This is a genomic window from Streptomyces taklimakanensis (assembly GCF_009709575.1).
Classification (GTDB): Bacteria; Actinomycetota; Actinomycetes; order Streptomycetales; family Streptomycetaceae; genus Streptomyces; species Streptomyces taklimakanensis.
The window spans coordinates 3316965-4234245 of the sequence record NZ_WIXO01000001.1 but is presented as its reverse complement, the minus strand read 5'-3'; the positions used below and the strand labels follow the sequence as shown (position 1 = coordinate 4234245).

The following is a 917281-nucleotide window of genomic DNA, read 5'->3' as shown; positions in this document are numbered from 1 at the left end:
GGCCAGCGGGGCCTGGTGGGAGGCGAGCGCCGCCGAGGAGCCGCCGCCGGAGCCGCCCGGGATGCGGGTGAGGTCCCAGGGGTTGCGGGTGGGGCCGTAGGCGCTGTTCTCGGTGGAGGAGCCCATGGCGAACTCGTCCATGTTGGTCTTGCCCAACACCACCACGTCCGCGTCCTTGAGGCGCCTGGTGACCGTGGCGTCGTACGGCGGGATCCACCCTTCGAGGATCTTGGAGCCGACGGTGGTGGGGACGCCCTCGGTGGTGAAGATGTCCTTGAGCGCGAGCGGGACGCCGGCGAGCGGGCCGAGCTCCTCGCCGCGGGCGCGCTTGGCGTCCACGGCGCGGGCACGGGCCAGGGCGCCCTCGCGGTCGACGTGGAGGAAGGCGTTGACCTTCTCGTCGACGGCCTCGATGCGGGCGAGGTGGGCCTCGGCCACCTCCACGGCGCTGGTCTCGCCGGAGGCGATGCGCGCGGCGGTCTCGGCCGCGGTGAGCCGGGTCAGGTCACTGGTGCTGGTCACGGTGGTCACTCCTCCCCCAGGATCTGCGGCACCTTGAAACGCTGCTGCTCCTGGGCCGGGGCGCCGGAGAGCGCCTGCTCGGGGGTCAGCGACGGACGGACCTCGTCCGGGCGCATGACGTTGGTCAGCGGCAGCGGGTGGGAGGTCGGCGGTACGTCCTCGTCGGCGACATCGGAGACGCGGGCGACCGCACCGATGATGTCGTCGAGCTGTCCGGCGAAGTGGTCGAGCTCTTCGTCCTTCAGCTCCAGACGCGCCAGCCGGGCGAGGTGGGCGACCTCCTCGCGCGTGATGCCAGGCATGCAGCGATTCCTCGGGGTGAGTGGTGGATCTTTCGGGGCTTGACGGACTCTTCCTGCGGTCCGCCCCAATCCTAGGGCGCCCGGCACCCCGGACGCACAGCACCACGGGACCACCGCGCGGACCCGCCTTCCGGCACGGGCCGGAGGCGCCCCGTCGCGGGCTACCGCGCGGGCTGTCCGTGGGAGCGTTCGATCCCCTGCCCGCCCGGCCCCGGCAGCGCGGGCGCCGCCCCCTCGACCACCGGGGGCACCCCGTCGCGCGCCCGCAGCCAGGCGGTGGCCTCGGCCGGCGGCAGCGCGGCGGAGACCAGCCAGCCCTGTACCGCGTCACAGCCCAGGGCGCGCAGACGCTCCCAGGTCTCGTCGTCCTCCACCCCCTCGGCGACGACCAGCAGACCCAGGGAGTGCGCCAGGTCGACGGTGCAGCGCACGATCTCGGCGTCCTCGGCGTCCACGGCGAGCCGGGCCACGAAGGAGCGGTCGATCTTCAGCTCACTCACCGGCAGCCGTCTCAGGTGGACCAGCGAGGAGTAGCCGGTGCCGAAGTCGTCCAGGGACATCCGCACACCGTGCCCGGTGAGCGCGGCGAGGGTGTCGGCGGCCTGCTGGGGGTCCTCCAGCAGGACGTGCTCGGTGATCTCCAGTTGCAGTGCCCCGGCGGGGACGCCGTGCCGGGCCAGCCGGGCGGCCACCGACCCGGCGAAGCCGGGGCTGTGCACGTCGCGCGGCGAGACGTTGACGGCGACCGGCGCCCTCAGGCCCTGGGCGCGCCAACGGGCGACCTGGGCGAGGGCGGTCTCCAACACGTACTCGGTCAGCCGGGGCATCAGGCCGGAGGTCTCGGCGATGGCGATGAACTCGTCCGGGGGGACCCTGCCGCGTTCCGGGTGCACCCAGCGGACCAGGGCCTCCAGGCCGGAGACGGAGCCGTCGAAGCCGACCTTGGGCTGGTAGTGCAACTCGATCTCGCCGGCGTCCAGGGCGCGGCGCAGGTCGCCCAACAGGCCCAGGCGGTCGGGGGTGTTGCCGTCCCGGGTGGCCTCGTAGACCTCCACCCCGCTGCGGTCCCGCTTGGCCTGGTACATCGCGACGTCGGCGCGGCGCAGCAGTCCCTCGGCCTCGCCGGCGTGGTCGGGGAAGACCGCGACGCCGGCGCTGGCCTCCAGCTCCAGCGTCAGACCGTCCAGGTCGAGCGGCGAGCCGAGCGCGGAGACGAGGGCGCGGGCGACGCGCTGGGCGCTGGTGGGCGAGTCGGCGAGCGGGAGCAGTACGGCGAACTCGTCCCCGCCGAGCCGGGCCACCTCGGCGCCGCGCGGCAGCGCCGTCCTCAGCCGCTCCGCTATCTGGAGCAGCAGCCGGTCGCCGGCCAGGTGACCGAGGGTGTCGTTGACCGAGCGGAAGCGGTCCAGGTCGATGAGGACGAGGGCGGAGCGGGCCCCCATCCGGTCGGCCTCGTCCAGGGCGGACCAGGTCCGTTCCAGCAGCCACTGACGGTTGGCGAGCCCGGTGAGGGGGTCGCGGAGCTGCTCCTCGGCGCGGGCGCGGGCGATCCACAGGGCGGAGTCCAGTGAGATCAGCGGCACGGCGAACAGCGGCAGCAGCGGTGGCGTGTGGGCGGCGACCACCACGATCAGCGGGGAGATGCCGAGCAGGGCCACCGCGACCAGCCCCTGCCGCACCAGGGCGGTGCGGGCGACGGTGGGCAGCCCGTCCCGACGCCGGGCCAGGGCGTACCACAGCAACACCCGGGTGACCACCAGGTAGGCGCAGGCGGCCAGGAGGACCTCGGGGACCGTGTAGGGGCTCCAGGCGTCCGGCAGCCAGGGGCGTTCCACGGAGGGGTGGACGCCGAAGGCGGCGAGGCAGAGCGCGGCGGCGCCGATGCCGAGGATGTCCACCGCCCCGTTGCGCGCGGCCTGTCGCCAGTGGTGCCGTCGGGCCGTGCCGACCAGCACCACGACGGCGAGGCTGACCAGGGTGGCCGGGATCCAGCCGTACAGCAGCAGGATGGCCAGGGTGAGGGTGGCACCGGATCCGGTGCCACCCCACCAGCGGTCCCGCCCCAGGGCCACCAGGTGACCGACGATCAGACCGGTGAGGACGGCGAAGGACCAGCCCGGCACGCCGCCGGGGAAGAGCGCGTGGCCCTCGGAGACCACTCGGAAGAAGCCGACGGCCAGCGCGGCACCGGCGACGGCGACGACCGCGAGGGAGAGGCCGGGGACCTCCAGCGCGATCAGACGCAGCGGGAGCGGCACGCCGTCGGAGCTCTTGCCCGGCGGGGCCTGCGGGTGCCCGTGGCGGAGCCACTGCCGTCCCCGGTCCCGGGGTTGTCGCTGCATGCGCGTCCCTCTCACAGCCGTCGGTGCCCACGCCACGGCAGGCGCACCCATCAACAGTAGGACGCGCACGGCCGTCGGGGCAGTGATCGATCGGGGTTGCCCGAATGCCGACCGGTCGATCGCGCCCGTCTGATAAGCGCCGCACGGACGCGCTCCATCACTCACCCAACGACGTTCGGTGGAAACGCGGTTGACGGCCGAACACCCCCGCCGTCACTCCGTGGTGGGCTCCGTGGTGGGCTCCGCGGCGGTGTCGGCAGTGGTGTCGGCAGTGGTGTCGGCGGGAACGACAGCGGCCTTCCGCGCGGCGTCGGGACCTTGCTCCAGGAGGACGGCCAGTCCGTCGTCGTCCAGGATCGGGACCTTTAGTTGCACAGCCTTGTCGTATTTCGATCCAGGACTGTCTCCTGCCACAACAAAACCGGTCTTCTTTGAAACAGAACCGGTCACTTTTGCTCCACGGCTCTGCAGTGCCTCCTTCGCCGCGTCCCGTGTGTACGCCCGGAGCGTCCCGGTGACGACGACGGTGACGCCCTCCAGCGGGCGCGGCCCCTGCTCGTCGCCGCCCTCCTCCTCCATCCGGACGCCGGCGGCCCGCCACTTCTCGACGATCTCGCGGTGCCAGTCCTCGGCGAACCACGCCTTGAGCGAGGCCGCGATGGTCGGGCCGACCCCCTCGGTGGCGGCCAGTTCCTCCTCCGACGCCCGGGCGATCCGATCCAGCGAACGGAACTCCCGCGCCAGTGCCTCGGCCGCCACCGGACCCACGTGACGGATCGACAGGCCGGTGATGACCCGCGCCAGCGGACGCTCCTTGGCCGCCTCGATGTTCTCCAGCATCGCCAGGGTGTTCTTGCGCGGTTCGCCCTCACGGTTGGCGAAGAGGGTGACGACCTTCTCCTCGCCCGTCTTCGGATCCCGCTTGGGCAGGCCGCTGTCCGGATCCAGGACGTGGGTCCTGATGGGCAGCAGCTGTTCCAGGGTGAGGTCGAACAGATCCCCCTCGTCCCTCAGCGGTGGCTCGGCCGGCTCCAGCGGCTGGGTCAGCGCGGTGGCCACCACGTACCCGAAGTGCTCGATGTCCAGGCACTTGCGGCCCGCCAGGTAGAACAGGCGCTCGCGCAACTGCCCCGGACAGGAGCGGGAGTTGGGGCAGCGCAGATCGACGTCGCCCTCCTTGGCGGGCCTGAGCGGGGTGCCGCACTCCGGGCACTCGGCCGGCATCACGAACTCCCGCTCGCTGCCGTCCCGCAGGTCGGCCACCGGGCCCAGGATCTCGGGGATGACGTCGCCCGCCTTGCGCAGCGCCACCGTGTCCCCGATCAGGACGCCCTTGGCCTTGACCACGTCCTGGTTGTGGAGGGTGGCGAACTCCACCTCCGAACCGGCCACCGTCACCGGCTCCACCACCGCGAACGGCGTGGCCCGCCCGGTGCGGCCGATGCTCACCTTGATGTCCACCAGCCGGGTGTTGACCTCCTCCGGCGGGTACTTCCAGGCGATCGCCCAGCGGGGCGCCCGCGAGGTGGACCCCAGCCGTCCCTGGAGGGGGATCTCGTCCAGTTTGACGACCACCCCGTCGATCTCGTGTTCCACCGAGTGCCGGTTCGTGCCGAAGTGCGCGATGAACTCCCGCACGCCCTCGATGGAATCGACCACCGTGTTGTGCGCGGCCGTCGGCAGCCCCCACTCGCGCAGCAGTTCGTACGCGTGCGACAGCCGGTCGATGTCGAGGCCCTCCCGGGCACCGATGCCGTGCACCACCATGTGCAGCGGGCGCTCCGCGGTGACCCTCGGATCCTTCTGTCGCAGCGAACCGGCCGCCGCGTTGCGGGGATTGGCGAAGGCCGGCTTGCCCGCCTCGACCAACCGGGCGTTCAGCTCCTCGAAGCGCTCCATGGGGATGAACACCTCGCCGCGGATCTCCACCAGCGCCGGGACCCGTGCCCCCTCCAGTCGCTCGGGGATGTCGGCGATGGTGCGGATGTTGGGCGTGATGTCCTCCCCGGTGCGGCCGTCGCCCCGGGTCGCCGCACGCGTCAGCCTGCCGTGCTCGTACGTCAGGTTGACCGCGAGTCCGTCCACCTTCAGCTCGCACAGGAAGTGGTACGGCACGTCGCCCAGTTCGCGCGCGATCCGCTCCGCCCAGCCCTCCAGCTCCTCGTCGTCGAAGGCGTTGTCCAGCGACAGCATCCGCTCGCGGTGTCGGACGGCGGTGAACTCCGTCTCGTAGGAGCCGGCCACCTTCTGCGTCGGCGAGTCGGGCGTGGCCAGCTCCGGGTACTCCGCCTCCAACTCCTGGAGTTCGCGCATCAGGGCGTCGAAGTCGGCATCGCTGACGACCGGAGTGGTCACGTAGTACCGGAAGCGGTGCTCCTCGATCTCCCGGGCCAACCGCGCGTGCCGCTCGCGCGCCTCGCTGTCCGGGCTCTCCATTTCCACGAATCCAGCCTCCCGTCACTCAGGGTCGTCGGCGAGCGATCGCGCCGCCCGGACACAGTGCGCCAGCGCCGCCCGCGCGTACGCCGGGGAGGCGCCCGCCAGTCCGCAGGCGGGCGTGACCACCACCGACCGCGCCAGCAGCTCCGGGGACAGCCCCAGCCTGCGCCACAGCGTCCTGACACCCATGACGCTACCGCCCGGGTCCGACAATCCGCTCGACCCCGCATCCGCCGCGGGCACGATCCCCGCGAACAGCGCCGTGCCGCCCTCGACCGCCTCGCCGACCGCCTCGTCGTCACGCTCGGTGAGCAGGGAGAGGTCGAGCGAGATCCCGGCCACGCCCGACCGGCGCAGCAGTCCGACGGGCACTCCCGGCGCGCAGCAGTGCGCCACCACCGGATCCTGCCCGGCGGCCGCCACCACCTGCCGCAGCGCCTGTTCGACCACGCCCCGGTCCACGGCCCGGTGGGTGCGGTAGCCGCTGGCGGTGGGCACCCGACCGGTCAGCACCGCCGGCAGCGACGGCTCGTCGAGCTGGAGCACGACCGTCGCGCCCGGCACCCGCCGCCGTACCTCGGCCAGGTGCTCGCGCAGCCCCTCGGCCAGGGACTCGGTCAGGTAGCGGCAGGCGCCGGCGTCGCCGAGCATCGCCTCGCCGCCGCGGCGCTCCAACGACGCCGCCATCGTCCACGGGCCGGTGACCGACACCTTCAGCGCACCGGAGTACCCCTGGGTGAACTCCTCCAGCGCGTCCAGGTCCTCGCCCAACCAGGAGCGGGCGCGCCGCATGTCGTGTCCCGGGGCGTCGGCGACCCGCCAGCCGCTGGGCTCCAGGTGGACGGGCAGCTCCACCAGCATCCCGGCCGTCCGCCCGACCATGTCCGCGCCCGGCCCGCGCGCGGGCAGCTCCGGCAGGTACGGGAACCGCTCCAGGGACCCGGTGACGGTCCTGACCGCCTCCCGCACGTCGGTCCCGGGCATCGAGCCGACGCCGGTGGCGGCGGCCGTCCCCCACGCGTGGGCGCTCATGCCGACGGCCTCACCCTCAGGTCGGTGATCTCCGCGTCCTCCGGCAGATCGAGGGCGGTCAGGACGGTGGTGGCCACCGCCTCGGGGGTGATCCAGCGCCCCGGGTCGTACTCCCTGCCCTCCTGCCGGTGCACCTTGACCTGCATCGGCGTGGCGGTGCGGCCCGGGTAGACGGAGGTGACGCGCACCCCGCCGCCCTTCTCCTCCGCCCGCAGCGCGTCGGCCAGCGCCTTCAGGCCGTGCTTGCTCGCGGCGTAGGCACCCCACTGCGGGTTGGCGTTCAGCCCCGCGCCGGAGTTGACGAAGACCACGTGGCCGCGGGCCAGGCGGAGCTGCGGCAGCAGCAGCCGGGTCAGCTCGGCCGGGGCGACCAGGTTCACCGCCAGGGTGGCGTTCCACACCTTCGGGGTCAGCTCGTCGACCGTGCCGAGGTCCACGACGCCGGCCACGTGCAGCAGGGAGTCCACCTCCTGCGGAAGTTCCTGGTGGGACAGCGCCCACGACAGCCGCTCGGGTTCGGCCAGATCCCCGACCAGGGTGCGGGCGCCGGGGAAGCGCCCGGCCAGTTCCCTCGCCCGTCCCGCGTCCCGCGCCAGCAGCCACAACTCGTCGCCGCGCTCGCTCAGCCGCTCGGCGATCGCGGCCCCGATGCCGGAGCCCGCCCCGGTGATCACATGCGTTCCCATGGTGGACATCGTCCCATCCACCGCACTCGCCGGCGGGAACGGTGCCCTCCGCGCGGCAGGCATGATCCAATGACCTTCCGTGACCGCCTCGACGCCACCACCCCCACACCCACCCGGTCCGGGCGTCCCGCCGCAGGGCGGACGTCGCGGCGTCCCGGGCGCCCCCGGCCCCGTCCCCGGCCACATGGTCGTCTGCGGCGACAACTCCCTGGCGCAGCGGCTGGTCCGGGAGCTCGCCTCGGTCTACGGACAGCGCGTCACCGTCGTCCTGCCCTCGCTGCGCGGTGGTGACCAGGGGCCGCAGATCGCCGCGCTGGTCGGCGATCCGCGCCTGGCCGTACGGGCCGTGGAGGCCCAGGTGCCCGACGACGCGGCGCTGCGCGAGGCGGGCATCGAGCACGCCGCGGCGCTGGCGCTCACCTCCGGGGACGACCAGCTCAACATCCACACCGCGCTGCGCGCCCGCCGCATCAACCCCGAACTGCGGCTGGTCATCCGGATGTTCAACCGCACCCTGGGCCGTTACCTGGAGGACCTGCTCGACCGCACCATCGCCGCCCGCGTCCCGGGCCTGGACCAACGCTCCGTGGACGCCTCCACCACCGTGCTCTCCGACGCCGACACCGCCGCGCCCTCCCTGGTGGCGGCCGCGGTGGTGGGAGCCGGCAAGGTCATCCAGGCGGACGGGCTGCTGCTGCGCGCCAAGGAGCGCACCATCGGCACCGCCGGCCGCCGCGACCCGCTGTGCACCCTCGCCCTGCTGCCCGACGCCCCCGACTCCGACGAGGGCGACGTCTACACCGACCCCGAGGACCGGGACGGTCCCGTGCTGCTGCCCGACCCGCAGGAGATGGAGGGCCTGTCCGACGACCGCGGCACGGTGGTGTTGGAGGCGATCACGCGCCGCTCCGACCAGCCGGGCGCCCCCCTGCCCCGCGTGCCGCGGCTCCCGGTCGGCTCCTTCTTCTCCCGGCGGCTGCGGGCCTCCCTGCTGGGCCTGATCGCCGTGGCGGTGCTGCTGGCCGCCACCAACTGGTACGTCACCCGCGAGACGCCGCTGCACTCCGCCTACGTCACCCTGCTCAACGTCATGTCGATCAACGACCCGGAGCTGGACGGCTCCACCTGGGAGCAGGTGCTGCAACTGCTGGGCGCCCTGGCCGGGACGGCGCTGCTGCCCCTGCTGTTCGCCGTGGTGCTGGAGAGCTACGGCACCTTCCGCCAGGCGGCCGCCCTGCCGCCCCCGCCGCGCGGCATCGAGAAGCACGTCGTCCTGCTGGGCCTGGGCAAGGTCGGCACCCGGGTGCTGGACCAACTGCTGGAGTTGGGCATCCCGGTGGTGTGCATCGAGCGGGACGACGAGGCCCGCGGCATCGCCGTGGCCCGCGCGCGGCGGGTGCCCACCCTGATCGCGGACGTCACCGAGGACGGCGTGCTGGAGGAGGCGGGGATCGCGCGCAGCCGCGCCCTGCTGGCCCTCACCAGCGACAGCGGCACCAACCTGGAGGCCGTGCTCTACGCCCGCCAGGTCCACCCCGGGCTGCGGGTGGTGATGCGGTTGTTCGACGACGAGTTCGCCGCCACCGTCTACCGCACGCTGCGCGACACCTATCCCGGCGCGCAGACCCGCAGCCGCAGCGTCTCGGCGCTGGCGGCCCCGGCCTTCGCGGGCGCCATGATGGGGCGCCAGGTGTTGGGCGCCATACCGGTGGGCCGCCGGGTGCTGGTCTTCGCCGCGGTGACGGTGGCGGGCAACCGGCTGTTGGAGGGGCGCACCGTGGGCGAGGCGTCCCGCCCCGGCTGTTGGCGGATCCTCGCCCTGGACACCTCCCCGCCCGAGCGCCGCCGCGCGGACCTGGCCTCCCTCTCCCCGGACGGCATCACCTACACCCTCACCGGCGACCTGGTCTGGCGGCTCCACGACGGCTACGTGATGACGGCGGGCGACCGGGTGGTGGTGGCCGCCACCCGCGACGGGCTGGGCGCGCTGCTGGCGGGCGAGGAGCCGCGCGGCGCCGGCGCCGACCCGAGCGGCACGGACGGCCCGGGGGCGGGCTCCCCGGCGCCGGCGCCGTGACACCCGCGCCGGTGCCGACGGAGCCGTCCTCCCGGGTCCGGCTACCCCCGGCCGTCCCGGCCGAGGCGTGGTGTCGGTCCGCCGAAGGCCGGGAGCAGGGTGCGCCGGGCGATGAGCCAGCCCTCCTCGGTCTTGCGGAGGACGTCCTCGTAGTGCCCGACGTTGACCGGCGGGCCGGGCGGCACGAGACCGCCGGTGTGCCCGTCGGCCCGGTACGTCGCGAAGTACGCGGTGGCTCTCGCCGTCTCCGCCGTCTCCACGGTGACCAGGACGTTGGTGCACGGACGGCGCGAGAGCCGGTCGGCGGGCCGGGAGCCGAAGTACGCGCGGAGCGCCGCGCGCCCCTCCACGCGCCGGGCCCGCCTCCTCACGCGGGGCTGCGCTCCGGCTCCGTCCGGCCCGACGCCGTCCGGTCCGGGGCCGGCAGGGTGACGCGGATCTTCGACTGGCCGTGCGGGAGCCGCTCCCAGTCCTCCATGAACCGCGCCGTCAGCCCGTGGCTGGCCGCGAGGTCGGTCAGCGTCTCGGTGCGGTAGTAGAAGTCCTCCCGCAACACGTCGTGCTCGCGGCCCTCGGTGCGGTCGAAGGTGAAGTCGAAGAAGCCGCCCGGCGCGAGGATCCGTCCGATGTGCTCCAGGCACTGGTCGATGACGTCCAGCGGCGAGTGGGAGAAGACGCTGTGGGCGTGGACGACCGTGAAGTGCCCTTCGGGCAGGAAGTCGAAGGTCAGGTCGTCGACGAGGGTCAGGTGGGGCAGCTTGTGCTGGAGCCCGTGGCGCACGACGGTCCGCCGGGCCTCCAGGAGGATGTGGGGCGATATGTCGATGCCGTGGTAGTGGCCGGGCTCCAGGTGGTCGATGAACAGCCGGCCCGCCCGCAGGTTGCCGCAGCCGATCTCCAGCATCCGGTCCTCGGGCCGCAGCCCGTGTCCGAGCAGGTAGTCGAACTGCATCCGGCCGATCGCCAGCCACCGCTCGTACGAGGGCCGGCCGCCGACCGCCGCCTCGGGACTGCGGGCGGTGTCGGAGGCCATCACGGCCCGGTAGTAGCCGATGTGGTCGTCGCGGTACTTCGCCCGCAGCCAGGCGTCGCGGGCGGCGCGGCGCAGGTGGGCGGGGACCCGCCCGGGGTGGGCGAGCGCGTAGCGCGCCTTGTGGGCGAGGCGGGCGCGGTTCCGGGTGAGGCGGGAAGGGGCCTTGGTGGCGGGGGTCTGCGTTCCCATGGGCGCCTCCGTGTCGCTCGGGTGTCGAGCCGGTGGCGCCAGTATGGGCACCGGTCCCGCACCGCACCCCCCGGCCGGTCCGAACGGGTGTCCGTCGGGCGCGGCGCGTACGCGTCCCGTGCGACACCGGCCGGCCCCTCGGACCGTCGTGTGTCCGATTCCGTACTTGGCGGCCCGGTGCCGCCGCTCCACCATCGGATGCGGCGGCCCGCCCGGGCTCCGAAAGGGGACGCACATGGATCTACGGCTCGGCGGCAGGCGGGCGCTGGTGACCGGCGCGAGCAGCGGACTCGGGGAGGAGATCGTCAGGGTGTTGGCGGCCGAGGGCGCCTCCGTCGTCGTCCACGGACGGGACGAGGCCAGGACCGCCGCGGTGGTCGACTCCCTGCGCGCCGCCGGCGGTGACGCCACCGGCGCGATCGGTGACCTGGCCACGGACGCGGGCGCCGACGCGGTCCGGGACGCCGTCGACGACAGCGGTGCGCCCGTCGACGTCCTCGTCAACAACGCCGGCTTCTACGACATCACGCTGGGCTGGGACACGGCGTCCCCCGACGCGTGGGCCGAGATCTACAACGTCAACGTCATCTCCGGCGTGCGCATGATCCGGCGCTTCGTCCCCGGCATGCGGGAGCGCGGCTGGGGGCGGGTGATCCAGATCAGCAGCCTCGTCGGCCGGTCGCCCGTGGCGGGCTACCCCCACTACGTCGCGGCCAGTGCCGCCCGAAGCGCCCTCGCCCGGTCCCTCGCGCGCGAGCTGAGGCACACGGGGGTGACGTCGAACGCGATCGCGGCGGGAGGCTTCGTCACCCCTCCCGTGGAGGAGATGATGCTGGCGGCGGGCCGGCGGCACGGCTGGGGGGAGACCGTGGAGGAGATCGAGCCGAAGGCCGTCGCCGCCTTCGGCCCCAACGACGTCGGTCGCCTCGGCCGTCCCCGCGAGTGCGCCGATCTGGTCGCGTTCCTGGCCAGTCCGCGCGCGGGCTACCTGACCGGCGCGGTCCTGCCGCTCGACGGCGGTTCGTAGCGGCGCGCCCGGCGCCGCGCCGCACCGGCCGCGGGCGAGGGGCGCGGCGGTGCGGCGGCGAGGGGCGTCAGCTCCGGGCGGCGGCCGCCCCGCGGCGCTCGGTGGTGGCGATGGTGGCCGAGCCGACCACCCGGGTGCCGTCGTAGAGGACGACCGCCTGTCCGGGGGCGACGCCGCGCACCGGCTCGGTGAAGGTGACCCTCAGCTCCTCCCCCACCGGCTCCGCCGTCACCGGCGTCTCGCCGCCGTGGGCGCGCAGCTGGGCGGTGTAGGTGCCCGGCCCGGTGGGCGGGGTGCCGCACCAGCGGGGGCGGATCGCCGTCAGGGCGACGACGTCCAGCGCGGCGGCCGGGCCGACGGTGACGGTGTTGTCCACCGGGGAGATGTCCAGCACGTAGCGCGGCTTGCCGTCGGGGGCCGGGTGACCGATCCGCAGGCCCTTGCGCTGACCGACGGTGAAGCCGTACGCGCCGGTGTGGGTGCCGAGCCGGTTGCCGTCCTCGTCGACGATGTCGCCCTCGGCGGTGCCCAGGTGCTTCGCGAGGAACCCCTGGGTGTCGCCGTCGGCGATGAAGCAGATGTCGTGGCTGTCGGGCTTCTTGGCCACCGCCAGGCCGCGGCGCTCGGCCTCGGCGCGGATCTCGTCCTTGGTGGTGGGGGTGTCGCCGAGCGGGAACATGGCGTGGGCGAGCTGCTTCTCGTCCAGCACGCCCAGCACGTAGCTCTGGTCCTTGGCCGCGTCGGCGGCGCGGTGCAGCTCGCGGCCGCCGTCGGGGCGGACGACGACGGTGGCGTAGTGGCCGGTGCACACCGCGTCGAAGCCCAGCGCCAGGGCCTTGTCCAGCAGCGCCGCGAACTTGATCTTCTCGTTGCAGCGCAGGCAGGGGTTGGGGGTGCGGCCCGCCTCGTACTCGGCGATGAAGTCCTCCACCACGTCCTGGCGGAAGCGTTCGGCCAGGTCCCACACGTAGAAGGGGATGCCGATGACGTCGGCGGCGCGGCGGGCGTCGCGGGAGTCCTCGACGGTGCAGCAGCCGCGGGCACCGGTGCGGAAGGACTGCGGGTTCGCCGAGAGGGCGAGGTGGACGCCGGTGACGTCGTGGCCCGCCTCCACCGCACGGGCGGCGGCGACGGCGGAGTCGACGCCGCCGGACATGGCTGCGAGGACGCGGAGGCGGGGGGCGGGGTTCGGCGCGCTGGGCGTGTCAGTCATAGCGTTCCCAGGGTACGGCGCCGGGCGCGGACCGATGGAACCGTACGGGTGTTCCCGAGCGTTGTGCTCGCCGTGAGCGAGAGAGAAGCCCCCGGACACCGCCGGACGGACGGGAAGGGGCGGCCGGTCGGCCGCCGCGCCCTGCTGGTCGGCGGCGCGGCGGTGGGACTGGGCGCCCTCGGGTACGCGGCCCGCGACGAGGTGGCCCGGACGTGGTGGAAGGTACCGGGGGTGGAGCGGCCGCGCACGCCGGGCGAGGTGGACCACCCGGGCGCGGAGTGGGTGCCGGCCTCCGAGGCGAACTGGCGGCGCGCCGACCGGCCGTACGACTTCACGATCGACCGGGTGGTGATCCACGTCATCCAGGGGAGCTACGACGTGGCGCTGAAGGTCTTCCGGGATCCGTCGCACGGGGCCGCCACCCACTACGTGGTCCGCACCGCCGACGGGCACGTGGCGCAGCTGGTACGGGAGCTGGACGTGGCGTACCACGCGGGCAACCGGTCGTACAACGAGCGCAGCGTCGGCATCGAGCACGAGGGCTTCGTGGACCGCCCCGACACCCTCACCGACGCCACCTACCGCGCCTCGGCCGAGCTGACGGCCGGGATATGCGACCGCTACGGCCTGCCGAGGGACCGGGAGCACATCGTCGGCCACGTCGAGGTGCCCGGCACCGACCACACCGACCCCGGCCCGCACTGGGACTGGGAGCGTTATCTGCGGATGGTGCGCGACGTCCCCGTCCGCCGGGCGTGAGCGCTCCCGCCCCCGGCCGGGACGCGGAGGCGCGCGGCCGGGCGGGGGCGGAGCGACGGCCGGCTACGACAGCCCGGCCCCGCGAGCGCGCTCCACGGCCGGCCCGATGGCGGCGGCCACCGCGTCCACGTCGGCCCGGGTGGAGGTGTGCCCCAGGGAGAAGCGCAGGGTGCCGCGGGCCAGGTCCGGGTCGGTGCCCGTGGCCAGCAGGACGTGACTGGGCTGGGCGACCCCGGCCGTGCAGGCCGAACCGGTGGAGCACTCGATGCCCTGGGCGTCCAGGAGCAGCAGCAGCGAGTCGCCCTCGCAGCCGGGGAAGGAGAAGTGCGCGTTGGCCGGCAGCCGCCCGGCCGGATCGGGGTCGCCGCCCAGGACGGCGTCCGGCACCGCCGCGCGCACGGCGTCGACCAGCGCGTCGCGCAGCGCGCCGACCTCCCGGGCGAACTCCTCGCGCCGGGAGGTGGCCAGCTCCGCCGCGACCGCGAAGGCGGCGACGGCGGGGGCGTCGAGGGTGCCCGAGCGCACGTCGCGCTCCTGGCCACCGCCGTGCAGCAGCGGGACGGGGGTCCACTCGCGGCCCAACAGCAGCGCGCCGATCCCGTACGGGCCACCGATCTTGTGGCCACTGACCGTCATCGCCGCCAGCCCGGAGGCCGCGAAGTCCACCGGCACCTGACCGACGGCCTGGATGGCGTCCGCGTGCATCGGTATGCCGAACTCGGCGGCCACGGCGGCCAGTTCGGCAACCGGCTGGAGGGTGCCGATCTCGTTGTTGGCCCACATCACGGTGACCAGCGCCACGTCGTCGGGCCGGTGCTCCAGCGCCTCGCGCAGCGCCTCGGGACGCACCCGGCCCAGCGGGTCGACCGGCAGCCACTCCACCTCGGCGCCCTCGTGGTCGGCGAGCCAGTGAACGGCGTCGAGCACGGCGTGGTGTTCGACAGGGCTGGCCAGGACGCGCCTGCGGGCGGGGTCGGCCGCGCGTCGCGCCCAGTACAGACCCTTGACCGCGAGGTTGTCGGCCTCGGTGCCGCCGGAGGTGAACACCACTTCGCTGGGCCGCGCCCCCAGGGCGGCGGCCAGTGTCTCGCGCCCCTCCTCGACGGTGCGCCGGGCCCGCCGCCCCGCCGCGTGGAGTGAGGAGGCGTTGCCGGTGACGCCGAGCTGCGCGGTCATCGCCCGCACCGCCTCCGGAAGCATGGGGGTGGTGGCGGCGTGGTCGAGGTAGGCCATGATTCCCCGATTCTACGAGCCGCGCGGAGCCGGGCGGGAGCGAGGACCGGTCAGGTGCCGGCATCCGCCGGTCGGGGGCGCGTTCCGGTGCGGAACCCGGGGCGCCCGCCCCCGCCACGAAGCCCCCCGTCGCGCGTCGCGACAGGGGGCTCGTGGTGGTCCACCGGCCCTTCGACCGGCACCGGGGCCCGGTGGTGGCCCGGTGGCCTCCGGTCCCGCCCGGGCGCACCGGGACGCTCTCCGCCGTACGCGGTGGCGCCGGGACGCGGGTCGGGGACGGTGCCGGTTCACTTGTCCTTGATCTTGTGCTCGGCCTGGAACATCCAGTGGTGCTTCTCGAGCTCGGCGATGATGTCGATGAAGATGTCCTGGGTCACCGGGTCCGGCTTCTCGGTGACCTCCATGCGCTCGCGCATGCGGTTCACCACTGCGGCCAGGGCGCCGACCATGACCTCCACGGCGTCGTCGTCCTGGTGCCAGCCGCTCTCCACCCCGGTGATGCCGCTGCCGGAGGCGACGCTGGCGGCCCGGCCGTCGGGCGCCAGGCCGAGGGCCGCGGCGCGCTCGGCGACGGTGTCGGAGTAGCCCCGCGCGGTCTCGACGACCTCGTCCAACTGGAGGTGGATGGAGCGGAAACGCGGTCCGATCACGGTCCAGTGGACCTGCTTGGCCACCAGGGAGAGATCGACCAGATCGACCAGCGCGCCCTGCAGTGCCTCACCGACGACCTTGAGGTCCTGGTCGGGCAGTGTGCTCTTCACGGCGTACATCCGTTGACCACCTTCGCTTCCCTTACGGCGTATGTCGCGCTTGGTCAGTTTTCGTCCCTACAGCGATTACCCAGGACGGGACCCGCCACTCCCGCCGCGACCTGTGCGGTCGTGCGGGTCCGCGGGCGCGGCCGGCGCCGGGAGGAGCGAGGAAGCGCGCGGGCCGCCCGGCACGGTGTCCGGGCGGCCCGCGACGGTGCCGTGCGCTGCGGCGCGGTCAGTCCGACAGGGCCCGGGCGAGCTGGCGGGACTGGGCGACGAGGCGGTCCTGGCTGTCCCAGACCTCGGCGTCCTCCTCCAGGAAGCCACCGGCCAGGTTGCGGGTGGTGATCGCCACGCGCACCGGGCCGGGGGCGGGGCGGTGTCGGACGTGCACGGTGAGCTCCACGGTGGGCACCCAGCCGGACAGCCCCAGCTCGAAGGCGGTGGGCGGCAGGGCGTCCACCGCCAGCAGCAGGGAGAGCGGGTCGTGGTCACGGCCGTCGGCGAGACCGAACCAGCCGCGCATCTCGCCGCGTCCGCTGGGCGCGCCGAGGGCCCAACCGACGGTGGCGGGGTCCAGCCGCAGGTCCACCTGGTGGGTGAGGGGCGGAACGGCCGCCGGGTCCATGCCGTCCTTCGCACCGAGGCACCGTTCGTACGGCGGGATCTGCGGCGGTTTGGCGCTGGTGCGGACGTCGTCGGGCAGCGCGGTCAGGTCGCCGTGGCTCGCCAGGACGCGGACGCGCTCGACCTCCCGTCCCTCCTCGTCGACCTGGACGAGGGAGGCGGTGCCGGTGGAGAGGGTGCGGCCGGTGCGGACGGTGGTGGTGCGCACGGTCGCCGGGCCGGGCCGGGAGGCGGTGAGGTAGTGCGCGGTGACGGTGAAGGGGTCGGGGTGCGGCAGTGCGTCGCCGAGGGCGCGGCCGAGCAGGGCGAGGAGGTAGCCGCCGTTGACGGCGTGCCCGATGGTCCACTGGGCGGAGAGGTCGGCGTCGTAGACGCCCCCTCCCCGTGCCGTGACGGCCGTGTCGCGGTCGAAGGCGCTGGCACCGATGGTTGCCTCGGTCATGACAGTACACGGTACAGGTTTTTATTACCGGCCAGTAGCAGGGGGGTGCCCCGGAGGGTGCGCCGCTGCTCACACTTCCTCGGCGCCCTCCTTCCCGCGCCGGCTGCGACGGTGCCAGGCCCGGGGCGCACGCCAGTTGTGGCGCAGGGCCAGCAGGCGCAGGACGAAGGCGAGGGCGGCCGCCGCCCCGCTGGTCGCCCCGTTCAGGTGTCCGGTGTGGATCAGCAGCGCCACCACCGTTGCCCCGACCATCGCCGGGAGGGCGTAGACCTCACGGTCCCAGCGCAGCAGCGAGGGCACCTCGTTGGCCAGCACGTCGCGCACCACCCCGCCACCGGCGGCCGTGGCCAGCCCCAGGACCGCCGAGGCCGCCAGACCGAGCCCGTGGCCGTACGCCTTGACGGTGCCGGTGACGCAGAACAGCCCCAACCCCGCCGCGTCGAAGACCATCACCGCCCGGTTGATCCGCTCCACCTGCGGATGGAGGAAGAAGACCAGGGCCGTGGCCGCCAGGGGGGTCAGCAGGTAACCGAGGTCGGTGAAGGCCGCCGGGGGCACCGCGCCGATCACCAGGTCCCGGAAGAGCCCGCCGCCCAACCCGGTGGCCCCGGCGAGCAGCGCCATGCCGACGACGTCGAAGTTCTTGCGGACGGCGAGCAGCGCGCCGGAGATCGCGAAGACGAAGATCCCGGCCAGGTCCAGCCAGTGCTGGACGGAAGGGGTGAACAGATCCACCCCCCGGTTGTAACAGGCGCCGCGCACGGCAGCGCCGCCCGGCCCGCCCCCGTGGGACGTGGCGGCGGACGGCGCTGTCGACGCGACCCGCGGCGCGGCTCACTTCGCCACGGCGGCGGCCCCCTCCTCGGAGGGCGCGGCGGGGGCCGGGACCGTCCGGGAGGAGTTCTCCGCGGGCCGGATCAGGCCCTCGGCGATCTCCTTCGCCCAGTGGCAGGCCACCCGGTGCCCTCCGCCCATGTCCCGCAGTTCGGGGCGGTCGGTGGCGCAGAGCGTGTCCTGTTTCCACGGGCAGCGGGTGTGGAAGCGGCAGCCTGCCGGCGGATTCGCCGGGGAGGGCAGGTCGCCGGTGAGCAGGATGCGCTCGCGGCTGTCCTCCACCTCGGGATCGGGCACCGGCACGGCCGACATCAGCGCCCTGGTGTAGGGGTGCCGGGGCTCGGCGTAGAGGACGTCGCTGGGCGCCTCCTCCACCAGCGAGCCCAGGTACATCACCCCGACGACGTCGGAGATGTGCCGCACCACGGCCAGGTCGTGGGCGATGACCAGATAGGTCAGTCCCATCTCCGCCTGGAGCTCCTCCAGCAGGTTGATCACCTGGGCCTGGATGGAGACGTCCAGCGCGGAGACCGGCTCGTCGCAGATGATCACGTCCGGTTCCAGGACCAGCGCGCGGGCGATGCCGATGCGCTGCCGCTGCCCGCCGGAGAACTCGTGCGGGTAGCGGGAGAGCGCGTTCGCGGGGAGCCCCACCCTCGCCAGGATCTCCCGGATCCGCTCGCGGCGCTCCTCCTGGTCCGCGCCGATGCCGTGGGCCGCCATGCCCTCGGAGAGGATCGACTCGATGTTCTGCCGGGGGTTGAGGCTGCCCAGCGGGTCCTGGAAGACCATCTGGAGCCGGCGGCGGAAGCGCCGCATCTCCTCGCCCGGCAGCTTCGCCAGGTCGGTGCCGTCGAAGACGACCTCGCCGTCGGTGATGTCCACCAGTCGCAGGACCGCCCGGCCCAGCGTGGTCTTGCCGCACCCGGACTCGCCCACCAGACCGTAGGTCTGTCCCGCCTCGACGGAGAGCGAGACCCCGTCGACGGCGTAGACGTGGCCGACGGTGCGGTCGAACAGGATGCCCTTCCGCACCGGGAAGTGGACCTTGACGTCCTTCAGTTCCAACAGGCTCACGCCCGGGCCTCCTTCCCGGCCGCACCGGCCGCATCGGCGGCGGTCTCGTCCGCCGCCCGATCACTCCTGTCGCCGTCCGCCCCGGCCACCTCGGTCGCGTCGGACTCCAACGCCACGCCGCGCGACGCGGCGGCGCCCGCGGCGAGCACCGGGTTGACGCACCGCACCTGGTGACCGGCCTTCCGCGGCTCGCCCAGCACCGGGGTGCCCGTCAGGCACTCCATCGTGTAGTGGTCGCACCGGGGCGCGAAGGCACAGCCGTCCTCCCAGGCGATCGTGTCGTTGATCGAACCGCGGATCGGACGCAGCGGCTCGCCGCGCGGCGCGTCGAGCCGGGGGATGGAGCCCAACAGGCCGTTGGCGTACGGGTGGGTGGGCGCCTCGAACAGCTCGCGCCGCTCGGCGGACTCCACCACCTTGCCCGCGTACAGCACGTTGACCTGGTCGCACAGGCCCGCGACCACGCCCAGGTCGTGGGTGATCATCAGCAGGGCGGTGCCCTCCTCGTCGACCAGTTCCTTGAGCAGCTCCAGGATCTGGGCCTGGATGGTCACGTCCAGCGCGGTGGTCGGCTCGTCGGCGATCAACAGGCGCGGCGCGCACGCCACCGCCATGGCGATCAGGGCGCGCTGCCGCATGCCGCCGGAGAGCTGGTGCGGGTACTCCTTCAGCCGCCGGGTGGGGTCGGGGATGCCGACCCGGTCCAGGAGGGCGGCGGCCTCCTTGCGGGCGGCCTCGCCCTTCATCCCCCGGTGTCGGGTCAGGATCTCGGTGACCTGGACGCCGATGGGCACCACCGGGTTCAGGGAGGACAGCGGGTCCTGGAAGATCATCGCCAACTGGGAGCCGCGCAGGTCGCGCATCCTCCCCTTGTCCAGGGTCAACAGGTCGGTGCCGTCGTAGTCGGCCCGGCCGCCGACCTTCACGCCCCGGTCGGGCAGCAGGCCCATCAGGGCCAGCGAGGTGACGGACTTGCCGCAGCCCGACTCGCCGACCAGACCCACCACCTGGCCCCGGTCGACGTCGAAGGACACTCCCGACACGGCCTTCACGTCGCGCCGCCCGCGCCGGGTGAAGGTGACGGTCAGTTCGTCCACGGAAAGCAGGGCCATGTGATCAACTCCGCAGTTTCGGGTCGAGGGCTTCCCGCATCGCCTCGCCCAGCAGGGTGAAGCCGAGGGCGGTGATGATGATGCCCAGCGCGGGGTAGACCGCGAGCATCGGAGCGCTGTCGAAGTAGTCCTGCGCCTGGGCCAGCATGACGCCCCACTCCGGTTCGGCGGCGTCGGGGTTGCCCAGACCGAGGTAGGACAGCGCCGCCGCCTCGATGATGGCGGTGGCCAGGCTCAGGGTGGCCTGGACGATCACCGGGCTCAGCGAGTTGGGCAGCACGTGCCCGAGCGCGATGCGCCGCTTGCGCACTCCGAGCGCCTGGGCGGCCAGCACGTAGTCCGAACCGCCCTGCGCCAGCATCGCGCCGCGCAGCAGCCGGGCGAAGATGGGGATCTGCACCACGCCCACCGCGATCATCACGGTGGTCAGGGACTGGCCCAGGACCGCCGCGACGGACACGGCCAACAGCAGCGAGGGCAGCGCCAGCATCATGTCGATGACGCGCATCACGGCGGTGTCGATCCGGCGGCCGGCCTTGCCGCCCAGCACCAGGGCGGCGCCCGAGGCACCGCCGATCAGCGCGCCGACGGTGAAGCCCAGGAGCGTGGCGACGATGCCGACCAGCAGTGTCTGACGGGCCCCGACCAACAGCCGCGAGAACTCGTCGCGGGCCAGGTGGTCCAGGCCGAGCCAGTTCTCGGCGCGGGGGCCGACGAAGACGTTCTGGTTGGCGAGGACCTCGCCGCGCCACAGCTGCGCGGTGGGGCTGTACGGGGCGACCCACGGGCCCACGATCGCGACCACCACGAACACGCCGATGATGCACGCGCCGATCACGGCCATCTTGCTGGCCTTCAGCCTGCGCCAGGCCTCGACCCACAGGCCGGCGCCCGCGGAGGTGTCGGTGACGGCGGTCAGCTCGGCGAGCCGGTCGATCTTGTCGGTCTTGGTGCTCATCAGTGCACCCGCACTCTCGGGTCGATAAGGCTGTAGGCGAGGTCGACCAGCAGGTTGATGACGACGTAGACGGCCGCGATGAACATGATGAAGCCCACCAGGACCGGGTAGTCACGCTGGGAGATGGCGTCCTTGATGAACGAGCCGATGCCGCCGAAGGCGAAGACCGACTCGGTGAGCACCGCGCCCGACAGCAGGCCGCCGGTGAGCAGGCCGACGGCGGTGACGACCGGCAGCAGCGCGTTGCGCAGCACATGGCGGCCGCGCACCACCTGACGGCTCAGTCCCTTGGACTCGGCGGTGCGCACGTAGTCCTCGCCGAGCACCTCCAGGACGCTGGCCCGGGTCATACGGGTGATGATGGCCAGCGGGATCGAGGAGAGCGCCAGGGCCGGGAGCACCAGGTGCCTCACCGCGTCCCAGGCCGCGTCGAACTCGCCGGTGAGGATGCCGTCCAGGACGTAGAAGCCGGTGATCTCGGTGGCGTCGATGCCGGTGGTCTGGCGGCCGAAGCTGGGGAACCAGCCGAGCTGGACGGCGAAGAGCTCCTTGAGCAGGAAGGCCAGGAAGAACACCGGGATGCAGATGCCCACCAGGGAGCCGGAGACCGCGGTGATGTCCAGCCAGCTGCCGCGCCGGCGGGCGGCGAAGTAGCCCAGCGGCACACCGACGGCGATGGCGATGATCATGGCCGAGATGCCGAGCTCCACCGTGGCCGGGAACGCCCGGGTGAACTCGTCCCACACCGGCTGGCCGGTCTGGGTGGAGACCCCCAGGTCCAGCTCGGACAGCCGCTTGAGGAAGCGGCCGTACTGGACCCACACGGGCTGGTCGAGCCCGAGGGCCGCCTCGATGCGGGCCCTGTCCGCCTCGGTCGCACGCTCGCCGAGCATGGCCGCAGCGGGTCCGCCGGGCAGCCGGTTCAGCCAGATGAACAGCAGAACGGACAGGCCCAGCAGGGTGGGTATCAGTTGGAGCAGTCTTCGTACGACGAGACGCAACACCCCGCGATGCCCCTTTCTTGGTCCTCATGGGCAGGTCCGCCCGGCCACTTCGGATGCCGTGGCCGGGCGGACCTGCACGCGGTCATGCGTTTACTTGAAGGAGACCTCTGCGAAGTTCTCCTGCGTCAGCGGGGAGACCCTCGGCGGATTGACGTCCTCGGCGAACGCGATGGACGGCGGGGAGGAGGAGATCGGAACGCCCGGGATGTACTCCATGATGGCCTCGTTGGCCTTCTTGTACAGCTCCACCCGCTTGGCTGCGTCCGGCTCGGCGCTGGACTTCTTCACCGCGTCGAAGACCTTGTCGTCGCGGAAGCCCCACTGCTTGTCGTAGCCGGCGAACCAGGTGCCGATGAAGTTGTAGGCGTCGTTGAAGTCACCGGTCCAGCCCAGCAGGTGCAGGTCGCAGGTGCCGGCCTCGGTGGCGTCGATGTAGTCCGGGGCCCACTTCATGGGCTTGGGCTCGACGGTGACGCCGGCCTTCTCCAGGTCGACCTTCATCAGCTCGAACATGTCGGCCGGGGCGGGCATGTACGGGCGGGTGACCTCGGTCGGGTAGCAGAAGGTGACCTTCAGCTTCTCCTCGCCGGCCTTCTTCAGCAGCTCCTTGGCCTTGTCCGTGCTGAACTCGTAGGTGGCGACCTTGTCCGAGTAACCGTCGACGGTGTCCGGCATGAACTGGGTGGCCACCACGCCGCCCTCGGGCAGCTGCGTCTTGACGATGTTCTCGCGGTCGATGGCGTGGGTGATCGCCTGGCGGACGTCCTTCTTCTTCAGGGCCTCGTTCGCCTCCTGCGACATGCCCATGTAGAAGATGTTGAACACGCCGCGGACCGGGACCTGGAAGCCTTCCTTCTCCAGGGTCTTCACGTCCGAGGGCGCGACCAGGTCGTAGCCGTGGATGTTGCCGGCCTGCAGCGCCTGGCGGCGCGCGGACTCCTCGGCGATGGTGCGGAAGACCAGCTTCTCGACGCCGGCCTTCTCACCCCAGTAGTCGTCGAACCGCTCGAGGGTGACTTCCTTGTTGCCCTTGTCCCACTCGGTGATCCGGAAGGGACCGGTACCCGCGACGGTGCCGGCCTCCTGGCTGTAGTCGGGGTAGGAGATGGCGTCGCCCTCGCCGCTCAGCTCCTGCTTCTTGTAGGCGTCGATGGCCTTCGGGGAGTGGATGGCCAGCGCCTGGAGCGAGAAGCCGCCGGGCAGGTTGGCGGTGGCCTCGTGCACGCTGATGACGGCGGTGAGCTCGTCCTTCGCCTCGCAGCCCTTGTAGTTGGCCTTCGGGGCGTCCTCGCTCTCGTTCTTGGCGAAGCCGCCGAAGATCTTCTGCCAGTAGTAGGAGACCGCGCTCTCCTGGTACGTACCGGTCCAGTTGAACCAGTGGTCGTAGTTCTTGCAGACGGCCTCGGCGGTGAGCTTCTCACCGTCGTGGAACGTCACGCCCTCGCGGAGTTCGAAGGTCCACTCGGTGCCGGTCTCGTCGCTCTCCCAGGACTTCGCGAGCCCACCGACCAGCTCGGTGCCGCCCGGCTCGTGCTCGATCAGCGCCTCGAAGGCCTGGCGGGTGATCCGGAACGTCTCGCCGTCACTGGCCAGCGCCGGGTCCAGGGAGCCGGGGTCACCGGCGGCGCCGAAGACGAAGGTGTCGCCGCCCTCGCCCTTCTCGCCTCGTTCGCTGGCACATCCAGTGGCGATCACACCAACCGCGAGGGCGGCCGCGATCGTCTGGACGACCCTGGAACTGGTTATTCGCATGTTCCACCTCAGGGGTCGGTGACGGTAGGAAGGTCTGCTGGTCGCCCGAACAGTACTGCGCCCAACCAGCGGTGTGAACTGTCCGCATGTCGGTGATACAGACCTGAGACCCGGCTCCCGAAACGGCGACACCGCAGCTCATAGCGGCGCAACATGGACGAAACCCGTCCGGTCCCCATGACTCCGGCGGCGTCTCGACACCGCCCCTTCCGGCGGGCGGATGGTGTGCCCCTCCGGCTCCGGCCCGGCCCGGTACCGGCTCAGTGGGTGCGGGGGTAACCGTAACCGTGCCCGGGGCCGTACCCGGGAGCGGGGGCCGCCACCGGGGCGACCGGCGCGGCGCCCTGGTGGGCGTCACGGTCGAAGAAGGGCCGGGAGTTGGCCCGCAGCCACATGGCGACCGGGTCGTAGCCGTCCGACATCGACACGGTCGAGACGGCCAACCCCTCGGGCACCGAGGCCACCGACCGGTGCATCATCGACCGCACGGACTCCACCGACTGCGGACCGTCGTCGTAGAGGTCGAGACCGATCGCCAGGTACGGCGACCCCAGCACGGGCTGCACCCAGGCCCGGCGCAGGGCGCGCACGGCGGGGGTGCGGTGGGCGTTCTGGACGAGCTGGGCGTAGAAGTGGGGGACCTCGACCGTCGGTTCGCCGATGCGCAGCGGCCCGGCGGGCAGTCGGTCCAGCCCGCCGGCGATCCGGCGCAGATCCAGCCAGGGAACGCCGACACCGCCGCCGGGGGCGTGCGGGTTGAGCCACAGCCCCCAGCGGTCGGGGAAGAGGGCGGCGGCGACCTCGCGTCCGCCCACCACCTCGTGCGACCGCGTCCAGCCCGAGGTCGCCAGCTCCTGCTCCGACGTCACGCAGGGCGCGTAGCCGTGCCCGGCGACCTCCATGTTCCCGTACTGGGCGTCGGGGGAACCGGCCCGACCGTGCCAGAGCAGCATCCACACCCGGTCCCGGGCGAGGGCGTGCAGCAGCGCCTCGTAGGCGTCGTACCGTCCGGGCGCCACCTGGCGCAGCAGCTGATCGACGCTTCCACCCGCGCTCACGTGGGCCGCCCCTTCTCGTCCTTGCGTGCTCCGCACTTCCGCACCGGGCCGCGCGCGCGTCCCGCCCCGACATCCAACCAGCTTACGGGCCACGTCCGACAGGGTCGGACGTACTCACCCACACCCGGGCGCGGGTACTCGGGCGGGGGATGGGCGGTCGTACGGACGGGTCCCGGGCCGGTGCGCGGACGGAGCGTGCGCCCGGGCTCGGTGGACGCGCGACGGGGACCCGGTTCGGCGCGGCGGGTCAGCGCGGCGGATCGGTGCGCGCGTAGAAGGGCCTGACGCACTGGCGCATCCAGTCCACGACCGGATCCCGTGCCGCGTCCAACAGCACCATCTGCACCGGCCAGCGCACCGGCTCCCGACCCAGCGCCCGGCCCAGCGCGTCGTGCGCCGCCGCGCGGGCCGGGGGATCCAGCAGGTCCAACTCCACTCCGACGAACAGCGCGGGCGGATCGCCCTCGACGCTGGCCAGACCGCGGCGTGCGCTGCGGACCTGCGGCAGCACCGCGAACTCCCCGGCCGCGGCGGCCAGGAAGTCCACCGGTTCCTCCTGCCAGTCGGGCTCGAAGAGCCGCACCCGGGCGCCGCTCGCCGTCCCCGGCACACCCTCCGGGCCGGGCTCGCGGCACAGCTCGGCCACGGCCGGCGGAGGCAGCGGCAGACCAACGGGGCCCTCGGGGTTGACCACGATGCCCACCTGCGGCGGCAGACCGCGGGCGAACTCGCGGGCGGGGGCGACGGCGAAGGACAGGTGCGAGCCGGCGCACCGCAGGAACTGCTCCTCCGAGCTGAAGACGGGCACGTACGGCGCCCCGTCGAGCTGGACCGTGGGCAGATCGAGGTTCGGGGCGGTCGGCGAGCCGCCCTCGGGCAGCGGCACCCACAGGCTGCTGCGCCCGAGCACCTCCAGCAGCCGGGCACCCGCCCCGGGGACGTCGACGGACGCGGCGAGCGTCTCCTCCAGCTCGTTGCCGGGCCGGCCGCCGTGTCCCGGTCCGTACTGCTGCGGGATGGTCATGTGAAAACCCTATCCGCAACGGAGGACCGCCCGTTCGCCGCCGGCCGGGGAGACCTTCAGTCGAAGACGACCCCGCGCAGCGCACCGGCCGCCGCCCGGTCCAGCAACACCACCGAGGCGCAGCCGGTGGGCGGTCGGCCCGCCTGCGACGTCGCCACCAGGCGCCGCACCGCCCTGCGGTGCCGGGCGAAGGCGTACGCCGACACGCCCCGCCCCCGCTCCGCCTGCCCCGCCAGGGCCACCGGGGGCGGCACGTCCAGCAGCACCATGTGCAGCGCCCGGCCGCGGCGCCGCGCGTTCGACGCCAGCCAGCGGCGCACCCAGCCCTGGGAACCGCAGTCGTGCACCACCACGCTCGCCGTCGAGGCCAGCGCCCGGCGCAGGGAGAGGTAGTGGGCGACGCGCACCAGGGGACGGTAGAGGGCGTACGGCAGCCGGGCCGGCAGCCGCGCCTCCCAGCGCTCCCGCATGTCCTGGGAGTCGATCCGCGTCACCGTCTCGTGGACGGCCACCACGCGCCGGATCAGGGTGGACTTGCCGCTGCCCGGCAGTCCGGAGACGACCACCCGGTCCCCCGCCGGGAAGCGCAGGACCCGTACCCCCGTCGTCCCGCGCAGATCGCGCCCGCCCGTCGGTGCGGGCGCCGCCGCGCGCCGCGGTACCGCCCCGGCCCCACCCTGCGCCGTACAGGCGCTCTCCAGGCTGCTCACTGGTAGGCCCTCCCCGCTTTCGCGCCACGTGTCCGCGGCTGTACCCAGAGCGTGTCAAGAAGGATGACGGCGGACAAGGTGACTACCCGTACCGGGCGCGTCCCGACACATCCGGCTTTCCCCTCCGCTCCCGCGCGCCCCCTTGTGCTCCGTCCGTCACAGGTCCGCGCCGCACCGTGCGCCGGTTCGCGCCCACCCCGTCCGCCGCCGGGACGGACGTGCGATGATGAGCGCGCGAACTGCATACCGGCCGTTTGAGCCCGCGCGGGAGAGTTCCCGGGAAACCGCTGGTCACAGTGGTCTTCCGGGGCGCCGAAGGAGCAAGTCCTCCCTTGAATCTCTCAGGCCCCGATACCGCGCGGGTGAGGCACATCTGAAAAGCGGACGGCTCCCTCCGGGAGACGTCCCACCCACGGTGCAAGCCCAGGTCCGTCCGCGCGGACTCGTGGCGAACCTCTCAGGTTCCGATGACAGATGGGGAGGACCGTGTCCACACCGTCCTCCTCACCGTCCGACCCGTCCGACGTGTCCATCGGTCCGTCGGGCCGTTCACGGCCCGGCCGCCTCGCCTGGGAGCCACGACCATGAGCGATTCCCCCCGACACACCGCCCTCGACGCCGTCCACCGCGCCCTCGGCGCGACCATGACGGACTTCGCGGGGTGGGAGATGCCGCTGCGCTACGGCAGCGAGCGCGACGAGCACAACGCCGTGCGCACCCGCGCCGGCCTGTTCGACCTGAGCCACATGGGCGAGATCACCGTCACCGGCCCGCAGGCCGGCGAACTCCTGGACCGCGCCCTGGTCGGTCACCTGTCCGCCGTCCCGGTGGGCCGGGCCCGCTACACCATGATCTGCGAGGAGTCCGGAGGCATCCTCGACGACCTGATCGTCTACCGGCTGGGCACCGAGGAGTACCTGGTCGTCGCCAACGCCGCCAACGCAGGGGTGGTGCTGGACGCCCTGACCGAGCGGCGCGACGGCTTCGGCCTTCCGGAGGCCGCCGTGCGCGACGACCGCGACGCCTACGCGCTGCTGGCCGTCCAGGGCCCCGCCTCCCCCGGCATCCTGGCCTCCCTCACCGACGCCGACCTGGACGGGCTGAAGTACTACGCCGGGCTGCCCGGCACGGTGGCGGGCGTGGAGACGCTGATCGCCCGCACCGGCTACACCGGCGAGGACGGCTTCGAGCTGTTCGTCGCCCCCGGCGACGCCGAGACGCTGTGGTCGGCGCTGACCGAGGCCGGCGCGGACGCGGGTCTGGTGCCGTGCGGACTGTCCTGCCGCGACACGCTGCGGCTGGAGGCGGGCATGCCGCTGTACGGGCACGAGCTGTCCCGGCGGACCACCCCCTTCGACGCCGGCCTGGGCCGTGTGGTGAAGTTCGACAAGCCCGGTGACTTCGTCGGCCGCGCCGCACTGGAGGAGGCCGCTCGGAAGGCCGCGGAGAACCCGCCGCGGAAGCTGGTCGGCCTGGTCGCCGCCGGCCGTCGGGTGCCGCGCGCCGGGTACGCGGTGGTCGGCGCGGACGGTGCGGTGATCGGCGAGGTCTCCTCCGGCGCCCCCTCCCCCACCCTGGGGAAGCCGATCGCGATGGCGTACGTGGACGCCGGTCACGCCGCGCCCGGCACGGAGGGTGTGGCCGTGGACATCCGCGGTACGCATGAGCCGTACGAGGTCGTCGCGCTGCCGTTCTACCGACGCGAGCGCTGACGGACGCCGGCCTCCCCGACCTTCGACCCCCGGGGGCTCCCGGGGACCGCCGCGGGTCCCCACCGGTCCGCCGTGCCCCGCGCGGCGGACCGCCCCGACCCGTCCCACCTGGCAAGACCCGTTTCCCCACCCACACCTCTCATCGGGAGAATCGCGACATGAGCAACCCCCAGCAGCTGCGCTACAGCAAGGAGCACGAGTGGCTGTCGGCCACCGAGGACGGCGTGGCGACGGTCGGCATCACCGAGCACGCCGCGGGCGCGCTCGGCGACGTCGTCTTCGTCCAGCTCCCCGAGGTCGGCGACACGGTGACCGCGGGCGAACCCTGCGGCGAGCTGGAGTCGACCAAGTCGGTCAGCGACCTGTACGCGCCCGTGTCCGGCGAGATCACCGAGGTCAACCAGGACGTGGTGGACGACCCGGCGCTGGTGAACTCCGCCCCCTTCGAGGGCGGCTGGCTGTTCAGGGTGCGGGTGACGGAGGAGCCCGAGGAGCTGCTCTCCGCCGACGAGTACACCGCCTTCACCGGCGAGTGACTCTCCCGGCCTGCTCCCCGCCCGCCCCGTCCGCCTCCCGCACGTCACGATCGGAAAGATCCGGATGTCGCTTCTGAACTCCTCCCTGCACGAGGTCGATCCCGACGTCGCCGCGGCCGTCGACGCCGAGCTGCGCCGCCAGCAGTCCACGCTGGAGATGATCGCGTCGGAGAACTTCGCCCCGGTGGCCGCCCTCCAGGCCCAGGGCTCGGTCCTCACCAACAAGTACGCCGAGGGCTACCCCGGCCGCCGCTACTACGGCGGCTGCGAGCACGTCGACGTCATCGAGGACATCGCCCGCGAGCGGGTGAAGTCCCTCTTCGGCGCCGAGGCCGCCAACGTCCAGCCGCACTCGGGCGCCTCGGCCAACGCCGCGGCGATGTTCGCCCTGCTCGACCCGGGCGACACCATCCTCGGCCTGGACCTGGCCCACGGCGGCCACCTGACCCACGGCATGCGGATCAACTTCTCCGGCAAGCTCTACGACGTGGTCGCCTACCACGTCGACGCGGCCACCGGCCTGGTGGACATGGCGGAGGTCGAGCGGCTGGCGAGGGAGCGTCGTCCCAAGCTGATCATCGCCGGCTGGTCGGCGTACCCGCGGCAGTTGGACTTCGCCGCCTTCCGTCGGATCGCCGACGAGGTGGGCGCGCTGCTGATGGTGGACATGGCGCACTTCGCCGGTCTGGTGGCCGCCGGGCTCCACCCCAACCCGGTGCCGTACGCGGACGTGGTCACCACCACGACCCACAAGACCCTCGGCGGCCCGCGCGGCGGGGTGATCCTGTCGAAGCAGGAGCACGCCAAGAGGATCAACTCCGCGGTCTTCCCCGGTCAGCAGGGCGGCCCGCTGGAGCACGTCATCGCGGCGAAGGCCGTCTCCTTCAAGATCGCGGCGACGGAGGAGTTCAAGGACCGTCAGCGTCGTACCCTGGAGGGCGCGAAGCTGCTCGCCGAGCGGCTGATGCGGCCGGAGACGGCCGAGGCGGGCGTGTCCGTGCTGTCCGGCGGCACCGACGTCCACCTGGTCCTGGTCGACCTGCGCAACAGCGAGCTGGACGGTCGGCAGGCCGAGGACCGTCTGCACGAGATCGGCATCACGGTCAACCGCAACGCCGTCCCGAACGACCCCCGTCCGCCGATGGTCACCTCCGGACTGCGCATCGGCACCCCGGCGCTGGCCACGCGCGGTTTCACCGCCGACGACTTCCGTGAGGTCGCGGACGTCGTCGCCGAGGCGCTCACGCCCTCGTTCGACGAGGCGAGGGCCAAGGAGCTGACCGCCCGCGTCTCGGCCCTGGCCGAGAGGCACCCGCTGTACCCCGGTCTGTAGGACCGCGCCACGGCACCCGGGTGCGCCGCCCCACCGGGCGGCGCACCCGCGCCCCACACGCCCCGCGCACCCGGCGGGGTCCGAGGGCCCGCCGCACCCGGTGGGCCGTGAACCACGAGCAGACAAGGGAGTCCGCCACCGTGGCCATCTCCGTCTTCGACCTCTTCTCCATCGGCATCGGCCCGTCCAGCTCCCACACGGTGGGACCGATGCGGGCGGCCCGGATGTTCGCGCTCCGGCTGCGGAAGGAGGGTGTGCTGGCCCGCACCGCCTCGCTCCGCGCCGAGCTGTACGGCTCCCTGGGCGCCACCGGCCACGGTCACGGCACCCCCAAGGCGGTGCTGCTGGGACTGGCCGGCCACTCCCCGCGCACGGTGGACGTCGAGGCGGCGGAGGCCGAGGTCGAGCGGGTGCGGCGCTCGGGCCGGCTGGGCCTGCTGACGGCCACCGCCGAGGTCGGTGACGGCGGCGACGGCGGTCGGGAGATCCCCTTCGACGTCGACCGCGACCTGGTGTTGCACCGCCGCCGCTCGCTGCCGTACCACGCCAACGGGATGCTGCTGACCGCGTACGACGAGGGCGGCGCGGTCCTGCTGGAGAAGACGTACTACTCGGTCGGCGGCGGCTTCGTGGTGGACGAGGAAGCGGTCGGCGCCGACCGCATCAAGCTCGACGACACCCCTCTCAAGCACCCGTTCCGCACCGGTGACGAGCTGCTGCGCGCCACCCGCGAGACGGGTCTGTCGGTCTCGGCGCTGATGCTGGAGAACGAGCTGGCCTGGCGGACCGAGGAAGAGGTCCGCGCGGACCTGCTGGAGATCTGGCGGGTGATGCGCGAGTGCGTCGCGCGCGGTCTGTCGAAGGAGGGCATCCTGCCCGGCGGGCTGAAGGTCCGCCGCCGCGCCGCCGCCTCGGCCCGCCGGCTGCGCGCCGAGGGCGACGCCGCGGCGCACGCCATGGAGTGGCTGACGCTCTACGCGATGGCGGTCAACGAGGAGAACGCGGCGGGCGGCCGCGTGGTGACCGCCCCCACCAACGGCGCGGCGGGCATCATCCCGGCCGTGCTGCACTACGCGATGGAGTTCGTTCCCGGCACCGACGAGGACACGGTGGTGCGTTTCCTGCTGACCGCGGGCGCCGTCGGCCTGCTGTTCAAGGAGAACGCCTCCATCTCCGGCGCCGAGGTCGGCTGTCAGGGCGAGGTCGGCTCGGCCTGTTCCATGGCCGCGGGCGGCCTCGCCGAGATCCTGGGCGGATCGCCGGAGCAGGTGGAGAACGCCGCCGAGATCGGCATCGAGCACAACCTGGGCCTGACCTGCGATCCCGTGGGCGGTCTGGTGCAGATTCCGTGCATCGAGCGCAACGGCATGGCCGCGGTCAAGGCGGTCACCGCCGCCCGGATGGCCCTGCGCGGCGACGGCCGCCACCATGTCTCGCTGGACAAGGCGATCAAGACGATGAAGGAGACGGGCGCGGACATGAAGGTCAAGTACAAGGAGACCGCGCGCGGCGGGCTGGCCGTCAACGTCATCGAGTGCTGAGAGGGCGGGGCGCGTGGGGCCCCGCGCGCCCCGCCCCCGCGCGACCGTCGGCACCGGTGCGCGCGGGGCGCCGTCGGCCCCGTCTCAGCGGCGGGACTTGGTCTCGTAGCGGGGGCCGAGGCCGGCGGAGTCGCCCTGTACCTCGGTGACCAACTTGTGGACGGCCACCAGGTCGTGCAGCAGCACCCGGGTCTCCTCCTGCGGCAGCTCCGCGGCGCGGGAGACGTCCTGGAGGTGGACGGGCTCGCCGGGGTGCCGTTCCTCCTCGGCCGTCAGGGCACGGAACACCCTCTCGTGCCGTTCGCCGTACTCCGGGGCGCCCCGGCCGGTGAACGTGCGTCCCGTCTCCCCCGCCGTGCGGGAGTCGGTGGCCTCGGTGCCGCGCCGCCCCTGTTTGCCCTGGTCGCGGGTCTCCAGCCGCTCCTCGTGCGTGATCGTGGACCGGCCGGTGAGGTGGGTGCGCTGCTTGGAGGCGCCGGTGGTGTCGCTCCGCTCGCTGGGCCGGCGTCCGGCGCGTTCGGCCTCGCGGGCCGTGGCGCGCTTCTGGTCCTCGTCGCCTTCCATCTTCTTGCCCGACATGGGTCTCCCTTCGGAGTCGCTCGTCATCGGTCGGTCCGGCCCGTTCCGCCGGGACGGCGGTTCCCTCAACGGTCCAGTTCGTCCTCCACCGGAGTTTTGGGGGCGTCCCTGAGGTGCTGCGAGAGGCCGGGTTTGCCCCCCTTGCGGGCCTGCGCGGCCTGCTGCGAGGCGCTGTGTCCGAGGTCGGAGTCGGGATCGACCCGGACCGAGCGCGCGACCTCCTCGCGGTTGTCGTACCGGTCCGGTGGGATGCCGCGCAGCGCCTTGAGCGCCTCGTCGGACGCGCCGCCGACCTTCGCGGCCCGCAGCAGTTCGTCCTTGTCCGCCGGGAAGTCGACGTCCTTCAGGGAACCGAGGATTTCCTGTACGTCCGTGTGAGCCATGTCGAGCGGGTTCCCGACACCCTGGGGCGAAAACCGCGAATCAGGCACTGGCCTGTGGAAACGGCCGCGGAACGCCGACGGTGGGAGGTTCTCCACAGGGTCGTTCGTCGTCACCGGTCCTCGACTACTCTCGCTCGCACGCGTCGAGCGCACGAGCGAGGGGGGCACACCGTGGCCATCGACCACGTCAAGCGGCAGGGGACCGGCTCCGGGAGCGGGTCGGCCATCGGCCTGGAGAAGGTGGCGGCCACCGCTCCGGGGCTGGTGAGCCTGTACAAGCAGGCCGCGGTCAGCCTGGAGAAGCACCGGCTGTCGGGACAGCGCGCCGCGGTCTACCTGGTGTTGGACCGCTCCGGTTCGATGCGGCCGTACTACCGCGACGGCACCGTGCAGCACCTGGCCGAGCAGGTGCTGGGGCTGGCGGCCCACCTGGACGACGACGGGCGGGTGCCGGTGGTCTTCTTCAGCACCGGGGTGGACGGAACGGCCGAGGTGTCGTTGGACGACCACGCGGGGCGCGTCGAGGCGCTCCACGACTCGCTCGGGCACATGGGGCGCACCAACTACCACCTGGCCATGGAGGCGGTGATCGACCACTACCGGGCGAGCGGCTCGACCGATCCGGCGCTGGTGGTCTTCCAGACCGACGGCGGCCCCACCTCGAAGGCCGCCGCCGAGCGGGTGCTGTGCGAGGCCTCCCGTCTGCCGCTGTTCTGGCAGTTCGTCGGGTTCGGGGACGACGAGTTCCGCTTCCTGCGGAAGCTGGACGAGCTGCCCGTGCCGGGGAAGCGGGTGGTGGACAACGCCGGGTTCTTCGCCGCCGGGCCGGATCCCCGTGCCGTCTCCGACGCGGAGCTGTACGACCGGTTGACCGGGGAGTTCCCCGACTGGCTGCGGGCCGCCCGGGCCGGCGGCATCGTGCGCTGACCCGGGCGGCCCGCGGGGCTCGGGCCGGTGCCCGCACCGGCCGGGGACGCCTCAGCAGACGGGCACACCCGGCAGTTGGGCGGCGGGGTGGTCGATGTAGATGTTGGAGATGAAGCCGCCCTGGTCACGGAGCTTGCTCCACCAGTTGTTGGTGTACCCCTCGGCGTTGACGGTGTCGCCCTGCTTCTGGCAGACGACCGTGACCCGGGTGGGCCCGGCCAGGCCGGCGACGACCGGCGAGGAGAGGTAGGCGTCGGCGCGGACGCGGACACCGCTGCCCCAGGTCATGAAGGAGCTGCCGCCGCCGCAGCCGTTGTCGCTGGTCAGGTAGGCCTGGTGGTAGCTGCCCGGGTAGGCCAGGCCGGAGCCGTTGATCCGGATGTTCTGGCCCACGCCGTTGTAGAGCTGTTCGTAGTGGATGTGGGCGCCGGAGGAGTTGCCGGTGCTTCCGGTGGTGCCGATCTGCTGCCCCTGGCCGACCCAGGCGCCGTTGGCCACGGAGAACGAGGCCAGGTGGAAGTAGTAGGTCTTCCACCCGCCGCCGTGGTCGACGACGACGTAGTTGCCCGCCCCGCCGGCCTGGTAGTGCCGGGTGGCGGTGCCGGCGGCGGAGGCCAGCACCGGGGTGCCGGCGGTGGAGCCGCCGTCGGCGCGGACGAAGTCCAACGCGCGACGCACCTCGGCGGAGTGGTGGCTGTAGGTCCACTTCTGGCCGCAGGGGTAGGGGGCCTTGAAGTTGGGCGTGGCCAGGGTCCCGGCCGTCTCGGCCCGGGCGGGTGCGGCGGTCAGGCCCGCCAGTACGGCGAGCGCGCCCACCAGCACGGCCAGGAGCCGGCCGATCGCCGACCGGGCCGGGGCGGCGAGGTGCGCGGGGGCCGGGGGTATGGGGGATGTCGCGGACACGGGCGTCTTTCCTCCCTGGGTGAGGGTGCGGGTGCGGGGCGTGGCGGGTGGAGCGGTGGACCGGTGCCCCGGGTCCGGGGCACCGGTCCGAGTCGGCGGCTAGCAGGTGGGAACGCCGGGCAACCACCCTTCGGGGACGTCGATGAAGATGTTGGAGACGTAGCCGCCGTGGTCGGGCAGGTAGGCCCAGGCATCGTTGGTGTGACCGTCGTAGGTGACCGTCTCGCCGTGGACCTGGCACTCCACCCGGACCCGCGTCGGGCCGGCCAGGCTGTCCACCACCGTGGACCCGGTGGTCGGCCGCTGCCGGACGCGGACGTCACTGCCCCAGGTGGGGAAGGTGGAGCCGGTCTGGTCGCCGGTCCACAGGTAGGTGACGGTCACCCAGCCGTTGTCGTTCAGGCCGACGTTGTGGAAGGTGCCGTCGGCCAGGTCGATGCCGGCCGGGTTGAGCACACGGCGGCCGAAGCCGTCCAGGCCGCCGTTGTAGCCGTCCTGGTACGCGGCCTGGGCCTCGGGGAGTCCTCGGGGCAGGTCCCGGAAGCTCTCGCGGATCGAGGAGGGGTTCCAGTGGTCGTCGTGGATGTTCCACGGACCGACGTCCCACACGGGCGCGGTCTCGCAGCGGACCGGACCGCAGACCCGGACCGAGTAGTCCGAGGTGCCCCGGGGGGACAGGCCGCGCCGCGAGGGCAGGGCCACGAAGTGGTCGTCGGGACGGATGACGTGGCCGTTGGCGGTGGTGTGGCCGACCAGGCCCTCGCGGGTGGCGAAGACACGGGCGGTGAAGGGGGCGGCGCTCGCCCCGGCCCTCTCGTACTGGTCCCGCCGCTCCCCCGGCGCGGTGTCGGCGGTCAAGCGCAGACCGCGCACGGCCAGTCCGCCGGTGGTGTCCCAGAGCACCAGCCGCACCTGGACGGTGGTGACGGCGCGCGGGAGGACGGCGGCACCGGCCTCGTCCGGACCCGCCTCGCGCCACTCGGTCCACCGGCCCTCGCCCGAGCGGCCGCGGACGTCGACGGCCACGCGGGCGTCGTCGGGCACCCGGGCGTCGAGTTCGGCGCGGAAGCGGTCGGCGGGGTGGTCGATCCGGTGGGGAGCGAGGACCTGGGTGCCGTGGCGACCGGGCGCCCCGGCGGAGACGGCGGAGGGGGCGGAGGAGACGTCGTCGGTGCCGGCGGTCGTCCGCAGGGCGCCCTTGGTGTGGCGGACGCCGGCGTCGTCGGCGTCGACGTGGCTCAGGTCGGCCTGCCAGGTCTGGACGGGAGCGTCCTGCGCGCCGGGCGCTACGCGCGTGGACGTGTGCGCGGCGCCGGACGCGGCGTGGGAGAGGGAGGCGGGGGCAAGGGTCAGGCACAGCAGCGCCGCGATGGGCGCGACCAGTCCGGGGAAACGGTTCTTCGGGGTGTGCTTCGGGGTGTGCTTCGGGATGCGGTGGGGGGTTGTGCGCGGAGCGCGCATCGCGATCCTCCGGTTCGGGCCGGCGCCTCGCCCCCGTCCGGAAGGTCCGTTCGGAGGCCCGGCGCGCGGCGGACCTGGGAGCCGCCGTACCGTTCGGCCGCGGCGGGCTCACCGTAGAGCGGATGACATGTCACGTACAAGAAGGCGGGGCGGACGCCATTGGTGCCGACCAGTGACGTCCGCCCCGCCCGCGGGACCCGACCCGCGCCCTACGCCAACGTGGCGGCCTTCTGGCGCGCCGCCCAGAACTCCTCGAAGGAGAGCAGGCCGTCGCCGTTGCCGTCGTGCTGGTCTATCAGGGTCTGGGCCAGGCCCACCGTGACGTTGTGGTCCCCCAGCTCGCCCATCGCCTGCTGGAACTCCGCGGCGGTGATCAGTCCGTCCTTGTTCAGGTCGAACCGGTCGAAAACCTCGCGTGCGGCCTCGATCTCGGCCATCGACACCTGCTCCTCCGTTGTGCGGTCGTGACGCGCACACCCTAACCGGACGTCACATCGACCACACCGGCAACAGCGGCCACACGGACCACTCAGCTCACCACCCGCCACATCAGCACCGACCGTCCGGGAACCTCCACCTCCTCGCCGGCCGGGTGAACCGTGCCCGGCTCCCGCTCCTGCTCCTCCGACGAGGTGTCCACCACCAGGGCGTACGCCCGTCCCCACGGCGGGCCGGGCAGCCGGAAGGCCCGGGACGCGTGACCGGCGTGGAGGAGGACCAGGAAGCTGTCGTCGACCACCGGGGCGCCGCGGGCGTCACGCTGCGGAATGTCCCGGCCGGACAGGTACATGCCCAACGTGGCGCCGGGCGCGTACCAGTCGGGTTCGGTCATCTCCTCTCCGCTCCCGGTGAACCAGGCCAGGTCGCGCAGTCCTTCGGGGCCGTGCGCACGGCCGGAGAAGAAGGCGCGCCGCCGCAGCACCGGATGGTTCCGGCGGAGCGCGATCAGCCGCGAGGTCAGGTCGAACAGCGCCCGCCAACCGGGTTCCTCCCGCAACGACCAGTCCACCCAACCGATCTCGTTGTCCTGGCAGTAGGCGTTGTTGTTGCCGCCCTGGGTGCGGCCCATCTCGTCACCGGCCACCAGCATCGGCACCCCGGTGGACAGCAGCAGCGTGGTGAGCAGGTTCCGCAGTTGCCGCCGCCGCAGGGCACGGATTCCCCCGTCGTCGGTCTCGCCCTCCACACCGCAGTTCCAGGACCGGTTGTCGTCCGTCCCGTCACGGTTGTCCTCGCCGTTGGCCTCGTTGTGCTTGCGCTCGTAGCTCACCAGGTCCCGCAGGGTGAAACCGTCGTGCGCGGTGACGAAGTTGACCGACGCGTACGGGCGCCGCCCGCCCCACGCGTACAGGTCGCTGGAGCCCGACAGCCGGTACCCCAGGTCGCGGACGTCCGGCAGGGCTCCCCGCCAGAAGTCGCGGACGGTGTTGCGGTAACGGTCGTTCCACTCCGTCCACAGCGGCGGGAAGGCCCCGACCTGGTAGCCGCCCGCGCCGACGTCCCACGGTTCGGCGATCAGTTTCACCCGGCGCAGCACCGGGTCCTGGGCGATGACCGCCAGGAACGGCGAGAGCATGTCCACGTCGTGCATGGAGCGGGCCAGCGTCGCCGCCAGATCGAACCGGAACCCGTCCACGCCCATCTCCCGCACCCAGTAGCGCAACGAGTCGGTGATCAGGCGCAACACCTGGGGCTGGACCACGTGGAGGGTGTTGCCGCAGCCGGTGTAGTCGACGTGGTGGCGCGGATCGTCGGCCAGCCGGTAGTAGCCGCGGTTGTCGATGCCGCGCAGGGAGAGCGTGGGCCCGAACTCGCCGCCCTCGGCGGTGTGGTTGTAGACCACGTCGAGGATGACCTCGATCCCGGCGGCGTGCAGCGCGCGCACCATCCTCCGGAACTCCCCCACCTGCCGGCCGCGCGTGCCGGTGGCGGCGTACGCGGCGTGCGGCGCGAAGTAGCCGATGGAGTTGTAGCCCCAGTGGTTGCGCAGACCGCGGCGGAGCAGATGGTCCTCGTGGGCGAACTGGTGGACCGGCAGCAGTTCCACCGCCGTCACCCCCAGCCGTGTCAGGTGCTCGATCGCGGCCGGGTGCGCGAGCCCCGCGTAGGTGCCGCGCAGCTCGGGCGGGACGTCCGGGTGGCGCATGGTGAAGCCGCGCACGTGCAGCTCGTAGATGACCGAGTCCGACCAGGGGACCTTGGGACGGCGGTCGTCGATCCACTCGTCCCCGGCCCCCGTGCCCGCGTCGAGGGCCGAGTCGACGACGACCCCCTTGGGCACGTACGGCGCCGAGTCCCGCTCGTCGCGGACGGTGTCGGCCAGCTGGGGCTGCGGCCAGTCGCGGACGTGGCCGTAGGCCTCCGGCGGCAGCGTGTACTCGCCGTCCACCGCGCGGGCGTAGGGATCGAGCAGCAGCTTGGCGGGGTTCCACCGGGCGCCCGTCCAGGGGTCCCAGCGGCCGTGGACCCGGTAGCCGTACCGCCGGCCGGGACGGACGCCGGGGACGAAGCCGTGCCAGATCTCGTGGGTGTGCTCGGTCAGCGGGCAGCGCGTCTCGGTGCCGTCGTCGTCGAAGAGGCAGACCTCGACGGCCTCGGCACCGGCCGACCAGAGGGCGAAGTTGGTGCCCTCCACCCCGCCGGGGCCGATGTGGTGACGGGCGCCCAGCGGTTGGGGGCTGCCCGGCCACACGGTCGCCCCGGCCGCTCGGGGGCCGCCGGACGGCCCCGGGGCGTGGGCCCGTGGCGTACCGGACGCCGTCGCCCGGCGCGACTGCTGTTCGGGGGCGCTGTACACGTCGGACACGATCGGCCTCCGGCGGCTCGCGGCTGGGCGGACACGGCGATCGCGCGGCACCGTCCCGGCCGTCGGCCCCCGTGTCCGGGTCTGCCGGGAGTGTTCCCGTTCCTCTCGTCCGCCTCACCCGCGTGATCGCCGCCGCTGCTCCGACCGAGTGGCACGCCGGGCGCACCGCGGCGCGCGAGGGCGCCTGCCCACTCCCCGTTAACGGGGGCTAACCTGCCCCCATGACTGTGACTCTTGAGGTCTCCGAGGGCGTCGGCACCCTCCGACTGGACCGTCCCCCCATGAACGCGTTGGACGTCGCCACCCAGGACCGGCTGCGCGAGTTGGCCGAGGAGTGCGCGCGACGCGACGATGTGCGGGCCGTGGTGATCTACGGCGGCGAGAAGGTGTTCGCGGCGGGCGCGGACATCAAGGAGATGCGCGAGATGGACCACGCGGCGATGGTCGCCCGCTCCCGCGGTCTCCAGGACTCCTTCACCGCCGTGGCCCGCATCCCCAAGCCGGTGGTGGCCGCGGTGACCGGTTACGCGCTCGGCGGCGGCTGCGAACTGGCCCTGTGCGCCGACATCCGGATCGCCGCGGAGAACGCCAGGCTCGGCCAGCCGGAGATCCTGCTCGGCCTGATCCCGGGGGCCGGCGGCACCCAGCGGCTGGCGCGGCTGGTCGGCCCGGCGAAGGCCAAGGACCTGATCTTCACCGGTCGTCAGGTCGGGGCGGACGAGGCGCTGACGATCGGCCTGGTGGACCGGGTGGTGCCCGCCGCCGAGGTCTACGAACAGGCGCACGCCTGGGCGGCGAGGCTGGCCGCCGGTCCGGCCATCGCGCTGCGCGCCGCCAAGGAATGCGTCGACGCGGGCCTGGAGGCGGACATCGACACCGGACTCGCGATCGAACGCACCTGGTTCGCCGGACTGTTCGCGACCGAGGACCGGGAGATCGGCATGCGCAGCTTCGTCGAGGAGGGACCGGGCAAGGCGAAGTTCCGCTGACCCGCTGACGTCCCGCGATCCGGGACACGGGGTCCGCGGCCACGCGGCCTCCGGGGAAGATCCGGGAAGGGGCCGGGAAGGCTTCGGGAAAGGCGCGGAACGGGCGCTCAACGGCGCACGGTCCGTTCCGCGCCCCGCTCCCGGCGCACCACGACCGCGCGCCACCGCTCCGACGAGCCGGACGGCCTCCCGCTCCGGGCGGACGTTGCCGCGCCACCGGCCCCGCGACGGCCCTTTTCCCGCCATGATGGGGCCATGGCGGGAGTGAACGCGACGCGTACGGCGTCGGAACCGGAGCAGTGCCCGACCCCGGCTGTCCTCGGGGCGAGCGACGACCCGACCACTGGGGAGGTGTTGCTGCCCAACCGCCCCGAGTCGGCGTACGCCGCCCGCGAGCTCGTCCGGTCCGTCCTGACGCGGCGGTGGGGGCTGCCCGCCTCGCTCACCGAGGACGTCGTGCTCCTCGTCTCCGAGCTGGTGGGCAACGCCGTGCGGCACACCGGGGCCCACACCCTGGGGTTACGGGTGCGGCGGCCGCACGGCCGGATCCGCGTGGAGGTACGGGACCCCTCGCGCGGGTTGCCGTGCCTCCTGCCCGTCCACGACCTCGACGTCAGCGGCCGAGGACTGTTCCTGGTGGACCACCTGTCCGACCGCTGGGGCGTGGACCTGCTGCCGCACGGCAAGACCACCTGGTTCGAGGCGGCATCCGGGGACCACTGACCGCACGGCCCCGACGGCCGGCCCGGAGGCCGGGGCCGGCCGCCGGGTCAGCGGCCGGCCGCGTACCGCTGGGTGCTCGCCCGACGCCGTCGGTCGTTGCACAACAGGCACCGCCCCCACCCCGGCGGCAGCGGATCCTCCTTGTCCCCGTAGAGCGGATCGACCGCCCCGCGCGGATGTTCCCGGCAGCCCGTGCCACCGCTGTCGCCGCTCAACGACCGGGCCGCGTCCAGCGCCCGGCTCAGCGCGTCCACCATCCCGTCCACCTGTTCCGCCGTCGGCTCGCCGTCCAGCGCGAAGGCGATGTCGGACGCGGTGTGCAGCGCGGCCCGCAGTTCTCGTACCTCTGCCTGACTCATACCGCGCAGCGTAGGGGCCGCCACCGACATCCCGGCCACGGCTCCGGAGGCGGGCCGGCTCCACCGCCGGGCAGAGCCGGCGCGACGGCGGGCGAGGGCCCTCGGGGTCCTCCGTCCGTGTCCGTCCTCGGGCCTACGGCGGAAAACCGAGTGTGGTCCGTCAGTGGTGAACCGTAGTCTCACTGCTGATGTCTGCCACCGCCACCCATCCCCCTCACCCCGACCGACCACGTCCACCGGAGCCGGCTCCGCCCACCGCGTCCGCCCCCGCCGCCGGTCCGTCCGTCGACGCCGGCCCGGACCGGGAGCGCTCCCCCGTCCGCTCGTTGCTCCGGCTGTGGCCCTACGTGCGGCCGGTGCGGGCACGGCTGTTCACCGCGGCGTTCGTGGCGGTGGCCGCCTCCTGTCTGGGGTTGGTCATCCCCCTGGTGCTGAAGTGGATCGTGGACGGTCCCATCGCCGACCGCGACACCGGCGGGGTGTGGCTGGGCGGCGGGCTGCTGCTGGCCGTCGGCGTGCTGGAGGCGGCCCTGTTCGGGTTGCGGCGGTGGCTGGTGGCCCGCCCGCTGGCCGGGGTGGAGGCGGCGATGCGCGCCGCCCTGTTCTCGCGGCTCCAGCGGTTGCCGGTCGCCTTCCACGACCGCTGGGCGAGCGGCCAACTGCTGTCGCGCGCCACGGCGGACCTCAACCTGCTCCGCATCTTCCTGGCCTTCCCCCTCACCTTCCTGGTCGTCAACGGCACCACCGTGATCGTCGGTTTCGCCGTCCTGCTCTCCCAGGAGTGGACGCTGGGTCTGGTGCTGCTGGCGCCGGTGCTGCCGCTGGTGTTGCTCTGCTCGGTCTTCGAGGCGCGGTACTCGCTGGCCGCCCGCCGGGCGCAGGATCAGGTCGGCGACCTGACGACGGTCGTCGAGGAGGCCGTGCTCGGCATCCGGATCATCAAGGGGTTCGGCCGGCACCGCAGCCAGGCCCGCGCCTTCCGGGAACTCTCCGAGCGGCTGTTGGACACCGAACTGCACAAGGCCCGGCTGTTGGCGGGCATCTGGGCCGTGGTGACGGTGCTGCCGGAGCTGGCCATCGGCGCCGCGCTGGTCTGGGGGACGGTCCAGGTGGCCGACGGGGAGCTGTCGGCGGGCACCCTGGTCGCCTTCCTCACCACGGCCCTGGCCCTGCGCTGGCCGGTGGAGTCGATCGGTTTCCTGCTCGCGATGAGCAACGAGGCGGCGACGGCGGCCGACCGCTACTTCGAGGTGATGGACGAGCCGGTTCCGCCGGACACCCTCACCGAGGCCCCGCCCCCGTCGGGCCTCCCGTCCAAGGCCCCCTCCGCCTCGCCCGCGCGTGGGGCCCCCGCCCCGGGCGCCCCGGCCGTTGGCGACGGGCTGCGCATGGAGCGGGTCGTCTTCCGCTTCCCCGACGCGCCGCCCCACGTCCCGCCCGTGCTGGACGGCGTGGACCTGCACATCCGTTCCGGCGAGACGTTGGCGCTGGTCGGCGCCACCGGAAGCGGCAAGACCACGCTCACCGCGCTGATCCCCCGACTCCACGAGGTGACCTCCGGCCGGATCACCCTCGACGGGCGGGACACCGCGGCGATGCCGCGCGCGAAGCTGCGCTCGCTGGTCGCCGTCGCCTTCGAGGAACCCACGCTGTTCTCCGCCACGGTGCGGGAGAACGTGCTGATGGGAGCGGAGGGCGCCGGGCGGGAGGAGCTGGCGCGCGCCCTGCGGGTGGCCCAGGCCCGGGAGTTCGTCGACGCGCTGCCGCAGGGGGTGGAGACCCAGGTCGGCGAGCAGGGGCTGAGCCTGTCCGGCGGCCAACGGCAGCGTCTGGCCCTGGCCCGTGCCGTGGTCGGCCGTCCCCGCTTCCTCGTCCTGGACGATCCGCTCTCCGCGCTGGACGTCCACACCGAGGCCCTGGTGGAGGCGGCCCTGCGCGAGGTGCTGGCCGGCACCACCGCGCTGGTGGTGGCGCACCGGCCCTCCACCGTGCTGCTGGCCGACCGGGTGGCGCTGCTGTCCGGCGGCCGGATCGCCGCCGTGGGCACCCACCGGGAACTGCTGCGTTCCAGCGCCGAGTACCGCCGTCTGATGTCCGGTGAGCCGCACCAGGAGGAACGATGACCACCACCGTCACCGGACCGCCCCCGGGGAACGAGGAGGCCGGACGGTCCGGGCCCGACGGCTCGGCGGGGACGGACGCCCCGGAGGGGACGGGCCCGGGCGGGCCGACCGACCCCTTCGACCGCGATGTGCTGCCCGCGCCGCGGAACGCCTCGCGCCGGCTGCTCGGCTCGCTGCTCCGCCCCCACCGGGCACGGGTCTCGGTCGCCGCCGCCCTGCTGCTCGCCCAGCAGGGTGCCGTGCAGGCCGGTCCGCTGCTGGTGGCGTACGCCATCGACCGGGCCGTGCCGGCCCTGCGCGGCGGGGACGGCGGACCGCTGCTCGCCGTCGCGGTGGGGTACGCGCTGTGCGCGCTGGCCGGCGGTTCCCTCCAGTTCGCCTTCGTCCGGGCCGCCGCCCGGATCAGCCAGAGCGTCCTGCTGGAGTTGCGCGGCCGGATCCACCGCCATGCGCAGGCCCTCAGCGTGGACTTCCACGACCGCTACACCTCCGGCCGACTGATCTCCCGCGCCACCACCGACGTCGAGGCGCTGCGCGAGCTGCTGGACGAGGGCCTCCAGGAGCTGCTGGGCGTGGTGCTGTCGGTGGTCTACATCTGCGTGCTGCTGGTCTGGTTGGACCTCGGCCTGGGCGGCGCTGCCGTGCTCTCCTTCGTTCCGCTGTACCTGATCGTGCGGAACTTCCGGCGCCGCTCGCTGCGCGTCCACCGCAGGAAGTCCACCGCCACCGCGGCGATGATCGTGAAGTTCGCGGAGACGATGAACGGCATCCGCCCGGTGCAGGCGTTCCGCCGCGAGGAGGAGGGCGAGCGGACCTTCGCCCGGCTCAACGAGCGGCATCTGAGGTTCAACGGCGACGCCATCTTGGAGATGGCCCGGTACGTGGTCTCCTCCCGGCTGGTGGCCAACACCGCCGTCGCCGCGATCGTGCTGTGGGGGGCCCACCGGGTGGCGACCGGCTCCCTGGAGTTGGGCGTGCTGGCCGCGGCGGCGCTGTATCTGCGGCGGCTGTACGACCCGATCGACCGGCTGGGGATGTTCCTCAACTCCTACCAGTCCGCGGCCGCCTCGTTGGAGAAGATCGCCGGACTGCTCGCCCAGGCGCCCGGTGTGCCCGAGCCGGACCGCCCCCGGCGGCTGCCAAAGCGGTCCGGCTCGATGCCCGGCCGCTCGGTGGTCTTCGAGGGGGTGAGCTTCGCCTACCGCACCGGTGGCGAGGTGCTGCCCCGCTTCGACCTGGAGATCCCGGCCGGCCAGACGGTCGCGGTGGTGGGTTCGACGGGCGCGGGCAAGTCCACGCTCGCCAAGCTGCTCGCCCGGTTCTACGACCCCACCGCCGGTCGGGTGCTGTTGGACGGCACCGATCTGCGGGAGTTGGCGATGCCCGAGCTGCGTCGCGGGGTGGTGATGGTGACCCAGGAGGCGTTCCTGTTCTCCGGCACGGTCGCGGAGAACATCGCCATCGGCCGTCCGGACGCCTCACGGGAGGAGATCGAGCGGGCGGCGAGGGCGATCGGCGCCCACGACTTCATCGCCGCCCTTCCCGAGGGGTACGACACCGACGTGCGCAAGCGCGGCGGTCGGATCTCCGCCGGACAGCGCCAGTTGGTCGCCTTCGCCCGCGCCCTGCTCGCCGACCCCGCCGTGCTCATCCTCGACGAGGCGACCAGTTCGCTGGACGTGCCCGGGGAACGCGCGGTCCAACAGGCCATGGAGACGGTCCTGCGCGGCCGGACCGCGGTGGTGATCGCGCATCGGCTGTCGACGGTGGAGATCGCCGACCGGGTCCTGGTCATGGAGGCGGGACGCGTGGTCGAGGACGGTCCGCCCGCCGAGCTGACGGCGGGCAGCGGCCGCTTCGCCGATCTGCACCGCGCCTGGCGCGACAGCCTGGTCTGACGGGCCGGTTCGCCGGGCACCGCCCCGGCGGACCGGTCGTCCGGGACGGTCCCGTCCCCGTCCCGCCCCCCCCGTCCCGGCACGGTCGTGTGTCGCTTCGGTGTCCCGTGTGTTTCCCCGATGTTCGCTGACCGAACATCGATTTTCTGACAACGGACAGGTTCTGGCCATTTTCTTGACCTGACCCTGACAGGAGGGTCGTTTCGGTGTCACTCTCTCCACGCCCCGACACGGCCGTCTCCCCCACCCGCCCCGCCCGTCCCTCGGCCGACCCCCACACCCGGGGCCCCCTCTGCATCGCTGTCCAGTGAGGAGCCCAGCGTGACAAGCAGACCCACCCCCCGCAGACGTGCCACCGCCGCCGGCACCCTCGTCGCCGTCTCGGCACTTCTGGCCGTCGGCCTCCAGACGCAGACCTCCACGGCCGCCCCCCACCAGGCCAAGCCCGACCCCGGTGCCCTCTCCGTCGAACTCTCCCCCGCCCAACGGGCCGACCTCCTGAAGGACGCGGAGGCCGACAGCGCCGCCACCGCCAGGGCGCTGAAGCTGGGCGCCAAGGAGAGGCTCATGGTCCGCGACGTCGTCAGGAACGCCGACGGCACCGTCCACACCCGCTACGAACGCACCTACGACGGCCTGCCCGTGCTCGGCGGCGACCTGGTCGTCGAGGAGGCCGCGGACGGTGGGATCCGGGAGGTCGTCAAGGCCACTCCGAAGAAGATCACCGTGCCCTCCACCGACGCGCCGGCCGCGCGGAAGCCTGCCAAGGCCCCCGCCGAGGGCAGCACCGCGCCCCGCAAGGTGATCTGGGCCGCCGACGGCGATCCCACCCTGGCCTGGGAGCGGGTCGTCGCCGGCACCCAGGAGGACGGCACCCCCAGCGAACTGCACGTCGTCACCGACGCCGGCACCGGCGAGAAGCTCGCCGAGTGGGAGGGCGTGCACACCGGCACCGGCGAGAGCATGTACGCCGGGCGCGTCACCATCGGCACCAGCTCCTCCGGTGGCCGGTACACGATGGCCGACGCCGGTCGCGGCAACCACCGCACCCACGACCTGAACGGCGGCACCTCCGGCACCGGCACGCTCTTCACCGACGCCGACGACCACTGGGGCAACGGCCTGCCGAGCGACCGTCAGACCGCCGGCGTGGACGCCCACTACGGCGCGGCCCTGACCTGGGACTACTACAAGAACACGCACGGACGGAACGGCATCCGCGGTGACGGCGTCGCCCCGTACTCCCGGGTCCACTACGGCAACGCCTACGTCAACGCCTTCTGGACCGACTCCTGCTTCTGCATGACCTACGGCGACGGCTCGGGCAACTCCAAGCCGCTCACCTCGATCGACGTCGCGGCCCACGAGATGACCCACGGCCTCACCTCCAACACCGCGGGCCTGATCTACCGCGGCGAGTCCGGCGGCCTGAACGAGGCGACCTCCGACATCTTCGCGGCCGCCGTGGAGTTCGCGGCGAAGAACGGCGCGGACGTGGGCGACTACCTCGTCGGGGAGAAGATCGACATCCGCGGCAACGGCACCCCGCTGCGCTACATGGACAAGCCGAGCAGGGACGGCAGCTCCAAGGACCACTGGTACTCCGGCATCGGCAGCATCGACGTCCACCACTCCTCGGGCCCGGCCAACCACTTCTTCTACCTGCTCAGCGAGGGCAGCGGCGCCAAGACGATCAACGGCGTGAGCTACGACTCGCCGACCTACGACGGCAAGCCCGTCACCGGCATCGGCATCGACGCGGCCGCGAAGATCTGGTTCAAGGCGCTCACCGAGAAGATGACCTCGACCACCAACTACGCGGGAGCCCGCACCGCCACCCTCACGGCCGCCGCCGACCTGTTCGGCAACGGCAGCCCCCAGTACGACGCGGTCGCCCACGCCTGGGCGGCGGTCAACGTCGGCTCCCGGCCCGACGGCGGCGACCCGGGCGACCCCGGCGAGGGCGTCTACCAGAACACCGACGACCACCGCATCCCCGACCCGGGCACGGTGGAGTCCCCCATCGAGGTGGACCGCCCCGGCAACGCGCCCGGCGACCTGAGGGTGGACGTGGAGATCGTCCACACCTACCGCGGTGACCTGCGCATCGACCTGGTCGCCCCCGACGGCAGCACCTACCGGTTGAAGAACTCCGGCTGGGACTCGGGCGACGACGTGCGGGAGAGCTACACCGTCGACGCCTCCTCCGAGACGGCGCGCGGCACCTGGAAGCTCCGCGTCCAGGACGTCTACCGCTCCGACTCCGGCCACATCGACAGCTGGAAGCTGACCTTCTGAGGCCGGCCCCGTCCGACCTCCCCACCCGCCCGTCCCCTCCGGTACCGCACGGTGCCGGAGGGGACGGGCGTCGGTGAAGGGGCGGGAAGGGCGCGGCGGGAGGAGCGTGGGGACAGGGCGCGGCACCGGCCGGACGGGCCGGTCCCATCCGGCCGATCAGCGCATCAGCACCCCCGCGGCCTCCCTGGCCGCCAGGTCGTCCGACGGCACGGCCACCAGTCCCATCTCGGCCGGACCCGCCAGCAGCGGGTGCGAGGGCAGCACCCGGACGGTGTAGCCGAAGGGGCCGGTGCGATCCAGCGCCAGCGGCCCCTCGTACAGCCAGCTCCCGTCCTCCTCGGGGCCGTCGGACGGCTTGAGCGGCACCCGGAGGGCGTCCTCGCCGGTGATGGAGTCCGACGCGTCCACCCGTCCGGCGACCACCTGCACCTCCACGTCCCTCGGCTCCAGGTCCCCGAGGGTCACCCGCACCCGCAGCGACAGCGAACCGCCCAGGCGGACCGACTCGCACACCGACTCCACGTGGCCGATCGCCACCCCCGGCCAGGCCGCGCGCACCCGCGCCTTCCAACCGGCCAGCCGCTCCGCCGTCCGCACGTCCATCGCCCGGTGGGCGTGGGCGGCCGGGATGTAGAGCCGCTCGACGTACTCGCGCACCATCCGGTCGGCCGGCACCTTGGGTCCGAGCCGCCCCAGGGTCTGGCGGACCATCTCGATCCACCGCTCCGGCAGTCCCGATCCTCCCCTGGCCTCCGGCATGGGGAACCCCACCCCGGCCTCCGGCATGGGGAACCCCACCCCGGCCTCCGGCGTGGGAGACCCCACCCCGCGGTCGTAGAAGCACGGCGCGACGTGCTCGTGGAGCAGTTCGTAGAGCGCCGCGGCCTCCATGTCGTCACGCCGCTCGCGGTCCTCGGGGCTCTCCTCGGCGGCGGGCCCGCCTCCGTCGGCGGTGGGGATGGCCCATCCGAAGTCCGGCTCGTACCACTCGTCCCACCAACCGTCCGGGACCGAGAGGTTGAGACAGCCGTTGAGCGCCGCCTTCATCCCGGAGGTGCCGCACGCCTCCAGCGGCCGCAGCGGGTTGTTGAGCCAGACGTCACAGCCGCTGTAGAGCGTCCGCGCCATGGCCATGCCGTAGTCGGGCAGGAAGACGATCCGGTGCCGCACCCGCGGGTCGTCGGCGAACCGCACCAGCTCCTGGATCAGCCGCTTGCCGCCGTCGTCGGCCGGATGCGCCTTGCCGGCGACGACGAGCTGGACGGGCCTGGTGGGGTGCAGCAGCAGTTCCGTCAGCCGTTCACGGTCGCGCAGCATCAGGGTCAGCCGCTTGTAGGAGGGGACGCGCCGGGCGAAGCCGATGGTGAGCACGTCCGGATCCAGGACGCCATCGATCCAGCCGAGTTCGGCGGATGAGGCGCCGCGCTGCCGCCAGGAGTCGTACAGCCGTCGCCGCACCTCCCGCACCAGTCGTTCGCGCAGGGTTCGGCGCAGCTCCCACAGTTCGGCGTCACCGGCGTCGGGCCGCATCTCCCGCACCTCGTCGGCGGTCCAGGTGGGGGCGTGGACGCCGTTGGTGATGGAGGTGATGGGCACCTCGGCGACGTCGAAACCGGGCCACAGCCCGGCGAACATCTCGCGGCTGACCGAGCCGTGCAGCGTGGAGACGCCGTTGGCGCGCTGCGCCAGGCGCAGCCCCATCACGGCCATGTTGAACACCCCGTCGTCACCGCCGGGGTAGGTCTCGGCGCCCAGTTCCAGCACCCGGTCCACGTCCACGCCGGGCAGTTCGCCGTCTTCGTCGAAGTGCCGTGCCACCAACGCCCGGTCGAAGCGGTCGATCCCGGCGGGCACGGGGGTGTGGGTGGTGAACACCGTCCCGGCGCGGACGGTCTCCACCGCGGTGTCGAAGGAGACGCCCCGCTCGCCCAGTTCACGGACGCGTTCCAGGCCGAGGAAGCCGGCGTGCCCCTCGTTGGTGTGGAAGACCTCCGGTTCGGGGTGACCGGTGACGCGGCAGTACGCGCGCAGCGCCCGCACTCCGCCGATGCCCAGCAGCATCTCCTGGAGCAACCGGTGCTCGCTGCCACCGCCGTAGAGCCGGTCGGTGACGTCGCGTTCGCGCGGGGCGTTCTCCTCCACGTGGGAGTCCAGCAGCAGCAGCGGCACACGGCCGACCCGCGCCTGCCAGACGTGGGCGCGCAGCAGTCGCCCGCCGGGCAGCCGCAGCTCCACGCGGACGGGGGCGCCGCCGTCCTCGCGCAGCAGCTCCAGCGGCATCTCGTTGGGGTCCAGGACGGGGTAGTGCTCCAGTTGCCAGCCGTCCCGTGACAGGCTCTGCCGGAAGTATCCGTGCCGGTACAGCAGGCCCACGCCGATCAGCGGGACGCCGAGGTCGGCGGCGGCCTTGAGGTGGTCGCCGGCGAGGACACCGAGTCCGCCGGAGTACTGCGGCAGGGCGGCGGTGATGCCGAACTCGGGCGAGAAGTAGGCGACCGCGGCGGGCGGTTCGCCCTCGATCCGCTGGTACCAGCGGGGTTCGGTCAGATGGGCGTGCAGGTCGTCGGCGACGTCGGCGAGTCGCCGCAGGAAGTCGCCGTCCTCGGCCAGCTCCTCCAGCCGCCGGGCGGAGACGGTGCCCAACACCCTCATCGGGTCGCCGTCGGACACCCGCGGGCCGTCGGGGTCGACGGCCCGGAAGAGTTCTCTGGTCTCGGAGTGCCAGGACCAGCGCAGGTTGTGCGCCAGGTCGCCGAGCGGTCGTAGGGGCTCCGGAAGGACGGGACGTACGGAGAATCGACGAATGGCCTTCACCCTTCGACGGTAACGGCCCCACCACCCTTTTCGTCCGAATTCCGCGATCCTCGCCGTGATCGCCCCCATTCGCCCGCACTCCGCGTCGCGAACGTCGCACACGCCGCGCACCCCGTGCGCCGGAGCGGCCTCCGCGCGCCGGGGGCCGTCCGGCCTTCCGGCGTACGACGGCACACGGGGGCGGCATCCGGGGCGCGGAAACGGCGACCCGACCGGAAACGCCCCCGGAGAGATATTCGGCACCGCGGGAACGTGTTTACGGCACTCCGTGCCATTTCACCCGTCGAACAGCGGGGAAACAACCGAACTCCGATCCGGCGGTGGAAACGGTCCCGTTGGGCACGTTTGCTTACGAGTAGTTCACGTTGCACCGGATTGCCCGTCGGCCCCGGGTGGGCAGTTTCTTTCCCACGGCCCTTTCGGGGCACTCCGGAACACAACCGTCACGCCACCCGAGTGAAGCGGACAGGAGCCGCCATGCGCCCCGCCCGTCAACCGTCCGTGGAACAGATAGAAAGAACAAAACCGTCCGTAACGCCAACAGGTGAGCCAATGATCGGTCGCATTCCCGTACTGGACGTCCATCCGCTCGTCGACTGCGGGCGCCGCCCGGCCAAGGCCGTCACCGGCGAGACCTTCCGGGTGTCGGCCACCGTCTTCCGCGAAGGTCACGACGCGGTCGGCGCCAACGTGGTGCTGCGCGATCCCGCCGGCCGGCCCGGTCCGTGGACGCCGATGCGCGAGTTGGCCCCCGGCACCGACCGCTGGGGCGCCGACGTCACCCCCGACTCCGAGGGCCGTTGGACCTACGCCGTCGAGGCCTGGGGCGATCCGATCACCACCTGGCGGCACCACGCGAGGATCAAGGTCCCGGCGGGGATCGACGCCGAGCTGACCCTCGTCGAGGGGGCGGACCTCCACGAGCGGGCCGCCACCGGCGTGCCCGGGAACGACGGGCGCGCGACGGTCCTGGATGCGGTGGACGCCCTGCGCGACACCTCGCGTCCGATCGCGGCGCGGCTGGCCGCCGCCCTGACCCCCGAGGTGACGGCCGTACTGGAGCGCCACCCGCTGCGCGAGCCGGTCACCGCCACGCGTCCGCTGCCCCTGCTGGTGGAGCGGAGGAGGGCGCTGTTCGGTTCGTGGTACGAGTTCTTCCCGCGCTCGGAGGGCGCGGTGGTCGAGGAGGGCCGACCGCCCGTCTCTGGCACCCTGCGCACCGCCGCGCAGCGGCTGCCCGCGATCGCCGCGATGGGCTTCGACGTGGTCTACCTGCCGCCGATCCACCCCATCGGCGAATCGTTCCGCAAGGGGCCCAACAACTCCCTCACCGCGGGCCCCCACGACGTCGGCAGCCCCTGGGCGATCGGTTCGGCCGCGGGCGGCCACGACGCGATCCACCCGGACCTGGGCACCTTCGAGGACTTCGACCGCTTCGTGGCCGGCGCCCGCGAACTGCGACTGGAGGTCGCCCTCGACTTCGCCCTCCAGTGCTCCCCGGACCACCCGTGGGTCAAGGAACATCCGGAGTGGTTCCACCACCGCGCCGACGGATCCATCGCCCACGCCGAGAATCCGCCCAAGAAGTACCAGGACATCTACCCCATCGCGTTCGACGCGGACATGGGCGGCATCGTCGAGGAGACCGTCCGCGTCCTGCGGTTGTGGATGGGGCACGGGGTGCGGATCTTCCGCGTGGACAATCCGCACACCAAGCCGGTGGTCTTCTGGGAGAAGGTGATCGGCGAGATCAACCGGACCGATCCCGACGTGCTCTTCCTGGCCGAGGCGTTCACCCGGCCCGCGATGATGCACACCCTCGCCAAGATCGGTTTCCAGCAGTCCTACACCTATTTCACCTGGCGCAACGGAAAGGAGGAACTGACCGACTACCTGACCGAACTGAGCGGAGACGCCGCCTCGTACATGCGGCCGAACTTCTTCGTGAACACGCCCGACATCCTCCACGCCTACCTCCAGCACGGGGGACGCCACGCGTTCGAGGTCCGGGCCGTGCTCGCCGCCACCCTCTCCCCCACCTGGGGCGTCTACGCGGGCTACGAGCTGTGCGAGAACACGCCCGTGCGGCCCGGCAGCGAGGAGTACCTGGATTCGGAGAAGTACCAACTGCGCCCGCGCGACTGGGCGGCCGCCGAACGGACGGGCGCCACCATCGCACCGCTGATCACCGAGCTGAACCGGCTGCGCCGACGCCATCCGGCGCTCCAGGAACTGCGCAACCTGCGCTTCCACCACAGCGACAACCCGTCGATCATCGTCTACTCCAAGCACTGCGCACACCCGTACGCCGACACGGTTCTCACGGTGGTCAACCTCGACCCCCACCACACCCACGAGGCCACGGTCTCGTTGAACCTGACGGAACTCGGTCTCACACCCGCGCAGGCCAGTGGCGCCGAGCTTTTCCCGGTGCGCGACGAGCTCACCGGCGAGACCTATCACTGGGGCAGGGACAACTATGTGCGCCTGGAACCGGGCCGTGCCGCGGCACCCGCGCACATCCTCTCCCTGCGACCGTCCTCACCGACCGGAGGGTCACCCAACCATGACCGTCAATGAACCCGTCATCGACACGTTCGAGGACACGCCCGCCAAGGACCGCGATCCCGATTGGTTCAAAAGGGCCGTCTTCTATGAAGTGCTGGTCCGGTCCTTCCAGGACAGCAACGGCGACGGCATCGGCGATCTGAAGGGCCTCACCGCCCGGCTCGACTACCTCCAGTGGCTGGGCGTGGACTGCCTCTGGCTCCCGCCGTTCTTCAAGTCCCCGCTGCGGGACGGCGGCTACGACGTCGCCGACTACACCTCCGTCCTGCCGGAGTTCGGCGACCTCGCCGACTTCGTGGAGTTCGTGGACGCCGCCCACCAACGCGGCATGCGGGTCATCATCGACATGGTCATGAACCACACCAGCGACCAGCACCCCTGGTTCCAGGAGTCCCGCCGCGACCCCGACGGCCCCTACGGCGACTACTACGTCTGGGCCGACGACGACAAGCAGTACGCGGACGCCCGCATCATCTTCGTCGACACCGAGGTGTCCAACTGGACGTTCGACCCGGTGCGCAAGCAGTACTACTGGCACCGCTTCTTCTCCCACCAACCGGACCTCAACTACGAGAACCCGCGCGTGCAGGAGGAGATGATCTCGGCCCTGAGGTTCTGGCTGGACCTGGGCATCGACGGGTTCCGGCTGGACGCGGTCCCCTACCTGTACGCGCAGGAGGGCACCAACTGCGAGAACCTGCCGGCCACCCACGCCTTCCTCAAGCGGGTCCGCGCCGAGATCGACGCCCACTACCCCGACACCGTGCTGTTGGCCGAGGCCAACCAGTGGCCGGAGGACGTCGTCGACTACTTCGGCGACTACTCCAAGGGCGGCGACGAGTGCCACATGGCGTTCCACTTCCCCGTCATGCCGCGGATCTTCATGGCGGTGCGCCGCGAGTCGCGCTACCCCGTCTCCGAGGTGCTGGCCAAGACCCCGGCCATCCCCTCGGGCTGCCAGTGGGGCATCTTCCTGCGCAACCACGACGAGCTGACCCTGGAGATGGTCACCGACGAGGAGCGCGACTACATGTACGCGGAGTACGCCAAGGATCCGCGGATGCGCGCCAACATCGGCATCCGGCGGCGGCTCGCCCCGCTGTTGGACAACGACCGCAACCAGATCGAGCTGTTCACCGCCCTGCTGCTGTCCCTGCCCGGCTCGCCGATCCTGTACTACGGCGACGAGATCGGCATGGGCGACAACATCTGGCTGGGCGACCGGGACGCGGTGCGCACGCCCATGCAGTGGACACCGGACCGCAACGCGGGCTTCTCCTCCTGCGACCCGGGCCGGCTCTTCCTGCCCACGATCATGGATCCGGTCCACGGCTACCAGGTCACCAACGTCGAGGCGGCGATGAGCAGCCCCTCGTCACTGCTGCACTGGACGCGCCGCATGATCGAGATCCGCAAGCAGAACCCCGCCTTCGGGCTGGGCTCCTACACCGAGCTGCCGTCGTCCAACCCGGCGGTGCTCGCCTTCCTGCGGGAGTACGGGGACGACCTCGTGCTGTGCGTGCACAACTTCTCGCGCTTCCCCCAACCCACCGAGCTGGACCTGAACGCCTTCAGCGGACGCCATCCGGTGGAGCTGATCGGCGGGGTGCGGTTCCCCTCCATCGGTGAACTGCCGTACCTGCTGACGCTCGCCGGCCACGGCTTCTACTGGTTCCGGCTGCGGAAGCAGCCCTGACGGGGGCCCGACGGACACGGCGGCCCGGGAGACACCGCACCACGGGTGTCGGCCCGGGCCGCCGTGGGCAGCCTTGCCATCACCACCCATCGCACCACTCGTACGAGTTCGCTAGCCCGCTCGGTGGGTACTCCCCGACACGTCCCGCACCGCCGGACAGCCACAGCCGCAATCCGGGACACTCTGCCGTACCTTTCGTGTGCCCGGGGAAAGGACGCCATGTCGGACAGCTCCTCGCCGCGCGCCGCCGTCGCCACGCGCGAGTCGGAGGGCGCGGCGCTGCTGCGTTCGCTCACGCCACTGCTCACCGAATGGCTCCCGCGGCAACGCTGGTTCGCCGGGAAGGGGCGGCCCGTCAGCGGTTTCGCCCTGGTCGCCGCGACCGAGCTGTTGCCGTGCGCCGAGGGTGCCGCGCCCGGTCTGCTGCACCTGCTCGTCCGCGCCCGACAGCCCGGGGGGCCCGAACAGACCCATCCGGTGCCCGCCGACTGCTACCAACTGCTGCTCGGCGTCCGGCCGGCCCTCCCGCCCCCGCTGGCCGGCTCCCTCATCGGGCACCCCGCCGACGGCCCGCTGCGCGGCCGCACGGTGTACGAGGCGCTCCACGATCCGCGGCTGGCCGCCGTGCTGCTGGAGCGGCTGTGCTCTCCGGGACGGATGGGCCCGTTGTCCTTCCAGCGCGAGCGCGGCACCACCATTCCGCGGGGGTTGCCGCCCCGACCGCTGAGCGTGGAGCAGTCCAACTCCTCGGTGGTCTACGGCGACCGCTTCATCCTCAAGCTGTTCCGCCGTGTGAGTCCCGGCGTCAATCCGGATCTGGAGCTGCCCCTGGCGCTGGCGCGGGCAGGTTCGGGCCGGGTGCCGGCACCGGCCGCCTGGTTCGAGGCGCGCCCCGGCAAAGGCGCCGAGGGCGGGGGCGAAGGCGACGAGCCGATGACGCTGGGGGTGCTGCAGCCCTTCCTGCCGGGCACCGCCGACGGCTGGCAGCTCGCGCTGCGCTCGCTGGCCTCCCACGGCGACTTCACCGGTCCGGCGCGGGCGCTGGGCCAGGCCATCGCCGAGGTGCACACCACGCTGGCCCAGGCGCTGCCGGTGACGGCGCTGCGCCGACGTCAACTGGAGTTCATCGCCTCCGGCATGAACGAGCGCCTGGAGGCCGCGGCCGCCGCCGTGCCGGCGCTGCGCCCGTACCGGGGGCGGCTCCACACGGTCTTCAACGCGGTGGCCGACCTGGGGCGCAGCGGACGCGCCTGGTCCGCCCAGCGCATCCACGGCGATCTCCACCTGGGCCAGGCGCTGTGCGCGGGCGACACCGACCGGTGGTCGATCATCGACTTCGAGGGCGAGCCGGCCCGCCCCATCGCCGAACGCCGTCGCCCCCAGCCGGTGGTGCGGGACATCGCGGGCATACTGCGGTCCTTCGACTACGCGGCGTGCCAGCACGCCCGGGGCTCCGCCCGGGAGGCCGGGTGGGCCCGCGAGTGGGCCGAGAAGAATCGTGACGCCTACTGCTCCGGCTACGCCGACGCCTCCGGCGCCGACCCGCGCGACGAGGCCGTCCTGCTGCGCGCGTACGAGACGGACAAGGCCGTCTACGAGGTCCTGTACGAGGCCAGGCACCGCCCCGCCTGGCTCGCCATCCCCATGTCCGCCATCCAACGGCTCGCGGACACCTGAACGACTCGTCCTCCAGGAGGCCCTTCCCGTGACCCCCCGTCCCGACAGTCCCGACAACCGACCGCTTCCCGACACCCCGTCCCGTTCCGATCGCACCGGTGCCCGGGGCGGGGGTTCCGCCACCCCGGCCGGGGTGGCGGAGGGGGCCGCGGAGGCGGCGGCGCAGAGCGTGAGGAAGGCCACGGCCGGCAAGAAGACCGCGACCGGGAAAACCACCACCAAGAAGACCGCCAAGACCGCCAAGACCGCCAAGACCGCCAAGACCGCCAGGACGGTGAAGAGCGCCAAACCGGCCGGGACGGCCGGGACGGCGAAGGCGGCACCGGCCGCCGGGGAGGCCGCCGCCGAGAAGCCGGCGGAGACGACGACGGCCGCGAAACGGACCGCGCGGAAGACCACGGCGCGGAAGACCGCCCGGAAGGCGGTGGCGGCCCAGGCCCCCGTACGGAAGGCCGTGGCCAAGGCTTCCGCCGTTCCGCAGGACGAACCGGTCAAGGACCACGCCCCCAACCGGCCCGACACCCGTCCGCCCGCCCCGCGCCGCGGCGACGGCCGCGACGCGGTGGGCGAGCCCGGACACGGGATGCGGACCGCTCCCCCGTTGGACCCCGGTGAGCGACAGCGGCTCCTCCACGGCTCCCACCACGATCCGCACGCCGTGCTCGGCGCGCACCGCACGGCCGGCGGGGTGCTGTTCCGGGCGCTGCGCCCGTACGCCCGGGCCGTCACCGTCCTGGTCGCCGGGGTGCGGGCGGAGCTGCACGACGACGGCGACGGACTGTTCTCGGGCCTGTGGCCCCTGGCCGAGAAAGCCGCGATCCCGCCCTATCGGCTGCTGGTGCGTTACGGCCCGGAGCCGGGGACGGACGAGATCGAGACCGAGGACCCGTACCGCTTCCTGCCCGCCCTGGGCGAACTGGACCTGCACCTGATCGGCGAGGGCCGCCACGAGGAGCTGTGGCGCGCGCTCGGCGCCCGCCCCATGACCGTCGACGGGGTGACCGGCACCCGCTTCACCGTCTGGGCGCCCAACGCGCTGGGCGTGCGGGTCGCCGGGGACTTCTCCCGCTGGGACGGAACGGCGTTCCCGATGCGCTCGCTGGGCGGCAGCGGTGTGTGGGAGCTGTTCCTGCCCGATGTCGGACCGGGCACGCTGTACAAGTTCGACATCACCCGGCCCGACGGCTCCCACACCCTGCGCGCCGACCCGATGGCCCGCCGCACCGAGGTGCCGCCCGCGACCGCCTCGGTCGTGGAGGAGTCGTCGTACCAGTGGCGGGACGGGGAGTGGATGGCGCGCCGCGCCGGGTACGCCCCGCACCGGGAGCCGCTGTCGATCTACGAGGTGCACCTGCCGTCCTGGCGCCCCGGGCTGACCTACCGCGACCTGGCCGAACAGCTCCCGGCGTACGTGAAGGACCTGGGCTTCACCCACGTGGAGCTGATGCCGGTCGCCGAGCACCCCTTCGGCGGCTCCTGGGGCTACCAGGTCACCGGCTTCTACGCGCCCACCGCCCGGATGGGCACGCCCGACGACTTCCGGTACCTGATCGACCGTCTCCACCAGGAGGGCATCGGGGTGCTGATGGACTGGGTGCCCGCGCACTTCCCCAAGGACGATTGGGCGCTGGCCCGTTTCGACGGCACCGCGCTGTACGAGCACGCCGACCCGGCCCGCGCCGAACACCCGGACTGGGGAACGCTGGAGTTCAACTTCGGCCGCACCGAGGTCCGCAACTTCCTGGTCGCCAACGCGGTCTACTGGTGCGAGGAGTTCCACATCGACGGCCTGCGGGTGGACGCCGTCGCCTCGATGCTCTACCTGGACTACTCGCGCGAGCCCGGCCAGTGGTCCCCCAACCCCCACGGCGGCCGGGAGAACCTGGACGCGGTGGCCTTCCTCCAGGAGACGAACGCCACCGTCTACCGCCGCTGCCCCGGCGTGGTCACCGTCGCCGAGGAGTCCACCGCCTGGGACGGCGTCACCCGCGCCACCCACCACACCGGGCCGGGCGGCTTCGGCGGGCTGGGCTTCGGCTTCAAGTGGAACATGGGGTGGATGCACGACTCCCTGGAGTACATGGTCAAGGAGCCGGTGCACCGCAAGTACCACCACAACGAGATGACGTTCTCCATGGTGTACGCCTACTCGGAGAACTACGTCCTGCCGATCTCCCACGACGAGGTGGTGCACGGCAAACGGTCGCTGGTGTCGAAGATGCCGGGCGACTGGTGGCAGCAGCGCGCCAACCACCGGGCCTACCTGGGCTTCATGTGGTCCCACCCGGGCAAGCAGTTGCTGTTCATGGGTCAGGAGTTCGCGCAGGGCGCGGAGTGGTCGGAGGCGCACGGCCCGGACTGGTGGCTGCTGGACCCGGCGTACTCCGCGGCGGGCGACCACCGGGGGGTGCGCGACCTGGTCCGCGACCTCAACCACCTCTACGCCGCCACGCCCGCGCTGTGGGAGCGGGACACCGAGCCGGCGGGCTTCTCCTGGATCGAGGGGGGCGCGGCGGACGACAACGTCCTGGCGTTCCTGCGGTACGCCGCCGATGGCAGTCCCCTGGTCGCCGTCTCCAACTTCTCCCCCGTCGTCCGTCACGGCTACCGGATCGGCGTTCCCGACGAGGTGTCGGCGTGGCGTGAGGTCCTCAACACCGACGCGGCGCGGTACGGGGGGAGCGGGGTGGGCAATCCCGAGCCGTTGGGGAGCGAACCCGTGCCCGCCCACGGCCGCCCGGCCCACATCGCCCCGACGCTGCCGCCGCTGGCGACGATCTGGCTCGTCCCGGCCTGAGGCGGCCCGGGGCGGTCGGAGCGGGACACCGGAACCCCGGAATCCGCCGGGGAACGCCGAGGAACGCCGAGAGGTGCGGAAAAGGCCGTGCGGCCCCGATCCGGTGGGGGGACCGGACCGGGGCCGCACGGTGTGCCCGGGGCGGAGACGGGGGGATCAGACGCCCGCGGGCTCCTTGGCGGCGGGTTCTCCGGTGGTGGTGCCGGATTCCCGCGTGGTTCCGGTGTCCCGCTCGGGGGTGCCGTCGGCCCCGTGGGCTCCGTCGTCGACGAGGGTCCGCTCGTCGAACGGGGCGCGTCCGGCCAGCACCTCGCGCACCCGGTCCTTGTCGATCTCCTTGGTCCAGGTGCCGACCAGTACCGTGGCGACCGCGTTGCCGGCGAAGTTCGTCAGCGCGCGGGCCTCGCTCATGAAGCGGTCGATGCCGACGATCAGGCCGACGCCGTCCACCAGCTCCGGCCGGTGGGACTGGAGGCCGCCGGCCAGGGTGGCCAGGCCGGCGCCGGTGACGCCCGCCGCGCCCTTGGAGGCGATGATCATGAAGACGAGCAGGGAGATCTGCTGCCCCACCGAGAGCGGGTCGCCCATCGCCTCGGCCACGAACAGCGAGGCCATCGTCAGGTAGATCGCGGTGCCGTCGAGGTTGAAGGAGTAGCCGGTGGGCACGGTGATGCCGACGACCGGCTTGCTCACCCCCAGGTGCTCCATCTTCGCGATCAGGCGCGGAAGCGCCGACTCGGAGGAGGAGGTGGACAGGATCAGCAGGAACTCCCGGCCCAGGTACTTCAGCAGGGCGAGGATGTTCAGCCCCGCCACCAGTCGCAGCAGCGTGCCCAGCACGACGAAGACGAACAGCAGGCAGGTGACGTAGAAGCCGACCATGATGACGGCCAGGGAGGTCAGCGCGTCCACGCCGGTCTCGCCGACCACCGCCGCGATGGCGCCGAAGGCACCGACCGGGGCGACCCACATGATCATCGCCAGCACGCGGAAGACGAGCCGCTGGATGTGGCCGACGCCGCGCAGCACCGGTTCGCCGGCCGCCCCCATCGCCTGGAGGGCGAAGCCCACCAGCAGGGCCACCAGGAGGGTCTGGAGCACCTCGCCCTCGGTGAAGGCGGAGACCAAGGTGGTGGGGATGATGCCCAGGAGGAAGTCGACCGTGCTCTCGCTCGCGCCCTCGGCCTGCGCCGCGCCGGCGCTGCGGGCCTCCTCGGTGAGCTGGAGTCCGGAACCGGGGTCCAGCACGTTGCCGACGACCAGGCCGATGGCGAGGGCCACGGTGGACATCACCATGAAGTAGCCGAGCGCCAGACCGCCCACCGCGCCGACCTTGGCGGCCTTCCGCACCGAGCCGATGCCCAGCACGATGGTGCAGAAGATCACCGGCGAGATCATCATCTTGATGAGGTCGACGAAGCCGGTGCCGAGCGGTTTGAGTTCCTTGGCCACGCCGGGTGCGGCGAAGCCGAGCACGATGCCCGCCAGCACGGCGCCGATCACGGCGATGTACAGGTAGTGGGTGCGGTCTCGTCTCTTGGACTGCGCTGTCTGCGTGGACACGTCGGGCTCCTCGGAAGTGCGGCTCCGACTCGCTGGGAGTCCCGGCGACTATGCATCCGGGTGTGACGTCATTCACCGTTGCGTGCATTACGTGCACGGAAAACCGCGATGGAGTGTGAGATTCCGGCCCGCCGCGGGCCCGTTGACCTCGTCCCGGCACCGGTCGCCGCGCGGCCCGGCGGGAGTTCCCCGACCTCCAAAGGTCGGCCGGGCCCCGGGCACGGGGCAGACTGGTGGCCATGCGTCTGCCCCGTCCCCGCAGCCTGGCCGGCCAGCTCTTCGCGATGCAGGTCGTGCTGGTGGCCGCCGTGGTGGCCGGGTGCGCCCTGTTCACCTACCTGAACGACCGGGAGCAGGCGGAGAACTCCGCCCGCCACCGGGCCACCGCCACGGCCCGGGCGGTCGCCGACTCCCCCTCGGTGGCGGCGGCGATCGGCTCCCCCGACCCCAGCGAACGCCTCCAGCCGTACGCCGAACGGGTCCGGCGCGACACCGGCGTCACCTTCGTGACGATCATGGACCCGGACGGCATCCGCTGGACGCACCCGGAGCCGGACCGCATCGGCCGCCCCTTCGTCGGCCACATCGGACCGGCGCAGCGCGGCGAGACCTTCCACGAGACCTACACCGGGACCCTGGGCCCGTCGGTACGGGTGGTCACCCCGGTCCGCGACGCCGACGGACGGATCGTGGGACTGGTGAGCGCCGGGATAGCGGTGGAGCGGATCAGCGCCGAGGTGGAGCGACAGATGGCGGTGCTGCTGGCGGTGGCCGGGGGCGCGGTGGTGCTCGGCGGACTGGGCACGTACGTGGTCAACGCCCGGCTGCGCCGCCACACCCACGGCATGAACGCCACCGAGCTCAGCCGCATGCACGACTACCACCAGGCCGCGCTGCACGCCGTGCGCGAGGGGCTGATGATGCTCGACGGGCAGCGGCGCGTCGCGCTGATCAACGACGGCGCCCGCGCGCTGCTGGGTCTGACCGGCCGGGACGCCGTCGGACGGAGCGTGGCCGAACTGGGCCTGCCCGCCCCGCTGACCGGGGCGCTGCTGGCCTCCGAGTCCCGGGTGGACGAGGTGCACCTGACCGACGACCGCGTGGTGGTGGTGAACACCTCGCCGGTGTCGGGCGGCGAACGGCGCGGCACGGTGGTGACCCTGCGCGACCACACCGAGCTCCAGGCGCTCACCGGCGAGCTGGACTCGGTGCGCGGCTTCGCCGAGGCGCTGCGTTCCCAGGCGCACGAGGCCGCCAACCGGCTGCACACCGTGGTCTCGCTGATCGAGCTGGGCCGGGAGCGGGAGGCGGCGGAGTTCGCCACGGCCGAACTGGAGCTGGCCCAGGCCCTGACGGACCAGGTGGTGGCGGCGGTCGCCGAACCGGTGCTGGCGGCGCTGCTGCTGGGCAAGGCGGCGCAGGCGAACGAGCGCGGGGTGGAGCTGGTGCTCACCGAGGACAGCAGCGTCGACGACGGCGTGCTGCCCGAGGACCTCCCGTCCCGGGACCTGGTGACGGTGCTGGGCAATCTGGTCGACAACGCCCTGGACGCCGTCTCCTCGACAGCCGTCGCCTCGGACACCGCACGGGTCGCCGTGACCGTGCGGGCGTCGAGGGACGAGCTGCTGCTGCGCGTCACCGACAACGGGCCGGGCATCGCCCCGGACACCGCCGAGGAGGTCTTCCGGCGCGGTTGGACGACCAAGGACGCCGACGCGCGCGGTGGCGACCGAGGGCGGGGGCACGGCCTGGGGCTGGCGCTGGTGCGGCAGACGGTACGGCGGTACGGCGGCACCGTCGAGCTGTCCGGGGCCCCGGAGGGCGGCGCCCGCTTCACCGTACGGCTGCCCCTGCGCGCCCGGCGCGGAGTCGGCGAGGGGGTGCCGGCGTGACCGGGCCGGGGAACGGCACCGGCGGTGCGGGAACCGCGGGCGGTGCGGGAACCACGGGCGGGGAAACCGGCGAGGGCCCCATCAGGGTGCTGGTCGTCGAGGACGACCCGGTGGCCGCCGACGCCCACGCCCTGTACGTCTCCCGGGTGCCCGGCTTCGCCGTCGCGGGGGTGGCGCACTCCCGCGCGGAGGCCGGGCGGGTCCTGGAGCGGTCGGGCGTCGATCTGATCCTGCTCGACCTCTACCTGCCCGACGGGCACGGTCTGTCCCTGGTGCGGGCGCTGCGCGCGGCGGGTCACACCACGGACGTCTTCGCCGTCACCTCGGCCCGCGATCTGGCCGTCGTGCGCGAGGGGGTCTCGCTGGGGGTCGTCCAGCACGTGCTCAAGCCCTTCACCTTCCCCACGCTGCGCGACCGGCTGCAGCGGTACGCCCGGTTCCGGATGACCACCACCTCCGCGGGCGCGGAGGCCGGCAGCCAGGCGGAGGTGGACCGGGCACTGGCCACGCTACGGGCGCCGGGACGCGTCACGCTGCCCAAGGGGCTGAGCGCGGCCACCCTGGAGTCGGTCACCTCGACGCTGCGGACGGCCCCCGAGGAGGGCCTGACGGCGAGCGCGGCGGCCGAGCGGGTCGGCGTCAACCGGATCACCGCGCGCCGCTACCTGGAGTACCTGGTCGGCACCGGACAGGCCGAGCGCACTCCCCAGTACGGGCAGGTGGGACGGCCCGAGCTGTACTACCGCTGGCAGGGCTGACCGGACGCGCCTCCCGGCGGCGCCCGTCGGGGACGCCGCCGGAAGGGGGGCCGGGGGCAGGAGCCGCCGAAGGGCGTCAGAAGACCGCTTCGGTCTCGTCCATCCGGTCCTGCGGAACGGTCTTCAGCTCCACCACCGCGTCGGCCAGCGGGGCCATCACGATCTCGGTGCCGCGCAGGGCCGTCATCATGCCGAAGTCACCGCGGTGGGCGGCCTCCACCGCGTGCCAGCCGAAGCGGGTGGCCAGCACCCGGTCGTACGCGGTGGGGGTGCCGCCGCGCTGCACGTGGCCGAGGATGACCGGGCGGGCCTCCTTGCCCAGGCGGTGCTCCAGCTCGATGGCGAGCCGGTTGCCGATGCCGGTGAAGCGCTCGTGGCCGTACTGGTCGATCCGCCCCTTCTCGTACGGCATCGAGCCCTCGGCCGGGCGGGCCCCCTCGGCGACGCAGACGACCGCGAACTTCTTGCCGCGCGCGAAGCGGTCCTCGATCATCTTGCACAGGTCGTCGACCTGGAACGGCCGCTCCGGGACGCAGATGCCGTGCGCGCCGCCGGCCATGCCGGCCTCCAGGGCGATCCAGCCGGCATGCCGGCCCATGACCTCCACGACCATCACGCGCTGGTGGGACTCGGCGGTGGTCTTCAGCCGGTCGATGGCCTCGGTGGCCACGGTGACGGCCGTGTCGAAGCCGAAGGTGCGGTCGGTGGCGGAGATGTCGTTGTCGATCGTCTTGGGCACGCCGACCACCGGCAGACCGGCGTCGGCGAGCATCCGGGCCGCGGTCAGCGTGCCCTCGCCGCCGATCGGGATGAGCGCGTCGAGGCCGAGCCGCTCCAGGAGCTCCTCGGAGTTCTCGCACGCCTCGCGCAGCCGGCCGCGCTCCAGGCGGGCCGAGCCCAGGATGGTTCCGCCGCGGGCCAGGATGCCGGAGACGGAATCGATGTCGAGCCTGCGGTAGCGGCCGTCGAGCAGGCCCTTGAACCCGTCTTCGAAGCCGATGACTTCGTCGTTCCGGTCCACCACGGCGCGGTGCACGACCGAACGGATCACGGCGTTCAGACCGGGGCAGTCGCCGCCTGCGGTGAGGACTCCGATGCGCATGGGGATCGCTTCTCCTGCTCGCTGCTGGTTCGGGGGTGCGCCGCCGCGATTGTTTCACGTCCTGAACACATGGCCGCCTCCCGTCTCACATACCGTTCGAGACACGACCGGCACGCGTCCTCGCCGGGGTGACGGCAGAGCCAAGAGTAGCCAAAGGCCGCATCCCACCGGATATGTGCGGCCACCGGTGCGTTCCCCCCTTTTCACGGCGGCGTGCTCGGGTACTCGACGAAGGGCACGGCCCGAGGAGGCCCGGACGGACGGCCCGGAACGAGCGGTGGACAGGGCGAGGCAGCGAGCGAGCAGGGAGAGCCCGTGACGCGCAGCGTGTACGTGACCGGCATCGGCCGCGGGGACGGCCGCCAGGTCGTGGAGCTGGGGGTCATGGAACTGTTGTCCCGGCGGACCGGCCGGGTCGGCGTCTTCCGCCCCCTGGCCCACGACGGCCCCGACCCCATCTACGACCTGTTGCGCAGCCGCTACCGCCTGTCCCAGCCCACCGGTACGGTCTTCGGACTCGGCTACGACGAGGCCGCCGCCCACCTGGCCGAGAAGGGCACCGACGCACTGGTCTCCCGCCTGCTGGAGCGCTTCCGTACCGTCGCCCGCGACTACGAGGCCGTCCTCGTCCTGGGCACCGACTTCGCCGACACCGGCCTCCCCGCCGAGCTGGCCCTCAACGCCCGGTTGGCCAACGAGTTCGGTGCCGCGGTCCTGCCGGTGGTGGCCGGCAGCGGACGGGACCTGGACTCGCTGACCGCCGAGGTCCGCAACGGCCACCACGCGTACGCCTCGCTGGGGTGCGACGTCGTGGCGATGATCGCCAACCGGGTCTCCGACGGCCTGGCCGGCGCCGCCGCGGGCGCGCTGCGCGGGCAGCTCCCGGTCCCGGTGTACGCGCTCCCCGAGGAGCCCGCCCTGTCCGCGCCGACCGTCGCCCAGATCGCCGCGGCGCTGGACGCGAAGGTGCTGCTGGGGGACCCGGCCGGGCTCTCCCGCGACGTGCGCGGCTTCGTCTTCGGGGGCGCCACGCTGCCCACCTTCCTGCCCGCCCTCACCGAGGGATGCCTGGTCATCACCCCAGGGGACCGCGCCGACCTGGTCGTCGGCGCGCTGGCCGCCCACTCCGCGGGCTCCCCGCCCATCGCCGGGGTACTGCTCACCGTCGATCGGGTGCCCGGCGAGGAGACCATGGCGCTGGCCGCCCGCCTCTCGCCGGGCACCCCGGTGCTGGCGGTGCCCGGCGACTCGTTCGCCACCGCCGGAAGGCTGATGTCCCTGGAGGGCAGGGTGACCACGGCCAATCCGCGCAAGGCCGAGATCGCCCTCGGCCTCTTCGAGGAACACGTGGACACCGCCCTGCTCGCCGATCGGCTCTCGGTGAGCCGCCGCGGCGACCGGGTCACCCCGATGATGTTCGAGCACCAGTTGATCGAGCGTTCCCGCGCCGACCGCCGGCACATCGTCCTGCCGGAGGGCACCGAGGAGCGGGTGCTGCGGGCGGCCGAGGTGCTGCTGCGCCGGGGCGTGTGCGACCTGACACTGCTGGGCGAGGAGGCCGCGATCCGCCGGCGCACCGCCGAGTTGGGCATCGACCTGGGGTTGCTGGGGCCCGAGGAGGTGCCCGACGGCACGGGCGCCTGGGCCCGTGCCGTCGACCCGTACGACTCGCCGCTGCGCGAACGCTTCGCCGAGCTGTACGCGGGGTTGCGCGCCCACAAGGGCGTCACCCACGAGCTGGCCTACGACCAGGTGGCCGACGTGTCGTACTTCGGCACCCTGATGGTGCGGGAGGGACTGGCCGACGGAATGGTCTCGGGCGCGGCGCACTCCACCGCGGCGACCCTGCGGCCCGCCTTCGAGATCATCCGCACCCGACCGGACGCGGAGATCGTCTCCTCGGTGTTCTTCATGTGCCTGGCCGAGAGGGTGCTGGTCTACGGGGACTGCGCGGTCAACCCCGACCCGGACGCGGAACAGCTCGCCGACATCGCCGTCCAGTCGGCCGCCACCGCGGCCCGCTTCGGGGTGGAGCCGCGGGTGGCGATGCTGTCCTACTCCACCGGCACCTCCGGCAGCGGCGCGGACGTGGACAAGGTGCGGCGGGCCACCGAGCTGGTGCGCGAGCGCCGGCCCGAGCTGCCGGTGGAGGGACCGATCCAGTACGACGCGGCGGTGGAGCCGACGGTCGCGGCCACCAAGCTGCCCGGCTCGGACGTGGCGGGTCGGGCCACCGTGTTGGTCTTCCCCGACCTGAACACCGGCAACAACACCTACAAGGCCGTCCAGCGCTCGGCCGGCGCCGTCGCCGTCGGCCCGGTCCTGCAGGGGTTGCGCAAGCCGGTCAACGACCTGTCGCGCGGCGCCCTGGTGCCGGACATCGTCACCACCGTGGCGATCACCGCGATCCAGGCCCAGCAGGGCCGGCGGACGGCGGGCGGCGGGCCGGGGAGGACCGAGGGCACCGAGGAGAGCGACGAGGCGGTGGAGGAGTGAGAAACACCCGAGGAACCCACGTCCTGGTCCTGAACACCGGCTCCTCGTCGGTGAAGTACCGACTGCTGGACATGGCCGACGGCTCCCGCCCGGCGGGGGGGCTGGTGGAGCGGATCGGCGAGCGCACCTCGTACCTGCGGCACGACCCGGCCGGCGGACCGCGGCGCGAGCGCGAGGAGCCGGTGGCCGACCACGCCACGGCCCTGGAGGCGCTGGCCGAGGAGCTGGAACGCGACGGGCTCGGCCTGGACTCCCCCGAGCTGGTCGCCATCGGCCACCGCGTGGTGCACGGCGGACGGCGGTTCACCGAGCCGACCGTGATCGACGAGGCGGTGACGGCCGAGATCGAACGCCTGGTGCCCGTCGCGCCGCTGCACAACCCGGCCAATCTGGCGGGCATCCGCACCGCCCTGTCACTGGCCCCCGACGTGCCGCAGGTGGCGGTCTTCGACACCGCCTTCCACACCACGATGCCCGAGCACGCCGCCCGGTACGCCATCGACACCGCCGTCGCCGACGAGCACCGGGTGCGCCGCTACGGCTTCCACGGCACCTCGCACGCGTACGTCTCGCGCGGGGCCGCCGAACTGCTGGGCCGGGAGCCGTCCGAGACGAACGTGATCGTGCTGCACCTGGGCAACGGCGCCTCGGCCTCGGCGGTGGCGGGCGGACGCTGCGTGGACACCTCCATGGGGCTCACCCCCCTGGAGGGACTGGTGATGGGCACCCGTTCGGGTGACATCGATCCGGCGGTGGTCTTCCACCTGTCCCGGGTCGCCGGGATGTCGGTGGACGAGATCGACGAGTTGCTCAACCGGCGCAGCGGACTGCTGGGCCTGTGCGGCGACAACGACATGCGGGAGGTGCTGCGCCGGATGGACTCCGACGGCCCGGACGCGGAGTCGGCACGGCTGGCCTTCGACGTCTACGTCCACCGGCTGCGCAAGTACGTGGGCGCCTACTGCGCGGTGCTCGGCCGGGTGGACGCGGTGGCCTTCACCGCCGGGATCGGGGAGAATGCGGCCCCCGTCCGCCAGGCCGTCATGGCGGGCCTGCGGGGCCTGGGCATGGCGGTGGACCCGGAGCTGAACGGAGCGCCCGGCGACGGGCCGCGGCTGATCTCGCCGCCCGGGTCGCGGGTCGCGGTGGCCGTGGTGCCCACCGACGAGGAGCTGGAGATCGCGACACAGACGTACGAACTGGTCTCCGGCGGCACCATGGGACGGAAGTGAGCCAGCTCACCCCCTGGAACGTTCCGCCGTTGAACAAAAGATAGGATCCTCCCCATGCGCCGTTCCAAAATCGTCTGCACCCTGGGCCCCGCCGTGGACTCCTACGATCAGCTCAAGACGCTGATCGAGGCCGGCATGAACGTGGCCCGCTTCAACATGAGCCACGGGAGCCACTCGGAGCACGAGGAGCGGTACCACCGCCTCCGCAAGGCCTCCCAGGAGACCGGGCGTGCCATCGGTGTCCTCGCCGACCTCCAGGGTCCCAAGATCCGCCTGGAGACCTTCGCCGACGGGCCGGTGGAGCTCGTCCGCGGTGACGAGTTCACCATCACCACCGAGGACGTCCCCGGTGACCGCACCATCTGCGGCACCACCTACAAGGGGCTGCCCGCCGACGTCTCCAAGGGCGAGACGATCCTGATCAACGACGGCAACGTCTCCCTCCAGGTGGTCGAGGTCGACGGTCCGCGGGTGCGCTGCATCGTCATCGAGGGCGGTGTGATCTCCGACCACAAGGGCATCAACCTGCCCGGTGTGGCGGTCAACGTCCCGGCGCTGTCGGAGAAGGACGTCGAGGACCTGAAGTTCGCCCTGGAGATGGGCTGCGACATGGTGGCCCTCTCCTTCGTCCGCGACGCCGCCGACGTCCGTGACGTCCACCGGGTGATGGACGAGGTCGGCCGCCGGGTGCCGGTGATCGCCAAGGTGGAGAAGCCGCAGGCCGTCGAGAACATGGAGGACGTCGTCCTCGCGTTCGACGGCGTGATGGTGGCCCGTGGCGACCTGGCGGTGGAGTACCCGCTGGAGAAGGTGCCGATGGTGCAGAAGCGGCTCGTCGAGATGTGCCGCCGCAACGCCAAGCCGGTGATCGTGGCGACCCAGATGATGGAGTCGATGATCACCAACTCCCGGCCGACCCGCGCCGAGGCCTCCGACGTCGCCAACGCCATCCTGGACGGCGCGGACGCGGTGATGCTCTCGGCGGAGTCCTCGGTGGGCCAGTACCCGATCGAGACGGTCAAGACGATGTCGAAGATCGTCCGGGCCGCCGAGGAGGAGCTGCTCTCGCGCGGCCTGCAGCCGCTGGTGCCCGGCAAGAAGCCGCGCACCCAGGGCGGTTCGGTGGCCCGCGCGGCGTGCGAGATGGCCGACTTCCTCAACGGCAAGGCGCTGATCGCCTTCACCAAGTCCGGCGACACCGCCCGACGGCTGTCCCGCTACCGCGCCGCCCAGCCGATCCTGGCCTTCACCACCGAGCCGGCGACCGCCAACCAACTCACGCTGAGCTGGGGCGTGGAGACCTTCGTGGTGCCGCACGTGGACCACACCGACGAGATGGTGGACCTGGTCGACGCCGAGCTGCTCAAGCTCCAGCGGTACAACCACGGCGACACCATGATCATGACGGCCGGTTCGCCCCCCGGCGTCCCCGGCACCACCAACATGGTGCTGGTGCACCACCTGGGCAACGACGAGCGGTGACGCCCTGACGCGAGGGCGCCCCGGATTCCGACCGCCCGGCGGACCCGCCGGGTGGCCGGAATCCGGTCAGTTCTCGTTGTACAGGTGCATGCCCGGGATGTGCAGGGTGCCGCCGAACTGACCGGCCTGCGTCACCGACACCTCGGTGAAGAACACCTCGGAAAGATCCAGCGGGGGCGGGGACTTCGGACTGAAGGTGACCGGGATCACCCCGAAGAGATTGCCCTTGAGCTCCTCGGTGTACATGGTCACCGTGCCGTTGCGGATGGTGGAGGTGCTGCCCTCAGCGGCCTCGACGTGCGCGGTGGATCCGCCGGGGCCCTCCACGATCTGGTGGAGGTCCCGGATGTCGACCGACCTGGCGGTGAACTTCAGGACGTCCTTGACCCCGCCGCCGTAGGTGCGGACCTTGACGATGCCGTGGTAGTCCAGGCCGTGCAGGGCGAGCAGACTGGTCTCCAGGCGCCAGGGCCGATCGGGCAGCAGCGCCTCGGTCCGCTCCTCCTCGGCCTCGGCCAGCGCCTCGGCGTCGTAGGTGGGGCAGGGGTAGGGCTCCTTGCCTCCGGCACCGGGCGCGGGGGTGACGGCCTCGGCCTCCTCCCCGTCCTTGGGCCCGAAGTCGCCGGCGGTCTCCCGCGGGGTCCGGTCCGCCGGGCCGGCGGTCTCCCGCGGGTCCTTCCCGGTCTCCTTCCCGGCCCTCTCCACGGCCTCCTTCACCGGCTTCACCGGCTCCGGCAGCTCCGGCAGCTCCGGCAGCTCCGGCGGCTCCACCGGCTCCGTCGAACGTCCGGAGGCGGACGGCGACGGGGTCGGCGAACTCGGCTCGGCGGGAACGGCGTCGGTCTCCCGCCCGCCGGACCGCGTCCTCTCCCCGCCGTCCCGGGTGAACAGGTCCTCGAGGGCGCCGCCGATGCCCAGCGGGTCCAGCGGGTTCCTGCTCTCGGACGGGGCCGGCACGGGCTCCTCGACGCTCTCCGCGCCGCCCCCCGCTCCACCGTCCGCGGGCTCCTCCCCGCCGTCGGGCTCCGGGGCGGCGGTCCGTTCTCGGTCCACGTCGCCGGTCCCGGTGCCGTCCGAGTGGTCCGAGGGGCCAAAGGGGGCCGAGGGCTCCTTCGGAGCCTCGGCCTCCGGGGTGGGCGCGGGAGCGGGGGACGTCTCCGGCCTCGCGGTGCCGGCGGGCTTCTCCTCCTCGCCGGCCGATCCCCCGGTGTCCTCCTCCGCCGTCCGGTCGGGGGCGGTCACGCACGGCCCGTCCTTGAAGGGGTTCTCGGGCAGCGGCTCGGCGGTGGCCAGTCTCGGGGTGAGTCCCATTCCCATGAGCACCGCCGACGGCATGGCGGCCAGGGCGATCGCCTTGCCGGCGGGCACGTGCAGCCGGGTCAGCAACGGTTTCCTCGACGCCGCGTGGCGCGGTCCGCTCCTGGCGCGCCGGGTCGGCTCCGCGGCTCCGTACCCGCCTTCCCGGCGCGCCTCGTCAGGCGTCACGGCGGCCCCCGTCCTGTCCGTCGTCGACGCCGACCGGGGCCGGTTCGAAAACGGCCGGGTCCATCTCGTCGTCCGGGTCTCCGGCGTGCCCGGGCCCCGAGGTCGGTCGGTCCTTGTCGGCCACCCAGGCGACGCCCATGCCGCCGCCGACCAGCGTCAGCAGGAAACCGACGAGGAAGCCCCCGATGTTGGAGACCACGATCGACACCAGACCGAGCAGGATGGCGGCGACTCCGGCGAACACCCGCGAGTGCGGCTGGAACCACATCGTGAGTCCCAGCACGAACAGCAGCACGCCGATGATCAGCGATCCGGAACCCGTGGTGGTGGCCAGTCGGAAGGACAACTGTTCCAGGCCGGGGTTGGCATACGGGATGTAGATGATGGGTACGCCGCCCAGCAGCGTCAGCAGTCCCGCCCAGAAGGGGCGCTGCCAGCGCCACAGGCGGAACGACCGCCGCCAGTGGCCGATGCGCTCACGCGCTCCCGACGACTCGGTACTCATCGAAAACAGCTCCCTAGGGCCGAACTGTCATGGGGATCAATGCGGCGGGGAGCGCGGGGGACCGGCGGACCGGTCCCCCGCCTCCTTCCGCTCAGTGCGTCAGAAGCACTCGTTCTTGCCCTTGCTGACCTTCATCGACAGGCCGGTGAGCTTGAACGTCGCGGCGCTGGTGGCCCAGGACGTCTGCTTGACGTCGGTCAGGAAGGCGGAGTCGGCCTCCTGGGCGAAGGACCCCGGCGCCCCCTTGATCACGCCCGCCTCGACATCGGGCCCCTTGGAGGTGCTCCCGGCCGCCACGCCGATGTTGATGTCCCGGAACGTGGCGTCGGCGTCGAGCTGGTTGAGGTCGATGTAGAGGTTCTTGGCGATGACCGGTTTATCACCGTTGCCCGCCGTGAGCTTCAGCGAGACGTCGCCGAAGCCGGGCACGGGCACGACGACGGACTGGCACAGCCCCTTGAGTTCGGCGGACTCGAACGCGGACACCGCGACCGGGACGGGTTCGCCGTTGTGCTTGGTGTTGATCGTGCCGTACTGCACGAACCCCGTGCCGTCCAGCTCCTTGACGGAGACCTTCGCCTGTTGGCCGGAGATGCTGAACGACGCGGCGAGCGCGCCCTGTGCCAGGGCGACGCCGACCGCTGCCGTGGCGGCAACGCTCGGGACCATGACGACGGCGAACCGCTTCCATCTGGTCCCGCCACGAGCCACAGACTCCATGACTTTCCTCCTTCTCGGACGTACATCTCCGGCCCGGGCCCTGGGCCCGGACGGGATGGGAGAAGTGCTACGCCCTCGGGAAGGGGAACGCCGTTCCTCGAACATCGCGAGACATCGGAGTACCGGCGACCACCCCCGAGCGACAACCACGCGGCCGCGCTCTCGCGCGGCCCGTCGGACAGGCCCCGCCCGGCGGCGGAGACCCCCCTGCCCGGGACCGGCGCGCTGGGCACCGGTCCGCCCGGTGGGGACCCGTGGCCCGCCGGTCCCGGGTGTGGTGCGCCGGGCTGCGGACAACGGACCGAGCGTGGCCGATCGTGGTGCATGAGACGCCGGGACACAAGGGGTTCGTTACTTACGGGTAACGACAGGATGGCCACATCTGCACACCAAGTGATCAATTACATACACCGAGTGTCGGAGTCGAACGGGAAGCGGCCGAACGAATCGGGCGGTCGGGGAGTAAACCCCCCACGCCCTTTACTGCGAGTAACAGCGGCCGCGATGGCCAAGTTTTGGCAAAGTCGCGGCCGCTGTCGATCACTGTGTCAATACGTCGCGGAGGGGCGGGAACAGCAGGTCAGAACAGCACCCGAGCGAGGGCGCCGCGGGCCGCCACGACCCTGGGATCGTCCGGCCCGACCACCTCGAACAACTCCAGGAGACGGACCCGCGCCGCCTCCCGGTCCTCCCCGACCGTGCGCCTGACCGTCTCCACCAGACGCCCGAAGGCGTCCTCGACGTGCCCGCCCACCAGGTCCAGGTCGGCCGCGCGCAGTTGCGCGTGGACGTCGGCGGGATCGTCCGCGGCCTCCTTGCGCACCCGCGCCGCGTCCAGCCCCTGGACGCGCTGCAGCAACTCGGCCTGGGCCAACCCCAGCCTGGCCTCGGTGTCGGCCGGCTTGTCGGCGAGGACGTTCCGGTACGCCCGGACGGCGCCGTCCAGGTCACCCGCGTCCAGCGCCGCGTGCGCGGCGGCCAGCGCCGGGTCCTCGGGCACCGCGGGCTCGGCCGGCGCCTCCTCGTCACCCGCCACGGGCGCGCCGACGATGCCGAAGCGCTCCTCGGCGACCTGGATCAACTGGTCCAGCACCTGGCGGACCTGCTGTTCGGGGGCCGCGCCCTGGAACAGCGGCAGGGCCTGGCCGGCCACCACCGCGAAGACGGCCGGAATGCCCTGCACTCCGAACTGCTGGAAGAGCAACTGGTTACGGTCGACATCGACCTTGGCGAGCAGGAAGCGTCCGGCGTACTCCCGTGCCAGGCGTTCCAGCAACGGACCGAGCTGCTTGCAGGGCTCGCACCACTCGGCCCAGAAATCGATGACGACCGGAACCCCGGCGGAGCGCTGGAGCACCGCCTGCTCGAAATCCGCCTCGTCGACCTCGATCACCGGGGAGGACGGGGCCGGACCACCGGCCGCGCCCTGTCGTCCCGCGCCCTTGGCGCGGGCCTCCTCCGCCTTCTGCCTGGCCTCTCCGGCCGCCTTCACGGCGGCCAGGTCGACCACTCCGCTCATGGACATGTTGCGTGGCTGCATGCCCCCAGTCTCCCCCGTCCCGGGACCGTTCCGTGCAGCGTGCCGCTTTTCGGTGCCGGGTCCCCACCGGCACCTGCCGCCCCGCCCGGTCGCCGCGGGGCCCGATGTGGTCGTCGCTCGGTCGGCCGCGCCGGGTCGCCCCGGTGCGCGCGGCTTTTCGATACGCCCCGTAGCGTAACTCATGGCCGCCGCTAGAGTCACCCCCATGACTGGCTCCGCTCGACGCGCGGGCAGGCCGCGCAGCGCCGCGGCCGACCGGGCGATCCTCGACGCGACGCGTTCCGCGCTGGTCGATCTGGGGTGGGGCAGGCTGACGATGGGGGACGTGGCCCTGCGCGCGGGCGTGGCCAAGACCACCCTCTACCGCCGTTGGGCGAACAAGAACGAGATGGTCGTGGACGCGGTGGCCGTCCTCTTCGACGAGCTGGACCTGCCCGACCGCGGCAGCCTGCGGGCGGACGTGGAGGGGGTCGTGCTCTCCTTCGCCGCGCTGTTGGAGCGGCCGGAGACGAAGACGGCGCTGATGGCCGTGGTCGCCGAGGCCACCCGCGACGAGGCGCTGCGCGCCCGCATCCGCGCCGCCATCGTGGACCGCCAGAAGCGTCTGGTCGTCGAGGGGCGGCGGCGCGCCCAGGCCCGCGGCGAACTGCCCCCCGACCCGCCCGGACCGCGGGGCGCCGCCGTGGCGGACCGCGCGGCGGCGCTGGTCTTCGACGTGATCGCGGGCGCGGTCGTCCACCACTGTCTGGTCAGCGCCGAGAGCGTCACCCCCGAGTGGACCCGTGCCCTGACCTCCCTGGTGCTGCACGGGCTGGTCGCCGCTTCGCCCGGGGCGGCGGACGGCCGCGCGAGTGCCACGGGCGCCACGGACGCTCCCTGAGGGACGTCCGGCCCCGCCCCGTGCCGGGCGACGGACACGGAACGGGACGGGGCGGACGACGGGACGGAGCCGGCCGGCGTCAGAACCCGGCGGGCTCGGTGTAGACGCCCCACTCGTCGCGCAGGGCACCGCAGATCTCGCCCAGGGTGGCCTCGGCCCGCACCGCCTCCAGCATCGGTTCGATCATGTTGGAGCCGTTCCGGGCGGCGGTCAGCATCCCGTCCAGCGCGGAACGCACCCGCGCGTCGTCGCGCTCCGCCTTGCGCTCGGCCAGCACGCGCACCTGCTCGCGCTCGACCTCGTGGCTGACCCGCAGGATCTCCAGGTCGCCGGTGACCGAGCCGGTGTGGCAGTTGACGCCGACGACCTTCTTCTCGCCCTTCTCCAACGCCCGCTGGTAGCGGAAGGCGGCCTCGGCGATCTCGCCGGTGAACCAGCCGTCCTCGATGCCGCGCAGGATGCCGGAGGTGATGGGACCGATGGGGTGGTTGCCGTCCGGAACCGCGCGGCGGCCCCGCTCCTTGATCTGCTCGAAGATCTTCTCGGCGTCCGCCTCGATCCGGTCGGTGAGCGCCTCGACGTACCAGGAACCGCCCAGCGGGTCGGCGACGGAGGTGACGCCCGTCTCCTCCATCAACACCTGCTGGGTGCGCAGCGCGATCTCCGCGGCCTGCTCGCTGGGCAGGGCGAGGGTCTCGTCCAGGGCGTTGGTGTGCAGGGAGTTGGTGCCGCCCAGCACGGCGGCCAGCGCCTCCACGGCGGTGCGCACCACGTTGTTGTACGGCTGCTGGGCGGTGAGCGAGACACCGGCGGTCTGGGTGTGGAAGCGCAGCCACTGCGCCTTCTCGCTCTTCGCCCCGTACACGTCCCGCATCCAGCGCGCCCAGATCCGCCGGGCCGCGCGGAACTTGGCGATCTCCTCGAAGAAGTCGACGTGCGCGTCGAAGAAGAACGACAGGCCCGGCGCGAAGACGTCCACGTCCAGGCCGCGCGAGAGGCCCAGCTCCACGTAGCCGAAGCCGTCGGCGAGGGTGTACGCCAGCTCCTGCGCGGCCGTGGAGCCGGCCTCGCGGATGTGGTAGCCGGAGACCGACAGCGACTTGTACGCGGGGATGTGGCGCGCGCAGTGCTCCATCAGGTCGCCGATCAGGCGCAGGTGCGGCTCCGGCTCGAAGAGCCACTCCTTCTGCGCGATGTACTCCTTGAAGATGTCCGTCTGGAGCGTGCCGTTGAGGACGGAGGTGTCCACGCCCTGGCGCTCGGCGGCCACCAGGTACATGCAGAACACCGGAACGGCCGGACCGCTGATCGTCATCGAGGTGGTGACGTCGCCCAGCGGGATGTCCCGGAAGAGGACCTCCATGTCGGCGGCCGAGTCGATCGCGACGCCGCAGTGGCCGACCTCGCCCAGCGATCGGGGGTCGTCGGAGTCGCGGCCCATCAGGGTCGGCATGTCGAAGGCGACCGAGAGCCCGCCGCCGCCGGCGGCGAGGATCATCTTGTACCGCTCGTTGGTCTGCTCGGCGTTGCCGAAGCCGGCGAACTGGCGGATGGTCCAGGTCCGGCCGCGGTAGCCGGTGGGGTACAGACCGCGGGTGAAGGGGTACTCACCGGGCCAGCCGATCCGCTCGAACCCCTCGACGGTGTCGCCGGGGGCGGGGCCGTAGACGGGTTCCACGGGATCGCCGGAGAGCGTGGTGAAGTCGGCGTCCCGCTTGCGGGCGGCGTCGTACCGGGCCTGCCAGCGTCGGCGGCCCTCTTCGATGGCGTCAGCGTCCATACGACAAATTTACTAGGACGTCCAAGTAATTGTCGATGGAGGACCGCCCGGCGCGCCGGAACGCGGACGCCGGACGGGAGGCCGCGCGGTGGCCGTCAGGCCCGCGCGGGAGCGGCCGTGTCGTCGACGACCAGCGGCTCGACCCGACGGGAGAGCCGGCGCTCGACGAAGAACGCGGCCGTCGGGATCGTCCCCGCCAACAGCACCCACAGCAACCGGGGGAGCGGCAGCTTCGCCTTGGATCCCAGGTCGAAGGCGAAGACCAGGTAGAGCACGTACAGCCAGCCGTGGGCGAGGCTGATGACGTAGGTGAAGGTCTCGGCCCCGTCCAGCTCCAGGATGTACTTGCCGACCATGCCGAGGCACAGCAGGACCAGCAGCACACCGGTCACGTAGGCCATCACCCGGTAACGGGTGAGCACGCTCTTCTTCATGCCCATGAGCGTAACCGGCCGCCCGGGCGGCCCCTCCGGCGCCCCGGGGTCACCCCTCCTTGAAGTCCCCGGCCGCCACCCGCAGCGGACGCAGCAGCGCGAAGATCTCGTCGCACTCCTCGGCGTCGTACGTCCCGAGCCCGAAGTCCATCGCCATCAGGTCGCGGGTCGCCGCCTCGCACACCTCGCGCCCCCGGTCGGTGATGGAGGCGAGCGTGCCGCGCCCGTCGTTGGGGTTGGGGCGCTTGGCGACCAGACCCGACTTCACCAACCGGTCCACGGTGTTGGTCACCGACGTCGGGTGGACCATCAACCGCTCACCGATCTTGGACATCGGCAACTCGCCGGCCTGGGAGAACGTCAACAGCACCAGCGCCTCGTAACGGGCGAAGGTCAGACCGTAGGGCTTGACCACCGCGTCCACCTCGGCGAGGAGGATCTGGTGCGCGCGCATGATCGAGGTGATCGCGGCCATCGAGGGCACGGACCCCCAACGCTGCTTCCACAGTTCGTCGGCGCGGGCGATCGGGTCGAACGACAGGCTGAGCGGCTTCGGCACGCCCCCGACCTTACCGGCCGGTCATATCGTGGTCAGCTCCGTCTCGGTGATCGGACCGGGAAAGGGGGGACCACCCCCGGTCCCGGACCACCGCGAACGCCCCCCGCCCTCCGGCGGGCGCCGCAGGGCGGGGGGGGCGGCCCGCGTCAGCCCAGGTGCCGTTCGACGCTCTCGATCTTCGAGGTCAGCCCGTCGGTGACACCGGGGCGGATGTCGGCCTTCAGCACGAGCGAGACGCGCGGCGCGCGGGCCTCGACGGCGGCAACCGCCCGTCGCACCACGTCCATGCACTCCTCCCACTCGCCCTCGACCGAGGTGAACATCGCGTCCGTGCGGTTGGGCAGCCCGGACTCGCGGACCACGCGCACGGCGTCGGCCACGTACTCCCCGACGTCCTCGCCGACGCCGAGCGGGGTGACGGAGAAGGCGACGATCACGCGTCCACCGCCCCCGTGCGGGGCCGCTCGGCGGCCTGCCTCGCCTCCTCGGCGCGGGCTCGGGCGGCGATCACGCTCGCCTCGGTCTCACGGCGCAGCCGCTTGTCGGCGTAGAACCCGCCCGCCGGGACCACCGCGCACAGGAAGTACAGGGCGGCCCGGCCCAGCGGCCACTTGGCACGGTTCCAGGCGTCCAGCCAGAAGACCGCGTAGAGGACGAAGAGCAGACCGTGAACGGCTCCCATCACCGGCACGGCGTTGAACTCGGTGGTCCGCTTGAGTACGGAGCACACCAGCAGCAGGAGGAAGGAGACGGCCTCCGGAGTGGATACCAGCCGGAGGCGGCGCAGCGCGGAAGCGGTCTTGAGGTCCACGGGCAGATCCTTTGTGAAGGGATGCACAAGCGCTGTCCATTGTGGCAGGCTCCCCTGGGATGCCCACCTCCGGGTAGATTCGCCCCGTGGCTCGGTTCCGACTCCAGGGCAGCAAGGTCCTCGCCGTCGACCTCGCGGGGGACACGGTCAGGGCGAAGAACGGCTCGATGGTCGCCTACGAGGGCCGGATGGACTTCAAGAAGCTCACCGGCGGCGGCGAGGGGCTGCGCGGCATGGTCACGCGCCGCCTCACCGGCGAACAGATGGAGCTGATGGCGGTGACAGGGCAGGGCACCTGCTACTTCGCCGACCGCGCGAGCGACATCGCCCTGGTGACGCTCGGCGGCGAGAAGCTGCACGTGGAGTCCGAGAGCCTGCTGTGCGCGGACGACTCCCTGCGCACCGGCACCACCTTCACCGGGCTGCGCGGCGCCGCGCAGGGCAACGGGCTGTTCACCACCACCGTCGAGGGCACCGGCACGGCCGCGCTGACGTCGGACGGCCCGGCCGTGGTGCTGCGCGTCACCCCGCGGTACCCGCTCCGGGTGGACCCGGGGGCGTACGTGGCGCACACCGGGAACCTCCGACAGGAGTTCCAGACGGGCGTGAACTTCCGGACCGTCATGGGCGAGGGATCGGGCGAGGCGTTCCAGATCCACTTCGAGGGCGACGGACTGGTCTACGTCCAGCCCAGCGAGCGGAACACGATCGGCGGTGACCTCTAGTGCCCTTCCGCGCGATCAACTCCAAGATCGTCGAAGCCCGGGTGACGCCGGGGCAGCGGCTGTTCAGCCGGCGCGGCGCGATGATCGCCTACACCGGCGAGGTCCTCTTCACCCCCGACCTCCACGGCGGGCAGGGCGGCCTCGGCTCGATGATCGGACGGCGGCTGGCCGGCGAGGCCGCGCCGCTGATGACGGTCGAGGGGAACGGGACGGTGCTGTTCGGCCACGGCGGCCACCACGTCGAGGTGATCGAACCGGCCGGCGACACCCTCCACGTGGAGGCCGACCGACTCCTCGCCTTCGACGGGACGCTGCGGCAGGAGACGGTGTTCCTGGGCTCCCAGGGCGGGGTCATGGGCGTGGTGCGCGGCCAGGCGACCGGGCAGGGCCTGTTCACCACCACGCTGACCGGGCACGGGTCGGTGGCCGTGCTGGCGCACGGCGGGGTGATCCGGCTCCCGATCACCCCCGACGGCCCCGTCCACGTCGATCCCCAGGCGTACGTCGCCCACCACGGGAACGTGACGAACCGGCTCTCCGCGGCGCTCGGCTGGCGGGACGTGGTCGGGCGCGGTTCGGGCGAGGCGTTCCGGTTGGAGCTGTCCGGCGAGGGCGCGGTGTTCGTGCAGGCGAGCGAGGAGAAGCTGTGAGCGGTCCGGTCGTCCACGATCCCCACACGCTGCCGTCGAACGACAACGTCGACGCCCACACCTTCTGCGTGGACCTGGCGGGCCAGTGGTTCCTGCAGAAGGGGAAGATGATCGCCTACTACGGGCGGATCTCCTTCGACGGCATCGGGCACGGCCCCCTGGACCGACTGGTCGCCGCCCACTTCCACTCGCCGCTGCACGCCTCGGACTGGGTGGTGGCCCAGGGCGAGGGCAAGATGCTGCTCGCCGACCGCGCCTTCGACGTCGCCTCCTACGACCTGGACGACGGCAACCTCACCATCCGCTCGGGCAACCTGCTGGCCTTCGAACCGAGCCTGTCGCTGAAGCAGTCGATCATCCCGGGTTTCCTCACCCTGATCGGCACGGGGAAGTTCGTGGCGGCCTCCAACGGCCCGGTGCACTTCGTGGAACCGCCGGTGCGGGTGGATCCGCAGGCGTTGGTCGGGTGGGCCGACTGCCCCTCTCCCTGCCACCACTACGACCACCGGTACCTCAAGGGCTTCCTGGGCGGACTGCGGTCGCTGACCGGAGTCGGCGGCGCCTCCGGCGAGGAGCACCAGTTCGACTTCGTCGGAGCGGGCACGGTGCTGATCCAGTCGACCGAGACGCTGTTGGAGGAACGGGGCACCGGCGCCGGTCCACCACCGCAGCCGGGCGTTCCGGGCGCCGGCGGAGACCACGGCGGGCAGGGCGGCCACGGCGGCGGCCGGCTCCCGCGGATGCCCGGACAGTTGGGGAGCGCCCAACGCCGGTTCGGCCTGTGACGGGTGGATCACCACAGGTGAGAATCCCAGGCGGGGCACGTTCCGGTGGCCGGGTAGAGTCCACGACCATGGACACCGACAAGGAAGCCCGCTGGTTGAGCGTGACCGAGCAGCGCGCCTGGCGCGTGCACCTCGACGTCAACAAACTCCTGATGCACCAACTGGAGCGGGACCTCCAGCCGTTCGGGCTGACCATGAACGACTACGAGATCCTGGTCAACCTCTCCGAGTCGGAGGAGCGCCGGATGCGGATGAGCGACCTGGCCGCCGCCACGCTCCAGTCCAAGAGCCGCCTCTCCCACCAGATCACCCGCATGGAGAAGGCGGGGTTGGTGCGCCGGGAGCACTGCGAGTCCGACAAGCGCGGGCTGTTCGCCGTCCTGACCGACCACGGCTGGAAGACGATGCGCGAGGTCGCGCCGCACCACGTCGCCTCGGTGCGACGGCACTTCATCGACCTGCTCTCCCCCCAGGCCCTGGAGGAGCTGCACGACTCGCTGGTGCCGGTCGCCGAGCACCTGCGGGCCCTGCGCGGACGCGGCTGAGGCCCGCGCCGGCGCCCCGCCGCCCCCCGCGGGCACCGCCCGGACGGGGCGGTCAGGCGGCGGGCAGCCTCAACGTGAACAGGGCACCGCCCTCGGGGGCCCGCCCGACCGTGAGGGTGCCGCCGTGTCGGACCGCCACGTCACGCGCGATGGCCAGCCCCAGCCCGGCCCCGCCGTCGTCCCGGCTGCGCGCGTCGTCCAACCGCACGAACCGCTCGAAGATCCTCTCCCGCTCCTCCTCCGGCACCCCGGAGCCGTCGTCGGCGACCTCCAGCACGGCCCGCTCCCCCTCGCGTCCCACACCGACCCGGATCCGGGAGGCCGCGTGGCGCTGGGCGTTGTCCAGGAGGTTGCCGAGCACCCGGGCGAGCCGGCTCCGCGAGGCGGTCACCTCCACCGGGGAGCCGTCCTCCCGGCCACCCGTCTCCAGGGTGACGGCGATCCGGTCGCCGACGCGCTGCGCCAGCTCCTCCCGCACCAGCGCGTCCAGGTCCACCCGTCCCTCCCCCGCGGGCTCCCCGGCGTCCAGGCGGGCCAGCAGGAGCAGGTCGGCGGCGAGGTCCTGGAGCCGTACGGTGTCGTGGACCGCGCCGTCGAGGTCGAGCAGTTCGGGGTGGGCGGCCGCGACCTCCAACTGGGTGCGCAGGGAGGCGATGGGGCTGCGCAGCTCGTGGGAGGCGTCGGCGACGAAGCGACGCTGCCGCTCGACGGAGCTCTCCAGGGCCGCCAGGGTCTCGTTGGTGGTCCGCGCCAGTCGGGCGACCTCGTCCCGCGAGGGCGGCTCGGGCACCCTCCGGGACAGGTCGGTGCCGGCGGCGATGGCCGCCATCTCCCGTCGGATGCCCTCGACCGGACGCAGCGCGCCCCGGGTGACCGCCCAGGTCACCCCCCCGACCACCAACAGCAGCGCCGGCAGCCCGACCAGCATCGCACGGGTGACGGAGGAGACCGCCTCCTCCTGCTCGGCGAGCGACGCCCCCGCGTAGACGGTGACGGGGACGCGGTCCCGGGTGACGCTCTGCACGGCGACCAGGTTGAAGTCCTGCCCCCGGCTCGCCCGTCCGCGGTCGTAGGTCACCTCCCCGTCGTCGTCGACGGGGAAGGAGACGATCCCGGCGGCGCTGTTGCGGTCCACCTCGACGGGGGTCTGCTCCGGGGAGGGGGCGTCGTCGTCGGCGGCGTCGTCCCGGTCGTCGTCATCGGTGTCGTCGGCGCCGTCGTCGGTGTCATCGGCGTCATCGGCCGTGCCGTCGGCGCCGTCGGAGTCGCGCGGAGAGGCGCCGACCGTGGCGGACGGCCGGGGGCGGTTGAAGTCGGCCACGGGGCCGCGGCCGCGCAGCGGCCGACTCGCGCCGAGGACCGCCCCGGAACCGTCCACCACCTGCACCGGCTCGTCGTCCTCCAGGACGACCATGCCGTCCACCTCGCCGGCCGTCACGTCGGTGACGTCGGCGGCGACCTCCCGTGCGGTGGTCTCGGCCTGCAGTCGGGCGTTCTCGGCGAGGCTGCCGCGCAGCATCTCCACCACCGCCACCCCGACCACCACCAGGGCGACCGCCACCACCAGCGTGGCGCCGAGCGCGGCGCGGGCACGGACCGTGAGCCGGGCGAGGGGCGAGCTAGGCACCGGGCCTCACCAGCCGGTATCCGGCGCCGCGCACCGTGGCGATCACGTCCGCGCCCAGCTTGCGGCGCAGCGCGCTGACGTAGACCTCGACGATGTTGACATCGCCCTCGTAGGCGAAGTCCCAGACGTGCTCCAGGATCTCCGCCTTGGAGACCACCTCCCCGGCCCGCACCGCCAGGTGTTCCAGCACGGAGAACTCCTTGGCGGTCAGCGCGACGTCCCGGTCGCCCAACGTCACCCGTCGTGCGCCGGGGTCCACGGTCAGCTCGCCGACGCGCACCGCGGCCGCTCCGCCACGGGTGCGGCGGCGCAGCAGCGCGCGGATCCGGGCGAGGAGCACCACGTAGGAGAACGGCTTGGTCAGGTAGTCGTCGGCACCGGTGTCCAGGCCCTCGGCCTCGTCGTACTCGCCGTCCTTGGCGGTCAGCATCAGGATCGGCGTCTCGTCACCGGCGGCGCGCAGCGCGGAGCAGACCCGGTAGCCGTTCATGCCGGGCAGCATGATGTCCAGGACGATCAGGTCGTACGGGCCTTCCTGGGCCATGTGGAGCCCGTCGGCGCCGTCGTGGGCCACGTCGACGGCGAAGCCCTCGGCGGTGAGCCCCTTCGCCAGCGACAGGGCGAGCCGTCTCTCGTCCTCCACGATCAGCACGCGCATGGGACCAGCCTGCCAAAAGCCACCTGAAGGGATCTTCAGGTGGCTTCAGGGTGCCTTCAGGAACCTCCTGCGACGGTGTTCCACGTCAGCACACGGCACGCCCACTCGGAAGGAAACCGATCATGAAGCACAGGCTGGTCATCGCCGCGGTCGCCACGGCCGCGCTCGCCGTCGGCGGCGGAGCCATCGCCTTCGCGGACGACGACGCCTCGTCGGAGACCCTGGCCGCGAGCCTGCGGACGGGGGCCGACCACGACGACGACCGAGACGACGCGGACGACCGGGAGGACCGCACGGACGACCGAGACGACCGGGGGGACCGCACAAACGACACGAACGACCGGGACGACCGCACGGACGACCGGGACGACACACGGGAACTGCGCGGCGCCGAGGTGACGCTCCGGGAGGCCGTGGAAGCCGCGCTGAAGGCCGTCCCGGGCACGGCCGAGTCCGCCGAGCTGGACGACGACGACAACCGTCTCGTCTGGGACGTCGACATCCTGGGCGAGGACGGCGGGTGGCACGAGGTCACGGTGGACGCGGCCGGCGGCGACGTCGTCGACCAGCGCACCGACCGGGACGACGACGCGGACGACCGGGACGACCGGGACGACCGGGACGACCGGGACGACCGGGACGACCGGGACGACCGCACGGACGAACAGGACGACCGGGACGACGACTGACGCCGGCGCCCGGCCGCCCCGCCGGGCGTCACTCCCCCGTCAGTCCCGCGACCAACTCGTCGGCCGCCGCGTACGGGTCGAGCGTCCCCGCCACGATCCGCTCGGCCAGCGCGCCCAGCCGTCGGTCGCCGTGCAGGTCGCCGATCCGCTCGCGCAGCGCGGTCACCGCGATGGTCTCCACCTCACGGGCCGCGCGCGCCCGGCGGCGTTCGGCGAGCACTCCGCGCTCGTCCATCCAGGCGCGGTGCTTCTCCAGCGCCTCCAAGACCTCGTCCACGCCCTCGCCCCGCGCGGCGACGGTCTTGACGATCGGCGGACGCCAGTCGCCGGGCCGGCGGGCCTCGCCGAGGCCCAGCATGTGGTTGAGCTCCCGGGCGGTGGCGTCGGCGCCGTCCCGGTCGGCCTTGTTGACGACGTAGACGTCGCCGATCTCCAGGATCCCGGCCTTGGCGGCCTGGATGCCGTCGCCCATGCCAGGGGCGAGGAGGACCACGGAGGTGTCGGCCTGGGAGGCGATCTCCACCTCGGACTGCCCGACGCCGACCGTCTCGACCAGGACCACGTCGCAGCCCGCCGCGTCCAGCACCCGGATGGCCTGCGGGGCGGACCAGGCCAGTCCGCCCAGGTGGCCTCGGGTGGCCATGGAACGGATGTAGACGCCGGGGTCGGAGGCGTGCTCGGACATCCGCACCCGGTCGCCCAGCAACGCGCCACCGGAGAACGGCGAGGAGGGGTCCACGGCCAGCACACCGACCCGCCTGCCGGCCTTGCGGTACGCGGTGACCAGCGCCGAGGTGGAGGTGGACTTGCCCACCCCGGGCGAGCCGGTCAGACCGACCACATAGGCGTTGCCGGTGAGCGGCGCGAGTGCCGCCATCACCTCCCTGAGCTGCGGTGACGCTCCCTCCACCAAGGAGATCAACCGGGCCACGGCCCGGGGTTTGCCCTGCCGTGCCTGCTCCACCAGTCCGGGGACGTCCACCGCCATGCGTGCTGCGCTCCTCGCCGTTCTCCGGCCGTCCGTCGGCCGGTCGTCGTCCGCCGGTCGTGCCCCGTCGCCGTACCGGCCGTGGTGCCGGGTACGGGCGCGGGCGCGTCGCGCGCGGGCCCGTACCCGTCCGTCACTTCCCCGGCACCCGGACGATCAGGGCGTCGCCCTGCCCGCCGCCGCCGCACAGCGCCGCCGCGCCGACGCCGCCGCCCCGACGCTTGAGCTCCAGGGCGAGGTGGAGCACGATCCGCGCGCCGGACATCCCGATCGGGTGACCCAGCGCGATGGCGCCTCCGTTGACGTTCACCCTTTCGTGGTCGACGCCGAGTTCCTTCGTCGACTGCACCGCGACGGCCGCGAACGCCTCGTTGATCTCGATCAGGTCGAGGTCGTCGATCTCCAGCCCCTCCTTGCCCAGGGCGTGCCGGATGGCGTTGGAGGGCTGCGACTGCAGGGAGTTGTCGGGGCCCGCCACGTTGCCGTGGGCGCCGATCTCGGCGATCCACTCCAGGCCCAGCTCCTCGGCCCTGGCCCTGCTCATCACGACCACCGCGGCGGCGCCGTCGGAGATCTGCGAGGAGGAACCGGCGGTGATGGTGCCGTCCTTCGCGAAGGCCGGACGCAGCTTGCCCAGGGACTCGGCCGTGGTCTCGGGGCGGATGCCCTCGTCCTCGGTGAACAGGATCGGGTCGCCCTTGCGCTGCGGGATCTCCACCGGGGTGATCTCGGCGTCGAACAGGCCGTTCTTCCGGGCGGCGGCGGCGCGCTGGTGGGAGAGGGCCGCGACCTCGTCCTGCTCGGCGCGACCGATGCCCAGGCGGGCGTTGTGCTTCTCGGTGGACTCGCCCATGGCGACGCCCTCGAAGGAGTCGGTGAGGCCGTCGTGGGCCATGGCGTCCAGCATCTGCACGGCGCCGTACTTGTGGCCCTCACGGGACTTCGGCAGCAGGTGCGGGGCGTTCGTCATGGACTCCTGGCCGCCCGCGACGACCACGTCGAACTCTCCGGCGCGGATGAGCTGGTCGGCCAGGGCGATGGCGTCGAGGCCGGAGAGGCACACCTTGTTGATCGTCAGCGCGGGGACGCTCATGGGGATGCCGGCCTTGACGGCGGCCTGGCGCGCCGGGATCTGTCCGGCACCGGCCTGGAGCACCTGCCCCATGATCACGTACTGGACCTGGTCGCCGCCGATGCCCGCACGGTCGAGGGCCGCCTTGATCGCGATGCCGCCGAGGTCGGCGCCGGAGAACGTCTTCAGCGAGCCCAACAGGCGGCCCATGGGGGTTCGTGCGCCCGCGACGATCACGGAGGTGGTGGCGGACGCTGCGCTGGTCTTGCCGTTCGTCTTGTCGGTCACGGTGCGGCCCTTCGGAGCAGGGAGTTAACGAGGGTTTATCGTCAATGTACTGAGGGGTGCCGGCCCGGGTCACCGGTCGGTCGGTGTGACCGTGCGCACGTTGCGTAACCACGTTCCAGGCGGTGCACTGTCTCCATGCTGACGCGTATCGACCACATCGGGATCGCCTGCTTCGACCTGGACAGGACCGTCGAGTTCTACCGTGCCACCTACGGCTTCGAGGTGTTCCACACCGAGGTGAACGAGGAGCAGGGGGTGCGCGAGGCCATGCTGCGGATCAACGGCACGGACGACGGCGGCGCCTCGTACCTCCAGCTCCTGGAGCCGATCCGGGAGGACTCCGCCGTCGCCAAGTGGCTGGCGAAGAACGGCGAGGGCGTGCACCACATCGCCTTCGGCACCGCGGACGTGGACGGCGAGGCCGAGGCGATCCGGGAGAAGGGCGTACGAGTGCTGTACGAGGAGCCGCGCATCGGTTCGATGGGGTCGCGGATCACCTTCCTCCATCCCAAGGACTGTCACGGAGTCCTCACCGAACTGGTCACCTCCGCTCCCTCGCGACACTGACGCCGGCTCTCCCGGCCGGTAGAGTGGCCGTTCGGCCGGGGCTACGGGCCGGCAGGGTCCCGTCCCATGTTCCGCCGATGATCTGACACCATTTCCTCGGAAGGGTCAGTTCACCTTCACCACGACCAGGGGACGGATGGGACCGCGCAGTGCGGGGCTACGACCGCTACGAGGCTGACGACCAACTCGACCACCTCTCCCAGCTCGAAGCCGAGATGAAGCGGCTCAAGGACGAGCGGGACAAGGCGATCGATCACGCCGACGACCTCGGCTACCAGGTCGAAGTGCTGCGCGCCAAGCTGCACGAGGCGCGTCGCGCTCTCGCCGCGCGCCCGGCCGGCTACGACAACCTCTCGCACCAGGCCGAGCAACTGCTGCGCAACGCCCAGGTCCAGGCCGAGCAGTTGCGCGCCGACGCCGAGCGCGAACTGCGCGAGGCCCGGGCCAAGACGCAGAAGCTCCTCCAGGAGCACGCCGAGCGACAGGCCCGGATGGAGTCCGAGCTGCACGCGGAGGCCGTCGCCCGCCGTCAACAGCTCGACCAGGAACTCAACGAGCGTCGCGCGACCGTCGAGTCCCACGTCAACGAGAACGTCGCCTGGGCCGAGCAGTTGCGCGCCCGCAGCGAGTCCCAGGCCCGCCGGCTGCTGGACGAGGCCCGCGCGGAGGCCGAACAGACCCTGGCCGCCGCCCGTACCGAGGCGCAGCGGCTGGCCGAACAGTCCCGGCGACGGCTGAACTCCGAGGCGGAGACGGCCAAGGCCGAGGCCGAGGCCGTGCTGCGCCGGGCCCGCGCGGACGCCGAGCGGCTGTTGAACGCCGCCTCCACCCAGGCGCAGGAGGCCACCGAGCACGCCGAACGGCTGCGCACCTCCACCGCCGCCGAGACCGAGGCCGCCCGCCGCGAGGCCGCCGCCCTGGCCCGCCAGGCCGAGGAGCGGATGCAGGAGGCCGAGACGGCGCTGCGCGAGGCGCGCGCCGAGGCCGAGAAGGTGCTGGCCGAGGCCCGGGAGGACGCCGCCCGCCGGCTGTCGGAGACCGAGGCGGAGAACGAGCAGCGCACCCGGGTGGCCAAGGCCGAGATCGCCCGCATGGTCGCCGAGGCGACCAAGGAGACCGAGGCGGCCAGGGCGGAGGCCGACCAGCTGCGGACCGACGCCCGCACCGAGGCCGAGCGGCTGATCGCCGAGGCGAGGGAGACGGCCCGGGCGAAGGCCGCCGAGGAGTCGGCCGCACAGGTCGCCGAGGCCGCCCGTACGGCCGAGGACGTCCTGAGCAAGGCGTCCCAGGAGGCCAAGGCCACCACCCGGGCCGCCGCCGAGGAGGCCGAGCGGCTGCGCGCCGAGGCCGAGGCGGAGGCCGACCGACTGCGTGCCGAGGCGCACGACGTCGCCGAGCAGCTCAAGGGCGCGGCCAAGGACGACACCAAGGAGTACCGCGCCAAGACCGTCGAACTCCAGGAGGAGGCCCGGCGGCTGCGCGGCGAGGCGGAGCAGTTGCGCGCCGAGGCCGTCGAGGAGGGCGAGCGGATCCGCGCCGAGGCGCGCCGCGAGGCCGTCCAGCAGATCGAGGAGGCGGCCGGCCGCGCCGAGGAGCTGCTGAGCCAGGCCACGGCGGACGCCGAGGAGACCCGCGGCGCCGCGACCGCCGAGAGCGAGCGGGTCCGCACCGAGGCCATCGAGCGGGCCGCCGCCCTGCGCCGGCAGGCCGAGGAGGCGCTGGAGAAGGCACGCGCCGAGGCCGAGGAGCTGCGCACCGCGGCCGAGCGGCAGGCCGAGGAGACCCGCGAGGAGGCCGAGCGGGCCGGACGGCGACTGCGCGAGGAGACCGAGGAGGCCATCGGCGCCCGGCGCGCCGAGACCGAGACGGAGCTGGAGCGGCTGCGCACCGAGGCCGAACAGCGGCTGGCGTCGGCCGAGGAGGAGTTGCGCGGGGCGCGCGAGGAGGCCGAACGGCTGCGCGAGGAGACCCGCGCCGAGACCGAGCGACTGCGCGCGGAGTCGGCCGAGCGGCTGCGGACCCTGCGGGAGCAGGCCGAGGAAGAGGCCGAGCGGCTGCGCACCGAAGCGGCCTCGGACGCTTCCCAGGCGCGCGCCGAGGGCGAGGCCGTCGCGGTGCGGCTGCGCACCGAGGCCGCCGCGGAGGCGGAGCGGCTGCGCGCCGAGGCGAAGGAGACGGCCGACCGGGTGCGGGCGGAGGCGAACGCCGCCGCCGAGCGCACGGGCGCGGAGGCGGCCGAGGCGCTGGCCGCCGCCCAGGAGGAGGCGGCGCGACGGCGGCGGGAGGCCGAGGAGCTGCTCTCCGACGCCCGCGAGGAGGCCAACCGGGAGCGTGCCCAGGCGCGCGAGCAGAGCGAGGAGTTGCTCGCCTCGGCGCGCAAGCGGGTCGAGGAGGCCCAGGCCGAGGCCGAGCGGCTGGTCGCCGAGGCCGAGCGGCGGGCGGCCGACCTCGTCGCGGCCGCCGAACAGCAGGCCCAGCAGGTGCGCGACTCGGTCGCCGGGTTGCACGAGCAGGCCGAGGAGGAGATCGCCGGTCTGCGGTCCGCGGCCGAGCACGCCGCGGCCACCCTGCGCCGGGAGGCCCAGGAGGAGACGGACGCCGCCAAGTCGTTGGCCGAGCGGACGGTCTCGGAGGCGATCGCCGAGGCCGACCGGGTCCGCGCCACGGCGGACGAGGAGGCCGAGCGGACCCGCGCCGAGGCCGACCGGGTCCGGGACGAGGCCCGTGAGGCGGCGGCCCGGAAGTTGGGCGACGCGGCCGAACAGGCCGACCGGCTGGTCGCCGAGGCGCGGGAGGAGGCGCTGCGCACCGCCGCGACGGCCGAGGAGCAGGCGGACACCCTGGTCGGTGCCGCCCGCAAGGAGGCCGAGCGGTTGGTGACCGAGGCGCGGGCGGAGAGCACCAGGCTGGTGGAGAAGTCCCGCAAGGACTCCGACACCATGCTGGAGGAGGCCCGTCGGGACGCCAACGCCATCCGCGAGCGCGCCGAGGAGCTGCGGACCCGCACCGAGGCCGAGGTCGAGGAGCTGCACGAGCGGGCCCGCCGGGAGTCGGCCGAGGCGATGCGGTCGGCGGGCGAGCGTGTGGACAAGCTGGTCAAGGCCGCGAGCGACCAGCTCGCCGAGGCCGAGGAGAAGGCCCGGCAGACGAAGTCGGACGCGGACTCCGAGGCGAGCAAGGTCCGTATCGCGGCGGTGCGGAAGGCCGAGGGCCTCCTCAAGGAGGCCGAACAGAAGAAGACCGCGATCATCCGGGAAGCCGAGCGCGTCCGTGCCGAGGCCGAGGCCGAGGCCGAGCGGACCCTGGAGAAGGGCCGGCGCGAACTGGAGGTGCTGACGCGTCGTCGTGAGGACATCAACGCCGAGATCTCGCGCGTCCAGGACGTGTTGGAGGCCCTGGAGTCGTTCGAGTCACCCCCCGCTCCCGGCCGGGGTGGCCGGAACGACAAGGAGGGCAAGCCCGGAAAGGGATCCGACGGTAAGTCGAACGGCGCCGTGAAAGCCGGTGTCGGAGCGGGGACCGCGCATGCGAATAGCAAGCAGAGCAAGAGTTAAGCCACTCGAACGGGCGTACATTCTGCATATCGAACCGGCATCTTCTCGAAGACACGCCGTTTTCCCCCCTAGGATTCCCTCTATCACCCTCCCGTCCGACCCCGTCTGACCGACAGGAACCCCATGAGCGACAACACCTCTCCCTTCGGCTTCGAGCTCGTGCGGCGTGGTTACGACCGCGGGCAGGTGGACGACCGCATCGCGAAGCTCGTCGCCGACCGTGACAACGCGCTGGCCCGGATCGCCTCGTTGGAGAAGCGGATCGAGGAACTGCACCTCGAGACGCAGAACGCCCAGGCCCAGATCAACGACTCCGAGCCGTCGTACGCCGGCCTGGGCGCCCGGGTCGAGAAGATCCTCCGACTCGCCGAGGAGGAGGCCAAGGACCTGCGCGAGGAGGCTCGTCGAGCCGCCGAGCAGCACCGGGAACTGGCCGAGTCCGCCGCCCAGCAGGTGCGCAACGACGCCGAGACGTACGCCGCCGACCGCAAGGCCAAGGCCGAGGAGGAAGGCGCCCAGATCGTCGAGAAGGCCAAGGGCGAGGCCGCCACGCTGCGCGCCGAGGCGCAGAAGGACGCCCAGGCCAAGCGCGAGGAGGCCGACGCCCTCTTCGAGGACACCCGGGCCAAGGCCGCGCAGGCCGCCGCCGACTTCGAGACCAACCTGGCCAAGCGCCGCGAGCAGTCCGAGCGCGACCTGGCCTCCCGTCAGGCCAAGGCCGAGAAGCGGCTGGCGGAGATCGAGCACCGCGCCGAGCAGCTCCGTCTGGAGGCGGAGAAGCTGCGCACCGACGCCGAGCGCCGCGCCCGCCAGACGGTGGAGACCGCCCAGCGCCAGGCCGAGGACATCGTGGCCGACGCCAACGCCAAGGCCGACCGCATCCGCAGCGAGTCCGAGCGCGAGCTGGCGGCGCTCACCAACCGCCGCGACAGCATCAACGCCCAGCTCACCAACGTCCGCGAGATGCTGGCCACCCTCACCGGCGCGGCCGTCGCCGCGAGCGGGCAGGCGGCCGCGGAGGGCGGCGAGGAGTCGCTGGGCCGCAGTGTTCCCGCTCAGCAGTCGCGCTGACGCACACCGGCGGCACCGGCCGGACACGGGACCGGGGAGCCCCGCGCCATCCGTGAGGGGGCGCGGGGCCCCGCCGTTTCGGGTTCCCCTCCGGAGCCGTTCCGGAGGGCCCCGCCGCCCTCGACGGCTTGCGGGGAACCGAACGTCCCCCGATACGCTCCTGGTTCCACCGGGGGCGGCGTGCCCCGACCGCACGAGGCAAGCAGGGCGGGAGCCATGATCGAAGCAGTCGGCCTGACGAAGCGCTACGGCGCCAAAACGGCCGTGTACAACCTTTCCTTCCAGGTGAGGCCCGGCATGGTCACCGGATTCCTCGGGCCGAACGGCTCCGGGAAGTCCACCACCATGCGGATGATCCTGGGTCTCGACGTCCCCTCCGAGGGCCTCGTCACCGTCAACGGCCGTCCCTACCGGCACCTGCCCAACGCCCCGCGCCAGGTGGGGGCCCTGCTGGACGCCAAGGCGATCCACGGCGGGCGCAGCGCGTACCACCACCTGCTCTGCCTGGCGCAGCTCTCCGGTATCCCCGCCCGGCGTGTGCACGAGGTGTTGGGAGTCGTCGGTCTGCAGGACGTGGCGAAGAAGCGCTCCAAGGGCTTCTCGCTCGGCATGGGCCAGCGGTTGGGCATCGCCGCGGCGCTGTTGGGCGATCCGCAGGTGCTGCTGTTCGACGAGCCGGTCAACGGCCTGGACCCGGAGGGCATCCTCTGGATCCGCAACCTGATGAAGAGGCTGGCCTCCGAGGGGCGCACCGTCTTCGTCTCCAGTCACCTGATGAGCGAGATGGCCCTGACCGCGGACCACTTGATCGTGATCGGGCGCGGCCAGTTGATGGCCGACATGTCCGTGAAGGACTTCATCGCGCACAACTCCGCGGACTTCGCCCTGGTCCGCACCCCCGACACCGAGCCCGAGCAGCGCGACAGGCTGACCACCGCCCTCACCGAGGCGGGCGGCGCCGTCCGGCCGGAGCCGGACGGCGCGCTGCGGGTGACCGGACTCCCGCTGCCGCGCATCAGCGATCTGGCGCACGAGGCGGACGTGCGGCTGTGGGAACTCTCCCCGCACTCGGCCTCCCTGGAGGAGGCGTACATGCGCATGACGCAGGGCGCGGTGGACTACCGCTCCACGGAGGACCAGCGGTTCGGGCTCCAGGCGCAGGCGCCCGCCGGGTACGCGCCGGGCGCGCTCCCCGGTGCCCCGGGCGCCCCCGGTGCCTGGCCGCCACCGCAGGGCGCGCCACGGCCGGGGTACGCCCCGGTGCCCGGGCAGCCGGCGATCCCCGGGCAGCCGAACCCGTACGCGGCACCGCCGCAGCAGCAGTCGGTCCAGGCCCCCGCGCCCGCGCCCGCCGCCGCGCCGGAGGGCGCCGCGGCCCCCTCCCCCGCCGACCCGAACCAGCGCGACACCGAGGACGCCCGATGACCACCCCCCAGCAGAACCCGGCCGCGCCCCCCGTACCGCCGACGCCGCCCCGGGGCGCCTTCACACAGGCCCCGGCTCCGACACCGTGGCCGGCCGAAGGGGCCGGCTACGCCTCTCCCATCCCGGTGCGGAACGCCCACCTCGGGCACGCCATCGCCTCGGAGTGGACCAAGATCCGCACCGTGCGGTCGACGGTGTGGACGCTGGCCGTCATGTTCGCCCTGGTCGTCGGCATCGGGTTCCTGGTGGCCCTCGCCCTGGGCAACGAGGACCAGGCGTCGGCCCCGGTGCTCGCGGGCGGCTTCTTCGGGCTGATGCTCGGCCAGTTGTGCGTGATCACCCTGGGCGTGCTGGTGATCACCTCGGAGTACAGCACCGGCATGATCCGCACCACTTTCACCGCCTGCCCGCGGCGGGCCCGGGTGCTCACCGCCAAGGCCCTGGTCTTCTTCCTGCTCTCCTTCACCACGACGCTGGTGGCCTGCACCCTGACCGCTCTGTTCAACATGGCGTTCGTCGGCGGCAAGCCGGTCTCGGCGTACGTCGACCCCGAGTCGCTCAACGAGGAGACCCTGGCGACCGGCGAGGCCGTCGCCTCCGCCGGGGAGTGGATGGGGGCGACGGTCGGCGCCGCGCTGTTCGTGGCGCTGCTGGGGCTGCTGTCGCTGGCCGTCGGCGCGCTGCTGCGCAGCACCCCGGGTGCGATCACCGCCATGCTCGGGGTGGTGCTGCTGCCCTTCATCGCCTCGCTGTTCCTCTTCGGCGAGAACGTACGGGAGTTCGGCGAGAAGCTGCGCGAGTACTCGGTGCTCAACGGGCTGTCGTCGCTGTTCCGCCTGTCGATGGAGGCCGACGGTGGTGGCACCGGCTGGCCGCTGGTCGGTCTGCTGGCGGCCGTCACCCTGGCCGCGCTGATCGGCGCGTACGCGCGCATCACCGTCCGCGACGTCTGACCGGGCGGCGGGACATCCGGCCACGGGCGTCGGGCCGTTGCCGCCGGTCAGTACCTCGGTGCGTTACGGGACCGCTGGAGCCGCGCGCTCCGGCGGTCCCTGGCGTTCCAGCACGCCCGGTGCCAGTGCCTGCGGTCCTCCACGCGGCCGTCCCGCTGCCAGGCCACCACATGGGCCGTGCCGGGCGGGATCTCCTGGTCGCAGCCCGGGCAGCGGTAGTGCTTGGCCGCGGCCTGTCCGGTGACCTGCCGGACGACCCATTCCTCGCCCCGCCATTCCTCGGTGCGCTCCAGGCCGTGGCGGCCCTCCGGCCCGCCGTCGCGACGGGCGGGCCTGCCACCGCCGCGCGGGCGGTTTCGACGCGGGGACAAGGGACACCTCGCGGGGTCGTTCGTGGTCGGACCTGGAGTCCGGCCGGCGGACTACTCCGTCCAGCTTATGCACCCCCGGGCCGGAGCCGGGACCGACATCCCCCGTTCGGGCCGCCGCGCCTCCTTGACAGGTTTCGCGAAATTTTCCTCCTGGCCGTGCCCTTGGCACGTGTCGGGCGTTGTTGCCAACGCAGGGGAACCCGTGGGAGTCCGCCGTGAGGGGGCGGCGTCGAGAGCGGTCGTTCCGGTTCCGACGAGGAGGCAGTGGCGATGCGAGTAGGGGCTTTCGTTCTGGCGGCGCAGTTCCCGGGCCAGGGGCACGGGGAGGTGCTGCACCGCGCGCTGCGTTCCGCCGAGGCCGCCGAGCGGGCCGGGCTGGACTCCGTGTGGGTGGCCGAGCACCACTTCGTGCCCTACGGTGTCTGCCCGTCGGCCGTCACCCTGGCCGCGCTGATGCTGGGGCGCACCCGGCGCGTCGGGGTGGGCACGGCCGTGAGCGTGCTGCCGACAGCGCACCCGGTCGCCCTCGGGGAACAGACGGCGCTGCTGCACCTGGCCTCCGAGGGGCGCTTCACCCTCGGTGTCGGGCGCGGAGGGCCGTGGGTCGACCTGGAGGTCTTCGGCACCGGCGTCGAGGCGTACGAGCGGTGCTTCCCCGAGTCGCTGGACCTGCTGCTGCGCTGGCTGCGCGAGCCGAGCGTCGGCGCGGACGGCGAACGCCACCGGTTCCGCGAGGTCCCCGTCGTACCGCGCCCGGACCAGGGCATCGTCGACCGCCCCGTGCCGCCGGTGCTGGTCGCCTGCACCTCCCCCGCCTCCGTGCGGCTGGCCGCCGCCCGGGGACTGCCGATGCTGCTGGGGATGCACTGCGGAGACGAGGAGAAGGCGGAGATGGTCGCCCTGTGGCGGCGCGAGGCACTGGCGGCCGGCGTGTCCGCGGAGACGGTCGCGTCGGCCGGTCATGTCTCCGCCGGGGTGGTCCAGGTGGCCGACACCCGCGGCGAGGCCGTGGAGGTCCTCACCAAGGCGATGCCGGGCTGGCTGCGGCACGGTCTGGAGGCCCACACCACCGTCGACGGCAGGAGGCGCGGGATGCGCGACCCCCTCGCCTACACCGAGCTGCTGTGCGAACTGCACCCGGTGGGTCCACCCCGGCTGTGCGCGGACCGGCTCGCGGCCACAGCGGAGCGGACCGGGATCGACCGCTTCGCCCTCCTGGTGGAGGGCTCGGGGGAACCGGCCGGCACCGAGCTCAACGTCCATCGGCTGGGCGACGAGGTACTGCCGCTCCTCCCCCGAGCAGCGGCAGCGCACGTACCGTCGAGGGGCCACGCGGACACGGGGCCGGCCGCGACGCCGTGCCCCGGCCTGCCGTCCGCGCCCGAGCTCAGCAGTCGCGCAGCTCCGGCGACTGGTTCAGGAGCTGGCCGCGGACGGACGTGAACCTGGCGAGCCGTTCGTCCGCCGAGGGTTCCGGCTGGAAGACCGCGACCCGGTGGCAGTTCTGGAAGGCCAGTCTCACCCCGAAGTGTCGCTCCAGCGCACCGCGTATCGCGTCACTGGCCAGCGCGCGCAGCAGCTGCCCGCGAGCCTGCTCGTCCGGCGGCGGCGTCTGGTTGTCGGCGAAGTCCCCGCCGTCCACCTTGAGCTTGACCACCAGGGAACTGATCATGTCCCATGCGTAGGGCAGGGACGTGCGCACGCAGTCGATGAAGGCCGCCTCGTCGACCTCGCCTCGCTCGGCCTGCTCCAGGAGGGCCGGTGGGACGTCGAGCGACATGGGTTCTCCTCTCGCGACCCCGGGACGCCGGGATCTCGTGAACGGGGACAGGGCACCGTCGTGTAATCGGATGATCCCGTACGGCGACGCCCGGGCTGCAACGTTATGCCCGTGCGTCCACCCGCACCAGGTTTGCGGGCATACAACCGGCCACGGTCGAACGGCCCTCGAACGGGGAGAAGCAGGGGCGAATCGCGCCGGGAGGCCGGTGTCCAGTAGCGTGACCGACCATGCGTCTCGTCATCGCCCGCTGCTCCGTGGACTACGCCGGCAGGCTCACCGCCCACCTCCCGTCGGCTCCCCGTCTGATCCTGGTGAAGGCCGACGGATCGGTCTCGGTCCACGCGGACGACAGGGCATACAAGCCTCTCAACTGGATGTCTCCGCCGTGCACTCTCAAGGAAGGGGAGGAGAACGGAACCGCCGTGTGGACGGTGGTCAACAAATCGGGTGAGAAGCTCATCATCACGATGGAGGAGGTCCTGCACGACTCCTCGCACGAACTCGGTGTCGATCCCGGTCTGATCAAGGACGGCGTGGAGGCCCATCTCCAGGAACTGTTGGCTGACCGAATGGAGACCCTCGGCGAGGGGTGGACGCTGATACGGCGTGAATACCCCACCGCCATCGGGCCGGTGGACATCCTCGGCCGGGACGCGGAGGGCACCACCGTCGCGATCGAGATCAAGCGACGCGGCGAGATCGACGGCGTGGAGCAGCTCACCCGCTATCTGGAACTCCTCAACCGCGACCCCCACCTGGCGCCGGTCAAGGGCGTGTTCGCGGCCCAGGAGATCAAACCGCAGGCGCGTGTGCTGGCCACGGACCGCGGCATCGACTGCGTCACGCTCGACTACGACGCGCTGCGCGGCATCGAGGACGACAAGCTGCGGCTCTTCTGACCCCGAACTCCGGCGCTCCGGCGCCGAGTTTCGCTCTCCTCCCGACACCGCGCGACGCGGCCGGGGCCGCGCGCGTATGGCGCGCGGCCCCGGCCGCGGTCCGGGTACGGGCCGTCAGACGGCGGTGGGCTCCCCCGAGTCCCGCGGTTCGGGTGCCGAACCGCTCTCCGACAGCGACCGGCTGCCGGTGGGCACCGCGCTGCCGGTCACGGTGCCGTCGTCCCCGCCGGTGGGCTCCATCCCACTGTCCGTCGGGGTGGGGCTCGTGGGTGTCTCCGTGTCCTCCGTCGGGCCGGAGTCCGGGGGCTCCTCGGTGGTCTCGGACTCCGTCGGATCGGGATCCGGCGACTCGGTCGGCGTCTCCTCGGTGTCCGTCGGAGTGCTCGGCCCGGACGACCGCTCCTCGTCCTCGGTCTCCCCCGGCCCCTCGTCCGTCGTCCCGCCGTCGGGCTCGTCCTCCGTCTTCCCGGGCGCGTCGGACGTCCCCGGGGCCTGTGAACGCGTCCCCTCCCCCGACGGCGTGCTCGGGGCCCGCGTCGAGGCTCCGCTCGGTCCGGGCTTCTCCTTCTCCTCCTCGTCGGCGCTCGGCACGGGCTGATCGACGGTGATGCCCTCGTCCTCCCGGGAGGTGACCGCCGGGTTGACGCTGCCGGCGGGCTCCCCGCCGCCCGACGTCATGCCGAGGGCGACGACCGTGCCGACCAGGGCCGCCAGCAGCGCGCCCCCACCGGCCGCCAGGACGTTGCGCCGGACCCCCAGGAACGCGAGACGACGGGCGCTCACGCCCGTGTCGTCCTTGCCGCTCGGACCTCCCGTGCCGTCCCAGCCCCCCGAGGACCGGACGAGCGGCGTGGGCCGGGTCGGGGCCTCGCCGCCCGGTTCCTCGTACGCGCTGCCCACCGTCACCGGCGGCACCGACAGGGCGGGCGGCAGTTCGCCGAACGCCGGTGTGTCGCCGGTGGCGCGCGGCTCGGCCGGCACCGACGGCAGGGGTTCGGTGGGGGCCGCGGGCGAGGACGGGGGCAGGGCGAGCGTCAGGGGCAGGTCGCCCGACGCGCCCGACGCGCCGGAGGGCCGCACGGGATCGGAACCGGGAACGGTGTCGGGGCCGGAAGCGGGGTCGGCGCCCGGAGCGGTCACCGGTTCGCCCTCCGAGAGCGCCGCCACGCGGTCGTCGACCAGGGCCAGGGCACGCCGTCCGGCGACCGTGCCCCGGCGGTCGGCCAGCACTCCGCGCAGCCCGATGGACGCCTCCAGTTCGGCACGGGCCCGGTCGAGGTTGCCGGTGCACAGGGCCAGCACGCCCAGGTCGTGGTGGAAGTACGCCTCCTCGGCGACCTCGCCGGCCGTGCGGGCCGCCTCCTGGCCACCGCGCAGCACCCGCTCCCAGGCGCTCCAGTACAGCGACACGGCCAGGATGGGCGCGGCCGTGCGGGCCAGCAGGACGGCGGCGCTGGCGTGGCCGCCGCGCTGGGCGCCCTGGACCGCGGCGAACACCGCCTCGGCCTCCTGCGCCACCCGCTCCGGGGTGACCGAGGGGTGTCCGGTCCACCAGGCGTAGTGCCGGGCGACGCTGTGGGCACGGTCGTCGGCGCCCTCCGCGTATCCGGCGTCGACCAGTTGCTCGACCACCCCGGAGGCGAGCCGGTGGTACGTCCCGGCGGAGGTGACCAGTCCGCAGGCCAGGAGTTCACCCAGGCAGGCGTCGGCGCGGGCGTCGTCCACCAGCGCCGGCAGGTGGGCCGGGTGCGGCAGCACGCCGCCGAGCGCGACGGCGAAGCGCAGCACCTCCCGGGTGGTCTCGGAGAGCCCGGCGGCCAACAGCGCCGCGGGGGCGGCGCCTTCGGCGAGGGTGGGCGGCGGGGAGGGCCGCGGGGCGGCGTCCCCGTCACCGGCCCCGGCCCCGTCCCCGTCACCGTCCTCGGCTCCGGCCGCGTCGGCCCCGACCGGGGGCGCGGCGCCGTCCGCCCCGCCGTCGAGCGGTTCGTCGGTCGCGGCGTCCGCGTCCTCCGCACCGTCCGGCCGCGCGTCGCGCTGCCGCAGCAGCGCGCCGGCCTGGACGAAGCGCAGCGGCAACCCCTCGGACTCGAACCACAGGTCGGCCGCCCACCGCGCCTCGTCCTCGGTCAGCGGACGGCGGACGACGTGCTCCATCAGTTGCCGACAGGCGGCCCGGCTGATGCCGGTGAGCTCGACCTCCTCCAGGGGCGTGTCGGCGGACGGCGCGGGGGCGTCGGGCGTGACCGTGATCAGGAAGGCGCACTCGGGCGTGGCGTCCAGGAGGGAGTCCAGGCCCTGGCCGCCGAACTCCAGGTCGTCCAGCAGGACGACCGCGCCGACGTCCCGCAGCGCCTCCTCCAGCCCCGCCCGGCCGGGGCGGTGGCCGGGTGCGTCGTGGACCGCCGCGAACAGCTCGTACATCAGGTCGAGGGGAGTTCGCCGGCAGCCGCTGAGCCGTACGACGCCGTCGGGGGCCAGGTCGGCGCAATCGGCGGCGACCGCGTCCAGCAGCGCGCTGCGCCCGGAGCCGCGCGGCCCGGTGAGCCGGACCGAACGGCCGCGCCGGAGCAGTTTCACCAGGCGCTCGCGCTCCGCCGTGCGCTCCAACAGCGGCAACTCGGGAGCGGCGACGCCCGTGGGAACCGGCGCCGCGGCGGCGCGCTCGCGCTCGGCTCGGGACTCCGGGGCGCGCCGCCGGGGCGTGCCGGGGTGCCGTCCGGGTGGGCAGGGCTCGATCTCGCTGCCGTCGACGGGGTTGACCGTCAGCAGGTGATCGCCCGCTATGAGCGGGATCGCGCGGGTGATGCCCTCGCTGTCCTGTTCCTCGGATCCCCGGTGGTTCGGGTCCATGGTGGGTGCCCCCAGATGCGGCGTACTCGTAGCTCAGCTCTCCCGGGCCGACCGTACGCTCGCCTTCGCTCGTGCCCCGGTGGCCGTCCGCAGCGCAGTGTAGGCGGCGGGAATCCGAACCCTAGACCCAGTACCTGGACTTCCGGCAACCCCGAACGGCCCCCGCGGTGGACGTCACTGTTTGCTGAGGGTCCCGCCCTCGGTGAGTCCTCCCTCGATGGCGAGGATGCGGTGCAGGCGGGTGGCCACCAACAGCCGCTGCATCTGGGGCGGAACGTCCCGCAGGACGAGGCGGCGGCCGCACCGGCCGGCCCGCCGGTGCGCGCCCATGATCACGCCGAGGCCGGTCGCGTCCCACGAGTCCAGTTCGGCCAGGTCCAGTACGAGATCGCCTTCTCCGGAGTCGACCGCCGTGTGCAGGGCAGAACGGGCGTCGGCCGCGCTGCGGACGTCGAGGCGACCTCCGACGACCAGTTCAGCGTGGTCGCCCCTGATGTGCATATCCGCTCCCCCGGAAGAGGTCCGTGTGTGACTGTTCTCTGCCTATGTCTCACCACAACTGACTGCCACTCGGGCAGCGAAGTTGCCGTACGTACTCGAACCGATACCGAATTCACCCGTGAGGGCGATCCGTTGTGTGCCGTACGGGCCCAGCGGGCTCAGTACCGGTAGAAGCCCTGCCCGCTCTTGCGACCGATGTCGCCGGCGTCGACCATGCGCCGCATGGACTCCGGCGGAGCGAACTTCTCGTCCTGGGACTCGGTGTAGATGTTCTCGGTGGCGTGCAGCAGGATGTCCACGCCGGTGAGGTCGGCGGTGGCCAACGGGCCCATGGCGTGGCCGAAGCCCAGCTTGCAGGCGGTGTCGATGTCCTCGGCGGTGGCCACCCCCGACTCGTGGAGCTTGGCGGCCTCGACGACCAGCGCCGAGATCAGTCGGGTGGTGACGAAGCCGGCGACATCGCGGTTGACGACGATGCAGGTCTTGCCCACGCCCTCGGCGAACTCCCGGGCGGCGGCCAGGGTCTCGTCGCTGGTCTTGTGGCCGCGCACCAGCTCGCACAGCCGCATCATCGGCACGGGCGAGAAGAAGTGCGTGCCCACGACCCGTTCGGGCCGTCGCGTCGCCGCCGCGATCTTGGTGATCGGGATGGCGGAGGTGTTGGAGGCCAGGACGGTCTCGTCCCCGACCAGTCCGTCGAGCGTGCGGAAGATCTCCTGCTTGACGTCGATCCGTTCGAAGACGGCCTCGACCACGATGTCCGCGTCGGCGGCCGCGTCGAGGTCGGTGGTCGTGGTGATGCGGCCGAGGGCGGCCTCGGCCTCCTCGGCGGTGAGCTTCCCCTTGGAGACGAACTTGTCGTACGAGGCCTTGATGCCGTCCGTGCCCCGGGTCAGCGCCTGGTCGGTGATGTCGCGCAGCACCACGTCCCACCCGGCCTGGGCGGAGACCTGGGCGATGCCCGATCCCATGAGTCCGGCTCCGACGACGGCAAGCTTCCTGGCCACGTGAGTCCCCTCTGCGGCTTGACGATACGGCTCTGAGGCGGACCCTAGCGTCCGCGAGGGCCCGGTGGGTCGGGAAGAGATGCGCGTCACGTCTCACATGGCGGACATCACACTCGGGCGGGTCATCCGGCGCGCCCGCGCGCGCAGTTGGCCCCCGCCCGGCCGGGCGGGGCGAGGCCGTGACGGCCGGCTCCGTGACGGTGGGCACACCTCCCTCCCGCCCCGCCCGGGCGTGACTAGGCTCGGCCCATGGTCAATCTGACACGCATCTACACGCGCACCGGCGACGACGGCACCACCGCCCTGGGCGACATGAGCCGCACCGCCAAGACCGACTCCCGCATCGCCGCCTACGCCGACGCCAACGAGGCCAACGCCGCGCTCGGAGTGGCCATCGCGCTGGGGGGCCTGCCCGAGGAGGTCGTCAAGGTCCTGGTCCGCGTGCAGAACGACCTGTTCGACGTGGGCGCCGACCTCGCCACTCCGGTGGTCGAGAACCCGAAGTACCCGCCGCTGCGGGTGGAACAGAGCTACATCGACCGACTGGAGGCGGACTGCGACCGCTTCCTGGCCGACCTGGAGAAGCTGCGCAGCTTCATCCTCCCCGGCGGCACCCCCGGAGCGGCCCTGCTCCACCAGGCGTGCACGGTCGTCCGGCGTGCCGAGCGTTCGACGTGGGCGGCGCTCCAGGAGCACGGCGAGAGCATGAACCGGCTGACCGCCACCTACCTCAACCGGCTGTCGGACCTGCTGTTCATCCTGGCGAGGACGGCGAACAAGGAGAACGGCGACGTCCTGTGGGTGCCCGGCGAGAACCGCTGACACCACGCGGGCCCTCCGTCCCACCACCGTCGGCGGGGCCGGAGGCCCGGAACCTCCGGGTCCGGCCCTGCCGGCGCGGGAGTGGGGAACGGCCGGCGGCGGGCGGCCTCAGCGCCGGGACACCGTCCGCGTGCCGGCCGTCCGGGCGCCCTCGGACGGCTCCCGGGCCGGCGCGGAGGAGCCGCCGGGGTCCTTCTTCGGCCAGATCGTGTAGCTGATCCCGATGACCACGCTGATCCCGATGACGAGGAGCATCCTGGCCTGCCACTGCGCCAACGACTCGCTCCGCCCGGCGTCCCCGACGTACCGGATCGCGCCCTCGAGCAGCGCCATGGCGATCACCGCGCCGAGCACCGAGCGGCCGCACATCTTCCACTCGTGGACGGCCCGCGGCATCCCGTACCTCGGGGGCTTCACCGGTGGCGGGCCGCCCGCGAAGCGGTGGGCGAAGTGCCCGTCGGCCCACTTGACCACGGAGTGGCCGTAGGCCACGGTGAAGCCGATGTAGACGGCCGCCAGGCCGTGCGTCCAGTCGCCCTCGGCGCCGTTGCGCAGATCGACGGCGGTGGCCGCCAGCAGCACCAGCTCCAGCACCGGCTCGCACAGCAGCACGGCGGCGCCCAGACGTGGTTTCCGCGCCGGGTAGCGCAGGGCCAGTCCGGCGACCAACAGCACCCAGAAGGCCACCTCGCAGGCGATGATCAGTGTGACGACCACGGGGATCGGCTCCCTTCGCTCTCTCCCTCCAGCGTCGTCGCCGTACCGCCCCGCGGCGTCGCCCGCCGCGACGATTCCGCGCTGCATCCTTCGATGTACCTCCCGCTCCGCGCGCCGCCCGTCGTGCGGAGGCACGGGCTCCGTCGGGACGTGTTGGATGGTGGTGTGAGCGTTCGTCCCCCTCTGCCCCGCCCGCACCGCGACGACGTGCTGATCGCCGTCGCCGGGCTGCTGGGCGGTCTGGCGCAGTGGCGGTTGGGGCTGCCCACCGCGTTCTCCGGCGGCGGACGACCGCCCGCCCTCTGCCTGGCACCGCTGGTCGCGATGTGCGCCGCGGAGCTGCTGCGCCGAATCGCCCAGCCCTGGGCCCTGTGGGTGGCGACGGCGGCGCTCGCCGTCGACCTGGCGCTCGGCTCGCTGCTGGCCACGCTGCTGATGTTCGGCGACGTCGTCTACGCGGCGGTGCTCTACGGCCCGTCGAGCACGGCCCGCAGGGTGCCCGGAGTCGGTGTCCTGCTCACAGCCGCCGGCACCGCCACCGCGCTCCTCGTCCAGGGCGTGCCCGAGGCGCTCACCGCCGGCCTCCTGGGAGGACTGGTCTGGGCCGGTCCGGCCTTCACCGGAGTCGTCGTCCGCGACCACCGCGACCGGGCCGTCGCCGAACGGTTGCGGGCCGAGCAGACCGCCCTGCTCGCGGAGATGGACCGCGTCCAGGCCGTCACGGCCGAACGCGCCCGGATGGCTCGCGAGTTGCACGACGTGGTGGCCAACCACCTCTCCGCCATCGCCATCCACGCCACCGCGGCGCAGTCGCTCGACGACCGCGCCGCGACCGGGCAGGCCCTGGCCGTGATCCGTGAGAACAGCGTGCAGGGGCTGGCCGAGATGCGCCGCCTCATCGGCCTGCTGCGGGGCTCGGAGGGCGAGGAGGAACCGTCCGCCGCCCCGACGTTGGACGGCCTGGACGCACTGGTGGAACACGCCCGGAGACACGGCGCGGCCGGAGGGGTGTCCTTCGCACTGCGCGACGAGCGGCCCGGCGGGCCGCTGCCCGCGCCCGTGGAACTGGCGGCCTACCGCATCATCCAGGAGGCGTTGACCAACGCCCTCAAGCACGCCGCGCCCGGCGAGGTGTCCGTCCGTCTGGACGCGGCCGGGGGCGGCCCCCTGACGGTCACCGTCACCAGCCCGTACCAGGGCCGGCCGAGTCCCCGCGCGCCGGGGTCGGGCGCCGGCCTGATCGGGATGCGGGAGCGGGTGGGGCTGCTGGGCGGCTCCTTCTCGGCGGGTCCGGTCACCGGGCGCGACGGCCGGACGGTGTGGGAGGTGCGGGCGGTGCTGCCCGTCCACGGGGGGCCCGCCGCCCAGGGCGGCGGGAACTCGAACTCCAGGGGAAGGAAGGGCGCATGACCATCCGGGTGCTCGTCGCCGAGGACCAGTCGGCCGTACGCGCGGGGCTCGTCCTCATCCTCCGCGGCGCGGCGGACATCGAGGTCGTCGGGGAGGCGGTCGACGGCGAGGAGGCGGTGCGGCTCGCTCGTGAACTGCGGCCGGACCTGGTGTTGATGGATGTGCGCATGCCGCGGCTGGACGGGGTGTCGGCGACCGAGCGGGTGGTGGCCGAGGGGCTGGCGGACGTGTTGGTGCTGACCACGTTCGACCTCGACTCCTACGTCTTCGGCGCGCTGCGCGCGGGCGCGGCGGGCTTCCTGCTCAAGGACAGCGAGGCGGCGCAGTTGGTGGAGGCGGTGCGGACGGTGGCGCGCGGCGAGGGCGTGATCGCCCCGGCCGTGACGCGCCGGCTGATCCGGGAGTTCGGCCGTTCCTCCTCGGTCGGCCGGCGGGGGACGGCCGGGACCGACCCCTCGGTGGTGGACGTCCTCACCCGCCGCGAGCGGGAGGTGCTGGCGTGTCTGGGCGAGGGGATGTCCAACGCCGAGATCGCCGTACGGTTGACGATGGCGGAGGCCACGGTGAAGACGCACGTCAGCCGGTTGTTGGCGAAGCTGGAGCTGCGCAGCAGGGTGCAAGCGGCGGTGCTGGCGCAGGAGTTGGGCGTCCGCGGGGGATGACCTCGACTTTGGTACAGACCTATTGACCGGTGGTCCAGACCATTCTACGCTCCCGTCAGCTGCACGCCCATGCCATGTTCATGGCACCCCCCACGAGCGGCGCAGACCACCCCCCGACGGTCCGGCCCGGTGCCGGGCCCTGTGCGAGGAGCGCTCTTGAGAACGAACACCACCGCACAACGGATCAGACGCAAGGCCCTCGCGGCCACCGCCGCGCTGCTGATGCCCCTCGGCGCCATGGTCGCCCTGGCCTCCCCGGCCCAGGCGGCGGAGGAGGCGACCGCCACCTTCTCCAGAGTCTCGGACTGGGGCAGCGGTTTCGAGGGCAAGTGGACGATCAAGAACACCGGTGACACCACCATCAACGGTTGGACGCTGAAGTGGGACTTCCCCACCGGCACCACGGTCGGTTCCGCCTGGGACGCCACCGTCACCAAATCCGGCAACACCCACACCGCCAAGGACCGGGGCTGGAACGGCACCCTCACCCCCGGCGCCACCGTCAGCTTCGGCTTCAACGGAACCGGCGGCGGCTCCCCCTCGAACTGCACCCTCAACGGGCGCCCCTGTGACGGTTCCGGCGGCGGCACCCCCGACGACGCGCCGCCCTCCGCCCCCGGCACCCCCACGGCGAGCGACATCACCGACACCTCGGCCAAGCTGAGCTGGGGCGCCGCGACCGACGACAAGGGCGTCAAGGACTACGACGTCCGCCGCAACGGCGCCACGGTCGCCACCGTCACCGGCACCACGTACACCGACACCGGGCTGACGGCGGGCACCTCCTACACCTACTCGGTGGTGGCGCGCGACACCGCCGGCCAGACCGGCCCGGCGAGCGGCGCCGTCACCGTCAGGACCTCCGGCGGCGACGGCGGAGGCGAGCCCGGGGAGCACATCAACCTGGGCTACTTCACCGAGTGGGGCATCTACGGCCGCAACTACCACGTGAAGGACATCGTCACCTCCGGCTCCGCCGAGAAGCTGACCCACATCAACTACTCCTTCGGCAACGTCCAGGGCGGCAAGTGCACCATCGGCGACGCCTTCGCCGCCACGGACAAGGCCTACACCGCCGAGCAGAGCGTCGACGGCAAGGCCGACACCTGGGACCAGCCGCTGCGCGGCAACTTCAACCAGCTGCTGAAGCTGAAGAAGATGTACCCGCACATCAAGGTCCTGTGGTCCTTCGGCGGCTGGACCTGGTCCGGCGGCTTCCCCGACGCCATGAAGAACCCGGCCGCGTTCGCCAAGTCCTGCCACCAGTTGGTCAACGACCCGCGCTGGCAGGGGCTGTTCGACGGCATCGACCTGGACTGGGAGTACCCCAACGCCTGCGGTCTGACCTGTGACACCAGCGGCCCGGCCGTGATGAAAACCATGGCCCAGGCGTTCCGCGCCGAGTTCGGCGACCAGCTCGTCACCGCCGCCATCACCGCCGACGCCTCCAGCGGCGGCAAGATCGACTCGGCCGACTACGGCGGCGCGGCCCAGTACCTCGACTGGTACAACGTGATGACGTACGACTACTTCGGCGCCTGGGACAAGACCGGCCCGACCGCTCCCCACTCGCCGCTGACGTCGTACCCCGGCATCCCCAACCAGGCGTTCAACTCCGACGCCGCGATCCAGAAGCTCAAGGCCAAGGGCGTCCCGGCCGAGAAGCTGCTGCTGGGCATCGGCTTCTACGGCCGCGGCTGGACCGGCGTGACCCAGAAGGAGCCCGGCGGCACCGCCACCGGCGCCGCGCCGGGCACCCACGAGGCGGGCATCGAGGACTACAAGGTCCTCAAGAACCGCTGCCCCGCCAACGGCACCATCGCCGGCACCGCGTACGCGCACTGCGGCAACGAGTGGTGGAGCTACGACACCCCCGCCACCATCGCCGGGAAGATGGACTACGCCAAGCAGCAGGGGTTGGGCGGAGCCTTCTTCTGGGAGATCAGCGGTGACACCGCCGACGGTGAGCTGGTCACCGCCATCCACAACGGTCTGAACGGCTGACACCGGTCGGTCGACGGACCGACCCTCGCGACCCCCACAGGAGGACCGGGGAGACGGCTCACGAGCCGTCTCCCCGGTTCCTTCCGTCCACAAGCGCGAGAGGAACACCGGGGCGCGGGACGGAACGCGGACCACGGGACCACACCAGGAGCTGTCCGGCCGATCATGTAACTGCCGGGTAACTCACGGAGACCGGCCTTCCTCCCGTGTCGGCAATGTTGTGACCGTCGCGTTCCGGTCACGTGACCGGCCTGGCTGGTTCAATCCGTCCGCAACGGCTTCAAGGACGGCCAGTCGGTGAGGGGGCGTGGCTCTTGGAGGCGGCCCTTGCCGGAGCGGTCGCCGGCGATGTGGACGAGCAGGTACTGGTCGCCGGAGAAGACCCAGAAGCGGTGGTCGTCACCGGGAACCGGCAGGACAGCGTCGATCTTGTTCGTGAAGCGGTCCAGTCCGCCGAACGTCCTGCGCCACTGCGCGATCGGAGCAGGCCCGCTCACCCGCCGCGCCGACGCCGGGTCCGCACCCGTCTCGACGACCATGTACTCGCTGCCGGAGAACACCCAGAACCTGCCCCGCACACCCGGAACCGGCATCACCGCGTCCACACGATGCGAGAAGCCCGGGGCCTCGCCGATGCTGTTGCTCCAGTCGGTGAGGGGGCGTGGCTCTTGGAGGCGGCCCTTGCCGGAGCGGTCGCCGGCGATGTGGACGAGCAGGTACTGGTCGCCGGAGAAGACCCAGAAGCGGTGGTCGTCACCGGGAACCGGCAGGACAGCGTCGATCTTGTTCGTGAAGCGGTCCAGTCCGCCGAACGTCCTGCGCCACTGCGCGATCGGAGCAGGCCCGCTCACCCGCCGCGCCGACGCCGGGTCCGCACCCGTCTCGACGACCATGTACTCGCTGCCGGAGAACACCCAGAACCTGCCCCGCACACCCGGAACCGGCGCCACCGAGTCCACACGCAAGCCTGCGTGGGCACCGGTGGACGCCTGCCCGGTCCGGTGGGACGAACCAGAGCCGGGGTCGTCTCCAGCGACGTATGCGGTCACGCCCGCTCCGGTGAGGAGCACCACCACGGCGATCGCCCCCGTGATCGCCGTGCGGCGCCGGTTCGCGCGTGTCGGCGGCACCGGCTGCCGCAGTGTCGCCTGCACCGCTCGGGGAGCTCCGTCGACGATCGATCGCAGCGCGTCCGCGAGCTGTGCGCCGGACGGGCGCTTGGCCGGGTCCTTGTCCAGCAACTGCTCGATGACGTCGCCCAGCGGGCCCTGGACGTGGACGGAGGGCGGTTCGAAGGCGACGGCGAACGAGGTGGCCGTGAGGTCCCCGCGGGCGAAGGGGGTCTGACCGGAGGCGAGGAAACACAGGGTGACGCCGAGGGAGAACAAATCGCTGGCCGGTCCGGCGGGCTGATCGCGCAGGCGTTCCGGGGCCATGTACTCGGCCGAGCCGACCACGCCCCCCGTGCCCGTGAGACCTGTGTGACCGGACAGGGCGGCGATACCGAAGTCGGTGAGCACGCTGCTGCCGTCCGCGCGCAGAAGCACGTTGGCCGGTTTCACGTCACGGTGCAGCGCACCGGCCGCGTGGACCGCCTCCAACGCGGACAGGATCTCCAGGCCGACGCGGGCGGTCTCCACCGGTGACAGGAGCCCGCTCACTCGCACTCGCTCACTCAGCGAACCACCCGGCACCAGTTCCATGACGATCCAAAGACCGCCGTCGAACTCCACCAGATCGTAGATGTCGATGACATGCGCGTGCGTCACCCGGGCGATCGCCCGCGCTTCCGACAGCACACGCCTCATCGCCGCCTGCTGCTCGTACCCGCCGCCAATGGCATGAAGTTCCTTGACGGCCACCGTCCGCTGCAACAGATGGTCCCAGGCACGCCACACCGTGCCCATGCCGCCACTGCCCAGTCGGTCGGCGAGCACGTACCTGTCGGCGACGACTCGCCCGCCCACACTGTCGATCACGACGAGACAATGTACATGCCGACCTCCAGGGCGATTGAGGTGATCACGTGCGGAGCCGGATGACGAGAGCCGCTGCGGTGATGGTGCCCAGGTAGACGTAGCGGTGCTTGTCGTAGCGAATGGCCACCGCCCGGGTGTCGTTTCAGTCGGTTGACGGCTCGCTCGACGGTGTTGCGTTTTTTGCACCGCTCTTCGCCGAAGCCTGGTGGCCGTCCGCCGCGTGAGCCTTCGCGCAGGCGGGCGGCCCGGCTGTCGGTCTTCTCCGGGATCGTGTGCCGGATACCCCGACGCCGCAGGTACTCACGGACAGGGCCCGTTGCTGTGTGCCCTGTCAGCGGCGACGCCGTCGGGCCTTTTGCGGGGCCTGCCCGGCCCGGGTTTCGGGACGCGGATCTTCTCCGGCACCGGCTTGAACTGGGTGCGGTCAGCCCGCTGATCCGGGGTGACGATCAGGGACAGCGGCCGGCAGCGACCGTCCGCGCTCAGGTGGAGCTTGCTGGAGAACCCGCCCCGCGAGCGACCCAGGCCCTCCCCTCCCGCGCCACCTCCACCAGGCGGGCGTGCGGTCTCTGCCACGGCGTTTCGTCCTGGTGTGCTGGCCCCTCGGCCTCCCTTGAAGCGGGCGCCGGCGGTGGGTCGGTGCGGGCACCCGCCGCATGCCGGTGCGCCCGCACGATGGTGGGGTCGACCGAGACGTCCCAGTCGATCTCGCCTGCGGCGTCGGTCGCGGCCTGGACCTGCTGGAGCAGACGCTCCCACGTTCCGTCGGCCGACCACAGCCGGTGGCGTTCGTAGACCGTCTTCCACGGCCCGAACCGTTCCGGCGGACCTCGCCACTGCGCCCCGGTCCGAAATCGGCGCAGAATCCCGTCGATCACCTGTCGGTGATCACGCCACCGCCCGCACCGACCGTGTTGCTCACCGGCAGGAAAGGCCGCAGCCGTTCCCACTCCGCATCCGACAGATCACCCCGCCCCATACACAAGACGACGATCCGCCCAGGTGACAGTCACATGATCGGCTGGACAGCTCCCGGGGCCTGGCCGCAGACGGTGGCCGAGCCGGTCGGACGGCTGGGGGACGACAGCGCGGATTCCGCGTCGTCGAAGGTGATTCCGGATCGCGCGGGATGAACACGCGCGGTCCGCCAGGACGGCGTCAGCGGCTCGCTCCGATCCCACATCGCATCAGGGATCACCCATCGGACGGACACATCCGATCAACTGGCCAACCGATCAAAGAGACACGCTCTAGGCCACGTTCACCCGCTGCCCGGGGGGTGCCGCCTCCAACCAGGCCAGGAAACCGGTCAGCGCGTCCTCGCTCATCGCCAGCTCCACCCTCGTCCCCCGGTGTGAGCAGGCCAGGACCACCGAGTCGGACAGGAGAGCCAGCTCCTCGTCACCCTCGGGCCTCCGTCGCTCCAGCACCTCGATCGCCTCGCGCTCCAGCAGCCGGCGCGGCCTGGGCGCGTAGGAGAAGACCCGGAACCACTCGACGCGGTCCCCGCTGTAACGGGAGACTCCGTAGATCCAGCCCTTGCCGCCGGCGCCGGCGCTCCCGCCCGGCCCGGGCGCGTCCCACCGCAGGCTGCAGTCGAAGGTGCCGCCCGACCGCTGGATCAGGCGCCGCCGCAGCCCGAACGCGAACAGTCCCAGCAGCACCAGTGCCAGCACCGCTCCGACCAGCACGAGAGCGAGGACCATCTTCACCGACCTCCTCGCCTCGTCCGTCCGTACCGCAGCCGATATCACCTCAGCCGCGGACCGCACCCGGAGCGATGCTCCGGCGCGATCCGCGGCTGAGGTACGTACACGCGCGCGGGCCTCAGTGTGCGCCCGCCACGGCCCGAAGTCGGATCTCGGCGCGCCGCTCGGCGGCGGCGTCCGCTTCCGCCTTCGCCCGCTCCAGCGCGCGCTCGGCGCGCTGGACATCGATCTCCTCGGACAGCTCCGCGATCTCCGCGAGCAGCGACAGCTTGTTGTCCGCGAAGGAGATGAAGCCGCCGTGCACCGCGGCGACGACGGTGCCGTTCCCGCTCTCGCCGGTCGTACGGATCATCACCGGGCCCGACTCCAGCACACCGAGCAGCGGCTGGTGGCCGGGCATGACGCCGATATCACCCGACGAGGTCCGCGCGACGACCAGGCTGGCCTTGCCCGACCAGACCTTGCGGTCCGCGGCGACCAACTCGACGTGCAGCTCAGCCACAGTGGCTCCTCGAAACTGGGGTTTTCACAGGATAACGGGGTGCGGTGACGGGGGGCGGACGACCCGCCCCCCGCCGCCGGGCCGGACGTCAGGAGACGCCCAGCTCCTTGGCCTTGGCCTTGAGGTCGTCCAGGCCACCGCACATGAAGAACGCCTGCTCCGGGAAGTGGTCGTACTCGCCGTCCGCGATCGCGTTGAACGCGGCGATCGACTCGTCCAGCGGAACGTCCGATCCGTCCAGGCCGGTGAACTGCTTCGCCGCGTGGGTGTTCTGCGACAGGAAGCGCTCGATGCGACGGGCGCGGTGGACGACCAGCTTGTCCTCCTCGCCGAGCTCGTCGATGCCGAGGATGGCGATGATGTCCTGGAGGTCCTTGTACTTCTGCAGGATCCCCTTGACGCGGGTGGCGCACTGGTAGTGCTCCTGCGAGATGTAGCGCGGGTCCAGGATCCGGGAGGTGGAGTCCAGCGGGTCCACCGCCGGGTAGATGCCCTTCTCCGAGATCGGACGCGACAGAACGGTGGTGGCGTCCAGGTGGGCGAAGGTCGTCGCCGGGGCCGGGTCGGTCAGGTCGTCCGCGGGCACGTAGATCGCCTGCATCGAGGTGATGGAGTGACCGCGGGTGGAGGTGATGCGCTCCTGCAGGAGACCCATCTCGTCCGCCAGGTTCGGCTGGTAGCCCACCGCGGAGGGCATGCGGCCCAGCAGGGTGGAGACCTCGGAACCGGCCTGGGTGAAGCGGAAGATGTTGTCGATGAAGAACAGCACGTCCTGCTTCTGGACGTCGCGGAAGTACTCCGCCATCGTCAGACCGGCCAGCGCCACGCGCAGACGGGTGCCCGGGGGCTCGTCCATCTGGCCGAAGACCAGCGCGGTCTTGTCCAGGACGCCGGCCTCCTCCATCTCCACCATGAGGTCGTTGCCCTCACGGGTGCGCTCGCCGACGCCGGCGAACACGGAAACACCCTCGTGCAGCTTGGCCACACGCATGATCATTTCCTGGATGAGGACGGTCTTGCCGACGCCCGCGCCGCCGAACAGACCGATCTTGCCGCCCTTGACGTACGGGGTCAGCAGGTCGATGACCTTCAGACCGGTCTCGAACATCTCGGTCTTGGACTCGAGCTGGTCGAAGGCCGGGGCCTTGCGGTGGATGTCCCAGCGCTCGGCGCCCGCGACCGAGGACGGGTCCTCGTTCAGGACCTCGCCCAGGGTGTTGAAGACCTTGCCCTTGGTCACGTCGCCGACCGGGACGGAGATGCCGCGGCCGGTGTCGGTCACCGGGGCCTGGCGGACCAGACCGTCGGTGGGCTGCATGGAGATGGCACGGACCACCCCCTCGCCCAGGTGCTGGGCGACCTCGAGCGTGAGGGTCTTCTTGGCACCCTCCTCGGCCGGGTCGGAGACCTCGACGGTCAGCGCGTTGTAGATTTCCGGCATCGCGTCGACGGGGAATTCCACGTCGACGACCGGGCCGATGACCCGCGCGACGCGGCCGGTGGCCACGCCGGCGGGAGCGGTCGGCTCAACAGTGGTGGTCATAGTTGTCAGTCACTCCCCGCAGAAGCGTCGGCCAGCGCGCTGGCACCACCGACGATCTCGCTGATTTCCTGGGTGATGTCGGCCTGACGGGCCTGGTTGGCAAGCCGCGTGAGCGACTTGATGAGTTCCTCGGCGTTGTCCGTCGCCGACTTCATCGCGCGCCGACGGGCGGCGTGCTCCGAGGCGGCGGACTGGAGGAGGGCGTTGTAGATCCGGCTCTCGACGTACCGCGGCAGCAGGGCGTCCAGGACGTCCTCGGCCGACGGCTCGAAGTCGTACAGCGGACGGACCCGCTGCTCCTTCTTCCCGGCCTCCTCCTCGACCTCGTCGAGGCTGAGGGGGAGCAGCAGCTTCCCGACCGGGTTCTGCGTCATCATCGACACGAACTCCGTGAAGACGATGTGCAGCTCGTCCACGCCGCCCTCGGAGGTCTCCGTCTGGACCGCCTCGATCAGCGGTCCGGCGACGGCCTTGGCGTCGGCGTAGCTCGGACGGTCGGTGAAGCCCGTCCACGACCGGGCGATCTTCCGGTCGCGGAAGCTGTAGTAGGACACGCCCTTGCGGCCGACGATGTAGGTGTCGACCTCCTTGCCCTGCTCCCGCAGCCGCTCGGTCACCCGGTCCGCGGCCTTGATGGCGTTGGACGAGTACCCGCCGGCCAGACCGCGGTCGCTCGTGATGAGCAGGACCGCGGCCCGGGTCGGCTTCTCGGCCTCGGTGGTCAGCGGGTGCCGGGTGTCGGAACCGGTGGCGACGGCGGTGACGGCCCGGGTCAGCTCGTCGGCGTACGGAGTCGACGCGGCCACCTGGCGCTGTGCCTTGACGATGCGCGAGGCGGAGATCATCTCCATCGCCTTGGTGATCTTCTTGGTCGCGCTGACGGAACGAATCCGCCGCTTGTAGATCCTGACCTGCGCGCCCATGATCAGCCCTCGCCCAGCAGCTTGCCGTCCGAGGTCTCGAACTGCTTCTTGAAGGAGACGACGGCGTCCGAGAGGGACTCGAGGGTGTCGTCGGACATCTTGCCGCCCTCGCGGATGCCGGTCATCAGGTCCTTGCGCTCGCGGTGCAGGTGGTCCAGCAGCTCGCGCTCGAAGCGGCGGATGTCCTCCACCGGCACGTCGTCCATGCGACCGGTGGTGCCGGCCCAGATGGAGACGACCTGGTTCTCGGTCGGGTACGGCGCGTACTGCGGCTGCTTGAGCAGCTCGACCATGCGCTTGCCCCGCTCCAGCGCCGCCTTGGAGGCCTCGTCCAGGTCGGAACCGAAGGCGGCGAACGCCTCCAGCTCACGGAACTGGGCGAGGTCCACGCGGAGCCGGCCGGAGACCTGCTTCATGGCCTTGTGCTGGGCCGAACCACCGACGCGGGAGACCGAGATACCGACGTTCAGCGCCGGGCGCTGGCCCGCGTTGAACAGGTCGGACTCCAGGAAGCACTGACCGTCGGTGATGGAGATGACGTTGGTCGGGATGAACGCCGAGACGTCGTTCGCCTTGGTCTCGATGATCGGCAGACCGGTCATCGAACCGGCACCCATCTCGTCCGACAGCTTGGCGCACCGCTCCAGCAGCCGGGAGTGCAGGTAGAAGACGTCACCCGGGTAGGCCTCACGGCCCGGCGGGCGGCGCAGCAGCAGGGAGACGGCGCGGTAGGCGTCGGCCTGCTTGGACAGGTCGTCGAAGATGATCAGGACGTGCTTGCCCTGGTACATCCAGTGCTGACCGATGGCCGAGCCGGTGTAGGGGGCCAGGTACTTGAAGCCCGCCGGGTCGGACGCCGGGGCGGCGACGATGGTGGTGTACTCCAGCGCACCGGTCTCCTCCAGCGCCGCGCGCACGGAGGCGATGGTGGAGCCCTTCTGGCCGATGGCGACGTAGATGCAGCGGACCTGCTTGTTCGGGTCGCCGGAACGCCAGTTGTCACGCTGGTTGATGATCGTGTCGATGGCCAGGGCCGTCTTGCCGGTCTGGCGGTCACCGATGATCAGCTGACGCTGACCGCGGCCGATCGGGGTCATCGCGTCGACGGCCTTGTAGCCCGTCTCCATCGGCTCGTGCACCGACTTGCGCTGCATGACCGTGGGGGCCTGCAGTTCGAGGGCGCGGCGGCCCTCGGTCTCGATCTCGCCGAGGCCGTCGACCGGGTTGCCCAGCGGGTCGACGACACGGCCGAGGTACCCGTCGCCGACCGCGACGGAGAGGACCTCGCCGGTGCGGCGCACCGGCTGACCCTCCTCGATGCCGCTGAACTCTCCGAGGACGACCGCGCCGATCTCGCGCTCCTCGAGGTTGAGGGCGAGGCCGAGGGTGCCGTCCTCGAACTTCAGCAGCTCGTTCGCCATGGTCGAGGGAAGGCCCTCGACCTTCGCGATGCCGTCACCGGCAACGCTGACCGTCCCGACCTCTTCGCGCGAGGCCGCGTCCGGCTTGTACGACTGGACGAAGTTCTCCAGCGCGTCCCGGATCTCATCCGGCCGGATCGTGAGCTCCGCCATCTGGGTTCCCTGCTCTCCTTGTTGGGCCCGTATGTGTCTGCTACGGCCCAACTCGGGCCGCCAGTACTGCTTCTTGAGTTGGTGTGTGCCTACGGCACGGTGTCCGCAGGCCGCTGTGTCAGCCCGCCATCCGCCGGTTCGCCTCTTCGAGGCGGTCGGCGATGGTGCCGTCGATGATCTCGTCACCGATCCGCACCCTGACCCCGCCGAGGACCGCCGGGTCCACGTCGAGGTTGAGGTGGATCTCACGGCCGTACAGCTTGGCCAGGGCGGCGCCCAGGCGCTGCTTCTGGTGGTCGCTGAGAGGTACCGCGGTGGTGACCACCGCGACCGAACGGTTCCGGCGCTCCGCGGCCAGCCTGGAGAGGGCTTCGAGCCCTCCTTCAAGACTACGACCACGCGGCTGGCGCACCAGGCGGACGATCAGTCGCTCGGTGGCGGGGCGGGCCCTGCCGCCGAGCAGCCGGCGCAACAGCTCGGTCTTGGCGTCCCTGAGGGCCTCGCCGGCCCCCTTGCCGGCGAGGGTGGCCCGCAGCTCGGCCGAGGAGGCGAGAGTCCGGGAGAACCGGAACAGCTCGTCCTCGACGTCGTCGAGGCTGCCGTCGCGTTCGGCGGCGATCAGGTCGGCCACGTCGGCGAGCTGCTCGACCGCGTCCACCAGGTCGCGCGAGCGCGACCAGCGGGAGCGGACCATGCCGGAGACCAGGTCGACCGTCTCCCCGCCCACCTGACCGCCGAGCAGGCGTCCGACCAGCTCGGCCTTGGCCTCGCCGGGCTGCGCCGGGTCGGTGAGGACCCGGCGCAGCGACACCTCGCGGTCGAGCAGCGCGGTGACCGCGGCCAGTTCGTCGGCGAGTTTGGCCGCGTCGACGGACGTGGAGTCCGTCAGCGCGTCCAGTCGCTCACGGGCTGCGGCCAGTGCCTCACGGCTCGCTCCGTTCATCGGGCGACCCCGGAGGACTCGGCGGTGGTCGCCTTCGCCTCGAGCTCGTCGAGGAAGCGGTCGATCGTGCGGCTCTGCCGGGCGACGTCCTCGAGGGACTCGCCGACCAGCTTGCCGGCCAGGTCGGTGGCGAGCTTGCCCACGTCCTGGCGCAGCGACTGGGCCGCCTGCCGACGGTCGGCCTCGATCTGGGCGTGCCCCGCGGCGATGATCTCCTCACGCTGCCGCTGGCCCTCAGCGCGCATCTCCGCGATGAGCGTGGCGCCCTGCTCCTGCGCCTCCTGGCGCAGGCGCGCGGCCTCGTGACGAGCCTCGGCGAGCTGGGCTCGGTACTCCTCGAGCGTCTGCTGCGCCTCGGCCTGAGCAGCCTCGGCCTTCTCCATGCCCCCCTCGATCGCCTCACGACGCTCCTCCAGGGCCTTGTTGATGGCCGGGAGGAGCTTCTTGGCGAAGACGAAGAAGACGATGCCGAAGGCGATCAGGCCGATGACGACCTCGGGCCAGACCGGAAGCAGCGGGGACTGCGGTTCCGAAGCTGCCAGGTTCATCATGATGGACCTTTCGTCGGTTCCGTTTGCGGCTTCGTCAGAGGATGAACGGGACGACGAAGCCGATCAGCGCCAGGGCCTCGACGACGGCGAAGCCGAGCAGCATGTTCTGACGGATGAGGCCGGCGGCCTCGGGCTGGCGGGCGATGGCCTGCACACCGTTACCGAAGATGATGCCGATGCCGATGCCGGGGCCGATCGCGGCGAGGCCGTAGCCGATGGTGCCGACGTTGCCTTCGACAGCAGCGAGGGTCTCGAGAGCAGACATTCCTTGGGTTCCTTCTCTTGGTGGGCCGGTGGGTGGTTGGTCCACCGGACGTCTGGGGGTTGGGCGGGTGGTGGCTGGAGGGGACCGCGGCCCCGTCTCGTCAGTGCGCCTCCTCCAGCGCCTGGGAGAGGTAGGTCGCGGTCAGCACGGTGAAGACGTAGGCCTGCAGCGCCTGGATGAACAGCTCGAAGGCCGTGAGCACGATCGTCATCGCGAACGAGGCGGTCGCGTAGAGGGTGCCGAGGAAGGTGCCGAGCATGTACCAGGTGGCGATCGTGAAGATCAGGATCAGGATGTGGCCGGCGAACATGTTCGCGAAGAGCCGGACCGCCAGCGTGAAGGGCCGCACGAAGATGTTGGAGACGAACTCGATCGGCGTGAGCAGCACGTAGATCGGCTTCGGCAGGCCGCCGGGGACGCAGAGGTTGCGGATCCCGCCGACGAAGCCGTTCGTCTTGAACGTCACCGTCATGTAGGTGATCCAGACGACCAACGCGAGGCCGGCCGGGTAGGCGATGATCGCGCTGACCGGGAACTGGGCGATGGGGATGATCGCCCAGAGGTTCAGCATCCACACGAAGAAGAACAGCGACACCAGGAACGGGATGAAGGCGTCGCCCTTCTTTCCGATCACCTCCCGGGCGATGCCCCGACGCACGAACTCGTAGAGCGCCTCGGCGACCATCTGCAGCTTGCCGGGGACCACCTTGGGGTTGGCGAAGGCCGCCCAGAAGAAGCCGAGGATGGCGAAGGTACCGATGAAGGCGAGCAGCATCGGCTTGTTGATCTCGACCCCGCCGACCTCGGCGATCGGGTCGAAGATGAACGACCACACACTGGGGGCCTCGAAACCACAGCCCTTGAACAGGTGGCAGTCGGTCTCGAAGGCGAGCAACTGGTCACTACTCACCGCGAGCTCCTTCGATCGGACGCATGGGTACGGCTACCTCGGGGTGTCGGCATGGCGCTGGGCCACGGGGCGGCACTGGACTGGGGTGAGCGGGAGGGAACCGGCCGGCGCGGCGGCAGGACGGCCCGGGAAGAGGCGAGGAGCGTCCGGCGCTGTCCCGCACAGCGCCTTCTCCAAGGCTCGCGGCCCTCTCGGCGTCGGACGATAGCAGCCCGTCGGAGGGGACTTCGTCCCGCCCCTGCCTCGGGTCTCCACACGGCTCCGGATCACGTGCGGGACTCCGCGGCGGAGGGCTTCGGGGAGGTCCCACCGCTCTCGGCGGGCTCCACGTACAGGGACTTGATCCGAGTCTGCGTCCACGCCTGGGCCGCGAGCCACACCAGGAGGCAGGCCAGCACTGTGAGGCCGAACACACGGCCGTCCATGAAGGTCGCGCCCCGCAGGAACTTCAGCAGCAGGAGCATGACGACGACCTGGGTCGTGTAGACCAGGAATCCCGCTCCGAGGAGGAGCTCGGGCCACTTCCGTCCGATCCGACCGAGCACGTGGAGGCCCGCACCGAAGAACGCGATGACCAGCACGGTGCCGAGGCCCGCTCCCAGGGCGCCCTCGCCCCCCGCGACGACCGCGCCGACGATCACGCCGGCCAGGCCGACGCAGGCGGAGGGAATCGCGGCGCCACGAAGGATTCGGGCGTCGTTCGACTGCATAAACGGTGCTCCAGCAGGGTGGTCTACGGGGGGCGTGGCGTGACCTTCGAAAGTGACCGTCATCCGGCGGCGCGGAACCACGGATCGGGAGTTCTGGGAGGCCACCGACCTTCTCGCCGGACTCGTGAACGGTATCACAAACTATTTGATGAGGTCTTTACCTAGTTCGTGTGCGGACCGTCACACATGCGGGGTAACCAGCGGTGCTTCGCGATGACGAACGCCGATGGGGCTGCTATGAGCGGCTGTCCGCCCTGGGGCGACCCTCCCGCGCCGGACGATCGTACTCGCCGAGCGCGGTCGCCCCACCGGGCCGCCCGCCGGCCCCGGCTTCCGCGCTCCCGTCCGCGTCGTCCCCCCGCTCCCCGGACGCCCTGGACGCCCGAACACGGTAGCGCGGCGGAACGAGCCGTTGCGCCCAGCGCGGCACCCGCGGGGTGAAGCGGGGCATCAGCAGGATCACCAGCCCCACCGCGCTCAGCAGCACGATGGCGAGCACGATCACCAGGCTGGAGGACCGCACCGAGAAGGCGACGGCACCGAAGGCGATCAGCGCCGACCAGAAGTACATGATCAGCACGGCCCGGCTGTGCGAGTGCCCGATCTCCAGCAGCCGGTGGTGGAGGTGGCCCCGGTCGGCCGCGAACGGCGACTGTCCCCGCCAGGTGCGCCGCACCACCGCCAGCACCAGGTCGGCGATGGGCACCGCGATGACCGTCAGCGGCAGCAGCACCGGCATGTAGACCGGCACCATGGAGTACACGCCGGAGCGGACGGACCCCTCGGACTCGGTGATCCGGTCCGGGTCGATCTGTCCGGTGATGGACACCGCGCCCGCGGCCAGCACCAGGCCGATGAGCATCGAGCCCGAGTCGCCCATGAAGATCCGCGCGGGGTGCATGTTGTGCGGCAGGAAGCCCAGGCACATGCCCATGAGGACCGCGGCGAAGAGGGTGGCGGGAGCGGCTCCCTCGATGCCGTGCCCGTACCACATCCGGTAGGCGTAGACGAAGAACGCCGCCGCGGCGATGCAGACCATGCCGGAGGCGAGACCGTCCAGGCCGTCCACGAAGTTCACCGCGTTGATCGTGACGACGACCAGCGCGACGGTCAGCAGCGTGCCCTGCATCGGCGTCACGGCCACGTTGCCCACGCCCGGGATGGGCAGCCACAGGATCGTCAGGCCCTGCCAGACCATCACGCCCGCGGCGATCATCTGCCCACCGAGCTTGACCAGGGCGTCCACGCCCCACTTGTCGTCCAGGACGCCCAGCAGCCAGATGAGACCGGCCCCGGCCAGCAGCGCGCGGGGCTCGTCGGAGAGCGTGAAGACGTCACCGGTGTTGGTGAGCCGGGAAGCCACCAGCAGGCCCGCGCACAGGCCGCCGAACATGGCGATGCCGCCGAGCCGCGGCGTCGGTTCGCGGTGCACGTCGCGCGCGCGGATCTCGGGCATCGCGCCCGCCGCGATGGCGAACTTCCGTACCGGCCCGGTGAGGAGGTAGGTGACCGCGGCGGTGACGCACAACGTCAGCAGGTATTCACGCACGGATCCCCCAGGACTCTCGGACGGACGGGGCGCCCCGCTCGGCAGGGGACGCCGGGGGCCTTCCCGGCGGGGCCGGGGGGAGGCTCGTCCCCCCGAAGAACGCTGTACGCACGACTTCCCCAGAACACTCGCAGACTCCCGGGCGCGCACCCGGGACACCACACCTTAGACAACCGGGCCGCGACGGACGGTCGCGCACCGCCCGTGCCGCCCCGCCTCCCGTCTTCCCCCTCCGGCCCCTCATGCGCGCGCGGGAACCCCCGTCAGGGCGGTGACCACCGGGTCGAGCGCCGCGCTGATCTCCTCGCCGACGCTGCGGAAGTACGTGATGGGGGCGCCGTAGGGGTCGTACACCTCGTCGGCCTCCGCGCTGGGCGCCAGCAGCCAGCCGCGCAGCGCCGCCGCGGCGCGCACCAGCGCGCGGGCCCGCTCGACCACGCGGCCGTCGCCGTCGGGCTCGGGCAGGGTGGCCGGATCGATGGCCCGCACCAGCCGGGTGAACTCCTTGAGGGTGAACGTGCGCAGTCCCGCGGAGTGCCCCATGGAGATCACCTGGGCCCGGTGGTCACGGGTCGCGGTCAGCACCAGGTCGGCACGGATGACGTGTTCGTCCAGCAGCTCGCGGCCGAGGAAGCCGGAGGGGTCCGCGCCGTGCTCCAGCAGGACCTCCGCGGCGTGCTCCTCCATCGGGGCGCCCTCGTGCCCCCACGTCCCCGCGCTCTCCACGACCAGTCCGCCGGCCCGCTCGTCACCGAGCCGGTCCACCAGGGCGTGCCGGGTCAGCCGCTCGGTGATGGGCGAGCGGCAGACGTTCCCGGTGGAGACGTGGAGGATGCGGAAGACCGGTATGCCATGTTCCTCGGGCGCCCCGTCGGACGGAGTCAACTGGCGGCCTCGAGGTCGGGTACGACCTTGCGCAGCTCCTCGACACCGATCGCGCCCTCGCGCAGCAGCCGGGGCACCGGACGGGTGACGTCGACGATGGAGGAGGGCACCGAGGCGGGGGTGGGGCCGCCGTCGAGGTAGACGGAGACGGAGTCGCCCAGCATCTCCTGGGCCGCGTCGCAGTCCTGCGGGGCGGGATGGCCGGTGAGGTTCGCCGACGACACCGCCATCGGGCCGGTCTCGGTCAGCAGCTCGATGGCCACCGGGTGCAGCGGCATGCGGACGGCGACCGTGCCGTGGGTCTCGCCCAGGTCCCAGGTCAGCGAGGGCTGGTGCCGGGCGACCAGGGTGAGGGCGCCGGGCCAGAAGGCGTCCACCAGCTCCCAGGCCTGCTCGGAGAAGTCGGTGACCAGACCGTGCAGGGTGTTGGGCGAGCCGATCAGGACGGGCGAGGGCATGCTGCGCCCGCGCCCCTTGGCCTCCAGCAGGTCGCCGACGGCCTCCGGGGTGAAGGCGTCGGCGCCGATCCCGTAGACCGTGTCCGTGGGCAGCACGACGAGTTCGCCGCGGCGGACCGCGGAGGTGGCCTCACGCAGACCGGTGGCGCGGTCGGTCGCGTCGGAGCAGTCGTAACGCCGTGCCATTTACGGCACCTCCCTGCGGGCTGTGGCAAAACGGGGCCGGTTGTTCAGGTCGGGGTGGTCCGCGGCATCCGCCCAGCCGCGGTCCTCGGTGAAGATCCAGGGCACCTGGCCGCCCTGGGTGTCGGCGTGCTCGACGACCACCAGGCCGCCGGGGCGCAGCAGCCGGTGCGCGGTGCGTTCCAGGCCGCGGATGACGTCCAGGCCGTCCTCGCCGGAGAACAGGGCCAGTTGCGGATCGTGGTCGCGGGCCTCGGGGGCGACGTACTCCCACTCGGTGAGCGGGATGTAGGGCGGGTTGGAGATGACCAGGTCGACCTGGCCGTCCAACTCGGGCAGGGCGGTCAGCGCGTCGCCGTGGTGCAGGGTGACGCGGGAACCCTCGGTGTTCCTGCGGGCCCACCGAAGGGCGTCCTCGTCCAGTTCGACGGCGTGCACGCGCGAGCGCGGCACCTCCTGCGCCATGGCCAGGGCGATGGCGCCGGAACCGGTGCACAGGTCGACGATCAGCGGCTCGGCGACGTCCATCGCGCGCACGGCGTCTATCGCCCACCCCACCACGGACTCGGTCTCGGGGCGGGGCACGAACACGCCGGGGCCCACCTGGAGCTCCAGGTAGCGGAAGAAGGCGCGTCCGGTGATGTGCTGGAGCGGTTCGCGGGCCTCCCGACGGGCCACGACCTCCCAGTAGCGGGCGTCGAAGTCGGAGTCCGCCACCCGGTGCAGCTCCCCCCGCTTGACGCCGTGCACGTACGCCGCCAGCTCCTCCGCGTCGAAGCGCGGGGAGGGCACTCCGGCGTCGGCGAGCCGCTGGGTGGCCTGGGCCACCTCGGCGAGCAGTACGTTCACGTTCCTCGTCCTCCACCCGTCCCGTACGGGCCTCGTCGGCGGCCCGGCCGTCCATCCGTGGCCGCGGCCGTCCCGCCACCGTGCGCGGTGGCCGCGGCGGTCACCGTGCGGCGGCGAGCCTGGCCGCCGAGTCGGCGTCCACGCACGCCTGGATCACCGCGTCCAGGTCGCCGTCCAGTACCTGGTCCAAGTTGTACGCCTTGAAGCCGACCCGGTGGTCGGAAATCCGGTTCTCCGGGAAGTTGTAGGTGCGCACCCGCTCGGACCGGTCCACCGTACGCACCTGGCTGCGGCGCGCGTCCGACGCCTCCTTCTCCGCTTCCTCCTGGGCCGCCGCCAGCAGCCGGGCGCGCAGGATGCGCAGCGCCTGCTCCTTGTTCTGCAGCTGGCTCTTCTCGTTCTGGCAGGAGACCACGATGCCGGTGGGCACGTGGGTGATGCGGACGGCGGAGTCGGTGGTGTTCACGGACTGGCCGCCGGGCCCGGAGGAGCGGTAGACGTCGATCCGCAGGTCGTTGGGGTTGATCTCGACGTCGACCTCCTCGGCCTCGGGGAGGACGAGGACACCGGCGGCGGAGGTGTGGATGCGCCCCTGGGACTCGGTGGCGGGCACCCGCTGGACGCGGTGGACGCCGCCCTCGTACTTCAACCGGGCCCACACGCCCTGGCCGGGCTCGACGGCCGCCCCTCCCCCGGAGGACTGGCGTGCCTTCACCGCGACCTGGACGTCCTTGTAGCCGCCGAGATCGGACTCGTTGGCCTCGATGATCTCGGTCTTCCAGTTCCGCCGCTCGGCGTAGCGCAGGTACATGCGCAGCAGGTCGCCGGCGAACAGCGCTGACTCCTCACCGCCCTCGCCCGCCTTGATCTCCAGGATGACGTCCTTGTCGTCGCTGGGGTCGCGCGGGACGAGCAGCAGCCGCAGTCTCTCGGTCAGCTCCTCCTGCCGCGCCTCCAGCTCCTTGACCTCGGCCGCGAAGTCCGGGTCGTCGACAGCCAGCTCACGGGCCGCGGCGACGTCCTCGCCGGTGGCCTTCCAGGCGTGGTAGGCGCCGACGATGGGGGTCAGCTCCGCGTAGCGCTTGCCCAGCCGACGCGCGTTCGCCTGGTCGGCGTGGACGGCGGGATCGGCGAGCTTCTTCTCGAGGTCGGCGTGCTCACCGATCAGTTCCTCGACCGCCTCGAACATCGTGGGGTCCTTCGTGTGGGACGGAACGTGCGGAAGGGGGCGCCGGGCGGACGGCCGGCCGGGACGGCAAAACGCCGGCCCGGCCGCCCGTGAGGGGCGGCCGAGGGCCGGCGTTCGGGGTCGCTACTTCTTCCTCGACCCGGCGTTCTTGCCGAAGCGGGCCTCGAAGCGGGCCACGCGGCCACCGGTGTCGAGGATCTTCTGCTTGCCCGTGTAGAACGGGTGGCACGCGGAGCACACGTCGGCGCGGATGGTGCCGCCGGCGACGGTGCTGCGAGTGGTGAAGGAGTTACCGCAGGTGCAGCTCACCTGGGTCTCCACGTACTCCGGGTGGATGTCGCGCTTCAAGGTCTCTCCTAGGTTGCGGGAGGGTTCCGGGTCGCGCCGGCTCCTCGCGTCCGATGGCGGGCGCGGAGGTTCGCTGGAATCACTGCCTACGCGTGAACCGGGACCGACGCACCAGTCTGCCACTACTGGCCGTACCTCCCAAAACCAGGGGGCCACGGCCGTTATTCCGCCCGCCGGCCGGCCTTCCCCACGTCCTGCGCCCCCTCCGCCCTCTCGGCGGCCGATCCCTCGGTCACGGACTCGGGGATGGGACGGTCCGCCCTGAACGCCGCCCAGATCCGCTCGGTCCGCTCCCCGATCGGCACCACCCGGTTGGGGTCGGCGGCCGATTGGCGCACCGGCAGGGTGACCAGGCGCACGTCCTCGGAGTCGATGCCCTCCAACGTCTCGGCCAGCCGGACCAGGTCGGCGGTGGAGGCCAGGTCGGCGTCGGTGGTCAGGGCGGAGGTGGCGGTGTCGGCGACCCGGTAGAGCCGCCCGGGGTCGGAGAGGACCCCCAGTTCCCCGACCCGGTCGACGAAGGCCCTCACGAAGACGTGTTGGAGGTCTATCCGCGCCAGGTCGCTGCCGTTGCCGACGCTCTTGCGGGTGCGGACCAGGGCCAGCGCCTGCTCCCCGTCCAGCGTGTGCCGCCCGGCGTCCAGGCGGAGCCCGCTGTCCTCGTCCTCGATCGGTTCGGTGGTGGTGATCGGCACACCGTCGAGGGCGTCGACCACCTTCTCGAAGCCGATGAAGTCGATCTCGACGTAGTGGTCCATGCGGATGCCGGTCATCGACTCGACGGTCTTCACCGCGCACACCGGTCCGCCGATCTCGTAGGCCGTGTTGAACATCGCCCGCCGCGCGGGGGGAGCCGTGCCACCGTCGGTCCTGGCGCACTCGGGCCGCTCGACGAGGGTGTCGCGGGGGACGGAGACGATGCCCATCCGGTCGCGCGCCTCGTTGACGTGCACGATCATCGCCGTGTCGGCGCGCGCGGTACCGTCGTCGCGGCCGTAGCGGTCGTTGCCGCCGGATCGGGTGTCGGAGCCGAGGACGAGGATGTCCATCGAGCCACCGGGGGTGTCGGCGGGCCGGTCGCCGCCCAGGGCGGCCTCGATGTCGATGCCCGCGATGTTGCCGTCGAGCCTGAGGTAGAGGGCTCCGAATCCGACGGCGGCCAGCACGAGGGCTCCGACGGCCCCCCAGACGACGGCGCGCCGCGGCGCCCCGCGGCGTCCCCGACCCCCGTCCCGGCTCCGCTCACCCGGTCCGGTGGCTCCGCCGTCCCTGCTGGTCTCGTCGTCCGTCATGCCGTCCTCGTCCGCCCTGTGCCGCCCTCCCGTGCGCGGTCCTCGGAAGGGCCGGCCGACGTCCCGCGAGAGCCGCCGGCCGGATCGGCCGGGGAAGCGGCGGTCGGGAGGGAGCGCCCTTCTCCTTGCCACGGCGTACCCGGATCGGGCCGGATCACTCCGTGCGCCCTCCCGTCGACCGCCGGCGGCCCGTCGACGGAGGGGTTCGGAGGACGGCGAGGGCCGTCCCACCCGGTGCGGTGGGACGGCCCTCGTGATGGTGCCGTGGCGGCGTCGGCTCAGTCGCCGTTGCCGGGCGCCGGCGTCGTCTTCTGGATCTGGAGCAGGAACTCGGCGTTGGACTTCGTCTTCTTCATCTTGTCCAGCAGCAGCTCGATGGCCTGCTGCTGGTCCAGCGCGTGCAGGACGCGCCGCAGCTTCCAGACGATGCCCAGCTCCTCGGCGCCCAGCAGGATCTCCTCCTTGCGGGTGCCGGAGGCGTCCACGTCCACGGCCGGGAAGATGCGCTTGTCGGCGAGCTTCCGGTCGAGCTTGAGCTCCATGTTGCCGGTGCCCTTGAACTCCTCGAAGATCACCTCGTCCATCCGCGAGCCGGTCTCGACCAGCGCGGTGGCCAGGATCGTCAGGGAGCCGCCGTCCTCGATGTTCCGCGCGGCGCCGAAGAACTTCTTCGGCGGGTAGAGCGCGGTGGAGTCGACACCACCGGACAGGATGCGGCCCGACGCCGGGGCGGCCAGGTTGTAGGCGCGGCCCAGGCGGGTGATCGAGTCCAGCAGGACCACCACGTCGTGGCCGAGCTCCACCAGTCGCTTGGCGCGCTCGATGGCCAGCTCCGCGACGGTGGTGTGGTCCTCGGCGGGGCGGTCGAAGGTCGAGGAGATGACCTCGCCCTTGACCGACCGCTGCATGTCGGTGACCTCCTCCGGCCGCTCGTCCACGAGCACGACCATCAGGTGGCACTCGGGGTTGTTGCGGGTGATGGAGTTGGCGATCGACTGCAGGACCATGGTCTTGCCGGTCTTCGGCGGCGCCACGATCAGGCCGCGCTGCCCCTTGCCGATCGGCGAGACCAGGTCGATGATCCGCGAGGTGAGCTGCCCCGGCTCGTTCTCCAACCGCAGCCGCTCCTGCGGGTACAGCGGGGTGAGCTTGCCGAACTCGGGCCGGCCCCTGCCGCCCTCGGGCGACATGCCGTTGACCGAGTCCAGACGGACCAGCGCGTTGAACTTCTCGCGCCGCTCGCCCTCGCGCGGCTGGCGCACCGCGCCGGTGATGTGGTCGCCCTTGCGCAGGCCGTTCTTGCGGACCTGGGCGAGGGAGACGTAGACGTCGTTCGGCCCCGGCAGGTAGCCCGAGGTGCGGACGAACGCGTAGTTGTCGAGGATGTCGAGGATGCCCGCGACCGGGATCAGGACGTCGTCCTCGGAGATCTGCGGCTCGGCGTAGTCGTCACGGCCCCGACGTCCCCGACGGTCGCGGTAGCGGCCCCGACGGCCACGACGGCCGCCCTCGAAGTCGTCGTCGCGGTTGTCGCCGCGGTTGTCGCCTCGGCCCTGGCGGTTGTTGCCACCGTCCTGGCCCTGCTGCTGGCCGCCGTCGTTCTTGTTGCGGCGGTCGCGCTGGCGTCCCTTGGACGGACGGTCGCCGCCCTTGTCCTGCTTGTCCTGACGGTCGCCGCCCTTGTCCTGCTTGTCCTGGCGGTCACCGCCCTTGTCCTGCTTCGCGTCGGCGTTCCGGCCGCCCTCGGCGGGTCGGGCCTCGGCGGCGGGCTTGTCGGCCCCGCTCTCCGCGGCGGCCGGGGCCTCGGTGCCTCGGCCCGCGTCGCCCTTGCCGCGGCGGCGGCGCTCGCCGGCCTGCTGCTCGTCGCCGCCGGGCTGACCGGGGATGTCGATCTGCTGCTGGGCGGCCTCGCCCGCGCCGTCGGTGTTCTCGCCCGTACGGGCCTTGGAGGTCGCGCGCCGGCGCGGTTTGCTCTCGGCCGCGACGGGGGCGGACTGCGTCTCGGCGGCACCCGCGGTCCCGGAACCCCCGGCGTTCTCGGCCTGCTTGGCCCGAATGGTCTCGATCAGCTGGCTCTTGCGCATCCGCGCCGTGCCCCTGATGCCGAGGCCGGAGGCGATTTGCTGCAGCTCGGCGAGCACCATGCCCTCGAGGCCCGTGCCGGAGCGGCGACGCCTGGGGGCGGTACCGGATGCGGGCGCGGCAGGAGCGTCCGTGGCGGGCACGGCGGCATCGGCGGTGTCCGCGCCCATCAGATCGGTGGTATCGCTCACGAAGGGTCCTTCCCTGGAGCGGGCGTCGGCCTGTCTGGCTCGGCGACCGGTTGTGCTGTCCGGCTGCGGTCTTCTGTCTCGACCGGGCCGGGGCGGTGGTTTCCGCCTGTGTGTGCGGCGGAGGAATTCATACAAGGTGTGGCGTGAGGAGGTGACGTGTGTCGATCACGCCGTTCCGGAGCGAGCTCGGCACTGCTCGGCAGGCTGCTCAGGCAGTTCGGGAGGCTCCCGGAAGAGGGAGTGGTCCCTGGTGGGACTGTACCCACGGGATCACGGAGAGCACCGCACCTTCTAGGATCGTCCCATGAGGCTGCGAGTGCAGACTTGAGGTTAACACTACTGGACCCAACAAACATTCCCCCTCTCGAAGGCCCGCATTCGTGTCACCGGCCGGGGTCGGTCAGCGGCAGGACCCCGGCCCCCGCGGTGTCGAGGGACAGCCTGTTGGCCGCCCATCCGTCGCCCGCGAGCCGCGCGACCTTGTCGGCCGCGCCGTCCTCGACCAGCGCGAGCACCGTGGGGCCCGCGCCGGAGATGACCGCGGGCACTCCGTCGGCCCGCAGCCGGTGCACCAGTTCCGTGCTCTCGCGCATCGCGGGGGCGCGGTACTCCTGGTGGAGCCTGTCCTCGGTGGCGGGAAGCAGCAGTTCGGGGCGGCGGGTCAGTGCCTCGACGAGGAGGGCGGCCCGGCCGGCGTTGGCGGCGGCGTCCACGTGGGGGACGGTGCGGGGCAGCAGGCCGCGGGCGGTCTCGGTCAGGACGGGGCGGTCCGGCACGAAGACCACCGGGACGACGGTGGGGACCGGGTCCATCCGGACGGCACGGGTCGCGCCGGCGTCCGTCCAGGCGAGGGTGAAGCCGCCGAACAGGCAGGCCGCCACGTTGTCGGGGTGCCCCTCGATCTCCGTGGCCAGCTCCAGCATGGCCGTCTCGTCGAGTTTCTCGGCGCCGCCGGTGGTCACCGCGCGGGCGGCGATGATGCCGGCGCAGATGGCGGCCGAGGAGGAGCCCAGGCCCCGACCGTGCGGGATGCGGTTGGCGCAGACGATCTCCAGGCCGCGCGGTTGCCCGCCGAGCAGGTCGAAGGTCGTTCGCAGAGAGCGTACGAGCAGGTGGCTCTCGTCGCGGGGCAGGGTCTCGGCACCCTCGCCGGCGATGTCGATGTGCAGTCCGGAGTCGGCGACGCGGACCACCACGTCGTCGTACAGACCCAGGGCCAGGCCGAGGGCGTCGAAGCCGGGGCCGAGGTTGGCGCTGGTGGCGGGGGTGCGCACCCGGACGGCGGCGGCACGGAACGCGGGACCGGCCATCGCTCGATGACTCTCCTTGGTCTGACTGTGCTGCTGGGACGCTGGTCGGGGACTTGTCGAACGCCGGTCCGACGCGGGGCCGGCACACACCACGCGACGTCTCCGGGAACCGCGGCCGGGAGGGCCGGACCGGTCACTGACCTCTGGCACATGCCGTACGCCAGGTCAGGACGTGTATACCCAACCCTATCGAAGGACGGTTGGGTGGCGATACAGGGCGTACGGGAGGCGCATGATGCGTGTCGCGCACCACTGTGCGCCCCCCTCGGGTGGACGTGGCCCGACCGGAGCCACGTCCACCCGGGCCGTCTCCGTCAGACCAGGTCCAGCCGCCGGGCCGCGGCGTCGGCGTCGACCGGGACGACGATGGGCTGCGGCGCGCCCTGCACCGCCCAGTCGGGGTCCTTCAGGCCGTTGCCGGTGACGGTGCAGACGATCCGCTGGCCCGGATCGACCTTCCCCTCCTCGGCGGCCTTGAGCAGGCCCGCGACGGAGGCGGCGGAGGCCGGCTCGACGAAGACGCCCTCCTGCGCGGCCAGCAGCCGGTAGGCGGCCAGGATCTGGCGGTCGGTCACCTCGTCGATGAAGCCGCCGGACTCGTCGCGGGCCGCCTCGGCCCGCTGCCAGGAGGCCGGGTTGCCGATGCGGATGGCGGTGGCGATGGTGCGCGGGTCCTTGACCGGCTCGCCCCTCACGATGGGCGCCGAGCCGGACGCCTGGAAGCCCCACATCCGCGGCGTGCGGGACGCGTGGGCGCCGTCACCGGCGGACGCGTCGGCGTACTCCCGGTACCCCTTCCAGTAGGCGGTGATGTTGCCCGCGTTGCCGACCGGCAGGACGTGGATGTCGGGGGCGTCGCCGAGCATGTCCACGACCTCGAACGCGGCGGTCTTCTGGCCCTCGATGCGCACCGGGTTCACCGAGTTGACCAGCGACACCGGGTAGTTGTCGGACAGGCCGCGCGCCAGGGTGAGGCAGTCGTCGAAGTTGCCGTCGACCTGGAGGATCCGGGCGCCGTGCACCAGGGCCTGCCCCATCTTGCCCAGCGCGATCTTGCCCTGCGGCACCAGGACGGCGCAGACCATGCCCGCGCGCACCGCGTAGGCGGCCGCCGAGGCGGAGGTGTTGCCGGTGGAGGCGCAGATGACGGCCCGCGCGCCCTCCTCCTTGGCACGGCTGATGGCCATCGTCATCCCCCGGTCCTTGAAGGAGCCGGTGGGGTTGGCGCCCTCGACCTTGAGGTGGACCTCGCAGCCGGTGCGTTCGGAGAGCACCTGTGCGGGCACCAGCGGCGTGCCGCCCTCCCGCAGGGTGACGACGGGGGTGGCGTCGGTGACCGGAAGCCGGTCGCGGTACTCCTCGATGATGCCCCGCCACTGGGGGGCGCCGGGCATGCGAGGAGCGGTGGTGCCGGAACTGGCGGTGGTGGCGGTCATCTCTCTCATTCCCCTTCGACCCGCATGATGCTCGCGACGCCGCGCACGGTGTCCAGTCCGCGCAGCGCCTCGACGGTCGCCGTCAGGGCGGCGTCCGGTGCCCGGTGGGTGACGACGACCAGCGACGCGCCCTCCTCGGAACCTTCCTTGCCCTGCTGGCGCACGGTGTCGATGGAGACCCCGTGCTCGGCGAAGACGGTGGCGCACTGGGCGAGGACACCCGGTTTGTCGGCGACGTCCAGGCTGAGGTGGTAGCGGGTGACCACCTCGCCCATCGGGCTCACGGGGAGCTGGGCGTAGGCGGACTCACCCGGCCCCCGGGCGCCGGTGAGCCTGTTGCGGCAGGCGGCGACCAGGTCGCCCAGGACCGCCGAGGCGGTGGGCGCGCCGCCGGCGCCGGGGCCGTAGAACATCAACTGTCCCGCGGCCTCCGCCTCGACGAAGACCGCGTTGTACGCCTCGCGGACGGAGGCGAGCGGGTGGGTCAGCGGGATCATCGCCGGGTGGACGCGGGCGGTGACCGAGCGTCCGTCGGCGGCCCGTTCGCAGATGGCCAGCAGCTTGACCGTGCACCCCATGCGCCGCGCGGAGGCGATGTCCGCGGCGGTGACCTCGGTGAGCCCCTCGCGGTGCACGTCGTCCAGGCGGACCCGGGTGTGGAAGGCGATCCCGGCCAGGATCGCGGCCTTGGCGGCGGCGTCGAAGCCCTCGACGTCGGCGGTGGGGTCGGCCTCGGCGTACCCCAGGGCCGTGGCCTCCTCCAGGGCCTCGGCGTACCCGGCGCCGGTGGACTCCATCCGGTCGAGGATGAAGTTGGTGGTGCCGTTGACGATGCCCAGGACACGGTTGACCTTGTCACCGGCCAGGGACTCGCGCAGCGGGCGCACCAGGGGGATCGCGGCCGCGGCGGCGGCCTCGTAGTAGAGGTCCACGCCGTGTTTCTCGGCGGCCTCGTGGAGGGCCGGGCCGTCCTCGGCGAGCAGCGCCTTGTTGGCCGTGACGACGCCGGCGCCGTTCTCGAAGGCGGTGTTGATCAGGGTGCGGGCGGGCTCGATGCCACCGATGACCTCGATCGCCACGTCGATGTCGCCCCGACCGGCCAGGGCGGCCGCGTCGGTGGTGATCAACTCGGGCGCGATGCCCTCACGGACTCTCCCGGGGCGCCGGACGGCCACCCCGGCCAGCTCGACCGGGGCGCCGATCCGGGCGGCGAGGTCCTTCGAGTGCGTCGCCATGATGCGTGCCACCTCTGAGCCGACGACCCCACAGCCCAGCAGCGCCACCTTCAGCGGACGCGTACGCATCATCAGACCTCGCTTCTTCACAGTCCCGTGGATCCAGTCTCACGTACCGGTCGGCGGATCCCCCGCCCCATCCAGCATGCGAGACACAATCCTCTCTTTTTGAGACGACCCACGTCCAGGCCGCCTCCCGGCCCCCACGGCGCCCGCGGGGGCCGCCGACGTCAACCGACGTCGAGGCCGAGCAGGTCCTCCTCCGTCTCGCGCCGCACGATCACCCGGGCCTTCCCGCCCGAGACCGCCACCACCGGCGGTCGCAGGGCGTGGTTGTAGTTGCTCGCCATGGAGCGGCAGTACGCCCCGGTGGCCGGGACGGCGAGCAGGTCGCCGGGCGCCAGGTCGGCGGGGAGGAAGGCGTCCCGCACGACGATGTCGCCGCTCTCGCAGTGCTTGCCGACCACGCGCGAGAGCATCGGCGCGGCCTCCGAGGCGCGGGAGACGAGCGCGACGGAGTACTCGGCGTCGTACAGCGCGGTGCGGATGTTGTCCGACATCCCGCCGTCCACGCTGACGTAGGTGCGCAGCCCGGGGAGCTCCTTGACGGTGCCCACCTCGTAGAGGGTGAAGGTCGTCGGCCCCGCGATGGCCCGGCCCGGCTCGACCGACAGCCGCGGCACCGCCAGCCCGGCCGCCTCGCACTCGTGGGCGACGATGTCGTGCAGCGCCTTGGCGATCTCCCGCGGCTCGCGGGGGTCGTCGTCGGGGGTGTAGGCGATGCCGAGGCCGCCGCCGAGGTCGACCTCGGGCAACTCCACTCCGTGCTCGTCGCGCACCTGCGTCAGCAGTTGCACCACGCGCCGCGCGGCGACCTCGAAACCGGCCGTGTCGAAGATCTGCGAGCCGATGTGGGAGTGGATGCCGACCAGTTCCAGGCTCTCCAGCCCCAGCACCCGCCGCACCGCCTCGGCCGCCTGCCCGTCCGCGAGCGCCAGACCGAACTTCTGGTCCTCGTGGGCGGTGGCGATGAACTCGTGGGTGTGCGCCTCGACGCCGACCGTCACGCGGATCTGCACCCGCTGGCGCCTCCCGAGCCGCTCGGCGACGTGGGCGACGCGGGCGATCTCCTGGAAGGAGTCCAGGACGATCCGGCCGACCCCGGCCTCGACCGCCCGCTCGATCTCGGCGATGGACTTGTTGTTGCCGTGCAGCGCGACGCGCTCGGCCGGCATCCCCCCGGCCAGGGCGGTGGCCAGCTCGCCGCCGGAGCAGACGTCGAGGTTGAGGCCCTCCTCGGTCAGCCAGCGCACGACGGCCCGGCACAGGAACGCCTTGCCGGCGTAGAAGACGTCGGCACCGTCGCCGAAGGCCTCCCGCCAGGCCCGACAGCGGGCCCGGAAGTCGTCCTCGTCCAGTACGTAGGCGGGGGTGCCGAACTCCTCGGCCAGGGTGACGACGTCCAGTCCGCCGACGCTGGTGACGCCGCGCGCGTCCCGGGCGACGGTACGGGACCAGACCTTCGGGTCCAGGGCGTTGAGATCGGCCGGCGGGGGGGTGTAGTGACCCTCGGGCAGGACGTCGGCGTGCCGGGGGCCTGCGGGGTGTGCGGAACGGCTCATGGTCGCTTCGTGATCTCCATCAGAGGCGTGCGGGTGCGGTGACGCCCAGCCGGGTCAGGCCGCCGGCCAGCACCGCTCCGGCCGCCTGGGCGAGGGCGAGCCGAGCGCGGTGGGCGGCCTCGGGTTTCCGCTCACCGACGGGCAGGACGGCCCCGTGTATGTCGAGGAGGGCGTCGGCGACCTCCGTCAGGGCACGGGCGAGCCGCCCGGGATCGTCCAGGCCCGCGATCCGCTCGCACTCGGCGAGCGCGCCGACCAGCGCCGACTCCCGCGGTCCGTCGTACGCGTGGCCGCCCGCCCCGGCCTCGGGGGCGAGACCCAGCGCACGGGCGCCGCGCAACAGCGCGCGGGCACGGGCGTGCGCGTACTGGACGAGGAAGAGGGGGTTGCCCTCCCGCTGCTCCCACGACGGCTTCCCGCCGGTGGCGCCGAACCAGTGCCGCACGTCGGACGCGGGCTCGGTGGACGCCGCCACCAGGTGCTCGTCGTCCCGCCCGGCCAGCTCGGCCACCAGCGCGGCGCGTGCCCCCCGGGCCACGGTGATGTTGAGGAACCCGGGGCCGGCGACCGCCACCTCGGCGATGTCCGCCTCGCGCACCAGCACCTCCCGCAGCTCCTCGGCGACGCTCCGGGCGGGACGCCCGATCGCGGCGGCGAGCCGCAGCGCGGCATTGGTGGCGTAGTCCCCCTCGCCCGGCCGTGGCGGCCGTCCCACGGTGATCCGTTCCGGCAGCACCGCCGGCGCGCCCGCGGACGACCCGTCCGGCGCACCGTCGCCTGCGACGCGGCGCACGGCGCGCAGCACGGTGCGCGAGAGCTGGGCGGGAGTCACGCGACAAGAGTATGGGAGGAGGGGTGGGGAGGCGCGAACGCGTTCCGAGGGATGACACGCACCTCACATCGGCGGCACCGGGCGGCGGTACCGGCACCGCGGTCCCACGGCCGGTCCGTCCTTCTCCGACGTCCCTCGCGCCCCTCCCGTGCCCGTCGTCAGCTCCCGCACCGTCCGCACCAGGTCCACCGGCTCGAACGGCTTGGTCAGGAACGCGTCGACCTCCGCCACCGGCCCCTCCCCCAGCTCCGCCCGGGTGCAGGCGCTGACGACCACCAGGGGGATGTCGCGCGTCCGCTCCTCGGCGCGCAGCCGTTCGGCGGTCCGCAGACCGTCGAGCCGGGGCATGACGACATCGAGGGTGATCACGTCGGGACGCACCCGCTCCACGATCTCCAGGCACTCGGCACCGTCGGCCGCGGTCACCACCTCGAAGCCCTCCAGTTCGAGGTTGACCCTGATCAGTTGCCGGATGACCTTGCTGTCGTCCACCACAAGGACCCGGCCGGACACGCCAGGCACACCCCGAGCGTAGGCCCACCCCGCCGTTCGCGTCCGGCTTTTTCCCTTTCCGCCCGCCCCGCCCGTCCCGACCGCCCATCAATCCTGTTCCGACCCACCCCCTGGAAGCTGGTAGTGTTTTCCCCGTCGCCGCGATCAGCGGATCGCAGCCGACACGCCCCCGTAGCTCAGGGGATAGAGCAACGGCCTCCGGAGCCGTGTGCGCAGGTTCGAATCCTGCCGGGGGCACCTCGCAGAAGGTGCCGACAGACCCCGCCACCAGCCACGATGCTGGAAGCGGGGTCTTCGTACGTGTGCAGCCGGACGCCGCCGAAGGCAGCCCCATGACAGTGATCACGTAATGACGACGTAATGATCTTGACGGGGTTTTTCCAGGTCAGTGTGCGTCTGAAGGATGAGCAGACCTGCGGTTTCAGGGGATCGCCTGACCCTCAGCGCCACGGGACGAAGCTGTCCGACTGATCCAGGTGGAATGGCGATCCAGAGCGCTCCGGTGTCCAGCCGCGCGCGAGGGCGGTACGAATGGCACGTGCGACGTCCCCAGGCAGTACGGGGCTGGCAGGCATGCCGACCCAGTTGCTGGGATGCGGCTGACTGGTGGTGACGACGAGCACGGTGCCCGGCCGGTCGGCGTGTTCGACGGCGTAGGTGCAGGGAGACCAGCACATGCCCTGGTCGTACGTAGGTCTTCCGCGCAGACGCCAGCGGTAGCCAGTGCCGTCGACCACGATGCGCCGTGATCCTTTCTTCCCCAGCGCCATGCTCTCCTCCTCGAACGGAGCGGACCCTAACGGGCTGAGGCAGAGGGCCTCCAGCGTTTTTAAGCTCAGGCATGACAGAAGCCCCGGATCTTTCCGGGGCTTCTGTCAGTCGCTCAGCGAGCTGTTTCACTCTTCCGAGCCGTCGTCCTCGCCGAGGCCCTTCATGATCCGTTCGTTCATCTCGGCTTCCTGGCCGTCGACGCGCCTGGCTTGGAGCTTGAGCGGCGCCCCCACCGAGTGGCCCGCACGCGCGGCGACCTCCGGGGCGGGAATACCCGAGGCGAGCCGCCGGGAGGTACCCGCGTGCCGCGGGGCGTAAGAGGGCCGGCGCCCGCGTCCGCTGCGCTTCGCGCCCGTTTTGGATCACGGCGGCGGGGACCAATAGGATCCGCCGATGATCAGAACACAACGGCCGGCGGCAGGCCTCGGCGCCCTGCTCGCCGTGCTCGCGGCCGGGCTCGCGGCCGGGCTCGCTTTCCCGGCCGGGGCGGTCGCCGACGAGATCACCGCGGACGCGCCGAAGGTCAACCTGGTGCTCGACGTCAGCGGTTCGATGCGCGCGCGGGACATCGACGGGCAGTCGCGGATGGCCGCGGCCAAGCAGGCGTTCAACGAGGTGCTGGACGCCACCCCGGAGGAGGTCCGGCTCGGCATCCGCACGCTCGGCGCCGACTACCCCGGCGACGACCGGGAGAGGGGCTGCAAGGACACCGCGCAGCTGTACCCGGTCGGCCCGCTGGACCGCACCGAGGCCAAGACGGCGGTGGCCACGCTGACGCCGACCGGTTGGACACCGATCGGCCCGGCCCTGCTGGAGGCGGCCGACGACCTCGACGGCGGCACCGGCTCCAAGCGGATCGTGCTGATCAGCGACGGTGAGGACACCTGCGCCCCGCTCGACCCGTGCGAGGTCGCGCGGGAGATCGCGGCCAAGGGCATCGGCCTGACCATCGACACCCTCGGTCTGGTGCCGAACACGAAGATGCGGCAGCAGCTCAGTTGCATCGCCGAGGCCACCGGCGGCACGTACACCTCGGTGGAGCACACCGACGAACTCACCGAGAAGGTGAACCAGTTGGTGGAGCGGGCGGCCGATCCGGTGGTGACACCGGTGGCCGTGGAGGGCGCGGCGCGGTGTGCCCAGGCGCCGACCCTGGAGTCCGGCCTGTACACCGACCGCGAGGAGTTCGGCCAGGAGCGCTGGTACCGGGTGGACGTGGAGCCCGGCCAGGAGCTGCGTGCCTCGGTGAGCGTGGCGGCGGACCGGGCGGTGAATCCGGACTACGGCGTGCTGCTGCGCGCGGTCACGGTGCACGGCCGGGAGATCGTGCGCGGTGAGGCGGCGGGCAACGGCCGGACGGACGTGATCTCGACGGGGCTGCGCTACCCGAAGCCGGACAGCGACGACGAAGGGGCCCCGGCGGAGACGGTGTGCCTGCGGGTGACGAACTCCTTCTCGGCGGCGTCCGGGGTGAAGACCACGCCCGGTATGCCGCTGGAGTTGACCGTGGACGTGGTCGACGGCCCGTCGCGGGCCGACGACGTGGCCTCCTTCGGGCTCGGTCGCGGCTGGTGGCTGCTCGGCGTCCTGGTGTTGACCGGCTTCCTCGCGGGTGTGGTGTGGGGCCGGCTGTCGCGCTGGCGTGTCGCGGTGTGGAGGACCAACTGATGAGGATCACACGCGTGCTGGGCGCCGCGCTGCTGACGCTCGGCCTCGCGGCGGGCCCCGCCGCGGCCGACTCGACGCCGTCCGCGAGCCCGTCCGAGGACGACGCGGCACCCACCTCGGCGGGCACGTCGTTCCGTACGGCGACGGAGATCGACCAGGGGCGGACGGCGACGGCGAGCGCCTCGGCCGGTGACTACCTGTACTGGTCGTTCCCGGCCGACATCGGTCAACGCCCCACGGTGAGGGCGACGGTGAAGCTCCCCGCGGAACACGCGGCGCAGACCTGGCAGATCGACGTCTACGACGGTCTGAGGCGCCGCCAGGCCTGCCAGTACGGCGCGCAGACCCGCACGGCCGACGCGGGCACCGCGTCGGTGGAGCTGGCGTGTGTGCTGCGCACGGTGCGGGCCTGGTCGGAGCCGTGGGCCAACGACCCGCTGCCGGGCACGTACTACCTCCGGCTGACGGCGGTGGACGTGCCGACGGCCGACCTCGGGCAGCCGGTGGCCGCCGAGGTGCGGGTGGAGTCCAAGGACATCGGCGGGGCGGCGGCCGTGGACGGTCGGCTGGCCGAGCCGCTGGTGCCGGGCGTCGCGGTGGCGTCGCGGCAGGACGAGGACGACTCCGGGGTGTCGGCCGTGCTGTCGGGCATCGAGCCGGACGACGGCTGGTCGTCGGGCTGGTGGTCCGACCGCTGGGTGTGGACGGCGGCCGGCGCGGTGCTGGCCGCGCTCGCGGGCATCGGGGGGTACGCGCTGACGCGGGGTTCGGGGCGCCCGCGGCACGTGCCGCCGAACGCCTGAGACCACCCGGGGCCCGCCGCTCACCTCGCGCGGCGGGCCCTTCCTCTCCCCGGCTCTTTGGCGAACGTGTCGTCGTCGGACGACACGCCTGTGCGCCCCCGGCGGACGGCGTCGGCGAGGCCCGGCACGCGCGCGGCGGAGGACCGGCAGAGGACCGGTATCGGTCCATGGTCGCCCTTCCTCGGCCGCCCCCACCGATGTGTCGCCGCCCCGGTCGTGGCCGACTCCCCCACCAACCGGTGGGTCGCACCGCCGTCCCCGGCCGTCCGGATCGGTGACAGGATCGTCGGGAAGCGAGAACACCGGCGCACCGGTCCGCCGGGGCCGGGAGCACCGGGACACCGGGAACACCAGAGGAGGAGCGCCCGCATGGCATACACCCACGGTCGCCGCATCACCCACTGCCCGTTCTGCGGCACCGCCTACCCGGGCGACAGCGGCTGGCCCCGGGACTGCGTGGGGTGCGGCGAGACGCTGTGGGCCAACCCGCTTCCGGTGGCGGTGGCGCTCCAGCCCGTCGTCACCGCGGGCGGCGGGCGGGGGTTGGTGGTGGTGCGGCGGGACATCGAACCGGCCCGCGGCCGGTTGGCGTTGCCCGGCGGCTACCTGGAGCTGGGCGAGAGCTGGCGGCAGGCGGTCGTGCGGGAGCTGTGGGAGGAGACCGGGCTGGAGGCGGACGCGGAGGCGGTCCGGCTCGTCGACGTGCGCGACGGCGGCACCAGCCTCATGATCTTCGGGTTGCTGCCCGAGCGGGACGCTGCGGCCCTTCCGCCGTCGGCTCCCACGGCCGAGGCGACGGAGTGGCTGGTGCTGGAGGAGACCGTCGAGCTGGCCTTCCCGACGCACACCGAGGTGATGGGGGCGTACCTCTCCGGCCGGGTCGCCGCCCTCCCGGCCCCCTGACCGCCGGTCACCGGCCGCCGCCGAGGCCCCGACGCGCGTCCTCTGGTCGGGGCCGGCCTTCCTGGGCACCCGATCGACGGCCCCTGCGCGGCACGGCGGCGGTGGCCTCCCTCGCGGTGGACGCCGCCTCGTCGGCCGACGGTGTGCTCCGCCGTTTCCCACCGGCCTCCTCACGGTGCTCTTCCCCGTCATCCGGGTCGGGGAAGGGCACGGTGAGGAGGCGCCGGCGGTCTCGCGCACGGCCGCCCGGTCGCGCTCAGGTGGTGTACTCGGAGTTGAGGCGCACGTACCCCTCGGTGAGGTCGCAGCCGTAGACGGTGAAGGCGCCGTCCGCGATGCCGAGGTCGACGCCGATGACCACCTCGTCGCCCCGCAGGTGCTCGGCGACGGCCTCGCGCAGCGCGTCGTCGGCCTCGGTGCCCTCGGCGCGGGGTGGGTAGACCTCGGTCTCCCCGAAGCGGATGGCGACCGCGTCCTGGTCGATGTCGGTGTCGTCGGAGCACTTGCCGACGGCCATGGCGACCCGCCCCCAGTTGGGGTCGCAGCCGTGTACCGCGGTCTTCACCAGGGGCGAGTTGACGACGGTCTTGCCGACCCGCTTGGCCTGGGCGTCGTCGCGGGCACCGGTGACGCGGACCTCGATGACCTTGGTCGCGCCCTCCCCGTCGCCGGCGATGTCCTTGACGAGGGTCAGCGCGGCCTCGTGGAGGACGCGCTCGAACTCCTCGACGTCCACGTCGCCGGCCAGTCCGTTGGCGAACAGCGCCGCGGTGTCGCTGGTGGAGGTGTCCGTGTCGATGCTGACCGCGTTGAACGTGCGGTCCATCACCCGCCGGAAGACGCGGTCCTGCTCCGCCGGGTCGAGCCGGGCGTCGGTGGCGAAGAAGGTCAGCAGTGTCGCCATGTCCGGTTCCATCATGCCCACGCCCTTGGCGATACCCACGAGCGTCGCGTCGCCGCACCGCAGCCGCACCTCCTTGGGCCGGGTGTCGGTCGTCATGATGGCCCGGGCGGCGCGGTCGAAGCCGCCCTCCGGGAAGGGCCACGCCAGTGTCCTGAGGTGTTCCCGGACGCTCTCCATCGGGTACTGGCGGCCGATGACCCCCGTGGAGGCGATGAGGAGGTCTCCCTCGGGGACACCGATCGCGCGGGCGACGGCGTCGCGCACCTCGCGCGCGTTGCGCTCGCCCTCCGCCCCGGTGGCGACGTTCGCGTTGCGGGCCAACACCACCACGCCCCGCGCCCGACCGTCGCGGACCGCCTCCCGGCTCAGGACGACGCTCGGTCCGACGAAGCGGGAGCGGGTGAACACCGCGCTGACGTTCGCCGGCACCGTCGAGGCGAGCACGGTGAAGTCCTCCCGGCCGTCGTCCGCCAGTCCGACCGGCGCGGTGTGCACGACGAAGCCCTTCGGGTCCTGGGTCGTGGAGTCGGGCATGGTCATCGTCTCCTGTCGGGGGATGCTGCGACCGGCCGGCCGCCCACTGCATTGTTTACCAGATGACAGCATATTCATGCACTGCGTTCCGGCGCCGCGGCGACCCTGCGGAAGGAGGCGGCTCAGGCCGCCCTCCCCCAGGGCGGCAGACCCCCGAGACCGCCCGGCGCCCCCCTCACGGGCAGCCGGGTGGGCGCCGGGTCCACGCCCCGGCGCCGTGCCGGCCGCCCGGGCGGCCGGAAAACACCCCTCCCCCTCATCACCTGGCATAACATCCCCATCACCCAACGTCAGAACGGGAAACGGGGGAACGACATGGCCGGGCGGCGTACGCTCCTCAAGGGCGCTCTGGTGGTGGCGGGCACGACGGTGTCCGGCCTGGGACTGACCGGCGCGGTGCCGTCGACCCGGCGGGAGGAGGCGTACTCCACCCCCGTGCGCCTGCGCTGGCTGGGCGTCTCCGGCTGGGAGATCGTCATCGGGGAGCACCGCAGCCTGCTCTTCGACCCCTACCTGAGCCGCATGCCCTACACGGACGCGGACGGCGCCCTCGACCCCGGTCTCCCGCTGCGCCCCGACCCGAGGGCCGTCGACCGGATCGTCTCGCGACACCTGTCCGGGACGCCCGAGCTAGTCATGGTCAGCCACGGGCACTTCGACCACCTGGCCGACGTACCGCATCTGCTGGGGCACCGGGCGTGGCAGGACGCCCGCGTCCGCACCATGTGCGACGAGACGTCCGGCCACCTGTTGGCCGCGATGGGCACCCCCCGAGCACGCCTCGACGACGTCATCCGGATCAAGGGGGGCGAGTACCTGCAGTTCGACGGATACACGGTCGAGGTCCTCCGCAGCCTCCACAGCATGGGGGACGACTACGGCTACTTCGCCCCGGGGCGCAGGACCACCCCGCCAAAGCCCCCCGCCACCCTCGGCGATCTGGTGGAGGGGGAGACCTTCGCCTACCAGGTGTCGGTGGCAGGAGGGCCGAGGATCCTCCTGATGGGGGCGACCAACTTCATCGAGCGGGAGATGGCCGGGATCCGTCCGGACGTCGCGACGATCCCGATGACCTCGCACTCGGCACTGCACCGCTACCCGGCGCGGCTCCTGGAGACCCTCGGCCACCCGCCCCTGGTCCTCCCCTGCCACCACGACGACATGATCACCTCCCTCCTCGAGGACCCGGCCGTCCTCGCCTCCTCGGTCTCCGAGGAGGCGGTCGACGCCCTCGCCTCGGCGGCCTCCTCCGCCTCGCGCGTGCTCGGTCCCCGTCACCTGGAGGCCGTGGACGTCACCGCCGCCCTTCCCTGAGGTGGCGACCGGCCGTCCCTTCCGCGCCGCCCCCTGTTCCGCCGCGGTTCCGGACGGCCTCCGGTGGCGCTCCGGGGGGCCGCACGGAGGTTCGCCGTGACAAGGCGTTTACGAACACGTCCAACGGCGCTAACGTGAAGAGGTGGGAGCGCTCCCAAAGAGGTTCCGTGAACGAGCCCCACCTCCTCCGACCGACCGGGAGCGATTCCGGCACGACCGTACGTCCCGGCGACGGGTTGCGGTCGGCCCGACCAGACGTCAGCGGGCCGACGTCGCCGGTCACTCGTAGCCCAGAAGGAGACCCCCCACGATGGCCATTCGGAAAACCGGCCGGCGCACCTCGCCGGTCCGCTCGTCCCGTTTCTTAGCGGTCATGGGCGCGGCGCTGTCCGCCCTCGTCATGGCCTCCATCCCCACCCCCGCGGCGGCGCACGGCGCCACCATGTTCCCCGGCTCGCGCACCTACTTCTGCTACCAGGACCTGGTCAGGAACGGCCACCAGATGCCGTCCAACCCGGCCTGCGCCGACGCCGTCCGGCAGGACGGCACCACCGGGCTGTACAACTGGTTCGCCGTGCTCGACTCCAACGGCGGCGGGCGCACCACGGGCTACATCCCCGACGGCACGCTGTGCAGCGGCGGCAACCGGGGCCCGTTCGACTTCTCCGCCTACAACGCCGCCCGGACCGACTGGCCCAAGACGCACCTGACCTCCGGCGCCAACATCCGGATCAAGCACAGCAACTGGGCGCACCACCCCGGCCGGTTCGACGTCTACATCACCAAGCAGGGTTGGTCCCCGACCAAGTCGCTGGCCTGGGGTGACCTGGAGAAGATCAACAGCGTCACCAACCCGCCGCAGTCCGGCAGCGTCGGTTCCGAATCCGGCCACTACTACTGGGACGTCCGACTGCCGCAGCGTTCCGGTCAGCACATCGTCTACATCCACTGGATCCGCTCCGACAGCCAGGAGAACTTCTACTCCTGCTCCGACGTCGTCTTCGACGGCGGCAACGGCAACGTGACGTGGTGACGAGGGGCACCTCGCCGCTCCTCGCACCGACATGAACACCAGGCCCCCGCCGGGCGATCCGGCGGGGGCCCTCCGTGTCCACCCGGTCCCTCCTCGCGGACATCGCGAGGAGGGACCGGGTGGACGCGTCCCCGCGGCGCCCGCCACCGAAGCGCCGAACACCACCGGACGCCACCGGACGGTGGTCGCTTCGGTGGCGATATTCCGTCTTGACATACCGATCGACCGGTTTGTATGTTCTCGTATACGGTCGGATTCTCCGGCCCGGTGAACAACTCCGCCCCCACCAGGAGTCACCGAGGAGGAAAAGTGCCCGCTCCAGATGTCAGCACGCACGGCCGGTCGGTGGCCTCCGGTTCTCGGGGGCGATCGTGGTAGGCAGGCAGAAGCGTTCCGAACGCACTCTGGAGCGGTTGGTCGAAGCCGCCGCGGAACAATTCACCCACCACGGTTTCGGCCAGGCTTCACTGGCGGGCATCAGCCGGCACGCCGGCCTCACCAAAGGGGCCCTCTTCTTCCATTTCTCCACCAAGGACGAACTGGCCGACACCGTGCAGGAGCACGCCTGGGGTGCCCTGGAGCGGACCCTGCGGGAGCTGCGGTCGGCCGAGGACTCGTCCCTCCGGGTGATCGTCAGGGCGACGCACGCGCTCAACCGGCTGCTGCGCGAGGACGTGTTCGTGCGGGCCAGCGTCCGCATCACCCGGGAACGCGGCGGTACGGAACCGAAGCCGCTCGACTTCTACACCGTGTGGTTCGGCCGGCTGTGGAAGCTGCTGGAGGAAGCCCGCACCAACGGCGAGCTGCGGCACACCGTGACGGACGCCTCGGCACAGACGCTCGTCACCGCGGCCGTGTCGGGCACCGAGGCCCTCGCCTGGATGGGAGCCTCCGAGGACGAGGGCGAGGAGTGGCTCGACCACCTCTGGGACCTGGCCCTCCCCATGCTCGTGCCCGAGCAGCGGGCCTGAGGGCAGAGCGGCACCGGCCGTCCCCGCCCCGCCACGGGCGCGGCCGCCGTCAGTCGGCGGCGGCGGCGGCGAGGCCGAGTTCCGCCCGTATTCGGGCGGAGCCGGCCGGATCGAACCGGGCGACCCGATCGGCCGGCACGATCCCCGGCAGCAGGAAACTCCACATGTCGGTGATGCGGTCGTGGATGTCCTCGCGTCCGGTGCGGACGTGCGAGGTGAGCTGGATGCCGGTGAAGGAACCGACGACGAAGGTGGCGACGTCGGTGACGTCGACCTCGGGGTTCAGGTCCCCGAGGGTGCGGGCGCCCACCAGGCAGTCCCGGACGGTCTCGATCCACCTGTTGTAGGGGGACGGATCCGGGTCGGTGAAGGAGCCGAACTCGATCACGAGCCGTATCCCGGCCCGGACCCGCGCGTTGGTCCGCAGACCGTACGCCACCCGGTGCGTGAGGTCGACGGCCGTCTGCATGCCGAGCCGCTCGACCCCTCCCAGAAGTCCGGAAGCGGCGAACTGCTCGTCGATCAACGTGCGCGCCAGCGCTTCCTTGGACGGGAAGTGGAAGTAGAGCGCCCCTTTTGTCACACCGGCTTTTTCCACCACGTCACTCAGGCTGGTACTGCCGAATCCCGCCTCGCCGAAAGCGTTTGCCGCCCCGTCGAGGATCGCCTGCCTGGTGATCTCCGCGCGCTCTTGTCTTGCCTTTGTCATCTCGGCCTCCTTGCCTGCCGTGATGTGGATTCCTATATTCCGCCCTTACCGGCGATCACCACGGAAAGCATCGAACCCGAGCCCTTTTGAATCCGTGGAAAAAATACCAGCCGGCTAGTACTCTACCGAAACCGCGCCGCGCAACTCAGAGTTCCGTTCCGCCGCCTGCCCGGTTCCCCCCACGGCCGCCCGGGCCTGTCCACGTCCGAGAGACCGATCCACGTGCGAGGGGAGAACAGAGATGAGCGCACCAGCACAGATCGAGAGAGGGACTCCGCGGAGGGCGACCGACCCGGAGTTCTTCGAGCAGACCGTACCCCGTGCCCTGGTCCACCGGTCGGCCGTGTCGGAAGTCCTGCTGACGGGCGCCGCTCCCCGGGGCCGGGACGTCCACACGGTCGGAACCCAGTGGGCACGGGGACACAGCTACTACGGCGCGATCGACGGACGCTGGCACGACCCGATGCTGTTCGCCGAGTCGATCCGCCAGGCGGGCCTGTTCCTCGCCCACCACGCCCTCGGCGTCCCGATGGACCACCGTTTCCTCGTCGGAAGCGCATCGTTCGAGATCTCCGAGGAAGGGGTCCGACTCGTCGACCGACCGGCCGACGTCCTCCTGGACGTCACCCTTCGCGACATCCGCTGCCGCGGTGTGCACGTCTCCTCCTTCGCCTACGACGTGACCGCCCACCGCGCCGGGGTGCGCATCGGGAGCGGTCACACCACCGTCGACTGCGTCGCCCCCCATGTCTACCGCCGACTGCGCGGCGACCACGCGGACGCCAGGCCGCCGCTGACGTTGCCGCAGGCGGCCCCCCCGGCCCTCGTCGGCAGGAGCCGTGAATCCGACGTGGTCCTGGGGACCTCCTCGGTGGAGGGAACGCACGTCCTGCGCGCCGACGCCACCCACCCGGTGCTCTTCGACCACCCCGTGGACCACGTCCCCGGCATGGCCCTGATGGAAGCGGCGCGCCAGGCCGCGCTGATCGCGCTGCGCCTCCCGAACGGCCTGCTCGTCGCCTGCTCGGCCACCTTCCACCGGTACGTGGAGTTCGACACGCCCTGCCTGGTGTCGGTGACCGAACCGACGGAGGGCGCGGCGGGCGCCTGGACACTGACCGCGTCGTTCCACCAGAACGGAAGTGTCGCGGGCTCCTGCCGGGTCACCGTCCTGGACGGGCGGTGAAACCGACGGATCCCCCGCCAACGCGCCGATGCCGGGCGGAGAACCTCTCCGCCCGGCATCGGCGCGTCCACCCTTCGCGAACACGTCGCACCTCCGTCCGGCTCCGGGGACCTCCCGCCCTCCGTCCGTCAAGCGACCGGCAACTCCGGTACGGCCAGCCGGAAACCGACTCCGCGAACGGTCTCTATCCATCCCGCGCAGCCGAGCTTGCTCCGCAGGGAACCGACGTGGAAGTCGAGGGTACGGCTGGAGCCGATCCAGTTCTCGTCCCACACCCTGCACATGATCTCCTGTCGCTTCCGCACCGTGCCGGGTCCTTCCAACAGCATCGCCAGGAGATCGAACTCCTTGCGGGTCACGTGCAGTTCCTTTCCGCGCAGGTAGACCTTGCGCGCGTGGGGATCCAACCGCAGCGGTCCCGCCTCCCGCACCGTGCCGGCCCCGGACCGCTCCCCGTGCTCCACCGCCCCGTGCTCCAGCGTCTCGGACGGGGAGAGCGACCGGTTCTCGGACGACCCCAGGTCGGTGCAGCCCCGGGTACACCCCGCACTGCGTCGGAAAAGCGCCTTGACCCTGGCCACCAGCTCGTACCTGCCGAACGGCTTCATCATGAAGTCGTCCGCCCCCATGTGCAGGGCCATCACCCGGTCCACCTCCTCGGCGCTGCCGCTCAGCGCGATGATCGGAACGCAGGATCTCTCACGGATGAGACGGCAGACCTCGCTGCCGGCGAGGTCGGGGAGGTCCAGCGCCACCAGCACCAACCCCGCCCCCGCGAAGCGTTCCAGCGCCGCCGCCCCGGTGCCGACCCGGCAGGTCTCGAAACCGTGGACGACGAGGGTTCCCTCAAGGTACTCGGCGGTCCTGTCATCACTATCGACGATCAATATCCTCACGGGCCCGAACCTCCCTGGGCGGTGCCCACCGTCACCCAGCGAACACCAGAGAAAACTGGTCGATCGGTATCTTTAGGCTCCTCACCATACAGCTGTACGAGCGATGCTCAAAGGGATTCACCTGGGAAAAAGCTCCGTCACAAGCAGCTCACAGCCGCTTAACAAGCGCCTAAAGGGGGCCACCTGCGGGAACGGTCAATGGAGGGTCATCGTCCGTTTAGCCGGGACCCCCGAGAGAAAACAGCTACCGGTCGAACGGTATGTAGGCGTGGAAACTTCCCTCGCCTCCCCCGGCACCCTGCCCTCCCCCTGGAGGTCCCCTCACACGGCGGCACGGCTCCTGCCGCATCCTGGCCGAAGCCTGCAACGGCACCTGTTGAAGCCTCGCTCGTGGGCCCAGGAGGATCGTCGGCATGAAATCCGGCCATGCCGGGCGGGACCGAGCGGTGGCGCCGTGTCCCGCCCGACACGAGGGCCGCACCACCCGCCGGCCCGGACACACCGGTCCGGCGGGATCCGATGGGGCCCGAACGGCGCCCCCGTCGGTGTGCGCACATGCATCAGTCCGGTTTCGAGGGGGATATCGCCATGAGGCATCAGCGAGGACGTCCGACCGCGCGCGTCATCCGACGGCACGGGACCGGACGCGGCGGAACCGCGGTGTCCGGATGCGTCGCACGGCGCTGCGAGCGCCGGAACCGGACCGGCGCCTGCCCGCCCTCCCACGAGAGGCCGTCGGGTCCCCGGTTGTGTCCGACCTGCGTCGACCGTCTCCACTCCGAACTGCGCGGAGTGGTCGACGCCTACCGGGAGAGCGAACACGCGCTGACTCCCACCCCGACGCGGACGGCGGAACGCGTCAGCGGCAGCCGGTCGGTGGGCATAGTGCTCGACGACCGAGCGGTGTCCGCGCGCTCCCGGACGACGGAACTCCTCGCCTCCTGGGCGCGCATGGTCGTCGACGAGAGAGGAGTGCTCGGACCCGGCGCGTCCGAGGTCGCGACCCTGGTCCGCTTCCTCCGCGAGCACCTCGACTGGCTGGCCACGCACCCGGCCGCCGCCGACTTCGACGAGGAGATGGCCGACCTGCTGGAGTGCGTCACCTCGGCCCTCGAACCGAACCCCACGCGCCATCTCGCGCTCGGCGACTGCCCGCGCCCCGACTGCGGTGGGGCCCTGCGCGGCGTCCTGCACGCGGTGGACGACGATCACGCTCCCGGCCTCGTCGTCTGCGAGTCGGGGCACAGGCTTCCACCCCGGCAGTGGCTGGAGATCGCCGATCGGCTCCGGCCGGTGACGACCGGGGAGGCGCGGTGACCACCACGGCGAGAAGACGGACCGTGCCGACCGAACTCGCGGCGCTGGCCATGGGGGTGAGCGAGGCGACCATCCGCAAGTGGGCCAGCCGGGGAAAGATCACCCGGTACGGCGGACCGCAGCGCGCGGAGTACGACCTGGACGAGCTCTTGGCCCTCGTCCCCTCCACCAGGCGGTCGACACCGCCGCGTTGAGCCGTTCCCTCCCCGAAGGTCACCGGTGGGTGTCGCGAGACCGAGCTCGCGGCACCCACCGGTGGCCTTTTCCCGTGCGGAAATCCCCATCTCCCTTGCGCTACAAGGCCGTTGACCCTCGGATAGGGGTGTGTCACACTTCCGGCAGCGCCCCCATGCCCTCATGGCATTCCACGATCCGGCTCACACCGGTCCACGGGGCCTCCCATCCGACGCCCTTCCGGGCCCCACGCTCCCCCGGCGCTCCCGCCGGTGATCCCCGAACGAGCCGGGCGCTCGGACGACGGACCGCGTCCCCTGCCCGCCGGGGGCGAACGCTCCGCTTCCCCCGGCTTCCCCGGTTTCCCCGGCTCTTTCGGCTTCTTCGGGCCCTCCCGGCCCGACGTCCCACCGCACGTTCCCCCGAGCGCCGCCGATCCTCCTCGGCCGCGCTCGTCGCCGTGTCGGCCCGAAGGACGATCCCTCCCGAGAGGAAGTGATTCCGCATGCCCCATCCCGCCACCGCGCCGTCGGAAAGGGGGGAGGACGTGCCCTCCCCCGGCGTACCCGCTCCCGTCGCGGACTGGTCCGAGCAGGTGCGCGCGCTGTCCGACCGCGCCCTTCTGGGCGAGCTCGTCGACCGCTACATGGCCACCCTCGACCGGGGGGTGTTCGACGACGACTGGGCCGGGTCCCTGTTCACCGAGGACGTCCACCTGGTCTTCCCGGTCGGCAGTCACCGGGGAGTCGCCGGCGCGGCCGAGTTCACCCGGGAGATCATGGAGCGTTGGGAGCGGACCCACCACCACGCCTCCGGCTGCGTCATCGCGTCGGACGGCGACCTGGCATCGGTCGGTTGGAGCCTGATCGCCTCCCACGTGCACTTCGACTCCCCCCCGCCGCCGGCGACCAGCAGGTACTTCCAACTGGGCGGCAGATTCGACGGAACGGCACGGCGCACACCGGACGGCTGGCGCTTCGAGAGCCTGAAGCTCCGCATCGTGTGGACCACCGGAGCGGTTCCCCCAAGCGTGACGTCGATCGACGCCAAGACGATCGACGCCCACGGAACAGACGGCAGTACACCGGAAAGAAAGGCGGAATGACATGGCCAGTGCCGAACGACAGCGGGAGATCGTCGAGGAGATCTTCCGGGAGGGCCTCACGGGCGGCGACCTCTCCGTGGCGGACAAGCACCTGACCGAGGACTTCAGGAACAACGGCAGCCACGACGACTCGATGCGCGGACCGGAGGCGTTCAAGCACACGATCCGCATCCAGCAGAGCGCCTTCAGCGACATCAAGTACGAGATCCTGGACTTCATCTCACAGGGGGACCGGGCCGCTGCCCGCTGGGTCATGTACGGCAGGCACACCGGTCCCTTCCTCGGCGTCCCGCCCACGAACCTGGAGGTCGAGCACAACGCGATCATCTGGTTCCGGTTCGAGGGCGACAAGATCGCCGAGCGCTGGGGAATCGTCGACAACTTCACCACCCACCGCTTCCTGACCTCCGGCGGAAAGCCGGGCGGACCTCTCACACCGGGCGGCCCCGGTGGTCCCGGCGGCCCCGGCGGTCCCCGACAGGCCTGACGACACCCTCGCGTCGGACGGGTGCCACGTCCCCGGACCGCGGCACCCGTCCGACGCGGCCGACCACCTCACTGGAGCAAGGAGGGAAACCAGTGCCGATCAACAGGCGGGTCGCCCGCTTCAACCGGCGGATCGCCAACCGCTTCGTGGGCCCCGTGCTGAGCCGCATGCCCGGCTTCGGGAAGGTCCACCACCGCGGCCGCAAGTCGGGGCGGGAGTACACCACCCCGGTCAAGCTGTTCCGGCAGGGCGAGAAGATCGTGATCACGCTGCCGTACGGCCCGGGTTCCGACTGGGTCCGGAACGTGTTGGCCGCCGGCGGCTGCGAGATCACCACGCGCGGTCGCCGCCTCCGGCTGACCGACCCGGTCGTCTTCTCCGACGACGGCCGAACCCCGATGCCCGCCATCACCCGCCGGATCCTGTCCCGGTTCGACGCCACCGAGTTCCTCGCCCTGACCCCGTCCGATCTGCCGACCTCGACGAGACGTTAGGAGGGGGTCCGATGTCGTACCGACCGATCCGCACGGTCGTGGTCGTCGGTTCCGCCCGTGACGGGCGGCTCGCTCCCGACGTGGCGCGATGGTTCTCCGAACAGACCGACCAGCGCGAGGACATCGTCACGGACGTCCTGGACCTGGTCGACGCCCCGTTGCCCGCCGACCTCGCCCCGACAGCGCCCTCGGCTGCCGCCCTGCGCCCCCGGCTGGCCTCGGCCGACGCCTTCGTGTTCATCGTGCCGGAGTACAACCGCAGCGTCCCGGGGCCCCTGAAGACCCTCATCGACAGCTTCAACTCCGAGTGGGAGGCCAAGCCGGTCGGGTTCGTCTGTTACGGCCTGAGCATGGCGGGCGGGGTGCGCGCGGTGGAGCACCTCCGGCAGATCTTCGCCGAGTTCCACTCCGTCGGGATGAAGGACACCGTCAGCTTCCCCCGGATCCTGGATCACTACGGCGCCGACGGACGCTTCCCCGCCGATCCCGAGGGCGCCGGTGCCGCGGCCAAGCTCATGCTCGACCAGCTCGTGTGGTGGGCGCGCGCGCTCCGCGACGCGAAGGCCCGGCACCCCTACGGAAGCTGAGGCCTCCGGCCGGCCCGGCGCCGATGGCGGTCAAGGACCCCTCCGCGCCGGGCCGCGGGTTTTTCGCCGCGGTTTCCCTCCCGCCCCGCTCTCCACAAGGAGCCTCCGTTGTCATCCCCTGACCCCTTACACAGCCTGCTGGTCGCCCTGCCGGTGGTGATCCTGAGCTGTCGAGCCGGCGCCGGACTCTTCCGCAGGATCGGCCAGCCCCCGGTCGTCGGGGAGATCGCCGTCGGTGTCCTGCTGGGCCCCTCCCTGCTCGGTTGGCTCTGGCCGAGCGCACAACAGTGGCTGTTCCCGGAGTCGGCGCTGCCGTTCCTCGACGCGCTGGGCAACCTGGGTCTGCTGGCGTTCATGTTCCTGGTCGGCCTGGAACTCGATCCGACCGCGCTGCGCGGCAACAGCCGCGCGGCGGTCGCCATCAGCCAGACGAGCATCGTGCTGCCGATGGCCCTGGGGGTGCTGCTCGCCCTCGGCATGTACGGGGCGCTGGCGCCGGACGGCGTCGACAGGCTCCCCTTCGCCCTCTTCATCGCGGTGTCCATGAGCATCACCGCCTTCCCCGTGCTCGCCCGGATCCTGGTCGACCGCGACGAGTACCGGACTCCGATGGGCGCGCTCGCGATGACGTGCGCCGCGGTGGACGACGTGACCGCGTGGTGCCTGCTCGCCGGGGTGGTGGCGGTGGCCACCAGCGGTTCGCCGGCCGGTGCCCTGGTGACGGCCGCGTCGGCCGTCGTCTTCCTGCTCCTGATGCTCTGCGTGGTGCGTCCGCTCCTCGCCAGGTGGGCGAAGCGCGCGGGACGGAGCCCGGACAGCGTGGTCCTAGTCGCGCTCTTCAGCGCCCTGTGCGTGTCGGCGCTGATCACCGAGGAGATCGGGGTGCACGCGCTGTTCGGGGCCTTCCTCCTGGGCACCGTCACCCCTCGCGGCTGCCCGGCGATCGAGCGCTCCGCCGGTCGGATGCGGGCCTTCGTCATGCCGGTGCTGCTCCCGCTCTTCTTCGTCGTCAACGGCCTGCGCACCGACCTGTCGCTGCTCGTGCGCGAACCCACCCTGTGGCTGTGGTTCCTGGCGGTGCTCGGCGTGGCGGTGCTCGGCAAGTGGGGCGGCGGTGCGGGCGCGGCCCGGCTGGCCGGCCGTCCGTGGCGTGACGCGATGTCGATCGGCGCGCTGATGAACTGCCGGGGACTGACCGAGTTGGTGGTGCTCAACATCGGTCTCGGCCTGGGGGTCATCGGGCCCGACCTGTTCACGGTGCTCGTCCTGATGGCCCTGGTCACCACCACGATGACCACCCCCGCTCTCCTCTGGCTCCGCAGGTCGTCCCCGACTCCCGTCACCTCCGGGCCGACCGGGCCGACGTCCGTCGACGACCGGAGAACCAGCATCGGAAGTTGATAGTTGAGTTGGCGATTAGTTGGGATGTTGATAGTTGGGAGGATGTCCAGTAGCGTGAGCACTCCGGGGAGGAGGCTCCAGAGGATCCCGACGGCCGCCCGGGCCGTCCCCGCGAAGGCCCGCCCGCCCCTGCGGAGAAGGTGGAGAAGACCATGAACGGCAAGACGAACGGCAAGCCCCACAAGCTCGACATGACGATGATGTACGCCGTCCACAACGCCTTCCGGCGGGATCTCGAACACCTCGCACGGACGACCGCGCGCACGGACGACGACCCCCGGCACATCCTGCGCACCACCTTGGGCTGGGAACTCTTCAAGACCCACCTGCACGTGCACCACACCTCCGAGGACGACACCGTGTGGGGAGTCATGGAGGGGCTGCTGGTCGACCGCCCGGACGACCTGGCCCTGATGGCGGCCATGGAGGCGGAGCACGCGGCCATCGACCCCATGATCACGGCGATCGACGAGGCGCTGGCCGACCGCGAGTCCGGGCCTGAGCGGCTCGGCGGGCTCGTCGAGACCCTGGCCACCAAGCTGGGCTTCCACCTCAAGCACGAGGAGGACGAGGGTCTGGCACTGATCGACTCGGCCCTGTCCGAGGAGCAGTGGATGCGTTTCGCCGAGGTCCACCGCGAGCGGATCGGCCCCACCCTCCCCCGTTACATGCCGTGGCTGCTGGACGACCAGGACAGGGACATGGTCGCCGCCGTCCTCTCCCGGGTCCCGGAGAAGGCGCGTCTCGCCTACGAGGACGAGTGGCGCGCCGCCTTCGCCGAACTCGACCTCTGGGGCTCCCGAAAAACACCGGCCGGCAACTGAGCACTCCCACCACAGGAGGACTTCCCGTGTCCACACAAGAAAGCATCGACGCCGCGCCGGGCGCCCCGCCGGCCGCCGTCCCCAAGCAGGGTCTGGCGTTGCTGATCATCGCCACCGCGCAGTGCATGCTCACGCTGGACGGCACGATCATGAACGTCGCCCTCCCCAGCGTCCAGAGCTCGCTGAACCTCGCGGTCGCGGACCTGAACTGGGTCATCGGCATCTACGCGCTGACCTTCGGCGGCCTGCTGCTCGTCGGCGGGCGGGCCGGCGACCTCTTCGGCCGCAGGAAGGTGTTCCGCGTCGGGCTGGTCGTCTTCGCCCTCGCCTCGCTGCTCGGAGGGCTCGCCACCAGCGGAGGCGTGCTCATCGCGGCTCGGGCCCTGCAGGGCGTGGGAGCCGCGATCATCGCACCCGCCGCGCTGTCCCTGCTGGCCACCACGTTCCCCGCCGGAGCGGCACGCAACAAGGCGCTCGGCGTGTACGGCGCGATGGGAGCGCTCGGGTCGGTGCTCGGCCTGCTGCTCGGCGGCGCGCTGACCGAGTACCTCAGTTGGCGCTGGGTGCTGTACGTCAACATCCCGATCACCGTGGCCGTGCTGCTGGGGACCTCCGCCCTGATCGAGGGCGAGCGGGAGAACGCCAGGATCGACCTGCCCGGCGCGCTCACCGCCACCCTCGGTCTCGGCTCGCTGGTCTACGCGATCAACCGGGCCGGCGAGGAGGGGTGGGCGGACGGGCTCACCGTCGGCTTCCTGGTCGCCGCGGGCGTCCTGCTGGTCGCCTTCCTGCTCATCCAGCGGGCCTCCGCGTCCCCGATGATCCCGAGCCGGGTCCTGAAGGAGAAGAGCAGGGTCGGCGCGAACCTCATCATGCTCCTCGCCGGCGCCTGCATGTTCGCCACCTTCTACTTCCTCACCCTGTACATGCAGGTCGTGAAGGACTACTCGCCGATGGAGACCGGTCTGGCCTACCTGCCCTTCGCGCTGGGCATCGGCATCGCCGCCGGCGGGGTCGGCCCCCAGTTGCTGAACCGCATGTCGGAGCGGTCGGTCATCGTGCTGGGTCTGCTGCTGGCCACCGCCGGCATGGCCTGGTTCAGCGTGCTCACCCCGGAGTCGGGCCTGTTCACCCTGCTGGTGCCCGCACAGCTGATCGTGAGCATCGGCCTGGGCCTGACCTTCGTCACCGCCACGGTCATCGGGGTGCGCGGGGTCAACCAGGAGGACACCGGCATCGCCTCCGGACTGCTGAACACCAACCAGCAGGTCGGTGGCGCGGTCGGCCTCGCCGTCCTGGCCACCGTCGCCTCGACGGTGACCCTCAACGCGACCCAGGGCACCACGACCCCCGAGGCCCTGACGGACGGCTACACGGTCGGCTTCATGGTCGGCGGCACGTTCTACCTGGCCGCCCTGATCGTCGGCGCGCTGATGATCAGGTCCGCGGCGGACCGGCGGCACGGCTGACCGTCCGCCTCGGCGACACCCCCGAATCGGCGCCCGGCGCTCGCTCCGACCCCCGCGGACGAGCGCCGGGCGCCCACCATCGTCGGAGTCCGCCTCGGATACGCTTGCGCAGGAGGTACTTGTCTTGCCCGACGAACACGACGCCACGAACCCGAGCCCGATGGGGGAGGTGCCGGGCGCCGCCCTCCCGGCCGAACTCACCAGGCACATCGGATACACGCTGCGGCGCGTGTTCGTCCTCCTGGGCTCCGACGCCGCGGGGGCCGACGAAGCCGCCACCCGCGACTTCGTGCTCCTGGACGCACTGGCCGACGGGGACTCCCTGTCCCAGCACGACCTGGCCGAGCGGCTCGGGATCAACCGGACGGTCATGGTGCAGCTCATCGACCGGCTGGAGGGCGACGGCCGGGTCACCCGCACCAGGAACCCCAGGAACCGCCGCTCCTACGTGCTGTCGCTGACCGACTCCGGCCGGCGCGCGCTGGAGGAACTGCGCCGGTCCGTGGCGGAGCGCGACGCGCGCCTCACCGCGCCGCTCTCCGAGCCCGAGCGCGAGCGGTTCGACCTGTTGCTGGGCAGACTGCTGCCCGCGCAGGCGCAACCGATCCCGCGCAGCACCTCGTACCTGGTCACCCAGGCCCACTACCGGTTGCGCAAGGTGGGGGACGACAAACTCGCCGGGACCGGCCTGCGCCTGCGCCACTTCGGCCCGCTCTCGACGATCAACGTCCACTCCTCCTGCGCCCAACGGCAGCTCGCGGAGCACCTGGCCATCACCGAACCCGCCGCCGCGCAGGTGGTCGACGAGCTGGTCAGGGCCGGCCTCGTCCGTCGGGGGCGGGACCCCCGGGACCGTCGGCGCTACGCCCTGGAGCTCACCGACCGCGGTCGGGAGAGCCTCAAGACGGTCGAGAGGGCCGTCGAGGATCTCCAGTCCGACATCGAGGAGATGCTCGGACCGGGCGGCGAGACGGAACTGAAGAATTTCCTGTTCAAGATCCTGGAATACGCGAACGCCACCGCGGACGTCCGGTAATTCCCTCTTCTCCGTACGGGATTCCGCCGAAGTGTTGACTCCCGGCCGGAACCCTGTCACGCTTTACCCGTGGCCGAGTCGTGCCCGCAATCAGGAATGCGTCCTCGATTCTGAGTCTCGAGTCCTGCTCCTGTAACTCATCCGCTGATCGGCCCCGTTCTCCCATACTTCCGTGCCGTGTCGGACCAATGGTCCGACACGGCACTTCTTTTTCCATCCTCGGGTGGTCCCAGGGCGAGTGAAGACAACGCAACCCGACCGACAGGAGACTGTTCATGGCCATGAAGATGACCACTGCAGCGAAGAAATCCGGTGATGCGACACCGTGCGACGTCCTCATCCTGGGATCGGGGCTCGCGGGCTCGGTGACCGCGTCGATCCTGGCCCGGAACGGCGCCGACGTGGTACTCATCGACGCCGGCCAACACCCCCGCTTCGCCATCGGCGAGTCCACGACCCCGCAACTGGTGGAGTGGCTGCACATCCTCAGCGAGCGCTACCAGGTTCCCGAGATCAAGAGCCTGACCAGCGTCGACGCCAGCACCCGCGACATCGGCCCGGTCTTCGGCACGAAGATCCACTTCGGGTTCATGCGGCACCAGCCGGGCCAGGAGCCCAACCCCCGGGAGGCCACCCAGTTCGCCATCCCCCGCCTCCTCGCGCAGACGAGCCACCTGTACCGGCAGGACAGCGACTCCTACATGTTCCACGTCGCCGTCCGGTACGGGGCCACGGTCCGGCAGAACTGGCGCGCGACGGACCTGGACTTCGACGACGACGGCGTCACCGTGACGGGGCACACCGGCGAGGTGTTCCGGGCCAAGTACCTCATCGACGCGAGCGGTTTCCGCTCCCCGCTGGCCGAGAAGTTCGACCTGCGCGAGAAACCCGCGCGGTTCAAGCACCACTCCCGCTCGATGTTCACCCACTTCATCGGGGTCAAGCCGTTCGACCAGGTCAGCGAGCACCCGAAGCACCTGCGTCCACCGGTGGACTGGCACAAGGGCACCATGCACCACCTGATCGACCGCGGCTGGTTCTGGATCATCCCCTTCGACAGCCACCCGAAGTCGAAGAACCCGCTGTGCAGCGTCGGTCTGCAACTGGACGAGCGCCGCTACCCGAAGCCGACCGACATCACTCCCGAGGAGGAGTTCCAGCGCTACCTGGACATGTACCCGGCGGTCAAGCGGCAGTTCGAGGGCGCCCGCCGGGTCCGGGACTGGGTGTCCACCGACCGTCTGCAGTACTCCTCGAAGCAGACGATCGGCGACCGCTGGTGCCTCATGTCGCACGCGGCCGGCTTCATCGACCCGCTGTACTCCCGGGGCCTGTCCAACACCTTCGAGGTCGTCGACGCCCTCAGCTCCCGCCTGCTCCAGGCGATCAAGGACGACGACTTCTCGACGGAGCGGTTCGAGTACGTCGAGGAGGTGGAGCGGGGCCTGCTGCACTACAACGACGAGCTGGTCAACAGCTCCTTCATCGCCTTCTCCCACTTCCGGCTCTGGAACGCGGTGTTCAGGGTCTGGGGCGCCTTCATCACCCCCGGCGTCATGCGCCTGGCCCGGGCCAGGCTCCGCTACATGCAGGATGGCAACGACTGGCACTTCCGCGACCTGGAGAACGTCCCGCACCCCGGGCTGTGGTGGCCCGAGGGCGACGCCTTCAAACGCATCCTGGAGACCACCGCGGAGACCTGCGAGAAGTACGAGGTCGGTGAGCTCACCGGGGACGAGGCCGCGGACATCATCTTCCAGGTCCTCCAAGAGTCCGACGAGGTGAACCCGGAGTTCGGCTGGAAGGACCCCGAGCACCGCTTCGTGGCCCCCAACACGCTGACGCTGGTGAAGTTCATGCGCTGGGCGTCGACCGAGAGCGGGCCGGAGATGAAGCGCCTGGGCCGCGAACTCCTCAAGGAGCTCTCGAAGGTCGGACCGCGCGCCAGGAAGCTGCTGTGAGACGACCCCGCCACCGGACCCCGCCCCGGACGCGGAGGGAAGGACCCGTATGACCACAGAGAGTCGGACCGTCCACCAGGTCCCGCAGGTCGACCCGCGGACCCTGCGGCAGGTGTGCGGCCTCTTCGTGACCGGGGTCACCGTGATCAGCACCGGAGTCGACGGTCGTGCCGTCGGCACGACCGTCAACTCGTTCACCTCGGTCTCCCTGGACCCCCCGCTGGTCCTGTTCTGCCTGCACCGACAGTCCCGGCTCCACGGACCGCTGCAGGAGTCGGACAGCTTCGCGGTCAACTTCCTCTCCGCCCGGCAGGAAGACCTCGCGTGGACGTTCGCCGGCCGGGACAGCGACGGCTTCTCCCGGGTGGCCCACCACCGGGTCGCCGAGGACGTGCCCGTCATCAGCGACGCCCTCGCCTTCCTGGCGTGCCGGATCGTCAGCCGGTTCCCCGGCGGCGACCACACCATCGTCCTGGGCGAGGTGATGGAGCTGGGCACGCCGCACAAGCGCCACGAGCCCCTCATCTTCTTCAAGGGGGCGATGGGCGCTCTGGAGGAGGAGCCGTCCGGCGCCCACCTGATCCTGGACGGCTGACCCCCGCCCCTCCCCTCCCGGCGGCGGCCCGCCCGGTGTCCGGCACCCGGGAATTCCCCGCCTCCGTCACCACCCACAGAAGGAGGAATTTCTTTGTCCGCATCTTCGAGCGGCCCCGTCGGCTCGTGGACGGGAACCGTTTCCTACGACAAGCAGGTCGACGCATACACGGCCAATTTCGCCGACGACGGATCGGTGTCCATGGACACCGAGAAGAGCAGCGGATCCGGAAACTGGACGGCGACCGAATCCGACGCCTTCCATTTCACGGTCCGGGAGGTCTTCAAGGGACAGCAGATCAGTCCCACCGGAAAGACCGTCGCCTACATCCAGATCGAGGTCGACGCCCGGCTCTCGGGAAGTGAGTTCTCCGGCTCGGGCAAGGCGACCGTCTACGGCACGGACGGGTCGGTGGTGTATTCCACCGTCGCCGAGACCACCGCCCGCAGGAGCGGCTGACCACCCCGCGGGCCCCACCACACCCCCACCCGCCACCTTACGAAGGAGCGAACATGCCGATACTCGGCGGAATCCACCACGTGAAGCTTCCCGTCAGCGACGTCGAGCGGTCCCTCGCGTGGTACCAGAAGGTCCTCGCCATCGAGACCACGATGGAGTTCAGGGACGACGACGGGGTCCTCCGCGGCCTGGTGAGCAAGGTGCCCGGCGTCGAGGGCACCCTCTTCGCGCTCCGCGAGAACCCCGAGGCCGCGGCCGGGCTCAAGGACTTCGACCCGATCAGCTTCGGTGTCCAGACCCGCGCCGACGTCGAGGAGTGGGCCGCTCACATGGACAAGATCGGCATCGAGCACCCGCCCATCGTCGAGGCCGCCATCGGTTACATCCTCAGGCTCCAGGACCCGGACGAGCGCTGGGTGCACATCTACTCCTGGGAGACCCCCGGCGACAAGTCCTGAACCCGACGACCGGGCCCCTCGTGGCGGAGACGTTCCGTCTCCGCCACGAGGGGCCCTTCCCTCACCCGAACGATCATGGAAGGAAGGCGTTCCGTCGTGCGCAAGGTGCTCATCGCCAATCGCGGTGAAATCGCTGTCCGCGTCGCCCGTGCATGCCGGGACGCCGGAATCGCGAGCGTGGCCGTCTACGCCGACCCCGACCGGGACGCCCTGCACGTCCGGGTCGCCGACGAGGCCTTCGCCCTGGGCGGCGACACCCCCACCGCCAGCTACCTGGACATCACCAAGGTCCTCAAGGCCGCCACCGACTCCGGCGCCGACGCCGTCCACCCCGGCTACGGCTTCCTCTCCGAGAACGCCGACTTCGCCCAGGCCGTCCTCGACGCCGGACTGATCTGGATCGGCCCACCCCCCCAGGCCATCCGCGACCTGGGCGACAAGGTCGCCGCCCGCCACATCGCCCAACGCGCCGGCGCCCCCCTGGTCGCCGGCACCCCCGACCCCGTCTCCGGCGCCGACGAAGTCCTCGCCTTCGCCGAGGAACACGGCCTGCCCATCGCCATCAAGGCCGCCTTCGGCGGCGGCGGCCGCGGCCTGAAAGTCGCCCGCACCCTGGAAGAAGTCCCCGAACTGTACGACTCCGCCGTACGCGAGGCGACGGCCGCCTTCGGCCGCGGCGAATGCTTCGTCGAACGCTACCTGGACCGCCCCCGCCACGTGGAGACCCAGTGCCTGGCCGACCAACACGGCAACGTGGTGGTCGTCTCCACCCGCGACTGCTCCCTGCAGCGCCGCCACCAGAAACTGGTCGAAGAAGCCCCCGCCCCGTTCCTGACCGCCGAACAGAACGCCGAGCTGTACCGCGCCTCCAAGGCCATCCTCAAAGAAGCCGGCTACGTCGGCGCCGGCACCTGCGAATTCCTGATCGGCACCGACGGCACCATCTCCTTCCTGGAGGTCAACACCCGCCTCCAGGTCGAACACCCGGTCACCGAGGAAGTCACCGGCATCGACCTGGTCCGCGAGATGTTCCGCATCGCCGACGGCGAGGAACTGGGCTACGACGACCCGCCCCCGCGCGGCCACTCCTTCGAGTTCCGCATCAACGGCGAGGACCCCGGCCGCGGCTTCCTGCCCGCCCCGGGCACCGTGACGACATTCGACCCCCCCACCGGCCCCGGCGTCCGCCTGGACACCGGAGTGGAATCCGGCTCGGTGATCGGCCCGGCCTGGGACTCCCTGCTGGCCAAACTGATCGTCACCGGCGCCACCCGCCAACAGGCCCTGCAACGCGCCGCCCGCGCCCTGGCCGAGTTCACCGTCGAGGGCATGGCCACCGCCCTCCCCTTCCACCGCGCCGTCGTGACCGACCCCGCCTTCGCCCCCGAGGTCAACGGCCACCCCGACGCCCCCTTCACCGTCCACACCCGCTGGATCGAAACCGAATTCGTCAACACCCTGCCCCCCTTCACCACCCCCGGCACCGGCACCGAGGACGACGAACCCGGCCGCGAGACGGTGGTCGTCGAGGTCGGCGGCAAACGCCTGGAGGTCTCCCTGCCCGCCTCGCTGGGCATGACCCTGGCCCGCACCGCCGCGGCCGGCGGCGCCCGCCCCAAACGACGCGCGGCCAAGAAGTCCGGACCGGCCGCCTCCGGCGACACCCTGACCTCCCCGATGCAGGGCACCATCGTCAAGATCGCCGTCGAGGAAGGCCAACAGGTCACCGAGGGCGACCTGATCGTCGTACTGGAAGCGATGAAGATGGAACAACCCATCAACGCCCACCGCTCCGGCACCGTCAAGGACCTGAACGCCACCGTCGGCACCGGCATCAGCGCCGGCGCCGCCATCTGCGACATCAAGGACCGATGACACGATGGCAGCACTGTCCTACACCGACGCGGTCAACGAGGCGCTCCAGCGGCTGGGGGGCGTGGGCTTCGAGCACGGACCGTCCCTGGTGAACCACGCGCCCATGGCCGCGGAGGCGCTGGCCCGCACGGGGTACGCCGACGTCGTGCCCGCCTGGGTCGACCGGAACCTGCGGACCCGGGAGTACCACGACCGGCCGGAGCGCCGATGGCGGCTGTCCCCGCACGACAGGGCCGACTGGGAGGGGGCGCTGGGCGACTTCGGCAGGGTGGCCGACTGGACCGACATGTTCCGCCGTGAGCTGGACGACGCCCCGTGGACCGAGGTGCTGGCCCGGTGGTGGCCCCGGCTGTTGCCCGGGCTGTCCGGCGCCCTGACGCACGGGGTCATCCGCACCGCCCACGCGGTGCGGGCCCTCACGCTGGTCCGCGGGGACAACCGGCTGCAACTGGACGAGTTGTCCCAGGGCCTGGGGTACTGGTCCGCCCGCTACTCGGCTCTCGCACCGCGAGGCGACACGGCGGCGGGGACCGACGACGGGGCGGAACCGGACGGCGACGCCGTCCGGGCGCTCGACCGTCTGGTGGCCGACGCCTCCGGAGTCTACGCGGGTACCCGGCTGCGCAACCCGATCGGTCCGCTCCACGCGATCACCGCGCCCGCCGCCGTCCGCCTGGTGTGCGAGCACCTGCCGCGGGACCAGCACCGCCCCTCGTACCTGGCGGCGCTGGAGTGCAGCCGCTGGATCCGCTCGTGGAGCGGTCCGGCCGACCCGTCCGAGAACGCGCGGGACGAGCCGCCGTCCGGCCCGGAACTCCTCGCGACCGCCGTCGAACTCGGTGACGAGCACGCCATCAAACTCGCCGAGGTCGCCCTGCGGCACGACGCCCTGGCGCCCGACCCCCGGTACGCGGCGGCCGCCCACACGGCCAACCGGGCGATTCGCCGGTTCCTCCGGTGAAGCGCCCCACGGAACTTCCACGACGACCAAGGGAGAAGCAATGGACGCCGCAGTGATGGTCGTGGGCGCGGGACCGGCGGGCATGATGCTCGCCGGGGAACTGCGCCTGGCAGGAGTGGACGTCATCGTCCTGGAGCGGCTGGCGGCACGGACCGGCGAGTCGCGCGGGCTGGGCTTCACCGCTCGCACCATGGAGGTGTTCGACCAGCGCGGGTTGCTGTCGCGCTTCGGCGACATCGAGACCAGCAACATGGGGCACTTCGGCGGGCTGCCGGTCGACTTCGGGGTGCTCGAGGGAGCGCACCAGGCGGCCAAGACCGTACCGCAGTCGGCCACCGAGACGGTGCTGGAGGAGTGGGCCACCGGCCTGGGAGCGGACATCCGCCGCAGCCACGAGGTGCTGTCCGTCGCCGACAAGGAGGACTCCGTCGAGGTCGAGGTGCGCGGCCCGTCCGGTGTCCACACCCTGCGCGCCGAGTACCTGGTCGGCTGCGACGGCGGCCGCAGCACGGTCCGCAAGGCCGCCGGCTTCGACTTCCCCGGCACGGCCTCGACCATGGAGATGTTCCTGGCCGACGTCACGGGGATCACCCTCGAACCCCGGATGATCGGCGAGACCCTGCCGGGCGGCATGGTCATGGTCGGCCCCCTGCCCGGTGGGGTCACCCGCCTCATCGTCTGCGAGCGCGGCACCCCGCCGCAGCGCCGCGAGACACCGCCGACCTGGCGGGAGGTGGCCGACGCGTGGCAGCGGCTGACCGGCGACGACATATCCCACGCCACGCCGGTGTGGGTCAGCTCGTTCGGTGACGCCACCCGACAGGTCACCGAGTACCGGCGCGGACGGGTGCTCCTGGCGGGCGACGCGGCGCACATCCACCTGCCCGCCGGTGGGCAGGGGATGAACACCAGCATCCAGGACGCGGTCAACCTCGGCTGGAAACTCGGCGCGGTGGTCCGCGGCCGGGCCCCCGAGTCGCTGCTCGACACCTACCACGACGAACGGCACCCGGTCGGCAAGCGGCTGCTGATGAACACCCGCGCCCAGGGCCTGCTCTTCCTCAGCGGGCCCGAGATGCAGCCGCTGCGCGACGTCGTCTCGGAGCTCATCGCGTACGAGGACGTCAGCCGCCACTTCGCGGCCATGGTCAGCGGGTTGGAGATCCGTTACGACCTCGACGGCGGCAGCCATCCGTTGCTCGGACGGCGCATGCCGCACCTGGCGCTGTCCGGTCACCGACTGGTCTCCGACAGCACCCGGGCCCTGCACGCCGCCCGCGGTGTGCTGTTCGACCTGGCGGACAACGCGGAGCTGCGCCGCAGGGCCGCCCCCTGGCAGGACCGGGTGGACGTGATCACCGCCGCTCCCAGCGGCCCGACCGACGCAAGCCCGTTCCGGGGCACCTCGGCGGTCCTGACGCGCCCCGACGGACACGTCGCCTGGGCCGCGCCGGGCAGCCACGGGGACCTGCCCATGGCCCTGGAGCGCTGGTTCGGTCCCGCCAGATGACCCGAAGGAGAGAGAAGGCCATGCACAGCACCTTGATCGTTGCCCGGATGGAACCCCACGCGCACGGCGACGTGGCCCGGTTGTTCGCGGAGTTCGACCGGACCGACATGCCCCGTCTGATGGGCACGCGCCGCCGTCAGCTGTTCATGTACCGGGGGCTCTACTTCCACCTGCAGGACTTCGACGACGACAACGGCGGCGAGCACATCGAGGCGGCCAGGACGGAGCCGCGGTTCACGCGGATCAGCGAGGACCTGAAGCCCTTCATCGGCGCCTACGACCCGGCCACCTGGCGTTCGCCCGCGGACGCGATGGCCACGCGCTTCTACAACTGGGAGGAGCGGTGATGGCCGCTCGGAGGGTGGTCGTCACGGGGGTGGGCGTCACGGCTCCCGGCGGCATCGGCGCCAAGGGGTTCTGGGACCTGCTGAGCACGGGCAGGACCGCCACCCGGGGAATCACCTTCTTCGACCCCTCCGCCTTCCGCTCCCGGGTCGCGGCGGAGATCGACTTCGACCCCGAGGCGCACGGTCTGAGCCCCCAGGAGATCCGCCGGATGGACCGTGCCGCCCAGCTGGCCGTCGTCTCGGCGCGCGAGGCGGTGGCCGACAGCGGCCTGGAGCCGGGCGAGCTGGACCCGTACCGGGTGGGCGTCACCATCGGCAGCGCGGTCGGCGCGACGATGGGCCTCGACCAGGAGTACCGCGTCGTCAGCGACGGCGGCCGGCACGAACTGGTGGACCACACGTACGCGGTGCCCCACCTGTACGACTTCCTGGTTCCCAGCTCGTTCGCGGCCGAGGTCGCGTGGGCGGTGGGCGCCGAGGGGCCGTCCACGGTGGTGTCGACCGGTTGCACCTCCGGGCTGGACTCGGTCGGCCACGCGGTGGAGCTGATCCGCGAGGGTTCCGCGGACGTCATGGTGGCGGGCGCGTCCGACGCCCCGATCTCGCCGATCACCCTGGCGTGCTTCGACGCGATCAAGGCGACCACGCCGAGGAACGACGACCCCGAGCACGCCTCGCGTCCGTTCGACGGCACGCGCAACGGGTTCGTGCTCGGCGAGGGATCGGCCGTGTTCGTGCTGGAGGAGCTGGAGGCGGCCAGACGGCGCGGCGCCCACGTCTACGCGGAGATCGCGGGCTACGCCTCGCGTTGCAACGCCTTCCACATGACCGGACTGCGGCCGGACGGCCTGGAGATGGCCGAGGCCATCACCGTCGCGCTGGACGAAGCCCGGCTCAACCCCGAGGACATCGACTACATCAACGCGCACGGCTCCGGCACCAAGCAGAACGACCGGCACGAGACCGCCGCGTTCAAGAAGAGCCTGGGCGACCACGCCTACCGCACCCCGGTGAGCTCCATCAAGTCGATGGTGGGGCACTCACTCGGCGCCATCGGCTCGATCGAGATCGCCGCGTCCGTGCTGGCCATGGAGCACGGCGTGGTGCCACCCACCGCGAACCTGCACACTCCCGACCCGGAGTGCGACCTCGACTACGTGCCGCTCACCGCCCGCCAGTGGACGACCGACGCGGTGCTGTCGGTCGGCAGCGGATTCGGCGGCTTCCAGAGCGCGATGGTGCTGGCCCGCCCGGACAGGAGGTCCGCATGACCGCGGCATCCCCCAGGACCGTCGTGACCGGCCTGGGCATCACGGCTCCCAACGGGTTGGGCACCCGGGACTACTGGGCCGCGACCCGTGTGGGCAAGAGCGGCATCGGTCGCGTCACCCGCTTCGACCCCTCCCGCTACCCCTCCCGACTGGCCGGCGAGGTGCCGGGCTTCGTCGCGGAGGACCACCTGCCCAGCCGTCTCATCACCCAGACCGACCACATGACCCGGCTCGCCCTGGTCGCCGCCGACTGGGCGTTGGAGGACGCCGGCATCCGTCCCGAGGAGCTGCCCGAGTACGACATGGGCGTCGTCACCGCCAGCTCCTCCGGCGGCTTCGAGTTCGGCCAGCGCGAGCTGCAGAAGCTGTGGAGCCAGGGCAGCCAGTTCGTCAGCGCGTACCAGTCCTTCGCCTGGTTCTACGCGGTCAACTCCGGTCAGATCTCGATCCGCAACGGCATGAAGGGCCCCAGCGGCGTCCTCGTCAGCGACCAGGCGGGCGGCCTGGACGCCCTGGCGCACGCGCGCCGGCAGATCCGCCGCGGCACCCGGCTCATCGTCTCGGGCGGCATCGACGCCTCCATCTGCCCCTGGGGCTGGGTCGCGCAGCAGGCCGGCAAGCGGCTGAGCACCAGCGACAATCCGGAGCGGGCCTTCCTGCCGTTCGACCCGGCGGCCTGCGGCCACGTCCCGGGAGAGGGCGGCGCGATCCTCGTCCTGGAGGACGCCGAGGCGGCCGCCCGGCGCGGTGCGCGGGTCTACGGGGAGATCGCCGGATACGGCGCCACCTTCGACCCCCGGCCCGGCAGCGGTCGCGAGCCGGGCCTGCGCAGGGCCGTCGAGGCGGCCCTGGCGAACGCGGGAGCCCGCCCCGACGACATCGACGTCGTCTTCGCGGACGCGGCGGCCGTCCCCGAACTGGACCGTGTCGAGGCCGACGCGATCACCGGGGTGTTCGGCCCGTACGGCGTGCCCGTCACCGCGCCCAAGACGATGACCGGACGGCTCTACTCCGGCGCCGCCCCGCTGGACGTGGCGACCGCCCTGCTCGCCATCGACGACGAGCTGATCCCGCCGACCGTCAACACCGATCCCGCCCCCGCCTACTCCATCGACCTGGTGACCGGACAGGCGCGTCCCGCGAAGGTGCGCACCGCCCTGGTCCTGGCCCGAGGCCACGCCGGTTTCAACTCCGCCGTCGTCGTCCGGGCACCGAAGACGCCGTAGCCCCGTACGACCCCCTCGACGACGCCCGCCGCCGGTCTCCCCCACACCGACCGGCGGCGGGCGTTTCCCTGCCCAACCGGACACGAGAGAAAGGACGAAGGTGGCCACAGAGCGATTCACCCTGGAGGAGTTGAAGCGGATCCTGCGCGAGGGCGCGGGCACCGACGAGAACGTCGACCTCGACGGCGACATCCTCGACACCGACTTCGAGGAACTCGGCTACGAGTCCCTGGCGCTGCTGGAGACCTGCGGCCGGATCGAGCGGGAGTACGACATCTCGCTCGACGACTCGGCGGTGAGCGACGCCCGTACCCCCCGCGCCCTGGTCGACCTGGTCAACGGGCACCTGGCGCCGGCCGCGGCCTGATCCCGCGGACCCGGCTCACCGGGGGTGCGGCGGCCGAGGCCGCCGCACCCCCGTCCCACGGCGGCATCGCCACCGATCTTTCAGGAGGACACGTCATGTCGGACAGCGACAAGCGAGTCGCCCTCGTCTCCGGGGCGACCAGCGGAATCGGCCTCGCGGTCACCCGGCTGCTCGCCGACCGGGGGCACCGGGTGTTCATCGGTGCCCGCAGCGCGGAGAACGTCGCCGCGACCGTCAAGGAACTCCAGGACGAGGGTCTGGAGGTCGACGGCACCACCCTCGACGTGCGCTCGGTCGACTCGATCGAGACCTTCGTACGGGCCGCCGTCGACCGGTTCGGCACGGTCGACGTCCTGGTCAACAACGCGGGACGCAGCGGCGGCGGGGTCACCGCCGACATCGCCGACGACCTGTGGAACGACGTCGTCGAGACCAACCTCAACAGCGTCTTCCGGATGACCCGCGAGGTGCTCAACACCGGCGGCATGCGCGCCAAGGACCGCGGCCGGATCGTCAACATCGCCTCGACCGCGGGCAAGCAGGGCGTGGTGCTCGGCGCTCCGTACTCCGCCTCCAAGCACGGGGTCGTCGGCTTCACCAAGGCGCTGGGCAACGAGCTGGCCCCGACCGGCATCACGGTCAACGCGGTCTGCCCGGGCTACGTGGAGACGCCGATGGCGCAGCGGGTCCGCCAGGGGTACGCCGCCGCCTACGACACCTCCGAGGAGGCGATCCTGGAGAAGTTCACGGCGAAGATCCCGCTCGGCCGCTACTCCACGCCCGAGGAGGTCGCCGGTCTGGTCGGCTACCTCGTCTCGGACACCGCCGCCTCCATCACCGCACAGGCGCTCAACGTCTGCGGCGGGCTCGGCAACTTCTGAACCGTTCGAACCGAAACCTAGGAGTCACGGGCATGTCTCAGACCGTCCTGCGCGAGGTCGAGCACGACATCACGGTCTCGGCGCCGGCCGCCGACGTCTACCGGCTGATAGCCGAGGTGGAGAACTGGCCCCGGATCTTTCCGCCGACCATCTACGTCGACACGGTGGAGAGCGGCGACGACGAGGAGCTGATCCGGATCTGGGCCACCGCCAACGGCGAGCCCAAGAACTGGGTCTCGCGCCGCAGGCTCGACCCGAAGGCCCTGCGCATCGACTTCCGGCAGGAGGTCTCCACACCGCCGGTGGCCGCCATGGGAGGGGCCTGGATCATCGAGCCGGTCTCCCCGACCGAGTCCAGGATCCGCCTGCTGCACGACTACCGGGCCGTCGACGACGACCCGGAGAGCCTGGCGTGGATCGACCGGGCCGTCGACCGCAACTCCCGCTCCGAGCTCGCCGCGTTGAAGGAGAACGTCGAACTCGCCACCGCCTCCGAGGAGTTGACCTTCTCCTTCGAGGACACGGTCGAGATCGACGGGTCCGCCAAGGACGTCTTCGACTTCGTCAACGAGGCGAACCTCTGGGCGGAGCGGCTGCCCCACGTGGCCACCGTCCGGCTGGAGGAGGAGGCTCCCGGCCTGCAGACCCTGGAGATGGACACCCGGGCCCCGAACGGCTCCGTCCACACCACCAAGTCGTACCGCGTGTGCCTGCCCCACCACCGGATCGCCTACAAGCAGACCACGCTCCCCGCCCTGATGAGCCTGCACACCGGCCGCTGGACCTTCCGGGAGACCGAGACCGGCGTTCTCGCCTCCTCCCAGCACACCGTGGTCATCAGGGCCGAGAACATCACCCGGTTCTTCGGTGAGGACGGCACGGTGGAACAGGCCAGGGAGCACGTCCGCAACGCGCTGAGCACCAACAGCCTGGCCACCCTGGGCCACTCCAAGACCTACGCCGAATCCCGGCGCTGACCCCGTGGACGCCCACGTCATCGTGGTCGGCGCCGGCCCGGTCGGGCTCATGCTCGCCGGCGAGCTGCGGCTCGGCGGCGCCGACGTGATCGTCCTGGAGCGGCGCGCCGTCCCCACCACGGAGTCCCGGGCGTCGACGCTGCACGCCCGCACCATGGAGATCCTGGACCAGCGGGGACTGCTCGACGCGCTGGGGACGCCGCCGAACGAGGTCAGGGGCCACTTCGGCGGCGTCCCGCTGGACCTGCGGCTCGGCGGACCGTACCCGGGCCAGTGGAAGGTCCCGCAGGTGCGCACCGAGGAGCTGCTGGGCGCTTGGGCCCTGGAGCTGGGGGCCGACGTCCGGCGCCGCCACGAGGTGCGGGCCCTGATCCGCCACCCCGACCACGTGGAGGTCGAGGCCCTCGGTCCCGCGGGACCGGTGGCGCTGCGGGCCCGCTACGTCGTCGGCTGCGACGGCGAGGACAGCACCGTGCGCCGCCTGGCCGGCTTCGACTTCCCCGGCACCTCGGCGCGGCGCGAACTGATCCGGGCCGACGTCGACGGCATCGACGTCCCCGACCGGCGCTTCCAGCGGCTGGAGCGGGGACTGGCCATCGCCGCGCGCCGAGGCGACGGCGTGACCCGGGTGATGGTGCACGAGTTCGGCCGCGCCGCGCGGCCGCGCGCCGAGGAACCCTCCTTCGCGGAGCTGACCGAGGTGTGGCGGCGCGTCACCGGCGAGGACATCGGCGCGGGGACTCCGCTGTGGATCAACTCCTTCGGCGACGCCTCCCGCCAGGCGTCGCGGTACCGCGACGGCCGGGTGCTGTTGGCCGGGGACGCCGCCCACCAGCAGATGCCCATCGGCGGCCAGGCCCTCAACCTCGGCCTGCAGGACGCCGTCAACCTCGGTTGGAAACTGGCCCTTCGGGTCCGCGGGACCGCCCCGGAGGAGCTGCTCGACACCTACCACGACGAACGCCACCCGGTCGGCGAACGGGTCCTGTCCACCATCCGGGCACAGGCCCTCCTGCTGCTCGGCAGCCCCGAGGTGGAATCGCTGCGCGCGGTGTTCGGCGAGCTGATCCCGTACGAGGACGTGCGCCGACACCTGGCCGGGGTGGTGAGCGGCCTGGACATCCGCTACGGCGCCGGGGACGGGCATCCCCTGACGGGAACCCGTCTGCCTCACGTCGAACTGGCGGGCCCGCACGGCCCCCTGAGCACCCCGACGCTGCTGCGCGCGGCCCGCGGTGTCCTGCTGGTGCTCACCGACGACCCCGCCCTGCGCACGGAGACGCTCGCGGTGGCCCGGCCCTGGGCGCACGCGGTGGACGCCACCGTGGCCGCGGCCGTGGCGGACGGACCGCTCGCGGGCTCGCACGCCGTTCTCGTACGCCCCGACGGCCACGTCGCCTGGGTCGGGTCCGAAACCACCGCGCCGACGGCCGGTCTCACCGAAGCCCTCCGCCGCTGGTTCGGGTCCCGGGCGGCGCACGACATCAACAGGATCAGGAGAGAGAGCATGGGAAACCTGACCGGCAAGACGGCCCTCGTCACGGGTTCCAGCCGGGGCATAGGCCGGGCGACGGCCATGCGCCTGGCCCGCGAGGGAGCGCTCGTCGCCGTGCACTACGCGACCGGCGAGGAGGCGGCGGCCGAGGTCGTGGCCACCATCGAGAAGGACGGCGGCCGGGCCTTCGCCGTCCGGGCCGAGCTGGGCGTGCCCGGCGACGTGCACCAGCTCTTCCTCGGCCTGGAGGAGGGGCTGAAGGAGCGGACCGGCACGACCCGGTTGGACATCCTGGTGAACAACGCCGGCGTGATGGGCGGGGTCAAGCCCGAGGACACCACGCCGGAGCAGTTCGACCGGCTCTTCGCGGTCAACGCCAAGGCGCCGTTCTTCATCATCCAGCGCGCCCTGCCGAACATGCCCAGCGGCGGCCGCATCGTCAACATCTCCTCCGGACTCACGAAGTTCGCCAACCCGGACGAGATCGCCTACGCGATGACCAAGGGCGCCGTGGAGATGCTCGCGCTGCACTACGCCAAGCACCTGGGCCCGCGGAACATCACGATCAACAGCGTGGCGCCGGGCATCACCCGCAACGGGAACCCGCTGTTCGACATCCCCGAGGCGGTGGAGCAGATGGCGGCGCTGTCGACCTTCAACCGGGTCGGCGACCCCCAGGACGTCGCCGACGTGGTGGCCTTCCTCGCCTCCGACGACGCGCGCTGGATCACCGGCTCCTTCGTCGACGCCAGCGGGGGCACGCTGCTCGGCTGAGCGCCCCGACCGCGCGGGACACCGGACCCGCGCCCCACCGCAGGTCCGGGCCGTCCCTCCCCTTACCGCGAACCGAGATCCTGGAGCAGGACCGTGAAGAGTACGACTTCCCGGCCGGCCGTCTCCCCCGTGCCCGCCGAACGTTGGAACCTCCGTCTGTGGATCCTGTTGTCGGTCCTCGCCGGCAACATGCTCATCGACGCGCTCGAGGTCTCCGTGGTGCTCGTGGCGCTGCCCTCGATCGGCGCCGACCTGGGCCTGCCCGTCACCACGCTGCAGTGGGCGGTGAGCGGCTTCGCCGCCGGCTTCGGCGGCCTGCTGCTGTTCGGCTCCCGGGTCGTGGCCCTGCTCGGCCGCCGCCGGGTGTACCTGGCCGCGCTGCTCGTCTTCGCCGCCGCCTCCGTGGTGAGCGGGCTGACGTCGGATCCCGGAGTGCTCGTCGCCACCCGCTTCGTCAAGGGCTTCTGCGCCGCGCTCACCGCCCCGACGGGCCTGGCCATCATCACCACCACCTTCCCCGAGGGGCGGGCCCGCGACCGGGCCCTCTCCGTCTACACCCTCTTCGGCGCCGGCGGATTCACCGCGGGACTGCTGCTCTCGGGCCTGTTGACCCAGGTGAGCTGGCGGCTCACCCTGCTGTTCCCCGCTCCGGTGGTGCTGGTGTTGTTCCTCCTCGGGTTCCGGTCGATCCCCCGGTCCGCCGGGGAGGCCGTTCGGGCCCGCCACTACGACGCGGCCGGCGCGGTCGCCTTCGCCGGCGCCGTGCTGGCGCTGGTGCAGGGGATCGTGTCCGTACCGGTCCACGGATGGGCCGACGTCCGCAGCACGGGCCTCCTCTGCCTCGGGACGGTGCTGTTGGCCGTCTTCGGGGCCGTCGAACGCGCCGCGCCGGAACCGCTGATCCGCTTTTCGGTCCTCGCCAACGGCGCGATGGTCCGTTCGGCGGTCGGCGCCGCCTGCCTCAACGGCTCGTACCTGGGCCTGCTGTTCGTCACGACCTTCCAACTGCAGGCCCTGCAGGGGTGGGACCCGCTGCGGACGGCGCTGGCCTTCGTCCCGGCCGCCGCTCCGCTGGCGGTGACCGCCCTGCTGTCCGGGAAGCTCGTCAACCGCTTCGGCACCGCCCCCCTGATCGCCGTCGGCGCTCTGCTGCCCTTCCTCGGCTACCTGCTGCGGCTGCCGCACTTCCCCGGGTACGCGCTCGGGTTGCTGCCCACCATGCTGTTGGTCGGCGCGGGTTTCGTGCTCTCGTTCACCGCGCTGAACGCACAGGCCACTTCGGAACTCCCGCCGGCCGAGCGGGGGGCGGGCAGCGGCCTGTACCAGACGGCCGTCCAGACCGGCGCCATGGTGGTGACGGCCCTGGTCGCCGCCCTGCTCGCGGCGGGACTGGACCCGCGGGCCACCGCGGCCGAGGCCGCGGCGGCCTCCCGGTCGGCGCTGTGGCTCGTCGTCTCGGTGGGCGCGCTGGGCCTGCTCGTCGGACTCGCCGGTGCGCGTCCCCGCCACCGGCGCCCGGCGGTCCGGTCCGGACGGCGCGACCGGTCACCGGCCGCGCCCCGCGCCACCCCTCCCGCCTCCAGGAACCCATGACCGAGGAAGAGCCATGCGTGTGGACCGGACATCGACCGACTGGTACTTCGACGACTCCCGCGGTGTCGGCGGCCTCGCCCGCCCGGACGGTCTCGACACCCTCGACGGGATCATCGGACTCGACGTTCCGGATGCCCTCGACGACCTGGGCGGCCTCGACGACCCGGACGACCCGGACGATGCCGGCGACGACGGCCCCGTCGCGGAGGTCGATCCCCCCGACCTCGACGTGTTGGCCGGCTGCGGGCCGCGCGAGCGCGCCCGCGTCATCGACCGGTACGTGCGCGGGGAGCTCGCGCGGGTGCTGCGGGTGCCCCCCGACTCCATCGACACCACCGGACGCCCGATGAACAGCCTGGGCGTGGGCTCGGTCAACGGCCTGGAGCTGCAGCGCCGGATGGAGTCGGCGCTGCGGGTGTCGGTGAACCTGCAGCGCCTGCTGCGGGCCAACAGCGCCGCCGAGCTGGTCGACTGCCTGGCCGGGCAGCTCGGCCCGGAGGACGACCCCCACAGGTCCCACGCGAGCGGCCCCGTGGGGACCGGCCCGACGGGGCCGGCGTGACGGCCGGCCCGCCGGCCCCCGGCGCGTCCGGTGGACGGCCGCTGCCGGCGGCCGGCCGGCTGGACGTGTGGCTGATCCGGCGTCCGAGCCTCGACATCGCCTGGGACGTCCTCGATCCGTCCGATCTGAGCGACGCGGAGAGGAAACGCGCCGCGTCGTTCGTCCGACCGCGGGACGCGGTCACCTACCTGTCGGCGCACATCGCCCTGCGGCGGTTGCTCGGCGCGTACCTCCGTGTTCCCCCGCGGGAGGTGGCCTTCGTGAGGGAGCCCTGTCCGGGCTGCGCCGAGCCGCACGGTCGCCCCGCGGTCGCCTTCCCGTCGCCTCCCCTGCACTTCTCCCTCGCCCACAGCCACGGCATGGCGGCGGTGGCGGTGTCGACCGCGGTGGTGGGCGTCGACGTGGAGCGGTTGCCGCGGGACGAGACGGTCGAGGTGTGCACCCCGGCCCTGCACCCCGGCGAGCGGGCGGAGTTGGAGAGCGCCCCGCCCGAGGGGAGACGGGAGCTCTTCGGGCGGATATGGACCCGCAAGGAGGCCTATCTCAAGGCCCTGGGCACCGGGCTGAGCCGCGACCCGGCCCTCGACTACCTCGGAACCGATCCGGGGCGCAGGCCGCCGGGTTGGACCGTGCTCGACGTCCCCTGCGGCCCCCGGCACAACGCCGCCGTCGTGGTCCGGGGGGACTCCCCCGTCCGCCCCGTGGTCCGCCGGCTGCCCGAGGAGTTCCTCCGCGCCCGCGGCGCCACCGGCTCCGCCCCCTCACCGACGGCACGAACCTCTCACTGTTCTAGTTCGGGAGCGTGACCTTCCATGGCAACGGACGAAAAGACCGACAAGGGTGCCGACCGGGACCGCCTCGGCCCACCGCAACCGCACTGGACCCTGCGGGAACGCGTGGAGGAACTGCGTCTGGTCAAGGACGAGGCACGGCAGGGGCCGAGTCCGGCCGCCACCGAGGCGCAGCACGCGAAGGGGAAGCTGACCGCGCGTGAGCGGATCGAGTTGTTGGTGGATGCCGGGTCGTTCCACGAGGTGGAGCCGTTGCGGCGGCACCGGGCCACCGGGTTCGGTCTGGAGGGCCGGCGGCCGTACACCGACGGGGTGGTCACCGGTTGGGGGACGGTGGAGGGGCGGACGGTGTTCGTCTACGCCCATGATTTCCGGATCTTCGGTGGGGCGTTGGGGGAGGCGCACGCGGCGAAGATCCACAAGATCATGGACATGGCCATCGCGGCCGGTGCGCCGTTGGTCTCGCTCAACGACGGGGCCGGGGCCCGCATCCAGGAGGGTGTGGTGGCGCTGGCCGGGTACGGCGGGATCTTCCAGCGCAACACCCGGGCGTCGGGGGTGATTCCGCAGATCTCGGTGATGTTGGGGCCGTGTGCGGGTGGGGCGGCCTACTCGCCGGCGTTGACGGATTTCGTGTTCATGGTGCGTGACACCTCGCAGATGTTCATCACCGGTCCGGACGTGGTGCAGGCCGTCACCGGGGCGCGGGTGTCGCAGAACGGGTTGGGCGGTGCCGATGTGCACGCGGCCACCTCCGGGGTGGCGCACTTCGCCTACGACGACGAGGAGACCTGTCTGGCCGAGGTGCGCTACCTGCTGTCGCTGCTGCCGTCCAACAACCGGGAGCTGCCGCCCACCGCGAGAGGGTCGGACCCCGCCGACCGTCCCTCCGACACGCTGGTCGACCTCGTCCCGGACGACCCCGGTCGGGTCTACGACATGCGGGCGGTGATCGAGGAGATCGTCGACGACGGCGAGTACCTCGAGGTGCACGAGCGGTGGGCGAACAACATCGTGTGCGCGCTGGCCCGGCTGGACGGGGAGGTGGTGGGCATCGTGGCCAACCAACCCATGTCCCGGGCGGGCGTGCTGGACATCGAGGCGAGCGAGAAGGCCGCGCGGTTCGTGCAGATGTGCGACGCGTTCAACATCCCGATCGTCACCCTGGTCGACGTGCCCGGGTTCCTGCCGGGGGTGGACCAGGAGCACGGCGGGATCATCCGGCACGGCGCCAAGCTGTTGTACGCGTACTGCAACGCCACGGTGCCGCGGGTGTCGGTGGTGCTGCGCAAGGCGTACGGGGGCGCGTACATCGTGATGGACTCCCAGTCCATCGGTGCGGATCTGACCTATGCCTGGCCGACCAACGAGATCGCGGTGATGGGCGCCGAGGGCGCCGCCAACGTGATCTTCCGGCGGGAGATCGCCGCCTCCGACGACCCCGAGGCCGTCCGGCAGCAGCGGATCAAGGAGTACAAGTCCGAGCTGATGCACCCCTACTACGGCGCCGAGCGGGGCCTGGTGGACGACGTGATCGATCCCGCCGACACCCGGCGGGTCCTGACCCGCTCGCTGGTCATGCTGCGCGGCAAGCACGCCGACCTGCCCGCCCGCAAGCACGGAAACCCGCCGCAGTGAGGGGGGCGACGGACCCGGCGCCGCTCGTCCGGGTCGAGAGGGGTCGGGCCGACGCGGCGGAGTTGGCCGCGCTCACCGCGGTCCTGCTGGCCCGCGCGGCCGCCCGCGCCCGACCGGACGCGGCGCCGAGGCACCGCCGCGCCACCGCCGGCTGGCGCCGCCCCGAACGGATCCCCGGCCACCCCGACCCGCGCGGCTGGCGCACCGGCGCCCCGGCCGTCCGAACAGACACGGAGGACAGCACCGGATGACCGTGACGGACGACGAACCGACCGACCTGCGCGAGGCGCTGCGCGTACTGGCCGACCGCGCCGAGATCAACGACCTCATCGACCGCTACGTCATCGCCCTCGACACCCAGGACGACTACGGGTTCGACGACGCCTGGCCCCGGGCCGTCTTCACCGAGGACGCCCGGGTGGAGTTCCCCGTCGGCACCTTCACCGGGCTGGAGGGGCTGGCGCGCTTCCACTACGAGGCCAAGGCCAAGTTCGACCGCACGCACCACCTCAGCGCGAACCACAGCATCGGCCTGCACGGCGACGTCGCGATCCTGCGGGTGCACCTGATCGCCTCCCACGTGCACCGGGCGGACGGCCCGGATCCCGGTGGCCGCTTCGACATCGGCGGCTACTGCGACGGCGAGGCCGTGCGCACCGCGGAGGGGTGGCGGCTGCGGTTCTGGAAGTTCCACCTGATGTGGTCCGCCGGGGACGGGCCCGCCCGGGGGCCCGAGCCCTGGCGGCTGAGGACGGCCCAGCCCCGGCCCCGCGCGGAACACCAACGCCACGTCTGACGAAGGAGAGTGAGAGCCGTGCCGAAGACATCACCGCCGGTCGGACGGGAGGAGCTTCCCCCCGCGCCCGTGGCGACCGCCGCGAGCACGGACGCGCGGGCCCTGTCCCTGGAGGAGTACCTCTGCCGGATGCTCCGGCACTGGATCGACGTGCCGCCGGCCCACCGCATCGACCGGCGGCGGCCGCTGTACAGCCAGGGGGTCGACTCGATCACGGCCCTCGCCTTCCAGCGCAGGCTGGAGAGCGCCCTGCGGCTCTCCCTGCGGACCACCCGTCCGCTGCGGGACAGCTCGGTCACCGAGATCGCCGCCCTGCTCGCCGAACAGCTCGGGGAGGCGCGGCGCGGGCCCCTCGGGTGACCCCACCGCACCCCGGTCGAGCCGTGGGGCGGCGATGGCGACACGGGACGCGCACGGCCGCGGGGTCCTGGCCACGGGGGGGCTCGGGCTTCGTCGGTGCCCGGGGCACGGAACCGCTCCCGACGGTCCGGTCCGGACCGGTGGGACCGTGGCGGGATTCGGCCGGTCCGGCGATCCGACGCCCGTCCCGGCGACCACGGCTCCGACGCGTCGCGGCCGTGGCGTCCGGGGTACGGGCAGGCCGCCGGCCTGGGAGGACGGGCGAGAGGTTCACCCGGGTGGGGGCGGGGAGCGGGAGGCGGCCCCGGGACGCGGGCGGCTCTCTGAGCTGGGGTTTGACCATTCCTGTCACTCAGTGTGACAAATTGCGGACACATATGCGCCGATTTAACGTGAATTGCGCGTGGCAGTGATCGGCTCGCTACGAGCCGTGACGCAGTCCATGTGTCCCTTCCCCGGGCCCGGCCCCCGCCGGGTTCAACCCTCCCAGGAGGTTTCTTCACAATGGTCAAGTCCAAGCTCAGCAGGCTCGCCCTGGTCGCCGCCGGTGGCGCCGTCGCACTCGCCACCGCCGCCGGGCCGGCCATCGCCGAGCCCCCGGCCCCCGTCGCCGACCTCGGCAAGAGCATCGAGGAGGCCCCGCGCGCCGAGGCCGAGATGCGCAACCCGGAGATGGCCCCCGCCGAGGCCGAGTCCCAGGCGACGGCCGTCAGCGACTACTACAAGGGCCGCGTCATCGCCCGCTCCGGCCTGAACATCCGCAGCAAGCCGAACACCCACAGCAAGGTCCTGGGCACCCTGCCCCACGGCAAGGTCATCAAGATCGAGTGCAAGGTGAACAGCCAGAACGTCGACGGCAACCCGCGCTGGTACAAGCTGGCCCACCACGACGGCTGGGTCGCCGCGCGCTACGTCGCCAACATCGGTGCGGCGCCGCACTTCTGCCACCGGCACGGTCGCTGACACCACCCCACAGCGTCCCGCCCCCGGTGCCGTCCACGGCACCGGGGGCGGGGCGCGTTCACCCGGCGCCCACCGGGAGCCGGGCGGGCAGCCACCGCACGCCCCCCCGGCGCATGTCGCACAGGAGGGGGCGCACAGGGGATTGACGGGCTTGCTGACGAGTAGTCTCATAAGGGGCGACGCTGGTGTGACCGCCAGTAACCCCGAGAGTGAGGTGGCCTCGCCGTGACGACCGCTCCCCATGCCGACACCGAACCGCTCCGCGACGCCCTCGGACTCCTCAAGGACCGCGAGCAGGTGGCCGAACGCCTGTTGGAGTCCTCGGCCAGGCACTCCTTCGACCCGGACCGGGAGTTGGACTGGGAGGCGCCCTTCGAGGAGGGCAAATGGTTCTGGCCGCCCGAGCTGGTCTCCCTCTACGACACCCCGCTGTGGCGCAGGATGTCGCAGGAGCAGCGGATGGACCTGGCCCGCCACGAGGCCGCCTCGCTCGCCTCGATCGGCGTCTGGTTCGAGATCATCCTCATGCAGCTCCTGGTGCGGCACATCTACGACAAGCCCATGGCCAGCTCGCACGTGCGCTACGCCCTCACCGAGATCGAGGACGAGTGCCGTCACTCCAAGATGTTCACCCGCTTCATCGCCAAGGCGGGCGTGCGGCCGTACCCGGTCTCGCGGCTGCACCACAACCTGGCACGGGTGCTCAAGACGGTCTCCACCACGCCCGGTTCGTTCACCGCGACACTGCTGGGCGAGGAGATCCTGGACTGGATGCAGCGGCTGACCTTCCCGGACGAGCGGATCCAGCCGTTGGTGCGCGGCATCACCCGCATCCACGTCGTGGAGGAGGCGCGGCACGTGCGGTACGCGCGCGAGGAGCTGCGCCGCCAGATGGTGAGCTGCCCGCGCTGGGAGGCGGAGCTGACCCGCATCAGCTCCGGGGAGGCGGCCCGGGTGATGTCCATATCGTTCGTCAACCCGCAGGTCTACACCGACGTCGGACTCGACCGCCGCGAGGCGCTCGCCCAGGTCAGGGCCAGTGCCCACCGCCGCGAGGTGATGCAGACCGGAGCGAAGCGGCTGACGGACTTCCTGGACGAGATCGGGGTGTTGCGCGGGGTCGGCCGCAGGCTGTGGAAGAGCTCCGGGCTGCTGGCCTGAGGTCGCGCGGCGCGGCGGTACCGGGGACGGGGGACGCGGGCGGCGGCTAGGCTGCCCGCATGACCGCCCCGGCGTACCGCAGGCTCAGCGTGGAGGAGCGGCGCGGCCAGCTCATCACCACCGCGCTCGGCCTCTTCGCGCACCGCGCGCCCGAGGACGTCTCCCTCGACGACGTCGCCGCCGCCGCGGGTGTCTCGCGCCCCCTGGTCTACCGCTACTTCCCCGGCGGCAAGCAGCAGTTGTACGAGGCGGCCCTGGGCAGCGCGGCCGACGAGCTGCGGCAGTGCTTCGCCGAGCCGCAGACCGGTCCGCTCGGCCACCGGCTGTCGCGGGCGCTCGATCGCTACCTGTCCTTCGTCGACGGGCACGACGCGGGATTCGCGGCCCTGCTGCGGGGCGGCAGTGTCGCCGAGACCTCCCGCACGGACGCGATCGTGGACGGCGTGCGGCGGGCCGCGGCCGAGCAGGTGCTGCTGCACCTGCGGGTCACCCACGATCCGGAGCCGGGGCCTCGGCTGCGGATGATGGTCCGCACCTGGATAGCGGCGGTGGAGGCCGCCTCGCTGATCTGGCTCGACGAGGGCAAACGGCCACCGGTCGCCGAGCTGCGGGACTGGTTGGTGGACCACTTCCTCGCCCTGCTGGCCGCCACCGCGGCGAGCGACCCGCGCACCGCCGAGGTCGCCCGGGCCGCACTGGCGCTGGAGCGGCCCGACGGGCCGGTGGGCCGGTTGGCCCGAGGCATCGCACCGGTGGTCAAAGACGCGCTCCGCCTGCTGTGAGACTGGAGCGGTGAGAAGCGAGGAGACGGCGTTCGTCGGCGGGCCGATGGACGGACGGGTGCTGCCCGTCCTGGTGGGCCCCACCGGACGACCGCCGAAGTACTACGAGATCCCCGTGCCCCGTCCGGAGGGCGGCGAGCCGATCGTCCACGTGTACCGGCTGGAGGCCGTCACCGGAGGCGGACGGCTGGCGTTGCCGCGCGGCTGGCGCTACGTCCACCTGCCGGAGGGCAGGCCGCGGAGCGGCCCGAAGTGGCCGTGGCGCCGGCCGGGCGGAGCGGGGGGCACGCGGGGGGACGCGCAAGAGGGCGCGTAGAGGGCGTGCAGCGGACGCACGGGGGACGCGCGGTGGACGTCGAACGTGCGGCGGGTTTTCGAGAGATGTGGGCGAAGTGTGAATGAGAGCGCTCTCTGCTAAAGGTCTTGACCTTTGGGCGCCCCCTCACCACAGTGGCGACATCCGGATCGCTCCCGCCCCGCCGGGCGGCGACCGGACGCGCGACCCTGCATGTCGTGCGCATGCCATAACCACGTCCCTCAGGAGATCCCCACCGTGGTGTCACGCAGAAGGTTCCTCGGCCTGTCCGCGGCGGCCGCCGCCGCCATCGGCTACGCCGCCTCCCCCACCGGCTTCGCCGCCGCCTCCCCCACCCGCGGCACGGCGACCGTCCCGAGCCTGACCTTCGTCAACGAGACCGGTCGGTCCGCCGCGTTCGCCTACGTCCACGCCGACGTGCCGGGCGGCGGACAGGGCTTCCTCAACCCCTCCACCGGCAGACTGGACCCGATCCCCAACCCGTCCGAGCGGATGTACGACCTGGGCGGCTTCCTCCGCTCGCACCGGATACCGTTCGACCGGCAGGTGCCCCTGAACGACCACCTCACCGGCGGACGGGCCTACTTCTCCCTCGACGAGAGCGTGTCCTTCTTCGCCAACCCCAACGCGGGCGGCGCCGCGGGTGCCCTCGTCCAGCCCTCGGCCGCCAACCCCTCCGACCCCTCGTACCGCATCGCGTGGGACTACTGCGAGTTCACCTACAACTCCGCCGGGGTGTGGGGGAACATCACCTGCGTGGACGGCGTCGGCCTCCCCATCGCCCTCACCCTCGTCCCCGGCAGCGGCGCGGAGCAGCACGTCGGCGGCATGCCGGCCGGCGGGACCGCCCAACTGGCCGAGCGACTGCGGCGGGCGGGCGGCGACTGGGGCAGGTGCGCGCTGTACGACGGCGGCCGACTGGTGCGCGTCTCCAGCCCGGCCAAGCTCCCGGGGCTGGGCCGGGAGGTGTTCGTCGGGCACTACCGCGAGTACGTCGACCAGGTGTGGCACGCCTACCGCGCCGACGGTGGACGGGACCTGCGGGTCGCCCTCGGCGACGTGTGGCCGGGGGTGACGGTGACCGGCCGGACCCACGGCGACCGGCTCGTCCTCCGGGGGATCACCGACGGCTCCCCCGACTCCTTCGCCAAACCCGGCACGGCGGGCAGCACCGCCGAGGCCGACATCTTCGGCTGTGACGGCTCCCTGCACGGCATCAACGCCACCCAGCAGGGCCGCGTCGCCGCGGTGTTGGGCGCCGCGTTCTGCCGGACCACGCTGCTGAGCAACCCCTCGCAGCCCGACGCCACCTCGGCGGAGTTCTACACCCACGGACCGCGCCACGAGTACGCGCGGGCCGTGCACGAGCTGGCGGCCGGCGGCCGGGGCTACGCCTTCCCCTACGACGACGTCACGCCGACCCGGGAGAGCGACCTGGCGGGTGCCGTGATGTACACCGAGCGGCCCGACGACTGGGCCCTGACGGTGACCGTCAAGCGGCCCTCCTGACGCGCCCGACGCGACCTCGCACCGGCCGGGACTCACCCGGCCGGTGCCGTCGTGTCACCCGACGGCGCCGTCATCGCCCCCGATCGCCGCACCCCGGGCGCCCGCCCGGAGGCCGGGCGCGGCGCCGCGTGCCACGATCGCCGCGGGAGCGTCACCGTCGTGGTGGAGGTGGACCGGTGTCGACAGCGAGGGGTCGAACGGCCCGGACCGTGGTCGCCGTGGTGGTCGCCGTGTCGGCCGCCGTGGCGGTCGCCACACCCGTCGACCCCGTCGACCCCGTCGACCCCGTCGACACCGTCGACACCGCCGACACCGCGCCGGTCGCGGTCGCCCGCGCGGCCGAGCCGCCCGGGGAGCCGTACGAACCCGAGTCCGTCGGCGACCTGTTGCTCCGGATGAGGGAACTGTACGGGCGGGCCGAACAGGCCATCGGCGTCCACCGCGACACCGAGCGGAAGGTGACCGCCCAGCGCGAGAAGGTCGACCGGCTCCAGCGCGAACTGGCCGATGTGCGGGTGCGGCTGGACGAGGCGCGTGACGAGGCCGGACGGCTCGCCCGTCACCGGTACCGGAACGCGGGTGGCGCCGTCCCGACACATCTGCGGCTGCTGCTCGCCCACGACGAGCGGGAGGTGCGAAGCGCCCTCGACCACCGGCGGCTGCTGGAGCGGGCCGCCGCGCGCCGGATCGAGGCGGCCCGGCGGTTGTCGGCCGAGGAGCGGCGGCTGGACCGGTCGGCGAGCAGGGAACGCGGTGTCCTGGACCGCCGGCTCGCGCTCGCCGGGCGACACGAGCGGCAGCGGGACGAGGTCACCGGACGTCTGGCCGAGGTCGAACGGGCCCTCGCCTCGCTCGACGACGGCGAACTGGCCGCGCTGCGCCACGCGGAAGCGGTGCGGTGACCGCGGCGGCGCCGACCGGCGGGCCGCGCCGCGCCCGACCCCCCGGCGCCCCGGCCCGGCTCCGGGGTCGGACGCCCGGAGCCGGACCCGACCGGCTCAGTCGGAGGCCAGGCTCGCCAGGTAGGCCTCGGCCTTCTCCGGGTCGAAGAACCAGTTCTCCAGGTCGGACGGGTCGCTGAAGGCGTTGGCGAACCGGTCCGCCAGCTCCTGGTACTGCGTGCCCGCGCCGATCAGCTTCAGCACGTGCTCCGGCGGCGGTGCCAGCAGCCCGTTCGACCACGTGGTGACGTGCCGGGCCGACCTCTCCCAGAAACGGTCGAAGGTGGCCTGCATCCACTCCTCGTCGAACGGCCGGTCGCCGTGCTCCAGGATCGAGGCCAGGTAGGAGGCGGCGCACTTGGACGCGGTGTTGGAGCCCTGCCCCGTGATCGGGTCGTTGGCCACCACCACATCGGCCACGCCCAGCACCGCGCCGCCCGAGGGAAGCCGCCCGATGGGCTTGCGGACGGTCGGCGGATAGCGGCCGGCGAGCGTGCCGCCCGCGTCGGTCAGCTCGGCCTTGCGGGCCCGCTCGTACTCCCAGGGCGTGAAGCGTTTCATCAGCTCCAGCGTGAGGGAGAGGTGCTCGGCGGGGTCGGTGACGCCCTGGAAGACGTCCAGCGGACCGCCGGGGACGCCCTCCCAGAACAGGATGTCGCAGGCGCCGGTGAGGGTGTAGCCGGGGATCATGAACAGCTCGCCGACGCCCGGCACCAGGTTGAAGCGCACCGCCAGCATCTCGGGGTGCTCCGGGCGCCGTTCCACGCCGTGCACGTAGGACACCGCCAGCGCGCGCTGCGGCTTGTCGTACGGGGAGCGCGCGGCGTCCCGCTCGAACATCGACACCAGTTCGCCCTTGCCCGCCGCGACGAGCACCAGGTCGTAGGCCCGGGCGAAGAAGTCCAGGTCGGAGACGGCGGCGCCGTGGATGACCAACTGACCGCCGCGCTGGGCGAAGGTCTCCATCCAGCCGGCCATCTTCACCCGCTGGTCGATCGACTGCGCGTAGCCGTCCAGCCGGCCCACCCAGTCGATCGGACGGGAGCCGTCGGGGGCGACGACCGAGACGCCCAGGCCCTCGGTGCGCGGGCTCTGGTCCTCCCAGAAGTTGATCCCCAGGTCGCGCTCGTGCTGGAGGGCCTGGTCGAACATGCACTGGGTGGACATCACCCGACCGCCGCGGATCTCGTCCGCCGTGCGGTTCGACATCACGGTGACCTCGTAGCCGTGCGACTGGAGGCCGAGGGCGAGCTGGAGGCCGGACTGGCCTGCTCCGACGATGAGTATCTTCCGCATGACGGTCTCCCCTGAGGTGCCTGGGTGGTGGGGTTGGGGGCGGATGCCCGGGTGTGGGGGGCGGATGTCGGACGCGTGGCGCGTTCGGGGCGTGTGGTGGCCGCCGCGGTGCGCCGGACGGCCCCGCCGGTCAGGCGGGCGTGAGGTCCAGCGCGTGGCCGACGAGCGCGGTCAGCGAGTCGAGGGCCGTGTCCCGCTTGCGCGCGTCCATGACCAGGACGGGCACCCGGTCGGGGACGGACAGCGCCTCGCGCACGTCCTCGGCCTCGTAGTACTCGGTGCCCTCGAAGTGGTTGACGGCGACGACGTAGGGCAGTTCGCAGCTCTCGAAGTAGTCGAGCGCCGGGAAGCAGTCCTCCAGCCGCCGCGTGTCGGCCATCACCACCGCGCCGATCGCGCCGCGCACCAGGTCGTCCCACATGAACCAGAAGCGCTGTTGCCCCGGGGTGCCGAACAGGTACAGCACCAGGTCGTCGTCGAGGGTGATGCGACCGAAGTCCATGGCGACCGTGGTGGTGGTCTTCTCCGGGGTGGCGGCCAGGTCGTCGGTGTCCTCGCTCGCGCGGGTCATCACCGCCTCGGTGGTCAGCGGCTCGATCTCGGAGACCGCGCCGACGAAGGTCGTCTTGCCCACGCCGAAGCCCCCCGCCACGACGATCTTGACGGAGATGGGGGCTCTACCGCGCTCCTCCTGCCAGGGTTGGAGGGTCTCGGGGTTCTCTGCGGGGTCCTTCACGGCGTCCACGGGGTCTTTCTCGGCGTTCCTGTCACTGTCGGCGTGTGTCGCGGCGTCCGTGTCGGACGCTCCGTCGGGAACTCCACCGGAGGCTCTCCCCAACGCCCTTCCGAGGGCTCTTCCGGGTTCCTCTCCGGCGTCCGGGAGGGAGTCAGAGTCTGCGGAGGCCACCCAGCACCCTCTCCAGCAGCGCGCGGTCGGGGCGCTCGTTGTCGTAACCGGTGCCGTAGACCCGGATGCGTCCCTGGTCGGCGAGATCGCTGAGCAGGACGCGCACCACGCCCAGGGGCATCCGCAGCCGGGCGGCGATCTCGGCGACCGAGCGCATCCGGCGGCAGAGTTCCACGATGGCCCGCATCTCGGGCATCACACGGTCGCGCAGGCCGCCCGAGGTCAGCTCGCGGCGGGCCTCGGGCGCCTCGATGGCGGCGACGAGCGTCTCCACCAGCAGGACGTGCCCGAAGCGGGTGCGGCCGCCGGTCAGGGAGTACGGGCGCACCCGCGAGGGTTTGCGTACCGGCAGCGGGCTGTGGAAGGTCACTGGTCCAGCTCCATCGACGTGCGCAGTTCGGTGCGGAGTTCGGGGGTGAGGACGTGCCCGGCACGACCGACGAAGAGGGCCATGTGGTACGCCACGACGCTCATGTCGCAGTCGGGGGCGGCGTGGACGCCGAGCAGCGAGCCGTCGCTGATCGACATCACGAACAGGCTGCCCTCGTCCATCGCGATCATGGTCTGCTTGACGGCACCGCCGTCCATCAGCTTCGAGGCCCCCTGGGTGAGGGACGCGAGGCCGGAGACGATGGTGGCCAGATCGGCGCCGGCGCCGCGGGGGCCGCGCTCGTCCCGGCCGCCGTCCCGGCCGCGCCGGTCGGGGGTCTGGTCACCGCCGGCGGTGTCGCCCGTGGCGTCCCGTGCCTCGTCCCCGCCCGTGGCGTCGCCGCCCGCCGGGGCGTCCCCGGGCGCGGCGGCACGGCCGCCCGTGGGCTCGGAGGACAGCAGCAGCAGTCCGTCGGAGGACACCACGGCGACCGACCGTACGCCCGGTACCTCGTCGACCAGGTTGGACAGCAGCCAGCGCAGGTTGCGTGCCTGCCTGCTCGGTGTGTGTGCGGTGGTGGGCGCGTTCACTTCCGTGCCTCCTCGACAGTGCCACCCGTGTCCGTCGCCCCCGTGCGGCCCTCGTCCGGGCCGGTGCCGTGCCGCTCGCCGCCGCTCTCCTCCGCGGCGATCTGGGCCAGCGCGTCCCGCTGGCCCTCCCTGGCTCCCTGTTGGAACCCGCCGAGCCGTCTGCGCAGCTCGTCCGCCTGCAGTCCGCCCCGTCCCCGGCCCGGGCGGGGGGCGCCGACGCCGGTCGTCACGTTCTGGGGAGTCCGCTTGGGCAGACCCTTGGCGGTGACGGTCCGGGCGACGGGGCCGGGGGCGGCATCCGTCTCCGGCGCGGTCTCCACCGTGGGGTCCGCTGTGGGGCCCGCTGTGTTCTCCCGTGCCGCGTCGTTCTCCCGTGCCGCGTCCGCCTCGGGGGCGGCCCGCAGGACGGTCTCGTCCGCGGCGCGGGCGTGCTCGTGGACGCCACCGGGTGCGGCCGGAGGCGTTCCGGTGGCGTCGGCCACGGCGCCGCGCGCGGGATCGGCGGCCGCCTCGTCTGCCTCGGCGACGTCCACGTCGCCGGGCACCGGACCGGTGTCGGTGATGCGGGGGAAGACCAGGGTGTCGGTGACACCGGTCCCGCCGGTCCCACCGGGGGCCCGCGCGTCGTCCGCCCGGCCGTGCTCACCGGTCCCGGCGGGGGCCACCGACTCCGGCTCCCCGGCGCTCTCCTCCGTGCCGGCCGTGCCGTCCGTGCCGACTGTGTCGTCCGTGTCGGCCGCGCCGTCCGTACGCGCCCGCGCGCGGTCTGGACGGGTCGGCAGCGCGTTGTCGTTGGCCTCGGCGACCGTGCCCGGCAGGGTGTTCGCGACACCCGCCTGGGCGGCCTTGGCCCCCGCCGGGGAACCCGGCATCGGCCGGTCCGGCAGCAGGGCGCGCGGCAGCACCGCGACCGCGGTGATGCCGCCCTGCTCCTGCTCGCGCAACTGCACCCGGATCCCGTGCCGTGCGGCGAGCCGCGCCACCACGTACAGGCCCATGCCCAGCACGTCGTCCTCCCGGGGCGCGGCCTCGGCGCCCTCGGCCAGCTTGGCGTTGAGTTCGGCCAGCCGCTCGGGGCTCACACCGATGCCCTCGTCCTGGACGGAGAGCATGATCTCGCCGTTCTCCAGCATCCAGCCCGACAGCCGCACCTCGGCGTCCGGCGGGGAGAACGCGGTGGCGTTGTCCACCAGTTCGGCGATCAGGTGGCTGACGTCGTCGGCGGCGGAGCCGGCGACCTGGGCGTGCGGGGGCAGCGTCGCGATGTCCACCCGCTCGTAGCGCTCGATCTCGCTGACGGCCGCGCGCAGCACGTCCAGCAGCGGTACCGGCTCGCGGTGGCCGGTGGCGTGCTCGGCGCCGGCCAGGAGCAGCAGGTTCTCGCTGTGGCGGCGCATCCGGGTGGCGAGGTGGTCGAGCTTGTAGAGGGTGGTGAGCCGGTCCGGCTCCTTCTCCTCGTGCTCCATGGACTCGATGAGGGTGAGCTGCCGCTCGACCAGGCCCAGGGTGCGCAGCGCGAGGTGGACGAACGTGTGGTGGGAGGTGCCCGGGGCGGGTCCGGCCGGCTCCTCGGCGGCCCGGCGCGCGGCCTCGGCGGCCGCCAGGGACGCCTCCGCCGCCTCGGCGGCCTTGCGCTCCGCCTCCTCCGCGGCCTTGCGCGCGGCCTCCTCGGCGGCCCGCACCGTCTTCTCGGCGGCCTCCTTCGCCGTCTCGTACTCGCGCAGCAGTCGCTCGCGCTCGGCGGCGATCCGTTCGCGCTCGGCCGTCACCTCCCCCCCGGTGGACTCGGCGCGGACGACGCGCTCGTGGAGGGCGACGGCGGTGCCCCGCAGCCGGTTGACGGCGCGCACGACGTCGGCGAACTCGTCGTTGCGGCCGGTGTAGACGACCGGCTCCTCCCCCGTCGGGTCGGCGGCCACCCGCTCGCTGCCGCGCCGCAGGACGGCCAGCGGACGGGCCATCGAGCGGGCCGTCTGGACGCTGATGCCGAGCGCGATCAGCGCGCACACCCCGAGCAGGGCGATGCTCAGCTCCAGCGCGGTGAGGTCGTCGTCGCGCAGTTCCTCCAACCGCTCCACCTCGGCGGCGGCCAGCGAGGACTCCATGCCGCGCATCCGGTCCACGCGGGCGGTCAACGCGGACGCGACGCGGTCGTGGTCCAGAGCGAGGTCCCGGTGGTCCAGCCGCGGCTGGTCGGTGAGTCCGGTCAGGTAGCGCTCGGCCAGCGCCACGTCGGTGCCGGTGACGGTCCGGGTGTAGGCGTCACGGGTGGAGACGGGCGCCGTCTGCTCGAAGTCGGCGAGAGCGGCCTGCTCGCGCAGGTGCGCCTGCTGGGCCGCGGCGGTCAGTCGGGGCTGCTCGCCCCCCGCGGTGAGCGCGGCCAGCAGCAGTCCCCGGGCCGCCGACGCCTGCTCGACGGCGCGGCCGAGGTCGGGGAGCGAGTCGGCCGTCGCGTTCTCGGCGCGGCCGGGCAGGGAGCGGGAGGTGGCGGCGGTGATGCCGCCCAGGGCCTGGACGACCCGGGTGTACGCCTCGTACGTCTCGGTCGCGTCGCTCTCCCCGGTGGCGGCCCGCCGGCGGGTGTCGGGGAACGCGTCGAGCAGCCGTCGTATGTCGGCGGGCGCGTCCTCGCCCAGTTCCCGCATCCCGCGGTCCACGCGGCTCTGCTCCCGCTCGGGCACGCCCTCGCCGCCGCGCCCGGAGGCGATGCGGTGGACGACGGCGTCGCGCTCGTCGGCCAGGGCGTGGGAGAGGGAGACGGCCCGCCGGCCCAGTTCGGCGCGGTCGACCAGGCGTTGGGACTCGGTCAGGTCGCGCGAGGCGGTGGCGACTCCGGGCGCCCCGGCGGCGAGGACGGCGACGGTGCACAGGACGACGGAGGCCAGCAGCCTGTTGCGCACGCGTGCCCGCCGTCCGGCGGGTGGGACGGCGGTGCCCTGGTGGTCCGACCGGCTGCCCTGGTGTCGCTTCTTCCCCACCCGTGCTCGCAATCTCGTTCCGTCGTCCCGGCGATGACCGGAACGCGACAGTCCAACATGTGCGGCAGGGGTTCGTGTCCCGCCGTCCGAGCCCGTTCGCAGCGCCGGTTCTCCGACGTTCCGAGGGACGGGAACGGTTCCCCGTGCCGGGCCGCTCGGAGGAGTGAACATCACTGGGGAGTTACGGAACAACTCCATCGGGGAATGCTCTTGGGCCACACGCCGGAGGGGGTTGGAAATCACCGCCGGGTTTTGGCAAGATTCGCGCCCACCATGTCGCGGACCGTCAAATTCCGGTAGAACTCCGGGCAATGACCGTGGGTCACGGAACGAACACGTCTTCCCCTCGTCGCCCCCACACCACGACCACGTGTCGATCGACGCTCCGGCAGACTGGCGGGCATGCGGATCGAGGCGGTGAGCGAGCCGGGCGACCCGGAGGTCCCCAACGAGGACTACGCGTCGGTAGCCCTACCTGCGACAGGACGGGGCGGGGCGTTGGTGGTCCTGGACGGGGTGACTCCGCCACCGGACGGCACCGGGTGCGAGCACGACGTCCCGTGGTACGTGGCGCGCCTGGGCGGGGCACTGCTCGAACTGTCCGGTTCACGGCGATATATGACGCTGACACAGTGCCTGTCCTCCGCCATCGAGCGGACCGCCTCCGCCCACGGCCCGCGCTGTGACCTTTCTCACAGGCGAACCCCTCAGGCGACGGTGGTACTGGCGCGCTGGGACGAGGCGGTCGTCGAGCACCTGGTGCTCTCCGACTCCGCGTTGCTGGTCGAGGACCCCGACGGCGCGGTGACGCCCGTGCTGGACACCCGGCTGGACCGGCTGCGCCCCGCCGCGCGGGCCCTTCCCCCCGGCGAGCGGGTCGCCCACCTGGAGGGCCTGCGCAACGTCGAGGGCGGCTTCTTCACCGCGGCGGCCGACCCGGCGGTGGCGGAGCGCGCGGTGACGGGACGCCTGCCCCGCGCACGGGTGCGGGCGCTGGCCGCGCTGAGCGACGGGGCGACCCGCTGGGCGGAGACCTTCCGACTGGGCGACTGGGGCGCGCTGATGACGGTGCTGCGCACGGAGGGGCCGCGGTCGCTGGTCGCGCGGGTCCGCGCCGCCGAGGCGGCGGACCGCGCCGGCACGGCCCACCCGCGCGGCAAGACGCACGACGACGCGACGGCCGTACTGGTGGAGCTCTGACCCGCCGGCACCGCGGTCCCGTCCGGTCCGGCGCGGGGCCGGGCCGGACGGGACCGGACGGCCGGGGCCGGGTGCGCGGTCCGCGCGACGCGGTGCCGTCAGGCGGCGGCCGGAAGCTCCGCCCCGGCCGGCGACAGCGCCAGCTCCAGGACCTGCCGCACGTCCGAGACCGGTCGCACGTCCAGCTTCCGCAGCACCTCCTCGGGCACGTCGTCCAGGTCCGGCTCGTTCCGCTTGGGGATGACCACCGTGGTGATCCCGGCCCGGTGCGCGGCCAGCAGCTTCTGCTTCACCCCGCCGATCGGCAGCACGCGCCCGGTCAGCGAGACCTCGCCCGTCATCGCCACGTCCGGCCGGACCCGGCGGCCCGACAGCAGCGAGGCCAGCGCGGTGGTCATGGTGATGCCCGCGCTCGGCCCGTCCTTGGGCACCGCGCCCGCCGGGACGTGGAGGTGGACACCGCGGTCCTTCAGGTCGCCGACGGGCAGCTCCAGTTCGGCACCGCGCGAGCGCAGGTAGGAGAGCGCGATGTGGGCGGACTCCTTCATCACCTCGCCCAGCTGTCCGGTCAGCGTCAGCCCGCTGCCGCCCGTCTCCGGGTCGGCCAGCGACGCCTCGACGTACAGCACGTCGCCGCCCGCGCCGGTGACGGCCAGCCCGGTGGCCACGCCCGGCACCGCCGTGCGCCGCTCGGCCGGGTCCTGGGCGGACTCGGGGGTGTGGTGCGGACGGCCGATCAGTTCGCGCAGGCCGTCCGCGCGGACGGTGACGGGCAGTTCCCGCTCCCCCAGCTCGTGCCGCGCGGCGATTTTGCGCAGCAGCCGGGCGACGGAGCGCTCCAGGTCGCGCACCCCCGCCTCGCGGGTGTACTCCCCGGCCAGCTTCCGCAACGCGTCCTCCTCGACGACCACCTCGCCCGCCTCCAGGCCGGCGCGCTCCAACTGGCGGGGCACCAGGTGGTCGCGGGCGATGACGACCTTCTCGTCCTCGGTGTAGCCGTCCAGCCGCACCAGCTCCATGCGGTCCAGCAGCGGCTGCGGGATCGCCTCCAGCACGTTGGCGGTGGCCAGGAACACCACGTCGGACAGGTCGAGCTCGACCTCCAGGTAGTGGTCGCGGAAGGTGTGGTTCTGCGCGGGGTCCAGCACCTCCAGCAGGGCCGCGGCCGGGTCGCCCCGGAAATCGCTGCCCACCTTGTCGATCTCGTCGAGCAGCACGACCGGGTTCATCGAGCCGGCCTCCTTCACCGCCCGCACGATCCGGCCCGGCATGGCGCCGACGTAGGTGCGGCGGTGGCCGCGGATCTCGGCCTCGTCACGGACGCCGCCGAGCGCCACCCGGACGAACCGCCGCCCCATCGCCCGGGCCACGGACTCGCCCAGCGAGGTCTTGCCGACGCCGGGCGGCCCCACCAGGGCCAGCACGGCGCCGCCCCGACGTCCGCCCACCACGCCCAGGCCGCGTTCGGCGCGGCGCTTGCGCACGGCCAGGTACTCGGTGATGCGTTCCTTGACGTCGTCCAGCCCGGCGTGGTCGGCGTCCAGGACGGCGCGGGCGCCGGCGATGTCGTACGCGTCCTCGGTCCGCTCGTTCCACGGCATCTCCAGGACGGTGTCCAGCCAGGTGCGGATCCAGCCGCTCTCGGGGCTCTGCTCGGGGGCGCGCTCCAGCCGGTCGGCCTCCTTCAGGGCGGCCTCGCGGACCGTCGGGGGCAGGTCGGCGGCCTCGACCCGGGCTCGGTAGTCGTCGCTCTCGCCGACCTCGCCGCCCAGTTCGGCCAGTTCCTTGCGGACGGCCTCCAACTGGCGGCGGAGCAGGAACTCGCGCTGCTGCCGGTCCACGCCCTCCTGGACGTCCTTGGCGATGGCCTCGGCGACGTCCCGCTCGGCCAGGTGCTCGCGCAGCCAGGTGGTGGCCAGCTTCAGCCGCTCGACCGGGTCGGCGGTCTCCAGCAGCCTCACGCGCTGTTCGACCCCCAGGAAGGGGCTGTAGCCGGAGTTGTCGGCGAGCTGCCCGGGGTCGTCGATCTGCTGGATGCGGTCGACGACCTGCCAGGCACCGCGCTCCCGCAGCCAACTGGTGGCCAGGGCCTTGTACTCCCTGATCAGCTCGGTGACCGCGCCGGGCAGGGGGTCGGGGGCGGACTCCTCCACCTCGGTGCCCTCCACCCACAGGGCGGCACCGGGGCCGGTGGTGCCGGCACCGATCCGCACCCGGCTCACGCCGCGGATCAGCGCGCCGGGGTCGCCGTCGGCCAACCGTCCGACCTGCTCCACCCGGCCGAGCACGCCGACGGCGGCGTAGGTGCCCTCCACCCGCGGCACGAGCAGCACCCGGGGCTTGGGGGCCTTCTCCCCCTTCCGCTCCCCGTCACCGCCGCTGCCGTCGTCACCGCCGGCTCTCCCGGCGGCGGACTGGGCGGCCTCCACCGCGGCCCGCACCTCGGCGTCCGACAGGTCCAGGGGCACCACCATCCCGGGCAGCACCACCTCGTCGTCGAGCGGCACCACGGGCAGGGTGAGCGTTGCGGGCGACAGAGCCATGATCTCTCCCTCGGCAGGCAAGTTGAGTTAGGAGGACTCAATGTCATGACAATGCCCCGGCCGCGCCGTGTGTTCCCCCACCCGCGTTCGCTCTGAGCGATCGACCGCCCTCCGGGGGCCGGGCGCACCCCCCGCCCTCCCGTCGGCGACGGCAGGATGGCCCGCATGCAGTCCCCGCCACGTCCGACGCCGTCCGCGCTCTCCACCCCGCCGTCCGCCCCGCCGTCCACCCCGCGCCGGCCCGACGACGAGCCGCCCGTCGTCCTGGACCGCCGCGACGGACCCCACGGCGAGGTCGTCCTGCGGCGGCACGGCGAGCTGCTCCAGATCATCGCCAACGGCTGTTTCCTGATGGACACCTCCGACGGTCGCTCCGAGCGGTTGCTGGTGCGGGCCGCGCTGGCGGAGCTGGACGCCTCGGGGGCCCGCCCGGACCCCACCGTGCTGATCGGCGGCCTGGGGGTCGGCTTCTCGCTCGCCGAGGCGGTGGCCGAGCCCCGCTGGAGCCGCATCACGGTCGTCGAGCGGGAGGAGGCCGTGATCGACTGGCACCGCGACGGTCCGCTCGGTGAGGTGTCGCGGGGCGCCGCGGCCGATCCGCGCGTACGGATCGTCCAGGCCGACCTCCCGACCCACCTGACCGCGGGCGGCGAGCCGTACGACGCCCTGTGCCTGGACATCGACAACGGCCCCGACTGGACGGTCACCGAGGACAACGGCTCCCTCTACTCCCCCGCCGGTCTGGCCGGCTGCGCCCGTCGGCTCACCCCCGGCGGAGTGCTCGCCGTGTGGTCCGCGCGGCCCTCCCCGGACTTCGAGGATTCCCTCCGCGATGCCGGTTTCGTGCGAGTGCGCACCGAAGAGGTACCGGTCGTCCGAGGCGTCCCGGACGTGGTCCACCTCGCCACCCGACCGGCGTAGCATCCCACGGAGGCGGCCTCTACGCTGCTGCAAGGAAACCGAGCGGCAGGGCAGAGACGTATGGACCACCACAGGAACACGACGCAGTCCCACAGCGGCGCCGCCGCGGCCACCCCGGGCGCCCAGCGCCGGGTGCTGATCGTGGAGGACGACCCGACGATCACCGAGGCGATCGCCGCGAGACTGCGCGCCGAGGGCTTCCAGGTCCGTACCGCCGGTGACGGTCCGGCGGCGGTGGAGGCCTTCGAGGTGTGGCAGCCCGACCTGCTGGTCCTGGACGTGATGCTGCCGGGCTTCGACGGTCTGGAGGTGTGCCGCCGGGTGCAGGCCCAGCGACCGGTCCCGGTGTTGATGCTCACCGCCCGCGACGACGAGACGGACATGCTGGTCGGGCTCGGCGTCGGCGCGGACGACTACATGACCAAGCCGTTCTCCATGCGCGAGCTGGTCGCCCGCGTCCACGTGCTGCTGCGCCGCGTGGAACGGGCCACGCTCGCCGCCACCACGCCACGCGCGGGCACGCTGCGGCTGGGCGAGTTGGAGATCGACCACGCGCAGCGCCGGGTGCGGGTCTCCGGGAAGGACGTCCACCTCACCCCGACCGAGTTCGACCTGCTGGTCTGTCTGGCCAACTCCCCCCGCGCGGTCCTCTCGCGCGAACAGTTGCTGGCCGAGGTCTGGGACTGGGCGGACGCCTCGGGGACGCGGACGGTCGACAGCCACATCAAGGCGCTGCGCCGGAAGATCGGCGCCGAGCGGATACGCACGGTCCACGGCGTGGGCTACGCCCTGGAGACGCCCGCGCCCGCCTCCGAATGGGCCTGAGGGGCGTGGTGGGCCGGGCGCGGTCCCTGTGCGTCCGCGCCTGGGAGGGCCTGCGGCCCGTGGACCCGAACCGTTCCGTCAAGGCCGCGCTGGGCGCGCTGGTCATCGCCACCGTGGCCATCACCACGCTGCTGACCCTCGTGGCGTTCCACTCGGCGATCGAGATGCGGGTCATCGCCCTGCTCGCGGTGATCGCCTCGCTGCTGGTCACCCAGTTCGTGGCCCACGGCCTGGCGGCGCCGCTGGACGAGATGGCGGACGCGGCGCGCTCGATGGCGCGCGGTGACTACAGCCGCCGGGTCCACGTCGACCGCAAGGACGAGCTGGGCGAGCTGGCGGCGACCTTCAACCGCATGGCCGCCGACCTGGAGGCCGCCGACCGGCACCGCAAGGAGCTGGTCGCCAACGTCTCCCACGAGCTGCGCACTCCGATCGCGGCGCTGCGCGCGGTGCTGGAGAACGTCGTCGACGGGGTCTCCAGGGACGACCCGGCGACGATGGAGATCGCGTTGGAGCAGACCGAGCGCCTGGGGCGCCTCGTGGAGCACCTCCTGGACCTGTCCCGGCTCGACAACGGCGTGGTGCCGCTGCACGCCCGACGCTTCGACGTCTGGCCGTACCTGGCGGGGGTGCTCAAGGAGGCCAACATGACCAAGGGCCAGGGCCACGCCCGTACCGACGTCCACCTCCACCTGGACGTCTCCCCCTCGGACCTGACCGCGTACGCCGACACCGAGCGGCTGCACCAGGTGGTCGCCAACCTGATCGACAACGCCGTCAAGCACAGCCCGCCCCACGGTCGGGTGACGGTGCGCGCGCGGGCCGGGCGGGCACCGCTGAGCCTGGCGCTGGAGGTGCTGGACGAGGGGCCGGGGATCCCCGAGGCGGACCGGGACCGGGTCTTCGAGCGCTTCGGCCGGTCCGCCTCGGCCGAGAACGGCGACGGCGGCACGGGGCTGGGGCTGGCCATCGCGCGCTGGGCGGTGGATCTGCACGGCGGCCGGATCCGGGTGGCCGAATCCCCGCGTGGCTGCCGAATCCTCGTCACCCTTCCCGGCGATCCCTCCGCAGTGGGGTTGACGTAGGGTTCGAGGTGTCGGGACGTGAGGGAGCGAGGCACCGGCCCGCTCCCTGGGTCCGTTCATGCCGGATTCCGTCAAACCAGGTGTGTTTCCCGCCAAAGAAAGCGCCGAAACGCACTGTCGAATGTGACTTAGGCGACGCAAACACCATGCCGACTGCACCGAACGGGCCGGGGAGCGTAGCCTTTATTTCTGCTGTCCACCCACACAGGTAAGCGGAAGAGGGCGGTTGCCGCCGTGTCGCCACAGGCCCCCAAGACTTCGAGCTCCTCCAGCCTCCGGCCGGGAGGGTCCCCCACGACCGACCAGGACGGGCAGGGGAAGAGTCCCGCCGCCGGGTTCGGTGCCAACGAGTGGCTCGTCGACGAGATCTACCAGCAGTACCTCCAGGACCCGAACTCCGTGGATCGGGCCTGGTGGGACTTCTTCGCCGACTACAAGCCGGGACAGGCCGCCGGAGGAGCCGCGGCCCCCACCACGTCGAAGCCCGCGGAGCCCCAGGCCCGGCCCCGGAGCGAGACCCGGCCCCAGACCCCGCCGCGGGCGCAGGCTCCCGCCGAGGGCGAGGCCGCGGCCCAGAGCGCGCCGGCCCCGACGAAGCCCGAGGCCCCCGCGCCCGGGAAGCCGAAGCCGGCCGCCCAGGCCGAACCCGCCGGATCCGCGGCCGAGAAGCCGAAGCCGGCCGCCCAGGCCGAGCCGGCGAAGACCGAGAGCACCGGGCCCGAGTACGTGCCGCTGCGCGGTCCGTCCGCCGCGGTCGCCCGGAACATGAACGCCTCGCTGGAGCTGCCCACCGCCACCTCGGTGCGCGCGATCCCGGTGAAGCTGCTCGTCGACAACCGCATCGTCATCAACAACCACCTCAAGCGCGCCCGCGGCGGCAAGGTGTCCTTCACGCACCTGATCGGCTACGCCATGGTCAAGGCGCTCAAGGCGATGCCGTCGATGAACCACTCCTACACCGAGAGGGACGGCAAGCCGACGCTGGTCAAGCCCGACCACGTCAACCTGGGCCTGGCCATCGACCTGGTGAAGCCGGGCGGTGAGCGCCAGCTCGTCGTGGCCGGCATCAAGAAGGCCGAGACGCTCACCTTCTTCGAGTTCTGGCAGGCGTACGAGGACATCGTCCGTCGCGCCCGGAACAACAAGCTGACGATGGAGGACTTCACCGGGGTCACCGCGTCGCTGACCAACCCCGGCGGCATCGGCACCGTCCACTCGGTGCCGCGCCTGATGCCCGGCCAGGGCCTCATCCTCGGCGTCGGCGCGATGGAGTACCCGGCGGAGTTCCAGGGCACCTCGCAGGACACCCTGAACAAGCTGGGCGTCTCCAAGGTCATGACGCTCACCAGCACCTACGACCACCGCGTGATCCAGGGGGCCGCCTCCGGCGAGTTCCTGCGGATCATGCACCAGCTGCTGCTGGGCGAGGACAACTTCTACGACGAGATCTTCGAGGCGCTGCGGATCCCCTACGAGCCGGTCCGCTGGCTCCGCGACATCGACGTCAGCCACGACGACGACGTCACCAAGGCCGCGCGCGTCTTCGACCTGATCCACTCCTACCGGGTCCGGGGCCACGTCATGGCCGACACCGACCCGTTGGAGTACAAGCAGCGCAAGCACCCCGACCTGGACATCACCGAGCACGGGCTCACCCTGTGGGACCTGGAGCGGGAGTTCGCCGTCGGGGGCTTCGCCGGCAAGTCGGTGATGAAGCTGCGCGACATCCTGGGCGTGCTGCGCGACTCGTACTGCCGCACCACCGGCATCGAGTACATGCACATCCAGGACCCCAAGCAGCGCAAGTGGATCCAGGACCGTGTCGAGCGCCCGCACGCCTCGCCGGCCCGTGACGAGCAGCTGCGCATCCTGCGCCGGCTCAACGCGGCCGAGGCGTTCGAGGTCTTCCTGCAGACCAAGTACGTCGGCCAGAAGCGGTTCTCGCTGGAGGGCGGCGAGTCCGTCATCCCGTTGCTGGACGCCGTGCTCGACGCCGCCGCCGAGGCGCGGCTGGACGAGGTCGTCATCGGCATGGCCCACCGCGGCCGCCTGAACGTGCTGGCCAACATCGTCGGCAAGTCCTACGCCCAGATCTTCCGCGAGTTCGAGGGCAACCTCGACCCGAAGTCGATGCACGGCTCCGGCGACGTGAAGTACCACCTGGGCGCCGAGGGCACCTTCACCGGCCTGGACGGCGAGAAGATCAAGGTCTCGCTCACCGCCAACCCCTCCCACCTGGAGGCCGTGGACCCGGTCGTGGAAGGGGTGGCCCGCGCCAAGCAGGACATCATCGGCAAGGGCGGCACCGACTTCACCGTCCTGCCGGTCCAGCTCCACGGCGACGCGGCCTTCGCGGGCCAGGGCGTGGTGGCCGAGACGCTCAACATGTCGCAGCTGCGCGGCTACCGCACCGGCGGCACCGTGCACGTGGTCATCAACAACCAGGTCGGTTTCACCGCCCCGCCGGAGTCGGCGCGCTCCTCGATGTACGCCACCGACGTGGCGCGGATGATCGAGGCGCCGGTCTTCCACGTCAACGGCGACGACCCGGAGGCCTGCGTCCGCGTGGCGCGGCTGGCCTTCGAGTTCCGCCAGGCGTTCAACAAGGACGTGGTGATCGACCTCATCTGCTACCGCCGCCGCGGGCACAACGAGACCGACAACCCGTCCTTCACCCAGCCGCTGATGTACGACCTGATCGACAAGAAGCGCTCGGTGCGCAAGCTCTACACCGAGTCGCTGATCGGCCGGGGCGACATCACGCTGGAGGAGGCCGAGCAGGCCCTCCAGGACTTCCAGGGGCAGTTGGAGAAGGTCTTCACCGAGGTCCGGGAGGCCGCCAACACCCCGGCTCCGACCGAGTCCGAGCCGCCGCGGGCGGAGTTCCCGGTCTCGGTGGAGACCGGTGTCAGCCAGGAGGTCGTCAAGCGGATCGCGGCCTCCCAGGTCAACCTGCCCGAGCGGATCACCGTCCACCCCAGGCTGCTGCCGCAGCTCCAGCGCCGCGCGGCGATGGTGGAGGAGGACAGGATCGACTGGGGCATGGGCGAGACGCTGGCCATCGGCTCGCTGCTGATGGAGGGCGTCCCCGTCCGACTGGCCGGCCAGGACTCGCGCCGCGGCACCTTCGGCCAGCGCCACGCGGTCCTCATCGACCAGAACACCGGCGAGGACTACACCCCGCTGCTGTACCTCTCCGAGGACCAGGCTCGCTTCAACGTCTACGACTCGCTGCTGAGCGAGTACGCGGCGATGGGCTTCGAGTACGGCTACTCCCTGGCCCGTCCCGAGGCGCTGGTGATGTGGGAGGCGCAGTTCGGCGACTTCGTCAACGGCGCGCAGACGGTGGTGGACGAGTTCATCTCCTCGGCCGAGCAGAAGTGGGGCCAGACCTCCGGCGTCACGCTGCTGCTGCCGCACGGCTACGAGGGCCAGGGCCCGGACCACTCCTCGGCCCGGATCGAGCGCTTCCTCCAACTGTGCGCGCAGAACAGCATGACGGTCGCGATGCCGACCCTGCCGTCGAACTACTTCCACCTGCTGCGCTGGCAGGTCCACAACCCGCACCACAAGCCGCTGGTCGTCTTCACCCCGAAGTCGATGCTCCGGCTCAAGGCGGCGACCTCCAAGGCCGCGGAGTTCACCTCCGGCGGTTTCCGACCCGTCATCGGTGACGCCTCGGTGGATCCGGCCCAGGTCCGCAAGGTCGTCTTCTGCTCCGGCAAGGTCTACTACGACCTGGCCGCGGAGCGGAGCAAGCGGGGCGTGACCGACACCGCGATCATCCGGCTGGAGCGGCTGTACCCGCTGCCCAGCCAGGAGATCCAGGCGGAGATGGCCCGCTACAGCGCCGCGGAGACGATCGTCTGGGCCCAGGAGGAGCCGGCCAACCAGGGTGCCTGGCCGTTCATCGCGCTCAACCTGGTGGACCACCTCGACCTGTTCATCGGCTCGGGGACGGCTCCGAACGCGGACCGGCTGCGCCGTGTGTCGCGTCCGTCGTCCTCGTCGCCGGCGGTCGGGTCGGCCAAGCGCCACCAGGCCGAGCAGCAGCAGCTGATCAACGAGGTCTTCGACCTCTGACCGGCCGCGCCGCCACGCCCCGCCCGGGCGGTCGGCGGCCGTGGGCTCCGTGGGGCCCGTACCGTCGTGCGACGGTACGGGCCCCACGCCCGTGACACCGCCCGAACCGTCCACCGACCCCCGACCCCCGACCCCCGACCATCGAACGGGAGCACGCATGTACTTCACCGACCGCGGCATCGAGGAACTGGCGCAGCGGCGCGGCGAGGAGGAGATCACCTTCGAGTGGCTCGCCGAACAGCTGAGGACGTTCGTCGACCTCAACCCGGACTTCGAGGTGCCCGTCGAGCGGCTCGCGACCTGGCTGGCACGCCTGGACGACGAGGACGAGTGACCGGCGGCGGCCTCCCCCGTTCCCGTCTCCCTCCCCACCCCGTCCGGAGTTGCCGAGCCGCGCCTTCTTGACGTGCGGCCACCGCGATATATCGTGTTGGGACAGAGACACGATATGTCGTCGTGTGTCGAGGCAGGGGAGGCCGCCGTGTCACATCGGTCCCAGTGGTCCGTCGACGAGCCGCGCAGGCTCGACCTGGACGAGGAGGTCCACACGCTGCGCGTACGCGTCGTGGACGGCACGGTGAACGTCGTCGGGAGCGACGCGCCCGGCGTCCGGCTGGAGGTCGGCGCCCTGAGCGGCCCCCCGCTGATCGTCACCCTGGAGGACGGCGTCCTCACCGTCGCCTACGACGACCTGCCCTGGAAGGACTTCCTCGGCCTGCTCGACCGCACGGGGTGGCAGCGCACCGCCGACGTGTCGGTCGCCGTGCCCGCCCGGGTGGAACGGGTCGAGGTCGGTGTGGTGGGGGCCGACGCGGTCGTCACCGGCGTCGAGGGGCGCACCCATGTGCGGGGGGTCTCCGGCGGTGTCACCCTGGCGGGGCTGGCGGGCCCGGTGCGGGCCGAGACGGTCTCCGGGGCCGTGGAGGCGCAGGGTGTCACGGGCGACCTGCGGTTCGGCTCCGTCTCCGGCGATCTGACGGTCGTCGACGGCGGCGCGTCGGTACGGGCCGACACGGTCAACGGCGCCATGGTGCTCGACCTCGCTCCGGCGCGGGGGAAGCCGCGGGGGGATCGAGCCCCGGACATCCGCCTCGGCTCCGTCTCGGGCGAGATCGCCATCCGGCTGCCCCAGCCGTCCGACACCGTGGTCGAGGCGAACACCGCCGGTGGCGCCGTCTCCTGCGCCTTCGACGACCTGCGGGTGACCGGGCAGTGGGGCACCAAGCGGATCACCGGCACCCTCGGCGCGGGCAGCGGGCGGCTGCGAGCGGTCACCGTCTCCGGCTCGATCGCCCTGCTGCGCCGTCCCCCGGCGGACGATCCCCACGACGGGCCTCCCGGCTCCCCGGGCGCCGGCGGTACCGGTGGCGACGGCGACACCACGGTTCCGACGACGCCCCCCTCCCTTCACAAGGACGTGTGACATGCCTCCCGTCTTCGCCCACGGCCGACTGCGCCTGTACCTGTTGAAACTGCTCTCCGAGGCGCCCCGCCACGGCTACGAGGTGATCCGGCTGCTGGAGGAGCGCTTCCAGGGGCTGTACGCGCCCTCCGCCGGCACGGTCTACCCCCGGCTGGCCAAGCTGGAGGCCGAGGGGCTGGTCCGCCACACCACCGAGGGCGGCCGCAAGGTCTACTCGCTCACCGACGCCGGACGCGAGGAGCTGACCGACCGGCACGAGGAGCTGACGGAGTTGGAACGGGAGATCCACGAGTCGCTGGCGGCCCTGGCCGCCGACATCCGTGAGGACGTCAGCGGCGCCGCCGGCGACCTACGCCGCGAGGTGCGCGAGGAGGCCCGACGGAACCGCGGCACCGGGGACGGCGACCCCTTCTCCGGCTGGGAGGCCGCCTTCCAGGGCCCCTGGGCGGACAAGGAGGCCGTGCGGGCCGCCAAGGAGGAGCTGCGCCGCGCCGGGGAGCAGTGGAGGGAGCAGGCCCGCCGCGCGCGGCAGGAGGCACAGCAGGCCCGGCTCCAGGCGCACCAGGCCCGCCGGGCCCGGGACGAGGCTCGGCAGGAGGCGCAGCGCATCGCCCGGCAGGTCCAGGAGCAGGTGCAGTCACGGGCCCGGCAGGGCGACTGGCAGGGCGCGGTGCGCGCGGGCATGTCGGAGCTGAGCAGGCATCTGGGTGCGCTCGGCGGGCTGGGTGAGCCGGCCGGCCGCGGCGGCTCGGGGACTCCGGGCGGCGGGGAGGGCGCGAGCGGCCCGGGGCGGGACGCCGACCGCGCCGCGCCCCGACCGCCGTACGCGCGGCCCGAGGGGCCGGTGCCGGGCTGGGCCGAGGAGCCCGCCGAGCCGTCCGGCGATCCGCTGCGCGATCTGGAGCGGCTGCTGGACGGCTTCCGCGACGACGTGCGCGACGCCGCCCGCGACCACGGGGTCGGCGAGGAGGAGCTGCGGGAGGCCCGCCACCACCTGGCCGCGGCGGCGACCCACCTGGTCACGATGCTGCGCTCCCGGACGGAGGAGTAGCGGCCCGAAAGGGCCCTCCCGGCCCCGGCCCCGCGGTCGTCGCGGGGCCGGGGGCACCGGACCGCCGAGCCGTCAGACGGTCAGGACGACCTTTCCGAAGAGGTCGCCGCTCGCCATCTTCTCGAAGCCCTCGCGGGCCCGGTCCAGCGGCAACACGGAGTCGATCACCGGCCGGACGCCCTTGGCCGCGCAGAAGCTCAGCAGCGAGGTCAGCTCCTCCTTGGAGCCCATCGTGGAACCCACCACCTTCAGCTCCAGGAAGAAGATGCGGTTCAGCTCGGTGGCGGGCGGGTTCGGTCCGCTGGTGGCGCCCGAGATGACGAGGGTGCCGCCGGGCTTGAGCGACTTCACCGAGTGGGACCAGGTGGCGGCGCCCACCGTCTCGATCACCGCGTCCACCCGGTGCGGCAGTCGCGCGCCGCTCTCGAACGCGGCCTCGGCGCCCAGTTCCTCGGCCCGCCTGCGCTTGGTCTCGTCGCGGCTGGTGGCGAAAATCCGCAGGCCCGCCGCGGCCCCGAGCACGATGGCGGCGGTGGCGACGCCGCCGCCCGCGCCCTGCACCAGCACCGAGTCGCCGGGGCGCACCCCGGCGCCCGTGAACAGCATCCGGTAGGCGGTCAGCCATGCCGTCGGCAGGCAGGCGGCCTCCTCGAAGGAGAGTTCCCTCGGTTTGGGCAGGACGTTCCACTGCGGCACGGCGACCCGCTCGGCGAACGTGCCCTGGTACTTCTCGGTGAGGATCGAGGGCCTCTCGCGCGGTCCGACGCCGTGTCCGGTCGCGCCGATCACCGAGTGCAGCACGACCTCGTTGCCGTCGGCGTCCACCCCGGCCGCGTCACAGCCGAGGATCATCGGCAGGGAGTCCTCGCCCAGGCCGACCCCGCGCAGGGACCACAGGTCGTGGTGGTTGAGGGAGGCCGCCTTGACGTCGACGGTCGTCCACCCCACTGGAACGTCCGGCTCCGGACGTTCGCCCAGCTCGAGTCCGTTCAGCGGCTGATCACGGTCGATACGCGCGGCATAGGCAGCAAACATGATCCGACCCTAGGACGAGCGGTGACGCGGCGGAACCGTACGACGGTGTGACACGCGCCGCCGACTGGCACGCCGGCGGCAGGTGACGGCAGACGACGGCACCGCGGGACGGGGGCGGTGGGTCCTCCCCCTCGGGACGTCCCACCGCCCCCGTGGACGGTCGCGGGCCTCTCAGAGCACCTTGGACAAGAACGCCTTCGTCCGCTCGTGCTGCGGGTCGGTCAGCACGTCCCGCGGGTGGCCGGACTCGACGACCACACCGTCGTCCATGAAGACCAGCGAGTCGCCGACCTCCCGGGCGAAGCCCATCTCGTGGGTGACGACGATCATCGTCATGCCGTCCTCGGCGAGACCGCGCATGACGTCCAGCACCTCGCCGACCAGCTCCGGGTCGAGCGCCGAGGTGGGCTCGTCGAAGAGCATCAGCTTGGGCTCCATGGCCAGCGCGCGGGCGATGGCCACGCGCTGCTGCTGGCCGCCGGAGAGCTGGGAGGGGTAGTTGTCGGTCCGGTTGCCGAGCCCGACGCGCTCCAGCAGCTTCATGGCCCGCTCCCGGGCCTCCGCCTTGGACTCGCCCTTGACCTGGATCGGCGCCTCCATGACGTTCTCCACCGCCGTCATGTGCGGGAAGAGGTTGAAGCGCTGGAAGACCATGCCGATGTCGCGGCGCTGGGCGGCGACCTCGCGCTCCTTGAGCTCGTAGAGCTTGTCGCCCTTCTGCCGGTAGCCGACGAGGCGTCCGTCGACCGACAGCCGCCCGGCACTGATCTTCTCCAGGTGGTTGATGCAGCGCAGGAAGGTGGACTTGCCGGAGCCGGACGGGCCGACCAGGCAGAACACCTCGCCCGGGGCGACCTCCAGGTCGATGCCCTTGAGGATGTGGGCGTGACCGAAGGACTTGTGGACCCCCTCGGCCTTCACCATCGGGACCGTCGCGGCGGTCTCCTTCGAGGTGGTCATACCGTCTTCCCTCCCACCTGGCTCGGCGTGCGGAACGAGGTGAGGCTCTTCCTCACCCGCTGCCACGGGGTGGGCGGCAGTTCGCGGGCGGCCCCCCGCTGGAAGTGGCGCTCCAGGTAGTACTGGCAGACGCTGAAGACCGTGGTGAGCAGCAGGTACCAGATGGTCGCCACCAGCAGCAGCTCCATCGCCTCCAGGTTGCGCGAGGAGATCCTGGTGGCGGAGAACAGCAGTTCGCTGTACTGGATGGCGTAGGCCAGCGACGAGGTCTTGAGCATGTTGACGAACTCGTTGCCGGTCGGCGGGATGATGACCCGCATGGCCTGCGGCAGCACGATGCGGCGCATGGTGCGGGCACCGGTCATGCCGAGCGCGTGGGCCGCCTCGGTCTGTCCCTCGTCCACCGACTGGATGCCCGCTCGGCTGATCTCGGCCATGTAGGCGGCCTCGTTCAGGCCCAGGCCCAGCAGCGCGGCGAGGAACGGCGTCATCACGTCGTTCATCTCGTCGCGGTAGAAGCCGAGGTCCAGGATCGGGAAGACCACCGCCAGGTTGTACCAGATCAGCAGCTGCACCAGGACGGGAGTGCCGCGGAAGACCCAGATGTAGCCCCAGGCGACGGACGACATCACCGGGTTCTTCGAGAGCCGCATCACCGCGAGGACCGTGCCGAGCACCACGCCCAGGAGCATGGCGAGCAGGGTGATCCACAAGGTGTTGATCGCACCGGTGAGGATCGTCTCGTGGTTGAGGTAGCGGCCCACCGTCGGCCAGGTGATGTCGGCGTTGACGAAGGCCGCCACCACCATGCCGAACAGGACGAGCACGATCGCGGCGCTTATCCAGCGGCCGTAGTGGCGTACCGGGATGGCCTTGACGGCCTCGGGCGGGAGCGGGGAGCTCTTGGCCACCGGTCCCGCTCCGTCCGCCCCGGCATCGTCCTTGGTGAGGGGGACCGCCGGGGTCGGGGTCTTGTCTTCGGGTTCGGACACGGAGAGTTACCTTTGCTGTGGAGCTGTGGGTCCGGTACGGCTCACTTGCCGCCGTTGATGGTGGCCTCCTCGACCGCCGCGTTGGTGACCTCCCACTTCTCCAGCACCTTCTGGTACTCGCCGTTGTCGATGATGGCGTCGACGGCTGCCTTGATGGCGTCGCGCAGCTGGGTGTCCTCCTTGCCGACGGCGATGCCGTAGGGGGCGGCGTCGATCTGGTCGCCGACGACCTCGAAGTCGTTGCCGCCGCCGGAGGTCTTGGCGTTGTAGGCGGCGACCGGGTAGTCGTTGATGTCGGCGACCGCACGGCCCTGCTTGACCTGGAGCAGCGCCTCGGTGTCCTTGTCGAAGGCGAGGATCTCGATCGGCTTGTCGCACTTCTCGCTCTGCGCCTCGGCGAGCTCCTCGTTCGCCGTGCCCCGCTGGAGCGCGACGGTCTCGCCGCAGAGGTCCTCCAGGGACTTGATGCCCTCCGGGTTCCCCTTCTTGACCAGGATCGAGGAGCCGGCCCGGAAGTAGTCGACGAAGTCGACGCCCTCGCCGACCTTCTCGCCCTTGTCGTCCAGGCCCTCCTGGCGCTGCTTGGTGTCGGTCATCGCCGACATGATGATGTCGTGGCGGCCGGAGTTCAGGCCCGTGATCAGTCCGTCGAAGGTGCCGTTGCCGAACTCGAATTCGACGCCGAGCTGCTTCTCCAGGGCCTCGGCCAGGTCGGGGTCGATGCCGGCGATCTCGTCGTTCTCGTCGTAGAACTCGACCGGCGCGTAGGCGATGTCCGAGCCGACCTTGATGACGCCCGCGTCCTGGATCCTCTGGGGGAGCTTGTCGAACAGCGGGGCGGCGGACTCCTTGGCCTTGGTGTCGCCGCCGCCCTCCTCGCCGCCGCCGTCGGTCTGGTCGCCGCAGGCGGTCAGCAGGAGGGAGCCGGCCACCGCGAGCGCTCCTACCGCGGCCAGGCGCCGACGGGCGGAGGGCCTCGGGGAGCCGTCCACCGGAGGCAGGGGGCGGGTGGTGCGTGCGGTCATGAGGGGTCCTCCTGCTGGGTGAGTGGAGTGTCCGGTGCGCCGGGCACGCCCAGGCGTGTCGCGGCATCGTGTGACGAGGGGAATCTTGCCATCCGGACGCCGGGGCCCAGGATGGCAACCAGGTCAAAATCGGATAACGGGCATCCGGCAACGATCATCGGACGTCGTTTGTGTGCGTCGTCCGGTCCCTCCGCTCCGTCCGCTCGAACACCGAGAAGCGTCGACGGGGGAGAGTTTCATCACGTTCCTCCCGTGTGTCGGACGGACTTCCCTTCTTCACCCAGGCATTTTGTCCGACACGACCACACCCGGGACGCCCGGTGAGGCCGCGAGCGAAGCGAAAGACATTCGTGCGCGGTAGCGCTCATCCGGTAGAAAGAACAGTTACACCCCTCACCCGGGGACCTGGGCGCGTGTGCGGCGCGCCCGGCGTCCGTTCCTCCCCCGGACGGTGGCCCAACCACCGGACGGGCAGCGGACGTGGTGCCCGCCCGCTCCTCGACCAGGACGCGGTCGCCCTCTACAGATTTTTCACCGAAGGGGTCAAACAGTGGCAGCAGAGATCGTCAATTCCGAGAGCGAGCTGGGCGACGGCGTCGAGCCGGCCATCGATCCGGCCTTCGCTCTGCACCGCGGCGGCAAGATGGCGGTCCGGGCGACCGTGCCGGTGCGTGACGCGGACGACCTTTCCCTGGCCTACACGCCGGGTGTGGCCAAGGTGTGCAGCGCCATCGCCGAGCAGCCGGAGCTGGTCCACGACTACACCTGGAAGTCCCAGGTCGTCGCGGTCGTCACGGACGGCACCGCGGTGCTGGGCCTGGGCGACATCGGCCCGCGGGCGTCCCTGCCGGTGATGGAGGGCAAGGCGATCCTCTTCAAGCAGTTCGGCGGTGTGGACGCGGTCCCGATCGCCCTGGAGTGCCGGGACGTCGACGAGATCGTGGAGACCGTCGTCCGCATGGCGCCCTCCTTCGGCGGCGTCAACCTGGAGGACATCTCCGCGCCCCGCTGCTTCGAGATCGAGCGCAGGCTCCAGGAGCGCCTGGACATCCCGGTCTTCCACGACGACCAGCACGGCACCGCCGTGGTCACGCTCGCCGCCCTGCGCAACGCCGCCCGACTGCGGGGCGTGGCACTGGGCGAGCTGCGCGTCGTCATCTCCGGAGCGGGCGCGGCCGGTGTCGCCATCGCCCGGATCCTGATCGAGGCGGGCATCGGTGACGTGGCGGTCTGCGACCGCAAGGGTGTCGTCTCCCCCGACCGCACCGACCTCACCGACGTCAAGCGGGAACTGGCGGGCTTCACCAACAAGACGGGACTGACCGGATCGCTGGGGACGGCGCTGGCGGGCGCCGACGTCTTCATCGGCGTCAGCGGCGGCACCGTTCCCGAGGAGGCCGTGGCGAGCATGGCGAAGGACGCGTTCGTCTTCGCCATGGCCAACCCCGACCCCGAGATCCACCCGGACGTCGCCCACAAGTACGCCTCGGTCGTCGCCACCGGCCGCAGCGACTACCCGAACCAGATCAACAACGTGCTGGCCTTCCCCGGCATCTTCGCGGGCGCCCTGCAGGTGCGGGCCTCGCGCATCACCGAGGGCATGAAGCTGGCCGCCGCCGAGGCACTGGCCTCGGTGGTCGCCGACGAGCTGAGCGCCGCGTGCGTGATCCCCTCGCCGTTCGACGAGCGCGTCGCCCCGGCCGTCACCGCGGCCGTGGCCGCCGCCGCGCGCGCGGAGGGCGTGGCGCGGCGCTGAGCGCGGGCCCACGAGGAACGGCATGAACGGCCGCGGGGGCGGCGCGGAACGGTGGGCAGCCGGCTCCGTGCCGCCCCCGCGGCCGAGTGGGTTCCCGGCCCGGGAGCGCCCCGGGCCGTCCCGCGGTCCGCTCCGGGGCGCTCCCGGCGGGCCCTCACCGCAGGGCGAGCACCATGGCGTCGGCCGCCGAGGCCCACACCGTGCGGGCCTCGGCGAAGCCCGCCGCCCGCAGCGAGGCGACGTGCCAGGCGACGGGCTGCGTCTCGCCGTCGGCGTGGTCTCCCTCCGCCGGGTTGCCGAAGATGCGGAAGCGTTCGGCGGTCGGCTCGGCCAGCGCCGGGTCCGCGGCGGCCGCCTTCCACCAGTCCGCCCAGTCCTGCCTGCCCTCGGCCTTCTCGCGCTCGCGCCGCGCCCGGTGGAAGGCGTTCACGGCCTCGTTGATCCGGGGGGTGGTGTCGTCGGGCATGTGGTCGGCGTTGGCGAAGACACCGCCCTGACGCACCACGCCCGCGATCCGCCCGTAGAGCGTCCGCAGCTCGTCCGAGCGCAGCCAGTGCAGCGCGGTACTGGTGAGCACGGCGTCGTACGCGCGGTGCGGCAGCGCGTCCGTCCACCGCGCGTCGCGCAGGTCGGCGCGGACGAACTCCGCCCGGGGGTCGTCGGCGAAGTGGCCGCGCGCGATGGTCAGCAGGGCCGGGTCGAGGTCGATCCCGGTGGCGGTGGCCTTCGGGAACCTCCTCAGCAGACGGTCGGAGATGCTGCCCGTGCCGCACGCCAGGTCCAGTACCTTCGGCTCGGGTCCGACCAGCGCCTCGACCGCGTCGAGCATCGCCCTGAAGCGCTCCTCGCGGTCGGGCAGGTACCACTCCTGCTGCCGGTCCCAGTCGGCCTGCCACCTCTGCCAGTCGGTGTGCGCGGCCGTGCCCGTTCCGGTCATGGCGACCCCCTGCCTCCCGTATGAGTAATAGCCTTGTACGGATAAGGACCCTTACCCGCCACAGCCACGACCATAGAGCGCATCCGTAAGGATCACAAGTGGAACTGAACTATTACTCGGACTACGCCGTACGCCTGGTCAACACCGAGCAACCCCAGCGCGGGGAGGACACGCTCACCTCCGTCGACGCCGTGCGCGCCCTCTTCGGCCCGGGACAGGCCGCCGCGCGCCGCGCCACCGAGGCCGACGTCACCAGGTTGCGGAACGTCCGCACACGACTGCGCGCGGTCTTCACGGCGGCCTCCGAGGGCGACGAGGTCGGGGCCGTGGACCTGCTCAACGCCCTGCTGCTGGAGTACCCGGCCAGTCCGCAGATCTCCGGCCACGACCACCTGGACGACGACGGCCGGCCGCGCTGGCACATGCACCTCGCCGACCACCCCGCCAACGCCACGGCCGGTTACGCGGCCGTCGCCTGCATGGGACTGGCCTTCCACCTCACCGACCTGGGCGTGGAACGGCTGGGCATCTGCCGGGCCGACCCCTGCCGCAACGCCTACCTGGACACCTCGACCAACCGGTCCCGGCGCTACTGCTCGGACCGCTGCGCCACCCGCGCCAACGTCGCCGCCTACCGGGCCCGCAAGCGCCTGGAGGGCAGCGGCCACACCGCCGAGAAGACCCAGCCGAGCAGCGCGCCGGGGGTGCGCTGAACCCGCCGCAGGGGTCGCAGCCGCACCCACGCGCGCGCCACCACGAGATCGTCGGGCACCACCCCGAACTCACGGCTGTCGTTGCGCACGGACGGGTTGTCGCCCTGCACCCACCAACCGCCCGCGCGTCGCTCCACAACACGCTTGACGATCAACAGGTCGTGCTGGAAGGGGTGCCGCACCACCACCACGTGCCCGGGGCGCACCACTCCCCCGTAGCGCACCACCAGCAGGTCGCCGGGGCGCAGCGCCGGCTCCATCGACGGGTTGTAGACCTCGGCCAGCCCGATCCGCAGCAGCCCGCGGTCCTCCTGGTCGTCCACCCGCTCCGGCATCAGCGGCACCTCCGGTCCTCGTCTCCGCGTCCGGTCGTCACCGGCGTCCTCCGTCCTCCCTCCCCGTACCGATCGGACTTTTGTCCCAGGCGCACGGGGGCACACGCGAAAAGGCGTTCCGCACGGAGTAATCTCACATGCGAGAAGACGATCACGAGGAAGGACAGCTCTCATGCTCTCCCGCCTGTTCGCCCCGAAGGTGAAGGTCAGCGCCCACTGTGACCTTCCCTGCGGCGTCTACGACCCCGCCCAGGCCCGTGTGGAGGCCGAGTCGGTCAAGGCCATCCAGGAGAAGTACCAGGCCAACGACGACCCGCACTACCGGGCCCGTGCGACGTACATCAAGGAGCAGCGGGCCGAGCTCGCCAAGCACCACATCTCGGTGCTGTGGAGCGACTACTTCAAGGCTCCGCACTTCGAGAAGTACCCGCAACTCCACCAGCTGGTGAACGACGCCCTGAAGGCCGCCTCGGCCGCCAAGGCCTCCACCGACCCGGCGACGGGCCAGAAGCTGCTGGACTACATCGCCGAGATCGACAAGATCTTCTGGGAGACCAAGAAGGCCTGACAGGAAGGCCCGAGTCGCCCGGCCGGTCGGGTACGGCCTCGTGCCCGACCGGATCCGTCGACCCGTCCGCCCCGGTCCGCCCGGCTCCGAGTTCCGGAAAGCCCACGGCGGCCGGGGCGGAGTCGTTCCCGCCCCCGGGGCCCGGTACCACGCCGACGGCCCGCGGCGGGGAGACCACCGCGGGCCGTCGGACCGGTCGGTCGCCGGTCGGTGCGGCCGGCGTGACGTGCGTGACGTGGCTCAGACGAGCTGGGGGACCTGGGCGAGCTGGGCGCGCCCGAACAGCAGGGCGTAGCCGGGCGGCAGGCGGTCGATGATCCGGCCGATCAGGTCGTCGCCCGCGAGCTCGGCCACGACGCTCAGCACCGAGCTGACGTCCCAGCGCGCGGTCGCCGGAGTGGCGCCCTCGATGCGCGCCGCGACGCTGTCGACGAACCGGGAGCCGCTGAGCGGCTCGCTCGCCCGCAGTTGGTCGGTCAGCACGCGCATGCCTTCCTCGGGGAGGCGGACGGCCAGCTCGGTGCGCTCCGGTCCGGCGAGATGGCCGCCGAGGGCCGACAACACGATCCGAGAGACCCGCTCGGCCTCCTTCGCCGTCGGGTACTGCCCCCGCTCGCGTACCTTCGCCACGAACTCGCTCCACCGCATGTCCATCTCCCCTTCCGTACGGACTGGTACCGGTGAGGTGGTCGGCACGGGCCGTCGCCCGCTGTCCCGCCACGCTGCGGGGCAGTCGGCGGTGCGGCACTGAGTGCAATGCCCTACGCACATCTATATAGCCCAGGTCAAGAAAACTTGACAACAGTCGGCTCAGAGCTGTGCGTTCGCCTCACCTCTGTCCTGATCTCGGGGAGCGCGACGGGCGACATCCACCGATCGGGACGTACACCGTGTGTCCCCCAGGAGCGCTTTCATGCGACCGGGGGCCGGGCATTCGCGATAGCGCACGGGAACCGCGTTCGGGGGTCCGTCCACCGCGCCGTTCGGCGACCGCCCCCCGCTCGCGCTCGCCGGACGCCACCACCCCCTTGACCATGGCTTCCTCCCGCCACGCCCGGCCACTGGGGAAGCGTGTCGGTGGTGTGGTTGCAGAAAAGTCGTGATGTGTCATATGACGCATCTCACATCCGGGGCACGGTGTGGACGCGGCCCCGCCGTCCGCGCCGCGCCACTCCGGCCCGTCCGGCGCGCTCCGTCACCTTCCGGTCGCATCCGCAATCTCGAAGGGGGACGAAGCGGTCGCGCGCTCCGGGCCCCCACCGCCCCGGGCCACCGGAACCGACCGGGACGGCACCGGGTGCCCTCCCCGTCCGGCGCCGGGTCCGACAATGGCGGGGTGAACAGCCCCGTCCACGGTGACCCCGACCCGCCGCCCTCCGCCGCCCCCTCGGGTCCTCCCCTCAACGGCCTCGACGCCCTCGACGCCCTCTCCGCCCGGCTGCCGTCCCCGCTGACGGAGGTGGCCGACGAGCGCTTCGCCCGCCGCGACGTGCGCCTGCTGCTCAAGCGCGACGATCTGATACACCCCGAGGTCACCGGCAACAAGTGGCGCAAGCTCGTGCCCAACCTGCGCGCCGCCCTGCGGGACGGGGAGCACACGCTGCTGACCTTCGGCGGCGCGTACTCCAACCACCTGCGCGCCACGGCCGCCGCCGGCCGGCTGCTGGGGCTGTCCACGGTCGGGGTGGTGCGGGGCGAGGAACTCGCCCACCGCCCGCTCAACGCCTCCCTGGCCCGCTGCGCCGCCGACGGCATGCGGCTGCACTTCGTGACGCGGGCCGCGTACCGACGCAGGAACGATCCGGAGTGGATCTCCGAGTTGCGCGCCCTCTTCGGCCCGTTCCGCCTCGTGCCGGAGGGCGGCAGCAACGCCGAGGCCGTCCGGGGAGCCGCCGGGCTGGGCCGGGAGCTGCGCGGCGCGGCCGACGTGGTGGGTGTCGCCTGCGGCACGGGCGGCACCCTCGCCGGCCTCGCCGCCGGGTTGGCGGACGGACAGCGGGCCGTCGGCTTCGCCGTCCTGCGGGGCGGCTTCCTCCCGGCGGAGGTGGAGCGCCTCCAACGGGCGGCCTTCGGCGACCGTCGCGGCACGTGGACGGTCGAGGAGCGCTTCCACTGCGGCGGCTACGCCCGCACCACCGACGCCCTGGAGGGCTTCGCCCGGGACTTCGCCGACCGGCACGGGCTGCCGGGGATGGACCGGATCTACGTCGCCAAGATGCTGTACGGGCTCTCCGTCCTGGCCGACGAGGGCGCCTTCGCGCCGGGCACCTCGGTGGCCGCCGTGGTGACCGGTTAACCTGGCGTCGTGATCCGCGCAGCCACTCCCGCCGACGTCCCGGTGATCCACTCCATGATCCGTGAACTGGCGGAGTACGAACGCTCACTGGATCAGGCCAGGGCCACCGAGGAACAGTTGCACGAGGCGCTCTTCCGCGCACACCCGGCCGTCTTCGCCCTGATCGCCGAGGACGACGACAGCGGCGAGCCCGTCGGCTTCGCCCTGTGGTTCCTCAACTTCTCGACCTGGACGGGCACGCACGGCGTGTACCTGGAGGACCTCTACGTCCGCCCCACCGCGCGCGGCGCCGGACACGGCAGGGCGCTGCTGGCCGAACTCGCCCGCGTCTGCGTGGAGCGGGGTTACGACCGCTTCCAGTGGTGGGTATTGAACTGGAACGAGCCCGCCATCGGCTTCTACCGGTCGCTGGGCGCCGAACCGATGGACGAGTGGACGGTCTTCCGGCTCTCCGGCGAGCCCCTGCGGGACCTGGCCGCCGAGCGGACGCCCGGGGAGGCCGTCCCCGAGGGGGCGTAGGCCGCGAACACCGCGGGGCCGCTCCCTCGGCGGCGAGGGCGGACGTCGGGAACATCCGGCGCGTCGGAGAGCGTTGGCGTTCGACGCGGAGCGGATTGGGGGGCACAACCCTCTAGCCACGGACAGTACCCATGTGTTTACTATGGGTTACGTCGCGCGGGGAACGCCCTCGTGGACGTGGGCGACAGCACGCCCCGGATCGCGATAGCGTCACGGGCGAACGATCTGCCGTGCCCATCCGTTGACCCAATGCGTACGGGCCGCCGGACGGCGTCCTCGGCAGCCACCAGCTCGTGCCACCTTGGAGGTGAGGGTGTCCCAGATCGCAGGCGAGCCCGGGACGCAGGACTTCGTCGAGGTCCGGCTCCCCGCTGCGGGCGCCTACCTGTCGGTGCTGCGTACCGCCACAGCCGGTCTCGCGGCCCGTTTGGACTTCACCCTCGACGAGATCGAGGATCTGCGCATCGCCGTCGACGAGGCGTGCGCCATCCTGCTCCAGCAAGCGGTCCCCGGCAGCGTGTTGAGCTGCGTCTTCAAGCTCGTCGGGGACTCACTGTGGGTGACGGTGTCGGCGCCCACGACCGACGGCCGCGCGCCCGAGCGCGACACCTTCGCCTGGACGGTGCTCTCCGCACTGGCCGGCGAGGTCGACTCGGCCGTGGCCGAGGATCGCACGGTCAGCATCAGCCTGCACAAGAAGCGCGGCGCCGGTCCAGGAGCGCCGTGACCGACGCACACGGGCCGGTACGGGACAAGGGGGTCGGTGTGAACGACCTGGAGCACGAAACGCGGACGGGCCGCCACGAGAAGGCGGCGAGCCCGGTCATTCCCGAGCAGCACGCCCGGCCTCATCCAGCCGATCCTCACCAGCGGTCAGAGTGGGCGGGCACCATGGAAGACGAGCGGGACGGCAGGTACGTGGGCGGCGCGTACGTCCACCGTCAGCCCGAACCGCAGGATCGCAACGGCGCGAAGGACCTCTTCGTCAGACTGCGTTCCCTGCCGGAGGACTCCCCGGAGCGCGCCGAGCTGCGCAACGCCCTGGTGCGGATGCACCTGCCGCTCGTGGAGCACTTGGCGCGGCGCTTCCGCAACCGGGGCGAGCCGTTGGACGACCTGACCCAGGTCGCCACGATCGGTCTGATCAAGTCGGTGGACCGCTTCGACCCGGAGCGCGGCGTGGAGTTCTCCACCTACGCCACCCCGACGGTCGTCGGCGAGATCAAACGACACTTCCGCGACAAGGGCTGGGCGGTGCGGGTGCCGCGCAGACTCCAGGAGCTGCGGCTGTCCCTGACGACGGCCACCGCCGAGCTGTCCCAGCAGCACGGTCGCGCCCCGACCGTCCACGAGCTGGCCGAGCGTCTGTCGATCTCCGAGGAGGAGGTGCTGGAGGGCCTGGAGTCGGCGAACGCCTACAGCACGCTCTCCCTCGACGTCCCGGACACCGACGACGAGTCGCCCGCGGTCGCCGACACCCTCGGGGCCGAGGACGACGCGCTGGAGGGCGTGGAGTACCGGGAGTCGCTCAAGCCCCTGCTGGAGCAGCTCCCGCCCCGCGAGAAGAAGATCCTGTTGCTGCGGTTCTTCGGCAACATGACCCAGTCGCAGATCGCCCAGGAGGTTGGCATCTCCCAGATGCACGTCTCCCGTCTGCTGGCCCGCACCCTCGCCCAGCTACGCGACCGGCTGCTGGTGGAGGAGTAGGTCCGTCCCGGTCCTGGCCACGGCTCGGGTCGGGTCGGGATCAGCCCTCCTCCGACCGGCGGGGGCCGATGCCCAGCGCCTCGGTGGCGGTGGGGTTCACCAGGCAGACCAGCACGGCCAGCGCGGTGAGCGCGATGGCGGCTCCGAGCGCGGACCACACACCGCCGTTCTGCGCCATCTGCCAGCCCGCCGGTGCGGCCATGAGCTGGACGATCACGGCCGGCCCGCGGCTCCACCGACGCAGCCGCCACAGCCCACGGGCGGCCGCCAGCGGCAGCACGGACAGCGCCAGCACGGTCACGCCTCCGGCGAGGGCCTGCACCGGGTCGTCGGCGTGGCGTCCGGCCGGCAGCATGACCAGCATCGTCACTCCCAGGGCCGCGACCACCACGCCCTGTGCCGCCACCAGCGCGGCGGCGGTGGTGATCCGGGCCGGGCGGGAGGCTTCGGAGGTGCGGGGGGCCTCGGTGGGGGATGCGTCCGTGCTCACCCCGCCAGGGTAGCCGGGACCTTCCCGCACCGACCGTCCCCTTCCACCTGCCTTCCGTCCCTCTTCCGCCGCCTTTCCTCCGGCTCCCCTCCGCTCGCCCCGACCGGTCGCCCCGCTCCAGGCCGATCGGCCTCCTCCCCCGGCGGATGGGTACGCTGCACACCATGCGCGCGCTCCTCGTGGTCAACCCGAAAGCCACCACCACCAGTGCACGCACCCGCGATGTCCTCATCCACGCCCTGGCGAGCGACCTCAAGCTGGAGGTCGCCACCACCGAGTACCGGGGGCACGCGCGCGACCTGGGACGACAGGCGGTCCAGCGCGGGGAGGTGGAGCTGGTCATCGTGCTCGGCGGCGACGGCACGGTCAACGAGGTCGTCAACGGGCTGCTGTGCGACGGCCCCGACCCCGACGTCCTGCCCCGCCTCGCCGTCGTGCCCGGCGGCTCGACCAATGTCTTCGCCCGCGCGCTGGGCCTGCCCAACCACGCGGTGGAGGCCACCGGGGCGCTGTTGGACGCGCTGCACTCCGGGAGCGAACGCACCGTCGGTCTGGGACTGGCGGCCGGCACTCCGGGAACGGACGACGCGGAGGTGCCCGCCCGCTGGTTCACCTTCTGCGCGGGGCTCGGCTTCGACGCGGGAGTGGTGGGCCGGGTCGAACAGAAGCGGGAGCGCGGCAGACGCTCGACGCACGCCCTGTACGTGCGCCAGGTCGTGCGGCAGTTCCTGGGGGACCCGTACCGCCGGCACGGGACGATCACCCTGAGGCGGCCGGGTGAGGATCCGGTCGAGGACCTGGCGCTGTGCATAGTCTGCAACACGGCCCCCTGGACGTACCTGGGGAACCGTCCGGTGTACGCGGCTCCCCGCGCCTCCTTCGACACCGCCCTGGACGTGCTGGGACTGACCCGGCTCACCCCCTCCGCGGTGACCCGCTACGGGACCCAGCTGCTGACCTCCACGCCCGAGCGCGGCCCTCGCGGCCGACACGCGGTCCCGCTCCACGATCTGACCGAGTTCACCTTGGAATCACAGGCGCCACTGCCGTTTCAGATGGACGGTGACCACCTGGGACTGCGTACGAGTGTGACGTTCACAGGTGTACGCCGTGCACTGCGTGTGATTGTGTAAGCGGATGTGGTGAAAGTCCTTTCACTCGAACGTTTAGGCCAGCTTCCACCCCCTGGAAGTACGGCTGTGACCTAGTCGACACCAAGGAATCAAAAAAAACTTTCCGGAAGGGGTTGTATCCGCCGCCGAGGTTTGCGAGTCTCTTGGTGGCGATCGGGACGGTCGACGCCGACCCCCTTGAGAGCCCCGAATCCACTTCCTCATCCCTTGGGACACACCCGGCGAAGTCGGGCGATGCCCCTTCCCTTGCGGAGGGATTCGTGAAAGCGTTCACATTCACAAGCAATTACCGCAACGCGTAGGAGATGGAGCAGCCATGGACTGGCGTCACAACGCCGTTTGCCGCGAGGAAGACCCCGAGCTCTTCTTCCCCATCGGCAACACCGGTCCTGCGCTGCTGCAGATCGAGGAAGCCAAGGCCGTCTGCCGCCGCTGCCCCGTGATGGAGCAGTGCCTGCAGTGGGCCCTGGAGTCCGGCCAGGACTCCGGTGTCTGGGGTGGCCTCAGTGAGGACGAGCGCCGCGCGATGAAGCGCCGCGCCGCCCGCAACCGGGCGCGTAAGGCCACCGCCTGACGCCCACCCCGCCACCTGCTGCCCCCGAGCCGCAGCGCGCAGTGCCCACAGTGCGCACCGCATCGACGTCGCCGAGCCCCGGACCGTACGGCACCAGCCGTGGTCCGGGGCTCGTCGCTCTGCCGGGGTGCCGGCGCACCGGGCCGGGTCCCACCGGCACGGGACGGCACCGGCCGGGGTGCGCGGGTCAGCGCCGCTCGGGCTCCACGGGGATGTCCAGGGTGACCCGGGTGCCCCCTCGGGGAGCCGGGGCCATGTCGAAGCTCCCGCCCAACTCCCCCTCCACCAGGGTCCGTACGATCTGCAGGCCCAGGTTCCCGGCGGTACGGACGTCGAAGCCCTCGGGCAGGCCGCACCCGTCGTCCCGGACGGTGACCAACAGCCGTCCCTCCTCCCGGCCGGCTCCCGGACTGCGGACGGCGGTCACCTCGACCGTGCCCCGCTCCCCCGGCCGGAAGCCGTGCTCCAGCGCGTTCTGGAGCACCTCGGTGAGCACCATCGACAGCGGCGTGGCCACCTCCGCCGCCAGCACGCCGAAGTGCCCCGTACGGCGCCCGTCGACCATCCCCGGGGCGATCTCGGCGACCATCGCCAGCACCCGGTCCGCTATGTCGTCGAACTCCACGCGCTCGTCCAGCGTCTGGGAGAGGGTCTCGTGCACGATGGCGATCGACCCGACCCGGCGGACGGCCTCCTCCAGTGCCTCCCGCGCGGTGTCCCCGCTGCCCGCGCCGATCCGCCGGGCCTGGAGGCGCAGCAGGGCGGCGACGGTCTGGAGGTTGTTCTTCACCCGGTGGTGGATCTCCCGGATGGTGGCGTCCTTGGTGATCAGTTCCCGCTCCCTGCGGCGCAGTTCGGTGACGTCGCGGAGCAGGATGAGCGAACCGATGCGGGCCCCCTTCGGCTTGAGCGGGATGGCCCGCAGCTGGACCACGCAGCCGTTCCCCTCGATCTCGGTCTCGCGCGGCGCCCAGCCGCTGGCCAGCTTGACCAGCGACTCGTCCACCGGGCCGCGGGAGGGCGCCAGTTCGGCGGTGGCCTGGCCCAGGTGCAGTCCGACCAGGTCGGCGGCGAGACCGAGCCGGTGGTAGGCGGAGAGCGCGTTGGGGCTGGCGTACTGGACGACGCCGTCGGCACCGAGCCGGATCAGGCCGTCGCCGACGCGTGGCGAGGCGTCCATGTCGACCTGTTGGTCGGGGAAGGGAAACGTTCCCGCGGCGATCATCTGCGCGAGGTCGGAAGCGCTCTGCAGATAGGTCAGCTCCAGACGGCTGGGGGTCCGCACCGTCAGCAGGTTGGTGTTGCGGGCGATGACGCCGAGGACTCGCCCCTCCCGGCGCACCGGGATGGACTCGACCCGTACCGGCACCTCCTCGCGCCACTCGGGGTCGCCCTCGCGGACGATCCGGCCCTCGTCGAGCGCGGCGTCCAACAACGGCCGGCGCCCGCGCGGCACCATGTGGCCGACCATGTCGTCCTGGTAGGAGGTGGGGCCGGTGTTGGGGCGCATCTGCGCGACGGAGACGTAGCGCGTCCCGTCCCGGGTGGGGACCCACAGCACCAGGTCGGCGAAGGACAGGTCGGAGAGCAACTGCCACTCGGAGACCAGCAGGTGCAACCACTCCAGGTCGGAATCGTCGAGGGCGGTGTGCTGGCGTACGAGGTCGTTCATGGAGGGCACGGTGCGAGCCTAACCGGCGGCCGCACCGCGCGTACGTCCGTGCGTTCCGCCCTTGTGCGCAAGAAGTGACGACAGCCGTTGCCGCGTGCCGACATTGTGTTCAAGGCATGGACACGGGCGGGTGGCGCAGGGAACAATGACGGCAGGCTTCTGTCCTCCCCGCACAGGAGGGCGGAGCGGGACCCGGCGCTCTCTGCCCTGACTGCGCCAGGTCCTCGATCGCTCCGGGCTGCGGTGCCGGACGGGTTGAGGGTCCCGTCCCGGCGCCGCGGCCCGTGGGTGTCCCCCGAGGTCTTCGGCGCCCTCCGTCCGCCGCCCCTCCGCCGTACGTACGGGATCGGCCCCTCCGGGGATCCGCCGGTCGGGCCGCGACGCCGTGACCCGACCGCCTCCGGCTCCTCTCCCCCGACCGGCCCCGTCCCACGCCTGCCGGGACGTGCCCCGGAGCGTCGACGCGACGGACCGGGCCGGCGGGGCCTGCCGGAGGCGGCGGTGGGTCAGCGGGTCTCGGTGACCTTGGCCAGGGCGCGGGGCGCGTCCGGGTCCTGCCCCCGGGCGATGGTCACCTCGTACGCCAGCATCTGCAGCGGGAGGATCTCCAGGATCGGCTGGAGCTCCTCGGGCACGTCCCCGGTGGGCAGGACGAAACCCGCGGAGGCGTCGGCCACCTGCTGCTCGGGACCGACGACGACCAGGTCGGCACCGCGGTCCCGCAGCCGATCCAGGACGGGCTGGAGGGCCCGGCCGCCCTTGCCGTCGGGAACGATGGCGATCACCGGGGAGACGTTGTCGACCATCGCCAGGGGACCGTGCAGCAGATCGGCGCCCGAGTAGGACAGCGCCGGGATGTAGCTGGTCTCCATCAGCTTCAGCGCCGCCTCCTTGGCGGTGGGGTAGCCGTAGCCGCGGGAGGTGATGACCATCCGTTCGGCGAAGCGGTAGCGGGCGGCCAACCGCCTCACCTCGTCCCGGCGGGCCAGGACCGACTCGGCCAGGTCGGGCAGGGCCTTGGCCGCCTCCGCGCCGCCGCTCCCCCGGAGGCCCTCGACCAGGAGGTACAGGGCCAGCAGCTCGGCGGTGTAGGTCTTGGTCGCCGGGAGGGCCTTCTCCTCGCCGGCCAGGACGTCGATGTGGAACTCGGCGGCCTCGGCCAACGGGGAGTCGGGGTTGTTGGTGACCGCCAGGGTGACGGCCCCGGCCTCGCGCGCGGCCCGGGTCGAGGCGACCAGGTCCGGGGAGCCGCCGGACTGACTGACGGCGACGACCAGGCAGTCGGTGAGGTCCTGCTCGGCCCGGTAGGCGGTGGTGGTGGACATGGAGGTCAGCCCACAGGGCCTGCCCAGTCGGATCTCCAGCAGGTACTTCGCGTACAGGGCCGCGTTGTCGGAGGTGCCTCGCGCGGTGAGCAGCACGAAGCGGGGGTTGCGCGCCGCGATGCCCTCGGCGACCTCGCGGATCGCCGACGCTCCCTCGTCGAGGATCCGCCGCAGCACGGCGGGCTGCTCGGCCATCTCGGCGGACATGATCCGGCCCGGCCGGCCGGCTCGCGGCTCGGGGGTCGCGGCCGGGTTCGTGGCGGTCATGCTGGGGCCTCCCGTTTGTCTGTGGTGCGTGCGGTCCGCGGAGCTCAGCCGTCGGCCCCCCGGCCGGCGACGACCTCCGCGGCGGCCCGTCCGCAGACGCGGGCGGCGCCGTGGGTCGCGATGTGGAGCGTTCCGGACGGTGGCGCCTGGGGCAGTCCCATCTCGACCACGACCGTGTCCGGGCGGGCGGTGAGCAGGGCGTCCAGGGCGTTCGCCATCCAGGGGTGCCGGTGGACGTCGCGTACCACTGCGACGATCCTACGACCGGCCGCCTCCGCCAGCACCCGCTCCACCAGCGCTTCCGTACCCGCCGCCGCGGCCTGTTCCCGGCCCCACGAGCCGGTCGTGGTGCCCGGGAGGAGCTCCTCCAGCTCGGCGGCCAGGCCCCAGGGGGTCTCGTCGCCGACGGCGATGTTGGCGACAGGGGTGAAGGCGGCGACGTACGGCGGCCCGGTCAGGGGGGTGTGGTCCTCGGTGGCGGTGACCTTCAGCGCCCGGCGGGCCGCGGCCAGCCCGATTCCCGGATCCGACGGTACGGCCTCCCCGCCGCTCCGCGCGGTGGCCCGGGCGGCGGCCCAGCGGGCCAGGGCGCGGACGCGGTCGGCGGCGTCGGCGAGCCGCTCCTCCGGCAGTTCCCCCTCGACGACGGCCCGCACCAGGGCGTCACGCAGCCGCAGCACGGTCTCCTCGTCGGCCAGCCCTCCGCCGACGCAGATGGCGTCGGCGCCCGCGGCGACGGCCATCACACTGCCCCGCTCGATGCCGTAGGTCGCCGCGACGGCCCGCATCTCCATGCCGTCGGTGACGACCAGCCCGTCGAAGCCGAGTCCGCCCTCCTGCCGGGGCGCGCGCAGCAGCCCGTTCAGGACCGTGGGGCTGAGGGTCCCCGGGAGGTCGGGGTCGAGGGCGGGCAGCAGGATGTGCGCGCTCATCACGCACTTGCTGCCCGCGGCGACCGCCGCCCGGAACGGGACGAGTTCGCGGTCGTGCAGGGTGTCCGGGTCGGCGTCGATGCGGGGCAGGGCGTGGTGGGAGTCGACGCTGGTGTCCCCGTGCCCCGGGAAGTGCTTGGTGCAGGCGGCGACCCCGGCCGACTGCAGTCCCTCGACCCAGGCGGCGGTGTGCCGGGCCACCAGGTCCGGTTCGGCGCCGAAGGAACGGACGCCGATGACCGGGTTGTCGGGGTTGGAGTTGACGTCGGCCGACGGCGCCCAGTCGAGGTTGACGCCGCACTCGGCCAGCCGGCGCCCCAGTTCACGGGCGACGGCACGGGTCAGATCGGGGTCGTCGACCGCGCCCAGGGCGAGGTTGCCGGGGAAGGAGGAGCCGGTGCGCGCCTCCAGACGGGTGACGTCGCCGCCCTCCTCGTCGATGGCGACCAGCACCTCGGGGCGGACACCGCGCAGCCGGGCGGTGAGCGCGGCCAACTGCGCGGGAGAGGTGATGTTGCGCCCGAACAGGCCCACGGCGGTGAGCCCCTCGTCCAGCCGCCGCAGCAGCCAGTCGGGCGCGGTGGTGCCGGTGAAGCCCGGCTGGAGGACGGCGAGGGCGTTGCGGACCAGGGTTCCGGTGGTGCCGGTGAGAGTCGTCATGGGGTTCGGCTATCCCTTCACTGCGCCGGAGGTCAGCCCCGCCGCCATCTTCTTCTGGACGATCATGAAGAAGACCACCACGGGAATGGCGATCAGGACGGAGGCGGCCATCAGGGCGCCGTAGTCCGTGCCGCGGTCGGTGGTGAAGTTCATCAGCCACACGTTGAGCGTGTACTTGTCGTTGTCCTGCAGGAGGATGTAGGCGAACAGGTACTCGTTCCAGGCGGTGATGAGGGCGAAGATCGACGCCGCCGCCAGCCCCGGGGCGACCAGCGGGAAGATGACCCGCCAGAAGGCGCCCATCCGGGTACAGCCGTCCACCATCGCGGCCTCCTCCAGCTCCCTGGGCACGTTGATCACGAAGCCGCGGATCATCCAGGTGGTGAAGGGCAGCACGGAGACCAGGTAGACGACGATCACGCCCCAGTACTCGTTGAGCGCGCCCATGCCGTTGAGCTGGACGTAGATGGGGATGAGCATCGCCGTCGGCGGCAGCAGTTGGACGAGGATGAGGACGGTCATGAACGGCTTGCGGCCGTAGAAGTCGAAGCGCCCGATGGCGAAGGCGGCGATGGTGCCGATCAGCATGGCGCCGGCGACCGAGGCCCCGCAGATGATCAGGCTGCTCTGGATGGCGGTCCAGAAGTTCGGCGCGTCGACGGCCCGCGCGAAGTTGTCCAGGGTGACCGAGCTGGGCCACAGCGTCTGGTCGTAGCTGCGGATCTCGTGGTTCGGCCGGAAGGCGCTGACCAGGAGCCAGTAGACCGGGAAGGCCATCACCACGAAGACCCCCAGTCCCAGCACGTTGTAGACCAGGCGGTGCTTCTTGCGGTCGGGGCGCAGCTCGTAGACGTCGGTGGCGTCGGTGGCGGCCTCGGGCGCGGAGGCCGGGGCGGCGGAGGATACGGAGGTGCTCACTCGACCTCTCCTGTCTTCATGAGCTGACGCAGGTAGTACACGGCCACACCGGAGAGCAGCAGCACGGTGATGAGCGCGATCGCGGTGCCCTGGCTGAACGAGGCGCTGTCGAACGCCTTGCTGAAGGAGTACAGGCCCAGCAGCTCGTACTCGGGCTCCGGCTTGTTGCCGCGCATCAGGAAGATCTGGCCGAAGACGTTGAAGTCCCAGATCACCGAGAGGGTGGCCACCATCTGGAAGACGGGCTTGATGACCGGGAAGACGACGTTGCGGAAGACCCCGAAGGCTCCGGCCCCGTCGAGCTGGGCGGCCTCCTCCAGTTCCCTGGGCACCTGGGTGAGCGCGGCGTAGAGGGTGACCACCACGAACGGGATGGCGCCCCAGACCACCACCGCGCCGATGACGGTGAAGCCCTGCCAGGGGTCGAGGAACCAGTTGTGCCCCTGGAAGTCCAGGCCGGGGATCTTGCTCAGCGTGCTGTTGATCACGCCGTAGTCGGAGTCGGAGAGCCAGCGGAAGATCGAGGTCGCCACCAGCAGCGGCATCGCCCACGCGGCCACCAGCGCGCCGGTGAGCAGCAGTCGCACCCAGGTGGACAGCCGCTGCATCAGCAGCGCGACCGAGAGCCCCAGCCCCATGGTCGCCGTCACGCAGGCGATCATGAACAGCACGGTGCGGAAGGTGACCCACCAGAACTCGGAGTCGCCGAGGATGTTGGTGAACTGTTCGAAACCCACCCACGGGGGCGTGGTGCCGCCCCACAGGTGGGCTCGGCGCATGTCCTGGAAGGACATGATCACGGTCTTGACCAGCGGGTAGCCGAAGACCGCGCCGATGGCCACGATCGCCGGGGCGATCAACAGGTACGGCAGCTTGGGCCGTGGCGTCCCACCGGGACGCGCCGTGCCCCTGGGCGGCACGGGGGCGGCCGTCCTCGGCTTCTGCGGTGGGGCCGCCGGCGGGTCGGCGGCTTTGGTGTCGGCGGCGGTCACGTGCTGGCCTTCCGTTCGTTCTCTTCACCGAAGGGGCGCGGGAGGCGGGGCTGCGGGCCCCGCCTCCCGCGGAGGCGGCCGGGGTGTGCGGTCCCCGGCGCGGGCTCAGGCCTCGTTGTTGATCAGCTTGTCGATCTCCTCGTCGGCCTTCTTGGTGGCGTCCTCCACCGAGGTGCCCTTGAGGATGTCCAGCAGCATGTTCTCCAGGACGTTCTGGTTCTCGATCGCGGTCCAGCCGGGGGCGATCGGGGTGAACCAGGCGTCCGGCACCGCGTTGGCGATCGGAGCGGTCTCCGGCTTCTCCTTCAGCGGTTCCAGCTGCTTGGTGTTGTTCGGGAGGATGTTCTTGGAGGCCAGGACCTCCATCGACTTCTCGCTGGTGAACAGGGAGATCCACTCCTCGGCGAGGTCCTTCGCCTCGGACTTCTGGATCACCGCGAGGTCGGAGCCGCCGATGAAGGAGGGCAGGGGCTTGCCGTCCGGGCCGGGCATGCCGGCGGTGGCGATCTTCCCCTCCAGCTCGGGGTTGCCGTTCTCGCCCCCGAAGACGGAACCGGCCTCCCAGCCGTTGCCGTAGATCAGGGCCGCCTTCTTGTTGGCCATGACGTTGGCGTGGTCCTGCTCGTCCTTGGTCCGGTCGCCGTTGTTGTACTCGTTGACCAGGTCGACGAAGTGCTCGATGCCCTTGCGCGCCTCGGGGGTGCTCAAGGTGGCCTTCCACTCCCCCTTGCCCTCGTCGTACTCGGCGATCTGCCCGCCGTAGGCGGCGACGTAGGACATGGCGGCGTACCAGTAGCGGCCGGGCAGGTAGAGGGCCGAGAAGGCCTTGTCGTCGCCGTACTCCTTCTCGACCTCGTCGAGCGCCTTCCTCAGCTCGTCCTCGGTCTGCGGGAGTTCCTTGACGCCCGCCCCCTTGTCGAACATCTCCTGGTTGAAGATGGCGACGCGCGCACCGGCGTAGTAGGGGACGCAGTAGAGCTTGCCCTCGAAGGAGCAGGTGTCCTTCAGGCCCTGGATCCAGGTGTCGGAGTTGTCGTACTTCGCCGGGTCGATCTCGGCGAGGGCCCCGTTGAGGATGTAGGTCATGGTCTCGGTGTTGCCGAGTTCGACCACATCCGGGAACTTGTCCCCGCCCAGCGCGGTGTCGAGCTTCTTGGCCTTGTCGCCCCACTGCTGGTACTGGACGTTGACCTTGACCTTGGGGTATTTCTCCTTGAACTGCTCGTTGACGTCGTCGACCAGTTCGGGCCAGGTGCTCTGGGCGTCGTTCATCAGCCAGACGGTGAGCGTCTCGTTGCGCTCCTTGGGATCCTTGGAGGCGTTGCTCTCCCCGTCCGACCCACAGGCCACGAGACCGGTCGTCATCGCCACGGCGCCGATCGCCGCTACGAGCTTGCGCTTCACGTCGTTCTCCTTCGGGTGCCGGAAATCCCCCCGCCCACTACCCGAGATCTCCGCTCCCGCCGGTGCCCGCACCGACGCGAAGCGCCGTGGGCACCGGCCTTCGAAGTACTGTCCGTGGGGCCGGGCCGGTCATAATGGTTTAGACCAGTGCCCGCAGCTTGGCCTAGACCTATAGGGCTGTCAACGGTGTATAAAGCTCGCGGCCGCATCCGTTACCGGACCGACATCTGAGCCGGGACGCCACCGGGGGCGGTGACCGTGCCACGATGTGAGCCGCTACGTACGGAGGAAACCGGTGACCGCACGAGACGAGTCACGACACGAGTCGGGAAGGCGCGCGATGGGGAGCGACGGGGACACGACCGGCGCGGCCGCGCGGTCCGCGGTGGACACCGGAACCGGGAACACGGGCAACGGCACGGCCGGACGCACCGCCCGGGTGCCGAAGTACTACCGCCTCAAGCGTCACCTGCTGGAGATGACCGAGACGATGCCGCCCGGCACGCCGGTCCCCCCGGAGCGCACGCTCGCCGGCGAGTTCGACACCTCCCGCACCACCGTGCGCCAGGCCCTCCAGGAACTGGTCGTCGAGGGGCGGCTGGAGCGCATCCAGGGCAAGGGCACCTTCGTGGCCAAGCCCAAGGTCTCCCAGGCCCTCCAGCTCACCTCCTACACCGAGGACATGCGCGCCCAGGGCCTGGAGCCCACCTCGCAGCTGCTGGACATCGGATACGTCACCGCCGACGAGCGGCTCGCCGAGCTGCTGGGCATCCCCACCGACGGTCGGGTGCTGCGCATCGAACGCCTGCGGCTGGCCAGCGGCGAACCGATGGCGATCGAGACCACCCACCTGTCCCAGAAGCGCTTCCCCGCGCTGCGCCGCAGCCTGGTGAAGTACACCTCCCTCTACACGGCCCTGGCCGAGGTGTACGACGTCCACCTCGCCGAGGCCGAGGAGACGATCGAGACCTCCCTGGCCACCCCACGCGAGGCGGGGCTGTTGGGCACGGACGTCGGGCTGCCGATGCTGATGCTCTCCCGGCACTCGCGCGACACCGAGGGGGAGCCGGTGGAGTGGGTCCGCTCGGTCTACCGCGGCGACCGCTACAAGTTCGTCGCCCGCCTCCAGCGCCCCGGCCGGGGCCGCTGAGCCCTCGACCCCGACCGGAAGCCCCCGTTCGGAAGCCCGCCCCGCCGCTCCGGCGGTGGAGAGGGGACCGGGGGAGACGGGACGCGCGAGGCGAAGGGGCCGGGGGCCGCGTCCGTCCCCGGTCGGCGATCGATGCCCGACCACCCGGTGACGCGGGCCGGTCGGCGGGTCTAGATTTCCTCCTCGCACCAACGGTGGTCGTTCGCGAGGACGGAGACACAGCCATGGCCGCACCGCCGGGGAGCCCCGGGTCCCATCCAGTCGTGACGCCGGCGCGCGTGGTCGTCGGCCTCTGCCTGTCGGCACCCTTCGTCGCGATGCTCTGGGTCGATTCGTACGCGAAGAGCGGGCCGACGTTCGTCGGGGTGCCCTTCTTCTACTGGTACCAGATGCTCTGGGTGCCCGTCTCCGCGGGTCTGACGGCCGTCGCGTACGTGTTGGTGCGGCGCGAGCGGCGGGCCCGGCGTGCCGCGACGGGCCCGGCCGGCGCGGCACGCGCGAAGCGTTCGGGGGGTGAGCCGTGATGGGGGACGGGGTCAACGTCGTCGCCCTGGTCGTCTTCGTCTTCTTCTTCGCCGTGGTGACGGTGATGGGCTTCCTGGCCGCCCGCTGGCGCCGGGCCGCCGACACCGAGAACCTCGACGAGTGGGGCCTGGGCGGACGGAGCTTCGGCACCTGGGTCACCTGGTTCCTGCTCGGCGGCGACCTCTACACCGCCTACACCTTCGTGGCCGTCCCCGCGGCCGTCTACGCGGCGGGCGCGGCGGGCTTCTTCGCGGTGCCGTACACCATCCTGGTCTACCCGCTGATCTTCCTCTTCCTGCCCCGCCTGTGGTCGGTCTCGCACCGCCACGGCTACGTGACCACCTCGGACTTCGTCGGCGGCCGATTCGGCTCGAAGGGCCTGTCCCTGGCCGTCGCCGTGACCGGCATCCTGGCCACGATGCCCTACATCGCGCTCCAACTCGTGGGCATTCAGGCGGTGCTGGACGTGATGGGCGTCGGCGGCGGCGAGTCGACGCACTGGTTCGTCAAGGACCTGCCGATCCTGATCGCCTTCGGTGTGCTGGCCGCCTACACCTACTCGTCCGGCCTGCGCGCCCCGGCCCTGATCGCGTTCGTCAAGGACACGCTGATCTACCTCGTCATCGCCGTCGCGATCGTCTACATCCCGATCAGGCTCGGCGGCTTCGACGAGATCTTCGCCAGTGCCGGGGAGAAGTTCGCCGAGACGGGCAACGGCTCGGTGGTCCCGGGCGAGGACGCGCACTGGGGCTACGCCACCCTGGCGCTGGGTTCGGCGCTGGCCCTGTTCATGTACCCGCACTCGATCACGGCGACGCTCTCCAGCGGCAGCCGCGAGGTCATCCGCCGCAACACCACCATCCTCCCCCTGTACTCGCTGATGCTCGGCCTGCTGGCCCTGTTGGGCTTCATGGCGATCGCGGCCGGGGTGGAGGTGGACAACGGACAGCTCGCCATCCCCCAGCTCTTCGAGAACATGTTCCCGGGCTGGTTCGCCGGGGTGGCCTTCGCCGCCATCGGCATCGGCGCGCTGGTCCCGGCGGCGATCATGTCGATCGCGGCGGCCAACCTGTTCACCCGCAACATCTACAAGGACTTCCTCAAACCGGACGCGACGCCCGCGCAGGAGACCCAGGTCTCCAAGGTCACCTCGCTGCTGGTCAAGGTCGGTGCCCTCGCCTTCGTCCTGACCATGGACAAGACGGTGGCGATCAACTTCCAGTTGCTGGGCGGCATCTGGATCCTCCAGACCTTCCCGGCGATCGTGGGCGGCCTGTTCACCCGCTGGTTCCACCGCTGGGCGCTGCTCGCCGGCTGGGCGGTCGGCATGCTCTACGGCACGGTGGTGGCCTACAACACCTCCAGCCCCACCCAGGCGCACTTCGCCGGCAGTTCGGACACCATCCCGCTGATCGGCGAGACCGGCTACATCGGCCTGACGGCGTTCGTCCTCAACCTGGCGGTCACGGTGGTGATGACCCTCGTCATGCGGGCGGTGAAGGCCCCCTACGGTGTCGACGGCACCACCGAGGGCGACTACACCGCGGACGTCGGCGACCCGGGCGTCCAGGAGGAGTTGCCCCCGCCCACGGTGGACGCCCGGCGCTGAGGCCCGCGCCCACCGCGTCCCCCACGCCCCCGCGCACCCCGTCGACGACCGGCCGCCGTACCGCCGTCGGCGGGGTGCCGCATGATGGCCCCATGGACATCACCATCAGAGCGGCCCGCCCGGAGGAACTGGGGGTCGTCGGGGAGTTGACGGCCGAGGTGTACCTGGCCGACGGACTGCTGACCCACGGCGAGGACGACCCCTACCTCGCCGTGCTGCGCGACGCGCGACGCCGTGCCGAACACGCCGAACTGCTGGTGGCCGTACGGCCCGACGGGGACGGCGGTGCGGACGAGGTGCTGGGCACCGTCACCTTCGTGGGAGACGGCGGGGAGTACGCCGACATCGCCCGGCCCGGCGAGGGCGAGTTCCGGACGCTCGCGGTGCGGCCCGGGGCACGGGGGCACGGGGTGGGCGAGGCGCTGGTGCGCGCGTGCGTGGAACGGGCCGGGGCGCTCGGCCTCCGGCGTCTGGTGCTCTCCAGTCAGGAGCGGATGCACGCCGCGCACCGGCTCTACGAGCGGCTGGGCTTCGTCCGCACCCCGGAGCGGGACTGGCGGCCGGTGCCCGAGCTCACCCCTCTGCTGACCTTCGCTCTGGCAATGGGCTGAACTTCCGCTTCCCCCCATGATCGCTCACGGAATCCCAAGGAGATTCTCACCCGGAAAGGTGGTATCGCACGGCTTCGCTGTCTAGCGTCGCCTGGTATGAAACTCCTGCGAGCCGTGAACGGAATCCTTGCGTCCGCCACCGGGTACGAAGTGCGCCGCGCCCGGACCGCACGGAAGAAGGCCCCCCACGGCCCCTCCCCGGCCACGTCCGGCGGAGGGGCCGGCGCGTCCTGCGCCGCGCCCGTCACCGGCTACCGTCCCCCCGCCTCCCCCGAGACGGACCGCCTGGTGAGGGAACCCGTCTTCATCATCTCCTCCATCCGCTCCGGGTCCACGCTGCTGAGGATGCTCCTGGACGCGCACTCCCGACTGCGCGCGCCCCACGAGCTGCATCTGCGCCGTCTGGAAGTACACCCCACCACCCGGCTCGCCTCGGAGGCGATGCGGGAGCTGGACCTGGACCGGGCCGATCTGGAGCACCTGCTGTGGGACCGGGTCCTCCACCGCGAACTGGTCCGCAGCGGCAAGTCGGTGATCGTGGAGAAGACCCCGGCCAACGCCTTCGCGTGGCGGCGCGTCAAGGCGTGCTGGCCCGACGCGCGCTTCGTCTTCCTGCTGCGCCACCCCGCCTCCATCGCCGCCTCCTGGCACGACTCCGACCCGTCGAAGCGGACGATGGAGGAGGCCGTCGCCGAGGCCCTGCGCTACGCGGAGGCGGTCCAGGAGGCGCGCGAGAACCTCTCCGGAATCACCGTCCGCTACGAGGACCTCACCGAGGACCCGGCCCGCGAACTGCGCCGTGTCTGCGAGTTCCTGGGCGTGGAGTGGGAGCCGGAGATGGTGGAGTACGGCGACCGCGCCTCGGGGCGGTTGCGCAGGGGCCTGGGGGACTGGCGGGAGAAGATCCGCACCGGCCGCGTCCAGGCAGCCCGTCCCCTCCCGGCCCTCTCCGAGGTGCCCGAGCCGCTGCGCCCCCTGTGCGAGGCGTGGGGCTACACCACCGAGCGGACGGAGACCGCGACCGGCTGACGGCGTGCCGCTCCCCGCGGCGCCGCGTCCCCCACCGGACGCGGCGCCGCGGCGTTCCGGGCCCCTCCCGCCTCCCGCCACCTCCCTCCGGCGGCCGCCGCCCCCTCTCCCCTCCCGGACCCACGAGGCGCCGCAACACAACATGTAGGGGTGATGGACACAGTCGGCACTAGATGTATGCTCATCTCGCTGTCGCCGCAGGGGAATCCGGTGGGAATCCGGAACTGTCCCGCAACGGTGTGCGACGGGCTGCCCCCGTGTCGTCCGCACGAGCCGAGCCGCCCGCCACGAGTCCGAGGACCTGCCGACGGTGTCTCAGTCACGTCCGGGCCTCGTGGGGTGGGCCGACGGACGCGCGCGGTCGTGCCCGCACCGGTCGGGCGTGCCCGCACGTCCGTCGCGCTCTCCTCCCCACGGGCCGCAGGCCCCACGAGGGAGATCACCGAGTTGACCATCTCAGCGGCGGAGCCCGTCCCGGCCTCCGCTCCGGAGGACGACGACCGCCCCGGTACCGCGCTGCTGCGCACCCTGACCGAGCTCAGCGCCGACCTGCCCGCCACCGACCCCGGCCGGGTCGCCGCCGCCGCGCTGCGCGGCCGTCATCCCGGCTCCGACGAGGCGGAGTTGCGGTCCCTGGCCACCGAGGCCGCCGCCGGCCTCATCGCCGAGGAACCCCAGTACTCACGGCTCGCGGCCCGGCTGCTCGTCCGGGCGATCCGCGCGGAGGCCGCCGGACAGGGGGCGGTGTCCTTCTCGGCCTCGGTCGCGGTCGGCCGGCGCGAGGGACTGATCGCCGACCGTACGGCCGAGTTCGTCGCCGAACACGCCGCGCGGCTCGACACACTGGTGGAACGGGCCGTGGCGGACGGTGCCGACGACCGCTTCGGCTACTTCGGGCTGCGCACCCTCCACTCCCGCTACCTGCTGCGCCATCCGGTGACCCGGCAGGTGATCGAGACCCCACAGCACTTCCTGCTGCGGGTGGCCTGCGGCCTGGCCCTCGACTCCTCCGGGCGCGCGGTGGAGGAGGTCGCCGAGCTCTACCGGCTCACCAGCACACTGTCCTACCTGCCCTCCTCCCCCACCCTGTTCAACTCCGGCACCCGGCATCCGCAGATGTCCTCCTGCTACCTGCTGGACTCCCCCAGGGACGAGCTGGACTCCCTCTACGAGCGCTACCACCAGGTCGCGCGGCTGTCGAAGCACGCCGGCGGCATCGGACTGTCCTTCTCCCGCATCCGCTCGCGCGGTTCGCTGATCCGCGGCACCAACGGGCACTCCGGCGGCATCGTGCCGTTCCTGCGGACGCTGGACGCCTCGGTCGCGGCCGTCAACCAGGGCGGCCGGCGCAAGGGAGCGGCCTGTGTCTATCTGGAGACCTGGCACGCGGACGTCGAGGAGTTCCTCGAACTGCGCGACAACACCGGCGAGGACGCCCGCCGCACCCACAACCTGAACATCGCCCACTGGATCCCGGACGAGTTCATGCGCCGGGTCGAGGCGGACGCCGACTGGTCGCTGTTCTCCCCCTCGGACGTCCCCGAGCTGGTGGACCTGTGGGGCGAGGAGTTCGACGCCGCCTACCGGCGCGCGGAGGCCGCCGGACTGGCGGTGCGGACGGTCCCGGCCCGCACCCTGTACGCCCGGATGATGCGCACCCTCGCCCAGACCGGCAACGGCTGGATGACCTTCAAGGACACCGCCAACCGCACCGCCAACCAGACCGCCGAGCCGGGCAACGTCATCCACTCCTCCAACCTCTGCACCGAGATCCTGGAGGTCACCGACGACGGCGAGACGGCCGTGTGCAACCTGGGCTCGATCAACCTCGCCGCGCACCTGGGCGAGGCGGGCGGCCCTCCCGACGAGGCGGTCGACTGGGAGCGGCTGGACGCCACCGTCCGCACCGCCGTGCTCTTCCTGGACCGCGTGGTGGACGTCAACTTCTACCCCACCGAGCAGGCCGCCGCGTCCAACTCCCGGTGGCGTCCGGTCGGCCTGGGCCTGATGGGCCTCCAGGACGTCTTCTTCCGGCTGCGGCTGCCCTTCGACTCGCCCGAGGCGCGACGGCTGTCCACCCGGATCTCCGAGCGGGTCATGCTCGCCGCCTACGAGGCGTCGGCCGAACTGGCCGAGCGGCACGGCCCGCACCCGGCCTGGGAGAGCACCCGCGCCGCCCGCGGCGTCCTCCACGTCGACCACTACCCGGACGCGGAGATCACCTGGCCAAAGCGTTGGGCGGCGCTGCGGGAGAGGATCGCCGGCACGGGACTGCGCAACGCGCTGCTGCTGGCCGTCGCCCCGACCGCCACGATCGCCTCCATCGCGGGCGTCTACGAGTGCGTCGAGCCGCAGGTCTCCAACCTCTTCAAGCGCGAGACGCTCTCGGGCGAGTTCCTCCAGGTCAACTCCTACCTGGTGGCCGATCTCAAGCGACTGGGCCTGTGGGACGAGCGGACCCGGGAGGCGCTGCGCGAGTCGAACGGCTCGGTGGCGGAGCTGTCATGGATCCCCGAGGAGCTCCGCTCGCTGTACCGCACGGCCTGGGAGCTGCCGCAGCGCTCCCTGATCGACATGGCCGCGGACCGCACCCCGTTCCTGGACCAGGGGCAGTCGCTGAACCTGTTCATGGCCGCGCCGACCATCAACCGGCTCAGCTCGATGTACGCCTACGCCTGGAAGCGCGGTCTGAAGACCACCTACTACCTGCGCTCGCGCCCCGCGACCCGGATCGCGCGCGCCGCGGGCGGCGCGACCGCCACCGCGCCCGCCCCCGTCCCCACCGGGCGGCAGGACGCCGGGGCCGACGCGGCCCTCGCCTGCTCCCTGGAGAACCCCGAGTCCTGCGAGGCATGCCAGTGACCGCCACCACCCCCGACCCCCGAACCGTCGGCCGCTCCCGCAACCTGCTGGACCCGGGCTTCGAACTCACCCTGCGTCCGATGCGCTACCCGGCCTTCTACGAGCGCTACCGCGACGCGATCAAGAACACCTGGACCGTGGAGGAGGTGGACCTCCACTCCGACGTGGCCGACCTCGCCAGGCTCTCCCCGGGCGAGCAGCACCTGATCGGGCGGCTGGTGGCGTTCTTCGCCACCGGCGACTCGATCGTGGCCAACAACCTGGTGCTGACGCTCTACCGGCACATCAACTCGCCCGAGGCCCGCCTGTACCTGTCGCGGCAGCTCTTCGAGGAGGCCGTGCACGTCCAGTTCTACCTGACCCTGCTGGACACCTATCTGCCCGATCCGGACGAGCGCGCGGCCGCCTTCGCGGCGGTGGAGAACATCGACTCCATCCGGGAGAAGGCCCGGTTCTGCTTCCGCTGGATGGACTCGGTCGAGGACATCGACCGCCTGGAGAGCCGGGCCGACCGCCGTCGCTTCCTGCTGAACCTGATCTGCTTCGCGGCGTGCATCGAGGGCCTGTTCTTCTACGGCGCCTTCGCCTACGTCTACTGGTTCCGCTCCCGCGGTCTGCTGCACGGGCTGGCCACCGGCACCAACTGGGTCTTCCGGGACGAGTCGATGCACATGTCGTTCGCCTTCGACGTGGTCGACACCGTCCGCGAGGAGGAACCGGACCTCTTCGACGACGAGTTGGAGCGGCAGGTGGTCGAGATGCTGGAGGAGGCGGTCGAGGCCGAGTTGCAGTTCGCCCGCGATCTGTGCGGCGAGGGCCTGCCCGGGATGAACACCGACTCCATGCGCGAGTACCTGCGGTGCGTGGCCGACCGGCGACTGGTCCGGCTGGGCTTCCCGGCCCGCTACGGCGCGACGAACCCGTTCGCGTTCATGGAGTTGCAGAACGTCCAGGAGCTGACCAACTTCTTCGAACGCCGCGCCTCGGCCTACCAGGTGGCGGTGGAGGGGTCGGTCTCCTTCGACGACGACTTCTGATCCCCACAAGAATGCCCCTCCCCCTCCGGGGAAGGGTCCGGCCCGGCCGGTGGAACGGCCGGGCCGGACGGAGCACGCGGAACGCGCGACGCCGCGGATCAGATGCCGCAGCTGGGGGCCGACCAGAAGCGGCTGGAGCGGTCGGAGACGTGGACGTGGTCGTTGTGGCCGGAGTACCCCGGGCCGAGGATGCCCTTGAAGCCGTGGTAGCGGGCCCGCTTGGCCAGGGTGCACAGGGAGTGCGAGCCGGCGCCGAGGTCGACGGCGTCGCCGTAGAGGTGGCGACTGTTGGAGGAGCCGCCCACCGCGCTGTTGCAGGAGTAGGAGCGGAAGCCGCTGGTCACGCGGATCGGCGCGTCACCCAGGGCGTGCCGCATGGCCTCCAGCTTCCACATCGAGATCAGCGCGTTGCGCTTGGCCGTGGACGCGCTCACCGCCCCGCCGCTCCAGGTGGAGTTGCACTGGTTCAACTCGCTGTAGGAGAAGTGGGCCGGGGTGCAGTCGGCGTCCTGAAGGGCGTAGATCTTGCTGAAGGTCTGCGGCCCGGCGATGCCGTCGGCGGACAGGCCGTAGGCGGCCTGGAAGCGCTTGACGGCGGCGGCGGTGGCGGGACCGTAGGCGCCGTCGAGGGCGAGCTCGCTGCCGTAGCCGGGGTAGCCGGAGACGCGGATCTGGAGCTGGGTGACGTCCGAACCGGACATGCCCTGCTTGAGGGTGCGGTTCCAGGTGTAGCAGGTGTCCGCCTGCGCGGTGCCCGTGGTGGCGACGGTGCCGACCAGCGCGGCTGCCGCGACCATGACAATGCTGAGCACGAGACGCATGGTGCCTTTGAGCATGGTGCCTCCGTGAGGGAACGGTGGGAGTTCCGAGGGTGGCGGAGTGTTCTACTCGCGTCAACACCTCCCGGAGATGCCAATGGGCGGGCCTCTGAAAGGCCCGCCCAGGTCAGCGCCCCACCATGAATTCCCACGTCACGAGGGTTCGCCGAACGCTCGGCGCGCCGCCGGCGGACGTTCACCGTTCCGCCGTCCGGAACCGGCCGTTCCGATCGTGGCGGTTCAGTCGTTGGGCACCGTCTCGTAACGCGGCGTCCCCTCGGCCATCTGCCGCAGCACGTCCTTCCGCTCGCGCTTGGAGAGCCGGTCGATGTAGAGCCGGCCGTAGAGGTGGTCCGTCTCGTGCTGGAGGCAGCGGGCGAAGTAGCCGGTGCCCCGCACCCTGATCGGCCGACCCTCGGTGTCCTGTCCGCGCACGACGGCGTAGTCGGGGCGGGCCAGCGAGTGGTACGCGCCCGGCACCGACAGGCAGCCCTCGTTGGAGTCGTCCAGCACCCGGCCCTCGGCGGGGAGCTCCTCCAGCACCGGGTTGCAGACCACGCCGACGTGCCGCACGCCCTCGTCGTCCTGGCAGTCGTAGACGAAGACCTTCAGGTCGACACCGATCTGGTTGGCGGCCAGACCGACGCCCTCGGCCGCGCGCTGGCTGGCGAACATGTCGTCGACCAGCTTGGCCAGCTCGCCGTCGAACTCGGTGACGTCCTCGCACTCCTTGTGCAGCACCGGATTGCCGACGACGGTGATCGGACGAGCGGTGCCGCGCTCGCGGTGGGCCCGCTCCCGCTCCTCGCAGTCCTCCGTGTCGACGACGAACCCCTCGTCGTCCACCCGCTGACCGGTCTCGTGCTCCGCCATCTGTGCGTCTGCCTCCCTCACGGTGCTCACCACAACCCGTACAGACTACGGGCAGCCGCGGACCCGGTGTGCTCGGTCCTCCCGAAGGGCACGCCGACCGATCCTCAGCAGACCTCCTCCAGGTCCCGCCACTCGCGGGTGTCCGGACTGTCGGCGACCCAGCCGTCCAGCAGCCCGCGCACCAGGGCGGCCGGGGCCGCCAGCCCGCACTCCCGCTCGGGCACCCACAGCTCGCCCGCGGTCATGTGCCCCAGCGGGCCCGGGTGGCCCGGCACGCTGTGGTCGTGCGGGTCGTGCCGCGGCCCGTCCCCGCCCTCGTCGCTGGGCATCCGACTCTCGGAACAGGTGCGGCACAGCAGCCGCACCGACGACGACCAGTCCTCGGCCGCGTAGCCCGCGTCGGCCGCCAGCCGCTCCAGCGCGTCCCGGTCCGCCTCGGTCGCCGCCTCCAGCAGCACCACCCAGGTCGGAACCGGGGAGGGCGCCCAGAGTTCTATCTCGTCGAAGACCGGATAGGTGTGGCCGCTGGCCGTGGTCCGCTCGCCGTGGGGCACGCCGTCGTGCAGCACCACCTCGCCCCAGCGGCGTCCGGAGGAGGGCAGGGGGATGCTCTGCACCTCGATGCGGGCCGGATCCAGCCGACGGCCCCACACCACCTCGGCCTCGCCCTCGGGGGACAGGCGCACGGCGGCGCTGCCCAGCTCCATGCCCGTCGGCGGCTCCGCGCGGACGTGCCGCCCGGGCCGGTCGCCGGGCGGTGCGTCCGGCACCCGCAGGCCGTACGCCTGCCAGGCCCGTCGGGCCAGCGCCCAGTCCTGCAGGGCGGTGGCCGCGATGCCCACGTTCCACCAGTCCGGGGTCCCGGTGGAACGGTCCAAGAGGGCGACGGCGCGCAGTCCGGCCGCGCGCGCCTGTTCCCAGTCGTGCCGGAACTTGTGCAGCAGCGCCAGGTTGAACCAGGACTCCGACAACCACGGTTCCAGATCGGCGGCGCGGGTCAACAGCGCGCCGGCGTCCTCGTACCGTCCGTCACCGATGAGCGTGAACGCGCGGTCGGTGACCAACCGCCAGTCGGCGGAGGGCCGGTGCCTCGTCTTGCCGAAGATCCTCACGATGTTCCCGCCTGACTCCCGCCTGCTTCCGGTTTCGTCCTCACCGGCCTTCTGGTCGCGGCCCCGCCGCGGCGTCCTGCCGCGGCCTCCTCCCTGCCGCGGTTCCCGGTTCGCATCCAACCATGCCCACCGGGGTGCGCGCTCATTACCCATCGGTCATGGGACACCGGGGGGTTGGGAGGCGGGCCGCCGCCCGCGCACGGCGGCGCGACGTACCGCCCCGGATCGGCGGCCTCGCGCTTCCCCCGGGGCGGAAGCCCGACCGGGCGGACTCGTTCGGGTGAATTGGCGCCGGCCCGTGGCGGTGCCGCGGCACCGCCACGGAGGCCGCGGAGCACGCGTACGGACACATCGCGGGAGAGGGCCGCGGGCAGACCCGCCCGACACGCGGCGTGGAATCCGGAAAGGGGAGCCGGCCGGGACTCAGGCGCGGTTCTCGCCGGCGTCGCCCGGTGTCCGGGCGGCCCCGGGGCGGGTGGGCCGGGGGCCGCTCTCCCGCGGTGTCCGGGCCGGGTCCACCACCGGCTGCTCGGGGACGGCCTGCCCCGAGCGGATCAACTCGATGCGGCCCATCACCTTGGAGCGCAGGTCGGTGGGGACGGCGTCGTGTCCGCAACACCGCTTGACCAGCTTCTTCACGGCCTGTTCCAGACCGTACTTCTCCAGACAGGGCGAGCACTCGTCGAAGTGCTGCTCGAACTTCGCGCGATCCCCCTCGGGCATCTCGCGGTCCAGGTACTCGTACAGGTGGTCCAGGACCTCGGCGCAGTCCGTCTCGTGCGGCTCTCCGCAACTCATGAGCCCGAGCCCTTCCGGTCGTGCGACTCGTCCGGCGTGGTGGCGCCGTTCGCGCCCGCCGGGACCAGCCCGCGCTCACGGGCGTAGTCCTCCAGCATTCCGCGCAGCTGGCGGCGGCCCCGGTGGAGACGGGACATCACCGTACCGATGGGTGTCCCCATGATGTCCGCGATCTCCTTGTAGGCAAACCCCTCGACGTCCGCGAGGTAGACCGCGATCCGGAACTCCTCCGGAATGGCCTGGAGGGCCTCCTTCACGTCCGAGTCCGGCAGGCGGTCCAGCGCCTGGGACTCGGCCGAGCGCAGTCCGGTCGACATGTGCGACTCGGCGCGGGCCAACTGCCAGTCCTCGATGTCCTCGGCCGCGCTGCGCTGCGGTTCACGCTGCTTCTTGCGGTACGAGTTGATGAAGGTGTTGGTGAGGATGCGGTACAGCCACGCCTTGAGGTTGGTGCCCTGACGGAACTGGTGGAAGGACGCGTACGCCTTGGCGTAGGTCTCCTGCACCAGGTCCTCGGCGTCGGCCGGATTGCGCGTCATGCGCAGGGCCGCCGAGTACATCTGGTCCAGGAAGACGAGGGCGTCCCGCTCGAAGCGCGCGTTCCGTTCGGCCTCGGTCTCCGCCGGCTCCTGGCGCGCGGCGTCGTCGGTCCCGGCGACCGGACCCACCTCCTCCGATGCGGTTGCGAGTCCGACTGCGGACTCGTTCGAACCGGAGGATAGACGACGATCCGTCCCCTCCGCCGCCCGGAAGGGCGCGTTCCCGACGAGTCCGGCCAGCCTCAGCGTCGCCCAGTCGACCTGGGCCGCTGTCGCTCGGGTACCCACGGGGCGGGACGGGCATGCGATCGAACCCATGTCGGGTGGACTCCCTCTCCTCGCGCGTGCGTGTGGTCCGTACGTGTTCCACAGGGCCACAACACGCCGGACCGCGGGGGCATTCCCGTCCGGGGTCACCCCCGCGTCAGCCACTCCCGCACCGCCCCGGTGAGCAGTTCCAGGGCCGCCTCCTGGCCGACCGTACCCCGCCGGGGGACGGCGAAGCCGTGGTCGCCGCCCGGCACCTCGACGACCTCCGCCTCCCGGGGGAACTCGTCGGGCCGGCCGAAGGGGTCGCGCCCGCCCTGGACCACCAGGGTCTCCACGCCGGCACCGAGCAGTTCCTCCGCCCGGGACCGCTCCGGCCTGCCGGGAGGATGGAGGGGGAAGGCCAGGGCGAGGACGGCGTGCGCACCCAGTTCGCGCGCCGTCCGGCAGGCCACGCGCGCCCCCGCGCTGCGCCCCCCGGAGACGACCGGTGCCCCGTCCCGTTCCAGGACCGGCCACACCGCCCGCCACCCGGCGTCGAGGGTCCGGGGCGCGGGAGCCACCTTCTTCCCGGCCACCCGCCAGGGCTGCTCCACCAGGGCGACGGACACCCCGTGAGCGGGCAGCGCGGCGGCCAGGGCCCGCAGGTCCCGGGCCTCGACACCACCTCCGGCGCCGTGCCCGAGCGCCAGGACCCGCCGGGCGCGGGGGGCGCGGTGCCAGGTCACGCGCGCCGGCCCGGCCGGGGTGTCCACCAGCTCGACGGCGTCGGGGGCCGCCCCGCCCCCGGCGGCCGTTCCCGTCCCCACCGTGTCCGTCCCGTCCACTTCCGCTCCGTCCTTCTCCACGTCCGTCCGCCGTGGGCGGCGCCCCGGGCCACGGCTCAGAACAGCGTGCCGGCCTCGGGCCCGTCGAGCTCCTCCACCAGCTCGGGACCGTTGTTGCGCACGTTGCTGACCTCGGTGCTCACCGGGTAGGCCCGCACGGCTCCCGGAGGCGGGGGAACCAGCAGCTCGCGCACCCGGTCCACGTCGGTGAGCGCCGGATCCAGCCAGGCGTCCCAGCGGTCGGGCGTGAGCATCAGCGGCATGCGCGGGTGGATGTCGGCCAGTGTCCTCGGGCCCCCGCCGCCCCCGTCACCGTCGAAGCCCGCGAACGGCTCGGTCTCCGCCTCGGTGGTGATCACGGCACAGGTCGCCCACCAGGCCCGCGGGTGGTCGTCGGGCAGCGTCCTGTCCCGCCAGAACTCGTAGAGTCCGGCCAGCGCCATCACCGAACCGTCGGCCGGGGTCACGAAGTACGGCTGCTTGCGCGGGCGCTTCCGTTTCCCCTTCTCCTCCTCCTGCCGCTCGGCCGTCCCGGTGACCCACTCGTAGTAGCCGTCGGCGGGCAGCAGGCAGCGCCGCGCCGCGAACGGGCGCCGGTAGGACGGTTTCTCGTGCACGGTCTCCGCCCGCGCGTTGATCATCTTCACGCCCACGTCCGGGGACTTGGCCCAGGACGGCACCAGGCCCCAGCGCAGCGGCCTCAACTGCCGGACCGGCCGCTTGTCCTCGCCGTCCTTCAGCGGTCGGTCGAGCACCGCGCAGACCTCTTTGGTCGGGGCCACGTTCCAGTCGGGGGCCGGCGTCTCGGCCGGGTCCCACTTCTCCACTCCGAAGATCCCGACCAACTCCTCGGGCCTCCGGCTCGCCGCATACCGTCCGCACATGCCTGCCACCCTGCCACGTTCCGCGGGCCGGTGGCACGGTGAGCGAGGGAAGACCGGAGCGGACCGGCCCGCCCCGGTGCCCTCCGGCGCCCCGGTGCTCCGTCCGGACGCCGTGACAGACTGCGGGCGGCACGGAACGACCGGGGAAGGGGACGGCCGACATGGGCACGGACAGCGTCACCGCCGACGGCATCGCCGAGGTGTGGGACCGCGTCGTCGGGACGCAGCCGGCCCCCTCGCCGCCGGTCGTGGTGGTCGCCGCGCTGGTGGCCCTGGCCGTGGTCGCGGCGCGGCGGCCCTGGCACGTGGCGCGCAACGCGGTGACCATCGCCCACGAGGCCGGACACGGGTTGGTGGCGCTGCTGAGCGGCCGACGGCTGGAGGGCATACGACTGCACTCGGACACCTCGGGGCTGACGGTCTCCCGCGGCAGACCCACCGGGATCGGGATGGTGCTGACGGCCGCCGCCGGGTACACCGCTCCGTCGCTGCTCGGGCTGGCCGGGGCGTGGCTGCTCGCCGACGGACGCGTCACCGCCCTGCTGTGGGGGGCCACGGCGCTGCTGTCGGCGCTGCTGCTGATGGTGCGGAACGCCTACGGGGTCCTGAGCGTCGTCGTCACGGGCGGCGTGTTCTTCCTGGTGTCGTGGTTCGCCGGACCCGAGGTCCGGGGGGCCTTCGCCTACGGAGCGGTGTGGTTCCTGCTGCTGGGCGGGGTGCGCCCCGTCTTCGAACTCCAGGCCAAGCGGCGCCGCGGCGAGGCCCCGGACTCCGACGCCGACCAGTTGGCGAGGCTGACGAACGCCCCCGCGGCCTTGTGGATCCTCCTCTTCCACGCCGTCGCGCTGTGCTCGCTGATCGGCGGCGGGCAGTGGCTGCTGGGGCTCTGAGGCGACCGCCGTCCCCCGCCGGCCCGCGAAGCGCCCCCCGACCCGTCCGTTCCGCCCGGACACGGACGCGTCCGGGTGTTTTCTCTGCGTGTGCTCAGGATTCCGGGCCCTCCCCGGGCTACTAGAGTTGGCCCCATGACCGACAACACCTCTCTCTGGCCTGCTCCGCTCGCGTCCGGCGCCGTCGACGCGACCGTCACCGTGCCCGGTTCGAAGTCGGTCACCAACCGCGGTCTGGTGCTCGCCGCCCTCGCCTCCGAGCCCGGCTGGCTGCGCCGTCCGCTGCGCTCCCGCGACACCCTGCTGATGGCCGAGGGGCTGCGCGCCATGGGCGTGGGCATCGAGGAGACGGTCTCCTCCAACTCCGCCTCCGTGCCCGACGCCCCCGGCGGCACCGGTGAGGCGTGGCGCGTCATCCCCGCCGGACTGCGCGGCCCCGCCACCGTCGACGTCGGCAACGCCGGCACCGTGATGCGCTTCCTGCCGCCCGTCGCCGCCCTCGCCGACGGGCCGGTCCACTTCGACGGCGACAAACGCTCCCACGAACGTCCGCTGCACGGCGTGATCGACGCGCTGCGCCTCCTCGGCGCCCGCGTCGACGACGGCGGGCGCGGCTCGCTCCCCCTGACCGTGCACGGCGGCGGCTCCCTGACCGGCGGGCCGGTGGAGATCGACGCCTCCTCGTCCTCCCAGTTCGTCAGCGCGCTGCTGCTCTCCGGCGCCCGCTTCAACCAGGGCGTCGAGGTCCGCCACACCGGTGGACCCCTGCCCTCCATGCCGCACATCCGGATGACGGTGGACATGCTGCGCGCCGCGGGCGCCCAGGTGGACACCCCCGAGTCCGGGGGCGAGCCCGACGTCTGGCGGGTGACGGCCGGGGCGCTGCTGGGCCGGGACCTGGTCGTCGAGCCCGACCTGTCCAACGCCCAGCCCTTCCTGGCCGCCGCCCTGGTCACCGGCGGCCGGGTGACCGTCCCGGACTGGCCCGAGCGCACCACCCAGCCCGGTGACGCGCTGCGGGAGATCTTCACCGCGATGGGGGGCCGTTGCGAGCTGGACGAGCGCGGCCTCACCCTCACCGGCACCGGCCGGATCCACGGCATCGACGTGGACCTGAGCGAGGTGGGCGAGCTGACCCCGGGCATCGCCGCGGTCGCGGCGCTGGCCGACTCCGCGTCGCGGCTGCGGGGCGTGGCGCATCTGCGGCTGCACGAGACGGACCGGCTGGCCGCGCTCACCAAGGAGATCAACGGGCTCGGCGGTGACGTCACCGAGACCGAGGACGGGCTGGTCATCCGCCCGCGTCCGCTGCGCGGCGGGGTCTTCCACACCTACGAGGACCACCGGCTGGCCACGGCGGCGGCGGTGATCGGCCTGGTCGTCGAGGGCGTGGAGGTCGAGAACGTGGCGACCACCGCCAAGACCCTGCCCGACTTCCCCGACCTGTGGAGCGCCATGCTCGGCGGGGGCGGGAGCAGAGGGTAGGGGCGGGTCCGCCATGCGCCGCTACGGCAAGCACACCGACGAGGACGACATCAGGGTCCGCCCCAACCGCCGGGGCAGTCGGCCGCGCACCAGCATCCGGCCCAAGCACGAGGACGCCGCCGAGGGTTTCGTCCTCACCGTCGACCGGGGTCGGATCACCTGCCTGGTCGACGGCCGCACCGTCCTGGCGATGAAGGCCCGCGAGCTGGGCCGCAAGGGCGTGGTGGTCGGCGACCGGGTGGCCGTCGTGGGCAACCTCTCGGGAGCGAAGGACACGCTGGCCCGGATCGTGCGGGTGGAGGAGCGTTCCTCGGTGCTGCGGCGCACCGCCGACGACAGCGACCCCTACGAGCGGGTCGTCGTCGCCAACGCCGACCAGCTCGCCATCGTCACCGCCCTGGCCGACCCCGAGCCGCGTCCGCGGCTGATCGACCGCTGCCTGGTGGCCGCCTACGACGCCGGACTGGAACCGCTGCTGGTGCTCACCAAGGCCGACCTGGCCCCGCCCGATCCCCTGCTGGAGACGTACCGGCCGCTGGGCGTGCGCCATGTGGTGACCCGGCGCGACGAACTGGCCGACGGCGGCGCCGAACGGGTGCGGGGATCGCTGCTGGGCCGGGTCACCGCCTTCGTGGGCCACTCCGGGGTCGGCAAGACCACCCTGGTCAACGCGCTCGTCCCACAGGACCGTCGGCGGGCCACGGGCCACGTCAACGCGGTGACCGGACGCGGCCGCCACACCACCACCTCGGCCCTGGCCCTGCCGCTGACCGGGGAGACGGGCTTCCCGCCCGCCGAGGACGAGGGCTGGGTGATCGACACCCCGGGCGTGCGGTCGTTCGGTCTCCACCACGTCGACCCGTCCCGGGTGATCCACGCCTTCCCCGATCTGGTGCCGGGCACGGACGGCTGTCCGCGCGCCTGCAGCCACGACGAACCGGACTGCGCGCTGGACGCGTGGGTGGCCGAGGGCCACGCCGATCCGGCCCGGCTGTACTCCCTGCGCCGGCTGTTGGCCACCCGGGAGCGTCGGGAGGGCGACTGACCGACCGGGCGGCGGGCGACGGCGTCCCGCCGCCGTCCCCGCGCCGCCCGCTTCGGTGCCGCGGCGTCGCGTTCGGCCACTCGGTTGGCCACTCCCCTGTGGCCGGTCCGCCGGGCCGCTGGATACTGTTCGTCCATGCCCGATTACCACGATGACCTGCGTCTCGCCCATGTGCTGGCCGACACCGCCGACGCCACGACGATGGAGCGGTTCAAGGCCCTCGACCTCAAGGTCGAGACCAAACCCGACATGACGCCGGTGAGCGAGGCGGACAAGGCGGCCGAGGAGCTGATCCGCACCTCGCTCCAACGGGCACGGCCGCGCGACGCGGTGCTGGGCGAGGAGTACGGCGGCGAGGGGCACGGCCCCCGCCGCTGGGTGATCGACCCGATCGACGGGACGAAGAACTACGTGCGCGGCGTGCCGGTCTGGGCGACGCTGATCGCGCTGATGGAGCGGGGCGAGGACGGTGACCGCCCGGTGGTCGGAGTGGTGTCGGCCCCGGCCCTGAACCGCCGCTGGTGGGCGGCGCTGGGCGCCGGCGCGTACAGCGGTCGCAGCCTGTCGTCGGCCACCCGGCTGTCGGTCTCCCGGGTGGCCCGGGTGGCCGACGCCTCGTTCGCGTACTCCTCGCTCACGGGGTGGGAGGACCGCGGCAGGCTCGGCGGCTTCCTCGACCTGTCGCGGGACTGCTGGCGCACCCGCGCCTACGGCGACTTCTGGCCGTACATGATGGTGGCCGAGGGCTCGGTGGACCTGTGCGCGGAGCCGGAGCTGTCGCTGTGGGACATGGCGGCGAACGCGATCATCGTGCAGGAGGCGGGCGGCACCTTCACCGGGCTGGACGGGCGCGAGGGGCCGCACAGCGGGAACGCGGCGGCCTCCAACGGCCTGCTCCACGAGGAGCTGCTCTCCTACCTCGGCGACCGCTAGCGAAGGCGGGCGGGGTGCGGGGCCGGGGCGCGGGACCGGCCGGAAACGGTCCGGGCGACCGAAACCCGGTCAACTCCGCCCCTCACACCCCTTGTTGGGCCACCGGTGGCGTGTGAACATGAGAACCCCCTCGTTTGTGAGCTTGTGAATTCCTTCTCTCACAGGGGGATTCCGCCAAGGAGGTGGCACCGACCGCCATGCCCACCCTCGTCCGTGACGCCATGAGCGCCGTGGTCCTCACCATCGGCCCCCACCACACCCTCCGCCAGGCCGCCCGGCTGATGTCCGCCCGCCGGGTCGGCGCGGCCGTCGTCCTCGATCCCGACGCCGGTGGCGTCGGGATCCTCACCGAACGCGACGTCCTCGACTCCGTGGGCGCCGGCCAGGACCCCGACCGGGAACTCGCCCACCTGCACACCACCACCGACGTGGTCTTCGCCTCGCCCGCCTGGACCCTGGAGGACGCCGCCGGGGCGATGACCCGCGGCGGCTTCCGGCACCTGATCGTGCTCGACGACCGGGGTCCGGTGGGAGTGGTGTCGGTGCGCGACATCGTCCGCTGCTGGATGTCCGGGAGCGGATCCGGACGTGCCGCGCGCGACCACGAGCCGGTGGCCGCGGACACGGTGGCGGCCTGAGGGGCGGTCCCCCGCCCGGGAGGACACCGGAGGGACCGGAGCCCACTGGCGTCCGGTCCCTCCGGCCGATACGGCAGGCCGACCCGTCGGATCAGCCGCGCAGGGCCTTGACCGCGGCCTCCAGCCTCCTGCCGTAGTCCTCGTCGGCCTGGCGGAAGTTCTCGATGGCCCGCTTGACGATGTCGTCGCGCGAGACCTTCGCGATGAAGCCCGCCAGGTTGTCGATCAGGCGCCCCTTCTCCTCCTCCGTCATCAGGCGGTAGAGGTTGCCCGCCTGGACGAAGTCGTTGTCCTCGGCGTGCGAGGGGGCGGGCGCCTCGCCGGTGGCCCCGGAGACGGGGACCGACTGCCACAGCGGGCGACCGGTCTCGGTCGGGCCGCCGAAGCTGTTGGGCTCGTAGTTCTTGGCACGGCCGTGGCGACCGTCGTACATGAAGCCGTCACGGCCGTGGGAACGGGCCTCGGCGGCGTGCGGACGGTTCACCGGCAGGTGGTCGGCGTTGATGCCCACCCGGTAGCGGTGCGCGTCGCCGTAGGCGAACAGCCGGCCCTGGAGCATCTTGTCCGGGGAGGGGCCGATGCCCGGCACGAAGTGGTGCGGGGAGAAGATCGACTGCTCCACCTCGGCGAAGATGTTCTCCGGGTTCCGGTTGAGTTCCATCTTGCCGATCTCGATCAGCGGGTAGTCCGCGTGCGGCCAGACCTTGGTCAGGTCGAACGGGTTGAAGCGGTAGGTGGGCGCCTCGTCCGCCGGCATGATCTGGACGTACACCGTCCAGCTCGGGTACTCGCCGCGCTCGATGGACTCGCGCAGGTCGCGCTGGTGGCTGTCCGGGTCCTTGCCCGCCAGGATGTCGGCCTCGTCCTGGGTGAGGCACTTGATGCCCTGGTCGGTCTTGAAGTGGTACTTGACCCAGAAGACCTCGCCCGCCTCGTTGTTCCACTGGAAGGTGTGCGAACCGAAGCCGTCCATGTGGCGGTACGAGGCCGGGATGCCGCGGTCACCGAAGAGCCAGGTCACCTGGTGGGTGGACTCCGGGCTCAGGCTCCAGAAGTCCCAGACGTTGTCCGCCTCCTGGGAGCCGGTGTACGGGTCGCGCTTCTGGGTGTGGATGAAGTCGGGGAACTTGATGGCGTCCTTGATGAAGAACACCGGGGTGTTGTTGCCGACGAGGTCGTAGTTGCCCTCCTCGGTGTAGAACTTCACCGCGAAGCCGCGCGGGTCGCGCACCGCGTCGGCGGCGCCCAGGTTGCCCGCGACGGTCGAGAAGCGCAGGAAGACCTCGGTCTGCTTGCCGACCTCCGAGAGGAACTTCGCCCGCGTGTACTTCGTCACGTCGGCGGTGACGGTGAAGGTGCCGTAGGCGCCGGCACCCCGCGCGTGGACGACGCGCTCCGGGATGCGCTCGCGGTTGAAGTGGGCGAGCTTCTCCAGCAGGAGCTGGTCCTGGACCAGGACCGGGCCACCCACACCGGCGGTCTCGCTGTTCTGGTTGTCCGCGACGGGAGCACCGGCCTCCGTGGTCAACGGTCCGGCGTTCTCGATCTGGGCAGTCACATGCGCCTCCTGAATCTGTCCTGTCCCCTTGGCCGAAGCCGAACGCGATCCTACATTGGACAATGTCTAAGTCAAGAAGACGCTGAGAACCGTACTCGATCCGGCCGTGGACACGCGCTGCTAAGGTGGAAACATGAGCGACCTGCTTCAACGTCTCCGGGACCGCGGCTGGCGGCTGACCGCCCAGCGGCGTGTCGTCGCCGAGGTCCTCGATGGTGAGCACGTCCACTACACCGCCGACGAGGTCCACGCGCGAGCCGCCGAGCGGCTGCCGGAGATCTCCCGCGCGACCGTCTACAACACCCTCGGGGAACTCGTCTCGATCGGCGAGGTGATCGAGGTCAGCACGGACGGCCGCGCCAAGCGGTACGACCCGAACGCGCACCACAGCCACCAGCACCTGGTCTGTTCGCGGTGCGGCGTGATCCGTGACGTCAGCCCCTCCGGCGACCCGCTCGCGCTGCTCCCGGAATCGGAGCGCTTCGGATTCGCGCTCTCGGAGGCGACGGTCACCTACCGGGGGCTGTGCCCCTCCTGCGCCGCGTCCGCCTGAGACGCGCCCTCCTCCTGCCACGACTGTGGGGGACCGATCCCGGACGGGATCGGTCCCCCACAGTCGTCTTCCTCACACTCGCCCTCCGCCTTCCGCCTCCCGCGTCACCCCCGCGCGGCGTCGCGGGAGGCGGAGGGCGAGACGATCCACGAGAAACGGCCGAGGCCCGGATCCTTGGGATCCGGGCCTCGGCCTCACCAGTAGCGGGGACAGGATTTGAACCTGCGACCTCTGGGTTATGAGCCCAGCGAGCTACCGAGCTGCTCCACCCCGCGTCGTTGTGCCTCAACAGTAACCCCTCGCTCCGAGCCGTGCAAATCGGCGACGCACCGGGGGCGGGAGGGTGCCCCCGGGTGCTCCGGCCCCGCGGGGACCGCGGGGCCGGAGCACCCTCAGGCCGACAGCTCCTCGTGGAGGGCCTCACTCAGCCGCGCCGCCCGCTCGGCGACCTCGGGCGGCCCCAACTCGACCGCGCGGGCGCACCAGTGGCGGCCCGCCGCCAGGTCGCCGCGCCGGGCGTTCAGCAGCGCCAGCCGCAGCGCGGCACGTCCGTGGCCGGCCTCGGCCGCACGCGTCCACCACAGGGCGGCCTCGGGCTCGCTGCCCTCACGGGCCAACAGCAGCCCGAGGTTGAAGGCGCCGCTGCGGCTGCCCGCCTCGGCGGCGGCCCGGTACCAGCGCGCCGCCCGCACGGTGTCGCCGCGCGCCGCCGCGCACATGCCCAGCCGGACCTGCGCGCGCCGGTGCCCCTGCTCCGCCGCCCGCTCGTACCACTCCTCGTACTCGGGCGGACCGTGGGTGCCCAGGACACCGGCGGCCGGCGCCTGACGCTCCAGCAGCGCCGCGAGCCGGAAGGCCCCCTCGACGCTGCCGCCGCCCGCCGCCCGGCGCAGGTGCCGCTCGGCCGTGTGGGTGTCGCCCTCGCGCAGCAGCGCGATGCCGACCTGGAGGGCGGCCTCGGTGTGGCCGGCGGCGGCGGCCTGCTCGTACCACTGCCGGGCCGTCCCCTCCTCGCCACGACCGGCGTGCAGGATGCCGAGGTTGAACGCGGCGTCCACACTGCCGGCCTCGGCGGCCTTGGAGAACCACGGCTCGGCACCGGCCTCGTCACCGCGCTGCAGCAGCAGCACGGCCAGCGCGTTGGCGGCCTCCCGGTGCCCGGCGTAGGCGGCACGGCGGTACCACTGCTCGGCCTGGGCGGTACGGCCCTGGGCCGCGCACAACAGCGCCAGGTTGAAGGCGCCGTTGATGTCGCCCGCCTCCAGCGCGACGCGGTACCAGCGCTCCGCCGTCTGCCGCTCGCCCCGCTCCGCGTGCAGGGCACCCAGCGCGTTGGCCGCGCTGCCGTCGCCGTCCTGCGCGGCGCGGCGCCACCACTCGGCAGCGCTCGCCGCGTCGCCCGCGTCGCGCAGCAGGAACCCCAGCGCGCGGGCCGCACGCGGCTCGCCGCCCTTGGCGGACGTCAGGTACCAGCGGGCCGCCTCCTTCGTCTCGCCCCGCTCCTCCAGGAGCGCGCCCAGCCGCAGCGCGGCACGTCGATGGCCGCGCGCGGCGGCCTGGCGGTACCACTGCTCGGCTTCGGCCGTGCCGCTCCCGGGACGGCGCGCCAGGAGGCGCGCGTAGCGGTAGGCGGCCTCGCGGTGGCCGCGCTCGGCGGCGGCCCGGAACCACTTTCCGGCCTCGTTCTCACCGCGGTGCTCCAGCAGATCGGCGAGGGCGTAGGCCCCCAGCGCGTGTCCGGACTCCGCGGACTGCCGCAGCCAGTGCTCGGCGGCCGCCTCGTCGCCGCACTCGCGGTGGTGGCGCCCCAGGGAGTGGGCGGCGGCGGCCGATCCGGCGACGGCGGCGACGCGCCACCATCCCGCGGCCTCCTCCTTCTGCCCTCGCTGGTGGAGCAGGACTCCCAGGTTGTTGACGGCGGCGCGGTCGCCGGCGGCGGTGGCGGCGCGCAGGTGTGGCTCGGCGCCCTCCAGGTCGCCCCGGCGCAGCAGCCGGGCGCCCAGCGCGCTGATGGCCTCGATGTCGCGGGCTTCGGGAAGTCCCGTGCGGCTCACACCACCTCCGGCGCCCTCAAGCCTTGCCTTGTCCCCCATGAGGCCCATCGTCGCACCACCCGCAACCCGCGTACACCTGGTATACCGCCGCCGATGAAGTCACTTCAGCGTTTTGTCGACTTCCCGATGCGTCAGTGCCCCAAACTCCGGGCCCGACCGCGGGGGCCGGTCCCACCCCCTTCCGGACATGGAAGAAGGGCCCGGAGTCCATGACTCCGGGCCCTTCTTCCATCAGTAGCGGGGACAGGATTTGAACCTGCGACCTCTGGGTTATGAGCCCAGCGAGCTACCGAGCTGCTCCACCCCGCGCCGTTGTGTTCACAACCTTACCACGGCGCGAGGGGTGCTCGCTCACCACCGGTTCACTCGTCCTTGCGTCCCTCGTCCTCCGGAGTGCCGCCGTCGTTTCCTCCGCCGGCGCTCCCGTCGTCGGGGTTCTTCCCGTCGCCGCTCGCGCCCTCGGCCTCGGCCGCGCGCTCGAGGGCGTCCTCCAGATCCCGCTGGGCCTGCCCGTAGGCCTCCCAGTCCTGCTCCCCCAACGCCTTCTGGCCCGCCTCGAAGGCGTCCTGAGCGTCGTTGAGGGCGTCCTGCACCGTCCCGTCGTCGGGTCCGTCCTCGGACGGCGGGGGAGTGCTCTCCTCCTCGCCCGGCGGCGGCTCCTCGCCGGTGTCCTCCTCGGAGCCCTCCACCCCGAACACGACGTTCAGAGCCTCGCCGAGGGTGTCCTCGAAGGCGGTCTCCTCGCCGTAGGTCACCAGGACCTTCCGCAGCAGCGGGTAGTTGGTGCCCGCGCCGCGGACGTAGACCGGCTCGACGTAGAGGAGTCCACCCTCCAGCGGCACGGTGAGCAGGTTGCCGTACTCGATCTCCGAGTCACCGCGCTGGAGGATGTTGATCTCGTTCGCGATGTCGGTGTCGGAGTTGAACCGGCTCTGCACCTGCTGCGGACCGGACACCGTGGTGTTGGACGGCAGCTTGAGGATCCTGATCGTCCCGTAGTCACTGCTGCGGGCGTCCGCGTTCACCGCCATGAAGGCGCCCAGCGTCTCACGGCCGCTTGGGTTGAACGTGGTGGTCAGGGAGAAGGTCTGCTCCTCCTGGTCCGGCATCTGCATGCTCAGGTAGTACGGCGGGACCGCGTTGCCCTTGTGGGTCGGGTCGTCCGGCACCTGCCAACGCTCACTGCCGCTGTAGAACTGGTTGGCGTTGGTGACGTGGTAGCGCGTCAGCAGCTCGCGCTGCACCTTGAACAGGTCCTGCGGGTAGCGCAGGTGCGCCATCAGCGAGTCGCTGATCTCCTCACGCGGCTCGACGGTGCCGGGGAAGGCCTTCATCCAGGTCTTCAGTATCGGGTCCTGGGTGTCCCACTGGTAGAGCTTCACATCGCCCGTGTAGGCGTCGACGGTGGCCTTGACCGAGTTGCGGATGTAGTTGACCCGGTTCTGCTGGGCGATGACCGAACGCTGCCCGTCGGTGAGCGAGTCGGCCGTGGTGTCGCCCAGGGTCGTGCGGGACGAGTACGGGTACTGGTTCGTCGTGGTGTAGGCGTCGATGATCCACTGGATCCGACCGTCCACCACCGCCGGGTACGGGTCGCCGTCGATCGTCAGCCACGGGGCCACCGCCTCGACGCGCTCCTTGGGCGTGCGGTTGTACAGGATCCGCGAGTTCTCGCCGATCGCGCCCGAGTACAGGATCTGCGGCTCGTTGAAGGCCACGGCGTAGGCCGCGCGGTTGACCGGGTTCCCCAGGCTGACCCCGCTGTCGCCCTGGTAGCTGTAGGTCTTCTCCTCGTTGCCGGAGATGTAGTCCAGTTCCTTCTGGGGGCCACCGACGATGGAGTACTGCGTGGTCTTCTCGCCGTAGTAGACGCGTGGCTCGTAGTCGCCGAGCTCGCCCTCGGGCGGAAGGTCCTTCTCCACGAAGGAGGGCGCGCCGGTGGAGGCCACCTCGGTGCCCTTGCCGGCCACCATGCCGAAGCCGTGGGTGTACTTGAAGTGGTCGTTGATCCAGTTGCGCTCGGTGATGCCGTTGATGTTGATCTCGCGCAGGCCGACGACGGTGTCCTGCTCCCTGCCGTCCTCGGTGGTGTACCGGTCCACGTCGAGGGTGGCGGGGAACTGGTAGTAGCTGCGGACCTGCTGGAGCTGCTGGTAGCTGGGCGAGACCACGTTCGGGTCGAGCAGACGGATGCTGGCGGTGTCGTCCACCGCCTCGCGCAGCTCCTCGTTGCTCGCCTCGCTCTGGCCCGAGTAGTTCGACACCTTGGAGTCGGCGACGTCGTACGCGTCACGGGTGGCGTCGATGTTCTTCTGGATGTACGGCGCCTCCTTGGCCTGCTCGTTCGGCTGGACCTGGAACTTCTGCACGATCGCCGGGTAGAGCCCGCCGATCAGGATCGCCGAGAGGACCATCAGTCCGAAGCCGATCACCGGCAACTGCCAGGTGCGCCGCCACAGGGTGGCGAAGAAGAGCACGGCGCAGATCACGGCGATGAAGAACAGGATCGTCTTCGCCGGGAGGTAGGCGTTGGCGTCGACGTACCGCAGCCCCGTCCAGTTGTTCGTGGCCTTGAAGTCACCGGACTTCACCGCGAGGCCGTAGCGGTCGAGCCAGTACGCCACCGCCTTGAGCGCCACGAACACTCCGAGCAGCACCGACAGGTGCCCGGTGGCCTGGGAGGTGGCGCGGGCGCCCGGAGTGCTGACCCGCAGCCCGCCGTAGAGGTAGTGCACCAGCGCCGCGGCCAGCAGGGACAGGACGACGGCCGCGAAGCCGAAGCTCAGCAGGAAGCGGTACCAGGGCAGGTCGAACGCGAAGAACGCCACGTCCTTGCCGAACTGCGGGTCCTCCGTGCCGAAGGGCTCGGCGTTCACCCACATCAGCCAGGTGCGCCACTGCCCGGCGGCGGAGGCACCGGCGATCAACCCGACCAGCGCGGTGACCCCCAGCAGCACCCACTTCTTGTACGGCGCGATGCCCATGCGGTACCGGTCCAGACTCTGCTGTTCCAGCGACATCGCACTGAGCGGGGGCCGCAACCGGTGGGCCAGCCAGATGTTGAGGCCGACGGCCACGGCCATCAGCAGGCCGAAGACGGCGAACATGCCGATCTTGGTCCACAGGGTGGTGGTGAAGACGGTGGTGTAGCGGACCGATCGATACCACAGCCAGTCGGTCCAGAACCCGGCGAACATGACGAAGAGCATGGCCAGAACGGCGAGCACTCCCGCTGTCATGAGCAGGGTCTTGGCGCGCCTGGAGGGCCTGCCGACACTGATCCGTGGACCGCCGGGCCCGCCTGAGCCCCGGTCCGGCATCTGGAAAGCCAAGGTGCGCACCTCGAAGATTCGCAGCGGATGAAACTGGCCCCGTATGCTAGGGCCCCACCCATGCAACTTACTGAACCTTTACCCGGTTCCCGTTCTCGGGGTGTTCGACGGCACGATATGGGGATGAACAACCTCCCCAACGACGGCGCACCCCTCGCCGCCAGCCCACTGACCCGTGCCGTGCTCGAAATCGACGAGTACGTCGCCGGCCTGGGCTGGGACCAGCCCGCCCGCCTCTTCGCCCTGGTCGACACCGACCGGCTGCGCGCCGAGGAGCCCGCCCTGGCCGAACAGCTCGGCCTCGGCGGCGACGAAGCCCCCTCCCCCGTTCCCGCCTCCCTCACCCCCGTCGAGCAGGACGAGCTGCCCGCCGGCGTCCCCCTGGACGAGTTCCTCGGCACCATCGCCTGGCCCGACGCGGTCGCCGGATGCGCGATGACGGTGGAGCGGCTGATGCTGCCTCCGGCGGCGGAGGCGTCCGTCCCCGAGGACCTCCAGGCGGAGGGCGCCGAGGAACGGCTGGCGCGGTGGGTGGCCGAGCACCCCGAGCGTCAGGAGGTGCGGATGACGGTGGCGGTGCTGCGGGACGGGGCCCGCGAGTCGGCACTGCGGCTGCGCGAGAAGGACTCGCCGACCGAGGTGCTGACCGGGCCGGACCTGGTGCCGGGGCTCACCGAGGCGCTCGCCGCCACCTTCGCCTGACGGCCCCCGGCCCGCTCCGGTTCCCCACCGCCCGCCCGCCCGTCCGGCGGGCGGGCGGGCGGTACGGGCGGTCAGCCCGCCGCGCAGCTCGGCAGTGCGTCGGTGTTCCCGCTCCGGACGTGCTCCAGGGCCTCCAGCGCGTCGTCGAGCGAGCCGACCCTCACCAGGGTCAGCCCCTCGGGGACATCGCGGGCGGCGGCCTCGCAGTTGGCCTCGGGGGTGAGGAAGTACTTCGCGCCCTTGTCGCGGGCGGCGATGGTCTTCATCCCTATGCCGCCGATCGGCCCGACCTCGCCCTCGCCGTCGATGGTCCCCGTGCCGGCCACGAACTCGCCGCCGGTGAGGTCCTCCTCCGAGAGCTTGTCCACGATGCCCAGGGCGAACATCAGCCCGGCGCTGGGACCGCCGACATCGGCGAGCTCGATGTCGATCTCGAACGGGAAGGTGTGGTCCAGCCCCGCCCGGATGCCGACGATGGCGCGCCCGTCGTCGGCCTCGGTGGTCGCGACGGTGACCTCCCGGCCACCGGTGGGCTCCCCGCCCTCCTTCTCGGCCTCCTCGGCCCGCTTCGCCGGCACGACGGTGAAGACCACGTCCTCTCCGGGGTCGTGCTCGGTCACCAGGCGGGCGACGTCGTCGGGCTGCTCGACCGGCTCGCCGTCCACGGCCCGGATGACGTCCCCGGCGTGCAGCCGGCCCTCGGCCGGACCGTCCTTGACCACGGAGGCGACCACCACCCGCTCCCCGACGGGTATCCCCAGCTCCCGCAGGGCGGCGACCTTGGCGCTCTCCAGCGACTGGGTGAACTCCTCGGCGTTCTCCTCCCGCACCTCCTCGGCGGACTTGTCGTCCGGGTACAGGGTGTCGTGCGGGACGACCGCGCTGTCGTCCGCCAGCCAGCCGTAGACGGCCTCCACCAGGTTCATCCGGTACTCGGCCCCGGTGACCCGGACGGTGGTCATGTTGAGGTGGCCGGAGGGCTCGTGGGTCTTCCTGCCCTCGATGCTCAGCACCGGCTCGCCACCGTACTCACCGAGCGTGTTGACGGTGGGCCCCGGAGACATCTCGGCGTACGGCACCCTGATCAGGACCGCCGCGCAGAGCACGGCTATCAGCAACAGGGTGGAGGTGAGCATCGTCGCTGTCCGGCGTGGCATGTCACGACAGTACGGGACGGGGCCGACATCGGGCCGTGCGGGCCGTCGCTCCGGGCCGCCCCGTACCCGCCGGGCTTCCCACGCGGCGCGGCCTCGCGACACCGGGCCGGAGCGCGGGGCTCGGACCCTCAGGCGGCCGACTCCTCCCGGTGCCGCTCGCGGTGGGGGCGTTCCATGGCGGCGCGGAAGGCCTCGTAGCCCGCGACTCCCTCGGCGTCCCCGAACCCGCTGGGCTTCCGCGAGGCCCACACGGCCCAGACGACCGCCCCGATCGTGGCGACGAACGGAATCAGCAACCAGGCGAGTGCCGCCACAGTGACCTCCCGATCCCTCGAATGCGCCGAACCGGCTCACGAGCAGACTAGTTCCCGTGGGGCCGACGGCTCCGGCGGGGTGCCGTTCCCGCGGCCCGGGAGTCCGTCCTCGGCGCCGGCCATGCGAGGACTGTTCCCGGCAGCGGCCGGGCCATGCCCCGTCCGGTCATGGCACATGTGCCCGGACGGGCCTTCCCGGTGGCGCCCGGCACCGCCCGGCGCCGCCCGCCACCGCCCGATGGGGTGCTCGCCCTCGCTCCCCGGCCGCCGGGGCCGCCTCAGGACCCGACCCACTCCTCGGTGCCGTCCGCGAAGGTCTGGTGCTTCCAGATCGGCACCTGGTGCTTCAGGTCGTCGATCAGGCGGCGACAGGCGTCGAAGGCCTCGGCCCGGTGCGCGCAGGAGACGGCCACGACCACGGCCGGATCGCCGATTTCCAGCTCGCCCACCCGGTGGACCGCGGCGAGCGCTCGCACGGGGAAGTCGGCGACCACCTTCTCGGCGACGCGGCGCAGCTCGGCCTCCGCCGTGGGGTGCGAGGAGTAGCCCAGTCGGGCCACGTCGACGCCCCCGTCGTGGTCGCGCACGGTGCCGACGAACAGCGCGGTGCCACCGGCCGAAGGGTCACGCACGGCGGCCATGACCTCGTCCACGGAGAGCGGGGCCTCACGGACCGCCAGCAGCCGGATCGGATCGTGCGCGGCCCGTTCACCGGGATGGTCGTACGTCTGTGCCATGGGGACATGGTGCCGTACCGGCGCGGGCGGACGCGTCCACCCGCGCGGCGCGGCACGGGACGCCGTGTGTGGAACGTCACATCCGACGGCGGGTCCTGCGGGCGCGTCGGACCAGGGCGGCGGTGCCCACCAGGGCGACGGTGGCGCCCGCGGCGCCGAGCGTGGTGGCGTCCTTGCGCCCCAGGCGGCGTCCGGCGACCGTGTGCCGGCCGGCGACCTCCTTCAGCAGCTCGCCCAGCACCGCCTCGTTGGTCCACGTCGGCCGCCAGCCCGCCTCGTGCAGCCGGGAGCCGCTGACCACCCAGGGGTGCATCGTGTACGCCAGGTCACCGGCGGGCGAGGGCGTCAGCCCCAGTCGGTGCAGTCGGGAGGCCGCGCCGAGGGCGACCGCGGAGGGCAGCTCCATGCGGCGGATGCCGGACAGCTCCTCCACCTCCTCCTGTTCCAGCCAGCCGTCGCAACCGACCGCCAGCTCGCCCTCCACCTTCTCCAGCGCCGCGTACTCCAGGGCGGCGGCCAGATCCTCGACGTGGCAGAACTGCCAGCACGGCCGGGACCCGGCCACGACCAGCAGGCGCGGCGACTCGAAGTAACGGGTCAGGGCCGTGTCCGTGCCGCCGACCAGGACGGTGGGGCGCACGACCGTGACGTTGAGCCCCGGGTGCGCGCGGGGGGCGCGCTTGGCGAGCCGCTCGATCTCCAGCAGATCGCCCACGCCCGTGGCCTCGGCCGTCGCCCGCAGCTCGGCGTCCTCGGCCAGCGGTACGTCGTTGTCGGGCAACGCGCCGTAGACCATCGCCGAGGTGCACAGCACCACCCGCCGCACGCCCGCGGCGGCGGCGGCCGTCAGCACCGTCTGGGTGCCGCGCACGTTGTAGGCGGAGCGGGCGGCGGGATCGGTCTCCAGATCCAGGTCGAGGGCGAGGTGCACCACGGTGTCGGCCGGCCGGCCGGCGTCGCGCAGCCGGTCGGCGATGGCCGGGTCCCGCACGTCCAGGACGTGCCACTGGGCACCCTCCGCGTCGCCGCGTCGCTCGTCGAGCGCGATCACCCGTCCCACCTCGGGGGAGGCCACGAGCCGCTCGGTCAGCAGCGCGCCCACCCCCGATGCGGCTCCGGTGACCGCGACGACGGGCCGTGCGGTCCCGTTACGCGGACCGCGAACGTTGGCCTCCTGGGAACTCACCCGGTGTCTCCCGCGGTTGTCTCGGGTACGACGTGCGCAGGCTCCATCCTGCCCGAGAGGTGTCTAGGCTGGAGGTGAAGCCCTCCACTTCGCACATCCTCCACCGTCGTCCCAGCGACCCACCCACCAGCCACCAGATCCGAGGAACCCCGTGAGTGACATCCCATTCGGATTCGGCCTTCCACCCGAGGAGCCGGAGGAGGGCGACGACGGCCGGAAGAAGGGCGGACCCGACCCGAACCCGTTCGGGTTCGGCGGCCAGGGCGGCGCCGAGAACCCGTTCGCGGCGATGTTCGGGTCGCTGGGCGGCCCCGGCGGCGTCGACCCGAACGACCTGGGCGCCGCGTTCCAGCGGCTCGGCCAGATGCTCAGCTACGAGGGCGGGCCGGTCAACTGGGACATGGCCAAGGACATCGCCCGACAGACCGTCGCCGCGGGCACCCCGGACGGCACCAAGGACGCCAGCGTCGGCCCCCGGGAGCGGCGGGCCGTCGAGGAGGCCGTGCGACTGGCCGATCTCTGGCTGGACGGCGTGACCTCCCTGCCCTCCGGGTCCGGCTCGGCCGTGGCCTGGAGCCGCGCGGAGTGGGTGGAGTCCACCCTTCCGGTGTGGAAGGACCTGGTGGATCCGGTCGCCGAACGCGTCGGGGCGGCCATGGGCGACGTGCTTCCCGAGGAGATGCAGTCCATGGCGGGCCCGCTGATCGGGATGATGCGCTCCATGGGCGGCGCGATGTTCGGCACCCAGATCGGCCGGGCACTGGGCGTACTGGCCGGCGAGGTCGTGGGCTCCACCGACATCGGTCTGCCGCTGGGTCCGAAGGGCAGGGCGGCGCTGCTGCCGGTCAACATCGCGGCCTTCGGCGAGGGGCTGGGCGTTCCCGAGGACGAGGTGCGGCTGTACCTCGCGCTGCGCGAGGCGGCGCACCAGCGGCTGTTCGCCCACGTGCCGTGGCTGCGCTCGCACCTGTTCGGCGCGGTCGAGGGGTACGCGCGCGGGATCAAGGTGGACACCGCCAAGCTGGAGGACGTCGTCGGACAGCTCGACCCGTCCCGCCCCGAGGAACTCCAGGAGGCGCTCCAGCAGGGCATGTTCCAGCCGGAGGACACTCCCGAACAGAAGGCGGCCCTGGCCCGGCTGGAGACGGCGCTCGCGCTGGTCGAGGGCTGGGTGGACGCGGTGGTGCACGCCGCGGCCGAGCCACACCTGCCGTCCGCTTCCGCGCTGCGCGAGACGCTGCGCAGGCGGCGGGCCGGTGGCGGACCGGCCGAGCAGACCTTCGCCACGCTGATCGGCCTGGAGTTGCGGCCCCGACGCCTGCGCGACGCCTCCCGACTGTGGGCCTCCCTCACCGACGCCCGCGGGTTGGACGGCCGCGACGGGCTGTGGGCCCACCCGGACATGCTTCCGACCGCCGACGACCTCGACGACCCGGACGGTTTCGTCCACCGCGAGCAGTTGGACTTCTCCGAGTTGGAGGGGCTGTTGCGCGAGGACGGCAAGGACGACCGTGGCGAGAGCGGGGACGGCGGGGCCGGCGGAGACGACCGGTGAGCCTGCACGCGGACACGGTGCGGGTCCTCAAGGAGTGGTCCGCGCCGGACGAGGAGCAGGAGGCGCTGCGCCTGGCCTACGGCGACCACCTGGCCGCCCACCCCGACGGGGTGTGGCGCTCGTGCGCGGACGGCCACATCACGGCGAGCGCGCTCGTGGTGGAGCCGCGCCGCGGACGGGTGCTGCTCACCCACCACCGCAAACTGCGGATGTGGCTCCAGACCGGCGGGCACTGCGAACCGGCCGACGCCACGCTCGCCGGGGTCGCCCTGCGAGAGGCCGTCGAGGAGTCGGGCATCACCGGGCTCACCCTGCTGCCGGACGGTCCCGTGCGGCTGGACCGACACCACACGCCCTGCGCCTGGCACCTGGACGTGCAGTACGTCGCCCTGGCGCCGGAGGGCGCGGTGGAGACGGCCGGCGAGGAGTCGCTGGAACTGCGCTGGTTCCCCTACGACGAGGTGGCGTCGGTGGCCGACGCCACCGTCGTGCGGCTGGTGGACCGTACCCGCGCGCTGCTGTGAGGCAGGGCGCGCGGGCACGGTCCGCGCGCCTCGGTCAGTTGCTCCAGATGTTGCCCTGGTTCTGACCGCCCGCGCCGTACTGGCCCCGCAGCCCCTGGATCACCGCGTTCTGCGGCGGCAGCAGCTCGCTGGGCTGGACGAGGGCGTACCCCCGGCCCATGAAGCTCAGCTCCCAGCCCTCCCCGGTGCTGCCGCGCCGCCGGAACACGCTCTGGGAGCTGGTCTGGGCCTGCATCTGCACCCGCAGCGAACCGGACCAGGCCACCACCGCGTCGGAGTCGGCGTTGACGTATCCGTCCGGGGTGACCTGGAGGGCCAGCGGCTGTCCGGAGGTCATCAGAGCGACCTTGCCCTGGCCGGTGATGTTGAGGTTGTACGCGCCGGATCCGGAGATGCCGAACTGGCTGTCCACCGCGATCACCTCCCAGTGCAGGGAGGAGTCCAGGGCCAGGACGTAGGAGCTGTCGACCGTCAGACCTTCCGGCTCCACGTCCATGACGTGGACGTACTGGGCGAGGTTGGCCAGGTAGACCGTGCCCTCCCCGGAGCACCGCATCAGCTCCAGGTTCTCGCCGGCCCGTGCCTGCCCGCGGCGGCGCCCGCGCGAGGCGTACTCGCCGTCGAACTCCAACAGCCCCTGGTAGGCGACCATCGCGCCCTTCCGGGCGAGCACGTCGTCGTGGCCGGAGAGCCGGACCCGCAGCAGTTGCGGGTTCTGCAGGGCGTAGCGGTCCTGGCTGGGGACCTCGGTGTGGCCGAAGAGCGGACTCTGCATGGTTCTTACTCCCCCCTCAACCCCGGACGCGCAGGCGGTCGGCGCTGTCCTCGCTGGGCTGGACGACGACGAAGCCCTGGCCGGAGAAGGCGATCTGGTACGCCTCGCCGCTGCCGCGGCCGATCAGCGCGCTCGCCTTCATGGTGCGCTTGTTCTTGACCTTCAGGCCGGACGACCAGGCGACCAGGGCGTCGGGATCGACGTAGGTCTCGTCCTCGCCGCGTCCGCAGTCCACCACGACGGGTGTGCCGCGGGAGGTGAGGGCGACCCAGCCGGTACCGGAGATCCCGACGTTGAACAGGCCCTGACCGGCGAACTTCGCCAGCCCCTTGACGCGCTCGACGCCCCACTGGAGGTGCGCGTCGAAGGCGAGGAGGTTGGTCCCGTTGACCGAGAGCGCCTCGTCGGCCAGGTTGAGGCAGACGACGTCGGCTCCGTAGTCGGCGAGGTAGAGGACTCCGTCGCCGCTGCACTTCATCAGCGGGGCGCCCTCGCCGGTGAGCCACTGGGAGGCCAGCTGGCGGACGGCCGGCGGGTTGGGCTCGTACTGGACGAAGCCCTCGTAGGCGATCATCGACCCGGTGCGGGCGAAGACGTCCTGGCCGCCGGCCATGGCGATCTTCACCATGTGCGCCCCGTGATTCTCCATGCGGGCGGCGGGCGGGGTCGGGGCGTAGCCCGAGATCACTGGCTGGTTCACGACGGGCTCCCTCAGACCTCGTAGGGCTGGACGACGACGAAGTTCCCGGGCGCGCCGCGGAACTGGAGGTTCACGGTCTCACCGCTGTGGCCGGGGTAGGCGTTGCGGCGCAGCCGCACCTGGCTGGAGATGATCACCTGTGCGCCGGCGGACCAGGCGACGACGGCCTGGCAGTCGGCGAAGGTGGTCGGTGTGACGGGCAGGACGACCGGGAGGCCCTGCGTCTTGACCACGACGGTGCCGGTGCCCTGGAACTGCAGGGTGAACAGGGCTCCTCCGGGAATGCCGTGGCCCTCGATCCGGCGGACCTCGTACTGGAGGCTCTCGTCGAAGGCGAGCACGTTGTCGGCGGAGACGCAGACGGCGTCGCCCTGGAGTTCGATGGGGTGCACGTGCGCGGCGTTCTCGGCGAAGAACACCTGGCCGCGCCCGCTGCACCGCATCAGCTGCATCTCCTGGCCGGTGGCGTTGCCGACGATGCGGCCGGCGAGCCCCGCGCCCTTGTAGGAGAAGTCGACCTTGCCCTGGTACAGCACCATGCTGCCCTGGCGGGCGAGGACGGGCCCGCCGTCGCCGGAGAGGTCGGCCCTCACCAGCGTCGGGTTCTGCAGGGTCCAACGCTGCCCGGTGGGTGCCTCGCGGTACTTCTCCAACGCCGCGCCGATCCCGGCGGCCGGTCCCTGCGGCACCCGGGGGGCACCCGGAGGGCCGGGCACCTGCCCGCCGAAGGGGGCCTGCGGGGGCTGCCCGCCGAAGGGCTGCTGCGTCTGCGGCCCGCCGAAGGGGTTGGGCATCACCTGCCCGGGGGCGGTGGGTGCCGCGGGCACCGGGGGCGGAGCGGGCGCGGGAGCGTCGGGGGAAACCGGCTGGGCGGGGGCTTGGGGGTGGCCTCCCTGGGGAGGCGGTGCGGCCGGCTGCGGCGGGGCGGGCGGCGGCACGGGCGCCGTCGGCGCGGGCGGCGGCACCGGTTGTCGGGGGGCGGGTTGCGGGGCCGGTGCGGGTTGCGGGGCGGTGGGGGCCGCCGGAGGCGCGAAACCGGGGGCCGGTCCGGAGGGCGGCGCGAAACCGGGCACCGGTTGCGGGGCCGGCTCGGGGGCGGCCTCCTCCTCGGCGACCTCACCGCCGAAGTTCTTCAGCAGCGCCTCCAGACCTCCGTCGAAGCCCTGGCCGACCGCGGCGAAGCGCCAGACGTCCTTCAGGTAGAGGTCGCCGAGCATCACGGCCCGCTCGGAGGTGAATTCCGAGCCGTCGAACGCGTACCGCGCGACCTCCTCGCCCCCGGCGACGATCCGCAGGTAGCCGGGGTCGATCAGGGACATCTGACCGGCACCGTCGATCGTCGCCGTGAACGACAGCTTCCGGATGTGCGGGGGAATGCGCTCCAGGGTCACCCTGAAGGACTCGGTGTCGCCCGCCTGGGGGCCCAGGAGCTGGATGGCCTCCTCGGGTGACCGGGGCTGGTTGAAGAAGACGAAGTACCGATCGTCGGAGAGCCGCTCCTCGGCGTCGAGGCCGAAGCAGCTGATGTCGAAGCTCAGTCCCGGAGCCGAGATCCGCACGCCCACGTACAGATCCGTCCCCGCGGTGAGATCACCGATCCTGGCCTTGTGGCCGCGTTGGAATTCTCTGGCCATGCGTAACCGACCGTCCCCCGTTCATAGCGTCGATGTCGTCGCGCCAGGCTAACCGGTCACCCGTCCGGATCATTCGCTCCGGGCTCGGAAACGTTCGGAAGCCGGTTGGCGGCGACCACGCCCTCCAGGAAGCCGCGGGCCCTCTCGGTGCGCGGGTAGGACTCCAACAGCCGCCAGAAACGGGGCCCGTGGCCGGGGACCAACAGGTGCGCCAACTCGTGCAGGAGGACGTAGTCCACGACGTACTCGGGCATGCCCTGCAACCGGTGCGAGAGACGGATGCTGCCCTCGGCGGGGGTGCACGAGCCCCAGCGGGTGTTCTGGTTGGTGACCCAGCGCACGGTGATCGGGCGGGCGCGCCCCTGGAGGTACTGGCGGGAGAGCCGCGCCGCGCGCTCGGCCAGTTCGCCGTCGTCGGGCTTCCTGCGGCTCTCCTGGGCGGCCAGTTTGTCCAGCATGACGTCCACCCAGCGCCGCTCCTCGTCCTTCGACATCCGGGCCGGGATGAGGACGATGGTGCGGCCTCCCTCGCGGTAGGCGGAGACCGTGCGCCGGCGACGTGCGCTCCGGCGGACCTCGACGGCCTCCTCCCGCCCGCGTGCCGCCGTGTCCGCCCCCGCGCCGTTCGGCTCGGGGGTGCGGTGCGGTGGCTCGGGGCTGCTCGGCGGGTCGGCGGACACGCCACGACGTTACCCGCTGCCGTCCCCGGAAGTCCCGTCCCAGGGGTGCTTCCGGGGGAAACGCCCGTCCGGGTGAGCGGCCGCACGCCCTCGAACGCTCCCGAACACCCCGGTATGACGAACGGCGCGCCCTGTGGACAACTCCCGGCGGCGGCGCCCCCCTGGGCCGCATGCTGGGGCCCGTCGGTGATCCGGAACCGGCGGCGACGATGCCGGCGGCGGTCTCAGGGGGTCGAACGAACATGCATCCGATGATCAAACCGGCGCTGCGACGCGCCTGGCGGGATCGGAACACCCTGCGGTACGGGGTGACGCCCGCGCACGCGGTGTTGCTGGGGCCGGTGGACACCGCGACCGGCAGCTTCCTGGAGTTGTTCGACGGCACTCGCGGCCTGCCCGAGCTCAGGCGGGCCGCGGAGGGGATGGGGCTCGGCGCGGAGGTGGTCGACAGACTGGTGGGGCGGTTGACGGCCGCGGGGCTCCTGGACGACGCCACCGCGCACCGGAGGGCCGCGGCCCGGGTCGAGGACCGGGTCCGTCCCGATCTGGCCTCGCTCTCGGTGCTCCATCCGGAACCGGGCGGGGGAGTGCGGAGGCTGGCCGCCCGGGCCGGGGCGCGGGTGCAGGTGCGCGGCGCGGGACGGGTCGGGGCGACGGTGGCCGCGCTGCTGTCGGCGGCCGGTGTGGGGCAGGTCGACGTGGTGGACGGCGGCTGTGTGGCCCCGTGGGACACCGCTCCGGGAGGCGTGCCGGCGGAACAGACCGGCCGGCGGCGGGCCGCGGCCGCCGGCCGGGCGGTGCGGCGGGCGGCCCCCGCTCCCCGGCGGTCGCGCCCGTCCGCCGAGGCTCCCGAGCCGGGGCTCGGTCTGGTGGTGGTCGCGCCACGGGACGGACTGGCCGCCTACGCGCCGGATTCCGTCGCGTCCGCGGAGCTGGTCGGTACCGGGGTGCCGCATCTGTACGCCGGGGTGGTCGAGGGCACCGGGTTCGTGGGGCCGCTGGTGCTGCCGGGAGCGACGGCGTGTGCGGAGTGCCTGTTGCTCGGGCGCGCGGAGCGGGAGCCCGGCTGGCCGTTGGTGGTGGCCCAGTGGCGATCGGCCCGGGGGACCTCGGTGCCGGCCTGTGACGTGGCGCTGGCCACCCTGGTCGCGGGTGCGACCGCCTCCTGCGCGTTGACCTTCCTGGACGGTGACGAGGGCTGCGTCACGGGTGCGCGCCGGTCCTGGGTGCTGCCGGAGTTGCGCGCCGAGTCGGAGCCGGTGTCGCCGCACGTGGAGTGTCCGTGCGGTGCCGCTTCCGTGCACGGCGGCCGCCCGCTCTCGGCGGACGGGGTCCGGAGGTCCACAATGGCGACATGACCGCTGTTCTCGGCGCTGCCACCCGGTCGTGCTGTCGGGAAGATGGAGGGGCACATGTCGGATCTTCCGCGTAAGGCCGTCACACGTACCGCCAAGCTGGCCGCGCTGCCGCTGGGTGTGGCGGGACGCGCGACCTGGGGGCTGGGCAAGCGCATCGGGGGGTACTCCGCGGAGCTGGTCGGCCAGGAGATGCAGCAGCGCACCGCCGAGCAGCTCTTCAAGGTCCTGGGAGAGCTGAAGGGGGGTGCCATGAAGTTCGGCCAGGTGCTGTCGGTCTTCGAGTCGGCGCTCCCCGAGGAGGTGGCCGGCCCCTACCGGGCGGCGCTGACCAGACTCCAGGACGCGGCACCGCCGATGCCCGTGGCCTCCGTGCACGCCGCGCTGGCCGAGCGGATGGGCGAGGACTGGCGGGAGCTGTTCGAGGAGTTCGACGACAAGCCCTCGGCGGCGGCCTCGATAGGCCAGGTGCACCGCGGCGTCTGGCACGACGGCCGTCCGGTGGCGGTGAAGGTGCAGTACCCGGGCGCCGGCGAGGCACTGCTGTCGGACTTGAACCAGTTGGGACGCTTCGTCCGACTTCTGGGGCCGCTCGTCCCGGGCATGGACTTCAAGCCGCTGGTGTCGGAGCTGCGTGACCGGATCAGTGAGGAACTCGACTACGAACTGGAGGCGGACGCCCAGCGGACGTACGCCGCGGAGTTCGCCGACGACCCGGACGTACGGGTGCCGGACGTGGTGTACCAGTGCGACCAGGTGCTGATCACCGAGTGGCTGGAGGGAGTGCCGCTCGCGGAGGTGATCAAGGACGGCACGGACGAGGAGCGCGATCGGGCCGGACAGTTGCTGGCGCGTTTCCTCTTCTCCGGCACGGCCCGCACGGGCCTGCTGCACGCCGATCCGCACCCGGGGAACTTCCGGCTGCTGACCGATGGTGACCCCGACGGCCCGCCGGAGCGGTGGCGGCTGGGCGTGATGGACTTCGGCACGGTCGACCGGCTGCCGGGCGGATTGCCTCCGACGATCGGCACGGCGCTGCGAATGGCCCTCGACGGCGACGCGGAGTCCGTGTACGAGCTGCTGTGCGAGGAGGGCTTCGTCAGGCCGACGGTCGAACTGGACCCGGAGGGGGTGCTGGAGTACCTCGTGCCCATCATCGAGCCGGCACAGGTGGAGGAGTTCGTCTTCTCCCGTGACTGGATGCGGGGACAGGCGACCCGAGTGGGGGATCCTCGTTCTCCCGCGTACCAGTTGGGCAAGCGGCTCAACCTGCCACCGTCCTACCTGCTGATCCACCGGGTGACGCTCTCCACGATCGGGGTGCTGTGCCAGCTCAACGCGCGGGTCCGGATGCGCGATGAAATGGAGGCCTGGGTGCCGGGCTTCGTTCCGGAGGAGGAGGCCGGGGCGGACGCGGACTTCGACGGTGGCGCCGAGCCGGCCGAGACCTCGGCCTGACGCTCCCGGCCGGCCGGGCACCCGTCGCTTCGCCCCGCTCCCGAGCCCGGAGCGGAACGGCCGCGGGGCCGGGGCGGTACCGCCCCGGCCCCGGTCCGGTCGTGTGTCGTCGGTCGGCCGTCGCCGTCCGTCACTGCATGACGGCCAGGGCCAGCGCCCGACGGGCCCGCATCGAGGCCCGTTCGGCGCGGCGCTGCATGCGGCGGGCGACGACCACCCGTCGGCCGGGTCGCTCTGCCTCGGCCTCCCTCATGCGTTCGTGCATATGAGCGCGGGCCATGGCTTCTGGGATGAGTTGCATGTCTCGGGTCCTGTTCTGGCATGAGGCGGCCATGTCGGGCTGTGTGCTCGCGTGGTTCTCGGAGCGAAGGGCCATGGCGGGTTCCGCCTTCCGGAGGGGGCGCGGCACGGGTCCGTGTGCCGCGGGACGATCGATCGTGCCGGTGGTGTTCATGCCGTGACCGGGTTCTTGCGCGGACGGCCACGCGGCCGCTTGCGGGGAACGACGACCCCCTGGACGAACAGCTCACCGCCCCAGACCCCCCAGGGCTCACGGCGGTCCTTGGCGCCGGCGAGGCAGGCCTCGCGCAGCGGGCAGGTTCGGCAGAGGGACTTGGCGTACTCCACGTCGGCGGGCGACTCGGCGAAGAAGACCTCCGGGTCGTAGCTGCGGCAGGGCACGGCCACACCGAGACGCTCGATGGCGTCGTCCAGCTCGGTGAGCGTGGTGAGGGCGGTCAAGGAGTCCTCCGTGGAATCGGACGGTCGGATCGGGTCGGGCTGTACGGACGGGGCGTGCGTCTGGATGTGCACGGCGGTGAATTCCTCGTCTGTGCGTCGTCTCTTCGGCCCGGCTGGTGGCCGGGCCGCTTGTGGAAAACAGAAGGGCCGCGGATCCCGGTGTGGGTTCCGCGGCCCTGGAAGGTGCCGACCTGATCGTGCCGATCAGGCTGGATCTCTCCAGGGTTCGAGCCCACGGAAGGCCCACATGTGGTGCTGTGCCTGCTTCTGTCCGTTGTCGGCACCATTGGCCGCGATGCCGGCAAGGGCATAGGTGTCCGCCTGTGCCACGGTCGCTACCGCAGGTGCCTGGGTCGGTCGCTCGCTGACGCGCTCCCGGATCGGCAGGGTCGAGCAGAGGCTCGGACGCGCGGACACGGCGCCAAAGGCGTCGGCCCCAAAGACACCGGTGTCGAACAGGCAGGAGGCGAAGCCGTCGCGGCCGACCGGTTCCGTCGTGATCATGGTGGTCATCGAAGCTCGCCTCCTCTCGGCGTCTCGTCGGATCGATCGGTGTGTCGATCCGGGCGTTCGGGGTTCAGTACAGCATGGAAGTGGTGGAGCCACCAGGCCCCGCTCTTCCATGTCCGGAAGGCTATGGGGGTTCGCACGGCGCGCGCAAACTATTTTTCCGGCAGGTTCGCAACAGTCTCCGCGAAGACCTCCGGAGCGATTCATTCCGTTTATTCGGGCGCGGATCCACCCGCCGAATTCCCCACCCGCCCCGGGGCTCCATCGGTGTCCGCGCCGCTCCCTCCGGCGTTCCCCTCGTCGCTCCCCTCACCGACCTCCTCGCCGATCTCCTCACCCGCGCACAGCGCCAGCACATCGGCGCCGAACCGGTCGAGCTTGCGCCTGCCCACGCCCGGGATCCGTGACAGCTCGGCCTCGTCGCCGGGGAGGGCCTCGGCGATGGCCATGAGCGTCTTGTCGGTGAAGACGCAGTACGCCGGCTGGCCGAGCCGCCGGGCCTGTACCGAACGCCACTCACGCAGTCGCTCGTACAGTTGCTCGTCCAGATCGGAGGGACAGCCCTCGCACCGCATCAGCTTGATCTCGCCGGCGTCGGTGAGGGTGCGACCGCAGACCCGGCACCGCACCGGTCCGCGCCGTCTGCGCGAACGGCCCGTGCCCCGCTCCACGCCGCCGGCACCGCCCGCCCGTTCCCTCTCCGTCGACGAGCCGGGCCGCAACCCGGCCAGGAAACGGCTCGGACGGCGCCCGCCCCGACCACCCGGCGAACGCGACAGCGCCCAGGACAGCGACAGGTGGCGTCGGGCCCGGGTGACGCCCACGTAGAGCAGTCGACGTTCCTCCTCGATCTGCTCGTCGGTCCTGGCGTAGGTGATCGGGAGCGTCCCGTCGGCCAGCCCGACCAGGAAGACCGCGTCCCACTCCAGTCCCTTGGCCGCGTGCAGCGAGGCGAGCGTGACGCCCTCGACGGTCGGGGCGTGCTGGGCGTTCGCCCGCTCGTCCAGCTCGGCCACGAAGTCGGCCAGCTCCGCCCGCGGCCGGGCCCGGCCGAAGTCCTCGGCGAGCCGGACCAGTGCGGCCAGCGACTCCCAGCGATCGCGCACCGCGCCCGAGCCGGCCGGAGGCTGCGGCGTCCAACCGGTGCCCCCGAGGACCGCGCGCACCTGGGAAGGGAGGTCCACGGCGTCGGCCAACAGCGTGTCGTTGCCCCCGGCACGGGCCGCGCCGCGCAGCGCGAGGCCCGCCTCGCGCACCTCCGGCCGTTCGAAGAACCGCTCGGCACCGCGGAGCTGGTAGGGCACGCCCGCGTCGGCGAGAGCCTGCTCGTACACCTCGGACTGGGCGTTGACCCGGTAGAGCACCGCGATCTCGCTCGCGGAGACCCCCGCGTCCAGCAGTTCCCGGATGCGGCGGGCGACGCCCTCGGCCTCGGCGGGCTCGTCGGCGTACTCGGTGTAGACGGGCTCGGGGCCGGGATCGCGCTGGGAGACCAGTTCGAGCCGGTGCTCGGCCGTCCGCCCCTTCGCCTGGGCCAGCAGTCCGTTGGCCAGGTGCACCACCTGGGGTGTGGAACGGTAGTCGCGCACCAGCTTCACCACCGTGGCGTCCGGATGACGGAGCCGGAAGTTCAACAGGTGGTCGGGGGTGGCGCCGGTGAAGGAGTAGATCGTCTGGCTCGCGTCGCCGACCACGCAGATCGAGTCGCGGTCCCCCAGCCACAGCTCCAACAGTCGCTGCTGGAGCGGGCTGACGTCCTGGTACTCGTCCACGACGAAGTGCTGGTACTGCCGGCGCACGGTGTCGGCGACGTCGGGCCGTTCCTGGAGGATGCCGACCGTGAGCAGGAGCACGTCCTCGAAGTCGATCGTCGACCGCTCGCGTTTGAGCTGTTCGTAGAGCCCGTAGATCCGGCTGATCTCGGCCGGATCGCGCGGGGCCTCCCGTGACGACTTCGCCACCACGGCCGGGTAGTCCTCCGGCACCGTCTGGGTGACCTTGGCCCACTCGATCTCGCCCGTCACATCGCGCAGTTCGTTGCGGTCGAGCCGGATGCGACAGCGGGCGGCGGCCTCCGCGACGAGTTGGACCTTGCGCTCCAGCAGCCGGGGCAGCTCGCCGCCGACCGCCTTCGGCCAGAAGTACTGCAACTGCCGCAGGGCGGCGGAGTGGAAGGTGCGGGCCTGCACACCGCCGGCGCCGAGTTGGCGCAGACGTCCCCTCATCTCGCCCGCCGCGCGGTTGGTGAACGTGACGGCCAGCACGCTCGCGGGCGGGAGGATCCCCGCCCGCACCCCGTACGCGATCCGGTGCGTGATGGCTCGCGTCTTGCCCGTGCCGGCCCCCGCCAGCACGCACACCGGGCCGTGCAGCGCCGTCGCCACCTCGCGTTGCTCCGGATCGAGTCCCTCGAGTACCGCGTCCGGCGATTCGGGAACGTTCGGGAAGGGGGAGGGGGGCGTCGCTGCTGTCACCCCGCCATGCTGCCAGGCCGGTGGAGGGGCACCCAACCGCCGTCCACAGGCGGCCGGGATTCCTCACAGGAATGGGGCGCGGAACGCCGGGGAAGCGTGCGGGAACTCACGCGTCCGGCGGTCGGGGGCCGGGAATGGCTTCCGGGTGCCGGACGTTCCACCGATGCCGACGGGCCCCGGACCACCGGGGCCCGGGCCGAACGCCAGGCAACTTCCAGGACCATCCGGAATCGAGACCGAGGAGCGCGAACCCATGGCGGGAACGGTGACCATGTACAGCACCACCTGGTGCGGCTACTGCCGCCGACTCAAGGGGCAGATGGACCGCGAGGGAATCGCGTACACCGAGGTCAACATCGAGCACGACCCGGAGGCCGCGGCCTTCGTGGAGAAGGTCAACAACGGCAACCAGCTCGTTCCGACCGTGCTCTTCCCCGACGGCTCGGCCCTCCCCAACCCGTCGATAGCGCAGGTCAGGGAGAAGGTCGGCGCCTGACCCACCAGGAGGGGGCGGTCCTGTGACGTCGTCCGCACGGACGCCGCAGGACCGCCCCCTCCGCGCGTCGGCCCGCGCCCGGCCGCCGGCCGGCCCCGAAACCCCGTCACCTCTCCCGGCGACTCCTGTGACCCGCGTCTCACTCCGGCTGTGCGGTGCCCGGTCCGCCGTGTCCCGCCCGGGTCACGGCAGCGGCAGCGGCTCCCCGTACCACAGCTCGATCAGCCGGGCCGCGATCGAGATGCCCGCCGGCGGCAGCACCTCGCCGGAGGCGAACGCGTCGCGCAGTTCCTCGCGGGAGAACCAGCGGGCCTCCTCGATCTCCTCGCCGTCCACCCGGATCTCGGCGGAGGTGGCGTGCGCCACGAAGCCCAGCATCAGGCTGGACGGAAAGGGCCACGGCTGGCTGGCGACGTACTCGACCCGGTCGATCGCGACCCCGGCCTCCTCACCCGCCTCCCGCACGACCGCCTGCTCCAGCGACTCGCCGGGCTCGACGAAGCCCGCGAGCGTGGAGAAGCGGCCCTTGGGCCAGTGCACCTGGCGACCGAGCAGGGCCCGCCCCTCGGGATCCGTCACCAGCATGATCACGGCGGGATCGGTGCGCGGGTAGTGCTCGGCGCCGCAGGCCGGGCAGCGGCGGACGTGGCCGGCCGCGACGATGGCCGTCCGCTCGCCGCAGCGCGAGCAGAAGCGGTGCATCCGCTGCCAGTTCTCCAGCGCCACGGCGTGCACCATCAGCTGGGCGTCGCGCTCGGAGAGCAGCGCGCCCGCCTCCCGCAGCCCCGCCGGACGGGCCGCGCCGTCCATCCGTCCCGGCAACGAGTCCTTCTGGAGCGCGAAGTAGCGCACGCCGTCCTCGTCCACGCCCAGGAAGTAACGGTGCGCCTCGGTCAGGGGCGCGTCGAAGGACGGCATGGTCACCAATTCGGTGCGGCCGTCCTCGGTGTCCTCGATCAGCACCTGCCCGCCGGACACCACGAAGCAGCGGGTCGTCGGGTGGCTCCAGGCCGCCCCGAGCCACGCCTCGTCCAGCCGGTGGTGGGCCGCGCGGTCGATGCCACCGGTGGCGGTGAGCGCGATCGGGCGGTGGTCGGTGGTGTGGTCGGGCCAGGTGATCACGGCTGCTTCCAACTTCCCCTGGGACGTGAGCGGTGGTTCGTGCGCGTTCGGCGGTCGTCGGGCCGTCCCGCGTCCGCTCCCCCGCTCCGGGAAGGTCGGGTCGCCCGCCTTCCGTACGGAGGGCGGGCCGGCCCGGGGTGTGCGCGAGGACGGCGTCGTCCACGAGCGGCCGAGGTGGCGCTCATACCCCCGAGCCTATCCGGACGCCCCACCCGTACCGGAATCGGCCGCCGTGCCCCGCCGGGCCTCCGGGATCCCGGCCCCGTCCGGCTCGCCCGGCGCCTCCCCCTCCCCCGGACCGTGTGACAGCAGCCGTTCCAGTTCGGCACGGCCGGGCAGCCGGGCGGGCCGGACCAGCTCGCCGCTGCGGACGTGGAGGAAGGCGGCGCGGACGGCCGACAGCGGCAGTCCGTGCCGTTCGGCCCAGGCGAGGCGGTAGACGGCCAACTGGAGGGGATCGGCCCGTTGGGACCGCCCGGTCTTCCAGTCGACGATCTCGAAGCCCCCGCCGTCCTCGTCCCGGTACACCGCGTCGATCCGGCCGCGGACCACCCGCCCCGCGAGCGTGAGCTGGAAGGGTTCCTCGACCCGGTGGGGGGTGCGGTGCGCGTAGGGCGTGCGGGCGAAGGCCTCCTTCAGTTCGGCCAGGTCCTTCTCGTCGTCGATCTCCGCGGCCGACGGGCGGGCCGCGCCGGCCGCGCCGCGCGGCGCGTTCTCCTCGCCGTCCTCGCCGTCCTCCCCGTCCTCGCCGCCCGGCAGCTCCTCGGGGTAGAGCAGGGGCAGTTCCAGCTCCTCGAAGCGGGACTCCACCCAGGCGTGGAAGCGGGTACCGCGCCGGGCCGCCGCGGACCGCGGCGGCCGTGGCATGGGGCGGGCCAGGTCCCGCGCGAAACCGTCGGGGTCGGTGGCCAGGCGGACGAGCTGGGTGGCCGACAGGGAGGCGGGCAGCGGCACCTCGCGCACCCCCGACCGCGCCCGGCGCAGTTCGGCGGCGAGAGTACCCAGGTCGCGGTCCCAGGAGGCGACGAGCCGTGCCTCCTGGGGGGTCAGCTCGGCGGCTTCCGCGGCTTCCGCCGCCTCCGGTCCGTCGTCGCCCGCCCCGTCGACCGGTTCCGTACGGGGCCGGGGCAGCGTCCGGCCGTCCAGGTGGGCGACGACCCGGGCGGCGGCGCGACGGCGGCGCGTCAGCGCCTCCTCGTCCAGGGGCAGCGGCCAGGCACGTTCCTCGGCCGCCTCCTCCAGGGCCGGGTTCTCCTCGCCCTCCGCCGGTTCCTCGGCCCAGTGCTCGACCTCGCCGTGCCGGGGGTCGGCCTCGCAGTGTTCGCGCAGGGCCGTCAGGAAGGCCGAGGGGCCGCGCGGCGTCTTCTGGCTCGGCCCCCACCAGTGGCCCGAGCCCAGCAGCAGGGAACGGGGACGGGTGAAGGTGACGTACCCCAGGCGCAGCTCCTCGGTGTGCTGGTGCTCCTTGACCGCCTCGTCGTAGTTCTTCCGGTCCTTCGCCGTCCAGCCCTCCAACCGCGGCAGGGTGGCCGCGTCGCCGCGCAGGTCGGGCGGGAGCACCCGGGGTTGGGCGAGCCAGGACTCGCGCGCCTGCTCGCTGGGGAAGTTCTTCCGCACCAGTCCGGGTACGGCCACCACGTCCCACTCCAGCCCCTTGGACTTGTGCGCGGTGAGCACCTTGACGGTGTTCTCGCCGCCGGGCAGCGAGCCGTCCAGTCCCTTCTCGTACTCGACGGCGGTGCGCAGGAAGCCCAGGAAGGCCATCAGGGTGGACTGTCCGTCCAGGGAGGCGAAGCCGGCGGCCACGTCCAGGAAGGTGCCCAGGGTCTCGCGGCGGCGGGCGGCCAGGGCGTGCGGGGAGGCGGAGAGCTCGATCTCCAGGCCGGTGACGGACAGCACCCGGTGCAGGACGTCCATCAGCGGATCGGCGAGCGAGCGACGCAACTCCCTTATCTCGGCGGCCAGCCGGGCGAACCGCACCCGGGCCTCGGCCGAGAACGGCAGCGAGTCCTCGTGGCCACCCGGTTCCAGGAAGGTGTCCAGGGCGTCGGCGAGGGAGACCACCTCGGCCGGGTCGGTGCCCTCCACGGCCGCGGCCAGCCGCGCCTCGACGTCCACGGAGCCGTCCGGGGTGCACGGCCCGCCGGGGACCAGCAGCCGGGCGCGCCGCCCCAGCAGGGCCAGGTCGCGCGGGCCGATGCGCCAGCGGGGGCCGGTGAGCAGCCGTACCAGGGAGGCGTTGGCCGTCGGGTCCTGGAGGACCTCGCACATGGCGACCAGGTCGGCGATCTCCGGCAGGTGCAGCAGCCCGGACAGGCCGACGACCTCGACCGGCACGTCACGGGCCACCAACGCGCCCTGGATCTCGGCGAAGTCGGCGGCGGTGCGGCACAGCACGGCGATCTCGCCGGGCGGGGTGCCGGTCCTCACCAGGTGGGCGACGGAGTCGGCCAGCCAGGCGATCTCCTCGGCGTGGGTGCGCAGCAGGGCGCAGCGCACCAGGCCGTCGCGTTCGGCGCCGGGGGCGGGGCGCAGCGCCTCCACCCCGGCGTGGCGGGCGCGCAGCGGGGCGGCCAGGCCGTTGGCCAGCTCCAGCAGCCGCCCGCCGCTGCGGCGGTTCTCGCTCAGGGCGTGCCGGCGGGCGGGGGTGCCGTCGGCGTGGGGGAAGTGCTCGGGGAAGTCGTCGAGGTTGGCCACGGACGCGCCGCGCCAGCCGTAGATGGCCTGGCAGGGGTCGCCGACGGCGGTGACGGCGTGGCCGGTTCCCGATCCGAAGAGCCCCGCCAGCAGGACGCGTTGGGCGACGGAGGTGTCCTGGTACTCGTCGAGCAGCACCACGGCGTACTCCTCGCGCAGGATCCGTCCGACCTCGGGGACGTCCCGGGCCAGCGTCGCCGACAGGGCCATCTGGTCGCCGAAGTCGATCAGTTCGCGCTCCCGCTTGCGGCGGCGGTACTCCTCCACCAGGCCCAGCAGTTCCAACCGGCCCCGTGCCGTCTCGGGGACCCGGCGCAGGGCGGCGTTGGTGAGCTTCACCTCGCCGCTCTCCAACAGGTCGAGCAGGTCGGTGTCGTACCGCCGCAGCCTCTCGGGTTCCACCAGGTGTTCGGAGAGTTCGCCGTCGAGCGCCAGCAGATCGCGGACGAGTTCGCCGACGGACTTGGTCAGGGCCGTGAAGGGTCCGGAGGCGGTGCGCAGCACGGAGGCGGCGAGCTGGTAGCGGGTGGCGTCGGCGAGCAACCGGGCCGAGGGCTCGATGCCCAGTCGCAGCCCGTGCTCGGTCAACAACTGCCCGGCGAAGGCGTGGTAGGTGGAGATCCGCGGCTCGCCGGGGGCGTGGTCGGGGTCGACCGGGTCCGGCTCCGACACGCCGGCGCGGTGCAGGGCCTTGCGCACCCGGTCGGCCAGTTCGCCGGCCGCCTTGTTGGTGAAGGTCAGGCCGAGCACCCGTTCGGGGGCGACCTGGCCGGTGCCCACCAGCCAGACGACGCGGGCGGCCATCACCGTCGTCTTGCCCGACCCGGCTCCGGCCACGATGACCTGCGGCGCCGGAGGTGCGGTGATGCACTCCAACTGCTCGGCGGTGAAGGGGATGCCGAGGAGGCGCCGGAGGTCGTCGGGATCGGTGAGCTGTGCGGGCACCCGCACGACGCTAGCGCGCCGCGCCGACAGTCGTCGCGGCGCGGTGGACGGCGGACCGCGCCGGGCGGCGCCGACGGGCCCCGGACCGACCGCCGGGAGCGGCCGTTCCGGGAGGGCGACGCCCCGTCAACTCCGGTGCCGGCGGGCGGCGGTGCCGGGTCAGACGTTCTCCGTCGGCCCTCGGTTCCCCATGTCGCCCGGATCCAGGACCTCGGAGGGATCGGGCCCCTCTATCTCGACCTCCTCGTCGTGATCGGTGAAGTCCATCACACCGGGCTCGTCCCCGCCCTCGTTCTCCATCCGCAGCAGGTACGGCTCGTCGGGGTCGTTGGCGACGTAGCCGGTGGTGGTCTCACGGCCGTTCCGCTCGATCAGCGGGACCGTCTCCCGACCGTTGATCCGCGTCGGTTCGCCCTTGGTCACCCTGGAGGTGTCGGAGACGCCCGTCGCCTCCAGGAAACCGGCGAGGTCGCAGAACCCCTCGAAGTCGCCGTCGGACCCGCGGTCCCCGGCGTCGATCCACCGGCCCTCCAGGATCTCGACGGCGCCCTGCCCCCCGGGGGCTCCGCCGTCGAGGCCCTTCCAGAACCGCTCGTCGCCCTTCAGGTACATCCGCTCGTCCGTGCCGACGATCTCGACGGTGCCGCCGTTCACCGTCATCGACCCGGAGCACCGGCCGTCGTCGGTGAGCACCATGTCGACGCCCATCCGCTCGCCGCCGTCGGTGAGGCTCCCGGTGATCCGCAGCGACCGCAGGCCGTCCATCGCCTCGGACATCGCCTCGGCTATCTCGGCCGCGGAGCGGTCCGCCGGCGCGGTGGGGCCGCTCCCGCCGTCCGGGAGGTCCGCCGTGTCCGTACCGCCGTCGCCGGTGTCCGGGGCCTTCGCCGAAGGCGTCCCGCCGAGCCCCAGCGGGAGCTCCCCGTCCGGCCGTGGCACACCGCCGTTCGAACAGCCCGTCACTCCCGCGACCGACGCGCAGACCGCCAGCGCCGTCAACGCCGCCAGGGCGCCCTTCCTCACGACCACTCCCCGCCTCCCCGTGCTCCGCGCCTTGCCCGCGCTCTCCCCGCGCCTTCCCCGCGGTGCCGTCGCACCATGGGACCACAGGGCACCGACAGCCGGTTCCCCGGCCCCGCCCGGCTCCGTCCGGCTCCGTCCGGCCCCGCCCGGTTCCGCCCGGCCCCGCTCCTCACTCCACGACGTGGCGCCCCTCGGGCCGCGCGCTGCACGCCCCGCGGAAGGAGCAGGTGCCGCAGTGCCGTCCCGGGGAGGGTGTGAACCGCTCGTCCAGGACGCGACCGGCGGCGTCGGCCAGCAACTCCCCGACCCACTCGCCGTTCCCGTCCTCGCCCAGGGCCCGTTGCCGCTGCACGGCCGGGAGCGCGTCGCCGCCCTCCTTCTTCGGCGCCCCGATCCGCAACTGGACCAGTTCCGCGCCCCCCGGCTCCAGCCGGCCTCCCCCAGCGCCCTCGGGGGCGTCCACGTCGTCGAGGGCGCCCTCGCGGACCGCGAGTTGGTAGACGGCCAGTTGGGGATGGCGCTCGACCTCGGCGGCGGTCGGCTTGTTCTTCCCGGTCTTGAAGTCGACGACGTACGCCCGACCGTCGGGCCCGCGCTCGACGCGGTCCACGGTGCCGCGGACGCGGACCCGGTGGCCACCCGCCTCCAGCGTCACGTCGAAGCCGTGCTCGGTGGCGATCGTCTCGCGTCCGAGGTCACGCTCCATCACGTGCCAGCGCAGGAAGCGCTCCAGCGCGGCGCGCGCGTTCTCCCTCTCCTGCCGCGACTTCCAGGGCGCCTCGAAGGCGAGCGAGTCCCACACCGTGTCCAGCCGCTCCAGCAGCACGGACAGGTCGGCCGGGGTACCTCCGGAGGCGACCTCGTCGGCCAGCACGTGCACCACGTTGCCGAAGCCCTGGGCGGCGGAGGAGGGCGGCTCGGCCTTCACCTCACGGCCCAGGAACCACTGGAGCGAACAGGCCTCGGACAGTTGGTGCAGGGCGCTGCCCGAGAGGGTGACGGGTTTGTCCCGGTCGCGCAGCGGCACCGCCGAGCGGGTCGGCTCGTACAACCCCCACCAGCGCTGTGGGTGGGCGGCGGGGACGAGGACACCCCCGTCGTCGTCGCGCAGCGCGGCCAGCCGGGCCAGCCGGCGGGCGGCGGCCTCGCGCAGCGCCGGGGAGGCGTCGGGGTCGACGGTGGTGGCGCGCAGCTCGGCGACCAGGGCGGCCGCCGACAGCGGGCGGGGCGGCCGTCCGGTGACGTCCCTGGGCTCGACGCCGAGTTCGGTCAGGAAGCGTGAGGGCTGGTCGCCGTCCTCCGCGGCGGCCCGGACGGCGGTGACGACCAGACGGTCGGCGGCGCGGGTGGCCGCCACGTAGAACAACCGGCGCTCCTCGGCCAGCATCGCGCCCGGTGTGAGCGGTTCGGCCAGCCCGTCGCGGCCTATGCGGTCGGGCTCCAGCAGGGAACCGCGGCGTCGCAGGTCCGGCCAGAGCCCCTCCTGCACCCCGGCGACGACCACCAGTCGCCGCTGGAGTCCCTTGGAACGGTGCGCGGTCATCAGCCGCACGGCGTCGGGGCGCAGCGCGCGGGGGGCGATGGTGTCGCCGGCGATGTCCTGGGCGTCCAACTCCTCCAGGAAGTTGAGGGCGCCGCGCCCGCCGACGCGTTCCTCGGCCCGGGCGGCGGCGGCGAACAGCGCGCAGACGGCGTCCAGGTCGCGGTCGGCGTTGCGGCCGGCCGGTCCGCCGCGCAGGGCGGCCCGCTCCAGCCGGTCCGGCCAGGAGGTGCCGTTCCACAGCGTCCACAGCGCTTCCTCGGCCGTGGCGCCCTCCACCAGTGCCTCGCGCGTCCTGCGCAGCAACAGGCCGAGTTCCCGGGCACCACGCGCGTGGGAGGGATCGTGCGCCGCCAGCCGCTCGGGCTCGGCCAGCGCCTCGGCGAGCAGTTCGTCCGAGGGGCGAGGGACGGCGCGACCCGCGGCGCGCTCCTCCTCGCGCAGGGCGCGGCCCAGCCGGCGCAGGGCGGCTCCGTCCATGCCGCCCAGCGGTGAGGTCAGCAGGGTGAGCGCGGTCTCCACGTCGATCCAGCGGCCGTCGGACTCCTCGGTCGCGGTGTCGGACGTGTCCGGGGCGCCGGAGGTGTCGAGCGCGGCGGCCCGCGCCACCACGCGCAGCGCCGTCAGCAGCGGTGCGACGGCCGGCTCGTGGCGCAGCGGCACGTCGTCGCCGTCCGACTCCACGGGGACGCCCGCCGAGGTCAGCGCGCGCCGCACCGAGGGGAGCGTGCGGTGACCGGCCCGCACCAGCACCGCCATCTCCCGCCACGGGACGCCCTCCTCCAGGTGGGCACGGCGCAGCAGGTCGGCGATGTTGTCCAGCTCCACGCCCGGGGTCGGGTAGGTGTACACCTCCACCCGGCCGCCCTCCCGCACAGCGGACAACTCGCGGTGGGCGCGGACGGCCTCGGCCGGAAGCCGGGTGAGCGGCATGCGGGTGGTCAGCCGCCGGGTGGCCTCCAGAACGGTCGAGGCGGAACGACGGCTGGTGCGCAGCACCGCGACCGGCGCGGGCGCGCCGTCGCGGCGCCGGAACCGCTGCGGGAAGTCGAGGATGCCGTTCACGTCCGAACCGCGGAACGCGTAGATCGACTGGTCGGGGTCGCCGAAGACGACCAGGGTGCGCCCGTCGCCGGCCAGCGCGCGCAGCAGCCGCACCTGCGCCGGGTCGGTGTCCTGGTACTCGTCGACGTAGATCGCGTCGTACCGGGCGGCCAGCCGCGCCCCGACCTCGTCGCGTTCGGCGAGCAGCACGGCCCGGTGCACCAGCTCGGCGTAGTCGAGGACGCCCTGGAGGTCCAGGACGTCCAGGTACTCGGCCATGAAGGCCGCGGCGGCCCGCCAGTCGGGGCGGCCGGCGCGGCGGGCGAAGGCGGCCAGGGCGTCCGGCTCCAGGCCCAGTTCCCGGCTGCGGGCCAGCACCGCCCGCAGCTCGTCGGCGAAGCCGCGGGTGGTCAGGCAGGCGCGCAGCTCGTCGGGCCATCCGGCCCGGCCGCGTCCGGAGTCCTCCAGGGCGGCCTGCCCGGCCAGCAGCTCGCGGATGCGCAGGTCCTGCTCGGGGCCGGACAGCAGGCGCAGCGGCTCGGCGAACAGGTCGGCGTCCTGGTGGGCGCGGACCAGTGCGTAGCAGTACGAGTGGAACGTCGTGATCTGGGGGGCCCGCGGGGCGGCGCCCGTCAACCGGGTGGCCATCCGGTCCCGCAGCTCGACCGCGGCCCTGCGCCCGAAGGTGAGCACGAGGACGCGTTCCGGGTCGGTGCCGCGCCGCAGCCTCTCGACGACGGACTCCACCAGCGTGGTGGTCTTGCCGGTGCCGGGGCCCGCGAGGACCAGCAGCGGCCCGTCGGTGTGCTCAACCACCGCGCGCTGGTGTGCGTCCAGTGCAGGGGGGCACACCGGACCGGGCAGGTCGCGCACCAGTCGGTACGTGTCGGATTCGAGGGAGGAGCTCACGTGGATCGCCGGTCCTGGTCGCTGTGCTGGATGGTGCAGACGGTACGCCAGTCGACTGCCGGGACGCAGCCCGTCCCCTTCGTGCCCCTTTCGGACGGTGCGTCGCACGGACGGTACCGGCATGACGGAAGCTGGTGAATGTGAGGATTCCTGTGTCCGGGGCGCCGAGGACGCCCGGTGTGCCGTACGCGCCCCCGTCCGCCGGATCGGCCGTCCGCGCGGCCGGCGGCTCGTCGGGGGGTGCGCCGGGAGGCGTGCCGGGGGGCGCGTCAGTCGTTCCCGGCCCCGTCCCAGCGGGCCCGGCGCATGTCGATCCGCACGGAGCGCGGGTCACCCTCCGTCGCGCCGCCGCGCAACGGGGTGCCCTCCCGGCGGTAGTGGGTCAGCGCGCGCCCCTCGTGGCAGACCGGTGGCAGTCCACCGGCCCGCACCACGCGCCACCAGGGGACCGTGCCGCCGTAGAGCGCCATCACCCGGCCCACCTGCCGCGGACCGCCCTCCTCCAGCCACTCGGCGATGTCGCCGTACGTCATCACCCGGCCCGGTGGGATGCGCTCCACCACGGTCAGCACCTTCTCCGCGTACTCCGGCAACTCGCCGACGGGACCGCTCATGGCGGCCATGGTGCCCCATGCCGCCGGCGCCCCGCTCCGGGGTCGGCGCCCCCGCGCCCGACGTCCCCGCCGGCGGGTTCGCCGGCGGATTCGCCGGGGACGTCACGCCCCGGCGCGCAAAGATGCCCACGACACGCTCAAAGCCCGCTTTCCACGGAGAAAAGCGACCTCGCACACCGGCCCGCCACCCCCTCGTGCCACCATCGTCCCGGCGGTGACAGGTGATACGGGACCGAAGAGAGACCGAGGAACAGCAGGGCGACGGCCCCCCGAGGGAGGGGCCCCGCTCCACCGCCCCCTTGCGCCGACCGGGCGGAACAGGCGACTTCGGAAAGCCGCCGGCCACCCCGGCCGCTCCGGGACCGGAGCACCTGGAGGGTGACGAGCCGATCCTCCCCGCCCGGGTGCACCGCCCCTCCGATCTGGTGCGGCTGCTGCTCGGCGTCCTCGGCATCGCCGTCGTACTGACCATCGCCGCCTTCGCCCACGGCACCACCGCGGGCCTGGAACAGGACATCGACAAGGGCGCCGGCCAGGCCCCGCTGCTGCTGATCCGCTTCGCCGGGTTCGCCTCCAGCGTCGCCGTGCTGATCGTGCCGGTCGCCTTCGCCATCGAGCGGTTGGTCAAACGGGACGGACTGCGCATCGCCGACGGCGTGCTCGCCGCCGTGTTGGCGCACGGTGTGTCGCTCGTCACCGATCTGTGGGTGGCCGAGGCGGCCCCCTCCTCCGTCCGGGACGCCCTGATCAACCCGGCCCCCGGCGGTGGGCTCACCGATCCGGTGCACGGCTACCTCGCCCCCGTCATCGCCTACATGACGGCCGTCGGCATGGCCCGCCGCCCCCGCTGGCGCGTCCTGCTGTGGGTCGTGCTGCTGCTGGACGCCTTCGCGGTGCTGGTCGGCGGCTACACCACGCCGTTCTCGATCCTGGTCACCGTGCTGATCGGCTGGACGGTCGCCTACGGCACGCTCTACGCGGTCGGCTCCCCCAACGTCCGCCCCACCGGCCAGACCCTGATGGCCGGGCTGCGGCGCGTCGGCTTCGCCCCCGTACGGGCGCTGCGCGAGGACCCGCCCGAGGCCGAGCGGAGCGACCAGACCGAGCGCAGCCGCCGCTACCTGGTCACCCTGGAGGACGGTCCGCCGCTGGACGTCACCGTGGTGGACCGCGAACAACAGGCGCACGGCTACTTCTACCGCGCCTGGCGCCGACTGGCGCTGCGCGGCATCACCCAGCGCCGCAGCCTCCAGTCGCTGCGCCAGGCCCTGGAGCAGGAGGCGCTGCTGGCGTACGCGGCCATCGCCGCCGGGGCCAACGCTCCCCGGTTGATCGCCACCTCCGAGCTGGGCCCCGACGCGGTGATGCTCGTCTACGAGCACATCGACGGGCGCTGTCTGAACACCCTGTCGGACCGGGAGATCACCGACGAGCTGATGCGCGCGGCCTGGGAACAGGTCAGGGCCATCCAGTCGCGGCGGATCGCCCACCGACGGCTGGAGGACGACGCCCTGCTGGTGGACCGTTCCGGCGCGGTCTTCCTCACCGACCTCAGCGGCGGCGAGATCGCGGCGGGCGACCTGGTGCTGCGGATGGACGTGGCCCAGTTGCTGACCACCTTCGGGTTGCGCGTCGGTGCCGAACGCTCGGTGGCGGCGGCGGTGGAGGTGCTCGGCCCGGACGCGGTGGCCGACAGTCTCCCCCTCCTCCAGCCGATCGCCCTCAGCCGCGGCACCCGCGCCACCCTGCGCAAGCTGGGCAAGGAGCGGGCGCGGCACGAGCGGGAGGCGGCCATCGAGGCCTCCCGCCACAGCCGGGAGCTGCGCCATCCCGAGGGCCGGGGCCGGCCGGGCGACCGTCGGTCGCTGCGGGCGGAGAAGAACGCCGAGAAGCAGGCCGTCATGGAGGCGCTGGAGGAGGCGCGCGAGGAGGACCTGCTCTCGCAGATCCGCCGGCAGGTGCTGCTGATCCGTCCGCAGGCGCCGATGCAGCCGGCCCGGTTGGAGCGGGTCAGGCCGCGCACGCTGGTCAGCTTCATCGCCGGCGCCTTCGCCGCCTACTTCCTGCTGTCGCAGCTCACCCACGTCGACTTCCGGCACGTCATCGGCGGCGCGAACTGGGGCTGGGTGACCGCCTCGCTGCTCTTCTCCGCCCTGACCTACGTCGCGGCGGCGCTGAGCCTGCTGGGCTTCGTGCCCGAGAAGGTGTCGTTCCCGCGCACGGTGGCCGCCCAGGTGGCCGGCTCCTTCGTCAAGCTGGTGGCTCCCGCCGCGGTCGGCGGCGTCGCTCTCAACACCCGCTTCCTGCAGCGCGCCGGCGTCCGTCCCGGCCACGCGGTCGCCAGCGTCGGCGCGTCCCAGCTCTTCGGCCTGGGCAGCCACATCGTGCTGCTGCTGACCTTCGGCTACCTGACGGGGACCGAGCACACCCCGACCCTCTCCCCGTCCCGGACGGTCATCGCGGGACTGCTGACCGCGGCCGTGCTGTCCCTGATCGTGACGGCGGTCCCGGCGCTGCGGAAGTTCGTGGTGAACCGGGTGCGGGCGCTGTTCGCGGGGGTCGTGCCGCGGATGCTGGACGTCGTCCAGCGGCCGCAGAAGCTGCTCAGCGGCATCGGGGGGATGCTGCTGCTGACGGTCTCGTTCGTGTTGTGCCTGGACGCGTCGGTGCGCGCGTTCGGCGGCGAGCTGAGCTACGCGAGCATCGCGGTGGTCTTCCTCGCGGGCAACGCCCTGGGGTCGGCCGCTCCCACCCCGGGCGGTCTGGGAGCGGTGGAGGCGGCCCTGATCGCGGGGCTGATCGCCTTCGGGCTGGAGAAGGAGATCGCCACCCCGGCGGTCCTGCTCTTCCGGCTGATGACGTTCTGGCTGCCGGTCCTGCCCGGCTGGTTGTCCTTCACGCATCTGACCCGCAGGAAGGCGCTCTGAGAACGGGCCCGCCCCCTTGAGCCTCGCGGATGCGGCACGAACCGGGCGGTCGGCCTTGCGTCTGCCAACCGTGGAACCGTAGCGTTTCGCACATGCGCTCCTATTCGATGGGCCGGGCCGCCCGGCTGCTCGGTGTCAGCGCCGACACGGTGCGCCGCTGGGCGGACGCCGGACGGCTACCCACCCGCCGGGACGAGGGCGGCAGGCGGCTGGTGGCGGGAGACGACCTGGCGGCCTTCGCCGTCGCGCTCGCCGCGGGCGGGGAGGGCGACGAGGACGGCGAGTCGCACACCAGCGTCCGCAACTCCTTCCCCGGCATCGTCACCGCCGTCAGGCTCGGCGACGTCGCGGCCCAGGTCGAGATCCAGGCCGGCCCCCACCGGCTGGTCTCCCTGGTCACCCGGGAGGCCGTGGAGGAGCTGGGGCTGACGGTGGGCATGGAGGCCGTGGCCCGGGTGAAGGCCACCAACGTGCACGTCGACCGGGCGTGAGGCGGGCCGCCGTGACGACGACCGTGCCCCCCGCGCGCCCCGGCGCCCCCCGGCGTTCCCTCCGTCGCTCCGTCCGTGGCTCCGTCCGTGGCTCCGTCCGTGGCTCTGTCCGTCGCCGGCTCGCCGCCGCCCTGGTGGCTCTACCGCTCCTCCTGGCGTCCGGCTGCGGGGGCGGTGCCCTCGGCAGCACCGGTGGCGACCGGACGACCGTGACGGTGCTGGCCGCGTCCTCCCTCACCGACGTCCTCACCGAGGCCGGCACCGCGTACGAGGAAGAACACCCCGACGTACGGCTGCGCCTCTCCTTCGCCGGCTCCCAGGAACTGGCGGCACAGGTGCGGCAGGGAGCGCCCGCCGACGTGATCGTCACCGCCGACACCGAGACCATGGACGGGCTGGGGGACGCGGTGGGCCCGTCCACCGTGATCGCCCGCAACCGGCTCGCCATCGCCACCGCCCCCGGCAACCCCCTGGACGTCGACTCGCTCGCGGACCTCGCCCGCCGGGACCTGACGGTCGTGCTCGCCGCCCCCGAGGTGCCCGCCGGCCGGTACGGGCAGCGGCTGCTGGACGAGGAGGGCGTCACCGTGCGTCCGGCCTCCCGGGAGCCGAGCGTGCGGGCCGTACTGAGCAAGGTGGAGCTGGGTGAGGCGGACGCGGGGCTGGTGTACGTCACGGACGCGGTCGGCGGAAAGGTCCACTCCGTCCCCCTCCCCGGTGACGAGGGCACGACCGTGCGCTACCCGGCGGCCCCGTTGACCGACGCCCCGCACCCCGGGCGGGCCGCCGACCTCGTCGCCTGGCTCGGCACCGAACCGGCCCGCCGCATCCTGCGGGACGCCGGCTTCCCCCTGCCGTGAACCGACGCGCCGAACGCCGTACGCGGTCCCGGAGGCGTCCGCCCGCCGCCCTGGTCCTGCCCGCCGCGCTCGCCCTGGCCTTCCTGGCCGTGCCCCTGGCCGGCGTGCTGGCCCACACTCCCTGGCCGGACCTCACCGGACGGCTCGCCTCCCCGGATGTGGTCCGCGCGCTGGGCCTCTCCCTGCTGGTCTCCGGCTGGGCCCTGCTGCTCTCCCTCCTCCTGGGCGTCCCGCTGGCGTGGCTGCTGGCCCGCACCGACTTCCCCGGCAGGGCGCTGGTGCGCGGTCTGGTGCTGCTGCCGATGGTGCTCCCACCGACCGTCGCGGGCGTCGCCCTGCTGCGCGGCTTCGGACGGAACGGGCTGCTGGGCGGTCCGCTGGAGGCGCTGGGGGTGGTGCTGCCGTTCTCCACGGTGGGCGCGGTGGTCGCCGCCGCGTTCGTGTCGATGCCGTTCCTGGTCATCAGTCTGGAGGGGGCGCTGGCCGGGATCCATCCGCGCTACGAGGAGGCGGCCGCCACCATGGGCGCGACGCTCCCCCAGACGCTGCGGTACGTCACCCTGCCCATGGCCATGCCGTCCCTGGTGGCGGGCGCCGCGCTGTGCTGGGCGCGGGCGTTGGGCGAGTTCGGCGCCACGATCACCTTCGCGGGGAATCTGCCCGGGGTCACCCAGACCCTGCCGCTCCAGGTCTACCTGCTCCTCCAGCACGACCCGGCCGCCGCGACCTCGGTCTCCCTGGTGCTGCTCGCCGTGGCGGCGGCCGTCCTGCTCGCCCTGCGCGGCCGCTGGCTGGGCCACTCCCGGTGAGAGGTCCGCGATCCGACCGACGCCGACCGACAACGACGGAAGCCCACGGCATCCGAACGGGTCGGAGCCGTGGGCTTCTTCAGGCCCGCTGGTCGGCCGGGCCGACGATCAGTAGACCGGCTTCTCCGGCTCGATCTGGGTGACCCAGCCGATGACGCCGCCGCCGACGTGGACGGCGTCCGAGAAGCCCGCGTTCTTCAGCACCGCGAGAACTTCCGCACTGCGGACACCCGTCTTGCAGTGCAAGACGATCCGCCTGTCCTGCGGCAGCTCGCCCAGGGCGTTGCCCATCAGGAAGTCGTTCTTCGGGATGAGCCGGGCGCCCGGGATGGCGACGATCTCGTGCTCGTTGGGCTCGCGAACGTCGATGATGTCGATGTTCTCGCCCTCGTCGATCCACTGCTTGAGCTGCTGCGGGGTGATGGTCGCCCCCGCCGCGGCCTCCTGGGCTTCCTCGGAGACCACGCCGCAGAACGCCTCGTAGTCGATCAGCTCGGTGACCGTCGGGTTCTTGCCGCAGACCGCGCACTCCGGGTCCTTGCGGATCTTGACCTGCCGGTAGCTCATCTCCAGGGCGTCGTAGATGGTCAGACGTCCGACCAGCGGGTCGCCGATGCCCGCCAGCAGCTTGATCGCCTCGGTGGCCTGGATGGAGCCGATGGACGCGCACAGCACGCCCAGCACACCGCCCTCGGCGCAGCTCGGAACCATGCCGGGCGGCGGGGGCTCGGGGTACAGGCAGCGGTAGCACGGACCGTGCTCGCTCCAGAAGACCGACGCCTGCCCGTCGAAGCGGTAGATCGAGCCCCACACGTACGGCTTGTTCAGCAGCACGCACGCGTCGTTGACCAGGTAGCGGGTGGCGAAGTTGTCGGTGCCGTCCACGATCAGGTCGTACTGGCCGAAGATCTCCATCACGTTGGAGGAGTCCAGCCGCTCCTGGTGGAGGTTGACCTTCACGTACGGGTTGATCCCGAGCACCGTGTCCCGTGCGGACTCGGCCTTGGGGCGGCCGATGTCCGACTGGCTGTGGATGATCTGGCGCTGGAGGTTGGACTCGTCGACCTCGTCGAACTCGATGATGCCGAGCGTGCCCACGCCCGCGGCGGCCAGGTACATCAGGGTCGGCGAACCGAGACCGCCCGCGCCCACGCACAGCACCTTGGCGTTCTTCAGCCGCTTCTGCCCGTCCATCCCGACGTCCGGGATGATCAGGTGGCGAGAGTATCTGCGGACCTCGTCGACAGTGAGTTCGGAGGCCGGCTCGACCAGGGGTGGCAGCGACACGGAGACCTCAACAGGGTTGGTCGGTGGACGGTTGTTCCTCTCGTAACACTGCCACGCCCGATCTCATTCCGAGACACCAGGTCCGAGGCGCGAGACGACGCCGTCCCAGTGGCCGGGCACCGCCTTCCGGTGGTCCACGGGCCGGTGGACGACGCCGGTCGCCCGGCCGCCTCCGGGTGGCCGGGCGGTGCGGATCGGGGCCCCGGCCGCCGGGCGGCGCCCTCGGGAACCGGGCGGATTCAGATACGGCACGCCGCCTCCATCCAGATGTCCGCCAACGACTCCTCCAGACCGATCCGGGGCCGCCAGCCGAGCCGGTCCCGCGCGCTGCGGACGTCCGCCTGCTGCCAGGGGCCGCAGCCGTCGGGGTAGGGGGGCGTCGGGGAAGCGCCGCCCGGGTGGTGCTCGTCCACCTCGTGCACCGGGCCGGTGTAGCCGGCGACCCTGGCCAGCACGGAGACCACCTCGCGCAGCCGCACCGCGCGCCCGGTGCCGATGTTGACCACGCCCTGGGCCGCCGAGAGCGCGGCGGCGTGCACCGCGCGGGCCACGTCCCGGACGTCCACGAAGTCGCGCTGGACCCCCAGGCCGGCGAGTCGCAGCTCGCCCTCGCCCTGCTGCATCACCCTGCGCATCGCCTCCGCCAACCGCCCCAGGGGCGAGCCGGTGGGGGTGCCGGGGCCGGTCGGCGAGAACACGCGCAGCACGATGGCGTCCAGTCCGGAGCCCAGGACCAGCTCGCTGGCGGCGAGCTTGCTGACGCCGTACGGGCTGCCGGGACGCGGCACCGCGTCCTCCCCGGTGGAGGACCCCGGCTGGGAGGGCCCGTACTCGGCCGCGCAACCGACGTGGACCAGCCGCGCCCCGCACCCGCTGCGACGCAGGGACTCGCAGACCGTGGCGGTGGCCACGGTGTTGTGCCGGATCAGGTCGCGGGCGCCGCCCCGGACGGCACCGGCGCAGTTGACGACGACGCCGGGGTGGACGGCGTCCAGGAAACGGGTGAGGGCCCCGGGACTGCCGCTGGACAGGTCGAAGCGGACGTCGGCGTCGTCGCCCCGGCCGAGCGCGGTGAGCTGCACGGCGGGGTCGGCGAGCAGCCGGTCGGCGACGTGGCGGCCCAGGTGTCCGTTGGCCCCGATCAGCAGCACTCTCATCGGGCGTCCTCCCGCGCTGGTGCGGTGACGCCGGTGACACGCGGAACGGTCATGTGGGGTGTGCTCCTTCATCGGTGGTGCGCCGTGCACGAGAGGGCGTGCGCCGGCGGGTTCCGGGACCGGCACCGGGCGGCACCGGTCGTGGTCTCAGGGCCCGCCCCGGTGGTGGGCGACGGCTCCGGTGAGGGTTCCGGCGGCGACGGCGAGCAGGACGAGGGCCGCGCAGGCACAGGCCGCGGCGGGTACGGCGGCCGGTCCCCAGGCCTCCACCAGCGCCCGGACGGGACGGCCCAACGGCTCCAGTGCCGGCCGGCGGGCGGCCAGGGCGGTGGCGAGCGCCGCGATCTGGAGGGCACAGGCCGCGACGAGGCCCCGCGCCGCGGCGCGGCGGAAACCGTGGGCGGACAGCAGCACGGCGGTGAACACCAGCATGCCCAGCGCGGCCGTCGCGACGAGAGGGGGGACGGAGCCGTCGAAGGCCACCGGGACACCCGTCCCACCGTCCACGACCGCGTGGGCGACGGCCAGCACGGCCGGCAGCGCGACGGCGAACGCCACGACGGCGACGGTCAGCGCCGGTCGGACGCGGGCGGCGAACTCCGCCGGACCGCGGCAGGCGTCCAACTGCCGCCGGGCCCGCGCGGCGAACCAGCGCGCGCACCACACGCACGGCGCGACGGCCAGGGCCAGGCCCAACGGGACGCACCGCTCGGACGACAGCGGCCCGGACGACAGCGCCTCGATCGTCTCGGCGGAGAACGGCGCCGGTGTCCCGGGCCTTCCGGCCAGGGCCGCGGTCAGCAGCCGGTCGCCGACGAGGGCGTAGCCGATCAGCCAGCAGCAGCCGAGCACGGCGGCCGGGGTCGGCCGGGTGCCGCGCAGGCACAGCCACACGGCCGCCGGCACCGACACGGCCCCCGACAGCACGAGGGCGGTCGCCACCGGTGTCGGAAGGTCCCCGGCCAGGGCCGAGGCGGCCGGCGTGACCGCGCACAGTCCGCCTGGCAGCAGGGGCAGCAGGACGGTCCGGGTCGCGGCCACCCACCGCCTCCCGCGGCGGGCGGGGCGCTCGCCGGTGCCGGTCGCTCCCCGTGCCGCCGCGGCCGGTGCCGCCGCGGGCCGCCGCTCGTCGACGCGGGACGTCCGGACGTACAGCTCCTCGGCCAGCGAGAAGACGTCCCGGTGGCGGAAGCGCGCCGCGACGCGGTCGGTGATTCCGTGCGTCTCCAGGACCGCGGCGATCTCCAACGGGTCCACGGCCCTCTCGCACAGCTCCCGGTGGCGGTGCAGCAGGGGGCGCACCGGATCGGCCGACCGGACGGGGCCCGTCGTGCCGCTCGTCGTGCCGCTCGTCGTGCCGCTCACCGTGCCCCCTCCCCCACCGCGGCGGTCGCGGCCGCCCGTGCCCAACTCGGCGTGCGGACGGGGCGCCGGCCGGGCGGCGCGGAGGCGGGGCCCTCCCGGTGACCGAAGAGGTGTGCCTCCGGCGGAAGCGCGAAGGGCCGCGTCCCGTGGAACGTCCCGGCCGCCCGGGAGCGACGCGAGAGCAGCTCCAGGTAGATGCCGCGGAACGCCGTGAGGTTCTGCTCGACGGTGAACAGCTCGACGGCACGGGCCCGGGCCGCGGCACCCAGCCGGGCCCGGCGGGCGGGGTCGCCCAGCAGGGCGGCACAGGCGTTCGCCAGGGCACGGGGGTTGCGGGGCGGCACCACCAACCCCGTGCCGCCGACGGCTTCGTGAACCGCCCCGACGTCCGTGGCGACCGTGGCCCGGCCGGCGAACATCGCCTCGACGAGGGAGACCGGAAAGCCCTCCACCACACTGGAGAGCACGACGACGTCGGCCGCGGCGTACGCGTCGGCGAGCCGGGGCGCCTCGGGCTCACCGATCCGCACGAAACGGACGGGGTTGTCGCCCACCCCGAGGAGGTCGGCCGCCTCGTCGGGGAAGAGCTGCGCGGCCAGCGCCCGGCAGTGCGCGAGGTACTCCGCCGCCTTTGGGGAACGTCCGCCCGCGGCGCCGGACGCGTCGGGGCGCTCGGCGACCAGCAGCCGGGCACCGGGCACGGCCCGACGGAGTTCGGCGACAGCGTGCAGCAGCCCGACCAGGTCCCTGGCGGGCTCCACCCGCCCCACCCACAGCAGGAGCGGATCGGTCCGCCGCTGCCCGGTGTCCTCGTCGATCTCCGTCAACTCCGACGCGTCCATCCCCGGGTGGACCGTGCGCAGCCGGTTCCGCTCCGCACCGCAGCCGAGCTGCCAGCGACGGGCGTGTGCGTTGCCGGAGGTGACCAGTGCGGCCCGGCGGTACGCCTCGTGCGCCAGCCGCCGGTGGAACGAGGCGAGCAGGGCGCGCACGGGGAGGCCCGCGGCGGCCGACGCGCCGGCCGCGCCGGCCGCGCTGGCCGCGCTGGTGAGGTAGTGCTCGCGCAGCCGCACCCCGTACTCGGTGACCAGCAGCGGTGTGCCGTACCGGCGGCCGGCCAGCAGTCCGGGCAGCGCGGCGGGTCCGCCGCCGACCGCGTGGCAGACGTCGGCCGCGGCCAGCCCGTCCTCGCCGTACCAGTCGGGTGACAGCGGCCGCAACACCCGTTCCAGTCGATCGGCGACGGTGAGCAGGTCGATCACACCGGCGGCGCGCGCGGCGTGCAGCGCGCCGGGGGCGCGACAGGCGTCCTCCAACAGCCGCAGCGCCCGCTCGGAGCGGAGCGCGTCGGCGAGCCCACCGTGCTCGCGGGCGAGTTCGGCCAGGCCGTGGAGTCCGTCGGCGAAACGGTCCGCCTCGGCGGCGGCCCCCCACGGCCCGCCGTCCGGTGCCGCGCAGACGGCCCGGACCAGCTCCGTGAAACACCCGTCGAACAGCCGCCTCTCCCGCCGCCCGTACCGCCCGCGGCGGCGGCTCCCGACGGCGGGCGGGGGGCCCCACAGCGGTACGGTGCGCACCCCGACGACGTTCGCCGGCGGCGTCGGCCAGGCTCCGTCACGCTGCCGTTCGTCACGGCCGAGCGCGTAGACCTCGAACTCCTGACCGGCCAACCCGCGCACCAGCCGGTCGCACCACGCGACCGAGTCACCTCCCGGATACGGATAGCCACCCTCCGTGAGCAGTGCGATGCGCACGCGTTCACCCCCGCTCGTCCTCCTGGCCACCGGCCGTCCCGTGGCGCCGAGGGAAGACGTTATGCGCGGGGCGGGGCGGCGCGACGGACGGTTGTCCGCCGCACCACCGGAAGGGGTGAACTACCGTGACTTCCGGCGTGGTTGCGCGTTCGATCGCTTAGGGGCGACCGCGGCCACGTGCTCGTCGGGCCTCCGCGCTCCCGCCCTCACGCGTCCGGGAAGGGCCAGGCGTTGGGGCGGCACGTCGCCCCGCCCACCGTCAGGTACTTGGTCTGCTGCATCATCACCGGAGCCAGGGCGCCCTCCTTCGGGCAGACGACGTGCCCCTTGCCCAGCCGGTGGCCCACCTCGTGGTTGACGAGCATCTCCCGGTACTCCCGGATCCGGTCCGGCCCGAAGGTCTCCGAACCCCGCGCCCACCGGTAGGCGTTGATCATGACGCGCTCGGTCGAGGCCGCGTCGCACGACACGTTGTCGACCGTGGTGTCCAGCCCCGACCTGGCGCACCACTCGGCGGTGGTGGCCGGACTGGCCAGCGTGATCACGAAATCGGCCTCGTCCTCCGCGGTGACCCGCTCGAAGGTGCGGGCCCCACCGTGGCTCCAGCTCCGCTCGTCGTTGAGCGTGCGGTGGACGGCCTCGGCGAAGAGTTCGCCGTCCAGCGGCAGCCCCTCCTCGACGTCCACCCGGTAGCGGACCCGCGGCCCGGATCCGGGCGCCTCGTCCCGGCCGGGGACGGTGACGAGCTTTCCCGAGCCCTGGTGGTCCGGTTCGAGGTCGAACAACCGGCCCATCGACTCGTCGTAGGAGGGCGGGTCCGACGGCGTGGCCCCGGGCGGAGCCGACGGCGTCGGGCCGCCGTCGGAGCGCGGGGCGTCCGGGGCGCCCACGCCCGCCCCGTCCTCCCGGACCCCGGCCCGGCTCCCGACGGCGCCCTGCCCGTCGGCCACCTGTCCGGCCACCACGACGGCGAGCACGGCGGTCACGGCCGCGGCGGCGACCCCGGTGAGGGTGCGTACCCAGCCGCCCCGTCTCCCTCCCCGGGTCCCCCGGGCGGCTCGGACGCCCCGGCCCGCGCCACCGGCCCCGGCCCCGTCCCCGGTCTCCCCGCCGTCCTCGCCGTCCCCGCCGGCCGGAGCGGACGCGCCGGACCCACCGGACCCGTCGGATGCGGGCGCCTTCGGCGGGGCCGCGCCGAAGACGTCGTCGTCGAAGGCGTCGACGTACTCCTGGCGGGGCGTCCGCCCCGTGCCGGGCGCGACGTCCCCGAGCGGACCGGCGTCCCCGAGGCGCTGCGGCGGAACCCCCCAGGCGCCGCCCGGCTCGCGGTGCTCGGGGTGTCCGCCGCGCACCCGTGGCTCGCCGCGCGGGGTGTCGGCCCGGGAGTCGGCGGGGACGTGCCCGGGCCCGGCCTCCGCGGCCCCGGCCGGGCCGGTCCGGCGCGGAACGCCGTGCGGCGGGGTCTGCGCCGGGTGGGGCCTGGGGGCCTCCTCGTGCGGTGCGCGCGGCGCGGGCCGTCGCTCCCCGGCCGCGGTGGTCGGCTTGGCCGTGCCCGGCCTGCCCCGGCGGCTGTGACGTCCCACGCCTGGTCAACCCCTGCCCGTGTCGATGTCTCCCAGCAGATCCCGGAAGGCGCCCGCCACCGCCTCCGGGTACTCCATCATCGCGACGTGGCCGGCGTCCGGGAGCGCCAGCAGACGGGAGTCGCGGAAGGTCCTGGCCGCCCTGCGCGCCATGCGGAACGAGACGAGTCGGTCGCGACCGCCGTACACCAGGAGCGTCGGCGCCGACACCCGCCCGGCCTGGCTCCACAGCCCGTGCCGGCCGCCGAGGGTGTAGGCGTTGACCAATCCCCGCGCGGACCGGGCGAGCGAGTCCCAGAAGTACGGCAGCGTCAGCCGCCGCTCGTACTCCTCCACCGCGGCCCGGAAGTCCTGTGCCGAGACCGAGGTCGGGTCGCCGTAGCACAGCGCCAGCACCTCCCGGGTGCGCCGCTCCGCGGTCCAGTGCCCGGTCATCCGGTTGTAGAGGGCGACCGCCCCCGGCGCCGCCAGCAGGGCGGTGGGGACGGCGGTGCGCTGCGGGCGCAGTTCGGGCAGGGCCGGCGAGACGAGGGTGAGGGTGCGCACCAGGTCGGGACGGACGGCCGCGACCCGGGTGGCGATCGCCCCGCCCAGGGAGTTCCCGAACAGGTGCACCGGTCCGCGCCCGGAGGCGTCGAGGTGGCGGATGACGGCCCGCGCGTGCCCGGAGACGGAGTAGTCGCCGTCGTCGGGGGGCGGGGAGTGTCCGAAGCCCGGCAGGTCGAGGGCCTCGCCGTCGACCGTGTCGGCCAGCTCCCGCATCAGCGGCGACCAGTTCTGCGAGGAACCGCCCAACCCGTGGACGTACAGCGCCGGAGGCAGCCCCACGCGGGTGGCCGGGCGGCCGCGCACCGACAGCGTCAGGCCGGGCAGCGCCACGGATCTGAGGTCCTCGCCCTCCTCGGCCCGCGGACGGCCGTGGGGCGGCACCTCGAACGGGGCCGCCGTGCGCGGCCCCGGCTGCTCGGTCGATGACATGGGGGCAATGTTACGAGACGATCACTGACGCCCTCACGTGTTCGGGGTCACACCGTTTTGGCCTCGGGAATTCTCCTCCGGATTCGTGTGGGACCCCCTCCGCCTGGAAAGAGGATCGTCATGCCTGTTGACCCCACCGACCCCGAGACCTTCGACGACTTCGAGGATTCCGAGAACGCCCCGTCGACCGACCGGTTCGGCGTCGAGGCGCCCGAGGCGGACGCCGCCGAGCAGCAGGCGGACGTCCTGCCCCGCCGGGACACCCCCCTGCTCGGCTCCCGGTCCCCGGAGGTGGACCCCGCGGACGCCGCCGAGCAGGCGCGCGTGGTCGAACTCGACGAGGACGATTACCGCTGAAACGACACATCACACGTTCCGGGAACGGATTTCCGCGCCCGCGACACGCACAGGAGGTTTACCCAAAAGTACGATGGCGTGCGCAAGCGCACATCGCGCGGAACGACCCCTTCCCCGGTCCCCTTCCGGGTCCCTGCCCGGGAGTCGTTCCAGGGAGACCACAGGAGGCGAGCGTGACAGCCGTCGAGCAGACCGAGGCACGTCCGCGTGGCACCCGCCTGCCGCGCCGGGCCCGACGCAACCAGTTGCTCGGTGCCGCGCAGGAGGTGTTCGTCGCGCAGGGCTACCACGCCGCGGCCATGGACGACATCGCGGAGCGGGCGGGGGTCAGCAAACCGGTGCTGTACCAGCACTTCCCCGGCAAGCTCGACCTGTACCTGGCGCTGCTGGACCAGCACTGCGAGGCGCTGGTCCGGTCGGTGCGCGCGGCCCTCGCCTCGACCAGCGACAACAAGCAGCGGGTCGCGGCGACCATGGACGCCTACTTCGCGTACGTGGAGGACGAGGGCGGTGCCTTCCGCCTCGTCTTCGAGTCCGACCTGACCAACGAGCCGGCCGTGCGCGAACGGGTGGACAAGGTCAGCCTGGACTGTGCCGAGGCGGTCAGCGAGGTGATCTCCGAGGACACCGACCTGCCCCGGGACGAGGCGATGCTGCTGGCCGTCGGGCTGTGCGGAATGGCACAGATCACCGCCCGGTACTGGCTGAGCGACGGACAGCGGATTCCGCGCGACGCCGCGGCCCGGCTCATCTCGTCGCTGTCCTGGCGGGGCATCGCGGGCTTCCCGATGCACGGCTGACGTCCGGGCGGAGCGGCGGGCGGCGGACGGCGGCGGTGGTCGGTGCTCGCCGGCTGTTCGCTGACGGCGTGCGGTGCCGGACGGTCCGGCGCCCCGCCGCGGGCTAATGTTGCTGACGTAACGGCCCGGCCGCGCACTCCGCCCCGGCTGAGCCAGGGGAAACACCGAACCGTTCGGAGGGACATAGCCGTGGAGGTCAAGATCGGCGTGCAGCACGCGCCCCGCGAGATCGTTCTGGAGAGCGCGCAGACGGCCGAGGAGATCGAGAAGGCCGTGGCCGAGGCGCTGACCGGCAAGGCGCAGCTGCTCAGCCTCGTGGACGAGCACGGCCGCCGGGTCGTCGTCCCGGCCGACCGACTGGCCTACGTCGACATCGGCGAGCCGAGCGGCCGCAAGGTGGGGTTCGGGGCGATCTGAGCCCGCGGACGCGCGGTGAAACGGCGGAACGGCGACCGGGCGAGAAAACCTCGCCCGGTCGCCGTTCCGCCGTTTCGCCCTCGGGAGCCACCGGGTAGAACCGAGTAACCCGACGGGCGCGTCCCGCGCGCCCCACCACCGGTCCGCGGGAGGCCCCATGCCCTGGGAAGTGCTCGGTTCCGCGCTGCTCGGCCTCGTCGTCGCCGTCGTCGCCGCCCACCGCTTTCCCGACCGGTTCCGCGACCGGGCGTTGGTGCTGGCCACCGGGCCGGCGGCCGCCTTCGTCGGCGGCATGGTCACCCGTGTCGTCCTCGGTCCCGGCCACCCGCTCCCCACCCTCGCGGTCGCCGTACCGGTCTCGGCGGCCCTGCTGTCGTTGCTGGTCCGGCCCGGTGGCGAGGCGCCGCCCCGCGGCCGTCCGCGCGTGGGCGCGGCCTGACGGTCCCGGCCGGGCCACCGGGCCGGGGCGTTCCGGCCCTCAGGCCGCCAGCCCCAGCGCCGCCATCCGCTTGGTGTGCGCCTCGGTGATGCGGGAGAACATCCGACCGACCTCCGCCAGGTCGAAGCCCACCGTGACTCCGCCGACCAACATCATCGACAGCGCGTCGCGCTCGGCGACCACGCGCTGGGCCTGCGACAGCGCCTCGCCCATCAGCCTGCGGGCCCACAGGGCGAGCCGGCCGCCGACCCGGGGATCGGCCTCGATGGCCGCGCGCACCTTCTCCACCGCGAAACCGGAGTGCCCGGTGTCGTCCAGCACCGCCAGCACCAGGGCGCGGGTGTCGGAGTCGAGGTGGACGGCGACCTCGCGGTAGAAGTCCGAGGCGATCGAGTCGCCGACGTACGCCTTGATCAGCCCCTCCAGCCAGTCCGACGGCGCGGTCTGGCGGTGGAACTCGTCCAGCGCCGCGGCGAACGGCTCCATCGCCGCCGTGGGGTCCTCGCCGATCTCCGCCAGCCGACCGCGCAACCGCTCGAAGTGCTGGAACTCCGCCGACGCCATCGAGGCCAACTGCGCCTTGTCCGCGAGGGTCGGGGCCAGCTTGGCGTCCTCCGCGAGCCTCTCGAACGCGGCCAGCTCGCCGTAGGCCAGCGCGCCCAGCAGGTCCACGACCGCCGCCCGGTACTGCGGGTCCGCGCCGGCCCCGGCCCAGTCCCGCGCGGCGATGTCCACCGGCGCTCCGTCCCTGGGCTCCTCGGTTCCGGCGGGGGATGTGTCAGAGGTCTCCATGTCCCGCACAATAGCCCTCCGACGGCGCCTCCCACCTGCCCGGGAGCCCCTCGGACCACGCCGTACGCCCCTCGCGCGCCCCCTCGTGACCGAGATCGACCCGGTGCGTATGCGCGGTTAGGGGGTACAGTGATATTGGGCCCGCTTCCTGACAGCGGGTTCGACGCATACTGTGTTGTCCGGGTTCTCGGGGGCGTTCCCCGAGCCCACAGCGGATGCCCGGTCGGTGGCCCGATCGGCTCCGACACGACCGCCCTCCGCGCGGACCGTATGCGGAGCGATGGCTTCCGACAGGTGAGGCCGTGTGTTCCGCCCGGGCCGCGGTGAGGGGCCCGCTCGCGCGGTACGAGCGCTTGAGCGAGGGCCGTGGTCCCGCGCCGCGGGGCGAGGCCGCCGAAGACGGCAGCCGACGTCCGGCACGGTACGACCCACCCCGCTCCGCCGGGGTGCGCTCTCGCTCCCCCGTCCGCGTCTCACGGAAGAGGCAAGCATCCTGACCACCACATTCCGAGATCTCGGGATTCTCCCCGAGACCGCCGAAGCCCTGGAAGCCGTCGGCATCACGTCCCCGTTCCCCATCCAGGAGATGACCCTGCCGGTCGCCCTCTCCGGCGCCGATGTCATCGGGCAGGCCAAGACCGGCACCGGCAAGACGCTCGGCTTCGGGCTGCCGCTCCTGGAATCCGTCGTCGTCCCCGCCGACGTCGAGGCGGGCCGGGCCACGCCCGAGCAGCTCACCGACGCCCCGCAGGCACTCGTGGTCGTCCCCACCCGCGAGCTGTGCCAGCAGGTCACCAACGACCTCCTCACCGCGGGCAAGGTCCGCAACGTCCGCGTGCTGTCGATCTACGGCGGCCGTGCCTACGAGCCCCAGGTCGAGGCCCTGAAGAAGGGTGTCGACGTGATCGTCGGCACCCCGGGCCGGCTGCTGGACCTGGCGGGCCAGCGGAAGCTCGACCTGTCGCACATCCGCGCCCTGGTGCTGGACGAGGCGGACGAGATGCTCGACCTGGGCTTCCTGCCGGACGTCGAGAAGATCATCCAGAAGCTGCCCGTCAAGCGGCAGACGATGCTGTTCTCCGCGACCATGCCGGGCCAGGTGATCTCCCTCGCCCGTCGCTACATGTCGCAGCCCACCCACATCCGCGCCACCGCGCCGGACGACGAGGGCGCGACGGTCGCCAACACCACGCAGCACGTCTTCCGCGCCCACTCCCTGGACAAGGTGGAGATGGTCTCCCGGATCCTGCAGGCCGATGGCCGCGGACTGGCGATGATCTTCTGCCGCACCAAGCGGACCGCCGCCGACGTCGCCGACCAGCTCTCCCGCCGCGGCTTCGCCGCCGGCGCGGTCCACGGCGACCTCGGCCAGGGGGCGCGCGAGCAGGCGCTGCGCGCCTTTCGGAACGGCAAGATCGACGTGCTCGTCTGCACCGACGTGGCCGCCCGCGGCATCGACGTCGACGGCGTCACGCACGTGATCAACTACCAGACGCCGGAGGACGAGAAGACCTACCTGCACCGCATCGGCCGCACCGGCCGCGCGGGCCGCACGGGCATCGCCGTCACCCTCGTCGACTGGGACGACATCCCCCGCTGGCAGTTGATCAACAAGGCGCTGGGACTGGACTTCCCCGACCCGCAGGAGACGTACTCCACCTCCCCGCACCTGTACGAGGCGCTGGACATCCCCGAGGGCACCAAGGGGATCCTGCCGCGCGCGGAGCGCACCCGCGCCGGGCTCGCCGCCGAAGAGGTCGAGGACCTGGGCGAGACCGGCGGCCGCGGCCGCGGCCGGAGCGCCCCCGAGGAGAGCGCCCCTCGTACCCCCGCGCCGCGCCGGCGCCGCCGCACCCGCGGGGGCGCCCCGGTGGAGGGCGCGGGCTCGGACGGTTCGGCCGGCTCCGACACCGACGCCTCCGCGGCTCCGACCGCCCGGACCGGCGAGCGGGCGGCCGGTGAGGCCCGCAGGCCGCGCCGGCGCCGCCGCACCCGCGCGGGCGCGCCCGTGCAGGCGGCGCAGTCCTCACACGCCGCGCAGGCGTCGCGGGCGGACGCCCCGGCCGGTGGGTCCGACGGGGCGGCACCCGCCGGTGACTCCGCCGAGCCGCGCAGGCCGCGCCGGCGCCGCCGCACCCGCGGGGGCGCCGCCACGGCGACGCCGGAATCCGTTCGGGAGAACTGATCATCCGCCGCGCGCCCCTTCGGCGCGCGACGATCGGGAACGTCCCCGCCGCACTCGGCGGGGACGTTCCCGTTCCGGCGTGGCGGGGAGCGACCTCCCCGCCACGCCGGTGCGCGGGCCACCGGACCCGGTCGCTAGCCTCACCGCATGAGCAAGCCGCCGTTCCTGACCCTGCCCCCCGGTGCGCGCGCGTACCGCCTGGCCACCTCCCGCGGCGACTTCGCCGTGCACGACGCGGGCGAGCCCCGCGCCGGGACGGCGCTGCTGGTACCGGGGTTCACCGGCAGCAAGGAGGACTTCATCGCCCTGCTCGCCCCCCTGGCGCGGCGGGGGTTCCGGGTGGTGGCCGTGGACGGCCGGGGCCAGCACGAGACCGGGGGCCCGCGCGACGAGGCCGCCTACGCCCAGGAGGAGTTGGCCCGGGACCTGCTGGCCCAGGCGGCGGCGTTGGGCGGGAGGATCCATCTGGTGGGGCACTCCATGGGCGGGCTGGTGGCCCGCGCCGCCGTGCTGGAGGACGCCTCCCCCTTCGCCTCGCTGACGATCATGAGTTCCGGCCCCGCCGCCATCGCCCCCGCCCAGCACGTCCGCACCCGCCGGCTGATCGAGGCGCTGGCGGTCCTGGACATGGAGACGGTCTGGCGCGCGATGCGCGAACTGGACCCGCCGGAGGCCGACGACGAGGGCACCCCACCCGCCGTGCGGGAGTTCCTGCACCGCCGCTGGCTGGCCAACGTCCCCGAGCAGGTGGTCGTCACCGGCCGACGGCTGCTGATCGAGCCGGACCGGGTGGACGCGCTGGCCGCCGTGCCCCTGCCCAAGCACGTGCTCTCCGGGGAGGTCGACTACGCCTGGCCGGTGCCGCTGATGGACGAGATGGCACGGCGGCTGGAGGCCCGGCGCACGGTCGTCGAGGGTGCCGAGCACTCCCCCGGCGCCGAGCGTCCCGAGGAGACGGCCGCGGCGATGGCGGCCTTCTGGCACGACTGCCCCGGCCGCGCGGCCGGGACGGCTCCGGGCACCCCGGCTAACCGCCCCGGATGAACTGCGTGACACCGTTGGCGATCTGCTGGACGGCGATCGCCGACAGCAACATGCCCGACAGCCTGGTCACCAGCACCACACCGCCGTCCTTGATGACCCGGATGATCAGCAGCGAGTACCGCATCACCAGCCAGAGCACCACGTGCAGCGCGGCGATGGCCGTCCACACCGAGACGTGGTCGGCCGGCCCGTCGGCGCGCTGCACGGCCAGGATGACGGAGACGATCGCACCGGGGCCGGCCAGCAGGGGCATGCCCAGGGGCACGAGCGCCGCGTTGACGTCCTTGGTCTGCGTCGGTTCGTCGGCCCTGCCGGTGAGCAGGTCCAGGGCGACCAGCAACAGCAGGAGGCCACCCGCGACCATCAGCGCGGGGATCGACACGTGCAGGTAGGCGAGGATCTGCCGACCGAGGAGGCCGAAGACGGCGATCACCCCGAAGGCGACGGCGGTGGCCTGGAGGGCCATCCTCCGCTGCACCTTCACCGGGCGGCCGGAGGAGAGGGCGAGGAAGATCGGGATGATGCCGGGCGGGTCCATGATCACAAAAAGCGTGACAAAGACGGACCCGAAGACAGCGAAGTCGAACACGGTGGTGCCTTGCGTGGGTCTCGGGACGGTGTGGGGGTCGGGAAGAGGGGGCAACGGGCGCCGGGGCGGAGGCCCGGCGCCGGGTCAGGCCGGGACGGGCCGCGCGCCTGAGCCCCGGGCGGCGATCTCGGCGTAGACGTCCGGGTCGGTGGTGTGCTCGCCGAGCCGGCACGTCTTGCGGGTGCCGTGGTAGTCGCTGGACCCGGTGGCCAGCAGGCCGAGGTCGCGGGCGAGGCCGCGCAGCCGGTCGCGGGTGGCGGCGTCGTGGTCCATGTGGTCCACTTCGATGCCGTCCAGACCCGCGGTGGCCAGCTCGGCGATGGCGCTCTCCGGCACGCACTGCCCTCGCTTGACCGCCTGGGGGTGCGCGAAGACCGCGACCCCGCCGGCGCCCTTGATCAGCCGGATCGCCGTGAAGGGGTCCAGCTCGTGCTTCTGCACGTAGGCCCGTCCGTCGTCGGCGATCCACTCGGGGGTGAAGGCGTCGGAGACCGTCTCGACGACGCCCAGCTCCACCATCGCGGTCGCGATGTGCGGGCGGCCGACGGAGCCGTCCCCGGCGATCTCGGCGACCCGTTCCCAGGTGACGGGCACGCCCAGTTCGCGGAGCTTGGCCACCATGCCCCGGGCGCGCGGCACCCGGTCGTCGCGGACGAGTTCGCGCTCGCGCGCCAGCTCCGGCTCGGCCGGGTCGAACAGGTAGGCCAGCATGTGCAGGCTCACACCGTCCAGACGGCAGGAGAGTTCGGCGCCGGGGACGAGGGTGAGGCCGGCGGGGAGGGCGGCGATCGCCTCGGCGTGGCCGGCGACCGTGTCGTGGTCGGTGAGCGCCACCACGTCCAGACCGGCGGCCGCGGCGGCCCGTACCAGCTCGGCGGGGGTGTCGGTGCCGTCCGACGCGGTGGAGTGGGTGTGCAGGTCGATGCGCACGGCGAGTACTCCTACTCCCACGACGGACGGCTCGGACGGACACTCCAGAGTAGAACAGTCCCGGGCACGCCCTGCCCGCGGTCCACCGGTCCACCGGTCCGCCGGTCCGGGGCCGACCGGGACGGCCGACCGTCCCGGCGGCGCGGCGCGGCCTCACCCCCGGGGGTCGCCCAGGAGTTGGGGGGAGAGCGCCCCGCAGGGCACCAGCTCCACCTCCGCCCCCGCCTCCCGCAGGTCCGTGAGGACCAGTTCGTCGTACATCAACATCCCGGACCGCTCGGGCCAGACGATCGCCCACAGCCACAGTCCCCGGGCCTCGCCCGCGAACACCGCGCGGTCCTCGGGAGCGTCCTCGACCAGCCACAGCGGGGTGGGCCGTCCGGCGGCCAGGACCTTGGCGTGCGGGGGACGGTCCACGTCGATCAGCGGGCCGGGATCGGGGCCGGGGACACCGGCGTAGCGCGCCCCGAGACCGACGCCCAGCTCCTCGGCGACCAGCAGCAGCTCGCCGGGACCGCCGAGGGGGCCGGGTCCGGAGCAGGCGACGGCGGTGGCCCGGCCGCCGGTGCGGTCGTCGCCCGCGTGGGCGATCCCGGTGAACAGCCAGCCGACCGGCAGCGGCCAGGGCATCCACACGGGCACCTGGGCACGGTGGAGCACCACACCGAGCGCCTCGACGCTCGGTGGGAGGACCGGCTGCAGCGGGGGCACCGGACCGTGGACGTCGCACTGCCAGGAGTCGGAGAAGAGACCGGGCGCCCTGACACGGCCACCGCACTTCGGGCAACTGGGTTCGCCCCTCATGGGGCCACGGTCCCCTTCCGGGCGCTTCCCCGTCAAGGACGATCACTCGTACGGATCGTCCGCGCGGGCCGCGCGGACGTCCCGCGGTTCAGTCCGCCAGGGGCACGGACGTGCGCCGGGGGTCGCGCAGGTCCGTGCCGTGTGCCAGCCAGCGCTCCTGGAGCGCCGCGGCGCCGTGCACCCGCTTCCAGGCGGCCTCGTTGGGCGTCATCGGCAGCAGGGGCAGGAAGCGCACCGGGTCCATCGGCGCGTCCAGCTCCAGGTCCTCCACCAGGCCGCCGGACTCGGCGACCAGCACGGAGGTGAACGGCGCCCCCGGCCACAGCGGACCGCCCAGGTCCAGGGAGGCCCCGGGTGCCACGACCACGCCCTCGACCTGTGGGGACGCGGCGAGCACGGCGAGCGGGCGCAGCACCTTGTCGGTGTCGGCCTCCCCGGCCCGCACCGTCAGCACCAGCTCGGCGCGCGGGCCCCGCTCGGGGTCGGCCAGGACGGCGGAGGGGTCGGTCATGGGGGCGGCGGACATGCCCAGGGTGACGTACCTGACCAGGACGCCGCCGTCGCCGTCGGAGGCGGGGAAGCGCAGCACCTCGATCCGGTCCGTGCCGAGGAACGTCACCGCGGCCCGCGCGTCGGGTTCTCCCAGGGATCCGAGCAGCCGGGTCTCGACCAGTTCCAGAACGTGTGCCATACGGCGAGCATAGATCGTGTATTGATCAGGCAAAGAGGGCACACGGAAGGCCCCGGACGGAACCGAGGGGGTTCCACGGGTGCTACCGTTGACTGCTGGTCAAGGCGTGTACACATCTTCCCCCGAGGGGGACCGGCCGGAGGAGGTGGGACTGCGATGGATCCGAGTCGACCGTGCAGTACCAGCCGCTCTTCCGCCCGGCAGCCACGTCCCCGCTCCTGAGGGCCTTCCGCCTTCCTCCCCTCGCCTTCCGGCGACGAAACATCGGAAGCCCCTTTCTTTTCCTCCCTGCGGACCGGCTTCGCGGAAGAGCGCGTGAGCCTCTCTTGCTCGTCTTGCTCGACCGACGTTCTCAGCGAACGCCGCACGCCCGCACGGCTCGCGTGGTGCCCGCTTTGCAGACCTCCGCCGGCTGACGCCCGTAGGTCCCCATTCCGGGCAGCGCTGCGCCCGTCGGGCTGCGGCTCGGCACGCGAAGGAGCCCAGCATGTCGATGATCCGTGACCTGCGCGCCGCGGTCCGCCCCGCCCTGCGCCGGGGCGGCCGTACCCCCTTCCCCTACGCCTCCGACGGCGCCGCCGGGGACGCCACCGAGACCAGCGCCGTGGTGGACTGCGCCGTCTACCGGGACGGCCGCCGCGAGACCCGGCGCGTCTCGCCCGCCGAGGCCCTGCGCGCCCTGCGCTCCGAGGAGGGCGGCGGTGACGGGGCGTTCGTGTGGATCGGCCTGCACGAGCCCACCGAACGGGAGTTCGCGGGAATCGCCCGGGAGTTCGGCCTCCACCCGCTCGCCGTCGAGGACGCCGTCCACGCGCACCAGCGTCCGAAGCTGGAGCGGTACGACGACTCGCTCTTCACCGTCTTCAAGACCATCCACTACGTCGAGCACGCCGAACTCACCGACACCAGCGAGGTCGTGGAGACCGGCGAGGTGATGTGCTTCACCGGTCGGGACTACATCATCACCGTCCGGCACGGCGGTCAGGGTTCGCTGCGCTCCCTGCGCCACCGGCTGGAGGACGACCCCGAGTCGCTGGCCAAGGGCCCCTCGGCGGTGCTGCACGCCATCGCCGACCAGGTGGTGGACGGTTACCTGGCCGTCGCGGGCGCGGTGCAGGACGACATCGACGAGGTGGAGATCCAGGTCTTCTCCGAGAACGCCGGGCGGGGGCGCCGCGGCCGCGAGGCGGGCCGGATCTACCAGCTCAAGCGCGAGGTGCTGGAGTTCAAGCGGGCGGTCTCGCCGCTGCTGCGGCCCATGCAGTTGCTGAGCGAGCGCCCGATGCGGCTGATCGACCCCGACATCCAGAAGTACTTCCGGGACGTCGCCGACCACCTGACGCGCGTGAACGAGCAGGTCCTCTCCTTCGACGACCTGCTCAACTCCATCCTCCAGGCGAACCTCGCCCAGGCGACGGTGGCGCAGAACGAGGACATGCGGAAGATCACCTCATGGGCGGCGATCTTCGCCGTCCCGACGATGATCGCCGGAATCTACGGCATGAACTTCGACTACATGCCCGAGCTCCAGTGGAAGTACGGCTACCCGACCGTCATGGCCGTGATCGTCGGCATCTGCTACGCCATCCACCGCGGCTTCAAGCGCAACGGCTGGCTGTAGGGCCGGAGCCCCAGGCCTGACGGGGCACGGACCGCTCCGCCGACGCTCCGTCAGACCGTCCCCGTCCGGCTCCCGCGGGGGGCGGACCCGCTGTTGCCCCTCACCACCAGGGCCAGGCCCGCCAGGATGACCACCAACGCCGCGTAGACGGCGGCGGGCGGGGTCTGGCCCAGCCAGAGCGCCGCGATCAGGGCGGCACCCGGAGTCTCCAGCAGGATCGCGGTCGAGGTGACCGACGGGCCGAGCCCGCGCACCACCCGGTTGATCAGCGAGTGGCCCAGCAACTGCGCGGTGAGGGTGAGCACGGCCAGCTTGACCCAGGTCTCCGCGTCGTACCCGGAGCCGAGGTCGGCACCCGCCACCAGACACGCCACCAGCAGCAACACGGCCGTGGTGGCGTAGCAGACGTAGGTGTACGCGATCGTGGAGACCGTCCGGCGGACCTCGGCGCCCAGGAGCACGTACCCGGCCGCCGCCATGCCGCCGCCCAGCGCGAGCGCGTCACCGGCCAGGGCGCGCGGGGAGAGCGTCAGATCGACACCGGTGAGGAGCACCACACCGGCGAAGGCGACGGCCGTGCCCGCCCACACCAGCGCGGGCGAGTTCCGCCCGCGCAGCCGCAGCAGCAGGGTCGTCCAGATGGGTGTGGTGGTCACCAGCGCGGTCGAGGAGGCGACCGAGGTCATGTGGAGACTGGGCAGCCAGAGCGCGAAGTGCAGCGCGAGCAGCGCTCCGGCGGCCGCGGCCAGCAGGATGTTCCGGCGCCCCATGGCCCGCAGTTCGGCCCGGTGGCGGAGCAGGGCCGGCAAAGTGAGCGCGCCGACCGCCATCGCGTTGCGCCAGAAGGCGATGGCCAGGGCCGGGGCGACAGTGGCCGCTATAAGGGGCGCGGACAGGGAGATGCCGGAGACGGCCACCGCCAGCAGGAACAGATCCGGGCCGGGGCCCGTCCGCCCGTCCGGCGCGGACGGGCCCGGTGTCCGGCTCGGGGCGGCGGATGTCGTCCTGACGGCGCGCACGGTGCTCCTCTCTGCTTCCGGGCCACGGGCCGCGGAGTCCTCGGGTCTCGGGGGCTCCGGGACCTTCGGGCCCCGCTGTCGGGGGCTTCTCGGGCCCGGCGTCGGGGGCGCTCACCACCGCGCGCCGCCCCACCGGCATCGCCCACCAGCGTAAGGCGCGTGAGGCGACCGCGGTACTGACCGGGCGGCGGGCGGGAGCGGAACCGCGCGGCGGGCGGGAGCGGGACCGCGCGGCGGGCGCCGTCGAGGCGCCCGAGGACCGCGCGGCGGCCGGTACGGCGGTAGGGTCGCGGTCATGGCCAACCCGTCCGTTCCCGCGTCCGTACCGGCGCCCGACCTGGCGCTGATCGAGGAGTCGGCGAAGAAGTCCGCCCTGGTGTGGGTGCGCGGCCCGCGCGGGCCCGAGCGCCCCCTGTGGCACGTCTGGTACGAGGGCGCCGTCCGCCTGGTCGGCGACGGCCCGACGGAGCAGCCGCTGGAGGACCTGGGGCTCGTCGACGGCGGCACCGCCACGGTCACCGCGCGCAGCAAGGACAAGGGCGGGCGGTTGGTGGTCTGGCCCGCCCGGGTGACGGAGCTGCCCCCCGCCGGGGAGGAGTGGCGGGAGACGGTGGCCGAGTTGGCGGGCAAGCGGCTCAACGCGCCGGACACCGGCACGATCGCGGACCGCTGGGCGCGCGAGTGCCGGGTGCTGCGTCTGGAGCCCGCCGGGGCGCCGGTGGAGGGGCCGGGCGCGGTGCCGGACGGGCCGCACACCGCCGTGCCGCTGCCGACGCCCGCGACCACGCGCCGTCCCGTTCCGGCCGGGCTGCCGAGGCTGCTGCTGGGCCGCGGTCGCCGGAAGGACCGGAAGGGCCGGGAAGCCCGGGGGAACGAGTGAGGCGGCCGCGGGGGCGAGCGGGCACGCCCGAGCGCTCCCGGCTCACTCCGCGGCCGAGATCTTCTTCCCGTAGTCGACGATCTGGTCCTTCTGCGGGGCCCGCAGTGCGAACTCCTTGTCCCACTCCGTCAACTGGACCACGCCCGCGTCCCCGCCCCGCTCCAGGCGCAACGGGTACGGCTTGCCGATCAGCGCCACGCTGAGCACCCCGCCGGCGCCGCCCGCGGCCCGCACCTCGATCGTCCGCACGCCCTCGACCTCGCCGCGGTCGCCGGTCTCCCGCTCGCCCTGGAGGTTGAGCAACCCGTCCAGCAGCACGTCCTTGTCGGTGAAGCCGCTGAGCTGTTCGTAGGCGGGGTCGCCGGGCGGCACCTTGACGTACTTGCCCTCCAGCTTGCGGGCCGCGGCCAGGTCCGTCTCGGAGGGCTCCTCGTCGCCCTCCCCCTGCCGACCCCAGAACTCGGCGTTGGCCTTGAGGTAGAGGTCGTCGTCCACCCGTAGCAGCTCGAAGCGGGAACCGCCCTTGGCCGCGACCTCGCCCAGGCCGCCGTCCCCGCTCAGCCGCATGTCCAGGCGGTAGGTGCGGCCCTCGCTGACCACGCTGCCCGACAGCCGCACGGAGCCCGCCGCCTCGGCGGCCTTGCGCGCCCGGTCCTCGATCTTGTCGGCGGAGAGCCTGCCGACCCCGTTGGTCCCCTCGTCCGGGTCCTTCGAGGCACATCCCGTGAGCACGGTCAGCAGGACCGCGCAGACCGCCCCGACCACCGCCGCACTCCGGGCACGAACACCGAGGACCCACGCAGCCACGTCCGCTCTTCCTCCTGATGTCGGGGGCAGGAGGGCACCTTACCGGGGGCGGGGACCGTGGGCGGAAGGCGGCCGTACGGCCGATGCCGGCGCACCGGCCCGGACCCCGCCGCGTTAGCCTGAGAGCCCTGTTCGGGCCGTGCCCGGACCGTGTTCGACACGGTCGGGGTGGTTCCGGGGTTTGGGACGGTCCGGGTGCGAACACTCGGCCGGCGCGGGTACACGGCACCTCGACGCGCGGTGCGCACCGCGCGGAAGCACACGACACGCACGAGTCACGCGTGGTTCACGCACGAGTGAGGAGCGGAGGGCAGGCATGGCGCTGGGCGCCCCGCGGGTCTTCGTCTCGCACCTGTCCGGCGTGGCCGTCTTCGACCCCGTGGGGGACCAGGTCGGCCGCGTACGGGACGTGGTGGCGATGTTGCGCGTCGGCGGCCTTCCGCCCCGCGTGCTCGGACTGGTCGTCGAGGTGGTCAGCCGGCGGCGCGTCTTCCTCCCCATGACCCGGGTGACCGGGGTCGAGTCGGGTCAGGTGATCACCACCGGCGTGGTCAACATGCGGCGCTTCGAGCAGCGCCCCACCGAGACCCTGGTCCTGGGCGAGTTGCTGGACCGGCAGGTCACGCTGGTCGAGACGGGCGAGACGGTCACCGTCCTGGACGTCGGCCTGGCCCGGCTCGTCGACCGCCGGGACTGGCTGATCGACAAGGTCTTCGTACGGCGCGGCGGCGGTGGGGGCCTGCGGCGCCCCCGGTGGGGACGGCGCGAAGCGCCTCGCTCGACGGGCGGCGGACGGCGGGCGGGGGAGACGCTCACCGTGGAGTGGTCGGCGGTGACCGGCTTCTCGCTGGAGGAGGAGGGCCAGGGAGCGGCCAACCTGCTGGCCACCTTCGAGCGGCTGCGTCCGGCCGACCTCGCCAACGTCCTGCACCACCTGTCCCCCAAGCGCCGGGCCGAGGTCGCCGCCGCGCTGGACGACGACCGGCTGGCGGACGTGTTGGAGGAGCTGCCCGACGACGACCAGGTGGAGATCCTCGGCAAGCTCAAGGAGGAGCGGGCCGCGGACGTCCTGGAGGCGATGGACCCGGACGACGCCGCCGACCTCCTCTCCGAGCTGCCCGAGAAGGACATGGAGCGGCTGCTGGGCCTGATGGAGCCGAGGGACGCCGACCCGGTGCGGCGGCTGCTGACGTACGAGGAGAGCACCGCGGGCGGCATGATGACGACCGAGCCGATCGTGCTGCGGCCCGACGCCACCGTCGCCTACGCCCTGGCCCGGGTGCGCGTGGCGGACCAACCCGCCCCGCTGGCCGCCCAGGTGTACGTGTGCCGGCCGCCGGAGGAGACCCCGACCGGGAAGTACCTGGGGGTGGTGCACTTCCAGCGGCTGCTGCGGGAGCCGCCGGGCACCCTGGTGGGCTCCATCGTCGACACCGACCTGCGGCCGCTGCCCCCCGACACCCCGCTGCCCACCCTGACCAGCTACCTGGCCGCGTACAACATCGTGTCGGCGCCGGTGGTCGACGAGAGCGGATCGCTGCTGGGAGCCGTCACGGTCGACGACGTGCTGGACCACCTGTTGCCGGACGACTGGCGCGAGGCGGCCGCCCAGGAGGTGCTCGCGGCGCGGCACGGGCCCCCCGGCGGGCACGGCCCGACGGGCGGGGGAGACGCCCGGGGCGCGCGGGCCGCCGTCCAGGGGGCCTGGGACGCGCGGGGCGCGCGGGGCGCACGGACCACACGGGGGGCCTTTGATGGTCGATAGGGAGCGGGACGAGCGCATGACCCGCAGGGAGCGCGAGCGCAGCCTTCCGCCGGCCACCGGACGGGCGGCCCGGACGCGGCTGGACCAGCCGATGGTGCCGCGCCGCAGTCCGCTGCCGGAGTACGACCCGGAGGCCTTCGGGCGGCTGTCGGAGCGGATCGCCCGCTTCCTGGGGACGGGACGGTTCATCGTCTGGATGACGTTCGTCATCGTCGCGTGGGTGGTGTGGAACACCGTGGCGCCACGGCCGCTGCGCTTCGACGAGTACCCGTTCATCTTCCTGACCCTGGCGCTCTCCCTCCAGGCCTCGTACGCCGCCCCGCTGATCCTGCTGGCCCAGAACCGGCAGGCCGACCGGGACCGGGTCAACCTGGAGCAGGACCGCAAGCAGAACGAGCGGTCCATGGCCGACACCGAGTACCTCACCCGGGAGGTCGCCGCGCTGCGGATGGGCCTGGGGGAGGTCGCCACCCGGGACTGGATCCGCTCCGAGCTCCAGGAACTCCTCAAGGAGCTGGAGCAGCGCGGTGCCGTGGGCCCCCCACCCGACCGGGAACGGTGACCCGGGTCTCGTCCGCCGCCTTCGGCGCGACCGTCGGCGGGCCGTACCATCGGGGCATGGCTACTGACACGTCACCGACTCCCGGCGGAGCCCCCACCGAGGAGGCGGTCCGCGCCGCGCTCGCGACCGTCGACGACCCGGAGATCCATCGCCCGATCACCGACCTCGGCATGGTGAAGTCGGTGGAGATCGGCGCGGACGGGTCGGTCGCCGTCACCGTCTACCTGACGGTCGCGGGCTGCCCGATGCGCGAGACCATCACCTCGTCCGTGACCGAGGCGGTCCGCCGGGTGGCGGGCGTCACGGACGTGTCGGTGTCCCTGGACGTGATGAGCGACGAGCAGCGCCGCGAGCTGGCGGCCTCCCTCCGCGGCGGCCAGACCGAGCGCGAGATCCCGTTCGCCAGGCCGGGCTCGCTGACCCGGGTGTACGCGATCGCCTCCGGCAAGGGCGGCGTCGGCAAATCCTCGGTGACGGTCAACCTGGCGGCGGCGATGGCGGCCGACGGGCTGAAGGTCGGGGTCGTGGACGCCGACATCTACGGCCACTCGGTGCCGCGCATGCTGGGCGCCGACGGCCGTCCCACGCAGGTCGAGAACATGATCATGCCGCCGTCCGCGAACGGCGTGAAGGTCATCTCGATCGGCATGTTCACCCCGGGCAACGCCCCGGTGGTGTGGCGGGGCCCGATGCTGCACCGCGCGCTCCAGCAGTTCCTCGCCGACGTCTACTGGGGCGATCTGGACGTGCTGCTGCTGGACCTGCCGCCGGGCACGGGCGACATCGCCATCTCGGTGGCGCAGTTGATCCCGAACGCCGAGATCCTGGTGGTGACCACCCCGCAGCAGGCGGCGGCCGAGGTCGCCGAGCGCGCCGGCTCCATCGCGGTGCAGACCCACCAGAAGATCGTGGGCGTCGTGGAGAACATGTCCGGCCTCCCCTGCCCGCACTGCGGCGAGATGGTGGACGTCTTCGGCGCCGGCGGCGGTCAGCGCGTCGCCGACGGGCTGAGCCGGACCACCGGCACCAGCGTTCCGGTGCTCGGCTCCATCCCGATCGACGTACGGCTGCGCGAGGGCGGCGACGAGGGGAAGCCGGTGGTGCTGACCGACCCGGACTCCCCCGCCGGCTCGGCGATCCGCTCGGTCGCGGGCAAGCTGGGCGGACGGCAGCGCGGCCTGGCGGGGATGTCGCTGGGGATCACTCCCCGCAACAAGTTCTGAGCCGCGCACCGGCCCCGCCGCGGGCGGGGTCGGGGGCCAGTGGGGCGGGGGACCGTTCCGTGGGGCGGCGTGCCGGTGGGCGCGCCCCCCACGCGTCCGCCCGGAGCCGGGAACGGGACGGTCAGCGGTAGGAGGTGATGTCCTTGATCACCCCGAAGCCGAGCCCGTAGGCGCTCATCCCCCGCCCGTACGCGCCGATGTGGACGCCTTCGGTGGTCGGCCCGGCCAGCACCCACCCGTACTCGGACTCCCGGTAGCGGAAGTCCGTCGGGGTGCCGTCCACCGGGAGCGAGAGGGTGGTCCAGTCGGGACCGTCCAGGTCGTCCGCCAGTTCCCAGGCGATCGCGGTCTGCTGGTCGAGCCACTGCTGTCGGAGTCCGCGTTCCATGCGGGCGGGCCAGGTGCACGACAACAGCCCCGCCCCCGCCAGCCAGGCGGCCGACGAGACCGAGGTGGCCTCCAGCACTCCCGTGCCGTCCGGGCTGCTGCGCACCGGGCGGCCGACGACCGTCACGACGACGGCGAAGCGCTGGGTGTCCGGGCCCGCCTCGGCGCGGAAGGACGGCTCGTCCCCGTGGCCGGTCGAACCGTGCTCGACCGTGCCGTCCGCGGCGGCTCCCACCCGCATCAGCCAGCGCGGGCCGGTGAAGGCCTCGTCGAGGCCGTACCAGGGGAAGCCGGCCATCAGATAGCCGTCGATCACCCGGTCCGCCCCGGACGCGGGCGCCTCCTGCGGCCCTACCCGGCCCGTCGTCTCCATCTGCGCGCAGCCTCCTCGTGTGCCCTGTGCGGTGGGAGGTCCGCCCCCCTCGGACGGCCCGACCCCGGACACAGGGAGGATAGCCACCCTCGTGCGCCTATCCGGACAGGACCGGCTGTGCGGTACGGGAGGTGGCCCTCCCGTTTCACCGGCCGGTATGGGTCGGGACCGGCCTCAGGTGGCGTCGGCGTCGAACGGCGGCGGCTCGCTCCCGGCCGTCCGGCCCGTCTTGCGGAGCCGGTCGGGGGTGCCCGCGGTGTCGCCGCCCGGCTCCTTGGGAGCGGAGACCGCGGAGTCCGAGGAGCCGGAGGTGATCTCCTTGCCGTTGACGGCGTCCGTGACCTCGGCGAGCTCCTGGCGCAGGTCGAATCCGTTGCGGATCTCCTTCAGCCCCAGGTCCTCGTTCTCCAGCAGGTGCTTGCGCGCGAAGTTCTTGGGATTGAGGTCCTCGAACTCGAAGTCCTTGAACTCGGGACCCAACTCCTTGCGGATGTCCTCCCGGGCGCTGTCGGAGAACTCGCGGACCTTGCGGATGAAGCGCGCGGTGTCCTGGATCACCTTCGGGAGCTTCTCCGGCCCGAAAACGAGGACCGCGAGGATGATGAGCGCGATCATCTCGAGGGGTCCTATGTCGAAGAACACCGTTCAGCTCCCTCATGTGCGTCCACGACCCGTGCGGCCACAGTCACGGTACCCGGCGCGGCGACCGGGTGGGAGTCGGCGACGCGAACAACGGGCGTCACGAACCGTTCGCCGACCCCAGGACGACGGTCATCGACCGCTCCCGACCGTCGCGTTCGACGGTCAGTTCCAGACGGTCGCCGGGGCGGTGGCTGCGGATCCGCACGATCAGTTCCTCCCCGCTGCGCACCCGGGTGCCGTCCACCTCGGTGATGACGTCACCCGGCCGCACGCCCGCCCGGTCGGCCGGTCCACCGGGGACGACGGGCGTGCCCTCCCCGTCCGTCCCGGCACTCACGCGGGCACCGTCGCCGGGGTACTCCATGTCGACCGTGACACCGATCACGGGATGGGTGGCGTGACCCGTGTTGATCAGCTCCTCGGCCACCCGCTTGGCCTGGTTGACGGGGATGGCGAAGCCCAGACCGATGCTTCCGCCGCTGCCGGACTCCGGCAGGCCACCGCCGGCGGAACGGATGGCGCTGTTGATGCCGATCACCCGGCCCTTGGCGTCCATCAGGGGGCCGCCGGAGTTGCCGGGGTTGATCGGGGCGTCCGTCTGGAGGGCGTCGACGTAGCTGACGTCGCTGCCGTCGTGGTCGCCGCCCGCGATGACGGGCCGTTCCTTGGCGCTGATGATCCCGGCGGTGACCGTGCCCGCCAGGTCGTACGGCGAGCCGATCGCCACGACCGGATCGCCCACCCGGACGGAGTCGGAGTTGCCCAGCGGCAGCGGTCGCAGCCCGGTCACCCCGTCGACCCTCAGCACGGCGAGGTCGTAGCCGCTGTCGGTGCCGACGATCTCGGCGGCGACCGTCTCGCCGCCGTGGAAGGTCACCCCGATGTCACCGCCGCCCCGAGCGGGCTCCACCACGTGGTGGTTGGTGAGGACGTGACCGCGTTCGTCGAGGACGAAACCGGTGCCGGTGCCCTGCTCCCCCGCACCGCTCACGTGGATGGTCACCACACCGGGCAGGGCTCGTGCGGCGATTCCGGCCACGCTCCCCGGGGAACGGACGGTGTCCTCGGCGGGCGCCTGGGACAGCTCCACGGTGCCGATCGCGCCGTGTCGCTCCAGGTACACCCCCAGCCCGCCGCCGATCGTCCCGGCGACCAGGGCCAGGACGACGGCCGCGGCGGCCGCCCAGCCCCGGCGGGGGCCGCCGGGGGGCGGGGGCGGCTCCGAGGACACCCGCTCCGACGGGACCGGGACCGGCGGGCTCGCGGCCGGCGGGGCCCACGGGTCGTACCGCGCGAACGTCTCCGCGGGCGGCACCGGGTACGGGCCCTTCGGCGGGGAGGCCGGCTCGGGGGACGGCGGCTCGGGGGCCGGCTCGAGCGCCTCGGGGGCCCGAGTCCCCGGCCGTGCCCCGGAAGCCGGCTCGATCCGGGACCGTGCCGGTGGTGGTGTCTGCGGCTGCGGCTGCGGCTGCGGCTGCGGCTGCGGCTGCGGCGGGAGCATGCCGCCCGGCGCGGGGCGCTGGACGAGCGGGGCCGGGGCCCAGGGGCCGGGGCCGCCGTAGGGCGGCGTGCCGTACGGGTCCTCACCGTGGAGCGGACGGGGCGCGGCCTCTTCCGTCCGGCCCCCTCCCGCGGGGCGGGGGGCGGCGGACGTCCCGCGCGGACGGCTCCACCATGTCGGCTGTGGCTCGGTGGCCTTCCCCTCGTCCATGCTCTCCCCTGATACACCCGCGCCGTAGCGCGCACGGGCTCACACCGCATCACCACGATTGAACCAGGCGGGCCCCCTCGGGCGCAGGCGGACCCGCCGGAGCACCGTGGTGCGCACCGGCCCGAGGGCCGCGTACGGACGCCCCCACCGGGCACGGGACGGTCGCGGACCCCGTGCCGTCAGCGGTTCGGCGGGATGTCGGGCGCCGCGGTGACCGTCGCCCCGACCGTGGGCGACGGCGAGAGCGAGGGCGGCGGCGAGAGCGAGGGCGGCGGAACGGCGACGAACGGCTGCGCCGCGCCCCCTTCCGGCTCCCGCGCCCCGGTCGTCGGCAGTTGGGCCTGGTACTGCGTCAGAGGTGTCAGCGGAGGGTGCAGCGTCTGGACGACGTCGAGCACCGGCACCGCCATCAGCGCGTGCTGCCGGGCCACCACCTCGTCCTCCGCCAGGGGGGACGGCTGGGGCACGGGCCGCGCGGCCGACAGCGGGGTCGGGCGCGCGGACGGGAGCGCCGGGGCCGGGGCGTCCGCGTCCGCCGCCCCGCTCGGTACGCCGCTCCCCGTCTCCCGCGTGCCGCGTGCGCCGGGCCTCCCTCCCCCGCGCTCCGCGCCGGCCGCCGCCGTGCGCAGCGGCTCGGCCGTCGCGCCGCCCTGCTCGCCGGCGGCCGTCGTGACGCCGCCGGTCGTGGTGGAGGTCAGCGCGCCCCCCAGGGCGAACGCCGCCAGGGAGACGGCGCCGGCCGCGGCGAAGGCGAAGCGCCGGCCGCGCGACGAGGAGCGGTCCGTCTCGTGGATGCGGAACCCGCGGTCGGGGGTGAGCACGCTGCCGGAGGAGGGCAGGTACTCGAACTCCCACGCGGGTTTGGACGGGCCCGTCGGCCCGCCCGCTCCCGAGTCGTCCTCCAGCCCTGCGGGCAGCCCCTGGAGCCTGGCCAGGAGACTCTCCGAGGGCGGTGGGGGCATGGTGTCGGCGAAGACGCTCTTCAGCCTCCGCTGGGCGTCGGCCTCGGCCTTGCAGGAGTGGCAGGTGGCCAGGTGCGCGAGGACGCGTTCACGCGTCTCGTGGCCCAGCTCGCCGTCCACCAGGGCCGCGAGACGGTCCCCCAGGTGCTGCTCGGCCGGTGTCGGTTCGAGGTCGGGGGCGCCGTCGTGTGTGCCGCTCACTCGGTGCCGCCCTCCCCGCCCGCGGTCGCGGGCATGACCCCGGCGAGCGCGCGCTGCTCGGCACGCGCCTCGGGGGAGCGGTGCCTCAGTGCCTTGCGCAGGTGGGAGCGCCCGCGGTGGATGCGGCTGCGGACCGTGCCGAGCTTCACGCCCAGCGTCGCGGCGATCTCCTCGTAGGACAGGCCCTCGATGTCGCAGAGGACCACCGCCGCCCGGAACTCCGGCGCGAGGGTGTCCAGGGCCTGCTGCACGTCCGCGTCGAAGTGGGTGTCGTTGAAGTGCTGCTGCGGTGAGGGCTCGCGGCTGGGCAGCCGCTCGGCGGCGTCGTCGGCGAGCGCGTCGAAGCGGATGCGCTGCTTGCGCCGCACCATGTCCAGGAACAGGTTGGTGGTGATGCGGTGCAGCCAGCCCTCGAAGGTGCCGGGGGTGTAGGTGGACAGCGAGCGGAAGACCCGGACGAACACCTCCTGCGTCAGGTCCTCCGCGTCGTGCTGGTTGCCGGTCAGGCGGTAGGCGAGCCGGTAGACCCGTGCGCTGTGGGTGCTGACGATCTCCTCCCACGTGGGAGGCGTCCACGCCGGGACGTCCGCGTCGGTGGCGAAGGTCGCGGTGGTCGCGGAGTCGGCGGCGCGGCGGTGGTCAGCGGTGTCGTTCACGGATTTCGGCTCACCGGAGGACCTGCGGAAGCGCCTCAGCACTCCCCGACGGTCACCGGCGACAGCCGCACCTCCCCTGTCGGCTCTGGTGGTGTCCAGTGGAGCCCCTACCATAGCCACCTCGCCCGTTAGCTCCGGATAAGCTTCTTTGGCCGTCTTTCGGCCCGGTGCCGGTCACGCCCCTGCTTGTCGCGCGCACGGTCACGTCCTGAATCAACGCGCGGTCCCATCTGCGGGTTCCCGACGGCAGCGGATACAGTCACCGTTGCGTGGACCACGGGGACAGGAGAGGGCGATTACCGGCAACCGGCAGACGAGCTGGGCGTTCGCCGACGCGTACGGCGCCGAGCACGCCGAGCACGCCGAACGCTCGACGGCGCTGCGCTGGGCCCGCGACCGGGCCCGGGAGGCCGGCCTGCGCCCGGTGTCGAGCGGCACCGGTTCGGCCCTGCGCCTGCTGGCGGCCGCCGTGGACGCCAAGGCGGTGGCCGAGATCGGCACCGGAACCGGGGTTTCGGGCATCCACCTGTTGGACGGCATGCGGCCGGACGGCGTGCTGACGACCGTGGACACCGAGCCGGAGTGCCAGCAGATCGCCCGCCAGGCGTTCCGCGCCGCGGGCTTCGCGCCCAACCGTGCCCGCTTCATTCCCGGCCGGGCCCTGGACGTGCTGCCCAGGCTCGCCGACGGCGGCTACGACCTGGTGTTCTGCGACGGCGACCGGACGGAGTGCCTGGAGTACCTCGGCGAATCGTTGCGCCTGCTGCGGCCCGGCGGGCTGGTCTGCTTCGAGGGCGTCTTCGCCGACGGCCGCACCGTCGACACCTCCGCGCAGCCCGTCGAGGTGCTCCGGCTGCGCGAGTTGCTGCGCACGGTCCGGGACAGCACCGCCCTGCTGCCGTCGCTGGTCCCGGTGGGGGACGGTCTGCTGTGCGCGGTGAAGCGGGGCCGGTGAGCCGGGCGGGGCGCCGCCGCGGGCCTCCGGGCCCCGAGGGGAGCGGGGTCCGCGGAAGGGGAGCGGCCCGCGTTCCCGTCCACCGGCTTCGGGCGCCGTCCCGGCGGGGCCGGGCCCGCGTACGCCGCCGCCCCCGGCGTGTGGGCTCCGGGGGCGGCGGCGGCAAAGGCGGTGTGCCGGCAGGGGGTGGTCCGAGGGCCCCTCAGCCGCAGGCCTTCTTCAGAGCTTCGCCGAGTGCATCCGCCTCGTCAGGGGTCAGCTCGACGACGAGTCGTCCACCGCCTTCGAGCGGAACGCGCATGATGATGCCCCGCCCCTCCTTGGTCACCTCGAGCGGGCCATCGCCCGTCCGCGGCTTCATGGCCGCCATGCTCGTTCCCCTTCCTGAAACCAGCTGATCTCGGCCGGCAACCCAGGTGTCACCGGCGTCGAACACATTGCTTCTCCGCCATTATCCCGCATCACACGACCCCGTGACCAACATCGGTCGGTATCCCTTGCACAACGCGCATCCGCAAAACCACCCAATTCGGCGATCAAGCTGCGATACTGCGCTCCTTCTCCCGAGCCCCCCGGCACGGGAGAGTTTGACGCAGGTCACATCCCCGGCCGTGTGTCGGTGGCGGCCGTCCCTTGTCATGCTGTGCCCCATGCCAGACAACCCAGACAACGTGGTCTACGAAGTGTCCGAAGGTCTCGCGACCGTCGTCCTCAACCGCCCCGACGCCATGAACGCCCTCGACACCGCGCTCAAGGAACGGTTGCGGGACGTCCTGCGCGAGGCGGCCGACGATCCGGCCGTACGGGCGGTGCTGCTGACCGGGCGGGGGCGGGCGTTCTGCGTCGGGCAGGACCTCAGGGAACACGTCGAGACGCTGCGGCGGTCCGGCGGCGACGCGCTGGACACCGTGCGGGAGCACTACAACCCCATCACCCTGGCGATCGCGGGAATGCCCAAGCCGGTCGTGGCGGGCGTCAACGGCGTCGCGGCCGGGGCCGGGGCGGGGTTCGCCTTCGCCGCCGACTACCGCGTGGTCGCCGACACCGCCGCCTTCAACACCTCCTTCGCCGGGGTGGCGCTGACCGCGGACTCCGGGGTGTCCTGGACCCTCCCTCGGCTGATCGGCCCGAGCCGCGCCGCCGACCTGCTGTTCTTCCCGCGCAGTGTGAAGGCCGACGAGGCGCTGGAGCTGGGCATCGCCAACCGGGTCGTCCCGGCCGACCGGCTGGCGGAGGAGGCCGAGGCCGTGGCCCGCCGGTTCGCCCAGGGACCGACGGTCGCCTACGTGGCGCTCAAGGAGTCCCTCGCCCACGGTTCGTCGCACTCCCTGGCCGAGACGTTGGAGAAGGAGGCCGAACTCCAGGGCCGGGCGGGCGCCTCCGAGGACCACAGGACGGCGGTGGAGGCGTTCGTCGCCAAGGAGAAGCCCGTCTACCGCGGCCGCTGACGCCCCGCCACCCCGCTCCCGGCCCGACGTCCGTCCCCGTCCCCGTCTCCGTCCCGCGGAGCGTGGGGCGGGGACGGGGTACGGACGTGGCAGTCGGCGAGGTGGTCGTCGACCAGGCCGCACGCCTGCATCAGGGCGTAGGCCGTGGTGGGCCCGGTGAAGCGGAGCCCGCGTCCTTTGAGTGCCCTCGACAGCGCCGTCGACTCCGGTGTGGTCGCGGGGACGTCGGCGAGCGTGCGCGGAACGGGCCGGCCGGTCGGGTCGGGGGCGTGGGACCACACCAGGGCGTCCAGTTCCCCCGGTGCCCACCCGGCCAGCACCCGGGCGTTGGAGAGGGTCGCGTCGATCTTGGCCCGGTTGCGGATGATGCCGGGGTCGGCGAGCAGCCTCTCCCGGTCGGCGTCGGTGAACCGGGCCACCTCGGCGATCCGGAAGCCCGCGAACGCCGTCCGGAACCCCTCCCGCCGGCGGAGGATCGTCAGCCACGACAGTCCGGACTGGAACGCCTCCAACGACAACCGCTCGAACAGCGCGTCGTCTCCGTGCACCGGGCGGCCCCACTCGGTGTCGTGGTACGCGGTGTAGTCCTCGGCGGCCAGGCTCCAGGGGCAGCGCGGCCTGCCGTCGGGGCCGGGCAGCGCTCCCGGTCCGGCGGCGCTCATCCGGCCTCCTCCGGGGCGTCGTCACCGGGCTTCTCGAACAGGTCGTGGCGGCCGGTGGCCACCGCCTGGGCGCCCGCCAGCGACGCCTCCAGCTCGGCGATTCTGGCGTCGCGTTCGGCCAGTTCGGCGCCGAGGCGGTCGAGGACGTCGTCGACCTCCTCCATCCGGTAGCCGCGCAGGGCCGACGGCAGCCGCAGGGCCTCCAGGTCCGAACGGTTCAGGGGACGGTCGGGGGGCAGCCAGGCGACGGGCCGGTCCGGCGGGGCGTCGGCCAGCCCGCCCTCCGCGGTGCGGCCCGGCCCGTCGCCGCCTCCCGCCACGGCCAGCGCGACCGCGGTGACCACCACGACCAACGCGATCAGCAGAAACCAGAACACGCCATCTCCCGGAGTCCGTCACACCGACGACGGATACGTCGGCTGCTGCGCCGGCCGCCCGCCCGGGGGCGCGCCGACAGGTACACGGTAGGTACCGCTCTCCACCGATCGTGTCACGGGACGCCGGCGGCTAGGGTCGGCGGCGGACCACGGGTCGAGGCACCACGGGGTCGACGGGTCACGAGGAGAGGACGACGGATGCTGCGGCTGGGACGGCGCGAGTTCGGCGAGCACGAGGCGGTGGTCATGGCCATCGTGAACCGGACTCCGGACTCCTTCTACGACCGGGGCGCCACCTTCCACGACGGTCCCGCGCTGGATCGGGTCGAGCAGGCGGTGTCGGAGGGCGCGGCCATCATCGACATAGGGGGCGTGAAGGCCGGTCCCGGCGAGGAGGTCTCGGCCGAGGAGGAGGTACGGCGCACGGCCGGTTTCGTGGCCGAGGTGCGACGGCGCTGGCCGGACGTGGTGATCAGCGTGGACACCTGGCGGCACGAGGTCGGCGAGGCGGTCTGCGAGGCGGGGGCCGACCTGCTCAACGACGCCTGGGGCGGGGTGGACCCGAAGCTGGCCGAGGTGGCGGCGCGGTACGGCGCCGGGCTGGTGTGCACCCACACCGGTGGCGCGGTGCCGCGCACCCGCCCGCACCGGGTGGCCTACGACGACGTGCTGGCCGACGTGCTGCGCGACACCGTCGCCCTGGCCGAGCGGGCGGTCCAGGCGGGGGTGCGGCGGGACGCCGTCCTGATCGACCCGGGCCACGACTTCGGCAAGAACACCCGGCACTCGCTGGAGGTGACCCGACGGCTGGAGGAGATGGTGGCCACCGGGTGGCCCGTGCTGGTGTCGCTCTCCAACAAGGACTTCGTCGGGGAGACCCTGGACAGGCCGGTGAAGGAGCGGCTGGTCGGCACCCTGGCCACCACCGCGGTCTCCGCGTGGCTGGGGGCGCGGGTCTACCGCGTCCACGAGGTGGCCGAGACCCGTCAGGTGCTCGACATGGTCGCCTCCATCGCGGGCCACCGGCCCCCCGCCGTGGCGCGTCGGGGCCTGGCCTGAGCCGGAGCGGGCCCGAGCCGGGGCGGTACCGCGCTCCGCGGGGCACGACCGCACCGCCCCGGACCTCCGGGGCGGTGCGGCGCGTCAGTCCGGGTCCTCCGGCTGGAAGCGCTCGCCCGGCGATCCCTTGGCGGCCTCCTTGGTGACCAGCGCGATCGTCTCGTCCACGTCGTCGGTGAGGTGGAACAGCTCCAGGTCGTGCGGGCTCACCTTGCCGTTGGGCACGACGGTGTCGCGCAGCCAGTCCACCAGTCCCCGCCAGTAGTCCGTGCCGAACAGCACGATCGGGAAGCGGGTGACCTTCCGCGTCTGCACCAGGGTGATCGCCTCGAACAGCTCGTCCATGGTGCCCATTCCGCCGGGGAGCACGACGAAGCCGCTCGCGTACTTGACGAACATCGTCTTGCGCACGAAGAAGTAGCGGAAGTTGACGCCGATGTCGACGTAGGGGTTCAGGCCCTGCTCGAAGGGCAGCTCGATGCCCAGACCGACCGAGGTGCCGCCCGCCTCGCTCGCGCCCCGGTTGGCGGCCTCCATGGCGCCCGGGCCACCGCCGGTGATCACCGTGAACCCGTTCTCGGCCAGCGCCCGGCCGATGTTCACCCCGGCCTCGTACTCGGGCGTTCCCTCGGGGGTGCGGGCCGAACCGAAGACGCTGATGGCCGGTCCGATTTCGGCCAGGGTGCCGAAGCCCTCGACGAACTCCGACTGGATGCGCATGACGCGCCAGGGGTCCTGGTGCAGCCACTCCGAGGGACCGGCCGTGTCCAGCAGCCGTTGGTCGGTGGTGCTGCTCTGGACCTGGCCGCGGCGGCGCACCACCGGTCCGAGACGCTGCTCCTGCGGCGCCCGCCGCTGCTCGAACTCCTCCGCACTGGCCATGGTGTGACTCCCTTGTCGACGCTGATGTACAGGCCGCCAGGGTACGCAGGCCCGGATGAAGCGGAACGGAACTTTCCGGGGCGCGCCGGCAGCCGACCCGTGCCGGGGCCCGCGCCATCGGCACGGACCCCGGCGGATCAGTCGATACCCAGCCGCTCGACGAACAAGCCCCGGGGATCCGTGTCCACCGACACGGACCCGCCCGCGGCCGCACGTCCGATACCGGTGGACACCGGTGGACACCGGTGGACGGGGAACGGTCAGGCCGTGAGCCAGGCGCGCAGTCGTTCCTCGCAGTGCGGGATCAGCGCGACCTCCACGCGCTCGTCCCGCTTGTGGGCCAGGTTGGGGTTCCCCGGACCGTAGTTGACGGCGGGCACGCCCAGCGCGCTGAACCGGGAGACGTCCGTCCAGCCGTACTTCGGCCGCGCCTCGCCGCCCACCGCCGCCACGAAGGCCGCGGCGGCGGGGTGGTCCAGGCCGGGGCGGGCCGGGCCGGAGCTGTCGTCCACCTCGATCCGCTCCACCCCGCAGTCCGCGAACACCTCGCGGACGTGCTCCACCGCCTGCTCCTGGGTGAGGTCGGGCGCGTAGCGGTAGTTGACGGTGACGGTGCACGCGTCCGGGATGACGTTGCCCGCCACGCCGCCCTCGATCCCCACCGCGTTGAGCCCCTCGCGGAACTCCAGCCCGTCGACCACCGGCCGCCGGGGCTCGTACGCGGCCAGCCGGGCGAGGATCGGCGCGGCGGCGTGGATCGCGTTCCTCCCCATCCAGCTCCGCGCGGAGTGCGCGCGCTGCCCACCGGTGTGCAGCCTGACCCGCAACGTGCCCTGGCAGCCGCCCTCGACCTCCCCCTCGGAGGGCTCCAGCAGCACCGCGAAGTCCCCGGCCAGCCAGTCGGGGTGGGCGTCCGCGAGTCGGCCCAGGCCGTTGAGGTGCGCGTCGACCTCCTCGTTGTCGTAGAAGACGAAGGTCAGATCGCGGTTCGGCTCCGGCACGGTGGCGGCGATGCGCAGTTGGACGGCGACCCCCGCCTTCATGTCGGAGGTGCCGCAGCCCCACAGTTCGCCGCCCTCCATCCGGGAGGGCACGTTGTCGGCGATCGGTACGGTGTCGATGTGCCCGGCCAGGACGACCCGTTCGGCCCGGCCGAGTTCGGTGCGGGCGACGACGTTGTTGCCGTACCGGTCCACGCGCAGGTGCGGCAGGGCGCGCAGCGCGGTCTCGATCGCGTCCGCGAGCCGTTTCTCGTCGCCGCTCACCGAGGGGATGTCGACCAGCCGCGCGGTCAGCCGCACCACGTCCAGGGTCAGGTCGAGGTCGGCGGCGTCCCGGCCGCTGCCGGCCGTGGGGCCGTTCTCGGTGTCGGTGGCTTCCAGGGCTCGCTCCATGGGGCCGACCCTACCCCCCGTCCCGTGGTCGCCCACCCGTCGAGGCCCCCGTTCGGGACGCGGGCGCGGTGGACACCGGTACCTTTGTCGCGTGTCCGAGCGAACACCGTCTTCGCGAGTCCCGCACCGTCGCAGAACCCTGCGCCTCGCCGCGGCGTGTGCCGTGCTGCTCGGGCTCGCCGGGTACCTGTCCGTGCGTCACGATCCCGGTGGGCCCGGAGTCGCGCGCTGCACCGTGACCGCCGAGGGGAGCGGCGAGCCGTACGTCATCGAACCCCAGCAGGCCGCCAACGCCTCCACCATCCAGGCCGTGGCCTCCGCCCGGGGTCTGCCCGAACGGGCGGTGACCATCGCGCTGGCCACCGCCATGCAGGAGTCCGCGCTGCGCAACATCGACTACGGCGACCGGGACTCCGTGGGACTGTTCCAGCAACGGCCCTCCCAGGGGTGGGGCACCGAGGAGCAGATCATGGACCCGGTGTACTCGGCCGGGAAGTTCTACGACCACCTGGTGGAGATCCCGGGCTACTCGCGGCTGCCGCTGACCGTCGCCGCGCAACGGGTGCAGCGCAGCGGTTTCCCCGACGCCTACGCCAAGCACGAGTCCCGCGCGGCGATGCTCACCGCCGCCCTCACCGGCCGTCGTGCCGCCGCGCTCACCTGCGTGCCCGGACAGCGCTCCGCCGCCGACGCGGGCGATCCGGGGCAGGTGCGGCAGCGCCTGGTCCGCGAGTTCGGCGCGGACGTGCTGCCGGAGGCCGCCGGCACGGGCGGTGGCCGCAGCGCGCCCGATCCGGTCGTGTCCGTGCCCGTCCACTCGCCGGCGCGCGGCACCGACGAGGAGGCCGAGCGCCGCGGCTGGGAGGTCGCGCACTGGGCGGTGGCCCACTCCCTGGAATTGGGGATCGAGCGGGTCTCCTACGGCGAGCGGGTCTGGGAGGCGGGACGGGCGGCCGAGGGGTGGCGTCCGGCCGAGGGCACGTCCCGCGACGAGGTCGTCATCTCCACCGTCCGGTAGGCCCCGGTGGCGCGGCGCGTCATCACGCCGCACCGTTCGACGTCACCCGGACGGGCGTATTCCGTTCGCCTCGGAGGCGCCCTGTGCCGCGCGGTCCGTGCCGCGCGCGACCTCCGCCGCCTTTGGGAGAACTCCTGGTCACGCCCTGTTCGGGTACTCCGCCGTCCCGGCCCGAACCACTCCCCGGGGCCTCCGGCGCGCCCTCGGCGGCCGGGGGCGCATTGCCAATCCTTTACCCGGACGACCGCAACCTCCGGGGCGTTCGGCGCGATAGGCACAGCGTCCGAGGGGCGCCGCCCCGGCCGGATGCGCAACGACGCTCCGCCGACCCACCGTCCGCGGGGCCTTCCCAGCAAGCCTTTCTCCGTCGAAGGAGCAACATGTCCCTCCCCCTCTCGCGCCGGATCGCACGGACCGCGCTGCTGGTCGCAGCGGGAGCCGCCTCCGCGGTCGGTGCGACCGGTTCCGCGAACGCCACCGAGCTCCTGCCCACCGACAAGACCCTGGGCGGCGTGAGCAACCTGGACGGCGCGCACCTGGGCGACACCATCGACGACACCTCGCGCGGCACCGGCAACCAGATCGCCCGGACCGGCGGCAAGGCCGTCCAGGACATCGTTCCCGCCGCGGGCAAGACCGTGGGCTCGGCGGGCAAGACCGCCGTTCCGGCCGTGGAGAAGACCGCCGGCGACGCGGTGGGGACCGCCGGTTCCCTCGTGGGCGAGACCGCCAAGCCCGCCGCCGGCAAGATCGCCAAGGGCAAGGCCACCAAGGGCAAGGCCGCCAAGGGCAAGGGCAAGCTGCCCCTCGCCAAGGACCTGACCAAGCCCGCCGGCTCGCTGACGGACTCCCTCCCGGCCGCCGACAAGCTGCCGGTCAAGGGCCTGCCGCTGATCTGACGCGCACGGGCGCCTCTGCGCGACGTCCGCGCCTTGTCCAGCCCCTCCGGGTCCGTCGCGCCCGCCGCGCGCCGCGACACGGGGCCCGGGGATCGGGGCCCGGGGGCCGCAACGGCCCCCGGGCCCGCCGCGTCCGTCCCGGCGGCGGCGATCAGGCCGTCAGCCGTCGCACCGCCTCGCCGACGCGCTCGTCCGTGGCCGTGAAGGCGACCCGCACGTGTCGCTCCCCCACCGAGCCGTAGAAGTCGCCGGGCGCCACCAGCACGCCACGCCGGGACAGCTCCTCCACCGTCTCCCAGCAGGGTTCGTCCCGCGTCGCCCACAGGTACAGCGACGCCTCGCTGTGCTCGATGCGGAATCCGTTGGCCTCCAGCGCGGCGCGCAGCGCCGAGCGCCGCGCCGCGTAGCGCTCGCGCTGCTCGGCCACGTGCGCGTCGTCGCCGAGCGCCGCCACCGTGGCGGCCTGCACCGGGGCGGGCACCATCATCCCGCCGTGCTTGCGCACCCTCAGCAGCTCGGCCAGGATCGCCTCGTCCCCCACCAGGAACGCGGCGCGGTAGCCGGCCAGGTTGGAGCGCTTGGAGAGCGAGTGGACGGCGACGATGCCCTCGTGGCTGCCGCCGCAGACGTCCGGGTGGAGGACGGAGACCGGCTCGGCCTCCCACCCCAGCTCCAGGTAGCACTCGTCGCTGAAGACCAGCACCCCGTGCTCGCGCGCCCAGGCGACGGTGGCCTTCAACTCCTCCTTCGGCAGCACCCGCCCGGTGGGGTTGGAGGGCGAGTTCAGCCACAGCAGCCGCAGGCCGTCGGGGTCCACCTCGCGCGGTGAGTCGTAGGCGACCGGCTCGGCGCCGGCCAGCCGCGCCCCCACCTCGTAGGTCGGGTAGGCCGGCTGGGGGTACGCCACCTTGTCCCCGGCGCCGATGCCGAGCTGGATCGGCAGCCAGGCCACCAGCTCCTTGGAGCCGACGACCGGCAGGACGTGGGTGTGCGCCAGCCCCCGCGCGCCCAGCCGCCGCTCGCTCCACCCCACGATCGCGTCCCGCAGCTCGGTGGTGCCCCACACCGTCGGGTACCCGGGACTGTCGCTCGCCCGGGCGAGCGCCTCCCGGATCACGTCGGGCACCGGATCGACCGGAGTGCCCACGGAGAGGTCCACGATGCCGTCCGGGTGTTCGGCTGCGGTCTTCTTGTACGGCTCCAACCGGTCCCACGGGAAGACCGGCAGACGCATGGACAGGGGTGGCACGGCTGGCTCGCTCTCTTTCCGGGAAAGACCCGGTCCCGCACGGCGCGGGGCCGTGCGGGACCGGATCAGTGCTGGGGAAGCGGGATCACTCCCGCGTCACTCGTCGTGTTCCTGCGGCGGGAGCGCGGCGACGAACGGGTGGTCGCGCTCGATCAGGCCGAGCTTGCTGGCGCCGCCGGGCGAGCCCAGCTCGTCGAAGAACTCGACGTTGGCCTTGTAGTAGTCCTTCCACTCCTCCGGGACGTCGTCCTCGTAGAAGATCGCCTCGACCGGGCAGACCGGTTCACAGGCCCCGCAGTCGACGCACTCGTCCGGGTGGATGTACAAGGACCTCTGGCCCTCGTAGATGCAGTCGACGGGGCACTCCTCGATGCATGCCTTGTCCTTCAGGTCCACACAAGGCTGCGCGATGACGTAGGTCACGCTGTCGTTCCTCCTCGGTAGGGCGCGGCAGCCGGTCCGGTTGTGGCTGAGCCGCGTGGCGCGCGGGAGCGCGGCGTCGTCGATGCCCGCCCCTAGTATCTCCGTTCCGGGGCAGGAGACGAACAGGAGGGGTGGTCACAGCCGTGGAGTTCACCGTGGGCGGACGACTCGAGCTTCGCATCAGCGCCGACGACGTGGGGAAACGTGTCTCGGTGCGCAGTCTGACCGATTCCGCCGACGGAGGGCCGACCTTCACCGACACCGTCGGCGTTCTCACATCATGGACGGACGGTGTGCTGTCCGTCACACGGCGCGGCGGACGGAGCGTGCGGCTCGCGGAGTCGGACCTGGTCGCGGGGAAGGTCGTGCCGGCCACCCCGGCCCGCCGGAGGGGCCCGGCGGCGGGCGTACGGGAGCTGGCGGAGGTGGCGGCCCGCGGCTGGCCTGCGGTGGAGACGGCCCGGCTGGGCGGGTGGACGCTGCGCGCGTCCGGCGGTTTCACCGGCCGCGCCAACTCCGTCCTGCCCCTGGGCGATCCGGGGGTGGAGCCGGACGAGGCCCTGGCGGAGGTGGTGCGCTGGTACGCCGAGCGCGGCCTGCCCGCCCTGGTCCAGGTCACCACCGGCGGCGGGGACGGCGACGAGATGTTGGCCGCCGAGCTGGAGCGGCGCGGATGGACGGCCGAACGCTTCGCGCTCGCGCGCACGGGAGCGCTCGCGCCGCTGGCCGACCGTGAGCCGGACCCACGGGTGCGGCTCGCCCGCCGGCCCGACGAGAGCTGGCTGGGCGCCTACCGCCGCGGCGCCTGGACGGCCTCGGCCGAGGCCGCGCTCACGGTGCTGGGCGGCGGCCCGTCGGTGTGGTTCGCCACCGTGCCCGGGGAGGGACCGAACGCCGACCCCGCGGCCATCGGGCGCTGCGTGGTGGACGGCCGGTGGGCGGGGTTCGCCGCCGTGGAGGTCGCCCCGGAACGGCGGCGGGAGGGACTGGCGACGGCGGTGATGGCCGAGTTGGCCCGCGCGGCGCTGGCGGAGGGCGCCTCGGCCGCGTACCTCCAGGTCGAGTCGGACAACACCGCGGCCCTGGCCCTCTACGACCGGTTGGGCTTCGTCGACCACCACGCCTACCACTACCGCCGCGCGCCCCGGGCCTGATCCGCGGGTGGCGCCGGGACGGAACGGGACGGGACCGCGGAAACGGGGCGCCGGGTACCGCGGGCACGGTGACAGCGGGTAGGAGAGTCCCATGGATGGTGGGTTTGCGGACGACGAGAACGGCGACGGGACGGTGCGGGAACGCTTCGCCGAGGCCGCGCGGGCGGCACGGCCCGACCTCGCGCTGCTGTGCCTGCTGATCAACGCCGAGGCGGACCCCGGGTGGGCGGGGAAGGGCGTGGACGAGGCCCAGATCGAGTTGGACCGGCTGACGGGCCTGCTGCCGTACGAACCGGCACGCTCCCCGCGTTCCTGGGCGCGCGCCCTGGAGGAGCTCCTCGGCGACCGGTGCGGCTTCCACGGCACCCCCGCCGACTACCGGCGGCTGGAGTCCTCGCTGCTGGGCGAGGTGCTGCGGCGGCGGCGCGGGCTGCCGATCCTGTTGTCGGTGGTGTGGATCGAGGTGGCGCGCCGTGCGGGTGCGCCGGTGTACGGGGTGGCGCTGCCGGGGCACTTCGTGGTGGGACTCGGTGATCCGCGGGGCGAGCACGTGCTGGTCGACCCCTTCGCGGGCGGACTGCCCCTGGACGACCGGGACGTGGACCTGCTGGTGGCCGGCACGACGGGCGCGGCCCCGACGGAGGCGATGCTGCAGCCCGCCGGTCCGCTGGAGATCGTGCTGCGCGTGCTGAACAACATCCGTGCGTGGGCGGCGGCCCGTCCCGAGCACACGGACGTCCGGCTGTGGGCGGTGGAACTGTCGCTGCTGTTGCCGCACCACCCGGCCCGGCTCCGGCACGAGCGGGCGCGGCTGCTGGTCGAGCGCGGCGACTTCGCGGGCGGTGCCCGGGAGTTGGAGGCGTACGCGGGCATGGTGGCGGCGATGGAGCCCAACGCGGCCGAGGCGGTGCGCCGCGAGGCACGTGCGGCCCGCGCCCGGCTCAACTGAGCCGGGCGCGGGCCGCACGTCGCGCCGTCCCGGTGCCCGGGGCGGCGCGCGCCTACTGCGGGTCGAGTTCGATGACGCCGACCCGCTTGGCCGGGTCGGTCTGTCGCAGCGCCTCGCGCAGCGCGCCCGCGACGTCCTGCGGGGTGACCGGGGTCTTGGTGCCGTTGCCGCGGGCGACCAGGACTCCGTCGAAGGTCCCTCCGTACAGCTCCTGGAGCACCTCCAGGTCGTAGGTGTCCACGAGCTTGTCCCCGACCGGCTCCATGGACAGGAACTTCGGCAGCGTCCCCGTGGGGCTGAACGCGATCGACCTGTCCCCGGCCCGGACCGTGACCAGGCCGGACATCGCCGGCTCGCCGAACTCCCGGATCGCCCGGTCGATCTCCTCCCGGTCGATCCGGGGCTGCTTCACGGAGACCGGCAGGGCGACGGCGGCCTCCGTGCCGGTGGCGATCTGCTCGCGGTAGGCGTCCTCCAGCAGGTCGGTGCTCTTGGCGACGTCCACCTGCTCGTAGGGCTCGCCGGGGACGCCGACGGCCTTTCCGCCGGTGAACCTGACCGCGCCCTCCCGAGCCCCGTCGGAGCCCTCCTGGGCGGTCAGGTCCTTCAGCGCCGCCGCGAGCTTCTCCTCGTCGACGGTGAGGGCCGGCTCGGCCTCCCGGGTGCCGCCGAAGAGGGATCCGATGACGGAGACGGGGTTGTAGTCCCGCCCGGCGACCCTGTCCACGGTGGTCTCGGTGTCGAAGGTCAGGCCCGCGACGCTCGGCTTGAGCTTCTTCCGTTCGCCCTCGACGTCGAGGAGCAGCGGCTGCTCGGCACGTTCGCCGAGGACGGATTCGAGCTTGTTCACCGCCTCCTGCTTGCTGGTGCCGCCGATCTCCACACCGAGCACGGTGGTGCCGTTGGGGACGTCGGCGTGGTCCAGCAGCAACCCGGCGCCGTACGCGATGCCGAGCGCTCCGACGACGGCGGCGCCGAGCAGCGCCAGTTTGGAGCGACCACGCCGGGCGGGCGCGTCCGCGGGCCGCGGTTCGGGCTCCTCGTGACCGACGTCGCCGTCGTGATCGGCGCCTCCGTCGTGATCGGCGCCGCCGACACCGCCGACACCGCCGACACCGCCTCCGTCCTGGTCGTGCCCGTCGAAGGCGTCGTGCCTGTCGAAGGCGTCGTGCCTGTCGAAGGCGTCGTGCCTGTCGAAGGCGTCGAGGCCGTCGAAGGCGTCTCGCCCGTCGTCGGCCGGCGTGTCGCCGAAGATCCGCTCCCGGTCGGCGGGTGCCGGACCGCCGAGGTCGAGCGGGGGGCCGCCGACCGACGGCGGCTCGGGCGCCGCGTCCGGACCGGCACCGGACCCGGGCACGGGGTGCTGTCCGGTGTCGGTGGGGTCAAAGGGCCGGGGCTCGTCCGGTCGCTGTCGGAACCCGGGCGGGAGCAGCGACTCGCCGGTGGCCGGTCCGGTCGTCGGCCCCGCGGGCTCCTCCGGACCGTCGGCCGTCACGCGGAAACCGTGGGGCGGGGTGCCGCCCGGCCCGGCGGCCGGCGAGTCCTCCCGGAGGGCGCCGAACGGGTCGGTGCCCCTCGTGGAGTCCACGGGCTCGGGCCGGAAGCCGTGCGGTGGGGTGTCGGTGCGCTGGGACGGCAGTCCGACGTACGCCTCGGTCCCCGGTCCGACACCTCCGGCGGTTCCGTCGGGGCCCGGCGCGGCCCCCGGGCCGGTGGGGGCACCGGGAGTCCTGGGGGTACGGGGCACGCCGTCCGAAGCGTCGCTCGGCGCGGGGGGCTTGCGGGGCGCGAACCAGGAACTGGTCGGCCTGGCGCCACCGTTGGCGGACGGACTCCCCGCTCCGGACGGCCCCGGCGCCGCGGCGCCGTTCGCCCCCCGGGTCGCGCGCGGGACGCCCCCGGCGGGGGTGGCCGCGCCACCCGGGGCCCCGTCCGTTCCGTCGTCCGTTCCGTTCGCGCCGCTCCGCGCGCCCGGTGCGGCGCCGGCGGCGTCCCCGGTGTCCGCGCCGGTGTCGCCCTTCTCGCCCACGGGCTTGCGCATCACAACCGGCGGGATGGGGCGGGAACCCGGGATGTTGATCCGGATGCGGGTGGTCAGCGTGGTCTCGGTCTTCGGCTCGTCCGACCGCGCGCCGGACTCGCCCGGTGCGCCGCCCTCCGGCGTGCCGTAGGGCTCGGCCCCCTGCGGGTAGGCGGCGCCGCCCCCCACTCGGGGGCCGGAGGACGGACTGTCAGTTTCACGGCTCAAAGCTGGATCTCCCGGTTGGATGCGCCGCCCGCCATGGTTCCGATCGGCTGGCGCGAGCGGCTAGCCGGCGCGCACCACCATATCGGGGGTCGTCGCCGCGGGCCCCGGGAGTACCGAATCACCACCCCGGAACGGCCCGTGACGGGGCATACCGGCACACTGCCTCCACATTGCCCCGCGGATTGTCGGACATGTCCAGGACGGTTGTCGACCGCCGGACGATCGACGCCGACCGCTTCACGGCATCTTCACAGCGCCTTCGTGTCCGGTCGGAGAACGTGACCGGACGGCGCGACCGTGGCGCAGATCACAGCGGCGAACATCCCTCCGAACAGGAAGACGTACGACCTCCCGCCGGCGCCGAACAGGAAGTCGCCCTCGGGCCGCGAGACGGTCAGCAGCAGCACCACGAGCATCCAACCGCCCGCCGGAGCCGCCGCGCCGACCCTCGTGCGGGTCAGCCGCGCTCCGCCGAGGAACAGCCCCACGGTTCCGGCGAGCGCCAACAGCAGCCCCAACGGGAACCAACCGGCCTGGACCAGGGATCCGGCCAGGGCGACCGCTCCGCCCAGCACGGTCAGGACGGCGTACGCGGCGATCCGCGCTCCCCTGCCGCTCACCGGCCGCCTCCGCCGATCTCCGGGGCGCACACCAGCCCCTCGAACAGATCGCGCGCGGGCTCGGGCGGAACGGTGCCGTCGGCGAGGCGGAAGTGTTCGGTGCGCAGCAGCGGCTGGCCGAGCCCGTTGGAGAGCGCGAAAGAGGCGGGGGGGCCGGAAGGGGAATCGGCCACCACGATCTGGGTGGCGTGGGCGCGCATCGCCGCCGCCTTGGCGGACACCTCGGCGTCGTCGCCCTCGATCACGGCGGCCACCCGGTCGTCGTCCACCACCCCGGGCACGTCGTCGATCGAGGCCGACCGGGAGAACGGGCCGCCGCCCGACGCGCGCAGCCGGGCGAAGCCCGCCTCGACCTCCGAGCGCGCCGCGCAGTTCCAGTAGACGCGGTCGACCCGGTGCGGTTCTCCGCGGTCCGAAGGGTGGTCGGGATCGGCCGCCAGCTCCACCGCGCGCATCGCCACCCGGTGGGCCTGGATGTGGTCGGGGTGCCCGTAGCCGCCGTTCGGGTCGTAGGTGACGAGCACCTGGGGACGCACCTCGCGGATCTCCGACACGAGGTACGAGGCGGCCTCGTCGACGTCCGCCCGCCAGAAGCAGTCCGCGCGCTCGTTGGCGGGGGTGCCGAACATCCCCGAGTCGCGGTAGCGGCCGGGCCCGCCCAGGAAGCGGTGGTCGGCCACGCCCAGCTCCCGCATGGCGTGCCGCAGTTCGCCGATCCGGTGGGGGCCGAGGGCGTCCTCCCGGTCGGCGGCCAAGTGGGCCAGTGCCGGCGGAACGACCTCGCCCTCCTCCCCCAACGTGCAGGTCACCAGGGTGACCAGCACCCCCTCGGCGGCGTACCGCGCCATGGTGACGCCGTTGGTGATCGACTCGTCGTCGGGGTGCGCGTGGACCAGCATCAGGCGGCGCGCGGGAAGCTCGGTCATGGAGGCGAGCCTACGCCGCCGGCGTCAGAACTTGATGCTGCCGATCATGCCCGCGACGTTCGAGGTGAGCTCGCTGATGGTGGGGGCGATCGACGAGCTGGCCATGTAGAAGCCCAGGAGCATACAGATCACGGCGTGTCCGGTCTTCAGCCCTGACTTCTTGATCAGCAGGAAGACGATGATCGCCAGCAGCACCACCGCCGAAATCGAGAGTGCCACGGCGGTTCACCTCCAAGAGCGCGCGGTCGACACGGAATCAGGATGTTTGTACGACGGGGCAGTCACGAGCTACATACCCCATCAGGAACCATGCGCAACGGATCATAACTTTCCGTTAGACGGCACGGATCGGTGCACGGGTGCAGAAGAGGGGCGCACATCCGTGTGACCTTGGACACGTGCCGGTGTACCGGTCCTCCGGAGCGGCACCGCGGCCGTACCGGACCGGCGTCGCACCCGGCCCGGCGTGACGCCGTACGCTCGCACCATGGTCATGTCGTTTCCGCGCCGGCACGCCCGGACGCAGCGCTTCACCCTGGGAGCACCGCGCGCCTTCACCGTGGCCCCGGACGGTTCCCGGGTCGTCTTCCTCCGGTCCCGCGGGGGCGTCGACCGGGAGAACCTGTTGTGGGCCCTGGACCTCCCCCCGGCTCCCGGGGCCGGCCCCGCGCGGGCCGAGGAGCGCGTGGTGGCCGATCCCCGCGACCTGCTCGGCGGAGCGGGCGAGGAACTCCCCCCGGAGGAGCGCGCCCGGCGCGAGCGGAGCCGCGAGGGGTCCGCCGGGGTGGTCGGCTACGCCACCGACGCAGCCGTGGAGACGGCCGCGTTCGCCCTGTCGGGACGGTTGTTCGTCGCCGACCTGCGCACCGCCTCGGTGCGCGAACTGCCGGTGCCCGGCCCGGTGGTGGACCCGCGCCCCTCGCCCGACGGGCGGCGCGTGGCGTACGTGACCGGCGGCGCCCTGCGGGTGGTCGAGCTCGACGGTGGCGCCGACCGGGCGGTGGCCGGCCCCGAGGAGAACCCGCGCGGCCGTACGACGTGGGGGCTGGCGGAGTTCGTCGCCGCCGAGGAGATGGACCGCTCACGCGGTTTCTGGTGGTCCCCGGACGGCACCCGGATGCTGGTCGCCCGGGTGGACGACTCCCCCGTGACCCGCTGGTGGATCGCCGATCCGGCCCACCCCGACAGCGAGCCCACCGAGATCGCCTACCCGGCCGCCGGGACGCCCAACGCCGAGGTGACGCTCCACCTGGTGAACGCCGGAAGCCCCGACGGAACCGGCGGAACCGACGGAACCGGCGGCACGGACCACACCGAGGTGGTCTGGGACCGGGTCCGCTACCCGTACCTGGCGCGGGTCCACTGGTCGGCCGCCGGACCGCCCCTGCTGCTGGTCCACTCCCGCGACCAGCGCAGCGGGCTGTACCTGACCGTGGACACCGCCACCGGCCGCACCGCGCCGATCCACGCCGACCAGGATCCGGCCTGGCTGGAGCTGTTCTCCGGGGTGCCCGCCTGGACTCCCGACGGACGTCTGGTGCGGATCGCCGACGAGGGCGGGGCGCGGATCCTGGTCGTCGGGGACCGGCCGCTGACCTCCGCGGCGCTGCACGTCCGCGCGGTGCTGGACATCGGCGAGGAGGACGTGCTGTTCTCCGCCTCCCCCGGTGCCGAGGCGCCCGAGGACGCCCCGGTGGGCGAGATCGCCGTCCACCGCGTCTGGTACCGCGGCAGCGGCGACCAGGGCGGCTGGGAACGGGTCTCCCCCGCCGGCGCGCACGTCGCCACCGCCGTCCGCGGCGGGGAGACGGTGGTGCTCTCCACCGCCGCCGTGGACCGTCCCGGCTCCCGCGCCGAGGCGCTGCGGCTGCCCGAGACGGGCAAGGGGGCACCGAGGTCCCTGGCGGTGGTCGCCTCCCACGCCGAGACACCGGAACCGACCGCCCGCCCCCGGTTGCTGCGGGTGGGCGAGCACCGCATCCCGGCCGCCGTGCTGCTGCCCACCGGGTACCGCGACGGCGACGGGCCGCTGCCGGTGCTGATGGACCCCTACGGCGGCCCGCACGGTCAGCGCGTGGTGGCCGCGCACAACGCGTACCTGACCTCGCAGTGGTTCGCCGACCAGGGGTTCGCCGTGGTGGTGGCGGACGGTCGCGGCACCCCCGGTCACTCCCCGGGTCGGGAGAAGGCCGTCGCCGGCGACCTGGCGGGCGTCACCCTGGGGGACCAGGTCGAGGCGTTGCACGCGCTGGCCGAGACCCACCCTCTCGACCTGGGTCGGGTCGGCATCCGAGGCTGGTCCTACGGCGGTTACCTGGCGGCGCTGGCCGTGCTGCGCCGTCCGGACGTCTTCCACGCGGCCGTGGCGGGCGCCCCCGTGACGGACTGGCGGCTGTACGACACCCACTACACCGAGCGCTACCTCGGTCTGCCCCAGGAGAACCCGGCGGGGTACGCGGCCAACTCCCTGGTCACCGACGAGGGGCTGTCCGCCCCCGCCGAGCCGCACCGGCCGTTGATGATCGTCCACGGGCTGGCGGACGACAACGTGGTGGCCGCCCACACCCTGCGGCTGTCCTCGGCGCTGCTGGCGGCGGGCCGTCCGCACGAGGTGCTGCCGCTGTCCGGGGTGACGCACATGACCCCGCAGGAACAGGTGGCCGAGAATCTGCTGCTGCTCCAGGTGGCCTTCCTCAAGAGGTCGCTGGGGGTGGCCTGACCCGGGGCCGCGACCGGGCCCGGCCGGTTGTCCGGTCGGGCTCAGTCGCCGCGCCCGGCCACCGCTCCCTCCTCCGGGAAGTGGCACGCCGTCAGGTGTCCCTCGCGGTCGCCGTCCAGCCGCACCAGCGGTGGCTCCACCTCGGCGCACACCTCCCGCGCCTTCCGGCAGCGGGTGCGGAAGCGGCAGCCGGACGGCGGATCGACCGGCGAGGGCACGTCACCGGTCAGGCGGATGCGCCCCCGGCCGTCGTTCCCCGGCCGAAGGCGGGGCACCGCGGAGAGCAGGGCGCGGGTGTACGGGTGGCGCGGGGCGGTGTAGACGGACTCGCGGTCGCCGATCTCCACGATCCGGCCGAGGTACATCACCGCCACGCGCCGGCAGAAGTGCCGGACCACCGCCAGGTCGTGGGCGATGAAGACGAAGGCGATGCCCAGGTCGCGCTGGACCGTCCGCAGCAGGTTGACGACCTGCGCCTGGATGGAGACGTCCAGCGCCGAGACCGGTTCGTCGGCCACGACCAGCTTCGGTTCCAGGGCCAGGGCGCGGGCGATCCCGATGCGCTGGCGCTGGCCGCCGGAGAACTCGTGGGGGAACCGGTTGTAGTGCTCGGGGCCGAGACCGACGGTCTCCAGCAGCTCCCGCACCCGCCGCTCCCGGCCGCCCGGCGGATCGATCCCGTTGACCTCCAGCGGCCCGCCGACGATCGTGCCGACCGTCTGGCGGGGGTTCAGCGACGAGTAGGGGTCCTGGAAGATCATCTGGATCTCGGTCCGGACCGGCGCCAACTCCCTGCGGCCGGCGTGGGTGATGTCCCGGCCCCGGTAGGAGATCCGGCCGCCCGTGGGCTCCGCCAGCCGGGTCAGCAGGCGTCCGGTGGTGGACTTGCCGCAGCCGGACTCGCCCACCAGACCCAGGCTCTCGCCCTCGTGCACGGTGAGGTCGATCCCGTCCACCGCCCGGACCGTGCCGACCCGCCGGCGGAAGGGGAAGCCTCCCGTGATCGGGAAGTGCTTGGTCAGGCCCTCGGCGGTCAGCAGCGGCGCGTCGGACTCCCGGGGGACGTGGGGCCCGGGGGCTTCGGCGTCGTGTGGGGTGGGTCCCGTCTCCACGGTCATGAACTGCCTCACCATCAGTCGGGGCTGTGCCCGTCGGATATCCGTTCGACGAAGAGGGCGCGCTGCCGGTCCGCCGTCAGGTGGCAGGCGGCTCCGCGCCCGTGCGGCGGCTCGGGGCGCTCGTCGGCGCACCGGGTGCCGCCGACCTCCCCGGTGAAGGCGCACCGGGGGTGGAAGGGGCAGCCGGTGGGCGGGTCCAGCAGGCTCGGCGGGGAGCCGGGGATGGGCACCAGGTCCTCCGCCACGTCACCGTCCAGCCGCGGCACGGAGCTCAGCAGCCCCCAGGTGTAGGGGTGCCGCGGGGAGCGCAGGACCTGTTCGGCGGAGCCGCGCTCGACGGCCCGGCCCGCGTACATCACCAGCACCTCGTCGGCGGTCTCGGCGACCACTCCCAGGTCGTGGGTGATCAGGACGATCGCGGAACCGAACTCCCGTTGGAGGTCGCCCAGGAGATCGAGGATCTGCGCCTGCACGGTGACGTCGAGCGCGGTGGTGGGCTCGTCGGCGATCAGCAGGTCGGGGTCGCAGACGAGGGCCATGGCGATCATCGCCCGCTGGCGCATGCCGCCGGAGAACTGGTGCGGGTAGTCGTCGGCCCGCAGCCGGGGGTGGGGGATGCCGACCCGGCCGAGCATCTCGACGGCACGCCGGCGCGCCTCGCGCCGGGAGGCGCCCGTGTGCCGGCGGTACGGCTCGGCGATCTGCTCCCCGACGGTGTGGTAGGGCGACAGGGCGGTCAACGAGTCCTGGAAGACCATCGCGGCCTTGTTGCCGCGCAACCTCCGCAGTTCCTTCTCCCCGGCGCCGGTCACCTCCTGTCCGTCCAGCACGATCCGGCCGGTGACCTCGGTGGTGCGCCGGTCGTGCAGGCCGAGGACGGACAGTCCCGTCACCGACTTGCCCGAGCCGGACTCGCCGACCACGCCCAGGGTCCGGCCGCGGGCCAGGTCGAAGGAGAGCCCGTCGACCGCGCGGACGGTGCCGTCCTCGGTGGAGAAGCGGACGCGCAGGTCGCGGACGGACAGGAAGGACTCCGTGTCGGGCGGGGCGCCGGGGCCCGCGCTCTCGGTCACTGTGGTCACCGGCCGAACTCCTCCCGGGACAGGCGTACGCGTGGGTCGATGAACGCGTAGACGGCGTCCACCAGGATGTTGAAGAGGATGATCATGGTGGCGGCGAACAGCATCACGCCCATCAGCATGGGCAGGTCGGTGTTGAGCACCGACTCCACGGCCAGCCGCCCGAGTCCGGGCAGGGTGAAGGTGAACTCGGTGACCATCGCGCCGCCGAACAGCGCGCCCAGGTCGATGCCGAAGATGGTCACGATGGGGATGAGCGAGCCCCGCCAGGCGTAGCGGAAGAAGACCGTGCGGCCGGGCATGCCCTTGGCCCTGGCCGCCCGCACGTGGTCCTCGCCGAGCTGCTCGATCAGCGTCGAGCGGGACATCCGGGTGTACTGGGCGGTGAAGATCAGCGACAGCACGAACCACGGGATGAGCAGCCCCACGAACCAGTCGACCGGGCTGGAGGTGATCGGCACGTACTCGGGCTGCCGGAACAGCTCCAGTTGGTAGACCAGCAGGGCGATGGCCAACGGGCCGACGAAGTAGATCTGCAGCGAGCTGAAGACCAGCGACATCGAGCTGAGGAGCTTGTCGACGAGCCCGCCGCGTCGCCAGGCGGCGAGCATCCCGGCGCCCAGGCCGAGGACGAGGAAGACCACGGCTCCACCGAGGGCGAGCGAGACGGTGGTGGGCAGTCGGTCGACGATGGTTCCCCACACCGGCTCGTTGCTCGCGAACGAGTAGCCGAAGCACGGCGCCGGGCAGGGACCCACGGCGAAGTCCCGACCGGCGAAGATGCCCACCATGTACGTCCAGTACTGCTCCGTCAGCGGCTTGTCGAGCCCCAGGTTCCGGCGGATGATCTCCAGCGACTCGGGGTCGCAGGTCTTGCCGCAGTGGAGCAGCGCCGGGTCGCGCGGGATGGCGTAGAACAGGAAGAACGTGCAGGCGCTGATGATCAGCAGGATGACGAAGGCGCCGAGTGTCCGGCGCACCAGGAAGCGCAGCATGGTCGGTTGCGGCCCTCACGCGGGGGAGCGGGGAGACGGGGCGGTGCGGTGCGGCGGGGTGCCGTGTGGTGCGGCGGGGGCGGCGGGGCGTGCCCGCCCCGTGGGCCCGGCACGCCCCCGCGGCGGAACGCGGCTACCGCTTGACGTAGAGCTTGGTCACGTCGAGGTTGCTCATGTCGTTGTTGTAGACCAACCCGCCCACCTGGGAGCCGGCGATCTGCGTCTGCTTGAAGTAGTAGATGGGGACGGCCGGGGTGACCTCCTCCAGGATGTACTCGCTCAGCTCGAACCACTCCGCCGCGGCCTTCTCCGGGTCCGCGATCTTGCGGATCTCGTCGATCCGGGAGTTGATCTCGGGGTCGTCGACGTGCGAGTAGTTGGCCGCGCCGTCCTGGACCTCCCGGCCGTCGTAGAGCGGCGGGATCACGGTGGAGGCGCTGGACCAGTCGTGGCCCCAGTTGTTGACGTAGATGTCGTAGTCGTTGTCGACGTCGCCGATGAGGTCGTAGTAGGTGTCCGTGGGCAGTTCCTTGCGCTGGACGTCGAACCCGGCCTTCTCCAGGGCGTCGGCGACGGCGATGGACGCCTTCTGCTCCTCGTCGTTGTTCCGGTAGGCGAAGGTGAGCTTCGTCCCCACCTTGCCCGCCTCCTCCAGCAGTTCGCGGGCCCTGACGGGGTCGCCGCCCGGCTTCTTCAGCTTGCCGAACGGGTCGTAGTCCTTCCGGTAGCCGGGCAGCAGCGGACTGATCAGGCCGCCGGCCAGCTCACCGCCGGAGGGACCGCCGTACGGGGCCAGGTAGGGCTTGGAGGGGAAGGCGTACGCGATGGCCCGACGGACCCTGACGTCCTCGACGTGGCGGGTGTTGATCGCCAACTGGGCCACGAAGACCTGGTAGCCGGAGACGGTGCGGTCCCTCGCCTCGCGCATCACCCGCTGGTGGCTGCCGGCGTCCACGGCGTTGTTGAAGCTGACGGCGGTCCGCGCCTCGCCGCTGTCGTTGAGCAGCCGCTTGGTGGAGTCCTCGTACTGGTGGTTGAAGGTGATGTCGAACCCGTCGACGTACTGGTGGCGGGCGGCGTCCGTCTTCGGGTCCCACTCGGGGTTGCGCACCAGCTTCATCGACTTGCCCGGCTTGAAGGAGTCGATCCGGTACGGGCCGCTGGCGAGTGGGTCCTTGTCGTACTTCTGCCGGGTGTCCTTCTCCGCGGAGACCACGGCGTAGCCGCTCATGGCCAGGGCGTAGGGCAGGTCGTTGCGCGGTTCGGCGAAGCGGAAGACGATCGTCTTCTCGTCCGGCGTCTCCAGGACGGAGTCGGGCAGGTGCTCGCCCTCGTACGGGCCGTCGGGCAGCAGTTCCCGGTAGGCGGCGCCGGTCTTGTTCGCCATCCACTGCTGGACGTAGGTCGGCCCCTGGGTGACGAAGGGGGCGAAGAGGCGCTCGAAGGTGTGCCGGATGTCCTCGGAGGTGATCGGCGAGCCGTCCTCGAACCTGATGCCGTCCTTGAGCGTGTAGGTCCAGGTGCGTCCGCCGTCGGAGGGGCGGCCGCTGTCGGTGGCCAGGTCCCCCACCACCGAGTAGGTGCCGTCGTTGTCGAGCTTGACGTGGGTGAGCTTGCGGTGGATCAGGTGGGCGAGGGTCATCTCGTCCTGGACGTAGATCTGCGCCGGGTCCAGGTGGGCGTAGCTGTCGCGCTGGTAGACGCGCAGGGTGCCGCCCTCGCGGGCCCCGGGGACGTCCTCGGCCGGGCCGGTGGAGGCTTCGGCGTCGGCGAACTCGATCGCCGAGCGCTGCGCGGCGGGCTCGTCCCCGCCCCGCTCGTCCCCTCCTCCTCCGCCACCCGCGCTGCATCCGCCCAGGAGCAGCGCTCCCGCCGTGAGCGCCGCGGCCACGGCGCGCGGTCCGCGTGTTCGATGGCTTCTCATTGCCTGCCCCCTGCCTGTCCGTCTCGCGGACGGGGAGTGATCAACGGGCGGTCCGGGGATCGAAGGCGTCCCGGACCGAGTCCCCGAGGAGGTTGAAGGCCACGATGAACAGGACCATCGCGCCCCCGGGGAAGAACATGTAGGTGATGTCGTTCTGGTAGACCTCGGCGCCGGTGGCGAACATCCGGCCCCAGTCGGGGGTCGGCTCGACGATGCCGACGCCGAGGAAGGAGAGCGCGGCGGCCGTGGTGACGAAGTTGGGGAGCATGTAGGTCGCCTGCACCAGGATGGGGGTCACCAGGTTGGGCAGCAGCTCCTTGCGGACGATGCGCCAGGGTGAGGCCCCGCCGACCTTGGCGGCCTCCACGAACTCCCGCTCGCGCAGCGCCAGCGTGGCGCCGCGCAGGATCCTGGCCAGGGACATCCAGCCGAGGAACCAGAGCACCAGGATCAGCGCCAGCACCCTGATGTAGGTGGGCGTCTCGTCGGCGGGGTCGACGAAGAGCGCCACCACGATGGGCATGAACGCCACGAAGAACAGCTGGTTGGGGAAGGCCATCAGCAGGTCGATGGTGCGGCCGATGAAGTAGTCCGTCCTGCCGCCGAGGTACCCGGCGACCACCCCCAGCACCATGGCCGTCAGGACGGTGGCCAGGGTCACCGCGACGGCGATGAACAACGAGGTGCGGATGCCGTACACGAGTTGGGTGAGCACGTCGCGACCGAGGATGGGTTCCAGGCCGAACCAGAACTCCGAGTCGATGCCCCCGTTGGGCTTGATCGGGTAGCCGTACTCGTTGAGCAGGCCCTCGCGCTCCTGCCCGTAGCGGGTGTACGGATCCTTGCCGTACAGCCGGGAGATGACCGGCGCGAGCAGGCCGACGGCGAAGAAGAACACCACGACACAGGCGGCCGCGACACCCGTGCGGTCACGCTTGAAGCGCCGCCACATCAACTGCCCCGGCGACCGGCCGACCGGCACGGTGCGCTGCGCACTGGCCATCTCGTCCTCGCCCCCCGAAAGCCCGGAAACCTTTTCGGATGCCGGGACTTTCGCAATGGATCGAGCCTCGGGTCAAGAGGTCAAACTGGTGTAGACCATTGATTTTCGACAGCCCTTCCAAGGAATTCACAGAAAAAGGCCTGTTGCGCACTTGACAGGTATTCCGCGGGATCGACACAAGGGTGGAGAAAACATTCCCGACGGTACGGCGCCGACCGGCCCCGGACCCTCAGGTCGCCGCCTCCCCGGCCGGCACACGGGTCCGTTCCTCGGCGAAGTGGCAGGCGGAGGGATGGGCGGCGGGCGTGTCCTGCCCCGCGAACCGCTCGGGCACCGCCAACAGGGGCACCTCCTGCGCACACCGCTCCTGCGCCTTCCAACACCGGGTACGGAACCGACACCCCGACGGCGGATCCGCCGGCGAGGGCACGTCCCCGGTCAAGATGATCCGCTCCCGCCGATCCCGCAACTCCGGATCCGGCTGCGGCACCGCCGACAACAACGCCTGCGTGTACGGATGCGTCGGATGATCATAGATCTCCACATCCGACCCCACCTCGGCCATCTTCCCCAGGTACATCACCCCCACCCGGTCCGAGATGTGCCGCACCACCGACAGATCGTGCGCGATGAAGATGTACGACAGATCGAACTCGTCCTGCAACCGCTCCATCAGGTTCACCACCTGCGCCTGCACCGACACGTCCAACGCCGACACCGGCTCGTCACAGATGATCACCTCCGGATTCAACGCCAGACCCCGCGCGATCCCGATCCGCTGCCGCTGACCACCGGAGAACTGATGCGGATACCGGTTGATGTACTCCGGATTCAGACCCACCACATCCAGCAGCTCCTGAACCCGACGCCGCCGATCCCCCTTCGGCGCCACCTCCGGATGGATCTCGAACGGCTCCCCGACGATGTCCCCCACCGTCATCCGCGGATTGAGCGACGTATACGGATCCTGGAACACCATCTGAATGTTCCGCCGCACCGCCTTCAACGCCCGACCCGACAGCCGGGTGATGTCCTCACCCTTGTACAGGATCTGCCCCGAGGTCGGCCGCTCCAGATTCATCAACAACTTCGCCACCGTCGACTTGCCGCACCCCGACTCGCCGACGATCCCCAACGTCTCACCCTGACGCAACGCGAACGACACACCGTCCACCGCCCGCACCGCGCCCACCTGCCGCCGAAACAGGATCCCCTGCGTCAACGGAAAGTGCTTCACCAGATCCCGCACCTCGAGAATCGGCTCACCGGCACCGACGCGATCAGCCATGGACGGTCTCCTTCCAGAAGTGGCAGGCGCTGGCCCTCGGACCGGGCCCGCCTGCCCCGTCGGCCGCCTCGGCTTCCCCGCTTCCCTCGGCTCCCTCGGTGACCTGGTACAGGGGCGGGGTGTCGGTCCGACACACCTCACGCGCCCGAGGACACCGCGGATTGAACGCACACCCCGGCGGCACCTCCGCCATGTTCGGCGGCAACCCCTTGATCGCGTACAACTCCCGACCCTTGCTGTCCAACCGCGGAATGGAATCCAACAGACCCCGCGTATACGGATGCGCCGGCCGCTTGTACAACTCGTGCACCGGAGCGGTCTCCACGATCCGCCCCGCATACATCACCGCGATCTTGTCCGCCACATCGGCCACCACACCCAGATCATGAGTGATCAAAATCAGACCCATGTGATACTCGCGCTGCAACTCCGCCAGCAGATCCATCACCTGAGCCTGCACCGTCACGTCCAACGCCGTCGTCGGCTCGTCCGCGATGATCAACTCGGGCTCCAACGCCAACGCCATCGCAATCATGATCCGCTGACGCATACCACCGGAGAACTGATGCGGATAATCGTTCACCCGCGCCCGCGCCGCCGGAATCTTCACCCGATCCATCAGCTCCACGGCCTTCGCCTTCGCATCCTTCCGCGAAAGCCCCTGATGAACCCGGAACATCTCCCCCAGCTGAAACCCCACACTCAACACGGGATTCAACGACGACAGAGCATCCTGGAAGATCATCGCGATCCGGGCACCCCGAATCCTGCGCCGCTCCTCCTCGGACATCCGCAACATGTCCTGCCCGTGGAAGAGGATCTCCCCCTTCGGAATCCGCCCCGGCGGCATGTCGAGAATCCCCATCACCGCCTGCGCGGTCACCGACTTCCCCGACCCCGACTCCCCCAACACCGCCAGCGTCTCACCGGCCCGCACGTCATAGTTCACCCCGTTGACGGCACGCACCGCACCATCCCGACCCGCGAACTCCACATGCAGATCACGGACCTCCAACAACGGAGCACCCGACGGGTCCTGCGACCGGGAAGCATCCGCGGTCTTGTCCACCGTCATCACGTACGCCTCCCTCAGCGCAGCTTGGGATCGAGGGCGTCGCGCACCGCGTCGCCGAGCATGATGAACGCCAACACCGTGACGCTCAGCGCAGCGGCGGGATAGAGCAGGATGTGCGGCGCGTTGCGGAACTGCATCCCGTCGGAGGCGTCGGAGATGGCCACGCCCCACGAGACCGTCGGCGGCCGGAGTCCGATTCCCAGGAAGGACAGGGTGGCCTCCAGCGCCACGTAGGTGCCCAGCGCGATGGTCATCACCACGATCACCGGGGCGACGGCGTTCGGCAGCACGTGACGCAGCAGGATGCGACCGCTGCCGGCGCCCAGCGCCCGGGCGGCCTGCACGAAGTCGTTCTGCCGGACCGCGAGGGCCGAACCGCGCGCGATGCGGGCCGTCTGGGGCCACCCCAGTGCCACGATCACCCAGACGACCGGCCAGATGCCGTCGGCCCTGACCATGGCCAGGAAGACCAGACCGCCCAGCACCATCGGGATGCCGAAGAAGACGTCGGTGACCCGGGAGAGCACCCCGTCGGCCCATCCACCGAAGAACCCGGCCGGTCCACCCAGCGCTCCGCCGATGAGGGCGGTCCCCAGGGTGGCGCAGACGGCGACCGCGATGGAGGCACGGGCCCCGTGGACCGTGCGGGTGTAGACGTCGCACCCCTGGGCGTCGAAGCCGAACCAGTGGCCCGGCGCGGGGCCGTCCAGCGCCCTGCCCAGGTCGCACGAGAGCGGGTCGCGGGTGGCGATCGACTCCGGCCACACGGCGATGACGAGCAGGAAGAGGATCAGCAGGGCGGAGACGCCGAAGACGGGGTTGCGCCGCAGGTCGTGCCAGGCGTCCTCCCACAGACCGCGCGTCCGCTCCCGCCGTCTGCGGTGGGCGCCCCGTCCGCGGCGGGGGCGGGCGGGAGCCGCCGGTTCCACGGGCACGGCCCCGACGCCGTCGGGAGGGGCCGGTGCCGTGGCGTCGGTGCCGGTCCCGGTACCGGCCCCGGTGCCGGCGGGGACGGGCGGCTCCTCGGGGTGGCTGCGGACGGTCGGCTCAGGCATAGCGGATCCTCGGGTCGAGCACGGCGTAGAGGAGGTCGACGAGCAGGTTGGCCGCCAGGAAGACCAGGACGAGGATCGTGACGAAGCCGACCACGGTCGGGGAGTTCTGCCGCAGGACGCCCTGGTACAGGTGGTAGCCGACGCCCTGGATGTTGAAGATCCGCTCGGTGACCAGGGCCCCCGCCATCAGGCTGCCGATGTCGGCGCCGAGGAAGGTCACCACGGGGATCAGCGAGTTCCGCAGCAGGTGGTGGGTGATCACCCGGCGCCGCGGCAGTCCCTTGGCCACCGCCGTGCGGACGTGGTCGGCCCGCGTGTTCTCGGCCACCGAGGTGCGGGTGAGCCGGGCGATGTAGGCCAGGGAGACCAGGGCGAGGACGATGCCGGGCAGCAGCAGTTCGCCGAAGCGGGCCTCCCCGCTGACCGCCGGGCTGACCAGCGGCCACTTCACCCCCAGCAGGAACTGGAGGGTGGCACCGGTGACGAAGGTCGGGACGGAGATCACCAACAGGGTCAGCAGCAGCACCGAGGTGTCGATGCCGCGACCGCGCCGCAGTCCGGCGACCACCCCGAGCACGACGCCGACCACCGTCTCGATGACGAGCGCGACCAACATCAGCCGCACGGTGGCGGGGAAAGCGGTGGCCATCAGTTCGGCGACGGGCCGGCCGTTGAAGGCGGTGCCGAAGTCACCGGTGAAGATCTTGCCCAGGTAGAGCAGGTACTGCTGCCACAGCGGTTTGTCGAGGTCGAACTCGGCGCGCAGCCGGGCGGCGGTGGCCGGGTCGGGCGCCCGGTCCCCGAAGAGTCCGGCGACCGGGTCGCCCAGCGCGTACACCATCACGAAGATCAGGAGGGTCGTCCCGGCGAACACCGGGACCATCTGGAGCAGCCGGCGGATGACGTAGCGCCCCACGGGCGGGCCTCCTCGTCAGACGACCTCGATGTCGGTGAAGACCGGGACCGAGAAGGGGTTGAGCCGGACGCCCTTCACCCGGTCCGAGTAGCCCGCGGTGCCGTTCTGGTACCACAGGGGAACGGCGGGCAGGTCGCGGAGCACGACCTTCTCCGCCTCGCGGAAGAGCTCCACGGCCTGGGAACGCTCGGCCGCGTTGGCCCGGTCCATCAGCGCGTCGAACTCCTCGCTGCTGTAGCCGGAGTCGTTGGAGGAGGCGTTCGTGTAGTACAGGGGCTGGAGGAAGTTCTGGATCAGCGGGTAGTCCATCTGCCAGCCGGCCCGGAACATCCCGGTCATCTCGTCGGCCGCGATGTCCTTGCGGTAGTCCGCGAAGGTGCCGACCGGCCGGATGCGGCAGGCTCCGTTGTCGTCCAGGACGTTGTTGATGCTGTTGCAGACCGCCTCCATCCACTGCCGGTGCGATCCGGTGTCGACGTTGGAGGTGAGGGTGATGCTCCCGCCCGGCAGGCCGCCGGCCTCCTCGATCAGCTTCCTGGCCCGCTCGGGGTCGTAGGTGCACGTCCGTCCGCACAGATCCCGGCTGTGGCCCCCCTCGGCGCCGAGCACGGGAGAGGTGAGGTCGCCGGCCGGGATGCGGGTGCCGTGGTAGATCCGCTCGGTGATCTCCTCGCGGTCGATCGCCATGGAGATGCCCTGGCGGATCCTGCGTCCGTCCTCGCCCTGCCACTCCCGCCGGTAGAGGGGGAAGGTGAGGGTCTGGATGATGCCGGCGGGCTGGTTGACGTAGCGGCCGTCCAGGTCGCGCTCGGCGTTCTTCAACTGGGAGGCGGGGATGTCGTCGGCGACGTCGAGGTTGCCCGCCTGGAGGTCGGTGTAGGCGGTGTTGGTGTCGGTGTAGACCCGTAGCTCGACGCCCTCGTTGCGGGCCTTGTCCGTACCGCTGTAGTTCTCGTTCCTGGAGAGCCTCATGCTCTGGCCCTTGGTGTACGAGTCGACCTTGTAGGGGCCGTTGCCCACCGGCTTGGCCAGCCACGTCTCGCGGTCGGTGAAGAACGACTCGGGCAGCGGCGCGTAGGCGTTGTAACCGAGGGTCTCCGGCCACTGCGAGAACTTCTGGTTGAGCCGCACCGTGAAGGTGTGGTCGTCCTTCACCGCCAGGCCGGACATGGTCTCGGCCGTCGGCCTGGCGTCCTCGGCGGCGGGGTGGACGTCCTCGTAGCCCTCGATGTACTGGAAGAAGTACGAGTTGACCTGGTTGTTGGTGACCAGGGCACCGTAGTTCCAGGCGTCCACGAAGGACTCGGCCGTCACCGGCGTCCCGTCGCTGAACTCCCAGCCGTCCGCGATCCTGACCGTGAAGTTCCGCTGGTCCTCGGTGGTGATCGACTCGGCCACGGCGTTCACCGCCCGGCCGGTCCTCGGGTCGTAGCGCTTGAGCCCCCGGAAGATCATGTCCAGGACCTTGCCGCCCTGCACCTCGTTGGTGTTGGCGGGTTCCAGGGGGTGCTGCGGGTCTCCCCACGAGGCGCGGACCACTCCGGTCTCACCGCGTCCCGTCGCTCCGCTGCCGCAGGCCGTGGCCACCGCGGCGAGCGCGGCCACGACCGCCACGGCCCCGGTGAGGCGCGAGGCTGTGCGCATGGGGTGCCTCCCTGGATCCTGGTCGCTCTTCCGACAAGAATCCATATCACCCCATAAGGGATGTTCTTCGCCGTTACCTCACCGTGGGCGCGGGCCGGGCGCGAGAAACCCCCGGATGCCGGACGTCGGGCGCCCCGTGCCGTCGCCGCGCGACGCGGCCGTGCGGACACCACGACGCGGGGCGCCCGGACCGTCTCCGGTCCGGGCGCCCCGCGTCGTACTCGCCGGCCGACCCGGCGTGCGGTCAGGCCGCGTGCACCACGTCCCGTTCCTCGGCGAAGTGGCAGGCGGAGGGATGGGCGGCGGGCGTGTCCTGCCCCGCGAACCGCTCGGGCACCGCCAACAGGGGCACCTCCTGCGCACACCGCTCCTGCGCCTTCCAACACCGGGTACGGAACCGACACCCCGACGGCGGATCCGCCGGCGAGGGCACGTCCCCGGTCAAGATGATCCGCTCCCGCCGATCCCGCAACTCCGGATCCGGCTGCGGCACCGCCGACAACAACGCCTGCGTGTACGGATGCGTCGGATGATCATAGATCTCCACATCCGACCCCACCTCGGCCATCTTCCCCAGGTACATCACCCCCACCCGGTCCGAGATGTGCCGCACCACCGACAGATCGTGCGCGATGAAGATGTACGACAGATCGAACTCGTCCTGCAACCGCTCCATCAGGTTCACCACCTGCGCCTGCACCGACACGTCCAACGCCGACACCGGCTCGTCACAGATGATCACCTCCGGATTCAACGCCAGACCCCGCGCGATCCCGATCCGCTGCCGCTGACCACCGGAGAACTGATGCGGATACCGGTTGATGTACTCCGGATTCAGACCCACCACATCCAGCAGCTCCTGAACCCGACGCCGCCGATCCCCCTTCGGCGCCACCTCCGGATGGATCTCGAACGGCTCCCCGACGATGTCCCCCACCGTCATCCGCGGATTGAGCGACGTATACGGATCCTGGAACACCATCTGAATGTTCCGCCGCACCGCCTTCAACGCCCGACCCGACAGCCGGGTGATGTCCTCACCCTTGTACAGGATCTGCCCCGAGGTCGGCCGCTCCAGATTCATCAACAACTTCGCCACCGTCGACTTGCCGCACCCCGACTCGCCGACGATCCCCAACGTCTCACCCTGACGCAACGCGAACGACACACCGTCCACCGCCCGCACCGCGCCCACCTGCCGCCGAAACAGGATCCCCTGCGTCAACGGAAAGTGCTTCACCAGATCCCGCACCTCGAGAATCGGCTCACCACGCTTGGCGGGCCGCTCCACGACGGCCGTCGCCACGTCGGCGTCCGTCCCGGCGGAACCCGCCGCGCGGCCGGAGGAGACGCTGTCCACCACGGCCTCGTCGTTCTTCCTGGGCTCAGCCATGGATGGTCTCCTTCCAGAAGTGGCAGGCGCTGGCCCGGCCGGTCAGCTCCGTGCCGTCCGGCTCGGTGACCTGGTACAGGGGCGGGGTGTCGGTCCGACACACCTCACGCGCCCGAGGACACCGCGGATTGAACGCACACCCCGGCGGCACCTCCGCCATGTTCGGCGGCAACCCCTTGATCGCGTACAACTCCCGACCCTTGCTGTCCAACCGCGGAATGGAATCCAACAGACCCCGCGTATACGGATGCGCCGGCCGCTTGTACAACTCGTGCACCGGAGCGGTCTCCACGATCCGCCCCGCATACATCACCGCGATCTTGTCCGCCACATCGGCCACCACACCCAGATCATGAGTGATCAAAATCAGACCCATGTGATACTCGCGCTGCAACTCCGCCAGCAGATCCATCACCTGAGCCTGCACCGTCACGTCCAACGCCGTCGTCGGCTCGTCCGCGATGATCAACTCGGGCTCCAACGCCAACGCCATCGCAATCATGATCCGCTGACGCATACCACCGGAGAACTGATGCGGATAATCGTTCACCCGCGCCCGCGCCGCCGGAATCTTCACCCGATCCATCAGCTCCACGGCCTTCGCCTTCGCATCCTTCCGCGAAAGCCCCTGATGAACCCGGAACATCTCCCCCAGCTGAAACCCCACACTCAACACGGGATTCAACGACGACAGAGCATCCTGGAAGATCATCGCGATCCGGGCACCCCGAATCCTGCGCCGCTCCTCCTCGGACATCCGCAACATGTCCTGCCCGTGGAAGAGGATCTCCCCCTTCGGAATCCGCCCCGGCGGCATGTCGAGAATCCCCATCACCGCCTGCGCGGTCACCGACTTCCCCGACCCCGACTCCCCCAACACCGCCAGCGTCTCACCGGCCCGCACGTCATAGTTCACCCCGTTGACGGCACGCACCGCACCATCCCGACCCGCGAACTCCACATGCAGATCACGGACCTCCAACAACGGAGCACCCGACGGGTCCTGCGACCGGGAAGCATCCGCGGTCTTGTCCACAGTAATCACGTACGCCTCCCTCAGCGCAGCTTGGGATCGAGGGCGTCGCGCACCGCGTCGCCGAGCATGATGAACGCCAACACCGTGACACTGACGAACGCCGCCGGGAAGAGCAGCGGGTGCAGTGCCTCGCGCACGCGTCCGAGGGACTCGCTCACCATCACGCCCCAGGAGATCGTCGGGGGCTGGACGCCCACGCCGAGGAAGCTCAGCGTGGCCTCCGCCGAGATGATCACGCCGAGGCCGATGGTGGCCACCACGATGAGCGGCGTGACGGCGTTGGGCAGGATGTGCCGGAGCACCATGCGGCTCGTCGAGGCGCCGAGCGAGCGGGCGGCCGCCACGTAGTCGGCCTGCTTGGTCTGGATGACCGAGGACCGCATGACACGGGCCATGCTCATCCAGCCGAGGATGGTCAGGGCCGCGAGGACGCCCCAGATGCCGCCGACGCGAGCCCCCGTGTCGGGGTTGCGGAAGGCGTTCAGGATGACGATGGCGCCGACCAGGAAGGGCAGGCCCAGGAAGATGTCGATGCCCCGGGAGATGACCGAGTCCATCCAGCCGCCCAGGTAACCGGCGAGGGTGCCGAACAGGCCGCCGATGAGGGCGGACCCCACGGTGGCGAGGACACCGACCACGATGGAGGTCCGCGTCCCGTGGATGGCCCTGGCGTAGACGTCGCAGCCCCGTGCGTCGTAGCCGAACCAGGCGTCGGCGCTCGGCCCCTGCAGGGAACGCGAGAGCGAGCAGGCCCGCGGGTCGACGTCCGTGAACAGTCCCGGGAAGGCGGCTATCACGCACAGGAACAGGATGACACCGGCCGAGACGATGAAGACCGGCCGCCGCACCAGGTCCCGTACGGCGTCCTGCATCAGGCTGCGGGACTTGGCGTCGTTGCCGGTGCCGCCGTTGTCACCGCCGCCCTTGGACGGCGGGACGTCGGTGGCCGCTGGCATGGTGGGAGCACTGGTGTCAGACATAGCGAATCCTCGGGTCGAGCACGGCGTAGAGCAGGTCCACCAACAGGCTGGCGAAGAGGTACACCAGCACCAGCATGGAGACGAAACCGACCAGTACCGGCCCGTCCTCGATCTGTGTGGCCTTGAAGACGTTGAAGCCGACGCCGGGCACGTTGAAGATGCGTTCGGTGACCATGGCTCCGCCCATCAGCGTGCCGATGTCGACGCCCAGGTAGGTCACCACCGGGATGAGCGAGTTGCGCAGGACGTGCACGCTGAAGATCCGCGACTGCGGCAGGCCCTTGGCCTTCGCGGTGCGGACGTAGTCGGTCCTCAGGTTCTCCGCCACGGAGGCCCGGGTGAGCCGGGCGATGTAGGCCAGGGAGACCGAGCCGAGGACGATGCCGGGCATCAGATAGCTCTGCCATCCGTCGATGACGTTCGCGACCGGCAGGAGCCCCCACTTCACACCGATGAAGATCTGGGCGAAGTTGCCGATGACGAAGATCGGGATGGAGATCACGGAGAGGGTGGACAGCAGGACGAGGTTGTCCACGAAGCTGCCGCGCTTCAGTCCCGCCATGAGGCCGGCGGCGATGCCGATGGTCGCCTCGACGATCAGCGCGATCAGGGCGAGCCTCACGGTGTGCGGCCACGACTCCAGGATCATGTCCGCGATCGGGCGGCCCGCGAGGCTCTGACCGAAGTCCCCCTGGACCAGCCCGGAGAGGTAGTACCCGTACTGCACGTACCAGGGCTCGTCCAGATGGTACTGCTGGGTCAGCGCGATCCGGACGCTGTCCGGAACGGGGCGCTCACCGTAGAGATTCTGGACGGGATCTCCGCCGATCGCGAGGGTGAGCGCGAAGATGATGGCTGTGGTCCCGATGAACACCGGGATCATCTGCAGTAGTCGCCTGGCGACGTACCGGCCCATGGGTGGTCCTCCTCATGGTGACGGTGGGGACAGGATCCCTGTCCCCACCGTCAGGCCCAAAACTGTGCTCCGTCGATGGCTCGGACGGCCGTCAGGCCTTCTCGATCTGGTCCAGGACGACGTTGTTGTAGAGGTCGATGTCCACGTTCTTCACGGACTCCGAGTGACCGAAGACGTTCTTGCCGAAGCGGAGCGGGATGACCGGCATCTCCTCGGCCAGGATGTCCTCGGCCTGCTGCCACTTGGCGATGGCCTCTTCCTCGGTCTCCGCGGAGCGGCCCTCGGCGACCAGCTTGTCGAACTCCTTGTTGCTGAAGCCGTAGTAGTTCGACGAACCACCGGTGCTGTACAGCGGGCCGAGGTAGTTCTCCATGGACGGGTAGTCCATGATCCAGCCCATCCGGAACGCGCCGGAGAACTGCTCGTTCTCGACCTGGGTCAGCAGCTCGGCGAACTTCGGGATCGGGGTGCCGACGCACTCGACGCCGAGGTTCTTGCGGATCTGGTCGCAGGTGGCGTCGATCCACTGCTTGTGACCGCCGTCGGCGTTGTAGCCGAGCTGGATCTTGTCGCCCTTGAAGCCGCCGGCCTCCTGCAGGAGCTTCTTGGCGGCCGCCGGGTCGAACTTGCAGGCCTCGCCGCAGGTGTCCTCGCGGTAGCCGTTGACGACCGGCGAGACGAAGGAGCGCGCCGAGTCCTGGGAGCCCTGGAAGACGACGTCGATGATCTCGTCACGGTCGATGGCCATGGAGATCGCCTTGCGGACCCGCTTGTCCTCGTAGGCCTCCTCGTACATGGGGTAGGCCAGGAACTGGAAGGTGGAGGCCGGCGAGGTCTTGAACCGGTCGCCGAGGTCGCTCTTGGCGGTGCCCATGACCTCGGTCGGGATCGTGCGCAGGACGTCCAGGTTGCCCGCGAGCAGGTCGTTGTACGCGGTGTTCTGGTCCTGGTAGATCTTGAAGTCGATGGCCTCGATCTTCGGCTTGTCGCCCAGCTTGTAGTCCTCGTACGCGGTGACGGAGACCAGCTGGTCGTGCTTCCACTCGCCCTTCATCTTGAAGGGGCCCTGGCCGATCGGGGCTTCCTCGTACTTCTCGACGTCCTCGAACGCGGAGTCCGGCATCGGGTAGAAGACCGTGTAGCCGAGCAGCGAGGGGAATCCGGAGAACGGATCCGAGAGGGTGACCTCGATGGTCTTGTCGTCGACGGCCTTGAGGCCGCTGAGCTCCTTGGCCTTGGGCTCGGGGGCCTTCTTCGGGCCCTCCTCGCCGTCCGGGTCCTGCGGGTTCAGGTCCTCGTAACCCTCGATGGTCCCGAAGAAGTAGTTCCCGTCCGCGGCGTTCGGGCCGTAGGCGCCCCAGTTCCACGCCTTCACGTAGTTCTCGGCCTTGACGGGCGTGCCGTCGTGGAACGTGGCGTCCTTGAGCTTGATCGTCCACACCTTGTTGTCGGTGCTCTCGATCGACTCGGCCGCCGCCATGACCGGCTTGTTGTTCTCGTCGAACTCGACGAGCGGGGTGAACAGCGCCGACAGCACCTGGTTGCCGGAGCTCTCGGTCGTGGTGGCCGGAATCAGACGCTTCGGCTCCGCGATGTCCATGCTGATCGCGCCGCCGTTGGCGCCTTCGTCGCCCCCGCCGTCGCTGCCGCTGCTGCAGGCGGTCGCAGCCAGGGTCACGGCTATCGCGCTCGCGACCCACTTGGCGCTCTTGGCACCGCGCATGGGTTTGCCTCCTCAGGAGTCCACTGTTGTACAGACGGTCCACCGCTGTCCGCACCGGCTCTGGGCCGACCTCAGCGGGTCCCGTTGTCACGAGTCAGCGCGGTCAGTGCGCACGCTCCTCGATCCGGATTCAATGACCCAACTATTGGGTAATCGGCGCGCGTAAACCACTGCTGAGGGATCTCGGTTTGGTCACATCCCGTACACCTGAAGCTCGGAATCCGGACAAAACAATCCGTTACAGACGACCGCGAAACGGACTGTTAACACTTCTTCCGGTGCACCTGGTTCGCATTACGGACGGATCGTGCACCAAACTCGCTTGACGGCCCGCAACGCGTCGCCCCGGTGCCGGACGGGGCCGCACGGCGGCGCGCAGACCGGTCCGGCCGCGGAAGTTCGGCGGCGTCCGGAACGGCGGAAGGCCCGCCCCCGACGAGGGGACGGGCGCTTTCGTCGGTGGGCCCGGACGAGCCGGGTCAGGCGTGCTTGGCCCGGGAGGCGGCGCGGGCGCGCTCCTTCTGGTCCAGGACGACCTTGCGGATGCGCACGGCCTCCGGAGTGACCTCCACGCACTCGTCGTCGCGGCAGAACTCCAGGGACTGTTCCAGCGAGAGCTTGCGCGGCGGGACGATGGATTCGGCCACGTCGGCGGTCGAGGACCGCATGTTGGTGAGCTTCTTCTCCTTGGTGATGTTCACGTCCATGTCGTCGGAGCGCGAGTTCTCACCGACGATCATGCCCTCGTACACCTCGGTGCCCGGCTCCACGAAGAGCACGCCGCGCTCCTGGAGGTTGATCATCGCGAAGGCGGTGACCGTCCCCGAGCGGTCCGCGACGAGCGAGCCGTTGTTGCGGGTCTTCAGCTCGCCGAACCACGGCTCGTGGCCCTCGTGGATGGAGTGGGCGATGCCGGTGCCGCGGGTCTGCGTCAGGAACTCCGTGCGGAAGCCGATCAGACCGCGGGAGGGCACCACGAACTCCAGGCGCACCCAGCCCGAACCGTGGTTGGACATGTTGTCCATGCGCCCCTTGCGGGTGCCCATGAGCTGGGTGACGGCACCCATGTGTTCCTCGGGCACGTCGATGGTGAGGCGCTCGACGGGCTCGTGGACCTTGCCGTCGACCTCCTTCGTGACCACCTGCGGCTTGCCGACGGTCAGCTCGTAGCCCTCCCGGCGCATCGTCTCGACCAGGATGGCCAGCGCCAGCTCGCCGCGGCCCTGCACCTCCCAGGCGTCGGGGCGCTCGGTGTCCAGCACGCGCAGCGAGACGTTGCCGATCAGCTCGCGGTCCAGACGGTCCTTGACCTGGCGTGCGGTGACCTTGCGGTCCTTCACCGCCGCCTTGGCCTCCGCGCCCTTGCCGGTCCCGCCCCGGCCGACCAGCGGCGAGGTGTTGGTGCCGATGGTCATGGAGATCGCCGGCTCGTCGACGGTGATCAGCGGCAGCGCGACCGGGTTCTCCGGGTCGGCCAGCGTCTCGCCGATCATGATGTCCGGGATGCCGGCGACGGCGCAGATGTCACCCGGCCCCGCCTTCTCGGCCGGCTTGCGGGTCAGCGCCTCGGTCATCAGCAGTTCGGTGACGCGCACGCTCCGGACCGAACCGTCGCGCTTCATCCAGGCCACCGTCTGGCCCTTGCGCAGCTCGCCCTGGGCGACGCGCAGCAGGGCGATCCGACCGAGGAAGTTGTCGGCGTCCAGGTTGGTGACGTGCGCCTGGAGCGGGGCGCCCTCCTCGTAGGACGGGGCCGGGACGTGCTCCAGCAGCGTGGAGAAGAACGGCTCCAGGCTGTCGCTGTCGGCCGGGACGGTGCCGTCGGCCGGCTTGGTGAGCGAGGCCACGCCGTCGCGGGCGCAGGCGTAGACGATCGGGAACTCGATCTGCTCCTCGTCCGCGTCCAGGTCCAGGAAGAGGTCGTAGGCCTCGTTGACGACCTCGTCGATGCGGGCGTCGGGCCGGTCGGTCTTGTTGATGCACAGGATGACCGGCAACCGGGCCTGGAGCGCCTTGCGCAGCACGAAGCGGGTCTGCGGCAGCGGGCCCTCGGAGGCGTCGACGAGCAGCACGACCGCGTCGACCATCGACAGGCCGCGCTCGACCTCGCCGCCGAAGTCGGCGTGGCCCGGGGTGTCGATGATGTTGATCGTGATGGGGTCGCCGCCACCCTTGGGGTGGTACTTGACCGCGGTGTTCTTGGCGAGAATGGTGATGCCCTTCTCGCGTTCCAGGTCGTTCGAGTCCATCACGCGGTCGTCGACCTGGTCGAGCTGGTGGGCGGCGAAGGCGCCGGCCTGCTTGAGCATGGCGTCGACCAGGGTGGTCTTGCCGTGGTCGACGTGGGCGACGATGGCGACGTTACGGATGTCGTGGCGCGTGGGCATGCTGGGGGCGCTTCTCCCGGGGTCGTGGATGGCGGCGCGACCGGTGCGTCGCGCGCCCGCCGGGCTGATCATCGCCACGGCCTGTCGTCCTTCCATGGTACGGGCCCGGCGCCGGTGGGCGGGGGACGACGGCCCGCTCCCGGGCGGCGCTCGGCCGGCCCCCGGTGCCGTACGGCCCGTCGGCCGGGGGTTTCGCCCCGTCCCACCCGGGTCCGTACGGATCTGCGGCAGGCCTGATGTGACGCACGGCACGTCCACTGCCCGGCGGTACGGACGCGCGGCGGACGCCTCCGCGCCGGGGTGCTCCGGCGCGGGAGCGTCAGAACAGGCTCAGCAGCGCCTGCGCGGTGTCCGGGGGCTTGGTCTCCCCCTCCCGGGGGAGGTCGAGTTCGAACCACACCGTCTTGCCGCGCGGGGTGCGGCGGCTGCCCCAGCCGGCCGAGAGCAGGTCGACGAGTTGGAGACCGCGTCCGCCCTCGTCGGTGTCGCGGGCGCGCCGGCGACGCGGCTGGACCAGGTCCGAGTCCCAGACCTCGCAGACCAGGGTGCGGTCCAGCAGCAGGCGCAGCCGTATCTCCCCCTCCCCGTGGCGCAGCGCGTTGGTGACCAGTTCGCTGACGAGGAGCTCGGCGGTGTCGCCCAGGTCCTCCAGGTTCCAGGCGGCGAGCTGTCGGCGGGCCAGTTCCCGGGCCCGGGAGACCGAGCGGGGCTCGGCGGGCAGCCTCCAGTCGCCCACCGCGTCGGCGGGCAGCCCCTGGATCCGGGCCAGCAGCAGGGCGATGTCGTCCTCGCCGTGGTGGGTCTCCAGCGCGCCCAACACCTCGTCGCAGACGTCCTCCAGCGGCCGGTCGGGGCCCGCCAGGGTGGTGCGCAGGGCCTGGAGCCCCTCGTCCAGCGGCTGGTAGCGGGACTCGACCAGGCCGTCGGTGTAGAGGGCGAGCAGGGAGCCGTCCGGCAGCTCGACCTCCGTCTCCTCGAAGGGTTCGCCGCCCACGCCCAACGGCACGCCCCGGGGCACCTCCAGCAGCAGCGCGGGCTGTTCGTCGTCCCCCTCGCGCGGCTCGACCAGCACGGGCGGCAGGTGACCGGCGTTGGCGAAGGTGCAACGCCGGGTGACGGGGTCGTAGACGGCGTAGACGCAGGTGGCCAGGTACACCTCGGAGAGGTCGGCGTCCCGGCCGGGGGACTCCCCCCGGCCGTCGCGGGAGGCGCCCAGGCCGCGGGCGATCTCGTCGAGGGCGCCCAGCACCTCGGCGGGTTCCAGATCCAGCATGGCGAGCGTCCGCACGGCGGTGCGCAACTCGCCCATGGCGACGGCCGCGCGCAGGCCGCGGCCCATCACGTCACCGACCACCAGGGCGGTGCGGTGCCCGGGCAGTTCTATGACGTCGAACCAGTCGCCGCCCACCTCGGTCGCCGCGGTCCCGGGCAGGTAACGGCAGGCGATGTCGAGCCCGGCGGCCTCCGGGTCGTCCGGCGGCAGCAGACTGCGCTGGAGGATCAGCGCGCGCTCGTGCTCCCTGCGGTAGAGGCGGGCGTTGTCGACGCAGACGGCGGCGCGGGCGGCCAACTCGGCGCCGAGCGCGGCGTCGCGCTCCCCGAAGGGCTCGCTGCCCTTGGTGCGGGAGAACTGCACCAGTCCCAGCACCCGACCGCGCGCGACCATGGGCACGGCGAGGGTGGACTGCACCAGGGTCCCGGTGGCGCGCTGGACGCGGGCGGTGCGCAGCGCGTCGGCGTACGGGGAGCCCGCCGGATAGCGGTGGACGCTGCCGAGTTCGACCGGTTCGGGGTCGGGTTCGCCACCGACGCGCCGGCCGAGGGTGATGGGGCCGTCCGAGACGGCGCTGGCGAAGGCGACCCGGCGCAGCGGACGGGTGCCGTCCAGGCCCTCGCCGGCCCGGGGGTCCTCGCCCGAGAACACCTCGGGGTACAGGTCCACGGAGGCCAGGTCGCAGAACTGCGGCACGGCGACGTCGAGCAGTTCGCGGGCGGTGGTGTCCAGGTCGAGGGAGTTGCCTATCCGGGCCCCCGCCGCGTTCAACAGTGCCAGGGCCCGGCGTACGTCGTCCGGCTTTCCCGCCTCGGCTGGAATGTCGTTCAACGCCGCCCCTTCCTGTTCCGGTCCGGCGTCCTCCCGGGCGCGTACCGCCCGGGACACACCGGTCCCGTCCACCGCACGGTCCGCGCCACGTGCGGCGCGGACCGAGCCAGTCCCGTTCCTCCTCTCTCCTAACCGGGCACGGTCGGCCCGAACCACACACCAAAGCGGTACGGCCCGCGTACCGGACAGGTGGCGGCACCGCCGGAGGAGCGGAGACACGTGGCGTGGCGTGGCGTAATTTTTCCGGTCCTCTCGACACAGCGTCAAGGTACGGACGGGATCGCTCTCCTGGCGGCCGGAATGGGATCGTTCCCTTCTCCCGGGCCCGTGGCCAGGAACATTGTCGGGAACACCGGTCGGGAACACCGCGGGCGAGGCCCCGGGGATGCGGTCGGGGCGGCCCGGGACGGCGGTACCGGCCGTACCGCCGTCAGGGAATGGGGAGTTCGAACCACACGGTCTTGCCGATCGGCCCGTGCCGCGTTCCCCAACGGCGCGCCCCGCGGGCGACGAGCTGGATGCCGCGCCCGCCCTCGTCGTCCTCGGTGGCGACGTGCTCCCTGGGCGGGACGGGCAGCGGGTCGGAGACCTCCACCAGCAGGGACGAGCCTCGCACCATCCGCACCCCGATGGGTCCGTGGGCGTGGCGCATGGAGTTGGTGACCAACTCGCTGACGAGCAACGCCGTGTCGTCGACCAGCTCGCCCAGCCCCCACTCGCGCAGCGTCCGGCGGGCGGCGTCGCGGGCCCGGCGCACCGCGTAGCGCTCGGCGGGGAAGGTCCAGGAGGCGGCGCTGCCCTCAGGGAGGCCACCGAGCCGGGCGAGCAGCAGCGCCACGTCGTCGACGGAGTCGACCGGGCCGGCGGAGGCACCGGAGCCACCCGGCCCGACGCCCCGGGGGTCGGGCGTGCCGCCCCCGGGGGCCATGCCGTCGAGCACCCGGTCGCAGACGTCCTCCAGGAAGGGCTGGTCCGGCAGCTCGGCGAGCAGCCGGACCAGCCGGTCCAGGCCCTCGGTGATGTCCTCGCCGCGGTGCTCGATCAGCCCGTCGGTGTAGAGGACGAGGAGCGCCCCCTCCTCCACCGTCAGTTCCACGGACTCGAACTCCACCCCGTCGACACCGAGGGGCGCGCCCGAGGGCGCCTCGACGGGCGCCACGGACCAGCCTCCGCTCCCGTCGTCGACGAGCAGCAGCGGCGGCACGTGCCCGGCCGTGGCGAGGGTGCAGCGGCGGGTGGAGGGGTCGTAGACGGCGTAGACGCAGGTGGCCATGAGCGGCTCGTCGGGCCCCTGGGCCAGGTCGTCGGCCAGGTCGTTGACCCGGCGCAGCAGCTCGTCGGGGGACAGGTCCAGGCCGGCCAGGGTGCGCACCGCCGTGCGCAGCCGCCCCATCGTGGCCGCCGCGCGCAGCCCGTGGCCCATCACGTCACCGACGACGAGGGCGATCCGACCGCCCGCCAGGGAGATCACGTCGAACCAGTCGCCGCCCGCCTCCGCCTCGGCCTCGGTCCGGCTGCCCCCGGGAACGTAGCGGTAGGCGACCTGCACACCGGGCGGCGAGGGCACGTGCTGGGGCAGCAGGCTGCGCTGGAGCATCAGGGCGCTCTCGCGCTCGCGGGCGTAGAGGCGGGCGTTGTCCAGGCTGATCCCGGCGCGTCCGGCCAGCTCCATGGTGAGCGCGAGGTCGTCGCGGTCGAAGGGGGCCCGGCCCTCGGCGCGGCCGAGCACCAGCAGTCCGAGGACGACGTCGCGGGCCCGCAGCGGGACGATCAGCACGGAGGCGACGTTCAGGGGGTTGGCGACCGAGGAGGCGGGGTCGTCGGGGTGGAGGGCGGAGCGCAGGTCCTCCTCGGTCAGCGTCATGTGGGGGACGGCCGAGCCGAGCACCTTGCCGAACACCGACTCCGGGGCGAAGACGACCTCCCGGCCGACCCGCAGCACGGCGTCGACCGTCGGACCGCGCGTCTTGGCGGCGGTGCCCAGCTGGAGCAGCGGGGAGTCCGGCAGGCGGTCGGGGCGGGGCAGTTCGCCGCCGTGCGCCACGGAGGCGTACAGCATCACACTGGCGTAGTCGGCGAAGCGCGGGACCAGGGAGTCGGCGAGGGTGCCGGCGAGCCGGGGGAGGTCGAGCAGGTCGCCGAGGGCCACACCGACGTCGTCGAGGAGTTTGAGTCGCTGGCGGGCGCGCTCGATCTTCTCCATCGCGTCGCGCCGTTCGGTGACGTCCATGACCGTGGAACTCACCCCGAGGACGCGCCCGTCGGGCGAGGTGAGCCTGCCGTACGACACCGAGTGCCAGCCGTGCCCGTCGGGCGCCGCGACGACCGTGTCCACCACGGGGCGACCGGTCTTCAGCACCAGGGACTGGATCTGCGTGAGGCTCTCGGCCGTACGCGGGGGCAGGACTTCCCTGGTGCTCCTGCCCAGCGTCTCGGAGACCGGCACCCCGTTGAGCCGGGCGAGCGCGTCGTTGACGCGGACGTAGCGGTGCTCGGTGTCGAGGAAGGCGATGCCCAGCGGGGAGGTGGCGAAGAGGGCGTCGAGCGCGGCGAGGTCGTGCTCGACGGCGCGCAGCCGGGAGGTCTCGACGAGGTTGGCCAGAATGAACGGTCTGCCGCCGGCGGGGGTGATCAGCGAGGCACGGCCCTCGACCTCGACGGTGTGCCCGCCCCGGTGGCGCACGCGCAGGATGCCGCGCCAGTACTTCTCGTGCTGGAGGGCGTCGTAGATCTCCCCGGCGCCCACGGGGGTGCCGGAGGGCGAGGTCACGGGAGGGCCGGTGAGGTAGTCGGCGTAGTGGCGGCCGACGATCTCCTCGGCGGGCCAGCCGAGGATCTCCTCGGTGGCCGGGCTCCACAGCCGGACGTATCCCTCGGCGTCGAACATGACGATGCCGATGCGCAGCGTGTCCAGTAGCGAGGTGCTCACCCGCTCGCCCGTGCTGTGGAATGTCTTGGGGGGATCGCTCACGCCGTCCTCGTCCACGCTCGGGTTCCCGTCCGGACATCACCATCCACACAAAGAGGATTAGATGCCCTTATGCCCGATTGTGCACGGATTCAGGCTTGATCACCGTTTCCGCGACGTAACCGCTCGACCAGATAGCGCCGCTCCTCCGCGCCCCCGCTCGCCCCGTCCGCTCCGGCGCCGCTCCCCGTTCCGCCTCTGCCCAGGCGTTCGACCATGCTCTGCGCCTCGGCGCGCGTGGCGTAGCGGCCGACGCGGTAGCGGTTGCCGTTCGCGTCCTGCCGCACGACCAGCCAGGGAAGCGCGGCGGCGCTCTCGCTCATCGCGCACTCCCCCCGGTCCGCGCCTCCTGGCGTGCTCCATTCCCTGCCGATATGCCGGTCCGCATATGCCCGAGCCTACGCCCGGACTTCACTCAGTGCATTCGGGTTGGCACTATGCGACATGATTTCGGCCATCTGTGCGAGTGGCGCCGATTCCCGCGGGGGCGCGCGGAGCCTTTCAGCGCACCGGCAGGTGGTACACCATGCGGTGCCTGTCCGCCGGCACGACCACGTCCGCCGTCTCCACCGGACGCCCGCCCGCGCGGTACGTCCGCTCGACGACCAGGACGGTGTGCCCCGGGACCCCGCCCAGCGCGAGCATCTCCTCCGCCAGACCGGGTCGGGCGCCGACCTCCTCCACCACGTTGTCCACGACCAGGTCGATGGCCGCCATCCGCTCGACCACTCCGCGCCCGCCCAACGGGCCCTCCTCCGGAAGCATCACGGGGGTGCGTCCGGTGATCGACAGCGGCTCCCAGGACGTGGAGAGCATCGACGGCTCCCCGTCCACGCGGAACAGGTAGCGAGTGCGCATCACCCGCTCCCCCTCCTTGATCCGCAGCCGCTCGGCGATCCCGGCGTCGGCCTCCTCCTGCTCGCTGCGCGACTCCCAGGTGCCCGTCGCCCGCTCGTCGGCCTGCTCCTGCCGGAACGGGCTGGGATCCCCGGACGTCCGGTACCCGGTGCGGACCACGGCGCGCGGCACGGGACGCTCGCGCACGTACGTCCCCGATCCGGAACGGCCCTCCACCAGCCCCTCGGCCATCAGTACCTTGCGCGCCTCCAGCGCGACGGTGTCCGACACCCCGTACTCCACGCGGATGCGGGCCTGCGACGGCAGTCGGGTGTGCGGCGGAAGCGTGCCGTCGGCGATCTTCCGGCGGAGATCCCCGGCCACACGCAGATATGCGGGCTGCTCACCGAAAGGCACGTGCCCTCCCAACGGCTCGACGGTGTGCAACAGCTTGGCAACGGAATGTTGTAGCCCGCAATAAACGGCCAGGGTTTCACCCGATGTGATGAAGCGCTGCTCAGAGCACCGTCCGGAACGGAAACCGGCCCCCACGGCGGAGCCGTGGGGGCCGGGGACGCGCCGGTGCGGTGCCGGTGCGGTGCCGGTGCGGTGCGAGTCAGAACTGCAGGGCCCAGGAGTTGATCGTGCCGGTGTCCCACCAGCCGCTGTCCCTGACCCGCAGCTTCCAGGTGCCGTTGGCGGCCTCGGAGGAGGCGTCGACGGTGTAGGTGCCGATCACGTTGTCGGCGCTGCCGCCCGTCCCCTGGTCCTTGATGCGGTAGGCGGTGCCGTCGGGCGCGATCAGGTCGATCTGGAGGTCACCGATGTAGGTGTGCCGGATGTCGATCTCGACCTTCAGGTCCGAGGGGGCGTTGCCGCTGATGCCCGAGACGGTGATCGGGGACTCGACCGTGGAGTTGTCGCGGATGGGGTAGTCGGTGGTGTTCTCGAAGCGGCCCTCCGGGTCGCCCGGCGGGTCACCGGGGTCGCCCGGGTCGCCCTCGCCCACGTTCAGCAGCTTGTTGGGGGAGCCGCTGCCGGGGTTGGAGATCGCACCGGTCACGGCGGCCGAGTCCAGGCCCGCGGCGACCTGGGTCGGGGTGGCGCTCGGGTTCTCCCCCAGGTACAGCGCGGCGGCACCGGCGACGTGCGGCGAGGCCATCGACGTGCCGGAGATGGTGCTGGTGGCGCTGTCGGAGGTGTGCCAGGTGGAGGTGATGGAGGAGCCCGGCGCGAAGATGTCCAGGACGCTGCCGTAGTTGGAGAAGGAGGAGCGCGCGTCGGAGCTGGTGGTGGAGCCGACGGTGATGGCCTCGGCGACGCGGGCGGGCGAGGAGCCCGACGCGTTGGTGTTGGAGTTGCCCGCGGCCACGGCGTAGGTGATGCCGGAGGCGATGGAGTTGCGCACGGCGGCATCGAGGGTGGAGTTGGCGCCGCCGCCCAGGCTCATGTTCGCCACGGCGGGCTTGTCGGCGTTCCGCGTCACCCAGTCGACGCCCGCGACCACGCCGGAGATGCTTCCGGAGCCGTTGTTGTCCAGCACCCGCACGGCGACGATGTCGGCCTTCTTGGCCACGCCGTGGGAGGCGCCCGCGACCGTGCCGGCCACGTGGGTGCCGTGGCCGTTGCCGTCGCCGGCGCTGGTGTCCCCGTCCACGGCGTCGTAGCCGTAGCGGGCGCGGCCGCCGAAGTCGCCGTGGCTGATCCGCACGCCGGTGTCGATGATGTAGGCGGTCACGCCCTCACCGGCGGAGTCCGGGTAGGTGTAGCGGCCGTCGAGCGGCAGGGACGCCTGGTCGATCCGGTCCAGGCCCCACGAGGGCGGGTTGGTCTGGGTCGCGGCGATGGACACCTTCTGGTCCTGGGCGACCGCCGCCACGGCCGGGTCGGCCGCGAGCCGCTTGGCCTCGGCCTCCGTCAACTGGACGGCGTAGCCGTTGAGTGCCTCGTGGTAGGTGCGCTTGATCGTGGCCCCGTACTTCTTCACCAGGGAACGGCCCCTGGAGGAGCCGGAGTCGGCGTCGTCCTCGTCGAGGGTCACGATGTAGCTGTTCTTGATCGCTCCTGGCGCTCCGGCGTTCTGGATCACGCCTTCGGCCGGCGGAGCGGGAGCCGCGGCGGCGGTCAGGCCCGGGGTGAGTCCGACGGCCAACGCCACGGCGGTCACCGCGGCGGCCTGGATGCGTCTGCGACGGGTGGGACGCGTCGCTGCCATGAGGGGTCCTCCTCCTGTGGGGGTGCGCCGATGAGGGTTTCATGCGCATGACAAACCGAGGCACCAAGTCCGCGCCGTGCTCGAACGGTTCGCCGTTCGAAAGGTTCACTCATTCATAGGAAAGGCACAAGAGTGCATGCATGGAAGACACGTACATGTCACATGGCGTCAACACGTTCCCGGCCGACGAGACGCCCCGTCCGCCCCACCTGTCACTCTTTCCGCCACCGGGCACCCCTCACCGACGGCCGGCCGCGCCCGCCCCTCCACGGCGCGACGGGCCGCGGCGGGTCGGCACACATCCCGGAAACGGCCGGAATCCACGAGGGAGGACAGGAAGAGGCCAGACCCCGCGATCCGGCCCCTGACCCGGAGCCTCCTGCTCCGACCGGCGGCTCGGCCGGCCCGGGGATCAGCCGTCAGACGTCGAAGCGGAATGTCCGGAGTCGGATCCTGACCTGCGGTGGAGCCCCACACAACACCCTGACCAGACGTTTCTCCGTTGACGCCCGTTGAGTCCCGACGGTCGCTTACGAGTGTCCTGCGGACTCCGTGCGGACCACGCCCAGTCGCGCCTGCTCCTCCTCGACGATCTGGCGGGCCATCGCCGTGTCGGAAACGTCGACCGCGTCCGGCGTCGACTCGGCGACCGCGCTGCGACGTGCGTACGCGTCGAACAGGCGGGCCTTGTTCTTCAGCATCTCCACCATCCGCTCGTCCACCCCGCGAGTGGTGAGCAGCCGGTGCACCCGCACCGAACGGACCTGCCCCATGCGGTGGGCCCGCGCCACCGCCTGGTGTTCGATGGTCGGTTTGACCTGAGGCTCGCAGATGATCACGACGGACGCGGCCTGCATGTTGAGCCCCACCCCCGCCGCCTCGATCTGCGCCACCAGCACCGCATGACCCGGCACGGCGGCAAACTCGTCCACCAGCCGCTGACGGCGGGCGGGCGACACGGTTCCCGAGATCGGACCGAACACCTGACCGCCGCCTTTGCTCCGCGCGGCGTCCAATGCGTCCTTCACCACTCCAAGGACGTCCCTGAAGTTGGAGAACACCACCACCTTCAGCCCGTTCTCGGCAGCGTCCTCGACGATCTCGCACAGCCGGTTCAGCTTGGCCGACTTCTCGGGCCGCGCGTACGCCGCTCTGCGCATCGCCATGAAGTTGCCGACGCGCACGGCCTCGCGGTAGGCGTCTTCGTCCGACGCGCTCAGCTCCTCCCACTCGTCCGTCTGCTGGAGTGCGGGCAGTTCGGTCAGGACATCCTGCTGGTTGCGGCGTAGATAGACCGGGGCGACAGCCTTCCGGAAGGCCTTGGAACCGGCCACTCCGTCGCGGTCGTCGACAGCCCCCGCCAGGTGCGGCTGGAGAATCCGCACAAGGCTGCGGAACTCGGCGACCCGGTTCTCCATGGGCGTGCCGGTCATGAGGAGAACCCGTTCGCAGTGCCCGGACCATTCGGTCACGGCCTGGGAGCGACGCGTCTTCGGATTCTTCACGTAGTGCGCCTCGTCCACGACCAGCATCCCCAGCTCGCCGCCTTCGGGGGCCGGGAAGCCGCGCAAGGCGTCGAAGGTCGTCACTCCCACACCGCCCCGGCCCTTCCAGTCGGCGAACGCCTCCTGCCTGTCGGGGCCGTGCAGGGGCATCACGCGCAGCCTGCTACGGGCCTCGATCTCGCGCGTCCAGTTGATCAGGACGCTGGCCGGGCAGACGACCATGAAGTGGCTCTGCCCCTCGGCAGCGAGATGAGCCAGAGCGGCGATGGCCTGGATGGTCTTGCCGAGCCCCATCTCGTCGCCGAGGATCACCTTGCGTTGCGCCAGGGCGAAGCGGGCCCCGAAGGCTTGATAGCCGCGCAGCGACACCCGCCGGTGAGTGTCGTCAAGCAGCTGGTCACGGACTCGCTCGGCGACTTCATCGGGCAGGAAGCCCTCGGCGGCGGCAGTGTCGGGTCCGCGGCCGGAGATCTCCGCGAGCAGGCTGTGGTACTCGGCGGAACGCAGCTCGAAGTCGACCCAAGCCGCAACCTCGGTCGAGGTGCCACGCAGCAGATCCACCGATGCCTGTGCGAACAGTTCCGGCACACCAGCCTCTGCTGCCTCCTCGGTCAGCCTGCGGACCTCTGCGACGGCCTCCAGTGCCCGAGCTCGTCTGGCATGCCCCATCAGCAGCAGCCGCAGCCGCGCGGCGGCAGGCTTGGCCTCGGCCAGCAAGGGACCGAGCCGCCCGGAGAGAGCCGCGGCCGTGTCGACGGCTCGCCGCGCGTCGGGGCCCGCTTCCACCAGCACCTGCAGGGCCATGACGAGTGCGGTGGTGCGCGGCTCCGGCCGATCCACGTCGATGTGGACGGCGATGGTCTCGTGAACGGCAGCGGATATCCGACGCGCCGCCGCGATGACCTGATCGGCGGTCCGCTGCCCCACGCCGGGAATCTGTCGCAACCGGTAGGAGCCGGCATCGAGTACCTGTCGGACCGACCGCAGCCCGCTCCTGTCGACTTCCCCAAGCCTCAGCCGCCCCTCGGTGACCTCTTTCAACCGGGCCACCGGGATGGCGTCCAGCGCCTGTTCCACCGCCGTGTCACAGATCGGCTTCAGCGCCGCCCGAACCGCCTCGACAGCCCGTCCGTGGTCACGGGCCACCGACTGCGCCGCCTCGTACAGCCGCCCTCCCGCGGCAACCGCCTCCCGCTCACTGCGCCCCATCCCGCCCCGGCCCCTCTCGCTGTGTCCCCGCATACTGCCACCGCTGGCCCCGAGTGCCGGACGACACCGGCGTTGTGTACACATGGAACACTCGGCACCTTGAGCGCATGGCGAGCCCGGCCGCCGGCGTCCCCGTCGAGGACGTGATGAGGGAGACGCCGGCACGCGGTGAGTGACCACCGCGCGGTGTTCCGGCCCGAGGCCCAGGCCGAGCTACGCGAGATCCCGCGTGACATCGCGCTTCGAACCCTGGTCAAACCGACGGAGCCGGAGAGCGACCCCTTCGGCTTCGACACCACCGCACTCGTATCCCGGCCTGAGCGCCGCCGCCTACGAGTCGGCGACTACCGCGCCGTCCACACGGTCGACAACGGGGAACCGACCGGGTGGGTCGTACACGTCGGACACCGCTCCACGGTCTACGGCACGCAGCTGCTCCCGGTTCTGCCGACCGTTGCGGACAGCACAGGCGGCCTGACCCGCCCTCTCGCAGGTCAGGCCGCCTGTGATGACGCGATCAGACGTTGAAGCGGAACTCCACCACGTCGCCGTCCCGCATCACGTAGTCCTTGCCCTCCATGCGGGCCTTGCCCCGGGCGCGGGCCTCGGCGACCGAGCCCGCCTCCACCAGGTCGTCGAAGGAGATGACCTCGGCCTTGATGAAGCCCTTCTGGAAGTCGGTGTGGATCACACCGGCCGCCTCCGGGGCCGTGGCGCCCTTCTTGATCGTCCAGGCGCGGGTCTCCTTCGGGCCGGCCGTGAGGTAGGTCTGCAGGCCGAGGGTGTCGAAGCCGACGCGGGCGAGGGTGGCCAGGCCCGGCTCCTCCTGACCGACCGACTGGAGGAGCTCCAGGGCCTCGTCCTCGTCCAGCTCGGCCAGATCGGCCTCCAGCTTGGCGTTGAGGAAGATCGCCTCGGCCGGGGCGACCAGGGCGCGCTGTTCGTCCTTGAACGCCTCGTCGGTCAGTTCCTCCTCGTCCACGTTGAAGACGTAGAGGAAGGGCTTGGTGGTGAGCAGGTGCAGGTCGTGGAGGAGCTCCGTCCGCTCCGAGCCCTGGACGAAGCCGGCCGAGAAGAGGGTGCGTCCCTCCTCCAGGATCTCCTTGGCCTCCTCGACGGCCTTCACCTTGGGCTGGACGTCCTTCTTGATCCGGGACTCCTTCTGGAGCCGGGGCAGGACCTTCTCGATCGTCTGGAGGTCGGCGAGGATCAGCTCGGTGTTGATCGTCTCGATGTCGTTCTTCGGCGAGACCTTGCCGTCGACGTGGACGACGTTCTCGTCCTGGAAGGCCCGGATGACCTGACAGATCGCGTCCGACTCACGGATGTTGGCCAGGAACTTGTTGCCCAGGCCCTCGCCCTCGCTGGCGCCCCGCACGATGCCGGCGATGTCGACGAAGTCGACGGTCGCGGGCAGGACGCGCTGGGAGCCGAAGATCTCGGCGAGGCGGGCCAACCGGGAGTCGGGGACACCGACGACGCCCACGTTGGGCTCGATGGTGGCGAACGGGTAGTTGGCCGCCAGGACGTCGTTCTTGGTCAGGGCGTTGAAGAGGGTCGACTTGCCGACGTTGGGCAGGCCGACGATTCCGATCGTGAGCGACACGTGGCGACTTCCCGTGAGCGAGGGGATCTGGGTGGGCGGGCCCGAGTGGGGCCGATCCACCAGTCTACGGGCACTCCAAAGAGCGGCCCTGGCGTGTCCGTCCCCGGTTCCGGACCGGTCGGCGTCCTACGTTGGTGCGGTGGAGCAACACAGTGCGCGCCTTCCCCGTCTCCGTCCGCGACGTCAAACGGCACAGCCCTCCCCACCACCGCCCCCTGCCCCGCCCACCGGGGGCGGGGAGGCCCCGCGAAGCGCCCCGGAGCGCCCCGTGCGCGGGCCGGGCCACCGCACCGGAAGGGCCGGCGGCCCGGGGCGGGCGGGCGGCGCCACGGCCGTCCGCCGCACGACGTGGCCGCCCGGAGCCCGCCTCACCGGACTGGGCTGCGGGCTGCTGGCCGTGGGGGCGATGGTGGTCGCCGGCGGCCTGAACGCGTTGCTGTTGGACGGCCCCTCGCTCCCCTACGGGATCTCGTTCGTCCTGGTCAGCGCTGTCTGCGCGCTGTGGGTGAGGCCCGTGGACCTGGCCGCGGCACCGATCGCGGCACCGATCGCCTTCACCGCCGGACTGCCGTTCCTCGGCGACGGGGCGGGTGGGGTGGCCGATCGGCTGGTGGACCTGGTGACCGCGCTGGCCGTCAACGCCGGGTGGGTGTACGGCGGCACGTTGACCGCCCTGCTGGTCGTCCTGGTCCGCGGCGGCGCCGTCCGGCGCGGCGGGGGCGGCAGACGGGCCGGGACGAGGGGGAGGAAGGCGGAAGGGGCCGGGAGGACGAGGCCCGAGAAGACGAGGCCCGGGAGGAGGAGGGCCGGGGAAGCCGGGCTCGGGACGGCGCGGGCCGAGGGGGCCGCCGCGCCGGACGGGAGCTGACGCCCGTCCGGCGGCGGGGCACCGGACGGACCGGTCAGCCCGCGGCCTTCCGCGCCGCCTCGGCGCGCAGGTCCCGACGCAGTTCCTTGGGCAGTGAGAAGGTGATGGACTCCTCGGCGGCCTTGACGACCTCGACGTCCGCGAAGCCCCGCTGTGTCAGCCACTCCAGGACCTCCTCCACCAGCACCTCGGGGACGGAGGCTCCGGAGGTGACGCCGACCGTGCGCACCCGGTCGGTCAGCCAGCCCTCGTCGATCTCGGCGGCGCAGTCCACCAGGTGGGCGTCCCCGGCACCGGCGCCCAGGGCGACCTCGACCAGACGCTTGGAGTTCGAGGAGTTCTGCGAGCCGACGACGATGACCAGGTCGGCCTCGGCGCCCATCTGCTTGACCGCGGTCTGCCGGTTCTGCGTGGCGTAGCAGATGTCGTCGCTGGGCGGGGAGACGAGCTGGGGGAACTTCTCCTTGAGCTTGTCGACGGTCTCCATGGTCTCGTCGACGGAGAGGGTGGTCTGGGAGAGCCAGACCACCTTGGACTCGTCGCGCACGGTGACGTTCTCCACGTCGTCCGGGCCGTCGACGAGGGTGATGTGGTCGGGAGCCTCGCCGGAGGTGCCGATGACCTCCTCGTGGCCCTCGTGGCCGATCAGGAGGATGTCGTAGTCCTCCTTGGCGAAGCGGACCGCCTCCTTGTGGACCTTGGTGACCAGCGGACAGGTCGCGTCGATGGTGGCGAGCCTCCGCCGCTCGGCCTCCTCGTGCACGGTGGGCGCCACACCGTGCGCGGAGAACATGACGATGGACCCCTCGGGGACCTCGTCCGTCTCGTCGACGAAGATCGCGCCCTTCTTCTCCAGCGTCCGCACGACGTACTTGTTGTGGACGATCTCGTGGCGGACGTAGATCGGCGCGCCGTACTGCTCCAGCGCCTTCTCCACGGCGATCACGGCGCGGTCGACCCCCGCGCAGTAGCCGCGGGGCGCGGCGAGCAGGACCCGGCGTGCGGTCGTAGCAGTCATGGGCCCATCGTACGGGCCCGGCCCGCGGCTCCCGCGCCCCGGGACGGAAGGGCCGCGCCCGGTGCCGTGCGGGACGCTGTCGGCGTCGGCGGCTAGCCTCGTCGCATGGCTCTCAACACGTCGCCCGAGGCGCCGGTCCCCGTCGGCGAGGTGTCGCGGCTGATCGGCGGATGGATCGACCGGCTCGGCGCCGTCTGGGTCGAGGGGCAGATCACCCAGCTCTCCCGGCGGCCCGGCGCGGGCGTGGTGTTCCTGACGCTGCGCGACCCCTCCCAGGAGATCTCCCTGACCGTGACCTGCTACCGGGCGGTCTTCGACAAGGTGGCGGACGTGGTCGCCGAGGGCGCCCGGGTGGTGGTGTACGGCAAGCCGGAGTGGTACGCGCCGCGCGGCCAGCTCTCGCTGCGGGTCTCCGAGATCCGGCCGGTGGGCGTCGGGGAGCTGTTGGCGCGTCTGGAGGCGCTGAAGCGGTCGCTGTCCGCCGAGGGGCTGTTCGCTCCCGAGCGGAAGCGGCCGCTGCCGTTCCTGCCCGGCCTGGTGGGTCTGGTCACCGGCCGGGCCTCGGCGGCCGAGCGGGACGTGCTGGAGACGGCCCGGCAGCGCTGGCCCGCCGTCCGCTTCGCGGTGCGCAACGTCGCGGTGCAGGGCGTACACGCGGTGCCGCAGGTGATCGAGGCGGTGCGGGAACTGGACGCCGACCCGGACGTCGACGTGATCATCGTGGCCCGGGGCGGCGGCAGCGTCGAGGATCTGCTGCCCTTCTCCGACGAGCAGTTGGTGCGGACGGTGGCCGCCTGCACCACCCCGGTGGTCTCCGCCATCGGGCACGAGCCGGACACCCCGCTGCTGGACCTGGTGGCCGACCTGCGCTCCCGGACGCCGACGCACGCCGCCAAGGACGTCGTCCCGGACGTGGTCGAGGAGCTGGAGCGGGTGCGGCAGCTGCGGGAGCGGGCGCGGCGGAGCGTGGAGACGATGGTGGAGCGGCAGGAGCGCGGCCTGGCGGAGACGATGAGCCGTCCGGTGCTGGCCCGCCCGCACACGATGGTGGAGGAGCGGGAGGAGCAGGTCGAGGCGCTGCTGGAACGGAGCCGCCGCACGTTCGGTCATCTGCTGGACCGCGCGGGCACGGAGCTGGAGCACACCCTCGCCCGGGTCGTCGCGCTGTCCCCGGCGGCGACGCTGAAGCGCGGCTACGCGGTGCTCCAGCGGGCCGACGGCAGCGCGGTGCGCGCGGCGGACGAGGTGGACGACGGCGAGGAGCTGCGCGCCCGCCTCGCCGAGGGCGAACTGCCGGTGGTCGCCCGGCGGGCGGACGGGGGCGGCGGCGGAGGCGACGGGGTGTCGGTGGCCGGCCCTAGGCTGGGCGCATGACCGACACGACCACCCCGCCGGCCGGGGAGATGGGCTACGAGCAGGCGCGTGACGAACTGATCGCCGTGGTCCGCCGTCTGGAGGCGGGCGGCTCCACGCTGGAGGAGTCGCTCGCGCTGTGGGAGCGGGGCGAGGAGTTGGCCGCGGTCTGCCGCCGTTGGCTGGAGGGAGCCCGTGCGCGGCTGGACGCGGTGCGGGCCGAGGACGCGGACGGCGCCGGGGAGGAGGCCGCGGACGACGACCCGGAGGGTGGGGAGGACGACCGGTAGGGCTCCCGCGCCCTCCCCGGCGGCCGGGGCCGGGCCCTCCGCCGGGCACGGACTCGCCCGGCCCCCGCACCGGGGCGGCCGGTCAACGTCGCGCCGTGTCCCTCGCCCCGTCGGCCTGCGCCCCGTCGGTTCCCGCCTCACCGGCCTCCAGGGCGTCGGCCAGCCGCGCGAGGCTCTCGAAGGGGGCCGTGCCCGTGACCACCGTGGTCACCTCCGGCTTCCGCAGCACCAGGGCGTCGTACTTGGGGCCCTCGTAGCGCTCCCACTCCTCGCCGTCGATCGTCCGGGTGCGCCCGGTCGCCTCGGCGCCGTGCGTGACCTTCCCGACGAACCTCTCGGGCCGGCCGTCGCTCTGCTCGACGGCCGCGTACTCGTTGTCGGGGTCCATGAAGCCCAGGTGCCACACGGCTCCCTGGTCGCTCTGCCCCCGGTACCTCACCGAGGTCGCGCGCCAGGTCTCCGGCAGCCCCTCCGGGGCGACGACCGGGTACGGCGCCGCGCGCCGCGCCGTCACCAGCTCCACGTCATAGGTGATCGGCCGGACCGGGTCCAGGGAGTCGTCGTGCGGGATGAACAGGTAGACGACCCCGGTCCCGAGGAGGATCACCAGCATCGACAGCACCATGTCGCGTGCCGTCTGCCTGCCTTTGCTCGCCGTGCTTGCCACGCCTCCATCGTCCCCCATGCCCGGTTCCGCCCGTACCACCACCCCCTCCCCGCTCATCCGAGGGGCACTCTGCTCAGTTTGCCGGGAACCCGGATAGGGTCGAAGCACCCTCAGACTTCGGCCGTCGCGTTCGGACGCCGTACAGACGTGCAGAAAGGTGCGTCACGATGACCGATCACCACCACCTTCCCTCCCCCCTCGAAGTCAGCCCGGAGGCCCCCGACCGCAACCTCGCCCTCGAACTCGTCCGCGTGACCGAGGCGGGCGCCATGGCGTCGGGTCGCTGGGTCGGCCGCGGCGACAAGAACGGCGCGGACGGCGCCGCCGTCCGCGCCATGCGCACCCTGGTCTCCACCGTCTCGATGAACGGGGTCGTCGTCATCGGGGAGGGAGAGAAGGACGAGGCCCCGATGCTCTACAACGGCGAGCGGGTGGGCGACGGGACGGGCCCGGAGTGCGACGTGGCCGTGGACCCGGTGGACGGCACGACGCTGACGGCCAAGGGCATGGGCAACGCGGTGTCGGTGCTGGCCGTCGCCGAGCGCGGCTCGATGTTCGACCCGAGCGCGGTGTTCTACATGGACAAGCTGGCCACCGGTCCGGAGGCGGCGGAGTTCGTCGACATCACGGCCCCGCCGGCGGTCAACATCCGTCGGGTGGCCAAGGCCAAGGGCGGCGCCCCGGAGGACGTCACCGTCGTCATCCTCGACCGGCCCCGGCACGAGGACGTCGTGCGGGAGGTCCGCGAGTCGGGCGCCCGGATCAAGTTCATCTCCGACGGCGACGTCGCCGGAGCGATCATGGCCGCCCGCGAGGGCACCGGCGTCGACCTGCTGCTGGGCGTCGGCGGCACCCCGGAGGGCATCATCGCCGCCTGCGCCATCAAGTGCCTGGGCGGCGTGATCCAGGGCAGGCTGTGGCCCAAGGACGACGAGGAGCGGCGGCAGGCGATCGACGCGGGCCACGACCTGGACCGCGTCCTGACCACCGACGACCTGGTCGGCGGCGACAACGTGTTCTTCGTCGCGACGGGCATCACGGACGGCGACCTGCTGCGCGGTGTGCGGTACCGGGCGGAGACCGCCACCACCCAGTCGCTGGTGATGCGGTCGAAGTCCGGCACGATCCGGCAGATCGACTCCACCCACAAGCTCTCGAAGCTGCGCGCCTACAGCGCCGTCGACTTCGACCGGGCCCGCTGAACGACCCGGCGGCGGGCCCGGCCCGAGAAGCCGCGGGCCCGCCGCCCGGCGCTCCGTCGTGGCGGCGGGCCGGCAGGTCGGCGTGGTGGGCCTCAGGCGATGCGGGACACCTGGGCGGACTGCCCCACCTCGGCGTCGTGGCGGCGCCGACGGGCGAGCATCACCCGGCGCTCGGCCGCGGTGAGGCCGCCCCACACGCCGTACGGCTCGGGCTGGAGCAGGGCGTGCTCGCGGCACTCGACCAGCACCGGGCAGCGCGCGCACACCCGCTTGGCCGCCTGCTCCCGGGAGAGGCGGGCCGCCGTCGGTTCCTTGGAGGGGGCGAAGAACAATCCGGCCTCGTCCCTCCGGCAGACCGCCTCCGAGTGCCACGGCCCGGCTTGCTCGCGCGAGGACGTGCGCTGGGCGGGGACAACGGCGGCCTGCGGAGACTGATGCGGCGTTTGCAGCACGGTCCACTCCTGACGACGGCTACGGCTGTTCGATCTTTCGATTGAGTCACCTGGTTCCGCCTTGCTGCGCACGGCAGTTCGCGCTGCGGCCGTACGAGAGACGATGCATGCGGCCTACCCACTGTGCGTGCTCTTATGCATACGGTGGCGTACCACCTGCTGTCTTCGACGCGCCGGGCGGGACGCGCGCGACCGTCCACCGGAGCGGGGGCGCCCCGGCGCGCACGGCGTCCGCTCCCGGTGCGGCCCGCGCCGACCGGTGCCGCGCCCGCGCTCACTCCACGGGTCGCACCGGAAGCGGACGCATTGCCTCCCGCAAACCCTTGGCCAAGATGGCGAACTCCTGGCGTCGGGCCGCCCCCGCCCGCATCGCCAGGCCGATCCGTCGCGAGGGCGCCGGATCGGCGAAGGACGCGGTCGCCAACAGCTCGTTGCGTTCGGTCTCCACGTGCAGCGAGGTGCGCGGCAACAGCGTCACCCCCAGGCCGCCCGCGACGAGTTGGACCAGCGTGGACAGTCCCGCCGCGCTGGTGGCGGCCGGCACCCCGTCGGTGCGTCCGGCCTCCCGACACACCTCCAGGGCCTGCCGGCGCAGGCAGTGCCCCTCGTCCAGGAGCAGCAGGTCCAGACCGCGCAGCGTCTCGCGGGGCAGGTCCGTCCGGCCGGCCAACTCGTGGGCGCGCGGGGTGACCAGCACGAAGTCCTCGTCGAACAGCGGCATCGTCTCCACCCCGTGGGCGGCCTCGGTGTGCGGCGCGTCCGGCGGCACGGCCAGCAGCAGCAGATCGAGCCGCCCCGCCAGCAGACCGTCCAGGAGCGAGTCGGTCTGCTCCTCGTTCACCTGCAATTCCAGTGTCGGATAGCGATCGTGAACGAGTCTCAGCACTGTCGGCAGCAGGTACGGCGCGCAGGTCGGAATCACCCCGAGCCGCAGCGTGCCCGTGAAGGGGGCCCGTGCCGCCTCCGCCTCCTCCACCAGTTCGCCCATGGCGTCCAGGACTTCGCGGGCCCGGGCGGCCACCCGCTCCCCCGCCGGGGACAACACCACCCTCCGCGTCGTACGCTCCAACAGTTTCACTCCGAGTGACTCCTCCAGCGCCGCGACCGCACCCGAGAGGGCCGGCTGGCTCACGCCGACCTCCGCGGCCGCCTCCCGGAAGTGCAGGCACTCGGCGACGGCCGCGAACGCCCTCAACTGGGAGAGCGTGGGCTGTCGTTGCCGAGGAACCTGCCGAACCCCCTGGTGGGACCGGTGACGGGACACCTGGTGTGGCCGTTGGGCCGACAGGGTCACTGATAACCACCTCCGATCAATCGACACGATTGTAGCTATTTCTTTGATCAATGTCGGTTGTGGCAGTGTGGATCACGTCCAACCCTCAGGAAACCCCCCACAAGGGATGTTTCCACGCAACAAGGAGAGCGCGTGCTCACTGTCGGTGACAAGTTCCCCGAGTTCGACCTGACCGCCTGCGTGGACCTCGACGCGGACAAGGCCTTCGCGCAGATCGACCACAAGACCTACGAGGGCAAGTGGAAGATCGTCTTCTTCTGGCCGAAGGACTTCACCTTCGTCTGCCCGACCGAGATCGCCGCCTTCGGCAAGCTGAACGACGAGTTCGCCGACCGCGACGCCCAGATCCTCGGTGTCTCCGGTGACTCGGAGTTCGTGCACCACGCCTGGCGCAAGGACCACGCGGACCTCCGCGACCTGCCCTTCCCGATGCTGGCCGACCCCAAGCACGAGCTGATGCGGGCCTGCGGCGTCGAGGGCGAGGACGGCTACGCCCAGCGCGCGGTCTTCATCGTGGACCAGAACAACGAGATCCAGTTCACCATGGTGACCGCCGGCTCCGTCGGCCGTAACCCCAAGGAGGTCCTGCGGGTGCTGGACGCCCTGCAGACCGACGAACTGTGCCCCTGCAACTGGACCAAGGGCGAGGAGACCCTCGACCCGGTCAAGCTGCTCTCGGGCGAGTGAGGACGAGAACGACATGGCACTCGACGACCTGAAGTCGGCGCTGCCCGACTACGCCAAGGACCTCAAGCTCAACCTCGGCTCGGTGATAGGCAACTCCGACCTGCCCCAGCAGCAGCTCTGGGGCACGGTGCTGGCCTGCGCCATCGCCTCGCGCTCGCCGAAGGTGCTCACCGAGCTGGAGCCCGAGGCGAAGGCCAACCTCTCCCCCGAGGCGTACACCGCGGCCAAGGCCGCCGCCGCCATCATGGCGATGAACAACGTCTTCTACCGGACGCGGCACCTGCTGTCCGACCCGGAGTACGGCACCCTGCGCGCGGGCCTGCGGATGAACGTCATCGGCAACCCGGGCGTGGACAAGACCGACTTCGAGCTCTGGTCGCTGGCCGTCTCCGCGATCAACGGCTGCGGGCAGTGCCTGGACTCCCACGAGCAGGTGCTCCGCAAGGCCGGTGTGGACCGCGAGACGATCCAGGAGGCGTTCAAGATCGCCGCTGTCGTCCAGGCCGTCGGCACCGTCCTGGACGCCGAGGACTCCCTGGCCGACCCGGCGCCGACCGGCGTCTGAGGCCTCCGGCCCGGCTCGGCGCGTACGCCGAGCCGGGTCCACCGGACGCGCGCACCGGGAGCGGCCCCGACCCCCGTCAGGGGCGTCGGGGCCGCTTCGTCCGTTTCTCGCCCCGCTCGGACCGCCCGCCGCCCGGCCGGTGCTCCCGGCGGGGCGGTCACCCCTCGCGGGCGCCGCGGCCGTCAGGGCATCGAGAACTCGAACCACACCACCTTGCCCGTGCTCAGCCGGGTCGCGCCCCAACGGCGGGCGAGGCGGTTGACCAGGTACAGCCCCCGGCCGCCCTCGTCCGTGGCCCTCGCCTGCCGCAGCCGGGGCAGTTGCGGCACATCGTCCCCGACCTCGCAGCGCAGCACGTCGGTGCGGAGCAGCCGCAACGTGATGGGACGCTCCGCGTAGCGGACGGCGTTGGTCACCACCTCGCTGACCAGCAACTCCACCGAGTCCGACAGCTCCTCCAGGCCCCAGCGCTCCAGCGCCCGCCGCGCCAGCCGCCGCGCCTGTCGCGCGGTCTGGGCGCGGGGGTCGAGGTACCAGTAGGCGACGTCACTGGGCGGGATGCCGTCGAACCGGGCCGCCAGCAGCGCGATGTCGTCGTCCCGGTCGCCGGGGCCGAGGATGTCCAACACCTCGTCGCACAGCGGCTCCAGCGGCGGCGGGGTGTCGGGACGGGTCAGCCCGGCCGTCTCGGTCAGCTTCTCGCGCAACCGCTCGATCCCGGTCCACACGTCGCGGTGCCGGGACTCCACCAGGCCGTCGGTGTACAGCAGCAGCGTGGCACCCGCCGGAGCGGGCAGCTCCACCGCCTCGAAGTCCACTCCCCCGACGCCGATCGGCGCCCCGGCGGGGACGTGCAGCACCTCCGCCCGGCCGTCGCGGTGCAGCATCACCGGCGGCGGATGCCCCGCGTTGGCCACCACGATCCGGTGCGCGACGGGATCGTAGACGGCGTACATGCACGTCGCCATCCGGTCGCTGCCCAGCCGCTGCGCCTGCTCGTCGAGGTGGTGCAGCACCTCCTGCGGCGGCAGGTCCAGTCCGGCCAGGGTCTGCGCGGTGGTGCGGAGCTGACCCATGATCGCCGCGGAGGTCATGGAGTGGCCCATGACGTCTCCGACGACCAGCGCCACCCGCCCGCCCGGCAGGGGTATCGCGTCGTACCAGTCGCCGCCGACCCGGGCGGTCTCGGCCGCCGGGAGGTAGCGGCTGGCCAGCGTCACCCCGGTGGGCTGGGGCAGCTCGTCGGGGAGCATGGTGCGCTGGAGCTCGTCGGCGATGTACGCCTCGCGGCCGTAGAGCACCGCCTTGTCCACGCCCAGCGCGGTGTGCGTGGCCAACTGCGCCGCGACCAACAGGTCGTCGGGTTCGAAGGCGGAGCGCTCCGGGCGGCGCAGGAACACGGCCGCGCCGATCACCCGGCGGCGCCCGCGCATCGGAGCGAGGATCGCCCGGCGTCCCACCGGGGCGTCGTGCCCGGGCCCCAACAGCTCGGGCAGCGCCTCACGGGCGGTGGACGCGTCGCCGAACACCGGCCGCACACCGCGCAGCACCTCGGCCAGCGGGCCGCCGCCGCGCACCTCGATCAGCTCCGCCGCTCCGCCCCCGCCGCCCTCCGGCGAGACGGACAGCAGCGGCAGCGGGAACTCCCCGGTGTCGGACGCCTCCAGGTCCGGCGACGCGGCGGGCGCCTCCAGGGCGTGGTCGGGCAGCCGGTCGGTGCGGCGCAGCCGCAGCACGGCCGGACCGGTGGGGCGTTCGTCCCCGACCGGCAGCGGATCACGCAGATAGACCAGGATCGCGTCCGTGAACGCCGGGACGCTCGCCCGGCACAGCCCGAGGACGGTCTCGTCCAGGTCGACGCCGCGGGCGATCCGCCGGGTGGCCGCTCCCACGAAGCGCAGTCGGTCGCCGCCGCGCCGTTCCCGTTCGGCGATCTCGTCCCCGCCGGGGTGCTCGGCCGCCCCGGGCACCGTGCCGGGCGCGGTGTCCGGGGCGGTGCCGGGCGCGGTGTCGTGGTCCGCGCCGGCCCGCTCGCCCGGCACCTCGGGGCGGCTCCGACCCACCGGCTCGTCACCACCGGTGGACCGGGCGTGTCCGCCGCCTCCGCCGGGGTCGGGGTGGCCCGCCGCCCCGGACACGGGCGCGTTCGTCGGGGCGGGAACACGGCGAGGGGCCCCCTGGGGAGCCGTCGCGCCCGACCCGCCGGGCGGATCGGGCAGTGGGGCGTGCGCGGCGTCGGCACGGCCGGCCACGGACGCGGCCGTGCGGGCACCGCCGCCCGTGGACCGGGCAGCGGGCTGTGGGGATGTCGGATACTCCGTCACGCGTTGGGTTTCCATCCGTCCGGGGCCGCGCATCGAGCGTGCCCAGCGCTTCGAGGGCTAGGGGCGTCGTCGGCAGTTCAGGAAGATCTGGATCTCGGGAGAGACGTCCGTGCTGGCCGGCGCGTACGCGAACGACTCCTCCCCGAGGATCTCGAAGCCCGCGTCGCCCACCACCTGGCGCAGTTCCTCCCGCAGGTAGCCCGATACCCGGATCGTGTGGCCCAGGAACGGGATCGCGTAGTCGTCCACGTCCGCCTCCACCATGCCCAGGGCCAGCAGCCCGCCGGGCCGCAGCCGCCCGTGCAGCGCGCGCAGGGCGACGGGGATCTCCCGGCGCGGCAGCATCAGCAGCGCGAAGAAGGCGGTCATGCCGTCGAAGGGGCCCAGGTCCCGCCGTTCCAGCTCGGCGACGTCCAGCACGTGGAACTCGGCTTCGGGGACGTTCCTCCGGCTGAGTTCGATCATGCCGGGCGAGATGTCGATGCCGGTGACCCGGTGGCCGGCCTCGACGAGCCGGCGCGCGGTGGGGACCCCGGTCCCGCAGCCGACGTCCAGCACCCGCGACCCGGCCGGCAGCTCCCCCGCCAACCAGGCACCGGCGGCGAGCTGCCCCTCCTTGTGCGGGAAGACCTCGTCGTAGCGGTCGCCGATCGCGTCGAACGCCTCGGCCTGTCCGAAGCGATCGACCGTCGCCCGGTCGTAGCCCTCGTACGCCTGCTTGCCTTCCGTGTCACTCACGTCTGGGGCTCCTCTCGGGGCTACGCCAAGTCCCTTGCGAGGACCGGGAGTTCGTCGCCTCGGTGCTTTCCGTCAAGTCCGAGGGTGATCCTACGTTCGCCGCCCGGGTGCGCAGCAAGGAACCGCCGGATCCGACGGCTTCCCCGAACACCCCGTCGCGTCGCACCGCCATCATGCGAGAAGCAGCGCCGCTCCCACCAGCCCCTCAGGCCCTCGGTCCCCCGGCCGCCCCGGAATCCGCGCTCCTCTGCTCGCACCGCTCCGGCTTCCGGTCCCAGTCGCGCGGCAGCCGGGGCACCCGCCAGGCGGGGTCCGGACGCCAGCCCTCCCAGCCGTCGCGGAAGGGGCTCCCCCACGCGCGGACCACCTCCACCGCCCGCCGTCCCGCCGCCCGCACGCGCTCGGCCTGGGCCTCGTCCATCAGCCCGGCCCGCTGCGCCTGGGCGAACTCGTCCTCGTCCCGCCACTCCCAGGAGCGGTCGGGGCGGACGGTGATGTCCAGGAAGTGGTCCTCGGAGTCCACTCCGCCCGACCAGCGACGCAGCGGCTCCTCCAGATTGACGTACCAGTTCTTGAACCGCCATCCGCGCTCCCAGAACAGCCACACCGACCAGGGCTCGCCGGGCCTCGCCAACTTGAGCACCCCGGTGCCGAACCAGCGCGACCGCACGGTCCTGCGGGGCTTGGTGTAGCGGGTGGCGAGCGGCTCGCGGTGCACGGGCGTGCCGTCCGCCAGTTCCGGCTTGACGCAGACGGTGCCCGGGGCCATCCACCCGGCCAGCAGTTCGGCGGTGTCGCGCACGACGGTCATGGGACGGCAGATGTGCAGGTCGTCGCCGCCGTTGGCCCGGTAGCGCCACAGGATGTGCTCACCGGGCCGCCAACGGGGTCCGTCCCCCGCGTCCGCCCCGCCGTTCCCCGCCTGAGCCGTCTCCGCCGTCATGGACGGATCCTAAGCGCTGCCCCGTGACCGGTGGCCGCCGTCCCGCGCCACGGCACGCCCCGGCCGGCCCCGGCGCGGGAGGGCGGGACGGCGGCGGTTCGAGGGCCGACGCCGCCCGACCGTCCCGCTCCTCGGGGCCGGACCCTCACGGGCGCGTCATGCGCAGGACGTCCAGGGCCTCGTCCAACTGCTCGACGGTGATCAGGCCGCGCTCGACGTGGCCGGACTCCAGGACCGCCTCGCGGATCGTCTTCCGCTCCGCCAGGGCCTTCTTGGCGACCTTGGCGGCCTCCTCGTAGCCGATGTACCGGTTGAGCGGGGTGACCACGGACGGGGAGGACTCGGCGTACTCGCGGGCGCGTTCCACGTCCGCCTCGATGCCGTCGATCGTGCGGTCGGCCAGCAGCCGGGAGGAGTTCGCCAGCAGCCGGATCGACTCCAGCAGGTTCCTGGCCATCACCGGGAGCATCACGTTCAGCTCGAAGTTGCCCGACGCGCCGGCCACCGTGACCGTCGTGTCGTTCCCGATGACCTGGGCGGCGACCATCAGCACCGCCTCGGGGACCACCGGGTTGACCTTGCCGGGCATGATCGAGGAGCCCGGCTGGAGGTCGGGCAGCCGGATCTCGGCCAGGCCGGTGCGCGGGCCGGAGGACATCCAGCGCAGGTCGTTGCAGATCTTGGTCAGTCCGACGGCGACGGTGCGGAGCTGGCCGGAGGTCTCCACCAGGGCGTCACGGGCGCCCTGGGCCTCGAAGTGGTCCCGCGCCTCGGTCAGCGGCAGTCCGGTGGTACGTGCCACCTCGGCGATCACCGCCGCCGAGAAGCCGGGCGGGGTGTTGACGCCGGTGCCCACCGCGGTGCCGCCCAGCGGCAGCTCCGCCAGCCGCGGCAGCGCGGCGCGCAACCGCTCCACCCCGTACCGCACCTGCGCCGCGTAACCGCCGAACTCCTGGCCGAGCGTGACGGGAGTGGCGTCCATCAGGTGGGTCCGGCCGGACTTGACCACCTCGGCGAACTCCTCCGCCTTGCGCTCCAGCGCCCCGGCCAGGTGCTCCAGTGCCGGGATCAGGTCCTCGGTGACGGCGGCGACGGCCGCGATGTGGATGGAGGAGGGGAAGACGTCGTTGGAGGACTGGCTGGCGTTGACGTGGTCGTTGGGGTGCACGGGCGCGCCCAGCCGCTCGCTCGCGAGGGTGGCGACGACCTCGTTCATGTTCATGTTGGAGGAGGTGCCGGAGCCGGTCTGGAAGACGTCCACGGGGAAGTGGTCGTCCCAGCGGCCCTCGGCGACCTCGGCCGCGGCCTCGGCGATCGCCCGGGCCGTGTCGGCGTCCAGGGCGCCCAGCTCGGCGTTGACCCTGGCGGCCGCCTCCTTGATCCGGGCCAGCGCCTGGATGTGCGCGCGCTCCAGACGCCGGCCCGAGATCGGGAAGTTCTCCACGGCCCGCTGGGTCTGCGCCCGCCACTTGGCGTGCGCGGGGACCCGCACCTCGCCCATGGAGTCGTGTTCGATCCGGTGTTCCTCGGTGTGTCCCTCGTTCGTCCCGGTCATGGGGACGAATCTACCGGTTTCGTCCGTCAGCTCCCGGGGCGGACCGGGATGGAGGTGACGAACGGCTGGGCCGGGCCGGGGTCGGTGAAGAAGTCGTTGCCCTTGTCGTCGACGACGATGAAGGCGGGGAAGTCCTCCACCTCGATCCGCCAGACCGCCTCCATGCCCAGCTCCTCGTACTCCAGGACCTCCACCTTCCTGATGCAGTCCTGGGCCAGCCGGGCGGCCGGTCCGCCGATCGAGCCGAGGTAGAAGCCGCCGTGCCGGGCGCAGGCCTCGGTGACCTGCTTGCTGCGGTTGCCCTTGGCCAGCATGACGAAGGAGCCGCCGGCCGCCTGGAACTGCTCGACGTAGGCGTCCATGCGGCCCGCGGTCGTCGGGCCGAAGGAGCCCGACGCGTAGCCCTCGGGGGTCTTGGCCGGACCCGCGTAGTAGACGGCGTGGTCGCGCAGGTACCGCGGCATCTCCTCACCGGCGTCCAGCCGCTCCTTGATCTTGGCGTGGGCGATGTCGCGGGCGACGACCAGCGGGCCGGTCAGGGACAGACGGGTCTTGACCGGGTACTTGGACAGCTCGGCGCGGATCTCGTCCATCGGCCGGTTGAGGTCGACGCGCACCACCTCGGAGTCGAGGTCGGCGTCGGTGGTGTCGGGCAGGAAGCGTGCCGGGTCCTTCTCCAACCGCTCCAGGAAGACGCCCTCGGAAGTGATCTTCGCCAGGGCCTGGCGGTCGGCGGAGCAGGAGACGGCGATGGCCACCGGGCAGGAGGCGCCGTGGCGGGGCAGCCGGACGACGCGCACGTCGTGGCAGAAGTACTTGCCGCCGAACTGGGCGCCGATGCCGAGCTTCTGGGTCAGCTCGAAGACCTTCTCCTCCAGCTCCGTGTCGCGGAAGCCGTGGCCGGTCGGGGAGCCGGAGGTGGGCAGGGAGTCCAGGTAGTGCGCGGAGGCGTACTTGGCGGTCTTGAGCGCGTACTCGGCCGAGGTGCCGCCCACGACGATCGCCAGGTGGTACGGGGGGCAGGCCGCCGTGCCCAGCGAACGGATCTTCTCCTCCAGGAAGCGCATCATGGCCGCCTCGTTCAGGACGGCCTTGGTCTCCTGGTAGAGGAAGGACTTGTTGGCGCTGCCGCCGCCCTTGGCCATGAAGAGGAACTTGTAGGCGTCGCCGTCGGTGGCGTACAGCTCGATCTGGGCCGGGAGGTTGGTGCCGGTGTTCCGCTCCTCCCACATGGTCAGCGGGGCCATCTGGGAGTAGCGCAGGTTGAGCCTGGTGTAGGCGTCGTGGATGCCGTGGGAGAGGGCCTCCTCGTCGCCTCCGGACGTCAGCACGTTCTGACCGCGCTTGCCCATCACGATCGCGGTGCCGGTGTCCTGGCACATCGGCAGGACACCGGCGGCGGCGATGTTGGCGTTCTTCAGCAGGTCCAGCGCGACGAAGCGGTCGTTGGGGGACGCCTCGGGGTCGTCCAGGATGCGGCGGAGCTGGGCCAGGTGGGCGGGGCGCAGGTAGTGGGAGATGTCGTGCATCGCCTCGGCCGCGAGCGTGCGCAGCGCCTCCGGCTCCACCTTCAGGAAGGTGCGCCCACCGGCCTCGAACGTGCTGACGCCCTCCGAGGTGACCAGGCGGTACGGCGTCTCGTCGGCGCCGAGGGGGAGCAGATCCGTGTAGGCGAACACCGGGGCGGCGGGGGCGGCGGGGCCGGAGGCGACCGGGGTGTTCGGGTGGGGGTCGGCAGGCATGGACGTCTCTTCCTCTCGTTTGCGGCGCATCACAGGGTATGGCCCCGCGTGTCGGGCCCGGATGTGAGGTGCGGCTCGGCCGGTGGCTCCGGCCCGCGCCCCCGCTGCCCCTGTTCGCGATGTATCGCGTTCGCTAGGGTGGGTGTGTGAACGACGACACCTCCCTGCGCAAGCAGCCCGCCGAAGAACCCGCGGAGTCCGCGGCGTCCTCCCTCGCGGGTCCCGTCGCCGAGGCCGACGTGCGCGCCTCGGACGCCGACCGCGACCGGGTCGCGGAGATCCTCCGTGAGGCGCTCGCGGAAGGGCGGTTGGACACCGACGAGCACACCGAGCGGATCGACGCGGTCTACCGGGCCCGGACGATCGGCGAACTGCGCCCGCTCGTCCGGGACCTGCCACCGGCGCGGCGGGCGCCGGGGGAGGTCTTCCCGCGTCCCGCCCCGGCGTCGCGGTCCGCCGCTCCGCACTCCTCGCCGGGCGCGGCCGGGGAGAACCTGGTGGCGATCTTCAGCGGCGCCACGCGCCGGGGCCGCTGGCGGGTGGGCGGCAGGCTCAACGCCTTCGCGCTCTTCGGCGGCGTGGAGATCGACCTGAGCGAGGCCCTCTTCGAGCAGCGGGAGGTCGTCGTCAACGCCACCGCGATATTCGGCGGCGTGGAGATCAGGGTTCCGGAGAACGTCACCCTGCGCGGCTCGGGCACCGGGATCATGGGCGGCTACGACGTGACGTCCGTGGAGTCGGACGATCCGGAGGCACCGGTGGTCGTGGTGCGCGGCGCGGCGGTCTTCGGGGGCGTCGAGGCCAAGCCCCGGAAGGGCCGGCGCCTCAAGGACCTGCGGGGCTGACGGCCCCCTTCCGCCGCCCGGCGGCGCGGCTCCGCGCGACGGCCCCGCCCGCACACGACGCCGTCCGTACGACCCTTCCCGCTCGGGTCGTACGGACGGCGTGCGGCGGGCTCCCGCCCGGTGCCGGCCCGGGCGGTCACTCCGTGCGCAGGCCGTCCGGGCGCATCATCCGCCACAGCGGCGGCAGGCTGAGGAGCGTCACCAGGGCGATCACGGCCGCGCCGGTGCCCGTCGTGGCGGCCAGCCCCGTCCAGTCGATCGAGAACGGCTCGGAGGTCATCGCCAACAGGACCGCGCCCAGGCCGACCCCGCCGGCCACCGCCAGCACCAGCCCCAGCACCACGGGCACCGCCGTCTGCCACAGCACCGACCAGGCCAGGGTGGAGCGGCGGGTGCCGAAGGCGACCAGCACCGACAGCAGCCTCCTGCGCTCGCGCAGTTGCTCCAGGGTGGAGACGACCATGCTGGCGCCGATCAGCATCAGCACTCCGGCGGCGCCCGCGTACAGGGCACGCTGGATGAGCACGAACTCCCGGGCCCGGTTCTCGCCCTGCAACTCCAGCACGCTGGTGCCGGGGGAGCCGGTCTCCGCGGCGTTGCGGACGTACTCCTCCACGTCGGGCACCGAGCGGTCGACGCGCACCATCACCTCGGCGCGCGCGTCCGTCAGGCGGGAGACGTCGAGCGCCCCGGGGGTGGCCAGGACGCCGTCGACCACCATCCCCGTGGGGCTGGTCCTGCCCTCGATCTCGCGGGCGTCGGCGGGGACCGTCCACGGGTCGGGCTCGCCCGTCTGCACCGGCTCCTCCGCTCCCCGCACGTACACCGGAGGGTTCAGGTTCAGCCGTGTGCCCGGACGGGCTCCGGTGTCCTCCTGCTCGTACGGGGAGGGCACCACGAAGGCGTCCCCGTCCTCGCAGTCGCCGACCCGGGCCAGCTCGGCCAGGGTGGCGCAGTCGGCCACGGTGACGGACGTGTAGCTCTCGTCCTCCGCCCCCTCGGCGTACTCCGGGACGTAGTCGTTCGTCACGCCCAGCGTCCCGCGCACCCCCCGGACCTCGCCGATCCGCCGGGTCAGCTCGCGGGCTCCCTCGCCGTCGCCGGTCTCCGCCGTGATCACCATCTGGGCGCGGGTGGGGTCCTGGCCGGTGTCCTCGGTGTACGACTCGCCGGCCGAGCCGAAGAGCATCTGGACGGCGATGGCCCCGGCGACGGCGATGGTGATGCCGCCGACCGCCCGGGCCGCCGGCCCGCTGTCGAGTTGAAGGCGACGGACGGCGAGCTGGAGGGGGAGCGACCCGCCCCGCAGCCGTCCGACGGTCCACTCGATCAACCAGGGCAGCACGGCGGTGGTGCCGACCAGCAGCAGCACGATGCCCGTGGTGATCTGGTAGGTCTCGATCGAGTTCTGGCCGCTGTCGATCCCGCCGAAGGACGGGGCCAGCAGCAGCAACCCGACGGCCGGCAGCAGCAGTCGCCACCACAGCCGGCGCCGGCGGACCCCGGAGCCGCGCACCACGCCCAGCGGCTCGATGGCGACCCCGCGCAGCGCCAGCAGGGTGACGACCACGGCGGAGGTGGGCACGGCCAGGACGATCAACGCGGTCAGCAGGGCGCTGGGCCGTACGTCGGACGGGAAGACGCTGAGGTCGAAGAGCGTGATCTCGCCGATCGCCTCGCGGCTCGGGAGGAACAGCGCGGCGCCCACGGCCAGCCCGAGCAGGGCCCCGACGAGGGACTCCCCGGCGGCGATGCGCCGCACCATCCGGTTGTCGGAGCCCACCAGCCGCAGCGCGGCGAGTCGGCGGTCGCGGCGTTCGCCGCCGAAGCGCACCGCGGTGGCGACGAACACCCCGACCGGGAGCAGCAGCACCACGCAGGTGACGACCACCAGCAGCAGCAGCACCGCGTCCAGGGGCTCCCGTTCCCCGACCTTGTCGAATCCGTCGATGCGGTAGGAGAAGCCGTCGTCCTCCGACATCCGGTCGGAGCCCGCCAGATAGGTGAGCTCGGCCGGGCCGAGCAGCCCCTCGTCGCCGATGGTGCCGACGATCCGCTGGGGCAGCCGCTCCCGGAGGAGTTCCCCCTCGGGGGAGGTGAGCAGCTCCCTCAGCGCCGGTGAGACGAGCATCTCGTCGGGACCGGGCGCCTTCTCCACTCCCGGGGGCAGCGGCGGGTGGTCGCCGTCGGGCCGGATGTACCGGCCGCGAATGTCCTCGCCGCGGAACTCGGTGCCGGAGTGCCCGTACAGGGCGGTGTGGTCGGAGGGTTCCAACGGCTCGGAGGCGCCGTAGTTCTCCCGGGCGTCGGCGCGGGCGTCGCGGGAGGCGATCATGTTGGGCACGGAGGCCGCGATCATCAGCACGGTCACGCCGAGGCCGACGCCGATCGCGGTGAGCACGGTGCGGGCCCAGCCCTCGCGGCCCCCGCTGAGCGCGAAGCGGGCGCCCATGGCCAGGTCGGCCGCCCAACGGGTCACTCCCGTCGGGCCGGTGGAGGGGGTGGACGGTGCGCGCGGGGTGTCGTCGGTGGCCGCGGTGGTGGACGCGGTGGCCGCGGTGGTGGAGGCCGCGTCCTCGGACGCCTTGGAGGCCGGCGCCCTCATGCGGCGCCCGCCAGGTCCCGCACCCGGCCGTCGCGGACGACGATCTCGCGGTCGGAGTAGGCCGCGACGCGGGCCTCGTGGGTGACCAGCACCACGGCGGCGTGGGTGTCCCGGGCGGCGTCGGTGAGCAGTTGCATCACCCGCTCGCCGTTGAGGGAGTCCAGCGCTCCGGTGGGCTCGTCGGCGAAGACCACGCGCGGTCCGCCGACCAGGGCGCGGGCGACGGCGACGCGCTGCCCCTGACCGCCCGACACCTGGCCGGGGCGGTTGTGGCGCACGTCGTCGACCTCCAGCCGCTCCAGCCAGCCGGCGGCCCGGCGCTCGGCCTCCCTGCGCCCCGTGCCGGTCAGGCGCAGCGGCAGGGCGACGTTCTCCACACAGGTCAGTTCGGGCACCAGTTGGCCGAACTGGAAGATGAAGCCGAACTCCGAGCGGCGCAGCGCGCTGCGCTCGGCGTCGGACATCGCCGACAGTTCACGGCCCCGGTAGTGGACGGTGCCGGAGTCGGGGCGGACGATGCCGGCCAGGCAGTGCAGCAGGGTGGACTTGCCGGACCCGGAGGGGCCCATCACGGCGACGACCTCGCCGGGGTGGACGGAGAAGTCCGCGCCGTCCAGGGCGGGGGTGGGCCCGTAGGACTTGCGTAGTTCCCGGGCGGCGAGCAGGGGTTCGGTGGTGGTCATCGGCGTACCTCCCGGGCGAGTCGGTCGAGGCGCGCGGCCGTCAGTTCCAGCCAGCGCAGGTCGGCTTCGAGGTGGAAGAGGGCGTGGTCGCAGATGAGCTGGTCGGTGAAGTCACCGCTCCTCTTGCGCTGGGTCAGTTCCCGCATCAGCCGCAGGTGCTCGGTGCGCTGGACGTCCAACAACTCGGCCGCGTCGCGTTCGGTCAGCAGCGCCAGGACGACCTTGGTGTAGAGGGTGGACTGCAGGTACGGCTCGGGCTTCTCGGGCCGGCCGAGCCAGTCGGCGACATCGGTTATCCCGGCGTCGGTGATGGCGTAGCGCTTGCGTTCGGGACCCTCGCCGGGCTCGACTCCCTCGACCTCCACCAGACCGTTCTTCAACAGTCTCGACATGGTCGAGTAGACCTGCCCGTAGTGCAGTGGGCGGTCGTGGCCGAAGCGCTCGTCGAAGGCGCGCTTGAGGTCGTATCCGTGGCGGGGTCCGGTCTCCAGGAGTCCCAGCAGGGTATGGCCGATGGACATGGCGACGACTGTACACCACGCGTATACACGCCATGTATACACACCGTGGATATCGCCATGTTCCCAGCTCGGAGAGGATGCCCGAGGCTCGGCCACACCAGGGCCCCGCCCCTCCGGGTCGCGAGGAACCGGGAGGGGAAGGGCTCCGCGCTCACTCCTGCGGACCGCCGGCCGGACCGTCCCGCCCCTCGGGCCGCGGGCGCGGCGGGCGACCCCGACGAGGGTGGGGCCGGGCGTCGCGCGGCATGCGGCCGGCCTCGGCGAGGGCCCTGCGCAGCAGGTAGTCGATCTGGGCGTTGGTGCTGCGCAGCTCGTCCGCCGCCCACCGGGCGAGCGCGTCGTGGACGGCCGGGTCCAGCCGGAGCAGCACCTGTTTGCGCCCGCGCCCGCGCGGTCGCTCCGCCCCCGGCCCCGGCTCCCCGTCCCCGCCGGACGGGGGCTCCTTCGCCCCTGCCCCCTCGGTCACTGGTAGAGCGACCCCGTGTTGAGGACCGGTTGGGGCGAACGGTCGCCGCAGAGCACCACCAGCAGGTTGCCGACCATCGTGGCCTTGCGCTCCTCGTCCAGCTCGACGAAGTCCTGCGCGGCGATCCGGGCCACCGCGTCCTCGACCATGCCGCAGGCGCCCTCCACGATCGTCCGGCGCGCCGCGACCACCGCGCCCGCCTGCTGGCGTTGGAGCATCGCGGCGGCGATCTCGGGGGCGTACGCCAGGTGCGTGAAGCGCGACTCGATGATCCGCACGCCGGCCGCCCGCACCCGCGCGGTCAGCTCGGCGGCGAGCTTCTCGGTGATCTCCTCGGCGTTGCCGCGCAACGACAGGTCGTGCTCGTCGTGGGCGTCGTAGGGGTACTCGATGGCGATGTGCCGCACGGCGGCCTCGGTCTGCGTGGAGACGAACTCCAGGAAGTCGTCCACCTCGAAGACGGCCTGGGCGGTGTCCTCGACCTGCCAGACGACGACCGCCGCCAACTCGACCGGATTGCCGTAGGCGTCGTTGACCTTGAGCACGGCCGTCTCGTGGTTGCGGACCCGGGTGGAGACCTTCTTGCGGGTCGTCAGGGGGTTGACCCACCGCAGACCGTCCTCGCGGACCGTCCCGGTGTAGCGGCCGAAGAGCTGGACGACCCGGGCCTCGCCCGGCGCGACCATGTTGAGTCCGGCCATCGCGAAGACCGAGCCGATCACCAGGAGCACTCCGAGCACGATCAGGACCGCCCCCACACCGCCCGATCCCCCGGAGGCGAGCCCGGCCCCGCCGATGGCGCTCCCGGCGCCGACCAGCAGACCGGCCAGACCGAGCAGCAGGGCGAGCACGCCGGGGACGGAGTGGGCGGGCTTCTCCGAGACGCGTGGCCTGGGCATCGCGGGAAGCTCCCGGGCGGCGGGTGTGGTGTCGTCGGACATGGCGGTCCCCCGTTTCCTCGTCGATCTTCTATCAAAGTGATAGCACTTTATCGCGACGGTCCTCGCCGCGCCATCCCCGCCCGGCCGGGCCCGGCGGCCGCCGGAAAGGCCTCGGGGCCCCGCCGGGCGGCGAGGCCCCGAGATCGGGATCCGGAAGCGGGACCCGGGAGCGACGAGGAGCGGCGGACGCCCACCGCCCCGGCCCTACGGACGGCTTCCGGGCCCCCCGTTCCCCGGGGTCGGACGCTCCTGCCCGGACGGCCCCGACCCGGTCGCCGGCACGGCGGTGGCGCCGGGAGGCTTGACCCCGCCGTGCAGCGCGTTCTCCCTCGCGTACGCCTTCAGGTAGGAGACCACGGTGTTGAGCACCGCCACCACCGGCACCGCCGTCACCGCGCCGGGGATGCCCGCCAGCAGGCTGCCGCCGGTCACCGCCAGCACCACGCCCAGCGGGTGCACCTGCACCAGTCGGCCGAGGATGAACGGCTGGAGCACATGCCCCTCCAACTGCTGCACGGCCAGGACGACCGCGAGGACGAGCAGGGCGGAGACCACGCCGTTGGCCACGAACGCGACGATGACCGCCAGCGTCCCGGAGGCGAAGGCGCCGACGATCGGGATGAAGGAGAACAGGAAGATGAACACGGCCAGCGGCACGGCCATCGGGACGTCCAGGAAGTAGATGCCGATGCCGATGAAGACCGCGTCGATGAGCGCCACGATCACCGTGCCGCGCACATAGCCGGTGAGCGTCAGCCAGGCCCTCGGCCCGGCACCCGCGATCGCGTCACGCGCCGTCAGGGGCACGAAGTTCAGCGTCCAGTTCCACACCCGCCGGCCGTCGTAGAGGAGGAAGATCGTCACGAACAGGGCCAGTACCGCGCCGGAGAGGAACTCCACCACCACCGTCACGCCCTGCAGGCCCGCGCTGGTGATCTCCTGACTGTTGCTGCCGATCCAGTCGTTCAGACCGTCGGCGATGTTGTTGATCTGCTCCTCGGTGACATGGAAGGGGCTGTTGAGGAGCCAGGTCTTCAACTCCTCGATGCCGTCCTGGACCTGCCTGGTGAGGTCGTCGAGGTTCTCCATCACCTGCCAGACGGCGAACCACCCCACCAGGCCCAGCATCGCCACACCGGTGACGAACGTGATCGTGGTGGCCAGACCGCGCCCTATCCCCAACCTCCTCAACCGGACGACCGTCGGCTGGAGCAGCGCGGTGAGCAACAGGCCGACGGTGAAGGCCAGGACGACCAGACTGATCGCGCTGATCACCTTGATGAGCACATAGACGACACCGGCCAGGATCAGCAGGCGCCAGCCCACCTCGGCGGCCACCCGGACCCCCCACGGCACCATGGTCGCGGGCGGGGGCGGGCCTCCGGTGCCTCCGGTGCCTCCGGCCGGGTCGGCCGGGGCCGGAGGCACCGGAGGCCCGGGCGGCACGGCCGGCCCGAGGTCGTCGATCTCCTCCGCGGCACGCGCCCGTCGCTCGGTCAACCGGGCGGCCGCACGCGACACACCTTCCCTCAGAATCCGAAGCCTCGACATGCCGCTTCCTTCGCCCCCCTGTGTCCTGTTTGCCGGCCGTGCCCAGTATGGCCGGCCCGGTCCGGTGCGGCGCGCACCACACCGGTCGTCCCATCGGGGGACGACGGTACCGGGGTAAAGGGTTGCTTCTTCGGCGGCACGCCAAACCCCCCACCCGCGGGGTGGGGGGTTCCCGGTCTCACCGGCGGCTCAGTACCAGTGGTTGGCCTGCCAGTACTCCCAGGCGCCGCAGGGGCTGCCGTACCTGTCGTTCATGTAGTTCAGGCCCCACTTGATCTGGGTGGCGGGGTTGGTCCGCCAGTCGGCTCCCACCGAGGACATCTTCGACGCGGGCAGGGCCTGGACGAGTCCGTACGCGCCCGAGGAGGGGTTCTCCGCCCGGTAGTTCCAACCGCTCTCACGCTCCACGATGTTGGAGAAGCACTGGAACTGACCGGCGCCCACGATCTGTTGGGCCATCGCCTTGACCTCGGCGACGGTGTAGGAGCTCTGCACCCCGAAGTCGGCGCGCTCGGCGGAACGGCTGGCGGCCTGCTGCCGGGCCTCGCGCTCCTTCGCCTCCTGAGCGGCCTTGGCGGCCTTCTCGGCCGCCTCCCTCTTGGCCTTGGCCTCCTCGGCGGCCTGCTTGCGAGCGGCCTCCTCGGCGGCCTTCTTCGCCGCGGCGTCCGCGGCGACGGCGGCGTTGTCCGCCTGCTGTGTGAGGGAAGCGGCCTGGGCCTGCTGGCCTTCTGGGATCTCCGCTAGAAGCGTCGCGTCGGCGGCAGTGGCCTCGACCGGTTCGGTCGTGCCCTGCTCACCTCCCGAGGCCACACCGACGACGGCACCGACGGTGGTGACCGCGGTGGCGGACGCCACTGCGAACCCCCGGACCGAGATCCGAGTCACACGGTTTCCTTCCACAATGCCCGCTCAGGTGACCCCGCGGGCGCAATCGTGCCCCTGACACGGGCCTCCCTCGCACTGGTCACGGGAGGCACTGGCCCGGTCGGCCCCTCCCGTCCGGAGGGTCCGCGTGGTACTTCGGGCGGCATACGGCGCGCTGCTGTTGACTTGTGGACCGCGCCGGTTGGTGCGGATGGTGCGGGTGTGCCGTATGCGGGGCCTGACAGGAACCACACCCTGCCGGAACCGGATCGACTGATGCAATTCCGTGACACGTGGGAAAGCTCACACCGCGTTTGGGGATTCGATCAAAAGGAAAAGGGCGCGCGAATGACCTCGCACGGCTAGGCTGCTGCGCTTCACCGCGCGAGGTCGTCCGTCAACCGGTTTAAATCCGGCCCTCCTCCAGCATTTCGGTCACCAGCGCCGCGATCGGCGACCGTTCGGAGCGGGTGAGGGTGATGTGCGCGAACAACGGGTGGCCCTTGAGCCTCTCCACCACCGCGGCCACTCCGTCGTACCGCCCCACCCGCAGGTTGTCGCGCTGGGCGACGTCGTGGGTGAGGACGACCCGCGAGTTCTGCCCGATCCTCGACAACACCGTCAGCAGGACGTTCCGCTCCAGCGACTGGGCCTCGTCGACGATCACGAAGGCGTCGTGCAGGGAGCGGCCGCGGATGTGGGTGAGCGGCAGCACCTCCAGCATGCCGCGGGCCACGACCTCCTCGATCACCTCACGCGTCGTCACCGCCGAGAGTGTGTCGAAGACCGCCTGTGCCCAGGGGTTCATCTTCTCGTCGGCGGTTCCCGGCAGATATCCCAGGTCCTGGCCGCCGACCGCGTACAGCGGCCGGAACACCATCACTTTGCGGTGCTGCCGCCGCTCCAGCACCGCCTCCAGCCCCGCGCACAGCGCCAGCGCCGACTTTCCGGTACCGGCCCGTCCGCCCATGGAGACGATCCCGACCTCCGGGTCCAGCAACAGGTCCAGGGCTATGCGCTGCTCGGCGCTGCGGCCGTGGATGCCGAACGCCTCGCGGTCCCCGCGCACGAGTCCGATCCGCCCCTCGGGCGTCACCCGCCCCAGCGCCCTGCCCCGTTCCGACTGGATCACGAGGCCGGTGTGCACCGGCAGCTTGGCGGCCTCGGGCACGTACACGCTCTCGGCGGCGAACAGCTCGTCCACGTCCTCGCCGGCCAGGGTCAGCTCGGTCATCCCCGTCCAGCCGGACCCGGTGACCGCCAGCTCGGCCCGGTACTCCTCGGCCAGCAGCCCGACGGACGACGCCTTGATGCGCAGCGGCAGGTCCTTGGAGACGACCGTGACGTCATGCCCCTCGGCCTGGAGGTTCCTGGCCACCGCCAGGATGCGGGAGTCGTTGTCGATCGGCCTGCCGTGGTCGCCGCGCATGGTGGAGGGCAGGACGGCGGGATCGGAGTGGTTGAGCTCGACCCTGAGCGTGCCGCCCAGCTCGCCGATCGGGATCGGCGCGTCCAGCCGTCCGTGCAGTACGCGGTACTCGTCCAACCGTCTCAGTGCCTGACGGGCGAAGTAGCCCAGCTCCGGATGGTGTCGCTTGGCCTCCAACTCCGTGACCACGACCACCGGGAGCACGACCTCGTGCTCGTCGAAGCGGGTCATGGCCGTCGGATCGGCGAGCAGGACGCTGGTGTCGATGACGTAGGTGCGCCGGTCGTCCCGACGTTTTGTACTGGTCACCACGGATGGACGTACCCCCTCGGAAGAGTTCGGGGTGCGACGGCGTCGCGGGGATGAGGCCGGTGCCCGGCCCTCCGCACGGGGCCGGGCACCGGCCCTCCGCGTCCTCCGTGCGGACCGCACGGTCGTCCGTGGTGTGCAAAGGGCCTCCCGGGGCCGCCTCCCGGTCCCGGGAGCCGACCTGGAGGGGGTATTCCCTTCCTGTGCCGTCACCATGCAACGGCATATGCCAACCGTGCGACGAACGGTCGGTGACCGGCGTGGAAAGGGAGCGCGGGCCGGCCCGGGAAGCCGCCGGAAACGGCGCCCGAGACGTCCGGACGCCGGTAGGTCAGGTGCCGTAGCGACGGTGCCGGGCCGCGTAGTCCCGCAACGCGCGCAGGAAGTCCACCTTCCGGAACGCCGGCCAGAACACGTCGCAGAAGTGGTACTCGGAGTGGGCGCTCTGCCAGAGCATGAACCCCGACAGCCGCTGCTCCCCGCTGGTGCGGATCACCAGGTCGGGATCGGGCTGTCCCCGGGTGTACAGGTGCTCGGCGATGTCCTCGACCTCGAGCTCCTCCGCCAGGCGCTCCAGCGTCATGCCCCGCGCCGCCCGCTCGGCCAACAGGGAGCGCACCGCGTCCACGATCTCCTGCCGCCCGCCGTAGCCGACGGCGACGTTGACGAGTATCCCCGTGTTGCCCCGGGTGACCTCCTCGGCCTCCTTCAGCACCCGCTGGGTGTGGTCCGGCAACAGGTCCGGCGTGCCCACGTGGTGCACACGCCAGCGCCCGTCCGCGGCCAGGTCCCGCACGGCGTCCTCGATGATGCCCAGCAGCGGACGGAGCTCCTCCGGGGGGCGGTTGAGGTTGTCGGTGGACAGCAGCCACAGGGTGACGACCTCGACCTCCGTCTCGGCGCACCAGCCCAGCAGCTCGCGGATCTTCTCCGCCCCGGCCTGGTGCCCCTGCTCGGTGGTACCGCCGGAGGCCCGTGCCCAGCGACGGTTGCCGTCGAGGATGACGCCGATGTGCTTGGGCACCTGGTCGTGGTCCAGCCGGCCCTCCACCCGATGGGCGTAGAGCCTGTAGACCAGCCGGCGCAGCCACCGGGGATACCGGGTCCGTCCCCGGGAAGATTGCAGCATCGGTTTGTCAGCCCTCCATGCCGGCCCGAGCACCAGTTCTGTCCGGTCGGTCCCCGGTCACTCCCTCTCCCGGCTCCCGAGAACGCCTCCACCACCCGCCGACGGCGAGGCGGGACGACACGTCGCTGTGGAATGCGCGGGCCCCTTGTGGGCGCCGGACCCCGGACTCGGCCCGTGGGGCCCGGCTCGGGACAGGGGGGATCGTGGCCGGTGAAGACCCGGCCGGACAGGCCATAGGAACCTTACTGCGCATCCGTACGGACGCACGAACCGGGAACGTCACAGAACGGCGATAAAGAACGGTGCTATGCAGGAACCCATGAACGACGCACCCGCCTACCGCGCCGCCGAGACCCGCTACGACACCATGCGGTACCGCCGCACCGGCCGCAGTGGACTGAGGCTCCCGGAGATCTCGCTGGGCCTGTGGCACAACTTCGGCGGCGACCGACCGCTGGAGACCCAGCGCGCGATCCTGCGCCGCGCCTTCGACCTGGGCGTCACCCACTTCGACCTGGCCAACAACTACGGCCCGCCCCCCGGCTCCGCGGAGGAGAACTTCGGCCGGATCCTCGCCGAGGACTTCCGTCGGTACCGCGACGAGCTGGTCGTCTCCACCAAGGCGGGCTACCTCATGCACCCGGGGCCGTACGGCGAATGGGGCTCGCGCAAGTACCTGCTCTCCTCGCTGGACGCCTCGCTGCGCCGGATGGGTCTGGAGTACGTCGACGTCTTCTACTCGCACCGCTTCGACCCCGAGACCCCGCTGGAGGAGACGATGGGCGCCCTGGCGTCCGCCGTCCACCAGGGCAAGGCCCGGTACGTGGGCGTCTCCTCCTACAGCGCGCGCCGCACCCGCGAGGCGGCGCGGATCCTGCGCGGCATGGGGGTGCGGCCGCTGATCCACCAACCGTCCTACTCGATGATCAACCGGTGGATCGAGGACGACGGCCTGCTGGACACGTTGGAGGAGGAGGGCATGGGCTGCATCGCCTTCGCCCCACTGGCGCAGGGCCTGCTCACCGGCAAGTACCTGAACGGCGTCCCGGAGGACTCCCGCGCCGCCCGGGGCACCTCCCTGGACCCGGCTCTGCTCACGGAGGAGGTGGTGGGCCGGCTGCGCGGTCTGGCCGCCATCGCCGAGCGCCGCGGTCAGACCCTGGCACAACTCGCGCTGAGCTGGGTGTTGCGGGACCCGCGGATGACATCGGCGTTGATCGGCGCGAGCAGCGTGGCGCAGTTGGAGTCCAACGTGGCGGCGCTGCGGGCACCGGAGCCGACGCCGGAGGAGCTGGCCCTGATCGACACCCACGCCGTCACGACGCCCGGCGCGAACCTGTGGGCCCTCAGCAGCGAGAGTTGAGGCACCCCCGCCCGCTCCCGCGCCCGCCCGATCCCGCGCTCGGGCACTCCGACGGCCGGAAGGAGCAGGTGGGGGCCGTGGGAGAGGCCGTGGGAGGGGCCGCGTGAACGAAGCGGGCCGGTCCGTGGGGGGGGTACGGACCGGCCCGAGGGGGGGACTTCCACCATAGCCCCTGGGACGACCCGCGGCGCGCAACGACAGTCCGGTTCACCCGACCGCTCCTCCCAACAGCAGCCCCGCCAGGGCTCCCGCCGACATGAACGGCCCGAACGGGATGGCGTCCTTCCGGCCCGCCCTCCCCATCACGACCAGCGACATCCCGTACACCGCGCCCAGCACCAGGCCCACGAAGGAACCGACCAGGAGCGCTCCCCAGCCGTACCACCCAAGGGCGACCCCCAGCGGAAACGCCAGCTTGACGTCGCCGAGGCCCATGCCACGCGGGTTGACCAGGAACAGCACGGAGTAGAACCCGCCCAGCGCCGCCCCGCCCAGCAGCGCCCCGGTCCAGCTACCGCCCGCGCCGGGCAGCAACGCGGCGAGGCCGAGCAGGACGACACAGGCAGCGCTCAGCGGCAGCGTCACGACGTCCGGCAACCGGTGGACGGCACCGTCCACGACGGCCAGCAGCACCGCGAACGGCGCCGCCAGCAACCACACCCCCAGCTCCGGCCGCCCCCCGACGGCCGTGGCGAGCAGCGCGCACACCACCGCCGTGACCGTGGCCGACACCATGGCGCTCGGCCCGTACGCCCCGCCACCGCCCCCCGTTCCGCCCCGGTGCTCCGCGCACTCCCCACACCGGGCAAGACCCACCCATCCCGGCAGCGCGTGGCCGCCGGGGCACTCGGCGCGCCACGGCCCCCCGTACGGAACGGCCAACCGATAGGCGGCGCGGGGCACCAGCAGCCCGGCGGCGGCGCCGTAGGCGGCCGCGAGGGCGATCAGGACCAGGGCGGGCAGGGCGGAACGCACTCCGTGAGCGTACGGGCGTCGAACGCGCGGGGCACGGGCCCCGGTTCTGCTGTGGACAACCCGGTCCCGGGGCGTCTGGTAGAACGGCTTGTGGAGCCGGGAGGGATGCCATGGGCCGGTGGCGGGACGGCAGGGGAACACTGCACGTCGTGGGTGGCGCGTCCGGCGTCCCGCTGGAGATCGCCGCGTCCTCCCGTACCCGAACGCGAGGGCTGCTGGGGCGCGACGGCATCGACGGGGCGCTGCTGCTCACCCCCGCGAGCAGCGTGCACACCTTCCGGATGCGCTTCGCCATCGACGTCGCCCACCTGGATCGCGAGCTGAGGGTGCTGAGCGTGCGGACGATGCCGCCCGGCCGCCTGGGCGCCCCCCGACCGCGCGCCCGCCACGTCCTGGAGGCGGCGGCGGGCGCCATGGCCGGCTGGGGGCTGCGGCCGGGGGCGCGGGTCACGGTCGAGGTCTGACGGTCGAGGTCCGCTCGACGGGTGGGAAAACCGCCGACGGGGCCGGTGACCCGTCACCCGCCACGGGGGAAGGAGACCTCGACGCGACGGTTCTTCTTGCGCCCCTCCTCCGTGGAGTTGTCGGCGATCGGATAGTCCTCGCTGTAGCCGCGGATGTGGAAGGTGACGTCGGAGGAGAGCTTCTTCATCAACTGTCCGTGGACGGCCTCGGCACGCTCCTTGGAGAGCTTGGTGCCGTGCTCGTAGGAGCCGAGGTTGTCGGTGAAGCCGAAGACGTTGACCTCCGCGGCGCCCTGTTTGTCGATCTCCTCGGCGATGTCCTCGATGCGCGCGTACGCCTCGCCGTTCAACCGGGCGCTGTCCTTGTCGAAGAGGACCTCGGCCTGGAGCGTGAACTTGGTCTGAGTGTTGGAGTCCTCGCGCCTCTCGGCACCGCCCTGTTCCTCGACGATGGAGCGGATGTCGAGGACCTTGGGCTCCTTGAGGGTCGCCCCGTCCTTCATCATCAGCCCGGGCGCGTTCTGGTCCACCTCCACCGGTGGAGGCGGGGAGGGGATGAAGTCCGAGGGCGCGCTGGGGCCGGGATCGGCGTGTGCGGCGCCCGTCGCCGTCACCGTCAGGACGGAGACGGCCAGCAGAGCGCCGGCGCCCACGGCCACGGTACGGCGCGCGGTGGGGGTGCGCGGTCGGTCGATCATCTCTGCGCGCCCCTCACTTGTCGGTGATCCGGATGGTCGCGCTGCTCATGGTGGGAACCTGGAGGTCGACCTCGGTGGTGTCCGCGGGGGGCGCGGGGAACTGGGCGAAGAAGTCCGCCGTCTTACCGGCTCCCAGACCACCGGGGAACATCGTGCACAGGCAGTTGTTGTCGGTGTCCCGAAGAAGGTAGTAGCGCTTCTTCCCCTTCTTGTCGACGAGCGTCATGCCGGCGACGGAGGCACCCTTGCCGGTGAAATCCAGATCGCCTGCGGCCCAGTTACGGAACACATAGGTCTTGTCGCTGGTGTTCTCGATCTTCCCCTTGACCGTGAGGAAACCGCCCTGGTCCCGCACGGCGGAGTTCACAACGACATTCACTCCGTCGGCGCCGTTGATCGTCGCCAGGACTTCGGTGTTCTCCTCCGCACCGCCCTCGGAGTTGTCGCCGCCCCCTCTCTCCTCCCCGCCGTCACCGGTCGCCTGCGAGGAGGAAGTGGTCTCCGGTTCCTTGTCGTCTCCCCCGCCGCACGCAGTCAGGGTGAAGGCCAGCGTCGCCGCCGTCGCCACGGCGACGGCGCCTCGCGTCAGCGTCCCGATCTCGCGTGTGCCCATGAATCGCGCTTCCTCTGCTCGTCGTTCGCTCACCGGTCCGTCAGACGGACGGAGAACAGGTCTTCCGGATCGGGAAGGACGTCCCCGAGGCGATCGGGGTCGATCTCGATGGGATCGTCGATCCCGTCGCAGACCAGCTCGTGCTCCTTCTCCTCCTCCGCCTCCTCGTCGTCCTCCCGACCCTCTTCCCCACCCGTTCCGGGCTCGTCGGTCTCTCCCTCCGTCTCCCTGACACCGCAGAGGGGTTCGATGACGGCCGTCGCGGTGGCCCTGGCGTACCGGTTCTCCGTACCGGGGATCAGGGACTCCCCCACCGGCCTGGTGTTCTCGACCTCGACCCTGAAACCCGCCGGGAAGTGCACCGGATCGCAGCCGCCCCCCGTCAGTCTGGCGTCGTTCTTCCGCGCGAACTCCGCCGCTTCGTCGCAGGGGCTTCCGATGTCGCTCGGCAGGTCGCCCTCCAGCAGATCCTCCCAGGCGTCCGGGTCGAAGAGCGCCAGGAGGTCGTCCCGCAGACCGTCCCTGGCATCCTGGGCCGCGGCCAGCGCGGCGGCGTCCGCCGCCCCCTGGGCGTCGTTGCGGCTCGCCGAGGCCATCCCCACCGCGAAGAGCGCGAACGCGAGGAAGAGCAGGCCCGCCACCGCCGTCACGTAGAGGGGGAAGGCCTGCCCGGCATCGCGGTCCTCACGTGTCACCTGGAGGTGATGTTCTCGATCTGCTCGCTGATCTCCCCCGAGATCGTGTCGCCGAAGTTGGTGTTGAGCAGAACAATGATGATCGCCACGACCACCACGATGATGCCCATGTACTCGACCGCGGACTGGCCCTCGTCCGCGCGGCGTCGCACGGCCTCCACCGTGGTGTTCCGCCAACCGCGCAGACGGGCTTGGGTGTTGACGGCGGCCTTCAGCAGTTTGTCGCTCACGGTGTTCCCCTCCGGGTTCGGCCGGCCCTCCACCGGCCGACACATACGATTCTGTGTCTCTGATGCCTTCCCCGTCACCGGTCCTCGTGGATCCGGTCGCATCGGCGACATGAGAAACGTACGCGGGTTCACCCGACCCGTCCCAGGGACCGGGAGTTCGGGTCCGACGCACGGGCGCCCTGTCGGACACCCCTCGCGCGTCCGCGGACGGACCGCTCCCCGTCGCACCGTGGCCGGTGAGGCCGTGGTCGGCGCGGTTTCCGGTGGTCTTCTCGCTGGTGACGCGGGTGGGCGCGGCACGCCGGCCGGACGTGCCCGAGACGATGGGTTCCGTCACCTGCGCCTCCCTGCCACTCGTGCCGGACCGCCACGTCCGGCACCTTCGGAACCCTACCGACTGTGCCACAAAAAATTGCTGCTGCGAAGATGCCGGCGAATCCCGCGACACATTCGAGACCGGCTGTAATCCCTTGGGGATTCGGCTGGTTGGGTGTCGATGAGGGAAATGCCCGGTCCCCGCGTGTGCGGTTGCGTTCGGTTACGGCGAGACGCCCGGGAGGTCCGACGCGTACGCCGTCACAGGGCCGGGGAGCGCACCGACAGGCCGTCCGGGGGGGACATGGCCCCCACTCGCCACCGTTCCGCACACGGCCGGGATCGGTTGGCCGAAAACCGACCCCCAACGTCCTCGCCCGCCTCCCTCGCCCGCCGGCCCGGGGCCGGTCGCCGTGCGACCGGCCCCACTGCTCCCCGCTACTCCCCGGTGAAGGAGCCGAAGTCGGTCCCCGAGCCGAGCAGCAGCCCCGCGCCCATCAGGATGATCGTGGCGGGCACCATGAAGGTGGTGACGACCATGGTGGCCTTGGGGATCGCCTTGGCCGCCCTGCGCCGGGCGTTCTGCGCGTCGGCGCGCCGCATGTCGTTCGCGATGGAGATCAGGGTCTCGACGATCGGCGCGCCCAGCTCCTCCCCCTGCTGGAGGGTGGTGACGAACATCGCCACCTGCTCGGAGTCGTTGCGCCGGCGCAGCTCGTCGAAGGCCTGACGACGGCTGACGCCCATGTCCATCTGGCGCAGGGTGATGCGCAGTTCGTCGGCCCACGGACCCTCGTACCGTTCGGCCACCCGCTCCAGGGCCTGTCGGAAGCCGAGTCCGGCGCTGACGACGACCGCGAGGACGTCCAGGAAGTCCGGCAGGGTCCGCTCGATGTCCTCCTTGCGCCGGCGGACGGCGACCCACAGTCCCACCTCCGCCCAGAAGAGTCCGAAGGCGACCAGCAGCACGGCGGCGAGCGGCTGCCCGTCGGCCAGCATCACCAGCGCGCCGAAGAACCCCAGGAGGCCGTAGACGGCGCGGCGGGCGGCGTACCGGTCGATGGTGAGACCGCCGGGGTTGCCGGCCATGCTGATCCGGCGGCGCTTGCGGTCCACGCGCTCCGGCCCCATCAGCCGCAGCACCGTCGGGGCCCAGCGCATGCCGAGCCGGTCCACGGCCGATCCGACGGCTCCGGTGCGGGTGGAGCCGACCTCCAGGGCGATGGCGAGGTCGCCGGGGAGCCTGGTCTCGCTGCGGTACATGCGGACACCGGCGAAGATCCCGTACACGCTGAGCCCGAGGGCGAGCGCGAGCAGCAGTCCCATGTCCTGTCCTCCCTTCCCTCTCCCGTCGCCTCAGACGTCGATCCTGGAGATGCGGCGGATGGCGACGAATCCCAGGACGTACAGGGCCATCGAGACGACCACGGCGACCTGGCCGGCGAAGCTGCCGGTGACCCGGTCCAGGGCGCCGGGTTCGATGGTGTCGATCAGCAGCATGGAGCCCAGCCCGATGGCCGGGACGGTGTAGGCGGTGACGTTCACCTGGGAGAGCTGGGTGCGCACCTCGCGCCGGGTCTCCTTGCGCTCCTCCAGGGTGCGGGTGAGGTTCTGCAGGGAGCTGACGACCGCGCCGCCGGCCCGGTTGGCGAGCACCAGGGTGGTGACCAGGACGACCAGTTCGCGTGAGGGCAGGCGTTCGGCGAGTTCGTTGAGGGCGTCCTCGATGGAGTGGCCGACGGCGAGTTGGGCGGCGACCCTGCCGATCTCGTCGCCGGCGGGGGCGTCCATCTCCTCGGCCGCCATGCTCAGCGCGGTCCGCAGGGCGAGTCCGGCGCGGGTGGCGTTGGCCAGGACGCGGGAGAGTTCGGGCAGTTGGGCGATGAACGCCTCGATCCGCCGGTTGCGCTGCCAGGTGAGGAAGGCGTTGGCGCTCCAGAGGCCGACGAGCCCGGCGACCGGGCCGAAGAACGGGGCCAGGACGGAGGACGCCAGCAGCCACAGTCCGGCCACCGCCACCGCCATGTGGACGAGGAACTCGCCCGGGGTCAGGTCGAGTCCGGTGGCGGCGAGCTTCAGCTCGATCCTGCGGCCGGCCCCGGTCCTGCGCACCCTCCGGTCGATCCCGGCGAACCGGCGGCGGCGTCCGGCCGGCCCGGGTTGTCCACTGTGCGAGAGCCGGTCGACCAGTTCCCGGTGCTGCGCCCTTCCGGAGGAGTAGGCGTGGGTGCCCGCGACGGCGAGCACACCGGCGAGCAGGGTGGCGCCGATCGTCGGCAGCGCGAGATTGTCCATGTCGGGCGGCTTCCTAGGTGGCTGCTCGGGTGGTGAGTTGGCTGTCGTCCCGCGCGACGCCGAAGGCGGGTGGTACGGCCTCCCCCTTCAGGTGGAGGCGTTCGGCCGTACGGCGCGGCAGGGGCAGGTGGCGGAAGGCGCCGCGCACGACGCCGTCCGCGCCCACGGGCAGGGACTCGAAGCGGCAGACGGTCACGATGCGGTACTCCTCGCGGCCCCTGGAGTCCAGGACGGCGATCTCGCCGACCCGGCGCGATCCGTCGGGGTGGCGGGCGAGCTGGACGATGACGTCCAGGGAGCTGTTGATCTGGTCCCGCAGCGCCTCGAAGGGGATCTTCACCTCCGACATGGAGGCGAGGGTCTGGAGGCGCATCAGGGCGTCCTCGGCGCTGTTGGCGTGGACGGTGGCGAGCGATCCGTCGTGGCCGGTGGACATCGCCTGCAGCATGTCGAGGGTCTCGCCGCCGCGGACCTCGCCGACGATGATGCGGTCGGGGCGCATGCGCAGGGAGTTGCGCACCAGGTCGCGGATGGTGATCCGGCCCTGGCCCTCGACGTTGGCGGGACGGCTCTCCAGGCTGATGACGTGGCTCTGTTGGAGCTGGAGTTCGGCGGCGTCCTCGATGGTGATGATGCGCTCGCCGTCGGGGATCAGCCCGGACAGCGCGTTGAGCAGGGTGGTCTTGCCGGAGCCCGTGGCGCCGGAGACGACGACGTTGAAGCGGGCGCGGACCAGCCCCGACAGCAGCAGGAGCATGTGTTCGTCCAGCGTCCCCAGGCCGATCATCTCGTGGAGGGTGTAGGCGCGGGGGAAGCGCCGGATGGTGAGCGCGGGCCCGGTCAGGGACAGCGGCGGGATGATGACGTTGACGCGCTCCCCGGAGGGGAGGCGGGCGTCGACCATGGGGTTGGACTCGTCGACGCGGCGGTTGACGGTGGAGACGATGCGCTCGATGGTCTGCATCAACTGCTCGGTGGAGGCGAAGCGCAGCGGGAGGCGTTCGACGCGGCCGGCCCGCTCGACGAAGACCTGGTCGGGGCCGTTGACCATGATCTCGGTGATGGAGGCGTCCTCCAGCAGCGGTTCCAGGATCCCCAGGCCCAGGGCCTCGTCCACGACGCGGCGGATCAGGAGGGAGCGCTCCTGGGTGGAGAGCACCGGGCCCTCGCGGCTGATGATGTGGCCCAGCACCCGTTCCAGGCGGACGCGGCGCTCGGCCGCCGCGAGGGCCGACATCTCCGCGAGGTCGATCTCCTCCAGCAGTTTGGCGCGGTAGACCGAGACGAGCCGGCCCTCGTCCTGCTGTTCACCGGCCGTCTCGGGTGCGGTGAGGCGCGCCCTCAGGCTCATCGCCAACTCCTCCTGGGTCCTTTGGGGTGGTGCGGTCGGTCCGGGGACGGGCGGGGGTCAGCCGCGGGGCATGGTGGAGCTCCTCCTCACCGTGCCGAAGCCGTCGATGCCGGGAACGATCGAGGGGATGTCCACCGTGACGGTGGCGGTCACCTCGTCGTCCGAGGCGCTGATCCCGATCTCGGTGTCGAGCCAGTCGCTGACGGCGGCGCGGCCGGCCCGTTCGCCGCCGACGTCCCCGTCCTCGATCGACTCGGCGCGGGCGGCGGCGCGGGCTCCCGTGCCGGCCTGTTGGGCGGCGTAGGCGACCAGGCCGAGCTGGATCGCGGCGAGCCCGACCAGCAGGAGCAGCGGGAGGAAGCCGACGAACTCCAGGGCGGCCTGACCGCGGTCGGGGCGGCTCCGCCGGCGGAGCCGCCCGGGTCGGTGGCCTCGGGGCCTGTTCACTCCCGTCCCTCCTTCACCGCGCCCGCCTTCCCGGTGATCGTCATCGGCAGGTTCGCTCCGCCGGGGAAGAGCACCGGCACCCTCAGGTGGACGGTGACCGTGACCATGGCGCCCCCGGAGCCGCAGCCTTGGACGTCGGCCGAGCCGCGCCAGGCCGCCGGCAGGTCCTCCAGGGCCTCCCCGGTGCAGTCCCCGTCCACCGCGGCCGCGCGGGCGCCCCGGTCGGCGGCGTCGCCGGCGAGGGTGAAGGTGTAGCCGATCAGCACGAACTGCCACATCAGCGCCAGGACGACCAGGATCAGGGGCAGCGTGCCGACGAACTCGACGATCGTCTGGCCGGCGTCCCCCTCCCGCTCCCGGCTCCGGCCCCGCCGCGGGTGCCGTCCCCGTTCCGGGGCGTGGCCGCCCGCGCGGTCCGGTGTCCGCGTGGCGCGCATCGGTCTTCCCTCCCCCGGTCCCGACCCCGGTGACCGGTCCACTGCGTTGCTGCCCCTAGGAGTGCCGTTCGACGCCTCCCCTGCGGCGCCGGCCCCGACCCGCGGGGCCCCTGCGGCCCGTTCCGTCCGCACCGTCGGCCGCGCCGACCAGGCCCAGTTCCCCGGCCAGGGCCCACATCGCCTGTTTGACGGCGCCGCGGCTGTCCAGGTCCTGCATCCGACCGGAGTCCACGGCACCCTGGAGTTCCCTGAAGTTGGCCGGAACGGCGGTGCGCGCGATCCGGGTGCGGACGATCTGCGCGATGAGCTGCGGGTGGATCTCGGCGCTGCGGGTGTGCCGGTTGACGACCGTCGTCGTCTCCTCCGCCTTGCGGACCTGGAGCCGGTCCCAGAGGCGGACCATGCGCTTGGCGGCGCGCACGGCGACCACGTCGGGGGTGGTGACCAGCAGCGCCGTGTCCGCCGTCTCCACGGCGGCGGCGTTGGCGGCGTTCATCTGCGTGCCGCAGTCGATCACCACGACCTCGTAGCGGGACCGCAGCGCGCCGAGGACCTGACGGGTCGCGCGGTCGTCGACCTCCTCGCCACGTTCGCCCTCGGCCGGGGCGAGGAGCAGGGCGACCCCGGTGGAGTGGGAGTAGACGGCGTCGTCGAGCACGCGCGGCGAGATGTCGTTGATGCCGGCGAGGTCGGCGATCGACCGGCGGAACTGGACGTCGAGGTAGGAGCCCACGTCGCCGGCCTGGAGGTCCATGTCGACCAGTGCGGTGCCGCGGCCCGAGGCGCGGGCGGCGAGGGCCAGTTGGACGGCCAGCAGCGTGGTGCCCACCCCGCCCTTGGCGCCGGTGACGGTGACGACGGTGCCGCCGGGGCCGGCCAGGACGTCCGGACCGGGGCCCAGGTGCCGTCGTACGCCCGTCGCCCACTGCGCGGCGGCGCCCACCCGTGCCGCCAGTTCGTCGTACGACAGGGGCAGCCCGACCACGCCGCGCGCGCCGGCGTCCATGGCCGCCGAGTACAGGCCGGGGGAGGTGTCGGCGGTCACCAGGACCACCCCGACCGCCGGGAAGCGCAGCGCGACCTGGCGGATGAGGTCCAGGGCGGGGACCGGTCCGATGCGTTCGTGGACGAGGACGACCTCGGGGAGGTCGGCCACCGACTCGCCGGCCGTCGCCGCCAGGGCGTCCAGCAGCGAGGTGGAGTCGCCGGCGGGCGGCGCGGCCTCGGTGTCGGGGAGCCGGCTCAGCAGGGCCGTCACGGAGCGGGCGGCGTCCGCGTCGCCGACGGCCGGGAGGATGCGTGTGACCATCCGTGCCTCACTTGTCCCCGACGAGGGTGTAGGTGCGGTCTTCCTCGGAGATGGGGGTCTCGTCGCCGGGGGCGACCAGGGCCAGCCGGACGTTCACGGCGAAGGACTCGGCGAAGGCCACCCGCTGGGCGTCCACGGTGCTCAGCGCGAAGGTGATCGGCACCGCTTCGGAGTCGCGGTCGACGTCCTCGTTCCGGTCCCGGGAGATGGGGGTGAGTTCGCCGACGTCGATGACGCGGGCGTGGTCGACGATCACCTTGGAGACCTCGTTCTCGTTCTTGTCGCGGAAGGTGGCGTAGATGTTGACGCGGGAACCGGACCGGATCTTGCCCGCGACACCGGTCTCCGCGTCGATCATGATGGCGATCTCCTGTTCGCCCCGCTGCAGTTCGGGCCGGTCGATCACCATGTCGGACTGGAGCAGGGAGCCCGCCTTGAGGGGGCCCGCGGCGATCTTGCCCTTCACGTCGTCGATGTCGGTGATCGCGGTGTCCGACAGCCAGCGTTCCGGTATGGAGACCTCCTCCACCGAGCCGGTGTCGAGCGCCCGGTAGGCCGGCACGTCCCGGGCCAGCCGGTACGCGGTGACCTCCGGACCGACCTTCGACTCCACGTCGTCGATCACCGACAGCACCCCCGCGAAGGCGCCCAGGGCGCACAGCACGGACAGGAGCAGCAGGATGACGCCGCGACGCTGGCGTGAGTTCATGGTGGCGGCTACCTCGTTTACCTCGTTCGGGGGCGGCGGCGGTGGTCGGTTCCGGCGGCGGGGGCCGTGCGCGGCCGTGTCGTGGCCCCGGTCCCGCCGGGGCGGTGGCGGAGCACCTCAGCGGGTCCGGTCGGGAAGGGGGGCGCCACGACCGGTCGGCAGGGCGCCTCGGTGGGTTCGGGGAGCGCCGTGGGCTCCGGTGGTGTCGCGGGCCTCGGACGGCGCCGCGGGGGCGGAGCAGAACGCGCACCGGTCGCCGATCAGCTCCAGGCCGCACCAGTGGCACTCCTCACGCCGTACCGAGCTGACGAGTTGGTACAGGACGGAGACGTCCGGGATGGCCGCGACGAACTCCACCAGCTTGCCCGTCCCCCACCAGCGGGGCGACTCGGCGGGCAGCTCCACCTCCTGGACGCCGTGCACCCGCCACCCGGGGGCGAGGGTGTCGGTCACCCAGTCGGGGGCGACCCGGCCGGCGGCGTAGGTGAGCCGGGTGGCGAACCCGGGGCCGGCGAGCGCTCCGTCACCGTCGGCCTTCACCAGGTGGGGCCGGGGGCCGGCGAGCACGGCGAACCGGGTGCCGGGCACCCAGGACCTGGCGTGCGCGGTGAGACCGACGGGCACACGGTCCAGCCGGGCGACGGAGGTCAGCAGCGCGCCCGCGTACACGTAGTGGGTCAACAGGCGGACGGCGGCGCCCAGGACGCCGGGGCTGAAGTCGCAGACGGACAACTGGCGCAGCTGGAGGGCCAGTACGGCGGTGGCCAGCGGGGGGAGGTCGACCTCCAGCAGGGCGATGCGGTCGCTCTCCAGCACCGAACGGATGGTGTGCAGCCGCCGGACGACGTCGGCGGGGACGGACGAGGGGTAGAGCACGACGGCGTGGCCGTGCTGTTCGAGCATCAGGTGCGTCTCGCGGAGCGCCGCGTCCAGCGGTTGCCGGTCGGGCGGCGTCAGCACGTGCGCCGTCGGCGTGTGCGCGTCGGGCGGGGGGAGCACCAGGTCGGCGCTGGTGACGGCTATCGCGGTGGGCACGTGGGGATTCCCCTGTCCAAGAACTGTCCTGCGGTACTGCTCTGCCCCGTGGAGCCTTTCGGTTCTGCCGACTCAGCAGCCTATAGGCGGTTTGGGCGGTAGAGAACACTTACCGGAAGGCGGAGGGCACGGAGCGTGCCGCGACACCGCCACATTGGGGGCACCGGGGGCGAATCGGCGGGTTCTTCCGGGCGTCTCGCGCCCCTCGGCGAGGACCACGGGCGGTCCCTGGGCGGGTTTCGCGCGGCTCCCCGGCCGCCCCTGCCGCCTCTCGGCCTCCCGCCCCCCTTGACACCCCCATTGGTCTGAACCATCCTTCCGGCTCAGCACGGTGGCCACCGTCTTCCATGCGCTCCCCACGCGCTCTCACCCCCCAACGCACGGAGGCAGTAGTGGAACGCACGACGCGAGGAACCGGCAGGGCCGGGAGAGCCGGGAGGAGTGACGCGGCCTCGAAGGGCCGCCGCCCCGGCGCCCGCGCCAGGATCGTCGCGGTGCTCGGCGCGGCCGTGATCGCGGCCGGTTCGCCGGCCTTCGGCTGGTCGGCCGGCAGCGCCGACGCCGCCGAGGCGAACCTGGTGAAGAACCCCGGCTTCGAGTCCGGGTTGGGGAGTTGGACCTGCTCCGCCGGCAGCGGCGCGATCGTCTCCTCCCCGGTGCACGGCGGATCGTCCGCGCTGAAGGCCACGCCGTCGAACGATGACAACGCCCGCTGCGCCCAGACCGTCCCCGTGCGGCCGAACTCCGAGTACCGGCTCGACGCCTGGGTGCAGGGCTCCTACGTCTACCTCGGCGCGACGGGCACCGGCACCACCGACGTCTCCACCTGGACCCCGGGCACCTCCGGCTGGCAGCAGTTGAGGACGTCCTTCACCACCGGACCGAACACCACCTCGGTCACCGTCCACACCCACGGCTGGTACGGCCAGAGCGCCTACCACGTCGACGACGTCTCCCTCACCGGCCCCGGCGGCGATCCGGGCGAGCCCGACCCCGAGCCGGAGCCCCCGGCCGCGCCCGACGGACTGACCGTCGGCCGGACCACCTCCACCTCGGTCACCCTGACCTGGAACGCCACCGCCGGCGCCACCGGCTACCACGTCCACCGCGACGGCGAGAGGGTCCAATCCGTCCAGGGCACCTCGGCGACCGTGACCGGCCTGTCGCCCGCCACCTCCTACGAGTTCCGCGTCAGCGCCGTCAACGGCGCCGGCGAGTCGACGAGGTCCGCCCCCGTCACCGTCACCACCCGCGAACGGGACGGCGGCGGGGAGCCCGGCGCGGGCGTGCCGAAGCACGCGGTGACGGGTTACTGGCAGAACTTCGACAACGGCGCGACGGTCCAGAAGCTGCGCGACGTCCAGGACCAGTACGACATCATCGCCGTCTCCTTCGCCGACTCCACGGCCGACCCGGGCGAGATCACCTTCAACCTCGACCCGGCGCTCGGCTACTCCTCGGTGCGGGAGTTCAAGGACGACATCGCCGCCAAGCAGGCCGAGGGCAAGAAGGTGATCATCTCGGTGGGCGGCGAGAAGGGCAACGTCATCGTCAACGACTCCGCCTCGGCCGCGCGCTTCGCCGACAGCGCCCACCGGCTGATGCAGGAGTACGGGTTCGACGGCGTCGACATCGACCTCGAACACGGCATCGACTCGACCCACCTCACCCGGGCGCTGCGCTCGCTGTCGGCGAAGGCCGGGCCCGACATGGTCCTCACCATGGCGCCGCAGACGATCGACATGCAGTCGACCTCGACCGAGTACTTCAAGCTGGCGCTGAACGTGAAGGACATCCTCACGGTCGTCAACATGCAGTACTACAACAGCGGTTCGATGCTGGGCTGCGACGGCAGGGTGTACTCGCAGGGCTCGGTCGACTTCCTCACCGCGCTGGCCTGCATCCAGCTGGAGGGTGGCCTCGACCCGTCCCAGGTGGGGATCGGCACCCCCGCCTCCACCCGGGGCGCCGGTTCCGGCTACGTCGACCCGTCCGTGGTGAACGCCGCGTTGGACTGCCTGGCCAAGGGCACGAACTGCGGTTCGTTCAAGCCGGCGAAGACCTACCCGGGCATCCGCGGCGCCATGACCTGGTCCACCAACTGGGACGCGGCGAACGGGAACCGCTGGTCGAACACGGTCGGACCGCACGTCCACGGGCTGCCGTGACCGGGACCGGGTGAGCCCGAGGCACCGAGGGGCCGGTGGTGGGGAGGGACGGCCGTTCCTCCCCACCACCGGCCCCTTCCGCCCGTCGGGCCGGCCGGGCCCGCGTCAGAACAGTTCGTACAGCTCGTGGACGCACAGCACCACGAACAACAGCCCGGCCACCGTCAGCACCCCGTTGCTCAGCGGCCCGTTGCGCCACCGGCGCGGGGTGCGGGAGGAGTTGAGCAGCCACAGCAGCGTCGCGGCGAGGAAGGGCATGAAGAAGGCTCCCAGGACGCCGTAGGCGACGACCAGGCCGAAGGGCCTGTCCAGCCAGAGCAGCCCCATCGGCGGGAACGTCAGCCAGAGCAGGTAGCAGCGGAACGGCCAGGACCGCTCCCGCTGCCCCCGGGCGACCTCCAGCACCGGCGGTTCCCCGCCGCTGCCCTGCGCCCGGGCGGCGCGCGTGCGCTCCACGAAGTCGGCGAAGAGCAGGCCGACGCCGTGCCAGACGCCGACCAGCGAGGAGAAGGACGCGGCGAAGAAGCCGACCAGGAAGAGGTTGGCGGTCACCGGCCCGAAGCGGTCCTCCAGCACGCCGCTCAGGTCGAGCAGTCCCCGGTCGCCGCCGCCGAGGGCGATGTTCGTGGAGTGCAGCAGCTCGGCACCGACGATCAGCATCGCCACGACGAAGACGCCGGTGGTGACGTACGCGACCCGGTTGTCCAGCCGCATCATCGGGATCCAGCCGCTGTCGGTCCAGCCCTTGGCGTTGACCCAGTAGCCGTACGCGGCCATGGTGATCGTCCCGCCGACCCCGCCGATCAGGCCGAGCGTGTAGAACAGCGAGCCGTCGGGCAGGACGGGCAGCAGGCCCGCGAAGGAGTCGCCGAGGCCGGGCGCGACGCGGATCGCCACGTAGACGACGATCACGAACATCACGCCGACGAAGACCATCATGACCTTCTCGACGACCGCGTACCGGTTGAACCAGACGAACGCCAGCCCCACCAGACCGCACAGGATCGCCCAGGTCCGCAGGGACGGCCCGGCGGGGAAGAGCGCCGCGAGCGGCAGCGCGGCGGAGGACATGGCGGTGGCGCCGTAGACGAACCCCCAGACGACGACGTAGACCGCGAAGTAGACGGTGGTCCACGCGCCCAGGCCGCGCCAACCGTCCAGCAGGGTCCGGCCGGTGGCCAGGTGCCAGCGCCCGGTGGCCTCGGCCAGCGAGATCTTCACCAGGCAGCCGATGACGGCCGCCCACAGCAGCGTGTAGCCGAACTTGCTGCCGGCCAGCAGGGTGGCCACCAGGTCGCCCGCGCCGACGCCGGTGGCCGCCACGACGACGCCCGGACCGATGAGCCGCCAGCTCGCCTTCCGCTCGGGCGCCTCCGCCGGTCCGGCGACCGGCCCGGCGCCCGTTCCGTCCTTCTCGCCCGTACCGGCCATACGCGACCTCCCTCTCCTCCCGATGAACGGCCTGGGCATACAACAGCGCGCCGCCGGTCGGCACAAGGGGGCGCACCGTGACCGGCGGCACGCGGGCGCCGACTCGTCCCGGTACCGCCCGCCCGGCCGACCGCGCGCCGCCGTACGGGTGTGCGCGCCGCCGGGCGAGGTTCGGGGTCAGTCCAGGACGGCCAGGGCGTCGATCTCCACCAGCAGCCCGGCGGGCAGGCCGACGTAGACGGTGGTGCGGGCCGGCGGGGGGCCGGCCAGGTCCGCGAAGTGGGCGTCGTAGAGCTCGTTGAACTCGGCGAAGTGAGCGGTGTCGGTGAGGTAGACCCGGACCATCACCACGTCCTCCCAGCTCGCCTCGCCCTCCCGCAGGACGGCCTCGACGTTGGCGAGGGTCTGGAGGGTCTGCTCGCGCAGGGTCGGCCCGGCCGGGGTGGGCGGCTGTCCGGGTTCGGCGGGCAGGAAGCCGACCTGGCCGGCGACCTGGAGGACGTTCCCCTTGCGCACCCCGTGCGAGAAGCGCGCGGGCGGGGTGGTGTGGGTGGGCGGGGTGAGGGCGGTCTTGCGGGGCGTGTCGTTCACGGTCGCTCTTCTCTCCTCGGGTTCTCGGCGGACCCTCCGGGACCGCCCGGACCGGGGCTACCCGGAGTGCGGGGACTTCCCGGAGTACTCGGCGCCGACGGCGTCCGCCGTGCGGCGCACCAGCGGCAGCAGGCGCATCAGCTCGTCGGCGCCGGCCGCGACGACGGGCGCCGAGACCGACAGCGCGGCCACCGCCCGGCCGTCCGCGCCGCGCACGGGTGCGGCCACGCAGTTGATCGTCTCCTCGTGGCCGCCGAGGTCGGTGGCCCAGCCCTGCTCGCGCACCCGCGCCAGTTCCGCCAGGAAGGCGGCCGGTCCGGGGGTGGAGCGGGGCGTGTGGGAGGGGTACTCCAGGCGCTCGGCCAGGGCCCGCCGTTCGGCCTCGGGGAGGTCGGCGAGGAGGACCTTGGCGACGGCGGCGACGGTGATCGCCACGGGCCGTCCGATGCGCGAGTACATCCGCACCGGGCGGCGGCTCTCGACCTTGTCGATGTAGACCACCTCGTCCTCCTGGCGGACGGCCAGGTGCACGGTGTGCCCGCAGGCGGCGCCCAGCTCGACCAGGTGGGGGTGGGCGACGGCGCGCACGTCGATGTTCTCCACGGCCTCCTGGGCCAGGGCGATCAGCCGTGCGCCCAGGCGGTAGCGCTGGTCCTGCTGGCGGTGGACCATGCCGTGCTCGTGCAGGGTGCGCAGCAACCGCAGGGCGGTGGACTTGTGCACGTCCAGGTGGCGGGCGACCTGCTCCAGGTTCGCCGGTCCCCGCGCCAGCAGCGGCAGGATGCTCAGCGCCCGGTCGACGGTTCGGCTCATGGGACGTGTCCTCCGGGTGGGCGGCTCTCGCGGTCCTCGCGCGGGGCGCCCTCGCGCGTCCAGCCGGGCCCCAGCCGCAGTCCGCCCCAGGCCCCGTCGTCGAGCGCGGCCAGGCGGTCGACGACGGACCGGTCGGGCGGCTCGGCGAGGTCACCGGGGACGGTGAGCGCGGCGGCGGCCGCCAGGTGTCCGTGGCGCAGCCGCAGCGGGACGGGCAGTCCGCGCAGGGTGGCCGAGAGGAACCCGGCGGCGAACGCGTCGCCGGCGCCGACGGGCCCCACCACCTCCACCGACAGGGCCGGCACCCGGCAGGGGCCCTCGGCGGTGTGGGCGGTGGCGGCCCGGCCGCCGTCCTTGACGACCACGGCGGACGGTTCGGGCAGCAGCGCCCGCACGGCGTCGGGGTCGTCCGCGCCCCAGAGTTCGCGCGCCTCGTCGGCGCCGACGAACACCACGTCGCAGCGGCGGGCGAGGTCCAGCAGGACGGCCGGATCGCGCCGCCGCCACAGTCCCACCCGGTAGTTCACGTCGAAGGACACCAGGGGGCGGCCGGGCCGGGGAGCGGTCAGCTCCCGGACCAGGTCGCGGCAGGAGTCGGAGAGCGCCGCGGTGATGCCGCCGATGTGGAGGACGCGGCAGTCGTCGACGGCCGCGCGGTCGACGGCGGACGGGGACATGGCGGAGGCGGCCGATCCGGCGCGGTGGTAGAGCACCTCGGCCAGGGAGGCGTCCTCGGGCCGTCCTTCGGTGGTGCTGCGTTCGCCGTCGGTGCGGAAGTACACGCCGGTGGGGCGGTTCGGGTCGCGTCGCACGGCGGAGACGTCCACGCCGCGGGCGGTCAGCTCGGCCAGGACGCGGTCGCCGAAGCCGTCGGTGCCCACCCGTCCGACCCAGCGGACGCGGTGCCCGGCGGCGGCGAGCAGGCAGGCGACATTGGACTCGGCGCCGCCGACGCCGGGGACGAAGGTCTCCGCGTCGGCGAGGCGTTCGGGGCCGGCGGGCCGGAGGACGACCATGGTCTCCCCCAGGCAGGCGGCGTCGAAGCCGGGCCGGCCGGGCCGGGGGGTGGGCACGGACGCGGGGTCGGCTCCGGGGTCGAGGCCCGTGCGGGGGGCGGGGGGCATGGTCACCGTCGTCCTCCGCTCCTGGGTCCGGGGCCGTTGACCGGGTGTTCGCCGGGATGCTAGACAGCGGAGAGCACTGCGCGCAACGACTGTTGCATCATACGCAACGATCCTCCCGGAGCCCGGAGTTGACCATGGCCGCCGAGCACGCCGAGCCCACCGAGCCCACCGATCCCGTCGCCCGCCTCGCCGACGAGGTCGTCGACCACCGCTTCAAGGGACTGCCCCCGGACGCCGCCGGACTCACCGTGGGCGAGCTCGCGGCCCAGCGGCGTTCGGTGTTCACCGGCGGCTTCACCACCCCGGTGCTGACGCTCTCCGCCGAGGCCCTGGAGCACAACCTGCGGCAACTGGGCGAGTACACGGCGCGGCACGGCCTGGCCTTCGCCCCGCACGGCAAGACCTCGATGGCCCCCCGGCTGCTGCGGCGACAGGTGGACCACGGCGCCTGGGGCATCACGGCGGCCGTCCCCTCCCAGGCGCGCGTCTACCGGGCCTTCGGCGTCCGGCGGATCTTCCTGGCCAACGAGGTGGTGGACGCCGCCGCGCTGCGCTGGGTGGTCGGTGAGCTCGCGGCCGACCCGGAGGCGGAGTTCGTCTGCTACGTGGACTCGGTGCGCGGCGTGGAGCTGATGGACGGGGCGCTGGGCGCCGGCGAGGGCGCCGGGAAGGCGGCCCGTCCGCTCGACGTGGTGGTCGAGCTCGGCGTCCCGGGCGGTCGCACCGGCGTGCGCACGTCCGAGGAGGCGGTGGAGGTCGCACGGGCGGTGGCGGCCGCGTCCTCGCTGCGGCTGGTGGGGGTGGCCGGGTACGAGGGCGAGGTGCCGGACGCCGACGCCGACCGGGTGCGGGCCTGGCTGCGCTCCCTGACCTCCCTGGCCGTCGAGCTGGACGCGGCGGGACTGCTGAACGGGCTCGGCGGGGACGGCGGGGACGGGCGGATCGTGGTGAGCGCGGGCGGCAGCGCCTGGTTCGACCTGGTGGCCGAGGAGTTCGCGGCCCTGCCCGAGCTGTCCCGGCCGGTGCTGCGGCTGCTGCGCTCGGGCGCGTACGTCTCGCACGACGACGGCCACTATCGCCGTCTCACCCCGTTCAACCGCGTGCCCGACGAGGGCTCGCTGCTGCCCGCGTTCCGGTTGTGGGCGCAGGTGGTCTCCCGGCCCGAGCCGCACCGGGCGTTCCTCAACGCGGGCAAGCGGGACGCCTCCTACGACCTGGGGCTGCCGTGCCCCGTGGCCGTCCGCACCGCCGACGGCGTCGAGCGGGACGCCGCGGGCCTGGAGGTGGTGAGGCTGGCGGACCAGCACGCCTTCGTCACGCTGGCCCCGGGCGCGGAGCTGGAGGTGGGCGACTGGGTGGCGTTGGGCCTGTCGCATCCGTGCACGGTCTTCGACCGCTGGCAGCTGATCCCGGTCACCGAGGCGGACGGCACGGTCACCGATCTCGTCCGCACCTTCTTCTGATCCTCCCCGGCCTTCCCGAACTCCGGAGTCCCCGTGGACCTCGTCCTGCGTGACGTACGCGTCGTCGACGGCACCGGCGGCCCCCCGTACCGGGCGGACGTCGGCGTCGTCTCCGGCCGGATCGCCGTGATCCACCGCGAGGGGGACGCCGGGCCGCGTCCGGACGGACGGCGCGTGCTGGAGGCGCACGGGCTCACCCTCGCGCCCGGCTTCGTCGACATGCACGCCCACAGCGACCTGGCCCTGCTGCGCGACCCCGACCACGGCGCGAAGGTCGCCCAGGGGGTGACGCTGGAGGTGATCGGGCAGGACGGACTGTCGTACGCGCCGGTGGACGACCGCACCCTGGAGGAGGTGCGGCGGGCGATCACCGGCTGGAACGGCGACGGTGGGGACGTCGACTTCGACTGGCGGACCGTCGGGGAGTACCTGGACCGCCTCGACCGCGGCATCGCCGTCAACGCCGCCTACCTCGTCCCGCACGGCACGGTGCGGGCGATGGCGGTCGGTTGGGAGGACCGGCCCGCCACGGAGGAGGAGCTGGGGAGGATGCGGCGCCTGGTCGCCGAGGGCCTGGAACAGGGCGCGGTGGGCATGTCGTCCGGCCTGACGTACGTGCCGGGCATGTACGCGCCCGACGCCGAGTTGGTCGAGCTGTGCCGCGTGGTGGCGTCCTACGGCGGTTACCACTGCCCCCACCACCGGTCCTACGGCGCGGGGGCCCTGGCGGCGTACGCGCAGATGGTGGAGGTGGCCCGCGCCTCGGGGTGCGCCCTGCACCTGGCGCACGCCACCGTGAACTTCTCCGTCAACGCCGGGCGCGCGCCCGAGTTGCTGGCCCTGCTGGACGCGGCGCTGGAGAGCGGCGTGGACCTGACGCTCGACAGCTACCCGTACCTGCCCGGCTGCACCACCCTGGCGGCGCTGCTGCCGAGTTGGGCGGCCGAGGGCGGCCCCGACGCCACGCTGGCCCGGTTGCGCGACCCCGCCGCGTGCGCCCGCGTCCGGCACGCGATGGAGGTGGCGGGCTCGGACGGCTGCCACGGAGTACCCGTGGACTGGGAGACCGTGGAGATCTCCGGGGTGGCCGACCCGGCCCTTTGCGGGCACGTGGGCCGCACGGTGGCGCGGGTGGCGGCCGAGACCGGCGAGGAGCCGTTCGAGGTGGCGCGCCGGCTGCTTCTGGCGGACCGGCTGGGCACCACCGTCCTCCAGCACGTGGGGCACGAGGAGAACGTCCGGGCGATCATGCGGCACCGGGCCCACACCGGCGGCAGCGACGGCATCCTGGTCGGCGACCGTCCGCACCCGCGGGCGTACGGCACCTTCCCGCACTACCTGGGGCGCTACGTGCGCGAGCTGGGGGTGTTGTCGCTGGAGGAGTGCGTGGCGCACCTGAGCGGACGGCCGGCGGCCCGGCTGCGGCTGCCGGACCGGGGCCTGGTCCGCGAGGGGTACCGGGCCGACCTGGTCCTCTTCGACCCGGAGACGGTGGCGGCGGGCGCGACGTTCGACGCCCCGCGCACCCCGCCGGTGGGCATCCCGCACGTGCTGGTCGATGGCCGGTTCGCCGTCGAGGACGGGCGGCGCACCGGTGTGCGGGCGGGCCGCTCCGTGCGGCGCGCCGGGAGCCGGGCCGGCGGCCGGGGGCCGGCCTAGGAGGCGTCGTAGGCCACCAGCGAGATCCCCACGTAGTGGACCGCGAAGGCGGCCAGCGTGAAGGAGTGGAAGACCTCGTGGAAGCCGAACCAGCGCGGTGAGGGGTTGGGGCGCTTGAAGCCGTAGACGATGCCGCCGGCGCTGTAGAGCAGGCCGCCGACCACCACGCACACCAGTACGGCGACGCCGCCCGCGCGCAGGAAGTCGGGGAGGAAGAACACCGCGGCCCAGCCCATCGCGATGTAGCAGGGGGTGTAGAGCCAGCGCGGCGCGCCCACCCACAGGACGCGGAAGGCGATCCCGGCGACGGCCGCGATCCACACCCCCCAGAGCAGGAGCTGTCCACGGCCGCCGGGGACGAGCAGGAGCGTCAGGGGCGTGTAGGTGCCCGCGATGATCAGGAAGATGTTCGCGTGGTCCAGGCGGCGGAGCACCGCGTTGGCGCGCGGCCCCCAGTTCCCGCGGTGGTACAGCGCGCTGACGCCGAAGAGCAGACAGGCCGTCAGGGTGTAGACGGCGCAGGCGAGCCGGCCGCGCGGGGTCTGCGCGAACGCCGTCAGGAAGAGTCCGGAGACCAGGACGGCCGGGAACATCCCGGCGTGCAACCATCCCCGCAGCCGGGGCTTGAGCGGGGTGAGCTGGCCCAGCGGGTTGGGCGGACGGGACGCGGACCGTTCGGGGGCCTGGGCTCCCCCCTCGCGGGCGCCGTGGGTGTTGTCGCTGCTGTGGGTGTTGTCGCTGCCGTGGGTGTTGTCGCTGCCGTGGGTGTCGTGGGCGTTGTGGGTGCTGTCGCTGCCGTCACCGTCGTCGGCGGGCACGGGCCTGGGGACTTCGGGCACTGCGGCGGTCATACGCCTCATCGTACCTACGTGACCGTAGGTTTTTCCCCGCGCGTGGCGATGCTCACGACCCGTCCGTCTGGACAGAAACGCCCGGAAGGCGGAGTATCAAATGAGCGTGGTCGGTACCGGATGAGCAACGCCGCAGCGTCCGGGCCGCAGCCCCCAAGGGGCCGATGTCTGCTGTACGGAGAACAAGAACCGGATATACGTGCGGTATCCGGCACAAAACCCTCGACATCTGGAGCGATTGTGGCGCGCAGTACTGCGGCTCCCGGCAACACGACCCCCACCCGGCACCAGGAACTGATCACCTGGGTCGACGAGATCGCCGCCCTCACCCAGCCCGACCGTGTCGTCTGGTGCGACGGCTCCGAGGCCGAGTACGAGCGGCTGTGCGAGGAACTGGTCGAGAAGGGCACCTTCCGGAGGCTCGACCCGATCAAGCGCCCCAACTCCTACTACGCCGCCTCCGACCCCGGTGACGTGGCCCGCGTGGAGGACCGCACCTTCATCTGCTCCGAGAAGGAGGAGGACGCGGGCCCGACCAACCACTGGATGGCCCCCGCGAAGATGCGCGAGATCTTCACCGGCGCCGGCGGCGAGGGCGGCCTCTTCCGCGGCTCGATGCGCGGCCGCACCATGTACGTCGTCCCGTTCTGCATGGGGCCGCTCGGCTCCCCGCTCTCCGCCCTGGGCGTGGAGATCACCGACTCCGCCTACGTGGCCGTCTCCATGCGGATCATGACCCGCATGGGCAGCGCCGTGCTGGAGGAGCTGGGCGAGGACGGGACGTTCGTCAAGGCCGTCCACACCGTCGGCGCCCCCCTGGAGCCGGGCCGAGAGGACGTCCCCTGGCCGTGCAACTCCACCAAGTACATCTCCCACTTCCCCGAGACCCGGGAGATCTGGTCCTACGGCTCGGGCTACGGCGGCAACGCGCTGCTGGGCAAGAAGTGCTACGCGCTGCGCATCGCCTCGGTGATGGCCCGCGACGAGGGCTGGCTCGCCGAGCACATGCTGATCCTGAAGCTCACCCCGCCCCGCGGTGAGGCGAAGTACGTGGCCGCGGCCTTCCCCAGCGCGTGCGGCAAGACCAACCTCGCGATGCTGGAGCCGACGATCCCCGGCTGGACGGTCGAGACGATCGGCGACGACATCGCCTGGATGCGCTTCGGCGAGGACGGCCGCCTCTACGCGATCAACCCCGAGGCGGGCTTCTTCGGCGTGGCGCCGGGCACCGGCGAGCACACCAACGCCAACGCGATGAAGACGCTGTGGGGCAACGCGATCTTCACCAACGTCGCCCTCACCGACGACGGCGACGTGTGGTGGGAGGGCATGACCTCCGAGCCTCCGGCCCATCTGACCGACTGGCGCGGCAACGACTGGACGCCCGACTCCGGCACCCCGGCCGCGCACCCCAACGCCCGCTTCACCGTGTCGGCGTCGCAGTGCCCGACCATCGCGCCGGAGTGGGAGGACCCCAGGGGCGTGCCGATCTCGGCGATCCTCTTCGGCGGCCGCCGGGCGAGCGCGGTGCCGCTGGTGACGGAGTCGTTCGACTGGCAGCACGGCGTCTTCCTCGGCGCCAACGTGGCCTCCGAGAAGACCGCCGCGGCCGAGGGCAAGGTCGGCGAGCTGCGTCGCGACCCGTTCGCCATGCTGCCGTTCTGCGGCTACAACATGGGCGACTACATGGGCCACTGGCTGGAGGTCGGCGCCAAGGCCGACCACTCCAAGCTGCCGCGCATCTACTACGTCAACTGGTTCCGCAAGGACGACTCGGGCCGGTTCGTGTGGCCGGGCTTCGGCGAGAACGGCCGCGTGCTGAAGTGGATCGTCGAGCGTCTGAACGGCGAGGCGGAGGGCGTGGAGACGCCCATCGGCGTCGTGCCGACCCCGGCCGCCCTGGACACCGACGGCCTGGAGCTGCCGGAGGAGGACCTGAGGTTCCTGCTCACCGTGGACCGGGACGCCTGGCGGGAGGAGGCCGCGCTCGTTCCCGAGCACCTGAACACCTTCGGCGACCACACCCCGAAGGCCCTGTGGGACGAGTACCGCGCCCTGGTCGAGCGGCTCGGCTGAGCCGGACGGTGGGCCGGGGCCCCTTTCGGTTCTCGGTCCTCCCGGCCCACCGTCCGGAACGCCGAGGGGCCGCTCGGGCGATGACGTCCGAGCGGCCCCTCGGTCCCCGTCGGTTCCGGGTGGGCGGCGGCCCCGGCCCCGGTTCCTCCGCTCACGGCCGGTCCGGGCTCAGCCGACCTCGGCCAGACCGAGCGCCCGGGCGTGGGCCTCCATCCGCTCGGCGGCCAGCTCGGCGGCCTCCTCGTCCGAACGGGCGGTGGCCACGACCAGGGCCTGGCCGGCGAGGGTGTGGGCCCGCTGGTGCAGGGCCGCGATGCGGGAGGCGTCCCCGGCACCGGCCGACGGTGTGGCCCGCAGCGGGGCCCGGCCTCCGCACAGACCGGTGACCTGGGCGTCGAGCCGCGCGGCGGCGTCGTCCAGCTCTGCGGCCGGGGTGAGGACGCGGAGTTCGTCGGTCACGGTCAGCAGTGCGGTCAGGTGTCCGGCGAGCCGGATGGCCAGCTCCTCTTCGCGGGAGCGACGCGGAACGGCGCCCTCGGTCCTGGCCGGGTCGGCCATGGTGTGGACCGACGGCCTGCGAATCGGTTCGTACATGGGATGGCCTCCTGACGGATTCAGGAGTCCATCTTAACTTGGACACTGTCTAAAGTTGCCATCGCCACAGCTCCTCCTCGCCTCGGTCACACCACCGCGCGGCGGACGAGGGGGGCGAGGGGGCGAGGGGGACGCCGCGCCGAGCGCCCGGCGCGGCGTCCCGGAGCCCGGCTCAGTACTGCCCGTATCCGTCCAGGAACTTCCCGATCCGCTGCACCGCGTCGGTGAGGTCCTGCACGGTGGGCAGCGTGACGATGCGGAAGTGGTCCGGTTCGGGCCAGTTGAAGCCCGTGCCGTGCACGACCATGATCTTCTCGGCCCGCAACAGGTCGAGGACCATCTGCCGGTCGTCCTTGATCTTGTGGACCTGCGGGTCCAACCGGGGGAAGAGGTACAGCGCCCCCTTCGGCTTCACGCACGTCACGCCGGGAATGGAGGTCAGCAGCTCGTAGGCGGCGTCGCGCTGCTCCACGAGCCGCCCGCCCGGCAGCACCAGGTCGTTGATCGACTGCCGTCCGCCCAGCGCGGCGGCCACCGCGTGCTGGGCCGGCATGTTGGCGCACAGCCGCATGTTCGCCAGGATCGTCAGGCCCTCGATGTAGCCGGCGGCGTGCGCCTTGGGGCCGCAGACGGCCATCCAGCCGCACCGGTACCCGGCCACCCGGTAGGCCTTGGACAGGCCGTTGAAGGTGATGGTCAGCAGGTCCGGGGCGATGGCGGCGGTGGGGGTGTGGACGGCGTCGTCGTAGAGGATCTTGTCGTAGATCTCGTCGGAGTAGACGATCAGGTCGTGCCGGCGGGCGATGTCGGTCAGCCCCCGCAGCACCTCGTCGTCGTAGACGGCGCCGGTCGGGTTGTTGGGGTTGATGACGACGATCGCCCTGGTGCGGTCGGTGACCTTGCGCTCGATGTCGGCGAGGTCGGGCATCCAGTCGGCCTGCTCGTCGCAGCGGTAGTGCACGGCCGTGCCCCCCGAGAGGGAGACCGCGGCCGTCCACAGCGGGTAGTCCGGCGCGGGCACCAGCACCTCGTCGCCGTCGTCGAGCAGCGCCTGCATCGCCATCTGGATCAGCTCGGAGACGCCGTTGCCGATGTAGACGTCCTCGACGTCCAGGTCGATGCCCTTGGTCTGGTAGTGCTGCATCACCGCGCGCCGGGCCACCGGCAGGCCCTTGGCGTCGCCGTAGCCGTGTGCCGACCCGACGTTGCGGAGCATGTCCTCGAGGATCTCGGGCGGGCACTCGAAGCCGAAGGGCGCCGGGTTGCCGGTGTTGAGCTTGAGGATGCGGTGACCCGCCGCCTCAAGCCGCATGGCCTCCTCGAGAACCGGTCCCCGGATCTCGTAGCAGACATTGGCGAGTTTCGTCGACTGGGTCACCTGCATACCGGTCACTGTACGGGTGTCCTCCTCGGGCCGCTCCGTGTTGTTCCCCACGTGAGTGACGGACGACCCTCGCGGAGGTTCTGGTTCCGCGACCCCCGCCCCGGCGGGCACCCGTCCGGGAACCCGCCGGAGCACGGGCTCACTCCCCCGCGGTCACCGGCCTCGTCGTCCCCACCATCTCCGCCAACCGCTCCGGGTCGGCCGTGGGGGCGTCGCAGACGAAGTGCCGGCACACGTACGCCGCGGGACGGCCGGCCCGCAGCGGCCGGTCCCGCAGCAGCGGCCCGGCCTCCTCCGCCCCCGGCTCCCCGACGGCCACCACCGCTCCCGGCGCCCCGGCCAGCAGGGCGGTGCGGTGGAGCACGGCGGTGGCCGGGTCCTCGGCCGGGCCGACCACCGCGATCTCGCGCGGCCCGTCGAGAGCGGCCTCGGCGGCGGCCAGCCCCCATCCGGTGAAGCGCGGGACGCGCGGGGCCAGCGCCCGCACGACGCCCAACGCCCGCTCTGCCGCCTCGCGGTGGCGGACGCTGCCGGTGAGGGCGGCGTAGGACAACAGGGCCGCGGCGGCGGCCGTCCAGCCGGAGGGCGTGGCGTTGTCGGTGGGGTCCTGGGGGCGGCGGATGAGCCGCTCGGCGTCGTCGGCGGTGTCGTACAGGGTGCCGTCGGCGGCGGCGAAGCGGTCCAGGACGGTGTCCAGCAGGGTGCCGGCCAGCTCCAGCCAACAGGTCTCGCCGGTCACCGAGTACAGGGCGAGGAAGCCCTCGGCCACGTCGCCGTAGTCCTCCAGCACTCCGGCGCCGGAGCCGGCCGTCCCGTCGCGGGAGGTGCGCGCCAGCCGTCCGCCCGTGTCGAGGTGGACGGCGAGCAGCAGGTCGGCGGCGGCGGTGGCGGCCTCCACCAGGTCGGGACGGTCGAAGTAGGCGCCGGTCTCGGCGAGCGCGGCGATCGCCAGTCCGTTCCAGGCGGCGACGACCTTGTCGTCCCGGTCGGGGCGCGGACGCTCCTCCCGGGCGGCCAGCAGGCGCCGGCGCACGGACTCGATCCGCTCGGCGTCGACGGGCCCCTCGGTGTCGGGGAGCCGAAGGACGGACGCCCCCTCCTCGAAGGTGCCCTCCCGCGTCACCCCGAAGTGCTCGGCGGCCAGGGCGGCGTCCTCCTCGCCGAGGACCTCGCGCAGTTGCGCGGGCGTCCAGACGTAGTAGGCGCCCTCCCTGTGGCGTCCGGTGCCGTCGTCGCTGTCGGCGTCCAGCGCCGAGGCGAACCCGCCCTGCGCAGTGCGCAGTTCGCGGACCATGAAGTCGGCGGTGTCCAGCGCCACCCGGCGCGCCCGCTCGCTGCCGTCGGCGCGCCACAGGTGCGCGTAGACCCGGCACAGCAGGGCGTTGTCGTAGAGCATCTTCTCGAAGTGGGGCACGATCCACTTCTCGTCCACCGAGTAGCGGGCGAAGCCGCCGCCGAGCTGGTCGTGGATGCCGCCGCGGGCCATCGCCTCACAGGTGGCCTCGACCATCTGCAGCGCGCCCTCGGAACCGGTGCGGGCGTGGTGGCGCAGCAGGAACTCCAGCACCATCGACGGCGGGAACTTCGGCGCGGCGCCGAAACCGCCGTGGCGGGGGTCGAACTCACGGGTCAGGCCGAGCAGCGCGGCACCCAGCTCCTCGGGGCCGGGCGGCCGCGCCGCGGTGTCGTCGCCGTAGCCGATGCTCCGGCCCGCCAGCTCGTCCACGATCCGCCCGGCGACCCGGTCGACCTCCTCGCGCCGGTCGGACCAGGCGGCGTGGACGCCCTCCAGCACCTGGCGGAAGGCGGGCATCCCGCCGCGCGGGGCGGGCGGGAAGTAGGTGCCGAAGTAGAAGGGCTCGCCGTCGGGGGTGAGGAAGACGGTCATGGGCCAGCCGCCGTGCCCGGTGGCGGCCTGGACGGCCTCCATGTAGACGGCGTCGACGTCGGGACGCTCCTCGCGGTCGACCTTGACGGAGACGAAGTGGGCGTTGAGGTAGTCGGCGGTCGCCTCGTCCTCGAAGGACTCCTCGGCCATCACGTGACACCAGTGGCAACTGGAGTACCCGACGCTGAGCAGCACCGGGACGTCCCGCCGGCGCGCCTCCTCGAACGCCTCGGGCCCCCACGGCCACCAGTCGACCGGGTTGTCGGCGTGCTGGAGGAGGTAGGGGGAGGTCTGGGCTGCGAGTCGGTTGGCCATGTCTCCATCCTGCCCCTCGGCGCCCCCGTCCGACGACCGTCGGCGCCGGGCACCGACGGTGCGGACGGGGGGGCGGGTGGCGGAGGGGGACGGGCCGGCGCCCGGGACCGGCCCCGGGCCCCTCAGGAACCGGACGCCTGGAAGTCGGAGAGCGCCTGGTTGAAGCGGGTGAGCAGGTCGCAGAAGGCCGTCCGCTCCTCCTCGTTCCACTCCCTGGTCAGCAGCGCCATCAGTTCGCGTCGCGAGGCGCGCACCTGCTCCAGGCGCGAGGCGCCGCGCGGGGAGAGCCTCAGGACGACGGCGCGTCCGTCGTCGGGGTGCGAGGTGCGCTTGACGAGGCCGGACTCCACCAGCGGCGCGACCTGCCGGGTCACGGTCGAGGAGTCGATCCCCATGCCCGCCGCGAGCGCCTTGACGCCCGTCGGCCCGTCCTGGTCGAGCCGGTTGAGCAGCAGATACGCGGCGCGGTCCATGGAGTTGCGGGCCTGTCCGACACCACCGAGCCGGGTCTGCTCCGCGCGGCGCGCGAAGAGGGCCACCTGGTGCTGCATGGCGTCGAGGAGGTCTGCCGCGGGGCTCGTCCGGTCCTGGTCGGGGTCCGGGCGGCCGGCTGTGGGGGGCATGCTGGCCTGCACGCTTGCGTCGCTCGTTTCGTCGTAGGGGTGGGCGGTCGTCATGTCCGGGTGCGTGGGCATGGCCGGTTGCTCGCTTCTTCGGAAGTACGGGGTACGACGGGCTGAGGGTTTGCCACAGAGTACGCGTCCGGGGCCCGCCGCGTACCGGTGCCGGACGAATAGGCCGGGCCTACCGCGGGTAGCCCGGCGCGAGCCGGTCGTCCCGGTCCGTGCCGGGCCCGACGGCGGGAGCGGACGGGGAGGAGAAGCGGGGAGGAAGGGGGCGGGCGGTCCGTGCGGGGCCCTTCCGAGGCCGTGGTGTCAGACTGGCGGCATGGTCGCCAGTACTGCCGGGCACAACGCCCCCGACACCGTGCCCTCCCTCACCCTCGACGACATAAGAGCCGCCCAGAAGACGCTCTCCGGGGTGGCCCGGACGACCGCGTTGGAGGGCAGCCGCCACCTCAGCGAGCTGGTCGGCTCGCCGGTCCACCTCAAGTGCGAGAACCTCCAGCGCACCGGCTCGTTCAAGGTCCGCGGCGCGTACGTGCGGATCGCCGCGATGACGCCCGAGGAGCGGGCCCGCGGCGTGGTCGCGGCCAGTGCGGGCAACCACGCGCAGGGTGTCGCCCTGGCCGCCTCCCTCCTGGGGGTGCGGTCGACCGTCTTCATGCCGGTGGGCGCGCCGTTGCCGAAGATGGCCGCGACCCGCGACTACGGCGCCCGGGTGCGGCTGCACGGGCAGGTGGTGGACGAGACGCTGCGGGCGGCGCAGGAGTACGCGGCCGAGACGGGCGCGGTGTTCATCCACCCCTTCGACCATCCCGACATCGTCGCCGGCCAGGGCACGGTCGGGCTGGAGATCCTGGAGCAGTGCCCCGAGGTGCGCACCGTCGTCGTCGGTATCGGCGGTGGCGGCCTGGCGGCCGGCCTGTCGCTGGCGGTGAAGTCGCTGCGCCCGGACGTGCGGGTGGTCGGGGTGCAGGCCGAGGGCGCGGCCGCGTATCCGCCCTCGCTGGCCGCGGGCCGTCCGGTGGCGTTGGAGTCGGTCTCGACGATGGCGGACGGCATCATGGTCGCGCGTCCGGGCGACGTGCCGTTCAAAATCGTCGGCGAACTGGTGGACGAGGTCCGTACGGTGTCCGAGGACGCGCTCTCCAGCGCTCTCCTGCTCTGTCTGGAGCGGGCCAAGCTCGTCGTCGAGCCGGCCGGGGCCAGCCCGGTGGCGGCGCTGCTGTCGGCTCCGGGTTCCTTCGAGGGGCCGGTGGTGGCCGTGCTCTCCGGCGGCAACGTCGATCCCCTGGTGCTCCAGCGGACGCTGCGGCACGGCATGGCGGCCGCCGGTCGCTACCTGTCGCTGCGATTGCGGTTGACGGACCGCCCGGGGGCGTTGGCCGCGCTCCTGGGGGAGTTGTCGGTGGCGGACGCCAACGTTCTGGACGTGAGCCACGTACGGACCGATCCCCGGCTCGGGCTCACGGAGGTGGAGGTGGAGGTGCATCTGGAGACCAAGGGTCCGCAGCACTGCGCGGAGGTCAAGGCGTCGCTCGTCGGGAACGGCTACACCGTGATCGGCTGAGGCGCCCGGCCCGGTGGGAGCGGCCCGGAGCCGCCGGGCGACTCGCGCCCCACCCGCACCACGAACCGAGCGACGCGACATGCCGCGTCGCCGCGGAGCCCCGCCCCCCTGCTGCGTCCGTGGTACGTCCGCGGGCTCGTCCGCGCCGAGAGCGCCCGGCGCGGGTACACCTCTTCCGTTTCCTCCGGCTCCGATCCTCCGACCCCTCGCTTCCCCCGTTTTCCCGACCACCCACCCATGGGAGGGATCTCCATGCCAGGTGCCATCCACGCCGAGGGACTGGTCAAGACATTCGGTGACGTCAGGGCTCTGGACGGTGTCGACCTCGACGTCCCGGAGGGCACCGTGCTGGGCCTGCTGGGGCCGAACGGCGCCGGCAAGACCACCACCGTGCGCGTGTTGACCACCCTGCTGCGCCCCGACAGCGGTCGGGCGGTCGTGGCGGGGATCGACGTCCTCGCCCAGCCCCACGAGGTGCGCCGTTCCATCGGACTGTCGGGGCAGTTCGCGGCCGTCGACGAGTACCTGACCGGTCGTGAGAACCTCCGGATGGTCGGCCGCCTCTACCAGATGTCCGCGCGCGACGCGAAGCGGCGGGCGGACGAACTGCTGGAGCGGTTCGACCTCACCGGGGCGGCCGACCGGACGGCCAGGACGTACTCGGGCGGCATGCGCCGCCGACTCGACCTCGCCGCCGCGCTGGTCGTCAGCCCACCCGTGATGTTCATGGACGAGCCGACCACCGGCCTGGACCCCCGCAACCGCCAGGCGCTGTGGGAGGTCATCGAGGACCTGGTCGCCGGCGGCACCACGCTCCTGCTGACCACCCAGTACCTGGAGGAGGCCGACCGCCTCGCCCACGACATCGCCGTGGTCGACCACGGCCGGGTCATCGCCCGCGGCACCTCGGACGACCTCAAGGCCCGGATCGGTGGCGAACGCATCGAGGTCGTCGTGCACGAGCGCGACCGGATCGCCGAGGCGGAGGAGGTCCTGCGCGCCCTGGGCCGGGGCGCCGTCGCCGTCGAGGGGCACACCCGCAAACTGACCGTGCCCGTCGTCGGCGGAGCCAGGCTGCTCGCCGAGACCATCCGGGAGCTGGACTCCCGGGGCGTGGAGCTCGACGACGTCGGCCTGCGCCGCCCGACCCTGGACGACGTGTTCATCTCGCTGACCGGCCACGCCGCCGAGGGCGGCGGACCGGGCGAGAACGACGGAGCCGACGGACCCGACGGAGCCGCCCCGTCCGACGGCCGGAAGGAGGCCGCCACGTGAGCACCACCACCGACCTGCCGCCCCGCGCCGCGGCGCCCCGCTCGGGCGGCGGCGTCCGCCAGTCCGTGACGGACTCGCTGGTCATCGCCAAGCGCAACCTGCTGCGGATGCTCCGCATCCCGGAGATGATCGTCTTCGGCCTGATCCAGCCGATCATGTTCGTGGTGCTGTTCAGCTACGTCTTCGGCGGCTCGATCAGTCTCCCCGGCGCCGGGCTGGACCCGGAGTCCTACCGCGAGTTCCTGATGGCGGGCATCTTCGCCCAGACGGTCACCTTCGCCACGGCCGGCGCGGGCGCGGGCATCGCCGAGGACATGCACAAGGGGCTCATCGACCGCTTCCGCTCCCTGCCGATGGCGCGCGGCGCGGTGCTGACCGGACGCACCCTGGCCGACCTCGTCCAGACCGCGCTCACCCTGGTGGTGCTGGCGGTCGTGGCGCTGATCGTCGGCTGGCGGGCCCACGAGGGCGTCCTCAGGACACTGGCGGGCTTCGGGCTGCTGCTCCTGCTGGGGTACGCCTTCACCTGGATCGGCGCGCTGATCGGCCTGTCGGTGCGCACCCCGGAGGCGGCCACCTCCGGCGGTCTGATCTGGCTGTTCCCGCTGACCTTCGTCTCGATCGCCTTCGTGCCCTCCCAGAACATGCCGTCGTTCCTCCAGCACGTGGCCGAGTGGAATCCGTTCAGCGCGACCGTGCTGGCGACCCGCGAGCTCTTCGGGAACCTCCCGGCGAACTACCCGGTGCCCGACGCCTGGCCCATGCGGAACCCGGTCCTGGCCTCACTGCTGTGGTCCGTGCTGATCATCGTGGCCTTCCGGACGCTGGCGGTGCGCAAGTACCGCTCGGCGGCCTGACGGGCGGTACCGCGGCCCCCGGCCGCCGCGGAAGGGATTCCGTGGCGGCCGGGGGCCGCGTCGTCCACCGGTCGTCCACCGGTCGTCCACCGGTCGTCCACCGGTCGTCCACCGGTCGTCCGCCGGCCGTCCACCGCGTCGCGGGCGGTGTGGAGGGGCGGCGTGGGGCGGTGTGGAGGGGTGCGGAGGGGTGTCAGCCCTGGTACGGCTTGGCGGCCGTGATCCGGACCATCGCCATCTTGCCGTTGGGCAGCTCGTACTGCGCCTCGTCGCCGACCTTCTTGCCGTTCACACCGGTGCCCAGGGGGGACTGCGGGGAGTAGGTCTCGATGTCCGAGCTCGCGTACTCACGGGAGGCGAGGAGGAACGTGAGCGTGTCGTCCTCGTCGCCGTCGAAGGCGACGGTGACCACCATGCCGGGCTCGACCACGCCGTCGTCCGCCGGAGCCTCGCCCACCTTGGCGTTCTCCAGCAGCTGGGTGAGCTGGCGTACCCTCAGCTCCTGCTTGCCCTGCTCCTCCTTGGCCGCGTGGTAACCGCCGTTCTCACGGAGGTCGCCCTCTTCGCGGGCCGCCTCGATCTTCTTCGCGATCTCGACGCGGGCAGGACCCGACAGGTAGTCCAGCTCGGCCTTGAGCTGGTCGTACGCCTCCTGGGTGAGCCAGGTGACGTTGTCGCTGGTCTGGGTCACAGGTGCTCCTCGTAGGTGCTCTCGGATATAAAGCAACGCCCTACCCGAAGGGTGCGCCTTCACGGGTGGGCGAAACCACGAGCCTAACAATTCCGACGGAAAAGGGAAGAAGGTCAGGCCGCCGGGGCCCGGGGACGATCGTCAGTTTCCGTCCGCCGCCGTACAGCCGGCCAACTGGGCGGTGGTGGCGCGGCGGGTGGTGCGCACGGTGACGACCTCGTCGATCCGGCTCTCCCGCTGGGCGAAGGTGAAGTCGGCGCGGCCGACCCCCCCGCCGTCCTCCGCGCGGGTGGTCACGGTGCACACGCCCGTGACGTCCGCGTCCTTGCGGACCTCCAGGTGGACGACGACCTCCCGGTCCGAGACGATGTCGAACTTGATCAGCTCGCCGCTGACCTGCGTCCCGCCGACGTAGGAGATCCCGAACCAGCCGATCACCGCCAGGAACGCCACGCCCAGCACCGACCCGACCACCGTCAGGCGTCGGTTCGTGCGGGCGTCCCCGGAGCGTCCGTACCGCCCCTGGGGCAGCGCGCCGCGCGGGGAGGGCGCCTCGGTCGCATCGGTCATGGGGGTCACGTCCTGTCGGGAATACAAGCGGTTGCCGGTTCGGTCACTATAGAAGCCGTCTCCCGTGACCACGCAACGAGGATCGAGCCTTGACTGAACAGCTCAGACTGATGGCCGTGCACGCGCACCCCGACGACGAGTCGAGCAAGGGCGCGGCGACCATGGCGAAGTACGTGTCCGAGGGGGTGGACGTGCTGGTCGTGACCTGCACGGGCGGAGAGCGCGGTTCCATCCTCAACCCCAGGCTCCAGGGCGACCCCTACATCGAGGAGCACATCCACGAGGTGCGGGCCAAGGAGATGGCGGAGGCCCGCCAGATCCTGGGCGTGCGGCAGGAGTGGCTGGGCTTCGTCGACTCCGGTCTGCCCGAGGGCGACCCGCTGCCGCCGCTGCCGGAGGGCTGCTTCGCCCTCCAGGACGTGGACGAGGCCGCCGAGCGCCTGGTGCGGCTGATCCGCTCCTTCCGGCCGCAGGTGATCACCACCTACGACGAGAACGGCGGCTACCCGCACCCGGACCACATCATGACCCACAAGATCACGATGGTGGCCTTCGACGCCGCGGGGGACCCCGAGCGCTATCCGGACGCGGGCGAACCCTGGCAGCCGCTGAAGCTCTACTACAACCAGGGCTTCAACCGCCCCCGCACCCTCGCCCTCCACGAGGCGATGCTGGAGCGCGGCCTGGAGTCGCCCTACGGCGAGTGGCTCAAGCGTTGGGAGGAGTTCCAGCGGCCCGACCGCACCTTGACGACGTACGTGCCCTGCGCCGACTTCTTCGAGGTCCGGGACAAGGCGCTGATCGCCCACGCCACCCAGATCGACCCCGACGGCGGCTGGTTCAAGGTGCCGATGGAGGTCCAGAAGGAGGTCTGGCCGACCGAGGAGTACGAGCTGGCCAAGTCCCTGGTGGAGACTTCCGTCCCCGAGGACGACCTCTTCGCGGGCATCCGCGACAATTGACGCCATGAGCCCGACCACCTCCATCGCCCACGCCCACACCTCGGGCCTCGTCGACCTCGCCAAGGAGTTCGACGAGACCAAGGTCTCCCCCGGCATCCTCGGCTTCCTCGTCTTCGCCGCTCTGGGGCTGGCCGTCTGGATGCTGCTGAAGTCGATGAACCGCCACATCGTGAAGGTCGACTTCGACGAGCGCGGCGACGGGGGCACCGCCGAGCGGTCCTGATCCCCGCCCCGCGCGGCCGTCCGCCGCCCGTCCCCGTGCGGGGGCGGGCGGCGGACGGCGGGCGGCCGCTCACATGGCTCACACCTGGGCGCCGCTGTCCCCGTGCCGTCCGCCGCGGTCGCGGCCGGAGCGGGACGCGGCGGCCGCCCGGGACCTCGACGCGGCGGGGCGGGGCGGCGGCGCGCTGCTGCGGGCCTCCAGCTCGATGGCGACGGGCGTCGCGGTGAACATCGAGGACCAGGTGCCCACGGTGATGCCGATCAACAGCGCCAGGGCGAAGTCGGTCAGGCTGTCGCCGCCGAGGACGGCGAGCGCGACCAGGATGAACAGCGCCCCCATGCCGGTGTTCACGGTGCGCGGCACGGTCTGGACGATCGCGGTGTTGGCCACGGCCGGGAAGGGTGTCTTCCGGTTGGCTCCCCACAGCTCCCTCACCCGGTCGAAGACCACCACCGAGTCGTTGACCGAGTAGCCGATCACGGTGAGCAGCGCGGCCAGGAACACCCCGTCGATCGGCTTGCCCAGCCAGGCGAAGACGCCGACGAGGATCAGCACGTCGTGGGCCATCGCCACGACCGCCGCCGCGCCGAACGTCCACCGGAAGCGGACGGCCAGGTAGAGCATCTGGGCGGCCAGGGCGATGCCGAGGGCGATCAGCGCGTTCCGGCGCAGCTCGTCGCCGAGGCTGGGGCCGATCAGCTCGTCGCGGACCTTCTCCGTCTCCCCACCGAGTTCCTCGACGGTCTCGGCCACCTCGGCCGCCTCGGCGTTGGACAGCTCGTCGACGCGGACCGAGATGTCGTCGCCGCCGGAGGACTGGACGACGGCGCGGGGGAAGCCGGCGTCGGCCAGCGCGGAGCGGGCCTCCTCCGGATCGACGGGCCGGGCCGTGGAGTACTCGATCAGTCGTCCGCCGGTGAACTCCACCCCGAAGTCCAGGCCCCTCGCCGCGATGCCCGAGCCGGCCAGTACGACGGCGGCGGCGGAGACGGCCAGCCAGCGCCGTGCGTGGCGCATCAGGTCCGGCCGCCGCCGGGCGAGCCACTCCCGCACCCGGCCCTCGCGGGAGACCCCGGTGACCCCGGGGTGTTCGCGGACCGCGCGCCGGGAGGCGGCGAACTCCACCAGCACCCGGGTGACGACCAGGGCACTGATCATCGAGGCCAGCACACCGATGGAGAGCGTCACACCGAACCCGCGCACCGGTCCGGAGGCGAAGAAGAACAGCAGACCGGCGGCGAGCAGCGTGGTGACGTTGGAGTCGGCGATGGCGCTGAAGGCATTGCGGAAGCCCTCGGTCACGGCGATGCGCAACCTCCGCTCGCTCCTGCCGCGGCGGGCGGCGTACTCCTCCCGGGCCCGTTCGAAGACCAGCACGTTGGCGTCCACGGCCATGCCGATCGCCAGCACGAAACCGGCCAGCCCCGGCAGGGTGAGGGTGGCGCCCAGCGCGATCAGCGCGGCGTAGGAGATCAGCCCGTAGCAGGTCAGGGCCACGGTGGCGAGGGCGCCCAGGAGCCGGTAGACGACGATGATGAACAGCGCGGTCAGCGCCGTGCCGATGACGGCGGCCCAGGCGCTGGCCTCGATGGCCTCCTCGCCCAGGGTGGGGCCGACGGTCCGCTGTTCGATGATCTCCACCGGTACCGGCAGGGCACCGCCGTCGATGAGCAGGGCCAGTTCCTCGGCCTCCTCCTGGGTGAAGCCGCCGGTGATCTGCGTGGACCCGCCGGTGATGCCGACGTCGCAGGCGACCGAGGGATCGACCTGCGGTGAGGAGATGATCTCGTCGTCCAGGACGATCGCGACCCGCCGCTTCGGATCGCCCGCCGGCGAACAGGCGGCCTGACCGGTCAGCTCGGCCCAGGCGTCCTTGCCCCGGCCGCGCAGGTCGACGGTGACGTACCAGCCGCCGCCGGTCTGTTGGTCGAAGGCGGCCTCGGCGTCCTCGACCCCGTCCCCGGTCAGCTCGGCCGGGCCCAGCCGCAGCCGCTGCCCGGAGCCGTCGGGCAGCACGCGTTCCTCGTCCTGTGGCTTCTCCCCCTCCTCCCGCTCCTGCTCCTGCTGTTCCCGCTGTTCCTCGGCCCCCGCGATGCCGAGGACGGGGTGGAAGGTGAGCTGCGCGGTACGGCCGAGCACGTCGGCGGCCTCGCGCGGGTCCTGGAGACCGGGGAGTTCGACGATGATCCGGTTGTCACCGGAACGGGTGATGTTGGGTTCCGCGACGCCGAGCGCGTCGACACGGCGGCGCAGCACTTCCAGGGTGCGGTCGGTGGCCTCGCGGTCGGCCTGCGTGGTGGGCGAGTCGCGGGTCTCCAGCACGATCTGGGTGCCGCCGCGCAGGTCGAGACCGAGTCTGGGCGAGGTGGTCACCGTCAGGTACACGGAGACGGCGACGACGGCGAGGGCGAGGAGCGCCCGCACCAGGTTGGCGCGTTTCAAGGGATTCCTCCGGCAGGGCACGCCGCGGCCGGGCACCGGTCGTACGGACGTCGCGCGGTGCGGTCGCGGCGTTGGTCGCTGTGGGCGTCGCGGCGGTGGCCGCGGTGGCGGGGAGGGACGGCGGTGTCAGCCGCCCGGCCGGAGCGGCGGCGCCCTGCCCTGCTGGAGCGCGGTGTGCCGGAGCCGGACGGCCGGGTCCGGGAGGAAGGCGGAGGGGCGGGTGCCCGCGGCGGGGCGCGGCAGGGGGGCGCGCGGCGGCACGGCCGCCCCCGCCGGGTGGGAGGCGTGCCGCTCACCGGTGGCGTCCCGGTACAGCAGCGGCGTGCGGTCGCATCCGACCGCGCACGGCGCGCCGACCACGTGGGGGCCGCCGCGCACGCCGGTGTGGGGAACGGGGTGCGGGTGGGGGCGCGGCGAGGCGCCCGCCTGCCCACCGGAGAGGGCGGGGGCCAGCACGCCGGCCAGGAGGGCCGCCACCGCGAGGAGCGCCCTGACCGCCCGGCGGCCCCAGGGCGGCGGGGCGGCCGGGGGAGGCCGGAGCGGGGGCACGGCGGCGGTCCGCTGGACCATGCCCCCCTCCTCCCTCGGAGCCCGTGGCCCCTGCGTTCCCGTGTCCCGGCGCGGTCGCGCACCCGGCGCCGGGTGCGGGCGGGCCCCGCCCGCACCGCGTACCGGACCGGCGCCGGCCGGTCACGCGGGCCGGACCCGTGGAGCATGGTCGCACGGTGCCCCGCGACCGTCCCGGTACCGCCGGACGGTGTCCCGGCGATCCCCCCGGCGGGAACGGCCCCCGACGGCCCCGGCGTCCGGACGGGGCGGGATCAGCCCAGGGCCTGCGTGAGGTCCTCCGCGAGGTCGTCGACCGCCTCGATGCCGACCGACAGCCGCACCAGGTCCGAGGGCACCTCCAGCGCCGAACCGGCCGCCGAGGCGTGGGTCATCCGGCCCGGGTGCTCGATCAGGGACTCCACACCGCCCAGCGACTCGCCGAGGATGAACAGCCTCGCCCGGTCGCAGACCTCGACCGCGGCCTCCTCGCCCCCGGCGACCCGGAAGGAGACCATGCCGCCGAAGCCGCGCATCTGCTTGGCCGCCACCTCGTGCCCGGGGTGGGACTCCAGCCCCGGGTAGTACACCCGGGTGACCTTCGGGTGGGAGGCCAGCAGCTCGGCGATCCGGGCGGCGTTGGCGCAGTGCCGGTCCATCCGCACCGCCAGCGTCTTGACGCCGCGCATCACCAGCCAGGAGTCGAACGGCCCGGCGATGGCGCCCATGGCGTTCTGGTGGAAGGCCAGTTCCTCGCCCAGGGCGGCGTCGGAGGTGACCAGCGCGCCGCCCACCACGTCGGAGTGGCCGCCCATGTACTTGGTGGTGGAGTGCACGACGACGTCCGCGCCGAGCGCCAGCGGCTGCTGGAGGTAGGGGCTGGCGAAGGTGTTGTCGACCACCAGTCGGGCGCCCGCCGTTCGGGCCACCTCGGCGACGGCGGCGATGTCGGTGATGCCCAGCAGCGGGTTGGACGGGGTCTCCACCCACACGACCTTGGTGCGGGGCCGCAGCGCGGCGCGCACGGCGGCCGGGTCGGAGGAGTCGGCGACCGACCACTCCACGCCCCACCGCTCGGCCACCTTCGCGAAGAGGCGGAAGGTGCCGCCGTAGGCGTCGTTCGGGACGACGACGTGGTCACCGGGCGTCAGCACCGTCCGCAGCAGGCAGTCCTCGGCGGCCAGCCCGGAGGCGAAGGCCAGTCCGCGGCGCCCGCCCTCCAGCGCGGCGAGGTTCTCCTCCAGCGCGGTGCGCGTCGGGTTGGCGCTGCGGCTGTACTCGTAGCCGCCGCGCAGACCCCCCACCCCGTCCTGCTTGAAGGTGGACACCTGGTGGATCGGCGGCACCACCGCTCCGGTCGCGGCGTCGGGTTCCTGCCCGGCGTGGATGGCGAGGGTCTCGAAGTGCTGTGCCGCGTTCTGGGCTGCGTGCTGGTGGCTCATGCTCCCGAGCGTAACGGGCGGGCCGTACCGTGGAGACCATGGAAGCCCTGCTGTTCCTCATCGCCATCGCCGCCGTCGTCGGCCTGTTGGTCGTGCCCGCGGTCCGCCGTCGGCGGGCGCCGGCCACCGCCGGGGGGCTCCCGGCCCGGATCACCGACCCGGACCGCTACGGCTTCGTACCGCCCGAGCGCCTCGACGTGCGGCTGCCCGGCCCCGATCCGGAGCTGATCGAGGCGCTGGAGGAGACGCAGCGGACCCAGGACTGGCAGCCCGTCGCCCGGCTGCTCGCCCTGACCGACGACTGGGAACTGCGCTGGCAGCGCGTGCAGTCGCTGGCGGGCGCCGCCTCCGTCGAACTGGCGCGGTCGCGCACGTCCCGCGCGCCCGCGCGGGACGGTTCCGGCGCGCCCGCCGGAGCCTCGGGCCCCTCCCTCTCCAAGGAGCCGTCGCCGGGCCGCGCGGAGGGGGCCGCCGGCGGCACCCATCCGGAGGGCGCGCCCGAGGGCGCCCGCTGGCTGCGTGACTGGCGCTCCTCCTCCCCGCGCGACGTCGGCTGCGCGCAGGTGTACGCGCAGTTCCTGGTCTGGCAGGCGCTGGGCGGCACCGGTTCGGCCGACCGGCGGATCATCCTGGAGGAGGCCCGCGAGATCGCCCGGGAGGCGGTCCGGCTGGCCCCGGCCGATCCCACGGGCCACATCACCGACCTGTTCGCGGCCCGCGCCCTGGGCGTGCGCCGCTCCGACTTCGAGGCACTGTGGCAGGAGGTGCGCAGGCGGGCCCCGCACCACATGGGCGCGCACCTGGTGGCGCTGCCGTACTGGTCGGCCAAGGGCCACGGCTCCCGGGAGGACGCCTACGCCTTCGCGCGGCAGGCGGCCGGGGAGGCCCCTCAGGGCAGCCTGCTCCCGGCGCTGCCGCTCTTCGCGGTCTACGACCACCTGCCGGAGGCCAACATGGTGCGCGGCCTCTACCGGAGCGCGGTCGTCGAGCAGGCGATCGACGGCGCCGGCTACGCCCTCCACCACGCCCCCGGCGACCACCCCGTCGCGCCGCACGTGCGCCATCTGCTGCTGTGCTTCCTGGTGCGCGCCGAGCGGTACGCGGAGGCCCTGGAACAGGTGCGGGCCGTCGATGGTTATGTCGGTGCGCTGCCCTGGGTCGACGGCGCCGACCCGGCGGCGGAGTACGCGGCGTACCGCGCCCTGGCGGTCGCGGGCCACGAGGGCCCGGGCGGCGGCGCGGCCGCCCCTCCGCCGGCGCACTGAGGCACGTCGAGACGCACACCGGGCCCCGCGCACAGCGCGTTCGGGGTCCGGTCGGCCCGTGAGGAGAGTTGAGCATGCTGTTCGGCCACCACAGGAAGTCCCTGCCCACCGCGGAGGAGGCGCTCAAGGGACGACCGGAGCGCCCGTACTCCGTCCCGGAGAAGCACACCGTCCTGGGCACCCCCCTGCTCGGCCCCTACCCCGAGGGCCTGGAGGTCGCCGACTTCGGCCTGGGCTGTTTCTGGGGCGCCGAGCGGAAGTTCTGGCAGACGCCGGGCGTGTGGACGACCCTGGTCGGCTACCAGGGCGGCCACACCGAGAACCCGACGTACGAGGAGGTCTGCTCGGGACTGACCGGGCACACCGAGGCCGTCCGCGTGGTCTTCGACCCGTCGGAGGTCTCGTACGAGGAACTGCTGAGGGTCTTCTGGGAGGCCCACGACCCCACCCAGGGCTTCCGCCAGGGCAACGACGTGGGCACCCAGTACCGCTCGGCGGTCTACACCCACTCCCCCGCCCAGCGGGCCGCGGCGGAGTCCTCGCGCGAGGCGTACCAGAGGGTGCTGACGTCCGCGGGCCACGGGGAGATCACCACCGAGATCCTTCCGGCCGACGCCCGCCCCTTCTACCCGGCCGAGCCGTACCACCAGCAGTACCTGGACAAGAACCCGGGCGGCTACTGCGGCATCGGCGGCACGGGCGTGTCCTGCCCGGTGGGCGTGGCCAGGGCCGAGTGACCGACCGGTCGGACCGTCCGCCGTCGTCACTCGCCCGGACGACGGCGGACGACCGCCGGAAGGCCGCCAGGGGCCCTCTGTCACGAACTGTAACGAACTGTCACGAAGCGGCCGGGGCGGAGGGTCGGGCGTCCGCCGCCCGGCGCATCGCCTCGGCCTTCCGCCTCGGGTGGTAGCCGGGACCGACGCCCTCCACGAGGAAGGCCGTGCTGTCGATGTGGTCGGTGCGCAGCGGCAGGATCTCCTGGTACGCCTCCGAGTCGTACCAGGCGCGGGCCCGCTCCATCGACGGGAACTCGATCACCACCACGTTCCCGGGCCACTCGCCCTCCCGCACCTCCATCGGGCCGCCGTGAACGCGGAAGCGGCCGGCGAAGGGCTCCAGGGTGTCCTGGATGCGCTCCAGGTAGGCGATCACGTCCGGGTGGGGGCCGGGGTGGTTCCGGAGGTGGGCGATGGCGTAGGCGGTCATGTCTCCTCCCGAGGTCGGGCCGGTATGGACAGCGGTGATCCTTCCGCGCCGCGCGGCCGGAGTCGATGACCTGTCGGGTCATGCCGCGCTCCCGGCCACCGGCCGGGAGCGCGCGGAGGGACCGCCCGTTCCACGGGCGGTCCCTCCGCGCGCGCGTCCGGCCCGGCGGTCAGGCGGAGACGGTCTGGAACTCCTTGAGGAACGCCTCGTCGAACGCCTTGAGGTCGTCCGGCTTGCGGCTGGTGATCAGGGTGTTCGGGCCCTCCGTGCAGACGACGACCTGTTCGTCGACCCAGTTGCCGCCCGCGTTGGCGATGTCGGTGCGCAGGCTGGGGAACGAGGTGAGCTTCCGGCCGCGCACCACGTCGGCCTCGACCAGCGTCCACGGCCCGTGGCAGATCGCGGCGACGGGCTTGCCGGTCCGGCAGAACTCCCGGACGAAGGCGACGGCCTTCTCGTCCATGCGCAGGAAGTCGGGGTTGGCCACGCCTCCGGGCAGCACCAGCCCGTCGTACTCCTCGACCTCGGCGTCGGCGACCTGCCGGTCCACCTCGAAGGTGTCGGCCTTGTCGAGGTGGTCGAACGCCTGCACCGGTCCGTTGTCGGTGGACAGCAGGACCGGGGTGCCACCCGCGTCCTTCACCGCCTGCCACGGGTCGGTCAGCTCGATCTGCTCCACACCCTCGGGGGCGACGAGAAAGGCGACCTTCACTTCAGCCACGTCCTTTCGGCGGTTCGGGTCTACGTACGTGCTCGTGGATCCCCCCACACCCGTTCGGGTCCCCGCCGGGAGGGACGTTATGCACCTCTTGGGTGATCCGTCCTCGGTGTTTCCGTTCCAGGACGTCACCGGGTGCGGTAGGCGCCGATGATCGTCTGGGACAGGGCGTTGCCCCTGTCGTCCCTCACCTCGGCCCGGAAGGAGACGCTCCCGCCCCTGCCGGGATTCTCGACCGTGATCCGGCCCTTCCTGACGGCGAGCTTCCGCCACGTCCCGCCGTCGTCGTGGGAGACGTACACGGTCAACGACTTCGGGTTCCTCCCCGCCGCGCCCTGGACGACCACCGGCACGGAGACCGTGGCCCGTGCCCTGGAGGTGCCGTCCAGCCTCAGTTTCGGCGCGAAGCGCACGGCCGACACCGGGATCGCGGTCTCCTCGGAGGTGCGGCCCGAGGTGAAGGTGTAGGCGGCGCTCACCCTGCGGCTCAGCTTCGAGGGGCCGCTGCGCTCGACGGTGGTGACCAGTCTGTACGTCGCCTTGCCCTTGGGCAGGGTGAACTCGGTGTGGTCCAGGATCTCGTTCCTGGTCGCGTACTTCCCACCGTTGCGGTACAGGGTCGTGGTCGCCCTGTCGTGGTCGCTGCCGCCGAGGTGACCGGCGCCGTCCGAGAGCGGGTTCACGCTCCCGTACAGGAAGTCGCCGTCCCGGAAGACCCCGCCCTCCCCCCGCCGCAGGTTCGGACCGAAGACTCCGTTGTTGAAGGCGTGGTGGTAGCTCCTGCCCGCCGTGTAGGAGCGCTCCCCGCCGTGGTACTCGGCCTCCCACTCGCCGGCCTCGTTCGTCTGCAGGAAGCTCTGGGACCAGCGGGTTCCCTGGGTCCTGACGTACACCGTCGAGACGCGCGGGATGGTGTGCCCGGTCTCGGAGGCCCAGGCGGCGGTGTCCGCCGTGGTCATCAGCACGCCGGTGCGTCCGGGGGCCGTGGCGGCCTGGGAGACGACCAGCCGGGCCATCTCCGACCTGCCGGTGCGCAGGGTGAGCCCGGTGTAGAAGCTCCCCCGCCGGCTGTGGGCGGCGTGGTACTCGGTGCTGCCGTTGACCCAGGTGGTGGTGGCGGCGGCCTCGATCTCGGCGCCCTTCGGCACCGGGCCGATCCGTGCGGTGCGGAATCCCCGGGGCAGGTCGGGCGCGGAGTTGACGAGACCGACGTACCCCTCCGCGGTGTGGAGGTCGAACGTGACGGCCAGTTCGGTCTGTCGGGCCCTGCCGCTCGGCACCGTCATCGTGACCGGCCTGGCCCTGCGCGCGTCGAGGGTGATCGCGGTGTTCCCGGTGAGCCTGACGGCGGGGGCGACGAGCCAGTCCAGGCCGTCGATGCGGCCCCCGTCCCTCCCCGGCACGGGGAGTTCGCCGGAGAGGGTGTAGTCGCCCCTGGGCATGCGCACGGTGGCGGTGCCGTCGTCCCCCCGGAGGACGACGGGCGCGTCGCCGGTGTGCGGGAACAGGGAACCCTCCCAGTGGCCGGTCGGTCCGCCGTCGCGGCCGACGGCGCGCACGGTCAGGTCGTAGGACTCGACCTCGCGGTCGACGGCGCCCGCGGTGCGGACGGTCCGGCCGCCGCCGGTCGCGGTGATCACCAGTCCGTAGGCGCCGTCGAGGTCGCCGCCGAGGCGGGTGTCGGCGGTGACGCGGACCGAGGCCGTGCCGCCGGCGGGGACGGTGACCCGCTCGGCGGAGAGGGTGAACATGCCGCGTGGCGCGGCCCCGCCCTCCGGGTCGGTGCCCGTCGCGGCCAGCTCCAGGGTGACGGCCCGGTCGCCGAGGTTCCGGTAGGTGACGGCTCTGGTGATCGGCTCGTCGTCGTGGTGCGGCCACCGGGCGGTGCCGAAGCCGATCGACACCGGCTCGGCGACGACCGCCTGCCTCAGGGCCGCGGCCACGTCCACCCGGCCCGTTCCCTGCCGGAAGGGGGTGTGCCCCTTGGCCGGCACGGCGGAGGAGGTCAGCGCGCCCTTGAGGCGCTCACCGGTCCAGTCGGGGTGCCGCTGGGCCAGCAGCGCGGCGGCGCCCGCGACGTGCGGGGCGGCCATGGAGGTGCCGGAGAGGGCGACGTAGCCGTCGGCGACCGGGGTGCCCTCCCGCTGGACGACGCTGTTCTCGGCCGCGGCGGCGCCGATGTCCACGCCGGGCGCGGTCAGGTCGGGCTTGACCGCGCCGTCGCCGACGCGGGGGCCGACCGAGGAGAAGTCCGCGAGTCCGTCGTCCCCGTCGACGGCGCCGACCGTCAGCGCGGCGTCCGCGCTGCCCGGGGTGCCGACCGTGGAGGCGTCGGGTCCCGCGTTGCCCGCCGCGACGACGAAGAGGGCGCCGCTGTCCTTCGACAGCCGGTTGACGGCCTCCTCCATCGGGTCGATCCCGGGGGTGTCGATGTCGCCGAGGCTGAGGTTGACGACCCTGGCGCCCCGCGCCACGGCCCACTCCATGCCCTCGATGATCTCCGAGTCGCTGCCGTAGCCGTCGTCGTCGAGCACCTTGGCGTTGAGCAGTCCGGCCCCGGGGGCGACGCCCCTGTGGCGACCGCCGGACCTCGCGCCGCTGCCGGCCGCGATGGAGGCGACGTGGGTGCCGTGTCCGTGGCGGTCCTCGGCGTCCTCGGCCGCGGAGAAGTTCCGCTCCGCGACGATCCGGCCGGCGAAGTCCTCGTGCGTGTCGTCGATGCCGGTGTCGAGGACGGCGATGGTGACACCGGTGCCGTCGTGGCCGGCCTTCCACGCGGTGGGGGCGCCGATCCGGGCGACGCTCCGGTCGAGCGTCGCCCGGTGGAGGCCGTCGAGCGAGACGGTGGCGACCCCGGGGGCCGCGGCGAGCCGTCCGACCTCGGTGGCGGGGCGGGTCAGGGCCGTCCAGGCGGCGGCGACGGTGTCCTCGGGGACGGTCAGCGCCTCGCCGTTGACGGAACGGAGGGTGGCGCGCACGGTGGGGTCGGCCGCGGCGTGCAGTTCGGCCTTGGCCGCCGGCTCGGTGCCCTGGTAGGTGACGATGACCGGAACGCCGTTCCCGGTCCTGGCGCGGTACTGCTCGCGGTCGAGTTCGGTGACGTCGAACAGCCGCCGGTCGAGCCTGCGTTCGTGGATGAGGCCGAGCGCGTCCCTCGGGATCACGTGGGTGTGCCCCCCGGCGCGCACGACCTGGACGGGGACCCCTTCGCGCCCCTTGGCCCGGATCATCCCGACGACCTCGCCGGAGCGGTCGAGCAGTACCCGGTCGCCGGTGATGAGCGTGACGGTGCGGTGCTTCGGGGTCTTCGGGGGTTTCGGGGACTTCGGGGTCTTCGGGGCCTCGGGGGCGTCGGGCGCCGCGCGGTCGGTTCCCGCCGGGGAACCGGACCCGGCCGGCGGTGTCCTCGGGGCGGCGGACGACGTGGTGGTCGGCCCCGTCGTCAGTGCGATGGCCACAACCGTGGCTATCGCGGCGACGCCCGCTCTCTTCCGATGCGTCAACTCTCCCCCTGGCGAGGCGATTCACCCTGCGCGGGGAGCCGGACGGCCCCCGGCGCTCAGTCTGCGGGAGGCCGCCGCGCCGGCACCATATGACGCCATATGGGACTGGAGTTCCATCCGGCGCCCCGGAGAGCGACGTCCCTCACCGGCCGGGGGCGGCCCCGCCCGGTGAGGGCGGGCGCGGCACCGGCTCGGGGACGGCCAGGCGCCGAAGGCCCCGGAGGACGCCGAAGGCGGCGGACGCCGTGCGCCGTGCGCCGCGTCCGCCGCCTTCGGCGGGATGGTTCCCGGTGTGTCGTCGGGCAGGGGCCCGACGGCCCGTCAGAGGGCCGAGCCGGCCTTCCAGTCCTCCCAGGACATGTTCCAGCCGTTGAGGCCGTTGTGCGGGGCGATCTGCTTGTCCGGCGAGTTCTTCACGATGACCAGGTCGCCGAGCAGGGAGTTGTCGAAGAACCAGGCCGCGTCCTGGTTGGGGTCGTCGCCGCCCTTGACGTCGTTCAGGCCCACGCAGCCGTGGCTGGTGTTGGCGCTGCCGAAGATCGAGTCGGCACCCCAGTAGTTGCCGTGGATGAAGGTGCCGGAGGTCGACAGGCGCATGGCGTGCGGCACGTCGGGGATGTCGTACTCGCCCTTGCCGTCGTCGTCGGTGAAGCCGACCGTGGCGCCGTCCATCCGGGTCTCCTCGAACTTCTCGGAGATCACCATCTGACCGTTGTAGGTCGGGGTCTCGGGCGCGCCCGCGGAGATCTTGACGGTCCTGATCGTCTTGCCGTCCCGGACGACCTCCATGGTCTTGGACTTCACGTCGACCGTGCTGACCTGGGAGCGGCCGACGGTGAAGCTGAAGCTCTTGTCCTGGACGCCGGTGATGCCCTCGGCGCCCTCGACGCCGTCGAGGTTGAGGTCGACGGTGACCTTGGAGCCGGCCTTCCAGTAGTCCTTCGGACGGAAGTCCAGGCGCGTGTCGCTGAACCAGTGGCCGACGATCTCCTGGCCGCTGGTGGAGTTGACCTCGATCGAGGACTGGACGAGCTTCCGGTTGGTGATCCCCTTGTCGAAGTTGATCGACACCGGCATGCCCACGCCCACGGTGGAGCCGTCCTCGGGCGTGAAGTACCCAATGAAGCTGTTTTCGGGCGAGACCGTGGTGAAGGTCGAGTTCCCGTGGACCGTGCGTCCCTCGGGGTCCTCGGCCTTGGCCGAGATCGTGTACCGGGTGGAGCGCTCCAGTTGGCCGTCGGGCTTCCAACTGGTGCCGTCGGCGGCCAGGGTGCCCGCCACCTCCTGACCCGTCGCCGCGGCCTTCATGGTCACCGAGGTGAGCTTGCCGCCCTCCACCGAGACCCCGACCGCGTTGATGCTGGTGTTGTCCGAGCCGTCCTTGGGGGTGATGACTATTCGGGCGTCCGAGGCCTCCTCGGCCGCCGCCCGGTCCACCTGGGCCTGCCCCTTCTCCTGCTTCTTGCCCGCGTCGGAGTCGGAGTCGCCGCCGCCGCCGTCACCGCCGCACGCGGTCAGTGCGAGTACCCCGCTGAGCACCGCGGCCGCCACCACGACACCCTTGCGGCGCTTGCCGTCCGTCATCACACACTTCTCCATCCGCTTGCGAACCTCCGGCTCCCGTGCCGCGTCCCGCGCCGTCCGGTGAGAGTAAAGCGGGACAACCACCCCACCGCCGCACACACGAGAACGCAAGGGAGCTGTGACCCGTTCCACCCAGGGTAAGACTGTGGGGTAAGACACCCTTTCGGCGCCAGGGGTTCCCGTCCCGGGCGGGGATCTCCCTCACACTCCCGGATGCCCCCGGGCATCCGCGGCATGTTGACGCCCGATCACACAACCCCGATTATCACGCCTTGATCCATACATGTCGGGTTATGACCGTTCTGTCGCTTTCTGGGAGGTCGAACCCGCGGACCGCACTTCACTCGGCGCGCCGCCGTGACTAGCATCGGTCACCGCACCTCCCATCCGCTGCACGCTAGGGGGCTCTCCGTGCGAGCACACCGCCGACCGCTGATGACCGCCGCCGTGGCGGGCGGCCTGCTGTGCGGCCTGTGGTTCGTACCGTCCGCGAACGCCACCGGCGAGGACGCCCACACGCGATCCGCCGCGTCGCGGACACAGGACGCCGTACCGGCCCAGTCCGGAACGACCACCCCCGGCACCTTCGGGGACGGGGCCGAACTGGCCGACACCGGAAGCTTCGACACCACGCCCTACCTCGCCGGCGGCCTCGGCTTCCTCGGCGCGGGCGCGGCCCTGCTGGCCCACGCCCGCATCCGCTCCGGACGCGAGGGGCTCACGCCAGCGGCCCGGTGACGGCCTCGGCCGCCGCCACCAGCCCTCCCCCGCGCACGAACGCCTCCGCGGCCGCCAGTTCCGGCGCCAGGAAACGGTCCTGCCCCGGCCCCGTGGTGCCCGCCTCCCGCACGGCGGCCACCACGGCCGAGGCGGCGGGCGAGGGGGTCAGGCCGTCGGCGGCGCGCAGCTCGATCGCGCGGGTGGCGGCGTGGAGCTCGACGGCCACCACACGGGCCAGGTTCTCCACGACGGTGCGCAGCTTGCGGGCGGCCGACCAGCCCATCGAGACGTGGTCCTCCTGCATCGCCGAGGACGGGATCGAGTCCACCGAGGCCGGGACGGCCAGCCGCTTCATCTCGCTCACCAGGGCGGCCTGGGTGTACTGGGCGATCATCAGGCCCGAGTCCACTCCGGCGTCGTCCGCCAGGAAGGGCGGCAGTCCGTGGCTGCGGTTGCGGTCCAGCAGCCGGTCGGTGCGGCGTTCGGTGATCGAGGCCAGGTCGGCGGCGGCGATGGCGAGGAAGTCCAGCGCGTAGGCGACGGGCGCGCCGTGGAAGTTGCCGTTGGACTCCACCCTGCCGGCTCCGGGGAGGACCACCGGGTTGTCCACGGCCGCCGCCAGTTCCCGCTCGGCGACGGTCCGGGCGTGCGCCAGGGTGTCGCGCCCCGCGCCCGCGACCTGCGGGGCGCAGCGCACCGAGTAGGCGTCCTGCACGCGCGGGGCGTCGTCCTGGTGGTGGCCGGTGAGTCCGGAGCCCTCCAGGACCTTCAGCATGTTGGCAGCGGACGCGGCCTGGCCGGGGTGCGGCCGGACGGCGTGCAGCTCGGGCGCGAGCACCCGCTCGGTGCCCAGGAGCGCCTCCAGGGTCAGGGCGGCGGTGATGTCGGCGCTGGTGAGCAGCCGGGCGAGATCGGCGCAGGCCATCACCAGCATGCCCAGCATGCCGTCGGTGCCGTTGAGGAGCGCCAGGCCCTCCTTCTCCCGCAGCTCCACGGGGGCCAGACCGTGCTCGGCCAGCAGCTCGGCCGCCGGGCGCACCCGCCCGTCGGGCCCCTCGGCCTCTCCCTCGCCCATCAGGACCAGCGCGCAGTGGGACAGCGGCGCCAGGTCCCCCGAGCAGCCGAGCGAGCCGTACTCGTGGACGACGGGCGTGATTCCCGCGTTGAGCAGCCCGGCCAGGGCACCGGCCACCTCGGGCCGCACCCCGGTGTGCCCGGAGGCGAGGGTCTTCAGTCGCAGGAACATCAGGGCCCGCACCACCTCGCGCTCCACGTGCGGGCCCATCCCGGCGGCGTGCGAGCGGACGATGTTGCGCTGGAGCTGTACGCGCAGTTCGGTGGGGATGTGCCGGACGGCGAGGGCGCCGAAGCCGGTGGAGACGCCGTAGACGGGCTCGGGCTCGGCCGCCAGGGCGTCGACGACCCGGCGGGCGGCCGCCAGGGCGTCGAGCGCCTCCTCGGAGAGCTCGACGCGTGCCAGGCCCCGGGCGACGGCGACGACGTCCTCGGCGGTGGTGCCGGAGGGGCCGACCACTACGCGGTGCTGCATATCCATATTCAGGAACACTAAAGAGTGAATCGCGTTCTGTCACGGCCCGGTCGCGACGGTGTGCGCCACATCCGCCGGCCGTCCCGTCCCCCGCCGGTCGTCGCGGTCACGCGTCCAGTCCCCGGATGGTGCGGCGGTCACCGGAGGAGCCCAGTGCGCCCCGCTCCGCCCGGTCCGCGAGACGGACCACCGTGTCCCCGTCCCCCCGGTCGTCCACCGACCCCTCGCGTCCGGCCACCACCGGCTTGTCCGTACGGGCGGCCTTGGCACGGTACTGGGCGGCGTCCGCCAGGCGGAACAGCCGGCGGGCCGAGCGGACCGGGCCTATCGGGTCACCGGTCGAGGCGACTCCGCAGGCCACCCCCTGCCCGGTCTCCAGCTCGGCGGCCCGGCGGCACACCTCGTCCGCCACCCGGACCACCTCGTCCGCCGACGGGCCCACGGCCAGCAGACAGAACTCGTCCCCGCCCAGCCGGGCGACCAGGGCGTCCGGGAGCATCGCGCCGCACAGCGACAGCACCGAGGCGAATCGTTCCAGCAGTCGGTCGCCGGCCTCGTGGCCCAGCTCGTCGTTGACCGCCTTGAGCCCGTTGACGTCGCAGACCAGCAGACTCACCACCGTGCCGGCCGTGCGGTGCCGCTCCATCGCCTCGTCCAGCCGCACGTCCACCGCGCGCCGGTTGGCCAGCCCGGTCAGGGGATCGGTGAAGGCCAGCCGGCGCACCTCCTCCAAGCGCTCCGTCTGGGCGATCGCGGCGGCGATCACCGACGCCAGAACGGCGGCGAAGTCGGCGTCCGCGGGGCCGAACCCCGGCCGACCGGGCTCCCGCGCCACGTACAGCTCGCCCCAGGCCCGCCCGTGCAGCACGATCGGCGCCACCACACAGCAGCCCCGGCCCCGCCGGCGCAGCTCCTCCGCCCGCCGGGCACCGGGCGGGCGGGGCCCGTACCACCGGGTGTCCCGGTCGCCCGAGGCCGTCTCCACCCAGGCCCGCGCCCCGCCGTCCGGGCCGGCGCCCGAACGGCCCGCGCGCGGAAAACCGGTGATCTCGGGGAAGTCGTGGAGGGGGTACCACTCGTCCTCGGGGAACTCCTCCTCGTCCCCCCGCAGCTCGCCGACGTTCACCAGCACCCGGATCCGGCCGCGCTCGCGCTCCCAGACGGACAGGGCCGCGAAGGACCCCTCCATCGCGGCCAGCGCGCCCTCGGCGGCGGCCCGGGAGACGTCGCGCAGGGTGTGGACGGCGGCCATCGCCTGCGCCAGTTCCACCACGGCCCGCAGCCGCGCGTCGTCACCCATGCCGCACCCGATCCATGTGCCCCAGATTATGGGCCCCCGCCCCGGGACGCCGACCGGTTCGCACCGGCCCGTCCCGGCTCACCGGTCTGGTGCCCGCTCGCGCCCGGCTCACTCCCGGCCCGCGCCCGGCCGGGCTCCCCGACGGCTCCGGGCCCCGGCCCGGACGGGCCGTCCGGGCCGTCCGGGCGGATCACGGCCGCTCCGGGCTCACTCGCCCGGCCAGCGCGGGGCGCGCTTCTCGTTGAAGGCCGCCACGCCCTCGGCCCGGTCCCCGGAGAAGGCCACCGAACGCCAGGCCGCGTCCTCGACCTCCAGGCCCGCGCGCAGGTCCATCCCCCAGCCGGTGCGCAGCGCCCGCTTGGCCGCCCGCAGACCCACCGGGGAGTTGGCGGCGATCCGCCGGGCCAGCGCCAGCGCCTCGGCGCGGTCCTCGCCCTCGGCCGCCAGGTGGTCCACCAGACCCAGCTCGCGGGCCTCGACGGCCTCCACCCGACGTGCGGTGAAGATCAGCTCGGCGGCACGGGCCGCGCCCACCCGGCGCGGCAGCAGTTGGGTGCCGCCCCCGCCGGGGATCACTCCGACGGACACCTCCGGCAGGCCCACCACGGCGGTGGGATCGGCGACGATCAGGTCGCAGGAGAGCGCCAGCTCGAAACCGCCGCCGAGCGCGAAGCCGTGCACGGCCGCCACGGTGGGCATCGGCAGCTCCAGCACTCCGGTGTAGGCGGCGCGGGCGTACGGCCGCTGCCGCGCCAGGTCGGCGTCGGTGAAGGAGTTGCGCTCCTTGAGGTCCGCGCCCACGCAGAACGCCCGCTCGTGGCTGGAGGAGAGGACCACGGCCCGCACCCGCCGGTCGGCGGCGAGCGCCGCGCACGCCTCCCCGAGGCACCGGGCCATCTCGGTGGAGACCGCGTTCATCGCCTTCGGCCGGTCCAGCACCAGCTCGGCGACGTACCCCTCCGGCTCCCGCCGGACGGCCACCCACTCGCCGAAGCGCTCCTCCGTCGCGGTGCCCCCCGCGCCGCCGTCCGTGCCGCCGTCTGCTCCGTTCACGCCGCTCACGCCGTCCACACAGCCCTTCCGGTTAACGATCGCTCACTGGTGTACGGGCGCATCATGCCATCCGTTCCCCCCATCGGTCAGGGGCGAGCGCGAAGGGGAGCGGGAAAGGCCCCGGGACGGCACGGGAGGGAGGAGGCGGTCCGGCGGAGCGCGGGCTTCAGGAGGGGGCGCGGCGGGTCAGCAGCCACGGCTCGACGACGCCCAGGCCGCGCACCGGGCGCTGGTAGAGCGGCCGGAGGGCGAAACGGTACGCCGCGCTGCCGTCGGCCTCCTTCTCCGACTCCGGAGCCAGACCGGAGGCGACCAGCTCGGCGCGGAGCGCCTCGTCCACCAGCATCGTGTCCTTGGGCGCTATCGACGTCAGCCGGCTGGCCAGGTTCACCGTGTTGCCGAAGACGTCCCCCATCCGGGTGGTGACCGTGCCCAGGGCCATGCCCACCCGCAGCTCCGGCATCGTCGCGTCGTTGGCGAGGGTCTCGATCAACCGCAGGCCGATCTCGGCGGCCGTGCCCGCGTCGTCGGCGACGTAGAGCACCTCGTCGCCGAGGGTCTTGATCAGTCGGCCGCCGTGCGCCGCGACCAGGTCGGCCGCGGTGGTCTCGAAGGCCTCGACCAGCTCGCCCAGCTCCTCCTCCTCCAGCCGCCGGGTCAGCCGGGTGAAGCCCACCAGGTCGGCGAAGGCGACCACGAGGCGGCGGTCGACCATCTCCTCGTCGTCCGCCGCCTGCACCACCCGGCCGGTGGCGGCCGCCAACTGCCGCCGCCAGACGTACACCAGGAACTCCTGGAGCTCGGGGAGCAGCAGCTCCACCAGCGGGTACGCCACCTCGGTGCGGGTCATGCCGGGCTCGGGCGGCTCGGTGAGCCCCTCCAGGAAGGAGTCGATCTGCCACTCCGCCAACCGCGCCGTCGTCTGTCCGGTGGAACGGGCCACCTGGACGGCCATGGCCTCGCTGAGCAGCCCGGCCTCCACCAGGCCGGCCAACCGGCGCAGCGCGATCACGTCCGTCTCGGTGAGCGCCCTGGCCTGACCGATGTCGGCGAACCCCATCGCGCGCCAGAAGCGGGCCGCCAGCTCCATGGGGACGTCGGCGGCGCGGGCCGCCTGGAAGGGCGTGTACCGCCGCGGGGCTCCCAGGATCAGCTGCTCGATGCGGAGCGCGAGGGGGTCCTCCCCGCCGTGATCCGCCTCACCGTCCGTCACCGGCCCTTCGGCTGGGGTGCCCGCGTCGCCCACTGTCCTTCCGATCCACTCACTGCCGCCGCGCCCGCCGCGCTGGGTCGAGTCAACGATACGGCAGGTGTGCCGTGGCTCACTCTCCCGACGGCTCCTCCCGAGCGGGTCGCAGGTGCACCACGTCCCCCGCCTCCACCGGCTGCCGCACCCCCTCGGCGTCGGCCAGCACCAGGCGTCCCTCGCCGTCCACCGCGACCGCCTCGCCCGTCGACTCGCGCCCGCCGGGGAGCAGGGCGCGCACCCGGCGACCGAGCGTGGCGCAGCCGGCGGTGTACGACCGGCGCAGCCGGCTCTCCTCCGGGTCGCCCTCCGCCTCGCTCCACCGGCCGTACCACTCCGCCAGCGACCGCAGCACCGCGCGCAGCAGCGGGTCGCGGTCGGTGGTGTGCGCGCCGGCCAGGGCCAGCGAGCCGGCCGACGGCACCGGCAGTTCGTCCTCGCGCAGCGAGACGTTGATCCCGATGCCCAGGATCACCGAGGCCGTCCCGTCGGGACCGGTGACCCGCTCGGCGAGGATGCCGCCGATCTTCCGCTCCCCGTCGCCGGTCCGCACCAGGAGGTCGTTGGGCCACTTCAGCGCGGTGTCCACGCCCGCGGTGCGGGCCAGGGCACCGGACGCGGCGACCCCGGCGAGCAGCGGCAGCCAGCTCCACCGCCGCGCGGGCACGTCCGGGGTGAGCAGCACGGAGAGGAAGAGGCCCGAGCGGGCGGGCGCCGTCCAGGCGCGGTCCAGGCGGCCGCGGCCGGCGGTCTGCCGCTCGGCCACCAGCACCGCCCCCGCCGCCGCCGTGCCGGCCGCGGCCCGGGCGGCCAGATCGGTGTTGGTGGAGCCGGTCTCGGGTACCACCTCGACCGATGTCCACGGGGAGTCGGGTCGCACCAGCGCACGGCGCAGCGCGGTGGCGTTCAGCGGAGGCCTGTCCAGGTCCGACCAGGGGTGGTCCGAGGGGTCCTTGGGCGTCATGCAAGACAGCGTAGGTGTGGCAAACGCCGCACCGACGGAGCACCCCGGCGCCGATACGCTACGAAACGGTAGCCAGACGGTGACCAGACATCTCCCGAAGCCCACGACGAGGAGCCGCAGCCCGTGTCCGAGCAGCAGAGCCCAGCCGCCCCCGCCGAGGACCAGGATCTCCACACCACCGCGGGCAGGATCGCGGATCTGCGGCGGCGCATCGACGAGGCCACGCACGCCGGCTCGGCCCGCGCGGTGGAGAAGCAGCACGCCAAGGGCAAGCTGACCGCCCGCGAGCGGATCGAGCTGCTGCTGGACGAGGGGTCGTTCACCGAGCTGGACGAGTTCGCCCGGCACCGCTCCACCAACTTCGGCCTGGACGCCAACCGTCCCTACGGCGACGGCGTCGTCACCGGCTACGGCACGGTGGACGGACGGCCGGTGGCCGTCTTCTCCCAGGACTTCACGATCTTCGGCGGCGCGCTGGGCGAGGTCTTCGGCCAGAAGATCGCCAAGGTGATGGACTTCGCGCTGAAGACCGGCTGCCCGGTCATCGGCATCAACGACTCCGGCGGCGCCCGCATCCAGGAGGGCGTGGCCTCGCTGGGCGCGTACGGCGAGATCTTCCGCCGCAACACCCACGCCTCCGGGGTGATCCCGCAGATCTCGCTGGTGGTGGGTCCGTGCGCGGGCGGCGCGGTCTACTCCCCGGCGATCACCGACTTCACGGTGATGGTCGACCAGACCTCGCACATGTTCATCACCGGCCCGGACGTCATCAAGACCGTCACCGGCGAGGACGTCGGCTTCGAGGAGCTGGGCGGCGCCCGCACCCACAACTCCACCTCCGGCGTCGCGCACCACATGGCCTCCGACGAGAAGGACGCCATCGAGTACGTCAAGGCCCTGCTGTCCTACCTGCCCTCCAACAACCTCTCCGAGCCGCCCGCCTTCCCCGAGGAGGCGGACCTGGAGGTCTCCGACGACGACCGCGAGCTGGACGCGCTGATCCCGGACTCGGCCAACCAGCCGTACGACATGCACGACGTGATCGAACACGTGCTGGACGACGGCGAGTTCCTGGAGACCCAGCCGCTGTTCGCGCCGAACATCCTCACCGGCTTCGGACGGGTGGAGGGCCGGCCGGTCGGCGTCGTCGCCAACCAGCCGATGCAGTTCGCCGGTTGCCTGGACATCGACGCCTCCGAGAAGGCCGCCCGCTTCGTGCGCACCTGCGACGCCTTCAACGTCCCGGTGCTGACCTTCGTGGACGTGCCCGGCTTCCTGCCCGGCACCGACCAGGAGTACGGCGGCATCATCCGGCGCGGCGCCAAGCTGATCTACGCCTACGCCGAGGCCACGGTGCCGCTGATCACCGTCATCACCCGCAAGGCGTTCGGCGGCGCGTACGACGTGATGGGCTCCAAGCACCTGGGCGCCGACCTCAACTTCGCCTGGCCCACCGCCCAGATCGCGGTGATGGGCGCCCAGGGCGCGGTCAACATCCTGCACCGCAGGACACTGGCGGCGGCGAAGACGGACGAGGAGCGCGAGGAGCTGCGGGCCAAGCTCACCGCCGAGTACGAGGACGCCCTCCTCAACCCCTACGTCGCGGCCGAGCGCGGCTACGTGGACGCGGTGGTCGTGCCGTCCGAGACCCGCCGTCACATCGTGCGGGGCCTGCGGTCGCTGCGCACCAAGCGCGAGTCGCTGCCGCCGAAGAAGCACGGCAACATCCCGCTCTGATCCGGCCCCGCCCCTCCCGTCCCCGCTCTCCGAGGAGACCGTGACAGTGATCAAGGTCGTACGCGGCAATCCGACCCCCGAGGAGCTGGCCGCCGCCCTGGCGGTGGTGCGGACCCGGGCCGCCGCCCTGGCGGCGGCCCCGGGGGAGTCCGCCTCCGAGCCCGGCTCGGAGTGGTCCGATCCGGCGCGCACCGTGCCCGGCCACCGGCTGCCGCACCCGGGGCCGCGGGCCTGGCGGACGACGTACTGGCCCGGCTGAGGGCACCGACCACACGCGCCGCGGGTGCGCCTGAGTACGCGTACTCAGGCGCACCCGCCGTCCTTGGCGCAGGATCGGGGCATGCTCTGGTCCGATCCGGCCGACGAACCCCCCGAGGAGCTGCGTACCGCCCAGGTGATGCTCCGCCGCGCCGGCTGGTTGCTCGCCGCCGCGATGGTCGCGGTCTTCCTGCTGCTGTGAGGCACGGCCGGCCGCGCCTCCGCGGGGCGCCGCTCTCCCTAGGATGGGGCGCATGGTCCACGACACCACCGCCTCCGTTCCCTCCTCCGCGCCCTCGACCGGCCGCCGGCTCGTCCTCGCCTCCCAGTCCCCCGCCCGGCTCGGGGTGTTGAGGCAGGCCGGGCTGGCTCCCGAGGTGATCGTCAGCGGGGTGGACGAGGACGCGCTCGACGCCCCCACCCCGGGCGAGCTGGCCCTGGTACTGGCCGAGGCGAAGGCCACCGCCGTGGCGGAGCGGCTGGGGGCCGCCGCGCCGCGGGCGGCGGACGGGACGGCGGGTGCGCTGGTCGTCGGCTGTGACTCGGTGCTGGAGCTGGACGGGCGGGCGCTGGGCAAGCCCGCCGACGCCGAGGAGGCCACCGCCCGGTGGAAGGCGATGCGCGGACGCTCGGGCGTCCTGCGCACCGGGCACTGCGTGATCGACACCGCCGCCGACCGCCGGGTGTCCGCGACCGCGTCCACCACCGTCCGGTTCGGCGAGCCGAGCGACGCGGAGATCGCCGCCTACGTGGCCACCGGCGAACCGCTGCACGTGGCGGGCGCCTTCACCCTGGACGGCCGGTCCGCGCCGTTCGTCGAGGGCATCGAGGGCGACCACGGCAACGTCATCGGCATCTCGATGCCGCTGCTGCGCCGGTTGTTGGCCGAGCTGGGCGTGGGCATCACGGAGCTGTGGGTGTGAGCGGCGGCCCGTGACACCGGCCCGACGGCCTCGGACGCGGGCACACTCCGGCCGTCGCCAGGACCACCGGTCCTCCGTGGGACGGCCCGCCGTCCCCGCGTCGTCCGTTCCGCCGACGGTGCGGCGGCGCCCACGGTACTAACGGGTACGGGGTGGCGGCAGCCCCCGCGCACCGGCAAAGAATTTCCCTACCGTTCGTAGGAATCCCACAAGGAACACCGGATTCCCGGTCGAGTCCCGAACAGTAACCTTGGCCACACCGAAGATCTCCAACCAGAGGCGAGAAGGCGGCGTACCGTGTACCCACAAGGGATGCGGGCCCCGCGGGACCTTTGAGGTCACGTTCCGTGTGGGCAACCTCACCCCTCAGGGCGACTCGGCGTGCGGTGTCGCCAGTACCTAAACTCGCTCCGCCCACTTGTTGCGGCCCAGCGCCAAGGAGGAAGCCATCGTGCGCAAGGTGCTCATCGCCAATCGCGGTGAAATCGCTGTCCGCGTCGCCCGTGCATGCCGGGACGCCGGAATCGCGAGCGTGGCCGTCTACGCCGACCCCGACCGGGACGCCCTGCACGTCCGGGTCGCCGACGAGGCCTTCGCCCTGGGCGGCGACACCCCCACCGCCAGCTACCTGGACATCACCAAGGTCCTCAAGGCCGCCACCGACTCCGGCGCCGACGCCGTCCACCCCGGCTACGGCTTCCTCTCCGAGAACGCCGACTTCGCCCAGGCCGTCCTCGACGCCGGACTGATCTGGATCGGCCCACCCCCCCAGGCCATCCGCGACCTGGGCGACAAGGTCGCCGCCCGCCACATCGCCCAACGCGCCGGCGCCCCCCTGGTCGCCGGCACCCCCGACCCCGTCTCCGGCGCCGACGAAGTCCTCGCCTTCGCCGAGGAACACGGCCTGCCCATCGCCATCAAGGCCGCCTTCGGCGGCGGCGGCCGCGGCCTGAAAGTCGCCCGCACCCTGGAAGAAGTCCCCGAACTGTACGACTCCGCCGTACGCGAGGCGACGGCCGCCTTCGGCCGCGGCGAATGCTTCGTCGAACGCTACCTGGACCGCCCCCGCCACGTGGAGACCCAGTGCCTGGCCGACCAACACGGCAACGTGGTGGTCGTCTCCACCCGCGACTGCTCCCTGCAGCGCCGCCACCAGAAACTGGTCGAAGAAGCCCCCGCCCCGTTCCTGACCGCCGAACAGAACGCCGAGCTGTACCGCGCCTCCAAGGCCATCCTCAAAGAAGCCGGCTACGTCGGCGCCGGCACCTGCGAATTCCTGATCGGCACCGACGGCACCATCTCCTTCCTGGAGGTCAACACCCGCCTCCAGGTCGAACACCCGGTCACCGAGGAAGTCACCGGCATCGACCTGGTCCGCGAGATGTTCCGCATCGCCGACGGCGAGGAACTGGGCTACGACGACCCGCCCCCGCGCGGCCACTCCTTCGAGTTCCGCATCAACGGCGAGGACCCCGGCCGCGGCTTCCTGCCCGCCCCGGGCACCGTGACGACATTCGACCCCCCCACCGGCCCCGGCGTCCGCCTGGACACCGGAGTGGAATCCGGCTCGGTGATCGGCCCGGCCTGGGACTCCCTGCTGGCCAAACTGATCGTCACCGGCGCCACCCGCCAACAGGCCCTGCAACGCGCCGCCCGCGCCCTGGCCGAGTTCACCGTCGAGGGCATGGCCACCGCCCTCCCCTTCCACCGCGCCGTCGTGACCGACCCCGCCTTCGCCCCCGAGGTCAACGGCCACCCCGACGCCCCCTTCACCGTCCACACCCGCTGGATCGAAACCGAATTCGTCAACACCCTGCCCCCCTTCACCACCCCCGGCACCGGCACCGAGGACGACGAACCCGGCCGCGAGACGGTGGTCGTCGAGGTCGGCGGCAAACGCCTGGAGGTCTCCCTGCCCGCCTCGCTGGGCATGACCCTGGCCCGCACCGCCGCGGCCGGCGGCGCCCGCCCCAAACGACGCGCGGCCAAGAAGTCTGGACCGGCCGCCTCCGGCGACACCCTGACCTCCCCGATGCAGGGCACCATCGTCAAGATCGCCGTCGAGGAAGGCCAACAGGTCACCGAGGGCGACCTGATCGTCGTACTGGAAGCGATGAAGATGGAACAACCCATCAACGCCCACCGCTCCGGCACCGTCAAGGACCTGAACGCCACCGTCGGCACCGGCATCAGCGCCGGCGCCGCCATCTGCGACATCAAGGACTGACCCCCAAACGCACGGCCCCCGAGCGAGGGGGCGGGACGGCTCGACCGTCCCGCCCCCTCGCTCTTCGGTCCGCCGGTGAGGAGCCGTCAGTCAGTGGCGGCGCGGGGCCAGATCGGCCACCCGGCCCATCGGGGGGCCCTCGCCGGTGACGACCGGCAGGGCCGTGCGGAGCTGCGCACCACCGGCACCGCCGCCCTGGATCCCCTGGGAGCCCTGCGGATGCCGGCCGCGCTGGCCCGGCAGGGGAACGTCGCGGCGCGGCTGCCGTCCCGCGCCGGGCACCGTGCTCTCGTCCTCCACGCCGCCCGGCCCGGCGGAGCCGCCGACCGTGCCGAGCGGACCGGTGCGCACCGCTCCCGTGGTGGGGCCCGTGCTCGCGATCTCGATCCGGACGCCCTGGTCCGCCAGCGCCTGGAGCTCCGCCGCCGCCCGCTCCTCGTGGGGTGGGGGTTCGTCGGTCACCAGGCGGGTGATGACCTCCGGCGGGACCGTCTGGAACATCGTGTCGATGCCCAGCTTGGTGTGGTCGGCCAGGACGACGACCTCGGCCGCGGCCTGGACCAGGGCCCGGTCCACGCTCGCCGAGAGCATGTTGGAGGTGGACAGGCCGCGCTCGGCCGTCAGCCCGCTGCCGGAGAGGAAGGCACGCGAGACCCGCAGCCCCTGGAGGGACTGCTCGGCCCCGCTGCCGACCAGCGCGTAGTTGGAGCCGCGCAGCGTACCGCCGGTCATCACCACTTCGACGCGGTTGGCGTGGGCCAGGGCCTGCGCCACCAGCAGGGAGTTGGTGACCACGGTCAGGCCGGGAACGCGCGCCAGCCGGCGGGCCAGCTCCTGGGTGGTCGTACCGGCGCCGACGACGACGGCCTCGCCCTCCTCGACGAGCCCGGCGGCCAGATCGGCGATGGCCGTCTTCTCCGCCGTCGCCAGGTGCGCCTTCTGTGGGAGACCGGACTCGCGCGTGAAGCCGCCGGGCAGCACGGCGCCGCCGTGGCGACGGTCGAGCAGTCCCTCGGCCTCCAGCGCCCGGACGTCGCGGCGCACGGTCACTTCGGAGGTCTGGACGACGCGTGCGAGTTCACGGAGCGACACGGCTCCGTTGGCACGCACCATTTCGAGGATCAGTTGACGACGTTCTGCAGCGAACACGAAACCGACAGTAACGCGATCGACCGTCTGCTTTCAGCTGTTTCCGCTGAATAACGGAAATTGTTCGTGGACGGGTTTCCGCCGTGGTATACGCGTGATCCGGCGCCACACAGGCTGCGCCGGGCGCACGACGGCCGCGCGTGGCCGTCGTGCGGCCCCGCGCCAACTCCGCTCCACCGAGCAGACGTTGGCCTCCCCGCCGACCCGCCGGGCCCCGTGCGGCCGGAGGGGTCAGCTCCCCTCGGCGGTCTTCCGGGTGTGCAACTGCCGGGCCACCTCGGCCAGCGACCCCGACAGCGAGGGGTACACGGTGAACGTGTTCGCGATCTGCTCGACCGTCAGGTTGTTGTCCACCGCCACCGAGATCGGGTGGATCAGCTCGCTGGCGCGCGGCGCCACGACCACGCCGCCGACCACGATCCCCGTGCCCGGACGGCAGAAAAGCTTCACGAAGCCGTCCCGGATGCCCTGCATCTTCGCCCGGGGATTGCGCAGCAGCGGCAGCTTGACGGCGCGGGCGTCGATCCGTCCGGCGTCCACGTCGGCCTGCGAGTAGCCGACGGTGGCGATCTCCGGGTCGGTGAAGACGTTCGCCGAGACCGTCTTGAGGTCCAGCGGCGCCACCGTCTCGCCCAGGAAGTGGTACATCGCGATCCGGCCCTGCATGGCCGCGACCGAGGCGAGCGCGAAGACACCCGTGCAGTCGCCGGCCGCGTAGACGCCGGGGGCGGTGGTGCGGGAGACCCGGTCGGTGCGGATGTGGCCGGACTCCTTCAGCGTGACCCCGGCCTCCTCCAGACCGATCCCGGAGGTGTTGGGCACGGCGCCGACCGCCATCAGACAGTGGCTTCCGGTGACGACCCGACCGTCCGAGAGCGTGACCTCCACCCGGTCCCCGACGCGCTTGACCGACGCGGCCCGGGAGCGGGACATCACGTTCATGCCGCGGCGGCGGAAGACGTCCTCCAGGACGACCGCCGCGTCCGGGTCCTCGCCCGGCAGCACGCGGTCGCGCGAGGAGACCAGCGTCACGCGGGAGCCCAGCGCCTGGTAGGCGCCGGCGAACTCGGCGCCGGTGACACCGGAGCCGACCACGATCAGTTCCTCGGGCTGCTCCTCCAGGTCGTAGACCTGGGTCCAGTTCAGGATGCGCTCGCCGTCCGGCCTGGCGTCGGGCAGTTCCCGCGGCCGTCCGCCGGTGGCGACGAGGACGGCGTCGGCGGCCAGCCGCTCCTCGCTCCCGTCCGCCGTCTCCACGACGACCTGCCGGGAGCCGTCGGGCGCGTGGTGCGGCTCCAGCCGGCCGCGCCCGCGCAGCACACGGGCGCCGGCGCGGGTGACGGCGGCGGTGATGTCGTGCGACTGGGCCAGGGCCAGGCGCTTCACACGCCGGTTGACCTTCCCCAGATCCACCCCGACCACACGGGCGGGGCGGTCGGGGTCGGGGGTGCCGTCCTCGACGATGATGCCCAGCTCCTCGTAGGAGGAGTCGAAGTTCGTCATCACCTCGGCCGTGGCGATGAGGGTCTTGGACGGGACGCAGTCGGTCAGCACCGACGCCCCGCCCAGGCCGTCCCGGTCGACGACGGTCACTTCCGCTCCGAGCTGGGCGGCCACCAGAGCCGCCTCGTAGCCGCCGGGTCCACCACCGATGATCACGATCCGAGTCACGTACCCCAGTTTCTCACGCGCCCCCGTCACGCCCGTCACCACCCGTCCGTGCCCGCGCGCCTCCCGTCCCGCCCCTCGCCCCGTGACCCCCGGCCCGCCGTCCCCCTCCGGGCGTGCCGCTACCCTCGCCGTATGTCGCTCTACGCCGCGTACGCCGGAAACCTCGACGCCCGGCTGATGTCCCGCAGGGCCCCGCACTCCCCGCTGCGCGGCACCGGGTGGCTCAGCGGTTGGCGGCTCGCCTTCGGCGGCGAGCACATGGGTTGGGAGGGCTCCCTGGCGACCGTCGTCGAGGCGCCGGGCTCGACGGTCTTCGTGGCGCTGTACGACGTCGCGCCCATGGACGAGGACTCCATGGACCGCTGGGAGGGCGTCGGCATGGGCGTCTACCGCCGCACCAGGGTGCGCGCGCACACCCTGGACGGTGACGAGGCCGCGTGGTGCTACGTGCTCAACGGCTACGAGGGCGGTCTGCCCTCGGCTCGCTACCTGGGCGAGATCGCCGACGCCGCGGAGTCCGCCGGGGCGCCCCACGACTACGTCCTGGAGCTGCGCGAGCGTCCCTGCTGAGGGGCGCCGAGGAGGCGCGCGCCGGCGGGTTCGCGCCACTTCCCGGACATCCATCTACGCGCGTAGGCATTTTCCGGTTACCCTCATCGCGTGAACGCATCTGCCACCACGGAATACTCCGCCGACCCGTACGCCGCCGCAGACGCCGCCGCGGCCCGGCTCCGCGAGCTGACCGGCGCGGAGAGCCACGACGTCGTCCTGGTCATGGGGTCGGGTTGGGTTCCGGCCGCCGACGCGCTCGGGGAACCGGACCACGACTTCCCGGTCACCGACCTCCCCGGCTTCCCGCCGCCGGCGGTGGAGGGCCACGCCGGGCGGGTCCGCTCCTACCGCGTCGGCGACAGGCGGGCACTGGTCTTCCTCGGCCGCACCCACTACTACGAGGGCCGCGGGGTCGCCTCCGTCGCCCACGGCGTTCGCTCGGCCGCGGCCGCCGGCTGCAAGACGGTCGTGCTGACCAACGGCTGCGGCGGCCTGCGCCCCGGTATGCGTCCGGGGCAGCCGGTCCTGATCCGCGACCACATCAACCTCACCGGCACCTCGCCGATCGTGGGCGCCAACTTCGTGGACCTGACCGACCTGTACTCGCCGCGGCTGCGCGCGCTGTGCCAGGAGGTGGACCCCTCCCTGGAGGAGGGCGTCTACGTCCAGTTCCCCGGCCCGCACTACGAGACGCCGGCCGAGATCGGCATGGTCCGGGCGATCGGCGGGGACCTGGTGGGCATGTCCACCGTCCTGGAGGCCATCGCCGCCCGTGAGGCGGGCGCCGAGGTGCTGGGCATCTCCCTGGTCACCAACCTGGCCGCGGGCATGACGGGCGAACCGCTGAACCACGAGGAGGTCCTCCAGGCCGGCCGTGACTCGGCCGCCCGGATGGGCGGTCTGCTGGCCCGGGTCCTCGAACGCGTCTGAGCGGACCGGCGCCGGCACCGGCCTCCCGTGCTCCCGCCGGACCGCCGTGGGTCCACACGGCGTACGCGGGGCGCGCGCCGGGCTGTCCGCGGACCTCCCGGGTAGGTGTGGGGCCGGAACGGAACGCGCCCCGCGCCAAGGGCGGGGCGCCGAGAGCGAGACGGGGCGGCACGGCACGCCGCCCGTGAGCGACACGCGAGAGGCGGAGAGAGAGCGTGGCAACCGTGCAGCACGAGGACCCGACCGCGCGGGCGAAGGCCTGGCTGGCCGAGGACCCGGACCCACAGACCCGCGAGGAGCTGTCCCGGCTGATCGAGGCGGGGGACACGGCCGAACTGGCCGACCGCTTCTCCGGCACCCTCCGGTTCGGCACCGCCGGGCTGCGCGGGGAGTTGGGCGCCGGTCCGATGCGGATGAACCGCGCGGTCGTCATCCGGGCGGCCGCCGGGCTCGCGGCGTACCTCCGCAGGCACGGGCACGACGGTGGCCTGGTCGTCATCGGGTACGACGCCCGTCACCGGAGCGAGGACTTCGCGCGCGACACCGCCGCCGTGATGGTGGGCGCCGGGCTCCGGGCCGCCCTGCTGCCCCGCCCCCTGCCCACCCCGGTGCTGGCCTTCGCCGTCCGGCACCTGGGCGCCGTCGCGGGCGTCACCGTCACCGCGAGCCACAATCCGCCGCGCGACAACGGGTACAAGGTCTACCTCGGCGGCGGTTCCCAGATCGTGCCGCCCGCCGACGCCGAGATCGCCGACGAGATCGACTCGGTCGGCTCGCTCGCGGACGTCCCGCGCGCCGACTCCGGTTGGGAGACGCTCGGCGAGGAGGTCGTCGACGCCTACCTGGAGCGGGCCGTGTCCGTCCTCACTCCCGGTGGGCCCCGGAACGTGAGGGTGGTCCACACCTCGCTGCACGGCGTGGGCGGCGCCACGCTCGCCGCCGCCTTCGAACGCGCCGGCTTCCCCGCCCCGGTCCCGGTCGTCGAGCAGGCCGAGCCCGACCCCGACTTCCCCACCGTCGCCTTCCCCAATCCCGAGGAGCCGGGGGCGATGGACCTGGCGTTCGCCACGGCCCGCGAACACCGGTCCAACGGCGTGGCGGACGTGGATCTCGTCATCGCCAACGACCCCGACGCCGACCGCTGCGCGGTGGCCGTGCCCGATCCCGAGTCGGAGGCGGGGTGGCGCATGCTGCGCGGTGACGAGGTGGGGGCGTTGTTGGCGACCCACCTGGTGCACAAGCGGGCGCGGGGCACCTTCGCCACCACGATCGTCTCCTCGTCCCTGCTGTCGCGGATCGCCGCGGCGGCGGGACTGCCCCACACCGAGACGCTGACCGGCTTCAAGTGGCTGGCCCGGGTGGACGGCCTGCGCTACGCCTACGAGGAGGCGCTGGGCTACTGCGTCGACCCCGAGGGCGTCCGCGACAAGGACGGCATCACGGCCGCGCTGCTCGTCGCCGAACTGGCCGCCGAGCTGAAGGAGAGCGACCGCTCCCTGACCGAGCTGCTCGACGACATCGCCGTGGAGTACGGGCTGCACGCCACCGACCAGCTCTCGGTGCGGGTGGACGACCTTTCGGTGATCGCCGACGCGATGCGCCGGCTGCGCGAGGCGCCGCCCGCGAAGCTGGCCGGTCTGACCGTGCTCTCGGCCGAGGACCTCTCCCTCGGCGTCGAGGGCCTCCCGCCCACCGACGGCCTGCGCTACCGGTTGGCCGGCGACCCCCGGCAACGGGTCTCACGGGCCCGGGTCGTCGTCCGCCCCAGCGGCACGGAGCCGAAGCTGAAGTGCTACCTGGAGGTGGTCGTCCCGGTCGCGGACGCCTCCGAACCGGCCACGGCCCGCGCCACGGCCCGGGCGGTGTTGGAGTCCCTCAAGGCGGACCTGGCCGCGGCTGCGGGGATCTGAGGGGGAGTCCGAGGGGGAGTCCGAGGGATCCGAGGCACCCCACCCGCGCGGCACGGCGGCCGGCCCCAAGGTCCCGTGCCGCGCCCGGCCGCGGCCGGGCGCCGAGGGGGCGGCCGGGGCGCCGGCGTCAGCCCAGGACGATCAGGAGCAGCAGGGCCGCCGCCCCCACCACCGTCGGAGCGATGATCTCGTAGGCCCACCGGACGTTCGGGGAGCCCTGCGCGGCGTCGTCGGAGGAGTGCCGCTCGGCGAGTCCCCGGATCTCCTCCACCGCCTGGTCGGCCCGCGCCCGGTGGTCACCGCCGGGCGCCGGGGGCGACATCGCTCCGGGACGGGACGGGACGAGCGGGGGCCGGCCGCCCCCGCTCTGCCGCAGCGCCTTCTTGCGCTGGCGCAGCGAGACGGGGATCGCCCACATCTGGTACTTGCGGCCGGCCGCGAAGACCTCGGTGGAGTATCCGGCCCGCACGTCGTCGACGGCGCCCCAGGGCAGCGTGATCGTGCGGAACGGGTTGCGCACCCGCAGCCGCTCCCGGCCCGCGTACACGGCGGGCCGCAGCGAGAAGGCGACGACCAGCGGGGCCAGGCACAGCAGCGCGGCCAGCGAGACCCAGCGGACGCGGCCCTCGCCGTTGACGGCCCCCTCGCCGCACAGCAGTACCACGAGCGCCAGCAGCAGGGCGCCTCCCACCAGCGCCGATCCGGATCGGTAGACGTGGTCGGCGTAACCGGGCTGCTCACTCATGGCCCCGATTCTGCCCGATCCCCCGGTGGGCGCGGTCGAGCGACGAGGTCCGATACAGAACCGGAATCCGGCATACCGGCGGGAGTGAGGGGGGTGACAGGTCGCTACGCGCGTAGATATGCTCGTCTGGTGACCATGTCTGCCATGTCTCCCGCGCCCTCCGCCGCGCCGCCCCCCGCGCTGGCGGACGCCACCGCCTCCGATGCCGCGCTCCGCCGTTTCCTGCACGGCCTCCCCGGGGTCGACGCGGTCGGCCTCGAAGCCCGCGCCGCGATGCTCGGCACCCGCTCGATCAAGACCACGGCGAAGGCGTACGCCATCGACCTCGCCATCTCCATGATCGACCTGACGACCCTGGAGGGCGCCGACACCCCCGGCAAGGTCCGGGCGCTGTGCGCCAAGGGCGTCAACCCCGACCCCACCGACCGCACCGTCCCGAAGGTCGCCGCGATCTGCGTCTACCCGGACATGGTGGCCACCGCCAAGGAGGCCCTGGCCACCGGCGGCGGGCAGGACGTCAAGGTCGCCTCCGTCGCCACCGCCTTCCCCTCCGGCCGCGCCGCGCTGGACGTGAAGCTGGCGGACACCCGCGACGCGGTGGCGGCCGGCGCCGACGAGATCGACATGGTGATCGACCGGGGCGCCTTCCTCTCCGGCCGCTACCTGCGGGTCTTCGAGGAGATCAGGGCCGTGAAGGAGGCGTGCGCCCGTACCGACGGCGAGGACGCGCACCTGAAGGTCATCTTCGAGAACGGCGAGCTGTCCACGTACGACAACATCCGCCGCGCCTCCTGGCTGGCGATGCTCGCCGGCGCCGACGTCATCAAGACCTCCACCGGAAAGGTCGCGGTCAACGCCACCCCCGCCAACACCCTGGTGATGCTGGAGGCCGTGCGCGACTTCCGCGCCACCACGGGCCGGCAGGTCGGGGTCAAGCCCGCCGGCGGCATCCGCACCACCAAGGACGCGGTCCGGTACCTGGTGATGGTGAACGAGACCCTCGGCGACGACTGGCTGCACCCCGACTGGTTCCGCTTCGGCGCCTCCAGTCTCCTGAACGACCTGCTGATGCAGCGCCAGAAGCTGACCACCGGGCGCTACTCCGGCCCCGACTACGTGACGGTGGACTGATCGAGATGAGCCCCATGTTCGAGTACGCGCCCGCGCCCGAGTCCCGCGCCGTGGTGGACATCGCCCCCTCCTACGGCCTCTTCGTCGACGGAGAGTTCCGCGAGGCCGCCGACGGCAGGGTCCTCAAGACGGTCTCGCCGGCCACCGAGGAGGTGCTCTCCGAGGTCGCCCACGCCGGCGCCGAGGACGTGGACGCCGCCGTGGCCGCCGCCCGCCGCGCCTTCGGCCCCTGGTCGGCGCTGCCCGGCGCCGAGCGCGCCAAGTACCTGTTCCGGATCGCCCGGATCATCCAGGAGCGCTCGCGCGAGCTGGCCGTCCTGGAGACCCTGGACAACGGCAAGCCGATCCGCGAGACCCGCGACGCCGATCTGCCGCAGGTCGCCGCGCACTTCTTCTACCACGCGGGCTGGGCCGACAAGCTCTCCCACGCCGGCTTCGGCCCCGACCCGCGTCCGCTGGGCGTGGCCGGCCAGATCATCCCGTGGAACTTCCCGCTGCTGATGCTGGCCTGGAAGGTCGCCCCGGCACTGGCCTGCGGCAACACCGTCGTCCTCAAGCCCGCGGAGACGACCCCGCTGTCGGCGCTGTTCTTCGCGGACGTCTGCCGCCAGGCCGGGCTGCCCAGGGGGGTGGTCAACATCCTCACCGGCGACGGCTCCACCGGCGCCGCGCTGGTGGCGCACGAGGGGATCGACAAGGTCGCCTTCACCGGCTCCACGGCCGTCGGCAAGCAGATCGCCCGCACGGTCGCGGGGAGCGCCAAGAAGCTCACGCTGGAGCTGGGCGGCAAGGGCGCCAACATCGTCTTCGACGACGCGCCGATCGACCAGGCCGTCGAGGGCATCGTGAACGCCATCTACTTCAACCAGGGCCAGGTCTGCTGCGCGGGCTCCCGCCTGCTGGTCCAGGAGTCGATCCGGGACGAGCTGCTGGACGCCCTCAAGCGCCGCCTGGCCACCCTGCGGGTCGGCGACCCGCTGGACAAGAACACCGACGTCGGCGCGATCAACTCGGCCGAGCAGCTCGCCCGCATCACCGAACTCGCCGACAGCGGCGAGGCCGAGGGCGCCGAGCGCTGGTCCCCGGCGTGCGACCTGCCCGAGCGCGGTTGGTGGTTCCCGCCGACGGTCTTCACGAACGTCACCCAGGCCCACCGGATCGCCCGTGAGGAGATCTTCGGCCCCGTGCTGTCGGTGCTGACCTTCCGCACCCCGGACGAGGCGGTGGCCAAGGCCAACAACTCGCAGTACGGCCTGTCCGCGGGCGTGTGGACGGAGAAGGGATCGCGCATCCTGGCGATGGCGAACCGGCTCCGGGCCGGTGTGGTGTGGGCCAACACGTTCAACAAGTTCGACCCGACCTCGCCGTTCGGCGGCTACAAGGAGTCGGGCTTCGGCCGCGAGGGCGGCCGTCACGGTCTGGAGGCGTACCTCGATGTCTGACAGCTCCGGCAGCGCCGCGCACCCGCGGCTGAGCGTCCTGAAGACCTACAAGCTGTTCGTCGGGGGGAAGTTCCCCCGGTCCGAGAGCGGACGGGTGTACGAAGTGACCGACACGCGCGGCAACCGGCTGGCCAACGCACCGCTGGCCTCCCGCAAGGACGCCCGGGACGCGGTCGTCGCCGCCCGCAAGGCGTTCGGCGGCTGGTCGGGTGCGACGGCCTACAACCGCGGCCAGATCCTCTACCGGGTCGCCGAGATGTTGGAGGGCCGCCGCGAGCAGTTCACCGCCGAGGTCGCCGCCGCCGAGGGGCTGTCGAAGGCGAAGGCCGCCGCCCGGGTGGACGCCGCCGTGGACCGCTGGGTGTGGTACGCGGGCTGGTCCGACAAGATCGCCCAGGTCGCGGGCGGGGCCAACCCCGTCGCCGGCCCGTACTTCAACCTCTCCACCCCCGAACCGACCGGTGTGGTCGCCGTCGTGGCCCCGCGGGAGTCCTCCCTGTTGGGCCTGGTCTCGGTGCTCGCCCCGGTGATCGTCACCGGCAACACGGCGGTGGTCGTCGCGAGCGAGCGGGCCCCCCTGCCCGCCCTCTCCCTGGCCGAGGTGCTGGCCACCTCCGACCTGCCCGGCGGCGTGGTCAACGTCCTCTCCGGGCGGACGGCCGAGATCGCCGCACCGCTCGCCGCCCACCAGGACGTCAACGCGATCGACCTGACGGGCGCCGACGCCGACCTCGCCAAGGAGCTGGAGACGGCCGCCGCGGAGAACCTCAAGCGGGTGCTCCGCCCGGAGGGCGACGCCACGGCCGCCGACTGGTCCGCCGATCCCGGTACCAAGCGGATGCTGGCGTTCCTGGAGACCAAGACCGTCTGGCACCCCATCGGCGTCTGACGGCACGCGTGCGGTGCACGGGTGGCTTCCGCCGCCCGTGCACCGCACGGCGGACGCCACCCCGGCTCAGCCCGGCAGCAGCCCCAGCACCGGCCCCGCCACCGGCAGTTCGCGGGGCGAGGCGCCGCGGGAGATCGGCCCCGTCACCGCCTCGGTGCTCACGGGGTGGAAGTCGGCGATCCGGGTGCTCGCCGAGTTGGCCAGCGGATCCACCCCCGTGCCCGCCAGTGGATGCAACCGGTGGTCCTTCGCCGGACGCAGCGCCCCGGTCGTCGCGTGCTCCATCGCCCCCAGCGCCTCGGCCGCGCCCCTCGCGCTCGTCCCCAGCGACTCCGGCGAGACCAACGCGGTGAGGCTCGACGCCTGGAGCAGCGGCTCGGGCTCCGCCGCGGCGGCCGCCGTCGCCCCTCCCGTCACCGTGGCTCCGACGGCGGAGAACGTCAGGCCGACCCGCAGCAGGGCGCGCGGGGCGCCGTTCCTCCTCGTGCGGGCCTGCTTCTCTCGTGCGTGCCGGCGGCGTTGAGCCGTCATGGGACACCTACCCCAGTGAACTCGTCGTGCGTGATCGTACGGTGACGCAGCGTATACGAGCCGGGCGTTCCGCGCACACGTGTACCGGGGCGCCCGTGGATGACCGAGAATGGTCTTCCGTGACCTCTCCCGACCCCACCCGCGTGATCCTCCTGACCGGTCCCTCCGGATCGGGGAAGTCCTCGCTCGCCGCCCGCACCGGGCTGCCCGTGCTGCGCCTGGACGACTTCTACAAGGAGGCCGGGGACCCGTCCCTCCCCCTGTTCCCCGGCAGCGACCTGGTGGACTGGGACGACCCGGCCTCCTGGGACGCCGAGGCCGCCGTCGCCACGATCGCCGCCCTGTGCGAGCACGGCCGCGCCACCGTGCCGGTGTACGACATCTCCACCAGCGCACGCGTCGGCGAGGAGGAGCTGACGCTGGGCGGCGCGCGGCTGTTCGTCGCCGAGGGCGTCTTCGCCGCCGACATCGTCGGACAGTGCCGGGAGGCGGGGGTGCTGGCCGACGCGCTGTGCCTGCGCGGCCGTCCCTCCACCACGTTCCGGCGCCGGCTGGTCCGCGACGTGCGCGAGGGCCGCAAGCCGCTGCCCGTCCTGGTGCGTCGCGGCTGGACGTTGATGCGCGACGAGGGCGCGATCGTGGCCCGGCACGTCTCCCTGGGAGCCCACGCCTGCGGCCGCGACGAGGCCCTGGCCCGGATAGCGGCCCTCCGCGTGCCGTCGGCCGCGCACGTGTGAACGAGCGGGTCCGGTCGGACCCCCGGCCGACCGGACCCGCTCGCCCTCCCCCGTGTTCCCCCGTTCCTCCCCCTCTGTTCCCCCCTGTTCCCCCTCGGTCCCCCCCGTCCCCGGGGCCGGCCGCCCGTCAGGCGACCAGTTCCCCGAAGCTCTCCTCCAGGTCGCGGCCGAAGCTGAGCGACTCGTCGTCGCGCAACCGGCGCAGGGAGCGCCAGATGCTGCTCTTGACCGTGCCGACGCTGATGTTCAGGATGTCCGCGATCTCCGGGTCGGTGCGGCCCTCGTAGTAGCGCAGGACCAGCATGGTGCGCTGGAGCTCCGGCAGCCGGGCCAGCGCCTGCCACAGGACCGCGCGCAGTTCGGTGCCGCGCATCGCGTCGCTCTCGCCCGCCGACTCCGGCAGCTCCTCGGTCGGGTACTCGTTGAGCTTGCGGCGGCGCCAGGCGCTGATGTGCAGATTGGTCATGGTGCGGCGGAGGTACCCCCCGACGGCCGCCTTGTCGCTGATCCGGTCCCAGGCCCGGTAGGTGGAGAACAGCGCGCTCTGGAGCAGGTCCTCGGCCTCGTGGCGGTCGCCGGTGAGGTGGTACGCGGTGGCGTACAGGGAGGCGCGGCGCTCTCGCACGTAGGCGGTGAACTCCGCCTCCGAGACCCCCCGGCGCCGCTCCCCCGCGACCTCCCCGCACGGTTCCTCCCCCGCCGGACCGCTCCCCCCGACCGGCTCCTCCACGGCCGCGATGTGCCTCGGCCGCTGCCGCCCGGCGCCACGGGCGCACCCCCGCTGCGCGGAGGACACCCCCGGTCCCGCGACGCCGGACTTCTGCGCGCCCCGGTCGGGAACCGCGGGGGCGTGCAGACGCGTCTGGATAACTGCGCTGGTGATGGTGCGGTGCAGTGTGGTCATCTCGCGCCCCCCTCTGGAGCCGGCCCGTGCGCTTGCTTGTGCCGAATACATTGCCGGGGCAGTTTCATGACGGGGTTCCCCGACTGTCACAGGGGTGTCACAGGGCCCCGGTGCGGGACGACCGGCGTCGTGGGCGTCCCGCGCACGCCGGCAGGTCGAAGCCCGGCCGCGGGATGCGCCAGAATGGCGCCCGTGCCTTTCCTGTTGCTGATCGAGGACGACGAGGCCGTCCGTACCGCCCTGGAGATGGGTCTGACCCGGCAGGGTCACCGTGTGGTGACCGCCGCCTCGGGTGAGGACGGTCTCAGGATGCTGCGCGAACAACGGCCGGACCTGATCGTGCTGGACGTCATGTTGCCCGGCATCGACGGCTTCGAGGTGTGCCGCCGCATCCGGCGCACGGACCAGCTGCCGATCATCCTGCTGACCGCGCGCAGCGACGACATCGACGTCGTGGTCGGCCTGGAGTCGGGCGCGGACGACTACGTCGTCAAACCGGTGCAGGGCAGGGTGCTGGACGCCCGCATCCGCGCGGTGATGCGGCGCGGCGAACGGGAGGCGAGCGACTCGGCGACGTTCGGGGCACTGGTGGTCGACCGTTCGGCGATGACGGTGACCAAGAACGGTCGGGACCTCCAACTGACCCCGACCGAGCTGCGGTTGCTGTTGGAGCTGAGCCGCCGCCCCGGTCAGGCGCTGTCGCGTCAGCAACTGCTGCGGCTGGTGTGGGAACACGACTACCTGGGCGACTCCCGTCTGGTCGACGCGTGCGTGCAGCGGCTGCGCGCGAAGGTCGAGGACGTCCCCTCCTCCCCCACGCTGATCCGCACGGTACGCGGGGTCGGCTACCGGCTGGACCCGCCCACGTGAGACGGAGGGCAGACGACGCCGGCAGGCGTCCCGCGCCGATACCCGCGGTGGGCACGGTCCCCGCGCGCGACGGCGTCCACGGGGAGGCACGGTGGGCACGGTGACGAACGACGCGCGCGCGGCGCGCGGAACGGCCGGGGCACGGGAGGAGTCCGGGTCCGACGGGCGGGGCGCCCCCTCGAAGGAGGCGACCGGCAGGATCACCGGCTCGCTGCGGCTGTCGAGCCTGCGGCTGCGGCTGGTGGTGGTGTTCGCGGTGGTCGCGTTGGTCTCCGCGGTGGCCGTCTCCGGCATCGCGTACTGGATCAACCGCGACGCCGTCCTCACCCGGGCGCAGAACGCCGCGCTCAACGACTTCCGCGAGTCGTTGGGCGAGAACGCGGGCGCGTTGCCGCGCGCGCCCGCCTGCGACGCGGTGCGGGGCGCGGCCGACACCATGGCCGACAGCACCCAGCGCTACGAGGTGGTGCTGACCGTCGAGGAGCGCGACGGCTCGGTGTGCGCCGCCACCTCCGCCCCGGAGTTCGCCCTGGGCGACGTCCCCGAGGCGCTGCGCGCCGCGGTGGCGAGGAAGCGTCCGCTGGAGGGGGCGAACAAGGCCGAATACCACATGTACTGGCAGCGGATCACGTTGCGGGGCGAGCCGTACCTGGTGGGCGGCGCGAAGGTGATCGGAGGGGGTCCGACGGGCTACATGTTCAAGTCGCTGGCGCCCGAGCGCGACGACCTCAACTCCCTGGCCTGGTCGTTGGCGATCGCCACCGCGCTGGCGCTGATCGGCGCGGCCCTGCTGGCGCAGGCCGCCGCCACGACGGTGCTGCGGCCCGTGCAGCGGTTGGGGGACGCGGCGCGGCGGCTGGGCGAGGGGAAGTTGGACACCCGGCTGCGGGTGTCGGGCAGCGACGAGTTGGCCGAGCTGTCCAGGACGTTCAACGACGCCGCCGCGGCGCTGGAGAAGCGGGTCGCCGAGTTGAGCGCCCGGGAGGAGTCCAGCCGCCGCTTCGTGGCGGACATGTCGCACGAGCTGCGCACCCCGATGACCGCGATCACCGCGGTGACGGAGGTGTTGGAGGAGGAGGTCGACTCGCTCGACCCGATGATCGCGCCCGCGGTCGAGCTGGTCGTCAGCGAGACCCGACGGCTGAACGACCTGGTGGAGAATCTGATGGAGGTCACCCGCTTCGACGCGGGGACGGCCCGGCTGGTGCTGGACGACGTCGACGTGGCGGACCAGGTGACGGCCTGCATCGACGCCCGCGCCTGGCTGGACGCGGTGGAGCTGGACGCCGACCGCGGCATCGTGGCGCGGTTGGACCCCCGGCGGCTGGACGTGATCCTGGCCAATCTCATCGGCAACGCGCTCAAGCACGGCGGCTCCCCGGTCCGGGTGTCGGTGCGCACCCACGAGTCCGCGTCGGGAGGGGACGAACTGGTGGTGCGCGTGGCGGACAACGGTCCGGGCATCCCCGAGGAGGTGCTGCCGCACGTCTTCGACCGCTTCTACAAGGCGAGCGCCTCCCGGCCCCGCTCGGAGGGCAGCGGGCTCGGATTGTCGATCGCGCAGGAGAACGCCCACGTCCACGGGGGCGAGATCACCGCGGAGAACGCGCCCGGGGGCGGCGCGGTGTTCACCCTGCGGCTGCCCCGCGACGCCGCCCGCCTCGCGTCGGACCCGAACCGCGACGCGGACGGCGGGAGCGGCGTGGACGGCGAGATCGACGAGAACGACGAGAACGGCGGCGACACGGAGGCCGGAAGCGGCCGTACCGCCCGAAACGGCACGACGGACGACGAGGAGGGGGCACGGTGACCACCACGCGCGACACCTCCCGCGCCCGCCGCGCAGCCGCGGTCGGCGCCCTGGTGGCGTTCGCCCTCGGCGGGTGCGGCATACGGTCCACGCCCGTGCCGGTGGACGCGGGCGGGGCACCGTCCCGGGTGCCCTGCTCGGCGCCCGGCGCCGAGGGGGAACCGCGCCCCGGTGACGGGACCGTGCGGATGGAGGTCCACCTGGTCTGCGGCGGCGCGGTGGCCCCCGTGGAGCGCTCCGTCCCCGTGGACGGCACCGGGACGGACCGGGAGACGCGGCTGGCCACGGCCCGCGAACTCCTGGACGAGCTCGGGAAGAACCCGTCACGGGCCGAGCGGGACGCGGGGTTCGGCACCTCCGTCCCCGGCGGGCTGGAGGTGACCGGCCCCGGTGCGGGCGATCCGGCGGAGACGCTGCGGTTGAGCCGGGACCCGGGCGGGCTGCCCCCCTTCGCCCTGGCCCAGATCGTGTGCACGTTCACGGGCACGGCCGCCGCCGGCCGGCAGGAGTCGGTGGTGCTCGGCGGCCCGGAGGAAGCCGGCGGCGAGCCGCTGGCCTACTCGTGCACCGCCGCGCTTCGCGGCAGCCCCGACGCGGCGAGGACGGCCGGCGTCCCGCTCCCGTAGGGGGCGCCGCACGGACGGGCGGACGGGCGGAACCGGGGCCGTCCCGAACGCGTCTCCGTCGCCGTGCAGCGTCATCACCGCGGCGGCTCGACCGTCCACCGCCTCCGTGCGGCGGGTCTCGTACTCCTCTGCTGCCATCTGCTGTTCGTCGGATGGCTGACGCTGCGTCCCCTTTCCGTGCCGTGGGTCGCGCCGGCGAACCTGCGTCCCTTCGCCTCCATCCACGCCGATCTGGCCGGCGGTCCGTGGACGGCCCTGGAGGGCATCGGCGGGGGGCTGGCGCTGTTGGCCCCGCTGGGGGTGCTGCTGCCGATGGCGGCGGGCCGGTTGACGTCACGGTTGGGCTCGTGGGCGCGTACGGTCTTCGCCGCGGCGATGATCTCGTTGGGGATCGAGTTGGTGCAGCCCGCCGTGCCGGGGCAGGTCGCGAACGTGGACGCGCTGCTGCTCAACACCACCGGGGTGGCCGTGGTGCACCTGGCGTGTTACCCGGTGCTGCGCTCCCGGCTGCGTGCCGCGGTGCGGCGGGAGGGCTCCCCGAGCCGGCCGCTCCGGCGTCCGCGGGACGGGGATCGGGGGACGACCCCGAGAACTCCCAGGGTCGGAACGACACCCTAGACGGACGCTTTGCCCGTATCGCTCTCCTACGGTGGATTTGAGCCCGTCGAACGGTGGGTAACCGGAGAGGACGCCCGGCGGCCCCGCCCCCGGGCCCGGTCCGTCCCGGGCCACCCGCACGGACCACCAGGAGCGAAGCAGAGCGAAGGAGCCTCACCATGGCCGCACTTGTCCGTCCCAGCGACAACCGGATGATCGGTGGCGTGTGCGCCGGTCTGGCCCGCCGTTTCGGCACCTCCGCGACCACGATGCGGGCGATCTTCCTGGTCTCCTGCGTACTGCCGGGCCCGCAGTTCCTGCTCTACCTGGCCCTGTGGGTCATGCTGCCGGACGAGCGGAAGGCCCAGCGCGCGGGTGGCTGGTGAGCCACCCGCGAGCGGGAGACACCGGCGCACGCCGAAACGGGCCGCGCATCGGATCGCATCCGGTGCGCGGCCCGTCGTGCCCCTGACGGAGGGAGGCGGCGGAAGGGGTGGGTGGCGCCGCGGCGGGAGGAGGTGGCGTCAGCCCACGAGGCCGCCGGTGGTCAGGGCACCGGTGACCGGACCGGTCGGCAGGTCGAGCGCCGGCTGCTTCCCGAGGGCGCCCAGCGGCAGACCGCCGAGCAGCTCCCGCACCGGATCCCTGGACTCGGCGCGCCCCTTGCCGCCCTGCTTCGCGTCGGGCTTGGCGGGCAGCGTCCTGGCCTGCTGCTCGGGGGAGGGGAGCGTCTCGGCGACCTCCTGGACGGGCAGGGCCTTCAGCAGGCCGCCGGCGGTCTCCCCGGCCCGCAGCGGCTCGGCCGCGCCCGCGGTACCGGCACCGGCGGCCGCGAAGGCGGCGCCGAGCACGGCGACTCCGATCGTCTTCTTCGTTCGCTGCTTCATCAGCTGGCACGTCCTCGTGTGGATGGCTTGGGCGGCCTCGCGAACGTAGCCAGGGCCCGGGTCGCCCGCAAACCTCCCGCGGGGGCGGCGCGCGCCGGCGCCCGGCCGCCCCCGACGGCTCCCCACCGCCCGTGCCGTCCGGTGGAGTCGCCGGTCGCCGCTGGTCACAGCCCCTTGCCGGCGGCCTCCCGGAAAAGCCACTCGGACTTCAGTTCGGCGTAGCCGGGCTTGATCACGTCGTTGATCATGGCCAGACGTTCATCGAAAGGGATGAACGCGGACTTCATCGCGTTGACGGTGAACCACTGCATGTCGTCGAGCGTGTAGCCGAACGTCTCCACCAGGTGCTCGAACTCCCGGCTCATGCTGGTGCCGCTCATCAACCGGTTGTCGGTGTTGACCGTGGCGCGGAAGCGCAACCTGCGCAGCAGCCCGATGGGGTGCTCGGCGTACGAGGCGGTCGCGCCGGTCTGGATGTTGGAGGTGGGGCACAGCTCCAGCGGAATCCGCTTGTCCCGCACGTACGCGGCGAGCCGGCCCAGCGTCACCGTGCCGTCGTCGGCGACGTGGATGTCGTCGATGATGCGCACCCCGTGGCCGAGCCGGTCGGCACCGCACCACTGCAGGGCCTGCCAGATGGACGGCAGGCCGAACGCCTCGCCGGCGTGGATGGTGAAGTGGTTGTTCTCCCGCTTGAGGTACTCGAAGGCGTCCAGGTGCCGGGTGGGCGGGTGGCCCGCCTCGGCGCCGGCGATGTCGAAGCCGACGACGCCCGCGTCCCGGTACCGGTTGGCGAGTTCGGCGATCTCCAGCGAGCGCGCGGCGTGCCGCATGGCGGTGAGCAGGACGCCGACGCGGATGCGCCGGCCGGCCTCGCGGGCGCGGCGCTCACCCTCGCGGAACCCCTCGTTGACGGCCTCCACGACCTCCTCCAGGGTCAGCCCCGCCTCCAGGTGCTGCTCGGGGGCGTACCGCACCTCGGCGTAGACCACACCGTCGGCCGCCAGGTCCTCCGCGCACTCGGCGGCGACCCGCGCCAGCGCCTCGCGGGTCTGCATCACGGCACAGGTGTGGGCGAAGGTCTCCAGGTAGCGCTCCAGGGAGCCGGAGTCGGCCGCCTCGCGGAACCAGGCGCCCAGCGCCGCGGGGTCGGTCTCGGGCAGACCGTCGTAGCCGCACGCGCGGGCGAGTTCGGCGACGGTGGACGGACGGAGGCCGCCGTCGAGGTGGTCGTGGAGGAGCACCTTGGGCGCGCGGCGGATCTGGTCCGCGGTGGGGACGGTGGTGACAGTCTCGCTCGTCATTGCCGCACTCTAGCGCCTACGCGCGTAGATATCATCCCGCCCCCTCCGCCCCCCACGGTCCCGCGCGCCCTTCGATACGCAATGGTGACCGTGGGGCACCGCCCGTACACCCCGTCTTCTGTCATCGTTCTGCCATGGCTCAGCAGGCGTTGCCGCGCCGGGACGCGCGGCTGGGGCGGGCGTTCGGTGGGGATCGTGCGGTGCAGGGGGTGGTGCTGCTGCTCCCAGGGGGACAGCCGGTGAGCACACGCCGCCGCTCCTCCCGGGCCGTGGCGGCGGCGCTGCCGCTGGCCCGGCGGCTGGCGCGGGCGGACACCCTCCCCGCGGGACGCCCCGCGGGGGGACCGGGGGCGGCACGGCGGGAGGAGTCGCTGGTCGCGCACGTCGTCCACTACCGCTGCCGGGGGTGGAACGGCACCGAGGCCCACCCGGTGCGGGACGCGGAGTGGGCGCTGGAGGAGGTCCGGCGGCGCTACGGCGACGTACCGGTGTGCCTGGCCGGCTGGGACATGGGCGCCCGGGCCGCGTTGCGGGCCGCGGGTCACCCGTCCGTCGTCTCCGTGCTGGCGTTGGCGCCCTGGCTCCCCGAGACCGCCGAGGACGGCGGGCCCGAGCCGGTGCGCCAGTTGGCGGGACGGCGGGTGCTGCTGGTCCACGGCACGGACGACGAGCACACCGCTCCCGACCTGTCGTACCGCCTGGCCGCGCGGGCCAAGAAGATCAATCCGGACGTCTGCCGCTTCGAGGTCCACACCGACGGACACGCGCTGCGCCAGCACCGCTTCGAGGTGCTGGCCCTGGCCGAGGACTTCGTCACCGCCACCCTGTGCGACCGGGACTTCTCCCGCCCGGTGGCCGACGCGTTGGCGGCCCCGCCACCGCTGGGCCTGCGGATGCCCCTGGCGGCGGGCTTCGGACGCTCGCTGCGCCCCTGAGCGGCGCTCCTAGGCCAGCAGTCGTCCGCGCCGGCCCAGCAGGAACGCCCGGAACGCCGCCACCGGCGGGGTCTCCGGGCGGCCCTCCACCCAGGCCACCCCGATCTCCCGCACCGCGCGCGGCTGGGTGACCGCCAACTCCCGCACCCCCGGCCGCGGCACCGCCGGGGGCGGCAACAGCGCCACCCCGAGCCCCGCGGCGACCAGACCGCGCAGGGTCTCGGCCTCCTCGCCCTCGAAGGCGATGCGGGGCCGGAAGCCCGCCTCGGCGCAGAGCGTGTCGAAGATGCGGCGCATCCCGTAGCCCGGCTCCAGGGTGATGAACGCCTCCTCGGCCGCCTCCACCAGCCGCACCCGGCGGCGGTGGGCCAGTGGGTGTTCCTCGGGGACGACCAGCCGCAGCCGCTGCTCGTCCAGCCGGCGCGCGGCCAGATCGGGGGCGTCGGGGACGGGCGAGGTCAGACAGAGGTCGAGGTCGCCGGCGCGCAGCCGCTCGATCATCGCCTCGCCGTACGTCTGCACCAACGAGAACCGCACCCGGGGATGGTCGGCGCGGAAGGACCGGATCAGTCCGGGGACGGTCTCCGACCCCAGGGTGTGCAGGAACCCGAAGGCGACCTTCCCCGCGGCCGGGTCGGCGTCGGCCCGCACCTCCTCGGCCGCCTGCTCCACGGCGGCCAGCGCCCGTTCGGCCGAGGCCAGGAACGTGCGTCCGGCCGGCGTGAGCGACACCGTCCGGCCCCGCCGGGCGAACAGGGCGACGCCCAGGTCGTCCTCCAGCCGGACCATCGCCCGGCTGAGCGTGGACTGTGGGACGCCCAACTCCCGCGCGGCGCGCGTGACGTGCTCGTGGCGGGCGACGGCCACGAACTGCGCCAGCCGGGGCGTGAGCGCGGCCGCCCAGGACCCGGGGTCGACATCGGCGGCCACAAGGGATGTGTCGGATGTAACCGAGTTGTCTTTTCTGTTGCCGGACGGTGACACGGTCCCCTCCCACCTGCGTTCATGCATCAGTGGATGAGAAATCTGCACTTTGTGCATTGGACGCATCAGATGGTTGATCGTACGTTCGAGACATGCCTTCCGTCGATACCGGGGCACCCGCTCGCACGGGTGCCTCTCCCGAGCGTTTCCCCTCCTCGCCCCGTCGCGTCAGTCTGGCCCTGTTCGCCGTGGGCCTGGCGACCTTCACGCTGCTGTACGCCACCCAGCCCCTGCTGCCCGCCCTCACCACCGACCTCGGCGTGACGCCGGGGCAGGCGAGCTGGACCGTCTCCGCCGCCACCATCGGACTGGCGGTGGCCGTGCTGCCGCTGTCCGTCCTCTCCGAACGCTTCGGGCGGCGCACGGTGATGACGTGCTCGCTGACGCTCGCGGTCGCCGTGGCCCTGGCGCTGCCCTTCGCCCCGAGCATCGAGGCCCTGATCGCGCTGCGCGCCCTCCAGGGCGCCGCGATCGCCGGCATCCCGGCCTCGGCGATGGCGTACCTGGCGGACGAGTTGCCCCCTCGGGCGCTGGTGGGGGCCGTCGGCCTGTTCGTGGCGGGCAACAGCGTCGGCGGGATGTCCGGTCGCGTCCTGACCGGTTGGGCGGCCGAGGGCTGGGGCTGGCGCGCCGGTCTGGCGTCGGTGGCGGTGGTGTCGCTGGTCTGCGCGGTCGTGTACCGGCTGCTGATTCCCCGGGCCCGCAACTTCACCCCGACCTCGCTGCGGCCCGCCGCGGTGCTGCGGACCGTCCGCGACCACCTCTCCGACGGACTGCTGCTGCGGCTGTACTCCCTCGGCCTGCTCTTCATGACGGTCTTCGGCGCGGTCTACACGGTGATCGGCTACCGGCTGGTGGCCGAGCCCTTCGGCCTCTCCCAGGGCCTGGTCGGCTCCATCTTCGTGATCTACCTGGTCGGCACGGTCTCCTCGGCCGCCGCCGGACGCCTGGTCGAGCGGCTGGGCCGGCGCGGCGCCTTCTACCTGGCGATCGGCGCCACCTCCGCCGGCCTGTTGACGAGCCTGGGCGAGAGCCTGGCGGCCGTCCTGGTCGGCCTGGTACTGATCACGGCCGGCTTCTTCGCCGGACACGCGGTGGCGTCCGGCTCGGTGAGCCGCACCGCGAAGACGGGCAGGGCACAGGCGTCCGCGCTGTACCAGATGGCGTACTACCTGGGCAGTTCGCTCGGCGCGTCACTCGGCGCGGTCGTCTACCACGCCGCGGGCTGGTCCGCGACGGTCGCCTTCGCGCTGGGCGCCCTGGTGCCGGCGGCCGGCATCACGCTCTACGCCACCCGTCGGGCGCCGGCCCGGCGGCGGCCGGCGGTCGCGCGGAGCTGCTGACCCGACGCCCCGCGCCCGGACGTGCCCGGTCCGACGGGCACGGACGGGCACGGACGGGCACGGAACCCGCGTCGGCACCGCCGGGCGCCCCGGCGGCCGTGGCCCCCACCACCCGGCGCGGGGGAATTCCGCGACATCCGCGCCGGGCGAATTCACCGGAGCCCGATGACGGACTTCAAGGTGGCCACCGGAAGAACGGATAATTTCGAATCCCTTAACGGGGGACAACGGAACCTTCCGCACCGCACCGAATCACTCGGAAGAAACGCCGCCCTCGGAAAACACCTGCCCGGAAGGGCTCTTTGTCGTTACGCTGAGGCCGCCTCCGCTGGGACGGTCCGGCTCGCCGGCGCCCCGATCGAACCGCCGCCACCTGCGGTGGAGGGCGGTCCACGGAGGCACAGGACGGCCGCGGGCGTTCCGGGGGGAAACCACCGACCGCGGTCTTCGGGGGAGCGGGAAAGGCGGGGTGGGGAACGTCGACATGTCGGGTGAACCGATGCCCCGCGCCCGGCGTACGAGCGCCGTACCCCATGCCGGGATTTCCCGACCAGGCGACCGGAAATCACCTCTCGCCGCTCCCGGAACCCATTCGACGAAAGGTGAGGACGACCCGTGCGACGCATGAATTCCCTTCTTCTGACCCTGGGCGCCCTGTTGGCCGCCTCCACACTGGCGACGCCGGCGGCCGCAGCCGACCGACCGGGCGACCACCCGGCCCCCGTACCGGCCGGCTGGGAGAGGGTCGACGGCCCCGGGTTGGCGGCGGTGACCGACGGGGCGGCCGGCGGGAGGAACGAGGGGCAGACCCTCTCCGCGGCGGAGGAGCCCACCGCGGACGAGGCCGAGCTGATCGCCATGCGGTCGGTCCGCAACGAGCGGTTCGTCGCCACCGAGGTGAACTACGCCGCCCCCAACACCGGTGTGCTGCGGGCCCGTTCCACCGGCGTGGGCGGGTGGGAGAGCTTCGCCTTCGAGTGGGACGACGTCTCCGAGTCCTACGCCCTGCGCTCCACGGCCAACGGCCTGTACGTGGCGGTGGAGAAGAACTTCACCGGTGACTCCCAGTACGCGCTGCGGGCCCGCTCCGCCTCGGCCGGTGGCTGGGAGCGGTTCGACGTCTACTACAACGAGGGCTCGGACCGCTGGGCCCTCCAGTCCCGGCTGAACGGCCTCTTCGTGGCGATGGAGAACAACCACACCGGCCCCCTCCAGTACGTGCTGCGGGCCCGCTCCGCCGAGGTCGGCGGCTCCTGGGAGGAGTTCGAGTTCTACGGCCTGGAGAGCTGACCTCCGGCTCCGCGCGACCGCGCGGAACGGCTGCCCGTGCCCCGACCGGGGCACGGGCACCCGTGCGTCCTCACCGTGTCACGACGTGCGTTCGCCGATCCGCAGGAACGTGATCGAGTGGGGCGGGAAGGTGTGGGTGAAGGTGGTGTCCACACCCCGGATCACCGACCGCTCGGGCCTGATCGGTCGCTCGTCGGCGGTGTTGACCGCGTCCGGATCGCCCGTCAGGACGGTGAGGCGCGCGGTCGGTGCCACCTTTGCGCCCTCGCCCAGGTCGACGCGGGTGCGGGCCGGGGTCCGCTGGGCGTTGACGACCTTGACGATCAGCTCGCCGGTGGCCTCGTCGCGGGTGACGACCTGGCGGAACGGCTCGGCGACCTTGTCGTCGGTGAAGCTCCCCCACTTCTCGCCGTCGAGGTAGAGGGCCACCTGGCGGCCGCGGACCTCGATCCGCACGTCGTAGGCGCGGCCGGTCTCGATCACCGTGCCGTCCTCGATCATCGTCTGCTTGCCGCCGTCGGTCGCCTTCTCCACCGCCGAGCGGGTGTTGCCCCAGCCTCCCAGGTTCCACCAGTAGTGGTTCCCGGTGTCCTTGACGCCGAAGGCGATCAGGAAGCCCTCGCGGCCCTCGCGCTTGGTCGCCCTCACGTGCAGGTCGTAGTCGTGCCAGGCGGGGTCGCCGGCGGTGACCATGGTGTTCTCGGCGGCCGTGTCGGTCTGGACGTACGCGCCGCCCTCGACCGTCCAGGTGCCGCGCCCGGCGGCCTCGGTCCACCTCCCGGCGCCCGAGGAGAAGTCGTCGGCGAACAACTCCTCGCCGTCCGCCGAGACGACCCGCACGTCGTCGTAGGCGGCGCTGGTGGCCCAGGTGGACAGGCCGATCGCGCCGGTGATCGGACCGCTGACGACGGGGGTGGCGGAGGCGGTGCTCGGGACGACCTCGTCACCGGTGTTGGTCATGAACAGCTTCTGCGTCTCGTAGCTGGTCGACCCCCAGGAACGGGCGTTGTCGAACCAGATCAGGTCCGGACTCCACTGCACGGAGTCGGTGTTGGCCAGCAGCGGCGCGTAGGAGGCCATCTCCACCACGTCGGCGTTGCGCTCCAGTCCGGTCATGAACGCGGCCTCGGCGAGGGAGTTGCGGAAGCGGTTGTCCTGGGAGGCGTACTCGCCGAGGAACACCTTCGGCCCAAAGCGGTCGTAGGAGTCGTAGCGCTCGTTGTTCTCCAGGAACCAGCTCGGGCTGTTGTAGTAGTGCTCGTCGACCATCTCGACCCCGGTCTCGCGGGCCAGTTCCCACGCGCGGTCGAAGGTGGCGCCGGTGTCGTCGGGGCCGGAGTTGGCGATCACCGTGATCTCGGGGTGCTCGGCCTCGACGGCTTCGCGGAAGGCCGCGAGGCGCTCGTAGTATGCGTCGGGCAGGTTCTCCTCGTTGCCGACCGCGAGGTGGGTGAGGCCGAACGGCTCGGGGTGGCCCATCTCGGCCCGCCGGGCGCCCCACTCGGAGGTGACGGGGCCGTTGGCGAACTCGATCAGGTCCAGGGTGTCCCGCACATGGCGGCGCAGCAGTTCGGGGTCGTCGGTGGCCTCGTTCTCGCCGCAGCCGGTGACCAGGGCGGGGACGACGGGCAACGGCATCGCGCCGATGTCCTCGGCGAACCGGAAGTACTCGTAGTAGCCGAGGCCGTAGGACTGGTTGTAGCCCCAGAAGTTGGCGTTGGTGGCCCGTTCCTCGACGGGCCCGATGGTGTCCTTCCACTGGTAGGAGCGTCGCCGTTCCCAGTTCGGGGCCTCGTACGCCTCGTGGCTGCCGGTGTTGACCAGACAGCCGCCGGGGAAGCGCAGGAAGCCCGGCTTCAGGGCGGCGATCTTCTCGGCGAGGTCCTTGCGCATCCCGTTGGGACGGCCCTTGTAGGTGTCGCGGGGGAAGAGGGACACCATGTCGAGGCGGAGCGTGCCGAAGCCGCCCGCGGCCACGGTCAGACGTCCAGTGGTGCTGGTGGCGCGGGCGGTGAGGGTGCCGGTGTACTTCGTCCAGCGATCGCCGCGCACGGTCGGGCGCAGCGGTGCGGCGAGGGGCTCGCCGGAGACGTCGTGGAGGGTGACGGTCAGCGGGGTGCCCCGCCTCGAGTCGGTGCGGGCCCACACCGAGAAGTCGTACCGCTCGCCCCTCTCCACGGCGATGCCGGAGTTGTAACCGGTGTTGGTGACGCCGTGGCGGGCGTCGGCGCCGCCGGTGCCGTGCAGTTCCAGGCGCAGGTGGTTGCGGTTGCGTTCGTTCAGGCGGTGTTCGTCGTCCACGACCCGGGCGGTACCGGTCGCGCCGCCGGTGGCGGTCTCGGTCCAGGCGGTCAGACCGGTGTAGGAGGGGTTGTCGACGGGGGCGTACTCGAAGGAGCGGTTCTGGACGAGCTCGGCGTAGAGACCGCCGTCGGCGGCACGGTTGATGTCCTCGTAGAACACGCCGTACATCCGCTCGCCGATCTCGGGGCCGGTGCGGGTGCGGTCGACGGTGAGGGTGTAGTCGGAGGGTGTGGGGGGATCGGCGGCAAGGGCACCGGACGTGGGGGCGGCGGCGAGCGCGCCCGCGAGGAGGGCGCCGGCGAGGAGGCCGACGACGGGGGCCGGTCTGGGTCGTGTGCGCGGCATGAGGCTCCCGAACTCTTCATCGTTCGATATTTCGTACACTGACCAGAACTTCGAACGGGAAGATAGGCGGGAAAGCGGGGGGCGTCAACGCCCCTCGCACCCCCTCGTCCGTCGGGGGCGGCCGCCGGAGCCGAGCAGATCGGGCGGGGATCGACCGCCACCGTCGCGCCCGAGGGGAGAGCGATGACGCCACGCGGCTCGGCGATCGTCGTCCCGGGACCGGCGGCCTCAGCCGTCCCGACCCGCCCGCCGGGGTCCCAGGATCTGCCCCAGCAGGATCAGCACCAGACCGACCAACATGAGGGGGAGGCGGACGGCGACCGGGACGGTCCGTCCGGCCATCAGTCCCACCGCGAGCAGCGACGCCCCCGCGCCCCACACCCCCGGACGCCGCACCCTGTCGCACGGCCACGGGAGCACGACGCGCCCGGTGACCGCCGCCACCACGCCCGACACCCCCAGCGTCAGCACCAACGCGGCGCCGAGCACGAAGAAGAAACCCGACACGTGTCCCCCTGTGGTCCTCTCCGACACCCTGTCGGAACCCGGGGACTCCCCTCCCCCCGGGGGCACCACCATGCCGGAACCCGGCCGTGCGAGGCACCCCTCCACGCCGTGGGCGCCCCGGCGGCGGGACCGTACGGTCTCCCGGCTCCGTGCCCGGCTCGGACCACCACGTCGCTTCCGGACGGTGGTACGGGCCCGTCGAACGGCGTCGGGGGCGACCACGGTCTCCGTGGTCGCCCCCGACACGTCGCGGGTCGGACGGTGTGCTTCAGGCGATGCGGTCGAGGATCAGGGGGGTGGGCTCGACGGAAGCCGTGTCGGTGATCTCGATCGCGTCGCCGTCGAGGGCCCCGAGCGCGTACTCGAAGCGCTCGGGGGTGTCGGTGTGGAGGGTCAACAGCGGGGCGCCGGCGGTGACGCGGTCGCCCGGCTTGGCGTGCATCTCCACCCCGGCCCCGGCCTGCACCGGGTCCTCCTTGCGGGCGCGTCCCGCGCCCAACCGCCAGGCGGCGACGCCGACGGCGTACGCGTCCAGCTTCGTCAGGACCCCGGAGGCGGAGGCCGTCACGGTGTGCCGTTCGCGGGCGACGGGCAGCGGCGCGTCCGGGTCGCCGCCCTGGGCGGCGACCATGCGGCGCCAGTGGTCCATCGCCGAGCCGTCGGCGAGCGCCCCGGCCGGATCGGCGTCCGGCAGTCCGGCCGCGTCGAGCATCTCGCGGGCCAGCGCCAGGGTCAGCTCCACGACGTCGGCCGGGCCGCCGCCGGCCAGCACCTCCACCGACTCGCGGACCTCCAGGGCGTTGCCCGCGGTCAGCCCCAGCGGCGTGGACATGTCGGTGAGCAGCGCGACGGTCCGCACGCCGTGGTCGGTACCCAGACCGACCATGGTGCGGGCCAGTTCGCGGGCGTCGTCGAGGTTCTTCATGAACGCGCCCGAGCCGACCTTGACGTCCAGGACCAGCGACCCGGTCCCCTCGGCGATCTTCTTGGACATGATCGAGGAGGCGATCAGCGGGATGGCCTCGACCGTGCCGGTGACGTCGCGCAGCGCGTAGAGCTTCTTGTCGGCCGGCGCCAGCCCGTCGCCCGCCGCGCAGATCACCGCGCCGACCGAGCGCAGGACGTCCATCATCGCGTCGTTGCTCAGCAGCGCCCGCCAGCCGGGGATGGACTCCATCTTGTCGAGCGTGCCGCCGGTGTGGCCCAGGCCCCGGCCCGAGAGCTGGGGGACGGCGGCGCCGCAGGCCGCGACCAGCGGGGCCAGGGGCAGGGTGATCTTGTCGCCGACACCGCCCGTGGAGTGCTTGTCGGCCGTCGGACGGGGCAGGGCGGAGAAGTCCATCCGCTCGCCGCTCGCGATCATCGCGGCGGTCCAGCGGGCGATCTCCTCGCGCTCCATGCCGTTCAGCAGGATCGCCATGGCCAGGGCCGACATCTGCTCGTCGGCGACCTCGCCGCGGGTGTAGGCGTCGATGACCCAGTCGATCTGGGCGTCGCTGAGACGGCCCCGATCGCGCTTGGTACGGATGACGGAGATGACGTCCATCGTCGGGTGCGGCTCCTTGCGGGGGTGGCGGGACGGGGGGGCGGGACGGGGGCGGGGTGTCAGCGGTCCGCGAGGTCGTCGGGGCCGAAGGCGTCCGGCAGCAGCTCGGACAGGGGGCGGATGCCGCCGGCCGTGTCGACGGCCAGGTCCGGGCCGCCGTGCTCCCACAGGAGCTGGCGGCAGCGACCGCACGGCATCAGCACCCGGCCCCGACCGTCGCAGCAGGTGAAGGCCACGAGCCGGCCGCCACCGGTGGCGATCAGGTCCGAGACCAGACCGCACTCGGCGCACAGGACGACACCGTAGGCGGCGTTCTCCACGTTGCAGCCGGCGACGGTCCGGCCGTCGTCCACCAGTGCGGCGGCCCCGACCGGGTACTTCGAGTAGGGGGCGTAGGCCCGGGACATCAGCTCCCGGGCCTTCGCCCGCAGGGCGGTCCAGTCGACCGCGCCCGCCGCGGGGGTTCCGTGTGGCGCGCTCACTACTTGCCCTCGCCCTTCCGGTAGGCCTTGCCGTTGGCCTTGGGCATCCGCAGCCGCTGCGCGGACATCGCCAGCACCAGCAGGGTGGCGACGTACGGGGCGGCGCTCACGAACTGGCTGGGCACCTCGTCCACGGAGGCGTACCAGACGAACAGCACCAGACCGACGACGGCGGAGACGGCACCGGTCAGGTACTTCTTCCGGTACACCGCCCAGGCGGTGGCCAGGACGAGGAGGATGGCCAGCAGCAGGAGCAGCGCGTGGACGTTCTGGCCGCCGCCGCGCAGGTTGAGGCTGTCGGTGTAGCCGAACAGGCCCGCGCCGAGCGCCAGTCCGCCGGGCATCCAGTTGCCGAAGATCATCGCGGCGAGACCGATGTAGCCGCGACCGCCGGTCTGGCCCTCCAGGTAGATGTTGGAGGCGACCTCGGCGAGGAAGGCGCCGCCCATGCCGGCGAAGCCGCCGGAGATCATCACCGCGATGTACTTGTACTTGTAGACGTTGACGCCCAGCGTCTCGGCGGCGATCGGGTTCTCGCCGCAGGAGCGCAGCCGCAGGCCGAAACCGGTGTGCCACAGCACCCACCGGCTGAGCGGGATCATGGCGATCGCCACGATCGTCAGCAGGGAGAGGCTGGTGACCAGCCCGCCGAGGAGTCCGGCGACGTCCGAGACGACGAACCAGTGCTTGGCGTTGAGCGTCGCCAGGGCGTCGGACACCCCGGGGACGGTGATCTGTCCTATCGGCTCGATCGGCGGGGACTGCTTGCTGGTGCCGCCCTCCATCTCGGCGAAGGTGAAGCTGGACAGGTAGCGGGTGGCGCCGACGGCGAGGATGTTGATGGCCACACCGGAGACGATGTGGTTGACGCCGAAGGTGACGGTGGCGATCGCGTGCAGCAGGCCGCCCAGCGCGCCGCCGACGATGCCCATGACCACGCCCGCCCACGGGCCCCACTGGACGCCGGCCCAGGCACCGAACCAGGTGCCCAGGATCAGCATGCCCTCCAGACCGATGTTGATCACGCCGGCCCGCTCGGCCCACAGACCGCCCAGGCCCGCCAGGCCGATCGGGACGGCCAGCCGCAGGGCGGCGGAGGTCTGGCCGACGGCGGTGATGCCGTGGGCTCCGGTGATCAGCCGCACCGCGGAGACCAGGACCAGGACGCCGGCGATGACGAGCATCCACTCGGCCAGGGTGAGCCGGCGACGGGCGGGCTTCCCCGACTTCGGCTGCTGCGCGGCCGGCTTGGCGAGGGCGGTGCTCATGCCGACACCTCCTTGCGGTTCTTCGGGCCGTTGCCGTTGCCCTCACCGGCAGCGGCGGCCTCGGCGGCGAGTTCCTCGCCGACCTTCTGCTGCTGGCGGCGCAGACCGTAGCGGCGCACGGACTCGTAGCTGATGACGACCGCCATCACGATCAGGCCCTGCATGATCGTGGCGATCTCCTTCTCGTAGCCGTTGTAGTCGAGCGTCGGGGACGCCTTGTCGAGGAAGGCGATGAGCAGGGCGCCCAGGGCGATGCCCACCGGGTGGTTGCGGCCCAGCAGGGCGATGGTGATGCCCGTGAAGCCGACGCCGACGGGGAAGTCGAGGCTGTAGGTGTGGGCGTCGCCGAGCAGGACGGGCATGCCGGCCAGTCCGGCGACGGCGCCGGAGATCAGCATGCTGGTCAGCACCATGCGCTTGGCGTCGACGCCACTGGCGGTGGCGGCGCTGTCGCTGGCGCCGGTGGCGCGCAGGTCGAAGCCGAACCGGGTCCGGTTCAGGATCAGCCAGTACAGGAAGCCGCAGAGCGCGGCGACGACGGTGAACCCGTAGATCTCGCCGGCCGGCCCGAGGTCGATGCCGGGGAACCGGCCGGACTCCGGGATCAGCCCGGTGGTGAGGTTGTTGCCCCGCTGCTCGCCGAACTGGCCGGGCAGGATGAGGTAGGCGATGATGCTGGTCGCGATGGAGTTGAGCATGATCGTCGCGACGACCTCGCTCACCCCGCGGGTGGTCTTGAGGATGCCCGCGATACCGGCCCAGAAGGCGCCGACGAGCATCGCGACGAGCATGATCAGCAGGATGTGGAGCGGCCCGGGCAGGGTGACCGAGGCGCCGGCGACGGCGGCGGCCATCGCGGCGAGCCGGTACTGGCCGTCGACCCCGATGTTGAACAGGTTCATCCGGAAGCCGACCGCCACCGCCAGCGCGGCCAGGTAGTAGGTCGCGGCCTGGTTGACGATGAGCACCTGGATGTCGGAGTGCATCGCGTACTCGGCCATCAGGGAGTACGGCTGCACGGGGTTGCGGCCGGAGGCGAGCAGCACCACCGAGGTCAGCAGCACGGCGACGACGATGGCCAGCACCGGCCCGCCGGCCGCCAGGATCAGCCGGTCCTTGTCGAACTTCTTCATCGTTCCTCTCCCCCGTCCCGGTCCTCGCCCCGACCAGCGGCGGAGGAGCCGTGGGGCCCGTCCTCCAGGTGGCCGGAGGCCGCGCCGGTCATGGCGGATCCCAGGGCTTCCGGGGTGATCGTGGCAGGGTCCGCGTCGGCGACCAGCCGGCCGCGGTACATCACGCGCAGGGTGTCGGACAGGCCGATCAGCTCGTCCAGGTCGGCGGAGATCAGCAGGACGGCCAGCCCCTCGCGGCGCGCGGCGCGGATCTGGTCCCAGATCTGGGCCTGCGCGCCGACGTCCACGCCGCGCGTGGGGTGGGCGGCGATCAGCAGCCGGGGGTCGTGGCTCATCTCGCGGCCCACGATCAGCTTCTGCTGGTTGCCGCCGGACAGGGAGGCCGCGGTGACGTCGATGCCGGGGGTGCGCACGTCGTAGTCGACGACGATCCGCTCGGTGTCGGCGCGGGCGGCCTTGATGTCCAGCCACGGCCCCCTGCTGTTGGGGGCCTCGGTGACGTGCCCGAGGATGCGGTTCTCCCACAGGGGGGACTCCAGCAGCAGCCCGTGCCGGTGGCGGTCCTCGGGGATGTAGCCGACGCCGCCCTCGCGGCGGCGGCGGGTGGGCCAGGAGGTGATGTCCTCGTCGCCGAGGGTGATGGTGCCGCCGTCGGCGTGGCGTATGCCGACCAGGGCCTCGATCAGCTCGGTCTGCCCGTTGCCCTCGACACCGGCCAGTCCCAGCACCTCGCCCTTGCGGATGGTGAAGGTGATGCCGTCCAGGACGGTGCGGGCGCCGTCGACGGCGTCGTGCTCGGTGAGGGTGAGGTTCTCCACCCGGAGCATCGGGGTGTCGGTGACGGTGGACTCGCCGGTCTGGGGGGACGGCAGCTCGGAGCCGACCATCAGTTCGGCGAGCTGCTTGGCGGTGACGTCGGCCGGGTCCACGGAGGCGACGGTGGTGCCGCGCCGTATCACGGTGATGTCGTCGGCGACCGAGAGCACCTCGCCCAGCTTGTGGGAGATGAAGATGACGGTCAGGCCCTCGGCCTTCAGCTCGCGGAGGTTGTCGAAGAGGGCCTCGACCTCCTGCGGTACGAGCACGGCGGTCGGCTCGTCGAGGATGAGGGTGCGGGCGCCGCGGTAGAGGACCTTGAGGATCTCCACGCGCTGGCGGTCGGCGACGCCGAGGTCCTCCACCAGGGCGTCGGGACGGATGCCCAGGCCGTAGGCCTCGGAGATCTCCTTGATCCGCGCGCGGGCGCGGGCGCCGATCCCGTACAGCTTCTCACTGCCCAGGACGGTGTTCTCGGCGACGGTGAGGTTGTCGGCCAGCATGAAGTGCTGGTGGACCATGCCGATGCCCCGGGCGATGGCGTCGCCGGGGTCGGAGAAGCTCACTTCCCGCCCGTCGACGGCGATGGTGCCCTCGTCCGGCTTCTGCATGCCGTAGAGGATCTTCATCAGGGTCGACTTGCCCGCGCCGTTCTCACCGACGATGGCGTGCACGGTGCCTTTGCGGACGGACAGGTGGATGTCGTGGTTGGCGACGACACCGGGGAAGCGCTTGGTGATCCCGGCCAGTTCGACGGCGGGAGGGCTGCTGGACGCGTTGATGGTGCACTCTCCTCGGGCTAAGGAGTGGCTCGTAGGGAGGGCCGGCGGGGCGGGTGACCACAGGTGGCCGGGAGGTGACCGCCGGGCCGTACGGGTGAGGGCGACGCTACCGCCTCGACGGCTGGCTACGCGCGTAGAGCTTGTTCTGCAGTGCGGGCCCGGCCAGAAGACCGGGTTCGGTCTTCGCCGCCGGGCCCGTACCGGGGCGGGGGCGGGAGGCGGCGGGGCGGGCGTCCGGGGAAGTGGACATCCGCCCCGCCGTCCCGCTCCGGCCCACCGGGGTGGAACGGTCGGACGGGGTCAGGACGGGGGTCAGGACCCGGTCGTGACCTCGATCTCGCCGTCGATGATGCCCTCCTTGGCCTTCTTCACGGCCTCCTGGAGCTCGGTCATCTCGGTGAAGGCCGGGTTGGAGTCGGAGAGGCCCACCCCGCCGGACTCCAGGTCGAAGCGGTTCTCACCGCTCAGCGGCTTGCCGTCCTGGACCGACTTGACCAGGTCGTAGACCGCACCGGAGACGTCCTTGGTCATGGAGGTCAGGATGTGGTCCTTGTACTGGGCCAGCGTCTTCTGCTCGTACTGGTCGGAGTCGACGCCGATGACCCACTTGTCCCGGGAGGCGACCGCCTCGATGACGCCCTGACCCGCCAGGCCGGCCGCGTGGTAGATCACGTCCGCCTTGGCGTCGAGCTGGCCGCGCGCGGCCTCCTTGCCCAGGTCGGGCTTGGAGAAGCCGTCCATGTTCGGCGGCTGGGTGAGGTACTGGGTCTTGACCTCGATGGAGTCGTCGGTGTCCTTGACTCCCTGGACGAAGCCCGCCTCGAACTTCTTGATCAGCGGAACCTCGACACCGCCGACGAAGCCGACGACCTTGCTCTCGGTCGCCTTGGCCGCCGCCACGCCCGCCAGGTAGGAGCCCTGCTCCTCGTTGAAGACGAGGTTGGCGACGTTCTCCGCCTGGACGGTGTTGTCGTCGATCAGGCCGAAGGTGGTCTTCGGGAACTTCTCGGCGACCTCCTCGATGGGCTTGGCGTAGGCGAAGCCCACGCCGATCACCGGGTTGTACCCCTGTCGGGCCAGGTCGGTGAGGCGCTGGACCTTGTCGGCGTCCGACTCGCCGTCGGACGGCTCGACGTCTTCGCCGCCGATGCCGAAGTCCTTCTTGGCCTTCTCGAAGCCGGCGTAGGCGGCGTCGTTGAAGGACTGGTCACCCCGGCCGCCGACGTCGTAGGCGAGGGCTATCCCCTTGTCCTTGGCGGAGTCGGAGGAGTCGGAGGAGGACTCGGTGGAAGTGCCGCCACACGCGGTGGCGCTGAAGGCGAGGGCCGCGGCGGTCCCGACCGCGGCGGCGAGCTTGCTTACCCGGCGCAAGAGGACTTCCCTTCGCTCGAAGCGCCTCCGTTGGCGCTGGCTTCCGCCGCATCGTAACGCGCGTAGATGCCAGAAAAAGGGCTCGCGGCGAGCCGTTATCAGTTCGGTGCGAACGGGACGTGTCCGTTTCTTGATGCAGGGTTACGCGGAGGCGTCGACAGGGCGATTCGTCGCCTTCGTCCCCTTCGGCCGGCCCCGCCGGAGCACCTCGACGGCGCTCCGACAGTGACCAAGGCCACCAGGCGTCTCCCCCGCCGGACGCCCTACTCGCGCTCGGCGTCGAGCAGGGCGGCGGCCGTGAACAGCTCCACGCCCGCCGTGATGGCGTTCTCGTCCACGTCGAAATCGCCCTGGTGGAGGTCGCGCGGGGTACGGTCGCCCGGCGGGCGCACCCCGAGGCGGGCCATCGCGCCGGGGACGTGCTCCAGGTACCAGGAGAAGTCCTCGCCCCCCAGGCTCTGCTCGGTGTCCTCCACCGAGCCGACGCCGCGCCGGGCGACCATCGCGTCGCGCAGCAGCTCGGCGGTGGCCTGCTCGTTGACCACCGGCGGGACGCCCCGGATGTAGTCGAGTTCGAACTTGGCGCGGTGCAGGGCGACGACCTCGTCGATCGCGGCGTGCACCAGGTCCGGCGCGGCCCGCCACGCCTGGATGTCCAGGCAACGCAGGGTGCCGGACAGCTCGGCGTGCTGCGGGATGACGTTGGGGGCGTGCCCCACCTGCAGCCGTCCCCAGGTCAGGGCGAGCCCGGCGCGGGTGTCGACGCGGCGGGAGAGCAGCGCCGGGACCTCGGTGGCCAGCTTGGCCGCCGCGGTGACCAGATCGGTGGTGAGGTGGGGACGCGCGGTGTGGCCGCCGGGGCCGTCGAGGGCGACCTCCAGACGGTCGCAGGCGGAGGTGATGGGACCGGAGCGCAGGCCGATGCGCCCGGCCTCGACCTTGGGATCGCAGTGGACGGCGACGATCCGGCCCACACCCTCCAGCACACCGGCCTCGATGGCGTCGGTGGCGCCGCCCGGCAGCACCTCCTCGGCCGGTTGGAACAACAACCGCACCGAGTGCGGCAACAGCCCTCGGCGGGCGAGATCGGCCAGGACGATGCCGGCGCCGAGCACGGCGGTGGTGTGCACGTCGTGGCCGCAGGCGTGCGCGCGGTCCGGGAGGGTGGAGCGGTAGGGAACCGTCTTGGTGTCCGGGATCGGGAGCGCGTCGATGTCGGCGCGGAGCGCCAACATGGGGCGCACACCACTGCCGACGGGCTCGCCGCCGGGGTGGATGTCGCAGACGAGTCCGGTGCCGCCGGGGAGCACCCGGGGACGCAGCCCGGCCTTCTCAAGCCGTGCCGTGAGGGACGCGGTGGTGCGGAACTCCTGGTGCCCCAGCTCGGGGTGCATGTGGAGATCACGGCGGAAGGCGATGAGCTCGGCACGGAGGGCCTCCGGCAGGGCGCCGGGCAGCGGCGTCTCACCGGTGGTCCGGATTCTGGACTCAGGCGACAACAACTGGCTCACCCTGTCGAGGGTAAGCCCAGGTGACGACCCCCGGTGGAGAGAATGGCCAAAGTTCACCCTCCGGAGGCGAGAGAAAACAGGTACGCCGCCGCATACAGCCAGGTGCGGATGGGTATGAACTTCGATTTTCCTCGTCCCACCATGTGGGCAGCGAGCCGATCAGGTCGTGGACGTGCCCGGTTTCAGGGACTGTGAGGACGGCGCCGACGGCAACCGCCGCACCCCCCGCGCGGTGCCGGTGACGCCCGAGAGGAAGCCCTGGGCACGGGGCGAGGCGCCCTCCGTCAGCCAGGCCGGGTCCACGTCGCACACCGCCACCGTCGCGCCGGTGCCGGCCAGCGCCAGGGGGAGGGTGTGCACGACGGTGGACGGAAAACTCAGGATCGTGCGCCCGACGGGACCGCGGCGCGCGACCAGTTCCAGCGGCAGGTCCGGACGGACGATCTCCAGCCCCGCCGCGGCGGCTATGCGGTGGAGCTTGTCGGGGCTTTCCCGACGATGGGCGAAGTACCGGGTGGCCCCGTGCGCGCGGGCCAGGGAGACGACGGCCTCCAGGTAGCGCTCGGAATCCACCACGCCCGTCTCCACCAGCGAGGTGCCCACCAGGTCGGTGCCGTCGGCGAGGGCGGGCGGGCCGAAGCGGGACCGGGTCCAGGAGAAGTCGTTGCGGACGACGGTGACGTGCTCGGGCGCCTCGACCGGCATCGCGCTGAACACCTCGACCCGCCGGCCCGCCGAGGGCGTCATCCGGCGGCGCGCCGCCGCCGAAACGGGCGCGAAGAGCGCCGCACGCGCTCCCCCGGCCCCCCGGCGGTGCCAACGCACCAGGCGCTCGCCCCGGGCGAGTTGCGTGACGAACTCCATGGTGGCCGTCCCGTCGTCGACGACCACCACGTTCCCGGGGAGGGCCTCCGCCCCCTCCTCGCCCTCGGCACGGGCGAGGGAGAGCAGCAACTGCACGTAGCGGGAGAACGGGTCGCCCACCACGATCCGCTCGGCACGGCGCAGCGGGCCCAGCAGGGAGGCGACGGTCCGCAGCGGGGCGCCCGCACCGCCGCGGGCCTCCTCCCAGCGGACCGCGATCCCCTCGTCCCGGGCCAGTTCGGCCATCCGTCGCAGTTGCCCGCGCGTCATCGCCTCGCGCGGTGGCAGGACGACCACGGTGAGCCCGGCGGCCCCCTCTCCCCCGAGGCCCGCGCCCGGCCCGTCGCCGGCGCCCCCGGCGACGTCCCGACGGGCCCCGCCCACGTCCCGACGAACGACGTGAGCCCACTCCAGGACGTTGAGGAGCTGCACCGGACTCTCGACGAAGGCGAGGGTGCCCGTGCGTCGGGAGCCGCGGACCCGGCGCGCCCCCCGACGCGCCGTGCCCTCGCCCTGCCGCGGCGGGCCCCCGAGGGACCCGGAGGAGTTGCCTGCGCTCACCGTGGCCGACCCGTCACACCGTCGCGGGCTCGCGGTCGGTGCCGGCCGCGGCCTCCTCGGTCTCGGCCACCACGCCCTTGACCCGGCGCAGCTTCTTCATCGGGCCGATCTCGCTGTCGTAGACCTTCTTCACGCCGTCACCGAGGGACTCCTCGATGGTGCGGATGTCGCGCACCAGGCGCTGCAGGCCCTGCGGCTCGACGGAGGCGGCCTGGTCCGAACCCCACATCGCGCGGTCGAGGGTGATGTGGCGCTCGACGAAGCAGGCGCCGAGGGCGACGGCCGCGAGGGTGGTCTGCAGACCGGTCTCGTGGCCGGAGTAGCCGATCGGCACGTTCGGGTACTCGGCCTGCAGGGTGTGGATCATCCGCAGGTTCAGCTCGGCGGCCTTGGCCGGGTAGGTGCTGGTGGCGTGGCAGAGGACGATGTTCTCGCTGCCCAGCACCTCCACCGCGTGCCGGATCTGCTTCGGGGTGGACATGCCGGTGGACAGCACGACGGTGCGGCCGGTGGCACGCATGGCGCGCAGCAGCTCGTCGTCGGTCAGGGAGGCGGACGCGACCTTGTAGCAGGGCACGTCGAACTTCTCCAGGAACTCGACGGACTCCACGTCCCAGGGGGACGCGAACCAGTCGATGCCGCGCTTGCGGCAGTACTCGTCGATCGCCCGGTAGCCCTCCTCGTCGAACTCGACGCGGTGGCGGTACTCGATGTAGGTCATCCGGCCCCAGGGGGTGTCGCGCTCGATGTCCCACTGGTCGCGCGGGGTGCAGACCTCGGGGGTGCGCTTCTGGAACTTCACGGCGTCGCAGCCGGCCTCGGCCGCGGCGTCGATCAGCGCGAACGCGTTCTCCAGGTCACCGTTGTGGTTGATGCCGATCTCGCCGGTGACGTAGACCGGGTGGCCCGGTCCCACGATCTTGTTGCCGAGGGTACGGAGGCGGGGGCTGGTCATGCTCAAGACAGTTCCTTTCCGAGGATCCACGAGGCGATCTCGCGGATCGCACCGGCCCCTCCGGGAGTGGAGGTGACCGCGCGGGCTGCGCCGCGTACGACGTCGTGGGCACTGGCGACCGCGACGGGCCAGCCGACCAGGCCGAAGCACGGCAGGTCGTTGACGTCGTTTCCGACGTAGAGCACGCGCTCCGGCGCGATGCCCTGCTCCTCGCACCACTGCTTCAGGGCGAGGTCCTTCCGGTCGATGCCGTGGAGCACGGGGATCCGCAGCTTGCGGGCCCGTGCGGCGACCACCGGGTTCTCCTCCGTGGACAGGATCAGCAGCGGCAGTCCCGCGCGGCGCAGGGCGGCGATGCCGAGCCCGTCGCCGCGGTGGACCGCGACCGTCTCCCGTCCGTCGGAGTCGACGTACACCCGGTCGTCGGTCTGGGTGCCGTCGAAGTCGAGTACGACCGCGTCGATGTCGTCGCGGGCCGGGAGCGCGCCGGGGCGCCCCGAGGTCCCGCCGTCCAGCAGCGGCGCGAGCGCGCGGGCGCGGGCGAGGTCGTGGGGGTCGTCGACCTCCAGCACGCGCGCCGGGTCGGTGCGCACCGGCTCGGTGCGGCCGAAGAAGCGGTGCCCGGCCGCGCGGAAGCCGTCGGCGCGCATCGCGTACGCGGCGCCCGTCTCCAGCAGGTCCTGCGGCCGGTCCTGGCGGCGCGGGCGGTGGGCCTTGTCGTGGTTGACGCCGTGGCCGCCCGCCCCCGGCTCACCGTCGCGCCAGACGAAGCCGTGGAAGGGGGCGACGGTCAGCGCGCTGTCGGCGCCGCCCTCGGTCACCGCGTCGGTCACCGCCTCGATGTCCTCGCGGGTGAGGAAGGGGCTGGTGCACTGCACCAGCAACACCACGTCGGCCTCCCGGCCGTGCCGCCGCGCGTGGACGTCCATGGCGTGCAGGACGGCGGCCTCGCTGGTGGCGGTGTCGGAGGCGATGTCACCGGGCCGCTCGACGACCTCGGCGCCCGCGCCGCGGGCGGCCTCGGCGATGGCCCGGTCGTCGGTGGAGACCACCGTGTGCGTCACGCCCCGGGCCGCCAGGCACTCCCGTGCCGCGCGCACCACCAGCGGCACGCCGCCGACGGTGGCGAGGTTCTTGGCGGGCACGCCCTTGGAGCCGCCCCGGGCGGGGATCACGGCCAGGACGATGGGGGCGTTGGGGGGCACGGCTGTGGCTCCTCGTTCCGTTCGCTGTTCCGTTGGCTCTGCTCGCTCCACCGGCTCCACCGGCTCCGGCGCCTGTCGGGGCGCGGTCCGCCCGGCGCCGCTCACAGCTCCCCCATCCGGCGGATGACCGGCGCCACGCGCTGGACGCCGTGGCGGTAGGCGCCGCGCGCCGCGTCCCGCACGGCGGCGCGGACGGCCCGGCGCAGTCCGGAGGCGGGCCGGTCGGCGACCGCGCCGGGGCCGGGCGCTCCCGAGGGGTCGAGCCCGTGGCGGGAGAGCACTCCGGGCAGGTATCCGGGGGCGGTGGCGAGTGTGTAGTAGGGGGCGATCGGCGGCAGCGCGTCGCGGGCGACGAGCGTCGCGACGCGCTCGCGGGCGGCGTCGAAGGCCGCCTCGTAGGGGCCGTCGGCGACCACGCCGTTGCGGGCCGTCCACTCCGGGTCGGCCTTCGGCAGCAGTCCCTCGTCGAGCTGGTCCCAGGAGGCGAGGCAGCCCGAACCGAGGAAGTGGTGGTTGCCCAGTGCCTCGCGGACGCCGAGGTCGGTGAGGATCGCGGTGGGGATGCCGCGGTGCAGGGACTCCAGGGCGGCGGTGGAGCTGACGGTGACCAGCAGGTCGGTGCGGTCCAGCACCTCGCCCATGTGCCCGTAGACCAGGCGGCAGTTGTCCGGCAGTCCGCCGGGGAGCCGCGCCGCGAGCTTCTGGTACGGCTGCTCCTCGATGTGCGTGGTGTGCTCGCCGGGCTTGCTGCGCAGCTTGACCAGCACCTCGCGCTCGGGGTGGCGACGGGCGTGCTCGGCGGCGCGGCGCAGCAGGTACTCGCGGTCGGCGCGGTTCGCGGGCACGGACGGCTGGACGGCGAAGACGACGGTGTGCGGCCGCTCGTCCGACCTCTCGTACGGGGCGCCGCCCAGGAAGGGCAGCGCGCACTCCACGACGCTGTCGGCGTCCACACCCACACCCTCGTAGACCGCGCGGAAACGTTCCGCGTCGTGGGTGGAGTTGGCCAGCACGACGTCCGCGCCGTGCCGCAGCAGCAGCCCGTCGGAGAGCTTCTCGTAGACGACCCCGACGTAGCCGGTGACGGTGACCGGGCGACGGCCCTCCCGTCCGTCGAGGCCGTGCGCCAGGCCGTGCAGCATCGCCTGCACCGTGCCGCCGACGCAGGAGAGCACCACCACGTCGTACGTGTCGCGGTCGGCGACGCGCAGGAACTCCGCGGCCGTCACCTCGCGCAGCGAGGCGGCGCGCACGCCGACCTCGTCGAGCTGCCGGGCGGTCGGGGTGGCCCGGCCGCGCAGCAGCAGCCCGTCGATGCTCGCGTCGGGGGCGATGCGCCGCGCGGTGAGCGCGCCCCATTTCCAACGCGTGTCGGAATCGGCGAGCACGGCGACGCGCAGCGGCGTTTCCGGGGAGTCCGAAGTGGTACGTGATGGCACGTCGCCGACGCTAGGAAGGCATTCCGATTCTCGGCCCAACGGGAACGCAACAGACGGTTAACAGCACACCGACGGAAGGCCAACCGGCCTTCTGGAGAACGGGGTTCACCGTTCCGACACCGCGATTTCACCCGGCATTGTGGCGCAATACAGCGGCCACGCCACACGGACACCTAATCTCTCCGGAGTGGTCAAGCTCTCCGTCATCGTGCCGTTCGGAAATGTTCGGCCCTACGCCCTCGACACACTGCGGAGCCTGCGGGTGAACTCCGCGGAATTCGACAAGGGGGAGATCGAATTCGTCCTGGTCGACGACTTCTCGACCGACGGCACCTCGGACCTCCTGGACCGCGCCGAGAAGGACCTCCCCGGCGCGGTCGTCGTGCGCCGCGCCCGGCGGGGCGGAGTGGCCACCGCGCGCAACAGCGGCCTGGACGTCGCGCGCGGGAGGTTCGTCACCTTCCTCGACGGCGACGACTGGGTGGCCCCCGGCCACTACCGCGACCTGTCGGCCGCGATCGAGTCGCTGGGCTGCGACTTCGTCCGCACCGACCACGTGGTCTGCACCGGCCGCAGACGCACCCTGGCGCGCGTCCCGCACGGCCGGCGCGGCACCGTGCTCGACCCGCGCGACGCCATCCTCCCCGCCCACCGCACCACCTCCGTCGACTACGCCTACGCCTGGGCCGGCGTCTACCACCGGCGGTTGTGGGAGAGCGGGGTGCTGCGCTTCGACGACGGACTGCACACCGCCGAGGACCGGCCGTGGATCTGGCGGCTGCACCGGGAGGCCTCGTCCTTCGCGGTGGTCGGGCTGACGGGCGTGTTCTACCGGCGCGGGGTGGCGACCTCGCTCACCCGGATCGGCGACGAACGGCAACTGGACTTCGTCCGCGCCTACGACCTGCTGGTCGCGGAGACCTCCCGGGACCGGAACGCCGAGGCGCTGCTGCCCAAGGCCGTCCGCACCTACTGCGCGGTGATCCACCACCACCTCACCGGCGACCGCTTCGAACCGCGCCTGGCCCGCACCCTCCGCGCCCGCTGCGCGGCGGCCCTGCGGCGGCTGCCGGACGACCTGGTGCGGGAGGCGCTGGACTCCATGGACGTCGAACGCTCCGCGCGGCTGCGCCGGTTGCGCCGCCGCCCCACCCTCTCCCCCGCGCTCGGCGCCGCCCCGGTGGCGGCCACCGCGCCGACCACCACGCCCACCACGACCACCGGGGAGGACGCCCGATGAGTCCCCGTCGCGTCCAACTCCTGGCCGCCGACACCCCGCACGGCATCGCCCTGTTGGCCGCCGCCGTCGACGCGGGCCTGCTCGGCGAGGGCCGGGAGCGGCTGCTGCTGACCGCGAGCCGCGCCCCCGCCCCCGAGACCGTCCCCGCCCCGGACGAGACGCCCGGCCCGGCGGCCCTGCTGAACCGTTTCGACCGGGTGCTCTCCTGGTCCCGTCTCATCCGCCCCCTCCACCCCGCCGCCTGGGCGCCGCGTCCGGACGACGCTCCGCTGTGGGAGCGGCAACTGCGCTCGCTGTGGGGCCTGGAGGACGCCGAGGTGGAGCTGGTCGTGGAGCGGGTCGGGACCGGGCCGGCGCGGGCGCTGGCCCGGATCTTCCCCGACGCCCCGCTGGTGGTGTACGCCACCGGACTGTCCGCCTACGGCCCCACCCCCGGCAAGCTGGACCCGCTGGTGGGCACCCGGGTGCGGCGGCTGCTCCACCCCCCGCTGCTGCCCGCCGCGCGTCCGTTGCTGCTGTCGGAGTTCGGGGTGCCGGCCGAGGCCGTGCCCGCCGGGGCGCTGCGGGACGTGGCGGCGAAGGCGGCGCGGGCCCTGCCGCCCACGGGAGCCCCGGAAGGGGCCGTGGTGCTGCTCGGTAACGATCCGCAGGCGCCGGGCGCGCTGCCGGCCGCCGCGGAGGAACGGCTGCTGGTCCGGACGCTGCGCGCGGTGCGGGAGACGGGCCCGCGGGCGGTGGTCCTCGCCCCGCACCCGGCCGCCCCGCCGCCCCGGACGACGGCCCTGGAGAGGGCGGCCGCCGAGCTGGGCGTGGAGCTGTACGTCCCCGAGTGGGCCCACCCCGTGGAGGCGTTGTACGAGCTGCTGCGTCCGTCGCTGGTGATCGGCCGTGCCTCCGGCGCGCTGCCGGCGGCGAGCGCCGTCCACGGGCTGCCGGTCGCCCGGTACGGCACCCGGGAGACGCTGGAGCGGATGGCCCCGTACGAGAACGAGGACCGGGTGCCGGCGGTGATCGTCGACGCGCTGGTGCCGGAGCCGGCCGCCGGGGCCCGCTCGGCGGAGGGCGCCGACGTGCCCCCGTCGGCCGGTGGGGGCGCCCCGCTCGGGGCCGAGGAGACGGCCGCCCTGGTGCGGGCGGTGGCGTTCTGCATGTGGCCGCGGGTGCTCCCGGAGCTGCGCGACGAGACCGAGCGCTTCCTGACCGCCCACCCCGACGAGCGCGTACGGCGGTACTTCGCGCGCCGCCGGCTGGCCTCCCTCGGACTGCCCGGCGGGGTCCCCGGCCCCCTCACGCCCGTCGTGCGCAGTCCGGTCGTGCGGCGCACGGCGCTTCGGGCCCGTGCGCTGGGGCGGGGGGCACGCCGGTGAGCGGCCGGTGACGGCGACCGTACGAGACGGCCCCGCGCCGTGTCCTTCGTCACAGCGTTCCGTCCCGCCCGCCACCGGAAGGCCCGTTTCCGCTGGGTGGAGGGCCCGTTGGGGACCACCGCGCCCACCGGCCTCCGCACCGAAGTGACCCACGTCTCCGTTTGCTCGGTGTTTGTTCGGCGCGGCACCCCGCATGCTGGAGACCGCGCCCCTTCCGCGGCGAACGCGGAGGGAGCGGAGACAGACCACGACGCGAGGCGAGGACACCACCATGGGCCACACGATGGCGGCGAGGCTCCCGGCACTCCTGTTCCGTACCGGCGGACCGTCGGACGAGGAGCGGGAGAAACTGGTCGAGCAGGCGCTCGGCTGGACTCTCACCGTGCTGGTGTCCGTGATCGTCACCGGCCTCGGCCTGCTGTAGCGCCTCCGCCCGCGCGGTAGGCGCACGCCGACGCACGACGGGGCGCCCCCGGTCTCCCGACCGGGGGCGCCCCGTCGTCGCGTGCCGGGTCCGGCCGAGGGCTCAGAAGGCGTCGGTGGGGACGTAGGCGCCCCACACCTCCCGCAGGGTGTCGCAGACCTCGCCGACGGTGGCCCGCGCCCGCAGCGCCTCCTTCATCGGGTACAGCACGTTGTCGCTGCCCTCGGCGGCCTTGCGCAGCTCGGCCAGGGCCCCCTCGACGGCCGCCCGGTCGCGTTCGGCCCGCAGCCGCTCCAGCCGCTCGGCCTGCTGGGCCTCGATGGCCGGGTCCACCCTCAGCGGCTCGTAGGGCTCCTCCTCGTCGAGCTGGAACCGGTTGACGCCGACCACGACCCGCTCGCCGGAGTCGGTCTCCTGGGCGATGCGGTAGGCGCTGCGCTCGATCTCGTTCTTCTGGTAGCCGTGCTCGATGGCGGCCACCGCGCCGCCCAGCTCCTCGACCTTGCCCATCAGCTCCAGCGCCGCGGCCTCGACCTCGTCGGTCAGGGACTCCACCACGTAGGAACCGGCGAAGGGGTCGACGGTGGCGGTCACGTCCGTCTCGTACGCCAACACCTGCTGGGTGCGCAGGGCGAGGCGGGCGGACTTGTCGGTGGGCAGCGCGATGGCCTCGTCGTAGGAGTTGGTGTGCAGCGACTGGGTGCCGCCCAACACCGCGCCCAGGCCCTGGACCGCCACGCGCACCAGGTTCACCTCGGGCTGCTGCGCGGTGAGCTGCACCCCGGCGGTCTGGGTGTGGAAGCGCAGCATCATCGACTTGGGGTTCTCCGCGCCGAACTCCTCCTTCATCACCCGGGCCCAGATCCGGCGGGCGGCACGGAACTTGGCCACCTCCTCCAGGATCGTGGTGCGGGCGACGAAGAAGAACGACAGGCGGGGCGCGAAGTCGTCCACGTCCATGCCGGCCGCCACCGCGGTGCGCACGTACTCGATGCCGTCGGCGAGGGTGAAGGCGATCTCCTGCGCGGGCGTCGCCCCGGCCTCGGCCATGTGGTAGCCGGAGATGGAGATGGTGTTCCAGCGCGGGATCTCCGTCTTGCAGTACTTGAAGATGTCCGCGATCAGCCGCAGTGACGGCTTGGGCGGGAAGATGTAGGTGCCGCGGGCGATGTACTCCTTGAGCACGTCGTTCTGGATCGTGCCCGTCAGCTTCTCCGAGGGCACGCCCTGCTCCTCGGCCACCAGCTGGTAGAGCAGCAGCAGGACGGCGGCGGGGGCGTTGATCGTCATCGAGGTGGAGACCTCGCCCAGCGGGATGCCGTCGAAGAGCACCCGCATGTCCTCGATGGAGTCGATGGCCACGCCGACCTTGCCGACCTCGCCGTGGGCGATGGGGGCGTCGGAGTCGTGGCCCATCTGGGTGGGCAGGTCGAAGGCGACCGACAGGCCCATGGTGCCGTTGGCGATCAGCTGCTTGTAGCGGGCGTTGGACTCCACGGCCGTGCCGAAGCCGGCGTACTGACGCATCGTCCACGGCCGGCCGGTGTACATCGTCGGGTACACGCCCCGCGTGTACGGGTACGAGCCCGGCTCGCCCAGCTTCTCGGCCGGATCCCAGTCGCCCAGCGCGTCGGGGCCGTAGACCGACTCGATCGGCAGACCGCTCTCCGTGAGCCGAGTCTTGCCAGTCCCACGTGCCATCTTCGGTTCCTCCCGCTTCGGCGCCCTGTCGCCACGGACTGTAGCGATCGGGGAGAGAGCGGTGGGAGAGCCACGGCCTGGGAGCTTTCTCACAGGTCGTCCGCGTCCCTGCTCGAAGGGGCGCGGACGCGCGGGGCGCGGGGGGCGGCGCACGGGCAACCCCGGGGGGCTTACGGAACGTCTTCCGTTCGGGCAGGGTGACGACCGGGAATCCCATCGCGGGGAGGGTCGGCACGACCCGACGGCCCGCGAGGGCTCGACGCACCGGGGGGAGACGGGACATGGCACACGGACCGAGGAGTCGCGCGGCGCTGGCCGCGGTGGCCGTCATGCTGCTGGGCGCGGGGTGCGCGGCCGATCCGGCGGGCGCGCGGTCGCACCTCCCGGCGGGCACGATGTCGCCCGCCGCGCCGCCGACGGCGGGTGACGCACCGACACCGACGCCCACACCGACAGCGACGCCCACACCGACACGGACCCCGCCGCCCGCTCCGTCGGCACCGGCCGCGGCGAGCCCGACGTCACGGTCGCCGCGCGCCGAACCGGTGGAGCGGTCGACGACGCGGACGCCCGAGGCGTCCGCCACGCCCACGCCGTCCCGCACCACCGCGGCACCGCCGATGCTGCGGGAGGGGGCGCGGGGCGAGAAGGTGCGCGAACTCCAGGCACGGCTGCGTCAGGCCGGGCACTTCGACCTCAACCCGACCGGCTACTACGGGACGATCACCAGCGGCTCGGTGTCCGCCTTCCAGCGGACGCGGGGCCTGCCGGCGAGCGGCGACGTCACGCGGGAGACCTGGGACTCCCTGACGGCCCGGACGAGGACGCCCACGCGGCAGGAGCTGTACCCGCCGACCACCCGGCCGGTCACCGAGCCCGACCCCCGGTGCCTGACGGGCCGGGTGATGTGCGTCAGCAAGGAGAGCCGCACGTTGGTGTGGATGATCGACGGCAGGGCGCTGTCGGCGATGGACGTGCGGTTCGGCTCGGAGCTCACGCCGACCCGCGAGGGTGTGTTCGCGGTCTCCTTCAAGAGCCGTCACCACCACTCGACGCTCTACGACACCCCGATGCCGTACGCGATGTTCTTCAGCGGCGGCCAGGCGGTGCACTACTCCGCGGACTTCGCCGCCAACGGCTACAACGGCGCCTCGCACGGCTGCGTCAACGTGCGGGACAAGGAGAAGATCGCGACGCTCTTCGACCAGGTGGAGCCGGGCGACAAGGTGATCGTCTACTGACGGCCGCGCGGGGCCGCGGGAAACGGCCGGGAGGCCGGGAGTCCGAAGAGGGCGCGGGCGGGGCCGGGGGAACGTGCCCCGCCCGCGCCTACGCGCGTCCCACAGGTACGGGGGGGACCTTGGGTGGCGCGTTCGCCGATGACCAGTCGGCTTGTTCTGTACTGCGTCGGCCGGTCGAAAAGTGTCACACCCGGGGGCGGGACTTCTCCGTGACGTGCCTCACCGCGCTCCGGGGCGCCCCCTCCCGCCGGGGGAAGCGCCCACCGCGGGGGAAACGACCTCGGGCACCGGGGGGGCGGGCGGGGCGCCGGCGTCGTCACCCGAACCGCCGACCGAACCGCCGACCGAACCGCTGTTCGCGCCACCGGACGGACCGCTGTCCGCGCCGCCGCCCGCGCCGCCGGGGCCGGCCGGCGGGGGATCGACGGGAAGGGCGTCACCCCCCTCGCCGGGGAGGACGTCGCCACCCTCGCCACCTTCCCCGCCACCGCTCGGGCGGCCCGGAGCGGCGGGATCGGTGGGAGCGGCGGGGCCGGTGGGAGCGGCGGGGCTCCGGCCGCCGGAAGGGTCCTCACCGCCGGTGACCCGACGGCAGAGCCGGTCGGCCTCGTCGGGACCGCCCGCGAGCCGTTCCAGCTCCATCCGCTCGGCCCGGTCCAGCCCGTTCCTGCCACGCTCGCCGCAGAGCGCGGCGATACGGGCCTCGGACGCGGCGAGCGCGCCGTCCGGACGCTCCGGTCCGTCGCTGCCCCGGCCATCCGACTCGTCCCGGCCCTCCGAGCCGAAACCGCCCGCCTCGCCGCCTTCGCCGGTGTCCGCCCCCGGGCCCGTGAAGTCGCCGGAGCCCGCAGGTGCGTCGGACTCCGTGGAGGCATCGGAGTCGCCCGGATCCCGACCTCGCTCGTGCGGACCGTCCGACCGCTCCCCGGTCGGATCGCCGTCGCTCTCGGTCCCGGCCGAGGGGCCGTCGCCACCGTCCGGTGTCCGTCCGTCGACGCCGTCGCTCCCGGGGCCGGTCGGTGCCGCCGAGGGAGGCGGGTCGTCCCCGCCGCCGAACGGCGCGGGCAACACCCCGCCCGCGCCCACGGCGACGCCGCCCAGCACGACGCCGGTCGCCAGGGTGGCGATCCCCAGACGCAGGGGGCGCCCGAACCTCCTCGGGTACGCGCGGCGGCCCGGACGGCTGTGCGCCGCGCCGTCCGCCGGGGCCGCACCGGCCCGGACGCGGGCCGCCCGGAAGGCGGCCAGGGCCGCGGCCTCCCCGGGCAGTTCGGCGCCGACGTGCGCGCCGGGAGGAGACGTGGAGGCGGAGCCGGAAGAAGGAACAGCGGCGGAGCCGGAAGAAGCAGCGGCGGAGCCGGAGCCGGAAGAAGGAGAGGCGGAGTCGGAGCCGGCGAGGGGTTCGGGGGCGGGAGTGGCGAGAGGGGTGGAGGCGGCGAGTTCGTCGAGGACCGACTCCAGTGCCGTCAGGGCCTGTGGAGCCTCCGCGTCCGCCGGGGGAGGATCACCGGCCGCCCGGTCGCGCAGCAGACGCTCCGCGGTCTCCTCGTCCAGCCATCCGTACCGGTCGTCGTCGGCCCTCACGTTTCCCTCAGCGTCCGTCCGGCCTTTTCCGTCACACCGCGTACGGCTCCGGCCCTGGGTGCGGAGGCCCCGTCCCCGGCGGCGTCCTCGCCCTCCAACAGCTCCGCGAGTTTCCTCAACCCCCGGTGCGCCGCGGTCCGCACCGCCCCCGGACGCTTGCCGAGCACCTTCGCGGCGCCCTTGGCGTCGAGGCCGACCACCACCCGCAGGACGACCGCCTCGGCCTGGTCGCGCGGCAGCCGCGCGATCAGGGCCATGGCGCGCCCGGTGCCGATCGACTCCAGGGCCTCGTCGAAGGTGTCGGACCCGGCGGGCAGCACGGCCAGTTCGTTGTCGTCGTCGACGGGGCCGGAGGCCGGACGCCGTCCCCGCGCCCTGATGTGGTCGAGCGCCCGGTTGCGGGCGATCCGCGCCGTCCAGCCGCGGAACCGGTCGGCGTCGCCGTCGAAGCGGTCGATGTCCCGGGCGATCTGCAGCCACGCCTCGGAGGCCACGTCCTCCGCGTCGGCGTCCGGCACCAGTGTCCGCACGTACCCCAACAGGCGGGGGTGCACGGCGCGGTAGACGGTGCGGAAGGCGTACTCGTCGCCCTCTCGCGCAGCGTGCACCGCTGCGGTGAGCTCCGCGTCTTCCCCCTGCACGCCTTAGTCCTGCCCCACTTCGCGATGTAGCGCCCGCCCGAGCCCCTGGCCGGGCCCGGTCCCGCGGTGTTGCCTCGACACGCGTCGATGCGAAGCAGCACGCTACGACCTAGTGTGCGCTCCCGTCCATGCGAACGTGCCCCCGATCACGGTCGGAGACGCCTCGGGCCCCTTTCCCCGGGAGGGGTGCGAAGACCGCGGGGAGGACGTGGGGGAACCGAGTAACAGAAATCGGGGTGCCGACGCTGATGAGGATGACGGGCTCCGCTCGGCGCGGCAGTCCGTACTCGACGACGGCCGGGGTCTCTCCTGTGGGGGGTGGCGACCCCGGCCGTCTTCGCACGGTCGCGCCGTTCCCGGATCGTCGGACGCACTCGTTCCTGCCACCGTCCTCTCCGCCCGCCCGCGGGCCTCTCCCCTCCCGCGCCTCCTCCCGCGTCTCCTTTCGCACCGCCCCGCGTTCCCCTCGTGTTCACACCGGGTTCCATCGGGCGTGATGTTTCACCGCTCCGGTGCGCTAGGTGAACGGAAGTCCCCGTTCCGGGGGGCACCGGACACCCGGGCTTCCGCCGACGGCACCATGGGGCCTTCCGCACAACGATTCCGAGATGACGAGGGGCGGGACACTTGAGTCCGCGAAGAGCGAGAGCACGAGGATCATCCGGCCTGAGGAGAGGGGTCTGGCTGACCCTGGCCGCCGTCGTGGCGAGCGGCGCCGGAGTGGCGACCGCGGCGGTGGCGAGTCCGCCCGAGGACCGGGGCCCGTCCGTGACGGCGTCGCCGGTCAAGACCTACTCCGTGAACCTCCGCTCCAGGAGCGAGCACAGAAGCGACGTGACCCGCCGCGACACCAAGCCGTTCAGCCTGGTGGGCATCTCCTGGCCGCGGGCCACCGCCGAGCTGGAGGGCCGGGCCGAGGTGCGCACCCGCAGCATCGAGACCGGCGAGTGGACACCGTGGCAGGAACTGGGCCTGGACCTGCGGGCGCCCGAGGGCGAGGAGGGCCGCGAGTCCACCGCCCGGGGCGCGACCGAACCGCGCTGGGTGGGCCCCTCCGACGGGGTCGAGGCCCGTGTGGTCTCCGAGGACGGCCGGAGCGCGGCGGACTTCCCCGCCGGGATGCGGCTCGACCTGGTCGACCCGGGCACGACGGAGCGTGAGGCGAGGAAGGCGGAAGCCGCCGGCCCCGCCGCCTTCGACGCGGTCGCCCACACCACCTCCCAGGCGGCCCCGGAGTCCGCCGCCCCGGCCGCGGAGGGTCCGACGTCCACCGACGGCGCCGCCGCGCGCTCGTCGCAGACCGGGGCCGAACCCACCGCGTCCGCCGAACCGTCCGTGCCGCCCGCCCCCGAGTCGACCGTCACCCGGCCGCCGATCGTCTCCCGCGCCGCCTGGGGCGCCGACGAGTCCATGGTCGAGGAGCCCTCGGCCTACCTGGAGGACGGGATCAAGGCGGCGTTCGTCCACCACACCACGGACGCCAACAACTACAGCTGCTCCCAGTCGCCCGCGATCGTCCGGGCGATCATGACGTACCACGTCAAGAGCAACGGCTGGAACGACCTGGGCTACAACTTCCTGGTCGACAAGTGCGGCACGGTCTTCGAGGGCCGGCACGGCGGCGTCGACCTGCCGGTGTACGGCGCCCACACCTACGGCTTCAACAGCTACTCCACCGGCATCGCGGTGATCGGCAACTACGCCACCGACGGCGTGCCCAGCGCCACCGTGACCAACGCCGTGGCCCGCGTCGCCGCCTGGAAGCTCGGCCAGTACGGCGTGGACCCGGCCGGCCGGGTGACGCTCACCGCCGCCGCCGACACCGGCGTGTGGGAGGAGGGCGAGCAGGCGGACCTGTACACCATCTCCGGCCACCGCGACGGCTTCGCCACCGAATGCCCCGGTCAGGCCCTGTACGAGGAACTCCCCGAGATCCGGCGCTTCGCCGCGAGCCCGGCCGCCAGTGCCGCGAAGCCCACCGCCGACGTCAACGGCGACGGCATGGTGGACATGGCCGCGGGCACCTACCGGGCCGCCGTGGATGGCATGGACATGGCGGGCACCGTCACCGTGGTGCCCGGCGGCCCGGACGGCCCGGTGGACTCGGCCCGTAAGGTCCTCTCCCAGTCCTCCCCCGGCGTCCCCGGCGACTCCGAGGAGGGCGACGGCTGGGGCGCGGCCACCGCGTACGGCGACGTGAACGGCGACGGACACGCCGACCTGGTGGTCGGCGCGCCCGGTGAGGACGACTCCCTGGGCAACGCCGACTCGGGCGCCGCGACCGTTCTGTACGGCCCCGGCCTCGACACCGGCACCCTGCTGGAGGCCGACGCCGCGGACCGCACGGGCGGCTCCCGGTTCGGCTCGACGGTCGCCGTCGGCGACTTCGACAGCGACGGCACCGCCGACGTCTTCGTCGCCTCCCGCAACCCGGCCGGCTGGTGGGCGTTCGACGTCGCCGACGACTCGGTGCGCAAGGGCACCCTGGACACCGGGGCCGCCGGCGGCATCGGCTACCTCGCCTCCACCACCGGTGACTTCGACCGCGACGGCTACACCGACGTGGTCATGAACCACCGGGACGCGAGCGGCACCGGCCGGCTGACCCTGTTCAACGGATCGGCCGAGGGGTTGCGGTACGTCGGCCCGGCGTCCGTCCGGGGCGGACGCTCGGTCGCCGCCGGCGACATCGACGGCGACGGCTACACCGACCTGGTGGTGGGCCAGCCCTACACCTCCGAGTCCGGCTCCGACGCCGGCGGCCAGATCGCCGTGCTCCCCGGCTCGCCGGACGGTCCGACGACCGCCGGCGGGAGGGTGATCCACCAGGACACCGCCGGGGTTCCGGGCGGCTCCGAGTCCGGGGACGCGCTGGGCTGGTCCGTCGCGGTCGGCGACGTGGACGCCGACGGACACGCCGACGTCCTGGCCGGCATGCCCTTCGAGGACCTCACCCGAGACGGCATCAACCGGAGCGACGCCGGCATGACGGTGCTGCTGTACGGCACCTCCGCCGGGCTGAGCACCTCGGGGGCGCAGTCCTTCCACCAGGACACCACCGACGTGCCCGGCGCCTCGGAGACGAACGACCGTCTGGGCGCCTCCGTCCTGCTCGCCGACCTGACCGGCTGGGGCCGCACCGACCTGGCCATCGGCGCCTCGGGCGAGGACTCCTTCGACGGGACGATCCTCCAGCTCGACGCCGGGAGCGCGGGCATCTCCACCGGCGGGGGCGTCTACTACAACCGCGCGAAGCTGGGCACCCCGGCGGGGGTCCAGTTGGGAGACCGGCTGTCGCCGTGACCGGGCGGGGACGGGCCGACGGGCGGACCGGCGGGCGGCTGGGCACCCGACCCGGCCCCGCTCCGCCCCGCGGCCCGTCCCCCTCTTCTCCACCGGCCGTCGCGCGTCCGTGCCCCGTGCCCCGTGCCGCGGGGCACGCCCGGCGCTCCCGTCGACGTGCCGGTCACGCGCTCGCGACGTGGCGGTTTCCGGACCGGCGCGGTGGCGATGAGTCGGCGAGGTGGAGATGTTGTCGACGCGTCACGCACGAGCGTGGAAGGATCCCGTCCGTGAGCGATGTGGCGGATGGAGGCGGCAACGGCGTTCCCCGGGAGACCCTCGGAGACCTGAACGCCGCGGTCCTCGGTGTGCAGCGGGGCGACGAGGCGGCCTTCCGCGTCGTCTACCGGTCCCTCAACCCCGAGCTGCTCCGCTACGCGGCCGTCATCGTCGGCCAGGACGCCGAGGACGTGGTGGCCGAGACGTGGTTACAGATAGCCCGGGACGTGCTGCGTTTCCGGGGCGACGGCGCCGCCTTCCGCCGCTTCGCCCTGGCCGTGACGCGGAACCGGGCGCGGGACGTGCTGCGTCGCAGGAAGAGGCGGGTGCAGGAGATCACCGTACCGACCGAGGAACTGCCCGAACCACGTGCGGCCGGCGCGCCCGGCGGCGCCGTGGCACCGGACACCGCGGAGGTGGCCGGTGCCGAGTTGTCCACCCGTGAGATCGTCTCCCTGATAGCCACCCTGCCGGGCCCCCAGGCGGAGGCGGTGCTGCTGCGCGTGGTCTTGGACCTGGACACGAGGAGCACGGCCGAGATCCTCGGCAAGAGGCCGGGAGCGGTGGCGATGGCGCTGTCGCGCGGTCTGAAGAAACTGGCCCGGCTGGTGGAACGGCCCGAGGCAACGGCGGTACGGAGGTGAACGACCCGATGCGGGACGGGGAGGAAGGCGCCCGTGTGACGGAGGCCGCGTTGCGCCGTCTGATCGCGGAGGGCGCCAGGCCGGGGTCCGGACTCCGTGGGTCCGACGACATGCCGTCGGACAGCAGTCTCCGCGCCCTCGCGGCCGCTCTCGACGCCGCGGCCTCCCCTCCGGAGGCCGACGAACCCAAGGGCGAGGAGGCGGCGTTGGCCGCCTTCCGGGCCGCTCGCGAGGAGCGGGCGGAAGCGTCCGGGGCGGTCGGTCCGCGCGGCCGTCTCGCCCGCCTGGCACGGCGCCTGGGCCGGACACGCACGAGCGCGCTGGGCGTGGTCGTGATCGCCGCCCTCGGCAGTGGGGTGGCGGTGGCCTCCGTCGGGACGTCCTTCCTGCCGGGCGGCGAGCCGCCGGGCCGGACGACGGGGGAACCGCTCCCGCCGGACGGCGCCTCCACGAGTCCCTCCGGACGCTCCCCCAACACGCCGTCACCGGAGGACGCCCCGGACTCGCCGAGACGGCGTTCCGGCACCGTGGCTCCCTCCGACGCCCCGCTCCGGATCGTCGCGCTGTGCCGCTCCCAGGCGCGGAAACCGGACACCGTGCCGGGGAAACCGCTGGTCGAGGCGGCCGGTGGCCGCGACCGGGTGGACGACTACTGCGCCCGGGTGCTGGAGTCCGCGGCGACGCCGCCGGCCGGGACGGACGACCGGAAGGGCAACGGCGTCCCCGACGGGAGCGGCGGAAACGACGGAAACCAGGGCAGCGGCGGCAACCAGGGCAGCAGCGGAAACAGCGGAAACCAGGGCAGCGGCGGCAACCAGGGCAGCAGCGGGGCCGTGGACAACGGCGGCCCCGGCACCCCGGCCGGTCCGGCCCAGGGGAACCAGGGGAACCAGGACGTCGGCCGGGGCAACGCGAACGGCGGCGCCAACGGCAACGCCGACGCCGGTCACGGCACCGGCGGAAACAGCGACGGCAACGGCGGCAACGGCAGCGGAAACGGCGGCCAGGGCAGCGGCAGCGGCGGCGGCAACGGCAGCGGAAACGCCGAGGCCGGCGATCGGGGGACCGCCGGGCGGGGAGGCACCGAACAGGGCGGCGAGGCCCGTGGGGGCAAAGGCCCCGGCAACCGTCCCGCATCCTCCTCCGGCTGACCCGGAACCACTGCCGCCGGCCCCCTCCACCGAGCGCGGCGGAGGCCACCGGGGCGACACCCACCGGTGGGCACACCGTAGGGTCGGGCCATGGATCTCCGACTGACCCGGTTCCGCGGCCGGTTGCTCACGGCGGTCGTCGTCGCCACCGCGCTCGTCGGGGCCGGTGTGTGGGCGGTCGTCCCGGACGACGGGCCTGCCGTGCGCCGCGTGGAGCGGACGTTCACCGTGCCCGAGTCCCCCGGCGACGACCGCGGCACGGTCCGCGTCGACGCCTCCTACTTCACCGCGGGCGAGTCCGCCGGGCGCAGGCCGGCGGTCCTGCTGGCCCACGGCTTCGGCGGTGACAAGACGGACCTGCGCGGGCGGGCGGAGGAGTTGGCGCGCGCCGGATACGCCGTGCTGACCTGGTCGGCGCGCGGCTTCGGCGCCTCCACCGGCCGGATCGGGCTGAACGACCCCGAGCGTGAGGTGGCCGACGTCAGCCGCCTGATCGACTGGCTGGCGAAGCGGCCCGAGGTGCGGCTCGACGGCGAGGGCGATCCCCGGGTGGGGGTGGCGGGCGCCTCCTACGGCGGCGCGGTCTCGCTGCTGGCCGCCGGGTACGACGAGCGGGTCGACGCCATCGCGCCGAGCATCACCTACTGGGACCTGTCCGAGGCGCTCTTCCCCGGCGGCGTCTTCAAGGAACTGTGGTCCGGTGTCTTCTTCACCACCGGTTCCGCCGGCGCCGCGCCCTCCGCCACCGTCGGGACACCGCCCGGTTCCGACTCCGGCGCCGGGACCGATGCCGGTGGGGGCGCCGCGCCCGACGCCCCCACCGGCTCCGGGACCGGTACGGGGACCGGGGCCGAGCCCCCGGCCGGTGCCGGCCCGGACGCCGGCCCCGGTCCGGCACGGGAGGCGGCGGGCTGCGGCCGCTTCTCCGCCGAGCTGTGCGCGATGTACGAGCGGGTCGCCGTCGCGGGCGAACCGGACGAGGCCGCCCGCGAACTGCTGCGCGAGCGCAGCCCGGTGGCGGTCGCCGACCGGATCGACGTGCCCGCGCTGATCGTCCAGGGACGGTCCGACTCCCTCTTCCCCCTCGACCACGCCGACGCCATGGCCGAGGCGATCCGCGCGAACGGCGCGCCCGTGGCGGTGGACTGGATCGCGGGCGGCCACGACAGCGGCTCACAGGCCGAGGCGGCGCGGGTGGCGGACCGCACGCGCGTCTGGTTCGACCGCCACCTCAAGGGCGACGCCGACGCCGACACCGGTCCGGCCTTCCGCGTCACCCGCACCGGCGGCATGGACACCACCGACGGGGAGGTGCGGTTGCGCGCCGCCGAGGCCGACGCCTATCCGGGGCTGTCGGCCGGCGACCGGGCGGTCGCGCTGCGCGGGCCCGAGCAGTCCTTCGCCAACCCGGCGGGCGGCAGTCCGCCCGCCGTCTCCGCCGTGCCGGGGCTGGGCGGCCTGGGTGGGCTGTCGGGGCTGGGCGTGAGCCTGTCGTTGGACCACCCCGGCCGACACGCCCGCTTCGAGTCCGCGCCGCTGGGGGAGGCGGTGCGGGTCACCGGCTCCCCCACGGTGCGGGTGAGGGTGGCCACGGACGCCGACGACGGGGAGGCGGTGCTCTTCGCCAAGCTCTACGACGTCGGCCCCGACGGGCGACAGGTCCTGCCCGCCCAACTGGTGACACCGCTGCGGGTCACCGACGCCGGGGAGGGCCGCACGGTGGAGGTGCGGCTGCCCGCGATCGACCACCGCTTCGAGTCCGGGCACCGCATGCGCCTGGTGCTCTCGACCACCGACCTGGCCTACGCCTCACCGGTCGAACCGGCCGTCCACACCGTCTCCCTGGCCGGGGACGGGGTGCGCGTGCCGGTCGTACCGGGCCTGGAGACCGAGGCCGATCCGCTGCCGTGGTGGGTGTGGGGCCTGCCGCTGCTCGGGCTCGTGACGGCCGCCGCACTGCTGCTGACCGGGCGGCGCCGGCGGGGCGCTCCGACCGTCTCCTCCCCGGACGCCGAAGCCGCCCCGGAGCCGGCCGCCGCGGACACCGACCCGGAACGGGAGGACGTCCCCCTGGAGATCTCCGGCCTGTCCAAGCGGTACGCGGGCGCCACCGACCGCTACGCGGTGCGCGACCTGTCCTTCCGGGTGGAGCGCGGCCAGGTGCTGGGCCTGCTGGGTCCCAACGGCGCGGGCAAGACCACCACACTGCGCATGCTGATGGGCCTGATCTCCCCCGACGACGGCGAGGTCCGCGTCTTCGGCCGGCGGGTCCGTCCGGGCGCGCCGGTGCTGTCGCGGGTCGGGGCGTTCGTCGAGGGGGCCGGCTTCCTGCCGCACCTGTCCGGCCGGGCCAATCTGGAGCTGTACTGGAAGGCCACCGGGCGTCCCGAGCGGGACGCGCACCTGGCGGAGGCGCTGGAGATCGCCGGGCTCGGTGACGCCCTGGAGCGCGCGGTGCGCACCTACTCGCAGGGCATGCGGCAGCGGTTGGCCATCGCCCAGGCCATGCTGGGCCTGCCGGACCTGTTGATCCTGGACGAGCCGACCAACGGTCTGGACCCGCCGCAGATCCGCGAGATGCGGGAGGTGATGATCCGTTACGCCTCCGACGGCCGCACGGTGATCGTCTCCAGCCACCTGCTGGCCGAGGTCGAGCAGACCTGCACGCACCTGGTGGTCATGGACCGCGGCCGGTTGGTGCGGACGGGTCCGGTGGAGGAGATCACCGGCTCCGGGGACACCGTGCTGGTCGGGGTCCGGGGTCCGGTGCCCGAGACGTTGCCGGAGAAGGTGGCGGCCCTGCCCGGCGTGGGGTCGGCCGCGCCGACCGAGGAGGGACTGCTGGTGCGGCTCGACGGCGCCGGTGTGCCGGAGCTGCTGGCCGAGCTGTTGCGGATGGAGGTGCCGGTGGTCGCCGTCGGCCCGCACCGTCGCCTGGAGGACGCCTTCCTCACCCTGATCGGAGGAGAGCGATGACCGCCACCCCCACCCCCGCGCCGTCCCCCGCGTCCCCGAAGTCCCCGGCCCCCGGGCCGTCGGGCGCGGCGCCCGGCTGGCGCCCGCGGCGCACCCTGCCGCTGCGCGTGGAGGCGGTGCGCCAGTTGCGGCGCCGCCGGACCCTGGTGACGGGGCTGGTCCTGGCCGGGCTGCCGCTGGTGCTGATCGCGGCCTTCGCGGTCGGCGGCGAGCCCGAGCGCGGCGGCCGGCGGATCAACCTGATGGACACCGCCACGGCCACGGGCGCCAACTTCGCGGCCATGGCGCTGTTCGTCTCGGCGAGCTTCCTGCTGGTGGTGCCGGTGGCGCTGTTCTGCGGCGACACGGTGGCCTCCGAGGCGAGCTGGTCGTCGCTGCGCTACCTGCTGGCCACGCCGGTGCCACGGGCCCGGCTGTTGCTGAGCAAGCTGGTGGTGGCGCTGGCCTTCAGCGCCGCCGCGATGGTGCTGCTGCCGCTGGTGGCGCTGGCGGCGGGCTCGGTGGCGTACGGCTGGGGTCCGCTGGAACTGCCGACCGGCGGGACGCTGCCGCCGGGCGAGGCGGTGGGGCGGCTGGCGGTCGCGGTGGCGTACGTCTTCACCGCCCAGTTGGTGACGGCCGCGCTGGCGTTCTGGCTCTCCACCGTCACCGACGCGCCGCTGGGCGCGGTCGGCGGCGCGATCGGGCTGACGATCGTCGGCACCATCCTGGACGCGGTCACCGCGCTGGGCGACTGGCGCGAGCTGCTGCCCGCCCACTGGCAGTTCGCCTGGGTGGACGTGTTCAACAGCGAGGTGGAGTGGGGCGGGATGCTCCGGGGCGCCTCGGTGTCGGTGGCGTACGCGCTGGTGCTGTTCGCCCTGGCCTTCCGCCACTTCCGGACCAAGGACGTGGTGTCCTGACGTCCGGCGCGCCCGGCGCCCCTCGGGAGCGAGGAGGTCGGGCGCGCCGGAGGCGCGCTGCCTCGGGCCCCGGTCACGTCACCCGGTCGGCCAGTTCCCGGAAGGCCGGCCAGTCCAGGACGGGCGGCGCGGGGTTCCACAGTTTCTGGGCCAGGGCCCGCAGCGGCATCCGGATCCCGCGGGCGACCTGCTCGGTGGTCTGGGCCCCGGACAGGTCGCACCAGACGGCCAGCCGTCCGCCTCGGATCCGGTCCGGCCCGGCCAGCTCGTCGGGGACGGGTTCGGTGCCGCGCAGCACGGCCGGGGTCCACTCCTCGTAGATGCGTTCGCCGGTGGGGTAGGTGAACTGGTTGGGCTCGCCGAGGACGTAGTAGAGGTACTCGTCGTTGAGGTTGACCACCTCCCACCCCTCCCTCAGGTACTCCTCGGGTTCGCGGGCGCCGATCTCCTTGCCCGTCCAGTAGGTCACCTGGCGGGGTTCGCTGGGCTCGACCACCCCGCCGGGGTGCTGTCCGTCGTTCCACACCTGCGGGGTGAAGCCCTCCTCCCGCACGGTGGCGGCGCGGTCGTTGAGCCAGGCCGCGGCCAGGTCCCGGATGCCGGCGCGGGGGCCGTGCGCACGGCGGGCGGCCTCGGCCAGCTCGGGGTAGGAGGCCTCGGGGTCGGAGGCCATCAGCGCCCGGTACTCGTCGCCGCCCAGGTGCCAGAACGGTCCGGGGCCGGGCTGGTCGCGGAAGAGGGGGGCGTACTCGCGCAGCAGGTCGTCCAGGAGGCGTGCCGAGCGCGGGTCGGAGATGTCGATCGCGCCGGGGGCCGGGTCGCCGTCGGCGTCGCGCAGTTGGAGCTCGGGGTGGGCGTCGAGGACGGCGCCGAGGTGGCCGGGCGAGTCGATCTCGGGGATGACGGCGATGTGTCGGGAGTTGGCCAGCTCGACGATCCGACGCAGTTCGGCCTTGGTCAGGTGGGGGTCGGAGACGATCTCGGGGTGCGAGTCGCTCTCGACGCGGAACGCCTGGTCGTCGGAGAGGTGGAGGTGGAGCTGGTTGAGCTTGAGGTCGGCCATCTCCCGGATGCGGTCCTCGATCCACTCCGCGTCGAAGTGCTTGCGGGCGATGTCGAGCATGAAGCCGCGCTGGGGGCGGTCGGGCCAGTCGCGGACGGTGCCCGCGGGCATCCGTCCCTGGCCGCGGACGGCCTGGAGGAGGGTGCGGGTGCCGTGGAAGACCCCGGTGTCGGTGCGGCCGGTGACGGTGACCCTGCCGAAGGCGGTGGTCAGCGCGTAGCCCTCGCGGCCACGCACCTCGTCGTCGGGGGCCTCGGTGTCCAGGACGAGCTCGACGTCGCCGGGGCCGGCGGGACCGTCGGAGCGCCCGGCGTCCAGTTCCTCGGCGAGGAGGTCGGCCTCGTCGGCCAGCTCGCCGTCGGGGTCGGCCACGACGCGGGTGCCGGGGCCGGGCTGCCAGCCGATGCCGGACTCGGGTTCCCACAGCCGCACGGCGGGGACCGTCTCGGGCGCCGGGGGCAGGGTGACGACGGGGACGTCGGCGCTTCCCCCGGCCCAGCCGCCTCGGCCTCCTCCACCGCCCCTTCGGCCCTCTCCGTCGCCGTCCGGCAGTACGAGGATCCCGATCGACACCGCGGTGGCCAGGGCGGCGAGCACAGCGGCGACGACCAGGGGTTTTCTGCGGGAGGTGCGCTTGCGTCTACGTCCCATGGAGTGACCGTATTACCCCTTTCCAGCACTCATCCGTCAATCATGCGCCCCAAGTCCTTCTCGTCCGAGTGAAAACCCTCTTTCCACCAAGCACCCCCTTTCGCGTATCGTTACCGTTGCGTCATCTTCCGTCACACGATCACCTCAGTCATCGGCACCGCCAACGGTACGCGCCGACTCGACCACCGGAACGACCCACCCGCCGGCATCACCGTCCCTCGTCCCGTGTCCCGCGACGCCCCCGACATCCCCGCGCCCGAGGAGTCCATGCGCCTGCCCCCTCAGCGAAGCGAGGCGACGCCGCTCCACCGCCTCAACAGCGCCTCGCCCGACGAACTGCGGGAGACCCTGCTGTCCTGCTGCGGCAGCCGGCGTTGGGCGGACAGCATCGTCGAGCACCGCCCCTACCCGGATCCGGAGGCGTTGCTCGCCGCCGCGGACGAGGCCGGTTACGACCTCACCGACGAGGATCTGTCCGAGGCGCTGAGCAGGGAGTCCTCGGCGGGGCCGGACCACGGGGGCCTGCTGTACGGCGGCCACCGGCTCACCATCTCCGGGCCGGGCACGCTCGCCGCCCACACGGCGCTGCGCGCCGCGCACGCCGCGTACGAGAGCCGCTTCGGCTACGCCTTCGTGCTCTGCGTCGACGACGTCCGCGAGGAGGAGGCGGTCGGCCACGTCCTCACCGCGATCCGCACCCGACTGGGCAACGAGGCCGACCGCGAGCGGGCCGTGGCCGCCGACGAACTGCGCCGCATCGCGCGCGGGCGACTGGTCAGGCTGCTCCGGGAGGGGCGGTTCACCGGCTCGGGAGGCGGGCCGGGCTCCGCGGAGCGCCCGGAGGCCCCCAAGGCTCCCCGGGCCCCGGCGGCGGTGCCGCGGGGACTGGTGCCCCGGGGCCCGGCGTCCTGATCCGTCCGTGCCTGATCGATCACATCCGACCCCCCGGGGGAACCGACACGCCGGCACGTAGATACCATGGCCAGTGGCCGGTGGACCGTACCCGGCCGGGCCAGACCGACACCGAAGCCGGCCGGCCCCGTGATACCGCTCCCGGAGGGAATGTTTCCGTGCCGGCTGGAACGCTGTACCGCGGCCGGGAAGGCATGTGGTCCTGGGTGGCTCACCGAGTCACCGGTGTCCTCATCTTCTTCTTCCTGTTCGTGCACGTCCTGGACACGTCGCTCGTCCGCGTCTCCCCCGAGGCGTACGACGACACCGTGGCGGTCTACAAGACGCCCATCGTCGCGCTGCTGGAGTACGGCCTGGTGGCCGCCATCCTCTTCCACGCGCTCAACGGCCTGCGGGTCGTCGCCGTCGACTTCTGGTCGAAGGGCACCAAGTACCAGCGCCAGATGCTGTGGACCGTGATGGGCATCTGGATCGTGCTGATGATCGGGGCGCTGTACCCGGTCCTCGGGCACGCCGTGAGCGAGCTGTTCGGGAGCTGACCCATGGCCTTTGACGTAGACAACCCCGCCCCGGTGATCGAGCCGCCCCGGGCCCGCACCAAGCGGACGCCCCGGGCCACGCGCGGCAACTTCGAGCTCCACGCCTGGCTGTTCATGCGGCTGTCCGGCATCGTGCTGGTGCTCCTGGTGATCGGCCACCTGCTGATCCAGCTCGTCCTGGACGGCGGCGTCAGCAAGATCAACTTCGCCTTCGTGGCCGGTCGCTGGGCCTCGCCCTTCTGGATGACCTGGGACCTGTTGATGCTGTGGCTGGCGATGCTGCACGGCGCCAACGGTCTGCGGACCGTCATCAACGACTACGCCGAGCGGGACAGCACGCGCTTCTGGCTGAAGATGCTGCTGTACACCGCCACGGTGTTCACCGTCCTGCTGGGCACGCTGGTGATCTTCACCTTCGACCCGAACATCCGCTAGAGCCGGGGCTGAGGCACAGACTGTCATGAAGATCCACAAGTACGACACCGTCATCGTCGGCGCCGGCGGCGCCGGGATGCGCGCCGCCATCGAGGCGACGAAGCGCAGCCGCACCGCCGTGCTGACCAAGCTCTACCCCACCCGGTCCCACACCGGCGCGGCCCAGGGCGGCATGGCCGCGGCCCTCGCGAACGTCGAGGAGGACAACTGGGAGTGGCACACCTTCGACACGGTCAAGGGCGGTGACTACCTGGTCGACCAGGACGCCGCGGAGATCCTGGCGAAGGAGGCCATCGACGCCGTCCTCGACCTGGAGAAGATGGGCCTGCCGTTCAACCGGACCCCGGACGGCACCATCGACCAGCGCCGCTTCGGCGGTCACTCCCGCAACCACGGCGAGGCTCCGGTGCGCCGGTCCTGCTACGCGGCGGACCGCACCGGTCACATGATCCTCCAGACGCTGTACCAGAACTGCGTCAAGGAGGGCGTGGAGTTCTACAACGAGTTCTACGTCCTGGACCTGCTGCTGAACGAGATCGACGGCGTCAAGCGGACCGCGGGCGTCGTGGCCTACGAGCTGGCCACCGGCGAGATCCACGTCTTCCAGGCCAAGGCCGTCGTCTTCGCCTCGGGCGGCAACGGCAAGTTCTTCAAGGTCTCCTCCAACGCCCACACCCTGACCGGTGACGGCCAGGCCGCCGCGTTCCGCCGGGGCCTGCCGCTGGAGGACATGGAGTTCTTCCAGTTCCACCCGACCGGCATCTGGCGCATGGGCATCCTGCTGACCGAGGGCGCCCGCGGCGAGGGCGGCATCCTCCGCAACAAGGACGGCGAGCGCTTCATGGAGAAGTACGCGCCCGTCATGAAGGACCTGGCCTCGCGCGACGTCGTCTCCCGCTCGATCTACACCGAGATCCGCGAGGGCCGGGGCTGCGGCCCCGAGGGCGACCACGTCTACCTGGACCTCACCCACCTGCCGCCGGAGCAGCTCGACGCCAAGCTGCCGGACATCACCGAGTTCGCGCGCACCTACCTGGGCATCGAGCCGTACACCGACCCGATCCCGATCCAGCCGACCGCGCACTACGCGATGGGCGGCATCCCGACCAACGTCATGGGCGAGGTGCTGGCCGACAACACCACGGTGGTGCCGGGCCTGTACGCCGCCGGCGAGGTCGCCTGCGTGTCCGTGCACGGCGCCAACCGGCTGGGCACCAACTCGCTGCTGGACATCAACGTCTTCGGCCGCCGGGCCGGCATCGCCGCCGCCGAGTACGCCGCGACCGCCGACTACGTCGACCTGCCCGAGGACCCGGCCGGGTTCGTCGAGGGTCAGGTGGAGGCGCTGCGCTCCTCGGAGGGCACCGAGCGGGTCACCGAGATCCGCAAGGCGCTCCAGGAGACCATGGACAGGAACGTCATGGTCTTCCGCACCGAGCAGACGCTGAAGGAGGCCGTGGAGGAGATCGGCGCCCTCCGCAAGCGCTACAAGAACGTGTCCGTCCAGGACAAGGGCAAGCGGTTCAACACCGACCTGCTGGAGGCCATCGAGCTGGGCAACCTGCTCGACCTGGCCGAGGTGACGGCCGTCTCCGCGCTGGCCCGCAAGGAGTCGCGCGGCGGCCACTACCGCGAGGACTACCCGAACCGCGACGACGTCAACTTCATGCGCCACACCATGGCGTACCGCGAGGTGGGCGACGACGGCACCGAGTCGATCCGGCTGGACTACAAGCCGGTCGTGCAGACCCGCTACCAGCCGATGGAGCGTAAGTACTGATGGCCACTCCCGTCATGGACAAGAGCCAGTCCGAGCCCGGTGCCGGCGGCACGGCCACGGACACCCCCTACATCACCGCCACCTTCCGCATCCGGCGGTTCAACCCGGAGGTCTCCGACGAGGCCACCTGGGAGGACTTCCGGATCGAGATCGACCCCAAGGAGCGCGTCCTGGACGCCCTCCACAAGATCAAGTGGGAGATCGACGGCACGCTGACCTTCCGGCGCTCCTGCGCGCACGGCATCTGCGGCTCCGACGCGATGCGCATCAACGGCCGCAACCGGCTGGCGTGCAAGACGCTGATCAAGGACATCAACCCGGAGAAGCCGATCACCGTCGAGCCCATCAAGGGCCTCACGGTCCTCAAGGACCTGGTGGTCGACATGGAGCCGTTCTTCCAGGCCTACCGGGACGTGATGCCCTTCCTGATCACCAAGGGCAACGAGCCGACGCGCGAGCGCCTGCAGTCCCCCGAGGACCGCGAGCGCTTCGACGACACCACCAAGTGCATCCTGTGCGCCGCGTGCACCTCCGCGTGCCCGGTGTTCTGGAACGACGGCCAGTACTTCGGCCCGGCGGCGATCGTCAACGCGCACCGCTTCATCTTCGACTCCCGCGACGAGGGCGGTGAGCAGCGTCTGGAGGTCCTCAACGACCGCGAGGGCGTCTGGCGCTGCCGCACCGTCTTCAACTGCACGGAGGCCTGCCCGCGCGGCATCGAGATCACCAAGGCCATCCAGGAGGTCAAGCGCGCGCTGATCACGCGGCGCTACTGAGGCCCGTGCCGGGGCCGCCCCGTCGAGGGGCGGCCCGGCGCCGGTGAGGGCCCGTTCCCTTCGGGGAGCGGGCCCTCACCGCGTTCCCGGCCGGCGCAGGCGGGCGTTGAGCCGGGCGGCCCGGCGCGTCAGGTGGTCGCGCTCGGCGAGGTTGGGTGCCTGGTGGGCCGCCTCGACGTACAGCCGTGCCGCCGTCACCGGGTCGCCGTCGCGCTCGTGGAGGTAGGCCGCCACCGCGGCGCGGCGGGGCACGGGGTGTCCCCTGCCCGAGGAGCCCGAGCACCCCGGGGAGGAGTCGTCCAGCGCCGCGAGCGCCGCCAGGCCGGCGCGCGGTCCGTCGGCCTCGCCGACGGCCACCGCGCGGTTGAGCCGGACGACCGGGCTGTCGGTCAGGCGCACGAGCTCGTCGTACCACTCGACGATCTGCGCCCAGTCGGTCTCCTCGGCGGTGGGCGCGTCGGCGTGGAGCGCCGCGATGGCGGCCTGGGCCTGGAACTCGCCCAGCCGGTCGCGGGCGAGGGCCGCCCGCAGGATCCCGACGCCCTCGGCGATCGCCCCGGTGTCCCACCGGCCGCGGTCCTGTTCGGCGAGCGGCACCAGGCTGCCGTCGGGCGCGGTCCGGGCGGCGCGCCGGGCGTGGTGGAGCAGCATGAGGGCGAGCAGGCCCGCCACCTCGGGGTGGTCGACGGCGGCCGCGAGCTGCCGGGTGAGCCGGATGGCCTCGGCGGCGAGGTCGACGTCGCCGGAGTAGCCCTCGTTGAAGACCAGGTAGAGGACGCGCAGCACGGTGGCGACGTCGCCGGGCCGGTCGAGGCGCACGCCGGAGACGGTGCGCTTGGCCCGGCTGATGCGCTGCGCCATGGTCGCCTCGGGCACCAGATAGGCCCGGGCGATCTGGCGGGTGGTCAGCCCGCCGACGGCGCGCAGCGTGAGCGCGACCGCGGACGACGGCGTCAGCGACGGGTGGGCGCACAGGAAGTAGAGCCGGAGCGTGTCGTCCGCCGCGGGCGCGGGTCCGGGCGCCGGCTCCCCCTCGACGAGGTCCTCACGCCGGCGGCGGGCGGCGTCCGCCCGGGCCGCGTCGAGGAACCGGCGCCAGGCCACGGTGACCAGCCAGCCCTTCGGGTCCCGCACGGGGTCTCCCCTGCTCGCGGAGCTCGGGGAGGGGTCGGCGGGCCAGACGCGGACCGCCTCGACCAGCGCTTCCTGCACGGCGTCCTCGGCCGCCGCGAAGTCGGCTCCGCGGCGGACGAGGACGGCGAGCACGCTCGGCACGAGGCTCCGGAGCAGGACCTCGTTCACCTCGCGCGTCACTCCGTGACGGTGGGCGGCGCGGCCAGGAACGGGCGCACCTCGAGCCACTCGTGGATCGGCTCCCCGCCCGCCCCGGGGGCGGCCGACAGCTCCCCGGCCAGCTCGACGGCGCGCTCGTGGCTGTCGACGTCGATCACCATCCAGCCGGCGATGAGGTCCTTGGTCTCGGCGAACGGGCCGTCGGTGACCGGCGGGCGGCCCTCGCCGTCGTACCGGACGAAGGTCCCCTCGGGGGCGAGCGCCTGGCCGTCGACGAACTCGCCGGTCTCCTCCAGCCGGGCCGCGAAGTCGCGCATGTAGCGGACGTGGGCCGAGATCTCCTCCGGCGTCCACTGGTCCATGGGCACGTCGTTGACCGGGGCCGGGGCACCGCGGTAGTGCTTGAGCAGCAGGTACTTGGCCATCGTGTCTCTCCTCGGCGCTGGTGCGACCCATTGTGGCCGCCTTCACCCCGGGGACGGAGCCGGTCACGGGTTCTCGACATCGCCGGGCGGATTTTTTTCTCCACTCGCGTGGACGGGCCCGGGTGGCGCGTCAGGCCCGCGCGGAGGCGAGCTGCACCACGGTGATGTCGGACTCCGCGCCCACCCGCACCGGCGGCCCCCAGGCGCCCGCGCCGCGGCTGACGTACAGCTGGGTGTCGCCGTAGCGCTCCAGGCCCGCGAGGGTGGGGTTGGCGGCCTGGGCCGCGTAGGTGAACGGCCACATCTGACCGCCGTGGGTGTGGCCGGAGAGCTGGAGGTCGACGCCGTGGTCCACCGCGTCGTGGATCATGACCGGCTGGTGGGCCATGAGCACCACCGCGCGGGAGGTGTCGCGGTCCCCGAGGGCCCTGGAGAAGTCCGGGCCCTCGCCCTCCTCCTCGCCGGCGAGGTCGTTGACCCCGGCGAGGTCGAAGTGGGGCAGCTCGCGCCGGGCGTTCTCCAACGGCTCCACCCCCAGTTCGCGGACGTGGTCGATCCACTCGCGGGCGTCACCGAAGTACTCGTGGTTGCCGGTGACGAAGTACGAGCCGTCGCGCGAGCGGAGTCCCGCCAGGGGCTCCGCCGCCGGGCCGAGGTCGGCGACGGTGCCGTCCACCAGGTCGCCGACGACGGCGACCATGTCGACGTCCGCCCGGTTGATGGTGTCGACGATCCGCTGGGTGTGGGAGCGGCCCAGGACGGGGCCGAGGTGGATGTCGCTGACCACGGCGATGCGGTAGCCGTGGGCGGCACGGGGCAGTTTGGCCAGCGGCACGGTGACGCGCTTGAGCTTCGGGCCGCGCAGCACGCCGTAGGTGCCGTAGCCGACCGTCCCGGCTCCCGCGAGCCCCGCGGCGGCGGCCACGGTGCGGGCCACGAACACCCGCCGCGACGGACCGGCGGGCTCCGGGCGGGCGGCGGTGTCGCCTCCGGGCCCGCCGTCGTTTCCGCTCCCGTCGCCGTCGCGGGTGGCCAGGGCGGTGCGCGTCCCCGCCGTGCCCGTCCCGGTGTCACCGCTCTCCACCACGGTCCCGGAGGAGGCCGGCGGGCCCGTGGACGCGTCCCGGACGGTCCCGTCCTCGTGTTCCCCGGCACCGACGGCCCCGGCCTCTCCCGGCTCCTCGACGGCTCGCCGGGCGGCGTCCCGCCGCTTGAGGAAGCGCAGCAGCAGCGGCCGTACCGCCTCGCCCACCAGCAGGGCCAGCAGCAGGTAGAGCAGGAGGGCGAGCCAGAGGTAGCCCGGCCAGGCCAGGATCCGCTTGAGGAGGAAGGGCGCCTCCGAACGCCCCACGATCTGCGCCCCGACGGCGATCAGGGGCATCAGGACGGCCAGCGCCGTGCCCGTCCGTCTGTACCGGGTGCCGCGTTCCGACACGTCGCGGACCAGCCGCCGCCACAGGTACCAGTGCGCCCCTGCCAGCACGCACACCACCAGCAGCGCGACCCCCGCGTACACCACGACCATGCCCTGTTCAACTCCCCTGCCCTGTCGCCTGTCCTCCCCGGAACGTTCCGGGGGCGGTCACGCGTTCCGCCGCTCGTCGCGCAGCGCCCGCAGCCCGCGCAACCCGATGACCCCGATGGTCGTTCCCAACACCAGTGACGTCCCGGCCAACAGCAGGTGGACCCAGAAGTAGGCGGTGGGGTCGCCCGCGTCGTCGAAGGCCAGGCCGCTGCCGTCCTTCCACAGGTTCCTGACGAAGGTGGTCCATACGAACCAACTCCAGACGCCGAACGCGAGCAGGAACCACGAGACGGGGCGAGAGAGTTTCACACCTCCCAGTATGTCCATCGGACCAACGGAATCACCGGCAGGGGCGGTAGCGGCCACCGCGATGGTCCCCTCGCCACCCCCTTCCGGGCCCGGGCCCGGTACGTTCGCTGCGTGTCGAAGACTCACCGTGTTGTCACCCTCGCGCGCCGTGCGCGCAGCGTCCGCGGCCTGTCGGTCGTCGGCGCCGCCCTGTTCCTGCCGTGCCTGCTCGTCGGCGCCCCGGCCACCGCGGTCGGGCACCCGGCGCAGGCGCAGCCGGAGGAACCCGCTCCGCCTCCGCGGATGTCCACGGTGGGGGGTGAACGGCTCGGTCTGCCCGGGGTCCAGATACAACCGCGGGCCGGGGCCGACGTCCCCGAGCCGCCCGAGTCCGTCAGCTCGCGGGCGTGGATCGTGGCGGACGCCGAGACCGGCGACGTGCTCGCGGCGAAGAACGCGCACTGGCCCCTCGCCCCGGCCAGCACGCTGAAGATGCTGTTCGCGGACACCCTGCTGCCGAAGTTCGCCCCGGAGACCGTCCACCGGGTCACTCCGGAGGAACTGTCGCAGGTCGGCCCGGGCAGCAGCCTGGTCGGCATCAAGGAGGGCCTCACCTACACCGTCCGCGACCTGTGGTTGGGCGTCTTCCTCCGCTCGGGCAACGACGCGGTCCACGTACTGGCCGAGATGAACGGCGGCAAGGAGGAGACCGTCCGGGAGATGAACGAGCACGCCCGCGAACTGGGCGCGCTCGACACCCACGTGGTCAGCCCCGACGGCTACGACGCCGAGGGCCAGGTCTCCTCCGCGTACGACCTGACCCTGATCGCCCGCTCCGGGATGCAGAAGCCGGACTTCCGCGAGTACGCCGCCACCGTCCGGGCCACGTTCCCCGGCGACGTGGAGAAGGGCGAGGACGGGAGGACCAGGCGCGGGACCTTCGAGATCCAGAACACCAACCGCCTGCTCACCGGCGATGTGGGCCTGGAGCCGTACGAGGGCATCGCCGGGGTGAAGAACGGCTACACCACCAACGCCGGACTCACCTTCACCGGGGTCGCCCAGCGCGGTGACCGGGTGCTGCTGGTCACCGTCATGCACCCGGAGGAGGGGGGCCTGCGGGTCTACCGGGAGACCGCCTCGCTCTTCGACTGGGGCTTCGAGGCGGCCGACGACGTCGTCCCCGTGGGGCAACTGGTGCCGCCCGAGAGCGTGCGGGACGGCAGCGGCAAGAACTCCGACGGCCGGCCCACCGGGCAGCGTGCGGACACCGCCGCCCGTCCCTCCGGCCCCACGGCCGCCGGCGCCCACGAGTCGTCGGGCGACGCCGACACGGCCCTGCTGGCCGCCGCCGCGGCGCTGCTGGTGCTGGGCGCGGGGCTGTACGGGGTGCACCGCCGCCGGCCACTGCCGCGCCTGTCCGGCCTGCCGGGCCTGGGGCGCGGTCCGCGGGCCCCGGCCGCCCTCGGCAGTCCGGAGAACCCCGGCACCCTGGAGCGGCTCCTGGGCAGCGCGGCGGCCACGAAGTTCGTGGTGGTCCTGCGGAGGACGGGCACCGCCCCCCGGAAGGAGGCGGCCGACCCGGGGACACCCGCCGAACCCACCGGGCGAACCGGAGCGAGCGGACCGACCGCGGCGCGCCCCCCGCGGGAGGCGCGGGAGCCGGAGCCCCGGCCGGAGGACCGTCCGGAGGACCCCGAGTCCCCACCGGCCCCCGACCTCACCCGCACCCCCTGACACGTCTCGGGCCCCCGGAAAGGGGGCCCGATCGACGACCGCGCCCGGCGGCGCGTCAGAGCGAGGGGGCCGGTGGTCTGGAGAAGGCCGGTTGGTGCGGCAGCGGCAGGGTCGGGGCGCCACCGAAGGCGAACTCCCTCTGGAGCCGCCAGACGCCGTCCTCGCCCTGCTCGTACAGCGCGAAGCCCGTCGTCGTCCAGGCGGCCTCGAAGTCGGCGAGCTCCTCGTACGCCCGGTCCATCGCCTCCTCGGCGATGCCGTGCGCGACGGTGACGTGCGGGTGGTACGGGAACCGCAGCTCGCGCGCGAGCGGGCCGTCCGCCGCGCGGACGCGCTCCTGGAGTCGGCCGCACTCCGAGGCCCCCTCGACGACCCGCACGAAGACCACCGGCGACAGCGGGCGGAAGGTGCCGGTGCCCGCCAGCCGCATCGGGAAGGTCCGGCCGGCCGCGGCCACCCGGGCGAGGTGTTCCTCGATCTCCGGACGGCGGTCGGCGTCCACCTCGGTCGGCGGCAGGAGGGTCACGTGGGTGGGGATGCCATGGGCCGCGAGGTCGCCGAAACCCGTACGCCGCTGCTGGAGCAGGCTGCCGTACGGTTCCGGGACCGCGATCGATACGCCGAGCGTGACGGTCCCCACGTGCGTCTCCTTCCTGGTCTGCCTCGTCTGTCGTTCCCCCTGGTCGTTCCCTGGTCGTTCAGTGCTTGGCGGGTACGAACCCCACCTTGTCGTACGCCGCGGCCAGCGTCTCGGCGGCCACCTTCCGGGCCTTCTCCGCGCCTCTGGCCAACACCGAATCCAGCGTCTCGGGATCCTCCAGATATTCCTGGGTGCGCTCCCGGAAGGGGGCCACCCAGGCGGCGACGACCTCGGCGAGGTCGGTCTTGAGCGCGCCGTAGCCCTTGCCGGCGTACTGCTGCTCCAGTTCCGGGACACCGGTGCCGGTGAGGGTGGAGTAGATCACCAGCAGGTTGCTGATGCCGGGCTTCTCCTTCTCGTCGTACCGGATCTCCGTCCCGGTGTCGGTCACCGCGCTCTTGATCTTCTTCGCGGAGACCTTCGGCTCGTCGAGCAGGCTGACCACGCCCTTGGGCGAGGCGGCGGACTTGCTCATCTTCGCCGTCGGGTCCTGGAGGTCGTAGATCTTCGCCGTCTCCTTGAGGATGTGGGCCGAGGGGACGGTGAAGGTGTGGCCGTAGCGGCTGTTGAAGCGCTCGGCGACATCGCGGGTCAGTTCGATGTGCTGGCGCTGGTCCTCGCCGACGGGCACGCTGTCGGCCTGGTAGAGCAGGATGTCCGCGACCTGGAGGACCGGGTAGGTGAACAGGCCGACCGTGGTGGCCTCGGCGCCCTGCCGCGCGCTCTTGTCCTTGAACTGCGTCATCCGCGACGCCTCGCCGAAACCGGTGAGGCAGTTCATCACCCAGGCGAGCTGCGCGTGCTCGGGGATGTGGCTCTGCACGAACAGGGTGCAGCGCTCCGGGTCCAGACCGGCGGCCAGCAGCTGGGCGGCGGCCAACCGGGTGGACGCCCGCAGCTCCTTCGGGTCCTGCGGAATGGTGATGGCGTGCAGGTCGACCACGGCGTAGAACGCGTCGTGGGTCTCCTGCAGGTCGACCCACTGGCGGACGGCACCGAGGTAGTTGCCGAGGTGGAAGGAGCCCGCGGTGGGCTGGATGCCTGAGAGAACACGGGGACGGTCAGTGGCCATGGCGCCATTCTCGCAGAGCACCCGCCGCGCGCTCATCCGTGTTCCGACACCCGTGGGGCGGCGGACGCCCCCGGGGGAACACGCGGAAACACGCGGAACGCGACGCACCGCAGGGTTTCTTCGCGAAGCGGACGTACGACGATAGAGATAGGCGTCACACGCGGCGACCGCCGCACGATCGCCGGTGCCCCCGTCCACTCCGCCCACCCGATACGGAGCGTTCCATGGCCACTTCGACACAACCGCCCACCGCGCCGTCCGCCGCGCCGGCCGCCACACCGGCCGCGGAGCTGATCGCCGCCGCCGACGCGCACGGCGCGCACAACTACCACCCCCTGCCGGTCGTCGTCGCCTCGGCGGAGGGCGCCTGGATGACGGACGTCGAGGGGCGGCGCCACCTCGACCTGCTCGCCGGCTACTCGGCGCTCAACTTCGGCCACGGTCACCCCCGGCTGCTGGCGGCCGCGCGGGCCCAACTGGACCGGCTCACCCTCACCTCGCGCGCCTTCCACCACGACCGCTTCGCGGCCTTCTGCACCGAACTGGCCGAGCTGTGCGGCATGGAGATGGTGCTGCCGATGAACACCGGCGCCGAGGCGGTGGAGACCGCCGTGAAGACGGCCCGCAAGTGGGGGTACCGGGTCAAGGGCGTGGCCGAGGGCCGGGCCAGGATCATCGTCGCGGAGAACAACTTCCACGGTCGCACCACCACGATCGTCAGCTTCTCCACGGACCCGGAGGCCCGCGCGGACTACGCCCCCTACACGCCGGGCTTCGAGGCCGTCCCCTACGGCGACCTGGAGGCGCTGCGGGCCGCGATCGACGCCGACCCGGACAACACCGTGGCCGTGCTGCTGGAGCCGATCCAGGGCGAGGCCGGGGTGCTGGTGCCGCCGCCGGGCTACCTGGCGGGCGTGCGGGAGCTGACCCGCGAGCGGAACGTGCTCTTCGTCGCGGACGAAATCCAGTCGGGCCTGGGCCGCACCGGGCGGACGTTCGCCTGCGAGCACGAGGACGTGGTGCCGGACGTGTACGTGCTGGGCAAGGCGCTCGGCGGCGGCATCGTGCCGGTCTCGGCCGTGGTGTCCTCGGCAAAGGTGCTGGGCGTCTTCCGGCCCGGCGAGCACGGTTCGACGTTCGGCGGCAACCCGCTGGCGTGCGCGGTGGCGCTGGAGGTCGTCGCCATGCTGCGGACGGGCGAGTTCCAGGAGCGGGCCCGCGAGCTGGGCGAGCACCTCCACCACGAACTGGGCCTGCTGGTGGGCGGCGGCGCGGTGGAGGCGGTGCGCGGCCGGGGCCTGTGGGCGGGCGTGGACGTCGCCCCGTCGCTGGGCACGGGCCGGGAGATCTCCGAGCGGCTGATGGAACAGGGGGTGTTGGTGAAGGACACCCACGGCTCCACCATCCGCGTCGCCCCGCCGCTGGTGATCTCCAAGGAGGACCTGGACTGGGGCCTGGACCGGATCCGCGCGGTGCTGGGCGCCTGAGGAGGCCCGCCCCGTACCCGCGGTACCCGCGCCCCCTCGTCCCCGTTCCCGGGCCCGCCCGCGCCGCCGCCGGGGCCGCCGGGCGGGCCCTTCGCCCGGCGGCCCGCTCTCAGGCCCGCCCCAGACCGTCGCGCAGCACCGCGCACAGCGCGTCCAGGGCCGCGGCGAAGCCGTGCTCCGGTGGGGTGCCGTAGCCGACGACGAGCCCGTCGGGGCCGCCGTCGGGCGCCTCCGGGTGCCGGAATCGGGCGAGCCCCTGCACGGCCACCCCCGCCCGCTCCGCCGCCCGCAGCACCGGCTCCTCCGTACCCGGCGGCAGTTCCAGCACCGCGTGCAGCCCGGCCGCGATGCCGGTGACCCGCACCTCGGGCGCGCGTTCGGCGAGGGCGGCCGCGAGCCGGTCGCGGCGCCGCCGGTAGCGCAGTCGCACGGCGCGCACGTGGCGGTCGTACGCGCCGCACTCGACGAAGTCGGCGAGCGCGAGCTGGTCGAGGACGCCGCAGGTCTCCGCCGTCTCCCGCCGGGTCTCCAGCACGGCCTCCAGCAGGGGGCCGGGCACCACCGCCCAGCCCAGCCGCAGCCCCGGTGCCAGGCTCTTGGCGGCGGTGCCGAGGTAGACCACCCGGTCGGGGTCGAGGTCCTGGAGCGCGCCGACGGGCTGACGGTCGTAGCGGAACTCGCCGTCGTAGTCGTCCTCCAGCACCACTCCCCCGACCGACCGCGCCCAGTCGACGGCGGCCGCGCGCCGATCGGGGTGGAGGGAGGCACCGGTCGGGTACTGGTGGGCGGGCGTGAGGAGCACGGTGTGCGCCCCGGTGTCGGGCAGGGCCGTCACGTCGGCGCCCCGGTCGTCCACCGGCAGCGGCACGGTGCGCGCGCCGGCGCGCTCCAACAGCTCCCGGTGGATCCACAGTCCGTACGACTCCACCGCCACCGTGCCGCCCAGCACCTCGCCCAGCAGCGCCAGGGCCCGCACGAAACCGGCGCAGACCACGATCCGCTCCGGGTCGGCGCGCACGCCCCGCGCGCGGGCGAGGTATCCGGCCAGGGCCCGACGCAGTTCGGGGCGGCCACGCGGATCGCCGTAGCCGAAGGCGGCGGCGGGCGCGGCGGCCAACACCCGCCGCACCGAGGTGAGCCAGGCCGAGCGCGGGAAGGCGGAGACGTCCGGGCGCCCGGAGCGCAGGTCGTGGCGGGGGCGCGGGGCCGTGTCCGGGGGTCGGGCGGCCCGGCGTTCGACGACCGGTCGCCGCGCGGCCGACGAGGACGGGTGGGCGACCGGTTCGGCGCGGGGCGCGACACGGGTGCCGGAGCCCTGCCGGGCGACGAGCCACCCTTCGGCGACGAGTTCGGCGTAGGCGTCGGCCACGGTGTTGCGGGCGACGCCGAGGTCGGCGGCGAGCGAGCGGGAGGACGGCAGTCGGGTGCCGGGGGCGAGCCGGCCGGTGCGTATCGCCTCGCGCAGGGCGCGCATCAACGAGGCCCGCAGCCCGCCCGGACCGCCGAGGTCCAGATGGAGGTCGCCGCCGCCCGAAGTGGCCCAGGAATCCCGCACGGAAGTGGACCATACTCCTGGGCTGCCCCCCTTCTAGGGTCGTCCGCATGACGACTGCTCACGCGCACGGCCCGCGCATGAACCTCTGGAAGCACGCCCCCGACGTCTACAAGGGCATGGCCGCCTTCGAGGCCGCCGCCTCGAAGGGGCTGGACCCGGTCCTCGCCGAGCTGGTCAAGATCCGTGCCTCGCAGCTCAACAAGTGCGCCTTCTGCCTCGACATGCACTTCTCCGATGCCCGCGGGCTGGGCGTCTCCCAGCTCCGGCTGGACCTCCTCGACGCCTGGGAGGAGGCCCCCGGCCTCTACACCGACAAGGAACAGGCGGCGCTCGCCCTCACCGAGGCGATCACCCGGCTCGACGGCGGCACGCCCCAGGGGCACTACGTCCCGGACGAGGTGTACGAGCGGGCGGCCGAGCACTTCGACGAGGCCGAACTGGCCCACCTGATCGCGCAGATCGTCTCCATCAACGCCTGGAACCGCTTCCAGGTGGCCACCCGCGCGGTCCCCGAGTCCCTGAAGGGGGACGGGCCGCGGTGACCGTCCGCGATCCGGGCGCGGTGGGCGCGGCCCGTGTCGCCTTCGGCGGCTCGCCCCACGTCCGCACGGCCGCCGCCGTCGCGCGGACGGCGGCCGGGCCGTACGGTGGCCGGGGACGTCTTTGAGTCAACCTGCCGCCGGTCCCGCCGCAATCGCGGTAAGAGGTTGCGCGCGGCCCGGCGGTTGGTGACGATCTCTCAAAGGCGCCGAGGGACCGGCCGACCGCCCCGCGGCGCCGTCCCCTCAGGACCCGAAGACGACGCGGCGCGGAGCCGGAAAGGACAGGCCGGTGGCAGCGTCTCCCCTGCGCTTACCAGGCCGCCGCCGTGCCCGGTTCCGGCAGATGCAGCGCACCTGCGAAAGGCTCCTCACCGAGGCCGGCATCCTCTTTGGGCACGACGGCACGGGGGCCCTCGCGGGCGCGGCGGGCACCACGGACATCACGGCCGTCTGCGAGCAGGTGGGCCGAAGGCGCGGGCGCGCCATCCGCCTGACCCCCATGGAACTGGAGGAGCCGCTGCTCCACGGCCTGTGGATCGCCCTGCCGGACACCGACGTCATCGTCTACCGGGCGAACACCAGCGGGCCCCACCAGGAGCACATCATCGCCCACGAGCTCTCCCACATCATCTGCGAGCACGACTTCGGCGCGCTCCCCGGGCCGGCCACCCCGGCGAACCTCTTCCCCGGCGCCGATCCGGACCTCGTCCGCCGGTCCCTGAAGCGCTCCGCCTACGACGACCGGGCGGAGCAGGAGGCCGAGATGATGGCGTCGCTCATCCTGGCGCGAGCCCGCCGCCGGACCGTCCCGCCCCCCGGGGACGCCACCGCCCTGACCCCCGAGGACGCCACCGTCATGGCCCGCGTGGAAAGCGTCGTCGGCCGCGGATGATCTACGACGTCCTGTCCCACGTGTGCGCCTTCGTCGGGCTCGCCGCGTTCTGCTACCGGCTCCCCGAGCTCCTGCGGCGCAGGACCGACCCGGCGCTGTGGGCCCTGGAGACCTACTTCCTGTGCTCCGGGATCAGCTTCCTCATCGACCTCAACTGGCTGCGCGACGACGTCTCCCGCCTGTTCGGCTATCCGAACCTGACCACGATCATGACGCAGGCCGCGGTGGTCGTGCTGACGGCCGCCCAGCAGGTCGTCCTGGTCCACTGGTCGCACCCGCCCGAGCGGGCGGCGGTCCTGGCGAGACGGCGCGTGCGGGCCTTCTCCGTCGCGCTGGTGGTCCTGGTCGTCCTGTTCTTCGTCGTGGAGCCCTACCGGCAGACCGCGTCCGCCGAGGGCACCCTGCTGAGCAACATGCGGGACCGCGACTACGCGGGATACCTGCTCCTCTACATCACCGTCTGCGCGGTGGGGCAGGTCGGGGCCGTCCGGCTGTCCTACCGCTACGCGCGCATCGCCCACCGCACCTGGCTGCGCGCGGGCATGTGGACGGTCACCGCGGGCGCCTCGCTCATCCTGGTCTACTGCGCCATCCGCTACACCCAGACGGCCGGCACCCAGCTCGGCCACGACATGAGCGCCTGGGAGCCCGCCTACTGGCTGGCCGGGAGCGTGGGGGCGCTCCTCCAGGTGTTCGGCTGGACCGTGCCGTCCTGGGGTCCGGCCGTCTCCGCCTGGCTGCGCGGCTACCGCTCCTACCTGCGGCTGCGCCCCCTGTGGTGGGCCCTGTACGAGGCGGTGCCGACGATCGCGCTCGAACCGCCGCCGAGGAGGCCGCTGGACCGGCTCCCGCCGGCCGACCTCGACTACCGGCTCCACCGCCGCGTCATCGAGATCCTCGACGGGTACCACGCCCTGGGCCCGCACCCGCCCCGCGGCGCGGAGCGGGGCTCCCCCGCCCACGAGGCGCGTCTGCTGAGATCCGCCCTCGACGCGCGGGCCGGGGTCCCGGCCGCGCCCCCGCCCTCCGCGCCGGCTCCGCCGCCACCGCCGGCCGACCGCCGGGGCGGCCTCGGCGACTTCACGGAGGAGGTGGCCTGGCTGTCCGAGGTGGCCAGGTCCTTCGCCCGGCTCCCCGCCGCGCGGGCCGCCACCCCGCGGGCCACCGCCCCGCGGGGAAGCGACCGTCCCTGACCCGCCAGGACCGACCCCGCCAGGAAACCGATGGAACCCCAGACACCCCGGGCAGGCCGGGCGGCCCGGACGTCCTCCCCGCCGGACGTCCGCGCCATGACGACCGAACTCCTCGCGCTCGACCGGACGCTGGGGGCACGCCACGCCGCCCCCGTGGCGATGCGGTCCGTGCGGATGGTCGAGGCGGCGGGGGCGGCCGTCCCGGCCGGTACGGCGGGCGCGGACCTCGCGGAGTTCTTCGAGGTCGCCGCCTGGATCCTGTTCGACGCCGAACGGCACGGGCCGTCGTACCGGCTCAACCGGCGGGCGCTCGCCCTGGCCCGGCGCCTCCCGGAGGAGGAGCGCTCCATCGAGCTGCTGGTCCTGTCCGTGCTGAGCATGCAGCAGACCCACCTCGGACACCCCCGCGCTTCCCTGCGCACCTCCTCGTCCGTCCTGGCCCGCAGGGACCTGCCGCCACGGGTGGCCGCCCTGTTCCACGTGCGCGAGGCACGCGCGCACGCCCGGCTCGGCAGGAGGGCGGCGGCGCTGCGCTCCCTGGCCGCCGCCCGGGAGATGTCCGCGGACGGGCCCTCGGACCGGGACCCCGCCTGGAGCTGGTGGTTCGACCGCGCGGAACTGGACGGCCACCACGGACTCGTCCTCGCCGACCTGGGGGACGCGGAAGGGGCGGCGGCCCTGCTGCACGCGGCCGCGGCCTCCGACGGCGGCCCCGCCTACCGCGCCCTGTTCGCCGCCGACCTCGGCCGCGTCCTGGCCCGCGCGGGCGCGTGGCGCGAGACGGACGCCTGGCTGTCCGCCCTGGCCGAGAGCGCGCCCCGCATGGGGTCCGTACGGGCCCTGAACTCCCTGCGGCGGGCGATCGCCGCCGTCGACGGAGGCCGCCGCGTGCCCCGCGGACTCCGCGGCACCACCCGAGACCTGACCGAGCTGCTCGCGCGGGAACTCCCCCGCGAGCGGCACGGTGAAGGACATGTCCACCACCTGCCCACCGAACCGCCGGAGTTCCGATGAAGCCGCACACCTCCCGCCGCGTCCGCCTCTGCGTCCTTCTGGCCGCCCTCGTCTGCGCGGCGGGCGCGTCCACCGCCTTCACCACGGCGCTCCAGGGGCGGGACGACAGACCCGCCGTCGCCGCCCGCGCCGAGGAGTTCGAAGCCGGCGTCTCCGCCCACACCAGGCCGTACGTGCGCACCCAGCTCTTCTTCGGCACCGGCCGCCACCACGGCGAACCGCCGATCACCGAGGAGCAGTTCATGGACTTCCTGGACGAGTACGTCACCCCGCGCTTCCCCGACGGCCTCACCCTCCAGGAGGGCTACGGCCAGTGGCGCGACAAGACCGGGTCCGTCAACGGGGAGCGCTCCTACGAGTTGATCCTGCTCTACCCCGCGAAGACGGCGAAGGCCCACGACGACGACATCGAGTACCTCCGCGACCGGTACACCGAGATGTACGGCCTGGAGTCCGTCGGCCGGGTGGACGAACTCGTGCGCGCCGACTTCTGAGCCCCCGCCTCCCCCGCCCGATCACCGCCCCGGTCCCGCGGTCGCGGGACCGGGGCGCGGGGACACGGCCGGTCGCGCGTACCGCTCCGCCTGCCGGTGGATCCGCCGGCCGGGGGAGGGTGGCGCACCGGCGCCGTCCCTGCCGCGCGGCGCGGCGGCGGACCGCGGAGGCGCTTCCCGACGCGCCTGCTTTTATTGGGAGTTGGGCGACGGGGGTCCTTGCTACGGTGGCTCGATGACATCGGTCAAGCAGGTCCAGGTCACCTTCGACTGCGCGGACCCCGAACGCCTCGCTCGCTTCTGGTGCGAGGTGTTGGGGTACGTCGTGCCGCCGCCCCCGGAGGGGTTCGCCACCTGGGGCGATTTCGACCGCTCGCTGCCGCCCGAGGATCAGGGGTCGGCGTTCGCCTGCGTTGATCCCTCGGGCGTGGGCCCGCGACTGTTCTTCCAGCGCGTTCCCGAGGAGAAGGTCGTCAAGAACCGGCTGCACCTCGACGTGCGGGTCGGCACCGGACTGGTGGGGGAGGAGCGCCTGGCCGCGCTTGAGGCCGAGTGCGCGCGCCTGGTCGCGCTCGGCGCGGTACGCGTGCGGCTCCTGCTCGCCGACGGAGTCAACGAGTCGTGCCTGGTGATGCAGGACATCGAGGGCAACGAGTTCTGTCTCGACTGAACGTCCCGCGAGTCGACGGGGCGGGAAGCCGTCTCCCGTCTCGGCCGGTGCGCGGCGTGTCGCCTCGCGCGCGACCGCTGTCCCAGGCGCGTCCTGCTCGGCGGTGCCCCCGGCGAGGCCGGCCCGAGTGGCGTCGTCACCCGTGCCCCGAAGCGTCCGGTGAAGACCCTTCCGGCGGTCGGGTGCCGCTCCCCAAGGACGACGGCGGGCCCGGAACGCGCACGCGCTCCGGGCCCGTGGCCGTGCGACCCCTACGGGGTCAGTTCTTCGGGAGCCACTTCTCCCAGGTGTCCTTGTTCTCCTTCACCCACTTGGCCGCCGCGTCCTCGGCGGACATGCCGTCGCCGGCGATCCACTTGGCGACCTCGTTCTGCTGCTCGGTGGACCAGTTGAAGTTCTTCAGGAACTCCGCCGCGTCCCCGCCGTTCTCGGCGAAGTCGGCGTTGAGGTACTTCTGCAGCGGGGTGTTGGGGTAGGCGCAGGCGACCTTCTCCGGGTCGGCGTCGCAGCCCTCGGTGTACTCGGGCAGCTTCACCTCGACGAAGTCGATCTCGGCGTTCAGCCACTGCGGCGTCCACCAGTACGTCAGGAAGGGCTTCTTCTCCTTGACGTACTTCCTGATCTGGGTGATCTGGGCCTGCTCGCTGCCCGCGTAGACCGTCTTCAGGTCCAGGTCGAGGTTCTTGATGATCGCGTCGTCGTGGGTGGTGTACGACGGCGAGCCCTCCAGGAGCTGGCCCTTGCCGTTGCTCTCGGTGGTCTTCAGCTCGTCGGCGTACTTGTCGAGGTTCTTCCAGTCGGTGACGTCGGGGTGCTCGTCCGCGAAGTACTTCGGGACGAACCATCCGATGTGGCCGGTCACACCGAGGTCGCCCGCCGGTACGACGGTCTTCTTCTCCTCGATGTAGAGCTTCTCCTTCTTGGGGACGCCGCCCCAGTCCTCCAGGATCGCGTCGACCTTGCCGCTGTCGAGCGCGTCCCAGGCGACCGGCTCGTCCATCTGCTGGAGCTTGACCTCGGCGTCGAGCTCCTCCTCCAGCAGGTGCTTGGCGACGGCCGCGTTGGCCTCGGCACCGACCCAGGAGGGGACGGCGATGGTGACGGTGTCCGATCCCCCGGAGGAGGCCCCGGTGTCGGCGGCGCCGCAGGCGCCGAGGGCCACCATGCCGAGCGCGCTCGCGCCGGCGACCAGGGTGGTGCGTATCCGTCTGCTGTTCGTACCGGTGTTCATGCCGGACTTCTCCTTCTGTGGTGTGTACAGCGGTGCGGGGGTGTGGGGGTGTGGGGGTGTGGGGGTGTGGGGCGCGCGGGGTCAGCGGCGGGCGCCGCGGTCGCGGGCGGACGCCGGCTGGGTGATCCGGTCCAGGAACACGCCGAGGCAGACGATCGCCGCGCCGGAGGTCAGCCCGATGCCCAGTTCGCTCTTCTGGAGGGCGTAGACGACGTCGTAGCCGAGCGCTCCGCCGCCCACCAGGCCGCCGATGACGACGATGGCGAGGACCAGGACGACGCCCTGGTTGACCGCCAGCAGCAGGGCGGGCCGGGCCAGTGGGAGCTGGACCTGGCGGAGCTGCTGGCCGGTGGTGGCGCCCATGGAGCGGGCGGCCTCCAGCGCGGCCGGGTCGGTCTCCCGGATGCCCTGGGCGGTGATGCGGACGACCGCCGGCAGCGCGTAGACGACCGCGGCGATGATCGCGGCGGTGCGGCCGACGTTGAACAGCGCCACCACCGGGATGAGGTAGATGAACTGCGGCATCGTCTGCATCACGTCGAGCACCGGGCGGATCGCCCGGTCCACCCAGGACACGCGGGCGGCCAGGACACCGACGGCGACGCCCAGCAGCAGGGTGACCAGCAGGGCGGCGAGCACCTGCGAGAGGGTGTTGAGCGAGGCGGGCCACAGCCCCATGACGCCGATCGCCGCCAGTGCGGCGGTGGCGGTCAGGGCGGTGCGCCAGGTGCCGACCAGCAGGGCGAGGGCGGCGGCGGCCAGCAGCAGCAGCCACCAGGGGGTGCCCTGGAGGCCGTCCCGCAACGGGTTGAGCACCCAGCGGGCGAAGTTCTCCGACCAGGTGGCGGTGCCGCCGACGACGGGGATGCCCGAGCCGAGGTGGTCGGTGATCCAGGCGACGGCGGTGTTGACCGGTTGGGAGATGCCCACGGTCCAGTTCTCCGGCCACTCCCGCCCGAGGGCGGCCGGGCCGGCCACCGAGGCGACCGCGACGACGGCGACGGCGCCGGCCCGACGGGCCCAGGCGCGCGCCCGGCTCACCGGGCCGGAGGAGGAGGTGTCGTCCATTCGCTCGCCGGCGGCGGCGGTCGTGCGGTCCAGCCAGACGGCGATCAGCACGATGGCGATGCCGGGGACGAGTGCCTGGCCGACGTCCACGCGGGACAGGCCGGTGAAGACCTCGTCGCCCAGGCCGCCCGCGCCGATCATCGAGGCGAGGACGACCATCGACAGACACATCATGATCGTCTGGTTGAGGCCGAGCAGCATCTGGCGGCGGGCCAGTGGCAGCCGGGCCGTCCACAGCCGCTGCCAGGCGTTCGCGCCGAGCGAGGTGGACGCCTCCAGGGCGGCCGGGGCGGCGCCGCGCAGGCCGAGCGAGGTGAGCCGGGCCATGGGCGGGGCGGCGTAGATGACGGTGGCGATCAGGGCCGAGGGCGTGCCGATGCCGAAGAGCAGCACGAACGGCAGCAGGTAGGCGAACGCCGGCATCACCTGCATGGTGTCGAACACCGGGCGCAGCACCTTCTCGCAGCGGTCGGAGAGCCCGGCGGCCAGGCCCAGGAGGGCGCCGACGGCGGCCGAGGCGGCGACCGCGACGGCCATCAGCGCCAGGGTCTCCATGGCCGGCTCCCACATGTCCAGCAGCCCGATGACGGCGAAGGTGCCCAGGGCGGTGGCGGCGGTGCGCAGGGCGCGGCGGCCGAGGTTCGCGCCGCCCGCGTACCAGGCGAGGACGGTGGCGGCGGCGGTGACGCCCGTCCAGCCGAGTCCTTCGAGGAAGGCCAGCACACCGTCGACGGCGAGGACGGCGTTGTTGCCGATGTGCAGCAGGAAGTAGAGGAACAGCCAGTGCGAGTCGCGGTTCTCGACCAACCAGGTGTCCAGCTCCTCCAGCGGGGAGCGGAGGTCGTAGGTGAGGGCGCCGGGCCAGCTGCCGCTGCCCCACAGCGAGGCGGCCGTCGGGATCGCGACGACGGCGATCAGGGCGAGGACGAGCAGTCTTCTGTGGCGGGCGGGGCTCCCGCCGCCTCGCGCGGTGGTCCGGCGCAGGAGGCTCGGGCGGGGCGGTCGGTCGTCCTCGCGGGGGTCGGGTCCGGCGTGCGGCGCCGGGTCGGGTCTCGAAGTCGGCGGGGAGGGGATGGGCGCGGTGGCGGTCATACGGCGGCCACCTCCCCGCCGGTGGTATGGGAGCCACCAGGGTCGGGGTCCACCCCGGCGACGACGGACAGCAGCCGGGCGTGGTCGACGACGCCGAGGGTGCGGCCCCCCTCCACCACCCGGACGTGCTCTCCGCCGCGGGCCACGGCCTCGATGGCGTCGGCGACGACGGTGTCGGGGCCGAGGGGGACGCCGCCGTCGGCCTCGCCCGCCGCCGCCGGCCGCATGGCGCGACGGACGGAGATGACCTGCTCGCGGGGGACGTCGCGGACGAAGTCGCGGACGTAGTCGTCGGCGGGCGCGGCGACGATCTCCTCGGGGGTGCCGAGCTGGACGATCTCGCCGTCGCGCATCAGGGCGATGCGGTCGCCGATGCGCAGCGCCTCCGCCAGGTCGTGGGTGATGAAGACCATCGTGCGGCCCTCCTCGCGGTGGAGCCGGATGACCTCCTCCTGCATGTCGCGGCGGATCAGCGGGTCGAGGGCGCTGAACGGCTCGTCGAAGAGCAGCACCTCGGGATCGACGGCGAGGGCGCGGGCGAGGCCGACGCGCTGCTGCTGGCCGCCGGAGAGCTGGCCGGGGCGGCGGTCGCCGAGACCGGCCAGGCCGACCTTCTCGATCATCTCGCCGGCGCGGGCGCGGCGTTCGGCCCTGCCCACGCCCTGGATCTCCAACCCGTAGGCGACGTTGTCGACGACGGTGCGGTGGGGCAGCAGGCCGAAGTGCTGGAAGACCATGGCCGCGCGGCGGCGGCGCAGTTCGCGCAGCCGGGTCCGGTCCATGGCCAGGACGTCCTCGCCGTCGATGTGGAGGGTGCCGGCGGTGGGTTCGATGAGCCGGGTCAGGCAGCGCACCAGGGTGGACTTGCCGGAACCGGACAGTCCCATGACGACGAACACCTCGCCGCGGGCGACGTCGAAGGAGACGTCGCGCACCGCGGGGGTGCAGCCGGTCCGCTCGCGCACCTCGGCGGCGGACCGGCCCTCCAGGGAGGCGTCGCCGGGGACGCGGTGGGCCTTGGTGCCGAAGACCTTCCACAGGTGACGGACGGAGAACACCGGGTCGGTGCCCGGGGCGGGGGCCCCGTCGGGGGCCCCGTCGGGGGCCCCGTCGGGGGTCGTACTGGCAGCGGTGGTCACGCGGCACCTCCGGGGGCCGTGGCGGGCTGGTCGTCGCGGAGCAGGTCGGCGGCCTTCTCTCCGACCATCAGCACACCGATCATGGGATTGACTGCGGGCATGGTGGGGAAGACGGAGGCGTCGGCGATGCGGACGCCGTCCAGACCCCGGATGCGCAGCCGCGGGTCGACGACGGCCGCCTCGTCGTCGGCGGCGCCCATCCGGCAGGTGCCGGCGGGGTGGTAGACGGTGTGCGCGACCTTGCGGGCGTACTCGCTGATCGCCTCGTCGGTGGTGACGTCCGGGCCGGGGCAGACCTCGCGCTTGAGCCAGCCGGCCAGCGGCTCGGCCTTGGCGACCTCCCGGGCGATGCGGATGCCGTCGACGAGGGTGCGGGCGTCGTAGTCCTCGGCGTCGGTGAAGTACCGGAAGTCCAGGGCCGGCTTGACCGAGGGATCGGCGCTGGTGAGGTAGAGACGACCGCGGCTGCGCGGCTTGGGGATGTTGGGGGTCATCGACACGCCGTGGGGGGGCTTCTCGTAGCCGAGCCGCTCGGGGTTGTCGGTGAAGGGGATCTGGTAGAAGTGGAACATCAGGTCCGGGCCGGGCGACGTCGGGTCCCGGCGGACGAAGAGTCCCGCGTCGGAGTCCATCGCCGAGTTCTCCGGAATGGGCCCGTCGGTCTCCCAGACGATGACCGACTCGGGGTGGTCGAGCAGGTTCTCGCCGACGCCCGGCAGGTCGTGGACGACGGGGATGCCCAGCGCCTCCAGGTCACCGGCCGGTCCGACCCCGGAGTGCAGCAGCAGCCGCGGGGTGTCGACGGCGCCGGCGCAGAGCACCACCTCGCGCTCGGCGGTCACCAGCGTCTCCTCGCCGTCGGCGGTGCGGACGTGGACGCCGGTGACGCGGCGGCCGTCGTCGCCGCCGAACTCCAGGCGGTACGCCCAGGTCTCCAGCCACAGCTCCAGGTTGGGGCGGTCGCCGGCCTCCATGTGGGGGTGGAGGTAGGCGACGGAGGCGGAGGAGCGCTTGTTGGTCTCCGGGTGGTAGGCGAGGTCGAAGAAGCCGACCCCCTCGTGGAACGGCTTGGCGTTGAAGCCCTCCACGCGCGGTACGCCGAGCGCGGCCTGGGCGGCGTCGACGAAGTCGCGGGCGATGGCGTTCCGGTCCTTCTCGTCGACGGCCACGATGTTGTTGCGGAGCCGGTGGAAGTAGGGCTCCATCGCGATGGCGTTCCAGCCGGTGGCGCCGGCGGCCTCCCACTCCTCCCAGTCCGAGGGGAGCGGCTTGAAGGAGATCAGGGTGTTGTGGGAGGAGCAGCCGCCGAGCACCCGGGCGCGGCTGTGCCGGATGTGGGAGTTGCCGCGTGGCTGCTCGGTGGTGGGGTAGTCGTAGTCGAGGTCGCCGCCGAGCAGACCGAGCCAGCGGCGCAGGGTGAGCACGTCGGGCCGGTCGATGTCGGAGGGGCCGCCCTCGATGACGGCGACGGTGGTGTCGGGGTCCTCGGCGAGCCGGGAGGCGATCACCGAGCCGGCCGTACCGCCGCCGATCACCACGTAGTCGTAGGTGGTGTTGCTGGGCATGAGGTGTTGCTCCTGTTGTGTTGCGCGCGGGGGCCGGTGCTCGGCCCGCGCGGAGGGTGTCGATCGGGCGCGGGACTCGACGTGACGATCAGCCGGCGAACCAGCGGACCGGCGCGGGACGCAGGTTCTCGTAGACGTGCTTGGTCTCGCGGTACTCGTCGAGGCCCGACGGGCCGAGTTCCCGTCCGACCCCCGATGTACCAAAACCGCCCCATTCCGCCTGCGGGAGGTAGGGGTGGAAGTCGTTGATCCACACGGTGCCGTGGCGCAGCCGGGCGGCGACGCGGCGGGCACGGGCGGTGTCGGCGGAGAAGACGGCGCCGGCCAGGCCGTACTCGGTGTCGTTGGCCAGGGCGACGGCCTCGTCCTCGGTGCGGAAGGTCTCGACGGTGAGGATCGGGCCGAAGGTCTCCTCGCGGACCACGCGCATGTCGCGCCGGCAGTGGTCCAGGACGGTGGGTTCGTAGAAGTAGCCGGTGGCCGGGCGGACCTCGGACGGTTCGGGCCGCTTGCCGCCGCACCGCACCACGGCGCCCTCGGCGAGGGCGGAGGCGACGTAGTCCTCGGTCTTGTCGAGCTGCTGCTGGGAGGCCAGCGGTCCGCACTCGACGCCGGGCTCGGTGCCGCGACCGAGCCGGATGCGGCGAGCGCGGCGGACGAGCTCGGTGACGAAGCGGTCGTGGACGGACTCCTCCAGGATGAGCCGGCCGCCCGCCGAGCAGACCTGGCCGCTGTGGATGAAGGCGGCGTTGAGGGCCTGGTCGACGGCGGTGTCGAAGCGCTCCTCGGTGGCGCAGGCGTCGGCGAAGACGACGTTGGGGTTCTTGCCGCCGAGTTCCAGGGCGACCTTCTTCACCGTCGGGGCCGCGGCGGCGGCCACCTTGGTGCCGCTGGCCAGGCCGCCGGTGAAGGAGACCAGGTCCACGGCCGGGTGGGAGGACATCCGGGCGCCGACCGGGTCGCCGGCGCCGGTGACGAGGTTCGCCACGCCCTCGGGAAGTCCGGCCTCGGCCAGCAGCCTCACCAGGTGGACGGTGGACAGCGGGGTGATCTCGCTGGGCTTGACGACGAAGGTGTTGCCCGCGGCGAGGGCCGGGGCGATCTTCCAGCTCGCCTGGAGCAGCGGATAGTTCCAGGGGGTGATCAGCGCGCAGACGCCGACCGGTTCGTGGACGACGACGCTGTGCACGTCGGGGCTGCCCGCGTCGACCACGCGTCCGCCGGAGGCGTTCGTCACCAGGTCGGCGAAGTAGCGGAAGGCGGCGGTGACGTCGTCGACGTCGACGCGGCCCTCCTCCAGGGTCTTTCCGGTGTCGCGGGACTCGATCAGCGCGATCTCCTCGCGGTCGCGCTGGAGGAGGTCGGCGGTGCGGCGCAGCAGGGCCGCCCGCTCGGCGGTGGGGGTGTTCGGCCACGTGCCGGAGTCGAAGGCGCGGCGGGCGGCCTCGACGGCGGCGTCGGTGTCCTCGACGCCACCCTCGGAGACGACCGCGAGCACCGTCGCGTCGGCCGGGTCGAGAATCTCTCTGGTGGTACCGGAGGCGGCCGGTCGCCACTGACCGCCGATGTACATGCTCTCGATAGCCGACACGTTCCGTACTGCCTTCCTCGCATGGTGCTGTTACCGCCCGGCGGAGCCGAGCGACCCCGGACCATGCCCCATCTCAACGATTTCATGCTTTGAATCCATGTCAAGTGGCGCGCTTCACACAAGAAACCATGATCAACTTGGGATTTATTTAAATGAATTTAAGGTGATGTCCTGGTATACAGGACATACCGGTCGGTACGCGACGCGTCCGGACGCGCACGGGGAGCAGCGAGTGGGAGGGGCTCGCGGAGCGGGCGGACGGGAGGGACCGGCCGCCGGACGCACGAGGGCCCCCGGCCGGGAAAGCCGGGGGCCCTCGTCTCGGACGGGCCCGTGGAGGGCTCCGCCGATGGGTGACCGAAGGGGTCGGGTCGCTGATCGGTCCGGAACGGTTCCGGATCAGATGAGGCCGAGCCCGCGGACGGCCTCGCGCTCCTCCTCCAGCTCCTTCACGGAGGCGTCGATGCGGGTCCGCGAGAACTCGTTGATCTCCAGGCCCTGAACGATCTCGTACGTCCCGCCGGAGCAGGTGACCGGGAAGGAGGAGATCAGGCCCTCGGGCACCCCGTAGGAGCCGTCGGACGGAACGCCCATGGAGGTCCAGTCGCCCTCCGGGGTCCCGTTGACCCAGGTGTGGACGTGGTCGATGGCGGCGTTGGCGGCGGAGGCCGCCGAGGAGGCGCCGCGGGCCTCGATGATGGCGGCGCCGCGCTTGGCGACGGTCGGGATGAAGTCCTCGGCCAGCCACTTCTCGTCGTTCACGGCCTCGGCGGCGTTCTTGCCCGCGATCTCGGCGTGGAAGATGTCCGGGTACTGGGTCGCGGAGTGGTTGCCCCAGATGGTGAGCCGGCGGATCTCCGACACCGGGGCGCCGGTCTTCTTGGCGAGCTGCGACAGCGCCCGGTTGTGGTCCAGGCGGGTCATGGCGGTGAAGCGCTCGGCCGGTACGTCCGGGGCCGCGGCCTGGGCGATCAGGGCGTTGGTGTTGGCCGGGTTGCCGACGACCAGGACCTTGATGTCGTCCGCGGCGTGGTCGTTGATGGCCTTGCCCTGCGGCTTGAAGATGCCGCCGTTGGCCTCCAGCAGGTCGCCGCGCTCCATCCCCTTGGTGCGGGGACGGGCGCCGACGAGGAGGGCGACGTTGGCGCCGTCGAACGCCTTGTTCGGGTCGTCGGTGATCTCGATGCCGCTCAGCAGCGGGAAGGCGCAGTCGTCCAGCTCCATGGCGGTGCCCTCGGCGGCCTTCAGGCCCTGCGGGATCTCCAGGAGGCGGAGCGCGACCGGCACGTCCGCGCCGAGGAGCTGACCGGAGGCGATGCGGAACAGCAGCGCGTAGCCGATCTGGCCGGCGGCGCCGGTGACGGTGACATTGACGGGAGTGCGGGTCATGGCGGTCTCCGTAATACCTGACAGTGGCGGCTGGGTCCCCGACGTATCTCTACATCAAGAGACTCGGCGTCAGGCTATCCGACGGGCCGCACGCGGGGGCAGCCACCCGCGCATGGAGGGGGGATCGCGGGCGGCCGCCCGGGCGTGTGCCGCACCCGTGGGGGGTTACGGCACCTCGTCTGCCCCGCTTTCCCCACCGTCATGCCGGCGCGTCGCCCGGCCGTCGAGGCGGCGCCCCCGGAACGTCCTGTCGTGCCCGGTGCCGCGCGGGCGGCCCGCACGGATCAGCGGATCGTGAAGTGGACGATGTCCTCCAGGAAGGGGATCTCCAGCCACGCCCCGGGCTGGGCCATCATCGCCAGCAGCACGATCGCGGTGCCCAGCAGGCCGTAGGTCAACACGTCGGTGAAGCGGGAGCGCACCGCGAGGATGCCGACCGACGGCAGTGTCCACCGCAGCACGGCCCCGGCCAGCGTGGACAGGCCGACGATCAGGATGCCCGCGCGGAAGTCGGCGAGCGTCACCAGCAGTCCCGCGACCGTCCCGGCCAACACGCACAGCAGCGGCCACTGCCGGGCGGGCGCGGGGGCGTCACCGGGGGCCGCCCGGCCGCCGCCCTCGGGGCGGGCGGTGTCCCGGGTGACCGACGGGAAGCGCCGGGAGGGGCGCTCGGGCCCGTCGGCACCACCGGCACCGCCGGCACCACCGTCGCCGGCCGGTGTTCCCGCACCCGACGCACCCGACACCCCGTCGGTCCTGTCCCTCTCAGCCGACACGGTCCGTCCCCGCGGCCCGCTCCGCCGCCTCCACGACGTTCGCCAACAACATCGCCCGCGTCATCGGGCCGACGCCGCCCGGGTTCGGCGAGAGCCAACCGGCGACCTCGGCCACGTCCGGGTGCACGTCACCGGCGATCTTCCCCTCCGCGTTCCGGCTGACGCCCACGTCCAGCACGGCCGCGCCCGGTCGGACGTGCTCGGGCCGCACCAGGTGCGGGGAGCCGGCCGCGGCCACCACGATGTCGGCCCGGCGCAGGTGCGCGGCCATCTCGCGGGTGCCGGTGTGGCACAGGGTCACCGTCGCGTTCTCCGAGCGGCGGGTGAGCAGCAGGCCGATGGAGCGTCCGACGGTGATGCCGCGGCCGACGACCGCCACGTCCGCCCCGTCGATCTCCACGCCGTGGCGGCGCAGCAGCTCGATGATGCCGTTGGGGGTGCACGGCAGCGGCGCGGACTCGTTCAGCACCAGGCGGCCCAGGTTCGTCGGGTGGAGGCCGTCGGCGTCCTTGGCCGGGTCCATCAGCTCCAGGACGCGGTTGGTGTCCACGCCGCGCGGCAGCGGGAGCTGGACGATGTAGCCGGTGCAGGCCGGGTCCTCGTTCAGCTCGCGGACGACCGCCTCGATGTCCTCCTGGCTCGCGGTACCGGGCAGCTCGCGCTGGATGGAGGCGATGCCGACCTGGGCGCAGTCGCGGTGCTTGCCCGCCACGTACTTCTGGCTGCCGACGTCGTCACCGACCAGGATCGTGCCCAGACCGGGCTGGACGCCGCGGGCCTTGAGGGCCTCGACACGGACGGCGAGTTCGGACTTGATCGCGGCTGCGGTGGCCTTGCCATCGAGAATCTGGGCGGTCATGGGGCCCATCCTCCCGGATACGGGGGCCGGGGCTCCAATCGCCCATCCCTCCGCCGTCCACGCCCACCCGTTGTGACCACCACGTCACCGTCCGGAGCGGAGGACGGCAACCCGCCCCCTCTCCCACACCATGACGAACAGGGATGGTCCGGGCGGTACCGGGCACTCGTGGCCGTAAGGAAGCGGCGCGGCCCTTCGGACGCGACACCGCGGCCGGACGCGGGCACCGAGGGCCGCACCACCGGGAGACCCGTGCCGCGGTCTCGGTGTCCCGCGGCCGCCGCATCGACCGTCCGGAGGAACCGCCATGAGCAGCTCCGACCCGAACAACCCCTATCGGAACGACCCCTACGGCCCGCCGCCGCACCAACGCCCGGACCCGTCCTCCGAGCACCCGCTCGCACCGCCGCCCGGTCCGTACGGCTCACCGAGCGGGCCGCCCGGGGCGATGCCGAGCAAGGTGAACTCGTCCCGACTGATCTTCTTCATCGCCGGCGGCATCCAGGCGGCCCTCTCGGTGCTGCTCATGATCGCCTTCGCCGCGGCCGAGGACCGTCTGGAGGACACCTACGGCGATCTGGGCGGGGTCGACACCGGCGCCTACTACACGCTGTTCGTCCTCTTCCTGCTCCACGCGATCGCCGGGATCGTGCTCGCCACCAGGTTCCCGCGGGGCGGGAGCGGCCTGCGGATCGCGGCCATCGTCTGGTCGGCGCTGTTGATCCTGCTCGGCATCGCGGCGCTGCCGCTCGGGCTGCTGTGGATCGCCCTGGGCATCGTCTGCGTGGTGCTGCTGGCCTCCTCCGAGTCGGCGGCGTGGTTCGACCGCCCCCGCACCTGAGTCGAGCCCGAGCCGCGCCCGCTCCCCGTCCCGGCCCGGCCCCGGCCCCGGCGCGACGACGCACGAGGACCGCGCCCCCGTTCGGGGACGCGGTCCTCGGCGCGTCCGGCCCGGGCACCCGGATCCGGGGGCCCGAAACGGCTCGGTCAGTGGAAGAAGTGCCGCGTACCGGTGAGGTACATCGTCACGCCCGCCGCCTTCGCCGCCTCGACCACCTGCTCGTCGCGGACCGAGCCGCCCGGCTGGACGACGGCCCGCACACCCGCGGCCGTCAACACCTGAAGGCCGTCGGGGAAGGGGAAGAAGGCGTCGGAGGCCGCGTACGAACCGCGGGCCCGCTCCTCCCCGGCGCGCTGGACCGCGAGCTTCGCGGAGTCCACCCGGTTGACCTGCCCCATGCCGACGCCGACCGTGGCACCGTCCTTGGCCAGCAGGATCGCGTTGGACTTCACCGCCCGGCAGGCCCGCCAGGCGAAGGCCAGCTCGGCCAGCTCCGCCTCGCCCAGCGCCTCGCCGGTGGCCAGGGTCCAGGTCGCCGGGTCGTCGCCGGCGGCCTGGAGGCGGTCGGCGACCTGGAGCAGCGCGCCGCCGTCGATCGGCTTGTGCTCGACGGTCGCGGCGGGAGCCTGCGGGCAGCGCAGCACGCGGATGTTCTTCTTGCGGGCCAGCACCTCCACCGCGCCCTCCTCGTAGTCGGGGGCGACGATGACCTCGGTGAAGATCTCGGCCACCTGCTCGGCCATCTCCCGCGACACCGGGCGGTTGACGGCGATCACGCCGCCGAAGGCCGACAGCGGGTCACAGGCGTGGGCCTTGCGGTGCGCCTCGGCGACGTCCGCGCCGACGGCGATGCCGCAGGGGTTGGCGTGCTTGACGATCGCCACGCACGGCTCGGCGTGGTCGTGGGCGGCCCGACGCGCGGCCTCGGTGTCCGTGTAGTTGTTGTAGGACATCTCCTTGCCGTGCAACTGCTCGGCACCCGCGAGGCCGCCGCTGCCGTCGCTGTAGAGGGCGGCGGGCTGGTGCGGGTTCTCGCCGTAGCGCAGGACGCTGCGGCGCTCGTAGGCGGTGCCCAGGAACTCCGGGAAACCGGAGTCGTCCGCCGGGGCGTGGTCGCTCGCGAACCAGGAGGCGACGGCCACGTCGTACGCCGCGGTGTGGGCGAACGCCTCGGCCGCCAGCCGCCGGCGGGCCGCCAGGTCGAAGCCGCCGGCGGCGACGGCTTCCAGCACCTCGCCGTAGCGGTCGGGGTTGACGACGACGGCCACCGACGGGTGGTTCTTGGCGGCGGCGCGGACCATCGAGGGGCCACCGATGTCGATCTGCTCCACGCACGCGTCCGGGGAGGCGCCGGAGGCGACGGTCTCCCGGAAGGGGTAGAGGTTGACGACGACGAGGTCGAAGGGCTCCACCTCCAGTTCGTCGAGCTGCCGGCGGTGGTCCTCCAGGCGCAGGTCGGCGAGGATGCCCGCGTGGACGCGCGGGTGCAGCGTCTTCACCCGGCCGTCCAGGCACTCGGGGAAGCCGGTCAGCTCCTCCACCGGGGTGACGTCCACGCCCGCGGCGGCGATCCGCGCGGCCGTCGAACCGGTCGAGACGATCTTCACGCCCGCCGCGTCCAGCCCCCGGGCCAGCTCCTCCAGACCCGTCTTGTCGTAGACGCTGACCAGCGCGCGCCGGACGGGACGCCTGGTGGTCGCCGTGTCCTCAGAGCCATCAGTCATGACCGAGAATGACCTTTCTTCCCTCAATGCGGTAGCCGTGGCGGGCGAGCCGTCCCACGGTGTCGACGAGCAACCGTCGCTCGACTTCCTTGATCCGCTCGTGGAGCGTGGATTCGTCGTCCGCCTCCCGCACCTCGACCACGCCCTGGGCGATGATCGGGCCGGTGTCGACACCGTCGTCGACGAAGTGGACGGTGCACCCGGTGACCCTCACGCCGTACGCGAGCGCGTCGCGCACGCCGTGGGCACCGGGAAAACTGGGGAGCAGGGCGGGGTGGGTGTTGACGAGGCGTCCGCCGAACCGGGCCAGGAACTCCTTGCCCACGATCTTCATGAAGCCCGCGGAGACCACCAGGTCGGGCTCGTACGCCGCGGTCGCCTCGGCCAGCGCGCGGTCCCAGGCGTCCCGGTCCCCGTGGTCCCGCACGCGGCGGACGAAGGTGGGCAGTCCGGCGCGTTCGGCGCGCTCCAGCCCGACGATGCCGTCACGGTCGGCGCCCACGGCCACGATCTCGGCGCCGTAGGCGGCCGCCCCCCGTTCGGCGACGGCGTCGAGGAGGGCCTGGAGGTTCGTGCCCGAACCCGACACGAGGACGACGACGCGGGCCGGGGAGTGAGCGGCGAAGGAGCGGGAAGCGGAAGCCACGACGAGGCTCTTTCTCGGAAGGACGGTGCGGCTTTGTGTGATCGTACAAATCCATGGGTCGGGTGATTCCGGGGAACCCTACGAAGCGGCCGACCGTCAGCAACGATACCGGCACGCCGGACGGCCCCCTCGGGACGGGTGGACGGCCGCCCGGTAGCGTCTGGGCCACGTGCGTCGCCCGGGTACGTCGTGACGCGCGCCACCACGCGCGCCGTCAGGCGCACCGTCGCGCACACCAGGCACGCCGCACCCACACCACAGATCCACACGGCCCCGCGCCGGGACGAGACCCAGGGGAAGACACAGAGCACATGACGGACCGACGCCGCCGCGCGGCCCTCGCCACTCCGACCGGCATCCCGACCGGCATCCCGACTGGCACCGCCCCGGTCCCGTTCCGGCTGCGGATGTCACCGTCGGACCCGTCCGGATCCTCGGGGGCCTCCGGCGGCGAGGGGAACGGCTCCCGCGGCGGCACGGACGACAACCCCTTCGCCCCGCCGCCCGAGGACCGCCCCGAACAGCCGTGGCGGCCGCGCCTCCCGGCGGACACCGGCCGGGACGGGGCGAACGGCGACGGCGGGGACGACCGCGACCGCGGGGACGGCTCCGCCCCGGAGTGGGGCGGCCGGTGGAGCAGCCGTCAGCCGCGCCGTCAGAGCGGCGGGTTCGGCGGGGCCGACCGCCCGGAGGCGCCCGGCGGCGGCACCGGCCCCGGCGGCCGGAACGGCATGCGCTGGGACCCGACCGACCCGGTGCAGCGACGCGCCCGGTACGCCCTGCTGGCGGGCATGTGGGGCGTCTTCTTCGCGCTCTTCGGGCTGACCTGGCTGGCGGCGCCGCTGGGCGCGCTGGCCGTGTACTGGGGGGTCGTCTCGCTGCGGAGCAAGCCCGGCGCGGACGGCGACACGGGCGGGACGAACGCTCCGCGCGCGGCGGCCCGTCCGGAGGACGTGGCGGGATCGAGTGGTTCGCCGGCCCCCTCCGGAACGGCCGGCCCGTCCGGAGGGAGCCCGTCGGGGGCGTCCGCCTGGGACCCCGCCGCGCGACGGTCGGCCGCCGGGCAGCCCGGCCGGCCCGGCCAGGGGCCCCGGCCGCAGACGGCAGCGGCGGTGAGCGGGCTGGTGACGGGCGTCGTCGCCCTGCTGATCATCGCGGCGCAGTTCACGGTGCAACTCGTCTACCGCGACTACTTCGTCTGCGTCGAGGACGCCCTCACCAACTCCTCCCGCCAGGCGTGCGACCGGCACCTGCCCGAGGAGCTGCGGCCCTTCTTCGGCGAACAGGACGAGTGACGGTGACGCGGCGGACGCGGTGACGCGGCGACTGCGGTGACGCGGCGGCTGCGGTGATCCGGCGGGCCGACCCGTCAGCCGGTGCCGCGCCCCCGGAGCCGGAGGGCCCGCAGGGCCAGGGCGCCCGGCAGCCCCAGGAGCACGGTCCAGGCCAGCGCGGCCGCCCCGGTGAGCCGCCAGTCCGGACCGAGGTGGGCCAGCGCGCCCGTGCCCAGCGGTCCGCCCGCCAACCCGGCCAGCAGCGCGGTGGCCGCTCCGCAGCCGCACGCGGCCAGCGCGGCGGCGCACGCCGTCGCCCACGGGCCCAGCACGCGCCTGCCCCGCTCCGGCACCGCGACGCGCGCCACGCTCCGCGCCGCGGCCGTCCCGGCCGCCAGCGGCACCACGGCGGCCAGCGCCCACTCCACCGGCGTGCCGGGGCCCTCGACCGGTACGGCCGCCAGCAGCGGGAAGTCCGGCAGCGGCGGCGCGGCGGTCACGGCCACCGGACCCACCGTGCTGCCGCCGCCGAGCGTGAAGCCGGGGCCGAGGCCCCAGGCGGCGCCCCAGACGGCCGCGTTCGGCATCAGGGCCAGGGAGAGCAGCAGGGTCGAGGCGTACCCCGACCAGGTGGGGGTGATCGACGGGAACGCCGCCCGCTGCGCGGTGGCCACGTGCCACATCAGGGAGCCCGCCGCCAGCAGCGCGCCCGCGGCGCACAGGGCGGTGGTCGCCGCGAGCGCGCCGCGCACCGCGGCGAAGACGCCGGCCCCGGTGAGCGCCGACCGCAGGAGCGGCGGCGCGGCGGCCCGCAGTCGCCGGGCTCGCCGGCCGGACGGGACCAGAGGCCTGCCCCGGCCCGTCCAGACGCCCGCGGCCACCGCGACCACCACCACGACGGGCAGCCGCCACGCGACCCCCAGGGGATCGACCCGGACGGGGCCGGAGGAGGCGTACACCGTGACGGCGGCGGCGACCAGCAGGTATCCGACGGCGATCCAGCACGCGGCCCGCCGGGGCGAGTCGCCCCCGCCGGCGGCGTCCGCCGCGTCCAAGGCGCCGAGCGCCGCCGTTCGGGCCGTGCGGTGCAGCAGCCACAGCGGCGCGGCGCACAGCAGCAGCGGTGTCAGTCCGACGGGCGCGGGCGCTCCGTCGAGGGTCTCGACGCGGACGAGGGGGACGCCGTGGGCCATCAGCCACAGGTCGGCGGCGATGTGCAGGGCGTCGCCGGGACCGTCGTCGGGGTAGGGGGAGGAGATCCACAGCGACAGGACGAGAACGGTGACCCCTCCCAGACCCAGCCCGGCGGCCATCGCGCCCTCGAACAGGCGCTCCCGGAGCGGGACGGGCTCGCCGCGGAGCATCGCGGGGGCGCGGGGTGGTGGTGGGGACGGCGGAGGCGGCGACGCGCCCTGACGGGTCATCGGATGCACGCCGCCATGCTGCCAACAACCGGTGCCCGGCCCGGGGAGCGGGGAAAGGATCGATGTGTCGCACACGATCCGCTATGGACTTTTTCATACAGTGCATCAGTACGGACTTCGTACGGACACAGCCGTCGACGATCTCCCAGGGACGGACAGCCGCATGACCGAGACAGTCTCCGTTCGCGCCCCCGGCAACGGCACCAGGAGCGGGACCGGGTCCGGGCTCGGGACCGACTCCGGGAAGTGCCGTCCGGCCGGGCGCCCCGCGCCCCCCGAGGAGCGGCGCGGCCCGGCGGGGAGCGGGCCGGCCGAGGCCTTCGACCGGCTCCACCGGCGGCACGCCGCCCCCCTGTTCCGGCAGGTGTACCTGCTCACCGGCGACCGGCGGTCGGCCGGCCGGGCCGTGGGCCGCGCCTTCCGGCTGGCCTGGGAACGGTGGCCCGAGGTCGCCGTGGACCCGGACCCGGCGGGTTGGGTGCGCGCCGCGGCGCACGAGTACGCGCTCGCGCCCTGGCAACGGTTCCTCCCCCGCCCCCGGCCGCGCCGCGCCACCACGCCGGCCCCGGCGAACGGCGGGGACGGGAACGGGGGAGGAAGCGGCGGAACGCGCGCCCCGAAGCTGCCGTTGGAGGCGCTGCTGCGGCTGCCGCCCGTCTACCGGCGCACGCTGCTGTTGCACGACGGACTGGGCATCGACCTGCCGGAGACGGCCGCCGAGTGCGAGGCGAGCACCGCGGCCGCCGCCGGACGGTTGATGCACGCGCGCGAGGGACTGGCCGAGTACGTGCCCGAGCTGTCCCGCGTGGCGCCGGACCGGCGCAGGAGGATGATCCGGGACCTGCTGGAGGAGGCGGCCGCCGCCGGGCCCGAGCCCGAGACGGCGTCCGCCCGCGCGGTGCGCGGTGCGAGCGAGGGCCGGGTGCGGCTCCGTACGGGCGCCGCGGTGGGGATGACGGCGCTGTTGACGACGGCGGTGGGGCTCACGGCCGTGGCCGGGCCCCGGGGGCAGGTGCCCGAGCGGCCCCCCGCCGTCTCCGTGCACGCCCCGGACCGGGACGGCCCGGCGGACGGCCGCTGACGCCGGTCGGCCGGTCGACCGACCGGCGGGCGACGAGCGAGGGGCGCGGCCGGGCCGGAGGCGCGGGGACGCGGAACGAGCGGAGAACGGCCGTGGGCCCGCACTCCGGGGAGTGCGGGCCCACGGCGGGCGCCGGCGGTCCCGCCGTCCGACGGGCCTCCGGTGCGGCCGATTCAGCCGGCGAGCACCTCGCGGGCCAGGCGGGCGGTCTCGGACGGGGTCTTGCCGACCTTCACGCCCGCGGCCTCCAGGGCCTCCTTCTTCGCCTGGGCGGTGCCGGAGGAACCGGAGACGATGGCGCCGGCGTGGCCCATGGTCTTGCCCTCCGGGGCGGTGAAGCCCGCGACGTAGCCGACGACCGGCTTGGTGACGTTGGCCTTGATGAAGTCCGCGGCCCGCTCCTCGGCGTCGCCGCCGATCTCGCCGATCATCACGATCAGGTCGGTGTCGGGGTCGGCCTCGAAGGCGGCCAGGGCGTCGATGTGGGTGGTGCCGATGATCGGGTCACCGCCGATGCCGACGCAGGTGGAGAAGCCGATGTCGCGCAGCTCGTACATCATCTGGTACGTCAGCGTGCCCGACTTCGACACCAGGCCGATGCGGCCGGGCTTGGTGATGTCGGCCGGGATGATGCCCGCGTTGGACTGACCCGGGGTGATCAGGCCGGGGCAGTTCGGGCCGATGATGCGGGTCTTGTTGCCCTTGGCACCCGCGTAGGCCCAGAACTCGGCGGTGTCGTGAACGGCGATGCCCTCGGTGATCACCACGGCGAGCGGGATCTCGGCGTCGATCGCCTCCTTCACCGCGTCCTTGGTGAACTTCTCCGGGACGAAGACGACGGTGACGTCGGCGCCGGTGGCCTCCATGGCCTCCTTGACCGAGCCGAACACCGGTACCTCGGTCCCGTCGAAGTCGACGCTCGTGCCCGCCTTGCGCGGGTTGACGCCGCCGACGATGTTGGTGCCGGAGGCCAGCATGCGCCGGGTGTGCTTCTGACCCTCCGAGCCGGTCATCCCCTGGACGATGACCTTGCTTTCCTTGGTGAGGAAGATAGCCATGGTTGTTCGGTGTCCTCGTCCCTCGTTACTTCGCGGCCAGCTCGGCGGCCCGCTCGGCGGCGCCGTCCATGGTGTCGACCTGCTGCACCAGCGGGTGGTCGGCGTCGTTCAGGATCTTGCGGCCCAGCTCCGCGTTGTTTCCGTCGAGGCGGACCACCAGCGGCTTGTCGACGTTCTCGCCCTTGGACTTGAGCAGTTCCAGGGCCTGCACGATGCCGTTGGCGACGGCGTCGCAGGCGGTGATGCCGCCGAAGACGTTGACGAAGACGGACTTCACGTCCGGGTCACCGAGGATGACCTCCAGGCCGTTGGCCATGACCTCGGCGGAGGCGCCACCGCCGATGTCGAGGAAGTTGGCGGGCTTGACGCCGCCGTGGTTCTCACCGGCGTAGGCCACGACGTCCAGGGTGCTCATGACGAGGCCCGCGCCGTTGCCGATGATGCCGACCTGGCCGTCGAGCTTGACGTAGTTCAGGCCCTTGGCCTTGGCGGCGGCCTCCAGCGGGTCGGCGGCGGCCTTGTCCTCCAGGTCGGCGTGGTGCGACTGGCGGAACGCGGCGTTGGCGTCCAGGGAGACCTTGCCGTCCAAGGCGAGGACGTCGCCACCGGCGGTCTTGACCAGCGGGTTGACCTCGACGAGGAGGGCGTCCTCCTTGACGAAGACCGTCCACAGCTTCTGTACGACCTCGACCACCTTGTCGGCGACCTCGGCCGGGAACTTCGCGGCCTCGACGATCTCACGGGCCTTGGCCTCGGTGACGCCCTCGACGGCGTCGACCGGGATCTTGGCCAGGGCCTCGGGCTTGGTGGCCGCGACCTCCTCGATGTCCATACCGCCCTCGACGGACGCCATGGCGAGGAAGGTGCGGTTGGCGCGGTCCAGCAGGAAGGAGACGTAGTACTCCTCCGCGATCTCCGCGGTCTGGGCCAGCATCACCTTGTGGACGGTGTGGCCCTTGATGTCCATGCCCAGGATCTGGCGGGCCTTCTCGACCGCGTCGTCCGGGTCGGAAGCCAGCTTCACACCACCGGCCTTGCCTCGTCCACCGGTCTTGACCTGCGCCTTGACGACCGCGCGACCGCCGAGTCGCTCGGTCACCTCGCGCGCCGCCTCGGGCGTGTCGATGACTTCACCGGCCAGCACCGGCACGTCATGCTTGGCGAAGAGATCCCTCGCCTGGTACTCGAACAGGTCCACGCGCGTCCGTCCCTAGTTGTGGTATCGCGGTTCGTTGTCAGCGTGGGCGTGCCGCGTGGCCGCGGCGTCGGCGGGGGCGCGCGGCATGTCCGCCTTGCAGGTTAGCCCTGTCCGTGTGCCCGACATAAATCGCAGCTCACACCCGTGTGGTGACAACCGTCACAGACGCGTGTCCCCTCACCCGGGAGGGAGGGGACGGAAACGAGGGGAAAAACCGCCCGCCCACCGCCCGGCCGCCGCTCGACCACCGCCCGGCGTCGCCCGATCGCCGACGGGTCGCCGCCCGGCCGGCGGGGGCGTCCGCGCGCCGGTCCCGGGCGGTTCACCGCACCTGGCGGCGGACCAGCTCGTGGAAGAGGCCGCCGGTGTCGGCGAGCAGTTCGGCCGGGGCGCCCTGCTGGGCGATCCGCCCCTCGGACATGACGATCACCCGGTCCGCGTCCATGATCGTGGACAGTCGGTGGGCGATCACCACGCGGGTGCAGCGCAGGGCGCGGGTGGACTCCATGACCACCCCCTGCGCCTCGTTGTCCAGCGCGCTGGTGGCCTCGTCCAGGAAGAGGACGCGGGGCTTGCGGATCAGCGCCTGGGCGATCATCAGCCGCTGGCGCTGCCCGCCCGAGACGGTGCCGCCACCGTCGGAGAGCATGGTGTGCAGGCCCATCGGCATGGCCTTGACGTCCTCCGCCAGGCCCGCCATCGCGACCGCCTCCCACACCTCCTCCTGCGGGTACGTCTCGGCTCCGGAGACGCACTCCAGGATCGAGCCGGTCAGCGGCTGGGCGTTCTGGAGCACGACGCCGCACTGGCGGCGCACGGCCGCCCGGTCGAGCGCCGCCAGGTCCTGGCCGTCGTACCGGACGCTGCCGGAGGTGGGCCGGTCGAAGCCGATGAGGAGCCGCAGCAGCGTCGACTTGCCGCAGCCACTGGCACCGACGATCGCCACGAACTCGCCCGGACGGATCCGGAGGTCCACGCCGTCGAGCACCAGCGGGCCGTCCTCGGTGTACCGGTAGGAGAGGTCGTGGACCTCGATCGCCCCGCTCAGCTCGCCGGGCCGCACACTGCCGCTCTCCACCTCCGGAACCTCCCGCATCACCGGCCTGACCTGCTCGAACATCGGCAGTACGGCGGCGGCCGAGATAAGCGCGCCGGTCAGCTGGGTGGCCGAGGAGAGCATCATCGTCACGGCGGTGCTGAAGGTGAGGAACTCGGCGGCGGACATGCTGCCGCGGGCCGGGCCGGCCAACAGCGCGAACATCACCAACGTGCACAGCGGCAGGTAGACCGCGTTGAGCACCGAGACGACGTTCGCGATCCGCCCGGCCCGCTGCTGGAGCCTGCGGGTGCGGGCGAACTCCCGCGCCCACGCGGCGTAGGCGAAGCTCTCGGCGGCGGCGACGCGCAGCTTGGGCAGGCCGCGCAGGGTCTGGAAGGCCTGGTTGTCGAGCCGGTGGCCCAACTTGATCAGCTGCCGCTGGTAGCGCAGCTGCCACAGCCCCAGCCCGAGGAAGACCGCGGCGATCGTCAGCAGCATGGCGATCGCCGTCAACGCCAGCGGCACGCTGTGCGCCAGCAGCACCACCAGGTTGACCGCGCCGACGGTGACCGACTGGAGCGCCACCGGGCCGATGCCGGACAGGGTGCGGCGGATGGTGCTGATGCCCATCGCCGCGCCGGCCAGCTCGCCCGTGGAGCGACCGGCGAAGAACGTGGTGGGCAGCCGCAGCAGTCGGTCCCAGACGGCCGGTTGGAGAGTGGCCTCGATCCGTCCCTCCAGCCGCAGGATGGAGACGTTCTGGAGCAGGGAGAAGGCGGCCGAGAGGACCCCGGCGGCGATGAGCGCCAGCGTCGTCTGCACGATGAGGCCCCGCTCGCCCTCGGGCACGTACTCGCCGAGCACCCGGCCGGTGGCGATGGGCACCAGGGCGCCCAGACAGACCGCGACCAGTCCGCCCAGGACGAGGGCGCGCACCTCGCCCCGGGTGCCTCGGACGCTGAAGCGCAGCAGGCCGAGCAGGCCCAGGGGACGGTCGGGCAAGGGTCGGTAGAGCATCACGGCCTCGGTACCGAAGTCGGCCGCGTTGTCCCCGTCGACGCGCTCGCGCTCGCCGGTGGCCGGATCGACGGCCTCGTAGCCGCCGCGCCGCCACAGCAGTGCGACCGGCGCCCCTCCCCGGGCCTCCGCCCGGTCGGCACGGTCCGCCCGGGAGGAGCGGGGCCCCCGGGCACGGCGTCCCACCACAGGACCGTAGTCCTCCCTCCACCAGCGGCCGGAGAGCCTGACGGTGCGGGTGCGGATCCGCGAGGCGAGCGCGACGCGCTCGACCGGGTCGGCGCGGCCGGGGTCGCCGTCCGCTCCGGCGGGCCGCTTCAGGGCGATGCCGGACCGCTCGGCCACCAGGCGGCACGCGGCGAAGGCGGCGTCGTCGTCCGCGGCGTCGCGGGGGGTGCCGCGGGGACGGCCGATGGAGGCGATCAGCGTCCGGTCCGCCTGGGTGCGGGCGGCCTCGCCGGCCTCGATGCCGGCCGCGGTGCGGTCCTCGTGGGCGCGTTCGATCTCCTCGATCCGGTCGTCCAGGGCGTACATCAACCGGTACTGCCGGTCGACCATGCCCTGCCACATCGCCGGGTCGACCAGGAGGGCGCCGGCCGCCTCCGCGTCGTACGCGGCGCCGTACGCCACGCTGCCGGGGGCGATCTGCATCCAGAGGATGTCGTCGTCGGCCGCCGCCGGCTGCCCGTCGGCGGCGGGGCCGTCCTGCGCCGCCTGGTAGAGCACCCGCAGGCCGCGGCCGATGCCGCGCGCGAAGGCGTCCTCCAGTGGACTGAGCCCCGCCTCGCCGGGGTGGCCGGGGACGGCCTGCCGTCCCCGGGCTCCGTCCGGGGGCATCCCCGGCCCGGCGTGCCACTGCTCGGCCATCCACTGCCCCGTGTCGCCGTATCCGGCACCGCCGTACCCCGTGCCGTCGGCGGCGACCCAGGGGTCGGCCGGTGCGGGGGCGTGCAGTTCGCGCAGCTCCACGCGGTGCAGGCGGCAGCCGGGCACGGGACGCGCGGTCAGGGTGTGCTCCGGTCCCCGGACCGGCCCCAGCAGCAGTGTGCCCGTGCCCACGCGTCCCAGGAAGTGCCACTGGCCGTCGGCCACGGCGGCGCCGGGCGCCACCGGCACGCCGTCGGGCGTGTCGTCCCGCGCGGTGCCGACGGCGAACAGGTCCAGGGAGCCGTCGACCACGAGCCACAGCACGTGCGGGCCCTCCAGCGACAGGCTGCGCGCACCGGCGCGGTCCACCGCCGTGCCCAGGTGCCCCAGGGCCGCGACGACGGGATCGGCGGAGGCGGTGGGGATGGTGGGGGCGGTGGGGTCGGGCGACGCGTGGAGGTGCGGGTCGTCGTACGTCCGGTACCCGGGCTCCCGGTCGTACGGCGGGTGCGGCGAGTGCGCCCCGGGGTACGCGTGGTGAGGAGTGGTCACCTCAACGCTCCCTGACCAGCTCGGCGTACGGCCCGCCCGCGGCGACCAGGTGCTCGTGCCGCCCGCGCTCCACCACGGTGCCCCGGTCGAGCACGACGATCTCGTCGCTGTCGCGCACCGTGCTCAGCCGGTGGGCGATCACCACGCAGGCGCAGCCGCGGCGCCGCAGGTTGTCGATGATGGTCTGCTCGGTCACCGCGTCCAGGGCGCTGGTCACCTCGTCCAGCACCAGCACGCTGGGACGGCGCACCAGGGCGCGGGCGATCTCCAGCCGCTGCCGCTGTCCGCCGGAGAAGTTGCGCCCGCCCTGTTCCACATGGCTGTGGATGCCGCCGGGGCGACGGGCGACCACGTCGTGCACGGCGGCGTCCCGCAGCGCGGCGACGACGTCCTCGTCCGGGATGGAGGGGTCCCACAGCGCGACGTTGTCGCGGACGGTGCCCTCGAAGAGGACGACGTCCTGGTCGACGAAGGCCACCGACGCCGCCAGCGCCCCGCGCGGGATGTCCTCCAGCCGCATCCCGTCGATGCGGATCGTCCCCTCCCAGGGGGCGTGGAGACCCGCGATCAGCCGGGAGACGGTGGACTTGCCGCTGCCGGACCCGCCGACGAGCGCGACCTGCCGGCCGGGGCCGACCGAGAGGGAGAAGCCCTTCAGCAGCGGCGGGTCCAGGGGGCTGTAGCCGAAGGTGACCCCCTCCAGTTCGACGTGGCCGGTGAGCCGCCGGGTGCTGGGGGCGGGCTCGTGCCGCGAGTAGACCGGGTCGACGGGGAAGTTCTCCACGTCCCGCAACCGGGCCAGGTCGGCGGCGAAGTCCTGGATGCGGCCGGCCACGCCGTTGAGGCGGGTGATCGGCGTGGTGAAGCTGGTCATCAGGGTCTGGAAGGCGACGAGCAGACCGACGGTCAGGTGTCCCTCCACCGCCCGCAGACCGCCGATCAGCAGGATCAGCGCGCTGTTGAGCGTGGCCAGGGTGGGCGCGACGACCGCCAGCCAGGCGCTGGGCACGCCCAGGCGCTGCTGCACGTCGAGGGTGGTGGCGTGCTGTCCGGCCCAGCGGCGGAAGAAGCCCTGCTCGCCGCCGGTGGCCTTCATCGTCTCGATGAGCTGGAGGCCGCTGTAGGAGGTGTTGGTCAGCCGGGCGGTGTCGGCGCGCAGCTTCTGGGTGCCGGTGGCCCGCAGCCTGATCACCACGCGCACGGCCACCAGGTTGAGCAGCGCCACCGACATGCCGACGACGGCGAGCTGCGGATCGTAGGTCCACAGCAGCGCCGCGTAGAGCACGACCACGACGGCGTCCACGCCGGCGGCGGCCAGGTCCCGGGCGAGGGTCTCGGCGACCGCGTCGTTGGACTGGAGCCGTTGGACGAGGTCGGCCGGGTTGCGCTGGGCGAAGAAGGTGACCGGGAGCCTGAGCAGGTGCCGGAAGAAGCGGGCACTGGCCAGGGTCGAGGAGATGATGTGCCCGCGCAGCAGGTTGGCGTGTTGGAGCCCGGTGAGGACGGCGGTGAGCACCAGGGCGGCGGCCATCGAGGGGAAGAGCACGCCCAGGAGCGAGGTCCGACCGCCGATGAGGAAGCTGTCGATGTAGGTGCGGCTCAGCGCGGGCACCGTCGCGCCGACGGCCACCAGCAGGAGACTGGCGAGGACGGCGGCGAACAGGGTGCCGCGGGTGCCGCGCAGCCGGTCGGGCATGGCGCCCATGACGCTCGGCCTGCGACCGCCGCGTCGGAAGCCCTCGCCCGGTTCGAAGGTGAGCACCACACCGGTGAAGCTGGTGTCGAAGTCCGCCGGCGGCACGAACCGCCGCCCCCGGCCGGGGTCGTTGACGTACACGCCGCGACGGCCGAGGCGGCGGCCGGTGCCGTCGTAGACGACGTAGTGGTTGAACTCCCAGAAGAGGATGGCCGGGGGGCGCACCTCGGCGAGGGCGGCCAGGTCCATCTGCATGCCCTTGGCCCGCAGTCCGTAGCCGCGGGCGGCCCTGAGGAGGTTGCCGGCGCGGGAGCCGTCGCGGGAGACGCCGCAGGCGATGCGCAGCTCCTCCAGGGGCACGTGGCGGCCGTGGTGGGCGAGCACCATGGCCAGCGCGGCGGCACCGCACTCCACGGCCTCCATCTGGAGCACGGTGGGAGTGCGCACGGGGCGGGGCGTCCGGCCCCGGGGGGTACGAGCGGCTCGACCGCGGGCGGCGCGGCGGCGGTTGTCGGGAGCGCCGTGGTCGGTGCGGGCGGCGCGGCGGCCGGCGGGCGGGAGGCGGTGGGACCGGGCCGCGCCCCCGGAGTCCTCCGGCGGCCGGTGGGCTGTGGGCCGGCGGGAACCGCGGGGTTCTCGGGGTTCTCGGGGTTCTCGGTGCCGGGTCTCCCGGTGCTGGGGGACGGTCAAGGGAGGAGCCATTCGACGGGGCGCTGCGCCGGGAGGCGCACGGCGCCGGTGACCGGTGTCCTGGACTCGACGGCGTACGGGGGCCCGTCGCCCGAGGACCACGCGTAGCCGGACTCGGTGCTCTCGGAGCGCTCGAGTTCCACGACCACCGCGACGGGGTTGCCCCGCCGGGTGAACTGCTCGGCGAGGTCGGCGTCGCCGAGGAAGGCGCCGATCTGCCGCGGTGTCCGGGGGGCGCGGCCGACCTGGGCGACGCGACCGCGCAGCATCCCGAACCGCTGTTGGGGCACGGACTGGACGGTCAGGTCGACCCGGGCGCCGACGGCGACCGAGGAGCCGCCGTCGCCGGGGATGTAGAGCACCGCCACCAGCGGGTCGTCCGGTCCGTCCACGCGCTCCAGCGTCGCCACGTCCGCGCCGGTCTCGACGACCGAGCCGACCCCGGCGACCAGGGCCGTCACCAGACCGCCCGTCACCGTGCGGACGGCCTGCTCGCCCTGCGGGGTGCGGAGCCTCAGCAGGGGAGCGTCGGCGGGCAGCAGCTCGCCCTCCTCCGCGAGGACTTCGGTGACCTGGCCGGCGATCGGGCTCTGCAGGGTGTAGCTGCCTCCCGCGTGGGTGAGGATGCCGGGTGCGCTGAGCTTGGTGGAGATCGATCCGCCCACCGCCCAGAAGGCGGCGACGGTCATCACGGCGACCGTGACGGCCAGGACGAGGCGGCCCTGCGGGCGGGCGAAGCGCACCGGCAGGTCGAGTTCCTCCGGCGACTGGAGCTTGGAGAGCGCCTTCTTGCGGAACTGCACGGAACCATTCCTTCGACTGCGTTCCCCCTGGAACTCGTCTCCGGGGTGGGGCGGGGCAGCCGGCCGGGGACGTGGGCGCGGACGACCGCGAACCCCGGAACGGGTTGCTCCGGGGTTCGGGGGCGGCTCACCGCGCGCCCGCACGTCCTCGGAATCGTGCGGGCGCCCGAGGGAACCGGTGGGGTGCTGCGATCAGCGGCCCAGGGCGGTGGTGTCGACGTGAACGCCGGTGACGCCGGAGACGAGGCCCGGGGCCGCGCCGGCGATGCCCTGCGCGGTCTGGGTCGTCTCCAGGGAGTTCACGGCGCCCACGACGGTCGCGGCGTCGTTGAGCGCGGCGCCGGCCAGGCCGCCGGAGACGCTGACGATGCCGCCGGAAACGGCGTCCAGCTCGGCGTCGTCGATCTCACGGGTCTCGAGGTGCTCACGCATTGAGCGTTGTCCCTTCTCGGTGTGGAAGCGTTTCCCAGTGGCGTGGGACGGAGCGCAGGGGGGACGGTCCGACCCACTCCCATGACGGCCGGGCATTCGACGCCCCGTCAGCCGAAAGGCGATCGGCTGGAATCGGAGCGCGTTTTCCCGGTCCGCCTGGTGCGCAAATGAGAACACGCGACCGGCCGGCCTGACCAATCCCTCGGACGCCTTTCACCGCATCTTGCGGAGGGCCTTCACTCACTTCCGGTCGTCAAAAGGTTCCACTTCCTTCACAGGAAAGCGCGAGGAACCCGGCGTCGCGCGAACGACCGAGGACACAGCCGGATGTTCCCGTCCGACCGGCGGTGGCACATGCCGGACATGTCGAGTACCCACACAGCGAGTAGGGCGCAGATTGCACACGGTGTGAAAGTTTTCGAAGGAGGCCACTCGCCGGTGATCGACGAGCGCGGCGTATCGATCGATGCCGCTCATCCACCATCCCGGAAACGCCGAACGGGGGCGCGAATCCTTCGCCTGTGCGCCCCTTCCATATGGCCGCGCGCCCCGGCCTGCCGCATCGGAGCGGCCTCGCGGCCGGGAATTCCCGCCCACCGACGGCCACCGCCCCCGCGCCGTCGAAAGGCATCCGCATCTCCCGTGGAATTCGGCCACGACTCGTTCACATTCTCCCCGTCCATTCACCCGCTCACTCCACCGGAATCGGCAGGGGCCTTTTCTCGATGGCCGCGGCCATCACCTCCGGGAAGTGGTCGGGAGTGCAGGCGAAGGCCGGGGCGCCGAGCGCGGCCAGCGCCGCGGCGTGCTCGCGGTCGTAGGCGGGGGCGCCCTCGTCCGAGAGCGCCAGCAGCGTGACGAACTGCGTGCCCGCGCTCTTCATGGCGGCGACCCGCTTGAGCATCTCGTCGCGTATGCCGCCCTCGTACAGGTCGCTGATGAGGACGACGACCGTCTCGGCGGGCCGGGTGATCCTCGACTGGCAGTAGGCGAGCGCCCGGTTGATGTCGGTGCCACCGCCGAGCTGGGTGCCGAACAGCACGTCGACCGGATCGTCGAGCTGCTCGGTGAGGTCGACGACGGAGGTGTCGAAGACGACCAGCCGGGTGGAGATGGACCGCATCGAGGCGAGCACCGCTCCGAAGACCGAGGCGTAGACGACCGAGGCGGCCATGGAGCCGGACTGGTCGATACAGAGGACGACGTCCTTCGTCACCGCCCGCGAGGCGCGGCCGTGGCCGACGAGCCGCTCGGGCACGACCGTCCGGTGTTCGGGCAGGTAGTTCTTGAGGTTGGCCCGGATGGTGCGGTCCCAGTCGATGTCACGGTGCCGGGGGCGCCGCACCCTCGCCGACCGGTCCAGGGCCCCGGTCAGGGTGGACCTGGTGCGGGAGGCGAGCTTCCGCTCCAGCTTGTCGACGACCTTGCGGACGACCGCGCGGGCCGACTCCCGGCTGGACTCCGGCATCGCCCGGTTGAGGGAGAGCAACGTGCCGACCAGGTGGACGTCCGCCTCCACGGCCTCCAGCATCTCCGGCTCCAGCAGCAGGGCGGACAGGCCGAGCCGGTCGATGGCGTCCCGCTGCACGACCTGGACGACGGAGGCGGGGAAGTAGGTGCGGATGTCGCCCAGCCAGCGGGCCACGCTCGGCGCCGAGGCACCCAGCCCGGCCGAACGCCGCCCCTGCCGGCCGCCCCCGCCCTTCCCGCCGCCGTAGAGGGCGGCGAGGGTGCGGTCCATGGCGGCGTCCCGACCGGTCAACTCGCGGCCGGTGCCCTCGGCGCCCTCCCCGCCGCCGAGGACCAGCCGCCAACGCCGCAACCGCTCGTCGTCCCTCGCCGCCGCGTCCGTCGCGCCGTCGGGCGCCGCGCCGTCGGTGTTCCCCGCCCCGTCCACCGGTGCCCCCGGCACGGTCGGCACCGCGGTCGGATCGTTCGTCACGCCGTCACCGCCTTCTCCTCCGCCGTCTTCCCCGTCCGTTCCCCCGACCGCCCGGCCCGCTCGCCGTCCCGGTCGGCGCGCCCTCCCGCGCCAAAGTCCACCGCGCCCTCCCCCAGCAGCAGCCGCAGCACCGGCAGCACGGCGTCGGCCCGCTCCCGGTCGAGTCCCGCACCGAAACCCGGTGCGCTCTCCCACCCCGCCGCGCCCGCCCCGGCACGTCCCGTCGGGCCGCGCCGGACCAGCTCTCCGACGGTGCGCCGCACCCCCGGCTCGTACGCGGAGAACGTCCTGCGCAGCAGGGGCAGGACGTTCGTGAACGCCTCCCCCGCCAATCCGGTCAGCCAGCCGTCCACCAGGGACAGCAGCCGCTCGTCGTGGACGAGCAGCATGCCGCCGCCCGCCAGGAAGCCCTCGATCCAGGCCGCCGCGTCCGCCGGTGGGGTGCCCGGGGAGAGGGCCGGCCCCATCAGTCGGGCCGCCTCGTCGTCCGCCAACGCCCCGTCGTCCAGCAGCAGGCGGGCGCAGCGCCCCCGCACCAGACCCGGAGTCCGGTCCCGCGCGGCGAGGGAGCGCAGCACCGCACGCCAGCGCGCGAGCAGTTCCTCCCGCCCCAGCAGGGCGACCGCCCGATGGGCGGCGTCGACGTGGCCGCGCATCTCGGCCGCGCCGTCGGCGTCGAGGCCGGCGCAGGCGGGCGGCAGTCCGACGCACACCCGTTCGGCGAGCCCCTCGGCGACCTCGCGCAGCGCGGTGGCGTCCGTGCCGCGGACGTCCCCGTAGCGCACCGAGCGCACCAGCGCGGGCAGGGCCCGGGCGAGCCGGCCGACGTCCGTGTCCAGGGCCGCGCGGTCCGCCAGGACACGCATCACCACCGGCAGGGCGTCGCCGAGTCCGGCGAGCAGGCAGCGTTCGGCCACCGCGGTGACCTCGGCCAACGAATCGGCGTCCCGCGCCAGCGCCTCGGCCCGGGCCGTGGCCGCCGCGGCGACCGTGGTCCCCCACACCCCGGCCTCGGCGATCCGCACCGACAGTTCGGGCCGCCAGCGCAGCCGCCAGGTCTCGCGGAAGGTGCCGGTGGCTCCCCCGCGGCCCGCCACCGGCTCGCCCCAGTCGATGCCCAGCAGCCGCAGCCGGTGCAGCAGCCGGCTGCGGGCGGCGGCGTTCTCCTCGCGCAGGTCGAGGTCGAGGTCGCGTTCGCGCGCCTCCGGTTTCATCCGCAGGGAACGCTGGAGACGTGCGAGGTCGCGTTGGAGCGGTACCGCCGGCGCCTCCTCGGGCACCTCGCCCAGTGCCTCCCCGACCACCAGCCGGTCGTGGACGAGGGCGAGCGGTACGTCCGAGCCCTCGCACATCACGGCGCGCACGGCGTCGAGCGTCTCGCCCAGCCCCGGCAGGGGGCGTCCGCGCAGGACGGCCAGGGTGTCGGCGAGGCGCACCGCCTCGATGACGTGCGCCGAGGAGACGGGGTGGTCCTCCTCGCGCAGCAGCCGGGCGACCTTCGTCATCCACCGCTCGACGGGGCGGTCGGGGACGGAGAAGAGGTGGCCGTACCAACCGGGCGAGACGATCCCGGCGCCGTAGCCGCTGCGGCGCGCCAACCGCTCGTTGGTCCACGGCACCCAGGTGATCTCGGTCTTCGTCCTCGGCAGCCCCTTGAGGAGCCGGCGGTCGGCGGTGACGGTCGTCCGTGCGGTCAGGGCGGGCACGTGCCAGGCGCCGCAGACGACGGCCACGCCCTCGTCCCCGAACTCCCCGCGCGCCTCCCGCAGGCGCAGCCGCATGTGGGCCTCGCGCACCGCGTCGCGGCGCGGGCCGTCCCCGTGTGCCTCGCGCAGGGCGGCCATGGCGTCGGCGAGGGCGGCGAAGGGCGCGTACGGATCCGCGGTCGTGTTCTCGCCGTCCCCGTCGTCCCCGCCGTCCCCGCGTCGGCCGCCGCGGTGCTCCACGACGTCCTCCCACCAGCGTTCGGGGTCGTCGTGACCGGCCGTCTCGGCGAGCACGCGCAGCGGGTCGAGGCGGGCCGCCTCGTCCTCCGGGGACTCGCCGTCCGGCCCCGGCCCGCCCTCGCCGTCCGTCCCGTCCGCGTCCCACGCCAGCGAGTGGGCCGCCGGCAGGTCGAAGAACCGCACCGGCACCCCGCGCTCCAGCGCCCAGCGGATGGCCACCCACTCCGGGGAGAACCCGGCCAGCGGCCAGAACGCCGCCCGCGCCGGATCGTCCACCGCGTGGGCCAACAGCGCCACCGGGGGACGCAGCGCCTCGTGCGCCGCCAGCTCCACCACCGCGTCGGCCTCCGGCGGCCCCTCCACCAGCAGCACCTTCGGCTCGTGGGCGTCGAGCGCGGCCAGCACCGCCCGCGCCGACCCGGGACCGTGGTGGCGCACGCCGAGCAGCAGGGGCCCGTCCGGTGCCGCGCCCGCGCCGCGCACCGCCGCCGTCACGCGCTCACCTCGCGGCAGGCGCGGTAGAAGTCCTTCCAGCCCTCGCGCTCCCGGACGACCGCCTCCAGGTACTCCTGCCAGATCACGCGGTCGGTCGCCGGGTCGCGGACGACGGCACCGAGGATCCCGGCGGCCACGTCACCCGGGCGCAACACCCCGTCGCCGAAGTGGGCGGCCAGGGCCAGCCCGCCGGTGACCACGGAGATGGCCTCGGCCGTCGACAGCGTGCCGGACGGGGTCTTGACCTTGGTGCGGCCGTCGGTGGTGATCCCGTCCCGCAGTTCGCGGAAGACCGTCACCACGCGCCGTATCTCGTCGATCCCGTCGGGAGCCGCCGGCAGGTCCAGCGAGCGGCCGATCTGTTCCACCCGCCGGGCCACGATCTCCACCTCCGCCTCGGGGGTCGCGGGCAGCGGCAGCACCACGGTGTTGAAGCGGCGGCGCAGGGCGCTGGAGAGCTCGTTGACGCCCTTGTCCCGGTCGTTGGCGGTGGCGATCACGTTGAAGCCGCGGACGGCCTGGACCTCCTCGCCCAGCTCCGGGATCGGCAGCGTCTTCTCCGACAGGATCGTGATCAGGCCGTCCTGCACGTCGGCCGGGATGCGCGTCAGCTCCTCGACGCGGGCGACCGTGCCGTCGGCCATGGCCCGCATCACGGGGCTGGGCACCAGTGCCTCCCGACTGGGCCCGTTGGCCAGCAGCTGCGCGTAGTTCCAGCCGTAGCGGACGGCCTCCTCGGCCGTTCCCGCGGTGCCCTGCACCAGCAGCGTGGAATCGCCGCAGACGGCCGCCGCCAGGTGCTCGGAGACCCACGTCTTGGCGGTGCCCGGCACTCCGAGCAGCAACAGGGCCCGGTCGGTGGCCAGCGTGGTGACGGCCACCTCGACGATCCGGCGGGGCCCGACGTACTTGGGCGTGATCACCGTGCCGCCCGGCAGGGTGCCGCCGAGCAGGTAGGTGGCGACGGCCCACGGCGACAGCCGCCACCGCTCGGGACGCGGCCGGTCGTCCGCGGCGGCCAGCGCCTCCAGCTCCTCCGCGAAGGCGTCCTCGGCATGGGGCCGCAGAGCGGCCGGTGCGCTGTTGGTGGCGGTCACGTTCTCCCCCTCGCAGGCGGCTGATCCGGTACGCCGGACACGATGCACGTCGGCACTGACAACGCCGTCCCGAATCCCCAGGTGAGGCCGCCGACCTGCGAGGACCCTCTGTCGGAGGGGATTGTCAGTGGGGACTCGTACGGTCGTCCACATGGTGCACCGCACAGAGAGCGAGCCTTTGTTTCCGTTCGGTGAGAAAAACGGTCTGAGCAGCGACGAGAACCACGCGTCCGTATGGGGAGGGCGAGGAACGCATGAGCGCAGGGGCAGCGCGTTGGGCGTCGGAACAGGTGCTGGCACTGGCGCCTGACGCGGCGTCCGCGAAGGCCGGTGCGAAGCTGGCCGCGCCCGGCCCCTGGTCCGGGACGGGCGCGGGGAACGGTGCGGTGTGGGGTCTGTGCAGGGGCAGCGGCAGCAAGCCCTACCTGACGGTGGTGGACGTCGCGGGCGGCAGCGCGCCGGGGTACCGGTGCAGTTGTCCCAGCCGGAAGTTCCCCTGCAAGCACGCCCTGGGATTGCTCCTGCTGTGGGCGGCCGACGGGGACGCGGTGCCGGAGGCGCCCGGGTCCGTGCCGGACTGGGCCGACCAGTGGCTCTCCGGGCGCCGACGGCGGGAGGAGGGGAAGGAGAAGAAGGAGGCCGCCGCCCGCGACGGGGAGCGGGCGGCGGCCCCCGCCGACCCGGAGGCGGCGCGTCGCCGTGCCGAGCGACGCGCCGCGCGGATCGCGGCGGGCGCCGGCGAGCTGGAGCGGCGGCTGGCGGACTTGCTGCGCGGTGGGCTGGCGGGCGCCGAGCAGGCGGGGTACGCCGCCTGGGAGGAGACGGCGGCGCGCATGGTGGACGCCCAGGCGCCGGGGCTGGCCGCACGGGTGCGGGAGCTGGGGGCCGTCCCCGGCTCCGGCCCCGGCTGGCCCTCCCGGATGCTGGAGGAGTGCGCCCTGCTGCACCTGCTCGACCGGGGGTTCCTGGGCCTCGACGGGCTGCCGGAGCCGCTGGCCGCGACCGTGCGGTCCCGGGTGGGCCTCACCACGGAGGTCGCCGCGCTCCTCGCCGATCGCGACGCGCTCGTGCGCGACCACTGGCTGGTACTGGGGGGACACGAGTCGGAGGAGGGGAAGGTGACGGTCCGCCGCTTCTGGCTCCGGGGGCGGCGCACGGGACGCATGGCGCTGGTGCTGTCGTTCGGCGCGGGCGGGCGTCCCCCGGAGCTCGCCCTGCCGGTGGGCACCCGCGTCGACGCCGACCTCGCCTACTACCCGGGCGCCCCGGCGCTCCGCGCCGCCCTCGGGGAACGGCACGCGGCGCCCGAGCCCGAGGACGCGCCGCCGCCGGGGGCGGGCGTGCGCGGCGGGCCGGCCTCCTACTCCGTCGCGTTGCGCGAGGATCCGTGGCTGGACGCCTGGCCGGTGGTTCTGTCGGACGTGGTGCCCGTGCCCGACGGGGAGGGGTGGCAGTTGGCCGACGCCGGGGGCGACGCCGCGCTGCCGGTGGTCGGCACGGCGGGCGCGCGTTCCCGGATGTGGCGGCTCGCCGCCGTCTCCGGTGGTGGTCCCGTCACGGTCTTCGGCGAGTTCGGCCACCGGGGTTTCGTCCCCCACACGGTCTGGTCGGGCGCCGCGCCGGCCACGGCGGTGCCCCTGACCGCGGCGGGCACCGGGGGAGGTACGCGATGAGTTGGGGCGAACTGGTCGGCGCGGCCCTGTTGGGCGCCGAGCGGCGCACGCCGCCCGGCGGCTCGGTCGAGGCGCTGCTGGACGCCGCCGCGGTGGAGACGGTGCGCCGGCGAGCCGGTCTGCGCCCCGCCGTCGCGGCGCGGCGGCCGGAACCGGCTCCCGATGATCCGCGTCCGCCGCTGCCGCCGGCGGCGGCGCGGCGGCTGGCCCTGCTGCTCACCGACCGCCCCGGCACGGGCGGCGGCGGGCGCCGGGGCATCGCGCCCGACCTCGCCGAACTGCTGCCGCAGTGGCTCGCCGCCGCCAACGCCCACGGCTACCGGGCACCGGCCGAGCGGCTGCCCGACCTGCTGGACGCCGCCCGCGCGCGGACGGACCTGCGGGGCCGGGCGCTGACGTTGGGCGGGCCTCGGGCGCTGTGGCTGGCACGGCTCAATCCGGACTGGGGGTTCGCGCTGCGCGGCGGGTCCGGCCGTGCCGCCGGACTGCCGGTGGACGGCACCGGCGAGCCGGACGAAGCCGCCGTACGGCTCCGGTGGGAGGAGGGGCTGTTCGCGGAGCGGTCCGCGCTGTTGCGGGCCCTGCGGCGGCACGATCCGGCGGCGGCCCGCGAGTTGCTGGCCGGCACCTGGCCCACGGAGCGCGCCGAGGACCGGCTGATGTTCCTGGACTCGCTGCGCGAGGGCCTGTCGGGGGGCGACGAGGAGTTCCTGGAGCGGGCGCTGACCGACCGCAGCCGCAACGTCCGGGTCACCGCCGCCGAGTTGCTGTCGGCGCTGCCGGGTTCGGGGTTGGCGGCGCGGATGGCGGCCCGGGCCCGCTCCTGCGTCGCGTTGGACCGCACCGGCGAGCCGGACCGGCTGGTGGTCGAGGCGCCGCACGAGTGCGACGCGGGCATGCGGCGCGACGGCGTGGTGCCGGATCCGCCCCCGGGCCGGGGCGAGCGCTCCTGGTGGCTGGCCCAGGTGGTGGAGGCCGCGCCGCTGGACTGCTGGCCGGAGCATCTGGGGGGTCGGACGCCCGTGCGGATCGCGGCGCTGTCGGTCGCCGACGGCTGGGCGGCGGATCTCCACGAGGCGTGGGCCCGGGCCGCCGTGCGGCAGCGGCACGCCGAGTGGGCGCGGGCGCTGTTGGGGAAGCCCTCCGCCTCGCCGGCGGCGGCCCCCGGCGATCCGGCGAAGCTGCTGACCGTGCTCCCGGAGGGGGAGCGGGCCGAGTGGGTGGCGGAGTTCATCGCGGCCCACGGCCTGTCCGAGGCGTTCAGGGTGCTGGGGGTGTGCGCGGTTCCCTGGGCCGAGCCGCTGGGGCGGGCCGTGGTGGACGCGCTGGAGATCGCCCGGGACGCGGGCAGCTACCCGTGGAGCTTCAGCGGGGTGATGGGCCTGGCCGAGCGCTGTCTGGATCCGGCCCTGGCCGACCGTCTGGCGCCGCTGGCCGCCGTCCCGGACGAGTCCGAGGGCGGTTCGCCGGGCGCGGGCGGCTACTGGTCGGAGGCGTTCCAGCGGCTCGTGGCCACGCTCCGGCTCCGCGCCACGATGCTGCGGGAGCTGGAGCCGGAGGCGGGCGGCGCGCCCGCCGGGGGACGGGCCGCCGCAGGGCCGGTGTGAGCCGGCCGGGGCCCGGGAGCGCCTCGGACGGCGGGCGTTCCCGGGCCCCGGACGGCGTCGTGTCACATCGACGCCGTGACCGCTCTCAGGCCGCCACCGAGCCGACGTGGGAACGCACCCACTCCACCACGTCGCCGGTCGGCGCGCCGGGGGTGAAGATCTCGGCGACGCCCTGGGCCTTGAGCGGCGCGATGTCGTCCTCGGGGATGATGCCGCCGCCGAAGACCTTGATGTCCTCCGCCTCACGCTCGCGCAGCAGCTCCAGCACCTTGGTGAAGAGCGTGTTGTGCGCGCCGGAGAGGATGGACAGGCCGATCGCGTCGGCGTCCTCCTGGATCGCGGTGTCCACGATCTGCTCGGGCGTCTGGTGCAGGCCGGTGTAGATGACCTCCATACCGGCGTCGCGCAGCGCCCGCGCGATCACTTTGGCGCCGCGGTCGTGGCCGTCGAGACCCGGCTTGGCGATCACCACGCGGATCGGACCCGACACACCCATCACTGCCTCCCAAAACGACTGCGGCCCGGACCGCCCGTCCGGCCGTATCCGGCGGGCGGCCACTCGGTGAACGAACGTTATCCCCAGCATCCCGCACCCGGCAGTACCCCGCCGCGGAGGGAGTGGGAAATCACACGCCGGTGGCGCGGCGCCGCCCGTCCCGTCCCCCGCCGAAAGGCGGCGCGCCCGGCGAACGGTCGCATCAGGCACGTCCCCGGGGGGCATACGAACGGTACGTACGTGTCGGGCGTGCCGGGGAGGTGCCACCGCCGATGAGGGTCACCAGGGCACTGCCCTTCGCCTCCGCCTCCTCCCTCGGAGCCCTGCCGCTGTCCCTGATCCCCCTCGCGCCGCGCGAGGTGCGGGCCGCCGCCCTGGAAGCCGCTTTCCTGGCCGGACGCACCCTGCTCTACCCCGCCGGAATGGCCCAGGAGCGGTACGTCCCGCCGCCCGCGACCGACCGCGACGGCGGCCGGCGGTGCCCGGCCGGGCGGCCGGGCGGGGCGGGCCGGGACGGGACGGGCGGCCGCGGCCGGCACCGTCGCCCGCCCGTCCTCCTGCTGCACGGTTTCGTCGACAACCGATCGGTCTTCACGCTGCTGCGCCGCTCCCTGGTCCGCAACGGCTGGGAGGATGTCTGCGCGTTCAACTACTCCCCTCTGACCTGCGACATCCGTTGCGCGGCCGAACGCCTGGCGGAACATGTCGAGAAGGTCTGCGAGAGCTCCGACAGGCGGCGCATCGACGTGGTGGGGCACAGTCTGGGCGGCCTGATCGCCCGTTACTACGCGCAACGCATGGGTGGGGACGCCCGGATCCGTACCCTGGTGACGCTCGGCACCCCGCACACGGGCACGCGCGTGGCCCCCCTGATGTCGGCCCATCCCGTCGTCCGTCAACTGCGTCCGGGCTCCGAGGTGCTCGAGGAGCTCACCGGTCCCGCGCCGGGCTGTCGGACCCGCTTCGTCGCCTTCTGGAGCGACCTCGACCAGTTGATGCTCCCCGTCGAGTCGGCCCGGTTGGACCACCCCGATCTGGACGTCCGCAATGTGCGCGTGCGCGGTCTGGGGCACCTGGCCCTCCTGGCCCACCCGGAGGTCGCCGCCGGGGTTCGCAGGGAACTGGCCGCCGGAGCGCGGCGGCACCGCGCCACCGGGGGGCCGGGGCCGGCGGGGAGGTCCGCCGGCGCCGCCTGACGGCCTGTGGTCCGGCGCGCCGCGGCACGCCGGGCGTTTCGGGTGGAAAATCCCGCGCCTCCAAGGAATCCACCGAAGCCCTTCACATTTCTTCACGGTGCCGTTGTGCCGCCCGGAGCCTTTTCGGCCCTCTTCGACATCCCAAGAAATCGAACGCATATCGAACGCCCGGCCAATTACTGGTCTGTAGTCCGCCGAAAGGCGCTCGAATGCCCGTTTCCAGGGGGCTCGAAACCTGCCGAAGATTGTCGCCGTCGCGTACCGCCGGGTACAGTCGCCGCACTGCTCCGCCCCTGTCGCCGAGGCGAAAGAGAAGTTGGTGGTGAACGACCGTCACCCGTCGGGAGACCCAGTCCCCGCCGACCCCACTGCCGACCCCACCGTCGACGCCTCGTACGGCCCCTACGGCTCCCCCTACGACCACCAGTCCTACGGCCACCAGGCCCCTCAGGACACGTCGTACGGCTACACCACCGGGACTTTCGACGCCCTCGGAGGCGCGTACGGCAACGACCCGCTCTTCGGTCCGCTGCCCGGCGACGCCCCCGAGGCGACCGCGTCCGGCGCCACCGGTCCGGGGATCGCCCCGGACACCTCCTGGGGCGGCGACACCGGCGCCCACCCGACCTACGGCGGCTACGACGGGGGCTACGACGGCCACTCCACCGCCGCCTGGGCCCACGTCCCGACCCCGTCGGGACACCCGCAGGAGACGGCCGGCTACGGCTGGTCGGAGACGGGCACCGCCCACGGCACGGACGCCCCCGCCGGCGCGCACCCGGCCTACGACGGCCGTTCCGCCGGCGCCTGGGACGACTCGGGCGCCTACCCCGCCGCGCACCACCCCGAGACCCACGACGCCCACCCCCCGGCCGACTCGGACGGATACGGCTTCCCCACCGGGGAGTTCTCCCCCGGGGACTTCGCCGAGGGCTTCTCCACCCAGGAATTCTCCACCCAGGAGTTCTCCGCCCAGGAACTCCCCGCCCCGGACACCGAGGGCTTCGACGCCCGGGACGATCGGCACACCGCCGACGCCCCGAACGCCACCGGGAGCGGCACACCGGACCCCTCCGAGGGGCACGACGCCTCCCACGGTTCCGACGGTTCCGACGATCCCGAGGCCCCCGGCGGACCCGCCGGGCACCACGACCGGGCCGAGGAGCCCGGCGCCCCCGTCCCCCCGGCGCGTTCCGGGGGCTCGCGCCGGCGCCGCTCCGCCCGGCCCAAGCGCTCCGCACTCCTCACCGTCGCCGTGCCGTCCGTCTGCGTCATGGGGGTCACCGCGGTGGCCGCCGCCTCCGTCAGCGGCGTCGGTGAGGACACCGACGACACCACCCAGGCCGCACCCGACACCTCCTCCGTCAAGATCAGCGCGGCCAACAGCAAGCTCGACACCCAGATCGCCGGGCTCTCCGACAAGGCCGAGAGCTTCGCCGACCGCGCCAGCCGCACCCAGGAACGCATCGACCTCAAGGAGCGTCAGGAGGCCGAGCGCAAGCGCAAGGCGGCCGAGGCCGCGCGCCGGGAGGCCCTGCGTCCCAAGTTCGCGCTGCCGGTCGCCCAGCACGGGCTCAGCGCCTACTACGGACAGGCGGGCATCAACTGGGTGTCGCTGCACACGGGCATCGACTTCCCCGTCGCCTACGGCACCCCCGTCATGGCCGCCACCGACGGCACGGTCCGGACCCAGTCGCACAGCGCCTACGGCAACATGGTGATAGTGACCGCGCCCGACGGGACCGAGACCTGGTACTGCCACCTGAGCAGCGCCCGGATCCGCTCGGGCTCCGTCAAGGCCGGCGACATCATCGCCTACTCGGGCAACTCCGGTAAGTCCACCGGTCCGCACCTGCACTTCGAGGTCCGGCCCGGCGGAGGGGCGGCCATCGACCCGCTCTCCTGGCTCCGTTCCAAGGGTCTGGACCCGACCTGACCCGACCTGCCCCGATCTGACCCGACCCGATCTGCCCCGAGCCGGTCCGGCCCCGTGCGTCGGCCGACGCACGGGGCCGGACCGGACCGACCGCTCGGGGAGCGCTCAGAGCTTCTCCACCGGCGCGTACCGCAACAGCAGCCGCTTGGGCTTCTCACCGCCGAAGTCGATCGTCGCCTCGGCGTTGTCCCCGCTGCCCTTCACCGCCACGACCCGGCCGAGTCCGAAGCTGTCGTGCGTCACCCGGTCCCCCACCTCCAGCGACACCACCGGGCGTTCCTTGGCCCGGCCCGTGGCGAAGCCGCTCGGGCCCCGGCGCCGCGCCGCGGGGCCGGCCGGGGGGAACGAGGACGACAGCGACGAGGAGACCGACGAGGACGCGGACCGCGCGGAGCCCGACCCGCCCCCGGCCCCCGCGCCGGCCATCGGACCGGTGCGCCGCCACTCCAGGTACTGTTCCGGGATCTCCTCCAGGAACCGGGAGGGCGGGTTGTAGGAGGGCTGCCCCCAGGCGCTGCGCATCGCGGAGCGCGTGAGGTAGAGCCGCTCGCGCGCCCGTGTGATGCCGACGTACGCCAGCCGCCGCTCCTCCTCCAGCTCCTTGGTCTTCCCCAGGGTGCGCAGGTGCGGGAAGACGCCGTCCTCCATACCGGTCAGGAAGACCACCGGGAACTCCAGGCCCTTGGCCGTGTGCAGCGTCATCAGCGTGACGACGCCGCCGTTCTCGGCGTCCTCGTCCGGGATCTGGTCGGAGTCGGCGACCAGCGCCACCTGTTCCAGGAACTCCGCGAGCGTGCCGGTGGCGGGGGCGGTCTCTCCGGCGCCGTCGGCGGCACCCTCCTCCGGGCCGTCGGCTCCGGGGGAAGCGCCGCGTTCCTGTTCGAACTCCAGGGCGACGGCCGCGAGTTCCTGGAGGTTCTCCACCCGGGTCTCGTCCTGCGGATCGGTGGAGGACTGGAGTTCGGCGAGGTAGCCGGTGCGCTCCAGGACGGCCTCCAGCACGGTCGCCGGGCCGGCGCCCGACTCCACGATCGTCCGCAGCTCGTCCATCAGGGCGTTGAACCGCTTGACGGCGTTCACCGAGCGGGCCGCCATGCCGTACGCCTCGTCGACCCGGCGCAGCGCCTGCGGGAAGGTGATCCGCTCGCGCAGCGCCAACGCCTCGATCATCGCCTCGGCACGCTCGCCGATGCCGCGCTTGGGCACGTTGAGGATGCGGCGCAGCGGCACCGAGTCCTCGGGGTTGGCCAGCACCCGCAGGTACGCCAGGATGTCCCGGACCTCCCGGCGCTCGTAGAAGCGCACCCCGCCGACGACCTTGTAGGGCAGGCCGACGCGGATGAAGACCTCCTCGAAGACCCGGGACTGCGCGTTGGTTCGGTAGAAGACGGCGACGTCGCCCGCCTTCGCCTTCCCCTCGTCCGTCAGCCGGTCGATCTCCTCGGCGACGAACTGCGCCTCGTCGTGCTCGGTGTCGGCGACGTAACCGGTGATGCGGGAGCCGGTCCCGGCGTCCGTCCACAGGTTCTTCGGGCGGCGGTTCTCGTTCCGCTCGATGACGGCGTTGGCGGCCGAGAGGATGGTCTGCGTGGAGCGGTAGTTCCGCTCCAGCAGGATGGTGGTGGCGTCCGGGTAGTCCTCCTCGAACTGGAGGATGTTGCGGATGGTGGCGCCGCGGAACGCGTAGATGGACTGGTCGGCGTCGCCGACCACGCACAGCTCGGCGCGCGTGACCCCGCCCCCGTCGTCCCCGGACTCGCCGTCCACGCCCACCAGCTCCCTGATCAGGGTGTACTGGGCGTGGTTGGTGTCCTGGTACTCGTCGACCAGCACGTGGCGGAAGCGGCGGCGGTAGTGCTCGGCGACGTCGGGGAACGCCTGGAGCAGGTGCACCGTCGTCATGATGATGTCGTCGAAGTCCAGGGCGTTGGCCTCGCGCAGCCGCGCCTGGTACATCGCGTACGCCTCGGCCAGTGTCTTCTCGAAGCCGTCGCTCGCCCGCGCCGCGAAGTCCTCCTCGTCGACCAGCTCGTTCTTCAGGTTCGACACCTGGGCGCTGAACGACTTGGGCGGGAAGCGCTTGGGGTCCAGCTCCAGGTCCCGGCAGACCAGGGCCATCAGCCGTCGCGCGTCGGCGGCGTCGTAGATGGAGAAGCTGGAGGTGAAGCCGAGCCGCTTGCTCTCGCGGCGCAGGATGCGCACGCACGCGCTGTGGAAGGTGGAGACCCACATCGCCCGCGCGCGGGGCCCCACCAGCTCCTCGACGCGTTCCTTCATCTCGCCCGCGGCCTTGTTGGTGAAGGTGATCGCGAGGATCTGTCCGGGGTGCACGCCGCGCGCGCCCAGCAGGTGGGCGATGCGGTGGGTGAGCACCCGCGTCTTGCCCGAGCCGGCGCCCGCGACGATCAGCAGGGGCGAGCCGGTGTGCGTCACGGCCGCGCGCTGCTGCTCGTTCAGGCCCTCCAGCAGGGCGGCGGGGTCGACGACGGGCCGCGCCGCGCCGTCCCGGTAGTGGGTGTCGCGCACGCCACCGCCCGTGAGGGCGCCCGCGAAGAGGTCGTCCGGGACCTCCTCCGGCGGCGCGGACTCCTCCTCCGGCGGAGGCGGCGGCTCCTCTTCCCCGGAGGGTTCGAGGTCGGCCAGGAAACTGTCGTCGAAGAGGCTGCTCATCGTCGTACGAGTCTAGGCCGCATCCTTCGGCGCGGGGACGGCCCACTCCTAAGATGGCGGGCATGACGGACCTTCCCGCCCACCGCCCCGGCTCCGAACTGCGCGCGGGCCACGCCGACCGCGAAGAGGTCGCCGAGCGGCTCCGCGAGGCCGCCGGCGACGGCCGGATCGACCTGGAGGAACTGGAGGAACGGCTGGAGAAGGCCCTCACCGCCAAGACGTACGGCGAGCTGGACGCGCTCACCGCCGACCTGCCCGCCCCCGGAACGCCCGGCCGTCCCGCACCCTCCGCACCGCCCTCGGGGGAGCCGCTCGTGCTGAAGACGGTGGCCGGGGACATCAGACGGACCGGTTACTGGGTGGTGCCGGAGAAGATCGTCGCCAAGAACACCCTGGGGCAGATCAAGCTCGACTTCACCCGGGCCGAGTGCCGGCACCGCGAGGTGCACCTGGAGATCGACGCGGGGATGGGCGAGGTCCGGATCGTCGTGCCGCGCGGCTGGTCCGTCCACACCGACGGGCTGAGCACCGGGCTCGGCTCGGTGCGGAACCGGGCCACCGAACCGCCCGCGCCCGGCACGCCGGTTCTGCGGATCACCGGCAGCGCCAAGGCGGGGACGGTCGTGGTGCGGTATCCGTTCCGCCGGCCCGGCCGCCGCGCCGACGGCTGACGGTCGCGCCCACGCGGGGCCGGGGCCCTGCCGGCGGCGCCGGTACGGGCCCCTCCCGTGCGTCCGGCGAACCCCGCGGGTGTCCTTCCGGCGCGTGGAGCCCCCGGCCGCGCTCACGGCCGGGGGCTCCACGCGGTCCCGCGGACCGGGCCCGCTCAGGTCCACATGGTGGCGATGAAGATGTTGGCGACGGTCAGCAGGCCGATGGTGCCGAAGACCGGCGCGGGCACCTTCTCCTCGTCGCGCTTGACGTAGACCAGGGCGAGGACGACCACCAGCACCGCCAGCTTCACGCCGATCTTGACGTGGTCGACCGTCTGGTCGTCCGCCTCGTTCAGGCCCACCAGGGCCACGCCCGTCACCAGCATGGTGAGGGCGCCGTGCAGCATCGCCGGGACGATGCGCGCCTCGCCGGCGCCCATCGCCTTCATCTGGGTCATGAATCCGCCGAGCAGAGCGCCGATGCCCACGATGTGCAGGCCGACGAAGAAGTGGGTGAGTGCCTCCATGGACGCGAGGGTAGCCGGGGCTCGCTCCCGCCCCTCCGGTAGGGCCCGGCCCACGGGCCCGCCCTCCTCCCGTACCTCCGCGGGGTGCCGCCCCCTTCCTCTCCGCTTGTTGTCAACACTCGATCGAATGTAGTACTTCTTATACATGAGCGAGCAAGTGCACAACAGGTTGTCCATGGTGCGCGCTGAGCGGAAGGTGTCCCGGCAGCGACTGGCCGAAGCGGTCGGCGCCCACTACCAGACCATCGGCTACATCGAGCGCGGCGAGTACAACCCGAGCCTGCACCTGGCCCTGCGGATCTCCGCCTTCTTCGACCTGCCGGTCGAGGCGCTGTTCTCGTTGGAGCCGTTCCGCCCGCTCACCGACGAGGTCTACGGGAGGCACTCATGACGAAGACCGCCACGCACCGCGACCGGCGCATGCTGGCCCTGATGAACGACGACCGCCATCGGGGCCTGTACGCCACCCGCGCCCGCCGCCGGGGCCTCGTCACCGCCCACGTCGCCCTGTCCGCCGCTCTCCTGGGAGCCCTGTGGGCCCTCCCGGGCGACCACGGGTGGCCGCTGTACGCGGTGCTGCCGGCACTGCTGGTACTGCTGGCGGTGTGGTGCACGATCACGGGCGCGCTGAACCTCGCCACCCGCGGGCTGTTGGAGCTGCGCGCCCGGGTGCTGGACGAGCGGCAGCTCGCCGACCGGGGTCGCGTCCTCGCCGTCGCGCACCGGGCCTCGCTCGCCCTCCAGCTCGCCGTGTTGTTCGGCCTGTACCTCGCGCACGCACACGGTGACGCGCGGCTCTCCGTCCCGTTCCTGTTGGGCACCCTGTTCGCCCTGCTGGTGGCGCACTGGCTGCTGCCGCTGTGGATCGCCACCCTGACCGCGCCCGACGACCCCGCGGACGACGTGGTGGACGAGCTTCCCTGACCCGACGCCCGGACCGGACCGACGTCCGCCCCCGGCGGGACCACGCCGGCCCACGCGTTCACCCGTTCGGGTGTTCGTCCCGTCCTCCGATTCCGGTCCGCCCGGGACGTTCCGGACGCGCCCCGTGACACGGCCCCCGCCGCACCACCAGCCACGCCGGTGCGGCGGGGGCCGTGTCCGTACCCGCCCCGACCGCCCCGCCTCCCCCTCCGGCGAGGTCGCGAACACCTCCCCGACGCCCCTGCCGTAGGGCACAATTCCCTCCCGTTGCCGGGGTGTCGGCGGCTCGGGGAGAGCCGGGGAGAGGTGGAGCGACGGTGGCCGTGGACACGGCGCGGGACGGTACGACGGGAGCGGCCGGTGCGGCCGGCGCCACGGGCACGAGGCCGGCGGGTCCGGCGGGTCCGGCGGGTCCGGCGACGGGCGCGGGAGGGGCGGTGGCCGGCACCGCGGGTGGTTGCGCCTGCCCCGGCTGTCCGCACGGCGTCCGGGAGGCCCGCCGCCGGGCCCAGGCCGACTTCCGGAGACGGCGCGACGAACTGGCGGCGGGTGTCGGGGTGCCCGCCGCGCTCGCCCACTCCCCCGGCGCCTCCCGCCAGTGGGTCTCCGACGAACTGACCCAGGCGGCCCAGGTCGTCGCCGACCGCGTCCGCGCCGAGGAGGACGTCCGGCTGCGCGGGCTGTGGCGGCGCACCACGCTCGTCGTCTGGTGCGCGGTCGCCCTGTCGGCGGCCGTCCAGGGGGTCGGCGCCTTCCTCGGCCCGGGCTGGACGACCGCGCGGACGGCCGGACTGCTCGCCGCGCTGGTGGCCGCGCTCTGCCTGACCGCGGCGGCCCGGCTGCACCGGTCGCACGGCGGGGTGCCGGCACCGGTGATCGGGGAGGACAACCGGCTGTCGACCTCCCGCGCGGTCGCCGCCGCGTGGGTGCTGTGGGTCTGCTACACCGTGCTGGTCCTCGCCGTCGAACTGGCGATCGCCCCCGACGCGGAGGACCGCCGCCGCGTCCTGGCGGGCCTGGCCCTCCAGCGCGGCGCCGGACTGCTGACCGTCCTGGCCCTGTCCTGCGCGGTGGCCGTCGTGGTGCGGCGCACGGTGGCCCTGCGGGTGCGGGCCCAGCGGCTCCAGAAGGTCCGCGCCGACCGGCCGCGTGCCGCCGATCTGCTCACCGACGACGACGGTCGCGGGTCCTTCACGGACGTGCAGTACGTGCTGGTGAACGCGGTCGCGCTGGTGCTGGCCGCGGTCCGGCCGGCCGAACGGCCCGACGGACTGCCGGACCTGCCGTGGGCGGTGGTGCTGCTGACGGCGGTCTCGGCCGTGACGTACCTGGCCGGGAAGCACGCCGAGGGCGGCCGTCCCGTCGTCCTGTCCGTCGTCCGCGCCCGGGAGGCGGGGGATCTGGACGCGCCGATCCGCACCGGCGACGACATCGAGATCCGCGGCCACGGGTTCGTGCCGCCGGGCGCGCAGACCCCGGACCGGCCGGCGCGGACGACGGTCCGCATCGGCTCCGTCCACGTCCACGTTCCGCTGGTGCCGGTGGTCGGGGGCTTCGCCAATCCCGCCGACACCGTGCTGATCGTCCCCGTCCCGGTGGACGTCGAGCCGGGACGGGTCGAGGTGCAGGTGATCACCGCGTCGGGCGCCGAGACCAATCGCTACGCCATCGACGTCGTGGACTGACGTCCGTGTCCCGCGCCGTGTCCCGCGGGCTCGCCGCGCCGCCTCTGTCCGGTGTGCCCGGCGCCTGGGGGACGTGGCGCCGGGCACACCGGTCATCGGTCACCGATCACCGGTGACCGGTCGGGCCGGGGCCCGTGGAGCACGGGCGAGGAAGGGGTGGGTGCCCGCGCCGGGGCCCCGGCGGGCTCACTCGTAGGTGATGTCGGAGGCGGAGTAGCGGCAGTGCTCGCCGTCCGGGCCGCTGCCGATCCTGCTCGGCTCCCTGCCGCTGCTGTTGCCCTCGTAGCGCTCGCACGGCTTGATCTTCTTCTTGGGGTCGCCGACGATCGTGACGTTCCGCAGGGTGGCGGTGTCCCCGTAGTTGCTGTTGATGCCGACCAGGGACGTGCCGGGGGCGGTGACCGTCACGCCGTCGAGGACCACATGGCGCGTGTACTGCTTCCTGCAGTTGCCACAGGAGCGCACCAGCTTGCCGAAGTCGGACACCCGGAAGTCCGAGATCCGCAGGGTGCCCGCGCCGTTGAACTGGAAGACCTTGTCGTCGGCCTCGCGGGCGCCGCCGCCGATGACGGTGTACTTCGCCGAGGAGGAGGTGCCCTTGAAGCTGGCGGCGTCCTCGCCGACGTCCTCCCACCACACGTTCTGCAGGGTGCAGCTACCCGCGCAGTGCACGCCGTCGGCGGCGGGGGAACCGAGGACCACGTTCTTCAGGACGGCACCGTCCTTGAGCTTGAAGATCGGGTCCTGGCCCTCGTCCTGCCCGTCGCCGCCCAGTTCGCCGCTGCCGTGGAAGCGCTTCATCCCGCCGTCGTAGCTGCCCGAGACCTCGATGGTGGAGGAGACCGGCCTGCTCTCCTTCGGGTCGGGCCACGCGGTGGCGGCGCCCGCCGAGGACGTCGAGACGGCGCCGGTGGCGACCGTCGCGCCCGTCACGGCGGCGGCGATCAGCACACCGGTGGCGCGGCGGCGGGCGGGCCGCCTCCGGTGCTCTCCGCGGCGGGGGGTTCTCTGGTTCATGGGTGGCTCCGACTTCCGTGGACTCTCGTGGGGGTTGTTCGCCGTGGGATCGCTCGCCACGTACGCCCTCAAGTCGCCGCCGTCGCCCGGGAGGTTGCCGCCGGAACGACTTTTTCCTCCCGGCCCCTCCCGGTCCCCCGCTCCCCCGGCGGGGACGCCCCGACTTACGCAACAAGGTTGCGCAAACGGTTACTATGCTCAGCGCCCAACGCCGGGCTCGGGCACACCACACGGAGGCTTCCCATGGCCCCGGACGACGCGTCCGCCGAGTTCCACGAGTTCTTCGAGCGCCACCACACCGAACTCGCCCGCCTCGCCTACCTGTTGACGGGCGATCCGGACGCCGCCGAGGACCTGACCGCCGACGCGCTGGTCGAGCTCTGGCACCGCTGGGACCGCGTGCGGGCCGCCGACCACCCGGTCGCCTACGCCCGCGGTGTCGTCGCCAACCGGGCACGGTCCCGCGTCCGCAGCGCGGTGCGCGAAAGACGCCGCCTCTCCCTGTTCCGGCTCCAGCGCTCCGAACGGATCGACGATCCGGACGTGGCGGCCGTCGTGGACGTTCGAACGGCCCTGGCGCGGCTGTCGTTCGGCAAGCGCGCCTGCGTCGTGCTGCGCCACGCCCTGGACCTGTCCGAGCGGGAGACGGCGCTCACCCTGGGTGTGTCCGTGGGTACGGTCAAGAGCCAGACGTCCAAGGGCATGGCGGAACTGCGGCGGCTGCTGGGGCCCCGGGCCACCGGCGAACTGGTGGGGAGAGGGAAGTGATGGACCCCCTGCACGAGATGCTGCGGGAAGAGGCCGACGCCTACCGGCCGGACCGGGCGCGGCTGCGCGCCCGGGTGTGGGAGGGCGTCTCCGCCGGGACACGGGGGCGTCCCGTACCGCACGCCGCCCCCGCCCAAAGCGCCCGGCTCCCCCGACTCCTCGGCACGTCCCGCGCCTCCTGGCCCCGGATCGCCCTCGGCGCCCTGGCCGCGACCGCCGCGCTCCTCGCCGGCGTCCTCGCCGTCACCTCCCCGACGGACGGCGGCGGGGGGAGCCGGGAGGTGGCCACCGCACCGCTCCCCACCCCGCCGGACCCCGACGCGCCGGCGCCCTCCCGCGCCCCGTCCTCCCCGGATCCGTCCTCCCCGGATCCGTCCTCCCCGTCGAACGCCGGTCCGCGCCCCGGCGGGCACCGCGTCGAGGACGGTCCGCTGTGGGCCGAGGGCTCGATCGACCCGCACAGCAACCCCCACTGGGCGCAGGGCAACATCACCCTCGGCACCCGCGAGCCCCTCACCTCGCTCGTGGTGGAGGTGCGGATCGCCCGGACCGACGGCGTGCGGAGCACCGGCGACTGGCGGACGCTGCCCGAGGCCGACTTCACCGCCACCACGCGCGAGGAGGGCGACGCGCTGGTCTACCGCTGGACCCTGAAGGAGGGGCGGACCGTGCCCGCCGGGGAACACGTCTTCGCCGTCCAGTACGACCGCGCGACCGCCGCCCGCGACACCGGGAACGACACCTACGCCGCGACCGCCACGACGGCGGACGGCGAGCACACCGTCCGGGGCGGTTTCCGGCCCCCCGCCGGTTGAGCCCCGCCGTCCGCGCGGGCTCAGCCCCCGGCGCCGCTCGCGCCGTCGCCCGCGGGCTCGCCCCTCCTCCGGCCCCGGCGGCGGCGGACGGCGTGGGTGGCGGCCGAGACGGCGCCCGCCGACAGCAGCGCCGCGGGGACCAGCGACAGCAGGACGGGCAACGGCACCTCCCACCGCCCCGTCGCCGTCAGGACGTGGGCCACGGCGACGCCCAACAGCGACAGGCCCAGCAGCAGCCGGGCGGGCTCGAACCGGTGCGGCCTCATCGCCCCTCCCCCGTCGCGTGCTGCACGACCTCGGCCTCGCCCACTCCGACGCGCAGGCGCAGCTCCAACACCCCGTCCGGTTCGCCTCCGCCCGCCGGGGGCAGCGTCCGCCGGTCGGTGACGCCGAACCCGCCGCCGCGCTCCTCGCTCCAGCCGCCGGCGGCACCGGGCAGCTCCGACAGCCGGTAGCCGCCCGCGTCCACCTCGACGTCCAGCCGGACCCCGATGTCCTCGGGCACCAGGACCAGCGCCTCGCCGGCGCCCACCTCCACGCTGGTGCGGAGGGTGGTCCCCTTCTCCATCTCCACCTCGGACAGGTCGAGGACGGCCGAGCCGGTGCCCAGCTCGTACCGGTCCCGGACCGAGGCGGCCGACGGCGGGTGCCAGTACGCCTCGGTCCACTCGGTGGAGATGTCCTTCGGCAGCGCCACGGCGCCGGCCAACAGCGCACCGGTGCACACGATCGCGGCGACCGTGCCGCCGCCCACCCTCCCGTAGAAGGCGCTGACGGCCGTGCCCAGCCCGAACACGCCCAGCGCGCACCCCAGCCCCACCGACAGCGCGGTGCCCAGTGACTGCGAGGACCAGGCCGCTGCCGTGCCGGCCACCGCCGCCACCGCCGCGAGCAGGAGGACCAGGCCCCCCAGGGACCGCCGCCCGCGCGGCACGTTCCCGGCCGCGTTCCCGGAGGCGCCCCCGACCGCCGTGCCACCGCTCCCCCGTCCGCTCTTCCCCCCGCCGTTCCCCCCGTCGCCGTCCGGGTCCCACGGGCCCCACGGGGAGGACGCCGGCGCCGCGTACGGATCGGCGGCGGTCGGCTCGTCCTCCGGGCCCCACAGGTAGCCGGTGTCGTGCGGCCGTCCCGGTCGCCCTTCCTTGGTCAGCGGCTCCCGCCACCACGACGGCCCGGCCGGGGCGGGCGGTGCCTTGGCCTCGGGAGGGGCCTCCGCGGCGGCGTGGGCCGCCACCGGATCCGTCGGCCGGCCCTCGGCCTCGGTGGCCACGGCCCTGCGCCGCTGCTGCGACCAGTGGGCGGCCCCGGCCACGGCGCCGACGAGCAGCACGGAGAACAACTGGACGCGCCCGCTGTCGTTCCCCATGGAGGCGAGGAACAGTCCGGAGCCGACGAGGGCGCAGAGCACCGCGCTCAGCGCGCTGCCCTCGACCCGTCCCGACAGCAGCCGCCGCCCCTCGTTCTCGTCCTCACCCTCCAGCGGAACGAACAGCCAGGCGAAGCCGTAGAAGAGCAGCCCGAGGCCGCCGACGGCGGACAGCACGGCCAGCGGCACCCGGAAGACCACCGGGTCCAAGTCGTAGTGACGGCCCAGGCCGCCGCAGACCCCGGAGACGACCTTGTGGTGCCGGCTGCGCACGAGCCGCGGCCTCGCCTCCGGTTCCCGCCCGCTCCCGTCCGGCGTCCCCGGTGGCTCCCCGGACCCCCCGGACCCCCCGGGAGCCGTCCCCCCCGCGGACCCGGACGGCGTGGCCGCGGATCCACCGCCGGGCGGCCGGTCGTCGTGCGGGTCGTGCGGCTGGGCGTCTCTCATGGGCTCCATGGTGGCGTGCCCGCCCGCCGCCGGGCATCAGGGGCGGACCCGGAGGCGTCCCGGATGTCTCGGGGACGGCTCCGGGTCCGACCCTGATGTCCGACCGGCCGGGTCCGTGTGACGATCGTGGCGTGACCACTTCCGTCCAGCAGCCCGCCGTCGAACACCTCCCCCTGCGCAAGCTCTACCGCAGCGCCGAGGGACGGCTGCTCGGCGGGGTCGCGCGCGGGCTGGCCGGGCACCTGGGGATGCCGGTCGCCTGGGTGCGCGTCGCCTTCCTGGTGCTGTTCATGGCCAACGGCATGGGCGCCCTGGTGTACGCCGCCTTCTGGTTCGTCGTGCCGCTGGGGACGGGCGGGGTCGAGGCCGTGCCGCAGCCGGGGAAGGACCGGCGGGGCGTCGTCCGCGGACCGGACAAGGGGCAACTGCCGGCCCTGCTGGCGCTGGCCGTGGCGGTGGTGGTGCTCGGCACCAACGTCCACTACGGCGCGGCGGGGACCTACCTGTGGCCCCTGCTCCTGGTCGGTGTCGGCGTCGCCGTCGTGTGGCGGCAGGCCGACAACTCGCGTCGCGCCCACTGGATGGAGGTCAGCCGGCGCAGGAGGCTGCTGCCCCTGGCGCGCAGCGCGGCGGGCGCCCTCCTGGTCTGCCTGGGCATCGCCGGGTTCGCCGTCACCCGGGGTCTGGGGCCGCACCTGGGCATGGTGCTCCAGGCGTCACTGGCCCTGCTGGTGGGCATCGCGCTGCTGGTGGGCCCGTACCTGGTCCGTCTGGTGCAGGACCTGTCGGAGGAGCGGCTGATGCGCATCCGCGCGCAGGAGCGCGCCGAGGTGGCCGCGCACGTCCACGACTCCGTGCTGCACACCCTCACCCTGATCCAGCGCAACGCCGACAACCCCCGTGAGGTGGCCCGCCTCGCCCGCGCCCAGGAGCGCGAGCTGCGGGCCTGGCTCTACCGGCCGTCGGGCACGGGCAAGGACGAGAACGAGGAGGACGCGTCGGAGAGCCTGGCCGAGGCCGTGCGACGGCTCGCCGCCGAGGTGGAGGACGCCCACGGGGTGCCGGTGGAGGTGGTGTGCGTGGGCGACTGTCCGCAGGACGAGCGGCTGGGCGCCCAGCTCCAGGCCGCCAGGGAGGCGATGGTCAACGCCGCCAAGTACGGTGGCGAGGGCGGCCCGGTGCAGGTCTTCGCCGAGGTCGAGGGGCGCACGGTGTTCGTCTCCGTACGCGACCACGGCCCCGGCTTCGACCTGGACGCGGTGCCCGAGGACCGGATGGGCGTACGCGAGTCCATCATCGGACGGATGCGGCGCAACGGCGGGACGGCCGTACTGCGTTCGGCTCCCGAGGGGGGCACGGTGGTGGAGCTGGAGATGGAGAGGGCGGAAGCATGAGCGAGGAGCAGCACCGGGCCCGGGTGGTCCTGGTCGACGACCACCGGATGTTCCGCACGGGCGTCCGGGCCGAGATCGGCCGGCCGGAGGAGACGGGCGTCGAGGTCGTCGGCGAGGCCGCCGACGTGGACCAGGCGGTCTCCGTCATCGCCGCGACCCGCCCCGACGTCGTCCTGCTCGACGTCCACCTGCCGGGCGGCGGCGGGGTGGAGGTGCTGCGGCGCAGCACGACGCTGATGGCCGACCCCGAACACCCGGTGCGCTTCCTGGCCCTGTCCGTCTCGGACGCGGCCGAGGACGTCATCGGCGTGATCCGAGGCGGCGCCCGCGGCTACGTCACCAAGACGATCACCGGCTCCGACCTGGTCAAGGCCGTCTTCCAGGTCGCCGAGGGCGACGCGGTGTTCTCCCCGCGCCTGGCGGGTTTCGTGCTGGACGCCTTCGCCTCCACCGACGCCCCGCCGGTCGACGAGGACCTGGACCGTCTCACCCAGCGCGAGCGCGAGGTGCTGCGCCTGATCGCGCGCGGCTACGCGTACAAGGAGATCGCCAAGCAGCTGTTCATCTCGGTGAAGACGGTCGAGAGCCATGTCTCGGCGGTGCTGCGCAAGCTCCAGCTCTCCAACCGCCACGAGCTCACCCGCTGGGCGACGGCCCGCCGCCTGGTGTGACGGCGCGCGCCCGCGCGCGGTTCCGGCGTCAGCGCCCGGAGAGGTGTCCGGCGAGGGACTCCGGGGGCATCGTGCCGCCCTGCTCGGCCATGGCGCGCTCCTCGGCGCTGCCGCAGTTCCGGCCGAGCGTGAGCCGGGTCCGCCCGGTGCCGTCCGGCTCGTCCGGCTCGTCCGGCTCCAGGGCCGTGACCGTCTGCTCGGGATGGCCGGGCACGTCCATGCCGAGGACCAGCCGCGGCCCGGACGGCCCGCGTACCGGCGGCGTCACATCCGGTCGATCGCGGTGAGGTCGATGTCGATGCCGTACGGGACCGTGAGCGTCAACCGGTCCTCGTGGACGCCGGTGAGGGCGTACCTCCCCGTGGTCGGGTCGAGGAGGTGGACGTGGACGACCGGGCGGTGGCGCACGCCCTCCTCGACCAGCCAGAAGTGCGGGATGCCCGCCCGCGCGTAGAGCTGCGGCTTGCGCTCGCGGTCGCGGATGGCGGAGTCGGGGGCGACCGTCTCGACCACCAGGACGGCGTCCCGTGCCGCGTAGCGGTCCGTGTCCAGCCCCCGGACGGCCTCCGCGCGGATCACCAGCACGTCCGGTTCGGGTGCCTGCCCCGGTCCCAGGGCCACGAGCGTCTCCCGCCGCACCCGCAGGTGCGGTGGGCAGGAGCGCTTCAGGCCGTCCGCCAGGAGCGAGGTGGCCAGGGCGTGGTGGACGCTCTGCCGGGCCCGGAAGACCAGGCCGCCGTCGATGAGCTCGGTGTGGGAGGGGAGTTCGGTCAGGTGGCAGAGGTCGTCGATCGTGAAGCCGCGGTGCGGGGGCCGCAGCCACTCGGGGAACGGCTCGTCGTCGATGCCGTTCGCGCTCTCCGTTTCCTCCATGGCGCCATCGTGATCACGTTCCGTCCGACGGCTCACCGGAAATGTCCGTTCCTCCGCCCGTACGGGTGAACGACCCCAGGGGAATTGACTCGGGGGCGCGCTACCGTCGTGCCCGATGTGCCGGTGCGCGGTTGTCCGAGGGGGAGACGGAATGGACGGTTCGGTCGAGGAGCGCGTGGCCGAGGCGGTCCGGGCCGGCGACGAGGACCTGTTCGCGGAGCTCGCCGCGAGGCACCGGCACGAGCTGCGGGTGCACTGCTACCGGATGCTGGGATCGTTCACCGACGCCGAGGACCTGGTGCAGGAGACCCTGCTGCGGGCCTGGCGCGGCCGGGCCGGTTTCGAGGGACGGTCGTCGTTCCGCGCCTGGCTGTACCGGATCGCCACCAACGCCTGTCTGGACGCCCTGGACGGCCCGGCCCGCCGGCGGGAGATCGCCGTGGCCGTGAACGCCTCCGGCGACGCGGCGACCTCCGGCCTGGCGGAGGTCCCCTGGCTCCAGCCCTACCCGGACGGGCTGCTGGACCGGGCGGCGCCGGCCGCCGGCGAGCCGGAGGCGGCGGCGATCGCCCGGGAGACCGTCGAGCTGGCGTTCCTGGCCGTGATCCAGCACCTGCCGCCCCGACAGCGGGCGGTGGTGGTGCTGCGGGACGTGGTCGGTTGGTCCGCCCAGGAGACGTCCGAGGCCCTGGAGACGAGCGTCGCCTCGGTCAAGAGCGCGCTCCAGCGGGCCCGTGCGACGCTGCGGGAGAAGCTGCCCGAGCGGCGCGCGGAGTGGCGGTCCGCCACCGGCATCGGCGACGCCGAACGGGCCCTGCTGCGACGGTACGTCGACGCCTCCCGCCGGGCCGACCTGTCGGAGCTGACCGCGCTGCTGCGCGAGGACGCCCGGCAGACGATGCCGCCGGCGCACCTGGTGTACGACGGCCGGGAGGCGATCCTCGACATGTGGCGCCCGGTCCTGGCGGGCGAGGAGCGGTGGGGCGCGTGGCACTGCGTCCCGCTGGCGGTGAACCGACAGCCGGCGATGGCGAGCTACATCCGCCGCCCCGGCGAGGAGACGTACTCGGCGGTCAACATCGACGTTCTGTGCGTCGAGGACGGTCTGATCACCGAGATCACCACCTTCGGCCCGGAGGTGCTGCCCGCCGCCGGCCTCCCGCTCTCCCTGTCCCCCGCGGACATCGACATGTGACCCGGATCACTTTGGCCGGTCGATTCCTTTCCCCGGAGCCGCCCGTCACACGAGCGACACCGCAACACCGCGCACACGGCGGCGCGACGAACCTCCGGAAGGGAACCCGTCATGGTCGAGAACACGGACACCACGCAGGCCGCGCGGCCGGACGAGCGGCTCCGGGCGCTGGACCGGCTGACCGGCACCTGGAAGGTGACCGGGGGCGCGGAGGGCACCGTCACCTACCGATGGATGGAGGGCGGCTTCTTCCTGATCCAGGACGTCGAACTGGAGCAGTACGGGCAGCGTGTCACCGGGCTGGAGGTGATCGGCCGGGAGCGGCCCTTCGGCGCCGAGCGGCCGAGCGAGGACATCCGCTCCCGCTTCTACGACAGCCAGGGCAACACCTTCGACTACGTCTACGAACCCGACGGCGACACCCTGACCATCTGGGCCGGCGAGAAGGGCTCCCCCGCGTACTTCCGGGGCACCTTCGAGGCGGACGGCGACTCCCTGACCGGCGCCTGGGTCTACCCCGGCGGCGGGGGCTACGACTCGGTGATGACCAGGATCCGGTGACCGGCCGGCCTACAGCCGGTCGATCGCGGTGAGGTCGATGTCGATGTCGAAGGGGACGGCGAGCCTCGGCCGGTCGTGGTGGATGCCGGCGCGGGCGTACTTGTGGGGCTTGGTGTCGCGGTCCCTCCCATGGGCGGGATTCTCGGCCTCGCCCCAGCGGATCCAGCCGGAAACGCCCGCGCCGCCGCTCGAAAGGGTGAGCGGCGGCGCGGGCGCCGGCGTTCAGGAGGGCGCGGGAGGCGTCACTCCCACTCGATGGTCCCCGGCGGCTTGCTGGTGACGTCCAGCACCACGCGGTTGACGTCGGCGACCTCGTTGGTGATGCGGGTCGAGATGCGGGCCAGCGTCTCGTACGGCAGGCGCGTCCAGTCGGCGGTCATCGCGTCCTCCGAGGAGACCGGGCGCAGCACGACCGGGTGGCCGTAGGTGCGGCCGTCGCCCTGGACGCCGACGGAGCGGACGTCGGCGAGCAGCACCACCGGGCACTGCCAGATGTCGCGGTCCAGGCCGGCGGCGGTCAGCTCCTCACGGGCGATGGCGTCGGCCTCGCGCAGCAGGTCCAGGCGCTCCCTGGTGACCTCGCCGACGATGCGGATGCCCAGGCCGGGGCCGGGGAAGGGCTGGCGGTGGACGATCTCGTCCGGCAGGCCCAGCTCCTGGCCGACCATGCGGACCTCGTCCTTGAACAGCTTCCGCAGCGGCTCCACCAGCTCGAACGTCAGGTCCTCGGGGAGGCCGCCGACGTTGTGGTGGGACTTGATGTTGGCGGTGCCGGTGCCGCCGCCGGACTCCACCACGTCCGGGTAGAGGGTCCCCTGCACCAGGAACTCCACGGCGTCGTCGCCGGAGCCGGCCTCGGCGACGATCTCGCTCGCGGCCTGCTCGAAGACGCGGATGAACTCCCGGCCGATGATCTTGCGCTTCTGCTCCGGGTCGGAGACGCCCGCCAGCGCGTCCAGGAAGCGCTTCTCGGCGTCCACGACCTTGAGCTGGACGCCGGTGGCGGCCACGAAGTCCTTCTCGACCTGCTCGGACTCGCCCTTGCGCATCAGGCCGTGGTCCACGTAGACGCAGGTCAGCCGGGAACCGATGGCCTTCTGGACGAGGGCGGCGGCCACCGCGGAGTCCACGCCGCCGGACAGCCCGCAGATGGCACGCTTGGTGCCGATCTGCGCGCGGATGGCGGCGACCTGCTCCTCGACGACGTTCGCGGCCGTCCAGGTCGGCCGCAGCCCGGCGCCCCGGTAGAGGAAGTGCTCCAGGACCTGCTGGCCGTGGGTGGAGTGCATCACCTCGGGGTGGTACTGCACGCCGTAGAGCCTGCGCTCGTCGTTCTCGAAGGCCGCGACCGGGACACCGTCGGTGGCGGCGGTGACGGCGAAGCCCTCGGGAGCGGCCGAGCAGGCGTCGCCGTGCGACATCCACACCGACTGCTCGACGGGAGTGCCCTCGAAGAGGGTGGAACCGGGCTTGGTGACGGTCAGCGGGGTGCCGCCGTACTCGCGGCGCCCGGTGTTGTCCACCGTGCCGCCCAGCGCCTGGGCCATGAGCTGGAAGCCGTAGCACATGCCGAAGACGGGGACACCGGCCTCGAACAGCGCCCGGTCGATGCCGGGCGCGTCCTCGGCGTAGACGGACGCGGGCCCGCCGGAGAGGATGATCGCCTTCGGGTCCTTGGCGAGCATCTCCTCCACCGGCATGGTGGACGGCACGATCTCGCTGTAGATCCGGGCCTCACGGACGCGACGGGCGATGAGCTGGGCGTACTGCGCGCCGAAGTCGACGACGAGGACGGTGTCCGGGGCGGCGGTGGGCTCGGTGGGCTCTGGTGCCACGGGGCAGGCTGCCTTTCGGCGGGGATCTGGCTGGGAACCTCCAGTCTACCGGGGGCGTCCCGAACGCCCGGCCGTCTCACGATCCGGCCCGCGCCGGCCGCGGCGGACGGCCCGGGGCATACTGGTGCGCATGTTCGCGCAGACCCAGTTCTGGTTTACCTATGGCACCGGCCCGGCCGGCTGCCATGGTGTCGCTGCGCGCACGCACTGACGAGCGACTCACCCAGGCGCCCCGGGCCGGTCAGGCCCGGGGCGCCTGTCGTTCGCTCCGTCCCCGGGCACCGGCCGGTCCGCGGCGCGCGATCCCCGGAGGGACGTCAAGGCCATGACCACCACGACAACCGTCACCACCACCGCCACCACCCCCACCACCGCGGCCACCACCACGGCCGCGGCGGATCGGGGCGCGCGCCCGGACCCCGGCGTCGACGCCGCCGGTCCCGAGGAGCGGATCGCCGGGGACCGCGACCGGATCGACGACCTGGACCGCCGGATCATCGAGCTGATCCGGGAACGTGTGGAGGTCTCCGCCCGCATCCAACGGACCCGGATCGAGGCGGGCGGGCGCCGCGTGAACCTCTCCCGCGAGATGGAGGTCCTCACCCACTACCGCGAGCGGCTGGGCAGGCCGGGCACCTCCCTGGCCATGACCCTGCTGGAGCTCTGCCGCGGCCGCGTGTGACCGTGCCGTCGGGCCGGTCCTCCGCCACACCGGCCGGGCGTCACGGACCGTCATCACCCGTACGGCACGTTACCGCCGCGCGGAGCCCTCGTTGGACCGGACGACCCCAGAGCCGACCGGGCGCCCGGAGGCCGTGGGGAGAGTGCCGGAGCGATGAGACGTCGTCCTCCCTCGGGAGGTGAGGACCGGACGTCGTGGGACCTCGCTCCGGCGCGGTGACCGGACGGCAGGGGACAGCAGCCCGGTCACGACATCGGCGGTCGGTCCGCGGGACGCCGTGGACCGACCGCTCCCCCCTCCTCCCACCGGCTTCCGGCTTCCGGCTTCCGGCCCCACCCGCTCGAACAGGAAGTGAACCGGTTCCGGACAGCTTGGGGAGAGGGCGACCGGTTCGGGTCGGAACGGTTGCGCGGTGGCGGCCGTTCCACGACGATGCGAAGTGGGTCCCGCACCCGGACCCACGACGAGAGGGACCATCCCCCGCGGCGTTCCCCCGGCGCCGCCTCAGCGTTGGCGAAGCCCTGACGCCGACGCTGGCCCGAGGGCCCCGGGCACCGGCCACCCCACCCAGCCGGCGCCCGGGGCCCTTCCCCTCCGGCGCTCGGCCGCGTGCCCGCCCGGACGGAGGCCCCTCGACGACGCGGCTTGGTGATATGGGCCACACCGAAACCCGGGCGAGCGTGGGCAACTGCTCGCTTCCGTCCGTTATGACGCGCCGATCCGGTCGGGGGCACGGGCGGGCACTCGGGAACACTCCCGCGGAAGGTCCCGCTCCGCCTCTACTCTGATGCTGGCCCGACGCGTCCGGTGTGCGAGGGCCCTCCGCCTCCCTGTCGCCTCACACCACTTGAGGTCAACCGTGAAGCTTCGTCGCGCCCTCGCGGCCGCCGCCACCACGGCCGTCATCGCTCCCGCCGTCCTGATGGCGACCCCCGCGGCGCACGCCGACGGCGGCGCGGACCGGAGCCCCGCCCCCACCCTGGACGCACCCACCGGCGAGCCGGACACCGGTGGGCGGGACGCCTCCGGAGAGCCCGGCGGCACGGAACCCGAGACGCCGACCGAAACACCGGCCGAAACGCCGACCGGGACGCCGTCCGGGGCCGGGCCGGACGGTCCCGTCGACCCCGGCGGCTCCGGGCCCGAGGTTCCGGGCGAGCGGGAGACCGAGGGCCCGGGTGCCGACGCGCCGAAGGACCGGGACGGTGAGGAGTTCGGGGAGCCCGAGGAGTCCGGAGAGCCCGAGGAGTCCGGAGAGCCCGAGGAGTCCGGAGAGCCCGGGGAGCCCGGCGGGGAGGAGCCGGAGGAACCCGGCGAGGAGGAGCCCGAGGACGGCCTGTGGCCGGTCGAGGAGTGCGAGATCACCGGCGAGGACCCGGACTTCGCCTCCTCCGTCGACGGCCTGCCCGAGCAGATCGCCGCGGGCAGCGGTTGGCAGCCCTTCTCGCTGAGCGTGCGGAACGGCTCGGACACCGACCGCGCCTTCGCCCAGGCGCACGTCTTCCTGCACGCCGAGTCCGACGCCGGCGACGCGACCCCCCATCTGTCCCTCCAGGTCGAGGACGCCACCGGCCGGTGGCGGGACGTCCCCGTCGAGGACTTCCTCACCCCCGGATACGGCTTCGTCGGACACGGCTCGATCGGGGCCGGGGAGACCGTCACCCTCCGGCTGCGGCTGCGGGCCGACGCCGACGCCCCCGGCTCGATCGGCATCGTGATGGGCTACGCCTTCTACCTCAACGAGGACGACGAGACCTGTTCCCAGGGCCCGATCGGCGACGTCTACTCCTTCGAGATCGTTCCGGCCGGCCGGAAACCCAGCGGCAACGCCGCCGGACCGCAGACCCGCGGCGAGCGGAAGCTGCCGGTCAGGCCCGTGCACGTCGAGGAGCGGGACGCGGCCCTGGAGTTCGAGGGCGAGCTCGCCGAGACGGGTTCGTCCCCCGCGCTGCCGGTGCTCGCCCTCACGGGCGCCGCGGCCGTGGCGCTGGGCGCCGGCGCCGTGTACGGCGTGCGGCGCCGGGGCGGATCCGGGACGGGCACCTCCGCCACCGTGTGACGGCGCGCCCGTCCCGCTCCTCCGCCGCGTCCGGACGGACGCGGTTCACGTCCCGGCCGGCTCCGCCTCCCCGGCCCCGGCCGGCTCCGCCTTCCTCGGCGGCACCGCCGGAACGGGCAGCAGCGGCAGCCGCAGCGCGGCGAACGCCTCCTCGGGCACCGCCGGGCGGCGCGGCGCGACGACGGGCACCCGTACGTAGCCCGTGCCCTGCGCGGGGCGGGGGTCGGGCTCGCCCTTGTTGGGCCACAGGGACATGGCCCGCTCGGCCTGGGCGGTGATGGTCAGGGACGGGTTGACGCCGAGGTTGGCGGAGACGGCGGCGCCGTCCACCACCGAGATGCCGGGGTGGCCGTAGAGCCGGTGGTAGGGGTCGATGACGCCCTCCTCGGCGGACGCCCCGATGGGGCAGCCGCCCAGGAAGTGCGCGGTGAGCGGGGTGCCCATCAGCTCCCCGACGTTCGTCCCCGGGAAACCGTTGATGTCCTCGGCGACGAGCCGCGCGGCCTCGGCCCCTTCGGGGATGTGGTCGGGGTTGGGCGCGCCGTGCCCCTGCCGGGCGGTGAGCAGGCCCTTCCCCGGCCCCCTGGTCCTGCGGTAGGTGGTCAGGGAGTTGTCCAGCGTCTGCATCACCAGGCCGATGATCGTCCGCTCCGACCACCGGCGGTTGGAGAGCGCCCGCAGTGTCTGCACCGGGTGGCGCAGGCACTGTGCGACGAGGGCCAGCGGCTTGGGCAGGCGTCCGCCGTGCGGCACCTGGATGACGGACAGCATGCCCATCGCGTTGGAGCCCTTGCCGTAGCGCACCGGCTCGATGTGGGTGTTCTCGTTCGGGTGGATGGACGAGGTGATGGCCACGCCCCTGGTGAAGTCCAACGTCGCGTCGGGCCCGTACTTCTTCCGGTAGCGGCGCTCGGTGGTCAACGATCCCACCAGGGCCTCGGAGTTGGTGCGGGTCAACTCGCCCAGCTTCGGGGAGATCCGCGGCAGCACGCCGGTGTCGCGCATCCGGTGCAGCAGGGTCTGGGTGCCGTAGGTGCCGGCGGCGACGACGACCCGCTCGCAACGGAGCACCGTCCGCCCGCCCCGACGGCGTCGGGCGGTCGGCACGGTGGTGACGGTGAAGCCGCCCTCGCCGTCCTCGGCGATCTCGGTGACGGTGGTCATCGGATGGATGGTCGCACCGGCCTTCTCCGCCAGGTACAGGTAGTTCTCGGTGAGGGAGTTCTTGGCGCCGTGCCGGCAGCCGGTCATGCACTCGCCGCACTCGGTGCAGGCGCGGCGGGAGGGGCCCGCGCCGCCGAAGTAGGGGTCGGGGACCTCCTCGCCCGGTTCGGCCCGCGCCTTCCCCCCGGCGTCCTCGCCGTCGCCGAAGAAGACGCCGACGGGGGCGAGGTGGAAGGTGTCGCCCACGCCCATCTTCTCGGCGGCGGCCCTCAGATGGACGTCGGAGGGGGTCGTGGTCGGGTTGAGCCGCACCCCCAGCATGCGTGTGGCCTGGTCGTAGTAGGGGGCCAGCTCCTCCTGCCAGTCGGTGATGTGGCCCCACTGGCGGTCGGTGAAGAAGGCGGGCGGCGGCACGTAGAGGGTGTTGGCGTAGTTCAACGACCCGCCGCCCACCCCGGCGCCGGCCAGGATCATCACCTTGTCCATCAGGTGGATGCGCTGGATGCCGTACAGGCCCAGCGCCGGGGCCCACAGGTAGTTCCGCAGGTCCCAGGAGGTCTTCGGCAGCGTCTGGCGGGTGAAGCGGCGACCGGCCTCCAGCACGCCGACGCGGTAGCCCTTCTCGGTCAGCCGCAGCGCCGACACCGAGCCGCCGAAGCCGGAGCCGACGACGATCACGTCGTAGTCGTACGCCGACTCCGACTGCTTTTCCGTTGCTCTGTCCTGGGGACGGGACACGGGGGTACCTCCGGCGGTGCGACTCGTTCGTGTGGCGGGGAAGGGAGGAAGCCGCGGACGGGCTCTGACGGGTGGTGGCGTCGGCGGAAAGGGGGCGGCGGAAAGGGGGCGGCGGAAAGGGGGTCAGCGGAAACGGAACGCCTTCAGCGCGCGCAGCGAGAGGTTCATGAACGCCGCGTACCGCTCGTCGTCCATGCCGAACGACGGCGCCATGGGCATCAGGCGCTGGTGGGCGATGGTCTGGGCCTCGGTGTACTTGAGGATGCCCTCCGAGCCGTGGCGGCGCCCCACCCCGGAGTCGCCCATGCCGCCCATCGGCGCCTGGACGCTGCCGTACGCGGCGGCGTAGCCCTCGTTGACGTTGACCGTGCCGGTGCGCAGCCGGGCGGCGATCGCGCGCCCCCGCCGGGCGTTCCTCGTCCAGACGCTGGCGTTGAGTCCGTAGGGCGTGGCGTTGGCCAGCTCGACGGCCTCGTCCTCGTCGGTGAAGCGGTGGATCGCGACGACGGGACCGAAGGTCTCCTCGGCGCAGACGGCCATCGAGGAGGTGACGCCCTCCAGGATGGTCGGCTCGTGGAACAGCGGGCCGACGTCCGGGCGCGGCCGGCCGCCCGTCAGCACCTTCGCGCCCTTGGCGACCGCGTCCGCCACGTGCCGGATGACGGTCTCCAACTGGCGCTCGGAGACCAACGAGCCCAGGTCGGCGCCGTAGGCGAGCGCGGTTCCCAGGCGCAGGGCACGGGCGCGGGCGACGAAGCGCTCGGTGAAGGCGTCGGCGATCGAGGCGTGGACGTAGAGCCGTTCGATGGAGATGCACAACTGGCCGGCCGAGGAGAACGCCCCGCGCACGGCGCCGTCCACCGCCCGCTCCAGGTCGGCGTCCTCCAGGACGAGCATGGCGTTCTTGCCGCCCAGTTCCAGCGAGCAGCCGACCAGGCGGAACGCGGCGCGCTGGGCGACCTCGCGGCCGGTGCGGGTGGAGCCGGTGAAGGAGACGTAGTCGGCGTGGTCGACGACCGCCGGGCCGACGACCGGTCCCTCGCCGATGACGATCTGCCAGACGTCGGCGGGCAGCCCCGCCTCCACCAGCACGTCGCGCGCCCACAGGGCGGTCAGCGCGGTCTCGGTGTCGGGCTTCATCACCACGGCGTTGCCCGCGGCGAAGGCGGGCAGGGCGTCGCCGACGGACAGCTCCAGCGGGTAGTTCCAGGGCGCGATCTGCCCGACCACGCCGCGCGGCACGCGCAGTTCGCGCACCCGGGTCAGGACGGGGATGGCTCCCGTGTGGCGTCGGGCGCGCAGGTAGGCGGCGGCCTTCCGGCCGTAGTGCCGGGCGGCGACGGCGACCGCCTGGACCTCCTCGTGCGCGTGCAGCCGGGCCTTGCCGGTCTCCAACTGGACCAGGTCCAGCACCTCGGACTGGCGGCGCAGCAGCAGGTCGTGGAAGCGCAGCAGGACGGCCGCGCGCTCCCGCACGGGACGGGCGGCCCAGGCCCGCTGTGCCGCGCGGGCGCGGGCGAACGCCTCGGCGACGTCCGCCGGCGAGGACTCCGGCAGGGCGGCCAGTCGCTCCCCGGTGAACGGGGTGTGGCAGGCGGTGGCACCGCTGCCGGCGACGTCCCGCGTCAGTCGGGCGACCAGCTCGTCGGTCACCACGTCCGCGGCGGCGCGCGCGCCGGCGGGGGTGGCGGCGACCGGGTTGTCGACCGTCGTGGGTGCCGCGGGCCCGGCCCCGGGGGCTCCGGCGGGCTCCGCGGGTTCGGTGCGAGGCGGCCGGCCCGTCCGGTCCGGCCCGGCGGCGGCGGTGGCTGGCGAATCCGTCATAGGGCGGAGCGTAAGCCGTGGGAAACGCGCTGGGTACCCATCGGTAACCACTTTTCACGCAACCTGCCAGTGATCACTGGCGCGTATGTGGGCGGGCGCCGCCGGCGCGGGGTCGGGCGCCGGTCACTCCCCCCGGTCGAGCTCCAGGTGCGCCACGATCCGCTCGTACATCTCCTCGCCCGTCCTCCCGCTCTGCCCCGCCGCGGGCATCTGCACCACCAGGCGCCAGCTCACGGCCTCGGGGCTGACGTAGTGGAACTCCCGGCGCCGGAGCCGGGCGGCCTCCTCGTCGTTCCTGGGCCGGTACGTCACCGACAGCTCCGCGGCCCGCGGCCGGCCCCGGTACTCCTTCTCCACGACCCGGCCCTCGACCTCCTCCATGTCGCTGTCGTACGGCTTGTCCCGGTAGAACTCCAACTGCTCGTTGGCCTCGCCCAACGGGCTGGCCCAGTTGTCCCTCTCCCGCTGGATCCAGACGACGAAGGTCTTGTCCGGCGAGGTCAGCGTCACCCGGTTGTCGTTCACCGAGCGCGTGTAGTCCGACGGCGCCGCCAGCGACGCGCCCACCAGCCTCGTCTCGTCGTACGTCCGCCAGCCGTCCGGCAGCCCGTCGTCGACGGGCCACAGCAGCGCCAGCACCACCGCCAGGACCACCGCGACGGCACCGCCCGTGCCCGCCTGCGCCGAGCGGCTGGTGCGCAGCGCCCGACCCACCCCGCGCAGCCGACCGCCGCCCGGCGCCCGGGCCGCTGCCGACGGACGGTGCGGACGGGCGACACTCTCCAGGTCCTGGCGCACCTCGCCGGCGTCCGGGCGGGCGGCCGGGTCCTTGCGCAACAACCGCATGATCAGCGCGCCCAGGGCGCCGCTCGCGCGGGCCGGGACCTGCGGCTCGGCGGAGAGGACGGCCTGGAGCGTGGCGGGGGCGGTGGAGCGACGGAACGGCGACATGCCCTCCACCGCCGCGTACAGCACCACGCCCAGCGACCACAGGTCGGACTCCGGCCCCGCCCGCCGGCCCAGGACGCGCTCGGGCGCGATGTACTCGGGCGAGCCGACGAAGGCACCCGTCTCGGTGAGCTTCCGTTCGCCCTCGACCTGGGCGATGCCGAAGTCGGTGAGGACCACCCTCCCGTGCTGCCCCAGCAGGACGTTGTCGGGCTTGACGTCCCGGTGGAGCACGCCCGCCTCGTGCGCGGAGGCCAGCGCCCCCAGGACGGCCAGCCCGACGCGGGCCGCCTCCTTCGGCTCGACGGTGCCCTCGGAGAGCACGTCGGCCAGGGAACGGCCGCGGACCAGCTCCATCACGATCCAGGGGCGGCCGTCCTCGACCACCACGTCGTGGACGGTGACGACGGACGGGTGGTCGATGCCGGCGGCGGCGCGGGCCTCACGGCGCATCCGCTGGTAGGCCGTCTGCCGCTCGGCCTCGGTGAGGTGGTCGGGCAGGCGCGGCTCCTTGACGGCCACGTCGCGCCCCACGACCTCGTCGTGGGCGAGCCAGACGGTGCCCATGCCCCCGTGGCCGAGCCGTGAGACCAGCCGGTAGCGTCCGCCGACGACCCGTTCCCCGTCCGGGCCGGCGGGGCGCTGCCCGGGGTCGGCGTGGCCCGTCGGCGGTGCCGGACGCGGGGGCCGTCCGGACGGCGCGGGCCGTCCGGGGGCGGTCGGGGGTCCGGAGGGCTCGGGGTGCCCCGAGACCGTCCGCGTGGGGGCGTCGTGTCGGTCGCCGACGGCACCGGGGCCGCCGGCCGGCCGTCCCGGGGCCACGGGCGGTTGCAGGTCGTAGCTGGTGGGCTCGCGCCCCCGGTCCTCGTAGGTCATGCGCCCATCACTACCGTGCGCCCTTGCCGGTGCGCCACCCGCGTTCGGATCGGGTGCCGAGCCGTGACATCACCGTGTCCCGTCTCCGCCCCGGCCGTCTCGGGGGCGGGGGCGTCAGCCGGTGAAGCGGTAGGTGTCCGCGATGTCCTCGAAGAGGCGGTCGATGTCGTCCTCGCGGCTCTCCGGGCCTCGGACCAGCACCGTGTGGTAGCGGCCGTCCACGATGATCGCCCGGTCCCGCGCATAGGTGTCGCCGTGTCCGTCGCGCCAGCTGAACCGGCCCTCGGCCATGACCGTCCGGCCGACCTCTATCCGCCGCATCCCCGAACTGGTGGCCCAGTCGGCGGCCCGGTAGGCGTCCAACTCCCGCTGCTCGCCCGTGAGGTACGCCATCGGGTCGTCGCCGTACCGCTCCGTGGTGTCCCGGCCGGGCACGACCACGACCTCGATGCCGGAACCGCCCGGCGTGAAGACGTACTGCCCGTCGCCGTTCCGGGCCGCCGGCCGGGTGCCCTCGGGGAGCGCGAGCCGGAACCCGGCGTCGTTCCGGTGCAGGACGTAGCCGTCGAGCCCCTCGGCCGGACCGTCGGTCTGCGGCTGTTCGGTGCCGGGCGGCTCCGAGGTCCCCGAACCGGCGGACTCCCCGGACGCGTCGGACCCCCCGGCCCCCTCGGGCTCCTCGGCGGACGGTGACGGGGCCGTCCCGTCCGACCGTCCGGGCGGCTCCGGCTGGGCGCCCACCCGTCCGGGCCGCTGGTTGGCGGTGTCCCCGGAGGAGCCGGTCTCCGTCTTCGGCATGAACACGGCCGCGTAGACCAGCGTGCCGGTCAGCACCAGGAGGACCACGCCGACCAGCACCATCCCGAGCCGGCGCGGCGACCGCCCGCTCCGGGCGCGCCGGTGCCGGGCCGGCGCGGCGACCGGCGAGCGTTCCGTCCGCCTCCTGCGCACCAGCTCGCCCCGGCGGCGCACGATCGGCAGCCGCCGCGGGTCGGTGGCGCGGCCCGCCTCCAGCGGGAGGGGCGTGACGACCGTGTGCAGCCCGACCTCCGGCTCGGGCGCCGAGCGGATCAGGGACCGCAGCCAGCCGCCCAGCTCCTCGAAGTCCGGCCGCTCGGTGGGATCCTGGCGCAGCAGTGACTCCACCACCGGCCGCAGGGCACCGCACTCCTCGGCGAACGCGGGCGGTTCGGAGCACACCATCTGCACCAGTTCGGCCGCGGACTCCTCCGGGTAGGGGGCGTGCCCCTGCACGGCGCGGAACAGCAGCGCGCCCAGCGCCCACAGGTCGGCCGCCGGGCCGACCGGCGGGGCCAGCCGCCAGTTCTCGTAGACGGGACCGGCCTGCTCGGGCGCCCAGCGCTCGGTGACGGCGCCGACGACCGTGATCCGGGCCTGGCGCGCGCGTTCGGCGGCGAGCGCGGTGGTGGGGCCGCGGTAGCGGTCGGCGCCGTCCTCCTCGCCCCAGCTCGACGCGGGCGCCGCGCCGCCGCCCCCGCCGTACTCGTCACTCCCGCCGTACTCCCCACCGCCGTACGGGTCCGGGGAGTACGGGACGGGGGCGGCGGGGGCGACGGGCCGGAGCCCCTCGGGGCCCTCCCCGTCCCCGTGCGCCTCGAACCCCACCCGCGTGGCGGCGGCGTGGTACGCGGCGACGGCGCCGCCTCGGGTGGCCGGTTCGGCGCCCCGTCCGTTCGTCTGCCCGGGGATCCGCGGCCGGGCCGACCGGTCGGTTCCGCCGTGCGCGTCGCCGGCGCGCGGGGACGGGTACGGACTCGGCCCGGTCCCCCACTCCGCCTCCCACGCCTCGTCGTCCGCGCCACCGCCCGGCCCGCCGTACGGGCCGGAGCCGGTCGACTGTCGTGGCACCCCGTTCCGCGGCGGCCCACTCCCTTCCGCCTCCGGCTCCTCCGGCGCGTCCTCGGCCCCGTCGTACGCCTCGTACGTCCCGCCCGGCTCCCCCGGTCCGCCCGGTCCGCCCGGCTCTCCCGGCCCGTCCGGTTCGCCGACGTGTCCGCGCGGCAGCACGCTCGGCGGCGCCGGCAGCGGGTCGTACCCGCACAGCGCCTCCTCGGCGGCGCCGGAGGCCAGACCGGTGAGCAGGGCGCGTCCGTCGTCACAGACGATGACGGTACGGACGGTGATGTTGCGGTGCACCCAGCCGTGCGCGTGGACCGCGCGCAGCGCCGAGAGCAGGTCGTCCGCCAACTCGGCGGCGCGGTGGGGCGACAGCGGCCGTTCGGCGAGCACCGCGGCCAGCGGCCGGCCCGCGACGAGCTCGCTGACGATCCACAGCCCGTCGCCCTCGACGAAGACGTCGAAGACCTGGTCGAGCCGTGGATGGTCGGGTATCCGGGAGGCGGCCAGCGCCGCCTCCACCGCGCGCCGCACGGCGGGGTCGGCCGGGCGCCGCGTGGCCCGGCCGGTGTGGGCGCGCCCGTATCCACCCGGCCCCCGGACGCCTGTCGCCCCGACGAACTCGGCCTCCACCACCTCGGGCAGCGGGATCTGTCGGACCAACACCTCCTGGCCGCTGGCGGTGTCGTACGCGCGCGACTCCACCAGCTCGTACTCGTCGGACGGCGGACGCGGCAACCGGTACCGCTCGGCCAGCAGCCGACCCGAGTACTCGTCCACGGCGCGCCTCCCCACTGCGTACGACCCCTGCCGGCCTCATGCGCCGTCAGGATCCCTGCCCGTCCACCGGTTGGCGGATGCACAGGGTCTGCGGTCTATCACGATACGTGCCAAGGGGGCCTTCCGTCGCCGGTGGAAGGAGCCGATCTCAGTCCACGGGCCGGAACGTCCGGAACGCGGTCTCCCGCAGGGTGCGGCACTCCTCGCCGTCCCACGCGTCCTTCTCGCAGGTGACCATGATGGCGTAGCCGTGGGTGGGGTCCACCCGGAAGCCGCGGTTGAGGACGCGCACCCGCACGCCCCCCTCCGTGCGTTCGAACGTCCAGTCGGCGACGGTGGGGTAGTCGCGCCAGTCCACCGACTCGAGGTCGACCAGGGAGTAGTCGGTGCTGCTGCGCTTCACGGCGGGCTGCAGGGACTTCCAGGCCCCCACCGCGCTCTCGCCCGGGCTGCTGTTGAAGTCGACCTGGACCTTGGGGTAGCCGCCGTCGGGCGGGGTGTACTCGCCCCCGGAGTTGTCCCCCGCTATGCGGGTGCGCTCGTAGCCCTCGGGCATGGCCATCGAGAAGTGGAAGCGGGTGTCGGTGATCTCCTCGAAGCCCTCGGGCGGCCCCGCGTCGCCCTCGTCCCCGCCGGAGCCCTCGGTGTCGTCCCCGCCGCCCCGGCCGTCCTCCTCCTTGCTGCCGCCCTGGCTCTCCTGACCGCCGGCACCGGACGGTTCGGCCGACGGCCCGGGAGACGCGTCACCGCCGTCCCGGGTGGCGCCCTGCCCGTCGCCGGCGGTCGGACGCTCCCCACCGGCCCGCTCGTCGCCGCCCGCGTCACCACCGCCGAGGGTGAGGGCCAGCACGGTGCCGAGGACGGCGAGCACGACCACCGCGACCACCGCGAGCCCGGCGGGCTGCCGCACCCGCCGCGCGAGGTCGGCCAGGCCCGCGCCGGCCGCGTTCCCGCCGCCGGGGCCCGCCGCGGCCCCCGTCCGGGAGTCCGCCGCCGCGCCCGAGGCGCCGGGCGGGCCCGCCGTGCCGTTCGCCGCCCCGGCGGTGACGGCGCCCGCGGCGCCCACCGCGGCGGCGCCCTTCGCCGCGCCCGCGCCCCCGGTGTCCTTCGATCCCGTCGCGGACTCCGCGGACTCCGCGGCCTTCGCGGGCTTCGCGGGCTTCGCGTCCCCGGTCACCGGCAGCACCGTCGTACGGGTGCCCTCGGCCTCCTCCGTCCCCTTCGCGCCGGCCGCCGCGCCGGCTCCGCCGACCGCCGCCTCCAGCAGCCGCCGCGCGCCCGGCTCGTCCAACCGCTCGTCCGGCTTCTTGCGCAGCAGGCCGCGGATGACCTCCTCCAGGCACCCGGCCCGCGCCGGCGGCTCCAGGGGCTCGGTCATCACCGCGGTCAGGGTGGCGATCGCCGAACCCTTGTCGTACGGCGGGTGGCCCTCCACCGCCGCGTACAGCAGCCCGCCCAGCGACCACAGGTCGGAGGGCGGACCGGGGCGCTGACCGCGCGCCCGCTCCGGCGCTATGTAGGAGGGCGCCCCGACCAACATGCCGGTGGAGGTGAGGGAGGGGTCACCCTCGATCTGGGCGATGCCGAAGTCGGTGAGGACGACCCGGCCGTCCTCGTCGGCGATGAGGACGTTGGAGGGCTTCACATCGCGGTGCAGGATGCCCTCGCGGTGCGCGGCGCGCAGCACGTCCAGGACGGCCAGGCCCACCTCGGCCGCCCGGCGCGGCTCCAGCGGGCCGTCCTCGCGGAGCACGTCGGCCAGGGAGCGGCCCTCGATCAGCTCCATGACGATCCAGGGCCGGTCGTCCTCGTCGACCACGTCGAAGACGGTGACGGCGCTGCTGCTGCGGATGCGCGCGATGGCCTTGGCCTCACGGAGGGTGCGGGTGATCAGGCGCCGCTTCTCCTCCTCGTCGACGCTGGAGGGGAAGCGCAGCTCCTTCACCGCGACGGTGCGGCCGAGGACCTCGTCCTCCGCGCGCCACACGGTGCCCATGCCGCCGCGCCCCAGGACGTCGCCCAGCCGGTAACGCCCGCCCAGCAGCCGCCCGGCCTTCTTGCCGCGGCCGTCCACGTCGCTCATGTGTCCCCTCGCACTCCAGCCCGCCCCAGCAGTCGGCCCATTGTCTCGCATGGGACGGAGCGACGCGTACGCGGCCATGGGCACGCCACCGGAACGGCGGTGTGCGGGCCGGAGGCTGACGCCGCGACACGCCCGGCCCTCCGCGACGGGCCCGTCGCGGAGGGCCGGTGAGGGAACATCACAGCGGCTGGAGCGGCACGATGTCCGGGGCGCCCAACCGCGCGGCGTCGGCGGTCTGGTCGTCGGGCTGACGCTGGGACTCCCGCTCGGCCTCGACCCGCTTCTCGTAGTGCTCCACCTCGCGCTCGACCTGGCCGGCGTCCCAGCCGAGCACCTGGGCCATCAACTCGGCGCACTCCCGCGCGCTGCGCGTGCCGCGGTCGAAGGTCTCGATGGAGATGCGGGTGCGCCGGGTGAGGACGTCGTCCAGGTGGCGCGCCCCCTCGTGCGAGCAGGCGTAGACCACCTCGGCCTTGAGGTAGTCGTCCGCGCACGGCAGCGGTTCGCCCAACCGGGGGTCGTCGGCGACGAGGGCCAGGACCTCGTCGGCGAGCGAGCCGTACCGGTCCAGCAGGTGTTCCACGCGCGCCACGTGCAGACCGGTGCGGGCGGCGATCCGGGCGCGGGCGTTCCACATCGCGTGGTAGCCCTCGGCACCCACCAGCGGGATCTCCTCGGTGCAGCACTCGGCGACCCGGTGGTCGAGCCCGTGGACGGCGGCGTCGACCGCGTCCTTGGCCATCACCCGGTACGTCGTGTACTTGCCGCCGGCGACGACGACCAGACCGGGCACCGGGTGGGCGACGGTGTGCTCGCGCGACAGTTGGCTGGTGGCGTCCGACTCCCCGGCCAGCAGCGGACGCAGGCCGGCGTAGACGCCCTCCACGTCGTCGCGGGTCAGCGGCACCGCCAGCACGGAGTTGACGTGGTCGAGCAGGTAGTCGATGTCGGCGCTGGAGGCGGCCGGGTGGGCCTTGTCCAGGTCCCAGTCGGTGTCGGTGGTGCCGACGATCCAGTGCCGCCCCCAGGGGATGACGAACAGCACGCTCTTCTCGGTGCGCAGGATCAGACCGGTGGTGGAGTGGATGCGGTCGCGGGGCACCACCAGGTGGATGCCCTTGGAGGCGCGGACGTGGAACTGGCCGCGCTCGGCGGTCAGCCGCTGGGTGTCGTCGGTCCACACTCCGGTGGCGTTGACGACCTGCCGGGCCCGGATCTCGTACTCGCCGCCCTGTTCCAGGTCCTGCACCCGGGCGCCGACCACGCGCTCGCCCTCGCGGAGGAAGCCCACCACGCGGGCCCGGTTGGCGGCGTGGGCGCCGTAGGCCGCGGCGGTGCGCACCAGGGTGGCGACGAAACGGGCGTCGTCCACCTGGGCGTCGTAGTACTGGAGGGCCCCGACCAGGGCGTCCTTGCGCAGGGCCGGTGCCACCCGCAGGGCCTGGCGGCGCGAGAGGTGACGGTGGTGGGGCAGGCCGCGGCCGCGCCCCGAGGCGGTGGCCAGCGCGTCGTACAGGGCCACCCCGGAGCCCGCGTAGAGCCGCTCCCAACCCCGGTGCCGCAGGGGGTAGAGGAAGGGGACGGGCTTGACCAGGTGGGGGGCGATCCGCTGGAGGAGCAGCCCGCGCTCCTTGAGCGCCTCGCGGACGAGGGCGAAGTCCAGCATCTCCAGGTAGCGCAGCCCGCCGTGGATCAGCTTGCTGGAGCGACTGGAGGTGCCCGAGGCCCAGTCGCGCGCCTCGACGATGCCGGTCGTCAGGCCGCGTGTCACCGCGTCCAGGACGGTCCCGGCGCCGACCACACCACCGCCGACGACGAGCACGTCCAGTTCGCGTTCCGACATACGGGCGAGCGCCTCGGCCCGCTCGGCCGGTCCCAGTGCCGCTGTCCTCACCGCTGCCTCCCTGTAGCCAACCCGCACGTCCGTTCCCGTCCTGGCGTCTACCCGCCCTGTACCCGCTCGTCCGTCGGTTCCACGGATTCGACCGGGCGGACACCGCCTGGCACGCAATCCACCATATCTGTCATATATGCGCTTAACCTGACATGGCCCGACGAGCCAGTCGACAGGGGAAGGGACGCCGCCTCATGCCCGCAGATCTCGCCGTCCTCGGCCTGGGTCATCTCGGCCTTCCCGCTGCTCGGACCGCCACGGCCGCCGGTATCGGCACCATCGGCTACGACCCCGACGCCCGCGCCGTCGCCGAGCTGAACGCCGGACGGCCCCCGGCCGGCACCGGACTGTCGGCGGCCGAGGTCCGCCGGATGCTCTCGGCCGGTTTCCGCGCCACCTCCGACCCGGCCGTCCTGGAGAAGGTCCGCACCGCCCTGATCTGCGCCCCGACCCCACCGGGCGAGGACCGCGCGCCGGGCATGGGCGCGGTGCGGGCGGCGGTCCTGACGCTGGGCGAGCGGCTGCGGCCGAGGACGACGGTCGTGGTGGAGTCGACCGTGCGCCCCGGCGACACCGAGGGGTACGTCGCCCCGCTGCTGGAGAAGGCGTCCGGCCTGCGCGCCGGGCGCGACTTCCACCTCGCCTGCGCCCCCTCCCGCCTGGACCCCGGCAACCGCACCCACGGCTACGCCAACACCCCCCGCGTCATCGGCGGCCTCACCCCGGCGTGCACGGAGGCGGCCGCCGCCCTCTACGGGCGGTTGACGGAGAAGGTCGTACGGGCCCGCGGGGTGCGCGAGGCGGAGATGACGGCGGTGCTGGAGACCAACTACCGGCACGTCAACATCGCCCTGGTCAACGAGATGGCCGTGCTCTGTCACGACCTGGGCGTGGACCTGTGGGACGTGATCCGCTGCGCGGAGACCAAACCGTTCGGCTTCCAGGCCTTCCGCCCCGGGCCGGGCGTCGGCGGCCACGGCGCCCCCGTCGACCCCGCCCTCCTGGACCGGGGCGAGCGCACGCCGGGCTATCCGCTGCGACTGGTGGAGGCGGCCCAGGAGGCCAACGCCCGGATGCCGCGCTACGTCGCCCAGCGGGCGGCGGCGCTGCTGAACGAGTACGGCAAGTCCGCCCGCGGCGCCCGCGTGCTGCTGCTGGGCGTCACCTACAAGGCCGACCTCGCCGACCAGGCCGGCTCCCCCGCCCCCGAGATCGCGCTGCGGCTGCTGGAGATGGGCGCCCAGATCGGCTACCACGACCCGCACGTGCCGCAGTGGCAGGTCGCCGGCCGGCCCGTCCCGCGCGCCGACTCCCTCTACGAGTCCGCCGCCGCGGCCGACCTCACCCTCCTCCTCCAGCACCACCGCGTCTACGACCTGCAGAGCCTGTCGGCCAAGGCCCAGCTCCTCCTCGACACCCGCGGCGCCGGGCCCTCGGGGGCCGCGCACCGGCTGTGAGGAGCCGTCCGCCGAGCACGAGGACTCGCGCCGACCGTGCGGGGGCGGCCGTCGGTCCCACCAGAAGGACCACCCCGTGGAGCGCACCGCGCCGTCGGCCCGAACGCCCAGGTCGCCGTCACCGGCGAGCGCCCCGCGGTGGTCCGTGACGGCGGCGAGTCCCGGCAGCGGGAACGGCACTCCGAGGGCCGGGGGCGCTCAGAGCATCACCATGGCGAGAACGCCGCCGACCGCGACCAGCACCCCGACGCCGGTCCAGATCACGCCGATGGCCCGGTAGAGCCTGATGACGCGCTGTCGGCTCCGTGGGTCCCCCCGGAGGAGGTTCGCCCGCGAGTCGGCCAGTGCCTCGGTGATCCCGCCGCGGTTCCCGGCGATCACCATCCCCACCATCACGGACACGACTCCGAAGATCAGAAGCGGCACCGCGAACACCCCCCCTGCCGATGTCCCCCTCAGCCGGCCCTCCGCCACGGGAGGTCCCCGTCCGGCTCGAACAGGGCCGCGTGGAGCGGGACGCTGTCGGTGTCCTCCCGCAGCGCGATCCGCACCTCCCGCTCCAACCACTCCACGGTCGGCAGGAGGAAACCGTGCCGGGCGACGATGCCCAACACCTCGGCCTCCCCCGGACCCGCGCACTGCTCGGGGGCCACGACCGGCGAGACCTCCCCGAAACCGTCCGGCCCCGTGGCGTACGCCATGGCGTACGGCCCGACCATGGACAACCGCACGGTCAACACCCGCTCGCACCGCGCGATGTAGGTGAAGCACACATCACAGTTGACGTCCGTGTCGTCCTCGACCGGGCAGACCGCCGACAGGTCGCGGAGGACGTCGGCGCACGGCTCCCGCTCCACGGCCTCCCACACGAAATCGAAACGGGGCCTCGACAGATCACGGTAGGCCCGCCGCAACGCCTCCCCGCAGGCGGCGGCGAACCGTCCCGCCTCGTCCTCACCCACCGGCCGACGGCTCCGCCGTTCCGGTGTCGCACCCGTCCCTCGTGGCGACGACCGCCACGAAGGCGCCCGTCCCCTCCGGTCCCGGATAGGCGCGCACCCGCGCCGTCCAGCCCCGCTCGGTGAGGAGCACCTGTCGCATCTCCCCGGTCTCCGTGGACGCCGGGTCCCGCCATCCCTCCTCCGCCAAGCGGTCGGCCACGGCGCCGACCGCGTCGGCCGTCGGAACGCCCGTCATCTTCCCCATGACGTCGGCCGCGCACCCGCCTCCCTCCGTGCGGGCCTCCCCCACCGTCTCCAGTCCCGCGGCCTCGACGGCCCGGGAGAGCTCCTCGGCGACCTCCGCCGCCGAACTCACCGCCGCGGCGGTGGTCGACGGGCCGGCCGCCGGCTCCCGCCCGCCCGCCGGTCCCGTTTCCGTACCGCACCCGGCCGTGAACACGGCCAGGAGGGACACCACCACGGCCGCCGGAGCGCGTCGTCGCCGAGCCGGGCTCGGGGATCCTTTCGATCGGGACCGATCCGTGTTCCGGTGGTTCCGCCGTGGTTTCCCGAAACTCCCGCGATCGCCGTTTCCACCGACGCGGACCCGGCTCCGAACATCGGACGCGGCGCCACGGCCGCCTTCCCCCATCCCGCGCTCCTCACAGTGAGCGGCCTGACCGGCAGGCCGCGCTCCGGGTGCCGGCGCCTCTCTCCCGGTCCGGCCTCCACATGCGCCGTCCACCGTAGGCCCCATCCCACGCCGCTCCCTCACGGCCCGATATCACTCCCATCACATGATCGACACACCACCACGCCCACGTGATCTGCCATGTTCGGATCACTCGAACGCCGCACGAACGGTGGTCACACGCGGAAGGACGGATCCGACGCATCATGGCGAGCACCTCGCAGGACCCCCACGGCAGCCGGGACACCGCTCCCTCGCCGGGCGACCTCGCTCCCCCGACCCCACGCGGTTCCGAGGGCCGCCCCACCCGTGGACACGGCCGCACCTGGGCGGCCGGGCTCGCGGGCACCGCCGTCGGCGCCGTCTGCGCCTCCGCCCTCTGGCTGTCGGGGCTTCTGCCCCACACCGGCACACCCGACCTCAAGGGCTACGGAGCGACGAACGACCTCTGCGCGGCCGCCGAACTCAAGGCCCTCACCGCCGCTCTGGGCGAGCGCGAGGAGTGGCACAACACCCACCGCGAACACCCGGCGATGGACCGTGCCTGGTGCATGATGGACCTGGAGCGTGCGGGACAGCGTCAGAGCTACACGGTCATGATCACCTACGAGCTGCACAAGGAGGTCGACCCCGGGCCGGATTTCGAGGCCTGGGAAACGGAACCGGACCTCATCGACGGGGAGAAGGAAGGCCTGGTCGACCCCGTTCCCAACCTGGGTGACTCCGCGTACGAGATACGCACCGCGGACGCGAGCCACCAGGAGTTGAGCGTGCGGGACGGCGGCGCCGTCATACGGCTCCAAGTCTCCACGTTTATCACCCAGCAGGGCATACCCGAGACCAACCCCGACTTCGTATCGCAACTCGGCCCCACCGCCACGCGTGAGCACCTCCTGGCGGACATGAAGGACCTGATGGCCGCGCTGAAGCGCTGAGACAGGCGTTCCGCACCGTACGGAGAGCGGAGACCAAGACGCCCTCACCGTCCGCGCCGCCGTCCCGGTCCCGCCACGCCGCCCACCAAGACCCGGGCCTCCGAGCGCCGCATCGCCCTCTCCGCCCGCTGCCTCCGGCCGCTGAAGCTCCACCGCGAGCAGCAGCAGCGCGAGCGGGAGGCCTCGGGCAGCACATGGCAGCACGACGGGCACGTGTTCACCACCGCGCAGGGCCGACCGATCGACCCGACCAACCTCACCCGCGCCTTCCTCACGCTCCTCCGCAAGGCCGGCCTCCGCCGCATCCGCTTCCACGACCTCCGCCACTCAACCGCCACCCTCCTCCTGGAACAAGGCGTCGAACTCGTCGTCATCAAGGAACTCCTCGGCCACGCCCACATCGGCGTCACCTCCACCGTCTACGCCCACGTCCGACTCCGTCTCCAGCGCGACGCCATCGACACTCTCAGCACCACACTCAACGGCCCGACGATCGCTGAGACAGGCCGCGCCAACGGCGACGAGCCGCCGCCCAGCGCCGCCCTCGTCCGCTGACGTTGCCGTCAACTACTGCCGTCACCCCACACAGAAGCCCCGCCAGGACGCACCCGGCGGGGCTTCAGTTTTGCTGGCGCTATCAGCGCTCCTTACGGGCGATGTCCCATGTCAGCGCTTCGCCTGATCTGACGGTCACCCACGCCACAGGGAATTCCAATAGGACACCGCAAACCTCACCTACGGAATTGTGGATATCCGAGATCGAGATAATGGCGTCGAGACCAGGGCTCCCGATCTCTTCTATCTCCTCGAAAGCCCATGACTCGATTGGCCAACACCATGTGGGCAACGTCGGCCATCGACCTTCAGTGACCTTGAGAGTCCAGTCCGTGTCGCAAGACAAGAGAATGGAAGGGGCTGAGTCAAACAGGAATTCCACAGCCTCGACTGCCACGGAATCCTGAGACTCACCTGCGACGTACTTCACACCATACGCGGCTCGCACGCGTTGCCCCGCTCGCAGATTCGCGACTTTCCGCTCGGTCATTTCTTACACCCACACGAGTAGGGAGTGGCTTGCTGGAACCAGCCATTCGGTTTCTCCATGGGGAACATGGTGACGAACTGGCCGTCACCCTTCGTCACGAGGAGATCGTTCCCTCTGCGGTAGAAGAAGTAATCTTCTCCACCGCCATTCGCAGGATTCCACGGACCTCGCCGGACCTCATCATGCGACCCCCGAACCTCGGCGATTTTGTCACGGAACCATTGCCGGGCAGAGGCATCACCGGGGTTGAGGCCATAGTCCTGGGCGTGCTTACCCCACTTCTTTCCGAACTGCCCTTCATTGATGGAAAACTCAGGGCCGCAGTTGCTGTTGTGAACGAGGACCGGCGTCTGCCCTGCCAGCACATAGTACGTGTGCAGGCCGGCGATGGTGAGGTTGTAGGTGTCCTGGTGGGCAGTGTAGGTGCGGGTGGTGTGGAGGGTGACGGTGGTGCCGTCATCCGTGCGGAGGGTTGCGCCGGGGGTGAGGTCACCGGCATCCACCCAGGCCTGCTCGGACTCGGACCAGAAGGGGTGATGGTCTGTGGTGGTGAGGGTGTCGGTGCCGTCCTCGGTGGTGATGGTGAGATCGACGTAGGTCTTGTCGTCTTCGGTGAGGATGGTCGCGGTGACGGTCTTGGCCGTGGTCTCACCGGTTTCGGGGTCGGTGGCCAGGACCGTGTCGCCGATTTCAAGGTCCTCGATGGGCCTGGCGGTGCCGTCCGCCAAGAGGACTTCGGTGCCGGCGACAAAGCTGTGCCTACTGCATTTCTTCCCGGCACCAAAGATCCAGGAAATTATTTCCCCGCCCTTCCTGCCGATGGAAGTCCCTTCACCGATAAGCGGGATCGCACCAAAGAGGGACCAACCAGCTTCCTCCCACTTTCCCTCGAAGATATAGATTCCAGCATTGGCGACATCCGATGGAACCCCAGCCACCGGAAGGAGGCCTGTAACATCCAAGGCTCTGTGGACTTCCTCCATGTTGAAGTCCACGTTCTTCCTGGCCTTCCAGCTACAACCCCCACCGAATTTATAGTTGCACCTCCACTCCTCCTGCTCGGCGGTGACTCTTTTCTCGTTCTTCCCTCCGCCAATGCTGTGAACGACAGTGACAATCGTGCGCAACCTGTCGTTCTTCGGCACGACCTTCTTGTCACGGTCATTGAAGGTCCACGCACCGGGACCACCGGACCACCAAGCGTCCTCTCTCTCCAGGTAGTAGGAGTCGTTCCCGCTCTCGGTGATCATCGGCTTCAGACCGGTGGGGTCGGAGAGGGTGGTGGGGTTGTTGTTGGCGTAGGCGTAGCCGTTCATCTGCATCGGGTCGGCGATGTCGATGAGCGGGTCGACGGAGACGAAGCGGCCGGTGGTCGGGTCGTACTCGCGGGCGCCGATGTGGGTCAGGCCGGTGATCGGGTCGTCGATGCCGGTGCCGAGGAAGGTGCGGCGTCCGGGCCAGTCGGCGGGCTCGGCACCGCGGGGGTTGCCGAACGGGTCGAACTTGCGGCGCTGGACGGTCATCGCCGTGTCCAGGGCGACGGCGGTGGTGGCGGTGCCGTGGTGGTCGTTCACCAGCACCGTCAGCTCGTGGTCGGCCAGGTCCGAGCTGCCGCCGGTGGAGCGCATCACGGTGGGTGCGCCGGGGTGGGTGTAGTACCGGCGGGCGTCGACCGGGTCGCCGGTCGCGCCCACGGTGACCTCGGCGTCACCGAGGAAGAGGGTCGCTCCGGTGGCGGTCTTCTCGATCAGCCGGTTGCCGTCGGCGTCGTAGAGGTAGGAGACGTCCGCCGTGCCGTCGTCGGTGGTGTCGACCGAGGTGAGCTTGTTGTCCGCGTTCCAGGTGAGGGCCTGGGTATCGCCTCCGATGGTGCGCTCGATGGTGTTGCCGGTGTTGTCGTAGGCGTAGGTGGAGAGCGACTCGACGGTGCCGCCGGCTGTCCTGGTCACCGCGTCGACGCGGGTGAGGGTGTGGGGCTGGAGTTCGGTCGGCCCGGTCGTCCCGGTGGCGGGAACGGCGGTGCCGTAGGAGTAGGAGTAGGTGTCGTCCAGCGCCGGGTCGGCCAGATCGTGGTCGACCATCGAGGTGCGGTTGCCGATGGCGTCGTAGGTGTAGGTGTGCCAGTAGCCGTCGCCGTCCGGGCCGGCGGTGACGTCGGTGGGCTCGGGGCCGGAGTCCCGGGCGGTGGTCTCGCGCGGGCAGCCGCCGGTCGCGCCGGTCCAGGCGTGGCGGAGCCGACCGATCGCGTCGTAGGAGAAGCACTGCCGGTCCCGGGTGCCGTCGGGCCGGATGTCGGTGATCCAGGTGACGTTGCCGACGATGTCGTAGCCGTACCAGGTGTTGGTCAGGCGGTGGGGACCGGCCTTCTCCCGGTCGGTGACCGTACGGGACAGACGGCCGGTGTTCGGGTCGTACTCGGCCGTGGACCACACCCGGTGCGGGGCCTCGCCGCTGACCGTGCGGAGCACCTCGCCGAACGGGCTGTGGACGGTGTCGGCGGTGTACCAGTCGTGCCCGGAGGTGGTGATCGGCAAGCCCTCGCCGTCGTACCGGGTGATCACCTTCTCCTCGGGCAGGCCGCCGGGAGTCGCGGGCAGCGTGGTGGCCAGCGGTTTCCCGGTGGCCGTGTAGGTCTGCCGGTATGCGTAGGTGCCCGCCAGGCCCCCGGTGTCGGGGGTGGTGGGGATGACGACCTCGGTGCCGGTGGGGCGGTACTCGGCGTCGTACCCGGTGACGGCGGTGGTGAAGGCCGCGCCGTCGGTGTAACGGGTGGCGGCGACCGGCAGTCCCTTGGCGTCCGGCAACGTGTCGTAGGTCCACTCGGCCACCAGCGGACCGGCGACGGTGTCCTCGCGCACGGCGGTCTTGCGGCCGAGCACGTCGTAGGTGGTGACGCGCACGTTGCCGCGGGAGTCCTCCGAGCGGACCCGCCGGTCCAGGGAGTCGTAGGCGAAGGAGGCCGTGCCCATGTCGGGGTCACGGGTGGAGGTCACCCGGCCGCGGGCGTCGTAGGTGTAGCTCCACTCGTTGCCCTCGTGGTCGGCGACCTCGGTGTGGTTGCCGCGGGCGTCGTAGGTGTAGCGGGTGTCCGTCCACTCCGTCAGGGCGGGGGTGGTGAAGTGCCGGACGAGTTCGGCACGGCCGAGCGTGTCGGTCCAGGTCTTGACGGCCGTGCTGCCCCGCCGGGTGCTCTGGCCGTCGGCGGACATGCCGTTTCGGACCAGGGTCCACTCCCCGCCGTACTCCGTGGTGACCGAGTGCTGCGGGGTGCCCTCGTGGAGGGTGGTGGCCTTCACCGGACGACCCAGGCCGTCGTACGCGATCTCGGTGGAGTTGGGGATGCGGAAGACCGATTCGGGGACGAACTGCTCGGTCTCCGGCTCGTGCTCGGCGAGGTAGCCGTTGCGGGTTTCGGCGGCCAGGCCGAGGGAGTTGTAGCGGGTGTCGGTGACGATCCGGCCGCCACCGAGTGCCTCGGTCTGGGTCTGGAGCGGACGCAGCAGACCGTCGTAGAGGGTGACGGTGTCGGCGTAGGTGCCGTTGTCCCGCAGGGTGCGGGAGGTCACCGCCGGTGGGTCGTCCTCGTCGATCTGGTAGGCGAAGGTGTGGGCGGCCTTGTCCGAGGACGGGTCCTGGGAGGCCGTCCACACGGCGGTGGTGCGTCCCAGCGGGTCGTACGCGCTGGTGACCGTCCGCCCGTTGGCGTCGGTGCTCCTCAGTGCCGTGCCGCGGCCGGGGTCGAGGGTGACGGTGGTGGTGTGCCCGGCCGGATTGGTCGTGGTGGTGGTGAAGGGCACTCCCGTGCCGGGGCCGAAGGAGGTGCTGGTCTTGTTGCCCTGGGCGTCGGTCACCGTCAGCGGGCGCCCGATGAAGTCGAAGGTGGCGCGGGCGCTGGTGATCCAGCCGGTGCCGTCCCCGTCCACGGTGTCCACCTGGTACGGCAGGCCCTTCGTCGGGGTCTGCCCGAAGGCGTCGAGCGCGTCGTAGGAGGTGCGGGTGTCGGAGACGACCTGGTCGCCGCCGGCGGACGCGGCCTGTTCACAGGTGCCGACCGTCGTCCTGACCCGGGAGGGCAGTCCAATCAGGTGCTTGCCGGTGTTGTGGACGTAGGAGTGGGTGGTGCACTGCCGGTCGCCGACCGTGTGGCCGCCCTCCCCGTCGGGGGTCAGGGTGTGCCGGTAGGTGGTCTCGACCAGGCCGTAGGTGTCGTCGACGGTGTGGACCGTGCGCACGGTGCGTTCGTGTCCGGCGCTGGTCGTCTCGATCGCGTCGGTGCGGCCGGTGCCGACGCGCCAGGCGTCCAGGGCCGGCAGTCCGTCGCCGAGTTCGCGGGTGGCGAGCTTCTTCGCCCACGGCCACGACACCGTACGGGAGACGACCTCGCCGCCCACCCCGTCGTAGGTGATGGCCTCGGCCACCCGGCCCTGGTAGGGGAGGAGGTCCTCGGCGATGGTCTGCCCGGTGGAGTCGGTGACGGTGACGGTCGCGCGGTCGGCGTCCTTCGACATGCCCCGGAAGTAGCGGGTGCGGGTCTGGGTCTGCTCGGTGGCGTCCAGCTCGCCGGTGCGCTCGGTCAGGCCCTTCCTGACGACCACCGAGGCGTAGCCGCGCCACTGGCTGAAGGTGCGCAGCTCCGGCTTGGAGAACTCGTCGCGGTCCTTGGCCCAGGCGGGATCGCCCTCATAGGTGTAGGTGGTGACGACGTCGGGCTGACGGGCGACGCGGTCCCGCTCCACCACCTTGGTGACGACGTACTTGTTGAACCACTCGATCCCCGGCTTCTCCAGCTCCGAGTCCGGGGACCAGTGCACGGGGAAGCAGCGGGTGTCGTTGGTCTGAGGGTCGGGGGCGGCGCCGATGGGGCACGGCTGGGAGTAGGTGACCTTGATCTCCCCGCCGGTCTCGGTGCGGATGGTCTCCACCCGCAGCCGGTCGAAGTCCGGGGTCGGGTCGGAGGTGGAGCGCGTGACCCGGTTGGGCATGTCGACGACGTTGGGCAGGAACGTCACCGGCGGCAGTGTGGTGCTCTCCCCGTCGGGCGCGTAGCCGGTGCGGGTGATCGACTCCAGCCACAGCGGCGGGTGGGTGTCGGTGCGCTGCTTGGGGAAGGAGTGCTCCAGCGACCAGTGGTCCACCTTGGACAGGGCCGTGGAGCCCTCGGTGCGCTGGGCGTGGGTGGTCACGGCCTTGAGCCGCTTGCGGGTCCAGAAGGTGGGCGAGGAGACGTAGCAGTTCTCGTCGTCGGCCGTGCAGTGCAGGGTGGAGGGGGTGTCCCACCAGGGTTGCCTGTCGCCGTGGTTGTCGGAGTCGAAGTCGGCGTCGGAGCAGTCGATCTCGCCCTCGGCGATGCAGCGCTCGGCGGTGGAGAACACCACCCGTCCGGCGGGGGCGCCGGTCAGGTCGTCGGCGCGCAGACCGTACTCGATCTTCTCGGGGTGACCGCCGCGGACGTAGGAGACGTGCTCCTTGTACTTGCCGTTCTTGGCGTAGCGGTTGGTCTCCTTGGCCCAGTCGACGACCATGGCGTTGCCGTGGACGTCCTCGACGTAGTCCAGGTTCCACCGCCAGGCCTGGGTGCAGGAGGAGTCGGCGAAGGACGTGGCGTGGCACGGCTCGCCGGGGTGGTTGCCGAAGACGGGGACGGTGAAGACGGAATCGGTTCGGGGGCGGGTGCCGTCCCCGTCCACGTCGTGGCGGCCGAACCAGTAGCGGGTGCCGTCCCGGGCGGTGACCACCCAGTGCTCACCGTCGTTGTCGCCGTTGCCCAGGGCGGTGTCCTTCTTCAGCTCGACCTTCGAGCCGTCGTCGGTGGCCGGGATCCACTTCTCCTCGGGACCGTCCTCCCCTTCGACGACCTGGTGGACCAGTTCGGTGGTGGTGCCGCCCATCGACATCACCACGTTGGGACCGGCCCAGCACAGATCGGCCTTCTTCTCGTGGTCGTCGTTGTTGTTGTTCGGGGTGCCGTCGAGGTCGTCGGAGCACGGTCGGTAGCGGCGTTCGATGAAGCCGGGGTGGTAGTCCCAACCGTCTCCGACCCAGGAGGCCTGGCCGTTGGCCACCGACGTCCTGCCGTCCACCGACTGGGAGGAGTACGAGAAGGCGATCTTGGGCGTCGGACCGGCCGGGGTCGGCGGGACGGCCAGCGGGTACGTCCAGGAGAAGCCGCCGCCGGAGCCGCCGGCGGTCCAACTGCCGCTCGGGGAGAGGTCGGTGGCCTTGTAGGTGCCGCCCGCGCCCGCCGCCGAGTCGGTGGCGGCCAGCACCACCGGGCCGCCACCGGACTGGGTGGACAGGCCGGACGCCTGGGCGGCGGCCGGGTCGATCGTGGCGCGCACCGTGTCCGTGCCGGGGTCGTTGGCGCTGGGCACCTCCACGGGGGTGGTGCACTCCTCCAGCTCCGGCGTGGTCAGGAAGCACTCGGGCAGCTGCTCCAGCTTCAGCCGCGTCGCCCACTCGGTGCCGTACAGGTCCTCGAAGGTCGAGTAGTCCAGCGCCACGTCCACCGGGGTGGCTCCGGTGTCCGGCGGGGTGACGGTGATGATGGCGCCGTCCACCCCCGCGGTCTCGACGGTGGTGCGGGGCTCCAACTCCACGTTCCAGGTGCCCGACGGTTCCGGCGGGGTGGGCTCGGTCTCCGTAGGGGTCGCCTTGCCCAGGCTGACCGGCAGGTCCCCGGCCGGCACCATGTCCTCGCCCGCCGTGTCGAGCGTGACGTCGGCGGTGCCGCCGGCCGGTACGTCCGTCTTCGTCGGCTCGTACTCCACCGGCGGGTCCAGCTCGCCCAGCCATTCCTCGTACTCGGCGGCCGCCGCCTCGTCCAGTTCCGCCTCGGCGTCCTGCTGGAGCGCCGTCAGCGTCGGCCCCGTGCGCAGGCCGTCGTCCGGTGGGATGGCCCACGCCTCGACCGGCAGCAGGGTGACGGCCATCAGGGCCGCGACGGAGACACTCGCCCCCCGGGCCATACGGCGCCCGCGCGTCAGGCGGCGCTGCCTCCAGCCCGCACGACGGAACCGATCCCACGTCGGGAGCGTGGACACAGTGGAACCCCCCATGACAGCCGCGCAGGCCACCGGGGCGCCCACACAGAAAAAACACAAAGAACGGCGAGCACTATGCACTTCCGCCTCATGCGGAATCCACCCTCGCCTCGCCCTTGTGACGTCAATCACATAAGCAATCGGGGATATCTTCCATATTCCTTTCCGAAGCCATCGATCGGCATTGTCGAAAATTCCGCACCGAATACCCAGCTTTCACTTGAGCACCCATAGAATCCGACTGGTCACGACAAAACGCCCCCATCGGGGTCGGCATATGTCCGGTATGGCCGACCGCTTCTCGGGCACCGCCGGAACACTCTCCCGATCAGCCCTCCGAGCAGCGCTCACGCTCACCCGTCACGCCCGACGCCGAGCCTCTCCACACCACGTGACGAACGTGTGGAGATGAGTCATGCTCTGCGTCGCACATTCACCGCGCGCGGAGACGGTCCCGTATGCGCGGATCCGCATCACCGGCAACACCGAGGGCATCGTGGATTCCCGGCGCCCACGGGGGGAGTGGGTAGGTCATGGCCGCCGTGGAAGGCGCACGAGAAGCAGAACCGGAAAGAGCAGTGGAGAAAGCGGGAGGGGTTTCCGGCAGTACATCCGAAAACCCTCCCCGGAGGCGCTTCGCCCGTCCTCGGCGCCGCACCACGGCGATCGTCGCCGCCCTGCTGGCCACCGCCGTCGCCGTCCCCCTGGCCGTGCGCCACGTCGGCGGTGACGACGCCTCCGCCCCTCCCCGCGCCGCCCGCGAGGGGGGCACCGCGCCCGTGGACGCGGCCGAGGCCGCGCGCCGGGCGAAGGAGACCGGCAAGGACGTGGAGGCGACCGCGGAGCGCACCGCCGACTCCACCACCTGGGCCCGGCCCGATGGACTGCTGCGCACCCGCATCCACAGCGACACCTTCCGCGCGAAGGTGGACGGCGAGTGGAAGGCGATCGACACCACCCTGGAGAAGGTGGAGGGCGGATTCGCGCCCAGGGCGGTCAACGACCCCCTCGTCTTCGGCGGCGGCACCGGTGGCGGACCGCGCACCCAACTGGCCACCGCGGACGGCGACGCCTCACCGGAGTGGAGCGAGCTGGTGCGGCTCACCACCGGCGGCCACGAGATCACCGTCCACTGGCCGGGACCGCTGCCCGAGCCGGTGATCGACGGACCGCGCGCCCTGTACGAGGATGTCCGGCCCGGCATCGACCTGCTGCTGACCGCGCGCGACAGCGGCTACTCCCACCTGCTGGTCGTCCACGACCGCGAGGCGGCCGACGACCCGCTCCTGAAGGAGGTGCGGTACCGGCTGGCCTCCCCGGGCCTGGACTTCCGCCTCGATCCGGAGTCCGGCGTCCTCCGCGCCCTCGACGCGGACGGCGAGGAGCTGGCCGCGGCGCCGACCCCGTACGCCTGGGACTCCGCCGGGAAGCCCGCCGTCACCATCGGCGAGGAGGAGACGGCCGACACGGGCGGCGGGGAGACCGGGGAAACCGGACGGAAGGCCGGGACCCTGGCCCTGCCGGGCGCGGCCGGCCCGCAGCCCGGCAGCCACGACGCGGTGCTGGGAACGGAGTTGGGCGACGACGGCGTCCTGACCGTCGTCCCGGACCGGGAGCTGCTGACGTCCGAGGAGACCGTCTACCCGGTCTTCGTCGACCCCTCCATCAAGGGCCGGAAGAAGAACTGGACCCTGCTGTACAAGCCCTATCCCAACTCCAGCTTCTGGAACGGCCAGAACTTCAACGACGGCACCAACGAGGCGCGCGTCGGGTACGAGGCCACCACCGGCGGTCTGTCCCGTTCGGTGTTCGCCTTCGAGCACCCCAGCACCCTGCACGGAGCCGCCATCCGGTCCGCCCACTTCCGGACCCTGCAGACCTACTCCTGGGGCTGCACCGCCCGCAAGTACAACCTCTGGCTCACCAGCGCCATCTCCAGCTCCCACACCTGGAGCAGGCAGCCGAGCTGGTCGCGCGTGCTGTCCAGCGCCAGCACCGGGCACGGCTACAAGAGTTCGAGCTGCCCCGACTCCTGGGTGAAGATGGACATCAAGTCGGCCGCCCAGGACGCCGCCGACGGCAAGTGGAACACCATCGCCCTCGGCCTGCGCGCCGCCAGCGAGACCGACACCAACTACTGGAAGAAGTTCCGCGCCAACGGCGAGAACTCCCCGTACATCGAAATCGTCTACAACCGCAAGCCCAATCAGCCCACGGCCCAGACGATGACGCCCGGCCCGGACTGTGACCTCACCAGCCCCTACTCGGCGGTCGGCAAGTCCGACCTGACCTTCCGGGCGAGGGGTTCCGACCCCGACGGCAACCTGAGGGACCTCCACTTCCGGGTCTGGCCCACCGGGGACGGCACCAACAAGATCCTGGACTCCTACATCCCCGTCGACAGCAACGGCTACGCCAACACCGACCCCATCCCCTGGGAGAGGTTCAGCGACGGCACCACCTACTCCTGGGACGTCCGCTCCCGGGACACCGAGGGCGCCGTCTCCTACTACGCCCCCGACGGCAACAAACCCTGCTACTTCACCGTCGACCACGAGGCCCCGGCCTCCCCCACCGTCACCTCGACCGACTTCCCGCCCGCCGACGGCACCGACGGCTCCTGGTCGAAGGTCCGCTTCGGCACCGGCGGCACCGTCACCTTCGGCGCCGACGGCGAGAGCGACGTGAAGAAGTACGAGTACAGCTTCAACTGGACCGGCTTCGGCTCCACCGCCACCCCCTCCGCCCTCGGCGGTGACGTCACCCTCACCGTCAAGCCGCCCCAGGCCGGCCCCAACATCCTCTACGTGCGGTCCGTGGACTCCGTGGGCAACGTCTCCCGTCAGACGGCCTACCGCTTCTACGTCACCCCCCGCGCCGACCTCGACGCCCCCGGCGACACCACCGGTGACGGCTACCCCGACCTGTTGGCCGTCACCGACACCGGCCGGCTGAAGGCGTACCCGGGCAGCCCCAGCGGCGACCTGCACTCGGGCATGGACGCCTCGTACAGCACCAGCGGCGGCAACCCGAAGCCCACCCCGGACGGCTACTGGACCGACGCCCTGATCACCCACCACGGCGACTGGTTCCCCGGCGACGGCATCCAGGACCTCGTCGCCCGCGTCGACGGGGAGTTGTACGTCTACCCGGGGGACGGCTACAGCGGCTTCGACGTCACCCGGCGCCAGAAGATCCTGCTGCCGCCGGGTGCTCCCGCCCCCGACCAGCTCACCCAGATCCTCTCGGTGGGCGACGTCGACGGCGACGGACACCCGGACCTGTTCGCCAACGCCGGTCCCCAGCTGTGGATCTTCACCGGGTACAGCGGCGGCAGCTTCGCCGGCGCCCACCGGATGACCCACAGCGCCTGGGACGACCGCGACCTCGTCCTCGTCGACGACGTCACCGGTGACGGAACGGCCGACCTGATCTTCCGCACCCACGACACCGGCCGCCTCTACCTCCGCGAGGGCAAGCCGGACGCCGACGGCACCGGCACCGACATCCTCTCCCTGGGACTCGCCTCCACCTCCCTGACCGGCACCGACGAAATCTACGGACAGTCCGCCTGGGAACCGGAGAACGTCTCGCACCTCATCGGCACCCCCGACGCCGACGGCGACGGCACTCCCGACCTCTGGGTGATGTTCGCCGCCAGCGGCAACGTCTACCTCTACCCCGGTGGCGCCACCACCCACGGCGCCCCCCGCAAGGTCATCACCGAGGAGTCCGAGGGCACCGACTGGACCCGGCCCGTGAGCATCGGCTGACGGTCTCCGGGCGGGGAGACGAGAAGGGGCCGGGGGCCGGTGGTGCGCACCACCGGCCCCCGGCCCCTTCCGCGTGTTCTCCGGGACGTCTTCCGAACACCGCCGTCAGCGCGAGACGGTGACCTCCACCCGCTGGAACTCCTTGAGCTCCGAGTAACCGGTGGTGGCCATGGCGCGGCGCAGGGCGCCGAAGAAGTTCATGTGGCCCTCGGGGCTGTGCGAGGGGCCCAGCAGGACCTCCTCGGTGGTGCCGACCGTGCCCAGGTGGACGCGCTTGCCGCGCGGCACGTCCTCGTGGACGGCCTCCATGCCCCAGTGGTGGCCCCGGCCGGGCGAGTCGGTGGCGCGGGCCAGCGGGGAGCCCATCATCACCGCGTCCGCGCCGCAGGCGATCGCCTTGGGCAGGTCACCGGACCAGCCCACGCCGCCGTCGGCGATGACGTGGACGTACCGGCCGCCGGACTCGTCCAGGTAGTCGCGGCGGGCCGCGGCCACGTCGGCCACCGCGGTGGCCATCGGCACCTGGATGCCCAGCACGTTGCGGGTGGTGTGGGCGGCGCCGCCGCCGAAGCCGACGAGCACGCCCGCGGCGCCGGTGCGCATCAGGTGCAGCGCGGCGGTGTAGGTGGCGCAGCCGCCGACGATGACGGGGACGTCCAGCTCGTAGATGAACTGCTTGAGGTTGAGCGGCTCCGCGGCCGAGGAGACGTGCTCGGCGGAGACCGTCGTACCGCGGATGACGAAGAGGTCGACCCCCGCGTCCACGACCGCCTTGGAGAACTGCACGGTGCGCTGCGGTGACAGCGCGGCGGCCGTCACCACGCCCGAGTCGCGGACCTCCTTGATCCGCTGCCCGATCAACTCCTCCTTGATCGGCTCGGTGTAGATCTCCTGGAGTCGGCGGGTCGCGTCCGCCTCGTCCATCTCCCTGATCTCTTCCAGGAGCGGCTCGGGGTCCTCGTAGCGCGTCCACAGGCCTTCGAGGTTGAGCACCCCCAGGCCGCCCATCTCCCCTATGCGGATCGCGGTGCTCGGCGAGACGACCGAGTCCATCGGCGCCGCCAGGAACGGCAGCTCGAAGCGGTAGGCGTCGATCTGCCAGGCGATCGAGACCTCCTTCGGGTCCCGCGTGCGGCGGCTGGGCACCACGGCGATGTCGTCGAAGGCGTACGCGCGCCTTCCGCGCTTGCCGCGGCCGATCTCGATCTCAGTCACGTGCTGTGCCCTTCCTACGGTCTACGTCCCCAGTATCCCCGAGTGGGGCCACGGGGCCGCACACCGGGGCGCCCCGGGGGGACGTCGTCCACACCCCGGGGCGCCCCGGCGCGGTCGCGGCTCAGCGCCGCGAGTAGTTCGGTGCCTCGGTCGTCATCTGGATGTCGTGCGGGTGGCTCTCCTTGAGCCCGGCCGCGGTGATGCGCACGAAGCGGCCCTTGGCCTTCATCTCCGGGACGGTGCGGCCGCCGACGTAGAACATCGACTGCCGCAGGCCGCCGACGAGCTGGTGCACCACGGCGCCCAGCGGGCCGCGGTAGGGCACCTGGCCCTCGACGCCCTCGGGGACGAGCTTGTCGTCGGTGGCGACCGCCTCCTGGAAGTAGCGGTCCTTGGAGTACGACCTGGCCTGGCCGCGCGTCTGCATCGCGCCCAGCGAGCCCATGCCCCGGTAGGACTTGAACTGCTTGCCGTTGATGAACAGCAGCTCGCCCGGCGACTCCTCGCAGCCCGCCAGCAGGCTGCCGAGCATCACGGTGTCGGCGCCGGCGACCAGGGCCTTGGCGATGTCGCCGCTGTACTGGAGGCCGCCGTCGCCGATGACGGGGATGTCGTGTTCCTTGGCGGCGAGGGCGGCCTCGTAGATCGCGGTGACCTGCGGGACGCCGATGCCGGCGACCACGCGGGTGGTGCAGATCGAGCCGGGGCCGACACCGACCTTGACGCCGTCGGCGCCGGCGTCGATCAGCGCCCGGGCACCGTCACGGGTGGCGACGTTGCCGCCGACCACGTCGACCGAGGAGTTGGACTTGATCTTGGCGACCATCTCGCCGACCAGCCGGGAGTGGCCGTGCGCGGTGTCCACGACGATGAAGTCGGCCCCCGCCTCGATCAGGGCCTGGGCCCGTTCGAAGGCGTCGCCGGCGACCCCGACCGCCGCGCCGACGATGAGGCGGCCCTCGGCGTCCTTGGCGGCGTTCGGGTACTTCTCGGCCTTGACGAAGTCCTTGACCGTGATCAGGCCCTTGAGCACGCCCTCGTCGTCCACCAGGGGCAGCTTCTCGATCTTGTGGCGGCGCAGCAGCTCCATCGCGTCCGCCCGGGAGATGCCGACACGGCCGGTGACCAGCGGCATCGGCGTCATGACCTCGCGGACCTCACGGGTGCGGTCCAGCTCGAAGGCCATGTCGCGGTTGGTGACGATGCCCAGCAGCTTGCCGGAGGCGTCGGTGACCGGCACGCCGCTGATCCGGAAGCGTCCGCACAGCTCGTCCGCCTCGTGGAGCGTGGCATCGGGCCGGATGGTGATCGGATCGGTGACCATGCCGGACTCCGACCGTTTGACCTGGTCGACCTGGTTGGCCTGGTCCTCGATCGACAGGTTGCGGTGGAGCACGCCGACGCCGCCCTGGCGGGCCATGGCGATCGCCATGCGGGCCTCGGTCACCTTGTCCATCGCCGCGGAGAGCAGCGGGATGTTCACCTTGACGTTGCGCGAGACGTACGAGGAGGTGTCGATGTCCTGCGGGGCCATGTCCGACTCGCCCGGCAGCAGCAGCACGTCGTCGTATGTCAGCCCGAGCGTCGCGAACTTCTCGGGCACCCCGTCCACGTTGCCGCCGTTGTCCGTCTTGACGCCTTCCATGGCACCTTCCCCAATACTCTTGCCCGGCGCGGACGTCCATGCTATCGGGCCCGGGATGCCCCCGGATCCGCGAGCGGATCGTCGCCGGATCGTTCCGCTCTGCCCCGGAGCGCCGTCTCGGCCGTGCGGTCGCCGCGCCGCGGCCGCGTCCGGTGACGCCTCGGTCACCGCTCGGTCTACTGCTCGGCGAGGGCGCGCAGTCTCGACAGGGCCCGGTGCTGGGCAACGCGTACGGCACCCGGGGACATTCCGAGCATCTGTCCCGTCTCCTCCGCGGTGAGCCCCACCGCGACGCGCAACAACACCAACTCGCGTTGGTGTTCGGGGAGGTTGGCCAGGAGTTTCCTCGCCCACTCCGCGTCGCTGCTCAGCAGGGCGCGCTCCTCGGGACCCAGGGAGTCGTCGGGCCGCTCGGGCATCTCGTCCGAGGGAACGGCCGTGCTGCCGGGCCCGCGCATGGCGGCGCGCTGGAGGTCGGCGACCTTGTGCTGGGCGATGGCCACCACGAAGGCCTCGAAGGGTTTGCCGGTGTCGCGGTAGCGCGGCAGGGCGCACAGCACCGCCAGACAGACCTCCTGGGCGAGGTCGTCCACGAAGTGTCGGGCGTCACCGGGCAGCCGGGTCAGCCGTGTGCGGCAGTAGCGCAGCGCGAGCGGGTGGACGCGGGCGAGGAGGTCGTGGGTGGCCTGCTCGTCCCCCTCGACGGCGCGCTGTACGAGGGCGCCGATCTCCCCGGGGCCGTCGGCCGCGGGGAGGATCTCGTCGTCGCGCATCGGTCCATGGTGCACCCGCCGCGGTCGTTCCGCCGCACCTCGCCCGCGGTTGTGCGTCGAAGCGTTATGGGCAGGGGCGCTCGCTGTCACGTCCTGTGCCCTCCCCTCACGCCTGGCCGTCCGGTCCCCGAGGAACTCCATACATCCAGGATGCGGCACACGGCAGATTACGACACCGGTCCGTCGTACGGAGACCCCGCCGTCCGTGGTCGGTCGGCCGGCGGGGATCCCCTCCCGGGACGCGGTGGACGGGGCGGGGAGCACCGCGGTGCTCCCGCTCCCGCTCCCACGCCCCGCGCCGCGTGCGGGTCGGGAGGACGCGCGCCGGCGGGCGGCCCGTGGAGCGACCGGCCGCCGGATCAGCGGACGAGGCCCCAGCGGAAGCCGAGCGCCACGGCGTGCGCCCGGTCGGAGGCCCCGAGCTTCTTGAACAGCCTCCGCGCATGGGTCTTCACCGTGTCCTCGGAGAGGAAGAGCTCGCGTCCGATCTCGGCGTTGGAACGCCCGTGGCTCATGCCCTCCAGGACCTGGATCTCGCGGGCGGTGAGTGTCGGCGCCGCTCCCATCTCGGCCGAGCGCAGCCGGCGCGGCGCGAGCCGCCAGGTGGGATCGGCCAGCGCCTGGGTGACCGTGGCCCGCAGCTCGGCGCGCGAGGCGTCCTTGTGCAGGTAGCCGCGGGCCCCCGCGGCCACGGCCAGCGCGACGCCGTCGAGGTCCTCGGCGACGGTCAGCATGATGATGCGGGCGCCCGGATCGGCCGAGAGCAGGCGGCGCACCGTCTCCACGCCGCCCAGGCCGGGCATCCGCACGTCCATCAGGATGAGATCGGAACGGTCGGCGCCCCAGCGGCGGAGGACTTCCTCGCCGTTGGCCGCCGTGGTCACGCGTTCCACGCCGGGCACGGTCGCCACCGCGCGGCGCAGCGCCTCTCGGGCAAGCGGGGAGTCGTCGCAGACGAGGACGGAAGTCATGATCGCCCTCCGCAGCTCATGCGCATCACCTTAGGCCTCCAGGGCTGGTACGAATCGTCACCTGTGCGGTTGACCGCTCCGGACGTGCGTCCGGTACTTGTCCGCGTCAACCGCCTCCGCACACTCAACGACGGTCACCCGAAAGAGTTACGGTCTTCGGCGCCCGCTTTCAACACCCTACGTGATCGAGCCGACACGGAGGGACTATCCGGCCCAGATCAGCGGCCGTGTCGTCATTTGCCCTGTTTGGCGGGTTTTCTTTTTATTGGTCGCGTCTGTCATGAGAATCGCGAAGATGCATATTTACATCTACTCATACCGTGGATGTACGGTCGTGACTGTTCTCGACTGGTTCACCAGCATCAGTTCGCTTCGAGAGGACAAGCCATGGCAGATTTCTCCCGTCTTCCGGGCCCCAACGCCGATCTGTGGGACTGGCAGCTGCTGGCCGCCTGTCGAGGAGTCGACAGCTCGCTGTTCTTCCACCCCGAGGGCGAACGCGGAGCGGCGCGGAGCGCGCGCGAAGCGTCCGCCAAGGAGGTGTGCATGCGTTGCCCGGTCCGTTCGGAGTGCGCCACCCACGCCCTCACCGTGCGTGAGCCGTACGGAGTATGGGGCGGGCTGACCGAGGACGAGAGGGAGGAGCTGATGGGCCGCGCACGGACCCGGCTGGTGGGCACGGCGACCGGCGCGTGACCCTCCGGTGGCCCGCGCCCGCCCGCACGCCTCCCGGTACCCGCGCCTCCCACCGGGCCGAGGCGGGCCGGATAGCGTGCCCACATGACGACTGCACTGATCACAGGAGCCACGTCCGGCATAGGCGCCGCCTTCGCCCGCAGATCGGCACGGGACGGCCGCGACGTGGTGCTGGTCGCCCGGGACGCCGAACGGCTGCGGCGGACCGCCACGGAGCTGCACGACCGGCACGGCGTCGAGGCGTCCGTGCTCGCCGCCGACCTGGCCACGGACGAGGGCATCGCGTCGGTCGAGGAGCGGCTGGGCGACCGCAGGCACCCGATCGACCTGCTGGTCAACAACGCGGGCTTCGGCCACCGGGGCCGCTACCTGGAGGTTCCCGTCGAGGACGAGCTGCGGATGCTCAAGGTGCACTGCGAGGCCGTGCTGCGGCTCACCTCGGCCGCGGCGGAGCGCATGCGGGAGCGCGGACGGGGCGGCATCGTCAACGTGGCCTCGGTGGCGGCCTTCCTGCCGCGCGGCACCTACGGCGCCTCCAAGGCGTGGGTCGTGCAGTTCACCCAGGGTGCCGCACGGGACCTGGGGAGGTCGGGGGTGCGGCTGATGGCGCTGTGCCCGGGGTTCGTGCGGACCGAGTTCCACCAACGCGCCGGCATGGCCGCCGGGAACGTGCCGGGCTGGATGTGGCTGGACGCGGACCGGGTGGTGGACGCGGCCATGGAGGACCTGGCCCGGGGCAAGTCCCTGTCGATCCCGGACCCGCGCTACAAGGCGCTGATGGGCATCGCCCGGCTGGCGCCCCGCGGCCTGGTCGGGCGCGCGTCCTCCACCACCGGACGCTTCAGCCCCAGGTGAGCTCGGCCCCGGGTGGGCGGTGTCGCGCCGGCCCGCGGCGGCGGCAGCGCGAAGGCCCGGCTCCCCTCCCGTGGTGGGAGGGGAGCCGGGCCCCGTGGCGCCGGGCGCCCCGCGGCGGGGGCGGCGGCTGTGCCGGCTGCGCGGGCGGTGTCGACCGTCCGGATCAGTGGGCGTGGCCGTGACCGTGGCCGGCGGCCTCCGGCTCCTCCTCGGCCGGCTTCTCGACGACCAGGGTCTCGGTCGTGAGCAGCAGCGAGGCGATGGAGGCGGCGTTCTCCAGCGCGGAGCGGGTGACCTTCACCGGGTCGATGACGCCGGCCTTCACCAGGTCGACGTACTCGCCGGTCGCGGCGTTGAAGCCGTGGCCCTTCTCCAGCTCGGCCACCTTGGCCGTGATGACGTAGCCCTCCAGGCCGGCGTTCTCGGCGATCCAGCGCATCGGCTCGACCACGGCGCGGCGGACGACCGCCACACCGGTGGCCTCGTCGCCCTCCTTGTCGAGGTTGCCCTCCAGCACCTTGGCGGCGTGGACCAGCGCGGAGCCACCACCGGAGACGATGCCCTCCTCGACCGCGGCGCGGGTCGCGGAGATGGCGTCCTCCAGACGGTGCTTCTTCTCCTTGAGCTCGACCTCGGTGGCCGCGCCCACGCGGATCACGCACACACCGCCGGCCAGCTTCGCGAGGCGCTCCTGGAGCTTCTCGCGGTCCCAGTCGGAGTCGGTGGTCTCGATCTCGGCCTTGATCTGCGCGACGCGACCCTGCACGTCGTCGGCCTTGCCGCCGCCGTCGACGATGGTGGTGTCGTCCTTGGTGACGGTCACGCGGCGGGCGGTGCCCAGCACCTCCAGGCCGACCTGGTCGAGCTTGAGGCCGACCTCCTCGGCCACCACGGTGGCGCCGGTCAGCGTCGCCATGTCGCCCAGCATCGCCTTGCGGCGGTCGCCGAAGCCCGGGGCCTTGACGGCCACCGCGTTGAAGGTGCCGCGGATCTTGTTGACCACCAGGGTGGAGAGGGCCTCGCCCTCGACGTCCTCGGCGATGATCAGCAGCGGCTTGGAGCTGTTGCTCTGGATGATCTTCTCCAGCAGCGGCAGCAGGTCCGCGATCGCGGAGATCTTGCCCTGGTGGATCAGGATGTAGGGGTCGTCGAGGACGGCCTCCATGCGCTCCTGGTCGGTCACCATGTAGGGCGACAGGTAGCCCTTGTCGAAGGCCATGCCCTCGGTGAAGTCCAGCTCCAGACCGAAGGTGTTGGACTCCTCGACGGTGATGACGCCGTCCTTGCCGACCTTGTCCATCGCCTCGGCGATCAGCTCGCCGACCTGCTTGTCCTGGGCGGACAGGGCGGCGACGGCGGCGATGTCGGACTTCTCGTCGATCGGGCGGGCGGTGGCCAGCAGGTCGTCGGAGACGGCCTTGACCGCGGCGTCGATGCCCTTCTTCAGGGCGGCCGGGGAGGCGCCGGCGGCGACGTTGCGCAGGCCCTCGCGGACCAGGGCCTGGGCCAGCACGGTGGCGGTGGTGGTGCCGTCACCCGCGATGTCGTTGGTCTTGGTCGCCACCTCCTTCACGAGCTGGGCGCCCAGGTTCTCGTACGGGTCCTCGACCTCGACCTCACGGGCGATGGTGACACCGTCGTTGGTGATGGTCGGGGCACCGAACTTCTTGTCGATGACGACGTTGCGGCCCTTGGGACCGATCGTCACCTTGACGGTGTCGGCGAGCTTGTTGACACCGCGCTCGAGGGCGCGACGGGCGTCCTCGTCGAACTTCAGGATCTTCGCCATGGTTGCTTGGGTCCTCTCGGGTCCTCGTCAAAGGAACCGCGCCCCGGCCCCGGACGTCTCGGACGCGGGCACCAGGGCGCGGATCACAGGCGGTCTTCGCGGTGACTTACTTCTCGATGATCGCGAGGACGTCGCGAGCGGAGAGGACGAGGTACTCCTCGTTGTTGTACTTCACCTCGGTGCCGCCGTACTTGCTGTACAGCACGATGTCGCCGACCTTGACGTCGAGCGGCAGGCGGTTGCCGTCCTCGAAGCGACCCGGACCGACGGCGAGGACGGTGCCCTCCTGGGGCTTCTCCTTCGCGGTGTCCGGGATGACCAGGCCGGAGGCCGTGGTCTGCTCGGCGTCGAGCGGCTGGACCACGATGCGGTCCTCGAGCGGCTTGATGGCAACCTTGGAGCTAGTGGCGGTCGTCACGATCCGACCTCCCCCTTCGGAGATCTCACGGGGTTTGGATGTCTGGGGTGGCGACCTGGTAGATCCGTCGTCGCGGGTGCCGGATCTGCCCGTCGCTGGGATTGGCACTCTCCATGGGGGAGTGCCAGAACCGAGACTATGCGGGCGTTAGCACTCAGTCAACCGGAGTGCCAACGCACGGCGCGTTGCGCGCCTTCGCGCCGGGACGCCGAGCCCTCTCCCGCAGAGGTCGCCCCGACCACGCTGTACCGCCGCCGGGAACCACCGCTGCGATGATGGGCCGGTGCACGCTCCGAACGACCCCGCGTCCGTACCCGACCCCGTCGCCGTCTTCCACGGTCTGCTGACCGACGAGGGGCAGGCCCTCCTGGCGGAGCTGCGGACGTACGAGCCGGGGCGGGAGTTGGCCCTCGCCACCCGACTGCGCCGCCGGCACCCGGCCGAGCTGGTCTCGGCGGCCATCGCGCAGGCCCGGTTGCGGCAGCGGGCGGTGGCGAAGTTCGGGGCCGAGGACGCCTCCCGGATGTACTTCACCCCCGACGGCGTCGAACAGGCCACCCGCGCGAGCGTGGCCGCGTACCGGGCCGGGCGCTTCGCCGCCCTCGGGGTGCGGTCCCTGGCCGACCTGTGCTGCGGCAACGGCGGCGACGCCATCGCGCTCGCCCGCGCGGGCGTCCGCGTCCTGGCCGTCGACCGCGCTCCGCTCGCCTGCGCCGTCGCCCGTGCCAACGTCGAGGCGCTGGGCCTGGCCGACCGCGTCGAGGTGCGCCGCGCGGACGTGACGGAGGTGGACACCACCGGCTTCGACGCCGTCTTCGCCGACCCGGCCCGGCGCGGCGGTCGCGGCCGGATCTTCGACCCCGAGGCGTACTCGCCGCCGCTGTCCTGGGCGGTGGAGGCCGCCCGCCGGGCCCCGCGCGCCGCGCTGAAGGTGGCTCCCGGCATTCCGCACGAGGCGGTCCCCGAGGACGCGGCGGCGGAGTGGATCTCCGACGGCGGGGACGTGAAGGAGGCCGTGCTGTGGTTCGGCGACTCCTTCCGCGGAGGGCCCCAGGCGCGCGCCACCCTGCTGCCCGGTCCCCGCACCCTGGTCGGCGCCGGCCTGCCGGACCCGCCGGTCGGCCCGGTCGGCCGCTACCTGTACGAGCCGGACGGCGCGGTGATCCGCGCCCATCTGGTCGCGGAGGTGGCCGAGGAGGTCGGCGGGCGTCTGATCGACCCGACGATCGCCTACGTCACGGCCGACGCGCCCCGCCCGACCCCGTACGCGAGCGCGTACGAGATCACCGACACCCTCCCCTTCAACGTCAAGCGGCTGCGGGCGCTGCTGCGCGAGCGCGGCGTGGGCACGCTCACCGTCAAGAAGCGCGGCTCGGCGGTCGAACCGGAGGAGCTGCGCCGCAAGATGAAGCCGTCCGGCCCGAACGCGGCCACGGTCTTCCTCACCCGCGTCGCGGGCGCGCCCTCGATGCTGCTGGGCCGGCCCCTGACGCGCTGACACCGTGCCCGGCGCCGGGAATCGGGCGGGCCGCGCGGTGGCCGCGCCGATGTCGGTGGGGCCCGGTCGTCCACGACCGGGGGCGAGGAGGGGCGGCGGGGAGGCGGGACGGGGTGCGCCCGCCCGCCCGGCCCCCTAACCGTCCGCGCGCTCGAAGCGCCAGCGGTGGACCGGCCGGTGGAGCAGCTCCCGCGGGGGGTCCGGGAGTTCGGGCAGGTCGGCGTCGTACGGGGCGTCCCACCAGGTGACGACCAGGACCCGGTCGGCGGGCGCGGTGAAGGTCTCCCGGCGCGGCGGGGCGGGGTCGAGGATCCGGGCGCGGGCCCACTCCAGCAGCTCGGCCCCCCGGCCGTCCGCCGCGCGGGCCTCCCACATCAGCGCGACGGTCATGAGGAGAGATGCTCCGCGTTCGTCTCGTGCACCTGGTCGTGCGTGTGGCCGTGCGTGTGCGAGACGCCGGGGACGTGCGGTTCGGTGACCGGCAGGGAGGAGTCGGCCGGCAGGTCCCAGTCGGAGGGGGCCCGGTCGCGGGCGACCATCTCGGCGCCCAGGGCCGCGACCATCGCGCCGTTGTCGGTGCACAGCTTGGGGCGCGGCACCCGCAGGGTGATCCCGGCGGCCTCGCAGCGCTCCTCGGCCAGGGCGCGCAGCCGCGAGTTGGCCGCGACGCCGCCCCCGATCATCAGGTGGTCCACGCCCTCGTCCTTGCAGGCGCGGATCGCCTTGCGGGTCAGCACGTCGACGACGGCCTCCTGGAAGGACGCGGCGACATCGGCGACCGGGACCTCCTCGCCCGCGCTCCGCCTGGCCTCGATCCAGCGGGCGACGGCGGTCTTCAGGCCGGAGAAGGAGAAGTCGTAGGGCGCGTCGCGCGGCCCGGTCAGGCCGCGCGGGAAGGCGATGGCGTCCGCGTCGCCCTCGCGGGCGTACCGGTCGATGACCGGGCCGCCGGGAAAGCCCAGGTTCAGAACGCGGGCGACCTTGTCGAACGCCTCGCCGGCCGCGTCGTCGATGGTGGCGCCCAGCGGGCGGACGTCGGAGGTGATGTCGGACGACAGCAGCAGCGAGGAGTGGCCGCCGGAGACCAGCAGGGCCATGGTCGGCTCCGGCAGCGCGCCGTGTTCGAGCTGGTCGACGCAGATGTGGGAGGCGAGGTGGTTGACGCCGTAGAGCGGCTTGCCCAGCGCGTAGGCGTACGCCTTGGCCGCCGAGACCCCCACCAGCAGCGCGCCGGCCAGGCCGGGCCCGGCGGTGACGGCGATCCCGTCGAGGTCGCTCGCGGCGACGCCGGCCTCCTTCAGGGCGCGCCGGATGGTGGGGATCATCGCCTCCAGGTGGGCGCGGCTGGCGACCTCGGGCACCACGCCGCCGTACCGGGCGTGCTCGTCGACGCTGGAGGCCACCGCGTCGGCGAGCAGGGTGTGCCCGCGCACGATGCCCACGCCGGTCTCGTCGCAGGAGGTCTCGATGCCGAGCACCAGGGGTTCGTCAGCCATGGATCGTCGTTCCTCGGGGTTCCGTGGGGTCGGCCGCCTCGGTCGGGTCGGCCGTGTCGGGGTCCGGGTCCGCCGGGCGGCGCATCACGAGGGCGTCCACGTCGCCCGGCTGGTAGTAGCCGCGGCGCAGACCGACCGGCTCGAAGCCGAAGCGCTCGTAGAGCCGCTGGGCGCGGGCGTTGTCCACCCGGACCTCCAGCAGGACCTCCCGGCACTCGAAGTCGCCAGCGGCGTTCAGGAGGGCGGTGAGCAGCCGGGCGCCCAACCCGGTGCCCCAGTGGTCGCGGGCGGCGGCGATGGTCTGGATGTCCCCGGTGTCGCCGGCCACCGCCAGCCCGCCGTAGCCGACCACGCGGCCGTCGGGGGTCTCGGCGACGACGTAGCGGCGGGTGGCGTTCGGGCCCCGGGCGTGGGCGAGTTCGGACCAGAACAGGGGGGCCGTCCAGGCGTCGTGGGGGAACAGTTCGCGCTCCAGCTCCAGCACCGGCGCGATGTCCCACCAGCGCATCTCGCGGAGGACCGGCTCGTCCGGGACGCCCCGGTCCACGCCCCGGCCCGCGGGATCCGCCGGGTTCGCCGTGCCGGTCACCGGGGGGTGACCACCTTGTAGTTCGCGGGCACCCTGGCGTCCGGCCGCCGCAGGTACAGCGGCAGCGGCGGCAGGAAGCCCCGCTGCTCACCCGTCCCGGCGCCCGCCGCCAACCGCTCGGCGGCCAGCGCGGCCAGCGCGGCGGCCGAGACGTGCTCGGGCAGGTCGTCGCGCACGCCGGTGAAGGTCTCCGCGTACATCCGGGCCCCCAGGCCGACGGCGGGCACCCCGGCGACCACCTCGGCGATGTCGGCCGGGCGGTCCACGGCCGGTTCGCCCAGGCGAGTGCGGGCGTCGGCGTAGCGCGCCCAGTACACCTCCTTGCGGCGGGCGTCGGTGGCGACGACGAAGGGGCCCTCCAGCCCGGCCGTCCCGGCGGCGTACGCGATGCCGTCCAGCGTGCACAGGCCGTGGACGGGGACGTCGCGGGCGGCGGCGACGGTCGTCGCCGTCATCAGGCCGACCCGCAGCCCGGTGTACGGGCCGGGGCCGACGCCGACGACGACGTCGGTCACGTCGCCGAGCGCGACGCCCGCCTCGGTCAGGACGCGGTCGACGGCCGGTAGCAACAGTTCGCCGTGGCGGCGGGCGTCCGTCTCGTCGGAGGAGGCGAGGACGCGCTCGCCGTCGTGGAGGGCGACGGTCACGGCGGGGGTGGCGGTATCCAGAGCGAGCAGGAGCACGCTTTTAGCCTACGGCTCGTCGGGGACCGCCCACCGCCGGCGGCCGCCCACCGCACGGCGCCGCTACGGACTGCTACCGTCGGGCTTACGATCGGACCGGTCCGAGCGACCGGCCGGGGCCGCCCTCGGCGCGGCGGCCCGGTGGTTCGGATGATGCGGATGGTCCCGGCGGGAGCGCCGGACGCGAGTACCGGAGGCGGGCGAGACGGTGGCACGGAGCAGCGCGGGGACGGTCGTGGCCGGGCTGACCGCGGCAGCACTCGCCGTCGTCGGCTTCCTGGCCTACCAGGCGGACGCCGCCCAGGACCGGCGCGCCGGCGGTGCGGACCGCAAGCCCGCCGCGTCCGCCTCCGCCTCCCCCGGCGCGGCGGAGGAGAAGGAGCGCGAGGAGCGCGCGCGGACGGTGCTGCCGCCCGACTCGGGCACCGGCGAGCGCGTCGTCTACTCCGTGGGGGCCGACCGGGTGTGGCTGGTCGGCGCGAGCGAGACGGTCACCCGCACCTACGAGGTCGTCCCCGGCGCGGTGGATCCGCGGCCGGGTGAGTACACCGTCACCTCCCGCACCGAGCGCATCACCGGTTCCGACGGGGTGCCGGTGGCCCATGTGGTGCTGTTCACGCAGGTGGACGGGGTCGTGGTGGGCTTCAGCGCGGCCGTGGACGGCTCGCTGCCCGAGGGTCCGCCGAAGGAGGGCACGGGCGGCATCCGCTCCAGGCCCGAGGACGGCGAGGCCATGTGGCGGTTCGCGACGGCCGGCACGAAGGTCGTCGTCGTTCCCTGAGCCGCCCTCCTGCCCCTCCTGCCACTCCGGTTCACCCGATTCCCCCCGGTTCCCCCGACGCTCCCTCCCGAGCCCGGCCGCACGGCCCGGTGGGCCGGGGCAGAGGCGGCGACGTTTGCCCGCCCAGCCGTTCGAACAGACGGTGAACAGACGACCAACCGGCTGACAGGGGGGCGACGATGTCGTTCGGAACGAACAGAGACTCCGGGGACGAGGGGACCGTCCAGGGGGCGGCCACCGGAGTGACGGCCCGGACGTCCCCCGTCCCCCGGGACCGGGACGAGGAGTGGCACGAGACCGAGAAGCAGCGCGCCGACCGGCGGTGGACGGAACTCCTCCAGGAGGTCCGGGTGGCCCAGATGGGCATCCAGATCCTCCTGGGCTTCCTGTTGAGCGTCGCGTTCACCGAGCGCTTCACCGAGATCGGCACGGTGGACCGCAACATCTACGTCGTCACGGTCGTGCTCGGTTCGGCGGCGACCGGGACGTTGATCGCGCCCGTCGCGCTGCACCGCTTCGTCACCGGCCACCGTATGAAGCCGCAGACCGTGGAGTGGGCCTCCCGGCTGACCATCGTCGGGCTGGTGCTGCTGCTGTGCACGGTCACCTGCGCCCTGCTGCTGATCCTGCGCGTGGTGCTGGACAACGGGATGGCCTGGTGGATCGTCGGCGCGTTGTTCCTGTGGTTCGTGGCCTGCTGGTTCCTGCTGCCCGCCTGGGCCCGCCACGTGGGCGCGAACGGCATCGGCGGCGACGGCGGGCGGTGAGGCCGCCTCGACCGTCTCAGGCCGCCTCGGCCTCCGGGCCGCGGCCGCCGTCCGGGCGTCCCTCGACGTCGGAGTCGGACTCGGAGTCGGGGGCGGGGGGTGTGGAGACCGCGTCGGCCGCCGCGCAGGAGGCGAGCAGGTCGCGCATAGGCACCGGGCCGCCTGTCGTCCGCCGGGGGCCGGATGCGTCCGAACGCGGCTCGGGGTCCGCCCCCGCGCTGCTCCCGGGCTGCCGCTCGTGGGCCTCCATCGGTCCTCCTGTGGCTCCTGGGGAAGGAGTGGTTAGGTAGACCTAACCACCCTTGTCTGCCTCCATGTGAACACGCCGGAGGCGCCGCGCGCAACATCTTGCCGACACCGTGTCGGAATGCGGTGCGCGGCGCGCCGACGGCAGGACGGTGGAGCGGGCGGCCTATCCGGGGAACGGCTCCCCGAGCCCGTCCAGGTCCTCCTCGGCCCAGCGCTCCCCGACCCCCGAGACCGTGACCGTCCGCACGTCGTGGTCGGCCGGCTCCCCGGCCTCGCCGGCCGTCGGCGCCGCCCCGCCCACGGTGCGTTCGACGACCACGTGCAGCCGGTCCTCCGACAGCTCCTCGACCCTGCCCTCGCCCCACTCCACGGCCACCACCGACTCCGGCAGCGACACGTCCAGGTCCAGGTCCTCCATCTCCTCCAGCCCACCGCCGAGCCGGTAGGCGTCCACGTGCACCAGTGCGGGACCGTCGCCGAGCGGGGGGTGCACCCGGGCGATGACGAAGGTCGGCGAGGTGACCGCACCGCGCACGCCCAGTCCCTCGCCGAGCCCGCGGGCCAGGGTGGTCTTGCCCGCGCCCAGTTCCCCGGTGAGCAGCACGAGGTCGCCGGGGCGCAGCAGCCGGGCCAGCCGTCGGCCCAGCTCCCGCATGCGGTCAGGGGTGTCGACGACGATCCGTACGGTGCTACCGGGGCGCTCGGGGCGGCTTCCCGGAACCGTCGGGGCCGTCGTCCCCGCTGTGGGGTGGTGCGGTGTCTCCATGGTTCCGGATGGTACGCGTCAGCAGCTCGGCCAGCCGGTCGCCGACCAGGTCGGGGCGTTCCAGCATCACCAGGTGCCCGGCGCCCTCCACGACCACCAGGTCCGCGTGGGGCAGCGCCTCGGACATCGCCTCGCTGTGCTCGCGCGGGGTGAGGAGGTCCCGGTCGCCGGTGAGGATCAGGGCGGGCCGTTCGGTGGCGAAGGCGGCCAGCGCGGCGGTCTTCTCGTGCTCGGCGAAGGCCGGGTAGAAGTCCGCGACCACGTCGACCGGGACCGACTCGATCAGCCGCTCCGCGAAGCGCGCCACACCGGGGTCGACGTCCCGGCCGCCGAACGAGTACCGCCTGACCAGGCCGGCGAAGAGGTCGGCGGTGGCCCGCCGACCACGCTCGACCAGCTCCGCCCGCGCGGCCAGCGTCCGCAGCAGGCCCGGCGCCATCCGCCGCAGCGCCCGTGCCCCGGCGGCGGGCAGGCCGTAGGTGACCTCCGCCAGGCCGCCCGCCGAGGTCCCCAGCAGGGCGACGGCGGCGACGCGCTCCGCGACGTACTCGGGGTGGTGGTGGGCGAGGGCCATCATCGTCATCCCGCCCATGGAGTGTCCGACGAGGACGACCGGTCCCTCGGGGACGGCGGCGTCGAGCACCGCCTTCAGGTCGCGGCCGAGCCGGTCCACGGTCACCGCCGTCCCGGCCGGGCCGCGCCCGGAGCGACCGTGGCCGCGCTGGTCCCAGTAGACGGCGCGCAGGGCGGGTGTGGGGGGCGCGGTGTGCGCGGTGCCGCGCAGGGCGGCGCGCTGGAAGTGCCAGACGTCCTGGGTCAGGCAGTAGCCGTGGCTGAAGACGACCGTGGGCGCGCCCCGGGGCGTCTCCTCCGGCTCCCCCGGCTCCCCCTCCTCGCCTACCGGCTCATCGACCTCGTAGTACAGCTCGACGCCGTCGTCGGTCACGGTCCGACCCGGGGTGCCGCGCAACGAGCCGTAGGGGGCCGCGGCGTCCAGGGCCAGCCGTGCCCGGCGGCGTATGGCGCGGTGGACGGTGAGCCGTTCGACGGCCACCCCGGCGGCCGCTCCCGCCGCGGCCATGCCCAGCACCGCGCCGGCCAGTCCCGCGCGGCGCGCCCATCCCCCGCCCGTCTGTGTCATGGGCAGATCACGTATCCGCGTTGAGGTGCGTGCGTGGCACCCGGGCGCCGATCCGGGTGACGATCTCGTAGCCGATGGTCCCCGTGGCGCGCGCCCAGTCCTCGACCGTGGGCTCGCCCGCGTCCCCGGGCCCGAACAGCACCGCCTCGTCACCGGCCTCGGCCGCGTCGCCGCCGAGGTCCACCACGAACTGGTCCATGGCCACCCGCCCCGCGACCGTCCGCCACTTCCCGGCCACCAGCACCGGCCCGGTGCCCGAGGCGTGCCGGGGGACGCCGTCGGCGTACCCGGCCGGGACCAACGCCAGGGTCGTCTCGCCGGGGGTGGTGTAGTGGTGGCCGTAGCTCACCCCGTGCCCGGCCGGGACGCGCTTGACGACGGCCAGCCGGGCGCGCAGCGTCATCACCGGCCGCAACCCGAAGTCCGCCGGCACCCCGACCTCCGGCGAGGGCGAGAGCCCGTAGACCGAGACCCCGGTGCGCACCAGGTCGAAGTGCGACTCGGGGAGCGTGAGCGTGGCGGGCGAGTTCGCCATGTGCCGCACCTCCGGCGCCAGCCCGGCGCGCTCGGCGACGGCCAACGCCTCGCGGAAGGCGTCCAACTGCGCGGCGATCGACGGGTGGCCGGGCTCGTCGGCACAGGCGAAGTGCGACCACAGGCCCACCACCCGCACCGTGCCCTCCGCCTCGGCGGCGCGGGCGGCGGCGACCAGATCCGCCCAGTCGGCGGGTTGGCAGCCGTTGCGGCCCAGCCCGGTGTCCACCTTCAGATGGACCCGGGCGGTACGGCCGCAGGCCCGGGCGGCGGCCGTGATCTCCTCCAGCGCCCAGCGGGCGCTCGCCGACACGTCGACGTCCGCCTCGATCGCCTCGCGCCAGGGCCCGCCCGGCGTCCACAGCCAGCACAGCACCCGGCCCCGGTCCCCGGCGACGCGCAGCGCCAACGCCTCCTCGGGGGTGGCGGTGCCCAGCCAGGCCGCCCCGGCCCGGCGCGCGGCGCGGGCGCAGGGGAGCATGCCGTGGCCGTAGGCGTCGGCCTTGACCACGGCCATCAGCTCCGCCCCGGCCGCCCGCCCGCGCAGCGCGCGCACGTTGTCGCGCAGCGCGGCCAAGTCGATCTCGGCGCCGACCCGCAGGCCGGTCCGGTGCTCGTTGCCCGGATGCTCGGGGGCCGCCTGGCGGAGGGCGGCGGGTTCGCTTGCGACGTCCATCGCCCACCAGTGTCTCAGGTCTCCCCCCGAGCGCCCTCTTCCCGCCCGCGCGGTGGCCGGCGCGGCCCCTCCGCGACGTCCCGCCAGACCGGGCGCAGCGCGTCCGCCACGTCCGTCGCGACGGCCAGCGGAGCCGCCCGGCGGCCGGCCAGCCCGTGGAGGTACGCGCCGACCGCCGCCGCGTCGCGGGCCGACAGTCCGGCGGCGAGCAGCGATCCGACCAGCCCGGAGAGCACGTCACCGCTGCCGGCCGTGGCCAGCCAACCGGTGCCGGTGGGATTGACCAGGACCGGCCCCTCCTCCGGACCGGCGATCACCGTGGTGGAGCCCTTGAGCAACACCGTCGCCCGGTACCGCCGCGCCAGTTCCCGGGCCGAGGACAGCCGCGCCGACTCCACCTCCTCGCGCGGCACGCCGTCCAGCAGCGCCGCCGCCTCACCGGCGTGCGGGGTGAGCAGGGTGGGGGCGGTGCGGGAACGGACCCGCTCGACGTCCACCAGCCGCAGCCCGTCGGCGTCCACCAGCACCGGCACCCGTGCGGCCAGCACGTCGCGCACGGTCTCCCGCGCCGCCCGGTCGTCGCCGAGGCCGGGCCCGACGACCCACGCCTGCACCCGGCCCGCCGCCGAGGGCGGACCGGCGGAGACCAGGGTCTCGGGGAAACGGGCGACCACCGCGTCGGCGGCCGGCCCGGCGTACCGCACGGCACCCGCGCCGCCCCGCAGCGCGCCCGCCACGGCGAGGACGGCCGCGCCCGGATAGCGGGCCGAACCGGCCGCCACCCCGGTGACGCCGCGCCGGTACTTGTCGCTCTCGGCGGACGGGCCGGGAAGCAGCCGGGCCACGTCCGCGTGCCGCGGGGCGCGGGCCACGGGGGCCGTGCCCGCCAGGTACGGCCCCAGACCGATGTCCACCAGGTGCACGGCCCCGGCGTGCTCGCGCGCCGGGGCCAGCAGCAGGCCCGGCTTGTGGGCCCCGAAGGTCACCGTCGCCGTCGCCCGCACCGCCACGCCGCGCACCTCTCCGGTGTCGGCGTCGACGCCGCTGGGCAGGTCCACGGCGACGACCGGCACCCCGGCGTCCCGGACGACGTCCCAGACCTCCACCGCGTCCGGCCGCAGCCCGCCGCGCCCGCCGATGCCGACGATGCCGTCCAGCACGAGGTCGGCCCGTCCCAGCAGAGCGGGCAGGTCGACGGGGGCGCCCTCCACCACGGCCCCGGGCGCCGCCACGGCCCGGCCCCCGGCCGACCGCAGCGCGGCGAGCCCGGCCCCGTGCGCGCGCTCGGGGCTGAGCAGCACGGCCGTCACCCCGGCTCCGCGCCGGGCCAGGTACGCGCCGGCGAACAGGGCGTCCCCGCCGTTGTCGCCGCTGCCGACCAGCAGGACGACCCTGCTGCCGTAGACCCGGCCGCGGACCCGCCCCAGCGTCCCGGCGCAGGCGGCGGCCAGCCCGGCCGCGGCGCGCTTCATCAACGTCCCCGGGGGCAGCCGGGCCATCAGCTCGCGCTCGGCCGCCCGTACGGTCTCCACGCTGTAGGCATCCCTCATGCCCCACAGTCTGACCGCCGGCGGGCCCGGTCACCCCTCCGCGATCACCCCTCCGCGATCACCATGGCCGTCGCCACCCCCGCGTCGTGGCTGAGCGAGACGTGCCAGTGCCGCACGCCCAGCTCGGCCGCGCGGGCCGCGACCGTCCCGGTCACCCGCAGCGAGGGGCGTCCGGAGGCGTCGGTCACCACCTCCGCGTCCGTCCACCGGAGCCCGCCGGGCGCGCCCAGGGCCTTGGCCACGGCCTCCTTGGCGGCGAACCGCGCCGCCAAGGAGGCCGTCGAGCGCCGTTCACCGTCGGGCAGCGTCCACTCCCCGGCGGTGAACAGGCGGTCGGCGAGCCGGGGAGTGCGGGCCAGCGCGCCGGCGAACCGGTCGATCGAGGCGACGTCGACTCCCACCCCGACGATCACGCGTGACCTCCCCTCCCCCGCGGAAGCCCGGAGGCCGGGCTCACTCCACCGTCACCGACTTGGCCAGGTTGCGCGGCTGGTCCACCTCGTTGCCGCGGGCCGTGGCCAGCTCGCAGGCGAAGACCTGGAGCGGCACGGTGGCCACCAGCGGCTGGAGCAGGGTCGGCGTGGCGGGGACGCGCACCAGGTGGTCGGCGTACGGCACGACCGTCTCGTCGCCCTCCTCGGCGATGACGATGGTCCGCGCGCCCCGGGCCCGGATCTCCTGGATGTTGGAGACGATCTTGTCGTGCAGGACGGAGCGGCCCCGCGGCGACGGCACCACCACGACCACCGGCAGGTCGTCCTCGATCAGCGCGATCGGACCGTGCTTGAGCTCGCCGGCGGCGAAGCCCTCGGCGTGCATGTAGGCCAGCTCCTTGAGCTTGAGCGCGCCCTCCAGGGCGACGGGGAAGCCCACGTGGCGGCCGAGGAAGAGCACGGTGTCCTTCTCGGCCAGGGAGCGGGCCAGCTCCCGCACCGGCTCCATGGTGGCCAGCACCTTCTCCACCTCGGTGGAGATCTGGGACAGCTCGCGGATCACCGCGTCGATCTCGTCGCCCCACTTGGTGCCGCGCACCTGGCCCAGGTAGAGGGCGACGAGGTAGCAGGCCACCAGTTGGGTCAGGAACGCCTTGGTGGAGGCCACCGCGACCTCGGGCCCGGCGTGGGTGTAGAGCACCGCGTCGGACTCGCGCGGGATCGTCGAGCCGTTGGTGTTGCAGATGGCCAGCACCTTGGCGCCCTGCTCACGGGCGTGGCGCAGCGCCATCAGGGTGTCCATGGTCTCGCCGGACTGGCTGATGGCGATGACCAGGGTGCGCTGGTCCAGGATCGGGTCCCGGTAGCGGAACTCGCTGGCCAGCTCGGTCTCGCAGGGGACGCGCGTCCAGTGCTCGATGGCGTACTTGGCGATCATCCCGGCGTGGTAGGCCGTGCCGCAGGCGACGATGACGACCTTGTCGATCTCGCGCAGCACGTGGTCGGGGATGTGGACCTCGTCCAGGGCGAGCCGGCCGGACTCGTCGATGCGGCCCAGGAGGGTGTCGGCGACCGCCTTGGGCTGCTCGGCGATCTCCTTGAGCATGAAGTAGTCGTAGCCGCCCTTCTCGGCGGCCGAGGCGTCCCAGTCCACGTGGTAGGCGCGGGTCTCGGCGGGCGCGCCGTCGAAGTCGGTGACCGTCACCTGGTCCCGCTTGAGCTCCACGACCTGGTCCTGGCCCAGCTCGATGGCCTCGCGGGTGTGGGCGATGAACGCGGCGACGTCGGAGGCGAGGAAGTTCTCGCCCTCGCCGACACCGACCACCAGCGGCGAGTTCCGCCGGGCGCCGACGACCGTGTCCGGCTCGTCCGCGTGCACCGCGACGAGCGTGAAGGCACCCTCCAGCCGGCGGCACACCTGCCGCATCGCCTCGGCCAGGTCGCCGCAGGAGGAGAAGTTCTCGGCCAGCAGGTGGGCGACGACCTCGGTGTCGGTCTCGGAGGTCAGCTCGTGACCGCGTTCGGCCAGCTCGACGCGGAGCGCGGCGAAGTTCTCGATGATGCCGTTGTGGACGACCGCGACCCGCCCGGAGTTGTCCAGGTGCGGATGCGCGTTGGCGTCGGTCGGCCCACCGTGGGTGGCCCACCGGGTGTGGCCGATGCCGGTGGAGCCGGCCGGCAGCGGGCGCTCGTCCAACAACTTGCCGAGGTTGGCCAGCTTCCCGGCCTTCTTGGCGGCCGCCAGGCCGCCGTCGGCGAGGACGGCCACGCCCGCCGAGTCATAACCGCGGTACTCCAACCGCTTCAGTCCCGCGATGACGACGTCGAGGGCGGACTGCCCTCCCACATAACCAACGATTCCGCACATGCGATGCAGCCTACGGTGCGCCGGGTGGGATGACGGTCAGCGCCCTCCCGCCATCCGGTCGGCGGCGTCCCGGACGACCTCCAGGTACTCCGCCTCCTCGGGGCGCGGCCGGTCGCCGCAGCGGTGCAGTTCCAGCGCGTCGCGCGGGTGCTCGCCCAGGTCCTCGTCGGGCAGTTCCGCCAGGAGCTCCGACCACACCAGGGCGGCGCGCGCCCGGGCCCGAGCCTCGGCGGGGGTCGGTTCGGCGGACGGGGTTCGGCGGCGGCCCCGGCGGAGAGCGGCCGGACCGAAGCGTCGGAGCGGCGACGACATGGGGGCATCCTCGGGGCCGGGCGCGCGGGGCGGAACGGGTGCGGACGGCTGGGCGAACACGGGCAACGTACCCGCGGGGGCGGCGCCGCGTACACCCCGTCCGGGCACCCCGCCGCTGTGCTGCTGATCACACGGGATCGGGCGTGAGCGGGGCCACGCGCGGACCGACAATGGGGCCCGTGTCCACCCCCGTCAGCTCCCCCGCGTCCCCGGCCGCCTCCGCCTCCGCGCCCGCCGCCCCGTCCGGCGCCGGGGTGCCGCCACAGCAACGGCGCGGCCGGTCGTCCGACAGCAGCCCCTTCGTCGACCTCTCGCGCGCCGAGTGGAGCGCGCTGCGGGACAAGACGCCGCTGCCGCTGACCGCCGAGGAGGTCGAGGAGCTGCGCGGGTTGGGCGACGTCATCGACCTGGACGAGGTCCGCGACGTCTACCTGCCACTGTCGCGCCTGCTCAACCTGTACGTCGGCGCCACCCACGGGCTGCGCGGCGCGCTCAACACCTTCCTGGGCGACGCGGGCGGCGGGCACGGCGCCCAGCGCGGCACCCCGTTCGTCATCGGGGTGGCGGGCAGCGTGGCGGTGGGCAAGTCCACGGTGGCGCGGCTGCTGCGGGCGCTGCTCGCCCGCTGGCCCGAGCACCCGTCGGTGGAGCTGGTCACCACCGACGGTTTCCTGCTGCCCAACGCCGAACTCCACCGGCGGGGTCTGATGGCGCGCAAGGGCTTCCCCGAGTCCTACGACCGCCGGGCGCTCACCCGGTTCGTCGCGGACGTCAAGGCCGGCCGGGAGGAGGTCACCGCCCCCGTCTACTCGCACCTGATCTACGACATCGTCCCCGACGAGGTGCTGACGGTGCGCCGCCCCGACATCCTGATCGTCGAGGGCCTGAACGTCCTCCAGCCCGCCCTGCCCGGCAGGGACGGGCGGACCCGGCTCGCGGTCGCCGACTACTTCGACTTCTCCGTCTACGTGGACGCCCGCACCGAGGACATCGAGCGGTGGTACCTGGGCCGCTTCCGCAAGCTGCGCGAGACGGCCTTCCAGAACCCCTCCTCCTACTTCCGCAGGTACACGCAGGTGTCCCAGGAGGAGGCGCTGGAGTACGCGCGCGGGATCTGGCGGACGATCAACCGGCCGAACCTGGAGGAGAACATCGCCCCCACCCGGGGCCGGGCCGGCCTGATCCTGCGCAAGGGGCCGGACCACAAGGTCCAGCGCCTGTCGCTGCGCAAGCTCTGACCCGGCCGGCGGCCCCGGGCGCGGCGGCGCGGGGCCGTCAGCCCAGCGCCGACTTGACCTCGTCGGCCAGCCGCTCGGCCACCGCGCGGGCCTGCTCCAGGTCGGCCGCCTCGACCATCACCCGCACCAGCGGCTCGGTGCCGGAGGGGCGCAGCAGCACCCGACCCGTCTCGCCCAGTTCCCGCTCGGCCTCGCTCACGGCGGTGACCACCCGGGCCGAGGAACCGACCCGGCTCCTGTCCACGTCCGGCACGTTGATCAGCACCTGCGGCAGGCGCTCCATGACGCCCGCCAGCTCCGCCAGGGGGCGGCCGGTGGCGGCCACCCGCGCGGCCAGCATCAGGCCGGTCAGGGTGCCGTCGCCGGTGGTGGCGTGGTCCAGGACGATGACGTGCCCGGACTGCTCGCCGCCCAGCGAGTAGCCGCCGCGCTTCATCTCCTCCAGCACGTAGCGGTCGCCGACGGCCGTCCGGACCAGCTCGATGCCCTCGCGCTCCATGGCGAGCTTGAAGCCCAGGTTGGACATCACCGTGGCCACCACGGTGTTCTTCCGCAGCGCTCCGGTCTCCTTCATCCCCAGCGCCAGCACGCTGAGGATCTGGTCGCCGTCGACCTCCTCGCCGGCGGCGTCCACGGCCAGGCAGCGGTCGGCGTCGCCGTCGTGCGCCACGCCCAGGTCGGCGCCGTGCTCGACGACGGCCGCGCGCAGGCCGTCGAGGTGGGTGGAGCCGCAGCCGTCGTTGATGTTGACGCCGTCGGGTTCGGTGGCGATGGTGACGACCTCGGCGCCCGCCCGTGCGAACGCCTCCGGGGAGACCCGGGCCGCCGCGCCGTGCGCGCCGTCGATGACGACCTTGAGTCCGTCGAGCCGGTTGGGCAGCACGCCGACGAGGTGGGCGACGTACTTGTCGAAGCCCTCGTCGTACTCCTTGACGCGGCCCACGCCGGCGCCCGTGGGACGGTCCCACGGCTCGCCGGAGGCGTGCTCGCGGTAGACCTGCTCGATGCGGTCCTCCAGCTCGTCGGCGAGCTTGTGGCCGCCGCGGGCGAAGAACTTGATGCCGTTGTCGGGCATGGGGTTGTGGCTGGCCGAGAGCATCACGCCCAGGTCGGCGCCGAGCGCGCCGGTCAGGTACGCCACGGCCGGGGTCGGCAGCACGCCCACCCGGAGCACGTCCACGCCCGCGCTGGCCAGTCCGGCCACCACGGCGGCCTCCAGGAACTCCCCGGACGCGCGCGGATCACGTCCGACCACCGCCACCGGGCGGTGACCCTTGAACGTGCCCGCCTCGGCGAGCACGTGCGCCGCCGCGACCGACAGACCGAGCGCCATTTCGGCGGTCAGGTCGGCGTTGGCGACCCCGCGCACACCGTCCGTACCGAAGAGTCGTCCCACCGTGGTTCCTCCGAGTTCCGAGCTGAGGGTCCGGGCACGCCGCGGGCCCGGTTCATCCAGATATACGCCCTTGGGGCGCGCCGGCGGCACGGCCGCGCCCCCGGCGTGCCGCCGTACGCCCCACCGGGGGCCGGACGCCGGCGCGGACGGACCGCGGTCGAGCGGTGGCGGCCGGTGGCCGGAAGACGAGCGCCCCGACACACCGGGACGGTGCTGTCGGGGCGCTCATCAGCGGCTTCCGCGAACGCGTACAGGTATGGCGTCGATCAACGCTTGCTGTACTGCGTGCCCTTGCGGGCCTTCTTCAGACCGGCCTTCTTCCGCTCGACCGCGCGGGCGTCGCGGGTCAGGAAGCCGGCCTTCTTCAGCGGACCGCGGTTGTTGTCCACGTCCGCCTCGTTCAGCGCGCGGGCCACGCCCAGGCGCAGGGCGCCGGCCTGACCCGAGATGCCACCGCCGCTGATGCGGGCGATGACGTCGTAGCGGTTGTCCAGCTCCAGAACCTTGAACGGCTCGTTGACTTCCTGCTGGTGGACCTTGTTCGGGAAGTAGGCCTCAAGGGTGCGGCCGTTGATCTTCCACTGGCCGCTGCCCGGCACGATGCGCACGCGGGCGATGGCGTTCTTGCGACGCCCGGTGCCGGCACCCGGCTGGGGCTCACCGAAACGGGACGCGAGGGACTCGGTGGAGTACTCCTCGACCCCCTCGGGCGTCTCGGTGGTGTACTGCTCGACCTCTTCGATCGGGGTCTCGGCGGTGGTCTCGGCCACGGTTCTCCTCAGCTCTCTTCAGTCTTGGTGGTGGCCGGACTACTGCGCGACCTGGGTGATCTCGAACGGAACCGGCTGCTGGGCGGCGTGCGGGTGGTTCTCGCCCGCGTAGACCTTCAGCTTCGAGAGCATCTGACGGCCCAGGGAGTTCTTCGGGAGCATGCCCTTGACGGCCTTCTCCACGGCCTTCTCCGGGTTGTTGCGGAGCAGGTCGTCGTAGCGGACGGACCGCAGACCGCCCGGGTAGCCGGAGTGGCGGTAGGCCAGCTTCTGGGTCCGCTTGTTGCCGGAGAGGTGCACCTTGTCGGCGTTGATGATGATGACGAAGTCACCAGCGTCAACGTGCGGCGCGTACACCGGCTTGTGCTTGCCCCTCAGAAGGGTGGCGGCCTGGGAGGCCAGACGGCCCAGGACGACGTCGGTGGCGTCGATGACGTGCCACTGACGCTGGACGTCGCCGGGCTTGGGGCTGTACGTACGCACGGTCGTAGCCTTCGCTTCTTCAGTGAGTGTTTCCTGACAAGGTCACCGGAGATCACGACAGCCCTGACCACGCGTCGGTGACGCAAGCCGATGCGGGTCGCTGGTCATCGTCCAGGTGGACCAGGCGTAACGGCCTCTCACGTGAGAACGAGCAAGCCAATACGCACAACGAACCAGCAGGATACCGGCCGTCCTCCGCACGGGTCAAAACGCCCCTCGGCGAGCGCCCCCTCGACCCCCCGCGCGACCCCCTCAGCGCGCCCGCGCCACCCGGCCCTCGTCCCAGACCGGCTCGGGCACCTCCCGCACCCGCCCGTCCGCGCCGAAGACCAGGAAGCGGTCGAAGGAACGGGCGAACCAGCGGTCGTGCGTCACCGCCAGCACCGTCCCCTCGTACGCCTCCAGCCCCTGCTGGAGCGCCTCGGCGCTCTCCAGGTCCAGGTTGTCGGTCGGCTCGTCCAGCAGCAGCGCCGTCGATCCGGCCAGCTCCAGCAGCAGGATCTGGAAGCGGGCCTGCTGGCCGCCCGAGAGTCTGTCGAAGGGCTGCTCGGCCTGGCGGTCCAGCTCGTAGCGGCGCAGCGCGGACATCGCCGCGCCCCGGTCCCTGGCGTGCTCGGTCCACAGGATGTCCAGCAGGGTGCGCCCCTGGAGTTCGGGGTGCGCGTGGGTCTGGGCGAAGTGGCCGGGCACCACCCGGGCGCCCAGCTTCCACTCCCCCGTGTGCGCCACGTCGCCGCCGGCCAGCAGCCGCAGGAAGTGCGACTTGCCCGAGCCGTTGGAGCCGAGCACCGCGACCCGCTCGCCGTAGAAGACCTCCAGGTCGAACGGCTTCATCAGCCCCGTCAGCTCCAGGGCGGAGCAGGTGACCGCCCGCACCCCGGTGCGCCCGCCGCGCAGCCGCATCCGGATGTCCTGCTCGCGCGGCGGCTCCTGCGGCGGCCCCGCCTCCTCGAACTTCCGCAGCCGGGTGCGCGCCGCCTGGTAGCGGGAGGCGAGCCCGTCGTTGTAGGCGGCCTTCTGCTTGAGGGTGTTCACCAGCCGTTTGAGCTGGGCGTGCTGCTCGTCCCAGCGCCTGCGCAGCTCCTCGAAGCGGGCGAAGCGCTCCCTGCGCGCCCGGTGGTACGTGGCGAAGCCGCCGCCGTGCACCCACACGTCCGACCCGGCCGGGCCCGGCTCCACGCTGACGATCTTCTCCGCCGCCCGCGCCAGCAGCTCCCGGTCGTGGGAGACGAACAGGACCGTCTTGCGGGTCTCGCCCAGCCGCTCCTCCAGCCACCGCTTGCCGGGGACGTCGAGGTAGTTGTCCGGCTCGTCCAGCAGCAGCACCTCGTCCGGGCCGCGCAGCAGGGCCTCCAGCACCAGCCGCTTCTGCTCGCCGCCCGACAGGGTGCGCACCTTCCGCCACTGCGCCTTCTCGTACGGGACGCCCAGGGCGGCGGTGGTGCACACGTCCCACGCCGTCTCGGCCTCGTAGCCGCCGGCCTCGGCCCAGTCGGCGAGCGCCTGCGCGTACTGCATCTGCGCGGCCTCGTCGTCGACCTCCATGATCTTCAGCTCGGCGGCGTCCACCGCCTCCGCCGCCTGGCGGATCCGCGGCCGGGCCACCGAGACCAGCAGGTCGCGCACCGTGCGCTCGTCCCGCACCGACCCCACGAACTGCGGCATCACCCCGAGCCCGCCGCCGACCGTCACCGTGCCGCCGTGCGGCTTCAGCTCACCGGCGATCAGCCGCAGCAGCGTCGTCTTGCCGGCGCCGTTGGCCCCCACCAGGGCCACCGAGGCACCCTCGCCGACCCGGAACGAGACGTCGTTCAGGAGCACCCTCCCATCGGGCAGGTAGTACTCCAGGTGCGCCGCCTCCACATGTCCCATGCACCCGACTCTGACCGGGGCAGGGGGGTCGGGGCAACCGAATATGATGCGCCCATGAGCTTTGGGCAGGGGGGACCGGGCCGGGGCCCGGGGGGACCGACCGGACCGCAGGGACCGCCGTCCACGCCGGACTGGGCCGCGCTCGCCGAGCGGAGCGAGCGCAGGCGCGCCCGGCGCCGCCGCCTGCTGGTGATCGGCGGCGGAGCACTGGCCACCGCCGTGGTGGCCGCGATCGTCGCCACGGCCGTCGTCAGCGAGAGCGGCTCCGACAGCGAGACGTCCGACCGGCCGTCGGCGGCGTCGTCCTCGGCCGTCGAGACCGCGCCGCCCGACCCCGAGCAGCCGGAGCCGACCTTCTCCTCCGCGCCGCCGCCTCCCCCGCCGCCGGACCCGCGCGAGATCCTCTCCGACCCGAAGCGGGACACCGCGCCGCTCGACGCCGCCACCCTCTTCCCCGGCGACTCGATGACGACCGGCGGCCGTGAGTACGCCAAGGGCGCCACCCACTCCACCGGCAACTGTGCCGCCGGCACCCAGGGCGCGCTCGGCGCGGTGCTGACGAACAACGGCTGCCGGGAGCTGATCCGGGTGACGTACCGGCGCGGCGGGGTCGCCGCCACCGTCGGCGTCGCGGTCTTCGACAGTGCGCGGGCGGCGGCCGGCGCCAAGGAGCAGGCCGAGCCGAACATCGCCTCGCTGCCGGGCGCGGGCGTCCCCACCTTCTGCCGCGGTGTGACGTGCCACACCTCGGCCAACGCCCTGGGCCGCTACGCCTACTTCACGATCTCCGGCCACACCAGCGGCAAGGACGTGACCTCCGCCGACACCGCCGCCCGCCAGGCCGGACGCGACGCGGCGGACCACGCCTTCGCCCGCATCGTCCAGCGCGGCCGGGACCAGGCGGCGGCCTCGGTCGCGGGCGACTGACGGAACGCCCCCACAGGTCGCGCACGCGCCCACTCCCGCGCCCCGGGGCGACCCGCCACCGCGGCGCGCCTGAACCGGAACCCCCGGCCACGCCCTCGACGCCCCACCCACGGCAGCCGTCGTCCGCTGACGTTGCCGTCAACTACTGCCGTCACCCCACGCAGAAGCCCCGTCAGGACGCACCTGACGGGGCTTCGCCTTTACAGTTCGAAATGACGCGGGAAGGTCGACATCCCCAGCGGAACGACGCCCTCACGCCGCATGCGAGGAACGGGCGAGACCCTCGAATAGAGCCTCGCCCGTTCCTGCGAACGTCAAGAAGCTACTTGCCTTCACCTCTCAGCAAGATCTGAACCTTTGACGGAAATTGCAGATCATCCACCATTACCGAACAGATCACAGAGCCGCGGAATCCCGTGAATTGCATTCGGGTGTATTCGTTCGGATCGTGCAATACGAGCCACCCGGACGGACACGGGAGCGACACCTCAAAGAGGTTCGCAGGAAGCACCACAGGCGGAGCCGACTTCCATATCTCGCATTCGACAGGACCGTCGACACTGGCCTGAACACCGAAGATGAGTGAACTGCCCTCTCGATACCAGCTGCTCGACGCCGGGTCCCAGTCGCTGACGTCGTCGTCACTTCCCACGTCCTGCAGGATCAGGCAGCCGTGCTCGATTTTCGCCAGGAATGCAACCACAGGGCTATTAGCTACCATTCCTTCTTACTCTTTCCCTGTGAAAGTTGTGAGACAACTCCACCCTGCCGTCTAGCGCAGGGCAGACAGTGAGGATACGCCGTCTGAGGAGACCCTGGAGCGACGAGACTAGACGGCGGCTGGTGATCTGGAATCCAGTCCCCGTCCTTGGTGCCCGGGGTCGTGGCATCGCAAGTGTGGCAGCCGTACTTATTTCCGGATTCGTTGACCAGATCTCGAACGCCATCTGCCTCAATGTCGCCGTTCTCCAGCCCTACTCCCTCGCGGGCATTCGGACCAGCACCCAGCGTCAGATCGCACTTCTGGCCCGGCGTTGCATTGTGAACGAGTACCGGAGTCTCGCCCGCCGGCACATAGTACGTATGCTGGACGGACCCTTCTCACCCGCATTTTCGCAGGTCAGCGCCGGTCTGTAGATCCGTGGAGGTCCGCCGGCGTCCGCCGTTGGCGGGTCCGGTTGCCGTCAGCGTTGCCGTCAGAACCGAGAGGCGGCGCTACTTCAGGTGCTCCTCAAAGTCCTCCACGGTCCAGTCGGCCTGACGGAGGATGGAGCGGAGGGTGCCAGGTGCAAGGCTGCGATGGAGCGGGACGATGACGGTCCGCTCGCCGCTGCGGTACTTGGCATGGCTTCCGCGGGTGGAGATGTGCTCGAACCCGCCCCGCTCCAGGGCTTTGACCACTGCCGCTCCGGAAAGGTCCGTGGGGACGGCGGGGCTCATGCGGCGCGTCGCACTTCAACAGGAGCGGTGATCACGTCGGTGACTTCCGGGGCAGGAGCATCCTCGAAGTAGAGCTCCAGCGCTTCGCGGAGGTTCTCCAGAGACTCTTCGATGGTCTCTCCCTGCGAGGTGACCTCGACCTGGAGGCAGCGCGCCACGTACCACTCGCCTTCGTGGGTGATCGCGGCGGTCAGGTGCAGTGCGTCAGTCGTCATGCCGCCAGTCTGGCACGCCCGCGCAAGGACGGACGCTGGGAAGCCGCTGGCTACATCCTCACCACCAGCGGCACCCGCAAGCGCACCCGCGTCTACGGCACCACGTGGAAGGAGGCCGTGGACAAGCTGACCGAGCGTATGGCCGCCAGCAACCGCGGGCTGCCCGCCCCGGCCGCCGACTGCACCGTCGAGGTGTACCTGCGGCACTGGCTCGACAACATCGCCGTCCACCAGCTCCGCGAGACCACCCACACCCGCTACCGCACCACCGCCCGCCTCTACATCACCCCCATCCTGGGCAGGAAGAAGCTCGGCAGGCTCACCACCAAGGACGTCCGCGCCCTCCTCGACCAGCTCCGCACCCAGTGCCAGTGCTGCACACGCGAACTGGACACCCAGGGCCTCTGCTGCTCGGCCGAGGTCTGCTGCGGCAAACGGCTCTCACCCTTGACCGTCAGCTACGTCCACTCCGTCTTGAAGTCCGCGCTCCAGCACGCCGTCCGCGAGGACGAACTCCCCCGCAATGTCGCCCGGAACGTCCCCGCCGGCACACCCCGTCCCAAGCGCACCGAGCCGCTCACGGCCGCCGAGGCCCGACAACTCCTCCAAGCCGCCGAAGACCACCGTCTCCACGCCCTCTTCGACCTGGCACTCCACACCGGGCTCCGCAAGGGCGAAATGCTCGGCCTCCACTGGACCGACCTCGACCTGAACGGCGGCACCGCCAGTGTCCGTCGGCCCCTCCAGCGCACCAGCAGCCGAGGGCTCGCCACCCTGCCGACGAAGACCACCAGCTCCGAACGCCGCATCACCCTCCCCACCGCCTGCATACGGTCGCTGCAGGAACATCGGCTGCGCCAGGAACAGGAACGGGCGGCTGTCGGGGACAAGTGGCAGGAGGGCGGCTACGTATTCACCACGCCCACCGGCCGACCCATCGACCCCACCAACCTCACCCGCGCCTTCACCACCCTCCTCCACCACGCGGGCCTCCGCCGCATCCGGTTCCACGATCTCCGCCACACCGCCGCGACGCTCCTCCTGGAGCAAGGCGTCGAACTCGTCGTCATCAAGGAACTCCTCGGCCACGCCCACATCGGCGTCACCGCCACCGTCTACGCCCACGTCCGCCCCCGCCTCCAACGCCAGGCCATCGACACCCTCGGCAATGCCCTCAGCCCGACCGACGGCGACCACGACGACCCACCCGCCGCAGCCATCGTCCGCTGACGTTGCCGTCAGCGTTGCCGTCAGACGCCCGAGAGGCCCTGCTGGATTTCCCCCAGCAGGGCCTCTCGGACTCTTACCTCACTCCACGAAGCAGAGCCCCTTACTCCGCAAGCGCCACAATGTCTCCTCTTGATGCGTTCGATGGAACCACCCCGTCGAAGCTGTACGAGTCATCGCAGAAGACGATTTGCTCTTCAGCGGGCACGAGTCCGCGATACCAGACCACAAAGTCGGCCACGACCTCAATGGGCCCTTCCAGGTAGATTCCCTGACCATCCGCGTGCGCGTATCCCTCCAGCTCGCCCAGCTCAGAGCGGTAGGTCCATTCCACATCGCGAACCTCGGACCCCGCAGCTCCCGGGGAAGCCAGCTTCATCTGAGCCTGCGGCCAGTCGCTGGCAAGGGCTCGCGCCAGAGCATCTCGCTCCAAACGCCACGTATCGCTCTCAAAGACGGCGAGGTACGTCACTGACCTGCTCCTATCTCACGACCACAGACCCAGGGATGCCATGCTGCTGCATCAATCCTTGGAAGTATGGCACCGCGCCTGAATGGTTGGTGATCACCCGCAGTCCCGTCAGAGGGTTGGAGGGATCATTGATCACGGCAGCATATCTCCTGAACTCATCGTCAGTCTTGGCCGCGATCTTGCTTCGAATGAAACCGGGGATACCTGATCCCGGAATGAACGGACTGCGGCCAGGCTTCTCGATGAATTTGGCATCGAGAAGTTCTCCGGTGTTTCGATCGAAACCGTCGGCCCAGACCCTCTCTCCGCCACCGACGGCACGGTATTCGGTCGCCCCAGTGTGTGCAATCTGGTAAGCCTGTGTATTTCCACTACCGACTGCGGCTCGCGTATCAAGCGACAATTGATACGACGTATTGCAGTTGTGCACAAGGACCGGAGTCTGTCCCGCCAGCACATAGTACGTGTGGATGTCGCTGACTGTGAGGTCGTGGGTGCGCCGGCGCTTTTCGAAGTGGCGGATGCCGGTGAGCGTGACGGTGTCGCCGTCCGGAGGGAGGGTCATCCCCGGCTTGAGGTCGCCGGCCTCCATCCACTCCTGCTCGGACTCCGCCCAGAACGGGTGAGTCGTGGCGGAGATCAGCGCCGCGGCGCCCTCGTCGGTGGTGATGGTGAGGTCGGCGAAGCCCTTCTACCCCGGCCGGATTCCGGCCGACTGCCCCACTTCCGGCCCGTAGGAGTTGGGGGTCGAAGCAGCGCCGGGCGAATGAGGCGGGAGGCGACCGACCCCGGGGCGGCGAGGCCCCGGGGCGGCGAGGCCCCGGGGCGGCGGGAGGGGTGGCGCGGGAGCGGGGTCAGTCCCGCTGTGCCCCCGGCGGGAGCACACGCAGGGCCGGCCTGGTGGCCGTCTTCTGCTTGAAGGCCCAGTCGAGCATCCTCGTCGCGTCCCGGTAGCGGTCGGAGCTTCCCAGGACGACGCCGACGACCGTGCGCCCGTCACGCCTGGCCGCGAAGACCAGACAGGGGCCGGCCTTGGTGCCCGTGCCGGTCTTGACGCCGATCACGCCCTTGTACGCGCCGAGCAGCTTGTTGGTGTTGTACCAGGTGTACGTACGTCCGTTGGTGGCCTTCTGGACGGTCTTGGTGGACTTGACCACCGTCGCGAGCGTGGGGTTCGCCAGCGCGTGCCGCGCCAGCTTCGCCATGTCGCGCGGGGTCGAGTGGTTCCTGCCCGTCGTGGAGATGCCGTCGAAGGAGTCGAACCTCGTGTTCTTCATCCCCAGGTCGGCGGCCTTCTTGTTCATCTTGGCGATGAACGACTTGGTGCGGGCGGCCGTCGTGTCGCCGCTGCCGAAGGTGTCCGCCAACGAGTGGGCCGCGTCGCAGCCGGAGGGGAGCATCAACCCGTACAGCAGCTGCCGCACGGTGAGCTTGTCGCCCGTCTTCAGGTCCGCGGTGCTGGCGCCGTACTTGGCGACGTGGTCGCGGTAGGCCTTCTTGATCGTGACCTTGCGGTTCAGGTCGACGCCCTTGGTGGTGACGACGACCGCCGCGGTCATGATCTTGGTGGTGCTGGCGGTCTCGCGCCGGGTGTCGGCGCCCTTGCCCCACAGGGCCCTGCCCGTGCCGCCGTCCAACAGGAACGCGCCCTTGGCGACCGTCCCGGACGGCCCTCCGGCCGCCTGCGCGGGTGCCGCCAACGGCCCCGCGGCGAGTACGGCACCGGCCGTCGCCACCACCACGCCCGCCCGGCGGGTCCCCCTCGTTCGAAGTCTCAATGGACGCTCCGTCGTCTGTCGTCGGCCCGCACGGCGCGAGCCCGATTACTGGACGACGGAGCGGCGGCGGTGGTTGCGCGCCGAAACCGGCCAAACCGGTGACAGCGTGCTGTTTCGGCCACCGCGCGACCGGCGCCCGGGGGCGTGCGCCGGTCGCGCGCCTCGGTGGTTCGTCCGCCGGTCGGTGCTCCCTCCGGAGCGGGGCGGCCCGTCAGGGCGGTGTTGAGCGGGAGGCGACACGCGGCGGAGAATCTCACCATGCGCACACAGACGGTTCCTCAGCGCACGTACCGGAGCTTCTTCACCGACAGCACGTACTGGGACCACTACCGACCACGGCCCGGCGACATCGTCATCTCGACGCCCCCCAAGGTGGGCACCACCTGGACCCAGCGGATCACCTCGGTCCTGGTCTTCCAGAGCACCGACCTCCCGGCGCCCCTGATGGAGATCAGCCCCTGGCTGGACTGCGCCTTCGCGCCCTTGGACCAGGCGCTGGCGACGCTGGAGCGGCAGCGGCACCGGCGGTTCATCAAGACCCACCTGCCGATGGACGCCCTGCCGATCCACCCCGAGGTGTCCTACCTGGTCGTCGGTCGCGATCTGCGGGACGCCGCCGTGTCCGCCCACAACCACGCGATGGGCACGAGCCGGGCGGCCGAGCACCTTCCGCCCGGCCCCAGCGGCGACGACGTCCACACCCCGGTCCATCCGCCGGTGTCCGAGGACGTCCGGGAGTTCTGGCACGGCTACTTCACCCGCAGCGCCTTCCCGTGGGAGTCGGACGGCTGGCCGTTCAACTCGCCCACCCGCCATCTGGAGTCGTGGTGGCGGCACCGCGACGCGCCCAACGTCCTCTTCCTCCACTACCAGGAGATGTTGGACGACCTGGACGGCCAGATGCGCCGTGTCAGCGCGTTCCTGGACATCCCGGTGGACGAGGAGCGCTGGCCCGAGCTGGTGGCGGCGTGCACCTTCTCCGACATGCGCGCCGGGCAGGACCGGATCTTCGGCGAGGACACGATCGGGGCCGCGGCCGCCTCGTTCCGGTTCTTCCACAGGGGCCACAGCGGGCAGTGGCACGGTCGCGTCACCGAGGAGGACCTGGCCCTGTACCGCGCGGCGCTCGAACCGCTCCCCGCCGATCTGCGCGCCTGGCTGGCCCGCGACGCGTAGGGGACGACCCCACCGGCCGCCCCACCGGCCGGCCACCGGTCAGCAGCAGCCGGCGACCACTGCCGTACCCGAGCCCGTACCCGACCCCGAGCCCGGCAGTGTGCGCCGGTTGCGCGCCTCCGCGTTGCGCGCCGCCAGCAGGTCGTCGGCCGGGTAGCCGACCTCCTCCAGGGTGAGGCCGTGCGGCCGCACCACGTGCACAGCCGAGTCCCGTACCCCCGCGGCCAGCACCTCGCCGGGCCAGGAGGGCGGACGGTGGCCGTCTCCGACGAAGAGCAGCGCGCCGACCAGCGAGCGCACCATGTTGTGGCAGAAGGCGTCGGCGACGACCCGTGCCTCCACGACGCCGTCCGCCCGCCGCTCCCAGCGCAGCTCCCTGAGCGTCCTTATCGTCGTGGCTCCCTCACGCCGCTTGCAGTACGCGGCGAAGTCGTGCTCCCCCAGCAACCGCCGTGCCGCCTCGTTCATGGCGTCCACGTCCAACGGCCAGTCGTGCCACAGCACATGGCCGCGCAGCAGCGGGTCCACTCCGCCCGGGTGGTCGCAGACCCGGTAGGCGTAGCGGCGCCAGATCGCCGAGAAACGGGCGTTGAAGTGGGGTGGGGCCGCGGTGACCCGGTGGACCCGCACGTCGTGCGGCAGCCGCCCCGCCAGCCGGCGCAGCAGTTTGTCCCGGTGCGCTTCCCACAGCTCCTCGGGCAGGTCGACGTGGGCCACCTGCCCCCGGGCGTGCACGCCGGCGTCGGTGCGGCCCGCGACCGTCAGCTCGAAGGCCTCCGGTGAGCGGGTCACGATCCGTAGCGCCTCCTCCAGCTCGCCCTGCACGGTGCGCCGACCGCGCTGCCGTGCCCAGCCTGAGAAGTCCCTGCCGTCGTACGACAGGTCCAGCCGGACCCGGACCCGTCCGGGTTCCACTTCGTCGCTCACGCCGTCGTTCCTCTCGAAAGGCCTGGGGGTGGGGGTGGACCGCGGGGGCCCATACGGCGGCGGACCCGCTCCCGGGAGGGGAGACGGGTCCGTCGCGTCGTGCTCGTGGCACTCGGTGGAGGGGAGCCTCAGGCGTCCTTCTTCTCCTCGGCCGGGGCCTCGGTGGACTCCTCGGCCTTCTCCTCGGCCGGAGCCTCGGTGGCCTCGGTGGCCTCGGCGGCCTCGTCCTTCTTCAGGCTCGTCGCGGCCTCGTCGCCCGCGGTGTCCTTGGCCGAGCGCTTGGTGGCGGCCTCGGCCTCGCCGACGGCCTCCTGCTGCACGGTCAGCGCCTCGACCAGCTCGATGACGGCCATCGGGGCGTTGTCGCCACGACGGTTGCCGATCTTGGTGATGCGGGTGTAGCCGCCCGGACGGTTCTCGTAGCGGGGGCCGATCTCCGTGAAGAGCGTGTGCACGACGCTCTTGTCGAGGACCGTCCGCATCACCTGGCGACGGTTGTGCAGGTCGCCCTTCTTCGCCTTGGTGATCAGACGCTCCGCCACCGGGCGCAGCCGGCGGGCCTTGGCCTCGGTGGTGGTGATGCGGCCGTGCTCGAAGAGGGCGGTGGCGAGGTTCGCCAGCATGGCCTTCTCGTGCGCGGCGCTCCCGCCGAAGCGGGCGCCCTTGGTGGGCTTCGGCATGATCTCTTACCTCTCTGTCTGCACCGGCCGTGTCAGGTACCGGTGTCAGTGTCCGCACGGGCTTGTGCCCGCCGGAGCCCGGGACGCGCGGTGCGGCCCGGAAGCGTGGGCCGACCGGGCGCGGCGGGGCCGCGCCCGGTCGGGGGTGCCGTCGGGTACCGGTGTCGGTGCCGTCCGGCGTGAGACCTCGGGTGCCTCAGTACTGCTCGGTCTCGACGAAACCGGAGTCCGCGTCGTCGTCGGCGCCGAAGGCGTCCGCGGCGGCGGTCGGGTCGAATCCGGGCGGGCTGTCCTTCAGGGTCAGGCCCATGCCGGCCAGCTTCGCCTTGACCTCGTCGATCGACTTGGCGCCGAAGTTGCGGATGTCGAGCAGGTCCGCCTCGGAGCGGGCCACCAGCTCGCCCACCGAGTGGATGCCCTCGCGCTTGAGGCAGTTGTAGGAGCGGACGGTCAGCTCCAGCTCCTCGATCGGCAGGGCCAGGTCGGCGGCGAGCGCGGCGTCCGTCGGGGACGGGCCCATGTCGATGCCCTCGGCGTCGACGTTCAGCTCGCGGGCCAGGCCGAACAGCTCGACCAGGGTCTTGCCGGCGGACGCCATGGCGTCACGGGGACGCATGGACTCCTTGGTCTCGACGTCGACGATCAGCTTGTCGAAGTCGGTGCGCTGCTCGACACGGGTCGCCTCGACCTTGTAGGTGACCTTGAGGACCGGCGAGTAGATGGAGTCGACCGGGATGCGGCCGATCTCCTGGCCGGCCTGCTTGTTCTGCACCGCGGAGACGTAGCCGCGACCGCGCTCGACGGTCAGCTCCATCTCCAGCTTCCCCTTGCCGTTCAGCGTGGCGAGGACCAGGTCGGGGTTGTGCACCTCGACGCCGGCCGGCGGGGCGATGTCGGCGGCGGTGACCAGACCCGGGCCCTGCTTGCGCAGGTACATCACGACCGGCTCGTCGTGCTCCGAGGAGACAACCAGGCTCTTGATGTTGAGGATCAGGTCGGTGACGTCCTCCTTGACGCCCGGCACGGTGGTGAACTCGTGCAGGACGCCGTCGATCCGGATGCTGGTCACGGCAGCACCGGGGATCGAGGAGAGGAGCGTGCGACGCAGGGAGTTGCCGAGGGTGTAGCCGAAACCCGGCTCCAGCGGTTCGATCACGAACCGGGAACGGAACTCGTCCACGACCTCTTCGGTCAGTGAGGGACGCTGAGCGATCAGCATGGGGATGTGCCTCCAGTCTTCGGCAACCGCTATTTGATGCCGAGCACCGGGCGGGAGCCCGGTTTGCACTACAAGGGTACGGGCGGCGCGACCCGTGCGGGCCGCACCGCCCGTGACCGTGAGCCGGTACTCCGGATTACTTGGAGTACAGCTCGACGATCAGCTGCTCCTGCACCTGGGTGTCGATCACCTGGCGCTCGGGCAGCGAGTGGACGAGGATCCGCAGCTTGGAGGGGATGGCCTCCAGCCACGCCGGCACGGTCTTGTCGCCGGCCTCCGCCTGGGCCACCTGGAAGGGGGTCAGGGTACGGGAGGAGGGACGGACCTCGACGATGTCGTTGGGAGCGACGCGAGCCGACGGGATGTCGGTCTTGCGGCCGTTCACCATGATGTGCCCGTGCCTCACCAGCTGACGGGCGTGGTCGCGGGACTTGGCGAAGCCGGCCCGGTAGACCACGTTGTCCAGACGGGACTCGAGGATCTGCAGCAGGTTCTCACCCGTCTTGCCCTGCTTGCGGTTCGCCTCGTCGAAGTACCCGCGGAACTGCTTCTCCAGGACTCCGTAGATGCGAGCGGCCTTCTGCTTCTCACGCTTCTGCAGCAGGTACTCGCTGTCCTTGGTGCGCCCGCGCCCGTGCTCACCCGGGGGGTAAGGACGGATCTCGATCGGGCACTTAGCGCTCTCGCACTTGGCTCCCTTGAGGAAGAGCTTCTGCTTCTCCCGACGGCAACGCTTGCAGTCGGCCCCGGTGTAACGCGCCATGTTCGTGTATCTCCTACTTCAGCCTGGCTCAGACGCGGCGACGCTTCGGCGGGCGGCAGCCGTTGTGCGGGGTCGGGGTGACGTCCTGGATCGAACCGACCTCGAGGCCGGTGGCCTGGAGGGAGCGGATCGCGGTCTCACGGCCGGAGCCGGGACCCTTGACGAACACGTCGACCTTGCGCATGCCGTGCTCCTGCGCGCGACGGGCGGCCGACTCGGCGGCCATCTGCGCGGCGAACGGCGTCGACTTGCGGGAGCCCTTGAAGCCCACGTGACCGGCCGAAGCCCAGGAGATCACGTTGCCGGTGGGATCGGTGATGGAAACGATGGTGTTGTTGAACGTGCTCTTGATGTGAGCGTGCCCGTGGGCGACGTTCTTCTTCTCCTTGCGGCGCACCTTCTTGGCGCCGGCCGTACGGCCCTTCGGAGGCATAGAAAATTTCTCCCGTGGAGGTGGTCGGTCCTACATCCGGACCACTGTCGGTGTGTCCGGTGCGGACTACTTCTTGCCCGGCTTCTTCTTGCCGGCGATCGCGCGACGCGGGCCCTTGCGGGTCCGGGCGTTGGTGCTGGTGCGCTGGCCCCGGACGGGCAGACCACGACGGTGGCGCAGGCCCTGGTAGCTGCCGATCTCGACCTTGCGGCGGATGTCGGCCTGGATCTCGCGGCGGAGGTCGCCCTCGGTGCGGATGTTGGCCTCGACGTACTCGCGGATCCTGACGAGCTCTTCCTCGGTCAGGTCGCGGACGCGGGTGTCCGGGTTCACACCGGTGTTCGCGAGCGTCTGCTGGGAGAGCGTGCGACCGATGCCGAAGACATAGGTGAGGGCGACCTCCACACGCTTGTCGCGCGGGAGGTCAACGCCTTCGAGGCGTGCCATGAACGTGGCTCCTGGTTTCTTGTCGGAGGTCTTCCGCAGCACCGTTCCCGTAGCGATGTACGAGCCGGGTCCCCGGCCTCCGTCCGGGGGTGTCGTCCCCACCGGCGGTAACAGGTGTCACGGCGGGGGGTCGGGTGTCTGCGTATCTACATGTCGCTTGCGTCGCGCGAAGAACCGCGAGAGGTGCGAGGCGAGGTCGAGCGTCAGCCCTGGCGCTGCTTGTGGCGCAGGTTGTCGCAGATGACCATGACCCGGCCGTGGCGGCGGATCACCTTGCACTTGTCGCAGATCTTCTTGACGCTCGGCTTGACCTTCATGGGATGTGAGGTTCTCCGGGTCAGGCCACCGCCCCACGGGGAGTGGGGGGAGGCGAGATCTACTTGTAGCGGTAGACGATCCGCCCGCGCGTCAGGTCGTAGGGAGACAGCTCCACCACGACACGGTCGTCGGGAAGGATACGGATGTAGTGCATCCGCATCTTGCCGCTGATGTGCGCGAGGACCTGGTGCCCGTTCTGGAGCTCCACCTTGAACATCGCGTTCGGGAGAGACTCGACGACGGTGCCCTCGATCTCGATGGCCCCTTGTTTTTTGGCCATGCTTGAGCGCTTCACCTTCCGGGATCGGCTACCTGGATCAGCCCGTGGGTGCGCGCAGGCACACATGGACCGACGAGCCAGTCTACGTCAGGCTCCGGCGAAAAACTAATCGGGGATGTATGCCCAGTCCGGGGGACTCTTATGCGGTTCCGGAGGGATGTCCCGCTTGGGCGTGACGGCGTACGAGGGGCCGGCAACGGAGCCGGGAGGCGGGCCGGCCGGTCCGCCGTCCGCCCTCAGTCCAGCGGGTCGGGGGCGGCGGTGATCCCGTACTCGGCCAGCTTGGCCCTGCCGCCGTCCGGCGCGGTGAGCACCAGCGGGCCCTCTTCCGTCAACGCCACGGAGTGCTCCCAGTGGCACGCCCAGGAGCCGTCGTCCGTCTTGACCGTCCACTCGTCCTCCAGGACGTGCGTCCTGGCGGTGCCCAGGCTGACCATCGGCTCGATCGCCAGGCACATGCCCGGCACCAGCTTCGGGCCGCGGCCGCGCCGGCGGTCGACGTAGTTCAACAGGTGCGGGTCCATGTGCATCTGGCTGCCGATGCCGTGGCCGCCGTAGTCCTCGATGATCCCGTAGCGGCCGGAGGCCGGACGCGGCTGTCGGCGGATGTAGCCCTCGATCGCCTTGGAGACGTCCACCAGGCGGTTGCCCTTGCGCATGGCGGCGATGCCGGCCCACATCGACTCCTCCGTGACCCGGCTCAGCTCGTGGAGCTCGGGCGCGTGCCCCTCGCCGACGAAGACGGTGATCGCCGCGTCGCCGTGCCAGCCGTCGACGATCGCGCCGGCGTCGATGGAGATGATGTCGCCGGACTCCAGGACCGTCTCCCGGTTCGGGATGCCGTGGACGACGACGTCGTTGACCGAGGTGCAGATGTTGCCGGGGAAACCGCCGTAGCCGAGGAAGTTCGGCTTGGCGCCGTGGTCGGCGAGGACCTTCGCGGCGACCTCGTCCAGGTCCTTGGTCGTCGCGCCGGGCACCGCCGCCTTGCGGCACGCCGCGTGCATCGCGGCGACGACCAGCCCGGCCGCGCGCATCTTCGCGATCTGCTCGGGGGTCTTGATCTCCACCATGACGGCCGACGCCTTCCAGCTTGCGGTTCACACGACAACGTACGCCCGACCCGGTACCGCGGTGCCACACGATCGCCGTACCGCCGGGCCGTTCCCTACACGATACGGCCGCGGGGCCCGTGGGGGCACCGCGGCCTTCTCGCCGTTCCTCTTCGGGGCCCCGTCGGGCCCCGCGCGCTACGCGCGAGACGCCTCGGGGCCGCGCCCGAGCGCCTCCATGGCGCGCTGGGTGACCTCCGCCACCTTGCCGAGCGCCGAGATCGTCACGACCAGGCCCTGGGCCTTGTAGTAGTCGATGATCGGCTCGGTCTCGGTGTGGTAGACCTCCAGCCGCTTGCGGACGGTGTCCTCGTGGTCGTCCTCGCGCTGGTAGAGCTCGCCGCCGCAGACGTCGCAGACGCCCTCGGTCTTCGGAGGGTTGTACTGGACGTGGAAGATGTGGCCGCTGTCGTTGCGGCACATCCGCCGTCCGGCGATCCGCTTCACGACCTCGTCCTCGGGGACCTCCAGGTCCAGCACCGCGTTGAGTGCCGTGCCGGCCTCGCTCAGGATGCCGTCCAGCGCCTCCGCCTGGGCGATGTTCCGCGGGAAGCCGTCCAGGAGGAACCCCTCGGCGGCGTCCGGCTGCTCCATGCGGTCCTTGGCCATGCCGATCGTGATCTCGTCGGGTACGAGCTGTCCGGCCCGCATGTACTCCTGCGCCTTCTGCCCGAGCCGGGTGCCCTGGCCGATGTTGGCACGGAAGAGGTCGCCCGTGGAGATGTGCGGGATGGACAGGTTCTCGGCCAGGTACGCGGCCTGCGTGCCCTTGCCCGCGCCAGGCGGTCCGACGAGGACGATTCGCATCAGCGGAGGAACCCTTCGTAATGGCGCTGCTGAAGCTGGCTCTCGATCTGCTTCACGGTCTCCAGACCGACACCCACGATGATCAGGATGCTGGTCCCGCCGAACGGGAAGTTCTGATCCGCGTTGAACATCACCAGCGCGACGGTGGGCACCATGGCGATCAGTCCCAGGTAGAGCGAACCGGGCCACGTGATGCGGTTCAGCACGTAGCTCAGGTACTCCGCGGTGGGGCGACCGGCCCGGATGCCCGGGATGAACCCACCATACTTCTTCATGTTGTCGGCCACTTCTTCGGGGTTGAAGGAGATGGCGACGTAGAAGAAGGCGAAGAAGACGATCAGGACGAAGTACGTGACCAGGTAGATCGGCGCGTCCTGCGCCTGCAGGTTGTTCCTGACCCAGTCCGCCCAACCCGCCTGGGAATTGCTGAACTGGACGATCAGCGCCGGGATGTAGAGCAGCGACGAGGCGAAGATCACGGGGATCACACCCGCCTGGTTGACCTTGAGCGGAATGTAGGTGGAGGTGCCGCCGTAGGAGCGGCGCCCGATCATGCGCTTGGCGTACTGCACCGGGATGCGGCGCTGCGCCTGCTCGACGAAGACCACGAGCGCGACGATCGCCAGGCCGCACAGGACCACGATGCCGAACTCGATCCAACCGTCCGCCAGGTCGCCCTGCTGCTTGATGGCCCACAGGGAGCCGGGGAAGCCCGCCGCGATCGAGACGAACATCAGGATCGACATGCCGTTGCCGATGCCGCGGTCGGTGATCAACTCGCCCAGCCACATGATCAGCGTGGTGCCGGCGGTCATCACGATCACCATGTTGATGGTGGTGAAGATCGAGTCGTCCGGGATGATCTGGTCACGGACACTGCACTGCGCGAAGAGGCTGCCACTGCGGGCCGTCGCCACCAGACCGGTGGCCTGGAGGACGCCGAGCGCCACGGTGAGGTAACGGGTGTACTGCGTGATCTTCGCCTGACCGGACTGTCCCTCCTTCTTGAGGGCCTCCAGCCTGGGAATGACCACCACCAGCAGCTGCAGGATGATGCTCGCCGTGATGTACGGCATGATCCCGAGCGCGAAGATGGTCAACTGCAGCAGCGCGCCACCGCTGAACATGTTCACCAGGCCGAAAAGGTCGGACTGCCCGCCCTGGGCCTCTTTGACGCAAACCTGGACGTTCTGGTAGCTGACTCCCGGGACCGGGATGTGGGCTCCCAGCCGGAAGAGCACCATGATGCCCAGCGTGAACAGCAGCTTCTTGCGGAGGTCGGGCGTCTGGAAAGCCCGAGCGAACGCGCTGAGCACGGTACCTCCTGCGTCTCCCGCATCGCGCGGAAGGTGACGATATGTTGAAGGATCGGATACGTGGGTGGGGGCCTGCCGAGGGCAGACCTCCAGGGAGAGTAACAGCGCTGGCCACCCTACAGGCGACGGCCGTGACACGGAACTACGTACCGGGACTACTCCGACCGCCGGCGTAACGGGCCCGGAGGCCGGATTCCCACGCTCCGTTCCCCTTCCGCGGGGACACCCGTACGCGTCCCCGCCGTCCCTTCCCGGTGGGGACCACCGGGGCGGGTCGGGGCGGTGGGAAAGGCGCCGGTCACCGACGGCTCCCGGATCCGGGACCACTCGTCCGTCCGTGACGGGCGGTCGGGCGTTCGATTCGGGGCGTCGCTTTTCGGCCATGCCCGCGCCCCGACCGCTCCCGGTCGCATCCGAGAAGTCGGGCCTCGACGGACCCCGAGGACGTCCCCGGAGGAGCTCGGGACGCTCCACGGCACCGGGGACCTCGGCCCGGCGACGGCCGGCGGGGAGGAAGGGCGAAGGGCCGGGCCCCCTTCGACGGGGACGCCCGGCCCTTCGTGGTGCGGCCTGCCGGCCGCTCCGATCAGACGAGCTCGGTGACGGTGCCACCGGCCGCGGTGATCTTCTCCTTGGCGGAGCCGGAGACCTTGTCGACGGTCACCTGCAGCGCCACGGAGATCTCCCCGTTGCCCAGGACCTTCACGAGCTGGTTCTTGCGCACCGCGCCCTTGGCGACCAGGTCCTCGACGGTGACCTCGCCACCCTCGGGGTACAGGGCCGCCAGCTTGTCCAGGTTGACGACCTGGTACTCGGTGCGGAAGGGGTTCTTGAAGCCCTTCAGCTTGGGCAGCCGCATGTGCAGCGGCATCTGCCCGCCCTCGAAGGCCTCCGGAACCTGGTAGCGGGCCTTGGTGCCCTTGGTGCCACGTCCCGCGGTCTTGCCCTTGGACGCCTCACCACGACCGACACGGGTCTTGGCGGTCTTGGCGCCCGGGGCCGGCCGGAGGTTGTGGACCTTCAGCGGCTTCTGCTCCGCCATGTCAGTCGACCTCCTCGACCGTCACGAGGTGGCGGACGGTCTGCACCATGCCGCGGATCTCGGGACGGTCCTCCTTGACGACCGTGTCGTTCACCCGGCGCAGGCCGAGGGAACGCAGGGTGTCACGGTGGTTCTGCTTGCTGCCGATGTAGGACTTGGTCTGGGTGACCTTCAGGCGAGCCATCAGGCGCTCACCCCAGCCCGGGCCCGCAGCAGAGCGGCGGGAGCCACGTCCTCCAGCGGCAGGCCACGGCGGGCGGCGATCTCCTCGGGGCGCTGCAGGCCCCGCAGAGCGGCCACCGTGGCGTGCACGATGTTGATGGGGTTCGACGAGCCCAGCGACTTGCTCAGCACGTCGTGGATGCCCGCGCACTCCAGCACGGCGCGCACCGGGCCACCGGCGATCACACCGGTACCGGGCGAGGCCGGCTTGAGCAGGACGACACCCGCGGCCTCCTCACCCTGGATCGGGTGCGGGATGGTGCCCTGGATCCGGGGGACCTTGAAGAAGTGCTTCTTGGCCTCCTCCACACCCTTGGCGATGGCGGCCGGCACCTCCTTGGCCTTGCCGTAACCGACACCCACGGTGCCGTCACCGTCGCCCACCACGACCAGCGCGGTGAAGCTGAAGCGACGACCACCCTTCACAACCTTGGCGACGCGGTTGATCGCGACGACCCGCTCGACGTACGCGGTCTTCTCGGCGGCCGCGCCACCGTCCCGCCGGTCCCGTCGGTCCCGCCGCTCGCCGCCACCGGCGCCGCCACCGCGGCGCTGGGGTCCAGCCATTGGAATTACCTCTCTCTATGCGTCCGCTTGCGTGGGGACCGGCTCAGAACTTGAGCCCGGCCTCGCGGGCGGCGTCGGCCAGGGCGGCGATCCGCCCGGCGTACTTGTTGCCACCGCGGTCGAACACGACGGCCTCGATGCCCGCGGCCTTGGCACGCTCGGCGACCAGGGCGCCGACCTGCTTGGCCAGCGTGGTCTTGTCGCCCTCGCCGCCACGGATGGAGCTGTCCAGCGTCGACGCGGAGGCCAGCGTGTGACCCGCGATGTCGTCGACGACCTGCGCCACCATGTGACGGTTGGAGCGCGTCACCACCAGGCGCGGACGCTCGGGGGTGCCCGACACCTTCTTGCGGACGCGGATGTGGCGCCGCTTGACAGCGGCGGCCTTGCGCGCACTGCCCTTGGCGATCTTCACACCGTATGCCATGGCTTACTTACCAGCCTTTCCGACCTTGCGGCGGATGACCTCGCCCGCGTACTTCACGCCCTTGGCCTTGTAGGGGTCGGGCCTGCGCAGCTTGCGGATGTTCGCGGCGACCTCGCCGACCTTCTGCTTGTCGATGCCCTCGACGCTCAGCTTGGTCGGGGACTCCACCTTGAAGGAGATGCCCTCCGGCGCCTTCACCGTGATCGGGTGGCTGTATCCCAGGGAGAACTCCAGGTCGGAGCCCTTGGCCTGGACGCGGTAACCGACACCGCTGATCTCGAGCTGCTTGCTGTAGCCCTGGGTCACGCCAGTGATCATGTTCGCCACCAGCGTGCGGGACAGACCGTGCAGGGCCTTGTTCCGGCTCTCGTCGTTCGGGCGGGTGACGTTGATGACGCCGTCCTCACCCTTGGCGACCTCGATGGGCGCGGCGACGGTGTGCGAAAGGGCGCCCTTGGGGCCCTTCACGTTGACCGTCCGGCCATCGATGGTGACGTCCACACCGGCGGGAACCTGGATGGGGAGCTTGCCGATACGCGACATGAGCTTTACCTCCGTTCCCTTCCGTTACCAGACGTAGGCGAGGACTTCCCCACCCACGCCCTTCTTCTGAGCCTGCTTGTCGGTGAGGAGCCCGTGGGAGGTGGAGATGATCGCCACTCCCAGGCCGCCGAGCACCTTCGGCAGGTTGGTGGACTTTGCGTAGACCCGCAGACCCGGCTTGCTGATGCGCTTGATGCCGGCGATCGAGCGCTCGCGGTTCGGCCCGAACTTCAGCTCCAGGACGAGGTTCTTGCCCACCTGGGCGTCCTCGACCTTCCAGCCGGTGATGTAACCCTCCTGCTGGAGGATCTCCGCGATGTGCGACTTGATCTTGCTGTGCGGCATCACGACGGTGTCGTGGTACGCCGAGTTCGCGTTTCGCAGACGCGTCAGCATGTCTGCGATCGGATCGGTCATGGTCATGTGATGGCCTTCGGCCTCTCTCGCCGGGGTTTCCTGTCTGCTCCGTCCCTCTCCCCGTCCGCGTCCTCGTCCTCGGACTTGGGCCGGGACGCGGACACGACGGGACGGGTGCGGTGCGGGGACCTACGGCGTAGTAAGACGGTCATGGGCGGCGAGCGCCCAACCCACAAGCCTAGGGCACGCGGGAAGGGCGTTCGCCGGCCAGGATGCTCTTACCGAGAGTTCCCTGAAGTCCGCTCGCGCGGACTTACCAGGAGCTCTTGGTGACGCCCGGCAGCTCGCCGCGGTGCGCCATCTCGCGGAGGCACACACGGCACAGGCCGAACTTGCGGTAGACGGAGTGGGGTCGGCCGCAGCGCTGGCACCGCGTGTACGCGCGTACCGCGAACTTCGGCTTGCGGGCGGCCTTGGCAATCAGAGCCTTCTTCGCCACGGCTCACGCCTCCTTGAAGGGGAATCCGAGGTGACGCAGCAGGGCGCGACCCTCCTCGTCGGTGTTCGCCGTGGTGACCACGGTGATGTCCATGCCCCGGACCCGGTCGATCTTGTCCTGGTCGATCTCGTGGAACATGACCTGCTCCGTGAGACCGAAGGTGTAGTTGCCCCTGCCGTCGAACTGCTTCGGCGACAGACCGCGGAAGTCGCGGATGCGCGGCAGCGCGAGCGACAGCAGGCGGTCCAGGAACTCCCACATCCGGTCACCCCGGAGGGTGACGTGGGCACCGATCGGCTGACCCTCGCGCAGCTTGAACTGCGCGATGGACTTCCGGGCCTTGGTCACGGCCGGCTTCTGGCCGGTGATCGTGGCGAGGTCGCGGATGGCGCCCTCGATCAGCTTGGAGTCGCGGGCGGCCTCGCCCACACCCATGTTGACCACGATCTTGGTCAGACCGGGGATCTGCATGACGTTCTCGTACTTGAATTCGTCACGCAGCTTGCCCACGATCTCCTCGCGGTAGCGCGCCTTCAGACGCGGCTGCACGTTCGTGGCGGTAGTCATCAGATGTCCTCACCGGTCCGCTTGGCAACGCGGATCTTGTTGCCGTCCTCGTCGAAGCGGTAACCGACGCGGGTGACGACCTTCTTGCCGTCCTTCTCCACGACGAGCTGAACGTTGCTCACGTGGATGGGGGCCTCGGTCGTCACGATGCCGCCGGTCTTCGAACCGCGAGCGGTCTGGCCGGCCTTGGTGTGCTTCTTGACCCGGTTGACACCCTCGACCAGGACGCGGTCCTCGCGGGGGAAGGCCGCGATGACCTTGCCCTGCTTGCCCTTGTCCTTGCCGGTGATGACCTGGACCAGGTCGCCCTTCTTGATCTTCATCGGTTACAGCACCTCCGGCGCGAGGGAGATGATCTTCATGAACTTCTTCTCGCGCAGCTCACGGCCGACCGGGCCGAAGATTCGGGTGCCGCGGGGGTCGCCGTCGTTCTTCAGAATGACGGCGGCGTTCTCGTCGAAGCGGATGTACGAGCCGTCGGGGCGGCGGCGCTCCTTGACGGTGCGCACGACGACGGCCTTGACGACGTCGCCCTTCTTCACGTTGCCACCGGGGATCGCGTCCTTGACGGTGGCGACGATGACGTCACCGATACCCGCGTAGCGGCGGCCGGAGCCACCGAGAACACGGATGCAAAGGATCTCCTTCGCTCCCGTGTTGTCGGCGACACGCAGTCGCGACTCCTGCTGGATCACGTCTATCTCCTGATCGTCTGCCGGTTCCCGGTGGGTGCGTGTGCGGACACACGCACCTCACCAAGCCTGGCGGAACTCGTCCCGAGGAGGGATCTCGGGGATTACTTGGCCTTCTCGAGGATCTCGACGACGCGCCAGCGCTTCGTCGCGGACAGCGGCCGGGTCTCCATCAGGAGGACGCGGTCGCCGACACCCGCGGCGTTCTGCTCGTCGTGCGCCTTGAGCTTGTTCGTACGGCGGATGACCTTGCCGTACAGGGCGTGCTTGACGCGGTCCTCGACGGCGACGACAACGGTCTTGTCCATCTTGTCGCTGACGACCAGACCCTCACGGGTCTTGCGGAAGCCGCGGTTCTGCTGTGCAGTCTCAGTCACATTCGTCTCGCTCATCAGGCGCTCTCCACCGTCTCGATGCCGAGCTCGCGCTCACGCATCAGGGTGTAGATCCGGGCGATGTCCTTGCGGACGGCCTTCAGCCGACCGTTGTTCTCCAGCTGTCCGGTCGCCGCCTGGAAACGGAGCTTGAACAGCTCCTCCTTGGCCTCGCGCAGCTTCACGACGAGTTCGTCGTCGCTCAGCTCGCGCAGCTCGCTCGCCTTGGTACCGGCCGCCATCACGACTCACCTGCCTCGCGCCGCACGATCCGGCACTTCATCGGAAGCTTGTGAGCAGCGCGGGTAAGCGCCTCACGAGCAATCTTCTCGTTCGGGTAGGACAGCTCGAACATCACCCGACCGGGCTTGACGTTCGCGACCCACCACTCCGGCGAACCCTTACCGGAACCCATGCGGGTCTCGGCGGGCTTCTTGGTCAGCGGACGGTCCGGGTAGATGTTGATCCACACCTTGCCGCCACGCTTGATGTGACGGGTCATGGAGATACGAGCGGCCTCGATCTGCCGGTTCGTCACGTAGGCGCCGGTGACGGCCTGGATGCCGTACTCGCCGAAAGCAACCTCGGTGCCACCCTTGGCCATGCCCTTGCGCTTGGGGTGGTGCTGCTTGCGGTGCTTGACCCTGCGGGGGATCAGCATGACGGTCAGGCCTCCTTCCCGGCAGAGCCGGTGCTCTCGGCGGCCGGAGCGGCAGCGGTGCCCTCGGCCTTGGGAGCCTCGGTCCGGTCCTGCTGCGGCTTGCGGCCACGGCGCTCGCCACGACGCGGGCGGTCACCACCGCGCGACGGGCGGTTGCCGGCGCGGGCGGCGGCGTTCTCGGCGCGGACCTCGGCGATGTTCTTGACGTCGCCCTTGTAGATCCAGACCTTCACACCGATCCGGCCGAAGGTCGTCTTGGCCTCAAAGAAGCCGTAGTCGACGTTGGCGCGCAGGGTGTGCAGGGGAACGCGGCCCTCGCGGTAGAACTCCGAGCGGGACATCTCGGCGCCGCCGAGACGGCCACCGCACTGGATCTTGATGCCCTTGGCGCCGGCCTTCATCGTGCTCTGCATCGACTTGCGCATCGCACGGCGGAAGGAGACGCGGGAGGACAGCTGCTCGGCGACGGCCTGGGCCACCAGCTGGGCGTCCGTCTCCGGGTTCTTGACCTCGAGGATGTTGAACTGGATCTGCTTGCCGGTCAGCTTCTCGAGCCGACCGCGGATGCGCTCCGCCTCGGCGCCGCGGCGGCCGATCACGATGCCCGGACGGGCGGTGTGAACGTCCACGCGGACGCGGTCACGGGTGCGCTCGATCTCCACCTTGGAGATGCCGGCCCGCTCCATGCCCTGCGTGAGCAGGCGACGGATCTCGACGTCTTCCTTGATGTAGTCCTTGTACAGCTTGTCGGCGTACCAGCGGGACTTGAAGTCCGTGGTGATGCCGAGCCGGAACCCGTGCGGGTTGACCTTCTGCCCCATTACCGGGTCCCTTCCTTGCTGCTGACGACCACGGTGATGTGGCTGGTCCGCTTACGGATCCGGTAGGCGCGGCCCTGGGCGCGCGGACGGAACCGCTTCAGGGTCGGGCCCTCGTCGACGTAGGCCTCGGAGATGTAGAGGCTGTCGACATCCGTGTGGTCGTAGTTGTGCGCGGCGTTGGCGATGGCGCTGTCGAGCACCTTGCCGACGGGCACGCTCGCGGCCTGCGGGGCGAAACGCAGGACCGCCTGAGCCTCCGTGGCGTCCATGCCACGGATGAGGTCCACCACGCGGCGGGCCTTCATGGGCGTGACGCGGATGTACCGCGCCTGGGCCCTGGCTTCCATGGTTGTCCCTTCGGTGTCAGTCATTGGTCTTCGCTTTCCGCAGATCAGCGACGACGCGACTTGCGGTCGTCCTTCTCATGGCCGCGGAAGGTGCGGGTCGGCGCGAACTCGCCGAGCTTGTGGCCGACCATCGACTCGGTGACGAACACCGGGACGTGCTTGCGGCCGTCGTGCACCGCGATCGTGTGGCCCAGCATGGCCGGGACGATCATCGAGCGGCGGGACCAGGTCTTGATGACGTTCTTGGTGCCTGCGTCGTTCTGGGCGTCCACCTTCTTGATCAGGTGGTCGTCGACGAAAGGCCCCTTCTTGAGACTGCGCGGCATCGAAAACCCGCCTCCTAGCGCTTCTTGTTCGTCTTGCGGCGGCGGACGATGTACTTGTTGCTGGCCTTCTTCGGCGAGCGAGTACGTCCTTCCTTCTTGCCCCACGGCGAGACCGGGTGACGACCACCGGAGGTCTTGCCCTCACCACCACCGTGCGGGTGGTCGACGGGGTTCATGACCACACCGCGGACGGTCGGGCGGACGCCCTTCCAGCGCATGCGGCCGGCCTTGCCCCAGTTGATGTTCGACTGCTCGGCGTTGCCGACCTCGCCGACGGTGGCGCGGCAGCGGACGTCGACCAGGCGGATCTCACCGGAGGGCATGCGCAGGTGGGCCATGCGGCCCTCCTTCGCCAGCAGCTGCACGGAGGCACCCGCGGAGCGGGCGAACTTCGCGCCGCCGCCGGGCCGCAGCTCGATGGCGTGGATGGTCGTACCGACCGGGATGTTGCGCAGCGCCAGGTTGTTGCCGGGCTTGATGTCGGCGTCGGGGCCGTTCTCGACGCGGGCGCCCTGCTTCAGGCCGGCGGGAGCCAGGATGTAGCGCTTCTCGCCGTCCGCGTAGTGCAGCAGCGCGATACGCGCGGTCCGGTTGGGGTCGTACTCGATGTGCGCGACCTTGGCCGGCACGCCGTCCTTGTCGTGACGACGGAAGTCGATCACCCGGTAGGCGCGCTTGTGGCCACCGCCCTGGTGGCGGACGGTCACACGACCGGCGTTGTTACGGCCGCCCTTGCTGTGCAGGGGACGGACCAGCGACTTCTCCGGCGTGGACCGCGTGATCTCGACGAAGTCGGCGACGCTGGAGCCACGACGGCCCGGGGTCGTCGGCTTGTACTTGCGGATACCCATTTCTCAGTCCTCGTCCGATATCGGACGGTTCGACCTCCGGTTAGGAGGTCGGACCGCCGAAGATGTCGATACGGTCGCCCTCGGCGAGGGTCACGATGGCGCGCCTGGTGTCGGCGCGCTTGCCGTAGCCGGTCCGAGTGCGCTTGCGCTTGCCCTGCCGGTTGATCGTGTTGACCCCGGTGACCTTGACCGAGAAGACCGCCTCGACGGCCTGCTTGATCTGGGTCTTGTTGGCGCGCGGGTCGACGATGAACGTGTACTTGTTCTCGTCCAGCAGCGCGTAGCTCTTCTCCGAGACCACCGGACGGATCAGCACGTCACGGGGGTCGGTGAAGGTCTTGCTGGTGACGGTCGCCTCACTCATCAGGCGTCGCTCCCTTCGCGCTCGACGGCCTTGCGGCCGGCCACGAAGCTCTCGAAGGCGGCCTTGGTGAAGACCACGTCGTCGGAGACGAGCACGTCGTAGGTGTTCAGCTGGCCCGGCTCCAGGATGTGCACCTGGGGCAGGTTGCGGGCGGAGAGCCACGCGGCCTCGTCGCTCCGCTCGGCGACCAGGAGCACGTTCTTGCGCTCGCTGACCTTGCCGAACAGGGCCTTGGCGGCCTTGGTGGACGGGGTCTCGCCCTCGATCACGCCGGTGACGACGTGAACGCGGCCGTGCCGCGCCCGGTCGGAGAGGGCACCGCGCAGGGCGGCGGCCTTCATCTTCTTCGGGGTCCGCTGCGAGTAGTCACGCGGCACGGGACCGTGCACGACGCCACCACCGGCGAACTGCGGGGCGCGGGTCGAGCCCTGGCGGGCGCGGCCGGTGCCCTTCTGGCGGTACGGCTTCTTGCCGCCGCCGCGGACCTCGCCACGGGTCTTGGTCTTGTGCGTGCCCTGGCGGGCAGCGGCCAGCTGTGCGACGACGACCTGGTGGATCAGCGGGACGCTGACCTGCGCGTCGAAGATCTCCGCGGGGAGTTCGACGGTCCCGGCCTTGTCGCCTGCCGGCGAAAGGATGTCAATGGTGCTCATCGGTTACCTCAGGCCCCCTTGGCCGCGGTACGGACCAGGACGAGGCCGCCGTTCGGACCGGGAACCGCGCCCTTGATGAGCAGCAGGCCCTTCTCCGCGTCAACGGCGTGGACGGTCAGGTTCTGGGTGGTGACCCGCTCGTTGCCCATGCGGCCGGCCATGCGCAGGCCCTTGAACACGCGGCCCGGGGTGGCGCAGCCACCGATGGAACCGGGCGAGCGGTGCTTGCGCTGCGTGCCGTGGCCGGCGCCGAGGCCGCCGAAGCCGTGGCGCTTCATGACACCGGCGGTGCCCTTGCCCTTGCTCTTGCCGGTCACGTCGACCTTGACGCCGGAGTCGAACACCTCGGCGGTGATCTCCTGGCCGAGCGTGTACTCGCCGGCGTCGGCGGTACGCAGCTCCACCAGGTGGCGGCGCGGGGTCACGTCGGCCTTGGCGAAGTGGCCCTTGAGGGGCTTGTTCACCTTGCGCGGGTCGATCTCGCCGAAGGCGATCTGGACGGCCTCGTAGCCGTCCCTGTCTGCGGTGCGTACCTGGGTGACGACACAGGGTCCGGCCTTGACGACGGTGACCGGGACGACACGGTTGTTCTCGTCCCAGACCTGGGTCATGCCGAGCTTCTCGCCCAGGACACCCTTGATCTGCTTGGTGGTCATCTCTACCGGGCCTCTCAGAGCTTGATCTCGATGTCGACGCCGGCCGGCAGGTCCAGGCGCATCAGCGAGTCAACGGTCTTGGGCGTCGGGTCGAGGATGTCGATCAGGCGCTTGTGGGTACGCATCTCGAAGTGCTCGCGCGAGTCCTTGTACTTGTGCGGCGACTTGATGACGCAGTACACGTTCTTCTCTGTGGGCAGCGGCACCGGGCCCGCGACCGACGCACCAGTACGGGTCACCGTCTCGACGATCTTCTTCGCCGAGGTGTCGATGACCTCGTGGTCGTAGGCCTTGAGCCGGATGCGGATCTTCTGTCCCGCCATGGCTACTTCGTAGTCCTGTCTCTCGTCACGCTCTGGGACCCGGCGGGACCACGCTCTCCTCCGACCCACGCGGTCGGGCGTGTCGCATTCCCGCCACCATGGAAATCCTGGAGAACTTCCCTGTTTGGGGATGCGGTGCGCGAGACCGCGGAACCGGGGGAGGAAACCCACCGGGCGCCTGGCTGGTACCCCGCCCACGCTTCCCGGAAGATTCCCGTACTTCCGCCCCTGACAAGGGGCGACGAATACATTGGGACTCGCTTCCGGTCCCCCCGGCGGGAGGCGCGCAGCATCGGCACTCAACCGAGCAACCCGGACAGTCTGCCACACGGGGCCGTGCCGATGCCAATCCGGACCCATGACGGTACCCCGCGGGGACTCTCCTCAATCGCACCGCCCCGAACACCCGCCGCTCCCGACACCCCCGTTCGTCGGATCATCGCCGAGGTCGCGCGCCTCTGCGGGGCCGCCACCGGGACCATCGGGCCCACCGGCCGGCGGACACGTCGGGGGGCCGAACCGGCTCGGCGGCCCGAGCCCGGCCCCGGTCCGGCGGTCAGCCCTCAGCGGCTTCCTCGAAGGACCCGTACGGCTCCAGCCGAGCCCCGGCCCCACCGATCCAGGCACCGTCGGAGGGCCGGAAGGCGAGAGGGGGCTCGTCCCCGTACTCCTGAACGGCGTCCAGTTCGATCGTGTCCCAGACCGCCTCGCGGAGGAACTCCGAGAACCCGCCGTCGAAGCGCTCCGGACGCCACATGCGGTCACGGGCACCGATGGTCCAGCGATCCGGGTCCTCCCCTTCCGTGACCCAGTACACGGCGCCGCCTTCCAGGGTGAAGGCGAACGGAAGCCACCCCGCCGGCTCCGGGAACAGGGGGAACGGAACGGGGTCACCGGATACTTCCGTCCACAGCCGACCGCTGTCCCGCTCGTCGCGGAGCCTGCTCGCCAGCTCCACGTTCGAGTTCTCCACACCGGGTACACAGACGACGAACTCGTCCTGGAAGTTGCCCGGGCCGAACCAGTACACATACTCCCGGTAGTCCGCCGGCAACCGGGTGCCGAGGGACGCCTCCACCCGCTGCCAGTCGACGACGTAGCGGCGGGGACCGTTCAGCCCCGCGGCGGCGGCCAGCCGTTCCATGGACACGCCGGTCCCCCTTCCTCTTCCTCTATGCGCATTCGGGCAGGGGCAGGTAGCAGGGCTCGACGAGGCCGGCGACACCGAAGTCGAACGATTCGTCGAGCAGGATCCGGTACGCGAACTCGCTCATGGTGAGCTCGTGACGCTTCCAGCCGCTCGCGTCGCCACGGGCGAGGACCGGCCGGTCATCGGGCGCCACACCGTCTCCGACCAGCCACGCGAGATCGCAGGCGGTGGCAGTGACCCCCCACGAGAGGATCCCCGTCCCGCCGGGACGGTACAGGCCGTACGGCTCGTAGTTGCCGGCCACGCCCGGGTGCTGCTCGATCGTTCTCCAGTCCCCTTCCAGGGATTCGACCACCTCTGCCGTGGCGCCCCCGGACGACGAGTAGACGGTGAGGTAATCGGAGAAGTGTCCCCGTCCGAAGACCTCGCAGAACCTCTTGAAGTCGGAGGGCAGAGGCGTCCCGAGCCGGGACTCGACACGCTCCCACTCGATGTCGAGGTCGCGCGGCTGCCAGTCCACCGCGGCCGCGAGCTTCTCCACCCACTCCATCGCTGCTCTCCCTCGGCCGAGTTCGACCGGAGCCCCGGGTCGGTCCGCCGGCAGCGACGGGAGGCCTCCGGCGCTGCCCTGTCCGACGGTCGCCGAACGTCGTTCGCGTCGACCCCCGTGGACGCCGCTACCTCACCTTGTACTCGCAGCCGGAGACGTCCTTGCCGTTCCCGTTGTCGTCGACCTTCCTGCCGTCGACCTTGATGACACACGACGCGGCCGCGAACTCGCCGGCATCGTTCATCACCGTGCCCGGCACGATCGACACCAGGACACCGGCCTTCCGCTCGGCCTCCGTCAGGGACAGCTCGACCGTCTTGCGCCACGGGAGGGTGGCCTGCTCGGTCTCGTTGGTGCCGGCGGTGTAGTAGATCTGCGTCTTCCCGTCGCCCTCGACCTCAAGGGTCACCGTGCGCGTGACCTCACCGCCACCGGCGCCCTTGTCGCCTCCGCCGCCTCCGCCGCCTCCGTCGCCCTTGCCACCACCGGACGCGCCACCGGAAGCTTCGGAGGACTCCCTGTCCCCCTCCGCGCCGCCGCTGCCGCCCCCGTCCTGCCCGCCGCCGTCCGACGGCCGCGCGGACGCCTCCGCGGCGTTGTCCTTCTCCCCCGCCGCCGCGTCGTCGCTCCCACCACCACTGCCACAGCCCGCCAGCAGCGCGGTCGCCGCCACCACGGCCAGTCCGGTGACCGTCTTGCGCATGTCTCCCCCTCGTGGTCCGGGTCCGGTTTCCGGTCCGGCGATCCTAGCCGGCCGTTCCCCGGCGCACGACGGCGCGGTGGGACGGGGCGGTGTCAGCGGCCCGCCGTGCGCGACAGGAAGTCGACCCATACGGCCGGCGCGAAGGCGAGCCGCGGGCCCTGCACGTCCTTGGAGTCGCGAACGTGGACGGTGCCGGGGGTGGCCGGTGGCTGCGACCTCGACGCATGCGCCTCGGAGTACCCCACTGCTGCGCCGTCCCTCGGCTTCAGCACTTGGAGTTGGCCTCCCATCCCTGCATGGTCCTCGCGGTCCAGTGGCATCATCTGGATCTCGACATGCCTCAACCGGCGATTCCCAGCAGGTGTTCGAGCCGGCGGCGCAGCACCATTCTGCCTCCGAGCGGGCGCCGAAGCGTCGCCTCGTCCAGGACAAAGGTCAGCGCGGGGGCGGGCGTTCGCTCGAAGATCTCCAGTCGAGCCATACGAGCCGCCACGTGCCGTTCGAGATCATCCTTGGAGTAGGCAGGCCTCCGCATGTCGAACAGCGCTCTCGCGTACTCCTCCGTCTGCAACAGGCCGTGGATGTCGTGGCTGCCGTAGGCACCCAACCCGACGGCTTCGGCCTCCCTTGGCCAGGTCGCGGACCTTCTTCGGGTACCGCGCCTCCGCCACTTCGTCCTTCAGTGCCACGAGCTTGCCGCCCGCGCCCAGGAGCTGGTCGGCCTTGGCCAGGAACTCCGGGTGCGGCAGGCGCCTGGCCCACTCGACGGCCAGATCGAGCAGACCACCGAGTGACCCTGCCCCGGAGGGTGCTCAGAGGCCGTGGGATTGATCCAAGGGCTCAGCAGCCTTGGTCAGCGGCCCGCCCGCGTCACCTGTATTGAGGACCCCTGCCGGTTCCAGCAGCAGAATGGCAGTCTCCTCGTCCGCCACCGGGCAGTGTTCGGCGCCCCGGGGAACCACGAACAGCTCGCCCGGTTCGAGTACGACGTCGCCGTCCCTGAGCTGGATGGTGAGCCGACCGCTGATGACGAGGAACAATTCGTCGGTGTCCTCGTGGGTGTGCCAGACGAACTCGCCCTTGACTTTGGCGAGCTTGACCTCGTAGTCGTTCAGATCGGCGATCTTCTTCTGTGTCCAGAGCTCATCGAACCGCGAGAGCTTGTGGGCGAGGTTGACGGATGCGTTGGGTTCGGTCATGCGATCAGCGTGCTGCCGCTGATCGCCTCTGGTCTTGTACGTTCCTGGCATGACTGGCAACCGGCCCCGAACGCAGATCAGCGCCTGGCGGCCATCGGTCGCAGGGATCGCCGAGGTCTTCCACGCCGAATTCGCCGATCATGCCTACCCGATCCATACCCACGACACCTGGGACTTGATGATCCTCGACGACGGATCCGTCGACTTCGCCGTCGATCGCCGTCGGCACGGGGCCGCTGGCGCGGGCACGGTCATTTTGCTGCCGCCCGGCGTCCCCCACGACGGGAAGACGGTCAACCCGTCGGGATTCAGCAAGCGTGTGCTCTACCTCGACACTCGTGTCCTTCCAGAACGATTGACAGGAGCTGCGGTCGACCGTCCGGTTCACGGAGATGGACTGCTGCACCATCGCATCCATCAGTTGCACGGAGCCCTCGCCCACCCCGGAGACCAGTTCGAGGCAGAGTCCAGGCTGGCCCTCGTCCGCGAGCGACTGCTCTTCCACCTCAACGCCTCGCAGGTCAGGACACCAGGACGTGAGGCTGGGCGAATAGCTGCCGCTCTGCGTGAGCTGCTGGACTCACGCATACACGCTGGGGTATCCCTCAATGAGGCGGCCGCGATCCTGCACGCCCATCCCACCCACCTGATCCGCTGCTTCAAACAGTCGTACGGACTGCCGCCGCACACCTACCTCACTGGCAGACGCATCGACCGGGCACGCCGACTCCTACTCGCCGGCCAGCGGCCGGCCGACGTTGCCACCGCGGTCGGCTTCTACGACCAGGCACACCTAAACCGGCACTTCACCCGCCACCTGAGCGTCACGCCCGCGCGTTACGCCGCCTTGCGCAATCGCGGGGCATCGCCGGAACCCACGGCGTCATCGGCAGACAGGCCCGAAAGTGCGGTGGGTTCCCGGTGAAAGCGCCTCAGTCCCGCTGAACTCACGGCCGACGCGCCGTTACCGAACATCACGGTAGGCGCAGAGAGCCCCTATCGAACGTATTCGGCAGAAAATCCCTCGACCAGGAAATTCCATTTCAGATGGTCGCTTTACCGGAGCCGCGTACACGGCCCACCGGCCTTGCTCGTTCCACGCTCGGGCGGGCAAGGCCGGTGGGGGCGGGCACGACAGGACGACGAGGCCCCCACCCGTCGCGCCGATGGTCTTGGCCCATCGGCGCTTCGGACAGGGGCCTGGTCGGTCGATGCTCCGCATCGGGAGGTACTCAGCCGACGGGGCGCGGCCTCACGAGTAGTTCCAGCGCTGTCCGTCCCCACGCTGCTTGCAGTAGATGATCCGACCTCCGGCGTCGTGCGTCTGCATGCCCAGGTGCCTGTTGGCGCAGAACTGGCCGGCCCTGTAGCAGTTGCCCGCCGGAGAGGTCAGCTCGCACTGGCCGTTCCACTCGGCGGCGCCACCGGACCCACCGGACCCGCCGGACCCACCCGAACCACCCGTGGAACCGGAGCCGCCCGAACCGCCCGTGGAGCCGGAGCCGCTGTTGCTCGGAGGAGGCGGCGGGGTGTAGTCGGGGTCGTTCGTCCTGTCCTTGTAGGTGCCCTTCCTCGCCGGGCAGGAGCCACCCTCGACCAGGGTCAGCGTCGCCTCGACACCGGGCTTGACGTCCGTGCCCGCCGAGGGGGACTGGAAGCAGACCTTGTAACCGTCCGCGTCGCCCTCCACGTCGGCGGAGGAGAAGGAGACGTCCTCGTACGCCGATTCGACGCCGATGTTCTCCTCGTCCAGGCCCGCCTTGACCAGCGCCTCGACGGCCTTGGCGTAAACCGACCCGGTGACGTCGGGAACCTTGGGCCACGTGAGCGGGCCGCCGTCCTTCTTCGGGCAGAGAGCGCCTTCCTCGACGGCTCCGTAGTCGACGGTGCCGTAGCCGACGTCCTCGAAACACACCTTCCAGTTACCGGAAGGCTCGGCGTCGCCCTTGTTGGCGTTGTGGACGGAGACCGTGTAACCGGCGGCCTCGGCGGCTTTCCGGGCCTCCCCCAGGGTCGCGTCCTTCTGGGAGGGAATGCTCTCGGGCTTCGCCGTGACCGTGGCCGTGGCCGTCACGGTCACGGTTTCCTTCGGCTCCGCCTCGGCACCGCCGTCCGAGCAGGCCCCGAGCAGAAAAGCGCCGAGCACGCCGAAGGCGATGAACCTCCCGCGGATCACGGCGCGGCCCCCCGCCCGCTTCCCCCTCCCCGGCAGGCTCCGGGTCGTCCACCGATCATGCGCTCGCTGTCTCCGCGATATGTTCCGCGCAGCGTGAAGCAACGTCATCCCGCCCCCCTGGCAGTGCCGTTCGTGCGGCGAAGCCTAGTCCGGACGGCACTGCCAGGCGGTCGATACGCAAAACCGGTTCTTCCCCGTGACGACCGTCGGGATCGGGTGCCGCGCGGCGAGTCGCCCAGTGGCCACCACCCGCCGTGGTCCACGGCGAGGAGACGACGACGCCGGGAACACCGTCAGGCGCGGAAGTCCTCCGCGTCCCGGGTTTCCGCCCTCATGAAGTTCCAGACGGCCCGCAACGCGTCATCGGCCAGGCAGTAGTTGCCCGTGTGGTGCACGAGAAGGAAGCGTCCCCGACCGTCCACCAGCATGACGGCCCCGTCGTGGGTGTCGAACCCCAGCGGAAAGAGCTCCTCGCCCAACTCCCGGGGGAAGCATGTGCGCACAGGAACGACACGGCTTCCTGTAGTCACCATGGGAGGGAGTTCCTTCGGCAGTCACGGACTCGCCGATCTGGCGGATGTGCACCATGGCCCTCGAATGCGCCTCACGCGCATCCCCCACCGTGCGGATCTCCGTTGTTCTCCGGCGCCGCCACCGCCGGCTCGGTCACGGCGGTGGCGATCCGTTCGACCGCCAGGTCCGCGGCCTCCTTCGACGCCCGCTTCACCACCACCCGGCACGCCTGGATCGCGCCGCGCTCAGCAGCGTGGACAGCCCGGTGGCGAAGGAGGCGGCGGCCGTGGTGGTGGAGTTTCGGCCACCCGCCCCCGGCCCCTCGCGCACCACGCCACACGCATCGCACCGGGCCGCACCGGCCGGGCCACCGGCCGGACAAGCGTCTCCTGCGCGGGCGACACCGCCGGCCGGGGCGGATACGAGCGGGCACGCTGGGTGATGTGAGTCCAGAGATCATCCGACCCGAAACTCCCGCTGCCGTCCGGGAGTTCACCGCACTGCTCCCCCCACCCGCCGGGGCGCCCGGCCGGCCCGGCTGCTCACGGTCGCGCACCTGACCGACTGGGGACTGCCCACCGAGTCGGCCGCGCAGGTCGTCGCCGAGTTGGCCTGCAACGCCGTGGTGCACGGGCGCGTGCTCGGTCGGGACTTCCGACTCGGCCTGCGCGTCACCGGGGAGGGCGACGGCAGTGGCGCCACGCTCCGCATCGAGGTGGCCGACGCACGCGGCGACCGCCACCCGACCGTCCCCCGGCCGCCGGTGTCCGACGGTGCCGAGTCGGGACGCGGGCTGCTGCTCGTCCAGGCACTGGCCGACCGCTGGGGCGTCGAGGCCGGGCCACCGCCCCGCAAGACGGTCCGGGCCGAGATCGCCCTCCCGTCCTGAACCCCGCCGCACGGACCGCACCCACGCGCCTCTTCACCACCGCCCCCGACCGCACCGGGACGTACGCGCCGTTGTGGTGGTCGATCGCCGTCGGCTGCCTGGTGATCGCCGCGCCGGCAGGATGTGCCCCCCTTGGCGCGGGGAGGCGGCGCGGGACCGGGCCGACGGTTTATCGCGTTGCGCGGCGGGCGCCGAGCCGCCAGGGTTCCGCGTATGACCGCACTCACGGGACCGAGCCCCGAAGCCTCCCGAACCTCACAGTGGCGCGTCCGCCCCTACCGCCCCGAGGACTGGGAGGCCGTCTCCCGCATCCACGACACCGCGCGGCTGGACGAACTGCGCGACTCGGTCGGGGTGGAGGCGTTCCTGACGCTGGCCGAGACCTATGAGGGCGAGGGCCTGTTCGACGACCGGGTCTGGGTCGCCGAGGACCCGGCGGCCGGCGGATCCGGGACGGTCGTCGGCTTCGTCGCCCTGGCCGACGACGAGGTCACCTGGTTGTACGTGGACCCGGACCGCTACGGCGAGGGCGTCGGGACCGCGCTGCTGCGCCACGCCGTGGCCCACGGCGGCCCCCGGGTGGAGACCACGGTGCTCGCGGGCAACGAACGCGCCCTCGGGCTCTACCTCCGCGAGGGCTTCGTCATCGTCGAGACCAAGGAGGGCAGGCTCGCGGGGAACGAGGCGTTCCCCGCCACCGGCCACATCATGGAGCTGCGCAAGCCGTTCCCGCGACCGGCCGCCTGACCCCGGCCGGCCCCTACCACCACCCGCACCGGGTGGGGCCCCACGACCGGACGACAGGAGGCCGGTATGCGCATGGACGTCGCCGCGTGGCTGTCACGGGTGACGCGTACCGCGGTCACCGCGGCGACCGCGACCGTCACCGTGACCGAGCCCGGCGGGGCCGCCCGCGAGGTGTCGGAGCACCACCTCCGGGCCGACGGTCCGCTGCGCTGGTCGTACACGGTCCGCGAGGGCGGCCGGGAGACCCACCGGTCCTGTGACGGCCGGGAGACGACCCATGTCGTCGGTGGAAACCCGCTCCGGTCGAAGGTGCCGACCGGGTCCGATCCCACGGACGACCCGTGGTACTTCCACTCCTGGCCCGGCGTGGTCGACGGGTGGCTGGTGGAGATGCTGCGCCCGGTGGACCTCCTGGCCCGTGTCGTGGTCTCCGCCGTGGAGACCACGGGACCGGACGCGTCGGTGAGGATCCGGGCCACCCCCATGGGAAGCGAGCCGTCCCCCTACAACGGCTTCTCGGTGCCGGACGGACGCTCGCTGTGCCTGTCGCTCGACGCCGAGCGCGGCTGCTTCACCGACGTGACGGTGACCCACCCCGGCGAGAACGGGCCGGCTCACCGCCTGACCCACCGGCTGACCGGGTTCGAGTAGCCCGCCGGCTCCCACCGGAACGCGGAGAGGGCCCGCACGACCTCTCGGTCGTACGGGCCCTCTCACCACCGGCCGAGGCCGGCGAATCCGCCTAGGCGGACCGGGTCACTTGATGATCTTGGTGACCTGGCCGGCGCCCACGGTCCGGCCACCCTCGCGGATGGCGAACTTCAGGCCCTCCTCCATGGCGACCGGCTGGATCAGCTGGACGGACATGGTGGTGTTGTCGCCCGGCATGACCATCTCGGTGCCCTCGGGGAGGGTCACCACGCCGGTCACGTCCGTGGTACGGAAGTAGAACTGCGGGCGGTAGTTGTTGAAGAACGGGGTGTGGCGACCACCCTCGTCCTTCGACAGGATGTAGGCCTGGGCCTCGAACTCGGTGTGCGGGGTGACCGAACCCGGCTTGATGATGACCTGGCCGCGCTCGACGTCCTCGCGCTTGATGCCGCGGAGCAGCAGACCGACGTTCTCACCGGCCTGGCCCTCGTCGAGCAGCTTGCGGAACATCTCGATGCCGGTGACCGTGGTGGAGGTCTTCTCCGGCTTGATGCCGATGATGTCGACGTTCTCGTTGACCTTCAGGACACCGCGCTCGATACGGCCGGTGACGACCGTACCGCGACCGGTGATCGTGAAGACGTCCTCGATCGGCATCAGGAACGGCTTGTCGGTGTCGCGCTCCGGCTCCGGGATCGACTCGTCGACGGCCTTCATCAGCTCGAGGACGGAGTCGGCCCACTTCTGGTCGCCCTCGAGCGCCTTCAGCGCCGAGACGCGAACGACCGGAACCTCGTCGCCCGGGAACTCGTACTCGGAGAGCAGCTCACGGACCTCGAGCTCGACGAGCTCCATGATCTCCTCGTCGTCCACCATGTCGGCCTTGTTCAGGGCGACGACGATGTACGGAACGCCGACCTGGCGGGCCAGGAGCACGTGCTCCTTGGTCTGCGGCATCGGGCCGTCGGTGGCGGCGACCACGAGGATGGCACCGTCCATCTGGGCGGCACCGGTGATCATGTTCTTGATGTAGTCCGCGTGACCCGGGCAGTCGACGTGGGCGTAGTGACGGGACTCCGTCTGGTACTCGACGTGCGCGATGGAGATGGTGATACCGCGCTGACGCTCCTCGGGAGCCTTGTCGATGTTCTCGAAGGCCGAGACCTCGTTCAGCTCGGGGTAGGCGTCGTGCAGCACCTTGGTGATCGCCGCGGTAAGGGTGGTCTTACCGTGGTCGATGTGACCGATGGTGCCGATGTTGACGTGCGGCTTAGTCCGCTCGAACTTCGCCTTCGCCACTGGGGTCCTCCTGTGGACTGGTGCTGTACTCCCCCGCGCTCTGCGGAAGGGTTCAGGTGGTCGTGCCGAACCGGTCAGGACCCCTAGGGGACGCCCTTGACCGTTTCGTATCTGGGTGGGCGGGCCGCCGGGGCCCGTCGCCGGACGGGTGTGCCGTCCGGCGACGGGGAGCCCCGAATGCCTTGTGCTCCAGCCTAATGGGTGGATAGCGGCACGAAACGTGCGCTACTCGCCCTTGGCCTTCGCGATGATCTCCTCGGCGACGTTCCTGGGAACCTCGGCGTAGGAGTCGAACTGCATCGAGTAGCTCGCTCGACCGGAGGTCTTGCTGCGCAGGTCACCGACGTAGCCGAACATCTCCGACAGCGGAACCAGGCCCTTGACGAGCTTGGCGCCGGCGCGGTCCTCCATGGCCTGGATCTGGCCACGACGGGAGTTGATGTCACCGATCACGTCGCCCATGTAGTCCTCGGGCGTGGTGACCTCGACGGCCATCATCGGCTCCAGCAGGGCCGGGCTGGCCTTGCGGGCGGCCTCCTTGAAGGCCATGGAACCGGCGATCTTGAACGCCATCTCGGAGGAGTCGACGTCGTGGTAGGCGCCGTCCAGCAGCGTCACCCGCACACCGGTGAGCGGGTAGCCCGCCAGCACGCCGAACTCCATGGCCTCCTGGCAACCGGCGTCCACCGAGGGGATGTACTCCTTGGGGATGCGGCCACCGGTGACCTTGTTGACGAACTCGTAGCCGTCGCCCTCGAGGGGCTCGACCGCGATCTGCACCTTGGCGAACTGGCCGGAACCACCAGTCTGCTTCTTGTGCGTGTAGTCGACCCTCTCGACGGACTTGCGCAGGGTCTCGCGGTAGGCCACCTGCGGCTTACCGACGTTCGCCTCGACCTTGAACTCGCGCTTCATGCGGTCGACCAGCACTTCGAGGTGCAGCTCGCCCATACCCGCGATGATGGTCTGCCCGGTCTCCTCGTTCGTCTTGACCTGGAAGGACGGGTCCTCCTCGGCCAGACGCTGGATGGCGACGCCCAGCTTCTCCTGGTCGCCCTTGGACTTCGGCTCGATGGCGACCTCGATCACCGGGGCCGGGAAGTCCATGGACTCCAGGATCACCGGAGACGACGCGTCGCAGAGGGTCTCGCCCGTGGTGGTCTGCTTCAGACCCATGACGGCGACGATGTCGCCGGCGCCCACGCTCTCGATCTCCTCACGCTTGTTCGCGTGCATCCGGTAGATCTTGCCGATGCGCTCCTTCTTGCCCTTCACCGAGTTCAGCACCTGGGTGCCGGAGTTCAGGCGCCCCGAGTAGACCCGGATGAAGGTGAGCTTGCCGAGGTGCGGGTCGCTCGCGATCTTGAACGCGAGAGCGGCCAGCGGCTCCTCCTCGGACGGCTTGCGCTTGATGATCTCCTCGGCGTCGGACGGAGCCTGACCCTCGATCGCCTCGATGTCGACCGGCGAGGGCAGGTACCGCACGACCGCGTCGAGCAGGGGCTGGACGCCCTTGTTCTTGAACGCGGTGCCGCAGAACACCGGGGTGACGGTGGTGCCGCCGCCCTTGCCGGACTCGATGGTGATGCGACGGATCGCCGAGTACAGCTGCTCCTCGGAGAGCTCGGCGCCCTCCAGGTACAGCTCCATCAGCTCCTCGTCGTTCTCCGCGACGGCCTCGAGCAGCTTGCCGCGCCACTCCTCGGCGGTCTCGGCCAGGTCGGCCGGGATGTCGACGGTGTCGTACATCTCGCCCTTGGCGGCCTCGGCCGACCAGACCAGGGCCTTCATGCGGACCAGGTCCACCACGCCCTGGAAGTCGGACTCGGCGCCGATCGGGATCTGCATGACCAGCGGCTGGGCACCGAGGCGGCTGACGATCATGTCGACGCAGCGGAAGAAGTCGGCGCCGGTGCGGTCCAGCTTGTTGACGAAGCAGATGCGCGGCACGCCGTAGCGGTCCGCCTGGCGCCACACCGTCTCGGACTGCGGCTCGACGCCGGCCACCCCGTCGAACACCGTCACGGCACCGTCGAGCACGCGCAGGGAGCGCTCCACCTCGACGGTGAAGTCGACGTGCCCCGGCGTGTCGATGATGTTGATGGTGTGATCGACGTTGTCGAGCGGCCAGTGGCAGGTCGTCGCGGCCGACGTGATGGTGATGCCGCGCTCCTGCTCCTGCTCCATCCAGTCCATGGTGGCAGCGCCGTCGTGGACCTCACCGATCTTGTAGCTCACACCGGTGTAGAACAGAATCCGCTCGGTGGTGGTCGTCTTGCCCGCGTCGATGTGGGCCATGATCCCGATGTTGCGGACCTTGGCCAGGTCAAGTGAAGTGGTAGCCATAAGGCTTCAGTCTTCTCTCGGTTCTCGATGGGGAAGCGACTACCAGCGGTAGTGCGCGAAGGCCTTGTTGGACTCGGCCATCTTGTGGGTGTCCTCGCGCTTCTTCACGGCGGCGCCGAGGCCGTTGGAGGCATCGAGCAGCTCGTTCATCAGACGCTCGGTCATGGTCTTCTCGCGGCGCGCGCGGGCGTAGCCCACGATCCAACGCAGCGCGAGAGTGGAGGAACGGCCGGGGCGGACCTCGACCGGAACCTGGTAGGTGGCGCCACCGACACGGCGGGAGCGGACCTCGAGGGTCGGCTTCACGTTCTCGAGCGCGCGCTTGAGCGTGATGACCGGGTCGTTGCCGGTCTTCTCACGCAGGCCCTCCATGGCGCCGTACACGATGCGCTCGGCGGTGGAGCGCTTGCCGTGCAGCAGCACCTTGTTGATGAGGGAGGTCACCAGAGGAGAGCCGTAGACCGGGTCGATGATGACCGGTCGCTTCGGGGCGGGGCCCTTACGAGGCATGCTTACTTCTCCTTCTTGGCGCCGTAGCGGCTGCGAGCCTGCTTGCGGTTCTTGACGCCCTGGGTGTCGAGGGATCCGCGGATGATCTTGTAGCGAACACCCGGCAGGTCCTTCACACGGCCACCACGCACGAGCACGATGGAGTGCTCCTGCAGGTTGTGACCCTCACCCGGAATGTAAGCGGTGACCTCGATGCCGCTGGTCAGACGCACACGCGCGACCTTACGCAGGGCCGAGTTCGGCTTCTTGGGGGTGGTGGTGAAGACGCGCGTGCAGACGCCGCGGCGCTGGGGCGAACCCTCGAGTGCGGGCGTCTTGTTCTTCTCGACCTTGTCCTGTCGGCCCTTGCGGACCAACTGCTGGATCGTAGGCACCGTTTCTCCGGTTTCTGTGTGCCAGTCTCGGTACAACTAACCCGGGCCACTCGCCGACCCACGCGGTCGGGCGTGTCGAAGGCTGCACACTCCCGTCAGCACGGGGCCCTCTGGGTGAGAAGCATGCAGATTTCGGTGTCCCCCTCATCGCTCCCGCGCGACGTCGGCGCGTATGAGAGCGCAGGGGATACCCCAGGCACAAGGTCAGAGCGTACCTACCGCATCGGCTCCGGTCAAAACAAATGCCCATGCCACCGTAGTGGGCGGAAAGGGGGAGTGGAAGTACGCCCGGACCGCTTCGTCCAGGCCCGAAACCGCTTCCGGCCCGCTCCCCGACCCGGCCCCCGGACCCGCCCTCCGGACCTTGCTCGCGGTCCGATTCGATCCGGTTCGGTCAGGTTCGTTCCGGCCCGGTCCGGTTACGCGCCGCCGGTCCCGAGCATCACCAACGCGACCACGGCCAGGGCGCCGAGCCCGATCGTCAGCCAGCCCAGGACGATCCCGGCCATCGCCATGCCGTCCCCCTTCTCCCCCGTCCGCCGGATCTCCGCCCGGGCCTTGTGGCCCAGGATCACGGCGGGAACGGCGGTGAGCCCGTAGAACGGGATGAGGACGCCGCAGATCAGCGCCCCGACGGCCGAGTTGTTGGTCCGAGGAGGCGGCGGCAGGAAGGTGCGGGGCACCGCCACGGCCTGGTAGGGCTGCGGATACTGCTGCGGCGAGGGCGGGGGCACCGCCATCGGCCCCTGCGGCAGGTCGGCCACGAGGGCGTGGAGTTCACCGTACGTCTGCGCCTGGTGCGCCCGTCCCATCCGCTGCTCGTACTCGGCGTGGCCCAGCCGCCCCTCGGCGTACCCGGCCTTGAGCACGTCGATCGTGCGCTCCCGGTCCGCGTTGGACGCCCGCATCATCGGCATCTGGGCCGCCTGGGGAGGCTGCGGAACCGACGGGACCGGCGGGACCGGCTGCGCTCCCTGCGGCACGGGCGGCCCCGAACGCGCCTTGCCCGGCACCGGATACCCCGGCGGCTGCTCTCCCTGCCACGATCCGAATCCCATCCAGGCCACCTCCCGGGACGCCTCCCGCCTTGGGCCCCATCATCCAGGACGCTCGAACCCGCCGGACGGTTCCCGTCCCACCGTCGATCCCCGTCCGCTCGCCCGTTCCTCCCGCGCGACGCACGGCACTTCACTAGAGTGTGACAGCTTCGTCACCCGGGGGAGTCACGATGGGCATCGAGAAGGTCCTGCAGGACGCGCACCGGTCGGAACGGTGGGACGGCGGCGAACTCCCCGGAGGGCTGCTCGGCGACCAAGTCCCCTTCCTCGCCCGCCTCGAACGCGAGGACCGCGGCGCCCTGCTCTCGCTCGGACACCCGATCCGGTACGGGCCGCGCTCCCCGCTGCTGCGCCAGGAGGAGCCGTCCACCCACGTGTTGTTCGTCCTCAGCGGCTGGACCAAGGTCACCCGTTCCGCCGCCAACGGATACGAGGCACTGCTCGCCCTGCGCGGCCCCGGTGACATCGTCGGCGAGTCCGCCGCGCTCGACGACCGTCCGCGTTCGGCGACCGTCACGGCGCTCGACGAGGTGCGCGCCGTCGCGGTGGAACGACAGCGCTTCACGGCCTACCTGGCCACGGCCCCACAGGTGGCGATGCGGCTGTTGTCCCTCACCACGGACCGGATGCGCGCCGGCGACCGGCGCCGCCTGGAGTTCGCCGCCCTGGGCGTGCGCGAACGGCTCGCGATCCTCCTGCTCGAACTCGCCCGCGCCCACGGCGAGCACGTCCCCGAGGGCGTCCGCCTCACCGTCGGGCTGTCCCAGCACGAACTGGCGGGCTCCGTCGGGGCGTCGCGGGAGGCGGTGGCCCGACTGCTGAAGGACCTGCGGCAGCGCGGGATCGTCCTGACCGGCCACCGCGGCCTGGTCGTCACCCGTCCCGAACAGCTCCGCCGCATGGTCCGCGGCGGCTGAGGTCCCGGCGGCCGGGCCCGCCACCGCGCTTCCCCGCCGCCACCCGTCCTCGAACCGTGCACACGGTCACACTCCGCCTGTGCCAACGGTCCTCCCGTCGCGCGCGGCACCGGGGCAGGGTGTCGTCACGACCGCGCGAGGCGACCCCGTGCGCGAACTCGTCGACCGACCGTCCCGCTCGTCGGCGGGACGCCTTCGAGGCCGCCCCGTCGAGGGAACCGTCCACACCGTCCCCGGAGGTCGGAGGCCGCCGGCCGCCGACCCCGGGCACCGAGGACGCGGAAGAACGGCTCCACGTCCGAGCCCCCGACCACCGGAGGAGACCCGCACCGTGACCACGGACCACCCGGCACCCGGCGCCGCCGACGGCGCTCGATCCCCCGCCGCCCGCCCACCGTCCGACACGGTCGGACATCAGACGGCCCTGCGCCTGCTCGCCGAACTCCGCGCCGAGGTCGCCCGCGCGGACGGCAAGGCGTCCGTGCTGGTCGGCGCGCAGAGCATGGCGGCCAGTGTGCTCATCGGCCTGCTCGCCGGCCGCGGCTGGCACCCCTCTGGACTGTCGGCGCCCTCGTCGGTGGTCTGGTGGGCGGGGGTCGCCTCGATGGGGACCTCCCTGGTCGCCCTCCTCTTCGCCGTCCTCCCCCGGTACAAGGCGAGCGACTGGCGTCCGGGGCGTCCCGTGACCTACTTCGGCGACATACGCCGCGCCGCCGACCAGGAGGAGTTGTCACGTGCGCTGGCGGACACCGAGCGAGCCCCCATGGCCGGTCTCGTCGACTCCCTGACGGAGAACAGCCGCATCGTCAGCAGCAAACACCGCTGGATGCGCGTCGGTCTCCTGCTGTTCTGCGCCGGGGCCGTCCTGACGCCCGGCGCCCTGCTCGTCGGCTGACGGCGGGAAGAACGTCACCGTCCACGCCCGCCCCGTGCGAAAGCCGCCGGGCGGCCACCCCGTGGGGTGGCCGCCCGGCGGCTTTCGCACGGGGCGGGGGCCTGTGTGCGGCCCCCGCCCCGGCACGACCTCAGCCGTTGTAGGGGCCGTAGTCGTAGTCCTCCAGCGGGACCGCCTGGCCGGAGCCGGTGCCGAAGGGCGAGTAGTCGATGTCGTCGTAACCGACGGCCGAGTACATCGCGGCCTTGGCCTCCTCGGTCGGCTCGACCCGGATGTTGCGGTACCGGGACAGACCCGTACCGGCCGGGATGAGCTTACCGATGATGACGTTCTCCTTGAGGCCGATCAGGGAGTCCGACTTGGCGTTGATCGCCGCGTCGGTCAGGACCCTGGTCGTCTCCTGGAAGGACGCCGCCGACAGCCAGGACTCCGTGGCCAGCGAGGCCTTGGTGATGCCCATCAGCTGCGGACGACCGGAGGCGGGCTGACCGCCCTCGGCCACCACCCGGCGGTTCTCGGCCTCGAACTTCGAGCGCTCCACCAGCTCGCCGGGCAGCAGCTCGGCGTCGCCGGACTCGATGATCGTCACCCGGCGCAGCATCTGCCGGATGATGATCTCGATGTGCTTGTCGTGGATCGACACGCCCTGCGAGTTGTAGACCTTCTGGACCTCGCCCACCAGGTGCACCTGCACCGCGCGCTGGCCGAGGATGCGCAGCACGTCGTGCGGGTTGGTGGCGCCGACGGTCAGCGGCTGGCCGACATCGACGTGGTCGCCCTCGGAGACCAGCAGACGGGCGCGCTTGGAGACGCCGTAGGAGGTCTCGTCGGAGCCGTCGTCCGGGGTGACGACGATCTTCTTGGTCTTCTCCGTCTCCTCGATCCGCACGCGGCCGGCGGCCTCGGAGATCGGGGCGACACCCTTGGGGGTGCGGGCCTCGAAGAGCTCGACGACACGCGGCAGACCCTGGGTGATGTCGTCACCGGCCACACCACCGGTGTGGAAGGTACGCATCGTCAGCTGGGTGCCGGGCTCACCGATGGACTGGGCGGCGATGATGCCGACGGCCTCGCCGATGTCCACCAGCTTGCCGGTCGCCAGGGAGCGGCCGTAGCACATGGCGCAGGTGCCGACGGCGGACTCGCAGGTGAGGACCGAGCGGGTCTTGACCGTCTCCACGCCGTGCCGCACCAGTTCGTCGATGAGCACGTCGCCCAGGTCGGTGCCGGCCGGGGCCAGTACCTTGCCGTCGACGACGACGTCCTCGGCGAGGCAGCGCGCGTACACGCTGGTCTCGACGTCCTCCGCCTTGCGCAGCACGCCGTCCGCGCCCTTGGAGGCGATCACGAGCTTGAGGCCGCGGTCGGTGCCGCAGTCCTCCTCGCGGATGATCACGTCCTGCGAGACGTCCACCAGACGACGGGTCAGGTAACCCGAGTCGGCGGTGCGCAGCGCGGTGTCCGCCAGACCCTTACGGGCACCGTGCGTGGAGATGAAGTACTCCAGCACGGACAGGCCCTCGCGGAAGGACGCCTTGATCGGACGCGGGATGGTCTCGTTCTTGGCGTTGGACACCAGACCGCGCATACCGGCGATCTGGCGCATCTGCATCATGTTCCCTCGGGCGCCCGAGTCGACCATCATGAAGATCGGGTTGGTCTTCGGGAAGTTCTCCGCCATGGCCTCGGCGACCTCGTTGGTCGCCTTGGTCCAGATGGCGATGAGCTCCTGGGACCGCTCGTCCTTCGTGATCAGGCCGCGCTCGTACTGCTTCTGGACCTTCTCGTCCTGCGCCTCGTAGTTCGCGATGATCTCCCTCTTGGCCTCGGGGACCACGACGTCGGAGATCGCGATGGTGACGCCGGAGCGGGTCGCCCAGTGGAAACCGGCCGACTTCAGGTTGTCCAGCGCCGCGGCGACGACGACCTTGGGGTAGCGCTCGGCGAGATCGTTGACGATCGCGGAGAGCTGCTTCTTGCCCACGGTGTAGTCGACGAACGGGTAGTCCTCGGGCAGCAGCTCGTTGAAGAGCGCGCGGCCCAGGGTGGTGCGCAGGCGGAACGGGTCGCCCGGCTGCCACTCCGGCTCGCCCTCCTCGGGAGCCGGCGGGGTCCAGCCGCGGGGCGGCACCGAGCCCACGGGGAAGCGGATGTCGATCTTCGCCTGGAGCGACAGCTCCCGGGCGTCGAACGACATGATCGCCTCGGCGACGGAGTTGAACGACCGGCCCTCGCCCTTGACCTCGCCCTCCACCTCGTCGGTGGTGAGGAAGAACAGACCGAGCACCATGTCCTGGGTCGGCATGGTGACCGGGCGGCCGTCCGCCGGCTTGAGGATGTTGTTCGAGGACAGCATCAGGATGCGGGCCTCGGCCTGGGCCTCCGCGGACAGCGGCAGGTGCACGGCCATCTGGTCACCGTCGAAGTCCGCGTTGAACGCGGTGCACACGAGCGGGTGGATCTGGATGGCCTTGCCCTCGACCAGCTGCGGCTCGAAGGCCTGGATGCCCAGCCGGTGCAGCGTCGGCGCACGGTTCAGCAGCACCGGGTGCTCGGCGATGACCTCTTCGAGCACGTCGTACACGACCGTGCGGCCGCGCTCGACCATGCGCTTGGCCGACTTGATGTTCTGCGCGTGGTTGAGGTCCACCAGGCGCTTCATCACGAACGGCTTGAACAGCTCCAGCGCCATGGCCTTGGGCAGGCCGCACTGGTGCAGCTTCAGCTGCGGGCCGACGACGATCACGGAACGGGCCGAGTAGTCGACGCGCTTGCCCAGCAGGTTCTGACGGAAGCGGCCCTGCTTGCCCTTGAGCATGTCGGAGAGCGACTTCAGCGGACGGTTGCCCGGACCCGTCACCGGCCGACCGCGGCGGCCGTTGTCGAACAGCGCGTCGACGGCCTCCTGGAGCATGCGCTTCTCGTTGTTGACGATGATCTCGGGCGCGCCGAGGTCGAGAAGCCGCTTCAGGCGGTTGTTGCGGTTGATGACGCGGCGGTACAGGTCGTTGAGGTCACTGGTGGCGAAGCGGCCACCGTCCAGCTGCACCATCGGACGCAGGTCCGGCGGGATGACCGGCACGCAGTCCAGCACCATGCCCTTGGGGCTGTTGCGGGTCTGGAGGAAGGCGGAGACGACCTTGAGGCGCTTGAGCGCACGGGTCTTCTTCTGGCCCTTGCCGGTCCGGATGATCTCGCGGAGCTTCTCGGCCTCTTCCTCCAGGTCGAAGGTCTCCAGGCGCTTCTGCAGCGCCGCGGCGCCCATCGAACCGTCGAAGTAGGTGCCGAAGCGGTCGCGCAGCTCGCGGTAGAGCAGCTCGTCGCCCTCCAGGTCCTGGACCTTGAGGTTCTTGAAGCGGTTCCAGACCTCGTCCAGGCGGTCGATCTCGCGCTGGGCACGGTCGCGGATCTGCCGCATCTCGCGCTCGGCGCCCTCGCGCACCTTGCGGCGGACGTCCGCCTTGGCGCCCTCGGCCTCCAGCTCGGCCAGGTCGGCCTCCTGCTTCTTGGCGCGGGCCTCCAGGTCGGCGTCACGACGCTGCTCGATCTGCTGACGCTCCACGGAGACGTGGGCCTCCAGGGAGGGCAGGTCGCGCTGGCGACGCTCCTCGTCCACCCACGTGATCATGTAGGCGGCGAAGTAGATGACCTTCTCCAGGTCCTTCGGGGCGAGGTCCAGCAGGTAGCCCAGCCGGGAGGGCACGCCCTTGAAGTACCAGATGTGGGTGACGGGGGCGGCCAACTCGATGTGGCCCATCCGCTCGCGGCGCACCTTGGCGCGGGTCACCTCGACGCCGCAGCGCTCGCAGATGATGCCCTTGAAGCGGACGCGCTTGTACTTGCCGCAGTAGCACTCCCAGTCCCGGGTCGGACCGAAGATCTTCTCGCAGAAGAGTCCGTCCTTCTCGGGCTTGAGGGTGCGGTAGTTGATGGTCTCCGGCTTCTTGACCTCGCCGTGGGACCACTGACGGATGTCGTCAGCGGTGGCCAGGCCGATTCGCAGCTCGTCGAAGAAGTTGACGTCGAGCACTCTCGTCAATCCCTCTCAGGGTTTGTGCCCCTCGTGTCGGCGGGACCGGGGGGCTCTGTGGTGGTCTGAACGGGGGTCGCGGGGAGGCCGGGGAGCCGCCCTTCCTCCTCACCGGGAGGGGTGCGGCGCCCCGGCCGGCCCGTCAGACCTCTTCGACGCTGCTCGGCTCGCGCCGGGACAGGTCGATGCCGAGCTCTTCCGCGGCGCGGAAGACGTCCTCGTCGGTGTCGCGCATCTCGATGGACATGCCGTCGCTGGACAGCACCTCCACGTTGAGGCACAGGGACTGCATCTCCTTGATGAGCACCTTGAAGGACTCGGGGATGCCGGGCTCGGGGATGTTCTCGCCCTTGACGATGGCCTCGTAGACCTTCACGCGGCCGGTGACGTCGTCGGACTTGATGGTCAGCAGCTCCTGGAGGGCGTACGCGGCGCCGTATGCCTCCAGCGCCCACACCTCCATCTCACCGAAGCGCTGACCACCGAACTGGGCCTTACCACCCAGCGGCTGCTGGGTGATCATCGAGTACGGACCGGTCGAGCGGGCGTGCAGCTTGTCGTCGACCAGGTGGTGGAGCTTGAGGATGTACATGTAGCCGACCGAGATCGGGTCCGGGAACGGCTCGCCGGAGCGGCCGTCGAAGAGCCGGGCCTTGCCGGAGGGCAGGACCAGCCGGTCCCCGTCGCGGTTGGGCAGGGTGGCCTCGAACAGACCGGCGATCTCGTCCTCGCGGGCACCGTCGAACACCGGGGTGGCGACGTTGGTGCGCGGGACGACGTCGTCGGCGCCGATCGCGGCCAGCCGCTTCTTCCACTCCTCCTCGATCCCCTCGACCTTCCAGCCCTGGGAGGCCAGCCAGCCGAGGTGGATCTCCAGGACCTGTCCCGGGTTCATTCGGGACGGGACGCCGAGCGGGTTGAGGATGACGTCGACCGGGGTGCCGTCCTCCATGAACGGCATGTCCTCGATCGGCAGGATCTTGGAGATGACGCCCTTGTTGCCGTGGCGGCCGGCGAGCTTGTCACCGTCGGTGATCTTGCGCTTCTGGGCCACGTAGACGCGGACGAGCTGGTTGACGCCCGGAGGCAGTTCGTCGCCCTCCTCGCGGTCGAAGACGCGGACGCCGATGACCTTGCCGGTCTCGCCGTGCGGCACCTTCAGCGAGGTGTCGCGGACCTCGCGGGCCTTCTCGCCGAAGATCGCGCGCAGCAGGCGCTCCTCCGGGGTCAGCTCCGTCTCGCCCTTCGGCGTGACCTTGCCGACCAGGATGTCGCCCGCCTCGACCTCGGCGCCGATGCGGATGATGCCGCGCTCGTCGAGGTCGGCCAGGACCTCCTCGGAGACGTTCGGGATGTCCCGGGTGATCTCCTCGGGGCCCAGCTTGGTGTCGCGGGCGTCGACCTCGTGCTCCTCGATGTGGATGGAGGAGAGGACGTCGTCCTGGACGAGGCGCTGCGACAGGATGATCGCGTCCTCGTAGTTGTGGCCCTCCCACGGCATGAACGCCACGAGCAGGTTCTTGCCGAGCGCCATCTCGCCCTCGTCGGTCGAGGGGCCGTCGGCGAGGACCTGGCCGGTGACCACGCGGTCACCCTCGTCCACGATCACCTTCTGGTTGAAGGAGGTGCCCTGGTTGGAGCGGAAGAACTTGGCGACCCGGTACGTGGTGTACGTGCCGTCGTCGTTGGCCACGGTGACGTAGTCGGCGGAGACCTCCTGGACCACGCCGTCCTTCTCGGCCTTGATCACGTCACCGGCGTCGACCGCGCAGCGGTACTCCATGCCGGTGCCGACCAGCGGGGCCTCGGCCCGGAGCAGCGGGACGGCCTGGCGCATCATGTTCGCGCCCATGAGCGCGCGGTTGGCGTCGTCGTGCTCCAGGAACGGGATCATGGCGGTCGCGACCGACACCATCTGGCGCGGCGAGACGTCCATGTAGTCGACCTCGTCGCCGGGGATGAGGTCGACCTCGCCGCCGCGGCGGCGGACCAGGACGCGGTCCTCGGCGAACCGCATGTCGTCACCGAGCGGCGCGTTGGCCTGGGCGATGACGTAGCGATCCTCCTCGTCGGCGGTCAGGTAGTGCACCTCGTCGGTGACCACGCCGTCGACGACCCTGCGGTACGGCGTCTCGATGAAACCGAACGCGTTGACCCGGCCGTAGGAGGCCAGCGAGCCGATCAGACCGATGTTCGGGCCTTCGGGGGTCTCGATCGGGCACATGCGGCCGTAGTGCGAGGGGTGCACGTCACGGACCTCGAAGCCGGCCCGCTCACGGGAGAGACCACCCGGACCGAGGGCGTTGAGACGACGCTTGTGGGTCAGCCCCGACAGCGGGTTCGTCTGGTCCATGAACTGGGAGAGCTGGCTGGTGCCGAAGAACTCCTTGATGGAGGCGACGACCGGCCGGATGTTGATCAGGGTCTGCGGCGTGATCGCCTCGACGTCCTGGGTGGTCATGCGCTCGCGGACGACGCGCTCCATGCGGGCCAGACCGGTGCGGACCTGGTTCTGGATCAGCTCGCCGACGCTGCGGATGCGGCGGTTGCCGAAGTGGTCGATGTCGTCGGTCTCGACCATGATCGTCTCGCCGTCGGAGGACACCGTCTCCGTCTCGCCGGCGTGCAGCTTCACCAGGTACTTGATCGTGGCGATGACGTCGGCGACCGTCAGCACGCCGGAGTCGAGCGGCTCGTTCCCGCCGAGCTTCCGGTTGATCTTGTACCGGCCGACCTTGGCCAGGTCGTAGCGCTTGGGGTTGAAGTAGAGGTTCTCCAGCAGCGTCTGCGCGGCCTCGCGGGTGGGCGGCTCGCCCGGACGCAGCTTGCGGTAGATGTCGAGCAGCGCGTCGTCCTGGCCCTGGGTGTGGTCCTTCTCCAGGGTGGCGCGCATCGACTCGTACTGGCCGAACTCCTCCAGGATCTGCTCGTTCGTCCAGCCGAGCGCCTTGAGGAGGACGGTGACCGACTGCTTGCGCTTGCGGTCGATGCGGACACCGACCATGTCGCGCTTGTCGATCTCCATCTCCAGCCAGGCGCCCCGGGACGGGATGATCTTGGCGGAGAAGATGTCCTTGTCGGACGTCTTGTCGATGGAGGAGTCGAAGTAGACACCCGGCGAGCGCACCAGCTGGGAGACCACGACACGCTCGGTGCCGTTGATGACGAAGGTGCCCTTGTTGGTCATGAGCGGGAAGTCGCCCATGAAGACCGTCTGGGACTTGATCTCACCGGTCTCGTTGTTGGTGAACTCGGCGGTGACGAACAGGGGCGCGGCGTAGGTGAAGTCGCGCTCCTTGCACTCGTCGATCGAGTTCTTCGGCGGCTCGAAGCGGTGGTCGCGGAAGGTCAGCGACATCGACCCCGAGAAGTCCTCGATCGGGGAGATCTCCTCGAAGATCTCCTCCAGACCGGACTTGGTGGGGACGTCCTCACCGCGCTCCAGCGCCGCCTCGACGCGAGCCTTCCAGGCGTCGTTGCCGAGCAGCCAGTCAAAGCTCTCGGTCTGCAACGCGAGGAGGTTCGGAACCTCGAGGGGCTCCTTGATCTTCGCAAAGGAGATGCGCAGCGGGGCGGTGCTGGCGCCGTTGTTCGAATGGGCGGTCGAGGCGTTGCGCGAGGCGGCCAAGAGGGGGTCCTTCCGAGGGCTCGGACTCACTACGCGCATACCGTGCCCCTGGTGACGGGCAGGGGGCAGTTAATAGGCAGCGCAAAGGGTCAGTGTAGCCACAAGGCCCACTGATGTCCAATGCTCATTCCGGAGACCGGCACGGGGTACCAATCTCTCCTTCCGGAAGGGGCGAACCCCTCGTTGTTCAACGCCTGCCGCAAGGTTTCCCACTTCGTCAGCGATCCATGCCTCGGATCGTGGATCGGCGTGACGACGCGTCCCGAGAATTGCGCGCTACGTGCGGTTCGTCAAGGCCCAACCCACCCCGGGGCCGGCCCGGGGAAGCGGTCGAACAGCGGTGATCACCATACCTTCCCCTCCTCGCCAGGCGATACGGCCATCGCGGAAACGACCGAAGGCGACCACCCGCATGGGTGATCGCCTTCGATGGGAGAGGAGTCAGCGGACTCCAAAAGTGACCGAAGTCACTCGGGTCACTTGACCTCGACGGAGGCGCCGGCGCCCTCGAGGGCCTCCTTGGCCTTGTCCGCGGCCTCCTTGTTGACCTTCTCCAGGACCGGCTTCGGGGTGCCGTCGACCAGGTCCTTGGCCTCCTTCAGGCCCAGGGAGGTCAGCTCGCGCACGACCTTGATGACCTGGATCTTCTTGTCACCGGCACCGGTGAGGACGACGTCGAACTCGTCCTTCTCCGGCTCGGCCTCGGCGGCACCACCGGCGGCGGCACCACCGGCGGCGGGGCCGGCGACGGCGACCGGGGCGGCGGCCTCGACGTCGAACTTCTCCTCGAAGGCCTTCACGAACTCGGAGAGCTCGATGAGGGTCATCTCGCTGAACTGCTCGAGCAGCTCGTCCTGGCTGAGCTTCGCCATGATGGCGGTCCTTCCACTAAGTCGGCTGGTGCCGGGGGATTCATGTCGGCGGGCGTACAGGGGCCCGCTGCGACCGAGTGCGCCTGGAGCGGGTTACTCGGCCTCGGCGGGAGCCGGCGTACCGGCACCGCCCTGCTCCTGCTTGGCGCGAAGGGCGTCCGCGGTGCGGACGAACTTCGACAGCGGGGCCTGGAAGGTCGCCGCGGCCTTCGCCATGGACGCCTTCATGCCACCGGCCAGCTTGGCGAGCAGCACCTCGCGGGACTCGAGGTCCGCGAGCTTCTTGATCTCGTCGGCGTTGAGCGCCTTGCCCTCGAGGACACCGCCCTTGATGACGAGCTGGGGGTTGTCCTTGGCGAAGTCACGCAGGCTCTTCGCCGCCTCGACCGGGTCACCGGTCACGAAGGCGACGGCGGTGGAGCCGACGAAGAAGTCGTCGAGCTCGGTGACCCCGGCCTCGTTGGCCGCGATCTTGGTCAGCGTGTTCTTCGCCACACGGTACTGAGCGTTCTCACCGAGAGAACGGCGCAGGTCCTTGAGCTGTGCGACGCTGAGACCGGTGTACGCGGTCACAACGGCGGCGTTGGAGTTCTCGAACTTCTCCTTGATCTCCGCGACAGCTTCGACCTTGTCGGGACTCGCCATGAGCCTCGGCCCTCCTTTCCGGGTGATGCGATCCTCGACCGTGCCGTTCGGCAGGTCATGACGCCGGACCGCCCACGTCGGGCGCACGAGGAAGGGGACTTGCGCAAAACGAAACGCCCCGGCGCAAGCGCACGGGGCGTGACTCGACCGGACACGCGTCCGGGAGTCCTCCACGTCACCTGCGCAGGTCGCCCGCTCCAAGCGGATCCTTCGGCCGCCGCGCTTCCGGATTCTGCGGGAGAACCGGTGAGGCACGGCAACGACCAGCGGTCTTTGGCTTCCGTGGAAGAGTACGCGAACGCCGTCGCGGCAGGCAAATCGGTCCGTCAGAGACCGGCGGTCCCCTCCTGGGCGGACTCGTCGAGGAGGGCGCCGTCGACCCCCTCCTCCCCGGCCAACTCGCCGAGCTCCCGGATCACCTCCATGAAGTCGGCCGTCTCGTCCGCGGGCGGCGCCTTCACCGAGACCGGGGTGCCGAAGTCGCTGTAGGTCTGCGACACGACGACCTCGCCCTGGGGGCTGTCCATCGTCATGTTCGTCTTCACCGGGAAGTCCCGGTCGTCGACCCAGACCTCGATGTCGAAGCCCTTGATCCCGGCTTCCTCCATCCCGCCCAGCAGTTCCTCGCGCTCCTGCTTCGTGAGGTTCTCCGAGGACTCGGCCTCCAGGGCCTCCGCCATGGTGAGCGTGCCCTTGTAGTGCTCGGTGGCGACGCCCTCGATCTTCTCCTCGCCGACCCGTTGGATGTTGGGCGAGTCCAGCAGGAGGCCCATCTGCCGGGACGGGTCCTGGTTCATGTTCTCCAGGCTGCTCGTCATCGACCGGGCCAGCTGATCGTCACCGGAGGCGTCCGCCATCGCCTGGAGGTCCATCTTCATCCAGGTCTTGCCGCCGAACACCTCGCCGGCGCCCTCCCCGACGCCCTCGCCGACGTTCATGTACAGCACGTCGTCGACCCAGAGGACGCGCATGCCCTCGGAGCTTCCCTGCCCCGGGAACCCGGCGCCCTCCATCGTCATGTCCAGCACGGCCGGGTCCCACCCCATCACGCCGGACATCCGCGTCTCACCGCCGAGCGCGCCGGGCATCGACATGGTCGCCTCGACCCTGGCCGTCCGGACCTCGCCCGTCTTCTTCACCGCCGCCTGGAGAGCCTGGACGATGGAGCGCGGCTCTCCCTGGTCCCGCTCCGACCTCGTCTCTCCCCCGCCGCCGGAGCAGCCCGTGAGCGCCACCGTCGCCGCCAGCGCGGCGGCTCCGAGCGTGAGCCTGTTCGTCAATCGCATGATCCCCCCATGCATCCGTCCGATCCGATGTTCGGTTCGGCCCACCCTATCGGCCCCGAACACGGCGAAGGGCCGTGCCCCGCTTCCGAACCGGAAGCGGGGCACGGCCCCCGGACTCGCGGCGTCCACGCCCCGTGCCCTCGGCCTCGCGCCGGATCAGGCGGCGACCTCCTCCTCGGCGAGGAGGTTGCGGGTGCGGTTGGGGTCGATCTGGATGCCGGGGCCCATCGTGGTGGTGATGACGGCCTTCTTGATGTACCGGCCCTTGGCGGCGGACGGCTTCAGCCGCAGGACCTCCTCCAGCGCCGCGGCGTAGTTCTCCACGAGCTGCTTCTCGTCGAACGAGACCTTGCCGATGATGAAGTGGAGGTTGGCGTGCTTGTCGACGCGGAACTCGATCTTGCCGCCCTTGATGTCGGACACGGCCTTGGCCACGTCCGGGGTGACGGTGCCGGTCTTCGGGTTCGGCATCAGACCACGGGGACCGAGCACGCGACCGAGGCGGCCGACCTTGCCCATCAGGTCCGGGGTGGCGACGACGGCGTCGAAGTCCAGACGGCCCTTGGAGACCTCGTCGATCAGTTCGTCGGAGCCGACGATGTCGGCGCCGGCGGCTTCCGCGGCCGCGGCACGGTCACCGGTCGCGAAGACCAGGACCCGGGCGGTCTTACCGGTGCCGTGCGGGAGGTTCACGGTGCCGCGCACCATCTGGTCGGCCTTGCGCGGGTCGACACCCAGGCGCATGGCGACCTCGACGGTCGCGTCGAACTTGGTCGGGGAGGTCTCCTTGGCGAGACGGACGGCCTCCAGCGGGGCGTAGAGCCGCGTCCGGTCGAACTTGGCGTCCGCGGTGCGGAGAGCCTTGCTGCGCTTCACTTCTGCTCCAGGATTCTTGTTGCGGAGTCGTGGTCCAGGGGGCCAGCGCCTGACCCTGCCACTTTCCTTCTCTCGGGGCCCGGTTCACCTCCGGGCGTTCGACGGACGGTGTCGACGCTTCCCGACGCCGCGCTCGGCCGCGTCGCCCTCGACACCGGCTCGCCCCGGCTCACCTGCCGCCCGGAGGTCCGTGCGGCGGGGCCCCGACGTGCCTCGCGGGTACCGCGAAGCGGGACGGGTCAGCCCTCGACGGTGACGCCCATGGAACGCGCGGTGCCGGCGATGATCTTCTCGGCGGCGTCCAGGTCGTTGGCGTTGAGGTCGGGCATCTTGGTGGTGGCGATCTCACGCACCTGCTCGCGCGTGATCTTCGCGACCTTCTTGGTGTGCGGCTCGCCGGAGCCCTTCTCGACGCCCGCGGCCTTGAGGATCATCTTCGCGGCCGGCGGGGTCTTGGTGATGAAGGTGAAGGAACGGTCCTCGTAGACCGTGATCTCCACCGGGATGACCCAACCGCGCTGCGACTCCGTCGCGGCGTTGTAGGCCTTGCAGAACTCCATGATGTTGACGCCGTGCTGGCCCAGCGCGGGGCCGACCGGCGGAGCCGGGTTCGCGGCGCCGGCCTGGATCTGGAGCTTGATCAGCCCCGTGACCTTCTTCTTCTTGGGAGGCATGCTCTCTCCGGGTCCTGAGTGAGAGTGGTGACTCCTCCGACGGGCGCGTGCACTCGTACGGAGGCATACCGCACCACGATAGCCGGTATCGCGGCGTGGACTGAAACCGGCCAGGTCAGACCGTCCTCGAGGACCGTCTGACCTGGCCGAAGTCGGGGTCCGGAAGAACCGTCAGTTCTTCTGGATCTGGTCGAAGCTCAGCTCGACCGGGGTCTCGCGGCCGAAGATCTCGACGAGGCCCTTGACCTTCTTGGAGTCGGGGTTGATCTCGTTGATCGTCGCCTGGAGCGTCGCGAACGGGCCGTCGGTGACCGTGACCGAGTCGCCGACCTCGAAGTCCAACACCTGGACCTCGACCTTGCGGCTCGGCGCCGGGGCGCCGGACTCGGCGGCGGCCTCCGCGGCGGCGCGCTCCTCGGCCTCGGGGGCGAGCATCTTGACGACCTCGTCCAGCGTCAGCGGGTACGGGTCGTAGGCGTTGCCGACGAAGCCGGTGACGCCCGGGGTGTTGCGGACGACGCCCCAGGACTCGTTCGTCAGATCCATGCGGACCAGCACGTAGCCGGGCAGCTTGTTCTGCCGGACGTTCTTGCGCTCGCCGTTCTTGATCTGGACGATCTCTTCCTCGGGGACCTCGGCCTGGTAGATGAAGTCCTCGACGTTCAGCGAGACGGCGCGCTGCTCCAGGTTGGCCTTCACGCGCTTCTCGTAGCCCGCGTAGGTGTGGATGACGTACCACTCGCCGGGCAGGGTGCGCAGTTCCTCACGGAGGGCGGCGACCGGGTCGACCGGCTCCTCCTCGGTCTCCTCCGCCTCCTCGGTCTCGCCGGCGGTCTCGGCGGACTGCTGCTCCGCCTCCCCGGCCGGCTCGCCCTCCTCGGCGGCGGTGTCGGCAGCTTCGGCCCGGTCGACGCCGTTCTCCGCCTCGTCCGCCGTCTCCACGGCGTCGGGCGCGGTGTCGTCGCCCTCGGCAGGGTCGACGGCGTCGTTCAGGTTCGGGTCAGACACGGTGGCTGCTTCTTCCTGGCTTCAAGGGGTCGAACATGCGGAAAGGTGCCCCGGAGGGGCACTCCGCGGGCGGATCAGCCGAAGACGTACTTGACGACCTCGGTGAACCCCCAGTCAATCACGCTCACCAGGCCGATGATGACGATGACGAAGATGATGACCACTGTGGTGTAGGTCGACAGCTGCCGCTTGGTGGGCCAGACGACCTTGCGGAGTTCCGCGACGATCTGGCGGTAGAACAGCGCGAGACGGCCGAGGGGGCCCTTCTTTCCGCGCTTGCCGCGCCGGGCCTTGCCGTCGTCCTGCGACCGCCCGGGCTCTGGGACCTCGATGGAGTCCGTGATCTCCGCCACTCGTCCTCACCTGATCCGGGTCTGACCGCGTGCCGTGCCGCGTCCGGCCCGACCGTACGGCGTGCGTCCAGTACGTACACGTGCACGCATCCCTGGTTCAGATGCGTGAAGCAGGGCCGGAGGGACTTGAACCCCCAACCGCCGGTTTTGGAGACCGGTGCTCTACCAATTGAGCTACGACCCTTTGTCGCTCCCCAACCTACCGCATCCGAACGGTATCGCGGAGTACGCGGTTCGGTGTGATCGGTCGGAACCAACGCCGGTGAGTGTACGTGCTCCACGCGCCGCCGTCGAACACGTAACCCCGAACCGTCCCCAACCTCCCGGATCGTCCCGGCCGTCTCCCCCGTTCCCCCGCGTTCCCCACGGCTCCCTTCCGGTGTCCTCCCTCCCAAACCGGGTGTGCCGGCGCGGCGGGAGGTCTGCGACGATGCACCCATGACCGCTGCAACCCCACGCAACCAGTCACCCACCGAGCGCCGGGTCTCGGCCCGGATCGGCTCGATCTCCGAGTCCGCCACCCTCGCCGTCGACGCCAAGGCCAAGGCCCTCAAGGCCGCCGGGCGGCCGGTGATCGGCTTCGGCGCGGGCGAGCCGGACTTCCCGACCCCCGACTACGTCGTCGAGGCCGCCGTGGAGGCCTGCCGGAATCCGCGCTTCCACCGGTACACCCCGGCCGGTGGCCTCCCCGAGCTGAAGGAGGCCATCGTCGCCAAGACGCGGCGCGACTCCGGCTACGAGGTCGAGGCGTCCCAGGTGCTGGTCACCAACGGCGGCAAGCAGGCGATCTACGAGGCGTTCGCCGCGATCCTCGACCCGGGCGACGAGGTCCTCCTCCCCGCCCCGTACTGGACGACCTACCCCGAGTCGATCAAGCTCGCCGGCGGTGTTCCGGTACCGGTGGTCACCGACGAGACCACCGGCTACCGCGCCTCCGTGGAGCAGTTGGAGGCGGCCCGCACCGAGCGCACCAAGGTCCTGGTGTTCGTCTCCCCCTCCAACCCGACCGGCGCGGTCTACTCCCGGGCCCAGGTCGAGGAGATCGGGCGCTGGGCCGCCGAGCACGGCCTGTGGGTGCTCACCGACGAGATCTACGAGCACCTCGTCTACGGCGACGCGGAGTTCTCGTCGCTGCCGGCGGTCGTCCCCGAGCTGGCCGACCGGTGCGTCGTGGTCAACGGCGTGGCCAAGACCTACGCCATGACCGGCTGGCGCGTGGGCTGGATCATCGGTCCGAAGGACGTGGTCAAGGCCGCCGGCAACCTCCAGTCGCACGCCACCTCCAACGTCTCCAACGTCGCCCAGGCCGCCGCGCTGGCCGCGGTCTCCGGCGACCTGGAGGCCGTGGCGAGGATGCGGGAGGCGTTCGACCGCCGCCGGAGGACGATCGTGCGGATGCTGAACGAGATCGACGGCGTCACCTGCCCCGAGCCCGAGGGCGCCTTCTACGCGTACCCGTCGGTCAAGGACGTGCTCGGCCGGGAGATCCGCGGCAAGCGGCCCGCGACCAGCGTGGAGCTGGCCGAGGTGATCCTGGAGGAGGTCGAGGTCGCGGTCGTGCCCGGCGAGGCGTTCGGCACCCCCGGCTACCTGCGGCTGTCCTACGCGCTGAGCGACGAGGACCTGGTCGAGGGGGTCTCCCGGATCCAGAAGCTGCTGGCCGAGGCGGGGGCCTGAGTCGTCCGGGCCCCACGGCACGGTGACGGGCGGGCCCGCCGGGACGTGTTCCGGCGGGCCCGTTCTCGCGTTCGGGCCGCGCCCCGATCGTGGTGGCCGGCTTCCGGGTGTGTCGCGGTGTGCGGCAAGATCCTGGGATGGAGAGTGTTCGTGACGTCCGCAAGCTGCCGAAGGCCCATCTGCATCTGCACTTCACCGGATCGATGCGTCCCAGCACCCTGCTGGAGCTCGCCGACCGGTACGGCGTCCACCTGCCCGACGCCCTCAGCGGCGGCACGCCCCCGAAACTGCGGGCCACGGACGAGCGAGGCTGGTTCCGCTTCCAGCGGCTGTACGACATCGCGCGGTCCTGTCTGCGCACCCCCGACGACATTCGGCGCCTGGTCCGCGAAGCGGCCGAGGAGGACGTGCGCGACGGCTCCCGCTGGTTGGAGATCCAGGTCGACCCCACCTCGTACGCGCCCCGGCTGGGCGGGCTGATCCCGGCGCTGGAGATCATCCTGGACGCGGTGGAGGAGGCGAGCCGGGAGACGGGGCTCGGGATGCGGGTCCTGGTCGCCGCCAATCGCGTCAAGCACCCGTTGGACGCCCGCACCCTGGCGCGGCTGGCGGTGCGCTACGCCGATCGCGGGGTCGTCGGCTTCGGGCTCTCCAACGACGAGCGGCGCGGTCTCGCCCGCGACTTCGACCGGGCCTTCGCCATCGCGCGCCGGGGCGGTCTGCTGTCCGCCCCGCACGGCGGCGAGCTGTCGGGGCCGGGCAGCGTCGCGGACTGTCTGGACGACCTGCGCGCGGGCCGCGTCGGACACGGGGTGCGCGCGGCCGAGGATCCCCGCCTGCTGGCGAGGCTGGCCGAGCAGGGCGTGACCTGTGAGGTGTGTCCGGCGTCCAACGTGGCGCTGGGCGTGTACGACAAGCACGACGACGTGCCGGTGCGGACGCTGTTCGAGGCGGGGGTGCCGATGGCGCTGGGCGCCGACGACCCGCTGCTGTTCGGTTCGCGGCTGGCCGCGCAGTACGAGATCGTACGGCGGCACCACGGCTTCACCGACGCCGAGCTGGCCGAGCTGGCCCGTCAGTCGGTGCGCGGCTCACGCGCCCCCGCCGACGTCCGCGCGGCGATCCTGGCGGACATCGACGCCTGGCTGGCGGAGCCGCCCGGGGCGTCGGAGGAACCGGCGGCCTGACGGGCGGCCGGACACGGGCCGGCCGGGAGGCTCGGCGGCACCGCGCGCCGCGTTCCGGAAGGAGCTATTCCGGAACACGGCGTCCCGTCGGCCCGCCTAGAGGGAGCAGCCGACGGTCACCGGCTCGTTGACGAGCGTCACGCCGAAGGCCGCGTACACGCCGTCGCGGACCTCGCGGGCCAGGGCGAGCAGGTCGGCGGTGGTGGCCGAGCCCCGGTTGGTCAGGGCGAGGGTGTGCTTGGTGGAGATCCGGGCCGGGCCGGCACCGTACCCCTTGGCGAACCCCGCCCTGTCGATCAGCCAGGCGGCCGAGGTCTTCACCAGACCGTCCCCGGCCGGGTGGGCCGGCGGGACGACGTCCGGGCCCAGCCGCTCGGCGACCCGGGCGAGGAAGGCGGCGTGCTCGGCCTCGGTGAGGACGGGATTGGTGAAGAAGGAACCGGCGGACCAGGTGTCGTGGTCCTCCGGGTCGAGCACCATGCCCTTGCCGGCGCGCAGCTTCAGGACGGTCTCCCGGGCCCGCTCCACCGGCACCCGCTCACCGACCTCGACACCCAGCGCGCGGGCCGTCTCGGCGTAGCGCAGGGGTGCGGAGAGCCCGCCGGCGTCCTCCAGCTCGAAGCGGACGCGCAGGACGACGAAGCGGGTGGGGTCGGCCTTGAAGCGACTGTTCCGGTAGGAGAAGCCGCACTCGGCCGCGGGGACGGTGACGATCCCGCCGCCGCGGCGGTCGTAGGCGACGACCTCGGTGATCGTGGCGGACACCTCCTGGCCGTAGGCCCCGACGTTCTGGATGGGCGTGGCGCCCGCGGAGCCGGGGATGCCGGCCATGCACTCGATGCCGGCGAGTCCCGCCTCGACGGCGCGGGCCACGGCCTCGGACCAGTTCTCGCCCGCGGCCAGCTCCAGGCGCGTGCCCTCCAGGCGGAAGCCGGTGGTGGCGATGCGCAGGGCGGTCCCGTCGAAGCCCTCGTCGGCGACGACGAGGTTGCTGCCGCCGCCGACGACCAACAGCGGGGTGCCGTCGGCGTCGGCGGCCCGCACCTCCTCGACCACCTCCTCGTCGGTGGTGGCCGTCACCAGGCGGGCGGCCGGCCCACCCAGGCGGAAGGTGGTCAGCGGGGCGAGGGGCGCGTCGTGGAGTTCCTGCACGGCTCAAGAGTACGAGAGCGGCCGCACGCCTCCCGCGCGCGACCGCTCCCCGTCGTCCCCGCGGTGTCGCGGACTCCCCGCTCAGGCGAGCCGGACGACGGCGCGGGACATGCCCAGCACCTTCTGGCCGGCGCTGGTGGCGGTCAGATCCACCCGGACGGTGCGGGCCTCGTCGTCCAGCTTGGCGGCGACCCTCCCCGACACCTCGATCACGGCGCCGGCGTCGTCGTCCGGGACGACGACGGGCTTGGTGAACCGCACCCCGTACTCCACCAGCGCGCCCGGGTCGCCGACCCAGTCGGTGACCGCGCGGGCGGCCTCGGCCATGGTGAACATGCCGTGGGCGATGACGTCCGGGAGACCGACCTCACGGGCGAAGCGCTCGTTCCAGTGGATCGGGTTGAAGTCCCCGGAGGCGCCCGCGTACCGCACCAGCGTGGCACGGGTCACGGGGAAGCTCCGCGCGGGCAGTTCGGTGCCGACCTCGACGTCCGTGTAGGCGATCTTCGCTGCCATCTCCGTCACTCCCCCTGCTTCCCGGCCCCGGCCCCGGCGGCGGAGGCGCCACGGGCCACCAGCTTGGTCCAGGCGGTCACCACGTGCTCGCCGTTCTCGTCGTGCACCTCGCCGCGGACGTCCAGCACGTCGTTCCCGGCCAGGGACTTGATCGACTCGATGGTGGAGGTGACCGTGAGCCGGTCGCCGGCACGCACCGGGCGCGTGTAGGCGAAGCGCTGGTCGCCGTGGACGACCCGGCTGTAGTCCAGGCCGAGCCCCGGGTCCTCGACGACCGCTCCGGCCGCCTTGAAGGTGATGGCGAAGACGAACGTGGGCGGGGCGATCACGTCGGGGTGGCCCAGCTCCCGGGCCGCCTCGGAGTCCGTGTAGGCGGGGTGGGGATCCCCGATGGCCTCGGCGAACTCGCGGATCTTCTCCCTGCCGACCTCGTAGGGCTCGGTGGGCGGATAGCTCCGCCCCACGAAGGACTGGTCGAGCGCCATGGCCCGGTACCTCCATCGGTCTTCTGACAAGGGGCCACCGGCTCCGGCCGGTGGTGGGGTCGTGTCCCGGGGGCGGACGTCCGTCCGTGTGCCGCGGGCCCCGGGGAGCCGGGGATCGGCCGCGGTCGGCCGGAGCGCGTCCGGGACCGGCAGCCGGCCTCCCGAACGCCGTGAGGCCGCCCCCGCAACGGGAGCGGCCTCACGGCTGTGTGTCTGTGGTGCGACGGCCTGGCCGGCGCGGGTTATCGCGTCTCGCGGTGCGCGGTGTGGGCGTTGCAGCGCGGGCAGTGCTTCTTCATCTCAAGACGATCCGGGTTGTTGCGCCGGTTCTTCTTGGTGATGTAGTTCCGCTCCTTGCACTCCACGCAGGCCAGCGTGATCTTCGGGCGGACGTCGGTGGCAGCCACGTGAGTGCTCCTTGACGGCTGGGACAGGATCTAACGCAGAAAGAGTAGCCGATCGGAGGACCGACCCCGCAATCGGCTACTGGTGAGGTGTGAGTAGCGGTGACCGGACTCGAACCGGTGACACAACGATTATGAGCCGTTTGCTCTACCGACTGAGCTACACCGCCGCGATGCGGGTGGCCCCCGTCGAGAGACGGGGAACCTCACACATCAGAGCCCCAATACGGAATCGAACCGTAGACCTTCTCCTTACCATGGAGACGCTCTGCCGACTGAGCTATTGGGGCGAGCGATGAAGACATTACACGGTCGGGGCCCCGAACGTGAAATCCGTATCGCCCCACACCCCCGTACGGACGCCCCGAGGCCCGCTCCTCCCGTCCTCCGCCCCCACGAGGCGGTACGACTGTTACGACTATTGCGTCCCCACGTGATGGCGACAGGTCGCGGCCCCGGCCGGGTCCTAGGCTTCCGGCCACCCCAGCGATCATGAGCGAACCGCGGGAGCCCCATGCCCGAGAGCCAACCGCAGGAACCGCCGGAGCCCGATCGCGACGCCCGTGGGCACGGCGCCTCCGACCACTCCGACGCCCCCGGTGCTCCCGGACCGGGCGCACTCGTCCTGTGCGGAGCCCGACTCGCCGACGGCCGCACCGTGGACGTGCGGATCGACCGCGGCCGGATCGAGGCCGTCGCCCCGGCCGGCGGACCCGCCTCCTCGTCCCCTCCCCGGGCCACCCGGATCGCCCTCGCCGGCCACCTCCTGCTGCCGGCACCCGCCGAGCCGCACGCCCACCACGACACCGCGCTGACCGCGGAACCCGACGCCGGGCCGGCACCGCCGTCCGCCTCCGGCCACGGGTCCCGCGGCCCGGACGACCCCGGGTCCGTCCGGCGACGCACCGTCCAGGCCGCCCTGCTCCAGCTCGGCCACGGCGCCACCGCCCTGCGCACCCACGTGCGGATCGGCGACGCGATGGGACTGCGCGCCCTGGAGGCCGTGCTGGAGGCCCGGCACGCCCTGCGCGGCCTGGTCGAGCTGACCGCCGTCGCCGTGCCCCGGGTGCTCACCGGAACCACCGGGTCCAGTGGGTTGGCGATGTTGCGCGACGCGGTGGGGATGGGCGCCTCGGCCGTGGGCGGCTGCCCGGACCTCGACCCCGATCCGGTCGGCCACGCCCGGGCCGTGCTGGAGACGGCGGCGGAGCACGGCTGCCCGGCGGACCTGCACACCCGCGGCGCGGACCCGGTGCGGCTCCTCCGCCTGGCCGCGATGGCGGACGGGCTGGGCCCCAAGGTGACCGTCGGCCCCTGCGACGGACTGGCCCGGCTGCCGCCCGGGGTCACGGCCCGCACGGCCGAGGCCCTGGCCGCGGCCGGGATCACGGTGGTCTGCCTTCCACAGGGCGGCTGCGGTCTCCTCGGACGCGCCGCGGGCGACGCCCGCACGGCCCCGGTGCGGCTGCTGCGGGCCGCGGGGGTGCGGGTCGCCGCCGGAAGCGGCGCGCTGCGCGACGCGGACAACCCGGTGGGTCGGGGCGATCCGCTGGAGGCGGCCTACCTGCTGGCCTCGCGCGGCGAGGCGGACCCCCGGACCGCCTACGAGGCGGTGAGCGAACAGGCCCGCCGGGCCATGGGATTGCCCGTGGTGCGGATCGAGGCGGGCTTCCCGGCCGAACTGCTCGCCGTGCGCGGCGACACGGTCGCCGGGGCGTTGTCGCTGGCCTACAGCCGCCTGGTGATCCACCGGGGCCGGGTGGTGGCCCGTACCAGCGCCGTGCGCGAGTACTGCGACGTCACGGACGGCGCGAGACCCGCCGGCCCGGCGGACGGCCACCCGGCGACCGGACCGGAACTTCCCCGCCAGTCGCAGCGCTGACGTCACCGTTCGACGGCCTCGGCGTCGTACGGTCGAAGCATGCGAACAGTCATCGCCGGTGGACACGGTCAGATCGCGCTGCGGCTGGAGCGGTTGCTCGCCGAGCGCGGAGAGGAGGTCGCGGGGATCATCCGACGACCCGAGCACGCGGACGAGTTGCGCTCGGCGGGGGCCGAGCCGATCGTCTGCGACCTGGAGTCGGCCTCGGTGGAGGAGGTCGCCCGGCACCTGGAAGGCGCCGACGCGGCGGTCTTCGCCGCGGGCGCCGGTCCGGGCAGTGGCGTGGCCCGCAAGGACACCGTGGACCGTGGGGCCGCGGTCCTCTTCGCCGACGCCGCCGAGCGGGCCGGGGTGCGGCGCTTCCTGGTCGTCTCCGCCATGGGCGCGGACAGCGAACCCCCGGCGGACATGGACCCGGTCTTCGCGGCGTACCTGCGCGCCAAGGGCGCGGCGGACGCCGACGTGCGGCGGCGCATCGACCTGGACTGGACGATCCTGCGTCCCGGCCGCCTCACGAACGAGCCGGGCACCGGACGCGTGCGGCTGGAGCCCCGGACGGGACGCGGGGACGTCACGCGCGACGACGTGGCCGCCGTCCTCGTCGCCCTCCTGGACGACCCGCGGGCCGTCCGGCTGACGCTGGAGCTGATCGGCGGCGACACCCCGATCGACCAGGCGGTGGCGACGCTGGGCGTCCAGGCGACGGAGGTCCCCGACTAGGCCCCGCCGCCGTCCGGGCCCCGGTCGCGCCGGGGCCCGGACGGCGCCGAGCGGACGGGAGAACGAGCGGGCAAGCGGACGGGAACGAACCGAGGAGGCCGTTTCCGGAAACCGCGAACGGCCCCCGACCAGCGGACTGGTCGGGGGCCGTTCTCCCGGAAGTGGCGGCGCTAGGATTCGAACCTAGGAAGGCTGAGCCGGCAGATTTACAGTCTGCTCCCTTTGGCCGCTCGGGCACACCGCCTGGGTTTGCCGCCTCGGAGCCGCGCTCCGTGGCAACGCGCACCACCATACCCGATGGTGGGGGGTGGTTCGCCACCCGGTTGTCGGGCGGTGGATCACCACGGTGGATGACTAGGCTGACGTGCGCGGACCGCAGGTGGACCGCACCCCGACGCACCTACCCACGAGGAGCCAATCCACGATGGCCGACTCCAGTTTCGACATCGTCTCGAAGGTCGAGCGGCAGGAGGTCGACAACGCCCTCAACCAGACCGCCAAGGAGATCTCCCAGCGCTTCGACTTCAAGGGCGTGGGCGCCTCCATCGCCTGGTCGGGCGAGAAGATCGAGATGCGCGCCAACTCCGAGGAGCGGGTCCAGGCGGTCCTGGACATCTTCCAGACCAAACTGGTCAAGCGCGGCATCTCCCTGAAGTCGCTGGACGCCGGGGAACCCCAGGTGTCGGGCAAGGAGTACAAGCTCTTCGCGTCGATCCAGGAGGGCATCTCCCAGGAGAACGCCAAGAAGGTCGCGAAGATCATCCGCGACGAGGGGCCCAAGGGCGTCAAGGCCCAGGTGCAGGGTGACGAACTGCGGGTGAGCTCCAAGAGCAGGGACGCCCTCCAGGAGGTCATCGCCCTGCTCAAGGGCAAGGACTTCGACTTCGCCCTCCAGTTCGTCAACTACCGCTGATCCTCGTCCGGCGGTCCCGGGGCGGGGGCCGGGCGCGCCGGGAGGGGCACGGGCACACAGCACGGGTGCGGGCGTCCGCCGAAGGTGGCGGACGCCCGCACCCGTGCCCGGTCGGGCTGCCCGGCGGGAGGGGACGTCGCGCGCGGAAAGGTTGTGGAGGCCCCGACTCCGGGCACCCGGTCGCGGACCACCCCGCTCGCACGGGTCTGGAGGACAGATGAGGAAGTCGACCGTACGGACCGCCCTGACCACCGTGCTGCTGTGCGGCGCGTTCCTCCCCGCGACCGCCTGTGGTTCGGAGGACGGTGGGAACAACGAGTTCACCGGCGCGGCCGTGCGCACCGCCGCCGCGACAGCCGGGGAGAACGCCTTCGAGCGGGCCGGACACACCATCGAGGGCGGCCTGAGCTGCACCGACGAGGGCAGCGGCGAGAACCTGAAGATCACCTGCACCGGCACCACCCAGGACGGCCAGGACGCCGAACTGACCGCCGAGGCCGACCGGAACCCGGAGATCGAAACCAGCGACGGAGTGCGGATCGAGGGCTTCACCATCGTCGGCACGGTGGACGGCGAGAGGGTGATCGACCACAAGGGCTGCCTGGGCGCCGGGTGCTGACCCCCGGGCGCCGGCCGGGGCCGGCACCGGTGATGTTGAAGACGGCGGTGTGGGGCAGACGGTGGTGACGAGCAGCGACGATCACCACCGGACCGCCAGGGGGAGCACCGTCGATGGCCACATCCGCGCGCCGGACGCGTCCGGTCGAGCGAAGGAGCCGCTTCGACCTGCGGTTGACCGCGATGGGCTTCGCACTGGCCGCCATCGTGCTGTTCGGCGCCGGTCTGGCCGGACGCGTGCTGCTCGACGCGGCACGGCGGCATCCGATCGCGGCGGTCGCCGTCTGTCTGATCGTCGTGCCGTTGGCCGTGGGCGCTCTGCGCGGCGGGCGCCGCTTCAGGGCCTCCAGGGCCGCGCGCCACGCCACCGCGGCGCTGACCGAGGCCGCCGAGACGGTCCTGGAGGAGGCGGCCCCCGGAGGCGATCGGGGCGCCCCGGACGGCGCCTCGGACGGCGCCCCGGCGGACGGCACCGAACGCACCGTGCGCCTCGACGGCCCGCCCCCCGGGAGGGACGGCGTGGAGCCCGGCGCGGGCACCGCCCCCGGCGCCCCCGCGGAGGCGGGGTACGCCGTCGACCACGTCGACCACGTCGACTACACCGCCCTGGAGGCCGAGGAGTTCGAGCGGGCCGTCGCGGCCCTGTGCGAGCGGGACGGCTGCCGGGAGGTGGAGGTCGTCGGCGGTGCCGGAGACCTCGGCGCGGACGTCGTGGCGACCGCGCCGGACGGGCGGCGCGTCGTCATCCAGTGCAAGCGCTACGGCGAGGCCAACAAGGTCGGCTCGCAGGACCTCCAGCGCTTCGGCGGCACCTGCTGGACCGTCCACGGGGCCCAGGTGGCGGCCGTGGTGACCACCGGCGACTTCACCGCGCCCGCCGCCGAGTACGCCGAGCGGTGCGGAATCCTGTGCCTGGACCGGTGGGCCCTGGACGCCTGGAGCCGGGGCACCGGCCCGGCGCCCTGGGAGGGAAGCCCGTCCGTCGGCCCGCCGGACGGGGAGGCGCAGACAGGACGGGACCTCTAGCGGGACGCGCCCCGGGCCCGGCGGTACGACGGGTACGCGGCGTCGCTGCGGACGATCTCCCGGCCCAGCGGCATCAGCGAGACGGGCACCATCTTGAAGTGGGCGATGCCGAACGGTATGCCGACGACCGTCAGGCAGAAGCCGACGCCCGCCGCCAGGTGTCCCAGCGTGAGCCAGATGCCGGCGAAGACCAGCCAGACGATGTTGCCCACCCCGGAGGCGACGCCCGCGCCGGGCCGTTCGACGACCGAGTAGCCGAAGGGCCACAGGGCGTAGCCGGCGATCCGGAAGCAGGCGATGCCCCAGGGGATCGTGACGACCAGCAGACAGCAGACCAGGCCCGCGACGGCGTACCCCAGGGCCAGCCAGAGGCCGGACAGGACCAGCCACAGGATGTTGAGGAGGGTCCTCACGGCCGCCCACCCGCCATCCGCTCCAGCCGGGCGATGCGCTCGTCCATCGGTGGGTGGGTGGAGAACAGCCGGGAGAGGCCGTCACCGGGCCGGAACGGGTTGGCGATCATCATGTGGCTCGCGGTCTCCAGTCGGGGTTCGGGGGGCAGTGGGAGCCGCTTGGTACCGGCGTCCAGTTTGGCCAGGGCGGAGGCCAGGGCCAGCGGGTCACCCGTGAGCCGGGAACCGGAGGCGTCCGCCTCGTACTCCCGGGAGCGGCTGACCGCGAGCCGGATCAGGGACGCGGCCAGCGGGCCCAGCAGCATGATCAGCAGCATGCCGACCAGGCCGGGCCCCTCCTCGTCGTCCGACCGGCCGATCGGGATCAGCCAGGCGAAGTTGACCAGGAACATCACCACCGAGGCCAACGCCCCCGCGACGGAGGAGACGAGGATGTCGCGGTTGTAGACGTGGCTCAGTTCGTGCCCGAGGACGCCCCGCAGCTCGCGCTCGTCGAGGATGCGCAGGATGCCGTCGGTGCAGCACACGGCCGCGTTGCGGGGATTGCGGCCGGTGGCGAAGGCGTTGGGCGCCTGGGTGGGCGAGATGTACAGGCGCGGCATGGGTTGGCGGGCCGCCGTGGACAGCTCGCGGACCATCCGGTACAGGGCCGGGGCCTCGAACTCGCTGACCGGGCGGGCGCGCATCGCGCGCAGCGCCAGTTTGTCGCTGTTCCAGTAGGCGTAGGCGTTGGTGCCGAGCGCCAGGACGACGGCGACGAGCAGTCCGGTGCGGCCGAAGAGGCTTCCGACGACGACGATGAGTGCGGACAGTCCCCCGAGTAGCAGCGCGGTCTTCAGCCCGTTGTGCCGGCGGTGCACGGTGCGCCCTCCAGGTGGTGCGGTGGGGGAACCCTCCGAGGAGCCCGGTACGGCCCCTCGCGTGGCGGTGTCTCCGCCCGGCGGCGGATTTCGGCGAACCCTCCGGAAGGGTCAACGCCACGCGAGAATGCTGGGTTCCCGACGGGCCGACGTCTAAAGCAGCACGTCGGCGGCGAAGCGCAGGAAGAGCTGGGGAGCACCCGAAAGGACGACGGCCAGGGCGGCCGCCAGGCCGACGGCGGCGGTGACCGGCCCGGCGGGGCGGGACCGGGCGCGTCCGACGACCGCGGGGACGCCGGTGTCCCCGCCGCTCCCGGCGCTCCCGGCACTCCCGGCGCTCCCGGCGCTCCCGATCGTCCCGGTGGCGGCCGCCCCGGTCGGGGCCCGGAAGAGGACGGCCGTCCACGCCAGGTAGTAGTACAGGGCGATCACGACGTTCACCGCCATCACCGACGCCAGCCAGCCCAGTCCGGCGTCCACGGCCGCCGAGAACACCGCCACCTTGGCGAACAGGCCGACGATCCCCGGCGGCAGCCCGGCCAGGCAGAGCAGGAAGAAGGCCAGGGCCAGGGCGATCGCGGGATGGGCGGAGTACAGACCGCGGTAGTCGGTGATCCGGTGCGCGGCGGCGGTGCGGCCGACGTGGACGGCGACTGCGAAGGCCCCCAGGTTCACGACGGCGTACATCAGGGCGTAGGCGACGGTCGTTCCCACGACCGCCCCCGGTTCGTCCACGTACGCCGCGGCGGCGATCGGCACCAGCAGGTAGCCGGCCTGTCCCACCGAGGACCAGGCCAGCAGCCGCACCGCGCCGTGCGCGCGCTCGGGACGCTGCCGCAGGGCGGCGACGTTCCCGGCCGTCATGGTGAGGGCCGCCAGCACGGCCGTGACCGGTCCCCACAGCCGGCCGTACGCCGGGAACGCCCCGACGGTCAGCAGGATCAGTCCGGAGAAGCCCACCGCCTTGCCGATGACGGACAGGTAGGCGGCCACCGGCAGCGGCGCGCCGACGTAGGTGTCCGGCACCCAGGAGTGGAAGGGGACCGCGGCGGTCTTGAAGGCGAAGCCGACGAGGGTGAGGACGACACCGGTGGCGGCCAGGGTGTCCAGCTCCGCGTCGACCCCGCGCAGCCCCTCGGCCACCCGGTCCAGGTGCAGCGAACCGGTGGCGGCGTAGACGAAGCTCACCCCCAGCAGGCTGACGGCGGTGGCGGTGACCGAGGAGAGGAAGAACTTCAGGGCGGCCTCCGAGGACCGCCCGTCCCCGCGACGCAGCCCGACCAGGGCGAAGGACGGCAGGGAGGCGACCTCCAGGGCCACGATCAGGGTCGCCAGGTCGCGGGCCGCGGGCAGCAACGCGGCGCCCGCCGCCGAGGCGAGCAGCAGGAACCAGTACTCGCCGGACGGCAGCGCCTCGTCCCGCACCGCCGTCATGGACAACAGCGCCACGAGCAGCGCGGCGCCGAGCACCAGGAACTGGACGGCCAGGGCGAAGGGATCGGCGACGTAGCTGCACGCCTCCGGATCGGCCGTGAGACAGAAGGTGGCCCGGTCTCCGGCCGCCAGGGGCAGCAGGGAGAGCCCCGCGAGCACGAGGACGGCCGCGGTGAGCGGACCGAGCAGCGCCTTGCGACGCTCGGGCAGGAAGAGGTCGGCGACCAGGACGGTCAGGGCGCCCAGGGCGGCGAGCGTGGGCGGGGCGATGGTGAGCCAGTCGACGGACTGGACGACCTGCTGGGCGGTCTGGACCGACGGCGCGGCCTCGACCGCCGCCGCGGCCCGGGGGGATGCCAGGGGGGACGCCAGGGGGAACGCCAGGGGGAATGCGGTCATCGGCTGACTCCCGGCAGGATGCTCTGCACGGCCGGATCGGTGAGCCCCAGCAGGAGCGCGGGCCACAGTCCGGCCAGGACGGTGAGGACGACGAGCGGTGTCCAGGCGGCGAACTCGTGCGCGTGGACGTCCGGCAGGGCGGTGCCCGGAGCGGAGGCCGCGCCCGGGGAGGGCGGCTCGCCCATGCAGACCCGGCGCACGACCACCAGCAGGTAGGCGGCGGTCAGCAGGGTTCCGAGCGCGCCGAAGGCCATGAACACCAGGTAGGCCGGCCGGCTGAGGCCGTCGGCGGGGTGGTAGGCCCCGAGCAGGGCCAGCAGCTCGCCCCAGAACCCGGCCAGTCCCGGCAGGCCGAGGGAGGCCACCGCGGCGAAGGCCAGCAGCCCGCCGAGCCGGGGGGCGCGTCCGTACAGCGCCGCGCCCCCGCGCTCGTCGGAGGCGAGCCGGTCCAGGTCGGTGGTGCCGGTGCGCTCCTTGACCGCGCCGACGAGGAAGAACAACAGGCCGGTGATCAGGCCGTGGGCGACGTTGGCGAACAGCGCCCCGTTGACGCCGGCGCGGGTCAGGGTGGCGATCCCCAGCAGCACGAAGCCCATGTGCCCCACGGAGGAGTAGGCGACGAGCCGTTTGAGGTCGCCCCCGTTGCCGCGCCGCGCGAGGAAGAGGCAGGCCAGCGATCCGTAGACGATTCCGGTGGTGGCGAAGGCGGCCAGGTAGGGGGCGAGGGTGTGGATGCCGCCGGGTGCCATGGGCAGGACGATCCGGACGAACCCGTAGGTGCCCATCTTCAGCAGCACGCCCGCCAACAGGACCGAGCCGACCGTCGGGGCGGTGGTGTGCGCGTCGGGCAGCCAACTGTGCAGCGGCCACATCGGCGTCTTGACCGCCAGGCCGATGCCGACGGCGAGGGCGGCCAGGAGCTGGGTGGCGTGGGCGACGCCCCGGCCGTGGTTCTCCGCGAGCACCGTCATGTCGAACGTGGGGCCGCCCGGCGCGCTCAGGCCGAGCAGCAGCAGCCCCAGCAGCATCACCACCGACCCCAGCAGCGTGTACAGGACGAACTTCCGCGCCGCCGCCTCCCGGCCCTCGCCGCCCCAGCGGGCGATGAGGAAGTACATCGGGATCAGGACGGTCTCGAAGGCGAGGAAGAACACCATCAGGTCCAGCGCGGCGAAGGTCGCCAGGGTGCCGGCCTCCAACAGCAGCAGGAGCGCCACGAACGCCTGGGGGCGCGGGCCTTCGGGCATGCGCCGGCAGCCGTACAGCGCGCACAGGAAGCACAGCAGCGCGGTCAGCACCACCAGCGGGAGGGAGACGCCGTCCACGCCGAAGTGGAGCCGGACGTCCAGCGCCGGGATCCAGGAGACGTCGGTCTCCGCCTGCGTGGTGCCCGGCCGGTCGTGGTCGAAGGCGGCTGCCAGCAGCAGCGCGGCGGCGAGGACGGCGCCGGTGACGGTGACGCCGTGGCGCAGCACGGCCTGCTCGGGACCCGTTCCCCTCAACCCGGGCGGTGCGGGGAGCAGGGCCGCGACCGCGCCGAGCAGCGGCACGAGGACGACGGCCAGGAGGAGGAACCGCGTCACGGTGTCGTCGAGGGGGATCACGGGTCACGCTCCGGCGGCGACGAGGGCGGCGGCCGCGGCCAGGACGACGGAGCCGGCGAGCAGGACGCCCAGGTAGGTCTGTACGTTGCCGGTCTGGGCGCGGCGCACGGCCGTGCCCAGCAACCGGACGGTGCCGCCCGCACCCCGCACGTAGGTGTCGACGACCTCGCGGTCGAGGAAGCGGACGAGCCCGGCGGCGGCCCGGACGGGGCGCACGGCGACGGCCGCGTACACCGCGTCGAGGTGGAAGCCGCGGGCGGCGTGGCGGTGCAGCGGGCCCAGCAGGACGCGGCCGGGGTCGGCGGGGTCGTCGGCCGCCGCCACGTCGCCGTGGACGGCCCGGTGGTCGCCGATCGCCTCGGCCTCGGAGACCGCCGGTTCGGCCCCGGGGTGGGCGGCGACGGCGCCGAGCGGGGCGCGGGCCGCCGCCTTCGCCCCGGTGTGCCGCCAGACGGCGTACATCACCACGGCCCCGGCGGCGGCCAGGCCGGTGCTCAGGACGGAGGTGGTGAGGGCGGGTGCCAACGAACCGCCGTCGAACCAGTCGGGCAGGGCGCCGTAGAGCAGTCCGGCGGCGAGGGTGGGACCGGCCAACAGCCACAGCACCACGTTCATGGCGGCGGGTGGACGACCGTGGTCGGGCGCCTCGGTGCCGCGGCCGTGGAACGCCAGCAGCCACAGCCGGGTGGCGTACGCGGCGGTGAGCGCGGCGGTCAGCAGCCCGGCGAGCAGCACCGTCCAGCCCACCGCCGCCGGTACGGCGTGGGGGCCCGGGACGGGGTCGAGCGCGGCGTGTTCGGCGGCGGCCAGCACGGCCTCCTTGGAGAAGAAGCCCGCGAAGGGCGGCACGGCGGCCAGCGCCAACAGGGCGACGGCCATCGTCCAGTAGGCGTCGGGGACCCGTCCGGCCAGTCCGCGCATGCGGGACATGGTGGCCAGGGAGGTGGTGCCGGCCGCGTGGACGACCACGCCCGCGGCGAGGAACAGCAACGCCTTGAACACGCCGTGCGCGAGGAGGTGGAAGACGGCCGAGCCGCGGTCCGCGACGGCCAGGGCGCCCGTCATGTAGCCGAGCTGGCCGACCGTGGAGTAGGCCAGGACGCGCTTGATGTCGTCCTGGGCGAGGGCCGCCAGCGCCGACCCCACCATGGTGACGGCGGCCAGGACGGCCAGGACGGCGAGCGCCGCGGTGGAGGCGGTGAAGACGGGCAGCAGTCGCGCGACGAAGTACACCCCGGCCGCGACCATGGTGGCGGCGTGGATCAGGGCGGAGACCGGCGTCGGACCGGCCATCGCGTCGGGCAGCCAGGTGTGGAGCGGGAACTGCGCGGACTTGCCCGCGACCCCGGCGAGCAGCAGCAGCGCGATGACGGTGGGGTGGTCGAGCTCGAAGGAGGAGAGCGGGGAGGTGAGCCGGGTGACGACGGTGCTGATCCGGAACGTTCCGGCCGCGGAGCCCAGCGCCAGGATGCCGATGAGGAAGGGCACGTCGCCGAGCTTGGTGACCAGGAACGCCTTGAGGGAGGCGGACCGGGCGGCCGCGGTGTGCCAGTAGTGGCCGACCAGGAAGTAGGAGCAGATGCCCATGACCTCCCAGCCGACCAGCAGCACGATCAGGTCGTCGCTGTAGACGACGAGCAGCATCGCGGCGGTGAACAGGGAGACCAGCGCGGCGTAGGAGGGGTAGCGGGGGTCGTCGCGCAGGTAGGCGGTGGAGTACACCTGCACGCAGGACGCGACCGCGCCGACGAGGACCGCGACGAGGACGGCGAAGCCGTCGAGGTGGAGGGCGAGTTCGATCGGCAGCGCGGCGTTGCCGGTGGGGGTGAGCCGGGTGGCGCCGGTCAGGGCGTCCCCACCGCCCTGGCGCAGGGCGACGACGGTGGCGAGCACCGCCGAGGCGATGGTGGGCAGGACGGCCAGGGGGCGTGCGTAGCCGGGGGCACGGCGGCCGAGGAGGAGCCCGGCGAGGGCACCGAGGAAGGGCAGCAGCGGGACGAGGACGGCGAGGGTCGTGGTGGTCACGCGGTGGCCTCTCCCCTGGTCGGACGCGTGTCGGCGGGAAGGTCGGCGGGAGTGTCGGCGGGATCGTCGGCGGGAAGGGCCCCGGAGGCCGCCGGCCCGCTTCCCCCCGTCCCGCCGGTCTCGGCGAGGGCGCGGAGCCGATCGAGGTGGGAGGTGCCCCGGTTGCGGTACACGAGCAGCACGATGGCGAGACCGATGCCGATCTCGGCCGCGGCGATGGTGATGGTGAAGAGGGTGAGCGCCTGCCCGGCGTGGAGCGTGTCCCGGAGCCAGACGTCGAAGGCGACGAGGTTGAGGTTGACGGCGTTGAGCATCAGCTCGACCGACATCAGCACGAGGATCGCGTTGCGCCGGGCGAGCACGCCGTACAGGCCGGTGCAGAACAGCAGCACGGCGAGGACGGCGGGATAGGCGAGGTGCATCAGCGGCCTCCCCCGCTCCGCCCACCCGTGTCCGTGGGGCCGTTCTTCCGGCGCGACAGGACGATCGCGCCGACCAGCGCGGCCAGCAGCAGCACGGAGAGGGCCTCGAAGGGCAGCACCCAGTGCCTGAAGAGGAACTCACCGGTGACCCGGGCGGTCCCCTGCGGCGCCTCGCCGTCCAGGTCGATCCAGGTGGTGCGGAAGGCGTCCACGACGACGGTGACGAGGACGGCTGCCGCCGCCACCGCCACCGTCAGGGCGACGGGGCGGTTGCCGGAGTCGGCGTCCGGCGAACGCCCGATGGGGGCTCTGGTGAGCATCAGCCCGAAGAGGAGCAGGACGACCACGGAGCCGACGTAGATCAGCACCTGCACCCAGGCGATGAACTCGGCCGAGAGCAGGAGGTACTCGACGGCGAGCCCGCCGAGCGCCACCACCAGCCACAGCGCGGCGTGGACGAGCTGCGCGCTGGTGACGGCGACGACGGCGGCACCGAGAGTGAGGGCCCCGACGAGCAGGAAGAGGATCTCCACCCCGGTGGGCGACAGGAAGCCGGGGGCGTCCGCGGCCAGCACCGCCGCGGCGCCGCTCATGCCCCACCGTCCTGTTCCCGCCGCGGCCGCTGCCGCTTCTCGGCGGCCTTGCGGGCGGCGGCGACCTCCTTGGGCTCCTCGGCGGCCGGATCGAGCGGCGGCGGGGCGGGCACCGTCCACATCCACGCGCGGAGCCTGTCCCGCTCGTGGGTGAGGTCGCGGATGTCGGTCTCGGCGTACTCGAACTCCGGTGACCAGAACAGCGCGTCGAAGGGGCAGACCTCGACGCAGATGCCGCAGTACATGCAGAGGGAGAAGTCGATGGCGAAGCGGTCCAGGACGTTGCGGCTGCGCTCGCGGCCCCCGGGGGCGGCCGGGGGCAGCGTCTCCTTGTGGGAGTCGATGTAGATGCACCAGTCCGGGCACTCGCGGGCACACAGCATGCAGACCGTGCAGTTCTCCTCGAACAGCCCGATCACCCCGCGGCTGCGGGCGGGCAGCTCGGGCTGGACGTCCGGATAGTGCGCGGTCACCGAGCGCCTGGTCATGGTGCGGAGGGTGACGGCCAGGCCCTTGGCCAGGCCGCTGCCGGGGACGGCCACTACGAGATCACCACCTTGACGACGCCGGTGAGCGCGATCTGGAACAGGGCGAGGGGCACGAGCACGGTCCAGGCGAGCCGCTGGAGCTGGTCCTCGCGCAGCCGGGGGTAGCTCACCCGCAGCCAGATGACGAGGAAGGCGAGGACGGCCGTCTTCAGCAGCGTCCACAGCCAGCCCAGGTCGTCGGCGAGGGGCCCGTGCCAGCCGCCGAGGAACAGCACCGCCGTCAGGGCGCACAGCACGACGATGCCCGCGTACTCGGCCAGCAGGAAGAGGGCGAAGCGCAGACCGGTGTACTCGGTGTACGCGCCGAAGACGAGTTCGGAGTCGGCGACGGGGGCGTCGAAGGGCGGGCGCTGGAGCTCGGCGAGCCCGGCGGTGAAGAAGACCAGGGCACCGACGATCTGCCACGGCACCCACCACCACTCGAACGCCTCCAGGATGCCGGGGAGCGAGAGCGTTCCGGCGGCCATGGCGACGGAGGCGGCCGCGAGCAGCAGCGGCAGTTCGTACGCCATCAGTTGGGCGGCCGTCCGCAGGGCTCCCAGGAGGGAGAACTTGTTGGCCGAGGCCCAACCGCCCATCAGGGAACCGAGGACGCCGACACCCATCACCGCGAGCACGAAGAAGATCCCCGCGTCGATGGCCTGGCCGACCATGCCGCCCGGCCCGACCGGGATCGCGACCAGCACCAGGAGGTACGGGACGAGGGCGACGGCGGGTGCCAGCCGGAAGACCGCGCGGTCGGCGTCCGCCGGTACGACGTCCTCCTTCTGCGCGAACTTCACTCCGTCGGCCACGAGTTGGGCCCAACCGTGGAAGCCGCCCGCGTACATCGGTCCGACGCGGCCCTGCATGTGCGCCATGACCTTGTGCTCGGTCTGGCCCACCAGCAGGGGGAGGACGAGGAAGGCGAGCAGGACGGCCAGCAGCCGCCAGGCGACGTCGAGCACGTCCATCAGGAGCCGCCTCCCGCCGCACCGTTGTCGCCGCTGCTGTCGCTGCTGTCGCGGTTGTCGCCGTCACGGCTGCTGTCGCCGTCGCCGTCGCCGTTCTCGGGGGCGTTGGCCACCGAGGCGCCCCCGCCCTCGGCGAGGGGCGTCTCGGCCCGCTCGTCGCGCTCGCGCACACGACGGGCGGCCTCGGCCGAGGTCTCGGGCGTCTCCCCGGACGGCTCCGACGGCTTGAGCCAGGGGGCGTCCGTGCCGCGCCCCGGCCCCGCCGCCCGTTGGCCGGCCGCCCCCTCCGAGGCGCCGCGCGTCCGACGGGCCGGGCGGTCCGGCCGCGCGGTCGGACCGCCCCCCGCCCGTTGACTGGCCGACCCCTCCGAGGCGCTGCGCGTCCGACGCGGCGCGGAGGTCTCGGACGAGGTCGCCTCGGCGGCGCGTTGGCTGGCGGAACCGGCGCTCGCGCTGCGCATCCGGCGCGGGCGTCGCTCGCCCGGCGCCCCCGTGGCGCCCGCGGCACGGCCGCGGGCCGGCCGCGCCGATGCCGGGGGGAGCTGTCCCTTGAGCGGCCCCCACTCGTTCGGGTCGGGCACGCCCGGCGGCAACGCCTGTCGCCGCCGCGAACCGCCCTCGGCCGACTCGCCGGGCTCCTTGGCGCCGGGCCATGCCTTGGCGACGCGGGCCGCCAGCACGAAGTCCTTCCGCAGCGGGTGCCCCTCGAAGCCCTCGGGCAGCAGCAGCGGCGCCGGATTCGGGTGACCGGTGAAGGTCACGCCGAACATCTCGTGGGTCTCCCGCTCGTGCCAGGCGGCCCCGGCGTACACCCCGGTGGCGGTGGGCAGCTCGGCCGCGTCGTGCGGCACGGTGGTGCGCACCAGCAGCCGGCGCACCGGGGTGCCCACCACGGCCAGGTGCGCGCAGACGGCGATGCCCGTGCCGGGTTCGTCCACGGCGCTCAGCCAGTCGAAGTAGGTGCAGCCCAGCTCGTCGCGCGCGACGGCCAGCGCCTCGGTCCAGCGCTCGGCCGGCACGTCGACCGTCAGCAGCTCGTACGCCTCGGCCGCGCTCGCGCCCTCGCCGAAGAGTTCCTCGGCCGGGCGCGGCAGCCATCCGGCCGTGGGCCGGGAAGGCTGGTTCGCCCCTGTCACGCGCGCTCCTCCCCCGCTGCCGGGCCCGCCGGCGGAGGTGGGGGCGGGGCGACCGGGCCGCTGGTCAGGGCAGCCCTCGACGGCGCGGACGGCGCGGACGGCGCGGCGGCGGGCCCGTAGCGTTCGGCCGCCGACTCGTGGGCGATCTTCTCCTGGAGCTTGAGGATGCCCTGGAGCAGCGCCTCGGGCCGCGGCGGGCAGCCGGGCACGTAGACGTCGACGGGGATGATCTGGTCCACCCCCTTGGTGACGGAGTACGAGTCCCAGTACGGGCCGCCGCAGTTGGAGCAGGCGCCGAAGGAGATCACGTACTTCGGTTCGGGCATCTGCTCGTACAGGCGCCGCACCGCCGGGGCCATCTTGTCGGTGACCGTGCCCGAGACGACCATCAGGTCGGCCTGGCGCGGTCCGGGCGCGAAGGGGATGACGCCCAGGCGGATGAAGTCGTGGCGGGACATCGAGGCGGCGATGAACTCGATCGCGCAACAGGCGAGCCCGAAGTTGAAGACCCACAGGCTGTAACGGCGTCCCCAGTTCAGGATCACCTTCATCGGCTCGGGGGCCAGTCGGGCCAGCGCGCCCAGCCGGCGGGGTTCCGGCAGGTCCACGGGGCGCGGGGCGTCGGGCCGGCCGGCGGACGGTCGTTCGGGGTGGGGAGTCACGTCCATGCCAGGACCCCCTTCTTCCATGCGTAGAGCAGTCCCACGGCCAGGAAGCCGAGGAAGACGAACATCTCCACCAGTGTCACCCCGCCGAATCCCGGATCGGCGAAGACCGTCGCCCAGGGGAAGAGGAAGATCGAGTCGACGGCGAAGACGACGTAGAGGAAGGCGTAGACGTAGTAACGGATCTGGGTGTGCGCCCAGCCCTCGCCGACCGGGTCCACCCCGCACTCGTACGTCAGCAGCTTCTCCGGTGTCGGCACCACCGGTCGCAGCAGCCGCCCGGCCACGAAGGCCGCGGCGACGAAGAGCACCCCGACGACCGCGGCCAGCCCGACGACCGCGTAGCCGTGGAAGTAGTCCGGCACGTCCGTCCCTCGCTCCGTGGTGTTCGCATCAACTGCGACGCTCCGTCGGAAGGGGAGTCTAGGCCCTGGCCTCCCGGCGGGGGACAGCCGCGTACCGGCCGGGGTGGGGACAGCCCCACCACGCGCCGTCCGGGAACCCCATGGCGGCGCCCCGTCCGGGCACGGCAGTGTGGACCGCATGAGCGTGAGTCCCCCGAGTCCCGCGAGCCCTCCCGGTCACGGCCGCGCGCCCCACGACGAGGGCCCCTCCCCCGCCCCCGTCGCCTCCCCGCGACACGACGGACGGATTGGACGGACCGGACGGACGGAGGGCACCGCCGGGCCCGGGGACGACTCCGGGCGGCTGCCCCCGCCCCGGGCCCCGCTCGACGCGCAGACCTGGCGGGAGGTCGCCCACCTCCTGCTCAACCTGCCGATGGACATCGTCGGCTTCGTCTACGTCAGCGTGTGGGTCTACTGCGGTGCGGTGCTGTCGGTCACGGTGGTCGGGCTGCCGCTGCTGGTGCTGGGTCTGGTCGGCTGCCGCCGGCTCGGCACGGTGGAGCGGGCCCGTGCCCGGAAGCTGCTGAGGGTGCGGATCGAGGAACCGACGCCGATCCGCCGGCGGGTGCACGGCGGCTTCTTCCCCTGGCTGTGGGCCGGTCTGAAGGACCCGGTCGGCTGGCGGCACGCGCTCTACTCCGGTGTCCGCCTCCCCTGGGGAGTGACGACCTTCACCGTCACTCTCGTCGCCCTCGTCGTCGCCTGGCCCGTCCTGCCCTGGCTGGCGCGCGGGCTGAGCCACGTGGACCGGGCCATGGTCCGCACCCTGCTGTCGCCCTCGGACGAGCTGGAGAAGCGCATCGCGGAGTTGGAGTCGGATCGGCGGACGGTGACCGACACCGCCTCCGCCGACCTGCGCCGCATCGAACGCGACCTCCACGACGGCGCCCAGGCCCGCCTGGTCGCCCTCGCCATGGAACTCGGCCTGGCCAAGGAGAAACTCCTCGAAGACCCCCAGACCGCCGCCAAAATGGTCGACGAAGCCCACGACGAGGTGAAACTCGCCCTCGCCGAACTCCGCGACCTCGCCCGCGGCATCCACCCCGCCATCCTCACCGACCGCGGCCTCGGCCCCGCCCTGTCCAACCTCGCCGCCCGCTGCACCGTCCCCACCACCATCACCGTCGACCTCACCACCCGCCCCGCACCCGCCATCGAAGGCATCGCCTACTTCACCACCTCCGAACTCCTCCAGAACACCAGCAAACACAGCCACGCCACCCACGCCACCGTCGACGTCTGGCACACCGACCACCACCTCCTCATCCAGGTCGCCGACAACGGCCGCGGCGGCGCCACCACCGACCACGGCACCGGACTGGCCGGACTCGCCGAACGCCTCGACTCCGTCGACGGACTCCTCCTCATCGACTCCCCCACCGGCGGACCCACCACCATCACCGCCCGCCTCCCCTGGCGCGACCCCACCCCCTGACCCCCGACCACACCACCCACCGGGTGGGGAAAACCCCCGGACAGGACGCCGACACGCTCCATGGCCCGCCCTCCCGCCACGGCCGATCCTGGAGGGGACGGTCCGCGCTCCCGCGGACCGCGACCGTCCTCTCCCGGCCGCAGACCACAGAACGGATGGCCCCATGACAGCCACCCACGACGCCTCGGTGCTCCACCGGTCCCGGGTCCCCGCGGTGCTGCGCGTGCCCTTCGAGGGCCGCGCCTGGCGGGAGTTCCTGTACGTCCTGTTCGGCCTGCCGGTCGCCGTGGCGGGCTTCGTCCTCGCCGTCACCCTGACCACGACCGGCCTCGGTCTGCTGATCACCTTCCTCGGTGTACCGCTGTTGGCCCTCGCCCTCGCGGTCTTCCGGTCCCTGGGCGCCCTGGAGCGGGCCCGCGCCCGAGCGCTGCTGGGACTGCGGGTCCCGGAGCCCGAGCCGGTCATGGCCGGGCGGAGCGGCGGGGGCGCGATGGCCTGGGTGTGGGCGCTGCTGCGGAGCGGTACGTCGTGGCGGCACCTGCTGTACGCGTTCCTCCACTTCCCCTGGGCGCTGTTCTCCTTCTGTGTGGCGCTGCCCCTGTGGGTGTCCGGCTGGGGGACGCTGACGTACCCGCTGTGGTTCTGGGTCCTCCCCACCTACACCGACCAGCCGGGCATCCAGTTGTACGGCGACGGGCAGGGCCGCGGCTGGTACCTGGACGCCCCCGCCGAGGTCCTTCTCACCTCGGCCGTCGGCCTGCTGCTCGTGCTGTTCACGCCGTGGATCGTGCGGGGGCTGACCGGCGTGGACAGGGTGCTGGTCCAGGGGCTGCTCGGACCGTCGCGCCTGGCCGACCGGATGCGGGAGTTGGAGTCGGATCGGCGGACGGTGACCGACACCGCCTCCGCCGACCTGCGCCGCATCGAACGCGACCTCCACGACGGCGCCCAGGCCCGCCTGGTCGCCCTCGCCATGGAACTCGGCCTGGCCAAGGAGAAACTCCTCGAAGACCCCCAGACCGCCGCCAAAATGGTCGACGAAGCCCACGACGAGGTGAAACTCGCCCTCGCCGAACTCCGCGACCTCGCCCGCGGCATCCACCCCGCCATCCTCACCGACCGCGGCCTCGGCCCCGCCCTGTCCAACCTCGCCGCCCGCTGCACCGTCCCCACCACCATCACCGTCGACCTCACCACCCGCCCCGCACCCGCCATCGAAGGCATCGCCTACTTCACCACCTCCGAACTCCTCCAGAACACCAGCAAACACAGCCACGCCACCCACGCCACCGTCGACGTCTGGCACACCGACCACCACCTCCTCATCCAGGTCGCCGACAACGGCCGCGGCGGCGCCACCACCGACCACGGCACCGGACTGGCCGGACTCGCCGAACGCCTCGACTCCGTCGACGGACTCCTCCTCATCGACTCCCCCACCGGCGGACCCACCACCATCACCGCCCGCCTCCCCTGGCGCGACCCCACCCCCTGACCCCCGACCACACCACCCACCGACGGCCGTGACCCGTGTCGCGCCGGAGCCGGTTCCTGGGATGCTGGTACCGGACCGGACGGCATCGAGACACGGGGGAGCGCGGATCGTGGAGGACGGCAGGGTGCGGGTGGTCATCGCCGAGGACTCGGTGTTGCTCAGGGAGGGCCTGACCCGCCTGCTGGACGACCGGGGCCACGAGGTCGTGGCGGGCGTCGGCGACGGTGCGGCGCTGGTGAAGGTGGTCGGCGAACTGGCCGCGGCCGGGGAGCCGCCGGACGTGGTGGTGGCGGACGTGCGGATGCCGCCGACCCACACCGACGAGGGCCTGCGGGCGGCCATCCGGCTCCGCGTCGACCACCCGGAGCTGCCGGTGCTGGTGCTGTCGCAGTACGTGGAGGAGCAGTACGCCACCGAGTTGCTGGCCGGGTCCGGCCGAGGGGTGGGCTACCTCCTCAAGGACCGGGTGGCCGAGGTGCGCGAGTTCGTGGACGCCGTGGTCCGGGTGGCCCGCGGCGGCACCGCGCTGGATCCGGAGGTGGTCGCCCAGTTGCTGGGCCGCAGCCGCAAGCAGGACGTGCTGGCGGGGCTCACGCCGCGGGAGCGCGAGGTGCTGGGGCTGATGGCCGAGGGCCGCACGAACTCGGCCATCGCCCGCCGGCTGGTGGTCAGCGACGGCGCGGTGGAGAAGCACGTCGGCAACATCTTCATGAAGCTGGGTCTGGCACCGAGTGACGGGGATCACCGTCGGGTGCTGGCGGTGCTCGCCTACCTCAGGTCGTAGGCCTCCGGTCCCGGCGTGCCGAGCCACCACCGAGCCACTACCGAGCCGCCACCGGACCGCCGTAGTGTCCGACGCGCCCGCCCTCACCTGGGGCGGAGGCGTCCCGGCCGTCCGGCGTCGCCTCTCGGTGCCCCCCGGACGCCGCCGGGTCCGGGGACTCCGGACGGGCTTGAGGCGGTGGTCGGAATACGCGGGCGCCACCGAACGTCGTCTCATACGGCCGTCCATCATGTGGCTGCTCTCCAGGAAGGGCACCCTTACCGACGTACGATGGCCGGCGAGCCGCCGCCCCGAGGAGGTCCTGTCCCGTGACCAGCCAGGTCAGCAACGCAGCCGATCAGCAACGCTCGCCCGGATCACCGACCAAGGAGGTCAGGCGCCTGGAGCGGGTCGTCATCCGGTTCGCCGGCGACTCCGGCGACGGTATGCAGTTGACCGGTGACCGGTTCACCTCGGAGACGGCGTCCTTCGGCAACGACCTCTCCACGCTGCCCAACTTCCCCGCCGAGATCCGGGCCCCCGCCGGGACGCTGCCGGGCGTGTCGTCGTTCCAGCTGCACTTCGCCGACCACGACATCCTCACCCCCGGTGACGCCCCCGACGTGCTGGTGGCGATGAACCCGGCCGCCCTGAAGGCGAACCTGCCGGACCTGCCGCGGGGCGCGGAGATCATCGTCAACACCGACGAGTTCTCCAAGCGGGCGATGGCCAAGGTCGGGTACGCCGCCAACCCCCTGGAGGACGGCTCCCTGGAGGGGTACCGCGTCCACCCGGTGCCGTTGACGACGCTGACGATCGAGGCGCTCAAGGAGTCCGGTCTGGCCAGGCGGGACGCCGAGCGCGCGAAGAACATGTTCGCGCTGGGCCTGCTGAGCTGGATGTACCACCGGCCCACCGAGGGCACCGAGTCCTTCCTGCGCAAGAAGTTCGCCAGGAAGCCCGAGGTGGCCGAGGCGAACGTCACCGCCTTCCGGGCGGGCTGGAACTTCGGCGAGACCACCGAGGACTTCGCCGTCTCCTACGAGGTCGCCCCGGCGTCGGCGGCCTTCCCGCCGGGCACCTACCGCAACATCTCCGGCAACCTGGCGCTGTCCTACGGGTTGATCGCCGCGTCCCGGCAGGCGGATCTCCCGCTGTACCTGGGCTCGTACCCGATCACCCCGGCCTCGGACATCCTGCACGAGCTGAGCCGCCACAAGAACTTCGGCGTGCGCACCTTCCAGGCCGAGGACGAGATCGCGGGCATCGGCGCCGCGCTGGGCGCCGCCTTCGGCGGCGCGCTCGCGGTGACCACCACCTCCGGCCCGGGAGTGGCGCTGAAGTCGGAGACGATCGGCCTGGCGGTCTCCCTGGAGCTGCCGCTGCTGGTCGTGGACATCCAGCGCGGCGGCCCCTCCACCGGTCTGCCCACCAAGACCGAGCAGGCGGACCTGCTCCAGGCGATGTACGGGCGCAACGGCGAGGCCCCGGTGCCGGTCGTCGCCCCGGCCACCCCGGGCGACTGCTTCGACGCCGCGCTGGACGCGGCCCGGATCGCGCTGACGTACCGGACGCCGGTCTTCCTGCTCTCCGACGGTTACCTGGCCAACGGTTCCGAGCCGTGGCGGATCCCGGAGATCGACGAGCTGCCCGACCTGCGGGTGCGGTTCGCGGGCGGCCCGAACCACACCACCGAGGACGGCACCGAGGTCTTCTGGCCGTACAAGCGCGACCCGGAGACCCTGGCCCGCCCCTGGGCCGTGCCGGGCACGCCGGGCCTGGAGCACCGCATCGGCGGCATCGAGAAGCAGGACGGCACGGGCAACATCTCCTACTCCCCGGACAACCACGACTTCATGGTCCGCACCCGCCAGGCGAAGGTGGACGGCATCGAGGTGCCGGACGCCGTCGTCGACGACCCCACCGGCGACGCGCGGCTGCTGGTGCTGGGCTGGGGCTCCACCTACGGGCCCATCGCCGCCGCGGTGCGCCGGCTGCGCGCCGCCGGGGAGAAGGTCGCCCAGACCCACCTGCGCCACATCAACCCCTTCCCCGCCAACCTCGGCGAGGTACTGGGGCGCTACGACAAGGTGGTCGTGCCCGAGATGAACCTCGGGCAGTTGGCCACCCTGCTGCGCGCGAAGTACCTGGTCGACGCCCGGTCGTACACCCAGGTCCGAGGACTGCCGTTCAAGGCCGAGCAACTCGCCACCGTTCTGAAGGAGGCCATCGATGGCTGAGACCACGGCGGAGGCGCCCACCTTCGAGGCGCTCTCCCTGGTCCCCAAGGCCGAAGGCAAGCAGACCATGAAGGACTTCAAGTCCGACCAGGAGGTCCGCTGGTGCCCCGGCTGCGGCGACTACGCCGTCCTGGCCGCCGTCCAGGGCTTCATGCCCGAGCTGGGGCTGGCGAAGGAGAACATCGTCTTCGTCTCCGGCATCGGCTGCTCATCGCGCTTCCCGTACTACATGAACACCTACGGGATGCACTCCATCCACGGCCGCGCGCCCGCCATCGCCACCGGTCTGGCCACCTCCCGGACCGACCTGTCGGTGTGGGTGGTCACCGGTGACGGCGACGCGCTGTCCATCGGCGGCAACCACCTCATCCACGCGCTGCGCCGGAACGTGAACCTGAAGATCCTGCTGTTCAACAACCGGATCTACGGGCTCACCAAGGGCCAGTACTCCCCCACCTCCGAGGTCGGCAAGATCACCAAGTCGACGCCGATGGGATCGCTGGACGCGCCCTTCAACCCGGTCTCGCTGGCGATCGGCGCGGAGGCGTCCTTCGTGGCCCGTACGGTGGACTCCGACCGCAAGCACCTCACCGGCGTGCTGCGCGCCGCCGCCGCCCACCCGGGCACCGCGTTGGTGGAGATCTACCAGAACTGCAACATCTTCAACGACGGCGCGTTCGAGGCGTTGAAGGACAAGGAGCAGGCGCTGGAGGCGGTGATCCGGCTGGAGCACGGGCAGCCCATCCGCTTCGGCGTTCCGGCGGAGGACGGCCTGGGCTCCAAGGGCGTCGTCCGCGACCCGGCCACCGGCGACCTGAAGGTCGTCGACGTCACGGTGGAGGGCACCGAGGGCGTGCTGGTGCACGACGCCCACGCCGAGTCCCCGACGACGGCGTTCGCCCTCTCCCGGCTCGCCGACGCCGACACCCTGCACCACACGCCCATCGGTGTGCTGCGCGACGTGCGCCGTCCGGTCTACGACACGCTGATGGCCGAGCAGTTGGAGAAGGCCGTCGTCCAGCAGGGCAAGGGCGACCTCTCCACCCTCCTGGCGGGCAAGGACACCTGGACGGTGGTGGGCTGACGGCCCGCTCCTCCGCGAGACCCGCGTTTCCCGGGGCCGGTTCCGCAGCGGCGGGGCCGGCCCCCGGCCGTGTCCGGGCCGGAGCGCGGGGGCGTTCGGCGGGGGCGCGCCACGCGTACGGTCGGTGACACCACGTGTAAGCACCGTATCGCGGGAACGGAAATGACAACCGGGGTGCGCGGCGTTACCTTCGTCTGGTTGGCCTGTGCCGGTCGGCCATCACACGGAGGAGGAACGTTGGAGTCGCAGGGCGAACAGCGCACGGGTCTGTTGTTCGGTTTCGCCGCCTACGGGATGTGGGGCTTCCTACCGCTCTACTGGGCCCTTCTGGAGCCCGCGGGCCCCATCGAGGTGCTGGCGCACCGGATGGTGTGGTCGCTGCCCACCGCCCTGGTGATCCTCGCCGTGCTGCGCCGTTGGGCGTGGATCCGGCCGTTGCTGCGGGAGCCGCGCAGGCTCGGGCTGATCGCCCTCGCGGCCACGCTGATATCGGTCAACTGGGGGCTGTTCATCTGGGCCGTCTCCGCGGAGAAGGTCATCGAGGCGTCGCTCGGGTACTTCGTCAATCCGCTGATATCCATCGCCTTCGGGGTGCTGCTGCTGCGCGAGCGGCTGCGGCCCGCGCAGTGGGCGGCCGTCGGGCTGGGCGCGCTCGCCGTCGTGGTGATGACCGTGGCCTACGGCCGGCTGCCCTGGCTCTCGCTCGCGCTGGCCGTCTCCTTCGCCCTCTACGGGCTGCTCAAGAAGGGCGTCCGACTGGACGGCGTGGCCGGCTTCGGCGCCGAGACGGCCGTGCAGTTCCTGCCGGCCGTCGCCGTCCTGGTCGTCCTGGGCTCCAGGGGCGAGTCCACCTTCACCACCGCGGGCCCCGGACACACGGCCCTGCTCGCCTGCGCCGGCCTGGCCACCGCGCTGCCGCTGATCTTCTTCGGTGGTGCGGCCGTACGGCTGCCGCTGTCGACGATCGGCCTGCTCCAGTACCTGGCGCCCGCTTCGATGTTCCTACTGGGGCTCCTGGCCTTCGGTGAGGAGATGCCTCCCGAGCGCTGGGCCGGGTTCACGCTCGTCTGGATCGCGCTGTGCGTGCTGACCTGGGACGCGCTGCGCAACGCACACCGTTCGCGGGTTCGGTTGCGCGAGGCCGCGGCGGCGGCGGCCTCGGCCGCGCGGGACGGGTCGGTACCGGCCGCACCGGCCGCCGCCCCTCCGGCCGCCGCCGGTTCGCCCCCGGAGCCCTCGAAGGGCTGAGCGCCCCCTTCCCGTCCCGCCCCCGGCCGGGGACCGTCCCACTCGGACGGCCCACGGTCGGGGGCGGAGTGCTGCGGGCCGCTTGGAGCGCGACGAAAGCGGATCTTCCACGTCAACGCCGCCATGTTCGATATACGAACACCAAAGTCCGGATTCCGCCCTTGACGGTACATCGGCGCCACATCAGCATCATGCTCACGTCAACCCCCACACAGGAGGCATCGATGCTCGCGCATGTCGGACGACGGCTCCCCCGAAGATCCCCCCTGTACCGCGCCGCCCTCGGAGCCGGGCTGGCCGGCGCCCTCGCCGCCGGGCTGCTCACCGCCACCACGGCCACCGCCGCCCCGACCCCGACGGAGCCCACCGCCCAGGCCGCCGCTCCGGACATCCCCCTCGCGAACGTCAAGGCCCACCTCTCCCAGTTCCAGGCGATAGCCCAGGCCAACGGCGGCAACCGGGCCCACGGACGCCCCGGCTACCGAGCGTCGCTCGACTACGTCAAGGGCAAGCTGGACGCGGCCGGCTACACCACCTCCGTCCAGCAGTTCACCTCCAACGGCTCCACCGGCTACAACCTGATCGCCGACTGGCCCGGCGGCGACCCCGACGCGGTCGTCATGGCCGGGGCCCACCTGGACTCCGTGAGCAGCGGCGCCGGCATCAACGACAACGGCTCCGGCTCCGCCGCCGTCCTGGAGACCGCCCTCGCGGTCGCCAGGACGGGGTACCGGCCCGACAAGCACCTGCGGTTCGCCTGGTGGGGAGCCGAGGAGTTGGGACTGGTGGGATCGAGGTTCTACGTCAACAGCCTCTCCTCCGCCCAGCGGGCCGACATCGACGGCTACCTCAACTTCGACATGGTCGGATCGCCCAACGCCGGCTACTTCGTCTACGACGACGACCCGGTGATCGAGGCAGTCCTCAAGGACTGGTTCACCGCCAGGGGCATTCCGACCGAGATCGAGACCGAGGGCGACGGGCGCTCCGACCACGCCTCGTTCAAGAACGCGGGCATCCCCGTCGGGGGACTGTTCACCGGTGCCGGACGGACCAAGACCACCGCCCAGGCGCGGAAGTGGGGCGGCACCGCCGGCGTCCCGTTCGACCGCTGCTACCACTCCTCCTGCGACACCACCGCCAACATCAACGACACCGCCCTGGACCGGAACGCCGACGCGACGGCCCACGCGATGTGGACGCTGAGCTCCGGCACCGGCACCCCTCCGCCGGACGGTCGGACCTTCGAGAACACCGCGGACGTCACCGTCCCCGACGGCGGACCGGCCGCGGAGTCACCGATCACGGTCACCGGCGTCCCCGGCAACGCGCCCGCCGACCTCAAGGTCGGCGTCGACATCAGGCACACCTACCGGGGCGACCTGGTGATCGATCTGGTCGCCCCCGACGGCAGCGCCTACCGTCTGAAGGACTCCGGCTGGGACTCGGGCGACGACGTGATCACCACCTACACCGTCGACGCCTCCTCCGAACCGGCCGACGGCACCTGGAAGCTCCGCGTCCAGGACGTCCACCGCTACGACAGCGGCCACATCGGCGCCTGGAGCCTGACCTTCTGACCCGCCCGGGTCCGGTCCGCTCCCCCCCTCACGGCGAGCGCGCGTCGCCCGGGGCGCGAGGGAGCCCTCCCGGGTCGGGGAGGCGGGCCCGGGAAGCGGACCGGGACGCTCAGACGGTCATGTCCCGGTGAGTGAGGCGCGCCCAGGCGGCCGAGCCGAAGACGGCCGCGTACAGCCCCTGGAGGGTCAGGTTGTCGAGCAGGTCCTCCCAGTAGACGGGATCGCGGAGGAGGTCGGCGAAGGACATCCAGTGGTGGGGGAAGAGATAGGGGTGAACGGCGTCCAGCTGTGGGATCGCGCCGACGATCTGCACGGTGATCAGCAGGCCGACGGTCGCCGCCATGGCGGCGACACCACTGTCGGTGAGGGTGGAGAGGAACAGCCCCAGTGCCGCCACCCCGATCAGTGAGGCCGCCACGACAACCGCTATGGCCAAGGCCCTCAGCAGGCCCTCCGTGAGGGGAACGGTCGTCCCCGACAGCAGGGTCACCTCCCCGAGGGGGAAGAGGAGCGCGCCGGTGGCCAGCGCGGAAGCCGCCACGGTCAGGGTCGCCGCCAGACAGAAGGCCCAGACGGCGGTGAACTTGGCCAGCAGCAGCCGGGTGCGTCCGGCGGGGGCGACCAGCAGATAGCGCAGGGTGCCCGTGCCCGCCTCTCCCGCGATCGAGTCCCCCGCCACGACGCCGACCGCCATGGGGAGGAAGAACGGCAGGGTGACGGCGAGCGCGGTGAAGACCAGGAACAGACCGTTGTTGGTGATCTGGTTGATGAACGCAGGCCCACCGCCTCCACCGCCTCCGTCGGCACCGCCGTCCCCGGTCTCGATCCTGACCGCGGTGCCGACCAGCGGCGGGACGGCCGCCAACACGGCCAGCAACACCAGGGTCCGCCACCGGCGGAAGGTCACGACCAACTCGCTGCGGAACAGCCCGAAGGTCCACAGCGGGCCGGGACGCCGCGCCGTCGGGGCGTGGCCCCGTTCCGGTTCGGCCCGCGCCGGTTCGGTCCGCGCCGGCTCAACCCGCGACATCGAAGCCCTCCCCGGTCAGTGCCACGAAGACGTCCTCCAGCGATCCGTGCTCGGTGCCGAAGGCCCTCACCCGGACCCCCGACCGCACCAGAGCCGCGTTGAGGTCGGCCGGGTCGGGAGCCTCGGCCGCCGGCAGTTCGCCGGTGACGCGGTCCCCGACGACGGTCAGACCGGTCACACCGTGCTCCCGCAGAACGCGGGCGGCGTTCCCGGTGTCCGCGGTGGTGACCACCAGCCGGCCCCGGGCGCCCGCCACCAACTCGTCCACCGCCCCCTGCGCCAGCAGCCGCCCCCGGGACATCACCGCCGCGTGCGTACAGACCTGTTCGATCTCGTCCAGCAGATGGGAGGAGAGGAAGACCGTGGTGCCGTCGTCCGAGAGCTCCCGCACCAGAGAGCGGATCTCACGCATCCCCTGGGGGTCCAGCCCGTTGGTCGGTTCGTCCAGGACCAGCAGGTCGCGCGGCCGCAGCAGCGCCGCCGCCAAGCCGAGGCGCTGCTTCATGCCCAACGAGTAGGTCCGTGCCTTCCTGCGTGCGGCAGCCGTCAGCCCCACCCGCTCCAGCGCCTCCCCCACCCTCGCGGCACGGGTTTGGGGATCGGCCGTCGGGTCGGCCGCGTCGAAGCGCAGCAGGTTGTCCCGCCCGGAGAGGAAGCCGTACAGGGCCGGGCCCTCGATCAACGCCCCCACCCTCGGCAACACCTCGCGGGCGGCGGCCGGCATCGACTCCCCCAGCAGCCGTGCGCTGCCGGCGCTCGGCTCGATCAGTCCGAGCAGCATCCGGATCGTGGTCGTCTTGCCCGATCCGTTGGGCCCCAGGAAGCCGAAGACACTACCGCGCGGCACGTCCAGGTCGAGCCCGTCCACGGCGAGCTGCCCACCGCGGTACCGCTTGGTGAGCCCGCGGACCTCGACGACCGTGTCCGGTACGGACGGTGGCTGCATGGTGCTCCCGAGATCGAACGGACGGTCCGACGCGGCGGCCCCGCACCGGCTTCCGCGCCCCGCCCCGGCGGTGGGGCGGGACGCGGGGACCGGGTGTCGGCGTTACCGCCCGGTCGAACCGTCCCCGGTGTCGCTCCGGCCGGCCTTCTCGGCGGCGTCCGCCGCCTTGACCAGGCCCTCCTTGGTGACGGCGCCGACGTACACGGTGCCGTCGTCGGTGATCAGCGCGTTGACGAGACGGGTGGTGAAGACCCGACCGGTGCCGAAGTCCCCGGTGACCTCGTCGGTGAAGCCGTCGAGGAGCTTCTCCGCCTCGGGCGTCCCCGCGTCCTTCGGGTCGTTCGGCCCCTTCGCGAGGTCCGCCCGTCCGCCACCGGGCAGCCGGATCTCGGCGACCGTGTCCCAGCCCCGGCCGATGACCTCCAGACCGGACGGCAGGCCCTGGTTCGCGTTCCGCTCCCCACCGTCGTGGGGTTCCCGCCGGGAGACGTCCCCCGCACCGGTCGGCCGCTCCTCGGTGACCTCGGCCCCCTTGGGCGGGGTGAACTCGAAGGTGTCCGCGGCCGGCTTGGCGAAGTCCACCTCGGTGAAGCCCACGTCGACCACGGCCTTGCCGCCGTCCCGGGGGGTGAGGGTGAACTTCAGCGGCACACCGCTGTCCGCGTCCACCGCGATCCGCACCGATCCGACCGTGCTGTCCGACTGCCGGGGCCGGATGAGCAGCTGGTAGGCGTCCTGCCCGGCGACCTTCGCCGTGCCGTCGACGGTGACCGAGGTGGTGTCGTCGACCGCCTTGAGGACCTCCTGGGCGGCCTTTCGCGGAGTGATCTTCTCCAGCCCGCCGGGAGACTCCTCCGGCGCGGCGGCGCCCTCGGGCACCTCGGGCAGGACGGTGTGGTGGACGGCGTTGGCGGCGCTGTCGTACGCCCACACGTCCTTCCCGTTGTGGACGAGGCTGTACTCGGCGGCCTCCTCGACGACGGAGAGACGCTGCCGGTCCGGACCGTCGACGGCGACGCGCAGGATGTGGGTGCCGGAGGCCAGCTCCATGAGCTTGGCCTGCGGGTCGGCGCCCTCCGTCCCGCCCTCGCCGCCACTCCCGCCGTGGCGGCCGGCGTCGAACGAGCCCGCGCCGGGCAGGGCGGGCAGCCCCAGGTCGGTGGTGATCTTCACCGTGCCGGAGAGGCTCTCGGTCTCCGAGGAGGCGATTCTCGTTATCAACTCCTCGGCGGTGATCTTCGGTAGGTCGGGGCCGCCACCGGAAGTGGCCAGGGCCGGTACGAGGCCGACGGTCGCGATCGCCGCCCCGGCCACGGTGGCCGGCACGGCGTACCGCAGCGCCCTCTTCATCGGTCGGTTCTGTGCCATCTGTGCGTGTACCTCCGTGATCGGCGGCGCTTCGTCCGTATATCGCACTCGTCCACCCCTCGCCGCCATTCTCACCCGGTTCGGAGCGGGGTGACGCTCCCAATCACACCAAATTGCTCCGGACAGGTCGTCAGACGACGGGGCCAGGTCGGCGTACTACCGCAGGATGACGGCGCGTTGTCGGTCTCCTCCTGCCAACCCGACCTCGGCCGGGCCGACCCGCCGAAAGTGGGGGAAGCCCCGGAGGGAGCCTCGGGAGGGCACCCGGAAGGGCGGTCGATCGGGAAGGGGGACGGGCGGGTGCCACCCGAGCGGAACGGGGCGGGGGACCGTCGGTCAACCCGCCCGATGGACCACCGAGTCGCACAGGGAGGAGAGCGCCTCCTTGGCCGCACAGTCCGGCAGGGGCGCCAGGATCCCGCGGGCCTCGTCCGCGTAGCGGACGGTGTCCCGGCGTGCCTCGTCCAGCGCCGGGTGGGCGCGCAGCCCGGCCAGCGCCTCGGCGTGACGGACGTCGTCGGTCAGGTCGCCGTCCAGCAGCGCGCACAGGGCCAGGTCGTCCGGCGCGCCGCTCCGTGCCGCGCGGGCCCGCAGGTGGAGGACCGGCAGCGTCGCGACGCCCTCCCGCAGGTCCGTGCCCGGCGTCTTCCCGGACTCGTGCGCGTCGCTGGCGATGTCCAGGACGTCGTCCGCCAGTTGGAAGGCGGTGCCGATCCGCTCCCCGTACTGGGTGAGGATGTCCACGACCCTCTCGTCCGCGCCCGACATCATCGCCCCCAGGCGGCCGGCCACCGCGATCAGCGAACCGGTCTTGCCGGCGATCACATCGAGGTAGTGGGTGATCGGATCGTCGCCCTCCTGCGGCCCGGCCGTCTCCAGGATCTGCCCGGTCACCAGTCGCTCGAACGCCTCGGCCTGGACGCGGACGGCCTCCGGCCCCAGGCCGGCCAGGATGTGCGAGGCCTGCGCGAAGAGGAAGTCGCCGGTGAGGACGGCCACCGAGTTGCCCCAGCGGACGTTCGCGCTGGGCACCCCGCGTCGCACCGCCGCCTCGTCCATCACGTCGTCGTGGTAGAGCGTCGCCAGGTGCGTCAGTTCCACCACCACGGCCGAGGGGACCACGCCCGGGGCGTGGGGGTCGCCGAACTGCGACGCCAGCATCACCAGCAGCGGGCGGAAACGCTTCCCGCCGGCCCGCACCAGGTGTTGCGCGGCTTCCGTTATGAAGGGCACGCCACTCTTGGTGGCCTCGACCAGGCCCTCCTCGACAGCCGCCAACCCCGCCTTTACATCGGCTTCCAGTGCCTGGTCCCGCACGCTCAGCCCGAAGGGCTCGACGACGGTCACGAGGGGTACTCCTGTCTGCGTACGATCAGCGAACGATCACGCGGCCTGTCGCGGTCGTCACGGTGCGTCGCCGTACCGCGGGACCGCTATCACCATCATCATCCCTGGCAGCGTAGCCGGTCCCGGATCGATCACCGCCGCCGCGTGCCGGTGTACCCGACCCCTGTGTCCACGGCTTCTGCCCGAGATCACCACCGCGTAGCCTGTTCGCGGCCCTGACCGGCGACGACCTCGAAGGCGAGGCATTCCACCCATGTCCGACGCGACCCCGCTCGACCTCCCCGACGACGACCTCTTCGGCCCGGACAACCTTCCCTACGGCGTCTTCACCACCGAGGACGACCCCGACCTGCCCCGGATCGGCGTCCGGTACGGCCGGTCCGTGCTGGACGCCGGATCGGCGGCGGAGAGCTTCGGCTCGCCCCACGCCGACCTGCTCCGGGAGCCCCGCCTCAACCCCCTGATGGCGGCGGGACGGCCGGTCTGGCAGGCCGTCCGCGCCGAGCTGCGCTCCTGGCTGACCTCCCCCGAGCACGCCGACGTCATCGGGCAGTACCTGGTCCCGCTCGAGGACGTCACCCTCCACCTCCCCTTCGAGCCGGCCGACTACGTGGACTTCTACGCCAGCGAGCACCACGCCTCCAACGTCGGGCGGATCTTCCGGCCGAACGGCGAGCCCCTCACCCCCAACTGGAAGCACCTGCCGATCGGCTACCACGGCCGTGCCGGCACGGTGGTGGTCTCCGGGACCCCGGTCGTCCGCCCGCGGGGACAGCGCAAGGCACCCGACGAGACGGCCCCCACCTTCGGACCGTCCCGCCGTCTGGACATCGAGGCCGAGGTCGGCTTCGTCGTCGGCGCCCCCTCGCGCCTGGGCGAGCCGGTGCCCCAGTCCGCCTTCCGGGAGCACGTCTTCGGCGTCTGCCTCGTCAACGACTGGTCGGCGCGCGACATCCAGGCGTGGGAGTACGTCCCGCTGGGCCCGTTCCTGGGGAAGTCCTTCGCGACCTCCGTCTCCGCCTGGGTCACCCCGCTCGACGCCCTCGACGCCGCCCGCACCGACCCACCGGCCCGCACCCACCCGCTACTGCCCTACCTGGAGGACTCCGCCGGCGGCGAACCCGGCGGACTGGACCTGCGGATCTCCGTCTCCCTCAACGGTCACACCATCGCCGAGCCGCCGTTCTCCGCCATGTACTGGACGGCCGCCCAGCAGCTCGCCCACATGACGGTCAACGGAGCCTCGCTGCGCACCGGTGATCTCTTCGCCTCCGGCACGGTCAGCGGTCCGCAGGCGCACCAGCGCGGCTGCCTGTTGGAACTGACCTGGTCCGGGCGCGACCCGTTGGACCTGCCCGACGGCGAGCGGACCTTCCTGGAGGACGGTGACGAGGTCGTCATCACCGCCTGGGCCCCGGGGCCGAACGGCGGCCGCGTCGGTCTGGGCGAGGTCTCCGGTCGCGTCCACCCGGCCGGCGGCGCGGAGGACCGGTAGGTCCCGGTCTTTCGAGCGGTCGGGGCCCCGGCCGGCGGTCCGGGGAGGCCCCCGGCGGACGTGTCGGTTCCGTGGAGCCGGCGGGGACTTCGCGCCCCCGCCGGTCCCCGCCTGCTAGCTTGACGTGTCCTTGCACCACACACGGAGGGGGAGCGCGTGCGCGCGTCGGTACGTCGCGCCGGAGCGGCCGTCGCCCTGGCGGCGACCCTGCTGGTGAGCGGCTGCGGAAGCGACGGCGGTACGGACGGTGCCGAACCCGAGCGGACCGCCCGGGAGAGCACCGAAGCCGCCGGGCCCACCGGTGGCGGGGCGGCCGACGAGGAGGGTGGCGTCGACGGCACCTGGAGTTCCGGCGACGGCGGGGACGCCCTGGTGCTGAGCGTCGGCGACGGCCAGGCGGCCCTGCTCGGCGCCACCGCCTGCACGGGCACGGTGTCCACCGACGCCGACCCGATCACCCTCGACCTCACGTGCGGTGACGGCAGCAGCGATCACACCGAGGGCACGGTGCGGAGCGTCGACGGCGAGGAGCTGACGATCGAGTGGGGGTCGGGCACCACCGACACCTTCACCAGGATCGAGATCCCCACCGAGTTCCCCTCCGAGACCCCCGTCGAACCGCCCACCGACCTCGACCCGGAGCTCCCCACGGAGTGACCGGGCCGCGCCCGCCCGCGGGCGCACCGCGGCGGACGGCCGCCCGGCACCATCCGTGCCGGGCGGCCGTCCGCCGTCGTGTGTCCCGCCGCGTTCCCTCAGCGCGCGAACACCCCCGCCTGGGAGGCCAGGTCCAGGAAGTACTGCGGGGCGACCCCCAGCACCACCGTGACCGCCACGCCGATGGCGATCGCCGTCGTGGTCAGCGGGCTGGGAACCGCCACCGACGGCCCCTCCGCCTTCGGCTCGCTGAAGAACATCAGGACGATGACGCGGATGTAGAAGAACGCCGCCACGGCCGAGGCGATCACGCCCACCACCACCAGCGCGCCCGCGCCGCCTTCCGCCGCCGCCTTGAAGACCGCGAACTTGCCCGCGAACCCCGAGGTCAGCGGAATGCCCGCGAAGGCCAGCAGGAAGACCGCGAAGACCGCGGCCACCAGCGGCGCGCGCCGCCCCAGCCCGGCCCACCCGGACAGGTGGGTGGCCTCGCCCCCGGCGTCCCGCACCAGTGTCACCACGGCGAAGGAGCCGAGCGTGACGAAGGAGTAGGCCGCCAGGTAGAAGAGCACCGAGGAGATCCCGCTGGGCGTCGCCGCGATCACACCGGCGAGGATGAAGCCCGCGTGCGCGATGGAGGAGTACGCCAGCAGCCGCTTGACGTCGGTCTGCGTGACGGCGACGACCGCGCCGGCCACCATCGAGGCGATCGCCACGCCCCACAGCACCGGCCGCCAGTCCCAGGTGAGTCCCGGCAGGACGACGTACAGCAGCCGCAGCAGGGCGCCGAAGGCGGCGACCTTGGTGGCGGCGGCCATGAAACCCGTGACGGGGGTCGGGGCGCCCTGGTAGACGTCCGGCGTCCACATGTGGAACGGCACGGCGCCGACCTTGAACAGCAGCCCCATCAGCAGCAGCGCGCCGCCGACGAGCAGCAGCGCGTCGTTGCCCGTGGTCGCGGCCAGTGCCTCGGTGACCTCCCGGTTGGTGTCCGAGACGACCGAGGCGATGCCCGCGTACCTCACCGTGCCCGCGTAGCCGTACAGCAGCGCGATGCCGAAGAGCAGGAAGGCGGAGGAGAAGGCGCCCAGCAGGAAGTACTTGAGCGCCGCCTCCTGCGACATCAGCCGCTTGCGGCGGGCCAGCGCGCACAGCACGTACAGCGGGAGGGAGAAGACCTCCAGCGCGATGAAGAGGGTCAGCAGGTCGTTGGCGGCCGGGAAGACCAGCATGCCGCCGACCGCGAAGAGCAGCAGGGGGTAGACCTCGGTGGTGGTGAAGCCGGCCCTGACCGCGGCCTTCTCCGCGTCACCGCCGGGAACGGCGGCGCCCTGGGCGGCGAAGGAGTCCACGTGGCCGCCGTGCGCCCGCGGGTCCAGCCGCCGCTCGGCGAAGGTGAACACCGCCACCAGGGACACCAGCAGGATCACGCCCTGGAGGAAGAGTGCCGGGCCGTCCATCGCCAGGGCGCCCATGGCGATCAGGCCCGCCTCCGTGGTGGCGCTCCCGGAGGCGGCCAGCCCGACGACGGCCGCGAAGGCCGACGCCAGGGCCAGGACGGAGAGCGCCACCTGGGCGAGGTACCGGCCGCGGCGCGGTACGAACGCCTCGACCAGCACGCCGACGACCGCGGCACCGATGACGATCAGTACCGGTGCGAGTTTCCCGTACTCGATGTGGGGGGCCGGGATCACCTCCTGGGCCCGCAGGGTGAGTTCGGTGAGTTCGGTGGTGCTGGTGCTCACTTCGCGGCCTCCACCTCAGGCTGGGGGTCGGTCTTCCGCACGTCCGAGAGGGTGTGCTCGACCGCCGGGTTGACGATCTCGGTCAGCGGCTTGGGGAAGACGCCGAGGAGGACCAGCAGGGCGATCAGCGGCGCCACGACCGCCAACTCGCGCGGCCTCAGGTCCGGCATGCGCTCGGTCTCGGGCCTGGTCGGCCCGGTCATGGTGCGCTGGTACAGGACCAGCACGTACAGCGCGGCCAGGACGATGCCGAGCGTCGCCACGATCCCGGCCACCGGGTAGCGGGTGAAGGTGCCCACCAGCACCAGGAACTCGCTGACGAACGGCGCCAGGCCCGGTAGCGACAGGGTGGCCAGGCCGCCGACCAGGAAGGTGCCGGCCAGCACCGGCGCGACCTTCTGCACACCGCCGTAGTCGGCGATGAGGCGCGAGCCGCGCCGCGAGATCAGGAAGCCGGCGACCAGCATCAGGGCGGCGGTGGAGATGCCGTGGTTGACCATGTAGAGCGTCGCCCCGCTCTGGCCCTGGCTGGTCATCGCGAAGATGCCCAGGATGATGAAGCCGAAGTGGGAGATCGACGCGTAGGCGATCAGCCGCTTGATGTCCCGCTGGCCGATGGCGAGCAGGGCGCCGTAGACGATGCTGACCAGCGCCAGCACGATCACCACCGGGGTGGCCCACTCGCTCGCCCCGGGGAAGAGGCCGAGGCAGAAGCGGAGCATCGCGAAGGTGCCCACCTTGTCGACGATCGCCGTGATGAGCACGGCGACCGGCGCGGTGGACTCGCCCATGGCGTTGGGCAGCCAGGTGTGCAGCGGCCACAGCGGGGCCTTCACCGCGAAGGCGAGGAAGAAGCCGAGGAACAGCAGGCGTTCGGTGTTCTGGGCCATCGTCAGTTCACCGGACTGCCGGGCCTCGACGATCGCCTGGAGCGAGAAGGTGCCCTCGCCGAGCTGGTCGGCGGTGACGGCGTACAGGCCGATCACCGCGGCCAGCATGATCAGGCCGCCGGCCAGGTTGTAGAGCAGGAACTTCACGGCGGCGTAGGAACGCTGCTTGGCCGTCTCCTCCTCGCCGTGCGGCCCGGCCCGGTCCCCGAAGCCCCCGATGAGGAAGTACATCGGGATCAGCATGGCCTCGAAGAAGATGTAGAAGAGGAAGACGTCGGTGGCCTCGAAGGAGATGATCACCATCGCCTCGACGGCCAGGATCAGCGCGAAGAAGCCCTGGGTGGGCCGCCATCGCCGGTTGGACGCCTGTCCTTCGCCGGCCTTCCCCTCGCCGCCGGCGGAGGGAAGGTCGGCGTCGTGCCAGCCGGCCAGGATGACGAACGGGACCAGCAGGGCCGTCAGCGCGATCAGGGCGACCGCGATGCCGTCCACACCCAGTTCGTAGCGGACGCCGAAGTCGGCGATCCAGGAGTGGGACTCGGTGAGCTGGTAGCGGTCGCCGCCGGGGTCGAAGCGGAAGGCGACGATCGCGGCCAGGACCAGGGTCGCCAGGGAGACGGCCAGGGCCAGCCACTTGGCCGCCGCACGCCTGGTGGCAGGCACGGCGGCGGTGGCGACCGCGCCGATGGCGGGCAGCGCGGCCGTTGCCGTCAGCAGGGGAAATGACATGGGATCAGACCGCCCTCATCAGCAGGGTCGCGGCGACGAGGATCGCCGCACCGCCGAACATCGACACCGCGTAACTGCGGGCGTAACCGTTCTGGAGCCGGCGCGACCGGCCGGACAGGCCCCCGACCGCCGCGGCGGTGCCGTTGACGACGCCGTCGACGACCTTGTGGTCGAGGTAGACCAACCCGCGGGTGAGGTACTCGCCGGGCTTGACCAGCACCACGTGGTTGACGTCGTCCTGGAGCAGGTCGCGGCGCGCGGCGCGGGTGAGCAGCGAACCGCGCGGCGCGACCGCGGGGACGGGCCGGCGGCCGTACATCAGCCAGGCCAGCCCGGCGCCCAGCAGCAGGGCGACGACCGTGGAGGCGGTGACCGCGGCGGCCCCGATCGGCGGGTGGCCGTGCTCGAAGGAGGTGACCGGCTCCAGCCAGTGGACGAAGGCGTCGCCCCAGCTGAACAGGCCGCCCGCGAAGACCGACCCGAAGGCCAGGACGATCATCGGGATCGTCATGGACCCGGGCGACTCGTGCGGGTGCGGCACCCGGTACTCGCCCCGCGTCTCGGCCGCGGGCTCCACGCTCGGCTCCTTCGGCGACGGCGTGGGCGCGTTGCGCCAGCGCTCCTCGCCGAAGAACGTCATCAGCATCACGCGCGTCATGTAGAACGCGGTGATGGCCGCGCCCAGCAGGGCCGCGCCGCCGAGGATCCAGCCCTCGGCGCCGCCCTTGGCGAACGCCGCCTCGATGATCTTGTCCTTGGAGAAGAAGCCGGACAGGCCGGGGAAGCCGATGATCGCCAGGTAGCCCAGGCCGAAGGTGGCGAAGGTGATCGGCATGTACTTGCGCAGTCCGCCGTAGCGGCGCATGTCCACCTCGTCGTTCATGCCGTGCATCACCGAGCCGGCGCCGAGGAAGAGCCCGGCCTTGAAGAAGCCGTGGGTGACCAGGTGCATGATCGCGAAGGCGTAGCCGATCGGCCCCAACCCCGCGGCCAGGACCATGTAGCCGATCTGCGACATCGTCGAACCGGCCAGGGCCTTCTTGATGTCGTCCTTGGCGCACCCGACGATCGCACCGAACAGCAGCGTGACGGCGCCGACGACGACCACGGCGGTCTGCGCGGTGGGCGCGGCGTCGAAGATCGCGCCGGAGCGGACGATCAGGTAGACGCCGGCGGTGACCATCGTCGCGGCGTGGATGAGGGCGGAGACCGGGGTCGGGCCCTCCATCGCGTCGCCGAGCCAGGACTGGAGCGGCACCTGCGCCGACTTGCCGCAGGCGGCCAGCAGCAGCATCAGGCCGATGGCGGTGAGCGTGCCCTCGCCCGTCTCGCCGACCGAGTCCAGCACCGGGCCGAAGGCGAACGTCCCGAAGGTGCTGAACATGATCATGATGGCGATCGACAGACCGACGTCGCCGACGCGGTTGACGATGAACGCCTTCTTCGCCGCCGTCGCCGCGCTGGGCTTGTGCTGCCAGAAGCCGATCAGCAGGTACGAGGCGAGGCCCACGCCCTCCCAGCCGGCGTACAGCAGCAGGTAGTTGTCGGCGAGCACCAACAGGAGCATCGCCGCGAGGAACAGGTTGAGGTAGCCGAAGAAACGGCGGCGCCTCTCGTCGTGCTCCATGTAGCCGATCGAGTAGACGTGGATCAGGGTGCCCACGCCGGTGATCAGCATGACGAAGGTCATCGACAACTGGTCGAGCTGGAAGGCGACGTCGGCCTGGAAGCCGTTCACCGGGATCCAGCTGAACAGGTGCTGGTGCATGGCCCGCTCGTCCGCCTCGCGGCCGAGCATCTCGGCGAAGAGCACGGCCGCGACGACGAAGGACGCGGCGGCCAGCGCCGTGCCGATCCAGTGCCCGACGCGGTCCAGCCTCCGGCCGCCGCACAGCAGCACGGCCGCGCCCAGCAGCGGGGCCGCGACGAGCAGTCCGATCAAGGTCTCCACTGTTCGCTACCCCTTACAGCTTCATCAGACTGGCGTCGTCGACCGAGGCCGAGTGGCGGGAGCGGAAGATCGTCACGATGATCGCCAGGCCGACCACGACCTCGGCGGCGGCGACGACCATCGTGAAGAACGCGATGATCTGGCCGTCGAGGTTGCCGTGCATCCGGGAGAAGGTGACGAGCGCGAGGTTGGCCGCGTTCAGCATCAGCTCGACGCTCATGAACACGACGATCGCGTTCCGCCGCAGCAGCACTCCACTGGCCCCGATGGTGAACAGCAGGGCGGCCAGGTAGAGGTAGTTCACCGGGTTCACTTGGTGGCCTCCCTGTCCCGGTCACCGTCGCGGTCACCGTCACGGTCCCTGTCCCGGTCCGCGCCGACCGGGGAGTCGTCCGAGATGTCGTCCCGCACGTCCGCCGCGTCCCGTACGGCGCGGACGTCCGTGGCGCCGCGCCCCAGGTACTCCCCGGTGCGCCGCTCCAGCGCCGCCAGGTCGGCCAGGGCCTGGCGGGAGACGTCCCGGACCTGACCGCGCTTGCGCAGCGTCGGGTTGACGGTGAGCTCGGAGGGGGTGCCGTCCGGCAGCAGGCCGGGGATGTCCACGGCGTTGTGCCGGGCGTACACGCCGGGGGCGGGCAGCGGGGGCAGGTGCTCGCCCTCGCGGATCCGCTTCTCGGCCAGCTCGCGCTGGGTGTTGCGGCGCTCGGTGCGCTCGCGGTGGGTGAGCACCATGGCGGCGACGGCCGCCGTGACCAGGAGCGCGCCGGTGATCTCGAAGGCGAAGACGTAGTCGGTGAAGATCGTCCGTGCCAGGCCCTGGACGTTGCCGCCCGCGTTGGCCTGGGCGAGGCCGGTGAAGGTGTCCACCGAGGCGTTGCCGATGCCGCCGATCAGCAGGATCCCGAAGCCCAGGCCGCACAGGACCGCCAACCAGCGCTGCCCCTTGATCGTCTCCTTCAGCGAGTCGACGGCGGTGACGCCGACCAGCATCAGGACGAACAGGAAGAGCATCATGACCGCGCCGGTGTAGACGACGATCTGCACGATGCCCAGGAAGTAGGCGCCGTTGGCCAGGTAGAACACGGCCAGCACGACCATGGTCCCGGCGAGGCAGAGGGCCGAGTGCACCGACCGCCTCATCAGCACGGTGCCGAGCGCGCCCAGCACCGCGATCGTGCCCAGGACCCAGAACTGCACCGCCTCGCCGGTGGAGGTGGTGGAGGCGGCGGCGAGGAGGGGGGTGGCGGTCACTTCTCCGTCACCGCCTCGGAGGCCGGTTCGGTGGGGCCGAAGGTGGTGGCGGCGGCCTGCGGCGCCGCCCCCTCGGGGCTCTCCGGGTCCTTGGAGCGGACCTCCTGCCGGACGGTGCCGGGCGCGGCCTCGGTGACCAGGCCCCGGTAGTAGTCCTGCTCGGTCATGCCCGGGTGGATGGCGTGCGGGGTGTCGACCATGCCCTCCTGCAGCCCCGCGAGCAGCTCCTCCTTGGTGTAGATGAGCGACTCGCGGGTCCGGTCGGCCAGCTCGTACTCGTTGGTCATGGTCAGCGCCCGGGTGGGGCACGCCTCGACGCACAGGCCGCACAGGATGCAGCGCAGGTAGTTGATCTGGTAGACGCGGCCGTAGCGCTCACCGGGCGAGTAGCGCTCCTCGTCGGTGTTGTCCGCGCCCTCCACGTAGATCGCGTCGGCCGGGCAGGCCCAGGCGCACAGCTCGCAGCCGACGCACTTCTCCAGCCCGTCCGGGTGCCGGTTGAGCTGGTGGCGACCGTGGAAGCGGGGTGCGGTGGGCTTCTTCTCCTCGGGGTACTGCTCGGTGAGCCGCTTCTTGAACATGGCCTTGAAGGTCACGCCGAAGCCGGCCACCGGATTCTCGAACTCAGGCATCGTCGGCCTCCCTGGCCTCGCCGGTCTCGCCGGCCTCGCTGTCCGCGCCGGAGGCCACGCCGACGGGCTCCCGCTCGCGGCGTGGCCGCCGACGCGGTGCGGGCGGCAGGGTCTGTCCGGGCAGCGGCGGCACGGGGTAGCCGCCCGCCATCGGGTCGAAGGGCTCCTCGGCCTCGGCCGCCTTCCGGCCGCTCTCCTCGATGCGGTCCTTCCGCTCGCGGACGGCGTCGTAGACGAAGGAGAGGATCAGCAGCACCAGCGCCGCGCCGGCGACCCACATCACGATGTCGCCGAAGTCGTGGCCCTCGTTGCGCAGCGCCCGCACGGTGGCCACCAGCATCAGCCAGGCCAGCGAGACGGGGATCAGCACCTTCCAGCCCAGCTTCATGAACTGGTCGTAGCGGACGCGCGGGAGCGTGCCGCGCAGCCAGACGAAGAGGAACAACAGCAGGTTGATCTTGACGATGAACCACAGCAGCGGCCACCAACCGTGGTTGGCGCCCTCCCAGTAGGTGCTGATCGGCGCCGGGGCGCGCCAGCCGCCCAGGAAGAGGGTGACCGCCAGGGCCGAGACGGTGACCATGTGGACGTACTCGGCGAGCATGAACATCGCGAACTTGATCGACGAGTACTCGGTGTTGAAGCCGCCGACCAGGTCCCCCTCGGACTCGGGCATGTCGAAGGGCGCGCGGTGCGCCTCGCCGACCATCGACACCATGTAGATGAGGAACGACACCGGCAGCAGCACCGCGAACCAGGTCTCGGTCTGCGCCCCGACGATCGTCGAGGTGGACATCGACCCGGAGTAGAGGAAGACCGCCGCGAAGCTGAGGCCCATCGCGACCTCGTAGGAGATGATCTGGGCCGTGGCGCGCACCCCGCCGAGCAGCGGGTAGGTCGAGCCCGACGACCAGCCGGCCAGCACGGTTCCGTAGGCCGCCACCGAGGCGGTGGCCAGGATGTAGAGGATCGCCACCGGCAGGTCGGTGAGCTGCATGGCGGTGCGGGTGCCGAAGATCGACACCTCGTTGCCGGGCGGGCCGAAGGGGATCACCGCGATGGCCATGAAGGCCGGGATGATGCCGACGATGGGAGCCAGGATGTAGACGGCCTTGTCGGCGGCCTTGACGTTGATGTCCTCCTTGAACATCAGCTTCACACCGTCGGCGAGCGACTGGAGCATGCCCCAGGGGCCGTGTCGGTTCGGACCGATGCGCAGCTGCATCCAGGCGACGACCTTGCGCTCCATCACGATGGAGATCAGCACGGTCAGCATCAGGAACGCGAAGCAGAAGACCGCCTTGAGGGCGATCAGCCACCAGGGATCGGTGCCGAACGTCGACAGGTCCTCCTCGGCGAGGAGTACCGGACCGGTGGCCAGGACGGACGGGCCCATCACGCCTCCACCTCCTTCGTCTCCTCGGAGCTCGCCCGCGAAGCGGCGGAGGACGCCGCGGACAGCCTCACCAGCCGCCCGGGCACGGTGCCCAGGTCGTGGTGGACTCCCCTGCCCTCGCCGGAGGCGGCCGGAGAGTTCAACGGCAGCCAGACGACCCGGTCGGGCATCGGCGTGATCTCCAGGGGCAGGGTGACCGACCCGGCGGGCCCGGTGACGGTCAGCTCCTCGCCGTCGGCGACCCCGGCCTCGGCGGCCGTGGCGGCCGACAGCCGGGCGACCGCGGCGTGCCGGGTGCCGGCGAGCGCCTCGTCGCCGTCCTGGAGCCGTCCGCGGTCCAGCAGCAGCCGGTGGCCGGCGAGGACGGCCTCTCCGGCGGCGGGGCGCGGGGTCTGCCGCGCCGCCTCCCGGGCCGTCTCCTCCGGGCCGGTGGCGCGCGGCCCGCTCCAGACGCCCAGCCGCCGCATCTCGGCCCGGATCGTCCGCACGTCGGGCAGGCCGAGGTGGACGTCGAGGGCGTCGGCGAGCATGTGCAGCACGCGGGCGTCGGACTGGACGAGGCGACGGGTCATCTGGTCGGGCTTGATCGCGGCCTCGAACGGACGCCGGCGCCCCTCCCAGGTGAGGAAGGAGCCCGCCTTCTCGGCGACGGCGGCCACGGGCAGGACCACGTCGGCCCGCTCGGTGACCTCCGACGGCCGCTGCTCCAGGCTGACGACGAAACCGACCGCGTCCAGCGCGGCCAGGGCCCGCTCCGGGTCGGGCAGGTCGTCGACCTCGACACCGGCGATCAGCAGCGCGGCCAGTTCCCCGCCGACCGCGGCGTCGATGATCCGGCCGGTGTCGCGGCCGTACCGGGTGGGCAGGTCGGCGACGCCCCAGGCGGCCGCGGTCTCCTCGCGGGCGCGCGGGTCGGTGGCCGGGCGCCCGCCGGGCAGCAGCGTCGGGAGGGCTCCGGCCTCGACCGCGCCGCGCTCCCCGGCCCGGCGCGGGATCCACACCAGGCGGGCGCCGATGGCGGTGGCCGCCCGCACGGCGGCGGTGAACCCGCCGGGCACGGCGGCCAGCCGCTCGCCGACGACGATCACCGAGCCCTCGGCGCGCAGCGCCTCGGCGGCCCGCTGCCCCTGCTCGTCCAGGCCGACGCCGCCGGCCAGCGCGTCCAACCACTCGGTCTCGGTGTGGGGCGCGGCGGGCAGCAGGGTGCCGCCCGCCTTCACAAGGCCCCGGGTGGCGTGGGTGGCCAGGGAGAAGACCCGCTGCCCGTGCTTGCGGTAGGCCTTGCGCAGTCGCAGGAAGACGCCGGGGGCCTCCTCCTCGGACTCGAAGCCGACCAGCAGCACGGCCGGTGCCTTCTCCAGGGCGGTGTGGGTGACGCCGTCACCGTCGATGTCGAGACCGCGTCCGGCGACCCGGGCGGCGAGGAAGTCGGCCTCCTCGGCGCTGTGGACGCGGGCGCGGAAGTCGATGTCGTTGGTGTCGAGCGCGACCCGCGCGAACTTGGCGTACGCGTAGGCGTCCTCCACCGTCAGCCGTCCGCCGGTCAGGACGCCGGTGCGGCCGCGGGCGGCCGACAGGCCCTTCGCCGCGGCCTCCAGCGCCTCGGGCCAGCTCGCGGGCCGCAGCTCGCCGGTCTCGGCGTCGCGCAGCAGCGGGTGGGTGAGGCGGTCGGGCCGTTGGGCGTAGCGGAAGGCGAAGCGGCCCTTGTCGCAGATCCACTCCTCGTTGACCTGGGGGTCGTCGGCGGCCAGCCGCCGCATGACCTTGCCGCGCCGGTGGTCGGTGCGGATGGCGCAGCCGCTGGAGCAGTGCTCGCACACGCCCGGCGAGGAGATCAGGTCGAAGGGGCGGGAGCGGAACCGGTAGGCGGCGGAGGTGAGCGCGCCGACCGGACAGATCTGGATGGTGTTGCCGGAGAAGTACGACCGGAAGGGGTCGCCCTCGCCGGTGCCGACCTGTTGGAGCGCGCCCCGCTCGACCAGTTCGATCATCGGGTCGCCGGCGATCTGGTTGGAGAAGCGGGTGCAGCGGGCGCACAGCACGCAGCGTTCGCGGTCCAGCAGCACCTGCGTCGAGATCGGAACCGGCTTGTCGTAGGTGCGCTTGCGCCCCTCGAAGCGGCTCTCGGCCTGTCCGTGGGACATGGCCTGGTTCTGCAGGGGGCACTCGCCGCCCTTGTCGCAGACCGGGCAGTCCAGCGGGTGGTTGATGAGCAGCAGCTCCATCACGCCGCGCTGGGCCTTCTCGGCCACCGGCGACGTCAGGTGCGTCTTGACCACCATGCCGTCCGTGCACGTGATCGTGCAGGACGCCATGGGCTTGCGCTGGCCCTCGACCTCGACGATGCACTGGCGGCAGGCGCCAGCCGGATCCAGCAGCGGATGGTCGCAGAAGCGGGGGATCTCGATCCCGAGGAGTTCGGCGGCGCGGATGACCAGGGTGCCCTTGGGCACGCTGACCTCGATGCCGTCGATCGTCAGGGAGACCATGTCCCGGGCGGCCTCGGGCGGCTTCGCCTCCCCGCCTCCGGAGGTCTTGGCGTCGGTGGTGACGGTCACGCGTTCACCTCCAGGTGTGCGGTGGTGTCGTCGGCCCACAGGGTCGACTTGGCCGGGTCGAAGGGGCAGCCGCGCCCGGTGATGTGCTGCTCGTACTCCTCGCGGAAGTACTTGAGCGAGGAGAAGATCGGACTGGCGGCGCCGTCGCCGAGGGCGCAGAAGGACTTGCCGTTGATGTTGTCGGCGATGTCGTGGATCTTGTCGAGGTCGGACATCGACGCCTTGCCGGCCTCGATGTCGCGCATCAGTTGGACCAGCCAGTAGGTGCCCTCGCGGCACGGGGTGCACTTGCCGCAGGACTCGTGGGCGTAGAACTCCGTCCAGCGGGTCACCGCGCGGACCACGCAGGTGGTCTCGTCGAAGCACTGGAGCGCCTTGGTCCCCAGCATCGACCCGGCGGCGCCGACGCCCTCGTAGTCCAGGGGGACGTCGAGGTGCTCGTCGGTCAGCAGCGGGGTGGAGGAACCGCCCGGGGTCCAGAACTTCAGCCGGTGGCCGGGCCGCATGCCGCCGCTCATCTCCAGCAGTTGGCGCAGGGTGATGCCGAGCGGGGCCTCGTACTGGCCGGGGTTCGCGACGTGGCCGCTGAGGGAGTACAGCGTGAAGCCGGGGGACTTCTCGCTGCCCATCGAGCGGAACCACTCCTTGCCCCGGTGGATGATCGCGGGAACCGAGGCGATGGACTCGACGTTGTTGACGACGGTGGGGCACGCGTACAGGCCCGCGACGGCCGGGAAGGGGGGACGCAGCCGGGGCTGGCCGCGCCGTCCCTCCAGCGAGTCGAGGAGGGCGGTCTCCTCACCGCAGATGTACGCGCCCGCGCCCGCGTGCACGATGAGTTCCACGTCCAGGCCGGAGCCGAGGATGTCCTTCCCCAGGAGCCCCGCCGCGTAGGCCTCCCGCACGGCCTCGTGGAGGCGCCGCAGCACGGGAACGACCTCGCCGCGCAGGTAGATGAAGGCGTGGCCCGCGCGGATCGCGTGGCAGGCGATCACGATGCCCTCGATCAGGGCGTGCGGGTTGGCATAGAGGAGGGGGATGTCCTTGCAGGTGCCCGGTTCGGATTCGTCGGCGTTGACCACCAGATAGTGGGGCTTGCCGTCGCCCTGGGGAATGAACTGCCACTTCATGCCCGTGGGGAAGCCCGCGCCGCCGCGGCCGCGCAGCCCGGCTTCCTTGACGTAGGCGATGACGTCGTCGGGCTTCATGGCCAGGGCCTTGCGCAGGCCCTCGTAGCCGTCGTGCGCCCGGTAGGTCTCCAGCGTCCAGGGGCGGGGGGCGTCCCAGAAGGCCGAGAGCACCGGTGACAGCAGCTTCTCAACCGATTCGGCGGCCATCACTCGCCCTCCTTCGTCACCGGTCCGGTCGGGTTCTCGGGGTCGGAGGCGGCCGTCCTGCGCGGGGCGTCGTGGGAGCTGGGGTGCGGCTCGGGCGCCTCGCCGGTGGAGGTGGTGGGTTGCCCCTTCTCCGTCGCGCCCGGCAGGTCCTCGCCGCCGCGCGGGGAGACGACCCGCGGCCCGGGGGTCTCGCCCCTGGCCAGCTTCAGTCCGGCCAGGGAGGCGGGGCCGGCGCCCCCACCGGCCTCCACGGCACCGGGGCGTTCGTCGGGGAAGCCGGCGAGGATGCGGGCGGTCTCCTTGAAGGTGCACAGCGGCGCGCCCCGGGTGGGCCGCACCTCGCGGCCGGCGCGCAGGTCGTCGACGAGCTTCCGGGCGCTCTCGGGCGTCTGGTTGTCGAAGAACTCCCAGTTGACCATCACCACGGGCGCGTAGTCGCAGGCCGCGTTGCACTCGATGTGCTCCAGGGTGACCTTGCCGTCCTCGGTGGTCTCCTGGTTGCCGACCCCCAGGTGTTCCTGGAGCGCCTCGAAGATGGCGTCGCCGCCCATCACGGCGCACAGGGTGTTGGTGCACACCCCCACCTGGTAGTCGCCCGACGGCTTGCGCCGGTACATGGTGTAGAAGGTGGCCACCGCGGTGACCTCGGCCGTGGTCAGGTCGAGCATCTCGGCACAGAACCGCATGCCGGTGGGGGTGACGTGCCCCTCCTCGGACTGCACCAGGTGCAGCAGCGGCAGCAGCGCCGAGCGACTGCCGGGGTAACGGGCGATGATCTCCCGCGCGTCCGCCTCCAGCCGGGCACGGACCTCGGCCGGGTAGTCGGGGGCGGGGAGCTGGGGCATCCCGAGCGATACCTCTGTCACCGGTCGACGCCTCCCATCACGGGGTCGATGGACGCGACGGCGACGATGACGTCGGCGACCTGGCCGCCCTCGCACATCGCCGCCATGGTCTGCAGGTTGGTGAAGGACGGGTCGCGGAAGTGGACCCGGTAGGGGCGGGTGCCGCCGTCGCTGACCACGTGCACGCCCAGTTCGCCCTTGGGGGACTCCACGGCGACGTACGCCTGGCCGGGCGGTACCCGGAAGCCCTCGGTCACCAGCTTGAAGTGGTGGATCAGGGCCTCCATCGAGGTGCCCATGATGTTCCTGATGTGGTCCAGGGAGTTGCCGAGTCCGTCCGGGCCGAGCGCGAGCTGCGCGGGCCAGGCGATCTTCCGGTCGGCGACCATCACCGGGCCGGGCTCCAACCGGTCCAGGCACTGCTCGACGATCCGCAGCGACTGGTGCATCTCCTCCAGCCGGATCAGGAAGCGGCCGTAGGAGTCGCAGGTGTCCTGGACCGGGACCTCGAAGTCGTAGGTCTCGTAGCCGCAGTACGGCTGCGCCTTGCGCAGGTCGTGCGGGAGTCCGGTGGAGCGCAGGACGGGGCCGGTGGCGCCCAGGGCCATGCAGCCGGCCAGGTCCAGGTGGCCGACGTCCTTCAACCGGGCCTGGAAGACGGGGTTGCCGCTGCAGAGCTTGTCGTACTCCGGCAGGTTCTTCCGCATCTTCTTCACGAACTCGCGGACCTGGTCCACGGCTCCGGCCGGCAGGTCCTGGGCGAGGCCGCCGGGCCGGATGTAGGCGTGGTTCATCCGCAGGCCGGTGATCAGCTCGAAGAGGTCCAGGACCAGTTCGCGGTCCCGGAAGCCGTAGATCATCACCGTGGTGGCGCCCAGCTCCATGCCGCCGGTGGCGATGGCCACCAGGTGGGAGGAGATCCGGTTGAGCTCCATCATCATCACGCGGATGACACTGGCCCGGTCGGGCACCTGGTCCTCGATGCCCAACAGCTTCTCCACCGCCAGGCAGTACGCCGCCTCGTTGAAGAAGGGCGTGAGGTAGTCCATGCGCGTCACGAAGGTCGTGCCCTGCGTCCAGTTCCGGTACTCGAGGTTCTTCTCGATGCCGGTGTGCAGGTAACCGATGCCGCAGCGGGCCTCGGTGACCGTCTCGCCGTCGATCTCCAGGATGAGTCGGAGCACGCCGTGCGTGGACGGGTGCTGCGGCCCCATGTTGACGATGATCTTCTCGTCGTCGCCCTTGGCGGCCGCGGCGGCGATCTCGTCCCAGTCGCCGCCGGTGACGGTGTAGACGGTGCCCTCGGTGGTCTCGCGGGTACCGGCGGGCGGGGTTGCGTGCGAGGTGCTCATCAGCTGTACGACCTCCGCTGGTCGGGAGCCGGGATCTGGGCGCCCTTGTACTCGACGGGGATGCCGCCGAGGGGGTAGTCCTTGCGCTGCGGGAAGCCCTGCCAGTCGTCGGGCATCATGATCCGCGTGAGGGCGGGGTGGCCGTCGAAGACGATGCCGAAGAAGTCGTACGTCTCGCGCTCGTGCCAGTCGTTGGTCGGGTAGACCGAGACGATCGACGGGATGTGCGGGTCGTCGTCGGGTGCGCTGACCTCCAGCCGGATGAGCCGGTTGTGGGTGATCGAGCGCAGGTGGTAGACGGCGTGGAGCTCGCGGCCGGAGTCCCCGGGGAAGTGCACGCCGCTGACCCCGGTGCACATCTCGAAGCGCAGCGCGGGGTCGTCGCGCAGGGTGCGGGCCACCACCGGGAGGTGCTCGCGGGCGATGTGGAAGGTGATCTCGCCGCGGTCCACGACCGTCTTCTCGATCACTTCCTCGGGCACCAGGCCCTGTTCGTCGAGCGCGCCCTCCAACTCGTCGGCCACCTCGTCGAACCAGCCGCCGTACGGACGGCTCGCCGCGCCCGGCAGCCGGACGGTGCGCACCAGCCCGCCGTAGCCGGAGGTGTCACCGCCCTCCTTGGCGCCGAACATGCCCCGACGGACGTCGACGACCTCGCCGGAGTCGTCGCGCGGCGCGGGGACGGCGCCGCGGCCGTCCGTGCCGTTGACCTGCTCGTCGCTCATCGGAGCAGCCCCTTCATCTCGATCGTCGGAAGCGCCTTGAGCGCCGCCTCCTCCGCCTCGCGGGCGGCCTGCTCCCGGTTGACCCCGAGCTTCTCCTCGCGGATCTTCTGGTGGAGCTTGAGGATCGCGTCCAGCAGCATCTCGGGACGCGGCGGGCAGCCGGGCAGGTAGATGTCGACCGGTACGACGTGGTCGACGCCCTGCACGATCGCGTAGTTGTTGAACATGCCGCCCGAGGAGGCGCAGACGCCCATGGAGATGACCCACTTGGGATTCGGCATCTGGTCGTAGACCTGCCGCAGGACCGGCGCCATCTTCTGGCTGACCCGACCCGCCACGATCATCAGGTCCGCCTGGCGCGGCGAACCGCGGAACACCTCCATGCCGAAGCGGGCGAGGTCGTAGCGGCCGGCGCCGGTGGTCATCATCTCGATGGCGCAGCAGGCCAGACCGAAGGTCGCCGGGAAGACCGACGACTTGCGAACCCAGCCCGCGGCCTGCTCGACGGTGGTCAGCAGGAAGCCGCTCGGCAGTTTCTCTTCGATACCCATGTGTACGCCCCTAGTCCCATTCCAGGCCGCCGCGCCGCCAGACGTAGGCGTAGGCGACGAAGACGGTGAGCACGAAGAGCAGCATCTCCACGAGCCCGAACAGCCCCAGGGCGTCGAAGGTGACGGCCCAGGGGTAGAGGAAGACGATCTCGATGTCGAAGACGATGAAGAGCATCGCCGTCAGGTAGTACTTGATCGGGAAGCGCCCGCCGCCCGCGGCGTGCGGGGTGGGCTCGATGCCGCATTCGTACGCCTCGAGCTTGGCCCTGTTGTAGCGCTTGGGGCCGACGATCGAGGCCATGACCACGGAGAAGACAGCGAAGGCTGCCCCTAGCGCTCCCAGTACGAGGATGGGCGCGTAGACGTTCACCGCTCCTCGCTCCTTCCAGTCGACGACGCTGCCGGCGGGCCGCTGCGGGCCGTTTCGGGCCGATGTGCCGTTCGCGAAGATCGCGTATATGTGAGGCAGTTCACAAGCCCGATTCGACTGCATCCTATGCCCGTCACTCTGTGATCTGCGACACGGGGTGCGGCAAGGAGTTTGTGATCTCCACCACCTGACGAAGGATCATGAAGGCGGATGGACGGTGATCTTCACACGCGAAGCGGCCGGGCGGTCACCGCACGTGACAATCCGGCGCGTTTGCGCTGGTCGGAGCGGTGCCCGCATTAACAAAAAATCGCGGTCGCAAGCAAACTTGCCCTGGACGGGAGAGATTGCTAGACGCAGCCGACCATCCGGCCGCCCCCTTCGAGGAGTCCGGCGGGAGCCGGCGGCCCGCCCCGGGCGAACCGCCCCGAGCCGTCCGTCACCGGAAGATCGTGAAACCGTGCTCAATCTGTGACGTCCACCACGTGCGTCACATCCGACACACCCTCACCTTTGCGCGGAAGGGGCTCGCGTGGTACGCCCGCGGAGCGAAGTGGATCAATCGGACAATGTCATGGTCACGGCCCCGTAACGGACGATGATCGACTCCCGGGGGCGTGGCCCGCGGCGCCCGGAAGCAGGCAAAGCGGGCATGAACACGCCGAGTGTGACGCACCACACCTTTGTTGAACGCAACCTCCGGCTGCTGATAGCCGTTGTGCCATGTCCCAGACCGCCCACATACCCAGCCACCGGAAGCCCCGTCGTGCCGGCAGGAACCCGCTGCTGCGCACCGGGGTTGCCGGTGGCGTCCTCAGCACCCTCGCGGTGACCGCGGCGGCCGCCCCGTCCTCCGCCGAGGAGAGGAAGACGGCCGCCGACACCGTGGAGATGCCCACGATCGTCCCCGACCTGGCCGCCGGCATCGAACAGGCCGCCGACGCCTCACGAACGATCGCGACCCACTACGAGACCGAGGCCGCCCGCGCCCGGGCCGCCGAGAAGGCGATGGCCGAGGCCGCGAAGCGCGCCGAGGCGGAGGCCAAGGCCAAGGCGGAGGCGGAACGCCGGGCGGCCGCCGCCGAGGCCGCCCGCAAGGAGCGCGCCGAGCGCGAGGCCCGGGAGCGCGCCTCGCGGGACGCCCAGCGCACCACCCTCACCACGGGCACCACGGGCACCACGAGCACCGCGAACACCACCGCGACCGCCACCGCCCCCACCGGGGGCAACGCCGCGACGCTGGTCTCCTTCCTGCGGGCCCAGGTCGGCAAGTCCTACGTCATGGGCGCCACCGGCCCGAGCGCCTACGACTGCTCCGGCCTCACCCAGGCCGCCTTCCGGCAGATCGGCATCAGCCTCCCCCGCACCTCCCAGAGCCAGTCGACGGCGGGCACCCAGGTCTCCCTGGGCAACCTGCGGCCCGGCGACATCCTCTACTGGGGCGGCGCGGGCAGCGCCTACCACGTGGCCGTCTACATCGGCGGCGGGCGCTTCGTCGGCGCCCAGAACCCCTCCACCGGCGTCGTGGAGCGCGACATGAGTCACGACATGCCGACGGGCGCGGTGCGCGTGCTCTGACACCGAGCGCCGCCGGCCGCCCGCACGACGAGACGCGGGTGGGGCCCGTCCGGACGGAACGTTCCGTCCGGACGGGCCCCACCCGCGTCTCGTCGTCTCCCCGGCCTCCGCCGCCCCGCACGCGGCTCACGCCCCGCACGGTCCGGCCGGTCCGCGCGGACCGTCAGGCCCTGGGCGCCACCTTCGTCAGGGCGTTGATGACGCGGTCCATCGCGTCGCCGCCGGTCGGTTCCGTCAGATTGGCCATCAGCTTCAACGTGAAGCGCATCAGCAGCGGGTGCGTCAGACCGCGCTCGGCCGCCAGCTTCATGATCTTCGGGTTGCCGATCAGCTTCACGAAGGCGCGGCCCATCGTGTAGTAGCCGCCGTAGGTGTCCTTGAGGATCCTGGGGTATCGGCGCAGCACCAACTCCCGCCGGTCCGGGGTCTGCCGGGCGTGCGCCTGGACGATGACGTCGGCCGCGAGCTGCCCGGACTCCATCGCGTACGCGATGCCCTCGCCGTTGAACGGGTTGACCATGCCGCCCGCGTCGCCGACCAGCAGCAGCCCCCGCGTGTAGTGCGGCTGCCGGTTGAACGCCATCGGCAGCGCCGCGCCACGGATCGGACCCGTCATGTTCTCGGGCGTGTAGCCCCACTCCTCGGGCATCGAGGCGCACCACGCCTTGAGGACCTCCCGCCAGTCCAGCTCCTTGAAGGACGACGAGGTGTTGAGCACGCCCAGACCGACGTTGGAGGTGCCGTCGCCCATGCCGAAGACCCAGCCGTAGCCCGGCAGCAGCCTGTCCTCCGCGCCGCGCCGGTCCCACAGCTCCAGCCAGGACTCCAGGTAGTCGTCGTCGTGGCGCGGCGAGGTGAAGTAGGTGCGCACGGCCACACCCATCGGACGGTCGTCGCGCCGGTGCAGGCCCATCGCCACCGACAGCCGCGTGGAGTTGCCGTCGGCCGCGACGACCAGCGGCGCGTGGAAGGTGACGGGCCTCTTCTCGTCCCCCAGCCTCGCCTCCACACCCGTGATCCGGCCGGTGCGCCCGTCGACGATCGGCGCCCCGACGTTGCACCGCTCGTACAGGTGGGCCCCGGCCTTCTCGGCCTGCCGGGCGAGCTGCTCGTCGAAGTCGTCGCGCCGGCGCACCAGTCCGTAGTCCGGGAAGCTCGCCAGCTCCGGCCAGTCGAGCTGGAGCCGCACTCCACCGCCGATGATCCGCAGGCCCTTGTTGCGCAGCCAGCCCGCCTCCTCGGAGACGTCGATGCCCATGGCGACGAGCTGCTTGACCGCGCGCGGCGTCAGCCCGTCCCCGCAGACCTTCTCCCTGGGGAAGGCCGTCTTCTCCAGCAGCAGCACGTCGAGTCCGGAGCGCGCCAGGTGGTAGGCCGCGGTGGAACCGGCCGGTCCGGCCCCGACCACGATCACGTCGGCGCTGTGTTCGGAGACCGCCTTCGCGGAGGATTTCGAGGGGGATTTCGAGGAGGACTCGGCCACGACGGACTCCCGCGGGTCTCGGTGTTCAACGTGCCGGTCGCACCGGGCACTGGACGGGTGCAGTCTATGTGGGGCCCCTGGGCCCGCCGGGAAAGGGCTGCGCCCGCGACCTCTCCTCCGCTTCCCCCCTCGCACCGCCGGCCCGTCCCACGCGGCCGTCCCGCACGGCCGTCCTACGCGGCGTACCCCCGGTGCAGGGCGACGATCCCGCCCGTCAGGTTCCGCCAGGCCACCCTCGTCCAGCCCGCCTCCTGGAGCCGACGGGCCAGGGCGGGCTGGTCGGGCCAGGCGCGGATGGAGTCGGCGAGGTAGACGTAGGCGTCCGGGTTGCTGGACACGGCGGTCGCCACCCGCGGCAGGGCCCGCATCAGGTACTCGGTGTAGACGGTGCGCAGCGGCGCCCGGGTGGGGTGGCTGAACTCGCAGATCACCACGCGTCCACCGGGCTTGGTCACCCGCAGCATCTCGCGCAGCGCGGCGTCGGGGTCGTGGACGTTCCGCAGGCCGAAGGAGATGGTGACGGCGTCGAACACGTCCTCCGCGAAGGGCAGTCGCGTGGCGTCCCCGGCCGTGAACGGCATCCACGGCTCCCGCTTCTTCCCCTCCCGCAGCATCCCCTGGGAGAAGTCGCACGGCACGGTGAACGCCCCGGCGAGGGCGAACGGCACCGACGAGGTCCCCGTCCCGGCGGCCAGGTCCAGCACCCGCTCCCCCGGCCGCGCGTCCACGGCGCGGGCGACCGCCCGTCGCCACAACCGCGTCTGCCCCAGGGACAGCACGTCGTTGGTGAGGTCGTACCGGGCCGCCACCTTGTCGAACATCGCGGCGACTTCGTCGGGGTGCTTGTCCAGGGATGCGCGCGTCACACGGCCATTCTGGCAGCACGGCCGCCGGATCCCCGAAGCGCCCCGGCGCGGGGTCCGGCCCGTCCCGACCCGGTCGTCCACGACGGGCGGGTGGTGGCGTGAGCGGTGTCCGCTTCGCCTTCCGCGCCCGCGAGACGGCGGCCGGTGCGGCCGGTGCGGCCGGTGGCCGTACCGGCCGGGGGGCTCAGGCGGTGCGGTGGAGCAGGCGACCGGCGAGGACCGTGGCCAGGCAGCGGTCGTCACCCTCGTCGTGGACGGCGAAGTCCGCGCGGGCGCCGGGCGCCAGGGCGGACGGGCGGGGCGCCGTCAGGACGGCCAGGCCCGAGCGTCGGACGGCCGTACGGACGGCGGGGTGGGTGAAGGGCCCCACGACGGACGTGACCCCCTCGCGCAGCAGGCGTTGGAGGCCGCGGCGGGCACTGGCGCCCCACCGGGCGTCGTCCATCTCCAGGGCGGCCAGGGCCTCGCCCGTCAGCGGCTCGGTGCTCGGGATGCCGGGGAGGCCCGTCTCGCGCGGGTCGGGGTGGTAGGCGGCCTCCAGCCACGCCGCCGCGTCGGCCGCGCAGCGGCCGGGGCCGAGGACGCCGGACCAGCGGCGGATGCGTGCCTCCGGGTACGCCGCGTCCAACTCCCCCAGGGGGTCGATCGCCGCGATCCGGTCGCCCTCGACGGCCACCGCGTACCCCGCGAGCGGCTCGCCATCCCCGGTGGCGCGGACGGCGAGTGGGACGTGGAGCGTCAGCATGGCCGCCGGCCGGGTCAGTTGGCGTCGACGAGCTTGAGTTCCGGGTGGGCGGTGCCGCCCTCGATGGCCGTGGAGGACAGGTGGGAGACCACCTTGTCGTCCACCGGGTCCATCGCCGGGTCGTCGTGGACGACCAGGTGCTCGTACGTCGTCGAGCGCTGTGCCGGGACGCGACCGGCCTTGCGGATCAGGTCGATCAGCTCCATGCGGTTGGAGCGGTGCTTCGCTCCGGCCGAGGAGACGACGTTCTCCTCCAGCATCACCGAGCCCAGGTCGTCGGCGCCGTAGTGGAGGGAGAGCTGGCCGACCTCCTTGCCCGTCGTCAGCCACGAGCCCTGGATGTGGGCGACGTTGTCCAGGAAGAGCCGGGCGACGGCCAGGATCCGCAGGTACTCGAAGAGCGTCGCCTGGGTGCGGCCCTTCAGGTGGTTGTTCTCCGGCTGGTAGGTGTACGGGATGAAGGCGCGGAACCCGCCGGTGCGGTCCTGCACGTCGCGGATCATCCGCAGGTGCTCGATGCGCTCGGCGTTGGTCTCGCCGGTGCCCATCAGCATGGTGGAGGTGGACTCCACGCCCAGCCGGTGGGCGGCCTCCATGATCTCCAGCCAGCGTTCACCGGACTCCTTCAGCGGCGCGATCGCCCTGCGCGGGCGCTCCGGCAGCAGTTCGGCCCCGGCCCCGGCGAAGGAGTCCAGACCGGCGTCGCGGACGCGGGTGATGGCCTCCTCCACCGTCACGCCCGAGATCCGGGCCATGTGTTCGATCTCGGACGCCCCCAGCGAGTGGATCACCAGTTCGGGGAAGCGCTCCTTGATCGCCGCGAAGTGCTCCTCGTAGTACTCGACGCCGAAGTCGGGGTGGTGGCCGCCCTGGAACATGATCTGGGTGCCGCCGAGGGCGACCGTCTCCTCGCAGCGGCGCAGGATGTCGTCCAGGTCGCGCGTCCACCCCTTGGCGGTGTCCTTGGGCGCCGCGTAGAAGGCGCAGAACCTGCAGGCGGTCACGCAGACGTTGGTGTAGTTGATGTTCCGCTCGATGATGTACGTGGCGATGTGCTCGGTGCCCGCGTAACGGCGGCGACGCGCCGCGTCGGCGGCCCGTCCCAGTGCGTGCAGCGGGGCGTGCCGGTAGAGCTCCAACGCCTCCTCCGCGCTGATCCGCCCGCCTCCGGCGGCGCGGTCGAGTACGGACGTCAGGTCGGCGTTCTCGGTCACCGGGAGGTCCTCTCAGGTCGGTCCGGCGCGTCCTGGCACAGCGCCCGATCCAGCGTACGCCAGGGGTTCGACGGCGATCCGGCCGGTCGGAACGGTGCGGACGGGGGCCGTCCTCGTCGGGTGCCGACGAGCGCCTCGGGCACCGCGCCGACGCTCCCCGGGCCGTCGGCCTCAGCCCAGGAGGTCGACGCGCACGTCGGCCGGGAACCCGGTGGTGGGTCCGGTGCGGCGGGCGAACTCGGCGATGCCGCCGAGCTGTTCGGCGCCCAACCGGAAGTCCAGCGTGGTGAAGTAGCGTTCCAGCAGTTCCGCGTCGAACGCCTCCCAGCGGGCCGCCTGCTCGGCCACCTTGCCGACCTCCTCCAGGGAGAGGTCCCGGGAGGCGAGGAAGGCCCGGTGGACCTCGCGGACGGTGGCCGGCTCGCGCTCCAGGTAGTCGCGGCGGGCGGCGAAGACGGCGAAGACGAAGGGGAGGCCGGTCCACTCCTTCCACATCCGACCGAGGTCGTGGACGTGGAGCCCGAGCCGGGGGGCGTCGTGGAGGGAGGCGCGCAGGGCGGCGTCGCCGATCAGCACGGCGGCCTGGGCCTCCTGCATCATCAGGCCGAGGTCGGGCGGGCAGGTGTAGTAGTCGGGGGCCAGGCCGTACCGCTCGGTGAGGAGCAGCTGGGCCAGGCGCACCGAGGTGCGGGAGGTGGAGCCCAGGGCGACGCGCTCGCCGTCCAGCGCCTCCAGCGGCACCTTGGAGACGATGACGCAGGACATCACCGGGCCGTCGCAGCCCACCGCGATGTCGGGCAGCGCGACCAGCCGGTCGGCGTTGCGGAGGAATTCCACCAGGGTGATCGGGCCGATGTCGAGTTTCCCGTCCACCAACAGTTCGCTCAGTTTTTCCGGGGTGTCCTTGGTGAGCTCCAGGTCGAGCAGAGTGCCGGTGCGGGCCAGGCCCCAGTAGAGGGGCAGACAGTTGAGGAACTGGATGTGCCCGACGCGGGGCCGCCTCCGGAGGGGGTCGGCGACGGGCTGGTCTGCGGCAGATGTTTCCACTCGGCGAGGCTATCCCCGCGGGTGGGCCCCGGTTCCTCCGGGGGCCGGCCGGGACCCGGTCCGGCCCCGGTCCGGCCCTGGTCGGGGCCTTGTCGGGCTCCGGTCGGGGCCTCGCCGGGAGGTCGCCGAGGGGGTCGTTCGGGGGCCTCACCCGAACGGCCGCGACATTTTCCGATCGGTCTTCCGCTCCGGAGGGCACCGTGCTAAGCTCGAAGCAAGTTGCAGTTTGGTTTCCCTTGCAGTACAGAGCCTGCGGAGCATGTGACCGCGGGCTCTCGTCGTTTTCAGACTTCTTTACGGGGTTCTGGAGCAGGGCAACCCTTATAGGCCCAAGGAGGGCTTATGGCTACCGGAACCGTCAAGTGGTTCAACGCCGAAAAGGGCTTTGGTTTCATCGCCCAGGACGGCGGCGGTCCCGATGTGTTCGTTCACTACTCCGCGATCAATGCGAACGGTTTCCGTTCCCTGGAGGAGAACCAGGCGGTCACCTTCGACGTGACGCAGGGCCCGAAGGGCCCGCAGGCGGAGAACGTCACCGCGGCCTGAGTTGCCCCGGCTCGGCCAGAACCCTGGCCGTGTCGGCGCCCGTCACCGCCTCGCCGAGGCGGTAGGGCACCGGCAGACGACCGGATAAGCAGTACCCAAGGAGCCCCCGCCCAGGCGGGGGCTCCTGCCTTGTGTCCGGCCGGAACGGCTCCTCGTCCCCCTTGGGCCGGCGGCCCGTGCCGCGGCCCCACCCGGATGCCGAGCGATCCCCACCCGAACGCCGGAACGCCGACGGGCCCCGTCCGTCCCGGCCCCGTCGGGGGCGGGACGGACGGGGCCCGTCTCGTGGTGGAGGCCGGTGCGCGACCGGACGACCGGGTCAGGCGGTGACGGCGGCCGGTTCGCCCCGACCCCTGCTCCCGGTGCCGGCCCCGGTGTCCTCGGCCCCCTCGGGGCCGGGGCCGGAGTCGGCGTCCGCCTCGTCGATGTCGAAGCTCCTGGCGCTGTGGAAGGCCTCCAGGTCCAGGATCCGTTCCCGGGCGGCGACCAGGACCGGGACGACGGCCTGGCCGGTGACGTTGGTGGCGGTCCGCATCATGTCCAGGATCGGGTCGATCGCCAGCAGCAGACCCACGCCCTCCAGCGGCAGGCCGAGGGTGGAGAGGGTCAGCGTGGTCATCACCGTGGCGCCGGTCAGGCCCGCGGTGGCGGCCGAGCCGATGACCGAGACGAAGGCGATCAGCAGGTAGTCGCCGATACCCAGGGACACCCCGAAGATCTCCGCGACGAAGATCGCGGCGAGCGCCGGGTAGACCGCCGCGCAGCCGTCCATCTTGGTGGTGGCGCCGAACGGGACGGCGAAGCTCGCGTACTCCTTCGGCACGCCGAGCCGCTCGGTGACCTTCTGGGTCAGCGGCATGGTGCCCACCGAGGAACGGGAGACGAAGGCGAGCTGGATGGCGGGCCAGGCACCGCGGAAGAACTGCAGCGGGTTGACCCGGGCGGCGGTCGCCAGCAGCAGCGGGTAGACGCCGAACATCACCAGCAGGCAGCCGATGTAGACGTCGGCGGTGAAGGTGGCGTACTGCCCGATCAGGTCCCAGCCGTACTCGTTGATCGCGCGGCCGATCAGACCGAGGGTGCCCAGCGGGGCCAGCCGGATGACCCACCACAGGGCCTTCTGGAGCAGGGCCAGGGCGGACTCGGCGAAGGCCAGCAGCGGCTCGGCCTTCTCGCCGACGCGCAGCGCGGCGATGCCGGCGACGGCGGCCATGAAGACGATCTGCAGGACCTTCAGCTCGGTGAACGGCGTGATCACGTCCGTCGGGATGATCCCGGTCAGGAAGTCCAGCCAGGAACCGGAGCTCTCGGGCCGGGCGCCGTCCTTCGGGGACAGGCCGGTGCCCGCGCCGGGGTCGGTGAGCAGGCCGATGCCCAGGCCGATCGCGACGGCGATCAGCGAGGTGGCCATGAACCACAACAGGGTGCGGCCGGCCAGCCGGGCGGCGCCCGAGACGTTCCGCAGGTTGGTGATCGAGACGGCGATCGCGAAGAAGACCAGCGGTCCGACGGCCAGCTTCAGCAGTTGGACGAAGGTGCCGCCGATCCTGTCCAGGGCGGTGCCCAGCCAGGCGATGTCACCGCTGCGGGCGGCCCAGCCCAGCAGGACGCCGAGGACCAGGCCGAGAAGGATCTGGGCCCAGAACGGCACTCTGGGCAGGCGTATTCGGCGCCCCTGGGGGGTGTTCGGTTCGCCAGGGGCGCTGGGCGTGCTGGACGTGTTGGAGGACACGTTGGAGGACACGGACACACTCCGGTGATGCGTCGGGGGACGGAGTTCTCGTTGCTCCGGGCTTTCCCGGCTCGCGGCTCGGTTCGGAGAACTCGACGGTCCCGGAAAACTCGGGAAGGGGGAAGAGGGCGCCGGAGGAAGACCGTCCGGCCGCCGGCGGTCGCGCCGGATCAGCGGCGGCGACAGGCCGCCGACAGGCAGCGGCAGAGGTCGACGTGCAGCCGGGCCACGAGCATGGTGCTCCTGGCCTGGGATGGGGTGCGGGCTGCTGTCGTCACGGTCCTCACGCTAACACCGGGCTCACGGTGCTCCCCTCGGTCGGTCCCGGGGAGCGTCGTACGCCGACGCACAACGCCCCGCCGGGGAAGGGCATTCCCGGCGGGGCGTGCGGAGGGCGGGTGACGCGGATCACCCGCGGCGCTCGGGGCGCCGCGTCCTCAGGCGACCTCGTCCTCCTGGCTCCGGTTGGCGGCGAGCCGCTGCTTGGCGCGGCCCACGCGCTCGGCGATCTGCACGGACATCTCGTCGCGCTGCCTGCGCAGCAGCACGAGGCTGAGCGGCGCGGAGACGACCATGGCGAGCATCAGCAGCCACAGCGGGTTGGCCTTGCCGATGGCCTCGGGCAGGACGCCGACGTAGGCGAGCACCGCGACGACCACGAAGCAGGCGACGAAGATGCCCAGCCGCATGGCCGTGTAGCGGAGCGTGGCGTGCGGGGCCCGCCGCACCGGTGCGGCGTCGGCGCCCCCGGCCGGCGCGGCGGGGGTGGTCGGGGTGCTCGGCTGCGGTGCCGTGTCCGGCACGTCCTTCGGGGTGCCGGTCTCCGGAGTGCTGGTCACGGTGGTGGTCCTTTCGGCGCGGCCCGGTCAGCGGAGCCGGAGCCACATGGTGATGTCGTCCCGGAAGTCGCCGTCCCCGACCTTGATGGCGTCGGGGACCCGTCCGACCTCCTTGTAGCCGCACGACTCGTAGAAGTGCTCCAGCCCGAGCCCGCCGCGGCAGGTGAGCCGGATGCCCAGGACGCCGTCCAGGCCCGCGGCGGCGTCCGCCACGGCGGCCATCAGCGCCCGGCCCTCGCCCCGGCCCTGACGGGCGGGGTGCAGCATCACGGTGTACAGCCACACCCAGTGTCGCATCAGCCGGTGTGTGTTCAGTGTGAGGAAGGCGGTGCCGGCTGGCTCCCCGTGCTCGTCGTACGCCACCAGCAGCCGCGCCCGGCCCTCCGCCATCGCGACGAGGTGCCGGACGAGTTCGGGGCGGACGTCCTCGGCGGTGACGGGCGGCACGAAGGCGACGGCGCCGCCCGCGTTGGTCACGTCCGCCCACAGGGCGCATATCCCGTCGGTCAGCCGCCGGTCGACAGGGGGGTCGAGTACGTACCGCAGTGCCACCGTGTCGCCTTCCGTCCTTCCGCTCCGGCCGTCTCCCCGCGCTTCCGCGCTCAGATCCGCATCGGCTGCGGGGACTCGCGCCGCGCCGGGTCGGGCCCCTCGTACTCGCGGACGATCTCGTAGCGGGTGTTCCGCTCGATCGGACGGAAGCCGGCGTCGCGGATCAGCTCCAGCAGGTCCTCGCGGGTGAGCTTGTCGGGGGTGCCGTAGTTGTCCGCGTCATGAGTGATCTTGTACTCGACGACCGAGCCGTCCATGTCGTCCGCGCCGTGCTGGAGGGCGAGCTGGGCGGTCTGGACACCGTGCATCACCCAGAACACCTTCACGTGGGGCACGTTGTCGAACAGCAGCCGGGAGACCGCGAAGGTCTTCAGCGCCTCCGCTCCGGTGGCCATCGTGGTGCGGGACTGGAGGCGGTTGCGGATCTTGCCGTCCTTCATGTCCACGAAGTCGTGCTGGTAGCGCAGCGGGATGAAGACCTGGAAGCCGCCGGTCTCGTCCTGGAGCTCGCGCAGCCGCAGGACGTGGTCCACCCGGTGATGGGGCTCCTCGATGTGACCGTACAGCATGGTGCAGGGCGTCTTGAGGCCCTTTTCGTGCGCGAGGCGGTGGATGCGCGACCAGTCCTCCCAGTGGGTGCGGTGGTCGACGATGTGCTGCCGCACCTCCCAGTCGAAGATCTCCGCGCCGCCGCCGGTCAGCGACTCCAGCCCGGCGTCGATCAGCTCGTCGAGGATCTCCGACGCCGACATGCCCGAGATCGTCTCGAAGTGGTGGATCTCGGTGGCGGTGAACGCCTTCAGCGACACCTGCGGCAGCGCCTTCTTCAGCTCCCGCAGCGAGCGCGGGTAGTAGCGCCAGGGCAGGGTGGGGTGGAGGCCGTTGACGATGTGCAGCTCGGTGAGGTTCTCGCCCTCCATCGCCCTGGCCAGCCGCACGGCCTCCTCGATGCGCATGGTGTACGCGTCCTTCTCCCCCGGCTTGCGCTGGAAGGAGCAGTAGGCGCACGAGGCCGTGCACACGTTGGTCATGTTCAGGTGCCGGTTGACGTTGAAGTAGACGACGTCGCCGTTCTTCCGAGTGCGCATCTCGTGGGCGAGGCCGCCCAGCCAGGCCAGGTCGTCGGACTCGTACAGGGCGATGCCGTCCTCGCGGGTCAGCCGTTCGCCCGCGAGGACCTTCTCCTCCAGCTCACGCTTGAGCCCAGCGTCCATGCGTCGCCGCCTCCTTGTTCCTGTGTGCGGGGGTTGCGGGTCCTGCGGCCGTCCGTGGGGGGCGGCTCGACGAGCCTACGCCCGGCCGGGTCGGCCGGGTCAGCGGCCCTCGCCCTCGGGCTCGGGCAGCTCCCCGACGCGGTTCTCCCACTTGGTGGAGAGCACGATGGTGGTGCGGGTCCGGGAGACGCCCTTGGTGCCCGAGAGCCTGCGGATCATCCGCTCCAGACCGTCCACGTCGGTGGAGCGGACCTTGAGCATGAAGGAGTCGTCCCCGGCGATGAACCAGCAGTCCTCGATCTCGGGCAGGTCCCGCAGCCGTTCCACCACGTCCTCGTGGTCCACCGAGTCCGAGAGCTGGATGCCGACCAGCGCGGTCACGCCCAGCCCCAGGGAGGGCGCGTCCACCGTCGCCCGGTAGCCGGTGATCACCCCGGCGGCCTCCAGGCGGTTGATGCGGTCGGTCACGCTGGGGCCGGAGAGGCCGACGAGCCGGCCCAGTTCGGCGTACGAGGCCCTGCCGTTCTCGCGCAGCGCCTGGATGAGCTGCCTGTCCACCGCGTCCATGCGTCCTGGTGCCTTCCGTCTTCCGCGCCGTCTTCGCCGTCGTTGCCGGTGCCGCCGTCGTCGTCTTCCGATTGTTCCTGAATGAATCTAAGGCATCCGAGGGCGTAGCCCTATGACTGGCCTTGTGCGCCCCCCAGCTCGCCTTTCCATCGGCGGTAGAGAGTGTGGGGGACACCCATCGCGTCCAGGGCCCGGCCCGCCACGAAGTCCACCAGGTCCCGGATGTGGACCGCGCCCGCGTAGAACGCCGGGGAGGCGGGCAGCACCACGGCGCCGGCCGCGTCGAGGTCGACCAGGTGCCCGAGCGTCCGGCCGTTCAGCGGTGTCTCGCGGACGGCGACGACCAGCGGGCGGCGCTCCTTGAGGGTGACGCTCGCGGCGCGCTGGAGCAGGTCCTTGGACAGCCCCAGCGCGATCCCCGCGACGGAGGCGGTGGAGGCCGGGACGACGACCATGCCCCTGGCCGGGTACGAGCCGGACGAGGGCCCCGCGGCCAGGTCACCGGCCGACCAGTACCGCACAGTGCCGCCGGATCCCCCGCCGGACCCGCCGGACCCGCCGGACCCGCCGCCGACGTCGCCGGCGGGCGCGCCGAGGCCGGGGCCGAAGACGGCGACCGGGACGGCGTCCGTGTCCGCGCTCGGGGACCCGACCGTCACGCCGTACGCCTCGGCGTCGCCGTCCGCCCCGCGGGAGAGCCAGCGCCGCAGGTCGTCGCGCCAGTGGGCGTCACGGAAGGGGTGGCCGGTCTCGTCCAGCAACGTCAGCCGGGAGGCCCTGCTGACCACCAGGTCCACGTCCTCGCCCGCCGCCAACAGGGCGCGCAGCACCGAGGCGGCGTACGGCGTCCCGGACGCCCCGGACACACCGACGATCCACGGCCGTCGCACACTGTCTGCTACGGCGTCTCTCACGGCGTCTGCCACGGCGTCTGTCACGGCACCGAGCCTAACGGCCGTCGCGCCGCCCTCCCGCGCCGGCCGGTGGGCCCCAGGCCTTGGCCGGCGCCCGACCGGCCCTGGCCCCTTTCCGCCCCCGAGTAGTTGGATCGTCGCATGACCGTCACCCGCAAGAGCCTGGCCGCCGTCGGCTGTGCCCTCCTGCTCGCCGTCTCCGTCGCCTGCGGTGGCTCCGAGCGGGCCGACGTCGGAACCAGGGCCCGCCAGTCCGTCGACCGACTCGGGGAGTGGGAGGCGGTGTCGGTCACCGCACGCGTCGAGGCACCGGCCGGGCGGGTGCGCGACGTCCTCCGGCGCGGCCGCGAACGCGGCGCGCGGACCGTGCCCTCCCCCGACGACGCCCGACTGTTGGCCCGCACCGAGGTGGCGTTCGCGTTCGGCGCCGACCGACCGCTGCGGGAGGTCGACGGCGATCGGCTCGACACCGCCGCCGCGCTGAGCTTCGGCGGCCCGGACCTGGTCGGCTACAAGTCGATAGGCACCGACTTCTACGTCCGCGTCGACTGGACCGGGTTGGCCGCCGAGACCGGCGACCGCCACGGCACGGTGGCGCGGGCCGTCGAGCAGGCCGAGACGGCGGACGTCCTGCCGCCCTCCCTCGCGGCGGCCCGTGACCTGTTCCGGGGCCGGTGGGTGCAGATCGACCCCGAGGAGTTCGACCACTTCGCCCGCGCCGTGGGCGGCGCGTACGGCGAGCGCGCCCAGCGGCTGGCCAACAGCGTGGACCTGCTCCAGAGCGCCGAGGCCCAGCACCACCTGATCGGCTCGGTGCGCCGTGCCCTGGACGAGCACGCGACCTTCCGCGACGTCGGGCACGCCGACGGAGCCGAGCGCATCGACGTCCTCCTGCCCGCCCGCGCGCTGGCCGACGACCTCTCCGACGCGCTGGAGCCGCTGGCGGAACGCTTCGACGGCATCGGCTTCACCTGGCTGGAGGAGGCCCCGGACCGGGAGGTCACCGTCGAGCTGGAGCTGCGCGGCGGCACCCTGTCGGGAATGACGGTGGACCTCGGACAGTTCCTGGAGGAGGGGCCGGCCGAACCGGACCCACTGCCGCTGGTCCTGACCTTCGCCCCCGGCCAGGTCGTCCCGGTGAGGGCCCCCGGCGACGCGAAGTGGCTGGACCCGCAGGACGTGATGGCCGCCGTGCTCTACGGGGAACTGGGGTCCGCCGCCCCCTGACCGGGAGCGGCGGTGGGGCCCCGACGGAACTCCGTCCGCGGTCCGGGGCGTTCTCCTGTCGTACGGGACGGGAAAAGCGGGCAGACCCCCAGCGGACGGCAGGAACGACCGTACCGGTGACCGATCGGGAGAGGACCGGATGGTGTACGGACCGACGACCGGGGCGACCCGCCCCTCGCGCGCCTCCAAAGCGATGGCCGCGGGAGTGCTGATGCTCTCCTGGGTGGCCCTGCTGTGGCTGCTGGAGGCGTTCGACGTCGCCACCGGCCACTCCCTGGACACCTACGGCATCTCGCCGCGCGAGACCGAGGAGCTGGCCGACGTCGTGCCGGCGGCGTTCCTCCACTTCGGCTGGGACCACGTCGCGGCCAACAGTCTGCCGCTGCTCGTCCTGGGGTTCCTGGCGGCCGTGCGCGGCATCGCCCGCTTCCTGGCCGTCTGCCTGACCATCATCGTCGTCAGCGGCGCCGGCGTCTGGTTGACCGCGCCGGACAACTCGCTCACGGCGGGCGCCTCGGGCGTGGTGTTCGGCCTCTTCGGCTATCTGCTGGTGCGCGGCTTCGTCGACCGGGACGCACTGGACATAACGGTCGGCATCACCGTCGTGCTGGTCTACGGCTCGATCCTGTGGGGTGTGCTGCCCACCGCCGAGGGCGTCTCGTGGCAGGGACACCTCTTCGGGCTGATCGGCGGGGTGCTGGCGGCGTTCTGGTTCCGCCGCTCGGTGCCGGCCGGGCGGTTCCGGCAGCCGATCCCCTGACCCGCCCCCCGAACCGGGGGTCGGCGGCGTCCTCCGGCGGCAGGACCCGAGGCGGTGGGCCCCGAGGCGGTGGGGTTCAGGGCGTCAGCCCGCGGACCACCAGGTCGACGAGCGCGCACCCGAACAGGGCCATTCCGATGAAGCCGTTGACGGTGAAGAACGCCCGGTTCAGTCGGGACAGATCGCCGGGCCGCACGATGGAGTGCTCGTAGCCGAACGCCGCCGCCACGATCGCCAGGCCCACCCAGTACGCCGCCCCGGCCTCCGTCAGCGCCCCGTACCAGCCCAGCAGCGCCACGGTGACGACGTGGCTGCCGCGCGCCCCGTACAGCGCCCCGGCGATGCCGAAGCGCGCCGGCACCGACCGCACCCCGTGGGCCCGGTCGGCGGCCACGTCCTGGCAGGCGTAGATCAGGTCGAAGCCGCCGATCCAGACGCCGACCGCCGCTCCGAGGACCACCGCCTCCCACGACCACGTCCCGGTGACCGCGATCCAGGCGCCCACGGGCCCGATGGCCTGGGCGAGTCCGAGGATGGCGTGGGGGAAGTCGGTGAACCGCTTCCCGTAGGGGTAGACCACCATCGGCACCACCGCGAGCGGCGCCAGCGCCAGGCACAGCGGGTTGAGCAGTGCCGCCGCACCGAGGAAGACGGCCAGGGCGATCAGCGCGCCGGTCCACGCGGTGCGCACCGACACCGTCCCGGTGACGAGTTCCCGGCCCGCGGTGCGCGGATTGCGCGCGTCGATCTCCCGGTCGATGATCCGGTTGGCGGCCATGGCGAAGGTGCGCATGCCCACCATCGCGACGGTGACCAGCAGCAGGTCCCACCAGTGGACGGTTCCGTCGTCGAGGAACATCGCGGTGAGCGAGGCGATGTAGGCGAAGGGCAGGGCGAAGATCGAGTGCTCGATCATCACCAGCCGCAGGAACGCCCTGACCCTGCCCACGTCCGGGGCCGGCTGTGGCCCGGCGACGCCTTCCGCCGCGGCGCTCACAGCCCGTACTCCCGCCAGCGGCGGGTGACCTTCTCGGCCGTGTCCGGGTCGGAGAGCACCATGTTCGGCCAGCCGCCGTCGCGGGTGTAGCCCTCCTCGGGCCACTTGGCGGTGGCGTCGATGCCCGCCTTGCCCCCCCAGAACTGCTGGTAGGAGGCGTGGTCGAGGTGGTCGACCGGTCCTTCGGTGAGCAGCAGGTCGCGGGCGTAGTCGGTGTTGCCCAGGGCCCGCCAGGCGACCTCGTGCAGATCGTGGACGTCGCAGTCGGCGTCCACCACGACGATCAGCTTGGTCAGCGACATCATGTGCGCGCCCCAGATCGCCGACATCACCTTCTGCGCGTGCTTGGGGTACTTCTTGTCGATCGAGACGATCGCGCAGTTGTGGAAGCCACCCGCCTCCGGCAGGTGGTAGTCCACGATGTCCGGCACGATGATCTTCAGCAGCGGCAGGAAGAACCGCTCCGTGGCCCGTCCCAGCGGACCGTCCTCCGTCGGCGGGCGGCCCACCACGATCGACTGGAAGACCGGTCGCCTGCGCATGGTGACGCAGTCGATGGTCAGCGCCGGGAAGTCCTCCTGGGGCGTGTAGAAGCCGGTGTGGTCGCCGAAGGGCCCCTCCGGAAGCATCTTCCCCGGTTCCAGCCAGCCCTCCAGCACCACCTCGGCACGGGCCGGGACCTGGAGCGGCACCGTCTTGCAGTCCACCATCTCCACCCGCCTCCCCTGGAGGAAACCGGCGAAGAGGTACTCGTCGATGTCGCCGGGCAACGGCGCGGTGGAGGCGTAGGTGACGGCGGGCGGACAGCCGAAGGCGATGGCCACCGGCAACCGCTCGCCGCGCCGCGCGGCCACCTGGTAGTGGTTGCGGCTGTCCTTGTGGATCTGCCAGTGCATCCCGATGGTGCGCCGGTCGTGGCGCTGGAGCCGGTACAGGCCCAGGTTGCGGATGCCGGTCTCGGGGTCCTTGGTGTGGGTCAGGCCCAGGTTGAAGAACGAGCCGCCGTCCTCGGGCCAGGTGAACAGCGCGGGCAGCTTCTCCAGGTCGACGTCGTCGCCGGTGAGGACCACGTCCTGGACGGGTGCCTCCTTGACCTTCCTCGGCGGCACGTGCGCCATCGAACCGAGCTTGCCGAACGCCTCCCGGACCCCGACGAAGCCGTGCGGCAGCTCCGGCCTCAGCAGTCCGCCGATCTTCTCGCCGATCTCGTCGTAGGAGGCCAGGCCCAGCGCCTTGAGCAACCTGCGGTCGGTGCCGTAGACGTTCATCGCCAGCGGGAGGTCGGTGCCGCGGACGTTCTCGAAGAGCAGGGCCGGACCGCCGGACTTCTGGACCCGGTCGACGATCTCCCCCACTTCCAGGTGGGGGTCCACCTCGGCCTTGACCCGGACGAGGTCACCGTCGCGCTCCAGGGCCCGCAGCAGCGAGCGGAGATCGTCGTATGCCATGTGGGCAAGTATCCGACACCGATTACCCTGGGCGTGTCACGGGGCCGTACTCCGGCTCCAACCCGGCGGTCCCGGGCCGCAGGCCGCGGGGGCGACACCCGCCGCACGACCGCTTCCAGGGAGCGTTGCCCATGCTCAGGATTCTTCCGACCGTTCTGCTCCTGGCGGTGTGGGTCTACGCCTTCATCGACTGCCTGAACACCCCCGAGAACGAGACCCGCAAACTGCCGAAACTGGCGTGGGTGTTCGTCATCCTGCTCTTCGGCTCGGTGCTGGTCGGCCCCATCGCCTGGTTCGTGGTCGGACGTCCGCGCAAGAACGCTCCCTACGGAGCCGTGCGGCCCGCCGAGCGCCGCTGGGTCGCGCCGGACGACAATCCCGAGTTCCTGAAGTCCATCAACGAGCGCGGGCGGAACCCCGAGCGGCCGGAGTCGGAACCGGAGCAGCGGCAGGAGCCGGAGCGGGAGCCTCGGGCCGGTGACGACGCGTCGCGCGATGGCGAGAAGCGGAACGAGGGCGGGGCCAAGGAGCACGACAAGGGGAACGGCGGGCCGGAGGATCCCCCGCCCGCCGCCTCCTGAGGAACGCGCCTCCTTCGGCCCCCGCTCCCCGGACGTGACCGGCCCCGCCGGTCACACCCCGCCGTAGGAGTGCAGGCCGTCGAAGAAGACGTTGACGCCGTAGTAGTTGAACAGGAAGCAGAGGAAGGCGATCAGCGCCAGGTACGCCGCCCTGCGCCCCTTCCACCCCGCCGTGGCACGGGCGTGCAGGTAGGCGGCGTAGCCGACCCAGGTGATGAAGGACCAGGTCTCCTTGGGGTCCCAGCCCCAGTAGCGGCCCCAGGCGTTCTCGGCCCAGATCGCGCCCGCGATGATGGTGAAGGTCCAGAAGGGGAAGACGGCGGCGTTGATGCGGTACGCGAAGCCGTCCAGGGAGGCCGCGCTGGGCAGCCGCTCCAGCACCGAGGAGGCGAAGGCGTTCGGCTTCCCGCCCGCCTCCAGCTTGGCCTCGTAACGGTCCCGGAACAGGTACAGCAAGGTGGAGACCGCGCCGATGTAGAACAGCGCGCCGCAGACGATCGCCAGCGAGACGTGGATCCACATCCAGTACGAGTCCAGCGCCGGAACGAGCTGGTCGCTCTCGGTGTAGAAGACCACGATGGCCAGACCGAGGTCGAGCAGCACGGTGGTGACCAGCGGCAGGCCGATCCACCGGACGTTCTTCCTCGCGATCAGGAAGCCGAGGTAGGCGCCGACGGCGACCATCGAGAAGGCCGTCGAGAACTCGTACATGTTGCCCCAGGGGGCCCGCTGCACCGACAGGGCGCGGGTGAGCACCGCGCCGAAGTGCAGCAGGAACGCCAGGACGGTGAGGGAGACGGCGATCCGGCCGTACAGATCGCCCCGCTCGTCCCCGCCCGCGGCGCCCGGACCGTCCGGCACCCCGGCCCGGCGGCCCGGGGCGGACCGGGTGACGACCTTCGGCCTCTCCAGCACGTCGGTGCCGCCGGAGGTCCGCACGGTGACGGAGACCCCGGCACCGGCGGTCTCCTTCCCCGCGGTGCTCCTCGTGGTGTTCCCCGCGGTGTTGTTCGCGGTGTTGTTCGCGGTGAGCGCGGTGGCCGTGCGGGCCACCCTGCTGCGGCTGCCGAACACCCATTCCACGATGTGCGCGACGAAGGCCAGGGCGTAGACGGCCATCGCCGACTTGATCAACAGGTTGCTGAACTCGGCGAGGCTCTCGTTCGCTGCGACGGCGATGTCCACTGGGTTCACTCGGTCTCTCCTCGTGACGAGGGTCCGGCGCCTTCGGTGGCGTCCGGTGCGTCTGTGGTCTCCCCCGTGGTCCCTCCGGCGGGCGCCTTGGAATCGGCCCCTCCGGCTCCGTCCGCGCCGGGACCGTCGGGCCTCGGTTCCTCCGCCTCCGGCGCCTCCCGGGCGTCCCGGGCGTCCCGTTCCGCGGCGGGTGGCGCGGCGTCCTGGAGCGCGACGGCCAGGTCGCCCAGCTCCTCGGGGAGCCGCGCGGACTCGCTGCGGCCCAGTCCGGCCATCTCCACCACGGTGGTGCCGTCCGCGCCGCGCCGGGCGCGGACCCACACCCGGCGGCGCCGGACGAACAGCGAGCCGGCCAGTCCGAGCACGGCGGCGGTGGCGCCGGCCAGCGCCCAGCCCTCGCCGGGTTCCTGGGAGATCTGGAAGCTGGCCCACTGCTCGACGCGGTCGAACGTCAACGTGCCCGCTCCGTTCGGCAGGTCGATCGACTCGCCGGGGCGCAGGTCGGCGCGGAACAGGTCCCCGTCCTCCGCCTTGAACTGCTCCATCTTGTCGGTGTCGAGCTGGTAGACGTTCTGCGGGAGGCCCGAGTCGACGCCCAGGTCGCCGTGGAAGGCGTTGAGGGAGAGCACCGGATAGTCCAACTCGGGGAACGTCGAGTGCGGTCCGCGCTCGGCGTCGATCCCGTAGGTGGGCGTGAAGATGCCCTGGAAGCCGAGCTGTTCCCGCTCGCCGTCCCGGTTCCGGTAGTCGGTGACCTTGATGACGCCCGTGGACGTCAGCCCCAGGCTCTCCTGCGGCAGGAAGGGGACCGGGCCCCGGTACGCCACCTCGCCCTGTCCGTCGGTGACGGTGACGACCGGCGCGTAGCCGTGGCCGACGAGGTAGACCTTGGAGTCGCCGACCTCCAGCGGGTGGTTGACCTCGATGGTGGTCTTCTTCTCCGCCCCGTCCGCGCCCTCCCAGTACGAGACGTCGGCGCGGAAGGTGCGCGCGGTGCCGCGCTGCGGTCCGGTGCGCTCGAAGGAGGCGTGGAAGTCGTCCAGCCGGAAGCCGAAGACGTCCATGTCGGCGGTGTCGTACAGCGTGCCCGAGGTGAAGTCGTCGTACTGCACGAGCGTGTTGGAGAAGCCGTCGCCCTCCACGATGAGCTTGCCGCCCTCGGAGTTCCACAGCTGTCCCGCGGCGAAGGCGAGCAGCATCACGATCAGCGAAACGTGGAAGACGAGGTTCCCGACCTCGCGCAGATACCCCTTCTCGGCGGCGACCGAGCCGCCGGGGCCGGCGCCGGTGGTCCCGGCGGGCTCCTCGACCCGGTCCGTGCGGAAGCGTCGTCCGCGCAGCAGCGTCCGCGCCGCCTCCAGCACCCGCTCCGGTTCGGCGTCGGTGCGCCAGGTGGTGTGGACGGGCATCCGGGTCAGTCGGCCCGGGGCGCGCGGCGGTCGGGAGCGGAGCTGGACGACGAACTGCCGGCTCCGCGGGACGATGCAGCCGATGAGCGAGACGAACAGCAGGATGTAGATCGCGGAGAACCACACCGAGCTGTAGACGTCGAAGAGCTGGAGCTTGTCGTAGACCTCCGCCAGGGTCTCGTTCCGCCGTCTGAACTCCCGTACGGCGAAGGGGTCCGAGCCGTTCTGCGGGACCAGCGATCCGGGGACGGCGGCGAGCGAGAGCAGGAACAGCAGGATCAGCGCGACCCGCATCGAGGTGAGCTGCCGCCAGAACCAGCGGGCCCAGCCCACCGGGCCCAGGGCGGGGACGTCGGCCGCGGAGTCCTCGCGGGGGGCCGTGGAGATCCGGGTGCCGGCCTCCTGGTCCTCGGCCTTCTCGGTGTTCTCGGCATTGGCTGTGGGCATGTCAGATCCCTACGGTGAAACTGCCGGTCCAGGCGAGGAGCTCGGTGAGCACCAGGTCCCAGACCCCGGTGAGCATCAGGACGCCCAGCGCGATCAGCATGCCTCCGCCGATCCTCATGACCCAGACGTAGTGCCGCTTGACCCAGGAGAAGGCGCCGAGCGCCCGCCGGAAGGCGACCGCGGTGAGCACCAGCGGCAGCCCCAGGCCCAGGCAGTAGACGGTGGTCAACAGCGCGCCCCTGCCCGCGCTCGCCTCGTTGAAGGACAGCGCGTTGACGGCGGTCAGCGTGGGCCCCAGACAGGGCGTCCAGCCGACCCCGAAGAGCACGCCGAGCAGGGGTGCGCCGGCCAGCCCCACGGCCGGTCTGCGGTGGAACCGGAACTCGCGCTGCCCCACCCCCCCGAGCAGGCCCATGAAGAGCAGGCCCATCACGACCAGCAACACGCCCAGGATCCGCCCCAGCACCTCCTGGTGGGCCAGGAGCGTCCGCCCGAAGTACCCGAAGAGCGCGCCGCCCGAGACGAACACCGCGGTGAACCCCACGACGAACAGCGAGGAGCCGAGCACCATCCGCCACCGCCGGGCCTCCGCCAGGTCGGCTCCGCCGATCCCTGTGACGTACGACAGGTAGCCGGGGATCAGGGGCAGCACACAGGGCGAGAAGAACGACACCAGTCCGGCCACCAGCGCGACGGGGACCGCCAGGAGCAGCCCGCCGGAGAAGACGGTCTCGTTGACGCCCGTGACGGAGGCGAGGTGGAGCATCCCCCTCACTTCTCCTTGATCAGGGGTTCGAGGATGGAGCGCAGTTCCTCCTCGCCGAGCGGCTTGAGGGCCCGCGCGGCGATCCTCCCGTCACGGTCGATGAAGAGCGTCGAGGGGATGGCCTGGGGGTTGAGGCTGCCCTTGGGGAAGCGCAGGAGGAGCTTTCCCGAGGGGTCGTACAGGCTGGGGTAGGGGACCCCGTAGTCGTCCTCGAACCGCTGGGCCGGAACCCGGTCGAGGTCACGGGTGTTGATCCCGACGAACCGCACCCCCTGGTCCTCGGTCTCCTTCGCCACCTTCACCAGGTGGGGCATCTCGGCGCGACAGGGCGGGCACCACGACCCCCACACGTTGACGACCAGGACGTCGCCCCGGTAGTCGGCCGTGCTCAGCCGCTCGCCGTCCACCGTCTCGCCGGAGAGCACCGGGGCGGGTTCGCGTTCCCCGGGCTCCACCTCGGTGACCGCGCCCGTCCCGGCCACGTAGTTCTTGCCGGAACCGCCGTCGGCCGGTGCCGCGTCCTCACCGCCGCACCCCGCCAGGAGCAACGCGCCCACCACCGCGGCGGCCACGGCCGCGGACGGTCGGGGACGGCGGCGGGGTCCGGTAGCGCGAAGAATCATGTGAAAAGTTTCCCATGCTCCTTCCGCGGTTCGTTCCCCACCCCCGACCGATACCGGACACCATGCGGCGGACCTGCTGTTTTCCGCCCGGTACGTGAGCCGTTTCACCGCTTCGACGTCCACCGCGGCACGCACCGGGCCGGCCCCGCCGCGCGGCCCGGTCAGGCTCCGAACGCCTTGCTCCTGCCCTTGACCGGCTTCGCCCCGGCCCGCAGGTGGGGCGGCACGAGGTCACGGGCCGGCTCGGTGTAGCCGACGGAGACGATCCGGTCGCCGACGAAGGTGAAGGTCGTCAGCGACGCCAGGGTGCACTGACGCCTGCGCGGGTCGTGCCAGAGGCGGCGGCGCTCGACGAAGCTGCGCACGATCCAGATCGGGAGCTGGTGGCTGACGCACACCGCCTCGTGGCCGCGGGCGGCGTCCCGGGCGGCCTGGAGCGCGGACATCATCCGCACCACCTGGTCGATGTACGGCTCGCCCCACGACGGCCGGAAGGGGTTGCGCAGGTGCGGCCAGTTGGCGATCCGTCGCAGCGCCCCGTCGCCGACGCCGAAGGTCTTGCCCTGGAAGACGTTGTCCGCCTCGATCAGCCGCGCGTCGGCGGCCACGTCCAGACCGTGCGCCTTGGCGATCGGGTCGGCGGTCTCCTGGGCTCGCTCCAACGGGGAGGCGACGACGTGGGTGACGTCGCGCTCGGCCAGGTGTTCGGCGACCCGCTCGGCCATCCGGCGCCCCAGGTCGGAGAGGTGGTAGCCGGGGAGACGGCCGTAGAGGATGCCCTTGGGGTTCTCCACCTCGCCGTGCCGCATGAGGTGGACGACGGTCCGCTGTCCGCCGCCGTGCTGCTCCCGCTCGCCCGCGGTCTCCCGGGTGACCGTCACGTCCGCCGGGTCCGTCATCCCCGCCGGGTCGTCGACGTCCCTCGCGCCCTCGGTGACTCTCGCGTCCGTCATGCCCCGGCCTCCCCGGGGGCGGCGGCCCGGGCGGCGGCGCGCGCGGCGGAGGGCAGGGCGGCGGCGATCCGCTCGATCGCCCCGCCGTCGAGCGCGGTGGAGACGAACCACGCCTCGAAGGCCGAGGGCGGCAGGTAGACGCCCTGGGCGAGCATCTCGTGGAAGAAGGCGGTGAAGCGGAACGACTCCTGCCGTTTGGCGGCGGCGTAGTCCACCACGTCCTCGTCGGTGAAGAAGACGGAGAACATGCTCCCCGCCCGCTGGATCCGGTGCGCCACGCCCTCCTTGGCCAGTGCCTCGGTCACCAGGGAGCGGACCTCGGCGGAGACGGCGTCCAGCGTCCGGTACGCCGCGTCGTCCAGCAGCCTCAGCTGCGCCAGACCGGCGGCGGTGGCGACCGGGTTCCCCGAGAGGGTGCCCGCCTGGTAGACGGCGCCGGCGGGGGCGAGGTGGGCCATCACGTCGGCCCGACCGCCGAAGGCCGCGGCCGGGAAGCCGCCGCCCATCACCTTGCCGAAGGTCATCAGGTCCGGCACGACGCCGTCGATGCCGTACCACCCCTCCTTCGAGACCCGGAAGCCGGTCATCACCTCGTCGGAGACGTACAGGGCGCCGTGGCGCTCGCACAGCTCCTTCAGCCCGGCGTTGAAGCCCTCGCGCGGCGGCACGACACCCATGTTGCCCGGCGACGCCTCGGTGATCACGCAGGCGATCTCGTCCGGGTGCGCCTCGAACGCGGCGGCCACGGCCGCCAGGTCGTTGTAGGGCAGCACCAGGGTGTCGCCGGCCTGCGCGCCCGTCACACCGGGGGTGTCGGGCAGGCCGAAGGTGGCCACCCCCGAGCCGGCCGCGGCCAGCAGGGCGTCGACGTGTCCGTGGTAGCAGCCGGCGAACTTGACCACCTTGGCGCGTCCGGTGAAGCCGCGCGCCAGCCGGATCGCGGACATCGTGGCCTCGGTGCCGGAGGAGACCAGCCTCACCTGGTCCACGGGAGCGACGCGGGCGACGATCTCCTCGGCCAGTTCCACCTCGCCCGCGCCGGGTGTCCCGAAGGACGTGCCGCGCTCGACCGCCGCCCGGACCGCCTCGGTCACGACGGGGTGGGCGTGCCCCAGGATCATCGGACCCCACGAGCACACCAGGTCGACGTACTCGCGGCCGTCGGCGTCGGTGAGGTACGGGCCGGACCCGGAGACCATGAAGCGGGGAGTGCCTCCCACGGCCCCGAAGGCGCGCACCGGAGAGTTCACGCCCCCCGGTGTCACAACGGCGGCGCGGTCGTACAGCGACTGCGATACTGGTGCTTCGTACGGATAGCTCACGCAAGCCATGGTCTCAGAGCTTCGCGCGCATGTGCGGCCGGGCGTTTCACGGCTCGCCAGACGGGGAGGTCTTGGGAAGTCTCTGAGACGATGATCTGGTTGCGCGGCGGGGGCCGCGAATGGTCGGGTGGTGACATGCAGCGCGGTGGCGGACTTGGCGAGGGCACGGGGGACCTGGGGCCGCGCCCCAGGCGCGCGCGGGGCCGACACCGGCGTGAGGCGGCTCGCGAGGTGCCCGGGACGCCCGAGGTGTCCGAGACCGCGGAGCCGGCGGAAGTGGCGGAGACGAGGAGCGGCAAGGGTGGCCGGTTGGCCGTGACCTACAAGTACTTCGGCGCGCCGGACGGCGCCACCGCCGCCCGGGTGCCCATCTCGATGCGCCCGGAGGAGCTCGGCGGCGACGAACTGGGACACGGCATGTTCACCAGGATCAAGCCGGAGACGATGGCCGCGATGGTCCTCACCGGCATAGAGGGCATACCCCTGCACAGGGTGCCCCCGCTGGAACTGGTCGTGCTCCACTCCGACTACGCGGTGGTCAAGCTCCCCATGGCCGTCGTCGATCCGCTGCGCGGCATCGGCGAGGAGTCGGTGGGTGCCGCCGCCTTCATCTGGTCCACCGTCCCCGACCGGGGCGGCCCGCGCGACGCGTTCGACGTCTACCGGCTCCTGCACGAGTGGCAGGACTTCTCGCACCGTCTCCACGAGGCGGGCCACCAGCCGTACTGCCTGGTCTGGCCCTGACGGCCCGAGGGTGCCTCCGGGTGGCCTCCGTCCGGACCACCGCGATGTGATCGGGACGTGATCGGGGCGCCGGGTGCCTGGTCGGAGCCGTGTCGATCACGCGGGCGCCGCGGTGCGGACGACCCGGTCGGGGAACTTCCCGGAGCGCTCCGGACCTATCCTGCGAGCGACACAGGACCGTCCATCCCGAAGGGGCCCGCCCATGACCTCCCCCGCCGAGCAGCCGGCCGAGCAGACCACCGCTCCCACCGCCGTCGTCACCGGCGCCGGCAGCGGGATCGGTGCCGCCACCGCGCGCCGGCTGGCCGCCGCCGGCTACCGGACCGTGCTCGCCGCCCGCCGCGCCGAGCGGATCGAAGCCCTGGCCGACGAGCTGACCGGGGCCGGGCACCCGGCCGAACCGTACGCCCTGGACGTCACCGACCGGGCCGCCGTGGACGCCTTCGCCGACCGGCTCGGCCCCCTCGCCCCCGGCAGCGTGCTGGTCAACAACGCGGGCGGCGCCCTGGGGCTGGATCCGGTGGCCACCGGCGACCCGGCCGACTGGCGGGCGATGTACGAGGTCAACGTCCTGGGCGTGCTCAACATGACGCAGGCCCTGCTCCCGGCGCTGACCGCCTCCGGCGACGGCACGGTCCTCGTGCTCTCCTCCACCGCCGGCCACGGCACCTACGAGGGCGGGGCGGGATACGTCGCCGCCAAGCACGGCGCCCACGTCCTGGCCGAGACCCTGCGGCTGGAGGTGTGCGGGCAGCCCGTCCGCGTCATCGAGATCGCGCCGGGCATGGTGCGCACCGAGGAGTTCTCCCTCACCCGCTTCCGCGGGGACGCCGAGAAGGCGGCGAAGGTCTACGAGGGCGTCGCCGAACCGCTGACGGCCGAGGACGTGGCCGACACCGTCGTCTGGGCCGTGACCCGCCCGTCACACGTCAACGTCGACCTGCTGGTCGTCCGGCCCCGGGCGCAGGCGTCCAACACCAAGGTGCACCGCGAGCGCTGAGCCGCAGCGGCACCGGAACGTCCGGGCGCCCGCCCCCGCGGGGACGGGCGCCCGGACGCTCGCGGCGTTCACGAGCCGCGCGGGCTCACAGCCGCTCGGGCGTGCGGATGCCCAGCAGCGCCATGCCCTGGTGCAGGGTGCGGGCGGTCAGGTCGCACAGGAACAGCCGGTTCTCCACCGTCGCCGCGTCCTCGGCCTTCAACACCGGGCACTGGTCGTAGAACGTGGTGTAGTGCGAGGCCAACCCGTACAGGTAGGCGGCCAGCTTGTGCGGCTCGTACGTCTCGGCCACGCCCGCCAGGGTCTCGGCGAACTCGTCCAGGTGCAGGCCCAGCGTCCGCTCCGCCGGCTGGAGCGACAGCTCCGGGTGCGGCACCGGCCTCGCGTCGCCCGCCTTGCGCAGGATGGACTGGATCCGGGCGTAGGCGTACTGGAGGTAGACACTGGTGTCGCCGTTGAGCGAGACCATCCGGTCCAGGTCGAAGACGTAGTCGCGGGACATCGACGTCGACAGGTCCGCGTACTTCACCGCGCCGATGCCCACCTGGCCGCCGCGCTCGGCGATCTCCTCCTCGGTGAGCTCCAGCCCGCCCTGCTCGGCCTTCTCGCGCACCACGGCCGTGGCCCGCTCCACGGCCTCGCCCAGCAGGTCCACCAGCCGGACCGTCTCGCCCTCACGGGTCTTGAACGGCTTGCCGTCCTTGCCCAGCACCGTGCCGAACGCCAACTGCCGCGCGGCGCCCTCGGGCAGCCAGCCGGCCCGGCGCGCGGTCTCGAAGACCATCTTGAAGTGCAGCGCCTGCCGGGCGTCCACCACGTACAGCAGGGTGTCGGCGCCCAGCTTCCCCACCCGGTCGCGGATGGCGGCCAGATCGGTGGCGGCGTAGCCGAAACCGCCGTTGGACTTCTGCACGATCAGCGGGACGGGCTTGCCGTCGGGGCCCTTGACGTCGTCGAAGAACACGCACAGCGCGCCCTCGGAGCGGACGGCCACCCCGCTCTCCTCCAGCTCCTTCACGACCTGCTGGAGGTCGTCGTTGTACGCGCTCTCGCCGACCACGTCCTCGTCGCGGATCTCCACGTCGAGCTGGTCGTAGACCGCGTGGAAGTAGATCATCGACTCGCCGACGATCCTCCGCCACGCCTCCAGCGTGCGCTCGTCGCCGCTCTGGAGCAGCACCACCCGGTCCCGGGCCCGCTGCTTGAACTCCTCGTCGGAGTCGAACAGCGCCCGCGACGCCTTGTAGAGCCGGTTCAGGCGGGACATCGCGGCCTCGCCCGAGTCACCGGAGCCACCGGCGGCGCCCGGGGCCTCCCCGCCGTGGTCCAACTCGTGCGGGTGCTCCTCCAGGTACTGGATGAGCATGCCGAACTGGGTGCCCCAGTCGCCGATGTGGTGGCGCCGGATCACCGTCTCGCCCCGGTGCTCCAGGATCTTCACGACCGCGTCGCCGATCACCGTGGAGCGCAGGTGCCCCACGTGCATCTCCTTGGCCACGTTGGGCTGGGAGTAGTCGATCACCGTGGTGCCCGGCTGCTCCGCGTACGGCACGCCCAGCCGCTCGTCGGCGGCCCGCGCCGCCAGGTTCCGGACGATCGCCGCGTCGGCGACGGTGATGTTGAGGAAGCCCGGTCCGGAGACCTCGATCCGCGCGATCTCGTCCGACGACGGCATCGCCTCGACGACCTTCGTCGCCAGCTCCCGCGGGTTGCCCTTGAGCTTCTTGGCCAGCGCCAGCATCCCGTTGGCCTGGAAGTCCGCCCGATCGCTCCGTCGCAGCAGCGGGTCCGCCGACGCGGCCTCCGGCAGGGATGCCGAGAGGGCGTCCGCGACACGCTGGTGGACGGTGGCGGCAAGGGAGGGGACCGAGGCCATGAAGGAGTGCCGTTCCTCTGAGTGGGGTTTTCGGATCGGTCCAGTATCCCACGCGGCCGACGGCCGAGGCGCGCGGATATCACGGGCACGGGGCCCGCCGCACGTCTGAAACAATGGAACCGTCATCGGAACCGTCATCCCGGACACCGCCGGTTCGGCGCCCGGGAGCCAGGAACCCACAGCCAGGAGAGGGACGTGCCGACCGTGGCTCAGAGCACAGAGACCGACTGGGTCTCCCGCATCGCGGACGAGGTCATCGCCGAGGCGGAGCGCCGCGCCCCCGGCAAACCCGTCGTCTGCGCCTCGGGCCTGAGTCCTTCCGGCCCGATCCACCTCGGGAACCTCCGCGAGGTCATGGTGCCGCACCTCGTCGCCGACGAGATCAAGCGGCGCGGCGTGGCCTGCGAGCACATCCTGTCCTGGGACGACTACGACCGCTTCCGGAAGGTCCCGGCGGGCATCGACGGCGTCGACGCCTCGTGGTCCGAGCACATCGGCAAGCCGCTCACCTCCGTGCCCGCCCCGCCCGGCAGCGAACACCCCAACTGGGCCGAGCACTTCAAGGCCGCCATGGTGCGGGCGCTGGACGAGCTGGGCATCGAGGTGCGCGGCATCAGCCAGACGGAGATGTACACCTCCGGCGCCTACACCGAGCAGATCCTGTACGCCATGCGCGAGCGCGAGCGCATCGACGCCGTCCTGGACCGCTACCGCACCAAGGTGACGCCGGAGGGCCCCGCGGGCAGGACCGCGAAGAAGCAGGGCAAGCCCATGGACGACGCGGAGATCGAGGCCGCCGAGGGCTCGGGCGCCGCGGGCGAGGACGACGGCAGCGCGAGCGACGCCGGGTACTTCCCCTACAAGCCGTACTGCTCCGTCTGCGAGCGCGACCTGACGACGATCACCGCGTACGACGACGAGAGCACCGAGCTGACCTACGTGTGCCGGTGCGGCCACGAGGAGACGGTGCTGCTCTCCGAGCACCGCCGCGGCAAGCTGGTCTGGAAGGTCGACTGGCCGATGCGCTGGAAGTACGAGGGCGTGGTCTTCGAGCCCTCCGGCGTGGACCACCAGTCGCCCGGCTCGTCGTTCGTCGTCGGCGGGCAGTTGGTGAAGGAGATCTTCGACGGGCAGCAGCCGATCGGCCCGATGTACGCCTTCGTCGGCATCAGCGGCATGGCGAAGATGTCCAGCTCCAAGGGCGGGGTGCCCACCCCGGCCGACGCCCTGGAGATCATGGAGGCACCGCTGCTGCGCTGGCTGTACGCCCGCCGCAGGCCGAACCAGTCCTTCAAGGTCGCCTTCGACCAGGAGATCCAGCGGCTCTACGACGAGTGGGACGCGCTGGAGCGCAAGGTCGCCGACGGCACCGCGCAGCCCGCGGACGCCGCCGCGCACCGCCGCGCCACGTCCACCGCGACCGGCGAACTGCCCCGCACCCCGCACCCGCTGCCGTACCGCACCCTGGCCTCGGTGGTGGACATCACCACCGGGGACGAGGAGCAGACCCTGCGCATCCTGGGCGAGCTGGACCCGGAGAACCCGGTCCGCTCCCTGGCCGAGACGCGTCCGCGGCTGGACCGCGCGCAGCGGTGGGTCACCACCCAGGTCCCGGCCGAGCAGCGCACCCGGGTGCGCGAGGAGCCGGACACCGAACTGCTGTCCTCCCTCGACGACGACGCACGCGAGTCGCTGCGGCTGCTGCTGGACGGGCTGGACGAACACTGGTCGCTGGACGGGCTGACCACGCTCGTCTACGGGGTGCCCAAGGTACGGGCCGGTCTGACGCCGGACGCCAAGCCGACGCCGGAGTTGAAGGTCGCCCAGCGCGCCTTCTTCGCCCTGCTCTACAGGCTCCTGGTGGGACGGGACACCGGCCCGCGGCTGCCCACCCTGCTGCTCGCGGTGGGCGCCGACCGGGTCCGCAAGCTGCTGGGCGCGTAGCGGCGCCCCCGTGCCGGACGGGTCCGGCGGGCCGTCAGCCCGCCAGGCCCGTCCGGTACCGGTCCTTGAACTCGTGCACGTACGGGCGGAGGTAGGACTCGCTGAGGGGTCCGCCGCCGGCGTCCCTGATGCCGTCCTCCTGGAGCGTCAGGGCGAGTTGCTGGGGGTTGGGGAACTCCCCCTTCTCCACGATGTACCTGTGGTAGGCCCGGTAGTAGGCGTCCTCACGGGGCATCCCGTCCGGTATGCCGACGGGTTCGTCGGCCACTTCCCCCTCCGGCTCCGGCCGGGTCGTGCGCTGCGCCGGTACGGGCGCGGTGCGGCCGTTCGACGGTGCCCCGCCCAACGGGCGGTGTCGCCCGTCCGGGTTGGCCGGGTCCCTCGGGATCGTGAGCCCGGTGTCGGGGGTTCCGTTGGGGGCGGGTCGTTTCCCGGGCGCCGCCTCCGGTACGGCCGCCTCCGCCGGCGCGGCCTCTCCGGCCCGCGCGGTCCGCCCGTCGACCGCCTCCCACGTGGAAGGCACCGGTCCGTACGCGGCCTTCCCCACGGCGGTCTCCACGGGCTTCTCCACGGCGGTCCCCACGGCTGACTCCACGGCGGTCCTCATCGCGGTGCCCTTCCCCTCGGCGGTGCGCCAGGACGGCGGCAGCAACTCGTGCCGTTCCGGGCCGGCCCCACCCGCGGCCGGCTCCCGTTCGGCCGGGTCCGCGTCCGAGGCCCCCTCCGGTCCGGGACCCGCCGCCTCCACCGCGAGTGCCGCGGGCACCGCTGCGGCCGCCGCTGCGGCCGCCGTCGCGGACGGTTCGGCCGCACCGCCCACCGACGGGACGAGCTTGGGTTCGATGCCGGCGGCCGCCAGTCCGGCCGGGGCGGTCTCCGACAGCGGCACCCCGTACCGCGCCAGCCGCAGCGGCATCAGCGCCTCCACCGGCGCCCGCCGCTTCCAGCCGCGCCCGTAGCGGGCCCGCAGCCGTGCCTCGTAGATCAGCCGGTCCTGCTCCATACGGATCACCTGGTCGTAGGAGCGCAGCTCCCACAGCTTCATCCGACGCCACAGTCGGAAGGTGGAGGGGAAGGCCAGCAGCCAGCGGGAGATCCGCACGCCCTCCATGTGCCGGTCGGCGGTGATGTCGGCGATCCGGCCGACCGCGTGGCGGGCGGCCTCGACGGCCACGACGAACAGCACCGGGATCACCGCGTGCATCCCCACGCCCAGCGGGTCCGGCCAGGCGGCGGCGCCGTTGAAGGCGATGGTGGCGGCCGTCAGCAGCCAGGCGGTCTGCCGCAGCAGCGGGAAGGGGATGCGGATCCAGGTCAGCAGCAGGTCCAGGGCCAGCAGCACCACGATCCCGGCGTCGATGCCGATGGGGAAGAACGGCGCGAAGCCTCCGAAACCTTTCTTCTCGGCGAGGTCGCGGACGGCGGCGTACGACCCGGCGAAACCGATCGCCGCGATCACCACCGCCCCGGCCACGACCACGCCGACGAGTATGCGGTGAGTCCGTGTCAGTTGCACTGCTGTGTCCTCGCGAGGTCGTCGAGTGGATGCCCCGCCGGGGACGGGGCCGGGGTGGAGCGGGCCGGGCCGGGGTCGTGCCGGGGAGCCGAAGGGAACGCGGGGTGGGGGAGGCGGTGGAAGGGGGTCCTTCCCGCCGCCGGGCGGCCGTTATCCGACGACCTTCACCGCGTCCTTGGCGGCCTTCACCGCGCCCTCGCGGATGTCCTCGGCCTTCGGCGTCCCGCCCTTCTCCAGGCCGGCGCCCTCGTAGTCCACGACCACCACGACGTTGCCGGTGACGGCGACGATCCGCTGCTCGCGGTAGTCCACGGTCTCCTTCCCGTTCTTCCTCTTCGTCTCGAAGGATATGGCCGTCGCCTGGTCCCCCACCCCGTCCAGCGGGGCGTTCTCGACCTTCTCGTTCTCCTTGTCCTCGCCGATCGCCGCCACCTGCCGGCCGGCGTGCTCGGCGGCCCGCTCGGCGCCGCTGCCGAGGGTGAGGTCGGAGTCGAACCGCTTGAGGGAGACGGTGAGCGTGCGGTGCTGGTAGCCGTCCAGGCCGGTCCACAGGCAGGTGCCGTAGCCGTCGGCGTCCTTGGACCCCAGGTTCTTGCCGGACTCCTCGGCCTTGGGGACCACGTCCTTGATCGTGTCCTTGGAGAGCGTCTTGCAGGGGTCGGGCAGTTCGGTGAACTTCACCGGAGCCGGGCTCGGGGGCGCGCTGGAGGTGGAGGTCGAGGCCGAGGGCTCGGCCCGCTCCTTGTCGCCGGAGTCGGAGGAACATCCCGCCACCAGCAGCATGGGCACGGCGGCGCAGGCGAGCGTACGGATGGCTGTGCGCGTGGCGTTACGGTGCATGGTTCCTTCGCTTCCGATGTGCTGGGCGACCGCGGCACGCCCTGCCGGACTGCCGGACGGCACGGTACGCCACCGGGGGGACGACACCGCAGAAGCCTAGGACGGTCGCGGAACCGGTCGGGCGGCACCACGGCGGGGTGTGTCCGGTCTCTCAGCGCCGCCGCGGGGCCTCGCGCCCGGAGGTTTCCGGACGCGGCCGGCCCGTTCCTCAGTCCTCGAACTCCCTGACGAGCCGCTCGGCCAGTTTCCGGGTCTTCTCCTGGAGTTCGGCGCTGTCGGGCAGCCTTCGCCGGTCCGTCACCCACTGCTCGTACTCGATGGTGACGATGACGTTTCCGGTGCGGAGGACCAAGGTGATGTCGCGGTGGACGCCCGCGTCGGCGGTCACCAGCTCGTCGTCGATGTACGCGGCGTCCCCGAGGCCCTCCAGGGGACGCGGTGCCGTCTCGGCGGCGGGGGTGGACGGTCGGGTCGCGACGCCCGGCTCGTCGGGCTCTCCGCTCCCCTCGTCCTCGCCGGAGGGACTCCCGGCCCCCTCCGGCGCCCCGGATTCCCCGCCGGTCGCGGGCCTCCCGGTCTCCCCCGGCCCCTCGCTTCCGGCCGGTTCCGCGTCGCCGTCCTCGGTGTCCGGTCCGTCCTCGGTGTCCGGTCCGTCCTCGGCGTCCGGGGCCGCGGTCGGGATGCCCGCCTCCAGGGCCATGTCCTCGTAGAGCAGCTCGGCCCGCTTGTCGTCGCTGACGGACGGGTCGTAGGAGACGACCCGCTCGAAGTCGACCAGGAGGTGGCGGCTTCCCAGGCCGGTCGAGCTCTTCCAGCGGCAGCCCACCCGACGGTCGTTGTCGTAGGTGACCGTCTGCTCGCCCTCGTACGCCTCCGGGACCCCACCGTCGCCCTCCGCGGCGGGGGAACGGTTCTCCGCTCCGGGCAGCATCGCCTTCAGGACGTCCGTGCCCACCGCGCCGCAGGGTTCGGGCAGGTTCCGGTGGGTGCCGGGCGGCGCGGTGGCCGCCTCGGCGCTGACCGCGCCGGGTTTGCTGTCGGAGGCGGCACCGCCCTCGCCGGTGCCGCCCGTGCAGCCGACGGCCCCTACGGCCAGCACGACGGCGATCGCCGCGCCGGTGGCGTACGCCTTCCGCTGCACTGCCGCCCAACTCCCTCGTCCGTGGGAACGCTCGAAAACACGTTGCCGCCACACGAAGGCAGCGGAACACAATGTCTACCGCACGATGCCCACGGTCCGCTCCGCGGGACCTCCATACGGTGGGGCATCTGCAGTATTACGTCCGTCTTCTGTGGATGGACACACGCGGCAGGAGCCCACTGTGCCCGCGAGTGGGCGCGCCGTTCCCACACGTCTTCCGAGGGGGATGAACGAACGTGTCCTACACCGAGGTTCCCGGAGCCCGGGTCCCGATCCGCATGTGGGCCGATCCGGCGACCGTCGAGGACGGGGCGATGCGCCAGCTCCACAACGTCTCCACGCTCCCGTGGATCGAGGGGCTGGCCGTGATGCCGGACGTCCACTACGGCAAGGGCGCGACGGTCGGCTCGGTGATCGCCATGCGCGGCGCGGTCTGCCCGGCCGCGGTCGGCGTGGACATCGGCTGCGGCATGTCGGCGGTACGCACCTCCCTGACCGCGAACGACCTGCCCGGCGACCTCTCCCGGCTGCGCTCGCGGATCGAGCGGGCCATCCCGGTCGGCTTCGCCCTGCACGACGATCCGGTGGCCCCGGGCCGCCTGCACGGCGTCCCCGGCGCCGGCTGGGACGACTTCTGGTCCCGCTTCGACGGCCTCGCCGAGGAGGTCCGGTTCCGCCGGGAACGGGCCGCGCGGCAGATGGGGACCCTCGGCGGCGGCAACCACTTCGTCGAGGTCTGCCTGGACGAGGACGGCGCCGTCTGGCTGATGCTGCACTCCGGCTCGCGCAACATCGGCAAGGAACTCGCCGAGCACCACATCGGCGTGGCCCGGAAACTGCCGCACAACCGGGACCTGGTCGACCGCGACCTCGCCGTCTTCACCGCCGACACACCCCAGATGGCGGCGTACCGCAACGACCTGTTCTGGGCGCAGGAGTACGCCAGGCGCAACCGTGCGGTCATGATGGCGCTGCTGAAGGACGTGGTCCGCAAGGAGTTCAAGAAGGCCCGGCCCACCTTCGAGCCCGTCATCTCCTGCCACCACAACTACGTCGCGGAGGAGCGCTACGACGGCGTGGACCTGCTGGTCACCCGCAAGGGCGCGATCCGCGCGGGCAGCGGCGAGTACGGCATCATCCCCGGCTCGATGGGCACGGGCTCGTACATCGTCAAGGGGCTGGGCAACGCCGCGGCCTTCAACTCCGCCTCCCACGGCGCGGGGCGGCGGATGAGCCGCAACGCGGCGAAGAGGCGGTTCACGGCGCGGGACCTGGCCGAACAGACCCGCGGCGTGGAGTGCCGCAAGGACTCCGGCGTGGTGGACGAGATCCCGGCCGCCTACAAGCCGATCGAGCAGGTCCTCGACCGGCAGCGCGACCTGGTCGAGGTGGTGGCGAAGCTGCGGCAGGTCGTCTGTGTCAAGGGCTGACGCGGCCGCGCGGTACGACGCCGTGTCCGGGGCCGCGTCCCGGGCCGTGTCCGGGGCCGGGCGCGGCCCCGGACACGGCCCGGCGGCTCAGGACAGCCGCCGGGCCACCTCGGTCGCCCAGTAGGTCAGGATCATGTTCGCGCCCGCGCGCTTGATGCCCGTCAGCGTCTCCATGATCGCCCGGTCCCGCTCGATCCAGCCGCGCTCCGCCGCGGCCTCGACCATCGCGTACTCACCGGAGATCTGGTAGGCGGCGACGGGGACGTCCACGGCGTCCGCCACCCGGCGCAGCACGTCCAGGTACGGCAGCGCGGGCTTGACCATCACCATGTCCGCGCCCTCGGCGAGGTCGAGCGCGAGCTCGCGCATCGACTCGCGTCCGTTGGCCGGGTCCTGCTGGTAGGTCTTGCGGTCGCCCGTCAGCGAGGACCCCACGGCCTCGCGGAAGGGCCCGTAGAACGCGGAGGCGTACTTGGCGGTGTAGGCGAGCAGCGACACGTCCTGGTGCCCGGCCTCGTCCAGGGCGCGGCGGACGAAGGCGACCTGGCCGTCCATCATCCCGCTGGGCCCCAGCACATGCGCGCCCGCCTCCGCCTGGACGCACGCCATCTCCGCGTACCGCTCCAGGGTGGCGTCGTTGTCCACCCGGCCGCGCTCGTCCAGGACGCCGCAGTGGCCGTGGTCGGTGAACTCGTCCAGGCACAGGTCGGACATGACGACCAGGTCGTCGCCGACCTCGGCGCGCACGTCGCGCAGCGCCACCTGGAGGATGCCGTCCGGGTCGGTGCCGGGGGATCCGACGGCGTCCTTCTTGTCCTCCTCCGGCACGCCGAAGATCATGATCCCGCCCACGCCCGCCGCCACCGCGTCGGCCGCGGCCTTGCGCAGGGTCTCGCGCGTGTGCTGGTACACGCCGGGCATGGAGGAGATCTCCACCGGCTCGGTGATGCCCTCCCGCACGAAGACGGGGAGGATCAGCTCGGCCGGGTGGAGCCGGTGCTCGGCGACCATGCGGCGCATGGCCGGGGTGGTGCGCAGCCTCCGGGGGCGCACCACGGGGAAGTCCCCGTACGCGCCCCCGCGCGCACCACCGCCGTACGTTCCGCCGTACGCGCCGTTGTCGATCGTCACGATGTCCTGGCCCTCCTCCTGGTCGGCCGCTTCTCGCTCGGCCGCTGCACCGCCTCGCCGGCCTCGATCGCGGCGGCCCGGCGCTTGGCGCCGAACTCCGCCAGCGCCTCGGCCAGCTTGTGCACCGACGGTTCGGGCGCCATGACGTCCACGCGCAGGCCGTGCTCCTCGGCCGTCTTCGCCGTCGCCGGACCGATGCAGGCGATCACCGTCACGTTGTGCGGCTTGCCCGCGATGCCGACGAGGTTCCGCACGGTGCTCGACGAGGTGAACAGCACCGCGTCGAACCCGCCGCCCTTGATCGCCTCGCGCGTCGGGGCCGGTGGCGGCGAGGCGCGCACCGTCCGGTAGGCGGTGACGTCGTCGACCTCCCAGCCCAGCTCGATCAGGCCGGCCACCAGCGTCTCGGTGGCGATGTCGGCGCGCGGCAGGAAGACCCGGTCGATCGGGTCGAAGACCGGGTCGTAGGGCGGCCAGTCCTCCAGCAGCCCGGCCGCGGACTGCTCGCCGCTGGGCACCAGGTCCGGCTTCACGCCGAACTCCACCAGCGCCCTGGCCGTCTGCTCGCCGACGGCGGCGACCTTGATCCCGGCGAAGGCGCGGGCGTCCAGGCCGTACTCCTCGAACTTCTCGCGCACCGCCTTGACCGCGTTGACCGAGGTGAAGGCGATCCACTCGTAGCGGCCGGTGACCAGGCCCTTGACCGCGCGCTCCATCTGCTGCGGGGTGCGCGGCGGCTCCACGGCGATGGTGGGCACCTCGCTGGGCACCGCGCCGTAGGAGCGCAGTTGCTCCGAGAGCGAGGCGGCCTGCTCCTTGGTGCGCGGCACCAGCACCTGCCAGCCGAACAGCGGCTTGGACTCGAACCAGGCGAGCCGCTCGCGCTGCTCGGCGGCGCCGCGGTCACCGACCACGGCTATCGCGGGCCGCTCGCCGCCCGCCGAGGGCAGCACCTTGGCGGCCTTGAGGGTCTGGGCGATGGAGCCCAGCGTCGCCGTCCAGGTGCGCTGCCGGGTGGTGGTGCCGTCGATGGTGACGGTCAGCGGGGTGTCGGGCTTGCGGCCCGCCGTGACCAGCTCCGCGGCCGTGGCGGCGACCGACTCCAGGGTCGTGGAGACCACGAGGGTGGCGTCGCTGGCGCCCACCTCGTTCCACGCCCGCGGATCGGCGCTGCGCGCGTCGAGGAACCGTACGTCCGCGCCGTGGCCGTTGCGCAGCGGCACACCGGCGTAGGCGGGAACGCCCACGGCGGTGGCGATGCCCGGCACGACCTCGAAGGTGATGCCCTCCGAGGCGCAGGCGAGCATCTCGTCGGCGGCGTCGGCGTCCAGCCCGGGATCCCCGGCGACCGCACGGACGACCCGCTTGCCGCCCCGGGCGGCCCGCATGACAAGATTTACGGCATCGTCGGTACCCGCGGAGGCCGTTGACGCGTCGTCACCTGCTGCCTGGAGCGGGGTGTCGACACCTGCCCGCACGTGTGCCCGCACGACGTCGTACACCTGCGGGTCGGCGACCAGTACATCGGCCTGCGTCAGCGCCTCGACGGCGCGCAGCGTCAGCAGTCCCGGGTCTCCGGGCCCGGCACCGAGGAAGGTGACGTGCCCGTGGGTGCCGTACGAGTGATCGGTGGTGGGGCTCAATGTGCTCGCTCCCCCATCAGACCGGCCGCGCCCTTGGCGAGCATCTCGTCGGCGAGTTCGTTCCCCATGGCCTGGGCCGTGGAGAGTGCCTCGTCGACGGACGCCGGTACGTGGCCGGTGGTGGACAGCTGCACCAGCGTGGTGCCGTCGGTGGTGCCGACGACGCCGCGCAGGCGCAGTTCGGTGACATCCTGCCCTGCTCCCGGCATGTCGGCCAGTGCGCCGACGGGGGCGCTGCAGCCGGCCTCCAGAGCGGAGAGCAGGGTTCGCTCGGCGGTCACGGCGATCCGCGTGCGCGAGTCGTCGAGTTCGGCGAGCCGGTCTGCGAGGTCCGTGCGCGTCGCCGCGCACTCGACCGCCAGGGCTCCCTGGCCGGGGGCGGGCAACATCGTGTCGGGGTCGAGGAGCTCGGTGGCCTCCCCGATCCGCCCGGTGCGCCTCAGCCCGGCGGCGGCCAGGACGACCGCGTCCAGCTCGCCGGAGCGCACGTATCCGATGCGGGTGTCGATGTTGCCCCGGATCGGTACCGTCTCGATGTCCCTGCCGAGTGCGCGGGCCCAGGCGCCCAGCTGCGCCATGCGGCGCGGCGAGCCGGTTCCGACCCGCGCTCCGTCGGGCAACCGCTCGAAGGTGAGCCCGTCGCGGGCGACCAGCGCGTCGCGAGGGTCCTCGCGCTCGGGCACGGCCGCCAGCGCCAGCCGCTCCGGCTGCGCGGTGGGAAGGTCCTTGAGGGAGTGGACGGCGAGGTCGATCTCGCCGCCGAGCAGCGCGTCGCGCAGTGCGGAGACGAAGACCCCGGTGCCGCCGATCCGTGCCAGGTGCTCACGGGAGACATCGCCGAACGTGGTGATCTCCACCAGTTCGACGGGCCGCCCGGTGATCCGGCGGACCCGCTCGGCCACCTGACCGGACTGGGCGGTGGCGAGTTGGCTGCGGCGGGTGCCCAGCCTCAGTGGCCGGGCCGGGTTGGTGCTCATTGCCGCTCCTGTTCGGGGTTGCTTACGGCGGCGACGGTCTGTGGGTCCAGGTCGAACAGCTCGCGCAGCGCGTCGGCGTATCCGGCGCCGCCCGGCTCGCCGGCGAGTTGCTTGACGCGCACGGTCGGCGCGTGCAGCAACTTGTCGACGACCCGCCGTACGGTCTGGGTGATCTCGGCGCGCTGCCTGTCGTCGAGTCCGGGGAGGCGTCCGTCCAGACGGGCCATCTCCGCCGCGACGACATCGGCGGCCATGGTGCGCAGCGCGACCACGGTGGGGGTGATCCGCGCCGCCCGCTGGGCGGCTCCGAAAGCGGCCACCTCGTCGGTGACGATGCCCCGCACCTTGTCGACGTCCGCGGCCATGGGAGCGTCGGCCGACGCCTCGGCGAGCGACTCGATGTCCACCAACCGTACGCCTTCCAGGCGGTGCACGGCGGCGTCCACGTCACGGGGCATGGCCAGGTCGAGCAGCGCCAGGGGCGCGTCGTCCGCGGCACCGGAACCGGCGCGCGCGGCCACGGCGGCCTCGACGTCGCCGGCCGTCAGCACCAGGCCGGTGGCGCCGGTGCAGGAGACGACGACGTCGGCGTGCGGCAGTTCGTCGAGGATCTCGGCGGCGGGCACGGCGCGGGCGGCCGGTCCGTCGCCGGCGCCGCCGTCGAGACCGGCGGCCAGCCGGCGGGCGCGCTCCAGCGTCCTGTTGGCGATCACCAGTTCGGTCACGCCGGCGCGAGCCAGCACCGTGGCGGCCAGCGAGGACATCGAGCCGGCGCCGATCACCAGCGCCCGCTTGCCGCGCGTCCACGCCGCGACCGGGCGGTCGGCGGCGAGCTGCTCCAGACCGAAGGTGACCAGGGACTGTCCCGCCTTGTCGATGCCGGTCTCGCTGTGCGCCCGCTTGCCGACCCGCAGCGCCTGCTGGAACAGGTCGTTCAGCAGCCGCCCGGCGGTGTGCTGCTCCTGCGCGACGGCCAGCGCGTCCTTGATCTGCCCGAGGATCTGCCCCTCGCCGACGACCATCGAGTCCAGGCCGCAGGCCACCGAGAACAGGTGGTGGACGGCCCGGTCCTCGTAGTGGACGTACAGGTAGGGCGTCAGCTCCTCCAGGTCGACGCCGCTGTGCGCGGCGAGCAGGGACGACAGCTCGGCCACACCGGCGTGGAACTTGTCCACGTCGGCGTAGAGCTCGATGCGGTTGCAGGTGGACAGCACCGCCGCCTCCGCGGTGGGCTCGGCGCCCACCGCGTCCTGGAGGAGCTTGCCCCGTGCCTCGGGCGCCAGGGCGGCGCGCTCCAGCACGCTCACCGGCGCGCTGCGGTGGCTCAGTCCGACGACCAGCAGGCTCATGCGCACCTCCTGATGCGTTCGGGACGTCCCCCGCGGACGGCGGGGATGACGCGCGTCACACGGTCCGGGCCTCTCATGCGGGCATCACGGCGGGCACGTCCCCGTCGGGTCCCTGTTCGGTTCCGTCGTCGGTGCGACGGCGCACGGCGGCCGCGGGCGGCGCCGCGGGCGGGGTGGTGTCGACACCGCCCTCCCCCGCGGTGTCCTCGCCGGCCTTGCGCTGCTCGTGGAAGGCGAGGATCTGCAGCTCTATGGAGAGGTCGACCTTGCGCACGTCCACGCCGTCGGGCACGGACAGCACGGTCGGCGCGAAGTTGAGGATGGAGGTCACCCCGGCGGCGACGAGGCGGTCGCAGACCTGCTGGGCCGCTCCGGCGGGGGTGGCGATGACCCCGATCGACACGCCGTTCTCCTCGATGATCCGTTCGAGGTCGTCGGAGTGCTGCACGGGTATGCCCGCCACCGGCTTCCCCGCCATCGCCGGGTCCGCGTCGATCAGCGCGGCGACCCGGAAGCCGCGGGAGGCGAAGCCGCCGTAGTTGGCGAGCGCGGCGCCCAGGTTTCCGATGCCGACGATCACGACGGGCCAGTCCTGGGTCAGCCCCAGCTCGCGGGAGATCTGGTAGACGAGGTACTCGACGTCGTAGCCCACGCCGCGCGTGCCGTACGAGCCGAGGTAGGAGAAGTCCTTGCGGAGCTTGGCGGAGTTGACGCCGGCGGCGGCCGCCAGTTCCTCCGAGGAAACCGTGGGGACCGAGCGCTCGGAGAGCGTGGTGAGCGCCCGCAGGTACAGCGGAAGCCGAGCGACCGTGGCCTCGGGAATCCCTCGGCTCCGGGTCGCCGGTCGGTGTGCTCGGCCAGTTGCCACGGTGCTCCTGCCGTCTGAACGGAACGGTGAGCGGCCCTTTCGGACATTCACTGGACACATGTCCGGACCGCTCCGTCCCGCCCAGGCTATGTCTTTGTGAACGCGTGCACAAAGATGGTGTCCGTTTTGTCCGGCCAAAGTGACCGGCGCCACACGCGACACCGGGAACCGAACCGACCCCGGCGCCCTTCTCCCCCGGACGCTCCGCTCCGACCGGCCCGCGGTCGGAGCGGAGCGTCCGGGGAACGGTCAGGCACCCAACGCCGCCCGCAGCCGACCCGGGTCCACCCGCCAGAAGTCGTGCTGGGCGCCGTCCACCAGCACCACCGGGATCTGCTCCCAGTACCTGCGGTACAGCTCCTCGTCCCGCGTGATGTCCTTCTCCTCCCAGCGCGCGCCCACCTGGGCGCACACCTCGCTGATCACCTCACGCGCGTCGTCGCACAGGTGACAGCCGGGCTTGCCGATGAGAGTGACGGTCCTCATGACCGCCATTGTGCCGCTCACCGCGCCCCGCGGGTGCGGAGTCCGCCCGCGCCGGCCACCGCGGTCCCCGCCCGAGGGCGCCGCTGCGAGGACCCTGCCCCAAGCCCTGCCCCAGCCCCTGTTCCAGCCCCCCGTTCCAGGGGTCGCCCGGGGGCGTCCCTACCCCGTTGGCGCGGTCCCCGCCGCCTCGACACCCCTTCGTCACCGGAACGCTCCGTGTCACTGGTTATGCTCGCCGCATGGCCGGACTCGGATGGCTCCTCCCCCGCAGGCGTTCGGCGACGGCTCGCAGCGTTCTTGCAGGCGAGGCCGCCGCCGAGGCGGCGCGCAAGACCTCGCAGGCGGTCGACGAACTCGCCCCGGGAGAGCCCGGGAAACCGGCGGAACCGGAGTTCCCGGTCCGCGGGGACGCACAGGCCGCGGCCTTCTTCGACCTCGACAACACGATCATGCAGGGCGCGGCCCTGTTCCACTTCGGGCGCGGCCTGTACAAGAGGAAGTTCTTCGACAAGCGCGAACTCCTCCGCTTCGCCTGGCAGCAGGCGTACTTCCGGTTGGCCGGCTCGGAGAACGCCGAGCACATGCAGGACGCCCGGGACAGCGCGCTGTCCATCGTCAAGGGCCACCGGGTCTCGGAACTGATGGAGATCGGCGAGGAGATCTACGACGAGTACATGGCCGGTCGGATCTGGCCGGGCACCCGGGCGCTGGCCCAGGCCCACCTGGACGCCGGCCAGAAGGTGTGGCTGGTCACCGCCGCGCCCGTGGAGACCGCCACGATCATCGCCCGCCGCCTGGGGTTGACCGGCGCGCTGGGCACGGTCGCCGAGTCCGTCGACGGCGTCTACACCGGGCGCCTGGTCGGCGAGCCGCTGCACGGCCCCGCGAAGGCGGAGGCGGTACGCGCCCTGGCCGCCGCCGAGGACCTGGACCTCTCGCGCTGCGCGGCCTACAGCGACTCGGCCAACGACATCCCCATGCTCTCCCTCGTCGGCCATCCCTACGCCGTCAACCCCGACGGCAGGCTCCGCGCGCACGCCCGGGAGATGGGCTGGCGGCTGCGCGACTACCGGACCGGCCGCAAGGCCGCGAAGGTGGGCATCCCGGCCGCGGCGGGGGTCGGCGCGGTGGCGGGTGGCGCCGCGGCGGCCATGGCGATCCAGCGCCGCCGCCGCTGACCGCGTCCGCCCGGACCGCCCGGTTCCCCGCCGAACACCAGTCGGCCGTGGATCGGTCACAAAGTGACATCAACCGATCGGGTGAGCTGTCCCGTTCATCATCCGAACCGCCGCAAACACGTAACAGAGAAAACCTAAACGGCGATTTCGGCAACTAGGTGTAGCACAGCCTGTACGAAGCGTTATTCTCCTCAGACGCAATCCGGTGTCCACACGCCCTTGTCACGGGCGGACGGTCCCGCACTGCACGTGATGGAAGCTCTGCCTCTGGGAGTCCCGTGTACCCACACGTCGGGGTTGACGCCTCGGGCCTGGCTGCGCTGCGCACGATGGTCATCGACCGGCTGCGCACACTCGTCCCCGCCGCGCACGCCGTCCCCGCCCTCGCCGCACCTGTCCCCGCAGGCCCCGTCTACGCCCTGGCCGAGGGAGCCGCGGGAACCGCCGCGGTCGGCCGCCGGGCCCGCGCCCGCACGGCCTCGGGCACCACTCGCCGGCCGGCCGCGGACAGCGACAGCCGCCGCATGATGGACCTCGTCGAACGCGCCCAGGCCGGCGAGGCCGACGCCTTCGGATGCCTCTACGACCAGTACTGCGACACCGTCTACCGCTACATCTACTACCGCGTCGGCAGTCGCGCCACGGCCGAGGACCTCACCAGCGAGACGTTCCTGCGCGCCCTGCGCCGGATCGGCACCTTCACCTGGCAGGGGCGGGACTTCGGCGCCTGGCTGGTCACCATCGCGCGCAACCTCGTCGCGGACCACTTCAAGTCGAGCCGCTTCCGCCTGGAGGTCACCACCGGCGAGATGCTCGACGCCAACGAGGTGGAGCGCAGCCCGGAGGACTCCGTCCTGGAGTCCCTCTCCAACGCCTCCCTCCTGGACGCCGTGCGCAGGCTCAACCCGCAGCAGCAGGAGTGCGTCACCCTCCGTTTCCTCCAGGGCCTGTCCGTGGCGGAGACGGCCCGGATCATGGGGAAGAACGAGGGCGCGATCAAAACCCTCCAGTACCGGGCCGTACGGACACTGGCCCGGCTGCTCCCGGAGGACTCCCGGTGACGGTGGGTGATCGATCGATCTCCCCGGGTCAACCGGCCCGTCACATCATCCGCAGGGCGTAACTCCGGTGCTCGGCCGTCGTTGTGCGGTTTGCAGACTCCCCACGGCCTGCTGCGGGCGGACGGGCGGACACCACCGGCCGGCCGGCGCGGGCCGTACGACCTTCCAGTGGCGCGGGGAGTCGATCGTGCTGACGAGAGGAGGTGCCGCCCGTGATGGGAGCCGTATCGCCGAGCCGGCGGGCAAACGCCTTCGCCCAGGCCTTGGACGAACGCGGGTCCGAGGGTGCGGCGACCGACCGGTCCGGTGACTCCGCCGTCCCGGCCCCACCGGTCGTCCCGGCCGTTCCGGAGGCCCGGGACGGCCGGGACGGGGCGCCGGGGGAGACGGACGGCCAGAAGGAGTTGCTGACCCTGGCGGACAGGCTCGTGTCCCTGCCGAGGCCGACGCTGGCCCCCGACGTCAGGGCGGCGCAACGAGCCATGCTCCTCGCCGCCGTGGAGAACGGCGTCGCCGAGGAGGCCGAGGACGCCCGGATCCCCCGGCAGCGCTCCCGCCACACGGGCACCCGCCGGGCGGGCCGGCTGAGCGGGCTCCGCCCCCGGACGCGCCTCACCAAAGGGCTCGCGGCGGGCGGTCTGAGCGTCGGCGTCGCGGCGGGCGCCTTCACCGGGGCCGCCGTGGCCAGCACCGACGCCCTCCCCGGCGACACCCTCTACGGCCTGAAGCTGGGCATGGAGGATCTCAGCCTCGGCATGGCCGACGACGACGCCGACCGCGGCCGGGTCCTCCTGGACCACGCGTCGACGCGGTTGAACGAGGCTCGCCGGCTGCTGGAACGCGGCCGGGCGGGGGATCTGGACCACGAGTCCCTCGGGGACATCCGCAGGACGCTCTCCCTCATGCGGGAGGACGTCTCCGAGGGCCACCGACTGCTCAGCAGGGTGTACGAACGCGAGGGCGCCATCGATCCGATGCGCTCCCTGTCCTCCTTCTCCCGGGCGCACGGCGCCGTCTGGGACAGGGTGCGCGCGAGCCTCCCCGTCCAGCTCTCGGACGTGGGGAACGAGGTCAGCTCGGTCTTCGCCGCCATAGAGGAGGACGTCACCCCGCTGCGGTCCCTGCTGGAGCCCGAGCCGGAGGAGGGCGTCGAGTCCCCCGGCGACGGGGCCGGCGACGAGGGCCGCACGGGGGACGGGCGCACGGCCCGGCCGTCGTCGCCCACGGCGAGCGGTGAGGAGACGGCGCGGGAGGACGGGCGCGGTGACGGCGACGTTCCCACCCCCTCCGGCTCCGGCACCGCCGAGAAGCCGGGGATCCTCCCCGAACCCGGCGACCTGTTGAACCCGCCGCGGGAGGAGCGCGACTCCCCCTCCGCGCCCGCCGACGACGCTCCCGGGCTCCCCGAACCCGACATCACCATCCCGCCGCTCCTGCCGGACATCCTGCCGGGCCTGGGCGTCGACGCCGGCGACGGCGCCGACTGACGGACGGTCCACGAGCGGTCCACGGCACGTCGAGGGCGGTCGGTGTCCCCGAAGGACACCGACCGCCCTTCCGCGTCCGTCCCCGTGTCCCCGTGGTCCCGGGTGTGGCTCCGCGGCCGTACGGGGACCGTGCGACCTTCGGGGCGGCGCCCCCTCAGAAGAACACCGAGCGCCGCCGCACCAGCAGTTTGTAGAGCGTGTGCTGGATCGTCTCGCGGACCTGGTCGGTCAGGTTGAACATCAGCATCGGATCCTCGGCGGCCTCCGGCGGGTAGTCGTCCATCGGGACCGGCTCCCCGAACTGGATCGTCCACTTCGTCGGCAGCGGCAACATCCCCAGCGGCCCCAGCAAGGGGAAGGTGGGGGTGATCGGAAAGTACGGGAACCCCAGCAGCCGGGCCAGCGTCCTGGAGTTGCCGATCATCGGATGGATCTCCTCCGCTCCGACGATCGAACACGGCACGATCGGCACCCCCGCCCGCAGGGCCGTCGAGACGAAACCGCCCCGGCCGAACCGCTGGAGTTTGTACCGTTCCGAGAACGGCTTCCCCAGCCCCTTGAAGCCCTCCGGCATCACCCCGACGACCTCACCCCGTTCCAGTAGCCGCTGGGCGTCCTCGGAGCAGGCCAGGGTGTGTCCGGCCTTCCGGGCCAGTTCGTTGACGATCGGCAGCATGAAGACCAGGTCGGCCGCCAGCAACCGCAGGGCCCGCCGCGCCGGGTGGTGGTCGTGCACCGCCACCTGGAGCATCAGCGCGTCCCACGGCAGCGTCCCGGAGTGGTTGGCGACCACCAGCGCGCCGCCCTCGGTCGGGATGTTCTCGATGCCGAGCACCTCGACCCTGAAGTACTTCTCGTACAGCGGCCGCAGCAGCGAGACCAGCACCTGGTCGGTGAGTTCGGCGTCGTAGCCGAACTCGTCGACCTCGTAGTCGCCGGTGATCCGCCGCCGCAGGAACGCCAGACCGCTCGCGATCCTGCGGTCCCAGTCCCCGCGGTCGCCGCTCCCGCCGTGCTCGCGACCGTCCGGACCGCCATCCGCCACGCCGTGGTCCTCCCGCGTCTCCGGTGCCTCCCGCGTCTCCGACGCCTCCGGTACGGCCGTCAGCGGCGTCCGGCCGGCCCCCCGTGGCTCCCGCCCCGTTCCCTCCGACGGTCGGCCCTCGCCGTTCTCCGCGCGGCGCCGCCCGCCCGCGGGCCGTCCCTTCCCGGCCCGCTCCGGGCCGCCGCGCGACCGGTCGTCGTCGAAGGGAATGACCTTGGCGTCAGCCATGGCGGACGACCTCCTCAATGCGGTCGACGGCGTGTGAGAGCCTCTCCGGCGGCAACAGCCCGGGCCCGTGGCAGCGCGCGAAGTCGGCGAAGGTCCCGGCCGTGGTGTGCCGGGGTTCGAAGCCGAGGACCTCGCGCATCTGGACGGTCTCCACGGCCCTGCCGTGGGTCAGCAGCCGGATCTGCTCCGTCGAGAAGTCCGTGACCCCGACCGAGCGCAACACCGCACCGGTCCACCTCACGGCCGGCAGCAGCAGCGGCAGCGTCGGCTTCCCCAGCCGCCGCGCCGCCTGGGACAACAGCAGCACCCCGTCGCCGGCGATGTTGAACGTTCCCGCGTTGAGCGTCCCCCGCCGGGGCTCCCCCGCCGAGATCCGCAGCACCTCGATCACGTCGTCCTCGTGGACGAACTGCAACCGCGGGTCGTAGCCGAGAACGGTCGGCAGCACGGGCAGCTTGAAGTACTCCGCGAGCGGGGTGTCCGCGGTGGGGCCGAGGATGTTGGCGAAGCGCAGGACGGTGACGGCCACGTCGGGGCGGCGGCGGGCGAACCCGCGCACGTACCCCTCGACCTCCACGATGTCCTTGGTGAATCCCCCGCCGGGCAACGACTTGGCCGGGGTGGTCTCGTCGAAGACCCCCGGATCACGGGACGAGGAACCGTAGACGTTCGTGCTGGACTTCACCACCAGCCGCCGCACGGAGGGCGTCTTCTGACACGCCCCCAGAAGCTGCATCGTGCCGATGACGTTGGTCTCCTTGACGCCGGCCCGGCTGCCGGGCAGCAGTTGGAAGCCGCTGACGTCCAGGTGCACGACGGTGTCCACGCCGTACTCGGCCAGCAGTTCGGCGACGACCGGCTGTCGGATGTCGATCCGGACGAATTCGGCACCGCCCAGGTGGTGCGGGGGCTGTACGGCGTCCACCCCCACGACCCGGTCCACGTCGGGTTCGCGCAGCATCCGCCGCACGAAGCGTCCGCCGAGCTGCCTGGCGACACCGGTGACGAGCACGACCCTGCCCAACGGCTGCTCCCTTTCCACCGCGCGGTGGCCGGCGTACGGCCCGTCCGTCCGACGGTCCGACCCCGTCCTCTGTCCGACTGTCCGCCCTGCCCGCGAGAAGCCCGCGTCCGGGTCCGTCGATGGGCCCGGCCTCGGAGTTCCCCGCTCCACCGTTTCCACGCCACCGTACCGGGTGGTTTCGCATCGGACACGGAACGCCACCGCCCTCCCACCGACACAGCGGGGGGAGGGCGGTGATCAGTGTGCGGCGCGCCCGCTCACTTCTTGTTGCGGCGCTGAACGCGCGTGCGCTTGAGCAGCTTGCGGTGCTTCTTCTTGGCCATCCGCTTGCGCCGCTTCTTGATAACAGAGCCCACGACTTACCCTCGCTCACTTCGTCACTCGGTGCGGGGCGTCCGAGCCCACACGACCTACGTCGGCCCAGCCTACCCGCCCCCGAAGAGTACGTGTGACACGAGGGGCACACCAACGCTTCGTCCGACGGCTACGCGCTCTTCTCCGCCCCCACGTAGGATCCGCGGAGGTACTCGTGGACGGCCTGCTCCGGCACCCGGAAGGACCGCCCCACTCGGATCGCCGGCAGGTGACCGCTGTGCACCAGGCGGTACACGGTCATCTTGGACACACGCATCACCGAGGCGACCTCCGCCACGGTCAGGAACACGACCTCGTTCAGAGGCCTCTCGTCAGCAGCCATGTCACACCTGAACCTTCCGCACATGTCGGGCACCGGCTTCCCCTCCGGTGACTCCTGGTCGCATGCGCGCTCCATCCCCAGATTAGGGGCGGGTGATGCAAGGGGGGAAGAGGATGGTCAACGGCTCCCCAATGTGACAGGCGAGAACGATTGAGCACATATCGAGCAAGCGGAAGGTAGCGATCCGATAGCTCTCCGTCGTCCGACGGCACGGCCACGCGTACGCGCCCCGTCGCCTGCGCGACGGAAGCGGCGGGGCCCTCCGTGTCCCCCCGGCCCCATCGCCTCGATGCCCGGCTGACCTGCCCCACAGACCCGTGCGAGCCCCCGAACCCGCCCCCGGTACCGGTCATCCGGCGACGGCCGCGGCGCCGGACACCGTACGGACGCGGAACGGGGAGTGCGAGGGTGCGCCCGGCGCACCGGGGCCGACGCACGCTCCCTCCGCGTGGATCACCACGACTCCCCGTACGTACCGGAGCCGGTGGGGACGTACTCCGAACCGGGTCGTCATGTCGACACGTCCCCCCTGCGTCGATGTGAGGGCGACACGTCCCGCCGCCGACAGGGCCTCCGTCAAAGTACGGGGAAGTCCGGGAGCCGACGGGAACGCCCGGCGGCCCGACGACTCCCGACGGACCCCCACGGCCCGCCTCGGACACCCGTACGGCGCGGCGGGACCGACCCGGGCCGCGCGACTACGGCAACAGCCCGTGCGCCGGATACACCGCCCGCCGAGCGGCGAGCACCGCCTGGTCCAGGGCGCTCCCCGGGTCGTACCCCGCCTCCCACTCCGACCACGCGGGCCGGCGCCCGTCCGTCATCCGCCTCGGGGCGTCCTGCCGCGTACGCGCGTACACCCGCAGCCGCCAGTCCTCCGGGATCGGGGCTTCCGGGGCGATCGGCTCGCCCGCCGCGATCGCCACCAGGTGCGTCCAGGCGCGCGGCACGACGTCGACGACCGCGTAGCCTCCGCCACCGAGCGCCACCCAACGGCCCTCCGCGTACTCGTGTGCCCAGGCATGGCAGGCCTCGGCCGCCGCCCGCTGGGCGTCGACGGTCACCGCCAGGTGTGCGAGGGGATCCTCGATGTGGGTGTCCGCGCCGTGCTGAGTGACCAGCACCTGCGGCCGGAAGGCGCGCAGCAGCTCCGGGACCACCGCGTGCAGCGCCCTCAGCCAGCCGCCGTCGGAGGTGCCCGGAGGGAGTGCGACGTTCACCGCGCTGCCCTCCGCGCCCTCGCCGCCGGTCTCCTCGGGCCACCCGGTGCCCGGGAAGAGCGTGCGAGGGTGCTCGTGCAGCGACACCGTCAGCACCCGCGGATCGTCCCAGAAGGCGGCCTGGACCCCGTCGCCGTGGTGGACGTCCACGTCGACGTACGCGACCCGCTCGGCCCCCTGCTCCAGCAGCCTGGCAATGGCCAGCGAGGCGTCGTTGTAGACGCAGAAACCGGCAGCCGAGCCCGGCATCGCGTGGTGCAGCCCACCCGCGACGTTGACCCCGTGCAGCGCTTCCCCGCACCACACCGCCTCGGCGGCCGCGACCGACTGTCCCGCGATCAGTGCCGACGCCTCGTGCATGCCCGCGAACGCCGGATCGTCCTCGGTCCCGATGCCGTACGTGCCGTCGGCCGAACTGGGATCGGCCGAGATCCGCCGTACGGTGTCGATGTAGTCGGAGCGGTGCACCAGCCTCAGGACGGAGTCGTCCGCGGGTGGCCCGGCGACCACCTTCAGCCCGGAGGCACCGGGCAGTCCGAACGCCTCGACCAGTCTCATCGTCAGGTCCAGCCGCACCGGATCCATCGGGTGTCCGGCTCCGAAGTCGTAGCCGGTGACCGCCTCGTCCCACATCAACCGCGCGCCGCCGCTCATGCCCGCCACCGTATCGGGAGACACCCGGGACCGTACGGCCGCCCACACCACGACCCGGCGCCCCGGCCGGGGAGAACCGGACGGACAAGCCGGACGCGCCGTACCCCGGAGCCGCTCAGAGCAGCAACGCCGGCAGCTCGTCCATCGTGGAGAACAGCCTCGTCGCGCCCGCCAACTTCTCGCCCGGCGTCATCGCGGTGAATCCGTGGACGTCCATCCCCGCGGCCACGGCCGCCCGCACCCCCAGGGGGCTGTCCTCGACGACGACGCAGCGGTCGGCCGGTGTTCCCATCGCCTCGGCCGCGTGCAGGAACAGGTCCGGGGCGGGCTTGCCCCGCCCCACGTCCTGGGAACTGAAGATCCGCTTCTCGTCGAACCGTTCGTGGAGCCCGGTCGTCCGAAGGGCGACCCGAATCCGCTCGTGGCTGCCCGACGACGCCACGCAGTACGGCACCCCCTCGGCCTCCAACCGTGCCAGCACTTCCTCCACTCCGGGCACGGGCAGGAGATCACTGCGGAAAGCGTCGAAGACCCGGCCGTGGAAGACGTCGTCGAAGTCGTCGGGCAACCGCTGCCCCGAGCGCTCCAGGATCAGATCGTGGATCCGGTGCACGGCGGAGCCCATGTAGTCCCGAATCGAGTCCTCGTACGTGGTCGGGTGCCCGAGTTCGGTCAGATAGGCCGCGAGTATCCGGTTGGATATCGGTTCGCTGTCGACGAGTACGCCATCGTTGTCGAAGATCACCAGGTCGTAGCGCATGCGCCACCATAACCCGGAAAAGGGTGAAGGCCCCGCCGGGAAACCCGGCAGGGCCTTCAACTCAACATATCGTTCGGCGGCGTCCTACTCTCCCACACGGTCCCCCATGCAGTACCATCGGCGCTGAAAGGCTTAGCTTCCGGGTTCGGAATGTAACCGGGCGTTTCCCTCTCGCCATGACCACCGAAACACTATAAAACCCAACCAACCCGAACACGGACGGTCGTGGTCTCAGAACCCACACAGTGGACGCGAGCATCTACGGTCAAGCCCTCGGCCTATTAGTACCGGTCGACTCCACCCCTCACGAAGCTTCCATCTCCGGCCTATCAACCCGGTCGTCTCCCGGGAGCCTTACCCCCTGAAACGGGGTGGGAGTCCTCATCTCGAAGCAGGCTTCCCGCTTAGATGCTTTCAGCGGTTATCCCTCCCGAACGTAGCCAACCAGCCATGCCCTTGGCAGAACAACTGGCACACCAGAGGTTCGTCCGTCCCGGTCCTCTCGTACTAGGGACAGCCCTTCTCAAGACTCCTACGCGCACAGCGGATAGGGACCGAACTGTCTCACGACGTTCTAAACCCAGCTCGCGTACCGCTTTAATGGGCGAACAGCCCAACCCTTGGGACCGACTCCAGCCCCAGGATGCGACGAGCCGACATCGAGGTGCCAAACCATCCCGTCGATATGGACTCTTGGGGAAGATCAGCCTGTTATCCCCGGGGTACCTTTTATCCGTTGAGCGACGGCGCTTCCACAAGCCACCGCCGGATCACTAGTCCCTGCTTTCGCACCTGCTCGACCCGTCAGTCTCACAGTCAAGCTCCCTTGTGCACTTACACTCACCACCTGATGACCAACCAGGCTGAGGGAACCTTTGGGCGCCTCCGTTACCCTTTGGGAGGCAACCGCCCCAGTTAAACTACCCACCAGACACTGTCCCCGATCCGGATCACGGACCCGGGTTAGACATCCAGCACGACCAGAGTGGTATTTCAACAACGCCTCCACACACACTGGCGTGCATGCTTCACCGGCTCCCACCTATCCTACACAAGCCGAACCGAACACCAATATCAAGCTGTAGTAAAGGTCCCGGGGTCTTTCCGTCCTGCTGCGCGAAACGAGCATCTTTACTCGTAGTGCAATTTCACCGGGCCTATGGTTGAGACAGTCGAGAAGTCGTTACGCCATTCGTGCAGGTCGGAACTTACCCGACAAGGAATTTCGCTACCTTAGGATGGTTATAGTTACCACCGCCGTTTACTGGCGCTTAAGTTCTCAGCTTCGCGGTACCGAAGCACCACTAACCGGTCCCCTTAACGTTCCAGCACCGGGCAGGCGTCAGTCCGTATACCTCGCCTTACGGCTTCGCACGGACCTGTGTTTTTAGTAAACAGTCGCTTCTCGCTGGTCTCTGCGGCCACACCCGGCTCGGAGTGCAAGACTCGTCACCAGACATGGCCCCCCTTCTCCCGAAGTTACGGGGGCATTTTGCCGAGTTCATTAACCATAGTTCACCCGAACGCCTCGGTATTCTCTACCAGACCACCTGAGTCGGTTTGGGGTACGGGCCGCCGTGCAACTCGCTAGAGGCTTTTCTCGACAGCATAGGATCATCCACTTCGCCACCATCGGCTCGGCATCGGGTCTCACCCCTACACGAGGGACGGATTTACCTACCCCTCGGGCTACACCCTTACCCCGGGACAACCACCGCCCGGGCTGGACTACCTTCCTGCGTCACCCCATCACTCACCTACTACCGGATCGGACCGTCGGCTCCACCACACCCCGCACCCGAAGGCACGAGAGGGCTTCACGGACTTAGCATCACCGGGCTCGGCCCTTGCGCTCCACAGCGGGTACCGGAATATCAACCGGTTGTCCATCGACTACGCCTGTCGGCCTCGCCTTAGGTCCCGACTTACCCTGGGCAGATCAGCTTGACCCAGGAACCCTTGGTCAATCGGCGCAGGAGTTTCCCACTCCTGTATCGCTACTCATGCCTGCATTCTCACTCGTGTACCGTCCACAACTCGCTTCCACGGCTGCTTCACCCGGCACACGACGCTCCCCTACCCATCGACACCCTCGTTGGAGGTTACTGTGCCGATGACACGACGTCGGCGGTGTGCTTGAGCCCCGCTACATTGTCGGCGCGGAATCACTTGACCAGTGAGCTATTACGCACTCTTTCAAGGATGGCTGCTTCTAAGCCAACCTCCTGGTTGTCTCTGCGACTCCACATCCTTTCCCACTTAGCACACGCTTGGGGGCCTTAGTCGATGCTCTGGGCTGTTTCCCTCTCGACCATGGAGCTTATCCCCCACAGTCTCACTGCCGCGCTTACCACTTACCGGCATTCGGAGTTTGGCTAAGGTCAGTAACCCGGTAGGGCCCATCGCCTATCCAGTGCTCTACCTCCGGCAAGCAACACACGACGCTGCACCTAAATGCATTTCGGGGAGAACCAGCTATCACGGAGTTTGATTGGCCTTTCACCCCTAACCACAGGTCATCCCCCAGGTTTTCAACCCTGGTGGGTTCGGGCCTCCACGACCTCTTACAGCCGCTTCACCCTGCCCATGGCTAGATCACTCCGCTTCGGGTCTTGGGCACGCTACTCAATCGCCCTGTTCGGACTCGCTTTCGCTACGGCTCCCCCACACGGGTTAACCTCGCAACATACCGCAAACTCGCAGGCTCATTCTTCAAAAGGCACGCAGTCACGACCGCAAGCGCAAGCACTCACGGCGACGCTCCCACGGCTTGTAGGCACACGGTTTCAGGTACTATTTCACTCCGCTCCCGCGGTACTTTTCACCATTCCCTCACGGTACTATCCGCTATCGGTCACCAGGGAATATTTAGGCTTGACGGGTGGTCCCGCCGGATTCACACGGGATTTCTCGGGCCCCGTGCTACTTGGGAAATACGCAAGAGAGCCGCCATGATTTCGACTACGGGGGTCTTACCCTCTACGCCGGGCCTTTCGCATGCCCTTCGCCTATCACGACGGTTTCTGACTCTCCGACCGGCCGGCAGACCGATCCAGCACACTCCCACAACCCCGCACACGCAACCCCTGCCGGGTCTCACACGTGAACGGTTTGGCCTCATCCGGTTTCGCTCGCCACTACTCCCGGAATCACGGTTGTCTTCTCTTCCTGCGGGTACTGAGATGTTTCACTTCCCCGCGTTCCCTCCACACTGCCTATGTGTTCAGCAGCGGGTGACAGCCCATGACGACTGCCGGGTTTCCCCATTCGGACACCCCCGGATCACAGCTCGGTTGACAGCTCCCCGGGGCCTATCGCGGCCTCCCACGTCCTTCATCGGTTCCTGGTGCCAAGGCATCCACCGTGCGCCCTTAAAAACTTGGCCACAGATGCTCGCGTCCACTGTGCAGTTCTCAAACAACGACCGGCCCACCGTCACCCCACCCCACAGGCGAGTACACCGGGTCCGGAACCCAAGGGAACCACGACCTCACGGCCGCACCCTCAGACACCCAACAGCGCGCCCGACACCCACGGCCGCCCACCTCTCCGTTCCACGCCCACCCCTCCGAAGAGAGACCGAGCAGTACTGGAAGAGACGAACCCACCACGAGCACCGACTAGTCAACGTTCCACCCACGAGCCACCAGCACCGGACACTCGCCGATGTACTGGCCTCTGGACCGGCGCCCGAAGACGACCGGCCGAGAATGCTCCTTAGAAAGGAGGTGATCCAGCCGCACCTTCCGGTACGGCTACCTTGTTACGACTTCGTCCCAATCGCCAGTCCCACCTTCGACGATTCCCTCCCACAAGGGGTTGGGCCACCGGCTTCGGGTGTTACCGACTTTCGTGACGTGACGGGCGGTGTGTACAAGGCCCGGGAACGTATTCACCGCAGCAATGCTGATCTGCGATTACTAGCGACTCCGACTTCATGGGGTCGAGTTGCAGACCCCAATCCGAACTGAGACCGGCTTTTTGAGATTCGCTCCACCTCACGGCATCGCAGCTCATTGTACCGGCCATTGTAGCACGTGTGCAGCCCAAGACATAAGGGGCATGATGACTTGACGTCGTCCCCACCTTCCTCCGAGTTGACCCCGGCAGTCTCCTGTGAGTCCCCATCACCCCGAAAGGCATGCTGGCAACACAGAACAAGGGTTGCGCTCGTTGCGGGACTTAACCCAACATCTCACGACACGAGCTGACGACAGCCATGCACCACCTGTACACCGACCACAAGGGGGCACCCATCTCTGGATGTTTCCGGTGTATGTCAAGCCTTGGTAAGGTTCTTCGCGTTGCGTCGAATTAAGCCACATGCTCCGCCGCTTGTGCGGGCCCCCGTCAATTCCTTTGAGTTTTAGCCTTGCGGCCGTACTCCCCAGGCGGGGCACTTAATGCGTTAGCTGCGGCACGGACGACGTGGAATGCCGCCCACACCTAGTGCCCAACGTTTACGGCGTGGACTACCAGGGTATCTAATCCTGTTCGCTCCCCACGCTTTCGCTCCTCAGCGTCAGTATCGGCCCAGAGATCCGCCTTCGCCACCGGTGTTCCTCCTGATATCTGCGCATTTCACCGCTACACCAGGAATTCCGATCTCCCCTACCGAACTCTAGCCTGCCCGTATCGAATGCAGACCCGGAGTTAAGCCCCGGGCTTTCACATCCGACGCGACAGGCCGCCTACGAGCTCTTTACGCCCAATAATTCCGGACAACGCTCGCACCCTACGTATTACCGCGGCTGCTGGCACGTAGTTAGCCGGTGCTTCTTCTGCAGGTACCGTCACTCGCGCTTCTTCCCTGCTGAAAGAGGTTTACAACCCGAAGGCCGTCATCCCTCACGCGGCGTCGCTGCATCAGGCTTGCGCCCATTGTGCAATATTCCCCACTGCTGCCTCCCGTAGGAGTCTGGGCCGTGTCTCAGTCCCAGTGTGGCCGGTCGCCCTCTCAGGCCGGCTACCCGTCGTCGCCTTGGTGGGCCGTCACCCCACCAACCAGCTGATAGGCCGCGGGCTCATCCTGCACCGCCGGAGCTTTCCACCACCACGGATGCCCGCGATGGTCGTATCCGGTATTAGCTCCGGTTTCCCGGAGTTATCCCAGAGTGCAGGGCAGATTGCCCACGTGTTACTCACCCGTTCGCCACTAATCCCCTCCCGAAGGAGGTTCATCGTTCGACTTGCATGTGTTAAGCACGCCGCCAGCGTTCGTCCTGAGCCAGGATCAAACTCTCCGTGAATGCTTCCCGGTACTCCGGGGGTCACATCCGCGGGGAGCGGCGCCACCGGGAGGAATGATCCCGGGGCGCACAGCGTCCTCGCTGTGTGTTTCAAAGGAACCACATCACCGGAACCGACCGGTTCCGACGACGGGGTATCAACATATCTGGCGTTGACTTTTGGCACGCTGTTGAGTTCTCAAGGAACGGACGCTTCCATCGGCACCCCTTCCCGGGGCCCCTCCGGGCGCTTCCCTTCGGTGTCTCCGACTCTATCAGATCCCTTTTCGGTCTCCGAATCCCCGGCCGGCGGGGTCCTGCATTTCCTTCACGCCGTTTCCGGCGCTTCCATCACCGTAGCGGATTTCCCCGCCGGCTCCAAAACCGAGCCGCTCGGAACGGAAACACGGCAATACGGCACACCGAAATCCATCCCGGAAGGGATTCACACCAAGTGAGTGGTCGCCACCGGACGTGGCAGAAGGGCCGCACGGAACCGAGGCGATCCCGTGACAGCTCGGAGAACATTACACGACGGGACGCCGAGCATCAAACCGCCGGCTGTCCGCTAGTTGCTGCCGCCCGAGGCGAGTTCACGGCTGCGGTCGCGGGCCGCCTCCAGCGCCGCGATGAGGGCGGCGCGGACGCCGTGCCTCTCCAACTCGCGGATGGCGTTGATCGTGGTGCCCGCCGGAGAGGTGACCGCCTCACGAAGCTTGACCGGGTGCTCGCCGCTGTCGCGGAGCATCACCGAGGCCCCGATGGCGGCCTGGACGATCAGGTCGTGGGCCTTGTCCCGGGGCAGACCGAGCAGAATCCCCGCGTCGGTCATCGCCTCCACCAGGAAGTAGAAGTACGCCGGGCCCGATCCGGAGAGGGCGGTGGCGGCGTCCTGCTGGGACTCCGGGACGCGCAGCGTCTTGCCCACCGGCTGGAAGATCTCCTCCGTGCGGGCCAGATGGGCTTCGGTGGCGTGCGTGCCCGCGGAGATGACGGACATGCCCTCGTCCACCAGTACCGGGGTGTTGGGCATGACGCGGACGACCGGGGTGCCCTCGGCGAGGCGCTCCTCGAAGAAGGTCGTCGGGACGCCGGCCGCGGCACTGATCACCAACCGGTCGGCGGGGACGTGGGGCGCCAGCTCGTCGAGGAGGGCCGCCATGTCCTGGGGCTTCACGGCCAGGATGAGGGTGTCGGCGGCCTTGGCGGCCTCGGCGTTGGTGACGGCCGTGACGCCGTGGCGCACGCACAGCTCCTCGGCCCGCTCCGGACGGCGCGCGGTGACCAGGAGGTCGGAGGACGACCAGCCGGCGCGGATCATGCCCGAGAGCAGGGCCTCGCCGATCTTGCCCGCTCCGAGGACGGCGATCTTCTGGGTCATGGGACGGCTCACCTCGTCCGGTTCCGGTACGTGCGGTGGTGCGCTGCAATCCTCGCACTCCGGCCCGCGGGGCCGCGGGACCGTCCAACTGGCGGGCACCCCCTTGCGTCGATCCGCCGGACGGGTGCGCCGCGGGGAGCCGCGCCCGGGCCGCGGCGGGCGTCAGGAGGTGCGGCGGCGGAGGGTGGCCGCGCCCAGGGCGAGGACGAGGGCGGCGCTGCCGGCGACCACCACGACGTCGCGGACGAAGTCGCCGGTGACGTCGGCGTTGCGCAGCACCTCGTTCATGCCGTCCACGGCGTAGGACATGGGGAGCACGTTGGAGACGGCCTCCAGGACGGGCTGCATGCTGTCGCGCGGCGCGAACAGGCCGCACAGCAGGAGCTGGGGGAAGATCAACGCGGGCATGAACTGGACGACCTGGAACTCGGTGGCGGCGAAGGCCGAGACGAACAGACCGAGCGCCGTGCCGAGGACGGCGTCGAGCAGGGCGACCAGCAGCAGGAGCCAGGGGGAGCCGGCGACGTCCAGATCCAGGAACCATACCGCCACACCGGTGGCCAGAGCGGCCTGGACCACGGCCGGCACGCTGAAGGCCAGGGCGTAGCCGAGGATCAGGTCCGCCTTGCCCAGTGGCATGGACAGCAGGCGTTCCAGGGTGCCCGAGGTGCGCTCGCGCAGGGTGGCGATGGAGGTCACCAGGAACATCGTGATCAGCGGAAAGATGCCCAGCAGCGGGGCGCCGATGCCGTCGAAGGCGCGGCGGTCGGCGTCGAAGACGTAGTAGAGCAGCGTCAGCAGCAGGACCGGGACGAAGAGCAGAAGCGCGATCGTGCGACGGTCGTGGCCGAGCTGGCGCAGGACGCGGCGGGCGGTGGCCAGGGTGCGCCGGGTGCTCATCGGGTCGTCTCCTCCTGCCACGCGGGGTTGTCCCGCTCCGCACGGCGGGCGGTGTCGACCAGGTGGAGGAAGGCGTCCTCCATGGTGTCGGTGCGGGTGCGGGCCCGCAGGCTCTCGGGGGTGTCGTCGGCCAGGAGACGCCCGGCGCGCATCAGCAGCAGGCGTTCGCAGCGGTCGGCCTCGTCCATGACGTGGGACGAGATGAGCAGCGTGGTGCCGCGTTCGGCGGTCAGGCGGTGGAAGAGGTCCCACAGACCGCGGCGGAGGACCGGGTCCAGGCCGACGGTGGGCTCGTCGAGGACCAACAGGTCGGGGGTGCCCAGCAGGGCGACGGCCAGGGAGACCCGGGAGCGCTGGCCTCCGGAGAGGTGCCCGACCAGGACGTCGGCGTGGGAGGTGAGGTCGACGTCGGCGAGGGCGCGTTCGACCCGCTCGTGGTGCTCGCCGCGGGCCGGCCCGAGGACGGAGGCGAAGTAGTCCAGGTTCTGGCGTGCGGTGAGGTCGGAGTAGACGGACGGCGCCTGGGTGACGTAGCCGACGCGGGAGCGCAGGGAGGCCGTACCGGCGGGGTGGCCGAGGACTTCGAGGGTGCCGGTGACCTTGGCCTGGGTGCCCACGACGGCGCGCATCAACGTGGACTTGCCGCACCCGCTGGGGCCCAGCAGGCCGGTGACGGTGGAGCGCGGGACCCTGAAGGAGAGGTCCGCCAGGACGGTGCGGCCGCCGCGTACGACGGTGAGGCCGTCGGCGCGGACGGCTGCGGCGACATCGGAACTCACCATATGGTGAATAGTGCTCCCGCGCCGCGGGAGCGTCAAGCGGAGCGGTGCCGGGACGGGGGCGTGGGGGCGGGGCGTGGGGGTGGAGTGGGTCGGTGCGGACCGGAGGACGCTCGTGTGAGGACGAAGCGGAACGTCCCGTCGGTGTCTCCGACGGGACGGAAACCCGCCCCGCGCAGAACGCGCCGGGAAGCCGGATTACCCGCGTCCGTCTCGGCGCGCACCTCGGTGACCCCCGGTCGTTCCAGGGCCCAGGCGGTCAGGGCGCGCACCGCCTCGCCGGCGATGCCCCGACCCCGGTACGCCTCCACCACCGCGTAGCCGATCTCCACCGAGCCGTCGTCGTCCGGCGCCGCGTGGAAGACGACGTCACCGACGGTCTCGCCGCTCCCGCGCCACACGATCTGGTAGAGACCGAAGCCGGGGCGGTAGGCATCGGCGAGGAGCGACCGCCCCACGCGCACCAGCGCGCCGAGCGTCTCCTGTGACGGATAGCCCTCGGCCCAGCGCACCCCGGTGCCCGGACGGCCGGCGAGGACGGACCGGATGCCGTCCGGCGGCAGCTCGCGCAGCGCCAGCCGCGCGGTGATCAGGACGTTCGGGGACGTCACGGACGCCGCCCCTGCCGAGGGGACGGGGCCGCGGTCAACGCCGGCGGCCGGATCGGGACCCGTTCCCCCGGCGGGCCGCCGGATTGCCGCGCCGGGCGGCACGGTTGGCGTCCCGACGCTCGTACCGCTCGACGGCCCGGTCGTACTCGGCGCGGCGCCGTTTCTCGCCCGGTGCCTCGACCGCGCTGCGCAGGGCGTACGCCAGCAGGACGCCGAGGAAACCGACCGCCTTGATGGAGCGCATCGACGGGTCGTCGGGCCCGCGGGCGTCGTCCGGCCCTCGCGTGTAGTCGCCCAGGGTGCGGCTGAACGCCATGGAGCTGCACACCGCGAAGGCCACCACGAACAGCGTGCTGAGGACGGTGCCGGCCTCGGCGATCGCCATGCCCTGGTAGGCCAGCCGCAGCACGAGGGCCCCGGCGACGGCCAGCAGGAGTGCCCCGAGTCCGAGCGCGTACCGGCGCAGCGAGTAGCCACCGGAGTGGTCCACCCACGTGGTGCCGTAGAAACGGATCGGCTCGGGCTCGGGGCGCTCCCGCTGCTCGCTCATGGTGTCGATTATGCGGGGCGGGCCGCGGACGGGGTCAGCCGAGCCTGGTGACGTCCCGCACCGCGCCCTTGTCGGCGCTGGTGGCCATGGCCGCGTAGGCGCGCAGGGCGGTGGACACCTTGCGGTCGCGCGCCACCGGCGCGTACCGGCCGGCGAGCTCCTCGCGGCGGGCGGCGAGGGTGGCCTCGTCCACCTTCAGCTCGATGGTGCGGTTCGGGATGTCGATGGCGATCGGGTCGCCGTCCCTCACCAGGGCGATGGTGCCGCCCGCGGCCGCCTCCGGGGAGACGTGGCCGATGGACAGGCCCGAGGTGCCGCCGGAGAAGCGGCCGTCGGTGATCAGCGCACACTTGGCACCCAGGCCGCGGCCCTTGAGGAAGGAGGTCGGGTAGAGCATCTCCTGCATGCCCGGTCCGCCCTTGGGGCCCTCGTAGCGGATGACGACGACGTCGCCCTCCTTCACTCGCTTGCCGAGGATCTTCTCGACGGCCTCCTCCTGCGACTCGCAGACCACGGCGGGGCCGGTGAAGGTCAGGATCGACTCGTCGACGCCCGCGGTCTTCACCACGCAGCCGTCCTCGGCGAGGTTGCCGTGGAGGACGGCCAGGCCGCCGTCCTTGGAGTAGGCGTGCGCCACGTCGCGGATGCAGCCGTTCGCGGCGTCGGTGTCCAGGGACTCCCAGCGCTCGGACTGGGAGAAGGCGCTGGCGGAACGGACGCAGCCGGGGGCCGCGTGGAACAGCTCGACGGCCTCGGGGGAGGGGGAGCCGCCGCGGATGTCCCAGGTCTTGAGCCACTCGGCCAGGGAGTCGCTGTGGACGGTGTGGACGTCCTCGTCGAGCAGGCCCGCGCGGTACAGCTCGCCCAGGATGGCGGGGATGCCGCCGGCCCGGTGGACGTCCTCCATGTAGTACGAGCCGTTGGGCGCGACCTTGGACAGGCACGGCACGCGGCGCGAGATCGCGTCGATGTCCGGCATCGTGAAGTCCAGCTCGGCCTCCTGGGCGGCGGCGAGCAGGTGGAGGATGGTGTTGGTGGAGCCGCCCATGGCGATGTCGAGGGCCATGGCGTTCTCGAAGGCGGCGCGGGAGGCGATGGAGCGCGGCAGGACGGTGGTGTCGTCCTGCTCGTAGTGGCGCCGGGTGATCTCCACGACCGTGCGGCCGGCGGCCTCGTACAGCGCCCGGCGGGCGGTGTGGGTGGCCAGCACCGAGCCGTTGCCGGGCAGGGACAGGCCGATGGCCTCGGTGAGGCAGTTCATCGAGTTGGCGGTGAACATGCCCGAGCAGGAGCCGCAGGTGGGGCAGGCGTTCTCCTCGATGAGGGCCATGTCCTCGTCGGAGACGGCGTCGTTGGCCGAGTCGGCGATGGCGCTGATCAGGTCGAGCTTGCGGACGGTGCCGTCGACGAGGGTGGCGCGGCCGGACTCCATCGGACCGCCGGAGACGAAGACCGTGGGGATGTTCAGGCGCATCGCGGCCATCAACATGCCCGGGGTGATCTTGTCGCAGTTGGAGATGCAGATCAGGGCGTCGGCGCAGTGGGCCTCGACCATGTACTCCACGGAGTCGGCGATCAGGTCGCGGGAGGGGAGCGAGTAGAGCATGCCGCCGTGGCCCATGGCGATGCCGTCGTCCACGGCGATGGAGTTGAACTCGCGGGGGACGCCGCCCGCCTCCTTGATCGCCTCGCTGACGATCCGGCCGACCGGCTGGAGGTGGGTGTGGCCGGGGACGAACTCGGTGAAGCTGTTGGCCACGGCGATGATCGGCTTGCCGAAGTCCTCGCGCGCTACGCCGGCGGCCCTCAGGAGGGCACGGGCGCCCGCCATGTTGCGGCCGTGGGTGACGGTGCGTGACCTCAGCTGGGGCATGCTGCTCCACTCCTTCGTGAGCCGGGGGCGCGGTCTGCGGACCGTAGCTTTCGAGCGTACGCCTCCGGCTCAGGATCCGGACGAAAAGTCCGTATCGTAAGACGCCCTCACGTGGTCCGCGTCCGGCTCGCGGCGCCGTCCGCCGTCCGCCGTCCGCCGTCCGCCGTCCGCTCAGTGTCCGCCCGTCCGGTGCCTGGAGGCGAGATGGCGCCGGGTGAAGGCCAGCGCCTCGGCGAGGTCGGCCTCGCGCTCGACCGAGGACATCGCGCGCCGGGTGTTGACCTCGACCACCACGTGTCCGTCGAAACCGTTCACGGCCAGCCGCTCCAGCACCTCGGCGCACGGCTGGCCGCCCCGCCCCGGAACGAGGTGCTCGTCCTTGGCGGAGCCGTTGCCGTCGGCGATGTGGAGGTGGGCCAGCCGGTCGCCCATGCGGTCCACCATCGCCAGGGTGTCGTTGCGCGCGGTGGCGGTGTGGGAGAGGTCGAGGGTGAAGTGGCGGTAGTCCTCCTCGGTCGGGTCCCAGGCGGGCGCGTAGGCGAGCATCTCGCGGTCGCGGTAGCGCCAGGGGTACATGTTCTCCACGGCGAACCGGACGTCGGTCTCGTCCGCCATCCGCCACACGCCCCGTACGAACTCCCGGGCGTAGGAGCGCTGCCAGCGGAACGGCGGGTGCACCACGACCGTGCTCGCGCCCAGTTTCTCGGCCGCCTCGCGCGAGCGCTGGAGCTTGACCCAGGGGTCCTTGGACCACACGCGCTGGGTGATCAGCAGGCAGGGGGCGTGCACGGCCAGGACCGGGACGCCGTGGAAGTCCGAGAGTCTGCGCAGGGCCTCGATGTCCTGGCTGACCGGATCGGTCCACACCATGACCTCCACGCCGTCGTAGCCGAGGCGTGCGGCGATCTCGAAGGCCGTCGCCGTGGTCTCCGGATAGACGGAGGCCGTGGAGAGGGCGACCTTCGGCTCCGGGAGGGACAGCGCTGGATCGGCCACGGGGAACAGCCTACGGCGATCGGGGTGGTGAACCGGGAGTCGCCGAAGGCCCCTCGTGGCCGGTTGTGGGGAAGCTCACGGCGCCTTCCGCGGACGATCCCGTGGTGAGGCCCGGTGCGGACCGGGTGGGTCTCGTGGGGCTCACGACGCGGTGGTGGTGGCCAGGGTGTCCAGCCGGCGCAGGATGACGCCCTCGCGCAGCGCCCAGGGGCAGACCTCCAGCCGGTCCACGCCGAAGAGGTCCATGGCGCCCTCCGCCACCAGCGCCCCGGCCAGCAGCTGCCTGGCCCGACCGGTGGAGACCCCGGGCAGGGCGGCGCGCTCGGCGGCGGGCATCACGGCCAGCTTGGGCACCCACTCCTCCAGCGCGGCACGGTTCAGCTCGCGCTGGACGTAGGGGCCCTCGGCGGAGCGGGGGGCGCCCGCCAACCGGGCGAGCTGCTTGAACGTCTTGGAGGTGGCGACCACGTGGTCGGGGGCGCCCAGCCTGTTGAAGTCGCCCACGACCCGGGCGATCTCGTGCCGCACATGGCGACGCAGGGCGCGCACGTCGGTGGGGTCGGGCGGGTCGTCGGGCAGCCAGGCGCCGGTGAGGCGTCCGGCGCCCAGGGGGAGCGAGACGGCGGCGTCGGGCTCCTCGTCCATGCCGTAGGCGATCTCCAGGGAACCCCCGCCGATGTCGAGGACCAGCAGCCGCCCGGCCGACCATCCGAACCACCGCCGGGCGGCGAGGAAGGTGAGCCGCGCCTCGTCCTCGCCGGAGAGCACCTTCAGCTCCACGCCCGTGCCCTCGGCCACCCGCGCCAGCACGTGGTCGGCGTTGGTCGCGTCGCGTACGGCGGAGGTGGCGAACGGCAGCAGGTCCTCCACCCCCTTGTCCTCGGCGACCTGGAGCGCCTCCTGGACGGTGGCCGTGAGCCGTTCCACGCCGGCCGGGCTGATGGCACCGTCGTCGAGGAGCTCGGCCAGCCGCAACTCCGCCTTGTGGGAGTAGGCGGGCAGGGGTCGGGCGCCGGGGTGCGCGTCCACCACCAGCAGGTGCACCGTGTTGGATCCCACGTCGAGGACACCGAGTCTCATGAGGGGCCACGCTACTGCGGCCGGGCGGTGGCCTGGAGCGGGGCCCGGCGTGCATACCCTGGGGGGCGTGTCGAAGACGAAACCGGTGAAGCCGGGCAAAGGGCTGAACACGGGCGGTGAGCAGCGGCGTGCCGCGGGTGAGGAGGTCGATCTGGACCACGCCCGGGCCTGGGTCGAGTTCCCCGACCCGGCCGACGACGAGCAGGTGTTCCGCTGCGACCTGACCTGGCTGACCTCCCGCTGGGGGTGCATCTTCGGCCAGGGGTGTCAGGGCATCCGCGAGGGGCGCGCGAGCGACGGGTGCTGCACGCTGGGCGCGCACTTCTCCGATGAGGACGACGAGAAACGCGTGGCGGCGCACGCGGCACGCCTCACACCCGAGAACTGGCAGTTCCACGCGGAGGGCACCTCCGACCGGGGATGGGTCGAGGAGAACGTCGGGGAGGACGGGGACGGCGAACGGCAGACACGGGTGTACCAGGGCGCCTGCATCTTCCTGAACCGTCCCGGTTTCCCCGGGGGCATCGGCTGCGCGCTGCACACCATGGCGCTGGCCGAGGGCCGCGAGCCGCTGGAGACCAAGCCGGACGTGTGCTGGCAGCTGCCGATCCGGCGGACGTTCGAGTGGGTGGAGCTGCCGGACGGCGAGCAGAAGCTGTACGTCTCGATCGGCGAGTACGACCGGCGCGGTTGGGGGCCGGGCGGGCACGACCTGCACTGGTGGTGCACGGGCGCCCTGTCGGCGCACGGGGCGGGCGAGCCGGTGTACGTCTCGTACCGGCCGGAGCTGACGGAGCTGATGGGGCCGGCCGGGTACGAGCGGTTGGCCGAACTGTGCGAGGAGCGGTTGGCGGCGGGGTTGCCCATGGTGGCGCCGCACCCGGCGGACGGACCGCGGGGGCCGGGGCCCGCCGCCGGCCGGGGCGGTGCGCCGGACGCGGAGAGCACGGACGGTCGGGCCGGCGGGGCGGCCGGGTAGTCGCGGCGATCGCGGCGATCGCGGCGGGCCGTCCCGGCCGCGGGGCGGTCAGTCCGGCGGCGCGGACGGTTCCGCCGGCGTGGTCCCCGACGGGTTCGGCGGCTCGGCGGGTTCGGGCGGCTCCTCGGCGGGGGGCCCGGGAGGCTCCGCCTCCGGCGACTCGGACGGCCGCGGTTCGGCGGGAGCGTGCGCCCCGCCGTTCCCGTGGAGGGTGATCACGGCCTTCGCCGGGGCGACGGCGACCCGCGCCGTCCAGGCGCCCGCCGGCTCCCGGGAGCGGTCCACGGAGACGGTGATCGTGGTCGACTCGCCCGGCCGCAGCGTCCCGTGCGAACGGCTCAGCCGCAGCCAGGAGGCGCGGGTCGAGGCCGACCAGTCGACCGGAGCGCCACCGGAGGCGACGAGGGTGACGAGGGTGACGTCCCCGGCCGGGGCGGCCTCGACCGTCAACCGGCCCGGCCCCACACGGTCCCGCCTCCCCCCCGGGCCGTCCGCGCCGGCGTGCGCCGGGTGGTGCGAGCCGGACGGAAACACGCCCTGGGCTCCCGCTCCGTCCCCCCTGTCCGCGCCGTCCGCGCCGTCCACGTCGACACGGATGCTCGCCCCGTCCCGTGAGGTGCCGGCGTTCCCCCCGGCCCGGCGCTCGGCCCGGTCGGAACCACCGTGGGGCGTGCTCGGATCCCTGCGCTCGGACGCCGAGACCGTGATGCCGCCCGGACCGCCGTCGGCCGGTGGCGCCCCGCGGTAGGCGGCCCACAGGGCCAGTACCGGGGCGGCCACGACGGTGGCGACGACCGTGGTGGTCACCGCGCGGCTGCGCAGCCGGTCGAAGCGCTCGGCCCGGTCCCGGTTGGCGACGGGGAAGCCGCGCCGGTCGAAGCGGGGCGTGGGCCGGGAACGCGCGCGCTGCGCGGCGAGCATCGCGGCGCCCACCTCGGAGCGTGGCACGGGCAGTACGGCGAGCGCTCCGGTGCCCACGGGGGCGGTGCCCGGCCACGGGCCGCCCGCCAGGACCCGCTCGGCGGTGCGGCGGCACTCGGGGCACTCGTCCACGTGCCGCACCAGTTCCCGGCGCAGCGTGCTGCCCAGCAGGGCCCCCCGGTCATCGGCGAGCCGGGCGACGGCCGCGCAGCCGCCCCGGTCGACGACGGCGAGCGCGGTGCGGGTGCGCTCCACCTCGCAGGCGCCGCTGGAGAGCAGCAGCTCGGTGCCGTCGTGATCCGTACCGAGCACGGCGGCGACCTCGTGGACCGGCAGGTGGTGGCGGACGGCCAGCTCCAGGGCCTCGCGCTGCTCGGGGGTGGTGCCGGCGGCCTCGGGCCAGGCGAGCGCGGCCAGCTCGCGGCGGCGCTCGGTGGCGAGGGGGCCGGGGAGCTCGGCCGGCTCGGGGCGCCCCCGGCCGTCCGTGAGGCGGTGCAGGCAGGACCAGCGGGCCAACGCGTACAGCCAGGCGCGGTGCAGCGCCGTGTCCGGCGGGGTGCGGCCGCGGCGCCGTTGCCGTTCGGCCACGGCCAGGGCATCGCCGAGGACGGTGACCGCCGCGTCGTGCTCGCACATGACGGACAGGCAGTAGGTGTAGAGCCCGTCCAGATGATCCAGATACGGGTCGAAACGCACCGGCGGGCGTGCCGCGGCGCGGTGCGTGCCACGGTGCGCCCGGTGTGCGCCGGTGGTATGCGTGGGGTGCTCGCGCCGAGTGCTCATCACCCAGCCGACCGTAGGCGGAAGGGCCGGCATCGCTGGTGATGCTCGGGCGGGTTTAACCCGTACGGGTGACCATCTGCGGCAAAACGCACAAACGCGCAGTGTCGGGTGTGTGGAGGCTGTCCGGAGGCGCTCGGAGTGGCCGAGGGGGCGCTGTCCGCGACCGCCCCGCACCGGGCGGGTGCCGTCTCCCCGCCCCTCCGGCCAGCCCCTCCGGCCGTCCTTCGGTCCGTCCTTCCCACCCGCCCCGCCGACGGGGCCGCCCGCGCTGTCAGCGGCTCCGGCTACCGTGAGGCTCATGGCTGCCCGCAAGTCGTCCGTGAAGGACCGCCCCTCCTACCGCTGCACCGAGTGCGGCTACGCCACGGTCAAGTGGCTGGGCCGCTGTCCGGAGTGCCACGCCTGGGGCACCGTCGAGGAAGTGGGCGGGACCCCGGCCGTCCGCACCACCGCGCCCGGCCGGGTCTCGTCCCCCGCCCTGCCCATCGGCCAGGTGGACGGGCAGGTGGCCACCGCGCGCGGCACGGGCGTTCCCGAACTGGACAGGGTGCTGGGCGGTGGCCTGGTGCCCGGCGCCGTGGTGCTGCTGGCGGGCGAGCCGGGCGTGGGCAAGTCGACGCTCCTGCTGGACGTGGCGGCCAAGGCGGCCGATCCCGACCACCGCACCCTCTACGTCACGGGCGAGGAGTCGGCCGGGCAGGTCCGGCTGCGGGCGGACCGGATCGGCGCGATCGACGACCACCTGTACCTCGCCGCCGAGACGGACCTGTCCGCCGTCCTGGGGCATCTGGACGAGGTGAAGCCCTCGCTGCTCGTCCTGGACTCGGTGCAGACGGTGGCCTCTCCCGAGATCGACGGAGCCCCCGGTGGCATGGCGCAGGTGCGGGAGGTCGCCGGGGCGCTGATCCGGGCCTCCAAGGAGCGTGGGATGTCCACGCTCCTGGTGGGTCACGTCACCAAGGACGGCGCCATCGCGGGGCCCCGCCTGCTGGAGCACCTGGTGGACGTGGTGCTGCACTTCGAGGGCGATCGGCACGCCCGGCTGCGTCTGGTGCGCGGCGTGAAGAACCGCTACGGCACGACGGACGAGGTCGGGTGCTTCGAACTGCACGACGAGGGCATCACCGGTCTGGCCGACCCGTCCGGCCTGTTCCTCACCCGCCGGGCCGAGCCGGTGCCCGGCACCTGTCTGACCGTCACGCTGGAGGGCCGCCGCCCGCTGGTGGCCGAGGTGCAGTCGCTGACGGTGGACTCCCAGATCCCCTCCCCCAGGCGCACCACGTCCGGCCTGGAGACGTCACGGGTGTCGATGATGCTGGCCGTGCTGGAGCAGCGCGGTCGGATCAGCGCCCTGGGCAAGCGGGACGTCTACACCGCCACGGTCGGCGGGGTGCGCCTGTCGGAGCCCGCCGCGGATCTGGCCATGGCGCTCGCGCTGGCCAGCGCCGCCAGTGACACCCCGCTGCCGAAGAACCTGGTGGCCATCGGCGAGGTCGGTCTGGCGGGCGAGGTCAGGCGGGTGACGGGGGTGCAGCGGCGGCTCGCGGAGGCGGCGCGGCTGGGCTTCACCCACGCGCTGGTGCCCGCCGATCCGGGGAAGATCCCGGAGGGGATGCGAGTGTTGGAGGTCGCCGACGTCGGTGAGGCGCTGCGGGTGTTGCCCACCCGGCCCGCCCGGGGCACGCGGAGCACGCCGCACGAGGGTTAGCGCCGCCGGTAGACTTTGCCCAGGTCTCGCCCGTACGTACGCACGACCCGAAGGAGTGCCGTGGCAGCCAACGACCGGGCAGCAACCGGCGCCGATGGCCTGTTGCGCGCCTCGCTGAGCGCGGTCGCGCCGGGCACCGCCCTGCGCGACGGCCTGGAGCGCGTTCTGCGGGGGAACACCGGCGGACTCATCGTCCTGGGCATGGACAAGACCGTCGAGGCCCTGTGCTCCGGGGGATTCGTGCTGGACGTGGAGTTCAGCGCGACGCGGCTGCGCGAGCTGTGCAAGCTGGACGGCGCGCTCATCCTCGACAAGGACATCACCAAGATCGTGCGGGCGGGCGTGCAGCTCGTTCCGGACGCCTCGATCCCCACGGAGGAGACGGGCACCCGGCACCGCACCGCGCAACGGGTGTCCATCCAGACCGGCTTCCCGGTGGTGTCGGTGAGCCAGTCCATGCGGTTGATCGCCCTGTACGTCGACGGCCAGCGGCGGGTGTTGGAGGACTCGGCGGCGATCCTGTCCCGGGCCAACCAGGCGCTGGCCACGCTGGAGCGGTACAAACTGCGTCTGGACGAGGTGGCGGGCACGCTCTCCGCGCTGGAGATCGAGGACTTGGTGACCGTCCGCGACGTCTCCGCCGTCTCGCAGCGGTTGGAGATGGTGCGGCGGATCGCCACGGAGATCGCCGAGTACGTGGTGGAGTTGGGCACGGACGGTCGGCTGCTCTCCCTCCAGCTCGACGAGCTGATCGCGGGTGTGGAGCCCGAACGCGAGCTGGTCGCCCGCGACTACGTGCCCGAGCCGACGGCCAAGCGGTCCCGTACGGTGGCCGAGGCACTGGCCGAACTGGACAGGCTGACCCACACCGAGCTCCTCGAACTGCCCACGGTGGCCAAGGCCCTGGGGTACAGCGGCTCGCCCGAGACGTTGGACTCGGCGGTCTCGCCGCGCGGCTACCGGCTGCTGGCGAAGGTGCCGAGGCTGCCGAACGCCGTGATCGAGCGGCTGGTCGAGCACTTCGGCGGGCTGCAGAAGCTGTTGGCCGCGAGCGTGGACGACCTGCAGACCGTCGACGGTGTGGGCGAGGCGCGGGCCAGGTCGGTGCGCGAAGGGCTGTCGCGGCTGGCGGAGTCGTCGATCCTGGAGCGGTACGTCTGACACGGCGTGTTCGCCCCGAGTCCGTTCGGCACCCCCTCGCCGGCGCCGGACCGTCCACCCGCCCGTCGTCGACCCGTCGGGCTCCCTTCCGCGGGGCGCGCACCCGCCACGGCGCACGAGGGCGCGGGGGGTTCGGAGCGGTCGACGGTTCGGGCAGGAGCGGAGGCACGGCGTCCGCGTCCGGCCCCCACGCTCCTCCCCCGCCGCGTTCCGCCGGCTTCTCCCGGGCCGCCGCCCCGCTCAGTCCTTGGTGAGGACGAAGGAGACGCGCATCTTGTCCAGGCCCGCCACCTCCGCCTCGACCAGGTAGGTGCCCACATCGGCCCGGTCGCCAGGCGTGCCGCACTCGGGGGTGCTGTGGCGCCTGTCCCACTCCAGGGTGCGGACGGCCGTCCCGTCGGCGGGGACCCTGTAGAACGCGGAGCGGGCGCCCTTGGGGCAGTGCTCGGACGTCCAGACCTTCTCGTCGCCGTCTCCGGCCTCGGTGATGGTGAAGACGACGGCGTCGCTGCCGAGGTCGACCTTGCAGTCGCTGTCGCCCCCGTTGCGCACCGTCAGGTGGAAGGTCGGTTTCTCTCCCGGCGCGTAGCGGTTCTCGGTGCCGCTCAGCGTCACCTCCACCGAGTCGGGGCGGCACTCGGGGAGGGACGAGCCCGCGGGAACGGCTTCGGCGCCGCCCGGCGCACCGGCGCCCGCACCGCCGCCTCCCGTACCGGGGCCTCCTTGGGGGCCGTCGGCGTCGGAGCCTTCCGTGCCGCCGGTCCCTTCGGCGCCCTCGCCGTCGCCGTCGCCGGTGCCGTCGCTTCCGGAATCTCCCGAACCCCCCGGACCGCCCGAACCGCCGCCCGTCTCGTCACGTCCGCCGGGGCGTTCGCCGATCAGGGACTCGGTGGAGGAGGGACCGGGGGTGATGGAGCTGACGGCCCGGTCGTCGCCCTGTTTCCCACCCTGGTCGCTCCTGTTCTCGTCGTCGGAGCCCCCGGACCCGACGGCCCATGCGACGAGCAGCGCCAGGGACACCAGGAGCGCAAGCACGACCGCCCTTCTCCGCCAGTAGATGGAGGAGGGAAGAGGCCCAACCGGATTGCGCAGAGATCCCACGCGCAAACCTTACGAGACATCACGTCCCCCGGACGGCCTCACTCGCCGCACAGGAGGTCAACTTTTATGATGAGCGGCCTTACTTCGCCCTGACGATCGTCAGGGGTCGAACCCGACGGTCGCCAGGTGTGACCCTCCGGTCGCTTTCCGTACCGTTCACGCATGAGCAGTGATCTTCAGTACGTCTCCGGCGACGCGCCTTCCGGCGGCCTCTACCGGGACGTCACCGACTTCGCGCACGACACTCCCGGTTGGGTGCACAGGCTGGCCGAGTACGGCACCGAGGGCGGGGTGTTGGTCCTCCTCGCGTTGTTGGCGGTGGCGTGCTGGCGGTTGCGACGGGCCGAGCCCCGAATGCTGGCGCTCGCGTTGTTGGGTCTGCCCGCGGTGGCGGTGGCGTACGGCATCAGCGAGACGGTCAAGTTGGCCGTGCGCGAGGAGAGACCGTGTCGGGCCGTGGCGGGAGCGGCGACACCGATCGCGCCCTGTCCGGAGCCGGGCGACTGGTCCTTCCCCAGCAACCACGCCACCATCGCCGCCGCCACGGCGGTGGCCGTCGTGCTCGTCTGGCGGGCGGCCGCCTGGGTGGTGTTGCCGCTGGCGGTGCTGACGGCGTTCTCCCGGGTCTTCGTCGGAGTGCACTACCCGCACGACGTGGCCGCGGGCATGGCGCTGGGCGTGACCGTGGTGATGCTGGTGGCATGGGCGGCCGGACGACCGGCGGCCGCGTTGACGGCCCGAGTGCGGGCTCGGACGGACTACACCAGCCCGGCCTCGTAGGCGGTGATCGCCGCTTGGACCCGGTTGGCCACCTCCAACCCGTTCAGGATGGCGCTCACATGGCCCTTCACCGTGCCCTCGGTGATGTGGAGGCGCCGAGCGATCTCCGCGTTGGAGAGGCCGGCGCCGATCAGGGCGAGGACCTCGCGTTCGCGGACGGTGAGCGCGTCGGTGCGCGCACGGGCGGCGGCACCGCGCGCCAGGCGCCGGGCCCCGAGTTCGCTGATGACGTGTCGGGCGACCTTCGGGGAGAGGAACGCGCCCCCCTCGGCCACCGCCCGTACCCCGGAGAGCAGTTCGTGCGGGTCACCGGACTTCAACAGGAATCCGCCGGCCCCACCACCCAACGCACGGGAGATGTAGGTGTCCTCGGAGAACGTGGTGAGGATGACGACGGCGGTGCCCGGTACGGACCGGGTGATCTGCTCTCCGGCGGCCAGCCCGTCCAGGCGGGGCATGCGAATGTCCAACAGGGCCACGTCCGGTCGATGGGCACGGGCCAGCTCGACGGCCTCCCGACCGTCCCCGGCCTCCGCGACGACCTCGATTCCGGGGTCGGTGGAGAGAATGGCCCGTACTCCGGCGCGGATCATCGCCTCGTCGTCGGCCAACAGCACGCGGATCACCCGGACCACCTTCCTCCGCGGTGTTCCGTGCCACCGCGGCTCCTTCCGTTCGCTTCCGGAATTCCCGCCCTCGTCGTCCCCGGCCCCGCCCTTCCGCTCCTCATGGCTGCCCTCCACTCCCCACGGCGGGGACGACGATCTTCTCGACCAGACGTCCGTCCGCGAAGCACAGCCGGTAGGTGGCCACGCTGATGAACAGTTCGCCGTCGGTGCGGTAGTACTCGCAGCGGGCCCCGGGCGGCGGGGCGGGCGCCCGGTCGGTGGGCGGGTCGGTGACGGCGCGGTCGGGCATCCGTCGTCCGACCTCGGTCGCCGCGTCACCGACCCGCAGGCGCTCGTAGGTCTCGCGTGGCAGCACGGAGTGGGTGGTGGTGTGGGCGTACCAGCCGAGGACGGCCGCCACCACGGCGACGGCGGCCCCACCGGCGACGGCGGAAGCCGTCAGGACCCATCGACGGCCGGCCCTCTGCTGCTGAGCGAGGCGCAGGGCGGCGATGTCGAGTTCGCTCCCCGGGTCGTACGGGTGTGGGCCGACCGCGGCCGCACGGGCCGCTCCCGCGTACGGCAGTCGGGCCGACACCCGGAAGCCGCCGTCGGGGAGCGCGCCCGAGGAGAACTCCCCGCCGACCAGCCGCACCCGTTCCCGCAGCGCGGCCAGCCCGCTGCCGCTGCTGCCTCCCACTCGGCTGTCTCCCGCTCGGCCGCTTCCGTCGGGGACGGGTTCGGCACCACTCGCCGCGCCCTGTGCGCCCGCCGTACCCGGTGCCGGAGGGCGGCCGTCGCCGCGGGCCGTCACCGGTGGCCCGTTGACGACGGTCACCAGCGCGGCGTGGGGGTCGCGCCCCACGGTGACGGTGACGGCGGCCCCGGGAGCGTGTCTGGCCGCGTTGGTCAGCGCCTCCTGCACCACCCGGTGGGCGGCGCGCTCCACCGGCTCCGGCAGCCCCCCGGCAGCCCCCTCCAGGCGCACCGCCATTCCGGAGTCGGCCGCCCGCTCCAGCAGGGCGGTGACCGTCTCCCCGACGGGCGCCAGCGGGGCCGGCGGGCCGTCGCCGAAGGAGTCGGTGTCCCGTAGGACGCCGATGATCTCGCGCAGTCGATCGGTCGCGGCGGACGCGGCCGCTCGCACCTCCCCCGCCGCCTTCCGATGCTCCTCCGCCAGCCCGGGGGCCATCTGAAGCGCACCGACGCGCAGTGCGATCAGGCTGAGCTCGTGGCCGAGCGCGTCGTGCATGTCCTCGGCGATCCGGGCTCGTTCGCGCAGCCGGGCCCGGTCGGCGACCATCGTCCGCTCGCGCTCCAGGTGCTCGGCGCGTTCCACCAGGGCCCGCACCAGGGCGCGGTCCTGCCGGCGGTGACGGCCCGCCAGCCAGGGGAAGACGGTGCCGAACAGCAGGGTTCCGACGAGGACGAGCCACACCATGACCGGATCCGCGGCGCGCAGCGGAGTGAGGGCCGTGCCCACCACGGCAACGGCGGCGAAGGCGTGCAGCGCCGGTCGTGTCCGCGCCGCACGGCGCCCCAGGACGTAGGCGAGGAAAGCCTGCGCGGCCCCGTAGGAGATGCTGAACAGCCCTGGGGAGGCGACCAACGACAGCCCCGCCGCCGACAGCCACCCCAGTACCGGCCGGGTGCGGGCCAGAAACACCGCCAGGGCCAGCACCGCGATTCCGCTCACCGTCCACCACCACTCCACCGGATCCGTGCGGCCGTAGCGGTCGCCGAGCACCACGGGCAGGGCGAGTACCGCCCACACCAGGGCCGCGCGCACGGCGGCGCGGACGGTGATCCGGTCGGTGATCCGGTCGGTGATCCGGTCGGTGGCACGGGAGGCGCGGGCAGTCACCGTCCCGACGCTACCGGCCGCCGATGGGGCCCCGCCCCTGTCGAAAGTCGGGTGTGCACCCGGCCTCGGGAGGTGGGGGGTCACCTCGTCGGGGGACCGGCGAGAACGACGGGGCGCCGGGCAGCGGCCGCCCCACGGGACGGACGGTGCGTTGGGAGGACGGGGTGACGTCCGGCGGTCGGGACGGGTGGTGCCCGCGGCACATCGGCGCGGGCCGCTTCGCTGCCGCGCCCCGTCGTGTCAGGATCGGAACCGCCATGACTGCGACCACATCCGAACAAAGCGCCACCGGTCTCCATCCGACCGGTCCCCGCCCCGTCGACTCCCCCGCCCCGACCGACCTGCACGGACCGGTCATCGACTGGTTCGCCGAGAACGCCCGCGACCTGCCCTGGCGCCGCCCCGAGGCGGGTGCCTGGGGCGTGATGGTCAGCGAGTTCATGCTCCAGCAGACCCCCGTCAGCCGGGTGCTGCCCGTGTACGAGCAGTGGCTCGCCCGCTGGCCGCGCCCCGCCGACCTGGCCGCCGAGCCGCCCGGCGAGGCGGTGCGCGCCTGGGGCCGGCTGGGCTATCCCCGCCGTGCCCTGCGGCTGCACGGCGCGGCCGCCGCCATAACGGAACGGCACGGCGGCGACGTCCCACGCGAGCACGCCCAGCTCCTGGCCCTGCCGGGAGTGGGCGAGTACACGGCGGCGGCCGTGGCCTCCTTCGCCTACGGGCAGCGGCACGCGGTGCTGGACACCAACGTCCGACGGGTCTTCGCCCGCGCGTTCGGTGGACGCGAGTTCCCGCCGACCGCCACCACCGCCGCCGAGCGCAGGTTGGCCCGTGCGGTCCTTCCCGAGGACGAGTCGACCGCGGCGCGCTGGGCGGCGGCGACCATGGAGCTGGGCGCCCTGGTGTGCACGGCGCGCAGACCGGACTGTGCGCGCTGTCCGATCGCCGATCTGTGCGCCTGGCGCCGGGCGGGCTCGCCCGCGCACGACGGTCCGCCGCGTCGCGGCCAGAGCTACGCGGGCACCGACCGTCAGGTGCGCGGCCGGTTGCTGGCCGTGTTGCGGGAGGCCGTGGAGCCGGTGCCCCAGGCCGTCCTGGACAAGGTGTGGGACGAACCGGTGCAGCGGTCCCGCGCCCTGGACGGGCTGGTCGCGGACGGTCTGGTGGAATCCCTGGAGGGCGGTGTCTACCGGCTGCCCCAGGGGCGGGGTCTGGGCCGGTAGGCGGCGGGCGGCGGGGCGGCGCCGTCCCTCCGCGGCCGCCGTCCCTCCCCCGCCACCCGGACCGTTACACAACCGTCGGCCGGCCGTGCGGTCCCCGTGCCCCGTCGTGGGGCGGGCCGCAACACCGTCTCCGTAGCGTCCCTGCCTGACCGAGCACAGGACGGGAAGACCACGGGAGGCGGCCATGCCCACCACCGCAGCCACGTCGCGGCAGGCACCGGCACTGGACTTCGAGGAGTACGTCCGGACGCGGCACGACGCCCTGCTGCGCAGCGCCCGCCGCCTCGTCTCCGACCCGGCCGACGCCCAGGACCTGCTCCAGACCGCCCTGGCTCGCACCTACGGGCGCTGGGACGGCATCGCCGACAAGTCGCTCGCCGACGCCTATCTGCGCCGGGTGATGCTCAACACCCGCACCCAGTGGTGGCGCGCCCGCAAACTGGACGAGGTGCCCACCGAGCTGCCGCCGGACGCGATCAGCGTCGACGACGGCACCGAGCGACACGCCGACCGGGCTCTGCTCCTGGACATACTGGAGGTGCTGCCCCCCAGGCAGCGTGGCGTGGTCGTGCTGCGCCACTGGGAGCAGATGAGCACCGAGGAGACGGCCGCGGCCCTCGGCATGTCGCCGGGTACCGTCAAGAGCACCCTGCACCGGGGGCTGGCACGGCTGCGCGAGGAGCTCGAGAGCCGGGACCGCCGGGAGTTCCGCGGCCGCCGGGAGCCCCGGGAGCCCGGTGCCGGCGCCGGCGGGGAGGACGAGCCGGTGGTGGCGACCGCCGCCTAGGGCGTCGGGGGTGCCCGAGCGCCCGAGGTTCGAAGCGGCCGGGACACAGGAAGCGCACGAAGCGCACGGAGAGCGTGGCAGGAAGACGAGGAGCGGTGGTGGCGGTGGCGTCCGGCGGGCGAGCGGCGGTGGCGGTGGCCACCGCCACCGTGCTGCTGGCGTCCGTGCTCGCCGGGTGTGACGACGGCGGTGTGCGGATCGAGTCGTCCGCCGGTTCCTCCTCCGCGCTCCCGAGCCCCGAGGCGTCCCCCCTGCCCGTGAGTCCGCCGCCCTCCGCGTTCCGGGGGCCGCCCGGGACCAAGCCGGCGCCCGAGGGGCCGCTCCCTTCGCCGGCGCCCACCGGGGCCCGGCCCGTCTACCCGCCGGACACCGAGGGCGAACTGGACGTCCTGGAGCTGCTGCGCGAGGATCCCAAGGTCGGCGGCAACGTCAAGAAGGCCCTGCGGCCGTGCTCCGCCGAGGCCGAGGTCTGGCCGGTGGACGTGTCGTACGGTCGGTTGACCGACGGCCACGCCTATGACGTCCTGGTCAACGTCTCGGACTGCGACGGCGGCATGGGAGTGGGCTCCTACGTCTACCGGCAGAGCACCAACGGGCAGTACGTCGGCGTCTTCTCGGCCGAGGACCCCCCCGTGCACGCCGAGGCGGACGGCGGAAGGCTGCGGGTGAGCCAGCAGGTCTACGCGGACGGCGACCCCGTGTGCTGCCCCTCGGCCCGGGAGGTGGTCGTCTACGTGTGGGAGGACGAGCGGTTCACCGAGAAGGAGCGCGTGTTCGAGGCCGCGGGGGCACCGGGAGAGGCGCCGAGCCCCTCGCAGGAGGGGCGGCGGAGCGACGGTTCCGGTTCCGCGGACGGCGCGACCGACGCGGACGGCGAGGACCGATGAGGACCGATGAGGACCGATGAGGACCGACGAGGGCTGAGGAAGGACGGATGGCCGATACCCACGTGCTCTTCGTGGAGGACGACGACGTCATCCGGGAGGCCACCCAGTTGGCCCTGGAACGGGTCGGCTTCACGGTGACCGCGGTGGCGGACGGGCTGGAAGGGCTGGCGGCGTTCCGCTCCCGGACGCCCGACATCGCGCTCCTGGACGTGATGGTGCCGGGCCTGGACGGGGTGAGCCTGTGCCGCCGCATCCGGGACGAGTCGGTGATTCCCGTGATCATGGTGTCGGCGCGGGCCGACTCCATCGACGTGGTGCTGGGCCTGGAGGCCGGTGCCGACGACTACGTGACCAAACCGTTCGACGGCGCGGTGCTGGTCGCCCGCATCCGCGCGGTGCTGCGGCGCTTCGACCACGCCAGGAGCGCCGCGGACGACGACGGGGAGGAGGACCCGGAGACGGGGCCGCTGCGCTTCGGTGATCTGGAGGTCGACACCGAGGGCATGGAGGTGCGGCGGGCCGGGGAGCCGGTGCCGTTGACCCCCACGGAGATGCGGCTGCTGCTGGAGTTCTCCGCCGCGCCGGGCACGGTGCTCAGCCGTGACCGGTTGCTGGAGCGGGTCTGGGACTACGGCTGGGGCGGCGACACCCGGGTCGTGGACGTCCACGTCCAGCGGCTGCGCGGCAAGATAGGTCAGCGGCGGATCGAGACGGTCCGCGGCTTCGGCTACAAGCTGAGGGGCTGAGCCGCGGTTGCCTCCCTCCCCCCTCCCGTCCGCCTCCGACGTCCCCGCCTCGCGCCGCCCGCGGTGGCCGGGACGGGCCCGGTCCCCCCGCCGGGGGTTCCGCCGGGTGTTCCGCTTCCTCGGCCGTCTCCTGTCCCGCTGGACGCCGCGCACCGGTCTGCGGTGGAAGCTCAGCGCCGCCATCGCCGCCGTCGGCGCGCTGGTGGCGCTGGTCCTGAGCCTGGTGGTGCACAACGCCGCCCGCTCCTCGATGCTCGGCAACAGCCGCGATGTGCAGAACGAGCGGGTACTGGCCGCCCAGCGGATCTACGAGTCCCTGGGCCGCCTCCCGTTCGGCGCCGAGATCGACGACCCGAGGTTGCCCGCCCCGCTGGCGGAGGCCGTGGCCCGGGGCGAGCGCGCCACCTACGTGGTGGAGGAGCCCGGCCAGGCCCTGGACGTCTGGGCGGCCACACCGCTGCCCGACGGCCAGGCGCTCTCCCTGCACACCCGCTTCACCGACCGCTACGCCGTCCTCGCCGACCTCGACCGGGTGCTGGTGCTCGGCTCGGCCTCGGTGGTGCTGGGCGGCACCGTGTTGGGCGTGCTGATCGGCGGGCAGCTCTCCCGGCGGCTGCGCCAGGCGGCCGTCGCGGCGGGGCGGGTCGCCCAGGGTGAGACCCGGGTGCGCGTGCGGGAGGCGATCGGCGGCCGGGTGCGGGACGAGACCGACGATCTGGCACGGGCCGTCGACCGGATGGCCGACGCCCTCCAGCAGCGTCTGGAGGCCGAGCGGCGGGTCACCGCCGACATCGCGCACGAACTGCGCACCCCGGTGACCGGGCTGGTGACCGCCGCCGAGCTGTTGCCGCCCGGCCGTCCCACCGAGCTGGTCCGCGACCGGGCGCAGGCGCTGCGCACCCTGGTGGAGGACGTGCTGGAGGTCGCCCGGCTGGACGGAGCCGCCGAACGCGCGGAGCTCCAGGAGGTGGCGCTGGCCGAGTTCGTCGCGCGGCGGGTGCGTACGCCGGAGCCCGAGGTGGAGCTGACCGTACGGCGGGACGCGGTGGTGACCACCGACCCGCGCCGGCTGGAGCGGATCCTCGGCAACCTCCTGGCCAACGCCGCGCGCCACGGCCGGCCCCCGATCGAGGTGACCGTGGACGGCCGCAGGCTGCGGGTGCGCGACCACGGTCCCGGCTTCCCGCCCGCGCTGTTGGCCGAGGGGCCCAGCCGCTTCCGCACCGGCAGCACGGACCGGGCGGGCCGGGGACACGGTCTGGGGTTGACGATCGCGGCGGGGCAGGCGCGGGTCCTCGGTGCCCGCCTGACCTTCCGCAACGCCGAACCGAGCGGTGCCATGGCCGTCCTGTGGCTGCCCGACGCGCCTCCGGACGCCCCTCGCCCGTGATGCCGCCGGCCGCCCGTGCCGACTCCCGGAACCGAGCCGGCCCCGGGAGTCGGGCCGGCGGGGCACCGGGCGACCGGGGCGTCAGTCGCAGACCTCCGACCACTCCCTGCCCGGCTCCGACCCGACCGTGCGGCGCTCGGTCAGCGAGTACCGGTTGCCGGACTCGTCACGGAAGACCGCCTCGGTGCCGTACGGTCGCTCCCTCGGTTCCTGGAGGAACTCCACGCCCCGTGCCCTCAGCTCCTCGTAGGCGGCGCGGCAGTCGTCCGTCCGCATCTCGCCCGCACCCAGCACCCCGGTGCCGACCAGTCGCGCCAGTGCCTCGGCCGACTCCGGGTCGAGTCCGGAGTCGTCCGTGCGCATCAGCGTCAGCTCGACGTCCGGCTGGCCCTTGGCGCCGACGGTGATCCGGCGCGACGTTCCCGTGGAGATGTCGCCGCGCACCTCGAAGCCGAGCTTCTCGGTGAAGAACGCGAGGTCCCGCTCCTGGTCGGTCGACCACACGGTGACTGTCGCCAGCCCCTTGATCATGATGTGCTCCCACGGCCGGTGTCGGTGTGAACCCGTGCTTCCACGGTAGGCAGCGTCCGCCCGCCGCACGCCTGTGGACGGCGTCCGGCCCTACGATCTCTCCAGGGTCGGGATGGGGACAGGATCGTGAGACAGGGGGGCCCGTGGACGTCGCGGCCATCGGGGCACGACTGGCGACGACAGCCGTCACGTCACTGGTCGGGAAGCTGCTCGTGCGGGAGGGGCCGGGCGCGGGGCTGGTGGACGGGCCGGTGCGGTTGAGCGGACGGCTCTCCTTCCGGGGCGAGAAGCGCACCCTGGGACGCGACGACCTGCGCCGGCTCGCCGCCGAGCTGCTGGAGCGGGCCGTCGGACCGCTGCCGGCCTCCGAGCGGCCGCCCGGAGGCGAGGAACGGGCCGTCGTCCACGCCCTCGCCGACACCCTGTACGCCCTGGGCGACCTGGACATGGACGACGTCCAGGCCGTGGCGCTGGGCGAGCGGGAGCTGGCCCGGCGCCTGCGCGAGGCGGCCGGCGACCCCACCCGGGACCTGTCGCGGGACGCCGCCGTCCTGCACGACGCGCTGCTGGAGGCCGCCTGCCGCCAGATCCTCCACTTCTTCACCCGGCGCTCCACCTTCGTCGCCCGTGCCCTGGTCGAGCAGACCCGACGGCAGGCGGCGCTGGAGGCACGGGTGACGGCCGGCGCCGAGCGCGCGTTGCCCCACGCGGGCGACGCGGCGTTCGAGGAACGGTACGCCGACCACATCGTCCGCAGGCACGGCCGTCTGACGATCCACGGCCTCGACCCGGTCCGCTCCCGCGAGTGGCGGCTCGACACGGCGTTCCTCTCCCTGGAGGCGCACCACGACGACGGCGCGCGACCCGTCCCGGTGCGCACCGACCGGATCTTCGCCGACCGCACCCGCACGCTGCTGCGCGGCGCGGCCGGCTCCGGCAAGACGACGCTGGTGCAGTGGCTGGCGGTGACGGCGGTGACGGCGGGACGTCCGGGAGCCGAGGAGGCCGCGGCGCGTCCGGAGATCGCCGGGCGGATCCCGTTCGTCCTCCCGCTGCGGTCGTTCGCCACGTCCGGGCTGCCCACGCCCGACCGTTTCCTGGCGGCGGTCCGCTGCCCGATCGCCGGGGCGCAGCCGCCCGGCTGGGCCGACCGGGTGCTCTCGGACGGCCGCGGGCTGCTGCTGGTGGACGGGGTGGACGAGATCCCCGAGCGGGAGCGCGAGGAGACCCGCCGGTGGCTGTACGACCTGCTCGGCGCCTATCCGGACAACCTCTGGCTGGTCACCTCCCGTCCCTCGGCGGTGCGCGACGCGTGGCTGGCCCCGGAGGGCTTCGGCGAGCTGACCCTGGCCCCGATGGACCGCGACGACGTGGCCGCCTTCGTGACGCGCTGGCACGCCGCCGCCGACGCCGACCCGGCATCGTCCCGCTCCCTGCTGGCCGGCCTGCGCACCAGGTCCGACCTCGGCCGGCTGGCCACCAACCCCCTGATGTGCGGACTGCTGTGCGCCCTGCACCAAGAGCGGCGCGGCTTCCTGCCGCAGGGCCGCAGGGACCTGTACGAGGCCGCGCTGTCGATGTTGCTGGAGCGGCGCGACGTCGAGCGCGGCGTGCACCGCGAGGGTGGTCTGCGCCTCTCCAAGGAGCCGCAGGTCACGCTCTTGCAGAAGCTGGCGTACTGGATGGTCCGCAACGGCCGTGCCCAGATGGATCGCGTGGACGCGCTGGCCGTCCTGGCCGACGCGCTGCCGATGATGGCCTACATCGAGGCCCCTCCCGAGGAGGTGCTGCGGTACCTGCTGGAGCGCAGCGGTCTGCTGCGCGAGCCGACGGCGGGGCGGATCGACTTCGTCCACCGCACCTTCCAGGACTACCTGGCGGCCAAGGCCCTGGTGGAGGCCCGGGACTTCCCCTGGCTGGTGGACAACGCCCACCACGATCAGTTCGAGGACGTGGTGCGCATGGCCGTGGCCCACGCCCGCCCGGACGAGCGCGCCCGCATCCTGGAGGGACTGCTCGTCGCCGGAGACGGCGAGCGGGCCCTGCGCAGCGTCCTGCTGTCGCTGGCCTGCCTGGAGCACGCCACCGAACTGGATCCGGCCGTACGGGAGCGGGTCCGCTCCGCCACCGCGGCGATGCTGCCGCCGACGAACCACCCGTGGGCGGTCCGCCTGGCGAGCCTGGGCGGACCGCTCGTCCTGGAGTTGCTGCCCGGCCCCGAGGGACTGAGGGACGAGGTGGCCGAGGCGGTCGTCGTCACCGCCACCCGCATCGGCACCGACGCGGCGATCCCGCTGCTGACCCGGTACCGGGACCACCCCTCGCTCGACGTGCGCCGGCAACTCGCCTGGGCTTGGCACCGCTTCGACCGCGACGCCTACGCCGAGGAGATCATCGCCCACCTCGACGAGGACGGCCTGTACTTCTCCGCCCGCGGCCCCGCCGACCTGCGGGTGCTGCGCTCCCTGGGCGGCCGCGCCCGCGTCCAGTACCGGCGTCGCCTCCTGGTGCCCGACGAGTTGACCGAGAACGTCGACACCGACCGGCTGACCCACCTCTGGCTGGAGGTCGGGGAGTACGGCGCGGACTTCTCCTGGCTGTCGGCCTTCCCCCGGCTCCGGGTCCTGGTCGTGCCGACGGCGCGGCGCGCCGACCTCCCGGGGCTCCCTCCCACCGTGGAGTTCCGCGCCGCTCCCTGAATCCTCTCTCCGGGGGGCCGAGTTGTCCTAGGCTGGGAGGCCGGGTCGAGGGACGGCCGACCGCCGCCCGTCACGCCGCCGCACACCGCAGGGCCATCGGGGGGCCGGATGGACACCGTCGCACGGATCGCTTCGAACGTCGCCGCTCCCCTGGTCCGCGAGTTGTTCGCCGACCTCCCTCCGGCCCACGACGGCCCCCGGTTGATCGCGTCCCTGGTGTCCTTCCGGGGCGTGCGGCCCGAGCGGACGTACGGCGACGTGACGCGGATCGCCCGGGAGCTGGTGCGACTCGCCCGTGGGGGCGGGGCCTCGGAGAGGGCCGCCGACGAGCCCGCCGACGAGCCCGTGGCCCTGGTCCTGGGACGGGCCCTGGTCGCCCTCGGCGAGCTGGACCTCGACGACGTGGCGGCCGTCCGCATGGGACCGCAGGACTGCGCCCGGAGGTTACGCCGGGCCGTCCCCGGCGCGGACCGGGAACTGAGCGGCGAGCAGGCCTGGTTCCACGACCAGTTGCTGGACAACGTCTGCCTGCACATCCTCCACTTCCTGATCCGGCGCTCGCCGTACGTCGCCGGCCGACTGGCCGAGCAGAGCCACCGCATCCGGCAGCTCATCGACCTCAACGACGCCGACGCCGTACGCCGCTCCCGCCCCTCCCCGGAGGACCTGGCGTTCGAGGAGGCGTACGCGGCCGCGCTCGTGGCGCGGTACAACCGGCTGACGATCCACGGCATCGACCTGCCCAACGCCCCCGGAAGCTGGCCCCTGGACAGCACCTACCTGAGTCTGAGCGCCGAGTTCGCCACCCCCGTCGAGGGCTCCTCCGGACAGCCGGCCCTGCCGGCCGACCGGGCCCTGGCCGGGCAGGAGCGGGTGCTGCTGCGCGGTGTGGCGGGGGCGGGCAAGACCACGCTGGTGCAGTGGCTGGCCGTGACGACCGCGCGGAACGAACTGCCCGGAGAGCCGGCCACCCTGCGCGGCCGGGTGCCCTTCGTGCTGCCCGTGCGGCGCTTCGCGCGCGAGGGCTTCCCGGCGCCCGAGGAGTTCCTGACCGTCGGACGGTGCCGGCCGTCGGTCGACGAGCCCCCCGGTTGGGCCGTCCGCGTGCTGGTCGAAGGGCGGGCGCTGCTGCTGGTGGACGGGATCGACGAGGCCCCCGAGGCGCGGAGGGAGGAGTTGCGGGCAGGACTGCGCAGGCTGCTGCACATCCATCCCGGCACGGTCTGCCTGGTCACCTCCCGGCCGTCGGCCGTCGAGCCCGACTGGCTGGCGCGGGAGGGGTTCGGCGAGCTGATGCTGGCCCCGATGAGCCGCGACCAGGTGGCCGAGTTCATCCGCCACTGGCACCGGGCGGCCCGGCACGACGACGGCGGGGACCACGACCGGCTGGCCGGCTACGAGCGGCGGCTGCTGCACTCGGTACGGGTCTACCGGGAGCTGCGCCGGCTGGCGACCAATCCGCTGATGTGCGGCCTGATCTGCGCACTGAACAGGGACCGCGCCGGGACGCTCCCGCAGGGCCGCAGGGAACTGTACGACGCGGCCATGGACATGCTGCTCCAGCGCCGCGACCCGGAGCGCGACGTACTGCACGCCGACAACGTCGAGCTGCAGCGCGCACCGCGCGAGCGGCTGCTGCAGAAGCTCGCCCACCGGATGTTGTCCGAGGACCGCACGGAGCTGGAGCGGGAGACGGCCGTCGCCGTGCTCGACTCCCACCTGCCGGCCATCCCGGCCGCCCACGGGCAGGGGGACGCGGAGAAGATCTTCGGACATCTGCTGCACCGCACCGGACTGCTGCGCGAGTCGGACGACGGCAGGGTCGAGTTCGTGCACCGGACCTTCCAGGACTACCTGAGCGCCAAGGAGATCGTGGCGCGCGGCGGGTTCGAGGACCTGGTGGACCACGCCCACGAGGCGAGGTGGGAGGAGGTCGTCCGCATGGCCGCCGCCCACGCCCGGCCCGACGAGTGCGCGCGTTTCATCGGCCGTCTGCTGGCGCCCTGCGGGCACCTGAAGACCTCCGAGACCAAGCACCGCCGGCTGATGGCCGCCGCCTGTCTGGAGCACGTCACCGAACTCGATCCGGCGACGCGGAAGCTGGTGCGCGACCGCACCGAGAAGATCGTCAACCCCACCGATCCGCTGGGCGCCCGCAACCTGGGGTGGATCGGGCCGATCGTGCTGGAGCTGCTGCCCGATCCGGAGGACGTCCCGGACGACAAGGCGTACCTGCTCGCGGTCACCGCGACGCGGGTGCGGGACGAGGCGGCCGTCGACTACCTGGTACGGCTGCGGGACCGGTCGTCGCTGAGGGTGCGGGCGGAGCTCGCACGGGCGTGGCGGAACTTCGACACCGACCGCTACGCCCGCGAGGTCATCGCCCACCTCGGCGAGGAGGGGCTGTACTTCCCCGTCTCCGACCTCTCCGAGCTACGGGCGCTGCGGGATCTGGGCGGCCGGGACCAGCTCCAGATCGCGGGGCGCTTCACCCCCGGGGAACTCCTCGGGGAGGTGGTGCGGGAGAGGCTGACGCACCTGTGGCTCGCCTACGACCTCGGGGTGGACATGGGATGGCTGAGCGCCTTCCCGCGGTTGCGCGCCCTCCGGGTGAACCCTCGACTGCCCCGGGTGAGCGGGGTACCGGAAGGCATTCGGATCATCACCCGCTGAGCGGGCGGCGCACACGCCCGCGGCCCGGGACCGTCGGAACGGTCCCGGGCCGCGTCATGTGGCTCGGTGCTCGCCTACCGGCGACGAGCGCGGATCACACGTCCTTGGAGAGGTTCGGGCCGCCGCCCGCCGCCGACTCCACCGGAGGGGCGTCCGGCAGGGCCGACTTCTCCTCGCCGCGGAAGGTGAACTTCTTCTCCTCGCCCTCGCCCTCGGTGTCGACGACCACGATGTGACCGGGGCGCAGCTCGCCGAAGAGGATCTTCTCCGACAGCACGTCCTCGATCTCCCGCTGGATCGTCCGGCGCAGCGGCCGGGCGCCCAGGACGGGGTCGTAGCCCCGCTTGGCGAGCAGCTTCTTGGCGTCACCGCTGAGCTCGATGCCCATGTCGCGGTCCTTCAGCCGCTCGTCCACCTTGGCGATCATCAGGTCGACGATCCGGATGATGTCGTCCTCGGTGAGCTGGTGGAAGACCACCGTGTCGTCGACACGGTTGAGGAACTCCGGCCGGAAGTGCTGCTTGAGCTCCTCGTTGACCTTCGCCTTCATCCGCTCGTACCCGGTGCGGACGTCGCCCTGGGCGGCGAAGCCCAGGTTGAAGCCCTTGGAGATGTCCCGGGTGCCGAGGTTCGTCGTCATGATGATGACGGTGTTCTTGAAGTCCACGACCCGGCCCTGGGAGTCGGTCAGGCGACCGTCCTCCAGGATCTGGAGCAGCGAGTTGAAGATGTCCGGGTGGGCCTTCTCGACCTCGTCGAACAGGACGACCGAGAACGGCTTGCGGCGCACCTTCTCGGTGAGCTGGCCGCCCTCCTCGTACCCGACGTAGCCGGGAGGCGAGCCGAACAGCCGCGAGACGGTGTGCTTCTCGCTGAACTCCGACATGTCGAGGGAGATCAGCGCGTCCTCGTCCCCGAAGAGGAACTCGGCCAGGGTCTTGGACAGCTCGGTCTTACCGACGCCGGACGGGCCGGCGAAGATGAACGAGCCACCGGGACGCTTGGGGTCCTTCAGGCCGGCCCGCGTGCGGCGGATGGCCTGGGACAGCGCCTTGATGGCGTCCTCCTGCCCGATGACGCGCTTGTGCAGCTCGTCCTCCATGCGGAGCAGGCGCGAGGACTCCTCCTCGGTGAGCTTGAAGACCGGGATGCCCGTGGCCGTGGCCAGGACCTCGGCGATCAGCTCCTCGTCCACCTCGGCGACGACGTCCATGTCGCCGGCCTTCCACTCCTTCTCCCGCTTGGCCTTGGCCGCCAGGAGCTGCTTCTCGGTGTCGCGGAGCGAGGCGGCCTTCTCGAAGTCCTGCGAGTCGATCGCGGACTCCTTCTCCCGGCGCACGTTCGCGATCTTCTCGTCGAACTCGCGCAGGTCCGGCGGAGCGGTCATCCGGCGGATGCGCATCCGGGATCCGGCCTCGTCGATCAGGTCGATCGCCTTGTCCGGCAGGAAGCGGTCGGAGATGTACCGGTCGGCGAGCTGCGCGGCGGCCACCAGGGCGGCGTCCGTGATGGACACCCGGTGGTGCGCCTCGTAGCGGTCGCGCAGCCCCTTGAGGATCTCGATGGTGTGCGGCAGCGACGGCTCGGCCACCTGGATGGGCTGGAAGCGGCGCTCCAGGGCCGCGTCCTTCTCCAGGTGCTTGCGGTACTCGTCGAGCGTCGTCGCGCCGATGGTCTGGAGTTCCCCGCGGGCCAGCATCGGCTTGAGGATGCTGGCGGCGTCGATCGCGCCCTCGGCGGCACCCGCACCCACCAGGGTGTGGAGCTCGTCGATGAACAGGATGATGTCGCCGCGGGTGCGGATCTCCTTGAGCACCTTCTTCAGGCGCTCCTCGAAGTCGCCGCGGTACCGGGACCCGGCGACCAGGGCGCCCAGGTCCAGGGTGTAGAGGTGCTTGTCCTTCAGCGTCTCGGGCACCTCGCCCTTGACGATGGCCTGGGCCAGTCCCTCGACGACCGCCGTCTTGCCGACGCCGGGCTCGCCGATGAGGACCGGGTTGTTCTTGGTGCGGCGGGACAGCACCTGCATGACCCGCTCGATCTCCTTCTCGCGCCCGATGACCGGGTCGAGCTTGGACTCCCGAGCGGCCTGGGTGAGGTTGCGGCCGAACTGGTCCAGCACCAGGGAGGTCGAGGGGGTGCCCTCGGCGGGGCCGCCGGCGGTGGCGGTCTCCTTGCCTCCCGAGTAGCCGGAGAGCAGCTGGATGACCTGCTGCCGCACCCGGTTGAGGTCGGCGCCGAGCTTCACGAGGACCTGGGCGGCGACGCCCTCGCCCTCGCGGATCAGGCCCAGCAGGATGTGCTCGGTGCCGATGTAGTTGTGGCCGAGCTGAAGGGCCTCGCGGAGCGACAGCTCCAGGACCTTCTTGGCACGGGGGGTGAAGGGGATGTGACCGGACGGGGCCTGCTGGCCCTGACCGATGATCTCCTCCACCTGCTGGCGGACCGCCTCGAGCGAAATCCCGAGGCTCTCCAGGGCCTTAGCGGCGACACCCTCACCCTCGTGGATCAGGCCCAGGAGGATGTGCTCGGTGCCGATGTAGTTGTGGTTGAGCATCCGGGCTTCTTCCTGAGCCAGGACGACAACCCGCCGCGCGCGGTCGGTGAACCTCTCGAACATCGTTAATCGCTCCTCAGAGCGGTCAGGCAGTAAGGGGTCGGTCCCCTCCCTGTCCTTCCGCAGCTTAGTCCCGCAAGCGGGGACCGCTCATTCCAACTGCCGACACCCGTCCGGATCGCTCCCGCGCTGGCGGGGGATGAGGACTCGGTCTTCACCGCCCTCGTCCCGAACAGCCGACAACAGTTCCAACCCGATGGTGCGAGACGATGTTCCCGCAGGCCAGACATATCCGCCCGCTTCCACTACGCCGACGGCGAACGCCCCTTGGCCGACACGTCCGTCCACCGCTCCATCGCCGGTGCCGCACCCCCGTTCCACGTGGGATTTCTTCACCGACTTCTTACCCCGCGACACCGGCGGTCCATGCCGGACGGGGTGGGGGCATCCGCTACTGGCGAACACTCTTGCGTGAGGCATCGCACCCGCTCCAACGGACCGGTCGACACACGGAGTGGCGAACGGGTGCCCTGGGTGACCGGGTCGGAGTTCGACAGTTGTTCCGTACATGACGTACACGGCGCTTCCGTCGTCCGCGCCGCGTCCGCTCCCGAACCGCCTCGCATCCGTCGGGCGCGCCGGCCGTCCCGGGCGCCTCCGAACGCGCCGGAGGAGGCGGGACGGGCTCCGCCGCACCGGCGCGGTCGCCCGGGAGCCGGCGACCGCGCGGACGCCCCGGGAGGCCGCCGTGTGGCCGCGGCCCCCCGAGCAGGGGTGCGGGATCGATCCGGTCGGCCTGGTGAGCGCCGCGGCGACGGAACGCCACCGCGTGCGGCTCTCCCGCGCGACTCAGCCGTTCGCCTTCTCGTATGCCTCGCGGATGTTGGCGGGAACGCGTCCCCTGTCGTTGACCTCGTATCCGTTCTGCTTCGCCCAGGCGCGGATCTTCGCCGTGTCCTGACCGGAACCGCTTCCCGAGGAACGGGTGGCCTTGCCGCGGGCCGAACGGCCACCGGTGCGACGACCGTTCTTGACGTACGGCTCCAGCAGGCCACGGAGCTTGTCCGCATTGGCGGTGGTGAGATCGATCTCGTAGGTCTTGCCGTCGAGAGCGAACGTCACGGTCTCGTCGGCCTCACCGCCGTCGATGTCGTCGACAAGAAGGACCTGAACCTTCTGCGCCACCGGTTACTCCCATTCGTCGTGCGTGGTCAGTCATCGAAAACCGATTACTGATACTGACGACGAAAGCAAACCGCTTTTCACGGGAAAACACAAACCCCCCGGGGACCTTTGTCCGGCCTCCCCGGTCGGATTGGGGGGATCTTTCGGACATAGGGAACAGCGGACGGGTGGTCATAGGTGCAGCAGCATCCGCGTGTTGCCCAGGGTGTTGGGTTTCACCCGTTCGAGTCCGAGGAACTCGGCCACGCCTTCGTCATAGGAACGCAGCAGCTCGCTGTAGACATCCCCGTCCACGGGGGTCTCACCGATCTCGGTGAAGCCGTGCCGGGCGAAGAAGTCCACTTCGAAGGTGAGGCAGAAAATGCGCCTCACCCCCAGCCAGCGGGCCGTCTGCAGCAGCTTCTCCAGCACCAGATGCCCCACACCCGTGCCCCTGAGCGCGGGATCGACCGCCAGCGTACGGACCTCGGCCAGGTCCTCCCACATCACGTGGAGGGCTCCGCAGGCGACCACCTCGGCGTCGTGGTCGCGTTCCGCGACCCAGAACTCCTGGATGTCCTCATAAAGCGTCACGGTCGCTTTGTCGAGCAGGATGCGATCGCGCGCGTACGCGTCGATGAGTCGGCGCACGGCGCGCACATCACCGGTTCTCGCCCGGCGGACGGTGACCTCGCTTACGGGGCTCACGGCTTCTGGCATGCGCCGGACGCTATCGCTCCGGGGGAGCGTCGCTCTCGGCGGGGGCTTCGAGGCGCACACCGTCGAGTTGTACGACGCGCAACGCGTCCCGCAGGGCTTCCGTCTGTTCCGTGGACATCTTGCCGAAGAAGGCCACGAGGGCGGCCGCGGGGTTGTCACTGGCCGACCACGCTTCGTTCATCAGCTCGGCGGAGTAGGCGGCGCGGGTGGAGACCGCCTCATATCGATAGGCACGGCCTTCCCGCTCGCGTCGCAGCCAACCCTTCTCACGGAGGTTGTCCATTACGGTCATGACCGTCGTGTACGCGATCGGCCGTTCCCGCCGAAGATCTTCGACCACTTCTCTCACCGTGACCGGGCGGTTCCACTGCCAAACCCGCGTCATCACCGCGTCTTCCAACTCTCCGAGCTGCCGGGGCACACTCAGAACAATAGCCGCGTATGAGCGGTATCGACGGCTTTGTTTTGCTCACCCAGGAAACAAACAGGAGCGCGCCGAGGAGCGAACTCCCCGGCGCGCGCTCCTCGGGACCTCGCCGCGACTCCGCCGGCGGGACCGATCGGCGGGATCGAAGGATCAGGCGCCCGCTCGGCCGTCGGGGCCTTCGCTCCCCTCCGCCTTCACCGACTCGGCCCGCGCGAGGGCCGCGTCCACCGCCGCGTCCTCCTTGGCCTTGTTGGCACCGCCCTGGCTCCTGACGATCGTCACGATGAGAGCGACGAAGGCCACGGCCATCACCGCCGACGGGGTGAGTGCGGCAATGTACTCCATGCCGGATCAGCCTCCTTGAGTACCGGAATTCCAGCGTACCGGCGCCCTTGGCCCCGTCCCGGCCCGGGGCCGGCGAAACCGGAAGGGGTCGTCGAAACCGAGAGAAAACGGTCGAGGTCGACGGATGGCGGTCGGCGGACGGCGGAGCCGGGACGTCACCGAACGGGGTCAGGCGGGCAGCGCCTGTCGGCGCGGCCCGGAGGACGCGCGCCGACCGACGGGGAAGACCTCCGCGGGCGTGGGAACCGGATGCGGCAGGGCCGACAGCCGGCCCCGTCCCGCGGGATGCGGGGAGACCGGAGGGACCGGGGGAACCGGCTCCGATCGACTCCGCTCGACCTCCGGCGTCCCCCGGCCCGTCCCGTCCCGGCGGCCCTCACAGGACCCCTCGGGCCCGGGAGCGGCCTCCCGCGTCCTCGGCGGCTCCGAGTCCCCCGAGGAGGCCGGAGCACGCCGGGAGGCCCCGCACAGGTCCTCGCAGAGCCTCAGCAGCCCGTCGCGGCGGCGCCGCTCCCGGTCCCCGACCGGTTCGGCGCACAGCCCGCGCAGGGCCGTCACGTCGGCGGGACACGGCGGGCAACCGGCCGCCAGGGCCTCCTCCAACCGGGCGAGGTACCCGGTTCCCGAACCGGGCAGCGCCGCCCGGTAACGGCCGAGGTCGGCCTGGAGGAAGTCCCTCAGCCGGTCCGCCTCACGGCTCGCCTCGTCGACGGCCTCGGCCAGCTCCAGGCACTCGCGCAGCACCTCGGCGCGCGTGGGCGCGCGCTCCCCGGCGCGCGGGAACGGTGCGCGCTCGGAGTGGAGCACGAGGGCGAGCGCGCTCCTGAGCACACGCAGCTCGGCAGCGCTGAAGACCAGGGCACCTCGGGAACCGTGGGGCGTGGGCATACGGCGACAGTACGCCACAAAACGGCAAAATCGTCTTATCGCCCGCTCGGCTGTGTCCCGACGCCCGCCTCCGACCGGCCCGTCGGCACCGTCAACCGCGCGCCATGTTCCGTTCGTAGACCAGGCGCAGCCCGATCAGCGTCAGCCACGGCTCGTGCTCGTCGATCGCCGCGGCCTCGCCCAACACCATCGGGGCCAGTCCACCGGTCGCGATGACGGTCACGTCGGTCGGATCGTCGGCCAGCTCGCGCGCCATCCGCTCCACCACGCCGTCCACCTGCCCGGCGAAGCCGTAGAGGATGCCGGACTGCATCGCCTCGACGGTGTTCTTGCCGATGACACTGCGCGGCCGGGCCAGCTCGATCTTGCGCAACTGCGCGCCGCGCACGCCCAGCGCCTCGACGGAGATCTCGATGCCCGGGGCGATGACGCCGCCGGTGTACTCGCCCCGCGCGGAGACCGCGTCGAAGGTGGTGGCGGTGCCGAAGTCCACGACGATGCTGGGGCCGCCGTACAGCTCGACCGCCGCCACCGCGTTGATGATCCGGTCCGCGCCGACCTCCTTGGGGTTGTCCATCAGGATGGGCACCCCGGTCTTCACCCCCGGCTCGACGAGGACGGACGGGATGTCCCCGTAGTGCCGGCGCGTCACCTCGCGCAGCTCGTGCAGCACGGAGGGGACGGTGGAGCAGACGCAGATGCCGTCGATGCCGTCGCCCAGGTCCTCACCGAGCAGCGGATGCATGCCCATCAGCCCCTGGAGCAGGACGGCCCATTCGTCGGCCGTGCGCCGGGCGTCGGTGGAGATCCGCCAGTGCTCGACGATCTCGTCGTCGTCGAACAGGCCGAGCACGGTGTGCGTGTTGCCGACGTCGATCGTGAGCAGCATCAGGCCCGCTCCTCGTCCCGCAGGTCCAGGCCGATGTCGAGGATCGGGGAGGAGTGGGTGAGCGAGCCCACCGCCAGGTAGTCGACACCGGTGGCCGCGTACGCGGGGGCGTTCGCCAGGGTGAGACGCCCGGAGGACTCCAGTCTCGCCCGGCCGGCGACCAGCGCCACCGCCTCGGCGGTCTCCTCGGGAGTGAAGTTGTCCAGCAGGATCAGGTCGGCGCCCTCGGCGAGGACGGGCTCGATCTGGTCCAACCGGTCCACCTCCACCTCGATCGGCACGCCCGGGAACTCCTCGCGGACCGCCCGGAACGCCTCGGCCACGCCGCCCGCCGCGACCACGTGGTTGTCCTTGATCAACGCGGCGTCCGACAGGGACATCCGGTGGTTGAGGCCGCCGCCGCAGCGCACCGCGTACTTCTCCAGGGACCGCAGTCCGGGTGTGGTCTTGCGGGTGTCGCGGACCCGGGCGGAGGTGCCCTGGAGAGCATCGGCCCAGGCCCGGGTGGCGGTGGCGATGCCCGACAACCGGCACAGCAGGTTGAGGGCGCTGCGCTCGGCGGTGAGCAGATCGCGGACGCGGGTGCGCACCGACAGCAGCCTCTGGCCGGCCGTCACGCGGTCGCCGTCCTCGACGTGCCGCTCGACCTCGAACTCGTCGGTGCACACCACCGACAGCACCGCCTCGGCGATGCGCAACCCGGCGACGGTGCCCGCCTCGCGGGCGGTGAAGTCGGCGGTGGCGACGGCGTCCTCGGGGATGGTGGCGACGGTGGTGACGTCCACACCGTGGTCGAGGTCCTCCTCGATCGCCAGGTGCGCGATGTCCTCGACCTGTACCGGGTCCAGGCCGGCATCGACCAGCAACCGCGCCAGGTCCGGGTCGAGCCCGCACTCCAGCGGGTCGAGCCCGAAGTCGTCCTCACCACCGCAGCCACAGGCGTCCCCGCAGCCGCCGGCGCCGCTCACCGCCTCGCCGGGGCGGCCGAAACCGATCTGAAGCAGTGGCAGTTCGTCTGGCGTGGGGGTCATGGTGTCTCCTGATGAGCTTCTCCGCCCCCGCGGCGACGGCGCGGGAACCCGATGATCTGCGGCCGAGCGGCCGCGCGTGCGTCGCTCACGGCACCTCCCGGTGAGCTTCTCCGCCCCCGCGGCGACGGCGCGGGAACCCGATGATCTGCGGCCGAGCGGCCGCGCGTGCGTCGCTCACGGCACCTCCCGGTGAGCTTCTCCGCCCCCGCGGCGACGGCGCGGGAACCCGATGATCTGCGGCCGAGCGGCCGCGCGTGCGTCGCTCACGACATCTCCCGGTGAGCTTCTCCGCCCCCGCGGCGGCGGCGCGGGAACCCGATGATCTGCGGCCGAGCGGCCGCGCGTGCGTCGCTCACGGCACCTCCTCGGGTGTGACCGGCGGGAAGGCGGTCGAGTGGGTCGTACGGACGACGAGCGTAGGGCCCTCGGTGGTGGGACGCAGAGCCGTGACCAAATGCCGGCGCCAGGACTCGTCGTCGCGGTCGGGACGGTCCTCGCGCCAGTGGCAGCCGCGGGTCTCGGTGCGGCGCAGGGCGGCGGCCACCAGGACCCGGGCGACGAGGTGGAGGTTGGTGGTCTCCCACGCCTCGACGCCCGGCTCGGCGGGCTTGCCCGACGCGGGGTCGGACGCCGCCTCCGCCAGCTCCGCCAGTTCACCGGCGGCCCGCGTGAGGCTCTCGGCGGACCGCAGCACACCGGCGCCGGCGGTCATGGTGCGCTGGATCGCGTACCGGGCCTCGGGCGGCAACAGGGGGACGGACTGCCATCCGCCGTCGGACGGCCCGGACCCGACGGGCACGGGGGTCCGGGCGGGGGAGCCGACGATGTCGGCGGCGATCCGCTCGGCGAAGACCAGGCCCTCCAGCAGCGAGTTGGAGGCCAGCCGGTTGGCGCCGTGCACCCCGGTACAGGCGACCTCGCCGCACGCGTACAGGCCGGGCACGGTGGTGCGGCCGGCCAGGTCGGTGCGCACGCCGCCGGACGCGTAGTGGGCGGCGGGCGCGACGGGTATCGGCTCGGTGACCGGATCGATGCCGTGGGCCCGGCAGGCGGCGAGGATGGTGGGGAACCGCTCCTCCCACATCACCGCGCCGAAGTGCCGGGCGTCCAGGTACATGTGGTCGGCGTCCCGTTCCCGCATCCGCCGCATGATGCCCTTGGCGACGATGTCGCGCGGTGCCAGCTCGGCCAGCTCGTGCCGTCCCACCATGAAGCGGACGCCGTCCGCGTCGACGAGGTGCGCGCCCTCGCCGCGCACCGCCTCCGACACCAGCGGCTGCTGTCCCTCGCTGCCCGGTCCCAGGTAGAGCACGGTCGGGTGGAACTGGACGAACTCCAGGTCGGAGACCTCCGCCCCGGCGCGCAGCGCCAGTGCCACGCCGTCGCCGGTGGAGACGGCCGGGTTGGTGGTCGCGGAGAACACCTGCCCCATGCCGCCGGTGGCCAGCACCACGGCCGGGGCGTGGACGGCGCCCACGCCGTCGTGCCGTCCCTCCCCCATCACATGCAGGGAGACACCCGCGGCGCGCCCGTCGGCGTCCTTGAGGAGGTCCAGGACGAGGGCGTTCTCGACCGTCTCCAGACCGGCCTCGCGCACGGCGGCGACCAGGGCCCGGGATATCTCCGCGCCCGTCGCGTCCCCGCCCGCGTGGGCGATGCGCCGGCGGTGGTGGCCGCCCTCGCGGGTCAGCGCCATCTCGCCGGTCTCCGGGGAGGTGTCGAACCGCGCTCCGGTCCCGATCAGCCGCCGCACCGCGTCGGGGCCCTCGGTGACCAGCGTGCGCACGGCCGCCTCGTCGCACAGGCCCGCGCCCGCGACCAGGGTGTCGTCCAGGTGCTGCTCGGGGGTGTCGCCCTCGCCCAGCGCGGCGGCGATCCCGCCCTGCGCCCAGCGCGTGGACCCGGCGTCCAGCCGGGCCTTGGTGACGATCACGGTCTTCCGTCCGGCGGCGGCGCAGCGCAGGGCGGCCGTCAGTCCGGCCACTCCGGAGCCGACCACCACCACGTCCGCCTCGATCGCCCAGCCCGACGGCGGCGCGGTCAGCCGCAGGCCCGCTCCCCCGGTGTTCTCCGAGGTCTGGTTCAGGGTGTCGTTCACCGGGCTCCTCCGGGTCGTCCGAAGCGGAGCCGGACGTTGTCGATCAGTCGTGTGGTGCCCACCCGCGCCGCCACGGCGAGCACGGTCTCGCCCTCGTGGGCGTCGGAGCCGTCCGGAACCTCCGTGAAGTCGGACGGGTCCACCAGCGCGAGGTAGTCCGTCTCCAGCGGCGGCTCCGCCGCGGCGGCGGCGGCGAGCACCTCCTCGGCGGCGGCGCGGACCTCCCGGGGGCCGCCGCCGGCGGCGAGCGCGTCGCGCCCGGCGAACAGGGCGCGGGCCAGGGCCAGGGCCGTGGTGCGCTCCTCGGGCGAGAGGTAGCGGTTGCGGCTGGAGAGGGCGAGCCCGTCCGCCTCGCGCACGGTGGGCACGCCGACGATCTCCACGGGGAAGTTCAGGTCGCGGACCATGCGCGCGATTAGGGCGAGCTGCTGGGCGTCCTTCTCCCCGTACAGGGCCAGGTCGGGAGCGGTGAGGTGGAGGAGCTTGGCGACGACCGTCAGCACCCCGTCGAAGTGGCCGGGCCGAAAGGCGCCCTCCAGCCGTTCGCCCATCGGGCCCGCGCCGATCCGCACCTCGGGCTCGCCACCGGGGTAGACCTCCTCCACCGACGGCGCGAAGACGGCGTCGGCGCCCGCCCCGGCGGCCACCTCCAGATCTGCGTCCAGGGTGCGCGGGTAGCGGTCCAGGTCCTCGCCCGCGCCGAACTGGAGCGGGTTGACGAAGACGGTGACCACCACCTGCCCCTGTGGCCCGACCTCTTTCCGGGCGGCACGGACCAGGGCCGCGTGGCCCTCGTGCAGGGCGCCCATGGTCATCACCACCGCCCTGCGCCCTCCGCGTGGCAGGGCGCGCAGGTCGGCGACGGTGTGCAGCACGGGCACGGGCACGGTCGGGCTCCTTCGTTCGGCGGTCGGCTCGGCGGGACCGGTCGGCTCGGCGGTCACCGGGCGCTCCCGTCGGAGAGGACCTCCAGCAGGTCCTCGGCCAGTTCGGGCCTGAGCAGCCCGCCGGCCAGCGCGCGGTCCGCGGTGGCGCGCGCCATGGCCAGGTAGCTCGCCACCGCCTGCGGCGCGTGGCGGCGCAGCTCGGTGATGTGGGCGGCGACCGTCCCCGCGTCGCCCCGGGCGACCGGGCCGGTCAGCGCGGCGTCACCGGAGCGCAGGGCGTTGTCCAGGGCCGCGCCGAGCAGCGGGCCGAGCATCCGGTCCGGTGCGGCGACCCCGGCCGCGCGCAGCAGCTCCATGGCCTGGGCGACCAGGGTGACCAGGTGGTTGGCGCCGACGGCCAGGGCCGCGTGGTAGAGCGGGCGGGCCTCCTCGGCGATCCACTCCGGTTCCCCGCCCATCTCGATGACCAGCGCCTCGGCGGCCATCCGCAGTTCCTCGGGCGCGGTGACCCCGAACGAGCACCCCGCCAGTCGTTGGACGTCCACGGGGGTGCCCGTGAACGTCATCACCGGGTGCAGCGCCAGCGGCAGGGCACCGGCCCGTGTGGCGGGATCGAGGACGGCGGTGCCGTAACGGCCCGACGCGTGCGCCAGCAGTTGGCCGGCCCGCACGGCGCCGGTCTCGGCCAGACCCGCGACCAGCCCGGGCAGGGCGTCGTCGGGGACGGTGAGCAGGACGAGGTCGGCGCGGGCCAGCACCTCGGCGGGCTCCACCAGCGGCACCCCCGGCAGCAGGGTCTCGGCCCGGCGGCGGGAGGCGTCGGAGACTCCGGAGGCGGCCACCGGGCGGTGCCCCGCGAGCTTCAGCGCGGCGGCCAGGGCGGGGCCGACGCGTCCGGCGCCGACGACGCCGACGGTCAGGCGCGCGGGACGGTCCCCGGCCGCGCCGGAGGGGTTCTGGTTCACGTGAGCTGGCCTTCCGTTCCAGTCCGAGGGATCCGGTACCGGACGATTGTGGCCATGCTACGCGGATGCGCGGTGTGCCGGGCGCGGCACCCGGATGCGGTACCGGGCGCGGATTCCTCGCGGGCTCCCGTGCGCGGGCCCGGCCGGCGGGTCTCAGCGGCCGCCGCGCCGCGTCCCGTGCCGGTGGGGCTGCCGGGGTACGGCCGGTGGGCTCGCCGGCTCCGGCCCGCGGTCCGTTCCGTGATCCGTCCCGTGATCCGTTCCGCGGTCCGTCCCGCCGTCCGCCGGTGGGCGGGCCCGGGAGGCACCGCGACGCGGGAGGTCCCACCGCGGCCGGGCCTCCGCCGTGCCCGGCGCGGGCGGCGGCAGGTGCCCCTCCCGGGCGGCGCGGTACTGGATCAGTGCGTACTCGGCGTGCAGGCTCATACCGCCACGCTGCTCCCGTCCCGCGCGGCCGGGCACGCCGATTGACGGTGGGCGTCAATCGGCGACGGGGCGGCGACCGGCGGCGGGCAGGATGGCCCCATGAGCGTCGTCATCGACATCACCGGCCTGCCCGAGGAGCACGTGGTTTTCGCCCCCTCCCCGCTGGCCGAGCTGAGCGCGGCCCTGCACGTCCTCTCCGAGCCCGCGCACCACCCCGGGCTGCACGGCTGGACGACCACGACGCTCGCCGGGCTGGAGCCGGATCTCGCCGGACGGCTGGCGGAGGCCGACATCCTGTGGCGCTCGACCCGTTCCGACATACTGCTGCCCGGCGGTCCTCGCCCCGGTGGCACCCTCGCCGAGGAACTGGACCTCGTCGACCGGATGGAGGACGAGCGGTACGTCCAGGCCGCGTTGGAGATCAACTGCGGTGGCGACTACGGCGACGGCGGTCCGTCCCCGCTGACCGACGAGGGCGCCCGACGACGGGCCCTGGAGCGGGCCGCCGCGCGGGGACCGGGGCAACTCGACTTCGTCCGGCACCTGCTGGCCGATCCGCCCGCCGTACGGGCCTGGATACGGCGGCTGCTGGAGGACTGCGACCGGGCCTTCTTCGCCGACACCTGGCAACGGGTGCGCGGGCAGCTCGCCGCCGACGCCCGGCACAAGACGGAGCTGATGCGGCGCAGGGGGCTCGCCGAGTCGCTGGCCGCCGCGTCCACCGCGATCACGCTGGAGGAGGACGGTCGAGGGCGGCGCGTGGTGGTCGACAAGCTGGCGCAGGGGCGGACGACGGCGGTGGACCCGACGGTCGGCCCGGGGCTGACCCTGGTGCCCACCGCCTTCGGGTGGCCGCATCTGCTGGTGCTGCACGCCCGGGGGTGGCGACCGGTGATCGAGTACCCCGTCGCCTCGCGCGAGCTGCGCGCGGGGCCGGGCTCGGTGGAGCTGATGCAGCGCCGCCTGGAGGCCCTGGCGCACCCGGTGCGCATCCGGTTGTGCCGCAGCCTGGCCCGCGCCCCGTACACCACCGGCGAGCTGGCGGACGCCCTGGGGATCACCGCTCCGGAGGTGTCCCGGCACCTGAAGGTGCTGCGGGGGGCGGGCCTGCTGACGACCCGGCGACAGGGACGGTACGTGCAGCACCAAATCGACGTCACCGTCGTGGCACGGCTGGGCAGCGACTTCCTGGAGGCGGTCCTGCGGTAGCGCCGGACGACCGGACGCCGGGCGGAGGGGAGCCCGACGGCGGTCGGGCGGTCGGGCGGTCGGGCGGTCGGGGATCATCGGACGCATGACCGGTGACGCGAACGACGAGACGCACGAGGACACGAACGGAAGCCCGGACGAGAGGCGGGCCCGCAGGATCGCGGCGTGGAACGGCGCACGGCGCAGGCTCTCCGAAGGGCTGCCGGCCGGGACGATCGCCGGACGACTGGCCCGGCTGGCCGAGGAGGGTGCCGCCGTCCACGACCTGGAGAGCGGTCCCGACCTCTACGGCGACGGGATCGTCGCCGAGTTGGAGGAGCGCACCGCCGCCCTGCTGGGCACCGAGGCCGCCGCGTTCTTCCCCACCGGCACCATGGCCCAGCAGGTCGCCCTGCGCTGCTGGGCGGGTCGCACCGGCAGTCCCGTCGTCGCCCTGCACCCGATGGCCCACCCCGAGCGTCACGAGCGGGGCGCGTTGGGCCGGGTGAGCGGGCTGGGCACCGTCCACCTCACCGACGAGCCGCGTCCCCCCACCGCCGAGGAGGTGCGGGAGGCGTCCGAGCCCTTCGGCGCGCTGCTGCTGGAGCTCCCGCTCCGCGACGCGGGGTTCGTGCTGCCGACGTGGGACGAGCTGAAGGAGACCGTGGCGGCGGCACGGGAACGGGACGCGGTGGTGCACTTCGACGGTGCGCGCCTGTGGGAGTGCGCCCCGCACTTCGGTCGTACGCTCCCGGAGATCGCGGCCCTGGCCGACAGCGTGTACGTCTCCTTCTACAAGTCGCTCGGCGGCCTGTCGGGGGCCGCCCTGGCCGGTCCGGCGGACTTCGTGGACGAGGCGTGCGCCTGGCGGCACCGCTACGGCGGGCAGGTCTTCCAGCAGTGGCCCGCCGCGTTGGCCGCCCTGGTGGGCCTGGAACGGGAGCTGCCGCGGCTGCCGGAGTACGCGGCCCACGCGAAGGTGGTCGCGGGCGCCCTCCGGGCGGGACTGGCGGAGGCCGGGGTGCCGTGGTTCCGCGTCCACCCCGAGGAGCCGCACACCCACCAGTTCCAGGTGTGGCTGCCGTACGACGCCGAGGCGTTGACGGAGGCGGGCGTGCGGCAGGCGGAGGAGGAGGGGACCGCGCTCTTCCGCGTGTGGAGCGCGCCGGGCCCGCCCGGACTGGCCATGACGGAGGTGACGGTCGCCGCCCCGGGCCTGGAGTGGGCACCGGAGGACGTGCGGGGGGCGCTGGCGGCGTTCCTGGCCCGCGTCCCCGCACGGGGCCGGTCGGACTGACGGGCCCGGCCGCAGTCGCAGCCGAGGCCGAAACCGCGACCGAACAGAACCAAACGAGCGGAACGCGACAGATCTGAACACCATCGATCAGAACGGCACGGCCCCGAGCCGACCGACGTCACCCGGAGGGCATCACCGCCGCTCGCGTCCCGTCACGCGCCCCTCCCGCTGCCCACGCGCACCAGTCCGGTCTCGTACGCCATCACCACCGCCTGCACCCGGTCGCGCAGCTCCAGCTTGGTGAGGATGCGGCCCACGTGCGTCTTGACGGTGGCCTCCGAGAGCACCAGACGCCGGGCGATCTCGCTGTTCGACAACCCCTGGGCGACCAGCAGCAGCACCTCGCGCTCGCGCTCCGTGAGCCGCCCCAGCTCCCGGGACACGGGCCGGTCGGCGGCGGGCAGCAGGGGCGTGAAGCGGTCGAGGAGGCGACGGGTGGTGGACGGGGCGACCACCGCGTCCCCGCTGTGGACGGCGCGGATGGCGGCGAGCAGCTCGCCCGGGGGCACGTCCTTGAGCAGGAAACCGCTCGCCCCGGCGCGCAGGGCCGAGAAGGCGTACTCGTCCAGGTCGAAGGTGGTCAGGATCAGCACCCGGGGATCGCCGGGACCGCCCTCGCCCCGCTCGCAGATGCGGCGGGTGGCCTCGACCCCGTCCAGCCGGGGCATCCGCACGTCCATCAGCACCACGTCCACGGCGGTGGTGCGCAGCCTCTCCACCGCCTCGGCGCCGTCGCCCGCCTCGGCGACGACCGCCATGTCGGGCTGGGCGTCCAGCACCATGCGGAAGCCGGTGCGCAGCAGTACCTGGTCGTCGACCAGCATCACGCGGACGGTCATGGTTCCCCCTCGGGGCGGTGTGGTGCGTCCGTGCGGTCCACGGGACGCGTGCTCTTCACGGTGGTCGTGGCCCGGGGCTCCGGGAAGGCCGTGCGACTCGGAGGTCCCACCCGCCTCACACGCCGCTCTTCAACGGCAGCACCGCGCTGATCCGGAAGCCGCCGCCCGGCCGGGGCCCGGCGTCCAGACTGCCGCCGACCATGCCGACGCGCTCGCGCATGCCGATCAGCCCCTGGCCCAGTCCGTCCATGCCCCCCACCTCGTACAGCTCGTGCCGCGCGCCGCGACCGTCGTCCTCGGCGAGGAGCGTCAGGTCGTCGGGGCCGTAGGTCAGCCGCACGGTCGCGCCGACGTCCGGACCGCCGTGCTTGCGGGTGTTGGTCAGCGCCTCCTGGACGATGCGGTACGCGGTCAACTCGACGCTGCTGGGAAGGGGGCGCGGGGTGCCCTCGATCCGGAAGTCCACCGGCAGGCCGGTCCCGCGCACCTGCTCGATCAGCTCCGAGAGCTGCCCCATGCCGGGCTGCGGCACGTACTCGCCGCCCTCGGAGTGCTCGCCGGTGCGCAGCACCCCCAACAGCCTGCGCATCTCCGACAGCGCCTGGCGACCGGTGCCGGAGATGGTCTCCAGCGCCTTGCGGGTCTGCTCGGGCGCGGTGTCCAGGACGTAGGCGGCACCGTCGGCCTGGACGACCATCACCGAGACGTTGTGCGCGACGACGTCGTGGAGTTCGCGCGCGATCCGGGCACGCTCGGCGGCGACCGCGACCTTGGCCTGGGCCTCGCGCTCCCTCTCCAGCCGCGCGGCACGCTCCTCCAACTGCGCGTAGTACGCGCGGCGGGTGCGCAACGAGTCGCCCAGCACCCAGGCGAGGAGGAAGGTGGCGGTCAGGAAGATCACACCCACCACCGCGTTGACCGTGCTCTGGTCGTCGCCGGGCCAGCGCAGCACGTGGACGGTGGGCGCCGCCAACGCGCCGACCAGAGCGAAGCGGGAGGCCCAACGGACGTTGCGGGAGGCGTTGGTGAAGACGATCACCAGCAGGGCGAAGTTGGCCGGCATCGGGAAGGCGCCCGTCGCCACCTGGGCCACTCCCGCCCCGGTCGCCAGCAGGAGCATCTTCTCCGGCATCCGGCGCCGCAGGGCCACCACGGTGCACAGGGCGAGGATGATCGGGATCGAGGCGAGCTGCCGTGCCTCGCCCTGCTCCGCGCTCCGGGCCGTGGCCGGACTCGTCATGAGGGTGACGAGCCACAGGGAGGAGAACATCAGCAGGACGAGCGCCCACATCCCGTCGACCAGGGTGGGGTGCCTGCGTATGAACTCGTAAAGCCTGTGCACATAACCCAGCGTAGGCAGGGGTGGTACGTGCGGGAGTCAACCGGACGGGCGATCCGGTCGTCTCTCTCCTACTCCCCAGGGTGGAGGCAGGGCTGCTCCGCGGGTCTGGAGCAGCCAGGTGAAGGAGCCCAGACCGGCCGGATCGGTCAGCTCGGCGGCCTCCCCCGCGCCGGCCAACCGCCGCAGGTAGCCGGCCGGATCGCGGTGGGCCGACTCCAGGGGCGGACGGGCGCCGGTGACGCCCAGGGCGCGCAGCGCCTCGCGCTGGGAGAGCGACAGGCCGGGCCCGGCGTCCGCGGCGCGCTCGGCCTCCGCCGCGCAGGCGTCGAGGGCGACGTGGGCGGTCAGGTCGCACCGGCCGTCGGGCACGGGCGGGACCTGCCGGCCGTCCCGGTAGCCGGTGAGGGTGCCCAGCGGCGGCCGGGCGGCGCGAGTGTGGGCGTAGTCCACGGCGACGGCCAGGCCGCGGTCGAGACAGGCGACGGCGGCGGCCCAGGCGGTGTCCCGGGGGCGGCCGATCTCGGCGCGCAGTCCGGGCTCGGGGGGCAGCGGCCACCAGCGGGCCAACCAGTCGGCGTCCTGACCCGTCACCGGAGCACCCGGGTGCTCGGTGCCGTCGTCGTCCACCAGGACGTAGCGGGGGACGCCGTCGGGATCGACCTCGGCGACGTCCACGGGCACGTCGTCCAGCCACTCGTTGGCGAACAGCAGGCCCACCGCGCCGCGCGGCGGCGCGTCCGACCAGCCGATCGCCGGATCCAGGCCCGCCGGACGCGGGGCGCGTTCGACGGCGTGGGCGCGGACCCGGGCTGCGACGTCGTCGGGCAGCACGGCCAGCACACCGGTCAGCAGCTCGCCGCGGCCCGCGCCGTGGTCGACCAGCGCCAGCTCGCGGGGCCGGCCCAGCACCCCGTCCACCCGAACCAGCAGTTCGGCCACCGCCCGCGCGAACAGCGGGGAGGCGTGCACGGAGGTGCGGAAGTGCTCGGCGGGCGCGTGCCGCAGGAAGAACCCCTCGGGGCCGTAGAGGGCCTCCCGGGCGGCCTCCCGCCAGCGCCGGGGCACCGGTCGCGGTCCCACCGTCCGTCCCGTCATCCGAGCGTCACTTGTCGATGTCGCCGACGACGAAGAACAGCGACCCCAGGATCGCCACCATGTCGGCGACCAGCGTGCCGGGCAGCAGCTCGCCGAGCACCTGGACGTTGTTGAAGGACGCCGAGCGGAGCTTGAGCCGGTGGGGCGTCTTCTCCCCCCTGGAGACCAGGTAGTAGCCGTTGAGGCCGAGCGGGTTCTCCGTCCAGGCGTAGGTGGCGCCCTCGGGGGCCTTGAGCACCTTGGGCAGCCGCTGGTTGACCGGCCCGGGCGGCAGCTCGGCGAGGCGGTCCAGGCAGGCGTCGGCGAGGTCGAGGGCGTTGTGGGTCTGGTCCAGGAGCACCTCGAAGCGGGCCAGGCAGTCGCCCTCGGGACGGGTGGCGACCCGCAGGACGTCCGCCAGCTCCCCGTACGCCAGGTAGGGCTCGTCGCGGCGCAGGTCGAAGTCGACGCCGGAGGCGCGGGCGACGGGACCGCTGACGCCGTAGGCGTGGACGGTGGCCGCGTCCAGGACGCCGACGCCGCGGGTGCGGCCCCGGAAGATCTCGTTGCCCAGGACGAGCCGGTCGTAGGTGTCCATCCGGGCGCGGACCGCGGCGACGGCGTGCCGCGCCCGTCCGAGCCAGCCGGCCGGGAGGTCCTCCTTGAGGCCGCCGACCCGGTTGAACATGTAGTGGACGCGCCCGCCGGAGACCTCCTCCATCACCCGCTGGAGCTCCTCGCGCTCGGTGAAGGCGTGGAACATCGGCGTGATGGCGCCCAGCTCCAGCGGGTAGGAGCCGATGAACATCAGGTGGTTGAGGACCCGGTTCAGCTCGGCCAGCAGCGTGCGCGCCCACACCGCCCGCTCGGGCACCTCCATGCCCAGCATCCGTTCGACGGCCAGGACGACGCCCAACTCGTTGGAGAACGCCGACAGCCAGTCGTGGCGGTTGGCCAGGACGATGATCTGCCGGTAGTCGCGCGCCTCGAACAGCTTCTCGGCACCGCGGTGCATGTAGCCGATCACCGGCTCGGCGGTGGTGATCCGCTCGCCGTCCAGCACGAGCCTCAACCGCAGTACGCCGTGGGTGGAGGGGTGCTGCGGACCGATGTTGAGCACCATGTCGGTGCTCTCCGCCGCACCTCCGACGCCGACGGTTGTCTCGGTGGTGGTGCCGGGATCGCTCATGGTCCCCCAGTCTGGCAGCTCCGGCGGGGCTCCGGGTCCGCGGCCCGCACCCCTTTGACGGCCCCCTTCCCCCCGGCCCTCCTCCCTCGTCCTTCCTCCTTCCGGTCGGTGGCGTCTCGCCCGTCTCGTCCCCGCGGTGGATACGCACCGTCACCGACCCCGCATACGCTTGCCGTATGAGTCGGACATCAGGGGCGGACGTACGGCAACACCCCGGGGTCGAGGAGTGGCGGGGCGTCGAGCGCGGGCTGCTGCGGATGCGCAGGACGCTGCTGGTCGCCGAGCTCCTCCCGGTCGCCGTCGCACTGGGCGCGCTGCTGGGCCCGCTCGCCGGGCCGTGGTGGGCCTCGGTCGCCGCGGTGCCGCTCGCGGCCGCGGCCTGGGGGTGGCGTGCGCTGGCCCTCAACTGGCGGTCCTGGCGGTACGCCGAGCGGGCGGACGACCTGCTGATAGCCCGCGGGGTGCTGTGGCGGAGGCTGACGGTCGTCCCCTACGGCCGGATGCAGTTGGTGGAGGTCACCTCCGGGCCCCTGGAGCGGCGCTTCGGGCTGGCCCGGGTGCAGTTGCACACCGCCGCGGCGGCGACGGACGCCCACATAGCCGGTCTCGCCCCCGAGGAGGCCGAGCGGCTGCGCGACAGGCTGACCGAGCTGGGCGAGGCCCGCTCGGCCGGACTGTGAGGGGCGGGGCACCGTGATGGTCCTCCCCCAGCGTCCCGAGGGCAGGCGACTGCACCCGGTCACCCCGTGGCGGCGGGCGTGGGCGCCGATGGCCGCCCTGTTCGCCTTCGCCGTGCAGGACCCGGAGCGGGCCCGGCAGGGAGCGGAACACCTGACCCCCGGCCGGCTGGTCGCGGGGCTCGCCGTGCTGCTGCCCCTGATCGCCGCCTACGGCTTCCTGTCGTGGTGGATGACGAGCTACCTGGTGACGGAGACGGAGCTGCGCATCCGCACCGGGCTGCTCTTCCGACGCGTGGCGCACATCCGCCTGGACCGCGTCCAGGCGATCGACGTCGGCCGACCCCTCCTCGCCCGACTCATCGGGGTCGCCAAGCTGAGGCTGGACGTGGTCGGCACCGGCAAGAAGGACGAGCTGGCCTTCCTCTCCGAGCGCGAGGCCGTGGCGCTCCGCGCCGAGTTGCTGGCCCGGGCGGCGGGCATGGCCCCCGAGAGCGCCTCGGAGGTGGGCGAGGCGCCCTCCCGGGAGCTGGTGCGGGTCGAGCCGTGGACGTTGGTCGTCTCGCTGCTGTTGCTCGGCACCTCCTGGGGGACGCTGGCCGCCGTGCTGGTCGTCCCTCCGCTGGTGGGGTGGGCGAGCGGCAGCCTGTGGGCCGCCCTGGTGGTGACGGTGCCGTTGCTCGGCGGTGTCTGGCGCGGTGGCCTGGGCCGCTTCCTGACGGAGTTCGACTGGTCGGTGGCCGAGTCGCCGGACGGGGTGCGGGTGGACCACGGGTTGCTGGACCGCGCGCACGCCACGGTCCCGCCGGGCCGCGTCCAGGCGGTGCGGATCGTCGAGCCGTGGCTGTGGCGGCGGCGCGGCTGGGTACGGGTGGAGCTGGACGTCGCGGGCGGCGGGGGCGAGGGGAGCGACGTACTGCTGCCGGTCGCGCCCCGGGAGGTCGCCCGCGCCGTACTGGAGCGGATACTGCCCGGGATGGACCCGTGGGAGGCGGAGGCCGTCCTGCGGCCCTCGCCGCGCCGGGCCCGTCGGGTCGTCCCGCTGTGGTGGCGGGGATACGGCCACGGCGTGACCGCGACGGTCTTCGCCTCCCGTCGGGGGCTGGTCTGTCGCAAGTTGTCACTGGTGCCGCACGCGAAGGTGCAGAGCGTCCGGGTCACGCAGGGGCCCTGGGAGAGGGTCTTCGGGCTGGCGGACGTCCATGTCGACCACGGCGCGAACGGCACGGTGACGGCCCGGCTGCGGACGGTGGAGGAGGCCCGCGCGGTGGCCGCCGCCCAGGCCGAGCGCTCCCGCACCGGGCGGCGCACCGCCCGTCCGGAGCGCTGGCTGACCTGAGACCGGACCGGGGGCGGGCCCGGGGCGGGGCGGGGCGGGTCAGACGCGGGTGCGGCGCAGCCGTTCGGCGGCGCTCGCGGGGCCGTCGGCGGGGGAACCGGCAGTGGGCTCGGTGGTGGGCTCGGTGGAGGAGACCCCCGGGTCGATCACCTGGTCCGCGGCGACGCCTCGGGACGCGCGGGGCACCGGCGCGGAAGCGGGGCCGGGAGCGGGCCGGTCGCCGGAGCGGGCCTCGCGGTCATCGTCACGGCCGTCCTCACGGTGGCGGTCGTCGTCCTGGTCGGAGGCCGCCGAACCGGCGGGGCCGCCCCGCGTTCCGGGGGACCGCCGCCGCTTCTGGGTGCCGAAGAAGTCGAAACCGCTCCGGGGAGCCGTGCCCCCGGCCCCCGTGGACCGCCGCGGATACGGCTCCTGCGCCGGCCGGGGCGACGCGGGCGCGGGCGCCGGCACCGGCGTGGGCGCGTCCCGTCCCGTCCGCTCCCCCGCCGCCTCGTCCCGCCGCCGCTCCTCGTGCTGCCGCTCCTCGTGCTGCCGCAGCGCGTTCGCCCGCAGCCGGCCGAGGGCCTCGTCCGCCTGGAGGTAGGTGAGCGGGGTGGGGGCACCCGACGCCCGGCGGTGGTCGGCCGCGCCGGTGGTGAGCGCCTTGGTCGGGCCGGCGGCCTCCAGGGCCAGTTGCCGCCGCCCCTCCAGCGCGCTGGCCCGCTCGGTCTCCGCGGTGGCGTACCGGCGCAGCAGCGCGGCGTGCTCGGTGCGCAGCCGCTCCAGTTCCTCGCGCTTCCTGCGGAGTTCGATCTCCATCGCGCGGCGGATCTCCTGGGACTCCTCCAGCTCGGTCTCCAGCTCCGCCTGGCGCTCCTCGGCCCGCCACTCGGCCGTGGCCCTGGCGGCCTTCACCTCGCCGACCCGCCTGCCCGCCTCCCGGTCCCACCGGCGCAGCAGTACGGCGCCGGCGACGGCCGCCAACGCCGCCACGGCGACCAGGGCGCGCAGTGTCAGCACGTCCGGATCGCCGGAGTCCCCGATCAGCCAGGCGCTTCCCGCACAGGCCAGTGCCACGCCCACCTCGGTGAACGGCACGAGCAACCGGTGCAGGGGCGGTGCGTGGCGGTGGCGTCCTCGTGGCATGACCTGGAATTTACCGTGTGCGTCCGCTCCGGGGGGAGTGTCCGCTCCTGTTCGTTGCGCGTTCGCGTCCCGATCCGAACGGGAGGCGCCCCCGCCCGCGCGGGGGCGCCTCCGCGCGGGCGGGGGTGAGGGAGCCGGCGGGGAGTCGTCGGGGGCCGGCCCTCACGACCTCATCCCTCCAACAGACCCTTCTCCTTCAGGTACTCCTCGGCGACGCGCCGCGGCTTCTGCCGTTCGGCGTCCACCTTCCTGTTCAGCTCGGTGAGGTCCTCGGTCGTCAGCGTTCGGGTGACCCGGTCGAGCGCCGCCGCCACGTCCTCGCTCCCCGCGTCCCGGGCGTTGACCACCGGCAGGACGTTGTCGGCGTTCTGGAGGTTCTTGTCGTCCTCCAGCAGGACCAGCCCGAACTGCTCCAGCGTGGCGTCGGTGGTCGTGGTCAGCACCATCTGGTCGGCGCCGTTTTTGACCGCCTGCTTGGCCTGCGGGGTGCCGACGCCCTTGGGGTCCACGGCCGTGATCTCGATCCCGTAGGTCTTCTCCAGGCCCGGCTCGCAGAAGGGTCGCTGCGAGCACTCGTCACCGGCCGCCAGCCTGATCTTCTGTCCCGACTTCCCCAGGTCGCTCAGGGTCTTCAGACCGTGCTCCGCCGCGAACTCCTCGGTCACGGCGAAGGCGTTCTGGTCCACTGCCTCGCCGGCGTCGAGCACCTTCAGCCCGCGCGGCTCGGCGAGTTCGCGGAGCGCGGCGACGGTGGCGGCCACGTCGGAGGAGGCGACGGGCTTCTCCACCGCCGCGTCGGCGCCGTTCTCCCGGGCGTTGAGGAACTCGGCGAGCGTGGCGGCGTACTCCGGCACGACGTCGATGTCCCCGTCCTCCAGGGCCGGCTCGTACAGTTCCCGGTTCTTCAGGGTCTTGACGGTGGTGTCGTACCCGGCCTCCGCCAGGACCAGGGCGTAGAGCTCCGCCATGACCTTCGACTCGGTGAACCCCGCGGACCCGACGACCAGTGTGCCCTTGTCCCCGGTGCCGTCCGCCGTCCGGCCGCCCCGCTCCTCCAGGCTGCCGCCGCCCCCACACGCGGTGAGGGCCACGGCCAGGAGAACCGCCGTGCCACCTGCCGCGACCGCGCCGCGCGTTCCGCGGAAGAACCTGCTCACGTCCCACCCCATCCGTCGTTCGGTATCGTCACGCTCCGGCGAGCGTCGTCACCGTGTCGGTCCCCCGACGGTGCCCGCCCCGGCGCACGGGGCGGTGTCCTCTCCCGGTGCCGCCGGCGTTCTCGCCGTCGCGTCGGGGCCGACAGCCGCTGCGCGCCCGCGAGCACCGCCTCGACCGTCAGCGCCAGCACCGCCACGAGAACCGCCCCCGCTACCACTTGCGCCGTGTCGTAGGTGTTGAAACCCGCCGTGATGATCCGGCCGAGGCCACCCCCTCCGGTCAGGGCGGCCAACGTGGCCGTCGCCACGAGCTGGACGGCCGCGGTGCGGACGCCCGTCGCGATCATCGGAAGGGCCAGGGGCAGCTCCACCTGCCGCAGGAGCTGCCACCCGGACATGCCCATGCCGCGCGCCGCCTCCACCACGTCGCGGTCCGTCTCCCGCATCCCCACGTAGGCGTTGGTCAGCAGCGGCGGGACGGCGAACAACACCAGCGCGATGACGGTGGGCCAGTGCCCCTCCGTCCCCAGCGGACCGAGGGAGAGCAGCACCAGTACCGCGAAGGTCGGCACCGCCCGCCCGATGTTGGCGAGGTTGACGGCCAACGCGCCGCCCCTGCCGAGGTGACCGAGCCAGAGCGCGATCGGCAGGGCGACGGCGCAGGCGAGGGCCAGGCAGGCCGCCGTCAGCCAGACGTGCTCGCCGAGGCGGTGCCACACCCCGCCCTCTCCGGCCCAGTTGGCGCCGTCGGTCAGCCAACTCCACGCGCCGCCGAGCGCTTCCACCGTCCCACCCCCGTTCCCCTCGTACGTCGTCGGGCACGGGCCCAGGGGGAGAGCAGCCGCTGCGCTCCCAACAGCAGGACGTCCGCCACCACGGCGAGGACGACGCAGATCACCGAGGCCGTGAGGACCTCCGCCTTGAAGAAGCTGTCCATGCCGCTGTAGATCAGGTTGCCGAGCCCTCCGTGGCCGACGATGGCGCCGACCGTGGTGAGCGACACCGCCGACACCGTGGCGATCCGCACACCGGCCATCAGGGCGGGCAGCGCCAGGGGCAGTTCGACGGTCAGCAGCAGCCGCGCCGGCCCGTACCCCATGCCGCGCGCCGCCTCCCTGACCTCCTGCGGCACGGACTCCAGTCCGGCCAGGACGTTACGGACCAGCACGGTCAACGAGTACAGCACCAGACCGGTGACGACGATCGAGGCCGACAGGCCGAAGACCGGCAGCAGCAGGGCGAACATCGCCAGCGAGGGAATCGTGTAGAGCACGGTCGTCAGGCCCAGGACGGCCCCCGCGACCGCCCGCCGGCGACGGGCGAGCAGGGCCAGCGGGAAGGAGACCAGCAGGGCGATCCCCACGGAGACGGCGACGATGCCGACGTGCTGGGCGGTGGCGTCGACCAGTTCCTGGCTCCGGGTGCGGAGGTACTCGCCGCAGATCCAGTCGTTGGCCTCCAGACACCCGCCCATGCTCACGCCCGATCACATCCGCGTTTCCCGATGACGCCACGACCGACGCCCACGACCCTACCCGTACGCATGTCCGAGACACCCGGCCTTCGCGGGTGTCACCATGAAGCGTGATTCGCTTCGAGGACGTCAGCAAGCGCTACCCCGACGGGACCGTCGCCGTGGACGACCTGTCCTTCGAGGTGGCGGAGGGCGAGCTGGTCACGCTGGTCGGACCCTCCGGGTGCGGCAAGACGACCACCATGAAGATGGTGAACCGCCTGGTCGAGCCGTCCGCGGGACGGGTCCTCGTCGGCGGTGAGGACGTCGCGTCCGTCGACCCGGTCCGACTCCGGCGCCGGATCGGCTACGTCATCCAGCAGGTGGGACTCTTCCCGCACCGCACCGTGCTGGAGAACACCGCGACCGTCCCCCGCCTGTTGGGCCGGCAGCGCGCCAAGGCCCGCCGGCGAGCGGCCGAGCTGTTGGAGTTGGTCGGTCTCGACCCGTCCGTCCACGGCGACCGCTACCCCGACCAGCTCTCCGGCGGGCAGCGGCAGCGGGTGGGGGTGGCCCGGGCGCTCGCGGCGGACCCGCCGGTACTGCTCATGGACGAGCCGTTCGGCGCGGTGGACCCCGTCGTCCGCGAGCGTCTCCAGGACGAGTTCCTCAGGCTCCAACGGACGCTCCGCACGACGGTGCTGTTCGTCACGCACGACATCGAGGAGGCCATCCGGCTCGGCGACCGGATGGCGGTGTACGGGCAGGGGCGCATCGAGCAGTTCGACGTGCCCGCCCGGATCCTGGGCGCGCCGGCCGGCCCGTACGTCGCCGAGTTCATGGGGGCGGACCGGGGGCTCAAGCGGCTCTCCGTGACCCGGGTCGAGCCCGGTGACCTCGAACAGCCCCCGGTCGTCCGCTCGCACGACGGGGTCGGCGACGCCGTGGCGAGGATGCGCGCGGCCGGCGACCGCTGGGCGGTGGTGCTCGACGACTCGGGACGGCTGTGCGGCTGGGTGCCGGCCGACCTGGCGCCGACCGGCGACACCGTGGAACGGCAGACGCGGCGCATGGAGGCGTGGCTGCCGCTGGGCGCCTCCCTGAAGCAGGCGTTCAGCGTCATGCTCCAGTACGACGCGGGCTGGATCGCGGTCCTGGACGGGGACCGCTTCCTGGGAGTGCTCACGCCGACGAGGCTGCACGAGGCGCTGCGGCGGTCCATCGGCGCGGACGATCGCGACATCCCGCGCGACCAGGTCGAACTGGTCACGATCCCGGGCGCCCGGTGACACCTCGGCCCCTCGCGGGAAGCCCGCGTCCCGGTCGGCGTCCGGACGCCGACCGGGACGCGAACCCGTCCGTCTCAGGCCGCTGCCGCCGCCGGGGGCTCGTCGTCGTCCTCCGGCAGCCGGCACACCCGCTGGAGGAAGACGGCCGCCGCCACCACCGCCACGCCCGCCAACACCGACAGACCGGCGTAGGCCGCCTGGTCGCGGCGGGCCGCCACGTCCATGGCGCTGGTGAGCAGGTACAGGCCGGTCCCGCCGTACGCGCCCGCCACCAGGGAGGCCACCAGGGCGCTCGCCTGACCGAAGACGACGGCGCGGGCGGCCATGATCGGTTCCACCCCCTTGGCACCGGGCCGGCGCTCGCGCTGGGCCCGCAGTCGGGCGCGCAGCGACAGGGCGGTGGCCGTGAGGACCACGGCGATCACCGCGAGCACGACGGGGGCGGCGACGGGCACGGCGGGCAGGGTGCCCAACGCGTTCCACATCCGGGCCCCCGCCCAGGACAGCACCACCGCGAGGGCGAAGAGGCCGACCAGCGTCCTGATGCGTAGTTCCCTCACGGGGCTCCCCACGTCACTCGGTCCACGTCACTCGGATCGCGCCGTCCGGGCGCGGTCACTCGGGCAGCCGCAGTTCCAGGTCCTCCCGGAGCGCCACGCCCTCCCGACCGACGGCGGCGAGCAGCTCCGCCACCGGACCGTGTCCGGGAACCTCGGCGTCCGGGTCCACATCGTGCCACGGCACCAGCACGAAAGCGCGCTCGTGGGCACGCGGGTGCGGCAGGGTCAGTTCGGGGTCGGCGGAGACGACGTCCTGGTAGGTGAGGATGTCCACGTCCAGCGTCCGCGGCCCCCAGCGTTCGTCGCGCACCCGCTCGAAGGCCTCCTCGATGGCCTGGGCCCGCTCCAGCAGCGAGGCGGGCGGCAGGGTCGTCTTCACCAGGACGACGGCGTTGAGGTAGGCGGGCTGCGAATCCGCCTCCACTCCCCACGGCTCGGTCTCGTACACCGGCGAGACCACCTTGACCCGCACCCCGGGGGTCTCCTCCAGCGCGTCCACCGCGCCCTGGAGGGTCTCCAGACGGTTGCCCAGGTTTCCGCCGAGGGCGATGGCGGCGCGCTGGGGGTTGTGCAGGGTCACGTCGGCGGCATCGACCTGGCGCACCACCGAGGCGGGCACCGGCTGTACGGTCGGGTCGCTGTTCGGCGTCATACACGGCTCCGCTTGATGGTGATGGTCACATCGTCGAACGGGACGGTGATCGGGGCCTGGGGCTTGTGAACGACGACCTCGACCTCCCGCACCACCTCGTGCGTCAGGCACCGGTCGGCGATCCGTTGGGCGAGGGTCTCGATCAGGTCGACCGGTTCGCCCCCGACGATCTCCGCGACTTCCTCGGCGACGGCGCCGTAGTCCACGGTCCTGTCGAGGTCGTCGTCGGCCGCCGCCGGGCGGGTGTCCAGGCCGAGCACCAGGTCCACGACGAAGGTCTGACCCTGCTCCCGTTCCCGCTCGAACACCCCGTGATGCCCGCGGACCCTCAGTCCGCGCAGCGCGACACGGTCCATGCGCCCTCGCCTCCCGTCCCTCGATCGGTCGATCGCCGGCCGCGGCGGTCACCGTACGGCGACCGACCGGCCGTACGACTGTACGGGTACGGCCGCCGTGCCCGGCTCCCCGTCGGCCCTTCCGGTGCGCGACCCCCGGCGTCCCGGGGCTCGACGCCCTTCCGAGCCCCGAAGGGCGCCGCGGCCGGGCCGTCCGACGCACCGCCGCCGGCCCACTCTCTCAGACCGCCGCTCAGAGCAGGGTCCCGCCCTCTCCGTCGATTCCCCCGGAGCCGTCGACGCCGTCGATCCCTTCGCCGCCCTCCCCGGCCCCGTCGTCCTCGTCCTCCTCGACGAGGACCGGGGACCCGTGGTGGGCCCAGACGCGCCAACGGCCGTCCTCCGCCCTGCGGAAGACGTTCGTGGCGACCACCAGCCCTCCCACCAGGGGCCCGGCGGAGCCGTCCTCCTCGGCGGGACCGCCGCTGAGGATGTTCTCGGTGCAGGTCACCACGGCGGTGTCGCCCGTCACCGAGACCTCCACGTCGGTCAGGAAGAACTGGACGTACTCGGTGTTCGCCATGATCAGGGCGTACGAGCGCAGCACCTCGTCGCGGCCGTTGAGCACCGGCCAACCAGGGTGTACGACGCTGATCCCGTCCCCGAGCCAGACGTCGGCCAACGCGTCGAGATCACCGCGCTCCACGGCCTCGTACAGCGCGGCGTTCGCCGCCTCCACGTCCTCGACGTCCGTGCGGGCCTCTTTGCTCAACGATCCTCCTCCAGGGCGCGTGCCACGCGTACCGCGTCGGCGCTCGCCCCAACCTCGTGCACCCGGACCGCCCAGGCGCCCTCGCGCGCGGCCAACGCCGAGACGGCGGCCGTGGCCGCGTCCCGCTCCCGGGCGGGCGGCACGGTGCCGCCCTCGCCGGCCAGTACCCGACCCAGGAAGCGTTTCCGGGAGGCCGCCACCAACACCGGGCGCTCCAGTTCCCGGGCCAGCCGGGTGGTGGCGTCCACCAGGGCCAAGTCGTGCTCGGCCATCTTGGCGAAGCCCAGACCTGGGTCGACGACGATCCGCTCCGGCGCGATGCCGCCGGCCACCGCCCGCTCCAGGCTCTCGCGCAGTTCGGCGATCACCTCGGTGACGGTGTCGGTGTAGACGGCTCGGTCGTTCATGTCGACGCTCTGGCCGCGCCAGTGCATCACCACGTACGGCACCTCGGCTTCGGCCACCACCGGGACCATGCCCGGATCCGCGCGTCCGCCGCTGACGTCGTTGACCATCCGGGCACCGGCGGCCACCGCCCGCTCGGCCACGGAGGCCCGCATGGTGTCCACGCTGACCACCACGCCCTCCTCGGCCAGGCCCCGTACCACCGGGATCACCCGGCGCAGCTCCTCGGCCTCGTCCACCCGGGTGGCGCCGGGCCGGGTGGACTCGCCGCCGACGTCGACCAGGTCCGCGCCCTCGGAGACCAGGTCCAGACCGTGCTTGATCGCGGTGTCGGCGTCGAACCACCGACCTCCGTCGGAGAAGGAGTCCGGCGTGACGTTCACCACGCCCATGACCGCGCATCGGTCCCAGGAGGGCAGTCCGACCACTTCTCCCCTAAGGGCGCGCAAGCTGTTCATACGCTCCAGCGTAGGCGCTCGGCGCACGCCGCCGGTCACCGCTTCCGCACCGCGCCCGGCCGCCCGACGGCACGCCGTCAGTCGGCCATGATCAGGCTCATCGCCTCGGCGCGTGTGGTGGCGTCGCGGAGCTGACCGCGGACGGCGGAGGTGATGGTCTTGGCGCCGGGCTTGCGGACGCCCCGGAGCGTCATGCACATGTGCTCGCACTCGATGACGACGATCACGCCGCGCGCGTCCAGGATCTTCACCAGGGAGTCGGCGATCTGGGTCGTCAGCCGCTCCTGCACCTGGGGACGGCGGGCGTAGACCTCGACCAGCCGGGCGAGCTTCGACAGGCCGGTGATCTTGCCCGACGTGGCCGGGATGTAGCCGACGTGCGCCACGCCGTGGAAGGGCAGCAGGTGGTGCTCGCAGGAGGACAACAGCTCGATGTCCTTCACCAGCACCATCTCGTCGTGGCCGAGGTCGAAGGTGGTGGTCAGGACGTCCTCGGGACGCTGCCACAGACCGGCGAATATCTCCCGGTACGCGCGCGCCACCCGGGCCGGGGTCTCGCGCAGCCCCTCGCGGTCGGGGTTCTCGCCGACCGCGATGAGCAGTTCGCGTATCGCGTTCTCGGCGCGCTTCTCGTCGAACTCGCCGCCGGATATCTCGCCGTCCAGCGTCACCGGGTCGGTCATGTGCCTCTCACCTCTCGAACGTGGGCAGCGGAAAGGGGTGCGTCCCCCCGGTAGTAAACCGGAGGGACGCGGAAGGCATTCCGGGGGGCGCCGCGACCACCGTCACAGGAGGGAGGGGACGGTGGTCGCCGGCGACCGGAGGGCTGTGGTCAGCTCTCCGGGCGGGGATCGTCGGACGGCCCCGGAGTCTCCTTGGTGATCACCGACTCGGTCGGACCGATCTCCTTGCCCTTCTCCAGGCCGGCCTGGGAGCCGTTGGCCACGGCCAGTTCCTTGGGCGTGGCCACCGGGGGCCGGGTGGAGGGCATCCGGCGCGAGGACCCCGTCCAGGCCGGACGCGGCGGGCGCTTGACGACCGGACGGAAGATCTCGGCGATCTCCTCCTTGCCCAGGGTCTCCTTCTCCAGCAGCGCCAGCACCAGGTTGTCCAGCACGTCCCGGTTCTCGACGAGGATCTCCCACGCCTCGTTGTGCGCGGCCTCGATCAGCTTCTTGACCTCCTCGTCCACCAGCCCGGCGACCTCCTCGGAGTAGTCGCGCTGGTGGCCCATCTCCTTGCCCAGGAAGGGCTCGGAGTTGTCGGAGCCGAACTTGATCGCGCCCAGCCGCTCGGTCATGCCGTACTGCGTGACCATGGCGCGGGCGGTGGCCGTCGCCTTCTCGATGTCGTTCGCGGCGCCCGTGGTCGGGTCGTGGAAGACCAGTTCCTCGGCGGCGCGCCCGCCCAGCATGTAGGCGAGCTGGTCGAGCATCTCGTTGCGCGTCGTGGAGTACTTGTCCTCGTCGGGCAGGACCATGGTGTAGCCCAGCGCCCGGCCCCGGGAGAGGATCGTGATCTTGTGGACGGGGTCGGAGTTCGGCGAGGCCGCCGCGACCAGGGCGTGACCGCCCTCGTGGTACGCGGTGATCTTCTTCTCCTTGTCGCTCATGATCCGGGTCCGCTTCTGCGGCCCGGCCACGACGCGGTCGATCGCCTCGTCCAGGAAGTGGTTGTCGATCAGCTTCTTGTCGCTGCGCGCGGTGAGCAGCGCGGCCTCGTTGAGCACGTTGGACAGGTCGGCGCCCGTGAAGCCCGGGGTGCGGCGGGCCACCGCGGACAGGTCGACGTCGGGCTCCATGGGCTTGCCCTTGGCGTGGACCTTGAGGATCTCCAGACGCCCCTGCATGTCGGGGCGGTCCACCGCGATCTGCCGGTCGAAGCGGCCCGGACGCAGCAGCGCCGGGTCGAGGATGTCCGGACGGTTGGTGGCGGCGATCAGGATGACGCCGCCCTTGACGTCGAACCCGTCCATCTCCACCAGGAGCTGGTTCAGCGTCTGCTCGCGCTCGTCGTGACCGCCGCCCATACCGGCGCCGCGGTGGCGGCCGACGGCGTCGATCTCGTCGACGAAGACGATCGCCGGGGCGTTCGCCTTGGCCTGCTCGAACAGGTCACGGACCCGGGAGGCGCCGACACCGACGAACATCTCGACGAAGTCGGAGCCGGAGATCGAGTAGAACGGCACCCCCGCCTCGCCCGCGACGGCACGCGCGAGCAGCGTCTTGCCGGTGCCGGGCGGGCCGTACAGCAGCACGCCCTTGGGGATCTTGGCGCCGACGGCCTGGAACTTGGCGGGCTCCTGGAGGAACTCCTTGATCTCGTGGAGCTCCTCGACCGCCTCGTCGGCACCCGCGACGTCGACGAAGGTCGTCTTGGGGGTGTCCTTGGTGATCAGTTTCGCCTTCGACTTCCCGAAGTTCATCACCCGGGAGCCGCCGCCCTGCATCTGGTTCATCAGGAACAGGAAGACGATCACGATCAGCACGAACGGCAGCAGGGAGAGGAGCATCCCGACGAAGGCGTTCTGCTTCTGCGGCGAGACGGTGTAGCCGTCCTCGATCTGCCCGTCCTGGTACTTGGACTGCAGTTGCTTGGCCAGATCGACGCCCTGCTCGTCGATGTAGCTCGCCTTGATCTTGTCGCTGCCCTCGATCTTGACGTCGTCCTTGAGCTCGACCTTCACGGCCTGCTCGTCGCCGGTCGTCAGCTCGGCGGACTTGACCTTGTTCTCGTTGATCGCCTGTACGACCTGGCCGGTGTCCACCGTCTTGTAGCCGCCGGACGAGCCGACGACGTTCATCAACACGACCACGGCGAGGGCGGCCAGCACGATCCACATGACGGGACCACGGAAGTAGCGCTTCACGTCCATCCACACGGGGCGGCTCGCGCCCCGTCCCTCCTGCCACAGTGAGGCACCGCGGCCCCGGGGGAGGCCGCCGTGCGTACGGTGTATTACTCCGGCTTGCTCGGCCTAATGACAGACTGCCGCAACAGACTGACCTTCGGACGGTACCCCAGGATGGCCGCCCGAAGCACTGTCGACGGGGACGCCGCCGGCGGGCGGCCGGCCGTGTACCGTCCGCCCGTTCCAACGCCGGGGAGGCCCTCGACGTTCCCGTAACCGCCCCCCGATGTCCCCGGCGGTCTCAGCCGCCGTACACGCGCGGTGCCAGAGTGCCCACGAAGGGGAGGTTGCGGTACTTCTCGGCGTAGTCGAGGCCGTAGCCGACGACGAACTCGTTGGGGATGTCGAAGCCGACCCACTTGACGTCGATGTCCACCTTGGCCGCGTCCGGCTTGCGCAGCAGGGTGCACACGTTCAGCGAGGCGGGGCCGCGCGAGCCGAGGTTCGACAGCAGCCAGGACAGCGTCAGCCCCGAGTCGATGATGTCCTCGACGATCAGCACGTGACGCCCCTGGATGTCGGTGTCCAGGTCCTTGAGGATGCGGACCACGCCGGAGGACTGGGTGCCCGCCCCGTAGGACGACACGGCCATCCAGTCCATGGTGACCGGCGAGGACAGGGCCCTGGCGAGGTCGGCCATGACCATCACCGCGCCCTTGAGGACCCCGACCAGGAGCAGGTCCTTGCCCTCGTACTCCGCGTCGATCTTCTCCGCCAGCTCGGCCAGCTTCGCGTCGATCTCTTCCTTGGTGATGAGCACCGACTCGAGGTCGGCGCCCATGTCCTTGTCGTCCACCCTGCTGCTCTCGGTCGGGGATCACACTTGCCGGATGACCAGTGTGCCACCCTGCCGTCGGGCGGCCACCCGGCCGGGCAGGTTGACGGCCCGCTGACCGTGCCAGTCGACGACCAGCCGCTCGACCTCCTCGATGTGGCGGGCGAACAGCGAACCCGCCGGGGAGCCGGCCGCGACGGCCGCCCGGCGCAGCACCCGACGGCGCACGGCGGGCGGGAGGGCCCGGAGTCCGGGGACGTCGAGCGCCGCGTCGGAGCCGGCCCCGCGACCTCCACCGGCACCCGTTCCGACGGAGGCGGCGAGTTCCTTCGGGACGCCCCCGGCGTGCGCGGCCGAAGGGCCGCGGGGGGCCGGGGAGGGGGCCGGCGGCGTCACACGGACCGCGCGCTCGGCGTCGAGCGCCCAGGCGTCGAGCGCGTCGGCGTCGTCGCGCGAGAGTCGGGCGGTGCGGGCGAGGGCCTCCACCACGCCCTTGCCGAGCGCCTTCTCCAGGGCGGGGAGGGCGTCGTGGCGGACCCGGGAGCGGGTGAAGGCGGGATCGTCGTTGTGCGGGTCGTCCCAGACGGGCAGCGACTGGACCATGCACGCCTTGCGGGTGGTCTGCCGGTCCACTGCGAGGAACGGCCGCCGGTAGCGGCGCTCGGCCCCCGAACGCCCGGTGGGCGAGTCGGAGACGGCGGCCATCCCGGACAGCGAACGGGTTCCGGAGCCCCGGGCGAGGCCGAGCAGTACCGTCTCGGCCTGGTCGTCGCGGGTGTGACCGAGGAGGACGGCGACGGCGCCGAGGCGTTCGGCGACCTCGTCGAGGGCGGCGTAGCGGGCGGTGCGGGCGGCGGCCTCGGGGCCGCCGGCGCGGCCCACGGACACGGTGACCGCCTCGACCGGTTCGAGGGAGAGGGCGGTGAGGCGGGAGACCACCTCCCGGGCCCGGTCGTCGGAACCGGACTGGAGTCCGTGGTCGACGGTGACGCCCCCGGCGCGCAGGCCGAGGCGGGGGGCTTCGAAGGCGAGGGCGGAGGCGAGCGCCATCGAATCGGCGCCGCCGGAGCAGGCGACGAGCACGAGCGGGGACCGTTCGGCCCCGGACGGTGCCTCGCGGGTGACGCCTGCGGCGTCACGGAGCACGTCGTGGAGCGTACGGCGTACCGCCAGGCGTATCGCCGCGACCGCGGGGTGGGGACCCATGTCCGTTCACTTCCTCGGGGAGTCGTGACTACGCTGAGTGCGTAGATGGTGACAGAGAAGAGTTGCATCCCTGAGCATCGCACGCGCGCCCGTCGCTCACGGTCCCTCGCAAGAGTGATTGTGTCGGCGTTCGGCGGTCATCAGTCCGCTTTCCGGTGCACCCTCGCGATCCAGTCCGCCGGCCTGGCGATCTCCGCCTTGGTCGGAAGGGTGTTGGGGGACGTCCACACCCTGTTGAAGCCGTCCATCCCCACCTCCTCCACGACGGCCCGCACGAACCGCTCGCCGTCGCGGTACTGCCGCAGCTTGGCGTCCAGCCCCAGCAGCCTGCGCAGCGCCTGGTCGAGGCGGCCGGCGCCGGCGGCGCGGCGCTTTTGGAACTTCTCCCGGATCTCGGCGACGGTGGGCACCACCTGGGGCCCGACACCGTCCATCACGTAGTCCGCGTGCCCCTCCAGCAGGGACATCACGGCGGTGATCCGGCCGAGGACCTCGCGCTGGGCCGGGGTCTGCACCAGTTCGACGAGGCTGCGCCCCTCCTCGTCCCCCGTGCCACCCGTACCCCCCGTGCCACCCTCGCCGCCGTCCGACCACGGCCTGCCGCCGCCGGCCATCGACTGCACGGCCTCGCGCAGCCGCTCCAGCAGCATGGAGGGATCGACGTCGGTCTCCCCGAGGAAGGCGTGGATCTCGCTCTCGACGTGGTCGCGCAGCCACGGGACGGCGGAGAACTGGGTGCGGTGGGTCTCCTCGTGGAGGCACACCCACAGCCGGAAGTCGTGCGGGTCGACGTCCAGCTCACGCTCCACGTGGACGATGTTCGGCGCGACCAGCAGCAGCCGTCCGCCCCCCTGCCCGGGGGCACCGGGCAGGTCCCGGCCGGGCGGGGCGAAGGTCTCGTACTGCCCCAGCACCCGCGAGGCCATGAACGACAGCAGCATCCCGACCTCGACGCCGGTGACCTTGCCGCCGACCACGCCGAGCATCGCACCGCCGGGGCCGTTGCCGCGCCGCGCCTGCACCTTGTCCAGCAGGGGCGAGAGCAGCTCCCGGAACCCGGCCACGTTGGCCCTGATCCAACCGGGGCGGTCCACGACCAGCACGGGGGTGTCCGCGGCCTCGTCGGGCGCCATCCGGGTGAAGCCGCGCACGTGCTCCTCCGACGCGGCGGCGTGCCGACGCAGCTCGGCGACGGCCGCCCGCGCCTCCTCACGGCTCACTTCGGGGCCCGGCTTCACGAGCCGGGTCGCGGTCGCAGCCGCGAGATTCCAGTCGACCATCTCCACACCACCGAGGCTCGTCATGACTTCACCGTACGTGCCGGTGCCGCCGAACGGGAGCGGACCGCCGACCGCACCGGTCACGGGGGCGGGGGTGCCCGCCGGGCCGGGGGACGACACCCGGTGGGGCGGCGCGGGGACGGGCCGGGGCGGGAGGGGGTCAGCGGCAGCCGCAGTCGGCGAGGGCCGCTGCGAGGCGGTCCAGCGCGTCGTGGGCGCCCTGGCGGTCCGTGGTGCCCGACGCGGTGAAGGCGAAGGCCAGCAGCCTGCCGTCGGCGTTCACGACCGTGCCCGCCAGCGTGTTGATCCCGGTCAGGGTGCCGGTCTTGGCCCGGATCACGCCCGCCCCGTGGTGGGTGACGTCCTCGTCGTACCGGCCGCTGAGGGTGCCGGTGAAGCGGGCGACGGGCAGCCCGGTCAGCACCGGCCGCAGCTCGGGCCGGTCGGGGTCGGCGGCCAGCGCCAGCAGTCCGGTCAGCAGCTCGGCGGAGACCCTGTCGTCCCGGTCGAGTCCGCTGCCGTCGGAGAAACGGGCCCCCCTCAGGTTCAGCCGCTTCCCCTGTTCGGCCAGCTCGTCCCGCACGGCACGCCGGGCACCGGCGGAGCTCACGGGCTCGCCGCGGACGATCGCGACCTGCCGGACGAGCGCCTCGGCGATGTCGTTGTCGCTGTTCATCATCATCCGCTCGACCAGCTCGGCCATCGGCGCGGAGCGGTGGACGGCGAGTTCCTCGACGCCCTTCTCCGAGCTCCTCGGCGCCCTGCGGGCACGTGGGGAGCCGTCGACGCGGACCCCGCGGTCGCGCAGGAGGTCGGCGAAGAGCCGGGCGGCGGCGGCCGCCGGGTCGGCGGCGCGCGGCGCGGGCCCGTGGGTGCTGCCGTCCAGGCGGCCCTCGTTCACCATCAGCGGGGTGAGCCGCGCGATGTTCTCGTTCACCCCGATCGGGTGGAGGTCGGGCCCGCTGTAGAGCGAGACGTCGTAGGCGACGCCGGTCCGCCGCGCGCCGCGCGCCGCCAGCTCTCGGGCGGTGGCGTCGGCCAGCCGACGCAGCTGGGCGCGGGTGACCGTGGGGTCGCCGCCGCCGATCAGGAAGACCCGCTCGTGCCGCGCGTCCCACACCACACGGGTGGGAATGCGGTGGTCCGGCCCGGTGGCCGACAGTGCGGCGACCGCCGTGGCGATCTTGACCGTGGAGGCCGGTACCACCGCCCGGTCGGACTTCGTGCCGTAGAGCTGCCGTCCGGTGGCCACGTCCACCACCGAGGCGGTGCGCAGGGTGCCCAGGACGTCGTCTCCCAGGTCCTCCAGCAGCGGCTCCAGGGCGCCGGCGAGGGCGGCACGGGTGGGGACGGGGGCCTCGCCGCGGCCGGGCGCGGCGTTGTCGCCGGGGACGGTGTCGTTCCCCTCGGCGCTCCCCCCGGCGTCTCCCCCGGCGTCCCGCCCGGCGTCCCGCGCGGCGCCGAGCGCGGTCAGCACCTCGGGAGCGGCCGCCGGATCGGGGCCCGCGGGAGCGCCCGCCCCACCGTGACCCACGCCACCCCCGCGCTCCCAGGAGGCGGCGCGGACCCGTTCGGCCGTACGCTGACCGGAGTCCCACGGTCCCGTGACGGCCACCGCCGCCACCGCGACCGCGAGTCCGACGGCGGCGGAACCGATCGCCACCTGCCACGTGTCCCGCACCTCGGACCAGCCCCTTTCGCGAGCACACACCTGCGTGAGGGACACTTAACCACCACATCGCCGCTCTCCGGGGGAATCCCCCGGGCCACTGACGAGTGCTGAAGCATACGGAGGAGTCTCCCTTGGAGTTCGACGTCGTCATCGAGATCCCGAAGGGCTCGCGGAACAAGTACGAGGTGGACCACGAGACCGGTCGCATCCGACTCGACCGCCACCTGTTCACCTCCACCGTGTACCCGGCCGACTACGGCTTCGTCGACAACACCCTGGGTGAGGACGGAGACCCTCTGGACGCGCTGGTGCTGCTGGAGGAGCCGACCTTCCCGGGCTGCATCATCAGGTGCCGAGCGATCGGCATGTTCCGCATGACGGACGAGGCCGGCGGCGACGACAAGCTGCTGTGCGTGCCCGCGTCCGACCCGCGCGTGGAGCACCTGCGCGACATCCACCACGTGAGCGAGTTCGACCGGCTGGAGATCCAGCACTTCTTCGAGGTCTACAAGGACCTGGAGCCCGGCAAGTCCGTCGAGGGCGCCGACTGGGTCGGCCGCGCCGAGGCCGAGGCCGAGGTCGAGGCGTCGATCAAGCGTCTGGAGGCGTCGGGCGGCAGTCACTGAGCCGCCGGGCCGACCGGCCCGCCCACCGATCCACCGGTGCCCCGGCCCGCACGCTCCGTGCGGTCCGGGGCACCGGTGGATCGGTGTCCTTCCGGGGCTCCCGTCAGAAGCCGCGGGTGCGCTTGGCCGCCCGGCGGCCCGGCAGCGGGGTCTGCCGGCCCGGCGCCGTGATGAACAGGCGCGCCAGCTCGTTCCCGAGGTTGACGCCGATGGCGATGGCCAGCGCCAGCGCCGCGGCCTTGGAGAGGTTCCCCAGCCCCTGGTTCATGTGGCCCTGGGCGATGCCGATCAGACCGAAGTAGATGGCGCTACCGGGCAGCAGCGGGCCGATCGCCGCCGTGACGTACGGCAGCGCCGAGACGAACCGGTAACGCGACATCAACTGCCCGAACAGGCCCACCAGGCCGGCGGCCGCCGCGGTCGCCGCGACCGGCTCGGCCCCTCCGACGTCGGCCATCGCGCCGTACACCAGCCAGGCGACACCGCCGTTGAGGGTGGCCAGCAGCACCGTGGCGCGCTCCTGCTGGAGCAGCACGCAGAAGGCCAGGGTCAGCAGCATCGCCGCCAGGAGCTGGACGGCCGGCCGCGTCCTGGTGTCCAGTCCGTCGGGGACGAAGCCCGCCCCCATCTCGGCGGCCACGTAGACCACCAGCAGCACGCCGCACACGATGCCGACGACCAGGTAGACGACCTCCAGCAGCCGGGCCGAGGCGGTGATGTAGAAGCCGGTCAGCCCGTCGTGGACGGCCGCCACCAGGGCTCTACCGGGGATCAGCGGGAACAGTCCGCCGGTGACGACCGCGGAGGCCCTGAGCTGCACACCGAAGTCGTCGGCGAACAACTCGACCGCCGCCCCGAACATCGCGGGCGGCATCGCCGCCACCACGAACTGGTAGAACTCCGGCAGCCCGCGCTTGGAGGAGAACCAGGCGAGCCGGTCGCCGAGCATCGCGCCGGCCGCCGCCAGGAAGAACACCAGCCACCCGCCGCCGACCAGGGTGGAGGCCGCCCCGGCCAGCAGACCACTGGCGACGGTGAGGGTGCCCTTGGAGTACGGGTGACGGTTGCGGCGTATCTCGGCGAGGCGGCCGTACGCCTCCTCCAGCGTGACGTCGCCGTCGGTGATGTCGACGACCAGGCGGAAGACCGCGGCCAGCCGGTTGTAGTCGGTGCCGCGGCGCCGCACGGTCCGGCTCAGCGTGATGGGGTCGTCCACCAGCGAGGGCTGGTAGGTGATCGACAGCAGGGTGAAGGTGACCGTGGGCTCGCAGCGGTCCAGTCCGTAGGCGTGCGCCACGCCGAACATCGCCGCCTCGACGTCCTCGGCGCCCTCGCCACCGGCGAGCAGCAACTCGCCGATGCGCAGCGTCAGGTCGAGGACGCGCGGCGCGGACGGTCCGTTCTCGCCGTCCTCCTCGTCGGTGCGCCGGGGACGCTCGGGCACGGGACGCTCGCCCAGCGGCAGCCGGACCATGGTGCGCATCCGGTCCTGCCAGGGCGCGCCCGGCCGCACCAGGTTGCCGAGCACCGGGATGCCGTCGGGCGGGGTGAAGGCGGAACCGGGCTCGGGGTGCGCGGGCTTGCGCACGCCCTCGGGCAGGGCGAACTCCGAGGTGGGGTACTCGTCCTCGACGGGCGCCGGGGGGGCGCTCAGCCCTTCGGGCAGGGCGAACTCGGACGTGGGGTGTTCGTCCTCGGTCTGCGAGGACGGCAGCGGAACGCCGGAGGGCGGGGCGAAGGCGCTGCGGACTCCGGTCTCCTCCACCGGGTGTCCGCGCTCCTGGGGGCGACCTTTCTCGGTCACCGTGCTGTTCCTGGTGGTCTCCGGGGCCAAGTCCGTCTGCTCCTCACTCCTCCGGCCGTCTCGTCCAAGACAGGGAAGTTCCCGAACGCTGGTGGGAAATGTCCGTTCCCGTCAGTGAGGATAGGGCTCGGCGACCCCCCGGGGAGGGCCTTGGGCGACTCGTCCGGTGTGAGATGCGCTTCAGCTGTGGGACGGCCCCGTCCCGGGGCGTTCCGGGGCCCCTGCGCTCACTTCCCGCCCGGCTCCGCGGACGGTCCGGGCGCGGGCCTCGCGGCGGACGGGCCGGGGGCGCCCTCGGGCAGCACCTCGATCGAGCGCTCGCCCTCGCCCGCCATCACGTACGCGCCCCCCTCCAGGCGCTCGATCAGCCCGCGGGTCCACTCGGCGCCGCTGGTGGCGGTGTGCACCCACAACCCCATGACCTCGCCGATGTGCCCCCACTCCTCCGGGGCGCCCCGCGGGGTCCAGTGCCGCTCGACCTCGTCGGCCCACTCCTCCAGGGCCGCCACCCGCCGCCTGAGCAGGTCGATCGCCTCCGGGCGGGGCAGGTCCACGATGAAGCCGACCCCGGCTGTCAGGACGTCCGGCTTCTCGTCGTGCGCCAGGAGCGCCCAGCGCAGCAGCCTGTGGTACTCCGCCTCTCCCGCGTCCGTCAGTTCGTACTCCGTGCGCGGCGGGCCGCCGGCCGTGCTGGGGGCCGTCTCGTGGGCGACCAGTAGGCCCTGCCGGGCCATCTGCTTGAGGGCGTGGTAGATCGACCCCGGCTTGGCGTTGGACCATTCGTGGGCGCCCCAGAACTCCAGGTCGTTGCGGACCTGGTAGCCGTGGGCCCGCCCGTGCTGACGCACCGCGCCCAGTACCAGCAGCCGGATCGCCGACATCGTTCCCCTTCCGGGCTCCGCCACGGCCTTCCCCCGCCGCCGACCAGCGTAGACGGGCGGCGGCGGGGGCTCGCGCCCGGCACCGGGGAAGGGCCGGGCGGGGCGGTGGTCACATCGTCGAGGACCAGTCCGGCTCGGGCATCGCGCCCGTCTCGAAGACCAGGTCGAAGGCCCCCTTGCCGTCGATCGTCTCGCGGATGACGTCCGCGTGGCCCGCGTGCCGCGCGGTCTCCTCGATCTGGTGGAGCAGGCCCCACCGCCAGGAGCGCCGGCCGCCCTCGTCCCAGGGCATCCGCGGGGCCTCGAAGGTCTCGTCCAGGGAGGGCAGCGCCAACACCGCCGCCTCGGTCTCGCGCGCCACCCGCGCGTAGAGGTCCAGCAGCGACTCGACCGTCTCGTCGTCCCGGACGGCCAGGCCGTCCTCCCACTCCTTCGCCTGGAGCCGGAATTCGAACGGCTCGCCCCGCATCATGCGCAGGGCGCCGCGCTCGCCCACCGCGACGTGCTTGAGGATCCCGGCCAGGGAGAAGGCGCTCACGGTCGGTCGGCTGCGGGCCTGCTCGTCGGTGAGTCCGTGGAGGGCGCGGCGGATGCCGCCGCGCTGGGCCTCCAGGTAGGCGAGCAGGGCGCCGCGCTCGTCGCCGGGGGCCTCGGTGGCGACCACAACAGGCATGGGAACTCCTCGTCCGTCGGTTCGTGGGGCCGCCTTTGGCCCCATCGACGGGAACGACGCTACGGGCCGTCGAGGACAGGTTCCGTCCTCGACGGCCCACGGTGGATCGCCTTTTCCCCACGGACGCCGCAGCCGCACCCGGCCCTGCCAAGGTCGGGCCGTCAACGGGAGCGGTGGAGCTCCCTCAGCAGGTCGCGGGTGCGTTCCGGGCTGAGGCTGTCCTCCAGCAGACGGTCGAGCACGTGCTCGTACTGGGCGACCTCGTCCGGCTTGTCGACGTAGAGGGCGCTGGTGAGGTGCTCCAGGTAGACGATGTCCGAGATCTCGGACTCGGGGAAGCGCAGCAGCGTGAACGCCCCGCTCTCGGCCGGGTGGCCACCGGTGTCGAACGGCATCACCTGGAGGGTGACGTGCGGCAGTTCGGAGAGCTCCACCAGATGGGCCAGCTGAGCCCCCATCACCTCCCGGCCACCGTACGGACGGCGCAGTGCCGCCTCGTCGAGCACGCAGCGGAACCGCGGCGCCTGGTCCGACAGCAGCAGCTTCTGCCGCTCCAGCCGCAGGGCGACGCGGCGGTCCACCTCCTCCTTCGACAGTCCGGTGCGGTGGCCGCTGGTGACGACCGCCCTGGCGTACGCCTCCGTCTGGAGCAGGCCGGAGACGAACTGCACCTCGTACACCCCGATGTGGGAGGCGGCGCCCTCCAGTCCGACGTACGTCTGGAACCAGTTGGGCAGCACGTCGCTGTAGTTGTGCCACCAGCCCGCGACGCTGGACTCGCGGGCGAGGCTCAGGAGCGGTTCGCGCTCCGCCTCGTCGGTGATGCCGTACAGCGTGAGCAGGTCCGCCACGTCTCTCGCCTTGAAGCTCACCCGTCCCAACTCCATGCGGCTGATCTTCGATTCGGAGGCCCGGATGGAATATCCGGCCGCCTCGCGCGTGACGCCGCGGGCCTCGCGGAGCCGCCGCAGCTGGGAACCGAGCAGGATGCGGCGCACCATGGACCCACTCGACCCGTTGGCCCCGTTCACTCCGTTTTTCACCGGAAATGCTCCTGTTTGCATTCAGCTCTCCACCCCTGGCACAAGGGCAGTCTGCCACTAATGCCTTCGTTGCGTGCCCATGCGGTTACTCACAATCGAAAGTCGCGCGTGCACGTGCATCTGCCCTTGCATCCGGTGTGAGCATTGGGAACCATGGGAACGGCACAAGTGCACCCCGAATCAGGGAACTTGCGCCTGCCCACGATCCACCGACGCAGCGCAACGAGCGGAACGCGTAACGGAGCACCACCGCTGACGGGGTCCGACAGGGCCATGACCGCCGCAATGCCAGGAGTGTCTCGTCATGGGGACCGAAGGACCGACCGTGCTCGACCGGTTATGGCATGGCTTCCCGCCGCTCGACCCCGAAACGCTCTCCGGATCGGCCTCCTGCGCGCTCCAGCCGCGCTACGAGGCGGTGAAGACGGCCCGCGAGTTCACTCGCAGCGTCCTGTCGCACTGGCGGTTGAGCGGCCATTTCGACACCGTGACCCTCGTGGTCTCGGAGCTGGTGACCAACGCCCTGCGGCACGGAGTGCCCGGTGCGGTCCCCGGTGAAATCCTCGATCCCCCCGTGCGGCTCCACCTGATGCACTGGTCCGGGCGGCTGGTGTGCGCCGTGCGCGATCCCAGCAGGGCCGCGCCGGTCGCCAAGGCACCCGACTTCGCCGGCCTCGATCCGGACGGGACCGTGTGCCCGGACGGCGCCGGATGGCCGGACCTCCTGGACGCCTTCGCCGAGGACGCCCCCGAGTCGGGGCGCGGCCTCTTCCTCGTCGAGTCCTTCAGCGACGACTGGGGGTGGCGCCCCATGGAGGAACCCGCGCCCGGAAAAGTGGTGTGGGCGCTCTTCCGACTGAACCCGGAGCGGGTTTCGGGCGTCAGTCCTGTATGAGGTGGTCGAACTCGCCGTCCTTGGCGCCGAGCAACATCGCCTCGACCTCGGCCGGGGTGTAGACCAGCGCGGGGCCGTCCGGGTAGCGCGAGTTCCGTACGGCCACGTCGCCGCCGGGCAGCTTGGCGAACTCCACGCAGGCTCCCTGGGAGTTGCTGTGTCTGCTCTTCTGCCAGACGACCCCGTGGAGGTCCCTGGCTGCCATGCCGTTGTACGCGTGGGGCATCGGACTCTCCCGGACGGTGCGGTCGGGTGCGGTCAGGGTTGGAACGGTCGACTTCCCCGGATCATAACGCCGTTCACGTGCGGATGCACGTGAAGATGCACGTGCAGGACGCCCTGTCACGGTGTCATGACAACGGGTCGAGCGCCGGATTCACGTTCGGGCGCCGGCCGGCCGGCCGGCCGACCGGCCGGACGCACCTCGCGGCACCCGGCTCCGGGGCGCGCACCGCGCGCTCGGAGCCGGGCGCCGCCGCTCACGCGCCGGCGTCGCCGGCCCCCCGCCGGTCCGCCGGAGCGCCCGGGCCGCCCGGATCGCCCGGCCCTCCCGGGGAGTCGTGCCAGAACCGTTCGTACGGACCGAGCCAGTCCCGCACCTCGCTGAGCGGTCCGGCCTCCAGTCGGTAGTGCCTCTCCCGACCCCGGCGACGCTCGCTGACCAGACCGGCCTCCCGCAGCACCCTCAGGTGCTCCGAGAGGCTCGGTCGTCGCATGTCGAAGTGGTCGGCCAGCCGTTGCACGGGCTGCGGCCCCTCCACCCGGAGCAGCCGCAGCACCTCGCGTCGGGTCGGGTTGGCCAGCGCGGAGAAGAGCCGGTCCTCGCGGAACCGACCCTCGGGTGCGCCGGTAGCGGTCATGTTTCCCCCTGGCAAGCCCATGGTCGGTGGGATGCGGAGCGGAGGGGCCGGTGCCGTCGGGACCGCGGCGCCACGCCGCTCCCCGTCCGCGTCGATGTCGGTGGTCACCCGAATGATCCCCCGACGGGTACCCCCGGCGGAACCCTGTCCCACCGGCTGAACGCTCCGATTCGGCCTCACGTTCCCGACGGACCCGCGCGGGCCGGGGGACACGCGCCGGCCGCCGACCCCGAACCGTGCTTGACCTCAAGTCGACTTGAAGAACTACCGTCCGGACCACGACGCCCGACCGCGAGGAGACCCCGATGAGCATGGAGTCCACCGCCTGGAACGCGCTGTACCAGGCGCGTCACGCCCCACAGGAGCAACCGCCCTTCTCCCGGGCCGTCCTGCGCCGCATCGCGGGCTTCGCCCGTCCCCACCGACGCCGACTGACGCTCTTCCTGCTGTGCAGCACGGTCGCGGCGCTGCTGACCGTGGCCACTCCGCTGCTCGCCGGCCGGGTCGTCGACGCGATCGTCGACGGCGCGGCGGCCGGCACGGTCGGGTGGCTGGCCGCCGCGATCGCGGCCATCGCGGTGGCCGAGGCGGGGCTCGGACTGCTGACCCGGTGGCTGTCGGCCCGGATCGGCGAGGGGCTGATCCTGGGCCTGCGCACGGCCGTCTTCGACCACGTCCAGCGGATGCCGATCGCCTTCTTCACCCGCACCCGCACCGGTGCGCTGGTCAGTCGGCTGAACAACGACGTCATCGGAGCCCAGCGGGCCTTCAGCAACACCCTCTCCTCGGTGGTCGGCAACCTCGTCACGCTGCTGCTGACGGTGGCGGTGATGGCACGACTGTCCTGGCAGGTCACCCTGCTCGCCCTGCTCCTGCTGCCGGTCTTCCTGCTGCCCGCGCGGCGGATGGGCCGCCGGCTGGCCCGACTCTCCCGGGAGGCCGCCGGCCACAACGCGGCCATGGGGACGCAGATGACCGAGCGGTTCTCCGCGCCCGGCGCCACCCTGGTCAAGCTCTTCGGACGCCCGGCGGAGGAGTCGGAGGAGTTCGCCGCGCGGGCCCGGCGCGTCCGCGACATCGGGGTGCGCACCGCCATGGTCCAGCACGTCTTCATCACCTCCCTCACCGCCGTCTCCGCCCTGGCCCTGGCCCTCGTCTACGGGCTGGGCGGTTGGTTCGCGCTGCGCGGGAGCCTGGACGCGGGCTCGGTGGTGGCCCTGGCCCTGCTGCTCACCCGGCTCTACGCCCCGCTGACCGCGCTGGCCGGGGCCCGGGTGGAGGTGATGGGCGCGCTGGTCAGCTTCCAGCGGGTCTTCGAGGTGCTGGACCTCAAGCCCCTGATCGAGGAGCGGCCCGACGCCCGCGAGGTGCCCGACGGTCCGGTCCCGGTCGAGTTCGACGGTGTGGACTTCTCCTACCCGTCGGCCGAGAAGGTCTCCCTGGCCTCCCTGGAGGAGGTCGCCGTCCTCGACTCCCGCGGCGGCGAACAGGTGTTGCACGGGGTGTCCTTCCGCGCCGAGCCCGGACAGATGGTGGCGCTGGTCGGCTCCTCCGGCGCGGGCAAGTCCACCATCGCCCAACTGTTGCCGAGGCTGTACGACGTGGACCGCGGCGCGGTGCGGATCGGCGGTGTCGACGTACGGGAGTTGACCTTCCGGTCCCTGCGGGCCACGCTCGGCATGGTGACCCAGGACGGCCACCTCTTCCACGAGTCGATCCGCGCCAACCTGCTGTTCGCCCGCCCGGAGGCGAGCGAGGAGGAGCTGTGGGACGCGCTGCGCCGGGCCCGGCTGGACCGCCTGGTCGCCTCCCTGCCCGACGGCCTGGACACCATCGTCGGGGAGCGCGGCTACCGCCTCTCCGGCGGCGAGCGCCAGCGGCTGACCATCGCCCGGCTGCTGCTGGCCCGGCCGAGGGTGGTGATCCTCGACGAGGCCACCGCCCATCTGGACACCGCCTCCGAGGCCGCCGTCCAGGAGGCGCTGGCCGAGGCGCTGCGCGGCCGTACCTCCGTGGTGATCGCCCACCGTCTCTCCACGATCCGGGCCGCCGACCTGATCCTGGTGGTCGAGGACGGCCGGATCATCGAGCGCGGCACCCACGAGGACCTGCTGGCGGCGGGCGGCCGGTACCTGGAGCTGTACCGCACCCAGTTCGGCGGGGACGGGCCGCGGAACGGGTACGGGTCGGACGGGACGAGCGGGGCGGACGGGGAGCTCGGAGGGGGCACCGGCCGGACCACCACACGGGCCGGCGCCGCCTGACCGGTCATCACCTTCCCGGAGCGGCGCGGCACTCGGCGCGTACGGGCCCCGGGCGGCTCCTCGCCCGTCCGGATCAGTCCAGCGCGCGGGGTCGTGGCACGGCCCCCACCATGAGGATCGGGGCCGTCTCTCCGGCGGTCCGACCACGCCGCCACCACGGGGAGATGCCGCTGTGACCGTCAGCCTTGAGCAACTGCGCCGCTGTACCGTAGCCGTCGACCTCGGCGCGGCCAGGACCCGGGTCTACCTCAAACGGTTCGGCGTCATCGTGGACGCCCCGTCCGCGGTCGCCGTCAACACCCGCTCCGGCGCCCTGATCGCGGTCGGCGCCCCGGCCGAGCGGATGGTCGGCCGCACCCCCGAACACATCCGGGTCGTACGGCCGGTCTCCAACGGAACGGTGGTGGACATCGACATGGCCCGGCGCATGCTGCGCGCCCTGATCGGCGACCGCATCCGCCGGGCCTGGCGGCGCAAGCCGATGCTGCGCGCCGCCGTGTGCGTCCCGCACGACGCCGAGCCGCTCGTCCAGCGCGCCGCCGTCGAGACGCTCACCGGAATGGGGGCGCGGCGGGTGGAACTGGTGGACAGCCTCATCGCCGCCGCCGTGGGCTCCGGGCTGCCGGTCGAGGAACCCGAGGCCACGATGATCGTGATGTGCGGAGCGGCCAGCTCCCACGTCGCGGTGCTCTCGCTGGGCTCGATCGTCGCCGCGGAGACGGTCCCGGTGGGCGGCGAGATCATCGATCGGGCCGTCATCCAGCACCTGCGCAACCAGCACGAACTGATGCTCCCCCACCAGGCCGTCCACCCCCTGCACCTGGCGCTCTCCGTCGCGCCGCCCGAGCAGTCCGAGGCCGAGGTGTACGGCCGGGACGTGTCCACCGGGCTGTTCCGCACGGTCTGCGTGGACACCGAGAGCGTGCGCGCCGCCATCCGTCCCCCGCTGACCGCGATGGTGGACGCCATCCGCGGCGTGCTGCGCCAGTGCCAGCCCGACCTGGTCGCCGACCTCGCCGACCGGGGGATCATGCTGGTCGGCGGCAGCGCGCTGCTGCCGGGGCTGGACTCGATGCTGCGCCAGGCCACCGGGATGCCGGTGCACGTGGCCGAGCAGCCCGCCGTCTGCGCGGTGGAAGGGCTGGGCGCGATGGTGGAGGGACGGGTGCGGCTGCTCCACCGCGATCCGCTCAGCCGCTGACGGCCCCGTTCCTCCGCCCCGCGGGCTCGCCGGGGTACCGCGCCCTGCGGCCCCGGGGTCCCCGTGCCCCTCCGGCCCCGCGCCCCACCGTCGTCGCGGCGGGGCGCGGGGCCGGCTCGCCCTGGTCAGCCGTGCAGGACCGGGAGGCGGAAGCGGCGCGCCGGCCGGACCGGCGACGGGGTCGCGGCACGGCGCCAGGCGGGCTCGACGGTGCCGAACCCCGGATCGGTGCCGATCTCGGGCCCCGGGGCGGCGCCCGCCGCCCCGGCGTCGGGCCGCTCCGGGTCGCGGCCGGCCGGACCACCGCCGGCGGACCGGCTCACCTCGCTCACGGGGGTCTCCGCCGCCCGCTCGTCCGCACCGGTCAGCCGCTCGTACAGCGCCCGCGCGTCCATCGGGAGGTCGCGCCGCCAACCGCACGCCACCACCGGCCACAACAGCAGCATCGCGCCGCCCAGCGAGCAGGTCACACCCACCTCCACCCGGCACCCGCCGCCCTCCCACGGCCACAGCCGAAAGTCGAACCGGGGCACCTGGCAACCCAGCGGCGTCCACATGCGCTGTCCCGCGAAACCCACCCGTGACGGGGGCTCGTACACCACCCGCCGCAGTTCGCACTCGCGGCGGCGCCCGGGAAAGCGGTAGCGGTACACCTCGCCGGACCGCCCGGCCCCCTCGCCCGGATCCGTCGGGCGCACCGACATCGTCCCCGAGTGCCAGGCGGCCAGGTTGCGTCCGTCGGCCAGGTACCCGAACACCTCCTCGACCGGCAGCGGTATGGACACGTACACCCGCACCTGCGGCATCCGGCACCTCCTGCGAGCAGAGCACCGGCCGCGCGATCGCGATCGGCCAGGCGCCCTCGTCCCGTCCGGGCCTACCCCTACACAGCCAGGCTCCGGCCGTCCGTCCGCGCTGTCCTGCGCTCGGACTCCGTTCGGGTCAACGCGCGCCGGTCCGGCGCCCGGGAACGGTCGCTCCGCACGCGGTGCCGGCCGGTGCCGGCCGTGGTCGGGCGCGACCTCCGGTGGTCCGCGACGCCACACCGCGCGGCCCCTCCCCCTCCGCCGAACGGGTGGTTCGGGGACGACCGTCCCGTCCCCCGATATCGGGCGGGGCGACCGGCCCGTGGGGTGTCCCCTGCGGTCAGCGGGCCCGCGCCAACGGATGCACAGAAGGCCGAAGTTCGCAACTGCGATCAAACGATCACATGCGTGTTCACGGGGCCCTTCGTAACGTCGACGACGGAAGCCGCTCCCAGGAGCGGTGAAAGAAGCCGAGCATCACATCGAGGAGGAATCCGATGCTCACTTTCGCGACGAAGTCCACCACCCTCGCTCCCGCCGCTCCGGCCGAGCGCCACGCGGTCACCGACCTGATGACCCCGCACGAGGCGCCGATCAGCGACGCCCCGGTCTGGGCGCCCGAGGCCGTCGGCGTCCTGCTCCTGCTGCTCCTGCTCTCGCCGAAGGAGCCCAAGCAGAAGTGAGCCGCGCCGCCGTGGAAGCGGCGGCGAACGACAGGCACGGCATGGAGCGTGGACAGCGACAAACCCGTGCAAATCAAATGGAAACGAAAGAAACGGCATAGCATGACAGACCGAACCAGAGAGGTAGGTCACTGATGCCGAATCCGGACGCCTCACCGCGCACGGAGTACGCCGCCGCGGTGGAGAGTCTGGCCGACCGTGTCCTCGGCGCCCTACGGGGCGCCGAGGACGCGGTGGTGGTGGCCCGCCAGGTGGACCGGGCCCTGGACCCCAAGGCGGCACTGGCCGCCGTGCGGGTGCTGGGGCCCGACGTGTTCGCTCCCGCGCTGCTGGTCGGGGCGCCCTTCGGCCCCGACGACGCCCAGGCCGTGACCGAGTCCTTCCGGGTCTTCCCGCCCGCTCCGGACGCCACGCCCGAGACGGCCTGGCGCGACCGGACGACCGCGCACCTCCTCGCCCGGTACGGCGGTGACTCCCCCGAGGAGGTGTCGGCCGCCCTGGGCGTCCCCGGCGAGACGGCCCTCCTCGACGCGGTCGACGCGGTCGACGCGGACCCGGCGGATCCGAGCGGCGCGAACACCGCCTGGCGGGCCTGGTCGTCGCGCATGGCACAGCTCTCCCCCCTGGCCCTGCCGGACGTCGACGGCCCGGTCCAGACCGCCGCACTCCGCCGGACGCTCGCCCTGGCCCGGGGCACCACCCGGGCGATGCTGCGCCGCGACTACCCGACCGCGGCCCGCCTGGCGCGCTGGCTCGCCCTCGCCTCGCACCGGGGGGCACGGCCCGAGACGGACGTGGCGGCGGTGGTCCGTCACATCGAGCTGCACGACGGCAGCGGCGCCCGCACCGCGCTGGACACCGAGATCGCCCGCCACCTGTCGGGCACGCCGAAGACGCCGGACGTCCCCGGCGCACCGCACCCGCCACCCGCTCCGGACACCTCCGACAGGCCGGGAGGGCCCACCGCATGAGCACGTCCCCCACGACCGCCGCGGCGTCGGTCCCCGCGCCCGTGTCCCGGTCGGCGCACCGACTGGCCACCCGGGCGCTCGGCTGGCTGCGCCGCCACTGCGAGCTGGGCACGCTGCCGCCCGGCACCACCGCCGAGATGGCCGATCCCGACAGCGTCTACAAGCCGCTGGGCGAGACGGCGCTGGCCGCCTCCCTGGTGCTGCGCGAGGGACTGGCGTCGCGGAAGGAGACGGAGACGGCCCGCGAACTGCTGGACTTCGCCTGGTGGGAGCTGCGCGGCGGCGACATGCTCTACGAACGCCAGCTCCGCTACATGATGATGGCCGACCCGCTGGAGCTGTACGCGCACTTCGTCCGCGCCGGCTACCGGCACCCGCGCATGGACGCCCTCGTCGCCCACCTGCGCTCGCTGACCTCCACCCGCGCCGCCGAGCAGGTCCCCAACCGCCGGTTGGCCGTCGCCAACGCCGCGCGTCTGGTGGGGCTCGGCGGCGACGTCGACTGGCGACGGCTCACCGACGACACCTGGCTCGGCAACACCCCCGAGCCGTGGGCCATCGACTGGATGACGGCCTACTGCGTGACGCACTCCGTCTTCCACATCACCGACTGGGGCGGCCGCCCCGGCGAGTTGCCGGAGCCCGTCGAGGAGTACCTCCGGCTGTGGCTGCCGGTCTGGCTGGACGTGTGGCGGGAGATCCAGGAGTGGGACCTCGTCGCCGAGCTGATGATCGTCGGGAGCTGTCTGAACGAGCCGTACTTCGACGCGGGCCTGTGGGAGGAACTGGCCGCCACGCAACACGAGGACGGGCTGGTCCCCCGGGACGGCAAGCCGGTGGAGGGCGACACCGCCCAGCGTTTCCGGGAGCACCACCACACCACGGTCGTCGCGGCCGTGGCGGGCACCCTGGCGCTCTCCCGCGCCGGCGTCGGGCGAACCCGGTGAACGCCGTCGCGACGCCCCAGCCGGGACCGGACCCCACGCCCGACCCCGACGCGGCGCCGAAAACGGAAACAGCACCGGAAACAGCGCCGGAGACGGCCCTCGCCCTCCCCCTGGAGACGGTCGCCGAGGCCACGGCCGCCCCCGCGGTGGCGGTCGTGGCGCTGCGCGGGGGCGAGTCCGGGACGCTGTGCCGGGGGGCGAGCGACGCCACCCGCTTCGAGCTCGGCTCGGTGACCAAGACGTTCACCGCCCTGCTGCTGGCCGAGACGGTGGCGCGCGGGGAGGTCCGCCTCGACGACCCCGTCGCCGCCCACCTCCCGCCGGCGGCCGTACCCGAGGGGCACGGCGACCGGATCACCTTCGCCCACCTGGCCACCCACACCGCCGGACTGCCCACGCTGCCCCCGGGGCTGCTGCTGGAGGCCCTGCCCCGCTGGTACACCAACCCCTACGAGACCTTCACCGACGAGCACCTGGTGCGCGCGCTCTCCCACACCCGCGTGCGCCGCCCGCCCGGCGTCCGGGTCCACTACTCCAACTTCGGGGTCGGTCTGCTGGGCCGGTTGCTGGGCACCGTGGCGGGCACCTCCTACGAGGACGCGCTCGCCGCCCGGGTGCTGGAGCCGATGGGGCTGGTCGACACCACCTGCGACCCCACCCTCCCCCAGGCCACCGGCCACCTGCGCGGACGCCCCCGCCCGCCCTGGCGCATCCCCGGCCTGCCGGGGGCGGGCGCGCTGCGTTCCAGCGCCCGCGATCTGCGGCGCTACCTGGAGGCGCTGCTCTGCCCGCCTCCGGAGTTCGGCGACACCCTGCGCACCGCGCTGCGCGAGGTCACCCTGCCCAGGGTGGTGGCTCCCGGTGGGGACCGGATGTGCCTGGTGTGGAAGGCGCGCACGTACCGGGCGCACGACGGCGGCGCCTTCGAGCTGCTGTTCCACTCCGGCGGCACCCGGGGCTTCACCTCGTTCGTCGGCTTCTGCCCGGCCGCCCGAACCGCCCTGGCGGCGGTGACCGGCACCACGCCCACCGTGCGGGCCACCTTCATCCGTACCGCCCACCGCGTGCTGCGCGACCTGACGGCGGAGGTCCCCACCCGCTGACCGCGACCGGGGCGTCCCCCGGTCGCGGTCGGGGACCGGGGGGCCGGAGGACGCCCCGTCCCCCGCTACGGCCGGACGTAGGGCCGCGTCATGATCTCCATGTTGTGGCCGTCCGGGTCGTCGAAGTACGCACCGCGCCCGCCGAAGAGGTGGTTGATCCCACCGGGCTCGGTGTGGTCGGGATCGGCGTAGTGGGTGACCCCGACCGCCTCCAGACGGGCGATCATGGCGTCGAACCGCTCCTCGGGCACGAGGAACGCGTAGTGCTGCGACTGGATCGGCTCGTCACGCTTCTCGTAGTAGTCGAGCGTCACGCCGTTGCCGAGGTCGACGGGCAGGAACGGCCCGAACGGGGCTCCGACCCGCAACCCCAGGATCGCCGCGATGAACTCGGCCGACAGCTGCCGGTCCCTGGCGTACACGACGGTGTGGTTCAACTGGACGGTGGTGGTCGGCGCGTCGATTTCGTTCCGGTTCCGCTGCTCGGGTGACATCCGTGGTACCTCCGGGTCTCGGGGTCGCTGGGACGGGCGCCCCGCGGGGCGCCGGGAGGAGAGGACACGGAGAAGGCGGCGGGGCCCTGGCCCGCCTCGCGCTCACGCCGGGGCCGGGCGCCTCACTCGTGTGTGGCCCATGGCCGACCCGGCAGTCACCCGATCGACCTTAGTGTCCGCCACGGGAGGGGACAACGTCGGTCTCGGCCGCCTTGGGGCACCGGCGGACCGGGGAGCCGACCCCGCCCTCGCACGGTGGCTCGCCGCTCGGACACCGACCGGTCCTCACGGTGCGGTGGGCCGCTCGGCCCGGTAGGCCCGGTGGAGCAGGTCCACGAAGGCCGGCGCCTTCGGCAGCGGCACGGAGCCGATCCGGTGTACGGCCACCCCCGGCGTCCAGGAGTTCATCACCACGGCCCCGGCCACGTCCGGCAGGTCGGCGAGCGTGATCTCCCGAACGCGTTGGGGGACGCCGAGGCGGTCCAGTTGCCGCCGGACGATGCCCATCGTGACCCCGTCCAACACGGCGGCGTCGGGCCACACCACCGCGGAGCCGTCCCAGAAGGCCAGGTTCCAGATCGTCGCCTCACCGATCCGCCCCCGGTGATCGACGAAGGCGGCGTCGTCGAAGCCGTCCTCGACGGCGCGCCGCAGGAAGTACGTCTTGGCCGATTCGCCGACGTGCTTCACCGTCGGCAGGAACCGCTCGTGCTCGACCACCGCCAGCGTCAGCGGGCCCACCGGGCCGAAGGCGGGCGGCCCGGTGCGGACCAACGTCTCCGGCTCCGCGTCGGTCCCGGTCGCGGTGTACTCGCCGGCGGGCGAGTACACCACGGCCGTCAGCGAGAGGTCGGCCGGACCGGACGCCAGGGCGGCCCGCAGGTGGGAGCGCACCCGGTCGTCGGGCAGGGCCCGGCCGAACAGCTCCGTCGAGGCGGACCGCAGCCGCTCCAGGTGGAGGTCGAGTCCGCGGATCCGGCCCCCGCGCACCTGCATGGCGGTGAGGTGGGCGTGGCCCGCGAAGGCGAGCGGCGCCAACTCCTCGACGGTGGCCGGCCGGCCGTTGCGGTGGACGACGAAAGAGGAGACGAAAGAGGTCACGTGTCACTCCGACGGTGCGGGTTCGACGGGATGGGACGGCGGGGTCCGGGCACGTCCGTGCGCGGAATGCCCGCCCGCGGAGCGACGTTAGGGCCTCACATCCATGTGAAGGTCAAATCCCGGAAGGGACGAGGCGGATGCTGATCGGGGAGTTGTCCCGGCGTACCGGGGTCAGCACGCGGCTGCTGCGCTACTACGAGGAGCAGGGGCTGCTCACCCCGGAGCGCGGTTCGAACGGCTACCGCGAGTACGGCGAGGAGTCGGTGCTCACCGTGCGGCAGATCCGCGCCCTGTTGGACGCGGGCCTGACCACCGAGGTGATCCGTTCGGCGTTGCCGTGCGTCCGGGGCGAGGAGCCGGGGTTCGACTGGTGCGCGGACCTGCGGGGCGTCCTGGAGCGGGAGTTGGCGGACCTGGAGGAGCGCATCGACGACCTCCGGCGCAGCCGCGACGCCCTCGCCGCCTACCTGGCTCGGCCCTGAGCCCGTCACGCGCCCGGTCCCGGTGGTCGGGCCGGGCGGGGGCCCGACCACCGGGACCGCAGGGGCGCAGGGGTGCAGGGGGGCGCGGGCAGGGGCGGACCTCCCTGTTCCGGAGGGCCGCCGGTCACCGATCACCGGTGCGAGGCGGGCGACACGGAGCGCGGCTCAGCCACCGAAGCCGAGCGGGATCTCCTTCGCGCGCAGCGACTCGACGGCCGGGCCGTACATCCGGGACTTGATCGTGCCCAGGGTCGGGCTCGCCTTGGCGCTCAGGGAGCGGGCGATCTCGATCGCGGTGTCGCGGACGGCGCCCTCCTCCACCGCGCGGTCCACGATCCCGGCGGCGAGGGCCTCGGTGCCACCGTAGCGGCGGGCCGTGGTCATGGCCTCGTGCGCGGTCCGGGGGGCCAGTCGGGCCTGGATGAGGGCGGACATGCCGGGGGTGAAGGGGATGTGGATGTCGGCCTCGGGCAGGCACCAGAAGCCCCGGTCGGCGCGCATCACGCGGAAGTCGTGGGCCAGGGAGAGCATCGCGCCGGCCGCGAAGGTGTGGCCCTGGAGGGCGGCCACGGTGATCAACGGCATGGTCAGCACCCGGGCGAAGAGGTCCTGGACGCTCGCCGCGTACTCACCGGCCTTGTCGGTGTTGGCCATGAGCCATTCGAGGTCGAGGCCGTTGGAGAAGAACTTGCCGGTGGCCGCCGTCACCAGGGCGCGGGCGCCCTCCGCCTCCTCGACCTTGTCCAGGAAGCCGTTGACCGAGGCGAGCCAGTCCGGGTGGAAGCGGTTCTCGGTGTCCCCGAGATCGAGGACGAAGACGTCGTCGAGGCGGTCGAGCGTGGGCATCGAAGCTCCTTCGGGCCGTCGAGGGACCGGCCGCCCGCCACGGACGACAACCGTCCCGCGGGCCAGAAACTACCGGCCAGTAACCATGTGGGCCGCATACTACCCAGCCCGTTCGCGCCCGCGCCCCCGAGCCGCCGGAGAGGCCGTGCGGGCCGGCCCGCCGCGCGTGCGCGACGCCCCCGGCCACCGGTCGGTCCGGGGGCCGGGGGCGTCACCGGGCGAGGGGGTCGCCCGGATGCCGTCAGGCGTGTGCGCGCCGGCGGTTGACGAGGACGAGGCCACCGCCGACCGCGACGGCCAGGACCGCCAGGCCGCCGAGCAGCGCGGCGCCGCCCGCACCGGTCAGCGCCAGGTTCCCGGCACCGCCGTTCGGGGTGCCGCCCGCAGCGCCGTCGTCGGAACCGGAGCCGGAGCCACCGGTGGACGAGGCGGCGTCGCCGGTACCGGCCGTGTCCCCGTCGTCCGTCCCGCCGTCACCGCCCTGGGTGCCGTCGGTGCCCCCGTCGTCCGTCCCGCCGTCACCGCCCTGGGTGCCGTCACCGCCACCGGTGGTGCCACCGTCGGAGCCGTCACCCGAACCGTCGCCGTTGACCACGAGGACGGCGGTGTTGTTGCCGGCCTCCGGGTCGTACTCCGCCCAGTGCTCGCCCAGGACCGTCAGCTCGCCGGTGGCGTTCGGAACGACCTCGTCGATCCGCAGCTCGAACGGGAAGGAGAGGGAGCCGTCCTCGGCGATCCAACGGGACGAACCGCACACGTAGCGGGGCGCGCCGATCCGCTTCTCGACGTATCCGCCGGTCAGGCTCCGCGGCGAGCAGTTCGCGGGGATCCCGGTGGCCGTGGTCCCCTCCGGCACGCGGACGTCGACCGTGACGATCCGCTCGCCCGCGAACAGGTCGGCGATCCACGCCGGACCGAGGTTGCGCAGCTTCACCTGGGCGGTGACCGTCTCGCCGACCCTTCCGTCGACCTCCGCGCCGGTCAGTTCGAGGTCGGCCTCGTTGTCGACGGTGATGCCGGTGACGGCGTAGTTGTCGTCCATGTCGAGATCGTCGGACTTCAGGCTCGGCCGCTCGACCAGCCGGAGCGTGCCGCCCTCGCCCCGGTCGAGGGTGCGGTTCCCGCGCGCCCGCTTCAGCGTCTCCGCCGTCTTCGGCTCGATGCGCAGGTCGGTGCGCTCGTACAGCGCGTGGTCGGTGACGCCCAGGGACAGCGGCGCGTCGGGGACGTAGGACGCGCCGGGCTCCAACGGCTGGTCGATGACGCACAGCGCCTCGGTCGCCGGCGGGTACTCGGCGCCGCCCGTCTCGGTGTACTCGCAGTTGGCGAAGCGCTGGGCGAACTCCAGCCCGTACGAGGCGTGGATCCACAGGATCGAGCCGTCGGCGGTCTCGTTGCCGTGGTTGGCCACCGAGAAGGGCAGCTCCGTGGTGGTGCCCTTCTCCGCCTCCCGCTTCTGCGGCACGCCACCGAGCACCAGGTCCGGGCCGGCGCCGACGGTCACCGAGGTGGTCACGTCCCCCGGCTGGTACGGCGACTCGGCGCCCTTCGCCGTGGCCGCGTACGTGATCACTCCGGTGGCCCCGGTCCGGGCGCCCTCGACCGCGCGAACCTCCAGGTCCACGGTGCTCTCCCCGGGGTCGTCGGACACCTCGGGGAACTCGCAGACGGCGGTGGTGCCCTCGGCCTCGCACTGCTCCGGCCACGTCACCCGGGCCACGCCCGCCAGGCCGGAGACGTCGACGGTCAGCCTGCCGTCGGTGACGGGGTACCCGGCGATGTCGTGGTAGACGCCGACCTCGGCGATCCGGCCCTCGCCCTCGCCACCGTCGGCCGCCGTGGGCAGGACCAGCTCGGACGGCGCGTTGATCCACAGCGTGTCGGCCGCGAAGGCGGGGGTCGCGCCGGCGACGGCGACCAGGCCCGCGGCCGCCGCGCCGCAGGCGCCCAGCCGCAGGGCGCGGCCGAGGGAAACGGGTCTCATGATGTCCTTCGGGGTTCGTAGTGCGTACATGACATAACGTCCCACCGACAGACTCACGAGACCCCGCGATGGTTGTACCGATCCCGCGGCGGCCGGAGCGCGGCCCGCTCCCCGGTCGCCGCGGGGGGCGGCACGATCACGTCCGGGGCGTGGTCGCCATCCCCCAGGAGGTGTCCGTGACGGTGCCGTCGGGCGCGAGGAACACCCGCACCTCGTACGGACCCGCCACACCGCCGACGAAGTCCGGCTCGACGTGGTGCCGGACCCGCATGCCCGCCCGTTCGAAGTAGGCGCCGGCCGCCTCGCGCGTCACCCGGAGGCGGTCCCGAGGCGGGGTGAGGGCCCAAAGCAGGTCCGCGCCCGCCCGGATCTCCTCGGCGGCCGCCTCGGGCGTCACGCCCGGCGGGGGCAGCCGGCCGTCCGCCACGGCCAGGAAGTGACCGCCGAGCGAGGTGAAGACCTGCCCGACGGCACGGGCCCCGGCGCGGGCCAGGGCCACGGCCGCCGACTCGGGAACGGCGTACGGGGCCAGGTCCAGCGGTTCGCCGGAGAGTTCGGGCAGGTGGACCTCCGGCGGCACGCCGGCCGCGCGCCGCAGCGCCTCGCGGACGTCCTCGGTGTCGGGCGCCCACTCGAACCGGCGCTCCGCGGGGTCGTAGCGCCCCAGCGGACGGCAGAGCAGGCTCCCGCCGGGGAAGACCAGCCGGTCGGAGGGGCGCTCCCAGTACGGCGCGCGGCCGTCGAAGCCCAGCCGGTGGCCCGCGTACTCCACCATCCCCCGGGTCTCGCGCAGCGAGAAGGCGACCTCGCGGGCGACGACCGACAGGAGTTCGGCCGGGAAGGGCCGGCCGGGCGCCCGGGCGTCGGGCCGGGGGTCGACCAGCCGCTGCTCGGGGGCGGAGGCGGAGGCCGGGGCGCCCCCGTCCGGCCCGACGACCCCGACCGACGCGACCGCACCGCCCGCCAGCCGCACCACGACCCGATCGCCGCCGGGCAGCACGCCCCACACCGTGTCGGGTCCGTACCGCGGCTCGACGCCGTGCCGGTCGAACCAGCCCCGCACGGCCTTCAGCGCCGGGCCGGGCAGCAGCGCCGGGCCGGCGCGCAGCGCGTGCGCCAGGCGCGCGGGCCTCGGGCTCGCACGCGGCACGGCGGGGTCGTCGACGACCAGGAAGGCCCGGCTCCGGCCGTCCACGGCGGCCACCGCGACACCGCGTCCGTCGAGCAGGCCCATGCAGACCAGCGACAGGTGGTCGGCGGCCGACCACGGGTCGGGGAAGCCGTTGAGGTCGAGCAGGGGCGTGGTCAGCTCGCGTGTCCCGGTGCGCTCGCCGACCGCGCGCAGCGCGTGGGCGGATTCCGCGCCCGGAGTGTCGGCCCAGGCCCTGTCGGCCCACGCCCACAGCCAGGTGCCGTCGGCGGCGAAGCGGGCGACGAGCCGGGCGGAGAGGGCCACGCCGGCCCGGCCCAGCTCGGGGACGTCCGGGTCACAGCGGGTCGGACCGGGCGGGACGAGCCGGTCGAACAGGTCGGTCTGCTCGACGGTCCAGGCGAGGTTGGGGCGGGCGAGGGCGAGCAGTTCGTCGCTGAAGGAATCGGAGAGGCCGGAGAGAGTGGTCATGCTGCCAATCCGGGTCGGGGGGTGGTCTACATCGGACGGGACACCGATCGACTCCCCTTGGTTCCGGCTCCGTTCTCCCCGGCACCGAACGCGTCCGGCGCCGAGGACGAGGGCGCCACCGGAGCGGAGCGCCGCAGGGGCCCCGATGCCGAACCGATATCCCACGTCGCCCGAACGATCCGCCCTCCGCTGGTACGTTGACCTGCCATCTTGTCGTCCTGTCGAACCGAATGCCGGGAGGCCGCCCGTGTGGACGCGTGCGAGAGCCATGGTCGGGGAACACGTCGCACCCGCGATCGCCGTAGTGCTGCTGGCCGGTGCGGCGACCGGCTGCGTCGACCGCGCCGAACCGGGCGACACGGTGGTCACCACCGAGAAGCCCTCCGCCCCGTCCACGGCGTCCCCCACGGCGTCCGCGCCGGCCTCGACCACGGCCTCCCCCACGACGTCCGCGCCGGCCTCGACCACAACCTCCCCCACGACGTCCGCGCCGGCCTCGACGGCACCGACGCCGCCGACGACCGCTCCCGTGGTGCCCGTGCCGTCCGGCACCACACGGACGCCCTGGAAGGAGACCGGCCCGGCCGTGCCGCCGCCCCCGAGGCCGGCGGAGTTGGAGATGTCCGTCACCACCGCCGGCGGCACGCTGGACCTGGTCCGCGGCGGACCGGCCCGGGAGTTCACCGTGACCGTGCGCAACGGCACCGCGCGGGCGTACGGCGGATTGCGCCTCGTCTTCCAGATGGAGGTCCTGGAGGGGGCACCCGCCGCGGAACGGCCCGAGCAGAGGGGTTTCGTGCTGGAGCGCCGGCACGCCGGCGCCTGGCACGACGTGGGCCTGCGGGTCGCCAACGACTTCACGCCCCACTGGCTGTACGACGGCGGTTTCCGGCTGGACCGCGGCGCCGTGCGGACCGAGCGCTACCGGTTGCGGGCCCTGTCCTCGGGGCCGACCGGGAGCACCCCGTTGATGGTGCACCTGTTCGACACCGACGCCCCGCGCGACGCGCCGGCCGACCGTTCCCGCCCCGCCTACCGCTCCCTGCCCCACACCACCCGCCTGGGGTGAGCGGCCGACCCCCGGCGCCGGGGCCGGGGGTCGGCGGGCGCGTCCGGGACGACACCGGTTTCCTTCGCTCGTGGGGCGTCGGCGTTCGTTCCGCCGGCGAACAGCCGTGGGCTCGAACGCCCTGCGGTCGTGGGGGAACGCGGTCCCGCCCGCACGACCGGGACCTCAGCGGAAGTTCACGTCACTACAGATGTAGTAGACCTGATCGGCGTGCGAGGCCTTCCAGATCGTGTAGACGATGTGGTGGCCGCTGCGGCCGGGGGCGCTGACATCGACCCTGATGTCCGAGGTGGGGGCGTAACGGCCGGTGGTCTCGATCAGCTCCAGGTCTCCCCAACCGAGCCGGTCGGTGGTGGGGTCGAAGCCCTGCCGGGTGACGTAGATCCGGAGGTAGTCGGCGCCGTGCCAGGCCTGGTCGCGCAGGTGGACGGTGAAGTCGGTGTCGATGTCGGTGGTCTTCCACGGACCGGGAACGTCCATGGACTTGTAGCGACCGTCCCCGGTGTGGCCGGCGCTGCACAGTTGCCCGTCGGGGATGAACGCCTGGTGGTTGCCGCCGACGTTCTCCCGGTACAGGCCGTTCCAGTTCCACATGGCGTTGGTGTCGTCCTGCCACGCCTGCCAGCACATGGGGTCCTGCTGCGCCATGGCCGGGTTCTGGAAGTCGCTGCCCCAGCGGAGCCAGCAGCCGTAGTTGCGGGAGGCGGGGTCGATGACGGATCCGTGGGCGGAGGCGGTCCCGGCCCAGGGCAGCGTGCCCAGCAGCACGGCGGCCAGGACGGCGAGGAGGCGGGCCGACCACCGACTCTTTAAGACGCGCTCATGACAATTCATCGCGGCTCTTCGCTTTCGTGTGAGGGGATGACCTGGGAGCGCTCCCAGGTGTTACGGGTGCGTTCCCCGGCCACTCCACGGCCGAAACACATTCGACAGGAATTCGACAGAAATCCACGGACGACCGCCTCCCGACTGCTTCCGGCCCACCCGAGGCCCGCCCTCTGCCAGGGTCGGCACCATGCCCTTCGACCACAACGACCACTACCACCGACTACTGCTCCGCCAGGTGCCGCCGGGCTGCCGCACCGCGCTGGACGTCGGCTGCGGGACCGGGCGCTTCGCCCGCCGGCTCGCCGAGCGGGGCATCGAGGTGGACGCGATCGACGCGTCCACCGAGGTGATCGAGGTCGCCCGCGCGCTGTCGGCGAACCGCCCCGGACACCCCGCGCCGCGCTACCGCCGGGCGGACGTCACCCGCACCGAACCGCCCGCCGGCCACTACGACTTCGTCTCCTGCCTGGCCGCCCTCCACCACATGCCGTTCGGCACGGTGGCGACGCTGCGGGACGCCCTGGCGCCCGGCGGCGTCCTGGCCGTCCTGGGCTGCCACTCGGAGGCGTCGGCGGCGGACCGGGCCTGGAGCCTGGCCGCCGTCCCGGTCAACGCCGCGGCCCGACTCGCGGTCGCCGCCCGCGAACGACTCCACCCGGGCCCCGGCCCAACCGACACCCTGCGGGCTCCGGTGAAACGGCCCGAGACGACACTGGCCGAAATACGCCGGGAAGCGGCCGCGCTGCTGCCCGGAGCGACCCTGCGCAGGTTGCTGTTCTGGCGGTACCTGCTGGTCTACCGCAGACCGTCCGACGGCCCCGGCACCCCCTCGGACGGCTGAAACGGCAGGACGGCAGGGGCGACGAGGGTGACGGGGCGACCGGGAGGGCTCGGGCACCCGGGGCACCCGGACACCGGTCCGCACACCGTGCGCCCCCACCCCGCCGGGGTGACGATGGACGGTGCGCGGCACGGACGAGGAGGCCGACCATGACACCACCGCCGCCACCGCCGCCACGGTCGGAGTCCGGCCCGCGCGCCGTTCCGCGCGGCGGGCACCGTGGCGTCCCGCACACCGCCGACGTACGGGTGGAGGCGTGGGCGCCGACCCGCGAGGAGTGCCTGGCGCACGCGGTGCGCGGCGTCTGCAAGTCGTTCCTGGACCTGTCGGCCGCGGACGCGGGCGGGCTCGCCGTCCGCCGCCGGGAGGTGGAGGTGCGGGCGGGGACCGACGAGGACCTGCTGGTGGCGCTGCTCGACGAGGTGGTCTACCGGCTCGACGTCGCCGGCGAGGCACCGGTGGCCGTCGAACCGGTGCCCGTGCCCGGTGGCGTGCGGGTCGTCCTGCGCATGGTCGACGCCGACGGACTTCCGGCCACGGGCGCCCCGCCGAAGGCCGTCACCCTGCACGGCCTGTCCTTCGCCGGGGGGCCGGCGGGGTGGCGGTGTTCGGTGACACTCGACGTGTGAGTCCACCCGGCCCGCAATACTCTGGAAACCAGGACACAACGGAATAATCCTTCCACTGCACATCCGGCGCCCCGGCGGGCGGCCGACCGGAGTCCCACGACCTCTTTCCGGAGGGGGAGCAGCCATGTCCGCTACACACGCGGCCGAGTTCGAGCACGTCATCCACACGGCGAACACCTGGGTGAAGTCGGTGGCGGAAGCCCTGGGAACCGAGGACCGGCACCTCGCCCACCGGGTGCTGCGCACCTGGCTGCACACCCTCCGCGACCGGCTCACCGTCGAGGGCGCCGCCCACTTCGCCGCCCAACTCCCCGAACTCCTGCGCGGCGCCTTCTACGAGGGGTGGGTCCCCAGCGCCGTGCCGATCAAGTACGACCGCGAGGCGTACGTGAACCGCTTCGCCCAGGAGGCCCTGATCAGCACCGAGGCGGTCCCGCGGATCGCCCCCGCCGTCACCGCCGCCGTGCGCGACCACCTCTCGCCGGGCCAGCTCGGCCGGGCCCTGGCCCAATTGCCGCACGGCGTCCGCGAACTCCTGGACCCGGAACCGGTGCCGGCCGGCTGACATCGGCCGACCACCGGGCACCGCGCCGCCCCACCCGGCCGGCGACGCCCGGAAGGGAACCCGGAGACGAGCCGTGGACGTCGTCCTGACCGAAGAGAGCCCGTTCCGCTTCCGCGTCGAGCGGCGTGGCGCGATGCGCGTGCCCGGCATCGTGTACGCGACCGCCGACCTGCTGCCGCAGGCGTCCGGCGACCGGGCGCTGGAACAGGTCGCGGCCGTCGCCACCCTGCCCGGCATCGTCCGCGCCTCCTGCGCCATGCCCGACATCCACTGGGGCTACGGCTTCCCCATCGGCGGGGTGGCGGCCACCGACACCGAGGCGGGCGGCGTGGTCTCGCCCGGCGGGGTCGGCTTCGACATCTCCTGCGGGGTGCGGCTGCTCGCCGCCGACACCGACCGCGATGTACTCGCCCCCCGTCTGCCGCGCCTGATGGACGTCCTCGGCGACACCGTCCCACGCGGCATGGGACGCGGCGGACTGTGGCGGTTGTCCGGCCGCCGGGAGATGGACGAACTGCTGGCGGGCGGCGCCCGGTACGCCGTCGAACGCGGCCACGGCACACCCCGCGACCTGGAGTTCTGCGAGGACCGCGGCGTGCTGGAGGACGCCGACCCCTCCGACGTCGGGGAGCGGGCCGCGGAACGCGGAGCGCGGCAGGTGGGCAGTCTGGGCTCGGGCAACCACTTCCTGGAGGTCCAGGCCGTGGAGCGGGTGTACGACGCACCGGTCGCGGAGGCGTTCGGGCTGCGCCCCGGCCGGGTGTGCGTGATGATCCACACCGGCTCGCGCGGCCTGGGCCACCAGGTGTGCACCGACCACGTCCGCGTCATGGACCGGGTGTCGGCCCACTACGGCATCGACCTCCCCGACCGCCAACTGGCCTGCGCGCCCGTCGACTCCCCCGAGGGGCGGGCGTATCTGAGGGCGATGGCGGCGGCCGCCAACTACGGCCGCGCCAACCGGCAGTTGCTCACCGAAGCCGTGCGCCGCGCTTTCGACACGACGGCCGGGGCGGAGGTGGAGTTGGTCTACGACATCTCCCACAACATGGCCAAGCTGGAGACCCACGAGGTGGACGGCGTACCGCGCCGGCTGTGCGTCCACCGCAAGGGCGCCACCCGGGCGCTGCCGGCCGGCCACCCGGACCTGCCGGAGGAGCCGGCCGGGGCCGGGCAACCGGTGCTGGTCCCCGGCACCATGGGCACCGCCTCGTACGTCCTGGTGGGCAAAGAGGGGAACGACGCCTTCCACTCCGCCTGTCACGGCGCCGGACGGGTGTGGAGCCGCCACCAGGCGCTGCGCCGGGTACGTGGGGAGCAACTGCGCGGCGACCTGGAGGCCACGGGCATCGCCATCCGACCGGCCACCTGGCGCGGCCTGGCCGAGGAGACGCCCCAGGCGTACAAGGACGTCGACGCGGTCGTCGACGCCACCGCCGGCGCCGGCCTGGCCCGCCCGGTGGCCCGTCTGGTGCCGCTGGGCGTCGTCAAGGGCTGACGGCGCCCCGGTATCCGGCACAGCCGGTTCCACCCGACCGACCCCACCCGTCCCGTGCCCGTGGACCACGGGCACGGGACGCGCCACCCGCTCCACCGGGCGGGGCGCGCCACCGGCCCGACGCCGTACCGGGAAGCGCGCCGATCACCCACAGCACGGGGAGGGGCTGGAGAGCGACCTCCTCCGACGCTGTCCTGCCCGATGTCCGACGGCTCCGGGCCCCCGTCGTCATCCGGAGCCGTACCCCCACCGGGCCCGGCCGTCCTTGCCCATGAAGCACTTCGCGGGCCGCCCGTCGACGGTCGTCGCGGTGGCGCCCACGGGAGAGCAGTACTGCCCGAACCGGGCGCCGGTGCTGCCTCCCGAACCGCCAAAGGAGCCACCGCCGGTGGAGCCTGTACCGCTGGACGAGCCCCCGCCGGTACTGCCCCCGCTGGTACTGCCTCCCGTGGTGATGCCGTACGAGGGCCGGGGACGCGGTTCCGGCTTCGGTTTGGGTTTCGGCTCCGGCTTCGGGGTGGGTGTCGGGCTGGGTTCGGCACAGGGGTTGCCGGGACCGATCAGCCACAGGTCGACCCCCGTCGTGGTCGACACCTCGGTGTCCGGCTCCGGGCGCTGCCGGCACACCCGCCAGTCGGCCGGATCCCGCGACTCCCCGTCCAGGCGCTTGCCGGTGTGCGCGTGGAGGGGGAGCGGACGGCCGAGATCGAGGTCGCCGAGAACCTGCGAGGCGTCGCCGAACCGCTCGCCGACGAGGTCCGGCATCACGACCCGGCTGGAGCCGCCCGGCCACCTGGGGCACTCCTCCCGCTCCGGAACCGCGTACAGCGTCAACGCCATGCCGGACGGATGGACCGTTTCACCGTGGGAGGGGCGCTGGAAGCAGACCCGCCAGCCGGTCTCGGTGATCTTCACCGGTCGGCGGGCGGATGAGGCGTCGGCCGCCGACACGGTCCGCCAGGCATGACGGTGAGCCCTGGCAGCGGCCGTGGTGAGGGGAACCCCCCGGTAGGAGGGGACGGTCAAGGTGCCGGTGGGCTCCGCCTGGCCCCTCGCCACCACGGCCTCCGCTCCCTCCTTCTCGCCGGGACCCGGACCCTGGTCGGCGACCGCCCCCAGACCGGCGAGGAACACCGCGAACACGACCGTGCACACGAGGACGGGGTGCCGACCCACCCAGGCGGAGGATCGGGTTCCGCGACCGAGGCGCAGAGGCGAGTCGGGAGGCAACGGTTCTCCCGCGGCTTCGAGGAGCTTCCCCTTCGGGTCGAGCTTCGAGCCGCGCAGTTTGTGCGGTCTCCCGTGGACGAGGACCTCGACGGTTCCGGACGCGCCGTGCGCGCGGCGGAGAATCCACAGGGGCCCGGGGACGCGGACCGCCACGGGCCTCGTGATCCCCCGGAGGAGGACCAGACCGTTCTCGGTGAGCGCGGCGCAGTTCCAACCGTCGTGGTAGAAGGACCGGACGGCCTCGTCGGGCCCGAGCGCCTCCAGCAGCGCCTTCTTCTGGCCGTCGGTGGGGAGGGCGCTCTCACCGGCCGCGGCCGCGGCGGTGCGCGGGTCCTCGGCCAGCGGATCGGGCACCAGTTCCCCGGCCCGTAGGAGGAGGTCGCCCTCCTTGTCGAGCTCCGAGCCCCACAGACCGACGCGTCGCCCCTCCACCGACACGTCCACACTGTCCCGGATGCCGTGCGCGGGGCGCAGGATGGCCAGGGGCTTCGGTACCCGCGTCACCCGCGACGCCGAAATCCCGCCCAGGAGGATCAGGGCGTCCGCGGTGAGCGCGGCATGACCCGTCATCCCCTGGTGGTAGAGGGCCAGCACCGCCTCCCCGGACCGGAGGGCGCGGAGCAGGGCCTCCGCCCCGCTGGTCGGGAGCGCGACGGACTCGTGGGCCGCCACCTTCGCGGTGCGCGAATCCCTCCGCAGGAGGCGCTGCGCGGCGGTCTCGGACATACGGGGATGCTAATCGCCGTTGACCCGCCGTCTAGTACCGGTGTGCGATCCGCTTCCCGGGCCTGTATCCGCCTCGACGTCGCCACGGGCGCCCACGGCTCCGGAGCCTCCCGTCACGGCGGCCTCCACGGAGCCGCCTCGGTAGCGGTAGCGGGCCAACGGCCCACCGCGCGGCGCGGATTCGGCTGAGCCTGGTGGAGGAGGGGTCGCAGCTCCGGTTCGCGCACGGGGTCGGCACCGGTTCGGTCTCCGCCGCAGTGGCGGATCGTCGCCGTCGCCCACGAGCCGTACGAGGACACCCCAGGGCCGACCGGGCCGCGACATCACCCTCGACACCGACCCCCTCGAACTGCCGCGCTGGGGGAAGGCCCGCCGAGAGACCGAACGGAAGGCCGCGGGGCGGCTCCTCCGCACCGTGTCCCCGGTACGTCCCCGGTGCCCACGCGGAAGACCCCCGTGAAGATCACGGGGGTCTTCCGCTCGAACCGTCTCCCCTGGCGAGGGGCGGAGCCGCCTAAGGGAATCGAACCCTTGACCTACGCATTACGAGATTCCCGATACCAGGGCCGGGGAGGGTCGTCGTGGGTTGTTCCCGCAGGTCAGGCGCACGCGAGAACGTGGGTGCACTTGCGTGACCTTCCCTGTACTGCTGGCGGAATTGCTGGCGCCTGCTGGCGAAGCTGCTGGCGCGGGACGTCGCCGCGGCCTCCGCCCCGGAACGAGTCGAGGCCGGAGTGTCGTCCACTCCGGCCTCTGCGCTGACCCACAACCGAACCGACTACCCGAGGGCCGAAGGAACCCTGTCAGCGTAACCGGTGTCGCCCGCTCACGCCAACGCGCGCCGTAGTCGCCCCCGCGCGCCCCGGGCGCCCCCTTCTGTCAACCGAACCCCTTCGCGAGTAGGTGGACACGCCTACTCGTCTCCCTCTATGCTCGGCAATGCCGAAAGTTCCTGACGTTCTGTCGGCTCCTCAGCCGCGCCCACCCAGGAGGGACACATGCCCACACCGCCCCCGATCAGGATCGCCTCGGACGACGAGGTCGCAGAGATCGTCTATACCGCCGAGCAGTTCGCGCGGCTCGTCGGCAAGTCGATCAAGACGATCTACCACTGGCGGTACACCGGCTACGGCCCGCGCGGCTTCAGGATCGGGCGCTCCGTCCACTACTTCAAGCGCGACATCGACGCGTGGCTCCGCCAACTGTCCGACGCCGACACCGAGCACGGCACCGGACAGCCGGCCTGACGCCTTCCCCACACACGGCAACGGCGCCTGGGAAATCCCAGACGCCGCCGAACACCAACCGGACACCGGGCCAGCCACCCGGCCCCCCACCATCAGGAGGAACATCCGATGCCGGAGCAGTCTAACCCGGCGAACGCCTTCACCCCGCCCACGTGGTGGAGATTCGCAGTCTGCAGGAAAGCCGACCTGAGAACCTTCTTCCCCCGCCACTACGACGGGCCGACCGCGCTCGCCGCGAAGCAGATCTGTACCGGCTGCCCCGTGCGTACCGCGTGCCTGGAGGAGGCCCTGCGCGTCGAGCGCGACACCAAGAGCCGCCGTCACGGGGTCTTCGGCGGCATGCTCCCCGAGGAACGGCACCAGGAGTGGCGGCGCCGTACTCGCGACCGGAGGAAGCGTGCCCGCGCGGTGCGCGGCACCCCCTGACACCCCACCGACCAGCCCCTGAAAACGGCAAACTCCCCGACCTGCGGCAACAGACCTCGGGGAGTTCGCGTGAACGATCTGGAGTTCTCTGTGCGACATGGTACCCCAACGACCCCGACGGCCCGCAACGCCCTCAGGAGTGTCGCCCCACTCGTCATCGCGGAGGTGACCCGGTGAGCGCCTCGTTCCCGCGTGTAACACGCCGCGGCGCCCGCGTGGACTGGGTGAAGTTCGACGCCGAACTCGCTCGCGACGGGTGCGTCGACCCCGTCGACAAGGCACTGTATGCGGCCATCGCCTCCTTTGTGGACCAGCAGACCCGCGAGTCGCCGGAGAGCGTCGTCTTCGACGCAGACGGCATCCCCGAGAACATCCCCACCCGGAAGCGCCTTGCGAAGTGCATCGGCCGATCCGTTGACACCGTCGACCGGGCGACCAAGCGCCTGGAGAAGCGCGGCCTGCTCCGAGTACACCGGATGGCGGACCCGGACAACCCCCGGTCCATGCTGCCCAGCGAGTACGAACTCCTCGACCACCATCTGTGGGATCAGCGGGCCGCCGAGCGGGCAGCCGAACGGACCGCTCGGGAGGGTGGCCGCATGGATGCGGCGAGGGGTGGCCGCACCGGTGCGGCGAGAGGTGGCCGCATGGATGCGGCGAGAGGTGGCCGCACCGGTGCGGCGGTAAAAGAGGAAGAAGAAGAACTAAGAGAAGAGAAAGAAACACACACTCCCGCCGTCGGCGACGTTCCCGCCGCGGGGCCCGCCCCGCAGAGTGTGTGCGACGAGGGAACGCTGCCGATGTTCGGCGACGACGCTCCTCCCTCCGGGCACAGGAAGCCGAAGGACAGCGCCCCCGACGAGCCGGACGGGTTCGACGACTTCTGGCAGGCGTATCCGAGGAAGGTCGGCAAGCCTGCCGCGCGGAAGGCGTATGCCGCCGTTGTGCGGCAGGGAGCCGCCCCGCAGGCCCTCCTGGAGGCGGTGCGGGCGCACGCAGCGGCGTGGGAGCGGCGCAGGGTCGAGAAGCGGTACATCCCGCATCCGACGACGTGGCTGAACCAGGGCCGGTATGAGGACGAGCTCGACGACACCGCCCCGTCGGGCGGCGGCGCGGGTGGGCACCAGCCGTGGCAGTGTCCGCCGGCGGAGGACTATCACGCCGGCTGGGGCGGCTGGTCGCAGGCTTCAGCGTGAGCAAGTGTCCCCGCGTACTTGCATGGCCTTCGACGCCCCCTCTATGATCCGAGCAACCGGGGCCGCCTTCTCGCCACAGGGGCGGCCCCGTGCCCACACCGACTGGAGTCACCCGATGAACCCGACGAACAGCATGGACCCGGCGACCGCCGCCCGGCTCCGTGAGATCCTCGCCGGTCGCGGCCTGACCACCCTGCCCGCGCCGCCCTCGGAGCCAAGCGCGGACCCGGACGAGCCGGGCCACCCGGAGTACCACCGCCGCCGCCGCGCCGAGACCGCCCTCGCCCGGTGGGAGAAGATCACCCCGCGCCGCTACCGGACAGCGGAGGCGACCGATCCAGCCGTGATCGCCTGGGCGGACGCGGTGATCGCCGACCCGTCCGGCACCCGGTCGCTACTGCTGACCGGCGGCACCGGAACCGGCAAAACCCACCAGGCATACGGAGCGCTGCGCCGTATCGCCGCCGCCGGCCCGGAGCGGTACACGGCGGTATCGGTCAACGCCGCCGACATGTACGGCGAGCTGCGCGCCGCAGGGGGCGCCGACGACACCGAGAAGCGGCTGCGGCAACTGAGCACCGCGCCGCTGCTGCACATCGACGACCTGGGCGCGGCCAAGGGCAGCGCGTGGGTGGAGGAAGTCACGTACCGGATCGTCAACACCCGCTACAACGACCTGCTGCCGACGCTGATCACCACGAACTTCGCCGACCCCGAGGCCCTGGGGGAGCGTCTCGCCTCACGCCTGTCGGAGATGTGCCGCGTCGTCGTGTTTGGCGGCTCCGACCGGCGCCGCCCCCGCTGACACGACGGCGGGGCCGACTCCCTGCCCGGAGCGGCCCCGTTCGGCCACACCCCGCATGTCCCCGCAGACACCTGGAGCGCGACCAGTGACCACCGTACTGCCCCTGCACACCCCCGCCCCCGCGGACGAGACGACCGGCGCGTTCGACCGGACTCCGCCACACGACCTGCACGCCGAACAGGCCGTGCTCGGCGCGATGATCCTGTCCGCCGCCGCCCGCGCCGACGTCGCCGGCCTCGACCCGAACGCCTTCTACTACCCCCACCACACGGTCCTCTTCCGCGTCCTGTGCGAGATGGACGCCGCCGGCGACCCCATCGACCCGCCCCTCGTCGCCGCCCACCTCACCCGGCGGGGACTGCTGCGCGAGGCCACCGGCGACCGCGGCCCCGGCTACCTCCACGACCTCGTCCGCGAGGTACCCGCCGCCGCCCACGCCGCCTACTACGCCGACAGCGTCCGGGAAAAGGCCGCATGGCGGAGCCTCATCGAGGCCGGAACCCGCGCGGTGCAAAGCGGGCACCTCGCCGAGGGCGACCCGTCGGAGGCCATCGGCGCCGCCGTCCGGGACCTCACCCACGCCGCCGAGGGCGCCCTCCCGGCCGACGTCGAGCGGAAGACCGCCGCCGACCTGTTCGCCCCCCTCCTGGACCGTGTCCAGGCCACCCAGGACGGCACCCTGCCCACTGGCATCCCCACTGGCTTCGCCGACCTCGACGCCCTCACCCGCGGCCTGATGCCCAAACAGTTCATCGTCGTCGCCGGGCGCCCCGCGATGGGCAAGTCCGTCCTCGGCATGGACTTCGCCCGCGCCGCCGCCCGCACCGGCCGCCGCGTCGCCGTGTTCTCCCTGGAGATGGGCGCCGACGAGCTCGTCATGCGACTCGCCTCCGCCGAAGCGAAGGTCGCGCTGCACCACCTGAAGTCGGGGCAGATGACCGACGACGACTGGCTGCGCATCGAGCGGCACGCCCCAAGCATCGCCACCGACCGGATCGTCATCATCGACGACGACTGTTCCACCCTCCAGCAGATCCGCGCCCACTGCCTCGCCCTCAAGCGCGACGGCGGCCTCGACGAGGTCATCATCGACTACCTCCAGCTCATGCAGGCAGGCGGACGCCGGCCCGACAGCCGCCAGCAGGAAGTCTCCGAAATCTCCCGAAACCTCAAGCTGCTCGCCAAAGAACTCGACGTGCCGATCGTCGCCCTGTCCCAACTCAACCGCGGCCCCGAACAGCGGCAGGACAAGAAGCCGATGGTCTCCGACCTGCGCGAGTCCGGATCGATCGAGCAGGACGCGGACATGGTGATCCTCCTGCACCGCGAGGACGCCTACGACAAGGAGTCCCCGCGCGCCGGCGAGGCCGACCTGTTCGTCGCCAAGCACCGCAACGGCCCGACCGCGACCATCACCGTCGCTTTCCAAGGCCACTATGCCCGCTTCGTGGACATGGCCCAGACGTGACCCTTTAGACGAGCAAGTGTCTCCACATACTTGCGTGACCCTCCAAGGCCCTATACAGTCGTAAACGTAAGCAACTGGGGACACTTACTCGCAGGGAGGACCCCATGAACGCCGCCACCTACACCCGAGTCGAGAACGGCACCGAGGACACGGTCACGGCGAAGGAGGCACTCGCCGAGATCAACCACGCGATGATGGACGGCAGGCGGAACGTTCGGAGGATGTCGTCCATCACCCGCACCGACTACGTCATCGACTACAAGGACGGTCGTTCCGTCCGCCTGGTCCTCGACGACGCGCCGTGCGGCAACCGCTGGAAGTTCGGGAAGGACGAGTGCGCTCGGGAACACGGGCAGATCGGCCCCCACCGGAACACGAAGACGTCCGAGGCCCACACCTTCCGCTGGTTCGACGACGAGGGCGAGCCGGCTCCGGCGGAGGAGCCTGAGCCGGCCCCGGCGGAGGCAGACAAGTTCGAGGACCGCGTGGTCAGCGTCCGAGGCGGCAAGGTCCACACGAAGTCCAGCTTCACCGTCCAGGGCCTGGTCTTCCCGGCGTGTGCGCCGTCCATGGGGCGAGCCCAGTACACGGAGACCTCGGCGCCGCTCACCTGCGAAAACTGCCTGGAGTACGCCAGGCGCCGGGCGCAGTACACGGACCACGCCCCCAAGGCGTAAGAGAGGCCACCCGCGGCCCCCGCCGACCGGGCGGGGGCCGCGCCCCCTGGCGAGCAAGTGCCCCCACCTCTCCGAGAGCGCAGGAGAACCCCGTGCAGATCCCGCCCATAGGCGCCCGCGTCTGGATCGCCTGCGCCGCCCACCTTGAGCTCGGCATCCCCGCCTGGCACGGAGACGCCACCGTCACACGCCGCATCCCCTGCGGCCCGTGCTGGCGAAACGCCGCCTACCGCGGCCGGTGGACATCCGCCACCGACATCTACACCGCCGCCCGCGACTGCCAGGAGCCGACCGGCTACATCGCCCGCACCGACGACGGCACACAGATCAACGTCGTCAACGGCGACACCGGCGTCCTCGCCGTCCTGCTCGCCACCGAGACAGGGAGCGTGGCCGCGTGACCCCCGCCAAGCCCCTTCCGGAGCGCCTCGCGGCCGAGGAGATACCCGACGGCACATTCGGCGGCCCACGCCCCACCCGGACCGGCCCGTGGCCCTTCACCCCGACGTCACCGGCGCACGCGGCAGCCAACCTTGCCGACCTCGCCGCAGCCCTCACCAACCCCAAACCCGACACGGAAGGCCGCCTGATGCAGCCCGCACTCACCACCCCCGCCCCCACCCCCCAACCGCCCACCACACCAGCCACCGAGGAGGCCGCCGCGTGACCGCCTACTACTCCGACGACACCGTGACCCTGCTCCTGGGCGACGCCCTGGACGTCCTGCGCACCCTGCCCGACGGGTCCGTCGACTGCATCGTCACCAGCCCGCCCTACTACGGGCTCCGCGACTACGGCACCGAAGGCCAGTACGGGCTGGAATCCACGCCCGCCGCCTACGTGGAGACCATGCGGCAGGTGTTCGCCGAGGCCCGTCGCGTCCTCGCGGACGACGGGACGCTGTGGCTCAACCTCGGCGACTCCTACGCCTACCCGCCCGGCTCGGCCGGACGGCAGGGCAACGGACAGCGCGAGGGCCTCCGCGGCACCCGCGATGTCCCGCCGAAGAACCTCCTCGGCATCCCGTGGCGGACGGCGTTCGCGCTCCAGGACGACGGGTGGATCCTCCGCAGCGAGGTCATCTGGGCGAAGCGGAACATCATGCCCGAGGCCGTCAAGGACCGCCCCACCCGTGCCCACGAGCAGGTGTTCCTGTTCACCAAGCAGCCCCGGTACTTCTACGACGCCGACGCCATCCGCGAGGAATCCACCAGCACCGCGCAGGAGGCACACAACCAGCGGTACGCCCGCCAGTACGAAGCCCACACCGTCCGCGCTGCTGCCACCGGACAGCCCGGCAACGTCAACAACGTCGGTATCCACTCTCGGCCCGGGAAGGGCGGCCGGAACGCCCGCTCGGTGTGGACGATCTCGCAGCGGCCGAACCCGCAGGCGCACTTCGCGACGTTCCCGATCGACCTGCCGATCCGCTGCATCAAGGCCGGCTGCAAGCCCGGCGGCGTGGTGCTTGACCCGTTCTCCGGCTCCGGCACGACCGGTGCCGCGGCCCGGCAGCTCGGCCGGAAGTACGTCGGCATCGATCTGAACCCCGCCTACCACGACCTGGCGAAGGCCCGCTTCGCGCAGGGCGTGCTCGACTTCGAGGAGGCTTCCTGATGCAGCCCGCCCTGTCCACCCCCGCCCCCGCCCCCGCGTTCGCCCCGATCCCGCTGCCGCCGGACTCGCTGGACCGTGACCCGGAGTGGGCGCTGCCCCCGGTCGCTGTCCGCGGCTGCGGGGTGTGCGGTGACCCGGCCGACGGCCACGGCCGCCAGTGGCACCCGCAGGCCGGGTTCCACGGCTGGGAGGAGCCGACCGCCGGGCAGGTCGAGGTCCGCGAGGCGGCCCGCATCGGCCGCCGGATTTCCGCGGCACGGTTCGCCCGGGAGGTGGCGTGATGATCCTCGACCTGTTCGCCGGCCCGGGAGGCTGGGACGAAGCCGCCCGCCGTCTCGGCCTCCGCCCCGTCGGCCTGGAGTGGGACGCCGCCGCCTGCGCCACCCGCGCCACCGCCGGACACCTCACCGTCCGCTGCGACGTCGCCCAGTACCCCACCGGCCCGCTCACCGGCCGCGTCCGCGGGGCCATCGGCTCCCCGCCGTGCCAGACGTTCAGCGCCAGCGGCAAGCGCGACGGCCTCACCGATCTCGCGGCCGTGCACCGGGCCGTCCACGACCTCGCCCACGACCGCGACACCCGCGCCGCGATACGCGAGACGGTCCGCGACGAACGGTCGCTGCTGGCCGCCGAGCCGATGCGGTTCCTCCAGGCGCTCCGCCCCGAGTGGGTGGCGCTGGAGCAGGTCCCCGACGTGCTGCCGCTGTGGCGCCAGTACGCCGCCGTGCTCCGCTCCTGGGGCTACAGCGCGTGGGCCGGGATTCTCAACGCCGCCGACTACGGCGTCCCCCAGACCCGCCGCCGCGCGATCCTCATCGCCTCCCGTACCCGGTCCGTGGCGCCGCCGGAGCCCACCCACGCCGAGCACCCGGGTCTCGACCTGTTCGGTACCACCCGGCCCGCCTGGGTGACGATGGCCCAGGCCCTCGAACTGCCGGCCGGGATGCGGGTCAACACCCGCGGCGAGCGGCGCACCGCCGGGGGCAACGAGTTCCCGTGCGATCGGCCGTCGTGGGCGCTGACGGAGAAGGCCCGCTCCTGGTGGGTGCTGCGGCAGAGCAAGCGTGCCAACGCCACCGTGCGTCGCCTGGACCAGCCTGCCGGAACGCTGGTGGCTGGGCACGCCCGCCACGACTACCAGTGGGTGAAGGTCGACGGCCGTGGCGACCTGGAGAGGCGCCCGCTGCTGCTGGCCGAGGCCGCGGTCCTCCAGGGCTTTCCCGCCAGCTACCCGTTTCAGGGCAGCGAGTCCCGCCGGTTCCTCCAGATAGCGAACGCGGTCCCGCCGCTGCTGGCCGCGCACGTCCTCGCCGCCGCCATGGGCCTGCCCGTCCCGGCCGCCGCCCCCGCCGAGGGGGTGGCGGCGTGACCGGCCCGTCGTCGAATCCGCGCGGCGAGCGTCCCGGCCGGCCCGGCACCGGCTGGGAGTCCCGGCTCGCCTGGTCGGGCGAGGAGCACCTCGTCGACGGGGCCGAGCCGCCCCGCCCGAACCGGGCCACCAGACGCGCCGCCAAGAAGGCCGCCAGGCGCCGCCTGAGGCCTGTCCAGCCGCCGGGCCTTCCCGAGCCCCGCCCGCCCGCCGACAGCCCGCGAGACGCCCACACAG

At 72.5% G+C, this 917281-nt stretch carries 818 protein-coding genes, 7 tRNA genes, 3 rRNA genes, 9 pseudogenes and 2 riboswitches (1 of these 839 running past the window's edge); of the genes and pseudogenes, 314 read left to right on the top strand and 523 right to left on the bottom strand.

Annotated features, from left to right (window positions below; genetic code table 11):
- The 6 genes from gatA to F0L17_RS18825 all read right to left on the bottom strand — a co-directional run.
- Window positions 1-522: the 5' end (the start) of an Asp-tRNA(Asn)/Glu-tRNA(Gln) amidotransferase subunit GatA gene (gene gatA, locus F0L17_RS18850; RefSeq protein WP_162466398.1), read on the bottom strand. Its footprint begins 981 nt before the window's first position; 522 of the gene's 1503 nt are visible here — the first part of the coding sequence; it begins with the start codon at window positions 520-522; its stop codon lies beyond the left edge, outside the window.
- Between the two features lie 5 nt (window positions 523-527).
- Window positions 528-824 (bottom strand): Asp-tRNA(Asn)/Glu-tRNA(Gln) amidotransferase subunit GatC, encoded by a 297-nt coding sequence (gatC, locus tag F0L17_RS18845; protein WP_031505700.1) that lies wholly within the window; start codon window positions 822-824, stop codon window positions 528-530.
- A gap of 161 nt (window positions 825-985) precedes the next feature.
- Complete coding sequence (locus tag F0L17_RS18840; protein WP_155071991.1) at window positions 986-3166, bottom strand: putative bifunctional diguanylate cyclase/phosphodiesterase; 2181 nt, start codon at window positions 3164-3166, stop codon at window positions 986-988.
- A 213-nt stretch (window positions 3167-3379) separates the two neighbouring features.
- Entirely contained in the window at window positions 3380-5602 is a 2223-nt protein-coding gene (gene ligA, locus F0L17_RS18835; RefSeq protein WP_155073853.1) for an NAD-dependent DNA ligase LigA, read from the bottom strand.
- A 21-nt stretch (window positions 5603-5623) separates the two neighbouring features.
- Window positions 5624-6637, bottom strand: a complete 1014-nt coding sequence (locus tag F0L17_RS18830; RefSeq protein WP_155071990.1) for a methionine synthase — start codon at window positions 6635-6637, stop codon at window positions 5624-5626.
- The gene (locus F0L17_RS18825; RefSeq protein ID WP_155071989.1) at window positions 6634-7323 is read right to left on the bottom strand and encodes an SDR family oxidoreductase; all 690 of its coding nucleotides are present in this window, start codon (window positions 7321-7323) and stop codon (window positions 6634-6636) included. The genes F0L17_RS18830 and F0L17_RS18825 overlap by 4 nt, the downstream gene beginning before the upstream one ends.
- Before the next feature lie 79 nt (window positions 7324-7402).
- Between F0L17_RS18825 and F0L17_RS18820 the strand changes: the two genes are divergently transcribed.
- The gene (locus F0L17_RS18820) at window positions 7403-9400 is read left to right on the top strand and encodes an NAD-binding protein (RefSeq protein ID WP_420802435.1); all 1998 of its coding nucleotides are present in this window, start codon (window positions 7403-7405) and stop codon (window positions 9398-9400) included.
- A 41-nt stretch (window positions 9401-9441) separates the two neighbouring features.
- Here the strand turns inward: F0L17_RS18820 and F0L17_RS18815 are convergent, their stop codons facing one another.
- On the bottom strand, window positions 9442-9771 hold the full coding sequence (locus F0L17_RS18815; protein ID WP_476691283.1) for a nuclear transport factor 2 family protein: 330 nt from the start codon (window positions 9769-9771) through the stop codon (window positions 9442-9444).
- Entirely contained in the window at window positions 9768-10622 is an 855-nt protein-coding gene (locus F0L17_RS18810) for a class I SAM-dependent methyltransferase (RefSeq protein WP_155071988.1), read from the bottom strand. The genes F0L17_RS18815 and F0L17_RS18810 overlap by 4 nt, the downstream gene beginning before the upstream one ends.
- A 235-nt stretch (window positions 10623-10857) precedes the next feature.
- On the opposite strand from F0L17_RS18810, the gene F0L17_RS18805 reads away from it, so the two are divergent.
- Window positions 10858-11649: an SDR family NAD(P)-dependent oxidoreductase gene (locus F0L17_RS18805; protein ID WP_155071987.1), complete on the top strand. Its 792-nt coding sequence runs from the start codon at window positions 10858-10860 to the stop codon at window positions 11647-11649.
- A 67-nt stretch (window positions 11650-11716) separates the two neighbouring features.
- On the opposite strand, the gene mnmA is transcribed toward F0L17_RS18805, so the two are convergent.
- Entirely contained in the window at window positions 11717-12862 is a 1146-nt protein-coding gene (mnmA, locus tag F0L17_RS18800; RefSeq protein ID WP_155071986.1) for a tRNA 2-thiouridine(34) synthase MnmA, read from the bottom strand.
- Between the two features lie 72 nt (window positions 12863-12934).
- On the opposite strand from mnmA, the gene F0L17_RS18795 reads away from it, so the two are divergent.
- Window positions 12935-13621, top strand: coding sequence for an N-acetylmuramoyl-L-alanine amidase (locus F0L17_RS18795; protein WP_162466397.1), 687 nt, complete (start codon window positions 12935-12937; stop codon window positions 13619-13621).
- 63 nt (window positions 13622-13684) lie between these two features.
- On the opposite strand, the gene F0L17_RS18790 is transcribed toward F0L17_RS18795, so the two are convergent.
- From F0L17_RS18790 to F0L17_RS18735, 12 genes are all read right to left on the bottom strand, one after another.
- The gene (locus tag F0L17_RS18790; RefSeq protein WP_155071985.1) at window positions 13685-14854 is read right to left on the bottom strand and encodes a cysteine desulfurase family protein; all 1170 of its coding nucleotides are present in this window, start codon (window positions 14852-14854) and stop codon (window positions 13685-13687) included.
- A gap of 287 nt (window positions 14855-15141) precedes the next feature.
- Window positions 15142-15624 carry a Dps family protein gene (locus tag F0L17_RS18785; RefSeq protein WP_155071984.1) on the bottom strand — a complete coding sequence of 161 codons (483 nt, stop codon included), beginning with the start codon at window positions 15622-15624 and terminating at the stop codon, window positions 15142-15144.
- A 217-nt stretch (window positions 15625-15841) separates the two neighbouring features.
- On the bottom strand, window positions 15842-16675 hold the full coding sequence (locus F0L17_RS18780) for a thioesterase family protein (RefSeq protein WP_155071983.1): 834 nt from the start codon (window positions 16673-16675) through the stop codon (window positions 15842-15844).
- Between the two features lie 69 nt (window positions 16676-16744).
- The gene (locus F0L17_RS18775) at window positions 16745-17410 is read right to left on the bottom strand and encodes a trimeric intracellular cation channel family protein (RefSeq protein WP_420802433.1); all 666 of its coding nucleotides are present in this window, start codon (window positions 17408-17410) and stop codon (window positions 16745-16747) included.
- 99 nt (window positions 17411-17509) lie between these two features.
- Entirely contained in the window at window positions 17510-18586 is a 1077-nt protein-coding gene (locus tag F0L17_RS18770; protein ID WP_338018138.1) for an ABC transporter ATP-binding protein, read from the bottom strand.
- Complete coding sequence (locus F0L17_RS18765; protein WP_155071982.1) at window positions 18583-19698, bottom strand: ABC transporter ATP-binding protein; 1116 nt, start codon at window positions 19696-19698, stop codon at window positions 18583-18585. Before F0L17_RS18765 ends, F0L17_RS18770 begins: the two co-directional genes overlap by 4 nt.
- Before the next feature lie 4 nt (window positions 19699-19702).
- Window positions 19703-20656 (bottom strand): ABC transporter permease, encoded by a 954-nt coding sequence (locus F0L17_RS18760; RefSeq protein WP_155071981.1) that lies wholly within the window; start codon window positions 20654-20656, stop codon window positions 19703-19705.
- Window positions 20656-21660, bottom strand: coding sequence for an ABC transporter permease subunit (locus F0L17_RS18755; RefSeq protein WP_162466396.1), 1005 nt, complete (start codon window positions 21658-21660; stop codon window positions 20656-20658). Before F0L17_RS18755 ends, F0L17_RS18760 begins: the two co-directional genes overlap by 1 nt.
- A 90-nt stretch (window positions 21661-21750) precedes the next feature.
- The gene (locus F0L17_RS18750; RefSeq protein WP_155071980.1) at window positions 21751-23412 is read right to left on the bottom strand and encodes an ABC transporter substrate-binding protein; all 1662 of its coding nucleotides are present in this window, start codon (window positions 23410-23412) and stop codon (window positions 21751-21753) included.
- A gap of 260 nt (window positions 23413-23672) precedes the next feature.
- Window positions 23673-24470, bottom strand: a complete 798-nt coding sequence (locus F0L17_RS18745) for an enhanced serine sensitivity protein SseB C-terminal domain-containing protein (RefSeq protein ID WP_162466395.1) — start codon at window positions 24468-24470, stop codon at window positions 23673-23675.
- Window positions 24471-24717: 247 nt separating this feature from the next.
- Window positions 24718-25494 carry an enhanced serine sensitivity protein SseB gene (locus F0L17_RS18740; RefSeq protein WP_155071979.1) on the bottom strand — a complete coding sequence of 259 codons (777 nt, stop codon included), beginning with the start codon at window positions 25492-25494 and terminating at the stop codon, window positions 24718-24720.
- A gap of 56 nt (window positions 25495-25550) precedes the next feature.
- Complete coding sequence (locus tag F0L17_RS18735) at window positions 25551-26204, bottom strand: AAA family ATPase (RefSeq protein WP_162466394.1); 654 nt, start codon at window positions 26202-26204, stop codon at window positions 25551-25553.
- A 255-nt stretch (window positions 26205-26459) separates the two neighbouring features.
- A riboswitch (glycine riboswitch) is annotated at window positions 26460-26571 on the top strand.
- Between the two features lie 217 nt (window positions 26572-26788).
- On the opposite strand from F0L17_RS18735, the gene gcvT reads away from it, so the two are divergent.
- The 4 genes from gcvT (at window position 26789) to F0L17_RS18715 (ending at window position 31326) form a co-directional block, all read left to right on the top strand.
- Window positions 26789-27916 (top strand): glycine cleavage system aminomethyltransferase GcvT, encoded by a 1128-nt coding sequence (gene gcvT / locus F0L17_RS18730; protein WP_155071978.1) that lies wholly within the window; start codon window positions 26789-26791, stop codon window positions 27914-27916.
- A gap of 158 nt (window positions 27917-28074) precedes the next feature.
- A complete protein-coding gene (gcvH, locus tag F0L17_RS18725; protein WP_155071977.1) occupies window positions 28075-28452 on the top strand; it encodes a glycine cleavage system protein GcvH in 378 nt (125 codons plus the stop codon).
- A 64-nt stretch (window positions 28453-28516) separates the two neighbouring features.
- Window positions 28517-29785 carry a serine hydroxymethyltransferase gene (locus tag F0L17_RS18720; protein WP_155071976.1) on the top strand — a complete coding sequence of 423 codons (1269 nt, stop codon included), beginning with the start codon at window positions 28517-28519 and terminating at the stop codon, window positions 29783-29785.
- A gap of 140 nt (window positions 29786-29925) precedes the next feature.
- Entirely contained in the window at window positions 29926-31326 is a 1401-nt protein-coding gene (locus tag F0L17_RS18715) for an L-serine ammonia-lyase (RefSeq protein WP_162466393.1), read from the top strand.
- 84 nt (window positions 31327-31410) lie between these two features.
- On the opposite strand, the gene F0L17_RS18710 is transcribed toward F0L17_RS18715, so the two are convergent.
- A complete protein-coding gene (locus tag F0L17_RS18710; RefSeq protein ID WP_155071975.1) occupies window positions 31411-31905 on the bottom strand; it encodes a hypothetical protein in 495 nt (164 codons plus the stop codon).
- A 65-nt stretch (window positions 31906-31970) separates the two neighbouring features.
- Entirely contained in the window at window positions 31971-32288 is a 318-nt protein-coding gene (locus F0L17_RS18705; protein WP_155071974.1) for a DUF2795 domain-containing protein, read from the bottom strand.
- 171 nt (window positions 32289-32459) lie between these two features.
- Between F0L17_RS18705 and F0L17_RS18700 the strand changes: the two genes are divergently transcribed.
- Complete coding sequence (locus tag F0L17_RS18700; RefSeq protein WP_162466392.1) at window positions 32460-33215, top strand: VWA domain-containing protein; 756 nt, start codon at window positions 32460-32462, stop codon at window positions 33213-33215.
- Between the two features lie 51 nt (window positions 33216-33266).
- On the opposite strand, the gene F0L17_RS18695 is transcribed toward F0L17_RS18700, so the two are convergent.
- The 4 genes from F0L17_RS18695 to glgX all read right to left on the bottom strand — a co-directional run bounded on the left by F0L17_RS18695 (window position 33267) and on the right by glgX (window position 38376).
- Window positions 33267-34055, bottom strand: coding sequence for a M23 family metallopeptidase (locus tag F0L17_RS18695; RefSeq protein WP_162466858.1), 789 nt, complete (start codon window positions 34053-34055; stop codon window positions 33267-33269).
- Window positions 34056-34217: 162 nt separating this feature from the next.
- Window positions 34218-35579: an SH3 domain-containing protein gene (locus F0L17_RS18690; RefSeq protein ID WP_155071973.1), complete on the bottom strand. Its 1362-nt coding sequence runs from the start codon at window positions 35577-35579 to the stop codon at window positions 34218-34220.
- Between the two features lie 209 nt (window positions 35580-35788).
- Window positions 35789-36016: an EF-hand domain-containing protein gene (locus tag F0L17_RS18685; protein ID WP_155071972.1), complete on the bottom strand. Its 228-nt coding sequence runs from the start codon at window positions 36014-36016 to the stop codon at window positions 35789-35791.
- 92 nt (window positions 36017-36108) lie between these two features.
- On the bottom strand, window positions 36109-38376 hold the full coding sequence (gene glgX, locus F0L17_RS18680) for a glycogen debranching protein GlgX (RefSeq protein WP_420802476.1): 2268 nt from the start codon (window positions 38374-38376) through the stop codon (window positions 36109-36111).
- 230 nt (window positions 38377-38606) lie between these two features.
- On the opposite strand from glgX, the gene F0L17_RS18675 reads away from it, so the two are divergent.
- Window positions 38607-39374, top strand: a complete 768-nt coding sequence (locus F0L17_RS18675) for an enoyl-CoA hydratase/isomerase family protein (protein ID WP_155071971.1) — start codon at window positions 38607-38609, stop codon at window positions 39372-39374.
- A gap of 255 nt (window positions 39375-39629) precedes the next feature.
- Complete coding sequence (locus tag F0L17_RS18670; RefSeq protein WP_155071970.1) at window positions 39630-40097, top strand: ATP-binding protein; 468 nt, start codon at window positions 39630-39632, stop codon at window positions 40095-40097.
- A 47-nt stretch (window positions 40098-40144) separates the two neighbouring features.
- Here the strand turns inward: F0L17_RS18670 and F0L17_RS18665 are convergent, their stop codons facing one another.
- Window positions 40145-40456 (bottom strand): hypothetical protein, encoded by a 312-nt coding sequence (locus F0L17_RS18665; protein WP_155071969.1) that lies wholly within the window; start codon window positions 40454-40456, stop codon window positions 40145-40147.
- 188 nt (window positions 40457-40644) lie between these two features.
- Here F0L17_RS18665 and F0L17_RS18660 point away from each other — a divergent pair, with 188 nt between their 5' ends.
- The 3 genes from F0L17_RS18660 (at window position 40645) to F0L17_RS18650 (ending at window position 46775) form a co-directional block, all read left to right on the top strand.
- On the top strand, window positions 40645-42579 hold the full coding sequence (locus F0L17_RS18660; RefSeq protein ID WP_155071968.1) for an ABC transporter ATP-binding protein: 1935 nt from the start codon (window positions 40645-40647) through the stop codon (window positions 42577-42579).
- Window positions 42576-44477, top strand: a complete 1902-nt coding sequence (locus F0L17_RS18655) for an ABC transporter ATP-binding protein (RefSeq protein WP_155071967.1) — start codon at window positions 42576-42578, stop codon at window positions 44475-44477. The genes F0L17_RS18660 and F0L17_RS18655 overlap by 4 nt, the downstream gene beginning before the upstream one ends.
- Window positions 44478-44777: 300 nt before the next feature.
- Entirely contained in the window at window positions 44778-46775 is a 1998-nt protein-coding gene (locus F0L17_RS18650) for a M4 family metallopeptidase (protein WP_155071966.1), read from the top strand.
- Between the two features lie 156 nt (window positions 46776-46931).
- On the opposite strand, the gene glgP is transcribed toward F0L17_RS18650, so the two are convergent.
- Window positions 46932-49589 (bottom strand): alpha-glucan family phosphorylase, encoded by a 2658-nt coding sequence (gene glgP / locus F0L17_RS18645; protein ID WP_162466391.1) that lies wholly within the window; start codon window positions 49587-49589, stop codon window positions 46932-46934.
- A 552-nt stretch (window positions 49590-50141) separates the two neighbouring features.
- Here glgP and F0L17_RS18640 point away from each other — a divergent pair.
- From F0L17_RS18640 to glgB, 4 genes are all read left to right on the top strand, one after another.
- Window positions 50142-52169: an alpha-1,4-glucan--maltose-1-phosphate maltosyltransferase gene (locus tag F0L17_RS18640; RefSeq protein WP_202917893.1), complete on the top strand. Its 2028-nt coding sequence runs from the start codon at window positions 50142-50144 to the stop codon at window positions 52167-52169.
- Window positions 52156-53853, top strand: a complete 1698-nt coding sequence (treS, locus tag F0L17_RS18635; RefSeq protein WP_155071963.1) for a maltose alpha-D-glucosyltransferase — start codon at window positions 52156-52158, stop codon at window positions 53851-53853. The genes F0L17_RS18640 and treS overlap by 14 nt, the downstream gene beginning before the upstream one ends.
- A gap of 219 nt (window positions 53854-54072) precedes the next feature.
- Complete coding sequence (locus F0L17_RS18630) at window positions 54073-55530, top strand: maltokinase N-terminal cap-like domain-containing protein (protein WP_155071962.1); 1458 nt, start codon at window positions 54073-54075, stop codon at window positions 55528-55530.
- Between the two features lie 583 nt (window positions 55531-56113).
- Complete coding sequence (gene glgB / locus F0L17_RS18625; protein WP_155073841.1) at window positions 56114-58327, top strand: 1,4-alpha-glucan branching enzyme; 2214 nt, start codon at window positions 56114-56116, stop codon at window positions 58325-58327.
- Between the two features lie 156 nt (window positions 58328-58483).
- On the opposite strand, the gene F0L17_RS18620 is transcribed toward glgB, so the two are convergent.
- Window positions 58484-59890, bottom strand: coding sequence for a cation:dicarboxylate symporter family transporter (locus F0L17_RS18620; RefSeq protein WP_162466389.1), 1407 nt, complete (start codon window positions 59888-59890; stop codon window positions 58484-58486).
- Window positions 59891-60129: 239 nt separating this feature from the next.
- Here F0L17_RS18620 and F0L17_RS18615 point away from each other — a divergent pair, with 239 nt between their 5' ends.
- Together F0L17_RS18615 and F0L17_RS18610 are read left to right on the top strand one after the other, a co-directional pair.
- Window positions 60130-61782, top strand: a complete 1653-nt coding sequence (locus F0L17_RS18615) for a sensor histidine kinase (protein WP_155071961.1) — start codon at window positions 60130-60132, stop codon at window positions 61780-61782.
- Window positions 61783-61862: 80 nt separating this feature from the next.
- Window positions 61863-62540: a response regulator gene (locus F0L17_RS18610; protein ID WP_162466856.1), complete on the top strand. Its 678-nt coding sequence runs from the start codon at window positions 61863-61865 to the stop codon at window positions 62538-62540.
- A gap of 76 nt (window positions 62541-62616) precedes the next feature.
- On the opposite strand, the gene F0L17_RS18605 is transcribed toward F0L17_RS18610, so the two are convergent.
- Window positions 62617-63642, bottom strand: coding sequence for an ATP-dependent 6-phosphofructokinase (locus F0L17_RS18605; RefSeq protein ID WP_155071960.1), 1026 nt, complete (start codon window positions 63640-63642; stop codon window positions 62617-62619).
- A 315-nt stretch (window positions 63643-63957) separates the two neighbouring features.
- On the opposite strand from F0L17_RS18605, the gene pta reads away from it, so the two are divergent.
- Genes pta through pyk form a run of 3 tightly spaced genes read left to right on the top strand, consistent with a single transcriptional unit; the run spans window position 63958 to window position 68852 of the window.
- Window positions 63958-66138: a phosphate acetyltransferase gene (gene pta / locus F0L17_RS18600; RefSeq protein WP_162466388.1), complete on the top strand. Its 2181-nt coding sequence runs from the start codon at window positions 63958-63960 to the stop codon at window positions 66136-66138.
- Window positions 66135-67370, top strand: a complete 1236-nt coding sequence (locus tag F0L17_RS18595; protein WP_162466387.1) for an acetate/propionate family kinase — start codon at window positions 66135-66137, stop codon at window positions 67368-67370. Before pta ends, F0L17_RS18595 begins: the two co-directional genes overlap by 4 nt.
- A 54-nt stretch (window positions 67371-67424) precedes the next feature.
- The gene (pyk, locus tag F0L17_RS18590) at window positions 67425-68852 is read left to right on the top strand and encodes a pyruvate kinase (protein WP_155071959.1); all 1428 of its coding nucleotides are present in this window, start codon (window positions 67425-67427) and stop codon (window positions 68850-68852) included.
- Between the two features lie 66 nt (window positions 68853-68918).
- Here the strand turns inward: pyk and F0L17_RS18585 are convergent, their stop codons facing one another.
- The 4 genes from F0L17_RS18585 to F0L17_RS18570 all read right to left on the bottom strand — a co-directional run bounded on the left by F0L17_RS18585 (window position 68919) and on the right by F0L17_RS18570 (window position 73102).
- Window positions 68919-70238: a hydrogenase expression protein HypF gene (locus tag F0L17_RS18585; RefSeq protein ID WP_155071958.1), complete on the bottom strand. Its 1320-nt coding sequence runs from the start codon at window positions 70236-70238 to the stop codon at window positions 68919-68921.
- Between the two features lie 88 nt (window positions 70239-70326).
- A complete protein-coding gene (locus F0L17_RS18580; protein WP_238419436.1) occupies window positions 70327-70842 on the bottom strand; it encodes a DUF6114 domain-containing protein in 516 nt (171 codons plus the stop codon).
- Window positions 70843-70941: 99 nt separating this feature from the next.
- Complete coding sequence (locus F0L17_RS18575; RefSeq protein ID WP_155071957.1) at window positions 70942-71562, bottom strand: DUF6230 family protein; 621 nt, start codon at window positions 71560-71562, stop codon at window positions 70942-70944.
- A gap of 580 nt (window positions 71563-72142) precedes the next feature.
- The gene (locus F0L17_RS18570; RefSeq protein WP_155071956.1) at window positions 72143-73102 is read right to left on the bottom strand and encodes a tetratricopeptide repeat protein; all 960 of its coding nucleotides are present in this window, start codon (window positions 73100-73102) and stop codon (window positions 72143-72145) included.
- Window positions 73103-73307: 205 nt separating this feature from the next.
- Here F0L17_RS18570 and F0L17_RS18565 point away from each other — a divergent pair, with 205 nt between their 5' ends.
- Window positions 73308-73982, top strand: coding sequence for a TetR/AcrR family transcriptional regulator (locus F0L17_RS18565; RefSeq protein ID WP_155071955.1), 675 nt, complete (start codon window positions 73308-73310; stop codon window positions 73980-73982).
- A gap of 79 nt (window positions 73983-74061) precedes the next feature.
- Here the strand turns inward: F0L17_RS18565 and F0L17_RS18560 are convergent, their stop codons facing one another.
- The 5 genes from F0L17_RS18560 to F0L17_RS18540 form a co-directional block, all read right to left on the bottom strand.
- Window positions 74062-75762 carry a coenzyme B12-dependent isobutyryl-CoA mutase large subunit gene (locus F0L17_RS18560; protein ID WP_155071954.1) on the bottom strand — a complete coding sequence of 567 codons (1701 nt, stop codon included), beginning with the start codon at window positions 75760-75762 and terminating at the stop codon, window positions 74062-74064.
- A gap of 95 nt (window positions 75763-75857) precedes the next feature.
- Window positions 75858-76196, bottom strand: coding sequence for a DUF3817 domain-containing protein (locus tag F0L17_RS18555; RefSeq protein ID WP_155071953.1), 339 nt, complete (start codon window positions 76194-76196; stop codon window positions 75858-75860).
- A 49-nt stretch (window positions 76197-76245) separates the two neighbouring features.
- The gene (locus F0L17_RS18550) at window positions 76246-76755 is read right to left on the bottom strand and encodes a MarR family transcriptional regulator (RefSeq protein WP_162466385.1); all 510 of its coding nucleotides are present in this window, start codon (window positions 76753-76755) and stop codon (window positions 76246-76248) included.
- A gap of 146 nt (window positions 76756-76901) precedes the next feature.
- The gene (locus F0L17_RS18545; protein ID WP_162466384.1) at window positions 76902-77192 is read right to left on the bottom strand and encodes an MTH1187 family thiamine-binding protein; all 291 of its coding nucleotides are present in this window, start codon (window positions 77190-77192) and stop codon (window positions 76902-76904) included.
- Window positions 77189-77566, bottom strand: coding sequence for a DUF3817 domain-containing protein (locus tag F0L17_RS18540; RefSeq protein ID WP_162466383.1), 378 nt, complete (start codon window positions 77564-77566; stop codon window positions 77189-77191). Before F0L17_RS18540 ends, F0L17_RS18545 begins: the two co-directional genes overlap by 4 nt.
- An 86-nt stretch (window positions 77567-77652) precedes the next feature.
- Between F0L17_RS18540 and F0L17_RS18535 the strand changes: the two genes are divergently transcribed.
- The 4 genes from F0L17_RS18535 (at window position 77653) to F0L17_RS18520 (ending at window position 80271) form a co-directional block, all read left to right on the top strand.
- Window positions 77653-78291, top strand: a complete 639-nt coding sequence (locus tag F0L17_RS18535; protein WP_162466382.1) for an AIM24 family protein — start codon at window positions 77653-77655, stop codon at window positions 78289-78291.
- On the top strand, window positions 78291-78941 hold the full coding sequence (locus F0L17_RS18530) for an AIM24 family protein (protein ID WP_162466381.1): 651 nt from the start codon (window positions 78291-78293) through the stop codon (window positions 78939-78941). The genes F0L17_RS18535 and F0L17_RS18530 overlap by 1 nt, the downstream gene beginning before the upstream one ends.
- Window positions 78938-79726: an AIM24 family protein gene (locus tag F0L17_RS18525; RefSeq protein WP_162466380.1), complete on the top strand. Its 789-nt coding sequence runs from the start codon at window positions 78938-78940 to the stop codon at window positions 79724-79726. Before F0L17_RS18530 ends, F0L17_RS18525 begins: the two co-directional genes overlap by 4 nt.
- A gap of 68 nt (window positions 79727-79794) precedes the next feature.
- Entirely contained in the window at window positions 79795-80271 is a 477-nt protein-coding gene (locus F0L17_RS18520) for a MarR family winged helix-turn-helix transcriptional regulator (protein WP_155071952.1), read from the top strand.
- A 52-nt stretch (window positions 80272-80323) separates the two neighbouring features.
- Here the strand turns inward: F0L17_RS18520 and F0L17_RS18515 are convergent, their stop codons facing one another.
- Window positions 80324-81898, bottom strand: coding sequence for a sensor histidine kinase (locus tag F0L17_RS18515; RefSeq protein ID WP_338018136.1), 1575 nt, complete (start codon window positions 81896-81898; stop codon window positions 80324-80326).
- Window positions 81891-82556 (bottom strand): response regulator transcription factor, encoded by a 666-nt coding sequence (locus F0L17_RS18510; protein ID WP_155071951.1) that lies wholly within the window; start codon window positions 82554-82556, stop codon window positions 81891-81893. Before F0L17_RS18510 ends, F0L17_RS18515 begins: the two co-directional genes overlap by 8 nt.
- A 122-nt stretch (window positions 82557-82678) precedes the next feature.
- Between F0L17_RS18510 and F0L17_RS18505 the strand changes: the two genes are divergently transcribed.
- On the top strand, window positions 82679-83245 hold the full coding sequence (locus F0L17_RS18505) for a PepSY domain-containing protein (RefSeq protein ID WP_155071950.1): 567 nt from the start codon (window positions 82679-82681) through the stop codon (window positions 83243-83245).
- Between the two features lie 28 nt (window positions 83246-83273).
- Here F0L17_RS18505 and meaB read toward each other — a convergent pair whose 3' ends face one another.
- Both meaB and F0L17_RS18495 read right to left on the bottom strand, forming a co-directional pair.
- Window positions 83274-84233: a methylmalonyl Co-A mutase-associated GTPase MeaB gene (gene meaB, locus F0L17_RS18500; protein WP_155071949.1), complete on the bottom strand. Its 960-nt coding sequence runs from the start codon at window positions 84231-84233 to the stop codon at window positions 83274-83276.
- Window positions 84234-84366: 133 nt separating this feature from the next.
- A complete protein-coding gene (locus tag F0L17_RS18495) occupies window positions 84367-85593 on the bottom strand; it encodes an acetyl-CoA C-acyltransferase (protein ID WP_162466379.1) in 1227 nt (408 codons plus the stop codon).
- A gap of 135 nt (window positions 85594-85728) precedes the next feature.
- Here F0L17_RS18495 and mce point away from each other — a divergent pair, with 135 nt between their 5' ends.
- The 5 genes from mce (at window position 85729) to F0L17_RS18470 (ending at window position 93163) form a co-directional block, all read left to right on the top strand.
- A complete protein-coding gene (gene mce, locus F0L17_RS18490; RefSeq protein ID WP_155071948.1) occupies window positions 85729-86160 on the top strand; it encodes a methylmalonyl-CoA epimerase in 432 nt (143 codons plus the stop codon).
- Between the two features lie 149 nt (window positions 86161-86309).
- On the top strand, window positions 86310-89714 hold the full coding sequence (gene scy, locus F0L17_RS18485; protein ID WP_162466378.1) for a polarized growth protein Scy: 3405 nt from the start codon (window positions 86310-86312) through the stop codon (window positions 89712-89714).
- Between the two features lie 123 nt (window positions 89715-89837).
- Complete coding sequence (locus tag F0L17_RS18480) at window positions 89838-90785, top strand: coiled-coil domain-containing protein (protein WP_155071947.1); 948 nt, start codon at window positions 89838-89840, stop codon at window positions 90783-90785.
- A gap of 216 nt (window positions 90786-91001) precedes the next feature.
- Window positions 91002-92210 (top strand): ABC transporter ATP-binding protein, encoded by a 1209-nt coding sequence (locus F0L17_RS18475; RefSeq protein WP_155071946.1) that lies wholly within the window; start codon window positions 91002-91004, stop codon window positions 92208-92210.
- Complete coding sequence (locus tag F0L17_RS18470; RefSeq protein WP_155071945.1) at window positions 92207-93163, top strand: ABC transporter permease; 957 nt, start codon at window positions 92207-92209, stop codon at window positions 93161-93163. The genes F0L17_RS18475 and F0L17_RS18470 overlap by 4 nt, the downstream gene beginning before the upstream one ends.
- A gap of 47 nt (window positions 93164-93210) precedes the next feature.
- Here F0L17_RS18470 and F0L17_RS18465 read toward each other — a convergent pair whose 3' ends face one another.
- Window positions 93211-93534, bottom strand: a complete 324-nt coding sequence (locus F0L17_RS18465) for an ATP/GTP-binding protein (protein WP_155071944.1) — start codon at window positions 93532-93534, stop codon at window positions 93211-93213.
- Window positions 93535-93804: 270 nt separating this feature from the next.
- Between F0L17_RS18465 and F0L17_RS18460 the strand changes: the two genes are divergently transcribed.
- Window positions 93805-94977, top strand: coding sequence for an LLM class flavin-dependent oxidoreductase (locus tag F0L17_RS18460; protein ID WP_155071943.1), 1173 nt, complete (start codon window positions 93805-93807; stop codon window positions 94975-94977).
- On the opposite strand, the gene F0L17_RS18455 is transcribed toward F0L17_RS18460, so the two are convergent.
- A complete protein-coding gene (locus tag F0L17_RS18455; protein WP_155071942.1) occupies window positions 94922-95314 on the bottom strand; it encodes an SCO5389 family protein in 393 nt (130 codons plus the stop codon). The genes F0L17_RS18460 and F0L17_RS18455 overlap by 56 nt on opposite strands.
- A 230-nt stretch (window positions 95315-95544) precedes the next feature.
- On the opposite strand from F0L17_RS18455, the gene nucS reads away from it, so the two are divergent.
- Window positions 95545-96216, top strand: coding sequence for an endonuclease NucS (nucS, locus tag F0L17_RS18450; protein WP_155071941.1), 672 nt, complete (start codon window positions 95545-95547; stop codon window positions 96214-96216).
- A gap of 114 nt (window positions 96217-96330) precedes the next feature.
- Here the strand turns inward: nucS and F0L17_RS18445 are convergent, their stop codons facing one another.
- From F0L17_RS18445 to F0L17_RS18435, 3 genes are all read right to left on the bottom strand, one after another.
- Entirely contained in the window at window positions 96331-99066 is a 2736-nt protein-coding gene (locus F0L17_RS18445; protein ID WP_155071940.1) for an ATP-binding protein, read from the bottom strand.
- Window positions 99067-99240: 174 nt separating this feature from the next.
- On the bottom strand, window positions 99241-99567 hold the full coding sequence (locus F0L17_RS18440; protein ID WP_155071939.1) for an STAS domain-containing protein: 327 nt from the start codon (window positions 99565-99567) through the stop codon (window positions 99241-99243).
- Window positions 99568-99725: 158 nt separating this feature from the next.
- The gene (locus F0L17_RS18435) at window positions 99726-100574 is read right to left on the bottom strand and encodes a 3-hydroxybutyryl-CoA dehydrogenase (protein ID WP_162466377.1); all 849 of its coding nucleotides are present in this window, start codon (window positions 100572-100574) and stop codon (window positions 99726-99728) included.
- 249 nt (window positions 100575-100823) lie between these two features.
- On the opposite strand from F0L17_RS18435, the gene F0L17_RS18430 reads away from it, so the two are divergent.
- Window positions 100824-101396, top strand: coding sequence for a cob(I)yrinic acid a,c-diamide adenosyltransferase (locus tag F0L17_RS18430; protein WP_155071938.1), 573 nt, complete (start codon window positions 100824-100826; stop codon window positions 101394-101396).
- Between the two features lie 108 nt (window positions 101397-101504).
- Here the strand turns inward: F0L17_RS18430 and F0L17_RS18425 are convergent, their stop codons facing one another.
- Window positions 101505-102113: a hypothetical protein gene (locus F0L17_RS18425; RefSeq protein WP_162466376.1), complete on the bottom strand. Its 609-nt coding sequence runs from the start codon at window positions 102111-102113 to the stop codon at window positions 101505-101507.
- A gap of 165 nt (window positions 102114-102278) precedes the next feature.
- On the opposite strand from F0L17_RS18425, the gene F0L17_RS18420 reads away from it, so the two are divergent.
- The 3 genes from F0L17_RS18420 (at window position 102279) to F0L17_RS18410 (ending at window position 106189) form a co-directional block, all read left to right on the top strand.
- On the top strand, window positions 102279-103523 hold the full coding sequence (locus tag F0L17_RS18420) for a sensor histidine kinase (protein ID WP_338018135.1): 1245 nt from the start codon (window positions 102279-102281) through the stop codon (window positions 103521-103523).
- A complete protein-coding gene (locus F0L17_RS18415; protein WP_155071936.1) occupies window positions 103520-104185 on the top strand; it encodes a response regulator in 666 nt (221 codons plus the stop codon). The genes F0L17_RS18420 and F0L17_RS18415 overlap by 4 nt, the downstream gene beginning before the upstream one ends.
- A 222-nt stretch (window positions 104186-104407) precedes the next feature.
- Window positions 104408-106189 (top strand): glycoside hydrolase family 18 chitinase, encoded by a 1782-nt coding sequence (locus F0L17_RS18410; RefSeq protein WP_238420691.1) that lies wholly within the window; start codon window positions 104408-104410, stop codon window positions 106187-106189.
- A 260-nt stretch (window positions 106190-106449) separates the two neighbouring features.
- Here the strand turns inward: F0L17_RS18410 and F0L17_RS18405 are convergent, their stop codons facing one another.
- From F0L17_RS18405 to F0L17_RS18275, 27 genes and pseudogenes are all read right to left on the bottom strand, one after another.
- Window positions 106450-108168, bottom strand: coding sequence for a protein kinase domain-containing protein (locus F0L17_RS18405; RefSeq protein ID WP_155071934.1), 1719 nt, complete (start codon window positions 108166-108168; stop codon window positions 106450-106452).
- Between the two features lie 43 nt (window positions 108169-108211).
- Window positions 108212-109147: pseudogene (locus F0L17_RS18400) on the bottom strand (IS5 family transposase).
- Window positions 109148-109220: 73 nt separating this feature from the next.
- A pseudogene (locus tag F0L17_RS18395) lies at window positions 109221-109316 on the bottom strand (IS5/IS1182 family transposase); the annotation flags it as partial.
- A 102-nt stretch (window positions 109317-109418) separates the two neighbouring features.
- Complete coding sequence (locus F0L17_RS18390; RefSeq protein WP_155071933.1) at window positions 109419-109874, bottom strand: DUF2550 domain-containing protein; 456 nt, start codon at window positions 109872-109874, stop codon at window positions 109419-109421.
- Window positions 109875-109995: 121 nt separating this feature from the next.
- Window positions 109996-110379 (bottom strand): F0F1 ATP synthase subunit epsilon, encoded by a 384-nt coding sequence (locus F0L17_RS18385; RefSeq protein ID WP_162466375.1) that lies wholly within the window; start codon window positions 110377-110379, stop codon window positions 109996-109998.
- Between the two features lie 88 nt (window positions 110380-110467).
- Entirely contained in the window at window positions 110468-111922 is a 1455-nt protein-coding gene (gene atpD, locus F0L17_RS18380; protein ID WP_155071932.1) for a F0F1 ATP synthase subunit beta, read from the bottom strand.
- Between the two features lie 5 nt (window positions 111923-111927).
- Window positions 111928-112845, bottom strand: coding sequence for a F0F1 ATP synthase subunit gamma (locus tag F0L17_RS18375; RefSeq protein ID WP_155071931.1), 918 nt, complete (start codon window positions 112843-112845; stop codon window positions 111928-111930).
- 2 nt (window positions 112846-112847) lie between these two features.
- A complete protein-coding gene (gene atpA / locus F0L17_RS18370; protein WP_155071930.1) occupies window positions 112848-114419 on the bottom strand; it encodes a F0F1 ATP synthase subunit alpha in 1572 nt (523 codons plus the stop codon).
- Window positions 114420-114537: 118 nt separating this feature from the next.
- The gene (locus F0L17_RS18365; RefSeq protein WP_155071929.1) at window positions 114538-115362 is read right to left on the bottom strand and encodes a F0F1 ATP synthase subunit delta; all 825 of its coding nucleotides are present in this window, start codon (window positions 115360-115362) and stop codon (window positions 114538-114540) included.
- Window positions 115359-115913: a F0F1 ATP synthase subunit B gene (locus F0L17_RS18360; RefSeq protein WP_155071928.1), complete on the bottom strand. Its 555-nt coding sequence runs from the start codon at window positions 115911-115913 to the stop codon at window positions 115359-115361. The genes F0L17_RS18365 and F0L17_RS18360 overlap by 4 nt, the downstream gene beginning before the upstream one ends.
- 34 nt (window positions 115914-115947) lie before the next feature.
- Window positions 115948-116178 (bottom strand): ATP synthase F0 subunit C, encoded by a 231-nt coding sequence (gene atpE, locus F0L17_RS18355; protein WP_155071927.1) that lies wholly within the window; start codon window positions 116176-116178, stop codon window positions 115948-115950.
- A 100-nt stretch (window positions 116179-116278) separates the two neighbouring features.
- Complete coding sequence (atpB, locus tag F0L17_RS18350) at window positions 116279-117088, bottom strand: F0F1 ATP synthase subunit A (RefSeq protein WP_162466374.1); 810 nt, start codon at window positions 117086-117088, stop codon at window positions 116279-116281.
- Window positions 117089-117354: 266 nt separating this feature from the next.
- The gene (locus F0L17_RS18345; RefSeq protein WP_155071926.1) at window positions 117355-117798 is read right to left on the bottom strand and encodes a Cg1360 family ATP-synthase-associated protein; all 444 of its coding nucleotides are present in this window, start codon (window positions 117796-117798) and stop codon (window positions 117355-117357) included.
- A gap of 235 nt (window positions 117799-118033) precedes the next feature.
- Entirely contained in the window at window positions 118034-119347 is a 1314-nt protein-coding gene (locus tag F0L17_RS18340; protein ID WP_162466373.1) for an MraY family glycosyltransferase, read from the bottom strand.
- Between the two features lie 240 nt (window positions 119348-119587).
- The gene (locus F0L17_RS18335; protein WP_155071925.1) at window positions 119588-120232 is read right to left on the bottom strand and encodes an arsenate reductase/protein-tyrosine-phosphatase family protein; all 645 of its coding nucleotides are present in this window, start codon (window positions 120230-120232) and stop codon (window positions 119588-119590) included.
- Window positions 120229-120876, bottom strand: coding sequence for an L-threonylcarbamoyladenylate synthase (locus tag F0L17_RS18330; RefSeq protein WP_155071924.1), 648 nt, complete (start codon window positions 120874-120876; stop codon window positions 120229-120231). The genes F0L17_RS18335 and F0L17_RS18330 overlap by 4 nt, the downstream gene beginning before the upstream one ends.
- Entirely contained in the window at window positions 120877-121722 is an 846-nt protein-coding gene (prmC, locus tag F0L17_RS18325) for a peptide chain release factor N(5)-glutamine methyltransferase (protein ID WP_162466372.1), read from the bottom strand.
- A 100-nt stretch (window positions 121723-121822) separates the two neighbouring features.
- Window positions 121823-122911, bottom strand: coding sequence for a peptide chain release factor 1 (gene prfA, locus F0L17_RS18320; RefSeq protein WP_155071923.1), 1089 nt, complete (start codon window positions 122909-122911; stop codon window positions 121823-121825).
- A 123-nt stretch (window positions 122912-123034) separates the two neighbouring features.
- The gene (gene rpmE / locus F0L17_RS18315) at window positions 123035-123259 is read right to left on the bottom strand and encodes a 50S ribosomal protein L31 (protein ID WP_155071922.1); all 225 of its coding nucleotides are present in this window, start codon (window positions 123257-123259) and stop codon (window positions 123035-123037) included.
- 161 nt (window positions 123260-123420) lie between these two features.
- Entirely contained in the window at window positions 123421-124551 is a 1131-nt protein-coding gene (locus tag F0L17_RS18310) for an LCP family protein (RefSeq protein WP_155071921.1), read from the bottom strand.
- Between the two features lie 278 nt (window positions 124552-124829).
- Window positions 124830-126824 (bottom strand): transcription termination factor Rho, encoded by a 1995-nt coding sequence (gene rho / locus F0L17_RS18305; RefSeq protein ID WP_162466371.1) that lies wholly within the window; start codon window positions 126822-126824, stop codon window positions 124830-124832.
- Window positions 126825-127207: 383 nt separating this feature from the next.
- Window positions 127208-128134, bottom strand: coding sequence for a homoserine kinase (gene thrB, locus F0L17_RS18300; RefSeq protein WP_155071920.1), 927 nt, complete (start codon window positions 128132-128134; stop codon window positions 127208-127210).
- Between the two features lie 314 nt (window positions 128135-128448).
- The gene (thrC, locus tag F0L17_RS18295; protein WP_155073824.1) at window positions 128449-129528 is read right to left on the bottom strand and encodes a threonine synthase; all 1080 of its coding nucleotides are present in this window, start codon (window positions 129526-129528) and stop codon (window positions 128449-128451) included.
- A 47-nt stretch (window positions 129529-129575) separates the two neighbouring features.
- Window positions 129576-130877, bottom strand: coding sequence for a homoserine dehydrogenase (locus F0L17_RS18290; protein WP_155071919.1), 1302 nt, complete (start codon window positions 130875-130877; stop codon window positions 129576-129578).
- Window positions 130878-131035: 158 nt separating this feature from the next.
- Entirely contained in the window at window positions 131036-132427 is a 1392-nt protein-coding gene (gene lysA, locus F0L17_RS18285) for a diaminopimelate decarboxylase (protein WP_155071918.1), read from the bottom strand.
- A gap of 19 nt (window positions 132428-132446) precedes the next feature.
- A complete protein-coding gene (locus F0L17_RS18280) occupies window positions 132447-133259 on the bottom strand; it encodes a DALR anticodon-binding domain-containing protein (RefSeq protein ID WP_162466370.1) in 813 nt (270 codons plus the stop codon).
- A gap of 63 nt (window positions 133260-133322) precedes the next feature.
- Complete coding sequence (locus tag F0L17_RS18275) at window positions 133323-133781, bottom strand: response regulator (protein ID WP_162466369.1); 459 nt, start codon at window positions 133779-133781, stop codon at window positions 133323-133325.
- Window positions 133782-133937: 156 nt separating this feature from the next.
- Between F0L17_RS18275 and F0L17_RS18270 the strand changes: the two genes are divergently transcribed.
- Window positions 133938-134009 (top strand) — tRNA-Arg (locus tag F0L17_RS18270).
- A gap of 203 nt (window positions 134010-134212) precedes the next feature.
- Here F0L17_RS18270 and F0L17_RS18265 read toward each other — a convergent pair.
- Window positions 134213-134542 carry a hypothetical protein gene (locus F0L17_RS18265; RefSeq protein ID WP_155071917.1) on the bottom strand — a complete coding sequence of 110 codons (330 nt, stop codon included), beginning with the start codon at window positions 134540-134542 and terminating at the stop codon, window positions 134213-134215.
- 394 nt (window positions 134543-134936) lie between these two features.
- Here F0L17_RS18265 and F0L17_RS18260 point away from each other — a divergent pair, with 394 nt between their 5' ends.
- The 3 genes from F0L17_RS18260 (at window position 134937) to F0L17_RS18250 (ending at window position 137917) form a co-directional block, all read left to right on the top strand.
- Entirely contained in the window at window positions 134937-136211 is a 1275-nt protein-coding gene (locus F0L17_RS18260; RefSeq protein WP_155071916.1) for a VWA domain-containing protein, read from the top strand.
- Window positions 136211-137014, top strand: a complete 804-nt coding sequence (locus F0L17_RS18255) for a hypothetical protein (RefSeq protein WP_155071915.1) — start codon at window positions 136211-136213, stop codon at window positions 137012-137014. The genes F0L17_RS18260 and F0L17_RS18255 overlap by 1 nt, the downstream gene beginning before the upstream one ends.
- A gap of 369 nt (window positions 137015-137383) precedes the next feature.
- Entirely contained in the window at window positions 137384-137917 is a 534-nt protein-coding gene (locus F0L17_RS18250) for an NUDIX domain-containing protein (protein WP_155071914.1), read from the top strand.
- A 256-nt stretch (window positions 137918-138173) separates the two neighbouring features.
- Here the strand turns inward: F0L17_RS18250 and argJ are convergent, their stop codons facing one another.
- The gene (gene argJ, locus F0L17_RS18245) at window positions 138174-139355 is read right to left on the bottom strand and encodes a bifunctional glutamate N-acetyltransferase/amino-acid acetyltransferase ArgJ (RefSeq protein WP_155071913.1); all 1182 of its coding nucleotides are present in this window, start codon (window positions 139353-139355) and stop codon (window positions 138174-138176) included.
- A 315-nt stretch (window positions 139356-139670) separates the two neighbouring features.
- Between argJ and F0L17_RS18240 the strand changes: the two genes are divergently transcribed.
- From F0L17_RS18240 to F0L17_RS18230, 3 genes and pseudogenes are all read left to right on the top strand, one after another.
- The gene (locus tag F0L17_RS18240; protein WP_155071912.1) at window positions 139671-140669 is read left to right on the top strand and encodes an MBL fold metallo-hydrolase; all 999 of its coding nucleotides are present in this window, start codon (window positions 139671-139673) and stop codon (window positions 140667-140669) included.
- A 310-nt stretch (window positions 140670-140979) separates the two neighbouring features.
- Window positions 140980-141696: pseudogene (locus F0L17_RS18235) on the top strand (lytic polysaccharide monooxygenase auxiliary activity family 9 protein); the annotation flags it as partial.
- A gap of 377 nt (window positions 141697-142073) precedes the next feature.
- The gene (locus F0L17_RS18230; RefSeq protein WP_338018134.1) at window positions 142074-142673 is read left to right on the top strand and encodes a ScbR family autoregulator-binding transcription factor; all 600 of its coding nucleotides are present in this window, start codon (window positions 142074-142076) and stop codon (window positions 142671-142673) included.
- Between the two features lie 49 nt (window positions 142674-142722).
- On the opposite strand, the gene F0L17_RS18225 is transcribed toward F0L17_RS18230, so the two are convergent.
- Window positions 142723-143382, bottom strand: coding sequence for a ScbR family autoregulator-binding transcription factor (locus F0L17_RS18225; RefSeq protein ID WP_155071910.1), 660 nt, complete (start codon window positions 143380-143382; stop codon window positions 142723-142725).
- 241 nt (window positions 143383-143623) lie between these two features.
- Between F0L17_RS18225 and F0L17_RS18220 the strand changes: the two genes are divergently transcribed.
- Window positions 143624-144568, top strand: a complete 945-nt coding sequence (locus F0L17_RS18220) for a ScbA/BarX family gamma-butyrolactone biosynthesis protein (RefSeq protein ID WP_155071909.1) — start codon at window positions 143624-143626, stop codon at window positions 144566-144568.
- A 128-nt stretch (window positions 144569-144696) separates the two neighbouring features.
- On the opposite strand, the gene F0L17_RS18215 is transcribed toward F0L17_RS18220, so the two are convergent.
- Window positions 144697-145464: a winged helix-turn-helix domain-containing protein gene (locus tag F0L17_RS18215; RefSeq protein WP_162466368.1), complete on the bottom strand. Its 768-nt coding sequence runs from the start codon at window positions 145462-145464 to the stop codon at window positions 144697-144699.
- A gap of 747 nt (window positions 145465-146211) precedes the next feature.
- Here F0L17_RS18215 and F0L17_RS18210 point away from each other — a divergent pair.
- From F0L17_RS18210 to F0L17_RS18030, 37 genes are all read left to right on the top strand, one after another.
- Window positions 146212-146781: an OvmZ protein gene (locus F0L17_RS18210; protein ID WP_155071907.1), complete on the top strand. Its 570-nt coding sequence runs from the start codon at window positions 146212-146214 to the stop codon at window positions 146779-146781.
- Window positions 146778-146975 (top strand): hypothetical protein, encoded by a 198-nt coding sequence (locus F0L17_RS18205; RefSeq protein WP_155071906.1) that lies wholly within the window; start codon window positions 146778-146780, stop codon window positions 146973-146975. Before F0L17_RS18210 ends, F0L17_RS18205 begins: the two co-directional genes overlap by 4 nt.
- A 485-nt stretch (window positions 146976-147460) precedes the next feature.
- Complete coding sequence (locus F0L17_RS18200; RefSeq protein WP_155071905.1) at window positions 147461-148060, top strand: nuclear transport factor 2 family protein; 600 nt, start codon at window positions 147461-147463, stop codon at window positions 148058-148060.
- Between the two features lies 1 nt (window position 148061).
- Window positions 148062-148547 (top strand): ester cyclase, encoded by a 486-nt coding sequence (locus tag F0L17_RS18195; protein ID WP_155071904.1) that lies wholly within the window; start codon window positions 148062-148064, stop codon window positions 148545-148547.
- A 92-nt stretch (window positions 148548-148639) separates the two neighbouring features.
- Window positions 148640-149041: a nitroreductase family deazaflavin-dependent oxidoreductase gene (locus tag F0L17_RS18190; protein WP_162466367.1), complete on the top strand. Its 402-nt coding sequence runs from the start codon at window positions 148640-148642 to the stop codon at window positions 149039-149041.
- 11 nt (window positions 149042-149052) lie between these two features.
- On the top strand, window positions 149053-149628 hold the full coding sequence (locus F0L17_RS18185) for an NADPH-dependent FMN reductase (protein ID WP_155071902.1): 576 nt from the start codon (window positions 149053-149055) through the stop codon (window positions 149626-149628).
- A 108-nt stretch (window positions 149629-149736) separates the two neighbouring features.
- Window positions 149737-151029, top strand: coding sequence for a cation:proton antiporter (locus tag F0L17_RS18180; protein WP_202917892.1), 1293 nt, complete (start codon window positions 149737-149739; stop codon window positions 151027-151029).
- 152 nt (window positions 151030-151181) lie between these two features.
- Complete coding sequence (locus F0L17_RS18175; protein WP_155071901.1) at window positions 151182-151853, top strand: hemerythrin domain-containing protein; 672 nt, start codon at window positions 151182-151184, stop codon at window positions 151851-151853.
- A 26-nt stretch (window positions 151854-151879) separates the two neighbouring features.
- Window positions 151880-153322, top strand: coding sequence for a DHA2 family efflux MFS transporter permease subunit (locus F0L17_RS18170; RefSeq protein WP_162466366.1), 1443 nt, complete (start codon window positions 151880-151882; stop codon window positions 153320-153322).
- 124 nt (window positions 153323-153446) lie between these two features.
- Window positions 153447-154358 carry a MarR family winged helix-turn-helix transcriptional regulator gene (locus F0L17_RS18165; RefSeq protein WP_238419432.1) on the top strand — a complete coding sequence of 304 codons (912 nt, stop codon included), beginning with the start codon at window positions 153447-153449 and terminating at the stop codon, window positions 154356-154358.
- Between the two features lie 275 nt (window positions 154359-154633).
- Entirely contained in the window at window positions 154634-156319 is a 1686-nt protein-coding gene (locus F0L17_RS18160) for an NAD(P)/FAD-dependent oxidoreductase (RefSeq protein WP_155071900.1), read from the top strand.
- 49 nt (window positions 156320-156368) lie between these two features.
- Window positions 156369-156914, top strand: a complete 546-nt coding sequence (locus F0L17_RS18155) for a flavin reductase family protein (protein ID WP_155071899.1) — start codon at window positions 156369-156371, stop codon at window positions 156912-156914.
- A gap of 93 nt (window positions 156915-157007) precedes the next feature.
- Complete coding sequence (locus F0L17_RS18150) at window positions 157008-157373, top strand: dehydrogenase (protein ID WP_155071898.1); 366 nt, start codon at window positions 157008-157010, stop codon at window positions 157371-157373.
- 53 nt (window positions 157374-157426) lie between these two features.
- On the top strand, window positions 157427-157831 hold the full coding sequence (locus tag F0L17_RS18145) for a VOC family protein (protein WP_155071897.1): 405 nt from the start codon (window positions 157427-157429) through the stop codon (window positions 157829-157831).
- 96 nt (window positions 157832-157927) lie between these two features.
- Window positions 157928-159706 carry an ATP-binding protein gene (locus tag F0L17_RS18140; protein WP_162466365.1) on the top strand — a complete coding sequence of 593 codons (1779 nt, stop codon included), beginning with the start codon at window positions 157928-157930 and terminating at the stop codon, window positions 159704-159706.
- A 4-nt stretch (window positions 159707-159710) separates the two neighbouring features.
- Window positions 159711-160667 (top strand): questin oxidase family protein, encoded by a 957-nt coding sequence (locus F0L17_RS18135; protein ID WP_155071895.1) that lies wholly within the window; start codon window positions 159711-159713, stop codon window positions 160665-160667.
- A 40-nt stretch (window positions 160668-160707) separates the two neighbouring features.
- Window positions 160708-162177 (top strand): FAD-dependent monooxygenase, encoded by a 1470-nt coding sequence (locus tag F0L17_RS18130; protein WP_155071894.1) that lies wholly within the window; start codon window positions 160708-160710, stop codon window positions 162175-162177.
- A gap of 20 nt (window positions 162178-162197) precedes the next feature.
- On the top strand, window positions 162198-162524 hold the full coding sequence (locus F0L17_RS18125; protein ID WP_155071893.1) for a TcmI family type II polyketide cyclase: 327 nt from the start codon (window positions 162198-162200) through the stop codon (window positions 162522-162524).
- Complete coding sequence (locus tag F0L17_RS18120; RefSeq protein ID WP_155071892.1) at window positions 162524-163795, top strand: beta-ketoacyl-[acyl-carrier-protein] synthase family protein; 1272 nt, start codon at window positions 162524-162526, stop codon at window positions 163793-163795. Before F0L17_RS18125 ends, F0L17_RS18120 begins: the two co-directional genes overlap by 1 nt.
- Entirely contained in the window at window positions 163792-165021 is a 1230-nt protein-coding gene (locus F0L17_RS18115; RefSeq protein WP_155071891.1) for a ketosynthase chain-length factor, read from the top strand. The genes F0L17_RS18120 and F0L17_RS18115 overlap by 4 nt, the downstream gene beginning before the upstream one ends.
- A 100-nt stretch (window positions 165022-165121) precedes the next feature.
- Entirely contained in the window at window positions 165122-165388 is a 267-nt protein-coding gene (locus F0L17_RS18110) for a phosphopantetheine-binding protein (RefSeq protein WP_162466364.1), read from the top strand.
- 95 nt (window positions 165389-165483) lie between these two features.
- On the top strand, window positions 165484-166269 hold the full coding sequence (gene fabG / locus F0L17_RS18105; RefSeq protein ID WP_155071890.1) for a 3-oxoacyl-ACP reductase FabG: 786 nt from the start codon (window positions 165484-165486) through the stop codon (window positions 166267-166269).
- A 32-nt stretch (window positions 166270-166301) separates the two neighbouring features.
- Entirely contained in the window at window positions 166302-167246 is a 945-nt protein-coding gene (locus F0L17_RS18100) for an aromatase/cyclase (RefSeq protein WP_155071889.1), read from the top strand.
- 4 nt (window positions 167247-167250) lie between these two features.
- Window positions 167251-169515 carry an SDR family oxidoreductase gene (locus tag F0L17_RS18095; protein WP_162466363.1) on the top strand — a complete coding sequence of 755 codons (2265 nt, stop codon included), beginning with the start codon at window positions 167251-167253 and terminating at the stop codon, window positions 169513-169515.
- 93 nt (window positions 169516-169608) lie between these two features.
- Window positions 169609-171108 carry an MFS transporter gene (locus F0L17_RS18090; protein WP_338018132.1) on the top strand — a complete coding sequence of 500 codons (1500 nt, stop codon included), beginning with the start codon at window positions 169609-169611 and terminating at the stop codon, window positions 171106-171108.
- A 13-nt stretch (window positions 171109-171121) separates the two neighbouring features.
- Window positions 171122-171670 (top strand): acyl carrier protein, encoded by a 549-nt coding sequence (locus tag F0L17_RS18085; RefSeq protein WP_155071888.1) that lies wholly within the window; start codon window positions 171122-171124, stop codon window positions 171668-171670.
- Complete coding sequence (locus F0L17_RS18080; RefSeq protein ID WP_162466362.1) at window positions 171667-172476, top strand: 4'-phosphopantetheinyl transferase superfamily protein; 810 nt, start codon at window positions 171667-171669, stop codon at window positions 172474-172476. The genes F0L17_RS18085 and F0L17_RS18080 overlap by 4 nt, the downstream gene beginning before the upstream one ends.
- 6 nt (window positions 172477-172482) lie before the next feature.
- Window positions 172483-174099 (top strand): acyl-CoA carboxylase subunit beta, encoded by a 1617-nt coding sequence (locus F0L17_RS18075; protein ID WP_155071887.1) that lies wholly within the window; start codon window positions 172483-172485, stop codon window positions 174097-174099.
- On the top strand, window positions 174096-174350 hold the full coding sequence (locus F0L17_RS18070; protein WP_162466361.1) for an acyl-CoA carboxylase epsilon subunit: 255 nt from the start codon (window positions 174096-174098) through the stop codon (window positions 174348-174350). The genes F0L17_RS18075 and F0L17_RS18070 overlap by 4 nt, the downstream gene beginning before the upstream one ends.
- Complete coding sequence (locus tag F0L17_RS18065; protein ID WP_155071886.1) at window positions 174347-174895, top strand: nuclear transport factor 2 family protein; 549 nt, start codon at window positions 174347-174349, stop codon at window positions 174893-174895. The genes F0L17_RS18070 and F0L17_RS18065 overlap by 4 nt, the downstream gene beginning before the upstream one ends.
- A gap of 18 nt (window positions 174896-174913) precedes the next feature.
- Window positions 174914-175255 (top strand): phosphopantetheine-binding protein, encoded by a 342-nt coding sequence (locus F0L17_RS18060; RefSeq protein ID WP_155071885.1) that lies wholly within the window; start codon window positions 174914-174916, stop codon window positions 175253-175255.
- 504 nt (window positions 175256-175759) lie between these two features.
- A complete protein-coding gene (locus F0L17_RS18055) occupies window positions 175760-176218 on the top strand; it encodes an SH3 domain-containing protein (protein ID WP_155071884.1) in 459 nt (152 codons plus the stop codon).
- Between the two features lie 225 nt (window positions 176219-176443).
- Entirely contained in the window at window positions 176444-177379 is a 936-nt protein-coding gene (locus F0L17_RS18050) for a diiron oxygenase (protein WP_162466360.1), read from the top strand.
- Window positions 177380-177438: 59 nt separating this feature from the next.
- Window positions 177439-178161, top strand: coding sequence for a TetR/AcrR family transcriptional regulator (locus F0L17_RS18045; protein WP_155071883.1), 723 nt, complete (start codon window positions 177439-177441; stop codon window positions 178159-178161).
- Between the two features lie 10 nt (window positions 178162-178171).
- Window positions 178172-178477 (top strand): hypothetical protein, encoded by a 306-nt coding sequence (locus F0L17_RS18040; protein WP_162466359.1) that lies wholly within the window; start codon window positions 178172-178174, stop codon window positions 178475-178477.
- Window positions 178478-178714: 237 nt separating this feature from the next.
- Window positions 178715-179986, top strand: coding sequence for a beta-1,3-glucanase family protein (locus tag F0L17_RS18035; RefSeq protein WP_155071882.1), 1272 nt, complete (start codon window positions 178715-178717; stop codon window positions 179984-179986).
- Window positions 179987-180162: 176 nt separating this feature from the next.
- Entirely contained in the window at window positions 180163-180888 is a 726-nt protein-coding gene (locus F0L17_RS18030) for a coiled-coil domain-containing protein (protein ID WP_155071881.1), read from the top strand.
- 96 nt (window positions 180889-180984) lie between these two features.
- Here F0L17_RS18030 and F0L17_RS18025 read toward each other — a convergent pair whose 3' ends face one another.
- The 5 genes from F0L17_RS18025 to F0L17_RS18005 form a co-directional block, all read right to left on the bottom strand.
- Entirely contained in the window at window positions 180985-182223 is a 1239-nt protein-coding gene (locus F0L17_RS18025) for a styrene monooxygenase/indole monooxygenase family protein (RefSeq protein WP_155071880.1), read from the bottom strand.
- Between the two features lie 130 nt (window positions 182224-182353).
- Window positions 182354-182968, bottom strand: coding sequence for a GTP-binding protein (locus F0L17_RS18020; protein WP_162466358.1), 615 nt, complete (start codon window positions 182966-182968; stop codon window positions 182354-182356).
- A gap of 142 nt (window positions 182969-183110) precedes the next feature.
- Window positions 183111-183500, bottom strand: a complete 390-nt coding sequence (locus tag F0L17_RS18015) for a DUF742 domain-containing protein (RefSeq protein ID WP_162466357.1) — start codon at window positions 183498-183500, stop codon at window positions 183111-183113.
- Window positions 183497-184090 (bottom strand): roadblock/LC7 domain-containing protein, encoded by a 594-nt coding sequence (locus F0L17_RS18010; protein WP_338018131.1) that lies wholly within the window; start codon window positions 184088-184090, stop codon window positions 183497-183499. The genes F0L17_RS18015 and F0L17_RS18010 overlap by 4 nt, the downstream gene beginning before the upstream one ends.
- Entirely contained in the window at window positions 184087-187068 is a 2982-nt protein-coding gene (locus F0L17_RS18005; RefSeq protein WP_338018130.1) for a nitrate- and nitrite sensing domain-containing protein, read from the bottom strand. The genes F0L17_RS18010 and F0L17_RS18005 overlap by 4 nt, the downstream gene beginning before the upstream one ends.
- Window positions 187069-187470: 402 nt before the next feature.
- Between F0L17_RS18005 and F0L17_RS18000 the strand changes: the two genes are divergently transcribed.
- The gene (locus tag F0L17_RS18000; RefSeq protein WP_155071878.1) at window positions 187471-188268 is read left to right on the top strand and encodes a hypothetical protein; all 798 of its coding nucleotides are present in this window, start codon (window positions 187471-187473) and stop codon (window positions 188266-188268) included.
- A gap of 98 nt (window positions 188269-188366) precedes the next feature.
- On the opposite strand, the gene lon is transcribed toward F0L17_RS18000, so the two are convergent.
- On the bottom strand, window positions 188367-190811 hold the full coding sequence (gene lon, locus F0L17_RS17995) for an endopeptidase La (RefSeq protein WP_155071877.1): 2445 nt from the start codon (window positions 190809-190811) through the stop codon (window positions 188367-188369).
- A gap of 165 nt (window positions 190812-190976) precedes the next feature.
- Between lon and F0L17_RS17990 the strand changes: the two genes are divergently transcribed.
- The 7 genes from F0L17_RS17990 (at window position 190977) to F0L17_RS17965 (ending at window position 200199) form a co-directional block, all read left to right on the top strand.
- The gene (locus F0L17_RS17990; protein ID WP_238419423.1) at window positions 190977-191732 is read left to right on the top strand and encodes a spermidine synthase family protein; all 756 of its coding nucleotides are present in this window, start codon (window positions 190977-190979) and stop codon (window positions 191730-191732) included.
- 60 nt (window positions 191733-191792) lie between these two features.
- On the top strand, window positions 191793-192557 hold the full coding sequence (locus F0L17_RS17985; RefSeq protein ID WP_155071876.1) for a response regulator transcription factor: 765 nt from the start codon (window positions 191793-191795) through the stop codon (window positions 192555-192557).
- Entirely contained in the window at window positions 192548-193642 is a 1095-nt protein-coding gene (locus F0L17_RS17980; RefSeq protein ID WP_155071875.1) for a sensor histidine kinase, read from the top strand. Before F0L17_RS17985 ends, F0L17_RS17980 begins: the two co-directional genes overlap by 10 nt.
- A gap of 234 nt (window positions 193643-193876) precedes the next feature.
- On the top strand, window positions 193877-197725 hold the full coding sequence (locus F0L17_RS17975; RefSeq protein ID WP_162466356.1) for a multifunctional oxoglutarate decarboxylase/oxoglutarate dehydrogenase thiamine pyrophosphate-binding subunit/dihydrolipoyllysine-residue succinyltransferase subunit: 3849 nt from the start codon (window positions 193877-193879) through the stop codon (window positions 197723-197725).
- Between the two features lie 157 nt (window positions 197726-197882).
- Window positions 197883-198059 carry a DUF6104 family protein gene (locus F0L17_RS27080; protein ID WP_202917891.1) on the top strand — a complete coding sequence of 59 codons (177 nt, stop codon included), beginning with the start codon at window positions 197883-197885 and terminating at the stop codon, window positions 198057-198059.
- Window positions 198060-198206: 147 nt separating this feature from the next.
- Window positions 198207-199148 (top strand): DUF4097 family beta strand repeat-containing protein, encoded by a 942-nt coding sequence (locus F0L17_RS17970; protein ID WP_155071873.1) that lies wholly within the window; start codon window positions 198207-198209, stop codon window positions 199146-199148.
- Between the two features lies 1 nt (window position 199149).
- Window positions 199150-200199, top strand: coding sequence for a helix-turn-helix transcriptional regulator (locus tag F0L17_RS17965; protein WP_155071872.1), 1050 nt, complete (start codon window positions 199150-199152; stop codon window positions 200197-200199).
- A gap of 72 nt (window positions 200200-200271) precedes the next feature.
- On the opposite strand, the gene F0L17_RS17960 is transcribed toward F0L17_RS17965, so the two are convergent.
- The 4 genes from F0L17_RS17960 to F0L17_RS17945 all read right to left on the bottom strand — a co-directional run bounded on the left by F0L17_RS17960 (window position 200272) and on the right by F0L17_RS17945 (window position 204211).
- Window positions 200272-201234, bottom strand: coding sequence for a zinc-binding dehydrogenase (locus F0L17_RS17960; RefSeq protein WP_155071871.1), 963 nt, complete (start codon window positions 201232-201234; stop codon window positions 200272-200274).
- Window positions 201235-201405: 171 nt separating this feature from the next.
- The gene (locus tag F0L17_RS17955; RefSeq protein WP_155071870.1) at window positions 201406-202194 is read right to left on the bottom strand and encodes an amino acid ABC transporter ATP-binding protein; all 789 of its coding nucleotides are present in this window, start codon (window positions 202192-202194) and stop codon (window positions 201406-201408) included.
- The gene (locus tag F0L17_RS17950; RefSeq protein WP_420802432.1) at window positions 202191-203186 is read right to left on the bottom strand and encodes an amino acid ABC transporter permease; all 996 of its coding nucleotides are present in this window, start codon (window positions 203184-203186) and stop codon (window positions 202191-202193) included. Before F0L17_RS17950 ends, F0L17_RS17955 begins: the two co-directional genes overlap by 4 nt.
- Before the next feature lie 41 nt (window positions 203187-203227).
- A complete protein-coding gene (locus tag F0L17_RS17945; RefSeq protein WP_155071869.1) occupies window positions 203228-204211 on the bottom strand; it encodes an ABC transporter substrate-binding protein in 984 nt (327 codons plus the stop codon).
- Window positions 204212-204761: 550 nt separating this feature from the next.
- On the opposite strand from F0L17_RS17945, the gene F0L17_RS17940 reads away from it, so the two are divergent.
- Window positions 204762-205967 (top strand): malic enzyme-like NAD(P)-binding protein, encoded by a 1206-nt coding sequence (locus F0L17_RS17940; protein ID WP_162466355.1) that lies wholly within the window; start codon window positions 204762-204764, stop codon window positions 205965-205967.
- A 154-nt stretch (window positions 205968-206121) separates the two neighbouring features.
- Here F0L17_RS17940 and F0L17_RS17935 read toward each other — a convergent pair whose 3' ends face one another.
- Window positions 206122-206904 (bottom strand): class I SAM-dependent methyltransferase, encoded by a 783-nt coding sequence (locus F0L17_RS17935; protein ID WP_155071868.1) that lies wholly within the window; start codon window positions 206902-206904, stop codon window positions 206122-206124.
- A gap of 98 nt (window positions 206905-207002) precedes the next feature.
- On the opposite strand from F0L17_RS17935, the gene F0L17_RS17930 reads away from it, so the two are divergent.
- Window positions 207003-207617, top strand: coding sequence for an ABATE domain-containing protein (locus F0L17_RS17930; protein WP_162466354.1), 615 nt, complete (start codon window positions 207003-207005; stop codon window positions 207615-207617).
- On the opposite strand, the gene sodX is transcribed toward F0L17_RS17930, so the two are convergent.
- Entirely contained in the window at window positions 207536-207952 is a 417-nt protein-coding gene (gene sodX, locus F0L17_RS17925; protein ID WP_155071867.1) for a nickel-type superoxide dismutase maturation protease, read from the bottom strand. The two genes, F0L17_RS17930 and sodX, sit on opposite strands and share 82 nt — an antisense overlap.
- Before the next feature lie 172 nt (window positions 207953-208124).
- Here sodX and sodN point away from each other — a divergent pair, with 172 nt between their 5' ends.
- Window positions 208125-208520: a superoxide dismutase, Ni gene (gene sodN / locus F0L17_RS17920; protein ID WP_155071866.1), complete on the top strand. Its 396-nt coding sequence runs from the start codon at window positions 208125-208127 to the stop codon at window positions 208518-208520.
- A gap of 240 nt (window positions 208521-208760) precedes the next feature.
- On the opposite strand, the gene F0L17_RS17915 is transcribed toward sodN, so the two are convergent.
- Window positions 208761-209168 (bottom strand): DUF2267 domain-containing protein, encoded by a 408-nt coding sequence (locus F0L17_RS17915; RefSeq protein WP_238419415.1) that lies wholly within the window; start codon window positions 209166-209168, stop codon window positions 208761-208763.
- A gap of 688 nt (window positions 209169-209856) precedes the next feature.
- Between F0L17_RS17915 and F0L17_RS17910 the strand changes: the two genes are divergently transcribed.
- From F0L17_RS17910 to F0L17_RS17895, 4 genes are all read left to right on the top strand, one after another.
- A complete protein-coding gene (locus F0L17_RS17910) occupies window positions 209857-210816 on the top strand; it encodes a 1-aminocyclopropane-1-carboxylate deaminase/D-cysteine desulfhydrase (RefSeq protein ID WP_420802431.1) in 960 nt (319 codons plus the stop codon).
- 9 nt (window positions 210817-210825) lie between these two features.
- The gene (locus F0L17_RS17905; RefSeq protein ID WP_162466353.1) at window positions 210826-211335 is read left to right on the top strand and encodes a GNAT family N-acetyltransferase; all 510 of its coding nucleotides are present in this window, start codon (window positions 210826-210828) and stop codon (window positions 211333-211335) included.
- Between the two features lie 313 nt (window positions 211336-211648).
- The gene (locus F0L17_RS17900) at window positions 211649-212062 is read left to right on the top strand and encodes an ATP-binding protein (protein ID WP_093661399.1); all 414 of its coding nucleotides are present in this window, start codon (window positions 211649-211651) and stop codon (window positions 212060-212062) included.
- Window positions 211951-213042, top strand: coding sequence for an RNA polymerase sigma factor SigF (locus F0L17_RS17895; RefSeq protein ID WP_202917983.1), 1092 nt, complete (start codon window positions 211951-211953; stop codon window positions 213040-213042). The genes F0L17_RS17900 and F0L17_RS17895 overlap by 112 nt, the downstream gene beginning before the upstream one ends.
- A 40-nt stretch (window positions 213043-213082) precedes the next feature.
- Here F0L17_RS17895 and F0L17_RS17890 read toward each other — a convergent pair whose 3' ends face one another.
- On the bottom strand, window positions 213083-213532 hold the full coding sequence (locus F0L17_RS17890) for a hypothetical protein (protein WP_202917890.1): 450 nt from the start codon (window positions 213530-213532) through the stop codon (window positions 213083-213085).
- Window positions 213533-213696: 164 nt separating this feature from the next.
- On the opposite strand from F0L17_RS17890, the gene F0L17_RS17885 reads away from it, so the two are divergent.
- Together F0L17_RS17885 and F0L17_RS17880 are read left to right on the top strand one after the other, a co-directional pair.
- Window positions 213697-214665, top strand: coding sequence for a diacylglycerol/lipid kinase family protein (locus tag F0L17_RS17885; RefSeq protein ID WP_155071862.1), 969 nt, complete (start codon window positions 213697-213699; stop codon window positions 214663-214665).
- A gap of 316 nt (window positions 214666-214981) precedes the next feature.
- Window positions 214982-215239: a WhiB family transcriptional regulator gene (locus F0L17_RS17880; RefSeq protein ID WP_028427873.1), complete on the top strand. Its 258-nt coding sequence runs from the start codon at window positions 214982-214984 to the stop codon at window positions 215237-215239.
- Between the two features lie 187 nt (window positions 215240-215426).
- Here F0L17_RS17880 and F0L17_RS17875 read toward each other — a convergent pair whose 3' ends face one another.
- From F0L17_RS17875 to F0L17_RS17850, 6 genes are all read right to left on the bottom strand, one after another.
- Entirely contained in the window at window positions 215427-216911 is a 1485-nt protein-coding gene (locus F0L17_RS17875; RefSeq protein ID WP_155071861.1) for a PAS domain-containing sensor histidine kinase, read from the bottom strand.
- Between the two features lie 506 nt (window positions 216912-217417).
- Entirely contained in the window at window positions 217418-218503 is a 1086-nt protein-coding gene (locus F0L17_RS17870; RefSeq protein WP_155071860.1) for an SIS domain-containing protein, read from the bottom strand.
- A gap of 44 nt (window positions 218504-218547) precedes the next feature.
- Window positions 218548-220095, bottom strand: coding sequence for a glycoside hydrolase family 3 protein (locus F0L17_RS17865; protein ID WP_155071859.1), 1548 nt, complete (start codon window positions 220093-220095; stop codon window positions 218548-218550).
- Window positions 220096-220104: 9 nt separating this feature from the next.
- Entirely contained in the window at window positions 220105-220938 is an 834-nt protein-coding gene (locus F0L17_RS17860; RefSeq protein WP_155073802.1) for a carbohydrate ABC transporter permease, read from the bottom strand.
- Between the two features lie 71 nt (window positions 220939-221009).
- Window positions 221010-222005, bottom strand: coding sequence for an ABC transporter permease subunit (locus F0L17_RS17855; protein WP_162466351.1), 996 nt, complete (start codon window positions 222003-222005; stop codon window positions 221010-221012).
- A gap of 105 nt (window positions 222006-222110) precedes the next feature.
- Entirely contained in the window at window positions 222111-223409 is a 1299-nt protein-coding gene (locus tag F0L17_RS17850) for an extracellular solute-binding protein (protein ID WP_162466350.1), read from the bottom strand.
- A 340-nt stretch (window positions 223410-223749) separates the two neighbouring features.
- Here F0L17_RS17850 and F0L17_RS17845 point away from each other — a divergent pair, with 340 nt between their 5' ends.
- From F0L17_RS17845 to F0L17_RS17815, 7 genes are all read left to right on the top strand, one after another.
- Complete coding sequence (locus tag F0L17_RS17845; RefSeq protein WP_155071858.1) at window positions 223750-224559, top strand: GntR family transcriptional regulator; 810 nt, start codon at window positions 223750-223752, stop codon at window positions 224557-224559.
- Between the two features lie 224 nt (window positions 224560-224783).
- Window positions 224784-225083 carry a DUF3311 domain-containing protein gene (locus F0L17_RS17840; RefSeq protein WP_155071857.1) on the top strand — a complete coding sequence of 100 codons (300 nt, stop codon included), beginning with the start codon at window positions 224784-224786 and terminating at the stop codon, window positions 225081-225083.
- Window positions 225083-226693, top strand: a complete 1611-nt coding sequence (gene mctP / locus F0L17_RS17835) for a monocarboxylate uptake permease MctP (RefSeq protein WP_155071856.1) — start codon at window positions 225083-225085, stop codon at window positions 226691-226693. The genes F0L17_RS17840 and mctP overlap by 1 nt, the downstream gene beginning before the upstream one ends.
- A 92-nt stretch (window positions 226694-226785) precedes the next feature.
- Window positions 226786-227304, top strand: coding sequence for a GNAT family N-acetyltransferase (locus tag F0L17_RS17830; RefSeq protein WP_155071855.1), 519 nt, complete (start codon window positions 226786-226788; stop codon window positions 227302-227304).
- Between the two features lie 114 nt (window positions 227305-227418).
- Complete coding sequence (locus F0L17_RS17825) at window positions 227419-228333, top strand: sulfotransferase family protein (protein WP_338018129.1); 915 nt, start codon at window positions 227419-227421, stop codon at window positions 228331-228333.
- Between the two features lie 147 nt (window positions 228334-228480).
- A riboswitch (cobalamin riboswitch) is annotated at window positions 228481-228656 on the top strand.
- A 124-nt stretch (window positions 228657-228780) separates the two neighbouring features.
- Window positions 228781-231195, top strand: a complete 2415-nt coding sequence (locus F0L17_RS17820; protein WP_155071853.1) for a ribonucleoside-diphosphate reductase subunit alpha — start codon at window positions 228781-228783, stop codon at window positions 231193-231195.
- 80 nt (window positions 231196-231275) lie between these two features.
- Window positions 231276-232232, top strand: coding sequence for a ribonucleotide-diphosphate reductase subunit beta (locus tag F0L17_RS17815; RefSeq protein ID WP_238420671.1), 957 nt, complete (start codon window positions 231276-231278; stop codon window positions 232230-232232).
- A 98-nt stretch (window positions 232233-232330) separates the two neighbouring features.
- Here F0L17_RS17815 and F0L17_RS17810 read toward each other — a convergent pair whose 3' ends face one another.
- The 7 genes from F0L17_RS17810 to F0L17_RS17780 form a co-directional block, all read right to left on the bottom strand.
- On the bottom strand, window positions 232331-233068 hold the full coding sequence (locus tag F0L17_RS17810; RefSeq protein ID WP_155071851.1) for a D-Ala-D-Ala carboxypeptidase family metallohydrolase: 738 nt from the start codon (window positions 233066-233068) through the stop codon (window positions 232331-232333).
- 222 nt (window positions 233069-233290) lie between these two features.
- Window positions 233291-233923, bottom strand: a complete 633-nt coding sequence (def, locus tag F0L17_RS17805) for a peptide deformylase (protein WP_155073799.1) — start codon at window positions 233921-233923, stop codon at window positions 233291-233293.
- Window positions 233924-234027: 104 nt separating this feature from the next.
- Window positions 234028-235035, bottom strand: a complete 1008-nt coding sequence (locus tag F0L17_RS17800) for a tetratricopeptide repeat protein (protein WP_162466349.1) — start codon at window positions 235033-235035, stop codon at window positions 234028-234030.
- Between the two features lie 423 nt (window positions 235036-235458).
- Entirely contained in the window at window positions 235459-235833 is a 375-nt protein-coding gene (rsrA, locus tag F0L17_RS17795) for a mycothiol system anti-sigma-R factor (protein ID WP_155071850.1), read from the bottom strand.
- Window positions 235830-236501 carry a sigma-70 family RNA polymerase sigma factor gene (locus F0L17_RS17790; protein ID WP_420802430.1) on the bottom strand — a complete coding sequence of 224 codons (672 nt, stop codon included), beginning with the start codon at window positions 236499-236501 and terminating at the stop codon, window positions 235830-235832. The genes rsrA and F0L17_RS17790 overlap by 4 nt, the downstream gene beginning before the upstream one ends.
- 284 nt (window positions 236502-236785) lie before the next feature.
- Window positions 236786-237448, bottom strand: a complete 663-nt coding sequence (locus F0L17_RS17785; RefSeq protein ID WP_338018272.1) for an alpha/beta hydrolase family protein — start codon at window positions 237446-237448, stop codon at window positions 236786-236788.
- Window positions 237449-237522: 74 nt separating this feature from the next.
- Window positions 237523-238350, bottom strand: coding sequence for an SOS response-associated peptidase (locus F0L17_RS17780; protein ID WP_155071848.1), 828 nt, complete (start codon window positions 238348-238350; stop codon window positions 237523-237525).
- A gap of 161 nt (window positions 238351-238511) precedes the next feature.
- Between F0L17_RS17780 and F0L17_RS17775 the strand changes: the two genes are divergently transcribed.
- The 5 genes from F0L17_RS17775 to F0L17_RS17755 all read left to right on the top strand — a co-directional run bounded on the left by F0L17_RS17775 (window position 238512) and on the right by F0L17_RS17755 (window position 243341).
- A complete protein-coding gene (locus tag F0L17_RS17775) occupies window positions 238512-239240 on the top strand; it encodes a M50 family metallopeptidase (RefSeq protein ID WP_155071847.1) in 729 nt (242 codons plus the stop codon).
- A 135-nt stretch (window positions 239241-239375) separates the two neighbouring features.
- The gene (aroA, locus tag F0L17_RS17770) at window positions 239376-240725 is read left to right on the top strand and encodes a 3-phosphoshikimate 1-carboxyvinyltransferase (protein ID WP_155071846.1); all 1350 of its coding nucleotides are present in this window, start codon (window positions 239376-239378) and stop codon (window positions 240723-240725) included.
- A gap of 13 nt (window positions 240726-240738) precedes the next feature.
- Window positions 240739-241770 carry a ribosome small subunit-dependent GTPase A gene (gene rsgA, locus F0L17_RS17765; RefSeq protein WP_155071845.1) on the top strand — a complete coding sequence of 344 codons (1032 nt, stop codon included), beginning with the start codon at window positions 240739-240741 and terminating at the stop codon, window positions 241768-241770.
- A gap of 135 nt (window positions 241771-241905) precedes the next feature.
- The gene (gene hisN, locus F0L17_RS17760) at window positions 241906-242703 is read left to right on the top strand and encodes a histidinol-phosphatase (RefSeq protein ID WP_155071844.1); all 798 of its coding nucleotides are present in this window, start codon (window positions 241906-241908) and stop codon (window positions 242701-242703) included.
- A gap of 197 nt (window positions 242704-242900) precedes the next feature.
- Window positions 242901-243341, top strand: a complete 441-nt coding sequence (locus tag F0L17_RS17755; RefSeq protein WP_155073796.1) for a CBS domain-containing protein — start codon at window positions 242901-242903, stop codon at window positions 243339-243341.
- Between the two features lie 91 nt (window positions 243342-243432).
- Here the strand turns inward: F0L17_RS17755 and F0L17_RS17750 are convergent, their stop codons facing one another.
- Window positions 243433-244899, bottom strand: a complete 1467-nt coding sequence (locus F0L17_RS17750; protein WP_162466348.1) for a catalase — start codon at window positions 244897-244899, stop codon at window positions 243433-243435.
- Window positions 244900-245032: 133 nt separating this feature from the next.
- Between F0L17_RS17750 and F0L17_RS17745 the strand changes: the two genes are divergently transcribed.
- The gene (locus F0L17_RS17745; protein ID WP_155071843.1) at window positions 245033-245452 is read left to right on the top strand and encodes a Fur family transcriptional regulator; all 420 of its coding nucleotides are present in this window, start codon (window positions 245033-245035) and stop codon (window positions 245450-245452) included.
- Window positions 245453-245653: 201 nt separating this feature from the next.
- Here the strand turns inward: F0L17_RS17745 and F0L17_RS17740 are convergent.
- The 4 genes from F0L17_RS17740 to F0L17_RS17725 all read right to left on the bottom strand — a co-directional run bounded on the left by F0L17_RS17740 (window position 245654) and on the right by F0L17_RS17725 (window position 250826).
- Window positions 245654-245727: transfer RNA gene (locus F0L17_RS17740), tRNA-Met, on the bottom strand.
- Window positions 245728-245844: 117 nt separating this feature from the next.
- A complete protein-coding gene (locus F0L17_RS17735) occupies window positions 245845-247545 on the bottom strand; it encodes a tetratricopeptide repeat protein (RefSeq protein WP_238419413.1) in 1701 nt (566 codons plus the stop codon).
- A 196-nt stretch (window positions 247546-247741) separates the two neighbouring features.
- Window positions 247742-247815, bottom strand: a tRNA-Met gene (locus F0L17_RS17730).
- Between the two features lie 53 nt (window positions 247816-247868).
- Window positions 247869-250826 (bottom strand): UPF0182 family membrane protein, encoded by a 2958-nt coding sequence (locus F0L17_RS17725; RefSeq protein WP_155073794.1) that lies wholly within the window; start codon window positions 250824-250826, stop codon window positions 247869-247871.
- 135 nt (window positions 250827-250961) lie between these two features.
- Here F0L17_RS17725 and F0L17_RS17720 point away from each other — a divergent pair, with 135 nt between their 5' ends.
- On the top strand, window positions 250962-251540 hold the full coding sequence (locus F0L17_RS17720) for a PPA1309 family protein (RefSeq protein ID WP_155071841.1): 579 nt from the start codon (window positions 250962-250964) through the stop codon (window positions 251538-251540).
- Window positions 251541-251611: 71 nt separating this feature from the next.
- Here the strand turns inward: F0L17_RS17720 and F0L17_RS17715 are convergent, their stop codons facing one another.
- The 4 genes from F0L17_RS17715 to F0L17_RS17700 form a co-directional block, all read right to left on the bottom strand.
- Window positions 251612-252697: a YlbL family protein gene (locus F0L17_RS17715; protein ID WP_155071840.1), complete on the bottom strand. Its 1086-nt coding sequence runs from the start codon at window positions 252695-252697 to the stop codon at window positions 251612-251614.
- 128 nt (window positions 252698-252825) lie between these two features.
- Entirely contained in the window at window positions 252826-253011 is a 186-nt protein-coding gene (locus F0L17_RS17710; protein WP_155071839.1) for a hypothetical protein, read from the bottom strand.
- A gap of 278 nt (window positions 253012-253289) precedes the next feature.
- Window positions 253290-253748 (bottom strand): molybdenum cofactor biosynthesis protein MoaE, encoded by a 459-nt coding sequence (locus F0L17_RS17705; RefSeq protein ID WP_155071838.1) that lies wholly within the window; start codon window positions 253746-253748, stop codon window positions 253290-253292.
- 76 nt (window positions 253749-253824) lie between these two features.
- On the bottom strand, window positions 253825-254934 hold the full coding sequence (locus F0L17_RS17700; RefSeq protein ID WP_162466347.1) for an NAD-dependent epimerase/dehydratase family protein: 1110 nt from the start codon (window positions 254932-254934) through the stop codon (window positions 253825-253827).
- 151 nt (window positions 254935-255085) lie between these two features.
- Here F0L17_RS17700 and F0L17_RS17695 point away from each other — a divergent pair, with 151 nt between their 5' ends.
- Both F0L17_RS17695 and F0L17_RS17690 read left to right on the top strand, forming a co-directional pair.
- Entirely contained in the window at window positions 255086-256489 is a 1404-nt protein-coding gene (locus F0L17_RS17695) for a zinc-dependent metalloprotease (protein ID WP_162466346.1), read from the top strand.
- Window positions 256486-257013, top strand: a complete 528-nt coding sequence (locus F0L17_RS17690; RefSeq protein WP_162466345.1) for an NUDIX domain-containing protein — start codon at window positions 256486-256488, stop codon at window positions 257011-257013. Before F0L17_RS17695 ends, F0L17_RS17690 begins: the two co-directional genes overlap by 4 nt.
- A 34-nt stretch (window positions 257014-257047) precedes the next feature.
- Here the strand turns inward: F0L17_RS17690 and F0L17_RS17685 are convergent, their stop codons facing one another.
- Genes F0L17_RS17685 through F0L17_RS17670 form a run of 4 tightly spaced genes read right to left on the bottom strand, consistent with a single transcriptional unit; the run spans window position 257048 to window position 260802 of the window.
- A complete protein-coding gene (locus F0L17_RS17685) occupies window positions 257048-257788 on the bottom strand; it encodes an AIM24 family protein (RefSeq protein ID WP_155071837.1) in 741 nt (246 codons plus the stop codon).
- Window positions 257789-257804: 16 nt separating this feature from the next.
- Window positions 257805-258488, bottom strand: coding sequence for an AIM24 family protein (locus tag F0L17_RS17680; RefSeq protein ID WP_162466344.1), 684 nt, complete (start codon window positions 258486-258488; stop codon window positions 257805-257807).
- 11 nt (window positions 258489-258499) lie between these two features.
- Window positions 258500-260122, bottom strand: coding sequence for a TerD family protein (locus F0L17_RS17675; protein ID WP_155071836.1), 1623 nt, complete (start codon window positions 260120-260122; stop codon window positions 258500-258502).
- Between the two features lie 56 nt (window positions 260123-260178).
- Entirely contained in the window at window positions 260179-260802 is a 624-nt protein-coding gene (locus tag F0L17_RS17670; RefSeq protein ID WP_162466343.1) for a SprT-like domain-containing protein, read from the bottom strand.
- A gap of 242 nt (window positions 260803-261044) precedes the next feature.
- Here F0L17_RS17670 and F0L17_RS17665 point away from each other — a divergent pair, with 242 nt between their 5' ends.
- Together F0L17_RS17665 and F0L17_RS17660 are read left to right on the top strand one after the other, a co-directional pair.
- Window positions 261045-262160, top strand: a complete 1116-nt coding sequence (locus tag F0L17_RS17665; RefSeq protein WP_155071835.1) for a ThiF family adenylyltransferase — start codon at window positions 261045-261047, stop codon at window positions 262158-262160.
- A 54-nt stretch (window positions 262161-262214) separates the two neighbouring features.
- On the top strand, window positions 262215-263615 hold the full coding sequence (locus F0L17_RS17660) for an ABC1 kinase family protein (RefSeq protein ID WP_155071834.1): 1401 nt from the start codon (window positions 262215-262217) through the stop codon (window positions 263613-263615).
- Window positions 263616-263745: 130 nt separating this feature from the next.
- On the opposite strand, the gene F0L17_RS17655 is transcribed toward F0L17_RS17660, so the two are convergent.
- From F0L17_RS17655 to F0L17_RS17640, 4 genes are all read right to left on the bottom strand, one after another.
- Window positions 263746-264069 carry a hypothetical protein gene (locus tag F0L17_RS17655; RefSeq protein ID WP_155071833.1) on the bottom strand — a complete coding sequence of 108 codons (324 nt, stop codon included), beginning with the start codon at window positions 264067-264069 and terminating at the stop codon, window positions 263746-263748.
- Window positions 264066-264428: a WhiB family transcriptional regulator gene (locus F0L17_RS17650; RefSeq protein WP_031506031.1), complete on the bottom strand. Its 363-nt coding sequence runs from the start codon at window positions 264426-264428 to the stop codon at window positions 264066-264068. The genes F0L17_RS17655 and F0L17_RS17650 overlap by 4 nt, the downstream gene beginning before the upstream one ends.
- Before the next feature lie 132 nt (window positions 264429-264560).
- Complete coding sequence (locus F0L17_RS17645; RefSeq protein ID WP_155071832.1) at window positions 264561-264869, bottom strand: hypothetical protein; 309 nt, start codon at window positions 264867-264869, stop codon at window positions 264561-264563.
- A gap of 209 nt (window positions 264870-265078) precedes the next feature.
- The gene (locus F0L17_RS17640; protein ID WP_338018126.1) at window positions 265079-267340 is read right to left on the bottom strand and encodes an ATP-dependent DNA helicase UvrD2; all 2262 of its coding nucleotides are present in this window, start codon (window positions 267338-267340) and stop codon (window positions 265079-265081) included.
- A gap of 253 nt (window positions 267341-267593) precedes the next feature.
- Here F0L17_RS17640 and F0L17_RS17635 point away from each other — a divergent pair, with 253 nt between their 5' ends.
- Window positions 267594-267836, top strand: a complete 243-nt coding sequence (locus F0L17_RS17635; protein ID WP_155071830.1) for a mycoredoxin — start codon at window positions 267594-267596, stop codon at window positions 267834-267836.
- Window positions 267837-268019: 183 nt separating this feature from the next.
- Here the strand turns inward: F0L17_RS17635 and nudC are convergent, their stop codons facing one another.
- The 5 genes from nudC to F0L17_RS17610 all read right to left on the bottom strand — a co-directional run bounded on the left by nudC (window position 268020) and on the right by F0L17_RS17610 (window position 277730).
- A complete protein-coding gene (nudC, locus tag F0L17_RS17630) occupies window positions 268020-268958 on the bottom strand; it encodes an NAD(+) diphosphatase (RefSeq protein ID WP_162466342.1) in 939 nt (312 codons plus the stop codon).
- A gap of 195 nt (window positions 268959-269153) precedes the next feature.
- Window positions 269154-272600, bottom strand: a complete 3447-nt coding sequence (locus tag F0L17_RS17625) for a UvrD-helicase domain-containing protein (RefSeq protein WP_162466341.1) — start codon at window positions 272598-272600, stop codon at window positions 269154-269156.
- Window positions 272601-272759: 159 nt separating this feature from the next.
- Window positions 272760-273623, bottom strand: coding sequence for a hypothetical protein (locus tag F0L17_RS17620; RefSeq protein WP_155071827.1), 864 nt, complete (start codon window positions 273621-273623; stop codon window positions 272760-272762).
- Window positions 273624-273792: 169 nt separating this feature from the next.
- Window positions 273793-277116 (bottom strand): ATP-dependent helicase, encoded by a 3324-nt coding sequence (locus tag F0L17_RS17615; RefSeq protein ID WP_338018125.1) that lies wholly within the window; start codon window positions 277114-277116, stop codon window positions 273793-273795.
- A gap of 269 nt (window positions 277117-277385) precedes the next feature.
- Entirely contained in the window at window positions 277386-277730 is a 345-nt protein-coding gene (locus F0L17_RS17610; RefSeq protein ID WP_155071825.1) for an MGMT family protein, read from the bottom strand.
- Window positions 277731-278101: 371 nt separating this feature from the next.
- On the opposite strand from F0L17_RS17610, the gene F0L17_RS17605 reads away from it, so the two are divergent.
- From F0L17_RS17605 to F0L17_RS17590, 4 genes and pseudogenes are all read left to right on the top strand, one after another.
- Window positions 278102-280657, top strand: a complete 2556-nt coding sequence (locus F0L17_RS17605; protein ID WP_238420667.1) for a lysylphosphatidylglycerol synthase transmembrane domain-containing protein — start codon at window positions 278102-278104, stop codon at window positions 280655-280657.
- A gap of 92 nt (window positions 280658-280749) precedes the next feature.
- Window positions 280750-281148: a TOBE domain-containing protein gene (locus tag F0L17_RS17600; protein WP_155071823.1), complete on the top strand. Its 399-nt coding sequence runs from the start codon at window positions 280750-280752 to the stop codon at window positions 281146-281148.
- Between the two features lie 134 nt (window positions 281149-281282).
- Window positions 281283-282008, top strand: coding sequence for a molybdate ABC transporter substrate-binding protein (gene modA / locus F0L17_RS17595; RefSeq protein WP_338018124.1), 726 nt, complete (start codon window positions 281283-281285; stop codon window positions 282006-282008).
- Window positions 282005-282872 (top strand): annotated as a pseudogene (locus F0L17_RS17590) (ABC transporter permease); the annotation flags it as partial. The gene modA and the pseudogene F0L17_RS17590, both read left to right, overlap by 4 nt.
- A gap of 53 nt (window positions 282873-282925) precedes the next feature.
- Here F0L17_RS17590 and moeZ read toward each other — a convergent pair.
- From moeZ to F0L17_RS17560, 6 genes are all read right to left on the bottom strand, one after another.
- Window positions 282926-284104, bottom strand: coding sequence for an adenylyltransferase/sulfurtransferase MoeZ (gene moeZ, locus F0L17_RS17585; protein WP_162466338.1), 1179 nt, complete (start codon window positions 284102-284104; stop codon window positions 282926-282928).
- A gap of 239 nt (window positions 284105-284343) precedes the next feature.
- Window positions 284344-285261: an NAD-dependent epimerase/dehydratase family protein gene (locus F0L17_RS17580; RefSeq protein ID WP_155071821.1), complete on the bottom strand. Its 918-nt coding sequence runs from the start codon at window positions 285259-285261 to the stop codon at window positions 284344-284346.
- Between the two features lie 147 nt (window positions 285262-285408).
- Window positions 285409-286626 (bottom strand): hypothetical protein, encoded by a 1218-nt coding sequence (locus F0L17_RS17575; RefSeq protein WP_202917889.1) that lies wholly within the window; start codon window positions 286624-286626, stop codon window positions 285409-285411.
- Window positions 286623-288380, bottom strand: coding sequence for a DUF3492 domain-containing protein (locus tag F0L17_RS17570; RefSeq protein ID WP_162466337.1), 1758 nt, complete (start codon window positions 288378-288380; stop codon window positions 286623-286625). The genes F0L17_RS17575 and F0L17_RS17570 overlap by 4 nt, the downstream gene beginning before the upstream one ends.
- A 206-nt stretch (window positions 288381-288586) precedes the next feature.
- Window positions 288587-289963, bottom strand: a complete 1377-nt coding sequence (locus F0L17_RS28335; RefSeq protein ID WP_162466336.1) for a DUF3152 domain-containing protein — start codon at window positions 289961-289963, stop codon at window positions 288587-288589.
- A gap of 6 nt (window positions 289964-289969) precedes the next feature.
- Window positions 289970-290941: an alpha/beta fold hydrolase gene (locus F0L17_RS17560; protein ID WP_155071820.1), complete on the bottom strand. Its 972-nt coding sequence runs from the start codon at window positions 290939-290941 to the stop codon at window positions 289970-289972.
- Between the two features lie 120 nt (window positions 290942-291061).
- On the opposite strand from F0L17_RS17560, the gene F0L17_RS17555 reads away from it, so the two are divergent.
- The 4 genes from F0L17_RS17555 to F0L17_RS17540 all read left to right on the top strand — a co-directional run bounded on the left by F0L17_RS17555 (window position 291062) and on the right by F0L17_RS17540 (window position 292954).
- Window positions 291062-291298, top strand: a complete 237-nt coding sequence (locus F0L17_RS17555; RefSeq protein WP_155071819.1) for a hypothetical protein — start codon at window positions 291062-291064, stop codon at window positions 291296-291298.
- Window positions 291299-291471: 173 nt separating this feature from the next.
- Window positions 291472-292098 carry a TetR family transcriptional regulator gene (locus F0L17_RS17550; protein ID WP_162466335.1) on the top strand — a complete coding sequence of 209 codons (627 nt, stop codon included), beginning with the start codon at window positions 291472-291474 and terminating at the stop codon, window positions 292096-292098.
- Between the two features lie 189 nt (window positions 292099-292287).
- Window positions 292288-292515: a DUF3107 family protein gene (locus F0L17_RS17545; protein ID WP_162466334.1), complete on the top strand. Its 228-nt coding sequence runs from the start codon at window positions 292288-292290 to the stop codon at window positions 292513-292515.
- A gap of 157 nt (window positions 292516-292672) precedes the next feature.
- Complete coding sequence (locus tag F0L17_RS17540) at window positions 292673-292954, top strand: hypothetical protein (protein ID WP_155071818.1); 282 nt, start codon at window positions 292673-292675, stop codon at window positions 292952-292954.
- A gap of 39 nt (window positions 292955-292993) precedes the next feature.
- Here F0L17_RS17540 and F0L17_RS17535 read toward each other — a convergent pair whose 3' ends face one another.
- Entirely contained in the window at window positions 292994-293746 is a 753-nt protein-coding gene (locus F0L17_RS17535; protein WP_155071817.1) for a ferritin-like fold-containing protein, read from the bottom strand.
- Window positions 293747-294332: 586 nt separating this feature from the next.
- Between F0L17_RS17535 and F0L17_RS17530 the strand changes: the two genes are divergently transcribed.
- Window positions 294333-295931 (top strand): DEAD/DEAH box helicase, encoded by a 1599-nt coding sequence (locus F0L17_RS17530; protein ID WP_238419408.1) that lies wholly within the window; start codon window positions 294333-294335, stop codon window positions 295929-295931.
- Between the two features lie 147 nt (window positions 295932-296078).
- Window positions 296079-296975, top strand: a complete 897-nt coding sequence (locus F0L17_RS17525; protein WP_155071816.1) for an alpha/beta fold hydrolase — start codon at window positions 296079-296081, stop codon at window positions 296973-296975.
- Here the strand turns inward: F0L17_RS17525 and F0L17_RS17520 are convergent.
- From F0L17_RS17520 to F0L17_RS17505, 4 genes are all read right to left on the bottom strand, one after another.
- Window positions 296959-297564, bottom strand: coding sequence for a MarC family protein (locus F0L17_RS17520; RefSeq protein WP_162466333.1), 606 nt, complete (start codon window positions 297562-297564; stop codon window positions 296959-296961). The genes F0L17_RS17525 and F0L17_RS17520 overlap by 17 nt on opposite strands.
- An 84-nt stretch (window positions 297565-297648) precedes the next feature.
- Window positions 297649-298494: a PHP domain-containing protein gene (locus tag F0L17_RS17515; RefSeq protein WP_162466332.1), complete on the bottom strand. Its 846-nt coding sequence runs from the start codon at window positions 298492-298494 to the stop codon at window positions 297649-297651.
- A gap of 153 nt (window positions 298495-298647) precedes the next feature.
- Window positions 298648-299298: a DUF6758 family protein gene (locus F0L17_RS17510; protein ID WP_155071813.1), complete on the bottom strand. Its 651-nt coding sequence runs from the start codon at window positions 299296-299298 to the stop codon at window positions 298648-298650.
- Window positions 299299-299386: 88 nt separating this feature from the next.
- A complete protein-coding gene (locus F0L17_RS17505; RefSeq protein WP_155071812.1) occupies window positions 299387-299989 on the bottom strand; it encodes a suppressor of fused domain protein in 603 nt (200 codons plus the stop codon).
- A 487-nt stretch (window positions 299990-300476) separates the two neighbouring features.
- Here F0L17_RS17505 and corA point away from each other — a divergent pair, with 487 nt between their 5' ends.
- Window positions 300477-301610 (top strand): magnesium/cobalt transporter CorA, encoded by a 1134-nt coding sequence (gene corA / locus F0L17_RS17500; RefSeq protein ID WP_155071811.1) that lies wholly within the window; start codon window positions 300477-300479, stop codon window positions 301608-301610.
- 50 nt (window positions 301611-301660) lie between these two features.
- Here the strand turns inward: corA and F0L17_RS17495 are convergent, their stop codons facing one another.
- Entirely contained in the window at window positions 301661-302629 is a 969-nt protein-coding gene (locus F0L17_RS17495) for a DMT family transporter (protein WP_162466331.1), read from the bottom strand.
- Window positions 302630-302924: 295 nt separating this feature from the next.
- On the opposite strand from F0L17_RS17495, the gene F0L17_RS17490 reads away from it, so the two are divergent.
- Window positions 302925-303509: a hypothetical protein gene (locus F0L17_RS17490; protein ID WP_155071810.1), complete on the top strand. Its 585-nt coding sequence runs from the start codon at window positions 302925-302927 to the stop codon at window positions 303507-303509.
- A gap of 42 nt (window positions 303510-303551) precedes the next feature.
- On the opposite strand, the gene F0L17_RS17485 is transcribed toward F0L17_RS17490, so the two are convergent.
- Entirely contained in the window at window positions 303552-304316 is a 765-nt protein-coding gene (locus F0L17_RS17485; protein ID WP_420802429.1) for a hypothetical protein, read from the bottom strand.
- A 316-nt stretch (window positions 304317-304632) separates the two neighbouring features.
- Between F0L17_RS17485 and F0L17_RS17480 the strand changes: the two genes are divergently transcribed.
- Genes F0L17_RS17480 through F0L17_RS17470 form a run of 3 tightly spaced genes read left to right on the top strand, consistent with a single transcriptional unit; the run spans window position 304633 to window position 307866 of the window.
- The gene (locus F0L17_RS17480) at window positions 304633-306081 is read left to right on the top strand and encodes a magnesium transporter MgtE N-terminal domain-containing protein (protein ID WP_155071809.1); all 1449 of its coding nucleotides are present in this window, start codon (window positions 304633-304635) and stop codon (window positions 306079-306081) included.
- Between the two features lie 16 nt (window positions 306082-306097).
- A complete protein-coding gene (locus F0L17_RS17475; protein ID WP_155071808.1) occupies window positions 306098-306643 on the top strand; it encodes a DUF1003 domain-containing protein in 546 nt (181 codons plus the stop codon).
- A gap of 56 nt (window positions 306644-306699) precedes the next feature.
- Complete coding sequence (locus tag F0L17_RS17470) at window positions 306700-307866, top strand: Mrp/NBP35 family ATP-binding protein (protein WP_155071807.1); 1167 nt, start codon at window positions 306700-306702, stop codon at window positions 307864-307866.
- Between the two features lie 121 nt (window positions 307867-307987).
- Here F0L17_RS17470 and F0L17_RS17465 read toward each other — a convergent pair whose 3' ends face one another.
- The 5 genes from F0L17_RS17465 to sigE form a co-directional block, all read right to left on the bottom strand.
- Complete coding sequence (locus F0L17_RS17465) at window positions 307988-308626, bottom strand: hypothetical protein (RefSeq protein WP_155071806.1); 639 nt, start codon at window positions 308624-308626, stop codon at window positions 307988-307990.
- 174 nt (window positions 308627-308800) lie between these two features.
- Entirely contained in the window at window positions 308801-309268 is a 468-nt protein-coding gene (locus F0L17_RS17460) for a sec-independent translocase (protein ID WP_162466330.1), read from the bottom strand.
- A gap of 97 nt (window positions 309269-309365) precedes the next feature.
- Complete coding sequence (locus tag F0L17_RS17455; RefSeq protein WP_155071804.1) at window positions 309366-310979, bottom strand: S1C family serine protease; 1614 nt, start codon at window positions 310977-310979, stop codon at window positions 309366-309368.
- Between the two features lie 179 nt (window positions 310980-311158).
- Entirely contained in the window at window positions 311159-312142 is a 984-nt protein-coding gene (locus tag F0L17_RS17450) for a zf-HC2 domain-containing protein (protein WP_162466329.1), read from the bottom strand.
- Entirely contained in the window at window positions 312139-312912 is a 774-nt protein-coding gene (gene sigE, locus F0L17_RS17445; protein WP_202917888.1) for an RNA polymerase sigma factor SigE, read from the bottom strand. Before sigE ends, F0L17_RS17450 begins: the two co-directional genes overlap by 4 nt.
- Before the next feature lie 151 nt (window positions 312913-313063).
- Between sigE and F0L17_RS17440 the strand changes: the two genes are divergently transcribed.
- Window positions 313064-313753 (top strand): O-methyltransferase, encoded by a 690-nt coding sequence (locus F0L17_RS17440; RefSeq protein WP_155071803.1) that lies wholly within the window; start codon window positions 313064-313066, stop codon window positions 313751-313753.
- Between the two features lie 202 nt (window positions 313754-313955).
- Here F0L17_RS17440 and F0L17_RS17435 read toward each other — a convergent pair whose 3' ends face one another.
- Complete coding sequence (locus F0L17_RS17435; protein ID WP_014137929.1) at window positions 313956-314123, bottom strand: DUF3117 domain-containing protein; 168 nt, start codon at window positions 314121-314123, stop codon at window positions 313956-313958.
- 280 nt (window positions 314124-314403) lie between these two features.
- Between F0L17_RS17435 and F0L17_RS17430 the strand changes: the two genes are divergently transcribed.
- The gene (locus F0L17_RS17430; protein WP_155071802.1) at window positions 314404-315201 is read left to right on the top strand and encodes an enoyl-CoA hydratase/isomerase family protein; all 798 of its coding nucleotides are present in this window, start codon (window positions 314404-314406) and stop codon (window positions 315199-315201) included.
- Here F0L17_RS17430 and F0L17_RS17425 read toward each other — a convergent pair.
- On the bottom strand, window positions 315186-315863 hold the full coding sequence (locus F0L17_RS17425) for a DNA-3-methyladenine glycosylase I (RefSeq protein ID WP_155071801.1): 678 nt from the start codon (window positions 315861-315863) through the stop codon (window positions 315186-315188). The two genes, F0L17_RS17430 and F0L17_RS17425, sit on opposite strands and share 16 nt — an antisense overlap.
- Window positions 315860-316240 carry a DivIVA domain-containing protein gene (locus tag F0L17_RS17420; protein ID WP_162466326.1) on the bottom strand — a complete coding sequence of 127 codons (381 nt, stop codon included), beginning with the start codon at window positions 316238-316240 and terminating at the stop codon, window positions 315860-315862. The genes F0L17_RS17425 and F0L17_RS17420 overlap by 4 nt, the downstream gene beginning before the upstream one ends.
- Before the next feature lie 198 nt (window positions 316241-316438).
- Here F0L17_RS17420 and folP (F0L17_RS17415) point away from each other — a divergent pair, with 198 nt between their 5' ends.
- Window positions 316439-317299 carry a dihydropteroate synthase gene (gene folP / locus F0L17_RS17415; RefSeq protein ID WP_155071800.1) on the top strand — a complete coding sequence of 287 codons (861 nt, stop codon included), beginning with the start codon at window positions 316439-316441 and terminating at the stop codon, window positions 317297-317299.
- Between the two features lie 84 nt (window positions 317300-317383).
- On the opposite strand, the gene F0L17_RS17410 is transcribed toward folP (F0L17_RS17415), so the two are convergent.
- Window positions 317384-318181 carry an LOG family protein gene (locus tag F0L17_RS17410; protein WP_155071799.1) on the bottom strand — a complete coding sequence of 266 codons (798 nt, stop codon included), beginning with the start codon at window positions 318179-318181 and terminating at the stop codon, window positions 317384-317386.
- A gap of 260 nt (window positions 318182-318441) precedes the next feature.
- The gene (gene dapE / locus F0L17_RS17405; RefSeq protein WP_155071798.1) at window positions 318442-319575 is read right to left on the bottom strand and encodes a succinyl-diaminopimelate desuccinylase; all 1134 of its coding nucleotides are present in this window, start codon (window positions 319573-319575) and stop codon (window positions 318442-318444) included.
- A 91-nt stretch (window positions 319576-319666) separates the two neighbouring features.
- On the opposite strand from dapE, the gene F0L17_RS17400 reads away from it, so the two are divergent.
- A complete protein-coding gene (locus F0L17_RS17400; RefSeq protein ID WP_162466325.1) occupies window positions 319667-320593 on the top strand; it encodes a VldE C-terminal domain-containing protein in 927 nt (308 codons plus the stop codon).
- A gap of 380 nt (window positions 320594-320973) precedes the next feature.
- Window positions 320974-321492 (top strand): ATP-binding protein, encoded by a 519-nt coding sequence (locus F0L17_RS17395; protein WP_155071797.1) that lies wholly within the window; start codon window positions 320974-320976, stop codon window positions 321490-321492.
- A gap of 151 nt (window positions 321493-321643) precedes the next feature.
- Here the strand turns inward: F0L17_RS17395 and dapC are convergent, their stop codons facing one another.
- The gene (gene dapC, locus F0L17_RS17390) at window positions 321644-322726 is read right to left on the bottom strand and encodes a succinyldiaminopimelate transaminase (protein ID WP_155073778.1); all 1083 of its coding nucleotides are present in this window, start codon (window positions 322724-322726) and stop codon (window positions 321644-321646) included.
- Window positions 322727-322837: 111 nt separating this feature from the next.
- On the bottom strand, window positions 322838-323164 hold the full coding sequence (fdxA, locus tag F0L17_RS17385) for a ferredoxin (RefSeq protein WP_162466324.1): 327 nt from the start codon (window positions 323162-323164) through the stop codon (window positions 322838-322840).
- Window positions 323165-323307: 143 nt separating this feature from the next.
- Between fdxA and F0L17_RS17380 the strand changes: the two genes are divergently transcribed.
- A complete protein-coding gene (locus F0L17_RS17380; protein ID WP_162466851.1) occupies window positions 323308-324318 on the top strand; it encodes a GNAT family N-acetyltransferase in 1011 nt (336 codons plus the stop codon).
- Window positions 324319-324409: 91 nt separating this feature from the next.
- Complete coding sequence (locus F0L17_RS17375) at window positions 324410-325267, top strand: transglutaminase family protein (protein WP_155071796.1); 858 nt, start codon at window positions 324410-324412, stop codon at window positions 325265-325267.
- A gap of 52 nt (window positions 325268-325319) precedes the next feature.
- Here the strand turns inward: F0L17_RS17375 and F0L17_RS17370 are convergent, their stop codons facing one another.
- The 4 genes from F0L17_RS17370 to F0L17_RS17355 all read right to left on the bottom strand — a co-directional run bounded on the left by F0L17_RS17370 (window position 325320) and on the right by F0L17_RS17355 (window position 329280).
- Window positions 325320-327515, bottom strand: a complete 2196-nt coding sequence (locus tag F0L17_RS17370) for a peptidoglycan binding domain-containing protein (protein ID WP_155071795.1) — start codon at window positions 327513-327515, stop codon at window positions 325320-325322.
- Between the two features lie 248 nt (window positions 327516-327763).
- Window positions 327764-328135, bottom strand: a complete 372-nt coding sequence (locus F0L17_RS17365) for a DUF6113 family protein (RefSeq protein ID WP_338018123.1) — start codon at window positions 328133-328135, stop codon at window positions 327764-327766.
- Entirely contained in the window at window positions 328132-329061 is a 930-nt protein-coding gene (mshB, locus tag F0L17_RS17360; protein WP_155071794.1) for an N-acetyl-1-D-myo-inositol-2-amino-2-deoxy-alpha-D-glucopyranoside deacetylase, read from the bottom strand. Before mshB ends, F0L17_RS17365 begins: the two co-directional genes overlap by 4 nt.
- Window positions 329062-329085: 24 nt before the next feature.
- Entirely contained in the window at window positions 329086-329280 is a 195-nt protein-coding gene (locus F0L17_RS17355; RefSeq protein ID WP_162466322.1) for a hypothetical protein, read from the bottom strand.
- A 268-nt stretch (window positions 329281-329548) separates the two neighbouring features.
- On the opposite strand from F0L17_RS17355, the gene F0L17_RS17350 reads away from it, so the two are divergent.
- Window positions 329549-331780, top strand: a complete 2232-nt coding sequence (locus F0L17_RS17350) for a S9 family peptidase (protein ID WP_155071793.1) — start codon at window positions 329549-329551, stop codon at window positions 331778-331780.
- A 41-nt stretch (window positions 331781-331821) separates the two neighbouring features.
- On the opposite strand, the gene F0L17_RS17345 is transcribed toward F0L17_RS17350, so the two are convergent.
- The 22 genes and pseudogenes from F0L17_RS17345 to F0L17_RS17240 all read right to left on the bottom strand — a co-directional run bounded on the left by F0L17_RS17345 (window position 331822) and on the right by F0L17_RS17240 (window position 363150).
- The gene (locus F0L17_RS17345) at window positions 331822-332913 is read right to left on the bottom strand and encodes an ABC transporter ATP-binding protein (RefSeq protein WP_238419404.1); all 1092 of its coding nucleotides are present in this window, start codon (window positions 332911-332913) and stop codon (window positions 331822-331824) included.
- The gene (locus F0L17_RS17340) at window positions 332913-333980 is read right to left on the bottom strand and encodes an oligopeptide/dipeptide ABC transporter ATP-binding protein (RefSeq protein WP_162466321.1); all 1068 of its coding nucleotides are present in this window, start codon (window positions 333978-333980) and stop codon (window positions 332913-332915) included. The genes F0L17_RS17345 and F0L17_RS17340 overlap by 1 nt, the downstream gene beginning before the upstream one ends.
- Window positions 333977-334972, bottom strand: coding sequence for an ABC transporter permease (locus tag F0L17_RS17335; RefSeq protein WP_155071792.1), 996 nt, complete (start codon window positions 334970-334972; stop codon window positions 333977-333979). Before F0L17_RS17335 ends, F0L17_RS17340 begins: the two co-directional genes overlap by 4 nt.
- A 133-nt stretch (window positions 334973-335105) precedes the next feature.
- Window positions 335106-336896 carry an ABC transporter substrate-binding protein gene (locus tag F0L17_RS17330; RefSeq protein ID WP_155071791.1) on the bottom strand — a complete coding sequence of 597 codons (1791 nt, stop codon included), beginning with the start codon at window positions 336894-336896 and terminating at the stop codon, window positions 335106-335108.
- A gap of 40 nt (window positions 336897-336936) precedes the next feature.
- Window positions 336937-337899 (bottom strand): ABC transporter permease, encoded by a 963-nt coding sequence (locus F0L17_RS17325; RefSeq protein ID WP_155071790.1) that lies wholly within the window; start codon window positions 337897-337899, stop codon window positions 336937-336939.
- Between the two features lie 229 nt (window positions 337900-338128).
- Window positions 338129-339187 carry an ABC transporter ATP-binding protein gene (locus F0L17_RS17320; RefSeq protein ID WP_155071789.1) on the bottom strand — a complete coding sequence of 353 codons (1059 nt, stop codon included), beginning with the start codon at window positions 339185-339187 and terminating at the stop codon, window positions 338129-338131.
- A complete protein-coding gene (locus F0L17_RS17315) occupies window positions 339180-340262 on the bottom strand; it encodes an ABC transporter ATP-binding protein (RefSeq protein ID WP_155071788.1) in 1083 nt (360 codons plus the stop codon). Before F0L17_RS17315 ends, F0L17_RS17320 begins: the two co-directional genes overlap by 8 nt.
- A 14-nt stretch (window positions 340263-340276) precedes the next feature.
- On the bottom strand, window positions 340277-341317 hold the full coding sequence (locus F0L17_RS17310) for an ABC transporter permease (RefSeq protein WP_155071787.1): 1041 nt from the start codon (window positions 341315-341317) through the stop codon (window positions 340277-340279).
- Complete coding sequence (locus F0L17_RS17305; RefSeq protein ID WP_162466320.1) at window positions 341310-342233, bottom strand: ABC transporter permease subunit; 924 nt, start codon at window positions 342231-342233, stop codon at window positions 341310-341312. Before F0L17_RS17305 ends, F0L17_RS17310 begins: the two co-directional genes overlap by 8 nt.
- Window positions 342234-342248: 15 nt before the next feature.
- A complete protein-coding gene (locus tag F0L17_RS17300) occupies window positions 342249-343877 on the bottom strand; it encodes a peptide ABC transporter substrate-binding protein (protein WP_155071786.1) in 1629 nt (542 codons plus the stop codon).
- 244 nt (window positions 343878-344121) lie between these two features.
- Window positions 344122-345270 (bottom strand): ABC transporter ATP-binding protein, encoded by a 1149-nt coding sequence (locus tag F0L17_RS17295; protein WP_155071785.1) that lies wholly within the window; start codon window positions 345268-345270, stop codon window positions 344122-344124.
- Window positions 345263-346315, bottom strand: a complete 1053-nt coding sequence (locus F0L17_RS17290) for an oligopeptide/dipeptide ABC transporter ATP-binding protein (protein ID WP_162466319.1) — start codon at window positions 346313-346315, stop codon at window positions 345263-345265. Before F0L17_RS17290 ends, F0L17_RS17295 begins: the two co-directional genes overlap by 8 nt.
- A gap of 11 nt (window positions 346316-346326) precedes the next feature.
- Complete coding sequence (locus tag F0L17_RS17285) at window positions 346327-347286, bottom strand: ABC transporter permease (RefSeq protein WP_155071784.1); 960 nt, start codon at window positions 347284-347286, stop codon at window positions 346327-346329.
- Window positions 347279-348202, bottom strand: coding sequence for an ABC transporter permease (locus F0L17_RS17280; protein WP_155071783.1), 924 nt, complete (start codon window positions 348200-348202; stop codon window positions 347279-347281). Before F0L17_RS17280 ends, F0L17_RS17285 begins: the two co-directional genes overlap by 8 nt.
- 91 nt (window positions 348203-348293) lie before the next feature.
- Window positions 348294-349925 (bottom strand): peptide ABC transporter substrate-binding protein, encoded by a 1632-nt coding sequence (locus F0L17_RS17275; protein WP_155071782.1) that lies wholly within the window; start codon window positions 349923-349925, stop codon window positions 348294-348296.
- Between the two features lie 479 nt (window positions 349926-350404).
- Window positions 350405-352312, bottom strand: coding sequence for a translational GTPase TypA (gene typA, locus F0L17_RS17270; RefSeq protein ID WP_155073770.1), 1908 nt, complete (start codon window positions 352310-352312; stop codon window positions 350405-350407).
- A gap of 319 nt (window positions 352313-352631) precedes the next feature.
- Window positions 352632-354539 (bottom strand): annotated as a pseudogene (locus tag F0L17_RS17265) (ATP-binding SpoIIE family protein phosphatase); the annotation flags it as partial.
- A gap of 307 nt (window positions 354540-354846) precedes the next feature.
- Window positions 354847-357387 (bottom strand): SpoIIE family protein phosphatase, encoded by a 2541-nt coding sequence (locus F0L17_RS17260; protein WP_338018122.1) that lies wholly within the window; start codon window positions 357385-357387, stop codon window positions 354847-354849.
- A gap of 89 nt (window positions 357388-357476) precedes the next feature.
- A complete protein-coding gene (locus F0L17_RS17255; protein ID WP_155071780.1) occupies window positions 357477-357707 on the bottom strand; it encodes an SPOR domain-containing protein in 231 nt (76 codons plus the stop codon).
- A 178-nt stretch (window positions 357708-357885) separates the two neighbouring features.
- Entirely contained in the window at window positions 357886-358638 is a 753-nt protein-coding gene (locus F0L17_RS17250) for a GntR family transcriptional regulator (protein ID WP_162466317.1), read from the bottom strand.
- 199 nt (window positions 358639-358837) lie between these two features.
- A complete protein-coding gene (locus tag F0L17_RS17245; protein WP_155071778.1) occupies window positions 358838-360436 on the bottom strand; it encodes a S8 family peptidase in 1599 nt (532 codons plus the stop codon).
- A 530-nt stretch (window positions 360437-360966) separates the two neighbouring features.
- Window positions 360967-363150 carry a DEAD/DEAH box helicase gene (locus F0L17_RS17240; protein WP_155071777.1) on the bottom strand — a complete coding sequence of 728 codons (2184 nt, stop codon included), beginning with the start codon at window positions 363148-363150 and terminating at the stop codon, window positions 360967-360969.
- Window positions 363151-363318: 168 nt separating this feature from the next.
- Between F0L17_RS17240 and F0L17_RS17235 the strand changes: the two are divergent.
- Window positions 363319-363579 (top strand): annotated as a pseudogene (locus F0L17_RS17235) (type II toxin-antitoxin system RelE family toxin); the annotation flags it as partial.
- A gap of 88 nt (window positions 363580-363667) precedes the next feature.
- On the opposite strand, the gene ychF reads toward F0L17_RS17235, so the two are convergent.
- Window positions 363668-364756, bottom strand: coding sequence for a redox-regulated ATPase YchF (gene ychF, locus F0L17_RS17230; RefSeq protein ID WP_162466315.1), 1089 nt, complete (start codon window positions 364754-364756; stop codon window positions 363668-363670).
- A 268-nt stretch (window positions 364757-365024) separates the two neighbouring features.
- Here ychF and F0L17_RS17225 point away from each other — a divergent pair, with 268 nt between their 5' ends.
- Window positions 365025-365624: a DUF6542 domain-containing protein gene (locus F0L17_RS17225; protein ID WP_155071776.1), complete on the top strand. Its 600-nt coding sequence runs from the start codon at window positions 365025-365027 to the stop codon at window positions 365622-365624.
- 34 nt (window positions 365625-365658) lie between these two features.
- Here the strand turns inward: F0L17_RS17225 and F0L17_RS17220 are convergent, their stop codons facing one another.
- Window positions 365659-366642, bottom strand: coding sequence for a 4-hydroxy-3-methylbut-2-enyl diphosphate reductase (locus F0L17_RS17220; protein WP_155071775.1), 984 nt, complete (start codon window positions 366640-366642; stop codon window positions 365659-365661).
- Between the two features lie 105 nt (window positions 366643-366747).
- On the opposite strand from F0L17_RS17220, the gene xseA reads away from it, so the two are divergent.
- Both xseA and F0L17_RS17210 read left to right on the top strand, forming a co-directional pair.
- On the top strand, window positions 366748-368016 hold the full coding sequence (gene xseA, locus F0L17_RS17215) for an exodeoxyribonuclease VII large subunit (protein ID WP_155071774.1): 1269 nt from the start codon (window positions 366748-366750) through the stop codon (window positions 368014-368016).
- Window positions 368013-368285: an exodeoxyribonuclease VII small subunit gene (locus F0L17_RS17210; RefSeq protein ID WP_155071773.1), complete on the top strand. Its 273-nt coding sequence runs from the start codon at window positions 368013-368015 to the stop codon at window positions 368283-368285. Before xseA ends, F0L17_RS17210 begins: the two co-directional genes overlap by 4 nt.
- Before the next feature lie 82 nt (window positions 368286-368367).
- On the opposite strand, the gene F0L17_RS17205 is transcribed toward F0L17_RS17210, so the two are convergent.
- A complete protein-coding gene (locus tag F0L17_RS17205; RefSeq protein WP_420802428.1) occupies window positions 368368-368952 on the bottom strand; it encodes a DUF4245 domain-containing protein in 585 nt (194 codons plus the stop codon).
- A 167-nt stretch (window positions 368953-369119) separates the two neighbouring features.
- Between F0L17_RS17205 and glpX the strand changes: the two genes are divergently transcribed.
- Window positions 369120-370154 (top strand): class II fructose-bisphosphatase, encoded by a 1035-nt coding sequence (gene glpX, locus F0L17_RS17200; protein ID WP_155071771.1) that lies wholly within the window; start codon window positions 369120-369122, stop codon window positions 370152-370154.
- Window positions 370155-370246: 92 nt separating this feature from the next.
- Here glpX and F0L17_RS17195 read toward each other — a convergent pair whose 3' ends face one another.
- Both F0L17_RS17195 and F0L17_RS17190 read right to left on the bottom strand, forming a co-directional pair.
- Complete coding sequence (locus tag F0L17_RS17195) at window positions 370247-370606, bottom strand: WhiB family transcriptional regulator (protein WP_162466314.1); 360 nt, start codon at window positions 370604-370606, stop codon at window positions 370247-370249.
- Window positions 370607-370880: 274 nt separating this feature from the next.
- Entirely contained in the window at window positions 370881-371801 is a 921-nt protein-coding gene (locus tag F0L17_RS17190) for a hydrogen peroxide-inducible genes activator (RefSeq protein ID WP_238419402.1), read from the bottom strand.
- A 231-nt stretch (window positions 371802-372032) separates the two neighbouring features.
- Here F0L17_RS17190 and F0L17_RS17185 point away from each other — a divergent pair, with 231 nt between their 5' ends.
- On the top strand, window positions 372033-372587 hold the full coding sequence (locus tag F0L17_RS17185; protein ID WP_162466313.1) for a redoxin domain-containing protein: 555 nt from the start codon (window positions 372033-372035) through the stop codon (window positions 372585-372587).
- Window positions 372588-372600: 13 nt separating this feature from the next.
- A complete protein-coding gene (locus tag F0L17_RS17180) occupies window positions 372601-373152 on the top strand; it encodes an alkyl hydroperoxide reductase (RefSeq protein WP_155071769.1) in 552 nt (183 codons plus the stop codon).
- A 182-nt stretch (window positions 373153-373334) separates the two neighbouring features.
- Here F0L17_RS17180 and F0L17_RS17175 read toward each other — a convergent pair whose 3' ends face one another.
- The 5 genes from F0L17_RS17175 to F0L17_RS17155 form a co-directional block, all read right to left on the bottom strand.
- Window positions 373335-375491 carry a SpoIIE family protein phosphatase gene (locus F0L17_RS17175; protein WP_420802427.1) on the bottom strand — a complete coding sequence of 719 codons (2157 nt, stop codon included), beginning with the start codon at window positions 375489-375491 and terminating at the stop codon, window positions 373335-373337.
- A gap of 42 nt (window positions 375492-375533) precedes the next feature.
- Window positions 375534-376214: a methyltransferase domain-containing protein gene (locus F0L17_RS17170; protein WP_162466312.1), complete on the bottom strand. Its 681-nt coding sequence runs from the start codon at window positions 376212-376214 to the stop codon at window positions 375534-375536.
- Between the two features lie 205 nt (window positions 376215-376419).
- On the bottom strand, window positions 376420-377157 hold the full coding sequence (gene fomD, locus F0L17_RS17165; protein ID WP_155071767.1) for a cytidylyl-2-hydroxypropylphosphonate hydrolase: 738 nt from the start codon (window positions 377155-377157) through the stop codon (window positions 376420-376422).
- Window positions 377158-377302: 145 nt separating this feature from the next.
- Window positions 377303-378712, bottom strand: coding sequence for a class II fumarate hydratase (locus F0L17_RS17160; RefSeq protein WP_155071766.1), 1410 nt, complete (start codon window positions 378710-378712; stop codon window positions 377303-377305).
- A 26-nt stretch (window positions 378713-378738) separates the two neighbouring features.
- Window positions 378739-380454 (bottom strand): fumarate hydratase, encoded by a 1716-nt coding sequence (locus F0L17_RS17155; protein ID WP_238419400.1) that lies wholly within the window; start codon window positions 380452-380454, stop codon window positions 378739-378741.
- Between the two features lie 164 nt (window positions 380455-380618).
- On the opposite strand from F0L17_RS17155, the gene F0L17_RS17150 reads away from it, so the two are divergent.
- The gene (locus F0L17_RS17150) at window positions 380619-381299 is read left to right on the top strand and encodes a DUF1707 SHOCT-like domain-containing protein (protein ID WP_155073764.1); all 681 of its coding nucleotides are present in this window, start codon (window positions 380619-380621) and stop codon (window positions 381297-381299) included.
- Between the two features lie 136 nt (window positions 381300-381435).
- Here F0L17_RS17150 and F0L17_RS17145 read toward each other — a convergent pair whose 3' ends face one another.
- From F0L17_RS17145 to F0L17_RS17105, 9 genes are all read right to left on the bottom strand, one after another.
- Window positions 381436-383904, bottom strand: coding sequence for an ABC transporter permease (locus F0L17_RS17145; RefSeq protein ID WP_155071765.1), 2469 nt, complete (start codon window positions 383902-383904; stop codon window positions 381436-381438).
- Complete coding sequence (locus F0L17_RS17140; protein ID WP_155071764.1) at window positions 383901-384587, bottom strand: ABC transporter ATP-binding protein; 687 nt, start codon at window positions 384585-384587, stop codon at window positions 383901-383903. Before F0L17_RS17140 ends, F0L17_RS17145 begins: the two co-directional genes overlap by 4 nt.
- The gene (locus F0L17_RS17135; RefSeq protein WP_155071763.1) at window positions 384584-385108 is read right to left on the bottom strand and encodes a PadR family transcriptional regulator; all 525 of its coding nucleotides are present in this window, start codon (window positions 385106-385108) and stop codon (window positions 384584-384586) included. The genes F0L17_RS17140 and F0L17_RS17135 overlap by 4 nt, the downstream gene beginning before the upstream one ends.
- 151 nt (window positions 385109-385259) lie before the next feature.
- Complete coding sequence (locus F0L17_RS17130; RefSeq protein WP_420802426.1) at window positions 385260-385574, bottom strand: type II toxin-antitoxin system antitoxin; 315 nt, start codon at window positions 385572-385574, stop codon at window positions 385260-385262.
- On the bottom strand, window positions 385571-386515 hold the full coding sequence (locus tag F0L17_RS17125) for an SPFH domain-containing protein (protein WP_155071762.1): 945 nt from the start codon (window positions 386513-386515) through the stop codon (window positions 385571-385573). Before F0L17_RS17125 ends, F0L17_RS17130 begins: the two co-directional genes overlap by 4 nt.
- Before the next feature lie 204 nt (window positions 386516-386719).
- Window positions 386720-388066 (bottom strand): AI-2E family transporter, encoded by a 1347-nt coding sequence (locus F0L17_RS17120; RefSeq protein ID WP_155071761.1) that lies wholly within the window; start codon window positions 388064-388066, stop codon window positions 386720-386722.
- 189 nt (window positions 388067-388255) lie between these two features.
- Window positions 388256-388951, bottom strand: coding sequence for an aggregation-promoting factor C-terminal-like domain-containing protein (locus F0L17_RS17115; protein WP_338018121.1), 696 nt, complete (start codon window positions 388949-388951; stop codon window positions 388256-388258).
- Between the two features lie 385 nt (window positions 388952-389336).
- Window positions 389337-390671 carry a PhoH family protein gene (locus F0L17_RS17110; protein WP_162466311.1) on the bottom strand — a complete coding sequence of 445 codons (1335 nt, stop codon included), beginning with the start codon at window positions 390669-390671 and terminating at the stop codon, window positions 389337-389339.
- A gap of 328 nt (window positions 390672-390999) precedes the next feature.
- A complete protein-coding gene (locus F0L17_RS17105) occupies window positions 391000-391797 on the bottom strand; it encodes an isoprenyl transferase (RefSeq protein ID WP_155071760.1) in 798 nt (265 codons plus the stop codon).
- 319 nt (window positions 391798-392116) lie between these two features.
- Between F0L17_RS17105 and mgrA the strand changes: the two genes are divergently transcribed.
- Window positions 392117-393160 (top strand): L-glyceraldehyde 3-phosphate reductase, encoded by a 1044-nt coding sequence (mgrA, locus tag F0L17_RS17100; protein WP_155071759.1) that lies wholly within the window; start codon window positions 392117-392119, stop codon window positions 393158-393160.
- 207 nt (window positions 393161-393367) lie between these two features.
- Here mgrA and F0L17_RS17095 read toward each other — a convergent pair whose 3' ends face one another.
- Window positions 393368-394135 carry a prepilin peptidase gene (locus tag F0L17_RS17095; protein ID WP_338018120.1) on the bottom strand — a complete coding sequence of 256 codons (768 nt, stop codon included), beginning with the start codon at window positions 394133-394135 and terminating at the stop codon, window positions 393368-393370.
- A 110-nt stretch (window positions 394136-394245) separates the two neighbouring features.
- Here F0L17_RS17095 and F0L17_RS17090 point away from each other — a divergent pair, with 110 nt between their 5' ends.
- Window positions 394246-394599: a DUF192 domain-containing protein gene (locus F0L17_RS17090; protein ID WP_155071758.1), complete on the top strand. Its 354-nt coding sequence runs from the start codon at window positions 394246-394248 to the stop codon at window positions 394597-394599.
- A gap of 53 nt (window positions 394600-394652) precedes the next feature.
- Here the strand turns inward: F0L17_RS17090 and F0L17_RS17085 are convergent, their stop codons facing one another.
- The 12 genes from F0L17_RS17085 to F0L17_RS17030 form a co-directional block, all read right to left on the bottom strand.
- Window positions 394653-395297: an OmpA family protein gene (locus F0L17_RS17085; protein WP_155071757.1), complete on the bottom strand. Its 645-nt coding sequence runs from the start codon at window positions 395295-395297 to the stop codon at window positions 394653-394655.
- Between the two features lie 13 nt (window positions 395298-395310).
- Window positions 395311-395910 carry a hypothetical protein gene (locus tag F0L17_RS17080; RefSeq protein WP_155071756.1) on the bottom strand — a complete coding sequence of 200 codons (600 nt, stop codon included), beginning with the start codon at window positions 395908-395910 and terminating at the stop codon, window positions 395311-395313.
- A 29-nt stretch (window positions 395911-395939) separates the two neighbouring features.
- The gene (locus F0L17_RS17075) at window positions 395940-396605 is read right to left on the bottom strand and encodes a pilus assembly protein TadG-related protein (RefSeq protein ID WP_162466310.1); all 666 of its coding nucleotides are present in this window, start codon (window positions 396603-396605) and stop codon (window positions 395940-395942) included.
- On the bottom strand, window positions 396602-396835 hold the full coding sequence (locus F0L17_RS17070) for a hypothetical protein (RefSeq protein WP_162466309.1): 234 nt from the start codon (window positions 396833-396835) through the stop codon (window positions 396602-396604). The genes F0L17_RS17075 and F0L17_RS17070 overlap by 4 nt, the downstream gene beginning before the upstream one ends.
- 753 nt (window positions 396836-397588) lie before the next feature.
- Window positions 397589-398476, bottom strand: a complete 888-nt coding sequence (locus F0L17_RS17065; protein WP_155071754.1) for a DUF5936 domain-containing protein — start codon at window positions 398474-398476, stop codon at window positions 397589-397591.
- Window positions 398477-398506: 30 nt separating this feature from the next.
- Complete coding sequence (locus tag F0L17_RS17060; RefSeq protein ID WP_155071753.1) at window positions 398507-399445, bottom strand: type II secretion system F family protein; 939 nt, start codon at window positions 399443-399445, stop codon at window positions 398507-398509.
- A gap of 13 nt (window positions 399446-399458) precedes the next feature.
- Window positions 399459-400796 carry a TadA family conjugal transfer-associated ATPase gene (locus F0L17_RS17055; protein ID WP_155071752.1) on the bottom strand — a complete coding sequence of 446 codons (1338 nt, stop codon included), beginning with the start codon at window positions 400794-400796 and terminating at the stop codon, window positions 399459-399461.
- Window positions 400797-400853: 57 nt separating this feature from the next.
- The gene (locus F0L17_RS27655) at window positions 400854-401243 is read right to left on the bottom strand and encodes a TadE/TadG family type IV pilus assembly protein (RefSeq protein WP_338018119.1); all 390 of its coding nucleotides are present in this window, start codon (window positions 401241-401243) and stop codon (window positions 400854-400856) included.
- Entirely contained in the window at window positions 401240-401680 is a 441-nt protein-coding gene (locus tag F0L17_RS27650; RefSeq protein WP_155071751.1) for a TadE/TadG family type IV pilus assembly protein, read from the bottom strand. The genes F0L17_RS27655 and F0L17_RS27650 overlap by 4 nt, the downstream gene beginning before the upstream one ends.
- Window positions 401681-401735: 55 nt before the next feature.
- The gene (locus F0L17_RS17040; protein ID WP_155071750.1) at window positions 401736-402989 is read right to left on the bottom strand and encodes a CpaE/TadZ family protein; all 1254 of its coding nucleotides are present in this window, start codon (window positions 402987-402989) and stop codon (window positions 401736-401738) included.
- 7 nt (window positions 402990-402996) lie between these two features.
- Window positions 402997-403698 carry a Flp pilus assembly protein CpaB gene (gene cpaB, locus F0L17_RS17035; protein WP_155071749.1) on the bottom strand — a complete coding sequence of 234 codons (702 nt, stop codon included), beginning with the start codon at window positions 403696-403698 and terminating at the stop codon, window positions 402997-402999.
- Window positions 403699-403815: 117 nt separating this feature from the next.
- Window positions 403816-404733 (bottom strand): hypothetical protein, encoded by a 918-nt coding sequence (locus F0L17_RS17030; protein ID WP_162466308.1) that lies wholly within the window; start codon window positions 404731-404733, stop codon window positions 403816-403818.
- Window positions 404734-405080: 347 nt separating this feature from the next.
- On the opposite strand from F0L17_RS17030, the gene F0L17_RS17025 reads away from it, so the two are divergent.
- A complete protein-coding gene (locus F0L17_RS17025) occupies window positions 405081-406901 on the top strand; it encodes a chitinase (protein WP_155071748.1) in 1821 nt (606 codons plus the stop codon).
- 105 nt (window positions 406902-407006) lie between these two features.
- Here F0L17_RS17025 and F0L17_RS17020 read toward each other — a convergent pair whose 3' ends face one another.
- The 4 genes from F0L17_RS17020 to F0L17_RS17005 all read right to left on the bottom strand — a co-directional run bounded on the left by F0L17_RS17020 (window position 407007) and on the right by F0L17_RS17005 (window position 410860).
- Entirely contained in the window at window positions 407007-408332 is a 1326-nt protein-coding gene (locus F0L17_RS17020; protein ID WP_155071747.1) for an Nramp family divalent metal transporter, read from the bottom strand.
- 177 nt (window positions 408333-408509) lie between these two features.
- A complete protein-coding gene (locus F0L17_RS17015) occupies window positions 408510-408923 on the bottom strand; it encodes a Rid family hydrolase (protein ID WP_162466307.1) in 414 nt (137 codons plus the stop codon).
- A gap of 57 nt (window positions 408924-408980) precedes the next feature.
- Window positions 408981-409736 carry an IclR family transcriptional regulator gene (locus F0L17_RS17010; protein ID WP_155071746.1) on the bottom strand — a complete coding sequence of 252 codons (756 nt, stop codon included), beginning with the start codon at window positions 409734-409736 and terminating at the stop codon, window positions 408981-408983.
- Entirely contained in the window at window positions 409733-410860 is a 1128-nt protein-coding gene (locus F0L17_RS17005) for a sugar kinase (protein WP_155073757.1), read from the bottom strand. Before F0L17_RS17005 ends, F0L17_RS17010 begins: the two co-directional genes overlap by 4 nt.
- A 134-nt stretch (window positions 410861-410994) precedes the next feature.
- Here F0L17_RS17005 and F0L17_RS17000 point away from each other — a divergent pair, with 134 nt between their 5' ends.
- Window positions 410995-412323 carry an amino acid deaminase gene (locus F0L17_RS17000; protein WP_155071745.1) on the top strand — a complete coding sequence of 443 codons (1329 nt, stop codon included), beginning with the start codon at window positions 410995-410997 and terminating at the stop codon, window positions 412321-412323.
- A gap of 33 nt (window positions 412324-412356) precedes the next feature.
- Complete coding sequence (locus F0L17_RS16995) at window positions 412357-413982, top strand: amidohydrolase family protein (protein ID WP_162466306.1); 1626 nt, start codon at window positions 412357-412359, stop codon at window positions 413980-413982.
- On the opposite strand, the gene trhA is transcribed toward F0L17_RS16995, so the two are convergent.
- A complete protein-coding gene (gene trhA / locus F0L17_RS16990; RefSeq protein WP_420802425.1) occupies window positions 413979-414842 on the bottom strand; it encodes a PAQR family membrane homeostasis protein TrhA in 864 nt (287 codons plus the stop codon). The genes F0L17_RS16995 and trhA overlap by 4 nt on opposite strands.
- Window positions 414843-415073: 231 nt before the next feature.
- Here trhA and F0L17_RS16985 point away from each other — a divergent pair, with 231 nt between their 5' ends.
- Entirely contained in the window at window positions 415074-416909 is a 1836-nt protein-coding gene (locus tag F0L17_RS16985) for a phosphoenolpyruvate carboxykinase (GTP) (protein ID WP_162466305.1), read from the top strand.
- A 168-nt stretch (window positions 416910-417077) separates the two neighbouring features.
- Here F0L17_RS16985 and F0L17_RS16980 read toward each other — a convergent pair whose 3' ends face one another.
- From F0L17_RS16980 to F0L17_RS16965, 4 genes are all read right to left on the bottom strand, one after another.
- Complete coding sequence (locus F0L17_RS16980; RefSeq protein WP_155071743.1) at window positions 417078-417503, bottom strand: SCO4983 family protein; 426 nt, start codon at window positions 417501-417503, stop codon at window positions 417078-417080.
- 172 nt (window positions 417504-417675) lie between these two features.
- Window positions 417676-418887 (bottom strand): pyridoxal phosphate-dependent aminotransferase, encoded by a 1212-nt coding sequence (locus F0L17_RS16975; protein WP_155071742.1) that lies wholly within the window; start codon window positions 418885-418887, stop codon window positions 417676-417678.
- 139 nt (window positions 418888-419026) lie between these two features.
- Window positions 419027-421090, bottom strand: coding sequence for a thioredoxin domain-containing protein (locus F0L17_RS16970; RefSeq protein ID WP_155071741.1), 2064 nt, complete (start codon window positions 421088-421090; stop codon window positions 419027-419029).
- Between the two features lie 122 nt (window positions 421091-421212).
- A complete protein-coding gene (locus tag F0L17_RS16965; RefSeq protein WP_155073754.1) occupies window positions 421213-421713 on the bottom strand; it encodes a MarR family winged helix-turn-helix transcriptional regulator in 501 nt (166 codons plus the stop codon).
- A gap of 325 nt (window positions 421714-422038) precedes the next feature.
- On the opposite strand from F0L17_RS16965, the gene ilvA reads away from it, so the two are divergent.
- The 3 genes from ilvA (at window position 422039) to F0L17_RS16950 (ending at window position 425415) form a co-directional block, all read left to right on the top strand.
- Complete coding sequence (gene ilvA / locus F0L17_RS16960) at window positions 422039-423283, top strand: threonine ammonia-lyase (RefSeq protein WP_155071740.1); 1245 nt, start codon at window positions 422039-422041, stop codon at window positions 423281-423283.
- A gap of 252 nt (window positions 423284-423535) precedes the next feature.
- Window positions 423536-424558, top strand: coding sequence for an ATP-binding cassette domain-containing protein (locus F0L17_RS16955; RefSeq protein ID WP_155071739.1), 1023 nt, complete (start codon window positions 423536-423538; stop codon window positions 424556-424558).
- Window positions 424555-425415, top strand: coding sequence for an ABC transporter permease (locus F0L17_RS16950; protein WP_338018117.1), 861 nt, complete (start codon window positions 424555-424557; stop codon window positions 425413-425415). The genes F0L17_RS16955 and F0L17_RS16950 overlap by 4 nt, the downstream gene beginning before the upstream one ends.
- Window positions 425416-425608: 193 nt before the next feature.
- Here the strand turns inward: F0L17_RS16950 and greA are convergent, their stop codons facing one another.
- Together greA and F0L17_RS16940 are read right to left on the bottom strand one after the other, a co-directional pair.
- Complete coding sequence (gene greA / locus F0L17_RS16945) at window positions 425609-426106, bottom strand: transcription elongation factor GreA (RefSeq protein WP_162466304.1); 498 nt, start codon at window positions 426104-426106, stop codon at window positions 425609-425611.
- 141 nt (window positions 426107-426247) lie between these two features.
- Window positions 426248-426676: a DUF4307 domain-containing protein gene (locus F0L17_RS16940; protein ID WP_155071737.1), complete on the bottom strand. Its 429-nt coding sequence runs from the start codon at window positions 426674-426676 to the stop codon at window positions 426248-426250.
- Window positions 426677-426765: 89 nt separating this feature from the next.
- Between F0L17_RS16940 and mca the strand changes: the two genes are divergently transcribed.
- A complete protein-coding gene (gene mca / locus F0L17_RS16935; protein ID WP_155071736.1) occupies window positions 426766-427638 on the top strand; it encodes a mycothiol conjugate amidase Mca in 873 nt (290 codons plus the stop codon).
- A gap of 4 nt (window positions 427639-427642) precedes the next feature.
- Complete coding sequence (locus F0L17_RS16930; protein WP_155071735.1) at window positions 427643-427861, top strand: hypothetical protein; 219 nt, start codon at window positions 427643-427645, stop codon at window positions 427859-427861.
- 78 nt (window positions 427862-427939) lie between these two features.
- Here F0L17_RS16930 and secD read toward each other — a convergent pair whose 3' ends face one another.
- The 3 genes from secD to F0L17_RS16915 form a co-directional block, all read right to left on the bottom strand.
- Window positions 427940-430303, bottom strand: coding sequence for a protein translocase subunit SecD (gene secD / locus F0L17_RS16925; RefSeq protein WP_155071734.1), 2364 nt, complete (start codon window positions 430301-430303; stop codon window positions 427940-427942).
- 126 nt (window positions 430304-430429) lie between these two features.
- Window positions 430430-430873 (bottom strand): hypothetical protein, encoded by a 444-nt coding sequence (locus F0L17_RS16920; RefSeq protein WP_155071733.1) that lies wholly within the window; start codon window positions 430871-430873, stop codon window positions 430430-430432.
- Window positions 430874-431124: 251 nt separating this feature from the next.
- On the bottom strand, window positions 431125-432291 hold the full coding sequence (locus F0L17_RS16915; protein WP_155071732.1) for a cystathionine gamma-synthase: 1167 nt from the start codon (window positions 432289-432291) through the stop codon (window positions 431125-431127).
- A gap of 38 nt (window positions 432292-432329) precedes the next feature.
- On the opposite strand from F0L17_RS16915, the gene F0L17_RS16910 reads away from it, so the two are divergent.
- Together F0L17_RS16910 and msrA are read left to right on the top strand one after the other, a co-directional pair.
- Window positions 432330-433556, top strand: a complete 1227-nt coding sequence (locus F0L17_RS16910; protein ID WP_155071731.1) for a hypothetical protein — start codon at window positions 432330-432332, stop codon at window positions 433554-433556.
- Between the two features lie 74 nt (window positions 433557-433630).
- Window positions 433631-434293 carry a peptide-methionine (S)-S-oxide reductase MsrA gene (msrA, locus tag F0L17_RS16905; RefSeq protein ID WP_155071730.1) on the top strand — a complete coding sequence of 221 codons (663 nt, stop codon included), beginning with the start codon at window positions 433631-433633 and terminating at the stop codon, window positions 434291-434293.
- Between the two features lie 100 nt (window positions 434294-434393).
- Here the strand turns inward: msrA and F0L17_RS16900 are convergent, their stop codons facing one another.
- The 4 genes from F0L17_RS16900 to F0L17_RS16885 all read right to left on the bottom strand — a co-directional run bounded on the left by F0L17_RS16900 (window position 434394) and on the right by F0L17_RS16885 (window position 440585).
- Window positions 434394-434765, bottom strand: coding sequence for a DUF1330 domain-containing protein (locus F0L17_RS16900; RefSeq protein WP_155071729.1), 372 nt, complete (start codon window positions 434763-434765; stop codon window positions 434394-434396).
- 169 nt (window positions 434766-434934) lie between these two features.
- Window positions 434935-435477: a DJ-1/PfpI/YhbO family deglycase/protease gene (locus tag F0L17_RS16895; protein WP_162466844.1), complete on the bottom strand. Its 543-nt coding sequence runs from the start codon at window positions 435475-435477 to the stop codon at window positions 434935-434937.
- A 134-nt stretch (window positions 435478-435611) separates the two neighbouring features.
- Complete coding sequence (locus tag F0L17_RS16890) at window positions 435612-438941, bottom strand: S8 family serine peptidase (protein ID WP_338018116.1); 3330 nt, start codon at window positions 438939-438941, stop codon at window positions 435612-435614.
- 366 nt (window positions 438942-439307) lie between these two features.
- Window positions 439308-440585, bottom strand: coding sequence for a L,D-transpeptidase (locus F0L17_RS16885; RefSeq protein ID WP_155071727.1), 1278 nt, complete (start codon window positions 440583-440585; stop codon window positions 439308-439310).
- A 396-nt stretch (window positions 440586-440981) separates the two neighbouring features.
- Here F0L17_RS16885 and F0L17_RS16880 point away from each other — a divergent pair, with 396 nt between their 5' ends.
- Window positions 440982-441308 (top strand): hypothetical protein, encoded by a 327-nt coding sequence (locus F0L17_RS16880; RefSeq protein ID WP_162466303.1) that lies wholly within the window; start codon window positions 440982-440984, stop codon window positions 441306-441308.
- On the opposite strand, the gene hutH is transcribed toward F0L17_RS16880, so the two are convergent.
- The 5 genes from hutH to F0L17_RS16855 all read right to left on the bottom strand — a co-directional run bounded on the left by hutH (window position 441289) and on the right by F0L17_RS16855 (window position 447402).
- Complete coding sequence (gene hutH / locus F0L17_RS16875) at window positions 441289-442845, bottom strand: histidine ammonia-lyase (protein ID WP_155071726.1); 1557 nt, start codon at window positions 442843-442845, stop codon at window positions 441289-441291. The genes F0L17_RS16880 and hutH overlap by 20 nt on opposite strands.
- A 100-nt stretch (window positions 442846-442945) precedes the next feature.
- Window positions 442946-444139, bottom strand: a complete 1194-nt coding sequence (locus F0L17_RS16870; protein ID WP_155071725.1) for a GGDEF domain-containing protein — start codon at window positions 444137-444139, stop codon at window positions 442946-442948.
- Between the two features lie 207 nt (window positions 444140-444346).
- Window positions 444347-445192 carry an enoyl-CoA hydratase-related protein gene (locus tag F0L17_RS16865; RefSeq protein WP_162466302.1) on the bottom strand — a complete coding sequence of 282 codons (846 nt, stop codon included), beginning with the start codon at window positions 445190-445192 and terminating at the stop codon, window positions 444347-444349.
- 166 nt (window positions 445193-445358) lie between these two features.
- Entirely contained in the window at window positions 445359-446450 is a 1092-nt protein-coding gene (locus F0L17_RS16860) for an adenylate/guanylate cyclase domain-containing protein (RefSeq protein WP_162466843.1), read from the bottom strand.
- A 64-nt stretch (window positions 446451-446514) separates the two neighbouring features.
- Window positions 446515-447402, bottom strand: a complete 888-nt coding sequence (locus tag F0L17_RS16855) for a biotin--[acetyl-CoA-carboxylase] ligase (protein ID WP_155071724.1) — start codon at window positions 447400-447402, stop codon at window positions 446515-446517.
- A 123-nt stretch (window positions 447403-447525) separates the two neighbouring features.
- On the opposite strand from F0L17_RS16855, the gene F0L17_RS16850 reads away from it, so the two are divergent.
- The 5 genes from F0L17_RS16850 to F0L17_RS16835 all read left to right on the top strand — a co-directional run bounded on the left by F0L17_RS16850 (window position 447526) and on the right by F0L17_RS16835 (window position 452547).
- Window positions 447526-449139 (top strand): carboxyl transferase domain-containing protein, encoded by a 1614-nt coding sequence (locus tag F0L17_RS16850; RefSeq protein ID WP_162466301.1) that lies wholly within the window; start codon window positions 447526-447528, stop codon window positions 449137-449139.
- 46 nt (window positions 449140-449185) lie between these two features.
- Window positions 449186-449398, top strand: a complete 213-nt coding sequence (locus F0L17_RS16845) for an acyl-CoA carboxylase epsilon subunit (RefSeq protein ID WP_162466842.1) — start codon at window positions 449186-449188, stop codon at window positions 449396-449398.
- 81 nt (window positions 449399-449479) lie between these two features.
- Window positions 449480-449599, top strand: a complete 120-nt coding sequence (mmpB, locus tag F0L17_RS28535) for a morphogenic membrane protein MmpB (RefSeq protein ID WP_420802424.1) — start codon at window positions 449480-449482, stop codon at window positions 449597-449599.
- Between the two features lie 52 nt (window positions 449600-449651).
- Window positions 449652-450320, top strand: coding sequence for a Maf family protein (locus tag F0L17_RS16840; RefSeq protein ID WP_155071723.1), 669 nt, complete (start codon window positions 449652-449654; stop codon window positions 450318-450320).
- A 451-nt stretch (window positions 450321-450771) separates the two neighbouring features.
- Window positions 450772-452547: an ATP-binding protein gene (locus F0L17_RS16835; RefSeq protein WP_162466300.1), complete on the top strand. Its 1776-nt coding sequence runs from the start codon at window positions 450772-450774 to the stop codon at window positions 452545-452547.
- A 90-nt stretch (window positions 452548-452637) separates the two neighbouring features.
- On the opposite strand, the gene F0L17_RS16830 is transcribed toward F0L17_RS16835, so the two are convergent.
- Window positions 452638-453660 (bottom strand): DeoR/GlpR family DNA-binding transcription regulator, encoded by a 1023-nt coding sequence (locus F0L17_RS16830; protein WP_238420645.1) that lies wholly within the window; start codon window positions 453658-453660, stop codon window positions 452638-452640.
- 267 nt (window positions 453661-453927) lie between these two features.
- Window positions 453928-455376, bottom strand: a complete 1449-nt coding sequence (locus tag F0L17_RS16825) for an NAD(P)H-quinone dehydrogenase (RefSeq protein WP_155073744.1) — start codon at window positions 455374-455376, stop codon at window positions 453928-453930.
- Window positions 455377-455499: 123 nt separating this feature from the next.
- Here F0L17_RS16825 and F0L17_RS16820 point away from each other — a divergent pair, with 123 nt between their 5' ends.
- From F0L17_RS16820 to F0L17_RS16810, 3 genes are all read left to right on the top strand, one after another.
- On the top strand, window positions 455500-455937 hold the full coding sequence (locus tag F0L17_RS16820; RefSeq protein ID WP_155071722.1) for a gamma-glutamylcyclotransferase family protein: 438 nt from the start codon (window positions 455500-455502) through the stop codon (window positions 455935-455937).
- Between the two features lie 90 nt (window positions 455938-456027).
- Window positions 456028-456849, top strand: coding sequence for a purine-nucleoside phosphorylase (locus F0L17_RS16815; protein WP_162466298.1), 822 nt, complete (start codon window positions 456028-456030; stop codon window positions 456847-456849).
- Window positions 456850-457064: 215 nt separating this feature from the next.
- Complete coding sequence (locus F0L17_RS16810; RefSeq protein WP_162466297.1) at window positions 457065-458759, top strand: phosphohexomutase domain-containing protein; 1695 nt, start codon at window positions 457065-457067, stop codon at window positions 458757-458759.
- A gap of 127 nt (window positions 458760-458886) precedes the next feature.
- Here F0L17_RS16810 and F0L17_RS16805 read toward each other — a convergent pair whose 3' ends face one another.
- Window positions 458887-459504 (bottom strand): PH domain-containing protein, encoded by a 618-nt coding sequence (locus F0L17_RS16805; RefSeq protein WP_155071720.1) that lies wholly within the window; start codon window positions 459502-459504, stop codon window positions 458887-458889.
- A gap of 135 nt (window positions 459505-459639) precedes the next feature.
- Here F0L17_RS16805 and deoC point away from each other — a divergent pair, with 135 nt between their 5' ends.
- From deoC to F0L17_RS16790, 3 genes are read left to right on the top strand one after another with little or no spacing between them, the layout of a single operon-like run.
- Window positions 459640-460635: a deoxyribose-phosphate aldolase gene (deoC, locus tag F0L17_RS16800; protein ID WP_155073741.1), complete on the top strand. Its 996-nt coding sequence runs from the start codon at window positions 459640-459642 to the stop codon at window positions 460633-460635.
- A gap of 5 nt (window positions 460636-460640) precedes the next feature.
- The gene (locus tag F0L17_RS16795; RefSeq protein ID WP_155071719.1) at window positions 460641-462077 is read left to right on the top strand and encodes an aldehyde dehydrogenase family protein; all 1437 of its coding nucleotides are present in this window, start codon (window positions 460641-460643) and stop codon (window positions 462075-462077) included.
- A complete protein-coding gene (locus F0L17_RS16790; protein WP_155071718.1) occupies window positions 462070-462966 on the top strand; it encodes an aldehyde dehydrogenase family protein in 897 nt (298 codons plus the stop codon). The genes F0L17_RS16795 and F0L17_RS16790 overlap by 8 nt, the downstream gene beginning before the upstream one ends.
- Before the next feature lie 66 nt (window positions 462967-463032).
- On the opposite strand, the gene F0L17_RS16785 is transcribed toward F0L17_RS16790, so the two are convergent.
- Window positions 463033-463497: a hypothetical protein gene (locus F0L17_RS16785; protein ID WP_155071717.1), complete on the bottom strand. Its 465-nt coding sequence runs from the start codon at window positions 463495-463497 to the stop codon at window positions 463033-463035.
- 119 nt (window positions 463498-463616) lie between these two features.
- Here F0L17_RS16785 and F0L17_RS16780 point away from each other — a divergent pair, with 119 nt between their 5' ends.
- Window positions 463617-464234: a uridine kinase family protein gene (locus tag F0L17_RS16780; RefSeq protein ID WP_162466296.1), complete on the top strand. Its 618-nt coding sequence runs from the start codon at window positions 463617-463619 to the stop codon at window positions 464232-464234.
- A gap of 127 nt (window positions 464235-464361) precedes the next feature.
- On the opposite strand, the gene F0L17_RS16775 is transcribed toward F0L17_RS16780, so the two are convergent.
- Window positions 464362-465138, bottom strand: a complete 777-nt coding sequence (locus tag F0L17_RS16775) for a SigE family RNA polymerase sigma factor (RefSeq protein ID WP_155071716.1) — start codon at window positions 465136-465138, stop codon at window positions 464362-464364.
- 192 nt (window positions 465139-465330) lie between these two features.
- On the opposite strand from F0L17_RS16775, the gene F0L17_RS16770 reads away from it, so the two are divergent.
- The 5 genes from F0L17_RS16770 (at window position 465331) to F0L17_RS16750 (ending at window position 469427) form a co-directional block, all read left to right on the top strand.
- The gene (locus F0L17_RS16770; RefSeq protein WP_338018113.1) at window positions 465331-466008 is read left to right on the top strand and encodes a response regulator; all 678 of its coding nucleotides are present in this window, start codon (window positions 465331-465333) and stop codon (window positions 466006-466008) included.
- Window positions 466009-466219: 211 nt separating this feature from the next.
- Window positions 466220-467818: a sensor histidine kinase gene (locus F0L17_RS16765; protein ID WP_155073739.1), complete on the top strand. Its 1599-nt coding sequence runs from the start codon at window positions 466220-466222 to the stop codon at window positions 467816-467818.
- A complete protein-coding gene (locus F0L17_RS16760; RefSeq protein ID WP_338018112.1) occupies window positions 467815-468444 on the top strand; it encodes a hypothetical protein in 630 nt (209 codons plus the stop codon). Before F0L17_RS16765 ends, F0L17_RS16760 begins: the two co-directional genes overlap by 4 nt.
- 63 nt (window positions 468445-468507) lie before the next feature.
- A complete protein-coding gene (locus tag F0L17_RS16755) occupies window positions 468508-469062 on the top strand; it encodes a VanZ family protein (RefSeq protein ID WP_162466295.1) in 555 nt (184 codons plus the stop codon).
- A gap of 158 nt (window positions 469063-469220) precedes the next feature.
- Window positions 469221-469427 (top strand): PspC domain-containing protein, encoded by a 207-nt coding sequence (locus tag F0L17_RS16750; protein WP_155071714.1) that lies wholly within the window; start codon window positions 469221-469223, stop codon window positions 469425-469427.
- 138 nt (window positions 469428-469565) lie between these two features.
- Here F0L17_RS16750 and F0L17_RS27075 read toward each other — a convergent pair whose 3' ends face one another.
- Together F0L17_RS27075 and F0L17_RS16740 are read right to left on the bottom strand one after the other, a co-directional pair.
- A complete protein-coding gene (locus F0L17_RS27075; protein ID WP_202917886.1) occupies window positions 469566-469928 on the bottom strand; it encodes an ATP-binding protein in 363 nt (120 codons plus the stop codon).
- Window positions 469929-470092: 164 nt separating this feature from the next.
- Window positions 470093-471232 carry an adenosine deaminase gene (locus F0L17_RS16740; protein ID WP_155071713.1) on the bottom strand — a complete coding sequence of 380 codons (1140 nt, stop codon included), beginning with the start codon at window positions 471230-471232 and terminating at the stop codon, window positions 470093-470095.
- Window positions 471233-471366: 134 nt separating this feature from the next.
- Between F0L17_RS16740 and F0L17_RS16735 the strand changes: the two genes are divergently transcribed.
- Entirely contained in the window at window positions 471367-472167 is an 801-nt protein-coding gene (locus F0L17_RS16735; RefSeq protein WP_155071712.1) for an alpha/beta hydrolase, read from the top strand.
- A gap of 9 nt (window positions 472168-472176) precedes the next feature.
- Here the strand turns inward: F0L17_RS16735 and F0L17_RS16730 are convergent, their stop codons facing one another.
- Window positions 472177-473208 (bottom strand): LysR family transcriptional regulator, encoded by a 1032-nt coding sequence (locus F0L17_RS16730; RefSeq protein WP_202917885.1) that lies wholly within the window; start codon window positions 473206-473208, stop codon window positions 472177-472179.
- Window positions 473209-473243: 35 nt separating this feature from the next.
- Here F0L17_RS16730 and F0L17_RS16725 point away from each other — a divergent pair, with 35 nt between their 5' ends.
- Both F0L17_RS16725 and F0L17_RS16720 read left to right on the top strand, forming a co-directional pair.
- On the top strand, window positions 473244-474494 hold the full coding sequence (locus tag F0L17_RS16725; protein ID WP_155071710.1) for an MFS transporter: 1251 nt from the start codon (window positions 473244-473246) through the stop codon (window positions 474492-474494).
- A gap of 624 nt (window positions 474495-475118) precedes the next feature.
- Window positions 475119-475784, top strand: a complete 666-nt coding sequence (locus F0L17_RS16720; protein ID WP_155071709.1) for a fascin domain-containing protein — start codon at window positions 475119-475121, stop codon at window positions 475782-475784.
- Window positions 475785-475862: 78 nt separating this feature from the next.
- Here the strand turns inward: F0L17_RS16720 and F0L17_RS16715 are convergent, their stop codons facing one another.
- The 13 genes from F0L17_RS16715 to F0L17_RS16655 form a co-directional block, all read right to left on the bottom strand.
- On the bottom strand, window positions 475863-478433 hold the full coding sequence (locus F0L17_RS16715) for an alpha-L-arabinofuranosidase C-terminal domain-containing protein (RefSeq protein ID WP_155071708.1): 2571 nt from the start codon (window positions 478431-478433) through the stop codon (window positions 475863-475865).
- A gap of 228 nt (window positions 478434-478661) precedes the next feature.
- Window positions 478662-478940, bottom strand: a complete 279-nt coding sequence (locus F0L17_RS16710; protein WP_155071707.1) for a hypothetical protein — start codon at window positions 478938-478940, stop codon at window positions 478662-478664.
- Between the two features lie 268 nt (window positions 478941-479208).
- The gene (locus tag F0L17_RS16705) at window positions 479209-480486 is read right to left on the bottom strand and encodes a thymidine phosphorylase (RefSeq protein WP_155071706.1); all 1278 of its coding nucleotides are present in this window, start codon (window positions 480484-480486) and stop codon (window positions 479209-479211) included.
- A gap of 59 nt (window positions 480487-480545) precedes the next feature.
- Window positions 480546-480968, bottom strand: coding sequence for a cytidine deaminase (locus tag F0L17_RS27645; protein WP_338018111.1), 423 nt, complete (start codon window positions 480966-480968; stop codon window positions 480546-480548).
- The gene (locus tag F0L17_RS27640) at window positions 480968-482236 is read right to left on the bottom strand and encodes an ABC transporter permease (RefSeq protein ID WP_155071705.1); all 1269 of its coding nucleotides are present in this window, start codon (window positions 482234-482236) and stop codon (window positions 480968-480970) included. Before F0L17_RS27640 ends, F0L17_RS27645 begins: the two co-directional genes overlap by 1 nt.
- Window positions 482233-483369, bottom strand: a complete 1137-nt coding sequence (locus tag F0L17_RS16690) for an ABC transporter permease (protein WP_155071704.1) — start codon at window positions 483367-483369, stop codon at window positions 482233-482235. Before F0L17_RS16690 ends, F0L17_RS27640 begins: the two co-directional genes overlap by 4 nt.
- Window positions 483366-484967 carry an ABC transporter ATP-binding protein gene (locus tag F0L17_RS16685; RefSeq protein WP_338018269.1) on the bottom strand — a complete coding sequence of 534 codons (1602 nt, stop codon included), beginning with the start codon at window positions 484965-484967 and terminating at the stop codon, window positions 483366-483368. The genes F0L17_RS16690 and F0L17_RS16685 overlap by 4 nt, the downstream gene beginning before the upstream one ends.
- A 312-nt stretch (window positions 484968-485279) precedes the next feature.
- Window positions 485280-486338: a BMP family lipoprotein gene (locus tag F0L17_RS16680; RefSeq protein ID WP_155071702.1), complete on the bottom strand. Its 1059-nt coding sequence runs from the start codon at window positions 486336-486338 to the stop codon at window positions 485280-485282.
- 263 nt (window positions 486339-486601) lie between these two features.
- Window positions 486602-487849 (bottom strand): amidohydrolase, encoded by a 1248-nt coding sequence (locus F0L17_RS16675; protein ID WP_162466294.1) that lies wholly within the window; start codon window positions 487847-487849, stop codon window positions 486602-486604.
- Window positions 487850-488008: 159 nt separating this feature from the next.
- A complete protein-coding gene (locus F0L17_RS16670; RefSeq protein WP_162466841.1) occupies window positions 488009-489145 on the bottom strand; it encodes a hypothetical protein in 1137 nt (378 codons plus the stop codon).
- 142 nt (window positions 489146-489287) lie between these two features.
- The gene (locus F0L17_RS16665; RefSeq protein WP_155071701.1) at window positions 489288-490229 is read right to left on the bottom strand and encodes an N-acetylneuraminate synthase family protein; all 942 of its coding nucleotides are present in this window, start codon (window positions 490227-490229) and stop codon (window positions 489288-489290) included.
- A 2-nt stretch (window positions 490230-490231) separates the two neighbouring features.
- A complete protein-coding gene (locus F0L17_RS16660) occupies window positions 490232-491434 on the bottom strand; it encodes a cytidylyltransferase domain-containing protein (protein WP_162466293.1) in 1203 nt (400 codons plus the stop codon).
- A gap of 101 nt (window positions 491435-491535) precedes the next feature.
- Window positions 491536-492873: a DUF6716 putative glycosyltransferase gene (locus F0L17_RS16655; RefSeq protein ID WP_420802423.1), complete on the bottom strand. Its 1338-nt coding sequence runs from the start codon at window positions 492871-492873 to the stop codon at window positions 491536-491538.
- A gap of 187 nt (window positions 492874-493060) precedes the next feature.
- Between F0L17_RS16655 and F0L17_RS16650 the strand changes: the two genes are divergently transcribed.
- From F0L17_RS16650 to F0L17_RS16640, 3 genes are all read left to right on the top strand, one after another.
- Window positions 493061-494113: a glycosyltransferase gene (locus F0L17_RS16650; protein ID WP_162466292.1), complete on the top strand. Its 1053-nt coding sequence runs from the start codon at window positions 493061-493063 to the stop codon at window positions 494111-494113.
- A complete protein-coding gene (locus tag F0L17_RS16645) occupies window positions 494110-495480 on the top strand; it encodes a hypothetical protein (protein WP_155071699.1) in 1371 nt (456 codons plus the stop codon). Before F0L17_RS16650 ends, F0L17_RS16645 begins: the two co-directional genes overlap by 4 nt.
- A gap of 271 nt (window positions 495481-495751) precedes the next feature.
- A complete protein-coding gene (locus tag F0L17_RS16640; RefSeq protein WP_162466291.1) occupies window positions 495752-495904 on the top strand; it encodes an SCO1431 family membrane protein in 153 nt (50 codons plus the stop codon).
- A gap of 102 nt (window positions 495905-496006) precedes the next feature.
- Here F0L17_RS16640 and F0L17_RS16635 read toward each other — a convergent pair whose 3' ends face one another.
- The gene (locus F0L17_RS16635; RefSeq protein ID WP_155071697.1) at window positions 496007-497605 is read right to left on the bottom strand and encodes an acyl-CoA mutase large subunit family protein; all 1599 of its coding nucleotides are present in this window, start codon (window positions 497603-497605) and stop codon (window positions 496007-496009) included.
- 281 nt (window positions 497606-497886) lie between these two features.
- Here F0L17_RS16635 and F0L17_RS16630 point away from each other — a divergent pair, with 281 nt between their 5' ends.
- Window positions 497887-498846 carry a L,D-transpeptidase family protein gene (locus F0L17_RS16630; protein WP_155071696.1) on the top strand — a complete coding sequence of 320 codons (960 nt, stop codon included), beginning with the start codon at window positions 497887-497889 and terminating at the stop codon, window positions 498844-498846.
- 219 nt (window positions 498847-499065) lie between these two features.
- Here F0L17_RS16630 and F0L17_RS16625 read toward each other — a convergent pair whose 3' ends face one another.
- Together F0L17_RS16625 and F0L17_RS16620 are read right to left on the bottom strand one after the other, a co-directional pair.
- Complete coding sequence (locus F0L17_RS16625) at window positions 499066-500430, bottom strand: hypothetical protein (protein WP_155071695.1); 1365 nt, start codon at window positions 500428-500430, stop codon at window positions 499066-499068.
- Window positions 500427-501071 (bottom strand): sigma-70 family RNA polymerase sigma factor, encoded by a 645-nt coding sequence (locus tag F0L17_RS16620; RefSeq protein ID WP_162466290.1) that lies wholly within the window; start codon window positions 501069-501071, stop codon window positions 500427-500429. Before F0L17_RS16620 ends, F0L17_RS16625 begins: the two co-directional genes overlap by 4 nt.
- Window positions 501072-501773: 702 nt before the next feature.
- Here F0L17_RS16620 and F0L17_RS16615 point away from each other — a divergent pair.
- The 5 genes from F0L17_RS16615 to F0L17_RS16595 all read left to right on the top strand — a co-directional run bounded on the left by F0L17_RS16615 (window position 501774) and on the right by F0L17_RS16595 (window position 510305).
- Window positions 501774-504374, top strand: coding sequence for an FG-GAP-like repeat-containing protein (locus F0L17_RS16615; RefSeq protein WP_338018110.1), 2601 nt, complete (start codon window positions 501774-501776; stop codon window positions 504372-504374).
- A gap of 269 nt (window positions 504375-504643) precedes the next feature.
- Window positions 504644-505276, top strand: a complete 633-nt coding sequence (locus tag F0L17_RS16610; RefSeq protein ID WP_162466289.1) for a sigma-70 family RNA polymerase sigma factor — start codon at window positions 504644-504646, stop codon at window positions 505274-505276.
- Between the two features lie 35 nt (window positions 505277-505311).
- The gene (locus tag F0L17_RS16605; protein ID WP_155071694.1) at window positions 505312-506427 is read left to right on the top strand and encodes a hypothetical protein; all 1116 of its coding nucleotides are present in this window, start codon (window positions 505312-505314) and stop codon (window positions 506425-506427) included.
- A gap of 90 nt (window positions 506428-506517) precedes the next feature.
- Window positions 506518-509403 carry an alpha/beta fold hydrolase gene (locus tag F0L17_RS16600; protein WP_155071693.1) on the top strand — a complete coding sequence of 962 codons (2886 nt, stop codon included), beginning with the start codon at window positions 506518-506520 and terminating at the stop codon, window positions 509401-509403.
- Window positions 509400-510305, top strand: coding sequence for an ABC transporter permease (locus F0L17_RS16595; RefSeq protein ID WP_155071692.1), 906 nt, complete (start codon window positions 509400-509402; stop codon window positions 510303-510305). The genes F0L17_RS16600 and F0L17_RS16595 overlap by 4 nt, the downstream gene beginning before the upstream one ends.
- Before the next feature lie 73 nt (window positions 510306-510378).
- Here the strand turns inward: F0L17_RS16595 and F0L17_RS16590 are convergent, their stop codons facing one another.
- On the bottom strand, window positions 510379-512019 hold the full coding sequence (locus tag F0L17_RS16590) for a family 20 glycosylhydrolase (protein WP_155071691.1): 1641 nt from the start codon (window positions 512017-512019) through the stop codon (window positions 510379-510381).
- A 225-nt stretch (window positions 512020-512244) separates the two neighbouring features.
- Between F0L17_RS16590 and F0L17_RS16585 the strand changes: the two genes are divergently transcribed.
- The 5 genes from F0L17_RS16585 (at window position 512245) to F0L17_RS16565 (ending at window position 516461) form a co-directional block, all read left to right on the top strand.
- Window positions 512245-512931, top strand: a complete 687-nt coding sequence (locus tag F0L17_RS16585; protein WP_420802422.1) for a 2-oxo-4-hydroxy-4-carboxy-5-ureidoimidazoline decarboxylase — start codon at window positions 512245-512247, stop codon at window positions 512929-512931.
- Window positions 512932-513089: 158 nt separating this feature from the next.
- Window positions 513090-513470 carry a succinate dehydrogenase, cytochrome b556 subunit gene (sdhC, locus tag F0L17_RS16580; protein ID WP_093661581.1) on the top strand — a complete coding sequence of 127 codons (381 nt, stop codon included), beginning with the start codon at window positions 513090-513092 and terminating at the stop codon, window positions 513468-513470.
- Window positions 513471-513473: 3 nt separating this feature from the next.
- Complete coding sequence (locus F0L17_RS16575) at window positions 513474-513905, top strand: succinate dehydrogenase hydrophobic membrane anchor subunit (protein WP_155071690.1); 432 nt, start codon at window positions 513474-513476, stop codon at window positions 513903-513905.
- Between the two features lie 25 nt (window positions 513906-513930).
- Window positions 513931-515685 (top strand): succinate dehydrogenase flavoprotein subunit, encoded by a 1755-nt coding sequence (gene sdhA / locus F0L17_RS16570; protein WP_155071689.1) that lies wholly within the window; start codon window positions 513931-513933, stop codon window positions 515683-515685.
- Complete coding sequence (locus F0L17_RS16565) at window positions 515685-516461, top strand: succinate dehydrogenase iron-sulfur subunit (protein ID WP_155071688.1); 777 nt, start codon at window positions 515685-515687, stop codon at window positions 516459-516461. The genes sdhA and F0L17_RS16565 overlap by 1 nt, the downstream gene beginning before the upstream one ends.
- Window positions 516462-516536: 75 nt before the next feature.
- Here F0L17_RS16565 and F0L17_RS16560 read toward each other — a convergent pair whose 3' ends face one another.
- The 4 genes from F0L17_RS16560 to F0L17_RS16545 all read right to left on the bottom strand — a co-directional run bounded on the left by F0L17_RS16560 (window position 516537) and on the right by F0L17_RS16545 (window position 520013).
- On the bottom strand, window positions 516537-517763 hold the full coding sequence (locus F0L17_RS16560; RefSeq protein WP_162466838.1) for a DUF6596 domain-containing protein: 1227 nt from the start codon (window positions 517761-517763) through the stop codon (window positions 516537-516539).
- Window positions 517764-517771: 8 nt separating this feature from the next.
- The gene (locus F0L17_RS16555) at window positions 517772-518179 is read right to left on the bottom strand and encodes a YciI family protein (RefSeq protein WP_155071687.1); all 408 of its coding nucleotides are present in this window, start codon (window positions 518177-518179) and stop codon (window positions 517772-517774) included.
- A 130-nt stretch (window positions 518180-518309) separates the two neighbouring features.
- Complete coding sequence (locus F0L17_RS16550) at window positions 518310-519704, bottom strand: metallophosphoesterase (protein ID WP_155071686.1); 1395 nt, start codon at window positions 519702-519704, stop codon at window positions 518310-518312.
- A 57-nt stretch (window positions 519705-519761) separates the two neighbouring features.
- Window positions 519762-520013 (bottom strand): SCO4848 family membrane protein, encoded by a 252-nt coding sequence (locus F0L17_RS16545; protein ID WP_162466288.1) that lies wholly within the window; start codon window positions 520011-520013, stop codon window positions 519762-519764.
- A gap of 111 nt (window positions 520014-520124) precedes the next feature.
- Between F0L17_RS16545 and F0L17_RS16540 the strand changes: the two genes are divergently transcribed.
- Entirely contained in the window at window positions 520125-521729 is a 1605-nt protein-coding gene (locus F0L17_RS16540; RefSeq protein WP_420802421.1) for a D-alanyl-D-alanine carboxypeptidase family protein, read from the top strand.
- A 55-nt stretch (window positions 521730-521784) separates the two neighbouring features.
- Here the strand turns inward: F0L17_RS16540 and F0L17_RS16535 are convergent, their stop codons facing one another.
- Window positions 521785-522369 carry a 2'-5' RNA ligase family protein gene (locus tag F0L17_RS16535; protein WP_162466287.1) on the bottom strand — a complete coding sequence of 195 codons (585 nt, stop codon included), beginning with the start codon at window positions 522367-522369 and terminating at the stop codon, window positions 521785-521787.
- 58 nt (window positions 522370-522427) lie between these two features.
- Window positions 522428-523441: a tryptophan--tRNA ligase gene (gene trpS, locus F0L17_RS16530; RefSeq protein ID WP_155071684.1), complete on the bottom strand. Its 1014-nt coding sequence runs from the start codon at window positions 523439-523441 to the stop codon at window positions 522428-522430.
- 224 nt (window positions 523442-523665) lie between these two features.
- On the opposite strand from trpS, the gene rocD reads away from it, so the two are divergent.
- Window positions 523666-524928 carry an ornithine--oxo-acid transaminase gene (gene rocD / locus F0L17_RS16525; protein WP_155071683.1) on the top strand — a complete coding sequence of 421 codons (1263 nt, stop codon included), beginning with the start codon at window positions 523666-523668 and terminating at the stop codon, window positions 524926-524928.
- A gap of 109 nt (window positions 524929-525037) precedes the next feature.
- Here rocD and pdxR read toward each other — a convergent pair whose 3' ends face one another.
- Entirely contained in the window at window positions 525038-526483 is a 1446-nt protein-coding gene (pdxR, locus tag F0L17_RS16520) for a MocR-like pyridoxine biosynthesis transcription factor PdxR (RefSeq protein WP_338018109.1), read from the bottom strand.
- 47 nt (window positions 526484-526530) lie between these two features.
- Between pdxR and F0L17_RS16515 the strand changes: the two genes are divergently transcribed.
- From F0L17_RS16515 to F0L17_RS16490, 6 genes are all read left to right on the top strand, one after another.
- Entirely contained in the window at window positions 526531-527025 is a 495-nt protein-coding gene (locus tag F0L17_RS16515; RefSeq protein ID WP_155071682.1) for a carboxymuconolactone decarboxylase family protein, read from the top strand.
- Between the two features lie 289 nt (window positions 527026-527314).
- Complete coding sequence (locus F0L17_RS16510; protein ID WP_155071681.1) at window positions 527315-527917, top strand: toxin; 603 nt, start codon at window positions 527315-527317, stop codon at window positions 527915-527917.
- Complete coding sequence (locus F0L17_RS16505) at window positions 527914-529110, top strand: MAB_1171c family putative transporter (RefSeq protein ID WP_155071680.1); 1197 nt, start codon at window positions 527914-527916, stop codon at window positions 529108-529110. Before F0L17_RS16510 ends, F0L17_RS16505 begins: the two co-directional genes overlap by 4 nt.
- A 96-nt stretch (window positions 529111-529206) precedes the next feature.
- The gene (locus F0L17_RS16500) at window positions 529207-530124 is read left to right on the top strand and encodes an NsdA family TPR-like regulatory protein (protein ID WP_162466286.1); all 918 of its coding nucleotides are present in this window, start codon (window positions 529207-529209) and stop codon (window positions 530122-530124) included.
- Window positions 530121-530618, top strand: a complete 498-nt coding sequence (locus F0L17_RS16495; RefSeq protein ID WP_155071678.1) for a DUF3574 domain-containing protein — start codon at window positions 530121-530123, stop codon at window positions 530616-530618. The genes F0L17_RS16500 and F0L17_RS16495 overlap by 4 nt, the downstream gene beginning before the upstream one ends.
- Window positions 530619-530853: 235 nt before the next feature.
- Window positions 530854-531288 (top strand): VOC family protein, encoded by a 435-nt coding sequence (locus F0L17_RS16490; RefSeq protein ID WP_155071677.1) that lies wholly within the window; start codon window positions 530854-530856, stop codon window positions 531286-531288.
- 259 nt (window positions 531289-531547) lie between these two features.
- Here the strand turns inward: F0L17_RS16490 and F0L17_RS16485 are convergent, their stop codons facing one another.
- The 8 genes from F0L17_RS16485 to F0L17_RS16450 form a co-directional block, all read right to left on the bottom strand.
- Window positions 531548-532519: an ABC transporter substrate-binding protein gene (locus F0L17_RS16485; RefSeq protein WP_155071676.1), complete on the bottom strand. Its 972-nt coding sequence runs from the start codon at window positions 532517-532519 to the stop codon at window positions 531548-531550.
- Between the two features lie 81 nt (window positions 532520-532600).
- Window positions 532601-534679 (bottom strand): ABC transporter permease subunit, encoded by a 2079-nt coding sequence (locus F0L17_RS16480; protein ID WP_155071675.1) that lies wholly within the window; start codon window positions 534677-534679, stop codon window positions 532601-532603.
- Window positions 534676-535818: a quaternary amine ABC transporter ATP-binding protein gene (locus F0L17_RS16475; protein WP_162466285.1), complete on the bottom strand. Its 1143-nt coding sequence runs from the start codon at window positions 535816-535818 to the stop codon at window positions 534676-534678. The genes F0L17_RS16480 and F0L17_RS16475 overlap by 4 nt, the downstream gene beginning before the upstream one ends.
- The gene (locus tag F0L17_RS16470) at window positions 535815-537383 is read right to left on the bottom strand and encodes a GMC family oxidoreductase (RefSeq protein ID WP_155071674.1); all 1569 of its coding nucleotides are present in this window, start codon (window positions 537381-537383) and stop codon (window positions 535815-535817) included. Before F0L17_RS16470 ends, F0L17_RS16475 begins: the two co-directional genes overlap by 4 nt.
- A gap of 88 nt (window positions 537384-537471) precedes the next feature.
- Window positions 537472-538956 (bottom strand): aldehyde dehydrogenase family protein, encoded by a 1485-nt coding sequence (locus F0L17_RS16465; RefSeq protein WP_155073724.1) that lies wholly within the window; start codon window positions 538954-538956, stop codon window positions 537472-537474.
- Window positions 538957-539373: 417 nt separating this feature from the next.
- On the bottom strand, window positions 539374-540363 hold the full coding sequence (locus F0L17_RS16460) for a malate dehydrogenase (RefSeq protein ID WP_155071673.1): 990 nt from the start codon (window positions 540361-540363) through the stop codon (window positions 539374-539376).
- A gap of 284 nt (window positions 540364-540647) precedes the next feature.
- Window positions 540648-541139 carry a DUF3017 domain-containing protein gene (locus tag F0L17_RS27070; RefSeq protein WP_162466283.1) on the bottom strand — a complete coding sequence of 164 codons (492 nt, stop codon included), beginning with the start codon at window positions 541137-541139 and terminating at the stop codon, window positions 540648-540650.
- Window positions 541129-541998, bottom strand: a complete 870-nt coding sequence (locus tag F0L17_RS16450; protein WP_155071672.1) for a bifunctional methylenetetrahydrofolate dehydrogenase/methenyltetrahydrofolate cyclohydrolase — start codon at window positions 541996-541998, stop codon at window positions 541129-541131. Before F0L17_RS16450 ends, F0L17_RS27070 begins: the two co-directional genes overlap by 11 nt.
- A gap of 307 nt (window positions 541999-542305) precedes the next feature.
- On the opposite strand from F0L17_RS16450, the gene F0L17_RS16445 reads away from it, so the two are divergent.
- On the top strand, window positions 542306-542839 hold the full coding sequence (locus tag F0L17_RS16445) for a hypothetical protein (RefSeq protein WP_155071671.1): 534 nt from the start codon (window positions 542306-542308) through the stop codon (window positions 542837-542839).
- Between the two features lie 146 nt (window positions 542840-542985).
- On the opposite strand, the gene purH is transcribed toward F0L17_RS16445, so the two are convergent.
- Together purH and purN are read right to left on the bottom strand one after the other, a co-directional pair.
- Window positions 542986-544563: a bifunctional phosphoribosylaminoimidazolecarboxamide formyltransferase/IMP cyclohydrolase gene (purH, locus tag F0L17_RS16440; RefSeq protein WP_155071670.1), complete on the bottom strand. Its 1578-nt coding sequence runs from the start codon at window positions 544561-544563 to the stop codon at window positions 542986-542988.
- Window positions 544556-545209, bottom strand: a complete 654-nt coding sequence (gene purN, locus F0L17_RS16435; protein WP_162466282.1) for a phosphoribosylglycinamide formyltransferase — start codon at window positions 545207-545209, stop codon at window positions 544556-544558. Before purN ends, purH begins: the two co-directional genes overlap by 8 nt.
- Before the next feature lie 311 nt (window positions 545210-545520).
- Here purN and F0L17_RS16430 point away from each other — a divergent pair, with 311 nt between their 5' ends.
- Window positions 545521-546504, top strand: coding sequence for a hypothetical protein (locus tag F0L17_RS16430; RefSeq protein ID WP_155071669.1), 984 nt, complete (start codon window positions 545521-545523; stop codon window positions 546502-546504).
- A 74-nt stretch (window positions 546505-546578) separates the two neighbouring features.
- Here the strand turns inward: F0L17_RS16430 and F0L17_RS16425 are convergent, their stop codons facing one another.
- The gene (locus F0L17_RS16425) at window positions 546579-547907 is read right to left on the bottom strand and encodes a cell division protein PerM (protein WP_238420634.1); all 1329 of its coding nucleotides are present in this window, start codon (window positions 547905-547907) and stop codon (window positions 546579-546581) included.
- 163 nt (window positions 547908-548070) lie between these two features.
- Here F0L17_RS16425 and F0L17_RS16420 point away from each other — a divergent pair, with 163 nt between their 5' ends.
- Window positions 548071-548988, top strand: a complete 918-nt coding sequence (locus F0L17_RS16420) for an RNA polymerase sigma factor (RefSeq protein WP_155071667.1) — start codon at window positions 548071-548073, stop codon at window positions 548986-548988.
- A 173-nt stretch (window positions 548989-549161) separates the two neighbouring features.
- Here F0L17_RS16420 and sucD read toward each other — a convergent pair whose 3' ends face one another.
- The 9 genes from sucD to F0L17_RS16375 all read right to left on the bottom strand — a co-directional run bounded on the left by sucD (window position 549162) and on the right by F0L17_RS16375 (window position 563820).
- A complete protein-coding gene (gene sucD, locus F0L17_RS16415; RefSeq protein WP_155071666.1) occupies window positions 549162-550046 on the bottom strand; it encodes a succinate--CoA ligase subunit alpha in 885 nt (294 codons plus the stop codon).
- A 25-nt stretch (window positions 550047-550071) separates the two neighbouring features.
- A complete protein-coding gene (gene sucC / locus F0L17_RS16410; protein ID WP_162466281.1) occupies window positions 550072-551244 on the bottom strand; it encodes an ADP-forming succinate--CoA ligase subunit beta in 1173 nt (390 codons plus the stop codon).
- Window positions 551245-551566: 322 nt separating this feature from the next.
- Complete coding sequence (locus tag F0L17_RS16405; RefSeq protein ID WP_155073721.1) at window positions 551567-554557, bottom strand: NHLP bacteriocin export ABC transporter permease/ATPase subunit; 2991 nt, start codon at window positions 554555-554557, stop codon at window positions 551567-551569.
- Between the two features lie 163 nt (window positions 554558-554720).
- The gene (locus F0L17_RS16400) at window positions 554721-556838 is read right to left on the bottom strand and encodes an NHLP family bacteriocin export ABC transporter peptidase/permease/ATPase subunit (RefSeq protein WP_238420632.1); all 2118 of its coding nucleotides are present in this window, start codon (window positions 556836-556838) and stop codon (window positions 554721-554723) included.
- Window positions 556839-557101: 263 nt separating this feature from the next.
- Complete coding sequence (locus F0L17_RS16395) at window positions 557102-557908, bottom strand: HlyD family efflux transporter periplasmic adaptor subunit (RefSeq protein WP_162466280.1); 807 nt, start codon at window positions 557906-557908, stop codon at window positions 557102-557104.
- Between the two features lie 192 nt (window positions 557909-558100).
- The gene (locus F0L17_RS16390) at window positions 558101-558340 is read right to left on the bottom strand and encodes a hypothetical protein (RefSeq protein ID WP_155071664.1); all 240 of its coding nucleotides are present in this window, start codon (window positions 558338-558340) and stop codon (window positions 558101-558103) included.
- Between the two features lie 691 nt (window positions 558341-559031).
- On the bottom strand, window positions 559032-560162 hold the full coding sequence (locus F0L17_RS16385) for a VWA domain-containing protein (protein WP_155073719.1): 1131 nt from the start codon (window positions 560160-560162) through the stop codon (window positions 559032-559034).
- Window positions 560163-560278: 116 nt separating this feature from the next.
- Window positions 560279-562723 (bottom strand): DUF5682 family protein, encoded by a 2445-nt coding sequence (locus F0L17_RS16380; RefSeq protein WP_338018107.1) that lies wholly within the window; start codon window positions 562721-562723, stop codon window positions 560279-560281.
- Window positions 562720-563820, bottom strand: coding sequence for an AAA family ATPase (locus F0L17_RS16375; RefSeq protein ID WP_162466279.1), 1101 nt, complete (start codon window positions 563818-563820; stop codon window positions 562720-562722). Before F0L17_RS16375 ends, F0L17_RS16380 begins: the two co-directional genes overlap by 4 nt.
- A 254-nt stretch (window positions 563821-564074) precedes the next feature.
- Here F0L17_RS16375 and F0L17_RS16370 point away from each other — a divergent pair, with 254 nt between their 5' ends.
- Window positions 564075-565493, top strand: a complete 1419-nt coding sequence (locus tag F0L17_RS16370; protein WP_155071662.1) for an SWIM zinc finger family protein — start codon at window positions 564075-564077, stop codon at window positions 565491-565493.
- Window positions 565490-567100 carry a DUF5691 domain-containing protein gene (locus F0L17_RS16365; protein ID WP_155071661.1) on the top strand — a complete coding sequence of 537 codons (1611 nt, stop codon included), beginning with the start codon at window positions 565490-565492 and terminating at the stop codon, window positions 567098-567100. Before F0L17_RS16370 ends, F0L17_RS16365 begins: the two co-directional genes overlap by 4 nt.
- Before the next feature lie 85 nt (window positions 567101-567185).
- On the opposite strand, the gene F0L17_RS16360 is transcribed toward F0L17_RS16365, so the two are convergent.
- Window positions 567186-567596 (bottom strand): coenzyme B12-dependent isobutyryl CoA mutase small subunit, encoded by a 411-nt coding sequence (locus F0L17_RS16360; RefSeq protein ID WP_155071660.1) that lies wholly within the window; start codon window positions 567594-567596, stop codon window positions 567186-567188.
- 272 nt (window positions 567597-567868) lie between these two features.
- On the opposite strand from F0L17_RS16360, the gene F0L17_RS16355 reads away from it, so the two are divergent.
- Entirely contained in the window at window positions 567869-568792 is a 924-nt protein-coding gene (locus tag F0L17_RS16355; RefSeq protein WP_155071659.1) for an esterase/lipase family protein, read from the top strand.
- A gap of 322 nt (window positions 568793-569114) precedes the next feature.
- Window positions 569115-570728, top strand: a complete 1614-nt coding sequence (locus F0L17_RS16350; RefSeq protein ID WP_338018106.1) for a peptidoglycan DD-metalloendopeptidase family protein — start codon at window positions 569115-569117, stop codon at window positions 570726-570728.
- Between the two features lie 105 nt (window positions 570729-570833).
- On the opposite strand, the gene pcrA is transcribed toward F0L17_RS16350, so the two are convergent.
- The gene (gene pcrA, locus F0L17_RS16345) at window positions 570834-573398 is read right to left on the bottom strand and encodes a DNA helicase PcrA (protein ID WP_155071657.1); all 2565 of its coding nucleotides are present in this window, start codon (window positions 573396-573398) and stop codon (window positions 570834-570836) included.
- A 62-nt stretch (window positions 573399-573460) separates the two neighbouring features.
- Between pcrA and F0L17_RS16340 the strand changes: the two genes are divergently transcribed.
- Window positions 573461-574069: a DUF1707 SHOCT-like domain-containing protein gene (locus F0L17_RS16340; RefSeq protein WP_155071656.1), complete on the top strand. Its 609-nt coding sequence runs from the start codon at window positions 573461-573463 to the stop codon at window positions 574067-574069.
- Between the two features lie 155 nt (window positions 574070-574224).
- Here F0L17_RS16340 and F0L17_RS16335 read toward each other — a convergent pair whose 3' ends face one another.
- Complete coding sequence (locus F0L17_RS16335) at window positions 574225-574578, bottom strand: hypothetical protein (RefSeq protein ID WP_155071655.1); 354 nt, start codon at window positions 574576-574578, stop codon at window positions 574225-574227.
- A gap of 145 nt (window positions 574579-574723) precedes the next feature.
- On the opposite strand from F0L17_RS16335, the gene F0L17_RS16330 reads away from it, so the two are divergent.
- The 3 genes from F0L17_RS16330 (at window position 574724) to F0L17_RS16320 (ending at window position 577187) form a co-directional block, all read left to right on the top strand.
- Window positions 574724-574969 carry a helix-turn-helix transcriptional regulator gene (locus tag F0L17_RS16330; RefSeq protein ID WP_155071654.1) on the top strand — a complete coding sequence of 82 codons (246 nt, stop codon included), beginning with the start codon at window positions 574724-574726 and terminating at the stop codon, window positions 574967-574969.
- Window positions 574966-575502 carry a hypothetical protein gene (locus tag F0L17_RS16325; RefSeq protein WP_155071653.1) on the top strand — a complete coding sequence of 179 codons (537 nt, stop codon included), beginning with the start codon at window positions 574966-574968 and terminating at the stop codon, window positions 575500-575502. The genes F0L17_RS16330 and F0L17_RS16325 overlap by 4 nt, the downstream gene beginning before the upstream one ends.
- Before the next feature lie 317 nt (window positions 575503-575819).
- The gene (locus F0L17_RS16320) at window positions 575820-577187 is read left to right on the top strand and encodes a hypothetical protein (RefSeq protein WP_420802420.1); all 1368 of its coding nucleotides are present in this window, start codon (window positions 575820-575822) and stop codon (window positions 577185-577187) included.
- A gap of 186 nt (window positions 577188-577373) precedes the next feature.
- Here the strand turns inward: F0L17_RS16320 and F0L17_RS16315 are convergent, their stop codons facing one another.
- A complete protein-coding gene (locus F0L17_RS16315; RefSeq protein ID WP_155071652.1) occupies window positions 577374-578204 on the bottom strand; it encodes a pectate lyase in 831 nt (276 codons plus the stop codon).
- A gap of 243 nt (window positions 578205-578447) precedes the next feature.
- Here F0L17_RS16315 and F0L17_RS16310 point away from each other — a divergent pair, with 243 nt between their 5' ends.
- On the top strand, window positions 578448-578972 hold the full coding sequence (locus F0L17_RS16310) for a SigE family RNA polymerase sigma factor (protein WP_155071651.1): 525 nt from the start codon (window positions 578448-578450) through the stop codon (window positions 578970-578972).
- Entirely contained in the window at window positions 578972-579787 is an 816-nt protein-coding gene (locus F0L17_RS16305) for a hypothetical protein (protein WP_155071650.1), read from the top strand. The genes F0L17_RS16310 and F0L17_RS16305 overlap by 1 nt, the downstream gene beginning before the upstream one ends.
- A gap of 20 nt (window positions 579788-579807) precedes the next feature.
- Here the strand turns inward: F0L17_RS16305 and F0L17_RS16300 are convergent, their stop codons facing one another.
- Window positions 579808-580053: a hypothetical protein gene (locus F0L17_RS16300; protein WP_155071649.1), complete on the bottom strand. Its 246-nt coding sequence runs from the start codon at window positions 580051-580053 to the stop codon at window positions 579808-579810.
- Window positions 580050-581426 carry a PspC domain-containing protein gene (locus F0L17_RS16295; RefSeq protein ID WP_338018105.1) on the bottom strand — a complete coding sequence of 459 codons (1377 nt, stop codon included), beginning with the start codon at window positions 581424-581426 and terminating at the stop codon, window positions 580050-580052. The genes F0L17_RS16300 and F0L17_RS16295 overlap by 4 nt, the downstream gene beginning before the upstream one ends.
- Before the next feature lie 269 nt (window positions 581427-581695).
- Between F0L17_RS16295 and F0L17_RS16290 the strand changes: the two genes are divergently transcribed.
- Together F0L17_RS16290 and F0L17_RS16285 are read left to right on the top strand one after the other, a co-directional pair.
- A complete protein-coding gene (locus F0L17_RS16290; protein ID WP_155071647.1) occupies window positions 581696-582994 on the top strand; it encodes a PspC domain-containing protein in 1299 nt (432 codons plus the stop codon).
- Window positions 582991-583665, top strand: coding sequence for a LuxR C-terminal-related transcriptional regulator (locus F0L17_RS16285; protein ID WP_155071646.1), 675 nt, complete (start codon window positions 582991-582993; stop codon window positions 583663-583665). Before F0L17_RS16290 ends, F0L17_RS16285 begins: the two co-directional genes overlap by 4 nt.
- Before the next feature lie 28 nt (window positions 583666-583693).
- Here F0L17_RS16285 and F0L17_RS16280 read toward each other — a convergent pair whose 3' ends face one another.
- Together F0L17_RS16280 and F0L17_RS16275 are read right to left on the bottom strand one after the other, a co-directional pair.
- Window positions 583694-583933: a hypothetical protein gene (locus F0L17_RS16280; RefSeq protein WP_155071645.1), complete on the bottom strand. Its 240-nt coding sequence runs from the start codon at window positions 583931-583933 to the stop codon at window positions 583694-583696.
- Window positions 583930-584538 carry a Uma2 family endonuclease gene (locus tag F0L17_RS16275; protein ID WP_155071644.1) on the bottom strand — a complete coding sequence of 203 codons (609 nt, stop codon included), beginning with the start codon at window positions 584536-584538 and terminating at the stop codon, window positions 583930-583932. Before F0L17_RS16275 ends, F0L17_RS16280 begins: the two co-directional genes overlap by 4 nt.
- A 151-nt stretch (window positions 584539-584689) precedes the next feature.
- Here F0L17_RS16275 and F0L17_RS16270 point away from each other — a divergent pair, with 151 nt between their 5' ends.
- A complete protein-coding gene (locus tag F0L17_RS16270; RefSeq protein WP_155071643.1) occupies window positions 584690-585733 on the top strand; it encodes an RNA polymerase subunit sigma-70 in 1044 nt (347 codons plus the stop codon).
- 111 nt (window positions 585734-585844) lie between these two features.
- The gene (locus F0L17_RS16265; protein ID WP_155071642.1) at window positions 585845-586294 is read left to right on the top strand and encodes a hypothetical protein; all 450 of its coding nucleotides are present in this window, start codon (window positions 585845-585847) and stop codon (window positions 586292-586294) included.
- Between the two features lie 242 nt (window positions 586295-586536).
- Here F0L17_RS16265 and guaA read toward each other — a convergent pair whose 3' ends face one another.
- Entirely contained in the window at window positions 586537-588129 is a 1593-nt protein-coding gene (gene guaA, locus F0L17_RS16260) for a glutamine-hydrolyzing GMP synthase (protein ID WP_162466276.1), read from the bottom strand.
- 325 nt (window positions 588130-588454) lie between these two features.
- Between guaA and F0L17_RS16255 the strand changes: the two genes are divergently transcribed.
- Both F0L17_RS16255 and F0L17_RS16250 read left to right on the top strand, forming a co-directional pair.
- Window positions 588455-588811 carry a chorismate mutase gene (locus F0L17_RS16255; RefSeq protein ID WP_155071641.1) on the top strand — a complete coding sequence of 119 codons (357 nt, stop codon included), beginning with the start codon at window positions 588455-588457 and terminating at the stop codon, window positions 588809-588811.
- Between the two features lie 859 nt (window positions 588812-589670).
- Window positions 589671-590870, top strand: a complete 1200-nt coding sequence (locus tag F0L17_RS16250) for a hypothetical protein (RefSeq protein ID WP_155071640.1) — start codon at window positions 589671-589673, stop codon at window positions 590868-590870.
- 45 nt (window positions 590871-590915) lie between these two features.
- On the opposite strand, the gene F0L17_RS16245 is transcribed toward F0L17_RS16250, so the two are convergent.
- From F0L17_RS16245 to F0L17_RS16220, 6 genes are all read right to left on the bottom strand, one after another.
- Window positions 590916-592772, bottom strand: coding sequence for an FAD-dependent oxidoreductase (locus F0L17_RS16245; protein ID WP_162466275.1), 1857 nt, complete (start codon window positions 592770-592772; stop codon window positions 590916-590918).
- A gap of 123 nt (window positions 592773-592895) precedes the next feature.
- Window positions 592896-594596 (bottom strand): succinic semialdehyde dehydrogenase, encoded by a 1701-nt coding sequence (locus F0L17_RS16240; RefSeq protein WP_155071639.1) that lies wholly within the window; start codon window positions 594594-594596, stop codon window positions 592896-592898.
- 123 nt (window positions 594597-594719) lie between these two features.
- Window positions 594720-596420, bottom strand: a complete 1701-nt coding sequence (locus tag F0L17_RS16235) for a serine/threonine-protein kinase (protein WP_155071638.1) — start codon at window positions 596418-596420, stop codon at window positions 594720-594722.
- A gap of 114 nt (window positions 596421-596534) precedes the next feature.
- Window positions 596535-599057: a protein kinase family protein gene (locus F0L17_RS16230; RefSeq protein WP_162466274.1), complete on the bottom strand. Its 2523-nt coding sequence runs from the start codon at window positions 599055-599057 to the stop codon at window positions 596535-596537.
- A gap of 148 nt (window positions 599058-599205) precedes the next feature.
- The gene (locus F0L17_RS16225; RefSeq protein ID WP_155071637.1) at window positions 599206-601140 is read right to left on the bottom strand and encodes a serine/threonine-protein kinase; all 1935 of its coding nucleotides are present in this window, start codon (window positions 601138-601140) and stop codon (window positions 599206-599208) included.
- Window positions 601141-601318: 178 nt separating this feature from the next.
- Entirely contained in the window at window positions 601319-603034 is a 1716-nt protein-coding gene (locus F0L17_RS16220; protein WP_162466273.1) for an FAD-dependent oxidoreductase, read from the bottom strand.
- 194 nt (window positions 603035-603228) lie between these two features.
- Between F0L17_RS16220 and F0L17_RS16215 the strand changes: the two genes are divergently transcribed.
- On the top strand, window positions 603229-604491 hold the full coding sequence (locus F0L17_RS16215; RefSeq protein WP_155071636.1) for a nucleotide sugar dehydrogenase: 1263 nt from the start codon (window positions 603229-603231) through the stop codon (window positions 604489-604491).
- Between the two features lie 198 nt (window positions 604492-604689).
- Here F0L17_RS16215 and F0L17_RS16210 read toward each other — a convergent pair whose 3' ends face one another.
- The 3 genes from F0L17_RS16210 to F0L17_RS16200 are packed head-to-tail and all read right to left on the bottom strand — an operon-like array spanning window position 604690 to window position 605808.
- Entirely contained in the window at window positions 604690-604917 is a 228-nt protein-coding gene (locus F0L17_RS16210; protein ID WP_155071635.1) for a hypothetical protein, read from the bottom strand.
- 29 nt (window positions 604918-604946) lie between these two features.
- Window positions 604947-605453, bottom strand: a complete 507-nt coding sequence (locus tag F0L17_RS16205) for a hypothetical protein (protein WP_155071634.1) — start codon at window positions 605451-605453, stop codon at window positions 604947-604949.
- On the bottom strand, window positions 605446-605808 hold the full coding sequence (locus F0L17_RS16200; RefSeq protein WP_155071633.1) for a hypothetical protein: 363 nt from the start codon (window positions 605806-605808) through the stop codon (window positions 605446-605448). The genes F0L17_RS16205 and F0L17_RS16200 overlap by 8 nt, the downstream gene beginning before the upstream one ends.
- A gap of 521 nt (window positions 605809-606329) precedes the next feature.
- Here F0L17_RS16200 and F0L17_RS16195 point away from each other — a divergent pair.
- Together F0L17_RS16195 and F0L17_RS16190 are read left to right on the top strand one after the other, a co-directional pair.
- The gene (locus tag F0L17_RS16195) at window positions 606330-607058 is read left to right on the top strand and encodes a hypothetical protein (protein WP_155071632.1); all 729 of its coding nucleotides are present in this window, start codon (window positions 606330-606332) and stop codon (window positions 607056-607058) included.
- A gap of 57 nt (window positions 607059-607115) precedes the next feature.
- A pseudogene (locus F0L17_RS16190) lies at window positions 607116-607613 on the top strand (tyrosine-type recombinase/integrase); the annotation flags it as partial.
- A 486-nt stretch (window positions 607614-608099) separates the two neighbouring features.
- On the opposite strand, the gene F0L17_RS28090 reads toward F0L17_RS16190, so the two are convergent.
- Window positions 608100-615032: a polymorphic toxin-type HINT domain-containing protein gene (locus F0L17_RS28090; RefSeq protein WP_274389098.1), complete on the bottom strand. Its 6933-nt coding sequence runs from the start codon at window positions 615030-615032 to the stop codon at window positions 608100-608102.
- Between the two features lie 689 nt (window positions 615033-615721).
- Here F0L17_RS28090 and F0L17_RS28085 point away from each other — a divergent pair.
- A complete protein-coding gene (locus F0L17_RS28085) occupies window positions 615722-618916 on the top strand; it encodes an FG-GAP-like repeat-containing protein (protein ID WP_155071631.1) in 3195 nt (1064 codons plus the stop codon).
- Window positions 618917-619021: 105 nt separating this feature from the next.
- Here F0L17_RS28085 and F0L17_RS16175 read toward each other — a convergent pair whose 3' ends face one another.
- The 4 genes from F0L17_RS16175 to F0L17_RS16160 all read right to left on the bottom strand — a co-directional run bounded on the left by F0L17_RS16175 (window position 619022) and on the right by F0L17_RS16160 (window position 623520).
- The gene (locus F0L17_RS16175) at window positions 619022-620131 is read right to left on the bottom strand and encodes a GuaB3 family IMP dehydrogenase-related protein (RefSeq protein WP_162466272.1); all 1110 of its coding nucleotides are present in this window, start codon (window positions 620129-620131) and stop codon (window positions 619022-619024) included.
- Between the two features lie 121 nt (window positions 620132-620252).
- Window positions 620253-621776 carry an IMP dehydrogenase gene (guaB, locus tag F0L17_RS16170; RefSeq protein WP_155071630.1) on the bottom strand — a complete coding sequence of 508 codons (1524 nt, stop codon included), beginning with the start codon at window positions 621774-621776 and terminating at the stop codon, window positions 620253-620255.
- A 176-nt stretch (window positions 621777-621952) separates the two neighbouring features.
- Window positions 621953-622549: a sigma-70 family RNA polymerase sigma factor gene (locus tag F0L17_RS16165; RefSeq protein WP_274389096.1), complete on the bottom strand. Its 597-nt coding sequence runs from the start codon at window positions 622547-622549 to the stop codon at window positions 621953-621955.
- A 359-nt stretch (window positions 622550-622908) separates the two neighbouring features.
- Window positions 622909-623520, bottom strand: a complete 612-nt coding sequence (locus F0L17_RS16160; protein WP_003948568.1) for a response regulator transcription factor — start codon at window positions 623518-623520, stop codon at window positions 622909-622911.
- A gap of 387 nt (window positions 623521-623907) precedes the next feature.
- On the opposite strand from F0L17_RS16160, the gene F0L17_RS16155 reads away from it, so the two are divergent.
- Complete coding sequence (locus F0L17_RS16155) at window positions 623908-624216, top strand: WhiB family transcriptional regulator (RefSeq protein WP_155071628.1); 309 nt, start codon at window positions 623908-623910, stop codon at window positions 624214-624216.
- An 84-nt stretch (window positions 624217-624300) separates the two neighbouring features.
- Entirely contained in the window at window positions 624301-625071 is a 771-nt protein-coding gene (locus F0L17_RS16150) for an SDR family NAD(P)-dependent oxidoreductase (protein WP_155071627.1), read from the top strand.
- Window positions 625072-625234: 163 nt separating this feature from the next.
- On the opposite strand, the gene groL is transcribed toward F0L17_RS16150, so the two are convergent.
- Together groL and groES are read right to left on the bottom strand one after the other, a co-directional pair.
- Window positions 625235-626860, bottom strand: coding sequence for a chaperonin GroEL (groL, locus tag F0L17_RS16145; RefSeq protein ID WP_155071626.1), 1626 nt, complete (start codon window positions 626858-626860; stop codon window positions 625235-625237).
- A 106-nt stretch (window positions 626861-626966) separates the two neighbouring features.
- On the bottom strand, window positions 626967-627278 hold the full coding sequence (gene groES / locus F0L17_RS16140; protein WP_093660681.1) for a co-chaperone GroES: 312 nt from the start codon (window positions 627276-627278) through the stop codon (window positions 626967-626969).
- A 283-nt stretch (window positions 627279-627561) separates the two neighbouring features.
- Here groES and F0L17_RS16135 point away from each other — a divergent pair, with 283 nt between their 5' ends.
- Window positions 627562-628776 (top strand): THUMP-like domain-containing protein, encoded by a 1215-nt coding sequence (locus F0L17_RS16135; RefSeq protein ID WP_162466271.1) that lies wholly within the window; start codon window positions 627562-627564, stop codon window positions 628774-628776.
- Window positions 628777-628911: 135 nt separating this feature from the next.
- Here F0L17_RS16135 and F0L17_RS16130 read toward each other — a convergent pair whose 3' ends face one another.
- From F0L17_RS16130 to tsaB, 4 genes are all read right to left on the bottom strand, one after another.
- Window positions 628912-629166, bottom strand: a complete 255-nt coding sequence (locus F0L17_RS16130; protein WP_155071625.1) for a hypothetical protein — start codon at window positions 629164-629166, stop codon at window positions 628912-628914.
- Complete coding sequence (gene tsaD / locus F0L17_RS16125) at window positions 629163-630272, bottom strand: tRNA (adenosine(37)-N6)-threonylcarbamoyltransferase complex transferase subunit TsaD (RefSeq protein ID WP_155071624.1); 1110 nt, start codon at window positions 630270-630272, stop codon at window positions 629163-629165. The genes F0L17_RS16130 and tsaD overlap by 4 nt, the downstream gene beginning before the upstream one ends.
- Complete coding sequence (gene rimI, locus F0L17_RS16120) at window positions 630265-630780, bottom strand: ribosomal protein S18-alanine N-acetyltransferase (RefSeq protein WP_155073712.1); 516 nt, start codon at window positions 630778-630780, stop codon at window positions 630265-630267. The genes tsaD and rimI overlap by 8 nt, the downstream gene beginning before the upstream one ends.
- Window positions 630781-630857: 77 nt before the next feature.
- Window positions 630858-631544: a tRNA (adenosine(37)-N6)-threonylcarbamoyltransferase complex dimerization subunit type 1 TsaB gene (gene tsaB, locus F0L17_RS16115; RefSeq protein WP_162466270.1), complete on the bottom strand. Its 687-nt coding sequence runs from the start codon at window positions 631542-631544 to the stop codon at window positions 630858-630860.
- A 208-nt stretch (window positions 631545-631752) separates the two neighbouring features.
- Between tsaB and F0L17_RS16110 the strand changes: the two genes are divergently transcribed.
- Entirely contained in the window at window positions 631753-632325 is a 573-nt protein-coding gene (locus tag F0L17_RS16110; RefSeq protein ID WP_338018103.1) for a hypothetical protein, read from the top strand.
- A 179-nt stretch (window positions 632326-632504) separates the two neighbouring features.
- Window positions 632505-633092 (top strand): DUF6328 family protein, encoded by a 588-nt coding sequence (locus F0L17_RS16105; RefSeq protein WP_238419391.1) that lies wholly within the window; start codon window positions 632505-632507, stop codon window positions 633090-633092.
- Between the two features lie 16 nt (window positions 633093-633108).
- On the opposite strand, the gene F0L17_RS16100 is transcribed toward F0L17_RS16105, so the two are convergent.
- The 8 genes from F0L17_RS16100 to F0L17_RS16065 all read right to left on the bottom strand — a co-directional run bounded on the left by F0L17_RS16100 (window position 633109) and on the right by F0L17_RS16065 (window position 640621).
- Complete coding sequence (locus F0L17_RS16100) at window positions 633109-633246, bottom strand: hypothetical protein (protein ID WP_155071623.1); 138 nt, start codon at window positions 633244-633246, stop codon at window positions 633109-633111.
- Window positions 633247-633504: 258 nt separating this feature from the next.
- Window positions 633505-634107, bottom strand: a complete 603-nt coding sequence (gene tsaE / locus F0L17_RS16095) for a tRNA (adenosine(37)-N6)-threonylcarbamoyltransferase complex ATPase subunit type 1 TsaE (RefSeq protein WP_155071622.1) — start codon at window positions 634105-634107, stop codon at window positions 633505-633507.
- Window positions 634031-635248, bottom strand: coding sequence for an alpha/beta fold hydrolase (locus F0L17_RS16090; protein WP_155071621.1), 1218 nt, complete (start codon window positions 635246-635248; stop codon window positions 634031-634033). The genes tsaE and F0L17_RS16090 overlap by 77 nt, the downstream gene beginning before the upstream one ends.
- 7 nt (window positions 635249-635255) lie before the next feature.
- The gene (alr, locus tag F0L17_RS16085) at window positions 635256-636458 is read right to left on the bottom strand and encodes an alanine racemase (protein ID WP_155071620.1); all 1203 of its coding nucleotides are present in this window, start codon (window positions 636456-636458) and stop codon (window positions 635256-635258) included.
- A 14-nt stretch (window positions 636459-636472) separates the two neighbouring features.
- On the bottom strand, window positions 636473-638008 hold the full coding sequence (locus tag F0L17_RS16080) for an NAD(P)H-hydrate dehydratase (RefSeq protein WP_155071619.1): 1536 nt from the start codon (window positions 638006-638008) through the stop codon (window positions 636473-636475).
- A 44-nt stretch (window positions 638009-638052) separates the two neighbouring features.
- Window positions 638053-638421 (bottom strand): holo-ACP synthase, encoded by a 369-nt coding sequence (locus F0L17_RS16075; protein ID WP_162466269.1) that lies wholly within the window; start codon window positions 638419-638421, stop codon window positions 638053-638055.
- Window positions 638422-638461: 40 nt separating this feature from the next.
- Complete coding sequence (glmS, locus tag F0L17_RS16070) at window positions 638462-640309, bottom strand: glutamine--fructose-6-phosphate transaminase (isomerizing) (protein ID WP_155071618.1); 1848 nt, start codon at window positions 640307-640309, stop codon at window positions 638462-638464.
- A gap of 36 nt (window positions 640310-640345) precedes the next feature.
- Entirely contained in the window at window positions 640346-640621 is a 276-nt protein-coding gene (locus F0L17_RS16065; RefSeq protein WP_155071617.1) for a hypothetical protein, read from the bottom strand.
- 254 nt (window positions 640622-640875) lie between these two features.
- Here F0L17_RS16065 and coaA point away from each other — a divergent pair, with 254 nt between their 5' ends.
- A complete protein-coding gene (gene coaA / locus F0L17_RS16060) occupies window positions 640876-641859 on the top strand; it encodes a type I pantothenate kinase (protein ID WP_338018267.1) in 984 nt (327 codons plus the stop codon).
- A 37-nt stretch (window positions 641860-641896) separates the two neighbouring features.
- On the opposite strand, the gene glmM is transcribed toward coaA, so the two are convergent.
- From glmM to F0L17_RS16040, 4 genes are all read right to left on the bottom strand, one after another.
- Window positions 641897-643255, bottom strand: a complete 1359-nt coding sequence (gene glmM / locus F0L17_RS16055; protein WP_162466268.1) for a phosphoglucosamine mutase — start codon at window positions 643253-643255, stop codon at window positions 641897-641899.
- 266 nt (window positions 643256-643521) lie between these two features.
- A complete protein-coding gene (gene rpsI, locus F0L17_RS16050) occupies window positions 643522-644025 on the bottom strand; it encodes a 30S ribosomal protein S9 (protein WP_162466267.1) in 504 nt (167 codons plus the stop codon).
- 39 nt (window positions 644026-644064) lie between these two features.
- Window positions 644065-644508: a 50S ribosomal protein L13 gene (gene rplM / locus F0L17_RS16045; protein ID WP_162466266.1), complete on the bottom strand. Its 444-nt coding sequence runs from the start codon at window positions 644506-644508 to the stop codon at window positions 644065-644067.
- A 252-nt stretch (window positions 644509-644760) separates the two neighbouring features.
- Window positions 644761-646380 (bottom strand): ABC-F family ATP-binding cassette domain-containing protein, encoded by a 1620-nt coding sequence (locus tag F0L17_RS16040; protein ID WP_155071614.1) that lies wholly within the window; start codon window positions 646378-646380, stop codon window positions 644761-644763.
- 54 nt (window positions 646381-646434) lie between these two features.
- Between F0L17_RS16040 and F0L17_RS16035 the strand changes: the two genes are divergently transcribed.
- Window positions 646435-647307: a hypothetical protein gene (locus F0L17_RS16035; RefSeq protein ID WP_155071613.1), complete on the top strand. Its 873-nt coding sequence runs from the start codon at window positions 646435-646437 to the stop codon at window positions 647305-647307.
- 322 nt (window positions 647308-647629) lie between these two features.
- Here the strand turns inward: F0L17_RS16035 and F0L17_RS16030 are convergent, their stop codons facing one another.
- From F0L17_RS16030 to F0L17_RS16020, 3 genes are all read right to left on the bottom strand, one after another.
- A complete protein-coding gene (locus tag F0L17_RS16030) occupies window positions 647630-648010 on the bottom strand; it encodes a hypothetical protein (RefSeq protein WP_155071612.1) in 381 nt (126 codons plus the stop codon).
- Window positions 648011-648522: 512 nt separating this feature from the next.
- On the bottom strand, window positions 648523-648708 hold the full coding sequence (locus tag F0L17_RS16025; RefSeq protein WP_338018102.1) for a type II toxin-antitoxin system HicA family toxin: 186 nt from the start codon (window positions 648706-648708) through the stop codon (window positions 648523-648525).
- 35 nt (window positions 648709-648743) lie between these two features.
- On the bottom strand, window positions 648744-648962 hold the full coding sequence (locus F0L17_RS16020; protein ID WP_155071610.1) for a type II toxin-antitoxin system HicB family antitoxin: 219 nt from the start codon (window positions 648960-648962) through the stop codon (window positions 648744-648746).
- Here F0L17_RS16020 and F0L17_RS16015 point away from each other — a divergent pair.
- Entirely contained in the window at window positions 648942-650192 is a 1251-nt protein-coding gene (locus tag F0L17_RS16015; protein WP_338018101.1) for a tyrosine-type recombinase/integrase, read from the top strand. The genes F0L17_RS16020 and F0L17_RS16015 overlap by 21 nt on opposite strands.
- 100 nt (window positions 650193-650292) lie before the next feature.
- On the opposite strand, the gene F0L17_RS16010 is transcribed toward F0L17_RS16015, so the two are convergent.
- From F0L17_RS16010 to F0L17_RS16000, 3 genes are all read right to left on the bottom strand, one after another.
- Window positions 650293-650661, bottom strand: a complete 369-nt coding sequence (locus tag F0L17_RS16010) for a hypothetical protein (protein WP_155071609.1) — start codon at window positions 650659-650661, stop codon at window positions 650293-650295.
- A 10-nt stretch (window positions 650662-650671) separates the two neighbouring features.
- Entirely contained in the window at window positions 650672-651301 is a 630-nt protein-coding gene (locus F0L17_RS16005) for a restriction endonuclease fold toxin-2 domain-containing protein (protein ID WP_338018266.1), read from the bottom strand.
- Window positions 651302-651515: 214 nt separating this feature from the next.
- Window positions 651516-652439, bottom strand: coding sequence for a D-alanyl-D-alanine carboxypeptidase family protein (locus tag F0L17_RS16000; RefSeq protein WP_155071607.1), 924 nt, complete (start codon window positions 652437-652439; stop codon window positions 651516-651518).
- Between the two features lie 258 nt (window positions 652440-652697).
- Here F0L17_RS16000 and F0L17_RS15995 point away from each other — a divergent pair, with 258 nt between their 5' ends.
- Window positions 652698-653615 (top strand): sulfotransferase domain-containing protein, encoded by a 918-nt coding sequence (locus tag F0L17_RS15995; protein WP_155071606.1) that lies wholly within the window; start codon window positions 652698-652700, stop codon window positions 653613-653615.
- 39 nt (window positions 653616-653654) lie between these two features.
- Here the strand turns inward: F0L17_RS15995 and truA are convergent, their stop codons facing one another.
- The 37 genes and pseudogenes from truA to F0L17_RS15800 all read right to left on the bottom strand — a co-directional run bounded on the left by truA (window position 653655) and on the right by F0L17_RS15800 (window position 675811).
- Entirely contained in the window at window positions 653655-654542 is an 888-nt protein-coding gene (gene truA / locus F0L17_RS15990) for a tRNA pseudouridine(38-40) synthase TruA (RefSeq protein WP_162466264.1), read from the bottom strand.
- A 128-nt stretch (window positions 654543-654670) separates the two neighbouring features.
- On the bottom strand, window positions 654671-655222 hold the full coding sequence (rplQ, locus tag F0L17_RS15985; RefSeq protein ID WP_155071605.1) for a 50S ribosomal protein L17: 552 nt from the start codon (window positions 655220-655222) through the stop codon (window positions 654671-654673).
- Window positions 655223-655418: 196 nt separating this feature from the next.
- On the bottom strand, window positions 655419-656441 hold the full coding sequence (locus F0L17_RS15980; RefSeq protein WP_093660637.1) for a DNA-directed RNA polymerase subunit alpha: 1023 nt from the start codon (window positions 656439-656441) through the stop codon (window positions 655419-655421).
- Window positions 656442-656577: 136 nt separating this feature from the next.
- Window positions 656578-657204: a 30S ribosomal protein S4 gene (gene rpsD, locus F0L17_RS15975; RefSeq protein ID WP_155071604.1), complete on the bottom strand. Its 627-nt coding sequence runs from the start codon at window positions 657202-657204 to the stop codon at window positions 656578-656580.
- Between the two features lie 28 nt (window positions 657205-657232).
- Window positions 657233-657637: a 30S ribosomal protein S11 gene (rpsK, locus tag F0L17_RS15970; RefSeq protein WP_004571845.1), complete on the bottom strand. Its 405-nt coding sequence runs from the start codon at window positions 657635-657637 to the stop codon at window positions 657233-657235.
- A gap of 66 nt (window positions 657638-657703) precedes the next feature.
- Window positions 657704-658084 carry a 30S ribosomal protein S13 gene (gene rpsM / locus F0L17_RS15965; protein WP_155071603.1) on the bottom strand — a complete coding sequence of 127 codons (381 nt, stop codon included), beginning with the start codon at window positions 658082-658084 and terminating at the stop codon, window positions 657704-657706.
- 203 nt (window positions 658085-658287) lie between these two features.
- Complete coding sequence (gene rpmJ, locus F0L17_RS15960; RefSeq protein ID WP_003956441.1) at window positions 658288-658401, bottom strand: 50S ribosomal protein L36; 114 nt, start codon at window positions 658399-658401, stop codon at window positions 658288-658290.
- Between the two features lie 59 nt (window positions 658402-658460).
- On the bottom strand, window positions 658461-658682 hold the full coding sequence (gene infA / locus F0L17_RS15955; protein WP_003948620.1) for a translation initiation factor IF-1: 222 nt from the start codon (window positions 658680-658682) through the stop codon (window positions 658461-658463).
- 236 nt (window positions 658683-658918) lie between these two features.
- Complete coding sequence (map, locus tag F0L17_RS15950) at window positions 658919-659755, bottom strand: type I methionyl aminopeptidase (protein WP_155071602.1); 837 nt, start codon at window positions 659753-659755, stop codon at window positions 658919-658921.
- Between the two features lie 177 nt (window positions 659756-659932).
- Entirely contained in the window at window positions 659933-660601 is a 669-nt protein-coding gene (locus tag F0L17_RS15945; protein WP_155071601.1) for an adenylate kinase, read from the bottom strand.
- A complete protein-coding gene (gene secY / locus F0L17_RS15940) occupies window positions 660601-661917 on the bottom strand; it encodes a preprotein translocase subunit SecY (protein WP_162466263.1) in 1317 nt (438 codons plus the stop codon). The genes F0L17_RS15945 and secY overlap by 1 nt, the downstream gene beginning before the upstream one ends.
- Before the next feature lie 586 nt (window positions 661918-662503).
- Window positions 662504-662959 (bottom strand): 50S ribosomal protein L15, encoded by a 456-nt coding sequence (gene rplO, locus F0L17_RS15935; RefSeq protein ID WP_155071600.1) that lies wholly within the window; start codon window positions 662957-662959, stop codon window positions 662504-662506.
- Between the two features lies 1 nt (window position 662960).
- Entirely contained in the window at window positions 662961-663143 is a 183-nt protein-coding gene (gene rpmD, locus F0L17_RS15930; protein ID WP_155071599.1) for a 50S ribosomal protein L30, read from the bottom strand.
- Entirely contained in the window at window positions 663143-663748 is a 606-nt protein-coding gene (gene rpsE / locus F0L17_RS15925; protein ID WP_093660621.1) for a 30S ribosomal protein S5, read from the bottom strand. Before rpsE ends, rpmD begins: the two co-directional genes overlap by 1 nt.
- Window positions 663749-663791: 43 nt before the next feature.
- Window positions 663792-664175 (bottom strand): 50S ribosomal protein L18, encoded by a 384-nt coding sequence (gene rplR / locus F0L17_RS15920; RefSeq protein WP_155071598.1) that lies wholly within the window; start codon window positions 664173-664175, stop codon window positions 663792-663794.
- Window positions 664176-664178: 3 nt separating this feature from the next.
- On the bottom strand, window positions 664179-664718 hold the full coding sequence (gene rplF / locus F0L17_RS15915) for a 50S ribosomal protein L6 (protein WP_155071597.1): 540 nt from the start codon (window positions 664716-664718) through the stop codon (window positions 664179-664181).
- 24 nt (window positions 664719-664742) lie between these two features.
- Window positions 664743-665141, bottom strand: a complete 399-nt coding sequence (gene rpsH / locus F0L17_RS15910; protein WP_155071596.1) for a 30S ribosomal protein S8 — start codon at window positions 665139-665141, stop codon at window positions 664743-664745.
- 247 nt (window positions 665142-665388) lie between these two features.
- Window positions 665389-665574 carry a type Z 30S ribosomal protein S14 gene (locus tag F0L17_RS15900; RefSeq protein WP_004571834.1) on the bottom strand — a complete coding sequence of 62 codons (186 nt, stop codon included), beginning with the start codon at window positions 665572-665574 and terminating at the stop codon, window positions 665389-665391.
- Between the two features lie 3 nt (window positions 665575-665577).
- Window positions 665578-666141 carry a 50S ribosomal protein L5 gene (gene rplE / locus F0L17_RS15895; RefSeq protein ID WP_155071595.1) on the bottom strand — a complete coding sequence of 188 codons (564 nt, stop codon included), beginning with the start codon at window positions 666139-666141 and terminating at the stop codon, window positions 665578-665580.
- Window positions 666141-666464 carry a 50S ribosomal protein L24 gene (gene rplX, locus F0L17_RS15890; protein WP_155071594.1) on the bottom strand — a complete coding sequence of 108 codons (324 nt, stop codon included), beginning with the start codon at window positions 666462-666464 and terminating at the stop codon, window positions 666141-666143. The genes rplE and rplX overlap by 1 nt, the downstream gene beginning before the upstream one ends.
- A gap of 3 nt (window positions 666465-666467) precedes the next feature.
- Entirely contained in the window at window positions 666468-666836 is a 369-nt protein-coding gene (gene rplN / locus F0L17_RS15885) for a 50S ribosomal protein L14 (protein WP_055718836.1), read from the bottom strand.
- 101 nt (window positions 666837-666937) lie between these two features.
- Window positions 666938-667225 (bottom strand): 30S ribosomal protein S17, encoded by a 288-nt coding sequence (gene rpsQ / locus F0L17_RS15880; protein ID WP_155071593.1) that lies wholly within the window; start codon window positions 667223-667225, stop codon window positions 666938-666940.
- Complete coding sequence (rpmC, locus tag F0L17_RS15875) at window positions 667225-667449, bottom strand: 50S ribosomal protein L29 (RefSeq protein WP_155071592.1); 225 nt, start codon at window positions 667447-667449, stop codon at window positions 667225-667227. Before rpmC ends, rpsQ begins: the two co-directional genes overlap by 1 nt.
- On the bottom strand, window positions 667449-667868 hold the full coding sequence (gene rplP, locus F0L17_RS15870) for a 50S ribosomal protein L16 (protein WP_031510592.1): 420 nt from the start codon (window positions 667866-667868) through the stop codon (window positions 667449-667451). Before rplP ends, rpmC begins: the two co-directional genes overlap by 1 nt.
- A gap of 5 nt (window positions 667869-667873) precedes the next feature.
- A complete protein-coding gene (gene rpsC, locus F0L17_RS15865; protein ID WP_155071591.1) occupies window positions 667874-668689 on the bottom strand; it encodes a 30S ribosomal protein S3 in 816 nt (271 codons plus the stop codon).
- Window positions 668689-669036 (bottom strand): 50S ribosomal protein L22, encoded by a 348-nt coding sequence (gene rplV, locus F0L17_RS15860; protein ID WP_028420772.1) that lies wholly within the window; start codon window positions 669034-669036, stop codon window positions 668689-668691. Before rplV ends, rpsC begins: the two co-directional genes overlap by 1 nt.
- Window positions 669037-669080: 44 nt before the next feature.
- Window positions 669081-669362 (bottom strand): 30S ribosomal protein S19, encoded by a 282-nt coding sequence (gene rpsS, locus F0L17_RS15855; protein WP_093660601.1) that lies wholly within the window; start codon window positions 669360-669362, stop codon window positions 669081-669083.
- Window positions 669363-669376: 14 nt separating this feature from the next.
- Entirely contained in the window at window positions 669377-670213 is an 837-nt protein-coding gene (rplB, locus tag F0L17_RS15850; RefSeq protein ID WP_155071590.1) for a 50S ribosomal protein L2, read from the bottom strand.
- A gap of 40 nt (window positions 670214-670253) precedes the next feature.
- On the bottom strand, window positions 670254-670577 hold the full coding sequence (gene rplW / locus F0L17_RS15845; protein ID WP_155071589.1) for a 50S ribosomal protein L23: 324 nt from the start codon (window positions 670575-670577) through the stop codon (window positions 670254-670256).
- The gene (rplD, locus tag F0L17_RS15840) at window positions 670577-671230 is read right to left on the bottom strand and encodes a 50S ribosomal protein L4 (protein WP_155071588.1); all 654 of its coding nucleotides are present in this window, start codon (window positions 671228-671230) and stop codon (window positions 670577-670579) included. The genes rplW and rplD overlap by 1 nt, the downstream gene beginning before the upstream one ends.
- Before the next feature lie 8 nt (window positions 671231-671238).
- Complete coding sequence (gene rplC / locus F0L17_RS15835; protein ID WP_155071587.1) at window positions 671239-671886, bottom strand: 50S ribosomal protein L3; 648 nt, start codon at window positions 671884-671886, stop codon at window positions 671239-671241.
- A 14-nt stretch (window positions 671887-671900) separates the two neighbouring features.
- Complete coding sequence (rpsJ, locus tag F0L17_RS15830; protein WP_004571821.1) at window positions 671901-672209, bottom strand: 30S ribosomal protein S10; 309 nt, start codon at window positions 672207-672209, stop codon at window positions 671901-671903.
- Between the two features lie 556 nt (window positions 672210-672765).
- Complete coding sequence (locus F0L17_RS15825) at window positions 672766-673353, bottom strand: SMI1/KNR4 family protein (RefSeq protein WP_338018265.1); 588 nt, start codon at window positions 673351-673353, stop codon at window positions 672766-672768.
- A gap of 28 nt (window positions 673354-673381) precedes the next feature.
- Window positions 673382-673909 (bottom strand): SMI1/KNR4 family protein, encoded by a 528-nt coding sequence (locus F0L17_RS15820; protein ID WP_155071585.1) that lies wholly within the window; start codon window positions 673907-673909, stop codon window positions 673382-673384.
- Window positions 673910-674036: 127 nt separating this feature from the next.
- Entirely contained in the window at window positions 674037-674612 is a 576-nt protein-coding gene (locus F0L17_RS15815) for a hypothetical protein (protein ID WP_155071584.1), read from the bottom strand.
- A 92-nt stretch (window positions 674613-674704) separates the two neighbouring features.
- Window positions 674705-675379: pseudogene (locus F0L17_RS27610) on the bottom strand (DUF5753 domain-containing protein); the annotation flags it as partial.
- Between the two features lie 45 nt (window positions 675380-675424).
- Window positions 675425-675811, bottom strand: coding sequence for a cupin domain-containing protein (locus F0L17_RS15800; protein ID WP_155071581.1), 387 nt, complete (start codon window positions 675809-675811; stop codon window positions 675425-675427).
- 49 nt (window positions 675812-675860) lie between these two features.
- On the opposite strand from F0L17_RS15800, the gene F0L17_RS15795 reads away from it, so the two are divergent.
- Complete coding sequence (locus F0L17_RS15795; protein WP_155071580.1) at window positions 675861-676736, top strand: helix-turn-helix domain-containing protein; 876 nt, start codon at window positions 675861-675863, stop codon at window positions 676734-676736.
- 327 nt (window positions 676737-677063) lie between these two features.
- Here the strand turns inward: F0L17_RS15795 and F0L17_RS15790 are convergent, their stop codons facing one another.
- From F0L17_RS15790 to F0L17_RS28080, 3 genes are all read right to left on the bottom strand, one after another.
- Window positions 677064-677987 carry a PASTA domain-containing protein gene (locus F0L17_RS15790; protein WP_162466262.1) on the bottom strand — a complete coding sequence of 308 codons (924 nt, stop codon included), beginning with the start codon at window positions 677985-677987 and terminating at the stop codon, window positions 677064-677066.
- Between the two features lie 293 nt (window positions 677988-678280).
- Entirely contained in the window at window positions 678281-678520 is a 240-nt protein-coding gene (locus F0L17_RS15785; protein ID WP_155071578.1) for an SUKH-3 domain-containing protein, read from the bottom strand.
- Window positions 678521-678591: 71 nt separating this feature from the next.
- Entirely contained in the window at window positions 678592-678720 is a 129-nt protein-coding gene (locus F0L17_RS28080; RefSeq protein ID WP_274389095.1) for a hypothetical protein, read from the bottom strand.
- A gap of 223 nt (window positions 678721-678943) precedes the next feature.
- Between F0L17_RS28080 and F0L17_RS15780 the strand changes: the two are divergent.
- From F0L17_RS15780 to F0L17_RS15770, 3 genes and pseudogenes are all read left to right on the top strand, one after another.
- Window positions 678944-679389, top strand: a pseudogene (locus F0L17_RS15780) (ATP-binding protein).
- A 213-nt stretch (window positions 679390-679602) separates the two neighbouring features.
- Window positions 679603-680136: a GNAT family N-acetyltransferase gene (locus tag F0L17_RS15775; protein ID WP_155071576.1), complete on the top strand. Its 534-nt coding sequence runs from the start codon at window positions 679603-679605 to the stop codon at window positions 680134-680136.
- A gap of 66 nt (window positions 680137-680202) precedes the next feature.
- On the top strand, window positions 680203-680787 hold the full coding sequence (locus F0L17_RS15770; RefSeq protein ID WP_155071575.1) for a hypothetical protein: 585 nt from the start codon (window positions 680203-680205) through the stop codon (window positions 680785-680787).
- Window positions 680788-680892: 105 nt separating this feature from the next.
- On the opposite strand, the gene tuf is transcribed toward F0L17_RS15770, so the two are convergent.
- From tuf to F0L17_RS15745, 5 genes are all read right to left on the bottom strand, one after another.
- Window positions 680893-682086: an elongation factor Tu gene (gene tuf, locus F0L17_RS15765; RefSeq protein ID WP_162466261.1), complete on the bottom strand. Its 1194-nt coding sequence runs from the start codon at window positions 682084-682086 to the stop codon at window positions 680893-680895.
- Between the two features lie 225 nt (window positions 682087-682311).
- Window positions 682312-684432: an elongation factor G gene (gene fusA / locus F0L17_RS15760; protein WP_155071573.1), complete on the bottom strand. Its 2121-nt coding sequence runs from the start codon at window positions 684430-684432 to the stop codon at window positions 682312-682314.
- Between the two features lie 39 nt (window positions 684433-684471).
- Window positions 684472-684942, bottom strand: a complete 471-nt coding sequence (gene rpsG, locus F0L17_RS15755) for a 30S ribosomal protein S7 (RefSeq protein WP_093660564.1) — start codon at window positions 684940-684942, stop codon at window positions 684472-684474.
- Window positions 684943-684944: 2 nt separating this feature from the next.
- Entirely contained in the window at window positions 684945-685316 is a 372-nt protein-coding gene (rpsL, locus tag F0L17_RS15750; protein ID WP_003948652.1) for a 30S ribosomal protein S12, read from the bottom strand.
- A gap of 419 nt (window positions 685317-685735) precedes the next feature.
- Window positions 685736-686374: a DUF1707 and DUF4190 domain-containing protein gene (locus F0L17_RS15745; protein WP_420802419.1), complete on the bottom strand. Its 639-nt coding sequence runs from the start codon at window positions 686372-686374 to the stop codon at window positions 685736-685738.
- Between the two features lie 170 nt (window positions 686375-686544).
- Here F0L17_RS15745 and F0L17_RS15740 point away from each other — a divergent pair, with 170 nt between their 5' ends.
- Together F0L17_RS15740 and F0L17_RS15735 are read left to right on the top strand one after the other, a co-directional pair.
- Entirely contained in the window at window positions 686545-687291 is a 747-nt protein-coding gene (locus tag F0L17_RS15740; protein ID WP_155071571.1) for a Crp/Fnr family transcriptional regulator, read from the top strand.
- Between the two features lie 331 nt (window positions 687292-687622).
- On the top strand, window positions 687623-688186 hold the full coding sequence (locus F0L17_RS15735; protein ID WP_338018100.1) for a Pycsar system effector family protein: 564 nt from the start codon (window positions 687623-687625) through the stop codon (window positions 688184-688186).
- 130 nt (window positions 688187-688316) lie between these two features.
- Here the strand turns inward: F0L17_RS15735 and F0L17_RS15730 are convergent, their stop codons facing one another.
- The 10 genes from F0L17_RS15730 to F0L17_RS15685 all read right to left on the bottom strand — a co-directional run bounded on the left by F0L17_RS15730 (window position 688317) and on the right by F0L17_RS15685 (window position 701742).
- A complete protein-coding gene (locus F0L17_RS15730) occupies window positions 688317-692216 on the bottom strand; it encodes a DNA-directed RNA polymerase subunit beta' (protein WP_162466260.1) in 3900 nt (1299 codons plus the stop codon).
- Window positions 692217-692358: 142 nt separating this feature from the next.
- Window positions 692359-695844, bottom strand: a complete 3486-nt coding sequence (rpoB, locus tag F0L17_RS15725; protein ID WP_155071569.1) for a DNA-directed RNA polymerase subunit beta — start codon at window positions 695842-695844, stop codon at window positions 692359-692361.
- Window positions 695845-696320: 476 nt separating this feature from the next.
- Complete coding sequence (gene rplL, locus F0L17_RS15720) at window positions 696321-696716, bottom strand: 50S ribosomal protein L7/L12 (RefSeq protein WP_155071568.1); 396 nt, start codon at window positions 696714-696716, stop codon at window positions 696321-696323.
- Between the two features lie 93 nt (window positions 696717-696809).
- Window positions 696810-697361: a 50S ribosomal protein L10 gene (gene rplJ / locus F0L17_RS15715; protein WP_155071567.1), complete on the bottom strand. Its 552-nt coding sequence runs from the start codon at window positions 697359-697361 to the stop codon at window positions 696810-696812.
- Window positions 697362-697687: 326 nt separating this feature from the next.
- Entirely contained in the window at window positions 697688-698647 is a 960-nt protein-coding gene (locus tag F0L17_RS15710; RefSeq protein WP_155071566.1) for an SCO4651 family lipoprotein, read from the bottom strand.
- A 156-nt stretch (window positions 698648-698803) separates the two neighbouring features.
- Window positions 698804-699523: a 50S ribosomal protein L1 gene (gene rplA / locus F0L17_RS15705; RefSeq protein ID WP_162466259.1), complete on the bottom strand. Its 720-nt coding sequence runs from the start codon at window positions 699521-699523 to the stop codon at window positions 698804-698806.
- Window positions 699524-699762: 239 nt separating this feature from the next.
- On the bottom strand, window positions 699763-700197 hold the full coding sequence (rplK, locus tag F0L17_RS15700; protein WP_093660552.1) for a 50S ribosomal protein L11: 435 nt from the start codon (window positions 700195-700197) through the stop codon (window positions 699763-699765).
- 171 nt (window positions 700198-700368) lie between these two features.
- Window positions 700369-701205, bottom strand: a complete 837-nt coding sequence (gene nusG, locus F0L17_RS15695) for a transcription termination/antitermination protein NusG (protein WP_162466258.1) — start codon at window positions 701203-701205, stop codon at window positions 700369-700371.
- A 74-nt stretch (window positions 701206-701279) separates the two neighbouring features.
- Complete coding sequence (gene secE / locus F0L17_RS15690; protein ID WP_420802475.1) at window positions 701280-701549, bottom strand: preprotein translocase subunit SecE; 270 nt, start codon at window positions 701547-701549, stop codon at window positions 701280-701282.
- A gap of 120 nt (window positions 701550-701669) precedes the next feature.
- Window positions 701670-701742 (bottom strand) — tRNA-Trp (locus F0L17_RS15685).
- Between the two features lie 254 nt (window positions 701743-701996).
- Here F0L17_RS15685 and F0L17_RS15680 point away from each other — a divergent pair.
- Together F0L17_RS15680 and F0L17_RS15675 are read left to right on the top strand one after the other, a co-directional pair.
- Entirely contained in the window at window positions 701997-703235 is a 1239-nt protein-coding gene (locus tag F0L17_RS15680; RefSeq protein ID WP_155071565.1) for a pyridoxal phosphate-dependent aminotransferase, read from the top strand.
- Window positions 703236-703372: 137 nt separating this feature from the next.
- Window positions 703373-704422, top strand: coding sequence for an adenosine deaminase (locus tag F0L17_RS15675; RefSeq protein WP_155071564.1), 1050 nt, complete (start codon window positions 703373-703375; stop codon window positions 704420-704422).
- A 96-nt stretch (window positions 704423-704518) separates the two neighbouring features.
- On the opposite strand, the gene F0L17_RS15670 is transcribed toward F0L17_RS15675, so the two are convergent.
- The 6 genes from F0L17_RS15670 to F0L17_RS15645 all read right to left on the bottom strand — a co-directional run bounded on the left by F0L17_RS15670 (window position 704519) and on the right by F0L17_RS15645 (window position 707269).
- The gene (locus tag F0L17_RS15670; protein ID WP_162466256.1) at window positions 704519-705574 is read right to left on the bottom strand and encodes a UDP-N-acetylmuramate dehydrogenase; all 1056 of its coding nucleotides are present in this window, start codon (window positions 705572-705574) and stop codon (window positions 704519-704521) included.
- Window positions 705575-705655: 81 nt separating this feature from the next.
- Window positions 705656-706090 (bottom strand): MaoC family dehydratase, encoded by a 435-nt coding sequence (locus F0L17_RS15665; protein WP_155071563.1) that lies wholly within the window; start codon window positions 706088-706090, stop codon window positions 705656-705658.
- A gap of 5 nt (window positions 706091-706095) precedes the next feature.
- The gene (locus F0L17_RS15660; protein ID WP_155071562.1) at window positions 706096-706575 is read right to left on the bottom strand and encodes a MaoC family dehydratase N-terminal domain-containing protein; all 480 of its coding nucleotides are present in this window, start codon (window positions 706573-706575) and stop codon (window positions 706096-706098) included.
- 242 nt (window positions 706576-706817) lie between these two features.
- Window positions 706818-706982, bottom strand: coding sequence for a 50S ribosomal protein L33 (gene rpmG / locus F0L17_RS15655; RefSeq protein ID WP_003948671.1), 165 nt, complete (start codon window positions 706980-706982; stop codon window positions 706818-706820).
- 94 nt (window positions 706983-707076) lie between these two features.
- A tRNA-Met gene (locus F0L17_RS15650) sits at window positions 707077-707149 on the bottom strand.
- A gap of 47 nt (window positions 707150-707196) precedes the next feature.
- Window positions 707197-707269 (bottom strand) — tRNA-Thr (locus tag F0L17_RS15645).
- Window positions 707270-707493: 224 nt separating this feature from the next.
- Between F0L17_RS15645 and F0L17_RS15640 the strand changes: the two genes are divergently transcribed.
- On the top strand, window positions 707494-708861 hold the full coding sequence (locus F0L17_RS15640) for an amidohydrolase family protein (RefSeq protein WP_238419386.1): 1368 nt from the start codon (window positions 707494-707496) through the stop codon (window positions 708859-708861).
- Between the two features lie 39 nt (window positions 708862-708900).
- Window positions 708901-709581, top strand: coding sequence for an SDR family oxidoreductase (locus tag F0L17_RS15635; protein ID WP_155071560.1), 681 nt, complete (start codon window positions 708901-708903; stop codon window positions 709579-709581).
- 162 nt (window positions 709582-709743) lie between these two features.
- Here the strand turns inward: F0L17_RS15635 and F0L17_RS15630 are convergent.
- Window positions 709744-709825, bottom strand: a tRNA-Tyr gene (locus F0L17_RS15630).
- Between the two features lie 180 nt (window positions 709826-710005).
- On the opposite strand from F0L17_RS15630, the gene F0L17_RS15625 reads away from it, so the two are divergent.
- The 3 genes from F0L17_RS15625 to F0L17_RS15615 all read left to right on the top strand — a co-directional run bounded on the left by F0L17_RS15625 (window position 710006) and on the right by F0L17_RS15615 (window position 712138).
- Window positions 710006-710494: a YajQ family cyclic di-GMP-binding protein gene (locus F0L17_RS15625; RefSeq protein ID WP_155071559.1), complete on the top strand. Its 489-nt coding sequence runs from the start codon at window positions 710006-710008 to the stop codon at window positions 710492-710494.
- Window positions 710495-710711: 217 nt separating this feature from the next.
- Complete coding sequence (locus tag F0L17_RS15620) at window positions 710712-711113, top strand: hypothetical protein (RefSeq protein ID WP_155071558.1); 402 nt, start codon at window positions 710712-710714, stop codon at window positions 711111-711113.
- A gap of 113 nt (window positions 711114-711226) precedes the next feature.
- The gene (locus tag F0L17_RS15615; RefSeq protein WP_155071557.1) at window positions 711227-712138 is read left to right on the top strand and encodes a restriction endonuclease; all 912 of its coding nucleotides are present in this window, start codon (window positions 711227-711229) and stop codon (window positions 712136-712138) included.
- On the opposite strand, the gene F0L17_RS15610 is transcribed toward F0L17_RS15615, so the two are convergent.
- The 12 genes from F0L17_RS15610 to F0L17_RS15555 form a co-directional block, all read right to left on the bottom strand.
- A complete protein-coding gene (locus F0L17_RS15610; protein WP_162466255.1) occupies window positions 712135-712551 on the bottom strand; it encodes a YccF domain-containing protein in 417 nt (138 codons plus the stop codon). The genes F0L17_RS15615 and F0L17_RS15610 overlap by 4 nt on opposite strands.
- Window positions 712548-713411 (bottom strand): zinc metalloprotease HtpX, encoded by an 864-nt coding sequence (gene htpX / locus F0L17_RS15605; protein WP_162466254.1) that lies wholly within the window; start codon window positions 713409-713411, stop codon window positions 712548-712550. The genes F0L17_RS15610 and htpX overlap by 4 nt, the downstream gene beginning before the upstream one ends.
- Window positions 713412-713564: 153 nt before the next feature.
- A complete protein-coding gene (locus F0L17_RS15600) occupies window positions 713565-715244 on the bottom strand; it encodes an NADH-quinone oxidoreductase subunit N (RefSeq protein ID WP_155071556.1) in 1680 nt (559 codons plus the stop codon).
- The gene (locus F0L17_RS15595) at window positions 715241-716848 is read right to left on the bottom strand and encodes an NADH-quinone oxidoreductase subunit M (RefSeq protein ID WP_162466253.1); all 1608 of its coding nucleotides are present in this window, start codon (window positions 716846-716848) and stop codon (window positions 715241-715243) included. Before F0L17_RS15595 ends, F0L17_RS15600 begins: the two co-directional genes overlap by 4 nt.
- Window positions 716849-716851: 3 nt before the next feature.
- On the bottom strand, window positions 716852-718873 hold the full coding sequence (locus tag F0L17_RS15590; protein ID WP_162466252.1) for an NADH-quinone oxidoreductase subunit L: 2022 nt from the start codon (window positions 718871-718873) through the stop codon (window positions 716852-716854).
- Entirely contained in the window at window positions 718870-719295 is a 426-nt protein-coding gene (nuoK, locus tag F0L17_RS15585; RefSeq protein ID WP_155071555.1) for an NADH-quinone oxidoreductase subunit NuoK, read from the bottom strand. The genes F0L17_RS15590 and nuoK (F0L17_RS15585) overlap by 4 nt, the downstream gene beginning before the upstream one ends.
- Window positions 719295-719888: an NADH-quinone oxidoreductase subunit J family protein gene (locus F0L17_RS15580; RefSeq protein WP_155071554.1), complete on the bottom strand. Its 594-nt coding sequence runs from the start codon at window positions 719886-719888 to the stop codon at window positions 719295-719297. Before F0L17_RS15580 ends, nuoK (F0L17_RS15585) begins: the two co-directional genes overlap by 1 nt.
- Window positions 719885-720376: a 4Fe-4S binding protein gene (locus tag F0L17_RS15575; RefSeq protein ID WP_155073695.1), complete on the bottom strand. Its 492-nt coding sequence runs from the start codon at window positions 720374-720376 to the stop codon at window positions 719885-719887. The genes F0L17_RS15580 and F0L17_RS15575 overlap by 4 nt, the downstream gene beginning before the upstream one ends.
- A 53-nt stretch (window positions 720377-720429) precedes the next feature.
- Window positions 720430-721392 carry a complex I subunit 1/NuoH family protein gene (locus F0L17_RS15570; protein WP_155071553.1) on the bottom strand — a complete coding sequence of 321 codons (963 nt, stop codon included), beginning with the start codon at window positions 721390-721392 and terminating at the stop codon, window positions 720430-720432.
- Entirely contained in the window at window positions 721389-722525 is a 1137-nt protein-coding gene (locus F0L17_RS15565; RefSeq protein WP_162466251.1) for an NADH-quinone oxidoreductase subunit C, read from the bottom strand. Before F0L17_RS15565 ends, F0L17_RS15570 begins: the two co-directional genes overlap by 4 nt.
- Window positions 722522-723193 carry an NADH-quinone oxidoreductase subunit B gene (locus F0L17_RS15560; RefSeq protein ID WP_155071552.1) on the bottom strand — a complete coding sequence of 224 codons (672 nt, stop codon included), beginning with the start codon at window positions 723191-723193 and terminating at the stop codon, window positions 722522-722524. The genes F0L17_RS15565 and F0L17_RS15560 overlap by 4 nt, the downstream gene beginning before the upstream one ends.
- Complete coding sequence (locus F0L17_RS15555; protein ID WP_162466250.1) at window positions 723184-723555, bottom strand: NADH-quinone oxidoreductase subunit A; 372 nt, start codon at window positions 723553-723555, stop codon at window positions 723184-723186. The genes F0L17_RS15560 and F0L17_RS15555 overlap by 10 nt, the downstream gene beginning before the upstream one ends.
- 178 nt (window positions 723556-723733) lie before the next feature.
- On the opposite strand from F0L17_RS15555, the gene F0L17_RS15550 reads away from it, so the two are divergent.
- From F0L17_RS15550 to F0L17_RS15520, 7 genes are all read left to right on the top strand, one after another.
- Complete coding sequence (locus tag F0L17_RS15550; protein ID WP_155071551.1) at window positions 723734-725032, top strand: sensor histidine kinase; 1299 nt, start codon at window positions 723734-723736, stop codon at window positions 725030-725032.
- A 163-nt stretch (window positions 725033-725195) separates the two neighbouring features.
- Window positions 725196-726527, top strand: coding sequence for a sensor histidine kinase (locus tag F0L17_RS15545; RefSeq protein ID WP_155071550.1), 1332 nt, complete (start codon window positions 725196-725198; stop codon window positions 726525-726527).
- A 124-nt stretch (window positions 726528-726651) separates the two neighbouring features.
- The gene (locus tag F0L17_RS15540; RefSeq protein WP_420802474.1) at window positions 726652-727311 is read left to right on the top strand and encodes a response regulator transcription factor; all 660 of its coding nucleotides are present in this window, start codon (window positions 726652-726654) and stop codon (window positions 727309-727311) included.
- Window positions 727312-727619: 308 nt separating this feature from the next.
- Window positions 727620-729530, top strand: a complete 1911-nt coding sequence (locus F0L17_RS15535) for a 2-oxoacid:acceptor oxidoreductase subunit alpha (protein ID WP_162466248.1) — start codon at window positions 727620-727622, stop codon at window positions 729528-729530.
- The gene (locus F0L17_RS15530; RefSeq protein WP_155071548.1) at window positions 729523-730614 is read left to right on the top strand and encodes a 2-oxoacid:ferredoxin oxidoreductase subunit beta; all 1092 of its coding nucleotides are present in this window, start codon (window positions 729523-729525) and stop codon (window positions 730612-730614) included. The genes F0L17_RS15535 and F0L17_RS15530 overlap by 8 nt, the downstream gene beginning before the upstream one ends.
- 237 nt (window positions 730615-730851) lie before the next feature.
- Complete coding sequence (gene rarD / locus F0L17_RS15525) at window positions 730852-731862, top strand: EamA family transporter RarD (RefSeq protein WP_155071547.1); 1011 nt, start codon at window positions 730852-730854, stop codon at window positions 731860-731862.
- A 224-nt stretch (window positions 731863-732086) separates the two neighbouring features.
- The gene (locus tag F0L17_RS15520) at window positions 732087-733442 is read left to right on the top strand and encodes a M28 family peptidase (protein WP_155071546.1); all 1356 of its coding nucleotides are present in this window, start codon (window positions 732087-732089) and stop codon (window positions 733440-733442) included.
- A gap of 109 nt (window positions 733443-733551) precedes the next feature.
- On the opposite strand, the gene F0L17_RS15515 is transcribed toward F0L17_RS15520, so the two are convergent.
- The 4 genes from F0L17_RS15515 to F0L17_RS15500 form a co-directional block, all read right to left on the bottom strand.
- A complete protein-coding gene (locus F0L17_RS15515) occupies window positions 733552-734472 on the bottom strand; it encodes an ABC transporter permease (RefSeq protein WP_155071545.1) in 921 nt (306 codons plus the stop codon).
- The gene (locus F0L17_RS15510; RefSeq protein WP_155071544.1) at window positions 734459-735418 is read right to left on the bottom strand and encodes an ABC transporter ATP-binding protein; all 960 of its coding nucleotides are present in this window, start codon (window positions 735416-735418) and stop codon (window positions 734459-734461) included. The genes F0L17_RS15515 and F0L17_RS15510 overlap by 14 nt, the downstream gene beginning before the upstream one ends.
- A 102-nt stretch (window positions 735419-735520) precedes the next feature.
- Window positions 735521-736786, bottom strand: coding sequence for a LolA family protein (locus F0L17_RS15505; protein ID WP_155071543.1), 1266 nt, complete (start codon window positions 736784-736786; stop codon window positions 735521-735523).
- A 336-nt stretch (window positions 736787-737122) separates the two neighbouring features.
- Window positions 737123-738133, bottom strand: a complete 1011-nt coding sequence (locus F0L17_RS15500) for a polyprenyl synthetase family protein (protein WP_162466247.1) — start codon at window positions 738131-738133, stop codon at window positions 737123-737125.
- 253 nt (window positions 738134-738386) lie between these two features.
- Between F0L17_RS15500 and fahA the strand changes: the two genes are divergently transcribed.
- Both fahA and F0L17_RS15490 read left to right on the top strand, forming a co-directional pair.
- Window positions 738387-739628 carry a fumarylacetoacetase gene (gene fahA, locus F0L17_RS15495; RefSeq protein ID WP_155071542.1) on the top strand — a complete coding sequence of 414 codons (1242 nt, stop codon included), beginning with the start codon at window positions 738387-738389 and terminating at the stop codon, window positions 739626-739628.
- Between the two features lie 156 nt (window positions 739629-739784).
- Entirely contained in the window at window positions 739785-740285 is a 501-nt protein-coding gene (locus tag F0L17_RS15490; RefSeq protein WP_155071541.1) for a hypothetical protein, read from the top strand.
- Window positions 740286-740383: 98 nt separating this feature from the next.
- On the opposite strand, the gene nuoN is transcribed toward F0L17_RS15490, so the two are convergent.
- Genes nuoN through F0L17_RS15420 form a run of 14 tightly spaced genes read right to left on the bottom strand, consistent with a single transcriptional unit; the run spans window position 740384 to window position 756617 of the window.
- Entirely contained in the window at window positions 740384-742030 is a 1647-nt protein-coding gene (nuoN, locus tag F0L17_RS15485; protein ID WP_162466246.1) for an NADH-quinone oxidoreductase subunit NuoN, read from the bottom strand.
- The gene (locus F0L17_RS15480) at window positions 742027-743649 is read right to left on the bottom strand and encodes an NADH-quinone oxidoreductase subunit M (RefSeq protein ID WP_155071540.1); all 1623 of its coding nucleotides are present in this window, start codon (window positions 743647-743649) and stop codon (window positions 742027-742029) included. The genes nuoN and F0L17_RS15480 overlap by 4 nt, the downstream gene beginning before the upstream one ends.
- A gap of 4 nt (window positions 743650-743653) precedes the next feature.
- Window positions 743654-745600, bottom strand: a complete 1947-nt coding sequence (gene nuoL, locus F0L17_RS15475; protein ID WP_162466245.1) for an NADH-quinone oxidoreductase subunit L — start codon at window positions 745598-745600, stop codon at window positions 743654-743656.
- A gap of 13 nt (window positions 745601-745613) precedes the next feature.
- On the bottom strand, window positions 745614-745913 hold the full coding sequence (gene nuoK, locus F0L17_RS15470) for an NADH-quinone oxidoreductase subunit NuoK (protein ID WP_162466244.1): 300 nt from the start codon (window positions 745911-745913) through the stop codon (window positions 745614-745616).
- Entirely contained in the window at window positions 745910-746851 is a 942-nt protein-coding gene (locus F0L17_RS15465) for an NADH-quinone oxidoreductase subunit J (protein ID WP_162466243.1), read from the bottom strand. Before F0L17_RS15465 ends, nuoK (F0L17_RS15470) begins: the two co-directional genes overlap by 4 nt.
- On the bottom strand, window positions 746848-747483 hold the full coding sequence (gene nuoI, locus F0L17_RS15460) for an NADH-quinone oxidoreductase subunit NuoI (protein ID WP_155071539.1): 636 nt from the start codon (window positions 747481-747483) through the stop codon (window positions 746848-746850). The genes F0L17_RS15465 and nuoI overlap by 4 nt, the downstream gene beginning before the upstream one ends.
- Complete coding sequence (nuoH, locus tag F0L17_RS15455; RefSeq protein WP_155071538.1) at window positions 747476-748879, bottom strand: NADH-quinone oxidoreductase subunit NuoH; 1404 nt, start codon at window positions 748877-748879, stop codon at window positions 747476-747478. Before nuoH ends, nuoI begins: the two co-directional genes overlap by 8 nt.
- Window positions 748879-751437, bottom strand: a complete 2559-nt coding sequence (locus F0L17_RS15450) for an NADH-quinone oxidoreductase subunit G (protein WP_162466242.1) — start codon at window positions 751435-751437, stop codon at window positions 748879-748881. The genes nuoH and F0L17_RS15450 overlap by 1 nt, the downstream gene beginning before the upstream one ends.
- Window positions 751434-752774, bottom strand: a complete 1341-nt coding sequence (gene nuoF / locus F0L17_RS15445) for an NADH-quinone oxidoreductase subunit NuoF (protein WP_155071537.1) — start codon at window positions 752772-752774, stop codon at window positions 751434-751436. The genes F0L17_RS15450 and nuoF overlap by 4 nt, the downstream gene beginning before the upstream one ends.
- Complete coding sequence (nuoE, locus tag F0L17_RS15440; RefSeq protein ID WP_162466241.1) at window positions 752774-753640, bottom strand: NADH-quinone oxidoreductase subunit NuoE; 867 nt, start codon at window positions 753638-753640, stop codon at window positions 752774-752776. The genes nuoF and nuoE overlap by 1 nt, the downstream gene beginning before the upstream one ends.
- On the bottom strand, window positions 753637-754971 hold the full coding sequence (locus F0L17_RS15435) for an NADH-quinone oxidoreductase subunit D (RefSeq protein WP_155071536.1): 1335 nt from the start codon (window positions 754969-754971) through the stop codon (window positions 753637-753639). The genes nuoE and F0L17_RS15435 overlap by 4 nt, the downstream gene beginning before the upstream one ends.
- Window positions 754971-755696 (bottom strand): NADH-quinone oxidoreductase subunit C, encoded by a 726-nt coding sequence (locus F0L17_RS15430; RefSeq protein WP_155071535.1) that lies wholly within the window; start codon window positions 755694-755696, stop codon window positions 754971-754973. Before F0L17_RS15430 ends, F0L17_RS15435 begins: the two co-directional genes overlap by 1 nt.
- The gene (locus F0L17_RS15425) at window positions 755693-756247 is read right to left on the bottom strand and encodes a NuoB/complex I 20 kDa subunit family protein (protein WP_155071534.1); all 555 of its coding nucleotides are present in this window, start codon (window positions 756245-756247) and stop codon (window positions 755693-755695) included. Before F0L17_RS15425 ends, F0L17_RS15430 begins: the two co-directional genes overlap by 4 nt.
- Window positions 756248-756257: 10 nt before the next feature.
- On the bottom strand, window positions 756258-756617 hold the full coding sequence (locus F0L17_RS15420; RefSeq protein ID WP_162466240.1) for an NADH-quinone oxidoreductase subunit A: 360 nt from the start codon (window positions 756615-756617) through the stop codon (window positions 756258-756260).
- Window positions 756618-757340: 723 nt separating this feature from the next.
- Between F0L17_RS15420 and F0L17_RS15415 the strand changes: the two genes are divergently transcribed.
- Window positions 757341-758195, top strand: coding sequence for a C40 family peptidase (locus F0L17_RS15415; RefSeq protein WP_155071532.1), 855 nt, complete (start codon window positions 757341-757343; stop codon window positions 758193-758195).
- Between the two features lie 163 nt (window positions 758196-758358).
- Here F0L17_RS15415 and F0L17_RS15410 read toward each other — a convergent pair whose 3' ends face one another.
- The 5 genes from F0L17_RS15410 to F0L17_RS15390 all read right to left on the bottom strand — a co-directional run bounded on the left by F0L17_RS15410 (window position 758359) and on the right by F0L17_RS15390 (window position 763550).
- Window positions 758359-759678 carry a geranylgeranyl reductase family protein gene (locus tag F0L17_RS15410; RefSeq protein ID WP_162466239.1) on the bottom strand — a complete coding sequence of 440 codons (1320 nt, stop codon included), beginning with the start codon at window positions 759676-759678 and terminating at the stop codon, window positions 758359-758361.
- A gap of 173 nt (window positions 759679-759851) precedes the next feature.
- Window positions 759852-760544: a demethylmenaquinone methyltransferase gene (locus tag F0L17_RS15405; protein WP_162466238.1), complete on the bottom strand. Its 693-nt coding sequence runs from the start codon at window positions 760542-760544 to the stop codon at window positions 759852-759854.
- Between the two features lie 184 nt (window positions 760545-760728).
- A complete protein-coding gene (locus F0L17_RS15400) occupies window positions 760729-761289 on the bottom strand; it encodes an imidazolonepropionase-like domain-containing protein (protein WP_155071531.1) in 561 nt (186 codons plus the stop codon).
- Between the two features lie 14 nt (window positions 761290-761303).
- Entirely contained in the window at window positions 761304-762503 is a 1200-nt protein-coding gene (gene mqnC / locus F0L17_RS15395; RefSeq protein ID WP_162466237.1) for a cyclic dehypoxanthinyl futalosine synthase, read from the bottom strand.
- A 171-nt stretch (window positions 762504-762674) separates the two neighbouring features.
- Complete coding sequence (locus F0L17_RS15390) at window positions 762675-763550, bottom strand: MqnA/MqnD/SBP family protein (protein WP_162466236.1); 876 nt, start codon at window positions 763548-763550, stop codon at window positions 762675-762677.
- A gap of 342 nt (window positions 763551-763892) precedes the next feature.
- Here F0L17_RS15390 and F0L17_RS15385 point away from each other — a divergent pair, with 342 nt between their 5' ends.
- A complete protein-coding gene (locus F0L17_RS15385) occupies window positions 763893-764096 on the top strand; it encodes a cold-shock protein (protein ID WP_093660436.1) in 204 nt (67 codons plus the stop codon).
- Window positions 764097-764415: 319 nt separating this feature from the next.
- Here F0L17_RS15385 and F0L17_RS15380 read toward each other — a convergent pair whose 3' ends face one another.
- The 6 genes from F0L17_RS15380 to F0L17_RS15355 form a co-directional block, all read right to left on the bottom strand.
- Window positions 764416-765828, bottom strand: coding sequence for a dicarboxylate/amino acid:cation symporter (locus F0L17_RS15380; protein ID WP_162466829.1), 1413 nt, complete (start codon window positions 765826-765828; stop codon window positions 764416-764418).
- Between the two features lie 437 nt (window positions 765829-766265).
- The gene (locus tag F0L17_RS15375) at window positions 766266-766556 is read right to left on the bottom strand and encodes a DUF4229 domain-containing protein (protein ID WP_338018262.1); all 291 of its coding nucleotides are present in this window, start codon (window positions 766554-766556) and stop codon (window positions 766266-766268) included.
- Window positions 766557-766694: 138 nt separating this feature from the next.
- Window positions 766695-767219 carry a GNAT family N-acetyltransferase gene (locus tag F0L17_RS15370; RefSeq protein ID WP_162466235.1) on the bottom strand — a complete coding sequence of 175 codons (525 nt, stop codon included), beginning with the start codon at window positions 767217-767219 and terminating at the stop codon, window positions 766695-766697.
- 50 nt (window positions 767220-767269) lie between these two features.
- Window positions 767270-768433: an aminofutalosine synthase MqnE gene (gene mqnE, locus F0L17_RS15365; RefSeq protein WP_155071529.1), complete on the bottom strand. Its 1164-nt coding sequence runs from the start codon at window positions 768431-768433 to the stop codon at window positions 767270-767272.
- A gap of 99 nt (window positions 768434-768532) precedes the next feature.
- Window positions 768533-769000 (bottom strand): Lrp/AsnC family transcriptional regulator, encoded by a 468-nt coding sequence (locus tag F0L17_RS15360; RefSeq protein WP_155071528.1) that lies wholly within the window; start codon window positions 768998-769000, stop codon window positions 768533-768535.
- Window positions 769001-769110: 110 nt separating this feature from the next.
- The gene (locus F0L17_RS15355) at window positions 769111-769866 is read right to left on the bottom strand and encodes a UbiX family flavin prenyltransferase (protein WP_338018097.1); all 756 of its coding nucleotides are present in this window, start codon (window positions 769864-769866) and stop codon (window positions 769111-769113) included.
- A gap of 189 nt (window positions 769867-770055) precedes the next feature.
- Here F0L17_RS15355 and F0L17_RS15350 point away from each other — a divergent pair, with 189 nt between their 5' ends.
- Window positions 770056-771141: a hypothetical protein gene (locus F0L17_RS15350; RefSeq protein WP_155071527.1), complete on the top strand. Its 1086-nt coding sequence runs from the start codon at window positions 770056-770058 to the stop codon at window positions 771139-771141.
- Between the two features lie 139 nt (window positions 771142-771280).
- Window positions 771281-771901: a rhomboid family intramembrane serine protease gene (locus F0L17_RS15345; RefSeq protein WP_155071526.1), complete on the top strand. Its 621-nt coding sequence runs from the start codon at window positions 771281-771283 to the stop codon at window positions 771899-771901.
- Window positions 771902-771977: 76 nt separating this feature from the next.
- On the opposite strand, the gene mqnP is transcribed toward F0L17_RS15345, so the two are convergent.
- Together mqnP and F0L17_RS15335 are read right to left on the bottom strand one after the other, a co-directional pair.
- Window positions 771978-772898, bottom strand: coding sequence for a menaquinone biosynthesis prenyltransferase MqnP (gene mqnP / locus F0L17_RS15340; protein WP_162466234.1), 921 nt, complete (start codon window positions 772896-772898; stop codon window positions 771978-771980).
- Complete coding sequence (locus F0L17_RS15335) at window positions 772895-774346, bottom strand: menaquinone biosynthesis decarboxylase (RefSeq protein ID WP_155071525.1); 1452 nt, start codon at window positions 774344-774346, stop codon at window positions 772895-772897. Before F0L17_RS15335 ends, mqnP begins: the two co-directional genes overlap by 4 nt.
- Before the next feature lie 131 nt (window positions 774347-774477).
- Here F0L17_RS15335 and F0L17_RS15330 point away from each other — a divergent pair, with 131 nt between their 5' ends.
- Window positions 774478-774927 (top strand): PLD nuclease N-terminal domain-containing protein, encoded by a 450-nt coding sequence (locus F0L17_RS15330; protein ID WP_155071524.1) that lies wholly within the window; start codon window positions 774478-774480, stop codon window positions 774925-774927.
- 51 nt (window positions 774928-774978) lie between these two features.
- Here the strand turns inward: F0L17_RS15330 and ccsB are convergent, their stop codons facing one another.
- The 6 genes from ccsB to hemL all read right to left on the bottom strand — a co-directional run bounded on the left by ccsB (window position 774979) and on the right by hemL (window position 781650).
- Window positions 774979-776112 (bottom strand): c-type cytochrome biogenesis protein CcsB, encoded by a 1134-nt coding sequence (ccsB, locus tag F0L17_RS15325; RefSeq protein WP_162466827.1) that lies wholly within the window; start codon window positions 776110-776112, stop codon window positions 774979-774981.
- Window positions 776113-776117: 5 nt separating this feature from the next.
- The gene (gene resB / locus F0L17_RS15320) at window positions 776118-777977 is read right to left on the bottom strand and encodes a cytochrome c biogenesis protein ResB (protein WP_155071523.1); all 1860 of its coding nucleotides are present in this window, start codon (window positions 777975-777977) and stop codon (window positions 776118-776120) included.
- Window position 777978: 1 nt separating this feature from the next.
- On the bottom strand, window positions 777979-778743 hold the full coding sequence (locus F0L17_RS15315; protein ID WP_155071522.1) for a cytochrome c biogenesis CcdA family protein: 765 nt from the start codon (window positions 778741-778743) through the stop codon (window positions 777979-777981).
- 5 nt (window positions 778744-778748) lie between these two features.
- Window positions 778749-779366, bottom strand: a complete 618-nt coding sequence (locus tag F0L17_RS15310; RefSeq protein ID WP_155071521.1) for a TlpA family protein disulfide reductase — start codon at window positions 779364-779366, stop codon at window positions 778749-778751.
- A gap of 161 nt (window positions 779367-779527) precedes the next feature.
- Window positions 779528-780175 carry a histidine phosphatase family protein gene (locus F0L17_RS15305; protein WP_238420611.1) on the bottom strand — a complete coding sequence of 216 codons (648 nt, stop codon included), beginning with the start codon at window positions 780173-780175 and terminating at the stop codon, window positions 779528-779530.
- A gap of 140 nt (window positions 780176-780315) precedes the next feature.
- Complete coding sequence (hemL, locus tag F0L17_RS15300; protein ID WP_155071520.1) at window positions 780316-781650, bottom strand: glutamate-1-semialdehyde 2,1-aminomutase; 1335 nt, start codon at window positions 781648-781650, stop codon at window positions 780316-780318.
- Window positions 781651-781776: 126 nt separating this feature from the next.
- Here hemL and F0L17_RS15295 point away from each other — a divergent pair, with 126 nt between their 5' ends.
- A complete protein-coding gene (locus tag F0L17_RS15295; RefSeq protein WP_155073676.1) occupies window positions 781777-782385 on the top strand; it encodes a hypothetical protein in 609 nt (202 codons plus the stop codon).
- A 202-nt stretch (window positions 782386-782587) separates the two neighbouring features.
- Entirely contained in the window at window positions 782588-783385 is a 798-nt protein-coding gene (locus tag F0L17_RS15290; RefSeq protein ID WP_155071519.1) for an SDR family NAD(P)-dependent oxidoreductase, read from the top strand.
- 85 nt (window positions 783386-783470) lie between these two features.
- On the opposite strand, the gene argS is transcribed toward F0L17_RS15290, so the two are convergent.
- Window positions 783471-785261: an arginine--tRNA ligase gene (gene argS, locus F0L17_RS15285; protein WP_155071518.1), complete on the bottom strand. Its 1791-nt coding sequence runs from the start codon at window positions 785259-785261 to the stop codon at window positions 783471-783473.
- Between the two features lie 195 nt (window positions 785262-785456).
- Here argS and lysS point away from each other — a divergent pair, with 195 nt between their 5' ends.
- Window positions 785457-787205: a lysine--tRNA ligase gene (gene lysS, locus F0L17_RS15280; RefSeq protein ID WP_162466233.1), complete on the top strand. Its 1749-nt coding sequence runs from the start codon at window positions 785457-785459 to the stop codon at window positions 787203-787205.
- Window positions 787206-787239: 34 nt separating this feature from the next.
- On the opposite strand, the gene F0L17_RS15275 is transcribed toward lysS, so the two are convergent.
- From F0L17_RS15275 to F0L17_RS15265, 3 genes are all read right to left on the bottom strand, one after another.
- Window positions 787240-788715: a DUF2637 domain-containing protein gene (locus F0L17_RS15275; protein WP_155073674.1), complete on the bottom strand. Its 1476-nt coding sequence runs from the start codon at window positions 788713-788715 to the stop codon at window positions 787240-787242.
- A gap of 156 nt (window positions 788716-788871) precedes the next feature.
- A complete protein-coding gene (locus F0L17_RS15270; RefSeq protein WP_155071517.1) occupies window positions 788872-789561 on the bottom strand; it encodes a DUF3558 family protein in 690 nt (229 codons plus the stop codon).
- Window positions 789562-789769: 208 nt separating this feature from the next.
- Window positions 789770-790702 carry a hypothetical protein gene (locus tag F0L17_RS15265; protein ID WP_162466232.1) on the bottom strand — a complete coding sequence of 311 codons (933 nt, stop codon included), beginning with the start codon at window positions 790700-790702 and terminating at the stop codon, window positions 789770-789772.
- A 236-nt stretch (window positions 790703-790938) separates the two neighbouring features.
- On the opposite strand from F0L17_RS15265, the gene F0L17_RS15260 reads away from it, so the two are divergent.
- Window positions 790939-792132: an RtcB family protein gene (locus F0L17_RS15260; protein WP_162466231.1), complete on the top strand. Its 1194-nt coding sequence runs from the start codon at window positions 790939-790941 to the stop codon at window positions 792130-792132.
- An 87-nt stretch (window positions 792133-792219) separates the two neighbouring features.
- Here the strand turns inward: F0L17_RS15260 and hemB are convergent, their stop codons facing one another.
- From hemB to F0L17_RS15230, 6 genes are all read right to left on the bottom strand, one after another.
- Window positions 792220-793188: a porphobilinogen synthase gene (hemB, locus tag F0L17_RS15255; RefSeq protein ID WP_162466826.1), complete on the bottom strand. Its 969-nt coding sequence runs from the start codon at window positions 793186-793188 to the stop codon at window positions 792220-792222.
- A 71-nt stretch (window positions 793189-793259) separates the two neighbouring features.
- Entirely contained in the window at window positions 793260-794906 is a 1647-nt protein-coding gene (locus tag F0L17_RS15250) for a bifunctional uroporphyrinogen-III C-methyltransferase/uroporphyrinogen-III synthase (protein WP_155071516.1), read from the bottom strand.
- Entirely contained in the window at window positions 794903-795883 is a 981-nt protein-coding gene (gene hemC, locus F0L17_RS15245) for a hydroxymethylbilane synthase (protein WP_155071515.1), read from the bottom strand. Before hemC ends, F0L17_RS15250 begins: the two co-directional genes overlap by 4 nt.
- Window positions 795880-797232, bottom strand: coding sequence for a glutamyl-tRNA reductase (locus F0L17_RS15240; RefSeq protein ID WP_155071514.1), 1353 nt, complete (start codon window positions 797230-797232; stop codon window positions 795880-795882). The genes hemC and F0L17_RS15240 overlap by 4 nt, the downstream gene beginning before the upstream one ends.
- Window positions 797233-797305: 73 nt before the next feature.
- The gene (locus tag F0L17_RS15235; RefSeq protein ID WP_162466230.1) at window positions 797306-798100 is read right to left on the bottom strand and encodes a redox-sensing transcriptional repressor Rex; all 795 of its coding nucleotides are present in this window, start codon (window positions 798098-798100) and stop codon (window positions 797306-797308) included.
- A 249-nt stretch (window positions 798101-798349) separates the two neighbouring features.
- Window positions 798350-798595, bottom strand: a complete 246-nt coding sequence (locus tag F0L17_RS15230) for a glutaredoxin family protein (protein WP_155071512.1) — start codon at window positions 798593-798595, stop codon at window positions 798350-798352.
- A 230-nt stretch (window positions 798596-798825) separates the two neighbouring features.
- On the opposite strand from F0L17_RS15230, the gene F0L17_RS15225 reads away from it, so the two are divergent.
- The 3 genes from F0L17_RS15225 to F0L17_RS15215 all read left to right on the top strand — a co-directional run bounded on the left by F0L17_RS15225 (window position 798826) and on the right by F0L17_RS15215 (window position 802312).
- Entirely contained in the window at window positions 798826-799764 is a 939-nt protein-coding gene (locus F0L17_RS15225; RefSeq protein ID WP_155071511.1) for an HAD family hydrolase, read from the top strand.
- A 278-nt stretch (window positions 799765-800042) separates the two neighbouring features.
- Entirely contained in the window at window positions 800043-800825 is a 783-nt protein-coding gene (locus tag F0L17_RS15220; protein WP_162466229.1) for an ECF subfamily RNA polymerase sigma factor, BldN family, read from the top strand.
- A gap of 212 nt (window positions 800826-801037) precedes the next feature.
- The gene (locus F0L17_RS15215; protein ID WP_162466228.1) at window positions 801038-802312 is read left to right on the top strand and encodes a DUF5667 domain-containing protein; all 1275 of its coding nucleotides are present in this window, start codon (window positions 801038-801040) and stop codon (window positions 802310-802312) included.
- Between the two features lie 154 nt (window positions 802313-802466).
- Here the strand turns inward: F0L17_RS15215 and F0L17_RS15210 are convergent, their stop codons facing one another.
- The 18 genes from F0L17_RS15210 to F0L17_RS15125 form a co-directional block, all read right to left on the bottom strand.
- Window positions 802467-803585, bottom strand: coding sequence for a lysophospholipid acyltransferase family protein (locus tag F0L17_RS15210; protein WP_155071509.1), 1119 nt, complete (start codon window positions 803583-803585; stop codon window positions 802467-802469).
- Window positions 803578-804609, bottom strand: coding sequence for an NAD-dependent epimerase/dehydratase family protein (locus tag F0L17_RS15205; protein ID WP_155071508.1), 1032 nt, complete (start codon window positions 804607-804609; stop codon window positions 803578-803580). Before F0L17_RS15205 ends, F0L17_RS15210 begins: the two co-directional genes overlap by 8 nt.
- A 257-nt stretch (window positions 804610-804866) precedes the next feature.
- The gene (locus F0L17_RS15200; RefSeq protein WP_003948845.1) at window positions 804867-804965 is read right to left on the bottom strand and encodes a 30S ribosomal protein bS22; all 99 of its coding nucleotides are present in this window, start codon (window positions 804963-804965) and stop codon (window positions 804867-804869) included.
- A gap of 128 nt (window positions 804966-805093) precedes the next feature.
- Window positions 805094-805306, bottom strand: coding sequence for a helix-turn-helix domain-containing protein (locus F0L17_RS15195; protein WP_155071507.1), 213 nt, complete (start codon window positions 805304-805306; stop codon window positions 805094-805096).
- Entirely contained in the window at window positions 805282-805659 is a 378-nt protein-coding gene (locus F0L17_RS28530; protein ID WP_155071506.1) for a phosphatase, read from the bottom strand. Before F0L17_RS28530 ends, F0L17_RS15195 begins: the two co-directional genes overlap by 25 nt.
- Window positions 805660-806004: 345 nt before the next feature.
- Window positions 806005-807180 (bottom strand): acetoin utilization protein AcuC, encoded by a 1176-nt coding sequence (locus F0L17_RS15185; protein WP_155071505.1) that lies wholly within the window; start codon window positions 807178-807180, stop codon window positions 806005-806007.
- 115 nt (window positions 807181-807295) lie between these two features.
- Window positions 807296-807940 (bottom strand): HAD family hydrolase, encoded by a 645-nt coding sequence (locus F0L17_RS15180; RefSeq protein ID WP_155071504.1) that lies wholly within the window; start codon window positions 807938-807940, stop codon window positions 807296-807298.
- A 71-nt stretch (window positions 807941-808011) separates the two neighbouring features.
- Window positions 808012-808128 (bottom strand): 5S ribosomal RNA (gene rrf, locus F0L17_RS15175).
- A 73-nt stretch (window positions 808129-808201) separates the two neighbouring features.
- Window positions 808202-811325 (bottom strand): 23S ribosomal RNA (locus tag F0L17_RS15170).
- A 336-nt stretch (window positions 811326-811661) separates the two neighbouring features.
- Window positions 811662-813189: ribosomal RNA gene (locus tag F0L17_RS15165) — 16S ribosomal RNA — on the bottom strand.
- The 16S, 23S and 5S rRNA genes sit together here, the layout of an rRNA operon.
- A gap of 547 nt (window positions 813190-813736) precedes the next feature.
- A complete protein-coding gene (proC, locus tag F0L17_RS15160; RefSeq protein WP_155071503.1) occupies window positions 813737-814549 on the bottom strand; it encodes a pyrroline-5-carboxylate reductase in 813 nt (270 codons plus the stop codon).
- Between the two features lie 162 nt (window positions 814550-814711).
- Window positions 814712-815449 (bottom strand): ABC transporter permease, encoded by a 738-nt coding sequence (locus tag F0L17_RS15155; RefSeq protein WP_155071502.1) that lies wholly within the window; start codon window positions 815447-815449, stop codon window positions 814712-814714.
- The gene (locus F0L17_RS15150; RefSeq protein WP_155071501.1) at window positions 815446-816231 is read right to left on the bottom strand and encodes an ABC transporter ATP-binding protein; all 786 of its coding nucleotides are present in this window, start codon (window positions 816229-816231) and stop codon (window positions 815446-815448) included. The genes F0L17_RS15155 and F0L17_RS15150 overlap by 4 nt, the downstream gene beginning before the upstream one ends.
- Window positions 816232-816263: 32 nt before the next feature.
- On the bottom strand, window positions 816264-816839 hold the full coding sequence (locus F0L17_RS15145) for a GNAT family N-acetyltransferase (protein WP_155071500.1): 576 nt from the start codon (window positions 816837-816839) through the stop codon (window positions 816264-816266).
- Window positions 816840-816873: 34 nt separating this feature from the next.
- Window positions 816874-817389, bottom strand: coding sequence for a hypothetical protein (locus F0L17_RS15140; RefSeq protein ID WP_155071499.1), 516 nt, complete (start codon window positions 817387-817389; stop codon window positions 816874-816876).
- A 34-nt stretch (window positions 817390-817423) separates the two neighbouring features.
- Complete coding sequence (gene ilvD, locus F0L17_RS15135; protein WP_155071498.1) at window positions 817424-819262, bottom strand: dihydroxy-acid dehydratase; 1839 nt, start codon at window positions 819260-819262, stop codon at window positions 817424-817426.
- Window positions 819263-819433: 171 nt separating this feature from the next.
- The gene (locus tag F0L17_RS15130) at window positions 819434-820267 is read right to left on the bottom strand and encodes a sugar phosphate isomerase/epimerase family protein (RefSeq protein WP_202917974.1); all 834 of its coding nucleotides are present in this window, start codon (window positions 820265-820267) and stop codon (window positions 819434-819436) included.
- Between the two features lie 132 nt (window positions 820268-820399).
- Window positions 820400-821338, bottom strand: coding sequence for a Ppx/GppA family phosphatase (locus F0L17_RS15125; protein ID WP_155071497.1), 939 nt, complete (start codon window positions 821336-821338; stop codon window positions 820400-820402).
- Between the two features lie 67 nt (window positions 821339-821405).
- Here F0L17_RS15125 and F0L17_RS15120 point away from each other — a divergent pair, with 67 nt between their 5' ends.
- The gene (locus F0L17_RS15120; protein WP_338018096.1) at window positions 821406-822317 is read left to right on the top strand and encodes a DUF3109 family protein; all 912 of its coding nucleotides are present in this window, start codon (window positions 821406-821408) and stop codon (window positions 822315-822317) included.
- A 48-nt stretch (window positions 822318-822365) separates the two neighbouring features.
- Here F0L17_RS15120 and F0L17_RS15115 read toward each other — a convergent pair whose 3' ends face one another.
- Window positions 822366-824021 carry a BACON domain-containing protein gene (locus F0L17_RS15115; protein WP_155071496.1) on the bottom strand — a complete coding sequence of 552 codons (1656 nt, stop codon included), beginning with the start codon at window positions 824019-824021 and terminating at the stop codon, window positions 822366-822368.
- Between the two features lie 298 nt (window positions 824022-824319).
- Between F0L17_RS15115 and radA the strand changes: the two genes are divergently transcribed.
- Together radA and disA are read left to right on the top strand one after the other, a co-directional pair.
- Entirely contained in the window at window positions 824320-825729 is a 1410-nt protein-coding gene (gene radA, locus F0L17_RS15110; RefSeq protein WP_155071495.1) for a DNA repair protein RadA, read from the top strand.
- A 60-nt stretch (window positions 825730-825789) separates the two neighbouring features.
- Complete coding sequence (gene disA / locus F0L17_RS15105) at window positions 825790-826890, top strand: DNA integrity scanning diadenylate cyclase DisA (RefSeq protein ID WP_162466224.1); 1101 nt, start codon at window positions 825790-825792, stop codon at window positions 826888-826890.
- 240 nt (window positions 826891-827130) lie between these two features.
- On the opposite strand, the gene F0L17_RS15100 is transcribed toward disA, so the two are convergent.
- Window positions 827131-827925 carry a hypothetical protein gene (locus F0L17_RS15100; RefSeq protein WP_338018095.1) on the bottom strand — a complete coding sequence of 265 codons (795 nt, stop codon included), beginning with the start codon at window positions 827923-827925 and terminating at the stop codon, window positions 827131-827133.
- Between the two features lie 228 nt (window positions 827926-828153).
- On the opposite strand from F0L17_RS15100, the gene F0L17_RS15095 reads away from it, so the two are divergent.
- On the top strand, window positions 828154-828771 hold the full coding sequence (locus F0L17_RS15095) for a phosphatase PAP2 family protein (protein ID WP_155071494.1): 618 nt from the start codon (window positions 828154-828156) through the stop codon (window positions 828769-828771).
- On the opposite strand, the gene F0L17_RS15090 is transcribed toward F0L17_RS15095, so the two are convergent.
- Both F0L17_RS15090 and F0L17_RS15085 read right to left on the bottom strand, forming a co-directional pair.
- Entirely contained in the window at window positions 828750-829397 is a 648-nt protein-coding gene (locus F0L17_RS15090; RefSeq protein WP_162466222.1) for a response regulator, read from the bottom strand. The two genes, F0L17_RS15095 and F0L17_RS15090, sit on opposite strands and share 22 nt — an antisense overlap.
- 100 nt (window positions 829398-829497) lie before the next feature.
- Window positions 829498-831243, bottom strand: a complete 1746-nt coding sequence (locus F0L17_RS15085; RefSeq protein WP_338018094.1) for a sensor histidine kinase — start codon at window positions 831241-831243, stop codon at window positions 829498-829500.
- Window positions 831244-831500: 257 nt separating this feature from the next.
- Here F0L17_RS15085 and F0L17_RS15080 point away from each other — a divergent pair, with 257 nt between their 5' ends.
- From F0L17_RS15080 to cseC, 5 genes are all read left to right on the top strand, one after another.
- Window positions 831501-832463 carry an HhH-GPD family protein gene (locus F0L17_RS15080; RefSeq protein ID WP_155071493.1) on the top strand — a complete coding sequence of 321 codons (963 nt, stop codon included), beginning with the start codon at window positions 831501-831503 and terminating at the stop codon, window positions 832461-832463.
- A 184-nt stretch (window positions 832464-832647) separates the two neighbouring features.
- Entirely contained in the window at window positions 832648-833250 is a 603-nt protein-coding gene (locus F0L17_RS15075; protein WP_155071492.1) for a SigE family RNA polymerase sigma factor, read from the top strand.
- A 74-nt stretch (window positions 833251-833324) separates the two neighbouring features.
- Window positions 833325-834137 carry a hypothetical protein gene (locus F0L17_RS15070; protein ID WP_155071491.1) on the top strand — a complete coding sequence of 271 codons (813 nt, stop codon included), beginning with the start codon at window positions 833325-833327 and terminating at the stop codon, window positions 834135-834137.
- Between the two features lie 47 nt (window positions 834138-834184).
- Window positions 834185-834883 (top strand): two-component system response regulator CseB, encoded by a 699-nt coding sequence (cseB, locus tag F0L17_RS15065; RefSeq protein ID WP_155071490.1) that lies wholly within the window; start codon window positions 834185-834187, stop codon window positions 834881-834883.
- 106 nt (window positions 834884-834989) lie between these two features.
- Window positions 834990-836273, top strand: coding sequence for a two-component system sensor histidine kinase CseC (gene cseC, locus F0L17_RS15060; protein WP_338018093.1), 1284 nt, complete (start codon window positions 834990-834992; stop codon window positions 836271-836273).
- A gap of 81 nt (window positions 836274-836354) precedes the next feature.
- Here cseC and F0L17_RS15055 read toward each other — a convergent pair whose 3' ends face one another.
- Window positions 836355-836804, bottom strand: coding sequence for a VOC family protein (locus F0L17_RS15055; RefSeq protein ID WP_155071489.1), 450 nt, complete (start codon window positions 836802-836804; stop codon window positions 836355-836357).
- A gap of 143 nt (window positions 836805-836947) precedes the next feature.
- On the opposite strand from F0L17_RS15055, the gene F0L17_RS15050 reads away from it, so the two are divergent.
- Both F0L17_RS15050 and F0L17_RS15045 read left to right on the top strand, forming a co-directional pair.
- Entirely contained in the window at window positions 836948-839503 is a 2556-nt protein-coding gene (locus F0L17_RS15050; protein WP_162466221.1) for an NACHT N-terminal Helical domain 1-containing protein, read from the top strand.
- A gap of 108 nt (window positions 839504-839611) precedes the next feature.
- Window positions 839612-842176 carry an NACHT domain-containing protein gene (locus F0L17_RS15045; protein ID WP_155071488.1) on the top strand — a complete coding sequence of 855 codons (2565 nt, stop codon included), beginning with the start codon at window positions 839612-839614 and terminating at the stop codon, window positions 842174-842176.
- A gap of 94 nt (window positions 842177-842270) precedes the next feature.
- Here F0L17_RS15045 and F0L17_RS15040 read toward each other — a convergent pair whose 3' ends face one another.
- From F0L17_RS15040 to F0L17_RS14990, 11 genes are all read right to left on the bottom strand, one after another.
- Window positions 842271-844796, bottom strand: coding sequence for an ATP-dependent Clp protease ATP-binding subunit (locus F0L17_RS15040; protein ID WP_155071487.1), 2526 nt, complete (start codon window positions 844794-844796; stop codon window positions 842271-842273).
- A 786-nt stretch (window positions 844797-845582) separates the two neighbouring features.
- Entirely contained in the window at window positions 845583-845918 is a 336-nt protein-coding gene (locus F0L17_RS15035; protein WP_162466220.1) for an Lsr2 dimerization domain-containing protein, read from the bottom strand.
- A 171-nt stretch (window positions 845919-846089) separates the two neighbouring features.
- Entirely contained in the window at window positions 846090-846617 is a 528-nt protein-coding gene (locus tag F0L17_RS15030) for an amino-acid N-acetyltransferase (RefSeq protein ID WP_155071486.1), read from the bottom strand.
- Window positions 846618-846627: 10 nt separating this feature from the next.
- Window positions 846628-847038 carry a BlaI/MecI/CopY family transcriptional regulator gene (locus tag F0L17_RS15025; RefSeq protein ID WP_162466219.1) on the bottom strand — a complete coding sequence of 137 codons (411 nt, stop codon included), beginning with the start codon at window positions 847036-847038 and terminating at the stop codon, window positions 846628-846630.
- A gap of 156 nt (window positions 847039-847194) precedes the next feature.
- Window positions 847195-847389, bottom strand: a complete 195-nt coding sequence (locus tag F0L17_RS15020; RefSeq protein ID WP_155071485.1) for a hypothetical protein — start codon at window positions 847387-847389, stop codon at window positions 847195-847197.
- A gap of 168 nt (window positions 847390-847557) precedes the next feature.
- Window positions 847558-848277 carry a hypothetical protein gene (locus F0L17_RS15015; RefSeq protein ID WP_155071484.1) on the bottom strand — a complete coding sequence of 240 codons (720 nt, stop codon included), beginning with the start codon at window positions 848275-848277 and terminating at the stop codon, window positions 847558-847560.
- Between the two features lie 91 nt (window positions 848278-848368).
- Window positions 848369-849166, bottom strand: coding sequence for a type III pantothenate kinase (locus tag F0L17_RS15010; RefSeq protein WP_155071483.1), 798 nt, complete (start codon window positions 849164-849166; stop codon window positions 848369-848371).
- A complete protein-coding gene (gene nadC, locus F0L17_RS15005) occupies window positions 849166-850197 on the bottom strand; it encodes a carboxylating nicotinate-nucleotide diphosphorylase (protein ID WP_155071482.1) in 1032 nt (343 codons plus the stop codon). Before nadC ends, F0L17_RS15010 begins: the two co-directional genes overlap by 1 nt.
- A 352-nt stretch (window positions 850198-850549) precedes the next feature.
- Complete coding sequence (locus F0L17_RS15000) at window positions 850550-852295, bottom strand: L-aspartate oxidase (protein WP_338018092.1); 1746 nt, start codon at window positions 852293-852295, stop codon at window positions 850550-850552.
- A complete protein-coding gene (gene panC, locus F0L17_RS14995; RefSeq protein WP_162466218.1) occupies window positions 852292-853182 on the bottom strand; it encodes a pantoate--beta-alanine ligase in 891 nt (296 codons plus the stop codon). The genes F0L17_RS15000 and panC overlap by 4 nt, the downstream gene beginning before the upstream one ends.
- A gap of 53 nt (window positions 853183-853235) precedes the next feature.
- A complete protein-coding gene (locus F0L17_RS14990; protein ID WP_162466217.1) occupies window positions 853236-854147 on the bottom strand; it encodes a DUF2520 domain-containing protein in 912 nt (303 codons plus the stop codon).
- A 525-nt stretch (window positions 854148-854672) separates the two neighbouring features.
- On the opposite strand from F0L17_RS14990, the gene F0L17_RS14985 reads away from it, so the two are divergent.
- Window positions 854673-855782, top strand: a complete 1110-nt coding sequence (locus tag F0L17_RS14985; protein WP_155071481.1) for a DUF5937 family protein — start codon at window positions 854673-854675, stop codon at window positions 855780-855782.
- 85 nt (window positions 855783-855867) lie between these two features.
- Window positions 855868-857058: a threonine aldolase family protein gene (locus F0L17_RS14980; RefSeq protein WP_155071480.1), complete on the top strand. Its 1191-nt coding sequence runs from the start codon at window positions 855868-855870 to the stop codon at window positions 857056-857058.
- Between the two features lie 152 nt (window positions 857059-857210).
- On the opposite strand, the gene F0L17_RS14975 is transcribed toward F0L17_RS14980, so the two are convergent.
- From F0L17_RS14975 to F0L17_RS14960, 4 genes are all read right to left on the bottom strand, one after another.
- Window positions 857211-857897: a response regulator gene (locus F0L17_RS14975; protein WP_155071479.1), complete on the bottom strand. Its 687-nt coding sequence runs from the start codon at window positions 857895-857897 to the stop codon at window positions 857211-857213.
- A 115-nt stretch (window positions 857898-858012) separates the two neighbouring features.
- On the bottom strand, window positions 858013-859239 hold the full coding sequence (locus tag F0L17_RS14970) for a DUF7134 domain-containing protein (protein ID WP_162466216.1): 1227 nt from the start codon (window positions 859237-859239) through the stop codon (window positions 858013-858015).
- Between the two features lie 36 nt (window positions 859240-859275).
- A complete protein-coding gene (locus tag F0L17_RS14965) occupies window positions 859276-860334 on the bottom strand; it encodes an SAM-dependent methyltransferase (RefSeq protein ID WP_155071478.1) in 1059 nt (352 codons plus the stop codon).
- A 7-nt stretch (window positions 860335-860341) separates the two neighbouring features.
- On the bottom strand, window positions 860342-861502 hold the full coding sequence (locus F0L17_RS14960; RefSeq protein ID WP_155071477.1) for an NADH-quinone oxidoreductase subunit D: 1161 nt from the start codon (window positions 861500-861502) through the stop codon (window positions 860342-860344).
- A gap of 176 nt (window positions 861503-861678) precedes the next feature.
- Between F0L17_RS14960 and F0L17_RS14955 the strand changes: the two genes are divergently transcribed.
- Entirely contained in the window at window positions 861679-862182 is a 504-nt protein-coding gene (locus F0L17_RS14955) for a PH domain-containing protein (protein WP_155071476.1), read from the top strand.
- A 16-nt stretch (window positions 862183-862198) separates the two neighbouring features.
- The gene (locus F0L17_RS14950) at window positions 862199-863518 is read left to right on the top strand and encodes a PH domain-containing protein (RefSeq protein ID WP_155071475.1); all 1320 of its coding nucleotides are present in this window, start codon (window positions 862199-862201) and stop codon (window positions 863516-863518) included.
- A 39-nt stretch (window positions 863519-863557) separates the two neighbouring features.
- Here the strand turns inward: F0L17_RS14950 and F0L17_RS14945 are convergent, their stop codons facing one another.
- The 4 genes from F0L17_RS14945 to F0L17_RS14930 form a co-directional block, all read right to left on the bottom strand.
- Window positions 863558-864643, bottom strand: coding sequence for a hypothetical protein (locus F0L17_RS14945; protein ID WP_155071474.1), 1086 nt, complete (start codon window positions 864641-864643; stop codon window positions 863558-863560).
- A 170-nt stretch (window positions 864644-864813) separates the two neighbouring features.
- Complete coding sequence (locus F0L17_RS14940) at window positions 864814-865812, bottom strand: ABC transporter substrate-binding protein (RefSeq protein WP_155071473.1); 999 nt, start codon at window positions 865810-865812, stop codon at window positions 864814-864816.
- The gene (locus tag F0L17_RS14935; protein WP_162466215.1) at window positions 865797-866585 is read right to left on the bottom strand and encodes an ABC transporter permease subunit; all 789 of its coding nucleotides are present in this window, start codon (window positions 866583-866585) and stop codon (window positions 865797-865799) included. Before F0L17_RS14935 ends, F0L17_RS14940 begins: the two co-directional genes overlap by 16 nt.
- Entirely contained in the window at window positions 866552-867274 is a 723-nt protein-coding gene (locus tag F0L17_RS14930; RefSeq protein ID WP_155073658.1) for an ABC transporter permease, read from the bottom strand. Before F0L17_RS14930 ends, F0L17_RS14935 begins: the two co-directional genes overlap by 34 nt.
- Before the next feature lie 110 nt (window positions 867275-867384).
- On the opposite strand from F0L17_RS14930, the gene F0L17_RS14925 reads away from it, so the two are divergent.
- Window positions 867385-868542 carry an ATP-binding cassette domain-containing protein gene (locus F0L17_RS14925; RefSeq protein WP_162466214.1) on the top strand — a complete coding sequence of 386 codons (1158 nt, stop codon included), beginning with the start codon at window positions 867385-867387 and terminating at the stop codon, window positions 868540-868542.
- A 74-nt stretch (window positions 868543-868616) separates the two neighbouring features.
- On the opposite strand, the gene F0L17_RS14920 is transcribed toward F0L17_RS14925, so the two are convergent.
- From F0L17_RS14920 to dacB, 11 genes are all read right to left on the bottom strand, one after another.
- The gene (locus F0L17_RS14920) at window positions 868617-869102 is read right to left on the bottom strand and encodes a DUF3180 family protein (RefSeq protein WP_162466213.1); all 486 of its coding nucleotides are present in this window, start codon (window positions 869100-869102) and stop codon (window positions 868617-868619) included.
- 55 nt (window positions 869103-869157) lie between these two features.
- Window positions 869158-869754 carry a 2-amino-4-hydroxy-6-hydroxymethyldihydropteridine diphosphokinase gene (folK, locus tag F0L17_RS14915; RefSeq protein WP_155071471.1) on the bottom strand — a complete coding sequence of 199 codons (597 nt, stop codon included), beginning with the start codon at window positions 869752-869754 and terminating at the stop codon, window positions 869158-869160.
- A complete protein-coding gene (folB, locus tag F0L17_RS14910; protein ID WP_155071470.1) occupies window positions 869751-870110 on the bottom strand; it encodes a dihydroneopterin aldolase in 360 nt (119 codons plus the stop codon). The genes folK and folB overlap by 4 nt, the downstream gene beginning before the upstream one ends.
- Before the next feature lie 232 nt (window positions 870111-870342).
- Window positions 870343-870861 (bottom strand): nuclear transport factor 2 family protein, encoded by a 519-nt coding sequence (locus F0L17_RS14905; RefSeq protein ID WP_155071469.1) that lies wholly within the window; start codon window positions 870859-870861, stop codon window positions 870343-870345.
- Window positions 870858-871724 carry a dihydropteroate synthase gene (gene folP / locus F0L17_RS14900; protein WP_155071468.1) on the bottom strand — a complete coding sequence of 289 codons (867 nt, stop codon included), beginning with the start codon at window positions 871722-871724 and terminating at the stop codon, window positions 870858-870860. The genes F0L17_RS14905 and folP (F0L17_RS14900) overlap by 4 nt, the downstream gene beginning before the upstream one ends.
- A 77-nt stretch (window positions 871725-871801) precedes the next feature.
- On the bottom strand, window positions 871802-872407 hold the full coding sequence (folE, locus tag F0L17_RS14895) for a GTP cyclohydrolase I FolE (RefSeq protein ID WP_155071467.1): 606 nt from the start codon (window positions 872405-872407) through the stop codon (window positions 871802-871804).
- 149 nt (window positions 872408-872556) lie between these two features.
- Entirely contained in the window at window positions 872557-874599 is a 2043-nt protein-coding gene (gene ftsH / locus F0L17_RS14890) for an ATP-dependent zinc metalloprotease FtsH (RefSeq protein ID WP_155071466.1), read from the bottom strand.
- A gap of 277 nt (window positions 874600-874876) precedes the next feature.
- Window positions 874877-875416, bottom strand: coding sequence for a hypoxanthine phosphoribosyltransferase (gene hpt, locus F0L17_RS14885; protein WP_155073655.1), 540 nt, complete (start codon window positions 875414-875416; stop codon window positions 874877-874879).
- Window positions 875417-875452: 36 nt separating this feature from the next.
- On the bottom strand, window positions 875453-876616 hold the full coding sequence (gene tilS / locus F0L17_RS14880) for a tRNA lysidine(34) synthetase TilS (protein WP_155071465.1): 1164 nt from the start codon (window positions 876614-876616) through the stop codon (window positions 875453-875455).
- A 140-nt stretch (window positions 876617-876756) separates the two neighbouring features.
- Entirely contained in the window at window positions 876757-877920 is a 1164-nt protein-coding gene (locus tag F0L17_RS14875) for a zinc-dependent metalloprotease (protein ID WP_155071464.1), read from the bottom strand.
- 136 nt (window positions 877921-878056) lie between these two features.
- The gene (gene dacB / locus F0L17_RS14870; protein WP_338018091.1) at window positions 878057-879559 is read right to left on the bottom strand and encodes a D-alanyl-D-alanine carboxypeptidase/D-alanyl-D-alanine endopeptidase; all 1503 of its coding nucleotides are present in this window, start codon (window positions 879557-879559) and stop codon (window positions 878057-878059) included.
- A 140-nt stretch (window positions 879560-879699) separates the two neighbouring features.
- Here dacB and F0L17_RS14865 point away from each other — a divergent pair, with 140 nt between their 5' ends.
- Window positions 879700-880194, top strand: a complete 495-nt coding sequence (locus F0L17_RS14865) for an inorganic diphosphatase (protein WP_155071463.1) — start codon at window positions 879700-879702, stop codon at window positions 880192-880194.
- Window positions 880195-880297: 103 nt separating this feature from the next.
- Here the strand turns inward: F0L17_RS14865 and F0L17_RS14860 are convergent, their stop codons facing one another.
- From F0L17_RS14860 to F0L17_RS14845, 4 genes are all read right to left on the bottom strand, one after another.
- Window positions 880298-881998, bottom strand: coding sequence for a threonine/serine exporter family protein (locus tag F0L17_RS14860; protein WP_162466211.1), 1701 nt, complete (start codon window positions 881996-881998; stop codon window positions 880298-880300).
- Window positions 881999-882225: 227 nt separating this feature from the next.
- Complete coding sequence (locus tag F0L17_RS14855) at window positions 882226-882879, bottom strand: PadR family transcriptional regulator (protein WP_155071461.1); 654 nt, start codon at window positions 882877-882879, stop codon at window positions 882226-882228.
- Between the two features lie 109 nt (window positions 882880-882988).
- Window positions 882989-883552 carry a DinB family protein gene (locus F0L17_RS14850; RefSeq protein ID WP_155071460.1) on the bottom strand — a complete coding sequence of 188 codons (564 nt, stop codon included), beginning with the start codon at window positions 883550-883552 and terminating at the stop codon, window positions 882989-882991.
- A gap of 161 nt (window positions 883553-883713) precedes the next feature.
- Window positions 883714-884553, bottom strand: coding sequence for a helix-turn-helix domain-containing protein (locus tag F0L17_RS14845; RefSeq protein WP_202917883.1), 840 nt, complete (start codon window positions 884551-884553; stop codon window positions 883714-883716).
- A gap of 346 nt (window positions 884554-884899) precedes the next feature.
- Here F0L17_RS14845 and F0L17_RS14840 point away from each other — a divergent pair, with 346 nt between their 5' ends.
- Window positions 884900-885490: an ATP-binding protein gene (locus F0L17_RS14840; RefSeq protein ID WP_155071458.1), complete on the top strand. Its 591-nt coding sequence runs from the start codon at window positions 884900-884902 to the stop codon at window positions 885488-885490.
- Here F0L17_RS14840 and F0L17_RS14835 read toward each other — a convergent pair.
- Together F0L17_RS14835 and F0L17_RS14830 are read right to left on the bottom strand one after the other, a co-directional pair.
- Window positions 885477-885716 (bottom strand): DUF397 domain-containing protein, encoded by a 240-nt coding sequence (locus F0L17_RS14835; RefSeq protein ID WP_155071457.1) that lies wholly within the window; start codon window positions 885714-885716, stop codon window positions 885477-885479. The genes F0L17_RS14840 and F0L17_RS14835 overlap by 14 nt on opposite strands.
- A 253-nt stretch (window positions 885717-885969) precedes the next feature.
- Window positions 885970-886350 carry a metalloregulator ArsR/SmtB family transcription factor gene (locus F0L17_RS14830; protein WP_155071456.1) on the bottom strand — a complete coding sequence of 127 codons (381 nt, stop codon included), beginning with the start codon at window positions 886348-886350 and terminating at the stop codon, window positions 885970-885972.
- Between the two features lie 305 nt (window positions 886351-886655).
- Here F0L17_RS14830 and F0L17_RS14825 point away from each other — a divergent pair, with 305 nt between their 5' ends.
- Window positions 886656-888614, top strand: coding sequence for an ABC transporter ATP-binding protein (locus tag F0L17_RS14825; protein ID WP_155071455.1), 1959 nt, complete (start codon window positions 886656-886658; stop codon window positions 888612-888614).
- A 172-nt stretch (window positions 888615-888786) separates the two neighbouring features.
- On the top strand, window positions 888787-889815 hold the full coding sequence (gene mreB, locus F0L17_RS14820) for a rod shape-determining protein MreB (protein ID WP_162466210.1): 1029 nt from the start codon (window positions 888787-888789) through the stop codon (window positions 889813-889815).
- A 125-nt stretch (window positions 889816-889940) separates the two neighbouring features.
- Here mreB and F0L17_RS14815 read toward each other — a convergent pair whose 3' ends face one another.
- Window positions 889941-890621 carry an SRPBCC family protein gene (locus tag F0L17_RS14815; protein WP_155071454.1) on the bottom strand — a complete coding sequence of 227 codons (681 nt, stop codon included), beginning with the start codon at window positions 890619-890621 and terminating at the stop codon, window positions 889941-889943.
- A 497-nt stretch (window positions 890622-891118) separates the two neighbouring features.
- On the opposite strand from F0L17_RS14815, the gene F0L17_RS14810 reads away from it, so the two are divergent.
- The 4 genes from F0L17_RS14810 (at window position 891119) to F0L17_RS14795 (ending at window position 894325) form a co-directional block, all read left to right on the top strand.
- Window positions 891119-891304, top strand: a complete 186-nt coding sequence (locus tag F0L17_RS14810) for a hypothetical protein (protein ID WP_155071453.1) — start codon at window positions 891119-891121, stop codon at window positions 891302-891304.
- A gap of 134 nt (window positions 891305-891438) precedes the next feature.
- Window positions 891439-892275 carry a hypothetical protein gene (locus F0L17_RS14805; protein ID WP_202917882.1) on the top strand — a complete coding sequence of 279 codons (837 nt, stop codon included), beginning with the start codon at window positions 891439-891441 and terminating at the stop codon, window positions 892273-892275.
- Window positions 892272-893222, top strand: a complete 951-nt coding sequence (locus F0L17_RS14800) for a DUF6895 family protein (RefSeq protein WP_155071452.1) — start codon at window positions 892272-892274, stop codon at window positions 893220-893222. Before F0L17_RS14805 ends, F0L17_RS14800 begins: the two co-directional genes overlap by 4 nt.
- The gene (locus F0L17_RS14795; protein ID WP_338018090.1) at window positions 893219-894325 is read left to right on the top strand and encodes a serine hydrolase domain-containing protein; all 1107 of its coding nucleotides are present in this window, start codon (window positions 893219-893221) and stop codon (window positions 894323-894325) included. Before F0L17_RS14800 ends, F0L17_RS14795 begins: the two co-directional genes overlap by 4 nt.
- Before the next feature lie 65 nt (window positions 894326-894390).
- Here the strand turns inward: F0L17_RS14795 and F0L17_RS14790 are convergent, their stop codons facing one another.
- The gene (locus F0L17_RS14790) at window positions 894391-894819 is read right to left on the bottom strand and encodes a VOC family protein (RefSeq protein WP_155071451.1); all 429 of its coding nucleotides are present in this window, start codon (window positions 894817-894819) and stop codon (window positions 894391-894393) included.
- Between the two features lie 285 nt (window positions 894820-895104).
- Window positions 895105-895920 carry an aminotransferase class IV family protein gene (locus tag F0L17_RS14785; RefSeq protein ID WP_338018089.1) on the bottom strand — a complete coding sequence of 272 codons (816 nt, stop codon included), beginning with the start codon at window positions 895918-895920 and terminating at the stop codon, window positions 895105-895107.
- Window positions 895921-896057: 137 nt separating this feature from the next.
- Here F0L17_RS14785 and F0L17_RS14780 point away from each other — a divergent pair, with 137 nt between their 5' ends.
- Window positions 896058-896402 carry a MerR family transcriptional regulator gene (locus F0L17_RS14780; protein ID WP_155071450.1) on the top strand — a complete coding sequence of 115 codons (345 nt, stop codon included), beginning with the start codon at window positions 896058-896060 and terminating at the stop codon, window positions 896400-896402.
- Between the two features lie 165 nt (window positions 896403-896567).
- Here the strand turns inward: F0L17_RS14780 and F0L17_RS14775 are convergent, their stop codons facing one another.
- From F0L17_RS14775 to F0L17_RS14765, 3 genes are all read right to left on the bottom strand, one after another.
- On the bottom strand, window positions 896568-897248 hold the full coding sequence (locus F0L17_RS14775; protein WP_155071449.1) for an enoyl-CoA hydratase-related protein: 681 nt from the start codon (window positions 897246-897248) through the stop codon (window positions 896568-896570).
- 241 nt (window positions 897249-897489) lie between these two features.
- Complete coding sequence (locus F0L17_RS14770; RefSeq protein ID WP_155071448.1) at window positions 897490-899232, bottom strand: hypothetical protein; 1743 nt, start codon at window positions 899230-899232, stop codon at window positions 897490-897492.
- Between the two features lie 136 nt (window positions 899233-899368).
- Window positions 899369-900853 carry a DUF6882 domain-containing protein gene (locus F0L17_RS14765; protein ID WP_155071447.1) on the bottom strand — a complete coding sequence of 495 codons (1485 nt, stop codon included), beginning with the start codon at window positions 900851-900853 and terminating at the stop codon, window positions 899369-899371.
- Window positions 900854-901121: 268 nt separating this feature from the next.
- Between F0L17_RS14765 and F0L17_RS14760 the strand changes: the two genes are divergently transcribed.
- On the top strand, window positions 901122-901922 hold the full coding sequence (locus tag F0L17_RS14760; RefSeq protein WP_155071446.1) for a hypothetical protein: 801 nt from the start codon (window positions 901122-901124) through the stop codon (window positions 901920-901922).
- A 165-nt stretch (window positions 901923-902087) separates the two neighbouring features.
- Here F0L17_RS14760 and F0L17_RS14755 read toward each other — a convergent pair whose 3' ends face one another.
- A complete protein-coding gene (locus F0L17_RS14755) occupies window positions 902088-902756 on the bottom strand; it encodes a lytic polysaccharide monooxygenase auxiliary activity family 9 protein (protein WP_155071445.1) in 669 nt (222 codons plus the stop codon).
- 181 nt (window positions 902757-902937) lie between these two features.
- Here F0L17_RS14755 and F0L17_RS14750 point away from each other — a divergent pair, with 181 nt between their 5' ends.
- The 4 genes from F0L17_RS14750 (at window position 902938) to F0L17_RS14735 (ending at window position 906283) form a co-directional block, all read left to right on the top strand.
- Complete coding sequence (locus F0L17_RS14750) at window positions 902938-903591, top strand: class I SAM-dependent methyltransferase (RefSeq protein ID WP_155071444.1); 654 nt, start codon at window positions 902938-902940, stop codon at window positions 903589-903591.
- A 149-nt stretch (window positions 903592-903740) separates the two neighbouring features.
- On the top strand, window positions 903741-904220 hold the full coding sequence (locus F0L17_RS14745) for an archease (RefSeq protein ID WP_155071443.1): 480 nt from the start codon (window positions 903741-903743) through the stop codon (window positions 904218-904220).
- 124 nt (window positions 904221-904344) lie between these two features.
- Window positions 904345-904785 carry a DUF2267 domain-containing protein gene (locus tag F0L17_RS14740; RefSeq protein ID WP_155071442.1) on the top strand — a complete coding sequence of 147 codons (441 nt, stop codon included), beginning with the start codon at window positions 904345-904347 and terminating at the stop codon, window positions 904783-904785.
- A 73-nt stretch (window positions 904786-904858) separates the two neighbouring features.
- Complete coding sequence (locus tag F0L17_RS14735) at window positions 904859-906283, top strand: RtcB family protein (RefSeq protein ID WP_338018088.1); 1425 nt, start codon at window positions 904859-904861, stop codon at window positions 906281-906283.
- Window positions 906284-906511: 228 nt separating this feature from the next.
- Here the strand turns inward: F0L17_RS14735 and F0L17_RS14730 are convergent, their stop codons facing one another.
- Complete coding sequence (locus F0L17_RS14730) at window positions 906512-908239, bottom strand: PASTA domain-containing protein (protein ID WP_155071441.1); 1728 nt, start codon at window positions 908237-908239, stop codon at window positions 906512-906514.
- 998 nt (window positions 908240-909237) lie between these two features.
- Between F0L17_RS14730 and F0L17_RS14725 the strand changes: the two genes are divergently transcribed.
- The 11 genes from F0L17_RS14725 to F0L17_RS14675 all read left to right on the top strand — a co-directional run bounded on the left by F0L17_RS14725 (window position 909238) and on the right by F0L17_RS14675 (window position 917044).
- Window positions 909238-909486: a helix-turn-helix transcriptional regulator gene (locus tag F0L17_RS14725; RefSeq protein ID WP_155071440.1), complete on the top strand. Its 249-nt coding sequence runs from the start codon at window positions 909238-909240 to the stop codon at window positions 909484-909486.
- Between the two features lie 108 nt (window positions 909487-909594).
- Window positions 909595-909912 carry a WhiB family transcriptional regulator gene (locus F0L17_RS14720; protein WP_155071439.1) on the top strand — a complete coding sequence of 106 codons (318 nt, stop codon included), beginning with the start codon at window positions 909595-909597 and terminating at the stop codon, window positions 909910-909912.
- Between the two features lie 173 nt (window positions 909913-910085).
- Entirely contained in the window at window positions 910086-911108 is a 1023-nt protein-coding gene (locus F0L17_RS14715; protein ID WP_155071438.1) for a helix-turn-helix domain-containing protein, read from the top strand.
- A 115-nt stretch (window positions 911109-911223) separates the two neighbouring features.
- On the top strand, window positions 911224-911913 hold the full coding sequence (locus F0L17_RS14710; protein ID WP_155071437.1) for an ATP-binding protein: 690 nt from the start codon (window positions 911224-911226) through the stop codon (window positions 911911-911913).
- An 85-nt stretch (window positions 911914-911998) separates the two neighbouring features.
- Entirely contained in the window at window positions 911999-913381 is a 1383-nt protein-coding gene (gene dnaB, locus F0L17_RS14705) for a replicative DNA helicase (protein ID WP_338018087.1), read from the top strand.
- 104 nt (window positions 913382-913485) lie between these two features.
- Window positions 913486-914058 carry a hypothetical protein gene (locus F0L17_RS27065; protein WP_202917881.1) on the top strand — a complete coding sequence of 191 codons (573 nt, stop codon included), beginning with the start codon at window positions 913486-913488 and terminating at the stop codon, window positions 914056-914058.
- Window positions 914059-914150: 92 nt separating this feature from the next.
- Window positions 914151-914459: a hypothetical protein gene (locus F0L17_RS14695; protein WP_155071435.1), complete on the top strand. Its 309-nt coding sequence runs from the start codon at window positions 914151-914153 to the stop codon at window positions 914457-914459.
- A complete protein-coding gene (locus F0L17_RS14690) occupies window positions 914456-914725 on the top strand; it encodes a hypothetical protein (protein WP_155071434.1) in 270 nt (89 codons plus the stop codon). The genes F0L17_RS14695 and F0L17_RS14690 overlap by 4 nt, the downstream gene beginning before the upstream one ends.
- Window positions 914722-915675: a DNA methyltransferase gene (locus F0L17_RS14685; protein WP_162466209.1), complete on the top strand. Its 954-nt coding sequence runs from the start codon at window positions 914722-914724 to the stop codon at window positions 915673-915675. The genes F0L17_RS14690 and F0L17_RS14685 overlap by 4 nt, the downstream gene beginning before the upstream one ends.
- Window positions 915675-915956 carry a hypothetical protein gene (locus tag F0L17_RS14680; RefSeq protein WP_155071433.1) on the top strand — a complete coding sequence of 94 codons (282 nt, stop codon included), beginning with the start codon at window positions 915675-915677 and terminating at the stop codon, window positions 915954-915956. Before F0L17_RS14685 ends, F0L17_RS14680 begins: the two co-directional genes overlap by 1 nt.
- Entirely contained in the window at window positions 915956-917044 is a 1089-nt protein-coding gene (locus F0L17_RS14675; RefSeq protein WP_155071432.1) for a DNA cytosine methyltransferase, read from the top strand. The genes F0L17_RS14680 and F0L17_RS14675 overlap by 1 nt, the downstream gene beginning before the upstream one ends.
- Window positions 917045-917281 lie beyond the last annotated feature (237 nt).

What these genes read in the sequence shown, in the direction of transcription:
- nadC (WP_155071482.1), bottom strand. Translation starts at nt 850,197, where the DNA reads ATGACCCCCACGCCAGACGAACTGCCACTGCTTCAGATCGGTTTCGGC.
- F0L17_RS17525 (WP_155071816.1), top strand. Translation starts at nt 296,079, where the DNA reads ATGAGCAAGCCGCCGTTCCTGACCCTGCCCCCCGGTGCGCGCGCGTAC.
- F0L17_RS18000 (WP_155071878.1), top strand. Translation starts at nt 187,471, where the DNA reads ATGCGGATCGAGGCGGTGAGCGAGCCGGGCGACCCGGAGGTCCCCAAC.
- F0L17_RS17345 (WP_238419404.1), bottom strand. Translation starts at nt 332,913, where the DNA reads ATGGTGAGGCAGTTCATGACCGTGGAGACGGGACCCACCCCACACGAC.
- F0L17_RS16750 (WP_155071714.1), top strand. Translation starts at nt 469,221, where the DNA reads ATGGCCGCACTTGTCCGTCCCAGCGACAACCGGATGATCGGTGGCGTG.
- F0L17_RS17980 (WP_155071875.1), top strand. Translation starts at nt 192,548, where the DNA reads ATGGGCCTGAGGGGCGTGGTGGGCCGGGCGCGGTCCCTGTGCGTCCGC.
- folB (WP_155071470.1), bottom strand. Translation starts at nt 870,110, where the DNA reads ATGGACCGTGTCGCGCTGCGCGGACTGAGGGTCCGCGGGCATCACGGG.
- F0L17_RS27065 (WP_202917881.1), top strand. Translation starts at nt 913,486, where the DNA reads ATGAACGCCGCCACCTACACCCGAGTCGAGAACGGCACCGAGGACACG.
- F0L17_RS15520 (WP_155071546.1), top strand. Translation starts at nt 732,087, where the DNA reads ATGCTCGCGCATGTCGGACGACGGCTCCCCCGAAGATCCCCCCTGTAC.
- thrC (WP_155073824.1), bottom strand. Translation starts at nt 129,528, where the DNA reads ATGCCCGGCGCCCCCCAGTGGCGGGGCATCATCGAGGAGTACCGCGAC.
- F0L17_RS17865 (WP_155071859.1), bottom strand. Translation starts at nt 220,095, where the DNA reads ATGACGACTCTCACCGGCACCACCGGAACCCTGGTCCGCAACGCCCTC.
- F0L17_RS15315 (WP_155071522.1), bottom strand. Translation starts at nt 778,743, where the DNA reads ATGCTCCACCTCGCCTCCGTCACGGGCGTCAACGAGACCGTCTTCTCC.
- F0L17_RS18250 (WP_155071914.1), top strand. Translation starts at nt 137,384, where the DNA reads ATGGCATACACCCACGGTCGCCGCATCACCCACTGCCCGTTCTGCGGC.
- F0L17_RS14710 (WP_155071437.1), top strand. Translation starts at nt 911,224, where the DNA reads ATGAACCCGACGAACAGCATGGACCCGGCGACCGCCGCCCGGCTCCGT.
- dapE (WP_155071798.1), bottom strand. Translation starts at nt 319,575, where the DNA reads ATGGAGCGAGCCCTGGAAGCCACCGACACCGAGAACGGCCCCACGGCC.
- F0L17_RS17300 (WP_155071786.1), bottom strand. Translation starts at nt 343,877, where the DNA reads ATGCGCACAGCCTCGCGCCTCACCGGGGCCGTGGCGGTCGTGGCCGCG.
- rpsH (WP_155071596.1), bottom strand. Translation starts at nt 665,141, where the DNA reads ATGACCATGACCGATCCGATCGCAGACATGCTGACGCGTCTGCGAAAC.
- F0L17_RS18765 (WP_155071982.1), bottom strand. Translation starts at nt 19,698, where the DNA reads ATGGCCCTGCTTTCCGTGGACGAACTGACCGTCACCTTCACCCGGCGC.
- F0L17_RS17955 (WP_155071870.1), bottom strand. Translation starts at nt 202,194, where the DNA reads ATGACCACCTCGAAGGAGACCGCCGCGACGGTCCCGATGGTGAAGGCC.
- F0L17_RS14955 (WP_155071476.1), top strand. Translation starts at nt 861,679, where the DNA reads ATGAGTCGGACATCAGGGGCGGACGTACGGCAACACCCCGGGGTCGAG.
- corA (WP_155071811.1), top strand. Translation starts at nt 300,477, where the DNA reads ATGTCGATGATCCGTGACCTGCGCGCCGCGGTCCGCCCCGCCCTGCGC.
- ilvA (WP_155071740.1), top strand. Translation starts at nt 422,039, where the DNA reads ATGGTCGCCAGTACTGCCGGGCACAACGCCCCCGACACCGTGCCCTCC.
- F0L17_RS18675 (WP_155071971.1), top strand. Translation starts at nt 38,607, where the DNA reads ATGACTGTGACTCTTGAGGTCTCCGAGGGCGTCGGCACCCTCCGACTG.
- F0L17_RS14780 (WP_155071450.1), top strand. Translation starts at nt 896,058, where the DNA reads ATGCTGATCGGGGAGTTGTCCCGGCGTACCGGGGTCAGCACGCGGCTG.
- mctP (WP_155071856.1), top strand. Translation starts at nt 225,083, where the DNA reads ATGGGGGACGGGGTCAACGTCGTCGCCCTGGTCGTCTTCGTCTTCTTC.
- F0L17_RS15295 (WP_155073676.1), top strand. Translation starts at nt 781,777, where the DNA reads ATGCAGCGCGGTGGCGGACTTGGCGAGGGCACGGGGGACCTGGGGCCG.
- F0L17_RS18260 (WP_155071916.1), top strand. Translation starts at nt 134,937, where the DNA reads ATGATCAGAACACAACGGCCGGCGGCAGGCCTCGGCGCCCTGCTCGCC.
- F0L17_RS17430 (WP_155071802.1), top strand. Translation starts at nt 314,404, where the DNA reads ATGCCAGACAACCCAGACAACGTGGTCTACGAAGTGTCCGAAGGTCTC.
- F0L17_RS17535 (WP_155071817.1), bottom strand. Translation starts at nt 293,746, where the DNA reads ATGGAGACCTCTGACACATCCCCCGCCGGAACCGAGGAGCCCAGGGAC.
- F0L17_RS16080 (WP_155071619.1), bottom strand. Translation starts at nt 638,008, where the DNA reads ATGAGGGATGCCTACAGCGTGGAGACCGTACGGGCGGCCGAGCGCGAG.
- rpsM (WP_155071603.1), bottom strand. Translation starts at nt 658,084, where the DNA reads ATGGCACGCCTCGAAGGCGTTGACCTCCCGCGCGACAAGCGTGTGGAG.
- F0L17_RS18360 (WP_155071928.1), bottom strand. Translation starts at nt 115,913, where the DNA reads ATGATGAACCTGGCAGCTTCGGAACCGCAGTCCCCGCTGCTTCCGGTC.
- F0L17_RS17990 (WP_238419423.1), top strand. Translation starts at nt 190,977, where the DNA reads ATGCAGTCCCCGCCACGTCCGACGCCGTCCGCGCTCTCCACCCCGCCG.
- F0L17_RS16290 (WP_155071647.1), top strand. Translation starts at nt 581,696, where the DNA reads ATGTCCGACCGGCCGGGTCCGTGTGACGATCGTGGCGTGACCACTTCC.
- F0L17_RS16775 (WP_155071716.1), bottom strand. Translation starts at nt 465,138, where the DNA reads ATGACCACACTGCACCGCACCATCACCAGCGCAGTTATCCAGACGCGT.
- F0L17_RS15600 (WP_155071556.1), bottom strand. Translation starts at nt 715,244, where the DNA reads ATGACCGCATTCCCCCTGGCGTTCCCCCTGGCGTCCCCCCTGGCATCC.
- F0L17_RS18710 (WP_155071975.1), bottom strand. Translation starts at nt 31,905, where the DNA reads ATGTCGGGCAAGAAGATGGAAGGCGACGAGGACCAGAAGCGCGCCACG.
- F0L17_RS17140 (WP_155071764.1), bottom strand. Translation starts at nt 384,587, where the DNA reads ATGACCACCACCGAACCCCTGCTCGCCGCCCGGGAACTACGCAAGTCC.
- F0L17_RS14840 (WP_155071458.1), top strand. Translation starts at nt 884,900, where the DNA reads ATGGGGACCGAAGGACCGACCGTGCTCGACCGGTTATGGCATGGCTTC.
- F0L17_RS16705 (WP_155071706.1), bottom strand. Translation starts at nt 480,486, where the DNA reads ATGGACGTCATCTCCGTCATCCGTACCAAGCGCGATCGGGGCCGTCTC.
- F0L17_RS16930 (WP_155071735.1), top strand. Translation starts at nt 427,643, where the DNA reads ATGAGCCCGACCACCTCCATCGCCCACGCCCACACCTCGGGCCTCGTC.
- F0L17_RS15770 (WP_155071575.1), top strand. Translation starts at nt 680,203, where the DNA reads ATGCGCATGGACGTCGCCGCGTGGCTGTCACGGGTGACGCGTACCGCG.
- F0L17_RS17090 (WP_155071758.1), top strand. Translation starts at nt 394,246, where the DNA reads ATGGGCCGGTGGCGGGACGGCAGGGGAACACTGCACGTCGTGGGTGGC.
- F0L17_RS18445 (WP_155071940.1), bottom strand. Translation starts at nt 99,066, where the DNA reads ATGGACCCGAACCACCGGGGATCCGAGGAACAGGACAGCGAGGGCATC.
- F0L17_RS17490 (WP_155071810.1), top strand. Translation starts at nt 302,925, where the DNA reads ATGGCCAACCCGTCCGTTCCCGCGTCCGTACCGGCGCCCGACCTGGCG.
- sdhA (WP_155071689.1), top strand. Translation starts at nt 513,931, where the DNA reads ATGAAGATCCACAAGTACGACACCGTCATCGTCGGCGCCGGCGGCGCC.
- F0L17_RS17755 (WP_155073796.1), top strand. Translation starts at nt 242,901, where the DNA reads ATGCCCACCCTCGTCCGTGACGCCATGAGCGCCGTGGTCCTCACCATC.
- F0L17_RS15010 (WP_155071483.1), bottom strand. Translation starts at nt 849,166, where the DNA reads ATGCTGCTCACGATCGACGTCGGCAACACGCACACCGTGCTCGGCCTG.
- rplQ (WP_155071605.1), bottom strand. Translation starts at nt 655,222, where the DNA reads ATGCCGAAGCCCACCAAGGGCGCCCGCTTCGGCGGGAGCGCCGCGCAC.
- F0L17_RS17705 (WP_155071838.1), bottom strand. Translation starts at nt 253,748, where the DNA reads ATGGCACAGACGTACGACCATCCCGGTGAACGGGCCGCGCACGATCCG.
- tsaD (WP_155071624.1), bottom strand. Translation starts at nt 630,272, where the DNA reads ATGGCTGACGAACCCCTGGTGCTCGGCATCGAGACCTCCTGCGACGAG.
- F0L17_RS16225 (WP_155071637.1), bottom strand. Translation starts at nt 601,140, where the DNA reads ATGAGCGACGTGGACGGCCGCGGCAAGAAGGCCGGGCGGCTGCTGGGC.
- F0L17_RS17715 (WP_155071840.1), bottom strand. Translation starts at nt 252,697, where the DNA reads ATGCCACGCCGGACAGCGACGATGCTCACCTCCACCCTGTTGCTGATA.
- F0L17_RS15505 (WP_155071543.1), bottom strand. Translation starts at nt 736,786, where the DNA reads ATGGCACAGAACCGACCGATGAAGAGGGCGCTGCGGTACGCCGTGCCG.
- hpt (WP_155073655.1), bottom strand. Translation starts at nt 875,416, where the DNA reads ATGGGCGCCGACCTCGAGTCGGTGCTCATCACCAAGGAAGAGATCGAC.
- F0L17_RS18780 (WP_155071983.1), bottom strand. Translation starts at nt 16,675, where the DNA reads ATGACCGAGGCAACCATCGGTGCCAGCGCCTTCGACCGCGACACGGCC.
- F0L17_RS14845 (WP_202917883.1), bottom strand. Translation starts at nt 884,553, where the DNA reads ATGGTGCGCCGCATCCTGCTCGGTTCCCAGCTGCGGCGGCTCCGCGAG.
- F0L17_RS14800 (WP_155071452.1), top strand. Translation starts at nt 892,272, where the DNA reads ATGAGCACGTCCCCCACGACCGCCGCGGCGTCGGTCCCCGCGCCCGTG.
- F0L17_RS16470 (WP_155071674.1), bottom strand. Translation starts at nt 537,383, where the DNA reads ATGCCCAGCAACACCACCTACGACTACGTGGTGATCGGCGGCGGTACG.
- F0L17_RS18265 (WP_155071917.1), bottom strand. Translation starts at nt 134,542, where the DNA reads ATGGCGCTGGGGAAGAAAGGATCACGGCGCATCGTGGTCGACGGCACT.
- F0L17_RS18720 (WP_155071976.1), top strand. Translation starts at nt 28,517, where the DNA reads ATGTCGCTTCTGAACTCCTCCCTGCACGAGGTCGATCCCGACGTCGCC.
- F0L17_RS16640 (WP_162466291.1), top strand. Translation starts at nt 495,752, where the DNA reads ATGGGCCACACGATGGCGGCGAGGCTCCCGGCACTCCTGTTCCGTACC.
- glmS (WP_155071618.1), bottom strand. Translation starts at nt 640,309, where the DNA reads ATGTGCGGAATCGTTGGTTATGTGGGAGGGCAGTCCGCCCTCGACGTC.
- F0L17_RS14940 (WP_155071473.1), bottom strand. Translation starts at nt 865,812, where the DNA reads ATGGGGTGGGACGTGAGCAGGTTCTTCCGCGGAACGCGCGGCGCGGTC.
- F0L17_RS17645 (WP_155071832.1), bottom strand. Translation starts at nt 264,869, where the DNA reads ATGACCACCATGATCACGACGGAACCGGTCGGCCGCGACGGCTTCGCC.
- F0L17_RS17830 (WP_155071855.1), top strand. Translation starts at nt 226,786, where the DNA reads ATGGACATCACCATCAGAGCGGCCCGCCCGGAGGAACTGGGGGTCGTC.
- rplD (WP_155071588.1), bottom strand. Translation starts at nt 671,230, where the DNA reads ATGAGCACCATTGACATCCTTTCGCCGGCAGGCGACAAGGCCGGGACC.
- F0L17_RS15095 (WP_155071494.1), top strand. Translation starts at nt 828,154, where the DNA reads ATGAGCAGTGATCTTCAGTACGTCTCCGGCGACGCGCCTTCCGGCGGC.
- F0L17_RS18830 (WP_155071990.1), bottom strand. Translation starts at nt 6,637, where the DNA reads ATGAGCGCCCACGCGTGGGGGACGGCCGCCGCCACCGGCGTCGGCTCG.
- rpsK (WP_004571845.1), bottom strand. Translation starts at nt 657,637, where the DNA reads ATGCCTCCGAAGGGCCGTACGGCCGGCGCCAAGAAGGTGCGCCGCAAG.
- F0L17_RS17735 (WP_238419413.1), bottom strand. Translation starts at nt 247,545, where the DNA reads ATGGGGGACAAGGCAAGGCTTGAGGGCGCCGGAGGTGGTGTGAGCCGC.
- F0L17_RS16980 (WP_155071743.1), bottom strand. Translation starts at nt 417,503, where the DNA reads ATGTACGAACCGATTCGCAGGCCGTCGGTCCACACCATGGCCGACCCG.
- F0L17_RS17175 (WP_420802427.1), bottom strand. Translation starts at nt 375,491, where the DNA reads ATGGAAACCCAACGCGTGACGGAGTATCCGACATCCCCACAGCCCGCT.
- tilS (WP_155071465.1), bottom strand. Translation starts at nt 876,616, where the DNA reads ATGGGTCCCCACCCCGCGGTCGCGGCGATACGCCTGGCGGTACGCCGT.
- glgB (WP_155073841.1), top strand. Translation starts at nt 56,114, where the DNA reads ATGCGGACCGCTCCCCCGTTGGACCCCGGTGAGCGACAGCGGCTCCTC.
- glpX (WP_155071771.1), top strand. Translation starts at nt 369,120, where the DNA reads ATGACCGATCACCACCACCTTCCCTCCCCCCTCGAAGTCAGCCCGGAG.
- F0L17_RS16305 (WP_155071650.1), top strand. Translation starts at nt 578,972, where the DNA reads ATGGACCCCCTGCACGAGATGCTGCGGGAAGAGGCCGACGCCTACCGG.
- F0L17_RS15980 (WP_093660637.1), bottom strand. Translation starts at nt 656,441, where the DNA reads ATGCTGATCGCTCAGCGTCCCTCACTGACCGAAGAGGTCGTGGACGAG.
- F0L17_RS14960 (WP_155071477.1), bottom strand. Translation starts at nt 861,502, where the DNA reads ATGAGCGATCCCGGCACCACCACCGAGACAACCGTCGGCGTCGGAGGT.
- mshB (WP_155071794.1), bottom strand. Translation starts at nt 329,061, where the DNA reads ATGACCGAGCTTCCCGCGCGCCGCCTGATGCTGGTCCACGCGCACCCC.
- F0L17_RS18125 (WP_155071893.1), top strand. Translation starts at nt 162,198, where the DNA reads ATGCACAGCACCTTGATCGTTGCCCGGATGGAACCCCACGCGCACGGC.
- F0L17_RS16965 (WP_155073754.1), bottom strand. Translation starts at nt 421,713, where the DNA reads ATGCCCCCCACAGCCGGCCGCCCGGACCCCGACCAGGACCGGACGAGC.
- F0L17_RS14740 (WP_155071442.1), top strand. Translation starts at nt 904,345, where the DNA reads ATGTCCGCTACACACGCGGCCGAGTTCGAGCACGTCATCCACACGGCG.
- F0L17_RS16565 (WP_155071688.1), top strand. Translation starts at nt 515,685, where the DNA reads ATGGCCACTCCCGTCATGGACAAGAGCCAGTCCGAGCCCGGTGCCGGC.
- F0L17_RS17725 (WP_155073794.1), bottom strand. Translation starts at nt 250,826, where the DNA reads ATGCCGGACCGGGGCTCAGGCGGGCCCGGCGGTCCACGGATCAGTGTC.
- F0L17_RS16975 (WP_155071742.1), bottom strand. Translation starts at nt 418,887, where the DNA reads ATGCAGGTGACCCAGTCGACGAAACTCGCCAATGTCTGCTACGAGATC.
- F0L17_RS16310 (WP_155071651.1), top strand. Translation starts at nt 578,448, where the DNA reads ATGGCCCCGGACGACGCGTCCGCCGAGTTCCACGAGTTCTTCGAGCGC.
- rplJ (WP_155071567.1), bottom strand. Translation starts at nt 697,361, where the DNA reads ATGGCGAGTCCCGACAAGGTCGAAGCTGTCGCGGAGATCAAGGAGAAG.
- F0L17_RS16265 (WP_155071642.1), top strand. Translation starts at nt 585,845, where the DNA reads ATGGTCGAGAACACGGACACCACGCAGGCCGCGCGGCCGGACGAGCGG.
- F0L17_RS16215 (WP_155071636.1), top strand. Translation starts at nt 603,229, where the DNA reads ATGCCCGCAGATCTCGCCGTCCTCGGCCTGGGTCATCTCGGCCTTCCC.
- F0L17_RS18195 (WP_155071904.1), top strand. Translation starts at nt 148,062, where the DNA reads ATGGCCAGTGCCGAACGACAGCGGGAGATCGTCGAGGAGATCTTCCGG.
- F0L17_RS15550 (WP_155071551.1), top strand. Translation starts at nt 723,734, where the DNA reads ATGAGCGTGAGTCCCCCGAGTCCCGCGAGCCCTCCCGGTCACGGCCGC.
- rpmD (WP_155071599.1), bottom strand. Translation starts at nt 663,143, where the DNA reads ATGGCTCGCCTGAAGGTCACCCAGACCAAGTCCTACATCGGCAGCAAG.
- F0L17_RS15115 (WP_155071496.1), bottom strand. Translation starts at nt 824,021, where the DNA reads ATGAGCACTCGGCGCGAGCACCCCACGCATACCACCGGCGCACACCGG.
- F0L17_RS15180 (WP_155071504.1), bottom strand. Translation starts at nt 807,940, where the DNA reads ATGCGCTACGACCTGGTGATCTTCGACAACGATGGCGTACTCGTCGAC.
- F0L17_RS15045 (WP_155071488.1), top strand. Translation starts at nt 839,612, where the DNA reads ATGGACACCGTCGCACGGATCGCTTCGAACGTCGCCGCTCCCCTGGTC.
- F0L17_RS16595 (WP_155071692.1), top strand. Translation starts at nt 509,400, where the DNA reads ATGACCGCCACCCCCACCCCCGCGCCGTCCCCCGCGTCCCCGAAGTCC.
- F0L17_RS17335 (WP_155071792.1), bottom strand. Translation starts at nt 334,972, where the DNA reads ATGCTGCGCTTCCTGGTGCGCCGGACACTCGGCGCCTTCGTCATCCTG.
- F0L17_RS14775 (WP_155071449.1), bottom strand. Translation starts at nt 897,248, where the DNA reads ATGCCCACGCTCGACCGCCTCGACGACGTCTTCGTCCTCGATCTCGGG.
- F0L17_RS17120 (WP_155071761.1), bottom strand. Translation starts at nt 388,066, where the DNA reads ATGTCGAGGCTTCGGATTCTGAGGGAAGGTGTGTCGCGTGCGGCCGCC.
- deoC (WP_155073741.1), top strand. Translation starts at nt 459,640, where the DNA reads ATGTCTGCCATGTCTCCCGCGCCCTCCGCCGCGCCGCCCCCCGCGCTG.
- F0L17_RS15345 (WP_155071526.1), top strand. Translation starts at nt 771,281, where the DNA reads ATGGTGTACGGACCGACGACCGGGGCGACCCGCCCCTCGCGCGCCTCC.
- folK (WP_155071471.1), bottom strand. Translation starts at nt 869,754, where the DNA reads ATGACGCCGAACAGCGACCCGACCGTACAGCCGGTGCCCGCCTCGGTG.
- rpmJ (WP_003956441.1), bottom strand. Translation starts at nt 658,401, where the DNA reads ATGAAGGTCAAGCCGAGCGTCAAGAAGATCTGCGACAAGTGCAAGGTG.
- F0L17_RS15210 (WP_155071509.1), bottom strand. Translation starts at nt 803,585, where the DNA reads ATGGCTGACGCCAAGGTCATTCCCTTCGACGACGACCGGTCGCGCGGC.
- F0L17_RS15020 (WP_155071485.1), bottom strand. Translation starts at nt 847,389, where the DNA reads ATGGAGTACATTGCCGCACTCACCCCGTCGGCGGTGATGGCCGTGGCC.
- atpD (WP_155071932.1), bottom strand. Translation starts at nt 111,922, where the DNA reads ATGACCACCACTGTTGAGCCGACCGCTCCCGCCGGCGTGGCCACCGGC.
- argJ (WP_155071913.1), bottom strand. Translation starts at nt 139,355, where the DNA reads ATGCCCGACTCCACGACCCAGGACCCGAAGGGCTTCGTCGTGCACACC.
- F0L17_RS16390 (WP_155071664.1), bottom strand. Translation starts at nt 558,340, where the DNA reads ATGCGTGAGCACCTCGAGACCCGTGAGATCGACGACGCCGAGCTGGAC.
- F0L17_RS17475 (WP_155071808.1), top strand. Translation starts at nt 306,098, where the DNA reads ATGACCCGCAGGGAGCGCGAGCGCAGCCTTCCGCCGGCCACCGGACGG.
- pyk (WP_155071959.1), top strand. Translation starts at nt 67,425, where the DNA reads ATGCGCCGTTCCAAAATCGTCTGCACCCTGGGCCCCGCCGTGGACTCC.
- F0L17_RS17325 (WP_155071790.1), bottom strand. Translation starts at nt 337,899, where the DNA reads ATGGCCAGTGCGCAGCGCACCGTGCCGGTCGGCCGGTCGCCGGGGCAG.
- rpsC (WP_155071591.1), bottom strand. Translation starts at nt 668,689, where the DNA reads ATGGGGCAGAAGGTCAACCCGCACGGGTTCCGGCTCGGCATCACCACG.
- F0L17_RS18220 (WP_155071909.1), top strand. Translation starts at nt 143,624, where the DNA reads ATGAGCGCACCAGCACAGATCGAGAGAGGGACTCCGCGGAGGGCGACC.
- lysA (WP_155071918.1), bottom strand. Translation starts at nt 132,427, where the DNA reads ATGAGCCGTTCCGCACACCCCGCAGGCCCCCGGCACGCCGACGTCCTG.
- F0L17_RS18575 (WP_155071957.1), bottom strand. Translation starts at nt 71,562, where the DNA reads ATGGAGTCTGTGGCTCGTGGCGGGACCAGATGGAAGCGGTTCGCCGTC.
- F0L17_RS17060 (WP_155071753.1), bottom strand. Translation starts at nt 399,445, where the DNA reads ATGGACAATCTCGCGCTGCCGACGATCGGCGCCACCCTGCTCGCCGGT.
- F0L17_RS17960 (WP_155071871.1), bottom strand. Translation starts at nt 201,234, where the DNA reads ATGTTTGCTGCCTATGCCGCGCGTATCGACCGTGATCAGCCGCTGAAC.
- ligA (WP_155073853.1), bottom strand. Translation starts at nt 5,602, where the DNA reads ATGGAGAGCCCGGACAGCGAGGCGCGCGAGCGGCACGCGCGGTTGGCC.
- guaB (WP_155071630.1), bottom strand. Translation starts at nt 621,776, where the DNA reads ATGGAAGGCGTCAAGACGGACAACGGCGGCAACGTGGACGGGGTGCCC.
- F0L17_RS27080 (WP_202917891.1), top strand. Translation starts at nt 197,883, where the DNA reads ATGTACTTCACCGACCGCGGCATCGAGGAACTGGCGCAGCGGCGCGGC.
- F0L17_RS17660 (WP_155071834.1), top strand. Translation starts at nt 262,215, where the DNA reads ATGTCGGATCTTCCGCGTAAGGCCGTCACACGTACCGCCAAGCTGGCC.
- F0L17_RS18175 (WP_155071901.1), top strand. Translation starts at nt 151,182, where the DNA reads ATGAACGGCAAGACGAACGGCAAGCCCCACAAGCTCGACATGACGATG.
- mgrA (WP_155071759.1), top strand. Translation starts at nt 392,117, where the DNA reads ATGAACGACGCACCCGCCTACCGCGCCGCCGAGACCCGCTACGACACC.
- F0L17_RS18630 (WP_155071962.1), top strand. Translation starts at nt 54,073, where the DNA reads ATGTCGGACAGCTCCTCGCCGCGCGCCGCCGTCGCCACGCGCGAGTCG.
- prfA (WP_155071923.1), bottom strand. Translation starts at nt 122,911, where the DNA reads ATGTTCGAGGCGGTCGAGGAACTGATCGGTGAGCACGCCGACCTCGAG.
- F0L17_RS16480 (WP_155071675.1), bottom strand. Translation starts at nt 534,679, where the DNA reads ATGACCGCCACCGCGCCCATCCCCTCCCCGCCGACTTCGAGACCCGAC.
- F0L17_RS15710 (WP_155071566.1), bottom strand. Translation starts at nt 698,647, where the DNA reads ATGCGATTGACGAACAGGCTCACGCTCGGAGCCGCCGCGCTGGCGGCG.
- F0L17_RS14725 (WP_155071440.1), top strand. Translation starts at nt 909,238, where the DNA reads ATGCCCACACCGCCCCCGATCAGGATCGCCTCGGACGACGAGGTCGCA.
- F0L17_RS18640 (WP_202917893.1), top strand. Translation starts at nt 50,142, where the DNA reads ATGATCGGTCGCATTCCCGTACTGGACGTCCATCCGCTCGTCGACTGC.
- F0L17_RS17160 (WP_155071766.1), bottom strand. Translation starts at nt 378,712, where the DNA reads ATGACCGGGACGAACGAGGGACACACCGAGGAACACCGGATCGAACAC.
- F0L17_RS14770 (WP_155071448.1), bottom strand. Translation starts at nt 899,232, where the DNA reads ATGAGACCCGTTTCCCTCGGCCGCGCCCTGCGGCTGGGCGCCTGCGGC.
- rplC (WP_155071587.1), bottom strand. Translation starts at nt 671,886, where the DNA reads ATGACCACCAAGCAGATCAAGGGTGTCCTGGGCGAGAAGCTCGGCATG.
- F0L17_RS16040 (WP_155071614.1), bottom strand. Translation starts at nt 646,380, where the DNA reads ATGGGACATGTGGAGGCGGCGCACCTGGAGTACTACCTGCCCGATGGG.
- F0L17_RS17145 (WP_155071765.1), bottom strand. Translation starts at nt 383,904, where the DNA reads ATGAGGGCGCCGGCCTCCAAGGCGTCCGAGGACGCGGCCTCCACCACC.
- F0L17_RS15575 (WP_155073695.1), bottom strand. Translation starts at nt 720,376, where the DNA reads ATGACCAGGCGCTCGGTGACCGCGCACTATCCGGACGTCCAGCCCGAG.
- mqnE (WP_155071529.1), bottom strand. Translation starts at nt 768,433, where the DNA reads ATGGACGCTGGGCTCAAGCGTGAGCTGGAGGAGAAGGTCCTCGCGGGC.
- nuoF (WP_155071537.1), bottom strand. Translation starts at nt 752,774, where the DNA reads ATGGCCGCCGAATCGGTTGAGAAGCTGCTGTCACCGGTGCTCTCGGCC.
- F0L17_RS17240 (WP_155071777.1), bottom strand. Translation starts at nt 363,150, where the DNA reads ATGGGGCGCAGTGAGCGGGAGGCGGTTGCCGCGGGAGGGCGGCTGTAC.
- F0L17_RS27640 (WP_155071705.1), bottom strand. Translation starts at nt 482,236, where the DNA reads ATGAGCACCGCCCTCGCCAAGCCGGCCGCGCAGCAGCCGAAGTCGGGG.
- F0L17_RS16785 (WP_155071717.1), bottom strand. Translation starts at nt 463,497, where the DNA reads ATGACGGCTCAACGCCGCCGGCACGCACGAGAGAAGCAGGCCCGCACG.
- F0L17_RS16340 (WP_155071656.1), top strand. Translation starts at nt 573,461, where the DNA reads ATGACGGACCTTCCCGCCCACCGCCCCGGCTCCGAACTGCGCGCGGGC.
- F0L17_RS16490 (WP_155071677.1), top strand. Translation starts at nt 530,854, where the DNA reads ATGACATCGGTCAAGCAGGTCCAGGTCACCTTCGACTGCGCGGACCCC.
- F0L17_RS15995 (WP_155071606.1), top strand. Translation starts at nt 652,698, where the DNA reads ATGCGCACACAGACGGTTCCTCAGCGCACGTACCGGAGCTTCTTCACC.
- F0L17_RS17560 (WP_155071820.1), bottom strand. Translation starts at nt 290,941, where the DNA reads ATGTCATCGACCGAGCAGCCGGGGCCGCGCACGGCGGCCCCGTTCGAG.
- ftsH (WP_155071466.1), bottom strand. Translation starts at nt 874,599, where the DNA reads ATGGACGTGAAGCGCTACTTCCGTGGTCCCGTCATGTGGATCGTGCTG.
- F0L17_RS15635 (WP_155071560.1), top strand. Translation starts at nt 708,901, where the DNA reads ATGCGAACAGTCATCGCCGGTGGACACGGTCAGATCGCGCTGCGGCTG.
- F0L17_RS16600 (WP_155071693.1), top strand. Translation starts at nt 506,518, where the DNA reads ATGGATCTCCGACTGACCCGGTTCCGCGGCCGGTTGCTCACGGCGGTC.
- F0L17_RS16910 (WP_155071731.1), top strand. Translation starts at nt 432,330, where the DNA reads ATGGAAGCCCTGCTGTTCCTCATCGCCATCGCCGCCGTCGTCGGCCTG.
- F0L17_RS16920 (WP_155071733.1), bottom strand. Translation starts at nt 430,873, where the DNA reads ATGGTCCAGCGGACCGCCGCCGTGCCCCCGCTCCGGCCTCCCCCGGCC.
- F0L17_RS14760 (WP_155071446.1), top strand. Translation starts at nt 901,122, where the DNA reads ATGGTCGGGGAACACGTCGCACCCGCGATCGCCGTAGTGCTGCTGGCC.
- F0L17_RS15150 (WP_155071501.1), bottom strand. Translation starts at nt 816,231, where the DNA reads ATGGTGAGTTCCGATGTCGCCGCAGCCGTCCGCGCCGACGGCCTCACC.
- F0L17_RS17505 (WP_155071812.1), bottom strand. Translation starts at nt 299,989, where the DNA reads ATGGCACACGTTCTGGAACTGGTCGAGACCCGGCTGCTCGGATCCCTG.
- F0L17_RS16155 (WP_155071628.1), top strand. Translation starts at nt 623,908, where the DNA reads ATGGCAGATTTCTCCCGTCTTCCGGGCCCCAACGCCGATCTGTGGGAC.
- F0L17_RS17375 (WP_155071796.1), top strand. Translation starts at nt 324,410, where the DNA reads ATGGATGGTGGGTTTGCGGACGACGAGAACGGCGACGGGACGGTGCGG.
- rsrA (WP_155071850.1), bottom strand. Translation starts at nt 235,833, where the DNA reads ATGAGTTGCGGAGAGCCGCACGAGACGGACTGCGCCGAGGTCCTGGAC.
- F0L17_RS17135 (WP_155071763.1), bottom strand. Translation starts at nt 385,108, where the DNA reads ATGTCCATCGGCCATACCCTGCTGGGACTCCTGGAGACCGGACCCCGC.
- F0L17_RS16330 (WP_155071654.1), top strand. Translation starts at nt 574,724, where the DNA reads ATGAGCGAGCAAGTGCACAACAGGTTGTCCATGGTGCGCGCTGAGCGG.
- nucS (WP_155071941.1), top strand. Translation starts at nt 95,545, where the DNA reads ATGCGTCTCGTCATCGCCCGCTGCTCCGTGGACTACGCCGGCAGGCTC.
- F0L17_RS15785 (WP_155071578.1), bottom strand. Translation starts at nt 678,520, where the DNA reads ATGGTGACTACAGGAAGCCGTGTCGTTCCTGTGCGCACATGCTTCCCC.
- F0L17_RS18130 (WP_155071894.1), top strand. Translation starts at nt 160,708, where the DNA reads ATGGACGCCGCAGTGATGGTCGTGGGCGCGGGACCGGCGGGCATGATG.
- F0L17_RS16720 (WP_155071709.1), top strand. Translation starts at nt 475,119, where the DNA reads ATGAATTCCCTTCTTCTGACCCTGGGCGCCCTGTTGGCCGCCTCCACA.
- rpmC (WP_155071592.1), bottom strand. Translation starts at nt 667,449, where the DNA reads ATGGCGGCCGGTACCAAGGCGAGCGAGCTGCGCGAGCTGAGCGACGAC.
- F0L17_RS18025 (WP_155071880.1), bottom strand. Translation starts at nt 182,223, where the DNA reads ATGCGGAAGATACTCATCGTCGGAGCAGGCCAGTCCGGCCTCCAGCTC.
- nuoK (WP_155071555.1), bottom strand. Translation starts at nt 719,295, where the DNA reads ATGCACCTCGCCTATCCCGCCGTCCTCGCCGTGCTGCTGTTCTGCACC.
- groL (WP_155071626.1), bottom strand. Translation starts at nt 626,860, where the DNA reads ATGGCGAAGATCCTGAAGTTCGACGAGGACGCCCGTCGCGCCCTCGAG.
- F0L17_RS17885 (WP_155071862.1), top strand. Translation starts at nt 213,697, where the DNA reads ATGCGCGCGCTCCTCGTGGTCAACCCGAAAGCCACCACCACCAGTGCA.
- F0L17_RS18290 (WP_155071919.1), bottom strand. Translation starts at nt 130,877, where the DNA reads ATGATGCGTACGCGTCCGCTGAAGGTGGCGCTGCTGGGCTGTGGGGTC.
- F0L17_RS17295 (WP_155071785.1), bottom strand. Translation starts at nt 345,270, where the DNA reads ATGGCTGAGCCCAGGAAGAACGACGAGGCCGTGGTGGACAGCGTCTCC.
- rpsQ (WP_155071593.1), bottom strand. Translation starts at nt 667,225, where the DNA reads ATGAGCGAGACGAATGTGACTGAGACTGCACAGCAGAACCGCGGCTTC.
- F0L17_RS18075 (WP_155071887.1), top strand. Translation starts at nt 172,483, where the DNA reads ATGGCAACGGACGAAAAGACCGACAAGGGTGCCGACCGGGACCGCCTC.
- gatC (WP_031505700.1), bottom strand. Translation starts at nt 824, where the DNA reads ATGCCTGGCATCACGCGCGAGGAGGTCGCCCACCTCGCCCGGCTGGCG.
- sodX (WP_155071867.1), bottom strand. Translation starts at nt 207,952, where the DNA reads ATGCCGGAGCGGGTGGACGACCAGGAGGACCGCGGGCTGCTGCGGATC.
- F0L17_RS18225 (WP_155071910.1), bottom strand. Translation starts at nt 143,382, where the DNA reads ATGACAAAGGCAAGACAAGAGCGCGCGGAGATCACCAGGCAGGCGATC.
- F0L17_RS17105 (WP_155071760.1), bottom strand. Translation starts at nt 391,797, where the DNA reads ATGCTGCAATCTTCCCGGGGACGGACCCGGTATCCCCGGTGGCTGCGC.
- F0L17_RS18825 (WP_155071989.1), bottom strand. Translation starts at nt 7,323, where the DNA reads ATGGGAACGCATGTGATCACCGGGGCGGGCTCCGGCATCGGGGCCGCG.
- F0L17_RS18120 (WP_155071892.1), top strand. Translation starts at nt 162,524, where the DNA reads ATGGCCGCTCGGAGGGTGGTCGTCACGGGGGTGGGCGTCACGGCTCCC.
- alr (WP_155071620.1), bottom strand. Translation starts at nt 636,458, where the DNA reads ATGGACGTCGCAAGCGAACCCGCCGCCCTCCGCCAGGCGGCCCCCGAG.
- F0L17_RS18480 (WP_155071947.1), top strand. Translation starts at nt 89,838, where the DNA reads ATGAGCGACAACACCTCTCCCTTCGGCTTCGAGCTCGTGCGGCGTGGT.
- rplB (WP_155071590.1), bottom strand. Translation starts at nt 670,213, where the DNA reads ATGGGTATCCGCAAGTACAAGCCGACGACCCCGGGCCGTCGTGGCTCC.
- F0L17_RS28530 (WP_155071506.1), bottom strand. Translation starts at nt 805,659, where the DNA reads ATGACCGGTACCGGGGGCGGGTTCGGGGGCTCGCACGGGTCTGTGGGG.
- F0L17_RS18790 (WP_155071985.1), bottom strand. Translation starts at nt 14,854, where the DNA reads ATGGCCTACCTCGACCACGCCGCCACCACCCCCATGCTTCCGGAGGCG.
- rplX (WP_155071594.1), bottom strand. Translation starts at nt 666,464, where the DNA reads ATGAAGATCAAGAAGGGCGACCTGGTCCAGGTCATCACCGGCAAGGAC.
- F0L17_RS14835 (WP_155071457.1), bottom strand. Translation starts at nt 885,716, where the DNA reads ATGCCCCACGCGTACAACGGCATGGCAGCCAGGGACCTCCACGGGGTC.
- F0L17_RS18470 (WP_155071945.1), top strand. Translation starts at nt 92,207, where the DNA reads ATGACCACCCCCCAGCAGAACCCGGCCGCGCCCCCCGTACCGCCGACG.
- F0L17_RS18475 (WP_155071946.1), top strand. Translation starts at nt 91,002, where the DNA reads ATGATCGAAGCAGTCGGCCTGACGAAGCGCTACGGCGCCAAAACGGCC.
- rsgA (WP_155071845.1), top strand. Translation starts at nt 240,739, where the DNA reads ATGCGCCGCTACGGCAAGCACACCGACGAGGACGACATCAGGGTCCGC.
- F0L17_RS14680 (WP_155071433.1), top strand. Translation starts at nt 915,675, where the DNA reads ATGCAGCCCGCCCTGTCCACCCCCGCCCCCGCCCCCGCGTTCGCCCCG.
- F0L17_RS18615 (WP_155071961.1), top strand. Translation starts at nt 60,130, where the DNA reads ATGCGTCTGCCCCGTCCCCGCAGCCTGGCCGGCCAGCTCTTCGCGATG.
- rplW (WP_155071589.1), bottom strand. Translation starts at nt 670,577, where the DNA reads ATGAGTGAGGCGACCGTCACCAGCAAGACCTTCACCGACCCCCGTGAC.
- F0L17_RS16370 (WP_155071662.1), top strand. Translation starts at nt 564,075, where the DNA reads ATGAGCGCAGGGGCAGCGCGTTGGGCGTCGGAACAGGTGCTGGCACTG.
- F0L17_RS16715 (WP_155071708.1), bottom strand. Translation starts at nt 478,433, where the DNA reads ATGCCGCGCACACGACCCAGACCGGCCCCCGTCGTCGGCCTCCTCGCC.
- F0L17_RS16445 (WP_155071671.1), top strand. Translation starts at nt 542,306, where the DNA reads ATGAGCAGCTCCGACCCGAACAACCCCTATCGGAACGACCCCTACGGC.
- F0L17_RS14745 (WP_155071443.1), top strand. Translation starts at nt 903,741, where the DNA reads ATGACACCACCGCCGCCACCGCCGCCACGGTCGGAGTCCGGCCCGCGC.
- F0L17_RS16255 (WP_155071641.1), top strand. Translation starts at nt 588,455, where the DNA reads ATGACCACCACGACAACCGTCACCACCACCGCCACCACCCCCACCACC.
- hemL (WP_155071520.1), bottom strand. Translation starts at nt 781,650, where the DNA reads ATGGCTTGCGTGAGCTATCCGTACGAAGCACCAGTATCGCAGTCGCTG.
- F0L17_RS16970 (WP_155071741.1), bottom strand. Translation starts at nt 421,090, where the DNA reads ATGGCCAACCGACTCGCAGCCCAGACCTCCCCCTACCTCCTCCAGCAC.
- thrB (WP_155071920.1), bottom strand. Translation starts at nt 128,134, where the DNA reads ATGGCCGGTCCCGCGTTCCGTGCCGCCGCCGTCCGGGTGCGCACCCCC.
- F0L17_RS14825 (WP_155071455.1), top strand. Translation starts at nt 886,656, where the DNA reads ATGAGCATGGAGTCCACCGCCTGGAACGCGCTGTACCAGGCGCGTCAC.
- F0L17_RS15480 (WP_155071540.1), bottom strand. Translation starts at nt 743,649, where the DNA reads ATGTCATTTCCCCTGCTGACGGCAACGGCCGCGCTGCCCGCCATCGGC.
- F0L17_RS16740 (WP_155071713.1), bottom strand. Translation starts at nt 471,232, where the DNA reads ATGACGAGCGAGACTGTCACCACCGTCCCCACCGCGGACCAGATCCGC.
- F0L17_RS17530 (WP_238419408.1), top strand. Translation starts at nt 294,333, where the DNA reads ATGACCCTGCCGGTCGCCCTCTCCGGCGCCGATGTCATCGGGCAGGCC.
- F0L17_RS16275 (WP_155071644.1), bottom strand. Translation starts at nt 584,538, where the DNA reads ATGGAGGAAACGGAGAGCGCGAACGGCATCGACGACGAGCCGTTCCCC.
- F0L17_RS18135 (WP_155071895.1), top strand. Translation starts at nt 159,711, where the DNA reads ATGGCAGCACTGTCCTACACCGACGCGGTCAACGAGGCGCTCCAGCGG.
- F0L17_RS14830 (WP_155071456.1), bottom strand. Translation starts at nt 886,350, where the DNA reads ATGACCGCTACCGGCGCACCCGAGGGTCGGTTCCGCGAGGACCGGCTC.
- F0L17_RS18555 (WP_155071953.1), bottom strand. Translation starts at nt 76,196, where the DNA reads ATGAAGAAGAGCGTGCTCACCCGTTACCGGGTGATGGCCTACGTGACC.
- F0L17_RS18310 (WP_155071921.1), bottom strand. Translation starts at nt 124,551, where the DNA reads ATGACGGACGACGAGACCAGCAGGGACGGCGGAGCCACCGGACCGGGT.
- F0L17_RS16090 (WP_155071621.1), bottom strand. Translation starts at nt 635,248, where the DNA reads ATGACACAGACGGGCGGGGGATGGGCGCGCCGCGCGGGACTGGCCGGC.
- F0L17_RS14730 (WP_155071441.1), bottom strand. Translation starts at nt 908,239, where the DNA reads ATGTCCGAGACCGCCGCGCAGCGCCTCCTGCGGAGGGATTCGCGCACC.
- F0L17_RS14945 (WP_155071474.1), bottom strand. Translation starts at nt 864,643, where the DNA reads ATGCCACGAGGACGCCACCGCCACGCACCGCCCCTGCACCGGTTGCTC.
- rplR (WP_155071598.1), bottom strand. Translation starts at nt 664,175, where the DNA reads ATGGCATACGGTGTGAAGATCGCCAAGGGCAGTGCGCGCAAGGCCGCC.
- F0L17_RS14815 (WP_155071454.1), bottom strand. Translation starts at nt 890,621, where the DNA reads ATGCCGCAGGTGCGGGTGTACGTGTCCATACCGCTGCCGGTCGAGGAG.
- F0L17_RS16885 (WP_155071727.1), bottom strand. Translation starts at nt 440,585, where the DNA reads ATGGAGAAGTGTGTGATGACGGACGGCAAGCGCCGCAAGGGTGTCGTG.
- rpsE (WP_093660621.1), bottom strand. Translation starts at nt 663,748, where the DNA reads ATGGCTGGACCCCAGCGCCGCGGTGGCGGCGCCGGTGGCGGCGAGCGG.
- F0L17_RS17780 (WP_155071848.1), bottom strand. Translation starts at nt 238,350, where the DNA reads ATGTGCGGACGGTATGCGGCGAGCCGGAGGCCCGAGGAGTTGGTCGGG.
- atpE (WP_155071927.1), bottom strand. Translation starts at nt 116,178, where the DNA reads ATGTCTGCTCTCGAGACCCTCGCTGCTGTCGAAGGCAACGTCGGCACC.
- F0L17_RS14855 (WP_155071461.1), bottom strand. Translation starts at nt 882,879, where the DNA reads ATGTCGGCGATCCGGCTGCTGGTACTGGGCGCGGTGCGTCAGCACGGG.
- F0L17_RS15745 (WP_420802419.1), bottom strand. Translation starts at nt 686,374, where the DNA reads ATGGGATTCGGATCGTGGCAGGGAGAGCAGCCGCCGGGGTATCCGGTG.
- F0L17_RS17880 (WP_028427873.1), top strand. Translation starts at nt 214,982, where the DNA reads ATGGACTGGCGTCACAACGCCGTTTGCCGCGAGGAAGACCCCGAGCTC.
- F0L17_RS14965 (WP_155071478.1), bottom strand. Translation starts at nt 860,334, where the DNA reads ATGACGGGACGGACGGTGGGACCGCGACCGGTGCCCCGGCGCTGGCGG.
- F0L17_RS17210 (WP_155071773.1), top strand. Translation starts at nt 368,013, where the DNA reads ATGACCGACACGACCACCCCGCCGGCCGGGGAGATGGGCTACGAGCAG.
- F0L17_RS16285 (WP_155071646.1), top strand. Translation starts at nt 582,991, where the DNA reads ATGAGCGAGGAGCAGCACCGGGCCCGGGTGGTCCTGGTCGACGACCAC.
- F0L17_RS17555 (WP_155071819.1), top strand. Translation starts at nt 291,062, where the DNA reads ATGCCTGTTGACCCCACCGACCCCGAGACCTTCGACGACTTCGAGGAT.
- F0L17_RS17000 (WP_155071745.1), top strand. Translation starts at nt 410,995, where the DNA reads ATGGCCGCCGAGCACGCCGAGCCCACCGAGCCCACCGATCCCGTCGCC.
- F0L17_RS17410 (WP_155071799.1), bottom strand. Translation starts at nt 318,181, where the DNA reads ATGGCCAGTGCGGAGGAGTTCGAGCAGCGGCGGGCGCCGCAGGAGCAG.
- F0L17_RS14720 (WP_155071439.1), top strand. Translation starts at nt 909,595, where the DNA reads ATGCCGGAGCAGTCTAACCCGGCGAACGCCTTCACCCCGCCCACGTGG.
- F0L17_RS17435 (WP_014137929.1), bottom strand. Translation starts at nt 314,123, where the DNA reads ATGGCGGCCATGAAGCCGCGGACGGGCGATGGCCCGCTCGAGGTGACC.
- F0L17_RS18810 (WP_155071988.1), bottom strand. Translation starts at nt 10,622, where the DNA reads ATGGGAACGCAGACCCCCGCCACCAAGGCCCCTTCCCGCCTCACCCGG.
- F0L17_RS18655 (WP_155071967.1), top strand. Translation starts at nt 42,576, where the DNA reads ATGACCACCACCGTCACCGGACCGCCCCCGGGGAACGAGGAGGCCGGA.
- F0L17_RS14975 (WP_155071479.1), bottom strand. Translation starts at nt 857,897, where the DNA reads ATGACCGTCCGCGTGATGCTGGTCGACGACCAGGTACTGCTGCGCACC.
- rplK (WP_093660552.1), bottom strand. Translation starts at nt 700,197, where the DNA reads ATGCCTCCCAAGAAGAAGAAGGTCACGGGGCTGATCAAGCTCCAGATC.
- F0L17_RS14980 (WP_155071480.1), top strand. Translation starts at nt 855,868, where the DNA reads ATGACCGGTGACGCGAACGACGAGACGCACGAGGACACGAACGGAAGC.
- F0L17_RS17510 (WP_155071813.1), bottom strand. Translation starts at nt 299,298, where the DNA reads ATGAGGGGCGAACCCAGTTGCCCGAAGTGCGGTGGCCGTGTCAGGGCG.
- F0L17_RS18330 (WP_155071924.1), bottom strand. Translation starts at nt 120,876, where the DNA reads ATGGCACGGCGTTACGACTGCTCCGACGCGACCGACCGCGCCACCGGT.
- F0L17_RS15155 (WP_155071502.1), bottom strand. Translation starts at nt 815,449, where the DNA reads ATGAGCACCCGGCGCACCCTGGCCACCGCCCGCCGCGTCCTGCGCCAG.
- F0L17_RS17775 (WP_155071847.1), top strand. Translation starts at nt 238,512, where the DNA reads ATGGGCACGGACAGCGTCACCGCCGACGGCATCGCCGAGGTGTGGGAC.
- F0L17_RS15945 (WP_155071601.1), bottom strand. Translation starts at nt 660,601, where the DNA reads ATGCGAATCGTCCTCGTCGGACCGCCTGGCGCGGGCAAGGGCACGCAG.
- F0L17_RS17935 (WP_155071868.1), bottom strand. Translation starts at nt 206,904, where the DNA reads ATGACCGGAACGGGCACGGCCGCGCACACCGACTGGCAGAGGTGGCAG.
- F0L17_RS17055 (WP_155071752.1), bottom strand. Translation starts at nt 400,796, where the DNA reads ATGAGCCTGAGGGCGCGCCTCACCGCACCCGAGACGGCCGGTGAACAG.
- F0L17_RS17655 (WP_155071833.1), bottom strand. Translation starts at nt 264,069, where the DNA reads ATGAACACCACCGGCACGATCGATCGTCCCGCGGCACACGGACCCGTG.
- def (WP_155073799.1), bottom strand. Translation starts at nt 233,923, where the DNA reads ATGGCGGAGCACGAGACCGGTCAGCGGGTGGACGACGAGGGGTTCGTC.
- F0L17_RS16335 (WP_155071655.1), bottom strand. Translation starts at nt 574,578, where the DNA reads ATGGAGGCACTCACCCACTTCTTCGTCGGCCTGCACATCGTGGGCATC.
- F0L17_RS16450 (WP_155071672.1), bottom strand. Translation starts at nt 541,998, where the DNA reads ATGACCGCCCAGATTCTCGATGGCAAGGCCACCGCAGCCGCGATCAAG.
- F0L17_RS16690 (WP_155071704.1), bottom strand. Translation starts at nt 483,369, where the DNA reads ATGAAGAAGTTCGACAAGGACCGGCTGATCCTGGCGGCCGGCGGGCCG.
- F0L17_RS18255 (WP_155071915.1), top strand. Translation starts at nt 136,211, where the DNA reads ATGAGGATCACACGCGTGCTGGGCGCCGCGCTGCTGACGCTCGGCCTC.
- F0L17_RS18760 (WP_155071981.1), bottom strand. Translation starts at nt 20,656, where the DNA reads ATGAGCACCAAGACCGACAAGATCGACCGGCTCGCCGAGCTGACCGCC.
- F0L17_RS16105 (WP_238419391.1), top strand. Translation starts at nt 632,505, where the DNA reads ATGTCGTTCGGAACGAACAGAGACTCCGGGGACGAGGGGACCGTCCAG.
- F0L17_RS15435 (WP_155071536.1), bottom strand. Translation starts at nt 754,971, where the DNA reads ATGAGCACCTCGCACGCAACCCCGCCCGCCGGTACCCGCGAGACCACC.
- F0L17_RS16325 (WP_155071653.1), top strand. Translation starts at nt 574,966, where the DNA reads ATGACGAAGACCGCCACGCACCGCGACCGGCGCATGCTGGCCCTGATG.
- F0L17_RS16915 (WP_155071732.1), bottom strand. Translation starts at nt 432,291, where the DNA reads ATGAGCCACCAGCACGCAGCCCAGAACGCGGCACAGCACTTCGAGACC.
- F0L17_RS28090 (WP_274389098.1), bottom strand. Translation starts at nt 615,032, where the DNA reads ATGGCCGTCACCCTGCTGCCGGTCGAGGCGTGGGCCATCCCACCGGAC.
- dapC (WP_155073778.1), bottom strand. Translation starts at nt 322,726, where the DNA reads ATGCGTCTGCCGGTCTTCCCGTGGGACCGGTTGGAGCCGTACAAGAAG.
- F0L17_RS16020 (WP_155071610.1), bottom strand. Translation starts at nt 648,962, where the DNA reads ATGACGACTGACGCACTGCACCTGACCGCCGCGATCACCCACGAAGGC.
- F0L17_RS16420 (WP_155071667.1), top strand. Translation starts at nt 548,071, where the DNA reads ATGACCGAGACAGTCTCCGTTCGCGCCCCCGGCAACGGCACCAGGAGC.
- rpsG (WP_093660564.1), bottom strand. Translation starts at nt 684,942, where the DNA reads ATGCCTCGTAAGGGCCCCGCCCCGAAGCGACCGGTCATCATCGACCCG.
- F0L17_RS18185 (WP_155071902.1), top strand. Translation starts at nt 149,053, where the DNA reads ATGTCGTACCGACCGATCCGCACGGTCGTGGTCGTCGGTTCCGCCCGT.
- F0L17_RS16360 (WP_155071660.1), bottom strand. Translation starts at nt 567,596, where the DNA reads ATGGGTGTGTCGGGTCCGATCCGCGTGGTGATCGCCAAGCCGGGTCTC.
- F0L17_RS16465 (WP_155073724.1), bottom strand. Translation starts at nt 538,956, where the DNA reads ATGTACATCGGCGGTCAGTGGCGACCGGCCGCCTCCGGTACCACCAGA.
- F0L17_RS17600 (WP_155071823.1), top strand. Translation starts at nt 280,750, where the DNA reads ATGCGCTCCTATTCGATGGGCCGGGCCGCCCGGCTGCTCGGTGTCAGC.
- F0L17_RS18200 (WP_155071905.1), top strand. Translation starts at nt 147,461, where the DNA reads ATGCCCCATCCCGCCACCGCGCCGTCGGAAAGGGGGGAGGACGTGCCC.
- F0L17_RS17275 (WP_155071782.1), bottom strand. Translation starts at nt 349,925, where the DNA reads ATGCGCGGTGCCAAGAGCGCCAAGTGGGTCGCGAGCGCGATAGCCGTG.
- F0L17_RS18785 (WP_155071984.1), bottom strand. Translation starts at nt 15,624, where the DNA reads ATGTACGCCGTGAAGAGCACACTGCCCGACCAGGACCTCAAGGTCGTC.
- F0L17_RS15305 (WP_238420611.1), bottom strand. Translation starts at nt 780,175, where the DNA reads ATGCGGCACGGCGAGGTGGAGAACCCCAAGGGCATCCTCTACGGCCGT.
- xseA (WP_155071774.1), top strand. Translation starts at nt 366,748, where the DNA reads ATGGCTCTCAACACGTCGCCCGAGGCGCCGGTCCCCGTCGGCGAGGTG.
- F0L17_RS18440 (WP_155071939.1), bottom strand. Translation starts at nt 99,567, where the DNA reads ATGCACATCAGGGGCGACCACGCTGAACTGGTCGTCGGAGGTCGCCTC.
- F0L17_RS18505 (WP_155071950.1), top strand. Translation starts at nt 82,679, where the DNA reads ATGAAGCACAGGCTGGTCATCGCCGCGGTCGCCACGGCCGCGCTCGCC.
- F0L17_RS15225 (WP_155071511.1), top strand. Translation starts at nt 798,826, where the DNA reads ATGGCCGGACTCGGATGGCTCCTCCCCCGCAGGCGTTCGGCGACGGCT.
- F0L17_RS18065 (WP_155071886.1), top strand. Translation starts at nt 174,347, where the DNA reads ATGACCGTGACGGACGACGAACCGACCGACCTGCGCGAGGCGCTGCGC.
- F0L17_RS16505 (WP_155071680.1), top strand. Translation starts at nt 527,914, where the DNA reads ATGATCTACGACGTCCTGTCCCACGTGTGCGCCTTCGTCGGGCTCGCC.
- hisN (WP_155071844.1), top strand. Translation starts at nt 241,906, where the DNA reads ATGCCCGATTACCACGATGACCTGCGTCTCGCCCATGTGCTGGCCGAC.
- F0L17_RS16515 (WP_155071682.1), top strand. Translation starts at nt 526,531, where the DNA reads ATGACGACTGCTCACGCGCACGGCCCGCGCATGAACCTCTGGAAGCAC.
- F0L17_RS15335 (WP_155071525.1), bottom strand. Translation starts at nt 774,346, where the DNA reads ATGGCATACGACGATCTCCGCTCGCTGCTGCGGGCCCTGGAGCGCGAC.
- rpsS (WP_093660601.1), bottom strand. Translation starts at nt 669,362, where the DNA reads ATGCCGCGCAGTCTCAAGAAGGGGCCTTTCGTCGACGACCACCTGATC.
- F0L17_RS27075 (WP_202917886.1), bottom strand. Translation starts at nt 469,928, where the DNA reads ATGAAGCAGCGAACGAAGAAGACGATCGGAGTCGCCGTGCTCGGCGCC.
- cpaB (WP_155071749.1), bottom strand. Translation starts at nt 403,698, where the DNA reads ATGAACTCACGCCAGCGTCGCGGCGTCATCCTGCTGCTCCTGTCCGTG.
- typA (WP_155073770.1), bottom strand. Translation starts at nt 352,312, where the DNA reads ATGCCCACGCGCCACGACATCCGTAACGTCGCCATCGTCGCCCACGTC.
- F0L17_RS16870 (WP_155071725.1), bottom strand. Translation starts at nt 444,139, where the DNA reads ATGGGTGACGACGCGCGGCTGCGGGCCGTGGTGGAACTGGCGCAGGCG.
- F0L17_RS18690 (WP_155071973.1), bottom strand. Translation starts at nt 35,579, where the DNA reads ATGCGCGCTCCGCGCACAACCCCCCACCGCATCCCGAAGCACACCCCG.
- F0L17_RS16820 (WP_155071722.1), top strand. Translation starts at nt 455,500, where the DNA reads ATGTCGCTCTACGCCGCGTACGCCGGAAACCTCGACGCCCGGCTGATG.
- F0L17_RS16150 (WP_155071627.1), top strand. Translation starts at nt 624,301, where the DNA reads ATGACGACTGCACTGATCACAGGAGCCACGTCCGGCATAGGCGCCGCC.
- F0L17_RS17610 (WP_155071825.1), bottom strand. Translation starts at nt 277,730, where the DNA reads ATGAGCGGTCCCGTCGGCGAGTTGCCGGAGTACGCGGAGAAGGTGCTG.
- hutH (WP_155071726.1), bottom strand. Translation starts at nt 442,845, where the DNA reads ATGGATATGCAGCACCGCGTAGTGGTCGGCCCCTCCGGCACCACCGCC.
- F0L17_RS15230 (WP_155071512.1), bottom strand. Translation starts at nt 798,595, where the DNA reads ATGGCGGTCATGAGGACCGTCACTCTCATCGGCAAGCCCGGCTGTCAC.
- F0L17_RS16630 (WP_155071696.1), top strand. Translation starts at nt 497,887, where the DNA reads ATGGCACACGGACCGAGGAGTCGCGCGGCGCTGGCCGCGGTGGCCGTC.
- proC (WP_155071503.1), bottom strand. Translation starts at nt 814,549, where the DNA reads ATGACCCAGAAGATCGCCGTCCTCGGAGCGGGCAAGATCGGCGAGGCC.
- F0L17_RS18115 (WP_155071891.1), top strand. Translation starts at nt 163,792, where the DNA reads ATGACCGCGGCATCCCCCAGGACCGTCGTGACCGGCCTGGGCATCACG.
- F0L17_RS18145 (WP_155071897.1), top strand. Translation starts at nt 157,427, where the DNA reads ATGCCGATACTCGGCGGAATCCACCACGTGAAGCTTCCCGTCAGCGAC.
- F0L17_RS15195 (WP_155071507.1), bottom strand. Translation starts at nt 805,306, where the DNA reads ATGGCTGCTGACGAGAGGCCTCTGAACGAGGTCGTGTTCCTGACCGTG.
- F0L17_RS18410 (WP_238420691.1), top strand. Translation starts at nt 104,408, where the DNA reads ATGCCCCTCGGCGCCATGGTCGCCCTGGCCTCCCCGGCCCAGGCGGCG.
- purH (WP_155071670.1), bottom strand. Translation starts at nt 544,563, where the DNA reads ATGACTGATGGCTCTGAGGACACGGCGACCACCAGGCGTCCCGTCCGG.
- folP (WP_155071468.1), bottom strand. Translation starts at nt 871,724, where the DNA reads ATGAACAGCTTGCGCGCCCTTAGGGGAGAAGTGGTCGGACTGCCCTCC.
- F0L17_RS18055 (WP_155071884.1), top strand. Translation starts at nt 175,760, where the DNA reads ATGGTCAAGTCCAAGCTCAGCAGGCTCGCCCTGGTCGCCGCCGGTGGC.
- radA (WP_155071495.1), top strand. Translation starts at nt 824,320, where the DNA reads ATGGCTGCCCGCAAGTCGTCCGTGAAGGACCGCCCCTCCTACCGCTGC.
- F0L17_RS15665 (WP_155071563.1), bottom strand. Translation starts at nt 706,090, where the DNA reads ATGGCAGCGAAGATCGCCTACACGGACGTCGAGGTCGGCACCGAACTG.
- F0L17_RS15660 (WP_155071562.1), bottom strand. Translation starts at nt 706,575, where the DNA reads ATGGCGCTCGACCAGTCCTTCGTGGGGCGGAGCTATCCGCCCACCGAG.
- F0L17_RS14810 (WP_155071453.1), top strand. Translation starts at nt 891,119, where the DNA reads ATGCTCACTTTCGCGACGAAGTCCACCACCCTCGCTCCCGCCGCTCCG.
- F0L17_RS17915 (WP_238419415.1), bottom strand. Translation starts at nt 209,168, where the DNA reads ATGCGGTGGAGCGAGTTCGTGGCGAAGGTACGCGAGCGGGGGCAGTAC.
- F0L17_RS15075 (WP_155071492.1), top strand. Translation starts at nt 832,648, where the DNA reads ATGCCCACCACCGCAGCCACGTCGCGGCAGGCACCGGCACTGGACTTC.
- F0L17_RS14875 (WP_155071464.1), bottom strand. Translation starts at nt 877,920, where the DNA reads ATGACGAGCCTCGGTGGTGTGGAGATGGTCGACTGGAATCTCGCGGCT.
- treS (WP_155071963.1), top strand. Translation starts at nt 52,156, where the DNA reads ATGACCGTCAATGAACCCGTCATCGACACGTTCGAGGACACGCCCGCC.
- F0L17_RS17965 (WP_155071872.1), top strand. Translation starts at nt 199,150, where the DNA reads ATGCCTCCCGTCTTCGCCCACGGCCGACTGCGCCTGTACCTGTTGAAA.
- F0L17_RS17455 (WP_155071804.1), bottom strand. Translation starts at nt 310,979, where the DNA reads ATGGACGAGGGGAAGGCCACCGAGCCACAGCCGACATGGTGGAGCCGT.
- F0L17_RS16165 (WP_274389096.1), bottom strand. Translation starts at nt 622,549, where the DNA reads ATGCGCGACGACGAGATCCTCCCCGCGGCCGACGGCCCCGGGGAGATC.
- F0L17_RS17635 (WP_155071830.1), top strand. Translation starts at nt 267,594, where the DNA reads ATGGCGGGAACGGTGACCATGTACAGCACCACCTGGTGCGGCTACTGC.
- F0L17_RS17065 (WP_155071754.1), bottom strand. Translation starts at nt 398,476, where the DNA reads ATGGGACTGCTGCTCGCGCTCGCCCTCGGGCTCAGCGTGTACGGGATC.
- F0L17_RS16550 (WP_155071686.1), bottom strand. Translation starts at nt 519,704, where the DNA reads ATGGTCGTGGTGTACGCGGGGGTCGCGCTGCTGGTGGTGTGCGTGCTG.
- F0L17_RS18045 (WP_155071883.1), top strand. Translation starts at nt 177,439, where the DNA reads ATGACCGCCCCGGCGTACCGCAGGCTCAGCGTGGAGGAGCGGCGCGGC.
- F0L17_RS18345 (WP_155071926.1), bottom strand. Translation starts at nt 117,798, where the DNA reads ATGCAGTCGAACGACGCCCGAATCCTTCGTGGCGCCGCGATTCCCTCC.
- rpsD (WP_155071604.1), bottom strand. Translation starts at nt 657,204, where the DNA reads ATGGCGCGTTACACCGGGGCCGACTGCAAGCGTTGCCGTCGGGAGAAG.
- F0L17_RS15430 (WP_155071535.1), bottom strand. Translation starts at nt 755,696, where the DNA reads ATGAGCGACGAGCAGGTCAACGGCACGGACGGCCGCGGCGCCGTCCCC.
- F0L17_RS17465 (WP_155071806.1), bottom strand. Translation starts at nt 308,626, where the DNA reads ATGGAGACGACGGGCCGGGTAGGGCCGCAGGAGGCGCCCGCGTCCGGG.
- F0L17_RS17540 (WP_155071818.1), top strand. Translation starts at nt 292,673, where the DNA reads ATGCCCTGGGAAGTGCTCGGTTCCGCGCTGCTCGGCCTCGTCGTCGCC.
- F0L17_RS16035 (WP_155071613.1), top strand. Translation starts at nt 646,435, where the DNA reads ATGAGCTTTGGGCAGGGGGGACCGGGCCGGGGCCCGGGGGGACCGACC.
- F0L17_RS14985 (WP_155071481.1), top strand. Translation starts at nt 854,673, where the DNA reads ATGAGCGTCGTCATCGACATCACCGGCCTGCCCGAGGAGCACGTGGTT.
- F0L17_RS16460 (WP_155071673.1), bottom strand. Translation starts at nt 540,363, where the DNA reads ATGACCCGCACTCCCGTCAATGTCACCGTCACCGGCGCCGCCGGCCAG.
- mnmA (WP_155071986.1), bottom strand. Translation starts at nt 12,862, where the DNA reads ATGACTGACACGCCCAGCGCGCCGAACCCCGCCCCCCGCCTCCGCGTC.
- F0L17_RS15795 (WP_155071580.1), top strand. Translation starts at nt 675,861, where the DNA reads ATGACTGGCAACCGGCCCCGAACGCAGATCAGCGCCTGGCGGCCATCG.
- msrA (WP_155071730.1), top strand. Translation starts at nt 433,631, where the DNA reads ATGCTGTTCGGCCACCACAGGAAGTCCCTGCCCACCGCGGAGGAGGCG.
- F0L17_RS18740 (WP_155071979.1), bottom strand. Translation starts at nt 25,494, where the DNA reads ATGACCATCCCGCAGCAGTACGGACCGGGACACGGCGGCCGGCCCGGC.
- F0L17_RS18430 (WP_155071938.1), top strand. Translation starts at nt 100,824, where the DNA reads ATGGTCAATCTGACACGCATCTACACGCGCACCGGCGACGACGGCACC.
- F0L17_RS14850 (WP_155071460.1), bottom strand. Translation starts at nt 883,552, where the DNA reads ATGCCTGTTGTGGTCGCCACCGAGGCCCCCGGCGACGAGCGCGGCGCC.
- F0L17_RS17580 (WP_155071821.1), bottom strand. Translation starts at nt 285,261, where the DNA reads ATGAGAGTGCTGCTGATCGGGGCCAACGGACACCTGGGCCGCCACGTC.
- gcvH (WP_155071977.1), top strand. Translation starts at nt 28,075, where the DNA reads ATGAGCAACCCCCAGCAGCTGCGCTACAGCAAGGAGCACGAGTGGCTG.
- F0L17_RS17155 (WP_238419400.1), bottom strand. Translation starts at nt 380,454, where the DNA reads ATGCCTGCCGACCCCCACCCGAACACCCCGGTCGCCTCCGGCCCCGCC.
- rplF (WP_155071597.1), bottom strand. Translation starts at nt 664,718, where the DNA reads ATGTCGCGTATCGGCAAGCTCCCCATCCAGGTTCCCGCCGGTGTGGAC.
- F0L17_RS18365 (WP_155071929.1), bottom strand. Translation starts at nt 115,362, where the DNA reads ATGAACGGAGCGAGCCGTGAGGCACTGGCCGCAGCCCGTGAGCGACTG.
- F0L17_RS18460 (WP_155071943.1), top strand. Translation starts at nt 93,805, where the DNA reads ATGCGAGTAGGGGCTTTCGTTCTGGCGGCGCAGTTCCCGGGCCAGGGG.
- F0L17_RS17085 (WP_155071757.1), bottom strand. Translation starts at nt 395,297, where the DNA reads ATGATCGACCGACCGCGCACCCCCACCGCGCGCCGTACCGTGGCCGTG.
- F0L17_RS17020 (WP_155071747.1), bottom strand. Translation starts at nt 408,332, where the DNA reads ATGGCCGGTACGGGCGAGAAGGACGGAACGGGCGCCGGGCCGGTCGCC.
- hemC (WP_155071515.1), bottom strand. Translation starts at nt 795,883, where the DNA reads ATGAGCACCAACCCGGCCCGGCCACTGAGGCTGGGCACCCGCCGCAGC.
- F0L17_RS18665 (WP_155071969.1), bottom strand. Translation starts at nt 40,456, where the DNA reads ATGAGTCAGGCAGAGGTACGAGAACTGCGGGCCGCGCTGCACACCGCG.
- F0L17_RS27650 (WP_155071751.1), bottom strand. Translation starts at nt 401,680, where the DNA reads ATGCGCGCCACGCGGACACCGGACCGCGCGGGCGGCCACGCCCCGGAA.
- F0L17_RS15510 (WP_155071544.1), bottom strand. Translation starts at nt 735,418, where the DNA reads ATGCAGCCACCGTCCGTACCGGACACGGTCGTCGAGGTCCGCGGGCTC.
- F0L17_RS16500 (WP_162466286.1), top strand. Translation starts at nt 529,207, where the DNA reads ATGACGACCGAACTCCTCGCGCTCGACCGGACGCTGGGGGCACGCCAC.
- F0L17_RS17685 (WP_155071837.1), bottom strand. Translation starts at nt 257,788, where the DNA reads ATGCAGAGTCCGCTCTTCGGCCACACCGAGGTCCCCAGCCAGGACCGC.
- F0L17_RS17010 (WP_155071746.1), bottom strand. Translation starts at nt 409,736, where the DNA reads ATGAGCCGAACCGTCGACCGGGCGCTGAGCATCCTGCCGCTGCTGGCG.
- F0L17_RS15800 (WP_155071581.1), bottom strand. Translation starts at nt 675,811, where the DNA reads ATGACCGAACCCAACGCATCCGTCAACCTCGCCCACAAGCTCTCGCGG.
- F0L17_RS18160 (WP_155071900.1), top strand. Translation starts at nt 154,634, where the DNA reads ATGGCCATGAAGATGACCACTGCAGCGAAGAAATCCGGTGATGCGACA.
- fomD (WP_155071767.1), bottom strand. Translation starts at nt 377,157, where the DNA reads ATGACGGCGGAGACGGCTCAGGCGGGGAACGGCGGGGCGGACGCGGGG.
- infA (WP_003948620.1), bottom strand. Translation starts at nt 658,682, where the DNA reads ATGGCCAAAAAACAAGGGGCCATCGAGATCGAGGGCACCGTCGTCGAG.
- F0L17_RS15350 (WP_155071527.1), top strand. Translation starts at nt 770,056, where the DNA reads ATGACCGTCACCCGCAAGAGCCTGGCCGCCGTCGGCTGTGCCCTCCTG.
- rimI (WP_155073712.1), bottom strand. Translation starts at nt 630,780, where the DNA reads ATGCGCTGGTGGGACATCGCGCCGGTGCTGGAGCTGGAGCGCGAACTG.
- F0L17_RS16590 (WP_155071691.1), bottom strand. Translation starts at nt 512,019, where the DNA reads ATGGGACGTAGACGCAAGCGCACCTCCCGCAGAAAACCCCTGGTCGTC.
- F0L17_RS15425 (WP_155071534.1), bottom strand. Translation starts at nt 756,247, where the DNA reads ATGGGTATCGAAGAGAAACTGCCGAGCGGCTTCCTGCTGACCACCGTC.
- F0L17_RS15675 (WP_155071564.1), top strand. Translation starts at nt 703,373, where the DNA reads ATGGAGAGTGTTCGTGACGTCCGCAAGCTGCCGAAGGCCCATCTGCAT.
- F0L17_RS15310 (WP_155071521.1), bottom strand. Translation starts at nt 779,366, where the DNA reads ATGATTCTTCGCGCTACCGGACCCCGCCGCCGTCCCCGACCGTCCGCG.
- F0L17_RS17665 (WP_155071835.1), top strand. Translation starts at nt 261,045, where the DNA reads ATGCATCCGATGATCAAACCGGCGCTGCGACGCGCCTGGCGGGATCGG.
- trpS (WP_155071684.1), bottom strand. Translation starts at nt 523,441, where the DNA reads ATGGCCACTGACCGTCCCCGTGTTCTCTCAGGCATCCAGCCCACCGCG.
- F0L17_RS17720 (WP_155071841.1), top strand. Translation starts at nt 250,962, where the DNA reads ATGAACAACCTCCCCAACGACGGCGCACCCCTCGCCGCCAGCCCACTG.
- F0L17_RS17840 (WP_155071857.1), top strand. Translation starts at nt 224,784, where the DNA reads ATGGCCGCACCGCCGGGGAGCCCCGGGTCCCATCCAGTCGTGACGCCG.
- F0L17_RS18375 (WP_155071931.1), bottom strand. Translation starts at nt 112,845, where the DNA reads ATGGGCGCGCAGGTCAGGATCTACAAGCGGCGGATTCGTTCCGTCAGC.
- F0L17_RS16855 (WP_155071724.1), bottom strand. Translation starts at nt 447,402, where the DNA reads ATGACGCCCAAGGACCCCTCGGACCACCCCTGGTCGGACCTGGACAGG.
- F0L17_RS15055 (WP_155071489.1), bottom strand. Translation starts at nt 836,804, where the DNA reads ATGATCAAGGGGCTGGCGACAGTCACCGTGTGGTCGACCGACCAGGAG.
- F0L17_RS15620 (WP_155071558.1), top strand. Translation starts at nt 710,712, where the DNA reads ATGAGGAAGTCGACCGTACGGACCGCCCTGACCACCGTGCTGCTGTGC.
- F0L17_RS16795 (WP_155071719.1), top strand. Translation starts at nt 460,641, where the DNA reads ATGAGCCCCATGTTCGAGTACGCGCCCGCGCCCGAGTCCCGCGCCGTG.
- F0L17_RS15080 (WP_155071493.1), top strand. Translation starts at nt 831,501, where the DNA reads ATGACTGCGACCACATCCGAACAAAGCGCCACCGGTCTCCATCCGACC.
- F0L17_RS14805 (WP_202917882.1), top strand. Translation starts at nt 891,439, where the DNA reads ATGCCGAATCCGGACGCCTCACCGCGCACGGAGTACGCCGCCGCGGTG.
- F0L17_RS15775 (WP_155071576.1), top strand. Translation starts at nt 679,603, where the DNA reads ATGACCGCACTCACGGGACCGAGCCCCGAAGCCTCCCGAACCTCACAG.
- F0L17_RS15140 (WP_155071499.1), bottom strand. Translation starts at nt 817,389, where the DNA reads ATGAGCGAGCAGCGGGAGCGCCCCGAGCCCGAGCCGATCCGTTTCTAC.
- F0L17_RS17005 (WP_155073757.1), bottom strand. Translation starts at nt 410,860, where the DNA reads ATGCCCCCCGCCCCCCGCACGGGCCTCGACCCCGGAGCCGACCCCGCG.
- F0L17_RS16730 (WP_202917885.1), bottom strand. Translation starts at nt 473,208, where the DNA reads ATGCACAAAGTGCAGATTTCTCATCCACTGATGCATGAACGCAGGTGG.
- F0L17_RS15290 (WP_155071519.1), top strand. Translation starts at nt 782,588, where the DNA reads ATGACCTCCCCCGCCGAGCAGCCGGCCGAGCAGACCACCGCTCCCACC.
- F0L17_RS17025 (WP_155071748.1), top strand. Translation starts at nt 405,081, where the DNA reads ATGCGCTCCCCACGCGCTCTCACCCCCCAACGCACGGAGGCAGTAGTG.
- F0L17_RS18660 (WP_155071968.1), top strand. Translation starts at nt 40,645, where the DNA reads ATGTCTGCCACCGCCACCCATCCCCCTCACCCCGACCGACCACGTCCA.
- gcvT (WP_155071978.1), top strand. Translation starts at nt 26,789, where the DNA reads ATGAGCGATTCCCCCCGACACACCGCCCTCGACGCCGTCCACCGCGCC.
- tsaE (WP_155071622.1), bottom strand. Translation starts at nt 634,107, where the DNA reads ATGGAGACACCGCACCACCCCACAGCGGGGACGACGGCCCCGACGGTT.
- F0L17_RS16955 (WP_155071739.1), top strand. Translation starts at nt 423,536, where the DNA reads ATGCCAGGTGCCATCCACGCCGAGGGACTGGTCAAGACATTCGGTGAC.
- rplV (WP_028420772.1), bottom strand. Translation starts at nt 669,036, where the DNA reads ATGGAAGCCAGGGCCCAGGCGCGGTACATCCGCGTCACGCCCATGAAG.
- F0L17_RS15530 (WP_155071548.1), top strand. Translation starts at nt 729,523, where the DNA reads ATGGCTGAGACCACGGCGGAGGCGCCCACCTTCGAGGCGCTCTCCCTG.
- F0L17_RS14765 (WP_155071447.1), bottom strand. Translation starts at nt 900,853, where the DNA reads ATGACCACTCTCTCCGGCCTCTCCGATTCCTTCAGCGACGAACTGCTC.
- F0L17_RS15400 (WP_155071531.1), bottom strand. Translation starts at nt 761,289, where the DNA reads ATGCTGACGCTCCACGTCCCACTCGCCGTCCGCGCCACCGGGGATGGC.
- F0L17_RS15560 (WP_155071552.1), bottom strand. Translation starts at nt 723,193, where the DNA reads ATGGACGTGACTCCCCACCCCGAACGACCGTCCGCCGGCCGGCCCGAC.
- F0L17_RS16195 (WP_155071632.1), top strand. Translation starts at nt 606,330, where the DNA reads ATGGCGAGCACCTCGCAGGACCCCCACGGCAGCCGGGACACCGCTCCC.
- F0L17_RS15820 (WP_155071585.1), bottom strand. Translation starts at nt 673,909, where the DNA reads ATGGAGTGGGTGGAGAAGCTCGCGGCCGCGGTGGACTGGCAGCCGCGC.
- sucD (WP_155071666.1), bottom strand. Translation starts at nt 550,046, where the DNA reads ATGGCTATCTTCCTCACCAAGGAAAGCAAGGTCATCGTCCAGGGGATG.
- F0L17_RS15415 (WP_155071532.1), top strand. Translation starts at nt 757,341, where the DNA reads ATGTCCCAGACCGCCCACATACCCAGCCACCGGAAGCCCCGTCGTGCC.
- F0L17_RS17245 (WP_155071778.1), bottom strand. Translation starts at nt 360,436, where the DNA reads ATGGCAGCGACGCGTCCCACCCGTCGCAGACGCATCCAGGCCGCCGCG.
- F0L17_RS17425 (WP_155071801.1), bottom strand. Translation starts at nt 315,863, where the DNA reads ATGAGCGCCGCCGGACCGGGAGCGCTGCCCGGCCCCGACGGCAGGCCG.
- F0L17_RS17875 (WP_155071861.1), bottom strand. Translation starts at nt 216,911, where the DNA reads ATGAACGACCTCGTACGCCAGCACACCGCCCTCGACGATTCCGACCTG.
- rpsJ (WP_004571821.1), bottom strand. Translation starts at nt 672,209, where the DNA reads ATGGCGGGACAGAAGATCCGCATCCGGCTCAAGGCCTACGACCACGAG.
- F0L17_RS17945 (WP_155071869.1), bottom strand. Translation starts at nt 204,211, where the DNA reads ATGACCGCACGCACCACCCGCCCCCTGCCTCCGGTGGACGGCTCCCCG.
- ilvD (WP_155071498.1), bottom strand. Translation starts at nt 819,262, where the DNA reads ATGCCCCAGCTGAGGTCACGCACCGTCACCCACGGCCGCAACATGGCG.
- F0L17_RS14950 (WP_155071475.1), top strand. Translation starts at nt 862,199, where the DNA reads ATGGTCCTCCCCCAGCGTCCCGAGGGCAGGCGACTGCACCCGGTCACC.
- F0L17_RS16645 (WP_155071699.1), top strand. Translation starts at nt 494,110, where the DNA reads ATGAGTCCCCGTCGCGTCCAACTCCTGGCCGCCGACACCCCGCACGGC.
- F0L17_RS15030 (WP_155071486.1), bottom strand. Translation starts at nt 846,617, where the DNA reads ATGCCAGAAGCCGTGAGCCCCGTAAGCGAGGTCACCGTCCGCCGGGCG.
- F0L17_RS17040 (WP_155071750.1), bottom strand. Translation starts at nt 402,989, where the DNA reads ATGGTCACACGCATCCTCCCGGCCGTCGGCGACGCGGACGCCGCCCGC.
- cseB (WP_155071490.1), top strand. Translation starts at nt 834,185, where the DNA reads ATGGCCGATACCCACGTGCTCTTCGTGGAGGACGACGACGTCATCCGG.
- F0L17_RS18570 (WP_155071956.1), bottom strand. Translation starts at nt 73,102, where the DNA reads ATGCAGCCACGCAACATGTCCATGAGCGGAGTGGTCGACCTGGCCGCC.
- F0L17_RS16315 (WP_155071652.1), bottom strand. Translation starts at nt 578,204, where the DNA reads ATGAACCAGAGAACCCCCCGCCGCGGAGAGCACCGGAGGCGGCCCGCC.
- F0L17_RS18415 (WP_155071936.1), top strand. Translation starts at nt 103,520, where the DNA reads ATGACCATCCGGGTGCTCGTCGCCGAGGACCAGTCGGCCGTACGCGCG.
- rplO (WP_155071600.1), bottom strand. Translation starts at nt 662,959, where the DNA reads ATGGCGGAGCAGAAGCCGCTGAAGGTCCACAACCTCCGGCCGGCCCCG.
- F0L17_RS18805 (WP_155071987.1), top strand. Translation starts at nt 10,858, where the DNA reads ATGGATCTACGGCTCGGCGGCAGGCGGGCGCTGGTGACCGGCGCGAGC.
- F0L17_RS18565 (WP_155071955.1), top strand. Translation starts at nt 73,308, where the DNA reads ATGACTGGCTCCGCTCGACGCGCGGGCAGGCCGCGCAGCGCCGCGGCC.
- F0L17_RS15825 (WP_338018265.1), bottom strand. Translation starts at nt 673,353, where the DNA reads ATGGAACGGCTGGCCGCCGCCGCGGGGCTGAACGGTCCCCGCCGCTAC.
- argS (WP_155071518.1), bottom strand. Translation starts at nt 785,261, where the DNA reads ATGGCCTCGGTCCCCTCCCTTGCCGCCACCGTCCACCAGCGTGTCGCG.
- F0L17_RS17815 (WP_238420671.1), top strand. Translation starts at nt 231,276, where the DNA reads ATGCGCTACCCGGCCTTCTACGAGCGCTACCGCGACGCGATCAAGAAC.
- F0L17_RS17310 (WP_155071787.1), bottom strand. Translation starts at nt 341,317, where the DNA reads ATGCCTGAGCCGACCGTCCGCAGCCACCCCGAGGAGCCGCCCGTCCCC.
- F0L17_RS15545 (WP_155071550.1), top strand. Translation starts at nt 725,196, where the DNA reads ATGACAGCCACCCACGACGCCTCGGTGCTCCACCGGTCCCGGGTCCCC.
- F0L17_RS14750 (WP_155071444.1), top strand. Translation starts at nt 902,938, where the DNA reads ATGCCCTTCGACCACAACGACCACTACCACCGACTACTGCTCCGCCAG.
- F0L17_RS18560 (WP_155071954.1), bottom strand. Translation starts at nt 75,762, where the DNA reads ATGGACGCTGACGCCATCGAAGAGGGCCGCCGACGCTGGCAGGCCCGG.
- F0L17_RS17480 (WP_155071809.1), top strand. Translation starts at nt 304,633, where the DNA reads ATGGCGCTGGGCGCCCCGCGGGTCTTCGTCTCGCACCTGTCCGGCGTG.
- resB (WP_155071523.1), bottom strand. Translation starts at nt 777,977, where the DNA reads ATGCCCACAGCCAATGCCGAGAACACCGAGAAGGCCGAGGACCAGGAG.
- F0L17_RS16735 (WP_155071712.1), top strand. Translation starts at nt 471,367, where the DNA reads ATGGCTCAGCAGGCGTTGCCGCGCCGGGACGCGCGGCTGGGGCGGGCG.
- F0L17_RS18390 (WP_155071933.1), bottom strand. Translation starts at nt 109,874, where the DNA reads ATGGTCCTCGCTCTCGTGCTGGTCGGAGCGGTGCTGGCACTGGTGCTG.
- F0L17_RS16900 (WP_155071729.1), bottom strand. Translation starts at nt 434,765, where the DNA reads ATGACCGCCTACGCCATCGCCCACCTCCGGAACCACCCCGGCCCCCAC.
- F0L17_RS17810 (WP_155071851.1), bottom strand. Translation starts at nt 233,068, where the DNA reads ATGCTCAAAGGCACCATGCGTCTCGTGCTCAGCATTGTCATGGTCGCG.
- F0L17_RS14675 (WP_155071432.1), top strand. Translation starts at nt 915,956, where the DNA reads ATGATCCTCGACCTGTTCGCCGGCCCGGGAGGCTGGGACGAAGCCGCC.
- F0L17_RS16365 (WP_155071661.1), top strand. Translation starts at nt 565,490, where the DNA reads ATGAGTTGGGGCGAACTGGTCGGCGCGGCCCTGTTGGGCGCCGAGCGG.
- F0L17_RS16790 (WP_155071718.1), top strand. Translation starts at nt 462,070, where the DNA reads ATGTCTGACAGCTCCGGCAGCGCCGCGCACCCGCGGCTGAGCGTCCTG.
- F0L17_RS18705 (WP_155071974.1), bottom strand. Translation starts at nt 32,288, where the DNA reads ATGGCTCACACGGACGTACAGGAAATCCTCGGTTCCCTGAAGGACGTC.
- F0L17_RS17870 (WP_155071860.1), bottom strand. Translation starts at nt 218,503, where the DNA reads ATGACCGCCACGAACCCGGCCGCGACCCCCGAGCCGCGAGCCGGCCGG.
- F0L17_RS15815 (WP_155071584.1), bottom strand. Translation starts at nt 674,612, where the DNA reads ATGCGCAAGACGGTCACCGGACTGGCCGTGGTGGCGGCGACCGCGCTG.
- F0L17_RS15625 (WP_155071559.1), top strand. Translation starts at nt 710,006, where the DNA reads ATGGCCGACTCCAGTTTCGACATCGTCTCGAAGGTCGAGCGGCAGGAG.
- sigE (WP_202917888.1), bottom strand. Translation starts at nt 312,912, where the DNA reads ATGGTAGGGGCTCCACTGGACACCACCAGAGCCGACAGGGGAGGTGCG.
- F0L17_RS17330 (WP_155071791.1), bottom strand. Translation starts at nt 336,896, where the DNA reads ATGAGAAGCCATCGAACACGCGGACCGCGCGCCGTGGCCGCGGCGCTC.
- F0L17_RS18240 (WP_155071912.1), top strand. Translation starts at nt 139,671, where the DNA reads ATGGCCGGGCGGCGTACGCTCCTCAAGGGCGCTCTGGTGGTGGCGGGC.
- F0L17_RS16635 (WP_155071697.1), bottom strand. Translation starts at nt 497,605, where the DNA reads ATGGCACGTGGGACTGGCAAGACTCGGCTCACGGAGAGCGGTCTGCCG.
- F0L17_RS17180 (WP_155071769.1), top strand. Translation starts at nt 372,601, where the DNA reads ATGGCACTCGACGACCTGAAGTCGGCGCTGCCCGACTACGCCAAGGAC.
- F0L17_RS15385 (WP_093660436.1), top strand. Translation starts at nt 763,893, where the DNA reads ATGGCTACCGGAACCGTCAAGTGGTTCAACGCCGAAAAGGGCTTTGGT.
- F0L17_RS17315 (WP_155071788.1), bottom strand. Translation starts at nt 340,262, where the DNA reads ATGACGGTGGACAAGACCGCGGATGCTTCCCGGTCGCAGGACCCGTCG.
- F0L17_RS14930 (WP_155073658.1), bottom strand. Translation starts at nt 867,274, where the DNA reads ATGGGCGGGTGTCTGGAGGCCAACGACTGGATCTGCGGCGAGTACCTC.
- fusA (WP_155071573.1), bottom strand. Translation starts at nt 684,432, where the DNA reads ATGGCTACCACTTCACTTGACCTGGCCAAGGTCCGCAACATCGGGATC.
- F0L17_RS18605 (WP_155071960.1), bottom strand. Translation starts at nt 63,642, where the DNA reads ATGCGCATCGGAGTCCTCACCGCAGGCGGCGACTGCCCCGGTCTGAAC.
- F0L17_RS16160 (WP_003948568.1), bottom strand. Translation starts at nt 623,520, where the DNA reads ATGACTTCCGTCCTCGTCTGCGACGACTCCCCGCTTGCCCGAGAGGCG.
- F0L17_RS15680 (WP_155071565.1), top strand. Translation starts at nt 701,997, where the DNA reads ATGACCGCTGCAACCCCACGCAACCAGTCACCCACCGAGCGCCGGGTC.
- F0L17_RS15015 (WP_155071484.1), bottom strand. Translation starts at nt 848,277, where the DNA reads ATGCCCACGCCCCACGGTTCCCGAGGTGCCCTGGTCTTCAGCGCTGCC.
- F0L17_RS17320 (WP_155071789.1), bottom strand. Translation starts at nt 339,187, where the DNA reads ATGGCTGATCGCGTCGGTGCCGGTGAGCCGATTCTCGAGGTGCGGGAT.
- F0L17_RS18685 (WP_155071972.1), bottom strand. Translation starts at nt 36,016, where the DNA reads ATGGCCGAGATCGAGGCCGCACGCGAGGTTTTCGACCGGTTCGACCTG.
- F0L17_RS14790 (WP_155071451.1), bottom strand. Translation starts at nt 894,819, where the DNA reads ATGTCACCCGAGCAGCGGAACCGGAACGAAATCGACGCGCCGACCACC.
- F0L17_RS16495 (WP_155071678.1), top strand. Translation starts at nt 530,121, where the DNA reads ATGAAGCCGCACACCTCCCGCCGCGTCCGCCTCTGCGTCCTTCTGGCC.
- rplL (WP_155071568.1), bottom strand. Translation starts at nt 696,716, where the DNA reads ATGGCGAAGCTCAGCCAGGACGAGCTGCTCGAGCAGTTCAGCGAGATG.
- F0L17_RS16575 (WP_155071690.1), top strand. Translation starts at nt 513,474, where the DNA reads ATGGCCTTTGACGTAGACAACCCCGCCCCGGTGATCGAGCCGCCCCGG.
- F0L17_RS17255 (WP_155071780.1), bottom strand. Translation starts at nt 357,707, where the DNA reads ATGAGCGAGAGCGCCGCCGCGCTTCCCTGGCTGGTCGTGCGGCAGGAC.
- F0L17_RS16355 (WP_155071659.1), top strand. Translation starts at nt 567,869, where the DNA reads ATGAGGGTCACCAGGGCACTGCCCTTCGCCTCCGCCTCCTCCCTCGGA.
- F0L17_RS17675 (WP_155071836.1), bottom strand. Translation starts at nt 260,122, where the DNA reads ATGGCCAGAGAATTCCAACGCGGCCACAAGGCCAGGATCGGTGATCTC.
- F0L17_RS17845 (WP_155071858.1), top strand. Translation starts at nt 223,750, where the DNA reads ATGGGGAGCGACGGGGACACGACCGGCGCGGCCGCGCGGTCCGCGGTG.
- F0L17_RS16940 (WP_155071737.1), bottom strand. Translation starts at nt 426,676, where the DNA reads ATGACCGATGCGACCGAGGCGCCCTCCCCGCGCGGCGCGCTGCCCCAG.
- F0L17_RS15360 (WP_155071528.1), bottom strand. Translation starts at nt 769,000, where the DNA reads ATGGACGCGGTGGACAGGCAGCTCATCCAGGCGCTGCGCGAGAACGGC.
- F0L17_RS15515 (WP_155071545.1), bottom strand. Translation starts at nt 734,472, where the DNA reads ATGTCGCGGGTTGAGCCGGCGCGGACCGAACCGGCGCGGGCCGAACCG.
- fahA (WP_155071542.1), top strand. Translation starts at nt 738,387, where the DNA reads ATGTCCGACGCGACCCCGCTCGACCTCCCCGACGACGACCTCTTCGGC.
- F0L17_RS15240 (WP_155071514.1), bottom strand. Translation starts at nt 797,232, where the DNA reads ATGAGCCTGCTGGTCGTCGGACTGAGCCACCGCAGCGCGCCGGTGAGC.
- F0L17_RS16235 (WP_155071638.1), bottom strand. Translation starts at nt 596,420, where the DNA reads ATGACCTACGAGGACCGGGGGCGCGAGCCCACCAGCTACGACCTGCAA.
- folP (WP_155071800.1), top strand. Translation starts at nt 316,439, where the DNA reads ATGCTGCGGCTGGGACGGCGCGAGTTCGGCGAGCACGAGGCGGTGGTC.
- F0L17_RS17280 (WP_155071783.1), bottom strand. Translation starts at nt 348,202, where the DNA reads ATGGGCCGGTACGTCGCCAGGCGACTACTGCAGATGATCCCGGTGTTC.
- nuoH (WP_155071538.1), bottom strand. Translation starts at nt 748,879, where the DNA reads ATGGGCCCGTCCGTCCTGGCCACCGGTCCGGTACTCCTCGCCGAGGAG.
- F0L17_RS17285 (WP_155071784.1), bottom strand. Translation starts at nt 347,286, where the DNA reads ATGTCTGACACCAGTGCTCCCACCATGCCAGCGGCCACCGACGTCCCG.
- pcrA (WP_155071657.1), bottom strand. Translation starts at nt 573,398, where the DNA reads ATGAGCAGCCTCTTCGACGACAGTTTCCTGGCCGACCTCGAACCCTCC.
- F0L17_RS16065 (WP_155071617.1), bottom strand. Translation starts at nt 640,621, where the DNA reads ATGTCGTCGCCGCTCCGACGCTTCGGTCCGGCCGCTCTCCGCCGGGGC.
- F0L17_RS16805 (WP_155071720.1), bottom strand. Translation starts at nt 459,504, where the DNA reads ATGAGTGAGCAGCCCGGTTACGCCGACCACGTCTACCGATCCGGATCG.
- F0L17_RS17125 (WP_155071762.1), bottom strand. Translation starts at nt 386,515, where the DNA reads ATGTCCGACGACACCACACCCGCCGCCCGGGAGCTTCCCGCGATGCCC.
- F0L17_RS16555 (WP_155071687.1), bottom strand. Translation starts at nt 518,179, where the DNA reads ATGGCCAAGTACCTGCTGCTCAAGCACTACCGCGGTGCCCCGGCCCCG.
- fabG (WP_155071890.1), top strand. Translation starts at nt 165,484, where the DNA reads ATGTCGGACAGCGACAAGCGAGTCGCCCTCGTCTCCGGGGCGACCAGC.
- lon (WP_155071877.1), bottom strand. Translation starts at nt 190,811, where the DNA reads ATGGCTCTGTCGCCCGCAACGCTCACCCTGCCCGTGGTGCCGCTCGAC.
- F0L17_RS17395 (WP_155071797.1), top strand. Translation starts at nt 320,974, where the DNA reads ATGTCCCTCCCCCTCTCGCGCCGGATCGCACGGACCGCGCTGCTGGTC.
- F0L17_RS16425 (WP_238420634.1), bottom strand. Translation starts at nt 547,907, where the DNA reads ATGACCCGTCAGGGCGCGTCGCCGCCTCCGCCGTCCCCACCACCACCC.
- F0L17_RS16485 (WP_155071676.1), bottom strand. Translation starts at nt 532,519, where the DNA reads ATGAACACCGGTACGAACAGCAGACGGATACGCACCACCCTGGTCGCC.
- F0L17_RS15640 (WP_238419386.1), top strand. Translation starts at nt 707,494, where the DNA reads ATGCCCGAGAGCCAACCGCAGGAACCGCCGGAGCCCGATCGCGACGCC.
- F0L17_RS18580 (WP_238419436.1), bottom strand. Translation starts at nt 70,842, where the DNA reads ATGAGTACCGAGTCGTCGGGAGCGCGTGAGCGCATCGGCCACTGGCGG.
- sodN (WP_155071866.1), top strand. Translation starts at nt 208,125, where the DNA reads ATGCTCTCCCGCCTGTTCGCCCCGAAGGTGAAGGTCAGCGCCCACTGT.
- F0L17_RS16665 (WP_155071701.1), bottom strand. Translation starts at nt 490,229, where the DNA reads ATGACCAGCCCCCGCCTCCGTACCCTCGGCAACAAGATCGTGGGACCG.
- F0L17_RS17745 (WP_155071843.1), top strand. Translation starts at nt 245,033, where the DNA reads ATGAGCGACCTGCTTCAACGTCTCCGGGACCGCGGCTGGCGGCTGACC.
- atpA (WP_155071930.1), bottom strand. Translation starts at nt 114,419, where the DNA reads ATGGCGGAGCTCACGATCCGGCCGGATGAGATCCGGGACGCGCTGGAG.
- F0L17_RS17220 (WP_155071775.1), bottom strand. Translation starts at nt 366,642, where the DNA reads ATGACTGCTACGACCGCACGCCGGGTCCTGCTCGCCGCGCCCCGCGGC.
- F0L17_RS15040 (WP_155071487.1), bottom strand. Translation starts at nt 844,796, where the DNA reads ATGTTCGAGAGGTTCACCGACCGCGCGCGGCGGGTTGTCGTCCTGGCT.
- rplE (WP_155071595.1), bottom strand. Translation starts at nt 666,141, where the DNA reads ATGACTACCGCCACGAACGTGCAGCCGCGTCTGAAGGCGCGCTACCGC.
- F0L17_RS15125 (WP_155071497.1), bottom strand. Translation starts at nt 821,338, where the DNA reads ATGAGACTCGGTGTCCTCGACGTGGGATCCAACACGGTGCACCTGCTG.
- F0L17_RS17470 (WP_155071807.1), top strand. Translation starts at nt 306,700, where the DNA reads ATGGCTACTGACACGTCACCGACTCCCGGCGGAGCCCCCACCGAGGAG.
- F0L17_RS18455 (WP_155071942.1), bottom strand. Translation starts at nt 95,314, where the DNA reads ATGTCGCTCGACGTCCCACCGGCCCTCCTGGAGCAGGCCGAGCGAGGC.
- F0L17_RS16130 (WP_155071625.1), bottom strand. Translation starts at nt 629,166, where the DNA reads ATGACCGTCGCGCTGATGTGGGAGGCCCGCGCGGCGGACGGCCGGGGG.
- F0L17_RS18670 (WP_155071970.1), top strand. Translation starts at nt 39,630, where the DNA reads ATGGCGGGAGTGAACGCGACGCGTACGGCGTCGGAACCGGAGCAGTGC.
- rocD (WP_155071683.1), top strand. Translation starts at nt 523,666, where the DNA reads ATGGCCACTTCGACACAACCGCCCACCGCGCCGTCCGCCGCGCCGGCC.
- F0L17_RS16240 (WP_155071639.1), bottom strand. Translation starts at nt 594,596, where the DNA reads ATGACGGATTCGCCAGCCACCGCCGCCGCCGGGCCGGACCGGACGGGC.
- F0L17_RS16300 (WP_155071649.1), bottom strand. Translation starts at nt 580,053, where the DNA reads ATGAGGCCGCACCGGTTCGAGCCCGCCCGGCTGCTGCTGGGCCTGTCG.
- F0L17_RS16270 (WP_155071643.1), top strand. Translation starts at nt 584,690, where the DNA reads ATGGACGGTTCGGTCGAGGAGCGCGTGGCCGAGGCGGTCCGGGCCGGC.
- trhA (WP_420802425.1), bottom strand. Translation starts at nt 414,842, where the DNA reads ATGAGGCGTATGACCGCCGCAGTGCCCGAAGTCCCCAGGCCCGTGCCC.
- F0L17_RS14755 (WP_155071445.1), bottom strand. Translation starts at nt 902,756, where the DNA reads ATGAATTGTCATGAGCGCGTCTTAAAGAGTCGGTGGTCGGCCCGCCTC.
- F0L17_RS15185 (WP_155071505.1), bottom strand. Translation starts at nt 807,180, where the DNA reads ATGAGCGGCGGCGCGCGGTTGATGTGGGACGAGGCGGTCACCGGCTAC.
- mce (WP_155071948.1), top strand. Translation starts at nt 85,729, where the DNA reads ATGCTGACGCGTATCGACCACATCGGGATCGCCTGCTTCGACCTGGAC.
- folE (WP_155071467.1), bottom strand. Translation starts at nt 872,407, where the DNA reads ATGACCGACCCGGTGACGCTGGACGGCGAGATATCCGGCGGCGAGTTC.
- F0L17_RS16725 (WP_155071710.1), top strand. Translation starts at nt 473,244, where the DNA reads ATGCCTTCCGTCGATACCGGGGCACCCGCTCGCACGGGTGCCTCTCCC.
- F0L17_RS16830 (WP_238420645.1), bottom strand. Translation starts at nt 453,660, where the DNA reads ATGGTGCGTGCCAACGGAGCCGTGTCGCTCCGTGAACTCGCACGCGTC.
- F0L17_RS18510 (WP_155071951.1), bottom strand. Translation starts at nt 82,556, where the DNA reads ATGCGCGTGCTGATCGTGGAGGACGAGAGACGGCTCGCCCTGTCGCTG.
- F0L17_RS15740 (WP_155071571.1), top strand. Translation starts at nt 686,545, where the DNA reads ATGGGCATCGAGAAGGTCCTGCAGGACGCGCACCGGTCGGAACGGTGG.
- F0L17_RS18840 (WP_155071991.1), bottom strand. Translation starts at nt 3,166, where the DNA reads ATGCAGCGACAACCCCGGGACCGGGGACGGCAGTGGCTCCGCCACGGG.
- F0L17_RS16430 (WP_155071669.1), top strand. Translation starts at nt 545,521, where the DNA reads ATGACGGACCGACGCCGCCGCGCGGCCCTCGCCACTCCGACCGGCATC.
- F0L17_RS17350 (WP_155071793.1), top strand. Translation starts at nt 329,549, where the DNA reads ATGGTCATGTCGTTTCCGCGCCGGCACGCCCGGACGCAGCGCTTCACC.
- F0L17_RS15580 (WP_155071554.1), bottom strand. Translation starts at nt 719,888, where the DNA reads ATGAGCGGCGCCGCGGCGGTGCTGGCCGCGGACGCCCCCGGCTTCCTG.
- F0L17_RS16400 (WP_238420632.1), bottom strand. Translation starts at nt 556,838, where the DNA reads ATGGAGGCCGTGGAGTGCGGTGCCGCCGCGCTGGCCATGGTGCTCGCC.
- F0L17_RS17985 (WP_155071876.1), top strand. Translation starts at nt 191,793, where the DNA reads ATGGACCACCACAGGAACACGACGCAGTCCCACAGCGGCGCCGCCGCG.
- nuoI (WP_155071539.1), bottom strand. Translation starts at nt 747,483, where the DNA reads ATGCCTGAGTTCGAGAATCCGGTGGCCGGCTTCGGCGTGACCTTCAAG.
- F0L17_RS18155 (WP_155071899.1), top strand. Translation starts at nt 156,369, where the DNA reads ATGACCACAGAGAGTCGGACCGTCCACCAGGTCCCGCAGGTCGACCCG.
- F0L17_RS15270 (WP_155071517.1), bottom strand. Translation starts at nt 789,561, where the DNA reads ATGCACCGTAACGCCACGCGCACAGCCATCCGTACGCTCGCCTGCGCC.
- meaB (WP_155071949.1), bottom strand. Translation starts at nt 84,233, where the DNA reads ATGGCGGTGGACGTCCCCGGACTGGTGGAGCAGGCACGGCAGGGCAAA.
- F0L17_RS17080 (WP_155071756.1), bottom strand. Translation starts at nt 395,910, where the DNA reads ATGGGCACACGCGAGATCGGGACGCTGACGCGAGGCGCCGTCGCCGTG.
- F0L17_RS15330 (WP_155071524.1), top strand. Translation starts at nt 774,478, where the DNA reads ATGCTCAGGATTCTTCCGACCGTTCTGCTCCTGGCGGTGTGGGTCTAC.
- F0L17_RS18085 (WP_155071888.1), top strand. Translation starts at nt 171,122, where the DNA reads ATGCGTGTGGACCGGACATCGACCGACTGGTACTTCGACGACTCCCGC.
- F0L17_RS16840 (WP_155071723.1), top strand. Translation starts at nt 449,652, where the DNA reads ATGGTCCACGACACCACCGCCTCCGTTCCCTCCTCCGCGCCCTCGACC.
- rplP (WP_031510592.1), bottom strand. Translation starts at nt 667,868, where the DNA reads ATGCTGATCCCCCGCAGGGTCAAGCACCGCAAGCAGCACCACCCCAAG.
- mmpB (WP_420802424.1), top strand. Translation starts at nt 449,480, where the DNA reads ATGCTCTGGTCCGATCCGGCCGACGAACCCCCCGAGGAGCTGCGTACC.
- aroA (WP_155071846.1), top strand. Translation starts at nt 239,376, where the DNA reads ATGACCGACAACACCTCTCTCTGGCCTGCTCCGCTCGCGTCCGGCGCC.
- F0L17_RS18750 (WP_155071980.1), bottom strand. Translation starts at nt 23,412, where the DNA reads ATGCGAATAACCAGTTCCAGGGTCGTCCAGACGATCGCGGCCGCCCTC.
- F0L17_RS18100 (WP_155071889.1), top strand. Translation starts at nt 166,302, where the DNA reads ATGTCTCAGACCGTCCTGCGCGAGGTCGAGCACGACATCACGGTCTCG.
- map (WP_155071602.1), bottom strand. Translation starts at nt 659,755, where the DNA reads ATGGTGGAGATCAAGACCCCCGAGCAGATCGCGAAGATGCGCGCGGCC.
- F0L17_RS15615 (WP_155071557.1), top strand. Translation starts at nt 711,227, where the DNA reads ATGGCCACATCCGCGCGCCGGACGCGTCCGGTCGAGCGAAGGAGCCGC.
- F0L17_RS18520 (WP_155071952.1), top strand. Translation starts at nt 79,795, where the DNA reads ATGGACACCGACAAGGAAGCCCGCTGGTTGAGCGTGACCGAGCAGCGC.